The 904,251-nt window shown below is 63.5% G+C and carries 795 protein-coding genes, 15 tRNA genes, 3 rRNA genes, 1 other RNA gene, 25 pseudogenes and 1 riboswitch (2 of these 840 running past the window's edge); of the genes and pseudogenes, 441 read left to right on the forward strand and 398 right to left on the reverse strand.

Annotated features, from left to right (window positions below; all coding sequences use genetic code 11):
* From rarD to LRS11_RS07185, 4 genes are all read right to left on the reverse strand, one after another.
* Window positions 1-561, reverse strand: the 5' portion of a protein-coding gene (gene rarD, locus LRS11_RS07170) for an EamA family transporter RarD (RefSeq protein ID WP_260496176.1). Its footprint begins 333 nt before the window's first position; the window shows 561 of its 894 coding nt (coding positions 1-561); it begins with the start codon at window positions 559-561; its stop codon lies beyond the left edge, outside the window.
* Between the two features lie 117 nt (window positions 562-678).
* On the reverse strand, window positions 679-1,239 hold the full coding sequence (locus tag LRS11_RS07175; RefSeq protein WP_260496177.1) for a DUF4166 domain-containing protein: 561 nt from the start codon (window positions 1,237-1,239) through the stop codon (window positions 679-681).
* A gap of 23 nt (window positions 1,240-1,262) precedes the next feature.
* On the reverse strand, window positions 1,263-2,237 hold the full coding sequence (locus LRS11_RS07180) for a serine/threonine protein kinase (RefSeq protein WP_260496178.1): 975 nt from the start codon (window positions 2,235-2,237) through the stop codon (window positions 1,263-1,265).
* A gap of 134 nt (window positions 2,238-2,371) precedes the next feature.
* Entirely contained in the window at window positions 2,372-3,109 is a 738-nt protein-coding gene (locus LRS11_RS07185; RefSeq protein WP_260496179.1) for a ComF family protein, read from the reverse strand.
* A gap of 72 nt (window positions 3,110-3,181) precedes the next feature.
* On the opposite strand from LRS11_RS07185, the gene bioB reads away from it, so the two are divergent.
* From bioB to LRS11_RS07235, 10 genes are all read left to right on the forward strand, one after another.
* Entirely contained in the window at window positions 3,182-4,240 is a 1,059-nt protein-coding gene (gene bioB, locus LRS11_RS07190) for a biotin synthase BioB (protein ID WP_182832292.1), read from the forward strand.
* Window positions 4,241-4,325: 85 nt separating this feature from the next.
* Window positions 4,326-5,495 carry an 8-amino-7-oxononanoate synthase gene (gene bioF, locus LRS11_RS07195; protein ID WP_260496180.1) on the forward strand — a complete coding sequence of 390 codons (1,170 nt, stop codon included), beginning with the start codon at window positions 4,326-4,328 and terminating at the stop codon, window positions 5,493-5,495.
* Complete coding sequence (locus LRS11_RS07200) at window positions 5,488-6,219, forward strand: alpha/beta fold hydrolase (protein ID WP_260496181.1); 732 nt, start codon at window positions 5,488-5,490, stop codon at window positions 6,217-6,219. The genes bioF and LRS11_RS07200 overlap by 8 nt, the downstream gene beginning before the upstream one ends.
* Window positions 6,212-7,015, forward strand: coding sequence for a malonyl-ACP O-methyltransferase BioC (bioC, locus tag LRS11_RS07205; protein ID WP_260496182.1), 804 nt, complete (start codon window positions 6,212-6,214; stop codon window positions 7,013-7,015). Before LRS11_RS07200 ends, bioC begins: the two co-directional genes overlap by 8 nt.
* A 215-nt stretch (window positions 7,016-7,230) precedes the next feature.
* Window positions 7,231-7,920, forward strand: coding sequence for a dethiobiotin synthase (gene bioD / locus LRS11_RS07210; protein WP_260496183.1), 690 nt, complete (start codon window positions 7,231-7,233; stop codon window positions 7,918-7,920).
* 92 nt (window positions 7,921-8,012) lie between these two features.
* Complete coding sequence (locus LRS11_RS07215; RefSeq protein WP_260496184.1) at window positions 8,013-8,303, forward strand: hypothetical protein; 291 nt, start codon at window positions 8,013-8,015, stop codon at window positions 8,301-8,303.
* 48 nt (window positions 8,304-8,351) lie between these two features.
* Complete coding sequence (locus tag LRS11_RS07220; RefSeq protein ID WP_260496185.1) at window positions 8,352-9,113, forward strand: putative metalloprotease CJM1_0395 family protein; 762 nt, start codon at window positions 8,352-8,354, stop codon at window positions 9,111-9,113.
* A 169-nt stretch (window positions 9,114-9,282) separates the two neighbouring features.
* Window positions 9,283-11,088: a phenylacyl-CoA dehydrogenase gene (locus LRS11_RS07225; protein ID WP_260496186.1), complete on the forward strand. Its 1,806-nt coding sequence runs from the start codon at window positions 9,283-9,285 to the stop codon at window positions 11,086-11,088.
* Window positions 11,089-11,365: 277 nt separating this feature from the next.
* The gene (locus LRS11_RS07230) at window positions 11,366-12,700 is read left to right on the forward strand and encodes a GGDEF domain-containing protein (RefSeq protein ID WP_409519788.1); all 1,335 of its coding nucleotides are present in this window, start codon (window positions 11,366-11,368) and stop codon (window positions 12,698-12,700) included.
* A gap of 250 nt (window positions 12,701-12,950) precedes the next feature.
* Complete coding sequence (locus LRS11_RS07235) at window positions 12,951-14,729, forward strand: acyl-CoA dehydrogenase C-terminal domain-containing protein (protein WP_260496188.1); 1,779 nt, start codon at window positions 12,951-12,953, stop codon at window positions 14,727-14,729.
* Window positions 14,730-14,794: 65 nt separating this feature from the next.
* On the opposite strand, the gene LRS11_RS07240 is transcribed toward LRS11_RS07235, so the two are convergent.
* Together LRS11_RS07240 and yrfG are read right to left on the reverse strand one after the other, a co-directional pair.
* Entirely contained in the window at window positions 14,795-15,256 is a 462-nt protein-coding gene (locus LRS11_RS07240; protein ID WP_260496189.1) for a hypothetical protein, read from the reverse strand.
* 152 nt (window positions 15,257-15,408) lie between these two features.
* A complete protein-coding gene (gene yrfG, locus LRS11_RS07245; RefSeq protein ID WP_260496190.1) occupies window positions 15,409-16,095 on the reverse strand; it encodes a GMP/IMP nucleotidase in 687 nt (228 codons plus the stop codon).
* Between the two features lie 108 nt (window positions 16,096-16,203).
* Here yrfG and nudE point away from each other — a divergent pair, with 108 nt between their 5' ends.
* The 3 genes from nudE (at window position 16,204) to LRS11_RS07260 (ending at window position 18,256) form a co-directional block, all read left to right on the forward strand.
* On the forward strand, window positions 16,204-16,770 hold the full coding sequence (gene nudE, locus LRS11_RS07250) for an ADP compounds hydrolase NudE (protein WP_260496191.1): 567 nt from the start codon (window positions 16,204-16,206) through the stop codon (window positions 16,768-16,770).
* A complete protein-coding gene (gene cysQ, locus LRS11_RS07255) occupies window positions 16,767-17,588 on the forward strand; it encodes a 3'(2'),5'-bisphosphate nucleotidase CysQ (RefSeq protein ID WP_260496192.1) in 822 nt (273 codons plus the stop codon). Before nudE ends, cysQ begins: the two co-directional genes overlap by 4 nt.
* Before the next feature lie 218 nt (window positions 17,589-17,806).
* On the forward strand, window positions 17,807-18,256 hold the full coding sequence (locus tag LRS11_RS07260) for a thioesterase domain-containing protein (protein ID WP_260496193.1): 450 nt from the start codon (window positions 17,807-17,809) through the stop codon (window positions 18,254-18,256).
* A 124-nt stretch (window positions 18,257-18,380) separates the two neighbouring features.
* Here the strand turns inward: LRS11_RS07260 and LRS11_RS07265 are convergent, their stop codons facing one another.
* From LRS11_RS07265 to LRS11_RS07405, 29 genes and pseudogenes are all read right to left on the reverse strand, one after another.
* Window positions 18,381-20,264, reverse strand: coding sequence for a beta-ketoacyl synthase (locus tag LRS11_RS07265; RefSeq protein ID WP_260496194.1), 1,884 nt, complete (start codon window positions 20,262-20,264; stop codon window positions 18,381-18,383).
* A 184-nt stretch (window positions 20,265-20,448) separates the two neighbouring features.
* Entirely contained in the window at window positions 20,449-21,825 is a 1,377-nt protein-coding gene (locus LRS11_RS07270; RefSeq protein WP_260496195.1) for a sigma-54 dependent transcriptional regulator, read from the reverse strand.
* A complete protein-coding gene (locus LRS11_RS07275; RefSeq protein ID WP_260496196.1) occupies window positions 21,822-23,630 on the reverse strand; it encodes an ATP-binding protein in 1,809 nt (602 codons plus the stop codon). The genes LRS11_RS07270 and LRS11_RS07275 overlap by 4 nt, the downstream gene beginning before the upstream one ends.
* Window positions 23,631-23,818: 188 nt before the next feature.
* Window positions 23,819-24,688, reverse strand: a complete 870-nt coding sequence (gene rfbD / locus LRS11_RS07280) for a dTDP-4-dehydrorhamnose reductase (protein WP_260496197.1) — start codon at window positions 24,686-24,688, stop codon at window positions 23,819-23,821.
* Entirely contained in the window at window positions 24,685-25,230 is a 546-nt protein-coding gene (rfbC, locus tag LRS11_RS07285; RefSeq protein ID WP_260496198.1) for a dTDP-4-dehydrorhamnose 3,5-epimerase, read from the reverse strand. Before rfbC ends, rfbD begins: the two co-directional genes overlap by 4 nt.
* Window positions 25,227-26,099 (reverse strand): glucose-1-phosphate thymidylyltransferase RfbA, encoded by an 873-nt coding sequence (gene rfbA / locus LRS11_RS07290; RefSeq protein WP_260496199.1) that lies wholly within the window; start codon window positions 26,097-26,099, stop codon window positions 25,227-25,229. The genes rfbC and rfbA overlap by 4 nt, the downstream gene beginning before the upstream one ends.
* Window positions 26,096-27,160, reverse strand: coding sequence for a dTDP-glucose 4,6-dehydratase (rfbB, locus tag LRS11_RS07295; RefSeq protein WP_260496200.1), 1,065 nt, complete (start codon window positions 27,158-27,160; stop codon window positions 26,096-26,098). The genes rfbA and rfbB overlap by 4 nt, the downstream gene beginning before the upstream one ends.
* A 71-nt stretch (window positions 27,161-27,231) precedes the next feature.
* Window positions 27,232-28,395 (reverse strand): FkbM family methyltransferase, encoded by a 1,164-nt coding sequence (locus tag LRS11_RS07300; RefSeq protein ID WP_260496201.1) that lies wholly within the window; start codon window positions 28,393-28,395, stop codon window positions 27,232-27,234.
* 70 nt (window positions 28,396-28,465) lie between these two features.
* The gene (locus LRS11_RS07305) at window positions 28,466-29,581 is read right to left on the reverse strand and encodes a glycosyltransferase family 4 protein (protein WP_260496202.1); all 1,116 of its coding nucleotides are present in this window, start codon (window positions 29,579-29,581) and stop codon (window positions 28,466-28,468) included.
* Window positions 29,581-30,723, reverse strand: a complete 1,143-nt coding sequence (locus LRS11_RS07310) for a glycosyltransferase family 4 protein (RefSeq protein WP_260496203.1) — start codon at window positions 30,721-30,723, stop codon at window positions 29,581-29,583. Before LRS11_RS07310 ends, LRS11_RS07305 begins: the two co-directional genes overlap by 1 nt.
* Window positions 30,720-31,619: a GDP-mannose 4,6-dehydratase gene (locus LRS11_RS07315; protein ID WP_260496204.1), complete on the reverse strand. Its 900-nt coding sequence runs from the start codon at window positions 31,617-31,619 to the stop codon at window positions 30,720-30,722. Before LRS11_RS07315 ends, LRS11_RS07310 begins: the two co-directional genes overlap by 4 nt.
* A gap of 3 nt (window positions 31,620-31,622) precedes the next feature.
* Window positions 31,623-32,375 (reverse strand): SGNH hydrolase domain-containing protein, encoded by a 753-nt coding sequence (locus LRS11_RS07320; RefSeq protein WP_260496205.1) that lies wholly within the window; start codon window positions 32,373-32,375, stop codon window positions 31,623-31,625.
* Window positions 32,318-33,556 carry an acyltransferase family protein gene (locus LRS11_RS07325; RefSeq protein ID WP_260496206.1) on the reverse strand — a complete coding sequence of 413 codons (1,239 nt, stop codon included), beginning with the start codon at window positions 33,554-33,556 and terminating at the stop codon, window positions 32,318-32,320. Before LRS11_RS07325 ends, LRS11_RS07320 begins: the two co-directional genes overlap by 58 nt.
* A 48-nt stretch (window positions 33,557-33,604) precedes the next feature.
* The gene (gene gmd, locus LRS11_RS07330; RefSeq protein WP_260496207.1) at window positions 33,605-34,645 is read right to left on the reverse strand and encodes a GDP-mannose 4,6-dehydratase; all 1,041 of its coding nucleotides are present in this window, start codon (window positions 34,643-34,645) and stop codon (window positions 33,605-33,607) included.
* A 161-nt stretch (window positions 34,646-34,806) separates the two neighbouring features.
* A pseudogene (locus LRS11_RS07335) lies at window positions 34,807-35,604 on the reverse strand (transposase).
* A gap of 22 nt (window positions 35,605-35,626) precedes the next feature.
* Window positions 35,627-37,735: an acyltransferase family protein gene (locus tag LRS11_RS07340; protein WP_260496208.1), complete on the reverse strand. Its 2,109-nt coding sequence runs from the start codon at window positions 37,733-37,735 to the stop codon at window positions 35,627-35,629.
* 293 nt (window positions 37,736-38,028) lie between these two features.
* Window positions 38,029-38,730: a sulfotransferase family protein gene (locus tag LRS11_RS07345; RefSeq protein ID WP_260496209.1), complete on the reverse strand. Its 702-nt coding sequence runs from the start codon at window positions 38,728-38,730 to the stop codon at window positions 38,029-38,031.
* Between the two features lie 3 nt (window positions 38,731-38,733).
* A complete protein-coding gene (locus LRS11_RS07350; RefSeq protein WP_260496210.1) occupies window positions 38,734-39,885 on the reverse strand; it encodes a sulfotransferase family protein in 1,152 nt (383 codons plus the stop codon).
* Window positions 39,886-39,899: 14 nt separating this feature from the next.
* Window positions 39,900-42,437 (reverse strand): glycosyltransferase, encoded by a 2,538-nt coding sequence (locus tag LRS11_RS07355; RefSeq protein ID WP_260496211.1) that lies wholly within the window; start codon window positions 42,435-42,437, stop codon window positions 39,900-39,902.
* A gap of 62 nt (window positions 42,438-42,499) precedes the next feature.
* Window positions 42,500-43,483 carry an FkbM family methyltransferase gene (locus tag LRS11_RS07360; RefSeq protein WP_260496212.1) on the reverse strand — a complete coding sequence of 328 codons (984 nt, stop codon included), beginning with the start codon at window positions 43,481-43,483 and terminating at the stop codon, window positions 42,500-42,502.
* On the reverse strand, window positions 43,483-44,133 hold the full coding sequence (locus LRS11_RS07365; RefSeq protein WP_260496213.1) for an ABC transporter ATP-binding protein: 651 nt from the start codon (window positions 44,131-44,133) through the stop codon (window positions 43,483-43,485). The genes LRS11_RS07360 and LRS11_RS07365 overlap by 1 nt, the downstream gene beginning before the upstream one ends.
* A 1-nt stretch (window position 44,134) precedes the next feature.
* Entirely contained in the window at window positions 44,135-44,929 is a 795-nt protein-coding gene (locus LRS11_RS07370) for an ABC transporter permease (protein ID WP_260496214.1), read from the reverse strand.
* Between the two features lie 15 nt (window positions 44,930-44,944).
* Window positions 44,945-46,372, reverse strand: a complete 1,428-nt coding sequence (locus LRS11_RS07375) for a mannose-1-phosphate guanylyltransferase/mannose-6-phosphate isomerase (protein WP_260496215.1) — start codon at window positions 46,370-46,372, stop codon at window positions 44,945-44,947.
* Window positions 46,373-46,623: 251 nt separating this feature from the next.
* Window positions 46,624-46,699 (reverse strand) — tRNA-Thr (locus LRS11_RS07380).
* Window positions 46,700-46,990: 291 nt separating this feature from the next.
* Entirely contained in the window at window positions 46,991-48,226 is a 1,236-nt protein-coding gene (locus LRS11_RS07385; protein WP_409519789.1) for a methyltransferase, read from the reverse strand.
* Between the two features lie 39 nt (window positions 48,227-48,265).
* Window positions 48,266-48,955: an ABC transporter permease gene (locus LRS11_RS07390; RefSeq protein ID WP_260496216.1), complete on the reverse strand. Its 690-nt coding sequence runs from the start codon at window positions 48,953-48,955 to the stop codon at window positions 48,266-48,268.
* Window positions 48,952-49,647 carry an ABC transporter permease gene (locus LRS11_RS07395; RefSeq protein WP_260496217.1) on the reverse strand — a complete coding sequence of 232 codons (696 nt, stop codon included), beginning with the start codon at window positions 49,645-49,647 and terminating at the stop codon, window positions 48,952-48,954. Before LRS11_RS07395 ends, LRS11_RS07390 begins: the two co-directional genes overlap by 4 nt.
* 55 nt (window positions 49,648-49,702) lie before the next feature.
* Window positions 49,703-50,455: an ABC transporter substrate-binding protein gene (locus LRS11_RS07400; RefSeq protein WP_260496218.1), complete on the reverse strand. Its 753-nt coding sequence runs from the start codon at window positions 50,453-50,455 to the stop codon at window positions 49,703-49,705.
* 14 nt (window positions 50,456-50,469) lie between these two features.
* Complete coding sequence (locus tag LRS11_RS07405) at window positions 50,470-51,243, reverse strand: ABC transporter ATP-binding protein (RefSeq protein WP_260496219.1); 774 nt, start codon at window positions 51,241-51,243, stop codon at window positions 50,470-50,472.
* Between the two features lie 385 nt (window positions 51,244-51,628).
* On the opposite strand from LRS11_RS07405, the gene LRS11_RS07410 reads away from it, so the two are divergent.
* From LRS11_RS07410 to LRS11_RS07420, 3 genes are read left to right on the forward strand one after another with little or no spacing between them, the layout of a single operon-like run.
* Entirely contained in the window at window positions 51,629-53,467 is a 1,839-nt protein-coding gene (locus LRS11_RS07410) for an adenylate/guanylate cyclase domain-containing protein (RefSeq protein ID WP_260496220.1), read from the forward strand.
* Window positions 53,464-53,958: an SH3 domain-containing protein gene (locus LRS11_RS07415; protein WP_260496221.1), complete on the forward strand. Its 495-nt coding sequence runs from the start codon at window positions 53,464-53,466 to the stop codon at window positions 53,956-53,958. Before LRS11_RS07410 ends, LRS11_RS07415 begins: the two co-directional genes overlap by 4 nt.
* A gap of 15 nt (window positions 53,959-53,973) precedes the next feature.
* A complete protein-coding gene (locus LRS11_RS07420) occupies window positions 53,974-54,870 on the forward strand; it encodes a M48 family metalloprotease (RefSeq protein ID WP_260496222.1) in 897 nt (298 codons plus the stop codon).
* A 248-nt stretch (window positions 54,871-55,118) separates the two neighbouring features.
* On the opposite strand, the gene LRS11_RS07425 is transcribed toward LRS11_RS07420, so the two are convergent.
* The 6 genes from LRS11_RS07425 to LRS11_RS07450 all read right to left on the reverse strand — a co-directional run bounded on the left by LRS11_RS07425 (window position 55,119) and on the right by LRS11_RS07450 (window position 66,554).
* On the reverse strand, window positions 55,119-57,074 hold the full coding sequence (locus tag LRS11_RS07425; RefSeq protein WP_260496223.1) for an HD domain-containing phosphohydrolase: 1,956 nt from the start codon (window positions 57,072-57,074) through the stop codon (window positions 55,119-55,121).
* A gap of 177 nt (window positions 57,075-57,251) precedes the next feature.
* Window positions 57,252-62,612, reverse strand: a complete 5,361-nt coding sequence (locus tag LRS11_RS07430; RefSeq protein WP_260496224.1) for a hypothetical protein — start codon at window positions 62,610-62,612, stop codon at window positions 57,252-57,254.
* A gap of 121 nt (window positions 62,613-62,733) precedes the next feature.
* Window positions 62,734-62,809 (reverse strand) — tRNA-Phe (locus LRS11_RS07435).
* 183 nt (window positions 62,810-62,992) lie between these two features.
* Window positions 62,993-63,265 carry an oxidative damage protection protein gene (locus LRS11_RS07440; protein ID WP_260496225.1) on the reverse strand — a complete coding sequence of 91 codons (273 nt, stop codon included), beginning with the start codon at window positions 63,263-63,265 and terminating at the stop codon, window positions 62,993-62,995.
* On the reverse strand, window positions 63,262-64,329 hold the full coding sequence (gene mutY, locus LRS11_RS07445; protein WP_260496226.1) for an A/G-specific adenine glycosylase: 1,068 nt from the start codon (window positions 64,327-64,329) through the stop codon (window positions 63,262-63,264). Before mutY ends, LRS11_RS07440 begins: the two co-directional genes overlap by 4 nt.
* The gene (locus LRS11_RS07450) at window positions 64,326-66,554 is read right to left on the reverse strand and encodes an AsmA family protein (RefSeq protein WP_260496227.1); all 2,229 of its coding nucleotides are present in this window, start codon (window positions 66,552-66,554) and stop codon (window positions 64,326-64,328) included. The genes mutY and LRS11_RS07450 overlap by 4 nt, the downstream gene beginning before the upstream one ends.
* Window positions 66,555-66,771: 217 nt before the next feature.
* Here LRS11_RS07450 and LRS11_RS07455 point away from each other — a divergent pair, with 217 nt between their 5' ends.
* Window positions 66,772-67,989 carry a sterol desaturase family protein gene (locus LRS11_RS07455; RefSeq protein WP_260496228.1) on the forward strand — a complete coding sequence of 406 codons (1,218 nt, stop codon included), beginning with the start codon at window positions 66,772-66,774 and terminating at the stop codon, window positions 67,987-67,989.
* A 290-nt stretch (window positions 67,990-68,279) separates the two neighbouring features.
* Here LRS11_RS07455 and LRS11_RS07460 read toward each other — a convergent pair whose 3' ends face one another.
* Window positions 68,280-68,678, reverse strand: coding sequence for a PanM family protein (locus LRS11_RS07460; protein ID WP_260496229.1), 399 nt, complete (start codon window positions 68,676-68,678; stop codon window positions 68,280-68,282).
* 145 nt (window positions 68,679-68,823) lie between these two features.
* Between LRS11_RS07460 and hisB the strand changes: the two genes are divergently transcribed.
* The 6 genes from hisB (at window position 68,824) to LRS11_RS07490 (ending at window position 72,736) form a co-directional block, all read left to right on the forward strand.
* Complete coding sequence (hisB, locus tag LRS11_RS07465; protein ID WP_173211426.1) at window positions 68,824-69,417, forward strand: imidazoleglycerol-phosphate dehydratase HisB; 594 nt, start codon at window positions 68,824-68,826, stop codon at window positions 69,415-69,417.
* On the forward strand, window positions 69,418-70,056 hold the full coding sequence (hisH, locus tag LRS11_RS07470) for an imidazole glycerol phosphate synthase subunit HisH (RefSeq protein ID WP_260496230.1): 639 nt from the start codon (window positions 69,418-69,420) through the stop codon (window positions 70,054-70,056).
* Window positions 70,057-70,314 (forward strand): DUF2164 domain-containing protein, encoded by a 258-nt coding sequence (locus LRS11_RS07475; protein WP_260496231.1) that lies wholly within the window; start codon window positions 70,057-70,059, stop codon window positions 70,312-70,314.
* Window positions 70,315-70,351: 37 nt separating this feature from the next.
* Window positions 70,352-71,089: a 1-(5-phosphoribosyl)-5-[(5-phosphoribosylamino)methylideneamino]imidazole-4-carboxamide isomerase gene (gene hisA, locus LRS11_RS07480; RefSeq protein ID WP_260496232.1), complete on the forward strand. Its 738-nt coding sequence runs from the start codon at window positions 70,352-70,354 to the stop codon at window positions 71,087-71,089.
* Window positions 71,090-71,099: 10 nt separating this feature from the next.
* Window positions 71,100-71,870 (forward strand): imidazole glycerol phosphate synthase subunit HisF, encoded by a 771-nt coding sequence (hisF, locus tag LRS11_RS07485; RefSeq protein WP_173211434.1) that lies wholly within the window; start codon window positions 71,100-71,102, stop codon window positions 71,868-71,870.
* A gap of 107 nt (window positions 71,871-71,977) precedes the next feature.
* Window positions 71,978-72,736, forward strand: a complete 759-nt coding sequence (locus LRS11_RS07490; RefSeq protein WP_260496233.1) for an ABC transporter substrate-binding protein — start codon at window positions 71,978-71,980, stop codon at window positions 72,734-72,736.
* 194 nt (window positions 72,737-72,930) lie between these two features.
* On the opposite strand, the gene LRS11_RS07495 is transcribed toward LRS11_RS07490, so the two are convergent.
* From LRS11_RS07495 to gpmI, 3 genes and pseudogenes are all read right to left on the reverse strand, one after another.
* A complete protein-coding gene (locus LRS11_RS07495; RefSeq protein WP_260496234.1) occupies window positions 72,931-74,238 on the reverse strand; it encodes a S41 family peptidase in 1,308 nt (435 codons plus the stop codon).
* A gap of 41 nt (window positions 74,239-74,279) precedes the next feature.
* Window positions 74,280-75,520: pseudogene (locus LRS11_RS07500) on the reverse strand (murein hydrolase activator EnvC family protein).
* A 107-nt stretch (window positions 75,521-75,627) separates the two neighbouring features.
* Window positions 75,628-77,163 (reverse strand): 2,3-bisphosphoglycerate-independent phosphoglycerate mutase, encoded by a 1,536-nt coding sequence (gene gpmI / locus LRS11_RS07505; protein WP_260496235.1) that lies wholly within the window; start codon window positions 77,161-77,163, stop codon window positions 75,628-75,630.
* 141 nt (window positions 77,164-77,304) lie between these two features.
* Between gpmI and LRS11_RS07510 the strand changes: the two genes are divergently transcribed.
* The 3 genes from LRS11_RS07510 to secB are packed head-to-tail and all read left to right on the forward strand — an operon-like array spanning window position 77,305 to window position 78,496.
* Entirely contained in the window at window positions 77,305-77,718 is a 414-nt protein-coding gene (locus tag LRS11_RS07510) for a rhodanese-like domain-containing protein (protein ID WP_260496236.1), read from the forward strand.
* Window position 77,719: 1 nt separating this feature from the next.
* A complete protein-coding gene (grxC, locus tag LRS11_RS07515; protein WP_260496237.1) occupies window positions 77,720-77,974 on the forward strand; it encodes a glutaredoxin 3 in 255 nt (84 codons plus the stop codon).
* A 36-nt stretch (window positions 77,975-78,010) separates the two neighbouring features.
* Window positions 78,011-78,496 carry a protein-export chaperone SecB gene (gene secB / locus LRS11_RS07520; RefSeq protein WP_173211461.1) on the forward strand — a complete coding sequence of 162 codons (486 nt, stop codon included), beginning with the start codon at window positions 78,011-78,013 and terminating at the stop codon, window positions 78,494-78,496.
* A gap of 290 nt (window positions 78,497-78,786) precedes the next feature.
* Here the strand turns inward: secB and trmL are convergent, their stop codons facing one another.
* Complete coding sequence (gene trmL, locus LRS11_RS07525) at window positions 78,787-79,248, reverse strand: tRNA (uridine(34)/cytosine(34)/5-carboxymethylaminomethyluridine(34)-2'-O)-methyltransferase TrmL (RefSeq protein ID WP_260496238.1); 462 nt, start codon at window positions 79,246-79,248, stop codon at window positions 78,787-78,789.
* 147 nt (window positions 79,249-79,395) lie between these two features.
* Here trmL and LRS11_RS07530 point away from each other — a divergent pair, with 147 nt between their 5' ends.
* From LRS11_RS07530 to LRS11_RS07610, 17 genes are all read left to right on the forward strand, one after another.
* Window positions 79,396-80,274, forward strand: a complete 879-nt coding sequence (locus LRS11_RS07530; RefSeq protein ID WP_260496239.1) for an MSHA biogenesis protein MshI — start codon at window positions 79,396-79,398, stop codon at window positions 80,272-80,274.
* On the forward strand, window positions 80,274-80,882 hold the full coding sequence (locus tag LRS11_RS07535) for a PilN domain-containing protein (RefSeq protein ID WP_260496240.1): 609 nt from the start codon (window positions 80,274-80,276) through the stop codon (window positions 80,880-80,882). The genes LRS11_RS07530 and LRS11_RS07535 overlap by 1 nt, the downstream gene beginning before the upstream one ends.
* Window positions 80,875-81,543, forward strand: a complete 669-nt coding sequence (locus tag LRS11_RS07540; RefSeq protein WP_260496241.1) for a type II secretion system protein M — start codon at window positions 80,875-80,877, stop codon at window positions 81,541-81,543. The genes LRS11_RS07535 and LRS11_RS07540 overlap by 8 nt, the downstream gene beginning before the upstream one ends.
* A 1-nt stretch (window position 81,544) precedes the next feature.
* A complete protein-coding gene (locus LRS11_RS07545; protein ID WP_260496242.1) occupies window positions 81,545-81,871 on the forward strand; it encodes a Type II secretory pathway component in 327 nt (108 codons plus the stop codon).
* Window positions 81,872-81,876: 5 nt separating this feature from the next.
* Window positions 81,877-83,472, forward strand: coding sequence for a pilus (MSHA type) biogenesis protein MshL (locus LRS11_RS07550; RefSeq protein WP_260496243.1), 1,596 nt, complete (start codon window positions 81,877-81,879; stop codon window positions 83,470-83,472).
* Window positions 83,473-83,476: 4 nt separating this feature from the next.
* The gene (locus tag LRS11_RS07555; protein WP_260496244.1) at window positions 83,477-84,409 is read left to right on the forward strand and encodes an ExeA family protein; all 933 of its coding nucleotides are present in this window, start codon (window positions 83,477-83,479) and stop codon (window positions 84,407-84,409) included.
* Window positions 84,406-85,752, forward strand: coding sequence for a tetratricopeptide repeat protein (locus LRS11_RS07560; protein WP_260496245.1), 1,347 nt, complete (start codon window positions 84,406-84,408; stop codon window positions 85,750-85,752). Before LRS11_RS07555 ends, LRS11_RS07560 begins: the two co-directional genes overlap by 4 nt.
* Window positions 85,752-87,473, forward strand: a complete 1,722-nt coding sequence (locus tag LRS11_RS07565; RefSeq protein WP_260496246.1) for a GspE/PulE family protein — start codon at window positions 85,752-85,754, stop codon at window positions 87,471-87,473. The genes LRS11_RS07560 and LRS11_RS07565 overlap by 1 nt, the downstream gene beginning before the upstream one ends.
* A 151-nt stretch (window positions 87,474-87,624) precedes the next feature.
* Entirely contained in the window at window positions 87,625-88,860 is a 1,236-nt protein-coding gene (locus LRS11_RS07570) for a type II secretion system F family protein (RefSeq protein ID WP_260496247.1), read from the forward strand.
* Window positions 88,857-89,375: a hypothetical protein gene (locus LRS11_RS07575; protein WP_260496248.1), complete on the forward strand. Its 519-nt coding sequence runs from the start codon at window positions 88,857-88,859 to the stop codon at window positions 89,373-89,375. Before LRS11_RS07570 ends, LRS11_RS07575 begins: the two co-directional genes overlap by 4 nt.
* 18 nt (window positions 89,376-89,393) lie before the next feature.
* Entirely contained in the window at window positions 89,394-89,891 is a 498-nt protein-coding gene (locus LRS11_RS22340; RefSeq protein ID WP_312026997.1) for a type II secretion system protein, read from the forward strand.
* 28 nt (window positions 89,892-89,919) lie between these two features.
* Window positions 89,920-90,372 (forward strand): type II secretion system protein, encoded by a 453-nt coding sequence (locus LRS11_RS07585; protein ID WP_260496249.1) that lies wholly within the window; start codon window positions 89,920-89,922, stop codon window positions 90,370-90,372.
* Window positions 90,373-90,381: 9 nt separating this feature from the next.
* Entirely contained in the window at window positions 90,382-90,867 is a 486-nt protein-coding gene (locus LRS11_RS07590; protein ID WP_260496250.1) for a prepilin-type N-terminal cleavage/methylation domain-containing protein, read from the forward strand.
* Window positions 90,864-91,322: a prepilin-type N-terminal cleavage/methylation domain-containing protein gene (locus LRS11_RS07595; protein WP_260496251.1), complete on the forward strand. Its 459-nt coding sequence runs from the start codon at window positions 90,864-90,866 to the stop codon at window positions 91,320-91,322. The genes LRS11_RS07590 and LRS11_RS07595 overlap by 4 nt, the downstream gene beginning before the upstream one ends.
* Window positions 91,323-91,324: 2 nt before the next feature.
* Entirely contained in the window at window positions 91,325-92,320 is a 996-nt protein-coding gene (locus tag LRS11_RS07600; protein ID WP_260496878.1) for a type II secretion system protein, read from the forward strand.
* The gene (locus LRS11_RS07605; RefSeq protein ID WP_260496252.1) at window positions 92,301-92,702 is read left to right on the forward strand and encodes a pilus assembly protein MshP; all 402 of its coding nucleotides are present in this window, start codon (window positions 92,301-92,303) and stop codon (window positions 92,700-92,702) included. Before LRS11_RS07600 ends, LRS11_RS07605 begins: the two co-directional genes overlap by 20 nt.
* Window positions 92,703-92,706: 4 nt before the next feature.
* Entirely contained in the window at window positions 92,707-97,095 is a 4,389-nt protein-coding gene (locus LRS11_RS07610) for a DUF6701 domain-containing protein (RefSeq protein WP_260496253.1), read from the forward strand.
* A gap of 657 nt (window positions 97,096-97,752) precedes the next feature.
* On the opposite strand, the gene LRS11_RS07615 is transcribed toward LRS11_RS07610, so the two are convergent.
* The 21 genes and pseudogenes from LRS11_RS07615 to LRS11_RS07715 all read right to left on the reverse strand — a co-directional run bounded on the left by LRS11_RS07615 (window position 97,753) and on the right by LRS11_RS07715 (window position 117,433).
* Entirely contained in the window at window positions 97,753-98,211 is a 459-nt protein-coding gene (locus LRS11_RS07615; protein ID WP_260496254.1) for an Sbal_3080 family lipoprotein, read from the reverse strand.
* A gap of 158 nt (window positions 98,212-98,369) precedes the next feature.
* Window positions 98,370-98,819, reverse strand: coding sequence for an excinuclease (locus LRS11_RS07620; RefSeq protein WP_260496255.1), 450 nt, complete (start codon window positions 98,817-98,819; stop codon window positions 98,370-98,372).
* A 227-nt stretch (window positions 98,820-99,046) separates the two neighbouring features.
* Window positions 99,047-100,282 carry a beta-ketoacyl-ACP synthase gene (locus LRS11_RS07625; RefSeq protein WP_260496256.1) on the reverse strand — a complete coding sequence of 412 codons (1,236 nt, stop codon included), beginning with the start codon at window positions 100,280-100,282 and terminating at the stop codon, window positions 99,047-99,049.
* Window positions 100,282-101,010, reverse strand: coding sequence for a 3-oxoacyl-ACP reductase FabG (fabG, locus tag LRS11_RS07630; protein WP_260496257.1), 729 nt, complete (start codon window positions 101,008-101,010; stop codon window positions 100,282-100,284). The genes LRS11_RS07625 and fabG overlap by 1 nt, the downstream gene beginning before the upstream one ends.
* Window positions 101,007-101,471: a hotdog family protein gene (locus LRS11_RS07635; RefSeq protein WP_260496258.1), complete on the reverse strand. Its 465-nt coding sequence runs from the start codon at window positions 101,469-101,471 to the stop codon at window positions 101,007-101,009. Before LRS11_RS07635 ends, fabG begins: the two co-directional genes overlap by 4 nt.
* The gene (locus LRS11_RS07640; protein WP_260496259.1) at window positions 101,468-102,664 is read right to left on the reverse strand and encodes a beta-ketoacyl-[acyl-carrier-protein] synthase family protein; all 1,197 of its coding nucleotides are present in this window, start codon (window positions 102,662-102,664) and stop codon (window positions 101,468-101,470) included. The genes LRS11_RS07635 and LRS11_RS07640 overlap by 4 nt, the downstream gene beginning before the upstream one ends.
* Entirely contained in the window at window positions 102,664-103,167 is a 504-nt protein-coding gene (locus LRS11_RS07645) for a DUF3261 domain-containing protein (RefSeq protein ID WP_260496260.1), read from the reverse strand. The genes LRS11_RS07640 and LRS11_RS07645 overlap by 1 nt, the downstream gene beginning before the upstream one ends.
* A 7-nt stretch (window positions 103,168-103,174) precedes the next feature.
* The gene (locus LRS11_RS07650; RefSeq protein ID WP_260496261.1) at window positions 103,175-104,422 is read right to left on the reverse strand and encodes an NAD(P)/FAD-dependent oxidoreductase; all 1,248 of its coding nucleotides are present in this window, start codon (window positions 104,420-104,422) and stop codon (window positions 103,175-103,177) included.
* Complete coding sequence (locus tag LRS11_RS07655) at window positions 104,409-105,566, reverse strand: sodium:proton antiporter (RefSeq protein WP_260496262.1); 1,158 nt, start codon at window positions 105,564-105,566, stop codon at window positions 104,409-104,411. The genes LRS11_RS07650 and LRS11_RS07655 overlap by 14 nt, the downstream gene beginning before the upstream one ends.
* On the reverse strand, window positions 105,563-107,905 hold the full coding sequence (locus LRS11_RS07660) for an MMPL family transporter (protein WP_260496263.1): 2,343 nt from the start codon (window positions 107,903-107,905) through the stop codon (window positions 105,563-105,565). The genes LRS11_RS07655 and LRS11_RS07660 overlap by 4 nt, the downstream gene beginning before the upstream one ends.
* Entirely contained in the window at window positions 107,895-108,530 is a 636-nt protein-coding gene (locus LRS11_RS07665; protein WP_409519791.1) for an outer membrane lipoprotein carrier protein LolA, read from the reverse strand. The genes LRS11_RS07660 and LRS11_RS07665 overlap by 11 nt, the downstream gene beginning before the upstream one ends.
* Window positions 108,531-109,480: 950 nt before the next feature.
* On the reverse strand, window positions 109,481-109,906 hold the full coding sequence (locus LRS11_RS07670) for a thioesterase family protein (RefSeq protein WP_260496264.1): 426 nt from the start codon (window positions 109,904-109,906) through the stop codon (window positions 109,481-109,483).
* A 110-nt stretch (window positions 109,907-110,016) separates the two neighbouring features.
* A complete protein-coding gene (gene hutH / locus LRS11_RS07675; protein WP_260496265.1) occupies window positions 110,017-111,558 on the reverse strand; it encodes a histidine ammonia-lyase in 1,542 nt (513 codons plus the stop codon).
* A complete protein-coding gene (locus LRS11_RS07680; protein ID WP_260496266.1) occupies window positions 111,539-112,483 on the reverse strand; it encodes a glycosyl transferase in 945 nt (314 codons plus the stop codon). The genes hutH (LRS11_RS07675) and LRS11_RS07680 overlap by 20 nt, the downstream gene beginning before the upstream one ends.
* The gene (locus tag LRS11_RS07685) at window positions 112,480-113,214 is read right to left on the reverse strand and encodes a glycosyltransferase family 2 protein (RefSeq protein WP_260496267.1); all 735 of its coding nucleotides are present in this window, start codon (window positions 113,212-113,214) and stop codon (window positions 112,480-112,482) included. Before LRS11_RS07685 ends, LRS11_RS07680 begins: the two co-directional genes overlap by 4 nt.
* Window positions 113,207-114,875: pseudogene (locus LRS11_RS07690) on the reverse strand (AMP-binding protein). Before LRS11_RS07690 ends, LRS11_RS07685 begins: the two are co-directional and overlap by 8 nt.
* Window positions 114,872-115,417: a hypothetical protein gene (locus tag LRS11_RS07695; RefSeq protein ID WP_260496268.1), complete on the reverse strand. Its 546-nt coding sequence runs from the start codon at window positions 115,415-115,417 to the stop codon at window positions 114,872-114,874. Before LRS11_RS07695 ends, LRS11_RS07690 begins: the two are co-directional and overlap by 4 nt.
* Window positions 115,418-115,419: 2 nt before the next feature.
* Entirely contained in the window at window positions 115,420-115,683 is a 264-nt protein-coding gene (locus LRS11_RS07700; RefSeq protein WP_260496269.1) for an acyl carrier protein, read from the reverse strand.
* Between the two features lie 10 nt (window positions 115,684-115,693).
* A complete protein-coding gene (locus tag LRS11_RS07705; RefSeq protein WP_173209871.1) occupies window positions 115,694-115,954 on the reverse strand; it encodes a phosphopantetheine-binding protein in 261 nt (86 codons plus the stop codon).
* The gene (locus LRS11_RS07710; protein ID WP_260496270.1) at window positions 115,935-116,744 is read right to left on the reverse strand and encodes a 1-acyl-sn-glycerol-3-phosphate acyltransferase; all 810 of its coding nucleotides are present in this window, start codon (window positions 116,742-116,744) and stop codon (window positions 115,935-115,937) included. The genes LRS11_RS07705 and LRS11_RS07710 overlap by 20 nt, the downstream gene beginning before the upstream one ends.
* Window positions 116,717-117,433, reverse strand: coding sequence for a beta-ketoacyl synthase chain length factor (locus LRS11_RS07715; protein ID WP_260496271.1), 717 nt, complete (start codon window positions 117,431-117,433; stop codon window positions 116,717-116,719). The genes LRS11_RS07710 and LRS11_RS07715 overlap by 28 nt, the downstream gene beginning before the upstream one ends.
* 238 nt (window positions 117,434-117,671) lie before the next feature.
* On the opposite strand from LRS11_RS07715, the gene LRS11_RS07720 reads away from it, so the two are divergent.
* Window positions 117,672-118,433: a ParA family protein gene (locus tag LRS11_RS07720; RefSeq protein WP_260496272.1), complete on the forward strand. Its 762-nt coding sequence runs from the start codon at window positions 117,672-117,674 to the stop codon at window positions 118,431-118,433.
* A 122-nt stretch (window positions 118,434-118,555) separates the two neighbouring features.
* Here the strand turns inward: LRS11_RS07720 and LRS11_RS07725 are convergent, their stop codons facing one another.
* The 7 genes from LRS11_RS07725 to LRS11_RS07755 form a co-directional block, all read right to left on the reverse strand.
* A complete protein-coding gene (locus LRS11_RS07725; protein ID WP_260496273.1) occupies window positions 118,556-119,350 on the reverse strand; it encodes a universal stress protein in 795 nt (264 codons plus the stop codon).
* A 175-nt stretch (window positions 119,351-119,525) separates the two neighbouring features.
* Complete coding sequence (locus LRS11_RS07730; protein ID WP_260496274.1) at window positions 119,526-122,771, reverse strand: response regulator; 3,246 nt, start codon at window positions 122,769-122,771, stop codon at window positions 119,526-119,528.
* A complete protein-coding gene (locus LRS11_RS07735) occupies window positions 122,768-123,670 on the reverse strand; it encodes a transporter substrate-binding domain-containing protein (RefSeq protein WP_260496275.1) in 903 nt (300 codons plus the stop codon). Before LRS11_RS07735 ends, LRS11_RS07730 begins: the two co-directional genes overlap by 4 nt.
* Window positions 123,671-123,799: 129 nt before the next feature.
* Entirely contained in the window at window positions 123,800-124,243 is a 444-nt protein-coding gene (locus tag LRS11_RS07740) for a PaaI family thioesterase (protein WP_260496276.1), read from the reverse strand.
* A gap of 146 nt (window positions 124,244-124,389) precedes the next feature.
* Window positions 124,390-124,824, reverse strand: coding sequence for a thioredoxin TrxC (gene trxC / locus LRS11_RS07745; protein ID WP_260496277.1), 435 nt, complete (start codon window positions 124,822-124,824; stop codon window positions 124,390-124,392).
* Between the two features lie 59 nt (window positions 124,825-124,883).
* The gene (locus LRS11_RS07750; protein ID WP_260496278.1) at window positions 124,884-126,161 is read right to left on the reverse strand and encodes a bifunctional O-acetylhomoserine aminocarboxypropyltransferase/cysteine synthase; all 1,278 of its coding nucleotides are present in this window, start codon (window positions 126,159-126,161) and stop codon (window positions 124,884-124,886) included.
* 116 nt (window positions 126,162-126,277) lie between these two features.
* A complete protein-coding gene (locus tag LRS11_RS07755; RefSeq protein WP_260496279.1) occupies window positions 126,278-128,068 on the reverse strand; it encodes an SLC13 family permease in 1,791 nt (596 codons plus the stop codon).
* Between the two features lie 214 nt (window positions 128,069-128,282).
* Between LRS11_RS07755 and LRS11_RS07760 the strand changes: the two genes are divergently transcribed.
* Window positions 128,283-129,548 carry an MFS transporter gene (locus LRS11_RS07760; RefSeq protein WP_260496280.1) on the forward strand — a complete coding sequence of 422 codons (1,266 nt, stop codon included), beginning with the start codon at window positions 128,283-128,285 and terminating at the stop codon, window positions 129,546-129,548.
* Window positions 129,549-129,595: 47 nt separating this feature from the next.
* Here the strand turns inward: LRS11_RS07760 and LRS11_RS07765 are convergent, their stop codons facing one another.
* The 5 genes from LRS11_RS07765 to LRS11_RS07785 form a co-directional block, all read right to left on the reverse strand.
* Entirely contained in the window at window positions 129,596-130,402 is an 807-nt protein-coding gene (locus LRS11_RS07765; protein ID WP_260496281.1) for an ABC transporter substrate-binding protein, read from the reverse strand.
* Window positions 130,403-130,510: 108 nt separating this feature from the next.
* A complete protein-coding gene (selO, locus tag LRS11_RS07770) occupies window positions 130,511-131,974 on the reverse strand; it encodes a protein adenylyltransferase SelO (RefSeq protein ID WP_260496282.1) in 1,464 nt (487 codons plus the stop codon).
* An 85-nt stretch (window positions 131,975-132,059) separates the two neighbouring features.
* Entirely contained in the window at window positions 132,060-135,416 is a 3,357-nt protein-coding gene (mscK, locus tag LRS11_RS07775) for a mechanosensitive channel MscK (protein ID WP_260496283.1), read from the reverse strand.
* Window positions 135,417-135,511: 95 nt separating this feature from the next.
* The gene (locus LRS11_RS07780; RefSeq protein ID WP_260496284.1) at window positions 135,512-137,260 is read right to left on the reverse strand and encodes a potassium/proton antiporter; all 1,749 of its coding nucleotides are present in this window, start codon (window positions 137,258-137,260) and stop codon (window positions 135,512-135,514) included.
* A 342-nt stretch (window positions 137,261-137,602) separates the two neighbouring features.
* Window positions 137,603-139,405, reverse strand: coding sequence for an acyl-CoA dehydrogenase (locus tag LRS11_RS07785; RefSeq protein WP_260496285.1), 1,803 nt, complete (start codon window positions 139,403-139,405; stop codon window positions 137,603-137,605).
* A gap of 210 nt (window positions 139,406-139,615) precedes the next feature.
* Here LRS11_RS07785 and LRS11_RS07790 point away from each other — a divergent pair, with 210 nt between their 5' ends.
* Window positions 139,616-140,455: a 23S rRNA (adenine(2030)-N(6))-methyltransferase RlmJ gene (locus LRS11_RS07790; RefSeq protein ID WP_260496286.1), complete on the forward strand. Its 840-nt coding sequence runs from the start codon at window positions 139,616-139,618 to the stop codon at window positions 140,453-140,455.
* A 39-nt stretch (window positions 140,456-140,494) separates the two neighbouring features.
* On the opposite strand, the gene LRS11_RS07795 is transcribed toward LRS11_RS07790, so the two are convergent.
* The 3 genes from LRS11_RS07795 to LRS11_RS07805 form a co-directional block, all read right to left on the reverse strand.
* Window positions 140,495-141,154: a hypothetical protein gene (locus LRS11_RS07795; RefSeq protein ID WP_260496287.1), complete on the reverse strand. Its 660-nt coding sequence runs from the start codon at window positions 141,152-141,154 to the stop codon at window positions 140,495-140,497.
* A gap of 153 nt (window positions 141,155-141,307) precedes the next feature.
* Window positions 141,308-142,564, reverse strand: coding sequence for an HD-GYP domain-containing protein (locus LRS11_RS07800; protein WP_260496288.1), 1,257 nt, complete (start codon window positions 142,562-142,564; stop codon window positions 141,308-141,310).
* A gap of 115 nt (window positions 142,565-142,679) precedes the next feature.
* On the reverse strand, window positions 142,680-143,216 hold the full coding sequence (locus LRS11_RS07805; RefSeq protein ID WP_260496289.1) for a PadR family transcriptional regulator: 537 nt from the start codon (window positions 143,214-143,216) through the stop codon (window positions 142,680-142,682).
* Between the two features lie 126 nt (window positions 143,217-143,342).
* On the opposite strand from LRS11_RS07805, the gene LRS11_RS07810 reads away from it, so the two are divergent.
* Entirely contained in the window at window positions 143,343-144,992 is a 1,650-nt protein-coding gene (locus LRS11_RS07810) for an NAD(P)/FAD-dependent oxidoreductase (protein WP_260496290.1), read from the forward strand.
* A 391-nt stretch (window positions 144,993-145,383) separates the two neighbouring features.
* Here the strand turns inward: LRS11_RS07810 and LRS11_RS07815 are convergent, their stop codons facing one another.
* The 3 genes from LRS11_RS07815 to LRS11_RS07825 all read right to left on the reverse strand — a co-directional run bounded on the left by LRS11_RS07815 (window position 145,384) and on the right by LRS11_RS07825 (window position 149,991).
* Window positions 145,384-146,433 (reverse strand): methyl-accepting chemotaxis protein, encoded by a 1,050-nt coding sequence (locus LRS11_RS07815; RefSeq protein ID WP_260496291.1) that lies wholly within the window; start codon window positions 146,431-146,433, stop codon window positions 145,384-145,386.
* A gap of 81 nt (window positions 146,434-146,514) precedes the next feature.
* The gene (gene msrA, locus LRS11_RS07820; RefSeq protein WP_260496292.1) at window positions 146,515-147,162 is read right to left on the reverse strand and encodes a peptide-methionine (S)-S-oxide reductase MsrA; all 648 of its coding nucleotides are present in this window, start codon (window positions 147,160-147,162) and stop codon (window positions 146,515-146,517) included.
* A gap of 138 nt (window positions 147,163-147,300) precedes the next feature.
* Complete coding sequence (locus LRS11_RS07825) at window positions 147,301-149,991, reverse strand: EAL domain-containing protein (RefSeq protein WP_260496880.1); 2,691 nt, start codon at window positions 149,989-149,991, stop codon at window positions 147,301-147,303.
* Between the two features lie 79 nt (window positions 149,992-150,070).
* Between LRS11_RS07825 and LRS11_RS07830 the strand changes: the two genes are divergently transcribed.
* On the forward strand, window positions 150,071-150,598 hold the full coding sequence (locus LRS11_RS07830; protein WP_260496293.1) for a hypothetical protein: 528 nt from the start codon (window positions 150,071-150,073) through the stop codon (window positions 150,596-150,598).
* Between the two features lie 133 nt (window positions 150,599-150,731).
* Here the strand turns inward: LRS11_RS07830 and LRS11_RS07835 are convergent, their stop codons facing one another.
* The 3 genes from LRS11_RS07835 to aceE form a co-directional block, all read right to left on the reverse strand.
* Window positions 150,732-150,941 (reverse strand): hypothetical protein, encoded by a 210-nt coding sequence (locus LRS11_RS07835; RefSeq protein ID WP_260496295.1) that lies wholly within the window; start codon window positions 150,939-150,941, stop codon window positions 150,732-150,734.
* Between the two features lie 113 nt (window positions 150,942-151,054).
* On the reverse strand, window positions 151,055-152,704 hold the full coding sequence (gene aceF, locus LRS11_RS07840) for a dihydrolipoyllysine-residue acetyltransferase (RefSeq protein ID WP_260496296.1): 1,650 nt from the start codon (window positions 152,702-152,704) through the stop codon (window positions 151,055-151,057).
* 11 nt (window positions 152,705-152,715) lie between these two features.
* On the reverse strand, window positions 152,716-155,361 hold the full coding sequence (aceE, locus tag LRS11_RS07845; protein WP_260496297.1) for a pyruvate dehydrogenase (acetyl-transferring), homodimeric type: 2,646 nt from the start codon (window positions 155,359-155,361) through the stop codon (window positions 152,716-152,718).
* Between the two features lie 243 nt (window positions 155,362-155,604).
* Here aceE and glnE point away from each other — a divergent pair, with 243 nt between their 5' ends.
* The 17 genes and pseudogenes from glnE (at window position 155,605) to LRS11_RS07930 (ending at window position 175,734) form a co-directional block, all read left to right on the forward strand.
* Window positions 155,605-158,508, forward strand: coding sequence for a bifunctional [glutamate--ammonia ligase]-adenylyl-L-tyrosine phosphorylase/[glutamate--ammonia-ligase] adenylyltransferase (gene glnE / locus LRS11_RS07850; protein ID WP_260496298.1), 2,904 nt, complete (start codon window positions 155,605-155,607; stop codon window positions 158,506-158,508).
* 61 nt (window positions 158,509-158,569) lie between these two features.
* Complete coding sequence (locus LRS11_RS07855) at window positions 158,570-159,493, forward strand: branched-chain amino acid transaminase (protein ID WP_260496299.1); 924 nt, start codon at window positions 158,570-158,572, stop codon at window positions 159,491-159,493.
* A gap of 58 nt (window positions 159,494-159,551) precedes the next feature.
* Window positions 159,552-160,586 (forward strand): lipopolysaccharide heptosyltransferase II, encoded by a 1,035-nt coding sequence (waaF, locus tag LRS11_RS07860; protein ID WP_260496300.1) that lies wholly within the window; start codon window positions 159,552-159,554, stop codon window positions 160,584-160,586.
* On the forward strand, window positions 160,586-161,590 hold the full coding sequence (waaC, locus tag LRS11_RS07865) for a lipopolysaccharide heptosyltransferase I (RefSeq protein WP_260496301.1): 1,005 nt from the start codon (window positions 160,586-160,588) through the stop codon (window positions 161,588-161,590). Before waaF ends, waaC begins: the two co-directional genes overlap by 1 nt.
* Window positions 161,590-162,711 carry a glycosyltransferase family 4 protein gene (locus LRS11_RS07870; RefSeq protein WP_260496302.1) on the forward strand — a complete coding sequence of 374 codons (1,122 nt, stop codon included), beginning with the start codon at window positions 161,590-161,592 and terminating at the stop codon, window positions 162,709-162,711. Before waaC ends, LRS11_RS07870 begins: the two co-directional genes overlap by 1 nt.
* Complete coding sequence (gene rfaP / locus LRS11_RS07875) at window positions 162,708-163,535, forward strand: lipopolysaccharide core heptose(I) kinase RfaP (protein WP_260496303.1); 828 nt, start codon at window positions 162,708-162,710, stop codon at window positions 163,533-163,535. The genes LRS11_RS07870 and rfaP overlap by 4 nt, the downstream gene beginning before the upstream one ends.
* Window positions 163,535-164,272, forward strand: coding sequence for a lipopolysaccharide kinase InaA family protein (locus LRS11_RS07880; RefSeq protein ID WP_260496304.1), 738 nt, complete (start codon window positions 163,535-163,537; stop codon window positions 164,270-164,272). The genes rfaP and LRS11_RS07880 overlap by 1 nt, the downstream gene beginning before the upstream one ends.
* Complete coding sequence (locus LRS11_RS07885) at window positions 164,269-165,012, forward strand: lipopolysaccharide kinase InaA family protein (protein WP_260496305.1); 744 nt, start codon at window positions 164,269-164,271, stop codon at window positions 165,010-165,012. The genes LRS11_RS07880 and LRS11_RS07885 overlap by 4 nt, the downstream gene beginning before the upstream one ends.
* Window positions 165,012-166,469, forward strand: a complete 1,458-nt coding sequence (locus tag LRS11_RS07890) for a lipopolysaccharide kinase InaA family protein (RefSeq protein ID WP_260496306.1) — start codon at window positions 165,012-165,014, stop codon at window positions 166,467-166,469. Before LRS11_RS07885 ends, LRS11_RS07890 begins: the two co-directional genes overlap by 1 nt.
* Before the next feature lie 11 nt (window positions 166,470-166,480).
* Window positions 166,481-168,235, forward strand: coding sequence for a carbamoyltransferase (locus tag LRS11_RS07895; protein WP_260496307.1), 1,755 nt, complete (start codon window positions 166,481-166,483; stop codon window positions 168,233-168,235).
* A complete protein-coding gene (locus LRS11_RS07900) occupies window positions 168,222-169,340 on the forward strand; it encodes a glycosyltransferase (protein WP_260496308.1) in 1,119 nt (372 codons plus the stop codon). Before LRS11_RS07895 ends, LRS11_RS07900 begins: the two co-directional genes overlap by 14 nt.
* Window positions 169,337-170,231, forward strand: a pseudogene (locus tag LRS11_RS22455) (DUF6625 family protein). Before LRS11_RS07900 ends, LRS11_RS22455 begins: the two are co-directional and overlap by 4 nt.
* Window positions 170,232-170,262: 31 nt before the next feature.
* Window positions 170,263-171,474 carry a capsule biosynthesis protein gene (locus LRS11_RS07910; RefSeq protein ID WP_260496309.1) on the forward strand — a complete coding sequence of 404 codons (1,212 nt, stop codon included), beginning with the start codon at window positions 170,263-170,265 and terminating at the stop codon, window positions 171,472-171,474.
* Window positions 171,475-171,480: 6 nt separating this feature from the next.
* Window positions 171,481-172,554, forward strand: a complete 1,074-nt coding sequence (locus LRS11_RS07915; RefSeq protein WP_260496310.1) for a polysaccharide pyruvyl transferase family protein — start codon at window positions 171,481-171,483, stop codon at window positions 172,552-172,554.
* Between the two features lie 61 nt (window positions 172,555-172,615).
* Window positions 172,616-173,725, forward strand: a complete 1,110-nt coding sequence (locus tag LRS11_RS07920) for a capsular biosynthesis protein (RefSeq protein WP_260496311.1) — start codon at window positions 172,616-172,618, stop codon at window positions 173,723-173,725.
* Between the two features lie 19 nt (window positions 173,726-173,744).
* A complete protein-coding gene (locus LRS11_RS07925; RefSeq protein ID WP_260496312.1) occupies window positions 173,745-174,911 on the forward strand; it encodes an O-antigen ligase in 1,167 nt (388 codons plus the stop codon).
* A gap of 4 nt (window positions 174,912-174,915) precedes the next feature.
* Window positions 174,916-175,734, forward strand: coding sequence for a lipopolysaccharide core biosynthesis protein (locus LRS11_RS07930; RefSeq protein ID WP_260496313.1), 819 nt, complete (start codon window positions 174,916-174,918; stop codon window positions 175,732-175,734).
* Here LRS11_RS07930 and LRS11_RS07935 read toward each other — a convergent pair.
* Window positions 175,704-176,294 (reverse strand): lipopolysaccharide kinase InaA family protein, encoded by a 591-nt coding sequence (locus LRS11_RS07935; protein ID WP_312026999.1) that lies wholly within the window; start codon window positions 176,292-176,294, stop codon window positions 175,704-175,706. The two genes, LRS11_RS07930 and LRS11_RS07935, sit on opposite strands and share 31 nt — an antisense overlap.
* A 59-nt stretch (window positions 176,295-176,353) precedes the next feature.
* Here LRS11_RS07935 and msbA point away from each other — a divergent pair, with 59 nt between their 5' ends.
* The 3 genes from msbA to hldE all read left to right on the forward strand — a co-directional run bounded on the left by msbA (window position 176,354) and on the right by hldE (window position 180,622).
* Window positions 176,354-178,141: a lipid A export permease/ATP-binding protein MsbA gene (msbA, locus tag LRS11_RS07940; protein ID WP_260496315.1), complete on the forward strand. Its 1,788-nt coding sequence runs from the start codon at window positions 176,354-176,356 to the stop codon at window positions 178,139-178,141.
* A 239-nt stretch (window positions 178,142-178,380) separates the two neighbouring features.
* Window positions 178,381-179,139 (forward strand): lipopolysaccharide kinase InaA family protein, encoded by a 759-nt coding sequence (locus LRS11_RS07945; protein ID WP_260496316.1) that lies wholly within the window; start codon window positions 178,381-178,383, stop codon window positions 179,137-179,139.
* 61 nt (window positions 179,140-179,200) lie between these two features.
* The gene (gene hldE / locus LRS11_RS07950; protein ID WP_260496317.1) at window positions 179,201-180,622 is read left to right on the forward strand and encodes a bifunctional D-glycero-beta-D-manno-heptose-7-phosphate kinase/D-glycero-beta-D-manno-heptose 1-phosphate adenylyltransferase HldE; all 1,422 of its coding nucleotides are present in this window, start codon (window positions 179,201-179,203) and stop codon (window positions 180,620-180,622) included.
* Window positions 180,623-180,653: 31 nt separating this feature from the next.
* Here the strand turns inward: hldE and LRS11_RS07955 are convergent, their stop codons facing one another.
* The 4 genes from LRS11_RS07955 to LRS11_RS07970 form a co-directional block, all read right to left on the reverse strand.
* Window positions 180,654-181,556, reverse strand: a complete 903-nt coding sequence (locus LRS11_RS07955; RefSeq protein ID WP_260496318.1) for a metal ABC transporter ATPase — start codon at window positions 181,554-181,556, stop codon at window positions 180,654-180,656.
* 69 nt (window positions 181,557-181,625) lie between these two features.
* Window positions 181,626-182,444, reverse strand: a complete 819-nt coding sequence (locus LRS11_RS07960) for an aldo/keto reductase (protein ID WP_260496319.1) — start codon at window positions 182,442-182,444, stop codon at window positions 181,626-181,628.
* Window positions 182,441-183,616: an FAD-dependent oxidoreductase gene (locus LRS11_RS07965; RefSeq protein ID WP_260496320.1), complete on the reverse strand. Its 1,176-nt coding sequence runs from the start codon at window positions 183,614-183,616 to the stop codon at window positions 182,441-182,443. Before LRS11_RS07965 ends, LRS11_RS07960 begins: the two co-directional genes overlap by 4 nt.
* Window positions 183,617-183,679: 63 nt before the next feature.
* Complete coding sequence (locus LRS11_RS07970; protein ID WP_173209767.1) at window positions 183,680-184,012, reverse strand: multidrug efflux SMR transporter; 333 nt, start codon at window positions 184,010-184,012, stop codon at window positions 183,680-183,682.
* A gap of 283 nt (window positions 184,013-184,295) precedes the next feature.
* Between LRS11_RS07970 and LRS11_RS07975 the strand changes: the two genes are divergently transcribed.
* Entirely contained in the window at window positions 184,296-185,180 is an 885-nt protein-coding gene (locus LRS11_RS07975) for a LysR family transcriptional regulator (RefSeq protein ID WP_260496321.1), read from the forward strand.
* 33 nt (window positions 185,181-185,213) lie between these two features.
* A complete protein-coding gene (gene waaA / locus LRS11_RS07980; RefSeq protein WP_260496322.1) occupies window positions 185,214-186,488 on the forward strand; it encodes a lipid IV(A) 3-deoxy-D-manno-octulosonic acid transferase in 1,275 nt (424 codons plus the stop codon).
* Here the strand turns inward: waaA and LRS11_RS07985 are convergent.
* Both LRS11_RS07985 and LRS11_RS07990 read right to left on the reverse strand, forming a co-directional pair.
* Window positions 186,462-187,010, reverse strand: a complete 549-nt coding sequence (locus LRS11_RS07985; protein WP_260496323.1) for a metal-dependent hydrolase — start codon at window positions 187,008-187,010, stop codon at window positions 186,462-186,464. The genes waaA and LRS11_RS07985 overlap by 27 nt on opposite strands.
* Complete coding sequence (locus LRS11_RS07990; RefSeq protein ID WP_260496324.1) at window positions 187,007-188,551, reverse strand: AhpA/YtjB family protein; 1,545 nt, start codon at window positions 188,549-188,551, stop codon at window positions 187,007-187,009. The genes LRS11_RS07985 and LRS11_RS07990 overlap by 4 nt, the downstream gene beginning before the upstream one ends.
* Before the next feature lie 158 nt (window positions 188,552-188,709).
* Here LRS11_RS07990 and serB point away from each other — a divergent pair, with 158 nt between their 5' ends.
* Window positions 188,710-189,924: a phosphoserine phosphatase SerB gene (gene serB, locus LRS11_RS07995; RefSeq protein ID WP_260496325.1), complete on the forward strand. Its 1,215-nt coding sequence runs from the start codon at window positions 188,710-188,712 to the stop codon at window positions 189,922-189,924.
* A 260-nt stretch (window positions 189,925-190,184) separates the two neighbouring features.
* Here serB and LRS11_RS08000 read toward each other — a convergent pair whose 3' ends face one another.
* The 6 genes from LRS11_RS08000 to LRS11_RS08025 form a co-directional block, all read right to left on the reverse strand.
* Window positions 190,185-192,254, reverse strand: a complete 2,070-nt coding sequence (locus LRS11_RS08000) for an EAL domain-containing protein (RefSeq protein ID WP_260496326.1) — start codon at window positions 192,252-192,254, stop codon at window positions 190,185-190,187.
* Between the two features lie 65 nt (window positions 192,255-192,319).
* Entirely contained in the window at window positions 192,320-194,128 is a 1,809-nt protein-coding gene (locus LRS11_RS08005) for a molecular chaperone (RefSeq protein ID WP_260496327.1), read from the reverse strand.
* 158 nt (window positions 194,129-194,286) lie between these two features.
* The gene (locus LRS11_RS08010) at window positions 194,287-195,252 is read right to left on the reverse strand and encodes an HPP family protein (RefSeq protein WP_260496328.1); all 966 of its coding nucleotides are present in this window, start codon (window positions 195,250-195,252) and stop codon (window positions 194,287-194,289) included.
* A 9-nt stretch (window positions 195,253-195,261) separates the two neighbouring features.
* Entirely contained in the window at window positions 195,262-196,128 is an 867-nt protein-coding gene (gene asd / locus LRS11_RS08015; protein ID WP_260496881.1) for an archaetidylserine decarboxylase, read from the reverse strand.
* A gap of 64 nt (window positions 196,129-196,192) precedes the next feature.
* Window positions 196,193-197,008 (reverse strand): rhodanese-like domain-containing protein, encoded by an 816-nt coding sequence (locus tag LRS11_RS08020; protein ID WP_260496329.1) that lies wholly within the window; start codon window positions 197,006-197,008, stop codon window positions 196,193-196,195.
* A gap of 116 nt (window positions 197,009-197,124) precedes the next feature.
* Window positions 197,125-198,642: an HDOD domain-containing protein gene (locus LRS11_RS08025; RefSeq protein ID WP_260496330.1), complete on the reverse strand. Its 1,518-nt coding sequence runs from the start codon at window positions 198,640-198,642 to the stop codon at window positions 197,125-197,127.
* 119 nt (window positions 198,643-198,761) lie between these two features.
* On the opposite strand from LRS11_RS08025, the gene motA reads away from it, so the two are divergent.
* Together motA and motB are read left to right on the forward strand one after the other, a co-directional pair.
* Window positions 198,762-199,613, forward strand: coding sequence for a flagellar motor stator protein MotA (gene motA, locus LRS11_RS08030; protein WP_260496331.1), 852 nt, complete (start codon window positions 198,762-198,764; stop codon window positions 199,611-199,613).
* Window positions 199,614-199,618: 5 nt separating this feature from the next.
* Window positions 199,619-200,662, forward strand: a complete 1,044-nt coding sequence (gene motB / locus LRS11_RS08035; RefSeq protein WP_260496332.1) for a flagellar motor protein MotB — start codon at window positions 199,619-199,621, stop codon at window positions 200,660-200,662.
* Between the two features lie 63 nt (window positions 200,663-200,725).
* Here motB and rsgA read toward each other — a convergent pair.
* A pseudogene (gene rsgA / locus LRS11_RS08040) lies at window positions 200,726-201,756 on the reverse strand (small ribosomal subunit biogenesis GTPase RsgA).
* Window positions 201,757-201,878: 122 nt separating this feature from the next.
* On the opposite strand from rsgA, the gene LRS11_RS08045 reads away from it, so the two are divergent.
* Both LRS11_RS08045 and orn read left to right on the forward strand, forming a co-directional pair.
* Window positions 201,879-202,649 carry a class I SAM-dependent methyltransferase gene (locus tag LRS11_RS08045; RefSeq protein WP_260496333.1) on the forward strand — a complete coding sequence of 257 codons (771 nt, stop codon included), beginning with the start codon at window positions 201,879-201,881 and terminating at the stop codon, window positions 202,647-202,649.
* 41 nt (window positions 202,650-202,690) lie between these two features.
* On the forward strand, window positions 202,691-203,236 hold the full coding sequence (gene orn / locus LRS11_RS08050; RefSeq protein WP_260496334.1) for an oligoribonuclease: 546 nt from the start codon (window positions 202,691-202,693) through the stop codon (window positions 203,234-203,236).
* A gap of 70 nt (window positions 203,237-203,306) precedes the next feature.
* Here orn and queG read toward each other — a convergent pair whose 3' ends face one another.
* Window positions 203,307-204,374 carry a tRNA epoxyqueuosine(34) reductase QueG gene (gene queG / locus LRS11_RS08055; protein ID WP_260496335.1) on the reverse strand — a complete coding sequence of 356 codons (1,068 nt, stop codon included), beginning with the start codon at window positions 204,372-204,374 and terminating at the stop codon, window positions 203,307-203,309.
* A gap of 64 nt (window positions 204,375-204,438) precedes the next feature.
* Between queG and LRS11_RS08060 the strand changes: the two genes are divergently transcribed.
* The 14 genes and pseudogenes from LRS11_RS08060 to LRS11_RS22465 all read left to right on the forward strand — a co-directional run.
* Entirely contained in the window at window positions 204,439-205,938 is a 1,500-nt protein-coding gene (locus LRS11_RS08060; protein WP_260496336.1) for an NAD(P)H-hydrate dehydratase, read from the forward strand.
* Window positions 205,926-206,390, forward strand: a complete 465-nt coding sequence (gene tsaE, locus LRS11_RS08065) for a tRNA (adenosine(37)-N6)-threonylcarbamoyltransferase complex ATPase subunit type 1 TsaE (RefSeq protein ID WP_260496337.1) — start codon at window positions 205,926-205,928, stop codon at window positions 206,388-206,390. The genes LRS11_RS08060 and tsaE overlap by 13 nt, the downstream gene beginning before the upstream one ends.
* A 19-nt stretch (window positions 206,391-206,409) precedes the next feature.
* Complete coding sequence (locus LRS11_RS08070; RefSeq protein ID WP_260496338.1) at window positions 206,410-207,870, forward strand: N-acetylmuramoyl-L-alanine amidase; 1,461 nt, start codon at window positions 206,410-206,412, stop codon at window positions 207,868-207,870.
* Window positions 207,867-209,744 (forward strand): DNA mismatch repair endonuclease MutL, encoded by a 1,878-nt coding sequence (gene mutL, locus LRS11_RS08075; protein WP_260496339.1) that lies wholly within the window; start codon window positions 207,867-207,869, stop codon window positions 209,742-209,744. Before LRS11_RS08070 ends, mutL begins: the two co-directional genes overlap by 4 nt.
* 145 nt (window positions 209,745-209,889) lie before the next feature.
* On the forward strand, window positions 209,890-210,864 hold the full coding sequence (miaA, locus tag LRS11_RS08080) for a tRNA (adenosine(37)-N6)-dimethylallyltransferase MiaA (protein ID WP_260496340.1): 975 nt from the start codon (window positions 209,890-209,892) through the stop codon (window positions 210,862-210,864).
* Between the two features lie 96 nt (window positions 210,865-210,960).
* Window positions 210,961-211,215, forward strand: coding sequence for an RNA chaperone Hfq (gene hfq, locus LRS11_RS08085; RefSeq protein ID WP_173209726.1), 255 nt, complete (start codon window positions 210,961-210,963; stop codon window positions 211,213-211,215).
* Window positions 211,216-211,227: 12 nt separating this feature from the next.
* Complete coding sequence (gene hflX, locus LRS11_RS08090; protein WP_260496341.1) at window positions 211,228-212,529, forward strand: ribosome rescue GTPase HflX; 1,302 nt, start codon at window positions 211,228-211,230, stop codon at window positions 212,527-212,529.
* Window positions 212,530-212,640: 111 nt separating this feature from the next.
* Entirely contained in the window at window positions 212,641-213,789 is a 1,149-nt protein-coding gene (gene hflK, locus LRS11_RS08095) for an FtsH protease activity modulator HflK (protein WP_182832142.1), read from the forward strand.
* Window positions 213,789-214,658 (forward strand): protease modulator HflC, encoded by an 870-nt coding sequence (gene hflC / locus LRS11_RS08100; protein WP_173209720.1) that lies wholly within the window; start codon window positions 213,789-213,791, stop codon window positions 214,656-214,658. The genes hflK and hflC overlap by 1 nt, the downstream gene beginning before the upstream one ends.
* A gap of 111 nt (window positions 214,659-214,769) precedes the next feature.
* On the forward strand, window positions 214,770-214,955 hold the full coding sequence (locus LRS11_RS08105; RefSeq protein WP_260496882.1) for a DUF2065 domain-containing protein: 186 nt from the start codon (window positions 214,770-214,772) through the stop codon (window positions 214,953-214,955).
* A 35-nt stretch (window positions 214,956-214,990) separates the two neighbouring features.
* Window positions 214,991-216,178: an ATP phosphoribosyltransferase regulatory subunit gene (locus tag LRS11_RS08110; protein WP_260496342.1), complete on the forward strand. Its 1,188-nt coding sequence runs from the start codon at window positions 214,991-214,993 to the stop codon at window positions 216,176-216,178.
* 55 nt (window positions 216,179-216,233) lie between these two features.
* A complete protein-coding gene (locus LRS11_RS08115; RefSeq protein WP_260496343.1) occupies window positions 216,234-217,529 on the forward strand; it encodes an adenylosuccinate synthase in 1,296 nt (431 codons plus the stop codon).
* A gap of 1,059 nt (window positions 217,530-218,588) precedes the next feature.
* A pseudogene (locus LRS11_RS22460) lies at window positions 218,589-218,759 on the forward strand (HAMP domain-containing protein); the annotation flags it as partial.
* A gap of 348 nt (window positions 218,760-219,107) precedes the next feature.
* Window positions 219,108-219,617, forward strand: a pseudogene (locus LRS11_RS22465) (methyl-accepting chemotaxis protein); the annotation flags it as partial.
* A gap of 98 nt (window positions 219,618-219,715) precedes the next feature.
* Here LRS11_RS22465 and LRS11_RS08125 read toward each other — a convergent pair.
* Window positions 219,716-219,802: transfer RNA gene (locus LRS11_RS08125), tRNA-Leu, on the reverse strand.
* 109 nt (window positions 219,803-219,911) lie between these two features.
* A tRNA-Leu gene (locus tag LRS11_RS08130) sits at window positions 219,912-219,998 on the reverse strand.
* A 206-nt stretch (window positions 219,999-220,204) separates the two neighbouring features.
* Between LRS11_RS08130 and rnr the strand changes: the two genes are divergently transcribed.
* From rnr to alr, 8 genes are all read left to right on the forward strand, one after another.
* Window positions 220,205-222,772, forward strand: a complete 2,568-nt coding sequence (gene rnr / locus LRS11_RS08135; RefSeq protein WP_260496345.1) for a ribonuclease R — start codon at window positions 220,205-220,207, stop codon at window positions 222,770-222,772.
* Window positions 222,769-223,515 (forward strand): 23S rRNA (guanosine(2251)-2'-O)-methyltransferase RlmB, encoded by a 747-nt coding sequence (gene rlmB, locus LRS11_RS08140; RefSeq protein WP_182832137.1) that lies wholly within the window; start codon window positions 222,769-222,771, stop codon window positions 223,513-223,515. The genes rnr and rlmB overlap by 4 nt, the downstream gene beginning before the upstream one ends.
* A 256-nt stretch (window positions 223,516-223,771) precedes the next feature.
* The gene (gene rpsF, locus LRS11_RS08145; RefSeq protein WP_182832136.1) at window positions 223,772-224,194 is read left to right on the forward strand and encodes a 30S ribosomal protein S6; all 423 of its coding nucleotides are present in this window, start codon (window positions 223,772-223,774) and stop codon (window positions 224,192-224,194) included.
* Between the two features lie 28 nt (window positions 224,195-224,222).
* Window positions 224,223-224,453 (forward strand): 30S ribosomal protein S18, encoded by a 231-nt coding sequence (gene rpsR, locus LRS11_RS08150; RefSeq protein WP_003246847.1) that lies wholly within the window; start codon window positions 224,223-224,225, stop codon window positions 224,451-224,453.
* 36 nt (window positions 224,454-224,489) lie between these two features.
* A complete protein-coding gene (locus tag LRS11_RS08155) occupies window positions 224,490-225,362 on the forward strand; it encodes a hypothetical protein (RefSeq protein ID WP_260496346.1) in 873 nt (290 codons plus the stop codon).
* Between the two features lie 21 nt (window positions 225,363-225,383).
* On the forward strand, window positions 225,384-225,830 hold the full coding sequence (gene rplI / locus LRS11_RS08160) for a 50S ribosomal protein L9 (protein ID WP_160082675.1): 447 nt from the start codon (window positions 225,384-225,386) through the stop codon (window positions 225,828-225,830).
* A gap of 153 nt (window positions 225,831-225,983) precedes the next feature.
* Window positions 225,984-227,378 (forward strand): replicative DNA helicase, encoded by a 1,395-nt coding sequence (gene dnaB, locus LRS11_RS08165; protein ID WP_260496347.1) that lies wholly within the window; start codon window positions 225,984-225,986, stop codon window positions 227,376-227,378.
* A 277-nt stretch (window positions 227,379-227,655) separates the two neighbouring features.
* On the forward strand, window positions 227,656-228,732 hold the full coding sequence (alr, locus tag LRS11_RS08170; RefSeq protein ID WP_260496348.1) for an alanine racemase: 1,077 nt from the start codon (window positions 227,656-227,658) through the stop codon (window positions 228,730-228,732).
* 6 nt (window positions 228,733-228,738) lie between these two features.
* On the opposite strand, the gene LRS11_RS08175 is transcribed toward alr, so the two are convergent.
* Window positions 228,739-230,634, reverse strand: a complete 1,896-nt coding sequence (locus LRS11_RS08175; protein WP_409519807.1) for a diguanylate cyclase domain-containing protein — start codon at window positions 230,632-230,634, stop codon at window positions 228,739-228,741.
* A gap of 215 nt (window positions 230,635-230,849) precedes the next feature.
* Between LRS11_RS08175 and LRS11_RS08180 the strand changes: the two genes are divergently transcribed.
* The 6 genes from LRS11_RS08180 (at window position 230,850) to LRS11_RS08205 (ending at window position 246,006) form a co-directional block, all read left to right on the forward strand.
* A complete protein-coding gene (locus tag LRS11_RS08180) occupies window positions 230,850-233,162 on the forward strand; it encodes a YgiQ family radical SAM protein (protein WP_260496349.1) in 2,313 nt (770 codons plus the stop codon).
* A 295-nt stretch (window positions 233,163-233,457) separates the two neighbouring features.
* Window positions 233,458-236,757, forward strand: coding sequence for a DUF2126 domain-containing protein (locus LRS11_RS08185; RefSeq protein WP_260496350.1), 3,300 nt, complete (start codon window positions 233,458-233,460; stop codon window positions 236,755-236,757).
* Window positions 236,758-236,882: 125 nt separating this feature from the next.
* Complete coding sequence (locus LRS11_RS08190) at window positions 236,883-239,378, forward strand: circularly permuted type 2 ATP-grasp protein (RefSeq protein ID WP_260496351.1); 2,496 nt, start codon at window positions 236,883-236,885, stop codon at window positions 239,376-239,378.
* Window positions 239,375-240,295 (forward strand): transglutaminase family protein, encoded by a 921-nt coding sequence (locus tag LRS11_RS08195; protein ID WP_260496352.1) that lies wholly within the window; start codon window positions 239,375-239,377, stop codon window positions 240,293-240,295. Before LRS11_RS08190 ends, LRS11_RS08195 begins: the two co-directional genes overlap by 4 nt.
* Before the next feature lie 466 nt (window positions 240,296-240,761).
* Window positions 240,762-244,700, forward strand: a complete 3,939-nt coding sequence (gene putA, locus LRS11_RS08200; RefSeq protein ID WP_260496353.1) for a trifunctional transcriptional regulator/proline dehydrogenase/L-glutamate gamma-semialdehyde dehydrogenase — start codon at window positions 240,762-240,764, stop codon at window positions 244,698-244,700.
* A gap of 535 nt (window positions 244,701-245,235) precedes the next feature.
* Complete coding sequence (locus tag LRS11_RS08205; protein WP_260496354.1) at window positions 245,236-246,006, forward strand: ABC transporter substrate-binding protein; 771 nt, start codon at window positions 245,236-245,238, stop codon at window positions 246,004-246,006.
* 281 nt (window positions 246,007-246,287) lie between these two features.
* On the opposite strand, the gene betA is transcribed toward LRS11_RS08205, so the two are convergent.
* The gene (betA, locus tag LRS11_RS08210; RefSeq protein WP_260496355.1) at window positions 246,288-247,970 is read right to left on the reverse strand and encodes a choline dehydrogenase; all 1,683 of its coding nucleotides are present in this window, start codon (window positions 247,968-247,970) and stop codon (window positions 246,288-246,290) included.
* 155 nt (window positions 247,971-248,125) lie between these two features.
* Entirely contained in the window at window positions 248,126-249,598 is a 1,473-nt protein-coding gene (gene betB, locus LRS11_RS08215; RefSeq protein WP_260496356.1) for a betaine-aldehyde dehydrogenase, read from the reverse strand.
* Window positions 249,599-250,023: 425 nt separating this feature from the next.
* On the opposite strand from betB, the gene LRS11_RS08220 reads away from it, so the two are divergent.
* Window positions 250,024-251,571 (forward strand): BCCT family transporter, encoded by a 1,548-nt coding sequence (locus tag LRS11_RS08220; protein ID WP_260496884.1) that lies wholly within the window; start codon window positions 250,024-250,026, stop codon window positions 251,569-251,571.
* 71 nt (window positions 251,572-251,642) lie between these two features.
* On the opposite strand, the gene betI is transcribed toward LRS11_RS08220, so the two are convergent.
* From betI to LRS11_RS08250, 6 genes are all read right to left on the reverse strand, one after another.
* The gene (gene betI / locus LRS11_RS08225) at window positions 251,643-252,236 is read right to left on the reverse strand and encodes a transcriptional regulator BetI (protein ID WP_260496357.1); all 594 of its coding nucleotides are present in this window, start codon (window positions 252,234-252,236) and stop codon (window positions 251,643-251,645) included.
* A gap of 185 nt (window positions 252,237-252,421) precedes the next feature.
* On the reverse strand, window positions 252,422-253,282 hold the full coding sequence (locus LRS11_RS08230; protein ID WP_260496358.1) for a glycine betaine ABC transporter substrate-binding protein: 861 nt from the start codon (window positions 253,280-253,282) through the stop codon (window positions 252,422-252,424).
* Window positions 253,283-253,463: 181 nt separating this feature from the next.
* A complete protein-coding gene (locus LRS11_RS08235) occupies window positions 253,464-254,408 on the reverse strand; it encodes a choline ABC transporter substrate-binding protein (protein ID WP_260496359.1) in 945 nt (314 codons plus the stop codon).
* A 57-nt stretch (window positions 254,409-254,465) separates the two neighbouring features.
* Window positions 254,466-255,350, reverse strand: a complete 885-nt coding sequence (locus LRS11_RS08240) for an ABC transporter permease (protein ID WP_260496360.1) — start codon at window positions 255,348-255,350, stop codon at window positions 254,466-254,468.
* Between the two features lie 2 nt (window positions 255,351-255,352).
* The gene (locus tag LRS11_RS08245; protein ID WP_260496361.1) at window positions 255,353-256,549 is read right to left on the reverse strand and encodes a glycine betaine/L-proline ABC transporter ATP-binding protein; all 1,197 of its coding nucleotides are present in this window, start codon (window positions 256,547-256,549) and stop codon (window positions 255,353-255,355) included.
* Between the two features lie 536 nt (window positions 256,550-257,085).
* Window positions 257,086-258,018 (reverse strand): choline ABC transporter substrate-binding protein, encoded by a 933-nt coding sequence (locus LRS11_RS08250; protein ID WP_260496362.1) that lies wholly within the window; start codon window positions 258,016-258,018, stop codon window positions 257,086-257,088.
* Between the two features lie 631 nt (window positions 258,019-258,649).
* Here LRS11_RS08250 and LRS11_RS08255 point away from each other — a divergent pair.
* Window positions 258,650-259,742, forward strand: a pseudogene (locus tag LRS11_RS08255) (GlxA family transcriptional regulator).
* A gap of 212 nt (window positions 259,743-259,954) precedes the next feature.
* On the opposite strand, the gene LRS11_RS08260 reads toward LRS11_RS08255, so the two are convergent.
* The 14 genes from LRS11_RS08260 to LRS11_RS08325 form a co-directional block, all read right to left on the reverse strand.
* Window positions 259,955-260,200, reverse strand: coding sequence for a hypothetical protein (locus LRS11_RS08260; protein WP_260496363.1), 246 nt, complete (start codon window positions 260,198-260,200; stop codon window positions 259,955-259,957).
* Window positions 260,201-260,240: 40 nt separating this feature from the next.
* Complete coding sequence (locus tag LRS11_RS08265; protein ID WP_260496364.1) at window positions 260,241-261,014, reverse strand: electron transfer flavoprotein subunit beta; 774 nt, start codon at window positions 261,012-261,014, stop codon at window positions 260,241-260,243.
* Between the two features lie 62 nt (window positions 261,015-261,076).
* A complete protein-coding gene (locus LRS11_RS08270; RefSeq protein WP_260496365.1) occupies window positions 261,077-262,309 on the reverse strand; it encodes an electron transfer flavoprotein subunit alpha/FixB family protein in 1,233 nt (410 codons plus the stop codon).
* A 199-nt stretch (window positions 262,310-262,508) separates the two neighbouring features.
* On the reverse strand, window positions 262,509-264,485 hold the full coding sequence (gene dgcB / locus LRS11_RS08275; protein ID WP_260496366.1) for a dimethylglycine demethylation protein DgcB: 1,977 nt from the start codon (window positions 264,483-264,485) through the stop codon (window positions 262,509-262,511).
* A gap of 155 nt (window positions 264,486-264,640) precedes the next feature.
* Window positions 264,641-266,701, reverse strand: coding sequence for a dimethylglycine demethylation protein DgcA (gene dgcA / locus LRS11_RS08280; RefSeq protein ID WP_260496367.1), 2,061 nt, complete (start codon window positions 266,699-266,701; stop codon window positions 264,641-264,643).
* A 15-nt stretch (window positions 266,702-266,716) separates the two neighbouring features.
* Window positions 266,717-267,247 carry a 4-vinyl reductase gene (locus tag LRS11_RS08285; protein ID WP_260496368.1) on the reverse strand — a complete coding sequence of 177 codons (531 nt, stop codon included), beginning with the start codon at window positions 267,245-267,247 and terminating at the stop codon, window positions 266,717-266,719.
* A 210-nt stretch (window positions 267,248-267,457) separates the two neighbouring features.
* The gene (locus LRS11_RS08290) at window positions 267,458-268,435 is read right to left on the reverse strand and encodes a dipeptidase (protein ID WP_260496369.1); all 978 of its coding nucleotides are present in this window, start codon (window positions 268,433-268,435) and stop codon (window positions 267,458-267,460) included.
* A 511-nt stretch (window positions 268,436-268,946) separates the two neighbouring features.
* Window positions 268,947-270,146, reverse strand: a complete 1,200-nt coding sequence (gene fdhA, locus LRS11_RS08295; protein ID WP_260496370.1) for a formaldehyde dehydrogenase, glutathione-independent — start codon at window positions 270,144-270,146, stop codon at window positions 268,947-268,949.
* 293 nt (window positions 270,147-270,439) lie between these two features.
* Window positions 270,440-271,297 (reverse strand): formyltetrahydrofolate deformylase, encoded by an 858-nt coding sequence (purU, locus tag LRS11_RS08300; protein ID WP_260496371.1) that lies wholly within the window; start codon window positions 271,295-271,297, stop codon window positions 270,440-270,442.
* Window positions 271,298-271,434: 137 nt separating this feature from the next.
* Window positions 271,435-272,064: a sarcosine oxidase subunit gamma gene (locus LRS11_RS08305; protein ID WP_260496372.1), complete on the reverse strand. Its 630-nt coding sequence runs from the start codon at window positions 272,062-272,064 to the stop codon at window positions 271,435-271,437.
* Between the two features lie 114 nt (window positions 272,065-272,178).
* On the reverse strand, window positions 272,179-275,214 hold the full coding sequence (locus LRS11_RS08310) for a sarcosine oxidase subunit alpha (protein WP_260496373.1): 3,036 nt from the start codon (window positions 275,212-275,214) through the stop codon (window positions 272,179-272,181).
* Window positions 275,211-275,537, reverse strand: coding sequence for a sarcosine oxidase subunit delta (locus LRS11_RS08315; protein ID WP_260496374.1), 327 nt, complete (start codon window positions 275,535-275,537; stop codon window positions 275,211-275,213). The genes LRS11_RS08310 and LRS11_RS08315 overlap by 4 nt, the downstream gene beginning before the upstream one ends.
* A gap of 191 nt (window positions 275,538-275,728) precedes the next feature.
* On the reverse strand, window positions 275,729-276,979 hold the full coding sequence (locus tag LRS11_RS08320; RefSeq protein ID WP_260496375.1) for a sarcosine oxidase subunit beta: 1,251 nt from the start codon (window positions 276,977-276,979) through the stop codon (window positions 275,729-275,731).
* Between the two features lie 128 nt (window positions 276,980-277,107).
* The gene (locus LRS11_RS08325) at window positions 277,108-278,361 is read right to left on the reverse strand and encodes a serine hydroxymethyltransferase (protein WP_260496376.1); all 1,254 of its coding nucleotides are present in this window, start codon (window positions 278,359-278,361) and stop codon (window positions 277,108-277,110) included.
* A 550-nt stretch (window positions 278,362-278,911) separates the two neighbouring features.
* Between LRS11_RS08325 and fusA the strand changes: the two genes are divergently transcribed.
* Window positions 278,912-280,957, forward strand: coding sequence for an elongation factor G (fusA, locus tag LRS11_RS08330; RefSeq protein ID WP_260496377.1), 2,046 nt, complete (start codon window positions 278,912-278,914; stop codon window positions 280,955-280,957).
* Window positions 280,958-280,964: 7 nt separating this feature from the next.
* On the opposite strand, the gene gbcB is transcribed toward fusA, so the two are convergent.
* A complete protein-coding gene (gene gbcB / locus LRS11_RS08335) occupies window positions 280,965-282,062 on the reverse strand; it encodes a glycine-betaine demethylase subunit GbcB (protein WP_260496378.1) in 1,098 nt (365 codons plus the stop codon).
* Between the two features lie 551 nt (window positions 282,063-282,613).
* On the opposite strand from gbcB, the gene gbcA reads away from it, so the two are divergent.
* Window positions 282,614-283,900, forward strand: coding sequence for a glycine-betaine demethylase subunit GbcA (gene gbcA, locus LRS11_RS08340; RefSeq protein WP_260496379.1), 1,287 nt, complete (start codon window positions 282,614-282,616; stop codon window positions 283,898-283,900).
* Window positions 283,901-284,088: 188 nt separating this feature from the next.
* On the opposite strand, the pseudogene LRS11_RS08345 reads toward gbcA, so the two are convergent.
* Window positions 284,089-284,205: pseudogene (locus LRS11_RS08345) on the reverse strand (inorganic diphosphatase); the annotation flags it as partial.
* Window positions 284,206-284,428: 223 nt separating this feature from the next.
* Between LRS11_RS08345 and LRS11_RS08350 the strand changes: the two are divergent.
* The 5 genes from LRS11_RS08350 to LRS11_RS08370 all read left to right on the forward strand — a co-directional run bounded on the left by LRS11_RS08350 (window position 284,429) and on the right by LRS11_RS08370 (window position 290,848).
* Window positions 284,429-287,893, forward strand: a complete 3,465-nt coding sequence (locus LRS11_RS08350) for a hypothetical protein (RefSeq protein ID WP_260496380.1) — start codon at window positions 284,429-284,431, stop codon at window positions 287,891-287,893.
* Entirely contained in the window at window positions 287,890-288,804 is a 915-nt protein-coding gene (locus tag LRS11_RS08355) for a UbiA family prenyltransferase (RefSeq protein ID WP_260496381.1), read from the forward strand. The genes LRS11_RS08350 and LRS11_RS08355 overlap by 4 nt, the downstream gene beginning before the upstream one ends.
* Before the next feature lie 87 nt (window positions 288,805-288,891).
* Window positions 288,892-289,863: a glycosyltransferase gene (locus LRS11_RS08360; protein ID WP_260496382.1), complete on the forward strand. Its 972-nt coding sequence runs from the start codon at window positions 288,892-288,894 to the stop codon at window positions 289,861-289,863.
* Window positions 289,860-290,255, forward strand: coding sequence for a GtrA family protein (locus LRS11_RS08365; RefSeq protein WP_260496383.1), 396 nt, complete (start codon window positions 289,860-289,862; stop codon window positions 290,253-290,255). The genes LRS11_RS08360 and LRS11_RS08365 overlap by 4 nt, the downstream gene beginning before the upstream one ends.
* Window positions 290,252-290,848 (forward strand): hypothetical protein, encoded by a 597-nt coding sequence (locus tag LRS11_RS08370; RefSeq protein WP_260496384.1) that lies wholly within the window; start codon window positions 290,252-290,254, stop codon window positions 290,846-290,848. Before LRS11_RS08365 ends, LRS11_RS08370 begins: the two co-directional genes overlap by 4 nt.
* A gap of 119 nt (window positions 290,849-290,967) precedes the next feature.
* Here the strand turns inward: LRS11_RS08370 and ppa are convergent, their stop codons facing one another.
* Both ppa and LRS11_RS08380 read right to left on the reverse strand, forming a co-directional pair.
* Entirely contained in the window at window positions 290,968-291,495 is a 528-nt protein-coding gene (ppa, locus tag LRS11_RS08375) for an inorganic diphosphatase (RefSeq protein ID WP_173209685.1), read from the reverse strand.
* Window positions 291,496-291,573: 78 nt separating this feature from the next.
* Window positions 291,574-292,401, reverse strand: coding sequence for a zinc-dependent peptidase (locus LRS11_RS08380; protein WP_260496385.1), 828 nt, complete (start codon window positions 292,399-292,401; stop codon window positions 291,574-291,576).
* Between the two features lie 117 nt (window positions 292,402-292,518).
* On the opposite strand from LRS11_RS08380, the gene LRS11_RS08385 reads away from it, so the two are divergent.
* Window positions 292,519-294,069 carry a protein kinase gene (locus LRS11_RS08385; protein WP_260496386.1) on the forward strand — a complete coding sequence of 517 codons (1,551 nt, stop codon included), beginning with the start codon at window positions 292,519-292,521 and terminating at the stop codon, window positions 294,067-294,069.
* 39 nt (window positions 294,070-294,108) lie between these two features.
* Here LRS11_RS08385 and LRS11_RS08390 read toward each other — a convergent pair whose 3' ends face one another.
* Window positions 294,109-294,564 (reverse strand): GNAT family N-acetyltransferase, encoded by a 456-nt coding sequence (locus LRS11_RS08390; RefSeq protein ID WP_260496387.1) that lies wholly within the window; start codon window positions 294,562-294,564, stop codon window positions 294,109-294,111.
* Between the two features lie 296 nt (window positions 294,565-294,860).
* Here LRS11_RS08390 and LRS11_RS08395 point away from each other — a divergent pair, with 296 nt between their 5' ends.
* The 9 genes and pseudogenes from LRS11_RS08395 (at window position 294,861) to LRS11_RS08435 (ending at window position 304,106) form a co-directional block, all read left to right on the forward strand.
* Entirely contained in the window at window positions 294,861-295,088 is a 228-nt protein-coding gene (locus tag LRS11_RS08395; RefSeq protein ID WP_260496388.1) for a hypothetical protein, read from the forward strand.
* 684 nt (window positions 295,089-295,772) lie between these two features.
* A pseudogene (locus LRS11_RS22470) lies at window positions 295,773-296,013 on the forward strand (methyl-accepting chemotaxis protein); the annotation flags it as partial.
* A gap of 179 nt (window positions 296,014-296,192) precedes the next feature.
* Window positions 296,193-296,783: a hypothetical protein gene (locus tag LRS11_RS08405; RefSeq protein WP_260496390.1), complete on the forward strand. Its 591-nt coding sequence runs from the start codon at window positions 296,193-296,195 to the stop codon at window positions 296,781-296,783.
* Window positions 296,784-296,818: 35 nt separating this feature from the next.
* Window positions 296,819-297,811: a response regulator gene (locus LRS11_RS08410; RefSeq protein ID WP_260496391.1), complete on the forward strand. Its 993-nt coding sequence runs from the start codon at window positions 296,819-296,821 to the stop codon at window positions 297,809-297,811.
* Between the two features lie 72 nt (window positions 297,812-297,883).
* The gene (locus LRS11_RS08415; RefSeq protein ID WP_260496392.1) at window positions 297,884-298,252 is read left to right on the forward strand and encodes a response regulator; all 369 of its coding nucleotides are present in this window, start codon (window positions 297,884-297,886) and stop codon (window positions 298,250-298,252) included.
* Between the two features lie 107 nt (window positions 298,253-298,359).
* Complete coding sequence (locus LRS11_RS08420) at window positions 298,360-301,521, forward strand: GAF domain-containing protein (RefSeq protein WP_260496393.1); 3,162 nt, start codon at window positions 298,360-298,362, stop codon at window positions 301,519-301,521.
* A 311-nt stretch (window positions 301,522-301,832) separates the two neighbouring features.
* Window positions 301,833-303,185 (forward strand): UDP-N-acetylmuramate:L-alanyl-gamma-D-glutamyl-meso-diaminopimelate ligase, encoded by a 1,353-nt coding sequence (mpl, locus tag LRS11_RS08425; protein WP_260496394.1) that lies wholly within the window; start codon window positions 301,833-301,835, stop codon window positions 303,183-303,185.
* 2 nt (window positions 303,186-303,187) lie between these two features.
* Entirely contained in the window at window positions 303,188-303,817 is a 630-nt protein-coding gene (ubiX, locus tag LRS11_RS08430) for a flavin prenyltransferase UbiX (protein ID WP_260496395.1), read from the forward strand.
* Complete coding sequence (locus LRS11_RS08435) at window positions 303,810-304,106, forward strand: YceK/YidQ family lipoprotein (protein ID WP_260496396.1); 297 nt, start codon at window positions 303,810-303,812, stop codon at window positions 304,104-304,106. Before ubiX ends, LRS11_RS08435 begins: the two co-directional genes overlap by 8 nt.
* A gap of 39 nt (window positions 304,107-304,145) precedes the next feature.
* Here LRS11_RS08435 and LRS11_RS08440 read toward each other — a convergent pair whose 3' ends face one another.
* The 4 genes from LRS11_RS08440 to LRS11_RS08455 form a co-directional block, all read right to left on the reverse strand.
* Window positions 304,146-305,327: an acetyl-CoA C-acetyltransferase gene (locus tag LRS11_RS08440; protein ID WP_260496397.1), complete on the reverse strand. Its 1,182-nt coding sequence runs from the start codon at window positions 305,325-305,327 to the stop codon at window positions 304,146-304,148.
* Window positions 305,328-305,623: 296 nt separating this feature from the next.
* Complete coding sequence (locus tag LRS11_RS08445) at window positions 305,624-306,265, reverse strand: NAD(P)H-binding protein (RefSeq protein ID WP_260496398.1); 642 nt, start codon at window positions 306,263-306,265, stop codon at window positions 305,624-305,626.
* Window positions 306,266-306,334: 69 nt separating this feature from the next.
* Window positions 306,335-308,044, reverse strand: coding sequence for a C13 family peptidase (locus LRS11_RS08450; RefSeq protein ID WP_260496399.1), 1,710 nt, complete (start codon window positions 308,042-308,044; stop codon window positions 306,335-306,337).
* Window positions 308,045-308,264: 220 nt separating this feature from the next.
* Entirely contained in the window at window positions 308,265-308,720 is a 456-nt protein-coding gene (locus LRS11_RS08455) for a MaoC family dehydratase (RefSeq protein ID WP_260496400.1), read from the reverse strand.
* A gap of 163 nt (window positions 308,721-308,883) precedes the next feature.
* Between LRS11_RS08455 and LRS11_RS08460 the strand changes: the two genes are divergently transcribed.
* From LRS11_RS08460 to LRS11_RS08470, 3 genes are read left to right on the forward strand one after another with little or no spacing between them, the layout of a single operon-like run.
* Window positions 308,884-309,246: a CidA/LrgA family protein gene (locus tag LRS11_RS08460; protein ID WP_260496401.1), complete on the forward strand. Its 363-nt coding sequence runs from the start codon at window positions 308,884-308,886 to the stop codon at window positions 309,244-309,246.
* Between the two features lie 2 nt (window positions 309,247-309,248).
* Window positions 309,249-309,959 (forward strand): LrgB family protein, encoded by a 711-nt coding sequence (locus LRS11_RS08465; RefSeq protein WP_260496885.1) that lies wholly within the window; start codon window positions 309,249-309,251, stop codon window positions 309,957-309,959.
* A 10-nt stretch (window positions 309,960-309,969) separates the two neighbouring features.
* Window positions 309,970-310,560, forward strand: coding sequence for an LON peptidase substrate-binding domain-containing protein (locus LRS11_RS08470; protein WP_260496402.1), 591 nt, complete (start codon window positions 309,970-309,972; stop codon window positions 310,558-310,560).
* Window positions 310,561-310,687: 127 nt separating this feature from the next.
* On the opposite strand, the gene LRS11_RS08475 is transcribed toward LRS11_RS08470, so the two are convergent.
* Together LRS11_RS08475 and LRS11_RS08480 are read right to left on the reverse strand one after the other, a co-directional pair.
* Window positions 310,688-312,004 (reverse strand): bifunctional DedA family/phosphatase PAP2 family protein, encoded by a 1,317-nt coding sequence (locus LRS11_RS08475; RefSeq protein WP_260496403.1) that lies wholly within the window; start codon window positions 312,002-312,004, stop codon window positions 310,688-310,690.
* Window positions 312,001-312,714 (reverse strand): DNA-3-methyladenine glycosylase, encoded by a 714-nt coding sequence (locus LRS11_RS08480; protein ID WP_260496404.1) that lies wholly within the window; start codon window positions 312,712-312,714, stop codon window positions 312,001-312,003. The genes LRS11_RS08475 and LRS11_RS08480 overlap by 4 nt, the downstream gene beginning before the upstream one ends.
* Before the next feature lie 146 nt (window positions 312,715-312,860).
* On the opposite strand from LRS11_RS08480, the gene LRS11_RS08485 reads away from it, so the two are divergent.
* The 11 genes and pseudogenes from LRS11_RS08485 to lipB all read left to right on the forward strand — a co-directional run bounded on the left by LRS11_RS08485 (window position 312,861) and on the right by lipB (window position 323,069).
* Window positions 312,861-314,126 carry a glutamate-5-semialdehyde dehydrogenase gene (locus LRS11_RS08485; protein ID WP_260496405.1) on the forward strand — a complete coding sequence of 422 codons (1,266 nt, stop codon included), beginning with the start codon at window positions 312,861-312,863 and terminating at the stop codon, window positions 314,124-314,126.
* A 13-nt stretch (window positions 314,127-314,139) separates the two neighbouring features.
* Window positions 314,140-314,790 (forward strand): nicotinate-nucleotide adenylyltransferase, encoded by a 651-nt coding sequence (gene nadD, locus LRS11_RS08490; RefSeq protein ID WP_260496406.1) that lies wholly within the window; start codon window positions 314,140-314,142, stop codon window positions 314,788-314,790.
* Between the two features lie 7 nt (window positions 314,791-314,797).
* On the forward strand, window positions 314,798-315,157 hold the full coding sequence (gene rsfS, locus LRS11_RS08495; protein WP_260496407.1) for a ribosome silencing factor: 360 nt from the start codon (window positions 314,798-314,800) through the stop codon (window positions 315,155-315,157).
* 9 nt (window positions 315,158-315,166) lie between these two features.
* On the forward strand, window positions 315,167-315,634 hold the full coding sequence (gene rlmH, locus LRS11_RS08500; protein WP_260496408.1) for a 23S rRNA (pseudouridine(1915)-N(3))-methyltransferase RlmH: 468 nt from the start codon (window positions 315,167-315,169) through the stop codon (window positions 315,632-315,634).
* Window positions 315,635-315,672: 38 nt separating this feature from the next.
* A complete protein-coding gene (gene mrdA / locus LRS11_RS08505) occupies window positions 315,673-317,595 on the forward strand; it encodes a penicillin-binding protein 2 (RefSeq protein WP_260496409.1) in 1,923 nt (640 codons plus the stop codon).
* Window positions 317,592-318,737: a rod shape-determining protein RodA gene (rodA, locus tag LRS11_RS08510; protein WP_260496410.1), complete on the forward strand. Its 1,146-nt coding sequence runs from the start codon at window positions 317,592-317,594 to the stop codon at window positions 318,735-318,737. The genes mrdA and rodA overlap by 4 nt, the downstream gene beginning before the upstream one ends.
* A 38-nt stretch (window positions 318,738-318,775) precedes the next feature.
* Window positions 318,776-319,762 (forward strand): lytic murein transglycosylase B, encoded by a 987-nt coding sequence (gene mltB, locus LRS11_RS08515; protein WP_409519808.1) that lies wholly within the window; start codon window positions 318,776-318,778, stop codon window positions 319,760-319,762.
* Window positions 319,759-320,770: pseudogene (locus LRS11_RS08520) on the forward strand (septal ring lytic transglycosylase RlpA family protein). The gene mltB and the pseudogene LRS11_RS08520 overlap by 4 nt, the downstream one beginning before the upstream one ends.
* A gap of 102 nt (window positions 320,771-320,872) precedes the next feature.
* Complete coding sequence (locus tag LRS11_RS08525; protein WP_260496411.1) at window positions 320,873-322,051, forward strand: D-alanyl-D-alanine carboxypeptidase family protein; 1,179 nt, start codon at window positions 320,873-320,875, stop codon at window positions 322,049-322,051.
* 122 nt (window positions 322,052-322,173) lie between these two features.
* Window positions 322,174-322,452 carry a DUF493 domain-containing protein gene (locus LRS11_RS08530; protein WP_260496412.1) on the forward strand — a complete coding sequence of 93 codons (279 nt, stop codon included), beginning with the start codon at window positions 322,174-322,176 and terminating at the stop codon, window positions 322,450-322,452.
* Window positions 322,452-323,069 (forward strand): lipoyl(octanoyl) transferase LipB, encoded by a 618-nt coding sequence (gene lipB / locus LRS11_RS08535; protein WP_260496413.1) that lies wholly within the window; start codon window positions 322,452-322,454, stop codon window positions 323,067-323,069. Before LRS11_RS08530 ends, lipB begins: the two co-directional genes overlap by 1 nt.
* A gap of 53 nt (window positions 323,070-323,122) precedes the next feature.
* Here the strand turns inward: lipB and lipA are convergent, their stop codons facing one another.
* From lipA to LRS11_RS22480, 3 genes and pseudogenes are all read right to left on the reverse strand, one after another.
* Window positions 323,123-324,175 (reverse strand): lipoyl synthase, encoded by a 1,053-nt coding sequence (gene lipA, locus LRS11_RS08540; protein WP_260496414.1) that lies wholly within the window; start codon window positions 324,173-324,175, stop codon window positions 323,123-323,125.
* A 162-nt stretch (window positions 324,176-324,337) separates the two neighbouring features.
* A complete protein-coding gene (locus tag LRS11_RS22475) occupies window positions 324,338-324,898 on the reverse strand; it encodes a methyl-accepting chemotaxis protein (RefSeq protein ID WP_409519809.1) in 561 nt (186 codons plus the stop codon).
* Window positions 324,878-325,654 (reverse strand): annotated as a pseudogene (locus LRS11_RS22480) (PAS domain-containing protein); the annotation flags it as partial. The gene LRS11_RS22475 and the pseudogene LRS11_RS22480, both read right to left, overlap by 21 nt.
* Before the next feature lie 178 nt (window positions 325,655-325,832).
* On the opposite strand from LRS11_RS22480, the gene LRS11_RS08550 reads away from it, so the two are divergent.
* A complete protein-coding gene (locus LRS11_RS08550; RefSeq protein ID WP_260496416.1) occupies window positions 325,833-326,723 on the forward strand; it encodes a DNA-3-methyladenine glycosylase family protein in 891 nt (296 codons plus the stop codon).
* Between the two features lie 62 nt (window positions 326,724-326,785).
* On the opposite strand, the gene LRS11_RS08555 is transcribed toward LRS11_RS08550, so the two are convergent.
* The 5 genes from LRS11_RS08555 to leuS all read right to left on the reverse strand — a co-directional run bounded on the left by LRS11_RS08555 (window position 326,786) and on the right by leuS (window position 332,823).
* Complete coding sequence (locus LRS11_RS08555) at window positions 326,786-328,078, reverse strand: lytic murein transglycosylase (RefSeq protein WP_260496417.1); 1,293 nt, start codon at window positions 328,076-328,078, stop codon at window positions 326,786-326,788.
* 45 nt (window positions 328,079-328,123) lie between these two features.
* Window positions 328,124-328,279 carry an alternative ribosome rescue factor ArfA gene (arfA, locus tag LRS11_RS08560; RefSeq protein ID WP_160078460.1) on the reverse strand — a complete coding sequence of 52 codons (156 nt, stop codon included), beginning with the start codon at window positions 328,277-328,279 and terminating at the stop codon, window positions 328,124-328,126.
* 156 nt (window positions 328,280-328,435) lie between these two features.
* Window positions 328,436-329,470, reverse strand: coding sequence for a DNA polymerase III subunit delta (gene holA, locus LRS11_RS08565; RefSeq protein ID WP_260496418.1), 1,035 nt, complete (start codon window positions 329,468-329,470; stop codon window positions 328,436-328,438).
* A 55-nt stretch (window positions 329,471-329,525) separates the two neighbouring features.
* Window positions 329,526-330,137 (reverse strand): LPS assembly lipoprotein LptE, encoded by a 612-nt coding sequence (lptE, locus tag LRS11_RS08570; RefSeq protein ID WP_260496419.1) that lies wholly within the window; start codon window positions 330,135-330,137, stop codon window positions 329,526-329,528.
* Window positions 330,138-330,210: 73 nt separating this feature from the next.
* Complete coding sequence (leuS, locus tag LRS11_RS08575) at window positions 330,211-332,823, reverse strand: leucine--tRNA ligase (protein ID WP_260496420.1); 2,613 nt, start codon at window positions 332,821-332,823, stop codon at window positions 330,211-330,213.
* A 190-nt stretch (window positions 332,824-333,013) separates the two neighbouring features.
* Between leuS and LRS11_RS08580 the strand changes: the two genes are divergently transcribed.
* Both LRS11_RS08580 and LRS11_RS08585 read left to right on the forward strand, forming a co-directional pair.
* Window positions 333,014-333,469: a hypothetical protein gene (locus LRS11_RS08580; protein WP_260496421.1), complete on the forward strand. Its 456-nt coding sequence runs from the start codon at window positions 333,014-333,016 to the stop codon at window positions 333,467-333,469.
* A 45-nt stretch (window positions 333,470-333,514) separates the two neighbouring features.
* The gene (locus LRS11_RS08585) at window positions 333,515-334,276 is read left to right on the forward strand and encodes a YdcF family protein (RefSeq protein ID WP_260496422.1); all 762 of its coding nucleotides are present in this window, start codon (window positions 333,515-333,517) and stop codon (window positions 334,274-334,276) included.
* Window positions 334,277-334,530: 254 nt separating this feature from the next.
* Here the strand turns inward: LRS11_RS08585 and lnt are convergent, their stop codons facing one another.
* From lnt to miaB, 5 genes are all read right to left on the reverse strand, one after another.
* A complete protein-coding gene (gene lnt / locus LRS11_RS08590) occupies window positions 334,531-336,069 on the reverse strand; it encodes an apolipoprotein N-acyltransferase (protein WP_260496886.1) in 1,539 nt (512 codons plus the stop codon).
* Window positions 336,070-336,316: 247 nt separating this feature from the next.
* Window positions 336,317-337,156 (reverse strand): HlyC/CorC family transporter, encoded by an 840-nt coding sequence (locus LRS11_RS08595; protein WP_260496423.1) that lies wholly within the window; start codon window positions 337,154-337,156, stop codon window positions 336,317-336,319.
* A gap of 52 nt (window positions 337,157-337,208) precedes the next feature.
* Entirely contained in the window at window positions 337,209-337,667 is a 459-nt protein-coding gene (ybeY, locus tag LRS11_RS08600) for an rRNA maturation RNase YbeY (RefSeq protein ID WP_260496424.1), read from the reverse strand.
* The gene (locus LRS11_RS08605; protein ID WP_260496425.1) at window positions 337,660-338,667 is read right to left on the reverse strand and encodes a PhoH family protein; all 1,008 of its coding nucleotides are present in this window, start codon (window positions 338,665-338,667) and stop codon (window positions 337,660-337,662) included. The genes ybeY and LRS11_RS08605 overlap by 8 nt, the downstream gene beginning before the upstream one ends.
* A 97-nt stretch (window positions 338,668-338,764) precedes the next feature.
* Window positions 338,765-340,093 (reverse strand): tRNA (N6-isopentenyl adenosine(37)-C2)-methylthiotransferase MiaB, encoded by a 1,329-nt coding sequence (gene miaB, locus LRS11_RS08610; RefSeq protein ID WP_260496426.1) that lies wholly within the window; start codon window positions 340,091-340,093, stop codon window positions 338,765-338,767.
* A gap of 131 nt (window positions 340,094-340,224) precedes the next feature.
* On the opposite strand from miaB, the gene LRS11_RS08615 reads away from it, so the two are divergent.
* Window positions 340,225-340,548, forward strand: a complete 324-nt coding sequence (locus LRS11_RS08615; RefSeq protein ID WP_182832082.1) for a DUF1820 family protein — start codon at window positions 340,225-340,227, stop codon at window positions 340,546-340,548.
* A 65-nt stretch (window positions 340,549-340,613) separates the two neighbouring features.
* Here LRS11_RS08615 and LRS11_RS08620 read toward each other — a convergent pair.
* From LRS11_RS08620 to LRS11_RS08640, 5 genes and pseudogenes are all read right to left on the reverse strand, one after another.
* Window positions 340,614-341,166 (reverse strand): annotated as a pseudogene (locus tag LRS11_RS08620) (tetratricopeptide repeat protein).
* Window positions 341,167-341,257: 91 nt separating this feature from the next.
* Window positions 341,258-341,887, reverse strand: a complete 630-nt coding sequence (locus LRS11_RS08625; protein WP_260496427.1) for a hypothetical protein — start codon at window positions 341,885-341,887, stop codon at window positions 341,258-341,260.
* A 124-nt stretch (window positions 341,888-342,011) separates the two neighbouring features.
* Window positions 342,012-343,301 (reverse strand): glutamate-1-semialdehyde 2,1-aminomutase, encoded by a 1,290-nt coding sequence (hemL, locus tag LRS11_RS08630; RefSeq protein WP_260496428.1) that lies wholly within the window; start codon window positions 343,299-343,301, stop codon window positions 342,012-342,014.
* Between the two features lie 17 nt (window positions 343,302-343,318).
* The gene (gene thiE / locus LRS11_RS08635; protein ID WP_260496429.1) at window positions 343,319-343,954 is read right to left on the reverse strand and encodes a thiamine phosphate synthase; all 636 of its coding nucleotides are present in this window, start codon (window positions 343,952-343,954) and stop codon (window positions 343,319-343,321) included.
* A 22-nt stretch (window positions 343,955-343,976) separates the two neighbouring features.
* Window positions 343,977-344,774 carry a hydroxymethylpyrimidine/phosphomethylpyrimidine kinase gene (locus LRS11_RS08640; protein ID WP_260496430.1) on the reverse strand — a complete coding sequence of 266 codons (798 nt, stop codon included), beginning with the start codon at window positions 344,772-344,774 and terminating at the stop codon, window positions 343,977-343,979.
* A 401-nt stretch (window positions 344,775-345,175) separates the two neighbouring features.
* Between LRS11_RS08640 and LRS11_RS08645 the strand changes: the two genes are divergently transcribed.
* The 4 genes from LRS11_RS08645 (at window position 345,176) to LRS11_RS08660 (ending at window position 351,218) form a co-directional block, all read left to right on the forward strand.
* The gene (locus LRS11_RS08645; protein WP_260496431.1) at window positions 345,176-347,584 is read left to right on the forward strand and encodes a hybrid sensor histidine kinase/response regulator; all 2,409 of its coding nucleotides are present in this window, start codon (window positions 345,176-345,178) and stop codon (window positions 347,582-347,584) included.
* 107 nt (window positions 347,585-347,691) lie between these two features.
* Entirely contained in the window at window positions 347,692-348,327 is a 636-nt protein-coding gene (locus LRS11_RS08650; protein ID WP_260496432.1) for a TetR/AcrR family transcriptional regulator, read from the forward strand.
* A gap of 1 nt (window position 348,328) precedes the next feature.
* Window positions 348,329-349,978 carry an acyl-CoA dehydrogenase family protein gene (locus LRS11_RS08655; protein ID WP_260496433.1) on the forward strand — a complete coding sequence of 550 codons (1,650 nt, stop codon included), beginning with the start codon at window positions 348,329-348,331 and terminating at the stop codon, window positions 349,976-349,978.
* A 298-nt stretch (window positions 349,979-350,276) separates the two neighbouring features.
* A riboswitch (cobalamin riboswitch) is annotated at window positions 350,277-350,483 on the forward strand.
* Window positions 350,484-350,537: 54 nt separating this feature from the next.
* Window positions 350,538-351,218: an energy-coupling factor ABC transporter permease gene (locus tag LRS11_RS08660; protein WP_260496434.1), complete on the forward strand. Its 681-nt coding sequence runs from the start codon at window positions 350,538-350,540 to the stop codon at window positions 351,216-351,218.
* 114 nt (window positions 351,219-351,332) lie between these two features.
* On the opposite strand, the gene LRS11_RS08665 is transcribed toward LRS11_RS08660, so the two are convergent.
* Window positions 351,333-352,043, reverse strand: coding sequence for a hypothetical protein (locus LRS11_RS08665; RefSeq protein WP_260496435.1), 711 nt, complete (start codon window positions 352,041-352,043; stop codon window positions 351,333-351,335).
* Window positions 352,044-352,141: 98 nt separating this feature from the next.
* Here LRS11_RS08665 and amn point away from each other — a divergent pair, with 98 nt between their 5' ends.
* The gene (gene amn, locus LRS11_RS08670) at window positions 352,142-353,641 is read left to right on the forward strand and encodes an AMP nucleosidase (protein WP_260496436.1); all 1,500 of its coding nucleotides are present in this window, start codon (window positions 352,142-352,144) and stop codon (window positions 353,639-353,641) included.
* A 161-nt stretch (window positions 353,642-353,802) separates the two neighbouring features.
* Here amn and LRS11_RS08675 read toward each other — a convergent pair whose 3' ends face one another.
* Together LRS11_RS08675 and LRS11_RS08680 are read right to left on the reverse strand one after the other, a co-directional pair.
* Entirely contained in the window at window positions 353,803-354,246 is a 444-nt protein-coding gene (locus LRS11_RS08675; RefSeq protein ID WP_260496437.1) for a GNAT family N-acetyltransferase, read from the reverse strand.
* Between the two features lie 56 nt (window positions 354,247-354,302).
* Window positions 354,303-355,328 (reverse strand): NAD(P)-dependent alcohol dehydrogenase, encoded by a 1,026-nt coding sequence (locus LRS11_RS08680; protein WP_260496438.1) that lies wholly within the window; start codon window positions 355,326-355,328, stop codon window positions 354,303-354,305.
* Window positions 355,329-355,529: 201 nt separating this feature from the next.
* Here LRS11_RS08680 and LRS11_RS08685 point away from each other — a divergent pair, with 201 nt between their 5' ends.
* A complete protein-coding gene (locus tag LRS11_RS08685; RefSeq protein WP_260496887.1) occupies window positions 355,530-356,096 on the forward strand; it encodes a pseudouridine synthase in 567 nt (188 codons plus the stop codon).
* 245 nt (window positions 356,097-356,341) lie between these two features.
* Here the strand turns inward: LRS11_RS08685 and LRS11_RS08690 are convergent, their stop codons facing one another.
* From LRS11_RS08690 to LRS11_RS08715, 6 genes are all read right to left on the reverse strand, one after another.
* Window positions 356,342-356,464 (reverse strand): DUF2474 domain-containing protein, encoded by a 123-nt coding sequence (locus LRS11_RS08690; RefSeq protein WP_260496439.1) that lies wholly within the window; start codon window positions 356,462-356,464, stop codon window positions 356,342-356,344.
* On the reverse strand, window positions 356,464-357,468 hold the full coding sequence (cydB, locus tag LRS11_RS08695; protein WP_260496440.1) for a cytochrome d ubiquinol oxidase subunit II: 1,005 nt from the start codon (window positions 357,466-357,468) through the stop codon (window positions 356,464-356,466). The genes LRS11_RS08690 and cydB overlap by 1 nt, the downstream gene beginning before the upstream one ends.
* The gene (locus tag LRS11_RS08700; protein ID WP_260496441.1) at window positions 357,465-358,895 is read right to left on the reverse strand and encodes a cytochrome ubiquinol oxidase subunit I; all 1,431 of its coding nucleotides are present in this window, start codon (window positions 358,893-358,895) and stop codon (window positions 357,465-357,467) included. The genes cydB and LRS11_RS08700 overlap by 4 nt, the downstream gene beginning before the upstream one ends.
* 239 nt (window positions 358,896-359,134) lie before the next feature.
* Window positions 359,135-360,295 carry an iron-containing alcohol dehydrogenase gene (locus LRS11_RS08705; RefSeq protein WP_260496442.1) on the reverse strand — a complete coding sequence of 387 codons (1,161 nt, stop codon included), beginning with the start codon at window positions 360,293-360,295 and terminating at the stop codon, window positions 359,135-359,137.
* 121 nt (window positions 360,296-360,416) lie between these two features.
* Window positions 360,417-361,805 carry an aldehyde dehydrogenase family protein gene (locus LRS11_RS08710; protein WP_260496443.1) on the reverse strand — a complete coding sequence of 463 codons (1,389 nt, stop codon included), beginning with the start codon at window positions 361,803-361,805 and terminating at the stop codon, window positions 360,417-360,419.
* 157 nt (window positions 361,806-361,962) lie between these two features.
* Window positions 361,963-363,330, reverse strand: a complete 1,368-nt coding sequence (locus LRS11_RS08715) for a glutamine synthetase family protein (protein ID WP_260496444.1) — start codon at window positions 363,328-363,330, stop codon at window positions 361,963-361,965.
* Window positions 363,331-363,515: 185 nt separating this feature from the next.
* Between LRS11_RS08715 and LRS11_RS08720 the strand changes: the two genes are divergently transcribed.
* From LRS11_RS08720 to dctP, 3 genes are all read left to right on the forward strand, one after another.
* Window positions 363,516-364,025 carry a TRAP transporter small permease subunit gene (locus LRS11_RS08720; protein ID WP_260496445.1) on the forward strand — a complete coding sequence of 170 codons (510 nt, stop codon included), beginning with the start codon at window positions 363,516-363,518 and terminating at the stop codon, window positions 364,023-364,025.
* Complete coding sequence (locus LRS11_RS08725) at window positions 364,022-365,347, forward strand: TRAP transporter large permease subunit (RefSeq protein ID WP_260496446.1); 1,326 nt, start codon at window positions 364,022-364,024, stop codon at window positions 365,345-365,347. The genes LRS11_RS08720 and LRS11_RS08725 overlap by 4 nt, the downstream gene beginning before the upstream one ends.
* A gap of 139 nt (window positions 365,348-365,486) precedes the next feature.
* Window positions 365,487-366,539, forward strand: coding sequence for a TRAP transporter substrate-binding protein DctP (gene dctP, locus LRS11_RS08730; protein ID WP_260496447.1), 1,053 nt, complete (start codon window positions 365,487-365,489; stop codon window positions 366,537-366,539).
* Between the two features lie 283 nt (window positions 366,540-366,822).
* Here the strand turns inward: dctP and LRS11_RS08735 are convergent, their stop codons facing one another.
* On the reverse strand, window positions 366,823-367,947 hold the full coding sequence (locus LRS11_RS08735; RefSeq protein WP_260496448.1) for a methyltransferase: 1,125 nt from the start codon (window positions 367,945-367,947) through the stop codon (window positions 366,823-366,825).
* 72 nt (window positions 367,948-368,019) lie between these two features.
* Here LRS11_RS08735 and LRS11_RS08740 point away from each other — a divergent pair, with 72 nt between their 5' ends.
* Window positions 368,020-368,796, forward strand: coding sequence for a ferredoxin--NADP reductase (locus LRS11_RS08740; protein WP_260496449.1), 777 nt, complete (start codon window positions 368,020-368,022; stop codon window positions 368,794-368,796).
* 401 nt (window positions 368,797-369,197) lie between these two features.
* Window positions 369,198-370,751, forward strand: coding sequence for a TerC family protein (locus LRS11_RS08745; RefSeq protein WP_260496450.1), 1,554 nt, complete (start codon window positions 369,198-369,200; stop codon window positions 370,749-370,751).
* Window positions 370,752-370,810: 59 nt separating this feature from the next.
* Here LRS11_RS08745 and mscL read toward each other — a convergent pair whose 3' ends face one another.
* The 3 genes from mscL to LRS11_RS08760 all read right to left on the reverse strand — a co-directional run bounded on the left by mscL (window position 370,811) and on the right by LRS11_RS08760 (window position 372,418).
* Window positions 370,811-371,242 (reverse strand): large-conductance mechanosensitive channel protein MscL, encoded by a 432-nt coding sequence (gene mscL / locus LRS11_RS08750; protein WP_260496451.1) that lies wholly within the window; start codon window positions 371,240-371,242, stop codon window positions 370,811-370,813.
* Between the two features lie 59 nt (window positions 371,243-371,301).
* On the reverse strand, window positions 371,302-372,048 hold the full coding sequence (locus LRS11_RS08755) for an EAL domain-containing protein (protein WP_260496452.1): 747 nt from the start codon (window positions 372,046-372,048) through the stop codon (window positions 371,302-371,304).
* A gap of 115 nt (window positions 372,049-372,163) precedes the next feature.
* Window positions 372,164-372,418, reverse strand: coding sequence for a YdcH family protein (locus LRS11_RS08760; RefSeq protein WP_260496453.1), 255 nt, complete (start codon window positions 372,416-372,418; stop codon window positions 372,164-372,166).
* Window positions 372,419-372,577: 159 nt separating this feature from the next.
* On the opposite strand from LRS11_RS08760, the gene LRS11_RS08765 reads away from it, so the two are divergent.
* Window positions 372,578-372,856 carry a YdcH family protein gene (locus LRS11_RS08765; protein ID WP_260496454.1) on the forward strand — a complete coding sequence of 93 codons (279 nt, stop codon included), beginning with the start codon at window positions 372,578-372,580 and terminating at the stop codon, window positions 372,854-372,856.
* A gap of 18 nt (window positions 372,857-372,874) precedes the next feature.
* Here the strand turns inward: LRS11_RS08765 and LRS11_RS08770 are convergent, their stop codons facing one another.
* Window positions 372,875-373,372 (reverse strand): GNAT family N-acetyltransferase, encoded by a 498-nt coding sequence (locus LRS11_RS08770; RefSeq protein ID WP_260496455.1) that lies wholly within the window; start codon window positions 373,370-373,372, stop codon window positions 372,875-372,877.
* A gap of 1 nt (window position 373,373) precedes the next feature.
* A complete protein-coding gene (locus LRS11_RS08775; RefSeq protein ID WP_260496456.1) occupies window positions 373,374-373,793 on the reverse strand; it encodes a GNAT family N-acetyltransferase in 420 nt (139 codons plus the stop codon).
* Between the two features lie 63 nt (window positions 373,794-373,856).
* On the opposite strand from LRS11_RS08775, the gene radA reads away from it, so the two are divergent.
* A complete protein-coding gene (radA, locus tag LRS11_RS08780) occupies window positions 373,857-375,224 on the forward strand; it encodes a DNA repair protein RadA (protein ID WP_260496457.1) in 1,368 nt (455 codons plus the stop codon).
* Between the two features lie 93 nt (window positions 375,225-375,317).
* Here the strand turns inward: radA and LRS11_RS08785 are convergent, their stop codons facing one another.
* Entirely contained in the window at window positions 375,318-375,689 is a 372-nt protein-coding gene (locus LRS11_RS08785) for a PilZ domain-containing protein (RefSeq protein ID WP_260496458.1), read from the reverse strand.
* A 259-nt stretch (window positions 375,690-375,948) separates the two neighbouring features.
* Between LRS11_RS08785 and LRS11_RS08790 the strand changes: the two genes are divergently transcribed.
* The 3 genes from LRS11_RS08790 (at window position 375,949) to yjiA (ending at window position 379,386) form a co-directional block, all read left to right on the forward strand.
* On the forward strand, window positions 375,949-378,015 hold the full coding sequence (locus tag LRS11_RS08790; protein WP_260496459.1) for a carbon starvation CstA family protein: 2,067 nt from the start codon (window positions 375,949-375,951) through the stop codon (window positions 378,013-378,015).
* Window positions 378,016-378,071: 56 nt separating this feature from the next.
* Entirely contained in the window at window positions 378,072-378,275 is a 204-nt protein-coding gene (locus LRS11_RS08795) for a YbdD/YjiX family protein (protein WP_260496460.1), read from the forward strand.
* A gap of 136 nt (window positions 378,276-378,411) precedes the next feature.
* Complete coding sequence (gene yjiA / locus LRS11_RS08800; protein ID WP_260496461.1) at window positions 378,412-379,386, forward strand: GTPase; 975 nt, start codon at window positions 378,412-378,414, stop codon at window positions 379,384-379,386.
* Window positions 379,387-379,650: 264 nt separating this feature from the next.
* Here the strand turns inward: yjiA and glyA are convergent, their stop codons facing one another.
* Window positions 379,651-380,904 carry a serine hydroxymethyltransferase gene (gene glyA, locus LRS11_RS08805; protein WP_260496462.1) on the reverse strand — a complete coding sequence of 418 codons (1,254 nt, stop codon included), beginning with the start codon at window positions 380,902-380,904 and terminating at the stop codon, window positions 379,651-379,653.
* Window positions 380,905-381,017: 113 nt separating this feature from the next.
* On the reverse strand, window positions 381,018-385,124 hold the full coding sequence (locus LRS11_RS08810) for an EAL domain-containing protein (protein WP_260496888.1): 4,107 nt from the start codon (window positions 385,122-385,124) through the stop codon (window positions 381,018-381,020).
* Between the two features lie 364 nt (window positions 385,125-385,488).
* On the opposite strand from LRS11_RS08810, the gene ettA reads away from it, so the two are divergent.
* Together ettA and LRS11_RS08820 are read left to right on the forward strand one after the other, a co-directional pair.
* Window positions 385,489-387,156, forward strand: a complete 1,668-nt coding sequence (ettA, locus tag LRS11_RS08815; protein ID WP_260496463.1) for an energy-dependent translational throttle protein EttA — start codon at window positions 385,489-385,491, stop codon at window positions 387,154-387,156.
* A gap of 141 nt (window positions 387,157-387,297) precedes the next feature.
* On the forward strand, window positions 387,298-387,912 hold the full coding sequence (locus LRS11_RS08820; RefSeq protein ID WP_260496464.1) for a YiiX family permuted papain-like enzyme: 615 nt from the start codon (window positions 387,298-387,300) through the stop codon (window positions 387,910-387,912).
* Between the two features lie 69 nt (window positions 387,913-387,981).
* On the opposite strand, the gene arcC is transcribed toward LRS11_RS08820, so the two are convergent.
* From arcC to LRS11_RS08845, 5 genes are all read right to left on the reverse strand, one after another.
* Window positions 387,982-388,908, reverse strand: coding sequence for a carbamate kinase (gene arcC / locus LRS11_RS08825; protein ID WP_260496465.1), 927 nt, complete (start codon window positions 388,906-388,908; stop codon window positions 387,982-387,984).
* A gap of 172 nt (window positions 388,909-389,080) precedes the next feature.
* Entirely contained in the window at window positions 389,081-390,091 is a 1,011-nt protein-coding gene (locus tag LRS11_RS08830) for an ornithine carbamoyltransferase (protein WP_173209514.1), read from the reverse strand.
* 97 nt (window positions 390,092-390,188) lie between these two features.
* Window positions 390,189-391,439 carry an arginine deiminase gene (gene arcA / locus LRS11_RS08835; protein WP_260496466.1) on the reverse strand — a complete coding sequence of 417 codons (1,251 nt, stop codon included), beginning with the start codon at window positions 391,437-391,439 and terminating at the stop codon, window positions 390,189-390,191.
* A 16-nt stretch (window positions 391,440-391,455) separates the two neighbouring features.
* Window positions 391,456-392,883 carry an arginine-ornithine antiporter gene (gene arcD, locus LRS11_RS08840; protein ID WP_260496467.1) on the reverse strand — a complete coding sequence of 476 codons (1,428 nt, stop codon included), beginning with the start codon at window positions 392,881-392,883 and terminating at the stop codon, window positions 391,456-391,458.
* 217 nt (window positions 392,884-393,100) lie between these two features.
* Entirely contained in the window at window positions 393,101-393,469 is a 369-nt protein-coding gene (locus LRS11_RS08845) for a DUF5064 family protein (RefSeq protein WP_260496468.1), read from the reverse strand.
* A 267-nt stretch (window positions 393,470-393,736) separates the two neighbouring features.
* Here LRS11_RS08845 and LRS11_RS08850 point away from each other — a divergent pair, with 267 nt between their 5' ends.
* Both LRS11_RS08850 and LRS11_RS08855 read left to right on the forward strand, forming a co-directional pair.
* On the forward strand, window positions 393,737-394,123 hold the full coding sequence (locus LRS11_RS08850) for a DUF3302 domain-containing protein (protein ID WP_260496469.1): 387 nt from the start codon (window positions 393,737-393,739) through the stop codon (window positions 394,121-394,123).
* Window positions 394,124-394,126: 3 nt separating this feature from the next.
* On the forward strand, window positions 394,127-395,086 hold the full coding sequence (locus LRS11_RS08855) for an HlyD family secretion protein (RefSeq protein WP_260496470.1): 960 nt from the start codon (window positions 394,127-394,129) through the stop codon (window positions 395,084-395,086).
* A 72-nt stretch (window positions 395,087-395,158) separates the two neighbouring features.
* On the opposite strand, the gene LRS11_RS08860 is transcribed toward LRS11_RS08855, so the two are convergent.
* Together LRS11_RS08860 and LRS11_RS08865 are read right to left on the reverse strand one after the other, a co-directional pair.
* On the reverse strand, window positions 395,159-395,470 hold the full coding sequence (locus tag LRS11_RS08860) for a DUF2388 domain-containing protein (RefSeq protein ID WP_260496471.1): 312 nt from the start codon (window positions 395,468-395,470) through the stop codon (window positions 395,159-395,161).
* 63 nt (window positions 395,471-395,533) lie between these two features.
* Window positions 395,534-396,205, reverse strand: coding sequence for a DUF3313 domain-containing protein (locus LRS11_RS08865; protein ID WP_260496472.1), 672 nt, complete (start codon window positions 396,203-396,205; stop codon window positions 395,534-395,536).
* Between the two features lie 271 nt (window positions 396,206-396,476).
* Between LRS11_RS08865 and LRS11_RS08870 the strand changes: the two genes are divergently transcribed.
* From LRS11_RS08870 to LRS11_RS08905, 8 genes are all read left to right on the forward strand, one after another.
* Entirely contained in the window at window positions 396,477-396,803 is a 327-nt protein-coding gene (locus LRS11_RS08870; protein ID WP_260496473.1) for a TraR/DksA family transcriptional regulator, read from the forward strand.
* Between the two features lie 79 nt (window positions 396,804-396,882).
* A complete protein-coding gene (locus LRS11_RS08875; protein ID WP_260496474.1) occupies window positions 396,883-399,336 on the forward strand; it encodes a Lon protease family protein in 2,454 nt (817 codons plus the stop codon).
* A gap of 187 nt (window positions 399,337-399,523) precedes the next feature.
* The gene (locus LRS11_RS08880; RefSeq protein ID WP_260496475.1) at window positions 399,524-399,865 is read left to right on the forward strand and encodes a hypothetical protein; all 342 of its coding nucleotides are present in this window, start codon (window positions 399,524-399,526) and stop codon (window positions 399,863-399,865) included.
* A 192-nt stretch (window positions 399,866-400,057) separates the two neighbouring features.
* The gene (locus tag LRS11_RS08885) at window positions 400,058-400,552 is read left to right on the forward strand and encodes a TIGR00645 family protein (protein ID WP_260496476.1); all 495 of its coding nucleotides are present in this window, start codon (window positions 400,058-400,060) and stop codon (window positions 400,550-400,552) included.
* Window positions 400,553-400,689: 137 nt separating this feature from the next.
* On the forward strand, window positions 400,690-400,995 hold the full coding sequence (locus LRS11_RS08890) for a DUF6482 family protein (protein ID WP_260496477.1): 306 nt from the start codon (window positions 400,690-400,692) through the stop codon (window positions 400,993-400,995).
* Entirely contained in the window at window positions 400,989-402,527 is a 1,539-nt protein-coding gene (locus LRS11_RS08895; RefSeq protein ID WP_260496889.1) for a cryptochrome/photolyase family protein, read from the forward strand. Before LRS11_RS08890 ends, LRS11_RS08895 begins: the two co-directional genes overlap by 7 nt.
* Window positions 402,524-402,670 (forward strand): DUF2256 domain-containing protein, encoded by a 147-nt coding sequence (locus LRS11_RS08900; protein WP_260496478.1) that lies wholly within the window; start codon window positions 402,524-402,526, stop codon window positions 402,668-402,670. The genes LRS11_RS08895 and LRS11_RS08900 overlap by 4 nt, the downstream gene beginning before the upstream one ends.
* A 55-nt stretch (window positions 402,671-402,725) precedes the next feature.
* A complete protein-coding gene (locus LRS11_RS08905; RefSeq protein ID WP_260496479.1) occupies window positions 402,726-403,355 on the forward strand; it encodes an FKBP-type peptidyl-prolyl cis-trans isomerase in 630 nt (209 codons plus the stop codon).
* Window positions 403,356-403,533: 178 nt separating this feature from the next.
* On the opposite strand, the gene LRS11_RS08910 is transcribed toward LRS11_RS08905, so the two are convergent.
* Both LRS11_RS08910 and LRS11_RS08915 read right to left on the reverse strand, forming a co-directional pair.
* Window positions 403,534-403,776, reverse strand: a complete 243-nt coding sequence (locus tag LRS11_RS08910) for a hypothetical protein (protein WP_260496480.1) — start codon at window positions 403,774-403,776, stop codon at window positions 403,534-403,536.
* A gap of 134 nt (window positions 403,777-403,910) precedes the next feature.
* Window positions 403,911-404,879, reverse strand: coding sequence for a polyprenyl synthetase family protein (locus LRS11_RS08915; RefSeq protein ID WP_260496481.1), 969 nt, complete (start codon window positions 404,877-404,879; stop codon window positions 403,911-403,913).
* A 304-nt stretch (window positions 404,880-405,183) separates the two neighbouring features.
* Here LRS11_RS08915 and rplU point away from each other — a divergent pair, with 304 nt between their 5' ends.
* The 5 genes from rplU to LRS11_RS08940 all read left to right on the forward strand — a co-directional run bounded on the left by rplU (window position 405,184) and on the right by LRS11_RS08940 (window position 408,762).
* Entirely contained in the window at window positions 405,184-405,495 is a 312-nt protein-coding gene (gene rplU, locus LRS11_RS08920; RefSeq protein ID WP_182832023.1) for a 50S ribosomal protein L21, read from the forward strand.
* A 23-nt stretch (window positions 405,496-405,518) separates the two neighbouring features.
* Window positions 405,519-405,776 carry a 50S ribosomal protein L27 gene (rpmA, locus tag LRS11_RS08925; RefSeq protein WP_160488875.1) on the forward strand — a complete coding sequence of 86 codons (258 nt, stop codon included), beginning with the start codon at window positions 405,519-405,521 and terminating at the stop codon, window positions 405,774-405,776.
* A gap of 106 nt (window positions 405,777-405,882) precedes the next feature.
* Window positions 405,883-407,109: an Obg family GTPase CgtA gene (gene cgtA, locus LRS11_RS08930; protein ID WP_260496482.1), complete on the forward strand. Its 1,227-nt coding sequence runs from the start codon at window positions 405,883-405,885 to the stop codon at window positions 407,107-407,109.
* A gap of 61 nt (window positions 407,110-407,170) precedes the next feature.
* Entirely contained in the window at window positions 407,171-408,289 is a 1,119-nt protein-coding gene (proB, locus tag LRS11_RS08935) for a glutamate 5-kinase (protein WP_260496483.1), read from the forward strand.
* Between the two features lie 11 nt (window positions 408,290-408,300).
* Complete coding sequence (locus tag LRS11_RS08940) at window positions 408,301-408,762, forward strand: CreA family protein (RefSeq protein ID WP_260496484.1); 462 nt, start codon at window positions 408,301-408,303, stop codon at window positions 408,760-408,762.
* A gap of 102 nt (window positions 408,763-408,864) precedes the next feature.
* Here LRS11_RS08940 and rpsT read toward each other — a convergent pair whose 3' ends face one another.
* Complete coding sequence (gene rpsT, locus LRS11_RS08945; protein ID WP_173209473.1) at window positions 408,865-409,137, reverse strand: 30S ribosomal protein S20; 273 nt, start codon at window positions 409,135-409,137, stop codon at window positions 408,865-408,867.
* A gap of 197 nt (window positions 409,138-409,334) precedes the next feature.
* On the opposite strand from rpsT, the gene murJ reads away from it, so the two are divergent.
* The 6 genes from murJ to ispH all read left to right on the forward strand — a co-directional run bounded on the left by murJ (window position 409,335) and on the right by ispH (window position 416,704).
* On the forward strand, window positions 409,335-410,879 hold the full coding sequence (murJ, locus tag LRS11_RS08950; RefSeq protein ID WP_260496485.1) for a murein biosynthesis integral membrane protein MurJ: 1,545 nt from the start codon (window positions 409,335-409,337) through the stop codon (window positions 410,877-410,879).
* An 82-nt stretch (window positions 410,880-410,961) separates the two neighbouring features.
* A complete protein-coding gene (ribF, locus tag LRS11_RS08955; protein WP_260496486.1) occupies window positions 410,962-411,900 on the forward strand; it encodes a bifunctional riboflavin kinase/FAD synthetase in 939 nt (312 codons plus the stop codon).
* Between the two features lie 14 nt (window positions 411,901-411,914).
* On the forward strand, window positions 411,915-414,746 hold the full coding sequence (ileS, locus tag LRS11_RS08960; RefSeq protein ID WP_260496487.1) for an isoleucine--tRNA ligase: 2,832 nt from the start codon (window positions 411,915-411,917) through the stop codon (window positions 414,744-414,746).
* The gene (gene lspA / locus LRS11_RS08965; RefSeq protein ID WP_260496489.1) at window positions 414,739-415,248 is read left to right on the forward strand and encodes a signal peptidase II; all 510 of its coding nucleotides are present in this window, start codon (window positions 414,739-414,741) and stop codon (window positions 415,246-415,248) included. The genes ileS and lspA overlap by 8 nt, the downstream gene beginning before the upstream one ends.
* Entirely contained in the window at window positions 415,241-415,678 is a 438-nt protein-coding gene (gene fkpB, locus LRS11_RS08970; RefSeq protein ID WP_260496490.1) for an FKBP-type peptidyl-prolyl cis-trans isomerase, read from the forward strand. The genes lspA and fkpB overlap by 8 nt, the downstream gene beginning before the upstream one ends.
* A gap of 81 nt (window positions 415,679-415,759) precedes the next feature.
* On the forward strand, window positions 415,760-416,704 hold the full coding sequence (gene ispH, locus LRS11_RS08975) for a 4-hydroxy-3-methylbut-2-enyl diphosphate reductase (RefSeq protein ID WP_260496491.1): 945 nt from the start codon (window positions 415,760-415,762) through the stop codon (window positions 416,702-416,704).
* A gap of 40 nt (window positions 416,705-416,744) precedes the next feature.
* On the opposite strand, the gene LRS11_RS08980 is transcribed toward ispH, so the two are convergent.
* The 7 genes from LRS11_RS08980 to LRS11_RS09015 all read right to left on the reverse strand — a co-directional run bounded on the left by LRS11_RS08980 (window position 416,745) and on the right by LRS11_RS09015 (window position 425,069).
* Entirely contained in the window at window positions 416,745-417,182 is a 438-nt protein-coding gene (locus LRS11_RS08980) for a type IV pilin protein (RefSeq protein WP_312027000.1), read from the reverse strand.
* Between the two features lie 3 nt (window positions 417,183-417,185).
* On the reverse strand, window positions 417,186-421,970 hold the full coding sequence (locus LRS11_RS08990; RefSeq protein ID WP_260496492.1) for a PilC/PilY family type IV pilus protein: 4,785 nt from the start codon (window positions 421,968-421,970) through the stop codon (window positions 417,186-417,188).
* A 20-nt stretch (window positions 421,971-421,990) separates the two neighbouring features.
* Entirely contained in the window at window positions 421,991-422,443 is a 453-nt protein-coding gene (locus LRS11_RS08995) for a PilX N-terminal domain-containing pilus assembly protein (RefSeq protein ID WP_260496493.1), read from the reverse strand.
* Window positions 422,440-423,447, reverse strand: coding sequence for a PilW family protein (locus LRS11_RS09000; RefSeq protein WP_260496494.1), 1,008 nt, complete (start codon window positions 423,445-423,447; stop codon window positions 422,440-422,442). Before LRS11_RS09000 ends, LRS11_RS08995 begins: the two co-directional genes overlap by 4 nt.
* Window positions 423,444-423,947 carry a type IV pilus modification protein PilV gene (pilV, locus tag LRS11_RS09005; RefSeq protein WP_260496495.1) on the reverse strand — a complete coding sequence of 168 codons (504 nt, stop codon included), beginning with the start codon at window positions 423,945-423,947 and terminating at the stop codon, window positions 423,444-423,446. The genes LRS11_RS09000 and pilV overlap by 4 nt, the downstream gene beginning before the upstream one ends.
* Window positions 423,938-424,453, reverse strand: a complete 516-nt coding sequence (locus LRS11_RS09010; protein WP_260496496.1) for a GspH/FimT family pseudopilin — start codon at window positions 424,451-424,453, stop codon at window positions 423,938-423,940. The genes pilV and LRS11_RS09010 overlap by 10 nt, the downstream gene beginning before the upstream one ends.
* A 100-nt stretch (window positions 424,454-424,553) precedes the next feature.
* Window positions 424,554-425,069, reverse strand: coding sequence for a GspH/FimT family pseudopilin (locus LRS11_RS09015; RefSeq protein ID WP_260496497.1), 516 nt, complete (start codon window positions 425,067-425,069; stop codon window positions 424,554-424,556).
* Window positions 425,070-425,125: 56 nt separating this feature from the next.
* On the opposite strand from LRS11_RS09015, the gene thiO reads away from it, so the two are divergent.
* Window positions 425,126-426,235, forward strand: coding sequence for a glycine oxidase ThiO (gene thiO, locus LRS11_RS09020; protein WP_260496498.1), 1,110 nt, complete (start codon window positions 425,126-425,128; stop codon window positions 426,233-426,235).
* Between the two features lie 3 nt (window positions 426,236-426,238).
* Here the strand turns inward: thiO and LRS11_RS09025 are convergent, their stop codons facing one another.
* Genes LRS11_RS09025 through LRS11_RS09035 form a run of 3 tightly spaced genes read right to left on the reverse strand, consistent with a single transcriptional unit; the run spans window position 426,239 to window position 429,403 of the window.
* The gene (locus LRS11_RS09025) at window positions 426,239-427,579 is read right to left on the reverse strand and encodes a sigma-54-dependent transcriptional regulator (protein ID WP_260496499.1); all 1,341 of its coding nucleotides are present in this window, start codon (window positions 427,577-427,579) and stop codon (window positions 426,239-426,241) included.
* 2 nt (window positions 427,580-427,581) lie between these two features.
* The gene (locus LRS11_RS09030) at window positions 427,582-429,159 is read right to left on the reverse strand and encodes a sensor histidine kinase (RefSeq protein WP_260496890.1); all 1,578 of its coding nucleotides are present in this window, start codon (window positions 429,157-429,159) and stop codon (window positions 427,582-427,584) included.
* A 4-nt stretch (window positions 429,160-429,163) separates the two neighbouring features.
* Window positions 429,164-429,403, reverse strand: a complete 240-nt coding sequence (locus tag LRS11_RS09035; protein WP_260496500.1) for a PP0621 family protein — start codon at window positions 429,401-429,403, stop codon at window positions 429,164-429,166.
* Between LRS11_RS09035 and LRS11_RS09040 the strand changes: the two genes are divergently transcribed.
* The gene (locus LRS11_RS09040; protein WP_260496501.1) at window positions 429,402-429,665 is read left to right on the forward strand and encodes a hypothetical protein; all 264 of its coding nucleotides are present in this window, start codon (window positions 429,402-429,404) and stop codon (window positions 429,663-429,665) included. The genes LRS11_RS09035 and LRS11_RS09040 overlap by 2 nt on opposite strands.
* 216 nt (window positions 429,666-429,881) lie before the next feature.
* Window positions 429,882-432,242 carry a DNA polymerase II gene (locus LRS11_RS09045; protein ID WP_260496891.1) on the forward strand — a complete coding sequence of 787 codons (2,361 nt, stop codon included), beginning with the start codon at window positions 429,882-429,884 and terminating at the stop codon, window positions 432,240-432,242.
* A 15-nt stretch (window positions 432,243-432,257) separates the two neighbouring features.
* Here the strand turns inward: LRS11_RS09045 and LRS11_RS09050 are convergent, their stop codons facing one another.
* The gene (locus LRS11_RS09050; protein ID WP_260496502.1) at window positions 432,258-432,983 is read right to left on the reverse strand and encodes an RNA methyltransferase; all 726 of its coding nucleotides are present in this window, start codon (window positions 432,981-432,983) and stop codon (window positions 432,258-432,260) included.
* On the reverse strand, window positions 432,983-434,602 hold the full coding sequence (locus LRS11_RS09055; protein ID WP_260496503.1) for an NAD(P)/FAD-dependent oxidoreductase: 1,620 nt from the start codon (window positions 434,600-434,602) through the stop codon (window positions 432,983-432,985). Before LRS11_RS09055 ends, LRS11_RS09050 begins: the two co-directional genes overlap by 1 nt.
* Before the next feature lie 224 nt (window positions 434,603-434,826).
* On the opposite strand from LRS11_RS09055, the gene rlmE reads away from it, so the two are divergent.
* From rlmE to LRS11_RS09080, 5 genes and pseudogenes are all read left to right on the forward strand, one after another.
* A complete protein-coding gene (gene rlmE, locus LRS11_RS09060) occupies window positions 434,827-435,447 on the forward strand; it encodes a 23S rRNA (uridine(2552)-2'-O)-methyltransferase RlmE (RefSeq protein ID WP_260496504.1) in 621 nt (206 codons plus the stop codon).
* 335 nt (window positions 435,448-435,782) lie between these two features.
* Window positions 435,783-436,058 (forward strand): annotated as a pseudogene (locus LRS11_RS09065) (hypothetical protein); the annotation flags it as partial.
* On the forward strand, window positions 436,055-437,068 hold the full coding sequence (locus LRS11_RS09070; protein WP_260496505.1) for a tyrosine-type recombinase/integrase: 1,014 nt from the start codon (window positions 436,055-436,057) through the stop codon (window positions 437,066-437,068). The pseudogene LRS11_RS09065 and the gene LRS11_RS09070, both read left to right, overlap by 4 nt.
* A 141-nt stretch (window positions 437,069-437,209) precedes the next feature.
* Window positions 437,210-437,449: a type II toxin-antitoxin system Phd/YefM family antitoxin gene (locus LRS11_RS09075; protein ID WP_260496506.1), complete on the forward strand. Its 240-nt coding sequence runs from the start codon at window positions 437,210-437,212 to the stop codon at window positions 437,447-437,449.
* Window positions 437,450-437,465: 16 nt separating this feature from the next.
* Complete coding sequence (locus LRS11_RS09080) at window positions 437,466-437,810, forward strand: type II toxin-antitoxin system RelE/ParE family toxin (protein ID WP_260496507.1); 345 nt, start codon at window positions 437,466-437,468, stop codon at window positions 437,808-437,810.
* 143 nt (window positions 437,811-437,953) lie between these two features.
* Here LRS11_RS09080 and ssrA read toward each other — a convergent pair.
* Window positions 437,954-438,346: a transfer-messenger RNA gene (gene ssrA, locus LRS11_RS09085) on the reverse strand.
* Between the two features lie 161 nt (window positions 438,347-438,507).
* On the opposite strand from ssrA, the gene LRS11_RS09090 reads away from it, so the two are divergent.
* Window positions 438,508-441,426: an ATP-binding protein gene (locus LRS11_RS09090; RefSeq protein ID WP_260496508.1), complete on the forward strand. Its 2,919-nt coding sequence runs from the start codon at window positions 438,508-438,510 to the stop codon at window positions 441,424-441,426.
* A 52-nt stretch (window positions 441,427-441,478) separates the two neighbouring features.
* Here the strand turns inward: LRS11_RS09090 and LRS11_RS09095 are convergent, their stop codons facing one another.
* Window positions 441,479-441,724, reverse strand: a complete 246-nt coding sequence (locus tag LRS11_RS09095) for a hypothetical protein (protein ID WP_173209432.1) — start codon at window positions 441,722-441,724, stop codon at window positions 441,479-441,481.
* A gap of 51 nt (window positions 441,725-441,775) precedes the next feature.
* On the opposite strand from LRS11_RS09095, the pseudogene LRS11_RS09100 reads away from it, so the two are divergent.
* Window positions 441,776-442,160 (forward strand): annotated as a pseudogene (locus LRS11_RS09100) (FCD domain-containing protein); the annotation flags it as partial.
* Here LRS11_RS09100 and smpB read toward each other — a convergent pair.
* Window positions 442,157-442,639: an SsrA-binding protein SmpB gene (gene smpB / locus LRS11_RS09105; RefSeq protein ID WP_260496509.1), complete on the reverse strand. Its 483-nt coding sequence runs from the start codon at window positions 442,637-442,639 to the stop codon at window positions 442,157-442,159. The pseudogene LRS11_RS09100 and the gene smpB overlap by 4 nt on opposite strands.
* A gap of 148 nt (window positions 442,640-442,787) precedes the next feature.
* On the opposite strand from smpB, the gene LRS11_RS09110 reads away from it, so the two are divergent.
* On the forward strand, window positions 442,788-443,222 hold the full coding sequence (locus LRS11_RS09110; protein ID WP_260496510.1) for a type II toxin-antitoxin system RatA family toxin: 435 nt from the start codon (window positions 442,788-442,790) through the stop codon (window positions 443,220-443,222).
* Complete coding sequence (locus LRS11_RS09115; protein WP_173209425.1) at window positions 443,215-443,535, forward strand: RnfH family protein; 321 nt, start codon at window positions 443,215-443,217, stop codon at window positions 443,533-443,535. The genes LRS11_RS09110 and LRS11_RS09115 overlap by 8 nt, the downstream gene beginning before the upstream one ends.
* Before the next feature lie 54 nt (window positions 443,536-443,589).
* Here the strand turns inward: LRS11_RS09115 and LRS11_RS09120 are convergent, their stop codons facing one another.
* Window positions 443,590-444,105, reverse strand: coding sequence for an outer membrane protein assembly factor BamE (locus LRS11_RS09120; protein WP_260496511.1), 516 nt, complete (start codon window positions 444,103-444,105; stop codon window positions 443,590-443,592).
* 97 nt (window positions 444,106-444,202) lie between these two features.
* Between LRS11_RS09120 and fur the strand changes: the two genes are divergently transcribed.
* Complete coding sequence (gene fur, locus LRS11_RS09125) at window positions 444,203-444,613, forward strand: ferric iron uptake transcriptional regulator (protein ID WP_173209422.1); 411 nt, start codon at window positions 444,203-444,205, stop codon at window positions 444,611-444,613.
* Between the two features lie 59 nt (window positions 444,614-444,672).
* On the opposite strand, the gene recN is transcribed toward fur, so the two are convergent.
* Entirely contained in the window at window positions 444,673-446,346 is a 1,674-nt protein-coding gene (gene recN / locus LRS11_RS09130) for a DNA repair protein RecN (protein ID WP_260496512.1), read from the reverse strand.
* A gap of 282 nt (window positions 446,347-446,628) precedes the next feature.
* Here recN and grpE point away from each other — a divergent pair.
* The 8 genes and pseudogenes from grpE to LRS11_RS09170 all read left to right on the forward strand — a co-directional run bounded on the left by grpE (window position 446,629) and on the right by LRS11_RS09170 (window position 456,757).
* Window positions 446,629-447,199: pseudogene (gene grpE / locus LRS11_RS09135) on the forward strand (nucleotide exchange factor GrpE).
* A 112-nt stretch (window positions 447,200-447,311) separates the two neighbouring features.
* Window positions 447,312-449,228 (forward strand): molecular chaperone DnaK, encoded by a 1,917-nt coding sequence (gene dnaK / locus LRS11_RS09140; protein ID WP_260496513.1) that lies wholly within the window; start codon window positions 447,312-447,314, stop codon window positions 449,226-449,228.
* Window positions 449,229-449,348: 120 nt separating this feature from the next.
* Window positions 449,349-450,476 (forward strand): molecular chaperone DnaJ, encoded by a 1,128-nt coding sequence (gene dnaJ / locus LRS11_RS09145; protein WP_260496514.1) that lies wholly within the window; start codon window positions 449,349-449,351, stop codon window positions 450,474-450,476.
* A 10-nt stretch (window positions 450,477-450,486) separates the two neighbouring features.
* The gene (dapB, locus tag LRS11_RS09150) at window positions 450,487-451,290 is read left to right on the forward strand and encodes a 4-hydroxy-tetrahydrodipicolinate reductase (protein ID WP_260496515.1); all 804 of its coding nucleotides are present in this window, start codon (window positions 450,487-450,489) and stop codon (window positions 451,288-451,290) included.
* 185 nt (window positions 451,291-451,475) lie between these two features.
* A complete protein-coding gene (carA, locus tag LRS11_RS09155; protein ID WP_260496516.1) occupies window positions 451,476-452,612 on the forward strand; it encodes a glutamine-hydrolyzing carbamoyl-phosphate synthase small subunit in 1,137 nt (378 codons plus the stop codon).
* A gap of 35 nt (window positions 452,613-452,647) precedes the next feature.
* On the forward strand, window positions 452,648-455,869 hold the full coding sequence (carB, locus tag LRS11_RS09160; protein WP_260496517.1) for a carbamoyl-phosphate synthase large subunit: 3,222 nt from the start codon (window positions 452,648-452,650) through the stop codon (window positions 455,867-455,869).
* Complete coding sequence (gene greA / locus LRS11_RS09165; RefSeq protein WP_260496518.1) at window positions 455,866-456,342, forward strand: transcription elongation factor GreA; 477 nt, start codon at window positions 455,866-455,868, stop codon at window positions 456,340-456,342. The genes carB and greA overlap by 4 nt, the downstream gene beginning before the upstream one ends.
* The gene (locus LRS11_RS09170; protein WP_260496519.1) at window positions 456,320-456,757 is read left to right on the forward strand and encodes a DUF4149 domain-containing protein; all 438 of its coding nucleotides are present in this window, start codon (window positions 456,320-456,322) and stop codon (window positions 456,755-456,757) included. Before greA ends, LRS11_RS09170 begins: the two co-directional genes overlap by 23 nt.
* A 9-nt stretch (window positions 456,758-456,766) precedes the next feature.
* Here LRS11_RS09170 and yhbY read toward each other — a convergent pair whose 3' ends face one another.
* The gene (gene yhbY, locus LRS11_RS09175; protein WP_173209404.1) at window positions 456,767-457,078 is read right to left on the reverse strand and encodes a ribosome assembly RNA-binding protein YhbY; all 312 of its coding nucleotides are present in this window, start codon (window positions 457,076-457,078) and stop codon (window positions 456,767-456,769) included.
* Window positions 457,079-457,808: 730 nt separating this feature from the next.
* Here yhbY and ftsH point away from each other — a divergent pair.
* The 15 genes from ftsH to LRS11_RS09250 all read left to right on the forward strand — a co-directional run bounded on the left by ftsH (window position 457,809) and on the right by LRS11_RS09250 (window position 473,729).
* Entirely contained in the window at window positions 457,809-459,725 is a 1,917-nt protein-coding gene (ftsH, locus tag LRS11_RS09180) for an ATP-dependent zinc metalloprotease FtsH (RefSeq protein ID WP_260496520.1), read from the forward strand.
* An 8-nt stretch (window positions 459,726-459,733) separates the two neighbouring features.
* Window positions 459,734-460,585: a dihydropteroate synthase gene (gene folP / locus LRS11_RS09185; RefSeq protein ID WP_260496521.1), complete on the forward strand. Its 852-nt coding sequence runs from the start codon at window positions 459,734-459,736 to the stop codon at window positions 460,583-460,585.
* 17 nt (window positions 460,586-460,602) lie between these two features.
* Entirely contained in the window at window positions 460,603-461,940 is a 1,338-nt protein-coding gene (gene glmM / locus LRS11_RS09190; RefSeq protein WP_260496522.1) for a phosphoglucosamine mutase, read from the forward strand.
* Window positions 461,941-462,004: 64 nt separating this feature from the next.
* Complete coding sequence (gene tpiA, locus LRS11_RS09195) at window positions 462,005-462,760, forward strand: triose-phosphate isomerase (protein WP_260496523.1); 756 nt, start codon at window positions 462,005-462,007, stop codon at window positions 462,758-462,760.
* 3 nt (window positions 462,761-462,763) lie between these two features.
* Window positions 462,764-463,147 carry a preprotein translocase subunit SecG gene (gene secG, locus LRS11_RS09200; protein ID WP_260496524.1) on the forward strand — a complete coding sequence of 128 codons (384 nt, stop codon included), beginning with the start codon at window positions 462,764-462,766 and terminating at the stop codon, window positions 463,145-463,147.
* 12 nt (window positions 463,148-463,159) lie between these two features.
* A tRNA-Leu gene (locus tag LRS11_RS09205) sits at window positions 463,160-463,245 on the forward strand.
* 95 nt (window positions 463,246-463,340) lie between these two features.
* A tRNA-Met gene (locus LRS11_RS09210) sits at window positions 463,341-463,417 on the forward strand.
* Window positions 463,418-463,544: 127 nt separating this feature from the next.
* Window positions 463,545-464,003 carry a ribosome maturation factor RimP gene (gene rimP, locus LRS11_RS09215; protein WP_182833103.1) on the forward strand — a complete coding sequence of 153 codons (459 nt, stop codon included), beginning with the start codon at window positions 463,545-463,547 and terminating at the stop codon, window positions 464,001-464,003.
* 83 nt (window positions 464,004-464,086) lie between these two features.
* A complete protein-coding gene (gene nusA, locus LRS11_RS09220; protein ID WP_260496525.1) occupies window positions 464,087-465,568 on the forward strand; it encodes a transcription termination factor NusA in 1,482 nt (493 codons plus the stop codon).
* A gap of 26 nt (window positions 465,569-465,594) precedes the next feature.
* Window positions 465,595-468,099 (forward strand): translation initiation factor IF-2, encoded by a 2,505-nt coding sequence (gene infB, locus LRS11_RS09225; protein ID WP_260496526.1) that lies wholly within the window; start codon window positions 465,595-465,597, stop codon window positions 468,097-468,099.
* A gap of 99 nt (window positions 468,100-468,198) precedes the next feature.
* Window positions 468,199-468,576, forward strand: a complete 378-nt coding sequence (gene rbfA, locus LRS11_RS09230; RefSeq protein WP_182831977.1) for a 30S ribosome-binding factor RbfA — start codon at window positions 468,199-468,201, stop codon at window positions 468,574-468,576.
* A 1-nt stretch (window position 468,577) separates the two neighbouring features.
* Window positions 468,578-469,495 (forward strand): tRNA pseudouridine(55) synthase TruB, encoded by a 918-nt coding sequence (gene truB, locus LRS11_RS09235; RefSeq protein ID WP_260496527.1) that lies wholly within the window; start codon window positions 468,578-468,580, stop codon window positions 469,493-469,495.
* A 121-nt stretch (window positions 469,496-469,616) separates the two neighbouring features.
* Window positions 469,617-469,886 (forward strand): 30S ribosomal protein S15, encoded by a 270-nt coding sequence (gene rpsO / locus LRS11_RS09240; RefSeq protein WP_182831975.1) that lies wholly within the window; start codon window positions 469,617-469,619, stop codon window positions 469,884-469,886.
* A gap of 213 nt (window positions 469,887-470,099) precedes the next feature.
* On the forward strand, window positions 470,100-472,205 hold the full coding sequence (gene pnp / locus LRS11_RS09245) for a polyribonucleotide nucleotidyltransferase (protein ID WP_260496528.1): 2,106 nt from the start codon (window positions 470,100-470,102) through the stop codon (window positions 472,203-472,205).
* A gap of 108 nt (window positions 472,206-472,313) precedes the next feature.
* Entirely contained in the window at window positions 472,314-473,729 is a 1,416-nt protein-coding gene (locus tag LRS11_RS09250) for a DUF4013 domain-containing protein (protein WP_260496529.1), read from the forward strand.
* Between the two features lie 227 nt (window positions 473,730-473,956).
* Here LRS11_RS09250 and LRS11_RS09255 read toward each other — a convergent pair whose 3' ends face one another.
* The 6 genes from LRS11_RS09255 to LRS11_RS09280 all read right to left on the reverse strand — a co-directional run bounded on the left by LRS11_RS09255 (window position 473,957) and on the right by LRS11_RS09280 (window position 481,533).
* On the reverse strand, window positions 473,957-475,411 hold the full coding sequence (locus tag LRS11_RS09255; RefSeq protein ID WP_260496530.1) for a rhomboid family intramembrane serine protease: 1,455 nt from the start codon (window positions 475,409-475,411) through the stop codon (window positions 473,957-473,959).
* Window positions 475,412-475,436: 25 nt separating this feature from the next.
* On the reverse strand, window positions 475,437-475,724 hold the full coding sequence (locus LRS11_RS09260) for a DUF2845 domain-containing protein (RefSeq protein ID WP_260496531.1): 288 nt from the start codon (window positions 475,722-475,724) through the stop codon (window positions 475,437-475,439).
* Window positions 475,725-475,771: 47 nt separating this feature from the next.
* Window positions 475,772-476,074 (reverse strand): DUF2845 domain-containing protein, encoded by a 303-nt coding sequence (locus LRS11_RS09265; RefSeq protein WP_173209373.1) that lies wholly within the window; start codon window positions 476,072-476,074, stop codon window positions 475,772-475,774.
* Window positions 476,075-476,134: 60 nt separating this feature from the next.
* Window positions 476,135-476,431 carry a DUF2845 domain-containing protein gene (locus tag LRS11_RS09270; protein WP_260496532.1) on the reverse strand — a complete coding sequence of 99 codons (297 nt, stop codon included), beginning with the start codon at window positions 476,429-476,431 and terminating at the stop codon, window positions 476,135-476,137.
* A gap of 4 nt (window positions 476,432-476,435) precedes the next feature.
* Window positions 476,436-479,504 carry a DUF748 domain-containing protein gene (locus tag LRS11_RS09275; RefSeq protein ID WP_260496533.1) on the reverse strand — a complete coding sequence of 1,023 codons (3,069 nt, stop codon included), beginning with the start codon at window positions 479,502-479,504 and terminating at the stop codon, window positions 476,436-476,438.
* A gap of 199 nt (window positions 479,505-479,703) precedes the next feature.
* Window positions 479,704-481,533, reverse strand: a complete 1,830-nt coding sequence (locus LRS11_RS09280; RefSeq protein WP_260496534.1) for a long-chain-acyl-CoA synthetase — start codon at window positions 481,531-481,533, stop codon at window positions 479,704-479,706.
* 157 nt (window positions 481,534-481,690) lie between these two features.
* Between LRS11_RS09280 and LRS11_RS09285 the strand changes: the two genes are divergently transcribed.
* The gene (locus LRS11_RS09285; protein WP_260496535.1) at window positions 481,691-482,725 is read left to right on the forward strand and encodes an AraC family transcriptional regulator; all 1,035 of its coding nucleotides are present in this window, start codon (window positions 481,691-481,693) and stop codon (window positions 482,723-482,725) included.
* A 3-nt stretch (window positions 482,726-482,728) separates the two neighbouring features.
* Here LRS11_RS09285 and LRS11_RS09290 read toward each other — a convergent pair whose 3' ends face one another.
* Both LRS11_RS09290 and LRS11_RS09295 read right to left on the reverse strand, forming a co-directional pair.
* Window positions 482,729-483,607 (reverse strand): neutral zinc metallopeptidase, encoded by an 879-nt coding sequence (locus tag LRS11_RS09290; protein WP_260496536.1) that lies wholly within the window; start codon window positions 483,605-483,607, stop codon window positions 482,729-482,731.
* 115 nt (window positions 483,608-483,722) lie between these two features.
* Window positions 483,723-484,157: a DUF411 domain-containing protein gene (locus tag LRS11_RS09295; protein WP_260496537.1), complete on the reverse strand. Its 435-nt coding sequence runs from the start codon at window positions 484,155-484,157 to the stop codon at window positions 483,723-483,725.
* Window positions 484,158-484,283: 126 nt separating this feature from the next.
* Between LRS11_RS09295 and LRS11_RS09300 the strand changes: the two genes are divergently transcribed.
* On the forward strand, window positions 484,284-484,664 hold the full coding sequence (locus tag LRS11_RS09300; protein ID WP_260496538.1) for a DUF4345 domain-containing protein: 381 nt from the start codon (window positions 484,284-484,286) through the stop codon (window positions 484,662-484,664).
* A gap of 117 nt (window positions 484,665-484,781) precedes the next feature.
* Here the strand turns inward: LRS11_RS09300 and trmA are convergent, their stop codons facing one another.
* Both trmA and LRS11_RS09310 read right to left on the reverse strand, forming a co-directional pair.
* Entirely contained in the window at window positions 484,782-485,867 is a 1,086-nt protein-coding gene (gene trmA, locus LRS11_RS09305; RefSeq protein ID WP_260496539.1) for a tRNA (uridine(54)-C5)-methyltransferase TrmA, read from the reverse strand.
* Complete coding sequence (locus LRS11_RS09310; protein WP_260496540.1) at window positions 485,864-487,162, reverse strand: NCS2 family permease; 1,299 nt, start codon at window positions 487,160-487,162, stop codon at window positions 485,864-485,866. Before LRS11_RS09310 ends, trmA begins: the two co-directional genes overlap by 4 nt.
* A gap of 197 nt (window positions 487,163-487,359) precedes the next feature.
* On the opposite strand from LRS11_RS09310, the gene LRS11_RS09315 reads away from it, so the two are divergent.
* Window positions 487,360-487,914 (forward strand): DJ-1 family glyoxalase III, encoded by a 555-nt coding sequence (locus tag LRS11_RS09315; protein ID WP_260496541.1) that lies wholly within the window; start codon window positions 487,360-487,362, stop codon window positions 487,912-487,914.
* Window positions 487,915-488,112: 198 nt separating this feature from the next.
* Here LRS11_RS09315 and LRS11_RS09320 read toward each other — a convergent pair whose 3' ends face one another.
* Together LRS11_RS09320 and LRS11_RS09325 are read right to left on the reverse strand one after the other, a co-directional pair.
* Window positions 488,113-489,333 carry an MFS transporter gene (locus LRS11_RS09320; RefSeq protein ID WP_260496542.1) on the reverse strand — a complete coding sequence of 407 codons (1,221 nt, stop codon included), beginning with the start codon at window positions 489,331-489,333 and terminating at the stop codon, window positions 488,113-488,115.
* A gap of 208 nt (window positions 489,334-489,541) precedes the next feature.
* Window positions 489,542-489,952 carry a MerR family DNA-binding protein gene (locus LRS11_RS09325; RefSeq protein WP_260496543.1) on the reverse strand — a complete coding sequence of 137 codons (411 nt, stop codon included), beginning with the start codon at window positions 489,950-489,952 and terminating at the stop codon, window positions 489,542-489,544.
* 75 nt (window positions 489,953-490,027) lie between these two features.
* Here LRS11_RS09325 and LRS11_RS09330 point away from each other — a divergent pair, with 75 nt between their 5' ends.
* Window positions 490,028-490,651 (forward strand): cation transporter, encoded by a 624-nt coding sequence (locus LRS11_RS09330; RefSeq protein WP_260496544.1) that lies wholly within the window; start codon window positions 490,028-490,030, stop codon window positions 490,649-490,651.
* On the forward strand, window positions 490,644-490,979 hold the full coding sequence (locus LRS11_RS09335; protein ID WP_260496545.1) for a DUF3703 domain-containing protein: 336 nt from the start codon (window positions 490,644-490,646) through the stop codon (window positions 490,977-490,979). The genes LRS11_RS09330 and LRS11_RS09335 overlap by 8 nt, the downstream gene beginning before the upstream one ends.
* Before the next feature lie 126 nt (window positions 490,980-491,105).
* Here LRS11_RS09335 and LRS11_RS09340 read toward each other — a convergent pair whose 3' ends face one another.
* The 5 genes and pseudogenes from LRS11_RS09340 to LRS11_RS09360 all read right to left on the reverse strand — a co-directional run bounded on the left by LRS11_RS09340 (window position 491,106) and on the right by LRS11_RS09360 (window position 494,367).
* Window positions 491,106-491,324, reverse strand: coding sequence for a DUF2788 domain-containing protein (locus LRS11_RS09340; RefSeq protein ID WP_260496546.1), 219 nt, complete (start codon window positions 491,322-491,324; stop codon window positions 491,106-491,108).
* Between the two features lie 301 nt (window positions 491,325-491,625).
* Complete coding sequence (locus LRS11_RS09345) at window positions 491,626-492,105, reverse strand: Lrp/AsnC family transcriptional regulator (protein ID WP_182834425.1); 480 nt, start codon at window positions 492,103-492,105, stop codon at window positions 491,626-491,628.
* A gap of 336 nt (window positions 492,106-492,441) precedes the next feature.
* A complete protein-coding gene (locus LRS11_RS09350; protein WP_260496547.1) occupies window positions 492,442-492,867 on the reverse strand; it encodes an MAPEG family protein in 426 nt (141 codons plus the stop codon).
* Window positions 492,868-493,210: 343 nt separating this feature from the next.
* Window positions 493,211-493,315 (reverse strand): annotated as a pseudogene (locus LRS11_RS09355) (cation transporter dimerization domain-containing protein); the annotation flags it as partial.
* A complete protein-coding gene (locus LRS11_RS09360) occupies window positions 493,315-494,367 on the reverse strand; it encodes an AraC family transcriptional regulator (RefSeq protein WP_260496548.1) in 1,053 nt (350 codons plus the stop codon). The pseudogene LRS11_RS09355 and the gene LRS11_RS09360, both read right to left, overlap by 1 nt.
* 141 nt (window positions 494,368-494,508) lie before the next feature.
* On the opposite strand from LRS11_RS09360, the gene LRS11_RS09365 reads away from it, so the two are divergent.
* The 6 genes from LRS11_RS09365 (at window position 494,509) to LRS11_RS09390 (ending at window position 500,338) form a co-directional block, all read left to right on the forward strand.
* Window positions 494,509-495,405 carry a TauD/TfdA family dioxygenase gene (locus LRS11_RS09365; RefSeq protein WP_260496549.1) on the forward strand — a complete coding sequence of 299 codons (897 nt, stop codon included), beginning with the start codon at window positions 494,509-494,511 and terminating at the stop codon, window positions 495,403-495,405.
* Window positions 495,402-496,199, forward strand: coding sequence for a 2-keto-4-pentenoate hydratase (locus LRS11_RS09370; RefSeq protein WP_260496550.1), 798 nt, complete (start codon window positions 495,402-495,404; stop codon window positions 496,197-496,199). The genes LRS11_RS09365 and LRS11_RS09370 overlap by 4 nt, the downstream gene beginning before the upstream one ends.
* Before the next feature lie 24 nt (window positions 496,200-496,223).
* Window positions 496,224-497,177, forward strand: a complete 954-nt coding sequence (locus LRS11_RS09375; RefSeq protein WP_260496551.1) for an AraC family transcriptional regulator — start codon at window positions 496,224-496,226, stop codon at window positions 497,175-497,177.
* Window positions 497,178-497,254: 77 nt separating this feature from the next.
* Complete coding sequence (locus LRS11_RS09380; RefSeq protein ID WP_260496552.1) at window positions 497,255-498,187, forward strand: sterol desaturase family protein; 933 nt, start codon at window positions 497,255-497,257, stop codon at window positions 498,185-498,187.
* Window positions 498,172-498,570 (forward strand): nuclear transport factor 2 family protein, encoded by a 399-nt coding sequence (locus LRS11_RS09385; protein ID WP_260496553.1) that lies wholly within the window; start codon window positions 498,172-498,174, stop codon window positions 498,568-498,570. Before LRS11_RS09380 ends, LRS11_RS09385 begins: the two co-directional genes overlap by 16 nt.
* A 445-nt stretch (window positions 498,571-499,015) precedes the next feature.
* A complete protein-coding gene (locus LRS11_RS09390; RefSeq protein ID WP_260496554.1) occupies window positions 499,016-500,338 on the forward strand; it encodes a DUF1329 domain-containing protein in 1,323 nt (440 codons plus the stop codon).
* 87 nt (window positions 500,339-500,425) lie between these two features.
* Here LRS11_RS09390 and LRS11_RS09395 read toward each other — a convergent pair whose 3' ends face one another.
* Genes LRS11_RS09395 through LRS11_RS09405 form a run of 3 tightly spaced genes read right to left on the reverse strand, consistent with a single transcriptional unit; the run spans window position 500,426 to window position 502,229 of the window.
* On the reverse strand, window positions 500,426-501,310 hold the full coding sequence (locus LRS11_RS09395) for a cation diffusion facilitator family transporter (RefSeq protein WP_260496555.1): 885 nt from the start codon (window positions 501,308-501,310) through the stop codon (window positions 500,426-500,428).
* Window positions 501,307-501,813, reverse strand: coding sequence for a DinB family protein (locus LRS11_RS09400; RefSeq protein ID WP_260496556.1), 507 nt, complete (start codon window positions 501,811-501,813; stop codon window positions 501,307-501,309). Before LRS11_RS09400 ends, LRS11_RS09395 begins: the two co-directional genes overlap by 4 nt.
* Window positions 501,813-502,229 carry a polyribonucleotide nucleotidyltransferase gene (locus LRS11_RS09405; RefSeq protein WP_260496557.1) on the reverse strand — a complete coding sequence of 139 codons (417 nt, stop codon included), beginning with the start codon at window positions 502,227-502,229 and terminating at the stop codon, window positions 501,813-501,815. The genes LRS11_RS09400 and LRS11_RS09405 overlap by 1 nt, the downstream gene beginning before the upstream one ends.
* A gap of 405 nt (window positions 502,230-502,634) precedes the next feature.
* Here LRS11_RS09405 and hrpB point away from each other — a divergent pair, with 405 nt between their 5' ends.
* The 5 genes from hrpB to LRS11_RS09430 are packed head-to-tail and all read left to right on the forward strand — an operon-like array spanning window position 502,635 to window position 511,082.
* On the forward strand, window positions 502,635-505,151 hold the full coding sequence (gene hrpB / locus LRS11_RS09410) for an ATP-dependent helicase HrpB (protein WP_260496558.1): 2,517 nt from the start codon (window positions 502,635-502,637) through the stop codon (window positions 505,149-505,151).
* Window positions 505,152-505,206: 55 nt separating this feature from the next.
* Window positions 505,207-506,679 carry a site-specific integrase gene (locus tag LRS11_RS09415; protein WP_248493701.1) on the forward strand — a complete coding sequence of 491 codons (1,473 nt, stop codon included), beginning with the start codon at window positions 505,207-505,209 and terminating at the stop codon, window positions 506,677-506,679.
* A gap of 10 nt (window positions 506,680-506,689) precedes the next feature.
* Complete coding sequence (locus tag LRS11_RS09420; RefSeq protein WP_260496559.1) at window positions 506,690-508,606, forward strand: hypothetical protein; 1,917 nt, start codon at window positions 506,690-506,692, stop codon at window positions 508,604-508,606.
* Window positions 508,603-510,651 (forward strand): integrase, encoded by a 2,049-nt coding sequence (locus LRS11_RS09425; RefSeq protein WP_260496560.1) that lies wholly within the window; start codon window positions 508,603-508,605, stop codon window positions 510,649-510,651. Before LRS11_RS09420 ends, LRS11_RS09425 begins: the two co-directional genes overlap by 4 nt.
* Window positions 510,652-510,653: 2 nt before the next feature.
* Entirely contained in the window at window positions 510,654-511,082 is a 429-nt protein-coding gene (locus LRS11_RS09430; protein WP_260496561.1) for a hypothetical protein, read from the forward strand.
* Window positions 511,083-511,203: 121 nt separating this feature from the next.
* Here the strand turns inward: LRS11_RS09430 and LRS11_RS09435 are convergent, their stop codons facing one another.
* Window positions 511,204-511,437 (reverse strand): helix-turn-helix domain-containing protein, encoded by a 234-nt coding sequence (locus tag LRS11_RS09435; protein WP_260496562.1) that lies wholly within the window; start codon window positions 511,435-511,437, stop codon window positions 511,204-511,206.
* A gap of 100 nt (window positions 511,438-511,537) precedes the next feature.
* On the opposite strand from LRS11_RS09435, the gene LRS11_RS09440 reads away from it, so the two are divergent.
* The 7 genes and pseudogenes from LRS11_RS09440 to LRS11_RS09470 all read left to right on the forward strand — a co-directional run bounded on the left by LRS11_RS09440 (window position 511,538) and on the right by LRS11_RS09470 (window position 518,430).
* Complete coding sequence (locus LRS11_RS09440) at window positions 511,538-512,128, forward strand: hypothetical protein (protein ID WP_248493693.1); 591 nt, start codon at window positions 511,538-511,540, stop codon at window positions 512,126-512,128.
* A complete protein-coding gene (locus LRS11_RS09445) occupies window positions 512,125-513,525 on the forward strand; it encodes a DEAD/DEAH box helicase (RefSeq protein WP_260496563.1) in 1,401 nt (466 codons plus the stop codon). Before LRS11_RS09440 ends, LRS11_RS09445 begins: the two co-directional genes overlap by 4 nt.
* Window positions 513,526-513,615: 90 nt before the next feature.
* On the forward strand, window positions 513,616-513,918 hold the full coding sequence (locus tag LRS11_RS09450; protein ID WP_260496892.1) for a hypothetical protein: 303 nt from the start codon (window positions 513,616-513,618) through the stop codon (window positions 513,916-513,918).
* The gene (locus tag LRS11_RS09455; RefSeq protein WP_260496564.1) at window positions 513,918-514,742 is read left to right on the forward strand and encodes an inositol monophosphatase family protein; all 825 of its coding nucleotides are present in this window, start codon (window positions 513,918-513,920) and stop codon (window positions 514,740-514,742) included. Before LRS11_RS09450 ends, LRS11_RS09455 begins: the two co-directional genes overlap by 1 nt.
* Before the next feature lie 65 nt (window positions 514,743-514,807).
* On the forward strand, window positions 514,808-515,107 hold the full coding sequence (locus LRS11_RS09460) for an MbcA/ParS/Xre antitoxin family protein (RefSeq protein ID WP_260496565.1): 300 nt from the start codon (window positions 514,808-514,810) through the stop codon (window positions 515,105-515,107).
* Window positions 515,108-515,284: 177 nt separating this feature from the next.
* Entirely contained in the window at window positions 515,285-517,012 is a 1,728-nt protein-coding gene (locus LRS11_RS09465) for an ATP-dependent endonuclease (RefSeq protein ID WP_260496566.1), read from the forward strand.
* Window positions 517,002-518,430, forward strand: a pseudogene (locus LRS11_RS09470) (UvrD-helicase domain-containing protein). Before LRS11_RS09465 ends, LRS11_RS09470 begins: the two are co-directional and overlap by 11 nt.
* A 357-nt stretch (window positions 518,431-518,787) precedes the next feature.
* Here LRS11_RS09470 and LRS11_RS09475 read toward each other — a convergent pair.
* From LRS11_RS09475 to LRS11_RS09490, 4 genes are all read right to left on the reverse strand, one after another.
* Complete coding sequence (locus LRS11_RS09475) at window positions 518,788-519,978, reverse strand: MFS transporter (RefSeq protein WP_312027001.1); 1,191 nt, start codon at window positions 519,976-519,978, stop codon at window positions 518,788-518,790.
* Window positions 519,979-520,015: 37 nt separating this feature from the next.
* Window positions 520,016-521,101 (reverse strand): flavin-containing monooxygenase, encoded by a 1,086-nt coding sequence (locus LRS11_RS09480; protein WP_260496567.1) that lies wholly within the window; start codon window positions 521,099-521,101, stop codon window positions 520,016-520,018.
* A gap of 36 nt (window positions 521,102-521,137) precedes the next feature.
* A complete protein-coding gene (locus tag LRS11_RS09485; protein WP_260496568.1) occupies window positions 521,138-521,485 on the reverse strand; it encodes a helix-turn-helix transcriptional regulator in 348 nt (115 codons plus the stop codon).
* Between the two features lie 94 nt (window positions 521,486-521,579).
* Window positions 521,580-521,852: a hypothetical protein gene (locus LRS11_RS09490; RefSeq protein ID WP_069900661.1), complete on the reverse strand. Its 273-nt coding sequence runs from the start codon at window positions 521,850-521,852 to the stop codon at window positions 521,580-521,582.
* A gap of 264 nt (window positions 521,853-522,116) precedes the next feature.
* Here LRS11_RS09490 and LRS11_RS09495 point away from each other — a divergent pair, with 264 nt between their 5' ends.
* The 9 genes from LRS11_RS09495 to arsJ are packed head-to-tail and all read left to right on the forward strand — an operon-like array spanning window position 522,117 to window position 528,307.
* Window positions 522,117-522,530, forward strand: coding sequence for an arsenate reductase ArsC (locus tag LRS11_RS09495; protein ID WP_260496570.1), 414 nt, complete (start codon window positions 522,117-522,119; stop codon window positions 522,528-522,530).
* A 7-nt stretch (window positions 522,531-522,537) separates the two neighbouring features.
* The gene (locus LRS11_RS09500; RefSeq protein WP_260496571.1) at window positions 522,538-522,894 is read left to right on the forward strand and encodes a metalloregulator ArsR/SmtB family transcription factor; all 357 of its coding nucleotides are present in this window, start codon (window positions 522,538-522,540) and stop codon (window positions 522,892-522,894) included.
* Window positions 522,895-522,923: 29 nt separating this feature from the next.
* Window positions 522,924-523,394, forward strand: coding sequence for an arsenate reductase ArsC (locus LRS11_RS09505; protein WP_260496572.1), 471 nt, complete (start codon window positions 522,924-522,926; stop codon window positions 523,392-523,394).
* 16 nt (window positions 523,395-523,410) lie between these two features.
* Complete coding sequence (arsB, locus tag LRS11_RS09510) at window positions 523,411-524,472, forward strand: ACR3 family arsenite efflux transporter (protein WP_260496573.1); 1,062 nt, start codon at window positions 523,411-523,413, stop codon at window positions 524,470-524,472.
* 4 nt (window positions 524,473-524,476) lie between these two features.
* Window positions 524,477-525,193, forward strand: coding sequence for an arsenical resistance protein ArsH (arsH, locus tag LRS11_RS09515; protein ID WP_260496574.1), 717 nt, complete (start codon window positions 524,477-524,479; stop codon window positions 525,191-525,193).
* A 13-nt stretch (window positions 525,194-525,206) separates the two neighbouring features.
* On the forward strand, window positions 525,207-525,701 hold the full coding sequence (locus LRS11_RS09520; RefSeq protein WP_260496575.1) for a cyclin-dependent kinase inhibitor 3 family protein: 495 nt from the start codon (window positions 525,207-525,209) through the stop codon (window positions 525,699-525,701).
* A 13-nt stretch (window positions 525,702-525,714) separates the two neighbouring features.
* On the forward strand, window positions 525,715-526,047 hold the full coding sequence (locus LRS11_RS09525) for a YnfA family protein (protein WP_260496576.1): 333 nt from the start codon (window positions 525,715-525,717) through the stop codon (window positions 526,045-526,047).
* Between the two features lie 22 nt (window positions 526,048-526,069).
* Window positions 526,070-527,074 carry an ArsJ-associated glyceraldehyde-3-phosphate dehydrogenase gene (locus LRS11_RS09530; protein ID WP_260496577.1) on the forward strand — a complete coding sequence of 335 codons (1,005 nt, stop codon included), beginning with the start codon at window positions 526,070-526,072 and terminating at the stop codon, window positions 527,072-527,074.
* A gap of 12 nt (window positions 527,075-527,086) precedes the next feature.
* On the forward strand, window positions 527,087-528,307 hold the full coding sequence (gene arsJ / locus LRS11_RS09535) for an organoarsenical effux MFS transporter ArsJ (RefSeq protein ID WP_260496578.1): 1,221 nt from the start codon (window positions 527,087-527,089) through the stop codon (window positions 528,305-528,307).
* Window positions 528,308-528,430: 123 nt separating this feature from the next.
* Here the strand turns inward: arsJ and LRS11_RS09540 are convergent, their stop codons facing one another.
* The 7 genes from LRS11_RS09540 to LRS11_RS09570 form a co-directional block, all read right to left on the reverse strand.
* Window positions 528,431-529,507, reverse strand: coding sequence for an ArsO family NAD(P)H-dependent flavin-containing monooxygenase (locus tag LRS11_RS09540; protein ID WP_260496579.1), 1,077 nt, complete (start codon window positions 529,505-529,507; stop codon window positions 528,431-528,433).
* Between the two features lie 325 nt (window positions 529,508-529,832).
* Window positions 529,833-530,006, reverse strand: a complete 174-nt coding sequence (locus tag LRS11_RS09545) for a hypothetical protein (RefSeq protein ID WP_162954805.1) — start codon at window positions 530,004-530,006, stop codon at window positions 529,833-529,835.
* Between the two features lie 319 nt (window positions 530,007-530,325).
* Window positions 530,326-531,099, reverse strand: a complete 774-nt coding sequence (locus LRS11_RS09550) for an E2 domain-associated cysteine-rich protein (protein ID WP_260496580.1) — start codon at window positions 531,097-531,099, stop codon at window positions 530,326-530,328.
* Complete coding sequence (gene pycC, locus LRS11_RS09555) at window positions 531,096-532,640, reverse strand: Pycsar phage resistance system uridylate cyclase PycC (RefSeq protein ID WP_260496581.1); 1,545 nt, start codon at window positions 532,638-532,640, stop codon at window positions 531,096-531,098. Before pycC ends, LRS11_RS09550 begins: the two co-directional genes overlap by 4 nt.
* An 80-nt stretch (window positions 532,641-532,720) precedes the next feature.
* The gene (gene pycTIR, locus LRS11_RS09560; RefSeq protein WP_312027005.1) at window positions 532,721-533,647 is read right to left on the reverse strand and encodes a Pycsar phage resistance system effector protein PycTIR; all 927 of its coding nucleotides are present in this window, start codon (window positions 533,645-533,647) and stop codon (window positions 532,721-532,723) included.
* Between the two features lie 563 nt (window positions 533,648-534,210).
* Entirely contained in the window at window positions 534,211-534,951 is a 741-nt protein-coding gene (locus LRS11_RS09565; RefSeq protein ID WP_260496583.1) for a substrate-binding periplasmic protein, read from the reverse strand.
* Between the two features lie 105 nt (window positions 534,952-535,056).
* Window positions 535,057-536,133, reverse strand: a complete 1,077-nt coding sequence (locus LRS11_RS09570) for an endonuclease/exonuclease/phosphatase family protein (RefSeq protein ID WP_260496584.1) — start codon at window positions 536,131-536,133, stop codon at window positions 535,057-535,059.
* A 100-nt stretch (window positions 536,134-536,233) separates the two neighbouring features.
* On the opposite strand from LRS11_RS09570, the gene LRS11_RS09575 reads away from it, so the two are divergent.
* Entirely contained in the window at window positions 536,234-536,473 is a 240-nt protein-coding gene (locus LRS11_RS09575; RefSeq protein WP_260496585.1) for a CDGSH iron-sulfur domain-containing protein, read from the forward strand.
* A gap of 67 nt (window positions 536,474-536,540) precedes the next feature.
* A complete protein-coding gene (locus tag LRS11_RS09580) occupies window positions 536,541-537,380 on the forward strand; it encodes an SDR family oxidoreductase (protein ID WP_260496586.1) in 840 nt (279 codons plus the stop codon).
* 30 nt (window positions 537,381-537,410) lie between these two features.
* Here the strand turns inward: LRS11_RS09580 and LRS11_RS09585 are convergent, their stop codons facing one another.
* Both LRS11_RS09585 and LRS11_RS09590 read right to left on the reverse strand, forming a co-directional pair.
* Window positions 537,411-537,845, reverse strand: a complete 435-nt coding sequence (locus tag LRS11_RS09585; protein WP_260496587.1) for a VOC family protein — start codon at window positions 537,843-537,845, stop codon at window positions 537,411-537,413.
* Between the two features lie 99 nt (window positions 537,846-537,944).
* Window positions 537,945-538,619, reverse strand: a complete 675-nt coding sequence (locus LRS11_RS09590; RefSeq protein ID WP_260496588.1) for a YciC family protein — start codon at window positions 538,617-538,619, stop codon at window positions 537,945-537,947.
* Window positions 538,620-538,708: 89 nt separating this feature from the next.
* Between LRS11_RS09590 and LRS11_RS09595 the strand changes: the two genes are divergently transcribed.
* The 3 genes from LRS11_RS09595 to LRS11_RS09605 all read left to right on the forward strand — a co-directional run bounded on the left by LRS11_RS09595 (window position 538,709) and on the right by LRS11_RS09605 (window position 541,281).
* Window positions 538,709-539,218, forward strand: a complete 510-nt coding sequence (locus LRS11_RS09595; protein ID WP_260496589.1) for an NYN domain-containing protein — start codon at window positions 538,709-538,711, stop codon at window positions 539,216-539,218.
* A 9-nt stretch (window positions 539,219-539,227) separates the two neighbouring features.
* Window positions 539,228-539,839 (forward strand): PolC-type DNA polymerase III, encoded by a 612-nt coding sequence (locus LRS11_RS09600; RefSeq protein ID WP_260496590.1) that lies wholly within the window; start codon window positions 539,228-539,230, stop codon window positions 539,837-539,839.
* A gap of 119 nt (window positions 539,840-539,958) precedes the next feature.
* Complete coding sequence (locus LRS11_RS09605) at window positions 539,959-541,281, forward strand: DEAD/DEAH box helicase (protein WP_260496591.1); 1,323 nt, start codon at window positions 539,959-539,961, stop codon at window positions 541,279-541,281.
* Between the two features lie 42 nt (window positions 541,282-541,323).
* Here LRS11_RS09605 and LRS11_RS09610 read toward each other — a convergent pair whose 3' ends face one another.
* From LRS11_RS09610 to LRS11_RS09625, 4 genes are all read right to left on the reverse strand, one after another.
* A complete protein-coding gene (locus tag LRS11_RS09610; protein ID WP_260496592.1) occupies window positions 541,324-541,755 on the reverse strand; it encodes a PAS domain-containing protein in 432 nt (143 codons plus the stop codon).
* A gap of 5 nt (window positions 541,756-541,760) precedes the next feature.
* Window positions 541,761-542,759, reverse strand: a complete 999-nt coding sequence (locus LRS11_RS09615) for a response regulator (protein ID WP_260496593.1) — start codon at window positions 542,757-542,759, stop codon at window positions 541,761-541,763.
* A gap of 113 nt (window positions 542,760-542,872) precedes the next feature.
* Window positions 542,873-544,600, reverse strand: coding sequence for a diguanylate cyclase domain-containing protein (locus LRS11_RS09620; RefSeq protein ID WP_260496594.1), 1,728 nt, complete (start codon window positions 544,598-544,600; stop codon window positions 542,873-542,875).
* Entirely contained in the window at window positions 544,597-545,637 is a 1,041-nt protein-coding gene (locus tag LRS11_RS09625) for an extracellular solute-binding protein (protein ID WP_260496595.1), read from the reverse strand. Before LRS11_RS09625 ends, LRS11_RS09620 begins: the two co-directional genes overlap by 4 nt.
* A gap of 165 nt (window positions 545,638-545,802) precedes the next feature.
* On the opposite strand from LRS11_RS09625, the gene LRS11_RS09630 reads away from it, so the two are divergent.
* Entirely contained in the window at window positions 545,803-546,657 is an 855-nt protein-coding gene (locus LRS11_RS09630; RefSeq protein ID WP_260496596.1) for a mechanosensitive ion channel family protein, read from the forward strand.
* Window positions 546,658-546,698: 41 nt separating this feature from the next.
* Here LRS11_RS09630 and LRS11_RS09635 read toward each other — a convergent pair whose 3' ends face one another.
* From LRS11_RS09635 to LRS11_RS09665, 7 genes are all read right to left on the reverse strand, one after another.
* A complete protein-coding gene (locus LRS11_RS09635; protein ID WP_260496597.1) occupies window positions 546,699-547,286 on the reverse strand; it encodes a TIGR00730 family Rossman fold protein in 588 nt (195 codons plus the stop codon).
* Between the two features lie 233 nt (window positions 547,287-547,519).
* Window positions 547,520-548,404 carry a hypothetical protein gene (locus LRS11_RS09640; RefSeq protein ID WP_260496598.1) on the reverse strand — a complete coding sequence of 295 codons (885 nt, stop codon included), beginning with the start codon at window positions 548,402-548,404 and terminating at the stop codon, window positions 547,520-547,522.
* A 71-nt stretch (window positions 548,405-548,475) separates the two neighbouring features.
* Complete coding sequence (locus tag LRS11_RS09645) at window positions 548,476-549,048, reverse strand: HupE/UreJ family protein (RefSeq protein ID WP_260496599.1); 573 nt, start codon at window positions 549,046-549,048, stop codon at window positions 548,476-548,478.
* 109 nt (window positions 549,049-549,157) lie between these two features.
* Window positions 549,158-549,772, reverse strand: a complete 615-nt coding sequence (ureG, locus tag LRS11_RS09650; protein ID WP_173203380.1) for an urease accessory protein UreG — start codon at window positions 549,770-549,772, stop codon at window positions 549,158-549,160.
* 13 nt (window positions 549,773-549,785) lie between these two features.
* Complete coding sequence (locus LRS11_RS09655; protein WP_260496600.1) at window positions 549,786-550,460, reverse strand: urease accessory protein UreF; 675 nt, start codon at window positions 550,458-550,460, stop codon at window positions 549,786-549,788.
* Window positions 550,461-550,496: 36 nt separating this feature from the next.
* The gene (gene ureE, locus LRS11_RS09660; protein WP_260496601.1) at window positions 550,497-550,997 is read right to left on the reverse strand and encodes an urease accessory protein UreE; all 501 of its coding nucleotides are present in this window, start codon (window positions 550,995-550,997) and stop codon (window positions 550,497-550,499) included.
* A gap of 288 nt (window positions 550,998-551,285) precedes the next feature.
* A complete protein-coding gene (locus LRS11_RS09665) occupies window positions 551,286-551,921 on the reverse strand; it encodes a TetR family transcriptional regulator (protein WP_260496602.1) in 636 nt (211 codons plus the stop codon).
* 415 nt (window positions 551,922-552,336) lie between these two features.
* Here LRS11_RS09665 and LRS11_RS09670 point away from each other — a divergent pair, with 415 nt between their 5' ends.
* Both LRS11_RS09670 and LRS11_RS09675 read left to right on the forward strand, forming a co-directional pair.
* Complete coding sequence (locus LRS11_RS09670; RefSeq protein ID WP_260496603.1) at window positions 552,337-553,425, forward strand: ferredoxin reductase; 1,089 nt, start codon at window positions 552,337-552,339, stop codon at window positions 553,423-553,425.
* A gap of 41 nt (window positions 553,426-553,466) precedes the next feature.
* A complete protein-coding gene (locus tag LRS11_RS09675; RefSeq protein WP_260496604.1) occupies window positions 553,467-554,549 on the forward strand; it encodes a fatty acid desaturase family protein in 1,083 nt (360 codons plus the stop codon).
* A 91-nt stretch (window positions 554,550-554,640) separates the two neighbouring features.
* On the opposite strand, the gene LRS11_RS09680 is transcribed toward LRS11_RS09675, so the two are convergent.
* The 6 genes from LRS11_RS09680 to LRS11_RS09705 form a co-directional block, all read right to left on the reverse strand.
* A complete protein-coding gene (locus LRS11_RS09680; protein ID WP_260496605.1) occupies window positions 554,641-555,363 on the reverse strand; it encodes a class I SAM-dependent methyltransferase in 723 nt (240 codons plus the stop codon).
* 194 nt (window positions 555,364-555,557) lie between these two features.
* Complete coding sequence (locus LRS11_RS09685; protein WP_260496606.1) at window positions 555,558-556,169, reverse strand: hypothetical protein; 612 nt, start codon at window positions 556,167-556,169, stop codon at window positions 555,558-555,560.
* 144 nt (window positions 556,170-556,313) lie between these two features.
* Window positions 556,314-557,261 carry a YbhN family protein gene (locus tag LRS11_RS09690; protein WP_260496607.1) on the reverse strand — a complete coding sequence of 316 codons (948 nt, stop codon included), beginning with the start codon at window positions 557,259-557,261 and terminating at the stop codon, window positions 556,314-556,316.
* Between the two features lie 201 nt (window positions 557,262-557,462).
* Window positions 557,463-559,763: an FdhF/YdeP family oxidoreductase gene (locus LRS11_RS09695; protein ID WP_260496608.1), complete on the reverse strand. Its 2,301-nt coding sequence runs from the start codon at window positions 559,761-559,763 to the stop codon at window positions 557,463-557,465.
* On the reverse strand, window positions 559,760-560,611 hold the full coding sequence (gene fdhD, locus LRS11_RS09700; protein ID WP_260496609.1) for a formate dehydrogenase accessory sulfurtransferase FdhD: 852 nt from the start codon (window positions 560,609-560,611) through the stop codon (window positions 559,760-559,762). The genes LRS11_RS09695 and fdhD overlap by 4 nt, the downstream gene beginning before the upstream one ends.
* 308 nt (window positions 560,612-560,919) lie before the next feature.
* Window positions 560,920-561,816, reverse strand: a complete 897-nt coding sequence (locus LRS11_RS09705; RefSeq protein ID WP_260496610.1) for a LysR family transcriptional regulator — start codon at window positions 561,814-561,816, stop codon at window positions 560,920-560,922.
* Window positions 561,817-562,194: 378 nt separating this feature from the next.
* Here LRS11_RS09705 and LRS11_RS09710 point away from each other — a divergent pair, with 378 nt between their 5' ends.
* Window positions 562,195-563,634 carry a sodium:solute symporter family protein gene (locus LRS11_RS09710; protein WP_260496611.1) on the forward strand — a complete coding sequence of 480 codons (1,440 nt, stop codon included), beginning with the start codon at window positions 562,195-562,197 and terminating at the stop codon, window positions 563,632-563,634.
* 48 nt (window positions 563,635-563,682) lie between these two features.
* Here LRS11_RS09710 and LRS11_RS09715 read toward each other — a convergent pair whose 3' ends face one another.
* Window positions 563,683-564,270 (reverse strand): HutD family protein, encoded by a 588-nt coding sequence (locus LRS11_RS09715; RefSeq protein ID WP_260496612.1) that lies wholly within the window; start codon window positions 564,268-564,270, stop codon window positions 563,683-563,685.
* A gap of 190 nt (window positions 564,271-564,460) precedes the next feature.
* On the opposite strand from LRS11_RS09715, the gene hutI reads away from it, so the two are divergent.
* The 10 genes from hutI (at window position 564,461) to argE (ending at window position 576,763) form a co-directional block, all read left to right on the forward strand.
* Window positions 564,461-565,678: an imidazolonepropionase gene (hutI, locus tag LRS11_RS09720; RefSeq protein ID WP_260496613.1), complete on the forward strand. Its 1,218-nt coding sequence runs from the start codon at window positions 564,461-564,463 to the stop codon at window positions 565,676-565,678.
* Complete coding sequence (hutG, locus tag LRS11_RS09725) at window positions 565,668-566,618, forward strand: formimidoylglutamase (RefSeq protein ID WP_260496614.1); 951 nt, start codon at window positions 565,668-565,670, stop codon at window positions 566,616-566,618. Before hutI ends, hutG begins: the two co-directional genes overlap by 11 nt.
* A gap of 49 nt (window positions 566,619-566,667) precedes the next feature.
* Window positions 566,668-568,335, forward strand: a complete 1,668-nt coding sequence (gene hutU, locus LRS11_RS09730; RefSeq protein WP_260496615.1) for a urocanate hydratase — start codon at window positions 566,668-566,670, stop codon at window positions 568,333-568,335.
* 104 nt (window positions 568,336-568,439) lie between these two features.
* Window positions 568,440-569,840, forward strand: coding sequence for a purine-cytosine permease family protein (locus LRS11_RS09735; RefSeq protein WP_260496894.1), 1,401 nt, complete (start codon window positions 568,440-568,442; stop codon window positions 569,838-569,840).
* Between the two features lie 54 nt (window positions 569,841-569,894).
* Window positions 569,895-571,427 (forward strand): histidine ammonia-lyase, encoded by a 1,533-nt coding sequence (hutH, locus tag LRS11_RS09740; RefSeq protein WP_260496616.1) that lies wholly within the window; start codon window positions 569,895-569,897, stop codon window positions 571,425-571,427.
* A 305-nt stretch (window positions 571,428-571,732) separates the two neighbouring features.
* Window positions 571,733-572,443, forward strand: coding sequence for a histidine utilization repressor (hutC, locus tag LRS11_RS09745; protein WP_260496617.1), 711 nt, complete (start codon window positions 571,733-571,735; stop codon window positions 572,441-572,443).
* Between the two features lie 321 nt (window positions 572,444-572,764).
* Complete coding sequence (locus LRS11_RS09750; protein ID WP_260496618.1) at window positions 572,765-574,084, forward strand: flavin-containing monooxygenase; 1,320 nt, start codon at window positions 572,765-572,767, stop codon at window positions 574,082-574,084.
* Between the two features lie 71 nt (window positions 574,085-574,155).
* A complete protein-coding gene (locus tag LRS11_RS09755) occupies window positions 574,156-574,566 on the forward strand; it encodes a RidA family protein (protein WP_260496619.1) in 411 nt (136 codons plus the stop codon).
* A 143-nt stretch (window positions 574,567-574,709) separates the two neighbouring features.
* A complete protein-coding gene (locus tag LRS11_RS09760; RefSeq protein ID WP_260496620.1) occupies window positions 574,710-575,384 on the forward strand; it encodes a DUF1028 domain-containing protein in 675 nt (224 codons plus the stop codon).
* Between the two features lie 221 nt (window positions 575,385-575,605).
* Entirely contained in the window at window positions 575,606-576,763 is a 1,158-nt protein-coding gene (argE, locus tag LRS11_RS09765) for an acetylornithine deacetylase (RefSeq protein WP_260496621.1), read from the forward strand.
* A 212-nt stretch (window positions 576,764-576,975) separates the two neighbouring features.
* Here argE and LRS11_RS09770 read toward each other — a convergent pair whose 3' ends face one another.
* Window positions 576,976-578,091: a P1 family peptidase gene (locus LRS11_RS09770; RefSeq protein ID WP_260496622.1), complete on the reverse strand. Its 1,116-nt coding sequence runs from the start codon at window positions 578,089-578,091 to the stop codon at window positions 576,976-576,978.
* Between the two features lie 97 nt (window positions 578,092-578,188).
* Window positions 578,189-579,298 carry a polyamine ABC transporter substrate-binding protein gene (locus tag LRS11_RS09775; protein WP_260496623.1) on the reverse strand — a complete coding sequence of 370 codons (1,110 nt, stop codon included), beginning with the start codon at window positions 579,296-579,298 and terminating at the stop codon, window positions 578,189-578,191.
* Window positions 579,299-579,408: 110 nt separating this feature from the next.
* Here LRS11_RS09775 and LRS11_RS09780 point away from each other — a divergent pair, with 110 nt between their 5' ends.
* Window positions 579,409-580,182 carry a helix-turn-helix transcriptional regulator gene (locus tag LRS11_RS09780; protein ID WP_260496624.1) on the forward strand — a complete coding sequence of 258 codons (774 nt, stop codon included), beginning with the start codon at window positions 579,409-579,411 and terminating at the stop codon, window positions 580,180-580,182.
* A 172-nt stretch (window positions 580,183-580,354) separates the two neighbouring features.
* Complete coding sequence (locus LRS11_RS09785) at window positions 580,355-581,137, forward strand: substrate-binding periplasmic protein (protein ID WP_260496625.1); 783 nt, start codon at window positions 580,355-580,357, stop codon at window positions 581,135-581,137.
* Between the two features lie 125 nt (window positions 581,138-581,262).
* On the opposite strand, the gene LRS11_RS09790 is transcribed toward LRS11_RS09785, so the two are convergent.
* The 5 genes from LRS11_RS09790 to LRS11_RS09810 form a co-directional block, all read right to left on the reverse strand.
* Window positions 581,263-581,631: a GFA family protein gene (locus tag LRS11_RS09790; RefSeq protein ID WP_260496626.1), complete on the reverse strand. Its 369-nt coding sequence runs from the start codon at window positions 581,629-581,631 to the stop codon at window positions 581,263-581,265.
* A 139-nt stretch (window positions 581,632-581,770) separates the two neighbouring features.
* On the reverse strand, window positions 581,771-582,187 hold the full coding sequence (locus LRS11_RS09795; RefSeq protein ID WP_260496627.1) for a bleomycin resistance protein: 417 nt from the start codon (window positions 582,185-582,187) through the stop codon (window positions 581,771-581,773).
* Window positions 582,188-582,229: 42 nt separating this feature from the next.
* Complete coding sequence (locus tag LRS11_RS09800) at window positions 582,230-582,394, reverse strand: DUF2986 domain-containing protein (RefSeq protein ID WP_260496628.1); 165 nt, start codon at window positions 582,392-582,394, stop codon at window positions 582,230-582,232.
* 39 nt (window positions 582,395-582,433) lie between these two features.
* The gene (locus LRS11_RS09805; RefSeq protein WP_260496629.1) at window positions 582,434-582,880 is read right to left on the reverse strand and encodes an MAPEG family protein; all 447 of its coding nucleotides are present in this window, start codon (window positions 582,878-582,880) and stop codon (window positions 582,434-582,436) included.
* A gap of 101 nt (window positions 582,881-582,981) precedes the next feature.
* On the reverse strand, window positions 582,982-583,593 hold the full coding sequence (locus LRS11_RS09810) for a hypothetical protein (RefSeq protein WP_260496630.1): 612 nt from the start codon (window positions 583,591-583,593) through the stop codon (window positions 582,982-582,984).
* Between the two features lie 141 nt (window positions 583,594-583,734).
* On the opposite strand from LRS11_RS09810, the gene LRS11_RS09815 reads away from it, so the two are divergent.
* On the forward strand, window positions 583,735-584,778 hold the full coding sequence (locus LRS11_RS09815; RefSeq protein WP_260496631.1) for an IS110 family transposase: 1,044 nt from the start codon (window positions 583,735-583,737) through the stop codon (window positions 584,776-584,778).
* A gap of 308 nt (window positions 584,779-585,086) precedes the next feature.
* On the opposite strand, the gene LRS11_RS09820 is transcribed toward LRS11_RS09815, so the two are convergent.
* Both LRS11_RS09820 and LRS11_RS09825 read right to left on the reverse strand, forming a co-directional pair.
* Window positions 585,087-585,587, reverse strand: a complete 501-nt coding sequence (locus LRS11_RS09820; protein WP_260496632.1) for a hypothetical protein — start codon at window positions 585,585-585,587, stop codon at window positions 585,087-585,089.
* Window positions 585,588-585,966: 379 nt separating this feature from the next.
* A complete protein-coding gene (locus LRS11_RS09825) occupies window positions 585,967-586,881 on the reverse strand; it encodes a LysR family transcriptional regulator (protein WP_260496633.1) in 915 nt (304 codons plus the stop codon).
* Between the two features lie 302 nt (window positions 586,882-587,183).
* On the opposite strand from LRS11_RS09825, the gene LRS11_RS09830 reads away from it, so the two are divergent.
* The 11 genes from LRS11_RS09830 (at window position 587,184) to LRS11_RS09880 (ending at window position 597,706) form a co-directional block, all read left to right on the forward strand.
* Window positions 587,184-588,677 carry an aldehyde dehydrogenase gene (locus LRS11_RS09830; RefSeq protein ID WP_260496634.1) on the forward strand — a complete coding sequence of 498 codons (1,494 nt, stop codon included), beginning with the start codon at window positions 587,184-587,186 and terminating at the stop codon, window positions 588,675-588,677.
* Between the two features lie 91 nt (window positions 588,678-588,768).
* Window positions 588,769-590,193 carry an APC family permease gene (locus tag LRS11_RS09835; RefSeq protein ID WP_260496635.1) on the forward strand — a complete coding sequence of 475 codons (1,425 nt, stop codon included), beginning with the start codon at window positions 588,769-588,771 and terminating at the stop codon, window positions 590,191-590,193.
* Between the two features lie 64 nt (window positions 590,194-590,257).
* Complete coding sequence (locus tag LRS11_RS09840; RefSeq protein ID WP_260496636.1) at window positions 590,258-591,640, forward strand: aspartate aminotransferase family protein; 1,383 nt, start codon at window positions 590,258-590,260, stop codon at window positions 591,638-591,640.
* A 319-nt stretch (window positions 591,641-591,959) separates the two neighbouring features.
* A complete protein-coding gene (locus LRS11_RS09845; RefSeq protein WP_260496637.1) occupies window positions 591,960-593,198 on the forward strand; it encodes an RNA polymerase sigma factor in 1,239 nt (412 codons plus the stop codon).
* A 179-nt stretch (window positions 593,199-593,377) separates the two neighbouring features.
* Window positions 593,378-593,728 (forward strand): YciI family protein, encoded by a 351-nt coding sequence (locus LRS11_RS09850; protein WP_260496638.1) that lies wholly within the window; start codon window positions 593,378-593,380, stop codon window positions 593,726-593,728.
* Between the two features lie 4 nt (window positions 593,729-593,732).
* Window positions 593,733-593,855, forward strand: coding sequence for a hypothetical protein (locus LRS11_RS09855; protein ID WP_260496639.1), 123 nt, complete (start codon window positions 593,733-593,735; stop codon window positions 593,853-593,855).
* Complete coding sequence (locus tag LRS11_RS09860) at window positions 593,845-594,618, forward strand: DUF899 domain-containing protein (protein ID WP_260496640.1); 774 nt, start codon at window positions 593,845-593,847, stop codon at window positions 594,616-594,618. The genes LRS11_RS09855 and LRS11_RS09860 overlap by 11 nt, the downstream gene beginning before the upstream one ends.
* 19 nt (window positions 594,619-594,637) lie before the next feature.
* Window positions 594,638-595,063, forward strand: coding sequence for a YybH family protein (locus LRS11_RS09865; RefSeq protein ID WP_260496641.1), 426 nt, complete (start codon window positions 594,638-594,640; stop codon window positions 595,061-595,063).
* Between the two features lie 330 nt (window positions 595,064-595,393).
* Window positions 595,394-595,924 (forward strand): SRPBCC family protein, encoded by a 531-nt coding sequence (locus tag LRS11_RS09870; protein ID WP_260496642.1) that lies wholly within the window; start codon window positions 595,394-595,396, stop codon window positions 595,922-595,924.
* Between the two features lie 80 nt (window positions 595,925-596,004).
* A complete protein-coding gene (locus tag LRS11_RS09875) occupies window positions 596,005-596,928 on the forward strand; it encodes an ABC transporter ATP-binding protein (RefSeq protein ID WP_260496643.1) in 924 nt (307 codons plus the stop codon).
* Between the two features lie 16 nt (window positions 596,929-596,944).
* Complete coding sequence (locus LRS11_RS09880) at window positions 596,945-597,706, forward strand: ABC transporter permease (RefSeq protein WP_260496644.1); 762 nt, start codon at window positions 596,945-596,947, stop codon at window positions 597,704-597,706.
* 96 nt (window positions 597,707-597,802) lie between these two features.
* On the opposite strand, the gene LRS11_RS09885 is transcribed toward LRS11_RS09880, so the two are convergent.
* The 4 genes and pseudogenes from LRS11_RS09885 to LRS11_RS09900 form a co-directional block, all read right to left on the reverse strand.
* Complete coding sequence (locus LRS11_RS09885) at window positions 597,803-598,195, reverse strand: hypothetical protein (protein ID WP_260496645.1); 393 nt, start codon at window positions 598,193-598,195, stop codon at window positions 597,803-597,805.
* Entirely contained in the window at window positions 598,192-598,554 is a 363-nt protein-coding gene (locus LRS11_RS09890) for a P-II family nitrogen regulator (protein ID WP_260496646.1), read from the reverse strand. Before LRS11_RS09890 ends, LRS11_RS09885 begins: the two co-directional genes overlap by 4 nt.
* Window positions 598,551-600,335 carry a DUF1538 domain-containing protein gene (locus tag LRS11_RS09895; RefSeq protein WP_260496647.1) on the reverse strand — a complete coding sequence of 595 codons (1,785 nt, stop codon included), beginning with the start codon at window positions 600,333-600,335 and terminating at the stop codon, window positions 598,551-598,553. The genes LRS11_RS09890 and LRS11_RS09895 overlap by 4 nt, the downstream gene beginning before the upstream one ends.
* A gap of 125 nt (window positions 600,336-600,460) precedes the next feature.
* Window positions 600,461-600,604, reverse strand: a pseudogene (locus tag LRS11_RS09900) (L-serine ammonia-lyase); the annotation flags it as partial.
* A gap of 370 nt (window positions 600,605-600,974) precedes the next feature.
* On the opposite strand from LRS11_RS09900, the gene LRS11_RS09905 reads away from it, so the two are divergent.
* Window positions 600,975-601,814: a hypothetical protein gene (locus LRS11_RS09905; RefSeq protein ID WP_260496648.1), complete on the forward strand. Its 840-nt coding sequence runs from the start codon at window positions 600,975-600,977 to the stop codon at window positions 601,812-601,814.
* Window positions 601,815-601,908: 94 nt separating this feature from the next.
* Here LRS11_RS09905 and LRS11_RS09910 read toward each other — a convergent pair whose 3' ends face one another.
* From LRS11_RS09910 to LRS11_RS09920, 3 genes are all read right to left on the reverse strand, one after another.
* On the reverse strand, window positions 601,909-603,285 hold the full coding sequence (locus LRS11_RS09910) for an L-serine ammonia-lyase (protein WP_260496649.1): 1,377 nt from the start codon (window positions 603,283-603,285) through the stop codon (window positions 601,909-601,911).
* Window positions 603,286-603,387: 102 nt separating this feature from the next.
* Complete coding sequence (locus tag LRS11_RS09915; protein ID WP_260496650.1) at window positions 603,388-604,500, reverse strand: succinylglutamate desuccinylase/aspartoacylase family protein; 1,113 nt, start codon at window positions 604,498-604,500, stop codon at window positions 603,388-603,390.
* Between the two features lie 122 nt (window positions 604,501-604,622).
* Window positions 604,623-604,784, reverse strand: coding sequence for a hypothetical protein (locus LRS11_RS09920; RefSeq protein ID WP_260496651.1), 162 nt, complete (start codon window positions 604,782-604,784; stop codon window positions 604,623-604,625).
* A gap of 124 nt (window positions 604,785-604,908) precedes the next feature.
* On the opposite strand from LRS11_RS09920, the gene LRS11_RS09925 reads away from it, so the two are divergent.
* The 16 genes and pseudogenes from LRS11_RS09925 (at window position 604,909) to LRS11_RS09995 (ending at window position 621,099) form a co-directional block, all read left to right on the forward strand.
* Window positions 604,909-605,550 carry a response regulator transcription factor gene (locus tag LRS11_RS09925; protein ID WP_260496652.1) on the forward strand — a complete coding sequence of 214 codons (642 nt, stop codon included), beginning with the start codon at window positions 604,909-604,911 and terminating at the stop codon, window positions 605,548-605,550.
* Window positions 605,551-606,360: 810 nt separating this feature from the next.
* A pseudogene (locus tag LRS11_RS22485) lies at window positions 606,361-606,936 on the forward strand (methyl-accepting chemotaxis protein); the annotation flags it as partial.
* A gap of 34 nt (window positions 606,937-606,970) precedes the next feature.
* Window positions 606,971-607,339, forward strand: coding sequence for a response regulator (locus LRS11_RS09935; RefSeq protein WP_182834340.1), 369 nt, complete (start codon window positions 606,971-606,973; stop codon window positions 607,337-607,339).
* 10 nt (window positions 607,340-607,349) lie between these two features.
* Window positions 607,350-607,688: a lipid asymmetry maintenance protein MlaB gene (locus LRS11_RS09940; protein ID WP_260496654.1), complete on the forward strand. Its 339-nt coding sequence runs from the start codon at window positions 607,350-607,352 to the stop codon at window positions 607,686-607,688.
* A complete protein-coding gene (locus tag LRS11_RS09945) occupies window positions 607,685-609,925 on the forward strand; it encodes a chemotaxis protein CheA (RefSeq protein ID WP_260496655.1) in 2,241 nt (746 codons plus the stop codon). The genes LRS11_RS09940 and LRS11_RS09945 overlap by 4 nt, the downstream gene beginning before the upstream one ends.
* Window positions 609,926-609,958: 33 nt before the next feature.
* A pseudogene (locus tag LRS11_RS22490) lies at window positions 609,959-610,438 on the forward strand (MCP four helix bundle domain-containing protein); the annotation flags it as partial.
* A 12-nt stretch (window positions 610,439-610,450) separates the two neighbouring features.
* Window positions 610,451-611,447: pseudogene (locus LRS11_RS22495) on the forward strand (methyl-accepting chemotaxis protein); the annotation flags it as partial.
* A gap of 188 nt (window positions 611,448-611,635) precedes the next feature.
* Entirely contained in the window at window positions 611,636-612,148 is a 513-nt protein-coding gene (locus tag LRS11_RS09955; RefSeq protein WP_260496895.1) for a chemotaxis protein CheW, read from the forward strand.
* Window positions 612,149-612,155: 7 nt separating this feature from the next.
* Window positions 612,156-612,998: a CheR family methyltransferase gene (locus LRS11_RS09960; protein ID WP_260496657.1), complete on the forward strand. Its 843-nt coding sequence runs from the start codon at window positions 612,156-612,158 to the stop codon at window positions 612,996-612,998.
* Window positions 612,995-613,498 (forward strand): chemotaxis protein CheD, encoded by a 504-nt coding sequence (locus tag LRS11_RS09965; protein WP_260496658.1) that lies wholly within the window; start codon window positions 612,995-612,997, stop codon window positions 613,496-613,498. Before LRS11_RS09960 ends, LRS11_RS09965 begins: the two co-directional genes overlap by 4 nt.
* Window positions 613,498-614,562 carry a chemotaxis response regulator protein-glutamate methylesterase gene (locus tag LRS11_RS09970; RefSeq protein WP_260496659.1) on the forward strand — a complete coding sequence of 355 codons (1,065 nt, stop codon included), beginning with the start codon at window positions 613,498-613,500 and terminating at the stop codon, window positions 614,560-614,562. The genes LRS11_RS09965 and LRS11_RS09970 overlap by 1 nt, the downstream gene beginning before the upstream one ends.
* A 13-nt stretch (window positions 614,563-614,575) precedes the next feature.
* Window positions 614,576-615,808 (forward strand): EAL domain-containing protein, encoded by a 1,233-nt coding sequence (locus LRS11_RS09975; protein ID WP_260496660.1) that lies wholly within the window; start codon window positions 614,576-614,578, stop codon window positions 615,806-615,808.
* 567 nt (window positions 615,809-616,375) lie between these two features.
* Window positions 616,376-617,497: an aromatic ring-hydroxylating dioxygenase subunit alpha gene (locus LRS11_RS09980; RefSeq protein WP_260496661.1), complete on the forward strand. Its 1,122-nt coding sequence runs from the start codon at window positions 616,376-616,378 to the stop codon at window positions 617,495-617,497.
* A 1-nt stretch (window position 617,498) separates the two neighbouring features.
* A complete protein-coding gene (locus LRS11_RS09985) occupies window positions 617,499-618,944 on the forward strand; it encodes an NAD-dependent succinate-semialdehyde dehydrogenase (protein WP_260496662.1) in 1,446 nt (481 codons plus the stop codon).
* 64 nt (window positions 618,945-619,008) lie between these two features.
* Complete coding sequence (locus LRS11_RS09990; RefSeq protein WP_260496663.1) at window positions 619,009-619,980, forward strand: PDR/VanB family oxidoreductase; 972 nt, start codon at window positions 619,009-619,011, stop codon at window positions 619,978-619,980.
* A gap of 150 nt (window positions 619,981-620,130) precedes the next feature.
* Window positions 620,131-621,099: a PAS domain-containing protein gene (locus tag LRS11_RS09995; protein WP_260496664.1), complete on the forward strand. Its 969-nt coding sequence runs from the start codon at window positions 620,131-620,133 to the stop codon at window positions 621,097-621,099.
* Window positions 621,100-621,321: 222 nt separating this feature from the next.
* Here the strand turns inward: LRS11_RS09995 and LRS11_RS10000 are convergent, their stop codons facing one another.
* The 3 genes from LRS11_RS10000 to LRS11_RS10010 all read right to left on the reverse strand — a co-directional run bounded on the left by LRS11_RS10000 (window position 621,322) and on the right by LRS11_RS10010 (window position 624,984).
* Window positions 621,322-622,416, reverse strand: coding sequence for a polyamine ABC transporter substrate-binding protein (locus tag LRS11_RS10000; RefSeq protein ID WP_260496665.1), 1,095 nt, complete (start codon window positions 622,414-622,416; stop codon window positions 621,322-621,324).
* Window positions 622,417-622,541: 125 nt separating this feature from the next.
* Window positions 622,542-622,907, reverse strand: coding sequence for a cupin domain-containing protein (locus LRS11_RS10005; protein WP_260496666.1), 366 nt, complete (start codon window positions 622,905-622,907; stop codon window positions 622,542-622,544).
* Between the two features lie 16 nt (window positions 622,908-622,923).
* The gene (locus LRS11_RS10010; protein ID WP_260496667.1) at window positions 622,924-624,984 is read right to left on the reverse strand and encodes an FAD-dependent oxidoreductase; all 2,061 of its coding nucleotides are present in this window, start codon (window positions 624,982-624,984) and stop codon (window positions 622,924-622,926) included.
* Window positions 624,985-625,243: 259 nt separating this feature from the next.
* Here LRS11_RS10010 and LRS11_RS10015 point away from each other — a divergent pair, with 259 nt between their 5' ends.
* The 3 genes from LRS11_RS10015 (at window position 625,244) to LRS11_RS10025 (ending at window position 628,104) form a co-directional block, all read left to right on the forward strand.
* Window positions 625,244-625,783 (forward strand): helix-turn-helix domain-containing protein, encoded by a 540-nt coding sequence (locus LRS11_RS10015; RefSeq protein WP_260496668.1) that lies wholly within the window; start codon window positions 625,244-625,246, stop codon window positions 625,781-625,783.
* A gap of 236 nt (window positions 625,784-626,019) precedes the next feature.
* A complete protein-coding gene (locus LRS11_RS10020) occupies window positions 626,020-627,114 on the forward strand; it encodes an extracellular solute-binding protein (protein WP_260496669.1) in 1,095 nt (364 codons plus the stop codon).
* A 351-nt stretch (window positions 627,115-627,465) separates the two neighbouring features.
* A complete protein-coding gene (locus tag LRS11_RS10025) occupies window positions 627,466-628,104 on the forward strand; it encodes a TetR family transcriptional regulator C-terminal domain-containing protein (protein WP_260496670.1) in 639 nt (212 codons plus the stop codon).
* A 225-nt stretch (window positions 628,105-628,329) separates the two neighbouring features.
* Here LRS11_RS10025 and LRS11_RS10030 read toward each other — a convergent pair whose 3' ends face one another.
* The 8 genes from LRS11_RS10030 to LRS11_RS10065 form a co-directional block, all read right to left on the reverse strand.
* On the reverse strand, window positions 628,330-629,214 hold the full coding sequence (locus tag LRS11_RS10030) for a DMT family transporter (RefSeq protein ID WP_260496671.1): 885 nt from the start codon (window positions 629,212-629,214) through the stop codon (window positions 628,330-628,332).
* A gap of 445 nt (window positions 629,215-629,659) precedes the next feature.
* Window positions 629,660-631,723, reverse strand: coding sequence for an acetate--CoA ligase family protein (locus tag LRS11_RS10035; RefSeq protein ID WP_260496672.1), 2,064 nt, complete (start codon window positions 631,721-631,723; stop codon window positions 629,660-629,662).
* A 274-nt stretch (window positions 631,724-631,997) separates the two neighbouring features.
* Window positions 631,998-633,494, reverse strand: a complete 1,497-nt coding sequence (locus LRS11_RS10040; RefSeq protein WP_260496673.1) for an aldehyde dehydrogenase — start codon at window positions 633,492-633,494, stop codon at window positions 631,998-632,000.
* 169 nt (window positions 633,495-633,663) lie between these two features.
* On the reverse strand, window positions 633,664-635,100 hold the full coding sequence (locus tag LRS11_RS10045; protein ID WP_260496674.1) for an aminotransferase: 1,437 nt from the start codon (window positions 635,098-635,100) through the stop codon (window positions 633,664-633,666).
* Complete coding sequence (locus LRS11_RS10050) at window positions 635,097-636,020, reverse strand: ABC transporter permease subunit (RefSeq protein WP_260496675.1); 924 nt, start codon at window positions 636,018-636,020, stop codon at window positions 635,097-635,099. The genes LRS11_RS10045 and LRS11_RS10050 overlap by 4 nt, the downstream gene beginning before the upstream one ends.
* A complete protein-coding gene (locus LRS11_RS10055; protein ID WP_260496676.1) occupies window positions 636,017-636,934 on the reverse strand; it encodes an ABC transporter permease subunit in 918 nt (305 codons plus the stop codon). The genes LRS11_RS10050 and LRS11_RS10055 overlap by 4 nt, the downstream gene beginning before the upstream one ends.
* Window positions 636,931-638,061: an ABC transporter ATP-binding protein gene (locus LRS11_RS10060; RefSeq protein ID WP_260496677.1), complete on the reverse strand. Its 1,131-nt coding sequence runs from the start codon at window positions 638,059-638,061 to the stop codon at window positions 636,931-636,933. Before LRS11_RS10060 ends, LRS11_RS10055 begins: the two co-directional genes overlap by 4 nt.
* 95 nt (window positions 638,062-638,156) lie before the next feature.
* Complete coding sequence (locus tag LRS11_RS10065; protein ID WP_260496678.1) at window positions 638,157-639,326, reverse strand: acyl-CoA dehydrogenase family protein; 1,170 nt, start codon at window positions 639,324-639,326, stop codon at window positions 638,157-638,159.
* Between the two features lie 493 nt (window positions 639,327-639,819).
* Here LRS11_RS10065 and LRS11_RS10070 point away from each other — a divergent pair, with 493 nt between their 5' ends.
* Window positions 639,820-640,992 carry an aromatic ring-hydroxylating dioxygenase subunit alpha gene (locus LRS11_RS10070; RefSeq protein ID WP_260496679.1) on the forward strand — a complete coding sequence of 391 codons (1,173 nt, stop codon included), beginning with the start codon at window positions 639,820-639,822 and terminating at the stop codon, window positions 640,990-640,992.
* Window positions 640,993-641,150: 158 nt separating this feature from the next.
* Window positions 641,151-642,446 carry an OprD family porin gene (locus LRS11_RS10075; protein ID WP_260496680.1) on the forward strand — a complete coding sequence of 432 codons (1,296 nt, stop codon included), beginning with the start codon at window positions 641,151-641,153 and terminating at the stop codon, window positions 642,444-642,446.
* Window positions 642,447-642,649: 203 nt separating this feature from the next.
* On the opposite strand, the gene LRS11_RS10080 is transcribed toward LRS11_RS10075, so the two are convergent.
* The 3 genes from LRS11_RS10080 to LRS11_RS10090 form a co-directional block, all read right to left on the reverse strand.
* A complete protein-coding gene (locus LRS11_RS10080; protein ID WP_260496681.1) occupies window positions 642,650-643,879 on the reverse strand; it encodes a DUF3422 domain-containing protein in 1,230 nt (409 codons plus the stop codon).
* Between the two features lie 229 nt (window positions 643,880-644,108).
* Window positions 644,109-644,807 carry a response regulator gene (locus tag LRS11_RS10085; RefSeq protein WP_260496682.1) on the reverse strand — a complete coding sequence of 233 codons (699 nt, stop codon included), beginning with the start codon at window positions 644,805-644,807 and terminating at the stop codon, window positions 644,109-644,111.
* Window positions 644,782-648,180 (reverse strand): response regulator, encoded by a 3,399-nt coding sequence (locus LRS11_RS10090; protein WP_260496683.1) that lies wholly within the window; start codon window positions 648,178-648,180, stop codon window positions 644,782-644,784. The genes LRS11_RS10085 and LRS11_RS10090 overlap by 26 nt, the downstream gene beginning before the upstream one ends.
* Window positions 648,181-648,505: 325 nt before the next feature.
* Here LRS11_RS10090 and urtA point away from each other — a divergent pair, with 325 nt between their 5' ends.
* From urtA to LRS11_RS10125, 7 genes are all read left to right on the forward strand, one after another.
* A complete protein-coding gene (gene urtA, locus LRS11_RS10095) occupies window positions 648,506-649,738 on the forward strand; it encodes an urea ABC transporter substrate-binding protein (protein WP_260496684.1) in 1,233 nt (410 codons plus the stop codon).
* A gap of 101 nt (window positions 649,739-649,839) precedes the next feature.
* Window positions 649,840-650,757 carry an urea ABC transporter permease subunit UrtB gene (gene urtB / locus LRS11_RS10100; RefSeq protein ID WP_182834328.1) on the forward strand — a complete coding sequence of 306 codons (918 nt, stop codon included), beginning with the start codon at window positions 649,840-649,842 and terminating at the stop codon, window positions 650,755-650,757.
* Between the two features lie 106 nt (window positions 650,758-650,863).
* On the forward strand, window positions 650,864-652,036 hold the full coding sequence (gene urtC, locus LRS11_RS10105; RefSeq protein WP_260496685.1) for an urea ABC transporter permease subunit UrtC: 1,173 nt from the start codon (window positions 650,864-650,866) through the stop codon (window positions 652,034-652,036).
* Window positions 652,033-652,794: an urea ABC transporter ATP-binding protein UrtD gene (gene urtD / locus LRS11_RS10110; protein WP_260496686.1), complete on the forward strand. Its 762-nt coding sequence runs from the start codon at window positions 652,033-652,035 to the stop codon at window positions 652,792-652,794. The genes urtC and urtD overlap by 4 nt, the downstream gene beginning before the upstream one ends.
* A 163-nt stretch (window positions 652,795-652,957) precedes the next feature.
* Complete coding sequence (gene urtE, locus LRS11_RS10115) at window positions 652,958-653,647, forward strand: urea ABC transporter ATP-binding subunit UrtE (protein WP_260496687.1); 690 nt, start codon at window positions 652,958-652,960, stop codon at window positions 653,645-653,647.
* A gap of 326 nt (window positions 653,648-653,973) precedes the next feature.
* Complete coding sequence (gene fmdA / locus LRS11_RS10120; RefSeq protein ID WP_260496688.1) at window positions 653,974-655,203, forward strand: formamidase; 1,230 nt, start codon at window positions 653,974-653,976, stop codon at window positions 655,201-655,203.
* 133 nt (window positions 655,204-655,336) lie between these two features.
* Window positions 655,337-655,684: an FmdB family zinc ribbon protein gene (locus tag LRS11_RS10125; protein WP_260496689.1), complete on the forward strand. Its 348-nt coding sequence runs from the start codon at window positions 655,337-655,339 to the stop codon at window positions 655,682-655,684.
* A gap of 228 nt (window positions 655,685-655,912) precedes the next feature.
* On the opposite strand, the gene LRS11_RS10130 is transcribed toward LRS11_RS10125, so the two are convergent.
* Window positions 655,913-656,377, reverse strand: coding sequence for an REP-associated tyrosine transposase (locus tag LRS11_RS10130; protein WP_260496690.1), 465 nt, complete (start codon window positions 656,375-656,377; stop codon window positions 655,913-655,915).
* 101 nt (window positions 656,378-656,478) lie between these two features.
* Complete coding sequence (locus LRS11_RS10135) at window positions 656,479-658,062, reverse strand: peptide chain release factor 3 (RefSeq protein ID WP_260496691.1); 1,584 nt, start codon at window positions 658,060-658,062, stop codon at window positions 656,479-656,481.
* 456 nt (window positions 658,063-658,518) lie between these two features.
* Between LRS11_RS10135 and LRS11_RS10140 the strand changes: the two genes are divergently transcribed.
* From LRS11_RS10140 to LRS11_RS10170, 7 genes and pseudogenes are all read left to right on the forward strand, one after another.
* Window positions 658,519-659,682, forward strand: a complete 1,164-nt coding sequence (locus LRS11_RS10140; RefSeq protein WP_260496692.1) for a type III PLP-dependent enzyme — start codon at window positions 658,519-658,521, stop codon at window positions 659,680-659,682.
* Window positions 659,683-659,865: 183 nt separating this feature from the next.
* Window positions 659,866-662,079 (forward strand): TonB-dependent receptor, encoded by a 2,214-nt coding sequence (locus LRS11_RS10145; RefSeq protein ID WP_260496693.1) that lies wholly within the window; start codon window positions 659,866-659,868, stop codon window positions 662,077-662,079.
* A 64-nt stretch (window positions 662,080-662,143) separates the two neighbouring features.
* Window positions 662,144-662,827 carry a Fe2+-dependent dioxygenase gene (locus LRS11_RS10150; protein WP_260496694.1) on the forward strand — a complete coding sequence of 228 codons (684 nt, stop codon included), beginning with the start codon at window positions 662,144-662,146 and terminating at the stop codon, window positions 662,825-662,827.
* Between the two features lie 108 nt (window positions 662,828-662,935).
* Window positions 662,936-665,308 (forward strand): sulfite reductase flavoprotein subunit alpha, encoded by a 2,373-nt coding sequence (locus LRS11_RS10155; protein ID WP_260496695.1) that lies wholly within the window; start codon window positions 662,936-662,938, stop codon window positions 665,306-665,308.
* Between the two features lie 129 nt (window positions 665,309-665,437).
* Window positions 665,438-666,181: a 5-oxoprolinase subunit PxpA gene (locus LRS11_RS10160; protein ID WP_260496696.1), complete on the forward strand. Its 744-nt coding sequence runs from the start codon at window positions 665,438-665,440 to the stop codon at window positions 666,179-666,181.
* Window positions 666,178-666,855: a 5-oxoprolinase subunit PxpB gene (gene pxpB, locus LRS11_RS10165; protein ID WP_260496697.1), complete on the forward strand. Its 678-nt coding sequence runs from the start codon at window positions 666,178-666,180 to the stop codon at window positions 666,853-666,855. The genes LRS11_RS10160 and pxpB overlap by 4 nt, the downstream gene beginning before the upstream one ends.
* Window positions 666,852-667,773: pseudogene (locus LRS11_RS10170) on the forward strand (biotin-dependent carboxyltransferase family protein). Before pxpB ends, LRS11_RS10170 begins: the two are co-directional and overlap by 4 nt.
* A gap of 145 nt (window positions 667,774-667,918) precedes the next feature.
* Here LRS11_RS10170 and LRS11_RS10175 read toward each other — a convergent pair.
* Window positions 667,919-668,221 (reverse strand): hypothetical protein, encoded by a 303-nt coding sequence (locus LRS11_RS10175; protein ID WP_260496698.1) that lies wholly within the window; start codon window positions 668,219-668,221, stop codon window positions 667,919-667,921.
* A 428-nt stretch (window positions 668,222-668,649) separates the two neighbouring features.
* Here LRS11_RS10175 and LRS11_RS10180 point away from each other — a divergent pair, with 428 nt between their 5' ends.
* Window positions 668,650-669,795: an ABC transporter substrate-binding protein gene (locus tag LRS11_RS10180; protein WP_260496699.1), complete on the forward strand. Its 1,146-nt coding sequence runs from the start codon at window positions 668,650-668,652 to the stop codon at window positions 669,793-669,795.
* Between the two features lie 42 nt (window positions 669,796-669,837).
* On the opposite strand, the gene LRS11_RS10185 is transcribed toward LRS11_RS10180, so the two are convergent.
* From LRS11_RS10185 to LRS11_RS10210, 6 genes are all read right to left on the reverse strand, one after another.
* Entirely contained in the window at window positions 669,838-670,809 is a 972-nt protein-coding gene (locus LRS11_RS10185) for a peptide ABC transporter ATP-binding protein (protein WP_260496700.1), read from the reverse strand.
* Entirely contained in the window at window positions 670,809-671,795 is a 987-nt protein-coding gene (locus LRS11_RS10190; protein ID WP_260496701.1) for an ABC transporter ATP-binding protein, read from the reverse strand. Before LRS11_RS10190 ends, LRS11_RS10185 begins: the two co-directional genes overlap by 1 nt.
* Window positions 671,796-671,927: 132 nt before the next feature.
* The gene (locus LRS11_RS10195; protein ID WP_260496702.1) at window positions 671,928-672,839 is read right to left on the reverse strand and encodes an ABC transporter permease subunit; all 912 of its coding nucleotides are present in this window, start codon (window positions 672,837-672,839) and stop codon (window positions 671,928-671,930) included.
* Window positions 672,840-672,851: 12 nt separating this feature from the next.
* The gene (locus LRS11_RS10200) at window positions 672,852-673,862 is read right to left on the reverse strand and encodes an ABC transporter permease subunit (protein ID WP_260496703.1); all 1,011 of its coding nucleotides are present in this window, start codon (window positions 673,860-673,862) and stop codon (window positions 672,852-672,854) included.
* Window positions 673,863-674,123: 261 nt separating this feature from the next.
* On the reverse strand, window positions 674,124-675,725 hold the full coding sequence (locus LRS11_RS10205; RefSeq protein WP_260496704.1) for an ABC transporter substrate-binding protein: 1,602 nt from the start codon (window positions 675,723-675,725) through the stop codon (window positions 674,124-674,126).
* Window positions 675,726-676,239: 514 nt separating this feature from the next.
* Complete coding sequence (locus LRS11_RS10210; protein ID WP_260496705.1) at window positions 676,240-676,953, reverse strand: SIMPL domain-containing protein; 714 nt, start codon at window positions 676,951-676,953, stop codon at window positions 676,240-676,242.
* Between the two features lie 157 nt (window positions 676,954-677,110).
* Here LRS11_RS10210 and LRS11_RS10215 point away from each other — a divergent pair, with 157 nt between their 5' ends.
* The 3 genes from LRS11_RS10215 to LRS11_RS10225 all read left to right on the forward strand — a co-directional run bounded on the left by LRS11_RS10215 (window position 677,111) and on the right by LRS11_RS10225 (window position 680,063).
* Window positions 677,111-678,388 (forward strand): ATP-binding protein, encoded by a 1,278-nt coding sequence (locus LRS11_RS10215; RefSeq protein WP_260496706.1) that lies wholly within the window; start codon window positions 677,111-677,113, stop codon window positions 678,386-678,388.
* Window positions 678,381-678,941, forward strand: coding sequence for a response regulator transcription factor (locus tag LRS11_RS10220; RefSeq protein ID WP_173203582.1), 561 nt, complete (start codon window positions 678,381-678,383; stop codon window positions 678,939-678,941). The genes LRS11_RS10215 and LRS11_RS10220 overlap by 8 nt, the downstream gene beginning before the upstream one ends.
* A gap of 180 nt (window positions 678,942-679,121) precedes the next feature.
* Entirely contained in the window at window positions 679,122-680,063 is a 942-nt protein-coding gene (locus LRS11_RS10225) for an AEC family transporter (protein WP_260496707.1), read from the forward strand.
* 262 nt (window positions 680,064-680,325) lie between these two features.
* Here LRS11_RS10225 and pbpC read toward each other — a convergent pair whose 3' ends face one another.
* The 9 genes from pbpC to gatC all read right to left on the reverse strand — a co-directional run bounded on the left by pbpC (window position 680,326) and on the right by gatC (window position 694,395).
* Window positions 680,326-682,650, reverse strand: a complete 2,325-nt coding sequence (pbpC, locus tag LRS11_RS10230) for a penicillin-binding protein 1C (RefSeq protein WP_260496708.1) — start codon at window positions 682,648-682,650, stop codon at window positions 680,326-680,328.
* Window positions 682,651-682,655: 5 nt separating this feature from the next.
* Complete coding sequence (locus tag LRS11_RS10235) at window positions 682,656-682,937, reverse strand: hypothetical protein (protein WP_260496709.1); 282 nt, start codon at window positions 682,935-682,937, stop codon at window positions 682,656-682,658.
* Window positions 682,938-683,138: 201 nt separating this feature from the next.
* Window positions 683,139-688,988 (reverse strand): alpha-2-macroglobulin family protein, encoded by a 5,850-nt coding sequence (locus LRS11_RS10240; RefSeq protein WP_260496710.1) that lies wholly within the window; start codon window positions 688,986-688,988, stop codon window positions 683,139-683,141.
* 202 nt (window positions 688,989-689,190) lie between these two features.
* Entirely contained in the window at window positions 689,191-690,039 is an 849-nt protein-coding gene (locus LRS11_RS10245; protein ID WP_260496711.1) for a TIGR02285 family protein, read from the reverse strand.
* Between the two features lie 84 nt (window positions 690,040-690,123).
* The gene (locus tag LRS11_RS10250; protein WP_260496712.1) at window positions 690,124-690,501 is read right to left on the reverse strand and encodes a carboxymuconolactone decarboxylase family protein; all 378 of its coding nucleotides are present in this window, start codon (window positions 690,499-690,501) and stop codon (window positions 690,124-690,126) included.
* Window positions 690,502-690,519: 18 nt separating this feature from the next.
* Window positions 690,520-690,888, reverse strand: a complete 369-nt coding sequence (locus tag LRS11_RS10255) for a septal ring lytic transglycosylase RlpA family protein (protein WP_260496713.1) — start codon at window positions 690,886-690,888, stop codon at window positions 690,520-690,522.
* 153 nt (window positions 690,889-691,041) lie between these two features.
* A complete protein-coding gene (gatB, locus tag LRS11_RS10260) occupies window positions 691,042-692,490 on the reverse strand; it encodes an Asp-tRNA(Asn)/Glu-tRNA(Gln) amidotransferase subunit GatB (protein ID WP_260496714.1) in 1,449 nt (482 codons plus the stop codon).
* 149 nt (window positions 692,491-692,639) lie between these two features.
* On the reverse strand, window positions 692,640-694,091 hold the full coding sequence (gene gatA / locus LRS11_RS10265) for an Asp-tRNA(Asn)/Glu-tRNA(Gln) amidotransferase subunit GatA (protein WP_260496715.1): 1,452 nt from the start codon (window positions 694,089-694,091) through the stop codon (window positions 692,640-692,642).
* A 16-nt stretch (window positions 694,092-694,107) separates the two neighbouring features.
* A complete protein-coding gene (gatC, locus tag LRS11_RS10270; RefSeq protein ID WP_260496716.1) occupies window positions 694,108-694,395 on the reverse strand; it encodes an Asp-tRNA(Asn)/Glu-tRNA(Gln) amidotransferase subunit GatC in 288 nt (95 codons plus the stop codon).
* A 217-nt stretch (window positions 694,396-694,612) separates the two neighbouring features.
* Between gatC and mreB the strand changes: the two genes are divergently transcribed.
* The 8 genes from mreB to tldD all read left to right on the forward strand — a co-directional run bounded on the left by mreB (window position 694,613) and on the right by tldD (window position 705,717).
* Window positions 694,613-695,653, forward strand: a complete 1,041-nt coding sequence (gene mreB, locus LRS11_RS10275; RefSeq protein ID WP_173203605.1) for a rod shape-determining protein MreB — start codon at window positions 694,613-694,615, stop codon at window positions 695,651-695,653.
* 218 nt (window positions 695,654-695,871) lie between these two features.
* Window positions 695,872-696,843, forward strand: a complete 972-nt coding sequence (gene mreC / locus LRS11_RS10280) for a rod shape-determining protein MreC (RefSeq protein ID WP_409519796.1) — start codon at window positions 695,872-695,874, stop codon at window positions 696,841-696,843.
* On the forward strand, window positions 696,843-697,331 hold the full coding sequence (mreD, locus tag LRS11_RS10285) for a rod shape-determining protein MreD (protein ID WP_260496717.1): 489 nt from the start codon (window positions 696,843-696,845) through the stop codon (window positions 697,329-697,331). The genes mreC and mreD overlap by 1 nt, the downstream gene beginning before the upstream one ends.
* A 55-nt stretch (window positions 697,332-697,386) precedes the next feature.
* Window positions 697,387-697,986, forward strand: a complete 600-nt coding sequence (locus LRS11_RS10290; RefSeq protein WP_260496718.1) for a nucleoside triphosphate pyrophosphatase — start codon at window positions 697,387-697,389, stop codon at window positions 697,984-697,986.
* Window positions 697,987-698,046: 60 nt separating this feature from the next.
* Complete coding sequence (rng, locus tag LRS11_RS10295) at window positions 698,047-699,504, forward strand: ribonuclease G (protein ID WP_173203611.1); 1,458 nt, start codon at window positions 698,047-698,049, stop codon at window positions 699,502-699,504.
* A gap of 30 nt (window positions 699,505-699,534) precedes the next feature.
* Window positions 699,535-703,368 carry a YhdP family protein gene (locus LRS11_RS10300; RefSeq protein WP_260496719.1) on the forward strand — a complete coding sequence of 1,278 codons (3,834 nt, stop codon included), beginning with the start codon at window positions 699,535-699,537 and terminating at the stop codon, window positions 703,366-703,368.
* Window positions 703,369-703,423: 55 nt separating this feature from the next.
* A complete protein-coding gene (locus LRS11_RS10305) occupies window positions 703,424-704,278 on the forward strand; it encodes a carbon-nitrogen hydrolase family protein (protein WP_260496720.1) in 855 nt (284 codons plus the stop codon).
* Window positions 704,275-705,717 carry a metalloprotease TldD gene (gene tldD, locus LRS11_RS10310; RefSeq protein ID WP_260496721.1) on the forward strand — a complete coding sequence of 481 codons (1,443 nt, stop codon included), beginning with the start codon at window positions 704,275-704,277 and terminating at the stop codon, window positions 705,715-705,717. Before LRS11_RS10305 ends, tldD begins: the two co-directional genes overlap by 4 nt.
* Before the next feature lie 50 nt (window positions 705,718-705,767).
* Here the strand turns inward: tldD and yjgA are convergent, their stop codons facing one another.
* Window positions 705,768-706,289, reverse strand: coding sequence for a ribosome biogenesis factor YjgA (yjgA, locus tag LRS11_RS10315; protein WP_173203619.1), 522 nt, complete (start codon window positions 706,287-706,289; stop codon window positions 705,768-705,770).
* A gap of 115 nt (window positions 706,290-706,404) precedes the next feature.
* Between yjgA and pmbA the strand changes: the two genes are divergently transcribed.
* A complete protein-coding gene (gene pmbA / locus LRS11_RS10320) occupies window positions 706,405-707,751 on the forward strand; it encodes a metalloprotease PmbA (protein WP_260496722.1) in 1,347 nt (448 codons plus the stop codon).
* A gap of 50 nt (window positions 707,752-707,801) precedes the next feature.
* On the opposite strand, the gene LRS11_RS10325 is transcribed toward pmbA, so the two are convergent.
* The 10 genes from LRS11_RS10325 to LRS11_RS10370 all read right to left on the reverse strand — a co-directional run bounded on the left by LRS11_RS10325 (window position 707,802) and on the right by LRS11_RS10370 (window position 714,931).
* Complete coding sequence (locus tag LRS11_RS10325; protein WP_260496723.1) at window positions 707,802-708,074, reverse strand: HPr family phosphocarrier protein; 273 nt, start codon at window positions 708,072-708,074, stop codon at window positions 707,802-707,804.
* 14 nt (window positions 708,075-708,088) lie between these two features.
* Window positions 708,089-708,946, reverse strand: coding sequence for an RNase adapter RapZ (gene rapZ / locus LRS11_RS10330; protein WP_260496724.1), 858 nt, complete (start codon window positions 708,944-708,946; stop codon window positions 708,089-708,091).
* A gap of 19 nt (window positions 708,947-708,965) precedes the next feature.
* Entirely contained in the window at window positions 708,966-709,430 is a 465-nt protein-coding gene (gene ptsN, locus LRS11_RS10335; protein ID WP_260496725.1) for a PTS IIA-like nitrogen regulatory protein PtsN, read from the reverse strand.
* Window positions 709,431-709,442: 12 nt separating this feature from the next.
* Window positions 709,443-709,751: a ribosome hibernation-promoting factor, HPF/YfiA family gene (hpf, locus tag LRS11_RS10340; protein ID WP_182834286.1), complete on the reverse strand. Its 309-nt coding sequence runs from the start codon at window positions 709,749-709,751 to the stop codon at window positions 709,443-709,445.
* Window positions 709,752-709,950: 199 nt separating this feature from the next.
* Window positions 709,951-711,447 (reverse strand): RNA polymerase factor sigma-54, encoded by a 1,497-nt coding sequence (locus LRS11_RS10345; RefSeq protein WP_260496726.1) that lies wholly within the window; start codon window positions 711,445-711,447, stop codon window positions 709,951-709,953.
* 146 nt (window positions 711,448-711,593) lie between these two features.
* Window positions 711,594-712,319: an LPS export ABC transporter ATP-binding protein gene (gene lptB, locus LRS11_RS10350; protein ID WP_260496727.1), complete on the reverse strand. Its 726-nt coding sequence runs from the start codon at window positions 712,317-712,319 to the stop codon at window positions 711,594-711,596.
* Entirely contained in the window at window positions 712,319-712,867 is a 549-nt protein-coding gene (gene lptA, locus LRS11_RS10355; protein ID WP_260496728.1) for a lipopolysaccharide transport periplasmic protein LptA, read from the reverse strand. Before lptA ends, lptB begins: the two co-directional genes overlap by 1 nt.
* Window positions 712,854-713,423 carry an LPS export ABC transporter periplasmic protein LptC gene (gene lptC / locus LRS11_RS10360; RefSeq protein WP_260496729.1) on the reverse strand — a complete coding sequence of 190 codons (570 nt, stop codon included), beginning with the start codon at window positions 713,421-713,423 and terminating at the stop codon, window positions 712,854-712,856. Before lptC ends, lptA begins: the two co-directional genes overlap by 14 nt.
* An 8-nt stretch (window positions 713,424-713,431) precedes the next feature.
* Complete coding sequence (locus LRS11_RS10365) at window positions 713,432-713,956, reverse strand: KdsC family phosphatase (protein ID WP_260496730.1); 525 nt, start codon at window positions 713,954-713,956, stop codon at window positions 713,432-713,434.
* Window positions 713,957-714,931 carry a KpsF/GutQ family sugar-phosphate isomerase gene (locus tag LRS11_RS10370; protein ID WP_260496731.1) on the reverse strand — a complete coding sequence of 325 codons (975 nt, stop codon included), beginning with the start codon at window positions 714,929-714,931 and terminating at the stop codon, window positions 713,957-713,959.
* A gap of 243 nt (window positions 714,932-715,174) precedes the next feature.
* Here LRS11_RS10370 and LRS11_RS10375 point away from each other — a divergent pair, with 243 nt between their 5' ends.
* From LRS11_RS10375 to hisC, 10 genes are all read left to right on the forward strand, one after another.
* On the forward strand, window positions 715,175-715,984 hold the full coding sequence (locus tag LRS11_RS10375) for an ABC transporter ATP-binding protein (protein ID WP_182834279.1): 810 nt from the start codon (window positions 715,175-715,177) through the stop codon (window positions 715,982-715,984).
* Window positions 715,984-716,781, forward strand: coding sequence for a lipid asymmetry maintenance ABC transporter permease subunit MlaE (mlaE, locus tag LRS11_RS10380; protein ID WP_260496732.1), 798 nt, complete (start codon window positions 715,984-715,986; stop codon window positions 716,779-716,781). The genes LRS11_RS10375 and mlaE overlap by 1 nt, the downstream gene beginning before the upstream one ends.
* Complete coding sequence (gene mlaD / locus LRS11_RS10385; protein ID WP_260496733.1) at window positions 716,781-717,248, forward strand: outer membrane lipid asymmetry maintenance protein MlaD; 468 nt, start codon at window positions 716,781-716,783, stop codon at window positions 717,246-717,248. The genes mlaE and mlaD overlap by 1 nt, the downstream gene beginning before the upstream one ends.
* Window positions 717,249-717,259: 11 nt before the next feature.
* A complete protein-coding gene (locus tag LRS11_RS10390) occupies window positions 717,260-717,904 on the forward strand; it encodes a phospholipid-binding protein MlaC (RefSeq protein WP_260496734.1) in 645 nt (214 codons plus the stop codon).
* The gene (locus LRS11_RS10395) at window positions 717,901-718,209 is read left to right on the forward strand and encodes a lipid asymmetry maintenance protein MlaB (RefSeq protein ID WP_260496735.1); all 309 of its coding nucleotides are present in this window, start codon (window positions 717,901-717,903) and stop codon (window positions 718,207-718,209) included. The genes LRS11_RS10390 and LRS11_RS10395 overlap by 4 nt, the downstream gene beginning before the upstream one ends.
* A 173-nt stretch (window positions 718,210-718,382) precedes the next feature.
* Window positions 718,383-718,622, forward strand: a complete 240-nt coding sequence (locus LRS11_RS10400; RefSeq protein WP_260496736.1) for a BolA family protein — start codon at window positions 718,383-718,385, stop codon at window positions 718,620-718,622.
* Between the two features lie 22 nt (window positions 718,623-718,644).
* Window positions 718,645-719,910, forward strand: a complete 1,266-nt coding sequence (murA, locus tag LRS11_RS10405) for a UDP-N-acetylglucosamine 1-carboxyvinyltransferase (RefSeq protein WP_260496737.1) — start codon at window positions 718,645-718,647, stop codon at window positions 719,908-719,910.
* A 67-nt stretch (window positions 719,911-719,977) separates the two neighbouring features.
* Window positions 719,978-720,610, forward strand: coding sequence for an ATP phosphoribosyltransferase (hisG, locus tag LRS11_RS10410; RefSeq protein WP_173203656.1), 633 nt, complete (start codon window positions 719,978-719,980; stop codon window positions 720,608-720,610).
* 123 nt (window positions 720,611-720,733) lie between these two features.
* Complete coding sequence (gene hisD / locus LRS11_RS10415; RefSeq protein ID WP_260496738.1) at window positions 720,734-722,044, forward strand: histidinol dehydrogenase; 1,311 nt, start codon at window positions 720,734-720,736, stop codon at window positions 722,042-722,044.
* A gap of 146 nt (window positions 722,045-722,190) precedes the next feature.
* Window positions 722,191-723,246: a histidinol-phosphate transaminase gene (gene hisC, locus LRS11_RS10420; RefSeq protein ID WP_260496739.1), complete on the forward strand. Its 1,056-nt coding sequence runs from the start codon at window positions 722,191-722,193 to the stop codon at window positions 723,244-723,246.
* 30 nt (window positions 723,247-723,276) lie between these two features.
* On the opposite strand, the gene LRS11_RS10425 is transcribed toward hisC, so the two are convergent.
* The gene (locus LRS11_RS10425; RefSeq protein WP_260496740.1) at window positions 723,277-723,492 is read right to left on the reverse strand and encodes a hypothetical protein; all 216 of its coding nucleotides are present in this window, start codon (window positions 723,490-723,492) and stop codon (window positions 723,277-723,279) included.
* A 67-nt stretch (window positions 723,493-723,559) separates the two neighbouring features.
* Window positions 723,560-724,825 (reverse strand): Hsp70 family protein, encoded by a 1,266-nt coding sequence (locus tag LRS11_RS10430; protein WP_260496741.1) that lies wholly within the window; start codon window positions 724,823-724,825, stop codon window positions 723,560-723,562.
* Window positions 724,826-725,016: 191 nt separating this feature from the next.
* Between LRS11_RS10430 and LRS11_RS10435 the strand changes: the two genes are divergently transcribed.
* From LRS11_RS10435 to LRS11_RS10455, 5 genes are all read left to right on the forward strand, one after another.
* Entirely contained in the window at window positions 725,017-725,949 is a 933-nt protein-coding gene (locus tag LRS11_RS10435) for a substrate-binding domain-containing protein (RefSeq protein WP_260496742.1), read from the forward strand.
* A 64-nt stretch (window positions 725,950-726,013) separates the two neighbouring features.
* Complete coding sequence (locus LRS11_RS10440; protein ID WP_260496743.1) at window positions 726,014-726,754, forward strand: substrate-binding periplasmic protein; 741 nt, start codon at window positions 726,014-726,016, stop codon at window positions 726,752-726,754.
* A 295-nt stretch (window positions 726,755-727,049) separates the two neighbouring features.
* Window positions 727,050-728,048, forward strand: coding sequence for a type II secretion system F family protein (locus LRS11_RS10445; protein ID WP_260496744.1), 999 nt, complete (start codon window positions 727,050-727,052; stop codon window positions 728,046-728,048).
* Between the two features lie 159 nt (window positions 728,049-728,207).
* Window positions 728,208-729,071: an oxaloacetate decarboxylase gene (locus tag LRS11_RS10450; RefSeq protein WP_260496745.1), complete on the forward strand. Its 864-nt coding sequence runs from the start codon at window positions 728,208-728,210 to the stop codon at window positions 729,069-729,071.
* A 74-nt stretch (window positions 729,072-729,145) separates the two neighbouring features.
* The gene (locus LRS11_RS10455; RefSeq protein ID WP_260496746.1) at window positions 729,146-729,412 is read left to right on the forward strand and encodes a DksA/TraR family C4-type zinc finger protein; all 267 of its coding nucleotides are present in this window, start codon (window positions 729,146-729,148) and stop codon (window positions 729,410-729,412) included.
* A 70-nt stretch (window positions 729,413-729,482) separates the two neighbouring features.
* Here LRS11_RS10455 and LRS11_RS10460 read toward each other — a convergent pair whose 3' ends face one another.
* The gene (locus LRS11_RS10460; protein WP_260496747.1) at window positions 729,483-730,502 is read right to left on the reverse strand and encodes an outer membrane protein assembly factor BamD; all 1,020 of its coding nucleotides are present in this window, start codon (window positions 730,500-730,502) and stop codon (window positions 729,483-729,485) included.
* Window positions 730,503-730,649: 147 nt separating this feature from the next.
* Here LRS11_RS10460 and rluD point away from each other — a divergent pair, with 147 nt between their 5' ends.
* The 3 genes from rluD to clpB all read left to right on the forward strand — a co-directional run bounded on the left by rluD (window position 730,650) and on the right by clpB (window position 735,041).
* A complete protein-coding gene (rluD, locus tag LRS11_RS10465; protein WP_260496748.1) occupies window positions 730,650-731,621 on the forward strand; it encodes a 23S rRNA pseudouridine(1911/1915/1917) synthase RluD in 972 nt (323 codons plus the stop codon).
* Window positions 731,621-732,349, forward strand: coding sequence for a peptidoglycan editing factor PgeF (pgeF, locus tag LRS11_RS10470; protein WP_260496749.1), 729 nt, complete (start codon window positions 731,621-731,623; stop codon window positions 732,347-732,349). Before rluD ends, pgeF begins: the two co-directional genes overlap by 1 nt.
* 127 nt (window positions 732,350-732,476) lie before the next feature.
* Window positions 732,477-735,041 carry an ATP-dependent chaperone ClpB gene (gene clpB, locus LRS11_RS10475; protein WP_260496750.1) on the forward strand — a complete coding sequence of 855 codons (2,565 nt, stop codon included), beginning with the start codon at window positions 732,477-732,479 and terminating at the stop codon, window positions 735,039-735,041.
* A gap of 56 nt (window positions 735,042-735,097) precedes the next feature.
* On the opposite strand, the gene LRS11_RS10480 is transcribed toward clpB, so the two are convergent.
* Together LRS11_RS10480 and LRS11_RS10485 are read right to left on the reverse strand one after the other, a co-directional pair.
* Window positions 735,098-735,430 (reverse strand): PilZ domain-containing protein, encoded by a 333-nt coding sequence (locus LRS11_RS10480; RefSeq protein WP_173203684.1) that lies wholly within the window; start codon window positions 735,428-735,430, stop codon window positions 735,098-735,100.
* Complete coding sequence (locus LRS11_RS10485) at window positions 735,431-737,833, reverse strand: DUF1631 domain-containing protein (protein ID WP_260496751.1); 2,403 nt, start codon at window positions 737,831-737,833, stop codon at window positions 735,431-735,433. It lies immediately after the preceding gene.
* Window positions 737,834-738,045: 212 nt separating this feature from the next.
* Here LRS11_RS10485 and LRS11_RS10490 point away from each other — a divergent pair.
* From LRS11_RS10490 to LRS11_RS10500, 3 genes are all read left to right on the forward strand, one after another.
* A tRNA-Asn gene (locus LRS11_RS10490) sits at window positions 738,046-738,121 on the forward strand.
* Window positions 738,122-738,131: 10 nt separating this feature from the next.
* Window positions 738,132-738,208: transfer RNA gene (locus LRS11_RS10495), tRNA-Pro, on the forward strand.
* Between the two features lie 5 nt (window positions 738,209-738,213).
* Window positions 738,214-738,289 (forward strand) — tRNA-Lys (locus LRS11_RS10500).
* 136 nt (window positions 738,290-738,425) lie between these two features.
* Here LRS11_RS10500 and LRS11_RS10505 read toward each other — a convergent pair.
* The 4 genes from LRS11_RS10505 to LRS11_RS10520 form a co-directional block, all read right to left on the reverse strand.
* A complete protein-coding gene (locus LRS11_RS10505; RefSeq protein ID WP_260496752.1) occupies window positions 738,426-739,724 on the reverse strand; it encodes an NAD(P)/FAD-dependent oxidoreductase in 1,299 nt (432 codons plus the stop codon).
* A gap of 63 nt (window positions 739,725-739,787) precedes the next feature.
* Window positions 739,788-739,961 (reverse strand): DUF3094 family protein, encoded by a 174-nt coding sequence (locus LRS11_RS10510; RefSeq protein ID WP_173203690.1) that lies wholly within the window; start codon window positions 739,959-739,961, stop codon window positions 739,788-739,790.
* Window positions 739,962-739,985: 24 nt separating this feature from the next.
* Window positions 739,986-740,498 (reverse strand): MOSC domain-containing protein, encoded by a 513-nt coding sequence (locus LRS11_RS10515; protein ID WP_260496753.1) that lies wholly within the window; start codon window positions 740,496-740,498, stop codon window positions 739,986-739,988.
* Window positions 740,495-741,124, reverse strand: a complete 630-nt coding sequence (locus tag LRS11_RS10520) for a DUF1780 domain-containing protein (RefSeq protein WP_260496754.1) — start codon at window positions 741,122-741,124, stop codon at window positions 740,495-740,497. The genes LRS11_RS10515 and LRS11_RS10520 overlap by 4 nt, the downstream gene beginning before the upstream one ends.
* Window positions 741,125-741,222: 98 nt before the next feature.
* Here LRS11_RS10520 and LRS11_RS10525 point away from each other — a divergent pair, with 98 nt between their 5' ends.
* Window positions 741,223-741,645, forward strand: a complete 423-nt coding sequence (locus tag LRS11_RS10525; protein ID WP_260496755.1) for a GNAT family N-acetyltransferase — start codon at window positions 741,223-741,225, stop codon at window positions 741,643-741,645.
* Window positions 741,646-741,745: 100 nt separating this feature from the next.
* On the opposite strand, the gene LRS11_RS10530 is transcribed toward LRS11_RS10525, so the two are convergent.
* On the reverse strand, window positions 741,746-742,759 hold the full coding sequence (locus tag LRS11_RS10530; RefSeq protein WP_260496756.1) for a zinc-binding alcohol dehydrogenase family protein: 1,014 nt from the start codon (window positions 742,757-742,759) through the stop codon (window positions 741,746-741,748).
* A gap of 164 nt (window positions 742,760-742,923) precedes the next feature.
* Here LRS11_RS10530 and LRS11_RS10535 point away from each other — a divergent pair, with 164 nt between their 5' ends.
* The 3 genes from LRS11_RS10535 (at window position 742,924) to LRS11_RS10545 (ending at window position 744,729) form a co-directional block, all read left to right on the forward strand.
* The gene (locus tag LRS11_RS10535; protein WP_260496757.1) at window positions 742,924-743,844 is read left to right on the forward strand and encodes a LysR family transcriptional regulator; all 921 of its coding nucleotides are present in this window, start codon (window positions 742,924-742,926) and stop codon (window positions 743,842-743,844) included.
* Window positions 743,845-743,936: 92 nt separating this feature from the next.
* Window positions 743,937-744,200, forward strand: a complete 264-nt coding sequence (locus tag LRS11_RS10540) for a PepSY domain-containing protein (protein WP_260496758.1) — start codon at window positions 743,937-743,939, stop codon at window positions 744,198-744,200.
* A gap of 1 nt (window position 744,201) precedes the next feature.
* Window positions 744,202-744,729 carry a cytochrome b/b6 domain-containing protein gene (locus LRS11_RS10545; protein ID WP_260496759.1) on the forward strand — a complete coding sequence of 176 codons (528 nt, stop codon included), beginning with the start codon at window positions 744,202-744,204 and terminating at the stop codon, window positions 744,727-744,729.
* A 37-nt stretch (window positions 744,730-744,766) separates the two neighbouring features.
* Here LRS11_RS10545 and LRS11_RS10550 read toward each other — a convergent pair whose 3' ends face one another.
* Both LRS11_RS10550 and LRS11_RS10555 read right to left on the reverse strand, forming a co-directional pair.
* Window positions 744,767-745,426 carry a TetR/AcrR family transcriptional regulator gene (locus LRS11_RS10550; protein WP_260496760.1) on the reverse strand — a complete coding sequence of 220 codons (660 nt, stop codon included), beginning with the start codon at window positions 745,424-745,426 and terminating at the stop codon, window positions 744,767-744,769.
* A gap of 423 nt (window positions 745,427-745,849) precedes the next feature.
* Window positions 745,850-746,773, reverse strand: coding sequence for a LysR family transcriptional regulator (locus tag LRS11_RS10555; protein WP_260496761.1), 924 nt, complete (start codon window positions 746,771-746,773; stop codon window positions 745,850-745,852).
* Window positions 746,774-746,887: 114 nt separating this feature from the next.
* Here LRS11_RS10555 and LRS11_RS10560 point away from each other — a divergent pair, with 114 nt between their 5' ends.
* The 4 genes from LRS11_RS10560 to LRS11_RS10575 all read left to right on the forward strand — a co-directional run bounded on the left by LRS11_RS10560 (window position 746,888) and on the right by LRS11_RS10575 (window position 751,219).
* The gene (locus LRS11_RS10560) at window positions 746,888-748,234 is read left to right on the forward strand and encodes an aspartate aminotransferase family protein (protein WP_260496762.1); all 1,347 of its coding nucleotides are present in this window, start codon (window positions 746,888-746,890) and stop codon (window positions 748,232-748,234) included.
* Window positions 748,234-748,521 (forward strand): cupin domain-containing protein, encoded by a 288-nt coding sequence (locus LRS11_RS10565; RefSeq protein ID WP_260496763.1) that lies wholly within the window; start codon window positions 748,234-748,236, stop codon window positions 748,519-748,521. Before LRS11_RS10560 ends, LRS11_RS10565 begins: the two co-directional genes overlap by 1 nt.
* 57 nt (window positions 748,522-748,578) lie before the next feature.
* The gene (locus tag LRS11_RS10570; protein ID WP_260496764.1) at window positions 748,579-750,075 is read left to right on the forward strand and encodes a CoA-acylating methylmalonate-semialdehyde dehydrogenase; all 1,497 of its coding nucleotides are present in this window, start codon (window positions 748,579-748,581) and stop codon (window positions 750,073-750,075) included.
* Window positions 750,076-750,448: 373 nt separating this feature from the next.
* A complete protein-coding gene (locus tag LRS11_RS10575; RefSeq protein ID WP_260496765.1) occupies window positions 750,449-751,219 on the forward strand; it encodes a gamma-glutamyl-gamma-aminobutyrate hydrolase family protein in 771 nt (256 codons plus the stop codon).
* A gap of 81 nt (window positions 751,220-751,300) precedes the next feature.
* Here LRS11_RS10575 and LRS11_RS10580 read toward each other — a convergent pair whose 3' ends face one another.
* Together LRS11_RS10580 and LRS11_RS10585 are read right to left on the reverse strand one after the other, a co-directional pair.
* Window positions 751,301-753,007, reverse strand: coding sequence for an ATP-dependent endonuclease (locus tag LRS11_RS10580; protein WP_260496766.1), 1,707 nt, complete (start codon window positions 753,005-753,007; stop codon window positions 751,301-751,303).
* Between the two features lie 1,073 nt (window positions 753,008-754,080).
* Window positions 754,081-754,815 carry a DUF6882 domain-containing protein gene (locus tag LRS11_RS10585; RefSeq protein WP_260496767.1) on the reverse strand — a complete coding sequence of 245 codons (735 nt, stop codon included), beginning with the start codon at window positions 754,813-754,815 and terminating at the stop codon, window positions 754,081-754,083.
* Between the two features lie 222 nt (window positions 754,816-755,037).
* On the opposite strand from LRS11_RS10585, the gene LRS11_RS10590 reads away from it, so the two are divergent.
* The gene (locus tag LRS11_RS10590) at window positions 755,038-755,253 is read left to right on the forward strand and encodes a glycine zipper 2TM domain-containing protein (protein WP_260496768.1); all 216 of its coding nucleotides are present in this window, start codon (window positions 755,038-755,040) and stop codon (window positions 755,251-755,253) included.
* Window positions 755,254-755,369: 116 nt separating this feature from the next.
* Here the strand turns inward: LRS11_RS10590 and LRS11_RS10595 are convergent, their stop codons facing one another.
* The gene (locus LRS11_RS10595; RefSeq protein ID WP_260496769.1) at window positions 755,370-755,747 is read right to left on the reverse strand and encodes a DUF3592 domain-containing protein; all 378 of its coding nucleotides are present in this window, start codon (window positions 755,745-755,747) and stop codon (window positions 755,370-755,372) included.
* 332 nt (window positions 755,748-756,079) lie between these two features.
* The gene (locus LRS11_RS10600) at window positions 756,080-756,424 is read right to left on the reverse strand and encodes a hypothetical protein (protein WP_260496770.1); all 345 of its coding nucleotides are present in this window, start codon (window positions 756,422-756,424) and stop codon (window positions 756,080-756,082) included.
* 487 nt (window positions 756,425-756,911) lie between these two features.
* Here LRS11_RS10600 and LRS11_RS10605 point away from each other — a divergent pair, with 487 nt between their 5' ends.
* The gene (locus LRS11_RS10605; RefSeq protein ID WP_260496771.1) at window positions 756,912-757,469 is read left to right on the forward strand and encodes a hypothetical protein; all 558 of its coding nucleotides are present in this window, start codon (window positions 756,912-756,914) and stop codon (window positions 757,467-757,469) included.
* A gap of 133 nt (window positions 757,470-757,602) precedes the next feature.
* On the opposite strand, the gene LRS11_RS10610 is transcribed toward LRS11_RS10605, so the two are convergent.
* Window positions 757,603-758,469: an OmpA family protein gene (locus LRS11_RS10610; protein WP_260496772.1), complete on the reverse strand. Its 867-nt coding sequence runs from the start codon at window positions 758,467-758,469 to the stop codon at window positions 757,603-757,605.
* Window positions 758,470-758,641: 172 nt separating this feature from the next.
* Here LRS11_RS10610 and LRS11_RS10615 point away from each other — a divergent pair, with 172 nt between their 5' ends.
* Entirely contained in the window at window positions 758,642-759,382 is a 741-nt protein-coding gene (locus tag LRS11_RS10615; protein WP_260496773.1) for a hypothetical protein, read from the forward strand.
* 411 nt (window positions 759,383-759,793) lie between these two features.
* The gene (locus LRS11_RS10620) at window positions 759,794-760,585 is read left to right on the forward strand and encodes a gamma-glutamyl-gamma-aminobutyrate hydrolase family protein (protein WP_260496774.1); all 792 of its coding nucleotides are present in this window, start codon (window positions 759,794-759,796) and stop codon (window positions 760,583-760,585) included.
* A 200-nt stretch (window positions 760,586-760,785) separates the two neighbouring features.
* On the opposite strand, the gene LRS11_RS10625 is transcribed toward LRS11_RS10620, so the two are convergent.
* From LRS11_RS10625 to LRS11_RS10660, 8 genes are all read right to left on the reverse strand, one after another.
* A complete protein-coding gene (locus tag LRS11_RS10625) occupies window positions 760,786-761,508 on the reverse strand; it encodes a substrate-binding periplasmic protein (RefSeq protein WP_260496775.1) in 723 nt (240 codons plus the stop codon).
* Window positions 761,509-761,659: 151 nt separating this feature from the next.
* Window positions 761,660-762,004, reverse strand: coding sequence for a zinc ribbon domain-containing protein YjdM (locus tag LRS11_RS10630; RefSeq protein ID WP_260496776.1), 345 nt, complete (start codon window positions 762,002-762,004; stop codon window positions 761,660-761,662).
* A gap of 127 nt (window positions 762,005-762,131) precedes the next feature.
* Complete coding sequence (locus LRS11_RS10635) at window positions 762,132-762,614, reverse strand: LEA type 2 family protein (RefSeq protein ID WP_260496777.1); 483 nt, start codon at window positions 762,612-762,614, stop codon at window positions 762,132-762,134.
* 332 nt (window positions 762,615-762,946) lie between these two features.
* On the reverse strand, window positions 762,947-763,747 hold the full coding sequence (locus LRS11_RS10640; protein ID WP_173203866.1) for a cyclic nucleotide-binding domain-containing protein: 801 nt from the start codon (window positions 763,745-763,747) through the stop codon (window positions 762,947-762,949).
* A 106-nt stretch (window positions 763,748-763,853) separates the two neighbouring features.
* On the reverse strand, window positions 763,854-764,126 hold the full coding sequence (locus LRS11_RS10645) for a TfoX/Sxy family protein (protein WP_173203868.1): 273 nt from the start codon (window positions 764,124-764,126) through the stop codon (window positions 763,854-763,856).
* A gap of 25 nt (window positions 764,127-764,151) precedes the next feature.
* Window positions 764,152-764,913, reverse strand: a complete 762-nt coding sequence (locus LRS11_RS10650) for a class I SAM-dependent methyltransferase (protein WP_260496778.1) — start codon at window positions 764,911-764,913, stop codon at window positions 764,152-764,154.
* Between the two features lie 13 nt (window positions 764,914-764,926).
* Window positions 764,927-765,271 carry a pentapeptide repeat-containing protein gene (locus tag LRS11_RS10655; protein WP_260496779.1) on the reverse strand — a complete coding sequence of 115 codons (345 nt, stop codon included), beginning with the start codon at window positions 765,269-765,271 and terminating at the stop codon, window positions 764,927-764,929.
* A 65-nt stretch (window positions 765,272-765,336) separates the two neighbouring features.
* Window positions 765,337-766,899: a bifunctional aminoglycoside phosphotransferase/ATP-binding protein gene (locus LRS11_RS10660; RefSeq protein WP_260496780.1), complete on the reverse strand. Its 1,563-nt coding sequence runs from the start codon at window positions 766,897-766,899 to the stop codon at window positions 765,337-765,339.
* 116 nt (window positions 766,900-767,015) lie between these two features.
* On the opposite strand from LRS11_RS10660, the gene mrcB reads away from it, so the two are divergent.
* The 3 genes from mrcB to LRS11_RS10675 are packed head-to-tail and all read left to right on the forward strand — an operon-like array spanning window position 767,016 to window position 770,394.
* Window positions 767,016-769,331, forward strand: coding sequence for a penicillin-binding protein 1B (mrcB, locus tag LRS11_RS10665; protein ID WP_260496781.1), 2,316 nt, complete (start codon window positions 767,016-767,018; stop codon window positions 769,329-769,331).
* Window positions 769,332-769,354: 23 nt separating this feature from the next.
* Window positions 769,355-770,065, forward strand: coding sequence for a tetratricopeptide repeat protein (locus LRS11_RS10670; RefSeq protein WP_260496782.1), 711 nt, complete (start codon window positions 769,355-769,357; stop codon window positions 770,063-770,065).
* Window positions 770,065-770,394: a YqcC family protein gene (locus tag LRS11_RS10675; protein ID WP_260496783.1), complete on the forward strand. Its 330-nt coding sequence runs from the start codon at window positions 770,065-770,067 to the stop codon at window positions 770,392-770,394. Before LRS11_RS10670 ends, LRS11_RS10675 begins: the two co-directional genes overlap by 1 nt.
* 18 nt (window positions 770,395-770,412) lie before the next feature.
* Here the strand turns inward: LRS11_RS10675 and LRS11_RS10680 are convergent, their stop codons facing one another.
* Window positions 770,413-770,856: a DUF4124 domain-containing protein gene (locus LRS11_RS10680; RefSeq protein WP_260496784.1), complete on the reverse strand. Its 444-nt coding sequence runs from the start codon at window positions 770,854-770,856 to the stop codon at window positions 770,413-770,415.
* A gap of 406 nt (window positions 770,857-771,262) precedes the next feature.
* On the opposite strand from LRS11_RS10680, the gene LRS11_RS10685 reads away from it, so the two are divergent.
* The 13 genes from LRS11_RS10685 (at window position 771,263) to LRS11_RS10745 (ending at window position 785,880) form a co-directional block, all read left to right on the forward strand.
* Window positions 771,263-772,993 carry an acetolactate synthase 3 large subunit gene (locus tag LRS11_RS10685; RefSeq protein ID WP_260496785.1) on the forward strand — a complete coding sequence of 577 codons (1,731 nt, stop codon included), beginning with the start codon at window positions 771,263-771,265 and terminating at the stop codon, window positions 772,991-772,993.
* 2 nt (window positions 772,994-772,995) lie between these two features.
* Window positions 772,996-773,487: an acetolactate synthase small subunit gene (ilvN, locus tag LRS11_RS10690; protein ID WP_173203892.1), complete on the forward strand. Its 492-nt coding sequence runs from the start codon at window positions 772,996-772,998 to the stop codon at window positions 773,485-773,487.
* 45 nt (window positions 773,488-773,532) lie between these two features.
* Window positions 773,533-774,549: a ketol-acid reductoisomerase gene (gene ilvC, locus LRS11_RS10695; RefSeq protein ID WP_260496786.1), complete on the forward strand. Its 1,017-nt coding sequence runs from the start codon at window positions 773,533-773,535 to the stop codon at window positions 774,547-774,549.
* 154 nt (window positions 774,550-774,703) lie between these two features.
* Window positions 774,704-775,531: a CDP-diacylglycerol--serine O-phosphatidyltransferase gene (pssA, locus tag LRS11_RS10700; RefSeq protein ID WP_173203896.1), complete on the forward strand. Its 828-nt coding sequence runs from the start codon at window positions 774,704-774,706 to the stop codon at window positions 775,529-775,531.
* Window positions 775,532-775,594: 63 nt separating this feature from the next.
* A complete protein-coding gene (gene msrP, locus LRS11_RS10705) occupies window positions 775,595-776,596 on the forward strand; it encodes a protein-methionine-sulfoxide reductase catalytic subunit MsrP (protein WP_260496787.1) in 1,002 nt (333 codons plus the stop codon).
* Entirely contained in the window at window positions 776,596-777,237 is a 642-nt protein-coding gene (gene msrQ, locus LRS11_RS10710; protein ID WP_260496788.1) for a protein-methionine-sulfoxide reductase heme-binding subunit MsrQ, read from the forward strand. The genes msrP and msrQ overlap by 1 nt, the downstream gene beginning before the upstream one ends.
* Window positions 777,238-777,746: 509 nt before the next feature.
* A 16S ribosomal RNA gene (locus LRS11_RS10715) occupies window positions 777,747-779,283 on the forward strand.
* A 93-nt stretch (window positions 779,284-779,376) separates the two neighbouring features.
* Window positions 779,377-779,453: transfer RNA gene (locus LRS11_RS10720), tRNA-Ile, on the forward strand.
* 30 nt (window positions 779,454-779,483) lie between these two features.
* Window positions 779,484-779,559: transfer RNA gene (locus LRS11_RS10725), tRNA-Ala, on the forward strand.
* Between the two features lie 236 nt (window positions 779,560-779,795).
* A 23S ribosomal RNA gene (locus LRS11_RS10730) occupies window positions 779,796-782,688 on the forward strand.
* 138 nt (window positions 782,689-782,826) lie between these two features.
* A 5S ribosomal RNA gene (rrf, locus tag LRS11_RS10735) occupies window positions 782,827-782,942 on the forward strand.
* Together the 16S, 23S and 5S rRNA genes with 2 tRNA genes alongside form the textbook arrangement of a ribosomal RNA operon.
* A gap of 237 nt (window positions 782,943-783,179) precedes the next feature.
* Entirely contained in the window at window positions 783,180-785,480 is a 2,301-nt protein-coding gene (locus tag LRS11_RS10740; protein ID WP_260496789.1) for a PqiB family protein, read from the forward strand.
* A 91-nt stretch (window positions 785,481-785,571) separates the two neighbouring features.
* The gene (locus LRS11_RS10745; protein WP_182835281.1) at window positions 785,572-785,880 is read left to right on the forward strand and encodes a PepSY domain-containing protein; all 309 of its coding nucleotides are present in this window, start codon (window positions 785,572-785,574) and stop codon (window positions 785,878-785,880) included.
* 75 nt (window positions 785,881-785,955) lie between these two features.
* On the opposite strand, the gene mksF is transcribed toward LRS11_RS10745, so the two are convergent.
* From mksF to mksB, 3 genes are read right to left on the reverse strand one after another with little or no spacing between them, the layout of a single operon-like run.
* Window positions 785,956-788,775: an Mks condensin complex protein MksF gene (gene mksF / locus LRS11_RS10750; RefSeq protein ID WP_260496790.1), complete on the reverse strand. Its 2,820-nt coding sequence runs from the start codon at window positions 788,773-788,775 to the stop codon at window positions 785,956-785,958.
* A complete protein-coding gene (gene mksE / locus LRS11_RS10755) occupies window positions 788,772-789,476 on the reverse strand; it encodes an Mks condensin complex protein MksE (protein WP_260496791.1) in 705 nt (234 codons plus the stop codon). Before mksE ends, mksF begins: the two co-directional genes overlap by 4 nt.
* Complete coding sequence (mksB, locus tag LRS11_RS10760) at window positions 789,473-790,720, reverse strand: Mks condensin complex protein MksB (protein ID WP_260496792.1); 1,248 nt, start codon at window positions 790,718-790,720, stop codon at window positions 789,473-789,475. Before mksB ends, mksE begins: the two co-directional genes overlap by 4 nt.
* Window positions 790,721-790,894: 174 nt before the next feature.
* Here mksB and LRS11_RS10765 point away from each other — a divergent pair, with 174 nt between their 5' ends.
* The 5 genes from LRS11_RS10765 to LRS11_RS10785 all read left to right on the forward strand — a co-directional run bounded on the left by LRS11_RS10765 (window position 790,895) and on the right by LRS11_RS10785 (window position 794,378).
* The gene (locus LRS11_RS10765; protein WP_260496793.1) at window positions 790,895-791,695 is read left to right on the forward strand and encodes an energy transducer TonB; all 801 of its coding nucleotides are present in this window, start codon (window positions 790,895-790,897) and stop codon (window positions 791,693-791,695) included.
* Window positions 791,692-792,144, forward strand: a complete 453-nt coding sequence (gene rimI / locus LRS11_RS10770) for a ribosomal protein S18-alanine N-acetyltransferase (protein WP_260496794.1) — start codon at window positions 791,692-791,694, stop codon at window positions 792,142-792,144. Before LRS11_RS10765 ends, rimI begins: the two co-directional genes overlap by 4 nt.
* 97 nt (window positions 792,145-792,241) lie before the next feature.
* Entirely contained in the window at window positions 792,242-792,736 is a 495-nt protein-coding gene (locus tag LRS11_RS10775) for a hypothetical protein (RefSeq protein WP_260496795.1), read from the forward strand.
* A gap of 66 nt (window positions 792,737-792,802) precedes the next feature.
* On the forward strand, window positions 792,803-793,447 hold the full coding sequence (gene can, locus LRS11_RS10780) for a carbonate dehydratase (RefSeq protein ID WP_260496796.1): 645 nt from the start codon (window positions 792,803-792,805) through the stop codon (window positions 793,445-793,447).
* Between the two features lies 1 nt (window position 793,448).
* On the forward strand, window positions 793,449-794,378 hold the full coding sequence (locus LRS11_RS10785) for a DMT family transporter (RefSeq protein ID WP_260496797.1): 930 nt from the start codon (window positions 793,449-793,451) through the stop codon (window positions 794,376-794,378).
* Window positions 794,379-794,422: 44 nt separating this feature from the next.
* Here LRS11_RS10785 and LRS11_RS10790 read toward each other — a convergent pair.
* Window positions 794,423-794,509 (reverse strand) — tRNA-Leu (locus LRS11_RS10790).
* A gap of 191 nt (window positions 794,510-794,700) precedes the next feature.
* Between LRS11_RS10790 and LRS11_RS10795 the strand changes: the two genes are divergently transcribed.
* The 21 genes and pseudogenes from LRS11_RS10795 to LRS11_RS10895 all read left to right on the forward strand — a co-directional run bounded on the left by LRS11_RS10795 (window position 794,701) and on the right by LRS11_RS10895 (window position 810,089).
* Complete coding sequence (locus tag LRS11_RS10795; RefSeq protein ID WP_260496798.1) at window positions 794,701-794,979, forward strand: type II toxin-antitoxin system RelE/ParE family toxin; 279 nt, start codon at window positions 794,701-794,703, stop codon at window positions 794,977-794,979.
* Window positions 794,979-795,266, forward strand: a complete 288-nt coding sequence (locus LRS11_RS10800) for a HigA family addiction module antitoxin (protein WP_260496799.1) — start codon at window positions 794,979-794,981, stop codon at window positions 795,264-795,266. Before LRS11_RS10795 ends, LRS11_RS10800 begins: the two co-directional genes overlap by 1 nt.
* A 373-nt stretch (window positions 795,267-795,639) precedes the next feature.
* The gene (locus LRS11_RS10805; RefSeq protein ID WP_260496800.1) at window positions 795,640-796,095 is read left to right on the forward strand and encodes a hypothetical protein; all 456 of its coding nucleotides are present in this window, start codon (window positions 795,640-795,642) and stop codon (window positions 796,093-796,095) included.
* Between the two features lie 304 nt (window positions 796,096-796,399).
* Complete coding sequence (locus tag LRS11_RS10810) at window positions 796,400-797,248, forward strand: restriction endonuclease (protein ID WP_260496801.1); 849 nt, start codon at window positions 796,400-796,402, stop codon at window positions 797,246-797,248.
* Between the two features lie 8 nt (window positions 797,249-797,256).
* Window positions 797,257-800,277 carry a DEAD/DEAH box helicase gene (locus LRS11_RS10815; protein WP_260496802.1) on the forward strand — a complete coding sequence of 1,007 codons (3,021 nt, stop codon included), beginning with the start codon at window positions 797,257-797,259 and terminating at the stop codon, window positions 800,275-800,277.
* 497 nt (window positions 800,278-800,774) lie between these two features.
* Entirely contained in the window at window positions 800,775-801,047 is a 273-nt protein-coding gene (locus LRS11_RS10820) for a DNA-binding protein (protein ID WP_260496803.1), read from the forward strand.
* Window positions 801,048-801,058: 11 nt separating this feature from the next.
* Window positions 801,059-801,340, forward strand: a complete 282-nt coding sequence (locus LRS11_RS10825; protein WP_260496804.1) for a DUF5447 family protein — start codon at window positions 801,059-801,061, stop codon at window positions 801,338-801,340.
* A gap of 4 nt (window positions 801,341-801,344) precedes the next feature.
* Window positions 801,345-801,551 (forward strand): hypothetical protein, encoded by a 207-nt coding sequence (locus LRS11_RS10830; protein ID WP_260496805.1) that lies wholly within the window; start codon window positions 801,345-801,347, stop codon window positions 801,549-801,551.
* Window positions 801,548-801,814, forward strand: a complete 267-nt coding sequence (locus LRS11_RS10835) for a hypothetical protein (RefSeq protein WP_260496806.1) — start codon at window positions 801,548-801,550, stop codon at window positions 801,812-801,814. The genes LRS11_RS10830 and LRS11_RS10835 overlap by 4 nt, the downstream gene beginning before the upstream one ends.
* A 288-nt stretch (window positions 801,815-802,102) precedes the next feature.
* A complete protein-coding gene (locus LRS11_RS10840) occupies window positions 802,103-802,453 on the forward strand; it encodes a hypothetical protein (protein WP_260496807.1) in 351 nt (116 codons plus the stop codon).
* Between the two features lie 108 nt (window positions 802,454-802,561).
* Entirely contained in the window at window positions 802,562-802,774 is a 213-nt protein-coding gene (locus tag LRS11_RS10845; RefSeq protein WP_260496808.1) for a hypothetical protein, read from the forward strand.
* Between the two features lie 14 nt (window positions 802,775-802,788).
* On the forward strand, window positions 802,789-802,998 hold the full coding sequence (locus LRS11_RS10850; RefSeq protein ID WP_260496809.1) for a major capsid protein: 210 nt from the start codon (window positions 802,789-802,791) through the stop codon (window positions 802,996-802,998).
* A gap of 159 nt (window positions 802,999-803,157) precedes the next feature.
* Entirely contained in the window at window positions 803,158-804,441 is a 1,284-nt protein-coding gene (locus LRS11_RS10855) for a virulence factor TspB C-terminal domain-related protein (RefSeq protein WP_260496810.1), read from the forward strand.
* A gap of 2 nt (window positions 804,442-804,443) precedes the next feature.
* Window positions 804,444-804,773 carry a DUF2523 domain-containing protein gene (locus LRS11_RS10860; RefSeq protein WP_260496811.1) on the forward strand — a complete coding sequence of 110 codons (330 nt, stop codon included), beginning with the start codon at window positions 804,444-804,446 and terminating at the stop codon, window positions 804,771-804,773.
* A gap of 12 nt (window positions 804,774-804,785) precedes the next feature.
* Window positions 804,786-805,973, forward strand: a complete 1,188-nt coding sequence (locus LRS11_RS10865) for a zonular occludens toxin domain-containing protein (RefSeq protein WP_260496812.1) — start codon at window positions 804,786-804,788, stop codon at window positions 805,971-805,973.
* A 139-nt stretch (window positions 805,974-806,112) separates the two neighbouring features.
* Window positions 806,113-807,396 (forward strand): hypothetical protein, encoded by a 1,284-nt coding sequence (locus LRS11_RS10870; RefSeq protein ID WP_260496813.1) that lies wholly within the window; start codon window positions 806,113-806,115, stop codon window positions 807,394-807,396.
* Window positions 807,393-807,899: pseudogene (locus LRS11_RS10875) on the forward strand (integrase); the annotation flags it as partial. The gene LRS11_RS10870 and the pseudogene LRS11_RS10875, both read left to right, overlap by 4 nt.
* Window positions 807,900-807,948: 49 nt before the next feature.
* Window positions 807,949-809,099 (forward strand): IS3 family transposase gene (locus tag LRS11_RS10880; RefSeq protein ID WP_260493668.1). Its coding sequence is split into 2 segments (ribosomal slippage): window positions 807,949-808,192 and window positions 808,192-809,099, totalling 1,152 coding nucleotides; the frame shifts between segments, so codons are not numbered across the junction.
* A gap of 20 nt (window positions 809,100-809,119) precedes the next feature.
* A complete protein-coding gene (locus LRS11_RS10885; protein ID WP_260496897.1) occupies window positions 809,120-809,362 on the forward strand; it encodes a type II toxin-antitoxin system RelE/ParE family toxin in 243 nt (80 codons plus the stop codon).
* A 12-nt stretch (window positions 809,363-809,374) separates the two neighbouring features.
* Window positions 809,375-809,680 carry a HigA family addiction module antitoxin gene (locus tag LRS11_RS10890; protein WP_260496814.1) on the forward strand — a complete coding sequence of 102 codons (306 nt, stop codon included), beginning with the start codon at window positions 809,375-809,377 and terminating at the stop codon, window positions 809,678-809,680.
* Window positions 809,681-809,702: 22 nt separating this feature from the next.
* Window positions 809,703-810,089, forward strand: a complete 387-nt coding sequence (locus LRS11_RS10895; RefSeq protein ID WP_260496815.1) for a hypothetical protein — start codon at window positions 809,703-809,705, stop codon at window positions 810,087-810,089.
* 75 nt (window positions 810,090-810,164) lie between these two features.
* On the opposite strand, the gene LRS11_RS10900 is transcribed toward LRS11_RS10895, so the two are convergent.
* The 10 genes from LRS11_RS10900 to LRS11_RS10945 form a co-directional block, all read right to left on the reverse strand.
* Window positions 810,165-810,241 (reverse strand) — tRNA-Met (locus tag LRS11_RS10900).
* Window positions 810,242-810,320: 79 nt separating this feature from the next.
* Window positions 810,321-811,421, reverse strand: coding sequence for a redox-regulated ATPase YchF (ychF, locus tag LRS11_RS10905; protein WP_260496816.1), 1,101 nt, complete (start codon window positions 811,419-811,421; stop codon window positions 810,321-810,323).
* 37 nt (window positions 811,422-811,458) lie between these two features.
* On the reverse strand, window positions 811,459-812,046 hold the full coding sequence (pth, locus tag LRS11_RS10910; RefSeq protein WP_260496817.1) for an aminoacyl-tRNA hydrolase: 588 nt from the start codon (window positions 812,044-812,046) through the stop codon (window positions 811,459-811,461).
* A 36-nt stretch (window positions 812,047-812,082) separates the two neighbouring features.
* Window positions 812,083-812,682: a 50S ribosomal protein L25/general stress protein Ctc gene (locus LRS11_RS10915; protein ID WP_260496818.1), complete on the reverse strand. Its 600-nt coding sequence runs from the start codon at window positions 812,680-812,682 to the stop codon at window positions 812,083-812,085.
* Between the two features lie 111 nt (window positions 812,683-812,793).
* Window positions 812,794-813,735, reverse strand: a complete 942-nt coding sequence (locus LRS11_RS10920) for a ribose-phosphate pyrophosphokinase (protein ID WP_260496819.1) — start codon at window positions 813,733-813,735, stop codon at window positions 812,794-812,796.
* A gap of 82 nt (window positions 813,736-813,817) precedes the next feature.
* A tRNA-Gln gene (locus tag LRS11_RS10925) sits at window positions 813,818-813,892 on the reverse strand.
* A 51-nt stretch (window positions 813,893-813,943) separates the two neighbouring features.
* Window positions 813,944-814,018 (reverse strand) — tRNA-Gln (locus tag LRS11_RS10930).
* Window positions 814,019-814,036: 18 nt separating this feature from the next.
* Complete coding sequence (ispE, locus tag LRS11_RS10935; protein ID WP_260496820.1) at window positions 814,037-814,921, reverse strand: 4-(cytidine 5'-diphospho)-2-C-methyl-D-erythritol kinase; 885 nt, start codon at window positions 814,919-814,921, stop codon at window positions 814,037-814,039.
* 59 nt (window positions 814,922-814,980) lie between these two features.
* Window positions 814,981-815,595 (reverse strand): lipoprotein insertase outer membrane protein LolB, encoded by a 615-nt coding sequence (gene lolB / locus LRS11_RS10940; protein ID WP_173203938.1) that lies wholly within the window; start codon window positions 815,593-815,595, stop codon window positions 814,981-814,983.
* 3 nt (window positions 815,596-815,598) lie between these two features.
* Entirely contained in the window at window positions 815,599-817,329 is a 1,731-nt protein-coding gene (locus LRS11_RS10945; RefSeq protein WP_260496821.1) for a tetratricopeptide repeat protein, read from the reverse strand.
* 363 nt (window positions 817,330-817,692) lie between these two features.
* Here LRS11_RS10945 and hemA point away from each other — a divergent pair, with 363 nt between their 5' ends.
* From hemA to LRS11_RS10980, 7 genes are all read left to right on the forward strand, one after another.
* A complete protein-coding gene (gene hemA, locus LRS11_RS10950; protein ID WP_173203942.1) occupies window positions 817,693-818,961 on the forward strand; it encodes a glutamyl-tRNA reductase in 1,269 nt (422 codons plus the stop codon).
* On the forward strand, window positions 818,958-820,040 hold the full coding sequence (prfA, locus tag LRS11_RS10955; protein WP_260496822.1) for a peptide chain release factor 1: 1,083 nt from the start codon (window positions 818,958-818,960) through the stop codon (window positions 820,038-820,040). Before hemA ends, prfA begins: the two co-directional genes overlap by 4 nt.
* 117 nt (window positions 820,041-820,157) lie before the next feature.
* Window positions 820,158-820,988 (forward strand): peptide chain release factor N(5)-glutamine methyltransferase, encoded by an 831-nt coding sequence (gene prmC / locus LRS11_RS10960; RefSeq protein ID WP_260496823.1) that lies wholly within the window; start codon window positions 820,158-820,160, stop codon window positions 820,986-820,988.
* A complete protein-coding gene (locus LRS11_RS10965; protein WP_260496824.1) occupies window positions 820,985-821,746 on the forward strand; it encodes a molybdopterin-synthase adenylyltransferase MoeB in 762 nt (253 codons plus the stop codon). The genes prmC and LRS11_RS10965 overlap by 4 nt, the downstream gene beginning before the upstream one ends.
* Complete coding sequence (gene murI, locus LRS11_RS10970) at window positions 821,743-822,558, forward strand: glutamate racemase (RefSeq protein WP_260496825.1); 816 nt, start codon at window positions 821,743-821,745, stop codon at window positions 822,556-822,558. The genes LRS11_RS10965 and murI overlap by 4 nt, the downstream gene beginning before the upstream one ends.
* Window positions 822,559-822,650: 92 nt before the next feature.
* On the forward strand, window positions 822,651-823,163 hold the full coding sequence (locus LRS11_RS10975; RefSeq protein WP_173203953.1) for an acyloxyacyl hydrolase: 513 nt from the start codon (window positions 822,651-822,653) through the stop codon (window positions 823,161-823,163).
* A gap of 170 nt (window positions 823,164-823,333) precedes the next feature.
* Entirely contained in the window at window positions 823,334-823,954 is a 621-nt protein-coding gene (locus LRS11_RS10980) for a substrate-binding periplasmic protein (protein ID WP_260496898.1), read from the forward strand.
* Here LRS11_RS10980 and LRS11_RS10985 read toward each other — a convergent pair.
* The 17 genes and pseudogenes from LRS11_RS10985 to LRS11_RS11065 all read right to left on the reverse strand — a co-directional run bounded on the left by LRS11_RS10985 (window position 823,945) and on the right by LRS11_RS11065 (window position 841,753).
* A complete protein-coding gene (locus LRS11_RS10985) occupies window positions 823,945-824,253 on the reverse strand; it encodes a YkgJ family cysteine cluster protein (protein ID WP_260496826.1) in 309 nt (102 codons plus the stop codon). The genes LRS11_RS10980 and LRS11_RS10985 overlap by 10 nt on opposite strands.
* A 661-nt stretch (window positions 824,254-824,914) precedes the next feature.
* Entirely contained in the window at window positions 824,915-825,490 is a 576-nt protein-coding gene (locus LRS11_RS10990; protein WP_260496827.1) for a GIY-YIG nuclease family protein, read from the reverse strand.
* Window positions 825,491-825,572: 82 nt separating this feature from the next.
* Entirely contained in the window at window positions 825,573-826,094 is a 522-nt protein-coding gene (locus LRS11_RS10995; protein WP_260496828.1) for a DUF2878 domain-containing protein, read from the reverse strand.
* Window positions 826,095-826,166: 72 nt separating this feature from the next.
* Window positions 826,167-827,441: an SAM-dependent methyltransferase gene (locus tag LRS11_RS11000; protein WP_260496829.1), complete on the reverse strand. Its 1,275-nt coding sequence runs from the start codon at window positions 827,439-827,441 to the stop codon at window positions 826,167-826,169.
* Window positions 827,428-828,246 carry a DUF1365 domain-containing protein gene (locus LRS11_RS11005; protein WP_260496830.1) on the reverse strand — a complete coding sequence of 273 codons (819 nt, stop codon included), beginning with the start codon at window positions 828,244-828,246 and terminating at the stop codon, window positions 827,428-827,430. Before LRS11_RS11005 ends, LRS11_RS11000 begins: the two co-directional genes overlap by 14 nt.
* Window positions 828,243-829,490 carry an NAD(P)/FAD-dependent oxidoreductase gene (locus tag LRS11_RS11010; protein WP_260496831.1) on the reverse strand — a complete coding sequence of 416 codons (1,248 nt, stop codon included), beginning with the start codon at window positions 829,488-829,490 and terminating at the stop codon, window positions 828,243-828,245. Before LRS11_RS11010 ends, LRS11_RS11005 begins: the two co-directional genes overlap by 4 nt.
* Window positions 829,487-830,251 (reverse strand): SDR family NAD(P)-dependent oxidoreductase, encoded by a 765-nt coding sequence (locus tag LRS11_RS11015; protein ID WP_260496832.1) that lies wholly within the window; start codon window positions 830,249-830,251, stop codon window positions 829,487-829,489. Before LRS11_RS11015 ends, LRS11_RS11010 begins: the two co-directional genes overlap by 4 nt.
* A complete protein-coding gene (locus LRS11_RS11020; RefSeq protein ID WP_182835255.1) occupies window positions 830,248-830,670 on the reverse strand; it encodes a nuclear transport factor 2 family protein in 423 nt (140 codons plus the stop codon). Before LRS11_RS11020 ends, LRS11_RS11015 begins: the two co-directional genes overlap by 4 nt.
* On the reverse strand, window positions 830,663-832,102 hold the full coding sequence (gene phrB, locus LRS11_RS11025) for a deoxyribodipyrimidine photo-lyase (protein ID WP_260496833.1): 1,440 nt from the start codon (window positions 832,100-832,102) through the stop codon (window positions 830,663-830,665). Before phrB ends, LRS11_RS11020 begins: the two co-directional genes overlap by 8 nt.
* A gap of 11 nt (window positions 832,103-832,113) precedes the next feature.
* The gene (locus LRS11_RS11030) at window positions 832,114-833,028 is read right to left on the reverse strand and encodes a MerR family transcriptional regulator (RefSeq protein WP_260496834.1); all 915 of its coding nucleotides are present in this window, start codon (window positions 833,026-833,028) and stop codon (window positions 832,114-832,116) included.
* Window positions 833,025-833,986 (reverse strand): annotated as a pseudogene (locus LRS11_RS11035) (YbgA family protein). The gene LRS11_RS11030 and the pseudogene LRS11_RS11035 overlap by 4 nt, the downstream one beginning before the upstream one ends.
* Before the next feature lie 273 nt (window positions 833,987-834,259).
* The gene (locus LRS11_RS11040) at window positions 834,260-834,556 is read right to left on the reverse strand and encodes a winged helix-turn-helix domain-containing protein (protein WP_260496899.1); all 297 of its coding nucleotides are present in this window, start codon (window positions 834,554-834,556) and stop codon (window positions 834,260-834,262) included.
* An 11-nt stretch (window positions 834,557-834,567) separates the two neighbouring features.
* Window positions 834,568-835,923: a sodium:proton antiporter NhaD gene (gene nhaD, locus LRS11_RS11045; RefSeq protein ID WP_260496835.1), complete on the reverse strand. Its 1,356-nt coding sequence runs from the start codon at window positions 835,921-835,923 to the stop codon at window positions 834,568-834,570.
* A gap of 242 nt (window positions 835,924-836,165) precedes the next feature.
* The gene (locus tag LRS11_RS11050) at window positions 836,166-838,997 is read right to left on the reverse strand and encodes a valine--tRNA ligase (RefSeq protein WP_260496836.1); all 2,832 of its coding nucleotides are present in this window, start codon (window positions 838,995-838,997) and stop codon (window positions 836,166-836,168) included.
* Between the two features lie 310 nt (window positions 838,998-839,307).
* A complete protein-coding gene (locus LRS11_RS11055) occupies window positions 839,308-839,847 on the reverse strand; it encodes a DNA polymerase III subunit chi (RefSeq protein ID WP_260496837.1) in 540 nt (179 codons plus the stop codon).
* Window positions 839,848-839,855: 8 nt separating this feature from the next.
* Entirely contained in the window at window positions 839,856-840,272 is a 417-nt protein-coding gene (locus tag LRS11_RS11060) for a DNA polymerase III subunit chi (RefSeq protein ID WP_260496838.1), read from the reverse strand.
* Window positions 840,269-841,753: a leucyl aminopeptidase gene (locus tag LRS11_RS11065; protein WP_260496839.1), complete on the reverse strand. Its 1,485-nt coding sequence runs from the start codon at window positions 841,751-841,753 to the stop codon at window positions 840,269-840,271. The genes LRS11_RS11060 and LRS11_RS11065 overlap by 4 nt, the downstream gene beginning before the upstream one ends.
* A gap of 143 nt (window positions 841,754-841,896) precedes the next feature.
* Between LRS11_RS11065 and lptF the strand changes: the two genes are divergently transcribed.
* Window positions 841,897-843,033, forward strand: coding sequence for an LPS export ABC transporter permease LptF (gene lptF, locus LRS11_RS11070; RefSeq protein ID WP_260496900.1), 1,137 nt, complete (start codon window positions 841,897-841,899; stop codon window positions 843,031-843,033).
* Window positions 843,020-844,081 carry an LPS export ABC transporter permease LptG gene (lptG, locus tag LRS11_RS11075; RefSeq protein ID WP_173203997.1) on the forward strand — a complete coding sequence of 354 codons (1,062 nt, stop codon included), beginning with the start codon at window positions 843,020-843,022 and terminating at the stop codon, window positions 844,079-844,081. The genes lptF and lptG overlap by 14 nt, the downstream gene beginning before the upstream one ends.
* Window positions 844,082-844,536: 455 nt before the next feature.
* Here lptG and LRS11_RS11080 read toward each other — a convergent pair whose 3' ends face one another.
* Entirely contained in the window at window positions 844,537-846,600 is a 2,064-nt protein-coding gene (locus LRS11_RS11080) for a putative bifunctional diguanylate cyclase/phosphodiesterase (RefSeq protein WP_260493055.1), read from the reverse strand.
* 255 nt (window positions 846,601-846,855) lie between these two features.
* Here LRS11_RS11080 and LRS11_RS11085 point away from each other — a divergent pair, with 255 nt between their 5' ends.
* The gene (locus LRS11_RS11085) at window positions 846,856-848,151 is read left to right on the forward strand and encodes an ammonium transporter (protein ID WP_260493056.1); all 1,296 of its coding nucleotides are present in this window, start codon (window positions 846,856-846,858) and stop codon (window positions 848,149-848,151) included.
* A gap of 1 nt (window position 848,152) precedes the next feature.
* Complete coding sequence (locus LRS11_RS11090) at window positions 848,153-848,797, forward strand: hypothetical protein (RefSeq protein WP_260493057.1); 645 nt, start codon at window positions 848,153-848,155, stop codon at window positions 848,795-848,797.
* Window positions 848,798-848,861: 64 nt separating this feature from the next.
* Here LRS11_RS11090 and sodB read toward each other — a convergent pair whose 3' ends face one another.
* The 3 genes from sodB to LRS11_RS11105 form a co-directional block, all read right to left on the reverse strand.
* Window positions 848,862-849,443, reverse strand: coding sequence for a superoxide dismutase [Fe] (gene sodB / locus LRS11_RS11095; RefSeq protein WP_260493058.1), 582 nt, complete (start codon window positions 849,441-849,443; stop codon window positions 848,862-848,864).
* A gap of 181 nt (window positions 849,444-849,624) precedes the next feature.
* Complete coding sequence (locus tag LRS11_RS11100; RefSeq protein ID WP_260493059.1) at window positions 849,625-850,227, reverse strand: LysE/ArgO family amino acid transporter; 603 nt, start codon at window positions 850,225-850,227, stop codon at window positions 849,625-849,627.
* Window positions 850,228-850,232: 5 nt separating this feature from the next.
* Window positions 850,233-850,640: an ACT domain-containing protein gene (locus LRS11_RS11105; protein ID WP_260493060.1), complete on the reverse strand. Its 408-nt coding sequence runs from the start codon at window positions 850,638-850,640 to the stop codon at window positions 850,233-850,235.
* 104 nt (window positions 850,641-850,744) lie between these two features.
* Here LRS11_RS11105 and LRS11_RS11110 point away from each other — a divergent pair, with 104 nt between their 5' ends.
* On the forward strand, window positions 850,745-851,635 hold the full coding sequence (locus tag LRS11_RS11110) for a LysR family transcriptional regulator ArgP (RefSeq protein WP_260493061.1): 891 nt from the start codon (window positions 850,745-850,747) through the stop codon (window positions 851,633-851,635).
* 249 nt (window positions 851,636-851,884) lie between these two features.
* Here the strand turns inward: LRS11_RS11110 and LRS11_RS11115 are convergent, their stop codons facing one another.
* Window positions 851,885-853,843: a methyl-accepting chemotaxis protein gene (locus LRS11_RS11115; RefSeq protein WP_260493062.1), complete on the reverse strand. Its 1,959-nt coding sequence runs from the start codon at window positions 853,841-853,843 to the stop codon at window positions 851,885-851,887.
* A gap of 205 nt (window positions 853,844-854,048) precedes the next feature.
* On the opposite strand from LRS11_RS11115, the gene LRS11_RS11120 reads away from it, so the two are divergent.
* Complete coding sequence (locus tag LRS11_RS11120; RefSeq protein ID WP_260493063.1) at window positions 854,049-855,038, forward strand: NAD-dependent epimerase/dehydratase family protein; 990 nt, start codon at window positions 854,049-854,051, stop codon at window positions 855,036-855,038.
* A gap of 150 nt (window positions 855,039-855,188) precedes the next feature.
* The gene (locus LRS11_RS11125; protein ID WP_260493064.1) at window positions 855,189-856,208 is read left to right on the forward strand and encodes a Glu/Leu/Phe/Val dehydrogenase dimerization domain-containing protein; all 1,020 of its coding nucleotides are present in this window, start codon (window positions 855,189-855,191) and stop codon (window positions 856,206-856,208) included.
* A 115-nt stretch (window positions 856,209-856,323) separates the two neighbouring features.
* On the opposite strand, the gene LRS11_RS11130 is transcribed toward LRS11_RS11125, so the two are convergent.
* Complete coding sequence (locus tag LRS11_RS11130; protein WP_260493065.1) at window positions 856,324-856,584, reverse strand: YebG family protein; 261 nt, start codon at window positions 856,582-856,584, stop codon at window positions 856,324-856,326.
* Window positions 856,585-856,839: 255 nt separating this feature from the next.
* Here LRS11_RS11130 and LRS11_RS11135 point away from each other — a divergent pair, with 255 nt between their 5' ends.
* The 4 genes from LRS11_RS11135 to LRS11_RS11150 all read left to right on the forward strand — a co-directional run bounded on the left by LRS11_RS11135 (window position 856,840) and on the right by LRS11_RS11150 (window position 859,618).
* A complete protein-coding gene (locus LRS11_RS11135; RefSeq protein ID WP_409519810.1) occupies window positions 856,840-857,283 on the forward strand; it encodes a phosphate-starvation-inducible protein PsiE in 444 nt (147 codons plus the stop codon).
* 192 nt (window positions 857,284-857,475) lie between these two features.
* Window positions 857,476-857,772, forward strand: coding sequence for a DUF3649 domain-containing protein (locus tag LRS11_RS11140; protein WP_260493067.1), 297 nt, complete (start codon window positions 857,476-857,478; stop codon window positions 857,770-857,772).
* Window positions 857,769-859,295, forward strand: coding sequence for a PepSY domain-containing protein (locus LRS11_RS11145; protein WP_260493068.1), 1,527 nt, complete (start codon window positions 857,769-857,771; stop codon window positions 859,293-859,295). The genes LRS11_RS11140 and LRS11_RS11145 overlap by 4 nt, the downstream gene beginning before the upstream one ends.
* Window positions 859,295-859,618 carry a DUF3325 domain-containing protein gene (locus LRS11_RS11150; RefSeq protein WP_260493069.1) on the forward strand — a complete coding sequence of 108 codons (324 nt, stop codon included), beginning with the start codon at window positions 859,295-859,297 and terminating at the stop codon, window positions 859,616-859,618. The genes LRS11_RS11145 and LRS11_RS11150 overlap by 1 nt, the downstream gene beginning before the upstream one ends.
* 75 nt (window positions 859,619-859,693) lie before the next feature.
* On the opposite strand, the gene LRS11_RS11155 is transcribed toward LRS11_RS11150, so the two are convergent.
* Entirely contained in the window at window positions 859,694-860,569 is an 876-nt protein-coding gene (locus LRS11_RS11155) for a helix-turn-helix domain-containing protein (RefSeq protein WP_260493070.1), read from the reverse strand.
* A gap of 146 nt (window positions 860,570-860,715) precedes the next feature.
* Between LRS11_RS11155 and LRS11_RS11160 the strand changes: the two genes are divergently transcribed.
* The gene (locus LRS11_RS11160; RefSeq protein WP_260493071.1) at window positions 860,716-861,615 is read left to right on the forward strand and encodes a DMT family transporter; all 900 of its coding nucleotides are present in this window, start codon (window positions 860,716-860,718) and stop codon (window positions 861,613-861,615) included.
* On the opposite strand, the gene LRS11_RS11165 is transcribed toward LRS11_RS11160, so the two are convergent.
* From LRS11_RS11165 to yaaA, 4 genes are all read right to left on the reverse strand, one after another.
* The gene (locus tag LRS11_RS11165; protein WP_260493072.1) at window positions 861,612-862,772 is read right to left on the reverse strand and encodes an AAA family ATPase; all 1,161 of its coding nucleotides are present in this window, start codon (window positions 862,770-862,772) and stop codon (window positions 861,612-861,614) included. The two genes, LRS11_RS11160 and LRS11_RS11165, sit on opposite strands and share 4 nt — an antisense overlap.
* A 147-nt stretch (window positions 862,773-862,919) precedes the next feature.
* Window positions 862,920-863,297: a hypothetical protein gene (locus tag LRS11_RS11170; protein ID WP_260493073.1), complete on the reverse strand. Its 378-nt coding sequence runs from the start codon at window positions 863,295-863,297 to the stop codon at window positions 862,920-862,922.
* 4 nt (window positions 863,298-863,301) lie between these two features.
* Window positions 863,302-864,135 (reverse strand): SDR family oxidoreductase, encoded by an 834-nt coding sequence (locus LRS11_RS11175; RefSeq protein ID WP_260493074.1) that lies wholly within the window; start codon window positions 864,133-864,135, stop codon window positions 863,302-863,304.
* A gap of 298 nt (window positions 864,136-864,433) precedes the next feature.
* A complete protein-coding gene (gene yaaA, locus LRS11_RS11180; RefSeq protein ID WP_260493075.1) occupies window positions 864,434-865,213 on the reverse strand; it encodes a peroxide stress protein YaaA in 780 nt (259 codons plus the stop codon).
* A 166-nt stretch (window positions 865,214-865,379) separates the two neighbouring features.
* On the opposite strand from yaaA, the gene LRS11_RS11185 reads away from it, so the two are divergent.
* The 7 genes from LRS11_RS11185 (at window position 865,380) to LRS11_RS11215 (ending at window position 871,962) form a co-directional block, all read left to right on the forward strand.
* Window positions 865,380-866,561: a tetratricopeptide repeat protein gene (locus LRS11_RS11185; RefSeq protein ID WP_409519726.1), complete on the forward strand. Its 1,182-nt coding sequence runs from the start codon at window positions 865,380-865,382 to the stop codon at window positions 866,559-866,561.
* Window positions 866,562-866,624: 63 nt separating this feature from the next.
* Window positions 866,625-867,752, forward strand: coding sequence for a polysaccharide deacetylase family protein (locus tag LRS11_RS11190; RefSeq protein WP_260493076.1), 1,128 nt, complete (start codon window positions 866,625-866,627; stop codon window positions 867,750-867,752).
* 347 nt (window positions 867,753-868,099) lie between these two features.
* Window positions 868,100-869,491 carry a PhoH family protein gene (locus LRS11_RS11195; RefSeq protein ID WP_260493077.1) on the forward strand — a complete coding sequence of 464 codons (1,392 nt, stop codon included), beginning with the start codon at window positions 868,100-868,102 and terminating at the stop codon, window positions 869,489-869,491.
* A 95-nt stretch (window positions 869,492-869,586) separates the two neighbouring features.
* Window positions 869,587-870,063 carry a cyclic pyranopterin monophosphate synthase MoaC gene (gene moaC / locus LRS11_RS11200; protein WP_260493078.1) on the forward strand — a complete coding sequence of 159 codons (477 nt, stop codon included), beginning with the start codon at window positions 869,587-869,589 and terminating at the stop codon, window positions 870,061-870,063.
* Window positions 870,060-870,305, forward strand: a complete 246-nt coding sequence (locus LRS11_RS11205) for a MoaD/ThiS family protein (protein WP_173204046.1) — start codon at window positions 870,060-870,062, stop codon at window positions 870,303-870,305. Before moaC ends, LRS11_RS11205 begins: the two co-directional genes overlap by 4 nt.
* Before the next feature lie 7 nt (window positions 870,306-870,312).
* On the forward strand, window positions 870,313-870,768 hold the full coding sequence (moaE, locus tag LRS11_RS11210; protein ID WP_260493079.1) for a molybdopterin synthase catalytic subunit MoaE: 456 nt from the start codon (window positions 870,313-870,315) through the stop codon (window positions 870,766-870,768).
* Between the two features lie 417 nt (window positions 870,769-871,185).
* The gene (locus LRS11_RS11215) at window positions 871,186-871,962 is read left to right on the forward strand and encodes an ABC transporter substrate-binding protein (RefSeq protein WP_260493080.1); all 777 of its coding nucleotides are present in this window, start codon (window positions 871,186-871,188) and stop codon (window positions 871,960-871,962) included.
* A gap of 41 nt (window positions 871,963-872,003) precedes the next feature.
* Here LRS11_RS11215 and LRS11_RS11220 read toward each other — a convergent pair whose 3' ends face one another.
* From LRS11_RS11220 to LRS11_RS11240, 5 genes are all read right to left on the reverse strand, one after another.
* Entirely contained in the window at window positions 872,004-872,444 is a 441-nt protein-coding gene (locus LRS11_RS11220) for a hypothetical protein (protein WP_260493081.1), read from the reverse strand.
* A gap of 29 nt (window positions 872,445-872,473) precedes the next feature.
* Window positions 872,474-873,103 carry a transcriptional regulator gene (locus tag LRS11_RS11225; RefSeq protein ID WP_260493082.1) on the reverse strand — a complete coding sequence of 210 codons (630 nt, stop codon included), beginning with the start codon at window positions 873,101-873,103 and terminating at the stop codon, window positions 872,474-872,476.
* A gap of 115 nt (window positions 873,104-873,218) precedes the next feature.
* Window positions 873,219-874,355 (reverse strand): NAD(P)/FAD-dependent oxidoreductase, encoded by a 1,137-nt coding sequence (locus LRS11_RS11230; protein ID WP_409519727.1) that lies wholly within the window; start codon window positions 874,353-874,355, stop codon window positions 873,219-873,221.
* Window positions 874,352-875,305: an ornithine cyclodeaminase family protein gene (locus tag LRS11_RS11235; protein ID WP_260493083.1), complete on the reverse strand. Its 954-nt coding sequence runs from the start codon at window positions 875,303-875,305 to the stop codon at window positions 874,352-874,354. Before LRS11_RS11235 ends, LRS11_RS11230 begins: the two co-directional genes overlap by 4 nt.
* A gap of 210 nt (window positions 875,306-875,515) precedes the next feature.
* Window positions 875,516-876,712, reverse strand: a complete 1,197-nt coding sequence (locus LRS11_RS11240; protein WP_260493084.1) for a CaiB/BaiF CoA-transferase family protein — start codon at window positions 876,710-876,712, stop codon at window positions 875,516-875,518.
* Window positions 876,713-877,002: 290 nt separating this feature from the next.
* On the opposite strand from LRS11_RS11240, the gene LRS11_RS11245 reads away from it, so the two are divergent.
* The 9 genes from LRS11_RS11245 to LRS11_RS11285 all read left to right on the forward strand — a co-directional run bounded on the left by LRS11_RS11245 (window position 877,003) and on the right by LRS11_RS11285 (window position 888,582).
* Window positions 877,003-877,623 (forward strand): YjfI family protein, encoded by a 621-nt coding sequence (locus tag LRS11_RS11245; RefSeq protein WP_260493085.1) that lies wholly within the window; start codon window positions 877,003-877,005, stop codon window positions 877,621-877,623.
* Window positions 877,624-877,647: 24 nt separating this feature from the next.
* Window positions 877,648-878,343, forward strand: a complete 696-nt coding sequence (locus LRS11_RS11250) for a PspA/IM30 family protein (protein WP_260493086.1) — start codon at window positions 877,648-877,650, stop codon at window positions 878,341-878,343.
* Between the two features lie 65 nt (window positions 878,344-878,408).
* Window positions 878,409-879,053 carry an OB-fold-containig protein gene (locus LRS11_RS11255; protein WP_260493087.1) on the forward strand — a complete coding sequence of 215 codons (645 nt, stop codon included), beginning with the start codon at window positions 878,409-878,411 and terminating at the stop codon, window positions 879,051-879,053.
* A gap of 38 nt (window positions 879,054-879,091) precedes the next feature.
* Window positions 879,092-881,137: a flotillin family protein gene (locus tag LRS11_RS11260; RefSeq protein WP_260493088.1), complete on the forward strand. Its 2,046-nt coding sequence runs from the start codon at window positions 879,092-879,094 to the stop codon at window positions 881,135-881,137.
* Window positions 881,138-881,303: 166 nt separating this feature from the next.
* On the forward strand, window positions 881,304-881,675 hold the full coding sequence (locus LRS11_RS11265; protein WP_260493089.1) for a zf-TFIIB domain-containing protein: 372 nt from the start codon (window positions 881,304-881,306) through the stop codon (window positions 881,673-881,675).
* Window positions 881,676-881,743: 68 nt separating this feature from the next.
* A complete protein-coding gene (locus tag LRS11_RS11270; RefSeq protein WP_173204070.1) occupies window positions 881,744-881,983 on the forward strand; it encodes a hypothetical protein in 240 nt (79 codons plus the stop codon).
* Between the two features lie 93 nt (window positions 881,984-882,076).
* Complete coding sequence (locus LRS11_RS11275; RefSeq protein ID WP_260493090.1) at window positions 882,077-887,329, forward strand: DNA repair ATPase; 5,253 nt, start codon at window positions 882,077-882,079, stop codon at window positions 887,327-887,329.
* Between the two features lie 50 nt (window positions 887,330-887,379).
* Entirely contained in the window at window positions 887,380-887,892 is a 513-nt protein-coding gene (locus tag LRS11_RS11280) for a rhomboid family intramembrane serine protease (protein WP_260496903.1), read from the forward strand.
* The gene (locus tag LRS11_RS11285; protein WP_260493091.1) at window positions 887,893-888,582 is read left to right on the forward strand and encodes a phospholipase D-like domain-containing protein; all 690 of its coding nucleotides are present in this window, start codon (window positions 887,893-887,895) and stop codon (window positions 888,580-888,582) included.
* Between the two features lie 13 nt (window positions 888,583-888,595).
* On the opposite strand, the gene LRS11_RS11290 is transcribed toward LRS11_RS11285, so the two are convergent.
* Entirely contained in the window at window positions 888,596-890,311 is a 1,716-nt protein-coding gene (locus LRS11_RS11290; protein ID WP_260493092.1) for a hypothetical protein, read from the reverse strand.
* A 189-nt stretch (window positions 890,312-890,500) separates the two neighbouring features.
* Here LRS11_RS11290 and LRS11_RS11295 point away from each other — a divergent pair, with 189 nt between their 5' ends.
* Window positions 890,501-891,040: a YaeQ family protein gene (locus tag LRS11_RS11295; RefSeq protein WP_173204078.1), complete on the forward strand. Its 540-nt coding sequence runs from the start codon at window positions 890,501-890,503 to the stop codon at window positions 891,038-891,040.
* A gap of 113 nt (window positions 891,041-891,153) precedes the next feature.
* Complete coding sequence (gene recJ / locus LRS11_RS11300; protein ID WP_260493093.1) at window positions 891,154-892,869, forward strand: single-stranded-DNA-specific exonuclease RecJ; 1,716 nt, start codon at window positions 891,154-891,156, stop codon at window positions 892,867-892,869.
* A gap of 89 nt (window positions 892,870-892,958) precedes the next feature.
* On the opposite strand, the gene LRS11_RS11305 is transcribed toward recJ, so the two are convergent.
* The 10 genes from LRS11_RS11305 to LRS11_RS11350 form a co-directional block, all read right to left on the reverse strand.
* Complete coding sequence (locus LRS11_RS11305) at window positions 892,959-894,533, reverse strand: GGDEF domain-containing protein (protein WP_260493094.1); 1,575 nt, start codon at window positions 894,531-894,533, stop codon at window positions 892,959-892,961.
* 242 nt (window positions 894,534-894,775) lie between these two features.
* Complete coding sequence (locus LRS11_RS11310) at window positions 894,776-895,453, reverse strand: transglutaminase-like cysteine peptidase (protein WP_260493095.1); 678 nt, start codon at window positions 895,451-895,453, stop codon at window positions 894,776-894,778.
* Window positions 895,454-895,662: 209 nt separating this feature from the next.
* A complete protein-coding gene (locus LRS11_RS11315) occupies window positions 895,663-896,139 on the reverse strand; it encodes an ester cyclase (protein WP_260493096.1) in 477 nt (158 codons plus the stop codon).
* 178 nt (window positions 896,140-896,317) lie between these two features.
* Window positions 896,318-897,742, reverse strand: coding sequence for a gamma-aminobutyraldehyde dehydrogenase (locus LRS11_RS11320; RefSeq protein WP_260493097.1), 1,425 nt, complete (start codon window positions 897,740-897,742; stop codon window positions 896,318-896,320).
* A 243-nt stretch (window positions 897,743-897,985) separates the two neighbouring features.
* On the reverse strand, window positions 897,986-898,810 hold the full coding sequence (locus tag LRS11_RS11325) for an ABC transporter permease (protein WP_260493098.1): 825 nt from the start codon (window positions 898,808-898,810) through the stop codon (window positions 897,986-897,988).
* On the reverse strand, window positions 898,800-899,744 hold the full coding sequence (locus tag LRS11_RS11330; RefSeq protein ID WP_260493099.1) for an ABC transporter permease: 945 nt from the start codon (window positions 899,742-899,744) through the stop codon (window positions 898,800-898,802). The genes LRS11_RS11325 and LRS11_RS11330 overlap by 11 nt, the downstream gene beginning before the upstream one ends.
* 1 nt (window position 899,745) lies before the next feature.
* On the reverse strand, window positions 899,746-900,774 hold the full coding sequence (locus LRS11_RS11335) for an ABC transporter ATP-binding protein (RefSeq protein WP_260493100.1): 1,029 nt from the start codon (window positions 900,772-900,774) through the stop codon (window positions 899,746-899,748).
* 368 nt (window positions 900,775-901,142) lie between these two features.
* The gene (gene ydcS, locus LRS11_RS11340) at window positions 901,143-902,294 is read right to left on the reverse strand and encodes a putative ABC transporter substrate-binding protein YdcS (RefSeq protein WP_260493101.1); all 1,152 of its coding nucleotides are present in this window, start codon (window positions 902,292-902,294) and stop codon (window positions 901,143-901,145) included.
* 81 nt (window positions 902,295-902,375) lie between these two features.
* Complete coding sequence (locus tag LRS11_RS11345) at window positions 902,376-903,830, reverse strand: gamma-aminobutyraldehyde dehydrogenase (RefSeq protein ID WP_409519728.1); 1,455 nt, start codon at window positions 903,828-903,830, stop codon at window positions 902,376-902,378.
* Between the two features lie 134 nt (window positions 903,831-903,964).
* Window positions 903,965-904,251, reverse strand: the final stretch of a protein-coding gene (locus LRS11_RS11350) for a LysR family transcriptional regulator (protein ID WP_260493103.1). The gene runs 625 nt beyond the window's last position; 287 of the gene's 912 nt are visible here — the last part of the coding sequence; its start codon lies beyond the right edge, outside the window; it ends in the stop codon at window positions 903,965-903,967.

A 904,251-nucleotide genomic window follows, 5' to 3' on the forward strand; every position in this document is an offset into this window, starting at 1 on the left:
CAGCAGCAGCCAGGTTTCCACCACCAGGCCAGGCAGGGCGGCCACCGGCGCCTGCTTGCGGATCAGCCCGTAGAAACCGAAAGTCAGCGCCAGCACCAGCGAGACCCAGGGAATGCTGCCCACCTGCCACAACTGCTGCAGCACGCCCAGCGCGGCCAGGCCCACGGCCAGCCACTGCAGGCGGCGCAGGCGTTCGCCGAGCAGCAGCATACCGAGCAGCACGTTGATCAACGGGTTGATGTAATAGCCAAGGCTGGCTTCGAGCATGCGCCCGTTGTTCACCGCCCAGACATAGACCAGCCAGTTGCTGGCGATCAGCATGCCACTGATCGCCAGCACACCCAGGCGCCTGGGGTTATTGCGCAGTTCACGCAGCCAGCCCGGGTGCTTCCACGCCAGCAGCAGGGCGGCGCCGAACAGCGCCGACCACAGCGCGCGATGAACGATGATCTCCAGCGCCGGCACGTTCTGGATGGCTTTGAAATACAGCGGAAACAGACCCCAGATGGTGTAGGCGATGATGCCCAGCAGATACCCGCGTTGCGGGTTGGCGGTGGCCATGCAGAATCCTTGGTTAGGCAGCTAACTAAGCCAGCGATTCTAGTGGGGCAGGGCGAGCTTGTCTGGTTGTTCAGCTCTGTTCGGGCTGCCGCTGCGGCGATATCTGTAAGCCTGGCTTTACAGGTTGCGAGGTGACTGTTCGCTGAGGCTCAGCGTGCCGCTGTAGCTGAACAGCGTACCCAGCAGTGGCAAGGCAAAGCCGACATGGAAGTGGTAGCGGCCGTTGTCGATACGTTTATAGGCGCTGGTGCGCGGCAGCAACCAGAGTGGCACGCGTACGCCATGCAGCCAGGCCTTGAGTGGGCGCCAGTACCAGCCGCCGGCATGGATATCCACCGCCAGGGCCAGGCGCACACTACCGGTTGTCTCGAGCCAATAACCCGCTGGCCAGCAGCCGTGGGGATGAAAGGTGGATAGCAGGGGAGCGGCCGTGGCGAAGTAACGATCCCAGTGCAGGGTTGCGCCGCTGGAATGGATTATCACCTTGAGCTCGACCTGAGGATGCTCCAGAGGAATGCCTAGGCGACCAGCCAGGCGCCTGCCGAGCAGGCCGGCCAGGCCTTTACCCAGGTGCAGATCAATCTTGCCCTGCAGACTGCCGCCTTGTCGATGCAGCTGCTGCAGCAACGGATGAAGCTGGCTGAAGCCATCGCCGAACCAGCGCTCGACACTTTGCATGGGGCCTCCTTGGCCGACGTAGCCTAGAACAGCTTCAGCGGCTCTTCATCCAGCGCCGCCATCTGCTCGCGCAACATCAATATCTGTTCGCCCCAGTAACGTTCCGTGCCGAACCAGGGGAAACTCATGGGGAAGGCCGGATCGTCCCAGCGCCTAGCCAGCCAGGCGCTGTAGTGCATCAGGCGGAGGGCGCGCAGGCCTTCGATCAGTGGCAGTTCGCGGCTGGCGAAGTCGTGGAACTCGTTGTAGCCGTCGACCAGTTCGGCCAGTTGCCCGAGGCGCTCGTGGCGTTCGCCGGCGAGCATCATCCAGATGTCCTGCACCGCCGGGCCCATGCGGCAGTCGTCGAGGTCGACGATATGGAAGCTGTCGTCGCGGCACAGCAGGTTGCCCGGATGGCAGTCGCCGTGCAGGCGGATCGGCGTGTAGCGCACGCTGGCGAACAGCTGGTCGAGGCGCTTGAGCAGGTCGCGCGCTACCGACTCGTAGGCCGGCAGCAGGCTGCGCGGGATGAAGTTGCCATCCATCAGGGTCGCCAGCGATTCGTGACCGAAGTTGACCACGCCCAGCGCTTCGCGATGGGCGAACGGGCGGCTGGCGCCGACCGCGTGCAGGCGCCCGAGCAGTTGGCCGAGGCGATACAGTTGGTCGAGGTTGCCCGGCTCCGGGGCGCGACCGCCGCGGCGTGGGAACAGGGCGAAGCGAAAGCCCGCGTGCTCGAACAGGGTCTCGCCGTCGCGCACCAGGGGCGCCACCACCGGGATTTCGCAGTCGGCCAGTTCCGCGCTGAAGGCATGCTCCTCGCGGATCGCCGCATCGCTCCAGCGTGCCGGGCGATAGAACTTGGCGATCAGCGGCGTCTCGTCCTCAATGCCCACCTGGTAGACGCGGTTTTCGTAGCTGTTGAGGGCTAGCACGCGGGCGTCGCTGAGGTAGCCGAGGCTCTCCACGGCATCCAGCACCAGGTCGGGGGTGAGCGTGGCGAAAGGATGGGACATGGGCGACTCCGGTTGCGGGGCGCAGAGTGTAACCCCTGGCCGGCGCAATAACAGAAGCGTTGCCAGCGGTAGCCCGGACTTCAGTCCGGGGCTCTGCGCCAGTTTCCCGGACTGAAGTCCGGGCTACGCCAGGTTCAGTAGTCGCCCGGCTTGGGCGTACGTGCCAGGCAGTAGATATCCACCCGCGCTGCGCCGGCCTTGCGCAGCAAGCGGGCGATGGCCTCGGCGGTGGCGCCGGTGGTCAGTACGTCGTCGATCACGGCCAGATGCTTGCCCTGCACCTCTGCATTGGCCTCCAGGGCAAAGGCGCGGCGCAGGTTGCGCAGGCGCGCGGCGGCATCCAGATCCTGCTGGTGGGCGGTGTCCTGCGGGCGCTGCAGCCAGTGCTTCTGCGTGGGCAGGGCGAGGCTGGCACCGAGCCAGTCGGTGAGCATCTCGGCCTGGTTGAAACCGCGCTGGCGCAAGCGCTTGCCGGCCAATGGCACCGGTAGCAACAGGTCGGGGCGCGGCAGGCCTTCGGCGAAGGCGTGTCGCAGGTGATGTGACAGCAGGTCGGCCAGCAGACGTCCCAATGGCCAACGTGCCTGGTGCTTGAAGCGGGTGATCAGGCTGTCGATCGGGAAGGCATAGCGCCAAGGCGCTTCCACTCGTTCGAAAGCCGGTGGTCGCTTGAGGCAGGCGCCGCAGACCAGCCCGCTGTCCGGCAAGGGTACGGCGCAGACCGCGCAATGCCCGCCCAGCCAGGGCAGTTCGCTTTCGCAGGGGCTGCACAGCGGCAGTGCCGACTCACTGGGTTCGGCGCAGAGCAGGCAGAATTGTTTGTTTTTTGCCCAGATGTAAACCTGGTTGTCTCGGTGTGGTTGACAGCGCATGGTCCTTCCCTGACGATGCCGAACAGCCGTGTTGCGACCAGCCTAGCAGCCAACGAATAAGGAATACCCCCGATGAGTGCCAGCATTTCTTCCGTCACCCGTCACGACTGGAGCCTCGCCGAGGTCAAGGCACTGTTCGAACAGCCGTTCAACGACCTGCTGTTCCAGGCCCAGACCGTACACCGCGCGCATTTCGACGCCAACCGCGTGCAGGTCTCGACCCTGCTGTCGATCAAGACCGGCGCCTGCCCGGAAGACTGCAAGTACTGCCCGCAGTCCGGCCACTACAACACCGGCCTGGACAAGGAAAAGCTGATGGAAGTGCAGAAGGTGCTGGAGGCCGCCGCCGAGGCCAAGGCCATCGGTTCCACCCGCTTCTGCATGGGCGCGGCGTGGAAGCACCCGTCGGCCAAGGACATGCCCTACGTGTTGAAGATGGTCGAGGGCGTGAAGAAGCTCGGCCTGGAAACCTGCATGACCCTGGGCAAGCTCGACCAGGAACAGACCCGCGCCCTGGCCGAGGCCGGCCTCGACTACTACAACCACAACCTGGATACCTCGCCGGAGTTCTACGGCAACATCATCACCACCCGCACCTACAGCGAGCGCCTGCAGACCCTGGCCTACGTGCGTGAGTCGGGGATGAAGATCTGCTCCGGCGGCATCCTCGGCATGGGCGAGTCGCTCGACGACCGCGCCGGCCTGCTGATCCAGCTGGCCAACCTGCCGGAGCACCCGGAAAGTGTGCCGATCAACATGCTGGTCAAGGTCAAGGGCACGCCGCTGGCCGAGGAGCAGGACGTCGATCCGTTCGACTTCATTCGCATGCTGGCCGTGGCGCGGATCATGATGCCGAAATCCCACGTGCGCCTGTCCGCCGGCCGCGAGGCGATGAACGAGCAGATGCAGGCTCTGGCCTTTATGGCCGGCGCCAACTCGATCTTCTACGGCGAGAAGCTGCTGACCACCAAGAACCCGCAGGCGAGCAAGGACATGCAGCTGTTCGCCCGTCTTGGCATCAAGCCGGAAGAGCGCGAAGAGCATGCCGACGAAGTACACCAGGCGGCCATCGAGCAGGCGCTGGTCGAGCAGCGCGACTCCAAGCTGTTCTACGACGCCACCTCGGCCTAAACCGCTCTTCATGTAGGAGCCAGCTTGCTGGCGATCGGTTGTGACGACGGATCGCCAGCAAGCTGGCTCCTAGCGGGTATTGCACATGCCTTTCGATCTAGCTGCTCGCCTCGCCGAACGCCACGCTGCGCATCTCTATCGCCAGCGGCCCTTGCTGGACAGCCCGCAAGGGCCGTTGGTGCAGGTCGACGGCCGCCAGCTGCTGGCCTTCTGCTCCAACGACTATTTGGGCCTGGCCAATCACCCCGAGGTAATTCGCGCCTTGCAGCAGGGGGCGGCCAAGTGGGGCGTTGGCGGCGGCGCCTCGCACCTGGTGATCGGCCACAGTACGCCGCACCATCAGCTGGAAGAGGCCCTTGCCGAGTTCACCGGCCGCCCGCGCGCGCTGCTGTTCTCCACCGGCTATATGGCCAACCTGGCGGCGGTGACGGCGCTGGTCGGGCAGGGCGATACGGTGCTGGAAGACCGTCTCAACCACGCCTCGCTGCTGGATGCCGGCCTGCTCTCCGGGGCGCGCTTCTCGCGCTACCTGCACAACGATGCAGTCAGCCTGAGCAACCGTCTGCGCAAGGCCGGGGGCAACACTCTGGTGGTCACCGACGGGGTGTTCAGCATGGATGGCGACCTGGCCGATCTGCCCAACCTCTGCGCGGAGGCCAAGGCCAGCAACGCCTGGGTGATGGTCGACGATGCCCACGGCTTCGGCCCCCTGGGCGCCAGCGGTGGCGGCATAGTCGAACACTTCGGCCTGGGCTTGGACGATGTGCAGGTGCTGGTCGGCACCCTGGGCAAGGGGTTCGGCACGGCCGGGGCTTTCGTCGCCGGCAGCGAGGAGCTGATCGAGACGCTGATCCAGTTCGCCCGTCCCTACATCTACACCACCAGCCAACCGCCGGCGGTGGCCTGCGCCACCCTGAAGAGCCTGGAACTGCTGCGCACGGAAGGCTGGCGCCGCGAGCACCTGAACAAACTGGTCGCGCGCTTCCGTCAGGGCGCGGCCGAGATCGGCCTGAGCCTGATGGACAGCCCGACGCCGATCCAGCCGATCCTGGTCGGTGACAGCGAGCGCGCGCTGAAATTATCTGCATTATTGAAAGAACGCGGCCTGCTGGTCGGCGCCATTCGTCCACCGACGGTGCCGGTGGGCAGCGCGCGCCTGCGCGTGACCCTGTCTGCCGCGCACAGCGAGGCGCAGCTGGAACAACTGCTCGACTCGCTGGCCGAGTGCTGGCCGCAGGTACGCGACGATGCGTGAACAACTGATTCTGCTACCCGGCTGGGGCCTCGGCAGTCTGCCCCTGGAAGTGCTGGTTGAGGCCCTGCGCGGCCTGGCCCCGCAACTGCAGGTGGTGATCGAGCCGCTGCCCGAACTGGCCAGCGGCGAGCCGCGCGACTGGCTGCTGGAGCTGGACGAGCGTTTGCCCGAGCACACCTGGCTGGGCGGCTGGTCGCTGGGCGGCATGCTTGCCAGCGAGCTGGCGGCGCTGCGCGGCGAGCGCTGCCGCGGCCTGCTGACGCTGGCCAGCAACCCCTGCTTCGTTGCCGGCGGCGACTGGCCACATGGCATGCCCGAGGCGACCTTCAACGCCTTTGTCGACGCCTGCCGGCAAGACCCGCGCGCCACCCGCAAGCGCTTCAGCCTGCTCTGCAGCCAGGGCGCCGAGACCGCGCGTGATCTGGCGCGCCAGTTGCTGGCCGGCGCACCGCAGCTGGCGCCCGAGGTGCTGCTGGCTGGGCTGGAGGTGCTGGGCAATTTCGATGGGCGCAGTGCCATCCAGCGCTTCGCCGGGCCGCAGTTGCATCTGCTGGCCGGCGCCGATGCGCTGGTGCCGGCCGAGGTGGCCGGCGACCTGCTGGCGCTGCAGCCGGATATCGAGGTCGGCCTGATCGAAGACGTCAGCCATGCCTTCGTGCTGGAGCGGCCCCATGAAGTGGCGGCGGCGATCCTGGCGTTCCTCAGCGAGGGCGGAGATGACTGACTGGCACGAACAGAGCGGTTTGCCGGACAAGCGCCGGGTCGCGGAGTCCTTTTCCCGCGCGGCGCACAGCTACGACAGCGTCGCCGCCCTGCAGCGCGCCGTGGGTGTCGAACTGCTGGCGCGCCTGCCGCTGCAGCTGGCGCCGCAGTGCTGGCTGGACCTGGGTTGCGGCACCGGGCATTTCAGTCGGGTGCTGGCGGCGCGCTTCCCTGGTGCCGAGGGCGTGGCTCTGGATCTGGCCGAAGGCATGCTGCGGCACGCTCGGCCGCTGGGTGGTGCGCAGCAATTCGTCGCCGGTGATGCCGAGAGTCTGCCGCTGCGCGATGGCTGCTGCGATCTGCTGTTTTCCAGCCTGGCGGTGCAGTGGTGTGGCGATTTCTCCGCCGTGCTCGACGAAGCGCGCCGCGTGCTCAGGCCCGGCGGCGTGCTGGCTTTCACCAGTCTGTGTGTCGGCACCCTGCAGGAGCTGCGCGACAGCTGGCAGGCGGTGGATGGTTTGGTTCACGTCAATCGATTCCGCCGTTTCGCCGACTACCAGCAGCTGTGTGCCGACAGCGGCTTGCAGGTGCTCGGACTGGAGCGCCGGGCGCAGCGCCTGCACTTCCCCGATCTGCGCGAGCTGACCCATGAACTCAAGGCGCTCGGCGCACACAACCTCAATCCGGGGCGCCCTGGCGGCCTGACCGGGCGGGCGCGGATTCGCGCGCTGGTCGAGGCCTATGAGGTTTTCCGCCAGCCCGAGGGCCTGCCAGCCACCTACCAGGTGGTCTATGGCGTGCTGCACAAGCCATTGTAGGAGCCAGCTTGCTGGCGATGCTTTTGACCCGCCAAGATCGCCAGCAAGCTGGCTCCTACAGAGTTTGCTGCGCGCAGCGCTCCGTCGAATCTCCTACATGCGTACTTCGAGAGAACTATGAGCAGAGCGTTCTTCGTCACCGGCACCGACACCCCACTGTTGGCTAAAGAGTCGGCAAGACCTGGTGGTCGGCTGTCGGGCAGGGAGTTGCACGTATGAAGCAGGCTTACTTTGTCACCGGCACCGACACTGAAGTCGGCAAGACCACCATCGCCGCCGGCCTGTTGCATGCCGCGCGTTTGGCCGGGCTGAGTACGGCGGCTGCCAAGCCAGTGGCCTCGGGCTGCGAGCGCACCAGCGATGGGCTGCGTAACAGCGATGCACTGGCCCTGCTCGGCGAATGCACGCTGCCGCTCAGCTACGCCCAGGTCAATCCGCTGGCCTTCGCCCCGGCCATTGCCCCGCACTTGGCGGCGCGCGAGGCGGGTGTGGCGCTGACGCTCGAAGCGCTGACTGTTCCGGTGCAGCAGGTGCTCGCCCAGGGCGCCGATTTCACCCTGGTCGAAGGTGCGGGTGGCTGGCGCGTACCGCTGGCCGGGCAGGCGAGCCTGTCCGACCTGCCGATTGCCCTGGGTCTGCCGGTGATCCTGGTGGTCGGCGTGCGTCTCGGCTGCATCAACCATGCGCTGCTCACCGCCGAGGCGATTGCCCGCGATGGCCTGACCCTGGCCGGCTGGGTGGCGAATATTGTCGAGCCGCAGACCGCGCGCCTGGAAGAAAACCTGGCGACCCTCGCCGAGCGCCTGCCTGCGCCGTGTCTGGGGCAGGTGCCGCGTCTGGCGCAGGCCAGCCCGGCGGCGGTGGCGGCGTATCTGCAAGTGGACTTGCTGGAGATGCCGGCATAAGTAGTGGCTCGGCCATAGCCATTTGCTTGTACAAAAAATGAGCATTTTCTGCTTAAATCTTCTGCATACCTCTGCATGAGTGGGATCGCAGCATGGAAATCTCTGGTAGTGCCTTCAATTCCGGCCTGAACGCCATTCAGGCTGGACAGCGTCGCGTTGACCAAGCCGCCACTGAAATTGCCAGCAACACCCTGCCTCAGGCGCCGGTGGAAACGCCGCCGCAGCAGGTCAACCCGTCCCCGAACAGTGCGGCGAACACCCAGGCTGATCTGGCTGAAAGCCTGGTCGCCCTCAATGTCGGAAAGACCGAGGTGCAAGCGGGTGCCAAAGTCGTGGAAACGGCTGACGAAGTACTGGGTACCCTGATCGATACCCGCGCCTAAGCGCACGCAAGAGCAGTCTCGCCCGGCAGCGGGGCGAGGAGGAGTTGGATGCAGATCGGCAGCGCTACGCCTTATGTCGCGCCTTCGCCGTCATCCTTGCCGGCACGCTCCCTGTCGTCCGCTGATTCCGTTGCCCCGTCTTCCCCTGAACTCAATCGCAGCAATCAATCTCCTGTCACGTCCACCCCGGCGACGGGCGCGGATGAGCAGGCTTCTTTGCGCGAGGAAGCCGACAGCCCTGGCAATGGCGAGAACGCCAAACCTTCTGCGCGTGAAGCCGAGCAGTTGCGGCAAGAGCAGCTGCAAGTCGCCGAGCTGGCCAGCCGTGACCGTGAAGTGCGCGCCCATGAACAGGCCCATGCGGCCGTAGGGGGCGCCTATGCGGGCGCCCCCTCCTATAGCTACAAGCGCGGCCCGGATGGCAAGTCTTATGTGGTGAGTGGCGAAGTCAGCATCGATGTCAGCCCGATCCCCAATGATCCGCAAGCCACCCTGCGCAAAATGGAAGTGGTGCAGCGCGCGGCGCTGGCGCCGGCTGAACCGTCCTCCCAGGATCGTAGTGTCGCGGCGCAAGCCCAGGCCCAGGCCGCCCAGGCACGCAGCGATCTGGCCCAGCTACAACGTGAAGAGGCCGTTGCTGCCAGCGAGGAACGGCGCTTGCGTGCCGAAGAGCGCGAGCAGGAACTGCAATACGAGGAGAAAGAAGAGAAACCCGTGCAGCAGCCTGCGATATCTGCGCCTAGTCTTGATCTGTATCGGGGACTCAGCCAGTTGCAGAGCCCCGAGCCGACGGTCGATCTGCTTGCCTGAGCGGTCGCTTTCGGATGCTTGACAAGGTTGGGGCGTAAACGTATGTTTCAAACGCCTGTTTGATTGCTGCGCCAGCTTATGGCTGCCGGGCTCTGGGAGAAATCCCACAAGCGACCGTGATTGTTCCGGTCAAACAAAATCAAGGAATCCACCGTAGAGGTTTACCGCTATGCCTGAGTACAAGGCCCCCTTGCGTGATATCCGCTTCGTTCGCGACGAACTGCTCGGCTACGAAGCGCACTATCAGAGCCTGCCTGGCTGCCAAGACGCCACCCCGGACATGGTTGACGCCATTCTGGAAGAAGGCGCCAAGTTCTGTGAGCAGGTAATCGCCCCCCTCAATCGTGTGGGTGACCTGGAAGGTTGCACCTGGTCCCCGGAAGGCGTGAAAACCCCGACCGGCTTCAAGGAAGCCTACAAGCAGTTCGTCGAAGGCGGCTGGCCTTCCCTGGCCCACGACGTTGACCACGGTGGCCAAGGCCTGCCGGAGTCCCTGGGTCTGGCCGTCAGCGAAATGGTTGGCGAGTCCAACTGGTCCTGGGGCATGTACCCGGGCCTGTCGCACGGTGCGATGAACACCCTGTCCGAGCACGGCACCGACGACCAGAAGCACACCTACCTGACCAAGCTGGTATCCGGCGAGTGGACCGGCACCATGTGCCTGACCGAACCGCACTGCGGTACCGACCTGGGCATGCTGCGCACCAAGGCCGAGCCGCAGGCTGACGGCTCCTACAAGGTGTCCGGCACCAAGATCTTCATCTCCGCTGGCGAACACGACATGGCCGATAACATCGTCCACATCGTGCTGGCCCGCCTGCCCGACGCGCCGCAAGGCACCAAAGGCATCTCGCTGTTCATCGTGCCGAAGTTCAACGTCAACGCCGACGGTTCCGTGGGTTCGCGCAACGCCGTTTCCTGCGGCTCGCTCGAGCACAAGATGGGCATCCACGGTAACGCCACCTGTGTGATGAACTTCGACGGCGCCACCGGCTTCCTGATCGGCCCGGCGAACAAAGGCCTGAACTGCATGTTCACCTTCATGAACACTGCCCGCCTGGGTACTGCTCTGCAAGGTCTGGCTCACGCCGAAATCGGTTTCCAGGGTGGCCTGAAGTACGCTCGCGAGCGTCTGCAGATGCGTTCCCTGACTGGCCCGAAAGCGCCGGAAAAAGCCGCTGACCCGATCATCGTCCACCCGGACGTGCGTCGCATGCTGCTGACCATGAAAGCCTTCGCCGAAGGCAACCGCGCGATGGTGTACTTCACCGCCAAGCAGGTCGACATCGTCAAGTACAGCCAGAACGAAGAAGAGAAGAAAGCCGCCGACGCGATGCTGGCCTTCCTCACTCCGATCGCCAAGGCGTTCATGACCGAAGTCGGCTTCGAAGCGGCCAACCACGGCGTACAGATCTATGGCGGCCACGGCTTCATCGCCGAGTGGGGCATGGAGCAGAACGTTCGCGACAGCCGTATCTCCATGCTGTACGAAGGCACCACTGGCGTTCAGGCCCTCGACCTGCTGGGTCGTAAAGTCCTGATGACCCAGGGCGAAGCGCTGAAAGGCTTCACCAAGATCGTGCACAAGTTCTGCCAGACCAACGAAGCCAACGAGGCCATCAAAGGCCTGGTCGAGCCGCTGGCCAAGCTGAACAAGGAGTGGGGCGACCTGACCATGAAAGTGGGCATGGCCGCGATGAAAGACCGCGAAGAAGTCGGTGCCGCCTCGGTGGACTACCTGATGTATTCCGGTTACGCCTGCCTGGCCTACTTCTGGGCCGACATGGCTCGCCTGGCTGCCGAGAAGATCGCTGCCGGTACCGCCGACGAAGCCTTCTACAAGGCCAAGCTGCAGACCGCGCGCTTCTACTTCGCCCGTATCCTGCCGCGTACCCGCGCGCACGTCGAAGCGATGCTGTCCGGCGCCAACAACCTGATGGAAATGGATGAAGCCCACTTCGACCTGGGCTACTAAGAACCTGCCGCGGATCTCTTGATCGTCGGCCATGCTGTGTTGAAATTGGGCTCGGACTGCTCATTTACATCTTGTAAATTCCGCGTCCTCGCCCAATTTCGCCTTACCTGGCTCTAGCTCAAAAGACCCAAAACAGGCTCTACGCTCTTCCGACCTCAGGTCAGAAAAACCGCAGCCTCTGGCTGCGGTTTTTTTTCGCCCGGAAAAATTGCAGTTAGTCGCCAGCTGCTGAAAATGCGAGCTATTACTGATGTCGGAATGCCCATGTGCAGGCAGAATGCCGCATTCCGTAGCAGTGCCTTGCCGCACTGGAGTGCTTGCCGTGTTCCCGCTTGCCGCCGTCCGCTTCAGTCATTTCCTCCTGCCGCTGCTGTTGCTGCTCGGCGGTGTGCTGGCTGCGCGCCTGGCAGTGCTCAACGAATTCTTCCTGTCGCTGTTCAATGTGCTGCCGACCCTGCTGTTGCTGCTCGGCGGCGCCTTCTGCGTGGTCTACAACCGCCAGCGCGAGCTGTCGCTGCTGGTAGTGGTGTACCTGGGCTACTTCCTGCTCGATACGCAGACCGATTACTTCCGCCAGCACGCCAAGGTGCGTGAGGACGCCGCGCTGGTGTTCCACCTGTGCAGTCTGTTGCTGCCGCTGCTGTACGGCCTGTTCGGCGCCTGGCGCGAGCGCAGCCATCTGCTGCAGGACCTGGTGGCGCGCGCCGCCGTGCTGCTGGCGGTCGGCAGTGTGGCCGTAGCCGTGGCGCAGCGCTTTCCCGAAGCGTTGCAGCGCTGGTTGACGGAAATCCACTGGCCGCTGCTGCATGGCAGCTGGATGAGCCTGATCCAGCTGGCCTACCCGCTATTTTTGATCGCCAGCGTGTTGCTGCTGGTGCAGTATTTGCGCCAGCCGCGGCCGCTGCATGCCGCCCTGCTGTGCGGCCTGCTCGCGCAACTGTGGATGTTGCCGCAGACCTTCATCCTGCCCCATGCCCTGCAGGTGATGAGCAGCCTGAGCATGCTTATGCTGGTTTCGGCCGTGGCGCACGAGGCCTACCAGATGGCCTTTCGCGACGAGCTCACCGGTCTGCCGGGGCGCCGTGCGTTGAACGATCGCCTGGAGCGCCTGGGGCGCAGCTATGTGATCGCCATGGCCGACGTCGATCACTTCAAGAAATTCAACGACACCCACGGCCACGATGTCGGCGATCAGGTGCTGCGCCTGGTCGCCGCTCAGCTGCGCAAGATCGGTGGCGGCGGCAAGGCCTATCGCTATGGCGGCGAGGAATTCACCCTGGTGTTTCCCGGCAAGAGCCTGGCCGAATGCCTGCCGCACCTGGAGGTGGTGCGCCAGGCCATCGAGGTCTATCGCATCCAGCTGCGCGACAAGCAGCAGCGCCCACAGGACGACAAGCAGGGCCGTCAGCGCCGCGCCGGCAGCAAGGCCGGCGAGGTTTCGGTGACGGTGAGCATGGGCGTGGCCGAGCGCGGCCTGGAGCAGAGTCGTCCGGAAGAGGTGATCAAGGCTGCCGACAAGGCGCTCTACAGTGCCAAGAGCGCCGGGCGCAACTGCATTCGCAGCCCCGGCCAGCGGCGTGGTGCGGTCAAGCTGGAAAGTGCCGACAGCTGAGCGCAGCGATCTAGCGGGTCGGTGCCGAGGCGGGTGGCGAGTGCCTGATGCGTTTGCCGGCCGAGCACTTCGCCCTCTGACCGGCGGTTTAGTGCTGCAAGAGCCCGCCATTTAGCGGGTTTTTACGTTGCGGCGTTATGTAAACGGGCTATGACTATTTGGTCATGACGCGACCCTATGTGTCTGAAAAGTTGTTCGGTTAAACTTCGAGCACTTCCGTATACCTGCTGGTTCGTTCGAGGATTGCTCCATGGCTGACTACAAAGCTCCCCTGCGCGACATGCGCTTCGTGCTCAATGAAGTGTTCGAAGTTTCCAAGCTGTGGGCCCAGTTGCCGGCCCTGGCTGAAGTGGTGGACGAAGACACCGCCGCCGCCATCCTCGAAGAAGCCGGCAAGGTCACCGGTGGCGTGATCGCCCCGCTCAACCGCAGTGGCGACGAAGAAGGCTGCTCCTGGACCGACGGTGCGGTGAAAACCCCGGCCGGTTTCCCCCAGGCCTACCAGACCTATGCCGAAGGCGGCTGGGTTGGCGTCGGTGGTGATCCGGTATTCGGCGGCATGGGCATGCCCAAGGTGATCTCGGCCCAGGTCGAGGAAATGGTCAACTCGGCCAACCTGTCGTTCGGCCTGTACCCGATGCTGACCGCCGGTGCCTGCCTGTCGATCAACGCCCACGCCAGCGAAGAGCTGAAAGAGAAATACCTGCCGAATATGTACGGCGGTACCTGGGCTGGTTCCATGTGCCTGACCGAGCCGCATGCCGGCACCGACCTGGGCATCATCCGCACCAAGGCCGAGCCGCAGGCCGATGGCAGCTACAAGATTTCCGGGACCAAGATCTTCATCACCGGCGGTGAACACGACCTGACCGAGAACATCATCCACCTGGTACTGGCCAAACTGCCGGACGCCCCGGCCGGGCCGAAAGGCATCTCGCTGTTCCTCGTGCCGAAGTTTATGGTCAACGCCGACGGCTCGCTGGGCGAGAAGAACTCGCTGTCCTGCGGCTCGATCGAGCACAAGATGGGCATCAAGGCTTCGGCCACTTGCGTGATGAACTTCGACGGCGCCACCGGCTGGATCGTCGATGCGCCGAACAAAGGCCTGGCCGCGATGTTCACCATGATGAACTACGAGCGTCTGGGCGTGGGCATCCAGGGCCTGTCCCTGGGTGAGCGCAGCTACCAGAACGCCGTGGAATACGCCCGCGACCGCATCCAGAGCCGCGCGCCGACCGGCCCGGTGGCGAAAGACAAAGCCGCCGACCCGATCATCGTGCATCCGGACGTGCGCCGCATGCTGCTGACCATGAAAGCGCTGAACGAGGGCGGTCGTGCCTTCTCCAGCTACGTGGCCATGCAGCTGGACACCGCCAAGTTCAGCGAAGACGCCGCCACCCGCAAGCGCGCCGAAGAGCTGGTTGCCCTGCTGACCCCGGTGGCCAAGGCCTTCCTCACCGACATGGCGCTGGAAACCACCACCCATGGCCAGCAGATCTTCGGCGGCCACGGTTATATCCGCGAGTGGGGCCAGGAGCAGCTGATCCGCGACTGCCGTATCACCCAGATCTACGAAGGCACCAACGGCATCCAGGCGCTCGACCTGGTCGGTCGTAAAGTGGTTGGCAGCGGCGGTGCGTTCTACAAGCACTTCGCCGAAGAGATCAAAGCCTTCACCGACAGCGCCGACGCCTCGCTGGCCGAGTTCGTCAACCCGCTGAAAGAGGCCATCGCCAACCTGGAGCTGATGACCGCCGACCTGCTGGAACGCGCCAAGGCCAACCCGAACGAAGTCGGCGCCGCCTCGGTCGAGTACCTGCAGGTGTTCGGTTACACCGCCTACGCCTACATGTGGGCCCTGATGGCGCGTACCGCTCTGGCCAAGCAGGATCAGGACGAGTTCTACCGCACCAAGCTGGGCACCGCGCGCTTCTTCTTCGCCCGCCTGCTGCCGCGCATCCACTCGCTGACCGCTTCGGTCAAGGCTGGTAGCGAAAGCCTGTACCTGCTGGACGCTGCGCAGTTCTAAAACTGGCGTGGTAACAGCAAAAGCCCCGGCCTGATCAGCCGGGGCTTTTTCTTGCCCCATGCCGATCAGTCGTCATGATCGTGACGGCGATGTTTCTTGTGCTTCTTGTGTTTCTTGCCGTGGTGATGGTCGTCGCTGTAATAGCGGCGGCGATCGCTGTCGTGCCCGTCGTCGCTGTCGCCATAGGCATTGCCCAGTGCGCCGCCGGCGCCACCGCCGACGGCGGCGCCGATCAGGCCGCCGGTGTCACCGCCGACTTTCTGCCCGATCACATTGCCGCCCGCCGCGCCCAGGCCGCCGCCGATGGCCGCTTCGGTACGGTTGCGCTTGTCTGCGCCGACCGCGCTGCCGGCTGCGCCGCCGAGCCCGGCACCAATCGCGGCGCCGGTATCACCGCCGACCTGTTGGCCGACCACCGAGCCCAGCGCGCCACCGAGGGCGCCACCGACGCCGGCTTCGGTGTTGCCGGCGAATGCGCCGGCGCTGGCCAGGCTCAGGGAGAGCAGGAGCAGAGAGGAATACTTCATGGATACAAAACCTCTGGGTGGGTAACGCGCGCATCCTGCCAGCGCACGGCGCGCAGGCAAGTGCTAAGTGCGGGGCTTGCGAGGTGTTTCACGGCCTCGGAAAAATTGCTGCGGCTGGGCGAACTCGCGGCCCGTCAGCGAGTCAGGCCAAGTTAGCCGGTCATGCTGCAGGACGCCTGCAGATCCGCGCAGAGCAACCGGTAGTCTTCCACTGCGGCAAACTCCTCGGTGTCCTTGGCGCCCTGGCGGCTGTCCGGCTGGCGCACCGCCAGCAGTTGGGCCACGCCAAAGCGTCCGGCGCTGCGCAGGATCGGCAGGCTGTCGTCGATGAACAGGCTGCGCGCTGGATCGAAGGGGAAGTCCTGCTGCAGGGCGAACCAGAACTGCTGGTTTTCCTTGGGGAAGCCATAGTCGTGGGAGCTGATCAGGCGGTCGAAGTAGGGCGCCAGTTCGACCCGCTCCAGCTTCAGCGACAGCGAGTCGCGGTGGGCGTTGGTGATCAGTGCCACGCGCTTGCCGGCACTGCGCAGAGCCTTGAGAAAGGTGTCGGCATCCGGACGCAGGGCGATCAGGTGGGCCACCTCGCGCTTCAGCTCGCGTACCGAGAGGTTCAGTTCGCGGCTCCAGAAGTCGGTGCAGTACCAGGACAGCTGGCCGGCGTGCTCACGGAACAACGGCAGCAGTTCGGCCTCGGCGGCCGCGCGGCTGGTGCCATGCACTTCGGCGTAGCGCTGCGGCAGGTGTTCCAGCCAGAAGTGGTTGTCGAAGTGCAGGTCGAGCAGGGTGCCGTCCATATCCAGCAGGACGGTGTCGATGTCGGCCCAGGGCAGCAGTGGCATGATGAATTCTTGCGTGAAATGGTTAACAGAAGTGTGCGGATGCAATATCCGCCACGGACAATCCGGATCAGCAGGGTATGATACTCGTTCGTTTCAAGGAGTGATCCCATGCGTGAGAAACCTGTCGTGCTGGCCCGCGAGATCGTTGCGAGCAGCCGCCTGTTCCGCGTCGAGGAACTGCAGCTGCGCTTCGCCAACGGTGTCGAGCGGACCTACGAGCGCCTGGTCGGCAAGGGTTCCGGTTATGGCGCGGTGATGGTGGTGGCGATGCTCGATGCCGAGCATGCGGTGCTGGTCGAGGAGTACTGCGGCGGTACCGACGACTACCAGCTGTCCCTGCCCAAGGGTTTGGTCGAGCCCGGCGAGGACGTGCTCGATGCGGCCAATCGCGAGCTCAAGGAAGAGGCCGGTTTCGGCGCTCGTCAGCTGGAGTGGATCGCCGAGCTGAGCCTGTCGCCCGGCTACATGAGCCAGAAGATCCAGGTGGTACTGGCCCGTGAACTCTATGAAGAAAGCCTGCCGGGTGACGAGCCCGAGCCGCTGCGGGTTGATCAGGTCAGCCTGCGCGAGCTGAGCAGCCTGGTGCAGCACCCCCAATTCACCGAGGGGCGCGCTCTGGCGGCCCTTTATCTGGTCCGAGACCTGTTAAGCCAACGCGGAGAATTTCGCCTGTGAGCCATCCCTATCTGTCGGCGGTCATCGCCCTGGTGCAACGTGCCGGCCAGGCTACCCTGCCGCATTGGCGTAACGATGTGGTAGTCAACGAGAAGGCCGATGCCTCGCCGGTGACGGCCGCCGACCTGGCCGCCCATCACATCCTCGAAGCCGGCTTGCTGGCGCTGGCGCCAGATGTGCCGGTGTTGTCCGAAGAAGACAGCGAGATTCCGTTCGGCGAGCGTGCCGCCTGGCAGCGCTGGTGGTTGGTCGACCCGCTGGATGGCACCAAGGAATTCATTTCCGGCAGCGAGGAGTTCACCGTCAACGTGGCCCTGATCGAGCGTGGCCAGGTGGTATTCGGCGTGGTCGGCATCCCGGCCAATGGCCGCTGCTACTACGGTGGTGCTGGGCTGGGTGCCTGGCGCATGGAAGCCGGCGGCGAGCCGCAGGCGATCAGTGTGCGCCTGGCACCGGCCGAGGCCTTCACCCTGGTGGCCAGCAAGCGCCACTCCAGCCCGGCCCAGGAGCGTCTGCTCGAAGGTCTGTCCGAGCGTTTCGGCGATCTGCAACTGGCCAGTGTCGGCAGCTCGCTGAAGTTCTGCCTGCTCGCCGAAGGCAATGCCGACTGCTATCCGCGCCTGGCGCCGACCTCGCAGTGGGACACCGCAGCAGCCCAGGGCGTGCTGGAAGGCGCCGGCGGCGAAGTGCTCGACCTCAAGGGCGAGGCGCTGACGTACGAGGCGCGCGAGTCCTACCTCAACCCGTCCTTCCTCGGTCTGCCGCAGGCAGCCGCCTGGCGTGCCGAGCTGATCCAGCTGGCACGCGCGCTGGACTGAAAACCTGTTTACGATCTGCTGCGCGTCGGCCATCCGGCGTTAAAAACAGCCTCGGAATGCTCATTTACAGCTCGTAAACTGCGCTTCCTCGGCTGTTTTTGCCTTGTCTGGCTCTAGCTCGCGAGATCGTAAAACAGGTTTTTAGAAGGTCTGCTGCACGGCGGCCAGGCTGTGTTAAAAACAGGCTATAACCTGTCCCGTCAAAACGGACCCTGAGCATGAAAGACCACCGTGCCTACCTGGAGCAGCTGCTGCATCAGGACATCCCGCTGACCCAGGCCCTCGGCCTGGGGGTGTCCAGTTGGGATGGCAGCGAGCTGCGCTTGAGCCTGCCACTGGCGGCCAACCTCAACCACAAGAGCAGCATGTTCGGCGGCAGCCTGTATTGCGGGGCCGTACTGGCCGGCTGGGGTTGGTTGCACCTGCGCTTGCGCGAGGCCGGAGTGACGGACGGGCATATCGTCATCCAGCAGGGGCAGATCGACTATGTGCAACCGGTGCTCGGCGACGCCCTGGCCGCCTGCGCCGCACCACCCACGGCACAGTGGGACAAGTTCCTCGCCCTCTACCAGCGCCGTGGTCTGGCGCGCATTACCCTGCACAGTCGCATTCTGCTCGATGAGGCCGAGGCCGTGCGCTTCAGCGGCCAGTACGTGCTGCACCGCTGAGCCCAGGCGTAAGCCGAGGACGCTGAATTCCAGCGCCGAGACCCAGGCAGCGTCGCGCCGAGCCACTTCCCGGATTGCATCCGGGCTACTTGATGAAGCCCACGTCCTGCGCTCCAGTGTTCGCTTAAAACATGTCGCTGTAGCGCTCGTCCTTGCGATATAGCAGCGGCTGGGCAAAGCCCGGCACCTGGATGCCCTCGGCGCTGAACTGCAGTTGCTGGTCGTCGATCAGGTCATGGCCGAAGTTGTAGAGGATGTCGAACTGGCCGAGCAGGGCCTGCTGGTCATACTGGCTGGCGGCGGCGCGGGTGTGTTCGCGCTTGGCCTGCCAGGCGGCGAAGGCCGCTTCGCCATGGCGCTTGCGCAGCATGCGCTCGGCCACCTGCGGTGCCAGCAGGACGCCGGTGGCGTTGTTGCCGCCGAAGCCCTTGGAGTTGAGGAAGCACACTTCCATGCCTTCCATGCGGCGGTCACGCACATCCAGGCTGATGTGCTGGCGATGGACGTCGTCGGCGACCTTGTCGATGGTCTTCAGCCCTGGCAGCAGGCCGTGGTGGAAGGTGCCGAGAGCGGAGATCAGTTGGTCGCCGCTGGCCGGCGCCAGGGAGTGGCCGACGAAGGCCTTCACCGCAGTCACCGGCCAGGCTTCGATGCCGAAGGCGGCGGCCACGCGGTCGAGCAGCTCCGATTCGCTCACCCGGTTGGCCGGGGTGCTGGAACCGTGGGCGTGGACGAAGCTGCGCTGGCGCACGGCTTCGCTGCCGAGCAGTTGGGTGGCGCTGGCCACAGCCTTGGCCAGGGTCAGGTAGTTGCCGGGGCCGGGGGCGGAAATCGACTTCTTGAAGCCATCGGCATTGATGAACACGTCGGTCACCGCACCGTGGATATCGGCACCCAGTTGCAGGGCCAGCTCATCGTCCATCAACACGATGAACTGCGCCGATTCGGACAGGGTGAAGCCGCAGTTGTCACCGAACGGGCGGCTGGCGCGGCGGAAGTCGACGTCATCGTGGCCCTCGATCTTGCGCAGGCCTTCCTCGGTGGCCAGCGCGCCCATGGCGCCGTAGCCGTCGATGAATTCCTGGGTGATCGGCGCTTCGCTGTTGCCTACTAGCACCACGCGCGCCTGGCCGTTGGCGATCTGTTCGATGCCTTTCTGCAGGTTGTAGAGGAAGGTCGCGCAGGCGCCGGTGACGCTGCCGGTGGTGCCGACACTGCCCAGCACATAGGCGTTGATGAAGTCCGCCGGCATGCTGTTGAGGCCCAGCGGGCACTGCTTGGCGGTAACCCGGCCGCCCTTGAGGCGCGCCTGCAGCATGCCGCCGAAGCCGTTGTCATCCATCTGGCTCATGCCGCTGCCGGCGAACACCGCCACCTCGTCCGGCTGCACCTGGGCGAGGATGTCGCTCCACGGCAGGCCGGTGGAGCGCAGGGCGTCGGTGGCGCCGACCACGGCCATCTGCAGGCCGCGCGGGTGGAAGTGCGAGTGGTACAGCGCGGCGGGATCGAAGCCGCTGGGCAGCTGGCCGGCCGACTTCACCGGCAAGGCGCGGTAGCTGTCGACCTTGAATTCGCAACTGTCATGCAGGGTGACCCGCACCAGCTGCTCGTCGATCGACTCGACGCTCCAGTTGGCCGGCAGCGGTTCGGGCAGTTGCTTGCGCGCGGTGGTGAACTGTGTGGCGCTGACCGTCAGGCCTTTCTGCCAGTGGGCGGCATCCACATCCAGGTAGCGCTTCTCGATGCGCCGCACCAGGGTGCCGGCGAGGATCGTCTCGGCGTGCTGCGCCTCGATCTCGGCCAGGCTCAGGGGGGCGCCAGCCAGGCTGTGGTAGCGGCCATCGATGACCTGCACCAACTGCATCATCACGGCCAGGCCGGCCAGGGTCTGCTGGCGCGCGGCGCTGTCCAGGGTTTCCAGCACGGTGCGGCGGAAACCGTGGTGGAAGGAACTGCGGCCTGCGGCGTTATAACCGCCGAAACCCACGATGACGGGTAGTCGGGACATCACATGGAACTCCTGCAATCGACCTGTAGCACGCAGGGCAGGTGGGCGCAGGGGGTGCCGGGGCATATCCGACAGCAACAGGCTCCACAAGCCATACGGCAATGCCGGGTGGCGACTCAAATGAATCGGGATACCAGGGTGACGAGGTCTATGACTGATGAGTCACTCGCGGTCTTGCAGGTATTCAGTCCCCGTCGTCAGGGCTATTACCTGCGAAATCCAGGCCATGCTTGCGCAACTTGTCATGCAGGGTCTTGCGCGCGATGCCCAGGGCTTCGGCCAGGCTGCGCAGGGACGTGTGCGCATTGGCCATTTCCGCGCTGATCAGTGTGCGTTCATAAGCCTCCACCTGTTCACTGAGGTTATGCCCGCTGGCCACATTGGCCGACATGCCCGACAGCCGCTCGAGGCCCAGCTCCAGGCCAATGGCGAAGCGCTCGGCGGCGTTCTGCAGCTCACGCACGTTGCCGGGCCAGGCATGGCCGAGTAACTGGGCGCGCTGGGCGACTGGCAGGCTGCGGCTGGGCAGGCCGTGGCGGTTGCTGGCGCTGTCGGCGTAGTGCTGGAACAGCTGCAGGATGTCCTCGCCGCGCTCGCGCAACGGCGGAATGCGCAGCGGTGCGACGTTCAGGCGGTAATACAGGTCGGCGCGGAAGCGGCCCTGGTCGGCGGCCTGGCGCAGGTCTTCCTTGGTCGCGGCAATCACGCGGATATCCAGGGGGATCAGCTGATTGCCGCCGAGGCGTTCGACCACCCGCTCCTGCAGCAGGCGCAGCAGCTTGACCTGTACATCGGCGCTCATGCTCTCGATTTCGTCGAGGAACAGGGTGCCGCCATTGGCGAATTCGAACTTACCGATGCGCCGTTTTTGTGCGCCGGTGAAGGCGCCTGGCTCATGACCGAACAATTCGCTCTCGACCACCGATTCGGCGAGGGCGCCGGCGTTGATCGCGACGAACGGCCCCTTCTTGCGTGCAGAGAGGTCGTGCAGGGCGCGCGCCACCACTTCCTTGCCGGCGCCGGTCTCACCGAGGATCAGCACATCGCTGTTGATCGCCGCCAGGGCGCCGACCTGTTCGCGCAGGCGCTGCATGGCCGGCGACTGGCCGAGCAGGCGCGCACCGAGCTGGTTACGGTCGGCCAGGGCCAGGCGCAGGCTGCGGTTGTCCAGCACCAGGCGGCGCAGTTCCAGAGCGCGGCGCACGCTGTCGAGCAGCGCCTCGCTGGCGAAGGGCTTTTCCAGGAAGTCGTAGGCGCCGGCGCGCATGGCCTGCACCGCCAGCGGCACATCGCCGTGACCGGTGATCAGCAGCACCGGCAGCTCGGCGTCCTGTTCATGCAGCTGTTGCAGCAGCTGCAGGCCGTCGATGCCGGGCATGCGGATATCGCTGACCACCACGCCGGGCCAGTCGGCCGGGATGCGCTGGGCCACGTTCTGGGCATCAGCCAGGGCTTCGACGTGGAAGCCGGCGAGGTCGAGGGTCTGCGCCAGCGCCTGGCGCAGGTGGGCATCGTCGTCGATCAGCAGGATCTGGATGCGGCTGTCGATGGCACTGCTCATGAAAACTCCTCGGTTGCAGCCAGGTTGGCGCCGGGCGTGGCGTGGCGCAGTTGCAGGGTGATCTGCGCGCCGCCGTCGGGGTGGTTGGCCAGCAACAGCTCGCCGCCCAGGGCGCGCATCAGTGTCTCGCAGATGGCCAGGCCGAGGCCGAGGCCCTGGGTGCTGGTCTTGGTGGTGAAGAACGGCTCGCGCGCATGCTCCAGGGCCTGGGCGGAGAACCCCGGGCCATTGTCGCGCAGCAGCAGGTTGACGCCTTCGCCTGTGACTTCGGCACTCAGCCACAGGCGTCGTGGCGGTGCCTTCTCGCTGAGGGCATCGAACGCGTTGGCCAGCAGATTGCCGAGTACCTGGCGCAGCCGCGTTTCGCCGGCCTGGACCCACAGCGTGGCGTCCGGCAGGTCACGGATCAGCTCCACGTCCAGCGCCCGCCGACGCTTGGCTAGCAGGGCCAGGGCATCATCCAGCGCCGGTTGCAGCGCCACGCTTTCCGGCGCGTGCCTATCGCGCCGGGCAAAGGCGCGCAGGTGGGCGATGATCGAAGCCATGCGCCCGGTCAGTTCGCTGATCAGCCCGAGGTTGCTGCGCGCGTCGTCGAGGCGCTGGTGGTCGAGCAGCACGCCGGCGTTGTCGGCATAGCTGCGGATCGCCGCCAGCGGCTGGTTGAGCTCGTGGCTGATGCTCGCGCTCATGGTGCCCAGCGCCGTCAGCTTGCCGGCCTGGACCAGTTCGTCCTGGGTGCGCAGCAGTTCCTGCTGAGCCTGCTCGCGCTCCAGCACTTCGTCCTTGAGGCGGTTGTTCAGGGTTTCCAGATCGCGGGTGCGCTCCAGTACACGGATCTCCAGCTCGCGCTTGGCGCGGGCGTCCAGGGCGATGCGCTCGATGTAGTGGCGGCGGCGCTGCAGCAGCAGGCCGAGCAGCAGCAGGCCGACGAGCAGCGCGGCAGCGCCGATGATCAGGGTGGTACGCACCTGGCGATCGACCAGCTGACGCGGGGCAAGGATGCTGGCGGTCAGTCCGGTCTCCTGCAGCTCGCGGCTCTGGATCAGCCAGGCACTGTCGTCCAGTTGCAGCGGCGTCGGCGCTTGGGTTGGGTAGGGTTGGTTGGCGGCGATGGCGGCGCGCTCGGCGTTATCCAGCGGCCGGGTGGCCCGGAAGCGCCAGTCGCTTTGCGAGGCGATGATCACCACGCCGTTGCTGTCGGTGACCATCAGCTGCTCCGGGGTGTTGCCCCACAGAGACTCGGCGTCGTCCAGGTCGACCTTGACCACCAGGATGCCGATCACCCGCTCGCCGTCGCGCACCGGGCTGGAGAAGAAGTAGCCGCGCTTGCGCGAGGTGGTGCCGAGGCCGAAGAAGCGTCCCTGCTTGCCGGCCAGGGCCTCGCGAAAGTACGGGCGATAGGTGAAATCGCGGCCGATGAAGCTGTCCTGCTGGTCCCAGTTGGACGAGGTCAGGGTGATGCCCTGAGGGCTCATCAGGTAGATCACATCCGCGCCGGTCTCCTCGCGTACCTGGGTCAGCAGGCGGTTGGCCCGCTCCTGCTGGGCGCGGTCGTCCGGCGTGGCGAGCAGAGCGCGCAGTGGTGGCAGGTCGGCAAGGATATTCGGCAGCACCTCGAAGCGCCGCAGCGTGCCGAGCAGGTTGGCCACATAGAGGTCGAGGGTCTGGCGGTTCTGCTCGATCAGCTCGTCGCGGTAATAGCGCTCGGCCAGTTGCTGCAGCGGCCACAGCAAGGGCGCGAGCAGCAGGGCCAGCAGCGCCAGGCTGCGCCAGCGCGGGCGGCGGGGTGTCGGGGTTGGAGTCATGTTGCACTGCGCCTGAGAGACAGGCGCATTATGCACCGCACACCCTTAGAACCTGTTTACGATCTTTTGGACTAGAGCCAGACAAGGCAAAAACAGCCGAGGAAGCGGAGTTTACGAGCTGTAAATGAGCATTCCGAGGCTGTTTTTAACGCCGTATGGCCGACGACCAAGAGATCGTAAGCAGGTTCTTAGCGTGGACTGGCCAGGCATTCCAGCAGGGCGTCGTGCCAGTCCGGCAGGCGGATGTTCCATTCCTGTTGCAGGCGCGAACAGTCCAGGCGCGAGTTGAGCGGGCGCTGCGCTGGTGTCGGGTAGGCGCTCGAGGGGATCGGCTGCAGGCGTGCGCAGGGTTTGCCCTGCAGGCGCAGTTGCTCGCCGATGGCGCTGGCAAAACCGAACCAGGTGGTCTCGCCCAGGCCGCTGAGGTGATAGGTGCCCCAGGGGCCGGCCTGGCCATCCTGCCAGTGCTGGATCAGCTCGCCGGTGGCGCGGGCAATGCTGCCAGCCCAGGTCGGTGCACCGATCTGGTCGGCGACCACGCGCATCTCCTCGCGCTCCTGCAGCAGGCGCTGCATGGTCAGCAGGAAGTTCTTGCCATGCAGCGAGTAGACCCAGCTGGTGCGCAGGATCAGGTGCTGGCTGCCGACCTTGCGGATGGCGTCTTCGCCCGCCAGCTTGCTGCGCCCGTAGACGCCCAGCGGGCCGGTGGCGTCGTCTTCGCTGTAGGCGCCGTCCTTGCTGCCATCGAACACATAGTCGGTGGAGTAGTGGATCAGCGGCACAGCCAGCGCTGCCGCTTCCTCGGCCAGCACGCCGGGCGCCTGGGCGTTGATGGCGAAGGCCAGCTCCGGCTCGCTCTCGGCCTGGTCCACCGCGGTGTGCGCCGCGGCGTTGATGATCAGGTCCGGGCGCAGCGCGCGCACCTGGCGGCGGATCGCCTCGCTGTCGGCCAGGTTCAGCTGTTCCTGGCCGAGTACCAGCAGCTCGGCTTTATCGGCCAGGCTCAGTTGCAGCTCGCGGGAAACCTGGCCGTGGCGGCCTGTGATCAGCACTCTCATGGAAACAGCTCGGCGTCTTGCAGGCTCTTGCCGGCCAGGTCCTTGGCTGACAGTTGTGGCGTACCGTCGAACTGCCAGTCGATGGCCAGGCTCGGGTCATCCCAGCGAATCGAGCGCTCGTGGGCCGGGGCGTAGTAGTCGGTGGTCTTGTAGAGAAATTCGGCATGCTCGCTGAGCACCACGAAGCCGTGGGCGAAGCCTTCCGGCACCCAGAGCTGGCGCTTGTTCTCTGCCGACAGGCGCACGCCGACCCACTTACCGAAGTTGGCCGAACTGCGGCGGATATCCACCGCCACATCCAGCACTTCGCCGACGGTGACGCGCACCAGTTTGCCCTGGGCCTGCTCGATCTGATAATGCAGGCCACGCAACACGCCGCGCTGCGAGCGCGAGTGGTTGTCCTGGACGAACTCGCGCTGCAGGCCGGTGGCCTCGGCAAATGCCTTGGCATTGAAGCTTTCGTAGAAGAAGCCGCGCTCGTCGCCAAACACCTTGGGTTCAAGGATCAGCACTTCCGGCAGATCGGTTGGGATTACATTCATGCATGCTCTCCAGCCAGTTGATACAGATACTGGCCATAGCCGGTCTTGCCGAAGGCCTTGGCCTGGCTGAGCAGCTGCTCGCGGTCGATCCAGCCATGCTGGAAGGCGATTTCTTCCAGGCAGGCGACTTTCAGGCCCTGGCGGTGCTCGATGGTCTGCACGTATTGCGAGGCTTCCAGCAGGCTGTCATGGGTACCGGTGTCGAGCCAGGCGAAGCCGCGACCGAAGCGCTCCACGCGCAAATCGCCGCGCTGCAGGTAGGCGTTGTTGACGTCGGTGATCTCCAGCTCGCCGCGTGGTGATGGCTTGACCGCCTTGGCGATCTCGATGACGTCGTTGTCGTAGAAATACAGGCCGGTCACCGCATAGCTGGACTTGGGCTGCTTGGGCTTCTCCTCGATGGAGATGGCTTTGCCCAGGGCGTCGAACTCGACCACGCCGAAGCGCTCCGGGTCGCTGACCCAGTAGCCGAACACGGAGGCGCCACTGGGCTCGGCTGCCGCGCGCAGGAGCATTTCGCTGAAGTGCTGGCCGTGGAAGATGTTGTCACCCAGGATCAGGCACACCGGATCCTTGCCAATGAATTCTTCGCCGATCAGGAAGGCCTGGGCCAGGCCGTCCGGCGAGGGCTGCGCGGCGTAGCTGAAACGCACGCCGAACTGGCTGCCGTCGCCGAGCATCTTCTCGAATTGCGGCAGGTCGTGCGGGGTGGAGATGATCAGGATGTCGCGGATGCCGGCCAGCATCAGCACCGAGATCGGGTAATAGATCATCGGCTTGTCGTAGATCGGCAACAGTTGCTTGGATACGCCCAGGGTAATGGGGTGCAGGCGGGTGCCGGACCCGCCGGCGAGGATGATTCCTTTCATGCTGAGGCTCCAAGGCGTTCACGTTGATAGCTGCCGTCCTGTACGTGGCGGCACCATTCGAGGTTGTCCAAATACCACTGCACGGTCTTGCGCAGGCCACTGGCGAAGGTTTCCTGCGGCACCCAGCCGAGCTCGCGCTCGATCTTGCCAGCATCGATGGCGTAGCGCTGGTCGTGGCCGGGACGATCCTTGACGAAAGTAATCAGGTCTTCATAGCGCGCCAGGCCGGCTGGTTTGCTCGGTGCCAACTCTTCGAGCAGGGCGCAGATAGCACGCACCACGTCGATGTTCTTCTGTTCGTTGTGCCCGCCGATATTGTAGGTCTCGCCAACCTGGCCTTCGCTCACCACCTTGAGCAGGGCGCGGGCGTGATCTTCGACGAACAACCAGTCGCGTACCTGCAACCCGTCGCCGTAAACGGGGAGGGGCTTACCATCCAGGGCGTTGAGAATTACCAATGGGATCAGTTTTTCCGGGAAATGGAACGGCCCGTAGTTGTTCGAGCAGTTGGTCAGCAATACCGGTAGGCCATAGGTGCGCTGCCAGGCACGCACCAGGTGGTCGGAGGCCGCCTTGCTGGCCGAGTAGGGCGAGCTGGGGGCGTAGGGCGTGGTTTCAGTGAACAGGTCGTCCACGCCATGCAGGTCGCCATACACCTCGTCGGTGGAAATATGGTGGAAGCGGAACGCCTGTTTGCGCGCTTCCGGGAGACTCGACCAATAGGCGCGGGTGGCTTCCAGCAGCTGATAGGTGCCGACGATGTTGGTCTGGATGAACTCGCCAGGGCCGTCGATGGAGCGGTCGACGTGGGATTCGGCAGCCAGGTGCATGATCGCGTCCGGCTGGAACTCGCGCAGAACCCGACCGACGGTCTCGCGGTCGCCGATATCGGCCTGGACGAACTGGTAGCGCGGGTGGTTCTCGACTGAAGCGAGCGACTCGAGGTTGCCGGCATAGGTGAGTTTGTCCAGGTTGAGCAGCTCGTGCCCGCTGTCACCAGCTAGATGGCGTACGAGAGCAGAGCCGATAAAGCCTGCGCCGCCGGTAATCAGAATTCGCATGTGAGGCCGGTTATCCTTTACGCAAAAAAATGTGCGGGCATAGGGTGAAGCTTACTGCGTGGCTGTGCAAGTCACTGCTCATCCGGCTTCTGCCGGGCTTGCAAGGTTTCGTATAGCGCAGCCAACTCCGCTTTCTTCTGGTCGAAGGCTATCCGCAGCGCGGTATAGGCTGCAGTTGCATCATGTGCAGACTGATCAGCCCGTAGGCGTGATTGCTCCAATTCATCGAACGCATTGCGTAGTGCCATGTAGGCCTGCGAAGCATTTTCGAGAGCCGAGTCTTTTGCTTCCAGCAGGGTACTTAGCTCGGTGTTGCGCTGTGCTGATGGCGTGGGGAAATTCAGGCCTAGTATTGTGCCAGCAGCTGAGTCGCCGAGGATGCCCGCAATGTATTGGGGTTTGTGCAGCAGCAGCAGGGCAAGATCGTCATAGCTGTCAATGCGCGGCAGGTTGAGACCGTGCAAGGTTTCTGCAAGCGCATCGACGGCCTGCATGGAAATAAGCAGTAGGCCAACTTCCCGGGCATTGCCGAATATATTGATCGGGGAATGCCGGTGGTTCTGTTCGTTGAACGCCGCCACGTTTATTCCATAGGCAAGGTAGCCATGCTGCGTTGCCCATTCGAGGAAACCCTGACTACCGTGCAGCGAGTTGACCTCAAGGAAGATAATGGGCGCATGGGCGTTGATCGTTTGCTCCGCCCCCTGGAGAAGTTGCAGCTCCATACCTTCTACATCCACCTTCATGAAGTGGATGGGCCCAATATCCAACTCGTCGAGCGCCTGCATTTGCACTGTGATCGATTGTGCCCCGGCTAGCTGAATGGAGCTCGCGCTCGCGCGATTATGGCTCTCTTCCGCGAGCTGCAGGGTCATCTCGGTCGTACTGGTACTCAGCCCGATATTGAACAGTGCAATGTTTGCCTGTGGCGCTGCCAGCACATTTTGCTGCAGGATCTTGAATGTACTGGGCGTGGGTTCGAACGCGTAGACATTCCCGCTGGGACCCACTTTCTCGGAAAATGCGCGGGTATGCGTACCAATATAGGCCCCGGCATCAATTATCCGGTCGCCGGGGTTGATGAATGCGCATAGCAGGTCGATTTCCTGCTGTGCCCACTCGCCATATTGCCGAATGGAGTTGCAAATCAGGTCATCGTCCACGGTGATAAAGAAGTCGCCATAACGGGCTTCTATCTTGAGTGTGTCCGGAGGCGGCATTTGCTCTTCACGCATAACGGGCTCCAAGGCCTATGGCGCCATTGCAGGCGGGAGTTGATGGGGTGCGGTTGCTGGTGTCGAAGAGTTAGCGAGAGTCCAGTACCTCTCGGTAGAGCAGCATGTACCTTTCGACCATATGTTGACTGGTAAAGAGGGACTCATATCTCTGTTTTGCTTGCTGGCCCAGGGTTTCGCACAATTGTGGATCCGACCACAGCCTGTCCATGGCCGTACGCAAGGTTGCAGGAGCGCTAGGTGGGACCACAATGCCAGTCGTGCCGTCGATGTTGACGAAGGTTGTCCCTGTGCCAATTTCGCTGGAGATCAGTGCCTTCCCGTACATGGCGCCTTCCAGTAAGGAAATGCCGAAAGCTTCTGAACGCAGGTGCGAAGGAAACAGCACCGCATAGCAAAGCTGGAACAATGCCGCCTTGTCTTCCTCGCTCACTTCGCCGACCAGGCGCAAGTTGGTTAGACCAAGCTGTGCGGCCTGTTCGCGTAGCTCATTCTCAATTGGGCCTGCGCCGGCAATCACCACCGGATACGGCGAGCCGGCCATGGCTTCGAGCAGGATGTGCAGCCCTTTGTAGTAGCGCAGTACGCCCATGAAAAGGAAGAATTTGCTGCCTATCCGTGACTGCCATTTGTCCAGGGTTTGCTGGCTGGGCGAGACGTAGGTACTCCTGTCCAGGCCATAGGGAATCACCCGGATTTTTTCCCGATAGCGCTGCAGTACTTCGCTGGTGTCGACATAGTTCGGCGAGGAGGCAACTATTCTGTCCATGTGTGACAGAAAGCTGTGCATCAGGGGTTTATACAGCTGTAACAGGGTCTTTTGCTTGACGATGTCGGAGTGGTAGCTCACTACGCAGGGCTTGTTCAGCCTGCTGGCAAAGTGCACCAGATCCATGAATGGCCACGGAAAGTGGTAGTGCACCAGGTCGGCTTCTCGTGCCAGCTCCTTGAAGTCGGAAAAAGCGCTGAGGGAAAACGCCGTCGAGGCAATCTGGAGGTCGCGCTTGGAGCAATGGCTAAGGTGTTTGCCTATCGGCCGGTTACGGGCTGCTCCCTGTGGGCTGAGGAACAGTACCTCGGTGTCTATGCCATTGGCCTGCGCGCCTTCGGCAAGCTGATAGATGACCTGCTCGACTCCGCCAAAGCTGTCGGGATAGTAGCTCTTGTAGAAGTGCAACACTTTCATCAAATCTGCTCCAAATACCTGTACGCCGCGAGAGTGTCTGCAGCGCAGCGCGTCCAGGAAAAGGTTTGGCTATGTCGTAGCCCCTCGTCCCGTGCGAATGCTTGCCAGTCGGCATCTTCAAGACCCTGCTGCAGTAGGCTCGAAAGCCCTTCCACATCCTGTGGATCACCCTGCAAGGCCGCTTTGCCGGCCACCTCAGGTAATGAGGAACTGTTGGAGCAGACCACGGGGACACCGCTACTCATCGCCTCCAGAACGGGCAGGCCGAAGCCTTCATAGAGCGAGGGAAAGCAGAACAGACGTGCACCTGCGAACAGCGACGGCAGATCGTTGGCTGGGACAAACCCCAGATAACGAGCCCAGCCCTGCTGGCTCGCGCGCTCGATTGCCGTGTGAATGGCGTCGCTGCGCCAACCTTTGAACCCACTCAAAACCAGTGGCCAACGCTGGCGTACCGATAGTGGCAAGCGTTCGTAAGCACTCAGCAGGTTGAGCAGGTTCTTGCGTGGCTCAATGGTGCCGACATACAGGCTATAGCCACCGTGTGTCAGACCATAGTGATTGAGTGTCGTCCTAGTGGTATCGGCATTGCGCGGATGAAACTCAGCGCTGCTGGCCAGCGGCACGGCATGAATCTTATCCAGGGGAAAGCCGAAGTAGTCTGCAAGTTCAAGGCGGGTGAACGCCGAGTCGGTGATCAAGGCATTGGCCCGCCTGAGGGTCAGTTCCAATTCTTTCTGCATGAAGCGGATGCGTTCTGGCGGAGCACAATCGACCCACTTGAAGGGGGATAGGTCGTGAAAGGTGGCAATGCTGCGGCCAGGAAATGGTGGCAGATAGAAATTCGTGCCGTGATAGATAAAACTCTCGCAATGGCGTAAGGCACGTCGTTTGATCAGCGGCATCAGGCGGCGGTAAACCTCGCTGGCCAGTCGGCTTTTCTGGATGCGCTCTTTCAGGCGCTGGCTGCTCATCGCCTGCTCACCGGCCATTGGCAGGTGGGGGACAAAGCCAGTCATACCGAACAGGCGCAGCTCATCGACCTGCGGGTTTTGCTGCAGTGCCTGCGCCAGCTCATAGGTATAGCGCCCAATGCCAGTGAGCGGAAAGCGCACCGGCTCTACAGACAGGATGACTCTCATTGTCTTTCAGCCAGCATCCAGCGCAATGTGCTATCCAGTGATGGCGTGTCCCAGTCGCCAATCAGTTCGCGCAGGTGCGCGGCGCTCCCCCAGAGCGATCTGACCTCGTTGGCTCGGACAAAGGCCGGATTGACCCGAACCTCCAGTTGGTGCCCAGAGATGGTGGCGCACATCTCTATGACCTCGCGCAGCGAATGGCTGCGCTCCGAGCAAATATTCACCGTTGTGCCATTGACGCCGCACTCAAGCAGGCGCCGATAGGCGCTGACCAAGTTGCGTACATCGGTAAAGTCGCGCGAAACATCGAGGTTGCCGAGCTCGATGAGCGGTGCCTTGCGGCGGAAGTGAGAAACGATCTTTGGCAGCAGGAATTGCTCGGCCTGGCCTACTCCCGTGTAGTTGAATGGGCGAGCAATGACCAGCGGCAAGCGATCACACCACAGGCGCGCCATGGCCTCCATGGCCATCTTGCTGACGGCATAGTCATTGGCGGGGGCCAAGGCCGCGCTCTCACTGAGCATGCCGGGTGTGGCGTTGCCATACACATTGGCGCTACTGGCCAGCAGAACCCGCTCAGGCGCTTTACCCATACTGGCGATGGCTTCCAGCAGGTTGCGAGTGCCTATCACATTGACCTGGTAGAAGGCATTGGCATCACCGTGCTGGACGAATGCCAGGGCTGCCAGGTGGACAACATAGTCGGGTTGCAACTCCCCCAAGCAGGCCTGTAAGGCTTGCCCGTCGGTCAGATCCACTTGGCGGTAGTCCGGCTCCGGGCTGGCCTGCGAGCCGAGGCCAGTGACCCGGTAACCATGGCGGCGCAGTTCATCGACCATAAAGCGCCCGGTAAAGCCCAGGGCGCCGGTGATCAGGGCATGCTTGAGATGATTGTCCATGAGTCACTGTTCCATTAGCGAGGTCGCAGTTGATCGATGATTAAGACCAGCCAGCCATGAGGCAAAGTGACGACCCATTAGTTCTGCCCCTTCAGGGGTAAGGTGATGCGTATCGTATGTAATGGGGCCGCCGCGACTGCCGACTACTTGGCAGCTTTGTGCTGTGGGGCAGAGCGCAGATAGAGAATTGAAAAAAAGAACGCCTTTCTGATTGGCAATAATTTCAATCTCTTTATTAATGGCGATAGTTTCGGGGTCGATAAAGCCTGCTGCGGCCTCTTCAATTCCGGCGAATGATTTATGTTTTTGGTAAATGCCTGTGCTGCTTGCAAGCATGTGCTTCTGTCCGACGATAACTATCGTGGCTTTAGTTTCCTTCTGTATATGTGCGATAGTGTCCGGCAAGTACTTGGTCAAGTATTTGCTCCAATATGGGCTGATAATTATGAGATTGCTGCCCTTTAATGCGTTAGGAGAGAATGCAGTGTTTCTTTGTTTTTCGCACTGCTCTCGGTTTGACTTTGTTTTTATGAAGAGAATGTTCTCGTCATTGTAGAATTTATCCAGATTTTTTGTGGGTACTACCACCGCTCCGCAAGAATATTGCACGTGATGAACCCGTGGCGGAAAGTTCAGGCTTGGCGCGGTTTCTATTTGCGATATTGCATTTAGCATGTCTGCGGCTTGTGAATCACCAACTAGATATGTTTTAGAGTCGTTATTTTTTTGGCCTCTAGCTTGCGCCAGAGTGCCCACACATAATCCTTGTCGTTGATGTCGTACTGTGCAAGGAACTTTGTCGCCTCCGAATAGCGCCAGGTCCAGCCTCGATTAGCCCAGGCGTCGGCAGCGGGGAGTGTCAACGCTAAGGCTGCAATAGTGCAGCAAAGTGCAAATCCGGTATTTGATGATTCGTTAGTGTTTGGTTTGCTATATCGCAGAGGCTTTTCTATGAGTAGGTATAATAGGGTCGCCAAGATAAATGTGGCGGCAACCAATACTGCTTGTTGCAGCCCATTGAGGCTGTTGCTCTGGGTGTATTTAAAGAAAACTACTAGAGGCCAATGAACTAAATAAAGTGAGTAACTGAGCAGTCCTATAGTGGTTGCTGGGCGGGAAGATAGTAGCCTGCCTACAGGGTTGGATGGGCCTGCTTGTATCAGGCAGGCAGTACCAATACAGGGCAGCAGTGCAAGTAAACCCGGAAATCGCGATGTTTCGTCGAGTGAGAGTACGCTGTAGGCGATTAGTCCGAGTCCAATAAACGCGAGGGTCGAATTTCTGTAGGAATTTGGTCTGCTAAGGCTCTGAGTCCAATACAGAATTCCGCCTATAGCGAACTCGAAAATTCGCAGTGGCATCCAGTAAAATGCCGAGGATGGCGATTTTGAGAGCGTGTATTCGCAAAGAATTAGGCTGGCTAGCCCTAGTGCAATAAGGATATACGGAGTCGCTTTTTTTGCATTTCGAATGCAGATGTAAAGAAGAGCTGGCCAAATTAAATAGAATTGTTCTTCTACGCTGAGCGACCATGTGTGCAGTAAGGGTTTGAGGCTGGCCTCAGTATCGAAGTAGCCTGCCTGATTCCAGAAATAAATATTTGAGACGGATGCTAGAGAGTAGACCAGCGATCCGGCTAGCTTTTCTAAGTCTTCAGGCGAGAACAATAATGTTGCGCTAATAAATGTGATGGCTAGCACGGTGAATAGTGCTGGAAATAGTCTTCGTGTTCTGCGTAGATAGAAGCTCTTAAAGCTAAATTTATTTCGGTTAATATCCTCAAGGACTAGTCGGGTAATCAAAAAGCCGCTGATCACAAAGAAAATATCAACCCCAACGAAACCTCCTGAAAAGAACGGTATGTCGAAGTGGAAAAATATTACAGAGAGAGCTGCTATGGCTCTCAATCCGTCGATTTCTGGGTTGTATTTTTTCATATGTTCTATTGTGGGGTGTGCGGGCACAGTAACTGTCCCCGCATAAAGTCAAAATGATGCGCCACTTTTATTGCGTCGTAGATCAGCCTCTACCATCATCTGGCAGAGTTGCTCCAGCGTGGTGCTCGGTTCCCAACCCAATTCACGGCGCGCTTTCTGCGGATCACCAATAAGAAGCTCGACTTCCGCGGGGCGATAGAACTGAGGGTTTACCGCAACCAGCACCTTACCCGACTGGGTATCGATGCCCTGCTCGTGCTCTTCGCTGCCAGTCCATTCCAGCGTGGTACCGACTGCCTTGAAGGCCAAGTCGACGAAGTCACGCACGGTTTCCGTACGGTTGGTTGCCAGCACATAAGTATCCGGTTGCTCGGCCTGCAGCATACGCCACATGCCTTCGACATATTCCTTGGCAAAGCCCCAGTCGCGCTTGGCGTCCAGGTTGCCAAGCTCCAGGCGCTCCTGCTTGCCCAGTGCAATGCAGGCAACGGCGTCGGTGATCTTGCGGGTCACGAATTCTTTGCCGCGCAGAGGAGACTCGTGATTGAACAGGATGCCGCTGCTGCCGAAGATCCCATAGGACTCGCGGTAGTTGATGGTCATCCAGTGGGCATACAGCTTGGCCACACCGTAAGGGCTGCGGGGATAGAAGGGTGTGCTTTCCACTTGGGGTATGGCCTGCACCTTGCCGAACATCTCAGAAGTAGAGGCCTGGTAATAACGGATGGCTGGGTTAACGATGCGAATCGCCTCCAGCAGGTTTACTGCACCCAGCCCGGTGATTTCGGCGGTGGTCAGTGGTTGGTCGAACGATACGCCGACAAAACTTTGCGCCGCCAGGTTATACACCTCGGCAGGCTTGGCTTTTTCCATCAGACGAATGCTGGCGCTCAGGTCGGTGAGGTCATGCTCGACCAGATGCAGCTGCGGATGGTTGCGAATTTCCAATTCATCAATACGCCAGAAGTTGACCGAACTGGTACGGCGATAGGCGCCGTACACGGTGTAGCCTTTTTCCAGTAGCAGTTGTGCCAAGTAAGCGCCGTCTTGGCCGGTGATGCCGGTGATAATGGCTACTTTGGAATTCATATAGGGTCCTTTTGTACTTTCAGTGTTCTTGCTTGAGGCATTGTGTAGACGTGCCTGGCGGCTTTAGGGTAACTCCGAACAAGCCAATACCAATCCGGCTGTAGCTTGTTTAATGCGTTTCAGGCCAGCCTCAGCAGGCTGAGTCATCCGGAACCCCGGGCTCAGCCTGGGGGCTGCGTGTTACAGGCGCATTTCCCTGCATCGATCATCAAATGTCGGCGCGCCATCCACAGATTCGACAGAGCGAATAGCATCATAAGCTGTGCGTGCTTTTGGCCAGTCCATGGAAACGTACCTTGGCATAGCCGAACTGGCGCGTGATCACCCAGAACGGGTGTTCAACCTTGGCGCACACCTGCGCCTTGGCCTTCTCGATCTTGCGTTTAGCCTTGTACAGAGCTCTTCCGGTATAACCAGCGGCGGCACAGACCGCGTTTCCTTCGCAGTGCAGCAACGGGCTACCTGATTGACATCAGACATGTTGGTCGCCGTATCTGTCACGCTATACACCAGGCCAGACTCAGGGGCGGCGCCAATGTGTGCCTTCATGCCGAAATAGTACTGGTTGTCCTTCTTGGTCTGGTGCATCTCAGGATCATGCTTGCTGCCCGCGTTTTTGGTCGAACCTAGCGCATAAATGAGGATGGTATCGACGATAGTGCCTGGCTCGACGACAGCTGGGCGAGCTGGCGCTATACGAGATGAACTCCTATAGCGCCCCTTCCACCGCCCGGGTCGCTGAAAGCAAACCAGTTTTGTAGCAGGTGGATACGCATCATGGTTCCCAGCGGATACGGTGGATCGCCATTCCCGACATTGGGATAGAACGATTCGATCAGGGCCAGTATTTCTACCCACGGAGTCACCTGCTCCATCTCTGCGAGGAAGCGTTCACTTCGGGCCTGTTTGCGTTTACCAGCGTGCTCAGCATCGGAAAACTCATTTGGGGCATGCGACAGGACTAAGGTTCAGGGGTTGAATTTAGAACGAGCGCTCGACTCTAACGATAACTATTAGGTCGGGCTTCCTTTCTGCTTTGTCAAGCTCTTCAGGCAGGCTGTTAAGCTTTTGTTCCCAGTGGCCGATATAGCGAACTTCCTTGAAAGTGGCATTGAAGTACGGTTTTAATGGTTGGGTAAAGGAATCCCCTACTATCCAAACATACTTGTTAGAAAGTGGCTTGTCATTGCTCACAAGTACAGCGAAGCCGAGCGAGGTTTCTTGCTCATTTGGAATATCCTTACTAGTCCATGCAGGCTTCTCTTTCCAAATAACATCCCAATTATCCTGAGGGTGGAGTGGGAAGTTTTTCAACTTAGAAATGTCAATCAAGTCTCCGCTATGGGGTGAGCCCTGCTTGAAATCTATATTGGGAGTTGGGAGATTAAGTAGCTTGGAAAAGCCCGCATATGTCAAATATGCACCTTTTGCGTTCCAATGTGTATCAGTCATCCAATACAGAATCCCCTCTGACTTTTTCGATAAAAGCAAATCATTGGTCGGATCGTAAACAATAAGATTGGGGATCTCTTGAAGCTTGCGAAAAAAGAAACTGCTGTACTTGGTAGATGACGGAGTGAGCTTGTCAGGTAGGTACTCTGGATAGATGCTTGACTTGTCCGGGCCAATAATCAAAATGGTCTTGATGCCGTGCTTAGCACCAGCATCAGCAACTTTAGAAAAGCGCTGTCTAACCGCATTGACTTGCGCTTCAGTTGGAGTGATTGATAGCTTAATCTTAGCGACAGTATTTCCATGAGCATTGCCTAGGAAAAGCCAGTCGTTCTTTCCTCTATACCACGATAGGGAGGAGCCAAAAGCGTGTTCAAAGCCTTTGCGATTAATGGCTGATTTTTCATATCCATGCGTCTCGGTAAAATCTCTTTTACTGACAAAGATTCCGGTGCTGCCGAGGGCCAGCATTGCGCCACAAAGCGTTAGCAACTTGAGTCTGACTTTACTGTCGCCAAAGCGAAAGGGTTTTTCAAGGAATTTAACGGTAATCCAAGCAAGCACCACAGAAAGAACTACAGCAGCAATACGTATGTAGGGGCTTGGCACATCAGCTTCAATAATTTTAGCGAATGACAAGATAGGCCAGTGCCAAAGGTAGAGGGGGAAGCTGATTAAGCCGAACCAAACTGCTAATTTGCTAGATAGTATCTTGCGATTAATCCATGTTTTGGGGCCGGCCCAGATAATCAAGGTGGCGCCTAAAATAGGGAGGATAGCCCGCCAGCCAGGAAAGCTTAAATCCTTATTAATGCTCCAAAAACCATACACTAAAAGTGAGAGGCCAAAAAATGAAATGACGTTAGAGAGAGTATTTCCGTCCGCTTCCACCTCATCCCGATAGCTGGCTTTGGTAAGCCAACTGCCAACCCTTGGATTGAAGCCAGTAAACGAATCTTTCTTGTAGAGCGCGAACCAAGCCAAAGCACTTCCACTCAGCAGCTCCCAGAATCTAGTTTGTGGTGAGTAGAAAGTGGCTACGGTGTCCTGCTGGATTCCTTTAAGATTTAGAGCGAATGAAGCCAGGGCAACACCAATAGTGACCATGAGCGTATTGAACTTTCCCTTCCAGGCAATCCAGAGAGCGAGAGGCCAGACAATATAAAATTGCTCTTCAATGCCTAAGCTCCACAAGTGCAAGAGGGGTTTGGTCTCTGCCGAGTTGTCAAAATAGCCGGCCTCACTCCATAAGATAAAGTTAGAAATGAATCCGGCGCCTGCGGCAATGTGCTTGCCTAATTGATTGAGCTCGTCAGGAATAAGGACAAGCCAGCCAAATATCAAGCAAGAGAATAAAACCAAAATAAGGGCTGGGAAAATGCGTCGAATACGCCTTGCGTAGAACTCAGAGAAGCTGAAAGTGCCTCTGTCTAAATTTTCAAAAATTATTGTAGAAATCAGAAAGCCAGAGATAACAAAGAAGATGTCAACGCCGATAAATCCGCCTTTCATCAAATCCGGAAATGCGTGGTAGGCCACTACAGATAACACGGCAACCGCTCTTAAGCCGTCAATGTCTGGCCGATACTTAGGATGTGAAAGATGCGAAGTCGGTGTCGTCATTTCAAGTAGGCTCAATCTCTATGGCTCTTTGCAGCCTTGGTAATGGGAGAATCTTAATGTTATGGGCGGAGAAACTTGCATGCAAAGTCTGATCTTTCGGTACGCTGCTGCCCTAAATTTTGTATCGATCAAAATCGGCGTCCTAGTGCTGATAGCACTGTTGACGCCCAGGCCTTTGCTTTCAAAGCCCAGCTGCTACGTCGTTCCTGTGACCAGTAGCATGTAACATGCATGAGCCTGTGCACGCCTATATTGGAAAATTTTCTGAGTTGGTGCTCTCGGCAGGTCACGCTTTGAAGGTAATTAGGTCAGATATCCTGCTGATCGAAATTTCTTTCGGCCCACTCTAGCAATTGGAGATCTAAGTGATTCATTTCTTGCAGTATGCTTTTTGTTTTTTGGCTGATTTGTTTAGGGTGGATTGAGCTATTGACTCTCTGGACAAGCATGGGACGAAATAATCCAAATTTGAAGCACAGCATGTCAATGGACTCATCAAGTCTTGAGTTTAGTGCAAAAAAATCTATGTTTCTGAGCGTGCTTATAGCCTTTTGCAGGTGCTTGCTGTCCAGCTTGGTTTCTTCTTCACTGGCGCCGCTAAGCAATCTGGTTTGTAGATTGCTGAACGGACCGCTAATAACAAAGTCCTCGACTGATATCAGATCTTCGAGGCTAAGTTGATGCGCCGCATGTATCCTGGCTATTCCTTTGGGTCGCCACTGGTCATGGTTTGGATCTAGGCTGCGCCAAAAAGAATAGGTAGAGATGCAGCGCTCCACGGGATGGCGCAGAGATGTTATTTTCTTGTAACTCTTTGTGTTGGCGGTTTGGCTGATGTTCAAGTGGCCATGTATGAAGTCAAAGCGCTCCAGTTCGGCTTGTGTATAGTTTGTAAGGTCGGCCGGATTCGTGATGTGCAGGATTCTGTGGGAATTAACAGCATTTTCAATAACGCTACGGAACGCCACACCCCCAGTTTTTGGGATGTGTAGGTAGAGTAATTTGTCCATTGTTCAGCGAATCGTAATTGCAGAAAAGGCAATTCCAAGAAGCCTGTTGTCCAGTTCGGCAGGCTTGCATGGTGCAATGGATGATATTTCTATGTGCGTGTGTGTTTTATTGGTAATGGCGTGCTCTGGTATCTCGTACGTCAGTACATTTTCAAGCCTCGCCGGACTCTTTAATTTTTCACCATTGTAGATGATGCTCATTGAGTCAATGTGGCTGGGTGTGATCGCGTGAAAGATGGTGAGTGATATGGTTTTCTCTCTAGGCGCTATTTTTCCAAAATAGATATTCGCTGTAGCGGATGGGCCAGTGAAGCGCCATTGCACTTCTGAGTTTTCTTCGCGTGTGTGCCAGCCATCGCCTGCCAGGGGTTGGTCGAATGTGTAATAAAGTTCGCTTTGTTCGGGAGATTGCTCAAGGTCTTTTATAAATCGCTCACGGAGCATTTCTCGAAAAGCATTTTCGTAAGAAGAAAGCATTTTCTGTCTCGCGTATTCATAAATCATGTATTCGAACTTGTTTCTGTTTAAGAACTCATTCTTTGTGGCTTGCGCCACGTCGTAGTTGGTGCGCTGGGTTGAGTTTCTAATAACAGGGTTTTGAGGCGCGCTATTGGTTTTATAAGCAAGAAGCTGGAGGCTTTTCTCCATGTCTTCCACTATTCCTATATAGTGGAATTTGTCGAGATTTTGGCAGGCCATTTCATAGCGCTGCTCAAGGCTATGGCTGGCGTTAAATACATCGCCGGATAGAAAGAACAGTTGATTGTTCTGTACTCTTCCGCGAATGCCCCTCTCTTGGGAAAGAAGATACTCATCAAGAGATAGTGATTGTATTCTCTTTATGACGTCGGCTTGTTCTGGCGGCAAGCTGGAAAAATCATAGCTGCCTTTTTTGACGAAAAAATACTCCGATATCGATCTCTCAAAAGGGTCGCGTAGGAACGTGAATACTTTATCCCCTATGCAGGGGCGTCTCTCGATAAATGAAATGTCGAAATGGCCGTGAATTAGTTTGGTCGTATTCTGTGCGTCAATATCCAGAATAAACCTGTTCGGATCCTCTACATGCACAACTTCATTCTTGTGGTGTTTCGCGGAAAGAATTTCTCTGACTGCTACGCCAGCGGTTTTTGGTATATGAAGAAATATCCACATTGGTAGTCGGCCTATTAACGAGCCTGGCGAGCACGGATTTCAGTGCAGCGGCTTTTCTGCTGTGCGGAAACCTTTAATGCGGAGTTTGAGCTCATTATGTGTTGCGCTGCTAAGGAGCCAATGGTTTTGGCTCGGTCTTCTTGCTTATAGACTTCATACATTTTGGTCGCAGCGTCTTTCTGACTGGGCTCTGCCCAAAATTGTCCCTTCTTGTACGGGCCATAATCTTTCGTCAGTTCAACAAGTTCGTAGCTGACAGGCAACGAATTCTCTTCATTCATAAAGTCCACATTGCCAGACCAATTTGTCGCAATCACAGGTTTGCCCAGATACATGGCTTCGGCAATCGGCAAGCCAAACCCTTCTGCGCGATGCAGGCTAACGTAGCAGTCGCAGGCATTGAGCAGGTTGTTGAGGGTATTGCGATCCAGGTATTCGTGGATGAGCTGAATGCGCGGCTCTTCGTCCATGGCGGCGAAGATGGCTTCCGATAGCTCCGGCTGGTGGTCGAGGTTGGACAGCTTGATGATCAGCTTGACCTTGGCCTCTGGTTTATCGGCAAAGGCTAGGCGGAATGCCTCCACCACGCCCATGGGGTTCTTGCGCTGCGGAATGCTCAGCACGTCGGACATGTGCAGGAAGATGAAGTGGTCTTCCGGCAGATGTAGGTCTGCGCGGCTGAGGGGCTTCTCGATCTTCACCTCGATGGCGGGCGGGATCACGTGCACGGGTTTGTCGGTGTACTTGGAGATGGCCTGACGGTTGTATTCGGTAGAGACCCAGATTTCATCGACCTGCTCATAGGCGAAATGCAGGAAGTCCGGGAATTCGGGCATTTCCCAGTACCAGTAACCGATGGTGTAGCGCCCATCGAACAGTTCTTTACCCAGGTGCTCGCGGGCGACCCTGGTCTGGTCGGCGTTCACGTGCATCAGGTTGATGGGGTACAGCGCTTCGTTCACATGTCCGTCGATGACTTCGCCCATTCGCGAGATATTGCCGAGGCGGTAGTCGATAAGGGAATAGGGCAGTTCGGAGCAGCGTAGAGCGCGTAACGAGGCGCGGGCGGCTTCGCCGACACCGCTCTCGGCGTGCAGATAACCAATCAGGTTGATGCCGGTTTCCAGGCTGCTGGGCAGTGCCGGTGCAGCTTCCTGTCCCGGCGCTGTCAATAGCGGACGAGGGTAGGCCTTGCGTAGTACCCAGCCCGCATAGGGATACAGGGCAATGCGCAGATTGAGCGGGATGCGCTTGCGCTGCTGCCAGGCCAGGCGGAACAGGCGGCTGCTGACATGGCTGACTGGCGAGGCGGGCTGTTGGGCGATCTGGCTGCGCCCCCGCTCGACTTCGGCGCGAATGGGTTGCAGGTAGATATCGTGCAGGCCTGCTTCGCGTGGCGCCGACTCCAGGAGCCAGTCTGCAAAGCGGATGCTGTCGATGGTGTCTACGACCGGGAAGGCCGTGCGCAGATCCTCGCGGGACTCCCATAGGGCCAAGGCCAGTGCGGTCAGGGCAATACCGTCACGAGGCGAGGTGACTCGGCGGTTGAGCGCGGCATGAATATGCGGACACTGGCTGCTGTCGAAGAAGTCGATGTCGCCCAGTTTATTGCTCGTGCGTATCAGGCGCCTCGCAGCATCTGGCACCTTAACGCCATCGGCGAACAGGCTAAAGGCATAGGGGAGGCTGCTGAAGCGTTCGATCCCATTACGCTGCAGAGCCGTCTCATAAAGAGTACAAAGCGCTCGTAGAGCGCGGTTGGAGTTCTTATTGAAGCGATTCTGGTGCTTGCTCAGTGTGCTTGCATCAATCGAGAAGCCAGAGAAGTGGAAGAAGGTCAGTGGCTTGCCATCAACGGTGTAGCTGCCCTGGGAGTCCTGGCCGAGCTGGCGATGGTTGAGGTTCCAGTAGGCAATGTTCCAGCTGGTATCGCGATTGATGTACACGCCATTGAACATGGACGGGACAAGGTCCATCCACTTTTGGTCGACGAATAGGTTGCGCGGTAAGTCGACCACGCACTCTTTGTACAATTTGTCTTGCCACCACTTCACCAGTTTCAGGGTTTCTTCGCAGGTGCGCAGGGCGATATAGCCGAGGTTGTAAGAACCGGCCTGGAGTATTTGTAGTTCGGTCGGGGTTTTACCGTCGTCCAGAATATCGGTCAGGTGCGGGGTCAGCAGTACATTGTGCTGGTCGAGTAGACCCAGCATTTCGTCCAGTGGGCGGAATACGCGAATGTCGGGGTCGAAATATATAACCTTACGATATCCCCGCTTCATCAGCAGTTCGATGATGTAAGGTTTGATTGCGGTATTCAGTTCAAGAATCGAATACTGGTAGATGAAAGTGCCAAGTTGGGGAATTTCCAACTGATCAATCGAAACGATATCGTCCGCAGTCGGGCAGTCTGTATCAGCAGTCTTGAGATCACACAGCCCTAGCACTAGATCAGCTGATGGGCAGTGTTCCTGGAGGCTTTCGAACAATGTATTGGCATAGTGCAAATAGTTGTTGGAGACAATCGTGAAAATGCAAATGTCGCGGTTCATCTCAGGTGACATGTGATCCGTATTCCCTATCTGTCTAAACTTGGCTTGGACGCGGGGGCAGGCTAGGTTTTTACTTGCTGTCCTAGTCCGCTCTGCTGTTCGTCGAATTGGCGCCGTATCTCCTTGTAAGCCTCTGCGGCATCTTGCAACGCAGCGTCTTTCTGTTCGAGTAAGCTCTTGAAATTTTTTATTTCTCTCTGAAGCTCTTCGTAGGCATGTGCGGCGTGTTGTAATGCAGCGTCTTTCTGGCTGAGTAGTTGCTCAAAATTCGCTATCTGAAGATTATTGGCTTCAAGCTGCTGGGCTAAGTGTTTGCATGCTTGCTCGGCAAGATGCTCGTGGTAGCTTTTGAAGCGATCGAAGACATTGGGTGGTGTGCTGCACTCGGGTAGGCTCAGCGGAAAGTCTTTGCGGTAGTAGAACCGATTGAGGCCGTCGCAATAGAAAAGGCAGTAATGCTTTGCTATCAGTGGCTCCCAGTCTTGGTGCGTGGGCTTCAGAGATTCAGGGTGAACAGCCTCTATCAACAGAATACTGGGGTTCACCACGGCAAAGTTTGCGCCAAGTAGTACCTCTTTCTCGAAGCCTTCCACATCGATCTTGAGGAAGTCGACGCGCTGCGTGCCTACGTATTTCAGCCAGATTTCGTTGAGCGAGACGACCTCTACATCGATTTCCTGGATGACTCGCCCTGTGCTCTGATAATGGCTTGCCAGTCCGTTTTCCAGCGTGGATGTGCCTTGATCCTCGGTGATGTAAAGCGTCTGGCGGCCCGACTGACGCCCCACGCACAGGTTCAGGTTGGTGTCGCGAGTACGCTCTCGCTGTAGTTCTGCGAACAGTAGCGGTTGTGGTTCGATGTTGATGCCGTGCCAACCACGCAGGTAGAAGTGCTGGGTCACTGAATCGTAGATGGGGTGGCATGCACCAATATCTACGTAGAACCCCTTAGCTTCATTCGCGAATATGCGGCTGAGGATGATGTCCTCGCGGTTTTGTGCATAGCTGATCCGCTCGTCGCATGGTTCTGTTGAGGCAATGCTCATCAAGTACTCCTGATCCTGCCGCCCTCGAAAGTTACGACGCTATCGGTCCAGTTTTTGAGTTTCACCGGTGAGTGGGAAACCAGTACGAGCGCGCAGCCATTTTCGATTGTGTGCATGACGGCTTGCTCACATTTCTTCTGGAAGTCTTGATCGCCCACTGACAGTACTTCGTCAATCAGCAAAAGGTCGACATCCATGGCCAGGGCTACTGCGAAACCAAGGCGTGCACGCATCCCGGAGGAGTATGTGCCGAGAGGATCATTCATCTGCTCGCCCAGCTCACAGAACTCATGGATATACGCCAGTCTCGAGCGTGCATCGCGCGCGCTCATACCCATGAGCATGCCGCTGAGCAAGGCGTTATCCCAGCCATTGAGTCGTGGATCAAAGCCAGCTTGTAGAGAAAGCATCAACACTCGGGCGCCATGATTGACAACCTTGCCCCGGTCGGGGGTATAGATACCGGCCATAAGGCGCAGCAGCGTCGATTTGCCTGCGCCGTTGTGTCCCATGATCCCAAGGCGTTGGCCGGCGTGGATATCTAGGGTGACTCCGTTGATTACCGGGTGGTCGCTGGTTCGAAACGCGGAGCGCCGCACGCGGTAGCTTAGATGCACGTCGTGCAGCTTGAGCAGCAGTGGTGTGCTCATGTCATTCCTGGATAATTCGTGCGTACTGTTGGTTGAAGCGGCTCAGCATAGCAAGTACCAATGTGCTGCTCAGTAACGTGGCTGCGGCGATGATGCCGAGTAATTGCCAGTCAGGTTGATTGCCGCGAATCAGAATTTCCCGGTAGCTCTCCAGTAGCACATAGACGGGGTTCAGGTTGAGTAGCCATTGAAGGTGTGCGGGGATGATGTCTCGCGTAAAGAAAACACCTGAAAGAAACATGCCAAGTTGTAGGCAGGCCGGCACTATGACCCGTAGGTCTGGAAGGAAGGGCATCAGCGTGGCAACAAGGCCTGCCAGCGAGATAGTCAGCAGCAGCTGAATCAGGAATATGACAGGGTAGATCAGCAGCAACTTGCCCGGTTGGTAGCCGAGTAGCCAGAGCACGACAAGGAGGATAAGCGTGACTATCAGTTGTTTTGCCGTGTCTCGGAAAATCTCTGCAAGGGGGAAGATTGCCACATGCAGCGGGAGCTGCAGGATTAGCCCGCGTCCAACCATGATTGATGCACTGGCGTTCATTACTGACTTGGACAGCCATAGCCAATGGACAATGCCTACCAGCAGGTAGGCTACATAGTCGTCTCCGCCATGGCGCAATAGCACACCGAACGCTAGATAATAGACGATTAGGTGCATGGCTGGTTCGATCAGCCACCAAAGGTACCCTAGGCGGGTGCCTTTGGACTCCGATTTGAGCCCCATTAGAGCGCGATACCATGCGAGACGGAGGTCGTCGATAACGATGCCTCTGCGCATGCTTGTTGAACCAAGCATCTAGGTTTCCTTGGGTCAGAGCCGGCCGTAGTTGTCTTCGAAGCGTACTATGTCGTCTTCGCCCAAATAATCGCCGCTCTGAACCTCGATGAGTACTAGATCGATGACACCCGGATTGGCGAGTCGGTGTTTGTTGCCTGCCGGGATGAAGGTGGATTCATTGCTGTTGAGTATCAGCTCGTTATCGCCGTTGACGACCTTTGCGACACCGCTGACGACAATCCAGTGTTCACTGCGATGGTGATGCATTTGTAATGAGAGGGAGGCTCCGGGGCGAACCACTATTCGCTTTATCTTGAAGCGATCACCTTCCTCAAGCGTGGTGTAAGTGCCCCAAGGGCGATGCACGGTTCGATGCAAGATATGGGCATCATGGCCGTTGCTTTTAAGCTGGCTAACAATGCTTTTTACATCTTGTGCATGTTCCTTGTGGGCAACCAGGATGGCGTCTGGAGTGTCCACTATCACCAGATCGTTAACACCCACGAGAGCGGTCAAGCGTTCGGGGCTGTGAACAAAATTATTGTGCGCAGTGTGCGAGAGCACTTCTCCGATGCACCGGTTGCCGTTCGCGTCCGGCGCGGTGAGTTCACTCATTGCATTCCATGAGCCAATATCGCTCCAGCCCAGATCGCAGGGCACGGTTGCAACGTTGGCGGAGCGCTCCATCAGGGCGTAATCGATAGAGATATCTTCTGCCAGGCTAAATGCATCGGCATTCAATGTCAGGCGGCGTCCACTCTCATTAGTGCGGCCAGTTTCGACTGCAGCCAGCACGGGAGTCAGTACATTGGGCGCATGGCTAGCCATTTCTTCCAAGAGGCGGCTGACCTTGAAGCAGAACATGCCGGAGTTCCAATAGTAGTTCCCGGCAGAGCAGTAGCTTTCTGCGGTCACCAAATCGGGTTTCTCGACAAATCGATGAACCTTGAAGCCTTCAGGCCATTCTTGCGTACGGTCCGCTTCGATGTAGCCGAAGCCTGTTTCCGGATATAGCGGCTTGATACCGAAAGTCACCAGCCAACCGTTTTCGGCCAGGTTGCGGGCTTTGGCGACAGCTTGTGCAAAGGCTTCTTCGTTCTGAATCAGATGGTCGGCTGGTAGCACCAGCATGAGGGCGTCCGGCCCATAGAGTTGCTGCAACTGAACGGCGGCACTGGCAATGGCTGCGGCAGTATTGCGGCCGAAAGGTTCAAGGACGTAAGTCAGGTTGCACTGTTGGGTGCTGACGGCGGCATAGACATCTTCTGTTGCAAAGAACAGCTCTCGATTGGTCACCGTCATGACGTTGAGGGTGCCATCTAGGGCTAATGCGCGCAGCAGGGTCTTCTGGAGGAGATTCTGCCCATCAGGGAGTGGAAGAAAGGGCTTCGGATGAGACTCTCGGGAAACTGGCCACAGGCGACTTCCTGCTCCGCCGCAAATGATCACTGGGTACAACATCGATCAACGTTCCTTCTCTATGCGCTCAAGCCAGCACCTGACCAGCTGGTCAGGCATTTTCCCCTCCCCAGGGGATTCGGTTCAAGTGGGAGTCTCAAAAGACGTCGCCTCTGAAGAGTGGTTCCTAAGTTTTCCGACGAGCTGCAATGCGGCGAAAGCCTTTACCAAGCCCTAATTTAGCGTAGACCGAGTCGAGGATAGGGGCTGTTGCGCAAATGAAAAAGCCCACCGTTAAGTGGGCTTTTTTATTTTGGTGCCGGCACCAGGAATCGAACCCGGGACCTACTGATTACAAGTCAGTTGCTCTACCAGCTGAGCTATACCGGCAAGGGCGGCCATTATAGCCATTGGCGCCACGGAGTAAACCCGTTGCGATACAGAAGAAATGAGGGCTGGGTATCAGCAGCAATTTGCTTATGCACAATGACGAGGCGTGTCTGCCGCGCTTGGGCGAATTTTGTGCGGCAGATCGCAGATGGCTATAACGCGCTGTTTTTTATCGACTTTTAATTTTGATCAAGAAAGCGGCAGCTGCCTGAGAGGCTGAATCCGTGGGCTCTGGGGCGAGTTCTGCAGAATCTACTCACAGAGTTATCCACAGCTTTTGTGGATGGATTGTCAGTGGCGTTCGGCAAGCAGCAGCAGATTGCGTGGGCTGAGCTGGTAGCTGCAGAAACTGCCCAGCCTGACGCGGTAGCCCTGTTCTTCGAGGTACAGGGCGCGATCGAGCAGCAGCCAGAGTTCGAGGGGGCGGCGGAACAGGTTGCGCAGCAGCTCGAGGTTGCGCACCTGGGCCAGGCGTTGCCAGCCTTGGGCTTCGAGATGCAGCCAGTCGCGCGGCGCGGGGGCGGGCAGCTCCTTGAGCGCGGCCAGGTCGCGGCAGTAGTCGGCGAAGTCCTTGGCCAGCCAGCTGACCGGCAGTGAGGGGGTTGGCAGGTACTGGTCGCTGCCGCGCAGTTGTCGCTGCAGCAGGTCGAACGCCAGACGCCGGGCCATCGACTGGTCGCGCTGGCGGCGCACGCGCTGACCGGCAGTCACGGTTTCACTGAGCGGCAGGCCCAGGTCGTCGCGTGACAGCTGCAAGGTTGAGCTCTGCGCGGGATGGGAGAGCGGTTGGTAGTGCGTAGCCTGGATACGGTTGTAGCAGCACGGCGCCACCGCCAGCTGCCGGCAGCCCTTGGCGCTGGCCAGTTGCAGCAGGCGCACATGCAGGTCGCCGCAGGCGTGCAGGGCCACTGGTGTGTGTTCGGCCAGCAGTTTGTCTGCGGCATCGGCGGCCAGCACATCCTGCTGCTGGTGCAGCACCGGCAGATGAAGGCGTGTGCTCAGTTGCTGGCCGGCGGCGACCAGTTGCGGGTCGTATTCCAGGCAGGTCAGTGCGCTGCCGTCGTGGGCTAGCAGGCGGCCGAGGTGGCCTTTGCCGGCACACCAGTCGAGCCAGTGGCTGGGTGGCTGGCGAAAGTGCAGGCGGCTGGCGAAGGCCTCGATCTGCTGCCATTTGCGCCCCGGCACATCGACCGAGTAGCGCGCCGGCAGGCTTGCCGGTGTTGTGCCAGGAAACTCGTCGAGTTCGCTCAACTGCTGTGCTGTGCGCGCTAGTTGCGGGAAAGGCGCGGGGGCGTCGAGCCGGTGTGGCTGATTGTGGCTGGCTTCGGCCTGCTCCAGGCTGCGCGCACGCAGCCATTGGGCTAATTCTGGGTGGTCGAGTTCCCAGGGCAGACTCAGGCTGGTGAAGGGTTTCGGGCGCCACAAAGCCTGGTGGGCGACGAGAAAATCGTCCAGGGCCTGGAAACGGGGCAGCAGGTCGGAACCGGTCAGCGGCATGGTGTGGGCGCAGGCAGGAGGTGTGGCCATTCTACCTGCTGCCCTCCCGGCCGGGAGGGCGTACAGGATTTAGCGGCCCTGGCAGGCATCCACCCGCAAACGGCGCTCCAGCAGCTTGAAGCCGCGTACCAGGACGTAGGCGATGACCAGGTAGAACATCCCGGCGGCGAAGAAGATCTCCACCGGCAGGTAGGTGCGGGCGATGATGGTGCGTGCCATGCCGGTCAGCTCGAGCAGGGTCACCGTACTGGCCAGGGCGCTGGCCTTGAGCATCAGGATCACTTCGTTGCTGTAGGCCGGCAGGCCGATGCGCGCGGCGCGCGGCAGGATGATGTAGAACATCGCCTGCGCCCGCGACATGCCCAAGGCGCGGGCGGCTTCGATCTCGCCCGGTGGCACTGCCTGGATCGCGCCGCGCAGGATTTCGGCGATATAGGCGGCGGTGTGCATGGTCATGGTCAGGATTGCGCACCAGTAAGGATCGCGCAGATAGGGCCAGAGCGGGCCGTTGCGCACGATATCGAACTGCGCCACGCCGTAGTAGACGAGAAACAGCTGCACCAGCAGCGGCGTACCACGGAAGAAGAAGATATAGCCGTAGGGCAGGGCGCGCACATACCAGTGCCGCGAGGCGCGGGCGATGCCCATGGGCAGGGCGAGGATCAGCCCGGCGATAACGGCGATGCCGACCAGTTCGAGGGTCAGCCAGGCACCTTCGAGCAGCTTGGGCAGGTATTTGACGATGACTTCCCAGTTCACGACGCGCTCCTGACAAAACCACGGCTGGAGCGTTTCTCGAGGAAATGCATGCCGATCATGGCGAGGACGGTCAGCCCCAGGTAGATGAAGGCGGCGACCAGGAAGAAGGTGAAGGGTTCCTTGCTGGCGGTCACGGCGATCTGCGCGCGGCGCATGAGTTCTTCCAGGCCGATGACCGAGACCAGCGCGGTGTCCTTCATCAGGATCATGAAGAGGTTGCCCAGGCCGGGCAGAGCGATGCGCCACATCTGCGGCAGGATCAGCCGCCAGAAGATCCGTGGACTGGACAGGCCGAGAGCCTGGCCGGCTTCGCGGTGGCCCTTGGGGATGGCCAGGATGGCGCCGCGGAACACCTCGGTGGCGTAGGCGCCGAAGCACAGGCCGAGGGCGATGGTGCCGGCGGCGAAGGCATTCAGTTCGAGGTCGGGTTTGCCCAGGGCTTCACCGATGCTGCGCATCAGGTTGACCGTGCCGAAGTAGATCAGCAGGACCCAGAGCAGTTCGGGCACGCCGCGAACGATGGTCGAGTAGCTGCCACCAAGCCATTGCAGCGGCTTGTGCGGCGAAGTCTTGGCCAGGGCGCCGAGCAGGCCGAGCACGAGGCCTAGGCACAGCGCGGACAGCGCCAACTGGATGGTCATCAGCGCGCCAGCCAGCAGGGCCGGGCCGAATCCGTGGAGGTCGAAGATCATCGGAGGACTACTGCGAGGAATGACCGCCGCCCGGTTGGACGGCGGTCAGGCGGCATCAATAGATGCTGAACGGGAAGTACTTGTCGTTGATCTGCTTGTAGGTACCGTCGGCGACGATTTCCTTCAGGGCAGCGTTCAGCTTCTCGCGCAGCGGGTCGCCCTTGCGCACGGCGATGGCGATCTTGTCGTTGTCGAAGACCGGCTCGCCCTTGAACTCGAAGTCCTTGCCGGCGTCGCTCTTCAGCCATTCCCAGTTGACGAACTTGTCAGCCAGCACGCCGTCGAGGCGGCCAGAGGACAGGTCGAGGTAGGCGTTTTCCTGGGTGTCGTAGAGTTTGATCTCGACCACGCCGTCCAGGTTGTCTTCCAGCCAGGTGCCGGCGATGGTGGCGCGCTGGGCACCGATGACCTTGCCTTTCAGGCTGACTTTGTCAGCTTTGAGGTCGGAGGTTTTCGGGGCGATGAACTGCAGCTTGTTGGTGTAGTAGGCGTCGGTGAAGTCGACCGCTGCCTTGCGCTCTTCGGTGATCGACATGGAGGCGGCGAGGAAGTCGAACTTCTTCGCGTTCAGGGCCGGGATGATGCCGTCCCAGTCGGAGGTGACCACTTCGCACTCGGCTGCCATCTTGGCGCACAGGGCCTTGGCGATTTCCACGTCGAAGCCGCCGACCTGGCCGCTGGCGTCGATCAGGTTGAAGGGCGGGTAGGCGCCTTCGGTGCCGATTTTCAGTTTGTCCGCGGCGATTGCACTGGTGCCGAAGGCCAGGGTGGCGACTGCGGCAAACAGGATCTTCTTATAGTTCTGCATCGTATTGCTCCGTGTTAGCGATTGCTGGACATGAATTGTTTACAGCGTGCCGATTGCGGGTTGTCAAACACCTGGTCGGGCGGCCCCTGTTCTTCTACCAGGCCCTGGTGGAGGAATACCACCTCACTGGAGACCTGGCGGGCGAAGTTCATCTCGTGGGTAACCAGCAGCATGGTGCGACCTTCATCGGCAAGCGCGCGGATGACGTTAAGCACTTCCTGTACCATTTCCGGGTCGAGGGCCGAAGTCGGCTCGTCGAACAGTATCACTTTAGGCTGCATGGCCAGGGTGCGCGCAATCGCTGCGCGTTGCTGCTGACCGCCGGAAAGCTGGTTGGGGTAGGCATGGCGCTTGTCGGCGATGCCGACCTTGGCCAGCAGGGCTTCAGCTACCTCGGTGGCTTCGGCGCGGCTCTGGCCGAGTACGCGGCGCGGCGCCTCGATGATGTTGTCGAGCACGCTCATGTGCGGCCACAGGTTGAAATTCTGGAAGACGAAGCCGATCTCGCTGCGCAGGCGGTTGATCTGCTTGTTGTCGGCGGCGACCAGGTCGCCGTTCTTCGCGGGCTTGAGCTTGAGCTCCTCGCCGGCCACCAGGATCTGGCCCTGGTGCGGGTTTTCCAGCAGGTTGATGCAGCGCAGGAAGGTCGACTTGCCCGAGCCGGATGAGCCTAGGATGGAGATGACATCGCCGTCGCGGGCCGTCAGCGAGATGCCCTTGAGTACTTCAAGGTCGCCGTAGCGTTTATGCAGATTGCGGATTTCCAGCGCGGGCGTTGCCTCGGCCATGGGGGGTCCTCTTGGGTACGGAGTGCGCTCCGGCGGCTGGCCGCCATCCTGGCGTGGCGCCAAGCTAGCATAGCGCCAACTGGGGCGCCAAGCGGGTAGGGGCGGCTAGTGCTGCGCGGATCGGCATCGGTGTCGCATCGTCGCAGTTGCTTGTCGCGCAGGAACAAAAAAGACCGCAGGGGTGGTCGGCGATTGCGCGATTACGTTAGCGGGCTCGGCACGTGCGGCGCCTTGGATGCGGCTTGCGTAAAGGTCGCGCAGTTTACGGTAGGCGTTCGCCAGGGTGAAGTCGGGAACCCGCAGGTCACGGGGCTTGGCGCTCTGCTAAAGTGTGTCCAGCCCGTCCGCAAAGACGGGCATTGGCGCGGAACTGCCGGGGGACGTCATGCAGCAGGCGCAGCAGTCATCACGATCCTTTCGCTCGGCTTTATGGCTGGTGTGCGCCCTGGTGGTGCTGCTGGTGCCGGTGCTGCACCTGTGGGCACCGCTGCAGCGCTGGAGCAACAGCCACGGCGACTGGCTGATTCGCCAGCGTGCCGCCCAGCAGGTACCGGACCCGCGCCTGGTGGTGATCGATATCGACGACACCAGTTTGCAGGTGCTGGCCGGCGAGGCGGGCAAGTGGCCCTGGCCGCGCTCGCTGCATGCCGAGCTGCTCGAGCACCTGCTGGCGCAGCAGGCCGAGGCGGTGGTGTTCGATGTGCTGTTCAGCGAGGCGGATCGCTTCCATCCGGACGCCGATGCCTATTTCGCCGAAATCCTGGCGCAAACCGACAAGGTTTACCTGGCCGCCTTGCAGCAGCAGGCGGTCGACCCCGGCAAAGCCCCACTACTAAGCAGTTACCCGGCGCAGACCGGTCTGCGCGCTGGCGATCCACAGCAGCGCGGCCTGCTGCTGTTGCCGCAGGCGTTGCCGGCGACGCTGTGGAAGACCGGCACCATCAATTTCACCCCGGATGGCGACGGCGTCGGTCGCCGCTATGACCTCTACCGGCGCTTCGGCGACTGGCGCATGCCCTCGCTGCCGACGCGCCTGGCGCAGGATCGATCCGTGCAGTTGCCGGCGCAGAACAGCTTCCTGCTCGATTGGCAGGGCGCCAGCCGTGTGCCCTATCCGCGCATCCCTTTTGCCGAGGCCCTGGCCCAGGCGCGGGGTGAGGCGGGCAAGCTGCCGGCTGACTACTTCAGCGGCAAGATCATCGTCATCGGCACCACCGCGGCCGGGCTCTACGACCTGCGCCGCACGCCGCTGGATGACCTGTACCCGGCGGTGTTCATCCTCACCACCGCCATCGACAACCTGCTCAATGGCGAGCAGTTGCACGCTGCCCCCGGCTGGCTGATGCCGCTGCTCTGCGTGGCGCTGGTGCTGCTGCTCCAGTTGCTGTTGCTGCGTGAGCGTCTGCTGCTGGTCAGCCTGCTGACTGCCGGGCTGAGCCTGGGGCTGTTCGGCGGCGCCTATCTGCTGGCGCGCAACGGCCTGCTGGTCAGCGTGCTGCCCAGCCTGCTGGCGCTGTGGCTGCTGCTCGCCCTGGCCCTGGCGGTGTTCTACCGGCGCCGCCGGCAGCAGCTGAATACCACCATCAGTATGTTCAGCCGCTTCCTCGATCCGCAGGTGGTGGCCCAACTGGTCGCCCGTGAAGACCCACAGGCCTTGCTGGCCAGTCGCGATTGCCAGCTGACCGTGCTGTTCTCCGATATTCGCAACTTCACCACCATGTCCGAGCGGCACAGTGCCCAGGAAATCATGCAGATCCTGGAGAACTACTTCGCCGGTCAGGTGGATGTGCTGTTCAAGCACCGTGCGACCCTCGACAAGTTCATCGGCGACGCCATCATGGCCTTCTGGGGTGCCCCGCAGGACAACCCCAATCAGGCGGTGGATGCGGTGAGTGCGGCGCTGGAGATGGTCGACAACGTCGAGCGTTACCGTCGCGACTTCAATCACCCGGACTTCGACATCGGCATCGGCCTGCATACCGGTCCGGCGGTGGTTGGCATGGTCGGTACCAGCAAGCGCTACGACTACACTGCCATTGGTGACACGGTGAATCTGGCCAGCCGCATCGAGGGCCTGACCAAGGGCCGCGCGCGCCTGCTGGTGTCGGCCGCGACTATGCAGGCCTGTGGCGATGCCTTCGATTTCTTGCCCCACGGCGACTTCCAGGTCAAGGGCCGTAACGAGCCGGTGACCCTCTTCGAACCCAGGAGAAAACCATCATGATCAGAGCGTTGACTGCTGTTCTGCTGCTGACGGGCTGGCTGTTCAGCACCGTCGTGCAGGCCGAAGTGCGCAGCGGTATTACCGTGGAGGCCACCGCCCTGCGTGAAGCGGCAGGTGCGGCTGCGCCAGTGCTGCAGCAACTGCCGGCACAGAGCAGGTTGAGCATCCTCAAGCGTCAGGGCGGCTGGTATCAGGTGCAGACCAGCGCCGGCCAGCAGGGATGGGTGGCGTTGCTGGCGGTGCGCTTCGACAAGAGTGCAGCAGCCAAGGGCGGCAACATTGGCGCCCTGCTGGAAAGCAGCACGGCCGTGGCCCCGGCGACCGGCGTGGCCACCGGTGTGCGTGGGGTCAGCGATGACCAGCTGGAGGCGGGCGGTGCCGGCAGCCAGTCACTGCAGGAGCTCGATCGCTACGCGGTGACACCCGGCAGCGCGCGGGCCTTCGCCCAATCCGGCGGGCTGCGTAGCCAGACCATCGCCTACCCCAACTGAGCAGGAGCCGAGAGCATGCAAGACTTTCTATGCCGTGCCGTACTACTCGCCCTGGTCGCCAGCCTCACGGCCTGTCAGGGTCTGGAGTCCCTCGAGGGCGTGAATATCCAGGGTGTCGACCTGGGCGTACTGTCCAGCGCCAGCAAGAACCTCAGCGCCATGGCCGACAAGACCGAGGACGAGGAGCAGGTCATCGGTAGCAGCACCGCCGCCCTGTTACTCCAGCAGGCGTCGCTGCTGGATAACCCGGCGCTGCAGGCCTACGTCAACCGGGTGGGCCGCTGGGTAGCGTTGAACAGTGAGCGCCCCGATCTACCCTGGCGCTTCGGCGTGTTGAACAACTCGGCGGTGGGCGCCTACGCCGCGCCTGGCGGCTATGTGTTCATCACCAGCGGCCTGCTGGCGCGGATGGACAGCGAGGCCGAGTTGGCTGGCGTACTGGCCCATGAAGTAGCCCACGTTGTGCGCCAGCATCACCTCGACGCGATCAAGCAGCAGGCCGGCGCCGGCTTGCTGGCCAATGTCACGCGCCTGGCGGTGCAGGCCCACCAGGCCAGCTCGGGTAGCGTCGGCAGCAACGATGCGCTGACCAATACGAAATTCGATCAGGTGGTGACCAACCTCTACACCCGTGGCCTGGATCGCGGTGACGAGTACGAGGCCGATGCCATGGGCGCGGTGATCGCCGCCCGCGCCGGCTACGATCCCTACGGCCTGGCCACCGTGCTGCAAGGCATGGCGACCATGAAGCAGGACGATGCCGCCCTGGTGACCTTCCTCAAGGTGCACCCGAATATCGGCGATCGCCTGACTCGCCTGGAACCGACCTATCTGTATCTGGAGCGTTTCAGCGGCAATGGCAGCCAGCTGACCCTGGAGCAGCGCTATCAGCAGGAGCTGTCCGGCAGGTAATGCATGCGGCAAACGGCACCACAAAACCCGCCGATTTGGCGGGTTTTGTTTTGGTGATGAGCAGGCGCAAGCCGCTTTTGCCCCCTCTCCCGTTTACGGGAGAGGGTGAGTTGCCCAGTGCAGCGTGGTAGCCCGGATGCAATCCGGGAGCGGAGCTGCCTGCTTCCCGGATTGCATCCGGGCTACGGCGAGGTGTTTTCGGACACGTTGGCAGGCGTTGAAGCACGGGGGAGCTAGAGCTAACCCGTTCAATGGCTGTGCTTGCCGCCCGGCTCGAAGTCGCAGACATGATGGGCGTAGGGTGGCGCGCCGGGCGTTGTCAGGGCCGTGCTCGGTGCCGGTAGCGGCATGCTCTGCCCCGGATTGATATAGCAGCGCGATTCGATGAACACCCGCACCAAATCGCCATCCAGCAGGCCGCTCTTGACCTCGGACTGGAGGATGTCGAGGGCGTGATCGGTGGGCACCGCCGGCTTGTACGGGCGGTCGGCGGCGGTCAGTGCGTCATAGATGTCGCAGATGGTCATGATCCGCGAAGCGCAGGGAATGGCATCACCGGCCAGGCCCTTGGGGTAACCGCTGCCGTCGAGCTTTTCATGGTGCGCCGCGGCGATTTCCGGGATGCGTTGCAGGGCCGGGGTCCAGGGGATCAGTTGGAGGAAGTCGCGGGTGTGCACCACGTGCCGCTCGATCTCGGCGCGCTCCTCCTGGGTCAGGCTGCCGCGGCGAATGGCCAGGGCGCAGAACTCGCTGTCCGAGAGCAGGCCGATCAGGCTGTCGTCGTGGTTCTTCACCACCTGGCCCTGGATCTCCTGCAGGTGATGGAAGTCACCCTCGGTCAGCACGCTCGGCTCGTTGGCCTTGAGAATGTCGCGCAGGTAATGATCGAGACGCTCGCACTCCAGAGCCAGTTCGCTTTCCCACTGCAGGCGCTGCTCCTCGGCCAGGCCGCCGTGCTGGCGATAGGCGTGCAGCATGCGCTTGAGCATCTGGTTCTGCAGGCTCTCCTTGGCCAGTGCCACCCGGTAACGCAGGTTGTCGACTGCCGATTCGGGCAGCTTCTTCGCCTTGGTCAGCACATGCTCGCGCACCCCGACCTTGCCGAAGTCATGCAGCAGCGCGGCATAGCGCAGCTCGCGCAGGCCCTCGTCATTGAACGCCTGCTGGCGGATATGCGACTGCGGCGCCTGCGGCAGCTGGCGGGCGAGGGCGATGCACAGGTCGGCGACGCGGAACGAGTGGCCGCTGGAGGTGGGGTCGCGCTGCTCGATGGCGAATACCGAAGCCTGCACGAAGCCGTCAAACAGCTGGCTGATGTCGTCCAGCAGCTGGCGGTTCTCGATTGCCACCGCCGCCTGGCTGGCCAGGGCGCGCAACGAGGTGGCCATCACCGCATCGAACGGAATCGCCTCGCCAGCTGCGTTCTGACAGTTGATGAACTCCAGCACGCCGACCACGTCGCGGCGGTGGTTGAGCATGGGGATCGCCAGCAGCGACATGGTGCGGTAGCCCACCTGCATGTCGAACGAGCGGTTGAAGCGGTACGGCGCCTCGGACGGGATGGCATAGGCATCGGCAATATCCAGCTCGGTGCTGGTCAGCGCCACGTAGCCGGCAATCGAGGCCTTGGTCAGCGGCATGCGCTGCTCCTGAAAGCGCGTCGGCATCGAACTGTTCTGCGTCAGCTTGAAGATCAGCTGGGCCTGCTCGCCCTTCTTGTCGACCAGAAACAGCGAGGCGGCATCGCTGTTGGACAGCCGCCGGCCCTCGGTGAGGATCTTGCTCAGCAGGCGCTCCAGATCCTTCTCGGCAGACAGCGCCAGGCCGACATCGACCAGCTTCTGCAGATCGCCATCCTTGCTCTGCAGGGCATTGGCCAGTTGCGTGGTCTTCTGCTTCAGGCGGAACTGCTCGGCAGCGAAGCCGAGCAGGGCCAGCAGTTCCTCTTCACTGGCCTTGGCCGGTAGCGGCAGCACACCGTCCATTGCCGCGAAGGCCACCAGGGTGGCGCCGCCGGCCTGCCAGTCGGCCAGGGCATGGCTGGTCAGCAATCCCTCATCGAGCAGCAACACCTCGGCGCCGCTGCTCTCCAGTTCGTTCGGTTGGCTGATGGTCTTGAGGCTGACGCCCTCGCGCTGCAAGCGTGCGTACAGGCTGGACTCGGCAAAGAGTGGGCTATGCCCCACTGTGCAGCTGGCTGTCATCACTGGAACCCTCGGCGGCGCAGGGGGAGTAACGCTCGCCTGAGTATTGCACCAGTACCTGCACCCTTCCATGCCGTTCGGCTTGTGAGGGGCAGGCTGTGTTGGGGGCAGTTAGCTGTTGGGCGGTCACGCAACCTTTGCTGAGGTGCAAGGGGTAGAGGCCCCTTCTGTGCGTTGTCAGGCGATGAAGTCCGCTAGTGAGATGCTGGATACGCCAATCAGCTGGATGGCGAACTCGGCAGTGCTATCGGCGTCGGTATTGCCGTAGAGCACGCCATTGGAAACCTTCAGCTGGCCGGCGGCAGTGAAGGCGGCGGCACCATCAATAATTGTGTTGAAGGCGTTGTCACCGCTTGCGGCAGTATTGGCATCCAGCTTGGACAGATCGATCATGTCGGCGCCGCGCACAAAGTCGCTGATGCTATCCCACGTGTCGCTGGTCAAGCCCATCTCGGATAGCGAGCTAAAGGCAAAAGCATCGTTACCGGCCCCACCAATCAGAACATCACTGCCTCCTGCTCCGTTTAGCGTGTCGTTGCCTGTTCCGCCCTCCAGCCTGTTGCTGAAAAAATTGCCGGATAGCTTGTCGTTGTAATCGGAGCCAGTGACATTTTCTATGTCTTGGAGCGTGTCTGAACCTGAGCCGCCAGTCGCTTGAGGGCTGCTGTAGTCCAAATTGACAGTTATTGCGCTGCTGGCATAGAGGTATGAGACGGTATCGCTACCGCCATTACCATGTAGCCAGTTATCACCAGTGCTGGCGTAGAGAATATTGTCCAGGCTGTTGCCGTTTAATGAGCCTTCGCTATGGAGAAGGCGGCCGTTTTCCACATAGCTGGCCAACGTGTAAATGGTGAACAGATGGCTGTAGACCGTGTCGATACCGCCATTGACGCTGGTTTCGGTCACCACATCGAAGTCGTTATCTACATAGTAAATATCTGCGCCGTCACCTCCGATCATAGTGTCAGCCCCTACCCCACCGTTTAGGATGTTGCCTGAGCTGTTACCGGTAAGCTTGTCGTTGTAGTTGGAGCCTGTGAGATTCTCGATGGCGGTCAGCGTGTCCGAGCCGGAGCCACCAGTCGTTTGAGCGCTGGTGCTGGCCAGGCTGGCAGTGATGGCGCTGGCGGCATAGAGGTAGGACGCCGTATCGATGCCGCTACCACCATTCAGGATGTTATTGCCACTGCCTGCATAGAGCACATTGTTCAGGCTGTTGCCGGTGAGGTTGGCGCTGCCGCTGGCAAGGATACGGCCATTCTCGATGTTGTTGCCTAGGGTGTAGCCGGTCAGGTAGCTGTAGACGCTATCGGTGCCGCCCGTGCTGACTGTGGCATTGGTCTCACTGACCACGTCGCTGGCGTTGTCCACGTAATAGGTATCGGAGCCATCGCCGCCGATCATAGTGTCCGCGCCTGCGCCACCATTCAGTATGTCGTTACCCAGGCCACCATTGAGCGTGTTATCAGCGGTGTTGCCGGTGAGTGTGTCGTTGTAGTTGGAGCCGGTGAGATTTTCGATGGCGGTCAGTGTGTCCGAACCGGAGCCCCCAGTTGTTTGAGCGCTGGTGCTGGCCAGGCTGGCAGTGATGGCGCTGCTGGCATAGAGGTAGGACGCGGTGTCAGCGCCGTTGCCGCCGTTCAGAATGTTATTGCCACTGCCTGCGTAGAGCACATTGTTCAGGCTGTTACCGGTGAGGTTGGAGCTGCCGCTGGCAAGGATGCGGCCATTCTCGATGTTGTTGCCTAGGGTGTAGCTGGTCAGGTAGCTGTGGACGAAATCGATGCCGCCAGTGCTGACTGTGGCATTGGTCTCACTGACCACATCGCTGGCGCTGTCCACGTAATAGGCATCGGAACCATCGCCGCCGATCAGGGTGTCCGCGCCTGCGCCACCATTCAGTATGTCGTTACCCAGGCCGCCATTGAGCGTGTTATTAGCGGTGTTGCCGGTGAGCGTGTCCTTGTAGCTGGAGCCGGTGAGATTCTCGATGGCGGTCAGTGTGTCCGAACCGGAGCCCCCAGTTGTTTGAGCGCTGGTGCTGGCCAGGCTGGCAGTAATGGCGCTGCTGGCATAGAGGTAGGACGCGGTGTCAGCGCCGTTGCCGCCGTTCAGGATGTTATTGCCACTGCCTGCGTAGAGCACATTGTTCAGGCTGTTACCGGTGAGGTTGGCGCTACCGCTGGCAAGGATGCGGCCATTCTCGATGTTGTTGCCCAGGGTGTAGCTGGTCAGGTAGCTGTAGACGAGATCGGTGCCGCCAGTGCTTGCCGAGGCATTGGTCTCACTGACCACATCGCTGACGCTGTCTACATAATAAGTATCGGAGCCATCCCCGCCGATCAGGGTGTCTGCGCCTGCGCCACCATTCAGGATGTTGCCTGAACTGTTGCCGGTAAGCTTGTCGTTGTAGTTGGAGCCGGTGAGGTTCTCGATGGCGGAGAAGGTGTCAGAGCCAGATCCACCGGTTGCTTGTGCGCTGGTGCTGGCCAGGCTGGCGGTGATGGCGCTGCTGGCATAGAGGTAGGACACGCTGTCAGCGCCGTTGCCGCCGTTCAGGATGTTATTGCCACTGCCTGCGTAGAGCACATTGTTCAGGCTGTTGCCGGTGAGGTTGGCGCTACCGCTGGCAAGAATGCGCCCATTCTCAATGTTGTTACCCAGGGTGTAGCTGGTCAGGTAGCTGTGGACGGTATCGGTGCCGCCAGTGCTGGCTGTGGCATTGGTCTCACTGACCACGTCGCTGGCGCTGTCCACATAATAGGTGTCGGAGCCATCGCCGCCGATCATAGTGTCCGTGCCTTCACCACCATCCAGGATATTGCTCATGGTGTTGCCAGTGAGCTTGTCGTTGTAGTTGGAGCCGGTGAGATTCTCGATGGCGGTGAAGGTGTCAGAGCCTGAGCCGCCGGTGGCTTGTGCGCTGGTGCTGGCCAGGCTGGCAGTGATGGAGCTAGCGGCATAGAGGTAGGACACCGTATCAATGCCGCTACCACCATTCAGAATGTTATTGCCACTGCCTGCGTAGAGCACATTGTTCAGGCTGTTACCGGTGAGGTTGGCGCTACCGCTGGCAAGGATGCGGCCATTCTCGATGTTGTTGCCCAGGGTGTAGCTGGTCAGGTAGCTGTAGACGAGATCGGTGCCGCCAGTGCTTGCCGAGGCATTGGTCTCACTGACCACATCGCTGACGCTGTCTACATAATAAGTATCGGAGCCATCCCCGCCGATCAGGGTGTCTGCGCCTGCGCCACCATTCAGGATGTTGCCTGAACTGTTGCCGGTAAGCTTGTCGTTGTAGTTGGAGCCGGTGAGGTTCTCGATGGCGGAGAAGGTGTCAGAGCCAGATCCACCGGTTGCTTGTGCGCTGGTGCTGGCCAGGCTGGCAGTGATGGCGCTGGCGGCATAGAGGTAGGACGCCGTATCGATGCCGCTACCGCCATTCAGGATGTTATTGCCGCTGCCTGCGTAGAGCACATTATTCAGGCTGTTGCCGGTGAGGTTGGCGCTGTCGCTGGCAAGGATGCGGCCATTCTCGATGCTGTTACCCAAGGTGTGGCTGGCGAGGTAGCTATAAACGATGTCTGTGCCGCCACTTGCCCCGCCGTTGGTTTCGGTGACGACATCACCGACGTTGTCCACGTAGTAAGTATCGGAACCATCCCCGCCAATCATCTTGTCTGCACCCAGGCCGCCATTGATCACGTTGTTGGCGAGATCCCCTGCGAGGTTGTCGTTAAAGTCGGAGCCTGTCAGGTTCTCTATGTCGTTAAGCGAGTTATATGCCGGGTTGATGACGTTGGCGGGGAAGTTTATCTGGGCTGTCACGGCTATCTTCGAATAGGCGAAGGAGGCGGTATCTATCCCCGTACCGCCATTCAATACGTAGCCATATCCACTTTCGCCAGTGCCCGCGTACAGCACATTGTTGAGCTCATTCCCCGTAATGGCGGCCGGACCGGCGGCCAGTATCCGTCCGTTCTCGATGTTCTTGGCCAGGGTATATGAGCTCAGGTAGCTATATACGGTGTCGATGCCCTCGCCGGAATTTTCGCGTATGGCTGCCGCTGCTGTTTCGATGATGTAGATGTCGTCGCCTGCCCCCCCGGAGAGCGCCAGGGGTGATTGCCCGCTTAGAACGTCGTTCTGGTCTGTGCCGTGTATTTCATAAAGTTGCGCCACGCCCTCGGCATCGTAGCGCTGGGAGAAAATCCCTGTGTAGTCATCGTCGACTGCCTCCCAGGTCACCAGCCAGCCGCCATCAGGCAAGGGGATTGTCACGGCTGGGGTTGTTTGCAAGTCACTCTTGTCACCGCTAGATATGACGGCTACTTGTTGCCCCGATGCGTCGAAGCGAGTCGATATGGTTTCTGAATAGTCATACTCAGACCAGGTGTCGTAGGTTGACGAAGTGATCAGCCAGCCGCCATCGGCAAGACCGATGGCGCTAACATTCCCTCCAGATGTTGGAATCTGGGTTATTGGGCCGGTTGAGGCGTTCGATGCGTCATATCGACTCACATAAATCGCATCGTAACCTCTCCAGGCCACTAACCAGCCGCCATCTTCCAATGTGGTAACGGAGGGATGGGTGTCGTACGCAAAGTTTCCGAACGACAGGCGCTCACCGGCGGGTTCGCCATCGGCGTCATATCTCTGTAAGACTGTGCGGCCGATGTAATTCGCTTGTGCGTCGACTTCGTACCAGGAAACTACCCAGCCCCCATCGGACAGGGCCGTAGTGGAAGAGCTGTGTTGCCTGCAGGTCTGGCTGACTAAGACTTCGCTTCCTGTCGGATTGTTGTCTGCGTCATAACGCTGAGAGAAAAGTTGTCCATTGCTTTCCCAGCTGGCAACCCACCCACCATCGGACAGACCGGTTACTGAAGGATATATCTCATCCTCCGTCGAGCTGATGACTTGGGTCTCTGTCCCCATTGGAGTGCCAGTAGCATCGTAGCGCTGAGTGAAGATGCCATGACTGTCGTTTGCACCATTGCCTGTCCAGGCCACCAGCCAGCCGCCATCGCTCATGGCTGCCACTGATGGCATGGCCTGGTGTTGTTCTGTGGTGCTATTGACTGCGGTCTCTCCGCCGACAGGATTTCCGAATTTGTCGTAGCGTTGACAGAAAATGCCCTGCCCATCGCCGGCCCCTGTTCCTGTCCAGGTGACCACCCATCCGCCGTCGGAAAGTGTGGTCACCGCAGGGGCGTATTGGGAGTTGTTCGTGGTGGTGTTGATTTGGCTGATTCCGCCGGGAGTCACTTCGAAAGTGCGATCGGCAAATTGCAGTTGCTCGATATCGAAGAGAGAGTCCGCGCCCTCGTCACCATCGGTGATGTTGGTGTCGGTAATAGTCAGGTGACCACTGCTCCAGCCGAAGCGATAGTCATAAGAGTTGCCTGAATATGTCGCTGTATCCAGGCCGGAACCGCCTAAAAGAATGTCATTGCCCGAGTCGCCTGCGAGGCTGTCATTGTCTGCAGTGCCATTCAGGGTTTCACTGCCAGAGGTTCCGTTGATGACTGCCATGGAGTCCATTCCTAGTTACTGACTTAAAGGAGAGCAATGCCCGATGATGGCATTTTGCTTTTATCGCGGACAATAAAAAACCCCAAGGAATTTAACTTCGCTTGGGGTTTCTCGGTATTAGTGGTGCCCAGGGACGGAATCGAACCGCCGACACGGGGATTTTCAATCCCCTGCTCTACCGACTGAGCTACCTGGGCAACGGGGCGCTATTAAACGGATTTGGCTTTGCAGTGTCAAGCCGGGGAAAGAAAAAATTTCAGTAAAGACGGGCGCTTACGAAATTTACGGGTGTTGCGGGGGCGCTGTGCTTGCTTCTGTAGCCGGATGCAATCCAGGGGGATTGGCGGGGGAGGTCCCGGATTGCATCCGGGCTACAGGGGTTATGCGCTCGGTGGCACGTAGCCGTCGGCCTGGGCGTATTCCTCGCCGGAGAGGAACTTGTCCATCTCGGCCTGGAGGAACTTGCGGTCTTCGGCGTTCATCATGTTCAGGCGGCGTTCGTTGATCAGCATGGTCTGGTGCGCCTGCCATTCGTCCCAGGCCTGCTTGGACACGTTGTTGAAGATGTCTTCGCCTTTTGGGCCCGGGTAGGGCTGGCGGTCGAGGCCGGGGAGGTCTTGCTTGTGCTTGCGGCAGTGGACGGTGCGGCTCATGACTTTTCTCCTGCATTCAGTTCTTGCGCGGCTCGCTTGAGGAGCTTCTTCACCGGGGCGGCCAGGCCCAGGCGTGGCGGGGTGGCGAGGTTATACCAGAGCCAGTCGCCCTCGGCCACGCCAGGGGCGGTCGCCTCGACCTGGATCAGCCAGGGTTCGATGCTCAGCTGGAAGTGGCTGAAGGTGTGGATCAGTCCGCTTAGCTCGCGGCGCTCGCCCAGCTGCAGGGCGTGTTGGCTGGCCAGGGGCTCGAGGGCATCCAGGTCGTCCAGCTCGGGCAGGCTCCACAGGCCGCCCCAGAGGCCGGTCGACGGACGGCGATAGAGCAGGATGGCACCGTCGCGGTTGGCCAGGAGCGGCATCAGGGTGCGCTTCTGTGGCAGCTCCTTGCGCGGCTTGGCGATCGGGTAGCGGATCTCCAGGCCCAGCAGGTGCGCCTGGCAGCCGCTCTGCAGCGGGCAGATCAGGCAGCTTGGCTTGCTCCGGGTACAGAGTGTGGCGCCCAGGTCCATCATCGCCTGGGTGTAGTGGTTGACCCGCTCCTCGGGGAGGAAGCGCTCGGCCACTGCCCACAGCTGCTTGGCCACTTTCGGTTCGCCCGGATAGCCTTCCTGGGCGACGTAGCGGGCCAGCACACGTTTGACGTTGCCGTCGAGAATCGGCGCGCGCAGGCCCATGCTCAGGCTGGCGATGGCGCCGGCGGTGGAGCGGCCGATGCCGGGCAGCGCGGTGAGCTGCTCGACGTCGCGGGGGAATTCGCCGCCGTGCTCGGCCATGACGATCTGCGCGGTCTTCTGCAGGTTGCGCGCGCGGGTGTAGTAGCCGAGGCCGGTCCACAGGTGCAGCACTTCGTCTTCCGGGGCCTCGGCCAGGGCTTGCACGGTCGGCAGGGCATGCATGAAGCGGTCGAAGTAGCCGAGTACGGTGCTGACCTGGGTCTGCTGCAGCATGATTTCCGAGACCCAGACCCGGTAGGGGTTGATGTCCTGCTGCCAGGGCAGGTCCTTGCGTCCGTGCTGGTCATACCAGGCCAGCACGGCGCCGTTGAATTGCGCGGGCGTCATCGGTTGAATAGGCCCTTGAGCGCGTCCTTGAGTTCCGGGCTGACCTTGTCGCCGAGCTTTTCTTCGATCTTCTGTTCGAGCTTGTTGCCGGCCAGCTTGGCGGCGACCTTGCCCAGGCCGTCCTTGTCCAGGCGGCAGGCCTTGGCGCCCAGCTCCAGCGGGCCGCGGCAGAGCAGGGGCCATTCGATGTCGGCGTAGCGCTCGTTGACCTGGCAGGCCGGGTCGGGCATGGCGCTCTTGTCGCCTTCGATGACGATGCCGATGCGGTAGTCGAGGCCGAGTACGCGCAGGTCGACATCGCCCTTACCCTTGAGCGCCAGGCCAGGCAGGCGGGCCTTGAGGTCGGGATTGCTGGCCACGCCGTTGCGCAAGGTCAGGTTGCCGTCGAGTTCCTCGAAAGGGGTGTCCTTGCCGCGCGGCTCACCGGAGAGCGACTTGCGATTGAGGGTGGCGATGCCCTGGCACAGCTGCTGCTCCAGGTTGGCCTCGATCAGCACGCCGTCGCTGAGGCTGAAACCGGCCTTGCCGTTCAGCGCGTCGATCCAGGCCTTCTGGCTATTGCCCTGGGTGCGCACGTCGGCGTTCAGGTCGAGCAGGCCCTTGATCGGGGCTTTCTCGCCCTGGGCTTCGATGAGTTTTTCCACCGGGATGCGCGTCAGCTGTTTCTGCGCGGTGAGCAGCGGTACGGCCGGGCGCACGTCGAGTTGCGAGGTGACGGCGAAGTTGCCGCCATACAGGTCGCCACGCAGCTCTTGCAGGTTGAGTACGCCGCCCTTGGCCTTGGCCTTGAGCAGGGCGCTTTCGATGGGCAGCTTGTTCAGGCTCAGCTGGCCGAGACTGATGTCGGCCTCTAGGTCGAGCTTGCGCAGCTGTTCGAGCGGTAGTAGCTGCTCGTTGCTCCAGGCCTGCTGGGTCGGCGCGTTCGGCAGTGGCGTGGTGCCGCTCTTGCCGGCGGCGGCCACGGCGCCCTTGATCTCGTTCTTGCGCGCGACGCCGGCGCTGGCGTCCTGATCCTTGGGCGGCAGGTAGCGGTCGAGGTCGAGCTTGTCGCCCTTGAGCTGCAGGCGCAGGGCCTGCTTGGCGAAGTCGCTGACGGCCAGGCTGCCGCTGAAGCTGCTGTCGTCCAGTTTCAGGCTCAGTTCGTTGAAGTTGATGCTGGTCGGCGTGCCGGCCAGGCGGGTCGACAGCTCGAACTGCTGCAGGGTGTTGGCGTCACGCATGGGCGGCAGCTCGACGCCGAGGCCACCGAGGAATTCGCGCAGGTTGACCTGGGCGATGGACAGGCCGCCTTGCAGCTGGGCGGTCTTGTCCAGGTCGCGCAGTTTCAGCTCGCCGATGGCGCGCAGCTGGTTGGCGGTGAGCTTGAGGCTGTTCCACTCGGCGACCTGAGCGGCCTGGTCGAGCAGCAGCTGGCCCTGGGTGGCAAAGGTCAGGGTCTTGCCCTGGAACGGCTCGCCGGAGGCCTCGCCGGCCAGCTTGAAGTCTTCCAGCTGGTAGCGCTTGAGGGCGCGGTCGAAGCGCAGCGCGGTCTGCAGCTCGGTCTTGGCGCGCAGCAGTGGCTGGTTGGTGCCGAAGAAAGCGGTCAGTTTCAGCGGGATGCTGGCGCCTTCGCGGATCGCCCCGGTGCTCAGCTCGATGCCTTCGGCGCTGAACTGGCGGCCGCTGGCTGCGTCCTGGTAGTCGATGCGCGAGCTGCTGATGGTCAGGCTGTCGATATCCAGCTTGATCGGTTGGCTGTCGGCCGTTTCGACGGTGGCGGGCTCGCTGCTGGCGGGCGCCGTGCTGTTGCTGGCGGTGGTGGGCGGCGTGGCGGCGGTTTGCGCCGGCTTGCCCACGCCCTCCCAGTTGCCGCGGCCTTTGGCGTCGCGTTGCAGGGTCAGGTTGAGGCCGTCGACGCGGATGTCGCTCATCTGCACTTCCTTGCGCAGCAGCGGCAGCACGCGCACGGAGAGGCCGAGCAGGCGCAGGTCGGCGAAGGGTTTGTCCGGGGTCTCGGCGCTGGCCAGGGTGGCGTCGGTCAGCTCCAGGCCGAGCCAGGGGAACAGGCTCCAGCCGATATCGCCGTTGAGCTTGAGTTCCAGATTGGCTTTGTCGCGGGCCAGTTGCTGGATCTCGTCCTTGTAGTCGTTGGGGTCGAACAGGTGGGTCAGGGCGAAGCCGAGGCCGACGATGATCAGCAACAGTCCGAGGAAGACCAGACCTAGGATCTTGCCGATAGATTTCATGGACGCGTCCTTGTTTGGATGACTTTTCTGGGTGGCGAGTATAGCGCCAGCTTATAAGGGCATAGTGAGCCGCAAGTGCTTGGAGGGCGCTCGTGTCGTGCGGTTCCCCGCCATGGCTGGTGCTGGCGCCAATGGCGGCTGTAATTGGCGGCTCGGGTGGTGTCGTTCCGGGCGGGGGCGGTTAGGCTGGCAGCATAACAACAACCCGGAGGCGCCCATGAATGTCGCCGTAATGGCCGTGCCGCTGTATATCGCGCTGATCCTGCTGGAGCTGGCCTACGAGCGCTACAGCGGGCGCCATACCTATCGCCTGGCGGATGCCGCCACCAGCATGAATACCGCCGTGCTGCGTGTATTGCTGGAAGGACCGCTGCGCCTGCTGCTGGTGATTCCCTATGCCTGGCTGTACGAGCACGCGCGGCTACTGGAGCTGGATGCGAGCTCGCCCTGGGTCTGGCTGCTCGGTTTCATCGCCGTGGACTTCTGCTTCTATTGGGCGCATCGCAGCCTGCACCACTACAACCTGCTGTGGGGCGCGCACCAGCCGCATCACTCCAGCGAGGACTTCAACCTGTCCACCGCGCTGCGCAAGGGCGCCTTGCAGACTGCTTTCGACTGGCCGTTCTACCTGCCGCTGGCGTTGCTGGGAGTTCCGCTGCCGCTGTTCCTGGTTCTGCTCGGTGTGCAGCTGGTCTATCAGTTCTGGATCCACAGCCAGCATGTCGGCCGGCTCGGCGTGCTGGAGTGGTTCATGGTCACGCCGAGCAATCATCGGGTGCACCACGGGCAGAACGACTGCTACATCGACAAGAACCATGGCGGCGTATTCATTATCTGGGATCGCCTGTTCTGCACCTTCGCCGACGAGGGTGAGCCGGTGCGCTACGGGGTGACCACACCGGTGCGCACCTTCGACCCGATCCGCCTGCAGTTCTCCTGGTGGCGCCTGCTGTGGGCCGATGCGCGCGCGACCCGCTCCTGGTGGGACAAGCTACGCCTGTGGTGGATGCCCACTGGCTGGCGCCCGGCGGATGTACAGGCGCGGCCCTGGCCGAAGATGGGGGTGGACAAGTTCGAGCGGCCTTATCCGGCCAGCCTGAAGTGGTATGCCTTCCTGCAGTTCGTGGCCATCAACGCCATGGCCCTGTGCTTCCTGGCCAGCGTCAAGCGCGCCGCCGTGTGGGAGCCCTGGCTGCTGGTGCTGGCGATTCTTAGCGGTTGCATCAGCCTCGGCCTGCTGTTCGAGGGCAAACGCCGGCTGTGGTCGCTCGAGGTCGTGCGGCTGCTGGCGCTGGCCGGTTTGGCGCTGGGCTGGGGCTTGTGGCTGGTGCCGGCGCAGTGGCTGCTCGGCGTGCTGCTGGCAGGGTTGTGTCTTGCCAGCCTGCTATGGCTGGTGTGGCTGGCGGCGCGGCCGCAGGTGGTGGCTTCGTCGTAGCCCGGATGCAATCCGCGGCGGGACTTTCCCGGATTATGTCCGGCTACGTGCTGTTAGCGATTTTTTAGCGGTGTGTAAGGTAGGCTCGGTGCGCTCTGCTCCCTCTACCGTTCACGGGAGAGGGGAGACAAGCGGGCCGGTAGCCCGGATGTAATCCGGGAGCCGGGTATGTGCCCATTTCCCCCGGATTACATCCGGGCTACGCGTGTGGGGTGGATGACGTTTTTCATCCACCAAAGCGCCGCTCGGTGGATCGATGGAATGCATGCCGCTTTCGTAGGAGCTTGCTCCTACAGGCTATCCAGTGGCAGGCCGCTGCGAGCGGCCAGGGCCTGGCTTTCCAGATGATCTTTCGGCGCGGCCAGGTGCAGCGGCTTGCCGGCTTCGCGGGCCATGCGCTGGGCTTCGTCGAGGATGCGCCGGGCCACGCCGCGCTTGCGCGTGACCTTGCGCACGCACAGGTGCGACAGGCGCCAGCAGTCGGCGCCACGGGTCAGCAGGGCGGCGCCGAGCAGGCGGTCGTTGAAGCGCCCGGCGATCAACCGGCCCTCGCCAATCCCGCTGGCGATCAGCGCGTCGGCGCTGGCATAGGGCGTCAGCAACCAGTCCGGGGCGTCGGCGTAGACCTTGGTCAGGTCGGTGTGATCCTGAGCCGATGGACGGGTGACGATCTCGACAAACACGGGCATCGCGGCTTCCTCGCAGGCAGGTGGCGCAGTGTAAAGTCAGCTCAATCGCGCCGATAGCCCTGGTGCGATAGCAACGCGGTAGCCGTGCAGGCCGCGCGCCGCCTATAATGCCCGCCTTTTCCGCAAGCATTTTCGGGAGCTGGTGATGGCCGAACGTACGGCATCCGTCGAGCGCAACACCCTGGAGACCCAGATCAAGGTCTCGATCAACCTGGATGGTACTGGCAAGGCCAAGTTCGATATTGGCGTGCCGTTCCTCGAGCACATGCTCGATCAGATCGCCCGTCACGGGCTGATCGACCTGGACATCCAGTGCAAGGGCGACCTGCATATCGACGACCACCACACCGTGGAAGACGTCGGTATCACCCTCGGCCAGGCCTTCACCAAGGCCATCGGCGACAAGAAGGGCATGACCCGCTACGGCCATTCCTATGTGCCGCTGGACGAGGCGCTGTCGCGCGTGGTGATCGACTTCTCCGGTCGTCCGGGCCTGCAGATGCACGTGCCGTTCACCCGCGCGGTGGTCGGTGGCTTCGACGTGGACCTGTTCCAGGAATTCTTCCAGGGCTTCGTCAACCACGCCCTGGTCAGCCTGCACATCGACAACCTGCGTGGCACCAACACCCACCACCAGATCGAGACGGTGTTCAAGGCCTTCGGTCGCGCCCTGCGCATGGCCGTCGAGCTGGACCCGCGCATGGCCGGGCAGATGCCGTCGACCAAGGGCTGCCTATAAATGCAGACGGTTGCAGTAATCGACTACGGCATGGGCAACCTGCACTCGGTGGCCAAGGCCCTCGAGCACGTCGGTGCCGGCAAGGTGCTGGTGACCAGCGATGCCGCGGTGATTCGCGAAGCCGACCGCGTGGTGTTTCCCGGCGTCGGTGCGATCCGCGACTGCATGGCCGAGATCAAGCGTCTGGGCTTCGACAGCCTGGTGCGCGAGGTCAGCCAGGACCGGCCGTTCCTCGGTATCTGCGTCGGCATGCAGGCCCTGCTCGAGCGCAGCGAGGAGAACGACGGGGTCGATTGCATCGGCCTGTTCCCCGGCCAGGTGCGTTTCTTCGGCAAGGATCTGTATGAAGGCGGCGAGCACCTGAAGGTGCCGCACATGGGCTGGAATCAGGTGGCGCAGGTGGTCGAACACCCGCTGTGGCACGAGATTCCCGACCCGGCGCGTTTCTACTTCGTGCACAGCTACTACATCGAGGCCGGCAACCCGGCCCAGGTGGTCGGTGGCGGGCACTACGGCAAGGACTTCGCCGCGGCGCTGGCCGAGGGTTCGAAGTTCGCCGTGCAGTTCCACCCGGAGAAGAGCCATACCCATGGCCTGCAGCTGCTGCAGAACTTCGTCGGCTGGGATGGCCGCGCCTGAATGAGCCGGGGCAAGAAAGTCCCGCTGCTGGAGCTCGAAGGGCCCCAGCAGCAGGTCGCGCTGCAGGTGCTGGGGCGTTTCCTCGAGGACCGCTTCGAGCTCGAGCTGGGCTCGTTCGAAGTGCAGGAAGTGCTCGACCTGATCAGCCGCGACATCGCTCCGCATTACTACAACAAGGCGATCTCCGATGTGCAGGCGGTGCTGTCCGACCGCTTCGCCAGCCTGGAGAGCGACCTGTGGGCGCTCGAGAAGAGCTGACCCTTCACCGAATTCACGACTTGAGCAGGTTCAACCGATGCTGATTATCCCCGCTATCGATCTCAAGGACGGCGCCTGCGTGCGTCTGCGCCAGGGCCGCATGGAAGACTCCACGGTGTTCTCCGATGACCCGGTGAGCATGGCTGCCAAGTGGGTCGAAGGCGGCTGCCGCCGTCTGCACCTGGTTGACCTGAACGGCGCCTTCGAAGGCCAGCCGGTCAATGGCGAAGTGGTCACCGCCATCGCCAAGCGCTATCCGCACCTGCCGATCCAGATCGGCGGCGGCATCCGCTCGCTGGAAACCATCGAGGCCTACGTCAAGGCCGGCGTCAGCTACGTGATCATCGGCACCAAGGCGGTGAAAGATCCGCAGTTCGTCACCGATGCCTGCAAGGCCTTCCCGGGCAAGGTTATCGTCGGCCTGGACGCCAAAGACGGTTTCGTCGCCACCGACGGCTGGGCTGAGGTGTCGACCGTGCAGGCCACCGACCTGGCCAAGCGCTTCGAGGCCGACGGCGTGTCCGCCATCGTTTATACCGACATCGCCAAAGACGGCATGATGCAGGGCTGCAACGTCGAGGCCACCGCGGCCCTGGCCGCCGCCAGCAAGATCCCGGTGATCGCCTCCGGCGGCATCCACAACCTCGGTGATATCGAGAAGCTGCTGCTGGCTCGCGCGCCGGGCATCATCGGCGCCATCACCGGCCGCGCGATCTACGAAGGCACCCTGGATGTCGCCGAGGCGCAAGCCTTCTGCGACGCCTATAAAGGCTGAGGATTTCGACATGGCGCTGGCCAAACGCATCATCCCCTGCCTCGACGTCGACAACGGTCGCGTAGTGAAGGGCGTGCAGTTCGAGAACATCCGTGATGCCGGCGACCCGGTGGAAATCGCCCGTCGCTACGATGAGCAGGGTGCCGACGAGATCACCTTCCTCGACATCACCGCCAGCGTCGATGGTCGCGACACCACCCTGCACACGGTGGAGCGCATGGCCAGCCAGGTGTTTATCCCGCTGACTGTTGGTGGCGGCGTGCGTACCGTGCAGGACATTCGCAACCTGCTGAATGCCGGCGCGGATAAGGTCTCGATCAACACGGCGGCGGTGTTCACCCCTGAATTCGTCGGCGAAGCGGCGGCACGTTTCGGCTCGCAGTGCATCGTCGTGGCCATCGACGCCAAAAAGGTCTCGCTGCCCGGCGAAACCCCGCGCTGGGAAATCTTCACTCATGGCGGGCGCAAGCCGACCGGCCTGGACGCCGTGCTCTGGGCGAAGAAGATGGAAGACCTCGGCGCGGGCGAAATCCTCCTGACCAGCATGGATCAGGATGGCGTGAAAAGCGGCTACGACCTCGGCGTCACCCGCGCCATCAGCGAGAGCGTAGGCATCCCGGTGATCGCTTCCGGCGGCGTCGGCAACCTCGAGCACCTGGCGGCCGGCATCCTCGAAGGCAAGGCCGATGCGGTGCTGGCGGCCAGCATCTTCCACTTCGGCGAATACACTGTGCCGGAAGCCAAGGCCTATCTGGCCAGTCGTGGCATAGTGGTGCGCTAGGCTGTGAAGTGACCTGGGTCGCAGCCCGCACCGTCTGTGCTTGGCAGTGCGCCAGGCTTGGTTAAGCTCGGCGCTTTCCTGATTCTCCTTTATTGCAAGGAATGGTTATGTTGAAACGCCTGTTGTTGGTATCAGCTGCTGCTTGCCTGCTGTTGTCTCCATTGGCTCGCGCCGAAGTGGACGAGAACTACTCGGTGATTCTGATGACCGAGAACTTCCCGCCTTACAACATGGCGACCAACGACAAGAACTACGCCCGCGAGGAGAACCTCAAAGGCATCGCCGTGGAAGTAGTGCGCGAGATGTTCAAGCGTGCCGGGATCACCTACCACATGACCCTGCGCTTCCCCTGGGCGCGGATCTACAAGCTGGCGCTGGAAAAGCCCAACCACGGCGTGTTCGTCGCTGCCCGCCTGCCGGAGCGCGAGAAGCTGTTCAAGTGGGTCGGTCCGATCGGTCCGGATGACTGGGTGATGCTGGCCAAGGCCGATAGCACCATCACCATCAATAGCCTGGAGCAGGCCAAGCAGTACCGAATCGGTGCCTACAAAGGTGACGCGATCGCCGAGCATCTGGTTGCCCAGGGGCTGGACCCGCAGACGGCATTCCGTGACCAGGACAACGTGGAGAAGCTGCAGGCTGGCAAGATCGACCTGTGGGCCACCGGTGATCCTGCTGGTCGTTATCTGGCCAAGCAGGCGGGTGTGACGGGCTTGAAGAATGTGCTGCGTTTTGACAGTGCCGAACTGTTCCTCGCCCTCAACCCGGAAACCCCGGATGAAGTGGTGAACAAGCTGCAGGCCGAGTTGGACAAGATGCGTGCCGAGGGCTTCATCGACAAGGTGGTCAACAGCTACCTGGAGTGATACCAGCCGCTAAAGGAAAACCCGGGCATGCCCGGGTTTTTTGTGCGCGCCGATTGGCTCAGCCTTGTAGCCGGATGCAATCCGGGAGCGGAGTGGTCTGTTTCCCGGATTGCATCCGGGCTACGACTGGCAACACGGACAGTCCCCTCTCCCACTTGTGGGAGGGTTAGGGAGAGGGGAGCAAAGCGCTTGGCTCAGTCGCCGCGCGTCACGCTCAGGCCTTTCAGCAGGTTGAGCGCCTGGCTGAGCTGGTAGTCGTCGTCCTGCGGGCGGGTCGGTTTCTCGCCCTTCTTGCCGCTGGGTTTGTCCGCGCCGCCATTACCGTTGCCCAGGTGGCCGGCCAGATCGGCTTCCTTGATGCTCTCGCCATCCTGCTCGCGGGTCAGCTTGGCGCGTGCCACTTCGATGTCCGGGACGATGCCCTGGGCCTGGATCGAGCGGCCTTTTGGGGTGTAGTACAGGGCCGTGGTCAGTTTCAATGCGCGGTCGTTGTTCAGCGGCAGCACGGTCTGCACCGAGCCCTTGCCGAAACTGTCGGTGCCCATCAGCACGCCACGCTTGTGGTCCTGCAGGGCGCCGGCGACGATCTCCGAGGCCGAGGCGCTGCCGCCGTTGATCAGCACCACCAGCGGTACACCTTCGCTGGCGTCGGCCGGGTCGGCGTTGAAGCGCAGCTCGGAGTTGGCGATGCGCCCCTCGGTGTAGACGATCAGGCCTTTCTTGAGGAAGTGGTCGGTGACTTCCACCGCCGCCTGCAGCACGCCGCCGGGGTTGTTGCGCAGGTCGAGGACGATGCCGCGCAGCTTGCCCTTGTTGTCTTTGCGCAGCTTGGCCAGGGCCTTGCCGACTTCTTCACCGGTGTTGATCTGGAACTGCGAGATGCGTACCAGGCCATAGCCGTCGTCGAGCAGCTGGCTCTTCACGCTCTTGACCTTGATCACCGCGCGGGTCAGCTCCACGTCGAACGGCTGGCCGCCTTCGCGCAGCAGGGTCAGGTTGATCTTGCTGCCGGCCTTGCCGCGCATCTTGTCCACTGCTTCCATCAGCGACAGGCCCTTGGTCGGCTGGCCGTCGATCTTGACGATCAGGTCGCCGGGCTGGATGCCGGCGCGCGAGGCGGGTGTGTCGTCGATCGGCGAGACCACCTTGAGGAAGCTGTCTTCCATGCCGACTTCGATGCCCAGGCCGCCGAACTCGCCGCTGGTGCTTTCCTGCAGTTCGGCGAAGTCTTCCGGCTCCAGGTAGGCGGAGTGCGGGTCGAGGTTGCTGAGCATGCCTTTGATCGCATTCTCCAGCAGGGTCTTGTCGTCCACCGGCTCGACATAGGCCGACTTGATGCGATCCATCACCTCGGCAAAGGTGCGCAGCTCATCCAGCGGCAATGGTGCCTTGGCGTTTTCCACGGGCGCCGCCACTGGCTCGGGGGCAGCCTGCAGGGCAGAACTGCCGACCAGCAGGCCAAGGGCCAGGGCGAGAGGGGTGAGACGGTGGAAATGCGACATGTGAGCTCCCAGGAATAATTGCCAATGCCAGCCTCGGGCTGTCATCCGCGACACCATTGCGCCGGGTCGCTCGGGCGGCCCTGCTGGCGAATGGCGAAATACAGTGCGGGCGTATCCTGCCCGCCACTGGTGCCGACGGTGGCGATCGACTCGCCAGCCTTGACGATATCGCCGGCCTCTTTCAGCAGGCTCTGGTTATGGCCATACAGGCTCAGATAACCATTGCCATGGTCGAGAATGACCAGAAGCCCGGCGCCACGCAACCAGTCGGCGAACACCACGCGGCCGCCATGCACAGCATGCACCTGGCTGCCGGCGCTGGCGCCGATCAGCACGCCGTCCCACTTGGTGCGTGAGTCACCGCCGCGCGGCGAGCCATAGCGGGCCACCAGGCGCCCATCGACCGGCCACGGCAGCTTGCCTTTGGCCTTGGCAAAGGGGCCGCCATAGCTGGCGCCGGAGCTGGTGACGCTGGGGCCGAGGGGTAGTGGTTTGCTAGCCGGGTCGCGTGCCTGCTGCTGTTCGAGCAGGGCCAGGCGTTGCGCTTCTGCTGCTTCGCGAGCCTGGCGGGCGAGGGTTTCCTCGATGGTCTTGAGTACGCGGGTCAGCTCGGCCTGTTCCTGCTGGCGGGCCTTGAGCTTGCTGTCGCGCGCACTGTATTCCTTGTTCAGCTTGGCCAGGGTCAGCTGGCGCTCCTTGCGCACGCTGGCGAGTTGTTCGCGCTGGCTGTCCAGGGCGCTCTTCTGTTCGACCAGGCGGGTCTGCTGGGTGGTGATATCGGTCTCGATATTGGCCAGCTGGCGCAGGGTTTCGTTGAAGGCAGCCAACTGCTCCAGGCGTGCTTTGCCGAGGTAGTCGTAATAGGTGAGGGTGCGCGAGAATTTTTCCGGCTGCTGCTGGTTGAGCAGCAAGCGCAGCGGCTCCTGCTGGCCGCCCTGGTAGGCCGCACGGGCCTGGATGCCGATCAGTCGTTGCTGTTCAAGGCGCGATTGCTGGAGTTTTTTTTCTCCTGATCGAGGCGCTGCAGCTCCTGCTCGCTCTTGTTCATTTCCTGTTGCAGGCCCTTGACCTGCTTCTCCAGGGTGCCCATCTCGCTTTCGGTGCGCTTGAGGTCCTTCTGCACGCCGGATTTTTCTTTCTGCAGTTTTTCCAGCAGCTTCTTCAGCTCGGCGACATCGGCGCGCGCGGCTTCCAGCTGTTTTTGGGCGTCGGCTTTCTCGTCGGCAAAAGCGACAGGGGCGAGCAGGCTGGTCAGGATTATCAGGGCGAGGGCGCGAAACATGGGCTGAGCAGCACCTGGGACAGGGGACGGCCTAGTATGCCCGTCGCGCCGCGCAAAAAAAACGCCCGCCGACGAGAGCCGGCAGGCGTTTCGCGACGTGGAGCGCTTTATTGCAGCTGGATGATGCTGGTGCCGGTCATTTCCGCCGGTACCGGCAGGCCCATCAGGGTCAGCAGGGTCGGCGCCACGTCGGCCAGTACGCCGCCTTCGCGGATCGTCGCCGGGCGTTTGCCGACATAGATGAACGGCACCGGCTCGCAGGTGTGCGCGGTGTGCGCCTGGCCGGTGCACTCGTCTTCCATCTGCTCGACGTTGCCGTGGTCGGCGGTGATCAGCGCTTCGCCGCCGACCTTGTCCAGCGCCGCGACGATGCGCCCGACGCAGGCGTCCAGGCATTCCACTGCAGCCACGGCGGCAGAGAACACGCCGGTGTGGCCGACCATGTCGCCGTTGGCGTAGTTGACGATGATCACATCAAAACGCTGGTTCTCGATGGCATCGACGATGCGGTCGGTGACTTCCGGCGCGCTCATCTGCGGCTGCAGGTCATAGGTAGCGACGTTCGGCGACGGAATCAGGATGCGCTCTTCGCCGGCGAACGGCTCTTCGCGGCCGCCGGAGAAGAAGAAGGTGACGTGGGCGTACTTCTCGGTCTCGGCGATGCGCAGCTGGGTCTTGCCGTTATTGGCCAGGTATTCGCCGAGCACGTTGGTCAGCGCTTCCGGTTTGTAGGCGCTGGGCGTCGGGATGCTCGCCGCATACTGGGTGAGCATGATGAAGCCGGCCAGTTGCGGCACGCGTGTGCGCTCGAATTCCTTGAAACCGGGTTCGACGAAGGCGCGGGTCAGCTCGCGGGCGCGGTCGGCGCGGAAGTTCATGAACACCACGGCGTCGCCGTCTTCCACTTTCACCGGCGCACCGATGGTGGTGGCCTTGACGAATTCATCGCTCTCGCCGCGCTCGTAGGCGGCGGCCAGGCCTTCTGCGGCGCTGGCGGCATTGAACTGGCCGCGGCCTTCGACGATCAGGTGGTAGGCCTGCTCGACGCGGTCCCAGCGGTTGTCGCGGTCCATGGCGAAGTAGCGCCCTGTGAGGCTGGCGATGCGACCCTTGCCGAGCTTGGCGAAGGTGGCGTCGAGCAGCTCGATCGACGGCTGGGCACTCTTGGGCGGAGTGTCGCGGCCGTCGAGAAAGGCGTGCAGGTAGATCTTCTCGGCGCCGCGCTGGGCGGCCAGCTCGGCCATGGCCACCAGGTGATCCTGGTGGCTGTGCACGCCGCCATCGGAGAGCAGGCCGAGGATATGCACGGCCTTGCCGGCGCTGACTGCTTTATCCACGGCGCCAGTGATCTCGGCGTTGGCGAAGAACTCGCCGTCGCGGATCGCCTTGGTCACTCGGGTGAAGTCCTGGTACACCACGCGGCCTGCGCCGAGGTTCATGTGGCCGACCTCGGAGTTGCCCATCTGCCCGTCCGGCAGGCCGACGTCCATGCCTGAGCCTGAGATCAGGCCATGCGGCTGGGTGGCACGCAGGCGATCGTAGACCGGCGTGTTGGCCGCATGGATGGCGTTGTACTCGGGATTGTCGCTGTGGCCGAAGCCGTCGAGGATGATCAGGACCAGGGGTTTGGGCGTGGCGCTCATAAAAGCTGGCTCGCTGTGCATGGGTCGAAAAAGGTCGCACATTCTACGGTCAACGGCCCGCGCCGTCACCGCCGGGCGGGGCTTGGCCGACCAGTGTGGCTGTGTATACTGGCCGGCATTTTAACGCCCTGGAACCGCGCAATGTTGGCCCACCTGATTGAATTTGCCACTAACCACTATGTATTGACCGCCTGCTTCGCCTTCCTGCTGGCGCTGCTGATCGTCACCGAGCTGCGCAAGGGTGGCAAAAGCCTGTCCAGCCGTGAGCTGACTGCACTGGTCAACAGCGAGCAGGGCGTGGTGCTGGATGTGCGCAACAACAAGGATTTCGCCAGCGGCCATATCGTTGGCGCCATCAACATTCCCTTCGACAAGCTGGCCGGCCGCATGGTCGAACTGGACAAGCACAAGGCCAAGACCGTGATCGTGGTCGACGCCATGGGCCAGCATGCCGGCAGCGTCGCCCGCGATCTGCAGAAAGCCGGTTTCACCGCTGCCAAGCTCGGCGGCGGCATCGCCAGCTGGCGTGGCGACAACCTGCCTGTGGTCAAGTGATATGCCCGAGGTCGTGGTTTACTCCAGCGCCTGGTGCCCTTACTGCGTTCGCGCCAAGCAGTTGCTGAGCAGCAAGGGTGTGGCTTTCCAGGAAATCAGCGTCGACGGTAAGCCCGAGGCGCGCGCCGAGATGACGCGCAAGGCCGGGCGTACCTCGGTACCGCAGATCTGGATCGGCAGTGCCCACGTTGGTGGCTGCGACGACCTCTATGCCTTGGAGCGCGCTGGCAAGCTGGACGCGCTGCTACAGGCCTGAACCCTTTCCGAAACCCGTAAACAAGAAGACTTCGTCATGACCGAGCAAGTTACCAACGGCGCCGCCCAAGCCGAACAAGGCCCTCAGTTTTCCCTGCAGCGTATCTATGTGAAGGACCTGTCCTTCGAAGCGCCGAAGAGCCCGGAAATCTTCCGCCAGGAGTGGGCGCCGAGCGTCGCGCTGGATCTGAACACCCGCCAGAAGGGCCTGGACGGCGACTTCCACGAAGTGGTGCTGACCCTCTCGGTCACCGTCAAGACCGGCGAAGAAACCGCCTTCATCGCCGAAGTGCAGCAGGCTGGCATCTTCCTGATCAAGGGTCTGGACGCTGCGTCCATGAGCCACACCCTCGGCGCGTTCTGCCCGAACCTGCTGTTCCCCTACGCCCGTGAAGCGTTGGACAACCTGGTGGTGCGTGGCTCCTTCCCGGCGCTGATGCTGGCGCCGGTGAACTTCGACGCCCTGTATGCCCAGGAACTGCAGCGCATGCAGACCGCTGGCGCGGAAACCGCTCAGGCCTGAAGCCTGCAGTAATGAAAGAAGCGCCCTGCGGGGCGCTTTTTTCTGCCTAGATTTACTGGGTAGGAGCGAGCTCTGCTCGCGAAGCTTTTGCCTAGCCTGGGTTCTCGAGTACAGCTCACTCTTATCAAGCTAGAAATAACTCGTTGTTTTACATGTGAAAATTAAATCTGCATGAAGACTTGTAGGAGCCAGCTTGCTGGCGATCTTGGCAGGCCAAAAGCATCGCCAGCAAGCTGGCTCCTACAGAGCTTGCTGCGCGACAGCGCGGCGTCTGGACGACGGGGGATCTCCTACTGCATGGCGAAGTCATGCTGGCGCCAGGCCTCGTACGTCACCACGGCCACGGCGTTGGACAGGTTGAGGCTGCGGCACTCCGGACGCATGGGCATGCGCAGGCGCTGCGGGTCGGGAATCTGCTCCAGTATGTCTGCCGGCAGGCCGCGGCTTTCCGGGCCGAACAACAGCATATCGCCGCGCCGATACTGCATTTGCGCGTAGCTGTGGCTGGCTTTTGTGGTGAATGCCAATATCCTGTCGCTACCGGTAACTGTGATACAGTCGCTCAATGATTGATGGCGTTTTAATGTCGCGTATTCGTGGTAATCCAGCCCGGCGCGACGCAGGCGCTTGTCGTCCAGTTCGAAGCCCAGCGGCTCGATCAGATGCAGCTGGCAGCCGGTGTTGGCACAGAGGCGAATGATGTTGCCGGTGTTCGGCGGAATTTCGGGCTGGAACAGAACGACATGGAACATTGATCGGGCTCAGGGACAGGGCAGATGGCATGCATTCTACTGCGTGTCGTCATCCATCGTCGGCCTTGGTGGCGGATGATGTGCACTGGGTAAGTAGGGGGCATGCAGTTGGTGTGGTTCGCGAGAAAGAAAATAACAGCGGACGGTTTGCTCGGTATCGAAACCGGGCCTGAGGGAATTGCCCTGGCGCGCGTCCTGCGCGTAGCCGGTGAAACCCCACGCTTGCTTGACTGCCAATTCCGCCAGGCTGCACCGGCTGAACAGCCCGCCATGCTGAAGAAGATGGTCGCCGAGCTGAACCTGCAAGACATGCCGGTCAACCTGGTGCTGCACCCCGCCACTTACCAGATGCTCCTGCTTGACAGCCCCGACGTGCCGGCCGAAGAGCTGCGCGCCGCCATGCGCTGGCGCATCAAGGATCTGATCGCCGAACCGCTGGAACAGGTAGTGGTCGATGCCTTCGCCCTGCCTGATGATGCCTACCGTGGCCGCTCGCGCATGGCCTATTGCGCGGTACTGAGCAAGGCGCGCATGCAGGCCTGGGCCGACTTGTGCGAGCAGGCCGGACTGCGGTTGCAGAGTATCGATGTCACCGAAATGGCCTTCCGCAACCTCGGTCTGTTGGCCGGGGCCGAGGGCATGAACCTGGCGTTGCTGCGCCTGCGCTCCAGCGAGGGGCTGATCAGCGTGCAGCATGCCGCCGACCTGTATATGGCGCGGCGTATCGAGCAGGGCCTGGATCACGCCGGTGATGATTTCGGCGCAGTGACCCTGGAGATCCAGCGCTCGCTCGACTATTTCGAGAGCCAGCTGGGCAAGGGCTACATCAACCGCCTGCTGCTGTTGCCGATGAAGCGCAATGGCGCGGCCGTCCTGCAAACCCTGTCTACCGGGCTGGCGGTCAAGCTGCAGGCCCTCGACCTGCGCGAGCTGTTCCCCGGCCAGGCCACTGCCGCTCTTGGTGAAGCCGAGCAGGCCTACTGCATGGCTGCGGTGGGCGCTGCGCTGCGCCAGGAGGCCGGTTGATGCAGAACCTCAACCTCTATCAGATTGAAAAACAGCAGCGCAGCGGCCCGCAAAAAGCCCAGATGCTGGCCCTGCTGGGCGTGCTGGTGCTGCTGTGCCTGGCCCATGCGGCCTGGCAAGGCTGGCAGCTGCGCCAGGGCGCTGCGCAGCTGAGCCAGGCCGAAGTGGCGGCGCAGGAGCAGGAGACCCTGCTGGCTGCGGCCAAGGCCAGCTTCGTCGAACCACAGCTGGACAGCGGCCTGCCGCTCGAACTGGCGGCGCGTGAGGCGGACAACCAGCAGCTGCAACGCCTGATCGGCTACCTGCAGGTGCTGGCCAGCCAGCGCAATGCGGGCTTCGTCGCGCCATTGCAGGCGCTGGCCGAGCATCATCCGGCGAGCGGCCTGTGGCTCAGCGGCATTGGCTTGAGTGCCGGCGGCACTCATATGCGTTTGCAGGGCAGCAGCCAGGAGCAGGAGCTACTGCCGCAATACCTGCAGCGCCTCGGCCAGAGCCCGGTCTTCCAGGGTCGCGAATTCGCCCGTTTCGAACTGCAGCGCGGCGACGACCAGTTGCTGCACTTCGACCTGTCCTCCCAGGCTGGCGACAAGGAGTCGGGCAATGAATAACTGGTTGCAACGCTGGCACGGCATGGCGCCGCGCGAGCAGTGGCTGGCCTTAAGTGTCGGCCTGGTGGTCTGTGCGCTGCTCTACATGCTGCTGCTCGGCGACCCGCTGAGTGCGCGCCTGGCCAAGCAGCAGGCCAGTTTCAAGGTGACCGAGGCGCGGCGCCTGGAGGCCCAGTCCGGTCTGGCCGACTTGCAGGCCAAGCTGGCGGCCGACCCCAATATCCCCTACCGCAGCGCCCTGCTGGCGGCCTCGGCCAGCCGCGAGGAGCTGATCCGCCAGATCGACCAGAACACTGCCGAGCTGGTCACGCCGCAGAAGATGAAGGCCGTGCTGGCTGAGCTGCTGCGTTCCCAGCCGCGCCTGCAGCTGGTTGGCCTGGAAAGCTTCAGCGAGCCCATGCAGTTGCCCGGCGCTGCGCCGGTCAAGCTTGAACCTGGTGCCGAGCCGGCTCCGGTCACCCTCTATCGGCATGGCCTGCATCTGCAGCTGCAGGGCGGCTATTTTGACCTGCTGGCCTATCTGCAGGCGGTCCAGGCCAGCGGCTGGAAGCTCAACTGGGACAGCCTGGATTACCAGGTCGGTGATGGTGGGCCGTCCCAGGCCAAGATCAGCCTGAAGTTGTATACCTTGAGTCGCCAGGCGGGGTGGGTCGGTGTCTAGAGTGTTGCTGCTGAAGCTGTTGCTACTGAACCTGCTGCTGGCGGCTGGCCTGGCCCATGCCGCGCCCGCCATCGACCCGACACAGCCGCCGGCCAACCTGTTGCCGGTCGTGAGTGCTGGCGAGGTACAGGCACCGCTGGTGCTGCAGGCGATTCTGCGCGGCGCCCAGGGCAGCCGTGCGGTGATCGGCGGCAACACCCTGCGGATCGGCGACGAGCATGCCGGCATCCGCGTGCTGGCCATCCACACGCACAGCGTATTGATTGAACGCCAGGGCCAACAGCAGTTGCTGCGCCTGGCCGAACCCGTATTGAAACCGAGCCGATGAAGCCTATGAACACATTCCTGCCGCGTCTCGGCCTGCTGAGCCTGGCCTGCCTGCTGAGTGCCTGCCAGACCTTCATTGATGGCGACACGCAACTCTATGAACAGAGCGGCAAGCTGCTCGACGAGAGCCTGCAGCAGGCCCAGGCGCAGAACAAGGTCATGCCGCCAGCAGCGGTACAGGCCTCGTTGATCCCGCCGCTGAGCAGCTCCTTGAGTGTCGGCAGCGGCCCGCGCTTCGATGTCTCGGCCAAGGACATGCCGGCCCGCGAGTTCTTCCTCAGTCTGATGGAAGGCGCCGGGCAGAACCTGGTGGTGCACCCGGAAGTGACCGGCAACATCACCTTCAGCCTGCGCCGGGTCACCCTGGAAGAAGTGCTGGCGGCGGTGCGCGACAGCTATGGCTATGACTTCCGCCGCAGCACCTATGGCTACCAGATCCTGCCGAATCGGGCGATCACCCGTAGCTACGACCTCAATTACCTCAACCTGCAGCGGATTGGTGTGTCCGACACCCGCGTCAGCTCCGGTCAGGTGGTGAGTGACGAGAGCGAAAGCAGTAACAGCGAGGACGGCAGCAGCTCCAGCGACAGCTCGGTCAGCACGCTCAACGCCAGCCAGGTGACCACCAGCAGCGATGTCGACTTCTGGCGTGAAGTGCGCGAAGTGGTGGCGATGATCGTCGGTGGCGAGGAGGGCAACAGCGTGGTGGTCAACCCGCAGGCCAGCCTGCTGGTGGTGCGCGCCAACAGTGCCGATCAGGAGAACGTCGCGCGTTTCCTCGAACAGGCACAACGCAACCTGCAGCGTCAGGTGGTGCTGGAAACCAAGATCCTCGAAGTGCAGCTCAATGATGGCTTCCAGGCCGGTATCAGCTGGGAACAGCTGGGCAGCGATGTCAGCGCCGGGCTTGCCGGGGAAACCATTGACGGGCCGACCGGTATCGGCGGCGTGTTCAGCAGCGTGCTGAGCCTGGGCGACTTCACCGGGCTGATCCAGTTGCTGCAGACCCAGGGCGAGGTGCGGGTGCTGTCCAGTCCGCGCATCTCCACGCTGAATAATCAAAAGGCGGTGATCAAGGTCGGCACCGACGAGTTCTTCGTCACCGAGGTGTCGTCGAGCAGCACCACGACCACGGCGGCCGGGGTCACCGAGCCGACCCAGGACATCACCCTGACGCCGTTCTTCTCCGGCATCTCGCTGGACGTCACCCCGCAGATCGACCAGAACGATGTGGTCACCCTGCACGTGCGTCCGACGGTGAGCCGCGTCCAGGACCAGAACAAGACCATCGTGCTGGGCGAGGACAATGTCTTCAACCTGCCACTGGCCCTGTCCACCTCGCGCCAGTCCGACTCCATCGTGCGAGCGCGCAGTGGCCAGGTGGTGGTGATCGGTGGCCTGCTGCAGAGCACCAACGAGAACGAGGATGCCGAAGTGCCGTGGGCTAGCACCCTGCCTATCGTCGGTAACCTGTTCAAGCAGCAGCGCAAGGCCCTGCAGAAGAGCGAGCTGGTAATCCTCATGCGCCCGCAGGTGGTCAGCGACGAAGTCTGGCTGGATGAACTGCGCAAGAGTGCGGAAACCTTCAAGGAACTGAGATAAGGCGATGTACGAAGCCTTCTTCGGCCTGCGCGAAAAGCCGTTCGCGCTGACCCCCAACACCGGGTTCCTGGTGCAGCTGGCGCCTTATCAGGCCTGCCTCAATCTGCTGCGCGTGGCACTCGGTGAAGGTGAAGGCTTTATCAAGGTCACCGGCGAGGTCGGCACCGGCAAGACCCTGCTCTGCCGCGCGCTGCTCAATCTGCTGGATGACCAGCGCTACCAGCTGGCCTATCTGCCCAATCCCGGCATGAGCCCGGTTGGCTTGCGCCAGGCGCTGGCCCGCGAGTTGGGCATCGAGGGCATCGAGGAGCTGGATGCCCAGGGCGTGCTCGAAGCCCTGCACCGGCGCCTGATCGAACTGGCTGCCGCCGGCAAGAGCACCGTGGTGCTGCTCGACGAGGCCCAGGCCCTGCCGACCGCGACCCTGGAAGCCCTGCGCCTGCTGACCAATCTGGAGACCGAGCAGGCCAAGCTGCTGCAGGTGGTGCTGTTCGGCCAGCCGGAGCTGGATGCCACCCTGGAGCGCAACGAGTTTCGCCAGTTGCGCCAGCGCATCACTTTTTCCTACCGCCTGCGCCCGCTGGATGTGAAGGACACCGCCCGCTACCTCAACGAGCGCCTGGCCGTGGCCGGTTATCGCGGTGAACCCTTGTTCTCCGCCGCCGCGATTCGTCGCCTGGTGCGCGGCAGCGGCGGTATTCCGCGGCTGCTCAACATCCTCGCGCACAAGGCGCTGATGGTGGCCTATGGCGAAGGCCGGCGGCAGATCGGCGTCAGCCATATACGCCGCGCCCAGCTGGATACCGAAGGGGCCCAGCCGTTTCTGCGCAGCACCACGCCCTGGCTGGGCTGGGGGCTGGCGGCGGCCAGCCTGTCGCTGCTGCTGGTGATCGGCGCCTGGCCCTGGCTGGCGCAGTGGCGGGAGTGGCTGCCATGAGCCTGGTCAACGACATGCTGCGCGACCTCGAAGAGCGCCGCGCCGCCCCCGCCGAGCGTCTGCAGCTGGATGGCCTGCAGGCCGTGGATGAAGCGGCCGCAGGTCGCCGCGAGCGCGCCGAACGGATCCGCCGTGGTTCGATCTGGATGGCCGCGGTGATCCTGCTCGGCTTGCTGGTCGGCCTGATGATCGGTCGGGTGGTCAAGGACGTGCCCACCCTGGGCAGCGTCACCCCACCTGCCGCGGTGGTCGTGGCGCCGTCCACGCAGGTGCTCGACGTGCTGCCGCAGCACGATGCGCGTGGGCTGGTATTGCAGATTCTGCTGGATCGCTCGGTGCCCTATCAGCGCACCGAGGAGAGCGGGGCGGTGAGCCTGCGCCTGCCGGGTGTGGCGCTGCCGGGCGAAGCGCAGCGCGGCCGCGTGCAGCGTGATGGGCGCAGTCTGTCCTGGCGCGTCGAGGCGCAGGGCGCGGATGTGCAGGTGCTGCTGGTTGGGCTGGGCGAGGGGCTGGAAGTGCGTGACCGCCTGGAACCGGCCGGTGATCGCTGGGTGCTGTGGCTGGAAGTGCCGCTGACGGCGGCGCCAGTAGAGCCCGAGGCCGTGGTGGAGCTGGATCAGCTACCCGCCGCCGAACCGCCTGCCGTGCAGGCCGAACCGGCCTTGCCGGCCTGGGCCAATGCCCCGCTGCCGACTGATGCGCCTGCGCCGCCAGTCGCCGCCGAACCAGCGGCCGTTGTGCCCCCCAGCGGTCCGCCGCAGGTCAGCGTCACCCCCTATCGCCCGGATGCCCTGGCCCAGGCCCGCCAGGCCCTGCAGGACGGCGACTACCCGCGCGCCATCCGCGAGCTGGAAGCTTTGCAGAAGAGCCGCGGCCGCGATCCCGAAGTGCTGCGCTGGCTGGCTCGCGCCTATCTGGCCGCTGGCGAGCAACAGCGCCTGCTCAGCTGGTTGCCCGCCCAGCTGGCGCAGATGCCGCATGACAGCGAGTTGCGCCTGTTGCTGGCGCGCACCCAGCTGCAGGCCGGCGCTACCAAGGATGCCGTGGCGACCCTGGAACAGAACGCCCCGGCGCTGGAGCAGGAACCCACCTATTTCGCCCTGCTGGCCGCCAGTTACCAGCAGACCGGCCAATGGCAGGAAAGCGCCGCGCTGTACCGGCGCATGACGGCCCTGCGGCCGAGCCAGTCCACCTGGCAGCTGGGCCTGGCCATCGCCCTGGAACAGCTCGATCAATCGGCTGAGGCCGCCCGCCATTACCGCCAGGCCCTGCAGGGGCAAGGCCTGGACGACAGCGCCCGACGCTTCGCCAGTGAACGCGCCACGGCGCTGGGAGGTCGTTGATGACTGAAGATATCCGTCAGCGCAAATTGCGCCTCGGCGACCTGCTGATTCAGGCCGGGCTGATCAGCGATGCACAATTGCAGCTGGCCCTGCAGGAGCAGAAGCGCACCGGCTCCAAGCTCGGTCGCACGGTGGTCGACCTGGGCTTCGTCGCCGAGGTCAAGCTGCTCACTGCACTGTCCGAACAGCTGAAAATTCCCTTCATCGAACTCAAGCACTTCAAGTTCGACCAGCAACTGGTGCAGACCCTGCCGGAAGCCATGGCCCGGCGCTTCCGCGCCATGGTCCTGTCGCGCGAGAGCGGCGGTCTGCTGGTCGGCATGTCCGACCCGCTCGACCTGTTCGCCCTCGACGAGATGGAGCGCATCCTCAAGACCCGCGTGCACCCGGCCGTGGTGCGCGAGGCCGAGCTGCTGGCCACCCTCGACACCGTGTACCGGCGCACCAGCGAGATCGCCTCGATTGCCGGCGAGCTGGAAGGCGAGCTGAAGGACAGCGACTTCGACCTGTCCAAGCTGGGCGCCGACAACAACACCGAGGCGCCGGTGGTGCGCCTGCTGCAGACGCTGTTCGAAGACGCGGTGCAGATGAAGGCCTCGGACATCCACATCGAACCGGACGAAGGCCTGGTGCGCATCCGCCAGCGTATCGACGGGGTGCTCAACGAGCAGGTGATGAAGGAGGCGCGGGTCGCCTCGGCGCTGGTCATGCGCCTGAAGATCATGTCCGGCCTGGATATCTCCGAGAAGCGCCTGCCGCAGGACGGCCGCTTCAATATCCGGGTGAAGAACCGCAACATCGATGTGCGGGTCTCGACCATGCCGGTGCAGTTCGGCGAGTCGGTGGTGATGCGTCTGCTCGACCAGACCGGCGGCGTCTCCAACCTGGACACCAGCGGCATGCCGGCGGACATGCTGGTGCGCTTCCGCCGCCTGCTGCAGCGCCCGTTCGGCCTGGTGCTGGTCACCGGCCCTACCGGCTCGGGCAAGACCACCACCCTGTATGCCGGCCTGTCCGAGCTGAACAGCCCGGAGAAGAAGATCATCACCGTGGAAGACCCGGTGGAGTACCGCCTGCCACGGGTCAACCAGGTGCAGGTCAACGCCAAGATCGACCTGAGCTTCGCCCGCGTGCTGCGCGCCGCCCTGCGCCAGGACCCGGACATCGTGCTGATCGGCGAGATGCGCGACCAGGAAACCGCTGAGATCGGCCTGCGCGCGGCGCTCACCGGTCACCTGGTGCTGTCCACCCTGCACACCAACGACGCCCTGACCTCGGCCATGCGCCTGATCGACATGGGCGCCGAGCCGTTCCTGGTCGCCACCTCGCTGAATGCGGTGCTGGCCCAGCGCCTGATCCGCCGGGTGTGCGAGAACTGCATGGAGGCGGATACGCCCGAGCCGCGCCAGCTGCTGTGGCTGGAAAACCTGCACCGCGCACCGCTGACCGGACGCACTTTCAAGCGCGGTGCCGGTTGCCACCAGTGCCACAACACCGGCTATGCCGGGCGTATTGGTGTTTACGAACTGCTGGAAATGGACGACGGCATGATTGCCGCCCTACGCCGCAACGACCCGCAAGGTTTCGCCGAAGCCGCCCAGGCCAGTGCCCACTACCGTCCGCTGGCGTCCTGCGCGCTGGACTACGCCCTGGCCGGGGTGACCAGCGTCGAGGAAGTGCTCAAGGTCTGCGCCACCCTCACTGATGAGGTGCTGGTGTGATGCAGGTGTTTCGCCGTGCACGAACCACCCCCTCTCCCGTTTACGGGAGAGGGCCGGGGAGAGGGCGCTTTGATCTTGGTGCCTTGACCCTCTCCCCCAACCCCTCTCCCACCAGTGGGAGAGGGGAGCTGTGCGCGGGCGGGCGTTACCCATGAGCCAATTCCGCTACACCGGCCGTGACGCCCAAGGCAGCAAGGTCAGCGGCAGCCGTGAAAGCGGCTCGGCCGACAACCTGGCCAGCGAACTGCTGGCCGAGCGCATCACCCCGCTGAGCATCGAAGAGCAGGCGGCCCAGGGCAACGACGATGTACTCGCCAGCATCAAGGAACTGCTGCGCCGCAAGCGCGTGGATCTGGAAGAACTGATCATCTTCTGCCGGCAGATGTACAGCCTGAGCAAGGCCGGCGTGCCGATCATCCGTGCCATCGGCGGCCTGGCCGAGTCCCATCGCAACGAATATTTCCGCGAAGTGCTGCAGGCCGTGCGCAGTGACCTCGAAGGCGGCATGAGCATGGCGGTGTCGCTGAATGCCCATCCCAAGGTGTTCAACACCCTGTTCATCAGCATGATCAGCGTCGGCGAGAACACCGGCCAGCTCGACCAGGCGTTCCGCCAACTGTCCGGCTACCTGGAGATGGAGCGCGAGACACGCAAGCGCATCAAGCAGGCCACCCGCTACCCGCTGTTCGTGCTGTCGGCCATGGGCGTGGCGCTGGTGGTGATCAACATGTTCGTTATCCCGGCGTTTGCCAAGGTGTTCGAGCAGTTCAAGGCCGAGCTGCCCTGGCCGACTCGGGTGCTGATCGGCACCTCAGAGTTCTTCCAGAATTACTGGTGGCTGCTGCTGTTGCTGTTTGCTGGCGCCATCTACGGCTTCATCCGTTGGACCGCGAGTGACGCCGGCGCGCTCAAATGGGATCAGATCAGGCTGCGCCTTCCCATCGTCGGCGGGGTGTTCGAACGCATCGCCCTGGCCCGCTTTACCCGCACCTTCGCCATGATGTACCGCGCCGGCGTGCCGCTGCTGCAGACCCTGTCGATCAATAGCGCCAGTGTTGGCAACCTGTATATCGGTCAGGCCATCCTTGGCATGCGTGAGGGTGTCGAGCGCGGTGAGGCGCTGACCAGCACGGCTTCCACCAGTGGCCTGTTCACCCCGCTGGTGCTGCAGATGATGGCGGTGGGCGAGGAAACCGGCGCGCTGGATGACCTGTTCGTCGAAGTCGCCGACTTCTACGAGGAGGAGGTCGACTACGACCTCAAACAGCTGGCAGATGCCATCGAACCGATCCTCATCGTGGCCATGGGCATCATGGTGCTGGTGCTGGCGCTGGGCGTGTTCCTGCCGATGTGGGACCTGGCCTCGGTGGCCAAGGGCGGCGCGTGAGCCCGGACTACGAGAGCGGCTTCTGGGTACGGCGTTCGCGCCTGTTTGGCTGGAGCCTGACCCTGGTCATGACCCTGTGCCTGGTGCTGGCGTTAGGCTGGAAGATCGCCCAGGTCAGTGAAAGGCGGGCGCTGGACGCGACTCGCCAGCACCTGGCGGCCAGTCTCAACAGCCTGGCTGCGGAGCATCTGGCCAAGGACAAGACGCTGGGCATGGCCTGGCGCAAGAAGAATCCGTTTGTTCTGCTGCGTTGGCAGCAGGACAACTACTGCGGCGAACTGGCCGCCGGCGATGCGCCCCAGAGCGGTTGCTGGTACTGGCTGCCAAGCGAGGCCTGGGTCATGTACCGGGCGCGCTTTGCCGACGGATGGACAAGGGGGCAGGGCGAAGTGCGTGCCTGGCGGCTGTTGGTGGTTCCCGACGGAATGCCAACTAAGTCACAATTGTCGGGTGCGGCTTTCGCCCTGGAGCTTGAAGCGGTACCCGCCGTGGAGTTGTCTGCGGCGGGGTATTGAAGTCACTGAGGGAAGTTAATGAAGAACAGCAAAGGTTTTACCCTGATCGAACTGATGGTGGTCATCGTCATTCTCGGCATCCTCGCCGCCGTGGCGCTGCCGCGTTTCATCAGCGTTACCGACGACGCCCATGAGTCGGCGGTACGCGGTGCCGGTGGCGCTCTGGCCTCGGCCGTGCTGCTGGTTCGTTCGCAGTGGGAAGTCAACCGCAGCAAAGGCGTGACCAACCCGAACGACGACGTCGCCGGTTTCGGTGCCAACAACGTGGATGTGAACATCAGCGGCTGGCCGGTGGGCATCGATGGCGGCAATACCGTGGGCTCTGTCGCCGATTGCCAGGCCATCTGGAACAACATCCTGCAGGGCTCTGCGCCAACCGTCAGCGGCACTACGCCAGACTACGTGGCTACCGTGGCAGGACAGGTCTGCACCTATACCTACCAGGGGCAGGACCTCAACGACACCATCGTTTACGATGCCGCTGTCGGCACCGTGACTACCAACTACACACTCTGATTCACCCTTCCTTGAAAAGGAACGCACTATGAAAAAGCAACAGAGCGGTTTCACCCTGATCGAACTGATCATGGTTATCGTGATTCTTGGGATTCTGGCGGCGTTTGCCGTACCCAAGTTCGTCAACCTGGGTGCCGATGCCCGTAAAGCAACGATTCAGGGTGCCTTGGGGTCGGTGAAGTCTGCCTCGGCAATGACCCATGCCTCTTGGCTGGCGAAAAACAATACAGCGTTAACTTCCGTTACTGTTGAAGGCGGTACAGTCACGATGATTGCTACCAGCGGCTATCCAGCTGCTTCGGCAATCGCTGACGCGGCAGGCGTGACCAGTGCGGATTACACCATCGCCGTCGCCACAGGTACTGCAACGATTCAAGCTAAAGGTGCTGCAACACCGGCAAGTTGCCAGGTTTCCTATGCGGAACCTGCGGCCACTGCTGGTGCTGTTCCGACTATTTCTATCGTGGACACTGGTTGCTGATTTGTCCTGATGGAACTTGAGCGCGGTTTCACCATGGTCGAACTGATCATGGTGATCGTCATCCTCGGTATTCTCGTTGCCATGGTGGGGCCGCGCTTCTTCGACCGACAGGTGTTCGATGAGCGCCTGTTCTATGAAGAGTCTCTTGCAGCTGTGCGCTATGGCCAGAAGCTTGCCCTGGCAAGCGGCTGTCCGATTCACGCTCAGATTCCGGGGCCGAGTGCTACTAGCACCGGCTATGTACTGACTTTTTCCGCGCCCTGTAGTGGTGCGGTTACCAACCCTTCCGGCGGCAATTTTGAAGCGGAGTTACCGGCGGGTGTGACTATCCAGCAAAGTCTGGATGTGACCTTCAATCCGCTCGGTTGCGTTTCGAGCACGAATACTTGCCCCTCTATTGCATCTACAGATCCTGCTGGAGCTTTTCCAGCAGAAATAGGCGGGTTTACCTTCAAGGTGCATGCTGCCACCGGCTTTATCGAGACCACGCCATGAACCTGCCTGCCCGCCAAGGTGCGCAGCGCGGCATGACCCTGATCGAGCTGGTGATCACCATCGTCATCCTAGGCATCGCCGCCGCCGCGCTGTTCTCTGCCATGGCGGCGATCACCGGGCGTTCGGCTGACCCCATGCTGCGCCAGCAGAGCTTGGCGATTGCCGAGGCCTACATGGAAGAAATCACCCTGCAGGCGTTTAGTGACCCGGACGGCCTGGCCGATTGCGGGCGTAGTTGTTTCGACAATGTCGGTGATTATCACAACCTCGCCGAGGCACCTCACGACGCGCGTGGGAACGCCATAACCGCGCTGAGTGGCTACCAGGTGCTGGTGACGGTTACGGCGCAAGACATCGGGCCTTCACCTGGTGTTGCTGCTTTGCGCATCAACGTCGCAGTGACCGATCCCGCCGGGCAGCTCCTCGAGCTTACCGGTTACCGGACGAGCTATTGATGATGTACGCGCCTGCTTGTGTAGGAGCGAGCTCTGCTCGCGAATGGTCCCGCGCCACCGCTTCGCGAGCAGAGCTCGCTCCTACAAGTGCTGCGTTTGCTGCTAAATCCTCAGCCTTTCGTCCTCGCGCCGTTCGCGGCTTCACCCTGGTCGAGCTGGTGATGGTGATTGCCCTGGCCGGGGTGGTGGCGGTGCTGATCAGCACGGTAATGTCAAACCCGCTGCAGAGCTTTGTCGATCAGAGTCGGCGTGCAGAGCTGGTCGACCTGGCCGCCGGGGCGCTCAATCGCATGGCGCGCGATGTGCGCCTGGCGGTGCCAAACACGCTGCGTACGCCGGATGGACAAACCTTCGAGTTGCTGGCCATCCATGAGGCTGGACGCTACCGCGCCAACCTGGCCGGTGGCGTAGCGCGCAACGATCCGCCGCTTTGCCCGGCAGCACCTGCTGCCTGTGAGATTGACGTACTCAGTCCAGGTATCGATGCAAGCCGTGTGGCTGCTGCGCGCTGGATGGTGCTGTACAACATCGGCGCCAGTACGCCTGGCGATTCGGTCTGGCCACCGTTCAACACCAGCTCATCGGCCACGCCTGCGGTGATTACGCCCAATGGCGTGGGCTTCGCCCTGAACAGTGGTGTGCTGACCTTGAGCGGTGTTGCAGCCCCTGGCTTTCGCTTCAAGTTCGCCTCGCCGCAGCATCGCTTCTATCTGGCCAGGGAAGTGTTGGGCTATCGCTGCGACAACCCCGGCACCGATGCTGCCACGGGGGATGGCACCGGGGTGATTCGTCGCGCCAGCTTCTCCAGCCTTGCCAGTAGTTACAGCTACAGCGCGGCAAACAGTTCCCTGTTGGTGGATGGTGTATCCACCTGTACTTTCACCTACGATCCGGGCACCAATGCCCGCGGCGGCCTGATCACCCTGCGGCTGGGGGTGAAGCGTAAGGGCGAGGAAATCATGCTGTTGCAACAGGTCCATGTCGACAATGCGCCCTGACTCGCGCCAGACGGGCTTCGGCCTGGTCGCGGCGATGTTCGTGATCATCATCATTGCCGCGGTAATCGCCACCATGGCGCGTCTGGCCGTGACCCAGAACAGCACCAACAGTCTGGCGATCCAGCAGGCGCGGGCCTATCAGGCGGCGCAGGCCGGGCTGGAGTGGGGGATTAGCCGGGCCGTCAATGGCCAGCCCTGCACCAGCAGCTTTTCCCTGTCCGAGTTCTCCATCAGTGTGGCCTGCACCCCGACGACTGCCGTGACTGTTGCCGAAGAAAACCAGACGGTGCAGTTCTATGAACTCACCGCTACTGCCGAGTACGGCACCACTGGCGGTGCCGACTATGCCTACCGCCGCCTGACTGCCGTAGTGGAGCGCTGAGCCGATGCACATGGTCTGTCGCCTGATCCCCTGGGCCCTCCTGCTGCTTTCGACGGCGGCCGAGGCAGTGGTTGGCAGCTGTGCCAGCAATTTTCCCGATGGCCTGCAGAGCCAGTACAGCGGTAATGCTGCCAGTCGCGGCACCATCGACTTCGGTTACAACGCGCAACTGCTGGGCAGCCCTGACAAGGTGCTGAACGCCAAGCGAGTCAACCGCAACTCGGGCTCGACCGTCGGCACCTGCGGCCCGAGCGCCAGTGCGGACAATTGCACGGCCAATACCACGACTGCGGCACCGACCCAGGATCCTGGCAGTTTTCCCTCCACGGCCGGCTTCACGGCCACGGTTGCGCTGGGTTACCAGCAGACCAGCAGCCTGGCGGGCAATGGCAGCAACCAGTACAGCAGCATCAACCTGGGTACCGAGGCGCAGCTGACCATCAATAGTGGTGGGCAGGCCTTCTATATTGAGCAGTTGGTTCTGAGCTCGAGCAGTCGTCTCAACCTGGCGCCCGGGGATTACTGGGTCGGCTCGCTGACCACCGGTTTCCAGTCGCAGATTCAGGTACAGGGCAGCGGTCAGGTGCGCCTCTTTGTGCGTGACAGCCTGACACTGTCATCGTCTTCGCTGGTCAATTCGCCGGCCATCAATAGCGCAGGGGTGGCTGGCAATCTCTATTTATATGCCTACGACCGCGTCATCCTGAACAATCAGGCCACGCTCAGTGGCTATGTCTACAGCGCGTTCAGCGCAGGCTCGAATGACGGCATTACTCTGGACAGCCCGAGCTATGTATTCGGTGCTCTGACCGCAGAAAATATTTCCCTGAATACCAATGCCCGAGTCACCTACGTGGCACCGAACGGGAGTTGTGCAGTCACCAGCAAGATTCTTAGCTGGTCGCTGGATGAGGCCAGTTGGACCGGCGCAGCCGGCGAGGTGCTCGACAGCACCAGCAATGCTCTCAATGGCACGGTACTGAATAGCGCCAGTACAGCCAACAGCGCGCCGGCCCTGCCGCAAGTGAACGCCCAGGGCACCTGCGGCTATGGCGCGTTCAGCAGCACGTCCAGCCAGTACGTGCAGCGCGCCGACAACAATCTGCTCGACCTGCAGGGTAGTTTCACCATTGGCCTGTGGGTCAAGCCGCGCACGCTACCGGCCTCGGGGTTGATGAGCATCCTGTCCAAGGATGAGAACTACGAGTTCCATCTCAATCCCAGCGGCACCATCAACTGGTGGTGGCAGACCACAGCCGGCTCCACTAACCAGTTCAACAGCACCACGGCGTTGCCGGTGGGGCAGTGGAGTCATGTACTGATCCGTTATGTGTCGGGCGACCAACGCATCTATATCAACGGCAGCTTGGCCGGTCAGGCCAGCTTCAGTGGTACTCCGCTGGCCAATGGCGACCCCCTGCAACTCGGCGCAGACCAGGGCGCAACGGGCCGCTATTTCAATGGCGAGCTGGATGAGTTGCGCATCTACAACGGTGCGCTGAGTGAGGCGGAGATCAGCGCGCTGGTGGCGGAGCGGCACCAGTGCGCCCTGAACCTGCAGTGCTTCAGCGACAGCTTCGATGATGGCAGCCTGGGCGACGATTGGGCGGTGGCCAGTCGCGGTGCCACGTCGTTCACGCCTACGGTCAGTGGCCAGCGCATGCGCCTGACCAGCAACCAGGGCAACGTGTCGACCTCATCCACCCTGCAGCGCTTGTTTCCGGCGGCGGGCAACTATATCCAGGTGCAGTTCAAGTATTACGCCTACAACGGCAGCGGCGCCGATGGCGTGGCTGTGGTGCTGTCGGATGCCACAGTGACGCCACAGCCGGGCGCCTTCGGCGGCCCGCTGGGCTACGGCACTCGTGGCGATGCGGCCAACCCCGGTTTTGCTGGCGGCTGGCTGGGGGTGGGGGTCGATGAGTACGGCAACTTCTCCGTCGAGGGTGGGGGCAATCCGCAGCAGCAACGCCCCGACTCGGTGGCCATCCGCGGCTCCAGCGCTACTGGCGGAACCAGTGGTTATCGTTATATCGCCGGAACCCCAGCCAATCTCAGTCCCGGAGTCGACAGCGCGGCGAGCACCACGGCAGCACCCGGGCACACCTACCGCATCACCATGGATGGGCGCTTCAGCAACGAGGCACGGGTCACCGTGGAGCGTGATAGCGGCGCTGGTTTCGTTGTGTTGTCCGGCCTCAATGCGGTCAACGTGCTGGCGGCGGTCAACAGCCAGGCCCCATTACCCAGTGACTTCTACCTGTCGCTGACCGGCTCCACCGGCGGCTCGACCAATATCCACGAGCTGGACGACCTGCAGGTCTGTGCCACCGATATCAATCCTGTCGGCCAGCAGATCGACCACTTCGAGTTCATCTACACGGCCAGCGCGCTGACCTGTAACCCTCAGCCGGTGACCATTCGTGCCTGCCTGAACAGCAGCTGCAGCAGCCTCTATACCAACCCGGTCAGCGTCACCATGAGCCCGGCCAATTACTGGACGGCCACTGCGCCAGCCACCGTTAGCGGCAGTACCATCACTTTCAGCGGTGGCTCGGCGGTGGCGCAGTTGCGCGTTCCAACTGCCGGTAGCGTGGCGCTAGCCGTGCAATCCTCGGTACCCACGACCAAACCCAACAGCCAGGCCGTCTGCTCGACCGCGGGTTGTCAGATCAGCTATGCCGACAGCGGCCTGCTGCTGCAGGTGCCCAACCTGCTGGCGGCCAAGCCGACTCCAGCGACCATCAGCGCGGTGCGCAAGTCGGACGACGCCCTGCAGTGCGTGCCGGCTTTCGCCAATGTCACCCGTAGCGTCAGCTTCACCTCGGTCTACGCCAACCCCACCAGCGGTACCCAGCCGGTGGTGGTCAACGCTAGCGATGTTCGCGCAACGCCGGTGAACCTCAATCTGAACTTCGACAGCACCGGTACGGCTCCGCTAACGGTGCGCTATGACGATGCCGGGTTGATGACCCTGTATTCCAGCTATAGCGGCAGCGTGGGCACTGGTGATGCAAATCTGCAGTTGAGCGACGACGATCAGTTTGTCAGCAAACCTTATGGTTTGCTGCTTGAGACCAACACGGACAGTAGCTGTACAGCCGATGTCGACTGCCCGCTGTATCCGGGTGGCATACGCGCAGGTGATGCATTCAGCCTGCGCATCAGCGCGGTGGCCTGGCAGAGCGATGGCGAGGCGCTGACGGCTGCTGCCCTGGACGATAACCTGGTAACACCCAACTTCCAGTTGGGGGACATCACGCTCACCAGCACCGTTGCGGCACCGAGTGACGGTGTTGCCGGCGGCCTGACCCCAGGCGACTATGACCATCTGCTGGGTAGCCAGACAACCGTTGGTACGGCCATCTCCGAGGTTGGCGTGTTTCATCTTAGCGCCACCCCAACCGCCAGCTATTTCGGCGAGACGGTCAGTGGCGGTACCAGCGGGTTGGTCGGGCGCTTCATCCCAGCTTTTCTCGGCGCTGCAGGCGACGCCAGCCTGACACCGAGCTGTGGCAGTGCGTTCAGCTATCAGGGGCAGCCAATGGACTTCGCCACTGGCCATGAGCCGACGCTGACGATTACCGGCTACAACCGGGGTGGCGACGTCACCATGAACTACGACCGCGGCGATTTCTGGCGCCTGGCTGCGCCTGGGGTTGGCAGTTACAGCTCGGTGACCGGAACTAGTGGTCTCGATGCCCGCCTTGCCAGCCAGGGCACTGCCAGTTTGCTGGTGGAGGAAGCAGGTGACGGCGATGGCGCGCGCAGCTATCGCTGGAGCGATGAACAGCTGCTATATACCCCGGCCGTGCTGCCAAGCAGCGCTGACTATCCCTTTATCGCCCGCATTCAGCAGAGCTTCGTGGCCGCGGCCCTGACCGATCCGGACGGTGCCTGCCACGGCAACGGGGCGACCTGTCAGGACTTTGCCTATGACTTTGCCGATGAACCGGGCAGTGAAGTGCGCCTGGGCCGCCTGCGCATAGGCAATGCTCATGGTTCGGAGCTACAGAGCCTGAGCCTGCCGGTGATCCTGGAAAGCTGGCAGAACATGGCTGGCGGTAGTTTCCAGCTTGAGGGGCTGGATACCTGCACCACTGCCACAGCCCTGGCAGCACCGCTGCTGGATCAGTACAGCGGTAGCCTGGCGGCGGGCGAAACCACGCCAAGCCTGAGCTGGCCGCTCGATCCTGCGGCTCACGCGCTGTTGCTGAGCGCTCCGGGCAGTGGCAACGACGGCTCGGTACAGGTCAGCTTTCCATCTGCGCCGAGCTGGTTGCAGTATCCCTGGGACGGTGCGACCCGCTCGGCGGCGCGCGGCCTTGCCACCTTCGGCATCTACAAGGGCGCCGCTCCGCTGATCTTCCGCCGCGAGTTGTACCGCCAGTAAGCAAAAAGGCCACCTGTGAAGGTGGCCTTTTTGTTGGGCTTGTAAAAGAGGGGAATCCCCGGCCTGCCTGTACCAAGGTCCCCAAAACTGGGATTGCTAGAGTCTATGCAGACTGTGTGCCAGTTTTATTACGCTGGCTGCAGGCCTTGTGAATGCTGGGTTTCAGCGGTTTCTGGCGGGGCCGCTGAAGGGCGTGCCGGGTGGCCGTTGGGCTGTGAGCGTGCACCGGGCTGATGCAGGTGCATTGCTCTGGCGCATTGGTCGCGGTTGGGGTGTTTGTGGCTGCAACCGCTACGGCAGGTCTCGTGGCCGGCCCAGAATCAGCCGTGGCACAGTTCGCGCAGGCGTTAACAGGCCGTCCACTCAATCGCTTTGCTCCCTCTCCCACCTGGTCCCGTGCCACGCCCTGGATGTAAGAACCTGTCCACGATCTTCTGGCCGTCGGCCATACCGCGTTAAAAACAGGCTCGGAATGCTCATTTACAGCTCGTAAACTCCGCTTCCTCGCCTGTTTTTGCCTTGTCTGGCTCTAGTCCAAAAGATCGTGAACAGGTTCTAAGCCATAAACGACAATGCCCGTATCAATCGATACGGGCATTGTTTTAGCTCGGCCTCAGATGGCCAGGTTTCACACAGTCTGTCTGCGGCCCTTTTGGGTTACGGCGTGGCGCTGGGAACCTCGGCCAGCAACTGGTCGATCACCGGGGTCATCTTGGTTTCCGTACTCTGGTACTTCTTGACTGCCAGCATGCCGCGGCCGCGGAAGCGGTAGTAGGCGCTGGCCAGCAACTGGCCCTGAGGGTCGCGGATGCTCAGCTCGGCCAGCGACAGATAAGTTACCACCGACCAGGAGCGGCGTGCCGTGTAGGTGAGCACCATCGGGCAACTGCCATCGGTTGGCTGCTGGATACGGCGGGTACTGATGCCATGGCGGGCGAAGCCACGCTCCACCACGTTGAGGAAGTCGTCGACCTGCACCGCCGGGTTCTCCTGGATGCACATCGAGGCGCTCGGGGTTTTCAGGGGTTCGACGCGAATCACCGTACAGGCGCTGCTCAGGCCGATCAGGGCCAGCAGCAAGAGCAGGCGGGGGCGGTACAGGAACGGGGCGGGCATGTGCAGCTTCCTCGGGTGATCACCTGACATGCCGCCGAACGGCCGCTGCGCCAGTGGCAACGCCTGGGCGTTGCCGGCTAAAACGAAGCCCGCGTCACGTACGGCCGTGCCGGGTGATGCGGGCTGGGGCGGGATGGCCGAGTGGGCCGCCGCGCGGCTTACTTGACGCTCGCCAGGTCACCCTTGAGCGCAACGCCGGCCATGATCGCGCCGGCGTGGCATTCGTAGTTCTGCGCGTTTTTGTACTCGACGTTCTTGTAGTTGCTGGCCAGGTTGACCACGGCATTGGCGCCGGCGGCCTTGGCGGCGTTCTGGAAGGTGATCAGTGCCGATTGCAGGGCCCAGGAGCAGGCACCTTCGTCGCTCTTGTTGAAGGCGTTGGTCTTCTTGCTGGTGGTCACGCCCGACTTGATCACGTTGACCTTGCCCGCAGGCTGGGTGCCGGCCAGGTAGAACTTCACGCTGCCATCCAGGCGGCCGGCGGCAGTGGCTTCCTGCACGGCGGCCTGGAAGTCCGGGAACAGGGTGGTGTCGCGGGCCTGGCTGACGCTCGGCAGGGTAGCAGCACACAGCAGGGCGGCCAGGGTCCAGTTCTTCATGGTTTTCATGCTTCTCTCCTTGATGAGGCGTGGTTAAAGCGGGTTCTGCGCAAGGTGTGGCTTTGTTGACCCAGCGATTGTAGTTGTAATGAATCCGAGCGTCTTAGTGCCTGTTTACAGTCTTTCTTGCATCGCTTGAGCGGCGCGTAGAGGCAGATGCGCAGCGCTTCTGCCCCCTCTCCCGTTCACGGGAGAGGGTTGGGGAGAGGGGCGTTTCCGCGATCCTCAACAGGTTCTCAGCTCCAGCGCTTGAAAATCAGCGAAGTATTCACCCCGCCAAAGGCGAAGTTGTTGTTCATCACGTACTGGTTGCTCATCTGGCGGAACTCGCTGCGCAGGTAGTCCAGCTCGGCGCACTCCGGGTCGAGGTGGTCCAGGTTGAGGGTGTAGACGTAGCTGTCGGCGTTCATCATCTCGATGCTGAACCAGGACTCCAGCGCGCCGCACGCGCCCAGGGTGTGGCCGAAGAAGCTCTTCTGCGAGCTGATCGGCATGCGCGGGCCGAACAGGCTGTGGGTGGCCAGGCTCTCGGCCACGTCGCCCTGGGCGGTGGCGGTGCCGTGGCCGTTGACGTAACCGATGGCGCTGGGCGGCAGGCCGGCATCGGCCAGGGCCAGTTCCATGGCGCCGCGCATGGTCGCCTGTTCCGGTTTGGTCGCGTGGATGCCGTCGGAGTTGCAGCCGAAGCCGACGATCTCGGCATGGATGGTGGCGCCACGCGCCAGCGCATGTTCCAGCTCCTCCAGCACCAGGATGCCGGCGCCCTCGCCGATCACCAGGCCATCGCGGCCGCTGTCATAGGGGCGCGGCGACAGGTGCGGGGTGTCGTTTTTCAGGCTGGTGGCATACAGCGCGTCGAACACCATGGCTTCGGTCGGGCACAGCTCTTCGGCGCCGCCGGCCACCATCATCTGCAGGCGGCCGAACTTGATCGCCTCGTAGGCGTAGCCGATGCCCTGGCTGCCGCTGGTGCAGGCGCTGGAGGTAGGGATCAGACGGCCCTTGAGGCCGAAGAAGATGCTGATATTGGCTGCCGTGGTGTGCGGCATCATGCGGATATAGGAGTTGGCGTTGAGGCCATCCGCGACGGAATTGAGCAGCATATTGCCGAACGCCTTGACCTCGTCGGTGCTGCCGGTGGACGAGCCGCAGGCTACGCCCATACGCCCGTCGCTGATGCACGGATCGCCCAGCAGGCCGGCGTGCTCCAGGGCCCGTTCGGCGGCGTACACCGCCAGCTTGGACACCCGGCCCATGCTGCGGGTCTGCTTGCGCGTCCAGTGCTTGGGCTGCACGAAGTCGTCCACCGGGCCGCCGAGGCGGGTGTTCAGCTCGCCGAAGCGGTCCCACTCATGCATGTAGCGGATGCCGCTCTTGCCGGCCTTGAAGTTAGCCTCAATCGTCGGCCAGTCGCTGCCCAGCGAGGTCACCCCGGCCATGCCGGTGACTACAACCCGTTTACATCCGTTCATCAGCACAATCCACCATTCACCGCGAGGACCTGGCGGGTAATGTACGCCGCCTCCTCGGACATCAGGAAATTCACCGCGCCGGCGACTTCTTCCGGGGTACCCATGCGCGCCGCCGGCACCATCTTGAGGATTTCCTCCACCGGCACCTGCTCGTCGAGGATTTCGGTGTCGATCAGCCCCGGCGCCACGCAGTTGACCGTGATCTTGCGCTTGCCCAGCTCGATCGCCAGGGCCTTGGCCGCGCCGATCACGCCGGCCTTGGAGGCGCTGTAGTTGACCTGGCCGCGGTTGCCGATCAGCCCGGAAACCGAGGTGATGCAGACGATGCGCCCGGCCTTGCGCCGACGGATCATCGGCATGCAAAGCGGGTGCAGGACATTGTAGAAACCGTCCAGGTTGGTGCGCAGCACCTGGTCCCAGTCGTCCTCGGTGAGTGCCGGGAAGGCGCCGTCGCGGGTCAGCCCGGCGTTGCACACCACGCCGTAGTAGGCGCCGTGCTGCTCGACGTCCGCTTCCAGCGCCTCGCGGCAGGCGGCGCGATCGGATACGTCGAACTGCAGGATGCGCGCCTGCCGGCCCAGTTCGGCGATCTGCGCCTGCACCGCCTCGGCCTCATCGCGGCGCGAGCGGCAGTGCAGCACGAGGTCGTAGCCTGCACGCGCCAGGCGCAGGGCGATGGCCCGGCCGATGCCGCGGCTGGAGCCGGTGACCAGAATGGTTTCGCTCATGACTGGGGTTCCTGAAATTCTTCCTGAAGATAACTGGCCACCTGCGGTGGGCGGAATACGTTGAGGCGGGCGAAAACCTCGATGCCGGGGCCGCTCAGGCGGCATTCGAACACACCCATGCCGTTGTCGTCCTGCAGGGTGCGGGTGGCCTGGATATGCAGCGTGCTGCCTGCCGGGAAGCACTCGACGTTGCACTCGTACTTGCGCGTGCCGAGGAGAAAGCCCAGCTCCACCGGCAGCCCGGCCTGGCGCGCCTGGCAGCCGGCGTAGGCGGCCACGCTTTGCGCCATCAGCTCGATGCCGACCCAGGCCGGCAGGCTGCCGTCGGCCTGGTTGAACAGGCCGCCGGGGCGCACGCTCAGGCGGGTCTCGACGTCGTCGTCGCCGAAGCGCAGCACTTCGTCGATGAGGATCATGTTGCCGGCATGCGGGAGCAGCTCGGCGATCGGCCAGTGGCTCATGGCGTCTCTCCTGGTGCATCGCCGAGGATCAGGCTGACATTGCTGCCGCCGAAGGCGAAGGAGTTGCTCATCAGCCGGCGGCCGCTGGCCTTGTTCAGACGGGTGCCGGGCGTGACCAGCTGCAGGGCCGGCAGTTCGGGCTCGCCCTGGCCGTCCCACAGGTGCGGCGGCAACAGCGCGTCCGGGTTGTACTCGCTCAGGCTCAGCCAGCAGAACGCCGCTTCCAGCGCCCCGGCGGCGCCGAGGGTGTGCCCGGTCAGCGGCTTGCTCGAGGAGCAGGGCACCCCGGCCGGGAAGATCGCCGCGGTGGCCAGGCTTTCCATGGCGTCGTTGTGCGTGGTGGCCGTGCCATGCAGGTTGAGGTAGTCGATGTCGCTGGCCGCCAGGCCGGCACTGCGCAGCGCCTGGCGCATCGCTGCCTGGGCGCCGAGGCCTTGCGGGTGCGGCGCGGAAATATGGTGGGCGTCGGAGCTGGCGCCGCCGCCAAAGAAGGCGATCGGGGCCGACTCCTTGGTCATGAGGAAGAGCGCCGCACCCTCGCCGATATTGATGCCGTGGCGGTTGCGCGAGAAGGGGTTGCACGGCTCGGCGGACACCGCTTCGAGCGCCGAGAAGCCGTTCAGGGTCAGCCGACAGAGGCTGTCCACGCCGCCGCAGATCACCGCATCGCACAGCCCCTGTTGCAGCAGGCGATGGGCGCTGAGCAGGGCGCGGGCGCTGGAGGTGCAGGCGGTGGAGATGCTGTAGCACGGGCCGTCCAGGCCCAGCCAGGTGGCGAGGAAGCTGGCCGGGGCGACCAGCTCTTGCTGGGCATAGTGGTAGTGCGCCGGCAGCGCGCCCTGGTTGTAGTACTGGGCGATGCTCTGGCTGGCTTCGGCGATGCCCGAGGTGCTGGTGCCGAGCACCACGCCGACGCGGCTGGCGCCATAGCGGGCGATGGCCTCGCGCAGCGGCGCTTCGATCTGCAGGGCGGCGGCCAGCAGCAGCTGGTTGTTGCGGCTCGGCGGCAGCCCCAGGTCGGGCAGTGCGGGCAGTTCGCCACGCACGGCGCCGACGGTCAGCTCGCGTTCGGCGACCCAGCCGGGCTCGGCGCGCATGCCGCTGGCATCGCCGGCCAACAGTGCACGTGCCACGGCTTGCTTGCCCTGGCCGAGGGCGCAGAGCAGGCCGAGGGCGTTGAGGTAACTGGGCATCAAGGCTGTGCTTCCGGTTGCAGCGGCGCGACCCGGTAGTGCAGGTCGGGCGGGGTGTTCAGGGTGAAGTGCAGTGGCGTGCGGTAGTCGATCCGCCAGTCTGGATCGAGGCGGCGCTGGTCAGCGCCGGCCAGTTGCCAGTCGCCTTGCGGGTAGCGCTGCGCCAGCTCGGCGCTCGGCGTCAAAGCGAACAGCAGGGCGGCGAACAGCTCGCGGGCCTCGGCATTGGGCGGCAGCAAGCCGTCATTGCGCCACTGGCCGTGGTCCAGCAACTGGCGCGCCAGCGGCACGCCGAGCGGGTCGAACAGCGACCAGCGCAGCGCGGTGCCCTCTGCCTGCACCACCAGCAGCCAGTCCGCGCTGGCCCCGGCCTGCGCGCGCTGGATATGCAGCGACAGCGGCAGGCTCAGGCTAGGCGCGACCGCCGGCAGCGGCGTGCGGCTGGCGCAGGCGCCGAGCAGCAGGCCGAGCAGGAGGACGAAGGAGCAGCGCAGCAAGGGCATGTCCGGCTCAGTTCATCGCACAGATTTCGGCGAGCACGCCAAGGCGGCGCTTGGGCTCGGCGACATAGGGGTTGTTCAGGTCCCAGGCGTAGCCGGCGAGGATCGAGCAGATCATCCGGCGGATTTCCGGCTGGGCCTTCTCGTAATAGATCACGTCCTGGAAGCTGCCGTCGTACCAGCCCTCGACATAGGCGCGGAAGGTGTCGACGCCGCGTTTCAGCGGGATGGCGAAGTCCTGCTCCCAGTCCACCGCCTCGCCGCTCAGCTGGCGGTGCAGCAGGCCGGCGGCCATGCTCGCCGAGCGCATGGCGATGGTCACCCCGGAGCTGAACACCGGATCGAGGAATTCGGCGGCGTTGCCCAGCAGGGCGAAGCCCGGGCCGTGCAGGCTCTTGACGTTGGCCGAGTAGCCTTTCAGCTCGCGCACCGGAGTGTCCCACACGGCGTTCTGCAGGACGTTGCCGAGCGACGGCGTTTCCGCGACGAACTGGCGCAGGCAGGCTTCCATGTCCTCGGGATAGCCCTTGTAGCGCCCGGCTTCGGCGACCACGCCCAGCGAGCAGCGGCCGTTGCTGAACGGGATGGTCCAGAACCACACGTCGCGCAGGGTCGGGTGGGTGGTTATGAGGATCTTCTCGCGGTCGAAGCCGGCGTCGGCGGCGATGCGGTCCTCAACATGGGTGAACAGGGCGCGGCGCATCGGCATGTTGGACGGGGTGTCGAGGTCGAGCAGGCGCGGCAGCACGCGGCCGTAGCCGCTGCCGTCGAGGACGAAGGCGCACTCGACCTGATACTCGCCGCCATCGGCCAGGCGGCGCACGGTCAGGCGCGGGCAGGCGCCGCTGAAGTCGACGGCAGTGATCTCTTCCTCGTAGCGGATTTCCACGCCCTGGCGCTCGGCGTCATCGGCCAGCACCTTGTCGAAGCTGGCGCGCAGCACCTGGTAGGTGGAGCCCTTGCCCTCGGTGAACTTGTCGCGGAAGTCGAACTCGGTGTAGCGCTCGCCCCAGGCGAAGGCCGCGCCGTGCTTGGTCTGGAAACCGGCGGCCTGGACCGCGTCGAGCATTCCGGCTTCTTCGACGAAGTCCAGGCAGTGCGACAGCAGGCTCTCGCCGATGGAGAAGCGCGGGAAGCGCTGGCGCTCCAGCACCAGCACGTCGTGGCCGTTGCGCTTGAGCAGGGCGGCGGCGATCGCACCGGAGGGGCCGGCGCCGATTACCACGACCTGGCGTTGTTCGAGTTCAGGAGTGTTCATAGTGGCTTCTTGCCTCATGGGTCGTGGTGGCAGGACGAGGGTAGGCGCCGGTGAAGGCCGGCAGCAAGGTGGAGATCAGGCCCATCAGCATCAGGGCAAAGTACAGCTGGGTACTGATCACCTGCTGCTGCAGCAGCAGGTTGAGGAAAACGATTTCGGTCAGGCCGCGGGTGTTCAGCAGCACGCTCTCGCGCCACTGTCCGGGGCTCGGTGCCAGGCGCCCGGCGGCCCAGCTCAGACCCAGCCAGTTGCCCAGCAGCTTGCTGGCGATCGGCAGCAGCAACAGCGCGCCGAACTGCAGCCAGGAATAGCCCAGCCAGGCATTCTGCCAGTCGATCTGCAGCAGACCGTAAGCCAGGATCAGCGGCACTGCCAGCCAGGTCTGCAGGGCGGCGAACACGCTGCTTGGCAGCGGCAGGCGCAGCGGTACACGCAGCGCGGCGCTGCACAGCAGGTAGGCGATGCCGAACACCAGGGCATTCAGTTTGAGCTGTTGCATGACCAGCAGCAGCACCAGGAAACACAGGCCGTTGAAGCGCGCCGAACGGCACGGCAGCAGCTTGAACAGCAGCGGCAGGCTGGCAGCCAGCAGCGGCCAGAGCAGGGTGGCCGGCTGGCTGCTGCCCTGGGCCAGGCCGAAGATCAGCCAGCACAGCAGGTCCATGAGGATCGCCGCCTGCAGCAATTGGCGGATGCGTGCGGCGGGGTAGCGCAGGTGCTGCAGGTAGAGGAACAGCACCGGGATGGCGGTCAGGGCGAACAGCAGGCCGACGGCGATGCTGCCCAGCAGGCTCTGCGCCGGCAGCAGCCACAGCGCACAGGCCAGGCCGCAGAAGAACGGCAGGAAGAAACTGGGCAGGGCGATCTTCACGCTGTCGGCCTGCAGGTCGAGATCGATCACATCGCTGAGGATATGCCCCAGCAGCAGGGTGAAGGCCACGCCGTACAGCGGCTTGAGCCAGTCGGCGGCGAGCAGCTCGCTGGCGCCGAAACCCAGGGGCGTGCTCCACAGCATCAGCAGCGGCAGGCCGAGGGTGGCCAGCAGCAACTGGCTGACAATCGGGATCAGGCGCAGGCGGCTGCCCAGCCAGGTGGCGGCGGCGAACAGGCCGAGCAGGCCGAGCCAGAACAGCGCGATGCTCATGCCGGCACCGCCTTGGCCTGGGGCTCACGGGTGCCGGCCCAGGGCGCGAGGATAAAGCAGAACAGCAGGCCGAGGCTGATCGCCAGGCCGAAGTTGGCGATGGCCGGGGTGTCGCTGACCAGCAGCAGGCCGAACGACAGCCAACTGGTCAGCGCCGAGAGCAGGGTGCCGAGCAGGCTGACCGCCGGTCCGCCAATGTTCTCGCGCATCAGGATGGCGTAGTCGACCCCGATGGCGGTGATCAGCAGCAGGCCGAACAGGCTGAACAGGGTCAGCGGCTGGCCCAGCCAGCCGAGCCCGGCCAGGGCGGCGAGGGCGGCCAGCAGCGGCAGGCAGACCACGCGCAGGGCGCCGGCCAGGCCGAAGGGCAGGCACAGCAGCAAGAGGATCGCGGCACTGGCGACCAGCTTGAGCTGCGCGGCGCTCAGCTGGGTGGCGCTGAACAGGCCGTTCAGCTCGCCGAGGCGGTCGACCAGCTGCACGCCGGGCAGGTCCGCGCCGAGGCTGTGCAGCAGGGCGCTGTCGGCCTGGCCCTGCAGGCTGACCAGGCCGGCCACACCCTCGGCGTTGGCGCCCAGCCACAGCGGCCGCCAGGCTTCGCCCAGCGGGCCGGCCAGGGCCTGGTCGAGGCTGGGTGGCGCGCCCTCAGTCAATTCGTTCAGCTCCGCCTGCAGTGCGGCAGGCGGGATGCCCATGGCCAGCAGCGGCTGCCAGTGCTGGGGCAGGCGTTGCAGGGCGTCGCGCAGCGGCTGGCGCTGGCTGTCGGCGGCGACCAGCTGGCTGAGCGCGCGGTAACCGCGCAACCGGCCGGCGGCCACGGCCTGGTCGAGGCGCTGGGCGAGGGCGGCCTGGCGTTCGAGCAGCTGCGCTTCGTCGCTGGCGCGCACCAGGAAGAACTGGCTGGTGGGTTGCTGCCCGGTCAGCTCGCCGATGCGCTTGGCCTCGGCGAGCAGTTGCGGCTGCTGCCCCAGCCACTGGCGGATATCGTTCTGCGTGTGCAATTGCCCCAGGCCACCGGCGCAGAACAGCAGCAACAGGGCCAGCAGCGGCAGGCTGCCGACGCGACCCAGCAGGCGCGCGCGCAAGGCCAGCAGCGCGCTGCTGAAACCCAGCAAGCTGGGCGGCGGACGCAGGCGCAGGCCATTCAGCCAGGCCGGCAGCAGGCACACCGAGCAGAGGTAGGCGCCGATCAGCCCGGCGGCGGAGAACAGGGCGATCTGGGTCAGCGCCGGGAAGGGGGTGAAGGCTAGCGCCAGGTAGCCGACCAGGTTGGTGCCCAGGCTCAGGGTCAGCCCCGGCAGGGTGGCGCGCAGGGCGCCCCAGCTGGTCCAGTCGGCGCTGCCCCAGCTCTTGCTCAGGTAGTGCTGCGGGTAGTCGGCGGCCACGCCGATCAGGCTGGCGCCGAGCACCAGGGTCAGCACGTTGATCTGGCCGAACACCAGCACGCAGGCGGTGCAGCCGGCAATTAGCGCTACGCCTATCGGCAGCAGGCTGACCAGCACGCGCGGGCGGCGGAAGGCCAGCAGCAACAGCAGCAGGGTGCCGAGGGTGGCGCCCCCGCCGATCCAGCTGACTTCGCGGGTGGCCTTGGCCTGGCCAGCGGCGGCATACAGCACGCCGCCGGCGGCCAGCAGCTGACCGCCGGCGGCCGTCACCTCGGCGCGCGCCGCCGCCACGCTGGCGGCAATCGCCGGGGGTGCCTGCATGTCGAAGGCGCTGCCCAGGGTGCGCACGCGCAGCACGGCCCAGGTCATGCCCGGTTCTTCCAGCAGCAGGGCGCCGCTGCCGAGGTCGGCCTGGATGCGGCTGTTCGGGTTCAGCACTTGCTGGGCTCGGGTGCCGATACCCAGCCAGTCCTGCTCGGGCGGCAGCAGGTTGAAGCCGGCGAAGGTATCGAACAGCTGGGCGCTGCGTTGCTGGATAAAGACCTCCGGCTGCTCGATCAGCAACTGGCGATCCACCGCCGGCAGCAGGGCCAGGCGGTTGTCGCGCAGTTGCTGGCGCAGCACGGCCAGGTCGCTGTCCAGGCTCCATTGCACCCGCTCGAAGCGCTGGCTGGCCTGCCACTGCTGGCCGAGCCGCTGGACCAGGGCAATCGCCTGCTGGCGCTGCGGATGGCCGACCAGCAACAGCAGGTCGCGATTCAGCGGCTCCTGCATGCGCTGTTCGGCCTGCTGCACCAGTGCGTCGCCGGCGCCCTTGGGCAGCAGGGCGAGCATGCTCGCCGCCACCGGCGGGCCGTTGCGCCACTGCCAGACGGCCAGCACCAGCAGCGCCAGCAGGGCGATGCTGAACAGGCGCGGCAGGCTGCGCTGGGCGGCGAAGGGCTTAGCGTGCAAAGGCGTCTTGCTCCTGCGCGCTGAGGGCATCGCCCGCCTGGCTCTGCGGCATGCGCATGAGCGTGCGATCGCCCTGGGTCTCGTGCAGTTCGATGCGTTCGACCAGGGCCCCGCCGTCGATGCGGATGCTGCTGAATATCTGCTTGAGCAGCAGCGAATGCGGGATCAGGGTCAGTTGCCAGGCCGCGCTGCTGCCGCTCAGCTGCAGCTCGAAGTCGCGAGCCAGACCGCTGTGGTCGCCCTTGAGTACGGCGAGGAACAGCCGGCTCTGCTGGGCGGCGACGTCCTGACCGGGTTGCAGTTGCCAGCCTTGAGGTGTGCGGCGGGCGATGCCGGCGGCGTCGATGCGGTAGTCCTGGGTCAGCGGACTGCGCAGCTGCCAGAGCAGGCCGGCGTCGCGGCTGAGGACGAACTCGCCCTGGCTGGTCAGCGGCTGGGGCAGGGCGCGCAGGTGTTTTTCCTGGATGAACGGGCCACGGACTACGGCGGGTTTGGCCAGTTGGGCGCCCAGTTCGGTTAGGTCGAAGGCGTGGGCGGTCTGTGTCTGGGTTGCAAGGAGCAGGCACAGGGCTTTTAGGGTTTGGCTGATTATCGAAGTTGGCTGATGGCTTTGGTTTCGCCCCACCGGGCGAGTCACTTTCTCTTTGCTCGTGCAAAGAGAAAGTAACCAAAGAGAAAGCACGCCCGACATGCGGGTCTCGCTGCGCGAGACTTCCCTCGCGCCATCATCGCTCCAGGGGCCCGCCGCGAAGGGCCATCCCTGGCCCATCGCGGCTCTCGCGGCATCCATGCCGCTCAACCCCTTACGCACGGATTCTGCTCGGCCTCCTGACGGGACTGATCCCGGCACCGACTCTTGTGCCGGGCGGGCAGGCGCCAGTTGGCTTGCGGTATGGATGGCTGGTTTACAGATTGCGCAAGTTGCGTAGGGCGGGTGAAACCCGCGGGCTGTCTGTAGGAGCGAGTTCTGCTCGCGAAGGCGCCCCTCTCCCCAGCCCTCTCCCATAAATGGGAGAGGGGGCAGGCCGTGCAGGTTGAGACGTCGTAGCCCGGATGGAATCCGGGAAAGGTGGTTCAGGAAAGCTTCGTTCCCGGATTTCATCCGGGCTACAAGATGGGTACAGACCTCAAGCCAGCCACTGCCTGTTATGTGATTCCAGTGGAGCGGGCCGGGAAACGGGGTCCCCTCAGGAGGCCGAGTGGAATCCGTGCGTAAGGGGTTGAGCGGCATGGATGCCGCGAGAGCCGCGATGGGCCAGGGATGGCCCTTCGCGGCGTGCCCCTGGAGCATGGATGGAGCGAGGGAACCCTGGCGCAGCCAGGGCCGGATGTGGGGCGCGCTTTCTCTTTGGTTACTTTCTCTTTGCGCGCGCAAAGAGAAACGGAGCGAAGCGGAGTAACAGCCGAAGGCTGACCCGAAGGGCGAGTGCAGCGAGTCAAGGACTCGCCCGGCGGGGCGAAACAGAGCGTTCAGCAAGCGCAGAAAAACAGCCGAGCACAGTTCAGCAGGCCGAACTCGCCCGGCAGGGCGAAACAGGTCGCCCAGGCAGCGCAGGAAAGTGGCCAAAACTGAGTTCACGCCAGCACCCGCTCGACTGCTTCGACAAACACTCTGGGCGAAGCCAGCAGCATCTCCCGCGTGGCGATCTCCACCGCTACCTGCACGCTGCTGCCGCGGGTCATGCGTTCACCCGTGGTGGCGTCGGTGATCAGGTAGTGGATCTTCAGGCGGTTTTCCCACTCGACCAGGTCGGCGCGCACGATGATCTTCTGGCCGAACTGGGCGCCGCGGATGTAACGCAGCTGCAGGTCGATCACCGGCCAGGCGTAGCCGGCGTCGCGCATCTGCCGATAGTTGTGGCCGAGCTTGTCGAGCAGGGCGCAGCGCGCTTCCTCGAAGTACTTGACGTAGTGGCCGTGCCAGACCACGTCCAGCATGTCGACGTCGAAGAAGGGTACTGCCAGTTCGATCTGGGCCTGCAGCACGCCTTCCTTACGCATGGGCAGTCACTCCAGGCGCATTGCGCTGTTGTAGGAGCCAGCTTGCTGGCGATCCGGGCTGGCACAAGGGCATCGCCAGCAAGCTGGCTCCTACATAGAGGGACCGCTGCTTACGCATACAGCCTCCAGTGCTGGGCACGGATGCGCTCCAGGCACAGGCGCAGCTCGCCTTCCAGGGCGCGATCCTCGATCACTGGGGGGAAGTCGGCGGCCAGCTGTTCGCGCATGGCGGCAACGGGGGCGGGGATATCGATCTTGCCATCGCGCTGGCGCAGCCAGACGCCTTGATTGGCGGCCAGCAGGGTGGCGGCGGCGACCTGTTCGCTCAGTTCCAGGCTGCGCAGGGCGTCGCGGGCGGCGATGGTGCCCATGCTCACCTTGTCCTGGTTGTGGCATTCGGTGGAACGCGAGAACACGCTGGCCGGCATGGTGTTCTTCAAGGCTTCGGCGGTCCAGGCGCTGGTGCCGATCTGCACGGCCTTGAAGCCGTGGTTGATCATCGCGGTGACGCTCGGCGCGCCGGACAGGTTGCTCGGCAGGCCGTGGTTGTAGCGCACGTCGACCAGCAGGGCGAGCTGGCGGTCGAGCAGGTCGGCGACGTTGCCCACCAGGTTCTTCAGGCTGTCCATGGCGAAGGCGATATGCCCGCCGTAGAAGTGCCCGCCGTGCAGCACGCGTTCGGCTTCGGCGTCGATCAGCGGGTTGTCGTTGGCGCTGTTCAGTTCGGTCTCGATGAACTGGCGCAGCAGGCCCAGGCTGTCGGCCAGCACGCCGAGCACATGCGGTGCGCAGCGCAGCGAGTAGCGGTCCTGCAGGCGGTGCAGCGGCGCGGTCGGCGCGTCGATGGCGAGGTCCTGGCGCAGCCAGGCGGCGACCTGCATCTGCCCCGGGTGCGGCTTGGCGGCGAACAGGCGCTCGTCGAAGTGTTCCGGATTGCCCTCCAGCGCCACCACGTTGAGCGCGGTGATACGGGTGGCCAGCTTGAGCAGGTAGTCGGCGCGGGAGAACGCCAGGCAGGCCAGGGCGGTCATCACCGCGGTGCCGTTCATCAGCGCCAGGGCTTCCTTGGGGCGCAGGGTCAGCGGCGTCCAGCCCAGTTCGTTGTGTACTTCGGCGGCGCTGCGACGCTCGCCCTGGTATAGCACTTCACGTTCGCCACTGAGGGTGGCGGCGACGTAGGACAACGGGGTCAGATCGCCGCTGGCGCCGACCGAGCCTTCTTCCGGAATCAGCGGCAGCACGTCGTGCTCGAGGAATGCCTGCAGGCGCTCCAACAGCTCCACCCGTACCCCGGAGATGCCATAGCACAGCGACTGCAGGCGCGCGGCCAGCACGGCGCGGGTGCTGGCCGGATCGAGCAGCTTGCCCAGACCGCAGCCGTGGAAGGTGAACAGGTGCTTGGGCAGGGCCTCGACCTGATGCAGCGGCACGGCCACCACGCAGGAGTCGCCATAGCCGGTGGTGACGCCGTAGATCACGCCTTCCTTGTCCAGCAGGGTGTCGAGGAAGCGCGCGCCCTTGGCGATCTTCTCGCGGTAGGCGGCGTCGTTCTGCAGCTGTGCGCGGGCCTGGCGCTGGGACAGGGCCACGACCTGCTCGATGGACAGGTGGGCTTCGCCGAAGATCACCGGGTCAGGCTGATGTGTCGTCATGTGCATTCCAGAACGGATAAAAGTTGAACCATTGCAACGGCGCGTCCAGGCAGCGTTGGCCCAGGCGCTCGGCATAGCGTTGTGCCCACTGACGGATGACCGCCTCGCGCTCGCTGCGCTTCCACTCGATGCGCGCGGCGAACGGCTCGATGATCACCTGGTAGCGGCCGTCGATCTTCAGGCAGTTGAGCAGGTTGACCGCACAGTGCAGCAGTCCGGCCAGCAGCCACGGCCCTTGCGGGAAGGCGGCGGACTGGCCGAGGAAGTCCACGTTGACGTTGCGCCCGCCGTGCAGCGGCACGCGGTCGCCGGCGATCGCCAGCCACTCGCCGCGCTCCAGGCGCTCGGACAATTGCAGCATGATCGCCGGGTCCAGTTCGCTGACCTGGATCAGGCGCAGGTGACTGGCGCCGGCCTCGCCGAGTAGGCGGTTGAACTGTTCGGCGTGCTTGGTGTGCACCAGCACGTTCATCGTCACATGCTCGCCGAGTTCGGCCAGGGCGCGACAGACCTCGAGGTTGCCCAGGTGCGCGCCGACCAGCATCTGCCCGCGCTCCTGGCGATGCAGCTGGCCGCGCAGGTCGTGCGGGTCGACCAGGGTGATCTGCTGCAGGCCGAGCTTGCCGTTCCATACATCGAGCTTGTCGAGCAGGGTGTCGGCGAAGCTCATGAACTGGCGGAACACCCGGCGCCAGCTCGGGCGCAGCTCGTCGCGGCCGCTCCAGGTGGCGAGGTGGCTCTGGTACTGCCAGATGCTGCGGCGCGCCTGGGCGCCGAAGACGAAGAAATACAGGACGATGGCGTAGATCAGCGGGCTGATCAGGCGCCGGCCGAGCAGGCGCGCCAGCACCGCGGTGAGCTTCATCAGCGCATAGCTGCCACGCTCGCGCTGGCCGGCCCAGTGGGCTGCCGGTTGCTGGCTCATGCCTGCCACCGCCGCCAGAGAATCGCCGGGGCGCGCAGCAACATGCCGAAGAACAGCTTGGCGTGCATCTTCGAGATCAGCGCGTTGTCGTGGAACAGGCGGAAGTGCGAGAGACCGTCCAGCGGGTAGTGCACCTGGGTCGGCAGCCAGCGCATCGGCTGGTTGCGCCAGGCCAGGCGCACCAGGATCTCGGTGTCGAAATCCATGCGCCGGCCCAGCTGGCAACTGTCGATCAGCGCCAGGGTGGCGGGCAGCGGGTAGACGCGAAAGCCGCACATGGAGTCGCGGATCGCCAGCGACAGGCTGTTGATCCACACCCAGACGTGGGTCAGGTAGCGCGCGTACAGGCGGGTTTTCGGCACGCTGGCATCGTACAGCGGATAGCCGCAGACCAGCGCCTGCGGGTGGACGCGGGATTCGGCGAGAAAACCGGCGACATCGCTGAGGTCGTGCTGGCCATCGGCGTCGACCTGCAGCGCGTGGCTGAAGCCCAGGCGCTGCGCCTCGCGCAGGCCGGCCATCACCGCGCCGCCCTTGCCCTGGTTGACCGCCAGGCGCAGCAGAAAGGTGTCGGCCTGCTCGGCCAACTGATCCATGACGGCCGCGCATTCAGCGCTGGAGGCATCGTCGACCAGCACGCAGGGCAGACCGGCGTCGCGCAGGGCGGCGACCACCACGGGTAGCGCATGCTCGTGGTTGTACACCGGAATCACCGCACAAGCTTTATGCACCGGCGGCCTCCAGCAGGATGCGACCCGAGGAGCAGGCCGCCTCGCCGTTGCGATAGGCGAAGTACAGTTTGCCGCGCTCGGCGTCGAAGCGCAGGCTCAGTTGCAGGCGGTCGCCGGGGCGTACCAGCTGCTGGAACTTCAGTACTTCCATGCCGCAGAAGCGCGGTGGCAGGTCGGCAATCAACTCGCGGGCCAGTTGCTGGGCCCAGTCGACCTGGACCACGCCGGGCAGCACCGGGGTCTGCGGGAAGTGGCCGGTGAAGTGCGCGAGGTCCGGCGGTATGTCCAGCTCCAGCTGCCACTCGCCGTCTTGCTCGACAGCCGAGCGTGGCGCCACGCGGGTCGGCCGCTCGGCGGTGAGCAGGCGTTCGACTTCGGCCTGGGCCAGCTTGCCCTGGCTGCTGTAGGGCAGCTCGGCGAGCAGGCGCCAGCGGCGTGGCAGGGCCAGCGCTTCGCAGTGCCCGGCCAGGTGCCGGCGCAGGGTTTCGGTGAGGGTCTTGCGTCCCTGGTTGCGCAGGGCGTGCAGGCCGGCCGGGCTGAGGGCGAGCAGCGCGCCGAGGTAGGCGCGGCCCTGCTGGATCACTCCCAGGCGCGCGTCGGCGACCCAGGCGTGGCTGAGCAGGGCCTGCTCCAGCATGGGCAGGGAGATGCGCTTTTCTTCCAGTTTGACGATGCGGTCCAGGCGCCCACGCAGCACAAAGCGGCCATCGGCGCCGATCTCCACCGCGTCGGCGGTCTGTTCGCGCTGCCCGGCCGGCAGGTAGGGCGAGCTCAGGTTGAGCGCGCCGTCGGCGTTCTGCCCCAGCTCGATGCCGGCAAATGGCGTCCACGGATCAAAGCCCTGGCGCCAGGCGATGCCGCCGGTTTCCGAGCTGCCGTAGATTTCCGTCGGCCACTGGCCGAGCAAGCCGTGCAGCTCGGTGGCGGTCTCGGCCGGCAGGGCGCCTCCGGAGGAAAACACCCGGCGCACCTGGCGCAGGGCCGGCCAGTCGAGGTTGTCGCCCATTCTTTTTAATAGCGCAGGACTGGCCACCCAGGCGAAACCAGTGGCAATTGCCAGGCTCTCGCGCTGCAGATCCTCGGGGAACGGCTGGGCGCGGCGCAGGAATGGGCGGCCGGCGCACAGCGGCCAGAGCACGCGGAACAGCAGGCCGTAGATATGCTGGGCGGCGACGCTGCCAAGAATGGTGGCAGCGCCGAGCTCGGCCCCCCCACTGCTGCTCCAGGGCGTCCACTTCATTGGCCAGCTGGCGCAGGGATTTGTCGATCAGCTTGGGTTCGCCGCTGGAGCCGGAGGTGCACAGGGTCAGGCGGCACTGGTCGAGATCGAGGGCAGCAGCGGGCAGTGGTGCGCCGTCCAGCGCAGCGTCGTCCAGGTTGTCCAGCCACAGCTCGACCTGGGCGCCCAGGCGCTCGCGGGTCTGCGCCTGCGCATCGGCCGGCAGCAGCACCTGCACGCCAGCTCGCCAGGCGCCGAGCAGGGCGATGGCCAGCTCGCCGGCATCTTCGATGTGCAGGGCCAGGCGGCGCACGCCACGCGCCTGCAGAGCGCCGGCCAGGGCCAGGGCACGCTGGCGCAGTTCCGCATGCGCCATGTCCGGCGTTACCGGACGGCTCGGCTGAGCCTCCAGCAATAGATTGCCAAGGGGCAACCAGGTCATGCCTGTCTCCTTACACGCTGGCGCACCAGCCACTCACCGGCAAACAGCAGGCCCATCAGGCCGTAGGCGATCAGCCCGGTATACAGGGTCCACCAGCTCAGCGGTGCCCACAGGTTGAGGGCGATCACCACCAGGCCGTTGGCCAGAAAGAACAGCGCCCACACCTGGGTCACGCTACGCGTGTAGCGCACCGCCACGTCGGGTAGGTCGGGTTCGCTGAGGCGCGCCAGGCGCTCGATCAGCGGCGGGCCGAACTTCAGGCTGAGGCCGAACAGCGCCAGCAGCAGGCCGTTGAGCAGCACCGGGTACCAGCGCAGCAGCTCCGCCTCGCCGGCCAGGCCGAGCAGCAGGCAGAAGCCCAGGGCCACGCCGGCCATCCAGCGGTTGCCCGGCTTGCCGCGTTGCACCAGGGCGCGCGCCAGCCATAGGCCGCCGAGCAGCAGGGCGAACACGCGCGGTGACAGGTGCTCCATGCCGAAATACACGGCAAACGGATAGAGCAACCCCGCTACCACCAGCAGCAGGCCAAGCAATTTACTCATGTTCAGTCTTGCGCCGGCGTGGCGTTAACCACCTGGTACACGGCCTCGACCACGTCGCCGACGGTGCGCACGGCCTTGAACTCTTCGGCGGCGATCTTCTTGCCGGTCTGGCGCTTGATATGGTCGATCAGGTCGACGGCGTCGATGCTGTCGATTTCCAGGTCCTGGTACAGGTTGGCGTCCAGGGTCACGCGCTCGGCGTCCAGCTCGAACAGCTCGACCAGAGCGTCCTGCAGGGTGACGAAAATCTCTTCACGGCTTTGCATCACGGCGTCCTCAGGCAACCTTTTTCGCGGCAACGAAGGCAGCCAGGCTGGCCACGTTGGCGAAATGTTGGCGGGTGTCCTTGGCTTCGGCGTCGATCTTGATGCCGAAACGTTTCTGGATCGCCAGGCCCAGCTCGAGGGCGTCCACCGAATCCAGGCCCAGGCCGTCACCGAACAGGGTCAGGTCGGCGGCGATGTCTTCGGCCACCATGTCTTCGAGGCCGAGGGCTTCGATGATCAGGTTCTTGATCTCAGTTTGCAGATCGCTCATCTGTTGCGAGCTCCTTCATAAAGTGTTGGTGCAGGTGGTCGTTGAGTTTGCGCGAGGCGATGGGCAGCGGGGCCTGCGCGGTGAATTGCTGTGGGTCGATATCCTCGCCCACACGCAGGCGAAAGTGAAAACGGCGCGACGGAATGCTGTACCAGGGCTCGGCCTTGGTCAGGGTGGTCGGACTGACGCTGATCACCACTGGGGTCACCAGGCGCGCGCCGCGCACGGCAATGGCCGCGGCGCCACGGTGAAACTCGGGGTTGTGCCCCGGCGTGGTGCGCGTGCCTTCGGGGAAGATCACCAGGGTCTGGCCTTCCTGCAGGGCGCCGGCGGCCTCGTCGAGCATGTCCATGCTGCCGCTGTTGCTGATGAAACCGGCGGCGCGGATCGGTCCGCGCATGCTCGGGTTGTCCCACAGGCTCTGCTTGACCACGCAGTTGGCATCGCGGATGAAGGCGATCAGCACCACCACGTCGATCAGCGAGGGGTGGTTGGCGATCACCATCTGCCCGGGGCGGCCGAGGCGCTCGATGCCTTCGACTTCGTAGGTCAGTACGCCGCTGTGGTACATGAAGCGCACGAACTTGTAGAAGGTCCAGCTGACCACCGCGCGCGCCCGGGTGCGCCGGGTCAGGGCGTCGCCGGGGAGCAGGGCGAGCAGCGGGAACACCAGCACGCGCAGCAGCACGCCGCCGATGCCGAACAGGCTGAAGCTGGCGGCCGTGGCGAACAGGCGCCAGAGGTAGGGCGCGCTGCGCGGGCTCAGGCCGTGTTGCGAGACCATGTCCATTGCCTGTTCTTCCAGTGGTGGTGCAGGGAGGTTTGCCCGTTGCCCAGGGCGCGAACCAGTTCGAGCGCATGGGGCCAGGTGCTGCGCGGCCCGCTGCCGGGCTGCAGGCGCAGTTGCCAGTCGTTGCCGGGGGTAAGCAGCAGGGCTACGGCATAGGAAAACGGCACGTCGTCGATGAAGGGCGCGTACAGCGCCGGCGGGGTTTCTTCGGCGACCACCAGCAGCACGGCGGGCGCGCCGTCGCCGTGCAGGCTGGCGGCTTCCAACAGGCCCTGTTCGAGGCCATCGCCTTCGCCAGCCAGGGCGCTCATTTCGCTGCTGTCGGCGCGCAGGATCGACCACAGGCCGATGATCGCGTTATGCACCGAGAGGCTGAACTGGGTCGGCGACAGCGGCTCGTTGCGCGCCAGGTCGGCGAGGATGTTCAGGGTGCGCGGGGTTTCCCCATGGCGGCTGACGAACACCAGCGGCAGCGGGCCCTGGGTCTCGGCGATGGGCCAGGACACATGGAACAGCATGCGCGCCAGACGGCTCAGGCGGCGGCGCTGCATGGCGGGGAGAAAACTGACATCCGGCTGCTGGCCTTCATCAGCGGGCGCGAAAGGCGCCTGTTGCCAGGCCTGCCAATCGTCCACGGTGTCGAGGCCAGGTGCCCAGGCGCGCCATTGATCGATCTTGAAATAAGTCACGCGGCGCACTCTTCCTGGCCCCTTGCGGCCTTCCTTGTCTACGGCGAAACCCCCGCCGGCAGTGGAATTGCGGCCGGGGTCATGGCGAGGTGCCGGCATTATCCCGTCCCGGCCCGACCTGTGCAAACTTTGACACAATTGAGGCGCCAGGCGGTTTTTTGCCCGATTTTGCGAATTCCTCGCCCTTGTCATGCGCTTTGCATAGAATCCACCCCATTCGGGCTCAGGGAGGTGTGTCATGCGGCGAGTGGTGTTCAACCAGAAGGGCGGTGTGGGCAAGTCCAGCATTGCCTGCAACCTGGCAGCGGTAAGTGCAGCGGAGGGTTATCGCACCCTGCTGGTCGACCTGGATGCCCAGGCCAACTCGACCCACTACCTGACCGGCCTGACCGGCGACGATATCCCCATGGGGATCGCCGAGTTCTTCAAACAGTCGCTGTCGTCGTTTGCCAAGAAAGGCACGGTAGACATCTACGAGACGCCTTTCGAAAACCTGCATGTGGTCACCGCCACCGCCGAGCTGGCCGATCTGCAGCCCAAGCTCGAGGCCAAGCACAAGATCAACAAGCTGCGCAAACTGCTGGAAGAGCTGGGCGAGGAATACGACCGGATCTACCTGGATACCCCGCCGGCATTGAACTTCTATACCGTTTCCGCACTGATCGCCGCCGATCGCGTGCTGATTCCCTTCGACTGCGACAGCTTCTCCCGTCAGGCCCTGTACGGCCTGCTGCGCGAGATCGAGGAGCTCAAGGAAGACCACAACGAGGGTCTGGAAGTCGAAGGCATCGTGGTCAACCAGTTCCAGCCACGGGCGACCCTGCCGCAGCAACTGCTCGATGAACTGATCGAGGAAGGCCTGCCGGTACTGCCGGTCAACCTGATGAGCTCGGTGCGCATGCGCGAGTCGCATCAGGCCTGCATTCCGCTGATCCACCTGGACCGCAGCCACAAGCTGACCCAGCAGTTCGTCGAGCTGCACCGGTTGCTGGAAAGCTGAGTTATCCCGCAGATACAAGAAAGGCGCCTGAGGGCGCCTTTTTCGTTAGGTAGGGCGGGTGCAACCCGCGTGTCCGGTCTGGCTTCGGTGGCGCGGGTTGCACCCGCCCTACGTTCTGGCTTTCAGCGCACCACGAAGATGTCGCACGGTGCCTTGTGCAAAAAGTGCTGGGCCAGGCTGCCGAGCAGGGCCTGGGACAGCGCGCCGCGACCATGGCAGCCGAGTACCAGCAACTGCGGCTGGCGCGTGTTGATGCATTCCTGCAGGCCGCGGAGGATGCCGCCCTGCTTGATTTCATAGGACAGACTCGGGCTGCCAGGCGGCAGTTGCTGGGTCTCGTCGGCAATCAGCTGATCGATCAGGGCGTGCTGGGTGGCGACCTGGGTGGCGCTGTCGGCCTGCTTCTTCTGCGGCTCGAAGACATGCAGGGCATGGATATTGGCCTCGGCCGGCAACAGCTGGCAGGCGCGGTTGAGTGCGGTGCAGGCACACAGGGAGAAATCCAGGGCCGATAGCGCGCTGGTGTAGGGCGTCGCTTCGTCACGGGCCACCAGCAGCAGCGGCACCGTACAGCGCCGGGCAATACGGTCGAGGGTGGTGCCGGAGAAAAACTCGTGGCGCTGGTGGTGGGCGCCCAGTACCAGTAGGTCGGCACCGAGCAGTTGCACCTGCTCCAGCACGGCGTCGGATGGCTTGCCGTGGCAGAGCTTGAGCTCACAGCCGGGTGGGGCGAACTGGGTAAGGCTGTTGTCCAGGCTCTGCTGGACCTTCTCCTGTTCGGTCTGGCTGAGGCCGCCGTCGAGGACATGCAGCAGGGTCAGGCGGGCATTGTGCTGGCGGGCCAGTTGCGTGGCGCGGCGTAGGGCGAGGTCGGCAGTGCTGCGCAGGTCGTGGGCAATAAGGATGTGTCTGATCATCTGGTGTTCCCCTCCGCGCAGCGAACTCCCGCCACGCTGTAAAACCTCTATTGGGTTCTTAATCTGACTCCCATTGTTAGACCTGCTTTTGATCTACGGCAAGTCCCGTGCGTCTGGGTTTTTCAATTGTGCGGGGCTTTTCTCCGTGCGCCGGCAAGTTTGCTGTGCTGCTGCATTAGCCGATGGTTTCCTGCCGGCCGAGAGTCTTCTGCCGCAGCCAGTCGTCGAAGGCGCGCAGCAATCCATCCAGCTCGTTGTCCAGCAGTTGCAGCTGCAGTTCGATCTGCGCCTGATCGCCCCGCCGGATCGCGTCTTCCAGGCGCAGGCTGATGGGCGGCAGGCTGACCGCACCGAGGCTGCCGAGGCTGCCGCGCAGGTTGTGGATCAGGCCGATGGCGTCGGCCTCGCGGCCCTCCTGCAGGGCTTTGGTGGTTTGCCGGAGCGGCTCGTTGCCGCGGGTGATGAGTTCCTTCACCAGCGCACGCAGGGTCTGGTTCATCTGTGGGTTGACCGTGCAGAGCAGGTCGAGGGTGTCCACGGCCAGCAGTGTCGAGCTTTCGCCGGGCAATGGCAGGTGGGGGCTGATCGACTTGAGGTCGCCGGGGGTATAGCGCAGGCGCTTGAGGTTGCTCAGCAGGGCGCTGACATCCACCGGCTTGGCGATGAACAGGTCCATGCCCGCCCGCTCGCACTCGTCGCGCTCGGCATGGCTGACGCCGGCGCTCATGGCCAGCACCGGCAGGCGCAGGCGCAGTTCCTGGCGAATGATGCGGGTGGCGGTGATGCCGTCCATGCCCGGCATCTGTACGTCCATCAACACCAGGTCGAAGGCCTCGGGTTGCTGGCGCAGCAGTTCGATGGCATGCCGGCCATCGCTGGCCAGGGTCAAGCGGGCACCCTGTTGTTCGAGGATGCCCTGGGTCACGATCTGGTCCATCAGGTTGTCTTCCACCAACAGGATGCGCATGGCCTGCAGTTCACGCCGCGGTGCCGGTTCGCGGGAGTCTGCCGCCGTGTTCGGCTGGCTCAGGGTTTCCTGCAGCACGCCGAGCAGGCTGGAACGGGTCACCGGCTTGAGCAGCAGATCGCTGACCGGTAGCTGGCGACCATTGCTGGTGAGGTGTTCACGGGCGAAGGCGTTGACCATCAGCAGGCTGGGTGGCAGGGCTGTGGCCGAACTCTGCGCCAGCAGGGCGAGGGTTTGCAGGCCGTTGAGTTCGGCCATGTTCCAGTCGACCAGCAGCAGGTCATAGGGTTGTTGTGTCGTGTCGGCCTGCTGGAACAGCAGTTGCGCCACCGAACCGGAGTCGGCCTGGTCGACCCGGCAGTGCAGGCTCTCGAGCAACTGCTGGAGGATCTGCCGGCTTTTCTGGTTGTCATCCACCAGCAGCACACGCAGGCCGTGGAGCTGCTCGGGCAGATCCGGCAGGGGCGGTTCGTCGAGTGTGGCCAGCGGCAGGCTGAATTGAAAGGCGCTGCCCTGGCTGGGGGTGCTGCGCACATCCATGCGCCCACCCATCAGTTCCACCAGGCGGGCACTGATCTCCAGTCCCAGGCCGACATCGGCGTGCCGCCGCGACTGGCTGGCGTCCTCCTGAGTGAACACCTCGTGCAGGTTGTTCAGCTGGGTCTGGCTCATGCCGATGCCGCTATCGGTGACGCTGAACAGCAGCTGCTGCTCTTCGCCAGAGGCTTGCCGCTCGATGCGCAGTTCGATCTCGCCCTGCTGGGTGTACTTGATGGCATTGGCGACCAGGTTGACCAGCACCTGCTGCAGGCGCTGGCGATCGGCCTGCAGCTGTTGCGGCACGTCGGGCGCCACCTGGATGAGCAGTTCCACATCGCGATTGCCGGCCAGCAGGGTCATCAGCGAGGCCATCTGCCGCAGCAGCTCTTGCAGTTCGAATTGCACCGGCTCCAGTTGCAGGCGCCCGGCCTCGATCTTGGAGAAGTCGAGGATGTCGCTGATCACCGCCAGCAGCGACTTGCCGGCATCGCGCAGCATGTCCAGGTACTTGCGTTGGGTGGCGTTGAGCTCGGTGTTGCCGAGCAGGTGGGCGATGCCCAGCACGCCATTCATCGGGGTGCGGATCTCCCGGCTCATGTTGGCGAGGAACTCGCTCTTGGTGCGGTTGGCTTTCTCCGCGGCGATGCGCAGCAGGTTGAGCTTGTGCTGGGCTTCGACCTTGTCGTGGATGTCGTCGATCTGCACGATCAGCTCGTCGGCGCCGGCATGGCCGGGCAGGCGCGCCACGGTGACATGCGCCCAGAACGGCTGGCCGTCGTGACGCAGCAGGCGTTTGTCGAGGGCGTAGTAGGCAATCTCGCCGGCCAGCAGTTCGGCGAGCTTGTCGTGGTTGCTGGTGCGGTCATCGGGGTGGCTGAGGTCGAGGTGGTGCATGCCGAGCAGTTGCGCGCGCGGGTAGCCGAACATCTCGCACAGGCGGCTGTTGGCCTCGCAGATCTGCCCCTGGGCATTGGCCAGGGCCACGCCAGTGCCGGCAAACGCCAGGGCGCCGCGGAAGCGTTGTTCGCTGACACGGAAGTCGTTCTCGCGCAGGCGCGCCTGCTGCAGGCTGCTCGCCAGCAGCAGGGCCGGCAGCATGACCACCAGGATCGGCAGGTACAGCAGCAGGTTCTGCCATTGGGCAATGAATGGCGGCGGAAGGAAGTAGCCGAATGACAGCAGGGCGCTGACCAGCAGGGCTACGCAGAGGTTGAACAGGGCGACATTGATCACGTTCAGGTACAGCGCGGTGAAGATCAGCGGCACGCTCAGGTAGACGAACGGGAACGGTAGGAACAGCAGCGCGAGGATGCTTACACCCATGCTCAGCATCAGCAGCGCCGGGGTCAGCAGTGGGTCGAGCGCTGCCAGCAGGGCGGCGCTACCACGCTGGCGCCAGATCAGCGCCAGCGGCAGCACGGCTACCGCACCGGTGCAGGCACTGGCGAACCAGCCCAGCCACAGGTCGCGGTAGCTGCCCATGTGTCCCTGGCCGAGTAGCAGGGCGCCCAGGCTGGCACCGGCGAGGACCGGCCAGAAGCAGCCATTGAGCAGTACGGCCAGCAGTGCCCGCGGGTTGTCGGTGAACGCGCTGGCCAGGCCACAGCGTTGCACTAGCCAGGCGGCCAGGGTGGCTTCACAGAGGTTTGCCGCGGTGAAATACAGGGCAATGCGCAGGGGGTCGCCAAACAGCAACTCGCAGGCGATGTTGGTCAGGGCTACGGCCAGCAGCAGCAATGGCCAGCGGCGTAGCGGATGCATGACCAGGAAGGCGCAGACGATGGCGTTGGCGGGCCACAGGTTGGCCATGCTCGACGGTTGCCGGGTCAGGTACAGGGCCAGCAGGGCGGAGCTGGCGTAGCACAGGGCCAGCAGCAGGGCTTCACGCAGCAGAGGCGGCTGGCGGCTGTTCATGATGGCTGGGCGCGCCGCTGGCGCCGGTAGGCGAAAAATACCAGCAGGCCGGTGAGCGCCAGCAGGCCCACAGCAACTGCGGCGAGGAGCAGGCTGCCGGGCTGTTTGCTGGCACCGGGTAGCTGCTCCAGCCAGGGCTGCATCAACTCCTCGCGCTCGGCCAGGCTGAGGGAGTGCAGGCCGGCTTCGAGGATGCGCCCCAGTTCGGGCCAGTCCTTGCGGTAGGCAAAGCTCAGCGGGTAGTTGAAGCCGATCCCCGTACCAATCTGCAGGCCCTGGAAGGCCTCTTCCTTGAGCAGGTAGCTGGCGCTACCCAGGTCCATCACCGCCGCGGCCACCTGGCGTTTCTGCAGGGCTTGCAGGCCGGCGCGGTCGGTCGGCAGGGCCAGCCATTGCACGCTGGGATAGCTGTCGCGGACAAAACGCTCGACCGCATAGCCGTCACCCACGGCCACGCGCATGCCGGTCAGTTGCTTGAGGGTCAGGCTGTTGCGCTGTTCGCCGCGCACTACCAGCACCGTGGGCACCTCTACATAGGGCGAGGTGAAGGCCAGGTAGGCGGCCCGCTCGGCGGTCGGGCGCAGTGAAGTGAGCAGGTCGAGATGGCCGCGCCGGGCCTGGTCGAGCAGTTCGTTGAGGGGCAGCGCCGGCTGTTGCTGCAGGGGCAGGCCGAGACGCTCCTGCAGGGCGCGCAGCACATCATGGGAGAGCCCGTGGGGCTGGTGCTGTGGGTCAACGAAGATGAACGGCGCGTAGTCGGCCTCGGCCGCCCAGTTGATGGTCGGGTGACTGGCCAGCCATTGCTGCAGCTCCGGTTCCAGTTGCAGCGGTGCGGCCGCCAGCCGGGCACTGGCCAGTACGAGCAGAAACAGAGGGAAGAGACGCCGCAAGCGTTGCATGTCCAGCCGGTCCTTCAGCGTCCTGCTGTGGTGGTTGAACGATGGGGCGGCATACCGCCAGGGCGCTGTTCCATGAGGGTAGCTGCTCTGTCGGCGGTTGCATGGCTTATCCCGCCTCAGAACGGCTTGTCAGTGCCGGCGCAGCTGGTAGAGCGCCTGGCTGATGGCGACGACCTCGCCGTTGCTGTCGGTCAGTTGCAGCTCCAGGCGGTATTCGGCCTTGCCCTCGCGCTCGGCTTCGCCCTGGATGCTGGCGATCTGCTCGGCGCTCAGGTTGGCCTCGACCAGGATGTCGCTGCTGGCCGGGCGGCGAAAGCGCAGGTTGAGTTCCTTGATCACCGGGTAGAAGCGCTGCACGTCGAAACTGGTGAGGAACAGAGCGCCGCCGGGGATTTCCGCCAGGGTGAACAGGGCGCCGGCGTACATGCTGCCGATATGGTTCTGGTTGCCCTGCAGTGGCATGCGCAGGCGCACATGGCCGGGCTCCAGCAGCTCGGCCTTGAGTCCGCTGCGTTTGACGAAGTCGATCTTCTCTTCGGTAAAGACACGGGCCATTTCGGCGGGCAGTGGCATGGGCGGCATTCCTGCTGGGAGATGCCGCCAGCCTAGCGTCTGCCGGGGGCGCGGCAATGACAGCGGTGCTCGTCGGGGCTGACCGATTCGCTCAGGCTGTGCTCCGTGGCTGGCTCCTAGTGCGTGCGGCGTACCCTACGTGGCTCTCAGATACCGTGCTGGCGCAACCAGCCGAGCAGTTGCGGCAAAGGCAGGGCGCCGCTCTGCCGAGCGACCTCTACGCCGCCCTTGAGCAGGATCAGCGTGGGGATCGAACGGATGCCCATTTCCGCCGACAGTTGCGGGTTGGCTTCGCTGTCCAGCTTGCTCAGGCGGCAGCGCCCTTGCAGCTGGCTGGCGGCCTGTTCGTAGATCGGCGCAAAGCTGCGGCAGGGACCGCACCAGCTGGCCCAGACATCGATCAGCAGCGGCAGGTCGCCCTTGTTCTGTGCATCGAAGCTGGCCTGGGTCAGCTCGAAGGGTTTGCTCGGCAGTACCTCGGCCTTGCAGCGGCCGCAGCGCGGTGCATCGCCCAGGCGTTCGCCGGGAATGCGGTTGAGGCCGTTGCAGTGCGGGCAGGGGATCAGCAGGGGATTGGACATGGGCGACTCCAGAGACGGTATGCCTAATCTGGAGTCGCTTGCGCGGATATCAAGGGCGATCAGCCCGCCGCGGCGTCCAGTGCCTGGGCCAGATCGGCGAGGATATCGTCGCTGTGCTCGATGCCGATCGACAGGCGCACCATGTCGCGCGGCACGCCAGCGCGCTCCAGCTCCTCGTCATTCAACTGGCGGTGGGTGGTCGAGGCCGGATGGCAGGCCAGCGACTTGGCATCGCCGATATTCACCAGGCGCACCACCAGCTGCAGCGCATCGATAAAGCGCGCCCCGGCAGCCTGGCCGCCGACTATGCCGAAGGAGAGGATCGAGGCCGGCTTGCCGCCCATGTAGCGCACGGCCAGCTCGTGCTCGGGATGATCGGGCAGGCCGGCGTATTTCACCCAGGCCACCTGCGGGTGCTTCTGCAGGTAATGCGCGACCTTCAGCGCGTTCTCGCAGTGGCGCTCCATGCGCAGGGCCAGGGTTTCCAGGCCCTGCAGGATGAGGAAGGCATTGAACGGCGACAGCGCCGCGCCGGTATTGCGCAGCGGCACCACGCGGCAGCGGCCGATAAAGGCAGCGGGGCCGAAGGCCTCGGTGTAGGTCACGCCGTGGTAGGACGGGTCCGGGGTGTTGAGCAGCGGGAAGCGCGCCTTGTGCTCGGCCCAGGGGAACTGGCCGGAGTCGACCACAATGCCGCCGATGCTGGTGCCGTGACCGCCGATGTACTTGGTCAGCGAGTGCACGACGATGTCGGCGCCATGCTCGAACGGCCGGCAGAGGATCGGCGTGGCCACCGTGTTGTCGACGATCAGCGGCACGCCGTGACGGTGCGCGGCGGCGGCCAGAGCGGCGAGGTCGACGATATTGCCGGCCGGGTTGCCGATGGATTCGCAGAACACCGCTTTGGTTTTGTCGTCGATCAGCGCTTCCAGGGCGGCGATGTCGTCATGGGCGGCGAAGCGGGTCTGGATGCCGAAGCGCGGCAGGGTGTGGGCCAGCAGGTTGTAGGTGCCGCCGTACAGCTTGGCCACCGAGACGATGTTGTCGCCGACCTCGGCCAGGGTCTGGATCGCGTAGGTGATGGCCGCCATGCCCGAGGCCACGGCCAGGGCGCCGACGCCACCTTCCAGCGCCGCCACGCGCTCTTCGAGCACGGCGTTGGTCGGGTTCATGATCCGCGAATAGATATTGCCGGCGACCTTCAGGTCGAACAGGTCGGCACCGTGCTGGGTGTCGTCGAAGGCGAAGGAGCTGGTCTGGTAGATCGGCACCGCCACCGCCTTGGTGGTCGGGTCGGGGCTGTAGCCGGCGTGGATGGCCAGGGTTTCCAGTTTCATGCGGGCGTTCCTTCGGGGCAGAGTGGAAGGAACGCAGCATGGGGAAAACGCAGAGGCCCGGTCAATGCGCTGGGGCAATGAACCGGGCCTTGAGGCTAGATCGTTTTCGTTGGCGGTTATGCCGGATTGAGCGGCCAGATCATGGGAATGACCAGCATGGCAACGCCGACCATGAGGATGTTCAGCGGAATGCCGATGCGCATGAAGTCGCTGAAACGGTAGCCGCCGGCGTTATAGACGAAGGTGTTGGTCTGGTAGCCAATCGGTGTGGCGAAGCTGACGCTGGCGGCAAACATGACCGCGACCACGAAGGGCCGCGGGTCGAGGCCAAGGCTCTGGGCGATGCCGATGGCCACCGGGGTGACCAGCACTGCCACCGCGTTGTTGGACAGTATCTCGGTGAGGATGGTGGTCAGCAAGTAGACGAAGCCGAGCACCAGCAGCGGGCTGGCATTGGGTATGGCCGCCATGGTGTGGCTGACGATCAGGTCGATCAGGCCGACCTTGGCCATGGCGATGCTGATGGCGAGCATGCCGAAGATCAGGCTGAGAATCTTCCAGTCCACCGCCTTGTAGGCATCCTCCACATCCAGGCAGCGGGTGGCGATCACCACGGCACAGGCGATCATCGCCAGGCCTTCGATGGGCATCAGCTCGAAGGCCGCCAGCAGCATCACGGCCAGGGTGGCGATGATCGCGATCGGAGCCTTGTCGCGGCGGTAGGCGCGTTCCTGCACGGTATTGAGGCTGATCAGCTCGCCGTTGTCGGCGAAGCGCTTGATCTGTGCGGGCGTGCCTTCGACCAGCATTACGTCGCCGAACTGCAGCTGCAGTTCGTCGAGGTTGCCCTGGATGTTCTCGTCCTGGCGGTGCACGGCGAGCACGGCGATGCCGTAGCGCGCGGTCAGGTCGAGGTCGCGCATCGGCCGGTGACTGTAGCGCGAACCGCGCCCGACTATGGCCTCGGCGAGGATCACGTCGTGGCTGCTGACGGTTTCGAAGGCCTCGCCGCGGTTGAAGGTCAGGCGGTTGCTTTCACGCATGTCGACCATGTCCTTGACCTGGCCGTGCAGCACCAGCAGGTCGCCGGCTTGCAGCTGGGTGTCGCCGGCCGGTTCGGTCAGTTCCTGCTGGTCACGGAAAATCTTCAGCACCTGCAGGCCGCTGCCGCCGTTGAGGTGGGCTTCGCTCAGGCTCTTGCCGATCACTGGCGAGTCGTGCGGCACCAGCAGCTCGGTCATGAAGGTGCGACCCAGATCGGGACGCAGTTGCTTGGACAGGGTGTCGCGATCCGGCAGCAGGCGATTGCTGAACAGCATCAGGTAGACGAAGCCGACCACGCAGAACACCAGCGCCGCCGGGGTGATTTCGAACATGCCGAAAGGCTCCAGGCCGGCTTTGCGGGCCACGCCATCGACCAGGATGTTGGTCGAGGTGCCGATCATGGTCAGCATGCCGCCCAGCACGGTGGCGAAGGACAGCGGAATCAGCAGCTTGGAGGGCGAACTGTTGGCCCGCTTGGCCAGGGCGATCGCTACCGGGGTGAGGATGGCCACCACCGGGGTGTTATTAAGGAAGGCGGAAATGACCAAGGCAGTGATCATCAGCCCTGCGAGCATTCGTACCGGGTCATCGCCGACCAGATTACCCAGCCAGTTACCCAGTGCGTCGATGCAGCCGGTACGTTCCAGCGCGGCGGACAGCACGAACATACAGGCGATGGTGGCGGGAGCCGAGTTGCTCAGCACGCCGAGCACTTCGCCAGGGGTGAGGACCTGTGACACCAGCAAGGCGGCCACGGCGATGGCCGCAACCACGTCTGGAGTCCACTTCTCGCGGACGAAGGAAACCAGCAGCCAGACCAGCAGGGCAGCGACGAAAATCAGGGGTAGTGAGTCCCAGGACATGGGCTTCCTTAAGCGTGCGAATCTCGTATGAGGTATCGGGCACGCGCTAGGCGGCCGCACAGGGGCGAAAAGATAATGGGCTTCGCTTAGATAGTCTAAGAATGTTTAAGCAGGTTTATATGCAATTTAGATTTGTTAGCCAAGCCTGATCCGCCTGTTGCACCCCGTCGCCCGGGCAACCTACGCTGGGCGCCTTTTTCCGGAGCGCCCATGCATGACTGCTACTGATCGTCCCGCTAATGCCACCTTGCTACTGCTGGCTTCGCTGTACTGTGCCCAGGGCTTGCCGTCCGGCCTGGTGGCGCATTCGCTGCCGGTGCTGCTGCGCCAGCATGGGGTGGATCTGGGGCTGATCGGCCTGCTCAAGCTGCTGGCCTTGCCCTGGCTGCTCAAGGTGCTCTGGGCGCCGTGGATCGACCGTATTGGCTCGCAGCGCTTCGGCCACCATCGCGGCTGGATTCTGCCCCTGCAGGGCACGGTGATCCTCTGTCTCGCTGGCTTGGCGCTGCTCGCACCGCACTTGCTGTTCGGCAGTGCGTTCTGGTTGCTGCTCGGCTTGCTGCTGCTGATCAACCTGGCGGCCGCCAGCCAGGACGTGGCCACCGATGGCCTGGCGGTACGCCTGTTGCCGGCGCGCTGGCGCGGCCTGGGTAACAGCCTGCAGGTGGGCGGCTACAAGGTCGGCATGCTCGCCAGCGGTAGCGGCCTGCTGTTGCTGATCGGCCCGCTGGGCTGGAACCTGAGCATCGCCCTGCTGGCCGTGGGCCTGTTGCTGCTGACCCTGCCGATCTGGCGTTTCCGCGAGGCTCAGTTGCTGCCGCGCCACGCAGCTTTGGCCGAGCCGGCCGGCCCCGGCCTGCTACTGCGCCATTACCGTGGCCTGCTGGCGCAACCGGGCATGCTCGCCTGGTTGCTGGTGGTGCTGACCTTCAAGCTCGGTGATGCCCTCGGCTCGCCGATGATCAAGCCGATGCTGGTGGACCAGGGCTGGGATACCGCCGCGCTGGGCCAGCTGACCCTGATCAGCAGCCTGGCCGGCATCGGCGGCGCGCTGCTCGGCGGCCTGTTGTATGCGCGCCTCGGCGCCCTGCGCTCGCTGCTGGCGTTCGGCGCGCTGCAGGCGCTGGGCCTCGCCGGCATGGCGCTGCTGGTCGGCGCGGGCGGCAAGTCGTTGCTGGTCTATGCGCTGTGCCTGTTTGAGCAGGTGGCCGATGGCATGTCCACCGTCGCCCTGTTCGCCGTGATGATGAGCATGTGTCGCCCTGAGCATGAGGGAGCGGACTTCACCCTGCAGGCCAGCACGCAGATTCTGCTGGCTGGCCTGGTGGGTGCCTGCAGCGGGGTGCTGGCCAAGCTGCTCGGCTATCAGGCACTGTTTGTCGGCGCCGGGGTGCTGGCGGCGGCGATGTTGGGGCTGGTGCTGTGGTACTTCCTGCGGGTCAGGCGAGAAACTGTCGCGCCGCTGACGACGAGCGGCTGATAGGCAGCTGCTTGTTGCGTTCCGCAGGCGTTCGGCGCCGCACTGCGCTAGAAATTGAGGGCCTGCTCGGTTTGTTGCGGAGTCAGGTACTTGAGGTAGATGCCCCTGAGGGTGCCATCCGCTTTCATCTGGTCTACCAGGGCTTTCATGTCCAGGTAGGCCTGTTCCGAGAAGTGCGCCTTGCTGAGGATCAGGCCGAGGGCAATCGGCGGCTTTTCCGGCTCCCAGTCATGCACGATGACGCTGTCGCTGAGCCCCAGCTCATCCAGTTCTTTGACGTAGAACACCGGCTGGGAAACGATGAGGCTGACTCGGTTGCCGGCTTTGAGCATGAGGAACAGATTGTGAGCCGTCAGCACTTCATTGACTCGGCCTTCGGCGCGAAGCTTGTCGATCAGTTGGTCGAAATAGGCGCCGTGTTTGAACCCACGCACTACTGCGGCTGTGGCGGTTTCGTCCTGTAGCAGGGTAGCGGCCGTGGTGTATTTGGCATCGGTCACCAAGGCCATGTTCTTCTGCGCGATGTAGGGAATGAAAAAGGCGAACTCATCGCGCTCGGCCGTGCGCAGGCCGGAGACGCTCATGGGCAGCGAGCCTTCCTCTAGCTCCTTCCAGATCCGCGCGCGCGGCCGCTCGAGGTAGTCGAAGCTGTAACCGCCGCGGTTCTTCAGCTCATCGACCACGTCCTTGTCGATGCCGGCACCGTTCGAGTAAAGGTAGCCGGCCTCGTAAAAAGCGACCTTATAGGTGCTGTCCAGCAAGTCTGGCGCGGCGGCCTGGCCCAGGCCTGGCAGCAGGGGCAGGCAGCCGATCAGTAGCCTGAACCAGGTTTGGCGGATTGTCGGGGTAGCCATACAGGATGCTTCCTTGGCGTACTCACGGCAGGGCTGCGAGCTACGGGGTGGGCTGCAGTGTAGTTGGCCTGTGTACGTGGCGCGGTGGCTTACGCCTTACCCGCTGCGTCAGGACGAGCAGCTGATTTCCAGGTGCTTGCCCCACTCCGGCGGACGTTCTGCGTAGCGCTGCATGCCGGCCTGCTCCTCGAAGGGCCGGCTGAGTACCGCGTGTAGCTCGCGCACCGGAGCGTAGTCGCCGTTCTCCGCCGCCTCGATGACCTGCTGCGCCAGGTAGTTGCGCAGCACATACAGCGGGTTGACAGCGTGCATGCGTGTGCGGCGTTCATCCTGGCTGCCAGCCTCGCGTGCGCTGCGGGCGCAATAGCTCTCGGCCCAGGCGTCGAAGGCGCTACGGTCGACGAAGTCGTCGCGCAGCAGGCGCACGGCTGCTTCGGGTGCCTGCTCGCCCAGGCGGCGGAAGAACAGGCTGTAGTCCACCGCACCACTCTGCTGCATCAGTTGCAGCAGTTGCTGGATCAGTTGCTCGTCGCCGTCCTCGGCGCTGCTCAGGCCCAGGCGCTGGCGCATCAGGCTGAGGTAGTGGGCCTGGTACAACGGCAGGAACAGTTCCAGGCTGGCGCGCAGTTGTTCTACCTCGACCAGCGGCGTCAACGCCTGGCCAAGGGCGGCCAGGTTCCACTGGGCGATCGGTACCTGGTTGCTGAAACTGTAGCGGCCGCTGCCGTCGGAGTGGTTGCAGATGTGGTTGGCGTCGAAGTCGTCGAGGAAGGCGTAAGGGCCGTAGTCGAAGGTGATGCCGAGGATCGACATGTTGTCGCTGTTCATCACCCCGTGGCAGAAGCCGTAGGCCTGCCAGTGGGCGATCAGCGCGGCGTTGCGTTCCACCACTTCTTGAAACAGCGCGGCGAAGGGCTCGGGCTGCGTCTGGCAATCGGGGAAGTGGCAGGCCAGCACGTGTTCGCCGAGCTGACGCAGCTGCGCGTGCTGGTTGGTGTAATAGAAGTACTCGAAGTGGCCGAAGCGCACATGGCTCTGCGCCAGGCGCAGGACCATCGCCGCGCTTTCGCGCTTCTCGCGCCACACCGGGGTGCTTGAGCCGGTCACGCACAGCGCGCGGCTGGTGGGGATGCCCAGGGCGTGCAGGTATTCGCTGGCAAGAAACTCGCGGATCGAGCTGCGCAGCACCGCGCGGCCATCGCCCATGCGTGACCAGGGCGTCTGCCCGGCGCCCTTGAGGTGCAGGTCCCAGTATTCGCCGGCAGCGTTGACCACCTCGCCGAGAAGCAGGCCGCGGCCATCGCCCAGGCGCGGGTTGTAGCTGCCGAACTGGTGCCCGGAATAGACCATGGCGCGCGGCTCGGCGTCGCTCCACAGCTTGTGTCCGGCGAAGACCTGGGCGAACACCTCGCTGTCGGCCTCGGCCGGGTCGAGATCGAGCAAGGCCATGGCAGCCGGGCTGGCCACCACCAGGCGCGGCGCCTCGATCGGCTCGGGCAGCACGTGGCTGGAGAACGCATCGCCCAGGCGGGCGTAGCGGTTATCGAAAACGAGGTCGGTGAGGGCTTTCACTGCGGGGCTCCGCGACAATTCCGAGTATTTTGCTTGGTTTTGTCACGGAGCGTCCAGCCGGCCAGTCCGCCTGACCGGCACGTGGTCACTTCGGGTCGATGGCGGGCGCGGCGGGCGGCAGTGGGGTCTGCTGGGTATCGGCGGCAGCCGTGGCCGCGACCATCTGCCCGGTGGTCAGGTTGAGTTCCTCACCATGCAGGTTCTTGATCATCACCTCGACCTGGTTGAAGGCCATCTCCACCTTGTGCTCGCGGAAGCTCAGGGCGATGCGTGTGAGGATCTCGTCGGTGGCGGCGTTGCGGTCACCCAGCTCGCGCACGTGGAAGCGCAGTTCGTAGTCGAAGGTGCTGGCGCTGATGGTGAGGAAATACAGCAGCGGCTCAGGCTCGCGCAGCACACGCGGGTTCTCGATGGCAGCCTGCATCATCAGCTTGCGCGCCAGCGGCAGGTCGGTCTCGTAGGCTACGCCGACCTTGATGATGACCCGCGTGACCGTGTCGTTGAGCGACCAGTTGATCAGTTGGTCGGTGACGAAGGTCTTGTTCGGCACGATGATTTCTTTGCGGTCGAAATCGGTGATGGTGGTCGCGCGGATGCGGATCTTGCTGACCGTGCCGGACAGGTTGCCGATGGTCACCACGTCGCCGATGCGCGCCGGGCGCTCGAACAGGATGATCAGGCCGGAGATGAAGTTGGCGAAGATCTCCTGCATGCCGAAGCCGATGCCCAGCGACAGCGCGGCCACCAGCCACTGCAGTTTGTCCCAGCTGACGCCGAGCACCGACAGGGTCATGACGAAGCCGATGCCGCTGATCGCATAGGACAGCAGGGTCGTGGTGGCGTAAGCGCTGCCCTGGGCCAGTGACAGGCGCGACAGCACCAGCACTTCCAGCAGGCCGGGCAGGTTGCTGGCCAGGGCCACGGTGATGGCGACGATGATCAAACCGCCGAGCAGGTCGAGCAGGCTGAGCGGCACCATGGTGGCCGCGTCGCCGCTGCCGCTGCTGTATTCGTAGAGGGTGATGTTGTCCAGGTAGGTGAACACGCTGAGCAGGTCGGCCCACACCCAGTACAGGCAGAGCACGAAGCCGCTGAGCAGGGCCAGGCGAATCAGGCGCATGGACTGCTGGTTGACCTGTTCGATGTCGAGGGTTGGCTCCTCCACCAGGGCCTCGCCTTCCGGGCCGTCCTTGGGTTGTGCCTGACGTTTGCTCAGGGCGCGGGCGTAGGCCAGTCGCCTGGCCGCCACGGCCATGCCGCGCTCGAAGGCGGCTTCCAGAACGAACCACAGCACCAGCAGGTAGAGGGTGTCGATCAGCCGGTCGGTGAGTTTCAGTGCGGTGTAGTAGTAGCCGAAGCACACGGCAACGAACAGGCCGATCGGCAGGGCGGTGAAGCTCACGCCGACCACCACGCGAAAGGCGGTGGAGCGCTGGTGCATCGGCCCGGCCAGCAGCAGGCGACCGAGCAGCCAGGCCATCAGGGCGTAGCAGCTGAGTACCACGCCGATGCCGATAACGTCCTCGGCCAGCGCCGCCGGCTGATGTTCGGCCACCGCCACCACGCCAACCAGGGCCATGACCACCAGGCCCAGGCGCCGTACCTGGGTGTTGAGGAAGGCCACCCGTGGCCGCTCCCAGCGGAAATGCAGTTCACCCACGCCATGCGGCGCGAGGATGCGGTAGAGGGTGTAGAACACCAGCCAGGCCTGGGCCATTTCCAGCAGGGCGGTGCCCAAATTGGCGTTTTGCCCGCGCGCGTCGATCAGCAGGGCCAGGCCACCGAGGGCGAGGAACAGGGTGACAGGCAGGGCCAGGAGGATATTGATGAAGATCGCCATCGGCGTGTGCAGCTGGCTGTCGTGCTTGTAGTGGCCGATGTCCTGGTGCAGGCCGCGGAGTTTGTCGTACAGCCAGCTGCGCCGCCAGATCAGTGTGCCGATCAGCAGCAGCAGGGGAATGAACAGCCACGGCCGGTCGAGCAGGCCGGCGCCCAGCTCGCGTAAGGCGGAGCCCCACGGCACGGCGTTGAGCTGGCGCTCCAGCAGGGTAGGTACCTGCTGCAGCCAGGCCAGGCCCAGTGGCTTGTTGCTGGGAATCCAGAACATCTGCTCTTCGAGGGTGTTGCGCAGGGTGCCGGCTGTGACCTGCAGCTGCTTCTGATTGAGCTGCAGTGTGATCGACTCGTTGAGCAGGGCATTCAGCTCGCGGTTCAGCCGGTCGAGCAGCTCGCTGCGGGTGGTGACCAGCTCCAGCAGGGTCTTGCGCAGCTCCGCGGTGATCTGCTCCTGCGGCTGCGAGGCCAGCAGGCCATCGACGTACTCGGCGAGGTTGGTCAGCGCGTCGCGCTTCTGGTTCAGCTCGAACTGGTACAGGCGGATGTCGGCGATCTGGTCGGGCAGGTTCTTGTCCAGCTGCAGTTGCGGCAGAGCCTGCTGCTGCTGGTAGAGAATCTTGGCCAGCAGCAGGCTGCCGCGGAGCACGTCGATCTGTTCTTCCAGGGCCTGGTCGGCCTGGTTGATGCTGTCCAGTTGCTGCTTGGTCTGCAGGTTGAGGCGGGTCAGCTCGTTGAGGCGGTCGGTGGCGCGCAGCAGGTAGTCGGAGAGCTTGAGGTTTTCCGCACTTTCCTTGGCCAGCAGGCTGTCCGGGGTGGCTTTCTCGGCCTCGCGCGACAGCTCGGCGACGGTCTGCTCGCTGCTTTCGCGGCGCTTGTCGTTGATCAGCGACTGCAGGTCGAGGCTTTCCTGCTCCAGGCGGCGGATGCGCTCGGTGAGCAGGTCGTGGCGGCTGTTGCCGAGGTCCTGCAGCAGGCTGTTGCCGGCCAGTTCCTGGCGGCGCAACTCGGTCAGCGCAGTGAGGGCCGCCAGCTCGGCGCTGAGCTGGTCGCGTTGCTCGGGGCCGATCGGCTTGCCGGCATCCTTGCCGACCTTGAGCATGTTGTTGATCTTCAGGGCGCGGGTCTGGTTGCTGCTGATTTCCGCCTGGGCGCGCTCAGGACGGGTCTGCGCGGTAATCAGCAGGCTGTTGGCCTCGGCCAGTTCCTGTTGCCAGCCGGAGAGTTGGCTGGTGCGTTCACTGAGCAGGGTTTCCAGCTGCGCGGCGCTGGACTTGCCATAGCGCTCGCTGACCGGTTTGACCGGGCTGGCCTTGAGCCGGGTGAATTCGCGCTGGGCTTCGCCGATCAGGCGTGGCGCATCATTGAGCTGGCGCTTGAGGTCGCTCAGGCGCTTCTCGCTGTCGGCCTGGTTGGCGAGGAAGGCCAGGGTCTGCTCCAGCGTCTGCTGCAGGGCCTTCTGCTCGGCTTCCGGCAGCTTGCGTTCGGCCAGGCCATCGAGGCTCTGCTGCACGGCAGCTCGGCTCGGTGGCTCGGCAGCCACCTGGCCAGCGGAAAGAAGACACAAGCCCAGCAGGGCGGCGGCGAGGTAGGGGCGTAATACAGGCATGGTCGCTTCGGGCGGCTCGGAAAATGATGCGGCTAATGATATGCCAGGCGGGCAGTCGCGTGGCGTGCGCGACTGCCAGATTGCCGGTCAAATGCTTAGAGGAAGAGTCCTGGACCGGGCTTGCCCTGACCTTCGGGGAATCTGACGCCGACTTTGCGCACCTTGTTCCCTTCCATCACGGCCACGGTCCAGGTCAGGCCGTTCCATTCCACCTGGTCGCCGACCACCGGCTGGCCGCCGATCTGGTGGGCGATGAAGCGGCCCAGGTGCAGCTGGCCTTCGGCACCTTCCAGTTTCAGGCCGTAGAGGGTGGCCACGGCGCTGAGCTGGGCATCGCCTTCGAGGATGAAGTCACCGAAGAAGCGCAGGTCCTGGGTACGGGTCGGCGCCTCGATGAACAGTTTGCCGAGGGTCGGCAGGTCATGTTCGTGGCCGACCACGCAGAGCACGTCGCCGGCTTCCAGTTTGGTACTGCCGGAGGTGTGCAGCAGCTCGCGACCACGGAACAGCGCGGCAATGCGCGTGCCTTCGGGCATCTTCAGGTCGCGCAGCGGCGCGCCGATGCACCACTTCTCCGCGCCCAGGCGGTAGATGAACAGCTCCCACTCACTGGTCGGGTGGGTTTCCAGGCCGGCGCGCGAGATCGGCGCCGGGTCCGGTGGTACGGTGACTTTCAGCAGCTTGGCCGCCCAGGGCAGGCTGGTGCCCTGCAGCAGCAGGGAGACCAGCACGATGAAGAAGGCCACGTTGAAGAACAGCTGGGCATTCGGCAGGCCGGCCATCAGCGGGAACACGGCGAGAATGATCGGCACCGCGCCGCGCAGGCCGACCCAGGCGATGAAGGCTTTCTCGCGGTCGTGGAAGGCGCGGAACGGCAGCAGGCCGAGGAATACCGACAGCGGCCGGGCGAACAGGATCATCCACAGTGCCAGGCCGAGGGCCGGGAGGATGATTGGCAGCAGCTCGTGGGGCGTGACCAGCAGGCCGAGGACCAGGAACATGCCGATCTGCGCCAGCCAGGTGAGGCCGTCGAGGATATGCAGGATGCCGTGGCGCGAGCGGATCGGCCGGTTGCCCAGCAGCAGGCCGCACAGGTAGATGGCGAGGATGCCGCTGCCGCCCACGGCGTTGGTCACCGCGAAGATCATGATCCCGCCGCTGACCACCAGCAGCGGATAGAGGCCGTTGGCCAGGGTCATGCGGTTGATCACCTGCAGCAGCAACCAGCCACCGCCGAGGCCAAGCAGGCCGCCGATGCCGAACTGCTGGATCAGGTGCACGACGAAGGTCCAGCTGAAACCGGACTCGCCGCTGGCAAGCATGCCGATCAGGGTCACGGTGAGGAACACCGCCATCGGGTCGTTGCTGCCCGACTCGATTTCCAGGGTGGCGCTGACCCGCTCGTTGAGCCCGCGCCCACCGAGCAGGCTGAATACCGCTGCGGCGTCGGTGGAGCCGACGATGGCGCCGATCAGCAGGCCCTCCAGCCAGCTCAGGTTGAACAGCCAGGCCGCGGCCACGCCGGTCAAGCCGGCGGTGACCAGCACGCCCAGGGTGGCCAGCGACAATGAGGGCCAGAGTGCCACGCGAAAGCTCGACACGCGGGTGCGCATGCCGCCATCGAGGAGAATGATGGCCAGTGCCAGGTTGCCGACCAGGTAGGCCTGCGAGTAGTTGTTGAAGACGATGCCGCCGGGGCCGTCGACACCAGCGAGCATGCCGACTGCGAGGAAAATCACCAGGATCGGAATGCCGAAGCGCGAGCCGAAGGCGCTGACCAGGATGCTCATTGCCACCAGCAGCGCACCGATCAGAAACAGGCTGTTGATGGTACTGGCGTCCAAGGGCGTACTCCGGGCGAATGGGCGGGGCGCCGCTGCTATGCAGAGGTCATGCCGGATTCTAACCCGTGGCTTTGTCAGCCTGTCAAAAGAAAAGCCCCGCCTGGGCGGGGCCTATTCTTACCTGGCAAATCAGCGGGTTAGATGCGGCCGGCGGAGCTTGTCACGGCGCAGGGGGATGACGCGCAGCGCTGCAAGTCTCCCCTCTCCCACTTGTGGGAGAGGGGTTGGGGGAGGGGGCTTGGTCAAACCCTCTCCCCAGCCCTCTCCCGTAAACGGGAGAGGGGGCAAAAGCGTGCCGCCACTCGCCATTCAGACGCTGCCGATCAGATCGTAAACAGGCGCTTAGAACCAGGCGTCCTGCATGCCCAGGCAGGTATCGTCGCGCGCCTCGAGAATCGCCAGGTCGTGGTGGCAGCTCGGCACTTCCCAGGTCAGGAAGTAGCGCGCGGCCTGCAACTTGCCCTGGTAGAAGTCGACATCGGCGGCGTTGCCGCGCGCCAGGCCCTCTTCGGCACGGATCGCCTGCTCCAGCCAGCGCCAGCCGATCACCGTGTGGCCGAACACCTTGAGGTACAGCGCCGAGTTGGCCAGGCCCTGGTTGACCTTGCCGGCCATCAGGTCGCCGAGCAGTGCCAGGGTCACCGTTTGCAGGCGCGCCAGCAATTGCTCCAGCGGCTGGCGCAGGGCGTTGAGCGATGTGTACTCGGTGGCGCGCTGGCAGGTGCCGTGGATCAGCTTGAGCAACTGTTTGAGTGCCGCTCCGCCATTCATCGACACCTTGCGCCCGAGCAGGTCGAGCGACTGGATGCCGTGGGTGCCTTCGTGGATCGGATTGAGGCGGTTGTCGCGGTAGTACTGCTCCACCGGGTATTCGCGGGTGTAGCCGTGACCGCCGAGGATCTGGATGGCCAGTTCGTTGGCCTTCAGGCAGAACTCCGAGGGCCAGGATTTGACAATCGGGGTGAGCAGGTCGAGCAGCTCCAGGGCGGTCTTGCGCTGCTCCTCGGTTTCCAGGGTCTGGGTGTCGTCGAACAGCCGGGCGGCATACAGGCCGAGGTCGAAAGCGCCTTCGACATAGGCCTTCTGGGTCAGCAGCATACGCCGCACGTCGGCGTGTTCGATGATCGAAACCTGCTGCGAAGCCGGGTCCTTGCCATCCGGATGGCGGCCCTGCGGGCGGTTGCGCGCGTAGTCCAGCGAGTACAGGTAGCCGGCATAGCCGAGCATGATGGCGCCCATGCCGACGCCGATGCGCGCCTCGTTCATCATCTGGAACATGTAGCTCAGGCCGTGGTGCGGTTTGCCCACCAGGTAGCCGACGCAATCGTCGTTATCGCCGAAGTTCAGCGCGGTGGAGGTAGTGCCGCGCCAGCCCATCTTGTGGAACAGGCCGGCCAGCAGGGCGTCGTTGCGCTGGCCCAGGCTGCCGTCGTCGTTGACCAGGAACTTCGGCACGATGAACAGGCTGATGCCTTTCACTCCGGGCGGCGCGTCCGGCAGCTTGGCCAGCACCATGTGCACGATGTTCTCCGAGATCGGCTGGTCGCCGCCGGAGATGAAGATCTTGTTGCCCTTGATCCGGTAGCTGCCATCGGCGTGCGGCTCGGCCTTGCTGCGGATGTCCGACAGCGAGGAGCCGGCGTGCGGCTCGGTCAGGGCCATGGTGCCGAAGAAGCGGCCGTCGATGATCGGCTGCAGGTATTTGCGCTGCTGCTCGTCATTGCCGAAGGCTTCGATCAGGTTGGCCACGCCCATGGTCAGCATCGAGTAGGAGCTGGTGGCGATGTTGGCCGACTGGAAGTGGGCGAAACAGGCCTGCGACAGCAGGTTGGGCAGCTGCATGCCGCCGTGCTCGAAGTCGCGGGTGGCGTTGAGGAAACCCGCCTCGTGGAAGGCGCGCAGGGCCGGCTCGACTTCCGGGATCAGCACCGCGGCGCCGTCCACGTACTGCGGCTCGTGCTCGTCGTTCTTGCGGTTGTGCGGGGCGAACAGCTCTTCGGCGATGCCGCGGGCGGTGCCGATGGCGGCATCGAAGGTCTCGCGGTTGTGCTCGGCGAAACGTTCGCGCTGGATCAGGGCTTCGGCATCGAGTACTTCGTAGAGCTCGAAGGCCAGGTTGCGGGAACTGAGCAGAGTCTCGGACATGGGGCGTGCCTCCAGTGGAATGGCTGGAGTCTAGGTCGGTGAATGAAGGCTGCCTAGCAACATCCATAAGCGTGATAAAGCGATAGAACTTGGCGCTTTCTCCTCCCCTCTCCCATTCATGGGAGAGGGGGCGGGGGAGAGGGTGTTGCCCCGTGCCATGCGTCGTGGCGGGCATCCGGGCTACAATCCGCGCCTCGCGAGGATTTTTCCATGAACTACCGTCACGCCTTCCACGCCGGCAACCATGCCGACGTGCTCAAGCACATCACCCTGAGCCGCCTCATCGCCCTGCTGTCACGCAAGGAGGCGCCGTTCGTCTGCCTCGACAGCCATGCCGGCGTCGGTCTGTATGACCTCAAGGGCGACCAGGCCAGCCGCACCGGAGAATGGCTGGAAGGCATCGCCCGCCTGTGGGATGCGCCGGACCTGCCCGAACTGACCGCCGACTACTTCGGCGTGTTGCGTGCGCTCAACCCGGATGACCAGCTGCGCTACTACCCCGGCTCGCCCGAACTGGCGCGCCAGCTGACGCGTATGCAGGACCGCGTGCTGCTCAATGAGAAACACCCGGAAGATGGCCAGTTGCTGAAAGACAACATGCGCGGCGACCGCCGCGTGGCCGTGCACCTGGGCGAAGGCTGGCATGTGCCGCGCGCCCTGCTGCCGGTCGCGGAAAAGCGCGCCCTGCTGCTGATCGACCCGCCGTTCGAGCAGGCCGACGAACTGGAGCGCTGCATCACCGCGTTGAACGAAACCATTAGTCGCATGCGCCAGACCGTGGTGGCGATCTGGTACCCGATCAAGGACGAGCGTCAGCTCAAGCGTTTCTACCAGAGCCTGGAGAAATCCAGCGCGCCCAAGCTGCTGCGCGTCGAACTGTTCGTCCACAGTCCGGACGACGCCATCCGCCTCTCCGGCTCCGGCCTGGCCATCGCCAACCCGCCATGGGGCCTGGAAGAGGAGCTGAAGCAGCTGCTGCCCTGGCTGGCGAGCAAGCTGGCGCAGAGCAAGGGTGACTGGCGAGTGGATTGGTTGGTGCAGGAGAAGTAAGCGGCACGGGGCCTGGCCCCGTGCCGCTCGGGGCATGCATTACTCGGCGTTGCCGTTGACCGTTATGCTCACCTGATCGCCCGGGTTGACCTGCAGGCCGGCTTGCTTGCAGTCGAACAGGCTGGCACTGCTGCGGCGGATCAGACTCTGGCCGCTGGTGCGGTTCAGGCAGGTGTAGCTCTTCACCGCGACCCCGCTGGTGGTCACGCCCAGCGGTGTTTCCAGGTTGTAGCTGAGCTGGCCGCGCAACGCCGGGGCGCCGCCCTCGCAGTGCTGTTCGAAGCTGGCATTCAGCGCCGTCACCACACCATCGCTGCCATAGGTCACTTCGAAGATATCGAAACGGCCGGTCAACTTGCTGCAGCCGCGGCCGTTGCCCTCGAAGTCCAGTCCGGGCTTGTCCGCGTCCTTGAAACCGGCGCGCATGGCCCCGTTATAGCTGCCAGGTTGGAGTACGACGTTATTGGGGGCTAGCATAATCAGGGTCCACCAATCGCTGCCACTGGTGATATTCAGCTTGATGCCATTGGGATGAAGCTTGCTGAATTGGAAGACGGCGTTGGCATCGGTATAGAGGTAGTTCTGGCCTTGGCCGACGAAATCGCCGGCATCGCTTCTCAGGATCAGGCGGGTGTCGGCGCTGGCGATGCAGCTGGCGGCCAGCAGCAGGCCGGCAACCAGAGGTTTGAATGCGTTCATGCAATGTCCCTTTGCGGGTTGAGAGGATAGACGGTGGGGCTTCCCGACTCCTTTCTGAAGAGCCCGCACCGCAGCCAGCTTAGTCGCTCTTTTTCAAACGGCCTGCGAGGCAGTCCGCAAGGTTTGGCTAAGTGCCACTGGGTGTGCAAACTGCTATTTGCCGCGCTGACGCGGGTCGACGTAGTAGCTCAGCTGCTGGCGCGGATTGAGGTATTCGAGTGCTGCCACCGGTAGCTGCGCGGGGCGCAGGCTGCGGGCGATGGCCAGGTTGGGTTCTTCTTCGAGGTTGACGATCAGCGCCTCTTCCTTGGGGATCTTGGGCTCGAAGAGGATCAGCGTCGGCTTCAGCGGCAGGCTCGGGTGCATGCCCAGCACCAGGGCGTAACGCTCGTCCTCCAACTGCACCAGGCTGCCCGGCGGGTAGACACCCATGCTGCGGATAAAGGCCTTCAGTGCCACCTCGTCGAAGCGCTCGCGCTGCTGCTTGAACATCTTCACCAGGGCCTCATGGGGGCTGATGGCGTCGCGCGGGTTGAGCGGGTTGCACAGGTTGTCGAAGTGGTTGGTGATGCACACCACCCGGCTCAAGCGGCCAATCGCCGCTTCGCGCAGGCCGCGTGGGTAGCCACTGCCATCACAGTGTTCATGGTGCTCGTGGATGATCCGTAGCACCTCGTCGTCGAGCATCAGCTGCTGGCCACGGCGCAGGCCGAACTCGCAGTGCAGCTGGAACAGTTGCTGCTCGGGACGGGTCAGCGGTTCGGCCTTGAGCAGCACCTTGCTCGGCACTTCCATCTTGCCGATGTCGTGCAGCAGCGCGCCGAGGCCCAGGCTGTGGCAGGCCTCGCTGTCGTAGCCGAGCTGGCGCCCGAGCATCACCGACAGCACCGTGACGTTGAGCAGATGCGAGTAAGCATCGTCGGCGGCCTTGCCATTGATGCTGTGCAGGGCCGCGCCGTCTTCGCCAAGCAGCGCCGCGACCAGCTCGCGGACCACTTCGCCGGCCTGCTTGAGCGCCTCTTCCGGTTGGTTGCGCAGGGTCTGGCTGAGCGTCTTGACCCGCTGGCTGGCCTGGACAAAGGTGCGGTCCACTTCGGCCAGGCGCTTGCGCAGCACGCCGAGCTTGGCGGCGCGGGCCTGGCGGGCGAGTTCCGCAGGGTCGGGTTTGGCCTGTTCGACGGGCTCGGGTGCAGGCTCGGCGACCAGTTCCAGTGGCGCGCAATCGCTGCGCGCCGGGTCATAGCGCAGGCGTTGCAGCCCCAGGGCGCGCAGGGCCTTGAGCTGTGCTTCGTCCTTGATCTTGAAGTTGCTGAAGGTGAAATCGTGCTCCCACCAGCCGAGCTCGAGCTGCACATACAGGCCGATGCGCAGTTGCTCGGGGGTGATGTAGACGGCGGGGGCTGCGGGCATGCTGGTGTCGAAGGCTGCTGGCTATTGGCTGGGAGTCTAGCGTTTCGCACGCGAACTGGCAGTAGTGCGCGGGCCTGGCGCGTGGTTAATCCTGGGCGTCTGCTGCGCTGGTTTCTCAGTCGCGGTCGAGTTCCTGTTCGACTTCGGCGGCCCAGGCCAGCCAGGACTGCTCGCCGAGGATGCCGCGGCGCAGGGTCAGGTAGGGCAGGCGCAGCGCCTGGCGTTGTTCCTCGGCCAGGGCGAGGTAGTCCCGCTCGATGCTGAGTAGGCTGTCCAGGGTCTTGCGGTGCACGGCCACATGGCGCTGCATTTCCTCGCGCAGGTTGGCGGTCGAGGTATGCGCGCCGGCGTAGAGTTTGACCAGTAGCGCATCGTTGATCTTGTTCGGCTGCACCGGCTCGCCCAGCCAGCGCAGCAGCTCGACGTGGCCGGCCGGAGTGAGGCGGTAGATCTTCTTGTCCGGGCGGGTGTCCTGGGCTTCGGCTTCGAATTCCAGCCAACCGGCCTCGTTGAGTTTTTTCAGCTCCAGATAGACCTGCTGGTGCTTGGCGTTCCAGAAATAGCCGAGGCCATCCTTGAAGCGCTTGAGCAGGTCGTAGCCGCTGCCGGGTTCGCTTTCCAGGAGGATGAGGATGGCGTGCTTGAGCGACATGGGCGGGTTTCACCGGCTGCTATGGAAGTGCGCCGCAGTATACGGATTATGCAAAAAGTTGCATGGACGGCAAATGCTGCCTAGTATGCAAAAAATTGCATAACAAGAATAACGCAGGAGCCCTCCATGAAACGCACCGGTACCCGCTTCCGTCCGCGCCTGGTTCGCGATGACTACGACGCCATCATCATCGGCTCTGGCATCGGCGGGCTGACCACCGCCGCGCTGCTGGCCAAGCTCGGCAAACGCGTATGCGTGCTGGAGCAGCACTACACCGCTGGCGGCTACACCCACAGTTACGAGCGCGAAGGCTACGAGTGGGACGTGGGCGTGCATTACCTCGGCGAGGTACACAAACCCTGGTCGGCGATCCGCCGGGTATTCGATGTGATCAGCGACGGCAACCTCGAATGGGCGCCGATGGATGCCCACTACGACCGTATCGTGATCGGCGACAAGACATACGACTACGTGGCCGGGCGCGAGGAATTCAAGGCGGAGATGACGCGCCATTTCCCGGGGGAAGCTGCGGTGCTTGAGCGTTATGTCGACCTGCTCAGCGAGGTCAGCGCCAAGGTGCCGCGCTTTTTCGCCGGGCAAGCGCTGCCGCGTTCACTGGGGATGCTGTACAGCAAGCTGCGCCGGTTATGGCTGCCGGATTACTTCTTCAAGACCACCCGTGAAGTGCTCGAAGGCCTGACCGACAACCAGGAGCTGATCGGCGTGCTCACCGCCCAGTGGGGCGACTACGGCCTGCCGCCCGCCGACGCCGCCTTCGTTATGCACGCCATGGTCGCCAAGCACTACATCACCGGCGGCAACTACCCGGTGGGCGGTGCGACGAAGATTTCCGAAACCATCATCCCGGTGATCGAGGCGGCCGGCGGCCATGTGTTCACCTATGCCGGGGTCGACAATATCCTGGTGGAGAGCGGTCGCGCGGTCGGCGTACGCATGCAGAAAGATGGCTTCGAGATTCGCGCGCCACAGATCGTCAGCTGCGCCGGCCTGGTGCCGACCTATACCCGTCTGCTCGAACCGCAGGTGGCCAGCGACCATGGCCTGCTGGAGCAACTGCCCAAGGTCAAGCTGTCGGCCGCCACCCTGTGCCTGTATGCCGGTTTCAAGGGCAGCGCCGCCGAGCTGAAGCTGCCGAAGACCAACTACTGGGTCTACCCGACCCATGATCACGACCACAACGTCAGCAGCTTCATGGCTGGGCAGAACCCGGCGATGCCGCTGATCTATATCAGCTTCCCCTCGGCCAAGGACCCGGCCTGGGATGCTCATTACCCGAACAAGGCCACGGTGGAAATCGTCGCGCCGACCCAGCCGCAGTGGTTCGCCCAGTGGAAGGGCAGCACCTGGGGCAAGCGCGGCGCCGACTACGAGGCGTTCAAGGCCGAGTTGACTGCGCAGTTGCTGGAAACCCTCTACCAGCATCAGCCGCAACTGCGCGGCGCGCTGGACTTCTGCGAGCTGGGCACGCCGCTGTCCACCGAGTGGTACCAGTGGAACGAGCAGGGCGAGATCTATGGTATCGACCACACCGTGCAGCGCTTCGAGCAACACTGGATTCACAGCCAGACACCGATCAAGGGGCTCTACCTGACCGGTGCCGATACGGTGACCGCCGGGGTTGGCGGCGCGCTGATGGCTGGCGTGCTGACCGCCTCGCGCATGCTCGGCTGGCGTGGCTATCGGGTCGGCCAGTTGCTGAAAAGCTGGAAGCCGGAGAGCAAGGCCGAGACGGGAGAGCCGACGCAGGCGCTGTAAGAACCTGTTCGATACCTTGTTCCGGATCGCACCGAGCCACTGGGGGGGATAAGCAAAGCGTTATCCACCCCCAGTTGAAATCGGCCATGGATAGCGGCTCGCCATCGCCGACGATGAAGTTCGGCGGGTGAAAGCCGCGGGTTTCACCCGCCCTACGGCCTGAACCTGTAGGAGCCAGCTTGCTGGCGATACGCAGACAGCGTCCCGCTGATCGCCAGCAAGCTGGCTCCTACAAAAGCGTGTGCTGAATAACAATATCTACAACCTTTGCCAGTCCGCGGGTGGATGACCGCCCCGTGGAAAACTACGCAGCCTTTCCCACTGATGCGCTCAGGCAGGCCTCTGCTGACGATGCGTCTGTCCTGCGGGATGACTGCCGCACCGCGTCGACTTAACCGGCGTCCGCCGACCTTTGCTGCAACTGCTCGGCCAGTTGCCCGAGTGCCTGGCCGTGTTGCTGCAGCTCAGTCATGGCGCTGGTATCCAGCGGCGGCAGGTTGATGGCGTTGGCCTGGTCGGCGCTTGCCTGCAGCAGTTGCTCCAGCTGGGCGGCGGCATCCAGGGCCTGGCTGTGCTGCTGAGCGAGCGTGGCGATGTGTTCGGCAATCTGCAGGCGGGCGTCCTCGACAGCTGACTGATCGGCCTCGGCCAGGCTGCAGGCGTGTTGGTCGGCGCGCTGCAGATCGTCGCGCATGCCGAGCACGGTACGGCGGATCTCCTGGGAGAAGTCGGCTGAACGGCTGGACAGGGCGCGCACCTCGTCGGCGACCACGGCGAAGCCGCGTCCGCTGTCGCCCGCTCGCGCGGCCTCGATGGCAGCATTCAGAGCGAGCAGGTTGGTCTGCTTGGCAATCGAGTCCATGTCATCGCTGGCGCGCAGGATCGCCTCGGCCTGGGTGGTGACCTGGCGCATCTGGCTGGCCAGTTCGCCGGCCTGCTGGCGGCTTTGCTGCAGGCTGGCGGTCAGGCTGGTGAGGGCTGCTTCGCTGCCTGGTAGCGCGGCCTGGGTGGCAGTGGTCTGGATCGGCGCCAGCAGGTGCGCGGCTTGTGTGCGCTGCTCGGCCAGTTGCTCGGTCAATTGCTGCCAGTGCTGATGCTGAACGGAGTCATGGGCGTGCAGCTGCTGTTGCAACTGCTCCAGCTGCTGCAGCTGGGTGGCGCTATGGCTGCTCAGGTCGGCGGCCAGCGGCGGCAGCCAGTCGGGCGTGGTGGGGATGCTGGGGCGCGGTTGTATCAGCGCCTGCCAGTGGGTCGCCGTGGCCAGTGCCGGCAACAGGCCGAGGCTGAGGATGGCGCCGCAGGGCACGGCAATCCACAGCGGCAGACCGCCCCAGAGCGCCGCGCCGATCAGCAGCCAGGGCACGATCTGCAACGCCAGGGCGGCCGGGCTGAAGGCTTTCGGTGGAATCTCGTGGATATCGGAAAAGCGCGTGCTGTGCATGGCTGGCCGTGAACACGGACTCCTGGCTGGAATGAGTGGCCCGCCATGTGGCGGGCGGGCTGCCAGTGAGTGTAAGCGTTCTTAGGCGGGCAGGCACACGCCGGTGCCGCCCAACCCACAGTAGCCGCCGGGATTTTTCGCCAGGTACTGCTGGTGGTAGGCCTCGGCGTAATAGAAGGTCGGCGCCTCGGCGATTTCGGTGGTGATGGGGCCGAAGCCGGCGCGCTCCAGCTGGCCCTGGAACATCACCTGGCTGACTTCCGCCGCCTGCAGCTGGGCATCGTCGCTGCAGTAGATGGCCGAGCGGTACTGGGTGCCGACATCGTTGCCCTGGCGCATGCCCTGGGTCGGGTTGTGCGCTTCCCAGAACACCTTGAGCAGGGCGTCATAGCTGGTCTGCTGCGGGTCGAAGACCACCAGCACCACTTCGGTATGGCCGGTCAGGCCGGAGCAGACTTCGTCATAGCTCGGGTTCGGTGTATGTCCGCCGGCATAGCCGACTGCTGTACTCCACACCCCCGGTTGCTGCCAGAAGCGCCGCTCGGCGCCCCAGAAGCAGCCGAGGGCGAACACCGCCTGCTGCAGGCCGGCGGGGAAGGGCGGCTGCAGCGGGTTGCCGTTGACGAAGTGCTGGGCCGGCACCGGCATGGGCGTGGCGCGACCGGGCAGGGCCTGTTCGGCCGTCGGCAGTTCGAGCTTGTGAGCAAGGATTTGCGAGCGCAGGACCATGGGCGTTCCTCGGTGCGGCAGAGTGGGCGGGTAATAGCTTACCCCGGTCAGGGTGACCGGTTGGCGCTAAGTGATAGACGTCGTCGAGCGGTAAAAATTACCAGCTTGCGGCTCTATCTCCGATTCAGAGGGAAGGGCTTACGCGCCCCGACAGGGATAGCGGCGCAGGCGCTCGATCAGCTCGCGGCTGGAGATCGGCCGGTCGAACAGGTAGCCCTGGCCGACGTCGCACTTGTGGCGACGCAGGAAGGCCAGCTGGGCGGCAGTCTCGATGCCTTCGGCGACCACCTTGAGCTTGAGGTTGTGGGCCATGGCGATCACTGCCGAGGTGATCTCCATGTCGTCCTGGTTCTCGGGGATGTCCTTGATGAAGCTGCGGTCGATCTTGATCACGTCGATCGGGAACTTCTTCAGGTAGCTCAGCGAGGAGTAGCCGGTGCCGAAGTCGTCCATCGCCAGGGTCAGGCCCAGGGCCTTGAGGCGGGCGACTTGCTGGCGGGTGTCGTCAGTGCCTTCGAGCAGCAGGCTCTCGGTCAGCTCCAGCTCCAGCAGGTGCGGCGGCAGCTGTTCCTCGTCGAGGATGGCGGCGATCGAGCCGACCAGGTCGGGGTCGGTGAACTGCTTGGGCGACAGGTTGATCGCCACCTGTACCTGGCCCATGCCCAGGGCGGCCAGCTCCAGGCTGACGCGGCAGGCCTGGCGCGCCACCCACTTGCCGATCGGGATGATCAGCCCGGTTTCCTCGGCGACGCTGATGAACTGCTCCGGGTTGATCATGCCTTTGTCCGGATGCAGCCAGCGCAGCAGGGCTTCCAGGCCGGTGAGCTGGCCGGTCTTGAGGCACAGCTTGGGCTGGTAGTAGACCTCCAGCTCGTTTTGGGTGAGGGCGCGGCGCAGGTTGTTCTCGACGAACAACTTGTAGTGCGCCTCGGCGTTCAGCGCCTCGGTGAAGATCTGCACCTGGTTCTTGCCATTGGCCTTGGCCTTATGCAGGGCCAGGCCGGCGTGCTTCATCAGCACATGCGGATCGTCGCCGTGGGCCGGCGCACAGGCCAGGCCGACCGAGGCGGTGACGCTGATCAGTTGATTGTCGACGAACAGCGGCTTGTCCAGGGTCAGGAGGATTTCCGCCGCCAGCTGCAGGCCGCCCTGCTCATCGGCGCCATCCAGCAGCACGGCGAATTCGTTGCTGGCGAAGCGCGCCAGGCTGGTGTTCTGGTTCAGGCTGTTGCGCAGGCGGCGGGCCAGGCTCGACAGCAGCTTGTCGCCGGTCTGGTGGCCGAGGCTGTCGTTGATCCGCTTGAAGTTGTCGATGTCGACCAGCAGCAGATTGAACGGCCGCCCGTTGTTGCGCGCGAAGCGCTCTTCCAGGCTGCGGATGAAATACGGTCGATTGCCCAGACCGGTGAGGTTGTCGCTGTAGGCCAGGCGCTCGATGCGCTGTTGGGCCAGCTTGCCCTGGGTGATGTCTTCGTAGATGCCGATGTAGTGGGTCAGTTCGCCGTCGTCGTTGTACACCTTGGAGATCGACAGCTGGCCCCAGTAGGGCTCGAAGTTCTTGCGCCGGCTGCGGAATTCGCCCTGCCAGCTGCTGCGTTCGGCCAGCCCCGACTGTGGATCGAACAGCACGTCGCCGAGGTTTTCCAGGGCTGGCAGGTCGGAGATGCGTCGGCCGTGGACTTCCTCGCTGCTGTACTGGGTGATCGAGGTGAAGCTCGGGTTGACGTACTCCACCAGGCCGTCGCGGTCGATCAGCAGGAAGGCGCTGGCGCTCTGTTCGACGGCGCGCTGGAACAGGTGCAGGGCGCTGGTGGCGTCACGCCGCTGCTGATGGCTCATGACCTGGGCGAACTGATCGGCCAGCTCGCCGGCGAAGGCCACTTCGTCGCTCTGCCAGATCCGCGGTGCGCCGATGTGTTCCAGGCACAGCACGCCGACCACCTCGCCACCCAGGCGCACGCTGGCGTCGAGCATGGCATTGATGCCCAGCGGCTTCAGGTAGTCCTGCGCCAGTTCGGCGGTGCGCGGGTCGAGCAGGGCGTTGTGCGCGTCGATGGCGCGGCCGCTGTGCAGGGCTTCCAGGTACTGCGGGTAGGGGCGCGCATCGATGGCGGTCGGCAGCTCGTGGCGGTCGATGTCGCGGCGGTACATGGCCACCGGCTGCAGGTTGTCGCCCTGCAGCAGCCAGACACTGGCGCGGGCCACGTCGTAGGTTTCGCAGGCAGCCTGGGTGATCAGCTCGGCGGCTTCCCTGAGCGGGTCCAGGGCGCGGTAGCGATGGCGCGCCAGGCGCACGATCAGGCTCTGCTGGGCGCGCGAGCGGATCAGGTGCTGCAGGTGCTCATCCTGGGCGCGCTGGTACAGCTCGACGGAGGCCTGCAGCTTGACGTTCTGCGCTTCGAGTTCCTGCAGGCGTTCGCCGGGGCTGTCGTCCTGCTTGGCGGTGACCAGCAGATAGCCGCGCAGCAGCGGACGGTTGTGCAGCAGATAGGGTTCGCCGATTTCCAGCAGGCTGAGGGTGCCGCGCGGCGAGTGCAGGTTGTAGCGCACCGTATAGTGCTGGTTGGCGGCCAGTTGCTGCTGGATGGCGTCGTGCAGGCGGTAGCGTGCTTCCGGCTCCATCAGGCTGGCGAAAGGCGAGTCGATCAGTGCGCAGAGGTCGCTGGCCGCGACGCCCAGTTGGCGTTCGCAGGTCGGGTCCAGGTAGAGCAAGGCCCAGCTGGCCTCGTTCAAACGCTCGAAGCGCAGCATTCCCAGGCGCGATGGCACTGGCAACTGCGTCACAACCTCGGCCGCCGTACGGCTGGCGGCATCGGGATGGCTTTTCATCAAGCGGTTGGCTTCCAGTATGCTGCTGGTGTTCAGGCCAAGAGCCTGTGTCATTAATCAAGTTCGGCAAGGGTGCATTATGCAGCTGGGACTGACAAGAAGACTTAGCGGGTTATTGCTGTTACTCAGCCTGGGTGGCGCCGCCCCCGCGGCAGTAGCGGCCGAGGCTCAGCTGGGCGGGGATGAGCAGGCGCGTTACCTGGCCGAGCTCAAGCGCCTGTACCTGACCCAGGACGAGCGCAAGGCGTTGCTGGCGCACAGCAATACCCTGCTGGATACCTATGCCCTGCGCGCCGCCTACCAGGTGGGCCAGGCGCAGCGCAACGACCTACGTTACCAGCTGAGCGTGTCGGCGCCCGGCGAGTTGCTGGTGCGCCAGGAGGTGCGGGCGGAGAAGGGCATGGACCTGACCGTGAGCAACCAGCGCCTCTCGGTGTTCGGCCTCGACCCCTACATCCGCTACGAATGCCCGGCCACCGGCATCGTCTGCGTGCTGCAGAACCCGGCCGATGGCAGCCCCTGGTTGCGCGTACTGCGCGATCACCAGGGCGCGGCCGAACTGGCCAAGGCGATCAGTTTCCTGATCCGCAATATGCAGAAAAGCTGAGCCCGCACACGACAAGGCCCGGAATTCCGGGCCTTGTTGCATATATAGCCAGCAGAACCTGTTTGGGATCTTTTGAGCTAGAGCCCAACTTCAACGCAGCATGGCCGACGATCAAGAGAGCCCAAACAGGTTCTCAGAGTACGGAGAAGGGCGCGGCGTCTTCGGCCTGCTCGACCCGGGCGCTGCTGAGTAGCACCTGGCGGAACGGTTTGCGCAGGCTGATAGCGGCCTTATAGGCGGTTTCCTCGGCCTCGGCTGCGCTGTGGCAGACGATGAAGAAGCTGTTGAGGTAGACCCGCCAGATAGGCGGCTGGCTCTCGATGGCGACGATGCGAATGTCCACTGCTGCTCCACCACGGCTTTAGATGGTCAGGGGAACCTTAGCAGTCGCGGCGAATCCTGCAGGCGTAAAAAAGCCGCCAGGCCCGGTTGGACATGGCGGCCTGGTTTACGCCGTTACAGCAACATCGTGCGGATATCGCCGAGCACCTCGCCGAGGCGCTTGGTGAAGCGCGCGGCGGCGGCGCCGTTGATTACCCGGTGATCGTAGGACAACGACAGCGGCAGGGTCAGGCGCGGCTGGAAGGCCTTGCCGTCCCACACTGGCTGCATGGTCGCCTTGCTCACCCCGAGGATCGCCACTTCCGGCGCATTGACGATCGGCGTGAAGCCGGTGCCGCCAATATGGCCGAGGCTGGAGATGGTGAAACAGGCGCCCTGCATGGCGTCCACCGAGAGTTTCTTGGTGCGCGCCTTCTCCGCCAGTTCGGCGGCCTCGGCAGCCAGCTGCAGCAGGCTCTTCTGGTCGACGTCGCGTATCACCGGGACCAGCAGGCCGTCCGGGGTGTCCACGGCGAAACCGATATGCACGTACTTCTTGCGGATCAGCGCCTTGCCGCTCGGCGCCAACGAGCTGTTGAAGTCCGGCAGCTCACGCAGCAGGTAGGCGCAGGCCTTGAGCAGCAGCGGCAGCACGGTCAGCTTGACTCCGGCCTTCTCCGCTACCGCCTTCTGCGCCACGCGGAAGGCTTCCAGCTCGGTGATGTCGGCGTTGTCGAACTGGGTCACGTGCGGCACGTTGAGCCAGCTGCGGTGCAGGTTGCTGGCGCCGACCTGCATCAGGCGGGTCATCGGCACTTCTTCGATTGCGCCGAACTTGCTGAAGTCAACGATCGGAATCGGCGGGATGCCGGCGCCGCCGGAAGCGCCGGCAGCCGGCGCTTCCTTGGCCTTCTTCAGCATGGCCTGTACATAGGCCTGCACGTCTTCCTTGAGGATGCGGCCTTTCGGCCCGCTGCCGCTGATGGCGGCCAGGTCGACGCCGAACTCGCGGGCGGTCATGCGCACGGCAGGGCCGGCATGCACCTTGCTGCCGTCACGCACCGGCGCGGTGACCGCGGCTGCGGCGGCAGACAGGGCGGCGATCGCGCCGACTTCCGCGGCCACGGCCGGAGCGGCGCCGGCTGGGGTGGTGTGTACCGGCGCCGAGGCTGCGGGAGCTGGGGCTGGCGCTGCAGGGGCCGTCGGTGCAGCACCGGCCACGCGCAGTTTGATAATCAGGTCGCCGGTGCCGACGTCGGCGCCCAGCTGCACCAGCACGGCTTCCACGGTGCCGGCAGCCGGCGCGGGGATTTCCATGCTGGCCTTGTCCGACTCCAGGGTGATTAGCGACTGCTCGGCGCTGATCACGTCGCCGGCCTTGACCAGCACCTCGATAACCTTGGCCTTGCCGGCCGAGCCGATGTCCGGCACCTGCACGTCCTGCACGCTTTCGGTGGCGGGTGCCGCTGCGGGAGCTGGTGTAGGTGCTGGGGCTGCGGGTGCGGCTTCTGCCGGAGCTGTGGTTGCAGGTGCTGGCGCCGCTACTGCAGCGTCCGCGCTGTCCAGCTCCAGCAATTCGTCGCCGGTTTTCAGTTTGTCGCCCAGCTTGACCTTCAGGGCGGTGATGACCCCGGCGCGTGGCGCGGGGATTTCCATGCTGGCCTTGTCCGACTCCAGGGTCAGCAGGCTCTGATCGGCTTCGATACGGTCGCCGACCTTGACCAGCAGTTCGATCACTTCACCCTCGCCACTGCCGATGTCGGGCACGCGAATCAATTCACTCATCGCTCAGCTCCTCAGCAATCCAGCGGGTTGGCTTTGTCGGGGTTGAACCCGAACTTGACGATGGCCTCGGCCACCACCTTGGCGTCGATCTCGCCGCGCTCGGCCAGGGCTTCCAGGGCAGTCAGCGCGACCCAGTAGCGGTCCACCTCGAAGAAGTGGCGCAGTTTCTGCCGCGAGTCGCTGCGGCCGAAGCCGTCGGTGCCGAGGACCTTGTATTCCTTGCTCGGCACCCACTGGCGAATTTGCTCGGCGAACAGCTTCATGTAGTCGGTGCTGGCCACCACCGGGCCCTTGCGCCCGGACAGACACTGCTCGACATAGCTCTGCTGCGGCTTCTGCCCCGGGTGCAGGCGGTTCCAGCGCTCCACGGCCAGGCCGTCGCGGCGCAGCTCGTTGAAGCTCGGTACGCTCCACACATCGGCGCCGATGTTGAACTCGTCGCGCAGGATCTTCGCCGCCTCGCGCACTTCGCGCAGGATGGTGCCGCTGCCCAGCAGTTGCACGTGGTGGGCGGCTTCCTTCTTGTCTTCCTCGAGCAGGTACATGCCCTTGATGATGCCGTCCTCGACCCCTTCCGGCATGGCCGGCTGGGCGTAGGCTTCGTTCATCACGGTGATGTAGTAGAAGACGTTCTGCTGCTCTTCGGTCATCGCCTTGATGCCGTGACGGATGATCACCGCCAGTTCGTAGGCATAGGTCGGGTCGAAGGTGCGGCAGTTGGGGATGGTCGCGGCGAGGATGTGGCTATGGCCGTCCTCATGCTGCAGGCCTTCGCCGTTCAGCGTGGTGCGCCCGGCGGTGCCGCCGATCAGGAAGCCACGGGCGCGGCTGTCGCCGGCGGCCCAGGCCAGGTCGCCGATGCGCTGGAAACCGAACATCGAATAGAAGATGTAGAACGGCAGCATCGGCTGGTTGTGCGTGGAGTACGAGGTGCCGGCGGCGATCCAGCTGGACATGGCGCCGGCCTCGTTGATGCCTTCCTCGAGGATCTGGCCCTTCTTGTCCTCGCGGTAGAACATCACCTGGTCCTTGTCGACTGGCTCGTACAGCTGGCCGACCGAGGAGTAGATGCCGAGTTGGCGGAACATGCCTTCCATGCCGAAGGTGCGCGCCTCGTCCGGCACGATGGGCACGATGCGCTGGCCCAGTTCCTTGTCCTTGACCAGCTGCGAGAGGATGCGCACGAAGGCCATGGTGGTGGAAATGTCGCGGTCGCCGGTGCCGTCGAGGATGGCCTTGAGGGTCTCCAGCGGCGGGGTGGGGATGCTGAAGCTCTCTGCCCGACGCTGCGGCACGAAGCCGCCGAGCTTGTCGCGGCGTTCCTGTAGATAGCGCGCTTCGGCGCTGCCCGGCTCGGGTTTGACGAAGGGCAGGTTCTCCAACTCGTCGTCCTTGACCGGGATGTCGAAGCGGTCGCGGAATTTCTTCAGGCTGTCGACATCGACCTTCTTGGTGTTGTGCGCGGTGTTCTTCGCCTCGCCGGCGCCGGTGCCATAGCCCTTGATGGTCTTGGCCAGCACCACGGTCGGCTGGCCCTGATGGTTGACCGCCTGGTGGTAGGCCGCATACATCTTGTAGGGGTCGTGGCCGCCGCGGTTGAGGTTCCAGATTTCCTGGTCGGAAAGATCCTTGACCATCTCCTTCAGCTCAGGGCTGTTGAAGAAGTGCTCGCGGACGAAGGCGCCGTCTTTGGCCTTGTAGTTCTGGTAGTCGCCGTCGACCACCTCATCCATGCGCCGTTGCAGGATGCCGTCGACGTCCTTGGCCAGCAGCGGGTCCCAGAAGCGGCCCCAGATCACTTTGTTGACGTTCCATTCGGCGCCGCGGAACACGCCTTCCAGCTCCTGGATGATCTTGCCGTTGCCGCGCACCGGGCCGTCCAGGCGCTGCAGGTTGCAGTTGATGACAAAGATCAGGTTGTCCAGTTTCTCGCGGCCGGCCAGGGAGATGGCGCCGAGGGATTCCGGCTCGTCGCACTCGCCGTCACCCATGAAGCACCAGACCTTCTGCTTGCCAGCCGGGATGAAACCGCGGCTTTCCAGGTACTTCATGAAGCGCGCCTGGTAGATCGCCTGGATCGGACCGAGTCCCATGGACACGGTGGGGAACTGCCAGAAGTCCGGCATCAGCCAGGGGTGCGGGTAGGAAGACAGGCCCTTGCCGTCCACTTCCTGGCGGAAGTTGTTCATCTGTTCTTCGCTGATGCGCCCTTCCATGAAGGCGCGGGCGTAGACGCCGGGCGAGGCGTGGCCCTGGAAGAAGATCAGGTCGCCGCCGTGCTCGTCGGTCGGCGCCTGGAAGAAGTAGTTGAAGCCGATGTCGTACAGCGTGGCGCTGGAGGCGAAGCTGGAGATGTGGCCGCCCAGGTCCGGGTCTTTCAGGTTGGTGCGCATCACCATGGCCAGCGCGTTCCAGCGCACCAGCGAGCGGATCCGCCGCTCCATGAACAGGTCGCCGGGCATGCGTGCCTCATGGCCGACCGGGATGGTGTTGCGGTAGGGCGTGGTGATCGCATAGGGCAGCTGAGTGCCGCTGCGGGTGGCCAGTTCACCCATGCGGGTCAGCAGGTAGTGGGCGCGTTTCTCGCCCTCTTGGTCGAGAACGGATTCCAGGGCGTCCAGCCACTCCTGGGTTTCGACGGGATCAAGGTCTTGCATGGCTTGCTCCAGGGCGGAAAGGCTTCCAGAATCGGAAAGCCTGGGCTCGTGCACGCTTTTTGAGCGGGCGACGTGAAAGTCGTTAGTGTCGGGGTTAGACCGGCTGTCTGTAGTTTTACTACAAAATGACGGCTCGCGCAGCGCTTGAGGCACATTCTTTAGTAGTAAAACTACAAATATTCGATCGTCGGAAAGCTGTCGAAACCCTCATCGGTCGTTGCTTTCCGCTCCCAAGGATAGACCATGAGCCTGCCGCCACTGGCCGCCTTGCCGGCCCAGCTCCAGCCCCTCGCCGACCGTGCCCGCAGCGTGCTGCCCGAGTCCTGGCCGACCATTCGTCAGGAGACGCTGCAGCGTGTCTGTGCCTGCAGTGATTTCGTTTATGAGCAGGCCGTGCGGGATGCGCAGCTGTTGCCGGCGCTGGCCGACAGTGGCGAGCTGGAGCGGGCTTTTACCCCCGGTGAGCTGCGCGGTCAGTTGCAGGCTTTGCTGGATGACTGCGGCGATGAGGACGAACTGGGTCGCCGTCTGCGCCGCTTCCGCAATCGCCAGCAGGTGCGCATCGTCTGGCGCGACATCAGTCGCCAGGCCGATCTGGCGGAAACTTGCCGCGATCTTTCCGACCTGGCCGATGCCTGCATCGACCTGGCCTATCACTGGCTCTACCCGCGTCACTGCGAGCAGTTCGGCATGCCCATCGGCCGGCGCAGCGGCGAGGCGCAGCATATGGTCATCCTCGGCATGGGCAAGCTCGGTGCCCACGAGCTGAACCTGTCGTCGGACATCGACCTGATCTTCGGCTACCCGGAAGGCGGCGAGACCGAGGGGGTGAAGCGCTCGCTGGATAATCAGGAGTTCTTCATTCGCCTCGGCCAGCGGCTGATCAAGGCGCTGGACCCGATCACCGCCGAAGGCTTCGTCTTCCGCGTCGATATGCGCCTGCGCCCCTATGGCTCGGCCGGCGCCCTGGTGCTCAGCTTCAACGCCCTGGAGCAGTACTACCAGGACCAGGGCCGCGACTGGGAGCGCTACGCGATGATCAAGGCGCGCGTGGTCGGTGGCGACCAGGTGGCCGGCAAGCAACTGCTGGAGATGCTGCGGCCGTTCGTCTACCGGCGTTACCTGGACTTTTCCGCCATTGAGGCGCTGCGCGCGATGAAGCTGCTGATCCAGCAGGAAGTGCGGCGCAAGGGCATGGCCGACAACATCAAGCTCGGCTCCGGCGGTATCCGCGAGATCGAGTTCATCGCCCAGGCCTTCCAGTTGATCCACGGCGGCCGCGACCTCAGCCTGCAGCAGCGGCCGCTGCTCAAGGTGCTGGCGACTCTCGAAGGCCAGGGCTACCTGCCGGCGCCGATCATTGCCGAGATGCGCCAGGGCTACGAGTTCCTGCGCTACGTCGAGCACGCCCTGCAGGCCATCGGCGACCGGCAGACGCAGATGCTGCCAGACAACGAGCAGGATCGTGCGCGGGTTGCGCTGATCATGGGCTGCGACTCCTGGACCACCTTCCGCGAGCAGCTGATGCACTGGCGCGGGCGCATCGAGTGGCATTTCCGCCAGGTGATCGCCGATCCCGACGAAGAGGAGGGCGCCGAGGCCGAGCTGTGCGTCGGCAGCGAGTGGCTGCCGCTGTGGGAAGAAGCGCTGGACGAGGAAATGGCCGGGCGCCAGCTGGCCGAAGCCGGTTTCAGCGAGCCGGCGGCCGCGCTCAAACGGCTGATCGACCTGCGCGGCGGTTCCCAGGTGCGCACCATGCAGCGCCTCGGTCGCGAGCGCCTGGACGCCTTTATCCCGCGCCTGCTGGCCCAGGCGGTGGAGCACGCCAACCCGGACCTGGTGCTGGAGCGCGTGCTGCCGCTGGTCGAGGCGGTGGCGCGGCGCTCGGCCTATCTGGTGCTGCTCACCGAGAACCCCTCGGCCCTGCAGCGTCTGCTTAACCTGTGCGCAGCCAGCCCGTGGATCGCCGAGCAGATCACCCGCTTCCCGCTGCTGCTCGACGAGCTGCTCAACGAGGGCCGGCTGTTCAGCCCGCCGCTGGCGCCGGAGCTGGCCGCCGAGCTGCGCGAACGCCTGACGCGGATTCCCGAGGACGATCTGGAGCAGCAGATGGAGGCCCTGCGCCACTTCAAGCTGGCTCACCGCCTGCGTGTGGCCGCCTCGGAAATCGCCGGCACCCTGCCGCTGATGAAGGTCAGCGACTACCTGACCTGGCTGGCCGAGGCCATTCTCGAACAGGTGCTGGCCCTGGCCTGGCGCCACACCGTAGCCAAGCACGGTACGCCGAAGCGCGCCGATGGCAGCCTGTGCGATCCGGACTTCATCATCGTCGGTTACGGCAAGGTCGGCGGCCTGGAGCTGGGTCACGGCTCGGACCTGGATCTGGTATTCATCCACGACGGCGACTCTCAGGCCGAGACCGACGGCGCCAAGCCCATCGACGGCGCGCAGTTCTTCGCCCGCCTGGGCCAGCGCATCATTCACCTGCTGACCACCCAGACCACCTCGGGGCAGTTGTACGAGGTGGACATGCGCCTGCGTCCGTCCGGCGCCTCGGGGCTGTTGGTCAGCTCGCTCGGTGCCTTCGAGCGCTACCAGCAGAGCGAGGCCTGGACCTGGGAGCACCAGGCGCTGGTGCGTGCCCGCGTGCTGGTCGGCTGCCCGCGGGTGGGGGCGGCCTTCGAGCAGGTACGCGCCGCCGTGCTCGGGCGCGAGCGTGATCTGCCCACGCTGCAGGCGGAAGTCAGCGAGATGCGCGCGAAGATGCGCGACAACCTCGGTACCCCGTCAACCGCCGCCGGCAGGGGCGCCAATGCCTTCGACGCCGCGGCTTCCTTCGATCTGAAGCAGGACGCCGGAGGTATCGTCGATATTGAATTTATGGTGCAATACGCGGCCCTGGCGTGGTCGCGGCAACACCCGCAACTGCACCGCTACACCGACAATATCCGCATCCTCGATGGCCTGCGCGATGCCGGGCTGATGCCCGCCGCCGACGTCGAACTGTTGCAGGAGGCTTACAAGGCCTACCGTGCCGCCGCCCACCGGCAGGCGTTGCAGAAGCAGCCGGGCAAGGTCGGTGGCGAGCAGTTTGCCGAGGAGCGGCGCAGCGTGATGCGCCTGTGGCGTGAGCTGGGCCTGAGCTAAGCGGCATACTTAGAGCCGCAATGAATTGATGACCGAGACGAACACTGAGGAGTAGGCAACGATGTCGATGGCCGATCGTGATGGCGTGATCTGGTATGACGGCAAACTGGTGGAATGGCGCAGCGCCACCACCCACGTGCTGACCCATACCCTGCACTACGGCATGGGCGTGTTTGAGGGTGTGCGTGCCTACAACACCCCGCAGGGCACCGCGATTTTCCGCCTGCAGGCGCACACCGACCGCCTGTTCGACTCGGCCCACATCATGGGCATGAAGATCCCGTTCAGCAAAGACGAGATCAACGAAGCCACCCGCGCCGCCGTGCGTGAGAACAACCTGGAAACCGCCTACATCCGTCCGATGGTGTTCTACGGATCGGAAGCCATGGGCCTGCGCGCCACCGGCCTGAAGACCCAAGTGATCGTCGGTGCCTGGCACTGGGGTGCCTACATGGGCGAAGAGGCGCTGCAGAAGGGCATCAAGGTGCGCACCAGCTCCTTTACCCGTCACCACGTCAACATCTCGATGACCCGCGCCAAGGCCAACGGCAACTACATCAACTCGATGCTGGCCCTGCAGGAAGCCATCTCCGGCGGCGCCGACGAGGCCATGCTGCTGGACCCGGAAGGCTACGTGGCCGAGGGGTCCGGCGAGAACATCTTCCTGGTCAAGAACGGCGTGGTGTACACCCCGGAAGTGACCTCCTGCCTCAACGGCATCACCCGTGACACCATTTTGACTTTGGCCGGCGAGCTGGGCATCAAAGTGATCGAGAAGCGCATCACTCGCGATGAGGTGTATATCGCCGACGAGGCCTTCTTCACCGGCACCGCCGCCGAAGTCACGCCGATCCGCGAAGTCGACGGTCGCAGCATCGGTATCGGCAGCCGTGGCCCGGTCACCGAGAAGCTGCAGAAGGCCTACTTCGACCTGGTCACCGGCAAGACCGATGCCCACCCCGAGTGGCGTACCCTGGTCAAATAAGCTCCATTAGGTCATGACAGGGAGGCGTTGTGCCTCCCTGTGCATTTCTGGAACACGCATGAAAATACTGATCGTTGGGCCCAGCTGGGTCGGTGACATGGTGATGGCGCAGACCCTGTTCGTCTGCCTCAAACAGCGTCACCCCGACTGCGAGATCGACGTGCTGGCGCCCGAGTGGAGCCGGCCGATCCTCGAGCGCATGCCCGAAGTACGCGCTGCGCTGAGCTTCCCGCTCGGCCATGGCGTGCTGGATATCGCCAGCCGCCGGCGCATCGGCAAGTCCCTGGCCGGCCAGTACGATCAGGCCATTCTCCTGCCCAACTCGCTGAAGTCGGCCCTGGTGCCGTTCTTCGCCGACATTCCGCTGCGTACCGGCTGGAAGGGCGAGATGCGCTACGGCCTGCTCAACGACATCCGCAAGCTGGACAAGGATCGCCTGCCGCTGATGATCGAGCGCTTCATGGCGCTCGCCTTCGAGCCCGGCGCCGAACTGCCCAAGCCCTATCCGCAGCCGCGTCTGCAGATCGATGAAGCCAGCCGCAGTGCGGCCCTGGCCAAGTTCAAGCTCACCCTGGATCGCCCGGTGCTGGCGTTGTGCCCCGGCGCCGAGTTCGGCGAGGCCAAGCGCTGGCCGGCCGAGCACTACGCCAAGGTCGCCGAAGTGAAAATTCGCGCCGGCTGGCAGGTGTGGCTGTTCGGCTCGAAGAACGACCATCCGGGTGGCGAAGATATCCGCAATCGCCTGATTCCCGGCCTGCGCGAGGAAGTGGTCAACCTGGCCGGCGAAACCTCGCTGGCCGAGGCCATCGACCTGATGTCCGCCGCCGCTGCCGTGGTCTCCAATGACTCCGGGCTGATGCACGTGGCTGCCGCACTGAACCGTCCGCTGGTGGGCGTGTATGGCTCCACCTCGCCGCAGTTCACCCCGCCGCTGGCCGACCAGGTGGAGATCGTCCGTCTCGGTCTGGACTGCAGCCCGTGCTTCGAGCGCACCTGCCGCTACGGTCACTACAACTGCCTGCGTGAGCTCAAGCCGCGCCCGGTGATCGAGGCGCTGGATCGCCTGGTCGCCGATCCCATCGAGGTCGAATAGTGCGGGTTCTGCTGATCAAGACTTCCTCGCTGGGCGACGTGATCCACACCCTGCCGGCGCTGACCGATGCGGCGCGGGCCATCCCCGGCATCCAGTTCGACTGGGTGGTGGAAGAGGGCTTCGCCGAGATCCCTGCCTGGCATCCGGCCGTGGCCCAGGTGATTCCGGTGGCCATCCGCCGCTGGCGCAAGAACCTCTGGCGGACCCTGAAGAATGGCGACTGGCGCCGCTTCAAGACGCGCCTGGGCGAGACCGACTACGACCTGGTGATCGACGCTCAGGGTCTGCTGAAAAGCGCCTGGCTGACTCGCTACGTCAAGGCGCCAATTGCCGGCCTGGATCGCGACTCGGCGCGCGAGCCAATCGCCTGCCGCTTCTACGATCACCTGTACCCGGTGGCGAAGAACCAGCACGCCCTGGAGCGTACCCGCCAGCTGTTCGCCCAGGCCCTGGGCTACCAACTGCCAGCGGAGATCGGCGACTACGGCCTGGATCGCGCGGCCATGGCCGATGCCTCGCAGGCGCCTTACCTGCTGTTCCTGCATGGCACCACCTGGGCCAGCAAGCACTGGCCGGAAGCCGACTGGCGCGCCCTGGCCGAGCGCATGGCCGGGCAGGGCTGGGCCGTGCGCCTGCCCTGGGGTAACGAGACCGAGAAGGCGCGTGCCGAGCGCATCGTCGCCGGTATCGATGGCGCTGCCGTGCTGCCGAAACTCAATCTGGCTGGCGTGGCCAAGGTGATCGCCGGCGCCACGGCCTGCGTGGCGGTGGATACCGGTCTCGGCCACCTGGCAGCGGCGCTGGATGTGCCGTGCATTTCCCTGTACGGCCCGACCCTGCCGGGCCGGGTCGGCGCCTACGGGCGTGGCCAGGTGCACCTGTGCGCCAGCGGCCCGCATGCCGGCGGCGGCGACCGCCACAAACCTTGTTTCGATGGCCTGGGCGCCGAGCGCGTGGGCAATGAGCTGAATGCCTTGCTCCTGGCGCAGCAGGAGGCGGTGTGATGCAGCTGGCGTTTGTCCTCTACAAGTATTTTCCCTTTGGTGGCCTGCAGCGCGACTTCATGCGCATCGCCCTGGAGTGCCAGGCGCGCGGTCACGCCATTCGTGTCTACACACCGATCTGGGAGGGCGAAGTGCCCGCCGGTTTCGATGTGCGCGTGGCGCCGATCAAGGCCCTGTTCAACCACCACCGCAACGAGAAGTTCAGCGCCTGGCTGGCTGCCGACCTGGCCCGTGACCCGGTGGACCGGGTGATTGGCTTCAACAAGATGCCTGGCCTGGATGTCTACTATGCCGCCGACGGTTGCTACGAAGACAAGGCGCAAACCCTGCGCGCGCCGATCTACAAACGCTGGGGCCGCTACAAGCATTTCGCCGACTACGAGCGGGCGGTGTTCGCCCCCGAGTCGAAGACCGAGATCCTGATGATTTCCGAAGTGCAGCAGCCGCTGTTCATCAAGCACTACCAGACCCCGGAGGCGCGTTTCCATCTGCTGCCGCCGGGCATCGCTGCCGACCGCCGTGCGCCAGCCAATGCCGCCGAGATCCGCGCCGAGTTCCGCCGCGAGTTCAAGCTGGCGGACAGCGACCTGCTGCTGGTGCAGATCGGCTCCGGTTTCAAGACCAAGGGCCTGGATCGCAGTCTCAAGGCGCTGGCCGCCCTGCCGCGCGAGCTGAAGCAGCGCACCCGGCTGATCGCCATCGGCCAGGATGACCCGCGTTCGTTCCAGCTGCAGGCCAAGGCGCTGGGTGTGTCCGAGCAGGTGCAGATTCTCAAGGGCCGTAGCGACATTCCGCGCTTCCTGCTCGGCGCCGACCTGCTGATCCACCCGGCCTACAACGAGAACACCGGTACTGTACTGCTGGAAGCCCTGGTTTCCGGCCTGCCGGTGCTGGTCAGCGATGTCTGCGGCTATGCCCACTACATCGCCGAGGCCGATGCCGGACGCGTGCTACCTAGCCCGTTCCAGCAGGAGCGGCTCAACGCCATGCTGACCGAGATGCTGACCGACGTCGAAGCGCGGGCGAAGTGGAGTGCCAACGGCCTGGCCTTCGCCGATACGGCCGACCTGTATTCCATGCCGCAGCACGCGGCCGACGTGATCCTGGCGGAGCGGGCATGAAGCTGATCCTCGCCGAACCGTTCAAGAGCCTGTGGGCTGGCCAGGACCCCTTCGTCGCCGTGGAGGCGCTGCAGGGCAAGGTCTACCGCGAGCTGGAAGGCCGTCGCACGCTGCGCACCGAAGTCGCCGGGCGCGGCTATTTCGTCAAGATCCACCGTGGCATCGGTTGGGGCGAGATCGTCAAGAACTTGCTGACCGCCAAGCTGCCTGTGCTCGGTGCAGCCCAGGAGTGGCAAGCCATCCAGCGCTTGATCGAGGCTGGCGTGGCGACCATGACCGCCGTCGCCTACGGCGAGCGCGGCAGCAATCCGGCGGCGCAGCATTCCTTTATCGTCACCGAGGAACTGGCGCCGACCATCGACCTGGAGCAGCTGACCCTCGACTGGGCGCACCAATCGCCCAGCCCGCGCCTCAAGCGTGCGCTGATCGCCGAGGTGGCGCAGATGACCGGTAGCATGCACCGCGCTGGGGTCAACCACCGCGACTGCTACATCTGCCACTTCCTGCTGCACACTGACATGCCGGTGACGGCGGATAACCTGCGCTTGTCGCTGATCGACCTGCACCGCGCCCAGGTGCGTGCCGCCACGCCGCTGCGCTGGCGCAACAAGGACCTGGCCGCGCTGTATTTCTCGGCGCTGAATATCGGCCTGACCCAGCGCGACAAGCTGCGCTTTCTGCGCGGTTATTTCAGCGCATTGCAAGGCGCCCAGCCGCTGCGCACCATCCTGCGTGACGAGGCCCGGCTGCTGGCCTGGCTGGAGCGCAAGGCGGAGCGTTTGCTAGAGCGATATGCCCGCAAATATGCGCCGGGAGCCGGGTAATGAGTGAGTGGCGGGTAACCGATCTTTGTCCCGCTGCATTGCGCGATGAGCTGGCCGATCTGCAGCGGGTGTTTGCCCTCGAGGGCCATCGTCTGACCCGTGATCCGCTGTCGGAGGTGGTGCGTGTCGAGCGTGATGGCGTGTGCTATTACGTCAAGCGCTACTGGGGCGCGGGCAAGGGACTGCGCCGCTATATCGGGCGGCCGCGGGTCAAGGCCGAGTGGCAGAACCTCAAGTATTTTGCCAAGTGGGGCATTCCGACGGCGCCCATCGTGGCCTATGGCCTGGAGCGCAAGGCGGGTGCCTTCGTGCGTGGCGCGCTGATCACCCGCGAACTGCCCGCTACCCAGGACCTGGCACTGCTGGCGCGGCGCAAGGATCCACGCCTGGCTGATCGTACCTGGGTCGAGACGGTCAGCGTGCAACTGGCCCGCGCGACTCGCACCCTGCATGATCACCACTTCACCCATAACGATTTGAAGTGGCGCAACCTGCTGGTCAATGACCGCGCGGAGCTGTTCTTCATCGATTGCCCGACTGGGGCGTTCTGGTGGGGGCCGCTGCTCAGCTACCGCATCGTCAAGGACCTGGCCTGCCTGGACAAGGTGGCCAAGTATCAGCTGAGCCGTACCCAGCGCCTGCGTTTCTATCGGCAATACCGCGGCTGCGAGCGGTTGAGTGCAGCGGACAAGCGGGAGGTCCGGCGCATCGTCAAATTCTTCGAGGGGCGGGAATGAGTGACTTTATCGCGGCCGAGGATCGTGCCGTTCTCGAAGACCACGGCCTGGCCAGTTTCGAGGCGCTGTGGGCGCTGCAGCTGGAGGCGGTGGATGAGCCCAATACCGAGCGCGGCGGCTGGAGCAGCGTGTATCGCCTGGAGTTGGGCGAGGTGGCCTTTTACCTCAAGCGGCAGAGCAACCACCTGACGCGCAGCCTGCTGCATCCCTTCGGCGAGCCGACCTTCGCCCGCGAGTTCCGCAATATTCAGCGCTACCGCGAATTGGCTATACCTGCACTGCAGGCGGCTTTCTTCGCCGAGCGGCGCTTGCCCGGTGAGCGCCGCGCCATTCTGTTGACCCGTGCATTGCACGGCTGGCAGGATCTCGACCACTGGCTGCAAGGCTGGGAAGGCGTGCCGGAGGCAACTCGCCAGGCCATTTTGCGCGCCTGCGGCGAGCTGGCTCGGCGCCTGCACAATGCCGGGCAGATGCACGGTTGCTTCTACCCCAAGCATATTTTCCTCAAGGCCGACGGTGCGGGCTTCGCCGCGCAGCTGATCGATCTGGAAAAGACCCGTCCGCTGCTGTTCGGCCAGCGCGACCGGATCAAGGATCTGGAACCGCTGCTGCGTCGCGCCAGTGTTTGGAGCGAGGCCGAGGTACGCGAGCTGCAAGTGGCCTATCTGGGCGCGGCGGGTGACCTGGAGAGCTGGTGGCAGCGCCTGAGTGCCCGTCGGCGGCGCAAGGAAACACGCTGATGCGGCTTGCTCAACTGGCTCAGGCCGGCCGCCAACCGCTGCTGCCGCTGCGCATCGAGCTGGCCGGTGAGGTGCTGGAGCTGCAACGCCTGTTGCGCGTGCTGCCGGATCAGCGCTACGTCGGTCTCGCCCTGTGGCGCGGGCGCCCGGTACTGGCCAAGCTACTGGTCGGCGGCAGGGCCGAGCGGCACTTCCAGCGCGAGCTGCAGGGTGCGCGCCTGCTCGCCGAGCAGGGCCTGCGCACGCCCGAGCTGCTGGCCCAGGGTTGGCGGGCGGGTGAGGGCGGCTGGCTGCTGTTCGACTATCTGGATGGCGCCGAGAGCCTGTGGGATGCCTGGCGGGCGGCGGAGAACCTGCTGCTGCTGAACGGGGCACAGCAGGCCGTGCTGGGCGAGGCCCTGGCCGCGATCGCGCAGATGCACGCCAAGGGGCTGTGGCAGTCCGATCTGCATCTGGACAACCTGCTGCGCCATGCCGGCGGCGTATCGATCATCGATGGTGGTGGGGTGCAGGCCGAAGTCGCCGGCCAGCCGCTGTCGCGCGCGCGGGTGCTGGCCAATCTGGGCATGTTCTTCGCCCAGCTGCCCGCCGAGTTGCAGCCCTTCATCGAGGAGCTGCTGGTGCACTACCTGCTGGCCAATGGCGAGCATGCCTTGCCGCTGGAGGCTCTGTTGGCCGAAGTGGGCAAGGTGCGGCGCTGGCGCCTGCGCGACTATATGCAGAAGATCGCCCGCGACTGCAGTCTGTTCAGCGCCAGGATCGGTGCATTCGGTTTGCGCGTGGTGCGCCGGGACTGGGCCGCCGAGCTGGCGCCTCTGCTCGCTCAGCCCGATGCGTTGCTCGCTGAGGGGCGCGCCTTGAAGCTGGGCGGTTCCGCCACGGTTGCCCAGGTGCGCCAAGGCGGGCGCGAACTGGTGGTCAAGCGCTACAACATCAAGGGCTTCGTCCACTGGCTCAAGCGCTTCTGGCGCCCCAGTCGCGCCTGGCACAGTTGGTGCGAAGGTCATCGCCTGGAGCTGCTGGGCATCGCCACCCCGCGGCCGTTGGCCGTGCTGGAGCGGCGCTGGTGCTGGTTGCGCGGCCCGGCCTACCTGATTACCGAATACTGCGGCGGGCAGGATATAATCGCGCGTTTTCAGCCCTATCTGGCTCAGGATGGGCTGAGTTTACCGCCCGAGTCCGACCTGTTGGCGCTGGATCGCCTGTTCGCCGCCCTGCTGCGCGAACGCATCAGTCACGGGGATTTCAAGGGCAACAACCTGTTTTGGGATGAGGCGCGAGCGTGCTGGTCGCTGATCGACCTGGATGCCATGCAGCAACATCGCCGCGCGCGCAGCTTCGCCCGGGCCTATGCCCGCGATCGTGCCCGCTTTCTGCGCAACTGGCCGGCTGATTCACAGCTGTTCAAGCTGCTCGACGAACGTTTACCGCAGGTGCTCGGCACCTGCCCTGAATAGAGGCTTTTCCTGTGGCACTGACGATTCTTGGCCTGTCCGGCGCCCTCAGTCACGACCCTTCCGCTGCCCTGTACATCGACGGCAAGCTGATCGCGGCCGCCGAAGAAGAGCGCTTCGTGCGCGACAAGCACGCGAAGAACCGCATGCCCTACGAGTCGGCCAAGTTCTGCCTGGAGCAGGCCGGGATCAAACCGGGTGACGTCGACGTGGTGGCCATCCCCTTCGCGCCGATCAGCATCTTCGAGAAGGCCCGCTGGCAGTATGCCAAGCGCTACTGGTACGCGCCGGATCGCGCCCTCGACGCTATCCTCATGGGCAACCGTCGCTACAAGCGCTACTACAAGCACATCCAGTGGTGCCTGCAGCAGCTCGGCTTCGACCTGAAGAAGGTCAAGATCGAGCCGGTCGAACACCACCTGGCCCACGCCGCCAGCGCCTACCACTGCTCGGGCTTCAGCGAGAAGACCGCGATCCTCGGCATCGACGGCAAGGGTGAGTACGCCACCACCTTCTTCGGCTACGGCGAGAACGGCAAGATCCACAAGGTCAAGGAATTCTACGACCCGGATTCCCTCGGTGGCCTGTACGGTGCGATCACCGAGTTCCTCGGTTTCGAGATGCTCGACGGCGAGTTCAAGGTCATGGGCATGGCGCCCTATGGCGACGCGGCCAAGTACGACTTCTCGCGCCTGGCCAAGTTCGAGAACGGTGAGCTGATCATCAACACCGACTACGCCAACGTCATCGGCTTCCGTCGCTACAAGGAAAACGGCAAGGGCTACTACTTCTCGCCCAAGCTGATCGAGTGGCTGGGGCCGAAACGTCAGGGCGACATCGCCGACGATCCGTACATCCACTACGCCGCCAGCATGCAAGCGCTGTTCGAGAAGCTGGCGCTGGAAATGATGGATTACTACCTCGGTGACATCATCAAGGAAACCGGCAAGATCGCCTTTGCCGGCGGCTGCGCGCTGAACGTCAAATTGAACCAGAAGATCATCGCCCGCCCGGAAGTGAAGGAGCTGTTCGTCCAGCCGGCTTCCGGCGACGCCGGTACCTCGGTCGGCGCCGCCGCCTACGTCTCGCACCAGCGCGGCGTGCCGGTGGAGAAGATGGAGCACGTCTACCTCGGCCCTTCCTACTCCAACGAAGACGTAATCGCCGCCTGCGCCTGTCACCCGAGCAAGCCGGTGTTCAAGCAGATCGACAACATGCCGCAGCGCATCGCCAAAATCATGGTCGACGCCAACCCAGTGGCCTGGTTCCAGGGCCGTATGGAGTTCGGTCCGCGCGCCCTTGGCGGTCGCTCTATCATCGGTTGCCCGAGCGTGGCCGGTGTGGCCGACCGGATCAACGAGCAGATCAAGTTCCGCGAGCGCTGGAGGCCGTTCTGCCCGTCGATGCTCGACACCGTTGGCCCGCAGATGCTCAAGGTCGACCACCCGAGCCCGTTCATGACCTTCACCTTCGAAGTCAACGAAGAGTGGAAGACTCGCGTCGGCGAAGTGGTGCACGAGGACGGCACCTCGCGCGCCCAGGTGCTCAAGCGCGAGTACAACCCGCGCTACTACGACATGATGCTGGAACTGGAAAAACTGACCGGCAACGGCGTGTCGCTGAACACCTCGCTCAACCGCCGCGGCGAGCCGATGATCTGCTCGCCGACCGACGCGCTGAACATGTTCTACGGCTCCGACCTGCAGTACCTGATCATGGAAGACATCCTCGTGGTCAAGGACGGCAAGGACTGGTATGACGCAGTCTGATGGGCCGCGTGTCCTGCAGCTCTGCCACGGCTATGACGGGCCGTTCCTTGACTGTGCCCGGCAGTACGCCGCGCTGTTCGTCGGCACCGAGTACAAGGTCACCACCGTCTACCTGACCGGCGCGCCCTGCACCGAAGTGGCGGCGGGCTCGGTCTCCGACGAGGTGATCTTCCTCGACTATCGCAGCCAGGATCTGCGCGGCCTCAAGCTGCGCGCCATCGGCGATGTGCGGCGTATTCTTGCCGGCCGGGATTTCCGACTTTGTGTCGCTCATCGCTTCAAACCGAGCTATATCGTGCTGCTGGCCAGCCGCCTGCCGGTGGTGGCGGTCAGCCATGCCTTCGGTGTTTTTTCTCGGCTGAGCCGACGCCTTTTTATTGGTCGCTTTCGTGCGCGCCTGTTGCTGCTTGGCGTCTCCAATGCGGTGCGCGACGACATCCGTCGATGCCTGCCGGGCTGGCCGGCCGAGCGCATAGAGACGCTGTACAACCGCATCGACCTTACCGCCGTCCAGGCTGAACAGTTTGACCGCGAAGCCGCCCGTGCCCGCCTCGGTCTGCCTCAGGGCGCCTGGGTGGTCGGCAACGTCGGTCGCCTGCATCCAGATAAGGACCAGGCTACCCTCATCCGCGGCTTCGCCCAGGCCTTGCCGCAACTGCCTGCTGACAGTCTGCTGACGATCATCGGCGTGGGGCGGTTGGAAGCGGAGCTCAAACTACTGGCCGAGGAACTGGGCGTGGCGGCGAGCGTTCGTTTTCTCGGCCGTGTGCCCGAGGCGCGCCGCTACTTCAAGGCCTTTGACGTGTTCGCGCTGACATCCGACCATGAGCCCTTCGGTATGGTTCTGCTGGAGGCTATGGCTGCCGGGGTGCCGGTGATCTGCAGCGATTGCGGTGGTGGGCGTGAGGTGGTGGAGGCTGTTGGCCAACTGTTTCCCTTAAGAAACGTATCGGTGCTTGCCGAATGTATAGAAAAAAGTCAGTTGTATTCAGATGATGAGTTGAGTTGTCTGCAGGGGCGTAGTCTTGAGGTCATTAAGGCTAGCTACTCAGACAGCGCGGCGAGTAGTTTTTTCTGGAAATTTATGCGAGTTTTTAAATTATGAAATCGCCACCTAGCATTTTATTTATTATCCCTTATTTTGGGAAATGGCCTTTTTGGATGCCGTTTTTTATAGAGAGTTGTAGGACTAATCCCGATGTCAACTGGCTGTTGATTAGTGATTGTGAAGTCTTACCTGATTTGCCTGGTAATGTAGAGCTGAGGTCGATTAGTTTTCAGGATTACTGCTTGTGGATATCATCTCGTTTGGGTTTCAGCTTTGCGCCGGTCAATCCTTACAAGCTTTGTGATATTAAACCTGCCTATGGCTATCTGCATGAGCAAGATGTGGAAGGCTATGACTATTGGGGGTTTAGTGATATTGATCTCGTGTATGGTAATTTGCGCGCATACTTCACTGAAGAGCGATTGAATAGTTTTAAATTTTTCTCTACTCACAGGCGTCGCGTTTCTGGACATCTGTGTTTGTTGCGTAATGAGCGGAAGTTGCGCGAGTTATTTTGGAGGATTAGAGACTTCAAACGTCGAGCGCAGGATCAGAAAAACCATGCGCTGGATGAAGGGGGGGTTCACTCGCTTATTCTTGTGGCGTAAGAATTTTCCGGATTTTCTTTTTAAATTCGTCAACTGGTTTAACCCGTTACGGCATGTGTCCGAGTTCAAAGAGGCTTACAGTACGCCTAACGGAAGGCGCATTTGGACAGATGGCACGCGTGAGCATCCGGCCTCTTGGCACTGGGAGATGGGACGCCTAACCAATTCAAAAGACGGGGAGCGAGAGTTTCCTTACTTGCACTTTCTGAAGATTAAGAAAAAATTCTGGCATTCAATTACTGTCCCGGCACAGGATGAGCTTGAGCAATTAGCACGCGTTCAGCGGTGGTCCATTGATATTGAGGGATTTCACCCTTTGGGGGCCAGGGGTAGTGACTAATCCGTGGGCCGAAAAGTGTCGACAGCTAGATGTGTATCGTTGGCAGTTGCTGCGCGAGCGTCATGGGCTATTGGCGAGTGCCCTGCGTTTTGCCCGTGACGCGCTGAATGATTGGTGGTTCGGTACGTTCGCCAAATGGCGACTGGCTGAGTCAGTTTCAGCAGGGCCCTGCGATTTCCTTTTGCTGCAGTCGGCGCCCAAGGTCATTACCTTCCAGCGCAAGAAGCTGCTGATCGAGGCGTTGCGCAGTCGTGGCCACATACTGATCGAAACGGCCCTGCCCGAAGCGCAAGCCATTCTCCGCGAACGCCTGTTGTGGCGGCCCCCCCAGCCCGTGCCGCTGCGCTACTTCGGCTATGCGGCGCATGCCGAATGGCTGGTCGAGCGCCATGCGCCCAAGGTCGTGCTCAATGATCGCAACGGAAGCCTGTATTCGCCGTTCCTGCGTCTGGCGCTGAACACCCGCCAGCGGCTGTTGGTGCACCTGGCGCACGCCACCACGGTAGAGCATTCGCGGCGGCTGGGCATGAACGACTACGACTATTACTTTCTGTTCGGACAAAGCTCGCTGGAAGCCCTGCAGGCGCGCGAGTTGCGCTTCGGTAGCTCGACTGCGGTGCTGGCCGGTTCGCATATGATCGATACGGCCTTCGATCTGCCACCGGCCGATCCGGCGCAGCGGGTGCTGCTGGTGCTCGGCGTCGGGCCGGACAAGGAAAAGGAAGCGGGCTACCAGCGCACCTATCGGCTGTTACGCGACTGGGCTGCACGCAATCCCGACTACCAGGTGCTGGTCAAGGCGCATCCGCGCAGCCAGGTACCGTTCTGGCAACAAGAGGCCGCGGTGTTGAATAACGTCGAGGTGCTGCCGCGCGAGTGTGGTCTGGCCGAGGCCCTGGCGCGCGCATCGGTGGTGGTCAACATCATGTCCAACGCGGTGATCGAAGCCGCCTTGGCACGGCGCCCGCTGCTCTATGTGAATGCCAGCGCTGATGCGGATATCTTCGCCCAGGAGCGCTTTTTGGGCCCCTGTGTTGCGACCCTCGAAGGCTTGCAAGAAGCTGTCCGTGGCATTGAGCAGGATCATGCGGCTGCCTTGGCGCGCAGTGCCGATTTTGCCGAATATCATCTGGCCCATGGTTGCGCAGGGCTCACCTGGAATATCCAGACGCTGACGAACCTGCTGGAAGGCCGCTGTCCGTCGGGCGTGTCCGTAGCACTCACCTCCACCGTCGAGCAGTAACCGAGCATGCTGAAAGCCATTCTCTTTAACGATACTTCGCACAACAAACATCACGGCTGTCAGATCGTCCTCAAGCAGCTCTATGAGCTCGCTGCGGCGGCAGGGGTTCGTATCGTCAGGGCCTGTCCGATGCGCCACGATTGGCGTGACGACCCGCAGTTGCAGAAGGATATTGCCAGTGCCGATCTGTGCCTGATCAATGGCGAAGGCACGCTGCACGATGATGCACGAGCGGCGCAGATGCTGGTGGCGCTAGCACCGTTCTGCCGGGAACGCGGGGTGCCGTGCTTCCTGATCAATAGCGTGTGGCAGCGCAATGCCAAACTGATCGAGCCGGCCCGGGCGTTTAGCGGGATATATCTGCGCGATCACCGCAGCCAGGATGAATTGGCCGCAGCCGGGATCGTCAGCCGAGTGGTGCCCGATTTGACCCTGAGCATGATTCCGCCGTCTTCACAGGCGCAGCGCCAGGGTTTCCTGGTCAATGGCAGCTTCTATGAGGAACGCACCCAGGAAGCCTGGGCGGCGCTGCAGCAGGTGGCGGATCCTGCGGTCAGCTACCTGAGCATCCAGGCGCTGCCGCTAATCCAAACCGGCAAGGGCTTTCCATCTTACGTCTGGAAGAGTCTGCGCAGCCGTTTCAAGGCCTGGCGTGCACGCCGCCAGGCGCAGCAAACAACGCTGGGACGGACGATCGAGCGCAAGCAAATCAAGCTGCTGCGCTGGAAGTACTGTGCAACCAGTGATTCCGCCTTCCTGGGGCGTCTGGCTGGTAGCCAGGGCGTCATCACGGGGCGTTTCCACTGCGTCACGCTCTGCCTGCTGACGGGCACGCCATTTTTCGCCATCGGCTCTAATACCCACAAGATCGAAGCACTGCTTGAGGCCTGTCAGTTGCAAGGCCGTGTTTACCCGGACTATGCCTCGGCGCTGGCTGCGCGCGCTCGGATCGCCTTCGATGATGCGGAGCGCCTGGCAGTGGCTAACTTTGTACGTGGTAGTCGCCAGCAAGCGCAGCAGATGTTTGTTGAAATTGCCGCGGCTGTTGTAGCCGCGCGCTCGCCGCAAGGGCGCCCCTAATAGCCTGGCGGTGGCTCTGGACTGCACGGCCCGAGTGAATGGAAGCTAGCGAGATCAAGAGATGAACAAGGTTTTATTCTTCGCCCTGGCCAAGCACCAGCGCCTGTATTTCCAGCGCCTGCTCGATGAAACGACAGTCGAGGGCAAGGTGGTGGTTCCCGCCCAGATGCCCTGGCCAAGGCCCTGGCAGCTGCCGCATGTGGTCAAGCGCATCAATTGGCCGCAGCTGATCGAGGAGAAGTGCCACGAGCGCAGGGTCAAGCGCAAGTATGAAGGCGGGCTGTACAAGCTGCTGCTGCGCCTTGAGCTGGCCTGGATGGCCCTGCGCGTGCAGGCGTTGTTGCTGCGCGAAAAGCCCGTCAATGTGGCGATGTGGAACGGCTCGCACCGTTATTGCCAGCTGCTGCTGGCGCTGCTGCCGCAGGACTGTCAGACGTTCTTCTTCGAGAACGGCCTGCTGCCGAACACCACGACACTGGATACCAAGGGCGTCAACTACCGCAACTCGGTGCCGCGCGATGCCGCTTTCTTCCGCGACTACCAGGCGCCGGAGGGGGCGGCCAGAGCAGAGCTGGCGCTGGTGCCGCGCAAACCGCGCAATACCGGGTTGGCGGAGATCAAGCTGCCCGAGCGCTTCGTCTTTATCCCGTTTCAGGATGATCGCGATACCCAGGTGCGGCTGTTCTCCCCTTGGGTCGCGGACATGCGTCAACTGTTTGCCCTGGGTGAGCGTCTGGCCGACGAGACCGGTCTGACGGTGGTGTTCAAGGAGCATCCGGTCAGTCGCGAGTCGTATCCGGAGCTGCATGCGCGCAGCCATGAGCGGCTGCTGTTCGCCAATGGCAACAATACCCAGGCGCTGATCCAGGCGAGTCAGTTCGTCATCACACTGAACTCGACTGTGGGGCTGGAAAGCATCCTGCTTGGCAAGCCGGTGCTGACCCTTGGGCAGGCGTTCTTCAATATTCCTGGCCTGATCGCTCATGCGGACTCCGCCGACGAGCTGATTGCACAGGCTCGCGCATTTCCCGACTGGTCGTTGGATGAGTGCATCCGTGACAACTTCCTGCGCTACATGGCCGCCGAGTATTGTGTCGAGGGTGGTTGGTTGGATGCCGATGTGGCGCAATTGCAGCGCGTGGCGAGTCGAATGCAAAGGTTGGGGCGATAACGTGCGATTGAGTGGGTGGTTGTCGCCGCAGCTGTTGTCGCGCTGGGCCGCGCTGGGTTTGCTGGTGTTGTTGTGTGGCGCATGGGTGATACCAAGCAGCAAGCTTTATCATCAAGCTCTGATTATCCTGCTGTGGCTACCCGCGCTGTTGGCCTTGTTCCTGCGCGATTTTCGCAAGCTGCTGAGGCAGCCGGAGATAGTGCTGTTTATTGCCCTGTCGGCCTGGGTCATGGTCGTGCTGGCCGTGAAGGGGGGGCAGGACCCACTGGGCGAAGCCAAGCGACCGATGTACGTCCTGCTTTCCCTGCTCGGGGTGTTATTGGCTTCCAGGGGGCAGTGGTCCATCGAGGCACTCCTGCGTCCTGCGGCTCTGCTCGGTGGTTTATTCGCTCTGTTTTCCGTGCTGTATTTTCAGTTTTCTTCCCCGCATCCACCGGGGCAGCGGCTGATTGCCATCGGCCTTTGGGATAAGGCAATCATGGCTGCTCATGCAGTTGGCGCGCTGGCTGTCATTGGGGTTTTTGTTAGTCAGAAGCCGCGAAGTTTCCTCTGGCTGTCGCTCGGTGCGGTGAGCGCGCTCGGCTATCTGACGTTCCTGGGGCTTAATCAGACTCGTGGTGTCTGGCTGGCATTGTTCATGGTGCCGCTGGTGATGGCCTTTGCCCGACCGACCCGCTTGGGCGTGCTTGCGGCAATAGCGGTAGTACTGCTCGGCGCGCTGGCTGCTCTTCTGATACCCGAGATCCTGATGCAGAGAGGCTTGTCCTACCGGCCGGAGCTCTTGGCTGGCGGGCTGCGCCATCTGCTGGAAAACTGGGCGCTGGGATTTGGCTTCAATGCTTATGAAATCCTCGTGCCGAGCAGTGGGCAAGTGTTCAAGCATCCGCACAATATGTACTTGGACTTGGCTATTCGCCTGGGCGTGCCTGGGCTATTGCTGTTCGCTCTGCTCTGGGGCTGCGTGGCCTGGCGCGCGTGGCAAAATAGGGCTGAGCCTTTGGGGCGTGCGTTGCTGGCATTGTGGGTGTTCTCCAGTATTGCCCTGCAAACGGATGGCATCGGTCTGTGGCTCAAGCCAAATGCAGACTGGTTGATTACCTGGCTACCCGTTGCGCTGAGCATGGTTCTGGCGGCAAGGCAGCGGGTAGGTGGCGGTCTGAGCCCGCAAGCCCCAAGGGGAATATAGAGAAATGACTGTGGTTGGTAACGGAACGCTTCTCCACTCCTTCGCAAGCCTGCGTGGCTCCTGCCATGGCGCACTGTTCATCATTGCGTCTGGGCCGTCGGTCAAGGACTTCCCGATGCAGCGCTATGCCAGTTATCCCATGCTGGCCATGAACGGCTCGATCAGCTGCTTCGCCGAGGCCGGGATTGCCCCGTATTTCTACCTCTGCGATGACAGCAGCTTCGTGCGTAATCGTTTGCCGCTGCTGCTGCAGGCCTCCGAGCTGGCGGTGAATCTGGCCCTGAGTCCGCGCGTTATCGAGAGTTTGCTGGAACGTGAGCCGCATGCGCTGGACGGCCGTTCGGTATATGACTTCGAGCGAGTCAATCGTCCACCGGAAGGGGGCGAGGCGATGGGCGATCGGGCGTTTGCTCGCCTGGCGCGACGCGATGCGGATTTCGAGTGTGATTTTTCCTGGTTCCGCCAGAAGCCGAACCGCATTGGCTTCAGTCGTAATCTGGAGAAGGGTTATTTCAGTAGCAGGACCATTCCCTACGCCGGAATCCAGATGGCCTATCATCTGGGGTTCAGCCAGGTTTTCGTGGTCGGCATGGACCTGGATTCCAGCAAGGGACGCTTTTATGAGCAGGGTGGCGATGCTGTGCGCAGTCGCCTCGATGGTGACTACGACGATTACATCCTGCCGTGCTTCGAACTGATGGCTGAGCGGGTGATCAAGCCAGACTTCCAGGTCTACAACCTGTCGCTGCATAGCCGTCTGCCCGCCGAGCTTGTACCCAAGCTCGGCCTGGATCAGTTGGACCGCTTGCTCGCCAGCTCGTAGGCCGCCAGCAGCTCATTCCAGGGAAACAGTGGCACCTTGCGCCGTTGCAGGTAACTGTGCAGGTGGCGGAAGTTGCGGCGCACCAGCATGCGTCCTAGCGGGCGGCCCTTGAAGCGCAGGTCGAGGAAATCGATGAGGCCAAAACCACCATCCGGGGTATGCAGGATGTTGCCCAGGTGCAGGGAGCGAAAATAGATACCGCGTTGATGCAGGCCATGAATATAGCCGGCCAGTTGCGGGAGTAGCGCGTCGAACTCGGAGCGTGAGTCGCGGAACAGCTTGTCCAGTGGCTGACCTTCCAGGGGCTGGTAAATGCATGCGCTGACCGCTTTCTTGCGTTCGATCCAGCCGAGTTCGAGTACCTGTGGGGTTTGGATGCCCAGGCTCTGCAGGCGGCTGGCATGCTCGCTAAAGCGCATGGCGTCTGGCCGTAATCTGGCAATCAATGGGTGGCGTCTGCTGCGGAAGATCTTCAGAATATTGCCATCGGTAAGCCGAACGACCTTCACGCCGTGGCTGTCTTTTTCCAGCACCTCGCCTTGGCTCAGCCAATCTTGCAATTCGTTCGCTGTTACAATCCGCATCTTGTCTCTCTAGCCAGTTGTACGAGGCCCATTGCATGGTTACTGCCGCCCGGCAATCCAGTTTTAAAGTGTATCTGCGCCTGCTGAAATACGTGCTGCCCTATTGGGGCGCCTTTGCCGTCAGTATCTTCGGGTTTCTGCTATTCGCTTCGAGCCAGCCGATGCTGGCGCACATGCTCAAGCTATTTCTCGAGGGGCTGGAAAATCCCGAGAACGCCACCATGCTTGGCATCTCGATGATCTATGGCGTGCCGCTATTGATTGTACTCATTGCACTCTATCAAGGCATCGGTTCGTTCTTGGGCAACTACTACCTGGCTAAGGTGGCGCGTGGAGTGGTACACGATCTGCGCTGCGCTCTGTTCGACAATTTGCTAACCCTGCCCAATCGCTATTTCGACAGCCACAACTCCGGCCATCTTATCTCCCGCATCACTTATAACGTGAACATGGTGACAGGTGCTGCGATCGATGCGATCAAGGTGGTGATTCGCGAAGGAATGACAGTGATCCTGTTGTTCGGCTACCTGTTGTATTCCAACTGGAAGTTAACCCTGGTTCTGCTGGCGATTCTGCCATTTATTGCGCTTCTGGTGACCAGCGCAAGCAAGAAGTTTCGCAAACAGAGCAGGAAAATTCAGTTGGCCATGGGCGATGTTACCCATGTTGCCTCTGAAACCATTCAGGGTTACCGGGTAGTACGCAGTTTTGGTGGGGAAGGCTACGAGGAGCGGCGTTTCCATAAGGCCAGCTCAGACAACATGAGCCGCAGCCTAAAAATGACCCGTACCCAGGCGGTATACACGCCGATGTTGCAGCTGGTCATCTACACCGGCATGGCGGTACTGATGTACTTGGTACTTTATCTACGTGGTGATGCCTCCGCCGGCGAGTTGGTCGCCTACATCACCGCAGCGGGCCTGCTGCCTAAGTCAATTCGTCAGCTTTCGGAGGTCAGTGCCACAATTCAGAAGGGCCTGGCCGCAGCCGACAGTATCTTTGAGCAGCTCGACGAGGCGCCCGAGGTTGATAACGGTACCATTGAGCGTGAGCGGGTCAGCGGTCGTTTGGAAGTGCGCAATTTAAACTTCCAGTACCCAGGTGCTGAGAAGCCCGTGCTTAACGATATCTGCTTTACCGCCGAGCCTGGTCAGATGGTCGCCCTGGTCGGACGCTCCGGTAGCGGCAAGTCGACCTTGGCCAGCCTGATTCCCCGTTTCTATCACCATGAGGATGGGCAAATCCTGCTCGACGGGATAGACGTCGAAAGCTACAAGCTGAGTAATCTTCGCCGCCATATTGCGCTGGTTACTCAGCAGGTCACTCTGTTTAACGACAGCGTGGCCAATAACATTGCCTATGGCGACCTCGCCGATGCGCCACGTGAGGCCATAGAGCAGGCGATCGAGGCGGCCTACGCCAAGGAATTCGTCGATAAGCTGCCGCAAGGGCTGGACACCGAGGTCGGAGAAAATGGCGTGCTGCTCTCCGGTGGCCAGCGCCAGCGCCTAGCTATTGCTCGGGCCTTATTAAAAGATGCCCCCGTCTTAGTGCTTGATGAGGCTACTTCGGCACTCGATACCGAGTCCGAGCGGCATATTCAGGCCGCCCTGGACCGGGTTATGAAGGGACGTACCACGCTGGTGATCGCCCACCGATTGTCGACTATCGAGAAGGCTGATTTGATCCTGGTAATGGATCAGGGGCGGATCGTCGAGCGCGGAACACATGCGGCCCTGCTGGAGCAGAACGGTTATTATGCGCGGCTTTACGCGCTGGGACTGGATGAGAGCGCGCCGCTGGTGCCGCCTGATAAAATATAGCCCTTGCACGTAAAACTCCTAGAGCCTCTGTGAGGAAAGCCAGTCCCGTATAGGCCAGGCGTTGGCTGGTGACGGGCCATATGATGCTCGGAGCGCTATCGGCATGGCCTTATCTTTTGAGAACTTCTCCGGTTGCACCGGTGCCACTGGTCCTGCGCCGCTATGAGTGGTTCTGGAGAGGATGGGCCATGCAATAAGAGATTTTTCTATTCAAGCGTTTGAGATGTGGAGTTGAAGTCGTGCTTGAGGCGTTCAAGTGGAGAGGGTTTTGCGGGGTGAGGCGGCCTGACAAGCAAAACGTTATTCGAGTCTTTATGGGGCTGCGGCATTGCCTTGAGGACTTTGTCGAAGGCCGTTCAATCGCAGGTTTCGAAGTCAATGGCGAACGCTTCTATGTGAAGCGTTACAGAGAGTCGTTGCGGTTTTGGCGCTCGCTCAAAAGCAGCTCTTTGCGAAATGCAATGCTTAATGAAGTAAGTTGGTTGCGGCGCCTCGACCTTGATGATGCGCGGGCTCCCAAGTTATGGCTTTTCATGGAGCGCCGCGTGGGGCGGCAGGTAGAAGCCTTTCTACTAATGAGTGAGGTGGCTGGTCAGCCGCTTGCACTGCTTGAGGGTAAGCAGTTCGCGCTTGCGTGTGCTAGCGCTGTCGAGGTTATCGGCAGTTTGCATGCAAGAGGGGTCGCTCATGGCGACTGCAATCTATATAACTTCTTGGTTGGGGATGAGGTTCGGGTAATCGACTTCGAAAGGGCCGCGGAGCTCACTCCGGCCCGTGCTGAAGCGGATCTCCTCAAGTTCTTCGCACGCATTAACGCGCGTGGTGATGGACAGTTATTGGAGGGGTTGGTGTCCCACTATCTTCAGGTGCAACCGCAGCCGTTGTTCGATATCGGTAGGCTGGTGAAAGAGTTGCAGGTGGGCGATATAAAACGGGTCGAGACGCGTTGGCGACCGCCCCAGTTCTTCAGTATTTCGATAGGTCACCAGCGGTTTTGATACAAAAGGAGCTCTGGACGGCTGTGCTAATCTGCGTTTTTAAGGTGCCTCTGGGGTGTTTATGAAAGTGTCCATGCCGCGGTTCGACTGTGCCACAGTTCTAGTGGTGGGCGATGTCATGCTCGACCGTTACTGGCACGGCGGCACTTCGCGGATTTCTCCGGAGGCGCCAGTGCCGGTGGTCAAGGTCGAGCAGATCGAGGACCGTCCGGGCGGTGCCGCCAACGTTGCGCTGAACATCGCTGCCCTCGGTGCGCCGGCGTTGCTGGTTGGCGTTACCGGTCGCGACGAAGCGGCCCATAGCCTGACCGACAGCCTGCATGCCGCCGGTGTACAGGCGCACTTCCAGCGCATCGACGAGCAGCCGACCATCGTCAAGTTGCGGGTCATGAGCCGTCACCAGCAATTGCTGCGCATGGACTTCGAAGAGCCCTTCAACACTGACGCCGAGGCCCTGGCTGCCGACGTCGATGGATTGCTCGATGGGGTCAAGGTGCTGGTGCTGTCGGACTACGGCAAGGGCGCCCTGAAGAACCACCAGGTCCTGGTGCAGTTGGCGCGCAGCAAGGGCATTCCGGTGCTGGCCGACCCCAAGGGCAAGGATTTCTCCATTTATCGCGGCGCCAGCCTGATCACGCCCAATCTCAGCGAGTTCGAGGCCATCGTCGGTCATTGTGCCGATGAGGCCGAGCTGGTCAGTCGCGGTGCCCAGTTGATGCTGGAGCTGGAGCTGGGCGCCTTGCTGGTGACCCGCGGCGAGCACGGCATGACCCTGCTACGCCCCGATCACGGCCCGCTGCACCTGCCGGCGCGCGCCCGCGAAGTGTTCGATGTGACCGGTGCCGGCGACACGGTGATTTCCACCCTGGCTGCCAGCCTGGCCGCCGGCGAGGAACTGCCGCAGGCGGTGGCGCTGGCCAACCTGGCGGCCGGCATCGTGGTCGGCAAGCTGGGCACCGCGGCCATCAGTGCGCCTGAGCTGCGCCGGGCGGTGCAGCGCGAGCAAGGTTCCGAGCGTGGCGTGGTGAGCCTCGAGCAGCTGCTGGTGGTGATTGAGGATGCGCGCGCCCATGGCGAGAAGATCGTCTTCACCAATGGCTGCTTCGACATCCTGCATGCCGGTCACGTGACCTACCTGGAACAGGCCCGTGCCCAGGGCGATCGCCTGGTGCTGGCGGTCAACGACGACGCTTCGGTCAGCCGCCTGAAAGGCCCGGGCCGGCCGATCAATGCAGTCGACCGGCGCATGGCCGTGCTGGCCGGCCTCGGCGCTGTGGACTGGGTGGTGAGCTTCGCCGAGGACACTCCGGAAAACCTGCTGCGTGCGGTCAAGCCGGACGTGCTGGTCAAGGGCGGCGACTATGGCATCGAAGGCGTGGTCGGTGCCGATATCGTGCGTGCCTACGGCGGTGAGGTGCGGGTGTTGGGGCTGGTGGAAAACAGCTCGACCACTGCCATAGTCGAGAAGATCCGCAACAAATAAGCGATCGCGCCAGTCTCGTGGCGCGCTTCGTCTAGCCGGCCAGGCGGCCGGCTTCCTGCTCTTCCTGCGCCAGGCGTACCAGCCAGTCCTTCCAGCGGATGCGCTCGTCACGCACCAGCCAGCCATCCTGCTCGGCAAAACTCTCGGATAGCCACAGTCCTCGGCAACTGGCCGGCTGCAGCTCGCCCTGTTTTAGGGTGAACAGCTCGCCGCTGGGGCGGCCCTGACGCAGCGGCAGCAGGTACAGGTCGGGGCGCCGGCGCTCCAGGCGGGCGATCAGCTGGCCGTCTTCTAGGCATTCGTCGACGTGGAACAAGCTCGGCAGGCGGCAGTCCTTGGGCAGCTCCAGGCGCATGTCATAGACCAGCTGCAGCGAGGCGGTGGGCAGGTGCACATAGGCCAGCGGGCGTTCGATCAGCATCAGGTTGCCGCCCTGCACCGGGCGTGCCGCGCCGGACAGCGGGCTGAGGCGGAAGTGGCAGGCTTCGCGGTAACGCAGCGGCTGGTACGGCGTGGGCAGCCAGGTATCGCCGAAGCGTCCGCCCAGCCAGCCATCGGCGGTTTCGATCAGGCACTCCTCGGCCACTTCCTGGATGGCAGTGAGCAGCGGCAGGTTCAGTTCGTGGGCCGGAACGTAGCCGGAGATCAGCTTGAGCACCACATCGCCGCGGTCCGGGCGGCGCTGGCGTACTAGCAGCCAGTAGTCGCGACCCTGCCAGTTGAGGGTCAAACGCACCGAGACGCCGAGGTTGGCCAGTTCTGTCGCGAAATGCCAGCTGTCAGCCACGCTGATCGGGCGACGGCGCTCCTGCATCTGCGCAAAGTTCAGCGGCAGGCCCTGGCTGCGGTAATACAGGCCCTCCGCAGTGGCCTCGACATACAGCGGCAGGGTCTTGAAGGTGCTCGGGTCTTTGCGGGCGAGTTGTCTGGGCATGCGGGCTCCTGCGGTGCTGCACGCTAGGCGGGGTTGGGATGCGCAGGGCGGGATCTTGAGCGCGGCGATCTATCGGAGCTGTGCAGTGTAGTCGCGGATCACCGCGGCGGCGGTGGCGACGTTGGCCGCTAGGTGCTGTGGGTTGATGGTGCCGACGATGGCGCTGCTCACCCCGGGATGGCCGAACAGCAGCTCGAAGCTGGCGCGCACCGGGTCTTGCCCGGCGGCCAGGCAGACATGGCCGCTGGCCAGGGCTTTCTTGATCAGGATGCCCTTGCCATGCGCGGCCGCATAGTCGAGCACCGGCTTCTCGGCCTGTTCGGCGAGGTTGTAGGTGACCATGGCGCAGTCGCTCTGTTCGAGAGCCAGCAGGCCGCCCTCGACCGTTTTGCCGGACAGACCGAAGGCGCGGATCTTGCCCTCGCGCTTGAGCTCGGCGAGGGTCTGGTAGATGCCGCTGTCCCGCAGGATGGCCACGTCGTTGCCGTCCGAGTGCACCAGCAGCAGGTCGATGCAGTCGGTCTGCAGGCGCTGCAGGCTGCGCTCGACGGAGAAGCGCGCATGGGTCGGGCTGAAGTCGAAGTGCGACTGGCCGCCCTCGAACTCCTCGCCGACCTTGCTGACGATCAGCCAGTCGTGGCGTTGGCCGCGCAGCAGCGGGCCGAGGCGCTGCTCGCTGATGCCGTAGGCCGGCGCCGTGTCGATCAGGTTGATGCCGAGGTCGCGGGCCTGGGCCAGCAGGTTGCGCGCGGCCGCGTCATCGGGGATGGTGAAGCCGTTGGGGTACTTCACGCCCTGGTCGCGACCGAGCTTGACCGTGCCCAGGCCCAGCGGCGAGACCAGCAGGCCGGTGCTGCCCAGCGGGCGATGCAGGTCGTGCAGGCTCATGGCAGCAGCTCCTCCCACACCGGACGGGCAACCGCCGGGCGCGGCAGTTCGGGCAGGGCCGGCGGCTGGCTGGGCTGGATGCCGTCGCGCTGCAGGGCGGCCAGCACGCGGTCGCTGAAGTCCGGCGAGAGCGCCAGCTTGGTCGGCCAGCCGACCAGCAGCTTGCCCTGGTCGGCGAGGAAGGCGTTGTCCGGGCGCACCAGGCCGGATTGTGCCGGCTCGGCGCGGTCGACGCGCAGGGTGGCCCAGCGCGCACTGGAGAGGTCGACCCAGGGCAGCAGGTCGCCCAGTTCCTGCTGCGCGGCTTTGATCTGCGCAGCCTCGTCGCGGGCCACACCAGCGGCTTCGGCGATATCGCCACCGAGGTACCAGACCCACTGGCCGTCGGCGGCCGGGTGCGTGGTTACGGTGACGCGCGGTTTCGGTCCGCCACCCAGGCAGTGGGCGTACAGCGGTTTCAGGCTCGGCCCCTTGACCAGCACCATGTGCAGCGGGCGCAGCTGCTGGCTCGGCTGGCTGATGCCGAGGCTGGCGAGCAGGGCGGCATTGCCAGCGCCTGCGCTGAGCACCACACGCTGGGCGCGGATTTCGCGGCCATCGACCAGCAGGCCTGCCAGTTCGTGGTTTTCGTGTAGCGGGGCGATCTCATGGCCGGCCAGCAGGCTGTCGCCAGCGAGCGTGGCCAGGCGAGTGATCAGGCTGGGTACATCGAGCACCAGCTCGGCCAGGCGATAGACCTTACCCTTGAATTTCGGGTGTTGCAGGGCGGGCGGCAGCTGCTCGCCCTTGACCTGGTCGACCCGGCCACGCACCGCCTTGCTGGCGAAGAAGCTGGTCAGGTTGCCGGCCAGGCTGCCCGGCGACCATAGGTAGTGCGCCTCGGACAGCAGGCGTACGCCGGTCAGATCCAGCTCGCCGTTGCCGGCCAGGGCCTCGCGCCAGCGCCGCGGCATGTCGGCGATGGCCTCGGAGGCGCCGGTTAGCGCCCCGTGCAGGGCATATTTGGCACCGCCGTGGATGATGCCCTGAGACTTCATGCTCTGCCCGCCGCCGAGGCTGGCGTTTTCCACCAGCAAGGTGGCGTAGCCCAGCCGGCGCAGACGGGCGTTCAGCCAGAGGCCGGCGATACCGCCGCCGACGATCAGAACGTCAGTGCTCAGAGCTTGGGACATGCGCGCGCCTCAAAGGAAAACCGGCGCGCAGTATACCGCGAGCGGCTTGTAGCGCTCGCCCGATCAGTGGCCGATGGTGTTGGAGAACAGCTGGATCACCACCACGCCGGCGACGATCAGGCCCATGCCGAGCATGGCCGGTAGATCCAGGCGCTGCTGATAGAGGAAGGTCGCGGCGATGCTCACCAGCACGATACCCAGGCCCGCCCATACCGCGTAAGCCACGCCGACCGGGATGGTCTTCACCACCAGGCTGAGCATCCAGAATGAAATCGCGTAGCCGACCACCACCAGCAACAGCGGCAGTGGTTTGTTGAAGCCGTCGAGCGCCTTCATCGAGGTGGTAGCGATCACTTCGGCGGTGATGGCGACGGCAAGGTAGAGGTAGCCGGTCATGAGGAGCCTCCTGTTGATCTGCTGAGAGCCTGCTCACGATCTCCTGACTGTCGGCCATACCGCGTTAAAAATGACCTCGGAAAGCCGCATGCGGCTAACGCGCTTCAGCGCGACCCGGAGAGCGAGTGAAACGAGTCATGCTCATTTACAGCTCGTAAACTCCGCTCCCTCGGCCATTTTTGCCTTATCTGACTCTAATTCAGAAGATCGTGAGCAGGCTCTGATCATTCTAGGGATCTGCCTGATGGGATAAAGTGATTACCTATCTGTTATGGAGATGGCTATGCAGTGGAACCTGGAACAGATCCGCCTGTTCGTCAGTGTCGCCGAGGGCCAGTCCTTTTCCGCGGTGGCACGGCGCCTGCAGCGTGCGCAGTCGGCGGTGAGCAACGCCATCGCCATGCTGGAGACTGATCTGGGCGTGCTGCTGTTCGAACGCAGCAGCGGCCGCCAGCCCCGCCTGACCGCAGCAGGTCTGTCACTGCTGGAAGAGGCTCGCGAAGTGCTGCGCCAGTGCGAGCGCCTCGAGGGTCGGGCGCTGGGCCTGGTGCGCGGCGAAGAAGTGCGCCTGCGCCTGGCCCAGGATGAGGCGATGCCCTATCAGCCGGTGCTGGACAGCCTTGAGGCCCTGGCTAAGGCCTTCCCCTTGCTGGAGGTGCAGTTGGCCAGCGGCGCCCAGGGCGAGGTGGCGCGCAAGCTGTTGGAGCGGCGCGCCGATCTCGGCCTGCTGTTTCACCACGAGCAGATGCCTGACGCCCTGGAGCGCCAGCGCCTGGGCACCATCGAAATGGTCACCGTGTGCGGGGCCGGGCATCCATTGGCTGCTGCCGGACCGGTCGACCGTCGCGAGCTGGCCCGCCATCGGCAACTGCTGATGGCACCGCAGGACAGCCACTACCCCGGCGGCGAGCAGCTCAGCCCGGCGGTCTGGCGGACCGACAGCTTCTACGCCATGGCCGAGCTGCTGATGCGCAACCTCGGCTGGGCCTGGTTGCCGCGGCATGTGGTGCAGTATCCGACTTACCAGGGCCAACTGGTCGAACTGAACTGCGACTGGACGCCGCCGCCGCTGGTGGTGGAGCTGGTCTGCCGCCGCGACGAAGCGCTGGGGCCGGCAGCGTTGTGGCTGGCGGCAGCCTTTGCCGAGCACCTGCAGGCGCTGGGCTGATTGGTGCGGGCCGCTCTGCTAAGCTGCGCGCCCATGAATAGAGCCCTGTACAGCCTGTTGTTTCATCTGCTCCTGCCGCTTATTGCCGGGCGCCTGGCCTGGCGTGCCTGGCGCGCGCCGGCCTATGGCCGGCGTATCGGCGAACGTTTCGCCCTCGGCCTGCCGGCCATGCGCACGGGCGGCATCTGGGTGCATGCGGTGTCGCTGGGCGAGAGCATCGCCGCGGCCCCGCTGATCCGCGAGTTGCTGGTGCGCTACCCTGGGCTGCCGATCACCGTCACCAGCATGACGCCGACCGGCTCGGAGCGCATCCAGGCCCTGTTCGGCGACAAGATCCAGCATTGCTACCTGCCCTATGACCTGCCCTGGGCCTGTGCGCGCTTCTACCGCCAGGTGCAGCCGCGCCTGGCGCTGATCATGGAAACCGAGCTGTGGCCCAACCATATCCACCAGTGCGCCAAGCACGGTGTGCCGGTGGTGCTGGCCAATGCGCGGCTGTCCGAGCGCTCGGCGCGCGGTTATGCCCGCTTCGCCCGGCTGACTGCGCCGATGCTCGCCGAACTGAGCCTGATCGCCGTGCAGACCGAGGCCGAGGCCGAGCGCTTCCGCCAGCTCGGTGCGCGCCCCGGTTGTGTCGAGGTGACCGGCTCGATCAAGTTCGATCTGAGCGTGGATGCTCAGTTGCAGGTGCGCGCCAGTCAGCTGCGCGAGGAGTGGGGCGCCGCGCAGCGCCCGCTGTGGATCGCCGCCAGCACCCATGGCGGCGAAGACGAGATCATCCTCGCCGCCCATCGCCAGTTGCTTCAGCGCTTCCCGCAGGCGCTGCTGATCCTGGTGCCGCGCCATCCGGAGCGTTTCGTCAGCGTCTTCGAACTGTGCAAGCGGGAGGGCTTCGCCACGGTGCGGCGTTCCCTCGATGAAAGTGTGACGGCGGATACCCAGGTGTTGCTCGGCGATACTCTGGGCGAGCTGCTGTTTCTCTATGCCCTGGCCGACCTGGCCTTTGTCGGTGGCAGCCTGGTGCCGAACGGCGGGCACAACCTGCTGGAGCCGGCGGCGCTGGGCAAGCCGCTGCTGAGCGGGCCGAACCTGTTCAACTTCCTTGAGATCGCCGCGCAGTTGCGCAGCGCCGGTGACTTGCTGGAGGTGCAGGATGCCGCTGAGCTGCAGGAACAGTTGCAGCAGCTGTTCGCCGAGCCGCAACAGGCGGCGCAGATGGCCGCTGCCGGGCTGGCCGTGTTGCGCGCCAATCAGGGCGCGCTAGCGCGTCTGCTCGCCGGGCTAGCGCGCCTGTTGCCGCGCGCGTAGTCCCAGCGTCGCGCGTAGCAGCAGGCCGCCAACCGCGACCAGCAGGCATGGCAACCACACCCAGCGCGCCTCGGAGGCCAGTACGGCGAGGCCGCGCTGGCTGAAGAAACCGTTGATGAAGGGCGAGACCTCTATCGGCCGCCAGGGCAGGAAGAAGCGCTGCTCGCTCCATGGCCACAGCCAGGCCACGCCCAGGCCGCCATCGGTGGCGGCATCCAGCAGGCTGTGCGAGGCGGTCGCCAGGGCTATCCAGATAAAGGCCTTGAGCGGGCCGCAGTCGAGCAGGCGGCAGGCGAGGGCGGCGAACACGCCCGTCAATCCGGCGAAGAGCAGCGAATGACTGAAGCCGCGATGGCCAAAGGCGTCGGTGTAGGCGATGCCCAGCTTGAAGGCCAGCATGTCGGCATCCGGCAGCAGGGTGAACAGCAGGCCGACCAGCAGCAGGCGTGGCGGAATAATCCGCGGGCCGAGGGCCAGGCCCACCGCCAGCAGCGGCAGTGGGTGGCTGATCAGAGTGGTCACGGCTGGGTGCGGTGCTCGTGCATGCGCGCCAGCTGGCGCTCCAGCAGCGACGGGTAGGGCTCCAGCAGGCGTTCGACGCAGCTGGCGCCTTCCGGGCTGGCAATCGGGCGGATGCGTGCGCGCTGGCGCACCAGCGGCTCATCGGCGATCGCTCGTTGCACCAGCAACAGATTGCGGCTGTGCTGGGACAGGGCCAGAGCATCCTGCGCCGCTTCACTGAGCAGAACTTCGGCCTGGCTGGGAGCGATTTCCTGATCGGTGCAGGTCAGGCCCAGCTGCAGCTGCAGGGTGATGCCGCTGTCGGCCACCTCGATCTGCAGTGCGTGGCCGAGGGCGCGCAGCAGTTCGCCGCAGCACAGGGCGTGGGTCAGGTAGTCCTCACCGCCATATTCGCTGCTGAACAGCAGCAGGCTGCTGCCATCGTTGAGGGTGTAGAGCTTGCCCTGATACAGGGCGGCAGCCTGCTCCAGGCAGTCGCGATAACGTTGCAGCAGTTCCAGCAGGCGTGCCCGTGGCAGGTGGCGTAGCTGTTCCTGAGCGCCGAGCTGGACCGCCAGCACCGCGCTGAGTACCGGTTCGCTGGACGCAGGCTCGGCAAACGCCACGGGTTCAGGTGTCGGCAGCGGCTCGGGTTCATCGACCGGGCGCAAATCGGCAAAGGGGTCGTGCTCTGCCGGGCTGCTGTGCGGCAGATCGCGGCCTTCTTCCCGGTAATCCTCGCCGCGCTCGTCGAAGTCCGGCTCGCTCAGGTTGGGCATCTGGAACTCGTGGTCTTGCTCCGGTTCTTCGGCGTAGAACGCCTCGTCCTCGGCGAAGTCGTCAGCGGCGGGCGCCACTATCGACGGTTTTTCCGGTACCAGGCGGGCCTGCAGCTGGCGGGCCAGGTCGCCGATCTCGTCCTGGCGACCGGCGCCGGGAGCCGGATCATCCGGGTCGCGCAGCCACAGGCGCAGTTGCAGCAGCGGGGTGGAGATGTGTCGGCCGAGGCGCAGGCTCAGTGACATGGCCAGGGCCAGCAGGATCAGGCTGAGCAGGCCCATGCTCTGCAGGCTGATGGTCATCGGCTGCTGGAACTGTTGCATGTCCAGACTGATGCGCAGTTGCCCTGCGATCACTTCCTGGAAGGTGATCGGTGTCGAGTAGAGGCCTTCGGTATCGCCGAGCAGGCTCTGGGTCGGGCGTGAGCCGGCCTCGGCGAGGATGCGGTTGTCCACGCTGTAGATGGCGGCGTGGGCTACCAGCGGGTTCTTCGCCAGGTTGCTGAGCAGCACGTTGAGGCTGAGGATGTCGTTGGACACCAGCAGCTCGGTGGCCGAAGCGGCCGTCTGCACGGTCAGGCTCTGGCCGAGGGCATCGGCCTGCTGCTGCATGGCCTGCTTGAACTGCATGCCCATGACCCAGGCGTAGATCACCAGCGCCAGGGCCACCAGCAGGATGCTGTGGCTGGCAATGCGCAGCGCCAGAGGCACGCGCCGCTGGCGCAGGGCGTGAAACAGCAGGAGGAAGAAGTTGTCGGGTTTGACCTGGGCGGGCCGATTCACAGGGCACGGCTCTTATCGGCGGAAATTGCCGCGCAGTATAACCACGCCACCTAGGCGGGCAAAGCGCCTGGCGGCGCGGAAACTGGTTAGAATGTGCGCCTTTCGACGGGCCGCAGTGCCCTTTTGCCGACCATCTTGCCTGCCTGGGAGTGAACGCCTTGCGCGAAATCGTCCTGATCAACATCACCGGGGAAGATCGCCCGGGCCTGACCGCGGCTATCACCGGTGTCCTCGCCCAGGGCGGGGTGAATATCCTCGACATCGGTCAGGCGGTGATCCACGACACCCTGTCGTTCGGCATCCTGGTCGAGATTCCGGATACCGAGCAGGCCTCCTCGGTGCTCAAGGATGTGCTGTTCACTGCCTACAAGCTGGATCAGCAGGTGCGCTTCACCCCGGTTTCCGAGGCGGACTACCAGCAGTGGGTCGGCGGCCAGGGCAAGCCGCGCTATATCGTCACCTTGCTGACGCGTAAGGTCACCGCCGAGCAGCTGCAGCGGGTCAGCTCGATCACCGCCAAGTACGGCCTGAATATCGACCATATCGATCGCCTGTCCGGGCGCATGCCGCTGGACACCCCGGCTGACCAGGGCAAGGGCTGCATCGAGTTCTCCGTGCGCGGCGAGCCGGCCGATGCGGTGGCGCTGCGCGCCGAGTTCCTCAGCGTGGCGCAGGAACTGAACGTCGACATCGCCTTCCAGCGCGACTCGCTGTTCCGCCGCAACCGTCGCCTGGCGGTGTTCGACATGGATTCGACGCTGATCGAGGCCGAGGTCATCGACGAGCTGGCCAAGGCCGCCGGCGTCGGTGCGCAGGTATCGGAAATCACCGAGCGGGCTATGCGTGGTGAGCTGGATTTCCGCGCCAGCTTCAAGGAGCGCATGGCCTTGCTGCAGGGCCTGCCGGAAAGCGTACTGGCCGAAGTCGGTGCCTCGCTGCGCCTGACCGAGGGCGCCGAAGTACTGTTCGCCGAACTCAAGCGGCTGGGCTACAAGACCGCCATCCTCTCCGGCGGTTTCACCTACTTCGCCAAGCAGCTGCAGGCCAAGCTGGGCATCGACTATGTGTTCGCCAACGAACTGCAGATCGTCGATGGCAAGGTGACTGGTCAGGTAGTCGAGCCAATCGTCGACGCCCAGCGCAAGGCCGACCTGCTGCGCGAGCTGGCGGCGAAAGAGGGGCTGCGTCTGGAGCAGACCATCGCCGTCGGTGACGGCGCCAACGACCTGCCGATGCTCGGTCTGGCCGGCCTCGGTGTAGCCTTCCGCGCCAAACCGCTGGTCAAACAGTCGGCCAAGCAGGCGATCTCCACCCTGGGGCTGGATGGCATCCTCTACCTGCTCGGTTTTCGCGACCGCGACGGGCATGAGTGAGGTGTTTACCCAGCCATAAAAAACCGCCGGAAGGCGGTTTTTTTATGGCTGCGGGAGCGCTTAGAGCCTGTTTCGGATCTTTTGAGCTAGAGCCAGGCAAGACGCAACGACCAGCGGGAGTAACAGGCGTAGGCTGGCCCGAAGGGTGAGCGCCAGCGAGTCAATGGGGCGAGGACGCGGAGTTTACGAGGTGTAAATGAGCAGTCCGAGCCCGATTTCAACGCAGCATGGCCGACGATCAAGAGAACCGAGGCAGGTTCTTATTCGTCGCCGGCAGAGAAGTCGTAATCCATCGACTGACTGGGGCCCTGCAGGTAGTGACCCTGGATGTAGTTGACCCCGGCCTGCCAGAGGGTGGCCAGCACGCTGGCGCTCTCGACAAAGGGCACGATGGTCAGCTTGGCCTGGGCGTGCAGGCTGGCCAGCAGGGTTTTCAGGGCTTCCTGATTCTCGGCCTTGGACAGGTCCTGGGCGAACGAGCCGTCGACCTTGACGAAGTCCACGTTGAGGTACTTGAAGGTGTTGAACGGGTTCAGCGCACAGCCGAACTGGCTCAGGGCAACCTTGCAGTGCAGTTCGGCCAGGCCATGGGTCAGGGCCTTGGCCTGCTTGAGGAAGGCAATCGCATCCGGTTCGCCGATTTGAAACACCAGGGCGTCCGAAGGCAGGCGTGCGGCCTTGAGCGCCACGCTGAGCCAGGGCAGCAGGGTCTGATCCTGCAGGCTGTTGGCCGACAGGTGCACGAACAGGCGGGTGCTGTGGCCCTTGCTGCGGTGTTCGGCCAACAGCTTGATCGAGTTGAGGATCACCCAACGGTCGATCTTCTCGGCCAGTCCGGCTTCCTTGGCGGCAGTGAGGAAGTCGCCGGGCGGTACTTCCACACCTTGCGGATTGAGCAGGCGCAGCAGTACTTCGTAGTGTTCGTCGCTATCGCCACGCAGGCTGATGACCGGCTGGAACAGCAGGCGGAAACTGTTGTTCTCCAGAGCCTGCTGCACCATCGCCACCAGATTGCCGCGGTTGGCCGCGGCGGCCAGCTCGTCGGCCGGGTTGTACAGTTTGAGCGCATTGCCGCCGTCGATCTCGTCGGCGCAGCGGTGGGCGCGATCGATCACGTCCTGAGCGCGTGCAGTCTTCTCGTTGAGCCCGGCGACGCCAATCGACAGGGTGGTCTGCACGGTGCGGCCGCTGACGTCGAACAGGTGACCTTCGACTTTCTTCAGCAGGTTGTGCAGCGATTCGCCGGTCTGCTCCGGCGCTTTTGCTGGCAGCAGGACCGTGAACACGTCATCGGCGAAGCGTGCCAGCTGGGCGTCAGTGCCGAAGTGGTTGCGCAGCAGGTTGGCAATATCGGTGAGCAGCAGGTCGATGCCGGCCAGGCCGACTTCTCCGACCATGCCCGCATAGCGGTCGATACAGATGTAGGCCAGGCTCGACACCACGCCAGCATTGACCGCACGTTCGGCGGCGGCGTCCATCAGCTCGATGAAGTGGGTGCGGTTGAACAGGCCGGTGACCAGGTCCTGGCTGCTGATTTCGCGCAGCTTTTCTGCCAGCTCGGCGTTGTCGCTTTCGGCGCGGATCACCACCTGGATGCACGGCTCGCCATCGTAGGTGGCGGGGGAGAAGCCCATGCGTGCCTGGAAGCGCTGGCCATCGGCCTTGACCCCGGTACAGGCCAGTTCGGCACTGCCATCGGCGCTGGAGTAGTTCTTCAGGAAGTCCTTGAAGGCGCTTTGATCCTGCGCCGCGATCAGGTCGATCATCGGCATGCCTTCGAGTTCGTCGGCATCCTCGTAGGCGAACATCTGCAGGTAGGCGCGGTTGGCATAGATGTGCATGCCATCGTGGACGTAGGTGATGGCGTCCACCGAGCTGTCGAGCAGCAGTTGGCAGCGCTTCTCGGCTTCGCGCAGGGCTACTTCGGCAGCGCGGCGGGCGCGGCGTTCTTCGAGGTTGGCCAGTTCGCGGTTGGCGACCAGGATCAGGCGCTCGTCTTCGCCCTGGGGCAGAGCATCCTGGGCGCCGAGCATCAGCGCTTCGGTGATGCTGTCGGAGTCGTTGCCGTCGACCAGCAGAATGACCGGGATGTCCTTGGCCTGGCGGCGAATGGCGCCGATCACTTCACTGGGTTCGAGGTGTTCGCTGGTCGGCGCGGCAATCAGCAGGTCCCAGCTTTGCTGCAGGGCCTCTGCCAGGTTGTCGCCCGAGGTGATGCGGTGAACGCGCGTGGCGCGACCGGAATTGCGGAACAGGCTGACGAGTCGCTCGGCCTCGTTCTGCGAATCTTCAAGAATCAGCAGACGGATGGTTTTTTTTTCGATGGCCATGGTTTTTGCTTGGAAAGCGCCGAAGAACGGGCGCAAAAAGGCGACAAAAGGTGCGTTCTGGCAATCTACAGTGACTTCCAGAGCGAGTCAAAATCTTCCTCCCCGCTCTTGCCGGGGCGTTCCTGAGCTGTGACCGGGCTCCCGGCTGGGACGTTTTGCTGCTCCAGTTTGCGGTATTCGAACTGGCTGAAACTGCCTGTGCTGGTCTGCCGTCGGCTAAGGATGGCGCGCAGTTCCTGGCCATTCAGGTTGACGCTGACCTTGTTGCTTTCCTGGAAGGGCAGGCGCGGGGTAATCAGGCTGGCCGGGCGCGAAATGGCACTGATTGCCGGCAGCAGCAGGGCGCGCAGGTAGCTGCTGCTCTGCTCGTTCTTGCGCAGCAGCTGCAGGCCGCAGGGTTGTGCCTGCGGAGCGATCAGTTCGATGCCCATCTGCGTGCCGCCACCGCGAACCTGCCGAATCCAGCGCACGACCGCCACGCTCCAGTTGTGTCCGGGGGCATCCTGGATGCCGAGCAGTTCACCGGCTTGCATCTGTCCCGGCACTTCGCGCGGCCAGCTCAGGCAATAGCCGCCGGGGCTGTGGTTGATGATCGGCAGCTCGAAGGTCGGGTAGCTTTCTTCGACTTCGGCGGGGGCGCTGGCAATCTTGTTGCCGCCGCTCTTGTATTCGATTTCCTCCATCGCCGAGCCCCAATGGCTTTCGCGCTGGGCATCGAAGGCGCCAGCCCAGATGTCCGGGCCGTCGCCGCTCTTCTTCGGCTTGAACTGGGCGCTGCTGTGTGCAGCCTCCGGGCGTTGCAGGACATCGGCGAAGCTCTTTCTGCCGGCCAGGAAGAAGTGCACGGCGGTCATGCCAATGCACAGGGTCAGGCTGCCCTTGCCCGGATTGCGCTGGAAGGTGCGCTCGGAAATATCGCCCCAGGCGGAGCTCAGGTGCTGCAGCAAGTCCAGGCTGACCCCTTCGGGGACCGGGAATTTCTGTGGGTCGCGACTCTCTGGCGGCAGCAGCAGGTATTCCTTGATCGAGTCGACCAGGCCGTGGGGGTCGAGGCCGAGCAGGTTGGGCAGTTCGTTTTCGCTGAACAGCGATTTGTAGCGTGGTGGGCCGTCCTGTCGCGAGGCAATCACGAACAGGCTGTGCGGCTGATCGGCGCTCTGCAGCTCGACCCGGCTGCTCCAGCCTTCAAGGGCCTCTGCCAGGCGCGCGATGCTGCTTTGGCGCAGTTGGTTGCAGCGGGCACAACCGAGCAGCAGGGCGGCCAGGTAGGTCTGTTCCTGACTCAGGCTTTTACTGCTGTGGGCCAGCGGGTCACTGACCTGGGCATGCTCCAGGCCGTGCTTGCGGGCAATCCGATGCAGTTGATGCAGCTCCAGCCACAAGCCTTCCGGTACCGGGCAATACAGCTGGCTGGCGCGCACCAGCGGGCCGTACAGACTGTGAGTGGCGCGCTGCAGGGCGACCGCCAGCAGTTGAGCGCGGTCTTTGCTGAAGCACGGCACTTCCTGGGTGATGATCAGCTTGTAGCCGATGGCTAAGTGGTTCTGCAGGGCCTGGCAGAGATTGGCGACCTTGCGTGGGCGCTCGTCGAGCACGATGGACTGGTTGAGGAAGTGGCGCTCCAGGTGCCGGCAGACGTAGTACACCTCAGGGCGAATCAGCTCCAGAAACTGCAGGCGATTGTCGGCAGGGGTGATCAGCTGGTTCAGTTCGACCAGGCTTTGATACAGCTGGCGTGCGGTCTCACCAATGTTGGCCTTGGGCAGGCCGGCGATCCAGCGCTTGAGCTCGCGCGGGCTGGCTTCGCAGAAGGACAGGCCCTGCTTCTCGGGAACCGGGACGCGTAAATGCAGATGAGAGCTCTGTTTATCCATTCTTGCTGATTATCCGCAGGCCTCTGGCTGATACGGCCAGGCACGGCTGCTCTAGTCTGTTGTTTCCGGAACTCTAGCAGCATCCTGTGGGCACTGCAGCCAGAGGATGGCTGGGGTGTTATCGGTAATAGGGACCTTGTGCGCTGGCTCGCGTTCCCTCAGGTGTCCTGCTGCGTGGCTGCTGCCGACTCGGCTGCGCTGACGCGAATCCAGCCATCGTCGACGCGTAGCACGGCACTGGCCGCCCAGTTGGCCAGGTCCTGGCGTCGGCACACCCCGGTATTGCCCATGCCGGAACCGGCGACCACCTTGTAGATCACCTGATCGCGCAGGCCGCGCCCGGGCTTGCCGGCATCGATCACCTGGCGCACGGCCCAGGCATTGCCGGGCAGGGCGTTGCTGTAGCAGGCGCCTAGCAGGATGTCGCTGGCTTCCAGGCGTCTGGCTTGGGCGTGTTGCTGGGCCAGTTGGATGATTTCCAGCAGGTCGTCGAAACGGATATCCATATAGGAATCGACCTGGCGCAGGGCGTGGTAGAAATCCTCCGCGCTGAGCTCGCCGGGGTTGCTGGCGGGTTGCTGTGGGGCCAGTGCCGCCGGATAGCGGCGCCAGGGGAACAGGCAGTTGAACAGCACGGCGACCAGCAGGATCACCGCGACATTGAGCAGAACCGGGCTGAGCATGAAAGCGAAGCCCAGGTCATGGATCGCCGTACCGCCGACGACCGCACTGAGTGCCGTGGCGCCACCCGGTGGGTGGATGCAGCGGGTGTACTGCATGACCAGGATGGCCAGGGCCACCGCCAGCGCAGGAGTGAAGGGCGAACCCGGCAGCAGCTTCTGGCAGATCACCCCGACCAGCGCCGACAGGCCATGTCCGCCGATCACCGCCCAGGGTTGCGACAGGGCGCCGTGTGGCACCACGAACAACAGCACGGCGCTGGCGCCCATCGAGGCGACCACCCAGAATGCCGCTTCGCTCGGCAGCAGCCAGTGGGTGACCGCGTAGATCAGGCCGATGCCGACAAAGGCACCGAGGGTTGCCAGGTACTTTTCCAGGTGGCTGGTGGCATCCGTGCCCCAGCCCAGCAGACGCAGGCAGCGTTGCCAGAAACCGCTGTGCATGGCCAGGATTTAGCTGCGTGATTGTGCCAGGGCCTGGCCCATGCGTACCGGGCTGCCGGCGACCAGGCCTTCGGCCCACTGCACCTGTTGCGGGCCGAACAGCACGATGGCGGTGGAGCCGAGCTTGAAACGGCCCAGTTCGCCGCCCTTGGTCAGTTCGATGGCGGCGCGTGCGGCCTCGTCGTAACGGGTGGTTTTCAGTTCGCGCTTCGGCGGGGTGACCAGCCCGGCCCAGACGGTTTCGATGCTGGCGACGATCATCGCACCGACCAGGACCACGGCCATCGGCCCGCGCTCGGTGTCGAACAGGCAGACCACGCGCTCGTTACGGGCGAACAGTTCGGGGACGTTTTCCGCGGTGGTCTGGTTGACCGAGAACAGCCGGCCCGGCACGTAGACCATTTCCTTCAGCGTGCCGCCCAGGGGCATGTGCACGCGGTGGTAGTCCTTGGGCGACAGGTAGATGGTGGCGAAGTCGCCACCCATGAACGGCGCGGCGCGCTCGGCGTCGCCACCGAGTAGTTCCAGCACGCTGTAGCTGTGGCCCTTGGCCTGGAAGATGCGGCCCTGCTCGATCGGGCCGAGCTGGCTGACCGCGCCGTCGGCCGGGCAGAGGATAGCGCCAGGCGCCTCATCCAGCGGGCGGGCGCCGTCTTTCAGGGCGCGGGTGAAGAACGCGTTGAAGTGCTCGTAGGCCGTCAGGTCTTCGACCTGGGCCTCGTTCATGTTGACCTGGTACTGCTTGGCGAACCAGCCGATCAGGCGATCCTTGAACCAGGCGGCGCGGCATTCGGCGGCGCAGCCGATCAGGCGCGACAGCAGGTGGTGCGGCAGCAGGTATTGGCTGAGGATGAACAGACGCTGTTTCATGGAGATTCCTTGAAGTGGGGCAAACCGTTGCGCATCTGGCCGCTGTCCGGCAGATCCGCGAAATAGATGCTTAACGTTCGGCCGGTGTGTCGGGATGGTTGCCCCATTCCGACCAGGAGCCGGCATAGGCCTTGACCCGTGGGTAACCGAGCGCCTTGGCGGCGAGATAGGTGAAGCCGGAGCGGCGGTGGGTCTGGCAGTGGGTGATCACTTCCTTGTCTGGCGTGATGCCCAACTCAGCCAGTACCTGCGCCAGGTCGCTGCGGATGCGCAGGCCGTGCTGGGCGTCCATACCGGCGGTCCATTCGAAATTGATCGCTCCGGGAATATGTCCGCCCTTGGCGGCGAGGACTTTTTCGCCGCTGAACTCGGCCGGCGAACGTGCGTCCCAGATCGCCAGGTCGGCAGCGCCCAGGCGGCTCTGCAGGTATTCGCGGGAGGCCGTGGGGGCCTCATGCAGGCTGAGCGCCGGTGTGCCATTGGCACTGGCAGTTGGCGCCTGGGTGACCTCGCGACCCTCGCTCAGCCAGGCCTGCAGGCCGCCATTGAGGTAGTGGTAGCGAGCATGGCCGATCACGTCGAGCAGCCAGATAAAGCGCCCGGCCCAGCCACCACCCTCGTCGTCATAGACCACGTAGACCGCATCCGTGCGATGGCCCAACTCACCGAACAGGGCTTCCAACTGAGCCTTTTCCGGCAGCAGGCCGGGTGCCGGCGGCTGGCCCAGTTGGGTGCGCTTGCTGTCGACCCAGTGTGCCCCGGCGATGTGCCCTTGTGCGTAACGGGCGGCGCCGCTGAGGTCGACCAGGATCAGTTCGGGTGCTTGCAGGTGGTCGGCCAGCTCGGCCGGTTCGATCACCAGCGGCAGGGAGGGAAAGGCAGACATGCAGGGCCTCGGGGTCGGTCAAAGGGCGCAATTGTAGCGGAAGACCAGGCGCCGCGGCGGGCAAAGCTGCCCCGATAACGTGGTAGGGCCGACAGTCAGGAGGTGGTAAACCGGTTCTAGGCGCCGCGGCGGGCAAAACTGGCCAGCGCGCGCTCAATGCACTGGGCCGTCTTGCTGAAGACCTGCAGCTGGCTGTCGCTGATTGCACCGCCGTTCTGGTCGACGATCAGCAGCATCACCACCCGGCCATTGCTGGCCAGCGAGCGCAGCAGCAGGTGTTCGCCGGCGAACAGGGCTTTCAGGCTGCCCGGCAGGAGGGCGGAGAACTGCGCCATGTTGGCCGGACTCAGGCGCAGCTGCCCAGGTTGAGCGAGCAGGCGTTTGAGCACCTGGCTGTGCGCCGGTTCGAGACGCAGTTGCCCGGCCTCCACCGGCAGACCCGCAGCCTGCTGGGCGATCAGGCGCGTGTGGGTGCGATCGGCCAGCAAGAGCAGCACGCGCGGGAAGCCACTGGCGAGCAGGGCGGCGCGGGCGCAATCGGTCAGCTGCAGGGTGTTGGCAAACGGCGAGGGGCTGGCCAGCAGGCGGGCGCACTGGGTCTTCCACTCGTTCGGCTCGCTCTTGACCGGCGCAGCCACTGGCTTCAGCTGCAGGCGGCAGGCATCCCACGGCCACAGCAGGGCTTCGGCCGGATGCCAGAGATCGGCTTGGGCATGTTGCCAGGCGCTCTGCACGGCTTGCTGGTGCACCAGTTGTTGCACTTCCCCCAGCGTGCTGTGCAGATACAACCCGGTCAGGCGCTGCCAGCGCTGGCTATGCTGGCAGCTCCAGTTGTGGTGAGCCGATAGGGCCAGGCCGTTGGCCAGCAGGATGCTGTTGCCCGGCTGGGTCAGCCAGCGGCGCAGGTGCGGGTCGGCGTCGAGCATCTGTTGCTGGTGCAGGGGATGCTCATTGTCGTGGGCGATGTGCAGCGCCTTGACCAGCAGGCGGCGGTCCTCGACCAGCAGGCGATAGCCCTGCACGATCCAGTCCGGCAGACGCCAGTGCCGAGCCAGCGCCAGGCACAGCTGCAGCAGCGGAACGCCGAGCAGTTCACGCTCGACGCGCGCCGCCGGTTCACCTTTGCCGAGGACTCGCCGCTCCCATTCGTTGAACAGCTGTGGATGGTTGTACACCAGTGGCCACAACGGGGCGAAGAACAGCAGGCTGCCCCAGTGGATCTCCTGCCACAGGCGCGCCAGGCGATTGGCGAACAGGCCATTGGCCTGCTGCGCGGCATGCAGGCTGATCAGTTGCAGCTGGCGCAGCTCGCGCGGAATTTGTGCCTCATCCAGTGTCGGGATCTGGTTCAGCAGGGCTTCGGTGCGGCTCAGGCCCAGGCGGGTGAGCGCCTGCTCCAGGCTTCCCGCCGGCTCGCTGAGGCTGCTGCCGGTGCGGTTGGCTTCGCGCAGCAGGGTCAAGGCAATAACTGGGCTATCCTGCATCAGCTCGGCGATCTCGCGCAGCGAGCAGCGGCTGTCGAGCAAGGCTTTACGCACGCGCTCGTGCTGTGCGCTGGCAACGGGCAGGCGAGTGCCGTCCAGCTGCTTGAGCCAGGCGTCGAGCGTCTGTGGAACGGGCTTTGGAGTGGGCATGCAGATTGAGCCAAACTGGCTTTTCGCCGTTACTGGCTATAGTCTGGCGCAATACTTCCGATAAATAGAAGGGTTGTTTTACAGAACCCTTACGACTCACCTTTCAAGCTCATTTCCCTATGGCAAAAATCCTCGGCATTTTGGTCGTACTCGGCAGCGTGCTCGGCGGCTTCATTCTGTCGGGCGGCAAGTTCATGGCACTGATCCACCCCTTCGAGGTGATGATCATTGGCGGTGCAGCATTGGGTGCCTTTCTCCAGGCCAACCCCGGCAGCACCTTCATGCATGTGTTCAAAAAGTCGCTGAAGATGTTCAGCTCGCGCTTCACCCACACCTTCTATCTGGAGGTGCTGAGGCTGCTCTACGAGATCCTCAACAAGAGCCGTCGCGAAGGCATGATGGCCATCGAGGCGGATGTCGAGGAGCCCAACGCCAGCCCGATCTTCAGCAAGTACCCGGCGGTGCTCAAGGATGCGCACATGACGGCCTTCATCTGCGACTACCTGCGCATCATGTCCTCCGGCAACATGGCCCCGCATGAGCTGGAAGGCCTGTTCGACATGGAGCTCAATGGGCTCAAGGAAGAACTCGAACATCCCTCCCACGCCGTGGCCAAGGTGGCGGACGGCATGCCTGCCATGGGTATCGTCGCCGCGGTACTGGGTATCGTGATCACCATGTCGATCCTCGCTTCCGCGGACAACGCGCAGATCGGTGAAAAGGTCGGTACCGCTCTGGTGGGCACGTTCCTCGGCATTCTCGCCTCCTACGGTTTCTTCGGCCCACTGGCCGATGCGCTGGGGCACGATGCCAAGGAAGAGCTGAACCTCTACGAAGCGATCAAGGCAACCCTGGTGGCCTCGGCTTCCGGCATGCCGCCCACGCTGGCCGTGGAGTTCGGGCGCAAGGTGCTGTTCCCCGCGCATCGACCGAGCTTCAGCGAGCTCGAACAGGCCATGCGCGGTAGCTAAGGGCCATGGAAAACAACCAGCCAATCATCGTCAAGCGGGTCAAGAAGGTCGCCGGCGGCCACCATGGTGGTGCCTGGAAGATTGCCTTTGCCGACTTTGCCACCGCGATGATGGCGTTTTTCCTGGTGATGTGGCTGATGAGTTCGGCCACGCCCGAACAGAAACGGGCGATTTCCGGCTACTTCCAGGACCCTATCGGCTTCACCGAAAGCGCCAGCCCTTACGTCATCGACCTCGGTGGTACGCCGACACCGGCGCCGGATCGCACGCTCAATCCCGAGATGAAAGATGCCCCGGATGCTCTGGAGTCCACGGTGGATACCGAGGACACGCCTGAGGAGCTGGAGATCAAGCAGGCCGAGCAACTGGCCGAGCAGATCGAACAAGAGCGTCTGGAGATGCTGCTGCAGGAGTTGCAGACCAAGGTCGACGAAAATCCGCAGCTGCAGAAGTTCAAGGACCAGATCCTCTTCGAGATCACCCAGGATGGCCTGCGCATCCAGATCATGGATGCCGAGAACCGGCCGATGTTCGATCTCGGCAGTGCGCGCTTGCAGCCGTACTTCGAGGACATCCTGCTGATCCTCGCCGAGACCATCAAGGCCGTGCCGAACAAGATCAGCGTCAGCGGTCACACCGACGCCAAGCCCTTTGCCGGCGAAGGCGAGTTCGGCAACTGGGAGCTGTCGGCCAATCGTGCCAACGCGGCGCGGCGCACCCTGGTCGCCGGCGGCTACCCGGACGAGCGCGTCGCGCGGGTGGTGGGTTACGCCTCGTCAGCCTTGTTCGACCGCACCGATCCGTTCAATTCGGTTAACCGGCGCATCGATATCATCGTGCTGACCAAGAAGGCCCAGCGCGCCATCGAGGGTGAGCAGGACGGTGATGGTGAGGTCGCCCCGCCTGCCGATGGATTGCCGGATACCGGCATTGATCCGTTCGGTGCTGAGCCACCGGCGGCAGACGCCCCGGTACCGGCGCCTGAGCTGCGCGAGAAACTGAATATCTTCGAAGATGGTGCCCTGCAGTTCGACGAGCCCAGCGAGTAACCGGTGCGTAGAAACAAGAAGGCCGCGAATCTCGCGGCCTTTTGCTTTGTGCGGTGACGAGACTCAGTACTCGGCGGTCGGCAGGCTGGCCAGGATATGCCGGTAGCTGGCCATCCGGTTTGGCTGGATGCGTCCGTCTTCCAGGGCCTTGAGCAGCGCACAGCCGGGTTCGCGGTCGTGCTTGCAGTCGCGGAAACGGCAGGTGCCGAGCAGCTCGCGGAACTCGATGAAGCCGGCTTCGACGTCGTCGCGGCTGACGTGGCCGAGGCCGAACTCGCGGATGCCGGGGGAGTCGATCAGCTCGCCGCCGCCGGGGAAGTGGAACAGGCGCGCGGTGGTGGTGGTGTGGGTGCCCTTGCCGGTGACTTCCGACAGCGGGCCGACGCGGGTGTCGACGCCGGGCAGCAGGCTGTTGACCAGAGAAGACTTGCCGACCCCGGACTGGCCGACGAACACGCTGACATGCCCATCCAGGCGCTTCTGCAGTTCATCCATGCCGCCACCTTCGTGGGCGGACACTTCCAGCAGCGGGTAACCCAGCTGACGGTAGGTGGTCAGCAGGCTGTTGAGGTGCGCCGAGTTTTCCTCGTCGACCAGGTCCGCCTTGTTCAGCAGCAGTTGCGGCTGGATGCCGGCGTGCTCGGCGGCGATCAGGTAGCGGTCGATCAGGTTGGCGTGGGCGTGCGGCAGCGGGGCGAAGACGATGACGATCAGGTCGACGTTGGCGGCCACCGGTTTGAGCTGGCCGCGCATGTCCGGGCGGCACAGCTCGGAGCTGCGCGGCAGCTGCGCGACGATCACGCCGATGCCCTGGTTGCCGGCCCGCCAGACCACGCGGTCGCCGGTGACTAGGGTCGGCAGGTTGGTGCGCAGGTGGCAGCGGCAGACCTGGCCGGCCTGTTCGCCATCCAGTGCCTCGACCTCGACCTGAATGCCGAAGTGGGCGATTACCAGGCCGATCTGCTCCGGACCCAGGTCACCCCCTCCAGCTCGTCGAGCATGCGTGATTCGCGCTTGGCAGCGCGGGCGGCACGCTCTTCCTGAACTTTATCGATGCGCCAGGTTTGGCGGCGGGTGAGTTGGCGTTTGGCCATGACCTTTCCGGGGGAAGTGAAACGGCCGCGAGTTTAGCACGCGGCCCGGGTGCTGGCTGTGGAGACTCCTGAGCTGGTACAACAGGCGCAGCCTTCAACTACTGCCGGATGTCCGTCGCCCCATGTTCGATCTTCTGCGTAATCGCTACCCGGCCGTGCTGGCGTTGCTCGCCCAGTTGCTGGCCCTGCTCGGCGTGGCGCTGCTGCTGGTGCTGCTCAAACAGCTGGCGGGTTGGCGCCTGCCGCTGTGGCAGGCTGCCGTCTTGCAGGGCGGGTTGGCGGCGGCGCTGGGGCACTGGCTGGGGTTGCGCCGCTGGTGGTTGCCACTCAACCTCGCCTTCGTGCCGGCGCTGCTGGCCCTGCAGGTGCGCGAACTGCCGTCCTGGTGGTTTCTCGGCGCTTTTCTGCTGCTGTTGCTGGTCAACTGGAACAGCTTTCGCGAACGGGTGCCGCTGTACCTCAGCGGCGCGCGCACCCGCCAGCGCCTGAGCGAGCGCCTGGCCGGGCTGCCGGCGGACTTTCGCTTCATCGATCTGGGCTGCGGTCTGGCGGGCACCCTGGTGCAGCTGGCGCGTGACTATCCGCAGGCGCGTCTACACGGGGTGGAGACGGCGCCGTTGGTATTCCTCTGCGCCTGGTTGCGCTGCCTGCCGTACCGCAATTGCCGGGTGCGCTACCGCAGCCTGTGGCACGAGGCGCTGGGCCCGTACGATGTGGTCTATTGCTTCCTCTCGCCGGCCCCGATGGCGCAGCTGTGGCAGAAAGCGCGCGCGGAAATGCGTCCCGGTGCCCTGCTGATCAGCAACAGCTTCGCGATTCCGCAGGTGCCGGCGCAGGAAGTCATCGAACTGCAGGATTGGCGCGACTCACGCCTGTTGCTCTGGCGGCTGTAGCCTGCTGCTAAACTGGCGCCTTGGACTCAGGAGTAACCCTTATGCCGCAGAACCCCAACAACCTGATCTGGATCGACCTGGAAATGACCGGGCTGGAACCGGAGCGGGACGTCATCATCGAGATGGCCACCATCGTCACCGACAGCGACCTCAACATCCTCGCCGAAGGCCCGGTGATCGCCGTGCACCAGAGTGATGAGCTGCTGGCGAGCATGGACGAGTGGAACACCCGTACCCATGGCGAGAGCGGCCTGACCCAGCGCGTGCGCGAGAGCAAGGTCGGCCCGGCCGAGGCGGAGGCACAGACCATCGCCTTCCTCGAACAGTGGGTGCCGAAAGGCAAGTCACCGATCTGCGGCAACAGCATCGGCCAGGATCGGCGCTTCCTCTACAAGTACATGCAGAACCTGGAAGCCTACTTCCACTACCGCTACCTGGATGTGTCGACCCTGAAGATCCTCGCCGGCATGTGGGCGCCGCAGGTCAAGGACTCGTTCCAGAAACAGGGCACCCACCAGGCGCTGGACGATATCCGCGAGTCGATCGCCGAGCTGAAGCACTACCGCCAGCACTTCCTCAAGGTGTAATGCCTGCGTAGGAGCGAGCTCTGCTCGCGAACGGTTCTGCGTGGGCCAGTTTCGCGAGCAGAGCTCGCTCCTACGGATTCAAGCCGTGCCGCGCCAGAGCCCACTCGACATGCTCGCGCACCAATTCAGACGGATGTTCGCGGCGCGCCTTCAGCGCTTCCAACACGGGAATGCTCGACGGCGCATTGCCCAGGCCCACCGCCAGGTTGCGCAGCCAGTTCTCGTAGCCGCTGCGGCGCAATGGCGAGCCTTCGGTGCGGCTGAGGAACTCCTCCTCGCTCCACAGGAACAACTCGGCCAGGCTACTGCTGTCCAGGCCGTGGCGCGGCTGGAAGTCGCCCTGGCTGGTGGGGCGGGCGAAGCGGTTCCACGGGCAGACGATCTGGCAGTCGTCGCAGCCGAATACGCGGTTGCCGATCAGGCTGCGCAACTCGACGGGAATTGCGCCTTTCAGCTCGATGGTCAGGTAGGAAATGCAGCGCCGCGCATCCAGCACATAGGGGCCGACGAAGGCATTGGTCGGGCAGACATCCAGGCAGGCCGTGCAGCGCCCGCAGTGCTCGCTGGCGTGGGGCGCGTCCACTGGCAGCGGCAGGTCGACGAACAGTTCGCCGAGGAAGAACCAGCTGCCGGCCTTGCGATTGAGTACCAGGGTGTTCTTGCCGATCCAGCCGAGCCCGGCTTTTTCCGCGATGGCCTTCTCCAGCACCGGTGCACTGTCGACGAAGGCGCGGTAGCCGAACGGGCCGATGGCCGCCTGGATGCGCTCGGCCAGTTGCTGCAGGCGCTTGCGGATCAGCTTGTGGTAGTCGCGGCCCAGCGCGTAGCGCGACACGTAGGCGTGCTCGGGCTGGGCCAGGCGTTCGGCCATCTGTGTATCGCCGGGCAGGTAGTCCATGCGCAGCGAGACCACGCGCAGGGTGCCCGGCACCAGTTCATCCGGGTGCGAGCGTTTGCTGCCGTGCGCTGCCATGTAGTCCATTTCGCCCTGGTAACCGGCCTCCAGCCAGCGCTGCAGGTGCTGCTCGTGCTCGCCCAGTTCGACATCGGCGATGCCGACCTGCTGGAAGCCCAGCTCGCGGCCCCAGTCCTTGATGGACTGCGCCAGGTGCACGAGATCGGGAAGGGAGTTCGACATGCTGGAGTGGTAACCGGAGGGAGATGGGTATAATTCTGCCAGACCTCGCCGGAATCACCGAACCATGTCGCTTGCCCAAGACCTATTGCCCCTGCCGTTGTATACCGCCGCCCAGGTGCGTGAGCTGGATGCGCGGCTGATCGCCGCCGGTACGCCCGGCTTCGAGCTGATGCAGCGCGCCGCCCATGCCGCCTGGCGCGCGTTGCGCCGGCGCTGGCCGCAGGCGGGGGAGGTCAGCGTGCTGGCCGGCTCGGGTAACAATGCCGGCGACGCTTATCTGCTGGCGGCGCTGGCACACAAGGCCGGCTGGGCGGTGCGGGTACTGGCGCTGGGCGAGCCGGCGCGACTGAGCGGCGATGCCGCCCTGGCCTTTGGCGAGGCGCGTGCCGCCGGGGTGGCGATCGAAACCTGGCAGGTCGAGACTGAGCTGCGCGGCATCGTGGTCGATGGGCTGCTCGGCACCGGTTTCCAGGGTGCGCTGCGTGCGCCCTATGCCGCCGCCATCGAGCAGATCAACGGCAGCGGCCTGCCGGTGCTGGCGCTGGATATTCCCTCCGGGCTGCATGCCGATAACGGCCAGGTCGCCGAGCAGGCGGTGCGCGCCGACCTGACGGTGAGCTTTATCGGCCTCAAGCTCGGCCTGTTCACCGGCGATGCGCCGGACTGGATCGGCGATTTGCAGTTCGACGACCTGCAAGCCGATCCGCAGCTGCTGGCAGCACAACCCTGCACGGCGCTGCGCCTGGCGGGCGCCCAGGTGCCGCGCCTGGCGCCACGCTCGCGTACCGCCCACAAGGGCCTGTTCGGCCATGTGTTGGTGGTGGCCGGTGATCGCGGCTTCGGTGGTGCGGCCCTGCTGGCGGCGGAAAGCGCCCTGCGCAGCGGGGCTGGCCTGGTGACGCTGGCAACCCGCGGCGAGCATGTGGCCGCCAGCCTGGCACGGCGCCCGGAAATCATGTGCATGGCTACCGACTCGACCTATCAGCTGCCGCGCCTGTGCGAACAGGCCGATGTGCTGGTGGTCGGCCCGGGCCTGGGTCGCCAGGCCTGGGGGCGTAGCCTGCTCAGTGCGGTGGCGGCCAGCCCGCGGCCGCAGGTGTGGGATGCCGATGCGCTCAACCTGCTGGCCGAGGGGGCGGTCGAGTTGCCGGCCGACAGCGTGCTCACCCCGCACCCCGGCGAGGCGGCGCGGCTGCTCGGTTGCACCACGGCCGAAGTGCAGGTCGATCGGCCGGCGGCGGCGCTGGCGTTGGCGCAGCGCTACCAGGCCGTGGTGGTGCTCAAGGGTGCCGGCAGCCTGATCGCCGCCCCCGACGGTCGCTTGCTGCTGGCCGATCGTGGCCATCCGGCCATGGCCGGCGCCGGCCTCGGCGATGTGCTGGCCGGGCTGATCGGTGCGCTGCGCGGCCAGGGCCTGGACGCCTTCGCTGCCGCGGCGCTGGGCGTCTGGCTGCATGCCAGCGCCGGACAGCTGCTTGGCGCGGGTGGGCGAGGCCTGGCCGCCAGCGATCTGATCCCTACCATTCGTCAGTTGCTTGAGGAGCATTGTGCATGCCTGCCGTAAGTCTTTATGCCGAGGGCGAGGAGGCCATGCTGGCCCTCGGTGCACGCCTGGCCACGCTGACCGAAGGGCAGGGCATCATCTATCTGCATGGCGACCTGGGGGCAGGCAAGACCACCCTGTCGCGCGGCATCGTGCGGGGTTTCGGCCATGCCGGGGCGGTGAAGAGCCCGACCTTTACCCTGGTCGAACCCTACGAGCTGGGTGACAAGCGCATCTTTCATTTCGACCTGTACCGCCTGGCCGATCCCGAGGAGCTGGAGTTTCTCGGCATCCGCGACTACTTCGACGGCGCTTCGCTGTGCCTCATCGAGTGGCCGCAGCGCGGTGCCGGCGTTTTGCCAAAGGCTGACCTGGACATTACCATTAGCCCGCAAGAGGCCGGTCGTGCGCTGCTGCTGCAGCCACACAGTGCGCGGGCCGAGGCGTGGTGCACGGCCTTATGTGCTGCCTAATAAGAGTTCGTATATAAAAATGGGGAAGGCTATGCGCCTGCGTGCGCTATTTGGCGGAGTAGGGCTGATGTTGGCGGCAGTGGCTGTCGACGTGCTGGCCGCGACGGAAGTGCGCAGTGTGCGCCTGTGGCGTGCGCCGGATAACACCCGCCTGGTCTTCGACCTGTCTGGTCCGGTGCAGCACAGTGTGTTCACCCTGGCGGCACCCAATCGCATCGTCATCGATGTCAGTGGCGCCACCCTGGCGGCCCGACTCGATCAACTGTCGCTGAACAATACACCGATTACCTCGGTGCGTTCGGCCCAGCGCTCGCCGACCGACCTGCGTCTGGTGCTCGACCTCTCCGCAGCGGTTTCGCCCAAGAGCTTCACCCTGGCACCCAATCAGCAGTACGGCCATCGTCTGGTGGTCGACCTGTTCGATGAAGAGGCTCCTGGCGCCTCGGGCGCTCCTGTGGCGGCACCGACTGCGCCGGCGGCGAATGCCGAGAATGCCGCGCAAGTTCCTGCAGTGCCCGCGGTGCCTGCGGTTGCGCCGAGCAAGCTGCCGCCAATTCCCGGTGGCAAGCGTGAGATCGTCGTGGCCATCGACGCCGGTCATGGTGGTGAAGACCCTGGCGCCTTGGGCCCAGGCAAGAAGCTCTTCGAGAAGAACGTGACCCTGGCGATCGCCAAGGAGCTGCAGCGGCAGATCAATGCCGAGAAGGGCTTTCGCGCCGAGCTGGTGCGCACCGGTGACTATTTCATTCCGCTGCGCCGGCGCACCGAGATCGCCCGCAAGAAGGGCGCCGACCTGTTCGTCTCCATTCATGCCGACGCCGCCCCGCGTGCCGCCGCCTTCGGTGCGTCGGTATTTGCCCTGTCGGATCGCGGCGCTACCTCGGAGACCGCGCGCTGGCTGGCCGACAGCGAGAACCAGTCGGACCTGATCGGTGGTGCCGGCAACGTCAGCCTGGATGACAAGGACCGCATGCTTGCCGGTGTGCTACTCGACCTGTCGATGACCGCCTCGCTGTCCTCCAGCCTCAACGTCGGGCAGAAAGTGCTCAGCCATATGGGCAGCATCACCCCGCTGCACAAGCGCCGGGTCGAACAGGCCGGTTTCATGGTGCTGAAATCGCCGGATATTCCCTCGATTCTGGTCGAGACCGGCTTCATCTCCAATCCCAACGAGGCGCGCAAGCTGTCCAGCAGCAGCCATCAGCAGGCCCTGGCGCGCTCGATTACCACCGGGGTCAAGCAGTTCTTCCAGCAGAACCCGCCGCCCGGTACCTACGTTGCCTGGCTGCGCGATACCGGCAAGATCGCCCCGGGGCCGCGTGAGCATGTGGTCACCTCCGGCGAGAGCCTGGCGCTGATTGCCCAGCGCTATCAGGTCAGCCTGGCTGCGCTGCGTGGGGCCAACTCGCTGAAATCGGACACCATCAAGGTCGGCCAGACCCTGAGTATTCCGGCCACTGCGCTGGCGGCCCAGCCGTGAGCGGCGGTGCGCGCATCCAGCTGCTCAGTCCGCGGCTGGCGAACCAGATTGCTGCTGGCGAGGTGGTCGAACGGCCGGCTTCGGTGATCAAGGAACTGCTGGAAAATAGCCTGGACGCCGGCGCCAAACGCATCGATGTCGAGGTCGAGCAGGGCGGCATCAAGCTGCTGCGCGTGCGCGACGACGGCGGCGGCATTCCTGCCGACGACCTGCCGCTGGCTCTGGCGCGGCATGCCACCAGCAAGATCCGTGAGCTGGAAGATCTGGAAAGCGTGATCAGTCTGGGCTTCCGTGGTGAGGCGCTGGCCTCGATCAGCTCGGTGGCACGCCTGACCATGACCTCGCGTACCGCCGACGCCGAGCAGGCCTGGCAGGTGGAAACCGAAGGTCGTGACATGGAAGCGCGAGTTCAGCCGGCGGCGCACCCGGTCGGTACTTCGGTGGAAGTGCGCGACCTGTTCTTCAATACTCCGGCGCGGCGCAAGTTCCTGCGCGCCGAGAAAACCGAATTCGATCACCTGCAGGAAGTCATCAAGCGCCTGGCCCTGGCCCGCTTCGATGTGGCTTTCCACCTGCGGCATAACGCCAAGACCGTATTCGCCCTGCACGAAGCGCCGGACGAGGTCAGTCGTGCCCGTCGTGTCGCCACCGTGTGTGGCCCGGCTTTCCTTGAACAGGCCTTGCCCATCGAGATCGAGCGCAGCGGCCTGCGCCTGTGGGGTTGGGTCGGCCTGCCGACCTTCTCGCGCAGCCAGGCGGATCTGCAGTATTTCTACGTCAACGGCCGCATGGTGCGTGACAAGCTGGTCGCCCATGCGGTGCGCCAGGCTTACCGTGACGTGCTGTTCAACGGCCGCCATCCGACTTTCGTGTTGTTCCTCGAAATCGATCCGGCGGTAGTCGACGTCAACGTACACCCGACCAAGCATGAAGTGCGCTTCCGCGATGGCCGCATGGTGCATGACTTCCTCTACGGCACCCTGCACCGCGCCCTCGGTGAAGTGCGTCCGGAAGATCAGCTGGCGGCCCCGGCAGCGGTCGGCCAGATGATGCGCCCGAGCGGGCAGGCTGCTGGCGAATTCGGTCCGCAGGGCGAGATGGGGCTGGCGGCCAATATGCTCGAGCAGCCTGTTGCGCAAGGTTCGGTCTGGCGCTCGCCGGGTGCCGGCTACCAGGCGCCGCGTCCCGAGTCGGCCTTGCCGGCTGCCGAGGCGCAGGGTGCCTATCGCGAGTATTTCGCCCCGCTGCCCGAGGCGGCGCCGGTGGGTTTGCCGCAGGCCCAGGGCGATATTCCGCCGCTGGGCTACGCCCTGGCCCAGCTCAAGGGTGTGTATATCCTCGCCGAGAACGCCCAGGGCATGGTGCTGGTGGATATGCATGCGGCCCATGAGCGCATCACCTACGAACGGCTGAAGACCGCCATGGCCAGTGAAGGGCTGCGCGGCCAGCCCTTGCTGGTGCCGGAGTCCATCGCCCTGAGCCAGCGCGAGGCCGATTGCGCCGAGGAGCATGGCAGCTGGTTCCAGCGCCTGGGCTTCGAGCTGCAGCGCCTGGGGCCGGAAAGCTTGGCGATCCGGCAGATTCCGGCCCTGCTCAAGCAAGCCGAGGCGACCCAGCTGGTGCGTGATGTGCTGGCCGATCTGCTCGAATACGGCACCAGTGATCGCATCCAGGCCCATCTCAACGAGCTGCTGGCGACCATGGCCTGCCATGGTGCGGTACGTGCCAATCGACGCCTGACCCTGCCCGAGATGAACGGGCTGCTGCGTGACATGGAGCAGACTGAGCGCAGTGGCCAGTGCAACCACGGTCGGCCGACCTGGACCCAGTTGGGCATGGATGATCTCGACAAGCTGTTCCTGCGCGGCCGCTAAAATCACTCCCTAAGCTGCTGCGCTTGCTCATGCGGCGTTAAAAATCGGTTCGGAATGCTCATTTACAATCGGTAAACTGCGCTTCCTCACCGATTTTTGCCTTGCCTGAGCTGCGCTCGCGACGCTTAGAGAGCGATTTGAAACCATGACTGAGCGCTTGCCTCCTGCAATTTTCCTGATGGGCCCGACCGCCGCCGGCAAGACCGACCTGGCCCTGGCCCTGGCTGATGTCTTGCCCTGCGAGCTGATCAGCGTCGACTCGGCCTTGATCTACCGGGGCATGGACATCGGTACCGCCAAGCCGGATCGCGCCACCCTGGAGCGCTATCCGCATCGGCTGATCGATATTCGTGACCCGGCCGAAAGCTATTCCGCTGCCGAGTTCCGTGCCGATGCACTGGCGGCGATGGCCGAGATCACGGCGCGCGGGCGTATTCCCCTGCTGGTTGGCGGCACCATGCTGTACTTCAAGGCGCTGCTCGAGGGGCTGGCCGATATGCCGGGAGCCGATCCGGCCGTGCGCGCCGAGCTGGAGGCGCGTGCCGCCGTCGAAGGCTGGCAGTCCCTGCATCGCGAGCTGGCCGAAATCGATCCGGAGTCGGCCGCGCGTATCCATCCGAATGACCCGCAACGTCTCACCCGTGCGCTGGAGGTTTATCAGGTCAGTGGCCTGAGCATGACGGCGCACAGGCAGCAGCAAGCCGCTGAAAATAGCGGCTGTGGCGCACCCGGAATGGCACATTTGCCTTATACTGTGGCGCACTTCGCCATTGCGCCGGAGCAGCGACAAGTGTTGCACGCCCGGATTGCCCAGCGTTTTCACCTGATGCTGGAACAAGGCTTTGTCGAAGAGGTCGAAGCGTTGCGTCGGCGTGGTGATCTGCACGCCGGCTTGCCGTCGATTCGCGCGGTTGGTTACCGCCAGGTGTGGGATTACCTGGATGGCAAGCTAGATCGCGACGAAATGACGCAGCGGGGGATCATTGCCACGCGCCAACTGGCCAAGCGGCAGTTTACCTGGCTGCGCAGCTGGGAAAACCTGCATTGGCTGGACAGTCTGGCCAGTGACAATCTTTCTTGTGCCTTGAAATACCTGAACTCGGTCTCCATATTGAAGTGAGACCTCTTCGGCGGCCGTCTATCCTTGCTTATTGGGTGTGATACGGCATAAGCCACCTTTGCTTTACTACATTTTGACCCTACAGGAGTGCGGCACATGTCAAAAGGGCATTCGCTACAAGACCCTTACCTGAATACCCTGCGTAAGGAACGCGTACCGGTTTCCATCTATCTGGTGAACGGCATCAAGCTGCAAGGCCAGATCGAATCCTTCGACCAGTTCGTCATTCTGCTGAAGAACACTGTCAGCCAGATGGTCTACAAACACGCCATCTCGACCGTCGTGCCGAGCCGCCCAGTCCGTCTGCCGAGCGCAACCGAAGGCGAGCAGACCGAGCCGGGCAACATTTGACGGGAGTCTGCCTTGTTTTTTGAGCGCCACGGTGGTGGTGAACGGGCCATTCTCGTTCACCTGGATGGCCAGAATCCCGAGGCGCGTGAAGACCCGCAGGAGTTCCGCGAGCTGGCGTTGTCTGCCGGTGCGGATGTGGCAGCCTTCGTCAATGTGCCGCGTCACCAGCCAACCGCGAAGTTCCTGGTTGGCAGTGGCAAGGTCGAGGAGCTGCGTGACCTGGTCAAGACCGAAGAAGTCGACCTGGTCATCTTCAACCATACCCTCACGCCCAGCCAGGAGCGCAACCTAGAGCGCGTCTTCGAGTGCCGGGTGCTTGATCGTACCGGTCTTATCCTCGATATCTTCGCCCAGCGCGCGCGTACCCATGAAGGCAAGCTGCAGGTCGAACTGGCCCAGCTGGATCACATGAGTACCCGTCTGGTGCGCGGCTGGACCCACCTTGAGCGGCAGAAGGGCGGTATCGGTCTGCGTGGTCCGGGTGAGACCCAGCTAGAAACCGACCGCCGTCTGCTGCGTGTACGCATTCGCCAGATCAAGCAGAAGCTCGAGAAGGTGCGCAGCCAGCGCGAGCAGGCGCGGCGCGGTCGCAAGCGCGCGGATATTCCCTCAGTGTCGCTGGTCGGCTATACCAACGCCGGCAAGTCCACCCTGTTCAATGCGCTGACCACCTCCGAGGTGTATGCCGCCGACCAGCTGTTCGCCACCCTCGATCCAACCCTGCGTCGTCTTGAGCTGGATGATCTGGGACCGGTGGTGCTGGCCGATACCGTGGGTTTTATCCGTCACTTGCCGCACAAGCTGGTCGAGGCGTTTCGCGCCACTCTCGAAGAGTCGAGCAACTCCGACCTGCTACTGCATGTGATCGATGCCTACGAGCCGGAGCGTGACCAGCAGATCGAGCAAGTTATGGCCGTGCTGGGTGAGATCGGTGCCAACGAGTTGCCGATGCTTGAGGTGTACAACAAGATCGACCTGCTGGAGCACGTCGAGCCGCAAATTCAGCGCGATGGCGACGGCAAGCCGCTGCGCGTTTGGCTGTCGGCGCGTGATGGCAAGGGCCTGGAGTTGCTGCGCCAGGCCGTGGCGGAGCTGCTCGGTGAGGATCTATTCGTGGGCACCCTGCGCTTGCCGCAGCGTCTGGGGCGTTTGCGTGCGCAATTCTTTGCGTTGAACGCCGTGCAGAGCGAAGAACATGACGAAGAGGGCGATATTCTCTTGGCCATCCGCCTGCCGCGTGTAGAGTTGAATCGGCTGGTCAGTCGGGAAGGCTGGAAGCCGCAGGAGTTCCTCGAGCAACACACTTTGCAGTAACACACTTTGCAATAAAGCCTGCCACATCGTTTTTGCGGCAAGCGGCGGGCATTCTGTAGCATTGGGCGGCGCGCCGTGGGCGCGTCTTTGCTTTATCAGATGGAGAGCGCTATGGCTTGGAATGAGCCGGGTGGCAATTCGAACAATCAGGACCCCTGGGGTGGCCGCAAAGGCGGTGGCCGGCAGGGGCCGCCGGATCTCGATGAGGCCTTCCGCAAGCTGCAGGAGAGTCTCAATGGCATCTTTGGCGGCGGCAAGAAACGCAGTGGCAATGGCGAAGGTGGCGGCGGCTTCGGTCTGCTCGGCATCGGCCTGGGTCTGCTGTTCCTGGTCTGGCTGTGGAATGCCGTGTATATCGTCGACGCTCAGGAGCAGGCGGTGGTCCTGCGTCTCGGCAAGTATCACGAGACGGTGGGGCAGGGGCTGAATATCTATTTCCCGCCTTTCGACAAGAAGTTCCAGGAGAACGTGACGCGCGAGCGAACCTTCTCCGTGCAGGGGCAGATGCTCACCGAGGACGAGAATATCGTCGAGGTGCCGCTGACCGTGCAGTACAAGATCAGCAATCTTGAAGACTTCGTGCTGAATGTCGATCAGCCGGAGATCAGCCTGCAGCACGCCACCGAAAGTGCCCTGCGGCATGTCGCGGGCTCCACCTCGATGGACGAGGTGATTACCCTCGGCCGTGAGCAGATGTCGGTGGAAGTGAGCACGCGTCTGCAGACCTTCCTCAACAACTACGGCACCGGCATCACGGTTACTCAGGTCAACATCCAGCGTGCTACGGCGCCGGCTGAGGTCAAGGATGCCTTCGACGACGTGATCCGTGCCCGTGAAGACGAGCAGCGCGAGAAGAACCAGGCGGAAACCTATGCCAATGGCGTGGTGCCCGAGGCGCGTGGTCAGGCCCAGCGCATCATCGAGGATGCCAACGGTTACCGCGATGAAGTGGTTTCTCGTGCCCAGGGTGAGGCGGATCGCTTCAGCAAGCTGGTGGCCGAGTACCGCAAGGCGCCGGAAATTACCCGTCAGCGCCTGTACCTGGACACCATGCAGGAGGTCTACCGCAATACCAGCAAGGTGCTGGTGACCGGTAAGGATGGCCAGAGCAACCTGCTCTATCTGCCCCTGGATAAAATGATCGAAGGTCGTGGCGCCGCAGGTGCTGCCAGCGCCGCGCCGGCGGCCAGCAGTGAAACGGCAACCCGGATCATCAGTGATCTGGAGCGTCGTGACCTGCGCGCGAGGGAGAGCCGCTGATGAGCAATAAATCGCTGTTTGCCCTGATCGCGGGCCTGGTCCTGGCTGTGGTGGCCTGGAACAGTTTCTACATCGTTACCCAGACGGAAAAGGCCGTGCTGCTGCAGTTCGGTAAGATTCAGGTGGCCGATGTGCAGCCCGGTCTGCATGTGAAAATGCCGATCGTCAACCAGGTGCGCAAGTTCGACGGTCGTCTGCTGACCCTGGAGTCGCCGATCCAGCGTGTACTGACCCTGGAGAAAAAGGCGGTGATGGTCGACGCCTACGCCAAGTGGCGAGTGGCCGATGCTGAGCGCTTCTACACCGCAACTTCGGGTCAGAAGCAGATTGCCGATGATCGCCTGTCGCAGCGTCTGGTCTCTGCACTGTCCAACCAGTTCGGTACCCGCTCGTTGCATGAGGTGGTGTCCGGTGAGCGCGATGCGCTGATGGCGGCGATCACCAAGTCGCTCAATGGCATGGCGCAGAAGGAGCTGGGTATCGAAGTGGTCGACGTGCGCGTCAAGGCCATTGACCTGCCCAAAGAGGTCTATCGCAGCGTATTCGACCGCATGGCGTCCGAGCGTGAGCGTGAGGCCCGTGAGCATCGTGCCAAGGGCAAGGAGCTGGCCGAAGGTATTCGTGCCGATGCCGACCGGCAGAAGCGCGTGCTGCTGGCTGAAGCCTACCGCGAGTCCGAGGAAGTGCGCGGTGATGGTGATGCCAAGGCGGCGTCCATCTACGCCGCGGCTTACGGCCAGGACCAGGAGTTCTACGCGTTCTATCGCAGCCTGGGCGCCTACCGTGACAGCTTCTCCAGCAAGAATGATGTGCTGGTGCTGGATCCGGATAGCGAGTTCTTCCGCTACATGCAGCAATCCAAGCCCTGATCCAGGGATTCCCGGCGCGGCCATTCGGCCCGTCGGGGTGAACATCGGGGAAAACGTGTTATCATGGGCCAGCCGGGTAAAAAGCCCGGCTTTTTTGCGTCTGCAGGAATCATGTGGCAGGAATTTGGCATCGCGTTGTGTCTGATGTTGGTGCTGGAAGGCGTCTTGCCCTTCCTCTATCCGCGACGCTGGCGCGATGCACTCGCGCAGTTGGTGCAGCAGCCTGATCGGCAGCTGCGTCTGATGGGGCTGGCCAGCATGCTGCTGGGAACCGCCCTCCTGTATCTGCTTCACTGAAGGCTTGCCGCCCGGACCGAGAGGGGAATGGCGAAATGGCAACGGTAGACCGCTGGCTGCTGCCAGATGGCATCGAAGAAGTACTGCCGCCAGAAGCGGCGCGTATCGAGGCGGCCCGCCGCCAGGTGCTGGATCTGTTCCAGTGCTGGGGTTACGAATTTGTCGTGACGCCGCACATCGAATACCTCGAATCCCTGCTCACCGGAGCTGGCCAGGATCTGGATCTGCGCACCTTCAAAGTGACCGATCCGCAATCCGGTCGCTTGATGGGCTTTCGTGCCGACATCACGCCGCAAGTGGCGCGCATCGATGCGCACACCCTGCGCCGCGCAGGGCCGAGCCGTCTGTGCTATGCCGGCAGCGTGCTGCATGCGCAGCCGCGTGCACTGTCCACCTCGCGCAGCCCGATTCAGCTGGGCGCCGAGTTGTATGGCGACGCCAGTCCGGCCAGCGATGTAGAAGTCATCAGCCTGATGCTCGACATGCTCGAGCTGGCTCGCGTGCCGGATGTGCACATGGATCTCGGTCATGTCGGCATTTACCGCGGTCTGGCGCGCGCCGCCGAGCTGTCTGGCGAGGTCGAGCAGCAGCTGTTCGACGCCCTGCAGCGCAAGGCCGTGGATGAAGTGGCGGCATTGACCGACAACCTGCCGGCCGCGCTGGCCTCCATGCTGCGCGCGCTGGCCGAGCTGTGTGGCGGGCGTGAAGTGCTGGAGCTGGCCCAGGCTTGTCTGGTCGATGCGCCGGCCGACGTGCACGCGGCGCTCGATGAGCTGGTGTCCATCGCCGATGAGCTGGAGTTGCGTTATCCCGAGTTGCCGCTGTACTTCGATCTGGGCGAGTTGCGCGGTTACCGCTATCACACGGGGGCGGTGTTCGCCGCGTTCGTGCCAGGTGTCGGCCAGTCGATCGCCCAGGGTGGTCGCTATGACGATATCGGCGCCGATTTTGGCCGTGCCCGCCCAGCTACCGGTTTCTCCACCGACCTGAAAACCCTGGTCAGCCTCGGCAGCATGCAGGTCGATGAGCCGGCGCCGGGTGTCTGGGCGCCGGACAGCCATGATGTCTACCTGTGGCAAGCCGTGCAGCGCCTGCGCCGTGAAGGTGTGCGCGTAGTGCAGGCGCTGCCCGGTCAGGAAATTGCTGCTGCCGCCGAGGCCGGCTGTGATCGCCAGCTGCAGCTGTGTGACGGTCGTTGGCAGGTCACGCCCCTGGCGTTCTGAATGATTTTCCGCCGGCTGCGGCCGGCATCGAGCTTCCGCAAAGAGGAAAAGTGTTATGGGTAAGAATGTCGTGGTCCTGGGCACCCAGTGGGGTGATGAGGGCAAGGGCAAGATCGTCGACCTGCTGACCGAGCACGTAGCTGCCGTTGTGCGCTACCAGGGCGGCCACAATGCCGGCCACACGCTGGTCATCGACGGCGAGAAGACCGTGCTGCATCTGATCCCGTCCGGCATCCTGCGCGAAGGCGTGCAGTGCCTGATCGGCAACGGTGTGGTGGTTGCTCCCGACGCCCTGATGCGTGAGATCACCAAGCTGGAAGAGAAGGGTGTGCCGGTGCGCGAGCGCCTGCGTATCAGCCCGTCCTGCCCGCTGATCCTTTCCTACCACGTAGCCCTCGACCAGGCGCGCGAGAAAGCCCGTGGCGCTGCCAAAATCGGCACCACCGGCCGCGGCATCGGTCCGGCTTACGAAGACAAGGTGGCGCGTCGCGGCCTGCGCGTTGGCGACCTGTTCCATCGTGAGCGTTTCGCCGCCAAGCTCGGCGAGCTGCTCGACTATCACAACTTCGTGCTGGTCAATTACTACAAAGAGCCGGCAGTGGACTTCCAGGCCACCCTCGACGAGTGCATGGCCTACGCCGAGCTGCTGCGTCCGATGATGGCTGACGTCACTGCCACCCTGCATGACCTGCGTCGTGCTGATAAGGACATCATGTTCGAAGGTGCTCAGGGTTCGCTGCTGGATATCGACCACGGCACCTACCCCTACGTCACCAGCTCCAACACCACGGCCGGCGGTACTGCCACCGGCTCCGGTTTTGGCCCGCTGTACCTGGATTACATCCTCGGTATCACCAAGGCGTACACCACCCGTGTCGGTTCCGGTCCGTTCCCCACTGAGCTGTTCGATGAGACCGGTGCCTTCCTCGCCAAGCGCGGTCACGAATTTGGTTCGACCACTGGCCGCGCCCGTCGCTGTGGCTGGTTCGATGCCGTGATCCTGCGTCGTGCCATCGAGATCAATAGCATCTCCGGCCTGTGCCTGACCAAACTGGACGTGCTGGATGGCCTGGAGTCGCTGCTGATCTGCACCGGCTACAAGGATGCTCAAGGCGTGCTGCTGGTCGATGCGCCGACCGATGCCGACAGCTACATCGGTCTGCAACCGGTGTACGAGGAAATGCCGGGCTGGAGTGAGTCGACCCTGGGCGCCAAGAGCCTGGAAGAGCTGCCGGCGGCCGCGCGCGCCTACATCAAGCGTATCGAGGAGCTGGTCGGTGCGCCGATCGACATCATCTCCACCGGCCCGGATCGCAACGAGACCATCGTCCTGCGTCATCCGTTCGCCTGATCGCTGCTGCGTTGACAGAAGGGCCGCTCTCGAGCGGCCTTTCTGCTTTTCGGCGCAAGCCACCAGGCTGGCCTATACCTTGCTTTGGGGTACAGCTTTATTGCCCGCTGCCGATGCAATGGCGTGGGCATCTCTGGCGGAAGGAGTTGAGTAGTGTCCGTTCTTTTCTCGTTGTTGCGCAGCCGGCTGCTGCGGCCGGTGTTCATTGCGCTCGGTGCCGCCATGCTGGTGCAGGTCGGGCTGGCGGTATGGCTGACGCATGCCACGGTCGATGGCCTGGTGCGTGATCTGACCCAGCGTCTCGGGGGTGAGAGCGCACGCCTGTCTGGCGAGCTGGGCAAGGCCGAGCAGGAAATGCGCGATGGCATGGCGGCGCTTTCGGTCAATACGCGTGAGCGTTTGGGCGGTGGCCTGTCGACCCAGCTGAAAAGCGAGCAGGCGCAGCTGCGTCTGGTGCTGGAAGAGAGTCTCAAACAATCCGGTAATTCCATGGCGCAGCTGTTGGCAGGCGTGGCGCCTAAGGCTATCTGGGATAACGATGCGCCGGCCCTGACTGCGTTCACGCGCATCGTCCAGCGCGATCCCGCCGTGCTGTTTGCGGTCTACTACGATGCGCAAGGCCAGCGCCTGACCCGCAACTTCAATCGCAGTAGCGAGCAGGTGCGCGAGCTGGTGGCAGCCGGGCAGGGCAAGACGCCGCTGGAGCGCCTGGTGGACGCCGCATCGCGGGATCCGCGGGTGCACATGGTTGAGGTCGATATCAATCCGATGGGGGCGTCCATCGGCAAGGTCCAGCTGGGTCTTTCCCTGGATGCGATTGAAAAGGAGCTGACAGCCCTGGATGGCCGTTTTGCCACCTTGGTCGGTAACGCCGGCGAACTGGTCGACAGCAGCCTGGCGGGCGCGGCGCAGGAGAGTGCTCAGGCCTTGCAGCAGCGTCTGCAGCTGGCCGAGCAGGCGACCCAGGATATGGCGCGCAATGGTGGTGAAACCGTGCTGGCAGCTGCCGAGACCCTGCGCTGGCGCATCGCGGTGGGTCTGTTGGTGGTCGGCCTGCTGATGTTGGTGGTGGTAGCGCTGGTGCTCGGCTGGCGGGTGCTGAGCCGGCTGCAGTTGCTGATCGCGGCGTTGCAGGATCTGGCGGCAGGCGAGGGTGATCTGACGCGGCGCGTGCAGCTCGATAGTGCCGACGAGGTTGGTGATATGGCGGATGCGGTCAATCGCTTCATTGCCAAGTTGCAACCCATCGTGCGCGAGGCGGGCGAGGTGGCGCAGCGCACCGGCGAGGAAATTCGCAGTCTGACCCTGCGCAGTGCGTCAGCCGAGGCGGCGTCTGTCCGTCAGCGTGATGAAGTGGCTGGCAGCTTGCAGGCGCTGGAGGAAATGGCCGGCGCCGCTCAGGCGGAAAGTCAGGCCATGCATGATGCCCAGCAGCGGGTCCTGGCGATCCGCCAGGCAGCCCATGAAAACGCCGCCATTGCCCAGAAGGTCGGCGGCTTGATCGAGGCGCTGGTGGCGCGGGTGGATAACGGTTCGGCGGTGATCGAGCGTCTGGCCCAGCAGAGCGAGCAGATCGAAGTCGTGCTGACGGTGATTCGCTCGATCGCCGAGCAGACCAATCTGCTGGCGCTGAACGCAGCCATCGAGGCGGCGCGGGCTGGCGAAAGTGGTCGCGGCTTTGCCGTGGTGGCGGATGAGGTGCGTGCGCTGGCCAGCAAGACCCAGCAGTCCACCGGCGATATCCAGGCGCACATCACGGCACTGCAGCAAGGGGCGCGTGAGGCGGTGGCGGTGATTGGTCAGGCGGGTGAGCAGGCGACCGAAGGCTTGCAGGCGCTGCGTGACAGTGCTCGCCTGCAGCAATCGGTGCAGGCGTCGGTGGATGAGGTGCATGGCGCCATCGATACCGCCACTCGCGCGGCGGCGCATCAGGCCGATGGTGCCAGTGCGGTGCGCGGTCGTGTCGAGGTGATTCATAGCGAGGCCCAGCGCGCGGCGGGGGAGGTCAGTGCAACGGCGGCCAGTGGTCGGGTGCTGGAGGGGCTGGTCAACCAGCTCAAGGCCAGCTTCGCTCAGTTCAAGGTCTGAATGCTGTCGAGCCTGGCGGGGTTGTGCTCCGCTAGGACATTTTTTCAGGAGGTATAAAAGACAAAACCGAGCCAGTGGCTCGGTTTTGTTTTGAAGAGTGGTGCCCAGGAGAAGACTCGAACTTCCACGGTGTTGCCACCGCTAGGACCTGAACCTAGTGCGTCTACCAATTCCGCCACCTGGGCACATTGCGATGATTGCTCATCGACTTTTTTGCAGCGGCTACCGATTGGTCGGTACGGCGTTGCTGCTCCGTAAAAACGAAACCGAGCCAGCGGCTCGGTTGCTGAATAATGGTGCCCAGGAGAAGACTCGAACTTCCACGGTGTTGCCACCGCTAGGACCTGAACCTAGTGCGTCTACCAATTCCGCCACCTGGGCACAAGAAACAATGATCGCTCAACGTTTCCGTGGTACAACGTCTCAGCAACGTTGTGGGCGCGAATAATACGGGCGGTGTTTTTTCTTGTAAACCCCTGACAGCAAAAAAATTATTGTCGATTGAAAAGCTGACCCCCGATGCGTTTTCGCGCTTCAATAGGCACATGGCAAACACATCTATATATGCGTAAAGGTAATTTCATTTAATGGCCGATTGGCAATCCCTCGATCCCGAGGCCGCCCGCGAGGCGGAAAAATACGAAAACCCCATCCCCAGCCGTGAGCTGATCCTGCAGCACCTGTCCGAGCGCGGTTCGCCCGCTGCCCGTGAGGAGTTGATGGTCGAGCTGGGACTGACCACGGAAGACCAGGAAGAAGCGTTGCGTCGCCGCCTGCGTGCGATGGAGCGCGATGGTCAACTGATCTATACCCGCCGCGGCACCTATGCCCCGGTCGACAAGCTCGACCTGATCCGTGGTCGCATCAGTGGCCACCGTGATGGCTTCGGCTTCCTGGTGCCGGACGACGGCAGCGATGACCTGTTCCTCAGTCCGGCACAGATGCGTCTGGTCTTCGACGGCGATCGCGCGTTGGCGCGGGTTTCCGGTCTGGATCGGCGTGGTCGCCGTGAAGGCGCCATCGTCGAAGTGATCGAACGCGCCCACGAGACCATCGTTGGCCGTTACTTCGAGGAGGCCGGCATCGGCTACGTCGAAGCGGATAACCCGAAGATCCAGCAGGAAGTCCTGGTCACCCCGGGTCGTCATGGCGAGGCCAAGGTCGGTCAGTTCGTTGCGATCAAGATCACCCACTGGCCGACGGCGCGTTTCCAGCCGCAGGGCGACATCGTTGAAGTGGTCGGCAACTACATGGCGCCGGGCATGGAGATCGATGTGGCGCTGCGCAGCTACGACATCCCGCATGTCTGGCCGGAGGCTGTGGTCAAGGAAGCGCACAAGCTCAAGCCGGAAGTGGAAGAGGCGGACAAGGAGAAGCGCGTCGACCTGCGCCATCTGCCGTTCGTTACCATCGACGGCGAAGATGCTCGTGACTTCGATGATGCGGTCTACTGCGAAAAGAACAGCAGTGCCTGGAAGTTGTTTTCCGGCGGCTGGAAGCTGTATGTGGCCATCGCCGACGTGTCGCATTACGTCAAAGTCGGCTCGGCGCTGGATGACGAAGCGCAGAAGCGCGGCAACTCGGTGTACTTCCCCGAGCGCGTGATTCCGATGCTGCCGGAGGAGTTGTCCAACGGTCTGTGCTCGCTGAATCCGCATGTCGATCGTCTGGCCATGGTCTGCGAAATGACCATGTCCAAGGCCGGCAAGCTGGTCGATTACCAATTCTATGAGGCGGTGATCCACTCCCATGCGCGCCTGACCTACAACAAGGTCAGCGCTATGCTGGAACAGCCGAAAGGCAGCGAAGGCAAGGCTCTGCGTACGGAATACAAGGAAGTCCTGCCGCACCTCAAGCAGCTCTATTCCCTGTATCAGGTGCTGCTGGCCGCTCGCCACGAACGCGGCGCCATCGATTTCGAGACTCAGGAAACCCGCATCATCTTCGGCGCCGGGCGCAAGATCGCGGAGATCCGCCCGACCCAGCGCAACGATGCACACAAGCTGATCGAGGAATGCATGCTGGCGGCCAACGTCGCCACCGCGCAGTTCATGCAGAAGCATGAAATTCCTTCGCTGTATCGTGTCCATGACGGTCCGCCGCCGGAGCGCCTGGAGAAACTCAAGGCCTTCCTCACCGAGCTGGGCCTGGGGCTGCACAAAGGCAAGGATGGTCCGTCGCCGAAGGACTACCAGAAGCTGCTGCAGAGCATTCAGGGGCGTCCGGACTTCCACCTGATTCAGACCGTGATGCTGCGCTCGCTGAGCCAGGCGGTGTACAGCGCCGACAATCACGGCCACTTCGGCCTGAACTACGAGGCGTACACCCACTTCACCTCGCCGATCCGCCGTTATCCGGACCTGCTGGTGCATCGCGCCATTCGCAGTGTCGTGCGTTCCAAGCTGGATACCCCGCACGTACGGCGTGCCGGCGCCACCAGCATGCCGCGTGCGCGTATCTACCCGTACGACGAGCCGGCTCTGGAGCAGTTCGGCGAGCAGTGCTCGATGACCGAGCGCCGCGCCGACGAGGCCACCCGTGACGTGGTCAACTGGCTCAAGTGCGAGTTCATGAAGGATCGCGTCGGCGAGACCTTCGAGGGTGTGATCACCGCGGTGACCGGTTTCGGCCTGTTCGTCGAGCTGAAGGACATCTACGTCGAAGGCCTGGTGCATGTCACTGCGCTGCCGGGCGACTACTACCACTTCGACCCTGTGCATCACCGCCTGGCCGGTGAGCGCAGCGGGCGCAGCTTCCGCCTCGGCGACAGCGTTGAAGTGAAGGTCATGCGCGTCGACCTCGACGAGCGCAAGATCGACTTCGAGCTGTCCGAGGGTGCGGCCAATGCGCCGGTCGGGCGCAAGCGCAGCGGTGTGCGTGGCGAAGCCGGTGCCGGTGCCGACAAGGCGTCTGGCTCTCGTCGCGGCAAGAGCGAGTCGGCTGGCGGTGCTGCCGGCAATACCGATGTGCAGAAGAGTCGCGACCTGAAAAAGGCGCTGCTCTCCGGGGCCAAGGCTGGCGGCAAGCCGGCAGCTGGTCGCGGTGGCGATGGGGCGGCGCAAAAGCCGGCCTCCAGCCATCGCAAGGGCGCGCCCAAGGCGGGCGCTGCGCCAGCGGCTGCCGGCAAGCCACGTAAGCGCAAGGCTAAGTCATGAGCCAGCTGGAAAAGGTCTATGGCGTACACGCCGTAGAGGCTCTGCTGCGTCACCACCCGAAGCGGGTCAAGCAGCTGTGGCTGGCGGAAAGCCGGCATGATCCGCGGGTGCAGACCCTGGTCGAGCTGGCTGGGCAGAATCGTGTGCCGGTCGGGCAGAAGGATCGTCGCGAGCTCGACGAGTGGGCCGAAGGCGTACACCAGGGCGTGGTGGCAGAAGTCAGCCCCAGCCAGGTGTGGGGTGAGGCCATGCTCGAAGAGCTGCTCGATCGTCGCGAAGGCCCGCCGCTGTTGCTGGTGCTGGATGGCGTGACCGATCCGCACAACCTCGGCGCCTGCCTGCGCACCGCCGATGCCGCCGGCGCGCTGGCGGTGATAGTGCCCAAGGACAAGTCGGCGACTCTCAATGCCACGGTACGCAAGGTCGCCTGCGGTGCTGCCGAGGTGATCCCGCTGGTCGCCGTGACCAACCTGGCGCGCACCCTGGAAAAGCTCCAGCAGCGCGGCCTGTGGCTGGTCGGCACGGCCGGCGAGGCCGAACAGGAACTGTACCAGCAGGACCTGACCGGGCCGACCGTGCTGATCATGGGCGCGGAAGGCAAGGGCATGCGCCGCCTGACCCGCGATCACTGCGATTACCTGGTCAAGCTGCCGATGTCGGGCAGCGTCAGCAGCCTCAACGTCTCGGTCGCCACCGGCGTCTGCCTGTTCGAGGCGGTGCGTCAGCGCCAGGCCAAGCGCTAGTTCGTTACCTGTTCCTGGTTCAGACATTCGGCGCCGCGAGGCGCCGTTTTTCGTTGGGTGGGGATCGCGCTGGCCAGGTCGGGTTGTTCAAATAATCGCCAGTTTGCCTTGCGCCTGGCAGGGGGCTTCTCTAGAATGTCGCCCCTTGCCGTGACGGCAGGCGTTTGCGCGCCCTCCGCCCGGCAAGACCAACTAGTGATATTCACTCCTTGCCTGACCGCATCCAGTGGCAGGCTTCAACCCGTAAGGAGCATTTATGCGTCATTACGAAATCATCTTTCTGGTTCACCCGGACCAGAGCGAGCAAGTCGGCGGCATGGTTGAGCGTTACACCAAGCTGATCGAAGAAGACGGCGGCAAAGTACATCGTCTGGAAGATTGGGGTCGTCGTCAGCTGGCTTACGCCATCAACAACGTCCACAAGGCTCACTACGTCATGCTGAACGTAGAGTGCAGCGGCAAGGCCTTGGCTGAGCTGGAAGACAACTTCCGTTACAACGATGCCGTGATCCGTAACCTGGTCATCCGTCGCGACGAAGCCGTTACCGGCCAGTCCGAGATGCTCAAGGCTGAAGAAAACCGCAGCGAGCGCCGTGAGCGTCGTGACCGTCCTGAGAACGCTGACTCCGCCGATGGCGATGACAGCGATAGCAGTGACAGCGACAACGCTGACGAGTAATCCACGGATCTATTGAGGAGCCAATCACATGGCACGTTTCTTCCGTCGTCGTAAATTCTGCCGTTTCACCGCTGAAGACGTGAAAGAGATCGATTTCAAAGATCTCAACACCCTGAAAGCCTACATCTCGGAAACCGGCAAAATCGTTCCTAGCCGTATCACCGGTACCAAGGCTCGTTATCAGCGTCAGCTGGCCACCGCTATCAAGCGCGCCCGCTTCCTGGCCCTGCTGCCCTACACCGACAGCCACGGCCGTTGATATCGGGTTGCATCTGATAGCTGAGAGATAGATCGCATGCGTGCTTTGGCTGAGTTCATCATGCGCGGCCGCATGCAGGCCACCCTGGTGGTGGTCGGTTCGGCAATATTGCCGTTGTTGTTCTGGTTGACTGCCTCTGCGAGCGCCCTGGTGCTGCTGCGAAGGGGCTTTAACGATGCAGTTGGCATCCTGATCTGGGCGTGTTTGCCTGCCTTTGTCTGGTGGTATCTGGGTGATCCGGGTATCGCACTGACGCTGGCCGGCACACTGGTGATGGCGCAGGTGTTGCGCTCCACCTCGTCCTGGAGCTGGGTGCTGGCGGTCAGCGTAGTGTTGGGCGTGATGTTCGCTTTGTTGCTGAGCGTCACCTCTCCCGAGCTTGTCGAGTCGCTTGCGGAAGCTTTCCGTGGTGCGTCCAAGCAGTTCTGGAGTGAGGCGAAATTGCCTGCTGAACAACTGGCTGACATGCAGGCATCGCTGGTTCCGACCCTGACCGGGTTGCTCGCCTCTTCTTTTCAGGCGACGAGCATTCTCTGTCTGGTGTTGGCGCGGTACTGGCAGGCCTCGTTGTACAACCCGGGTGGCTTCGGTAAAGAGTTTCGCGCCGTGCGCCTCCCGCCAGCACTGGCCATTGTGCTGCTGGCTGGAGTGCTGATGCCGCTGCAAGGTACCGATGTACCGATGCTGGCGACCATTTGCGCGGTGCCGTTGCTGGTTGCAGGGCTAGCCCTGGGGCACGGTCTGATCGAAATGAAGGGGCTCTCGAGCTTCTGGAAAATCGGTCTGTATGTGGCGGTGCTGCTGGGCGGTAATTTGATCTGTCTGTTGGCTGTTCTGGATGGCCTGTTTGATTTTCGTGGTCGCCTGGCGCGCAAGAACGGCGCCGGCCCCGCGAACGGTGAAGGTTAAAAGTTAAGAGGTAAGACCCAAATGGAAGTTATCCTGCTGGAAAAAATCGCCAACCTGGGCAACCTGGGCGACAAGGTCAACGTTAAAGCCGGTTACGGCCGTAACTACCTGCTGCCGCAAGGCAAGGCTACTGCTGCTACCGCTGAGAACGTTGCTGCGTTCGAAGCGCGTCGCGCCGAGCTGGAAAAAGCTGCTGCTGACAAGAAAGCTTCTGCCGAAGCTCGCGCTGCCCAACTGGCCGAACTGGAAGTGACCATCACTGCCAGCGCAGGCGACGAAGGCAAGCTGTTCGGCTCGATCGGCACCCACGACATCGCTGATGCCCTGACCGCCTCCGGCGTTGAAGTGGCTAAGTCTGAAGTGCGTCTGCCGAACGGCACCATTCGCCACATCGGCGAATTCGACGTAGCTGTGCACCTGCACACCGACGTTGAAGCAACCGTCAAGGTTGTGGTCGTAGCTGCCTAAGTCAGCCGACTTGCGGGCTTGCGCTCCGGCGCCGGCCTGCTGACAATCGGGCGCGACATTGCATTAGCAGTGTCGTGCCCGTTGTTTTTTCAGCAGAGCCTTTTGCAAAACATGCGTTTGTAAAAGCCTCCACGCTTTGGAAGTACAGGTGCCATGAACGACATCAGCGTCCCTCAACAGTACGATCTGGAAACCGCCGCGCTCAAGGTGCCGCCGCATTCCATCGAGGCCGAGCAGGCCGTGCTGGGCGGCCTGATGTTGGACAACAACGCCTGGGAGCGGGTGCTCGACCAAGTTTCCGACGGCGACTTCTACCGGCATGACCACCGGCTGATCTTCCGCGCCATCTTCAAGCTGGCCGAGCGCAACTCGCCGTTCGACGTGGTGACCTTGTCCGAGCAGCTGGACAAGGAAGGTCAGCTGTCGCAGGTCGGCGGCATGGCCTATCTCGGCGAGTTGGCGAAGAACACGCCGTCGGTGGCCAACATCAAAGCCTATGCGCAGATCATTCGCGAGCGCGCCACCCTGCGCCAGCTGATCGGCATCAGCTCGGAAATCGCCGACAGTGCCTATGCCCCGCAGGGCCGTACCGGTGAGGAAATCCTCGATGAGGCCGAGCGCCTGATCTTCCAGATCGCCGAGGCGCGGCCGAAGACCGGCGGCCCGGTGGGTATCAACGAGATCCTGGTCAAAGCCATCGACCGCATCGACTCGCTGTTCAATACCGGCGACGCCATCACCGGCCTGTCCACCGGCTTCAACGACCTGGACAACCTGACCAGCGGCCTGCAGCCGGCCGACATGATCATCGTCGCCGGCCGTCCGTCCATGGGTAAGACCACCTTCGCCATGAACCTGGTGGAAAACGCCCTGATGCGCAGCGACAAGGCGATCCTGGTCTACTCGCTGGAAATGCCTTCGGAATCCATCGTCATTCGTATGCTCGCCTCGCTCGGGCGCATCGACCAGACCAAGGTGCGTGCCGGTCGCCTGGACGACGACGACTGGCCGCGCCTGACCTCAGCGGTCAACCTGCTCAACGACCGCAAGCTGTTCATCGACGATACCGCCGGCATCAGCCCCTCGGAAATGCGCGCGCGTACCCGCCGCCTGGCCCGTGAGCACGGCGAGATCGGCCTGATCATGGTCGACTACCTGCAGCTGATGCAGATTCCCGGTTCCAGCGGCGACAACCGGGTCAACGAGATCTCCGAGATCTCGCGCTCGCTCAAGGGCCTGGCCAAGGAATTCAACTGCCCGGTGATCGCCCTGTCGCAGCTCAACCGTGGTCTCGAACAGCGCCCCAACAAGCGCCCGATCAACTCCGACTTGCGCGAATCCGGGGCAATCGAGCAGGACGCCGACATCATCATGTTCGTCTACCGCGACGAGGTGTATCACCCGGAGACCGAGTACAAGGGCGTGGCCGAGATCATCATCGGCAAGCAGCGTAACGGTCCGCTGGGTACGGCGCGCCTTGCCTTCCTCGGCAAGTACTCGCGTTTCGAGAACCTGGCGCCGGGTAGCTACCAGTTCGACGACGAATAAATCGTTACCCCGTAAACCTACTGCGCGCAGCACAGGCTGCGTCACGCGGTGCTCGCACAACGCTTGCGTTGAACGCCGCAGGCGGCCCGTAGGGTGAGCGCAGCGAATAATCCTCATGAACAAATGTTCACTCCGGTGGCTGCGCTCCGGGCTTCTTGCCTGTGCCGCGCTCGCTACGGTTTCCGGGGCAACGGTGGCAGTGCATGGTCTGGATCAATGAAAACGGGCGCCCAGCGGTTAAGATGGGCGCCCGTTTCGTTTGTCTGGAGCCTGCGTCATGCGTCCCCTCGTCGCCACCATCGATCTGGCCGCCATCCGTCACAACTATGCCTTGGCCAAGCGCTGCGCGCCGGGGCGTGAGGCGTTTGCCGTGGTCAAGGCGAATGCCTATGGGCATGGTGTGCGCGAGGTGGTCACGGCCCTGCATGACGAGGCCGACGGCTTTGCCGTAGCCAGTCTGGAAGAGGCCGCCGAGGTTCGCGCCATGCATGGCGAGGCGCGCATCCTGCTGCTGGAGGGCTGCTTCGTTGCCGAGGAGCTGCCGATTGCCGCGCAGCTGCGCCTGGATCTGGTGGTGCAGGGCGAAGAGCAGCTTGCGGAGCTGCTGGCCGCCCAGTTGCCGAGGCCGCTGAATGTCTGGCTCAAGCTGGACAGCGGCATGCATCGCCTGGGGCTGACGTCGGCGGCCGTGCGCGCTGCCCATGCACGCCTGCGCGGTGCGGCGCAGGTGGCCGAGCTGAACCTGCTCAGCCACTTCGCCTGTGCCGATGAGCGTGGCCATCCACTGATTGAGCAGCAGGTCGAGACATTCCTCGAGCTGCTCGATCTCGATTTCGACCAGCGCAGTCTGGCCAACTCGGCGGCCCTGCTGACCGTTCCGGCGGCGCACATGGACTGGCTGCGCCCCGGCATCATGCTCTACGGCGCCACCCCGTTTGCCGACCTGAGCGCCGCCGAGCTGGGGCTCAAACCGGTGATGACGCTGAGCGCGCAACTGATCGCCGTGCGCGAGGTGGCGGTCGGCGAGAGCGTTGGTTATGGCGCAGCGTGGGTCGCCGAGCGACCGTCGCGGATCGGTACGGTCAGCTGCGGTTATGCCGATGGCTACCCGCGGCATGCACCGAGCGGCACGCCGCTGCTGGTGGGCGGCCGGCGCGCGGCGCTGGTTGGACGGGTGTCGATGGATATGTTGGCCGTGGACCTGAGCGATCTGCCGCAGGCGCGGGTCGGTGACAGCGTGGAGCTGTGGGGCGCGCAGCTGCCGGTCGACGAGGTGGCCCAGGCTGCCGGCACCATCGGTTACGAGCTGCTGACCAAGGTCACCGTGCGGGTGCCGCGGCGTTATCTGGGCTAACCCACCTCAGAGCAGCCCGCTGGGCACCTTCAGCACATCCAGCTGCAGGCACTCTTGCTGGCTCAGGTTGCCTTCATTGCCTTGCATGACAAAGCCCGAGCGCCCCTGCTGCTTGGCTTTGTACAGGGCTTCGTCGGCGGACTTGTACAGCCCGGCGAACTGCTCGGCGTGCTGTGGATAGAGCGCCGCGCCGATGCTGATGGTCACCGCTAGGCGATTGGCGCCATAGAGCACCGGTCTGGCCAATTCATCGAGCAGCCGTGCGGCAATTTCCTGGGTGTGGGCTTCGGCGTCCGCACCGCAGATCAGTACGGCGAACTCGTCGCCACCCAGGCGCGCGACCATGTCATTGGTGCGCACGTGCTCGCGCAGGCGCTGGCCGATGCTGCGCAGCATCAGGTCGCCGGCATCGTGGCCGTAGCTGTCGTTGATCGGCTTGAAATGATCGAGGTCGACCAGCATCAGCGCTACCGATTCGCCACGGCGCTGGGCGTCGGCCAGGGCGGTGTCGACCCTTTCGATCAGGTAGCGCCGATTGGGCAGTTCGGTCAGCGGGTCGTGGAAAGCCGCGTGCTGCAGGGCCTGCTCGCGCTCGCAGAGCTGCTGGTTGGCCTGAGCCAGCTCGGCCGTGCGCAGCTCGACAGCGCTTCTCAGTTCTTCGCTACTGGCCTGGATATGGGCCAGGCGCGCAGTCTTTTCCCGGTCGGCCTGCTCCAGGGCGCGGGCGCGCTCCTGCTTGAGGGTCTGGATGCGGTAGGCCAGGGCAAAGGAGAACAGGATCGATTCGGCGGCTACCGACAAGGGAAAGACGTAGGCGTTCCAGGTGGCGGGCTGCACCAGGCCGGTGGCACGCATCAGCGCCAGGCTGATACTGCCGAGGATCAGGCCGTAGCCGCAGAGATAGAGCAGGGCCGGGAAGTAGCCCTGGCGCCAGCGAATCACTGCCGAACCGAGGGCTGCTGGAATGCTGGTCAGGGACAGCAGGGCGATTAGCCAGGCGGCGCTATGGCGTTGCCCCAGGCCTTCGAGCGCAATCGCCAGGACATAGCAGATGCAGGCAAAGCTCAGCAGGTAATGGGCCCAGCGCACATGGCTGCGGGTTTGCAGCAGGGTCTGGGTAAAGCGACAGGCGCAGAAGCCCCAGATCGAGGGCAGGGTGATGCGGTCCAGCCAGAAGGGCACTGGATGGTTCGGCCACAGGTACTGGAAGCCATGGCCGCTCATGCTGAGGATCATCAGCAGCGCGCCGGCGGTGGTCAGCACGTACCAGAAGTAGGCCGAGTCGCGCAGGCTGAAGAAGATGAACAGGTTGTACAGCAGCAGGGCGGCGATGATGCCGTAGACCACGCCCAGGGCCAGATTTTCCTCGGTGGCCAGCTGGGTCAGGTCATCCAGCTGCCAGGCGCGCAGGGGGAATGAGTTGCCGGCCGGATCGTAGCTGCGCAGGTACAGCGTCAGTGGCTCCTGGCCCAGTTCCGGCAGCTTGAACAGCATGTGCCGGTAGTCGTGGTCGCGTCCGCGTTGATAGTCGACGCGCTCACCGGACTCACGGATCTGCCAACCGCCCGTGCCATTCGGCAGATAGAGACGCAGATCGAGCTGGGTGACCGAACCGACCTCCAGCCACCACTGGCGTGGCGCATCGTTCGCGGCCTGCAGGCTGACCTTGATCCACCAGGGGTGGCGACTCTGGCCGACGCTGGCCTTGCCCGCCGCCGACACGAAGCGCTGTTGCACGGCCGGGTCGGCCATGTCGGCGATGCGCAGCTGGCCGCCGGCATCCTCCAGCAGCTCGATTTGTCCGTTCAGTTGTTGTCCGCTGCTGCTGGCCTGCAGCAGGATCGGTGCCGCCATCAGCTGGCCGCCAAGGCTCGCCAGGCAGGCCCACAGGAATACTTGCAAGACTGTGCGCCGCACCGTTTACGCTCCTTGAGCCCTGGCGCTCAGGCCGGGCTGTGAAAGTCTTTGCCCGAGTATAGGCGCAAGCTGTTGGTGATCACAAAATCGGCAAGTCAGACGCTTGTTACAGATTGCCGTTAACCTGAGTCCTGGGCTCGGTCTCTGTACGTTTTTTGTGCTATATTCCGCGCCCCTGAAAATCCCTGCTGGTCATTCCGATGCACGCTGCCAAGCCGTTGTTCGACTATCCCAAGTACTGGGCCGAGTGTTTCGGTCCTGCACCTTTCCTGCCAATGAGCCGGGAAGAGATGGATCAGCTCGGCTGGGACAGCTGCGACATCATCATCGTGACCGGTGACGCTTATGTGGATCACCCGTCGTTCGGCATGGCGATCATCGGCCGGCTGCTCGAAGCCCAGGGTTTTCGCGTCGGTATCATCGCCCAGCCGAACTGGCAGTCGAAAGACGATTTCATGAAGCTTGGCGAGCCGAACCTGTTCTTCGGCGTTGCGGCCGGCAACATGGATTCGATGATCAACCGCTACACCGCCGACAAGAAGATCCGCTCGGACGACGCCTACACCCCCGGCGGCCTGGCCGGCTCGCGCCCGGATCGCGCCAGCCTGGTGTACAGCCAGCGCTGCAAGGAAGCCTACAAGCACGTGCCGATCGTGCTTGGCGGCATCGAGGCCTCGCTGCGCCGCATCGCCCATTACGATTACTGGCAGGACAAGGTGCGCAACTCGATCCTGATCGATGCCTGCGCCGATATCCTGCTCTACGGCAACGCCGAGCGCGCCATCGTCGAAGTGGCTCAGCGCCTGTCATTCGGCCAGAAGATCGAAGAGATCACCGACGTGCGCGGCACCGCGTTCATTCGCCGCGATACGCCGCAGGGCTGGTACGAAGTGGACTCCACCCGTATCGACCGGCCGGGCAAGGTCGACAAGATCATCAACCCCTACGTCAACACCCAGGACACCCAGGCCTGCGCCATCGAGCAGGAAAAGGGTCCGGTCGAAGACCCGAACGAGGCCAAGGTCGTCGAGCTGCTGCCCAGCCCGCGGATGACCCGGGCCAAGACTGTGATCCGCCTGCCGTCTATGGAAAAGGTGCGCAACGACCCGGTCCTCTACGCCCACGCCAACCGCGTGCTGCACCTGGAGACCAACCCGGGCAACGCCCGCGCGCTGGTGCAGAAGCATGGCGAGGTGGACGTGTGGTTCAACCCGCCACCCATCCCGATGACCACCGAAGAGATGGACTACGTGTTCGGCATGCCCTATCAGCGCATCCCGCACCCGGCGTACGGCAAGGCGAAGATCCCGGCCTACGAGATGATCCGTTTCTCGGTCAACATCATGCGTGGCTGTTTCGGCGGCTGCACCTTCTGCTCGATCACCGAGCATGAGGGCCGCATCATCCAGAACCGCTCGGAAGAGTCGATCATTCGCGAGATCGAAGAGATCCGCGACAAGGTGCCGGGCTTCACCGGGGTGATTTCCGACCTCGGCGGGCCGACCGCCAACATGTACCGCATTGCCTGCAAGAGCCCGGAAATCGAATCCGCCTGCCGCAAGCCGTCCTGCGTGTTCCCCGGCATTTGCCCGAACCTGAACACCGACCATTCGTCGCTGATCCAGCTGTATCGCAGTGCCCGCGCGCTGCCAGGGGTGAAGAAGATCCTCATCGCCTCGGGCCTGCGCTACGACCTGGCCGTCGAGTCGCCGGAGTACGTCAAGGAGCTGGTCACCCACCACGTCGGTGGCTACCTGAAGATCGCCCCGGAACACACCGAGGAAGGCCCGCTGAATCAGATGATGAAGCCGGGCATTGGCAGCTATGACAAGTTCAAGCGCATGTTCGAGAAGTACTCGAAAGAGGCGGGCAAAGAGCAGTACCTGATCCCCTACTTCATCGCTGCGCACCCGGGCACCACCGACGAAGACATGATGAACCTGGCCCTGTGGCTCAAGGGCAATGGCTTCCGCGCCGACCAGGTGCAGGCGTTCTACCCGTCGCCGATGGCCACCGCCACGGCCATGTACCACTCGGGCAAGAACCCGCTGCGCAAGGTCAGCTACAAGAGCGACGGCGTGACCATCGTCAAGAGCGAGGAACAGCGCCGCCTGCACAAGGCGTTCCTGCGCTATCACGACCCGAAAGGCTGGCCGATGCTGCGTGAGGCGCTGACCCGCATGGGCCGTGCCGACCTGATCGGGCCGGGCAAGAACCAGCTGATCCCGCTGCACCAGCCGGCTACCGACAGCTACCAGAGTGCGCGGCGCAAGAACTCGACGCCGGCCGGCAGCCACAAGGTGGCCAAGGACACCAGCAAGAGCAAGCCGCTGCTGACCCAGCACACCGGCCTGCCGCCGCGCGACACGGGGGCGGCGGGTGGCAACCCATGGGACAAGCGCGAAGAGGCCAAGGCCGCTGCGCAGGCACGCAACAAGGCCGCAGCCAAGGAGCGCGCGGACGTGAAGAAGGGCGGCAAGAAGCCGGTCAAGCGCCCGGCCGTGCCACGCTAACGAGGCGGGCTTTTCTCCCCTCTCCCACTTGTGGGAGAGGGGCGGGGGGAGAGGGGCAAGACTCACCCTCTCCCCAGCCCTCTCCCGTAAACGGGAGAGGGGGCAGTCCGTGCAATCCGCTGCTCCGTGCTCCTCTTCGCCGCTGGCGCCTTTTCCGTGCACCGCATCGCCCGCCGTGCGCTCGCTGCCCTGTTCTGGTGCCACTACCTGCCGGCAGCCCCCGGAAACCGCACTCAAGCCACTGGCATAACTCTTGCGCAGCCCAGGTATCGCCCAGGCTTGCAGGAGGCCCGCCGTGTCGATTCATGTCGCACTGCACCATGTCACTCATTACCGCTACGACCGCCTGGTCAATCTCGGCCCGCAGATCGTCCGTCTGCGCCCGGCGCCGCACAGTCGTACGCGCATCCTCTCCTATGCCCTCAAGGTCGAACCGGGCGAGCATTTCATCAATTGGCAGCAGGACCCCCAGGGCAACTACCTGGCGCGTCTGGTGTTTCCGGAAAAGACCGACGAACTGAAGATCGCCGTCGACCTGGTCGCCGAGATGGCGGTGTTCAACCCCTTCGACTTCTTCCTCGAGCCCTACGCCGAGCAGATTCCCTTCAGCTACACCGCCGGCGAGCGCCGCGAGCTGGCGCCCTATCTGGTCAAGCTGCCGGCGGGCGCGCTGTTCGCCGACTACCTGGCTGGCGTCGAGCGCAAGCCGACCGCCAGCGTCGACTTTCTGGTGGCACTGAACCAGAAGCTGTCGGCCGATATCGGCTACCTGATCCGTATGGAGCCGGGCGTGCAGACCCCCGAGGAAACCCTGGAGAAGGCTTCCGGCTCCTGTCGCGATTCGGCCTGGCTGCTGGTGCAGCTGTTCCGCCATCTGGGCCTGGCCGCGCGCTTCGTCTCCGGTTACCTGATCCAGCTCACTGCCGATGTGAAGGCCCTCGACGGCCCCAGCGGCACCGAAGTGGACTTCACCGACCTGCACGCCTGGTGCGAGGTGTACCTGCCCGGCGCCGGCTGGATCGGCCTCGATCCAACCTCGGGCCTGTTCGCCGGCGAAGGCCATATTCCCCTGGCCTGCAGCCCCGAGCCGTCCTCGGCGGCGCCGATCAGCGGGGCGGTGGACGAGTGCGAGTGCGAGTTCGAACACGAGATGCGCATCGAGCGGATCTGGGAAGCGCCGCGGGTGACCAAGCCCTACAGCGAGGAGCAGTGGCAGGCGATCGTCGACCTCGGCCAGCAGATCGATAGCGATCTGGCGGAGCAGGACGTGCGCCTGACCATGGGCGGCGAGCCGACCTTTGTCGCCCTCGATTTTCCCGATGATGAAGAATGGAATACCGCCGCCATGGGGCCGAACAAGCGGCGCCTGGCCGGCGAGCTGTTCCACCGTTTGCGCGAGCATTACGCCCCGCAGGCGCTGATGCACTTCGGCCAGGGCAAGTGGTACCCCGGCGAGCAGTTGCCGCGCTGGTCGCTGAACTGCTTCTGGCGCAAGGACGGCGAACCGATCTGGCAGGACGCGGCGCTGTACGCCGACGAGAGCCGCTACTACGGCGCCGACGCGCGCCTGGCCGGGCGTTTTCTGGCGACGCTGGCCGGGCATCTGGGCATTTGTGCAGAACATGCCTTTCCGGCCTACGAGGACTGGCTCTATTACCTGTGGCGTGAGCGCCGCCTGCCGGCCAACGTCACCCCGGACGACCCGCGCCTGGCCGACCCGCTGGAGCGCGAGCGCCTGCGCAAGGTGTTCAATCGCGGCGTCGGCGAGGTGGTCGGGCATATCCTGCCGCTGGCGCGCAGCGAGGACGGTGCGCACTGGCACAGCGGGCCCTGGTTCCTCCGTGACGAATACTGCCGGCTGATTCCCGGCGATTCGCCGCTGGGTTACCGCCTGCCGCTGGACTCGCAACCCTGGGTCAGCGAGTTCGACTACCCCTATGTGCAGCCGCAGGACCCCAACCAGGAATTCGCCCCGCTGCCGCGCCGCCAGCAGATCCAGCAGACGCTGCATCAGCCGCTGTTCCCCAATAGCCGGCAGAAGATTCAAGAGCAGCGTGCGCCTGAGCCGTTCGAGTCGGCACGGGAGGTGGTGCGCACCGCCCTGTGTGCCGAACCGCGCGAGGGTCGGCTGTACCTGTTCATGCCGCCGCTGGCCGAGCTGGAGGATTACCTGGAGCTGGTCGCCGCCATCGAGGCCACGGCCGCCGAGCTGCGCTGCCCGGTGGTGATGGAAGGCTACGAGCCGCCCAGCGATCCGCGCCTGAGTTATTTCCGCGTCACTCCGGACCCCGGGGTGATCGAGGTCAACATCCACCCGGCGGCCAGTTGGGATGAGCTGGTCGAGCGCACCGAGTTTCTCTACGAGGCGGCGCGGCAGACCCGTCTGACCAGCGAGAAGTTCATGGTCGACGGCCGCCACACCGGCACCGGTGGCGGCAACCACTTCGTCCTCGGTGGCGCCACCCCGGGCGATTCGCCGTTCCTGCGCCGCCCGGACCTGCTGCGCAGCCTGATCAGCTACTGGCACAACCACCCGTCGCTGTCCTACCTGTTCAGCGGTCTGTTTATCGGCCCGACCTCGCAGGCGCCGCGCGTCGACGAGGCGCGCAACGATGCCCTCTACGAGCTGGAGATCGCCTTCGCCCAGATGCCCGAGCCGGGCCGCGACTGCCCGCCCTGGCTGGTCGACCGCCTGCTGCGCAACCTGCTGGTGGATGTCACCGGCAACACCCATCGCGCCGAGTTCTGCATCGACAAGCTGTACTCGCCGGATACGGCCAGCGGCCGCCTCGGCCTGCTCGAGCTGCGTGCCTTCGAGATGCCGCCCCATGCGCGCATGAGCCTGGCTCAGCAGGTGCTGCTGCGTGGTCTGGTTGCGCGTTTCTGGGATGAGCCCTATCGCCCGGCCAGGCTGGCGCGCTGGGGTACCGAGTTGCACGATCGCTACCTGCTGCCGCACTTCGTCGAGCAGGACTTCCACGATGTGCTGCACGAGCTGAATGCCTTTGGCTATCCCGTGCGCGCCGAGTGGTTCGCCCCGCACTTCGAGTTCCGTTTCCCCAAGGTCGGCGACTACCAGGTCAAGGGCATCGACCTGGAGCTGCGCCAGGCCCTGGAGCCCTGGCATGTGCTGGGCGAAGAGGGTGCGCCGGGTGGTACCGTGCGTTACGTGGATTCCTCGCTGGAGCGCATGCAGGTGCGCCTCGACGGACTGGCGCCGGATCGCTACGTGCTGACCTGCAACGGCGTGCCGGTACCGCTACGCGCCACCGGCAAGGTCGGTGAGTTTGTCGGCGGCGTGCGTTACCGCGCCTGGCAGCCGCCGAACTGCCTGCAGCCGACCATCGGCGTGCATGCGCCGCTGGTGTTCGACCTGGTCGATACCTGGATGCAGCGCTCGCTGGGTGGTTGCCAGTACCATGTCGCCCATCCGGGCGGGCGCAACTATGCAACCTTGCCGGTCAACGCCTACGAGGCCGAAAGTCGGCGCCTGGCGCGCTTCTTCCGCCATGGCCATAGTCCGGGTGAGCTGACGACGGCGTTGCCGATCAACAATAATGAACTGCCGATGACCCTGGATCTGCGGCGGGTGTGATCCCGCCTGCGGTGCGTGCGCCCTGTAGGAGCCAGCTGGCTGGCGATCGCCCCGTGTCATCGACGGGATCGCCAGCAAGCTGGCTCCTACAAAAAAGCGTCTGCGCGCCTATTACCGAGCCTGCCATGCCTGATTTGCTTGCCGATTACTCACAGCCCGATGCGGCCTACCACGAACTGCTCGACGCCAAGGGTGGCATCCGCCCGCACTGGCGGCGGCTGTTCGAACAGCTGCAGCGCAGCAGCCCGGCGCAGCTGCAGCAGCGCCAGGCCCTGCTGACTCGGCAGATCCAGGAAAACGGCGTGACCTACAACGTCTATGCCGACCCGGATGGCGCTGACCGCCCGTGGGAGCTGGACCTGCTGCCCAACGTGATCCCTGCCGAGGAATGGCAGACCATCGCCGCCGGCGTGGCCCAGCGTGCGACCCTGCTGAATGCCGTGCTGGCCGATCTGTATGGGCCGCAGCAACTGCTCAGCGACGGCCTGCTGCCGGCCGAGCTGGTGTTCGGCCACGACAACTTCCTTTGGCCGTGCCAGGGCATCCAGCCGCCCGGCGGCACTTTCCTGCACCTGTACGCCGTCGACCTGGCGCGAGCGCCGGATGGCCGCTGGTGGGTCACTGCCGACCGTACCCAGGCGCCTTCCGGTGCCGGCTACGCGCTGGAGAACCGGCAGATCATCTCGCGCGCCTTCCCCGAGCTGTACCGCGACCTGCGTGTGCAGTACCTGGCCGGCTTCTTCCGCACCCTGCAGGACACCCTGGCGCGCCAGGCGCCGGTAGAGGGTAGCGAAGCGCCGCTGGTGGTGCTGCTGACTCCGGGGCGCTTCAACGAAAGCTATTTCGAACACCTGTACCTGGCCCGCCAGCTCGGCTACCCGCTGGTCGAAGGCAGCGACCTGACCGTGCGCGATGCCTGTGTCTACCTCAAGACCCTGGCCGGCCTGCGCCGCGTGCATGCGGTGCTGCGCCGCCTTGATGACGATTTCTGCGACCCGTTGGAGCTGCGTACCGACTCCGCCCTCGGCGTGCCCGGCCTGCTTGAAGCGGTGCGCCAGGGCAACGTGCTGGTGGCCAACGCCCTCGGCAGCGGCGTGCTGGAGTCGCCCGGCCTGCCCGGCTTCCTGCCGGCGATCAGCGCGAAGCTGCTCGGCGAGGAACTGCTGCTGCCGTCCATCGCCAGCTGGTGGTGCGGCGAGCCGCCGGTGCTGGACGAGGCCCTGGAAAAGCTCGACGAATTGCTGGTGCGCCCCAGCTTCCCCTCACAGAGTTTCGCGCCAGTTTTCGGTCGCGACCTCGACCAGGCGCAGCGCGCGCAACTGGCTGAACGCCTCAAGGCGCGGCCCTATGCCTACGTGGCCCAGGCCCTGGCGCAGCTGTCGCAGGCGCCGGTCTGGCAAGGCGAGGAGGGCAAGCTGGCGCCGCGCGCGATCGGCATGCGCGTGTTCGCCGTGGCCAGCGCCGACGGCTATCGGGTGCTGCCGGGTGGCCTGACCCGGGTGGCGGCCGAGGCCGACGCCGAAGTGGTGTCGATGCAGCGTGGCGGGGCGAGCAAGGACACCTGGGTGCTCGGCGAACGCCACGCCGGTGGCGAGCCCTGGCAGTGGTTGCGCCCGCTCGGTGTGGCCGACCTGGTGCGCAGCGACCCCTACCTGCCCTCCAGGGTGGTGGAAAACCTGTTCTGGTTCGGCCGCTACAGCTCGCGCTGCGAGGACGGCGCGCGCCTGCTGCGGATCATGCTGGCCCGTTACGTCGACGATGATGACGACCCGCAGGCCTTGCAGACCGCCCTGGCTTTGGGGGAAAGCCTGGGTCTGCTGCCCGATGCCAGTGAAGGTTCCCTGGAAGAGCGCCTGCTGCAAGCCGTGCTCGGCGCCGACTGGCCGGCCAGCCTGCGCGCCAACCTGCAGCGTCTGCAGTGGGCGGCGGGCAGCGTGCGCGGCAAGCTGTCGCGGGAAAACTGGCAGGCGCTGATCGAGCTGCAGCGCGAGGCTCAGGCCCTGGAGGCGCAGCAGGCCGATTTCGGCGAGCTGCTGGAATTTCTCAACCGCCTGCTGATGTCGCTGGCGGCGCTGTCCGGCTTTGCCCTCGACGACATGACCCGCGACGACGGCTGGCGCTTTCTCATGCTCGGTCGCTGCATCGAGCGCCTGCAGTTCCTCGCCGAAAGCATCGCCGAGTTCCTCCGCAGCCTGGCCGTGCATGACCAGTCGGCGCTGGAGTGGCTGCTGGAGCTGGGCAACAGCAGCATCACCTACCGCACCCGCTACCTGGCCTCGGCGCAGCTGATCCCGGTGCTCGACCTGCTCCTGCTCGACGAGCAGAACCCGCATGCCGTGCTGTTCCAGCTGCGCATGCTGCTACGCTCGCTGGAGCGCCTGCAGGACAGCTTCGGCTTCAGTGCCGACAGTCGCCTGATCGAGCTTGAGCAGAAGCTGGCCGGCTTCAACCTGGCCAGCCTGGAGAACCCGCTGTTCGGCCAGTCCGGGGTGCGTGCCGTGCTCGGCGGCCTGGCCGATCTGCTGCTGCAGATAGTCGGTGCGGCTGGGCAGGTTTCCGATCAACTCGGCCTGCGCTTCTTTGTGCATGTCGACGCTAGCCAGCGGACCCAGTCGTCATGAGCCCGAGCAGCGCCCACTACCAGATCCTCCACGACACCCATTACCGCTACTCGGCGCCGGTGTCCCTGGCCCAGCAGCTGGCGCATCTGTGGCCGCGCGAATGCCCCTGGCAGCGTTGCCTGGAGCGCCACCTGACCATCACGCCGCAACCGACGCGGCGCCAGGACGACCACGATGTGTTCGGCAATCCGCTGACCCGCCTGGCCTTCGAGCGCCCGCACGGCGAGCTGCGGGTGATCGCCTGCCTGCGCGTCGAGGTGCAGAGCCGCGCGGTGCTGGAGCTGGAGGATTCGCCGGCCTGGGAGGCGGCCTGCACGGCGTTCGGCTATTCCGGCCAGGCCTTGTCGGGCGAGCTGTTGGAGGCCATGCGCTATCGCTTCCAGTCGCCCTATGTGCACCTCAAACAGGCCTTCGCCGCCTTTGCCGCCGACTGCTTCCCGCCGGGGCGGCCGCTGCTGTTGGCGGTGCGTGCGTTGATGCAGAAGATCTTCGACGAATTCACCTTCGACGACGCCGCCACCCAGGTAGCGACGCCGTTGCTGCAGGTGCTGGAGGAGCGTCGCGGCGTGTGCCAGGACTTCGCCCACCTGATGCTCGCCTGCCTGCGCTCGCGCGGCCTGGCGGCGCGTTACGTCAGTGGCTACCTGCTGACCCAGCCGCCCCCCGGTCAGCCCCGGCTGATTGGTGCCGACGCCTCGCATGCCTGGGTCTCGGTGTATTGCCCGCGCCAGGGTTGGGTGGATTTCGATCCGACCAACAACCTGTTGCCGGCCCTGGAGCACATCACCCTCGGCTGGGGCCGCGACTTCGCCGATGTCTCACCGCTGCGCGGGGTGATCCTCGGTGGCGGCAGCCACGATCCGGAAGTGCGGGTGACGGTGACGCCGCTGCACGAGTTGCACAGCGCCACGGGCTAAGCCGCTGGTTGCGGCTTGTCTGGCCGCGCTGATGACTCTTGCGTCGTTGGGGCTGTGCGCGCGGCGCACTCTCTGGGGTTTGATGTGGCGCTAAGGACCCTCAATCCATCTATGACCTGCATCCGGGCGCGCCTGCTGACGCCTGTCGGAGCTGCTTGCCCAATACCCGCCGCGGGACTATGCCTTACAGGTGGGCGCAACCAGTTGACTGGTGAATTCGCGGGAGTTGTGCGCTACCGGTTGCAGGTGGGTGCAACCGGCTCATGGCGCCGCTCGTCTATTTCATGGTGGGCGTTAAGTGCTGGGTTGCACTCCTGCAGGTCTTTATTCCAGAGGGCTCTGGTTATTCGGTAGGTGTTGTGACCAATTAGTCTAATGTACGGTTGCACAAGGTTGCACCTTGGTTTGTTTGGGGGTTACTCTTTCGCCACGCGCCAGCAGCGCACTACCCCAGATAGGAAAACCAATGGCCACCACTACCCTTGGCGTAAAACTCGACGACGCCACCCGCGAGCGTCTCAAGCAAGCTGCCCAATCCCTCGACCGCACCCCGCACTGGCTGATCAAGCAGGCGATCTTCAACTATCTGGAGCAGGTCGAGGGTGGCCTGACCCCGGCCGAGCATTCCGGCTTGGCCGCCGCTGCCGGTGAAGAGTCGGTCGACGCGCTGAGCGAGCAGGGCCTGCAGGTTTTCCTCGATTTCGCCGAAAGCATCCTGCCGCAGTCGGTGCTGCGCGCCGCCATCACCTCCGCCTATCGCCGCCCGGAAACCGAGGCGCTGCCGATGCTGCTGGAACAGGCCCGACTGCCGAAAGAGCAGGCCGCAGCCACCCAGAAGATGGCCCTCGGCATCGCCGAGAAGCTGCGCAACCAGAAGACCGCCAGCGGCCGCCAGGGCCTGGTGCAGGGTCTGCTGCAGGAGTTCTCGTTGTCGTCCCAGGAAGGTGTGGCGCTGATGTGCCTGGCCGAGGCGCTGCTGCGCATCCCGGACAAGGCCACCCGCGATGCCCTGATCCGCGACAAGATCGCCAATGGCAACTGGAGCCAGCACCTCGGTCAGAGCGCCTCGATGTTCGTCAACGCGGCGAGCTGGGGTCTGCTGATCACCGGCAAGCTGGTCGCCACCCATAACGAGGCCGGCCTGTCGTCCTCGCTCAATCGCCTGATCGGCAAGAGCGGCGAGCCGGTGATCCGCAAGGGCGTGGACATGGCCATGCGCCTGATGGGCGAGCAGTTCGTCACCGGCGAAACCATCGGCGAGGCCCTGGCCAACGCCACCAGCATGGAAAGCAAAGGCTTCCGCTACTCCTACGACATGCTCGGCGAAGCCGCGCTGACCGAGGCGGACGCCAAGCGCTACCTGGCTTCCTACGAGCAGGCCATCCACGCCATCGGCAAGGCCTCCCACGGCCGTGGCATCTACGAAGGCCCGGGCATCTCGATCAAGCTCTCGGCGCTGCACCCGCGCTACAGCCGCGCGCAGTACGAGCGGGTGATGGACGAGCTGTACCCGATCCTGCTCGGTCTGACCAAGCTGGCCAAGCAGTACGACATCGGCCTGAACATCGACGCCGAGGAAGCCGACCGCCTGGAAATCTCCCTCGATCTGCTCGAGCGCCTGTGCTTCGCCCCGGAACTGGCCGGCTGGAACGGCATCGGCTTCGTCATCCAGGCTTACCAGAAGCGCTGCCCGTATGTGATCGACTACGTCATCGACCTGGCCAAGCGCAGCCGCCACCGCCTGATGATCCGCCTGGTGAAAGGCGCCTACTGGGACAGCGAAATCAAGCTGGCCCAGGTCAACGGCCTGGAAGGCTACCCGGTGTACACCCGCAAGCCGTACACCGACATTTCTTACATCGCCTGCGCGCGCAAGCTGCTGGCCGTGCCGGAAGCCATCTACCCGCAGTTCGCCACCCACAACGCCCACTCGTTGTCGGCCATCTACCAGCTCGCCGGGCAGAACTACTACCCGGGCCAGTACGAGTTCCAGTGCCTGCACGGCATGGGCGAGCCGCTGTACGAGCAGGTGGTGGGCAAGGTCGCCGACGGCAAGTTCAACCGTCCGTGTCGCATCTACGCCCCGGTCGGCAGCCATGAAACGCTGCTGGCCTACCTGGTCCGGCGCCTGCTGGAAAACGGCGCCAACACCTCGTTCGTCAACCGCATTGCCGACCACAGCATCTCGCTGAATGACCTGGTCCTCGACCCGGTGCTGCAGGTCGAGCAGATGGCCGCCCAGGAAGGCGCCGTCGGCCTGCCGCACCCACGCATTCCGCTGCCGCGTGACCTGTATGGGGCCGCCCGCGCCAACTCCAGCGGCATCGACCTGGCCAACGAGCACCGCCTGGGTTCGCTGTCCTCGGCGCTGCTGTCCTCTACCAATACCCTCTATGTGGCCCAGCCGATGCTGGGTGGCGATGCGCCCAACCCCGGCCCGGCCGAGCCGGTGCGCAACCCGGCCGATCACCGCGACCTGGTCGGCCATGTGCATGAAGCCAGCGAAGCCGATGTGAAGAGCGCGATCCTCTGCGCCCAGGCCAGCGGGCAGATCTGGCAGTCGACCCTGCCGGCCGAGCGTGCAGCCGTGCTGGACCGCGCCGCCGACCAGATGGAGGCGGAGATCCAGCAGCTGATGGGCCTGCTGGCACGCGAGTCGGGCAAGACTTTCGCCAACGCCATCGCCGAAGTGCGTGAGGCGGTGGACTTCCTGCGCTACTACGCGGCGCAGGCGCGTGAGCATTTCAGCAACGACAGCTACCGCCCGCTGGGTCCGGTGGTGTGCATCAGCCCGTGGAACTTCCCGCTGGCGATCTTCAGCGGCCAGGTAGCCGCGGCCCTCGCCGCCGGCAACACCGTGCTGGCCAAGCCGGCCGAGCAGACCCCGCTGATCGCCGCCCAGGCCGTGCGCATCCTTCTCGAAGCCGGCGTGCCGGCCGGTGCCGTGCAACTGCTGCCGGGCCGTGGCGAGACCGTCGGTGCGCGCCTGGTGGGTGACGAGCGCGTACGTGGGGTGATGTTCACCGGTTCCACCGAAGTGGCCGGCATCCTCCAGCGCAACATCGCCGGTCGCCTCGATGCCCAGGGCCGCACCATCCCGCTGATCGCCGAAACCGGCGGCCTCAACGCGATGATCGTCGACTCCTCAGCCCTGGCCGAGCAGGTGGTGGTCGACGTGGTCAACTCCGCCTTCGACAGCGCCGGCCAGCGCTGCTCAGCCCTGCGCGTGCTGTGCGTGCAGGAAGATGTGGCCGACCGCGTGATCGAGATGCTCAAGGGCGCCATGGCCGAGTACCGCATGGGTTCGCCGGAGCGCCTGCACACCGACATCGGCCCGGTGATCGACGCCGAAGCCAAGGGCAATATCGAGCAGCACATCGAGAAGATGCGCGAGAAAGGCCGCAAGGTATTCCAGAGCGCCCGCGCCAGCGGCGACGAGATCAAGCGCGGCACCTTCGTCATGCCGACCCTGATCGAGCTGGACAGCTTCGCCGAGATGCAGCGCGAGATCTTCGGCCCGGTGCTGCACCTGGTGCGCTACCAGCGCAGCGATCTGGGCAACCTGCTGCAGCAGATCAACGACAGCGGCTACGGCCTGACCCTCGGCGTGCACACGCGCATCGACGAGACCATCGCCCAGGTGGTGGACAACGCTCACGTCGGCAACCTGTATGTGAACCGCAACATCGTTGGTGCCGTGGTCGGCGTGCAGCCGTTCGGTGGTGAAGGCCTGTCCGGCACCGGCCCGAAAGCCGGTGGCCCGCTGTACCTCTATCGGCTGCTCTCGACCCGTCCGCAGGAGGCGGTGGCCACGCAGCTCAAGGGTGACAACGTGCAGCCGCTGCCACGCCCGGCCGAGCAGGAAAAAGCCCTGCACGCGCTGAGCGACTGGGCCGGCAAGCACGACCAGGCCCTGGCCGCGCTGTGCGCGCGCTACGCCGAGCTGGCGCAGAGCTACACCTGCCACGTGCTCAATGGCCCGACCGGCGAGCGCAACACCTACAGCCTGCTGCCGCGTGAACGCGTGCTGGGCCTGGCCGAAGAGCGCGGCGACCTGCTCGCGCAACTGGCCGCAACCCTGGCCGTGGGCAGCCGCGCGCTGTGGCTGGAAAGCCAGCGCGAGCTGTTCGCCAGCCTGCCGAAAGAGGTGCAGAAACGCATCGACCTGGTAGCCGACTGGACCAGCGTGGACGCCGAGTTCGACGCCATCCTCCATCACGGTGATTCCGACCAGCTGCGTGAAGTCAGCCAGCAGGCTGCCCAGCGCAAGGGCGCGATCATCGGCGTGCACGGCCTGAACAAGGGTGAGAGCGATATCCCGCTGGAGCGCTTGCTGATCGAGCACGCGCTGAGCGTGAACACCGCGGCGGCCGGCGGTAATGCCAGCCTGATGACCATCGGCTGAGTGGCGCGGCGGTGGTGAAGGTGGCTAATGCTTTGCTTAGCCACCGCCATGCAATCAGCCTGATAGAGCCACGGAAAGCTGGCTGAAAGCTTGCCGAGGCATGCTGTAAAGGATTTCCCGCTGCGGACAGGGTTCTGCCCGTTGCGTTGCTACAAGCGGCTTACCGCCGTTGCCAGGCGCTGTAAAAGGCACCTGGCCGGATGTGCGACCCGCCCGGCTGGTCGCCCGCCACACTTGATGCACCTACCCAGGGGGCTTACCCGCCCGGCGTCGAGTGATCTCCCTTCTGGCGGCTTGCCGCCACCCGCGCCGACCTAGCCGGTTGGCGCACCAACGGGGTTATCCATCCCGTTACCTTTTGCGTAAAACGGCCTGCCCAGATGCAGGCCGTTTTCGTTTGCCTGTGGCCAGGGCGATAAGCTGCGGGCCGGGCTGGAGGACATCCGACCAGCCCGCTCCCGGATTGCATCCGGGCTACGGATTGCCTGCGCCGACTATGCTGAATGCATCTCTCTTGCGCCGCGAGGCATTTGCCGTGACTGCAACCCGCTTGCGCGGCTGGTTCTGTGCGTTGCTGTGCGGCGGCCTGTGCCAGGCCGCGCAGGCCCAGCCGCTGCACCTGTACACCGAGGAATACCCACCGATCAACTTTAGCCAGAATGGCCAGGCCACCGGCTTGGCCACCGAGGTGGTGCGCGAGATCATGCGCCGCGCCGGACAGAGCGCGCCGATCAGCGTGGTGCCCTGGGCGCGCGGCTATCAACAGGCGTTGGTGCGAGCCAATACCGGGCTGTTCGTGACCATGCGCACCCCGGAGCGCGAGGCGCTGTTCAAATGGGTGGGGCCGCTGACCCGCAATGTGATCAGTTTCTACGCCTTGGCCAGTTCCCATCTGAGCCTGACCGAGCTGGAGCAGGCCCGCCATTTCGACGAGATAGCCGTAGCGCGCGGTTGGTCTAGCCACCAGCGCCTGCTGGACCAGGGTTTCACCAACCTGGTCCCGGTCACCGGGCCGGCGCAGATGGTCAGTATGCTCAAGCGCGGGCGGGTCAAGCTGATGGTGCTGGACAACCTCAGCCTCACCACCTTGCTGAGCCAGGGCGAAATCCAGGCCGATGAGGTGCAGCAGCTGTTGACCCTGACGCACAGCGACAGCTATGTCGCCTTCTCCCAAGGCACCGACGACGCGCTGATCTTGCACTGGCAGCATGAGCTGGATGGGATGAAGGCCGATGGCAGCTTTGCCGCCATCTATCAGAAATGGCTGCCCGGTGAGCCCCAGCCCAGCATGGCGCCACAGCCCTGACCAGGGCGCTATCTTGGCTGGCCACGCGCGATTTCGATTCCAGCGAGCTTGCCAGCAGATGGCAACTGCTGTGCGCGGCCGGGGCGTAGCGAAATCCGGGACGGCAGCTGCTGCTCATCCCCCGGATTGCATCCGGGCTACGCGAGTTGTCTTGGAACCTTTTGCGGGTCTTTTTTGCATCGCCATAACGGCGTCTAGGGAAGGTGCGGTGTGCTTTTGCCCCCTCTCCCACTCTTTATTTATAAGGAATGGGAGAGGGGGGCGAGGTCGTAAACCGGCTCTTAGCGTTGCGCGGTGCCGCGTACTGGCGCGGCGCCGGCCACATAGTAAGGCGCGTTGCTGCGTGGCAGCGGGGCGCGACCACGGATGCGGTCGACGATCTTCTCGGCGAGCATGATGGTGGTGGCGTTGAGGTTGCCGGTGATGATCTCCGGCATGATCGACGCGTCGATCACCCGCAGCCCCTCCAGGCCATGCACGCGGCCCTGGCCGTCGACCACCGCCATCTCGTCGTTGCCCATCTTGCACGAGCAGGACGGGTGGAAGGCGGTCTCGGCATGGCTGCGGATGAACTCGTCCAGCTCGGCGTCGCTCTGCATCTGCGCGCCCGGGCTCAGCTCGCGGCCACGGAAGGCGTCCAGCGCCGGCTGCGCCATGATCTCGCGGGTGATGCGGATGCCGTCGCGGAATTCCTGCCAGTCCTGCGGGCTGCTCATGTAGTTGAATAGGATGCTCGGGTGCTGGCGCGGGTCCTTGGATTTGACGTGGATACGGCCGCGGCTCGGCGAGCGCATGGAGCCCATGTGCGCCTGGAAGCCGTGTTCTTTTACCGCGTTGCTGCCGTTGTAGTTAATCGCCACCGGCAGGAAGTGGTACTGGATATTCGGCCATGCGAATTCCTCCCGCGTACGGATGAAGCCGCCGGCCTCGAACTGGTTGCTGGCGCCCAGGCCGCTGCCGAGGAACATCCACTCGGCGCCGATCGCCGGCTGGTTCCACCACTGCAGGGCCGGGTACAGCGACACCGGTTCCTTGCAGGCGTACTGCAGGTACAGCTCGAGGTGGTCCTGCAGGTTGGCGCCGACGCCGGGCAGGTCATGCACCACCGGGATGTCGAGGTCGCGCAGCAGGGCGGCTGGGCCGACGCCCGAGCGCTGCAGGATCTGCGGCGAGGCGATGGCGCCGCTGCTCAGCAGCACTTCGCGGCGGGCGTGCACGGTCACCGGGCTGTCGTTGTCGCCATGCAGGTAGGCGACGCCACTGGCGCGCTTGCCGTCGAACAGGATGCGGTCGGTGAGGGCATGGGTGACGATGGTCAGGTTGGGCCGGCCGCGGGCCTGGTCCAGGTAGCCGCGCGCAGTGCTGGAGCGGCGACCCTGGGGGGTCACGGTACGGTCCATCGGGCCGAAGCCTTCCTGCTGGAAGCCGTTGAGGTCGTCGGTGCGCGGGTAGCCGGCCTGCACGCCGGCCTCGACCATGGCGTGGAACAGCGGGTTGTTGCCGGCCTTGGGCGTGGTCACCGACACCGGGCCGTCGCCGCCGTGGTAATCGTTGGCGCCAATGTCGCGGGTCTCCGCCTTGCGGAAATACGGCAGGCAGTCCAGATAGCTCCAGTCTTCCAGGCCGGGCGCCTTGGCCCAGTTGTCGAAGTCCAGGGCGTTGCCGCGGATGTAGCACATGCCATTGATCAAGGATGAGCCGCCCAGGCCCTTGCCGCGGCCGCACTCCATGCGCCGGTTGTTCATGTACGGCTCGGGGTCGGTCTCGTAGGCCCAGTTGTAGCGGCGGCCTTGCAGCGGGTAGGCGAGGGCGGCGGGCATCTGGGTGCGGAAGTCCAGGCGGTAGTCCGGGCCGCCGGCTTCCAGCAGCAGCACGTTGACGTTGGCGTCTTCGCTCAGGCGGGTGGCCAGCACGTTACCGGCCGAGCCGGCGCCGATGATGATGTAGTCGAATTCTTGGGACATGTGGCTTACCTGCTAAATGACCCGGACGGCTCCGGGGCGCGGTATCTCTCTTCCCCGGATTGCATCCGGGCTACAGGGGCGGTCTGGTCGGTAGCCCGGATGAAATCCGGGGAACGCTGCGCGTGCCCCGCGGAAGTCGTCCGGGTCCGTATCAGTCAGAACACCGAGTAGTAATCGCCCAGCTCGACCTGTACCGACTTGATCCGAGTGTAATGAGCCAGGGTGGTCAGGCCGTTCTCGCGGCCGACGCCGGACTGCTTGTAACCGCCAACCGGCATCTCCGCCGGCGACTCGCCCCAGGTGTTGATCCAGCAGATGCCGGCTTCCAGCTTGTGGATCACCCGGTGCGCGCGGGCCAGGTCGCGGGTCACCACGCCGGCGGCCAGGCCATAGGCGGTGTCGTTGGCGCGGCGGATGACTTCGTCCTCGCTGTCGTAGATGAGGATGCTCATCACCGGGCCGAAGATTTCCTCGCGCACGATGGTCATGTCGTCGTTGCAGTCGGTGAACACGGTAGCCTCGACATAGGCGCCCTTGGCCAGTTCGCCATCGCTCACCCGCTTGCCGCCGATCAGCAGGCGTGCGCCTTCCTCGTGGCCTTTCTCGATGTAGCCGAGCACATTGTCCATATGCGCGAAGCTGGTCAGCGGGCCGAAGTTGGTGCGCTCGTCCTGCGGGTCGCCGAGGCGGATGCGCTTGACCCGCTCGACCACCTTGGCCTCGAAGCGCGCCTGCAGGCTGCGCGGCACGAATACCCGGGTGCCGTTGGTGCAGACCTGGCCGGAGCTGAAGAAGTTGGCCATCACCGCGATGTCGGCGGCGCGGTCGAGGTCGGCGTCGTCGAAGATGATCAGCGGCGACTTGCCGCCCAGTTCCATGGTCACTTCCTTCAGCGAGGAGCTGGAGGCGCTGGCCATGACCTTCTTGCCGGTGGCGGTGCCGCCGGTGAAGGAGATCTTCTCGATCAGCGGGTGTTCGGTCAGCCACTGGCCGACTTCGCGGCCGCTGCCGGTGAGCACGCTGAACACGCCGTCCGGCACACCGGCTTCGGTGTAGATCTCGGCCAGCTTGAGGGCGGTCAGCGGGGTGACTTCGCTGGGCTTGAAGATCATCGCGTTGCCGGCGGCCAGGGCCGGGGCGGATTTCCACATGGCGATCTGTACCGGGTAGTTCCAGGCGCCGATGCCGGCGACCACGCCCAGCGGCTCGCGGCGGGTGTAGACGAAGCTGGTCTCGCGCAGGGGGATCTGCTCGCCCTCGATGGCCGGGATCAGGCCGGCGTAGTACTCGATCACGTCGGCGCCGGTGACGATGTCCACGGCGCGGGTTTCGCTAAGTGGTTTGCCGGTGTCCAGGGTCTCCAGCGCGGCCAGCTCGTCGTTGCGCTCGCGGAGGATCTCCACGGCACGGCGGAGGATGCGCGAACGCTGCATGGCGGTCATCGCGGCCCAGACTTTCTGCCCTTCGACGGCGCTGGCGACGGCGCGATCGACGTCGTCCTGGCTGGCGCGCTGGACGTTGGCCAGCACTTCGCCGGTGGCCGGATTGATGGTCTCGAAGGTGGCGCCGCTGGTCGAGTCGACGTAGCGGCCGCCGATGTAGAGCTGCTGTTCGGGGAGACGGGGCATGGGCAATCCTCTAATTGTCTGGGCACGCTCGGCGGGCAGGGCGCCGGCAAAACTCCACGCTCGGGAGTGGTTGAAATTCAGCCTACTTTATTTTTATTGAACGATCAAACAACAAAGAATATGCTCGCCGTCATGAGCTGACTGCGGCACATCGCCGCACCGGCTCCCGATCCATGGTGCGACGCCCTGAGGGCGTATCTGTGGGTGCGTGTAGAACCTTTGCCGATCGCCCGTACGTCCTCCCCCGACGTACGCTGTCGAGCTCCGCCTCGTGCGATCGTCTAGAGGTCTTGAGTCCGGGCCCGCCCGTTCCCTCCCCGGGAATTCGTGGCGGGACCCTTTTTTCTGCCTTGGAGCCACACTCCGCCATGAGCACTGCGTCCGCAATAACAACAACGCCCGAGAAGGTGCGCCTCAATCCGGTCGTGTTCTTCGGTTCGACCGCCCTGATCCTGCTGCTTACCGCCGCGCTGATTCTCTTCCCCGATGCCGCCGGCAGCCTGCTGGGCCAGGCGCAGAGCTGGCTGTCGCGCAGCTTCGGCTGGTACTACATGCTGGCCATCGGCGCCTACCTGTTCTTCGTCCTCTATGTGGCCTTCTCGCGCTATGGCCAGCTGCGCCTGGGCGAGGACCACGAGCGCCCGGACTTCAGCTACGGCGCCTGGGCCGGCATGCTGTTCTCCTCGGGTATCGGCATCTCGCTGCTGTACTTCGCCGCGTCCGAGCCGATCGACCACCTGTACAACCCGCCGGAAGGCGAGCCGGGCAGCCAGTTCGCCGCACGCCAGGCGCTGCAGCTGACTTTCCTGCACTGGGGCGTGCATGGCTGGGCGATCTACGCCCTGGTCGGCCTGGCCGTCGGCTATTTTGCCTACCGCCACAAGCAGCCGCTGGCCCTGCGTTCGGCGCTCTACCCGCTGTTCGGCGAACGCCTGATGCGCGGCGGGGTGGGCAATGCGGTGGACTGCTTCGGCATCTTCGTCACCCTGCTCGGCCTGGTCACCAACCTCGGCATCGGCGCCCTGCAGGTGTCGTCCGGCCTGGAGTACCTGTTCGACCTGCCGCACAGCCAGGGCGCGCTGCTGGCGGTGATCCTGGTGATGAGCGCGGTGGCCACCCTGGCCGCCGTATCGGGGATCGAGAAGGGCATCCGCCGCCTGTCCAACCTCAACATCATCCTGTTCAGCGGCCTGCTGGTCTTCGTGCTGTTCGCCGGCGACACCCTGCACCTGCTCAACGGCCTGGTGCAGAACACCGGTGACTACCTCAACGGCCTGGTGCTGAAGACCTTCGACCTCTACGTCTACACCGGCCAGTCCGGCAAGAGCGAAGAGTGGATGGGCCTGTGGACCCTGTTCTACTGGGCCTGGTGGATTTCCTGGGCACCGTTCGTGGGCATGTTCATCGCGCGGATCTCCCGTGGCCGCACGGTGCGCGAGCTGGTCAGCGGCGTGCTGCTGATTCCGCTGGGCTTCACCCTGGCCTGGCTGTCGATCTTCGGCAACAGCGCCCTGGACCTAGTGATGAACCAGAATGCCGCCGACCTGAGCAAGGCCGCGCTAGAACAGCCGGCCATGTCGATCTACCTGCTGCTGGAGCATTACCCCTGGTCCAAGGTGGTGATCGGCGTGTCGATCTGCGTCGGCTTCGTGCTGTTCCTCACCCCGGCCGACACCGGCTCGGTGATGTTGGCCAACCTGTCGCGCCAGGGTGGCGACCTCGACGAGGACGCGCCCAGCTGGCTGCGCATCTTCTGGTCGGCGGTAGTGACGGTGGCCACCATCGGCCTGCTGTTCGCCGGCAACTTCACCGCCATGCAGACGGTGGTGGTGCTGGCCGGCCTGCCGTTCTCGGTGGTGCTGCTGCTCTATATGTTCGCCCTGCTCAAGACGATGAAGGCTGATATGCAGGCCTTGGAGGATGCGCGGCGCTTGCCGCCCCAGCCACTGCCGCAGGCCAGCCTGCAGCGCTAAACGACAAGGCCCGCCATTTGGCGGGCCTTGTGCGTTATGGGGCTTTCGTTACAGCGATCCTCTGAGGGTGTTCAGCCCTTGGCCTTGGCCAGTTGCAGGTCGACGTATTCGTAGGCGATCTGCAGGTCGCGTGCTGTGTCGAACGCCTCGCCGGTCAGCGCGCCGCGCAGCCACAGGCCGTCGATCAGTGAGGACAGGCCACGGGCGGCGGCGCGTGCTTCGGCGTGCGGCAGGGCGCGGCGGAACTGGCTGCACAGGTTGGAGTCGAGGCGGCGGTCGTTGATCCGCTGCAGGCGGCGCAGCGCGGGCTGGTGCATGCTGCTGGCCCAGAAGGCCAGCCAGGTCTTCACCGCCGGGCCGTTGACCTGGGTGTCGTCGAAGTTGCCTTCGATGATGCAGCGCAGGTGGGCGCGCGGGCTGTCGTCTTCTAGTTGCTCGCGGCGCTGGCGTACACCCTGGCTGAGGCTGGACATCAGGTAGCGCATGGTGGCTTCGAGCAGGCCGTTCTTGTCCTTGAAGTAGTGACTGATGATGCCGTTGGACACTCCGGCGATGCGCGCAATATAGGCGATGCTGGCATCGCTCATGCCAACCTGGTCGACCGCTTCGAGGGTCGCGGCAATCAGTTGCGAACGGCGGATCGGCTGCATTCCGACCTTGGGCATCAGGCTCTCCGGCGCTAGGCGCTGTCTGGGGTGGCGCCTAGTCTAGGGGCCGCTTTGTTGAACAGGCAACCAATTATGTCGTGGTGGAGGGATGACTTGCCGGTCAGCGCCATTGGCTGTGCTGCCCAATCGCCGGCCAAGAAAAAACGGGCCGTGGCCCGTTCTTTCCCGCGTCTGCGCTGCGCTTATTGCAACCAGCCGGCAACCCGCTCGGGGTTCTTGGCGATCCAGTCCTTGGCCGCGTCTTCCGGCTTGGCGCCTTCGCGGATGGCCAGCATCACCGCGCCGACCTCTTCGCCGCTCCAGGAGAACTTGCCGAGGAAGGCGGTGGCGTCGACGGCGCTGGTGGCCAGGACCGGGTTGATCACGGTGTCGACATGCTCGTCGTCGCCGAAGACCTTTTGCGGGTCTTCGAGGAAGCGCAGGTTCCACTTGGCGAACATCCAGTGCGGAATCCAGCCGGTGACGACAATGGCTTCCTTGTTCTTCTCGGCGCGGGTCAGGGCGGTGGCCATGGCCGGGCCGGAGCTGGGCATCAGCTTGATGTCGCTCAGGTTGTACTGCTTGATCGCGTCCTCGGTGCGGCGCATCACGCCGGCGCCGGCGTCGATGCCGGTGATCTTGCCGTCGAAGTCCTTGGCGTAGGTGTTGAGGTCGGCAATGCTCTTGGCCGCCACGTAGTCCGGCACGATCAGGCCGATCTTGGCGCCCTTGTAGTTGCTGCCGAGCACGCTGACCTTGTCCTTGAGCTTGGCGTAGTACTCGCCATGGGTGGCCGGCAGCCAGGCGGAGAGGGTGGCGTCGAGGTCGCCACGGGCCACGCCCTGCCACATGATTGCCGGCTCCACCGGCTTCAGTTCGACCGTGTAGCCGAGTTTGTCTTCGAGGATCTGCCCGGCGACGAAGGTGGCGGCGACGCTGTCGTCCCAGCCATTGACGTAGCCGATCTTGATCGTCGGTTTGTCCGCCGCCATGGCGGTCGACAGGCCGAGGGCCAGGGCGGCGACGCCCAGGCCTTGTATGCAGCGGGTGGTGAAGTTGCGCATCGGTCTTGCTCCATCAGGTGAGTGGCAGTCTTTAGAGGTGTTACTGGCTCGTTCTGATTGCGGGCCTTGCAGCCGGTGAAGCGAAAAACGGGCATGGCGGTGCTGGCCGGGAGCCGTGGTGGCTCCCGGAGGCTTAGCTGCTAAAGGGGGAGGGCCGCCCAGTGTCGGGCGGCCGGATGGCTCAGAGGCCGAGGTGTTTCTTCACTGCGGCGGTGCCGTCCTGGCCGTCATAGGTGGTCACGCCGGCCAGCCACTGGTCGAGGGCCTGCGGGTTGGCCTTGAGCCAGTCGGTGGCGACCTTGGTCGGGTTCTCTTTCTGCAGCACCTTGTCCATCAGCTGGCTTTCGATCTCGACGCTGAACTGCAGGTTGTTCAGCAGTTTGCCGACGTTGGCGCAGCGTGCCTCGTAATCCGGCGGCACCACGGTGTAGACCTTGGCCGCGCCGTAGTCGGGACCGAACACGTCGTCACCGCCGGACAGGTAGGTGAGGTCGAACTGGGTGTTCATCGGGTGCGGTGCCCAGCCGAGGAAGACCACCGGCTCCTGCTTCTTCACCGCGCGTTGCACCTGTACCAGCATGCCGGCCTCGCTCGACTCGATCATGCGGAAGCCGTTGAGCTCGAACTGGTTGCCCTTGATCATCTTGTCGATCAGCAGGTTGCCGTCGTTACCCGGCTCGATGCCGTAGATCTTGCCGCCCAGCTGGTCCTTGAACTTGGCGATGTCAGCAAAGCTCTTCAGCCCGGCCTCGGCCGCGTAGGTCGGTACTGCCAGGGTGTACTTGGCGCCTTCCAGGTTGGGCTTGGCCAGCACCTTGACCCCGCCGTCCTTGGTGAAGGGTTCGATCACCGGGTCCATCGAGGGCGCCCAGTAGCCGAGGAACACGTCGATCTGCTTGTTCTTCACCCCGGTGAAGGCAATCGGCACCGAGGCCATGACCTTGCGCGGCTGGTAGCCCAGGCCTTCGGTCAGCACCATGGCCACGCCGGTGGTGGCGGCGATGTCGGCCCAGCCGATCTCGGCGAAACGCACCTGCTTGCAGCTTTCCGGGTCTTGCGCCCAGGCACTTTGCAGCAAGCTGCAAGACAACAGACCGACGGCGGCAATGCTCTTGATCGTATTCATCTGCGACTCCCTCAGGGATGGATAGGACAGGGTGTTGGCGTTTTTTTGAACAGACTCTTATTGGCGCTGCAGCTTGCCGCTGAGCCAGCCGAACATGCCAGGGTTCTTGGCATTCTTGCTGGTCTTGGTGCCGAAGCTTTCGGTGATGCGGTCGAGGATGATCGCCAGCAGTACGACGGCCATGCCGCTCTCGAAGCCGAGGCCGATGTCCAGGCGCTGGATGCTCGCCAGCACGTCGTTGCCCAGGCCGCCAGCTCCAACCATCGAGGCGATGATCACCATCGACAGGGCCATCATGATGGTCTGGTTGACCCCGGCCATGATCGACGGCATGGCGTTGGGCAGCTGCACCTTGAACAGCAGCTGGCGGCTGTTGCAGCCGAACGACTGGCCGGCTTCGACCAGCTCCTTGTTGACCATGCGGATGCCCAGGCTGGTCAGGCGCACCGCCGGCGGCATGGCGAAGATCACCGTGGCGATGATCCCCGGCACGCGGCCGAGGCCGAACAGCATGGCCGCCGGAATCAGGTAGACGAAGGCCGGCATGGTCTGCATGAAGTCGAGGACCGGGCGGATCACGTAGGCCACGCTTTCCTTCTTCGCCGCCCAGATGCCCAGCGGGATGCCCAGCAGCAGGCTGATCAGGGTCGAGGAGAAGGTCAGGCCGAGGGTCACCACCGTCTGTTCCCAGAATCCGGTGAGGACGATGAGGATGAAGGACACTGCGGTGAAGGCGGCGAACTTGAAACCGATGCGCCAGACGCTGAGGGCCACGAACAGGCTGATCAGCAACCAGGCCGGCGGCAGCATGAGCAGTTGCTCGACGGCCTCGGAGAAGCCCTCGACCACCTTGCCGACGCTGTCGAAGCCGCCACTGTAGTTGTCCAGCAGGTGCTGTACGCCGTCGTTGACCCAGCTACCCAGATCCAGTTTATCGCTCATCGTCATTCCCCCTGCAGGCGGCTCAGCAGGCGGCCCTTGCTGATGGCACCGGAGTAGCGGCCACTACGGTCGATCACCGGAATCGGCCCTTCATTGATTACCAGGCGCTCGATCACCTGCTCCAGCGGCAGGTCTTCGGCCACCGGTTCGATCTGCTTGAGCAGCTCGGGGAGCAGCTCGGTGTAGCGGCCTTCCTCGACGATCAGGGCGATCTTTTCCAGGCTGATGGAGCCGCAGAAACGGTTTTCCTCGTCGACGATAAAGGCGTAGTGCTTGTCCTGCGCCTGCAGCTCCTGGCACACCTTGAGCGCATCCGGGGCGCGGCCGTTGTGCACGTAGAGCGGCACGCTGTCGGCCTTGAGCTGGCCGGCGGTGAGGTAGCGGCTGGTGTCGATGGTGTCGAAGAAGTTGCGCACGTAATCGTTGGCCGGGTTGTCGATCAGCTCCTGCGGGGTGCCGACCTGGACCAGCTTGCCGCCTTCCATGATGCCGATGCGCGAGCCGATGCGGATCGCTTCCTCGATGTCGTGGGAGACGAAGATGATGGTGCGCCGGTCGGTCTTCTGCAGCTCCAGCAGCACGTCCTGCATCTCGCGGCGCTTGAGCGGGTCGAGGGCGGAGAAGGCCTCGTCCATGATGATCATCGACGGGTTCACCGCCAGCGCGCGGGCCAGGCCGACGCGTTGCTGCATGCCGCCGGACAGCTCGTGCGGGAACTTGTGGGCGAAGCTGGCCAGGCCGACCTGCTCGAGTACCGCCATGGCGCGCTGCTCGCGCTCCTTGCGGCTCTTGCCGGCCACTTCCAGGCCGAAGGCGGCGTTGTCCAGCACGCTGCGCGAAGGCATCAGGGCGAAGGACTGGAAGACCATGCTCATGTCGCGGCGGCGCAGCTCGATGAGCTGGGCATGGGGCAGTTTGGCGACGTTCTGGCCGTCGATGAAGACATCGCCGGCACTGGGTTCGATCAGGCGGTTGATCAGGCGGATCAGGGTCGACTTGCCCGAGCCGGAAAGGCCCATGAGCACGAAGATCTCGCCTTCCTCGACGCTGAACGACACGTCGCTGACGCCGATCACCGCGCCTTTTTCGGCGAGGATCTGTTCCTTGCTCATGCCCTGCTTGAGCATGTCGATCGCTTGCTGTGGTTGCTCACCGAAAACCTTGTACAGGTTCTGCACCACGATTTTTCCAGACAACATGGGACATTCCCCCTTCAGTAGGCATCAGTACGGTTGCACGGAAACGGCTGTGCGCCCGAGTGCGCCGTCGCGGATGCCGCAGGCTGGTCGGCCTGTGTGGGTGTTAAATGGTTCCTGGGTTTGCCCCGCCCTGTGCAACCTGCCCTGGAAGATGGCTGCATTACCCGCATGGGGTAGTGAGCTGCTGCTGTGGCCTGTGGCAAAACGCGGTGCAAACGCTCTGGCAGTGTTACCAGCCCGCTTCCCTTGGGCAGTCGCATTCGTCCTGAATGCGCGTACATCCGAATTTTCTTGTGGCTCCGGCGCTGTGGGGCGATCGGCGCATATCTGTCTTCGGTTCGGGGCGGTGGGCCCCGGTCTGTCGCCATCCGTTGACGGCGACAGTGACGAAATCGGCTGACTCAACGATATAGCCTTCAGCTCTCAGGAATTGTCGGTTTGCGACCCCGACGTGCTGGGTGGCGACATGCCCCGCGCCCGACGGAAAATACCTGCTGCGCGTGCCCCACAGGTGACCGTTGGGCTGCTCGCCGTCATCACGGCTGCTGTGCCAGCAAGGGGTTGGGCGCGCTGCCATCGCGGCGGGTCACACCTTGCAGCCATTGTTCCTGGGCCTCGGGGTTGGCCTTGAGCCAGGCGATGGCTTCGCGGCGGCGGTTGGTGTTCTGGTTGAGGATGGCCTCCATCAGGTGGTTCTCCATGGCCAGGCTGAAGCGCAGGTTCTTCAGCAGCCGCGCCACGTTGGGACACTGCGTGGCATAGCCGGCGCGGATATTGGTGTAGACGGTAGCGCCGCCGAAGTCGGGGCCGAAGTACTGGTCGCCGCCACTCAGGTAGCGCAGCTTGACCTGGTTGTTCATCGGGTGCGGTTCCCAGCCGAGGAACACCACCCAGTGCTTGAGGTGCGCGGCGCGGCGCACCTGCGCGAGCATGCGCGACTCGCTGGACTCCACCAGCTTGAAGCCGCGCAGGGCGAAGGCGTTGTCGTCGATCATCTGCTGGATCAGCTGGTTGCCGTCGTTGCCGGGCTCGATGCCGTAGATCTTGCCGCCCAGCTGCTCCTTGAATTTGGCGATGTCGGCGAAGCTCTTGAGGCCGCCGTCATAGGCCTCCTGGTTTACCGCCAGGGTGTACTTGGCGCCCTCCAGGTTGGCGCCCAGGGTTTCCACCGTGCCTTTGTCCAGGTACGGCTGGATATCCTTGGCCATGCTCGGCATCCAGTTGCCGAGGAACACGTCGATCTGCCTGTTCTGCAGGGCCTGGTAGGTATCGGGCACCGACAGGCGCTTGACCTGGGTGCGGTAGCCCAGCTCGGCGAGGACCTGGCGGGTCACGGCGGTGGTCACGGTGATATCGGTCCAGCCGACATCGGCGAAGCGCACCACATCGCAGCTGGCTGGGTCGGCCGCGCGGGCCAGCAGTGGGGCGCTCAGGGCGGCGGCCAGGAGCAGGCATTTATGCAGTTTCATGGGTCCTTCCTGTGCAAGGTGGCGAGGCCGGCGATCATGCCGGGCGTGCGCGGGCTTGCCTATGCGCCAGGTCGCGAACGGAGCACGGCTGACGGGTTTGGATACGCATGGGTCGCGCTGAGACGATCAGCTGGTGGGCAATCCCGCTGATGGGCACCCAGGCGCCTGGGTGATCTGCTGCGCGCTGGCCTGTTCCAGCCTGGGAGGTCAGCAACCAGTCCTGAGCTGTCTTGGCCCGTCACCCGGATCGGCGCCCCAAGCCGGTGCATCGATCCCGTGGGGATGTGTTACGCGCCGGTTATTTCCCCTCGTAGCGCGTGGCCACTGGCCGCCATGCCAGTGCTACCGAAGGCCCCAGCTGCCGCCCTGCATGGCGCTGTGCTGTCGCAAACAGAGCGTTTCCGTCGCTTCCAGCTAAGCCCCGTGCCACGGGGCCTGGGCGTAAACTTCTATTTTTATTGAATGACCAATCAATTTAGGCACGGCGTTTGCCTTTGTATGAGTGTCCATCCGGGGCGCCCATGATCCCGGAACCATAAAAAAGGACTCGCCAGTCAGAATCTGCCCGGTCGCTGTGATAGGCCAGCCAGTTCTTGGGGTCCACACCGTGCCTTGCGTGAGGGTTAGATTGATGTCGCCACTGAACCCAGGGGCCCAGCCCCAGAATTCCGCTCCGCAGTCCATCGGCTTCCTGCTGCTGGACAACTTCACCCTGATCTCCCTGGCTGCCGCGGTTGAACCGCTGCGCATGGCCAACCAGCTGTCCGGCAAGGACCTCTTCCCGCTGGCACACCCTGACCCGCGATGGCAGCCCGGTGTGCGCCAGCGATGGCCTGCAGATCACCCCGGATGCCGGCCTGGCCAACGCCCCGGCGCTGAACGCGGTGATCGTCTGCGGCGGCATCGACATCCAGCACAGCGTTACCCGCGAACACCTGCAGTGGCTGCAGAGCCAGGCGCGCCAGGGCCGCCAGCTCGGCGCCGTGTGCACCGGCAGCTGGGCGCTGGCCAAGGCCGGCCTGCTCGACGGCTACGATTGCAGCGTGCACTGGGAATGCCTGGCCTCGATGCAGGAAGCCTTCCCGCGTACTGCGATCAGCACCCGCCTGTTCTCCATCGACCGCAACCGCAACACCTCCACCGGCGGCACCGCACCGCTGGACATGATGCTGCACCTGATTGCCCGCGAGCATGGCCGCGAGCTGGCGGCGGCGATCTCCGAGATGTTCATCTGCGAGCGCATCCGCAACGAGCAGGATCACCAGCGCGTGCCGCTCAAGCACGTGCTCGGCACCAACCAGCCGAAGCTGCAGGAAATCGTCGCGCTGATGGAAGCCAACCTGGAGGAGCCGATCGAACTCGACGAGCTGGCCTGCTACGTCGACGTCTCGCGCCGCCAGCTCGAGCGCCTGTTCCAGAAGTACCTGCACTGCTCGCCGTCGCGCTACTACCTGAAGCTGCGCCTGATCCGCGCGCGCCAACTGCTCAAACAGACCACCCTGTCGATCATCGAAGTGGCGGCGGTCTGTGGTTTCGTCTCCACCCCGCACTTCTCCAAGTGCTACCGCGAGTACTTCGGCATTCCGCCGAGCAACGAGCGCGCCGGTCAGCAGGGCGCCAGCGTGGTAGCCCTGTTGCCGATTCCCGGCGAGCTGCACGCGGCGCAATCGATGGCGCTGAGCCGGGCGCAGGGTGAGTCGAGCTATGCCAGCGTGCGGCTCTAGTTAGCCCGCACTAATGCAAACGGGGCGCCTGGTGCGCCCCGTTGTTTTATCGCCCTGTGCAGCCGTCGTAGGGCGGGTGAAACCCGCGTAGACCGCGTGCCGCGGGTTGCACCCGCCCTACGTCAGCATGTAGCCCGGATGCAATCCGGGAGCGGCCTGCTAGGCGGCCGATTGCCCCGGATGTTATCCGGGCTACCAAAGCGGCATTGCTATCAGCGCGGCACTAGGGCCGGCAGCAGATGGCGGGAAATTGCCTCGCGTACGGCGGGCAGCATGGTCGCGCCGCTGCCGAGCAGCTCTTCCACCAGTCGGCGCAGGGCCTTGGCCCGCTCCGGGTCGAGGCCGCTGACCGCCAGCTCGCAGGCCTGTTCGGCACTGGTGCCGCTGGGGATGCTCAGGCCCAGCGCCACCAGGCGCTCGCGGAAGTCTTCCTGGTCGATCAGATCGGCATGCATCATGGTCAAACTCTCCCTTGGCAATAGGTTTGGCTAGCGCTGCTCAACGCAGCACACCTTCTTCGACCAGCAACTTGAAGATAGCTTCGGCGCCCGCTTGCGGCGAGACATCCTTGAGCACCTGGCCGCCGCCACCACTGGCTTTGGCGGTGGCCGCCTTCATCCGTTCGGCACCGGTCTTGGCCTTGATCACCTTGAGCCGCTTGGGCCGTGGCCGCGCCGGCTGCAGCTGCGCGGTGGCCAGCAGTTCGTCGTCGACGATGCTCACCTCGTGGGCCTGCAGCTGGCCACGCCGGGCCGGGCCGAAGGCGCTCTGCCGGGCCACGGGCGCGGCGTTGTCGACGCTGGCGAGGAACGGCAGGCGCACCTTGAGCCGCCGCCGTTGGCCGCGGGGCAGGGCTTGCAGCACCTGGGCCATGCCGTTCTCGACCTTTTCCACTGCGGCCAGGCCGACCACCAGTGGCCAGCCCAGGCGCTCGGCCAGGAGGAAGGGCAGCATGCCGGAACCTTCGCCGGTTTCCGCCTGGCTGCCGGTCAGCACCAGTTGGGCGCCGGCCTTGCGCAGGTAGTCGGCCAGCACCGGCAGTGCGTCGGTCTGGGGCGGTTGTTCGAGTACGGCGATTTCCGCCAGGCCCATGCCCAGGTAGGCACGCAGGGCTTCTTCTTTGGGATCGCCAGCGTGCAGCAGTTGCAGACGTGAGCCGGCCAGTTGCAGGCCCAGTTCGACGGCGCGCGCGTCCTGCTCGGCGCGGCGAGCGCGGCCGGAGGTCGGGTGGGCGCCCACGGAGACCAGGGTGATGATGTTCAGTTCAGTCATGTTGTCCCCGTAGCCCGGATGCAATCCGGGAAAGATGGTGGTGACCCCGGATTCCATCCGGGCTACGCCGCATCGCGGGCCGCTCCCTGGCGATGGGCGGCGACCCGTTCGATCAGCGCGGCGAGGATCGCGGCGGAGTCGCCGATCACCGAGAGGTCGGCGCGCTTGATCATGTCGCAGCCGGGGTCGAGGTTGATCGCCACCACCTTGTCGCAGGCGCCGATGCCCTGCAGGTGCTGGATAGCCCCGGAAATCCCCACGGCCAGGTAGACCCGCGCGGTGACCCAGGTGCCGGTGGCGCCGACCTGGCGGTTGCGCGGCATGAAGCCGTCGTCCACCGCCACCCGCGAGGCGCCTTCGGTGGCGCCGAGGGCGACGGCGGCCTGGTGGAACAGGTTCCAGTCCTGCACGCCGTTGCCGCCGGAGAGGATGAATTCGGCCTCGGCCATGGGGATCTGCGCCGGATCCACCGCCACCGCGCCGAGATCCTGGATGCGCGGCAGGCTATGGGCGATGTTTTCCTGCAGTTCGAGCGACCGCACTTCGTGGCGCGTCTCGCTGACCGGCTCGGCGCATTCGGCGGCGGCCAGGATCAGCCGCGGCGCCTGGCGGATCAGGTCTTCGCGTCCGGCGCCGGCGCGTCCGCTGGCGATGCCATCGGCGACCTGCCAGATGCGCGTGGCCGGGCGTTCGCCGAGCTTGGCGGCGAGGCGCCGGCCCAGTTCGCCACCGCCATTGCGGCTGTCCGGCAGCAGCCAGTGGCGCGGCGCCAGTTGGCTTTCCACGGCGCTGAGGGCCAGTACCCGTGCTTCCGGGGCGTAACCCTCGAAGGCTTCGCCCTCGATCCGCAACAGACGGTCGACGCCATTGCAGTCGAAGGCGCTTTCCTTGTGTTCGCCGAACACCACGGCCAGCACCGCGCCGTCGCTGCCGGCGAGCTTGTTGGCTAGGCCGAGCAGGTCCTTGTCGTGGCTGCCGAGGCGGCCGCCGACCATATCCGGCACCACCACGATGTAGAACGCCGGTTGTTCGATCAGGCGCAGCGGCAGTTGCACCACCTCGCTGGCGCCGCTACGTTTCTGCCCGCCGCCCTGCTGGCTGCCGGAGCGGTCGATGCGCTTGAGGCCGTTGGGGCCGATGAAACCGACGGCATGCGGGTTCTTGCGCAGCACGCCGTTGGGGCCCATCCAGCTGGTGGCGTCCTGGGATGCCGAGAGCATGGCCGCATGCAGCGGGTGCAGGCGGTTACGGGCGATCCACTCGGCGCGTGGGTCGCGGCGGATAAGGTCGCTCATCTCAAAGCCTCCATGTATGCACGGACAGTTCCCTCGCCCGCCCTTCTTTTATGGAGAGCGGGGAGAGGGTTAGGGAGAGGGCGGAGGCAGGCGACGCAAGAGTGGCCTGCACGACCCTCTCCCCCGGCCCCTCTCCCATAAATGTGAGAGGGGTGACTTGTGCGGGATGCTGCTGTGATCGGCAACTTGAGGCTTTGCATCACGCTACCTCCGCCGTTGTCGGCTCAACCGTTGTCGACTTTTTTGCGCTCATCGGAACCTCGATCAGCGCCTCCGCCACCAGCTCGGCAATGTCCTTGATCTCCGGGCGCGGCGCGACCACGCCTTCGAGCATCGCCGTGCACTGCGGGCAGCCCACGGCCACCACTGCGGCGCCGGTTTCCTTGATGTCGAGCATGCGCATGTCGGGGATGCGTTGCTTGCCGGGAATGTCGGTGATCGGCGCGCCGCCACCGCCGCCGCAGCAACGCGAGCGGAAGCCGGAGCGAGCCATTTCCTTGACCTCGATGCCGATGGCCTTGAGCACGGCGCGCGGCGCCTGGTACTCGCCGTTGTAGCGGCCGAGGTAGCAGGGGTCGTGGTAGGTCACGCCGCCGTCCTGCTGCAGGGCCAGCGGGTGGCTGCCGAGGGACAGGCGATCGAGGGCGATCAGTTCGGCGATAAAGGTGCTGTGGTGCAGGACCTGATAGTGGCCGCCCAGCTCGCCGTACTCGTTCTTCAGCACATGGAAGCTGTGCGGGTCGCAGCTGACGATCCGCTTGAAGCGGTACTGCGCCAGGGTGGCGATATTGCGCCGGGCCAGCTGCTGGAAGGTCGCCTCGTCGCCCAGGCGGCGGGCCACGTCGCCGCTGTCGCGTTCTTCCAGGCCGAGCACGGCGAAGTCGACGTTGGCGGCTTTCAGCACTTTGACGAAGGCGCGCAGGGTGCGCTGGTTGCGCATGTCGAAGGCGCCGTCGCCGACCCAGAACAGCACGTCGACTTCGCGCTGGTCACTGAGCAGCGGCAGGTTGAGGTCCGCCGCCCAGTTCAGCCGGCCGCCGGGAGCGAAGCCGCCGGGGTTGTCGGTGGCGATCAGGTTGTCCAGCACCTCGGCGCCCTTGTTTGGCGTGGCGCCTTTCTCCAGGGTCAGGTGGCGGCGCATGTCGACGATGGCGTCGACGTGCTCGATCATCATCGGGCACTCCTCGACGCAGGCGCGGCAGGTGGTGCACGACCACAGCGTTTCGGCATCCACCAGCGCCTTGCCGTCCAGATTGACGATTGGCAGATGCGGGCCGCCGCTGTGTTCGCCCACCGGCTTACCCGGATAGGGCGAACCAGCGAACTTGGCATCGCTGCCGCCGGCCAGGCCGACCACCATGTCCTGGATCAGCTTCTTCGGGTTCAGCGGCTGGCCGGCGGCGAAGGCCGGGCATGCCGCCTCGCACTTGCCGCACTGCACGCAGGCGTCGAAGCCGAGCAACTGGTTCCAGGTGAAATCGGTGGGTTTTTCCACGCCCAGCGGCGCCTTGGGATCATCTAGGTTCAGCGCCTTGAGACCGGTGGAACGACCCCCGCCAAAGCGCTCGCTGCGCCTGTGCCAGGCCAGGTGCAGGGCACCGGCGAAGGCGTGCTTCATCGGCCCGCCCCAGGTCATGCCGAAGAACAGCTCGGACACGCCCCAGGCCACGCCGACGGCGAGAATCACCGCGAGAATCCAGCCGCCAAAGTCTGCAGGCAGAATCCCAGCCACCGGCAGGGTGGCGATAAAGAAGCTGGCGGCGAACATCAGCAGGCTTTTCGGCAGGCGCATCCACGGGCCTTTCGACAACCGCGACGGCGGGTCGAGGCGGCGCCTGGCGACAAACAGCGCGCCGACAAACATCAAGGCGCTGGCCGCCAGCAGGGCGAAGCCGAGGATGCGGTTATGCAGGCCGAAGCCGTGCACCAGGATGGCCAGCACCGCAGCCAGGACGAAGCCGCCGGCGGTGGCGACGTGGGTGTTGGCGATGTATTTGTCGCGCGCCACCACATGGTGCAGATCGACCATATAGCGCCGTGGCATGGCCAGCAGGCCGCCCAGCCAATCGACCTGGGCCGGGCGGCCGCGGCGCCACATCAGCAAGCGCTTGCCGGCGCCGAGCACGGCCAGGCCGAGGGCGGCGAACAGCAGGATGGGGAGGATGGTGTTCAACATCGGTTGGTCTCCTTCGCGGGACCGGAAAGCAACACGGTTCAGTCCCCTCGCCCCTATGGGGAGAGGGTTAGGGAGAGGGGGCGGCTGGCCACGGAGCTGCCTGATTACCCTCTCCCCCGGCCCCTCTCCCGCAAGCGGGAGAGGGGAGACAAGCATCAGAAGTCTTTACACAGGCGCAGCGCGTCGTAGATCGCCGCATGGGTGTTGCGCTGGGCCACGCAGTCGCCGATGCGGAACAGCAGATAGCCGTCGCCAGGTTGGCTCAGGCAAGGCTGCGGCTGGATGGCGAACAGCGCTTCCACGTCGACCTGGCCTTTGTTGCGCGAGCCTTCCTTTAGCGCGTAGTAGAGGGTTTCACCCGGACGCACGCCGTTCTCCACCACCACCTGATCGACCACCCGCTCTTCCTTGGCCCCGGTGTATTCGTTCTCCAGCACCGCCACCAGCTTGTCGCCCTCGCGGTAGACCTTTTCCAGCATCAGGTCGCCGGTCATGATCACTTCTTTCGGGTACATGCTGCGGTAGTAGGTGGGGAAGCTGGTGCCGCCGATGGCCACGCCCGGCTTGATATCGTCGGTGACGATTTCCACCTGGGCGCCCTTGTCGGCGAGGAAGTCCGCCACCGACATGCCGGTGAATTCGCAGATGGTGTCGTACACCAGCACGTTCTTGCCCGGCGCGACCTTGCCGTCGAGCACGTCCCAGCTGCTGACGATCAGGCCTTCCTCGGCGCCCCAGTGCGGGTTCTGCTCCAGGTAGGGATGGCCGCCGTTGGCCAGCACGACGATGTCCGGACGCAGATCCATAATGGTCTCGGCGTCCGCGCCGGTGCCCAGGCGCAGGTCGACGCCGAGGCGGGCGATCTCCAGCTGGAACCAGCGGGTGATGCCGGCGATCTGGTCACGCTGCGGTGCCTTGGAGGCAGTAGTGATCTGCCCGCCCAGTTGTTCTTTCTTCTCGAACAGCGTCACGTCGTGGCCGCGCTCGGCGGCAACCCGTGCCGCCTCCATCCCGGCCGGGCCGCCACCGACTACTACCACCTTGCGCTTCGGCCCGGTGGATTTTTCGATGATATGCGGCACGCCCATATATTCGCGGCTGGTGGCGGCGTTCTGGATACAGAGCACGTCCAGGCCCTGATATTGGCGGTCGATGCAGTAGTTGGCGCCGACGCACTGCTTGATCTGGTCGATCTGGCCCATCTTGATCTTGGCGATCAGGTGCGGGTCGGCGATATGGGCGCGGGTCATGCCGACCATATCGACATAGCCGCCTTCCAGAATACGGGTCGCCTGGTTGGGGTCCTTGATGTTCTGCGCGTGCAGCACCGGCACCTTGACCACTTCCTTGATCCCGGCCGCCAGGTGCAGGAAGGGCTCCGGCGGGTAGCTCATATTCGGAATGACGTTGGCCAGGGTGTTGTGGGTGTCGCAACCCGAGCCGACCACGCCGATAAAGTCGAGCATGCCGGTGGCGTCGTAGTAGGCGGCGATCTGCTTCATGTCCTCGTGGGACAGGCCGTCCGGGTGGAATTCGTCGCCGCAGATACGCATGCCCACGCAGAAGTCCGGGCCCACCTCGGCGCGCACGGCTTTCAGCACTTCCAGGCCGAACTTCATGCGGCCCTCGAAGCTGCCGCCCCATTCGTCGGTGCGCTTGTTGACGCGCGGCGACCAGAACTGGTCGATCATATGCTGGTGCACGGCGGACAGCTCGACGCCGTCCAGGCCGCCCTCTTTAGCGCGGCGCGCGGCGCTGGCGTAGTTGCCGATCACCCGCCAGATCTCTTCCGGCTCGATGGTCTTGCAGGTGGCGCGGTGCACCGGCTCGCGGATGCCGGACGGCGACATCAGGGTCGGCCAGTGGAAGCCGTCCCAGCGCGAGCGGCGGCCCATATGGGTAATCTGGATCATGATCTTGGCGCCGTGCTTGTGCATGGCGTCGGCCAGATTCTGGAAGTGCGGGATGATGCGGTCGGTGGACAGGTTGACCGAGCTCCACCACTGCTGCGGGCTGTCGATGGCCACCACCGACGAGCCGCCGCAGATGGCCAGGCCGATGCCGCCCTTGGCCTTCTCTTCGTAATACTTCACGTAACGCTCGGTGGTCATGCCGCCGTCGGTGGCGTAGACCTCGGCGTGGGCGGTGCTGAGCACGCGGTTGCGGATGGTCAGCTTGCCGATCTGAATGGGCTGGAACATTGCTTCGAAAGCCATGGTGCTATCTCCCGATCAGAGCGGCTTAACAACAAACAGGCCGTCGTCGTGGCCTTCTTCGGAACCACCGTGGACCTGTTCGGCCCGGGTGCGGATGCTGCTGCCCTGAGCCTTGAGAATCTGGTCCATGGCGCCGGCGAACCAGCCGGTGAACATATAGTCGACCTTGCGCCCGCACTTGCCGTAGACATAGACAAAGGCCGAGTGCTTAAGGCGTACCGAGCAGGTGCCCTTGTCCAGGTCGATGGCTTCGATCTCGAACAGGCCCCAGCCGCGTTGCGACAGGCGCTTCATATAGTGTTCGAACACCGCCACGCCCGAGAGGCCATGGCACTCGGCTTCCTTCTCGCACCAGTGCCAGGCGGACTTGTAGCCGGCCTTGTAGAGGATTTCGGCATAGGCCTCGGCACCCAGCACTTCCTCGATGCCGATGTGGTTGTTGACGAAGAAATGCCGCGGCACGTAGAGCATCGGCAGGGCGTCGGTGGTCCAGACGCCGGTTTCGTCGTCGACCTGGATAGGCATTTCGGGTGCGTGGGTGGCCATATATTCAGACTCCAGAATTCGTGTTTTGCGTTTGGCCGGGTAGCGCCGGCCGGATAAAAAAGTTGTTATGAATGCCTGTGGAGCCGTAGCGAGCATGCCGAGAGCAAGGAGACCCGCAGCGACAAGCGAGAGCAGTACGACTGTACGGCGAGCTTGTCGCGAGGACGCGACGCGGCTATCGGTGTGCGCAGTAGGCTCCGGAGGTATTCATCATTCGCCCCAGACGTCCTTAAGGACGCGCACCCAGTTTTCGCCCATGACCTTACGCACCACGCGCTCGGAGTGGCCGCGTTTGAGCAGGGTTTCGGTCAGGTTGGGGAATTCGCCCACGGTGCGGATGCCCAGCGGGTTGACGATCTTGCCGAAGTTGGTCAGGCGGCGGGCGTAGCCCTTGTCGTGGGTCAGGTATTCGAAGAAGTCCTGGCCGTGGCCCTGGGTGAAGTCGGTGCCGATGCCGATGGCGTCTTCGCCGACTATGTTCATCACGTACTCGATGGCTTCGGCGTAGTCGTCGATGGTCGAGTCGATGCCCTTGGCCAGGAAGGGCGCGAACATGGTCACGCCGACGAAGCCGCCGTGGTCGGCGATGAACTTCAGCTCGGCGTCGGACTTGTTGCGCGGGTGTTCCTTGAGGCCGGACGGCAGGCAGTGCGAGTAGCACACTGGCTTTTGCGATTCGAGGATGACTTCCTCGCTGGTCTTGCTGCCGACGTGGGACAGGTCGCACATGATGCCGACGCGGTTCATCTCGGCGACTATCTCGCGGCCGAAGCCGGACAGCCCGCCGTCGCGCTCGTAGCAGCCGGTGCCGACCAGGTTCTGGGTGTTGTAGCACATCTGCACGATGCCCACGCCGAGCTGCTTGAACACCTCGACGTAGCCGATCTGGTCCTCGAACGCATGGGCGTTCTGGAAGCCGAAGAGGATGCCGGTCTTGCCCTGCTCCTTGGCCTTGCGGATATCGGCGGTGGTGCGCACCGGGATCACCAGGTCGCTGTTGTCGCGGATCAGCTTCTGGCTGGCGGCAATGTTGTTCACCGTGGCCTGGAAGCCTTCCCATACCGACACGGTGCAGTTGGCCGCGGTCAGGCCGCCTTTGCGCATGTCCTCGAACAGTTCGCGGTTCCACTTGGCGATGATCAGACCGTCGATGACGATGCTGTCGGCGTGCAATTCGGCTGGGCTCATCAGGCTGTCCCCTTGTCTGTGGCACCGCGACGTGCGGCGGCGCTTTGGGGGCAGCTTATCCCTGGGGGGGGATGTCGTCCGGGTGCAAAAACGACTGGGGTATTGCTCAAAGCGTCAACGCCTGGAACTGGCCAGTGCGTGGTTCGGGCAAATCAGGCGCCTGCCTCGGTTCACCGGCGGTAACTGCTGCGCAGTTTTCCACCCGGCACGGACGGGCAAGCGCTGTAGATACTGTTATTCAGTACAACCCTTTGTAGGAGCCAGCTTGCTGGCGATCAGCGGGACGCTGTCTGCCTATCGCCAGCAAGCTGGCTCCTACAGGATCAGGCTGTGGATAACGCTCTGCTTATCCACCATTTCGAGGTTCGGCACGAGCCATTGAGCAAGGCGCGCAGGTAGCGCCAGAAGTAGACGGGCAAAAAAGAGGAGCCGGGAGGGCTCCTCAAAGAAGCGGCGTCGACCTGTAACCGACGCCAGCCGTGACAGAGGGATCGCTGACTCAGGCTCGATTTCAGGCGGCGCTGAACAGCTTGTGCGGGTCGATGACGAATTTCTTCGGCACTCCGGCATCGAACTCGCCGTAGCCCTTGGGCGCGTCGTCCAGGCTGATCACCTGCACGCCGACCACCTCGGCGATGTTGATGCGGTCCCACATGATCGCCTGCATCAGTGCGCGGTTGTACTTCATCACCGGGGTCTGGCCGGTGTGGAAGCTGTGCGACTTGGCCCAGCCGAGGCCGAAGCGGATGCTCAGGCTGCCCAGCTTGGCCGCAGCATCCACCGCGCCCGGGTCTTCGGTGACGTAGAGGCCGGGGATGCCGATCTTGCCGGCGACCCGCACCACGCCCATCAGCGAGTTGAGCACAGTGGCCGGAGCCTCGTGCTGGGCGCCGTGGTGGCCGTGGCCGCGGGCCTCGAAGCCGACCGCATCGACCGCGCAATCGACTTCCGGCTCGCCGAGCAGGTCGGCGATCTGCTCATGCAGCGGGGTGTCTTTGGACAGGTCGGCGATCTCGAAGCCCTGGGCCTTGGCATGGGCCAGGCGCACCGGGTTGACGTCGCCGACTATGACCACCGCGGCGCCGAGCAGGCGTGCCGAAGCGGCGGCGGCCAGGCCGACCGGGCCGGCGCCGGCGATATACACGGTGCTGCCCGGGCCGACGCCGGCGGTGACCGCGCCGTGGTAGCCGGTGGGCAGGATGTCGGACAGGCAGGTCAGGTCGCGGATCTTCTCCATGGCCCGGTCGCGGTCCGGCAGCTTGAGCAGGTTGAAGTCGGCGTAGGGCACCAGCACGTATTCGGCCTGGCCGCCGGTCCAGTCGCCCATGTCGACGTAGCCGTAGGCGCCGCCGGCACGCGCCGGGTTGACCGTCAGGCACACCCCGGTGTGCATTTCCTTGCAGCTGCGGCAGCGGCCGCAGGCGACGTTGAACGGCACCGAGACCAGGTCGCCGATCTTCAGATTCTCCACGTCGCTGCCTTTCTCGATCACCTCGCCGGTGATCTCGTGGCCCAGCACCAGGCCGGTCTGCGCGGTGGTACGGCCGCGCACCATGTGCTGGTCGGAGCCGCAGATATTGGTGGATACCACACGCAGGATGACCCCGTGCTCGATCTTCTTGTCGCGTGGGTCCTGCATTTTCGGATAGTCGATCTTCTGTACTTCGACCTTGCCGGCGCCTAGGTAGACGACACCACGATTACCAGTCATGCGTAGTTCTCCTTTGTTGTTGTGGATACAAGGCGCGACCGGCGGCCGCGCGGCCTTGTAGTGGAGCGTTCATGCGTTGTCGGGCGCCGCCGGTGAAGCAGGCAAGGTGGCGCCACGGTTGTGCAGCCCGGACTGCGTCCGGTTTTCCCGGTAAAGCCTCCCCGCACCGGCAGCCAGGGAGCCGGCGAAGGGGCAGGTTGTGTAGCCCGGACTTCAGTCCGGGAGTTTGTCGACACCGCCCCGGACTGAAGTCCGGGCTACGCGCTGTTCAAGCTCCTGCGGGGCTCCAGCCCTCAGAGCACCACGGTGCGGTTGGCGTGGAGGAACACACGGCGTTCCAGGTAGTAGCCGATGGCCTTGGCCAGGGTCAGGCACTCGATGTCGCGGCCCTTGGCGATCAGGTCCTCGGGGTAGTGCGAGTGGTCCACCGGCTCCACGCCCTGGGCGATGATCGGGCCCTCGTCAAGGTCGTTGTTGATGAAGTGGGCAGTGGCGCCGACCAGCTTGACGCCCTTCTGATAGGCCTGGTGGTAGGGCTTGGCACCCTTGAAGCCGGGCAGCAGCGAGTGGTGGATATTGATCGCGCGGCCGTCCAGGCGGCGGCACAGGTCGGGCGAGAGCACCTGCATGTAGCGGGCGAGGATCACCAGTTCGGCGCCGCTTTCCTCCACCACCTGCAGCACCTGGCGCTCCTGCGCCGGCTTGTCCTGCGGGTCGAGCGGGAAGTGCCGGTAGGGAATGTCGTGCCAGCGCGCCAGCGGCTCCAGGTCCGGGTGGTTGGAGACCACCGCGACTATGTCCATCGGCAACTGGCCGATGCGCTGGCGATACAGCAGGTCGTTCAGGCAGTGGTCGGCCTTGGACACCATGATCACCACCTTGGGCCGGTAGCCCGGCGGGGTCAGCTCGGTGACCATCTCGAACGGCGCCACCCGCTCGGCCAGGCCGCTGCGGAAAGCGGTCTCGGCGAAGCCCGCCGGCGCGCGGAACTCGATGCGGATGAAGAAGCGCCCGGCCTGGCGGTCGTCGAAGCTGTGGTGCTCGGTGACGTAGCAGCCTTGCTCGAACAGGTAGCGCGTCACCACGTCGACGGTGCCGAGAATGCTCGGGCTGTGCGCGGTGAGAATCCAGGTGTCGGGGGTGCGGCTCATGGTTTGTTTACTCCGCGTGGTGGCTCCGTCTCCCATCCTCCGTTTATGCAGAGCGGGAGAGGTGATGGGGAGCAAGCCACAAAGCAGCCCTCTCCCTAGCCCTCTCCCGCAAGCGGGAGAGGGGACGGTCCGTGTCGTTACGCCTCGATGGCCAGGCCGTACTCGGCGGCGGCATCCTGCAGCCACAGCCAGATGTAGTCGGCGAAGCTGCGGCGTACCACCAGTTCCCAGCTGTGCTCGGCGGTGTGGCGGATCACCAGCTGGCTCTTGGCGAAGTTGCTACCGACCGCCTTGCCCACCGGGAAGTTGTCCGGGTGCACGTCGTAGGAGGTGGACTTCATCAGCAGCTCGCGCACCTTGGGCCCGCTCAGCTCGACCAGGGTCTGCCCGCCGCTGACATTGACCACCGAGATGTGCTGCCCTTGCAGGGCGGTGCGCAGTTTCTGCTCGACCGCGAACTCTTCACCGCGCGGCACGATCAGCAGCCACTCATCGGGCGCCAGCCACTGCAGCGAGCTGTCGCCCTTGGCCACCAGGGTCAGGGCGGTCGGCAGTTCCATGCCCAGGGCCTGGTGCACGCCGCCGGCGAAGGCCGGGTCCTTGGCGTCGCCGCGCAGGACCAGGTGGCCGAGCAGTTGCTTCTCGCGCAGGCGGATGCCGGCGTTGCCCTTGCCCTTGCCGGCCAGCTGGTCGAGGCCGGCGTGGAACAGCGGCGACTCGGCGCGGGCATTGGCGGGGCGTTGGTTGTAGACGTTGATTGCGCTCATTTTCTTAACCTGCAGATGTTGTCTGGTTGACCTGTAGGAGCCAGCTTGCTGGCGATCCGCGGCTAGGCGGATAAATCGCCAGCAAGCTGGCTCCTACAGTTGCGCGCTGACTCTTCAGATGTTCTGCCGCTCGCCTTTGGGGTCGTAGAACACCGAGCTGACGATTTCCGCCTCGATCAGGCTGCCGTCCGCCAGCGGTGCGAAGACCCGCTCGCCCATGCGCTTGAGACCGCCCTTGACCACCGCCATGGCGAAGCTGTGGCCCATGGCCGCGCTCATGTAGCTGGAGGTGACGTGGCCGACCATCTTCGCCGGGATGCTCTGCTTGGGCTCGAACACCAGCTGGGCGCCTTCCGGCAGCACCTTGAGCGGGTCGATCGGCTTGAGGCCGACCAGCTGCTTGCGCTCTTCGCGCAGGCAGTCCTCGCGGTTCATGCCGCGCCAGCCGATCCAGGAGAAAGGTTTAGTGCGGCCGACGCACCAGCCCATGTTGAGGTCGTCCGGGGTCACCGAGGCATCGGTGTCCTGGCCGACGATGATGAAACCCTTCTCGGCGCGCAGCACGTGCATGGTCTCGGTGCCGTAGGGGGTCAGGCCGTACTTCTGGCCGGCGGCGATCAGCTGCTCCCAGACGCCCAGGGCGTAGTCGGCCTGCACGTTGACTTCGTAGCTCAGCTCGCCGGTGAAGGAGATGCGGAACACCCGCGCCGGTACGCCGCCGACCAGGCCTTCCTTCCAGGTCATGAAGGGGAAGCCGTCCTTGTCCAGATCGATGTCGGTGACCTCGGCCAGCAGCTTGCGGCTGTTCGGGCCGGACAGGGTCATGGTCGCCCAGTGGTCGGTGACCGAGGTGAAGTACACCTTCAGCTCCGGCCATTCGGTCTGGTGGTACAGCTCCAGCCACTGCAGCACGCGGGCGGCGCCGCCGGTGGTGGTGGTCATCAGGAAGTGGTTGTCGGCCAGGCAGGCGGTCACGCCGTCGTCGAAGACCATGCCGTCTTCCTTGCACATCAGGCCGTAGCGCGCCTTGCCCACGTCGAGCTTGGTCCAGGCGTTGCTGTACACGCGGTTGAGGAACTCGCGCGCGTCCGGGCCCTGGATGTCGATCTTGCCCAGGGTCGAGGCATCGAGGATGCCGACGCTGTTGCGCACCGCCAGGCACTCGCGGGCCACGGCGGCGTGCAGGTCTTCACCGGCCTTGGGGAAGTACCAGGGGCGTTTCCACTGGCCGACGTCCTCGAACTCGGCGCCACTTTTCAGGTGCCAGCTGTGCATGGCGGTGTAGCGCTTGGCATCGAACAGCGGGCCGACGCTGCGCCCGGCCACGGCGCCGAAGGTCACCGGGGTGTAGTTGGGGCGGAACATGGTGGTGCCCATCTCGGAGATACCGATGCCCAGCGAGCGGGCGGCGATGGCCAGACCGTTGATGTTGCCCAGCTTGCCCTGGTCGGTGCCGAAGCCGAGGGCGGTGTAGCGCTTGATGTGCTCGACCGACTCGAAGCCCTCGCGGGTGGCCAGCTCGATGCCGGCCGCGGTGACGTCGTTCTGCAGGTCGACGAACTGCTTGGGTGCACGCGCCGTGGGCTTGTCGTGGGGCACCTGGAACAGCGCCAGGGTGGCTTCCTCGACGCGTTTCTCGGCGCGCGGCAGTTCGCCGTCGATGGCCTTGAAGCCCAGTTCGCTGACCGCCTTGCTGCCGGCGGCAGCGCCATCGGCGAGCACCTCGGCGAGCTTGAACACTCCGTTCACCGCACCGGCGCAGTGGCGCTTCTGGAAGCCGCCTTCGCCGGGCACGAAGGCCAGGATGTCGGCGCGCCAGGTCGGCTTGCCGCCCAGGTGCGAGGCCAGGTGCACCACCGGGCTGTAGCCGCCGGAGCTGGCGATCAGGTCGCAGTCCAGCCATTCGCCGGGGCTGCTCAGCTTGCCGGCGAGCGGGTCGATGGCGGCGACCCGCGCCGCTTCCACGCGCTTGCTGCCACGCACGTCGATCACCGAACTGCCGGTGAGGATGCGCACGCCACGTGCGCGGGCTTCCTCGACCCAGCTGCCGCGCGGGTTGTTGCGCGCATCGGCGACGGCCACCACGTGCAGGCCGGCATCCAGCCAGTCGAGCACCAGGCGGTAGGCGTAGTCGTTGTTGGTGGCCAGCACCAGTTTCTTGCCCGGGGCCACGCCGTAGCGGCGTACATAGGTGGACACGGCGCCGGCCAGCATGTTGCCCGGCACGTCGTTGTTGGCGTACACCAGCGGCCGCTCGTGGGCGCCGGCGGCCAGCACCACGCGGCCGGCACGCACGCGGTGCATGCGCTGGCGCGGCTGCAGCTGGGCGAAGGCGCCGAGCGGGGCGCGCTCGCCGAGGTGGTCGGTGAGGCGCTGGTGGATGGTGAGGAAGTTGTGGTCGTGGTAGCCGTTGACCGTGGCGCGCGGCAGCAGGGTCACGTTGGCCAGTTTGGCCAGCTCGGCGATGACTTTGCCGGCCCAGTCGGCGGCCGGTTTGCCGTCGAGGGTCTCGCGGGTCTCCAGCAGGCTGCCGCCGAACTCTTCCTGCTCGTCGGCGAGGATCACCCGTGCTCCGCTGCGTGCGGCGGCGAGGGCGGCGGCCAGGCCGGCCGGGCCGGCGCCGATCACCAGCACGTCGCAGTGCTGGTTGACGTGGTCATAGATGTCCGGATCGTTCTCGGTAGGCGCGCGGCCCAGGCCGGCGGCCTTGCGGATGTACTTCTCGTAGGTCATCCACAGCGAGGAGGGGTACATGAAGGTCTTGTAGTAGAAGCCGGGCGGCATCATCTGCCCGCCGACCTTGCCGAGAATGCCCATCAGGTCGGTGTTGACGCTCGGCCAGCCGTTGCAGCTGTTGGCCACCAGGCCGTTGTACAGGGCCTGCTGGGTGGCGCGCACGTTGGGGATCTGGGTCTGTTCGCTGGCGCCGATCTGCAGCACCGCGTTGGGCTCCTCGGCGCCGGCGGCGACGATGCCGCGCGGGCGCGAGTACTTGAAGCTACGCCCGACGATTTCCACGCCGTTGGCCAGCAGGGCGGCGGCCAGGCTGTCACCGGCATAACCCTGGTAGGTCTGGCCGTTGAAGGTGAAGTTGAGCAGCTGGCTGCGATCGATGCGGCCGCCGCGGGACAAGCGATTGACCTGGCTCATGCCGTGACTCCTTGGGCGACGGATTTCTTCTCGCTACCGGCGGCCTCGGTGACGCTGGGCCGTTCGCCGATCTTGTAGGTCTCGACAATCTCGTAGCTGATGGTGTGGCGGGTGGCGTTGAAGTACTTGCGGCAGCCGGCCGCGTGCAGCCACAGCTCGTGGTGCAGGCCGCGCGGGTTGTCGCGGAAGAACAGGTAGTCGCCCCATTCCTCGTCGCTGCAGGCATTCGGGTCGAGCGGCCGGGGAATGTGCGCCTGGCCGGCGGCATGGAATTCCTCTTCGGAGCGCAGTTCGCCACAGTGGGGGCAGAAGATGTGCAGCATGTTCGGAGCCTCCGTTTTGCTCCCCTCGCCCATTCATGGGAGAGGGGTTGGGGGAGAGGGTGCGCTTGGCACCGACACTCCCGGATTCAGTTAGTGGGAGCGGTTGTGCTGTTCGCACGGCCCTCTCCCGCCCTTCGGGCACCCTCGCCCATTCATGGGAGAGGGTCATCAGATTTGCGCTACGCGCGCTGTTAGTGAGCCACGGCAGCGGCGCCGTGCTCGTCGATCAGTGCGCCGGTGTGGAAACGTTCGATGGCGAAGGGCTTGGCCAGCGGGTGCATCTCGCCCTTGGCCAGGCTGGCGGCGAACACGTGGCCGGAGCCGGGGGTGGCCTTGAAGCCGCCGGTGCCCCAGCCGCAGTTGAAGAACAGGTTCTTCACCGGGGTCTTGGAAATGATCGGGCAGGCGTCCGGGCTGGTGTCGACGATGCCGCCCCACTGGCGGTTCATGCGGACCCGCGAGAGCACCGGGAACATCTCGACGATGGCCTGCAGGGTGTGCTCGATGGTGCCGTAGGAGCCGCGCTGGCCGTAGCCGTTGTAGCCGTCGATACCGGCACCGATGACCAGGTCGCCCTTGTCCGACTGGCTGATGTAGCCGTGCACGGCGTTGGACATGATCACGCTGTCGATGATCGGCTTGATCGGCTCGGAGACCAGCGCCTGCAGCGGGTGCGATTCGATCGGCAGGCGGAAGCCGGCGAGCTTGGCCATGTGCCCGGAGTTGCCGGCGGTGACCACGCCGACGCGCTTGGCGCCGATAAAGCCGCGGTTGGTTTCCACGCCGATGACCACGCCGTCCTGCTTGCGGAAGCCGATCACTTCGGTGTTCTGCAGCAGGTCGACACCCAGGGCGTCGGCGCCGCGGGCATAGCCCCAGGCCACGGCGTCATGCCGGGCCACGCCGCCGCGGCGCTGGATGGTCGCGCCCATGATCGGGTAGCGGGTGTTCTTGCTGCAGTCGAGGTAGGGGATTTCCGCCTCGACCTGTTTGGTATCGAGCAGCTCGCCATCGATGCCGTTGAGGCGGTTGGCGCTGACCCGGCGCTCGGCGTCGCGCATGTCCTGCAGGGTGTGGCAGAGGTTGTAGACCCCGCGCGGCGAGTACATGACGTTGTAGTTGAGGTCCTGGGACAGGCCTTCCCACAGCTTCATGGCGTGTTCGTAGAGCTGCGCCGACTCGTCCCACAGGTAGTTGGAGCGCACGATGGTGGTGTTGCGCGCGGTGTTGCCGCCGCCCAGCCAGCCCTTCTCGACCACCGCCACGTTGGTCACGCCGAACTCCTTGGCCAGGTAGTAGGCGGTGGCCAGGCCGTGGCCGCCACCGCCGACGATGATCACGTCGTACAGCGGCTTGGGCGTCGGCGTGCGCCACATGCGCTGCCAGTTCTCGTGGTGGCTGAGGGAGTGCTTGAACAGGCCGAAGCCGGAATAACGTTGCATGTGGATGCTCCTGGTTCTACTCCCCTCTCCCACTTGTGGGAGAGGGGCTGGGGGAGAGGGCGCCGTTCACCGACCCTCTCCCGCCCTTCGGGCACCCTCTCCCATGAATGGGAGAGGGGAAATTCGCGTTAGCGGTAGACCGGATAGTCGGCGCAGAGGCCGGCGACCTGGCGGGCCACCTGGGCTTCGACGTCGGCATCGCCGAGGTGGTCGAGGATGTCGCAGATCCAGCCAGCCAGTTCCACGCTCTGCTCGACCTTGAGGCCGCGAGTGGTGATGGCCGGGGTGCCGATGCGCAGGCCGGAGGTGACGAAGGGCGACTGCGGGTCGTTGGGCACGGCGTTCTTGTTCACCGTGATGCCGGTACGGCCGAGGGCCGCGTCGGCGTCCTTGCCGGTGATGCCCTGTTTGATCAGGCTGACTAGGAACAGGTGGTTGTCGGTGCCGCCGGAGACCACGTCGTAGCCGCGCTGGATAAACACCTTGGCCATCGCCTGGGCGTTGTCGATCACCTGCTGCTGGTAGGTCTTGAAGCCGGGCTCCAGGGCCTCCTTGAAGCACACCGCCTTGGCCGCGATCACGTGCATCAGCGGGCCGCCCTGGGCGCCGGGGAACACCGCGGCGTTGAGCTTCTTCTCGATCTCTTCGTTGGCCTTGGCCAGGATCAGGCCGCCGCGCGGGCCGCGCAGGGTCTTGTGGGTGGTGGTGGTGACCACGTCGGCGAAGGGAATCGGGTTGGGGTACAGGCCAGCGGCGACCAGGCCGGCGACGTGGGCCATATCGACGAACAGCAGCGCACCGACCTTGTCGGCGATGGCGCGGAAACGTGGGAAGTCGAGGGTCTTGGAGTAGGCGCTGAAGCCGGCGACGATCATCTTCGGCTGGTGCTCCACGGCCAGGCGCTCGACTTCGTCGTAGTCGATCAGCCCGCTGGTGGTGTCGATGCCGTACTGCACGGCGTTGTACAGCTTGCCGGAGGACGACACCTTGGCGCCGTGGGTCAGGTGGCCGCCGTGGGCCAGGCTCATGCCGAGGATGATATCGCCAGCATTGATCAGCGCCAGGTACACGGCCGAGTTGGCCGAGGAGCCGGAGTGCGGCTGGACGTTGGCGTAGTCGGCGCCGAACAGCTGCTTGGCGCGCGCGATGGCCATGGCCTCGACCTTGTCCACATGCTCGCAGCCACCGTAGTAGCGCTTGCCCGGGTAGCCCTCGGCGTACTTGTTGGTCAGCCCGCTGCCCTGGGCCTGCATGACGCGCTTGCTGGTGTAGTTCTCCGAGGCGATCAGCTCGATGTGGTGTTCCTGGCGCGCCTCTTCGGCGTCGATGGCGGCGAGCAGTTCGTCGTCGTAACCCTGGATCTGGTCTTGCTTGCTGAACATCGCGAATCTCCCAGCGGCGGTGGCGCGCCTGTCATATCGGTAAGGTAGGCAAATAGCCCTTGTCAGCGATGGTAGGGACGGGGGCACTAGCCCAGATGCCTATGCACGCCTCGGCGGAGCGTGTTTGCGACATGCCGGTGTCGCCTCTGCGCATGTCGCGGCGAGTTACCCCCGCAAAGCGTGGATGGAGCTGTGGATAAGCTGTCGGCAAGCGAGGCCAGCCCAGGCCGCCCGCGGGCTCCCGGGCTTAGCTTAAAAAACGAGCAGATTCAGCTACTTGGCTGCAGGGTTGAACACAGAAACTGTGGGCCAGTCTGTGGATAAGTTGTGCGCCCCCGGCGCCGGGGCAGGCCGGGCGAGGGCCGCCCGCAATTGCTGGTTTTTTGTACGGCGGACTCCTGTAGCCCGGACTTCAGTCCGGGGGCAAGGCCATGTCGTTCCCGGACTGACGTCCGGGCTACGTCGTTGACCTGCGGGCTATAACGGCCGTCACGCTGGGCGGCTGCGGGGGGCTGCCTATACTGCAAAAAACCGCCACGTGGAGGTGGGCATGGCCAGTTATTCGGTGCAAGACATTCGCACGGTCGCCCTGGTCGGGCAGGGCGACAGCGGCAAGACCAGCCTGGTCGAGGCGCTGCTGCAGCGCAGCGGCGCGATCGCCGTCCAGGGCACCTTGGAGCGCGGCGACACGGTCTGCGACTTCGACCCGCTGGAGCGCGAATACCGCCACTCCCTGGCCTCGGCGCTGGCCCATTGCAGCCATGCCGGCGCCGAGCTCAACCTGATCGACACCCCCGGCTACCCCGACTTCATCGGCCAGGCCATCGCCGCCCTGGCGGCAGTGGAGACCGCGCTGGTGGTGGTCAACGCGCAGAACGGCATCGAGCTGAGCACCCGACGGATGATGGCCCTGGCCGGCGAGCGCGGGCTGTGCCGGCTGCTGGTGGTGAACAAGATCGATGCCGAGCGGATCGACCTGCCCGGCCTGCTCGCCGACCTGCGCGAGGCTTTCGGCAAGGAGGTGCTGCCGCTCAACCTGCCGGCCGCGGGCGCCAGCCAGGTGGTGGACTGCTTCTTCGAACCGGCCGGGGAGGCCGACTTCTCCTCGGTGGAGGCGGCGCACCAGGCGCTGGTCGACCAGGTGGTGGAGGTCGACGAGGAGCTGATGGCGCGCTACCTGGAGCAGGGCGAGATCAGCCCGCAAGAGCTGCACGCACCCTTCGAACGGGCCCTGCGCGAGGGCCATCTGATCCCCCTGTGCTTTGTCTCGGCGCGCAGCGGCGCCGGCGTCGGCGAGCTGCTCGACATCCTCGCCCGGCTCGCGCCCAACCCCACGGAAGGCAACCCGCCGCTGTTCCTCAAGGGCGAGGGCGCCGCGGCCAAGCCCTTTCGTGCGCAGCCCGACCCGCAGCAACATGTGCTGGCCCACGTGTTCAAGGTGGTGCTGGACCCCTTCGTCGGCAAGCTCGGCATCTTCCGCGTGTACCAGGGCACCCTGCTGCGCGACATGCAGCTGTTCATCGGCGATGGCCGCAAGCCGTTCAAACTCGGCCACCTGCTGCGTCTGCAGGGCAAACGCTACGAGGAGGTGAACCGGCTGGTTCCCGGCGATTTCGGCGCCCTGAGCAAGGTCGACGACGTCGAGTTCGACGCGGTGCTGCACGACTCCCATGACGAGGACCAGATCCACCTCAAGCCGTTGGACTTCCCCGCGCCGATGCAGGGCCTGGCCATCGAGGCCCGGCGCCGCGGCGACGAGCAGCGCATCGCCGAAGTGCTTGGCCGCCTGCAGGCCGAAGACCCCTGCGTCAAGCTCGACTACCACCCGGCCACCCAGGAAACGGTGCTGCGCGGCATGGGTGAACTGCACCTGCGCTACCTGCTCGATCGCCTGGCCGGCACCTACAAGCTGGAGGTGGCGACGCGCCCGCCGCGCGTACCCTACCGGGAAACCATCAGCCACGCTGCCGAAGGCCATAGCCGGCACAAGAAGCAGAGTGGCGGCGCGGGCCAGTTCGGCGAGGTGTTCCTGCGTGTCGAGCCGTTGCCGCGCGGCGCCGGCTTCGAGTTCGTCGATGCGGTGAAGGGCGGGGTGATCCCCGGGCAATTCATCCCCTCGGTGGAGAAGGGCGTGCGCTCGGTGCTGGAAAGCGGCCCGCTGGCCGGCTACCCGGTGGCGGACGTGAAAGTCACCGTGCACGACGGCAAGAGCCACGCGGTGGACTCCAAGGACATCGCCTTCCAGGCCGCCGGGCGCAAGGCCATGCTCGATGCCCTGCGCGCAGGTGGCTGCCTGGTACTGGAGCCGATCGTGGCGATCGAGGTGAGCGCCCCCGAGGCCCGCCTCGGCGACATCACCACCGACCTGATCGGCCGGCGCGGCCAGGTGCTCGGCACTGACTCGCTGTCCCAGGGCCTGGCTCTGATCCGCGGCCAGGTGCCGCTGGCCGAACTGGAAGGCTATGCCGGCCGGCTCAAGTCGATCACCGCCGGGCAGGGCGCCTACAGCATCCTGCTCAGCCACTACAGCAACGTGCCGCACGAGGTGCAGCAGCGCCTGGCCGGGGCCTACAAGGCGGTGCAGGAAGAAGACTGAGTCGGACTCAGTAGTCGATGGCCACGTCGCTTTGCGGCACGCTGCAGCAGGACAGGATGTAGCCTTCGGCGACGTCTTCGTCGGTGATCCCGCCGTTGTGCTCCATGCTCACTTCGCCGCTGGTCTTGAGCACCTTGCAGGTGCCGCAGATTCCCATGCCGCAGGCCTTGGGGATGTGCAGGCCGAGCTTGGCGGCGGCGGCGTGCACGGTCTCGCCGGCGCCGACGCGGATGCTCTTGCCGGTGCCGGTGAAGTCCACCAGCTTGAGCGAGCCGGCCGGTGCTTCGGCGGCCTCGATTGCTTGCGCCGCGTGCTCCTGGGCTTCCTCGCGGATCGCCTGCGGGGTGGGGCCGAAGGCCTCCTCGTGGTAGCGGCGCATGTCGAAGCCGTTGCCCTCCAGCAGGCGCTTGATCGCCGCCATGTAGGGCGTCGGCCCGCAGCAGAAGATCTCCCGCTCCATGAAGTCCGGCGCGATCAGCTGCAGCATCGGCTGGTTGAGGTAGCCGCGGTAGCCGGACCAGGTCTCGCCGATCTCGTACTTCTCGCAGATCAGGTGCAGCTTGAAGTTGTCGATGCGCGAGGCCATGTGGCGCAGTTCGCGGTGGTAGATGATGTCCTTCGGCGCCCGCGCGCTGTGCACGAAGACCATGTCGACGGCGCCGTTGGTGTCGAAGAACCAGCGCGCCATGGACATCACCGGGGTGATACCGACGCCGCCAGAGAGGAACAGCACCTTGTCCGCCGGGAAGTCGATGGCGTTGAACAGTCCGACCGGGCCGTGCACCGGCAGCACGTCACCCTCCTTGAGGTTGTCGTGCAGCCAGTTGGAAACCTTGCCGCCGGGCACGCGCTTGATGGTCAGGGAGAAGCTGTAGGGCACCGAGGGCGAGCTGGAGATGGTGTAGGAGCGCATGGTCGGCACGCCGTCGATCTGCAGTTCCAGGGTGACGAACTGCCCCGGCTTGAAGAAGAACACCATCGGCTGGTCGGCCATGAAGCAGAAGGTGCGTACATCCGAGGTTTCCTGGATGGCCTTGACGCAGCGCACCAGGTGGCGGCCATTGCTCCAGGTCTGGGTGGTCACCGGATTGAGGAAATTGGTCATGCTCACCTCTGTGTCGCGCTCTGGCCGCTGTCTGGTTGTGGCCCCGCCCAGGCATGGGTTACGGGGCTCTCTGGCGACCGATTGTGCGCAACGGGCGGCGCGCTTATTTATCCATCCGCGACATTCGTGTGCTCATCGCGACCTGCCAGCGCGGCGCGGCCTGACGGCGTCGGAATCGGACGTGGTCGTGTCGTCCACGGATACGGATCGCCGGCAGCCGCGCGACACACTCGCTGCGAGCCGAGCGATAAGGTTTTCCCAGCGTATCGGCTCTCCTTTACCGCTTAAGACATTGATGAGGATCTTTTGAGCTAGAGCTAGAGCTAGAGCTAGAGCCAGGCAAGGCGAGATGGGGCGAGGGCGCGGAGTTTACAAGCCGTAAATGAGCAGCCCGAGCCCCATCTCAACGCAGCATGGCCGACGATCAAGAGATCCGCTGGCGGGGCCTGGATTCGGCAGGCCGGAGAGACCAGGCACGCGGCCTTGCGTAGCAACCGTATCAGCCACTTTCGTTTGCCGGCCAGCCACTGGGCCGGCCTGAGGAGCCACCGATGGATAGCACCACCCTGAGCCTGGGCGACCCACTGGAGCCTGCACGCAAGGCCACCGCCGAGATGCTGCAAAGCCGCGAACGCACCTTCTCCCTGCCGCAGCCGTTCTACAACGACGAGCGCCTGTTCCAGATCGACATGCAGGAGATCTTCCACAAGGAATGGCTGATCGCCGGCATGACCTGCGAGATCCCCGGCAAGGGCAACTACCTGACCCTGCAGATCGGCGCCAACCCGATCATCGTCATCCGCGGCGCCGAAGGCACCGTGCACGCCTTCCACAACGTCTGCCGCCATCGCGGCTCGCGCCTGTGCACCAGCGACAAGGGCAAGGTGGCCAAGCTGGTCTGCCCCTACCACCAGTGGACCTACGAGATCGACGGCCGCCTGCTGTTCGCTGGCACCGAGATGGGTGCCGACTTCGACCTCAAGGACTACAGCCTGAAGCCGGTCAACTGCAAGACCGCCGGTGGCTACATCTTCATCAGCCTGGCCGAGAACCCGCCGGCGATCGACGACTTCCTCGCCACCCTGGGCCATTACATGGAGCCCTACGACATGGAGAACACCAAGGTGGCGGTGCAGACCACCTTGATGGAGAAGGCCAACTGGAAACTGGTGCTGGAGAACAACCGTGAGTGCTACCACTGCAACGGTTCGCACCCGGAACTGCTGAATACCCTGCTGGAGTGGGACGACGTCACCGACCCGCGCGCGACCCAGGCCTTCAAGGACCAGGTGGCCGAGTGCACCTCGCGCTGGGACCGCGACAACATTCCCTACGCCCATGCCAGCTTCGGCCTGCGCAACCGCATCGTGCGCATGCCGCTGCTCAAGGGCACCGTGTCCATGACCATGGACGGTAAACAGGGCAGCAAGAAGCTGATGGGCCGGATCACCGACCCGGACCTCGGTTCGATGCGCATCCTGCACCTGCCGCATTCGTGGAACCACTGCATGGGCGATCACCTGATCGTGTTCACCGTGTGGCCGATCAGCGCCCAGGAAACCATGGTCACCACCAAGTGGCTGGTGCACAAGGACGCGGTGGAAGGCGTGGACTACGACATCGCCCGCCTGCGCGAAGTGTGGGATGCGACCAACGACCAGGATCGGCGCCTGGCCGAGGAAAACCAGCGCGGTATCAACTCCACCGCCTACCAGCCGGGCCCCTACTCGAAGACCTACGAGTTCGGCGTGGTCAACTTCATCGACTGGTACAGCGAGCGCCTGCTGAACAACCTCGGCGCCGAGTCGGCAACCCATCTGCGCCAGGTCAACGATTGACCCCCTGGCCGGCCCGCCACCCGAGGCGGGCCGGTCTTTTTTAGCGAGTCTCGCGCATGTCGCTCAACCTCTGCCTGCTGCTCCTGTTTCTGGTCTACAGCGCTTGGAACTGTCGTCGCTCGACCTAGGCTTTTCTCCAGGCAATAAAAAGGCCGGCTTGTGGCCGGCCTTCAGGGGGTGGTATTGGCTTATTTTTGGTAAGCCGCAACCGCCTTCAGAATTGCAGCACGGGCTTCGTCAGCGTTGCCCCAGCCTTCAACCTTGACCCACTTGCCCTTCTCGAGATCCTTGTAGTTCTCGAAGAAGCCGGACATGAAGACCGGGGCTATGAGGGGCCAACCTCACGCACCGAAGGTCAAGACTCGTTTGCAGCATCGCAGTTATACTCGCTCGCGCTTTGAGAGTCGGAGTATGCGATTTTCATTGCACTTCTCGTGCTGACGCGACAGAACCAAACTTATCCATTGCCCCGTCGACCCTTGAGATGGCGCGACAATCTACCTTTTCTAGACAGTGCTTCGGAGTCGTATGCAGGCCAGTAAGGTCGCCCCTGGGAAGTGGCGGGCACGGTTTTCGGGTTCGGGAACCTCATCGAGCTCCTTTCGTGATCCGTGGCGTTGGGACCTTGCGGTCTGCCTGCTACTCGGGCTGGCCGTCTTCCTGATCTACAACGCCAATCTGAGATCCATCGGCGCCGTCGATACCTATCCGGCGCGCTACCTGCCACTGTCGATCTTGAAACACCACAGTCTGGCGCTGGATCCGATCGCATCGCTCGTGGCACAGGGCAAGGAGGTTCCGACCGAGCCAGGAAAATCGACCAGCGCGTTCTGGATGATCAAGAGCCACACGGGCAGCGTCGTCTCGCTATATCCCATCGTGACACCCGTGGTTGTCGCACCCTTGTACCTGCCGGCGGTTGCCTATCTCGATGCCAAGGGCTGGGATCTGCCGCGAGTCGATTATGTCGCCCGGATCATGGAGAAATTCTGCGCGTCGCTCATGGCATCGTTGTCGGCGATGCTTCTCTATCTGTTGCTGCGACGGCGCAGCCCGCCGACAACCGCAGTGCTGCTCACGATCGCATACGCGCTGGGAACGACGGCCTGGGTGATCAGCAGCCAGGCCCTGTGGATGCATGGGCTCGCCGGGCTGCTGGTGGTCGCGCTGCTGTACCTGCTCACCGGGCCCTGCACACCGCTGCGTGCCCTCGGGGCCGGTCTTTTTTGTGCGCTCCTGGCTTGCAATCGCCAGCCCGACACAATTCTGGCCGCGGGCTTCGCGCTCTACGCGATCCGCTGGGCGGGGGGGCGCTTCCCATGGTTTCTCGGCGCTGCCTTAGTGCCGGTCGGGCTGGTGCTGGCTTATAACCTGCTCGTTGTGGGGCATATAGTCGGCGGCTACGGGCTGCTACCTCTGGAGAACGAGACCGCGCAGTTCGGCGAAGACCCGCTCTTCGGCCTCGGCGTGCTGCTGTTCAGTCCGGTCTACGGGCTTTTCGTCTTTTCGCCGTTCCTGCTGTTCGTGCCGTTCTTCCTGGTGTCAGTGCTGCGCGAGCGAAGTTCGCGCGCATTCACCCTGGTAGTTGGTGGCGCTCTGCTGTTGCAGTGGCTCTTCTACGGCGCGACGCATTGGGAGCAGGGCCTGAGCTGGGGGCCTCGCTACCTTACCGAGTCGATCCCCATCCTGGTGTGGATGCTGTCTCCGGTTTTCGAGCGTTTACGCATGATCGGCCGCGTCGTATTTTGCTTAGCGTGCCTTGTCGCGGTGGTCATCCAGGGAGTTGGCGCCTTCTACTACACGGGTAAGGCCTTCGGGGCGGCGATGTTTGCCAATGGGCCGGTCGTGACTCGTTCAACATGGGAGCAGCTGGTCTGGGACGTCGCCAATACGCCCTTTATCACTGAGCTTAAGCATGAGCGAATTGCCCCCGACATCGGCGAGCTTCGGGGCCATATCAACGTGGCCGGAGCGCGTGACGAGGGTGATGGCCGGCGCCTAGTAGTCGCCGGCTGGGCGCTCATGGACGGCCGCACTCCGTCGGGTGTTGCGCTGATGGTGGATGGCCGGGTTGTGGTCGGCGGTACAGAGACCTTCTTCGAGCGTCCCGATGTAGTGAATGCGCTCGGCGAATCGGCTCCAAGCGGTTGGAGCGTGACGTTTCCTGCTGACACACTGGCGCCTGGGGAGCATGTGGTGACTGCGCTGGTGCGCGCTCATCCCTACGGCCAGCAACGCATGCTGGAGGCGCGCGGATTCACGGTTGCGAAGAGCGACCCCGCGCGCGTGAAACTTCGAGGCCAGATCGACGTGGCTGGGGCGCTCGACGAGAACGATAACCGGCGCATGGTGGTCAGCGGGTGGGCGCTTACGAACAACCACACGCCAGCGGACGTTGCGGTGATCGTGGATGGCCAGGTTGTGGGCAGCACTGAAGCTTTCATCGAGCGTCCCGACGTTGTGAGTGCGCTCGGCAAGTCAGCTCCAAGCGGTTGGCGCGTGACGTTTCCCGCTGACGCATTGACGCCTGGGGAGCATGTGGTGACCGCGCTGGTGCGCGCTCATCCCGGCGGCCAGCAACGCATGCTGGAGGAACGCGGATTCACGGTCGCGAAGCGCGACCCCGAACGACTGGAACTTCAGGGTCAGATCGACGTGGCTGGAGCGCTCGACGAGAACGATAGCCAGCGCAGGGTGGTCATCGGGTGGGCGCTTGCGAACGACCACACGCCAGCGGACGTTGCGGTGATCGTGGATGGCCAGGTGGTGGGCAGCACTGAAGCTTTCTTCGAGCGCCCCGATGTTGTGAGTGCGCTCGGCAAGTCGGCTCCAAGCGGTTGGCGAGTGACGTTTCCCGCTGATGCATTGACGCCTGGGGAGCATGTGGTGACCGCGCAGGTGCGCGCTCAGCCCGGCGGCCCGCAACGCATGCTGGCAGCGCGCGGATTTACGGTCGCGAAGCGCGATCCCGCTCTTGTGGAGGCCGCCAGGCGTGCAGCGGCGATCCTCGCCGAGCGCCAGGATCGCCTTGGTTATTGGCTCAGCGAGTTCTCCAAGGCAACGCAATTCGTGCTGCAAGGGCAAGAGCTGAACATCTTCACCAACGCCGCTCTGATCGATGTGGTTGCACCGGTTGCGCAGCAGAGTGGTCTCTCCGGCAGCATGGTACGGGCGCGCCAGTTTCTGACCAATCAGATCGAAGATAGTGGTTTGGTGCGCTACCACGGCCGCCCCGACCTGAAGACGATGGGTGTGCTGGGCTGCGTTATCACTCCCGATGCCGACGACACGGCTCTCGCGTGGCGCATCGCGCCAAGTGCTCGCTCGGAGCTGCTGCCGCGGGCACTGTCCACGCTCAAGCAGTTCCGCACGCCGGATGGACTCTATCAGACCTGGCTCGCGCCAAGGGACCGCTTCAGGTGCATCGATCCGGGCAAGAATCCGAATCCCCCCGACATTGGCATCCAGCTCCACGTCTACCTGTTGCTGGCGCAGGAGGACCCGCCTGCGGCTCGTGCGCTCTGCACGTCGTTGCAGCAACGCTCGGCCGACGAGTCGCTGTGGGTCTACTATCGCCTGGCGCCGCCCATCGTTCTCTTGCGTCTGAATGAAGTGAGCAAGGCGGGTTGCCCGTTGCAGCTGCCTGCGTCCCGGCTGCAAACCACGGTTGCGGGCCAGGACATATGGCTCGAACTCCTCGACCATCTGCGCCACTTCGAGACTGCGGACGATCTCTCCGCAGACCGTTCGGAGGCAGTAAGGCTGTTGCTGGGCAAGCTTGCCGTCGACAACTTCGCGTCCCTCAAAGGTAATCCGCCGCTGCTCTATCACAACGACCTGAGCGCGAGCGTGAGTCGCTACTACTGGTCCGAGGCGTTTGGCTATGCTCTCTGGCTCCGGCTCTATTACGAGAATGAGCGCGCGCAATCTACAGTGGCGCACGGTGCCGGGGGCGGCGGGCAAGACTCCGAGAAAGGCAGCGCCAGGCCATGACCGACACCGCTACGACGAATCTCCGTCTGCCGTTGGTGCGACAGTGGCTGCGCCTGCTGTCTTCCATCCGCTTCGACGAAGTCCTGGTGCTGCAAGGGACGCCGGCGATTGGGGCAATCCTGGCACTCGGCGCCCTGTCTGCTCACGACTGCCTCAGGGCTGTCGTCTTCGCCGCCGGCAGTCTGTGCCTGGTGGGGCATGTGTTCGTGATGAATGATTGGGCGGGCATCGATGGCGACCTCCGGGATCCGCACCGTGCTGCGCAGACGTTTGCGTCGAAAGGTGTGAGCCGCGGCGCCATCGGATTTCTTGCGGTCGTGCTCCTGGGGCTGACGCTGCTCCTGTTCGCCCTGCTGGGGCCGGTCTCGTTTGCCCTGGCGATTGCCATCCTGGGGCTGAGCACGCTCTATTCTGCCCCCTCGATCCATATGAAGGGGCGTCCGGTTCTGGGCTCCAGCCTTCACCTCATGGGCGGCACGCTGCACTTCCTGCTCGGCTACGCGACCTTTTCCGCAGTCGACACGCGCAGCATCGTCATTGGCTGCTTCTTCGGACTGATCTTCGCTGCCGGTCACCTCATGCACGAAACCCGCGGCTACGAGGGTGATCGGCTCAACGCTATCCGCACCAATGCGGTCGCCTTCGGTAAGGCGCACAGCTTCATCGCGGGCATGGTCCTGTTCACTGCGGCTTATGCGCTGTTGATCGTGCTTGCTCTGCTCGGCCTGCTGCCGCGCCTGCTCATGCTCGCAGCCGTGCTTTACCCGGTGCATCTATATGCATCCTGGCGAGCCGTGCGTGCCGGCCTCAGTTTCGAGAGTCTGCTCCAGTACCAGAAATGCTATAGAGTGCTGTATGCCCTCATTGGCAGCATGCTGGTCGGGTCAGTCTTGTTTGCTTGGGTGAGCTAGCCCCGCCCGCCAGGTCTGCCGTGGCTTCAGCCGCCCAGCCATCGACATCCATGCAGCATATTCTGAACCCTCAATATCTCTGAACCAATGAGCGCCACTTTCCCCAGCCTTGTCGTAGTCACCCCGGTCTTCGAGGATGCCGAAGCCTCTGCCCGCCTATTCGATGAGTTGGCTGCGGCTTTCGGCAAGCAGGTCTACGTGGTGGCGGTCGACGACGGTTCGGTGCACCAACCGGTCGATCTCGCGAAGATGAATGCGGTCGGGCTCCACGGCACAGTTATCCGACTGCGCCGCAATGTCGGCCACCAGCGCGCCATTGCGATCGGCATCGGCTACGTGGCGGAGCATCTGGGCACGGCGCAGGTCGTGGTCATGGATTCTGACGGAGAGGATCTGCCCGGTTCGATTCCAGAGTTGCTGAGGGTGCTGAGCACACCTGATGTGGATCTGGTCGTTGCTCAGCGCAAGACGCGTGTTGAGACGCTTCGCTTCAAGGCTTTCTATTTTCTCTACAAGCGGCTGTTCAAGGTATTGACCGGGCGAGAGATCAGCTTCGGCAACTTCATGGCGCTCAAGCCCGCAGCCGTCAAGCGTCTCGCCGCCATGCAGGAACTCTGGATCCACGTCGCCAGTTGCGTGCTGGGGTCGAAGCTACGGATCCGTACCTGTGCACTCGATCGCGGCCCCCGCTACGCCGGTCAGAGCAAGATGAACTTTGCAGGCCTGGCGCTGCACGGGTTCCGCGGTGTAATGGTGTTCGCCGAAGACGTGCTGGTGCGTGTCGTGATCGCCTCGGCGCTGATCGGTGCGCTGGCGGTGGTCGCAGGTCTGGCAACCATTGTTCTCAAAGTGTCGGGTTTCGCTACCCCAGGCTGGTTCTCGGTGGCGCTAGGTATCCTGTCGCTGGTCTTCCTGCAAACCGGATCCCTGGCGCTGATCAGCCTCATGCTCGCCGGTGTCGGTAAATCTGGCGCGCTTGCGCATGCGCCCTATGCGCAGTTCATCGAGTACGTCGAACACAGTGCCCCGTCGCCGACATGCAGCTCCGACAACCGATGAGTCTGGATTCGCGCGCCGCGGAGGTCGGGCGTTTCGTCATCAACGGCCTGTTTGCCACGGCGGTGCACTATGCCGCCCTGATCTTCAATCTCCGGGTGCTCGAACTCCCGTCGGCAGGCCTGGCCAATTTTTTCGCTGCCTGGTGTGGCATTGCTGCCTCTTTCATCGGTAGCCGCTTCTTCGTCTTTCGGAGCCGGGAGGCGCCGCTGGCGCGCCAGGCCACGCGCTTTCTCGCGTCCTATGCCGCGATTGCCTGTCTGCACGGGCTTTTGCTCTACGTCTGGACGGATCAGCTGCAGCGGGACTACGCCGTGGGGCTCGTCCTGGCCGCGATGATGCAGGCCGTGTTGAGCTACCTGGGCAACAAGTTATTGGTGTTCAGAACAGCATGAAGACAGGGAAATTCCTCACCGCTTCTATATTCTTCGTGGCGCTTACCGGCCTGATCTACTGGGCTCATGTCGCTTTCTTCCGGGTCGACGTGGTTTTTTACAGCGCGCTCCTCGATGGCGTTCTGGCCGCTTTGATCGCCGGTGTAGTCATTTGGCGTATGCACACCTTCGCCGTCTTTGGGCCCTTCGAGAAACTGCAGATGGTGCTGATCTGGCTGCTGACGGCCTACATACTCGCCATCTCGGTGCCGACCGTGGTCGATCGTTCGCTGTCCTTCTATATCCTTGAGAAACTGCAGCAGCGCGGTGGCGCGATTCAGCAAAGCCGCTTCGCCGAGGTCTTCACCCAGGAGTACCTCAAGGAGCATCGACTGGTCGACGTGCGCCTGACCGAGCAGCTCCAGTCGGGCACCATTCGCATCGTGAATGGCTGTGTCCACCTGACGCCCAGGGGCGACCATCTGGCGAGTTTCAGCCGCTTTTTCCGCACTCATCTGCTGCCCAAGCAGCGACTGTTGCTCGGCAGTTACAGCGACGATTTGACCGACCCGTTCCGGCACAGCGCTACGCAGGCCGATTACTTCTGCCAGTAAGTCATGCCAGGTATGCCTGTACGAGATTGACGGCAGGGGAGAGTTTGAGGGCTTGCAGGCTTTTCTCACCGGCAATAAAAAGGCCGGCTTGTGGCCGGCCTTCAGGGGGTGGTATTGGCTTATTTTTGGTAAGCCGCAACCGCCTTCAGAATTGCAGCACGGGCTTCGTCAGCGTTGCCCCAGCCTTCAACCTTGACCCACTTGCCCTTCTCGAGATCCTTGTAGTTCTCGAAGAAGTGCTTGATCTGCTCGATCAGCAGCGGAGGCAGGTCGGTGTATTCCTGTACGTCTTTGTAGATGACGCTCAGCTTGTCGTGCGGCACGGCGATCAGCTTGGCGTCACCGCCAGCTTCGTCGGTCATGTTCAGCACGCCAACCGGACGGCAGCGGATGACCGAGCCCGGGGCGACCGGATACGGGGTCACGACCAGCACGTCGAGCGGGTCGCCGTCGTCGGCCAGGGTGTGCGGGATGAAGCCGTAGTTGGCCGGGTAGAACATCGGGGTGGCCATGAAACGATCGACGAACAGGCAGTCGGTATCGTGATCGATTTCGTATTTGATCGGCGCGTGGTTGGCCGGAATCTCGATGGCGACGTAGATGTCGTTCGGCACGTCTTTGCCGGCCGGGACTTTGCTGTAGCTCATGGTGGACACCCCAGGGTTGGGCCAAAAAAAGTGGCGGGATTATAGGCAGATTCTCCCGGCGTTACTACGCCCAGTTGCTCAGCCTTTGGTCGGGGATTGGTTTTCCCGGTAGTCCGGGTGGCCGGTCTGCAGCCGCTGCAGGCGGGTCAGCGGATCCTGACGGTAGAAGGCCTGGAGCTGCGCGTAGACCGCTGGGAAGGCCTCGGCCAGCAGATCCGGGGCGCTGAAGAAGTATTCGCTGGTGACGGCGAAGAACTCCGCTGGATTTTCCGCGGCATAGGGGTCGATGGCGGTTGGCGCGTCCGGATCGGCATCGAGAATGGCGTTCATCTGCGCGTAGGCGGCCTGCATGGTGGCGGCCCAGGCGTCGACGCGCATGCTGCGGTGCAGCGGTGGCAGGCCGTTGGCGTCGCCGTTGAGCATGTCCAACTTGTGCGCCAGTTCGTGGATCACCAGGTTGTAGCCGTCCCAACCGCCGCTGGCTTGCACGCCCGGCCAGGCGAGGATCACCGGGCCGCGGTGCCAGGCCTCGCCGCTGTGTTCGGCCTCCCATTCATGTTCCACGCCGCTGGCGTCGCGGTGGCGCTGCGGGCTGACGAAGTCGTCCGGGTACAGCACGATCTCGTGGAAACCCTGGTACCAGTCGAGGTCAGCCAGGTGCAGCAGCGGCAGTTCGGCCAGGGCGGCGAGGGTCAGGCGATCCGCCAGACTCAGCTCGACGCCGGGCAGGGCGCTGAGGTGCTTGTGGTGGAGGAACAGTACGGCGCGGCGGAACAGGCGCTGTTCCTCGGCTTCGCTGAGCCCGTCGAGCAGCGCCAGGCGCTGGCGTACCTGCTGCCAGTGCTGGGTGGTGTAGGGCGCGCGGGCGAGGATGCGTCGCTGGCGCCAGGCACGAAATGACCACATGGATAAGGCTTCGTAGGCAGGGGCGACCACCTTATGCAGCCTGCACGGCAGCTGCAAGTCGGCGCTCGGCACAAAGGCTGCAGAGCCGCAGTATCAGCCTGGCGGTGGAGCGGCGCGATGTCGTTGCAATGGATAGAACAGCCAATCGCTGGCCTGGCGCTGGGCCAGGGCCTCGATCTGCCCGGGCAGGCCGCGCGCAGCCGGGCGGCCTGGATCGGCGCGCGGCAGGGTGATGCGCCGCTGTTGCTGGTTGCACTGCTCTGGGCACGCCAGTGCGCGGATGTGGTGCAGATTCTCGATGAACAGCTCGACGCGTTGTTCGCCGACTTCCTCTGCACCCCGCAGGGCTGGAGTGATACCCAGGCCGCCCGCCAGGTGCTGTCCGCGCTGAACCTGCGCCTGTTTCGCCAGCGCCAGGCGAGTGCGTCGCCCGCCGAGCTGAGCGCCGGGCTATTGCTGGTGCGGGCGGGCGAGGTGCACTTTCTGCAGGCCGGCAATATCGGCCTGTTGCGTTATCAGCAGGGCGTCTTGCAGAGCCTGGCTGGGCGTGCGGAACAGTATCTCGGGGTGCAGGCCGAGCTGGCGTTGGTGCAGCATCATTTGCCGGGCGAGGCGGGTACGGCTTTGCTCCTGGCGCCGCAGCCGCTGTTCGAGGTGGCGGACCTGCAGGCTTTCCGCTCCGCCTGTGGTGACTTGCCCGGCAGCGCTGTAAGCGCGGCGCTGACACCGCTGTTGCAGGCACCGGGGGCTGCGGTGTTGCTGCTGCCGGAAGCCCTGTCCGCAGCAAGGTCGTATGAGGACTGGCAGCCACTGCCGTGCGTGGCGCAGGCGCAGGTTGGCATGCGCCTGGATGGCTGGCTGCTACAAGCCGAATGCCCCTATGGCCCAGTCGGACGAGTGTTTCAGGCATGCGCCGAGGATGGCCGTGAGGCGCTGCTGTGGTTGGCGGCGGGTGCCGCCGACGAGGCCTTCTGGCAGCGTGAGTGGGTGTTGCGCCGCTGCAGTCTGGCGGCACTGCCACAGGTTGTTTCGCCCCGTCAGCCGCGCCGTTCTGCCTATCTGTTGTTAGAGCCGCCGGCCGCGGACATGTGCAGCCTGAGCCAGTGGCGGAGCGCGCGGGGCAACCTGGAGGCGGCCACACTGCTGCCCCTGCTCGGGCAACTGATCGATGCCGTGCGCGCTTTGCAGCGCCGCGGCATGCAGGGCTTGTGGTTGAACCCGCGGCAGATTCTGCTCAACGAGCAGGGGCGCTTGCTGCTCTTGCCGGAGCTGGCGGCGATCCTGCCGGGCGTTCCGTGCCAGCGGCTGCCAGCCGAGGCCTTGCCCCTGGCCCCGGAAGTGCGCGCGGCGCAGGCGGTGGATGGACGGGCCGAGCAGTTCGCCGTGGCGGCGCTGGCCTATTGGCTGCTCTGTGGGCAATGGCCGGAAGCGGCGCGTTCGGTGGTTAATGGCAGCGGTCGCTATGTGCCGCTGGCGCGACTGGTCGAGGGTGTGCCGCTGGGCTGGGATGGCGTGCTGGCCCGCGCGCTGGCGCCCCAGGCCGGGCAGCGTTACGAGGCGTTGTCGGAATTGCAGTTCAACCTGCAGCAGTTGTTCGAGCAGGATGCGGTTGCACGCAGTTCAACTGGCTGGCTGGGGCGCTGGCGGCGCTTGTGGCGCCCGCGCTGAGTGAAGCGGCCCCCAGCTTTGCGCTGGGGGCTGTGCGGCTCAGTCTTCGTCGAGGGGCAGGACGAAATTCTTGAACTCGGTGTCCTCGCGGAAACCGATCGACTGGTAGGTCTTGTGCGCAGTATCGAAGTTGACGCTGGAGGCGACACGCATGCGCACGGCGTTGGTGCTCTTGGCCATCTGCTTGGCGGTCTGCAGCAGGCGGTCGGCGACTAGCATGCGGCGGGCGTCTTCGGCGACGAAGATGTCGTTGAGGATCCACACGCGCTTGAGCGACAGCGAAGAGAAGCTGGGGAACAGCTGGCAGTAGCCGAGCGCCTTGTCCTCGTCGTCGGCCAGGGCCAGGTAGATCACCGATTCCTTGCGGCTGAGGCGGTTCTCCAGGAACTTGCGCGACGAGTCCGGCAGTGGCAGCTCGCCATAGAACTCACGGTACTTGATGAACAGCGGAGTCAGCAGGTCCAGATGCTCCAGGGTGGCTTGGACGATGCGCATAGCGGGCCTCGGCTTTTATGGAGTGGTGTGGCTGGCAATGCAGATGCTGTGCCAGTGGTCAGGCTTGATCCTGCCTAATGCAACTGGAAAGCGCAATCCAAGCAAGCGTTTGATTTAACTCGGCTCGCCGAGCAAGGCCGTCGGCGGTTCTAAGTGTGCCGCTTCCAGGCGGGCCAGTTCAGGCAGCTGGCGTCATCCGGTACGGCTCGCGGTGGGCCACCACGCTCTGGTTCAGGCCCTCCAGGCGCACGTTGACGCAGCAGACGCGGTCTTCGCCCAGGGAGCGTAGGTGAAATATGCGCCATAGCCCCAACCGGCTGTGCGCTGGCGCCGCTGAAGGCGCGGCAGCAATTGCCATGCTCGGGGCCGCCGCTCATGCGTTCAGAGCTGCCTTGGCTGATATGAACCGACGAGCGGCCCCTTGCCGGGATGGCCTTGAGTGGCAGGGCGCGATCGAAAAAATCGCGCAGAAATGCTGGCAGATTGCCATTTTGCTAATGGCTTTTGCTTTTGCCGAGGGGTAGGCTCGGGTGAAAGATTTCTGGCGCCAGTTTTGGCGTCGTGCCATGTCGCCGTTCAAGTTTGTCTGCCCATGGCAGATATCTAACGGTAGAGATGCCAGCCAGACCCCGTTGCGGCAAGCACGTTGAACCAGCGTTCAGGGTGCAGGACACAGGTGGTACAGGGGCGATGTCAGGCTGGGGTGGTCGGCGGTTGCTTGCGCCGAACGTGACTGAATGCATTTGTCGAGATCATCTATGTCGTTGTCGCTCAGCGCTCCCTGCTTCTGCCTCCAGCCATTGCACAACATGGTTGGCACCCTGGCCGTTACCGGCACCAGCGTCACGGGGGAGAGCTCCCCGTTCGGTGTGATCACCCTGGTTTTGTTATTGCTGGTCGCTGGCGTCGGCTTCTGGCTGCTGCAGGCCAAGCATGCTCGAGCGCTGGAGGCCGTGCAGCGGGCCCTGGCCGATAGCGAAGCGCAGCGCCGCAACATGCTGTTGCCTGAGGTGCTTGAGCAGCATCAGCAGCAGAGCCGTGAAGAACTCGATGCACTCCGGCAAAGCCTGGCGCAGAGCCAGCAGCAGGCCCAGCAGGAGCTCTATGCCCTGCAACAGGAGTCCGAGCAGACCCGCCAGTCCCTGGAACAGGAAATTGGCCATCTGCAGCGCGCACGTCAGAGCGTCCTGCAGGAAATGGCCGGCAAGATGGTGCAGATTGAAACCTCGGTGCAGGAGTTGCTGGATATAACCGCGACCATCGATCGCTGGCATGAAGGCATGAACGGCATCATGGTGCACAACAAGATCATGCAGAAGCAGATCGGCGACTTTAAGGGCATCGTCGGCCAGATCGCCATTCTGTCGCTCAATGCGGCGATCGAGGCGGCACGCGCGGGTGAGTCCGGGCGCGGCTTTGCGGTGGTGGCCGACGAGGTGCGCAAGCTCTCGACCAGCGCCGAAACGCTGAACGAGGACTACCGCACCAACCTGAACAAGAACGCCCTGATCGCCACCCTGGCGTTTCAGGATGTGCAGGCTGGCGGCAACATGATCGTGACTGCCATCCATGGCGTGCAGAGCCGGATCAGCAGCCTCGGGCAGACCCTGGAAGGTGCCAACTAAGCCATGCGCACAGCCAATTACGAGCTCGATGCGACGCTGTACAAGTTGCTGCAGGTGGCATTGGAACAAACCCTGAAGGCCTGCGCGCCCTCTATGCCTTGGGTAACCAGCAAGGTCGAAGCGCTGGGTGAGCTGCGCCATGAGCACTGCCTCGTCCTGACCATTTCCTCATTCAAGTTCAAGATCATGTGCCTGCTGCATCACTCCATGGATGCGGCCAATCGCACTTTCGTGGCGCAGGCGACCGCCACCAAGCTCGAAGACCTCGAGGACTCGGTGTACACCGACTACCTGATGGAAATGAGCAACAGCTTCTGCGGCAACCTCAAGCGTCTTTTGCAAGGCAGTTGCCCGCCGCTGGGGATGTCCACGCCGAATTTCCTGGAGCGCGCCAGCCTCAACTTCGACAACCTCAAGCTTGCGCACTGCGTGCATGTGCGAGCGCAGGAAGCCGTCGGCGCCCCTTCACTCTTCGCGGCCAGTGCTCTGGTCATCGCCAGGCACGAAGGGGATTTCACCCTGCAGCCGTATCAGGATTATGTCAGCGAAATGGACAGCGCCGCCGACAGTTCAGGAGAACTGGAACTGTTTTAAAAGCCCCGAATTCCAGTACAGAGGGTCGCGTCCATATGATCGGTTTTGACAAGCAACTCGTCAGCAAAGTGTTGATCTTCGAGGATGCCGCCGTCGCCCAGGGTCAGTTGAAGGCATTTTGCAGCGAGCACGGCCTGATTGGCCTCAAGCAGGCCAATCAATCGGCCATGAAGATGCTGGCAGCCAATATCGATCTGGGGGCGGTGCTGATTTCAGAAGGCAGCACCGACATCGTCGCAGGGATTGCCAACGGCTTCGAGCTGGCCAGGCGGGTTCATCAGTTGCGCCGGGAGCTGCCGATTTTCATTCGCCGTGAAGGCCGTGCCGACCTGGACGATCTGGCGCCTGAGCAACGGGCCGGGATTGCCGGTGCCTACGATATCGAGCGCCCGGAAACTCTCAAGCTGCTGCTCGACCAGTACCTGGCCGACACCGAATACCCCATCTCGCTGATTCGGCGCATTGAAGAAGTCACCCACAGCTCCCTGACGGCGCTATTTCGTGACATCGAGGTGAGCAACGAGCTGCCTTACCTGGTCAAGGACAAGCTCACCTATGGCGATATCCTCAGCCTACTGCCGGTGGAATCGCCCTGGTTCAGCGGCTACATGATGGTGCAGAGCGAAGAGCAGCCGATGATCGAGCTGATCAAGGCTGGCCGCACCGCCATCGATGGCCGGGCCGTGGATTTTCGTGACGTCATGGGCATGCTTAGCGAAATCACCAACCTGGCCTGGGGTGGCTTGAGAACCCGCTTGCTCGCACTGCACCCGCCGACTGTGGACGACAGCACGCGAATCAGCGTGCCGATCACGGTCAACCAGTACAAGGAATACATTTCCTTTGGCACCGATCGTTCGCAGCTGTGCTTCAAGTACACGCTGCGTGACGTGCATGGCCAGTTGGCGCCGGTCACCCTGTTCCAGAAATTCATTTTCAATATTCGCTGGTCGCCTGAGGAGTACCTGCAGGCCGACGAAAACAAAGTGGAAGACTTGGTTGAAAGTGGTTGCCTCGAATTGTTCTGAGTCAACTGCCGTACTGCCAACAAGATGATTAATAGCAGTTTGGGCTGCATAGAAAAGGTAAGGCTGAATCCAATGGCACAAATACTCGTAGTAGATGACAGCGCCGCGATCCGTAACGAAGTCGCCGCGTTCCTCAAAGCCAATAACTTCACGGTGGAAACCGCAGTCGACGGCAAGGATGGGCTGGTCAAGCTCAAGGCCGATCGAGCCATCAAACTGGTCATTTCGGACGTCAACATGCCGAACATGGACGGCCTGACCATGGCCGAGAAAGTGCGCAGCGAGCTGGGCAACCAGACCGTCAACATCATCATGCTGACCACCGAGAATGACCCCAACATGAAAAACCGTGGCAAAGCGGCGGGTGTCAAGGGCTGGATCGTCAAACCATTCAACGGCGCCAATGCACTGGGCGCGATCCAGAAACTGGTGGCCGGCTAAGGCGCAACGCCTGCCGTTGTAAGTAACTGATCGGTCATAGGCTGCCGATAAGGATGCCTAGCTTCATCGCTGGAATATAAAAATAAAGAGTCCACTATGGTGATTGCATGCCAACGCTCAAGCTCAGTTTCAATCAAAAGGTAGCCCTTGGGTTCGCCGTCATCCTGCTGTTGTTGACCATCTCTGGCGCAATGTCCCTGTGGACTCTTAGCGACATCAGCAGCTCCAACGAGCGCGTTCACGAAACGGCCGTTCCGGTGGTCAGCGAGGTCAACAAGGTGCAGATTCGCCTGTTGAAGCTGGCCAACCTCAGTGCGCTGGGTTTCAACGCGCTGAGCGAAGAAGACATCCGTCCCTATCGCGATGACTTCGAAAAAGGCGCCACCGAGTTCGCCGAGGGCTTCAAGACCCTTGAGACCCTGGCCCAGGCCGACCCGCAGCGGGCGGCCCTGGTCGCCGACATCAAGAGTAACTACGAAACCTACGCCGTCGCCGTGCGCAAGATGTTCGACGCCAAGCTGGCCGTGTTGATCGCCAAGCAGCAGGTCGAGGATGAAGTCGGCGTAGTCATGGAACGCTCCGACGACGTCGGCTTCGCCTTCCTGGAGATCGTCAACTTCCGCGCCCCGAGCCGGGCGCTGGAAAAGGATCTGAGCCTGGCCCAGGGCTTCGCCAACCAGGCCGATGCCCTGATGGCGGGCGTGGCCAAGGCGGCCCAGGAAATTCAGAACGGCGAGGATCTCGAGCGCCTGGATAGCGCCCAGGACGACTTCGAATTCATCATCAATGGCGCGATGTTCTGGTTCGACAAAGCCATTCCCTTGTTCCAGCCGATGGACGACGCCGACATCATCGCTACCGCCCAGAGCAGTGTCGAAGCCCTGCGTGCGCGCCTCAAGGCCACGCCGAATCTGGTCGACTTCAAGCGCGAGCAACTGACCCAGGCGCAAACCGCCCGGGAACAACTGAGTGCTTCCAAGGCAGCGGTAGAGAAGTCGGTAGCGGGGCTGGACGAGGTTCTGGTGTCCGCAGACGCCCAGTTCAATCGCCTGCAAGCCGAGCTGGGCGACAGCGTCAGCTTCGGTTTCAAAAGCACTATCGTGATCCTGATCATCCTGCTGGGCCTGGCGACGCAGAACTTCAACTCCATGCGCTTGGCCATCCGCAAGAAGATGATCGACCTGGCCAAGCTCAACGGCATCGGCGGCACCCTGGCCGCCGCGCGTGATCAGGACACGGCGCTCGAGCTAGTGCTGCACGCCATGTACGAGAAGATCGGCATCGAGCGCGGTTCGGTCTACCTGTTCAACAAGGATAACGAACTGGAGGCGAAAGCCTTCCTGCCGCCCAAGCAGATGGACGGCGCACCGTCGGCGATCACCTTCACCATGGGTGAAGGCGTGATCGGTCGGGCGGCGGCTTCCAAGCAAGCACTGTTCGTGCCGGATACCAGCCGTGACCAGTCCTATGTCGGCGGTGAGGGCGAGAAGGCCAAGGCCCTGCTCTGCGTACCGCTGGTCGACAAGGACATCCTGATCGGCGTGATGAACTTCTCCGGCGAAGTGAACAAGGTGGCCTTCGCCGACAGCGACTACGAGTTCGTCGCCTCGGTGGCGCGTTCCCTGGTCACCACCATCAAGAACATCCGCATGGTCGAAGTGATCGAGGAACATAACCGCACCCTGGAGCGCAAGGTCGAGGAGCGTACTGCGGCGCTGAAGCAGAAGAACGAAGACATCGCCAACATGTTCTCCAACATGCACCAGGGCCTGTTCACCATTGTCGATGGCGGCCTGATCCATCCCGAGTATGCGGCGTACCTGGAGACCATCTTCGAGACCAAGGAAATCGCCAACCGCAACTTCGTCGACTTCATGTTCAGGCGCTCGACCCTGAGCGCCGATGTCATCGATGCGGCCTCCACTGCCGTGGCCTCTATCGTCGGCGAAGACGCGATGATGTATGAGTTCAACTCGCACCTGCTGGTGACCGAGCTGGCCCTGGAGTTCAGTGACAAACCCAACAAGCTGATCGAGCTCGATTGGGACCCGATCATCGATGACCAGGATGTGATCACCAAGCTGATGGTGACCGTGCGCGATGTCACCGCGCTGAAGGAGCTGCAGGCCGAGGCCGAGGGGCAGAAGCAGGAGCTGATGATGATCGGCGAGATCCTCTCGGTGGATGCCGACAAGTTCAGCGACTTCATCGAAGGCTCGGCTTCCTTCGTCGACAAGTGCCGGACCATCATCGAGGAAACCGAGCAGAAGGATCTCGGCAAGCTGGCCGAACTGTTCCGCAACATCCACACGGTCAAGGGCAATGCCCGCACCTATGGCCTCAAGCACATCACCGATACGGTGCACCGCATCGAAAATACCTACGATCAGCTGCGCAAGAACGAGGACATGCAGTGGCAGCCCCAGGAGCTGCTGAGCGAGCTGGCTTTCGCCGAGCAGGCGATCAAGGTCTATAGCGGCATCTTCAAGGATAAGCTGGGGCGTGATGGCAAGCAGGGGATTGCCGGGGCACGGGTCGACCGAGAGCAGATCAGCCGCCTGCTGGAGAGCATTGCCGCGCTGTCCGATACCGAGCTGCCGGCCAATGTGATCAGCATCGTGCGTGATACCTACCACTCCCTGGCAGCCATCGATGCCGAGCCGCTGGAGTCGGTGATTGCCGATGTGCTCAAGTCGGTGCAGTCGCTGGCGGAGGAGCTGGACAAGCCGGCACCGCTGGTGGTGATCGAGGATCACGATATATACACGCGCAAGGCCGCACACGGCATGCTCAACAACATCTTCATGCATGTGCTGCGCAATGCCGTGGACCATGGTATCGAGGCACCGGCCGAGCGCCGCGAGAAGGGCAAGGCCGAGCAGGGCAGTATCCGCATCGACGCGGTGGAAGACGACGGTGCGGTCAGCTTCGCCGTGCGTGACGATGGCCGCGGCATCGCGTTGGGCAAGATATTCGCCAAGGCCGTCGACATGGGACTGTACCCGGCCGATGCGCCGCGCCCGGCGGCCAGCGAGATCGCCAACCTGATCTTCACCTCCGGTTTCTCCACGGCCGATGAGGTCACTGAGGTGTCGGGGCGTGGCGTCGGCATGGATGCGGTGCGCGAGTTCCTCGAGTCCGAAGGTGGCAGCATCGAGATCAAGCTGGATGCCGGTGACGAGGGCGCGGACTACCGTGGCTTCACCACACTGATCCACCTGCCGGCCTCGCTCTGCGTGATTCCGCCGGAGTTCGCCCGGGCCAGTTGAGTTGTTTGCGGGCGCTCACTGTCTGCCGGTGAGTGACCCCGCAGCGCCTGGCAGGGCATCTACCTGCCAAGTGTTTTTATCCTGCCGATCTGTGCCCGCACCGTTGTAGGTGCGGCGCACGCTCTGCCGCTAGCCGCTGTGCTAACCTGCGGCAAATTCTTCCAGGCCTTTATCCGGCCATGTGAGCGCCTCCTCTTCGGCGCTGTCGTGCAGATATCTGCTCGACTGCAGCCGTTGCTGCGATCGGGCAGTCCGTCGTCAGTCATGCGGCGTATTCACAGGGCGGGTGAGGGTCGTTCTTGGGGTTATCCATGCATATCCATATTCTCGGCATCTGCGGCACTTTCATGGGCTCCCTGGCGGTCCTGGCGAAAGAGCTGGGCCATCGCGTCACCGGTTCCGATGCCAACGTCTACCCACCGATGAGCACCCAGCTCGAAGCCCAGGGCATCGAGCTGATGCAGGGCTATGAACCGGCCCACCTGCAGCCGGCACCTGACCTGGTAGTAGTCGGCAATGCCTTGAGCCGTGGTAACCCGGCGGTGGAATACGTGCTCAATCAGGGCCTGCCTTATGTTTCCGGCCCGCAGTGGCTGGCCGATCATGTGCTGCAGGGGCGCTGGGTGCTGGCCGCTGCTGGTACCCACGGCAAGACCACCACCAGCAGCATGCTGGCCTGGGTGCTGGAGCACGCCGGCATGAGCCCGGGCTTTTTGATCGGTGGCGTGCCGCAGAACTTTGGCGTGTCCGCGCGGCTGGGCGGCACGCCGTTCTTCGTGGTCGAGGCCGACGAGTACGACAGCGCCTTCTTCGACAAGCGCAGCAAGTTCGTCCACTACCGCCCGCGCACCGCGATCCTGAATAACCTGGAATTCGATCACGCGGATATCTTCCCGGATCTGGCGGCCATCGAGCGGCAGTTCCACCACCTGGTGCGCACCGTGCCGGGCGAGGGGCTGATCATCCATCCGCAGGCTGAGCAGGCGCTGCAGCGGGTCATCCAGATGGGCTGCTGGACTCCGGTGCAGACCACCGGTGACGGCGGCCAGTGGCAGGCCAAGCTGCTCCGCGCCGACGGCTCGCGCTTCGAGGTGTGGTTCGACGAGGCGCTGATGGGCGTGGTCGAGTGGGCGCTGACCGGCCAGCACAACGTCGCCAACGCCCTGGCTACTCTAGCTGCGGCGCGGCATGTCGGCGTGGTGCCGGAACTGGGCATCGCCGGCCTGTCCAGCTTCAAGAGCGTCAAACGGCGCATGGAGAAGGTCGCTGAGGTCAACGGCGTGACCATCTATGACGACTTCGCCCACCACCCGACCGCCATCGCCACCACGCTGGACGGCCTGCGCAAGCAGATCGGCGATGCGCCGCTGATCGCGGTGATCGAACCGCGCTCCAACTCGATGAAGCTCGGCGCCCACCGCGACGGCTTGCCAGGTTCGGTCACCCAGGCCGACCGCGTCTACTGGTACGCGCCGGCCAACCTGGGCTGGGATCTGGCCGCTACCGTGGCCTCGTCCAGCGTGCCGACCGAGGTCTGCGACTCGCTGGAGGCGATCATCGCCGGGGTCAAGGCCCACGCCGCGCCCGGCACCCAGGTGGTGGTGATGAGTAACGGCGGCTTTGGCGGCCTGCATGGCAAGCTGGCCAAGGCGCTGGAGGAGTAAGCATGTCTGGTCCCGAGCGCATCACCCTGGCCATGACCGGCGCTTCCGGCGCCCAGTACGGTCTGCGCCTGCTCGACTGCCTGGTGCAGGAAGAGCGCGAAGTGCATTTCCTGATTTCCAAGGCCGCGCAGCTGGTGATGGCCACCGAAACCGACGTGACCCTACCGGCCAAGCCACAGGCCATGCAGGCGTTCTTGAGCGAATACACCGGCGCCGCGCCGGGGCAGATTCGTGTGTACGGCAAGGAAGACTGGATGGCCCCGGTGGCCTCCGGCTCCGGCGCGCCGGCGGCCATGGTGGTAGTGCCGTGCTCGACCGGTACCCTCTCGGCTATCGCCACGGGGGCCTGCAACAACCTGATCGAGCGTGCCGCCGACGTGGCCTTGAAGGAGCGTCGCCAACTGATCCTGGTGCCGCGCGAGGCGCCGTACTCCAGTATCCACCTGGAAAACATGCTCAAGCTGTCCAACCTCGGAGCGGTGATCGTGCCCGCTTCGCCGGGCTTCTATCACCAGCCGCAGACCATCGACGACCTGATCGACTTTGTTGTCGCGCGCATCCTAAACCTGCTGAATATTCCTCAGGATATGTTGCCGCGTTGGGGCGAGCATCATCTGAGCAGCGATGATTAAGTTCTCGGGATTAAGCCTGGCGCTGCTACTGATCGGGCTGCTGCCTGGCTGCGCCAGCGTACGCACCCTGGATGCGGCCAAGCCTGGGGCACCGATCATCTACTCGGGAACGCGGCTGGACTGGTATGCGCTGCAGGGTGGTTGCTGCCCACTGGACCGCTTCGGTGCCGAGGCGCCCAAATACGCGGGAGTCGATTTGCCCGCCAGTGCCCTGCTGGACACTCTGTTGCTGCCATTCGCCGTGGCCGCCGAGCTGGGTGTCGGGCTTGGGGTCAGCGGCGGTAACTGAGTCGGCGCGGGCCTTGCGCCCGCGTCGACGTTCTTTCTGTTAGGCGCGCTCGACTGCCAGGGCCACGCCCTGACCACCACCGATACACAGGGTGGCCAGGCCTTTCTTGGCGTCGCGGCGCTGCATCTCGTGCAGCAGGGTCACCAGCACGCGGCAGCCGGAAGCACCGATCGGGTGACCGAGGGCGATGGCGCCGCCGTTGACGTTGACCTTGTCCAGGCTCCAGCCCAGTTCCTTGGCTACCGACAGGGCCTGGGCGGCGAAAGCCTCGTTGGCTTCGACCAGATCCAGATCCTCGACGCTCCAGCCAGCCTTGCTCAGTGCGCGGCGAGTGGCCGATACCGGGCCGATGCCCATGATCGCCGGGTCGACACCCGAGCCTGCCGCAGCGGCGATGCGCGCCAGCACCGGCAGCTTCAGTTCGGCAGCCTTCTCGGCGCTCATCAGCAGCACGGCGGCGGCGCCGTCGTTGAGGGTGGAGGCGTTGCCGGCGGTGACGCTGCCGTCTTTCTGGAAGGCTGGCTTGAGCTTGCCCAGGGATTCGGCCGTGGTGCCGGCGCGCGGTTGTTCGTCGCGGGCGAAAGCCACTGGCTCGCCTTTGCGCTGCGGGATCATGACCGGGGTGATCTCGTCGTCGAAGCGACCGGCTTCCTGGGCGGCGCTGGCACGCTGCTGCGAGGTGGCGGCGAAGGCGTCCTGCTGTTCGCGGCTGATCTCGTACTTGGCCGCCAGGTTCTCGGCGGTGATGCCCATGTGGTAGTCGTTGAAGGCATCCCACAGGCCGTCCTGGATCATGGTGTCGAGCAGCTTGCCATGGCCCATGCGCATGCCGCTGCGAGCCTGCTGCATGACGTAGGGTGCCAGGCTCATGTTCTCCTGGCCGCCGGCGATGATCACCTCGGCGTCGCCGCAGGCAATGGCCTGGTAGCCCAGCTGCACGGCCTTGAGGCCCGAGCCGCAGACCTTGTTGAGGGTGAAGGCCGGCACCGTGTGCGGCAAGCCGGCCTTGATCACGCTTTGGCGGGCCGGGTTCTGCCCGGCGCCGGCGGTGAGCACCTGGCCGAGGATCACTTCGTCGATCTGCTCGGCACTGACGCCAGTCTGCGCCAGCAGGCTGCGGATTACCGTGGCGCCCAGTTCGACAGCGGGAATGGCGCTCAGTGCGCCCTGAAAGGCGCCGATGGCGGTACGGGTGGCGGCGACAATCACGACTTCGCGCATAGGTTCTCCGGTGTCTGGCAGTGAGTGTGGCCCTGCGTGTGGGCAGGGTGGGCCTGTACGTGGATAAGCGCGGACAGGCCAGGGAGGGCCGAGTTTAAAGCGCCGGCAAGGCAGTGAACAGCGCGGCGGTTTGCCAGCGAGGGTTAGCTTGCCTGTTGCGAGTTGCACCCATGGTGGATAAGCCCTGCGTTATCCACCTGCAAAGCTTGCCAGTGCGTATGGACTGAGAAGCGGCGCCGCATTTTCCACCGATAAGCCAAGACCGGAGCCGGTCTCGTGAGGGGTTGAGCGGCGGCTTAGCGGCCGAGGCGGCGCAGCTCGTCGGATTCGACGATGCGCACGCCATCCCCTTCTTCCAAGGCCAGGCGCCACAGCGCGCGTGCCAGGGCGGCGGCCTGGATGCCGCGGTACTTGCCGGGCAGCCAGCGCATGAAGGGCGCGGCCAGTTGTTCGCCGAGACGGAACTCACTACGTGCGCCGAGCAGCAGCGAGGGCCGGACGATGGTCAGTTGCGGCCAGTCCTGGGCGATCAGCGCCTGCTCCATCTCGCCTTTGACGCGGTTGTAGAACACCCCGGATTTGGCGTCGGCACCCAGGGCGCTGATCACCAGCAGATGCCGCGCACCCAGTTCGCGAGCGCGTCGGGCGAAGGCCAGTACCAGGTCGTGGTCGATGGTGCGGAAGGCCTCCTGCGAGCCAGCCTGCTTGAGGGTGCTGCCCAGGCAGCAGAAGGCGACATCGATGCGGCCTTGCAGCTGTGGCAGCAGGTCGGTCAGTTCGCCGACCGGGTTGTCCAGGTGCGCATGTTCGGCCAGCAGGCGGCGGCTGGGGGCCAGCACGCGGTTGATGGTCGGCTCGCTGAGCAGGCGGTCGAGCAGGTGTTCACCGGTGAGTCCGGTGGCTCCGGCGAGCAGGATGTGCTGGGGCGTCAGGTACATGCTGGGTTACTCCACTGATACAACCAGCTTAGAAGTTTTTGCTCGTTCAGGTATGCGTGCTATGCCGCTTTATTCAGCTTTCTTCACAGTGGCGCTCTCCAGTGCCAGCTTGGCCTGGCTTTCGCGCAGGGCCTTCCACTGCTTGAGTACGGCGGGCGGCGCCCATAGCTGGGGCTCGGAGGCCTGGAAGTCTTCGGCCTTCTCCCGTTCGGCAACTTTTGCCTTGGCCAGTTCGAAGGCGCGCTGCAGATCGTCGGTTTCGTTGAGAGCATCGGCGAACAGGGCGCGGCCGAAGTAGGTGAAGTCGTTCTCCTCGGAGCAGCCGAAGGACACCCGGTCGGCACGGGCGGCGGTCATCACCAGGGTCTTGGCGTCTTTCAGCAGCGGGATGAAGCCGCCGGAGTAGCAGGCCGAGATCACCACCACCTTGTGCCGCTCGCGCAAGGGTTGTAGCAGGGCCGCCAGCTCGCTGGCCGGCAGGCTTTCCAGCTGCAGGCGCGGCTGGTCGATGCTCAGTTGGTGGTCACGCGAGCCGTGGCTGGTCAGGTAGATGAACACCAGGTCTTCCGGCCCGCTGCGCTCGGCCAGGGCGCGCACGGCACGGGTCAGGCTCTCGCGGGTGGCCAGCGGGCGGTCGGCGAGGTGGTCGCGGTGGTTGATCAGGCTGATGTTGCCGCGCGCATTGAAGCGCTCGCCGAGCAGTTTGCTGACGTAGTCGGCCTCGCGCAGGAATACGCTCTGCTTGCCGTCGCCAGCCAGGGTCAGGCTGTACAGCTCGGTGCTCGGGGTGGAGGCGGGCAGGGCGGCGATGGCCTGGTCGAGCAGTTTGCCCTGCTCCAGCAGGCCCAGCTCCAGTGCGTCTGGCAAGGCGGCGCCTTGGGCGTCGCGGATCAGTTTGCCATTTTGCCAGGTGCCGCTGCGCTGCTGGCCATCGGCGAGTGTCAGGGTGCCCTCGCTGGCGTACTCGTTGTTGGCGAAGCGGCCACGGTAAACGCTGCCGTCGGTGAGGGTCAGCTCACCCTCGCCGTGGAAGCGCCAGTAACGGAACTCTCCGAGGTAGTGACGGCCATCGGCGCCTTTGAATTCGCCCTTTCCCTCCAGTGAACCGTCTTTGAAGCGGCCCAGCCAGACATCGCCATCGGCATTCTGGAAACGTCCCTGGCCATGGAAGCTGTCGTCGCGGAAGCCGCCGCTGTAGCGCTCACCGTCCACACCCTGGTAGCTGCCTTCGCCATTCAGCACGCCATCCTTGAAGATGCCGCTGTATTGGTTGCCGCCTTCGCTGCGGGTGCCCGGGCCATTCAGCTCGCCGCGGGTGAAGCGCCCCTGGTGGCGGGTGCCGTCCGGCCATTCGAGCAGGCCGAGGCCGTGGTACTTGTCCTTGCGAAAGCCGCCGCGGTAGCTCATCTCGCCCTGCTGCAGGTGACCTTCACCCTGCAGGCGGCCCTGCTTGAAACCGCCGGTGTAGCTGCTGCCGTCGGCGTAGGTCAGCGTGCCCTGGCCATCGAACAGACCCTGGCGGAACTGGCCGACATAGCGCTCGCCGCTGGCGCCGCGCCATTCGCCCTGGCCGTCGCTCTGGCCGTCCTTGAAGTTGCCGGCGTACCAGCTGCCGTTGGCGTAGTCGAGGCGCCCTTCGCCTTGCAGCAGGCCATTGATGACCTCGCCGCGATAGCGCCCGCCATCGGGCAGTACGGCATCGGGTGGCAGCAGGGGTTCACCGTCACCGCAGGCGGCGAGCAGCAGGGCGAGGGTCAGCGGAGCAAGGAGGCGGGGCATGGTGGACGTCCTGGTCGGTGCATGCTTGAAGTATGCCGCAGTGGGCCTGCGGCACCAATGCGAACGGGGCGCCCAAGCGCCCCGTTAAAATTTAGGTTTTGACCGTCACGAGCGAAGGTGAGGCAAGGCGAAAGCAGGCGAGGAAGCGGAGTTTACGTATGTAAATGAGCATTCCGAGCCTGCTTTCAACACAGCATCGCCGAGTGCAGTAGGTCAAAATTCAGACGAAGCACAGGCTCAGTTGCTCAGCGATGTAAGCTGGTTTCTCTTCGCCTTCGATCTCCAGGGTCGCCTGGGCCTTGATCAGCCACTGGCCGGCACGCTTCTCGGTAATCTCGAGGACGCTCATGGCCAGGCGCACACGCGAGTTGACCTTGACCGGCTGGATGAAGCGCACGCTGTCGAGGCCGTAGTTGACGGCCATCTTCAGGCCTTCGGGCATGATCATCAGGCTTTCCATCAGCTTGGGCACGAGCGACAGGGTGAGGAAGCCGTGGGCGATGGTGCAGCCGAAGGGGGTGTGCTTGGCCTTGACCGGGTCAACGTGGATGAATTGGTGGTCGCCGGTGCATTCGGCGAACTGGTTGATGCGTTCCTGGTCGATGGTTATCCATTCCGAGCGTCCAAGCTCTTTGCCTACATAGTCTTGCAGTTGCGATACGGGTACGAACGGCATAGATCCTCCTTGAAGGATGCTGGTTACTTGTTGTTTTTTCTGATGAACCTAGCTGGCCCTAGATCATCATGACTCGGCACGAGGGTCAAGCCGAAAGTCGCGGTATATAGCGTTGCTGTGGGCGTGTTTATAATGGCCGCGCCATCCCGTCGGAGACTTCCCCATGCTGCTGCGCGGCCTGACCTGGCTGGTGCTGTTCCAGCTGCTCGGCACTGCCCTCAATGTGCTGTTCCTGCCCATGCTGCCGGGGCCGATCATCGGCATGCTGCTGCTGTTCGTGTTCCTCCTGCTGCGGGGTGAAGTGGGTGAGCCGCTCAGCCAGGCCGCCAGCGGCTTGCTGCGTTACCTGCCGTTGCTGCTGGTGCCGCCGGCGGTAGGCGTGATGGTCTATGCCGAACAGATCGCCGCCGACTTCTGGGCGCTGGCCGGGGCGCTGGGGCTGTCGTTGCTGCTGTCGCTGCTGTTTGCCGGCTGGCTGATGCAGAAGCTGATCGAGCGCCAGGCGCACCGCGAGGATCAGGCATGACGCTGGATTGGCAGGGCGCGCTGCAGGCAGTCATTCATCACCCGCTGTTCGGTGTCGGTATCACCCTGGCGGTGTACCAGCTGTCCCTGGCCGCCTATGAAAAGACCCGCTGGGTGTTCCTGCAGCCGGTACTGGTGTCGATGACCGTGCTGATCGGCGTGCTGCTGGCCTGCGGCCTGAGTTACACCGAGTACCGCGACAGCACCTTCCTTCTCAGTGTGCTGCTGGGGCCGACCACCGTGGCCCTGGCCGTACCCTTGTTCCTCAATCTGCGGCGGATTCGCCAGCTGTTCTGGCCGGTGCTGATCACCCTGCTGGTCGCTGGTGTGGTGGCAACCGCGCTGGGTGTGGCGCTGGCCTGGCTGTTCGGCGCCGAGCGCATGATGCTAATGACTCTGGCGCCGAAGTCGGTGACCTCGCCGATCGCCATGCTGGTGGCCGAACAGATCGGTGGCGTGGCCGCGTTGGCGGCGGTCTTCGTGCTGATCACCGGGGTGCTGGGCGCCATGTGCGGACCGGAGTTGCTGCGCCGCATCGGCGTGCATCATCCGGCGGCGCAGGGCATGGCCCTTGGTCTGACCGCTCATGCGGTGGGCACGGCGCGGGCGCTGCAGGAGGGCGAGGAAAGCGGTGCCTTCGCCGCGCTGGCCATGAGCCTGATGGGCGTAGTCACTGCAATTGCCCTACCGTTGGTGGTAGCGCTGATCGCCTGAGGATGGCTGCATGAATTTTCCGCTGTTCCCGTTGAATACCGTGCTGTTCCCCGGCTGCATGCTCGACTTGCAGATCTTCGAGGCGCGCTACCTGGACATGGTCAGTGCCTGCATGCGCCGTGGCGAAGGTTTCGGCGTGGTCGGTATTTTCGCGGGGCGCGAGGTCGGTGTGGCGGCCGAGCGCTTTGCGGCGGTAGGTTGCGAGGCGCTGATTCGCGACTTCCAGCAGCGCCCCAATGGCCTGCTGGGGATTCGGGTCGAGGGCGTGCGGCGCTTTCATGTCGAGCAGATCGAGGTGCAGGCAGACCAGCTGACCCTTGCCGAGGTCACCTGGCTGGATGAGACGGCGGATGCGCCGTTGTTAGCCGAGCATGCCGACCTCGCCGCGCTGCTCAATGCACTGGTCGAGCACCCGCTGGTTGCCGGGCTGGGCATGGGTGGGGCGGTCGCCAGCCAGCAGGCGTTGGCCAATCAATTGGCCTACCTGCTGCCTTTCAGTGTCGAGCAGAAGCTGCAGGCGCTGCAGCTGGCTGATCCGGGGCAGCGCCTGGCTTATATCCAGAGTCTGCTGGATCAGTTGCAGGGCGAGATGATCGCCTGAGCTTTGTATAGGAGATTGCCGCCGTCTTCGATGGAGCGCTGTCGCGCAGCAAACTCTGTAGGAGCCAGCTTGCTGGCGATGCTTTTTACCTGCCAGGATCGCCAGCAAGCTGGCTCCTACAGGGCGCTCAATAACGATATTGCTGCAGCGCCTCTGGTAACGCCCAAGCACTGACTGCGCCGAGCAGAGCCAGGCTGGTGGGCAGTACCAGCCACCAGGCCTTGGCGCTGAGTGGCGCGAGCGTGGTGCGACGCTGCAGGACGGCCAGGCAGGCGGCGCAGACCGCGCCCGCCAGCAGGGCGCCGGCCAGGATGTCGGTCGGCCAGTGCACGCCCAGGTACACCCGCGACAGGGCGATGGCTATGGCCGGCAGACAGGCCAGCAGCAGCCAGGTCAGGCGTGTGCGCGCCGGTGCGCCACGGCCGGCAAGAATGCCGATGGCGAGGAAGAAGGCGAAGGCGGCCGAGCTGTGCCCGCTGGGCAGGCTGAAGGTATCCAGTGGCTGCAGCAGCACATCCGGACGCGCGCGAGCGAACAGGTGCTTGAGACCGGTATTGGCCAGCGCGGTGAACAGCATGCAGCTGGCGACCAGCAAGGCAGCGTCGAGGCGCCGGCAGGCCAGCAGCAGGCCTGTCAGCAACACCCCGGCGGCGGCCTGGGTGGCGAAGTTGCCGAGCCCGGTGATCAGCAGGGCGATGCTGTCCATGGCGCTGCTGCGCTGTTCCTGCATCAGTGCCATCAGGCCCTGGTCAAGGGTGCTCAGGTGCGGTATTCCCAGCAGCAGGGCCGCTAGCAGGGCGGCGCTCAGTCCGGCGGACAGGGCCGTAGCCCAGCGCTGTTCACGCAGGCTGCTGTGGATCACCAGCAGCAGCATCAGGGCGATGGCGGCGGCGACTATCCCGGCGGCGCTCCAGAAGCCTTCCGGCAGGGGCAGGCGCAGGGCGGCGCCGGTGGCCCAGCCTGGCAGCATGTAGGCCACTGCCCAGCCGGCGGCGGCCAGCATGCTGACCAGCATGAAGCGCACGAACGGCATGTCGAGCATGCCGGCTACCAGCGGCAGCATGGGGCGCAGCGGGCCGATATAGCGGCCGACCAGCAGGCTGACCACGCCATAGCGCTGGAAGTAGTTTTCCGCACTGCCCAGCCATTCGGGGTGGTCGCGCAGTACCGGCAGGCGGCGGATGCCCTGGTGGAAGCGGCGGCCCAGGCCGTAGGAAATCGCATCGCCAAGCAGGCCGCCGGCGTAGGCCAGGAGCACGGTTTCCCACAGCGTCAGGGCGCCACTGCCGGCCAGCACGGCCAGGGTGAACAGCACCACGGTGCCCGGAATCAGGATGCCGGCTACGGCCAGGCACTCCAGGCAGGCGATTAAGAAGATGGTCAGGCCCAACCACTCCGGGTTGGTTTCCAGCCAGAGAGTCATGGTGTCGAACCATTGGCTCATGGGTACAGCTCCTGTGGTGGTAGCAAATGATAATCCTGGCCCTCGCGCTGGCCGCGGCGCAGCGGGTTGCGCGTGCACTGGCGGGCGAAGGTGGCGTCGACGAAGCGGTACGGCAGGTGTTCGTCGCGCCCGCTGGGGATGCCCAGGCGGGTAGTCTGAACGATCTGCGCCGGTATTTCGCCGACATCCTCGACAAACAATCGCTGCGCATCGAAACGCTGGGCGTCCCAGTCCGGCACCTTGAGGCCCAGGCTACGGCACAGCAGGGTCTGGCCGGCGCACAGCCTGGTTGCCGGGCGTGGGCTGCCATCGGCGGCCGGATTGTTGGCCTGCATGCGCGCCAGGGCGTCGGCAGCGCAGTGCCGATCCAGCCAGGGCGCGGCGGACTTGATCAGCACGGCATTGCCTGGCCCCTGGGCGCTGAAGTTCAGCGAGTCGCCGCCGCGGGCGTAGTACATGTAGATGTGCCCGCCGTCGAGGAACAGCGCGCGGCGTTTCTCGGTGTAGCCGAGCGAGGCATGGCTGCCCTTTTCGGCGGCGTAGTAGGCCTCGGTCTCGATGATCCGGGCGGCCAGCCAGTGGCCCTGATGACGATGGCGAATGACTTTGCCCAGCAGGGCGCGGGCCAGGGTCTGCGCGTCGCGATCGAAGAACGCGGCGGACAGCGGGCGGGCTTCCGCCCAGGGCGGTGGCGCTGGGGTGGCGGGCATCGGGGTGCCTGTGGCTAGGGTGACGGGCGCGATCATAACAACAAGCTGCGCCGGCTAAAGTGACCATCCGCCCGACGCTGCTGGGCTTGAGGGCGTGCTCTCGCTATAATCGGCCCCTTTTTCCAATTGCCAGACATTCCGAGACCATGACCGAGTCCGTGCTCGACTACATGACCCGCCTGGGCCGCGCCGCGCGTGCTGCCTCGCGGGTGCTCGCCCGTGCCAGCACCGCGCAGAAGAATCGCGCCCTGCAGGCCGCCGCCAATGCCCTCGACGCCGCCCGCGTCGAACTGACCGCCGCCAACGAGCTGGACCTGGCCGCCGCCCGCGCCAGTGGCCTGGAACCGGCCATGGTCGACCGCCTGGCGCTGACCCCTGCGGTGATCGACGGCATGATCGAAGGCCTGCGCCAGGTCGCCACCCTGCCGGATCCGATCGGCGAGATCCAGGGCATGCGCTATATGCCGTCCGGTATCCAGGTCGGCAAGATGCGCGTGCCGCTGGGCGTGATCGGCATCATCTACGAGTCGCGGCCGAACGTGACCATCGACGCCGCCAGCCTGTGCCTGAAGTCCGGCAACGCCACCATCCTGCGTGGCGGCTCGGAAGCCATTCATTCCAATCAGGCGATTGCCCGCTGCATCCAGCTCGGCCTGGCCGAAGCCGGCCTGCCCGCCAGTGCCGTGCAGGTGGTGGAAACCACCGACCGCGCGGCCGTCGGCGCGCTGATCAGCATGCCGGAGTTCGTCGACGTGATCGTGCCGCGCGGCGGTAAGGGCCTGATCGAGCGCATCAGCCGCGACGCCAAGGTGCCGGTGATCAAGCACCTGGACGGCGTGTGCCACGTCTATATCGACGTCGCCGCCGACCTCGACAAGGCCATCCGCGTTGCCGACAACGCCAAGACCCAGCGCTATTCGCCGTGCAACGCCATGGAAACCCTGCTGGTGCATACCGCTGTGGCCGCCCAGGTGCTGCCGCCGCTGGCTGCCATCTACCGCGACAAGGGCGTCGAGCTGCGTGGCGATGTCGCGACCCGTGCGCTGCTGGGCAGTGATGTGCTGGAGGCGAGCGAGGAAGACTGGTTCGCCGAATACAACGCGCCGATCCTGGCGATTCGCATCGTCGATTCGCTGGAAGCAGCCATCGAGCACATCAATAAATATGGCTCGCAGCACACCGACGCGATCATCACCGAGAACTTCAGCGATGCGCGGCGCTTCCTCACCGAGGTGGATTCCGCTTCGGTGATGGTCAATGCCTCGACCCGTTTCGCCGACGGCTTCGAGTACGGCCTGGGTGCGGAGATCGGTATTTCCACCGACAAGCTGCACGCCCGTGGCCCGGTCGGCCTGGAAGGCCTGACCAGCGAGAAGTACGTGGTGTTCGGCGACGGGCACATTCGTACCTGATGGGGCGTACCTGATGGCGCGGCGTATCGGGATTCTGGGGGGCACCTTCAATCCCGTGCATATCGCCCATCTGCGCGGCGCCCTCGAGGTGGCCGAGCAGATGGCGCTGGACGAGCTGCGGCTGGTGCCCAGCGCGCGGCCGCCGCACCGCGCGGCACCGCAGGCGACTGCCGAGCAGCGCCTGGCCATGGTGCAACTGGCGGTAGAGGGTGAGCCACGGCTGGCGGTCGATGACCGCGAGCTGCGGCGCGACAAACCGTCGTTCACTTACGACACCCTGGAGTCGCTGCGGGGTGAGCTGGCGGCGGATGATCTGCTGTTTCTCCTGCTGGGCTGGGATGCCTTCTGCGGGTTGCCGACCTGGCATCGCTGGCAGGAACTGCTGCAGCACTGCCATATCCTGGTGCTGCAGCGGCCGGATGCCGACAGTGAGGCGCCGGAAGCGCTGCGTGACCTGCTCGCGGCGCGCAGTGTGAATGACCCGCAAGGCCTGGTCGGGCCGAGCGGACAAATTGCTTTTGTCTGGCAGACGCCTCTGGCAGTGTCTGCCACACAGATTCGCCATTTGCTGGCAGAAGGGCGTTCGGTACGTTTTCTGGTACCCGACGCCGTGCTGGCCTATATCCAAACCCACGGGCTGTACCGTGGGCAAACCGATTCATGAGGTAACGATGCAAAACGAACAACTGGTCAAGGTCGCCATTGCGGCCCTGGAAGACATGAAAGCCACCGATATCACCACCATCGATGTGCGCGGCAAGACCAGCGTCACCGACTTCATGGTGATCGCCAGCGGTACCTCCAGCCGTCACGTCAAGTCGATGGCCAACGAGGTGCTGGACAAGGTTCGCGAGCAGGGCGTGCGCCCGCTCGGCAGCGAAGGCCTGGACGGCGGCGAGTGGGCTCTGCTCGACCTCGGCGACGTGGTGGTGCACGTGATGCAGGTTGCCACCCGCCAGTTCTATGACCTCGAGCGTCTGTGGCAGGGCGCCGAGCAGAGCCGCGCGCAGCACCAAGACCTGCCTGAGTAAGTTCGCTCCGTGCGGATCAAGCTGATCGCCGTCGGCTCGCGCATGCCGCGCTGGGTGGAGGATGGCTGGCAGGAATATGCCAAGCGTCTGCCGCCCGAGCTGGGGCTCGACCTGGTCGAGATTCCGCTGACCACCCGCGGCAAGAATGCCGACGTGGCGCGGATGATCCGTCAGGAAGGCGAGGCCATGCTGAGCAAGGTGCAGCCGGGGGAACGCATCGTCACCCTGGAGGTCCATGGCAAGCCGTGGAGCACCGAGCAGCTGGCCGCCGAGCTGGAGCGCTGGCGCCTGGATGCGCGCACCGTCAATCTGATGGTCGGCGGCCCAGAGGGGCTGGCGCCGGAGGTCTGTGCGCGCAGCGAGCAACGCTGGTCGCTGTCACCGTTGACCCTGCCGCATCCGCTGGTACGCATCCTGATTGGCGAGCAGATCTATCGGGCCTGGACCGTACTGTCCGGGCACCCGTACCACAAATAACGCCACCTATAAAAAGCCGCCCATTTAAGTAGTCGCAGATGCCGCAACCGATCCGCCTCAAGGACCACGAAAAAGACGCCCGTCTGGTACGCCGGCGTGTGGTGGTCGGCGCTGTGACGGTGTTGCTGCTGACCTCTGTGCTGATCGCGCGGCTGTACTACCTGCAGGTGATCCAGTACGAGCACCACACCACCCTGGCGGAAAACAACCGCATCCATGTGCAGCCGATCCCGCCGACCCGCGGGCTGATCTTCGACCGCAACGGGGTGATCATCGCCGACAACCGGCCCAGCTTCAGCCTGACCGTGACCCGCGAGCGCGCCGGTGACTGGCAGCAGGTGCTGGATGTGGTGGTCGAGGCGCTGCAGCTGACGGCAGAAGACCGCGCCCTGTTCGAGAAGCGCATGCGCCAGGGGCGCCGACCCTTTGAGCCGGTGCCGATCCTGTTCGAGCTGTCCGAGGAGCAGATCGCCCGTATCGCAGTGAATCAGTTCCGCCTGCCTGGCGTCGACGTGGTGGCCCAGCTGGTGCGCCACTATCCGCAGAAAGGCCACTTCGCCCACTCGGTCGGCTATGTCGGGCGGATCAACGAGAAAGAGCTGAAAGAGCTGGATCCGGTCAACTACAGTGGCACCCACCATATCGGCAAGACCGGCGTCGAGCGTTTCTACGAAGACCTGCTGCATGGCGAGGTGGGCTACGAAGAAGTTGAGACCAATGCCCGTGGTCGGGTGTTGCGCGTGCTCAAACGCACCGATCCGAAGCCGGGCGCCGACCTGATACTGAGCCTCGATGTACGCCTGCAGGAAGCTGCTGAACAGGCCCTGGGCGGCCGCCGTGGTGCGGTGGTGGCGATCCAACCGAGCACCGGCGAGGTGTTGGCGATGGTCAGTCAGCCGAGCTTCGACCCCAACCCCTTCGTCACCGGTATCGGCTTCAAAGCCTACGCCGAGCTGCGTGATTCGATCGATCGGCCACTGTACAACCGCGTGCTGCGTGGGTTGTATCCGCCAGGCTCGACGATCAAGCCGATGGTAGCGGTGGCGGGGCTGGACGCCGGCGTGGTGACCCCGCAGACCCGCGTGTTCGATCCCGGGTTCTACCAGTTGCCTGGGCATAGTCACAAATACCGCAACTGGAACCGCACGGGTGACGGTTCGGTGAACCTGGAATACGCGATCATGCGTTCCAACGACACCTATTTTTACGACCTCGCGCACAAGATGGGCGTGGACCGCATGCACCACTACATGAGCCTGTTTGGCCTGGGGCAGAAGGTTTCCCTGGACATGTTCGAGGAAACCGCTGGGCTGATGCCTTCCCGCGAGTGGAAGCGTGCGCGCTACCGTCAGCCCTGGTATCCCGGCGAGACGCTGATCCTCGGTATCGGCCAGGGCTATATGCAGACCACGCCGTTGCAGCTGGCCCAGGCGACCGCGCTGATGGCGACCCGTGGCAAGTGGATTCGTCCGCACCTGCTGCGCACCGCCGAAGGCAAGACCCCGCAGCAACTGATGGCCGAAGAAGTCATCGAAGCGATGGAGACACCGGCGGATATTGTTTTGCGCGATCCCAAGTTCTGGGACTACGGCCGCTTTGGCATGGAACAAGTGATGCACGGCCCCCGTGGCACGGCGCGCAAGGTGGGTGATGCGGCGCTGTATCGGATTGCCGGCAAGAGCGGTACGGCCCAGGTGGTGGCGATCAAGCAGGGCGAGAAGTACGACCGCTCCAAGGTGCAGGAACGTCATCGCGACCATGCCCTGTTCGTCGCCTTCGCCCCGGCCGCCGATCCGCAGATCGCCGTGGCCGTGATGGTGGAAAACGGCGAGTCGGGCTCCGGTGTGGCCGCGCCGGTGGTCAAGCAGGTAATGGACGCCTGGCTGCTTGGCGAAGACGGTCAACTCAAGCCCGAATACCGCCCGCCCGTGCCGGTGGAACCCGTGAGCAGCACGCCATGAACAGCAATTTCGACCGCAGTATTTCCGACAAGGACGTGTTCAAGCGCCGGGCAACCTTGTTGCAGCGCTTGCACATCGACGGCTGGCTGCTGCTGATTCTCCTGGCGCTGGCGGCCGGCAGCCTGTTCGTCCTGTATTCGGCCAGCGGCAAGAACTGGGACCTGCTGATCAAGCAGGGTTCCTCCTTCGCCCTGGGCATGGTCGGCATGCTGGTGATTGCCCAGTTCGAGCCACGCTTCATGGCCCGCTGGGTGCCGCTGGCCTACATATTCGGTGTTGGTTTGCTGGTGGCAGTCGAGGTGATGGGCCATACGGCCATGGGCGCCACGCGCTGGATCAACATTCCCGGGGTGATCCGCTTCCAGCCCTCCGAGTTCATGAAGATCATCATGCCGGCGACCATTGCCTGGTACCTGGCCCGGCACAACCTGCCGCCCAAGCTCAGGCATATCGTGGTCAGCCTGGTGCTGATCCTGGTGCCCTTCGTGCTGATCCTCAAACAGCCGGACCTGGGCACCGCGTTGCTGATCCTCGCTTCCGGTGCCTTTGTGCTGTTCATGGCCGGACTGCAGTGGCGCTGGATTATCGGCGCGGTGGCGGCGGTGGTGCCGATTGCGGTGGCCATGTGGTTCTTCGTCCTGCGCGAGTATCAGAAGCAGCGCGTGCTGACCTTCCTCGACCCGGAAAGCGATCCGCTGGGCACCGGCTGGAACATCATCCAGTCCAAGGCGGCTATCGGTTCCGGCGGCGTGCTGGGCAAGGGCTGGCTGCTGGGCACCCAGTCGCACCTGGATTTTTTGCCGGAAAGCCACACGGACTTTATCATTGCGGTCCTGAGCGAAGAGTTCGGCCTGGTCGGAGTGTGTATCCTGCTGCTGGTCTACCTGTTGCTGATCGGTCGCGGCCTGTTCATCACGGCGCAGGCGCAGACCCTGTTCGGCAAGTTGCTGGCAGGGAGCCTGACGATGACCTTCTTCGTCTACGTATTCGTTAACATCGGCATGGTCAGTGGCCTGCTGCCGGTGGTGGGGGTGCCACTGCCCTTCATTAGTTACGGCGGAACTCACTTGGTGACGCTGTTGTCAGGGTTTGGGATTTTGATGGCGATTCAGACCCATCGAAAATGGATCGCACAGGTTTGATAAGAGTGAAGAATTTGAAACAGGCATGGCGTGACTGGATGGTTCGCGGCACTCATTGGCTCGGTCTGGCGGCGTTCGCCATGAGTGGCACGGCACTGGCTGGTGACTACGACGGCTCGCCGCAGGTGGCCGAATTCATCGCCGAGATGACCCGCGACCATGGCTTCGCCGGTGAGCAACTGGTCAGCCTGTTCAGCCAGGCCGAGCGCAAGCAGGCGATTCTCGATGCCATCTCGCGCCCGGCCGAGAAGGTCAAGCCGTGGAAAGACTACCGGCCGATCTTCATTACCGAAGCGCGGATCAGCAAAGGCGTGGACTTCTGGAGCCAGAATGCCGAGGCCCTGGCCCGTGCCGAAAAGGAATACGGGGTGCCGGCCCAGGTGATCGTGGCGATCATCGGTGTGGAAACCTTCTATGGTGGTAACACCGGCAGCTGGCGCGGTATCGATGCATTGTCCACACTGTGCTTCGATTACCCGCCACGCGCCGAGTTCTTCTGCCAGCAGCTCCGTGAGCTGCTCCTGCTGAGCCGTGAGGAGCAGATCGACCCGATTACGCTGACCGGCTCCTATGCCGGCGCCATGGGTCTGCCACAGTTCATGCCGGGCAGCTTTCGCGCTTACGCGGTGGACTTCGATGGCGATAGCCACATCAATATCTGGAGCAACCCGGTGGATGCGATTGGCAGCGTTGCCAGCTACTTCAAACGCCATGGCTGGGTCGCCGGTGAGCCAGTGGTCAGTCGCGCCCAGGTCAAGGGTGAGCTGGTCGACAGCGGCCTGACCGCGGGGCTCGACCCGGTGAAGAGCGTCGGTGAGCTGCGTGCCCTGGGCTGGTCCAGCGCCGATGTGCTGCGCGACGATGTCCCGGTAACCGCTTTCCGTTTTGACGGTGCCGAGGGTGAGGAGTACTGGATGGGTCTGCCCAACTTCTATGTGATCACCCGTTACAACCGCAGCACCATGTACTCCATGGCCGTGCATCAGCTCTCCGAGCAGTTGCTGGCTCGGCGGAGCGGCCAATGAATCATCTGCTGGCGTTCTCCCTGCGCGGCCTGGCCTTCGCGGCCTTGGGTGTGGCCCTGGCCAGTTGCTCGAACAGCAAACCGGTGCAGCCGGTACCGGCCGGTGGGCCGGTCTCCGGGCCGATCGACTACAGCCGTCCGCATCGCGATGGCGCGCCCTGGTGGGATGTCGACGTATCGCGCATTCCCGATGCCGTGCCGATGCCGCACTACGGGCGCTTCAAGGCCAACCCCTATACGGTGATGGGGCAGACCTACTACCCGATCAATGATGCCCGGCGTTACCGCGCCACTGGCACCGCATCCTGGTACGGCACCAAGTTCCACGGTCAGGCCACTGCCAACGGTGAGGCCTATGACCTGTACGGCATGACCGCCGCGCACAAGACCCTGCCGTTGCCCAGCTACGTGCGGGTGACCAACCTGGATAACGGACGCACGGTGATTCTGCGGGTCAACGACCGCGGCCCGTTCTATTCCGATCGCATCATCGACCTGTCCTTCGCCGCGGCGAAGAAGCTCGGCTATGCCGAGAGCGGTACCGCGCGGGTCAAGGTCGAGGGTATCGATCCGCACGAGTGGTGGGCCCAGCAGGGCCGCCCGGTGCCGATGGTGCTGGCGCAGCCGAAGATGGCGACTACCGGTAGTGCGCCGGTGGCCGTGGCCCAACCGGTCAGCCAGCCGATCGAGCAATACAGTCCGCCACCGCAGCAGCATGCCGCGGCCGTGCTGCCGGTGCAGATCGACGCAAAAAAACGATTCAGTCGCAGCCTCTGGCCTGTATCTCCAGGTGGCCGCCTTCGCCAATCCGGACGCTGCGGAGCTCCTCAAGGCGAAGCTGAGCGAGACGGTGCCTGCCAAGGTGTTTATCAGCTCGGTGGTGCGCAACCAGCAGATGTTCCACCGCGTGCGCCTGGGGCCGATCGAAACGCAGGGTGAGGTACAGCAGCTGCAGGACAGCGTGCGCCTGGCCAACCTCGGACAACCCACGCTGGTACGCCCCGACTAGAACTTTTTCGTCCATTACCCGTGCAGTTTCAGGGGAATGGGGAATGCAGGCGAGCCTCCGGCTCGTCTGTGCCATTGTTGAATAGCCATTTTAGAGAGACGGATGAATATCTCCCGCTTTGCCCGCTGCCTTTCCCTGTTCACCCTGCTGCTCGGCGCGCCGCTCACCCAGGCCGCCCAGGACAGCGCCATCCCTTCGCCACCGCAACTGGCGGCCAAGTCCTACGTGCTGCTGGACGCCGCCAGCGGCAAGGTACTGGTGGAGAACAATGGCGACCAGCGCCTGCCGCCGGCCAGCCTGACCAAGCTGATGACCGCCTACATCGCCACCGTGGAAATCCGCAAGGGCAAGATCGGTGAGCAGGATCTGGTTCACGTCAGCGAGCATGCCTGGCGTATCGGTGGCGCCGCATCCGGCGGTTCCACCATGTTCCTGCCGCTGAATAGCCAGGTGAAGGTGGACGACCTGCTGCACGGCATCATTATCCAGTCCGGTAACGACGCCAGCATCGCCCTGGCCGAGTACATCGCCGGCAGCGAAGACGCCTTCGCCGACATGATGAACGAAACCGCCGAGCGCCTGGGCATGAAGAACTCGCACTTCATGAACGCCACTGGCCTGCCGCACCCGGAGCACTACTCCAGTGCCCATGACATGGCCATCCTGGCCCGCGCCATCATCAACGAAGACCAGCAGCACTATGCGATCTACTCACAGAAGGAGTTCCACTGGAACAACATCAAGCAGGGCAACCGCAACCTGCTGCTGTGGCGCGACAGCACCGTGGACGGCCTGAAGACCGGTCACACCGAAGAAGCCGGTTACTGCCTGGTCGCCTCTGCCGTGCGCGAAGGCGCACGCATGATCACCTCGGTATTCGGTACCGACAGTGAGAAGGTCCGTGCCGCCGAAACCCAGAAGCTGCTGACCTATGGCTTCCGTTTCTTCGAAAGCCAGACGTTCTACAAGAAGGGTGAGCAACTGGCCGAGGCCCAGGTCTGGAAAGGTCTCACTCGCCAGGTCAAGGCCGGTCTGGCCGAGGATCTGACCATGACCCTGCCGAAAGGCCAGGTGAAGAAACTGCAGGCCAGCATGATTCTTGAACCGCAGCTGCAGGCGCCGCTCAAGCAGGGCGACGTGATCGGCAAGGTCGAGGTCAAGCTGGGCGAGGAAGTGCTGCACGCTGCCGACCTGATTGCCCTCGAGGCCGTAGAGGAGGGTGGTTTCTTCCGTCGCCTGTGGGATGGTATCCGTCTGTTCTTTTACGGACTGTTCAACTAAAGAGTCGCCAGGCGGCCTTGAAAGGCTGCCGTTCGGGCCCAAAATTAGGGTTATGACTCACAAGGACGCCCCGTAATCGGGGCGTCCTGCATTTCACGGGCGACAAGCCCGGAGTGGCCACGATGACCGATAGCGAAGTTCAAGCCCCGAAAATCGAATTCCCCTGCGAGCGCTACCCGATCAAGGTGATCGGCGAGGCGGGCGACGGCTTCACCGATCTGGTGATCGAAGTGATGCAGCGCCATGCGCCAGGTTTCGACGCCACCAGCCTGGTGGTGCGCGACAGCCGCAACGGCCGCTTCCTGTCCGTGCAGGTGCATATCACCGCTACCGGCGTGGAGCAGCTGCAGGCGATCCACCTCGACCTGAAAGCCACCGGCCGCGTGCACATGGTGCTCTAGTGGCAGCGCTCGTCGTGCGTCACCTGGGGTTGGTGGAGTACCTGCCGACCCTGGAAGCCATGCGCAGCTTCACCGCCGAGCGCAATGAGTCGACCCCCGACGAAATCTGGCTGCTGCAGCACCCACAGGTATTCACCCAGGGCCAGGCCGGCAAGGCCGAGCACCTGTTGGCGCCTGGGGATATTCCGGTGATCCAGGTCGAGCGCGGTGGCCAGGTTACCTACCATGGTCCCGGCCAACTGGTGGCCTACCTGATGCTAAACCTGCGTCGACAGAAGCTGGGCGTGCGCGAGCTGGTCACCGCCATGGAGCGGGCGCTGGTCGATGTGCTGGCCAGCTATGGCGTCGAGGCGGCGCCGAAGGCCGACGCTCCGGGGGTCTACGTCAAGGGCGAGAAGATCGCCTCGTTGGGCCTGCGGGTGCGCAATGGCTGCTCATTCCACGGCCTGGCGCTGAATGTCGACATGGATATGTCGCCGTTCCAGCGCATCAATCCTTGCGGCTACAGCGGTTTGCAGATGATCCAGCTCAGGGAGCTGCTCGACACGTCGCCTGCGCTCGACGAAGTGGCGCAACGCCTGGAGCGCGCTCTGCGCGAGCACCTGGGTTACGTCTGAAGAAGCGCCCGAGCCAAGCAGGCTCGGGTAGTTTTCAGCTTTCCAGCTTCGAATCAGTTCAGATTGAGCGTCGGAATCAGGCTGTCGTTCTGCTGCTGACCAGGCACCTGCACAGGTGCGGCCAGGCCCAGGTTGTTCTTCTCGAACACCCGGTCGGCACGGTAGCTGGAGCGCACCAGTGGGCCGGCGGCGACTTCCATGAAGCCTTTTTCCAGGCCGATATCACGCAAGCGGTTGAACTCCTCGGGGCTGACCCAGCGCTGCACCTTCAGGTGATTGCGGGTGGGTTGCAGGTATTGACCGAGGGTGAGGATGTCGACGCCGATGGCACGCAGGTCATCCATGGTCTGCAGGATTTCCTCGTCGGTCTCGCCCAGGCCCAGCATCAGGCTGGTCTTGGTGATGACCGTGGGGCGATGGCGCTTGGCGTGCTCCAGCACCTTCAGCGTCTTCTCGTAACCGGCGCGTGGATCACGTACCTCATAGGTCAGGCGCTTGACCGTCTCGACGTTCTGCGCGAACACCTCCAGGCCGGAGTCCACCACGCGGGCGATGGCCGCGTGATCGCCATCGAAGTCCGGAGTCAGGGCCTCCACCACCACCTGCGGCGTATTGGCCTTGATCGCCTGCACGCAGGCGGCGTAGTGGGCGGCGCCGCCATCGGGCAGATCATCGCGGTCTACCGAAGTCAGGACGATGTAGCGCAGGCCCATCAGTTCCACCGACTTGGCAGTGTTCTGCGGTTCTTCCTGGTCCAGCCAGCCATTCGGGTTGCCGGTGTCGACCGCACAGAAGCGGCAGGCGCGGGTGCAGACCGAGCCCATCAACATGATGGTGGCGGTGCCGTTGGACCAGCATTCACCGATGTTCGGGCAGTGGGATTCCTGGCAGACGGTGCTCAGGCGATGCTCGCTGACGTTGCGTTTGACCGCATCGAAGCGGCTGCCGCTTGGCACCTTGACCCGCAACCAGCTCGGCTTGGGTTCGACGATATGGGGCTCGGCCGAAGCGCGACGCTTCTGGCCGTCCTTGATCGCGGTAATTCCCTGTGGGTTACGAAATTTTTCGCCGCTGGATACGGGCTTGGGCGGGGCAGTGTCGGACATCGAAATCTCGGCTCCGGTAGGAGGCTGCGGTAGCGGGGCTTTTGGCCGGTGGGCAGTCTACCATAGAGGGCTTACGGCGACTGCCAACGGCTGTCGGCGCAACGGGCGACAGCTGCCGTGCCCGCCGTTGTTGCGTCCCTGCGTTTCCGGCGGCGTGCGCTGTCAGGTCTTGAGCTGGCTGGCGAATTGTTCAACCGCTTTGACCACCTGCTTGGCACCTTCCTGAATTTCCACTATCACTTGACCTGCCTCGCTGGCCAGGTCCAGCCCCTGCGCGGCCTGCTGGCTGCTGCTGGCCATGCTGGCCACCGCGCTCTGCGCCAGGCTCTGGTTCTTCTGCACCACCTCGACGATTTCCTCGGTGGCCTGGCTGGTACGCCCGGCCAGTTGGCGAACCTCGTCGGCCACCACGGCGAAGCCGCGGCCCTGCTCGCCCGCGCGTGCGGCTTCGATGGCGGCATTGAGTGCCAGCAGGTTGGTCTGGTCGGCGATGCCGCGAATGGTCTGCATGATGGTGCTGATCAGTTGCGACTGCTTGTCCAGAGCCTCGATGCCGTCGCTCGCCTCCTGCACCTGGCGGGCGATGCGCTGCATCACTTCGACCGTCTGGCGCACCACGGCGGCGCCCTTGTTGGCGCTGCCGTCGGTCTGCTGGGAGATGCTGTAGGCGATGTTCGCCGCTTCCGCCACGGCCTGTTCCTGGTTGACCTGCTCGGTGATCACGGTGGCGAACTTGACCACCTTGTACAGGCGCTCGTGGTGGTCGCGCACCGGGTTGTAGGAGGCTTCCAGCCAGACCGTGCGGCCATAGCTGTCGACGCGCTTGAAGCGCCCGGCGACAAACTCGCCACGATTGAGGCGGGCCCAGAAGTCGCGGTAAGCCTGCGAGTTGTACTCCTCCGCCTCGCAGAACATGCGGTGGTGTTTGCCCTGGATCTGCTCCAGGCGATAGCCCATGCCGCCGAGGAAGCGCTCATTAGCGGTCAGCACTTCGCCGGCCAGGTTGAACTCGATCACCGCCGTGGAGCGCAGCAGGGCGCCGATCAGTCCCTCGTGCTCCTTGGACGTGCTGATGGTGCGGGTCAGGTCGTTGGCGCAGAGGGTGAAATAGGCCAACTCTGCCCGGCTGTTCATCACCGGCTGCCAGATCGCACGCAGCCAGGCCTCTTCGCCATTGCCGCGTAGCAGGCGGAAGGCACCGCTGAGGTGCTCACGGGTGCGCAGGGCCTGCTGCAGCCTCGTGTAGTTGGCTTCGTGGCGAAAGGAGTCGGGAATCAGTGAGTCCAACTGGCGCCCGAGCAGGGCATCCGCTTGGTAGAGCATCTCGCTGAGAAAGTTGTCGTTGGCGTAGCGGATGCGGCCATCGGGCTCGATCTCCAGTACCAGCATTTCGCTGTAGAACGAGTCCTTGATCTGGCGCATGCTGGTCAGCTCGTTGCGTAAGCGGGCCAGTTCCTCTTTCAGTTTGTTGTTGAACATCGGCAAGGCCACCCTAGGGATTGAATGCAAGGCAATCCATGGCTCGTCTGAGGTGTGGCTTCCTTGCTCGTCTACTGGCCATATCGGCCGCTGTCGCTATAGCTGCAGTTCATCCAGTGTAGTCTTCGTCTAGAGACCGCCCAGGCGGATTTTTCATCAGCTGTGTGTAGATATTTCCATGCGTCGCCTCGACTATTCCCTTGAACTGCCCACGGATTTCCGGGTGGTCGATCTATTGGCATTCCACCGTCGCGATGGGCAAGCCCTGGCCGAGCGGGTACTGGCCGATGGCCTGGACAAGGGCGTGCTCTGGCAGGGGCTGCCGGCCTGCCTGAGCATCCGTTTCGAAGCGCCCCGCGTCACTGCTCATCTCGTGGTGGACGGCCCGGTGGCGGAGGATGCCGACCCGCTGCGGGCGTTGGTCGCTCACATGCTGGGCCTGACCCAGCCGGTGCGGGACTTCGAGACGGCATACGCCGGGCATCAGCAGTTGGGGCCTTTGCTCGCTCGTCACGCCGGCCTGCGCGTGCCGCAGGCGGCCACGCCGTTCGAGGCGCTGAGCTGGGCGATCAGTGGCCAGCAGATCAGCCTGCCGGTGGCCATCAGCCTGCGCCGCAAGCTGATCCAGCTGGCTGGCCGACAACATTCCAGTGGCTTGCTCTGCTATCCGGACGCCCAGGCAGTCGCCGTGCTGGATGAGGCGCAGCTGCGCGCTGCCGGGTTCTCCCAGGCCAAGGCGCAGACCCTGCTCTTGCTCAGTCGCGAGATCGTGGCCGGTAATCTGCCGCTGGATACCTGGCTGGCCGATGCACCGGCCGAGGCCATCGCTGAGCGCCTGCTGGCGCTGCGCGGCATCGGGCCGTGGACGGTGGATTACGCCTTGCTGCGCGGTTTCGCTCGCCTGGATGGCTCGCTGCATGGCGATGCTGCGGTGCGCCGGCAGTTGCAGCGTCTGCTCGGCAGCGCGGACAAGCTCAGCCAGTCCTTCACCCGCGACTGGCTGGCGCCGTTCTCGCCCTGGCGCGCGCTGGTTGCTGCCCATCTGTGGGCCCTGCCGAGCGCGGACTAGTCTTGCTCCCTCTCCCGTTTACGGGAGAGGGCCGGGGAGAGGGGCTCTTGATGCTTGAGCTATTAGCGCAAGCGTTGCAGTAGCGCCGGAGTCGGGTAGCCGTCGGCGGGCAGGCCCAGGCTCTGCTGGTAGGCGCGAATCGCCTTACGCGTATTGGCGCCGATGATGCCGTCGGCCGGGCCCGGGTTGTAACCCTGAGTCGCCAGGCCTTCCTGCAGCTCGATACGCTCGCTGCGGCTCAATGGACGGTCGCTGCGCGGCCAGTCGGCGAGGATCTGTCCGCCACCGCCGAAGCGCTGGCCGAGCAGGCCCACGGCCAGGGCGTAGGACGAGGAGTTGTTGTACTTGAGGATGGCGTTGAAGTTGCGGAACACCAGGAAGGCCGGGCCGCGGTGGCCGGCCGGCAGCAGCAGGTAACCGGTTTGCTGCGGATCCAGGTTGCCGGGCTGGCCTTTGACGCCGTACTCGTACCACTGCGCGTAGGTCTTGCGGATCTCGCTGTCGGCCAGGGCGTAATCGAAGTCGCTGGGCAGGGCGACTTCCATGCCCCAGGGCTGGCCGAACTGCCAACCGGAGGCCTGCAGATAGTGCGCGGCCGAGGCCAGGGCGTCGGCGCTGGAGTTCCAGATATCGCGGCGGCCGTCGCCGTCGAAGTCCACGGCGTGGGTCAGGTAGGTGGTGGGGATGAACTGGGTCTGGCCCATGGCCCCGGCCCAGGAGCCGCGCATGCTGCCAGGCTGGATATCACCGTTGTGCAGAATCTGCAGGGCAGCCAGCAGCTGCTCCTCGGCCCACTGCGGGCGGCGGCCTTCGTAGGCCAGGGTGGCCAGCGAGCGGATCACCGACTGTTCACCCATGAACTGGCCGAAGCTGCTTTCCATGCCCCAGATCGCCACCAGGGTTTCCCGGTCGACGCCGTAGCGCTGTTCGATGGCGGCCAGGGTCCCGGCGTGTTCGGTGAGCAGGGTCTGGCCTTTGCGCAGGCGAATCGGCGAGGTGGCGCCTTCGATGTATTCCCACACCGGGCGGGTGAATTCGGGTTGGCTGTGGTCGGCGCGGACCACACTCATGTCCGGAGCGATCCCGTTGAAGGCGCGGTCGAACAGCTCGGCAGGGATGCCGGCACGCAGGGCCTTGATGCGGAACTGTCCGCGCCAAGCGCTGAAGTTGATGGCTGGCGCCGGTGCGACCTGCGCGTTGACCTGGGGCGCTGCGGCGGGGACTGCGGGTGAGCTGGTGGTGGGGCTGGCTACGGCGGGTTGGGCGTCGCGGGTGGGCGACTCGACGCAGGCACTGAGCAGCAGGGTGGTGCCGGCGAGCAGGCAGCACAGGCGGCCGGTGGCGAGGTGGGGCATTGCACAAATCTCGGGGCTGGGCGAACGAAGCGCGACCTTAACATTTCATGCCGCCATAAAGCACGAAGCCTCCCAGTTTTGCTGGGAGGCTTCGCGGCGGTAGCTGCCTTTGCCTTTCTTTGCCTGTTCCTGGCGGCAGCGGAACAGGGGTTGGGCGACTAGGGATTTGGCCTTGTTCGGCCGCTTGGCATTCTTCGCCATGGCATGTCCTCGGTAATGGCCCGCGGGGTGCGAGCGCGCGGAGAATGCGCCGTTGTACAGAAAATGTCCAGATGGGTGCGGCAGGGCCTGTCCCCGGATTGCATCCGGGCTACGGATGCGGTGCGTAGGTGTGTAGCCCGGATGCAATCCGGGGCGTTACTCGCTGAGCGGCAGGCGCTGGCCGGCCATCAGCAGCACCAGGCGGCCGAGGCTGCTCCAGGCATCGCCAGGGGCTTGGCCCTTGACCTGGGCGTCGATGCGCTGGGCGTCGATCAACAACTGGTTCCAGCGCGCGGCGGAGTGGCGTTGCAGGGCTTTGCTGACCAGCGGGCGGCGTTTGTCCCAGATCGGTGGGCGGGCAGATGCGAAGGCTTTGTCCTGGGGCACGCCCTGGCTGATCTGCTGGGCCAGGCCGGCCAGTTGGCGCAGTTCGCGGGCCAGCATGACCAGGATGAACAGCGCTTCCTGGCCTTCGCCACGCAGCCCTTCGAGCATGCGCAGGGCGTGTGTGGCGTCGCCGCCGAGCACGGCTTCGATCAGGCCGAACACGTCATAGCGGGCGCTGTCGGCCACCGCCGCCTGCACGGTGCTGGCGTCGATCTGGTTGCCGTCGGCGAGCAGCTTGAGTTTCTCGATTTCCTGGGCAGCTGCCAGCAGGTTGCCTTCCACGCGGGCGGCGATCAGCTCCAGGGCTTCCTGGCTGGCGCTCATGCCGCTTTGCGCCAGGCGCTGGCGAATCCACTGCGGCAGCTGGCTGGCTTCCACCGGCCAGATTTGCAGGAACTGGCTATTCGGCCCCTCGATCAGCGCCTTGGCCCACTTGGTCTTCTGCGTGCTGCCGTCGAGCTTGGGCAGGCTGATCAGCAGCAGGGTGTCTTCCGGCGGGCGGCCGAGGTATTCGAGGATCGCCGCGGTGCCCTTGTCGCCGGGCTTGCCGTTGGCGATGCGCAGCTCAATCACGCGCTTTTCGGCGAACAACGACATGCTGGCGCCGGCTTCATAGAGCAGGCCCCAGTCGAAGTTGGCTTCGGCGTGGAACACCTCGCGCTCGCTGAAACCCTGGGCGCGGGTGGCGGCGCGAATGGCGTCGGCGGCTTCCTGGCACAGCAGCGGTTCGTCACCACTGATCACGTAGACCGGGGCGAGGCTGCCTTGCAGGTGTTTGCCGAGTTGCGCGGGGTTGAGCTTCATGGCGGAACGAGCTTCGTCAGGAGTGAAAAGGGCCGGTAAACCGGCCCTTGTCTGCTTACTGGCTGATCGGCAGCTGGATCGGCGACTGCAGCGGTGCCGACTCCTGCTCCGCGCGGCGCGCTGCGGCGGCTGCTTCCGCTTCGGCCTGGGCCTTGGCTTCGGCTTCCTGCTGCAGTTGCTCGAGTCGGGCCGGGGTGACCAGCTGCAGGCGCAGGACCATCTGCTGCACCAGTTCGCGGCGCATTTCCTGACGCAGCTGGGCGGATTCCTGGTCGGAACCGATCAGGTTGTTCTCGTCATGCACGAAGGTGCTCTGCACTTCCAGCTGGTCGCTGAGCAGCAGCAGGTTCTTCTGCCCACGGATCTCGTAGTCGAGGGTGGTGGTCAGCTCGTACTCGGCGCTGCGCGCGTTGCCGGTGTAGCTGGCGGTGCGCTGGGTTTCTTTTTCGTTGGCCAGGCTCAGCTTGTAAGGCGCGCCGGTGTGCACCTTGACGCCGCTGTTGTCGAGCACCTGGCGCACTTGCTTGACCGTTTCGCCATAGGCGTTGCGCGCCTGCAGGTCGATTTCCTTGAGGGCGAAGTCGGCGCTACCGGTGCCACGCAGCTGGAAGCCGCAGGCGCTGAGCAGAACAGCCAGGCCGATTACCATCAGATTCCGTTTCATCATTCTCTTCTATCCCCTTGGAGAGTCACGGTGCCATGCAGGCATGGCGCCGAGCTTAATCAGTTGGCAGCCGTTTTCAATTAGCCACGATGTTGACCAGCTTGCCTGGTACCACGATGACCTTGCGGATGGTTACGCCCTCGGTGAAGCGCAGCACGTTCTCGTTGGCGCGGGCGGCCGCTTCGACTTCCTCGCGGCTGGCACTGGCCGGCACTTCGATCTGCCCGCGCAGCTTACCGTTGACCTGAATCACCAGGGTCAGGCTGTCCTGCACCAGAGCCGATTCGTCGACCTGCGGCCACTGGGCGTCGATGATCGCGCCGTTGTGGCCCAGGCTGCGCCAGATCTCATGGCTGATATGCGGGGTGATCGGCGCCAGCAGCAGGGCCACGGTCTGCAGGCCTTCGTGCATCAGGCTACGATCCAGCGCGGTCTCGCTCGGGGCTTTTTCCAGCACGTTCATCAGGGTCATCACCTGGGCGATGGCGGTGTTGAACTTGTGGTGCAGGCCGATATCGCTGCTGGCCTGTTTGATGGCCAGGTGAATGGCGCGGCGCACGGCTTTCTGCCCGTCATTCAATTCGTGCTTGCCGAGGGCGCTCGGCAGGCCGCCGCTGACGTGGCTGTGAGCCAGGCGCCAGACGCGACGCAGGAAGCGGTTGGCACCCTCGACGCCGGAGTCGGACCATTCCAGGCTCATGTCGGGCGGCGAGGCGAACATCATGAACAGGCGGCAGGTGTCGGCGCCGTAGGCATCGATCATCGACTGCGGGTCGACGCCGTTGTTCTTCGACTTGGACATCTTCTCGGTGCCGCCGATTTCCACCGGCAGGCCGTCGGTCTTCAGTTTGGCACTGATAACTTTGGCCTTGGCGTCACGCTCCAGCTCGACATCGGCCGGGTTGAACCAGTCCTTGCCGCCGTTTTCCAGGGTGCGGTAGTAGGTCTCGGCGACCACCATGCCCTGGGTCAGCAAGTTCTTGAACGGCTCGTTCGAGCTGACCAGGCCTTCGTCGCGCATCAGCTTGTGGAAGAAGCGCGCGTAGAGCAGGTGCAGGATGGCGTGTTCGATGCCGCCGATGTACTGGTCGACCGGCAGCCAGTGGTTGGCCGCGGCCGGGTCGACCATGCCTTGGGTGTAGCTCGGCGAGGCGTAACGGGCGTAGTACCAGGACGACTCGACGAAGGTGTCCATGGTGTCGGTTTCACGCTTGGCTGCAGCGCCGCATTTCGGGCAGGTGCAGCTGTAGAACTCCGGCATACGCGCCAGCGGCGAACCGGCGCCATCCGGTACCACGTCTTCCGGCAGCACGACTGGCAGCTGGTCTGCCGGCACCGGTACGTCGCCACAGGCGTCGCAATGGATGATCGGGATCGGGCAGCCCCAGTAGCGCTGGCGGCTGATGCCCCAGTCGCGCAGGCGGAACTGGGTCTTGCGGGCACCGTGGGCGCAGGCTTCGAGGTCGGCGACTATGGCGTCGAAGGCGGCGGTGAAGTCCTTGCCGTCGTACTTGCCGGAGTTGACGGTGATCAGGCCGGTCTTGTCGCCGTACCAGTCCTGCCACTCGGTGGTGCTGTAGGTTTGGCCTTCGGCGGCGTACACCTGAATGATCGGCAGGGCGTACTTGTTGGCAAAGGCGAAATCACGCTCGTCATGCGACGGCACGCCCATCACCGCACCTTCGCCGTAGCCCCACAGTACGTAGTTGGCGACGAACACCGGCAGCTTGTCGCCGGTCAGCGGGTGGATGACGAACTGGCCGGTGGCCAGGCCCTTCTTCTCCATGGTGGCCATGTCGGCCTCGGCCACGGAGCCGGCTTTGCATTCGGCGATGAAGGCGGCGATGGCCGGATTGCTCTCGGCGGCGCGCTGCGACAGCGGGTGCTCGGCGGCGACGGCGACGTAGGTGGCGCCCATCAGGGTGTCGGGGCGGGTGGTGTAGACCTTGAGCTGGCCGTCGATGCCGACGCTGGCCTGGTCATAGTCGAACACCAGGTCGGCGCCGAAGCTCTTGCCGATCCAGTTGCGCTGCATGGTCTTGACCTGTTCCGGCCAGCCATCCAGTTCGTCCAGACTACTCAGCAGCTCTTCCGCGTAGGCGGTGATCTTGAAGTAGTACATGGGGATTTCGCGCTTTTCGATCAGCGCGCCGGAACGCCAGCCGCGGCCGTCGATGACCTGCTCGTTGGCCAGCACGGTCTGGTCCACCGGGTCCCAGTTGACGGTGCCGTTCTTGCGGTAGATCACGCCCTTCTCGAACAGCTTGGTGAACAGCCACTGTTCCCAGCGGTAGTAGTCCGGCTTGCAGGTGGTGACTTCGCGGGTCCAGTCGATGGCCAGGCCCAGCGACTTCAGCTGGGTCTTCATGTAGTCGATGTTTTCGTAAGTCCACTTGGCCGGCGCGACCTTGTTCTTCATCGCGGCGTTCTCGGCCGGCATGCCGAAGGCGTCCCAACCCATCGGCTGCAGCACGTTCTTGCCCTGCATGCGCTGGTAGCGGGCGATCACGTCACCGATGGTGTAGTTGCGCACGTGCCCCATGTGCAGCTTGCCGCTGGGGTAGGGGAACATCGACAGGCAATAGAAGGTTTCCTTGCCCGGCTGCTCACTCACGACAAAGGATTTCTGCGCGTCCCAGTGGGACTGCGCGGCGGCTTCGATATCACGGGGCGAATACTGTTCGTGCATGGCTACTTGGCTGGCAAAAAGGGGGCTTACAGGAAACGCGGTAGCATACATGACCCCCCGCGACCTAGGGAAACCCAGATTGTGCGCGGCGCCAGGCCGTTCCGCCGTTTGTCGCGGCGGGCCGCCTGGGTCGGGGGTGGCGCTAAGCTTGCCTTAGGGGCGAGACGCTAGCGCCCGGCAGAGGTGATGGATGGCAGAGATGCGGCGGGCTGAGGCGGGAGGAGGGCTTTACGAGCGCTTGCTGCAACGGCTTGCGCTGGCTCTGGATGAGGCCGACACCGCGGGTCGCCTGCGTGATGCGCCGCCTTCCGAGCTGGAGTTGCGCGGCCTGACGCCGGCCGAGCTGGAGTTGATTCGTGCTTATCTGGATCGTGACCTCAACTGGCTGCGCGGCTGGCATGCCGCGGCCGAGGAGCTGGCGCTGATCGAACAGATGCCGCCGGCGAAAACCGCCAAGGCGGTGCGCCCGCCGGGTGCCAGCAAGACGGTCTTGAAAGCTCAGTCCAAGGTCAAGCCACTGCTCAAACGGCGCCAGCAGCTGTGCTGCGCGCTGTGCGGCAATGCGGCCGAATGGCAGCGCGGCGAGGGCGTATTACCCTGTGTTTCCTGCGGTTCCAAGCTGTTCCGCACGGCCGCGCCGCGCTGACTTCCGTGGCGGTCTGCTAGTCTGCGCGGGCACTCGGAGGTGCTCATGGAGCTGCGCTTTCTTCTCAAACAACTGATTCTGCCGCCGGGCGGGCTGCTCCTGCTGATCCTGCTGGCATGGCTGTGCTGGTCGTCGCGGCCGCGCCTGGCGCTGCTGTTGCTCCTGCTTGGGCTCGGCGGCCTGTGGTTGATGAGCCTGCCGGTGGTGGTCGAGCAGGCGGCACGCGTGCTGGAGCGCGTGCCGGCACTGGCCGAGGCGCAGTGGGCGAGCCTGGCGCAGCGTGGTGAGGTGATAGTCGTGCTTGGCTCCGGCCGCGAGGAAGCCGATCCCGCCTGGGGCAGCGATCAGCCGAGTGTCACGGCTATCGAACGCTTGCGCTATGCGGCGCGTCTGCAGCGCGCCTCCGGACTGCCGGTGCTGATCAGTGGCGGTCTGCATTATGGGGAGCCGCCCAGCGAAGCCGGGTTGATGGCCGACGCGCTGCAGCGTGACTTCGGCGTGGCGACCCGCTGGCGCGAGGAGCGTAGCCGCACCACCTGGGAGAATGCGCAATTCAGCGCCGAACTGCTGCGCGAGCAGGGCATTCGTCGGGTCGTGCTGGTGACCCAGGCGGCGCACATGTCGCGTTCGCGCTGGTGTTTCGAGCGTGCCGGGCTGGAAGTGGTGGCGGCGCCGCTGGGTTTCCTCGGCGTAGCCAATGCGCGCCCGTTGGGCGGCTGGCTGCCGGAAGGCAAGGCGCTGTGGCAGAGCACGCGCCTGCTCAACGAGGCGTTGGGGCAGGTGGTTTACCCGCTGCTGTATCGCTGATGCCTTGGCGTAGGCGCGAGCTCGGCTCGCGAATACCGGCAGCCGCGATACCCTTCGCGAGCAGAGCTCGCTCTCATCAAAAAAATAAAGCGTTGTGTTACATACAAAAATTAAATCTGCATGAGGACTTGTAGGAGCCAGCTTGCTGGCGATCTTGGCAGGTCAAAAGCATCGCCAGCAAGCTGGCTCCTACAGAGTTTGCTGCGCGACAGCGCTCCGTCGAAGACGGCGGGCAATCTCCTACCTGTGTGGGCTCAAGCCGCCTGCATGGTGATGCTGCGCGCCTCGCGGCGGCGGCTGGCGACGGCCCAGCCCAGCAGCAGGGCGCACAGTCCGGCCAGTGGCCAGCCGCGCCAGATCAGGTAGGGCGTCAGGCCCTGCATGGCCTGTACTTCGCCATACAGCACGGCCTGCTGGAACTGCGGGATCTGCGTGGTGATGCGGCCTTGCGGGTCGATCAGCGCGGTAACGCCGTTGTTGGTGGCGCGGATCATCCAGCGTCCGGCTTCGAGGGCGCGCATCTGGGCCATCTGCAGGTGTTGCAGCGGACCGAGCGAGGTGCCGAACCAGGTGTCGTTACTGATGGTCAGCAGCAGGTCGCTCTGTGCGGCCAGGCCGGCGGCGAACTCCGGATAGACCACCTCGTAGCAGATGAACGGCGCGATCTGCAGGCCCTTGGCTTGCAGCAGTTGCTGGTCGGACGGGCCGCGGGCGAAGTCGGACATCGGCAGGTCGAAGAAGGCGATCAGCCCGCGCAGCACCTCCTGCAGCGGCACGTACTCGCCGAATGGCACCAGCTTCTGCTTGAGGTAGGTGCCCTCGCCGTCGCCGACCACGGTGATGCCGTTGTAGTAGCGCTTCTCGCCCTGCTCGTTGGCCTGGCGGATCGGCACGCCGGTGATCAGGGCGGCCTGGCGCTCCTGGGCGACGCGGCCCATGTACTGCAGATAGCCTTCGGCGAACTCCTTGAGCACCGGTACCGCGGTTTCCGGCCAGACGATCAGGTCGGCGTGCTGGCTGTTCAGGGTCAGGTCGCGGTACAGCTCCAATTGGGCCTGCAATTGGGCTGGATCCCATTTGAGGTTCTGTTCGACATTGCCCTGCATGACGGCAACCTTGAGAGGTTCGCCTTTGGGCTGGGTCCAGCTGTGGCCGTGCAGGGCCATGGCGGCGATCCACGGTGCCAGCAGCAGGGCCTGGGCGCTGAGCCACTGCCACTTGTTCGGGCGCAGGCGCGGCAGGTTGAGCGCCAGCGTGGCGGTCAGGGCCAGGCTCAGGGAGATCAGCCACATGCCACCAACCGGGGCGAGGGTTGCCAGCGGGCCATGCAATTGGCTGTAGCCGGCGTACAACCAGGGGAAACCGGTAAGGAACCAGCTGCGGAACGCCTCCTGGGCCAGCCACAGGGCGGCGAAGGCCAGGGCGTCGGCCAGGGGCGCGTCGCTGCGACGCAACCAGCGCGCCCAGATCCAGCTGCTCAGGGCGAACAGCAGGCCGAGGCCACCGACGAAGCCCAGGGTCAGCGCTGCGGCCAGGGGCGGCGAGGCCGCGCCGTAGTCATGGATGCTGACGTAGACCCAGCTGGTGCCGCTGAGGAACAGCCCGAAACCGTAGCTCCAGCCGCGCAGCAGCGCCTGGCGTGGGGTGAGCTCGCGCAGACCGAGGTAGAGCAGGGCGATGGAGAGGATCGCCAGCGGCCACAGGTCATAGGGGGCCAGTGCCAGAGTGGTGAGGGCACCGGCAGCCATGGCCAGCAGATTGCCCGGCCAGCCGGGTTGGGTGATCCAGCGCATCATGCGTCCTTGATCGAGAAATCAGGCGGGCAAGGGTACTGGAAGGCGCGGGAGGCAGGAAGCGGGGTGAGCTTAGTGTTTCAGCGGGGAGGGTAGCCCGGATGCTATCCGGGAGGGGCTGTGGCTGGCTTTCCCGGATTGCATCCGGGCTACCGGCTGAAGGTTTGTGTAGGAGCCAGCTTGCTGGCGATCAGCGCAGCCACTGTGGGCGCGGATCGCCAGCAAGCAGGCTCCTACAGCTGGGGTACTAACGCTCCAGCGGCGTCAGGCGCAGCAGGTGCAGGCGGCGGCTGTCGGCGTTGAGGACGCGGAAGCGGTATTCGCCGATCTCGGTCACTTCGTTGCGCTTGGGCAGGTGACCGAAGGCGTTCATCACCAGGCCGCCGACGGTGTCGAACTCGTCGTCGGGGAATTCGGTGTCGAAGGCTTCGTTGAAGTTGTCGATCGGCGTCAGCGCCTTGATCAGGAAGTCGCCGCTGGGCAGCGGCTTGATGTAGCTGTCTTCCTCGACGTCATGCTCGTCCTCGATCTCGCCGACGATCTGCTCGAGTACGTCTTCGATGGTCACCAGGCCGGCCACGCCGCCGTATTCGTCGATGACCACGGCCATGTGGTTGTGGTTGGCGCGGAATTCGCGCAGCAGCACGTTGAGGCGCTTGGACTCCGGCACGAAGGTGGCCGGGCGCAGCAGATCCTTGATGTTGAACGGCTTGCTGCCGTTCTCCAGGATCAGCGGCAGCAGATCCTTGGCCAGCAGAATGCCGATCACGTCGTCGATGCTTTCGCCGATCACCGGGTAGCGCGAGTGGGCGGAATCGACGATTGCCGGGAGGAATTCCTGCGGCGTTTGGGCGGCCTTGATGCTGACCATCTGGGAGCGCGGCACCATGATGTCGCGTACCTGCAGGTCGGCGACCTGAATGGCACCCTCGACGATGGCCAGGGCTTCGCTGTCGAGCAGCTTGTTCTGGTGGGCTTCACGCAGCACCTCCAGCAGTTCCTGGCGGTTTCTCGGCTCATGAGCAAAAGCCTGGGTCAGCTTGTTCAGCCAGGACTTTTGCTCGTTGCTCGATCGGTCTTCGCTCATGGTGTGTTTCTCAGGGCCTTCTTCGTTGTGGGCTGTTAGCGGGTGTTGGCAGTTATTCGTCGGCGGCGTATGGGTCCGGGTGGCCCAGTTCAGCCAGCAATTCCCGTTCCAGGGCTTCCATTTCCTCGGCTTCCGCATCGTCGATGTGGTCGTAGCCGAGCAGGTGCAGGCAGCCATGGATGACCAGGTGCGCCCAATGCGCCTCACTGGTCTTGCTTTGTTCGCGGGCTTCGCGCTCGACCACCGGCACGCAGATCACCAGGTCGCCGAGCAGCGGAATATCCAGCAGGCCATCGGGAATGTCGGCGGGGAAGGACAGCACGTTGGTGGCGTAGTCCTTGTGCCGCCAGGTGTGGTTCAGTTCGCGGCCTTCGCCTTCATCGACCAGGCGGATGGTCAGCTCGGAGTCGGCCGTGCGCTGGCGCAGGGCCAGTTCACACCAGCGGCGAAAGTCTTCCTCGCTCGGCAGTACAGTGGCGGCTGAGGCGTTCTGCAGGTCGAGTTCAAGCATCGTCGCGTGCGTCCCGGCCTTCCGGCTTGCCCTGTTGGCGGTCTTCGAAGCGCTCGTAGGCTTCGACGATGCGCTGCACCAAGGGGTGGCGTACCACGTCCTTGGGCTTGAAGTGGGTGAAGGTGATGCCGGGCACGTCGCGCAGTACTTCGATGACGTGGGCCAGGCCGGACTTGGTGCCGCGAGGCAGGTCGACCTGGGTGATGTCGCCGGTGATCACCGCGGTCGAGCCGAAACCGATACGGGTGAGGAACATCTTCATCTGCTCGAGGGTGGTGTTCTGACTCTCGTCGAGAATGATGAAGCTGTTGTTAAGGGTGCGGCCGCGCATGTACGCCAGCGGGGCGATCTCGATCACCTGCTTCTCGATCAGCTTGGCCACCTGTTCGAAGCCGAGCATCTCGTAGAGGGCGTCGTACAGCGGGCGCAGGTAGGGGTCGATCTTCTGCGCCAGGTCGCCGGGGAGGAAGCCGAGCTTCTCGCCGGCCTCGACCGCCGGGCGCACCAGGAGGATGCGCCGCACCTGCTCACGCTCCAGTGCGTCCACCGCGCAGGCCACGGCCAGGTAGGTCTTGCCGGTACCGGCCGGGCCGACGCCGAAGTTGATGTCGTTATCCAGGATCGACTTCACATAGCGCTGCTGGTTGGCGCCGCGTGGCTTGATCACGCCCTTCTTGGTACGCAGGGTGACGCCGCTGGTGTTGCGCGGGTCGCTGTTGAGCTCCTCGATACCGGATTCCTGCAGGAACAGGTGAACCAGGTCCGGCGACAGCTCGGCACCCTTGGTTTCGCGGTACAGGCGACGCAGCAGGTTTTCTGCGGAGTGGGTGTGCTGGGGCTCACCGACCAGTTCGAACTGGTTGCCGCGGTTGCGGATTTCGATGGCCAGGCGTTGTTCGATCAGGCGCAAATGCTCGTCGAATTGCCCGCAGAGATTGGCGAAGCGGCGTGCTTCGAAGGGTTCGAGGGTGAAACGATGCGGTTCTATGGGCGCGTTCAAAGTGGTTTTTTGGCCGCCAGTCGGCTGGGATGATGATCGAAGGATAACCCCGCACGCCCAACTGGGAAAGTTCGGGCGTACGGAGACAGGGTAGCCATTAGTCGAGCAGGCTACCGCGCAGGGAGTGGGGCAGGGCGTCGTCGATGTGCACGTCGACGAGCTGGCCGATCAGGCCCGGGTTGCTGCTGCGGAAGTTGACCACGCGGTTGCTCTCGGTGCGGCCCTGGAGCATGCCCGGGTCCTTCTTCGAGTAGTCGCTGACCAGGATGCGCTGCACGGTGCCGACCATCCGTCGGCTGTTCTCGAAGCCCTGCTGGCTGAGTTTGTGCTGCAGGCGCGCCAGGCGCTCGCGCTTGGTTTCCTGCGGAGTATCGTCGCTCAGGTCGGCGGCCGGGGTGCCGGGGCGCGAGCTGTAGACGAAGGAGTAGGAGAAGTCGAAGCCGACGTCTTCGATCAGCTTCAGGGTCTGCTCGAAGTCTTTCTCGGTCTCACCGGGGAAGCCGACGATAAAGTCCGAGCTGATCAGGATGTCCGGCACCGCCGCCTTCAGCTTGCGGATGCGCGACTTGTATTCCAGTGCGGTGTGGTTGCGCTTCATCGCCGCGAGGATGCGGTCGGAGCCGGACTGCACCGGCAGGTGCAGGTGCTTGACCAGCTCTGGGATCTCGGCGTGGGCCTGGATCAGTGCGTCGGAGAACTCCAGCGGGTGGCTGGTGGTGTAGCGGATACGGTCGATGCCATCGATGGCGGCAACCAGGTAGAGCAGCTCGGCGAAGTCGGCGATGCTGCCGTCGCGGGTCGCGCCACGGTAGCCGTTGACGTTCTGCCCGAGCAGGGTGACTTCCTTCACGCCGTGTTCGGCGAGGTGGATGATCTCGGCCAGCACGTCATCCAGTGGGCGGCTGACTTCCTCGCCGCGGGTGTAGGGCACCACGCAGAAGGTGCAGTACTTGCTGCAGCCTTCCATGATCGAAACGAACGCGCTGGGGCCGTCGATGCGTGGCTCGGGCAGGCGGTCGAATTTCTCGATCTCGGGGAAGCTGATGTCGACCTGGGCGATCTTGGTTGAGCGCGCGGCGTCGATCATTTCCGGCAGGCGGTGCAGGGTCTGCGGGCCGAATACCACGTCGACATAGGGCGCGCGGTCGCGGATGGCGGCGCCTTCCTGGCTGGCCACGCAGCCGCCGACACCGATCACCAGGTTGGGGTTTTCCAGCTTCAGCTCGCGCCAGCGGCCCAGCTGGGAAAATACCCGGTCCTGGGCTTTTTCGCGGATCGAACAGGTATTGAGGAGGATCACGTCGGCTTCTGCCGGGTTCTCCGTGACTTCCAGGGCCTGGTGTTCGCCCAGCAGATCAACCATGCGCGAGCTGTCGTACTCGTTCATCTGGCAACCGTGGGTTTCGATATAGAGCTTCTTGGCCATGGGTCTTCGTCGCGCGTGGTTCAATAGAACCGCGCATTATAGGGTGCATGCGGCGCGCTTCCTAGGCTTGCCTGTCCGGCGGCTATGCTATGATTCGCGCCCCCTTAATTCCCGGTCTCTTCCTGTCGTCCATGAGCAAGCGTGAACCGATCTACAAGGTGATTTTCCTCAACCAGGGCCAGGTGTACGAGATGTACGCCAAGCAGATCTATCAAAGTGATCTGTGGGGCTTCCTGGAGGTCGAGGAGTTCGTCTTCGGTGAGCGCACCCAGGTTGTGGTCGATCCCAGCGAAGAAAAACTCAAGGCGCAGTTCGACGGCGTGGTGCGCAGCTTCGTGCCCATGCACGCGATCATCCGCATCGACGAAGTCGAGCGCCTGGGTACGCCGAAGATCAGTGAGGCCAAGGGCGGCGGCAATGTCATGCCGTTCCCCATGCCGATGCCGGACAAGTAAGCGGCAAGCCTCCAGCTAGAAGCTCAAGCCAAGAACCCTGAGGAGCTGCGCTGTCCGGCGTGTCTTTAGGGTGCCGGTGCCAATGCGGGTGCCGGGCTGCTGCCGATGTTCTGCAGCTCTAACAGGTAGTTGCGGAAGATCTGCCCCAGCACCTGGCTGGCGATCTGCAGTTCTTCGCGGCCCATCTGTGCGGCAACCTGGTCCGCGCTGTCCATCGCCTCGTCCGAGCCGTTGATCGCGGCCATCTTCAGCACGATATAGGCCTGCACATTGTTGGCCTGCACGCCTTCGCCGCGGAAGAACATGCTGCCCAGGCGCAGTTGGGCCTGGGCGTTGCCTTGCAGCGAGGCCTGTTCGAACCAGTGCAGGGCTTGCGGCAGGTCGCGCGGGGTGCGCTGGCCGTCGTAATAGTATTCGCCGAGTTCGTATTGCGCCGCTGCGTCGCCGCGCTGGGCGTTTTCCTGGCAGGTGGTCAGGGCTTGCGGCAGGTCTTCCGGTGCGGTGTTCAGCGAGCAGCGGCCGGTTGCTGGAACCAGCAGGGAATTGCCACTCGCATGCGCCAGCATGGGGGAGGAGCAACAGGCAGCCCAGGAACAGGGTGCGGCCGGTGCATTTCATGAAAATCACAGTGCCTCGCGAAACCGACGGGCTCCTAGCCCGGCCGACAGACCGTGTCGGCTAGCACATTATGGGATAAGCGGTGGCTTTCTTACAAAGTCTTTACCGGTATTTCCGCTCGGGCGCAGCCCTGCAGGCGCAGCAGTAGCCAGGCCAGCAGTGGGTAGGCGAGGCTCAGCAAGCCGTGGAACAGGTCGACGCGGCGTAACGGGCCGATAAAACCTTCAGTGCCGACCACTAAGCCTGCCAGCAGGAAGAGTGCGACCACGCTTACTGCCGCCAGTGTTGGGGCGACGCGGCGCCAATGCAGCGCGCCGGCATACAGGATTAGCAGCAGGGTCAGCAGGCTCAGTAGCAGGCGGTATAGCGGTTGCAGATCGAGCCAGTGGCTGGCGGAGTTCAGCAGAACCAGCCCGACCAGCAGCAGTGTCCAGGTCCGGCGTGTCCAGTCCTGGCCGCGGCTCAGGCTGACGGCGGCCATGCCCAGCAGGGGCAGGCCGAGGTAGCTGCTGAGCTGGCTGAAGGTGCGATGCCAATTGCTCCAGTCCGGGTCGAGGCCGTAGCGCACCAGGCCGCACAGGGCGGCGCTGAGCGGCAGGCCGAAACCGAGCAGCAGGGCGCGTTGCACTGTGCGCCAGCGAAATGCCGGGCGCAGCCACAGGGTGCTGGCCAGGCAGGCCAGGGCCAACAGGCCGTCGCTGAGCGCGGTGCTGTATTGCATCACTCCAACTCTCTTTCGTTCATATAACTTTGTCGGCTGCGCTGCGCCGCTCCTCGCCGTACTGCTTGTACTGTCTCGTCGCGGCTTGCTTGCCTTCGCGTTCTATTTCCGAAATAGAGCTGGGTTAAGCTTTTTTCAGGGCCGCGAAGGCGCGTTCGGCGGCGTCCAGGGTCAGCTGCAGCTCAGTCTCGCCGTGGGCGATCGAGGTGAAGCCGGCCTCGAAGGCGCTCGGTGCCAGGTACACACCGCCATCCAGCATCAGGTGGAAGAACTTCTTGAAGCGCTCGGCGTCGCTGGCCATCACGTCGTCGAAGGTGACGATGTCGTCGGCGCCGCTGAAATACAGGCCGAACATGCCGCCCGCCTGGGTGGTGACGAACGGGATGCCCGCGGCATCGGCACGCTCCTGCAGGCCGGCCAGCAGGCGGCTGGTGAAGTCGGAGAGTTCCTGGTGGAAGCCCGGGCGGCTGATCAGCTTGAGGGTGGTTAGGCCCGCGGCCATGGCCAGCGGGTTACCGGACAGGGTGCCGGCCTGGTACACCGGGCCCAGCGGGGCGATGCAGCCCATGATGGCGCGCTTGCCGCCGAAGCAGCCGACCGGCATGCCGCCGCCGACGATCTTGCCGAAGGTCGACAGGTCCGGGGTGACGCCGTAGTGCGCCTGGGCGCCGCCGAGGGCAACGCGGAAGCCGGTCATCACCTCGTCGAAGATCAGCACCACGCCGTGCTGGTCGCACAGCGCGCGCAGGCCCTGGAGGAAGCCTGGCGCCGGCGGCACGCAGTTCATGTTGCCGGCCACCGGCTCGACGATGATGCAGGCCACGGTTGAGCCGACTTCGCTGAGCATCTGCTCGACGGCGTTGAGGTCGTTGAACGGCAGGGTCAGGGTGTGTTTGGCGAAGTCCGCCGGCACGCCTGCCGAGCTCGGCACGCCCTGGGTCAGCAGACCGGAACCGGCTTTCACCAGCAGGCTGTCGGAATGCCCGTGGTAGCAGCCTTCGAACTTGATGATCGCGTCGCGGCCGGTGTAACCACGGGCCAGGCGGATGGCGCTCATGGTCGCCTCGGTGCCGGAGCTGACCATGCGCACCATTTCCATGGACGGCACGATGCTGCACACCAGGTCGGCCATCTCGGTTTCCATGGCGGTCGGTGCGCCGTAGGACAGACCGTGCTGCAGCTGGTTGCGCACCGCGTCGAGCACGTCCGGGTGGCCGTGGCCGAGGATCATCGGGCCCCAGGAACCGACGTAATCCACATAGCGCTTGTCGTCTTCGTCGGTGACGTAGGCGCCTTCGGCATGCTTGAAGAACAGCGGAGTGCCGCCGACGCTCTTGAACGCGCGTACCGGCGAGTTGACGCCGCCGGGGATGTGTTTCTGGGCGTTGGCGAACAGGGTTTCGGAACGTGACATGACAGCTCTCTCTCGAATCAGGATGACGGGAACAGCACGCTGAACGCGCGTGCGCGCCTCTCCACCTCGGCGGCGGATGGGGCGGAAAACAGGCTGTGGACCACGGCCAGCAGGTCGGCGCCGGCGCTGATCAGCTGGCCGGCGTTGTCCAGGTCGATGCCGCCGATGGCCGCCAGCGGCAGGTTGAAGTGGGCGCGGGCCTGGGTCAGCAATTCGCTGGTGGCGGCCGGCGCGCCCGGCTTGGTATTGGAGTTGAAGAAGCGGCCGAAGGCCAGGTAGCTGGCGCCTTCGCGGTTGGCCGTAGCCGCCAGCTCCAGCTGGGCGTGGCAGGTGGCGCCGATGATCGCCTGGCGCCCGAGCAGGGCGCGGGCGGCGGCCAGCGAGCCGTCGCCTTGGCCCAGGTGCAGGCCGACGCCGAGGCGGGCGGCCAGCTCGGCGTCATCGTTGATGATCAGCTCGGCGCCATAGCGCGTACACAGCTCGCGCAGAGCCTCGGCTTCGCGCAGGCGGCGGGCACTATCGCTGGACTTGTCGCGGTACTGCAGCAGGCGCGCGCCACCTTTCAGGGCGGCTTCCACATAGGGCAGCAGCTTGCCATCGGCGAGCAGCTGGCTATCGGTGATGGCGTACAGACCGCGTAACTTGGTTTTCACGGGCGGCTCTTCATCAGGTTGTTCATAACGAGAAGTCCAGCGGCAGGCGGCGCGGCACGAACTGGCCACGGCCCGGCTGTTCGGCGTCACGCAGGGTGCGCCAGGTGTAGTCGAGGGCCGAACGCACGGCGCTGCTCAGTTCTTCGCCGAGGGCCAGGCGGCCGGCCAGGGTACTGGCCAGGGTGCAGCCGGAGCCGTGGTAGCTGCCGGGCAGGCGCTGGCAGGTAAAGGTGTGGCGGCTGCCGTCACGCGAGTACAGGCGGTTGTGCACCTCGGATTCGTCGCCATGGCCGCCGGTGATCAGCAGGTGCTGGATCTTCGGCAGCAGCTTCTCGGCGCACTCATCGGCCGTGCCCTCGGGCAGTTCGGCGAGGATGCGTGCTTCCGGCAGGTTTGGCGTGGCGATGGCGGCGATCGGCAGCAGGCGTTCGCGCATGGCGTAGCCGACGTCGTCCTTGCCCAGCGAGCCGCCACCGCCGGCGCGCAGCACCGGGTCGCAGACCAGCGGGATGCCAGGCAGCAGCTGCATGATTTCGACCACGGTATCGACCATCTCGACTGAGCCGAGCATGCCCAGCTTGACCGCCGCGACCGGCAGGTCGGCGATGATCGCATGGGCCTGGGCCAGCACCCATTCGCGGTCGAGCACGCGGAAGTCGGAGACGTTGACCGTGTCCTGCACGGTCAGCGCGGTGACGGCAGGAGCGGCGTGGCAACCCTGGGCGAGCAGGGCTTCGATGTCCGCCTGCAGGCCGGCGCCACCACTCGGGTCGTGGCCGGACAAGCAAAGGACAACGGGGCGGGAAGTAGGTCTGTTCATGGCCGGCGAGCTTACCACCAAACCAGGCTGCAGAGCCCGTAGGCCTGACGCCGGCGCGGCAGTTTGCCGCTCTGGATATGAAAACCGGTAGGGGAGGCTTGGGGCCTATTCGCTCCGTTGCCGTGGTCTGTCCGCCGCCTGGCAGAGCTGTCCCGGTGGGGCGGGGCAGTTCCGGCAAGCGACAAAACCCAGCAGGCAAAGGATGGCGAGCGACTTGATCGTCCTGCTCTCCTGGCCTTGGGCGGTATAGTCGCCAGCTGTGAGTACCTGGGACTTCAGTACTAGCGCCTTTTCAGGCGAGTCTGCAGGCTGCTAGAGTGCGGCAAATCAATCAATGAGTGCCTGGATGGCGCCTGCGGGCGGGGTCGCCCAGGCGTGGTCGTGGGCTTTGGCGGAGCGGCATGCGCGGTATATTTTTCTGGCTGCTATGCCTGTTGCCGGCCCTGGCTGGCGCTGTCGAGTTCGACGAAACCACCACGCGCCTGCCGCTGGGTGCCACCATGCATGTGTTCGAAGACGTGCGCGGTGATGCCAGCATCGTCGATGTCGCTTCGCCGGCCCTGCAGGGCAGCTTCCGCCAGCATCGCCAGGCCGTGCTCAATGCCGGCTATTCGCGCTCGGTGTTCTGGCTGCGCCTGGACCTGCAATACAGCCCGCGTAGCGCTTCCGGCGCCGCACATCCCTGGTATCTGGAGCTGGCCTACCCGCCGCTCGATCATCTGGAGCTCTATCTGCCTGACGCCGCAGGCGGCTATCGCCTGGCCCAGCGTACCGGCGACGCCCTGCCGTTCAGCAGCCGACAGATCAAGCAGAACAACTACCTGTTCGAACTCGACTTGCCGCCGGGGCAGAGCCAGCGCATTTACCTGCGCCTGGAGAGCCAGGGCTCGATGCAGGCGCCGCTGACCCTGTGGTCGCCCCAGGCCTACCTGGAATACCAGCCCAAGCGCATCTATGTGCTCGGCATCATCTACGGCGTACTGCTGGTGATGCTGATCTACAACCTGTTCATCTACCTCAGCGTGCGCGACACCAGCTACCTCTACTACATCCTCTACATCGCCTCGTTCGGCCTCTACCAGGTCTCGGTGAATGGTGCCGGCATCGAGTACTTCTGGCCGGACAGCCCCTGGTGGGCCAACGCGGCCACGCCATTCCTGATCGGTTCGGCGGCGTTCTTCGGTTGCCAGTTCGCCCGCAGCTTCCTGCATACCGCCGAGCACAGTCCCTGGGTCGATCGGCTGTTGCTGCTGCTGATGGCCTGTGGTGCGCTGGTGATGGCCCTGGCGCTGACGGCCAGCTATGGCGTGGCGCTGCGCATGGCGACCTATCTGGCGCTGCTGTTCACCGTGGTGATTTTCAGTGCCGGCGTGCTCGCCTGGATGCGTGGCATGCGCGTGGCGCGCTACTTCATCTTTGCCTGGAGTGCCTTCCTGGTCGGCGGCATCACCAACACCCTGATGGTGTTGGGCTACCTGCCCAACCTGTTCCTCACCATGTACGCCAGCCAGATCGGCTCGGCGCTGGAGGTCGGCCTGCTGTCCCTGGCCCTGGCCGACCGCATCAATGCGATGAAGGAAGAACGTGCGCGCATCCTGCAGGAGGCCAGCAGCGAACTGGAGGCCCTGAACCGCGAGCTGGCCGACAACAACCGGCTGAAGGACGAGTTCCTCGCCACCGTGACCCATGAGCTGCGCACGCCGATGAACGGGGTGATCGGTTCGCTGGAGCTGATGCAGACGCTCAAGCTGGATGTCGAACTGGAGCAGTACCAGAAGACCGCCGCCGGCTCGGCGCGCGACATGATGCGCATGGTCAACGACATCCTCGCCCTCACCGAGCTGCAGGCCGGCAAGCTGTACCCGCGCCGCGAACCGTTCAGCCTGCGCGGGCTGTTCGACGGCCTGCGCGCGCAGTACTCGCCGCGCGCCATGGAGAAAGGCCTGGAATTCATCGTCGAACTCGATGACAGCCTGCCCGACACCCTGGAGGGCGACGCCGGCAAGCTGGCGCAGAGCATCGGTTACCTGCTCGATAACGCGATCAAGTTTACCCACCAGGGCCATGTGAGCCTGCGGGTCAGCGCCGGTGGCCCGCTCACGGCAAACATGCCGCTGCGCATCGAGGTACTCGACAGCGGCATCGGCTTCAGCGTGCCGGCCGGCGGCAGTCTCTACCAGCGCTTCAAGCAGCTGGACGGCTCGATGACCCGCCAGTACGGCGGTCTGGGCATCGGCCTGGCGATCTGCCGGCAGCTGGTGGATCTGCTGGGCGGCACCCTGCGCCACCAGTCGACACCGGGGCAGGGCAGCAGCTTCGAACTCGACGTGCAGCTCAACCTGCCGGTGCAGGCGCGCGAGCCGGGTGGTGGACGCCGGCGTATCGGCGGGCTGCCGCAGCGCCGTCCGGAGCAGTGCACCGTGCTGATCGTCGAGGACAACGCGATCAACCAGTTGGTTACCCGCGGCATGCTGCTCAAGCTTGGCTACCGCGTGCGCACCGCCGACAACGGAGTCGAGGCCCTGGAAATGCTGCGCAGCGAGCCCATCGATGCCGTGTTGCTGGACTGCCAGATGCCGGTGATGGATGGGTTCGCCACCTGCCGTGCACTGCGTGGGCTGCCGGGCTGCGCCGAACTGCCAGTGCTGGCGATCACCGCCCACAGCCACAGCGGCGATCGCGAGCGCTGCCTGGCGGCCGGCATGAGCGACTACCTGGCCAAGCCGGTGAAGTTCGTCGAACTGCAGACCCTGCTGCATGACTGGGTGCTCTGTCAGTCGTCAGCCGACTCGCCCATCCAGGCGCCGTGAGGTTTTTGCGCCGACCGTTTTCGGCGCATGTTTGACCGGAATCCCGTCTTCTGCAAAATGATGAATCATGATTCACTGTTTGCAATAAATGAATCAGGATTCAGCTTATGGCCTATCGCGCTTCTGCCCAGCGCCGCGACCGCGACCAGGACATGCGCCAGCGCATTCTTGTCTGCGCCCTGGTGCGGGTCAGCGAAGGTGGTTTCGCCGCACTGACCATGCAGGCCCTGGCCGAGGACGTCGGCATCGCCACCGGCAGCCTGTACCGCCACTTCAGCGGCAAGGGCGAGCTGGCCGCCGAAGTCTTCAGCAACGCCTGCCGCATTGAGGTGGACGCCCTCGCCGAGGTGCTGCGCGGCCCCGGCAGCCCGGCGCGGCGCCTGGCCGCCGGCCTCGAGCAGTTCGCCGCCCGCGCCTGGCACAGCCGGCGCCTGGCCTTCGCCCTGATCGCCGAGCCGGTCGACCCGGAAGTCGACGAGCAGCGCCTGCTGTTTCGCGAAGCCTATGCCGAGCTGTTCGTCGAGTTGCTGGAGGAGGGTGTGCGCAGTGGCGAGTTTCACGTCAGCCAGCTCAACCTGGTCGCCGCCTGTCTGGTCGGTGCCATCGCCGAGGCGCTGGTCGGCCCGTTGTCGCCAACCGCCTGTGCGGCGCGCGCCGCTGGCGCTGCGGCGCTGGACCTGACCACCGTCAGCCAAGCCCTGATCACTTTCTGTCTGCGCGCCGTCGGCGCCCCGGAGTCCTGAGATGTCCCTGCACGAATTCGCCGAAACCCACGAAGTGTTCAACCAGGTGCCGTCGCTGGACGGCGCCAACCTGTACCGGGTCGACCTGCCGCTGCAGGAGTGGACGCGGCGCTTCGGCGGCGGCTGGGCCGAGGACAAGCTGGATGCCTACGGCGCACTGGCCGGCGGCCCGCTGATGCAGGCCGGCTTCCTCGCCAACGAGAACAAGCCGGTGTTCAAGAGCCATGACCGCTACGGCAACCGCGTCGACCTGGTGGAGTTCCACCCGGCCTACCACGAGCTGATGCGCACGGCGGTCGAGCACGGCATCCCCTCGCTGCCCTGGACCGATCCGCGTCAAGGCGCCCAGGTGGCCCGCGCCGCGCTGAACTACCTGCACAACCAGCCGGAGGCCGGCAACGCCTGTCCGCTGACCATGACCTACGCCGCGGTGCCGGCGCTCAAGCTGCAGCCGGAGCTGGCCGAGATTTGGTTGCCGAAGATCCTCGCCACCGAATACGACCCGCGCAATGTCGGCATCGAGCAGAAGACCGGTGTCACCATCGGCATGGCGATGACCGAGAAACAGGGCGGCACCGACGTGCGTGCCAACACCACCAAGGCCCATCCGGTGGGCATGGGCGGCCCCGGTCAGGCCTACGAGCTGGTCGGCCACAAGTGGTTCTGCTCGGCGCCGATGTGCGACGCCTTCCTCACCCTGGCCTACACCGACAAGGGGCTGAGCTGCTTCCTGCTGCCGCGCCATCGCCCGGACGGCAGCCGCAACCAGTTCTATATCCAGCGCCTGAAGAACAAGCTGGGCAACTGGGCCAACGCCTCCAGCGAGGTGGAGTTCCGTGGCGCCCTGGCCTGGATGGTCGGTGAGGAAGGTCGCGGCGTACCGACCATCATCGAGATGGTTTCGCTGACCCGCTTCGACTGCATGATCGGCTCCAGCAGCCTGATGCGTCAGGCCCTGACCCAGGCCGCGCACCACTGCGCGCACCGCAAGGTCGGCGGCCGGGTGCTGGCCGAGCAGCCGCTGATGCAGAACGTGCTGGCCGACCTGGCCCTGGAAAGCGAGGCGGCGCTGGCCCTGACCATGCGCATGGGCAAGGCTCTGGACAACCCGCACGACGAGCAGGAAGACAAGTTCGCCCGTCTGGTCACCGCCATCGGCAAATACTGGATCTGCAAGCGCGCCCCGGCAATGATCAACGAGGCCCAGGAGTGCATGGGCGGCGCCGGCTATGTCGAGGAAACCATCCTGCCACGGCTGTACCGCGAGGCGCCGGTCAACTCGATCTGGGAGGGCTCGGGCAATGTGCAGTGCCTGGATGTGCTGCGTGCCCTGTCCAAGGAGGCCGGTGTGCTCGACGTGCTGTTCGCCGAGCTGGGCGACGGCCATGGCGATGCACGTCTCAAGGCGCATATCCAGCGCCTGCAGGCGGACTTCCGCGACACTGCCGATATCCAGTACCGCGCCCGCCAGCTGACCGAGGACGTGGCCGTGGCCCTGCAGGCCAAGCTGCTGCTGGAAGCTGGCAACGCCACCGTCTCCGACGCCTTTATCGCCAGCCGCCTGGCCGACGGCGGCCGTGTCTACGGCACCCTGCCGCGCGGCGTGGATGCCGAGGCGCTGGTGGCGCGCAGTACGCCGCATCTGATCTGAGGTCGAGAGGCACCCGGCGCTCCCGCACCGTTATCACCGCCAGGCGCAGGGCCACCTGCGCAGGTGGCTGCCCATACTCGGTCCGCCCACGAATACGGCAAGGCTCCGCGAGGCGAGAGGCTACCAAGACTCCATCGCAATAGGCCTGCCCAGCGTTGCGTGGCGGGATATGCAGGCAGGGCAGTCGAGCCCCTGCGGGCACGCCGAGGCCGTGGGGAAATGCGCTCAGGCGCGTCTGGCACGGGGCTGTCGAGGGCGCCGGCGCGGCAGCGGGCACTGTCTTTTCGCGGGCGAGGCGGGTAAGGTGGCCGCCGATGGTTCCGGTCCGCTTCGTGCGGCCGGATGAAAAGGAAAAAGGGTGCGGCGCTCGTCGCCAATGCCCTGGCTGCCCCCGCAACTGTAAGCGGCGAACGATGCCCACACGCCACTGGCCTTTATCGGCTGGGAAGGCGGGCGAAGTAGCAAGCCGTGAGCCAGGAGACCTGCCATCGCTATTGGGCATTCTGCCCCTTTCCCTCAATCCGGATCGTCGCGCGGTGGGCGCGGCCAAGGAACCCTAATGCACATCGAACCTGACGTCGTTGCCGGCGCCAAGATTTTCCTCAGCTATGCAACCGCCGCTGGTGCCTTCGCGCTCACGGTCAAACTCGCCCGCGACAGTCTGCGCGACAACGGCGGCCTGCTCGCCCTGACCCTGCGCAGCCTGCTGACCACTGCCCTGGTGTTCTGCTTCTTCGAGGTATTGCCGCACCATCCGGTGGGCGTCTCGGAAGTCCACCTGATCCTCGGCTCGACCCTGTTGCTGCTGTTCGGCGCCGGTGCCGCGGCCATCGGCCTGGCCGCCGGCCTGTTGCTGCAGGGGCTGTTCTTCGCCCAGTTCGACCTGCCGCAGTACGGCATGAACGTCACCACCCTGCTGCTGCCACTGTGGGCCATTCACCTGCTGGCCAAGCGCCTCATCCCGGCGCGCACGGCCTATGTGGATACCAGCTACAAGCAGGCCCTGGCCCTGTCGACCGCCTACCAGGGCGGCATCGTCGCCTGGGTGGCCTTCTGGGCCGTCTACGGTAACGGCTTCTCCAGCGCAAACCTGGCCTCCGTCGGCAGCTTCGGCCTGGCCTACATGAGCGTGATCCTGCTCGAACCGCTGATCGATCTGGGCGTGCTGGCCGCCGCCAAGGCGCTGTCGCGTTACAGCCAGGGCCCGCTGTTCAACGTGCGCCTGCACCAGCCGGCCTGACCCCGGCCCACGCCAGGCCGGGAAACCGGTCTGGCGCTTTCATTCCAGTGACCGCCGTCTGATCGTCCCCGCGCCTGCATGGGGATGTGCCGTTTGGCGCGCGTCCAAACGGACTCAGCGGCGCTGCCAGATCATCTCGCCGGTATTGCTCTCGGTCACCAGGAAGGGGGCATTGAAACGGTAACGTGCGGCTGGCTGGAACTCGCGGGCGCCCTCCAGCTGCACCAGCAGCAGGCCGTTGTCGCTGCGCCAGCGGCCGCTGTACTGCAGTTCGCCGGGGCGGTCGTAGCTCCAGTCGCTGCCGCCGGTCACCGTGCGTCGCCACTGCGCGACGCTGCCGTCGGCGCGGATACGCAGGGTGGTCACCGTGGTCAGCGTGGCCAGCTCGGCGCTCTCGCTGCTGAGTTCGCTGATCCAGGTGCCGACCAGTGCCGGATCCTGGTGCGGGTCGGGCGGTGGCGGTGGCGGGGCGACGCGCTCGAACAGCGCCTCGCGTATCAGTGTCTCGCCACTGCTGGGGTCACGTGCGGCGAGGCTGGCGTTGAGCATGTCGTTGGCAAAGTTGGCATTCATGTTGGCCAGTACCTGGCCGGAGTGCGGATCGCTGATCTGCGCCTGCAGCAGTTGGCCGTCGAAGCTGCCGCTGAGTTTGAAGCGCAGCTGCGGGCCCTCGACGTACTCGCCTGTCACTTCCGGTCCCTGGCTGTGCAGGATCAATTCACTCGGTCGATTGTCCAGGGTGCCGCGGTAATGGCCGTCCAGCTCGGCGGCCAGGCTGGTGGTGCTCAGCAGCGCCAGCAGGCAGAAGGTCATCGGGTTGCGCAAGGCAGGCTCCTTGGAATGATTTGCCCTAAGCCTAGATCGCGCTAGCCAGCCTTGCCGAACGCTGGCGGGCGAGGCTGGCGAAGGCGCAAGATAGGGCGGTGTACCCAGCCAGGAAGCTGCCCGTGTCTGCCATTTCTTCCAGTGAATTCGTCGTCGCCGCCACTGCCGAGGAGGCCGTCGAGCGCCTCGCCGTCCTGCATCGCCAGGCGGTCAATGCGCTGAGCCAGGCGCTCAAGCAGTACCTCAAGGAACGCGCCCTGCCCGGCGAGGCCGAGCGTGCGCTGTTCCGCTACCCCGAGCTGCGCCTGACCTACCTGTGCCAGGGCGAGGTGCCGAGCACGGTGCGCGCCTATGCCAAGGTGCAGGTGCCGGGCACCTACCGGGTCACCGTGACCCAGCCGGATGCGTTTCGCGGCTATCTGCTCGATCAGCTGCGACCGCTGATGGAAGACTTCACCGTCACCGTGGAAGTCGGTTTCAGCCAGCAGAACATCCCCTATCCCTATGTGGTCGAGCAGGGCGACGAGCTGGCCGGTTCCGGGGTGACTGCCGCCGAGCTGGCGCGGGTATTCCCCAGCACCGACCTGTCCGCCGCCACCGACTCGGTGGCCGACGGCCTGTATGGCTGGGGCGACAGCAGTGACCTGCCGCTGGCGCTGTTCGATGCGGCGCGCACCGACTTCTCGCTCAAGCGCATCCAGCACTACACCGGCAGCGACTGGCGCCATGTGCAGCCGTGGATTCTGCTGACCAACTACCACCGCTATGTCGACCAGTTCATTCGCCACGGCCTGGAGCGCCTGCGCGAAGACCCGCGCTTCGTGCGCATGGTGCTGCCGGGCAACGTGATCATCGAGCGCGGCACCTCCGAGGAGGATGCCCAGGCGGTGGCTGACGCGATGGTCTGGCACCGTTACCAGATGCCGGCCTATCACCTGATTGCCAACGACGGCCATGGCATCACCCTGGTCAATATCGGCGTCGGCCCGTCCAACGCGAAGAACATCACCGACCACCTGGCCGTGCTGCGTCCGCATTGCTGGCTGATGATCGGCCACTGTGGCGGCCTGCGCCAATCGCAGACCATCGGCGACTACGTACTGGCCCACGCCTATATGCGCAGGGACGGCATCCTCGACCGGGTGCTGCCGCCGCATATCCCCATCCCGGCCCTGGCCGAGGTGCAGCAGGCTTTGCAGGAAGCGGCGGCGGCCGTCACTGGCGAGCGTGGCGAGACCCTGAAGAAGCGCCTGCGCACCGGCACCGTGCTGACCTACGACGACCGCAACTGGGAGCTGCACTGGGCCCACGAACGGCCGCTGATCAACCTGGCCCGCGCGGTGGCGGTGGACATGGAAAGCGGCACCATCGCCGCCCAGGGTTATCGCCTGCGCGTGCCCTACGGCACCTTGCTGTGTGTGTCGGACAAGCCGCTGCACAGCGAGATCAAGCTGCCCGGTTCGGCCAGCGGCTTCTACCAGCGTGCGGTCAGCCAGCACCTGTCGATTGGCATCGCCGCCCTCGACCTGCTGCGCTGCCAGCTCGACTCGCTGCATTCGCGCAAGCTGCGCAGCTTCGACGAGCCGCCGTTCCGCTGAGAACCTGCCTAGGAGCTCTTGATCGTCGGCCATGCTGCGTTGAAATTGGGCTCGGGCTGCTCATTTACAGCTCGTAAACTCCGCGCCCTCGCCCAATTTCGCCTTGCCTGGCTCTAGCTCAAAAGCTCCTAGACAGGTTCTCGGGCTCATATTTACGAGCCTCAACCCCCCAGGCGCAGATGCAACAACGGGAAGGGCTTGTTGGCGCCATCCAGCGGCGAGCGGCCGATGGGGTGGAAGCCCTGGCTGAGGTAGAAGGCCACGGCCTTGGGGTTCTGCTCGTTGACGTCGACCAGGCGCGCGCCTTCGCGCTCGATGGCGTAGTGCAGCAGGGTCTTGCCGATGCCCTGGCCATGCTGCTGTGGGTCGACGAAGAGCATTTCCAGGCGGTCCTCGGCGGTGCCGACAAAGCCCATCACCCGGCCCTGCAGGTCGCGTAGGCAAGCCAGTTTGACCAGGCGCAGATACTCCTCACGCAGCATGCGCCGATAGAACTGGATGTCCGCTTCGTCGAGGAAGTGATGGGTCGCGCGTACCGCCGCTTCCCACACCTCGAGCAGGCGGGGGATATCGGCGGCGAGCGGTTTGTCGATGCGGTATTGCATGGGGGATGAAACGTATTGGGTGATGGGCCGATCATGCCGCCGATCGGCCCTGGCTGTCACTTGCTGGCGTCGAGCACCACGCGGTAGCGGGCCTTGCCGGCACGCAGGTGGTCGATGGCGGCGTTGACCTGGCTCATCGGGAAGTGCTCGACCTGCGGCAGGATCTGATGGCGGGCGCAGAACTCGAGCATGGTCGCCATGCTCGCTGGCGAACCGACCGGCGAGCCGGACAGGCTCTTCTGCTGCGGAATCAAGCTGAACACATGCACCGGGATCGCGCTCGGCGCGATCCCGACGAAGTGCAGGCGGCCTTTGCCGCGCAGGGTGCCGAGCAGGGCGTTCCAGTCCAGGTCGGCGCTGGCGGTGATCAGCAGGAAGTCCAGGCTGCCGGCAATTGCCTTCAGCGCGGCGCTGTCAGTGGACGTCACCACCTTGTGCGCACCCAGGCGCTGAGCTTCTTCCTGCTTGCTCAGCGAGGAGGTGAATGCAGTGACTTCGCAGCCCCAGGCATTGAGAAAACGCAGGGCCAGGTGACCGAGGCCGCCGATGCCGACCACGCCGACGCGGTCGGTGGGCTTCACATCGAATTCCAGCAGCGGGCTGAACACCGTCGAGCCAGCGCAGAACAGCGGACCGACCAGGCTCGGCTCGAGTCCGGCCGGCAGCGGGATAGCCCAGGCCCAGTGCGCGCGCAGGCGATCGGCGAAGCCGCCGTTGCTGCCGACTATGGTCGGTTTCACCGTGCGGCATAGCTGGTGCGAACCTTCCATGCACGAGCCGCAGTGCATGCAGCTGCCCTTGTACCAGCCGATGCCGACCCGCTGGCCAAGCTTGAGGCCGCGCACCTGCTCGCCCACACGAACGATGGTGCCGACCACTTCATGGCCGGGAATGAACGGGTAGCGCGCATTGCCCCACTCGTTGTCGATCATCGACTGATCGGAGTGGCAGATGCCGCAGTATTCCACGGCCACTTCGACCTCTTCGGCGCCCAGCGGGCCCGGATCGTACTGGTGGCGTTCGAGGGGCGCGCCGGCAGCCATGGCGGCCCAGCCGGTGAAGGTGGTGAGTTCGGTGCTCATGGGCGGTTCCTTCAGGCAAATAGTCGACCGAGGCAGCTTAGCCGTTGTCGTCGGCGTGCGGGTACACCATCACCCGGGGTGATGATGCGGGCTGCGCCTCGGGTAAACTGACGGCTTTCTCCTGAGCCTGGAATCCGCATGCCGCGTCCTCCTCGTCCCAACGCTGCGCATCGCCCTGCCGGCAAGCCAGCCCCGCGCCGGGTGGCCAAGGCGCCGCCGGCCGAGCCGCGGCTGTTGATGCTGAACAAGCCCTTCGACGTGCTGACCCAGTTCAACGACGAGCAGGGCCGCGCCACCCTCAAGGACTTCGTCGCGGTGCCCGGCGTCTACCCGGCCGGGCGCCTGGACCGTGACAGCGAAGGCCTGCTGCTGCTGACCAACGACGGCCGCCTGCAGGCGCAGATTGCCGACCCCAAGCACAAGCTGGCCAAGACCTACTGGGTGCAGGTGGAAGGAGAGCCCAGCGCGGAGCAGTTGCGCCAGTTGCGCGAGGGCGTACAGCTCAACGACGGCCCGACCCTGCCGGCCGAAGCGCGCCTGCTGGAGGAACCGCAGCTGTGGGAGCGCAATCCGCCGGTGCGTTTTCGCAAGAGCGTGCCGACTGCCTGGCTGGAGCTGGTGATCCGCGAGGGGCGCAACCGTCAGGTGCGCCGGATGACCGCCGCCGTCGGCCTGCCGACCCTGCGCCTGGTGCGCGTGCGTATCGGCCCCTGGAGCCTGGACGGCTTGCCGCCGGGGCAGTGGCGCGAGCTAGAACCGCAGTTGTAGTGAGCGCTGGACAGTTTCGCAGGCCATGGTGCGCACGGCGCATCCTGCGACAGCCGTTATTGATCCGGCTCGAATTAAGAGTGAAGCGCGACTCGTGTAGGAACCAGGGGGGCGCCTAGTCCTTGCTGGCGATTCGGGGCGTTAAGAGCATCGCCAGCAAGCTGGCTCCTACACCCATCAGTCTATGTGCAGGCCGAATCTATAGGCCGTAGCCGGATGCAATCCGGGAGCGAGGTGCCTGGCGCTCAGGCCAGGCCCATGCCCCACTTGATGGCATAGGCGAGCAGACTGACCGCCGCCACCCCGCCCAGCCACAGGACGGCGAACCAGGCCAGGCGCTTGGCCAGTGGTTGTTTGATTTCGTCCATCAGTGATACCCCTCGCCAACCTTCACCTTGCCGCGGAACACCCAGTAGCTGTAGGCGGTGTAGATGAGGATGATCGGCACCATGATGGTCACCCCGACCAGGGCGAAGGCCTGGCTGCTATGCGGCGCCGAGGCGTCCCAGATGCTCAGCGACGGCGGCACGATGTTCGGCCACATGCTGATGGCCAGGCCGGTGTAGGCCAGGGCGATCAGCGCCAGGGTCAGCACGAAGGGCTGCTTGTCCTTCTTCAGCTGGATGGCGCGGACGATACCGAGCACGGTCACCGCCACCAGGGTCGGTACCGGGATGAAGTAGAACAGGTTGGGCAGGGTGAACCAGCGCTGGGCGATGGCTGGCTGGGTCAGCGGCGTCCAGATGCTCACCGCGCTGATGAACAGCAGCAGCAGGCAGGTCAGCGGCAGCATCAGTTTGTACATCTTGCGCTGCAGACGGCCCTCGGTCTTCATCAGCAGCCAGGCGCAGCCGAGCATGGCGTAACCGGCCACCAGACCGGCGCCGCAGAACAGCGGGAAGGGCGCCAGCCAGTCGAAGGCGCCACCGACGAACTGGCGGTCGGCGACTTTTATGCCTTCGACAAAGGCGCCGAGCACCACGCCCTGGGCGAAGGTCGCCACCACTGAGCCACCGATAAAGGCCGCATCCCACACGTAGCGGGTGCGCTTGGCCTTGAAGCGGAACTCGAAGGCCACGCCACGGAAGATCAGGGCGATCAGCATGATGATCAGCGGCAGGTACAGCGCTGTCAGCACCACCGAGTAGGCCAGCGGGAAGGCGGCGAACAGCCCCGCGCCGCCCAGTACCAGCCAGGTTTCATTACCGTCCCAGATCGGCGCCACGGTGTTCATCATGGCGTCGCGTTCTTCCTTGTCGCGGATGAACGGGAAGAGGATGCCGATGCCGAGGTCGAAACCGTCCATCACCACGTACATGAAGATGCCGAAGGCGATCACCCCGGCCCAGATCAGCGGCAGGTCGATAGTCATGGGCGTTGCTCCTGTTCGTCTTCGACGCTTTCATCGGCAGCCGACAGCGGCCGCGACGGCGTGCGCGGGTGGCCGGGGCCGGCGGCTTCTTCCACCGCATGGCTGTGCAGCAGGCCGAGCACCGGGCCCTTGCGCATCATGCGCAGCAGGTAGGTGATGCCGACGCCGAACACCGCCAGGTAAACCACGACGAAGATGCTCAGGGTCGCGCCCATCTGCCCGGCGCTGTGGTTGGACACTGCATCCGAGGTGCGCAGCAGGCCGTAGATCACCCAGGGCTGGCGGCCGACTTCGGTGGTGACCCAGCCGGCGAGCAGGGCAATCAACCCGGCCGGGCCCATCAGCAGCATGAAGCGCTGCAGCCCCGGCGACTCGTACAGCCGGCCGCGCAGGCGCAGCCACAGGCCGAGCACGCCAGCGAGGATCATCAGCAGGCCGAGGCCGATCATCACGCGGAAGCTCCAGAACACGATGGGCACGTTGGGCCGATCTTCTGGCGCCCAGTCCTTGAGGCCCTTGATCTCGCCATCGAGGTCGTGGGTGAGGATCAGGCTGGCCAGGCGCGGGATGCCGATGGCGTACTTGGTGGTTTCCGCCTGCATATCGGGGATGCCGAACAGCAGCAGCGGCACGCCTTTCTCGGTGTCCCAGTGACCTTCCATGGCGGCCACCTTGGCCGGCTGGTACTTGAGGGTGTTGAGGCCATGCATGTCGCCGATGAAGGCCTGCACTGGCGCTACTAACAAGGCCATCCACAGCGCCATGGAGAACATCATGCGGGTGGCCGGGTCGCGTTTGCCCTTGAGCAGGTGCCAGGCCGCGGTGGCGCCGACGATGAAGGCGGTGCTGAGGAATGCCGCCACCGCCATGTGCGCCAGGCGGTAGGGGAAGGACGGGTTGAACACGATGTCCCACCAGCTTTCCGGGTAGAAGATCCCGTCGACGATGCTGTAGCCCTGCGGCGTCTGCATCCAGCTGTTGGAGGAGAGAATCCAGAAGGTCGAGATCAGTGTGCCGATCGCCACCATCAGAGTGGCGAAGAAGTGCAGGCCCTTGCCCACCTTGTTCAGGCCGAACAGCATGATGCCGAGGAAGCCGGCCTCGAGGAAAAACGCGGTGAGCACCTCGTAGGTCAGCAGCGGCCCCATGATGCTGCCGGCGGCGGTGGATAGCTGGCTCCAGTTGGTGCCGAACTGGTAACTCATCACCACCCCGGAGACCACGCCCATGCCGAAGGCCACGGCGAAGATCTGCAGCCAGAAGCGGAACAGGTCGTAGTAGACCTCGTTCTTGGTCTTCAGCCACAGCCCTTCGAGCACGGCCAGGTAGCTGGCCAGCCCGATACTGATGGCAGGGAAGACGATGTGGAAGGAGATGGTGAAAGCGAACTGGATTCGAGCCAGTTCCAACGCGTCCAGGCCAAACATAGAGGGCCCCTCGATAAATTGATCTGGATCAATCATCCGCCCCTTACGACTTTCGTCGTAGTCGGCGGATTGTCGCATTAGGCAATTTGTCGCAGGGCTATGGGCGGCAGAGGGCTGCGGCAGACGCTCCCCTCTCCCACTTGTGGGAGAGGGGCCGGGGGAGAGGGGCAGTAGGTAGCCCGGATGCAATCCGGGGCAGGCGGCTCCGATCCCGGATTGCATCCGGGCTACCGGTATTCTTACAACTGGCCCTTGAGCGCGGCAGTGAACAGCGCCGCACAATCCGCCTCGCTCAGCGGGCGCGGGTTGCCGCCGGCGGACGGATCGACCACCGCCATCTGCGCGATCAGCGCGGTCTGGCTGTCGTTCACGCCCAGTTCGGCCAGGCTGTGCGGCACGCCGGTGTCGCTGCGCAGACGCATGACCAGTTCGAGGAAGCTGTCGAAACCGGGATTGGCCAGGCCCAGGTAGGCAGCCAGGCGGGTGATGCGTTCCTCGATGACACTGCGGTTGAACTTCAGCACGTAGGGCATAAGGGTCGCATTGGTCATGCCGTGGTGGGTGTCGTACAGCGCGCCGATCGGGTGGGCGAGGGCGTGCATGCCGCCAAGGCCCTTCTGGAAGGCGGTGGCGCCCATGGCCGCGGCGGCGAGCATGTCGGCGCGCGCATCGAGGTCGTCCGGCGTCTTGACCGCGCGCACCAGGGCGCCGGCCACCAGGCGCATGCCCTCCACCGCGATGCCGTCGGCCAGCGGGTGGAAGCCCGGCGCGCAGTAGGCCTCCAGGCAGTGGGAGAAGGCGTCCATGCCGGTGCCGGCGGTGATAAAGGCCGGCATGCCGACGGAGAGCGCCGGGTCGCTGATGACGATCCTCGGCATCATCTGTGGGTGGAAGATGATGCGCTTGGTGTGCGTGCGCTCGTCGGTGAGGATGCCGGCGCGGCCGACTTCCGAGCCGGTGCCGGCGGTGGTCGGCACGGCGATCACCGGCGCGATGCCGCGCGGGTCGGCGCGGGTCCACCAGTCGCCGACATCCTCGAAGTCCCACACCGGTCGCGCCTGGCCGCTCATGAAGGCGATCAGCTTGCCCATGTCCAGGCCGCTGCCACCGCCGAAGGCGACCACACCATCGTGTTTGCCGGCGTGGTAGGCAGCCAGGCCGGCGCTCAGGTTGCTTTCCACCGGGTTCGGCTTGAGCTCGCAGAACAGTGCGGCACCGAGGCCGGCGGCCTGCAACGAGGCGAGCGCGGCGGTGGTGATTGGCGCACTACCCAGGCCGCGGTCGGTGACCAGCAGCGGGCGCAGCATGCCCAGGCTCTGGCACAGCTCGGGCAGCTCACTGATGCGGCCGACGCCGAAGCGCACAGAGGTCGGGTAGTTCCAGTTGGCGGTCTTGCTCATGGCTGGGCCTCACGAAATGAGCGGTTCATACGCCCCCTCTCCCGTTCACGGGAGAGGGCTGGGGAGAGGGTGCTGTCCGCCCCTCTCCCCCGGCCCCTCTCCCACAAGTGGGAGAGGGGAGTTACAAGGCATGACGCAGGTGGAAGGACTTGGGCCGGGTCAGGTGTTCGTAGCCGAGGCTGGACAGCGTGGCACCACGGCCGCTGTGCTTGACCCCGGTCCAGGCCAGGGCCGGGTCGAGGTAGTCGCAGCGGTTCATGAACACCGTGCCGGTGTCGAGTTGCTGGCCGATGTGTTCGGCTGCGGCGAGGTCGCTGCTCCAGATCGCCGCGCTGAGTCCGTAGGGGCTGTCGTTCATCAGCGCGATGGCCTCGGCGTCACCGGCCACCGGCATGATGCCGACCACCGGGCCGAAGCTTTCCTGGCGCATCACGGCCATGTCGTGGTTCACCTGGGTCAGCACCTGCGGCGCCAGGTAGGCACTGCCGGGCGCATCGGCGGCGAAGGCCTTGGCATCGATCAACGCCTTGGCGCCCTTGGCCCTGGCCTCGGCGATCTGCCCACGGACGAACTCGGCGGCCTCGCTGCGCACCAGCGGGCCTAGGGTGGTGGCCTCCTGCAGCGGGTTGCCCAGCACGTACTGCTTGGTCAGCTCGACGAAGCCCTCGACAAAGGCTGGATAGAGGGCCTTGTCCACATAGATACGCTCGATGCCGCAGCAGCTCTGCCCAGAGTTGAAGAAGCTGCCGTCGACCAGGTTTTCCACCGCGTGGGCCAGGTTGGCGTCGGCGCGCACATAGGCCGGGTCCTTGCCGCCCAGCTCCAGGCCGACGCCGATGAAGTGCCCGGCGGCGGCACTCTCCATCAGTCGACCGCCTTCCACCGAGCCGGTGAAGTTGACCTGCTGCACATGCCCGGAGGCGATCAGGGCGGCCGTCTGGCCGTGGTCCAGCACCAGGTTGCGGAACAGTCCGTGTGGCAGGCCGGCGCGCTCGAAGGCCAGGGCGAAGCGTTCGCCGACCAGCAGGGTCTGGCTGGCATGCTTGAGCAGCACGGCGTTGCCGGCCATCAGCGCCGGGATGATGGCGTTCACCGCGGTCAGGTAGGGATAGTTCCACGGTGCGATGACCAACACCGTGCCCAGCGGTTCGCGGCGGACATAGCGGCGGAAACCGTCCTTCGGCGGCGGCACCACATCGGCCAGGGCGCGGGCGGCGATGCCGACCATGTAGCGCGCACGCTCCTCGAAGCCGCGCAGCTCGCCGGCGCCATAGCGCACCGGGCGGCCCATCTGCCAGGCCAGTTCGGGGACGATCTCGTCCTGCATGGCGAGCATGGCCTCCACGGCCTTCAGGCAGTAGCCGGCGCGCTGCTCGATGCTCAGCTCGCGCCAGGCGCGCTGGGCTTCACGGGCACTGCTCAGGGCCTGTTCCAGCTGGCTGGAGCTGGCGTAGGGACGTTCGGCATACAGGCTGCCGTCGACCGGGGAAATCAGGCGAATCGTGTTCATCGAGCCTCCCTCTCTGGAGCTGTTCTTCGTGGGAGCGAGCTCTGCTCGCGAAGCTTTAGCGGTGTTTGGGTTCGCGAGCAGAGCTCGCTCCTACAGGATTTGATGGGGGCTTCTGCCCTCTCCCCCGGCCCCTCTCCCACAAGTGGGAGAGGGGAGGTTAATAACGCTCGAAGCCGCGGTGCAGCTCCCAGTCGGTCACCCGGCGGTCGTACTCCGATTGCTCCCAGCGCGCGGTGTGCAGGTAGTGCTCGACCACCTCGTCACCGAAGGCCGCGCGTAGCATCTGCGAGCGGGACAGAGCATCGGTGGCGCCGCGCAGGGTCTTGGCCACCTCGGGCAGTTCCTCGTGTTCATAGGCGTCGCCGGAGAAGGGGGCTGGCAGCTCCAGCTGCTCGTCGATGCCGGCCAGGCCCGCGGCGATCAGCGCGGCGAAGGCCAGGTAGGGGTTGAGGTCGGCGCCACCGATGCGGCATTCGATGCGGATGCCCTTGCCGCCTTCGCCGCACAGGCGAAAGCCGGCGGTGCGGTTGTCATTGCTCCACACCGCGCGGGTGGGGGCGAAGGTGCCGGCCTGGAAGCGCTTGTAGGAGTTGATGTAGGGGGCGAGGAAGTAGGTGATGTCGCTGGCGTACTTGAGCTGGCCGGCCACCCACTGGCGCATCAGCTTGGACATGCCGAACTCGGCCTTGGCATCGAAGAACAGCGGCTTGTTGCCCTTCAGGCTCCACAGCGAGTTGTGCACGTGGCTGCTGGAGCCGGCCAGGTTGTAGTTCCACTTGGCCATGAAGGTGATGGCCTTGCCCTGCTGCATGGCGATTTCCTTGCAGGCATGTTTGATCAGGCTGTGGTTGTCGGCCATGGTCAGCGCATCGGCGTAGCGCACGTTGATCTCTTCCTGGCCGGGGCCCCATTCGCCTTTGGAGTTCTCCACGGCGATGCCGGATGCCTGCAGGTGCTTGCGGATGGCACGCAGTACCGGCTCGTCGCGGATGGTCTGCAGGATGCCGTAGTCCTCGATGTGGTAGTTGGCCGTGCGTGGCTCGCGGTAGTGCTGGGCGTGGATGCTCTCGTAGCTCTGGTCGAACAGGTAGAACTCCAGCTCCGAGGCGAACATGCCCTTGTAGCCACGCTCGGTGAGGCGGGCGATCTGCCGCTTGAGGATGCCGCGCGGGCTGTGCGGCAGGTCCTGGTGGTGATGATCCTGGACGTCGCACAGCACCAGGGCCGCACCCTCCAGCCAGGGCACCAGGCGCAGGGTGGAGAGGTCGGGCTTGAACACGAAGTCGCCGTAGCCGCGCTTCCAGCTGGCGGCGGCGTAGCCGGGCACCGGTTCCATGTCGATGTCGTCGGCCAGCAGGTAGTCGCAGCCGTGGGTCTCTTCATGGGCGCTGTCGAGGAAGAACTCGACCTGGAAGCGCTTGCCGATCAGGCGTCCCTGCATGTCGACCATGCAGGCCAGGACAGTATCAACAGTGCCGGCTTCGGCGTGCTGGCGCAGCTGAGCCAGGGTGAGAGGGGCAGTCATCGCAGATCTCCGCATGCGTGGCCGCTGCAGCGGCCTGTTGTTTTTGTGCTGTGCGTGAGCGAGTCCCGCAGGGCGGGATGCCTCTGACTCTAGTCGATTTTTTGCGGCTGTCCGGGTGGTCAGGTTGGCAAGTGACGAAGCTGGTCTAGGCTGTGCGAGGTAGGGATAACTCGGCAGACAGGCTCATGCACAAGGCAATCCGCGGGTATGTGCGCGTGGTAGAGCGGATCAACCGCTGGATCGGTCGCTGCGCCATGTACCTGATCTTCGCCATCCTCGGCGTGCTGTTTTATTCCTCGCTGAGCAAGGTGGCGTTCGAACCGGCGATCTGGACCCTGGAGATCGCGCAGTTCCTCATGGTTGCCTACTTCCTGCTGGGCGGCGCCTATTCCATGCAGCTCGACGGCCATGTGCGCATGGACCTGCTGTACAGCCGCTGGACCCTGCGCACCCGCGCCTGGGTCGATCTGCTGACCGTGGGCTTTCTGCTGTTCTATCTGGTGTTGCTGCTGTACGGCGGCATCTCTTCGACCTGGTACGCCTTCGAGTACGACGAGACCAGCTACTCGGCCTGGTCGCCGCGCATGGCGCCGATCAAGGTGCTGATGTGCATCGGCGTGGCGCTGATGCTGCTGCAGGCGATTGCCATGCTGTTCAGGGATCTGGCGCTGATCCGCGGGGAGCCTATCGAATGAGCGAGTCGCCCATCGCCCTGCTGATGTTCTCCTCGATGATGCTGTTGCTGCTCACCGGCAAGCGGGTGTTCGGCGCCATCGGTTTCGTCGCCGCGGCGGCGGCCCTGCTGCTGTGGGGCGATGGCGGGGTGGAGCTGCCGTTCAGTGCGGCGATGAAGCTGATGAAGTGGTACCCGCTGCTGACCCTGCCGCTGTTCGTGTTCATGGGCTACATGCTGTCCGAGTCGGGCATTGCCGAAGACCTGTACCGCATGTTCCATGTGTGGATGGGGCCGCTGCATGGCGGGCTGGCCATCGGCACCATCCTGCTGATGGTGGTGATCTCGGCGATGAACGGCCTGAGCGTGGCCGGCATGGCCATCGGTGCGAGCATCGCCCTGCCCGAGCTGCTGCGGCGTGGCTACGACAAGATTATGGTCACCGGGGTGATCCAGGCCGGCAGCACGCTGGGTATCCTGATCCCGCCCAGCGTGGTGCTGGTGCTGTACGGCATGATCGCGCGCCAGCCGGTCGGCCAGCTGTGGCTGGCCGGGGTGTTTCCCGGCCTGCTGATGGCCAGTCTGTTCATCCTCTACATCGTCATTCGCTGCTGGATCAACCCCAGCATGGGCCCGGCGCTGCCTCTCGAGGAGCGCGCGCAGATCAGCCTGGGCGAGAAGGTGCGCCTGCTGCGCGCCGGGCTGATCCCGCTGTTGATCTTCTTTGCCATGACCGGCCTGTTCATGCTCGGCTACACCAGCCTGGTGGAAAGCTCGGCGGTGGGCGCCGTGTCGGCCCTGCTGGCGGCGCTGGTCAAGGGGCGGCTGAACCGCCAGGTGATGGAAGACACCCTGCGCAAGACCCTGGTCATCAGCTGCATGTTCATGTGGATCATCCTCGCCGCCCTGTGCTTCGGTGCGGTGTTCGACGGCCTCGGCGCGGTCAAGGCGATCGAGGACTTGTTCGTCGGCAGCCTGGGCCTGGGCCCCTGGGAAATCCTCATCCTGATGCAGCTGTCGTTCATCATCATGGGCATGTTCCTCGACGACACCGCCATGCTGGTGATCGTCGCGCCGCTGTATATCCCCCTGGTCGGTAGCCTGGGCTTCGACCTGGTGTGGTACGGCGTGCTCTACACCATGACCTGCCAGATGGCCTACATGACCCCGCCCTTCGGCTACAACCTGTTTCTCATGCGCGCCATGGCGCCGCCGGAAATCAGCCTGCGGGACATCTATGCCTCGGTAACCCCCTTCGTCCTGGTCATGGTGCTGACCCTGGCGCTGGTGATGATCTTTCCGCAGATCGCCCTGTGGCTGCCACAGCTGCACTACGGGCGTTGAACGCTTTCTAGCTTTCGGGGCGGCGCCTCCGGTTGTCTCTTGTGCGCGCGCTGACCTGGAAAACGGGACGGGCCCTGCCGGCCGGCCCGCAACGATGCGCAGGCTTGGCATCTGAGTCGACAGCCTTGGAGATGACAGCATGACTACGAGACGCAGTTTCCTGAAGACCGCCGCCGTCACAGGGGGCGCGGTCGGCACCGCGGCCCTGGGCGGGGCGCATATCTATGCCGCAGAACCGAAGAAGATCACCTGGCGCCTGCAGACCTATGCTGGTGCGGCGCTGGCCGAGCATGTGATCAAACCCTCGATCGAGGCCTTCAACAAGGTCGCCGAGGGGCAGATGGAGATCCAGCTGTACTTCGCCGACCAGCTGGTGCCCACCGGCGAGCTGTTCCGCGCCATGCAGAAGGGCACCATCGATGCGGTGCAGAGCGACGACGACTCGATCGCCGCGCCGGTGGACATCGCCGTGTTCGGCGGCTATTTCCCCTTCGCCAGCCGCTACAGCCTGGATGTGCCGGTGCTGTTCGAGCAGTACGGCCTGCGCAAGATCTGGGAGGAGGCCTACGCCGAGGTCAAGGGCGTGACCTGGCTCGGCGCCGGTGCCTGGGACCCGTGCAACTTCGCCACCGTGGAGCCGGTCAAGTCGCTGGCCGACCTCAAGGGCAAGCGTATCTTCACCTTCCCCACCGCCGGCAAGTTCCTCACCCGTTTCGGCATCATTCCGGTGACCCTGCCCTGGGAAGATGTCGAAGTGGCGATCCAGACCGGCGAGCTGGACGGCATCGCCTGGTCCGGCATCACCGAGGACTACACGGTGGGCTGGGCCAACGTCACCAAGTACTTCCTTACCAACAACATCTCCGGCGCCTGGATCGGCTCCTACTTCGCCAACTCCGAGCGCTGGGCCGAAGTACCCGAACAGCTCAAGACCCTGTTCAAGCTGTGCATGGACAGCTCGCACTACTATCGCCAGCACTGGTACTGGGGCGGCGAGGCCAAGCTGCGGGTGGAGGGCGACAAGCTCAAGCTGACCACCATCCCCGCCGAGGAGTGGAAGACGGTGGAAGACGAGGCGCATAAGTTCTGGGAAGAGATCGCCAAGACCAGCCCGCGCTGCGCCAAGGTGGTGGAGATCTTCAAGCAGTACAACGCGCTGATGGAGAAGGCTGGGCCGCCCTACCGTTACTGAAGGCAGTGACGCCGCAGGCAGCCCGGTGCTGCCTGCGGCGTTTTGCTGTCAGGCGCCGTAACTCCCCTCTCCCACTTGTGGGAGAGGGGCTGGGGGAGAGGGGCGTCGCTGAGAACCTCGGCAGACGCTCAGTGTGTAGCCCGGATGCAATCCGGGGTAGGCGACTGCGATCCCGGATTGCATCCGGGCTACGGGGAGTGCGGGACGTACCACCCGCTCACTCAACCCCTGCTTACCCTGCCGGCAGCGCGGGGCATACCCGAGCCAGACAGGAAGCAGACTCTCAGCGCGTCGCCTTGAGAATGACAAACTTGGGCGTGGCCGCCACCTGCTCCACGCCACGGAACAGGCGCTTGAGCTTGGTGTGGTAGCCGAGATGACGGTTGCCGACTATCCACAGCTCGCCGCCGGTCACCAGCGCCGCGCGGGCCTGCTGGAACATGCGCCAGGCGAGGAAGTCGCCGACCACCTGCTGCTGGTGGAAGGGCGGGTTGCACAGCACCAGATCCAGCGATTGCTCCGGCTGCTCGGCTAGGCCATCGTCGGCGCGAATGGTCACCGCGCGCTCACCCAGCGCCGCGCGCCAATTGTCGGCCGCCGACTGCACGGCCATGTACGACTCGTCGACCAAGGTCAGCTGCGCCTCGGGATTGCCCAGGGCGTAGACGATGCCGAGCACGCCGTTGCCGCAGCCGAGGTCGGCCACGCGCAGCGGCAGCAGGCTTTTCGGTAGGTGCGGGAGGAAGGCGCGGGTACCAATGTCCAGACCTTCGCGGCAGAACAGGTTGGCCTGGTTGCTCAGTTCCAGCGCCGGTTTGTCCAGGCGGTAGCGGGTCGGGTAGGGCGAGACCGGCGCCGGTTTGTCCTGCATGCTGGCGCTCAGCAGGCGCGCCTTCTTCACCGCCAGCGAAGCCTGCACCGGGCCGATGTACTGCTCCAGCAGCTCGCCGGCACTGCGTGGCAGATGCTTGAGCATGGCCCCGGCGATCACCCGCGCGCCGGGGGCGAGCTGGCCGTGCAGGCGGATCAGCTGTTCCTCCAGCAGGGCCAGGGTCTTCGGCACGCGGATCAGCACCAGATCGAACGGCCCTATGGCCACCTCGCTGGCCGGCACGAAGCGCACGGCGTCGAGCGCCAGATTGTTGCGCGCCAGGTTCTTCTGCAGGGCCAGCTGGCCCAGGTGCGAGTCGCCGCTGCTGGTCACCCGGCAGTGCGGCGCCAGGCTGGCGGCCAGGGCGCCGAAGCCGTCGTTGAGCAGCAGTACGCGGCTGTCAGCACTCAAACCCTGCTCGTGCAGGTGGTTGAGCAGGTGCTCGTCGGCCGCATCGAAGGCCTGCAACGGCTCGTTGGGCATCTCGGGCTGGCGGAGCAGATCGAGCTGGGCGAAGGGGGTAGCGAGAATAGGCATGGAAACCGTCGGTGTTTGTCCGCCGCGCTTTGCGCGAGACTGGCGGCAGGTGTGCGAATCGAGGCCGCAAGTATGACTGCCAGTGCAGACAAGTTCACCCGCCAGCTGCTCAGCGAGGTACGCGTCTGGTCGCCGACCCTGTTCAGCCTGCGCTGCTCACGCGACCCCGGCTTGCGCTTTCGCGCCGGCCAGTTCGCCCGCCTCGGTGTGCGCAAGGCCGATGGCACAGTGGTCTGGCGCGCCTACTCGATGGTCTCGGCGCCCCATGACGAGTTCCTCGAATTCTTCTCCATCGTCGTCCCTGGCGGCGAGTTCACCAGCGAGCTGAGTCGGCTCAGGGCCGGTGACGAGCTGCTGGTGGAGCGCCAGCCAGTCGGCTACCTCACCCTCGACCGCTTCCCCGACGGCCGCGACCTGTGGTTGATTGGCACCGGCACCGGGCTGGCGCCGTTCCTCTCGATCCTGCAGGACTTCGAGGCCTGGCAGCGCTTCGAACGCATCGTCCTGGTCTACAGCGCGCGCACCCAGGGCGAACTGGCCTACCAGCAACTGATCGAGGAACTGCCCCGGCGCGACTACCTGGCCGAGCATGGCCACAAGCTGACCTACCTGCCGAGCGTCACCCGCGAGCAGGTGCCGGGCGCCCTGCATGGCCGGGTCACCACGCTGATTGAAAGCGGTGAGCTGGAGCGTGCCGCCGGCCTGGCGCTGGACCCGGCGCACTCGCGCATCATGCTCTGCGGCAACCCGCAGATGATCGAAGACACCCGCGCCGTGTTGAAAGCTCGTGGCCTGCAGCTGAGCCTGAGCCGGCGGCCGGGGCAAGTGGCGGTGGAGAACTACTGGTAAGAACCTGTCCACGATATCCTGGCCGTCGGCCATACCTCGTTAAAAACAGGCTCGGATGCTCATTTACAGCTCGTAAACTCCGCTTCCTCACCTGTTTTTGCCTTGTCTGGCTCTAGTCCAGAAGATCGTGAACAGGTCCTAAGGCCGGCGCGGATGAACGCTAAAATCTGGTAACGCTTTCACCCTTACCCTTGTCGGTCGACGCCGTTAGCATGGCCGTCCGTTTTTTTCCGATAAGGCCCAATGGACAGCGATTGTTGCAAGCCACCCCCGGTGGCCACTCTCCCTGCAATACCCCACCCACGCCACGCGTGCGGTAACCCCTCTGTTATGTCCGATGACCTGGCGACCGCACTGCGGCATGCCGGTTTCCCTGTTCGCACTGGAAAACACTGACCGCTATGGAATGGATCGCAGATCCCACGGCATGGCTTGGCCTGCTGACCCTGATCGTCCTGGAAATCGTCCTGGGCATCGACAACCTGGTGTTCATCGCCATTCTTGCCGACAAGCTGCCGCCGGAGCAGCGTGACCGCGCACGGCTGATCGGCCTGAGTCTGGCGATGATCATGCGCCTGGGCCTGCTGGCCAGTATCGCCTGGCTGGTGACCTTGACCGAGCCGCTGATCGAGGTGTTCGGCAAGACCTTCTCCGGGCGTGACCTGATCATGCTGTTCGGTGGTGTGTTCCTGTTGTTCAAGGCCACCATGGAGCTGCACGAACGCCTCGAAGGGCGCCCCCATCAGCCCGGCGGCAGCAAGGTGTATGCGCGTTTCTGGCCGGTGGTGGCGCAGATCATCGTGCTTGATGCGGTGTTCTCCCTGGACGCGGTGATCACCGCCGTGGGTATGGTCGAGCACCTGCAGGTGATGATGATCGCCGTGGTCATTTCCATGGGCCTGATGATCGTCGCGAGTAAGCCGCTGACCGCCTTCGTCAACGCACGACCGACAGTGATCATGCTGTGTCTGGGCTTCCTGATGATGATCGGTTTCAGCCTCACCGCCGAAGGCCTGGGCTTCCACATCCCGAAAGGCTACCTGTACGCGGCGATCGGCTTCTCGATCCTCATCGAGCTGTTCAACCAGCTGGCCCGTTCGCGCCGCAAGCGCAGCCTGCAGGGCGAACGCGGCCTGCGTGAGCGCACTGCCCATGCGGTGATGCGTCTGCTCGGCGGCAAGGTGCAGGCCGACGAGGTGGGCGAGGAAATCGCCGACATGCTCGAAGGTGGCGCCGGCGAGGCAGTGCTGTTCGACCGGCGCGAGCGGGTGATGATCAGCGGCGTGCTGAGCCTGGCCGAGCAGTCGATCCAGAAGGTCATGACTGACCGCATGGATGTCGACCGGATCAACCTCGACGACCCGCAGGAGACTATCCACCAGGCCCTGCTGGAGTCGCCGCACTCGCGTCTGCTGGTGTCGCGTGGCGATGCTGCCGACGAGCCGCTGGGCTACATCCACAAGAAGGAGCTGTTCAAGGAGCTGCTCAAGGGCGAGCAGCCGGACATCGAAAGCCTGGTACGGGCGCCGCTCAACCTGCCGGACAGCGCCTCGGTGCTCAGCGCCCTGGAACAGATGCGCCAGGCCTCGACCCACGTGGCCTTCGTGGTCAACGAGTTCGGTGGTTTCGAGGGCTTGCTGACCCTGACCGACATCCTCGAGGCGATTGCCGGCGAACTGCCGGACGCCAGCGAGGTGGACGGCCCGGATATCGAGGAGCTGGATGGCGCTTATCGGGTCAGCGGCGCCCTCAACCTGGCAGTGCTGCGTGAGCGTCTGGGCTTCTCGGTGCGCCCGACGGACGATTACCAGACCCTGGCCGGACTGGTCATGAGCCTGCTCGACCGCCTGCCGATGATTGGCGATCAGCTGGAGTACGCGGATTGGCGCCTGACCGTCACCGAGGTCAAGGATCGTCGCGTAGCCAAGTTGTTGCTCAAGCCGCTGGCGGATTAAGCACGACGCCAGATCAACAAAAAAGGCACCCGCAGGTGCCTTTTTTGTGGGCTCAGGACTCAGTCCTTGGTTTGCTGGGCCTTGAGCAGGTCGCGGATCTCGCTGAGCAGTTCCTGCTCCTTCGTCGGCGCCGGCGGTACTTCAGGAGCAGCGGCTTCCTCGCGCTTGAGGCGGTTGATCGCCTTGACGCCCATGAAAATGGCGAAGGCGACGATGATGAAGTCGAGAATGGTCTGGATGAACTTGCCGTAACTCAGTGCCACGGCCGGAACCGCCGCGGTGGTATCGGTGGCTGCGATCGCTTCACGCAGGACGATGGTTAGGTCGGTGAAGTCGACCCCGCCGATCAGCAGGCCGATCGGCGGCATGATCACGTCGCCGACGAACGAGGTGACGATCTTGCCGAAGGCGGCACCGATGATGATGCCCACGGCCATGTCGACCACGTTGCCCTTCATGGCGAAGGCTTTGAATTCGCTGACGATGCTCATGTTTCGCTCCCTGAGGTTTGGTGTGCGCCGAGTTTACTGCACTCGCCCGGTGCTGCCAGCTACTGCGGGTAGTTGACCGCAGGCAGGCTTTCGAAGGCGGGTTTGGCCAGCAGATAGCCCTGAAACAGCTCGACGCCCATGTGCTGCAGGGTCTGCAGCTCGGCCTGGGTCTCGATGCCTTCGGCAATCACCCGCACCTTGAGTTTGCGGCACATGTCCAGGGTCGACTCGACGAGGATCTGCCGCACGTTGTCGCTGTCGATGTTGCGGATCAGATCCATGTCCAGCTTGATCAGGTCGGGCTGGAAGTCGGCGAGCAGGTTGAGCCCGGCATAACCGGCGCCAAAATCGTCGATGGCGGTCATGAAGCCCTGCTTGCGATAGGCCTTGAGGATGCCGCTGAGGTGCTCGATATCTAGCACCTGCTCCTGCTCGGTGACTTCGAAGATGATCTTGTCGAGGGGCAGGTTGAAGCGCTGCGCCGCTTCCAAGGTGGCGCGGATGCAGGTTTCCGCCTGGTACACGGCGTTGGGCATGAAGTTGATCGAAACCATGGCCGGCACCTGCAGGCGCGCGGCCAGCTCTACCGCCTTGATTCGACAGCTCTGGTCGAAGGCGTAGAGGTTTTCCGACGTAACCCTTGCCAGCAGGCTGCCGGCTGACTCGCCGTTGACCCCGCGCACCAGGGCTTCATGGGCGAATACCTGGCGCCGGGCGACGTCGACGATGGGCTGGAAAGCCATGCTGATAGGGAAGTCCAGTCCCTTGCCATCACGGCAAGCAGAACAGCCTGGAGAGTTCTTCATGCGTGCTTCTCATGGTGGAGTCGAACCAAGATAAGCAAAAAATCTATCGGCTGTCTTGCTTGGTGCGGCCTTGGCAATTGAATTCTGGAAGGGGGCGGCACTTCAGCTTTACTGCCTAGCCTGCAGCGCCGTTGGCTTTACGTAGGCGCTCAGCGATCTGGTCCTTGAGGGTGACGCGCTCATTCTTCAGGGCGTGCAGGGCCAGATCATCCAGCGCCTGGCGGCCGTCTTCCACTTCATAGATGCGCTTGTCCAGGGCCTCGTAGTTCTTTGCCATGTGGGCGAACTGCGCATCGCTGGCATGCAGGGCTTGTAGTTGCTGGCGGTATTCCGGGAATTCATGGGTCAGTGGGTGGTGTTCGAGGGGCATTGCGGTTACTCCCGGCTGAGGACTGGTCTGTTCAGACTAGCTCAGTGACCGGGCGGCGGAAGGCCGGTTGGCGAACGGTTGGCCTGGCGTTGATCGGCGTCAATGGTGTCGCGGTTCTGGCCCGTTAGGGTGGGCGCACTTATCTAGAGGAGCTTTCCCATGCATGTCGACCATCACCCCCTGATCCAGGACTTTCCCGAGCTGCGCAGTGAACTGCAGCGCCTGCGCCAGGAAGATCAGCACTTCTCGAAGCAGACCGATGAGTATGAGGCGTTGGACAAACGCATCTGCCGTATCGAAGACGGTATCGAACTGCTCGACGATGCTGCGCTGGCACAGCTCAAGCAGAATCGGGTCAGCCTCAAGGATGACCTGGCGCGCCAGTTGAAGATCGCCGCCGGGCAATGTTGTGGTTGCGGCAGTGGTTGCAGCGCTTGAGTCAGCCGGTATGACGGATCAATGCGTCTGCTGATCGAGCCGATAGGTCAGCAGGCCCGGCTGCTCCGGGTCTGCCAGTTGCTCCACGACGCGCAGCGGCAGCTCGGCCAGTAGACGCTGCCAGAACTGCCGGGCCAGGCTGTCCTGCTGGTAGAAACTGATCACCCAGCTGCCGCCGCCCGCGACTATCACCTGCTCCACCAGGGCCCGGCCGATGCCCAGGCGGCGGTACTTCTTGAGGATGAATAGGTCGGCAAACTCCAGGGCATCGACGCCCGGCAGTTCGCTGCGCTCGATCAGCAGGAAACCGGCGATGAAGCCGTCCACCAGTACCAGGCTGGCGCTCCAGTCCGGCTCCTGCCAATAGCGTTGCAGGTGCGGCTCGTGGATGTAAAAGCGGCCGTCGACCTCGATGTCCTCCTGCTCCCAGTCCGACGACTCGTAGGCATAGAACTGGTAGAGGTTGGCGATCAGCGGCAGCTGCTCGGTGGTGGTGGGGAGCAATTCGATCTGCATGTCAGTCCAGGCGCTTCTTCATGTGGTACAGGTGGGTGCCGCGTGGGCGGTCTTCCAGCACGCCGAACAGCTGGTAACCCTGCTTCTCGTAGAAAGCCCTGGCCTCCACCGTCTTCAGGTAGGCCACCAGGGCTCCATGGTGGCGCCCGTGTTCCTCGGCACGGCGTAGCAGGTCGGCCGCCAGGCCTTGGCCGCGCTGCGCTTCAGTTACCCACAGCGTGTCGATCTCCAGGCCATCCCAGTAGGCGTTGGCCAGTATGCCGGCAATCAACTGGCCGTCGTCGTCGCGCAGGTTGATCAGTAGCGGCTTATCGGCCGACTCATCAGGCAGATCCAGGCGCTGGGCTACGAACTCCTGGAACCGCTGCCGCAGCTCGGCACTCTGTGCGGTGCTTGGAGACTCGATGATTTCTTGGTGCATGATGGGCTCCAGGTTGCGGTAAGGGCGTTATTATCGCCCTCTTTTGCGAGAGGGAAGACTGTCATGGCCAAGGCCAAGCGCATGTATGGCTGCACCGATTGTGGCGCCACCTTTCCCAAGTGGGCCGGGCAGTGCGGCGAGTGCGGGGCCTGGAACACCCTGACCGAGACCATGATCGAAAGCGGCGGCGCCAGCGCACCGTCCGGGCGTGGCGGCTGGGCCGGGCAGCAGGCTCAGGTGAAGACCCTGGCCGAGGTCAGCGTCGAGGAAGTGCCGCGCTTCTCCACCGTCTCCGGCGAGCTGGACCGGGTGCTTGGCGGCGGCCTGGTGGATGGTTCGGTGGTGCTGATCGGCGGCGACCCCGGTATCGGCAAGTCGACCATTTTGCTGCAGACCCTGTGCAATATCGCCCAGCGCCTGCCGGCGTTGTATGTCACCGGCGAGGAATCCCAGCAGCAGGTGGCCATGCGCGCGCGCCGGCTGGAGCTGCCGCAGGACAAGCTCAAGGTGATGACCGAGACCTGCATCGAATCGATTATCGAGGTGGCGCGCCGCGAGCAGCCCAAGGTGATGGTGATCGACTCGATCCAGACCATCTTCACCGAGCAGCTGCAGTCCGCCCCCGGCGGCGTGGCTCAGGTGCGCGAGAGTGCGGCGCTGCTGGTGCGCTACGCCAAGCAGAGCGGCACGGCGATCTTCCTGGTCGGCCACGTGACCAAGGAAGGTGCCTTGGCCGGCCCGCGCGTGCTGGAGCACATGGTCGACACCGTGCTGTATTTCGAAGGTGAGTCCGACGGCCGCCTGCGCCTGTTGCGCGCGGTGAAGAACCGCTTCGGCGCGGTCAACGAGCTGGGCGTGTTCGGCATGACCGACAAGGGTCTCAAGGAAGTCACTAACCCCTCGGCGATCTTCCTCACCCGCGCCCAGGAGGAAGTGCCGGGCAGCGTGGTGATGGCCACCTGGGAAGGCACCCGGCCGATGCTGGTGGAGGTGCAGGCGCTGGTCGACACCAGTCACATGGCCAACCCGCGCCGCGTCACCCTGGGCCTGGACCAGAATCGCCTGGCCATGCTGCTGGCCGTGTTACACCGCCATGGCGGCATCCCGACCTACGACCAGGACGTGTTCCTCAACGTGGTGGGCGGGGTCAAGGTGCTGGAGACCGCCTCCGACCTGGCGCTGATGGCTGCAGTGATTTCCAGCCTGCGCAACAAGCCGCTGCCGCATGACCTGCTGGTGTTCGGCGAGATCGGCCTGTCCGGTGAGATTCGGCCGGTGCCGAGCGGTCAGGAGCGTTTGAAGGAGGCTGCCAAACACGGCTTCAAGCGCGCCATCGTGCCCAAGGGCAATGCGCCCAAGGAAGCGCCGCCGGGCCTGCAGGTGATCGCGGTGACGCGCCTGGAGCAGGCGCTGGATGCGTTGTTCGAGTAGCCCGGATGCAATCCGGGAAGGCTGCCCCGGATTGCATCCGGGCTACATAAGCAAAGGGCGCCGATTGGCGCCCTTTGCATTCGTGCCGTAGACCTAGTCTTCCTCGCCCAGTGCCGCCAGCTCCCGCTCCAGCAGGCTTTCGTCGCCGAGGTTGAGCTCCACCAGGCGGCGCAGGTGGCTGATCGACTCCAGGTCGATATGCCGGCAGACAAAACCGAGCAGCTCATCGCGCGTGCGGGTCAGTACCACTTCCAGATGCAGACGGGTGTCGCTGTCGAGGGTGATGGTGGCGTTGAACGCTTGGTCCGGGTCACCGTTCCAGTCGCGTGGACGCTTTACCAGCAGGCCCTTGAGCGACAGGTCATGCAGCTCCACCGTCCACCGGCGCTCGCCCTGGGTCAGCTCGGTGGCGGCGTCGAAGGCGATGCGCTGAAAGCGCCGACGCTCGGAGGTCGTGTCACTCATTGCAAGATTCCTCTGCGGTTTTGTCCACTATAGCCAAGCGCGCGGCAGAACGCTGCCAGTAGATGTGTCAGCGCGTGGGCGCTCGACTGAGTGGATTGGCTGGCGCTCTGCTATTGGCTGCATGCGGCAGGTGCTGATGCTGCTCGCGATGTCACGTGGCGCGCTGGTGCAAGGTGTCTAGACCAAGGTCGCATAGAGCTTTGCCGTGGACGGACTAAGCTTGTGCGGCAGCTTGTCTGTCCATGAATTGGGAGCGTTTATGAACAATAATAATAGCCTGCTGCGCCACCTGCCCTGGGCAGTGCTGGCAGTGGTGGGCGCCTGTGCCTTGGGTGTCGTGGCCTTGCGCCGCGGCGAAGCCATCAACGCCTTATGGATAGTGGTGGCCGCGGTGGCCCTCTATCTGGTCGCTTACCGTTACTACAGCCTGTTTATCGCCACCAAGGTGATGCAGCTCGATCCACGCCGGGCCACGCCGGCGGTGCTCAACAACGACGGTCTGGACTTCGTGCCGACCAACAAGCATGTGCTGTTCGGCCACCACTTCGCCGCCATCGCCGGCGCCGGCCCGTTGGTCGGCCCGGTGCTCGCCGCGCAGATGGGCTACCTGCCCGGCACGCTATGGCTGATCGCCGGGGTGGTGCTGGCCGGTGCCGTGCAGGACTTCATGGTCCTGTTCATTTCCACCCGCCGCAACGCCCGCTCGCTGGGCGACATGGTGCGCGAGGAGATGGGTCGCATTCCAGGCACCATTGCCTTGTTCGGCTGCTTCCTGATCATGATCATCATCCTCGCGGTGCTCTCGCTGATCGTGGTCAAGGCCCTGGCGCACAGTCCGTGGGGCATGTTCACGGTGATGGCGACCATCCCGATTGCCATGTTTATGGGCGTTTACATGCGCTACCTGCGCCCTGGGCGGATCGGTGAAATCTCGCTGATTGGCGTGATCCTGCTGCTGGCGTCAATCTGGCTGGGCGGGGAGATTTCCCTCGATCCGTACTGGTCGGTGGTGTTCACCTTCACCGGCGAGCAGATCACCTGGATGCTGGTCGGCTACGGCTTCGTCGCCGCTGTGCTGCCGGTATGGCTGATCCTCGCGCCGCGCGATTACCTGTCGACCTTCCTCAAGATCGGCACCATTGTCGCTCTGGCCATCGGCATCCTGATCCTCGCGCCCGAGCTGAAAATGCCGGCGCTGACTCAGTTCACCGATGGCACCGGGCCGGTGTGGAAAGGTGCGCTGTTCCCCTTCCTGTTCATCACCATCGCCTGTGGCGCGGTGTCCGGCTTCCACGCGCTGATTAGCTCGGGCACCACGCCCAAGTTGCTGGCCAATGAATCCCACGCGCGCTACATCGGCTACGGCGGCATGCTGATGGAGTCGATGGTGGCGATCATGGCCATGGTCGCGGCGTCGGTGATTGAGCCGGGCGTGTACTTCGCCATGAACAGCCCGCCCGCGGTGGTCGGCACCGATGTGGTCAGCGTGGCCGCAGCGGTCAGCAGCTGGGGCTTTGCCATTACCCCTGATGCGCTGGAAGCGGTGGCCCGTGATATCGGTGAGAGCTCGATCCTCAACCGTGCCGGTGGTGCGCCAACCTTGGCCGTGGGCATCGCGCAGATCCTCCACCAGGTGCTGCCGGGCGAGAACACCATGGCCTTCTGGTACCACTTCGCCATTTTGTTCGAGGCGCTGTTTATCCTCACCGCCGTGGATGCGGGCACCCGTGCCGGGCGCTTCATGCTGCAGGATTTGCTCGGCACCTTCGTGCCATCGCTCAAGCGCACCGAATCGTGGGGCGCCAACGTGCTGGCCACCGCCGGCTGCGTGGCACTGTGGGGCTACCTGCTGTACCAGGGCGTGATCGATCCGCTGGGCGGCATCAATACCCTGTGGCCGCTGTTCGGCATCTCCAACCAGATGCTCGCCGGCATCGCCCTGATGTTGTGCAGCGTGGTGCTGATCAAGATGAAGCGCCAGCAGTACGTTTGGGTCACCCTGTTGCCGGCGGTGTGGCTGCTGATCTGCACCACCACGGCGAGCCTGATCAAGCTGTTCGATGCCAACCCGGCCGTCGGCTTTCTCGCCCTGGCCAACAAGTACGAGGCGGCCCTGGCCACTGGGCAGATCCTTGCACCGGCCAAGGATCTTGGGCAGATGCAGAACGTGATCATGAACGCCTACACCAACGCCACGCTCAGCGTGCTGTTCCTGGTGGTGGTGTTCAGCATCCTGTTCTACGCGATCAAGGTTGGCCGCGCCGCCTGGGTTCGTCCGGAGCGCAGCGACAAGGAAACGGCGTTCCAGGTCATGCCTGACGCGTGAGTGCGTTGCCTGCCGGGCCTGTGCCGCAGGCCCGGCTACGTCATAAGGAGAACCCTGTGTTCAATGATCTCAGTCGCATGGGCAAGTACCTCGGGCAGGCCGCCCGCATGCTGGTCGGCATGCCTGACTACGACACCTATGTCGAACATATGCAGACCCAGCACCCGGAGCAGCCGGTGATGAGCTACGAGGCGTTCTTCCGTGAACGCCAGGAAGCGCGTTATGGCGGCGGCAAGGGCCGCCCGGTGCGCTGTTGCTGATATCTTTCGATGCAATACCTGCACGCCACGCTAGTCGTGGCGTGTTTCTTTGTGCGGTGGATGAGGCTTGGCTCATCCACCGCTAGACCGCTCGGTGGGTCGACACGGCGCGATCCACGCTACGCAGGAATACTTCATGACCCATGCCCCCATTCCCGTCACCGTGCTCAGCGGCTTTCTCGGCGCCGGCAAGACCACCTTGCTGCAGCACCTGCTGCAGGCCGAGCACGGCCTCAGGCTGGCGGTGATCGAGAACGAGTACAGCGACACACCGATCGACGGCCAACTGCTTGGCAGTGCGCCGGTCGAGGTGATGACCCTGGCCAATGGCTGCGTCTGCTGCTCGATCCATGTCGAGCTGGAAAAGGCCCTGTACCTGCTACTGGACAAGCTGGATGCCGGTGAACTGGCCTTCGACCGCCTGGTGATCGAGTGCACCGGCCTGGCCGACCCGGCGCCGGTGGCGCAGACCTTCTTCGCCGACCCGGAGCTGTGCGAGCGCTATGTGCTGGACGGCATCCTCACCCTGGTCGACGCGGCCAATGCCGAGCGCCATCTGCAGGAAACCATCGCCCAGGCCCAGGTCGGTTTCGCCGACCGCATCCTGCTGAGCAAGACCGATCTGGTCGATGCTGCCCATATCGAGGCGTTGAGCCAGCGCCTGCAACGGATCAACCGCCGCGCGCCGATCCGCGTGGTCGAGCACGGCCGTATCGACCTGGCCGAGTTGCTGGATATCCGCGGTTTCAATCTCAATGCCGATATCGCCCCGGCCTTGCGCCTGACTCCGCGGGTGCCGGCTGGCAGCACGCCGGACCGGATTGCCACCCTGGTGCTGAAAAGTGATAAGCCACTGGATCTCGACAAGCTCAGCGCCTTTATGGAGAACCTGCTGGAGCAGCACGGCAACTCGCTGCTGCGCTACAAGGGCGTGCTCAGCGTCGCCGGTGAGGCGCGGCGCATGGTGTTCCAGGGTGTGCTACGGCTGTATGGCTTCGACTTCGACAGCGAGTGGGCGGCGGACGAGGTGCGTGAGAGCGTGATCGTGTTTATCGGCGACAAGCTGCCGGAAGATGAGATTCGCGCGGGATTTGCCCAGGTAGAGGCCTGATCGATAAGTCACCCCTCTCCCGTTCACGGGAGAGGGGCCGGGGGAGAGGGTGTTCGAGGCCGGCGCTCTCCCTCTCCCTAGCCCTCTCCCATAAATGGGCGAGGGGACTGATCCGTGTTGCGGGCGTAGTTCGTCGTCTGGCGTAGCCCGGATGCAATCCGGGAAGCAGGCAGCCACTGACCCCGGATTGCATCCGGGCTACCGCCCAGAAACGAAAAAGCCCGGCATCAGCCGGGCTTTTTCTTGCAGCGAGAACGCTGACGCTTAGTTGCCGTACACCGGCAGCTTGGCGCAGACGGCCTTGACCTTCTCGCGTACTGCGTCGACCACGGACTCGTCGCCCATGTTCTGCAGGATGTCGCAGATCCAGCCGGCCAGTTCCTGGCACTCGGCTTCCTTGAAGCCGCGGGTGGTGACGGCCGGGGTGCCGATGCGCAGGCCGGAGGTAACGAACGGCGAACGCGGGTCGTTCGGCACGCTGTTCTTGTTCACGGTGATGTAGGCGCGACCCAGGGCGGCGTCGGCGTCCTTACCGGTGATGTCCTGCTTGATCAGCGACAGCAGGAACAGGTGGTTCTGCGTACCGCCGGAAACCACGTCGAAGCCGCGGGCGATGAACACGCTGGCCATGGCCTGGGCGTTCTTCACCACCTGCTGCTGGTAGGTCTTGAACTCAGGCTGCAGGGCTTCCTTGAAGCACACGGCCTTGGCCGCGATCACGTGCTCCAGCGGGCCACCCTGGGCACCCGGGAAGACGGCGGAGTTGAGCTTCTTCTCGATCTCCTCGTTCTTGCGCGCGAGGATCAGGCCGCCGCGCGGGCCGCGCAGGGTCTTGTGGGTGGTGGTGGTGACGACGTCGGCGAACGGCACCGGGTTCGGGTACACGCCGGCGGCAACCAGGCCAGCCACGTGGGCCATGTCGACGAACAGGTAGGCACCGACTTTGTCGGCGATGGCGCGGAAGCGCGGGAAGTCGAGGATCTGCGAGTAGGCGGAGAAGCCGGCGATGATCATCTTCGGCTTGTGCTCAACGGCCAGGCGCTCGACTTCGTCGTAGTCGATCAGGCCGGCATCGGTGATGCCGTACTGCACGGCGTTGTACAGCTTGCCGGAGGAGGAAACGCTGGCGCCGTGGGTCAGGTGACCGCCGTGGGCCAGGCTCATGCCGAGGATGGTGTCGCCAGCTTGCAGCAGGGCGAGGAATACCGCGCTGTTGGCTTGCGAACCGGCGTGCGGCTGGACGTTGGCGTAGTCGGCGCCGAACAGCTCTTTGGCGCGGTCGATGGCCAGTTGCTCGACGATGTCGACGTACTCGCAGCCGCCGTAGTAACGCTTGCCCGGGTAGCCTTCGGCGTACTTGTTGGTCAGTACCGAACCCTGGGCTTCCATCACCGCCGGGCTGGTGTAGTTCTCCGAGGCGATCAGCTCGATGTGATGTTCCTGGCGCTGGGCTTCTTGCTCCATGGCGGCAAACAGGTCGGCGTCGAAACGGGCGAGGGTCAAATCACGGCTGAACATGGCAGTCCTCTGCGGAGCGGTGCGGGAAAAAGGCGCGCATTCTAACCCATACGTCGGGTACTGGCATATGAAAGGCAGTCATGTGGCGGACAAGTGGTGCTCACGCATGCTTTCTAGCTGAGCATGAACAGCGCAGCGCCGCTGAACTGGGCCTCGAACTGCGCGGCGGGCATCGGCTTGCCGAGCAGGTAGCCCTGCACCTCGTCGCAGCCGTGTTCACGCAGGAAGTCGAGCTGGGGCTGGGTTTCCACGCCTTCGGCGATCACCGCCAGGCCCAGGCTGTGAGCCATGGCGATGATGGCGCGGGCGATCTGCCCGTCCTGCTCGCCCTCGGGCAGGCCGTCGACGAAGCTGCGGTCGATCTTCAGCACGTCGATGGGGAACTGCTTGAGGTAGTTGAGCGAGGAGTAGCCGGTGCCGAAGTCGTCCACCGCGATGCACAGGCCGAGTTTCTTCAGGCTGGCGAGGATTTGCAGGGTTTCGTCGACGTCGCGCATCAGGATGCTTTCGGTCAGCTCCAGCTCCAGGCAGGCCGAGGGCACGCCACTGACGTCGAGCATGCGTGAGATGCGCATGGCTAGTTGGCCATCGGCGAACTGGCGGGCGGACAGGTTGACCGAAATTTTCGGTACCCGCACCTTGCTGGCGTGCCAGCTCTTGAGCTGGCGGCAGGCCTCTTCGATCACCCAGTCGCCGACCTGCACCACCAGGCCGAGTTCTTCCAGCACTGGAATGAACTCGCCGGGCGCGACCAGGCCGCGCACCGGGTGCTGCCAGCGCAGCAGCGCTTCGACCCCGGTCAGGCGCTTGCCGTCGCCACTGAACTGCGGCTGGTAGTAGAGCAGGAACTGATCCTGCTCCAGGGCATGGCGCAGGTCGCTTTCCAGCTCCAGGCGCTGCAGGGCGGTGGCGTTCATGTCCGCTTGGTAGAACTGGAAGTTGTTCTTGCCGCGTTCCTTGGCGTGGTACATGGCGGTGTCGGCGTTCTTCATCAGCTGGCTCAGCTCGTCACCATCTTGCGGTGCCAGGGCGATGCCGATACTGGCGGTGACGAAGAACTCGCGGCCCTGCAGGATGAACGGCTGAGCCAGGCTGGCGAGGATCTGCTCGGCCACATGGATGGCGCGGTTCAGTGCGCCTTCACGGGTTTCGCGCGGTTGCAGCAGCAGGGTGAATTCGTCGCCGCCCATGCGTGCCACGGTGTCGTCCTCGTCGACGCAGGCGGCCAGGCGCACGGCCACGTCCTTGAGCATGCGGTCGCCGGCGGCATGGCCGAGGGAGTCGTTGATCGGCTTGAAGCGGTCGAGGTCGAGGAACATCAGGACCACCCATTCCTCGTGCCGCTCGGCATGTTGCAAGGCGGTGTGCAGACGGTCCTGGAACAGGGTGCGGTTGGGCAGCAGGGTCAGGGCATCGTAGTAGGCCAGGCGGTGGATGCGCTGCTCGCTGGCCTTGCGCTCGCTGATGTCGTTGAAGAAGCACACATAGCTGACCAGATCACCTTCGTCGTCCTGTACCGCGGTGATGCCGACCCAGGCCGGATACTGCTCGCCGCTCTTGCGCTTGAGCCACAGCTCGCCTTCCCAGCTGCCATGCTGGTTGAGCTGGTTGAGGATGTAGGTGAGCTGGCCAGCCTGCTGGCGGTCGGCGGTAAGCATGCTGGGCAACTGATCGAGCACTTCCGCGGTGGCGAAGCCGCTGATGCGCTGGAAGGTCTCGTTGGTGCGCACGATATAGCCGGCCGGGTCGGTGACCATGATCGCCGCGGTGGAGTGTTCGAAGACCGTGGCGGCCATGCGCAGGTCGCGTTCGGCGCGGCGTTGCTGGCTGATGTCGCGCACGATGCTGAACACGCCTTCGAAGCGGTCCTGCTCGTCCCACATCAGTGTCCCGCGCATTTCCACGGTGATCTTGCGGCCATCGGCACGCAGGCAGTCGAAGACGAACGGCTTGCTGTTCTGCTGTTGTTGCAGCTGTTTCAGGCGCGCCGGGTTGTCGATTGCCTGCTTGAGCTGCTCCAGCATGGCCTGCATTTCATCCTGTTGGCGCGGGCTGGTGACGATGTTGAGCAGGCCGTGCTGGAGGATCCACTCCGGGCTGTAACCGAACAGGTTTTCGGCCGAGGGGCTGACATAGTCCCGCTGCAGTCTGCTGTCCGTGGAGAAGATCACATCGCTGATACTTTCCGCCAGGCGCCGATAACGCCGTTCGCTGTCGTGCAGGCTGAGTTGGGCGTTGATCTCGAGGGTGATGTCTTTGGCCACGCCGATCAGGCGGCTGACCCGGCCATTGGCATCGCGGCTGAGGGCGTGTTCGCGGATGTCGAACCAGTGCCAGCTGCCGTCGCGGTGGCGCCAGCGCAGCTGGAGTTGCAGCAACTGACCCTGGCCGACCACTTTCTGCAGGTTGCGCACGCGCTGGTACAGCTCGACATCGTCGGGGTGGAGGATCTTCTCCCACAGCTTGTCGCCCAGTTGGCGCAACTCGTCCTTGCTGTAGCCCAGATCTGGGCCGAGGCGGTTGTTGCTGAACAGCACGCGCTGGTTGCTCATGTCGTGCACATACAGCGTATCCGGCACGGCGCGCAGCACATCGGACCAGAAACGCTCGCGCTCGACCAGCGACAGCTCGACGCGCTTGCGGCTGGTGATGTCGTGGATGCTCAGGGTAACGGCCTTGAACTCGTTGGCCCGGCGCGGCAGCTGCAGGGTCAGCCACAGGTAGCGTTCATGGCCATGGGGCGTGCGCATGCGGCTTTCGACCATCATGTCCTGCTCACCATCGATCAGCGCGGTAATCAGTGCATGGCGAGAGCTGCCCGGCCGTAGCGGGCGATTGCCGATCAGGTGATCCCAGGCCTGTTTCGGCGAGTCGACGCCGAGCAGTTGCATGGCCACCCGATTCAACTCGGTGATGCGTAGCTGCTTCAGCAGCAGTTGATTATTTTCCGGCGACTGTTGCAGCCAGCCAGCCAATTGGCTGCTGTGGCGCAGGCCCTGCTGGTCGAGGAAGTCCTTCATGCCGCTCAGATCGAACACGTAGAGGGCGATACCGCTGCCTTCGAAGATGCCCTGGTAACGTCGGCGGGTGTCCTGCAGGACTTCGACGGCTTTCTGTTGCTCGGTCACGTCGCGCAGTACCCAGACCGTACCCTCGTGGCGCGCTCCGTCGGCGAGTTTGTGGCTGGTCACGGTGTACAGGCGGGATTGGCCGTCCTGAAGGATTTCGACTGGTTGTGCCGGGGGCGGCGTGTCGGCTTCCAGCCAGGGTCCGAGGACCGGCAGCAGGTTGAGCAAATGACGGCTACTGGCCTCGGCACTGCTCAGACCGAACATCTGCTCGGCACGCGGATTGAGGTAGCTGATCTGGCCATCGGCCTGGGTCACCAGGACGCGCTCTTCGATGGCGCCCAGGGCGGCGATGGCGTCGTTGAGCGAACGGCGTGACAACGCATGGGATTCACGCAGGCTGCGCTGCTCGCGCAGCAGGCCGAACAGGGCGAGCAGGGCCAGGGTGGCACAGAGGATGAACAGCAACAGCTTGCCGGCCTGCACCGGCAGCAGTTCGGCACGCACCTGCTCGGCATCGAACAGGGCGTGCACTTGCCAGTCGCTATGGGCCAATGGCAGTTGCAGGGTGCTCAACCGGTGCTCAGCTTCGCTCAGTTGCGCGGTTGGCGATGCTTGCGGGTCGTGCGGCTGGCGCAGCATAACCAGGCCGCTGCGCTGATCCTGCAGCAGCCAGGGTTGCTGGTCGCGGGCCTGCGGCAGCCAGTTGTGCAGGGCCGCCGGGCGTAGGCGCAGCAGCCAGCCGCCAGCAGTTTTGGGCTTGGCCAGTGCCAGATAGAGCAGGCCTTGCTCGCGTGGGCCATAGGCGAAATGGTAGGGGTGCTGGTGCGCCAGGCTCAACTGGCTGAGCAGTTCGCTGTCTGCCGCTGGCGCGCTGTCGGCCAGCACCTGGCCCTTGGCGTCGAACCAGGCCAGGCTGTGCAGGGCCGGGTAGATGCGGCGCAGGCTGTCGAGCAGCGCGCTCAGGTCGTTTCCGGTTACGGGGGCGGGGGCGTTGTGTTGCAGGAAAGCCTGGCCGGCTTCGGCCTTGAGCTTCATCGCCAGGGCCAGGTGTTCGCTCAACTGGGTGCTGTAGGCCAGGTTGCGTTGGCGCTGGTTATCTTCCAGTTGCTGGAATTCCTGCTGCAATTGCCACAGCAACAGGCCCAGCATCAATGCCACCAGCAGCGCCAGAGCCCCTTTCAGCGAACCACGCGAAGGGCTGGCGAACGGGTCGCGTAGGGCGCGGCGGGAGCGGTGGCGGGGGAGTTTAGGCACGCAACGGAATCCTGCTGATACAACTGCCTGTCTATGGACTGTAAGCCAGGCAAGCACAGCCCGCTAGCATGCCTTGAAGTGCGGCAATGTGCCATTACTGTCCGTCGTTGTGGTTTGCCCGTACGGGTGCAATTCGGTAGTTTTGCCGCACGCGCGCGGGCCTAGCGGCTATCATGCACATTCGCTGGAAAGTTTTGCTGCGGTCGATCGGCCGGCGGCGCTGTTTCTCCTCTTCTTATATACAGAACCAAGGTCATCCATGGCTCAATACGTCTACACCATGCATCGGCTCGGCAAGGTCGTGCCGCCGAAGCGGGAAATCCTCAAGAACATCTCCCTGTCGTTCTTCCCGGGCGCCAAGATTGGCGTGCTTGGCCTCAACGGTGCCGGTAAGTCGACCCTGCTGCGCATCATGGCTGGCGTCGACACCGAGTTCGACGGCGAAGCCCGCGCCATGCCCGGCATCAACGTCGGCTACCTGCCGCAGGAGCCGCAGCTCGACCCGAGCAAGAGCGTGCGCGAGATCGTCGAAGAGGCCGTAGGCCAGATCAAGCAGGCCCAGGCCCGTCTGGACGAGGTGTATGCCGCCTACGCCGAGCCGGATGCCGACTTCGACGCCCTGGCCGCCGAGCAGGCCAAGCTGGAAGCCATCCTGCAGGCCAGCGACGGCCACAACCTCGAGCGCCAGCTGGAAGTCGCCGCCGACGCCCTGCGCCTGCCGGCCTGGGATGCGCGCATCGAACACCTGTCCGGTGGCGAGAAGCGCCGCGTGGCGCTGTGCCGCCTGCTGCTGTCGGCCCCCGACATGCTGCTGCTGGACGAGCCGACCAACCACCTGGACGCCGACTCGGTGGCCTGGCTGGAGCACTTCCTCCACGACTTCCCGGGCACCGTGGTGGCGATCACCCACGATCGCTACTTCCTCGACAACGTCGCCGGCTGGATTCTCGAACTCGACCGCGGCGCCGGCATCCCGTACGAGGGCAACTACTCCGGCTGGCTGGAGGCGAAATCCAACCGCCTGGCCCAGGAATCCAAGCAGCAGTCGGCCCATGAAAAGGCCATGAAGGAAGAGCTGGAGTGGGTGCGCAAAGGCGCCAAGGCTCGCCAGTCCAAGTCCAAGGCGCGTCTGCAGCGTTTCGAGGAAATGCAGTCGCAGGAATTCCAGAAACGCAGCGAGACCAACGAGATCTACATCCCGGCCGGTCAGCGCCTGGGCGACAAGGTCATCGACTTCGTCAACGTCAGCAAGGGCTACGGCGACCGTGCGCTGATCGACAACCTGTCGTTCAGCATGCCCAAGGGCGCCATCGTCGGCGTGATCGGCGGTAACGGCGCCGGTAAGTCGACCCTGTTCCGCATGCTGATGGGCAAGGAGCAGCCGGATTCGGGCAGCATCGAGATCGGCGACACCGTGCAGCTGGCCTGCGTCGACCAGAGCCGTGAAGACCTCGATGGCAGCAAGACTGTGTGGGAAGCCGTGTCCGGCGGCTCCGACATGATCAAGATCGGCAACTACGAGGTGCCGTCGCGTGGCTATGTCGGTCGCTTCAACTTCAAGGGGGGCGACCAGCAGAAGTTCGTCAAGGACCTCTCCGGTGGTGAGCGCGGCCGTCTGCACCTGGCCCTGACCCTGAAAGAGGGCGCCAACGTCCTGCTGCTCGACGAGCCGTCCAACGACCTCGACGTGGAAACCCTGCGTTCGCTGGAGGAAGCGCTGCTCGACTTCCCCGGCGCGGCCATCGTGATCTCTCACGATCGCTGGTTCCTCGACCGTGTGGCCACGCACATCCTGGCGTACGAAGATGACTCTCACATCGAGTTCTTCGAAGGCAACTACACCGAGTACGAAGTCGACCGCAAAAAACGCCTGGGCGATGCCGCCGCGCAGCCGCACCGCGTGCGTTACAAGAAGCTGGCGCAGTAACTCGCGCTGCAATGCAAACGGAGCCGCAAGGCTCCGTTTTCATTTGTTCTGCGGCAAAGCGCCAGGCCGTTGGCAGCAGCGCCCCCGCGTCATGGCGATAATCCACCCGCTCGGGTCATTGGTGTCTGCAAGGAGAAGGACATGCTCAGAAGGCAAGGAATGCGCGCCGCCCTGCTGGCCGCGCTCTGTAGTGTCGGCCAGGCTGTGGCGCTGGAGGTGCGCGAAGGCGACATCATCTTCCACCCGTCGCGCTCGACGCAGAGCCTGGCGATTCAGCAGGCCACCCATTCGCGCTACAGCCACATGGGCCTGGTGCTCTACCGTGATGGCCAGCCGCAGGTTTACGAGGCCAGTGCGCGGGTCAAGTACACGCCGCTGGCCGAGTGGATCGCCCGCGGCGAAGGTGGTCACTATGTGCTCAAGCGGCTGCGCGAGGCCGATCGCCTGCTGGACGAGCCGGCCCTGCGCCGCCTGCGGGCCGAGGCGGCGCCGTTTGCCGGGCGCCGCTACGACCTGACGTTCGAATGGTCGGATCAGCGCCTGTACTGCTCCGAACTGGTGTGGAAAATCTACCAGCGCGCCCTCGGGCTGGAAATCGGCGCTCTGCAGCAGATCCGCGACTTCGATCTGAGTTCGGCTGCGGTGCGCAGCAAGATGCGCGAACGCTATGGCGAGCAGGTGCCACTGGATGAGCAGGTGATTTCGCCGGCGGCGATGTTCGATTCGCCCTTGCTGGTGCAGGTTTACGCGCAGTAAGCGCGGCACCCGGCGATCTTCAGAGTGATCACGGCCCCGTCACGCGGGTGACGGAGCCGTGATCAGGCCTCAGCGATAGCTCACGCCGGGTTGCGCGGTGCTGATGCGGGTGCCGGCCTTGCCCTGAACGATGGCTTCGATGTCCGGCAACGATCCGATCACCGCCACCTTGCCGGTGTCGCGGGCGAACTCGCAGGCCGCCTGGACTTTCGGCCCCATGGAGCCCGCGGCAAAGCCGAGGCGTTCCAGTTCGTCGGGGTGGGCCTGGGCGATGGCCTTCTGGGTTGGTTTGCCCCAGTCGATATAGGTGGCATCAACATCGGTGGCGATCACCAGCAGGTCGGCTTGCAGTTCGGTGGCCAGAAATGCTGAGCAGAGATCCTTGTCGATCACCGCTTCCACCCCGACCAGCTTGCCGTCTTTGTACATGGTCGGGATGCCGCCGCCACCGGCGGCAATCACGATGGTGCCCTTTTCCAGCAGCCACTTGAGTGGACGAATCTCGAAGATGCGCTTGGGTCGTGGGCTGGCGACGACGCGACGGAACTTGTCACCATCGGGTGCGATGGTCCAGCCTTTCTCGGCGGCCAGTTGCTCGGCTTCCGCCTTGGCGTAGACCGGGCCGATGGGCTTGGTCATGTGCTGGAAGGCTGGGTCGTTGGGATCGACTTCAACCTGGGTGAGCAGGGTGGCGAAGGGCACCTCGACGGGCAGCAGGTTACCCAGCTCCTGTTCGATCATGTAGCCGATCATGCCTTCGGTTTCGGCCCCGAGCACGTCCAGCGGGTAGGGGTTCTTGGCATCGTAGGCGTTGCCTTGCAGGGCCAGCAGGCCGACTTGCGGGCCGTTGCCGTGGGCCACCACCAGCTCGTTGCCGGTAGCGATCTTGGCGATCTGCTCGCAGGCGATGCGCACGTTCTCGCGTTGGTTCTCGGCGGTCATGGCTTCGCCGCGGCGAAGCAGGGCGTTACCGCCCAGGGCGATGACGAGTCGCATGGTGTTCTCCTTGTTCGTAGCCGGGGTGATGCACGATCGGCTCCCTCTCCCATTCATGGGAGAGGGCTGGGGAGAGGGTGATCAGGCGACTCGGAATCGTCGGATAAACCCTCTCCCCCAGCCCCTCTCCCGCAAGCGGGAGAGGGGAGGCAAGCGCACAGCTTTTTGGGGTTTAGATATCGGCCAGGGTCGAAACCAGGATCGCCTTGATGGTGTGCATGCGGTTTTCCGCCTGCTCGAAGGCGATGCACCACGGCGACTCGAACACATCCTCGGTCACTTCGATGCCGTTCTTCAGGTGCGGGTACTTCTCGGCGATCTGCTTGCCGACCTTGGTGTCGCTGTTATGGAAGGCGGGCAGGCAGTGCATGAACTTGACGCGTGGGTTGCCGGCAGCCTGCATCAGCGCGCTGTTGACCTGGTAGGGCAGCAGTTGCTCGATACGCTCGGCCCAGGCTTCGACCGGCTCGCCCATGGATACCCAGACGTCGGTATGGACGAAATCGACGCCCTTGACCGCGGCCTTGGGATCTTCGGTGAGGGTGATGCGCGCGCCGCTTTCCTCGGCGAACTTCTTGCAGGCGGCAACATGCTCGTCAGTCGGCCACAGCGCCTTGGGTGCGGCGATACGCACATCCATGCCCAGCTTGGCGCCGATCAGCAGCAGCGAGTTGCCCATGTTGTTGCGCGCGTCACCCAGGTAGGCGTAGCTGATCTCGTGCAGCGGCTTGTCGCTGAATTCACGCATGGTCAGCACGTCGGCGAGCATCTGGGTCGGGTGGTATTCGTCGGTCAGGCCGTTGAACACCGGTACGCCGGCATAGCTGGCCAGTTCCTCAACGATTTCCTGCTTGAAACCGCGGTATTCGATGGCGTCGTACATGCGCCCGAGCACGCGGGCGGTGTCTTTCATGCTCTCCTTGTGGCCAATCTGCGAGGAGCCCGGGTCGATGTAGGTGACGTTGGCGCCCTGGTCATAGGCGGCCACTTCGAAGGCGCAGCGAGTGCGGGTCGAGGTCTTCTCGAAGATCAGCGCAATGTTCTTGCGCAGCAGGTGTGGCTGCTCGGTGCCGGTGTATTTGGCGCGCTTGAGGTCGCGCGACAGATCGAGCAGATAGCGCAGCTCGCGAGTGCTGTGGTGCATCAGACTGAGCAGGTTGCGGTTGTGCATATTGAACGCCATGGTTCTTTCTCCTTGTAGGCAACTGGAAACCTGGCCGCGTCAGAACTGCAAATGGCTGGCGGGGCGGGCGGCTGGGTTACAGCCACCGGGATAGGGATTAGTAGTCGATCGGGTCGCGGATGATCGGGCAGGTCATGCAGTGACCACCGCCACGGCCGCGGCCGAGTTCGCTGGCGCTGATGGTGACGACCTCGACACCGGCCTTGCGCAGCAGGGTGTTGGTGTAGGTGTTGCGGTCATAGCCGACCACCACGCCTGGCTCCAGGCAGACCACGTTGTTGCCGTCGTCCCACTGTTCGCGCTCGGCCTCGAAGCTGTCACCGCCGGTTTCCACCACGCGCAATTTCTTCAGGTTGAGGGATTCGGCGACCACGTCGATGAAGGATTTATCCTCGCGGCGCACGTCGATGCCGCCCGGCTTGCTCTCGTCCGGCCGGAGTACGAAGGGCACGATGTTGTAGGCCACTTCCGGGAAGACGGTCACCAGGTCGCGGTCGCAGAAGCTGAACACGGTGTCCAGGTGCATGGCTGCGCGCGACTTGCCGAGGCCGGCGACTACCACCCTGTCGGCGGCGCCTTTGTCGAACAGGGCCTTGGCCACCTGGCCGATGGCCTGGTGCGAGCTGCGCTCACCCATGCCGATCAGCACGGTACCGTTGCCGATCGGCATCACGTCGCCACCTTCGAGGGTGGCGGCGCCGTGATCCTTGTCCGGATCGCCGTACCAGACCTCATATTCTTCGTTGATGAAGTCCGGGTGGAATTTGTAGATGGCACTGGCCAGCAGGGTTTCCTGGCGACGGGCTGGCCAGTACATGGGATTGAGCGTCACACCGCCATAGATCCAGCAGGTGGTGTCACGGGTGAACTGGGTATTGGGCAGCGGCGGGAAGAGGAAGCTCGACTCGCCCTGATAAGCGGCGAACATCTTCGCAGCCTCGGAGTCCTTGTACTTCACCAGATCGGAGCCGGCCACGCCGCCTATCAGGAACTCGGCGATGCGCCGCGACTCCAGACTTTCGATGAAATCACGCACCTCGCTCTGCAGGCCGAGGCCGACGCTGTTGGCGGTAATCTTGCGGTCGAGAACCCATTTCAGGGCTTCGGGGTTCTTGATCGTCTCTTCGAGCAGGTTGTGCATCTCCACCACGTCGATGCCGCGCTCGCGCATCTTGGTCATGAAGTCGAAGTGGTCACGCTTGGCCTGGGAAACCCAGATCACGTCGTCGAACAGCAGCTCGTCGCAGTTGTTCGGGGTCAGGCGCAGGTGCGCCAGGCCCGGCGAGCAGACCATCACCTTGTGCAGTTTGCCGGCTTCGGAATGGACGCCAAGTTTCTTCTTGCTCATGTTCGAACTCCTTCTCTTAAAGGCTGAGGAAGCCGTCGTAGAGACCGTAGGCGGCAATGCCGGCGCCGATCAGGACGACAACGAAGATCACTTTTTCGATATTGGTGAACACCGGTTGGCCCAGTTCGCGCTTGGCCTTGGCGAACAGGATGGCACCCGGCGCGTAGAGCAGTGCGGAGAGCAGCAGGTACTGCACGCCCGCGGCATACACCAGCCACACCGCGTAGATAGTCGAGATCAGGGCGATCAGCAGATCCTTGTTACGTTGACCGGCATCGTTCTCGTAGGTCTCGCCGCGCACCGCCAGCAGCACCGCGTAGGCGCTGGACCAGAAGTACGGCACCAGGATCATCGAGGTGGCCAGGTACAGCAGCTTGAGGTAAGTGGCGTCGTTGAACAGGGTGATGACGAGGAACAGCTGGATCAGGCCGTTGGACAGCCACAGCGCATTGACCGGTACATGGTTGACGTTCTCCTTGCGCAGGAACTCCGGCATGGTGTGGTCCTTGGCCGAGGAGAAGATGATCTCCGCGCACAGCAGGGTCCACGACAGCAGGGCTCCGGCTAGGGACACGATCAGGCCGACACTGATCAGCATGGCGCCCCACGGGCCGACCACATGCTCGAGTACGCCGGCCATCGACGGGTTCTTCAGCCCGGACAGCTGGGCCTGGGCCAGGATGCCCTGGGACAGCAGGTTGACCAGCACCAGAAGCAACAATACGCCGACGAAGCCGATCACCGTGGCCTTGCCGACGTCGCTGCGTTTCTCGGCGCGGGCGGAGAAGATGCTCGCCCCTTCGATGCCGATGAATACCCAGACGGTGACCAGCATCATGTTGCGTACCTGATCCATCACGCTGCCCAGCTCGGTATTGCTCTCACCCCAGAAGTCGCCGGTGAACACGTCCATCTTGAAGGCGATGGCGGCAATCACGATGAACAGCGCCAGCGGCACCATCTTGGCGATGGTGGTGACGGTGTTGATGAACGCCGCTTCCTTGATCCCGCGCAGCACCAGGAAGTGCAGCAGCCACAGCAGTACCGAGGCGCAGATGATGGCCGGCAGGGTGTTGCCCTCGCCGAATACCGGGAAGAAGTAACCGAGGGTGGAGAACAGCAGCACCATGTAGCTGACGTTGCCGATCCAGGCGCTGATCCAGTAGCCCCAGGCCGAGGAGAAGCCCATGTAGTCGCCAAAACCGGCCTTGGCGTAGACATACACGCCGCCGTCCAGTTGCGGCTTGCGGTTGGCCAGGGTCTGGAAGACGAAGGCCAGGGTCAGCATGCCCACGCCGGTGATCAGCCAGCCGATCAGAGTGGCGCCGGCACTGGCGCTGGCGGCAATGTTCTGCGGCAGCGAGAAGATCCCGCCACCGACCATGGAGCCGACGACCAGGGCGACCAGAGCACCGAGTTTAAGTTTGTTGCTTGAGTCCGTCATGTTGCCCCCTAGGCTGTATTGGCAGCGTTTTTTTATTAGGCAGTGGTGGTGATGACCAAAGCATGACCGTGCACCTCGGCCATGCCGTGCAGACTGCTGAGCGCTGTGCACTGATGAATGCCGTTCAACTCAATCTGTCCTCCGTGCTGGTTATGTGGCGCCGTGGCGCTGGGCCACCGCTCTCTGACGGGGCGGCCATCTGTGCGCTATGGCAGGCTCACAGGCCATCTTTCTCGAGGTGGTCGAAGTCGACCGGCTCGCCTGGTTTCGCCCCAAGCTGCTCGCGGATGTCCTTGAACATGGCGTCGTACTCGGCATGCCCGCGCATGATTGGGCTGGAGTTGGGTGACAATCCGTGTTTGACCACTGCCTTGGTGATCAGGCTGGCGAAGTTGAAGGCGGTATCGCGGTGCATGTCGAACTCTTCGCAGAACTCGCGGCCCTCGATGGTGCCCGTCACTTTGAAGTGCATCAGCATGCCTTCGACCGCGTCGCGGCGAACCTCATAGAACACGTCGATCTCGAACTTCGGCATGTTCGGCATATTGAGTGGTGTAGTGCGGTGAAGATGACCTGGTTTAAACATGCTAGCCCCCATGGCCTTGCAGAACGGTCTGGCTTTGGTGTTGCGCTGGGGCGCCGTTTACTGCGTGCCATTTATTGGTACGGGCGTCCCTTGCCTTATGGAATGTAGTGCGCAATCTCCAACTAGCAAGCGCGCAGAAAGCTATTGAAAGTTGGCTTGACCTGCGTCATGTCGACTCTGCGGCTGGTGCGGGTATTGCTCGCCTTGCACTGGCTTGGCTGCTAGCCTCAGGCGCATGTATGCGTGTTGATAACTGGGGGCAGGGAAATGCTGGACTACGTGGCACTGGGGATTCTGATTTTCGTCGGCATCGTGCTGTTCTATGGGGTGATCGTCATTCATGACATCCCCTACGAAATAGCCGTGCACCGCAAGCATCCGCAACAGGATGCGATTCTGGTGGCGGGCTGGGTCAGCCTGTTCACCCTGCATGTGATCTGGCCGTTCCTGTGGATCTGGGCAACCTTGTACCGGGAGGATCGCGGTTGGGGCTTTTCCACCGGCGAGTCTGCGCAGAGCCCGCGTCTGCAGGCGCTGGAGCAGCAGGTCGGGGCCATACAGCAGCGCCTCGATGTGCTTGCCAGTAGCAGCGCGCCGAGCGTGGTTGACGCCCCCGCGGCACCGGTTGCACCCACGCCGCAGCAGGAGGGCTGAGCCATGGATTTGTTGTTGATCCTGACCTACACCGCCATCTGCGTCGTCATCTTCAAGGTCTTCAAGATTCCGCTGAACAAGTGGACCGTGCCTACGGCCATGCTCGGTGGCATCGTGCTGATCGGCAGCCTGATCTTCCTGATGAACTACAACCATCCCTATTCGGAAGTGTCGCGCAGCTACTTCGTCAGCACGCCGATCGTGCCGGCAGTCAGCGGCCAGGTGATCGAGGTGCCGGTGCAGGGCAACCGGCTCATGGAAAAGGGCGAGGTGCTGTTCCGCATCGACCCGACACCGTTCGAAAATCGGGTGAAGTCGTTCAAGGCGCAACTGGTTTCGGCCAGGGCCGATCAGTTCCGCGCCCGCGAGCTGGCCAAGCGCAATGTGGGTAATCGGCGTGATGTCGATATAACCACGGCGCGGGTCGATGACCTGCAGGCGCAGCTCAATATCGCTCAGTTCGAACTGGACAATACGGTGGTGCGGGCGCCCTCGCGCGGTTATGTCACCCAGGTGACGCTGCGTCCCGGTATCTACGCGGTGAAGATGCCGCTACGCCCGGCGATGATCTTCGTGCCCCACGAGGATTATTCCTATGTGGCCTGGATGCGGCAGAACAGCCAACTGCGCCTGAGCACGGGCGATGATGCCGAGATCGCTTTCGATGGCCTGCCGGGGCAGGTATTCAAGGCGCGGGTGAAGATGGTGCTGCCGGTGATTGCCGAAGGCCAGTTGCAGCCCTCGGGCAACCTGATGGGCTTTACCGGTTCGCCGCCGGCCGGCCGGGTGCCGGTGGTGCTGGAAGTGATCGATCCGGCCTTCGAGCCTTACCGCGACCTGATGCCGGGCGGCTCTTATGGCCAGGCTGCGCTCTATACCGAGCATTTCCATCATGTGGCGGTGATGCGCAAGATTCTGCTGCGCATGTCGTCCTGGATGAACTACTTCTTCCCGTTCCACTAAGTACAAAGGCCCCGTCGCCGGATATGCCGTGTCAGGCATATCCGGCGACGGGGCCTTTTTTGCGTGTCGCTTTCAGCGCGCCAGCATGGCCTGCGCCAGTTGCATGTCGCTGGCTTCGCCAGTGGGGTAGTGCGTGCGGGCATGGCGGAGGGCGACTTCGAGGAAGGCGCCGCGTATTTCGCCCTGGCTGGCGACGAAACTGGCGGCGTCGTCCTGTGCCTGCAGGATGATCTTGTCATCCTTGAACGACGAGGACGTGGCATCGCTGGTGCCACCAATCGACTCGATCGTGGTGTCGGTAGTGACCACGAAGCTGGTGGCCATGGCCAGCGGGCTGCAGAGCAGGCCCAGGATGGTCAGGTAATGTGCGGGTTTAAGGCGCATGGTGGTTCTCCTTGCCGTTGTTTAGGCTCCGCCCATTTTTAGAGTAGGCGGAACGCGTGGGATTCACTGCTTGGCGCGCAGTTGTTCGAGAGACAGGCGCATGTCGGTGGCCCAGCCATCAATGACCGGCTTCACATCGCTGGCGCTGAGCACCTGTTTGCTGTTTTCCAGGCTGGTGCCTGCGCCCTTGCGTACTACTTCGGCGACCACCTTGCTGCTGCCACCGTCGACGAAGGAAGCTTCGGTGGCGATTTCCACTGTCTGGTCGCGCTGGCCAGCGGCGGTGGTCGCGGCAGCCAGTACCAGGGCAATCGGGATCACTTCATAGGGTTGCAGGCCTTCGGTTTCCGCCGACACGGCGGTGATGGCCGGGCGAATGATCAAGGCCGAGCTGGTTGGCGCGTCGGCGATGCTAATTACCTTGCCCAGTTCGCGCCTCAGGGCCTGGTCGTAGTAGCGGGTGACGTCGTTCAGGGTGGCCTGCGGGATGCGCGAGTTGGGCTGCGGGCGCGGATGGAACTGGCTGGGCTCGATATACACCTGGGTATAGCGACTGATGTCCAGATTCGGATCGACCCAGCGCGCCACCTTGACCCCACTCGGGCTGGTCTGCTCGCTCAGGCGGTTGTAGTCCTGCAGAAAGCCCGAGTACTGGGCGGGCTCCACCAGCGTGCTGGCGCAGCCGGAAAGCAGCAGGCTGGCGGTCAGCAGGGATGTAGCAAGGCACTTGGTCATGTAGAGCTCCTGATGGTGGTTTTTCTTAGTGATTGCTGATGGCCTGGCTTGCCCCCTGGCCTGAAAAGCTGGGGGCTATATTGCTGCAAGCATAGTGAGCTGTTTGGGCAATGCCAGGTCTCACCGGTAGCTTGATGTGCTGAGATGACGCTGTGATTGACGGGTATCAATAAGCGGCAGCCTGCCGGGCTTACCGGGCCTGTGCTTGACGGCTATCAGTGCAAGCGGCAAAGAAATGGCCACACTGATGGAAACTATCACGGAGTTTGCCATGACTACCTTCGATCCGCGCGCCGCTCTAGATCAACTGTTCGCCGAGTACAGCAAGCGTGCCAATTCGATTCGTCGTGACCTCGGCCTGCCCCATCAGGCCGATTTTGCCGAGCAGGCCCAGGAACGGCAGAACGATGAAGTGCTGGAAGCCCTGCTGGCCGAGGCCGCGGCCGGATTGCGCCAGGTCGGCCTGGCGCGCCAGCGTCTCGACGAGGGCCGCTATGGCGACTGCCTGCGCTGTGGTGAGCCGATTAATCCGGCGCGCCTGGCCGCGTTACCGACCGCCGAGTGTTGCCTGGCTTGTGCGGAAAAACCGCCCACTTGATGCCTTGCCAGCAGCGTCAGGGCGGCGCCAGAATGAGTCCAACTTTCCGCGGTGTTGTACCGCCCGATAAGGACTTCCGATGCCCGAATCCTTCGCTGCCGGCCTGCACCTGGCGCCTGATGACCTGACCCGCCCCTTCGCTCCTGAACAGTTCAACTTCACCACCACCGACGATCTGGAGTTCTTCCGCGGCGTGCTGGGCCAGGAGCGTGCGGTCGAGGCCCTGCAGTTCGGCGTGGCGATGCCGCGCCCCGGTTACAACGTGTTCGTCATGGGCGAGCCGGGCACCGGGCGCTTCTCCTTCGTCAAACGCTACCTCAAGGCCGAAGGCAAACGTCTGGCCACCCCGGTCGACCGGGTCTACGTCAACCACTTCGACGAGCCGCGCGAGCCGCGCGCGCTGGAGCTGCCGCCGGGCACGGCGGGCACCTTCATCAGCGACATCGGCCACCTGCTCGACAACCTGCTGTCGACCTTCCCTGCGGTGTTCGAGACGCCGAGCTACCAACAGAAGAAAAGTGCCATCGATCGCGTGTTCAACCAGCGCTACGACAAGGCCCTGGATGTAGTCGAGCGCCTGGCCCTGGAAAAGGAAGTGGCGCTGTACCGCGATAGCAGCAATATCGCCTTCACCCCGATGAAAGACGGCAAGGCCCTCGACGAAGCCGAGTTCGCCCAGCTGCCGGAAGCCGAGCGCGAGCGCTTCCATACCGATATCGCGGCCCTGGAAGAACGCCTGAATGAAGAGCTGACCGGCCTGCCGCAGTGGAAGCGCGAGCTGAGCAACCAGTTGCGCCAGCTCAACGAGGAAACCATCACCCTGGCCCTGCAGCCGCTGCTGGCGCCGCTGTCGGAGCAATACGCGGAGAATGCTGGGGTCTGCGCCTACCTGCAGGCGGTGCAGGTCAACCTGCTGAAGACCGTGGTCGATCAACTGGTCGATGAGAAGCCCGATGGCCAGCGTCGCGAAATGCTCGAAGAGCAGTATTCCCCGAGCCTGGTGGTCGACCATCACGTCGACGGCGGCGCTCCCGTGGTGTTCGAGTCGCACCCGACCTACGACAACCTGTTCGGCCGCATCGAATACAGCACCGACCAGGGCGCGCTCTACACCAGCTACCGGCAGCTGCGCCCAGGCGCCCTGCATCGGGCCAACGGTGGTTTCCTGATCCTCGAGGCGGAGAAGATGCTTGGCGAGCCGTTCGTCTGGGATGCGCTCAAGCGCGCCCTGCAATCGCGCCAGCTGAAGATGGAATCGCCACTCGGCGACCTCGGCCGCATCGCCACTGTGACCCTGACCCCGCAAGTGATCCCGCTGCACCTCAAGGTGGTGATCATCGGCTCGCGCCAGCTGTATTACACCCTGCAGGACCTCGACCCGGACTTTCAGGAGATGTTCCGCGTACTGGTCGACTTCGACGAGGACATCCCGCTGGCCGATGACAGCCTGGAGCAGTTCGCCCAGCTGATGAAGACCCGCACCTCGGAAGAGGGCATGGCGCCGCTCACCGCCGCCGCCGTGGCGCGCCTGGCGACCTACAGCGCCCGCCTGGCCGAGCACCAGGGGCGCCTGTCGGCGCGAATTGGCGACCTGTTCCAGCTGGTCAGCGAGGCGGACTTCATCCGCAACCTGGCCGGTGATGCGGTGACCGATTCCGGCCATATCGAGCGCGCGCTGAAGGCCAAGGCCACGCGTACGGGCCGCGTGTCGGCGCGGATCATCGACGACATGCTGGCCGGCATCATCCTGATCGACACCGCCGGCGCCGCCGTGGGCAAGTGCAACGGCCTGACCGTGCTGGAAGTCGGCGACTCGGCCTTCGGCGTACCGGCGCGCATCTCCGCCACGGTCTATCCGGGCAGCAGCGGCATCGTCGACATCGAGGGCGAGGTCAACCTCGGCCAGCCGATCCACTCCAAGGGGGTGATGATCCTCACCGGCTTCCTCGGCAGCCGCTACGCCCAGGAGTTCCCCCTGGAGATCTCCGCGAGCATTGCCCTGGAACAATCCTACGGTTACGTCGACGGCGACAGCGCCTCGCTCGGCGAGGTCTGCACGCTGATCTCGGCCCTGTCGCGCACGCCGCTCAAGCAGTGCTTCGCCATCACCGGTTCGATCAACCAGTTCGGCGAGGTGCAGGCCATCGGTGGGGTCAACGAGAAGATCGAAGGTTTCTTCCGCCTGTGCGAGGCCCGCGGCCTGACCGGCGAGCAGGGGGTGATCATCCCGCACTCCAACGTCAGCAACCTGATGCTTGATGAGCGCGTGCTGCAGGCGGTGCGTGGCGGTATGTTCCACGTCTATGCCGTGCGCCAGGTCGACGAGGCGCTCAGCCTGCTGGTTGGCGAGGCGGCGGGCAGCCCGGATGAACAGGGCCAGTTCCCGGAAGGCAGCGTCAATGCGCGGGTGGTCGAGCGCCTGCGCAGCATTGCCGAGATGGGCATGGAGGAAGAGGAGAAACCGGCGGAAGAGGCCAAGCCCAAGGAAATCAAGGCGAGGGCCAAACCGGCGGCGAAAAAGCCCAAGGAATGACGACGCAGCCTGCCGACAACTGGTCAGTCACTGACCAGTTCGGTGGCGGCCACGGGGCATGCTGTTCGGGGCTGCTTTCCCCCGCTCCATCCACAGAGTTATCCACAGTGCGCGGGGATAACTTTTACCTTCCCCGCGCGTGGGGCGGGGTGTAGGCTGAAAGTCAGACCTTGCGAGGATCGCCGCCATGCCGCGCAGCCTCTGCCTCACCCGTCAGTGCCTGGGCCTGACCACCCGTATCGAGTGCGTGATTCGTCCGCTGGCCGGTGAACGTGGCCTGTGGACGCTGCTCTGTGCGGCCGGAATGTCGGGCGCCCAACCTTCCGCGATCAAGGCGCAGGGCCCATTCCACGGGCCTTTCGTGGCCGAAGCAGTGCTCGATTCGATTGCCCAGTGCCTGGCTGTGCAAGGTTATGTCGAGTGCACGGAGCCGCAGATCTGGCGCCTGCACCTGCAGGCCGAACTGCGCCGTTTGAATGGCGAGCATTGCCGTCATGTCGGCGATTACCAGTTCCGTCCGGAAAGCTGATCACCCCACTGCACGCTTTTTGCGCAATGTACGCTAGCCGGCACATGGGCTGGCCTGCAGCCATCCGCCCCAACCTTGCGCACAAGGTTATCCACAGCAGCCGGGGATAAACCCTGCAAAGCTTTCGCGCCTTTGTCCGGCAGGGCTGGCTGGGTATACTCGCGGCCGGATTTTCTGACTTGGTGAGAGCTCATGGAACGCTTTATCGAGAACGCGATGTACGCGTCGCGCTGGCTGTTGGCCCCCATCTATTTCGGTCTGTCCCTGGCCCTGCTGGCCCTGGCGCTGAAGTTCTTCCAAGAGGTCTATCACATCCTTCCGCAGGTATTTGCCCTGGAGGAGGCCGCGCTGATTCTCAAGTTGCTGTCGCTGATCGACATGGCTCTGGTCGGCGGCCTGCTGGTGATGGTGATGATTTCCGGCTACGAGAACTTCGTCTCCCAGCTGGACATCGACGACGGCAAGGAGAAGCTCAGCTGGCTGGGCAAAATGGACTCCGGCTCGCTGAAGATGAAGGTGGCCGCCTCCATCGTGGCGATTTCCTCGATTCACCTGCTCAAGGTGTTCATGGATGCCAAGAACTACGATCCGGATCATCTGATGTGGTATGTGATCATCCATATGACCTTCGTGGTGTCGGCCTTCGCCATGGGCTACTTGGACAAGCTGACCAAGCACGACCACTGATCCGCTGCTTGCGCGTCAATCGCCGCCCGGCCGTTGCATAACGGACGGGCGGTTTCATTTCTACCTTGCGTCAGTCTTTTATTGTACAAAAATTATATTTGTACATATTCTTGTATAAGATTGATGCGAGGCGCGCCATGAGACTGTTCGATCTGCTAGCCCATGCCCAAGCCGGGCATGTCGATGAGTTGAACCTTATCTCCCTCGAAGGCGGCATCTATGTGCTGGAAGTGCGCATGGATGGCCAAACGCTGCCGGTCAAGGACGAGCACGGCAAGACCCTGCACCTGCGCTCCGTGGAGCATGCCCGCGATGTATTGCGCGAGCTGCCGCGGTTGCCCTTCCATCTGGTGCACGCCGAGGTGCATGACGAGATGTGCGGCATGCCGCCTGCCGCCAGCGAGCCGCTGCGGGTGCCGATCTCGATGAACAACGCCTGGTGAGTGGCCCGCGTCTGGCCCTGGTGCTGGGCGATCAGCTGTCCTTCGACCTGGCTTGCCTGGCGGCGCTGGACCCGGCACAAGATGCCGTGCTGCTGGCCGAGGTGATGGAGGAGGCCAGTCATGTTGCCCATCACCCGCAGAAGATCGCGCTGATCTTCAGTGCCATGCGGCACTTTGCCGAGGCGTTGCGCGAGCAGGGCTGGTGCGTGCATTACGTGCGCCTGGATGATCAGGGTAACAGCGGTTCGATCGCGACTGAGCTGCGCCGTTGGGCGACACAGCTGCAGCCTGCCGAAGTGCATGTCACCGAATGTGGCGACTGGCGGCTGGAGCAGTCGTTGCGTGACAGCGGCTTGCCGCTGGTGTGGCACGCGGACGCGCGCTTTCTCTGCAGTCGAAGCGAGTTCGCCGACTGGGCCAGCGGCAAGAAGCAGCTGCGCATGGAGTATTTCTACCGCGAGATGCGCCGCAAGGGCGGTTGGCTGCTGAATGGCGACGGCAGCCCGGTGGGCGGTACGTGGAATTTCGATGCGGAGAACCGCAAGGCGCTGCCGAAGCAGCTCAAGGCGCCCATGGTGGCGAGCTTTGCGCGGGATGCGATCACCTGCGAGGTGTTGCAGCTGGTGGCGCTGCGCTTCGCTCATCACTACGGCAGCCTGGAGCGCTTCGATTACCCGGTAACCCATGCCGAAGCCGAGGCGCTGTGGCTGCACTTTCTCGATTTCGCCCTGCCGGCCTTCGGCGACTATCAGGATGCCATGGCCACGGGCGAGCCCTTTCTGTTCCACGCGCGCATCAGTGCGGCATTGAATATCGGCCTGCTCGATCTGCGTCGCCTCTGTGCGGATGTCGAGTCGGCCTATTGGGCGGGGCGCGTGCCGCTGAATGCAGCGGAAGGGTTTATTCGCCAGTTGATCGGCTGGCGCGAATATGTGCGGGGCATTTACTGGCTGCACATGCCTGGCTACGCCCAGTGCAATGCCTTCGGCAACACCCGGCCGCTGCCGGAGTTCTACTGGACCGGCAAGACCCGGATGAACTGCATGCGTCAGGCCATCGGGCAGACGCTCGAATACGCCTATGCCCACCATATCCAACGGCTGATGGTCACCGGCAACTTCGCCCTGCTCGCCGGCATCGCCCCGCAGCAGGTCTGTGACTGGTATCTGGCGGTGTACATGGATGCCTTCGACTGGGTCGAGTTGCCCAATACCCTCGGTATGGTCATGCATGCCGATGGCGGCTATCTGGGCTCCAAGCCCTATTGCGCCAGCGGCCAGTACATCAAGCGGATGTCCGACTACTGCGGCGATTGTGCCTACAAGGTCACTCAGAGCACCGGTGAGCAGGCCTGCCCGTTCAATGCGCTGTACTGGCACTTCCTGATGCGCCACCGCGAGCAGTTGGGGCGCAACCAGCGCCTGGGCATGGTCTACAAGAACCTCGAGCGCATGCCCGAGGCCAAGCAGCAGGCGTTGTGGCAGCGCGGCGAGCAACTGCTGGCGCAGCTGGATGCCGGGGAAGTGCTGTGAAGAAGGCCGCATTGCCGGTGAAGCACTGTGCGGTATGCGGTTTACCCTTCAACTGGCGCAAGAAGTGGAGCCGTTGTTGGGCTGAGGTGCGTTACTGCTCCGAGCGTTGCCGACGAAATCGAACCACCGCGGTGGGGTCATGAATGACGGCCTGTGCTAGGCTGGCCGCCCTTTTTTGTCCGCTAGTGGAGCTCGGCCATGTCCGAAGTCAATCTGTCCAACGATCTGTCCACCGACGAAGGCCGCGTCAGCTACGGCATCGGCCGTCAGCTGGGTGACCAGCTGCGTGACAACCCACCGCCGGGCGTCAGCCTGAATGCGGTGATCGCCGGTCTGCGTGACGCTTTCAATGGCCAGCCCAGCCAGGTCTCTTCGGAGGAGCTGAATGCCAGCTTCCGAGTGATCCGCGAAATCATGCAGGCCGAAGCTGCCGCCAAGGCCGAAGCGGCTGCCGGCGCCGGGCGTGCCTACCTGGTCGAGAACGCCAAGCGTGATGGCGTGACCGTGCTGGAATCCGGCCTGCAGTACGAAGTACTGGTTGCCGGCGAGGGCGCCAAGCCGTCCCGCGAAGATCATGTGCGCACCCACTACCATGGCACCCTGATCGACGGCACCGTGTTTGACAGCTCCTACGAGCGCGGTCAGCCGGCCGAGTTTCCGGTGGGCGGCGTGATCGCCGGCTGGGTCGAGGCCCTGCAGCTGATGAACACCGGCAGCAAATGGCGCCTGCACGTGCCGAGCGAGCTGGCCTATGGTGGCCAGGACGTCGGCAGCATTCCGCCGCACAGCGTGCTGGTGTTTGACGTAGAGCTGCTCGACATCCTGTAAGTCGAGCGCTGGTAAAAAGCGATGCCCGGCCGGTAGTCCTGACTGGCCGGGCATCAGCAGGCGCCTCGTTGCACCTGCGCATGTGAGCTTCCGCGGTCGCTCCCATGCTTTCCCGGCCCTTCCCTGGGCAGGGTTCTTGCCCGGCAGATTAGCCGTCGTTGGCTAACGGCCGGCGTCTTCAGTGCATCTCGCCGTGCGGCCGCAGCGCGCGGGCATAGCAGAACAGAAACAGGTTACGCACCAGCTCTTTGAGCACCACCGGCTCGTTGGAGTTGAGGCTGGTCAGATCCAGATCGCCCTGGTCGCGCAGCTCGTCGATGGCTTCCTCTTCCAGTACCGCACACACCGCTCCGGTTTCCCGATTGAGAATGCGCAGGTAGGGGTGCGGGCGATCCAGCCAAGCATCGATCAAATAGGTCATGGCTCTCTCTCCTTGTCACTAAACCATGAGATGAGAATAATTCCTATTCAAATAATAGCAAGCTTTAATGACGGCCTTTGGTCGGCAAATAAAAAGCCCGTCACGAGGACGGGCTTTTTAGCGTGCCGTGCGGCTTAGTGGGTGCGAGCGACGGCGAAGCGGCACAGTTCGATCAGGGCGGCGCGGTAGGCGTTGTCTGGCAGGCTGTCGAGGCAGGCAATGGCGCGATCGGCGTGCTCGCGGGCCAGGCTGGCGGTGTAGGCCAGGGCGCCGGAGGCTTCGACGGCGGCGCGGATGCTTTCCAGGTCGTCGAGACCGCCTTTCTGGATCGCCGTACGCACCAGGCTGGCCTGTTCGGCAGAGCCTTCGCGCATGGTGTAGATCAGCGGCAGGGTCGGCTTGCCTTCGGCCAGGTCGTCACCGACGTTTTTGCCCAGGGTGGCGGCGTCGCCCTGATAGTCGAGCAGGTCATCGACCAGCTGGAAGGCGATGCCGAGGTGGTCACCGAAGCGGCTCAGGGCTTCGCTCTGCGCCTGGCTGGCGCCGGCCAGGGCGGCGGCGCTGTGGGTCGAGGCGTCGAAGAGCATGGCGGTCTTGCCGCGGATGACTTCCATGTAGGTCTCTTCCGTGGTGCTGGCATCACGGATCTTCGACAGCTGCAGCACTTCGCCTTCGGCGATCACCCGGGTGGCGCGCGAGAGAATCTTCATCACCGGCATACAGCCGAGCTCGACCATCATTTCGAACGAGCGCGAATAAAGGAAGTCACCGACCAGCACGCTCGGTGCGTTGCCCCACTGCGCGTTGGCGGTGGCGCGGCCGCGGCGCATGCCGGACATGTCGACCACGTCGTCATGCAGCAGGGTGGCGGTGTGCAGGAATTCGATGGTCGCCGCCAGCAGGCGCAGATCGTCGGCCTGGTAGCCCAGGGCCTTGCCGCTGAGCAGCACCAGCAGTGGGCGTAGGCGTTTGCCGCCGGCGGAGATGATGTAGTCGCCGATCTTTTCCACCAGGGGCACGCGCGAGACCAGCTGGCGGCGGATAATCCCGTCGACGGCGGCAAAATCGTCCGCCACCACGCTATAGAAGGCCTGGGGTTGCATCGTTGACGGGGGCTCCTGGGAATTGTGCCGGTATAGGTCACAACGGGGTGACGGGCAAAAGCTATGCCGAACCGGGCGCTATCGGGCTGCGCGGCATGCTAGGGGGCGGGGTAGGGGCTGTCAAGGCAAGTGCTGGCGGGGCTTGCCTCGCCATCGGGCTTTCCGTACAATCGCGGCCCCTAACTTCTTTGGGCACTCCCTGCCTTACGCAATTGCTAGGGTTTGACACTGACCCAAGCAGCCATGCCGGCCAATAACTCTTCCTATAAAGAGTCGGGTGAGCAGGTTTAACGGAGAGATATCCATGTACGCAGTAATTGTTACCGGTGGCAAGCAGTACAAAGTCGCCGAAGGTGAATTCCTCAAGATCGAAAAGCTGGAAGTCGCCACTGGCGAATCCGTGACTTTCGACCGCGTTCTGCTGATCGGCAACGGTGATGACGTCAAAATCGGCGCCCCGGTAGTAGAGGGTGCGAAGGTTGTTGCTGAAGTGACCGCCCAAGGCCGTCATGACAAAGTGACCATCATCAAGTTCCGCCGTCGTAAGCACCACATGAAGCGTCAGGGCCACCGTCAGTGGTTCACCGAAATCAAGATCACTGGCATCCAAGCCTGATCCCAGTCTGGAGTATTTGACTCATGGCACACAAAAAAGCTGGCGGTAGTACTCGTAACGGCCGCGACTCAGAAAGCAAACGCCTTGGCGTGAAGATGTATGGCAGCCAGGCTATCAAAGCCGGCAACATCATCGTGCGTCAGCGCGGCACCCAATTCCACGCTGGCTACGGCGTTGGCATGGGTAAAGACCACACCCTGTTCGCTAAAGTCGATGGCGTGGTCAAGTTCGAAGTTAAAGGCGCCTTCGGTCGTCGTTACGTGAGTGTCGTGGCCGCCTAAGCCCGCGCTTGCTGAAAAAGCCCTGTCTCGCGACGGGGCTTTTTTGTTTCTGTATATCCTGTATCCCGTGTTCCATTAGCCCGTCGCCGAGACGGGAGGCGTACCCATGAAATTCGTCGATGAAGTTTCGATTTTTGTAAAAGCCGGCGACGGCGGTAACGGCATGATGAGCTTTCGTCGTGAGAAGTTCATCGAGAAGGGTGGCCCCAACGGCGGCGATGGCGGTGATGGCGGCTCCATCTTCATGGAGGCCGATCCGAACCTGAATACCCTGGTCGACTATCGCTACACGCGCCGTTTCAATGCGCGCAATGGCGAGAAGGGTGGCAGCACCGAGTGTACCGGTGCCAAGGGTGAGGATCTGATCCTGCCGGTGCCGGTCGGCACCACGGTGATCGATGCCAGTACCCAGGAAATCATTGGCGACCTGACCAAGCCGGGTCAGCGCCTGATGGTGGCGCAGGGTGGTTGGCACGGGCTGGGCAACACCCGCTTCAAGTCCAGCACCAACCGTGCGCCGCGCCAGACAACGCCGGGCAAACCGGGTGAGTCGCGCGATCTCAAGCTGGAGCTGAAGGTGCTGGCCGATGTCGGTCTGCTCGGCCTGCCGAACGCCGGCAAGAGTACCTTCATTCGCTCGGTGTCGGCGGCCAAGCCGAAGGTGGCGGATTATCCTTTCACCACCCTGGTGCCGAACCTGGGTGTGGTCAGCGTCGGCCGCTACAAGAGTTTCGTGGTGGCTGACATTCCGGGCCTGATCGAGGGGGCTTCCGAAGGTGCTGGTCTGGGCATTCGTTTCCTCAAGCACCTGGCGCGTACCCGTCTGTTGCTGCATCTGGTCGATATGGCGCCGCTGGATCAGAGCGATCCGGCTGAGGCGGCCGCAGTGATTATTCATGAGCTGGAGAAATTCAGTCCGGCCCTGGCCGATCGCGACCGCTGGCTGGTGCTGAACAAGGCCGACCAGCTGCTCGATGACGAGCGCGAGGAGCGCATGCGTGCGGTGATCGAGCATCTGGACTGGGACGGCCCGGTGTTTGTCATCTCCGCGCTGGAGAGTGAGGGCACCGAGGCGCTGAGTCAGGCGATCATGCGCTATCTCGACGAGCGCGAGCTGCGCAAGGTCGAGGAGCCGGCTTATGCTGAAGAGCTGGCCGAGCTGGATCGGCGTATCGAGGGTGAGGCGCGTGCCCGTCTGCAGGCGCTGGACGACAAGCGTGCGCTGCGCAAGGCGGGGCTGAAAAGTGTCGATGACATCAGTGATGACGATGTCTGGGATGATGACTTTGAAGATGACGAAGATGGTCCGGAGATCATCTACGTTCGCGATTGAGGTATCGTACAGCGCCGCTAGATAGCGGCGTTGTGCTGACTGGCCAGTAGGATTTGACGACATGCGGGACAAGGTGACTGGCGCCCAGCGCTGGGTGGTGAAGATCGGTAGTGCGCTGCTGACGGCGGACGGGCGTGGCCTGGATCGCGCGGCGATGGCGGTGTGGGTCGAGCAGATGGTGGCGTTGCGCGAGGCGGGCGTCGAGCTGGTGCTGGTGTCGTCCGGGGCGGTTGCCGCGGGCATGAGTCGCCTGGGCTGGGCGACCCGTCCGAGTGCCATCCATGAGTTGCAGGCCGCAGCGGCGGTGGGGCAGATGGGTCTGGTGCAGGCCTGGGAGTCGAGCTTCGGCGAGCACGGCAAGCACACGGCGCAAGTGCTGTTGACCCATGACGACCTGTCCGATCGCAAGCGCTACCTGAATGCGCGCAGCACCCTGCGTACCCTGGTCGAGCTCGGCACTATCCCGGTGATCAACGAGAACGACACGGTGGTCACCGACGAGATCCGTTTCGGTGACAACGACACCCTGGCGGCGCTGGTGGCCAATCTGGTTGAGGCTGATCTGCTGGTGATCCTCACCGATCGCGATGGCATGTTCGATGCCGACCCGCGGCACAATCCCGATGCTCAGCTGATTTTCGAGGCGCGCGCCGACGATCCGTCGCTGGATGCGGTGGCGGGCGGTACCGGTGGTGCGCTGGGGCGTGGCGGTATGCAGACCAAGCTGCGTGCGGCGCGGCTGGCAGCGCGTTCCGGGGCCTATACGGTGATTGTTGGTGGGCGCATCGAGCGGGTGCTCGATCGGCTCAAGGCGGGCGAGCGTCTCGGCACCTTGCTGGCGCCCGAGCGCGGTCTGCTGGCGGCGCGCAAACAGTGGCTGGCCGGGCATCTGCAGACCCGTGGCACCCTGGTGCTGGATGCGGGTGCGGTCAAGGCCTTGCTGGAGGATCGCAAGAGCCTGCTGCCGGTTGGGGTCAAGGAAGTGCAGGGCAGCTTCCGGCGTGGCGAGATGGTGGTTTGCGTCGCTCCGGATGGTCGTGAGATTGCCCGTGGCCTGGCCAACTACAGCGCCCTGGAAGCGCAGAAGATTGTCGGTCAGCCGTCGGATGCCATCGAGAAATTGCTCGGTTATGTCGATGAGCCCGAGCTGGTGCATCGGGACAACCTGATTCTGGTCTGAGGAGAGCGCAAATGCGTATGGCGAAGGGATTGCTGGGTGGTTTGCTGATGCTGCCGCTGCTGGTTTCGGCCGAAGAAATCGGCGAGGTCTCCACGGTGTTCAAGTGGGTCGGGCCGAACGACAAGATAGTGGTCGAGGCGTTCGATGACCCCAAGGTCGAGGGTGTGACCTGCTATCTGTCGCGTGCGAAGACCGGTGGGGTCAAGGGTGGTCTGGGTTTGGCTGAAGATCGTGCCGAGGCGTCCATCGCTTGCCGTCAGGTCGGTGCTATCCGCTTCTCCGGCAAGCTCAAGGATGGTGAAGAGGTGTTCAAGGAGCGCACTTCGCTGGTGTTCAAGACCATGCAGGTGGTGCGTTTCTTCGATGAGAAGCGCAATACCCTGGTTTATCTGGTGTATAGCGATCGCATCATTGAGGGCAGTCCGCAGAATGCGGTGACCGCCATTCCGATTCTGCCCTGGGCGGGGCAGTAGTCGGATAAAAAACAACCGGAGCTGGGCTCCGGTTTTTTGTGTCTGGCGAATCGCAGGCAATAAAAAAACCGGCCGAAGCCGGTTTTTTAGGAGCGGTACATCTTAGGCGGCGGTAGCCATTGCCTTGATGTGACCGTTCAGGCGGCTCTTGTGACGAGCGGCTTTGTTCTTGTGGATGATGCCTTTGTCGGCCATGCGGTCGATTACAGGCACAGCCAGAACGTAAGCGGTTTGCGCTTTTTCCAGGTCTTTGGCGTCGATAGCCTTGACCACGTTCTTGATGTAGGTACGAACCATGGAGCGCAGGCTGGCGTTATGGCTACGACGCTTCTCAGCCTGTTTGGCGCGTTTTTTGGCAGAAGGTGTATTGGCCACCGTCAAGCTCCTCGAAAAAAAACTGGGGGGGATAGCAACAAATAAGGCCGCGAATCATGCCGAGGCGCTGGGCATCTGTCAAGTGCATTAGCACTCTGCTCTGCTGGCCTGACCAGTGGCTGGCCGTTACACTCGGAGCCTTTCTACGCCAGCGGGCAAACCCTGGCTGTGTCCGTCAGCGGAAGTCGAAGTATCCCATGAATCTGCTCAAGTCGCTGGCTGCTGTCAGCTCACTGACCATGCTGTCCCGTGTGCTGGGCTTCGTGCGTGACACCCTGATCGCGCGGATTTTTGGCGCCGGGGTGGCATCCGATGCCTGGGTGGTGGCGTTCAAGCTGCCCAACCTGCTGCGGCGGATTTTTGCCGAGGGCGCATTTTCCCAGGCTTTCGTACCGATTCTGGCGGAGTACAAGACCCAGCAGGGTGATGAGGCCGCGCGCACCTTTGTCGCATATGTCTCGGGCCTGCTGACCCTGGTGCTGGCACTGGTCACCTTGCTAGGCATACTGGCGGCGCCCTGGATCGTGTGGATTTCGGCGCCGGGCTTTGCCGACGAGGTCGATCGCTTCGGTCTGACGGTCGATCTGTTGCGGGTGACCTTTCCTTACATCCTGCTGATCTCCCTGTCATCGCTGGCCGGGGCGGTGCTGAACACCTGGAACCGCTTCTCGGTGCCGGCCTTCGTGCCGACCTTGCTGAATGTCAGCATGATCATTTTCATGCTGTTTCTCGCGCCCTATTTCGACCCACCGATCATGGCGCTGGCCTGGGCTGTGTTGGTGGGCGGCCTGCTGCAATTGCTTTACCAGCTGCCACACCTGAGGAAGATCGGCATGCTCGTGCTGCCGCGCCTGAGTTTTAGGGATACCGGCGTGTGGCGCGTGCTCAAACAGATGGGGCCGGCGATTTTCGGTGTGTCGGTCAGTCAGATTTCGCTGATCATCAACACGATCTTCGCCTCCTTCCTGGTTGCCGGCTCGGTGTCCTGGATGTATTACGCCGACCGCCTGATGGAGTTGCCCTCCGGAGTGCTGGGCGTAGCCCTGGGCACCATCCTGCTGCCGGCCTTGTCGAAAACCTACGCCAGTGACAATCGTGAGGATTACTCGCGCTTGCTCGACTGGGGATTGCGCCTGTGTTTCCTGCTGGTGCTGCCCTGTGCGCTGGCGCTGGCCGTGCTGGCCGAGCCGCTGACCGTTTCGCTGTTTCAGTACGGCAAGTTCACGGCCAGTGATGCCGATATGACCCAGCAGGCGCTGATCGCCTATTCGGTCGGCCTGCTTGGAATCATTCTGGTGAAGATTCTGGCGCCGGGCTTCTATGCCCAGCAGAACATCAAGACGCCGGTGAAGATTGCCGTCATCAGTCTGGCTGCCACGCAGTTGATGAACGTGCTGTTTGTTTTCGTTATTCCCCTGGCGCATGCCGGCCTGGCTCTGTCGATCAGTTTTGCGGCCTGCCTGAATGCCGGGCTGCTGTATTGGCAGTTGCGCAAAGGCGGGTTGTATCAGCCGCAGGCCGGTTGGCCGGTATTCCTCGGCAAGTTGTCGCTGGCGGTGGTGGTCATGGTCGCGGCGCTGCTGCTGGCCATGCATTTCATGCCGCCGTGGGCCGCCGATGGCATGCTCCTGCGTCTGCTGCGTCTCGCGGCGCTGGTACTGGTTGGGGTGTTGGCTTATTTCGGCGTGCTGCTGCTGCTGGGTTTCCGTTTGCGCGACTTTGCCCGGCGGACGGCGCACTAACGGACTGGGCGGTGGACGTGCTGCCTGTTGTCCGCTGTCGCCTGTGCGTATAATCGACCACTTTGTAAGCAAGAAGCGCGCTATGCAGCTGGTCCGAGGTCTCCACAATCTGCTACCCCTGACCCAGGGATGCGTTGCCACCATCGGCAACTTCGATGGCGTGCACCGTGGCCACCAGGCCATCCTGGCGCGCCTGCGCGAGCGTGCCATCGAGCTGGGCGTACCTAGTTGCGTGGTGATTTTCGAGCCGCAGCCGCGTGAGTACTTCGGCCCGGATACCGCCCCGGCACGCCTGACCCGCTTGCGTGAGAAGCTCGAATTGCTGGCTGCCGAGGGTGTCGATCGGGTCTTGTGTCTGGCCTTCAATCGCCGTCTGCGCGAGCTGTCGGCCGCCGAGTTTGTCCGTCAGGTGCTGGTGGACGGGCTGCACATCAAGCATCTGGAAGTAGGCGATGACTTCCGCTTCGGCTGCGACCGTTCCGGTGACTTCGCCTTTCTGGTGCAGGCGGGCGAGCAGCAGGGCTTCACGGTCGAGGCGGCGTTGACCGTCGAGCTGGATGGCGATCGGGTCAGCAGCACGCGAGTGCGCCAGGCGCTGCAGGCGGGCGAGCTGGAGTTGGTCGAGCGACTGCTGGGGCGCCCTTATGCACTGGTCGGGCGAGTCCTGCATGGGCAGAAGCTGGCGCGTCAGCTGGGCAGCCCGACCGCCAATGTGCAGCTGAAAAGGCGTAAAGCGCCGCTCACCGGCGTGTTTCTGGTGCGCGCGCAGTGTCAGGGCAAGAGTTTTCAGGGCGTGGCCAATATCGGCCAGCGGCCTACGGTAGCGGGCGATGGCAGCCCGCACCTGGAAGTGCACCTGTTGCAGTTCGCTGGCGATCTATACGGTCAGCGCCTGACGGTGCAGTTCCACCACAAGCTGCGCGATGAGCAGCGATTTGCCTCCCTGGAGGCGCTGAAGACGGCGATAGACGCGGATGTCGCCGCCGCCCGGGCCTACTGGCTTGGCCAACCGCTTGACTGATCGAAGAGCCTGAGATGACCGACTACAAAGCCACGCTGAACCTCCCGGATACTGCCTTCCCGATGAAAGCCGGCCTGCCCCAGCGCGAGCCGCAAACCCTGGCGCACTGGGACAGCATTGGCCTGTACCAGAAGTTGCGCCAGCTTGGCGAAGGCCGGCCGAAGTTCGTCCTGCACGATGGCCCGCCCTACGCCAACGGCAGCATCCACATCGGTCACGCGGTCAACAAGATCCTCAAGGACATGATCATTCGCTCCAAGACCCTGGCCGGCTTCGATGCCCCGTACGTGCCGGGCTGGGACTGTCATGGCCTGCCGATCGAGCACAAGGTCGAAACCACCTTCGGCAAGAACCAGCCCTCCGACCTGACCCGCGAGCGCTGCCGCACCTATGCCGGCGAGCAGATCGAAGGGCAGAAGGCCGACTTCATCCGCCTGGGTGTGCTCGGCGAATGGGACAGCCCATACAAGACCATGGCCTTCGCCAACGAGGCCGGTGAAATCCGCGCCCTGGCCGAGATGGTCAAGCAGGGTTTCGTGTTCAAGGGCCTTAAGCCGGTGAACTGGTGCTTCGATTGCGGCTCGGCCCTGGCCGAAGCGGAAGTCGAATACCAGGACAAGAAATCCGATGCCATCGACGTGGCTTTCGCTGTCGAAGATGCCGCCAAACTGGCTGCCGCCTTCAGCCTGAGCGACTTGAGCAAGCCGGCCAGCATCGTGATCTGGACCACCACGCCGTGGACCATCCCGGCCAACCAGGCGCTCAACGTCCACCCGGAATTCACCTACGCCCTGGTCGACACCGGTGAGCGTCTGCTGCTGCTGGCCGAAGAGCTGGTCGAAAGCTGCCTGGCCCGTTACGGTCTGCAAGGCGAAGTGATCGCCACCGCGGCCGGTTCCGCGCTGGAAAACATCCGCTTCCGTCATCCGTTCTACGAGCGCTTCGCCCCGGTCTACCTGGCCGAGTACGTCGAACTGGGTGCCGGTACCGGTATCGTTCACTCGGCGCCGGCCTATGGCGAAGACGACTTCCGCTCGTGCAAGCAGTACGGCATGAGCAACGACGACATCCTCAGCCCGGTGCAGAGCAACGGCGTGTATGTCAGCGACCTGCCGTTCTTCGGCGGCCAGTTCATCTGGAAGGCCAACCCGGCCATCGTCGCCAAGCTCGACGAAGTCGGCGCGCTGCTCAAGCACGAAGCCATCCAGCACAGCTACATGCACTGCTGGCGGCACAAGACACCGCTGATCTACCGCGCCACGGCGCAGTGGTTCGTCGGCATGGACAAGCAGCCGGAGCAGGGCGCCACCCTGCGTGAGCGCGCCCTGTCGGCCATCGAGCAAACCGAATTCGTCCCGGCCTGGGGCCAGGCGCGCCTGCACAGCATGATCGCCGGGCGTCCGGACTGGTGCATCTCGCGTCAGCGCAACTGGGGCGTGCCGATCCCGTTCTTCCTGCACAAGGAAAGTGGCGAGCTGCACCCGCGCACCGTCGAGCTGATGGAGCAGGTGGCCGCGCGCGTCGAGGAACAGGGCATCGAAGCCTGGTTCAAGCTCGACGCCAGCGAGTTGCTCGGCGCCGAGGCGGCGCAGTACGACAAGATCAGCGATACCCTGGACGTCTGGTTCGACTCCGGCACCACTCACTGGCACGTGCTGCGCGGTTCGCACCCGCTGGGCCACGCCAGCGGCCCGCGCGCCGACCTCTATCTGGAAGGTTCGGATCAGCACCGCGGCTGGTTCCACTCTTCCCTGCTGACCGGCTGCGCCATCGACGGCCATGCGCCGTACAAGGCCTTGCTGACCCACGGCTTCGTGGTCGACGAGAACGGCCGCAAGATGTCCAAGTCACTGGGTAATGTGGTTGCGCCGCAGGAAGTCAACGACAGCCTGGGCGCCGACATCATGCGCCTGTGGGTTGCCTCGACCGATTACTCGGGCGAGATGGCCGTATCCAAGGTCATCCTGCAGCGCAGCGCCGACGCCTACCGGCGTATCCGCAACACCACGCGCTTCCTGCTTTCCAATCTGAATGGTTTCGATCCGGCCAAGGACCTGCTGCCGGTCGAGCAGATGCTCGATCTGGATCGCTGGGCCCTGGACGCCGCGGCGCGCCTGCAGGAAGAGATCATCGAGGCCTACGGCGAGTACCGCTTCTGGAACGTATACTCCAAGGTGCACAACTTCTGCGTGCAGGAGCTGGGCGGCTTCTACCTCGACATCATCAAGGATCGTCAGTACACCACTCAGGCCGACAGCATCGCCCGGCGTTCCTGCCAGAGCGCGCTGTTCCACATCGCCGAGGCGCTGGTGCGCTGGATCGCGCCGATTCTGGCGTTCACCGCCGACGAGATCTGGCAGTTCCTGCCGGGTGAGCGTAACGAGTCGGTGCTGCTGAACACCTGGTACGACGGCCTGAATCGTTTGCCGGAAGGCTTCGAGCTGGATCGCGCCTACTGGGAGCAATTCATTGAGGTCAGGGCCACTCTGAACAAGGAGCTGGAGAATTTGCGCGCGGCCAAGGCCATTGGCGGCAATCTGCAGGCGGAAGTCACCCTGTTCGGTGATGAGTCCTTGCAGCAGTCCCTGGCCAAGCTCGGCGATGAGCTGCGCTTCGCTCTGATCACCTCCGCCGCCAGCGTTGCGCCGCTGAGCGAGGCGCCAGCCGATGCGGTGGTTACTGAGGTGGCGGGGCTCAAGCTGAAGATCGTCAAGTCGACTCACGCCAAGTGTGGCCGTTGCTGGCACTTCCGCGCCGACGTTGGCAGCAATGCCGCCCACCCGGAGCTGTGCGAGCGCTGCGTGAGTAACGTCGAAGGTGCAGGCGAGGTGCGCAAGCATGTCTGACGTCAGTCGTTTTGGTCGTTTGGCCTGGTTGTGGTTGGCGCTGCTGGTGTTCGTGCTGGATCAGGGCAGCAAGCAGGTCGTGCTGCAGGTCCTTGAGTACGGCCAGCGCGTGGTGGTGCTTGATGGCTATTTCGACTGGGTTCACGTGTACAACCGTGGCGCGGCGTTCAGCTTTCTGGCTGGCGAGTCGGGCTGGCAGCGCTGGTTCTTCGCCGCCATCGCGCTAGGCGTCAGCGCCGTGCTGGTGGTCTGGCTCAAGCGCCTGAAGGCCGACGAGACCTGGTTGGCCATTGCTCTGGCGATGGTGCTAGGTGGCGCGCTGGGCAACCTGTACGACCGCATGGTGCTCGGCCACGTCGTCGACTTCATCCTGCTGCATTGGCAGGATCGCTACCGCTTCCCAGCCTTCAACCTGGCGGACAGCGCCATTACCCTGGGTGCGGTGATGCTGGCGCTGGATATGTTCAAGAGCAAGAAGTCCGGAGAACCTGCCCATGACTGAGCAACGTATTGGCCCGGACAAGGAAGTCACCCTGCATTTCGCCCTCAAGCTGGCCAACGGCGATGTGGTCGACAGTACTTTCGACAAGAGCCCGGCCACCTTCAAGGTGGGTGATGGCAACCTGCTGCCGGGTTTTGAGGCGGCGCTGTTTGGCTTCAAGGCCGGTGACAAGCGCAGTCTGCAGATCGAGCCGGAAAAGGCCTTCGGTCAGCCCAACCCGCAGAACGTGCAGGTCATGCCGCGCTCGCAGTTCGCTGACATGGAGTTGTCCGAAGGTTTGCTGGTGATCTTCAACGATGCCGCCAATGCCGAGCTGCCGGGGGTGGTCAAGGCTTTCGACGATAGCCAGGTGACCATCGATTTCAATCATCCGCTGTCGGGTAAGACGCTGAGTTTCGATGTGGAAATCATCGAGGTTCGCCCGGCCTGATCCTTTAGCGGGGGAGGGTGCCCAGTCTGTAAGGCGGCGTACACTCTTCCGATCTGCTTACCGCGCGCCGAGACTCCCAGCATGCAAATCAAACTCGCCAACCCTCGCGGCTTCTGTGCCGGCGTCGACCGCGCCATCGAGATCGTCAACCGTGCCCTGGAAGTGTTCGGCGCGCCGATCTATGTGCGGCACGAAGTGGTGCACAACAAGTTCGTGGTCGAAGACCTGCGCGCACGCGGTGCGGTTTTCGTCGAGGAGCTGGATCAGGTGCCGGATAACGTCATCGTCATCTTCAGCGCCCACGGCGTATCCCAGGCCGTGCGGCAGGAGGCCGAGGCGCGTGGCCTCAAGGTGTTCGACGCGACCTGCCCGCTGGTGACCAAGGTGCATATGGAGGTGGCACGCTACAGCCGCGACGGCCGCGAATGCATCCTCATCGGCCACCAAGGGCACCCGGAAGTCGAAGGCACCATGGGCCAGTACGACGAGCGTAACGGCGGTACCATCTATCTGGTCGAGGACGAGGCGGATGTCGCGGCGCTGCAGGTGCGCGATCCAGAATCTCTGGCCTTCGTCACCCAGACCACCCTGTCCATGGACGACACCAGCAAGGTGATCGACGCCCTGCGCGCCAAATACCCGAGCATCGGCGGCCCGCGCAAGGATGACATCTGCTACGCCACGCAGAATCGCCAGGACGCAGTCAAGCAACTGGCCAGCGAGTGCGACGTGGTGCTGGTAGTGGGCAGCCCGAACAGCTCCAACTCCAACCGCCTGCGCGAGCTGGCAGAGCGCCTGGACACTCCGGCCTATCTGATCGATGGTGCCGATGATCTCAGGCAGGAGTGGTTTTCCGGGGTGCAGCGCATTGGCATCACGGCCGGTGCTTCGGCGCCTGAGGTGCTGGTGCTGGGAGTGGTGGAGCGCCTGCGCAGCTGGGGAGCTGTTGGTGCGGAAGAGCTGGATGGCAGGCCGGAGAATGTGACCTTCTCGATGCCCAAGGAGCTGCGGCTCAAGAGTGTTTAATCACGCAAAAGAAAACGGGGCCTTTCGGCCCCGTTGTTATTTAGATGCCAGAGCAACTGCCCCAGGCATTGGCCAACTCATCCGTCCCATCCCTGACTCCCGCTGAGCTAAGAGTCAGCGTGCCGCGGCCATCGAGTCTGCTGTTTACGTTCGGGGTGGCGACCAGGCAGTAGCTTGTTGCCTGAGTGTGGGCTGCTGCGCAGTCGGCGTTGAGCAATGCAATGGTGAATTGCTTGTTGTTTCCGTCCACCGGGCTGGCTGCATAACTCCCCAGAGCAGCATTCTCATAGGAGCTGTTCTGGGCGCGGAAACGCTCCATTACGTTGGCGGCCCCAATCAGGGTCGCCTTGGCATCCTCGCAGGTGGCTCGTCGCAGGTAGCCCTGATAGCTCGGAATAGCAATGGCCGCCAGGACGGCGATTACCATGATCACGATCATCAGTTCTATCAGGGTGAAGCCACGGCTTTGCTTGTCCATGTCTTAGCGCTCATCAATCCAGTAAGTTGGGCCGGGGGAGGGGAGATTCACATCCACGCACTCGGGGCCGCTGCACACTACGCCTTCTTTTCTGCCCTCAGGGAATAGAATGATGCTCTTCGGTGGGATGCCGGCGGTCAAGAGAACCTTGCTCCTGTCGCCACGATCCGGCGTGCCGTCGACGCGCTGCTGAATCGGGGTGGCGTTGAACAGGTTGACGGCATAGGAGTGTCCGGTGCCTTGTACTGCCTTGCAAGAGTTGTTGGCCGAGCCATTGTTGGGTTCGTAGGTATTGAAGAACACCATGCCGGAGATAGTACTGGCTTCGGCGAGTACCTTCTCGCCATCGTTCTCCATCCTGATGTACCAACCGCCTTCACTCTTGGCGAAGGCTGCGGCTGCGTCCGCTTGCTGCGCGGCGGAGCCTTCCTGGATCAGGTTCAGCGTGGTGTCGTACATCTCCTCTTCAGTCAGGATGTTATGGCTGGCATTGGTGTAGATGATCGGTGTTCTGAACGAGTAGAAACGATCATCTGCGCCGGTATCCAGCGGGTGGCCCCGATAGCCTGAGCCGATGTTGATCGCCAGGGTTTTGCCGCCGTAGACCGATGTCAACACGATATCGGGAGCGTTATAGAAGCGCCGCAGGTTGCTCTTGAGTTGTGCATCGCTTTCACCGCCGGTAATGGCCGGGATCACGCTGGCGATCACGCCGTCGGCAGTGCTGCCGCTGGCGCTGTCGGCGGGGCTGACCAGACTGCTGGTAGAGCTGCCGTTGTTGATGAAGAAACGCCAGAGCTGGCCGCCCATGTCGCCGACGAAGAACTGATCGGCCAGGCCGTCACGGTTTATGTCGATGGCGCGAACACTGCTGGGCATGCTGTAACGCATTTTGCTCAGGTTTTGGTGTGCTTGGGCGCTGGCGTTGGCGACCTCGCTGCTGCCGGACCAGATCAGCGCACCGGTCACCGCATTGACGATATAGATAGCGTTGCCGTACTGATCCTGAGTACGGGCATTGCCCTGATTGTCCTTATCGAGGATGGAGACATTGTCCTGAGTCTCATCATAGCCACCAGTGAAGATGATGATTGGGGTCTGGGTGCCATTGATGTCGATCTTGGTGACCACTGGCGTGGACCATGTCTGCCCCAGGCGACTGAAACCAGGCGTGTTGGGCGTAATGAACCAGCGCAGTTTCGGGGCGTTCACGTCCGTTACGTCCAGAGAGTAGAGGTTGCGTCCCCCTCGACCCATAGTGGCGTAGGCGTAGACGAACTCTCCTGTATTCAGGCCGCCACCGTTAACCTGGCCGACCTGTGCCGACAGGGCCGGATCGCGACCCCCATAGATCACGCCATTCTTGTTCACATCGTTAACCCAGACGGAAACGGTGTTGTCCATGCCATATTTGCGTGGATTGAGCGAGGTCGACTCCTCGTTCAGTTTGAGGTGTTTGATGTTGCCAAGCAGTGCCTCAGGCATGTAGGCCATCTGCTCGGAGCCGTCGTTGGTGTTGAAGGCATGAACCAGGCCTTCGTTGGTGCCGAGGAAGGCGGTTTGGTCTTCTTTTCCGGTTTTGCAGGTTGTCAGGTTGGTGTCAGTGAACTCGGTGCACTTGTAGGTCACCAGGCGTGGCACCGAGTGCAGCGGATCGCCGACCGCTTTGCGTGGGGTTGCATCATCGTTGAGCCCGCGAATCCAGTTGATCAGCTGGGTACGTTCGGTGGTGTCGGCAGCGCCCAGCAAGGCGCTGGTGACATTGCTGTTGGCTGTGTTGAGCAGGTAGGCGCTGCCGGTCAGGTCGACTGGTGTCACCGGAGAGTTGCCAACATAGGTATAGAGCTTGCGGCTGATATACGAAGGCAGCTGGCTGGCGACGCCACCCACGGCAGTGTTGTTGCCATCAACGCTGAGGTTCCAGAAGCTGCGCGCTGTGGTCTTGAAGAAGCCGGTGTTGCTATCGATCGCGCCGACATTGTCGGCATCGATGATGATGTCGCCAGCCCCGCTGTTCAGCGCATAGCGCTTCAGGTTGCCCACCCAGCGATTGCTTTCCGCCGGTTTGAACAGGGCAAAGTACACCTCGTTCTTGTTGCTCTGCCGGTTGAACTGGTTAACCGTGGCGCCGGGGCTGACGAAGGTGGTGTCGGTGCTCAGTACATCCTGGAGAATCTTGCTGAAAGCGGCGCTCAGTTCCGAGGCATTTTCTGCGGTGTAAGCTTGTCCCTTGCCATTGTTGGCCATGTCGGTCAGAAAGGTTTGTGGGCCGGTGTTGGGGGCCAGGGCACCCAGCGCGAAACCAATGGTATGGGTGGTGATGAAGTTGTCGTCGGCGATGCTGGACTGATCGGTCTCAGCCATCCATGTGGCCAGCCTGCGTCCGCATTGCTCGTCAGACAGCGTCGCATCACCTGTGCAACTGCTGCCGGTAAGGGTGCCAATCGAGCTTTGCGCGCCGTTTCCGTTGGCCTGACCATCCGTCAAGACGACCAGGTGCGTGGACTGGCACGCACTGGTGATTGGGCTGCTGTAGCCTGTTCGTTCCCCGCGCAAGTAACGAGCAGCCTCATTCATGGTGGGTACTATCGGTGTGCCATCACCGGCATTCATTGACTGCACCAAGGCATCCAGTTGATTGCGCACGGTCGTCGTAGTGGAGGCTATCCCGCCGCTGGCGACCTTGATGCGCAGCTTGATCGACTCGGCAGGGTTGCTTTCGTAGGCTTGCACCTCAAGGGTGCTGTCCTGGCTTTGCACTGACATCAAGGAGATGGCATTGCCTGGGGTCCAGCCACCGCGGTTAACGATGCCCTGCAGCCCGGTTTTCAGTTCCGGGCCACTGCAGATCACGGGGGATCCGGTGACCCAGCTGCTCAGGGTGCAGGAGCTGTCCGCAGTGTCGTTACGGTCGGTGATGTCGTCATCGTTCCCTGTAAAAGGCGCTGAGTTGTCGGCGTTCTCGAAGCGGACAGTCACCGTTTGGTTGGTGTTGCTGACTGTATTGGCTGGGGTAAGGATGACGCGCGTATCAAGGATGGTCGCGCCGCGCAGGATAGGAATGCCCTCATAGCGGGCAGCGAAGCGATTACGATCGACCGGTAAGGTATTACCGCCGAGCACCATGTCGTCGTCGTTTTCCTCGTAGGCATCATTTTTCGGGTTGGTGATGCTGGCTTCGATGATGGGGTTCAGGCAGCCGCCGGTGCCGCCGGTGTAGTTAACGGTCAGGGTCGGCTGCAGGCCGGGAGCACCATCGATGCTGTAGGTCGTGCGCGAGCCGCTACCAGCGCTGGGTTCGAAGTAGAACGCCATGGCGTTGTTACCGCACCAGCCTGCAGTGCTGACCACTTCCTGGACCACTGCGGTGACATCCGGGCCGTTTTCATGGGTGGCCGGGCTCTGGTTGACCCAGGCTGGTGGCGTCCAGCTGGTCAGGGCCGTGGTTTTCGGCGTACGTGCGGCAAAGTCGTTGCCGGCGCTGAACGTCGACGCGTCACTGACCTTCTCGGCTCTCACCTGCAGGGTCAGAGGGTCGGCATTGGAGGTGGCTGGAGCGAAGTCGATACGTGCGCTGGTAATGGTGGCGCCCTGGGGGATGCCGACGTTCTGGAAGCGCAGGGCGGCTTTCTTGGTTTCGTTGATAATAGATGTGCTGTTGTACTCGATAACTAGGCGCGGCGCGTTGCTCACACCACCGCTGGTGCCGCAGTTGCGGGTGCAGAAGGTGTAGTCGGTGGTGGTGGTGGCGCGCACCTTGAGAAATACCTGCTGCAGGGCCGCGGCATCGTTATCCAGCACTTGCTTGAACAGGTCGGTGACGTCCAGGCGGGTGACGCTTGCGGAGTTCCAGGGGGTATTCGCGAAGTCGGTGGCTGCCAGGTAGGTGCGGCCGGGGTTGACCTGGGTCAGGTCATTCATCGCTGCCGGGGTCTTGCTGTCCTGCATGGTCACGCGCAGGGTCGGCTTGTTGCTGTTCTGGCTATTGGTCGGGCGCAGATCCAGATAGGCCTTGAAGCTGGGTTCCAGACGTACCGCTGCCGGGATGTTCAGCGCACGAAAGTACAGGAGTGACGTACCAATGATCGGGTTGGCATTGCCGGTGTTGGTGTCGTTGTTGGAGCGCAGGTTGATGTTGCTCTGGTCATCGTTGCCGCAGCCGTCGTTGTTGGTGTTGTGGTCATTGCCGGGTTCATTCATCCGACAGGCCCAGTCGATGCTGTTGTAGCGGCTCTGGAAGAAGGCATCGTTGTCTTGCAGGTCGCTGCTCTGGGTGTCGAGAGTGGTGGTGCTGGTGGTGACATAGCCCATTTGCAAGGTAGTGCCATTGATAACAGCACCACCCCCTAAGCTGCTCTGAGTGGCATCGTCGCCGCTGACGAGGATTTCGGGAGTGCTGGCCACCAGATTGGCGGAACTGGGCAGTGGGTCGTCGATGTTGGTCACCGGGTAGACCATGCGCCCGTCGTAGATACTGCGTGAGTTCAGCACCATGATGCCGGCATTGATCGCCCCGGCATTGTTGATGATGCTGGAGAACGATTCCTTGAGAATCTGCATCCGCGACTTTTCACCGCTGCCTGGATTGTTGTTGCTGCCGGTGCGCCAGGCCATGGAACCCGAGTTGTCGAGCACGAACAACACATTCGGACGCACGCTGTCATCGATGGCCGCGCCACCGAAGAAAATTTCGGTGTCATCGCCGTAGCTGATCGCGCTATGGAGTACCAGGGCGCTCGCGACAGTGCTAAGTGCCAAGCGATGCAGAGCTGAGAGGCGCTTGTTCATGATGGGAGTCCTCGGGTACTTCATTTGATAATGCGCAGGCGATAGCCCTGCCGGTGGCGGGCATAGGCGTTGTTTTCGTCAATGGTGACGACGCTTGGATCCAGCGTGGTGGTGCTGGTGATGTCGTACAGGATGAAGTCTGGAGTGCCTGGATCGACATTCAGGCTGCTTTCAGTGGGGTGAGATTCGACTTCCAGGCGCGTGCGCACGCTCTTGTTGGTGTAGCTCGTGTTGGTTATCAGGCTATCGGCGGCGGGCTCAATGTAGGTATTGAGCTGGCTGTTCACCGTGGTCAGGGCGCTTTCGGAGGCCTGGAAGGCGATATTCTCGTCCTGGGCATTGGCGGCCATGCGTTCCTGCAGGGTCGAGCTGGTCGAGGCGGTAATGGCCAGGATGGTCAGCAGCAGCAGCAAGATCAGGCTGACGGCCAGAACTACGCCGCGCTGTTGCCGAGGGGTAGACAGATTTCTCATGGACGATTTCTCACATCGATGACTGTGTTGAACGCGCGCCGCAGGCGGCGATCGGCAATGGCATTCAACTGGTTGCTGGCAAGATTGGCGATAGTGAAAGCCTGAGTGTTGGCCTGGTCGGCGACCTCGTCCGGGCTGGACATGACCAGGCTGATCTGCAGGCGACTAACCTGGCTGCGCAGATCTTCGGTATTCAAGGTGTCACCGTTGTACCAATTGATCGTGCCGCCTGGTTCATTGCCATTTGAATCAATGCCATAGAGCACCTGGAAGTTGTCCACGTCGGCGATCATCGGGTCATCGCCTTTGTACAGGGTGGGCCGATTGTTGTTGGTCGGGTCGTCTCTGACCGCGTACTGGTGTTCGGTAATCCGCAGAAATTCGGTGTGCTCAGTGGTGGCCATGGTGCTCAGGTCGGGCGCTGGACCGTTATTGAAACCTTTCAGGTTGCTGATGGAATATTTGTTGGGGAATTCGACCTCGGTCGCTGGGTCGGCATTGTCGCTGGGTGCGGAAACATCCGCAGTGAAGATGGCGACAGCCTCGCAGTCGGTCAGAACGAACTCGTAACGTTCGCCTGCAGTGAAGCCGACGCCGGGGCCGGTAATGATGGTGGTATCGGGGAAGGTCTCGACCAGGCGAATGCGCGCAGGCGCTGCGTGGCGCACAAGCAGAGTGTCGTTGTCGGTGCCTGCCCCTTCAACCTGGTCGCCCATGGCATCCAGTGGGAAGGTTCGGCTGGACCTTTCCAGGCTTTCCATGTCGGGTGAGGCGCAGCCCTGGTAGCCGGTTCTACGGAAGTCGCGCTTGACCATGTCCAGGGCGATGCGGCCATTCTCTTGCAGGCGGGCGAGGGCAGAGTTGGCGCGGTCGGTGGTATTGCTGTTGATGAATAACTGCAGAATGCCGAGCAGAAGGAAGGAGCTGAGCAGCAGGGTAACCATCAGCTCGATCAGGCTCAGGCCCTGCTGCCGGCCACGGGGCGTCAGGATTATGCCATTCATAGGGTTGCACTCAGGATATAGGAGCATTGGCCTTCTACGTCGTCTTCGTTGCATGTATTCAGGTCGCTGGTCTTGGGATCCCGCCAGGTATTGAGATCCTGCCAGGTAATAGTCACCGTCAGGGTGTTGCCAGTCTGCTGTATCGCGCCACTGAGCCCGGCCTGCTCCAGTTGGGTTTTCCATTCCCACAGATCGAGCTGTGCCGTAGCGGTCGCCGTGCAGCCCGTGTCCTTGCAGCCTGGATCATCCACGTCATCCGCCGTATCCGCTGCTGCGATGTCATAGTTACCATTTGTGGCCGTGGCTGCGTTTAAACGCATGCGTTCGATGATGTCGTAGGCCAGCCAGGTGGCCTGGCTGCGTACGGCGGCGCTCTGGTTGGACTTCATGCTGGTCATCATCAGGCTGGCCATGCCAAACAGGCCAATGGCCAGAATCAGCAAGGCGAACAGCACTTCGATGATGCTGAAGCCGCGTTGTTTTCTTGCGCTTATGGGCATACGACATCTCCCGGATTGCCTTTGCTGATACGGCTTTGCCCAGCAGTGTTGAGTCGAACCTGGCGGGAGCTGGCCGCGCCGCGCGTATCGCAGATCGCCAGCATGGCCGTGGCATCTAGCGTGCCATCGGCCAGAAAGCTGATGACGCCATTGACCCCGCGAATGGTGTTGTCATTGCTGACTGCGGGCATGACTCGCACTACCGCTTCGGAAGCGTCTTTGATGCCATCCCCGTTAGTGTCGCGGAAGAGAATGGCGCCATCTTCCCAGTTGTTGGTGTCGCAGGTGGCTTGATCGGTACTGCCACAGACGCCAGAACTAACCCGATTGGTTACTGCCTCGCTGCGCGCCAGTTGCATCAAACCTTGCAGCTGATTCACCTGGGTAGAGATGCGGCCGTTCTGCATCATGCCGTTGAACTGGGGGATGCCATAGCTGGCGATCACCGCGATGAGGGCGATCACGATCATCATTTCTATCAGGGTAAATCCACTACTTTTGCGCATGACACAGGCTTCCCTTTTTTCCTGCCCCTAAACCTACAGGAGGACGCAGGGAAGACCAGTTCTGTGGGATGGGCGTGCCGGATGTCGCGACGAGATGCACTTAACTGCAACGAGCCTGAGGCATGGGTGGCTGGACGCGCGGTCGGCCTGTGACGCTCACCACAATTTGCCGGGTAGGGGTGGTTTTGTGGCAGAGGGTGAATGTGCCATTGAGGGCCAGGGTGGTGCCGTCGTTGGCGAAGCTGATGCGGGTGCGGCTGCGAAAACTGGACCAGCGCCAGGAATAGTCTTCTGGAATGGCCAGCTTCTGCAGCAAGACCTCTCCAGCATCCAGTTGGCCGTTAGCGTTCGGATCGGAGAAAACCAGGAGGTCATTTTGCCAGGTCGTGCTGCTCGAACAGCTCAGTTCGCCGTTGCACAAGCTGGTGCTTATCCGCGAGAAAACTGCCTGGCTACGGGCATAATGGAGCGCGCCAAGCATGTTGTTGGTTGTTGCGCGCTGAGCCATTTGCTGACGCAAATGGGCAAGGTGAGGTATGCCGATGCTGGCTAGGTAAATGAAAACTGCCAAACAGATCAGCAGTTCCAACAGGGTGTGTCCATGGCTATTTTTCATTACAGCGTCCTTGCTGTAAGTGGGGTGAGCGAGTGAGTGTAGTTCAGTCGCCTGTATTGCAAGGCCGCGCCGAGAGCAATGTACTGATCGTCGGTGGTGGGGTTATCGGTGCCCTGAGTGCGCTGTTTTTGGCACAGTCGGGACTGCAGGTGAGCCTGCTTGATCGGCGTGGGATAGGGCAGGAGTCCTCCTGGGCCGGCGGCGGCATCATTTCACCGCTCTATCCCTGGCGTTACAGCTCAGCGGTGACTGCGCTGGCGAGTTGGTCACAGGGTTTTTATCCCGATCTTGGCGCCAGCCTGGAAAGCGAGACGGGGATCGATCCACAGGTTCATGCCACCGGGCTGTACTGGCTGGATCTGGAAGATGAAGAACTGGCTTTGGCCTGGGCGGAGCGTGAGGGACGAGTGTTGCTGCAACCCGGCATGGCAGAGGTTCACAAGACGTTGCCAGTGCTGGGTGGTGGGTTCGGCAAGGCGTTGCATATGCCTGGGGTGGCCAGTGTGCGCAATCCGCGTCTGCTCAAGGCTCTGCGTTTAGCCTTGGCGCAAAGAGCCAATGTCACGGTATATGAAGGCTCTGAGGTAACCGGTTTTATTCAGCAGGAAGGGCGTGTGTGGGGGGTGCGCACAGGTCAGGGCGAATTGCGCGCTGATCGTGTATTACTGACTGCCGGCGCCTGGAGTGGCGAGTTGCTGGCTACGCTTGGGCTGAGCCTTCCCGTGGTGCCGGTCAAGGGGCAGATGATCCTCTACAAGTGCGCCGAGGACTTCCTCCCGGCCATGGTGCTTGCCAAGGGCCGCTATGCCATTCCGCGCAAGGATGGCCATATCCTGATTGGTAGCACGCTGGAACATGCCGGATTCGACAAGACGCCCACCGAGGTTGCGTTGGCCAGTCTGAAAACCTCTGCGCAGGAGCTGTTGCCGGCACTGACTGATGCCGAGGTGGTCGGTCACTGGGCCGGGCTGCGTCCTGGGTCGCCGGAAGGCATTCCCTTTATCGGCGAGGTGGTCGAGCATCCAGGGTTGTGGTTGAACTGCGGGCACTACCGCAATGGTCTGGTGCTTGCGCCAGCGTCCTGCGAGCTGCTGAAAAATCTGATGCTGGGCGAAAGTCCGATTGTCGATCCGGCGCCTTATGCGCCGGCTGGAAGGCTGGGCTGAGGGTCAGTCGATCCCCAGCTTCTTCAGGCGATAGCGCATCGAGCGGAAGGTCAGGCCCAGGCGCTGGGCTGCCGCCGTGCGGTTCCAACGGGTTTCTTCGAGGGCTTGCATGATCAGTTTGCGCTCGATGTCTTCCAGGTAGTCTTCCAGGTTGTCGATTTGCGCCAGTGAGGCCTCGCCGGCGTCGGCCGAGCAGGGCGTGTCGGCCAGGCGCAGGTCGCTGGCCTTGATCTGTTCGTCTTCGCACAGGGTGTGCGCACGCTCCAGCATGTTCTCCAGCTCGCGGACGTTACCGGGGAAGCGGTAGCTTTTCAGTTTGTCCAGGGCGTCGTCGGTCAGGCGAGTTGGGGCAATGCCGGTTCCTTCGCTGAGGCGGCGCAGCATGGTTTCGGCCAGTAGCGGGATGTCTTCGCGGCGCTCGCGCAGGGGCGGGACGCGCAGCTCGATGACGTTTAGGCGGTAGAACAGATCCTGGCGGAAGCGCCCGGCCGCCACTTCGGCGGCCAGGTCCTTGTGGGTGGCGCAGAGAATCCGCACATCGACGACCAGTTCCTGCTGGCCACCCACGGCCCGTACGGCTTTTTCCTGGATGGCGCGCAGCAGCTTGACCTGCATGGTCAGCGGCAGGTCTGCCACTTCGTCGAGGAACAGGGTGCCGCCATTGGCCGCCTGGAATAGGCCCTGCTTGTCCTCGATGGCGCCGGTGAAACTGCCTTTCTTGTGGCCGAAGAACTCGCTTTCCATCAGCTCGGAGGGGATCGCTCCGCAGTTGACCGGAATGAACGGCTGTTCGCCGCGCGGCCCCTGTTCGTGGATCAGGCGGGCGACCAGTTCCTTGCCGCTGCCGGACTCGCCGCTGATGTAGACCGGGGCCTGGCTGCGCGCCAGTTTCTGGATCTGATTGCGCAGTGCGCGCATGGGCGGTGAGTCGCCGAGCAGGCGCGTATCGACTGGACCTTCGGCATCACTGGCGCTGCGTATGCGCAGTGCGGTGGCTACCAGTTCGCGCAGGCGGCCGAGGTCGACCGGCTTGGTGAGGAAGTCGAAGGCGCCAGCCTTGAGGGCGTTGATCGCGGTATCCAGGCTGCCATAAGCAGTGATCATCGCCACTGGTACCTGCGGGTGGCGTTGCAGGATGTGCTGCACCAGCTCCAGCCCGGTGCCGTCGGGCAGGCGCATGTCGGTCAGGCACAGGTCGAACGGCTCGCGCGCCAGCCATTCGCGGGCTTCCTTGACGTTGCGCGCACTGCGGGTGTCGAGCTTCATCCGCCCCAGGGTGATTTCCAGGAGTTCGCGGATATCGGGCTCGTCGTCGACGATCAGGGCTCTTTGCCGGGTGCTCATGGTCAGCTCAGTTTGCGTGAGTGGGCGAAGGTGATGCGGAAGCAGCTGCCGCCACCTTCACGCGGTTTGTAGTCGAGGCGTGCCTGGTTGCTTTCGCACAGCTCGCGGGAAATATACAGGCCCAGACCGGTGCCCTTGTTATCGGTGGTGTAGAAGGGCTCGAAGATATGTTGTAGCTGCTCGGCGGGAATGCCGGGGCCGTCGTCGAGTACCTCGAGCACGGGGAGGTCGCTGTCCGGGTCGCGGAACAGCTTGAGCCAGACCTGGCCGAGCTGGTGTACCTGGGCGCTGTAGCGCATGCCGTTCTGCACCAGGTTGGTCAGTACCTGGGTCAGCTGGTGCGGGTCCATGCGGGTCTGCAGGCCGCTGCCGGAAGTTTCCAGATGCAGAGTCTGGTCGAGTGCCGCCGAGCTGCGAAACTCGCTGGCGAAACGATGCAGCCAGTATTTCAGGTCCAGCAGCTGGGGTTCGGCCTGGCGCCGGCGCGACAGCTGCAGAACGTTCTCGATGACCAGGTTCATCCGCCGCGAGTGGTCCTGAATGATCTGTGCCAGGCGCCGGTCAGGCCCATCGAGGATCTCCGATTCCTGCAGCAGCTGCGCGGCGTGGCTGATGGCGCCAAGCGGGTTGCGGATTTCATGGGCGATGCCGGCAGTCAGGCGGCCCAGCGAGGCCAGCTTGAGTTGCTGGGCCTGCTGGGTGATCTGCGAGATATCTTCGAGAAACACCAGGGTGTGCATTTCCTCGCCGCGGTGCAGAGGAATGAAGCTGGGTTGCAGCAGCGGCCCATCAGGAATGGCCTGCAGGCTCTGCGGGCGCAAGGTGGGGTTGTGCAGCCATTGCTGCAGCCGTCGAACCAGCTCCGGGCAGTGCGGGTCGAGGACTTTGCCCGTCAGCTCGTTGCGTCCGAGCAAGGTCAGGGCGCCCTGGTTGGCCAGCACCACACGGTGCTGATCGTCCAGCACCAGGATGCCGGTGCGCATGCGCTGCAAGATCAGTGCGTTGAGGGCTTCCAGGCTGGCGACATCGACCGCCCGTTGTTCGGCGAGCTGTTCGCTTTGCTGCAGGCGCCGGCTCAAGCCCTGTAGGAATATGGCGGCGGCGAAGCACAAGGCGCCGAGTGCGCCCGCCTGCACATACTGGCTGGCGGCTGCCGGGCGGCTGAAGCTCAGGTAAAAGGTCAGGTAGATCATGCCAATGGCCGCGACAGCCGCGATCAGCAGGCCGACCCGGCCGCGTAGCAAGATGTTGGCAATGGCCACTGAAACGATTAGCAGGTTACCGATGCCGCTGGGCGTACCTCCTGCCGCGTAGAACAGCGCCACCAGCAGGATGACGTCGGCCAGCGCCAGGCTGAACACCTGCAGCAGGTGGCGTGGCCGCTGCATCAGAACGGCGATCAGGATGTTGATGATCAGGTAGGCCCAGCTGCCATCGCGGAACAGTCCCGCGTGGGCCAGGTTGAGCAGATCCTCGTCCAGGTCGCTGGAGATCAACAGCACCAGAGCCAGGCCAACGGTTACCCGATAAAGATGGTACAGGCGCAGGACGCGGCGGCCATGGACACCTTCGAGGGTCATGGCATCAGCGTTCACCGGAGCTGGCGTCCTGCTCTAAGTGGGCCTGGCTGCAATACCAGCGCTGCGCGTCGGCCAGCGCCGTGTCGCGCGGGACATGCACACCGCAGTGCGCGCAACGCACCATTGGTGGCGCACTGGGTTCTGCCGTGTCAGCTTGGGGCTTGCTGCTGGCGGGGCGATTGAAACGCCGCCACAGCCAGACGGCAGCGGCAATCAGGGCAATCCAGAACAACAGACGGAACATGGCGCACTCTTCTTGTTGGCAGGCGGCCAGTGTAGCCAAGGTCAATGCCCGGGCGCAGCAGATAAAGCGTGCCTGTGGCGAGCAAGAAAGTTCTGTCGGTTTTGTTTCGCAGGTAAATAGCCGGCAATGGCGTCGAGCGGGAACAGGCCCTAGGGGGGCAGTACTTTTTCGCCAGCAACAAAAAACCCGCCGAAGCGGGTTTTTCTCAGACCATTCCGACATCCTGTCAGCTGCCGTCCTGGCGATGGTCGATCATCCTTGATCCTGCTGCGCGTCCTGCGCTGCAGTGATGTAGCTAGATTAGTGACTGCCGCTGGCTTGCGACAGGGCGGATCGCAGCTTGCCCGTGTAAGCCTTTGGCTATTCGTGACTCGACTGGGGTGTGTTGCCATTGCACGCCGGGCTGCGACTAAGCACAGCGAATACTCAGCTGTGCCAGTAGAATTGCGCCGTGAAACAGATTTCCGAGGTTGCAAGGGTGGAACTACAGCAGGGCTTTGTCCTGACCCGGCACTGGCGCGATACGCCGGCCGGCACGCAGGTCGAGTTCTGGCTGGCGACCGACACCGGCCCGCGCCTGGTGCGCCTGCCGTATCAGCCCTCGGTGGCCTTCATTCCGGCTGAGCAACGGGCGCGCGCCGAAACGTTGCTGCAAGGCGCGCGCGGGGCGGAGCTGCGCGAGCTGGGGCTGTGCGATTTCCACCATCGCCCCGTGCTCGGCCTGTACTGCCAGCAGCACCGCCAGCTGATCAACCTCGACAAGCAGTTGCGCAAGGCCGGCGTCGATGTCTACGAGGCCGATGTGCGCCCGCCGGAGCGCTACCTGATGGAGCGCTTCATCACCGCGCCGCTGCTGTTCGGCGGCACGCCGGATGAGGGCGGCATGCTGCTCGAGGCGCAACTCAAACCCGTGGCGGATTACCGCCCACCATTGCGCCTGGTCTCCCTCGATATCGAAACCACCGAGCATGGCGAGCTGTACTCCATCGCCCTGGAAGGCTGCGGCCAGCGCCAGGTGTATATGCTCGGCCCGGCCAATGGCGACGACAGTGCCGTGGACTTCCAGCTCGACTACTGCGCCAGCCGTGCGCAGTTGCTGGAGCGCTTGAACGAGTGGCTGGCCCGGCATGATCCGGATGCGATCATCGGCTGGAACCTGGTGCAGTTCGACCTGCGCGTGCTGCACGAACATGCCCAGCGCCTCAAGGTGCCGCTGCGCCTGGGGCGTGGTGGTGACGAGATGGGCTGGCGCGAGCACGGCAGCGGCAAGCACTACTTCGCCGCGGCGGCCGGCCGCTTGATCATCGACGGCATCGAGGCACTGCGCTCGGCGACCTGGAGCTTTCCCTCGTTCAGCCTGGAATACGTCGCCCAGACCCTGCTCGGCGAGGGCAAGTCGATCGATACGCCCTACCAGCGCATGGATGAGATCAACCGCATGTTCGCCGAGGACAAGCCCGCCCTGGCGCGCTACAACCTCAAGGACTGCGAGCTGGTCACGCGGATCTTCGCCAAGACCGAACTGCTCACCTTCCTTCTCGAGCGCGCCGCCGTCACTGGCCTGCCGATCGACCGCAGCGGCGGCTCGGTAGCGGCTTTTACCCACCTGTACATGCCGCTGATGCATCGCCAGGGTTTCGTCGCGCCCAACCTTGGCGAGAAGATCCCGCAGGCCAGTCCCGGTGGCTTCGTCATGGAGTCGCGCCCCGGCCTGTACGAGTCGGTGCTGGTGCTCGACTACAAGAGCCTGTATCCGTCGATCATCCGCACCTTTCTGATCGACCCGGTGGGCCTGGTGGAAGGCCTGTGCCACCCCGACGACAGTCAGTCGGTGCCCGGCTTTCGCGGCGCGCGCTTCTCGCGCAGCAAGCACTGCCTGCCGGCCATCGTCGCGCGCGTCTGGCAGGGCCGCGAGGCGGCCAAGCGCGAGGGCAACGCGCCACTGTCGCAGGCCCTGAAAATCATCATGAACGCCTTCTACGGCGTGCTCGGCTCCAGTGGCTGCCGCTTCTTCGACACCCGCCTGGCCTCGTCGATCACCCTGCGCGGCCACGAGATCATGCGCCGCACCCGCGAGCTGATCGAAGCCGAAGGCCATGGGGTGATCTATGGCGACACTGACTCCACCTTCGTCTGGCTCGGTCATGAGCATGCCGAAGAAGAGGCGGCGCGTATTGGCCGGGCGCTGGTGCAGCGGGTCAACCAGTGGTGGCGTGAGCATCTGCAGCAGGAATACGGCCTGCACAGCGCGCTGGAACTGCAGTTCGAGACGCACTACCGGCGCTTCCTGATGCCGACCATTCGCGGTGCGGAAGAGGGCAGCAAGAAGCGCTACGCTGGCCTGGTCAAGCGTGCCGACGGCCACGAGGAAATGGTCTACAAGGGCCTGGAAACGGTGCGCAGCGACTGGTCGCCGCTGGCCCAGCAGTTCCAGCAGGAGCTCTACCAACGCATCTTCAACCGCCAGCCCTATCAGGACTATGTGCGCGACTACGTGCGGCGCACCCTGGCCGGCGAACTGGATGAGTTGCTGATCTACCGCAAACGCCTGCGCCGCCAGCTCGGCGACTACCAGCGCAACGTGCCGCCGCATGTGCGCGCAGCGCGTCTGGCCGACGACTACAACGAGCGCCAGGGGCGGCCGCGGCAGTACCAGAACGGTGGCTGGATCAGTTACGTGATGACCCTCGCCGGGCCGGAGCCGCTGGAAACCCGCAGCTCCCTGATCGACTACGAGCACTACCTGTCACGCCAGTTGCAACCGGTGGCCGATGCGATCCTGCCCTTCGTGGATGACGACTTCAGTCGCTTGGTCGACCGGCAGCTGGGCTTGTTTTGAGGCGGCGCTGAACCGTTATCTGTTCAGCTCGTACGCGCACATATTGACCGTCGTCGCCAGGTTCAGCGACTCGATGGCGCCACAGCCGGCAATGGTGAACGGCTGGGCATTCAGCGCGATCAGCTGCTCGCGCGGCACGCCGCGCGCTTCGTTGCCGAACAGGTAGCAATCGAAGGCCTTGAAGCCGGCCGACTGCACCGGCTCACCCTGCATATCCAGGCAGGCGATGCGCGCGAAGCGCGTGCGCAGAGAGTCCAGCTGCACATCCAGCTCCAGCGGCACATGAAAAATCGCGCCCATGCTGGAGCGCACGACCTTGGGGTTGTACGGATCGACGCTGTCGGGGCTGAGCAGGCAGCGGAAATTGCCGAACCAGGCTAGGGTGCGCAGGATGGTGCCGAGATTTCCCGGATCCTGGATTTCATGCAGGTAGATGGCCCGTTCGTTGGCTGCAGACACCGGCGGCGTCAGCGCCGCCATCGGCACCACGGCCAGAATGCCCTGTGGGGTCTGGGTATCGGCGATCTGTGCCATCTGCCGGTCGCTGATCACCTGGGTCTTGAACGGGCTCTGCCAGTGCTCGTAGGCGCCGGTCACATACAGCTGACTGCGCTGCAGCAGCGGGTTGTGCAGGGCCGCTTTCTGCAGTTCCAGCAGCAGATGCTCGCCTTCCACCAGAAAATGCCCGAATTCGGCGCGGTACTTCTTCTGCTGCAGCTTCTTGATGTCGTCGAGTTTCATCAGCGGCTCTGCTCGGCCAGGATCGACTTGGCCAGCGCTTCGGCGACCTTGATGCCATCCACGCCTGCCGAGAGGATGCCGCCGGCATAACCGGCGCCTTCACCGGCCGGATACAGGCCCTTCAGGTTGAGGCTCTGCAGGGTTTCGTTGTCGCGGGTGATGCGCACCGGGGAGGAGGTGCGGGTTTCGATACCGGTGAGCACCGCGTCATCACGGTCGAAGCCGCGAATCTGCTTGCCGAAGGCCGGCAGCGCCTCGCGGATCGCCTCGATCGCATAGGCCGGTAGCGAGAGCGCCAGGTCGCCCAGGCGTACACCGGGCTTGTAGGAGGGTTCCACTTCGCCCAGTTCGCTCGACGGAACGCCGCGAATGAAGTCGCCGACCAATTGCGCGGGAGCACAGTAGTCACTGCCGCCCAGCTTGTACGCGACCGACTCCAGGCGCTCCTGGAGCTCAACGCCGGCCAGCGGGCCACCGGGGAAGTCCTGCTCCGGGTTGATGCCGACGACGATGCCGGCGTTGGCGTTGCGCTCGTTGCGCGAGTACTGGCTCATGCCGTTGGTCACCACGCGCTCCGGCTCGGAGGTGGCCGCCACCACGGTGCCGCCGGGGCACATGCAGAAGCTGTAGACGGCGCGGCCATTCTTGGCGTGGTGTACCAACTTGTAGTCGGCGGCGCCGAGCTCCGGGTGACCGGCGTATTTGCCCAGGCGCGCCTGGTCGATCAGGCCTTGCGGGTGCTCGATGCGGAAGCCCACCGCAAAGGGCTTGGCCTCGATGAACACGCCCTGGCGGTGCAGCATGCGGAAGGTATCGCGCGAGCTGTGGCCCAGCGCGAGCACCACATGGCGACTGTGCAGGGTCTCGCCACTGGCCAGCACCACGCCCTCCAGCTGACCATCGTCGATCAGCAGGTTGGTCACCTTGCTCTCGAAGCGCACCTCGCCGCCGAGGGCGATGATCTCCTCGCGCATGGCCGCGACCACACCGGTGAGGCGGAAGGTGCCGATGTGCGGCTTGCTCACGAACATGATCTCGTCCGGCGCGCCGGCGCGGACAAACTCGTGCATCACCTTGCGGGCGTAGAACTTCGGGTCCTTGATCTGGCTGTAAAGCTTTCCGTCGGAGAACAGGCCGGCGCCGCCCTCGCCGAATTGCACGTTGGATTCCGGGGTCAGGACCTTCTTGCGCCACAGCGCCCAGGTGTCCTTGGTGCGGCTGCGCACATCCTTGCCACGCTCCAGCACGATGGGCTTGAAGCCCATCTGCGCGAGCAACAACGCGGCGAATAGGCCGCAGGGGCCAAAGCCCACCACCAGCGGGCGCTCGCTCAGGTCGGCCGGCGCCTGGCCAACCGGATAGTAGTGGGTGTCCGGAGCCGGGCGGATATGCGGGTCATCGGCAAAACGCGCCAGGATGGCCGCCTCGTCGCGCGCCTCAAGATCGACGATATAGATGAACAGGATGACGCTGTTCTTCTTGCGGGCATCGTAGCTGCGCTTGAATACGCTGAAGTTCAGCAGGTCGGCGTCGCTGATGTTCAGGCGGTTGACGATGGCCTGGCGCAACTCATCGGCGGAGTGATCGAGGGGCAGAGAGAGTTCGTTGATGCGAATCATGACGGTAATCCTGGCCGGTGACTCCGGCAAAGGAAGCAATAAAGGAGGGGGGTAGGGGGCGAATTGTAGCCGCCGCCGCCATATTCTGTCAGGACGCCTGTCAGGGCAGCGGCCTGTGGATTTAACCTGCACGGCACTATCGGCTTATACTTGGCGCCACTTTGCGCCCTCTGTCCATGGCATCGGCGCGCTCCTTTCCTTGATTTTTCGTGCTTGGCTCCCTTATGAAACGCTCCAAAAGCAGCGCCCGCTGGCTGAACGAACATGTCAACGACCCCTACGTCAAACAGGCCCAGAAGGATGGCTTGCGCTCGCGCTCCAGCTACAAGCTGATCGAGCTGAACGAGAAGGACAAACTGATCCGCCCCGGCATGCTGCTCATGGACCTTGGCTCCGCGCCGGGCGGCTGGTCGCAGGTGGCCGGCAAGTTAGTGGGTGAGAAGGGGCGGGTTATCGCCACCGACATTCTGCCGATGGACCCGCTGGACAACGTCGACTTCATTCAGGGCGACTTTACCGAGGACGGCGTGTTCCAGCAGCTTCTCGCTAAGCTCGATGGCCGACAACCCGATCTGATCGTCTCCGACATCGCCCCCAACCTCAGCGGCGTCGCTGTTGCCGACCAGGCGTCTTCGATGTATCTGGTTGAGCTCACCCTCGATATGGTCCGCAAAGTGCTCAAGCCTGGTGGCAACTATGTGGTCAAGGTCTTTCAGGGCGAGGGATCCGACGAGTTTCTGCGGGACGTGCGCACCTCATTCGACAAGGTGGTCGTACGCAAGCCAGCAGCATCGCGGCCGCGCTCGAATGAGGTTTATCTGATGGCCAAGGGCTTCAAGGGATAAGGCGTCCGCTGCTGGCGATGGCGCTAAAGATCCCGTATTTACTGGGTTTCAGGCACAAAAAAGACGCCCTAGGACGTCTTTTTTTGTGCATTTGGTGGAGCCGGGGGGAGGAGAAATACGCCATTTCATGGATTATATATCCATATAAATCAGACACTTATATTTCTCTTGGTTTCCGGGTGCCGCCCTTTCTCTGTCGAAATTGCCGCCCTGACGCAGGGGATAGCTTGAGCATTATCGCTTTGGATTGGTTCAGATGCCATTAGAGCAAGCAGAAGCACGATGTGTACGCCGATGTCGAAAAGGTAGCCCGTACCTACGGATTTTTCGGTGGGGATTCGCTGCTCGATGGCACCGACTACAAGCGCTACTACAAGACCTCTCGCGGCTTCTCCGGCAAGAACGTCGAGCTATTCCTGGGCAACTTCGTCAGCTTGCTGGCAAGGGAGAAGGTGGGGGCAAAAAAGGCGTTTGACCGGCTGCAAACCTGGGAATGCTGGCCGGTGATCCGCGACCACTATGCCGCCAAGGATATGAGCGAGTTTGACCTGTACAAGCACATCAAAGCTCTGCTTGAAGAACGGCATGTTCGGTGGGGTAGGGCGGTATGAGTGTTAAGCGCCGTGATGATGGTCGGTGGTTAGCTGACGTCCAGCCCATCCGTGGCCAGCGCTTCCGCAAGCTCTTCGATACCAAAGCCGAAGCACTGCGCTATGAGACCTTCATTCTCGCCAACAAGGCCAAGGATGCTGGTTGGAATCCAAAGGCCTCAGACCGTCGCAAGCTCTCCGAACTGGTGACCCTCTGGTATGACCTGCACGGTCACATGCTCAAGGATGGTTTACGCCGAAAGGCTAAGCTCGATGCTCTGTGTGTTCGGCTGCGCAACCCGGTAGCTGCCAAGCTTGATGCTTCTGTCTATGCCCATGATCGGCGCCTTCGTTCTGAAACGGGTACCAGTCCGAAGACGCTTAACAATGAGCTGGGCTATCTGCGGGCTGTCTATAACGAGCTGCGTGGGCTGGGCCAGATCGACTATCAGAACCCGCTGGAGCTGGTGAAGCCATTCCGCATTGAAGAGCGCGAATTATCTTGGCTGACAGACGATCAAATTTCGATTCTGCTGGAAGCCATTCGGCAGCACTCTGATAACCCGCACGTCGAGCCGATCACGCTGCTTTGCTTAGCTACGGGCGCGCGATGGTCTGAGGCTGAGGGGTTAACCCCATCCAGGCTGCGCAATGGATCGGTAACGTACAGCAAAACCAAATCCAGCCGCGTTCGCACTGTTCCTATCGGGACGGCCTTAGAGAGTTTCATCAAGGATCATTGGAAGCGCTACGGGCCATTTACGGGGTCGATCAGCTCGTTTCGTCGTGCCCTGGCTCGGTCGGGCATTGAATTGCCCAAAGGGCAGGCCAGTCACGCGTTGCGCCATACCTTCGCCAGTCACTTCATGCAGAAGGGCGGAAACATCCTCACCCTGCAGAAGATTTTGGGTCACTCCAGCTTGGCTATGACTATGCGCTATGCGCACTTGGCGCCGGAGCATTTGGCCGAGGCTGTGAGGCTCAATCCCTTATCTGGCAGTGACTTTTCGTTTTCTCTTGTGGGTCGGTAAATAAAGTGGTAGCGGTGTTTACTTTGGTCTGAATTTGGGCTATATTTGGATCATCTCAGCAGCTATGCCGTTGAGAGATCTGCACGCCGGGGCTATGCCCATATTGGTGCTTTGCATACAGCAACTCAGAGGTACCAGACCATGAAGGTCGAAACGATTAGCTACTTAAAACGTCACGCGGCAAACCTCGACCTCACAGAGCCGATGGTTGTTACTCAGAATGGTGTGCCGGCCTACGTGGTTGAGTCCTACGCCGAACGTAAGCAACGAGATGAGGCAATCGCTCTCATCAAGCTTCTTGCAATTAGCAGTAGAGACAAGGCCCAAGGCCGCATTATCTCGGGTGAAACCCTTCTGCAACGTCTGAGCGAGGAGCCCTAACATATGGAGAAATAAATTGAATAAAGCGGAAGTCGGTTTTACGTCTACAGCAGAACACAGCATCAAGAAATTTCAGCTCAATCTCGCCCAGCGCCAGGGCTCGTCAGCTGCTCGGCAGTTCGTTCGAGAGCTGATTCAGTCGATTATTGATCGACTATCTCTTCACCCCCTTTCTTGCCCCGTCAGCCCGCAAGCCAGTCTGCTTGGTGTGCTTCAGTACCGTGAGTACAACAAGGATGGGTGTCGAATCCTCTACGAGTATTTTCCAGAAGAAAATCTCGTTGCCGTCGCGCTTGTGATGTCGCAGCAGCAGAGCGTCGAGCAAATGCTCGTTGACTACTGCCTGCTCTGGACTCCGTAAGCCCGCTCTAGATTCTTTGTGTTCTTGCCTTGGTGGTCTTATCCGGGGTGTCGGATGTGACACTTTGGGGGCACAAGCAGTCTCTAGAAAGCAAAAACCCCTGAAAATCTCTAGGATAATCAGGGGTTTATGCTGTTTCTGATTGGTGGAGCCGGGGGGGATTTGAACCCCCGTCCGCCAGTTCTCCACTTTCGGTACTACATGCTTAGCCGTGTCTATTGAGTTAATCCGTAGCCGCCCGACGGGCAGGGTGCTTTGGACGAGTTGTGTAAGTTTTAGCCACTTTGTCCACAACGTACTACGCGGCGATCCTGTTCTGCATGACAATCACTTCAGGTTTACAGGCATCCCCTAGTGATCGCTGGAGCCGAAGCTACCAGAAGGACTAGTCGCGCTGCTTACGCAGCGAGAGCGTAGCCCTCGTAGTTTTCGTCATTGGCAACTATAGAAAGTTGCAACAGTGGATTTACGACTTCTGTTACCAAGTCGGCATGCACCTAGAGCTTCGCTACCGGCGTCGAATCCTAATCGGCCCCAAAACTCTCCTACATGAGTAGGACGCGCAGTTTACGGTAAAGGTTCCCCAGCGTCGACCTGCGATCTGGCTTTAGAATGCTGGCCGGATTTCTGTGGCTGTCGGCTAGCTCTGGCGCTGCCATGTGCCATCATTCCCCTGTCCTGATTTTGGAGCGTCGGCATGCCGTCCGCACAGCACAAACCTCTGCGCCGCTGGATCTGGCAGGCCTTCCTGCAGAGTGCGTTGATTCCCCTGGTGTTGGTGGAGTCGGTGCTGATTGGTGTGTACCTGTACACCAACGAATCGATCCGTGATTCCCAGGTGGGCTATCTGCAGAGCAGTGCTCTGCAGGATCTGGCCAGTGCGGTGCAGCGCGAAGGGCAGGTGATCGACAGCCGCCTGCGGGCCATCGAGGCTCAGGTCAGCATTTTCCGTGATGCGGTAGGCGAGACCTTGCAGGACCGCCGCTATCAGCCGGATGAGCTGGAGCGTGCGCGCCATGTGCAGGCGCCCGATGGCGTATTCCACAGCCGCAGTGACGATGGTCGTGCGGCTTCCTTCTATGCCAACAGCACGCCGCCGGCGCGCCAGGACCGCGACAAGGCGTTGCGCCTGTCGCGTGTCGATCCGTTGATGCGTTCGATCAAGCAGGCGGACCCGCTGGTGGCCGCGGTGTATTTCAATGCGTGGGACAGCTACAACCGCATCTACCCGTATTTCGATGTGCTGCAGCAGTATCCCCATGACATGGTCATCCCGGAGTACAACTTCTATTACCTGGCCAATGCCGAGCACAACCCGCAGCGCAAGACGGCCTGGACCGATGTCTACCTCGATCCGGCCGGCCTGGGCTGGATGATGTCGGCGGTGGCGCCGGTCTATCGCGGTGATTTTCTCGAAGGTGTGGTCGGTCTGGACGTGACGGTCGGTCAGATGCTGGCCGAGATCGGCAGCCTGCAGGTGCCCTGGCAGGGCTATGCCCTGCTGGTTAGCCGCGACAACGGCATCATGGCGCTCCCGGCCGCCGGCGAGCACGATTTCGGCCTGCGCGAGCTGACCCAGTATTCCTATGCTGAAGCGGTCAAGCGTGAGGTGCTCAAACCGGCTGACTTCAAGCTGGATCGCCAGGCGGGGCTAAAGCCGTTGCTCGCTGCCATGGCCACGGCTACCCATGGGGTGGAAGAGGTGCAGCTGGGCGGCCGTAACCAGCTGATGGCCTGGAGCGAGATTCCGCAGACCGGCTGGCGCCTGCTGCTGGTGGTGGATGAGGCAAACATCTTCCGCGAGACCAACCGCCTGGCCGAGCAATACCTGCAGATCGGTTATCTGCTGATCGCCGGCCTGGTGTTCTTCTATCTGCTGTTCGGTAGCTGGATGTGGCTGCGTTCGCGGCATCTGAGTAACGAGTTGGCCGAACCCATCGCCGGGATTGTCGGGATGATGCGCAGCCTGGCGGTGGGTGAGCGCAAGCCGGCGGCACCGGAGACGGCGATTCTGGAAATGGCCGAGATGGCCGAGGAAGTGCAGCATGCCGGCCAGCAATTGCAGGCCAGTGAGGCGCAGCGCGTGCATGTGCAGCGCACCCTCGAGCTGGTGCTGGAAAGCACCACGGAAAGCCTCTGGGAAGTGGAGGCGGCGAGCCTCAGCATCTGTGTCAGCGAGCGCTTCGTCAAACGCTTCGGGCTGCGCGAGAGCTGCCTGCCGTTTGCCGAGTTCAACCAGCGCGTACACCCGGATGACCTGCAGCGTATTCGTCATCTGCGGCTGAGCCTGGCTGACGCTGTCGAGGACTTCTTCGAGGCGGAATATCGCTATGCCGATGCCATGGGCAACTATGTCTGGCTGCTCAGCCGCGGCAAGGTCATCGAGCGCGACGAGCAAGGCAGTGCCGTGCGCGCGGCCGGTACGCATGTCGATATCACCGGCCTCAAGCTGGTGCAGGAGGAATTGCGCCATGCCAGCCTGGAGGCGCAAGCCGCCAGCCAGGCCAAGAGCCGCTTCCTGTCCAGCATGAGCCACGAGCTGCGCACGCCGCTGAATGCCATCCATGGTTTCGCCCAGCTGATCGAGCTGGAAGCCCAGGAGCGGCCCGAGGCTCGTCAGGAGCTGGAGTACGCCCGTGAGATCGTCCTGGCCAGCCGCCATCTGACGTCGCTGGTCGACGATATTCTCGATCTCTCCAGCATCGAAAGTCGTCGCCAGCATCTGCAGCTCAAGCCGGTGGAGGTCAGCGCGCTGCTCACCAGTTGCGCCGAACTGGTCCAGCCGGAAGTGCAGCAGCGCGGCCAGCAGCTACGGGTGACGCCCGGCATCGTCGGTGAGCTGTATGTACTGGCGGATGTGCGCCGGGTGCGCCAGGTGCTGCTCAACCTGCTGTCCAACGCGCTCAAGTACAACAGCCCGCAGGGCCTGGTCTGCCTGGGGTATGAGCTGCGCCCGGCGGGTGTGCGCTTGTGGGTCGAGGACAGCGGCCCGGGGCTCAGCGAGCCGCAGCAGGCGCAGCTGTTCCAGCCATTCCAACGCCTCGGCCGGGAGAGTTCGAATATTCCGGGCACCGGTATCGGCCTGGTGTTGTGCAAGGAACTGGCGGCGCTGATGGATGGCGAGATCGGTTTCAGCAGCGAGCCGGGCGCCGGTAGCCGCTTCTGGATCGACTTGCCGAGTGCGGCCTGCCCACAGGATTTGCTGAGCCATGCCGGCCAGGCCGGTGCTGGCGAAGTCGCGCTGCCGTTGGCCCGGGTGCTTTGTGTCGAGGACCATCCCGCATGCCTGCGGGTGCTGCAGGAAGGCTTGCGCGATATGGCCGAGGTGCAGGGCGTTGGCTCGCTGCGGCGCGCGCAACTGCTGTTGGCCGAGCAGGTTCCCGCGCTGGTGCTGCTGGATCTCGATCTACCCGACGGCAATGGCCTGGAGCTGCTGGAGTGGATGCGCAACCAGCCGCGCCTGGTCGATGTGCCGGTGCTGGTGGTCAGCGCGGCCGTCGACGAGGTGCAGAAGGCCGAAGCGCGTCGGCAGGGGGCACAGGCCTGCCTGCTGAAACCGGTGGATCTGCAGCAGTTGCGGCAGATGGCGCTGTCGTTGCTAGGTGAAGTGGTCTAGCAGACTGTTGATGAATTACCTGCGTTGCCGCGGTGTTGTCGAAATCTGCTAGTTACTCGCTGGCCTGCAACAGGCTCATGGCCTCTTCCAGTACCTTGACCGATTCGGCGTGGTCGCCGGCCTTGTGCAGGGCTTCGCCCTCGGCGCGCAGGCGCTGCACTTCGGCCAGCACTTCGGTATCGGCCGGTGGATCGCTTTGCAGCAGCTTATCGATCTTGGCCATCTCGGCCGGGCAGTGCATGGCCATCAGCGGGGTGCAGAGCAGGGCAGTAGCGAGAAACAGGGCTGTGCGGCGCATGACAGGGCTCCTCCAGTGGGCGGTGTCAGCAGTATAGGAGTCTTGCGGCGATCTGCTGTGCTGGCGATTGCCGAGGCCAGCCATAACGCGGTGCTGCTGCACACCATTCGCGGCCTGTTCGACCTGCTCAAGCGCAACGTGGTGACCAATATCGGCGGCATGTACGCCCAGCGCGAGGACGCCCGCAGCATGCTGATCAATCAGCACCGGGCGCTGTTCGAGGCAATCATTGAGAGGGCAGGCGGAAGAGGCGCGAAGCCTGTCCATCCGGCATATCGATTATGTGCAGGAAGTGCTGGCAGATGTGCAGCTGGAAGCGCAGCGTCGGGCGCGGGCGCAGCGGCGGTGGCGGTCAAACCGTAGGGTGCGCTGTGCGCACCAAGGCCCCATGTGGGCTTTCAGGTGCGCGCGGCGCACCCTGTGGACGGCTTCTTAGTCGTCCTTGCCCTTGGTGCGCATGGCGCGTTGCACTTCGCGGTCGGCGTCGCGTTCTTTCTCGGTATGACGCTTGTCGAAGTCCTTCTTGCCCTTGGCCAGGGCGATCTCGCACTTGATCAGGTGCGCCTTCCAGTAGATCGACAGGGCCACGCAGGTGTAGCCCTTCTGCTGTACCGAGCCGAACAGCTTGTCCAGCTCGCGCTTGTTTAGCAGCAGCTTGCGCGTGCGTGTCGGGTCGGCGATGACGTGGGTGCTGGCGGCCTTCAATGGGGTGATGTGGCAACCCATCAGCCAGGCTTCGTCATCCTTGAGCAGCACGTAACTATCGACCAATTGCGCCTTGCCGGCGCGCAGGCTCTTCACTTCCCAGCCGGACAGAACCAGGCCGGCCTCGAACTTGTGTTCGACGAAATAGTCATGCAGCGCTTTTTTATTCTGCGCGATGGTCCCCGTAGGGTGTTTCTTTTGCTTAGCCATAGGCGCGGCATTATAGGGAGTCGGCGCGGTGCTGGCGACAGCCTGTGCTTGAGGGGGCAGGGTGAATTCCGCACAATGCGCGCTTTCCGGCGGTTGGCCAGGCATTTTGTCGTGACCTGCCGCGATGCAGTACTCGAAGTGAGAGTCGATGAGCACGCGAATCCAACGCTCGGCGCTGCTGCCTTACCCGGCGCAGGCGCTTTACGATCTGGTCAACGATGTGGCCAGTTATCCGCAGTTTCTGCCCTGGTGCTCGGCCTCCGAAGTGCTGCTCGCCAGCGACAGCGTGATGCGGGCGAGCCTGACGGTGGCCAAGGGTTCGCTGAGTCAGCGCTTCATGACCCGCAACAATCTGGTGCCGGGCAAATCCATCGAAATGCAGCTGGAAGAAGGACCGTTTACCCAGTTGCAGGGCGTGTGGGAGTTCAAGTCCCTGGGCGACAAGGCCTGCAAGATCAGCCTGGACATGACCTTCGATTACGCCGGGCCGCTGGTGCGGGCTACGCTTGGGCCATTGTTCAATCAGGCGGCCAATACCCTGGTCGATGCCTTCTGCCAGCGAGCCAAGCAACTCTATGGATAAGCCGAATATCTTCGTCGAGGTGGTGTATGCCCTGGCGGACAAGCAGAAACTTCTGCGCCTGAGCGTGCCGGCCGGCACTACGGTGCGTGAGGTGGCATTGCGTTCGGGCCTGGATGCGCACTTTGCCGATCTGGATCTGGCTACCAGCCCGCTGGGCATCTTTGGCAAGGCCGTGGCCAAGCCGGAAGAGCGCTTGATCGAGGAGGGCGAGCGGGTGGAAATCTATCGTCCCCTGATCGCTGACCCGAAAGAAGTGCGCAAGCAGCGTGCGGCCAAGGCGGCGCAGGCCAAGGCGGCCGAGCAAGGCGAATAGTTTCGCGCAGATATGAAAAAGCCCGGTCAGACCGGGCTTTTTTGTGCCTGCAGATTACTGCGGCGTGGCTTCCAGCGGCTCCGGGATCGGCACCGGTACGGGTTCGGCGGCATCCACTTCGCGCTGGATCTGTTCCAGCAGCGAGCCTGGCTTGGCCGGCTCTTCGCTCTGGGTTTGTGGCGTGGCGGTGGTGGTCGGCGCGCCATCTTCACCGAGGATCGCCTGGTCACGGCTGACACCTGGCATGAAGTCACCGGCCAGGCCGATCAGTTGGTCATCGCTGCCGAACATCAGGCTGACACGCTCCTGATAACGCTGACGGCCACCCGGCTGGATGCTGTACAGATAATCCCAGCGACTGGCGTGGAAAGTGTCGGTGATCAGCGGGTTGCCCATGATAAACCGCACTTGACGACGGGTCATTCCGGGCTTCAACTGGTCTATCATGTCCTGCGTTACGACATTGCCCTGCTGGATGTCGATTTTATAAACCCCGGGAAATGAACAACCGGCGAGTGCGAGCAGACTCACGAGGGTGAGGCTGGACAGCAAGAGCTTGGTGTTTTGCATCGGTGGGTGACTTCCACTATCTTGGCTGGGCAAAGTAAACCCCGATCATACCCGCATAAACGGAAGCTGCGAAGCAGCAACCTAGAGAAAGCTGACCATGGTTGAAAATAGCGAACTGCGCAAAGCCGGCCTCAAAGTAACCCTGCCGCGCGTGAAGATCCTGCAAATGCTCGACTCGGCCACTTCCGGCCAGCGTCACATGAGTGCGGAAGATGTCTACAAGGCTCTGATGGAGGCGGGCGAGGACGTCGGCCTAGCGACCGTGTACCGGGTGCTGACCCAGTTCGAGGCCGCGGGCTTGGTCGAGCGGCACAACTTCGACGGCGGTCATGCCGTGTTCGAGCTGGCCGATGGCGGTCATCACGACCACATGGTTTGCGTCGATAGCGGCGAGGTCATCGAGTTCTTCGATCCGGAGATCGAGAAGCTGCAGAAAGAGATCGTCAAGCAGCATGGCTTCGAGCTGGTCGACCACAACCTGGTGCTGTACGTACGCAAGAAGAAGTAAGTACGCCAGAGTCGACAAAAAGGCGCCCCGCGGGGCGCCTTTTTTCATGCGCGCGATATTCAGCTCTGTGCGCTGGTGACCATCTTGCGCGCGTGCTGCAGGGACTCTTCGGTCAGGTCGAGGCCGCCGAGCATGCGCGCCACTTCCTCGACCCGTTGGGCGGTATCCAGGGTCGCTACAGCGGTGCGGGTTTCTTCGCTGCCGCGCTGCTTGTGCACGAACAGGTGCTGGTGCCCCTGCGCCGCTACTTGCGGCAGGTGGGTGACGGTCAGTACCTGGCCGCGCTCGCCGAGGCGGCGCAGCAGCTGGCCGACCACTTCGGCAGTGGGGCCGCCGATGCCGACGTCGACTTCATCGAATACCAGGGTCGGTACGCGCGAGGTCTGTGCGGTGATCACCTGGATGGCCAGGCTGATACGCGACAGTTCACCGCCGGAGGCGACTTTGGCCAGAGACTTCAGCGGCTGACCGGGGTTGGCGCTGACCAGAAATTCGACCTGTTCCAGGCCATAAGGCTGCGGCTCTTCGGCGCTGCTGCCCTGCAGTTGAATGCTGAAGCGCCCGCCGGGCATGCCTAGGCTCTGCATCTCGATCTGCACGGCATCGGCCAGGCGCTTGGCGGCCTGCTGGCGCAGTTCGCTCAGCTCACTGGCCTTTTCCTGGTAATGACGGGCGTAGGCCGCCAGTTCTTCGGCCAGGCGTTCGCTGGCCTGGTCGTCGGCATTCAGGCCTTCCAGTTCTTCCAGCAGACGCTGCTGCAGCTCGCCGAGTTCGGTGGGCTGGATGCGGTGTTTGCGTGCCAGGGTGTAGATGGTGTCGAGGCGTTCTTCGAGGATCTGCTGGCGCTGGGGGTCGGCGTCGAAGTGGTCGATAAAGCGGTTCAGTTCGCCGACCGCTTCCTCGACCTGGATCTGCGCGCTGGCCAGCAGGTTGCTGGCTTCGCCAAGCGCGCCGGGCTGGCTGCTGAATGCGCCCAGGCGGTTGAGGCTGGCGGTCAGGGCTGACAGCACGTTGCCGGCATCGCTTTCGCTGCACAGGTCGAGCACCTGGCGGCAGGCGCCGAGCAGCTGTTCGGCGTTGCTCAGGGTCTTGTGTTCCTGTTCCAGCTGTTCTAGTTCGTTGTCGCCGAGGGTCAGGTTCTCCAGCTCTTCCAGCTGATAGCTGAGCAGTTGGTGGCGGGCGCGCTGCTCGTCGCTGGTCGAGGTCAGGCGCTGCAGCTCCTGGCGGGTCTGGCGCCAGCGCTGGGCGGCCAGCTGCACCTGGCGCGCCAGCTCCTGGCTGCCGGCATATTCGTCGAGCAGGCGGCGGTGGGTGTCCGGCTTGAGCAGCGACTGATGCTCGTGCTGGCTGTGGATGTCGATCAGCAGCTCGCCGAGGGCCTTGAGGTCACCCAGTGGGCAAGGTGCGCCATTGATATAGCCGCGCGAGCGGCCTTCGCTGGTGATCACCCGACGCAGGATGCACGGCCCGTCGTTATCCAGATCGCGTTCGCTGAGCCAGGTGCGCGCCTCGGGAATGTCGTCCAGATCGAAGCTGGCGAGGATGTCCGCCTTGTCTGCGCCGGGGCGCACTACGCCGCTGTCAGCACGATCGCCAAGGGCCAGGCCGAGGGCGTCGAGCATGATCGACTTGCCGGCGCCGGTCTCGCCGGTGATCACCGACATGCCGCGGGCCAGTTCCAGATCCAGGTGTTCGACGATGGCGTAGTTGTGTACGGACAGGTGCGCCAGCATGGAGATCGCTCCCAAAAGTTAACGGTCCAAAGCCTGCTGCGCGTCGGCCATGCGGCGTTGAAACTGGGCCCGGGCTGCTCATTTACCTTTCGTAAACTCCGCGCCCTCGCCCACTTTCGCCTTGCCTGACTCTAGCTCGCGAGGCTTTGAGCTTTTTGTGCTGTCTATTTATACAGTGTTTTGTTTTGTCCTGACAATAACCCTTGAAAGCCTGTGTTTGGGCCCCATATAGGCGGAAGAAACGCGGGCCATGACCCGCTGGCGTATTGATAGGAGGACCCAATGGCTGACGAACAGACTCTCGACCCACAGAATCCGCAGGACAATCCGGCACCCGAGGGGGCGTTTGGCGAGGATCTGATTGCCCGTGTGCAATCGCTCGAAGAGCAGCTGGCTGCTGCGCAGGATCAGTCTCTGCGTGTGGCTGCCGACCTGCAGAACGTGCGCCGCCGTGCCGAGCAGGATGTCGAGAAGGCGCACAAGTTCGCCCTGGAAAAGTTTGCCAACGACCTGCTGCCGGTGGTCGACAGCCTGGAGCGCGGCCTGGAGCTGTCCAGCCCCAGCGATGAGGCGATCAAGGCCGTGCGTGAAGGCATGGAGCTGACCCTCAAGCTGTTCCACGACACCCTCAAGCGTTACCAGCTGGAAGCGGTCGATCCGCACGGTGTGCCGTTCAACCCGGAGCACCACCAGGCAATGGCCATGGAAGAAAGCACCCATGTCGAGCCGAACTCCGTGCTCAAGGTGTTCCAGAAGGGCTACCTGCTCAATGGTCGCCCTGCTGCGCCCGGCCATGGTCGTGGTCAGCAAGGCGCCGAGCGCGCCGCTGCCGTCGATTGACGAGCAGGCTTGAAATCCGGGGCATAGGCCCCATCTATTAGTACAAGCGATTTAGTGCTGGCGCGGCCAAGCCAATCTATGGGCCGCGCAACCAAGGTTATAGACACAGTTTCGGGAGAGTAAAAATGGGCAGAATCATCGGTATCGACCTGGGGACTACCAACTCCTGCGTCGCCATTCTGGAAAACGGTAGCGTCAAGGTCATCGAAAACGCCGAAGGCGCGCGTACCACGCCGTCCATCATTGCCTACGCCAACGACGGCGAGATCCTGGTCGGTCAGGCTGCCAAGCGCCAGGCCGTGACCAACCCGCACAACACCCTGTACGCGGTGAAGCGCCTGATCGGTCGCCGCTTCGACGAAGACGTGGTGCAGAAAGACATCAAGATGGTCCCCTACAAAATCGCCAAGGCCGACAACGGTGACGCCTGGGTCGAAGTGAAGGGCCAGAAAATGGCACCGCCGCAGATCTCCGCGGAAGTGCTGAAGAAGATGAAGAAGACCGCCGAAGACTATCTCGGCGAGCCGGTCACCGAAGCGGTGATCACAGTTCCTGCGTATTTCAACGACAGCCAGCGCCAGGCCACCAAAGACGCCGGCCGCATCGCCGGTCTCGAGGTCAAGCGCATCATCAACGAGCCGACCGCGGCTGCGCTGGCCTACGGCATGGACAAGGGCAAGGGCGACCACACCGTGATCGTCTATGACCTGGGTGGCGGTACCTTCGACGTGTCGGTGATCGAGATCGCCGAAGTCGACGGCGAGCACCAGTTCGAAGTGCTGGCCACCAACGGTGACACCTTCCTCGGTGGTGAGGACTTCGACATTCGCCTGATCGACTACCTTGTCGACGAATTCAAGAAAGAGTCCGGCATCGACCTGAAAGGCGATCCGCTGGCCATGCAGCGCCTGAAAGAGTCCGCCGAGAAGGCCAAGATCGAGCTGTCGTCCGCGCAGCAGACTGACGTCAACCTGCCGTACATCACGGCCGATGCCAGCGGTCCGAAGCACCTCAACGTGAAGATTTCCCGCGCCAAGCTGGAAGCCCTGGTTGAAGAGCTGGTCACCCGTACCATCGAGCCGTGCCGCATCGCCCTGAAGGACTCCGGTCTGGACGTTGGCAGCATCGACGAAGTGATCCTGGTTGGCGGTCAGACCCGCATGCCGCTGGTGCAGCAGAAGGTTGCCGAGTTCTTCGGTAAAGAAGCGCGCAAGGACGTCAACCCGGACGAAGCCGTAGCCATCGGTGCTGCGATTCAGGGCGCCGTTCTGGCTGGCGACGTCAAGGACGTGCTGCTGCTCGACGTATCGCCGCTGACCCTGGGTATCGAAACCATGGGCGGCGTGATGACGGCGCTGATCGAGAAGAACACCACCATCCCGACCAAGAAGTCGCAGGTCTTCTCCACCGCCGACGACAACCAGGGCGCAGTGACCATTCACGTGCTGCAGGGCGAGCGCAAGCAAGCCGCGCAGAACAAGTCGCTGGGCAAGTTCGACTTGGCCGAGATTCCGCCGGCTCCGCGTGGCGTGCCGCAGATCGAAGTGACCTTCGACATCGACGCCAACGGCATCCTGCATGTCGGCGCCAAAGACAAGGCCACCGGCAAGCAGCAGTCCATCGTGATCAAGGCCAACTCCGGTCTGTCCGAGGAAGAAATCGAGCAGATGGTGCGTGACGCCGAGGCCAACGCCGAGGAAGACCGCAAGTTCGAAGAGCTGGTCACTGCGCGTAACCAGGGCGATGGTCTGGTGCACGCCACCCGCAAGATGATCACCGAAGCCGGCGACAAGGCCACGGCTGACGAGAAAGCGGCCATCGAGAAGGCGCTGGGCGAGCTGGAAGTTGCCGTCAAGGGCGACGACAAGGCGGCCATCGAAGCGAAGATGAACGCGCTGTCCGAAGTCACTGCTCCGCTGGCGCAGAAGATGTATGCCGAACAGCCGCAGCCGGGTGCTGCAGCTCAGGGTGCAGACCAGGCTCAGGACGCGGCCGACGATGTTGTCGATGCCGAGTTCGAAGAGGTCAAGGACAACAAGTAAGCCACGGCTTGCTTCCGTTCCAGCCTGCCGAAGCCTGGCTTCGGCAGGCGCGATTCGCCGCGCGGGAGCTTGCTCCCGCGTTGGCGTGTCTGGAGCAGACGAATTTAAAGGTGTTGATGTATGGCCAAACGTGACTATTACGAAGTGCTCGGTGTGGAGCGCGGTGTCAGCGAGGCGGAGCTGAAAAAGGCTTACCGGCGCCTGGCGATGAAGCACCACCCGGACCGCAATCCGGACGACAAGGCTTCGGAAGAGAAATTCAAGGAAGCCAACGAGGCCTACGAAGTGCTCTCCGATGCCAGCAAGCGCTCGGCCTATGACCAGTACGGGCATGCCGGCGTCGACCCGCAGATGGGTGGCGGTGGCGGCTTCGGTGGTGGCGGGGCGAACTTCTCCGACATCTTCGGTGACGTGTTCAGCGACTTCTTCGGTGGTGGTCGCGGCGGCTCGCGTGGCGGCGCCCAGCGTGGCAGCGACCTGCGCTACACCCTGGAGCTGGATCTGGAAGAGGCGGTGCGCGGCACCACCGTGACCATCCGCGTGCCGACCCTGGTCAACTGCAAGCCGTGCGATGGCTCCGGGGCGAAGAAGGGCACCAGTCCGGTGACCTGTACCACCTGCGGCGGCATTGGCCAGGTGCGCATGCAGCAGGGCTTCTTCTCGGTGCAGCAGACCTGCCCGCGTTGTCACGGCAACGGCAAGATGATCACCGACCCCTGTGGCTCGTGCCATGGCCAGGGACGTGTGGAAGAGAGCAAGACCCTGTCGGTCAAGGTGCCGGCTGGTGTCGATACTGGTGACCGCATCCGCCTATCGGGCGAAGGCGAAGCTGGTAGCATGGGTGGCCCGGCGGGCGACCTGTATGTAGTGGTCAATGTGCGCGAGCACGCGATCTTCCAGCGCGACGGCAAACACCTGTACTGCGAAGTGCCGATCAGTTTTGCTGACGCGGCGCTGGGTGGCGAGCTGGAAGTGCCGACCCTGGATGGCCGGGTCAAGCTGAAGATTCCGGAAGGCACCCAGACCGGCAAACTGTTCCGCTTGCGCGGCAAGGGTGTGGCTCCGGTGCGTGGTGGCGGTGCCGGCGACCTGCTGTGCAAGGTGGCGGTGGAAACCCCGGTCAACCTGGACAAGCGCCAGCGCGAGCTGCTGGAAGAGTTCCGCAAGTCGCTGGAAGGCGACAGCTCCCACTCGCCCAAGGCCAGCGGCTGGTTCGACGGCGTGAAGCGCTTCTTCGGTGATATCTAAGGAATCGGCTATGCGACGTATTGCAGTGATGGGCGCCGCTGGGCGCATGGGCAAGATCCTCATCGAGGCGGTCGACCAGGCGGAAGGCGCCCAGCTGACCGCCGCGGTGGATCGCCCGGATAGCAGCCTGATCGGCGCCGATGCCGGCGAGCTGGCGGCGCTGGGCAAGATCGGCGTGGTGCTGGCCGGTGATCTGGGGGCGGTGCTCGATCAGTTCGATGTGCTGATTGATTTCACCCATCCGTCGGTCACCCTGAAGAACCTGGAAGTCTGCCGTCAGGCCGGCAAGGCCATGGTCATCGGCACCACCGGCTTCAGCGTGGAAGAGAAGCAATTGCTGGTGGAAGCGGCCAAGGACATTCCGATCGTCTTTGCCGCCAACTACAGCGTCGGCATCAATCTGTGCCTGAAACTGCTGGATACCGCCGCTCGCGTGCTGGGCGATGAGGTCGATATCGAGATCATCGAGGCGCACCACCGGCACAAGGTCGATGCACCGTCCGGTACCGCGCTACGTATGGGGGAAGTAGTGGCCAATGCCCTGGGACGCGATCTGCAGAAGGTCGCGGTGTACGGGCGTGAGGGTCAGACCGGCGCCCGTGAGCGCGAGACCATCGGCTTTGCCACTGTGCGCGCGGGCGATGTGGTCGGTGATCACACGGTTCTGTTCGCTGCCGACGGCGAGCGCGTGGAAATCACCCACAAGGCGTCCAGTCGGATGACCTTCGCCAAGGGTGCAGTGCGTGCGGCGCTGTGGCTGCAAAGCCAGCCGGCCGGGCTGTATGACATGCAGGATGTGCTGGGACTGAGCTGACATAGCGTTTCGGTCCATCCTGGCGGTGGACCGAAAAGGCGTTTTCCTGTAAGCTTCCTGCTTTAGTGTGTCCACTAAAAGTAACGCAGAATGAATCAGATAAAGAAGCGGGGTGACGGTCAATACGTCATCCCGCTTTTTTACAACCTGCGTTTGTGCAAGTTTCAGATCTAAGGGAGGTCTTCTTGACTAAGCCAGCCATACTCGCCCTTGCCGACGGCAGCATTTTCCGCGGTGAAGCAATCGGGGCCGACGGCCATACCATCGGTGAAGTGGTGTTCAACACCGCCATGACCGGCTATCAGGAAATCCTTACCGATCCTTCCTATGCCCAGCAAATCGTCACGCTGACCTATCCGCATATCGGCAACACCGGCACCACGCCGGAAGATGCCGAGTCCAACCGCGTGTGGGCTGCCGGCCTGATCATTCGCGATCTGCCGTTGACCTCCAGCAACTGGCGCAACAAGCAGCCGCTGGACGAGTACCTGAAAGAGAACGGTACCGTCGCCATCGCCGGCATCGACACCCGTCGCCTGACCCGCATCCTGCGCGAAAAGGGCTCGCAGAACGGCTGCATCCTGGCTGGTGAAGACGCCACCGAGGAAAAAGCCCTGGAGCTTGCGCGCAGCTTCCCTGGCCTGAAAGGCATGGACCTGGCCAAAGTGGTCAGCTGCACTGAGCGCTACGAGTGGCGCTCCAGTGTGTGGGAGCTGAAAACCGACAGTCATCCGGAAATTGCCGCCAGCGAGCTGCCCTACCACGTGGTCGCCTATGACTACGGGGTCAAGGTCAACATCCTGCGCATGCTGGTCGAGCGCGGTTGCCGCCTGACCGTGGTGCCGGCGCAGACCCCGGCCAGCGACGTATTGGCGCTGAACCCGGACGGCGTGTTCCTCTCCAACGGTCCTGGCGACCCCGAGCCGTGCGATTACGCGATCCAGGCGATCAAGGAAGTGCTCAACACCGAGATTCCGGTGTTCGGCATCTGCCTCGGCCACCAGCTGCTGGCCCTGGCCTCCGGCGCCAAGACCGTGAAGATGGGCACCGGCCACCACGGCGCCAACCACCCGGTGCAGGACCTCGACAGTGGCGTGGTGATGATCACCAGCCAGAACCACGGCTTTGCCGTGGACGAGCCGAGCCTGCCGGCCAACCTGCGCGCCACCCACAAGTCGCTGTTCGACGGCACCCTGCAGGGTATCGAGCGTACCGACAAGGACGCGTTCAGCTTCCAGGGTCACCCCGAGGCGAGCCCCGGCCCGCACGATGTGGCTCCGCTGTTCGATCGCTTCATCGAAGCCATGGCCAAGCGCCGTTAAGCCAGCCGACTGACCCAAGGATTCGAGTAAGAAACATGCCAAAACGTACAGACATCAAAAGCATCCTGATCCTCGGCGCCGGCCCCATCGTTATCGGCCAGGCCTGCGAGTTCGACTATTCCGGTGCCCAGGCCTGTAAAGCCCTGAAAGAAGAGGGCTACCGCGTCATCCTGGTGAACTCTAACCCGGCCACCATCATGACCGACCCGGCCATGGCTGACGCCACTTACATCGAGCCGATCAAGTGGTCCACCGTGGCCAAGATCATCGAGAAGGAGCGTCCGGACGCCCTGCTGCCGACCATGGGCGGCCAGACCGCGCTGAACTGCGCGCTGGACCTGGAAAAGCACGGCATCCTGGAAAAATTCGGCGTCGAGATGATCGGTGCCAATGCCGACACCATCGACAAGGCCGAAGACCGTTCGCGCTTCGATAAGGCGATGAAAGACATCGGCCTGGCCTGCCCAGTTTCCGGCATCGCGCACAACATGGAAGAAGCCTACGGCGTGCTGGAGAAGGTTGGCTTCCCGTGCATCATTCGTCCGTCTTTCACCATGGGCGGCACCGGCGGCGGTATCGCCTACAACCGTGAAGAGTTCGAAGAAATCTGCGCCCGCGGCCTGGATCTGTCGCCGACCAGCGAACTGCTGATCGACGAATCGCTGATCGGCTGGAAGGAATACGAGATGGAGGTGGTCCGCGACAAGAAGGACAACTGCATCATCGTCTGCGCCATCGAAAACTTCGACCCGATGGGCGTGCACACTGGCGACTCGATCACCGTGGCCCCTGCGCAAACCCTGACCGACAAGGAATACCAGATCCTGCGTAACGCCTCCCTGGCGGTACTGCGCGAGATCGGCGTGGAAACTGGCGGCTCCAACGTGCAGTTCGGCATCTGCCCGAACACCGGCCGTATGGTCGTCATCGAGATGAACCCGCGCGTGTCGCGTTCCTCTGCGCTGGCTTCCAAGGCCACCGGCTTCCCGATCGCCAAGATCGCCGCCAAGCTGGCTGTCGGCTACACCCTCGACGAGCTGAGCAACGACATCACCGGCGGCCGCACCCCGGCATCGTTCGAGCCGGCCATCGACTACGTCGTGACCAAGATCCCGCGTTTCGCCTTCGAGAAATTCCCCAAGGCCGACGCCCGCCTGACCACCCAGATGAAGTCCGTGGGTGAGGTCATGGCCATCGGTCGCACCTTCCAGGAGTCCCTGCAGAAAGCTCTGCGCGGTCTGGAAGTGGGCGTCTCCGGCTTCGATCCGAAGCTCGATCTGAACGATCCGGAAGCCGAGAGCACCCTGCGTCGCGAACTGACCGTGCCGAGTGCCGACCGCATCTGGTACATCGCCGATGCCTTCCGTGCGGGCAAGAGCGTCGAGGAAATCTTCCAGCTGACCAACATCGACGAGTGGTTCCTGGTACAGATCGAAGACCTGATCAAGGACGAAGAGCGGGTCAAGACCCTCGGCCTGTCCAGCATCGACCGCGACGCCATGTACAAGCTCAAGCGCAAGGGCTTCTCCGACGCGCGCCTGGCCAAGCTGCTTGGCGTCACCGAGAAGAACCTGCGCAGCCATCGTCACAAGCTGAAAGTGCTGCCGGTGTACAAGCGCGTCGACACCTGCGCCGCCGAGTTCGCCACCGACACCGCCTACATGTACTCGACCTACGAGGAAGAGTGCGAGGCCAACCCGTCGAGCCGCGAGAAGATCATGATCCTCGGCGGCGGCCCCAACCGTATCGGTCAGGGCATCGAGTTCGATTACTGCTGCGTGCACGCCGCGCTGGCCATGCGTGAAGACGGGTACGAGACCATCATGGTCAACTGCAACCCGGAAACCGTGTCCACCGACTACGACACCTCCGATCGCCTGTACTTCGAGCCAGTGACCCTGGAAGACGTGCTGGAAATCGTCCGCGTCGAGCAGCCGAAAGGCGTGATCGTGCAGTACGGCGGGCAGACCCCGCTGAAGATCTGCCGTGCCCTGGAAGAAGCCGGCGTACCGATCATCGGTACTTCGCCGGATGCCATCGACCGCGCCGAAGACCGCGAGCGCTTCCAGCAGATGGTTCAGCGTCTCGGTCTGCGTCAGCCGGCCAACGCCACCGCGCGCAGCGAAGACGAGGCCCTGGCTCACTCCAAGGTTATCGGCTACCCGCTGGTGGTGCGCCCCTCCTACGTGCTGGGTGGTCGCGCCATGGAGATCGTCTATCAGGAAGACGAGCTCAAGCGTTACATGCGTGAAGCGGTGAAAGTCTCCAACGACAGCCCGGTGCTGCTCGACCACTTCCTCAACTGCGCCATCGAAGTCGACATCGACGCGGTGTGTGACGGCGAGAGCGTGGTGATCGGCGCGATCATGCAGCACATCGAGCAGGCTGGCGTGCACTCCGGTGACTCGGCCTGCTCGCTGCCGCCGTACTCGCTGCCGATGCACATCCAGGACGAGATCCGCGAGCAGGTCAAGAAAATGGCCCTGGAGCTCGGTGTGGTCGGCCTGATGAACGTGCAGATGGCCGTGCAGGGCGAGGATATCTTCGTCATCGAAGTGAACCCGCGCGCCTCGCGTACCGTGCCGTTCGTGTCCAAGTGCGTCGGTGTCTCGCTGGCCAAGGTGGCTGCCCGTGTCATGGCTGGCAAGTCGCTGGCCGATGCCGGTTACACCAAGGAAATCATCCCGCCGTACTTCAGCGTCAAGGAAGCGGTATTCCCGTTCGCCAAGTTCCCTGGCGTCGACCCGATCCTCGGCCCAGAGATGAAGTCCACCGGTGAAGTGATGGGCGTGGGCGATACCTTCGGTGAGGCTTTCGCCAAGGCGCAGATGGGGGCTAGTGAGGTGCTGCCGAACTCCGGTTGTGCCTTCATCAGTGTGCGTGACGATGACAAGCCGTTGGTAGCGGGCGTTGCCCGTGACCTGATCGAGCTGGGTTTTGAAGTGGTGGCTACCGCCGGCACCGCCAAGCTGATTGAGGCTGCTGGCCTGCCAGTGCGTCGGGTGAACAAGGTGACTGAAGGCCGTCCGCACGTGGTCGACATGATCAAGAACGACGAAGTCACCCTGATCATCAACACCACCGAAGGCCGTCAGTCGATTGCTGACTCCTACTCCATTCGTCGTAACGCTCTGCAGCACAAGATCTACTGCACCACCACCATCGCGGCGGGGCAGGCGATCTGCGAGGCGCTCAAGTTCGGTCCCGAGAAGACCGTGCGCCGGCTGCAGGATCTGCATGCAGGAATCAAGGCATGACCAAATACCCCATGACCGTCCAGGGCGCTCGCGCCCTGGAGGAAGAGCACGCTCATCTGACCAAGGTGGTGCGCCCCAAGCTCAGCCAGGACATCGGTACCGCGCGTGAGCTGGGTGATCTCAAGGAAAACGCCGAATACCACGCCGCGCGCGAGCAGCAAGGCATGGTCGAGGCGCGTATTCGCGATATCGAAGGCCGCCTGCAGAATGCGGTGATCATCGATGTCACTACCATTGCCCACACCGGCAAGGTGATTTTCGGCACCACCGTCGAGATCGCCAACTGCGAGACCGACGAGAGCGTCACCTACCAGATCGTTGGTGAGGACGAGGCCGATATCAAGCTGAGCAAGATTTCCGTTGGCTCACCCATCGCCCGTGCCTTGATCGGCAAGGAGGAGGGGGATGTGGTCACGGTGAAGACGCCGAGCGGTGTGGTCGAGTACGAGATTGTCGAAGTCCGTCATCTTTAAGCGTCAGCCGCCGCGTGCGGGGGCGATCAGCTGGCAGCTGGCCCAGACCTTCTGGGTCGGCGGCTTGTGGCTGTTGCACTTCGTCATGCTGCCGGCGCTGGAGAAGATCGGTCTGGCGCCGCTGCTGATCGAGACGATCGGCGCGACCCTCAATCCCTTGCTGATCGGTTTCGCTGCGTTCTGTGCATTGTTGCAGGTGGCAGTGCTGATGCAGGCCGAAGGCGTGCGCAGCCTCTGGCGTGATATGCGTGGGCAGTTGCTGCTAGCGGTGCTGGGGATGGCGCTGGCGTACTTTGCAGTGCGCGAGTGGCAGCCGGATGCGGCGCGCTGGCTGCTGTTCAACTACCTGGTGCTGGCGTTGTGCGGCGTGCTACTGGTGTTGCAGCCGCTGCCGGGGCAGCGGGCGGGGCGCTGACTGCCGCTATCAGGCCTGATAGCGGTGGATGTTGGACAGGTTCTTGTTGGCCTTGGGGTTCTTGCGGTAGACCAGGGCCATCTTGCCAATGATCTGCACCACTTCACAGCGGCCGACCTTGCTCAGTTCCTCGATCAGGGCGCGGCGATCGTCACGCTCGGTGATGCGGAACTGCACCTTGATCAATTCGTGATCACTCAGTGCGCGCTCCAATTCGGCCTGTACGCCTTCGGTCAGGCCGTTCTCGGCGACAATCAATACCGGCTTCAAGTGGTGGCCGATAGATTTGAAGTGTTTCTTCTGCTCGTTGGTAAGCGCCATGATCTGATCCTGCGACGGGGAAGCTGCCGGAAACGGAATGCGTTTGACCTGCTTGGGCGAAAGCTGGAAGGCGCGCATGGCGCAGTTTCTCCAACCTTTTTGCCAAGTCTGGCCTCGCATGCCGAGGTTGCGGGTGGCTTCTGAACTGTAAAAACGGCGTAGTTTACCCGAGCGTGCTGACGTGCGCCCAGCTAATCACTGGCCGTTGCAGATGAACTGCTCTGTGGTCGGCTCTGGGCTGGTGGGTATGGGTCGAAAAGAGCGCTTCGCTGATCCGTACGCCAAAATCACATAGGTAGACGGTTATCGCTCGGATGCTGCGCCGCTGGGCGCTTGATTGCCTTGGGCTTCCTGGTGCGGTAGTGCGGGTGTTGTCTTTATTCAGTGAGGGCTTTGCCGGTCAGGGGCATTTATGCGGATGGTCGAGCGTGTCGGCGGTTGTGCGCTAGGCCTTGTGAATTCCGATATGGCCCCAATATGTGAAATAACGCTGTTGCTGCACGGCCGCTTCCGCGAGCAATACCTGCCCGCGCGGGTTTTTCGCTGGGGCTAGACTGGTCGACAGCTGTGGGCATGGCGCAGGTTGCTGCGCCACAGTGCTCATAAAGGGTTACAGACGGCACCTGCCAGGGGCAGGGTTGTGTAGTAAGTTAGGCGTGTATATCTCAAGCCGTTTTGCGAAGCGCGTTTCAGGACGGGGCTCGCTTCAGAGGGTAGCTAATTGAACGACATGGCAAAGAACCTGATCCTGTGGCTGATCATCGCGGCCGTTCTGGTCACGGTGATGAACAACTTCTCCACGCCCAGCGAGTCCGGCAAGCTGAACTATTCCGAGTTCATCCAGCAGGTGCAGGAAGGTCGGGTCAAGCAGGTCACGGTGGATGGCTACATCATCAGTGGAAAGAACGCCGATGGCACCACCTTCGAGACCGTGCGTCCGGCTATCGAAGACCGTGGGTTGATCAAGGATCTGATCGACAACAACGTCGAGATCGTCGGCAAGCAGCCGGAGCGTCAGAGCATCTGGACCCAGTTGCTGGTGGCCAGTTTCCCGATCCTGGTGATCATCGCCGTGTTCATGTTCTTCATGCGCCAGATGCAGGGCGGTGGCGGCGGCAAGGGCGGGCCGATGAGCTTCGGCAAGTCCAAGGCGCGTCTGCTCTCGGAAGATCAGGTCAAGACCACCTTTGCTGACGTCGCCGGTTGCGACGAGGCCAAGGAAGAAGTCGGTGAGCTGGTCGAGTTCCTCCGTGATCCGGGCAAGTTCCAGCGCCTCGGTGGGCGTATCCCGCGCGGCGTGCTGATGGTTGGCTCGCCAGGTACCGGTAAGACCTTGCTGGCAAAAGCAGTTGCCGGCGAAGCGAAAGTACCGTTCTTCACCATTTCCGGTTCGGACTTCGTCGAGATGTTTGTCGGCGTTGGTGCGTCCCGTGTGCGTGACATGTTCGAACAAGCCAAAAAGCACGCGCCCTGCATCATCTTCATCGATGAAATCGACGCCGTTGGCCGTCATCGTGGTGCTGGCATGGGCGGCGGCCACGACGAGCGTGAGCAGACGCTCAACCAGTTGCTGGTGGAGATGGATGGCTTTGAAATGAACGATGGCATCATCGTCATTGCTGCGACTAACCGTCCCGACGTGCTGGATCCGGCGCTGCTGCGTCCGGGTCGCTTCGATCGCCAGGTTGTGGTGGGTTTGCCGGACATTCGTGGTCGCGAGCAGATCCTCAAGGTGCATATGCGCAAAGTGCCGATGGGCGAGGATGTTGTTCCTGCGGTTATCGCACGCGGCACGCCAGGTTTCTCCGGTGCCGATCTGGCTAATCTGGTCAACGAGGCATCGCTGTTTGCGGCCCGCGCCGGTAAGCGTCTGGTCGAGATGAAAGAGTTCGAACTGGCCAAAGACAAGATCATGATGGGCGCCGAGCGCAAGACCATGGTCATGTCGGACAAGGAGAAACTTAATACAGCTTTCCACGAGGCTGGCCACGCCATTGTCGGGCGTCTGGTGCCTGAGCATGATCCTGTCTACAAGGTGTCGATTATCCCGCGCGGGCGGGCCTTGGGTGTGACCATGTTCTTGCCTGAGGAGGATCGCTACAGCCTGAGCAAGCGCGCCCTGACCAGTCAGATCTGCTCGCTGTTCGGCGGCCGTATTGCCGAGGAAATGACCCTGGGCTTCGATGGTGTCACTACAGGTGCTTCCAACGACATCATGCGCGCCACCCAGTTGGCCAAGAATATGGTCACCAAGTGGGGCTTGTCGGAAAAGCTCGGCCCGCTGATGTATGCCGAAGAAGAAGGTGAAGTGTTCCTCGGTCGTAGCATGGGTAGTCAGCACAGCAATGTCTCTGCCGATACTGCCAAGCTGATCGATCAGGAAGTGCGCAGTATCATTGATCAGTGCTATGCCACCGCCAAGCGCCTGTTGCAGGACAATCGCGATAAGCTCGATGCAATGGCTGAGGCGCTGATGAAGTACGAAACCATCGACGCCGATCAGATCGATGACATCATGAACGGCCTCGCTCCACGCGAGCCGAAAGGCTGGCAGGGTGGTGGCGACAACAACGGCACGCCTACAACGCCTGTTGCAGTTGCTGAGTCAGCAGAAAAGCCTATTGGTGGCCCTGCCGCCGAGCACTAAGGTTGCCAATGTCTGTTGTGCCAATCTTTGACCGGCTGCCCTGTGGTAGCCGGTTTCTTGATTTAAGCCGTCCGCAAGTGATGGGCATCCTCAATGTCACCCCTGACTCCTTTTCCGATGGTGGTCGTTTCGCTGCGCGGGATGCGGCGTTGCGTCATGCGGCGGAAATGGTCGCGGCGGGCGCAACACTGATCGATGTCGGTGGCGAGTCGACCCGGCCGGGTGCGCGGCCTGTCTCGCCGCTCGAGGAGATGGAGCGTGTGGCTCCGGTGGTCGAAGCTATTGTCGCCGAGCTGGATGTGGTGATTTCCCTGGATACCTCGACGCCAGCGGTGATGCGCGAGGGCGCCCGTCTGGGTGCGGGGCTGATCAATGATGTGCGCGCGCTGCGCCGTGATGGCGCCCTTGAAGCGGCAGCTGACACTGGCTTGCCAGTCTGCCTGATGCATATGCGCGGCGAGCCCGGCACCATGCAGGAAAGCCCGCAATACCAAGATGTGCTGGTGGAGGTTCGTGATTTTTTAACTGAGCGCATGGCTGCATGTGCGGCGGTGGGTATTCCTCCTGAGCGCATCGTGCTCGATCCGGGCTTTGGCTTTGCCAAGGCGTTGGCGCATAACCTGAGCCTGTTCAAACATCTGGAAGGGTTGCATGTGCTGGGCCGGCCGTTGCTGGTCGGCGTTTCGCGCAAGAGCATGATCGGCCAGGCGCTGGGTCGTGAAGTCGGCGAGCGTCTCTATGGTGGGTTGGCGCTGGCGGCTCTGGCCGTCGACAAGGGTGCCTGCATCCTGCGCGTTCACGATGTTGCTGAGACTGTCGATGCCGTGCGCATGATTGCGGCCGTGCAGGCTGCAGAATAAAAGCGAGTGGAGTGTTTATGAGTAGAAAATATTTTGGCACTGACGGTATTCGCGGCCATGTCGGGCAATTTCCTATCACTCCAGACTTCATGCTCAAGCTTGGCTGGGCGGCCGGTATGGCGTTTCGCAAGCAGGGTAAGTGCCGCATTCTGATTGGCAAGGACACGCGCATATCTGGCTACATGTTCGAGTCTGCCCTGGAGGCCGGGTTGGTGGCCTCGGGTGCTGATGTCATGCTGCTGGGGCCTATGCCCACTCCGGCGATTGCCTACCTGACGCGTACCTTCCAGGCCGAGGCAGGGATCGTCATCAGTGCTTCGCATAATCCGCACTACGACAATGGCATCAAGTTCTTTTCCGGCAAGGGCACCAAGCTGCCGGATGAGGTCGAGTTGATGATCGAGGAGCTGCTCGATCAGCCGATGACGGTGGTCGAGTCGGCGCAGCTCGGCAAGGTTTCGCGCATCAATGATGCGGCTGGGCGCTACATCGAGTTCTGCAAGAGCAGTGTGCCCACCAGCACCAGCTTTGCCGGGCTCAAGCTGGTAATCGATTGCGCTCATGGCGCTACCTATAAAGTTGCGCCCAGCGTTTTCCGTGAGTTGGGTGCGCAGGTTTCGACTCTGGCTGTGCAGCCCAACGGGCTCAATATCAATGATGATTGTGGTTCGACCCATGTCGCTGCGTTGCAGGCGGAAGTGCTGGCGCAGCAGGCCGATCTGGGGATTGCCTTCGATGGTGATGGTGATCGCGTGCTGATGATCGATCATGACGGCACTGTGGTGGATGGTGATGAGCTGCTGTTCATCATTGCGCGTGACCTGCAGGAGCGCGGCAAGCTCGGCGGTGGCGTGGTGGGGACGCTGATGAGCAATCTGGGCCTGGAGCTGGCGTTGGCCGAGCAGGGTATTCCCTTCGCGCGGGCCAAGGTGGGCGACCGCTACGTGATGGCCGAGCTGCAGGAGCGTGACTGGCAGCTGGGTGGGGAAAATTCAGGGCATGTGGTGTGTTTCCAGCACACCACTACCGGCGATGCGATCATTGCCGCTCTGCAGGTGCTGATGGCGCTCAAGCGTAGCGGTCAGACCCTGGCTGAAGCGCGCCAGGCTTTGCGTAAGTGTCCGCAGGTGCTGATCAATGTGCGGTTTGCCGGTGGTCTCGATCCGATCGAGCACCCTGCGGTCAAAGATGCCTGCGCGCGGGTGACCGAGCGCATGGCGGGGCGTGGGCGAGTATTGCTGCGCAAGTCCGGCACCGAGCCGTTGGTACGCGTGATGGTCGAGGGTGAGGATGAGGCGCAGGTGCGCGGCTATGCCGAAGAGTTGGCGAAAGTAGTCGCTGAAGTCTGTGCCTGATTGGCTTGCCAGTGCAGATGCTCTTGGGTAACATCTGCGCCCACTTTGATCGACGAGGTCTGGCATGCGTCGCCCCCTGGTAGCTGGTAACTGGAAAATGCACGGTACCCGCGCCAGCGTCGCAGAGCTGATCAAGGGCCTTCGTCAGCTTGCATTGCCGAGTGGTGTGGAAGTTGCGGTTTTTCCGCCCTGCCTTTACATCAACCAGGTTATTGCGGGTCTGGAAGGTAAGTCGATCGCCGTTGGTGCCCAGAATTGTGCTGTAGAGCCGATGCAGGGTGCTTTGACGGGAGAGGTAGCGCCCAGCCAGTTGGCGGATGCAGGTTGTTCGCTGGTGTTGGTTGGGCATTCCGAGCGTCGCCAGATTCTGGGTGAGCGCGACGATATCCTCAGTCGCAAATTTGCTGCGGCGCAGTCCTGTGGTTTGGTGCCTGTGCTGTGTGTGGGTGAAACGCTGGAGCAGCGTCAGGCTGGCAAGACCCTTGAGGTGGTTGCTGGTCAGCTCGGTAGCGTGATTGAAGAGTTGGGTGTGGGGGCTTTTGCTCGTGCTGTGGTTGCGTATGAGCCGGTCTGGGCCATTGGTACCGGGCTGACTGCATCGCCACAGCAGGCGCAGGATGTCCATGCGGCCATACGTGCGCAACTGGCGGCGGAGAATGCCGAGGTTGCGCGCGGGGTTAGGATTTTGTACGGCGGCAGCGTGAAAGCTGCGAATGCTGCCGAACTGTTCGGCATGCCGGATATCGATGGGGGGCTCATTGGTGGAGCCTCTCTGAATGCAGATGAGTTTGGTGCGATCTGTCGCGCTGCAGGAAACTGAAAAATGCTGGAAACAGTCGTAATTGTTGTCCATCTGCTGGTTGCCATCGGTGTGGTTGCGCTGGTGCTGCTGCAGCAGGGTAAGGGTGCCGATGCAGGTGCTTCGTTTGGTGCTGGTGCTTCGGCTACTGTCTTCGGTAGTCAGGGTTCGGCTACCTTTCTGAGTCGCTTTACCGGTATACTCGCTGCGATTTTTTTCATTACCAGCTTGGGTTTAGCGTTCTTTGCTAAAGAAAAGTCTGATATGCTAACGCAAGCAGGCCTGCCAGATCCGGCGGTACTTGAAGTGCAACAGGAAAAGCCGGCTGTCGAAGATGTGCCGGTGCTCGAAGAGCAGGCTCCAGCTGTTGAAGCAGCTGATGTGCCGAGCGCTCCGGAGCAGAAGTAACACCCGTTTTTTGCCGAGGTGGTGGAATTGGTAGACACGCTACCTTGAGGTGGTAGTGGCCATAGGCTGTAGGGGTTCGAGTCCCCTCCTCGGTACCAAATCAACAGGGCCCGCTTTGTGCGGGCTCTGTTGTTTCTGGTGGTTCGGTTGACCCGGAAGGGGTGTCAGCCGTATACTTTCGCCCCAGCTTTGACGCGGGGTGGAGCAGTCTGGTAGCTCGTCGGGCTCATAACCCGAAGGTCGTTGGTTCAAATCCAGCCCCCGCAACCAGTGGTATAGAAGCCCCTTTTCAGGGGCTTTTTGCTAGCTGGACAGTCCGCCGCCAGTTTTTCTGAGTGGCTCGATGATGGGCGTTTCGCCCATTTTTTATTTGTACGACATGCACGGAGGGGTTCAGGTGTCGAGCAAGCTAGAGCAGTTGCAGGCCTTGTTGGCCCCGGTAGTGGAGTCGCTTGGCTACGAGTGCTGGGGTGTCGAGTTCCTGTCTCAGGGTCGGCATTCCTTGCTCCGGGTCTATATCGACCAGGCAGATGGTGTGCTGGTTGAAGATTGTGAAAAGGTCAGTCGGCAGATCAGCGGTGTGCTGGATGTCGAGGATCCGATTGCCAGTGAGTACACCCTCGAGGTGTCGTCACCAGGCATGGATCGACCGTTGTTTACTCTTGAGCAGTTTGCCAAGCACGTTGGCGAGCAAGTGAAAATCAAGTTGCGTTCACCATTTGATGGGCGACGCAATTTCCAGGGCCTTCTCCGCGGTGTGGAGGAGCAGGACGTGGTGGTGCTGGTGGATGACCACGAATACCTGTTGCCGATCGACCTGATCGACAAGGCCAACATTATCCCCCGTTTTGACTGAGGCGCGGATCCCGCGGAGTACGCGGATTGCGCAGTTAGCGCGGATTGCGTGGCTTCAATGGATTGCGAAAGGCGAGGCGTACGATGAGTAAAGAAGTACTGCTGGTTGTAGAGTCGGTATCCAACGAAAAAGGCGTACCGGCCAGTGTAATTTTCGAAGCGCTGGAGCTGGCTCTGGCGACGGCGACCAAAAAGCGTTTTGACGACGAGGTCGAGCTGCGTGTGGAGATCAATCGCCACACCGGTAACTATGAGACTTTCCGCTGCTGGAATGTGGTCGAGGAAGACGACCTGGAAAACCCGGCAGCCGAGCTGACTGTCGAGCAGGCCCAGGAGCAGAAGCCGGGCGCCAAGGTCGGTGACATTGTTGAAGAGCCGGTCGATTCGATCGAGTTTGGTCGCATTGCTGCGCAAACCGCCAAGCAGGTCATCGTGCAGAAAGTGCGCGAGGCCGAGCGTGCCCAGGTGGTTGACGCCTACCGCGAGCGTGTTGGCGAGATCATCTCCGGTACCGTGAAGAAAGTGACCCGCGACAGTGTGATCGTCGACCTGGGTAACAATGCCGAAGCATTGCTGGCCCGCGAAGACATCATCCCGCGGGAAACCTTCCGCGTCGGTGCCCGTCTGCGTGCCCTGCTCAAGGAAATCCGCACCGAGAACCGTGGTCCGCAGCTGATCCTGTCGCGCACCGCGCCGCAGATGCTGATCGAGCTGTTCCGCATCGAAGTGCCGGAAATCGCCGAAGAGCTGATCGAAGTGATGGCCGCCTCCCGTGACCCGGGTTCGCGCGCCAAGATCGCCGTGCGCTCGAAAGACAAGCGTATTGATCCGCAGGGTGCCTGCATCGGCATGCGCGGTTCGCGTGTGCAGGCCGTTTCCGGCGAGCTGGGTGGCGAGCGCGTGGACATCGTGCTGTGGGACGACAACGTCGCCCAGTTCGTGATCAACGCCATGGCCCCGGCCGAAGTGGCGGCGATCATCGTTGACGAAGACACCCATGCCATGGATATCGCCGTTGGCGAAGACAACCTGGCTCAGGCCATTGGTCGTGGCGGTCAGAACGTGCGCCTGGCCAGTCAGCTGACCGGTTGGACGCTCAACGTGATGACCGAGGCCGACATCCAAGCCAAGCAGCAAGCCGAGACCGGCGACATCCTGCAGAACTTCATCGACGAGCTGGAAGTCGACGAAGAGCTGGCCCAGGTGCTGGTCGAAGAAGGCTTTACCAGCCTGGAAGAAATCGCCTACGTGCCGATGGAAGAGATGCTCAGCATCGACGGTTTCGACGAGGACATCGTCAACGAGCTGCGCGCTCGTGCCAAGGATCGTCTGCTGACCAAAGCCATCGCCAACGAAGAGAAGCTGGCCGATGCCCAGCCCGCCGAGGACTTGCTGTCCCTGGAAGGCATGGACAAGAACCTGGCGCAAGAACTGGCAGTACGCGGTGTTGTTACCCGCGAAGACCTGGCCGAGCAGTCGATTGACGACTTGCTCGACATCGACGGCATCGACCAAGAGCGTGCCGGCAAGCTGATCATGGCCGCCCGAGCCCATTGGTTCGAGTAAGTTTTACGGCCTGAGGAGAGAAGTGCATGACGCAAGTCACGGTGAAAGAACTGGCCCAAGTGGTCGACACACCGGTAGAGCGCCTGCTGCAGCAGATGCGTGAGGCGGGTCTGCCGCACACCAGTGCCGAGCAAGTTGTGACCGACAATGAGAAGCAAGCTCTGCTTGCCCACCTCAAGAGCAGCCACGGCGAGAAACTGGAAGAGCCGCGCAAGATCACCTTGCAACGCAAAACCACTACCACCCTGAAAGTCGCTGGTAGCAAGACCATCAGCGTGGAAGTGCGTAAGAAGAAAACCTACGTCAAGCGCAGCCCTGACGAGATCGAAGCCGAGAAGCAGCGCGAGCTGGAAGAGCAGCGCGTCGCTCAGGAAGCGGCTCGTCTGAAGGCCGAGCAGGAAGCTGCTCGCCGTGCAGAGGAAGAAGCTCGCAAGCAGCCAGCTGTTGCAGGCGCTGTAGCGGATGCAGTGGCTGCTCCGGCAGCGGCTCCGGTTATCGCTCCGGTCGAGGCCGCTGCGGCAATCGATCTGGCCGCGGCTGAGCGCAAGAAAGAAGAACAGCGCCGTCCGGAAAAAGCCCGCAGCGACGATGCCGATCGTCGCGGTGGTGATCGCAAGACCACCCAGCATCGCCCGACCGTCAAGGAAAAGGCACCGGCTCCGCGTGTTGCTCCGCGTACTGTCGACGAAGAGACCGATGGTTTCCGTCGCGGTGGTCGTGGCAAGGGCAAGCTGAAGAAGCGTAATCAACATGGGTTCCAGAGCCCAACGGGGCCGATCGTGCGTGATGTAAACATTGGCGAGACCATCACCGTGGCCGACCTGGCCGCACAGATGGCGGTCAAGGGCGCGGAAATCGTCAAGTTCATGTTCAAGCTGGGCACTCCGGTGACCATCAACCAGGTGCTGGATCAGGAAACTGCCCAGCTGATCGCCGAAGAGTTTGGCCACAAGGTCAAGCTGGTCAGCGACAACGTCCTGGAAGAGCAGCTGGCCGAATCGTTGAAGTTCGAAGGTGAGTCCTTCCATCGTGCGCCGGTCGTGACCGTAATGGGTCACGTCGACCACGGTAAGACCTCGCTGCTCGACTACATTCGTCGTGCCAAGGTGGCAGCCGGCGAAGCCGGTGGCATCACCCAGCACATCGGTGCCTACCACGTCGAAACCGACCGTGGCATGGTCACCTTCCTCGATACCCCGGGCCACGCCGCGTTTACCCAGATGCGTGCGCGTGGTGCCAAGGCGACCGACATCGTCATCCTCGTGGTGGCGGCGGACGACGGCGTGATGCCGCAGACCCAGGAAGCCGTGCAGCACGCGAAAGCGGCTGGCGTGCCGATCGTGGTTGCGGTGAACAAGATCGACAAGCCGGGTGCCAACCTGGACAACATCAAGAACGGCCTGGCCGCGCTGGATGTGATTCCGGAAGAGTGGGGCGGCGACACGCCGTTCGTGAATGTCTCGGCGAAAATGGGTACCGGTGTCGACGAATTGCTCGAAGCCGTCCTGCTGCAAGCCGAAGTGCTGGAGCTCAAAGCTACTCCGTCGGCTCCGGGCCGCGGCGTTGTGGTCGAGTCGCGCCTGGACAAGGGCCGTGGCTCGGTAGCCACCGTGTTGGTACAGGACGGTACCCTGCGTCAGGGCGACATGGTCCTGGTCGGCGTCAACTATGGCCGCGTGCGTGCCATGCTCGACGAGAACGGCAAGCCGATCAAGGAAGCCGGTCCGTCGATTCCAGTCGAGATCCTCGGCCTGGACGGTACCCCGGATGCGGGCGACGACATGACCGTGGTTGCCGACGAGAAGAAGGCCCGCGAAGTGGCCCTGTTCCGTCAAGGCAAGTTCCGCGAAGTCAAACTGGCTCGCGCGCATGCTGGCAAGCTGGAAAACATCTTCGAGAACATGGGCCAGGCAGAGAAGAAGACGCTCAACATCGTCCTTAAATCCGACGTCCGTGGTTCGCTGGAAGCGCTGCAGGGTTCGCTCAGCGGCCTGGGCAACGACGAAGTGCAAGTGCGTGTGGTCGGTGGCGGTGTCGGTGGTATCACCGAATCCGATGCCAACCTGGCGCTGGCCTCCAACGCGGTGCTGTTCGGCTTCAACGTGCGTGCCGACGCCGGTGCGCGCAAGATCGTCGAGGCCGAAGGCCTGGACATGCGTTACTACAACGTGATCTACGACATCATCGAAGACGTCAAGAAAGCCCTGACCGGCATGCTCGGCAGCGATGTTCGCGAGAATATCCTGGGTATCGCCGAAGTGCGTGACGTGTTCCGTTCGCCGAAGTTTGGCGCGGTCGCCGGTTGCATGGTGGTCGAAGGTGTCGTGCACCGTAACCGTCCGATTCGCGTCCTGCGCGAAGACGTGGTGATCTTCGAAGGCGAGCTGGAATCCCTGCGCCGCTTCAAGGACGACATGTCCGAAGTGCGGAATGGCATGGAGTGCGGTATCGCGGTGAAGAGCTACAACGACGTCAAGGTCGGCGACAAGATCGAAGTGTTCGAGAAGGTCCAGGTGGCTCGTACGCTGTAACGCGCGAGCTGCAATACGCAACGCCCGGCCCCGCATAGCGCGGCCGGGCGTTTGCCGCTTTTGTACCCGCTGGCAGTGCCGGCGGGAGAGGTAAGGAAAATGGCCAAGATATACAGCCGTACCCAGCGTATCGGCGACCAGATCCAGCGCGAGCTGGCGCAGATGATCCCGCGTGAGGTCAAGGACCCGCGCCTGGGCTTCGTCACCGTTACCGCCGTGGAAGTCAGTCGTGATGTCGGTCACGCCAAGATCTTCATCACCGTCATGGGTGAGAACGATCCAGAAAAGATTCGCCAGAACGTGCGCGTACTGAATGACGCTGCCGGTTACCTGCGCATGCTGCTCGGCAAGGCGATGAAACTGCGCAGCGTGCCGCAGTTGCATTTCCACTATGACGAAAGCATCTCCCGCGGCGTGCACCTGTCCTCGTTGATCGAACGTGCCGTCGCCGAAGACAGCAAGCATCAGGACGATTGACGTGGCTCAGGTCAAACGTATCCGCCGCAATGTCAGCGGCATCATCCTGCTCGACAAGCCGCACGGTTTCAGCTCCAACGCCGCGCTGCAGAAGGTGCGCTGGCTGCTGAATGCCGAGAAGGCCGGTCACACCGGCAGCCTCGACCCGCTGGCCACTGGCGTGTTGCCGCTGTGCTTCGGTGAGGCGACCAAGTTCTCCCAGTATCTTCTGGATGCCGACAAGGGTTACGAGACCCTGGCCCAGCTCGGCGTGACCACCACCACCGGCGATGCCGAGGGTGATGTGTTGGAGCGCCGTGAGGTGACCGTCGGTCGGGACGATGTGGAAGCGCTGCTGCCGCGTTTTCGCGGTGAAATCAGCCAGATACCACCGATGTACTCGGCCCTGAAGAAGGATGGCCAGCCGTTGTACAAGCTGGCGCGAGCCGGTGAAGTAGTGGAGCGCGAGGCGCGTTCTGTTACTATTGCGCGCCTGGAATTACTCAGCCTCGAACAGTCGCAATTGCGCCTGAGCGTGGCCTGCAGCAAAGGCACCTATATTCGCACCCTGGTCGAGGATCTCGGCCAGTTGCTCGGTTGCGGTGCCCATGTTGCCGAACTGCGGCGTACCCAGGCCGGTCCGTTCAGCCTGGCGCAGACGGTAACCCTGGAAGAGCTGGAACAGGCCCATGCCGAAGGTGGCAACGAGGCCGTGGACCGCTTCCTGCTACCGTCCGACAGCGGCTTGCAACACTGGCCGCTGCTGCAGTTCAGCGAACACAGCAGCTACTACTGGCTGCATGGGCAGCCGGTACGCGCCCCGGAAGCACCGAAGTTCGGCATGGTGCGGGTGCAGGATCACAATGGTCGCTTCATCGGTATCGGTGAAGTGAGCGAAGACGGGCGCATTGCGCCGCGTCGGCTAATTCGGTCGGAATGACCGAAACCGTCAGCGGATTCGTTCGCTGGCGTACGAGGATGGCTGTCAACAGGCACGGTCACCCCTCACTTTTTAATACAGGGAATAGTCCCTGGCCTGTTCACTCTAGGAGCCCATTACCATGGCACTGAGCGTTGAAGAAAAAGCCCAAATCGTAACCGACTACAAGCAAGCTGAAGGCGACACCGGTTCTCCGGAAGTGCAAGTTGCACTGCTGACCGCCAACATCAACAAGCTGCAAGGCCACTTCAAGGCCAACGGCAAAGACCACCACTCCCGTCGTGGCCTGATCCGTATGGTTAACCAGCGTCGTAAGCTGCTGGATTACCTGAAGGGCAAAGATGCCTCGCGTTACAGCGCCCTGATCGGTCGCCTGGGTCTGCGTCGTTAAGACGTACACCTGAAGTGAGAAGCTGGAAGTTTTCAGCGGCGAGTGGGTTCAACCCACTTGCGGCTGCGGGCTTCCAGCTTCTGGCTTTCTGCAGGAATGATTTAGAGCCTGTCCAAAATCCGCTGCTGCGGCGCCGGATTCTGAACAGACTTTCGGGGGGCTCGCCCCTCGCTCCACCCGTTTCCCCAAGGCAACAAAGAGAAGGAAAACACCGTGAACCCGGTAATCAAGAAGTTCCAGTTCGGTCAATCGACCGTAACCCTCGAGACTGGCCGTATCGCCCGTCAAGCCTCCGGCGCAGTGCTGGTCACCGTTGACGACGACGTCACCGTCCTGGTCGCCGTAACCGGCGCCAAGACTGCCGACCCAAGCAAAGGCTTCTTCCCGCTCTCCGTGCACTACCAGGAAAAAACCTACGCCGCGGGCAAGATCCCCGGTGGTTTCTTCAAGCGCGAAGCGCGTCCTTCGGAAAAAGAAACCCTGACCTCGCGTCTGATCGACCGTCCGATCCGTCCGCTGTTCCCGGAAGGTTTCCAGAACGAAGTGCAGGTCATCTGCACCGTGGTTTCCACCAGCAAGAAGACCGATCCGGACATCGCAGCGATGATCGGTACCTCGGCTGCCCTGGCCATCTCCGGCATCCCGTTCAACGGCCCGATCGGTGCCGCGCGCGTCGCCTTCCACCCGGAAACCGGCTACCTGCTGAACCCGACCTACGAGCAGCTCAAGGCTTCCAGCCTGGACATGGTCGTGGCCGGTACCAAAGACGCCGTGCTGATGGTTGAATCCGAAGCCAAAGAGCTGACCGAAGACCAGATGCTGGGCGCCGTGCTGTTCGCCCACGACGAATTCCAGGCCGTGATCCAGGCCGTGACCGAGCTGGCTGCCGAAGCCGCCAAGCCGACCTGGGACTGGAAAGCCAAGCCCGCCAACACCGTGCTGCTCGATGCTATCCGCAGCGAGTTCGGCGAGGCCATCTCTCAGGCCTACACCATCATCATCAAGCAGGACCGCTACGCGCGTCTGGGCGAGCTGAAAGATCAGGTGGTTGCCAAGTTCTCCGGTGAAGAAGGCCAGCCTTCCGCCGGTGAAGTCAAAGAAGCCTTCGGCGAAATCGAATACCGCACCGTGCGCGAGAACATCGTCAACGGCAAGCCGCGTATCGACGGCCGTGACACCCGCACCGTGCGTGGCCTGAACATCGAAGTCGGCGTGCTCGACAAGACCCACGGTTCGGCCCTGTTCACCCGTGGCGAAACCCAGGCTCTGGTGGTTGCCACCCTCGGTACCGCGCGTGACGCACAGCTGCTCGACACCCTCGAAGGCGAGCGCAAAGACCCCTTCATGCTGCACTACAACTTCCCGCCGTACTCGGTCGGTGAGTGTGGTCGCATGGGCGCCACCGGTCGCCGCGAAATCGGCCACGGCCGTCTGGCCCGTCGTTCGGTGCAGGCCATGCTGCCGGCCGCCGACGTGTTCCCGTACACCATCCGCGTGGTCTCGGAAATCACCGAATCCAACGGTTCTTCCTCGATGGCTTCCGTGTGCGGCGCTTCCCTGGCCCTGATGGACGCTGGTGTGCCGATGAAGGCGCCGGTTGCCGGTATCGCCATGGGTCTGGTCAAGGAAGGCGAGAAGTTCGCCGTTCTGACCGACATCCTCGGTGACGAAGATCACCTGGGTGACATGGACTTCAAGGTTGCCGGTACCGCCAATGGCGTCACCGCACTGCAGATGGACATCAAGATCCAGGGCATCACCGAAGAGATCATGGAAATCGCCCTGGGCCAGGCCCTGGAAGCGCGCCTGAACATCCTCGGCCAGATGAACCAGGTGATTGCCCAGTCGCGTAGCGAGCTGTCGGCTAACGCCCCGACCATGATCGCGATGAAGATCGACCAGGACAAAATCCGCGACGTCATCGGCAAGGGTGGCGCGACCATCCGTGGTATCTGCGAAGAGACCAAGGCCTCGATCGACATCGAAGACGACGGCTCGATCAAGATCTTCGGCGAAACCAAGGAAGCGGCCGAGGCCGCGCGTCAGCGCGTACTGGGCATCACCGCGGAAGCCGAGATCGGCAAGATCTACGTCGGCAAGGTCGAGCGCATCGTCGACTTCGGCGCCTTCGTCAACATCCTGCCGGGCAAGGACGGTCTGGTGCACATCTCCATGCTGAGCGACGCTCGCGTTGAGAAAGTCACCGACATTCTGAAAGAAGGTCAGGAAGTTGAAGTACTGGTACTGGACGTGGACAACCGCGGCCGTATCAAGCTGTCGATCAAAGACGTTGCAGCAGCCAAGGCTTCCGGTGTCTAAACCGTAGTCAGGCAGTAAAGAGGAGGGCCCGCTTGCGGGCCCTCTTTTTTTGCCTGCGATTTGCCGGGACAATGGCGGCTCGCGTAGTACCCACAAGGATGTTTGGCGATGGACATTACCTACTGCCGTTACCACCCCGCACAACCCGCTACCTGGCAGTGCGTGCCGTGCGAGCGGGATTTCGGCGACTGCTGCATTCCGCTGAATGCCGATGCGCCGGAGCAGGAACCGGTGTGTCCGCTGTGCCGCCAGCGGCTGACCTTTCTCGGCGCGGCGAATACCGCCCAGCCTTTCTGGGAACGCATTCCGCAATTCTTCCTCTATGGCTTGCAGCAGGGGCCCTTGCTGTTCGCCGTGGCGCTGGCCCTGGCCAGTCTGTTCATGCCGGCCTCGATGCTGCTCTGGCTGGCGCTGTTCTGTGTGGCCTGCAAATACCTGCAGACAGTGATCGAGACGGCCAGCCAGGGTGGTCGCGATGCGCCCGCGTTGCGCACGGCCTTCGATATCGAAGGTTTTGGCCTGTTCTGGCGTTTGCTGGTGATCTTCTTCATCGCCTTCGGTGCGCAGTGGCTGGCAGCCGACTTCGACAGTGAGGCGCTGTTCTGGGCGGTCAGCCTGGGCGTGCAGCTGGTGATCCCGGCCTGCATCATCCGCCTGGCGCTGGACAAGACCCTGGGCGCTGCGCTGAACCCGGACGAAATCGGCCAGGTGATCAAGGCCATGGGCTGGCGCTACCTGATCCTCTGGGTGTTCCTGTTCATTCTCTGGCAGTCACCGGACTGGGTCACCTACATGCTCTCGAACGGCTTGCCGAGAGTGGTGCTGATGCCGATTGCCACCCTGCTGTTCGGTTATTTCAGCGTGGTGATGTGCGCCATGATGGGTTACGCGGTGTTCCAGTATCAGGGCGCGCTGGGCTTTGCCGTGGCCGAGGAGGGCAGCAGTGCCGGTTTCCCTGCCGAGGAGTACCAGCGGCGGCGGGCCCTGGCCGAAGCGGAGATCCGCCTCAAGGAAGGGCAGAGCAGTCCAGCCCTGGAAATACTGACCCTGGCATTGGAGCGCCTGCCCAATGACCTCAAGCTGAACGAGCGCTTCCATCAGTTGCTCTATGGCTTGAATGCCACAGAGCGCTGCCTGCGCCATCTGGCTCATTACCTGCCATTGGCGGCGCGGCTGAATCCACCGCTGGCGGCTACGGCGTTGCTCAATGCGCGGCGGTTGCAGGCCGATTACCTGCCGGACGATGCCCAGGTCTGTGAGCGCGTGGCACAGGCCCTGATCGAACGGCACAAGATCCGCGAGGGCCTGAGCCTGTTGCGCAACCTGCATCAGCGCTTCCCCGATTACCCCTTCATTGCCCGTGCCTACCTGCTGGCCGCCCGTGGTTTTGCCGAGGGCCTAGGGCAGCTAGAGCCGGCGCAGAAGCTGCTCGGGTTTATCCGCACGCGTTACCCGCAGTCGCCCCTGCTGGCTGAGGTCGCCGTGTTGGAAGCGACTATCCAGCGTTTGGCCGAGCGTAGCTGAGAACCTGTCTACGATCTGCTGCGCGTCGGCCATACCGCGTTAAAACTGGCCTCGGGATGCTCATTTACAACTTGTAAACTCCGCTCCCTCGGCCGTTTGACCAGCCGGAGGCTGTTACTAACGTAGCGCCTTGTCTGGCTCTAGCTCGCGAGATCGTCAACAGGTTCTAACAATCCGTAGCCCGGATGCAATCCGGGGGACAATTCCGGATTGCATCCGGGCTACGCTCAGCGCGCCAGATGCTGCTGGTACAAGGCCAGTTGCTGGGTCTGCTCGGCTTCCGGGAAGGCCTGGCGCAGGAAGCGGCTCAGCTCGCTGACGCCGCTTAGATCCTGACGTTGACCGAGCTGGCGAGCCAGCTGCAGGGTCAGTACGGGAAACTGCGACGGCAGTTGCGTGCTGCGGCTCAGGCGGCGCCAGGCGCCCAGTGCGCGCTGCCCCTCGCCGGCGCGAATCAGCGGTGACAGTAGGTGCAGTTGCACGGCCGGGTGCTGCAGCAGGCGTTGCTCCATTTCGCCGCTGTCATCGGCAATCCGCCTTAGCAGGACCAAGCTTTCACTGTGCTCGGGCAGGGCAAACAGTTGCTTGAGTACGCCACTGAGCAGGGCCTTGTCCTGGCGCCCGCGGGCTACCGCGTAGAGGCGTTCCAGCAGTGCCGGGCGGCCGGGATAGCGCGCCAGCAGGTCCGGCCCGCGGCTGGCGGCCTGATCCAGGGCGAACTGGCTGAGCAGTTGATCGAGGGCGGCCAGTTCGCGCTTGAACTGCGCGTCCGGGTCCTCCTTGTGCAGGTAGGCCTCGTCGACCTTGAGCCGGCCGCCCAGGCGCGGCAGCCACACGGCGAGGAAACCGGCGCCCAGGCCACCGAGGTGGGCGTAGTAGTTGGTGTTGCCCTCGGCCAGCAGCAGGCCGTACAGCTCCTTGCCCATCCACACCGGCAGAATCCACAGCGCCGGCGCCTTGAAGTAGCCGAACAGCGGGCCGAGCCAGTAGAAGAAGTTGATCTTGCGCAGGCCGTAGACGCCCAGGTACATGCCCATCAGCCCGGAGATCGCCCCGGAGGCACCGACTCCGCTGACCCAGACCGGATCCAGCGCCCACCAGAGCAGGTGCGAGGCCACGCCACTGAGCAGGTACAGGCCCAGATAGACGGCGCGACCCAGGGCGATTTCTAGGGCGAAGCCGAAGATGAAGAGGAACAGCATGTTGCCCAGCAGGTGGTCGAAGCTGCCATGCAGGAACATCGCACCGAACAGGCCCTCGACCGTGAACCGGGCCGGGATAAAGCCGAAGCGCATGCTGCTGATCTGGTCGCGCGCCGCTTCGGCCTTCTGCCGCGCCGCTTGCCAGGCGTTGTCAGCGCGATATTCCGCACGCTGGTGCAGGCCGTGTTCGAACTCCAGGTCATGCAGGATCAGCGCCGCCAGGTCCTGGCGGCGCATGCCGTCGAGGTATTCGCGCTCGTCCCGGTCCAGCTCCCGGCGCTGGCTGAAGTCCTCGGTGAAGAGTGCCCGCTCGCGATTGAGCAGGCCGCCGTCGAGGTAGGTGCGCACCGCCGTTTCCTCGCGCGCCTGATCGCCACCCTGGTAGGCGAAGTAGATCAGGGTGTTGAGCAGGATCAGCAGCAGGGTGATGACGGGCGGGCGTTTCCAGTCCAGCGGGTGTTCGGCCGGGATGATCAGCATGACTTACTTCCGTGTCGCGAAGGTGTTACTGGCCGCGCTTGCTCTCGATGCTCTTCAGGCGTTCCGCTTCGAACATCAGGAAGTAGTACATGCCGTTGCGCGGGCCATAGACCCACTCTTCCTGTTTGAACTCCTGCTCGCCCTGGGCATTGAGGGTATAGCCGATCACGCTCTGGCTGGCCGGGGCACCGCACTTCATGCGCACCTCGCTGCTGCGCTCACCTTCGCTGGCGATGCCGTTGTCGCAACGCATGGAGGCGGCGGCGGAGAAACTGCAGGCAGCCAGCAGGGCACCGATAACGAGAGTTTTCATCTAGAGCATCCTTGTTCATGGGGGAGGGTAATGTGCAGATTGGCTGCTCAGTCGCCGCGTTTGCTGTCGATCTTGATCAGGCGATTGCCTTCCAGACGCAGGAAATAAAGCATGCCGTTGCGTGGGCCGTAAATCCACTCTTCGATGGCCACTTCGCTGGCGTAACCGTAGTAGTCGACCACTTCGCGGTAACCGAGAAAGTCGCGGCTGACTGGCTCGCCACACTTGTCCAGCACCTCGCCGGCCAGGTCGCCAGTGCTGATCAGCTTGCTGCCGCAGCGCAGGGTGGAACTGGCCTGTGCAGCTCCAGCGAACAGCAGGCCAAGGACGATCAGCAGGGCGTTGCGCATCGAGAGTTCCACACCGCAGGGGGCTATTGGCCGGCAGCCTACACCGGCTTTTGCCGGCTGTCAGCGGCCGCGACGGGTTTCGATGCGGATCAGGCGATTGCCTTCGAAGGTGAGGATGCTGAGCATGCCGTTGTTCGGCCCGTAGACCCATTCTTCGATCTTGAATTCACGCCGGTCATAGCTGCCCAGGGTGTAGCCGACCAGGTCGCGGTAGCTCGGTTCACCACACTTGCGCTCGACCTCGAAGGCGCGGTCGCCCTCGCTGACCAATTGCGTGCCGCAGCGCATGCTGCTGCCGGCCTGGGCCAGGCCGCTGCCAAGTAGCAGCAGGGCCAGGCAAAGCAGTTGGCGTGGCATCGCCTTACTCACTGCCCAGGTGCAGGGCGGTGGCGACCTGGCCGTCGGCCAGGGCCTCGCTGCTGCTGACGTCGAGCAGGTAGATGCGCTGATCGGCCAGGCCGCCGCGCTCCACCAGATAGTCCTTGATGCTGGCGGCGCGGGCCTGGGCCAGCTGGCGCAGGAGCAACTCGCTCTGCCCCCAGGACTGCAGCACGGCGTCTTTCAGCTTGGCGCCACGCTCCTCGTCCGGCAGCTCGGCCCACTCGGCCGGCGGCTGCTGCTTGAGGCGGGTGCGGTAGATGCCTTCCAGCAGCACCGCCTTGTCATCCTCGTCGACCACCAACTGCTCCGGTTCGGCGGGCACCGCATCGCCGCGGCGCTGCAGCATCTTGTACCAGGTGTTCTGGTATTCGCGCTCCAGGCGTGCCGCGGCGAGCGGTGGGCCGTCGCTGCTCTGGGCGCTCATGCCTTCGACTTCCAGGCGCAACACCGGGCGCTCCTTGAGGGCGGCGGCCAGGGTATCCAGGGCCTTCTGCGCGGCGCCGTCCAGCTCATCGCTGCCGGCGGCGAACTGCACCTGGCTGAGATCGACCTCGCTGCCGCCGACCAGGCCGGCGATGAACTTGAAGGGCGCCTGGGCGGCACGCAGCACCAGGTTACGCAGGGTCTGCCAGACGATCGGCATCACGCTGAATTCCGGGCTGTTGAGGTTGCCCTGCACCGGCAGAGCGATCTCGATATTGCCGTTGGTGTCCTTGAGCAGGGCCACGGCCAGGCGGATCGGCAGATCCACGGCATCCTTGCTGTCGACCTGTTCGCCCAGTTGCAAGTCTTCCACCAGCACCTTGTTCTCGGCATTCAGCTGGCCTTTCTCAATCTGGTAGTGCAGGTCGAGGTTGAGCCTGCCCTTGCGGATGCGGTAGCCGGCGAACTTGCCGGAGTAGGGGGTGAGGGTGGTCAGTTCGACATTCTTGAAGCTGGTGGCAATATCCAGGCTGTTCATCGGGTCGAAGGGGGTGAGTTTGCCCTTGATGGTGACCGGTGCGTACTTGTCGACCTTGCCTTTGATATCCACGCTGGCGGTTTTCGGGCTCTGGTTGTCGAGAGTGCCGATTTTGCCGTTGAGCTGCTGGATGGCCGTGGCGAAGTTGGGGGTCAGGCTGAAGTCGGCGAAGTTGGCCGAGCCATCCGCGATGCTGATGCCGCCAATGCGGATCGGCATAGGCTCGCCGGCCGGTTCTGCCTTGGCATTCGGTTCGGCCGGCTGGGCGATGATCAGGTCGTTGACGTTGGTGGTCAGGTCTTCATTGATGATGAAGCGGGTATAGGGCTGTTGCAGGCTGACCTGCTGGATCGCCAGGCCTGCGCCGTGGCGATAGTCGAGGCCGTCCACCACCAGCTGCTGCCACTTGAGGAAGTCGCGCTCCTTGAGGGTGTCGAGGGTGTGCAGCTGGTTGACCTCGACGCGTCCGCCGATGCTGAAAGCCAGTGGCTCGACGCTTTTCAGGTCGACGGCCAGGTCGCTGCCGAGCAGGCCGCTACGCAGCTCCAGGCGCATGAAGGGGCTGATATAGGCCTGGGCCAGACGCAGGTCGATATCGCGGGTAACAACCTGCAGCTTGGCCGTGGTCGGGGTCAGCTGCACCTGGCCGTCGGCCTTGAGCTGGCCCTTCTGGTTCAGACCGGTATCGAGCTTGAGGGCAAAAGGCGAGGTGCCCAGGCTGTCGAAGTCCTTGAGATCGAGGTTGAGCGGGCCCAGCTCGACCTTGACCTCATTGCCAGGCGCGCGATCGGCCAGGTGGATCTGGTAGTCGCGCAACTGCACGTCACGCAGGATCACTTGCCAGGGTTTGCCCGGCTCGGTGGCGGCCGCAGGCTCAGCAGGAGCCGGCTCTGTGGCTGCGCCTTGCGCTGCCGGAGGCGCTTCGCCGGTCGCTACGGCAGCGCTTGCGCTGTTATCTGGGCTAGTCGGCGTGGAGCCTGTGCCATCCTCGTTCGGAGCCGGAGCCGGAGCCGGAGCCGGAGCCGGAGCCGGAGCCGGAGCCGGAGCCGGAGCTGAGGCAGGCGCGGGTGTGGGTTTGCTCGGCTGGCTGGCCAACAGCTTCTGCCAGTCGAGTTGGCCATCCTTCTCGCGGGCGGCCCAGGTTTCCAGTTTCTGGCTGCGGATCTTGCCGACTATGACCTGTTGCTTGGCCAGGTCCAGGCTGGTCTCGGCGACGTTCAGGCTGGCCAGGCGCAGCAGAGGTTTGTCCTCCGGGCTCTTGATGGCGAAGTTGCTGAGATCGACCGAGGTGTTGCTCAGCAACACTTCCGTACTCTTGGCCAGGCTCAGGCGGTAGTCGGTACTCAGGCTGACCACGCCATCTTCCAGCACCAGTGGCAGGGCGTCGCGCACATAGGGCCAGACGCCTTTCAACTTGCCATCGGTGACCTTCAACTGGCCGCTGGAGCTGATCGGGCTGAGGCTGATCTGCCCTTGCCAGTCGATACGCCCGCCGTATGGGCCGAGCGCGATCAGGTTCATCTCGGCATTGTCATCGGGCAGGGTGCTGAGGTTCTTCAGCTCCAGGTTGAGCGAGTCGTAGACGAACTCGACCGGCTCGCTGGGGCGCAAGTCGCGAAAATGCAGGCCGTTCTCGATCAGCTCGATGCGCTCGATGCGCAGCGGAAAGGGTTCGCTCGGCTCGGTCGCAGGCGGTTGCTCCGCACTGGCGGGCAGCTTGAACAGCTGGGTCAGGTTGAGCGTACCGTCCTTGGCGAACAGCAGTTCAGTGCGGGCCTTCTCCAGCTCGATATCGGCCAGGTGCAGGGCGCCGCCCCACAGGCTATCCAGTTGCAGATTGGCGTACAGGCGATCGAAGGCGATCTGCTCCTTGTCTGCCTCACCAATATGCAGGCCCCAGAGGCTCAGCTCCAGGCTGAAGGGGTTGAGTTCGATACGTTGCAGGCGCGCCGGAACAGTGGCGTACTGGGCCAGCTGCTGGTTGGCCACACGCAGGCCGATGCCGGGCAGGATCAGGAAACCGAGCAGGCTGTAGAGAGCGATGGCGATCAGCAGTGCGCTCGTGGCGCGTTTCAATCCGTTGGGCATGGCGCGACTTCAACTTCCAGGCTGAGATGCCCGGAAGTATGGCATGGCTATTTTAAAGTGGGGCCATTGCCGTGCTGGCCGCGTGCCTCAGAGCCGGTTCACGATTTTTCCTACCGCGACAAATAAGGACTCAGGTCGCATGTTTGCGGCGGGACGCATCCTGCGAGGCAGGCCGAATCGCTCGCCTTTGAACAGGTTCTTAGTAGCGATAGGCACCGGCTGCGATGGCCGCCTGCAGCTCGCGGGTCAGCGGCACGTAGCGGTCGCTGCCGGGCAGCCAGGCATACAGCGGGTCGCTGCAGCGTTCGAGGTCATAGGCCTGCTCCTTCAGCGGCGCCTTCTTGTGCTTGAAGGTGCCGGTGGTCTCCAGTTGCACGCTCAGGCGCAGGAACAGCGGCACGGCGTAGATCGGCAGCTCGCGGCGCAATTCGTTCAGCAGTGCATGGAAGTCGAACTGCGCCGGCGGGCAATCCAGGCGCATGCAGGCCATGCCGGCGCGGCCGTTGGTGCCGGGGATTTCCACGCCATACACGGCGGTCTCGCTGATCTGCTCGATGCCATCGAGGATCGCCTCGACCTGCGAGGTGGAGACGTTCTCGCCCTTCCAGCGGAAGGTGTCGCCCAGGCGGTCGACGAACTGGGCGTGCTTGAAGCCGATATCACGCATCAGGTCGCCGGTGTTGAACCAGGCATCGCCGGGCTCGAACACGTCGCGCAGGATGCAGGTCTCGGTCTTCTTCATATCGGTGTAGCCATCGAACGGAGTTTTCGCGGTGATCTGCCCGAGCAGCAACCCGGCTTCGCCTTTGCCCACCCGTTGCAGCCGGCCTGTGGCATCGCGGCGCGGCGCCTCGGACTCCTGGTCGTACTGGACGATGGCGTAGGGGTAGGGCGAGAAGCCCACGGTATTGTCGAAGTTGAGCAGATTGGTGAAGCCGATATTGCCTTCGCTGGAGGCATATAGCTCCATCACCCGCTCGACCGCGAAGCGCTGTTTGAATGCCTGCCAGATGCTCGGGCGCAGGCCGTTGCCAACCATCACGCGGATTGGGTTGGCGCCGTCGTTGGCACGCGGCGGCTGGTCCAGCAGGTAGCGGCACAACTCGCCGACATAACCGAAGGCGGTCGCCTGGTGGCGCTGCACGTCCTCCCAGAAACGGCTGGCGCTGAACTTGCGCACCATGATCAGCGCCGCCTGGCCAGCCAGCACCGAGCCCCAGCACACCACCATGGCGGTGGCGTGGTAGAACGGCAGGCTGCAGTACAGGCGGTCGGTGTTGCCCAGGCGCACGGCGGCGAAACCGAACACGCCGTAGCCCTTCATGAAGCGCCCGTGGTTGAACACCACGGCTTTCGGCAGGCCGGTGGTGCCGGAGGTGTAGATGTAGAAGCAGGGGTCGGCGGCGCGTACCGGCTCGGCCAGCTGCGGATTGTGCGCCGGGTAGGCGTGCAGCTCGGCGGCCGGGTGCTGCCAACCGGCAGGCGCCATGCCGGGGTCGCGCCAGGTCGGTTGGTCGGCGAAATACAGGCGCGCGTCCTGGGCCAGCTGCAACTGCGCTTCGACTTCCTGGAAAGCCGCCAGCAGTTCCTCGCCGACCAGTGCCAGTTTCGGTTGCACCAGGTTGATGCTGTGCGCCAGCACCTGACCGCGCTGGCTGCTGTTGATCAGTGCGCTGACCACGCCGAGCTTGGCGCAGGCGGTGACGCAGGCCAGCAGCTCCAGGCGGTTCTCCAGCATCAGCACCACGCTGTCGCCCTTGCCCAGGCCACGGACCTGCAGGTAGTTGGCGAGGCGGTTGGCCCACTGGTTGAGCTCGGCATAGCTGAGTTGTTCGTCACCCTGGATCAGCGCCGCACCGTCGGGGTTGGCGCGCGCCGCCTGCTCGACGCACAGGCCCAGACCGACCGGACGTTGGCCGCGACTGCGGCTGGCGATATGCAGGCCCTTGGCGATGCCGGGCAGGTCGAGTAGCAGGCGCGGTAGACGTTGCAGCAGGCGTGGCAGGGTAATCAGGTCGGCATGACTCATGGCGGACTCCGGCGGTGCTAGGCACTCGATATTGTTGTGCGGCCAATCTACCCAGCGGCGGCGGGTCTGTTGATAGCCTGGGGTCACACGACACTGGCAATTTGTCTCAAGTGCGTCGCACAATCGACCCTCTCTCGGCAGGTGAAAGGACTTCCCCATGTTGCAGGCGACCACGGCTCCCAGCGCGTCGGCGTCATTGTTGCTCGACCTCTATCAGGCTTTGCGCAGCCTGCAGCTGGCGGGGCCTGACGACCTGCTGGCGCTGGGTCTGGCGCCCGAGCCGGCGCTGGATCTGGAAACGCGTATCCCGGTGGCCTGGCTGGTGCGGCTCTGGCAACTGGCTCTGCGGCGTGGCGCGCCGGCCGATCTTGGCCTGTTGCTTGGCCAGCGTCGTGGCCTGCAGACGCGCGGCCCGGTGGCCAATCTGGCGGCGCTGAGCGCTACCCTGGGCGAGGCGCTGGAGCTGTTCTGCCGGCATAGTCCGGTGATGAGCGAATGCGAAAGCCTGCGGGTGGAACGTCAGGCCGGGCGCGTGCGCATCGTGTTCCTGTTCAGCGCACCATTGGCTGGCCTGCCTCCCGTCTGCGAGTACAGCCTGAGCTCGGCCCTGTGCTGGGCGCGGCAGATGAGCGGGGTGCGCCTGTTGCCGTTGGCGGTGGGCCTGCGTCATGCGGCCCTGGCCGGGCCGGCCAACTACCGTCAGGTGTTCGGTTGCGCGGTGCGCTTTGGCGAGGCGCAGGACTACATCGAGATGGCCGAGGCCGACATGCAACTGCCCATGGTTGGCGACAACGCCTACCTCAAGGGCCTGCTGCAACAGCGGGTGAGCAGCATGCAGGCCCAGTTGCCGATACACAGCAGCTTGCGCCGGCAGGTGCTGCGCCTGATCGAGCAGGGGCTGGTCAGTGGCGAGTTTTCGGTGGCGGCGGTGGCCGAGCGTCTGCAGATCAGCCGGCAGACCCTGCACCGCCATCTGCGTGAGGAAGACTGCTGCTTCTCCGAACTGCTGGCCCAGGTGCGTCGCCAGCAGGCACTGCAGCGCCTGGCGCAACCGGGTTGCCGGGTCGAGGCGCTCAGCCGCGAGCTCGGTTTCAGTGAGCCGAGTGCCTTCTACAAGGCGTTCAAGGGTTGGTTCGGCCAGTCGCCCAAGGCTTACCAGCAGCAGGCCGGTGCGGAGTCGATGGCCTTGTAAGCGTTACAACCGCGCCGCCTTGAAGGTATCGCAGCGGCCCACTTCACCGCGTTCGAAGCCGGCCTTGAACCAGCGCTCGCGTTGGGCCGAAGTGCCGTGGGTGAAGGAGTCGGGCATCACGGTACCGCGTGACTGCTGCTGCAGGCGGTCGTCGCCGATGGCGTTGGCGGCGTTCAGCGCCTCTTCCAGATCGCCCGGTTCCAGCCAGTCCAGACGGCGCTGGGCATGGTAGGCCCAGACGCCGGCCAGGCAGTCGGCCTGCAGTTCCTGGCGCACCAGCAGGCCATTGTCGCCCTCCACCCGTTCGCCGCGCTGGCGCGCCGCGTTGACCTTGGCCGAGACGCCGAGCAGGGTCTGCACATGGTGGCCGACCTCGTGGGCGATCACATAGGCCTGGGCGAAGTCGCCGGCGGCGGCGAAACGGGTTTCCAGCTCGCGGAAGAAGCTCAGGTCGAGGTAGACCTGCTGGTCGCCGGGGCAGTAGAAGGGACCGACCGCGGCATCGGCGAAGCCGCAGGCCGAGCGCACGCCGCCGCTGAACAGCACCAGCTTGGGGTCCTGGTACTGCTTGCCGCCGGCCTGGAAAATGGCGCGCCAGGTGTCTTCGGTATCGCCCAGCACGGCGCGGACGAACTCGCTCTGCGGGTCATTGGCCGCCGGAGCCGGTTGGCTCTGGGTGGTCACGCCACCTGGCTGCACGGCTTGGCCGGCGATATTGCCGAGGATGGTCAGCGGGTCCTGGCCCATCAGCAGGCCGATCACCACGACGATGGCAATGCCGCCGAGGCTGAGGCCCTTGCCGCCGCCGAAGCGCATGCCGCCGCCACCGCCGCCGCGGGCATCCACTACGTTGTCGCTGCGTCGTGCCTTCTGCCAGCGCATGGTCCACTCCTTCAGTCCGCCGAGGTGTAACAGTGTCGCTGGCGCGGGCGTGCGGCGCCAGTCCGCTGGTCTAGCGGAGCATGGGCGCAGCGGGGAGGCTGTCGGGTGGGTTGGCTTACTGGGCGGGGTAGTCGGTCAGCACTTGCTCCTGGCCATCTTTCTGCAGGCCGATCACCTGGTAGGCGTGTACCACGCCGGTTTCCATGCCCGGTGAGCCATGCGGCATGCCCGGTACGGCGGCGCCAAGCAGGTCGGGGCGCTGGCGCAGCTTGAGGATGTCGCTGGCCGGCACGTGGCCTTCGACGAACTTGCCGTCGATCACCCCGGTGTGGCACGAGGCCAGGCGCGGTGGCACGCCGAGGCGGCTCTTGACCGCGCTCATGTCGCTCTCGACATGGTCGTTGACCTGGATGCCGTTGGCTTCGAGATGGCTGATCCAGGCCTTGCAGCAGCCGCAGTTGGCGTCGCGGTGGACATCCATGCTGATGGTTTCCGCGGCCTGGCTGGTGGCGGCGGCGAACAGGGCGGTGGCGAGCAGCAGGCGGCGCATGGCGGAGTCTCCGGAAGATGGTTGCGGCAGGATAACGCCGCTCTGCACGCAGTCCCAGCGCCAGACTGTTTCAGTCTGCGAACGCAGCGCCTATGCTCGCTGCCAGTTCAATGAGGGAGTTCGACCATGCTGTCCGCCCGTATTTTTCTGGCCGTGCAGGCCCTGATCCTCGCCGGCTTCGGCCTGGCCTACCTGATCAAACCGCACGAGCTGGCCAACCTCAGCGGCATGCTGCTGATGGCGCCAGCGGCGATCACCGATGTGCGTGCCTACTACGGTGGCCTGCAGCTGGGCCTGGCGGCCTACCTGCTGCTGGCGCTGGCCCGCCTCGACCTGCTGCGTCCGGCGCTGAGCCTGCTGGTGCTGCTCTATGCCACTCTGGCGCTGACGCGTATGGCTGGTCTGTGGCTGGACGGCGGCGCGCAACAGACCTTCAACCTCTACGCCATGCTGTTCGAGATCGTTTCGGCCGGGCTGGCGTTCTGGTGTTTGCGGGGGCAGCGGTAGGGCGCGTGCGCACTGGATGTCAATGACGTAGCCCGGACTTCAGTCCGGGAAGGTATCAGACATGCCCCGGACTGAAGTCCGGGCTACCGGCTGGGTGTTCCGCCTGCGGAGCGCGGCTTAGCGGCGCTGCAGCAGCACGCCGCTTTCCATGTGGTGGGTCCAGGGGAACTGGTCGAACAGGGCGCAGCGCTCGATGCGGTGGGTATCGTTGAGCTGGGCGATGTTGGCGGCCAGGGTCTCCGGGTTGCAGGAGATGTACAGGATGTTGTCGAAGCGCCGGGTCAGCTCGCAGGTGTCCGGGTCCATGCCGGCGCGCGGCGGGTCGACGAACACCGCGCCGAAGTCATAGGACTTCAGGTCGATGCCGGCCAGGCGGCGGAACGGCCGTACCTCGTTGAGGGCCTGGGTCAGCTCTTCTGCAGACAGGCGCACCAGCTCGATATTGTCGATGCCGTTGTCGGCCAGGTTGGCCAGCGCGGCGTTGACCGAACTCTTGCTGATCTCGGTGGCCAGCACTTTGCGTACCCGGGTCGACAGCGGCAGGGTGAAGTTGCCGTTGCCGCAGTACAGCTCGAGCAGATCATCCTGGCGCTCGCCGAGGGCGTCATGGGCCCACTGCAGCATCTGCTGGCAGACCAGGCCGTTGGGCTGGGTGAAGGCGCCTTCCGGCTGGCGGTAGCGGAAGGTGCGCCCGGCCACGGTCATTTCTTCCTGCACGTAATCGCGACCGATCACCAGGCGCTGACCACGCGAGCGGCCGACCAGGCTGACGCCGAGGCTGGCTGCCAGTTGTTCGGCCTCGGCCTGCCAGGCGGCGTCCAGCGGGCGGTGGTAGCACAGGGTGATCAGCGCATCGCCGGCCAGGGTGGTGAGGAACTCGACCTGGAACAGCTTGAACGACAGCGCCCGGCTGGCCTGCCAGGCTGCTTTCAGCTGGGGCATCAGCTCGTTGATGCGCAGGCTGGCGATGGGGAAGTCGTCGATCAGGATCGGCGTGTGCTTGTCGCCGGCGGCGAACATCGCGTAGTGACGCTCTTCCTGCTCGCGCCATAGGCGGAACTCGGCGCGCAGGCGGTAGTGCTCGCCCGGCGAGGCAAACACTTGCGGCTCGGGGGCGGCGAAGGGCGCCAGCAGCTCGCGCAGGCGCGCTACCTTGTCATTCAGTTGGGCGGCGTAGGCCGCCTGGTTTCGATTCTGGCTCATGCGCTGGCGGTAAATCCGAATTTGATGACGAAGATCGCGGCGAGGACCACCAGGGCCGGGTTGAGCTCCTTGAAGCGCCCGGCCAGGGCCTTGATCACCACCCAGCTGATGAAGCCGAAGGCGATGCCGTTGGCGATGGAGAAGGTCAGCGGCATGGCCAGGGCGGTGATCACCACGGGGGCGGCGACGGTGATGTCGTCCCAGTCGATCTCGGCCAGGCCGGAGGTCATCAGTACCGCGATGAAGAGCAGGGCCGGGGCAGTGGCAAACGGCGGTACGGTGCCGGCCAGCGGGGCGAAGAACAGTGCCAGGAGAAACAGCACGGCGACCACGCAGGCGGTCAGGCCGGTGCGCCCGCCGGCGGCGACGCCCGAGGCGGACTCGATGTAGCTGGTGGTAGTGCTGGTGCCCAGCAGCGAGCCACCCATGGCCGCGGTGCTGTCGGCGATCAGGGCGCGGCCCATCTTCGGCAGGTGGCCGTCCTTGCTCATCAGCCCGGCGCGTTTGGCCACGCCGATCAGGGTGCCGGTGTTGTCGAACAGGTCGACGAACAGGAAGGCGAAGATCACGCTGATCATGCCCACGTCCAGTGCGCCCATGATGTCGAGCTGCATGAGGGTGGGCATGATCGACGGGGGCATCGAGACGATGCCGCCGAACTTGCTCACACCCAGGGCGACGGCAATGGCGGTGACGACCAGGATGCCGATCATCACCGCGCCGGTCACCCGCCGGGCTTCCAGGGCGACGATCAGGAAGAAGCCGAAGATCGCCAGCAGCGGGCCGGGGGCATGCAGGTCACCGAGGCCGACCAGGGTGCCCGGATTGGCAATCACCAGACCGGCTTCCTTCAGCGCGATCAGCGCGAGGAACAGGCCGATGCCGGCGGCGATGGCCGAGCGCAGCGGCAGCGGGATGCTGTTCACGATCCACTCGCGGATGCGGAAGATCGACAGCAGGAAGAACAGCGTGGCGGAAATAAATACCGCGCCCAGCGCCACTTGCCAGCTGTAGCCCATCTGCAGGACTACTGTATAGGTGAAGAAGGCGTTGAGGCCCATGCCGGGAGCCAGGGCGATCGGGTAGTTGGCGATCAGGCCCATTGCTGCCGAGCCGATGGCCGCGGCCAGGCAGGTGGCGACGAATACGGCGCCGGTATCCATGCCCGTCTTGCCGAGGATTTCCGGGTTGACGAAGAGGATGTAGGCCATGGTCAGGAAGGTGGTCAGACCCGCCAGGATCTCGGTACGCACCGTGGTGTTGTGTGCCTTGAGTTGGAACAGCTTTTCCAGCATGTTGGCTCCCATGAACCGCTACGTGAGTGAGGTGCGGACTGCGCGAAAGCAAAGCACAAAGGCCGCTGGTCGGGGTCAAGCGACAGCAGATTTCGGGCCAGATCCGGAAAAGCCGCGCACTATACCAGCTCACCCCCGAGCGGTGAATTTATGACCGGACGGACAGCATCGGTTTCCGTCCGCCAAGGAGAACAGCCATGACAACCCGCGCCCTGATCGCCGTCGCCGACGGTGTCGAAGACATTGAAACCGTGACCCTGATCGACGTGCTGCGCCGCGCCGAAGTCGAAGTGGTGGTGGCCAGCATCGAGAACCGGCGCATGTTCACCTGCGCCCGCGGCTCGCGGATGACCGCCGACGCCATGCTGATCGACGTGCTGGCCCAGGACTTCGACCTGATCGCCCTGCCTGGCGGCATGCCCGGCGCCCAGCACCTGGCCGACCACGCGCCGCTGGCCGAGAAGGTCCAAGCCCAGGCCAAGGCCGGCAAGCTGTTCGCCGCCATCTGCGCCGCCCCCGCCCTGGCTTTGCAGGGCTACGGCGTGCTCAAGCAGCGGCAGATGACCTGCTACCCGGCATTCAGCGACCGCCTGTCGGGCTGCACCTTCGTCGACCAACCGGTAGTGGTTGACGGCAACTGCATCACCAGCCAGGGCCCGGGCACGGCGCTGGAATTCGCCCTGACCCTGGTCGAGCAACTGGCCGGCAAGGCTACGCGCAAGGCGGTGGCCGAGGCGATGCTGGTGCCCTGAACGAGTGGTGGATAAGCAGAGCGTTATCCACGGCCTGATCCTGTAGGAGCCAGCTTGCTGGCGATAGGCAGACAGCGTCCCGTTGATCGCCAGCAAGCTGGCTCCTACAAAAGCTGTGCTGAATAACAGTATCTGCGCAATCGGCCAGCCCCCGTAGGGTGGATGGCCACACCTGTTCGTCGGGCCCTAGGCCGCCGCTCAGCCCGGCGGCGTCTGATGCAGGTGATCGCGCCGCGCCAGGGTCGGGAACAGCTTGATCCAGGTGCCGGTCACCAGCAGGGTACCGACCCCGCCGAGCAGCACCGCCGGCACCGTGCCGAACCAGTGTGCGGTGACGCCGGACTCGAACTCGCCGAGCTGGTTCGAGGCGCCGATGAACAGGCCGTTGACCGCGCTGACCCGGCCGCGCATGGCGTCCGGGGTGTCCAGCTGCACCAGTGCGCCGCGAATGACCATGCTGATCATGTCCGCCGCGCCCAATATCACCAGCACCGCCATGCTGAACCAGAACGAGGTGGACAGGCCGAAGGCGATGGTCGCCACGCCGAACACCGCTACCGAGCTGAACATGATCGGCCCGGTGCGCCGCTCGATCGGGAAGCGCGCCAGCCACAGCGACATCAGCAGCGCGCCGACCGCCGGCGCCGAGCGCAGCAGACCGAGACCCCAAGGGCCGGTGAGCAGGATGTCCTTGGCGAACACCGGCAGCAGCGCGGTGGCGCCGCCGAGCAGCACGGCGAACAGATCGAGGGAGATCGAGCCGAGCACGTCCGGCTTGCTGCGGATAAAGCGGATGCCGGCCAGCAGAGTATCCAGGGTCGCCGGCTCCTTGCGCAGCACCTGGCCCGTGGCGCTGAGGCCGAGCATCAGGCTGCAGGCCAGCACGTAGAGCAGCACGGTCGGGCCATACACCCACTGCGCGCCGAAGGCGTAGAGCAGGCCGCCGAGGGCCGGGGCAATGATGGTCGCCGCCTGCATGGCCGAGGCCGAGGCGGCTACGGCCCGGGGGAACAGCTCGACCGGCACCACGTTGGGCAACAGCGCCTGGGTCGCCGGCATCTCGAAGGTGCGCGCCAGGCCGAGGAGGAAGGCCAGGGCGAAGATCAGCTCACGGCTGATGCTGTCGGTGCCGCTCCCCAGCAACAGCGCCACGGCTACCAGGGCCTGAACGGCCTGGCAGGCGGCGGCGATCTTGCGTCGCTCGAAGCGGTCGGCGACATGCCCGGCATGCAGCATGAATAGCAGGCGCGGGAGGAATTCGGCGAGGCCGACCAGGCCCAGGTCGAGCACGCTGCCGGTCAGCTGGTAGAGGTGCCAGCCGATGGCCACGGTGAGCATCTGGAAGCCGCTGGCGGTGAATACGCGGGCCAGCCAGAAGGCCATGAACGGCTTGTGCCGGCGCAGCAGGAGTTCGGACATGACAGGGGATGCTTAGGCGGCTAACGAGGTTCGCCAGCCTAGCATGGCTGGCGCTCGGTGCCGTCGCGAATGCTGAGCGCTGTGTTCGCCAATTGCACGGCTGGCGGCGTGCGCAACCTGTAGCCCGGACTTCAGTCCGGGTTAGGCGGAGCTGCGGCTCCCGGACTGAAGTCCGGGCTACCCTTGGGGTACGACACCGGCGCGTTGTTCAGGCGCAGCAGTCGCGGCTATCCAGGGCTTCCAGCAGGCGGCAGTGTTCGGCGTGGCCGCTCTGGCAGCCGGTGATCTTGTTCAGCTCGGCCTGCATGCTCTGCAGGTCGCGGATGCGCGCCGCGATGGTATCCAGGTGTTCGCGCACCATCTGGTCGGCGCTGGCGCAGGGGCTTTCGGGATGGGCAGCGAGATCCAGCAGGCTGCGGATTTCCTCCAGGCTGAAGCCCAGTTCGCGGCCGCGGCGGATAAAGCGCAGGCGGCGCACGTCCATGTCCTGATAGTGGCGATAGCCGGCGGCGCTGCGCTGGGGTGGCGGGAGGAGGCCGGAGCGTTCGTAGAAGCGGACGGTCTCCAGGTTGACGCCGCTCTCGCGGCTGAGCACGCCGATGGTGAGGGGTTTGCTCATGCTTGACTCCGCTGCTTGACCCCGTAGTTGCTACAGGCTTTAGCCTAGTCTGCACCTGAACCAAGGAGATGCCAAATGGGTGCTCATTGCTGCAATCACGACCAGGAAATCAGCCGCTCGCGGCGCTACCGCAAGATCCTGTGGCTGGCGCTGGTGGTCAACTTCGTCATGTTCGCCGTAGAGATCGGCGCCGGCCTGCGCGCCGGTTCGGTGTCGCTGCTGGCTGATTCGCTGGACTTCCTCGGCGACGCCGGCAACTACGCCATCAGCCTGTGGGTGCTCGGTCTCGGTGTGGTGCTGCGCGCCCGCGCCGCACAGTTCAAAGCGTTGAGCATGCTGCTGTTCGGCCTGGGGGTCTTGGCTGCGGCAGTCTGGCAACTGCTGCAGGGCGAGGTGCCGAATGCGCCGACCATGGGCGTGGTCGGTAGCCTGGCGCTGCTGGCCAATCTCGGGGTGGCCGCTCTGCTGTACGCCTACCGCGAGGGGGACAGCAACATGCGCAGCGTCTGGCTGTGCACCCGTAACGATGCCCTGGGCAACCTGGCCGTGCTACTCGCCGCCCTCGGTGTGTTCGGTACCGGGAGTGCCTGGCCGGATCTGCTGGTGGCGGTGATCATGGCCAGCCTGGCGATTTCCGCGGCGATCCAGGTATTGCGCCAGGCGCGCGGCGAGTTGGCGGAGGCGGCCGAGCATGCGTAACGCACTGCATGAGGCCATGCTGCTGGCCTTTGCCGAATCCCGCCGCGCCCTGCAGGCGGGCGACCTGCCGGCTGCCTTCATCAGCCTGGAGCGCGCGCATATCCTCAGTCAGCGCCGGCCACTGTGGCATGCGCAGTCGCACTGGCTGATGTTGCGTGCCGGCTGGCTGGCAGGTGACTGGCGCGAAGTGCTGGGGCAGCTGCCACGCATCTTCGCCGCGCTACTGTTCTCGCGGATCTGGGTGCCGCTGGGCAATAACGGGCGGGCGCGGGTCAGTGCATTCAAGCCGATGCCGGTGTCGGAAGAGCTGCGCCGGCTACTGGAGTAGTCCGCAAAGGCGCCGCACCCGGACCGTAGCCCGGATGTAATCCGGGGGCGGAGTTGCCTGTTTCCCGAATTGCATCCGGGCTTCGCCTTGCGGCGTTGCCGTGCCTCACCCTCGCGCGGCCAGGCGTCAGCCGTGAATGCCGCGCGCGGCTTCGATGAGGTAGGTGATGATCGGCTTGGCCAGGAAGGCGAACAGGCACAGGCCCAGGCCGAGGAACAGGATCGCGGTGCCCAGGCGGCCGGCTTTGGACTTCTTCGCCAGGTCCCAGATGATGAAGGCCATGAACACCATCAGCCCGCCCACCAGTACGTACATCATCAGGGCTTCGAACTGTTCGGTTTCCATGGCGACCTCAACGGCAATAGCAGGGGATAGACAACGGCCGGCGATTATACGCGTGGCCTGTCAGCCTGCCAGCAGGCGTTGATCGGCCCGCGATCTCCTGACTGTCGGCCATGCGGCGTTAGGAATGGCCTCGGCAAGCCGCTTGCGGCTAACGCGCGTTAGCGAGGCCCGAAGGGCGAGTGGAGCGAGTCATGCTCATTTACAGCTCGCAAACTCCGCCCCTCGGCGCTTTGACCAGCCGGAGGCTGTTACTAACGTAGCGCCTTGCCTGGCTCTAATTCAGAAGATCGTGAATAAGTGCTCACTCGCGCAGATGGTTGAGCGGCAGCTCGGTGCTGGCCAGTACCGAGTCGAGCACGAAGCTGGAGCGTACGCTGGTCACGCCTTCGATGCGGGTCAGCTGGCCGAGGAGGAATTTCTGGTAGTGGTCCATGTCCGGCACCACCACCTTGAGCTGGTAGTCGGCGTCCATCCCGGTGACCAGGCTGCACTCCAGCACTTCCGGACACTGGCGGATCACCGCCTGGAAGTGCTCGAAGCGCTCCGGGGTGTGCCGGTCCATGCCGATCAGGACAAAGGCGGTCAGGCTCAGGCCGAGTTTTTTGCGATCCAGCAGGGCCACCTGACGGGTGATATAGCCATCGTCCTCCAGTTGCTTGACCCGTCGCGAACAGGGCGAAGGCGACAGGCCGATGCGCTCGGCCAGTTCCTGATTGGAGATGCGCGCGTCGCGCTGCAGTTCGGCGAGGATGCGCAGGTCGTAGCGGTCGAGCTTGTTCATTATTGGGCTTCTATGTGTTCGGATTGCGCTGATCAATCTATCAGTGGTTTAAAATTGCGCAAGTAATCTATTGGTGAGCAATATTCGCAATCCTTGGTCGCTCTCGCTTGGTTAAGCTTCTCCACAGTTTCATGGCCCGGACGTTGAAGTCCACCCGCAGCACCCAATCAGGTGTCGCGGTGCCGGCGGTCCTACCGGATCGCGCAGGCTCCCGGGTTCGCACCGCCCAACCAGGCGGGCGAGGAAAGCGGCGACACCATCGCCCGTGCCGGACAAGAAAAAGGGGAGGCCATGTGCCTCCCCTTTTTCTTGCCTGCGATTTGCCTGAGCCAGGTGTCAGAGCAGGCCACTCAAACTGAGCAGCCACCAGGCCAAGATCAGCAGTTGCACCAGGAAGCCGGCGAAGCGCAGCCAGACGAACAACGCGCTGGTGCTGATCAGGTGCATTACCGACTGGAACAGCCGTGCGCCGAGCAACACGCAGGCCAGCGGGTCGGTCAGCGCGGTTTGCCCGCTGGCGATGGCATAGAGCAGCACGGCCGCCAGCAATGGCAGGTTTTCCACGCAGTTGGCATGGGCGCGCACCAGGCGTTGGCCGAATTCACTGGGCGTGTTGCTGCCGTCCGGGGCGAAGGCGTTGACCCGCATCCTGCCGCTCAGCACCAGCAGGCCGCGTTGGTTGATCAGCAGCAAGACCAGCAACAGAGACCAGGCCGCCAGGCCAAGCAGGGCAATCGCGCTGGGGGTTAGGGGAACAGGCATGCAGCACCTCGATATTGTTGTTAGAACCTGTTTACGATCTCCTGGCCGTCGGCCATACGGCGTTAAAAACAGCCTCGTCTGGCTCTAGTCCAAAAGATCGTAAACAGGTTCTTAGGAGTGGGGCTGCGCCAGCTTAGAGTTTTTAGAGCAATTGCTCTAGTTGATTTTACACAAACGATGCGCGGCCTTTACCCTGGCTTTACACGGGCTCTGGGAGACTGCCCGGAGTAACTTCGGAGACCCTGGCATGCGCCGTACCCCGCTTATCCTGGCCGATATCGGCATCCTTCTGCTGCTCGGCCTGACACCTTTGCTGCCGAGCCTGGTGCCGGCGGTCGAGCCGTCAGTGCGGCACGACTTCGACCGGGTCGGCGTGCACCAGCACCTCGGCGCGCGGAAATTCGCTGCGGATAGCACCCTCGACCCGCTCGCAGAGCCGGTGAACCTCTAACCGCCAGTTTCTGCCGATGCCACCGCCGCGGATGACTGGCCCCGGCGCTTCCATTGGCCGGGCGCGCGACCGGTCCAGCGGCTGAAGGCGCGGGAGAAGCTGGCCGCCTCGGCGTAGCCCAGACGCTGGGCGATGCTGTTGAGATCCAGGCGCGAGTCGCTGAGCAGGCGCTCGGCCAGGCGCTGCTTGATCTGCTCGTTGAGCTGCTGGAAGGCGTGGCCTTCGCTGGCCAGGCGGCGGTGCAGGGTGCGTTCGGACAGGCCCAGGCGCTGCGCCACCGCGCGGCCGCTGAGCAGGCTGGCCGAGTCGCGGATCAGCACCTGCTGCACCAGGCGCGCGGTGGGCGCCTTGACCAGGCTGTGGGAAATTTCCAGGCACAGGCGCTCGCACAGCTGCTCGCCCTCGCTGTGGGCGCTGATATGCGCCTGCGGCAGGCTGAATTGCAGGTCGGCGTGGGAAAACAGGATGCCGTTGCGCGTGGCGTCGAAGCGCACCGGGTAGGGGAAGTCGCGTTGCAGGGCGCTCAGGTCGGCCGGGGCGCCGCTGGTCATCTCCACCGCCAGGGGCGCGGCTGGTCGTTGCAGCAACTCGGCGGCCACGCCCAGGCAGGCGGCCAGGCCGCGTTCGATCACGAAGGCGCGGGCATCCTGGGGCAGCACGCTGGCGTCGAACAGCAGCCAGGTGCCCTGGCGATCCGCCTCGATCCGTGCCGGGCACAGGGTCAGGGCCAGCAACTGGAAGCGGCTGAAGGTGGCAAACGCCTCGCCGAGGGTGCGGCTGGCGAGCATGGTGAAACCCAGCAGGCCCAGCGAGGTGAGGTGGTAGCGCTGCCCGGCGACGAAGCCCAGGCCCGGGCGGCCGGCATGCTCGATCACATTGCGGATCACCGCCAGCTCCTGCCAGGCCTCGATCTGTGCATTGCGCTGCTGCAGCGCAGCATCGGCGATGGCGCTACCGATCAGGCAGGTGGCGGCTTCCACGCCTTCCGCCTGGGCGGTTTCCAGCAGGTAGCGCACGCCCGTCAGCGGGCGGTTCTGACGCCAATCCATGCGCTGTTTTCCTCGTTCGGGGCACTCTGGCGATGAATGCCGCTATGGCAGTAATTATCATTTTTTGGCAGTGATCATCATGGTCGAGCCTAGCACTCGCATCGCATCCTGTAAGCACTCCAACAACAACGAGTGCGCGCCATGAGCGAGTTCATCTACTGCCTGCCCAGCCATAACCGTGCCGCCAGCTACCAGCACATGCGCGTCACCCCGAGCACCGGGGCCATCGGCGCAGACGTCGAGGACCTCGATCTGACCCGCCTGAGCGACGCGGGCTTTGCCGAGCTGCGCCAGGCCCTGCTGGCGCACAAAGTCATCTTCATCCGCGACCAGGCTCTGAGCGTCAGCGACCTGGAGCGGGTTACCCAGCAGCTCGGCGAATTCGGCCGCGAGCCCTATGTGACCTGCATGGACGACCACCCCCATGTGGTGCATGTGGTCAAGGAGGCCAGCGAGAAGACGCCTTTCGTGTTTGGCGGCGCCTGGCACACCGACTGGACCTTCCAGGAGCGTCCGCCGGCATTCACCTTGCTCTATGGCCATGACATCCCGCCCTTCGGCGGCGATACCTGCTACGCCAACCTGGCGCTGGCCTATGAATGGCTGTCACCGGGGATGAAAAAGCTGCTGGAAAACCTCGACGCGGTGCACAGCCCGGAAATGGCCTATGGGGTCAACGCCAAGCACAACGCCCTGCTGGAAAACATGGCGATCCGCTACGGCAGCGACACCTCGGCGGAAACGCGCAGCCACCCGTTGGTGACCCGCCATCCGGAAACCGGGCAGCAGGTGCTGTTCATCAACCCGGCCTACACCACCGGCATCAAGGGCCTGCGCGCAGAAGAGGCGCGGCCGCTGCTGGATTACCTGTTCCAGCTGGCCACCACGGAGGCCTTCACCTGCCGCATGCGCTGGCGCCAGGGCACCCTGGCGATCTGGGACAACCGCAGCACCTGGCATATGCCGGTGGCCGACTACCACGGCATGCGCCGCGAAATGTTCCGCACCACCGTGGTCGGCGAGGTACCGAGCCGATGAACATGCACACGACCACCATCGATGTGCGCCTGCTGGCAGCAGCCAGCAGCCTGGCCAACGCCCGTGCCACGCGCCAGGCAGGGCCGCGGGTCAGCATGTGTTTTGCCTTGGCCAGCCTGGAAGAGGCTTATCAGGTGCAGGCCGCGGGTGTGCAGTACGCGCTGCGGGAGGGGCGTAGCCTGGCCGGGGCCAAGGCCGGGCTGACTTCGGCGGCGTTGCGGGCGGCGCTCAAGGTCGAAGAGCCGCTGTACGGTCGGTTGTTCAGCGATATGGCCTGTCGCTCGGGAGAAGTCATTGCCAGGCAGCGCCTGTTGCAACCGAAAGTTGAAGTCGAACTGGCGCTGCTGCTGCGCCGTGATCTGCCGGCTGGCGAGGTCAGCCAGGGGCAACTGCTGGCTTGTATCGCCGGGGTGGTGCCGGCGCTGGAAATCAACGATTCGGCGATCGCCGACTGGCAGCTGACCCTGCTCGATGCGGTGGCCGACAACCTGTCGTCCGGGCTCTATGTGCTGGGCGATCGGCTGACGCCATTGGCGCAACTGGATGGGCTGAATCTGCTCGCCAGTCTGCATAAGAATGGCCAGCCAGTGCTGGTCGACGGCACCATTGTGCTGGACGATATCCTAACCACCGCGCTGTGGTTGGCTCGCCAGTGTGCCCGGCTTGAACAGCCGCTGCGCGCCGGCGATGTACTGCTGACCGGGGCTCAGGCGCCTATTCTCGATATTGTTCGTGGCGACCAGGTGCGATTCCAGGTGGCAGGGCTTGGCGAGGTAACGTGCTCGTTCAGTTAATGAGGCTGCAGCAGAGGGCGCACAATGATCGTGATCACCGGAGCTTTTGCCGGCATCCTCGATGATTGGTTGGCCAGTCTCGGCCAGACCAACCGTGCGGCGGTGCCGCGCTCATCGAGCGCGTTGTCGCTGGAGCAATGGACGGCGCAGGTGCATGCGGCCATCGCGCAGTCTCCGGGGCCGGCGCGCGGCTTTGACATTGGCCGGCATGTACAGTTGCAACATGCTGGGCCGCTCGGTTATCTGCTGGTCAACACCCAGACCCTGGGCGAGTTTCTCGACACCTACCTGCTGCTGGAAAAGTGGTTCTACGGGCAGAGCTGGGCGCAGCTGAGCCGCGAACCACAGCAGGTCTCCATCGCCTGGGATGGCCGCTTCGGCCGGTACGATCGGGTGCTGGAGCAGTTGCATATCATGGCCTTGCTGACCGTGCTGTGCAGTGCCTGTCCAACGGTTGGGGCGCTGCTGCGGGTCGAGGTGACGAGTGCGGCCGAGGGCGAGGCGGCGGCCTATCGGGCCGCGTTCGGTTGCCCGGTGCAATTCAACCAGCCGGTGCTGCGTCTGGTGTTTGCCGCCGAGGCGTTGCAGGCGCCCATCGACCTGAGCCATGCCACGCTCAGCCCGGCCTGGCGCAGTCGTCAGCGTACCTTGCGCGAAGCCGTGCCCAGTGCCACCGAGCTGATCCGCGCGGTAGAGGACGCCATCCTGCACACGTTGCCGGCCGGTGCCCCGGTGGCGGCCGTGGCGGCACGTTTGCATCTGTCTCCGCGCACCCTGCAGCGCCGGCTGACGGAGTCCGGCTGCTCCTATCGGCAACTGCTGGAAGCAATACGCCAGCGCCACGCCCAGCACCTGTTGGATGACCCGAGTTTGAGCCTCAAGGAGGTCGCCTTCCTCCTCGGCTATGCCGAGCAGAGCGCGTTCAACCATGCCTTCCAGCGCTGGCACAACGCCGCGCCGCGGCAGCCCGCAGGTTAATTTGGCGCGAACTATCAATACCCGGGCGCCGCGTCTGGGTAGGGTATCCCTGCTTGTTTTACCCACGGGAGCCCCTGATGGATACCACGCTGTTGATTACCCTGTTCGCCTGGCTGGAGATGCTGGCGCCCAGCCAGTTGCTGATGCTGCTGGCCCTGCCGCTGACTCTGAGCCTGGCCTGTCTGGAGTGGTGGCACTTTCGCCACGGCGACCAGTACGACCTGCGGGATAGCCTGGCCAGCACCTTGCTGGGCGGCGCCTATGTGCTGATCGCCGAGGGCTTTATGGTGCTCGCCGTGGTGGTGCCGGTCTTCGACTGGGTCTACGGTTTCCGCCTGACCACGATGCCGATCAACGTCTGGTCGCTGCTGTTGCTGTTTATCCTGGTCGACTTCTGCTTCTACCTGTTTCACCTGTCGGCGCACCGCATCCGCATCTTCTGGGCGGTGCATGAGGTGCATCACGCCTCGGAGTACTTCAACTTCACCGTGGCCTTCCGCCAGAGCCTGATGTACGCGGTCACCGGGGTGTATGCGTTCTTCCTGCCGGCGGTGCTGCTCGGCTACCCGCCGGAGTGGGTGCTGACCCTGCTGGCGGCGAACATGACCCTGCAGATATTCGCGCACACCCAGTGGGTCGGGCGCCTGCCGGCGGCGATCGAGTGGCTGTTCAACACGCCCTCCAACCACCGTGTGCACCACGGCCGCAACCCGCGCTATATCGACCGCAACATGGGCGGCGTGTTGATGGTCTGGGATCACCTGTTCGGCACCTATGCCGCCGAAGACCCCAGCGAGCCGCCCGAATACGGTGTGGTGCGCCAGGTGCACAGCCATAACCTGCTGACCCTGACCTTCCGTGAGTTCGCCGCGATCTTCCGCGATGTGGCCCGCCCAGGCCCGCTGGGGCAGCGCCTGAAACACCTGTGGGGGCCGCCGGAGTGGCAGCGTGCGGATAGCCCTGTCGTAGTGCCTGCAGCAGGGAGCGCCAAGTCATGTCAATGCAGCTAGTGCTGCGTCTGTTTACGGCCGCCGAGCGTCTGGATGTGCAGGCGATTGCCACCTGCCTGCATGAGCGCTGCGTTTTCCACAATCAGCCCTTGCCGAAATGGACGGCTGCCCGTGGCCTGCCGGCGGTACGCCGCCAGTTACGCTCATTGTTGTGGCTGGTGCGCGAATACCAGGTGCTGGACATTCGCCAGGCTGCGTTCGTCGGCGATGCATTGGTCGTTGAGCGCTTCGAGCGCCTCAGGGTGTTTGGACGCAACATCGAGCTCGAGGTCATGGCGGTGTTTCGCTTTCGCGACGAGCGCATTGTGCTCTGGCAGGACTCCTTTTCTCTGCGAGCCTTGTTGCGCCAGTTGTTTTGGCCGCGCCGGGTATCGAGCAACTGAGGTGGGCTCCCGGAGTTGGCCCTGCCCAGCCTTGCCCGGCTTGGCATGCGCCAGCACCTCGGCATGTGGAGGTGCGCCGCAGATTCGCTCGCTCGACCAGTTCGCAGGCTGGGGGCGCTCCCGAGAGGGGACACGCAAATCGACAAAGCGGAGGCTTGCTACCGGCCAGTTTTCGCATGAGTGGGCTTGCGCGGAGTGGCAATTGAGGAGGCTATCGAACTCGCGTCCGTAAATGGCCGGAACAGTCAAATTACCAAACAACGCAATCAGTATTAAACAGTTGGTCGCACAACAAACTGGGTAACTTTCGCTGAATTTGGCGAGTTTCCCGGTCGGGCCGATTTTTGCCCAAAAACAAGAAGTATTACCGACAAGGTAAATAACCGGAGAGCCAGCGAAATTGAAAACAATCACACAACTTTTCTGTGCACTATCAATCGGCGCCATGGCGGCCAATGCCATGGCGGCCGTTAGCCCCGAAGAGGCTCAACGCTTAGGTGGCGACCTCACTCTGACCGGCGCAGAGAAAGCGGGCAATGCCGCTGGCACTATTCCCGCCTGGACTGGAGGGTTGTCAGTCAACGCCGGGAAAGTGGACGCCGCCGGCTTTCTGGAGGACCCGTTTGCCAGCGAGTCGTCCCTTTTCACCATCACCGCCAAGAACCTCGAGCAATACAAGGCTCACCTGTCCGAAGGACAGTTGGCCATGTTCAAGCGCTACCCAGACACCTATCGGATGCCGGTCTATACCAGCCATCGTAGCGCCGCGCTACCGGACAATATTTATACCGCCATTAAGACCAGCGCCTTGAATACCGGGCTTATTGAAAATGGTAGCGGTCTGACTAACTTCGCGGACAGTCGCTACTACGCGTTTCCGATACCGAAGACCGGCCTGGAAGTCGTCTGGAACCATATCACCCGCTATCACGGGCGCACGTTACGGCGGAATATCGTGCAGGTTACGCCGCAAGCTTCCGGCGATTACACGCTTATTCGCTTCGAAGATAAAGTCGCCTCCCCCGATGGGCTGAAGGATCTCAAGCAAGACCGCGCAGCCAATGCGCTGATTTTTTACACGCAACAGGTGACAGCCCCTGCGCGGTTGGCCGGCAACGTCATGTTGGTCCATGAGTCCATCGACCAGGTCACCCAGCCACGCATGGCCTGGCTGTACAACTCCGGACAGCGCCGCGTTCGGCGTGCCCCTCAAGTTTCCTATGATGGCCCGGGTACCGCGGCCGATGGCTTGGCGACAGTCGATAACTTCGACATGTATAACGGCGCCCCCGACCGCTATGACTGGAAGCTGGTCGGAAAGCGCGAGCTATACATTCCCTACAACAACTACAGGATCGATTCTCCGAGCCTGAAATACAGCGACATCGTGAAACCCGGCCATATCAATCAAGATCTTGCGCGCTATGAGCTGCATCGGGTCTGGGAAGTCGAGGCGATCCTGAAACCGGGTGAGCGGCACATCTACGCGAAGCGTCGGTTCTTCATCGATGAAGACTCGTGGCAGATCGCTGTTTCTGAGCAGTACGACACCCGTGGGCAGTTGTGGCGCGTTGGCCAGGCCATGCTGCTGCAGCATTACGCTGCACAGGTGCCGTTGTATGCGTTTGAGACCCTCAATGACCTGGTGTCTGGCCGCTACCTGGCCATCGGCATGAAGAACGAGGAGAAGCACGGGATTGAATTCGGTATCGATATATCGGCATCGGAATTCACCCCGGCAGCACTGAGAAATGCGGGTATTCGCTAGGTCTCGGCATCAGCTGCGGCCAGCTGTTGCACGGCCCGATCTCATACGCTCTGTCCGCCCCCCCAACCGAGGGGCGGAGCCCCGGCGTCAGTGCTGCATGACCTCGACCGGGTCGGGGTGCACCAGCACCTCGGCGCGCGGGAATTCGCTGCGGATCGCCCGCTCGACCAGCTCGCAGAGCCCGTGAGCCTCTAGCAGCGGCAGCTCGCCCGGCAGCTCCAGGTGCAGCTGGACGAACCAGTGCGTGCCGGAAACCCGCGTACGCAGGTCATGGGCGCCGAGTACGCCGGGCACGGCGCAGGCCAGGCTGTGCATGCGCTCGCTGACATCTGGCGCCAGCTCTTGGTCCATCAGCACCGCCACCGCCTCGCGCACGATGCTGATAGCACTCCAGAAGATGTACAAGGCGATAGCCAGGCCGAACAGTGCATCCAGCTGCTGCCAGCCGACAGCGGCCAGCAGCAGGGCCAGCAGGATGCTGCCGTTGAGCAGCAGGTCGGAACGGTAGTGCAGCGAGTCGGCGCGGATCGCCGTGGAGCCGGTGAGCTTGATCACATGGCCCTGGAACAGCAGCAGGCCGGCGGTCATGGCCAGCGACAGCAGCATCACGGCGATACCCAGGGCCGGTGCCCCGAGCGGTTGCGGATGCTGCAGGCGCTCGACGGCCTGGACGGCCACCAGCACCGCACTGGCGCCGATGAACAGCGCTTGGCCCAGGCCGGCCAGGGCTTCGGCCTTGCCGTGGCCATAGCGGTGATCGTCATCGGCCGGGCGCAGGGCGTAATGCACGGCGATCAGGTTGAGCAGCGAAGCGGCGCTGTCCAGCAGCGAATCGGTTAAACCGGCCAGCAGGCTGACCGAGCCGCTCAGCCACCAGGCCACGGCCTTGGCTGCTGTCAGCAGCAGGGCGGTGGCCAGCGCCGCGCCGCTGGCCAGGCGCAGCAGGCGGGCATACTGCGGGGCTGCCCTCATGGCAGTTCGGGCAGGGCGTAGATGTAGTCGAGTACCGGTGCCGGTTGGCCCATGGCGGTCAGCGCGGCGCTGATCTGGCCGCGGTGGTGGGTGCCGTGGTTGACCAGGTGCGGGATGATATCGGCCAGCGGGCGCATGTGCTGCTCGCCGGCCATGTTGCGGTAGGCGATCGGCGCCAGCAGGTCGGCATCCTCCAGCCCTTCGAGCAGGTCGCGCCAGCCGGCCACACCCATCTCCAGGTAGTTCTCCAGCGCGGCGCGCTCGCTGAGCACTTCGACATCCAGGCGCTCGAAGGGCTGCGCCTCGAAGCGTGCTCGCGCCAGCCACAGGCGGTCGGCCACGGCCAGGTGGTTGAGGGTGCCATGGATGCTGCCGAAGAACAGGCCGCAGGGCGCGCGGTACTGTTCTTCGCTGAGGCTCGCCAGTTGCCCGCACAGACGCATGTAAGCCCAGCCGTGGTAGGCCAGCAGACGCTGCAGGTGGTTGGCGAGTACGCGGTTCATCAGGCCTCCGTGCGCAGGCCGTAGGCAGCCAGCTGCTCGATATTGCCACTGTGCTGGATCAGGCGCGGATCGTCGAGGGGCAGCTCCTGGCCGGTTTCCCGCAGGATGATGGCCTTGAGCTTGGCCGGGTCGACCTGGCCGTCGGCACCGATGGCGTCCTGCAGCTGCTCGGGGGCGACCGAGTACTGGCCGGCCGGCAGGTAGATGGCGCCGGTGGCGAAGTCGATACCGAAGGCGATCAGCCCGGGGATCACATAGAACAGGATGCCGACGGCGTTCAGCCCGGCGACCACGGGGTCGATGCGCCCTTCGATCTGGCCGCGGCGGTCGGGGAAGAACAGTGTGCCGCAGGCGCTCAACTGGGTCAGCAGGGTGGCGGCCAGGATGCCGCCGATAACACAGGAACGCATGTGCATGAGCACCTCCATAAAATTCAGCCGGCACTATACCAAGGCCACTAGGGTCTGTTGCCGTTTCGTTCTCGGCCGCGACGGAGCCCGTTTTTGCGCGGGGCTAGGCGCGAGACGCGAGGTTTGGTCGTCCAAATGAGCCGTCGAGTAACGACGTCCCGCGCAAAAACGGGCCCGTCCCTGCGGGTTGCGCGCAAAATCGCGCCATGCGTTGTTGCGGGACTTGCCAAGGGAACGACCATTGCCTGCGTCCCACGCCTAGCCTGGCGCGATTTTGCGCAGCAACGCGGCTCGCGAACGAAACGGCAACAGACCCTAATGCAGGTGGATGGCTGAACTTCAGACCGTGCGCGAGCTGCCCGGTTCGGCCGCCTGCCAGCCTATAATCGCCGCCTTGTTCGCGGAGCCGCCATGACCCCCTTACCCATAGACGCCGTTTTGCCTGCCCTGCGCACTGCCCTGGCCGAGCGCCATGAGGCCGTGCTGGAAGCGCCGCCCGGCGCCGGCAAGACCACCCGCGTGCCGCTGGCCCTGCTCGACGAAGCCTGGCTGGGTGGACAGCGTATCCTCATGCTCGAACCGCGCCGGCTGGCCGCGCGTGCGGCTGCCGAGCGCCTGGCCAGCGAGCTGGGTGAGCAGGTCGGTGAAACGGTCGGCTACCGCATTCGCCTGGAGAGCAAGGTCGGCCCGCGCACGCGCATCGAGGTGGTCACCGAGGGCATTCTCGCCCGCCGTCTGCAGGACGACCCGGCGCTGGAGGGTGTCGGCCTGGTGATCTTCGATGAGTTCCACGAGCGCAGCCTGGATGCCGACCTGGCCCTGGCCCTGACGCTCAACGGCCGCGAGCTGTTGCGCGACGATCCGCCGCTGAAGGTCCTGCTGATGTCGGCGACCCTGGAAGGCGAGCGCCTGTCGCGCCTGCTCGACGATGCGCCGGTGGTGTCCAGCGAGGGGCGCATGCATCCGGTGGATATCCGCTGGGGCAGCCCGTTCCAGCCCGGCGAGTGGATCGAGCAGCGCGTCACCCAGACTGTGCTGCAGGCCCTGGCCGACGAGCCGGGCAGCCTGTTGCTGTTCCTCCCCGGCCAGGCCGAGATCCGCCGGGTGCACGAGCAACTGGCCGAGGCGCTGAGCGGGCGGGACGAGATCCTGCTCTGCCCGCTGCATGGCGAGCTGGACCTGAGCGCCCAGCGTGCGGCCATCGAAGCGGCGCCGGCCGGCAAGCGCAAGGTGGTGCTGGCGACCAATATCGCCGAGACCAGCCTGACCATCGACGGCGTGCGCGTGGTGGTGGATGCCGGCCTGGCGCGGGTGCCACGCTTCGATCCGGCCAGCGGCATGACCCGCCTGGACACCCAGCGTATTTCTCGCGCCAGTGCCACCCAGCGCGCCGGCCGGGCCGGCCGTCTCGAACCGGGGGTGTGCTACCGCCTGTGGTCGCAGGCCCAGCACGAGCAGCTGGCCGCTTACGGCACGGCGGAAATCCTCGCGGCCGACCTGGCCGGCCTGGCTTTGCAGTTGGCGCGCTGGGGTGTCGAACCCGGCGAGCTGGCTTTTCTCGATGCACCGCCGGCCGCGCCGTTCGCCCAGGCCCGCGAGCTGCTGCAGCGCCTCGGCGCGCTGGACGCACGCGGGGCGCTGACGGCCCACGGTCAGGCCATGGCCGAGCTGCCGGCGCACCCGCGCATCGCCCATCTGCTGTTGCGCGGCCAGGCCTTGGGCCTGGGTAACCTGGCGTGCGACCTGGCCGCGCTGCTCGGCGAGCGCGACATCCTGCGTGGCGCCGGGGCCGATCTGCACAGCCGGATCGCCCTGCTCAGCGGTGAGGACAAGGCTCAGCGCGGTGCCAAGGGTGGGGTGCAACGTGCGCGCCAGCTGGCCCGGCAGCTGCGTGGTTATTTGCGTGGTCCGGCCCGCGAGGCGGTGGCCGATGCCGGGCATCCGCGCTGGCTCGGCTGCCTGCTGGCGTTTGCCTATCCGGACCGGGTCGCCCGCCAGCGCCGTGCGGGTGGCGGCGACTACCGCCTGGCCAATGGCCGTGCGGCGCAGTTCGGCGAGCCGGATGCCTTGATGAAACACGAGTGGCTGGTGATCGCCGACCTCGGCAGTCGCCAGGGCCAGCGCGAGGAGCGTATCTATCTGGCCGCCGATCTCGACCCCACGCTGTTCGACGGCGTGCTGGCCGAGCAGGTCAGCCAGGTCGAGGAACTGGAGTGGGACGAGCGCGAAGGCGTGTTGCGCGCCGAGCGCCAGCGCAAGGTCGGCGCGCTGGTGCTTAGCAGTGAGGCCTTGAGTGGCCTGGATGACAGCGCACGGGCACGCGCTCTGCTCGGCCTGGTGCGGCGCAAGGGCCTGGAGTTGCTGCCCTGGACACCCGAGTTGCGCCAGTGGCAGGCGCGGGTGGCGCTGCTGCGCCGGTTGGATCTGCAGGACAAGGGCAGCAGCGCCTGGCCCGACCTCAGCGATGCGGCCTTGCTGGCCAGCCTGGAAGACTGGCTGCAGCCCTATCTGGGCAAGGTCAGCCGGCTCAGTCACTTCGCCAACCTGGAGCTGCCCGGCATCCTCGCCGGCCTGCTGCCCTGGCCGCTGCCGCAGCAGCTCGACGAGCTGGCGCCGCGCAGCCTGGCGGTGCCGTCCGGCTCACGTATCGGCATCGACTACAGCGAAGAACCGCCGGTGCTGGCGGTGCGCCTGCAGGAACTGTTCGGCCTGGCCGCCACGCCGCGTATCGCCGCTGGCCGCCTGGGGCTCAAGCTGCACCTGCTGTCGCCGGCGCGGCGCCCGGTGCAGGTGACCCAGGACCTGGCCAGCTTCTGGGCCAATACCTACCTGGAAGTGAAGAAGGATCTCAAGGGCCGTTATCCCAAGCTATTCCATAAGTTGGATCCTTGGGTTGAATCACTTAACAAAATCAATATTGACAAGTAGCGATTGAAAGCTGGCGCATAACATATAGGATTGACTGATTCATCAGGGGGGGCGAATGTCCTACACCAATCCGCGTCACGAAGGTCGTCTGATTCTCATCCCGAATTTGCGGGATCCCTTCGCCATCCTGCACGTCAGTGAAGCGCCTCGCGGCTCTATTGAGTCAGCGCTTGAGGGGGCTGAATCCAACCTGCTTTATAGATGCGATGAAGTCGGTTCAGGGAATGACCGTGACCTGTTCAATTTTCCATTTTTGTTTAGTGCCAATGGCGACCCTTGGCACGAAGCGAACGACTACTTGCTGAGCCTCATGCGTGATAGGGCCCCGGCAAGTCGACGCACTGATGACGTTCGGCGCCGTGCCAGCAAACTGCTTGATTACCTCTTGTTCTGTGAGGATAACAATCTGGATTGGCTCGACTTTTCCGGTGCCCGTCCTCCGCTTCGTCCGACCTACAAATACTTCTATCACCTGATTAACGAAGGTAGTCGCAGTAATCAGGTCATCAATCAATATACCGCTGCTGTCTTTCACTTTTATAAGTACGTTTCCGGGCATTGGCATAACCTCGACATAAAGCGTGTCGATACGATCAAGCAAGTGCGGTTTATCGTGCAGAGCCCAAAAGGCGCGAAAGTCATCGATGCTGAAAAGCGCAGCCAAACGCGGCGCACGCCGCCTACAAGCTCCGTGCCGTTGGGATTCGTGCGTGAAGATGGCGAGGATCTTCGACCGCTTTCCAATCTTGAGTTAGGCGCGCTTTGGGACACCATTTGCAACGAAGAAAAATGGTCAACGATTGAGCGGCTAATTCTACTCACTTCGCTGATGACTGGTGCGCGTAAGCAAAGCGTCTTGACCATCCGCTTGAAGCACTTGAAAGGGTTTATAAAGGACAAACTAGCGCCGGAAGGCGCCTATAAATTGCATGCTGGTCCGGGCACTGGCGTTGATACTAAGAATAACAAAGCGCAAACACTATATTTTCCTAAGCAGCTTGCGGAGGAGCTGATCACGCTCGCCAACAGCCCAATGATGAAGAAACGGCGGGAAAAGTTTCGTGCTCAGTTAGAGGCCAATCATCCCGGCTTATCTATGAGCGAGGAGGATATGTACTTGTTTCTCTCCGATCAGGGCAACTGTTATTACATGGCCGCAAATGACCCGCGCTATGCGATTGTAAAGTCGACGCAGACAGGCCAGGTCACGGAAACGATAAAACACAAGTTGATTAAAAAAGCCTCCCGCCCCTTCCCGAAAGACTTTTCATATCACTGGCTGCGAGCGACCTTTGCCTATCAGCTCTACCAACGCTTGCAGCCATTGGTTCAAGAAGGAATATTGAAGCCGGGTGAAGATGTTGGCTTTATTCAGAATCGCATGCACCACGAGTCCAGGGAAACGACTGAAAACTATCTAAAGCTATTTAAGATGACACACGAAAAGGTCATCGCCCAAGAGATGTGGGAGAGAAGGCTGTTCAACGGTGGTTACGAAGTACTGAAGTTTGAGGTGCAAGATGAATAGTCGACGGCATTTGGAGCACCGTGCCAATACGCAAATTATTCCTCTGAGTGATGTCACCCAGGAGTTTTCCGAGCCAGAGCGTTTGCGCCTGCAACTGTCTGCGACGGTGATAAATAAGCCGATAGACATTGGCAGTTGGGCGTATTTCAATCGGGGTAAGAATGAAAGCGTCAATGATGATCGCGGTACTCCTGTGGTGGTGGAATCGTTTGTCGAAAGTCGCCGCGAATTAATTTTAAGGGTTCTGGCATCCTTTGTCGGACTACGTCATGCGTCTGTAAACACTCAAATCAAACAGATCGAATACTTCATAGACTGGCTAAACCTAAATGGCTACAGGGAAGTATTTGTCGGTGAAGCTGATGCCCAGCGAGCATATCGAGACTATACCGCGCATCTGAATCATCAAATAGCCCATCGGAAGTTGAAGCCCATCACGACTGCCGCTTATCAAGATATGGCAGCCAAGGTTATTGAGCTGCTTTATCCAGAGATCGGCCACCATATCCTCGCCGGTGCAGTTAGGATCACTCGAGAAAGAGGGTCTGCGGCAGCTAGTTCTGCCCATGTTGATTTGTACCGGGACGTTTGTTTGGCCGTCGCCCAGCAATGCAGCGATTTTGTTCTGAGCAACAAGCCATATCCATGGGTCGTGAAGATCAGGGAGTATGAGGTTGTTGTGTTCCCATCCAATTCCGGTGTGGTTGGCCCATTCAAGGAGTCTCCGCCTCCATATAATGCGGCTGAGCGACGCATTGCGACGGTCGAAGAATACTGCGCGACCTGTGACAGATTGGGTCGGAAATGGCGCAACAAATCTGAGGTGGCGCGTAATATAGAAAGCGCACGGGCTAGTTTGCAGGCGGCTAACGAAGATGAGCGTCACTGGCACCGCTTTTATGTGGCGGGCCTTGCCGCGAAAGCCTATGCGTGTCTTTTCCTGATGATTACAGCGGCCACGCCGACCGAGTTTGCGCAGTTTAGTTATGCAGACAGTCTCGAAGTTGAGGCGTCACCAATCAAGAAAGAGTTGTCGGCTGTAAAGTTTCGGGCTGGTGGGAAGTCGACACTTTATAACATTGGGCGGGACACTGGTTTGCCGCTATTGAGGCAATACCTCAAACTCCGCGAGTGGATTCTAAATGGCGTTGCACATGAGCGTTTGTTCTTTTCGATGCCTGAGCTTAGTCTGTCGAGAAATAGGAGAAACGTCTTTGGCGAACTAAATGTGTCGGGTGTCATCCGTAAACTCCATGACGTTATCAGCGGCACCTTTCTCGACCCAGAGGTGCCGAGACTTACGCCACGCAAAATGCGCAAGCACAAGAGCAATGGAATGCACTCGGCTCGCATGTCGCCGTCCACGGTAGCGGCATCCTTGAATCACACTCAGGCGGTGAATCTTTCGACCTATGCGGAGGCGACGCCTGAGCAGCAGGAAGCCGAGTTCGGCCAGTTCTGGCAGGCCATGCGGCATGCCGCCCGTGTCGTGCGCGAGCGCAGCCAAGCTGCCGCTGGAGGCGTAATCGCAACAGCCGCGGGGCATTGTGACGGGTTCAGCCGGCCGACGCCTTTACGCGATTTGGGAGCCGTTGCAATCGAGCCGAACTGCCGTACCCAATACGGCTGCTTGTACTGCGAGCACTATGTCTGCCACAGCGATAAAGAGGATTTGCACAAACTTCTGAGTTTGCAGTATGTGATTAATGCTGTGCGTAAAGTAGCTCCCGATGCTGCACATGCTGAAGTTTTGTACAAAGAGTTATCTATCCGAATTGATTTCATCCTTGATGCGCTTGGCGAGCGTTCTGATGAGGTGAAAAAGTTGGTCGAAACGGTCAGGGCTAGGGTGTTTGAGTACGGTGAGCTAACTGCGTTTTGGGAGACCCGCTTGAGTCGTTATGAAAAAATTGGGGTGGTATTTTGAGTTCGGTTGTCCAGTCGATAGGCAGTCTATTTTCCAGCGGTCAGTTTTCGGCTGCCAGTGAGCCAGATAATGCCTTGCAACTCTTTGGCAAGCCCACCCCTGATTTTGTTCTCTGCCGCAATGAGCATGGTTATGCCGCGGCGGTTTATGGTGAATCTACGTGGGACTTTAACCCTTACAGACTCAGTGCAAAAAAAATTCTCCGAATATACTTTGATAAGGTGTTCGACGAAGATGGGCAAGAGCAGCAGGCACTGATCGAAGAAGTCAAATATATGCTGTACTGTCTAGTCTACTTCGCCGGTGGTGGGCGACTCGGTACGCTGAGTGCATATACGCTCGGCCAGTATTGGTATGTGCTGCGCATCGCTATGCAGTTCTGTCATGAGCAGAAGCAAAAGCCCATGGTTGGCACGCTGTCCTTGCAACAACTATTTACCGTGCCGGTTTATCTGGCGGCTTTTGTTCATGGAAAGGCTTTTGATAAGAAGACTCTTTCAGGAGTATTGCAAGGCTTGGTCAGGGTGGGCGAAGAACGGCTAGGGTATGCCGTGGTAAATCCAAATAATTTTGATCTGAAGCGGAAAAGCCATAACCAGCATCCAGTCATTCCAACTCGAATCTATTTGAGTCTCATCAATGTCACTGGCGATTTGCTCGATCAGTTATACCAAGGTGTTGGGCGTATCGAGTCCTTCATAGCGTGTTTTGCCGATGAGTATTATGGCTTTTCACATACAAATCAGAAATCTCGTGGGGTTGGTGGAAAGGCGCATTTTCGGCCCGAGATGCCCCGGGCGATCAAGGATCACCGCCTGACTTCGGTATTTGCCGGTGAGTTTTCCTGTCCTAACAAGAAAAAGCTGCTTAGGATCTTGCTCCATATGCAGTATGTGGCAAAAACAGTCATCCATCTCTATACCGGTATGCGCGATCAAGAGGTGATGCGAATGTCGTACAACTGTTTGTCCGATCAAGTTGTCAGGCAGGTAGTTGTCGATGATCAGGGTGTTGAGCGTGATAAACCACAGACGGTAAAAGTCCTCTCGACTACCACGAAGTTCGCCGGATACAAGAAAGAGGGCACATGGTTTGCGCCGGGGGAAGTTGTCAAGGCGGTCGAGGTTGCGCAGGCGATTTGTCGTGGCCTCGCCAACCTCTACAAGATCGCGCCGGATGATCGCTGTCCGCTCTTTCCTAGTCCGGCCATCGTGAGTTTTAAGAGGAGAAGTGCCGAGGTTGACGTAACGGATTTTGCTAATAAGCGTTTGAACGGGAGTGCTTTGCGAGCGCTGTCGATTCGGTCAGAGGACTTGCAAGAGCTGGCTCAAAGCGACCCTTCTCGCGACTTTGACAATGAGCCCGCTTTTGCAGTCGGCCAGCCATGGCCGCTGACGAGTCATCAGTTCCGGCGCTCGTTGGCGTTCTATGGCAGCAGCAGTGGTTTTTTCTCATTGCCGACGCTGCGCACGCAGTTCAAGCACATGACGATTGAAATGTCCCGCTATTATTCGAATAACTACGAGAATCTTCGCACCATTTTTGGCTACTACGACGAGAAGAAAAAAGACTTCGCACTGCCAAACAACCACTTCGCCTTCGAGTACCAGATGGCCCTGCCCATGTCAGTGGCAAACCAGTTAATTGCCGATCTTATGCTCAATGAGGAACCGCTGTTCGGCGGCACTGGATCGTATATGGAGAAACAAAAAGAGCGGGTCAAGGCGGGTGAGATTCAGATTGAAGATGTGCGTTCTGAGACCGAGAAGCGGGTTAAAAGTGGTGCAATTAGCTACCGCCCGACGCTACTGGGTGGCTGTACCAAGGTTGGCCGCTGCGATTCCTTTCTGCTGGGTGACTACACCGAATGTTTGTCCTGCGAGGGCGCGATCATTAAGCCCGTAAAGCTAAATGCCGCGATTGAGGACGCGACTAATGAGTTATCACAATACGTAGAGGGCTCGGGCGAATATCAAATTGTGAAGGGCGATATTGAACGCTTAATGGTTTTCAAGGCTCGCCTGGTCGACACGGTGGAGCTTTAGTCATGAAGTCTGGTGAAGGAATAAGTAAGGGGGTTGGCGCCTGTGAGGAAGCTTTGCAGCGCCTTCTGGATGGGAAGCCTTTTGTGCCTGGGCATGTAGGGCTAGACCTATCCAAGCTCACCGCGAGCATTGTCAGTCTTGAGGCTGGATTTGACCGTGGTTACCTGAAAAAGTCTCGTAAAGTACATTTATCCATACTCGCAAAGATTGAGGCTTGTCGTGCTGAGGCTGACAAGGGTTCCGGCCCGTCAAATGGTAAAAGCATTAAACGTTTGGAAGATAAAGTTGTGCTTTTAGAAAAAGAGCTGGCGATGGTCAGTTCGCAGCGTGATCGAGTGCTTACACAGAACCTCCAGCTCTGGGAGCGTGTGAGAGAGCTGGAGCTAGCGGAGCGTCAGAACAAGTCGCGCCAAGTTCGGCTGCATCATTGATAGATTTGCGCCTCCCCGACTGCACCACAAGCGTCGGGCAAAGCTTTAGCTAGAAGTCTGGATAATGACACTAGGGCTAACAGCATTGGCAATCTCAAGCCTTCTTGAGCGCCAGGGTAGATCAGGTGGGATGCTGCAGCTCTGACACCTGAGGCAGTAGGCCGGATGGGTCACATGCAAGCACGCCTGCGATGCGATACAGCTTATCGACGGTAATATTTACTTCGCCACGCTCGATCCGCCCCACATAGCTGCGGTCGATATTGCAGGCCAGCGCCAGTGCATCCTGAGAAATCTGGCAGGCCTTCCTCTGCGTTCGGATGCGCTTCCCTAACGCTTTCGCCAACTTATCCATGACCGTCTCAATTCAGCTTGAGGCGGCAATATCGTGCGTTTGCGGACTCACGAGCCACGGATTATAATCCGCATTTTGCGCTAACCTCTCTGGTGCCTCAATGAAATCGGCCTCGTTTATCTTCGACAGGCGTCTATATGAGCTGCTTCATGAGGAAGGGCGCACACGATTCACAACTCGTGAACTGCGGGATGCTTACGCTATGCGTTTGGATGGCATGACTTTCCGCCTCGGCGATGTGCGGCGCTACGTGTATGAACAGATCCGCAGAGCTCTTCGCATGGGTTGGGTCGTACTCGACGAAGAGCGCCGGTCGCGGGGGCAGGTCTACCACGTGCAGTCGATTCCTGCGCATCTACAGTTGGAGCTGATCGACAACGGGTTTGAGAACAGCCTCAAGACTGCATGTGAGCCCAAACAGGGGCCTTCAGTGGTTGAGGGGGCGGCTGAGCCACTCAAGCCTTCAGCCGATGCACATCAGCACCTGGAATCACTCCACAAAGAGATCCGGTTGGATTTCCTGTCCTCGATGGGTGAGGCGGAGCGATACAAGCTGCTTTTGGATGATATGCCGCATCTCAGGGAGAGGGTCGAGGGCGAGTATTTCGAAGCCAGAGATCGCAGCTCACGCTTGCTTGGTCATCTCCGCGCCATTGAGAAAACGCTCAAGACGCTTGCGGTAGCACGATGATCAGCTCGCTGCGAGCTTGGCAACTCAGTTGCATTGAGATGGCGTTGGAACACTTTACTCTCACGCCTCACTTCTTCTGCCAGGCAACGCCGGGCGCAGGTAAGACGCGCATGGCCGCAGAGTTGGCCAGCAGACTGCTTGAGCAGGACAGAATCGATCTAGTGATGTGTTTTGCTCCATCCTGCCAGGTTGTCGAAGGTTTCCGCTCCACCTTTTCTACAGTACTTGGCAGGCGTTTGGACGGTCAGATCGGCGCAGTGGGTGCGGCGTTCACCTATCAGGCCATGGAATATCGAGATGATGGATTCTGGCAGCTTCTTGATGACTATCGCGTGCTCGTAGTCTTTGATGAGATCCACCACTGCTCTGGCCATGATCCACTGCTAAGCAACGCCTGGGGGCAGCAGATACTGCATCGCATACAGGACCGCGCTAACTTCACATTGGCGCTTTCCGGAACCCCATGGCGTTCAGACGACAGGGCAATTGCTCTGGCCCGATACTCCACACCCGATGGGTATCTGATCTGCGATTACCGCTATGGCTTGAAAGACGCCATTACCGACGGCGTGTGCCGATCCCCTCGCATTGTGTTGCTCGATAATCAGAAGGTGAAACTCACTGAAGAACTTGGCGCGGATAGCTCCGTCAGGCTGTTTCCCAGCATCGCCAAGCTTTTGGGGGAGTCACCTGTCACCTATGAGGAACTGCTGCGCCATGACGAGGTGATCAATCCAATCCTCGACCTTGGCTACAGCAAGCTCAACGAGCTACGCCAGATCAAGACTGATGCCGCCGGCTTGGTGGTGGCTACCGACATCGAACACGCTCAGCAAATAGCCCAGGCTCTGGAAGCAATGGGTGAAAAGTGCCGTATCGTGACCAACAAAACCCCGGATGCGCAGCAGGTGATCAATGCATTCCGCAGCAACACCTGCCGCTGGATTGTCGCCGTAGGAATGATCAGTGAAGGCACCGACATTCCACGCCTGCAAGTGTGCTGCTATCTCAGCCGTATCCGCACCGAACTGCATTACCGGCAAGTTCTGGGACGGGTACTGCGACGCACAGGTGAATCGGATGACCAGGCATGGCTATTCATGCTGGCAGAACCGACGCTTCAGGGCTTTGCGGAGCGAATTGCAGATGATTTGCCGGATGACCTAGCGGTTTTGAGAGATGTGCAGATACCTGGATTTAATCCAGGCTCAAGGTCTGAGCCGATGGGTGCTTCGGGCCATGTCGAGGGTATCGACGGTGCTGGGTCAGGTGGCGCAGAACCTGGTATTGGGTCGCAGGCTACGAACATCATTTCGCTGGGTGGCTTTGCAACTGAGCCCGCTTACCAGGTCAGCTTTTCCCAGCATTACCGGCAGCAGCTACTGGCTTGTTTTTGATGCTCAGCCAGTCGAGGCTGCTCGAATGATGCCGGTATGCATGAATCCATAACCGGCCGGTTCCGCGTGGAACGTAATCGTGAGGTGCGTATGGAGACTAAGTCGCAGGCATTGGTTGATGTCGTTGAGGATGTGATCTGCGACGTGTGCCGCTCTGGAGCGCGTATTCCTGGCTATGGCCTTCAATACGGCAAGCTTGAAGCCCAATGGGGATATGGATCACAGCATGACGGGGAGCACTATCGGGTGCATCTCTGCGAGCCCTGCTTTTTCAGGGTGCTGAGTGGATTGCGTCGGGAGCGTATGGTCAATGGCATGTTCGATGATGAGCAGCCATTTTCCTCTGAGAATTTTGGCTTGGTCAGCAAGGGTAACTACTGGGAAAAGAGCTGATGACAGGACTGCGGCTGAGCGATCTTCTTGAACCCGTCATGCAGCTTGCTTACGAAGCAGGCCGACTTATTGAGTCAGAGCTTAATAGACCAGACGGCCCAAGGGGCAGTGGCTTTAAGGCAGACGTCGATGTTGAAATCGAGGTACTTCTGCGACAGCGACTGAAGCACATCCTTAATTGCGATTTTGTCGGAGAAGAAACGGGCTGCGAGCTTTCAGGCCACCCATTTAGTTGGGTTGTTGACCCCCATGATGGAACAGGCGACTTCCTCAACCGGCGGCCTGGCTCTGCCATTTCTATCGGACTGCTCCATAACGCAACGCCAGTGCTGGGCGTGGTGTACGCCCCCGTCACGCCTAGGGGCCCTGACTGCATAGCATGGGCTGAGGGTGTTCCGGCCTTACTGCGTAACAGTCGTCCTGTGAGGAATGACCTGCAATCCGCGATCTTGGCACCGGGGACAGCGGTAATGGTTAGCTATGGGGCTACCCAAAAAGCCAAGCCGAATGCTTTGCTTTGCCTCCCGGCTATTTTCCACCCGATGCCAAGCATTGCTTACCGTCTGGCGCGTGTTGCCGCAGGCGATGGTGTTGCTGCCGTATCGCTGTATAGCGTTTCACCCCATGACCTGGTTGCGGGCCATGCTTTGTTGCGGGCGGTCAATGGCGATATCTGGAATGAGAAAGGTGAGCCGGTGCGATACGCAACACCACAAGCATTCACTCGAAGTTTGAGTTTCTGCTTCGGTGGCGCGCAAGCAGCGTGCTCAGAATTGCTTGGCCGGCCATGGCGTTCGCTGAAAGACAGTGGTGATGTGCCGTAGGTCGTGTATGCGAGGGTTGTGTCATTCGTGGTGAATTTTTCCTTCTGCCCAAGGAGATAGCATCTGTGGATAAGCCGGCCGAAGATCAAAGCGTCACAGCACTCAAAGGACTGATCAAAAAGCCGGAAAACCCGATATCTGTCGACTCGATGAATCCCATCGGCGCGGCGATGCAAGACCGTCTTTCCCAAGTAGCAGTCTTAGCCGAAGAAATTTTCGAAGACAAAGCCGTTGCCATCTCATGGATGACCACAGTTACCGATGCCTTGGGTGGGAAAACGCCGATACTCCTTTGCGAGACCGAGATTGGCGCTCGCCAGGTGCTCAGGGTATTGCATGCGATTGAATGGGGCGGTTTAGCGTAACTGGCAGCTCTGAGCTGGGGTGACTGAAAAACAGCTGGGAGGCAGGGTGCATGACAGTAGCGCTCATAAAAGTCACTACTTTATTGACGGCCCTGCACCTTGGTTAATGCCGGCATACTAGCGACTCTTGGCTCCGTCCCTCGAACACTGACCGCCGTTAACTTTTGAGGAGTCTCCGTGGCACGCATTCGTCGACTGAAAATCAGCAATTTCCGGTCTATCCAAGCGCTGGATTGGGTGCCATCTCCCGGTATTAACTGCCTTATAGGCCCAGGCGACAGTGGCAAATCCACCATCCTCGACGCGATAGACCTCTGTCTTGGAGCTCGCCGAAGCAGCTCATTCGGCGATATGGACTTCTTTGCTCTGAACGTCGAAGTGCCCATCACTATCAGTGTGACGCTTGGTGATCTGCCAGCATCGCTGATGGATATCGACTTCTATGGCGACTTCTTGCGTGGATTCAATCTCGAAACGGGGGAGGTCGAAGATGAACCGCGTGTAGGTCTCGAGACAGTAATCACATTGCTTTTGCAGGTGGGTGCCGATTTGGAGCCTTCCTGGACGCTTTTCTCTGAGCGCGCGGAGCTGCAGCAACTCGAACGTAGTCTTCCCTGGAAGGAGCGATCGGCACTAGCTCCCGCCCGCATAGGTAGCTTCGCGAGTTCGAACCTGTCATGGAGTCGTGGTTCGGTGCTCAATCGACTTACTGATGAGCGAGCGGAGCTTGGTGCCGAACTTGCGCGCGCCGCCAGGCAGGCAAGAGCGAACTTTGGCAATCAAGCGGCCGCACATCTAACCCAGACACTTGGGGTGGTGCAGCAGACAGCTCAAAATCTCGGCGTTTCGGTCGGGGCGATGCCGCAGGCGCTCCTTGACGCGCACTCTGTGTCGATTGGCGAGGGGGCCATCGCGTTGCACAGCGAGACGGGCATTCCGCTCCGTTCTCTTGGAACAGGTTCGTCACGCCTGCTAGTGGCTGGGCTTCAGAGGGCTGCAGCCAGTGCTGCTCCCATTGCTCTAGTCGATGAGGTGGAATATGGACTCGAACCTCATCGGCTAATGCGGTTCCTAGATTCTCTCGGTGCGAAGGACGCAGCAGCTCCGCTGCAGGTCTTCATGACGACGCATTCGCCGGTCGCGCTTCGCGAGCTGTCCGGTAGCCAGCTGTTCGTTGTTCGAACAGGGCCTGAACGCCACAGCGTTATGACGGCAGGGCAAGCTAACGAAGTACAGAGTACCCTGCGGACCGACCCGGAGGCGTTTCTCGCCAAATCCATCATCGTCTGCGAGGGAGCGAGTGAGGTAGGTTTCGCGCGTGGCCTCGACCAATGGTGGGTCAGCCTTGGGGCCACATCGTTTCTGGCACATGGAGGTGCTTACGTGAACGCTGGCGGGGGAACTCCCGATAACAGCCTTATCCGCGGAGCCGCACTTCGGAACCTAGGCTATCGCGTGCTGGTTTTTGTGGACGCCGACAAGCCGTCGACCGCGGGACTCGCGGAAGCATTCTTGGCCGCAGGTGGGCAAATTCTTACTTGGCGTCAGGGCCTTACTTTGGAGGATGAGATCTTCCGCCATCTCAGTGACCAAGCACTTGATGCGCTTCTGGCAAAAGCCGAAGCGATAGTGGGTGCCGAACTGATGAACGAGCATATTCAGACTAGATCCCAAGGGCACGTGACGCTGAACGATATCCAGGCTGAACGACTCGTGGATGGCTACTCACCCGCGAAACGAGAGCTACTGGGCATAGCATCCCGTATTCGCAACAGCGGGTGGTTCAAGTCGTTGACAACCTACCAGGAGGTCGCGAGGGACATCGTTGGCCCGTCTCTGCAGAACGCCGATGCAGGTTTCATGGCAGTCACGAACCAGCTCTGGACGTTTACAAGTGCCCCTTGAAATCGACATCTTCGCCATCGAGCGTGGCTCAATAACAGCCCCCGCAGGTTGTGGGAAGACGCAGCTGATTGCTGACACGCTCATCGCGCATACGCAGAGCAAGCCCATCCTCGTCCTAACGCACACGAACGCAGGCGTTGCGGCTTTGCGCGCGCGCCTGAGACGGGCAGGCGTCCCTAGTTCCGCGTATCGGGTCTCCACCATCGACGGATTCTCAATGCGCCTCATCGCCAAGTTCCCGGCGCGAAGCGGCCACAACCCGCAAATCTTGGAGCTCCACCAGCCCAACGTGGACTACCCTGCAATTCGAGAAGCCGCCAGGCAGTTACTGCACGCTGGACACCTCGCCCAGCCTCTCCGTGCCAGTTACGCGCGGTTGCTTGTCGACGAGTACCAAGACTGTAATGTCGTCCAGCATGCCATCGTGTCAGCTTTGGCCCAGGTACTTCCAACCTGCGTGCTCGGCGACCCAATGCAAGCCATCTTCGGTTTCCGTGGTAATCGATTGGTACATTGGGCGAATGAAGTTCAGCCCCAATTTCCCGCGGCGGGTGAACTGAGGACGCCATGGCGCTGGCGGCTGGCTGGGGCTGAAAACCTTGGGCAGTGGTTGCTCGCTATCCGGCAACAACTTCAGGCTGGCCAGCCTGTGGATATGCGAACGGCTCCGGCAGAAGTGCGTTTGGTTCAGTTGAACGCTGGAACCGAAGCCCAGCAGCGCCTTGTGGCTGCGAGAACTGTGGCCCCCAACGCTCAAGGCACCGTCCTCATCATCGGGGACGCCATGAACGTGCAAGGCCGCCATCAGCTAACGAGCCAGACCCCAGGAGCCATGGCTGTCGAAGCCGTTGACCTAAGAGATTTAGTCAACTTTGCAAGGCAGTTCGATCTGCGGGGCATCAATCCTCTGGCGCAACTCGCTGAATTTGCTTCAAGCGTGATGACCGGGGTGGGGGCCGCAAACCTACGGACGCGTATCGAGTCTCTGCGTGGAGGAAGGGCGCGGACGCCCCCCGACCCCCGCTGAGACTGAGGCCGTTGCATTTGTCGAGGAGCCAACGCTAGAGCGAGCGCATCGTGTGCTTAATGTCCTCGCTGACCAGCCGGGCTCACGTGTGTTCCGACCAGAAGTCTTGCACTGCTGTCGCTCTGCCATGCAAGCAGTGGCAGGAGGGGCCCCCGACTTTCTGACTGCAGCCATTCAGGCTCGCGAGCGCAATCGACATCTCGGTCGACCGATTGCGCGTCGATCGGTCGGCAGCACGTTATTGCTCAAGGGCCTGGAGGCAGACGTATCGGTCATTCTGCATCCTGAGTTGATGACAGCTCAAAACCTATATGTCGCTCTGACGCGGGGCGCAAGACAAGTAGTTGTGTGCTCTCCTACGCCCATACTCACGCCGGTGCGAAACGGTTGAGTGAGTATTCGCATGGGTTCCGACATCAATTCGCATGCCTAACCGACACTGATTCGCACGCAAAACCGACACAACACGGTTCTTCAAAACCGACAGCCATTCGCGCCCTTCGACAGCTATTCGCATCCTCCGACAGCCATTCGCACGCCCCGACAGCTATTCGCATCCCTCCGACACCTATTCGCACACGCCGACAGTTTGCTTTGCCGACGCCCGGAGATATCCAGTCACTGACTCGCAGTTCCAAATGGCCTCTCGCTGATGACTGCTACCGGCCAATAGCAGCCATTCACGTGTGGCGGATTTCGCAAACCTTTGCAGGTATTCGGGTCTCAAATCCCCCCAAGCACGGAGCGTTCATTTTGCGGGGAGAGCAAAGCTTGTGAGAAAGCTTGTTGCCACTAGGACGCACATCACAACCAGCAATGGTGTTGAGCCAAAACTTTCCAGAATAAGAGCAGCAGCTACAGGGCCTGTGGCCTGGGCAATCAGCATGGGGCGAGCGAGCAGTCCCATGCGTGTGCCATAGCCATCCGCACCGAAGAGAGCCAGGGGTAGTGTGCCGCGAGCAATGGTCAGAACCCCATTGCCTGCTCCATAAAGTCCCAAGGCCAAGAAAGCCAGCCACGGAATGGCCGGCAGCAGCAGTCCAATACCTAGCCCGCAGAGTAAAATGGCTATACGAGCTGACCAGGTTGGATGCAGGTTCCGCCCAATCGAAAACTCTGCAAGGCGTGCCACGACCTGAGATGGCCCAATCATCATGCCGATGGCCAGGGCTGTTGCCGTGGCGATGCCAAGCAGTTTCAGTACATCAAGCAGGTGTACTGAAATGGAAGAGATCACCAGCGATTGGAGTGTCAGTAACGTTGCCAATAGCAGGAGGAGACGATTGGCTGATTTGCTGGAGCTTGACGTGGATGGGGCATTCGCAAGAGCTGTTGTTTCAGCTGGGGTATCGATGTTCTTGGGAATCGCCAAAAGATGGATTGGTAGCCCTATTGCCAGGTGCGCTGCGGCTAACGCAAAGCAGCTATACCTCCAGCCGATCTGGTGTTCCAAGCCGGCGATCAGTGGCCAGCCCAAGGTGCTGGCAAACCCGCCAAGCAACGTGAGACCGGTCATCGAGGCGCGCGCGTTGTTGCCAAGTAGGCGTCCAAGCGTGGAAAACGCAGCGTCATAGAGCCCAGCAGCCATGCCTGCGCCGATGAGCGTCCAGGCCAGGTAGTAAGTGGTTAGGTTGCTGGCCGCTCCCATTAGCAGCATTCCCAGCGCTAACAATACCGAACTGGTTGCCAGGACAGATCGTCCCCCATGGCGGTCGATCCATCGCCCCACCATGGGTGAGCAAGCCCCTGCTACCAACAGCCCCCAGGACAGCCCGATAACGACACTCGTAATTGACCACCCTGTCTCTTTGGAAATCGGAGTTGCGAGGACTGCCGGCAGGTAATAGGTCGTGCTCCAGGCGAGTATTTGGGCGATGCCTAATGCCCACACAAGCCTGAATCGATTGATGGGCTGCTGGCTGCTCTCTGGGTTTACCACTAGCTTCGGTCTCTTATCGTTTTCGGGCGTGAGCTGCTCAGTTTTGCGCTACGGGTGTGCGCACTGCATCCGAGTTGTGCAGGTGGCGAAGCAGGTGCGGGAGTATGTGTCCGGCATCTGGCCCTACGCCCCTGAGGGTCGCAGAGGCAAAGTTACGTTGCTTAGGCAGGCCTACAAAGTACAAGCCGGGGACGTGCACGGCTCGTCCGTAACGTTGCGTCACATGGCCTCGTTCGTCGACCACTGGCAGGCCTTCGAGGAATGGTAGGTTCGGACGAAAACCGGTGGCGAACACCATGCTATCGACGGCTTCATGCTGCCCATCGGCCCAAACAACACCTGTTGAAGTTACCTGAGTGAACATTGCAGCTTGGTTGAAATACCCGGCTTTCAGAGCCTTTCTGTAGGTGCCGTCGTCCAGTACAGGTGTGCTTTGATCGTTCAGCCAGCGGGTTTTCTCCAGGCCAGTCCATTTCAGCCAGGTATGAAAATCTGCCCCCAGTATCCGTTGTGGCGCGAACCGAATCGCCTCTCGTGTGGCCAACGTAACGGTGGCCACTTTGGCTAAGTCGTAAGCAATCTGTACAGCGGAGTTCGCCGCGCCAATTACGACGATGCGTTGCCCGCTGAAAGCCTCTGCATTTCGATAGTCGGCACTGTGAAGTCGAGTGCCGCTGAAGTTTTCGAGCCCAGGAATGCTTGGTATGTAGGGGCGACTAAAGGCTCCCGATGCCACTACCACCGCTCTCGCCCAAAAGCGTTGCCCGTTGGCGGCAGTTATTTGGAACCCTTCATCTTCCTGATCTACCCGCGTGACCTGAACGCCGTGGAGGATAGGTAGTTGGAAGAGGTCGGCGTACTGCTCCAGGTAACGCACCACTTCATCACGAGCGGGGTAGTGGTTTGGTGCTCCGGGGAACGGCATCCCCGGTAGAGCGGAGTAGGCTGCCGGCGAGAACAGTTCGAGGCTGTCGTAGTAGTTACGCCAGTTCCCGCCAGGTTGCGATTGCTCGTCGAGAATTAGGAAGTTGAGCCCCTGCTGTTTCAGGTGCCAGCCGCTGGCCAACCCTGCTTGGCCAGCACCGATGACAACGACATCAAAAGGTTGGTCTTTTATGTTCATATATGCGCACTCATGCACGTGTTTGGGTAAATAAAATCAGTCCTGTCTGCCTGGGCAGCAGAGCGGAGCGATGCTTTTTGTGTGGAGGAGGATATTTTCCAGACGATGGATAATGGCTGGGCCATCCACCTCGTAGAACATCTGCCGTCCAACCTTCGAGGCACGAACGATCCCGGCTTCAAGCAGTACCTGAAGATGACGGGAGACTACCGAGCGCTCCTGAGGCAGCTCAGCCGCAATCTCGGTGACATCTGCTCGGCCTAATTGCATAACGCGTTTCAACACGGCGACTCGTGGCGGCTCGCACAGGGCTTTGAAGAATGCACCATCAAGTGATTCGATGGCGGCCTCGATGGCCTGGGTTCGGGTCGGTGGTGTAGTCATGTGGCGACTATATGTGCATGTGCGCGCACATGTAAAGCGCTGATAGGACGCCAGGCACTGCCCCCTCCAGAGTAGAGAGCAGTGCCTGTGCGGCTTACTTCTTAATTGCTTGCAGGTAGTCCTTCAGGGTCGCCTCGTCAGCAGATTTGACGGTCATGCCATCCGGGCCTGTGCCGATGTCAGTGAACTGCTTGGCAGGCTCCCCAGTTTTTTTGAACTCTTCCAGCTCCTTGGAGCCTTCACGGAATACCCACAGGCGACCATCTTCGATCTCGGTGACAAAGCCAGGCTTATCGTACTGGCTGGCGAAGGTGGCGCTGGCGAACAGGCTGGTCAGCAGCATTGCGGTCAGAGTCAGTTTTTTCATCGCAAGTTTCCTGTTTGGGTTGAGGTGCGATAAAGCCTAAGGCCCTTTTGATGACAGAAAAGTTACAAGATATGGATATGCGAGTAACCAGATGTTTCACTGCAAAGCCAGCCCAGGTTTCGGCCTTAGCGGTGCTGAACCCCAGTAAAGCTGAACCTAAGCGCAAGGTCGGCGCGTGAATCATTATGGGATTAGCATTGCCGCTTTACTGGATATTCGTAAAAACGTATATTCGGTTAACCATATTCGACTCGAGATTTGGCAATGGCTTACAAGACCCGCGTGCTGTTCGTTTGTGTGGCTAACGCTGCTCGTTCGCAGCTGGCTGAAGCGCTGCTGCGACACACTGATTCCGAACGTTTCGAGGCATACAGCGCCGGCACCGAGCCCGGCGAAGTCGATCCACGCACCCTGGATGCACTTGAACATCTGGGGGTGAACACCGAGGGGCTGCATAGCAAGTCCATCGATGAGTTTGCCGGCGAGCGTTTCGAATACGTCATCACACTGTGCGATAAATCGTCGCTGGAGTGTCATGCCCTGCCCGGCGCAGGAGAGTTACTGGTGTGGAACTTCGAAGACCCAGTGACCAGCACCAAGCCTGACGCATTCCGGCACACCCTTCACGAGATACACGAGCGCATCAAGATGTTCGTGCTGGTGAAAACCAAACGTTGAGACCTTTATGGCTGACCATCTGACCCCGACCACCGTATTCAAATGCCTGGCTGACGAGACCCGCGTTCGCCTGATGCTGCTCATCGCCCGTGAGGATGAGTTGTGTGTCTGTGAGCTGACCTGCGCGCTCGATGAAAGTCAGCCGAAGGTGTCCCGCCACCTGGCGCAATTACGCAATTGCGGACTGTTAGAAGATCGCCGGCAAGGTCAGTGGGTCTATTACCGCCTGCACCCCAGCCTGCCGGACTGGGTGATCGCCATCCTGAAAACCACTCTGGATGCCAATCAGCACTGGCTCAGCCCAGATGCCAAACGCCTCGATGTAATGGGCGACCGCCCGCAGCGCCTTGCGGCCTGCTGCTGAGTTGCGCCCGGCCTTTACGAGATAGCCTGATGAAAATTTTATTCCTCTGCACCGCCAACAGCTGCCGCAGCATTCTTTGCGAAGCTGTGTTCAATCACTTGGCACCGGCGGGCATGAAAGCCTACAGCGCCGGCAGTCAGCCGAGAGGTGTCGTACATCCGTTGAGCCTGAAAACGCTGGAGAGCGCCGGCATCTCGACCACAGGGCTCTCCAGCAAATCCAGCGATGTTCATGAGGGTCTAGCCCCTGACTACGTGATCACGGTCTGCGACAAGGCTGCCGGCGAAGCCTGCCCGGTGTTTTTCGGGCCCGCGACCAAGGCTCACTGGGGGCTGGCTGATCCGTCGGAATACCAGGGAAGTGAAGACGAGATCGAAGCCGCTTTTGATGCCACCTTGGAGCAGATCAGAACCCGCATCGAAGCCTTCCTGGCTTTACCGCTCAAGCAGATGGATGCCGAGCAACTCAAGGCCGAGCTGGCCTTGATCGGCACGCTCTGACATTGGAGGCATGACGATGAACAAAAGCCGTCTTTCATTTCTGGATCGCTACCTGACGGTCTGGATCTTTCTCGCCATGGCAATTGGCGTCAGCCTGGGCAGCCTGTTCGAAGGCCTGCCAGTCTGGCTCAACAGTCTGTCGGTAGGTTCGACCAATATCCCGATTGCCATTGGCCTGATCGTGATGATGTACCCGCCACTGGCCAAGGTCAGGTATGAAGAGCTGCCCGAGGTATTCAAGGACAAACGCATTCTCGCGCTGTCGCTGATCCAGAATTGGGTGATCGGCCCGGTACTGATGTTTGCGCTGGCAGTGATCTTCCTGCGTGATCAGCCTGAATACATGACCGGCCTGATTCTTATCGGCCTGGCGCGCTGCATCGCCATGGTACTGGTGTGGAACCAGATCGCAGGTGGCAACAACCAGTACGTCGCGGGCCTGGTCGCGTTCAACAGCATCTTCCAGATCCTGTTCTTTAGTGTGTATGCCTGGATCTTCCTCGGCCTGCTGCCTCCCTTGTTCGGCCTACAGGGCAGCGTGATCGATGTGAGCTTTGTCAGCATCGCCGAGTCCGTACTGATCTACCTTGGCATTCCGTTTCTGGCTGGTTTCCTGACGCGCAAGATCCTGATCAACCACAAAGGCGAAGAGTGGTTCAACCAGCGTTTCATCCCACGCATCAGCCCGCTGACGCTGGTGGCGCTGCTACTGACCATCGTCGCGATGTTCAGCCTCAAGGGCGACATGGTGCTGCAACTGCCGCTGGATGTACTGCGCATCGCCATCCCGCTGACCATCTACTTCGTGGTGATGTTCTTTATCAGCTTCTGGATGGGCAAGCTGCTGAAGGCAGATTACCCACGCACGACCGCGCTGGCCTTTACCGCTGCCAGCAACAACTTTGAACTCGCTATTGCTGTGGCCATTGCCACTTTCGGCCTGGCTTCGCCAGTGGCCTTTGCCACGGTGATCGGCCCGTTGGTTGAAGTGCCGGTGCTGATCGCCTTGGTCGGTGTAGCCCTTTGGCTCAAACGCCGCTGGTTTGACCCGCCTCGCGCAGCACTCGCTCAGGAGTAGACGTATGTCTGAAGAACACATCCCCAATCTCGATGCCGAACTGATCGATCTGCCCACTCTCGATAAGCTCGGCAGTCCGCTTACGGTCACGCACAAACCACGCATCCTGCTGCTTTACGGCTCGACTCGCGAACGCTCGTTCAGTCGCTTGCTGACCGAGGAAGCGGCGCGCCTGCTGGAGCACTTCGGTGCTGAGACGCGGATCTTCAATCCCTCTGGCCTGCCTTTGCCGGACGATGCTCCGGACAGCCATCCCAAGGTGCAGGAACTGCGCGAGTTGATGCAGTGGTCGGAAGGCCAAGTCTGGTGCTCGCCGGAGCGTCACGGCTCGATGACCGGAGTGTTCAAGGCGCAGATCGACTGGGTGCCGCTGGCAATGGGCGCGGTACGTCCGACCCAGGGCAAGACCCTGGCAGTGATGCAGGTCTGTGGTGGCTCGCAATCCTTCAACGTGGTCAACCAGCTGCGTGTGCTTGGCCGCTGGATGCGCATGTTCACCATCCCCAACCAGTCCTCCGTACCGAAGGCCTACCTGGAGTTCGATGAGGCTGGCCGCATGAAACCCTCGGCTTTCTATGATCGCGTAGTGGACGTGATGGAGGAGCTGGTGAAGTTCACCCTGCTGCTGCGTGAGCGCTCCGACTACCTGGTTGATCGCTATTCCGAGCGCAAGGAATCGGCACAAGAACTCTCCAAACGCGTTAATCAACGTTCCATCTGAAGGATTTTTGATCGTGCAACAACATCCGTATTCCGTGCTGACCTCCGAGCAGGTCAAGGGCCAACTGATCTTCACGCCGTGCCCTGGCACCAAAGACACCTCAGTCGCTGAGGCGCTGGACACCCTCAAGGAGGCCGGTGCTTCGGCCTTGCTGACCTTGATGCCCACTGAAGAACTGACCCAGAACGAAGTGGAGAATCTGCCCGGGCAGTGCCAGCAGCGCGGTATCGAGTGGTTCCACCTGCCGGTGGAAGACGATCAAGCACCTGGTGAGCCATTCCAGGCGGCCTGGGACGCCAATCGGGAGCGGATCAAGCAACTACTCACAGAAGGCAAGAACATCGCCATTCACTGCAAAGGCGGTTCGGGTCGTACCGGTCTGATTGCCGCGCAGCTGCTGATCGAATGCGGCGTCCCATTCCGCGATGCGGTCAGTGAAGTGCAGGCGCTGCGCCCCCGTGCGATTCAGCACCCGGCGCATATCAACTACATCAGCCAGTTCGACTAATAGGCGCAGCAACGTGATCAAGACGTTTGCATTATTTGCCATCACCGCTGTGGCCGAGATCGTGGGGTGTTATCTGCCCTATCTCTGGCTGAAACAGGGCAAGAGCATTTTGCTCTTGATCCCAGCAGCGGCCTCTCTGGCCCTGTTTGCATGGCTGCTCTCGCTTCATCCCGCAGCGGCTGGTCGGGTATATGCGGCTTACGGTGGTATCTACATTGGCGTGGCCATCATCTGGCTCTGGGTTGTCGAAGGCATCAAACCAACAACATGGGATCTGGTTGGATCGGGCGTGGCCATTCTCGGAATGGCAATCATCATGCTCGGCCCCAGAAGTTCGTCGCTCTAAAAATTTGAAGAGAACAAAAAGCATGGCCATCAAAATAGGTATCAACGGTTTCGGTCGTATTGGTCGTCTCGCCCTGCGTGCAGCCTGGAGCTGGCCAGAGTTCGAGTTCGTGCAGATCAACGACCCGGCAGGTGACGCAGCGACTCACGCCCACCTGATCAACTTCGATTCGGTGCATGGCCGCTGGAACAACGAAGCCAGCGCCGAGGGTGAGCATGTCGTGATCGGCGGCAAGCGCATCAAGGTCACCGCCAACAAGGCGATTGCTGACACCGATTGGTCGGGCTGCGATCTGGTCATTGAAGCCAGTGGCAAGATGAAGACCGTTGCGGTGCTTCAGGCCTACCTGGATCAGGGCGTGAAACGAGTGGTGGTCTGTGCGCCGGTCAAGGAGAAAGGTGCGCTGAACGTCGTCATGGGCGTCAACCAGCACCTGTTCGATCCCGCGCAGCACCGCATCGTCACCGCTGCGTCCTGTACCACCAACTGCCTGGCCCCAGTGGTCAAAGTGATCCATGAAAACCTGGGCATTCGCCACGGCTCGATCACCACGATTCACGACCTGACCAACACTCAGAGCATCCTTGACCAGCCGCACAAGGATCTGCGCCGTGCCCGTGCATCGGGTATGAGCCTGATCCCGACCACCACGGGTTCGGCCACCGCGATTGCTGAGATCTTCCCCGAGCTGCGCGGTAAGTTGAATGGGCATGCAGTGCGCGTACCGCTGGCCAACGCCTCGCTCACCGATTGCGTATTCGAGGTCGAGCGCGCCACCTCCGTGGAGGAGGTCAATGCGCTGCTTAAAGCGGCCGCCGATGGTCCACTGAAAAACATCCTCGGTTATGAAGTGCGCCCGTTGGTGTCCATCGACTACCGGACCGACCCGCGCTCCTCGATCATCGATGCGCTGTCGACCATGGTGGTCAATGACACTCAGGTGAAGATTTACGCCTGGTACGACAACGAATGGGGATACGCCAACCGCGCGGTCGAGCTGGCCAAACTGGTCGGCTTGGCCGTTTAACAGGGAGCGATCATGAAGGCGTTGTCAGCCCTTTCCCCGGAAGTGCGCCAGTACCTGCTGGTCACCGGCAATTACTGGGCCTTTACCCTCACCGATGGCGCGTTGCGCATGTTGGTGGTGCTGCACTTCCACACGCTGGGCTACACGCCGCTGCAAATCGCTGCGCTGTTCCTGTTCTACGAGATCTTCGGCGTTATCACCAACCTGGTTGGCGGCTATCTCGGTGCACGCCTGGGCCTGAATCGCACCATGAACATTGGCCTAGGCCTACAGGTGTTGGCCTTGCTGATGCTGACGGTGCCCGCCGCCTGGCTGACCATCCCTTGGGTGATGGGCGCGCAGGCAATGTCGGGTATCGCCAAAGACCTCAACAAGATGAGCGCCAAGAGTTCGATCAAGCTGTTGGTGCCTGACAACCAGCAGGGCACGCTCTACCAGTGGGTGGCGATCCTCACCGGCTCAAAGAACGCGTTGAAAGGGGTTGGCTTCTTCCTCGGCGGTGCGTTGCTGGCATTGATGGGCTTCACGGGCGCAGTGCTGGCGATGGCCGCCGTGCTGGCAGTGATCTGGATCGCCAGCCTGTGCCTGTTGAAGAAAGACCTGGGCAAGGCCAAAGCCAAACCCAAGTTCCGCGACATCCTCTCCAAGAGCCGGGCGATTAACATTCTCTCGGCGGCCCGGTTGTTCCTCTTCGGTGCTCGTGATGTGTGGTTCGTGGTGGCCTTGCCGGTATACCTGAGCACGGTGTTTGGCTGGGACTTCTGGCTGGTGGGCGGCTTCCTGGCAGCCTGGGTCATCGGCTACGGCATCGTGCAGTCGTTCGCCCCTAACATCACTGGAAAAAAACGTGGTCACGTCCCTGATGGACGAGCTGCCTTTGTTTGGGCGGCGCTGCTGGCTGGACTGCCTGCGGCGATTGCTCTCGGGCTTTCGGCGGGCTGGTCGCCTCAGGTTGTGCTGCTGGGTGGGCTGATGGTGTTTGGCGCACTGTTTGCGGTGAACTCATCGCTGCACAGCTACCTGATCGTTTCCTACGCCAAGGAAGATGGGGTGTCGCTGGACGTGGGTTTCTACTACATGTCTAACGCATTGGGCCGCTTGCTCGGCACAGTGTTGTCGGGCTGGATTTATCAGAGCTACGGACTGGAGGCTTGCTTGTGGGTATCCACGGTATTCGTCCTGTTGGCCGCTCTGATTTCTATCGCCTTACCCAGGCACTCCGAGGCGATATGAGCCCGTCAACATGACGGGCTGTACCTCATCCGGCTGTATGTGGGAAGAGGCGTCTGTGAGAGCTATCAAGCAAAGATCTCCTGAGCGGCCAGTGGTGTATACGAAGGTAGGCTGCAATTCGATTCAGGCACAATGGCCGCCGAGAAAAGCATCGATCTCGCTGGCCGTGCTTCGGGCTGTACGAGTGACGCCGATCAGTGTGGCTGAAGCTGCGCCTGTCCATTCGCCATAGCCAACAAGCCAAAGCCTCGGCTCTTGGGTCGAATGAGTGCCTGATACGTCAACACGACCCTCCGTATTGAGTACGCCCAGAGTAGACAAGTGCTCTAAGGCGGGCCTGAAACCGGTACACCAGATCACCGCGTCCACGGCAGATTCTGAACCACCAGCCCAGATCACTCCGTTGCGAGTGAAACGCTCGAAAGGGCGCACAGACTTCAGCGCACCGCGCTCGCGAGCCTCAATAACGGGCGGCACCATCACAATGTCGCCGAGCCCGCCGACTGGCTGATCAATGGTGCGGCCCTCCAGTTGAGCTTTCCAGCGCTCTGTCGCGCGCTCGAATAATACCTTTCCATCTACATCGTCCGGCAAGAACAGCGGCTCAACAGGCGTCACCCAGGTCGTGTCGGCAACCTTAGACACTTCGGCAAGAATCTGAGCACCGGAGTTACCGCCGCCGACTACCAATACTTTCTTGCCGGCGAACGGTTGGGCTTCGACATAGTGAGCGGAGTGCAGTTGCTGACCTGCGAATAGCTCTACATCCGGGTAGCTTGGGATGAAAGGATTGCCCCAAGTGCCAGTTGCACTGACTACTGCCTTCGTATCCCAATGTTCGTCGCCAGACCATACCCGTAACCCTGTCTCTATGCGTTCCACAGAGGTGACGCGAGCAGGCCGCACAATCGGGAATTGGTAGCGCTGTTCGTACTGGCTGAGGTAGTCAATTACGTGATTGCGACCGGGATAACCATCCTGAACAGGCGGCATCATCCAGCCAGGGATTGAACTCCAAGTGGCTGGCGAGAACAGACGCAGCGAGCTCCAACCATGCCGCCACGCGCCACCAGATTCCTCTTCCGCATCAAGGAGCACGAATGAGCATTTGGTTCGACGCAGAAAGTAGGCCACCGCCAAGGCAGACTGCCCACCACCTATGATGACGACATCTAGTTTTGGCGTTTGCGCGATATCCATGCTTCGGGCCTTCCATCAATGCAGAGCAGGAAGTATATCGGCACAGCTGCAAGCTCAAATGATTTGGCTCAAGAGTGGATGTAAGTCGCTCATAGTTTCGTAGATGCGTGTGGGTCGACTTTGAGCCGACTGCACCTCGCCACCAACGTCTGCTTTTGGCCGATTGCAGCCGGTGACGACGGGCAGCTACCGGCCAAAAGCGGACTGATCAAACCTTGCCTGAGGGCGCCTCCTTTGAGGCTTCGAGATATCTAGGAAAATCGGGGCGATTCAGTGCATGCCTGCTTGACTGTCTTGAGCATCTGCTCGACTCCCTGAGAATTACTTAATCGTTGCTCGACTGACTGGAGGGGGTGGTGGGCTTGGGAATGGAAAGTTCCTGGCTCACCTGCTGCAGAAACCACTCGCGCATGGTCAACCCACGCGCCTTGAGTGCGGCGTAGATCTGCTGCTTTTGGGCAGGATCAACCTCGATCACAACGCGATTGCTAGTTTTCATAGGCTTGGGCACCTGGCTTGGGTTTGTAACGTGACGTGATGTTATGTTCGAAGGGGAGGGGCTGGAAGCCCTGGCGTACATTAATTTATTTTCTCTTTCAGGAGCATCTTGAGGTCGGCCCCCGTGGCCGGCCGTTGCTTCTGCCAAGTACTGAAAATGGGGTTACCGGCCGATCATCATGGCCTTCGACTGCTCAGGGTTAAGACCCTGTTGTTGCTCCTGCCAGTTGCCTGATCAGACGAAACGTCCCCGGTATAAGCGGCGGGCTGCCAGTCCAGATGCCGACTCGCCTGGGGACCAGCCCGAATTACACCGGGACCTATGGGCTGAGTGGGCAGCTATCGCAGGAACCACAGCAAGGCTTGCCGTGCATGGAGTCCCAATATTGCCGCTCAGCCTCTTCCCAGTCCCGCAATGCGAAAGCCAGTTCGGTAGCCTGCTTTGCATGGTCATGGCAGCGTCGAATTCGTTTGGGACGGCGGCGTCCATACAGGCCGCAGAAGCAGCGCCTTTTTTGGTTGATTACCCGCTGGGGCTTTTCCCACACGCTAAACAAAGGCACTGTTCCGGAGATCACATCCAAGATAGGTCGCTCTTTGGACTTTCTGCGCTTGAGCCCTAGCTGATTTACCGCAAGATCGTTAGCGATTTTGCCGCTGATTGCGCTCGCAGCCTTCTGCGCTCGCAGTTGATGTCGAGCTGCGTCGCCGTGTGCCCACGCGGAACCATTCGGCCATCTGCGCAGAGTGCGAGCGCGCTCTTGAAGCTTTAGGTATTTGTAGATTGTCTCAAGCCAGGCACGAGCGGACGGCTCGTCTGAGACAGGAAGCGGATTGGCGCCCGCGTAAAACAGACAGAACGTACCGTCATAATTGATGTGCCGTTCCGGGCAAAAGCCTGGCAAGTGATGTGGTGTGCTTTCGCGTGCTTCTATCCATTCACCGTCTTGGCGTAAATGCAGCTTGTAGAGGAGCGTTCTCCCGTCCACCAGCCGAATCGGAAGATCAAGCGTTGCTGTCTGCGGAACGGATGTTACACAGGTACCCCCGAAATCTGGGGCGACCTGTGCAATCAGGTCGAGCGCTGTGCTCAACGGCTTCCGTCTACTTTCTGGCGGGAGTGGGGCTGCACCTGACGCTCATCTGCGCGAATGATGGCGGCGGAACCCGCGTAGGCTTCCGAGCGAGCTTGCTTCGCAGATGCGTCCCCATCATCTGCCAGGGCTTCGGTAGCTTCGTTGTAGTCCAGGTGTGATGTCTTACGACTCTTCCCAAACAGGTTCTGCACAGCTTTCGATGCTGCGTCGTAAGCTGCTTGCCCGATCGCGGTTTCCACCCCCGAACACGCGCATTGGCGTTTCTCAGACTCGATCACGCTACGCCCGATAGCGCACCTAACTCTATTACCCTTGGCGCCCAGGCGCGTGACGGCTATTGGGCCCAGATCGAAGCCAATCGCGAGGCCGAGGTCGCCGGTTTCAATACCTTCGGCGTTCAGCCGCTCAATTGCGAGATTGAAGCTGCTGCGCAGTGCACCTGCTAGCCGTGTGGCCTCGGATACTGACTTCTCTTCGTCAGTAGTATGCGCGGTGCCGTCACAGGATAGGGCTTGCACGCAGTCTCCGATGAAGCGCACCCGGCGCCCTTCGAAGTCGGAAGTCACGACCCGCTCCAGCTCGGAGCGGATGACATGCAGAGTCCGCACGACATCGTCGGTCTTCTCGTTGATGTGATCGGCCACGTAGGCTGTGAAGCCATCAATATCGGCGTAGAGGCTCACCATCTCCTGTCGCTTCGAGTTGGCCGGAGTCAGCGAGTAAATGTCCATATCACGCAGGGGTGGGGTTTGGCGGGAAAACTGGTAACCGCCAATGGGGTTCTTTTTCAGATCCTCACGCCACTCCTCGACGATCTCGTCGGACGTGACATCCAGCTTGGCCGCATCCTGACATGCCTTGATCTCTGTCGCGGTTAGGGCAGATTTTTCCGGCTCATCGCTTTCCGCAAGGCCGATGGCCTTACGAGCATTGTTGGTCAGATAGATACCCTTGGCCTTGTTATTACTGGCCAGTTTCGCAGCATGGTTCGCAGGATCGCCGAGGAACAAGGGTTCGCGGTACCCGCTGCGGCCATTGTTTACAGCAAGAGCTAGGCCGGTATCGATGCCAATTCGAACCTTTGCTGCTGGGATTTGCTCATCGTCGTCGCCCGTCTCTGCAAGCACGTCAATGATCAATTGCGCAGTCGCAACGGCGCGTTGAACACGCTTGGTCTCAGCGCCGGACTCAGTGTTGTACGGCTTAGTGAAAAGGGAATGCAGCCGCTGACTGTGGAAGTCGACTCGGCGCGCATCAACCTTGTTGAGAATTCGCTTGACTGCCCGGTAGTGCTGGTCAAGAAAGCGCAGCGTGCGCTTGTGACACTCTGTGCCCTCGACTGCAGTGATGTTCAGCATGTCCTCGAGATTCATGATGTCCGCATACATGTGGACCCCATCCACGCGGTACGCGGTACTGGTAGGAATCGATTCCAACGACATGTCGCGCACGTAATCCTTGATGGTGATTTCCTCAACATCAGCGATCTTCTGGTCTATGTGTTTTGCAGCGCGATCATGGTTCCAACTCTTGCTCATCGATCACTCCTTCGGGTGATTGGGCGCGCTGCAATGCGGTAGGCAAGCGCATGCCAAATTTGCTTGGTGACAGATATCCGTTACTTCGGTCCTAGCTTGTTGAAAATGGTGCGTAGCTGATTGCAGGCTGGAGATAGGTTGGAGGGCAGCTGGTCTTCACTTTTCGTTAGGCGATATCCGATGGTTGTCAGCCCTTTCAGATCTGACGGCAGATGGACCTCGTCACCCCTAGGCTCAAGAAGGAAGGTTCGTGCCCTGCCAAGTCGTCCAACGAACAGGCCAAGCTCGAAGATGACGTTGTCGCGCGGCGTATTCTTGGTTTCCTCGCGCATTGTGACGGAGTCGTCCGGCTGTGCGATTGCGATGGCAAAATCGCATTCGTCCAGTTGCTCTTCGAGGCTTTCAAGGGCGTACTGCGATGCGCGGAAAACGCCTTGTGTCCAGGTCTTTACGAAGAACTTGTCGTGCTCAAGGTTATTCTCGATTGCCCGGGCAATAGGGAGTGCCTCGACCGAGCAAATGATGAATACGTGGGATGACTGATGGGCAGGAAGCACCATGTCGTTTCGCTGGTGTAGTCGATCGACCAGTTGCCGAGTGACCTGTCGCCAAACCGAGGGATACGCGTCCGCAATGGACTTGAAGTCTGCCGCGCTGACCTTCAAGACAATCGAGGGCTCGGTGGCCAGTACAGTAGCAGAGCGCTTCGCTGTTGGGACCAGAGCAGCCATTTCTCCGACGTGATCGCCGCACCCTCGTGTTGCGACTTCACGATCATGGACCTTCACCTGGAAGTGCCCTGTGATGATGAAGTAAACCTCGGAGTCCTCCGCGTCCTCGGTAATGAGCACAGCATCCTTAGCGATCTCCTCCAGCGTTCCTACCTCTGCGAGGCGGCGTGCTAGATCTTGATTTCCGAGTACCAGCTTCTGCTCAAGCAGTACCTCCTCAAGAACGGCGCGGCCTGACGGCCCTTCAAAGCGATCGATCAACTTCCCAGTAGTCATGATGGTGAGCATTCCCTTGCGAAGAGGTTGCGGGGACGTTCACAGAGAAATGGGGACGTGCGTCACCCTTTCAAGGGGCGCTGAAGAAAAGATCTGGGCATGGCGGGCGCTCACGGACGCAGGTTCAAACTCTGTTTGATTGCATTCGGGAGTAGTGGGCCGAATGTTCAGTGTCAAACATTTTGTGCTGTAAGACCTGACGTGCTCTGGTACATCTGTCAAACCTTCTCTTAATTGGCGTCAGTTTTTGTCAATCAATGGGGTTGAGTTTGACGGTCAATGGGGAGTCGCCGAAATAGCATCATAGGTAGGGATTGCGGGCGATTTGGCGGTGTCAATCCAAGGAGCGTAATTTGATACCAAGCACTACTGGCCGGATGATCCGCTGATCGCCGAGCCGACCGCGCGGGCCAAACCGCGCAAATAAGGCGCGGAATCTGAGTCATTCCGTAGCCCGGATGCAATCCGGGAGCGGAGTAGCCTGCAGGGCTTCTGACGTAGGCTAAGGCATGCGCGCCAGGGGCTCTCGGCCGGCTTTGCGGCGGGCGATCCGCAACCGTTGCTCAGCGTACGTTGAGATCGGCGCCGGCAGCCTGCAGCTCGTCATAGGCGCGATCCAGGGCGTCGAGCAGGATGGCGCTGCCTTCGGCATGCCGTGACGCGACGAAACGCAGCTGCAGGCTATGCAGCACGGTGAAGGGCAGGGGCTCGGCGCCCAGGCTCTTGAGAACCTGCTCGACCGGCTGCTGGTAGTCGATGAGGAAGTCGCCGCGCTGGCGCTGGAGCATTTCCAGGGCGGCCTGGTGGGTGCTGGTGCGATGGGTGATCAGGCCCAGGCTCGGGTCATCGAGCATGTCGTTGACCGCTTTCCAGTAGCTGTAGCCGCTGATCAGGATAATGCCGCGCCCTGCCAGCTCTTCGGGAATCTTCGGTTTGGGCGTGTCCTTGCGGTGATACAGCGCCAGGTTGATTTCGCCGAAGTGGTTGCGTGCCTCCAGGGTATGACCGCGCAGTTCGGTCTTGCCGCCTGCGCCTGGCCACAGCTGCACGCTGCCATCCTGCAGGCCCGCATACAGGCGGGCGCCCGGAAACGAACGATAGACGCCACGGTAGCCGGCATGCCGCAGCAGGCGTTCGGTCAGGGTCAGCACGCTGCCGCGTGGCTGGCCATCCTCACCGGTCCAGGAATAGGGCGGGAACTCGTAGTAGCCGACGGTTACCGGGCGCAGGGTGTCGGCCGCCTGGGTCTGTGCGCAGGCGCAGCAGAAACAGGCCAGTAGGGCAGCTAGAAAAAGTCTCGACATCGTCTACTTCGCGGCTCTGCGGCCGTCTTGTTGTTATTGCGAACTGCATGTCGGTCTGAGCATGGGGGCAGCCACCGGCTTTGTCCAGCCGCTCGGTATGACTGGTCAGTCGAGCGGCAACAGCAGGCGCGCACTCACCGGCCGGTGGTCGGAAATGCGCTGCGTATCGCTGCTTCGTACCTGTGCGTCGAGGCGTACCAGGCGGGGGCTGTAGAGCAGGTAATCGACCGTGCGATCGGCTTTGCCGAGCTGCGGGTCGTTGGGCTGCTGGGTGTACCAGGCGGCTTGTTCGGCTTCCTGCGCGGTGGGAATGCTCGGGTAACGCGCTAGCAGCGGCGTCAGTTCACTCTGCGGGTGGAAGTGCTGGCGCTGGGTGGCGGCTAGCTGCTGGTATTGCGGCCCCGGTGGCAGCAGATTGAGGTCGCCGGCAAACAACCAGGGCGTGCGCTGGCTTTCCAGCTGGTCGAGCAGGCTGCCGGACATGGCGACCTGGCGGGCACCGTCGTCGCTGGCGCGGTTGGGCTCGGCCAGCTGGGTGTTGATCGCCACCAGCTCCTGGCCGTTGGCCAGCGGCAGGTAGCTGGTCAGCAGCGCATGCTGGGGCTGGAACTGGCGGCTCAGCAGGTTGCTGCGGATGCGCGGCAGTTGCAGGCGCTCGGCGCGGGCAATGCGCACGCGGCTGAGGGTGGCCAGCTGCATGCCGACGCTGCCCATGATCTGCGGGTGCGGGACGAAAGCGGCCTGCCAGTAGAAGGTCGCTGCGCTGCAGGGGTAGAGGTCGTTGAGGCGTTCCTGCAGCAGCTGCAGCTGATTCTGGTAGTCACTGGCGCGGGCGCCGTTGTGCAGTTCCTGCAGCAGCACCAGGTCCGGTTGCTCGTCGCGGATCACCCGCGCCACTTCGTCGAGGTTGTAGGCCAGGTCGGTCGCGGTCGGGCGTTGATCCTGACCGGCGGCCAGGTCATGCCAGAATACATAGCGCTTGCCGGCAAGGAACTGCACGTTCCAGGTCATCACCTTGAGCGCCTGGCCGGGTTGCAGCACAGGTGCACTGGCTGGGCAGGTCAGGCTGGCCGGCTCGCGGGCGGCCGGGTGCCAGGTCAGGCTGTAGACCAGCGCCGCGAGGATGATGGCGCTGCTCAGCAGGCCGAGCAGAAGGAGGCGCAGGGGGCGGGGCAGGGTCATCGGCCGGGCTGGACTATGCTGGAAGGACACGAGCATACCCGAGATGCGCGCCCGCAGCATGCCTGCGGCCGGCGGATCGCTAGCCGCGAGGAGGCTGTCGATGAGTGAGGTGCAGATTGCCCAGCGTGGCCCCTATGCCGTGGATGTGGTGGCCGGTAAGGATTACTTCTGGTGCCGCTGCGGGCGCAGTGGCAAACAGCCGTTCTGCGATGGATCACACCAGGGCACTGACCTGCGCCCGTTGAAGCTGCATGCCGAACGCAGCGAGACCCTGTATTTCTGTGGCTGCAAGCACAGCCAGACGCCACCCTTGTGCGATGGTTCGCACAACGATCTGTAGCGCATAAGCTGTTGCTGCTCGCCGGCTCATTGGCGCGGCGGCGGATTGCACAACCACGGGGGCTCGCATGTATCGCAAGGTATTCGCCAACAAGGTATTCGAACGCAAGGTGGTGCTGATTAGCGGTGGTTGCGCCGGCATCGGCCGCGCCCTGGCCATGCGCCTGGCCCAGGCCGGCGCTCGCCTGGTAATCCTCGATTTGCAGCAGACCGAGCTGGACAGCCTGGTGCAGCACCTGCGCGACCACCACAACTGCGAGGCCCTCGGCCTGTGCTGTGACGTGGCCGATGCGCCGGCGGTCGAGCAGGCGATAGCCCTGGCTTGCGAACGTTTTGGCGGCATCGACGTGCTGATCAACAATGCCGGCATCACTCACCGCAGCACCTTCGCCGAAACCGAGTTGGCGGTGTTCCAACGGATCATGGCGGTCAACTACTTCGGCGCCGTGCACTGCACCAAGGCCGCGCTACCCAGCCTGATCGCCCGTCGCGGGCAGATCATCGTGCTCAGCTCGCTGTCCGGCTTCGCTCCGCTGCTCTATCGCAGCGCCTACAACGCCAGCAAACATGCCCTGCACGGCCTGTTCGAGACCCTGCGTGCCGAACTCAAGGGCTCGGGGGTTAATGTGATGCTGGTGTGCCCGGGGTTTACCGCCACCGACCTGCGCAAGAATGCCCTGGTCGGCGATGGCTCGATGGCCCAGCAACCGCCCCTGGCCATCGGCAAGGTGGCGTCGGCCCAGGACGTGGCCGAAGCCATCTATCGCGGTGCGTTGCAGCGCCGGCGCCTGCTGGTGCTGTCCAACATCAACTGGCGCGCACGGCTGCTGGCGCGCTTCTTTCCGCGCCTGTTCGAGCGCGTGTTGCTGCCGCGGCTGTCCGGCTTGAAGCCGGGTTCCAGCCGCTAATAGAGGGGCGCGCCCTGTGGCAGTTGGCACTCAGTGGTTGTGCGGTTCGGTATACAGCTCGTAGACCTGTTCCATGTCCCAGTAGGCGGCTTCGATCTTGTGCCCGTCGAGGTCGCGGACGAAGCAGCCATAGTAGGGCTCGCCATAGTCCGGACGTGGCCCGGGCGGGCCGTCGGGGCTGGCGCCTGCTTCCAGGGCGGCGGCGTAGAAGGCCTGCACGGCCTCCTTGTGCGGGGCGACGAAGCCGAAGTGAGTGCCGTTGCCGACATTGGCCGGCTGGCCGTTGATCGGCGTCTGCACCCAGAACTCCGGGTATTCGCGGCCCCAGGCCACCGCACCGGGATGGGCCAGGATGCGCTTGCAACCGAGGGTGGCCAGGACCTGGTCGTAGAAGGCCACGGCCTGGTCGAAGCGGTTGGTGCCAAGCGACACATGGGACAGGATGCTGGGGTTCGGCTCGGACATGTTCATTCCTCCCTGGATAAATTCACCCGATCAGCCTAGTGGCCTGTCTGGCGAATTCAACTATTCAAGTTCGCGTGCACCAGTTAGCCGCAGCAGCCACTAGCTGCTGTGGCTTTCCTCTGCCGGTTGCGGGGTGCAGAGCATGAAGCAGCGGAACAGCACCACCGTGGAGAACAGCTGGAGGAAGCCGTTGAGGATGTCCAGCAGCAGGCTGCCCACCGCATCCGGCTGTTCGCCGAGCAGCTGCAGGGTCCAGTCGTCGAGCAGCCACAGCGGCACGATCACCAGCAGCACGCAGGCCAGCAGCGACCAGAAGTGACCGATGGTCAGCATGAAGCTCTCGCGCATGGCCTGCAGCGGCGTCAGCCCGCGCAGCACCAGCAGGTATTCGGCGAAGGCCAGCTTGACCATCACCCACAGCGCCGGCAGCACGAAGGCCTGCGCCGCCAGCATGATCAGCAGGGTGCTCAGCCCGGCCAGCACGGCGAAGCTCGGCCACTGCAGCACGCTGGCCGCCAGCAGGTTGCGCAGGCTCGGCCGGCGGCCCTGGCTGCGGGCGTCGAGAAACAGGATCAGCGCGGCGCTGTACAGCGGATAGATGGCCAAGCCGACCAGCAGCTCGTAGGTGGGCGAGTGCGCGACCGGCACCAGGCCGGCGACCACGGCGCGCAGCAGGCACTCCAGGGCAATCAGCGGCAGGCACAGCGGCGCAATGCTGTGCAGGTTGCGGCTGCAGAAGAGGAATGAATCGCGCAGGACGCTGAGTGGGTTCATGGCGGATTTCGCGGCAGTGCTTCAGCTTTTACTTTAGCCGATGGCCGGGGCGGGGGAACATGGGGCGGATGGTCGCTGGCTGACGCATAATGGCCGCCGCCTTTCCTACAGGTCCCCCCGTGAAGAAAATCGCCCTGTTCGCCGATGTGCAGAACCTCTACTACACCGTGCGCCAGGCCCATGCCTGCCACTTCAACTATGCCGCTCTGTGGGCCGAGGTCAGTGCCAGCGGGCAGATCGTCGAGGCCTACGCCTATGCCATCGACCGTGGCGACCCCAAGCAACGCCAGTTCCAGCAGATCCTGCGCAACCTGGGCTTCGAGGTGCGCCTGAAACCCTTTATCCAGCGCAGCGACGGCTCGGCCAAGGGCGACTGGGACGTGGGCATCTGCATCGATGTGCTGGACGCCGCGCCGCGGGTTGACGAAGTGGTGCTGGCCTCCGGCGACGGCGACTTCGACCTGCTGCTGGACAAACTGCGCAGCGCCCACGGGGTGAGCAGCTGCGTGTATGGCGTGCCTGGGCTGACCGCCAACTCGCTGATCCGCGCCGCCGACCGCTATGTGCCGGTTGAAGGCGCGCTATTGCTGAAAAACTAAGGACGCTGGATGCAGGACCGTATTGCCGTAATCGACTTTGAAACCACCGGCATGTCGCCGGCGCAGAATGCCCGGCCGACCGAGATCGGCGTGGCGATCATCGAGGGTGGCCGGATCGTCGAGCGCTACCAGAGCCTGATGAATGCCGGGGCCTGGATTCCGCCCTTTATCGAGCAGCTCACCGGCATCAGCAATGCCATGGTGCGCAGCGCGCCGCCGGTGGCCAAGGTGATGGGCGAGGTGGCCGATTTCGTCGGCAGCACGCCGTTGCTGGCGCATAACGCCGCCTTCGACTCGAAGTTCTGGGATGCCGAGCTGGGCCTGCTGCGCCGCCAGCGCAGCCAGCGCAGCCAGGAGTTCGCCTGCTCGCTGCTGCTGGCCCGGCGGCTGCTGCCGGAGGCGCCCAGCCACAAGTTGGGCAACCTCAACCGCTGGGCCAACCTGCCGGACACCGGCCAGGCGCACCGCGCGCTGGCCGATGCGGAAATGGCCGCCAACCTGACCCTGCTGCTGGCCAGCCGTTTGCGTGAGCGCTACGGCGTGGCCGAAGTCAGCCATGCCTATCTGTGCGGCCTGCAGAAACTCTCGGCGGCCAAGGTGCGCGCGCTGCTCAAGGCGTAGCCCGCAGGTAATCCGGTGTAGGGCATGGAGCGCGGAGTTCCCGGATTGCATCCGGGCTACATGATCCGCACGCAGCAGGTAAACTTGCGCCCTGTTCTTCCTCTTGCCGGTTACCTGCCATGACTTTCGCCGCCCTCGGCCTGATCGACCCCCTGCTGCGCGCCCTCGACAGCCTCGACTACCGCGCCCCGACGCCGGTGCAGAAGGAGGCGATCCCTGCCGTACTCAAGGGTCGCGACCTGCTCGCCGCGGCGCAGACCGGTACCGGCAAGACCGCCGGTTTTGCCCTGCCGTTATTACAAACGCTGACCATGCAAGGCGGCCAGGTGGCGAGCAACTCGGTGCGCGCCCTGGTGCTGGTGCCGACCCGCGAGCTGGCCGAGCAGGTGCACCAGAGCATCCTGCAGTACGGCCAGAACCTGCCGCTGCGCACCTATGCGGTGTACGGCGGGGTCAGCATCAACCCGCAGATGATGAAGCTGCGCAAAGGCATCGACCTGCTGGTGGCCACGCCCGGCCGGCTGCTCGACCTGTACCGGCAGAACGCGGTGAAGTTCAACCAGCTGCAGGCGCTGGTGCTGGACGAGGCCGACCGCATGCTCGACCTGGGTTTTGCCCGCGAGCTGGACGAAGTGTTCTGCGCCCTGCCGAAAAAGCGCCAGACCCTGCTGTTCTCCGCGACTTTCTCCGAGGCCATCCGGACCATGGCCAAGGAACTGCTGAACGACCCGTTGAGCGTCGAGGTCAGCCCGCGCAATGCCGCGGCGCAGAGCGTTAAGCAGTGGCTGGTGACGGTGGACAAGAAGCGCAAGAGTGAACTGTTCCTGCACCTCTACCGCAGCCAGCGCTGGGACCAGGTGCTGGTGTTCGTGAAGACGCGCAAGGGCGTCGACGAACTGGAGAAGCTGCTGCTGGCCGAAGGCATCGCCGCTGACTCGATCCACGGCGACAAGCCGCAGCCGTCGCGCTTGCGTGCCCTGCAGCGCTTCAAGGACGGCGAGGTACGGGTGCTGGCGGCCACCGACGTGGCGGCGCGGGGCCTGGATATCGACGACCTGCCGCTGGTGGTCAACCTCGACCTGCCGATCGTTGCCGAGGACTACGTGCACCGCATCGGCCGCACCGGTCGCGCCGGCGCCACCGGCCAGGCGGTGTCGCTGGTGTGCGCCGACGAGGTGCAGCTGCTCTCGGCCATCGAAGTGCTGATCCGCCAGACCTTGCGCCGTGTCGACGAGCCCGGCTTCGAGCCGGATCACCGGGTGCCGCAGACCGACGCCAGCGGCCAGGTGCTGAAGAAACCGAAAAAGCCGAAGAAGCCCAAGGTGGTCGGCGGCAAGGCCGGCCTGGGCAAGTGGTTGGAGAGCGAAGAGCCGGCAGCTCCCGTGGTCAAGGCGGTGCGCAAGGCACCGAGCTTCGGCGGCAAGGCGAAGAAGAAACCCTGATCGTTCCCGCGTAGGGGCACCGTCGCGCGGGGGCTACGGGCCCTAGTGACCGAGCTTGTGCATGGCCGCATCGGTCATGTCGTAGAGCATCACGCAGACATGCTCGATCTCGCCCATGGCGGCCAGCGGCAGGATGGTGACGTTCTGGTACATGAAGTCGGCCTGCCCGGTGATCGGCTGGTAGCTCTTGAAGTGCAGCAGGTAGGGGCGCTGCTCCCACAGGCTGAAGGCGCGGGTGCCCAGTTGCACCACGGTTTCCACCTTGCGCCGGAACCAGGCTTCGTCGACTTCGGCGAACAGCTCGAACAGGCAGTGCCCCTGCACCTCGTCGGAGCCCAGGCCGGAATGGTTCTCCATGAAGCTGTTCCACACCTCGATGCGATAGCTGCGATCCAGCACGATCACCCCGACATCCAGGCATTGCACGATATCGAGCAGCCAGTGCAGCTCCTTGATGTCGATCTGCGCGGGCATCGGGGTTACTCCATCAGGTACTGGATTTTATGGGTCAGGCGCGCCAGCGAGTCTTCGGTGAACAGCAGCAGCAGGTCGAAATGCACGGCGTGGCCTTCCAGGCTGTAGCTGATTTCCACGGCCAGGGTCTGCTTCCAGCGCTGCTGGTTGAGGCTGATCAGTTGTTCGATGGAGGCGTGCTGGCCAAGCAGTTGCGGGTGGCCCTGGGAGAAGCGCACGTCGATCTGTTCGGCGATTCCGGACAGGCAGGCACCGATCAGGATGCTCGACAGGTCGAGCAGCATCTCCGAGGTTTCCGTGTCGTTCTGTGGCTGCCAACCGAGCAGGCGGGCGATGTCGCCGGTCTCCGAATCATGGAACAGCAACAGTGCCTCGCCGGCGATCGCATCGCCGATGAAGCCCTGGCACACCGCACTCAGGCGCTGGCCGCTCTGCGCGTCGAGCAGGGCCATGTGCAGTTCACTGACCTCGAAGATGTTGACGTTGGGGATCGGCAGGCGCACGAAGACCTTCAGCACCTTGGCCAGCAGGGCCGCAGCACGGCCCATGGCGACGTTGCTGACCTCGCGCAGGGCATCGCGGAAGTTGATCTTGAGCGCCAGCTCGGCGCGCGGCTGGGGTGGCTCATGGATCGCCGGCGGATGGTACAGGCCCAGGCGCATCAGCGTGGCGCGCAGTTCCTCGGGCTCTGCCGGCTTCTTGATGAAACCCAGTGCGCCCAACTCCTGCACGCGGCGCAGGGCTTCTTCCTGGACATCGCCGGAGACCACCACCACCTTGCACTGCAGGCCTTCGGCGCGTAGCTGGGCGAGTACCTGATAGCCGTCCATGACTGGCATGGTCAGGTCGAGCAGTACCACCTGGCCGAGGCCCTGGCGGATGGCCGCGAGGCCTTCTTCACCCTGGGTGGCCTGGGTGATGCTCACCGGCCAGTCGGCCGGCAGGGCGCGAATCAGCTGCTTGCGCGCCATGGCGGAGTCGTCGCAGATCAGAAGCGGAATCACTGGGCGATACCACGCTGAAGATTCGAGGGGGATTATCGCCCAGCATAGCCGCTGGGCGGCCATTAGGGCCTGTTCCCGCTCCGTCGCGGCCGTGAACGAAACGGCAACAGGCCCTAGCTCGGCGTATCCGAGAGGTTGAAGGCGTAGGTGTTGCGGCCGGCATTCTTCGCCGCATACATGGCGCGGTCGGCCTGCTGCACCAGGGCCTCGATGTCGTCGCCGTCACGCGGGAACAGGCTGACCCCCATGCTGGCCTGCACCTTCACTTCGTGGCCATCGATCAGCATGGACAGCTGGAAGCGGTCATGCAGCTTCTCGAGGATGGTGACGATGTGCTGCGGGTCTTCCACCACTTCGAAGAGGATGACGAACTCGTCGCCGCCCAGGCGTGCCACCGTGTCGCTTTCACGGGTGGCCGAGCGCAGCAGGTTGGCCACCGCCTGCAGCACGTGGTCGCCGAGGCTGTGGCCGAGGTTGTCGTTGAGCTGCTTGAAGTGGTCAAGGTCGACGAACAGCACGGCCAGCTGTTTGCCACTGCGCCGCGAGTTGGCCAGGGCATGTTCGAGGCGCTCGAAGAACACCCGGCGGTTGGGCAGGCCGGTCAGCGGATCATGCCGGGCCAGGTGTTCGAGGGCGCTGCGGCTCTCGGTCAGCTCCTGCAGGTGGGTGAGGATTTCTTCCTGCATCTCGCGGAAGCTGCGTGCCAGCACGCCCAGTTCATCGCGTCGTGACGGCAGGTCACTGACGCGCCTCTCGCGGGAGAACTGTTGCACGGCCTGGGTCATGCTCTTCAGCGGACGGGTCAGCGCCCGCGAAGCGATAAAGGCAGTGAACAGGGCCAGCAGGCTGAACAGCAGGACGACCTGGGCGATACGCAGGCCCAGGCGTGAAGCCTCGGCCAGTACATAACTCTGTGGTTGGGCCAGGCCGAGAATGACGAAGCGTTCCTTGGTCTGCACATTGGCGCGGACACGGACGAAGGCGGCCACTTGGCGGTCCTGCTGCGCCTGTTCAACGCTGCGCGCGACCAGATTTTCGCGCGTTTCGCCGCTAATCAGCTGGCTGGCGTCCGGGAACTCATCCTGCAGGAACAGGCGGCGGCCCTGGTCGAAGCCGAAGGTACGGCGTTTGTCCGGGTGAATCAGCAGGTCGCCCCAGCGGTTGCTCAGGTACACCTTGTACTGCTCGGGCAGGTCACTTTGCAGCTGGCTGAACAGGCGGTCGAGGTCGATGTTGATGACGATCAGGGCGAACACCTTGCCGCTGCTGTCGGCCACCGGGGTGGAAACATGCAGCGTTGGCTGACCCTGTCCGGAGTGGGCGCCCCGCTCGTGGTTGATCACGATCGGTGACAGGCGCACCTCGCCGGGTTGCAGGCGCAGGGCATCGAAGACGTAGGGGTAGTGGCCTTTTTCCTGCAGATCGGCGCCTCTGACCGCAATCAGTTGTTCGCCGTCACGATCCACCCGGACCTGCTCGAGGCCGTGGCCGGACGCGCTGATCAGGCGGATCTGTACATACTCGGGGTGCACCTGGAGCATGGCGCGAAACAGTTGTGCCAGTTCGGCTTCGACATCCTCGCGCAGCATCTGGTCGGTGCTGCTGGGCAGCTGCAGCGCCTGCGGTGCGCCAGCCAGCAGGCGGGTGTCGCGGGCAATGCTTTCGAGGCTGCTACCCAGGTTGCGCCCGAGCACCTGGGCGGCGGTCAGCAGGTCACGTTCGGCGGCCTTGAGCAACATGCTGCGGCTGCTGCTGTAGGAGTAGTAGCCGGTCAGGCCGGTCACCAGGATGCCGAACAGCGCCAGCAGGCAGCCCAGCTTGAAGGCGATCCCGTATTTCATGGCGTCTCCTGCAATGGCGGGCGTTCGCCAGAGAGGATGCGTTCCCAGAGGGCGGCCCGGCGGGCGTCGTCCTCGACCGGGCGCAGCCAGATCAGTTGCCCCGGCTTCTCTGTGCCCTGGGCTTCCTCCAGGGTGTTGGACAGCCCCTGGCGTTCGGTCAGCGCCCGGCTGACGTGGGCTTCCAGGCTGAAGTTGATCCAGGCTTCGGCCAGTGCCACATCCTGCGCGCCGCGGCTGATTGCCCAGCAGTCGAGCCAGGCCAGGGCGCCCTCACGGGGAATCGCATAGCCGACATCGGCGCCGGCGTCCTGCAGTTGCTTGAGTTGCTGGCGGCCGTAGTTGGCGAACAGCAGGGCAACGGAGTGCTCGCGGAACAGGTCGGCGGCTTCTTCCGGCAGGGAGTAGAAGGTCAGCACGTTGCGACGCAGGGCGATCAGCTGCTCGGTGACCTGCGGGAAGTCGTTGCTGGCAATGCGGAAAGGGTCACGCCCGCGGGCCTGGCTGGCCAGTGAGAAGTTGTGGCTGCTGCCGTTGAAGGCCAGCACCTTGCCGCGGTATTGCGGGTCCCACATGCTGGTGATCGATTGCGGTGGCGTACTGAACTGCTGGCGATCGTAGATCAGGCCCATATCCGAGTAGGTGTAGGGAATCGCGTAGACCTTGCCGGCGGCCATGATCCCAGGAATCTTCTGATAGTCACGAAAACGCCAGAGCTGGCGGGTGGTATTGGCAATGCGCTCCGGTTTCAGCGGCTGGAGCAGTTGCTGGCCGATGTAATAGTCGATTTCCGCGGTGTTGGCGGCGATCAGGTCGTAGTTGCCGCCCTGGTTTTCCGCCAGCTTCTTGCGCAGCACGTCGTCGCTGCCGACCAGGGTGACTTCAACTTGCACCTTGTGCCGTGCTTCGAACTCCGCCACCAGGTCGGCATCGGCATAGCCCGGCCAGACGAGCAGGCGCAACGTCTGGCTGCCGGCCTGGCTCAATGCAGGCGCCAGCGTGGCGAGGAGGAGTAGCGGGAGCAGGCGTAGGTACGTCATGGACGGGGCCAAAACCGAGGGAGCTTCTGCAGTGTATACGATGGCAATCTGCCTTGCGCGCCCCTGTAAATGGCCTTTTTCAGCATCCAGATAGGCTCTGGCGGGTAATCCCGGCGAGGCGTGCTAGCGTTTTGCGGGTCACTCACTTTTTGCAGGTAAGCCAGCATGGAAGAAAACGCACTGATCAGCGCCGGTACCGCCAAGGCCAACCAGTTGATGGAGCTGGTAGCTCAGTATGGCGCCGCCTTTGGCGTGAAGATTCTCGCGGCCATCGCCTTCTGGGTCATCGGCCGCTGGTTGATCGGCTTTGCCGTCGGCCTGGTGCAGAAGGCCCTGGGCAAGCAGTCGGTGGACCCGACCGTACTGCGCTACGTCGGCTCCTTTATCACCGTGACCCTGAATATCATCCTGGTGATCGGCATCCTCGGCTATTTCGGTGTGCAGACCACCACCTTCGCCGCGCTGATCGCCGCCGTGGGCCTGGCTATCGGCATGGCCTGGTCGGGGCTGCTGGCCAACCTGGCGGCGGGCGGCTTCATCATCGTCCTGCGTCCGTTCAAGGTCGGCGACTTCATCTCGGCGGGCGGGGTGACCGGTACGGTGATGGAAATCGGCCTGTTCGCCACCGCGATCAATACCCCGGACAACGTGCTGACCCTGGTCGGCAACAACAAGATCTTCGCCGACAACATCCAGAACTACTCGCACAACGCCTTTCGCCGGGTCGATCTGCAGGCCCAGCTGTCTGGCGCGGCAGACTGGAAGGCGGCGGCGGCCCTGCTCAAGCAGCGCATCGCCGCCATCGACAACGTGCTGGCCACGCCGGCGGTGGATGTGGAAATCCTCGAGTTCAACCTGGTCGGCCCGGTGCTGGCGGTACGTCCGTATTGCCATACCGATCACTACTGGCAGGTCTACTTCGACACCAACAAGGTGCTCAAGGATGCCCTCGGTGAAGCCGGCTTCCCGGCGCCGATGCCGGCGCAGATGGTGATCGTGCAGCAGTCGGCGAATACCTGAGTGGGGTTGCGCCGCCAGCTGCGCTGCGGCTGGCGGGCTTGTCAGTCGGGCGTGCTGGCGGCCCACTTGGGGGCCGCATCCGGTTGCCAGGCTGCCAGCTGGTCGAGCAGCTCGCCGGCCGATTCGCTGCGCTGCAGCATGTCGCGGTGCGGGGGGCGGACGAAGCCTTCGCTGACCAGATGATCGAGGAAGCCGCTGAGCTGCTGGTAGAAACCGTTCACGTCGAGCAGGCCGAGCGGTTTGCCGTGGTAGCCGAGTTGGCCCCAGGTCCACACTTCGAACAGTTCTTCCAGGGTGCCGAGGCCGCCGGGCAGGGCGATGAAGGCGTCGGCCAGCTCGGCCATGCGCGCCTTGCGTGCATGCATGCCGTCCACTACTTCCAGGCGGGTCAGGCCCTTGTGGCCGATTTCCGAGCGCTCCAGGCTCTGCGGGATGATGCCGATCACCTGGCCACCGGCGGCCATCACCGCATCGGCGACCACGCCCATCAGGCCCACGGCGCCACCACCGTAGATCAGGGTCAGGCCGCGTTCGGCGAGGGTGCGTCCGAGTAGGCTTGCTGCTTCGCGGTAGAGCGGGTTATGGCCGGTGCTGGCACCGCAGAATACGCAGACGGATTTGAGGCTCATGCCGAACTCCCTGTGGGCAAAGGCGCACAGGGTAGACCGTAGCTGCGTCTGGCTTCAATGCGTGCAGCGTTCTTCCGGGCAGCTGCCACAGGCGCCAGCGGCATAGGCGGCAAGCAGGTTGTGCAGCAAATTGCCGAGGCTCATGGCCAATCTCCTGATAAGTGACCCTGTAAGCCTAGGTCGGCGCAGCAGGATTGCCCGGTTGATTGTTTCGATCGTCTCGATAGCTCGAGTTATTGCGGTAGCGAGGTCAGATTGCTTTGCCCGCGCTCTGCAAAGAACTGATCCAGCCAGGCCTGGTAGTGCTGCAGGGTGGCGCTCGGCACATAGGCTTTCTGCGCCTGCTGGAAGTAGGCGATCACCTCCGGCTGGCGGGCGATCTGGTCGATCTGCCGAACCAGCTCTGCGCCCTCGCGGGTACGGCTGCAGTAGATGCCGCTGACCAGTGGCGTGCTCGCCTCCTGCAGGGGCAGCAAGCTGAGCCCCTGGGCGGCGCCCTGTTGCTGGACGAACTGGGTGACTTCGGCATATTCCAGCAGGTAGTCGATGCGCCCGTGCGCGAGCATGTCGAACAGGTTGTTGCCGGCGCTGCTGGTCTGGATGCGCAGCAGTCGGGGCTGTACCGCCGGGTCATTGAGCAGCGGATCGAGGCTCGGGCCATAGCTGCGGTCCTGGATCAGGCCACCACGCAGGCGGGTGTCCTGCAGCAGTGCGCGTAGCGAGGCTTCGCGCTGCCCGGCGGTAAAGCGCGCCTGGTCGCTGCTGCGTACCAGCAACTGATGGGGCATGGCGACGAACAGGCCGACATAGTGGCCCAGCTGGTCGCGCTCGGGGGTGCGGATGGTCGGCAGCAGGCAGGTGGTGCCTGGCTGCTTGAGCTGTTCGAGGCCGCGACTGAGGTTGACCAGCTGGAGCCGGTGGCGGTACTGCGGCAGGCGCTCGGTCACTTGCTTGAGCAGGTCGACGATGATGCCGCTATGCGGCTGGCCGTCGCGCAGGTTGACCAGGCCGGGCCAGGGGCTGGTGCCCCAGATGATCTCCTGCGGCTCGGCCCGCAGCTCGGCGCCCAGGGTGAGTAGCGAGAAAACCAGCAGGGCGCGAAGCAGGCGAGCAGGCATGGTCTGAACCAGCAGGGGAGGCCTGTGCAGTCTAGCAAGGCCGCCCGTTTTGGCCGCTTTACCGCTAGCTTTTAACCTGCCAGCAGCCAGGCTCCGGTGATTGCCGAAGCGCCGCCGGCCAGGCGTACCAGGGGTGCCGCGGTCTGCGGCAGGTAGCGCACTAGGGCGTAGCCGCTGGCGTGTAGGGCGGCGGTGGCGATCACAAAGCCGACGGCATAGCCCCAGGGGCTGGCCAGTTCCGGCAGTTCCAGGCCGTGGGCCACACCGTGGGTCAAGGCGAACAGGCTGGTGAGGCCCAGCGCCACGACCATCGGCAGGCGCGCGGCGACCGCTACCAGCAGACCGAAGGCCAGTACCGAGCCGGCGATGCCGGTTTCCAGCAGCGGAATCTGCACGCCGGCGAAGCCGAGCAGGCCGCCCAGCAGCATGCTGGCGACGAAGGTCAGCGGCAGTGCCCAGCGCGCCGCGCCGCTCTGCTGGGCAGCCCACAGGCCGACGGCGAGCATGGCCAGCAGGTGGTCGAGGCCGAACAGCGGGTGGGCCAGGCCGGCCATCAGTCCGGCGTGATCGTGACCGGTGTGGGCGAAGGCCACGGCGGGGGTGAGGAACAGGGCGAGGGCGTAGAGGGATTTGCGCAGATTCATGGGTGTCTCCTGACAGATTTTTGCCGAGGCGGGCCGCTGCCCTCTCCCCCGGCCCCTCTCCCGCAAGCGGGAGAGGGGCCGGGGAGAGGGGGAGGCTTTGAACAGGCTCTTATGCCGCGCTGAGCATGCCGTGGCGTTCGATGAAGGCGATGATCTCGTCGAGACCCTGGCCGACTTTCTGGTTGCTGAAGACGAAGGGCTTGTCGCCGCGCATCTTGCGCGCGTCGCGGTCCATCACTTCCAGCGAGGCTCCGACCATCGGCGCCAGGTCGACCTTGTTGATCACCAGCAGGTCGGACTTGCAGATGCCCGGGCCGCCCTTGCGTGGCAGCTTGTCGCCAGCGGACACGTCGATCACGTACAGGGTCAGGTCCGACAGTTCGGGGCTGAAGGTGGCCGAGAGGTTGTCGCCGCCGGACTCGACGATGATCAGGTCGAGGCCGGGGAAGCGCCGGTTGAGCTGATCCACCGCTTCCAGGTTGATCGAAGCGTCTTCGCGGATTGCCGTGTGCGGGCAGCCGCCGGTTTCCACGCCGATGATCCGCTCCGGCGCCAGGGCTTCGTTGCGCACCAGAAACTGGGCATCTTCCTGGGTGTAGATGTCGTTGGTGACCACGGCGATGTTGTAGCGCTCGCGCAGGGCTAGGCACAGGGCCAGGGTCAGGGCGGTCTTGCCAGATCCGACCGGGCCACCGATGCCGACGCGCAGGGGTTGGCTGTTCATGGATGCTTCCTTATCAAGAGCGGAATAGACGGCTGTACTGGCGCTCGTGCGCCATGCTCGCCAGGGCCAGGCCAAACGCGGCGCTGCCCCAGTGGGCGGGTTCGAGTGTGCTGGCCAGGCGCTGCGCCTGTTCCAGTTGGGGTAACAGTTGCGAGGTCAGGCGTTGCGCGGCTTGTTGGCCGAGCGGCAGGGTTTTCATCAACACCGCCAGCTGGTTTTCCAGCCAGCCCCACAGCCAGGCGGCGAGGGCGTCCTGCGCGTCGATCTGCCAGGCGCGGGCGGCCAGGGCCCAGGCGGCGGCCAGGCCGATTTCGGCGTGCCCGGCAAGAAAGTCGCGGGCGGCCTGATCCAGTTCCGGTAGGCCGTCGAGCAGTTGCCGGAGCGAGTAGCCCATCTGCCGGCTTTCCAGGGCCAGCTCACGGGTCTCGCGGCTGGCGCGGTGCTGCTCGGCCAGCGCGCCCAAGGCTGACCAGTCCGCGCTGGCGGCGGCGGTGCAGTGGGCCAGCAGCAGCGGCGCTTCGAAGCGCGCCAGGTTGAGCAGCAACTGATCGCCGATCCAGCGCGCGGCGCTGTCCTGGCTGTCGACCAGGCCCTGCTCGACGGCCATTTCCAGGCCTTGCGAGTAGCTGTAACCGCCGATGGGTAGCTGCGGGCTGGCCAGGCGCAGCAGGGCCCAGGCTTTATTCATGCGCTGTAACCGGCAGGAGAAGGGCTATGGCCTTGTTCACAGGCGTACGCCGAACTGGTGCAGGCGCGGTGCGTAGCTGAACTCGGCATCGCCGGCGTGGGAGTGGTGATGGCCGCCGCCATAGGCGCCGTGTTCCGGTTGGAACGCGGCTTCCACGGTACAGGTGGTGGCGCCGAGCTGGTCGAGCATGGCCTTGAGCACATAGTCATCGAGCAGGCGCAGCCAGCCGTCGCCCAGCTGCAGGGCGACGTGGCGATTGCCCAGGTGGTAGGCCGCGCGGGTCAGCTCGAAATTGCTCTCGCAGGTGACGTGCAGCAGGCTTTCCGGGCGGGCGCAGACGCGTACGATGCGGCCGTCCTGGGCGCGTAGGAAGTCGCCATCACGCAGCGGCGACTGGCCGCGGTCGAGGAACAGGCCGACGTCTTCGCCGCTCGCGCTGAAGCAGCGCAGGCGGCTCTTGCTGCGCGCATCGAAGTTCAGGTGCAGCTCTTCGTCCCAGTGTGCCTGGGGTTCGAGGCGGTGGTGAATCACCAGCATGTCGGGCTTCCAGCCAGAGGAGAGTGCTGGAGCTAGAGCAAGGGGCTTGCCAATTCGGGCACAGGCGCACCGATGGGCCGCGCTGCCTGATTGCGGTGCTGGTGGGTGGGCTTTTCTGGTGCGCTATAGGTGTGTATGCCTGATTTTGGTGCGCGGCGCTCGGTGATGGGCAGCGCTGCTGTAGGGCGGGTGCAACCCGCGGCCTCAGCAACGCGGGTTGCACCCGCCCTACAGCCTTTGCCCAGTCGAGGGGCCGACGTCAGTCAGGGCTCGGAGCGGTTCAGCTGCTTACTCGTCGCCGCCGCCCAGGCCACGCCATAGCTTGGCGCCGACGAAGATGAAGCGCAGCTGCTGGATCATCTTCGCTTCCGGGGTCAGGTGCGCCGGCAGGGAGGGCGCCGGTGGGTCGATCAGTTCCGGCAGGGTGGCGAAGATGGTTTTCACCACCAGGTCGGCGAGTACGTCCAGCGCTGGGCGGTCGAGGTGCTGCAGTTTGGGCATCTGGCTCAGGTCGGCGACCAGATCCGCGGCGATGCTGGCGCGCAGGGTGCCGATCGCCAGGCGCACCGACAGCGAGCCGCCATATTGCTCGCGGGCGAGGAAGAGGAATTGCGAGCGATCGGCAGCAACGGCGGTGAGGAAGATGCGCACCGAGGCGTCGATCACCCCGCCCAGCTCGAACTCGTTGTGGCGCACTGCGCGGATGGCGTTACGGAAGGTCTCGCCGACCTCGGCCACCAGCGCCAGGCCCAGTTGGTCCATGTCTTCGAAGTGGCGGTAGAAGCCGGTCGGCACGATCCCGGCGGCGCGGCTGACTTCGCGCAGGCTCAGGCTATCGAAACCGCGGTTGCTGTCCATCAGCTCGCGGGCAGCAGCCATCAGGGCTTGGCGGGTCTGCTGTTTCTGTGTGGCGCGTGGCGACATGGGCTCTCGGTGTTCCGGCCTGGTGCGGGTTTGCGCCGCACTCTAGGGTCTGTTGCCGTTTCGGCGCAAGCCGCGTTGCAGCGAAAAATCTCGCCAGGCTAGGCGTGGGACGCCGGCAATGGTCATTCCCTTGGCAAGTCCCGCAACGACGCATGGCGAGATTTTCCGCGCAACCCGAAGGGACGGGCCCGTTTTTTCGCGGGACGTCGTTGCTCGACGGCTCATTTGGACGACCAAACCTCGCGTCTCGCGCCTAGCCCCGCGAAAAAATGGGCTCCGTCGCGGTCGCGGCGAAACGGCAGCAGACCCTAGAAATGCGCTTTGTGGGCGTCGAACAGGCTTTTCAGTGTACGAGTGTTGACTGAGTGGCGAGTGTCTGCCATTTTTGTGTACAAGTGTTCACTGGAGTTGTGCCATGACCCTAATCCCGCTGAGCTGGTCGCGTGTCCTGACTCCTTTGCTGCAGCCGCTGCGCTGGCTGGTGAGGCGGCGCTGGTTGCGTGAGGCCGAGGTGGATGCCGTATTGGCCTGGCTGCAGCCAGGCTGGCGCCTGAACCGGGTGTTCGCCCGCGTCGAGGGGCGCGCGTGGGTGGCCGCAGACATGCTCGCCCTGCGCCTGCGCTGCAACGGCAATGCGCGCGGCTGGCGCGCCGGCCAGCATGTGCAGCTGTACCTGGAGTTGGATGGCGTGCGCCACAGTCGCAGCTACAGCCTGACCCGCGTCGGTCGCGGCGGGCGCATCGAGTTGGCCATCCGGCGTCAGCCGGGCGGGCGTCTGTCCAATCGCCTGCTCGATCATCTGGCCGTCGGCGGCGTTCTGGAGCTGGGCCAGGCCCAGGGTGAGCTGTGCTGGCCGCAGGAGTCTGCCGGCGTCGTCCTGCTGGCTGCCGGCAGTGGTATCACGCCCTTGCTCGGCCTGCTGCGCGAGGCGCTGAGCCGGGGCTGTGCCGCGCCGATCAGCCTGCTGCATTACATCCGTGACCAGGGCCAGCGGCCGTTTGTCGAGGAACTGCAGCAACTGATGCAGCGCCATCCGAACCTGAGCGTGCGCTGGGCGCTGACCGGCCAGGTGCAGTCCGACGCCGAGCTGCACGGGCGCTTTACCGGCGAGCATCTGCAGGGGCTGGCGCTGGACAGCGTGCTGGCCTGCGGGCCGGCCGGCTTCGTCGAGAGCGTCGCCCGGCACTGGCGCGGGCCGCTGCAAGTGGAAGCCTTTACCGCCCCTGAGCGCAGTGTCGAACCCGGCAGCGCGGTGCGCCTGGGTTTTGCCCGCACGCGCCAGCAGGTCACGGGGGACAGCGCGCGCAGCCTGCTCGAACAAGCCGAGGCCGCCGGCCTGCGCCCGGCCCATGGCTGTCGCCAGGGCATCTGCGCCAGCTGCACCTGCACCCTGCTCAGCGGCACAGTGCGCGATTTGCGCAGCGGCGCGCTGTTCGCCGAGCCGGGCCAGCCGATCCGCCTGTGCATCAGTGCGCCGGCGGGCGATGTGGATATCGATCTGTAATTGCCGCCTGCCGTTGCGGCAGGCAAACCGAGGTGACGACTATGCGTAGCGATCGCGAACTAAGCCGCGTGGAACTGGATGCCTTGGGCGCCGAACTGGATGCCCTGCGCAGTCGTACCCTGGCCGATCTGGGCGAGGCGGATGCGCGCTATATCCGTCGGGTGCGCGCTGCCGTGCGGCTGTGCTGCTGGAGCGGGCGGGCGCTGCTGATGCTCGGCTGGTTTCCGCCGACCTGGCTGCTCGGCACGCTGCTGCTGGGGCTGGGCAAGATCCTCGAGAACATGGAGCTGGGCCACAACGTCATCCATGGCCAGTACGACTGGATGAACGACCCGGAGTTCGCCGGGCGCCGCTACGAGTGGGATATCGCCGGCCCGGCCGATTTCTGGCGGCACACCCATAACCATGTGCACCACACCTGGACCAATGTGCTGGGCATGGACGACGACGTCGGCTACGGCCTGGTGCGCCTGTTCCCCGAACAGCGCTGGAAGCCTTTCTACCGCTGGCAACCGCTGTGGGTGACCTTGCAGGCGCTGCTGTTCCAGTACTCGATTGCCATCCAGCACCTGCGTCTGGACCAGGTCTACAAGGGCAAGATGAGCAAGGACGAGCTGTGCCCGCTGCTGCGCCAGTTCAATGCCAAGGTGCTGCGCCAGTGGTGCAAGGATTATCTGTTCTTCCCGCTGCTGGCCCTGCTGCTGGGCGCCAACGCCCTGGCCGTGCTGGCGGGCAATGTGCTGGCCAACCTGCTGCGCAACCTGTGGACCTTTGCGGTGATCTTCTGTGGTCACTTCACCGAGCAGGCGGCGGTGTTCAGCAAGGCTTCGGTGGTTGGCGAGAGTCGCGGTCACTGGTACCTGCGCCAGTTGCGTGGGTCGAGCAACCTGAGTGGCGGCAAGCTGTTCCACATCCTCACCGGCAACCTCAGCCACCAGATCGAGCACCACCTGTTCCCCGATCTGCCGGCGCGGCGCTATGCGGCGTTGGCCGTGGAAGTACAGGAGATCGCCGAACGCTATGGCCAGGTCTACAACTGCGGCAGTTTCACTGCGCAGCTGGCCACGGTGCTGCAGCGCATCTGGAAGTACCGTGTGCCGCAGGCTGACGTGGTTGCAGCCTAGGGGCGCCGATGTAGGAGCGAGCTCTGCTCGCGAAGCTCTGTAGGGGCCTGGTTCGCGAGCAGAGCTCGCTCCTACGGCATGGTTCGGGTTGTTAGCGCTGGAACGAGCAGGTCAGGTAACGGTTGCTGAAGCCGTAGCGCAGCATCGCGCCGAGGCGGGCGAACAGGTACAGCGGGTGCCGCTGGTAATACAGCAGTACAGCATTGCCGACGCCTTCCGAGCGGTGCTGCTTGGCCTGGTCCGGGCGCTTGGAAAACAGCCCCTTGAACTGCCACCACTGGATCTGCTCGAAGTGCTCTTGCGGGCGCAGGCCATGCTGGCGGAACAGGGCGAAGAACGAGCGGCGGCTGAAGTCGTGCAGGTGGTGCGGGTTGCCGTCCAGGGTCGGGGTAATCGGCACCGAAGCGATCACTCGACCCCCTGCGGCCAATAGGCGGGCGTAGTTGTCGATCAAGCGCTGCGGGCTGGGCAGGTGCTCGATGGTTTCCAGGCTGACGATGCTGTCGAACGGCTGCTCGGCGGCGAACTGCTCGGCATCGGCGCAGACGTAGCGCAGGTTGGGCAACTGGTAGTGTTGCTGGGCATAGGCAATGGCGGCCGGGTCGATATCGACGCCGGTGACCAGGCGCTGCGGGTTGCGCTCGGCCAGCAGGGCAGTGCCGTAGCCGCAGCCACAGGCCATGTCGAGGATGTGCTCGCCGCTCAGCTGCTGGGCTGCGAACTCGTAGCGCTCCATGTGGAGGCGCAGGGTGTTCTGGTCGTCGCTGCTGTGCGGGTCGAGATCCTTGGGGTAGATCCGCTCGATGGTGTGCATGGCTGCCCTGCCTGATTCTGGTCGGCTAGGACTATAAGGCAGTCAGCTATGGCGCGCCCAGCCGGGGCTGTCGTCGGCCATGAAAAAGCCGGTGAATGCTGGGCAGTCACCGGCTCGTTCGGCTGGGTTGTGTTGCTTCACGGGTGAGACCTTACTGCTGGCGGATATCGATCAGCGTGCGAGGCCTGCCGGCTTCAGGCTGCGCGGAAGGCCTTGGTGCGCTCGGAACCGTTCTCGGCGACAGCGTCACGCTGGTGCAGACGGTCGGCACCGCCTTCGGCCACGCGGAAGGCCTTGGTGCGCTCGGAGCCGTTCTCGGCGACAGCGTCACGTTGGTGCAGACGGTCGGCACCGCCTTCGGCCACGCGGAAGGCCTTGGTGCGCTCGGAGCCGTTCTCGGCGACAGCGTCACGCTGGTTCAGACGGTCTGCACCGCCTTCGGCTACGCGGAATGCCTTGGTACGTTCGGCACCGCCCTCGGCTACGTGGTCACGCTCGATCAGACGGTCGGCACCACCTTCGGCTACGCGGAAGGCCTTGGTACGCTCTGCGCCGCCTTCGGCAACGCGGTTGCGCTCGATAAGGCGGTCGGCACCACCCTCGACAACGCGGAAGGACTTGGTGCGTTCGGCGCCATCTTCGGCAACACGGAAAGCCTTGGTGCGTTCGCTACCGTTCTCGCTGAGGGTTTCGCTGCTGTGGGCGGCTTTGACTTCGGTCAGCGGCGGCTGGTCTTTGCCGGGCAGGGCGAAGGCGGAGGTGGTCAGGGTGGCCAGGATCAGGCTGGCGAGAATCTGCTTTTTCATTTTGGGCTCCTTGTGGGGGCATAGGTGAGTACGGAGCCCATACTACTCACGGAGCCTGAATACAGAACTTGACCCTCCTAATAGTAACCATCGATGCGCGTGATGGTTCGCTTTGGAGGCTCTACAGCGCGGCTTTAGGCCTGATCAAGGCTGCTCGCGCTGCTTGCGCCGGCTCGACCACTGGCCCCATTCGAAGCCCAGTACCACCAGCAGCGACAGGGCAAACGGCAGCAGCAGGTAGAAGCCGCGGAACACGATCAGTGCGGCCAGCACATCGGCGGTGGGCAGTTCCGGCATGGCGGCCAGAAAGGTCACCTCCAGCACGCCGAGGCCGCCCGGAGCATGGGACAGCAGGGCCAGGGAGAAGGAGGCGAGGAATACGCCGAGCACCACCAGGTAGCCCGGATTGTTCTCGGCCGGCAGGGCGAAATAGATGATCGCCGCGGCGCAGGCCAGCTCCAGAGGACCGGCCAGCAGTTGCTTGGCGACGATGCCCAGGCGCGGGTATTCGACGTGCAGCTTGCCCCATTTCCAGGGTTTGAACTGGCGCCAGGAACCCAGCACGTAGAGCGCCACCAGGCCAAGCATCAGCGAGCCGATCAGTATCGACAGCCAGGGGCTGACATCGGCGACACGCTTGATCAGGTCCGGCTGGCAGACCAGTACGGCGCCGCCGGAAAGCAGGGTGCCGAGGGCAAAGGTGAAGGAACAGAAGAAGATCAGCAGGCCGATTTCCTGGGCGCCTAGGCCCTTGCTGCTGTAGGCGCGGTAGCGCACCACCGCGCCGGAGAACACCGAGGCGCCGATGTTGTGGGCCAGGGCGTAGGTGGTGAAGGAGCACAGGGTGATGAACCACCAGGAAATCTTCTTGCCCAGGTGGGCGATAGCGATGCGGTCGTACCAGGCCAGTGCGACATAGGCGCCCAGCGTCGCGCCGGCGGCCATCAGCCAGTTGTGCACGCGGATGGCGTGCAGGCTGTCGGTGAGCTCGTCGAGGGAGATGGTGCGGATTTCCCGGTACAGCAAGTAGCAGGAAAATACGACTGCGGCCAAACCGATCATGGTCCAGATCCAGTCGCTTCTTTTCATCATCAGCGGTGGCTCCTTGAACCAGTGCGGTCATCCTGGGTGGTACGCGGCCGGTACATTGTTTGGGTATAGCAGGCCGGCTGGCGTGAATCGGGCTGCAGTATCAGGGAGGCAGGCGCCCGGCTCAAGCGATTCGCTGGGCACGGGCGTAACCAGCTGTTACGACATCAGAGCAGATGCCGCGGTGACGGGCCTTGCCGCAGATCAGTGGATGCGCTGATCGGGGCTGGCGGGGAGCAGGCGGATGGCGATGAACTTGGAGGTGGGCGTGTGGCTGCCGACGCCGAAGCTGTCCAGCGGCACCAACGGGTTGGTCTCCGGATAATAGGCGGCGGCCTGACCGGCGGGGGTGTCGTAGGCGAGCAGGGTGAAGCCTTTGACCCGCCGCTCGATACCGTCGTCCCACAGCGACAGCAGATCGACTTTCTGCCCCGCCGCGAAACCCAGGCGCTGGATGTCCGCGGCGTTGACGAAGATCACCTCGCGCATGCCATGCACGCCGCGATAGCGGTCATCCAGGCCGTACAGGGTGGTGTTGTACTGGTCGTGGGAGCGCAGGGTCTGCAGCACCAGGTGGGGCTTTTCCGCCTGGCTGCGCACCTCGGCCGGCAGCAGGTGCTCGGGTAGGGCGTGGGCGATGAAGCGGGCCTTGCCACCCGCTGTATTCCAGCGCCGCGCGCCGGCCGCGTTGCCCAGGTAGAAGCCGCCGGGCTGGGTGATCTGCTGATTGAAATTGGCGAAGCCGGGCAGGGTGTCGGCGATCAGCTCGCGGATGCGCGCGTAGTCCTCGATCAGCCACAGCCAGTCCACCGGCTGCCGACCCAGCAGCGCGTGAGCGATGCCGGCGACGATGGCCGGTTCCGAGCGCATCTGTGCCGACAGCGGTGCCAGCTGGCCCCAGGACGCATGCACCATGCTGAACGAATCCTCCACCGTCACCGCTTGCGGGCCATTGGCCTGGCGGTCGATGTCGGTACGCCCGAGGCACGGCAGGATCAGCGCCTGGCGGCCGTGCATCAGGTGGCTGCGGTTGAGCTTGGTGCTGATCTGCACGGTCAGCTCGCACTGCTGCAGGGCCGCGTGGGTGCGTGGGCTGTCCGGGGTGGCCTGGGCGAAGTTGCCGCCCAGACCGATGAATACCTTGGCCTGGCCGGCCAGCATGGCGTTGATCGCTTCCACCGTGTTGTGCCCGTTGGCGCGCGGCACTTGGAACTGGAAACGCCGCTCCAGCGCATCGAGGAAGAACGCCGGGGGCCGCTCGTTGATGCCCATGGTGCGGTCGCCCTGCACGTTGCTGTGGCCGCGCACCGGGCACAGGCCGGCGCCGGGCTTGCCGATATTGCCGCGCAGCAGCATCAGGTTGGCGATTTCCTGGATGGTCGCCACCGAGTGGCGGTGCTGGGTGATGCCCATGGCCCAGCAGGTGATCACCCGCTCGGCACCGGCATACAGGCGTGCGGCCTGTTCGATCTCGCTGCGCGCCAGGCCCGACTGCTGTTCGATCTGCGCCCAGTCGCTGGCCGCCACCGCCGCCAGCCAGTCGTCCAGACCGTCGGTGTGGGCGTCGATAAAGGCCTGGTCGAATACGCTGCCCGGCTGCTCGCGTTCCCACTGCAACAGGAACTTGGCCATGCCGCGTACGGCGGCCATGTCGCCGCCCAGGTGCGGGCGGAAGTAGGCGCTGCTGGTTGGCCGGTCGCCGTTGCTGAGCATTTCCAGCGGGTGCTGTGGGTGCTGAAAGCGCTCCAGGCCGCGCTCCTTCAGTGGGTTGAAGCAGACCACACGCGCGCCGCGCTCGACCGCCTCGCGCAGCGGTTCGAGCATGCGCGGGTGGTTGGTGCCGGGGTTCTGGCCGAACACGAAGATGGCGTCGGCATGCTCGAAGTCGGCGAAGGTCACCGTGCCCTTGCCCACGCCGATGCTTTGCCCCAGGGCCACGCCGCTGGCCTCGTGGCACATGTTCGAGCAGTCGGGGAAATTGTTGGTGCCGTAGGCGCGCACCATCAGTTGGTAGAGGAAGGCCGCTTCGTTGCTGGCCCTGCCCGAGGTGTAGAACTCGGCCTGGTGCGGGCTGTCGAGGCCCTTGAGGGTGTCGGCGATCAGGGCGAAGGCGGCGTCCCAGCTGATTGGCAGGTAACGGTCGCTGACCGCGTCGTAATGCAGCGGCTCGATCAGCCGGCCCTGGTGCTCCAGCCAGTAGTCGCTCTGCTCGCGCAGCTGGGCGACGCTGTAGCGGGCGAAGAACTCGTGGCCGATGCCGCGCTTGGTGGCTTCCCAGTTGACCGCCTTGGCGCCGTTCTCGCAGAACTTGATATGGCCGCTTTCCGGCGAGTCGCCCCAGGCGCAGCCGGGGCAGTCGAAGCCGCCGTTCTGGTTGGTCTTGAGCAGGGCGCGCAGGTTCTTGAATGGCTGTTTGCTGTCCAGCCAGTGCTGGGTCACGCTGCGCAATGCGCCCCAGCCGGCGGCCGGGCCACTGTAGGGCTGGTAACGTGGCTGGCTGCTCATGCGGGTACTTCCTCTATAACCGGGGCCGGGCTGTAGACCCGCGGTGCGCTGTGGTGCGGCAGGTGGATCAGGTTGAGCTGCTGGCGGCGCGCCCAGTCCACGGTCAGCGCAGTCGGAGCCGAGAGGCTGACCAGGCTGCCGATGCCGGCGCGTACGGCCTTGTGCAGCAGTTCCAGGCTGCAGCGGCTGGTGACCACGGCAAAGCCGTGGCGGCTGTCCAGGCCTTCGCGCTTGAGCGCACCGATCAGCTTGTCCAGGGCGTTGTGCCGGCCGATGTCCTCACGACACAGGCGGATCGCCCCATCGCTATCGACGAACAGCGCGGCATGCAGGGCGCCGCTTGAGCGGGCCTGGTGCTGCACGGCAGCGATGCGCTGGCGCAGCTCATAGAGATGGGCGGCTGCCGGCAAGGGGCTGGCGGGCAACACCGGCAGTGGCGGCAGGGCCTGCTCCAGGGCCTCGACCCCGCACAGGCCGCAACCGCTGGTGCCGGCCAGCTGCCGGCGCTGCTGCTTGAGCGCCCAGAAGGCGCGACTGCTGATCTGCACCTCGGCGTGCAGGGCGGCGCCGGTGCCGCTGAGGTGGATATCATAAATCTCGTCGATGGACTCGACAAAGCCGGTGCCGAGGCTGAAACCGTGGATGAAGTCTTCCAGTTCGCCGGGCGAGACCATCATCACCGCCTGGCTGATGCCGTTGTAGCTGATGGCCAGCGCGGCTTCCCCGGCCAGGCTGGTCTGGCCCATGGCTGGCGTGCCTTGCAGCTCGGCATAGGCGTAGCCGGCAACGCTGGCGTGCAGCTCGCTCGGGGTGATGGCCTGGGTTGGGCAAACGGTGTGGCGTGGCATGGGCGCGGCCCTCGCTGGCGGCGGGTATGCGCACAGCCTAGGCCGCAGGGTAGGGGGCGTCTAATTGCTGTTGCCGATGCTGTGATCGAGCCTGTCTATCAGGCTTTGTGGGTGCGCCTGGCGTTCGTAGGGCGGATCGCGCTTTATCGATCCACCGCGCGGCGCCGTGGTGGATGAAAAAAGCGTCATCCACCCTGCGGCCTGATCCTGTAGGAGCCAGCTTGCTGGCGATCGGCAGGCAGCGTCCCGCTGATCGCCAGCAAGGATTAGCCCTGGCTCCTACAAAAAGTTGTGCTGAATAACAGTATCTACGGGGGCGGCATTTCGGCCAGCAAGCGCTGCGCCTCGGCGAAGCAGGCTTCGGCCAGGGCCGAACGGGGCGCGTTGTTGCGCAGGATCAGGCCGAGCGGGGCGAGGGTGTGGGCGTCGACGATGGGGGTCAAAGCCAGGTGCTGGTTGAACTCGTCCAGACCGCTGTCCAGCGGCATGATCGCGCAGCACAGGCCGGCGTTCACCGCCTGCAGCAGCTGGTGCACGGCATCGCTCTCCAGCCGCGGCTGCGGGGTCAGGCCGCGGCTGCGGAAGCTGTGATCGATCGACTGGCGAAAGTGCATGCCGGCCGAGAGCAGGCCGAGCGGCAGTTCGCTCAGTTCTTCCCAGCTCAGTTGCGCCTGTTCGAAGCCAAAATGCCGACGATCATGCAGCAGGCCCATGCGTGTCTCGGCCAGTTCCAGGCTGCTGAAATGCTGGCGATCCAGGCGCTCCAGGTAAGACAAGCCGAGGTCGAGCTGATTGCGCCCGAGGCGTTCGAGGATCTGCTCGCTGCTCAGGGCGAACAGCTGGAAGCGCAGCCCCGGGTGCTCCTCGGCGAACAGGCTGACCAGGCGCATCGGGTCGAAGCCGCCGAGTGGCACCACGCCCAGGCGCAGGGTGCCGACCAGTTGTCCACGGCAGGCCGCCGCCTCGGCATATAAGCCATCCTCGGCCGCCAGCAGGCTGCGCGCCCAGGCCAGCACACGCTGGCCGGCCTCGGTGAAACCTTCGAAGCGCTGGCCGCGCTGCACCAGTTCCAGGCCGAGTTCTTCTTCCAGATTGCGCAGGCGCATGGACAGGGTCGGCTGGGTCACATGACAACGCGCCGCGGCCTGGCCGAAGTGGCGGGTTTCATCGAGGGCGACGAGGAACTTGAGCTGTTTGATATCCATGGGGTCGACTGGCCGGGCGACCGGCTTGGCCGCCTGCCGACGATACTGACCCGGCCTGCGCCTGTCAGCTCAAGGCTGCGAGGTGTTATCCACGGCTGTCAAAAATATGCAACTACCCAGCAAGGTGCTGCTTGGCGCAACCGCAGCAATTACAGTCTGTTACACGAGTTAATCTGACGAATGACCGATTAGCGTGCAGGTAATTCGTCGTTTTTGTTTGACATATTTTACGTATTTGCCAGACTGCGCGACCTTGAACGGGAGCGTGCAGTCACCCGTCATGAATGGTCATAACAAAAACCTGTAGTCCGCCGTTCCCTCCTGCGCCTCTTGCGCGGGTTATGCATGCGGCGGGCTGAAGTCTGTGGAACGGGAAACATGCTGATCTGGTTCGTTGCGCTCTATCTGCTGGTCACCGTGGGTATCGGCTTCTACGCCGCCACACGAGTGAAGAACTCCCGCGACTTCGCCGCCGGCGGTCGCAGCATGGGCTTCCCCATCGTCGCCGCCATGGTGTTTGCCACCTGGTTCGGTTCCGAGGCGGTGCTGGGTATTCCCGCCACCTTCATCGAGGAAGGCTTCGCCGGCATCATCGAAGACCCGTTCGGCTCCTTCGGCTGCCTGATGCTGGTCGGCCTGATCATCGCCCGCCCGCTGTACCGGATGAACCTGCTGACCATCGGCGACTACTTCCGCAAGCGCTTCGGGCCGAATGTCGAGCTGATCATCAGTCTGGTCATCGTGGCTTCCTACCTGGGCTGGATCGCCGCGCAGCTGACCGCCCTCGGTGTGGTGTTCAACGTGATCTCCGACGGCGCCATTAGCACCACCCAGGGCATGTTCCTCGGCACCTTCATCGTGCTGCTGTACACCCTGTTCGGCGGCATGTGGTCGGTAGCCCTGACCGACTTCTTCCAGATGATCATCATCGTCGTCGGCCTGGTCTACCTGACCTGGCTGATCGGTGACATGGCCGGCGGTGCCGACAAGGTGATCGCCCACGCGGCCAGCGAAGGCAAGTTCACCTTTATCCACGGCTTCGAGGCCAAGGACATCGTCGCCTTTATCGGCGCGGCGCTGACCATGATGCTCGGCTCGATCCCGCAGCAGGACGTTTACGCCCGGGTGATGTCGGCCAAGACCGAGAACATCGCCGCGCGCGCCTCGATGTTTGGTGCCGGCTTCTACCTGTGCTTCTGCATGCTGCCGATCTTCCTGGCCTACGCCGCCTCGATGATCGATCCGGCGATGGTCCAGCGCTGGCTAGCCGAAGACGCGCAGATGATCCTGCCGCACCTGATCCTCGAGAAGACCCCGCTGTTCGCCCAGATCATGTTCTTCGGCGCGCTGCTCTCGGCGATCATGTCGACTGCCTCCGGCACCCTACTGGCGCCGTCGGTGACTTTCACCGAGAACGTGCTCAAGCGCTTCGTGCCGGTGATGAGCGACCAGCAGTTCCTGCTGGCCATGCGCATCACCATCGTGGTCTGCGCCATCGCCACCCTGAGCTTCGCCCTGTACTCGGATGCGAGCATCTACGAGATGGTCGGCAACGCCTACAAGGTGACCCTGGTTGCCGCCGTGGTGCCGCTGTTCGCTGGGCTGTTCTGGAAGCGCGCGACCACCCAGGGCGCGCTTTTTGCGATCTTCTTCGGTCTGACTTCGTGGATTTATCTGGAGTACAGCCTGACCGACGAGGCCTTCTGGCCGCCGCAACTGGCCGGCCTGCTGTTTAGCTTGGCGGGCATGCTGATCGGTACCTTGCTGCCACAGTGGAGCAGCAATCGCAGCAATACCCTGGTGACTCAGCCCGAGTAAGGCTGGTTGCTGGCTGACGAACCCCGCCCATTGGCGGGGTTTGTCGTTTCAGGGCTGGCGGTAGAGGTGGCCTATATAGAGCTGATTTTCCGCGGCGCCGCTCAGCGTTAGGTGTGTGCTCTCGTTTTCCAGCAGCAGGCCCTGGCCTTCGCCCAGTGTCTGCACGCTAGCGTCCGCCAGCTGCACGGTGACTCGGCCGCGCTGGCAATAGATCAGCAAAATGTCGGCGTCGTTGTGCAGCGTCTGCGCGCCGTCCAGTTGCAGTCGCTGCAACTGGTGGCGCCAGGCGCTACGCCGGGTCATCAGGTTGAAGTCGCCGACTGGGCCGTCCAGCAGCTCGGCGCTGACCTCGTCTTCGCCGGCGAAGATCAGGGGCGGATCGCCGGGGCGCAGTTGCCTGGGCTGGCCGTTCAGGCGCAGGTCCAGACCGGCGCCTTCGAGCAGCGCCAGGCTGCGGTCGACTCCGGCAAACCGCGAGAACGGCCCGCCGCTGGCGATCTGGGCGCAACTGATGCGCCAGGCGAAATCTTCCAGTCCGGCACCCGCCGGGGCTATGGCCAACTCGCAGGTAATGCCGCCGCCATTCTTCCAGGGCATCTGCCGCGCCTGGTGGCGGTCGAGTCGCTGAATCGGCATGCCGTTCGTCTCTTGATTAAATGTATATACATAATGAGCGACTGCCTTCCCCTGCGCAACTGGCGCTCTAGCTGGATTGCGTGCGGTATTGTGCAGTGTGGTCAGCAAGCATGTGGCATGCTGCCATGGCTTGACTGGGCAAGGATTTCGCTTTAAATGTATATACATTGAAACGAGAGAGCGCGCTTCCATGTCCTTGTCTCCCCAATCGCGCCGGCTCTGGCGCGACGTCACCCTGTTCGACGGCCTGCAGGTGCTGTCGGTGCCGATGACCGTGCTGGTCGAAGGCGGCCAGGTCGCCGGCCTGTGGCCGCACGGCGAGTTCGACGAGCGTCTGGCTGTTGGTGCCATCGAGTCCGGGCGGGGCGGGGTGATGACCCCGGGCCTGGTCGATTGCCACACCCACCTGGTGTATGCCGGCAACCGCGCCGATGAGTTCGAGCAGCGCCTGGAAGGTGTCAGCTACGCCGAGATCGCCAAGGCCGGCGGCGGCATCCTCAGTACCGTGCGCGCCACTCGCGCGGCCAGCGAGGAACAGCTGATCGCCGCCAGCCTGCCGCGTCTGGACGCGCTGCTGGCCGATGGCGTGACCACGGTCGAGATCAAGTCCGGCTACGGCCTGACAGTCGCCGATGAACTGAAGATGCTGCGTGTGGCTCGTCGTCTGGGTGAGCTGCGCCCGGTGCGGGTGCTGACCACCTTGCTCGGTGCCCATGCCCTGCCGCCGGAGTACGCCGGCCGCGCCGACGACTATGTCAGCCTGGTCTGTGAGCAGATGATCCCGACGGCCGCCGCCGAAGGTCTGGCCGATGCGGTGGACGTGTTCTGCGAAGGCATCGCCTTCAGCCCGGCGCAGTGCGAGTTGGTGTTCCAGGCCGCGCAACGCCACGGCCTGGCAATTAAGGCGCATGCCGAACAACTCTCCAATCTCGGCGGCAGCGCTCTGGCTGCATGCTACGGCGCGCTGTCCGCCGACCATATCGAATACCTCGACGAGGCCGGCGTGCAGGCCATGGCCGCCGCCGGCACCGTGGCCGTGCTGCTGCCCGGCGCCTTCCACTGCCTGCGCGAGACCCAGCTGCCGCCCATCGAACTGCTGCGCCAGTACGGTGTGCCAATGGCGCTGGCCAGCGATGCCAACCCCGGCACCTCGCCGATCTGCATGCCCAGCCTGATGGCCAACCTGGCCTGCACCCTGTTCCGCCTCACCCCGCGCGAGGCCCTGGCTGGCATGACTGCCCATGGCGCGCGCGCCCTCGGTCGTCCTGACCTGGGTCGCATCGTCGTCGGTGCGCCTGCCGACCTGTGCCTGTGGGATATCCAGCACCCGGCCGAGCTGGCCTATGCGGTACAGCCGGGGCGGCTGCGCCAGCGCATCTTCAATGGAGAAGTCGTGCATGAACGTTGATCGTTTTTCCATGGACGCCTGGAGCGGCCGTGTCGACCCCGAGCCGGACAGCCCGCGCTGGCACCAGCGCATCCAGCCGCTTGCCGCCGACAGCCAGCCGGGTGTGGCCCTGCTCGGTTTCGCCTGCGACGAAGGGGTACGGCGCAACCACGGCCGCGTCGGTGCGGCCAATGCACCGCACAGCGTGCGCCGCGCCCTGGCCAACCTGGCCTGGCACCGCCAGGCGCCGGCCTTCGATGGCGGCGACGTGACCTGCATCGATGGCGACCTGGAGGCCGCCCAGGCACGCCTGGGCCACAACGTCTGCGCGCTGCTGGATGCCGGCCACCTGCCGCTGGTGATCGGCGGTGGCCATGAGATCGCCTACGGCAGCTGGTCCGGCCTGGCCGAACATCTGTCCGGGCAGCCGGCTTCATCTATGGGCGCGCCGCGTATCGGCATCGTCAATTTCGACGCCCACTTCGACCTGCGCGACCCGGCCCAGGTGCATTCCTCCGGCACGCCCTTCGCCCAGATCGCCGAGCAGTGCGCCGCCCGTGGTTGGCCGTTCCGCTATGCCTGCCTCGGCGTTAGCCGCGCCAGCAATACCCGTGCATTGTTCCAGCGCGCCGCCGAACTGGACGTGCTGGTGCGCGAGGATCGTGAGATCCGCGAAGGCAGCCTGGAAGCCATAGGTGCCGAACTGGACGCCTTCGTCGCCGGCTGCGACGCCCTCTACCTGACCATCGACATCGACGTGCTGCCCGCCTGCGAAGCGCCCGGGGTCAGTGCCCCGGCCGCCCGCGGGGTGCCGTTGGCCTTGCTCGAACCGCTGCTCGAAGGCCTGCGCGACAGCGGCAAGCTGCGCCTGGCCGACCTCGCCGAGATCAACCCCGAATACGACATCGACAGCCGCACCGCCAAGTTGGCGGCGCGGCTGATCCATCTGCTGACCCTCTGAGCCCAAGCGCCAGATCGAACCTTATCCCTAACAAGAATCGGAGCCCGCCATGACCAAGTACCGCGACATCGAAATCCGTGCCCCGCGTGGCACCAAGCTGACCGCCAAGAGCTGGCTGACCGAAGCGCCGCTGCGCATGCTGATGAACAACCTCGATCCGGACGTGGCCGAGAACCCCAAGGAGCTGGTGGTGTACGGCGGCATCGGCCGCGCCGCGCGCAACTGGGAGTGCTACGACAAGATCGTCGAGAGTCTGACCAACCTGAACGACGACGAGACCCTGCTGGTGCAGTCCGGCAAGCCGGTCGGCGTGTTCAAGACCCACAGCAACGCGCCGCGCGTACTGATCGCCAACTCCAACCTGGTGCCGCACTGGGCCAGCTGGGAACACTTCAACGAGCTGGATGCCAAGGGCCTTGCCATGTACGGGCAGATGACCGCCGGTTCGTGGATCTATATCGGCAGCCAGGGCATCGTCCAGGGCACCTACGAAACCTTCGTCGAGGCCGGTCGCCAGCATTACAACGGCAGCCTCAAGGGCCGCTGGGTGTTGACTGCGGGTTTGGGCGGTATGGGCGGCGCCCAGCCGCTGGCCGCCACCCTGGCCGGCGCCTGCTCGCTGAATATCGAATGCCAGCAGAGCAGCATCGACTTCCGCCTGCGCAGCCGCTACGTCGATGAGCAGGCCAAGGACCTGGACGACGCCCTGGCGCGCATCGCCCGCTACACCGGAGAGGGCAAGGCCATCTCCATCGCCCTGCTGGGCAACGCCGCCGAGATCCTCCCGGAACTGGTCAAGCGTGGCGTGCGCCCGGACATGGTCACCGACCAGACCAGCGCCCACGACCCGCTCAATGGCTACCTGCCGATCGGCTGGAGCTGGGCGCAGTACCGCGACCGCGCCGCCACCGACCCGGCCGCCGTGGTCAAGGCCGCCAAGCAGTCGATGGCGGTGCATGTGCAGGCCATGCTCGACTTCCAGCAGATGGGCGTGCCGACCTTCGACTACGGCAACAACATCCGCCAGATGGCGAAAGAGGAGGGCGTGAGCAACGCCTTCGACTTCCCCGGCTTCGTCCCGGCCTATATCCGCCCGCTGTTCTGCCGCGGCGTCGGCCCGTTCCGCTGGGCGGCGCTGTCCGGCGACGCCGAAGACATCTACAAGACCGACGCCAAGGTCAAGCAGCTGATCCCGGACGACGCCCACCTGCACCGCTGGCTGGACATGGCCCGCGAGCGCATCGCCTTCCAGGGCCTGCCGGCACGTATCTGCTGGGTCGGCCTGGGCCTGCGCGCCAAGCTCGGTCTGGCCTTCAACGAGATGGTGCGCTCCGGTGAGCTGAGCGCACCGATCGTCATCGGTCGCGACCACCTCGACTCCGGTTCAGTGTCCAGCCCTAACCGCGAGACCGAGGCCATGCAGGACGGCTCCGACGCCGTATCCGACTGGCCGCTGCTCAACGCTCTGCTCAACACCGCCAGCGGCGCCACCTGGGTTTCCCTGCACCACGGCGGCGGGGTGGGTATGGGCTTCTCCCAGCATTCCGGGATGGTCATCGTCTGCGACGGCAGCGACGAGGCCGCGGCGCGCATCGCCCGCGTGCTGACCAACGACCCGGGCACCGGGGTGATGCGCCATGCCGATGCCGGTTACCAGATCGCCATCGACTGCGCCAAGGAACAAGGGCTCAACCTGCCGATGATCACTGGCAAGTAGCGAAAAGAATTCACCCGGTGTCCCAGGGCGCCGGGTGTGTGCCGTAGATGTTCCCTTACAACAACAAGAGCGTCAGCATGCCTGATGCACCGGAGAACAGCGCAATGACCCAGGCTAACAAGCCACTGATCGAACGTCGTTCGATCGACTACATCCCCGAGGCTGAGCGACACGGCAGCCTCTACAGCCAGTTCACCCTGTGGCTGGGTGCCAACCTGCAGATCACCGCCATCGTCACCGGGGCCCTGGCCGTGGTGCTCGGCGGCGATGTGTTCTGGTCGCTGATCGGCCTGTTCATCGGCCAGCTGTTCGGCGGCGCGGTGATGGCCCTGCACGCCGCCCAGGGGCCCAAGCTCGGCCTGCCGCAGATGATTTCCAGCCGCGTGCAGTTCGGCGTGTACGGCGCGGCCATCCCGATCGTGCTGGTGTGCCTGATGTACCTCGGCTTCACCGCCACCGGCACCGTGCTGTCCGGCCAGGCCATCGCCCAACTCACCGGCGCCAGCGATAGCGTCGGCATCCTCATCTTCGCCTCCTGCATCGTGTTGGCCACCGTGCTCGGCTACCGGGTGATCCACTGGATTGGTCGGGTCGCCAGCGTGTTCGGCATCATTGCCTTCGCCTACCTGTTCGCCCGCCTGATGAGCGTCGCCGATATCGGCGCGCTGCTGCAGATCCGCCACTTCAGCTGGTCGTCCTTCCTCCTCGCCGTGTCCTTGGCGGCTTCCTGGCAGATCGCCTACGGCCCCTATGTGGCCGACTACTCGCGCTACCTGCCGAGCAGCACCTCGTCGCTGAAGACCTTTCTCGCCGTCGGCGCCGGCTCGGTGCTCGGCGCGCAGGTGGCGATGGTCCTCGGCGTGTTCGCCGCGGCCCTGGCCAACGGCCAGTTCGCCGGCCACGAGGTGGCCTACATCGTCGGCCTGGGTGGCACCGGTGCGGTTGCCGCGCTGCTGTATTTCAGCATCGCCTTCGGCAAGGTGACCATCTCCACCCTCAACTCCTACGGCAGCTTCATGTGCATCGCCACCATCATCAGTGGCTTCCGTGGCCATATCGAGGTGTCGCGGGCGCAGCGCCTGCTGTTCGTGCTGGGAATCGTCGGGGCTTCCACCACCCTGGCGCTGCTCGGCCAGCATTCGTTCCTCGGTGCGTTCAAGTCGTTCATCCTGTTCCTGCTGACCTTCTTCACCCCGTGGAGCGCGATCAACCTGGTGGATTACTACTTCATCACCAAGGAACGCTGCGACGTGCCGGCGCTGTCCGAACCCGACGGTCGCTACGGGCGCTGGAACCTGGCGGGCATCGCGGTCTATGTGGTCGGCGTGCTGATCCAGATGCCATTCGTTTCCACCAAGCTCTACACCGGGCCCATGGTGGCGCAGCTGGGCGGCGTCGACATTTCCTGGATCATCGGCCTGCTGGTACCGGCGGCGCTGTATTACCTGGTAGCGCGTAAAACCGTGCGGACTGTACCGGCGCGGATGGTGCTGCCCGAGGCCTGAGTTAACCCCGAAACTAGCCAGGCGGTCACAAGCCGCCTGGCCCAGGAGCCAACAATGAATGCTCTGCATCTGCTGCCCGGCCAACTGAGCCTGGCCCAACTGCGCACCGCCTATCAGGCACCGCTGCGCCTGACCCTGGACGTCGCGGCCCATCCGGCCATCGACGCCAGTGTCGCCTGCGTCAACCAGATCATCGCCGAGGGCCGCACGGCCTACGGCATCAACACCGGCTTCGGCCTGCTGGCCTCGACCCGCATCGCCACGGAGGACCTGGAGAAGCTGCAGCGTTCCCTGGTGCTGTCGCATGCCGCCGGTATCGGCGCGCCATTGGACGACGCCATGGTGCGGCTGATCCTGCTGCTCAAGGTCAACAGCCTGGCGCGTGGTTTTTCCGGCATTCGGCGCAAGGTGATCGAGGCGCTGATCGCCCTGATCAACGCCGAGGTCTATCCGCATATTCCGCTCAAGGGCTCGGTCGGCGCTTCCGGCGACCTGGCGCCGCTGGCGCATATGTCGCTGGTGCTGCTCGGTGAAAGCCAGGCGCGGCACAAGGGGCAGTGGCTGCCGGCGGCCGAGGCGCTGGCCATCGCCGGCCTGCAGCCGATGACCCTGGCCGCCAAGGAGGGCCTGGCCCTGCTCAACGGCACCCAGGTGTCCACTGCTTACGCCCTGCGCGGCTTGTTCGAGGCCGAGGACCTGTTCGCCGCCGCGACGGTGTGCGGCAGTCTGACGGTCGAGGCGGCGCTGGGCTCGCGTGCACCTTTCGATGCACGCATCCATGCCGCCCGTGGCCAGCGCGGGCAGATCGACGCGGCCGCCGCCTACCGTCACCTGCTCGGCGCCAGCAGCGAAGTCGGCCGCTCCCACGCCGCCTGCGACAAGGTGCAGGACCCCTACTCCCTGCGCTGCCAGCCACAGGTGATGGGCGCCTGCCTGACCCAGCTGCGCCAGGCCTCCGAGGTGCTGGCGGTGGAGGCCAACGCGGTGTCGGACAACCCGCTGGTGTTCGCCGCCGAAGGCGACGTGATCTCTGGCGGCAACTTCCACGCCGAGCCGGTGGCCATGGCCGCCGACAATATCGCCCTGGCCATCGCCGAGATCGGTGCCCTGGCCGAGCGACGCATCTCGCTGATGATGGACAAACACATGTCGCAGTTGCCGCCGTTCCTGGTGGCCAACGGCGGGGTCAACTCTGGCTTTATGATCGCCCAGGTCACGGCCGCCGCCCTGGCCAGCGAGAACAAGGCCCTGGCCCATCCGCACAGCGTCGACAGCCTGCCGACTTCGGCCAACCAGGAAGACCATGTGTCGATGGCCCCGGCCGCCGGCAAGCGCCTGTGGGAGATGGCCGCCAACACCCGTGGCGTGCTCGCCGTGGAATGGCTGGGCGCCTGCCAGGGCCTGGACTTCCGCGCCGGCCTGCACAGCTCGCCGGCCCTGGAGCAGGCGCGCCAGCTGCTGCGGGCCAAGGTGCCGTACTACGTCGAGGACCGCTTCTTTGCCCCGGATATCGCCCTGGCCGATGCGCTGCTCGCCGAGCGGGTGCTGACCCCGCTGCTGCCGGCCGGAGTGCTGCCGTCGGTGTAGCCCGGACGCAATCCGGGATCGGAGCTGTCTGCTTCCCCGGATTGCATCCGGGCTACTTCAAGGTTGAGTGCGCGCGCGGACTGCTCCCTCTCCCCCGGCCCCTCTCCCACAAGTGGGCGAGGGGAGAAAGCGGCCAGCTAATAGGATTGTGCGGACTACCCCCTCTCCCATTCACGGGAGAGGGCTGGGGAGAGGGTTGGGCCTACATCCATACCGTCGTCTCCCGTAAGGCTTCGGCGGCTGGGAGAGGAGAGGCAAGCTCCGCTATCATCTGCGCACCGGGCGTATTCACCCAAGGAGCCGCAGTGGCCAGCACGACCCCCCGTTACCAGGCGATCGAAGCCTTCCTGCTCGACCGTATCCACAACGGCAGCTACCCGGTGCACCACCAGATCCCCCCGGAAGAACAACTGGCCCGCGACTTCGACGTCAGCCGCATGACCGCCAACAAGGCGATCAACAACCTGGTGCAGAAGGGCTACCTGGTGCGCCAGGCCGGCCTCGGCACCTTCGTCACTGACCGCAAGGCTGAGTCCTCGCTGCACGAGGTGCTCAATATCGCCGCGGAAGTCCGTGCGCGTGGGCATGTCTACAGCAACGACGTGCTGCGCTGCGAAGCCATCGAGGCCGATGACGAGGTGGCCCTGCGCCTTGGCCTGCGCCTGGGCGCCCAGGTGTTCCACAGCATCCTGGTGCACCGCGAGAACGGCGTGCCGATCCAGCTGGAAGACCGCTTCGTCAACCCGCGCTGGGTGCCGCACTACCTGCAGAGCGACTTCTCCCAGCAGACGCCCAACGAGGTGCTGGTGGCCAGCTGCCCGATCGCCGATGTCGAGCACGTGGTCGAGGCCGTGCTGGTGGATCAGCAGACCGCCGCCTGGCTGGATATCGACCCGGCTGCGCCATGCCTGTCGATGATTCGCCGCACCTGGTCCGCCGATCACCTGGTCAGCTACGCGCGCCTGGTGCACCCCGGCGACCGCTACAAGCTGCGCTCGCGGATGACCCGGCGCTAGGCAGTGCGCGGACCTGCTGCGCCGGTCCGGTCGACGCATTCAGCTCATTCATATCCTGCGTGACAGGCAAACGGTGCCGACTCTGCAAACGTCGTAGCGCCCGCGAGCCCAGCTGATTTGTCGCGTCTGAGCCTAAAAATCCTCTAGCCAAAGCCTTGTAACGCGCGAGCTCAGGGGCTTGCGTGCGGGCACGCTTTTACCTTGCCAGCGACTACAAAAATCATAATTTCGCCAATCCCCGGCTCCGAACAGAATGCGGCCATCACCCATAGATAGCCGCAGCAGTGCAACGACCCTGTTCGGAGTCAGAGGAGGCAAATCATGACCGACCTGAATCAACCCGCCTTTCAGCAGCACACAGGCGTGACCCTTGAAGGAACAGAAATCGACACCCTGGTGGTTGGCGCTGGTCAGGCCGGCGTGGCCATCAGCGAGCACCTGAGCAAGCTCGGCGTGCCGCACCTGGTGCTGGAGCGCAACCGCATCGCCGAGGCCTGGCGCACTGGGCGCTGGGATTCGCTGGTGGCCAACGGCCCGGCCTGGCACGACCGCTTCCCGGGCCTGGAATTCGACGATCTCGACGCCGACGCCTTCGCCCCGAAAGACCGCGTAGCCGCCTATTTCGAAGCCTATGCGCAGAAGTTCGCCGCGCCGATCCGCACCGGCGTGGAAGTGAAGAAGGTGGTGCGCAATAGCGACCGCGCCGGCTTCACTGTCGAAACCTCCGAGGGGGTGATCCAGGCCAACCGCGTGGTGTCCGCCACCGGGCCGTTCCAGCGCCCGGTGATCCCGCCGATCGCGCCCAAGGACGACAGCCTCACCCAGATCCACTCCGCGCAGTACTTCAACCCGCAGCAGCTGCCCGAGGGCGCGGTGCTGGTGGTGGGGGCGGGGTCATCCGGCGTACAGATCGCCGATGAGCTGATGCGTGCCGGGCGCAAGGTCTACCTCTCGGTCGGCCCGCACGACCGTCCGCCACGCGCCTATCGCGGGCGTGACTTCTGCTGGTGGCTGGGCGTGCTCGGCCTGTGGGATGCGGAAGCCGCGCAGCCGGGCAAGGAGCACGTGACCATCGCCGTCAGCGGCGCCCGTGGCGGCCATACGGTCGACTTCCGTGGCCTGGCCCATCAGGGCATGACCCTGGTCGGCTTGACCAAGGCCTTCGACAACGGCGTGGTGACCTTCCAGCAGGACCTGGCCGACAACCTGGCCCGTGGCGACGAGAACTACTTGGCGCTGCTGGATGCGGCGGACGCCTACATCGCCCGCAATGGCCTCGACCTGCCGGAGGAGCCGGAAGCACGCGCCAGCTACCCGGAGCCGGCGTGCGTGAGCCAGCCGCTGCTTGAACTGGATCTGGCCCAGGCCGGCATCAGTTCGATCATCTGGGCCACCGGCTATGCCGTGGACTTCAGCTGGCTGCAGGTGGACGCCTTCGACGCCAAGGGCAAGCCGCAGCATCAGCGCGGCGTGTCCAGCGAGCCGGGTATCTACTTCCTCGGCTTGCCGTGGCTGTCGCGCCGTGGCTCCACCTTTATCTGGGGCGTGTGGCACGACGCCAAGCACATCGCCGGGCACATCGCCACGCAGCGCACCTACCTCGCCTACCGCGATGCCGCGCAGCGCCAGGCGCAAGACTGAGCGTAACCACAGCCCCGCTGGCACACGCCTGCTGTGCCAGTTCCAACAGTCAGCTTAAAGGAAGCAAGTCGATGCCTACCCATACCCGCATCCGCATGTTCAACACCAAAGACACCTACCCCAACCAGAGCCTGGACAACGACCTGTGCCAGGCCGTGCGCGCCGGCAACACCGTGTACGTGCGCGGCCAGATCGGCACTGACTTTAGCGGCAAGCTGGTCGGCCTCGGTGACCCGCGCGCCCAGGCCGAGCAGGCCATGAAGAACGTCAAGCAACTGCTCGAAGAGGCCGGCAGCGACCTGTCGCACATCGTCAAGACCACCACCTACCTGATCGACCCGCGCTACCGCGAACCGGTCTACCAGGAAGTCGGCAAGTGGCTGAAGGGCGTGTTCCCGATCTCCACCGGCCTGGTGATCAGCGGCCTCGGCCAGCCGGAGTGGTTGATGGAAATCGACGTGATCGCGGTCATTCCGGACTGAAAGCTGCTGCGCTCGGCCATACGGCGTTGAGGGCAGCCAGGAAAATGCTCATTTGCACCAGCAAACTCCGCTTTTCCCGGCTGCCCTCGCCTTGTCTGACCTTCGCTCGCGACGCTTTCGGCATTTTTCGTCAAGGAGGCTTTATGACCTTTTCCATCGTCGGCCGCTGCGCCGAAACCGGCCAGCTGGGCATCGCCATCAGCTCGTCGAGCATCGCCGTCGGCGCCCGTTGCCCCTGGCTGCGCGCCGGGGTGGGGGCGGTGGCTTCGCAGAACATCACTCTGCCGGCTCTCGGCCCGCAGATTCTCGATGCCCTGGCCGCCGGCCAGGAACCGGCGGCCGCGCTGGACCAGGCCCTGACCCGCAATGGCTACAGCCAGTACCGCCAGGTGGCGTTGCTCGACAGCCAGGGGCGCAGCGCGCTGTTCTCCGGCAGCGAGGCGCTCGGCACGCATAACGCGCTGGCCGGTGAACAGTGCGTGGCAGCCGGTAACCTGCTGGCTTCGCCGGCGGTGATCGCGGCCATGGTCGCTGCCTTCGAGCAGGCCCCCGGTGCCCTCGCTGAGCGCCTGCTGGCGGCCATGCACGCGGCCATGGCCGCCGGTGGCGAAGCCGGGCCGGTGCATTCGGCGGCGCTCAAGGTGGTCGGCGACCTGGTCTGGCCGATCATCGACCTGCGCGTGGACTGGGCCGACGACGACCCGATCGGTGCGCTGGATCAGCTCTGGCAGGCCTACCGCCCGCAGATGCAGGACTACATCACTCGCGCCCTCGACCCCACCGCCGCGCCGAGCTATGGCGTGCCGGGGGACGAGTGACGGAGAGCGCCCTCTCCCCAACCCTCTCCCACTCCTCATAAACAAAGAATGGGAGGGGGGGCTGTCCGAGTTGGCAGACAGCTATGTGCTGTCCTGCTACTCCGCGTTCGCGCCCCAGTCACCCCTCGCCCGCTTGCGGGAGAGGGGCCGGGGGAGAGGGGCGGTGATGCGCCTGCTCGCCGTCATTTCGATAGTGTATAAAACGCTCAGGAGCCCCACCCATGCCCACCAGCCGTGACCTGCTGGCCCGCCTCGTGGCCTTCCCCACCGTCAGCCGCGACTCCAACCTGGCTCTGATCGAGTTCGTCCGCGACTACCTGAATGACCTGGGCGTGGCCTGCGAGCTGGACTACAACGCCGAGCGCAGCAAGGCCAACCTGTTCGCCACCATTGGCCCCAGTGACCGTGGCGGCGTGGTGCTCTCCGGGCATACCGACGTGGTGCCGGCGGACGGCCAGGCCTGGACCCTGCCGCCCTTCGAATTGACTGAGCGCGACGGCAAGCTGTACGGCCGCGGCACTGCCGACATGAAAGGCTATATCGCCTGCATGCTGGCCGCCGTGCCGCTGTTTCTAAACAGCAAGCTGCGCTTGCCGCTGCACCTGGCGCTGTCCTACGACGAGGAAGTCGGTTGCCTCGGCGTGCGTTCGCTGCTGGCCGAGCTGCAGCGCCGTCCGCACCAGCCGCTGTTGTGCATCATCGGCGAGCCCACCGAGCTCAAACCGGTGCTCGGCCACAAGGGCAAGCTGGCCATGCGCTGCCAGGTACACGGCGCCGCTTGCCATTCGGCCTATGCGCCACAGGGCGTCAACGCCATCGAATACGCCGCGCGGCTGATCGGCAAACTGGGCGAGATCGGCCAGCGCCTGGCCGCGCCCGAGCACCACGATGAGCGTTTCGATCCGCCGTACTCCACGGTGCAGACCGGACTGATCAGCGGCGGCAGGGCGCTGAATATCGTCCCGGCCGAATGCCAGTTCGACTTCGAAGTGCGCGCGCTGCCGGCGGCTGATCCGCAGCAGATCGCCGCCGAGCTGCAGGACTATGCCGAGCGCGAATTGCTGCCGCAGATGCGCGAGCGCAGTGCCGACACGGCGATCCGTTTCCAGCCGCTCTCGGCCTATCCGGGCCTGGCCACCGACCCGCACAGCGAGGCCGCCGAATTGCTCGCGCTGCTCAGCGGCAGTCGCGAGTTCTCTACCGTGGCCTACGGCACCGAAGGCGGCCTGTTCCACCAGGCTGGCATCCCCACCGTGGTCTGCGGCCCGGGCAGCATGGAGCAGGGCCACAAGCCTGACGAGTTCGTCAGCCAGCAGCAGCTGGATGGCTGCGATGCGATGTTGCGGCGCCTGCTGCAGTGGCTGCAGCAGGACGTTTGAGACGGTTTTTTCTATTGGATTGCAATTCGTTGGGCGGGCGCTCGGAAGCTCCCCTCTCCCACTTGTGGGAGAGGGGCTGGGGGAGAGGGTGGGGCCAAAGCACAGAGCCAAAGCACAGAGCCAAAGCCCCTCTCCCGTGAACGGGAGAGGGGGCTAAAGCACTCCGCGTGAGCGTCCTGCCCCGTAGCCCGGATGCAATCCGGGAAAGGTTGTCAGGCCCCCGGCCAACCCGCCTTGCCCAGGGCCTCCAGCAGGGTCTCGCGATCCAGCGCCTGCACTCGGTGGCCATTGCCCTCGACGGTGTTGGCTGCCAGCAGTGCATTGATGATGGCTTCCTCCACGGCCTCCGAGGCGGCGAGGAACAGGTCGCCGATATGGTCGTTGTTGACCATGCGCAGGCCGTCGCAGGTGAAGGCGCCCTTGCGCTCGTAGGCGGTGGCCTCCAGTTGCTGGTTGCCGGTGGAGAAGGCAACGAAGATGTCGCCGCTGCAGTCCTCGTTGCCGCCGCCGGTGCGGGCGATGCCGATGCTGGCACGCTGGGCTAGGCGGGTGCACTGGTGCGGCAGCAGCGGCGCATCGGTGGCCAGGCAGACGACGATCGAACCCATCCCCGGATGCGGCAGGTCGGCGCGCAGGAAGGGCGAGGTGGCCTTCTCCAGGTAACGCCCCACCGGGTAGCCATCCACGCGCAGCTCGCGGCGCGTGCCGTGGTTGGCCTGGACGATGGCGCCGACGGTCCAGCCGCCCTGTGCTGCGCCCAGGCGCCGCGAGGCGGTGCCGATGCCGCCCTTGTACTCGTGGCAGATCATGCCGCTGCCACCGCCGACCGCGCCTTCGGCCACCGGGCCGGCCATGGCGCATTCCATCGCTTCGGCCACATGCTCGGGGCGTACGTGGAAGCCGTTGATGTCGTTGAGCAGGCCGTCGAAGGTTTCCAGCACCACCGGCATGTTCCAGTACAGGCGGCCGTCGGCGGGCTGGTGCTGGCGCTCCAGGGCGATCATGGCGTCGCGCACCACGCCGACGCTGTGGGTGTTGGTGAAGGCGATCGGGCTGGTCAGCAGGCCGGCCTCGCGAATCCACTCCAGGCCGGTGGCGTCGCCGTTGCCGTTGAGGATATGCACACCGGCGAAGCACGGCTGCTGGGTGGTGGAGCCGGGGCGCGGTTCGATCAGGGTGACCCCGGTATTGATGTCGCGGCCACTGGCGCTGCGCCCTCTGACGTTGCTGTGGCCGACGCGCACGCCGGGTACGTCGGTGATGGCATTGAGTGGGCCTGTGGGCAGTTGGCCGAACTGGATATTCAGGTCGCGGGCACGCAGTTTCATGGTCTTTCTCGTTCTCAGGGTGTTATCAGGAAAAATCAGCGTTGTAGGGTGGATAGCGCTCTGCTTATCCACCGTGATGCGGCACGGAGCGAGGCGCTTACTGGCCGCTCTTCACCTTGCTCCACACCCGGGTGCGGATACGCTCGGTCTTCTTCGGCAGGGGCTGCAGGGTGAACAGGCTGGCCATGGTCTCCGCCGACGGATAGACGACCGGGTTGTTGCGGGCCGCCGCACCCACCAGCGGAGTGGCGTCGAGGTTGCCGTTGGGGTAGTTGAGGTGGTCGGTAATCGGCGCGACGACTTGCGGGCGCATCAGGTAATCGATGAAGGCCTGGCCCTGGGTTGGGTGGGGCGCGTCCTTGAGCAGCACCAGGGTGTCGATCCACACCGGTGCGCCTTCCTTGGGCAGGCTGTAGGCGATGCGCACGCCGTTGCCGGCCTGCTCGGCGGTGGTCTTCGCCTCCAGGGCGGCGCCGGACCAGCTCACGGCCACGCAGATGTTGCCGTTGGCCAGGTCGCTGATGAACCTGGAGGAGTCGAAGTAGCGGATATGCGGGCGCAGCTTGAGCAACAGCGCCTCGGCCTTGCGGTAGTCGTCCGGGTTGCTGCTGTTGGGCGGCAAGCCCAGGTAGTGCAGCGCCACCGGCAGCATCTCCGCGGGGGAGTCGAGCAGGGCCACGCCGCACTGGCTGAGCTTGGCCAGGTTGTCTTCCTTGAACAGCAGGTCCCAGGAGTCCACTGGCGCCTGCTCACCGAGCACGGCGCGCACCTTGTCGATGTTGTAGCCGATGCCGTTGGTGCCCCACAGGTAGGGCACGGCATAGCGATTGCCCGGGTCGTTGCTGGCCAGTTTGGCCAGCAGGGCCGGGTCCATGTGCTTGAGGTGCGGCAGCTTGGCCGGGTCCAGCGGTGCGAGTACGCCGGCCTTGATCAGCGTCGGCAGGCTGTAGTTGCTGGCTACCACCACGTCGTAGCCGCTGCCGCCGGTGAGCAGCTTGCCCTCCAGCACCTCGGCGCTGTCGAAGGTGTCGTACACCGGGGTGATGCCCTGGTCGCGCTGGAAGTCGGCCAGGGTGGTGGGGCCGATGTAGTCGTACCAGTTGTACACATGCACGCTGGGGCCATCGACCGCGGCGCTGGCAGTGCACAGCCAGGCCGACAGGCCGGCAGCCAGAGCGGTGTTGAGATACAGGCGATGACCAAGCATGATGCGGCACTCCTGGCCTGCTGCAGGCCCGTTGATTCAGAGGGCTTCAGGCTAGTGCCAGGCCTGCGGCAGACCAATTCCCACCATGGGTTACACCAAAGGGGTAGAGAGTGGACGCCTTGCTCAAGGAACTGCCGGTGCATCAGGGCCTGGCACGGGTCTTCGCCAGCCTCGGCCAGGACAGCTTCTGGCGCAGCCTGGTGGACTGCCTGCGCCTGCTGGTGCCGCTGGACAATGCCCTGGCCGCCTTGATGCAGACAGGGCGGGTGCCCAGCCTGCTGGCTGACTTCGAGTTCCGCGCGGTGTCCGGCGAGGGCGAAGACCTGGCCCACTACTGCGCCGGCATGTACCTGCTCGACCCCTTCTACCAAGCCGCCTGCGCCGGTATCGCCGATGGCCTGCACAGCCTGGAAAGCGTGGCGCCCGACCAGTTCCAGCAGAGCGAGTACTACTTGAGCTACTTCCGCACGGTGGTCGGCGGTGGCGAGCTGCAGTTCATGGTCAACCACCAGGGCGCCGTGCTGGGCCTGTCCCTCGGCCGGCAGGCGTCCTTCAGCCAGGAGGAGTTCGGTCGCCTGCTCTGCGTGCGCGACTGGGTGCTGGCGGCGATGCGCCGTCACCTGCAACTCTGCGCGGTCGAAGTGCCCGCCAGCCAGCCGGCGGCGGGCGACTTCACGGCTATGCTGGAAGGGCTGGGCGCGCGCCTGTCCGAGCGCGAAAGCGAAACCGCGCGGTTGATCCTGCAGGGTTTCTCCGGCAAGGCGATGGCCCAGCGCATGGGCATCTCCCCGGAGACGGTGAAAGTGCACCGGCGCAACCTCTACCACAAGCTCGGCGTCAGCGGTCACGCCGAGCTGTTCGCCCTGCTGCTGCGCCGCGACTGAGCCGCGGCGGGCCAGTGCCGGGGGCGTGTGACATAACTATGTGCCGGTATGGTGATGCGTTGTAACTTGCGCTGCTACCTTGCGGGTTGTGCCTTCTAAGGGTGTTGTTATGGGGCTTATATCTGGGATTGCGTCAATGTGCTGGTGGCCACTGAACGGGTGGTCAACGGCTATGCGATCCGTCCTCGCGTTTATCTGCGCCGCTTTGCTGAATCTGCCCGTTGCCCAGGCCGAGGAAGCGCGGCTGCTACGTTTCGCCCTGTCCGCCGAGAGCCCGCCGACATCCTATGCGCAGAACGGCGAGGCGCAGGGCATCCTCCGCGACATGTTGCTCGCGCTGTTTGCCACGCTGCCGGAATATCGGCTCGAGCTCCTCAGCCTGCCCTGGACGCGTGCGCAACTTGAAGTGACCCGCGGGCAGGCGGATGGCTTCTGTACCTTTCCGTCGGAGAAGCGCAAGGGCTATGCCCGCTTCGCTGCCAGGCCGGTATATGTGTGGGACTACGGCAATCTGGTCTACAACCGCGACAACGCCCAAAGCGGCGTGATCGCCAGCGCCACAAGCTTCGACGATCTGCGCGATCTCCGGCTGATTTCCCAGGAAGGGGTCGACTGGGAAAGCGAGAACGTGCCGGGCTTCATCCAGCGCTACCCGGTCAATACACCGCCGCAGATGATCCACATGCTGCTGCGCCGTGGCGCCGGCGACTTCCTGATCATGAGTGCCGAGCAGGCGCAGTACTACGCCAATCAGTTCGGTTACACCGAGCAGTTGCGCAACACCAAGGTGGATTTCATCCCCAACAGCCAGGTGCAGTTTCATATCGGCTTGCGCCAGAGCCTGCCGGATGTCGAGCAGATCATGGCGCGCATAGACCAGGCCATGGCCGATCCGGCTTTTCAGGCGCGTCAGGAAGAAATCATTCTGCAGTACCGGTCGGCGGGGATACGCTGATGCACCCTTGGCGGGCGCTCGACGTCTCAAGCCTGTGGCACCGCCCTGGTCTCGCGCGCGTTACGGGCGAATGCCCTTGAGTCCTTGTCCCTCTACAGATGAGCGCAGCACGCCGGCGCGCTCTGTCAGCGGTCACGCAGGCCATCCACATAGGTGATCGGGATGCGCGCCAGCTCCTCCTCGCTCACCCCCTCCAGACAACCGAGATTGCCCCCGATCATCTGCCCGATCGGCGTGTCGTTACCAACGCCAAAGGCCCGCACACCGCACTGCTTGCAGAACAAGTGCTGGTTCTTGCGGGTGTTGAACAGGTACTCGGTCAATGCCTGCTCACCCGCCAATAGCCGGAAACCCTCGGGCCTGGCCACCGCCACCCAGAAGCGCGTGCGCCGGCAGATCGAGCAGTTGCAGCGGTAGGAGCTTTGCGTGAGGTCGAGGTCGGCCTCGAACTTGACGGCGCCGCAGTGGCAGCTGCCGGAGTAGGTCTTGAGCATGGCGCTGTCCTTGGGGCAGGGCGCTTTGCAATGAAAGCTGCCCCTGCTTTTTAGCCCAGGTTTTCAGCCCTGGCTCGGTGTTGGCCGTGGTTCTTTCGTGAGTGGATGGTGTGTAGCGGCCAAGCCGGTAGAGCGAACCCTAGCCAATGGGCCGCTTGCCGATTTCCTCGGTTAGCCGCAGCAGGTAACCGTCAGGGTCGGCAACCAGCAACTGCCGCTGACCGAACTCCCCCTCGTCCGTGGCATACCAGGCCTCGTGCAGCTCCTCGAGCAGGGCGATGCCGGCGGCGTGGAGGTTGGCGGCGGTCGCCAGCAGATCCTGGCATTCGATGGACAGATTCATACCACGGCCGAAGGGCCTGACCAGCTCGCCCATCAGCCAGCTGTCGGGCTGGACTTCTTCGAGCATGAGCTGCGCGCCATTGAGTTCAATGAAGGCAAAGTCTGGGTTGGCGCGTTGATACTTGATCTCGAAGCCGAGAATGGCGGTGTAAAAGTGCAGGCTCTCGGCGAGATTGGTGATGTTGAGCTCTGGAACCAGTTGGTTGTAGTGCATGGTGGCCGCTTATCGATGAGTGATGTTCAGGTTGAGTTCTCACTATGAACTCTCGGAAGAAACGCTTGCGTCTGCAGTGGACTCAGCCGCCAGTTTCAAGCGGTCAGCTTTACAGATGTATTTCGGTTTGCTTTTTGGTGCCAATTTGGCACTGGCTTTTTTGGCGTGCGCCTTGAGCAGCTGGTTTATTTTTTTACGGCGGTTCATGTCGGTTACTCGGCTTGTCAGTTTGGGAGCAGTTGCAGCTTACGGTGCGTTCAAGAGAGCAGTAATTGCAATATAGGTTAGGGCGAATAATGGAATGTTTGACAGGGCGAATAGCAAAAAGCGGATTTCGATTTTATTGACCAGAGCTTGCAGCAGGCTGTGCGCGATGCGCAGCAAGACATATGCCCAGGCAAACAGTAAGCATGTTTGCGATTGAACACCCAGCAAGGCCAGCGAGATGGCAAGCGCATAGAACAGGGTTGGCTGTTCCAGCAAGTGATTGTAGTTGTCCGCTTTCCAGCGCACACGCGGAGGAAGCAAAGCCATTTGCTCGCCGCGCGGGGCGTTTGGGTCAGGTTTCATACTCGCCGCGCGTATTGCCGGAAGTCGCGTGGCGTACATCCATAGCCACATCACCAGCGTCCATGCCACCAAGGCGATCACTGGGCCAAGTAGTTGCGTTGATATTGTCATGAAAATCTCCATGTCTTTTCGGGCTATCTAGTGGTGTGTCGCGCTTGGTTAAGGGGCGGGCTTTAGCCCGTCCCAGTGAACGGAGCGAACGGTTTGAACCTATTGTTAGAAGGTCACTCCTCGACTTGGCGTAAGGTATATTCAATTCTTGGGCCGCTGAATGCTCTAGTTGTTACCTTGAAGGTTCCACTGAGCGGAAGTGATTGCGTACCTGTTCCGCCGTAACTCCAGCGAAAAGTAGTCGGGTCAATTAATTCGATGCGTAAGGTGTCAAGACATTTGACCTTGGAAAGAATTTGTGGGGGAAAGCTGAGGCCTTGAGATTTCTCACTGTAGGTTGCACTTCTGAGGTCGGCGCTATCAAAGTCTTTCGAAAAAGTAGGCAAGCCGAATGAGTAGAAGGTGTTTCCATCGCCGCCTTCAGGGTGATCTGGTGTTTTCATATCACAAGCTTGGTGGATTAAATAATTAATCGGAAGAACTGTATCCATGGCAATGGATGAGTTTATAGTAACTTTTGCTCCATTGTTTCTGTCTAGGAAATCGCGGAACTTATCGATGTCCTCATATACAAGTGGAATCCACTCTTCGTCATATATTTCTGGCTCATTTGATAGGAGAAGTGAACCAAGCTCCTTGAGCGCAAGAATGGCACCGGCGAGAGCACCAATAGCTACCAGGGCCTTAGATATTTTCTTTGCTCTAGTTATTAGCGGGCTAGCCAATTATCAATGACCTTCTAACGATTAAGCTAAGGGGCCGGCTTCGCCGGTCCCAGCGAACGGAGTGAGCGCTTTGAGTGCTGTAATGGACTCTCCCCACGCCACACTCGAAGTACCGAGTGAAGCGTAGGAAGGAGATAGTCAATGAAGCGCATCGCAGTTGATTTGGCCAAGTCCGTTTACCAGGTTGCCGAGAGTGTCCGTGCCGGCGAGGTGATTCAGCGCAAGCGGCTGAGTCGTGAGGCATTTGGCCGATATGTACAGGAGCAGGGCGAACCTGTCGAGTGGGTGATGGAGGCGTGCGGCACGGCACATTACTGGGGGCGCTTGGCGCAGGCGCGCGGGCATCGGGTGATGCTGCTGCACCCGCGCTACGTGCGGCCGTATCGTCGGCGTAACAAGACGGATCGCAATGACTGCGATGCCATTCTGGAAGCGGCGCGTTGTGCCGGTATTCACCCAGTGCCGGTGAAAAGCCACGAGCAGCAGCAACTGCAACAGCTGCATAACCTGCGCGAGACCTGGAAGAGATCCCGCACTCAGCGGATCAACTTGCTGCGCGGGATTTTTCGCGAGATGGGCATCGAGGCGCCGGCTAGCACGGCGGCCTTTCTGCGTGCCGCCAGCGAGCTGCTGGAGCGCCCGGAAGTCAGCGCCCTGCGCGGTGCGCTGCAGGTGGTGCTGGGCGAGGTCAACCTGTACGAGCAATCGATGCACGAGTGCGAGGCGCAGTTGGCACGCTGGCATGTCGACGATGAAATCGTCCGCAAACTCGACGAAGTCAGCGGTATTGGCTTGCTGACAGCGAGTGCGCTGAAAACCGCAGTAGGCAGCCCGGAGCGCTTTGCCAATGGCCGCCAGCTCAGCGCCTGGCTGGGCATGACCCCGAGAGAGCACAGCAGCGGCGAGCGCCGCCAGTTGGGGCATATCAGCCGGCAGGGCAACACCTACGTGCGCACGTTGCTAATCCATGGTTCCCGCGCCGCCTTATTGGCCGCCCAGCGCTGCCAGGCCAAAACGCCCGAACGCATGACCGCGTTGCAGCGCTGGGCGACACAAACAGCGGCGCGCATTGGGCAGAACAAAGCGGCGGTGGCGTTGGCGAACAAGCTGGTGAGAATTTGCTGGGCCGTGTGGTGCCACGAACGGCGCTTCAGCGACAACTGGCAAAGCATGCCGCCCGCCTGACGGCGAGCGGGTAATCAATAGTGGTTGTGGTGGAGAGCAGCACTGTCGGAACGGGCGAGTCCTGCAGCGGAGCAAGGCCGATAACAATCATGATCCGCGTGATCGATTGAGCGCTTGGCCCCCGCTGCGCGAACTACAGAATGGCCAGGGTGTTGAACCCATAAAAAGGCCGGATATACGCATGCAACCGCACCGACGGCAGGGCAGATCAAAAGCTTTGCCCACTACTTGTGGGGAGAGTCCATATACGCATTGTTAGGCCCACGCCTAAGTTAAACCGCTCCGAGAGCGCCGGCTTGAGTGATTGGTTAGGCATCTTTCTTGGCAGCGCTATGCTTCCGGCGATATGCGCGGACTGCTTCAGATGATATTGCCAGAACAGATGACACCTTATAAGCGCTATAGACGCTAAGTAATCCAAAGGCAAAAGATGCAAGTATTGCCAATGATTGAGGGTTTAGCTTACATGTGGGGTCGAAGGAAGCCGCGCCGCACCAATTGTTCATTACTTCAGCCCACATTGGGCTAAGTAAAAACATAATGAATATCTGGAAGGAGAATATTGCCCCAACTCCGGCCTGGATAAATTTCAATATTAGTAGTGTTTCATTTTCTATAAGTTGTTCAATTTGTGCTTTCTTAGCGATCAATCTTTTTTCTTGGCGCAGCTTCATCGAACTCGAAAGGCTGGCAGCAAGCAACCCTATACGATCTTTTGCAAAACCGGCGATAACGCTTGCAACGATTGCAATGAAGAAGGCTGAGAACCACCACGATGGATCCTTCAGATTTTCTACGATGCCGCTCATGAGTAACTCCTGCTGCGATTTTGAGAAAGCCTAACTATAAGTAGGCGACATAAGTGGCGTAATGCGTTGCGCTACTTATGTTGGATAACGTTCCTTGTCATGCCTACATCGTTTTTTGCTTATAGGTTGTCGTGGGTAATACGACAGCTCCGAGCAGGCAAATACGACATGGGGCAGCAAGACCTGAAGTCGGGCATTCACCCGCGCTTTCGCCCCGACGCTACTGTTTCAGCGACCGTCTGTCCATCGGGCGGGGTAGGTGCAGCATCTGCTGTTGCAGCAGCCTGCGTTTCTCACAGGGGCAAAGGCCTGGTGCGAATTAGCTCCCCTCTCCCACTTGTGGGAGAGGGGCTGGGGGAGAGGGCAGGGCTGCAACGGCTTACTCCACCCCCGCCTGCCCCAACTGCCGCTGACAAAACTCGATAAACAGCTGCGCCGACTTGGTCGGCTGGGCGCGTTTGAGCCAGGCGGCGACCAGGCCGGAGCCGCTGACCGGCTCGACGATGTCCACCGTTACCACTTGCTTGCCGTCGTAGGTGCATTCCGAGTGCGGGCGGGTGACCAGCAGGGAGAAGCCGAAGCCCTGGCCGACCATGCCGCGCACCATTTCGATGGAGGGCGAGCTGAAGACGATATTGGGCGTCAGGCCCAGCTCTTCGAACAGGCTGACGAAGTAGGTGCGGCTCGGTTGCACGTCGAGCAGGATCATCGGTTCCAGGGCCAGGTCGCGCAGCGAGACCTGGGCCTGGGCGGCGAAGCGGTGGTCTGCCGGGAGCAGGGCGTAGGGTTTTTGCGGGGCCATCAGCGGTTCGCTGGCGATGGTCGCGTCGAGGTCGTGGTCGTAGAGGATGGCCAGGTCGAAACGCCCGGCGGTGAGGCCTTGCACCAGTTCCTGCTGCTCGCCGTCGCGCAGGCGGATTTCCACGCCGGGGTACTGGGCGTTGAAGCCGGCGATTAGCCGCGGCAGGTAGAGCGGGGCGACGGTCTCGAAGCAGCCGATGTCGATCTGCCCGGCCACCACGTCGTTGTCGGCCAGGGCGTTCTGTTCGAACTCGCGGGCCATGCGCAGCAGTTCCAGGGCTTTCTTGTAGAAGCGCGAGCCGCCGGGGGTGAGCGATACGCCCTGGGCGTGGTGGCGGATGAACAGTTGCAGGCCGAAGCTGTCTTCCAGGCCCTTGATCGCGGTGGAGATCGACGGCTGGGCGATGTACAGCTTGCGCGAGGCTTCGGCCACGCTGCCGCATTCCACGGTGGTGACGAAATACTTGAGCTGGCGCAGGGTGTAGGTGGCCATGGGGTCTCCGCGGTGGTCGGGCGCTGGGGAGAGGTTGGTGTTGCTGGCGGCCCTCTCCCCCGGCCCCTCTCCCACTGTTCCTAAAAAGAAAGGCGGAGAGGGGAGGGTTTAGCACTGTTCTGTGTATCGATTCTGTGTGCCCAACATACTCCAGCGCGGCCTGGGGCGGGCTTGGCGGCTGAGCAGTTTTTTCATGGGCTGCGAACATATATTTACTAATTTCCGAGTTTTCGCCCCTGGGACACCATCAGCCTCGACAACCACCCAGGCCGCCCTGCGCGGTCGGTATGAGGATCGAGGCGATGTTGCAACTCAGCGATTGGCAGCAACGGGCTGCCGCCCAGGGCTTTATCAGCGGTGCATGGATTGATGGCCAGGTGCGCGGCGCGCAATCCGGCGCCACCTTTGCCTCGGTCAACCCGGCCACCAACCAGTTGCTGGATCGGGTTGCCGCCTGCGATGCGGCGGATGTCGATGCCGCCGTGCGCAGTGCCCGCCGCGCTTTCGACCAGGGCCCCTGGGCGCGCATGGCGCCGCGTGAGCGCAAGCAGGTGCTGCTGCGTTTGGCCGAGCTGATCATGGCCAACCGCGAGGAACTGGCCCTGCTCGACTCGCTGAACATGGGCAAGCCGGTGATGGATGCCTACAACGTCGACGTGCCCGGCGCTGCCCAGGTCTTCGCCTGGTACGCCGAGAGCCTGGACAAGCTCTACGATCAGGTCGCCCCCACCGCCAGCGATGCACTGGCCACCATCACCCGCGAACCGCTGGGGGTGATCGGCGCCGTGGTGCCGTGGAACTTCCCCCTCGACCTGGCCGCCTGGAAGCTGGCTCCGGCCCTGGCTGCCGGTAACAGCGTGGTGCTCAAACCGGCCGAGCAGTCGCCGTTCTCCGCCCTGCGCCTGGCCCAGCTGGCCCTGGAAGCCGGCCTGCCGGCAGGCGTTTTGAACGTGGTGCCGGGCATGGGCGAGACCGCCGGCAAGGCCCTCGGCCTGCACATGGATGTGGACTGCCTGGCCTTCACCGGCTCCACCGAAGTGGGCAAGTACTTTATGGCCTACGCGGCGCAGTCCAACCTCAAGCAGGTGTGGCTGGAGTGCGGCGGCAAGAGCCCCAACCTGGTGTTCGCCGATTGCGGCGATCTCGACCTGGCCGCGGAGAAGGCCGCCTTCGGCATCTTCTTCAACCAGGGCGAAGTCTGCTCGGCCAACTCGCGCCTGCTGGTCGAGCGTTCGATCCACGACGAGTTCGTCGAGCGCCTGATCGCCAAGGCCGCCCAGTGGCAGCCCGGTGACCCGCTCGATCCGGCCAGCCGCATGGGCGCCATCGTCGAGACGCGCCAGGCCGAACGCATCATGGCCTTTATCGATCAGGCCCAGGGCGAGCGCGCGCGCCTGGTCTGCGGCGGCCAACGGCTGAGCTTCAACGGCTCGGACAATTTCATCCAGCCGACCATCTTCACCGGCGTCAGCGCCAACATGCGCCTGGCCCGTGACGAGGTGTTCGGCCCGGTGTTGGCGGTGACCGCCTTCGACGGCGAAGAGGAGGCCGTGCGCCTGGCCAACGACAGCCAGTACGGCCTGGCCGCCTCGCTGTGGACCGACAACCTGCACCGCGCCCACCGGCTGGCCCGCCGCCTGCGCGCCGGCACCGTATCGGTGAACACCGTGGATGCCCTCGACGTGTGCACCCCGTTCGGCGGCTGCAAGCAGTCCGGCTTTGGCCGCGACCTGTCGCTGCATGCCTTCGACAAGTACAGCCATTTGAAGACGACCTGGTTCCAGCTGCGCTCCTAAGCACCCTGGTGCTCAAGGGGCGCGGCATGTCCGCGCGAGCCACAACGCAAGTTCCACCTCGCACAACAATAAAATCGCAGGAGAACGCACCATGTACGATCCCGATATCACCCTCTCGCCCCCGCGGGCCGCGGGCGTCGAGGCCAAAGGCAAGTTCAGCAAGAGTCTGGGGCTCGGCGCCCTGTTGTCGGTCTCCATTGGCCTGGTGGTTTCCCAGGGCGTGATGGTGCTGATGCTGCAAGGCGCCGGCATCGCCGGGCCGGGCTTCCTCATCCCGTTGTTCATCGCCTTTCTGCTGGCGCTGAGCTACATCTTCTCCTTCGCCGAACTGTCGCTGATGATTCCTCGCGCCGGCAGCCTGAGCAGCTACACCGAGGTGGCCCTGGGGCATTTCCCGGCGATTGTCTCGACCTTCTCCGGTTACGTGGTGGTGGCGATGTTCGCCCTCTCGGCCGAACTGCTGCTGCTCGACCTGATCATCAACCAGGTCTATCCCGGCGTGTTCCCGCACATGAGCATCGCCTTCGGCGTGCTGGTGCTGTTCACCCTGCTCAACCTGCTCGGCATCGATATCTTCGCCCGCCTGCAGACCGCCCTGGCCACGATCATGGTGATCGTCCTGCTGGCCCTCGGCCTGGCCGCAGTCAGCGGCAGTGGTAGCGAGCCGGCGCTGAGCAGCAGCCTGCCGCAGGAGTGGAACCCGATGGGCGCTGGCGTGCTGACCCTGGTGGCGCTGGCCATCTGGGGCTTTGTCGGCGCCGAGTTCGTCTGCCCGCTGGTGGAAGAGTCGCGCCGCCCGGAGCGCAACATTCCCTGGGCGATGATCATCGGTGTCACGGTGATTTTCGTCACCATCGCCCTGTATGCCATCGGCGCGCTGTACTACGTGCCGCAGGACAAACTGGCCAGCGATGCGCTGCCGCACTTCCTGTATGCCACCGCGCTGTTCGGTGAAACCGGCAAGCATGTGCTGGTGATCGCTGCACTTACCGCCACCTGCAGCACCCTCAACACCTCGCTGGCGGCCATCCCGCGCATGCTCTACGGCATGGCGCAGAACGGCCAGGCCTTCCCGCAGTTCAAGCTGCTCAGTCGTGGCTTCAACACGCCCTGGGTGGCCGTGCTGTTCGTCGCCGCCATCACCGGTATTCCGGTGCTGTTCATGGGTGACAACCCTGGTGCGGTCAATCTGCTGCTGATCGCCGCGGCCATCGCCTGGTTGCTGGCCTACATCGTCTGCCACCTGGACGTGATCGCCCTGCGTCGCCGCTATCCGCACCTGGCGCGCCCGTTCAAGACGCCGTTCTACCCGCTGCCACAGCTGCTCGGCATCGTCGGCATGCTGGTGTCGATCTACTACGCCTCGCCGACCCCGGAGATGGCGTTCTCGATCTTCACCAGCGCCGGCGTGGTGCTGGGCCTGGTGTCGCTGATCGCCGTGGTGTGGATCAAACTGGTCATGCGCAAACCACTGTTCACCCCGGTGCCGCTGGACGAAGTTCTGGCGCGTAAATGAGTCATCCGCCGGGGTGTTGCGCCCCGGCCATTCAATAACATGTAAAACAGGCGAGGCCGCTGTCATGACACTCCCCCAGAACCCCACCCGCACCACCCGTGATTACCAGGCGCTGGATGCGGCCCACCACATCCACGCCTTTGTCGACCAGAAGGCGCTGAACGCCGAAGGGCCGCGCGTGATGGTGCGCGGCGAGGGCCTGCACCTGTGGGACAACGAAGGCAAGCGCTACCTCGACGGCATGTCCGGCCTGTGGTGCACCAACCTCGGCTATGGCCGCAAGGATCTGGCCGCCGCGGCCACCCGTCAGCTGGAGCGGCTGCCGTACTACAACATGTTCTTTCACACCACTCACCCGGCGGTGGTGGAGCTGTCCGAGCTGCTGTTCAGCCTGCTGCCCAGCCACTACAGCCACGCCATCTACACCAACTCCGGTTCCGAGGCCAACGAGGTGCTGATCCGCACCGTGCGCCGCTACTGGCAGATTCTCGGCAAGCCGCAGAAGAAGGTGATGATCGGCCGCTGGAACGGCTACCACGGCTCCACCCTGGGCAGCACCGCCCTCGGCGGCATGGGTTTCATGCACGAGATGGGCGGCATGCTGCCGGACTTCGCCCATATCGGTGAGCCGTACTGGTACGTCCAGGGTGGTGAGCTGTCGGAAGAGGAATTCGGCCTCAAGGCGGCCCGCGAGCTGGAAGCGAAGATCCTCGAGCTGGGTGCGGAGAATGTCGCTGCTTTCGTTGCCGAACCCTTCCAGGGTGCCGGCGGCATGATCTTCCCGCCGGCCAGCTACTGGGCGGAAGTCCAGCGCATCTGCCGTCAGTACGATGTGCTGTTGTGCGCCGACGAAGTGATCGGTGGTTTCGGCCGTACCGGCGAGTGGTTCGCCCACCAGCACTTCGGTTTTGAGCCGGACACCCTGACCATCGCCAAGGGCCTGACCTCGGGTTACATCCCCATGGGCGGCCTGGTGCTGAGCAAGCGCATGGCCGAGGTGCTGGTGGAGCAGGGCGGCGTGTTCGCCCATGGCCTGACCTACTCCGGGCACCCGGTGGCGGCGGCCGTGGCCATCGCCAACATCAAGGCGCTGCGTGACGAAGGCGTGGTCAACCAGGTCAAGAACGACAGCGGCCCGTACCTGCAGCAGTGCCTGCGCCAGGTGTTCGAGGGCCACCCGCTGGTCGGCGAAATCCAGGGCGCCGGCCTGGTCGCCGCCCTGCAGCTGTGCGAAGACAAACCCAGCCGCAAGCGTTTCGCCAACGAGACCGACATCACCTGGCGTTGCCGCACCATCGGCTTCGAGGAAGGCCTGATCATCCGCGCCACGGGCGGACGGATGATCATGGCGCCGGCCCTGGTGGCCACGCGCGGCGACATCGACGAGCTGGTCAGCAAGACCAAGCTGGCGCTGGATCGCACCGCCCAGGAGTTCGGTCGCCTGTAACGGCAACTGCAAGCAAGCTGGCCGCAACCCTTGGCGCCCCACCGGCGGCGCTAAGGGTTTTTTATTGGGCGCTGTCTGCACTGTAGGAGCCAGCTTGCTGGCGATTGCTCTGTGCCGGCCGCTGATCGCCAGCAAGCTGGCTCCTACATAAAGCGGGTGCGCCGTGCGCACCGAGGGCAGTGGCAACACATCGCGGCACAGCGTCTGGGTATGGGCAATTGGCCAGCGTGCCGCTTGTCGATTTCGTTCCCTCTGGTTCGACCAATAGGTAGGCTTTGGTGGGCTACCCTTGCCTGCCTCTGGCCGAACGAGACGTACCATGGACCTGGATTCCAAGCAGCTGGAACTGCACCTTGAGCGCCTGTACCGCGAGGAATCGCGGCGGGTGCTGGCGACTCTGATTCGCCTGCTCGGCGACTTCGATCTGGCCGAGGAGGCGCTGCACGAAGCCTTCCGCGCCGCCCTGGAACAGTGGCCTATCCAGGGTATGCCGGCCAATCCGCGCGCCTGGCTGGTCTCGGCCGGGCGCTTCAAGGCCATCGATCAGCTGCGCCGCCAGGCGCGCTTCCAGGCCCTGGAGGACAGCCCCGAACCGCTCGCCGAGGGCGAGGTCTGGGATGGCGAGCATCTGGAAGACGACCGCCTGCGCCTGGTGTTCACCTGTTGCCACCCGGCCCTGGCCTTCGAGGCCCAGGTGGCGCTGACCCTGCGCGAAGTCTGCGACCTCACCACCGAGGAAATCGCCCGCGCCTTTCTTGCCACGCCCAGCACCATCGCCCAGCGCATCGTGCGGGCGAAGAACAAGATCCGCGACGCGCGCATCCCCTACGAAGTGCCGGGGCGCAACGAGCTGGCCGAGCGCCTGCAGGCGGTGCTGCAGGTGGTCTACCTGGTGTTCAACGAAGGTTACTTCGCCAGCTCCGGCGCCGAGCTGACCCGCCAGCATCTGTCCGCCGAGGCCATCCGTCTCGGTCGCCTGCTGCTGGAGTTGCTGCCCGAGGCGGAAGTACAGGGTTTGCTGGCGCTGATGCTGCTGCACGAGTCGCGGCGCGCTGCGCGCAGTGATGCCGATGGCCTGCCGGTGCTGCTGGAGGAGCAGGATCGCGCGCTGTGGGATCGCACGCTGATCGCCGAGGGTGAGGCCCAGGTGCAGGCGGCGTTTGCCTCCGGCGAGATCGGTCCCTATTGCCTGCAGGCCGCCATCGCCGCAGTGCACGCCGAGGCGGCGAGCATGGCCGCGACCGACTGGACGCAGATCGTCGGCCTGTACGACGTGCTGCTGCGCGCCACGCCCTCGCCGGTGATCGAGCTCAACCGCGCCGTGGCCCTGGCCATGCGCGACGGCCCGCAGGTTGGTCTGCAGGTGATCGAGGCACTGCTGGCGCGCGGTGAGCTGGCCGACTACCACCTGGCGCATGCCGCCTGCGCCGATCTGAACCGGCGCCTGGGCCATTGGGCTGCGGCCCGCACGGCCTATCAGCGCGCCCTGCAACTGAGCCAGCAGGGCGCCGACCGGCAGTTTCTCGAACGGCGGCTGGCCGAGTTGCCGGCGATGTAGGAGCCAGCTTGCTGGCGATCGCTCTGTGCGGGCGCTGATCGCCAGCAAGCTGGCTCCTACATAAAACAGGGCAGCGGTCGTGGGCCGCTGAGAAATATTTTTCTGGACCTGTCGATCCGGCGTTGCGCCAGGCGACTAGTGGATAACCGCAGCGAAAAACGCTGCCAGGGAGGAGAGCGATGAAATACCTGTGCCTGATCTACAGCGACGAGAAACTGCTGCACAGCCTGCCGGAGAGCCCGCGCGACGGCGAGTGCCTCGACTACTTCCAGAGCGTGCAGCAAAGCGGCCGCATGCTCGCCGCCGAGCCGCTGGAACCGGTCGCCACGGCCACCACGGTGCGTGTGCGCGGCGGCAAGCTGAGCATCACCGACGGGCCGTTCGCCGAAACCAAGGAGCAGCTGGCCGGCTTCTACCTGATCGAGGCGCGCGACCTCAACGAGGCGCTGCAGATCGCCGGCGGCATCCCCGCGGCGCGGGTCGGCAGCGTCGAAGTGCGGCCGGTGCGTCAGCTGCAGCTCGAGGGCTGAGGCCGTGTGCCCGTTCTGTCTGGCCGCCCTGGTCGTGGGTGGTGCCAGTGTCGCCGGTGCCGGCGGTCTCGGCCTGTGGCTGGGCTGCCGCCGCGCGGCCACCAGGAGGAATAGCGATGAAACCTGAATACCCGAAAATCGCCAGCCGTGAACAATGGCTGGCCGCGCGCCTGGCCCTGCTGGAGCAGGAAAAGGCCCTGACCCATCAACGCGATGCGCTGAACGCCGCTCGCCGGCAGCTGCCGATGGTGGAGGTCACGGCGGACTACCGCTTCAATGGCCCGGATGGCGAGGTGCCGTTGCTCCAGCTGTTCGCCGGCCAGCGCCAGCTGATCGTCTACCACTTCATGTACCACCGCGACAAAGGCGAGGGCTGCCCCGGCTGCTCCTTCCTGGTCGACAACATCGGCCATCAGGCCCATCTGCAGGCGCGCGACACCCGCCTGGTACTGGTCTCGCGGGCGCCCCTGACCGAGCTGGAGGCCTTCAAACGGCGCATGGGCTGGACGTTGCCCTGGTACTCGTCGTTTGGTAGCCGCTTCAACTACGACTTCCATGTGACCATCGACGCGGCCGAGGCGCCGGTCGAGTACAACTACCGCGACCAGGCCGAGCTGCAGCACCTCGGGCAGCTGGAGAACACCAAGGGCGAGCTGCCCGGCGCCAGCGTGTTCCTGCGCGACGGCGAGCGGGTGTTCCACTGCTACTCCACCTATGGCCGCGGCCTGGACATGCTGATGAACACCTACCACTACCTCGACCTCACGCCGTTCGGCCGTGGCGAGGGCTGGGACGGCATGCCCGATCTGGACGGTAAGGGGCTGTTCTGGAACCAGCACAACGACCGCTATGGTGAGGTCCCGGTCGCCACGCATGACTGCTGCGCCTGAGCGCACAAGGAGAAAGAACATGAGCACCACGACCGAACTGCGCGGCCTGATCGACACCTGGGTCGCTGCCAACCTGGCGAAGAACCTGGACGCCATCATTGAGCACTACGCCGAGGATGTACTGGCCTTCGACGCCATCCTCCAGCTGCAATTCAAGGGCCGCGCCGCCTACCGGGCGCACTGGCAGATGTGCCTTGAGATGTGCGCCGGGCCGACCACCTTCGACGTGCGCGAGCTGCAGCAGGAAGCCAGCGGTGAGCTGGGCTTCGGCCACTTCCTCGCCTACTGCGCCGGTACCGACGCCGAGGGCAAGAGCCAGGGCTGCTGGCTACGGGTCAGCCAGGGCTACCGCAAGCAGGGCGGGCGCTGGCTGATCGCCCACGAACACTTCTCGGTGCCGTTCGATCCCGAGAGTGGACAGGCGCTGTTCGGCCTGGAGCCTTGATAAGGGGGCGCGAGTAGCCCGGATGCAATCCGGGGAAGGGGCATGCCGCGCTCCCGGATTGCTTGTCTCCCCTCTCCCACTTGTGGGAGACGACTGCAGGAATGCAGGAGGTAGGGTGACGCAGGACGCCAAAACCGAGGGGCCGGGGGAGAGGGAGTTGGCCAGCGCACCCTCTCCCCAGCCCTCTCCCGTGAACGGGAGAGGGGGCAAAAGCGCTCCGTACTGGCAAGTAGCCCGGATGCAATCCGGGGAAAGTGTGCGTGCCGGGCTCGCGGATTGCATCCGGGCTACACGGCGGTCAGGACTTAATAACTACACAAGGAGTAACCCATGACCCTGCTGATCTTCGTAGTACTGATCCTCGCCGGCCTGGCGGTGTTCATCGCCTCGCGCCCGGCCGATTTTCGCATCGAGCGCTCGGCGCTGATCCAGGCCGCACCGGATACGGTGTTCGCCTGGGTCAATGACTTCCACCGCTGGCACCAGTGGTCGCCCTGGGCCAAGCGCGACCCAGCAATGCAGGTCAGCTACGAGGGGCCGGCGAGCGGGGTGGGGGCGATCTATCGCTGGCTCGGCAACCGTGAAGTGGGCGAGGGCAGTTGCCGCATCAGTGCCAGCCAGCCCGGCGCGCTGGTGCGCATGGAGCTGCAGTTCATCAAGCCATTCCAGGCCGACAATGTCGCCGAGTTCCACTTCCAGCCCGAGGCGGCTGGCACGCGGGTGAGCTGGAGCATGAGCGGTAGGAACAACTTCGTCGGCAAGGCCATGGGCCTGCTGTTCAACATGGACAAGATGGTCGGCAAGGACTTCGACCAGGGTCTGGCCAGCCTCAAGGCACTGGCCGAGGGCGAAAAAACCTGACGCAGGCGCCAAGCTTGCCGAGCATGATCCACCGCTGCTGCTCTACAATCGCGCTTTTGCTGCCTGGCTAAGGAGTAACCGTGGAGTCGGTGATCGCGGTCGAAAACCTGAGCAAGACCTACGCGTCCGGCCATCCGGCGCTGAAACAGATCAATCTGCAGATCGACAAGGGCGAAATCTTCGCCCTGCTCGGCCCCAACGGCGCCGGCAAGACCACCCTGATCAGCATCATCTGCGGCATCGTCAATCCGGGCGCAGGCCAGGTGCGGGTGGCCGGTTATGACATCAAGGCCGACTACCGCGCGGCCCGCTCGCAGATCGGCCTGGTGCCGCAGGAGCTGGTCAACGACGTGTTCGAAACCGTCTGGGCGACGGTCAAATTCAGCCGCGGCCTGTTCGGCAAGAAGCCCAACCCGGCCTATCTGGAGCAGCTGCTGCGCGACCTGTCGTTGTGGGACAAGCGCGACGCGAAGATCTTCGAACTGTCCGGCGGCATGAAGCGCCGGGTGATGATCGCCAAGGCGCTGTCCCATGAACCGTCGATCCTGTTCCTCGACGAGCCCACCGCCGGGGTCGATGTGGAGCTGCGCCGCGACATGTGGAACATGGTGCGTCAGCTGCGCGAGCGCGGGGTGACCATCATCCTCACCACCCACTACATCGAGGAAGCCGAGGAAATGGCCGACCGCATCGGGGTGATCCGCAAGGGTGAGATCATTCTGGTGGAGGACAAGCATGTGCTGATGCACAAGCTCGGCAAGAAGCAGCTGACCCTGCAGCTCAAGCACCCGCTGGCGAGCATCCCCGCCGAGCTGGCCAGCTATGGCCTGGAGCTGGCCGACGCCGGCCACGCCCTGGTGTTCACCTTCGACGCCCAGCGCGAGCACACCGGCATCGCCGAGCTGCTCAAGGACCTGGCCCAGCACGGCATCGACTTCAAGGATCTGCAGTCCAGCGAGAGCTCCTTGGAAGATATCTTCGTCAATCTGGTTTCCGGCCGTTGAGCGCAAAGAGGAACGTATGAATTTTCACGCGATCAAGGCCATTTATTTATTCGAACTGGCGCGCACCTGGCGCACCCTGCTGCAGAGCATCGCCACCCCGGTGATTTCTACTTCGCTGTACTTCGTGGTGTTCGGCTCGGCCATCGGTTCGAGCATGACCGAGGTGCAGGGCGTCAGCTACGGCGCCTTCATCGTGCCGGGGCTGATCATGCTGGCGCTGCTCACCGAGAGCATTTCCAACGCCTCGTTCGGCATCTACATGCCGAAGTATTCGGGGACCATCTATGAGCTGCTCTCGGCGCCGATTTCCTACCTGGAGATCCTCATCGGCTTCGTCGGTGCGGCGGCCACCAAGTCGGTGATCCTCGGCCTGATCATCCTGGTCACGGCGCGCCTGTTCGTCGATTTCGAGATCGCCCATCCGCTGGTCATGGCGCTGTTCCTGGTTCTGACGGCGATCACCTTCAGCCTGTTCGGCTTCATCATCGGCGTGTGGGCCGATGGCTGGGAGAAGCTGCAGGTGGTGCCGGCGCTGATCGTCACGCCGCTGACTTTCCTCGGTGGCAGCTTCTACTCGATCAGCATGCTGCCGCCGCTGTGGCAGCAGGTGACCCTGTTCAACCCGGTGGTGTACCTGATCAGCGGCTTCCGCTGGAGCTTCTACGGGGTGTCCGATGTCAACGTGGCGGTCAGCCTGGGCATGACGCTGGGCTTCCTGCTGCTGTGCATCATCACCGTCGGCTGGATGTTCAAGACCGGCTATCGCTTGCGCCAGTAAGCGCTGGGTGGGTGGTGCGCTGTGTGGCCAGGCGCAGCCGGGCAGCATGGACCGCGCCTGCGTTGCCCCTTGCTGCAGTTACACATTCTGCTTCGGCTAAAGCCCCGTGGTCTTCGCTCGGGCTTCTTCCGGCACGCCCGCCGGCATCGTCAGCGGCGTGGCGAAATGCAGCGCGGTCATATACACGGAGCCGCTGTCCGGCTGGTTGAGCCCCGCCTGCACGCAGATGAAGTCGAAGACCTCGTCGGCCTGTTGCGCATCCACGACCACGCTCAACACCCGCGCCAGTGCGGCTTCCGGCACCTTGTCGCGCGGTGCCTTGGCTGCCTGCAGCACGGCCACGCCCCGGCAATGCACGCTGTGCGCCCGGGTGATGCCCCATTCCTCGCGCAGCATGCGCAGCACCTGGCGATCCATACCGTTGTCGGGCAACACGCAGGTGATGAGCTTGGCCGCTCCGCCCGGTATATCGATAGCCAGCCCGCTCACGAGGTGCTGCCCTTTTCCAGCATTTCGCGGGGGATGTAGGTGGCCACTTTCTCAACCGGTGTCGCATAGATCATGCCGCCGCCCGGAACATCCAGTCCGGCTGCGTGATAGATGGTTTCCATGAGGGCGTCCTGGTAGTCGGCAGCCACCAGCAGGCTGACCACTTCCTTCTCCGCATCGATGGCAATGCTGAGCAGGCCAAGACGCTCCCGGGGGCCGAAGCCGTTGGCGTGGTAGACGATCGCGCCTGGTGCGCCCATGCCCTGGGCTGCACGAATCACCAGATCGGCGCGCCCGGCGGCGACGATGCAGGTGATCAGTGCCACGTCGGTGAGGTAGGTAATGCCCTCCGGTTTCATCTTGAATCCCCCGTTGCCAGTAATTGATTCGCAGGCTGTGTGGTGGCGGCCTTGGCCTGCCGCCACATCTGAATACGGGCCCACTGTCCGAGCAGCATGACGCTGATGATGGGGCCGACCGAGGCCATGCTGAGAATGCCGAAGCCTTCGACGGCGTTGGTGGCATTGCCCAGCCCCAGGCCCATGGCCAGCACCAGCGGCACGGTGATCGGGCCGGTGGTCACCCCGGCGCTGTCCCAGGCCACGTTGACGAACTCTTCGCTGGAAAACATCGTCAGCACCGCGGCAAACAGATAGGGCGGCAGCACCAGCCAGACCAGGGGCAAGTCGAACACCAGCTTGGCCACCCCCACGGCGATGCCGCAGGCGACACCGATCGACACCGCGCGGATCAGGCTGCTCTTTCGGATAACCCCGCTGGTCAGGGTCTGCGCCGTGTCCCCCAGCGCATTCAGCGCGGGCTCCGCCACTGTGGCGCCGTAGCCGAGCAGCCAGGCGAAGGCCAGGGCCAGCACCAGTCCCACCTGGTAGAGGTAGAGGGGCGATTTTTCCGCGCCGGGAATCTGCATGAAGGCCGCCGGAATTAACGAACCGGCACTGCCGCCCAGCTTGGACAGGCCGTAGGTCAGACCGAGGTTGAATACGCACATGCCCACCACGGTCAGGGCAATGCCCAGGAGGATCTCGTTGCGCCGCGGCAGGCTCTGGCGCAGCAGCAGCTTCAGCACCAGCAGCAGGAAGATCACCAGGGGCACGATGGCACGCACCCCCGAGACGATCTCCAGGCCGGGGCTGACGCTGTACCAGGCGGCCGCCTCTTGTCCGGCGCCGGCCGCAGCCTGCGCCACCGCGATGATCTCGGCCGGCGTGGCGCTGGCCGCCACGTACAGGGTCAGCAGCATGACCCCGATCACCGGGAACAGCGAGGCCAGGGTGACGATGCCGAAGCCGGACAGCCCCGAGCCGCCCTTGCCGGCCGCCGCTGCGATGCCGATGCCCAGCGCCAGCACCAGCGGTACCGTGACCGGCCCGGTGGTGACCGCGCCGGCGTCCCAGGCCAGGCCGATCACCTTCGCCAGCTCCGGGTCCTGGGCCATGTACACGGTCAGCAGCAGCACAGGCAGCAGTGCTGCATAGATCAATGGCTTCAGGCTCCAGCCATAGAGGAAGCGCAGCGTGCCCGTTACCGCGGCCAGGCCGACGCTGGCGCCGACCACCAGCACCAGTTCACTGGTCCACTGGTTGAGGATCACCCAGAGGTAGGGCGCACGCTGCGCAGAGACATTCTGCCCGGCGGCGCGCAGCGCGCCGATGGCGGGCTCGGCGAAGGTCACGCCAATCCCGAGTAGCAGGATAACCAGCAGGACGACGGGCAGGGACGACTTGCGCGGCAGGTTGTTGCCGATGATTTCGCCGAAGGGCATCAGGCCGAGTTTCAGCCCCTCCATAAACAGCATCAGCCCGACGATCACCGCGAACAGGCCGCCCGCGACCAGCAGCGAGTCTTCCACCAACTGGCGCAGGATGATGATCTGGAACAGCGCCAGGTACAGCGCCAGCGGAACCACGGCGCGCAGCTGTTCCATCAGGCGGATATTGATATAGGGCTTGAGGACGGCGACGACCTCATCCCTGTGCAGTTTCGCGGCTTGGTAGGGCGCTGCTCGCCAGCGTCCGTCGGCATCGCGAACCGGTGCGGAGGTCAATTCGCGCAGGGGGATTTCGCGGCGCCCTGCGCCGATCGTGCGCAGGTAGTCGGCATATCGAATGGCGTCTTTCATGCGCTCAACTGCTCCGGTTGGGCTGCCAGCAGACAGTCTGCCAGTGCTGCGGTTCTGGCCAGAAGACTAAGGGGCTTTTCCAGTCGCGTCCAACCCGCTCACCAAGCCGGGGCGATCGCCGCGGCGACCTTGAGTCCGCCGGGCATGATGCCTTCGTTGCGGCAGCCGGCGGCGACGCAGTCTTGCATCACTTGCCAGATATTCAGCAACCGGGCGCGGGTTTTCGCCTCCGGGCACCAGGCAGCCTCGTTGGCCAGCATCAGCTGGCTTGATCGGCAGGCCGTGCTCGCTGCGCATGCGGTAGTAGCGGCGTAGAGCACGGAGCTTTCATATCGCGTTTTGTTCCGATTCATTCGGGTTGGTAGGCCATCATTAACTTGACCCCGGTCCGCAGAGTGGAGTGGTAGCCAGGCTGGGTATAGCAACCCTGCTGAATAGGAATCGGCAACCATGGCTCAGCCAACCTGCTTTCCCAAGAGGCCAGCATCCTCTCGTGTTTCCGCTGCATCTACCTGCGCGTTTCTGTCTTTTGCTGGCGGGCGTTACGGCATTTGTCCAGAGCGGGCCAATGCCACGCCATCCGATTCAAGGACGAAGCGTTTCCACAGGGTCAAGTGGGCAAGCGGCGGGGCGCTGCTGTTGGCTGCCGCCCTGGGCCTGCCGGGATGCACGCCCAACTCCAATACCGGCACCACCAATGTCATCACCGACATCTCCTTCGGTGGCCGAACCCATCGCCCGAGTGATTGCTTCAGTGATGAGCCGTCCAACCCGCCGCGGAATTGCTCCGCCGCTGAGCTCGAGTCCCTGCGCTTCGCCGAACTGGGTACGGAAATCAATGCGAGCCCCCTCGGTGCCGGTAGTTGTAGGCAGGCTTCGATTAACTTTGGCGATGGGAGCCCGACGCAGGTCTTCTTCAATCAGCGCCTGGATGGGCTGTTTCTCGTTAACCACACTTACAACGGCTGGCCCGGCAAGAAGCTGGTCCGGGTCAACAGCCAGGTCGACTGCCTGGGCAGCGTGGATAAAGAGATCTCGGTGGGGATCGGCCCCGGTGGCCGCGAGGATTTCAGATTCGGCTTCTGCGTCGGTCCGCAGTGCCCTGTGCCGGTCACCACCACGCTGTGCATTCCCGTCGTGTCGCCAGCGGGCCCCATGCCAGATATCCGTAGGGGCAGCGGCGTGCGCATCATCACCAATGGCCGCACGATCGATTACGGCTCTGGTCATGTTTTCGACGCCAGTGGCGACCCGTCGGTGGTCACCCCGGCCGGCTATCGCTTTCCTGATCGCAGGAAGTTCTCGCTGGTGTACCGCCTTGGCTCCCAGAGTATCCAGGGCGAGGCCGGCTCGGTGACTTTCATCGCGGATCAAACGGCCCCGTTGGAGATATGCATGAACGATAACCCCGGCCTGCTGACGGACAACCGCGGCAACATGCTGCTCACCATTACCGTGAACGAGCGCAGCGCCCAATGACCGCCCGCATGCGCTCAGGCCTTGCGAGCTGGGAGCAGGCCTGAGGGCGATAGGTAGGCGTCTTGCGGCGCGTGGCAGCGGTTCTGGCGGGTGGTCAGCACTCGATGATATTCACCGCCAAGCCGCCGCGCGCCGTCTCCTTGTACTTGCTCTTCATGTCCGCGCCGGTGTCGCGCATGGTGCGGATCACCCGGTCTAGGGAGATGAAGTGCTGGCCATCGCCGCGCAGGGCCATGCGCGCGGCGTTGATTGCCTTGATCGAGCCCATCGCGTTGCGCTCGATGCAGGGCACCTGAACCAGCCCGCCGACCGGGTCGCAGGTCAGCCCGAGGTTGTGCTCCATGCCGATCTCGGCGGCGTTCTCCACCTGCTGGATGGTGCCGCCGAGCACCTCGCACAGGGCGCCGGCGGCCATCGAACAGGCCACGCCGACTTCACCCTGGCAGCCGACTTCGGCACCGGAGATTGAGGCGTTCTCTTTATAGAGGATGCCAATGGCGGCGGCGGTGAGCAGGAAGCGCACCACGCCATCGTCGCTGGCGCCGGGGACGAAGCGCCGGTAGTAGTGCAGTACCGCCGGGACGATGCCGGCCGCGCCGTTGGTGGGCGCGGTGACCACGCGGCCGCCGCTGGCGTTTTCCTCGTTTACGGCCAGGGCGTAGAGGTTGACCCAGTCCATCACCGTCAGCGGGTCGCGCAGGCTGGCTTCCGGATTCTCGCTGAGCTGGCGCTGCAGGGCGGCGGCGCGGCGGCGCACCTTGAGCCCGCCGGGCATGATGCCCTCGTTGCGGCAGCCGGCGGTGACGCAGTCCTGCATCACCTGCCAGATCTTCAGCAGCCCGGCGCGGGTTTCCGTCTCCGGGCGCCAGGCCGCCTCGTTGGCCAGCATCAGTTGGCTGATCGACAGGTGGTGCTCGCTGCACAGGGCCAGCAGCTGCTTGGCGCTCTTGAACGGGTAGCTCAGTGGAGTCTGGTCTTCGACGATGCGATCGAGGCCGGCGGCCTCTTCATCGACCACGAAGCCGCCACCCACCGAGTAGTACTCGCGCGAGCGGATCTGCAGGCCGGCGGCGTCGAAGGCGCGGAAGATCATGCCGTTGGGATGGAAGGCCAGGGGCTTGCGGATCAGCGCCAGGTGTTCCTTCTCGACGAAACGGATGCGTCGCTCGCCGCCGAGGTTCAGCTCGCCGCTGGCGCGGATCGCCGCCAGGCGCGGTTCGATGGAGGTGGTGTCGACGCTGTCCGGTTGCTCGCCTTCCAGGCCGAGCAGCACCGCCTTGTCACTGCCGTGGCCCTTGCCGGTGGCACCGAGCGAACCATATAGCTCGACCTTGAGAGTGACCGTGGCGCTCAGCAATTGTTCGCGCTTGAGTCCTTCGACGAAGCGCGCGGCGGCGCGCATGGGCCCGACCGTGTGCGAGCTGGAGGGGCCAATGCCGATCTTGAACAGGTCGAATACGCTGAGGGCCATGCCGTGCTCCTGTGACTGATTAGTCAGAAGCTTACACCCGCTGGCGCGGCCCTTAGGTCGAGGAAGCGACTCGCAGTTGCCTTTCCTCGCCGGCTGTACGGCTCAATCGCTGAGTAGGCGCCCGCTGCGGATCGCTGTGGCGCCAGCAACCTTGGCCAGCCACAGGCCGGGCTGGGCGAAGCGCAGGCGTTCACGGGCGTAAAGCACACCGTCGGTAGTGGCGCGCACCAGGCTGCGACGGTCACTGAGTGGGTCGATCACCTCGAACAACGGGTCGCCGCAGTTGACCTGGGCGCCCAGCGGTTGCAGAAAACTGACCACGCCAGGATGTGGCGCATACGCATATTGCGCGCCGGCAAAGGGCGTGGCGCTGCAATCAAGAGCGGGGGCGGGGGGCCAGTCGCCCGCCAGCAGGCCCTGGTCGGCGAGGAAGGCGAGGATGGCTTCGGCATCCTGTTCGGCGCGCTGCGCTTCGGTATCGGCCATGCCGCCCAGCTCGATGGTGGTGGTCAGGCAGGCCAGTGGCACGGGCTTGCCGGGAAAGGCTTCGGCCAGTTGCAGCCAGGGCGCTGCGCAGGCCTCGTCGAAGGACTGGCCGCCGGAGTCTTCGGCGAGCAGCACGGCCCTGGCCTCCAGGCGTGCGGCCAAACCCTGCAGTTGCGGCCAGAGCTGTGGCAGGGCATAGAGCAGCATGACCGATTCGAAGTCGCAGTGCAGGTCGAGCACCACGTCGGCGTCGCAGGCGTGTTGCAGCAACAGGCGCTGCAGGCCATCGAGCTGGCTGGCCGGCTCGGGCAAGGCGGCCAGGGCGCTACGCATGGCCTGGCGGATCAGGGCGACGTTGCCGCTGGCGCTATCGCCCAGTTGCTCCTGCAGGTGGTGCTGCAGCAAAGCGGCGAGGTTGGGAAAGTCGCGGTTGAAGTTCTTGCCGCTGGAGAAATCGAAGCGGCCCTGATGGGTGGCCTGGAACATCTGGGCCAGGCCGATGGGGTTGGCGGCGGGAACCAGCTCGATCACCCCGCGCAGCTGTCCATTGGCCTCCAGCTCCTGCAGGCGCCGCTTGAGCTCCACGGCTACGCGCATGCCCGGTAATTCATCGGCATGCAGGGCCGCCTGGATATAGGCCTTGCGCGGGCCATTACCAAAGCGGAAGACCGACAAGGTGCGTTGTGTGCCGAGGCCGCTCCAGGGGAGTGGGTGTTCGATGTGCTGCATAAAACGTCCTTCACCATAGGCAGATGCTGAAGTGTACCCGGCGCAGGGATGTGTGCGGGGCATGGGTGACGCTGGCCGAATTGTTGCTGCAATCCTTGGATATTTCCTGGTTGTCCGATTGGTCAGGATATGAATTTTTGTAGGGGAATGGTTTTGTGCGGGTTGGCGCGCATGCTGATTTGCGCCACACTTTTTCCGGCAGTCGAGACATTTAGGCGCATGATGGCTGCGTAAAAGCCCAGGTCGCGTATCAGTAACTGGCTGATTGCCATCACCTGCGCCATCCAGCAGGATCGCCGCCCTCGCCGTGCCTGGTGCAACCAGTAGCGGCACGCGAAACGTACCCAACCAGGGAGAGGTGGTACCCGATATTGCAGGGGCAGAAGACCCCGTCTGAGGAGTTAGCACATGCCCGCGCGGGTTGTATTGGTCGATGATCACGAATTGGTCAGAGCTGGGATTCGTTCGCTGTTGCTGGAAGCTGGTTACGAAGTGGTTGCCGAGGGCAGTGATGGCGACCAGGTCGAGGCGCTGGTGGAGACGCATCGTCCGGACGTGCTGCTGCTCGACCTGACCATGCGCCGCTGCTCCGGTCTGGAAGCCCTGAGCACCGTGCGTTCGCGCTGGCCAGAGCTGCCGGTGATCCTGCTGTCGATGCACGACACCCGCGACTATGTGATCAAGGCCATGCAGATGGGCGCCTCGGGCTACCTGCTCAAGGATGCTGCCGTGATCGAGCTGCAACTGGCCCTGCAGGCCGTGCTCGATGGTCATCGCTACCTCAGCCCACGGGTGGCGGGGCAGGTGATCGATGCCGCGGCCGGGGTGACCGAGGAAACGCCGCTGGAGCTGCTGACCAATCGCCAGCAGGAGGTGCTGTACTGGCTGGCCAAGGGCAAGAGCAACAAGGAAGTAGCCTTTATCCTCAACCTCAGCGTGAAAACCGTTGATACCCACCGCGCGCAGATCATGGACCGCCTGGCGATCCGCGATCTGGCGGGTCTGGTGATGTATGCCCTGCGCCGCGGCATCATCAAACTGGACGAGTGAATCCTCGTTCACTGGCTAGGTATTACTACTTAGGCGCTCTCGCCAAATCACTGATAAGGATTTTGGCGCCAATTTAATAAGCTCCGGCAGGTATTTACGGTGATGGCAGCTTGCCACCCGCCGTCGGCCAAAATCTCAGCTACCGTTAATCTCAGTGAGTCGGCCTTCCCGCTTCAGTGGCGGGTAGGCTGTGGCCAGAACATAACAATAAAAGAGGGGCGCTCGAACCCCTCTCTGCTGCCTGGAGAACCATCCATGGTCACGAGTTCGCGGCTAGTCGCCCATGCCCCGCGTTCCTGGCTGATTGCCGGCGTTCTGTTGATTCCAGTTGTCTGTGTGCTGCTGGCCGCTACCTGGTGGCACGGTGCACTGGCGGCTGGTTTGCTGCTGATCTGGCTGTGGTTGTTCCTCAACCGCCCGGCCTTGGCTCAGGGACCGGTAGTCGAAGACTCGGCGCCGGCCCTGGCGCAGACCCAGGCCAGCCTGGTGGCGCTGCGCGACCTGCTGGATGCCGTACTGCCACTCTGGGTACGCCATATCGAGCTGGTGCAGGGCCAGACCTACCAGGCAGCCGAAGGCCTGACCTCGAAATTCATCGGCATGAGCCAGCAGATCCACCAGGTACTCGACCTCGGCGGCGGTGAGGACGGCGCCGGGGTGTTCGAGGTGCTGCGCCATGCCCAGATCGAACTGCCGCGTGCGGTAAAGATGCTCGATGACACCAGTGAAGAGCGCCAGCGCTTCCTGGTCGAGATCCGCGAGCTGAGCGGCTTCGTCGGCGAATTGCACGGCATGGCCGAAGACGTGGCCAAGATCGCCTCGCAGACCAACCTGCTGGCCCTCAATGCGGCGATTGAAGCGGCACGGGCTGGCGAGTCCGGGCGCGGCTTCTCGGTGGTCGCCGACGAGGTGCGCAAGCTGTCGTCGATGTCTGGGGAAACCGGGGCGAAGATCACCGAAAAAGTACAGGTCATGGGCCGCTCGATGGAGTCCATGGTGGCGCGGGCCGAGCAGATGGACACCGTCAGCCAGAGCACTATCCAGGCTGCAGAAAATATCGTCGGGCAGGTACTCAGCGAACTGGCGGCGGGCGTCAGCCAGCTCGAGCAGCGCCTGCAAATGCTGCAGAGCAACAGCCGCGAGGTCGAACACACGGTCAACGCGGTGCTGGTCGACCTGCAGTTCCAGGACCGGGTCAGCCAGATCATTTCCCACATTACCGACGACATCCAGCGCCTGCAGGGCTGCATGGGTGATGAGCGGGTGCCCTCCAGTGGCGAGTGGCTGAAACGCCTGGAGTCCAGCTATACCACGCTGGAGCAGCAGCGTGCGCACAGCGGGCAGGCTGCAGGGGGCGTGGAGCAGTCCTCCGTCACTTTCTTCTGAACACACACATCTGAACGGAAACAGGGATCAAGTCATGGGCAAGACCGTATTGGTGGTGGACGACTCGACGAGTTTTCGCCAGGTCGTCGGCATCGCGCTCAAGGGTGCCGGCTACGACGTGCTGGAAGCCTGCGATGGCAAGGATGCGCTGAGCAAACTGGATGGGCGCAAGATCAACCTGATCGTCTCCGACGTGAACATGCCGAACATGGACGGCATCACCTTCGTCAAATCGGCCAAGCTGCTGCCGGCCTACAAGTTCACCCCGGTGATCATGCTCACCACCGAGGCTGGCGAGGCGAAGAAGGCCGAAGGCAAGGCCGCCGGGGTGCGTGCCTGGGTGGTCAAACCCTTCCAGCCGCCGGTACTGCTGGATGCCGTGTCCAAGCTGATCCTGCCTTAACGGTGAGCGCATGAGCGAAATCAGTGGTCGTGAGGAAGGCGGGCGATTTATCGCCGCCGTGCAGGGCGAGTTCAATATCTACAATGCCGCCGAGCTCAAGGATGAGTTGCTGGGGTTGCTGGGCAGCCATAAGCAACTCGATATCGACCTCGGTGCGGTCGAGGATTTCGACAGCAGCGGCGTACAGATCCTCCTGATGCTCAAGCGCGAGGCTCAGCGCCAGAAACGCAACCTGACTTTCGTGCAGCACGCGCCGAGCGTGCGCGAGGTGCTCGACCTGCTCAACCTGGTTGCCGAACTGGGCGATCCGCTGGTCATCCCGCTGGACGCCGCTGGAGCTCGCCCATGAATCTGGATCAAGCCCGTGGTGCCCTGGTGCAGGAAGGCCGTGAACTGCTCACGGCGATGGAAGACGCGCTGCTGGAAATCGAGAGCGACGGCTACAACAGCGAGCGGGTCAATGCGATTTTTCGGGCCGCGCATACCATCAAGGGTTCGGCAGGGCTGTTCGGCCTGGAGTCGCTGATCAACTTCACCCATGTGGTGGAAAGCCTGCTGGATGAGGTGCGCAACGGCGAGCAAATCCTCGACGGAGCGATGCTCTCGCTGCTGCTGACCTGTGGCGACTATATAGGCAGCCTGCTTACGGCGGTCGAGGAACGCAGCGAGGCCAATGAGCCCAATCCGGCGTTGCGTGAGCACCTGCTCAGCCAGTTGAACGACTACCTGCAACCGGCCGTCGAGGCAGTTGCGGCGCCAGCGGAAGAAAGCACGGAACGCCCGGAAAGCACCGCGGTGTCGTCGGTGCAGGCCGCTACCGGGCGGGTCGATGTCATGGAGGGCGAGGCGGTTAGCAGTGACCTCTGGCACATCTCCTTGCGGCCCAATAGCGACGTGCTGCGCAGCGGTATGGATCCGCTGTCGTTCCTGCGTTACCTGGGCAAACTGGGGCGCATCGTCTACATCCACACGCTGACCGATCAGGTGCCGGACGCCGCCGGCTTCGATGCCGAGACCAGTTACCTGGGCTATGAGCTGGAGTTCGAGTCCAGCGCCAGCAAGCAGGAAATCGAGGATGCCTTCGAGTTCATCCGCGAAGACAGTCAGCTGCTCATTCTGCCGCCGCACAGCGCCATCGATGCCTTTATCAAACTGATCTCCAGCCTGCCGGAAGCGCCGGGGCGCCTAGGGGAGATGCTGGTGCGCAGCGGTGCGCTGACCACCCACGAGCTGCAGCGCGTGCTGGAGCGGCAGAGCAGTGGTCGGCAGCCGGCACCGCCGCTGGGCACCCTGCTGGTCGAGGAACAGCTGGTGGCGCCGCCGGTGGTCTCGGCGGCCCTGCACAAGCAGAAACAGAGCGAAGAAAAACGCAGCCAGGAGCAGGTGTTCATCAAGGTCGAAGTGGGCAAGCTCGACCAGTTGATCAACCTGGTCGGCGAGCTGGTGATCGCCGGTGCCGCGGCCAGCCTGTCGCTGCGCCAGGGCGATCCGGCCGCCATGGCCGAGGCCAACGAAGGCGTCGCCACTCTGGTGGAACATATCCGCGACGCTTCGCTGTCGCTGCGCATGGTCGCTATCGGCGAAGTGTTCCAGCGCTTCCCGCGGGTGGTGCGCGATATCAGCAAGGAACTGGGCAAGGACATCGAGCTGCTGATCACCGGCGCCGACACCGAGCTGGACAAGTCCATGGTCGAGAAGCTCGCCGATCCGCTGATGCATATCGTGCGCAATGCCATGGACCACGGCATCGAGCCGTCCGAGTTACGCCAGATCAGCGGCAAGACTGCGCGCGGCCTGCTGCGCCTGAATGCCTTCCACGAGTCGGGCAGCATCGTCATCGAAGTCAGCGACGACGGCCGTGGCCTGGATCGCGACAGGATCCTCGCCAAGGCCATCGAGAAAGGGCTGGTGCAGGCCGACCAGGTGCTGAGTGACGCCGAAGTCTATCGGCTGATTTTTGAGCCCGGTTTCTCCACTGCCGCGCAGGTGACCAACCTGTCCGGACGTGGCGTGGGCATGGATGTGGTGCGGCGCAACATCGAGCAGCTGCGTGGCGAGGTCGAGGTGCTCAGCGAGTTTGGCCAGGGCAGCACGGTGCGCATCCGCCTGCCGCTGACCCTGGCGATCATCGATGGCTTCCAGGTCAAGGTGGCTGGCGAGGTATTCGTCCTGCCGCTGGATCAGGTCATCGAGTGTGTCGATCTGGGGGCGCAGCAGGACCTCAACGAACTGTTCAACCTGCGCGGTGAGGCGCTGCCCTATGTGCGCCTGCGCGAGCTGTTCGGCCTGGAGGCCGCTGTCGATGGGCGCGCCAGCCTGGTGGTGCTGCAGTTCGGCGCGAGCCGGGCCGGCGTGGTGGTCGATGAGCTGGTCGGCGAGTTCCAGGCGGTGATCAAGCCGCTCGGACAGATCTTCGCGCGCAACAAGATTCTCAGCGGCTCGACCATCCTCGGTGATGGCAGCGTGGCGTTGATTCTCGATGTCCCCCAACTGATTCATCGGGCCAGTAGCGCCGTTGTCTCGTCGGGCAACCTTAGCAGTGGCCCACTCAAGGCCGAGTCCCCAGCAGTAGTTTCGACCTACTAAAAGGAACGTCAGGAGATGACTATGTTCAGCAACATGAAACTGGCGACCAAGCTGATTCTGGCTTTTCTGGTCGTTGCCACCATCGCCGGGGTTATCGGCTTCATCGGTACCCGCAGTGTCAATGCGGTCAACGACATGATGACTGATATCTACGACAACCAACTGGTGCCGATCGATGACATCGGTAACGTGCGCGTCCACGTTTCCGACAATTTCCGTCGCCTGTACCAGGTGGCGACCCAGCAGGATCCGCTTGCTGCGGAGAAGATCAAGGAAAAAATCCAGGACAGCGACAAGGCCATCGCTGAAGGCTACAAGAAGTACCTGGCGACCGTTTTGTCCCCTGAAGAGCAGGCCGTGGTGCCCAAGCTGGATGCGGCCACCGAGAAATATCACCAGATGACCGACCAGGTCATGCGGCTGCTCGACAATGGCAATCAGCCGCAGGCCTTGGAACTGGTGGGCGGTGAGCTGAACACTGTCTACAACGAGCGCCGTGCGCTGGCAGCTGAGTTGTCGGAGATCATGGCCAGGAATGCCGCTGTCACCAACAAAGCGTCGGATCAGATCGTCGGCAATATCATGACCCTGCTGACCGGCCTGATGATCGGCGGCTTCATTATCTCCCTGGCCCTGGGTCTGCTGGTGACCCGCGTGATCGTGCGTCAACTGGGTGGTGAACCGGCCTATGCCGCCGAAGTGGTCAGCCGGGTTGCGGCCGGCGACCTGACTGTCGATGTACAACTGCGCCAGGGCGACAACGGCAGCCTGTTGGCCAGCATGCGCCAGATGACCGAAAAGCTGCGCGCCATCATGGGCGATGTCCGGATGACCGCCGACTCCCTGGCCTCGGCCTCCGAGCAGGTCGCCGCCTCGGCCCAGGCACTCAGCCAGAATGCTTCCGAGCAGGCGGCCAACGTCGAGGAGACCAGCGCTTCGGTTGAGGAAATTGCCGCCACCGTGGCGCAGAACAGCGAGAACGCCAGGGTCACCGACGGCATGGCCAGCCAGTCGTCCAAGGACGCGACTGAGGGCGGTGAGGCGGTGCGCGAGATGGTCCAGGCCATGCGCAAGATCGCCGACAAGATCGGCATCATCGACGACATCGCCTACCAGACCAACCTGCTGGCGCTCAACGCAGCGATCGAGGCGGCGCGTGCCGGTGACCATGGCAAGGGCTTCGCCGTGGTGGCTGCCGAAGTACGCAAGCTGGCCGAGCGCAGCCAGGTGGCGGCGCAGGAAATCGGCGGCGTGGCCGGCAGCAGCGTGACCCTGGCCGAGCGTGCCGGGCAACTGCTCGATCAGATGGTGCCGTCGATCCGCAAGACCGCCGATCTGGTGCAGGAAATCTCTTCCGCTTCGCGCGAGCAGAACACCGGTCTTGAGCAGATCAACCTGGCGGTAACCCAGCTGGCGCAGACCACCCAGGTCAATGCCTCGGCCTCCGAAGAGCTGTCGTCCACCTCCGAAGAAATGAGCGGCCAGGCCGTGCAATTGCAGGAAATGATCCAGTTCTTCCAGTTGTCCGAAGGCGCCGCGCGCAGTCAGGGCCATGGCCATACGCCGAGCGTGTCCGGCAAGTCAGCCGGGCGCAAGGCGCCAGCCCGTGCGGCGATGCCGGCGCGGCGCCCGCAGCAGGACGAGTCGGTCGATGAAACGGCATTTACCCGCTTCTAAGGAGGCTGTGCGATGAGCAATTTGCCAGCCCATATGCAGGGCCGCCCGGCGGCTCTGGTGGAGACGCCGTTGACCCAGCAGTTCCTCACCCTGACCCTGGGTGAGGAGCTGTTCGCCCTGCCGATCGAGCATATCCGCGAGATCATCGAGTTCGGCGGGCTCACCGAAATTCCGCTAATGCCGGCGTTTCTGCGCGGGGTGATCAATCTGCGCGGGGCGGTGGTACCGGTGGTCGACCTGGCCGTGCGTTTCGGCCGTGAGCGCACTGCCATCGGCAAGCGCACCTGTATCGTCATCGTCGAGGTGGCTCAGGCCGATAGCCTGCAGCTGCTCGGCATCATCGTCGATGCGGTGAATGAAGTGCTGGCTGTTGAAGGCCATCAGTTGGAGAGTCGCCCGGCGTTCGGTGCGCGGATCCGTGCCGACTTCATCGCCGGGATCCTCAAGCAGAACGAGCAGTTCATCATCGTTCTGGATATTCCCCAGGTGCTGTCACTCGATGAGCTGGCGGACCTGGTCGGCACTCTTGATCAGGCGACGGTGTGAGTAGGTGATGGCTGACGGCGGTGTGGCGATGAAGTCCGGGCTGGATATCGTGCTGAGCGAGGCGGAGTTTCGCCTGCTGCAACAGCTGTTTTACGACCGTGTGGGCATCCAGTTGCCGCCGGTGAAGAAACCGCTGATCTGCGGACGCCTGTCCAAGCGCCTGAGCGCGTTGCGCATGCACAGCTACAAGCAGTATTACCAGCACCTGATCTCCTCGCAGGGTTCGGCAGAGCTGGAGGTGGCGATCGACCTGATCACCACCCATGAAACCTACTTTTTCCGCGAGCCCAAGCACTTCGACTTCCTCCAGCAGAAAATCCTCCCGGCGCTGGCGGCGCAGCCAGACTTCCGGGTATGGAGTGCGGCCAGCTCCACCGGCGAGGAGGCCTACACGCTGGCCATGTTGCTCGATAGCGGCCGGCCGCACCGGCCCTGGAGCGTGGTCGCCACCGATGTCAGCCAGCAGGTGCTGGCCGATGCCCGCCGTGGCCTGTATGTCATGGCGCGCGGCGATAAGATCCCGCCGCACTATCTGAAGCGTTACTGCCTGCGTGGGCGGGATCGCTATGAAGGCTACTTTCTGGTGGAACCGGCCTTGCGCGAGCGGGTCGAGTTCCGCCCGGGCAACCTGACCAAGTCGGCACCGGAGCTGGGCCTGTTCGACCTGATTCTGCTGCGAAATGTATTGATCTACTTCGATGTACCGACCAAGCATCAGGTGCTGAAGAATGTGGTCGACCGCCTCAAACCCGGTGGTTTTCTGATGGTCGGGCACTCCGAGGCGCTGCACGACACTCAGCAACCGCTGGAGTTGGTCAGCTCGTCGATCTACCGCAAGGTGGCGCGATGAGCGGAAAGCGCTTCCTCAATCCCGGCGGCTGGTATTTCGGCGGGGGCGATTTGCGCGTGGAAACCCTGCTTGGGCCCTGTGTCTCGATCGTGCTGTGGTTCCCTGAAGTGCGTAAAGGTGGCATGTGCCATTTCCAGCTGCCAGGCAAGCGCCGGGTGACCGAGCATGCCCGCGACCTGGATGGCCGTTATGGCGGTGAGGCCTGGATCTGGCTCAAGCAGCAGACCCGGGTACATGCCCTGAATCTGCAGGACGCCGAGGTCAAGCTGTTTGGTGGCTCGCGCAGTCTGAACAACCCTGGCTCATCCATGCGCCAGGAGATTGGGGCGCAGAACATCGAATTCGTCGAAAGGCTGATGGAGGAAACCAGGGTGCGAGTGGTTGGGCGCGATCTGGGCGGCGATGGCTATCGCTACCTGCGTTTCGATCTGGCGACCGGTGAAGTCTGGGTGCGCCGCGGCGGGGCGTTGAATATCAAGGCGCTCGAGGAAATGCAGTAATGACCATCAAGGTAATGATTGTCGATGACTCGGCGGTAATGCGTGAGGTGATGCAGCAGTTGCTGGCGCCGCACAAGGATATCGAGGTGGTAGGCGCGGCCATGGATCCGCTGCTGGCCATGCAGAAAATGCAGACGGTCTGGCCGGATGTGATCCTGCTCGATGTGGAAATGCCGCGCATGGACGGCATCACCTTCTTGCGCCAGATCATGGCGACCCGGCCGACGCCGGTGGTGATCTGCTCGACCCTGACCGAAAAGGGCGCCGATATCACCTTGCAGGCTTTGTCTGCCGGGGCGGTGGAGGTCATCACCAAGCCGACCATGGGCCTGCGCGACTTCCTCAAGGACAGCGCCCAGGAAATGCTCACCGCCATCCGCACGGCGGCCAGGGCGCGGGTCAAGCCCAGCTTGCCGACTACGCTGAAGAAAGAGGAAAAGCTCAGCGCCGACGTGCTGGTCAATTTGCCGACTAGCAGCGGACTGCTGAATCAGCGCACCACCGAGAAGATTGTGCTGCTGGGAACCTCCACCGGCGGCACCCAGGCGTTGGAGGCGGTGCTGTGCGAATTGCCGGCGAACAGCCCGGCTATCGCCATTGTCCAACACATGCCGGAAAAATTTACCCGCAGTTTCGCCGAACGCCTCGACTCGCTGTGTGCCATCGAGGTCCGTGAGGCCCAGGATGGTGACCGCATGCTGCCAGGGCGGGCGCTGATCGCACCGGGTGGTCGACATATGCTGATCAAACGCAGCGGAGGGCAGTATTTCGTGGAGGTCAAGGATGGTCCGTTGGTCAGTCGTCACCGCCCGTCGGTAGATGTGCTGTTCCGCTCCGCAGCGGTGCAGGCTGGGCGCAATGCCCTGGCGGTGATCATGACGGGTATGGGCGACGATGGCGCGCGAGGCCTCAAGGAGTTGCATGAAGCCGGTGCGCGAACCTTTGCCCAGGACGAAGAAAGTTGCGTGGTGTTCGGTATGCCAAAAGAGGCTATCAAGTTGGGAGGCGTGGAGGAGATTGTCGCGCTGGACGAAATTCCCCGGGTAGTGATGAGCTGGCGATGAAGAGGCGATTGCAATGATTCCGAACAGATTGCCCCAGCACCTGCTGGTGGTCGATGACAGCGAACTGCAGCGCCAGTTCATGGCTGAGTTGTGTAGCGACATGGGCATTCCCCATGTATTGCAGGCCGTGGATGGCCACGATGCGGTGGCTCAGTTGAAGACCAACCCACAGATCGAGGCGATTATCCTCGACCTGGAAATGCCTGGTATGGATGGCGTGGAAGTGCTCCACGAGATGGCGCGGTTGCAGCTCGATCCAGCTGTGATAGTGGCCAGCGCGCGGGAAAGCGTGCTGCTCAATGTGGTCGAAAGCATGGGCAAGAGCCTGGGCTTGCGTCTGCTGGGGGTGCTACAGAAACCGGTGCTGTTCGAGCAGCTGGCTTCCAGCCTGAGTCGCTTTTCCGTTGTGCAGCAGCGTGCCGAGTATAACGAGTCCCAGGTGGCTGGGCCGCAGCTGGACGAGCAGGATATCCAGCGCGCCCTGCGCGAGGGTGAGTTTGTCGCCTACTTCCAGCCCAAGGTGAGCCTGCTCGATGGCCAGCTCAAGGGCGTCGAGGCCCTGATCCGCTGGCAGCATCCGCAGCATGGCTTGCTCGCTCCCGTGCATTTCATCGAGCTGATCGAACGCAGCCAGTACATCTCCGAAGTCACCCTGCAGATGCTCGACATGTCCCTGCAGCATTGCCGGCGCTGGCACGATGCCGGCCTGCCGCTGAGCTTCTCGATCAACGTCTCGGCCCGTTCCCTGGCCGACTCCAAGCTGGCCGATGCGATCATCGAACGGGTCATGGCCAGTGGCATCCCAACTCACCATGTGATTCTGGAAATCACCGAGAGCGCCATCATGGTCGACCTCGGTATCACCCTGGGCACCCTGGCGCGCCTGCGCCTGAAGGGCTTCGGCCTGTCGGTGGACGACTACGGCACCGGCTTCTCCTGCATGCTGCAGCTGTCGCGGGTGCCGTGCTCGGAATTGAAGGTGGATCGCGCCTTCGTCAATGGTGCGAGCCAGAGCCTGCACCTGCGCATCCTCCTGGAGAGCGCCCTGGACATCGCTCGCAAGCTCAATCTGCACGTGGTGGCCGAAGGCGTGGAAACCCGCGAGGACTGGATGCTGCTGCGCAACCTCGGCTGTGGCGAGGCGCAGGGCTACTTCGTGGCCAAGCCCATGCCCGGTGATGCCTTGCAGCCATGGTGGCGCGCCAATCGCGAGCGTATTCAGGTACTCGGCGCCGTCGTCGAGTGATCGCGCCCTCGCGGGCAGCGGCTCCCCGCTGCCCGCGAGGGCTCGTGTGGCCACGCAGTGCGCTGCGGGCTCCCGCCCAAGGCGCCGAGCCTCCAGGTTGAGGTCAGTCATCTTCTCCATGCCTCACCGGACAGCACGGCCGTGCTGGCGTCGTGCTTGCCCCCGAGTTAGCCGTCGATAAAGCGTGCCGTCAGGCGCCACTGAGCGACAACTGCATTCAGCCCGCGCACCCCGTCCAGCACCCGCAGGGCGAGCAAGCGCACCTCCCAACGTCAATCCCAGAACTCGAGCATGGTCAGCTTTGTCCGTTGGTGCGCCGTCGTGCGCACGTACCGATCCGCCAGACGGTATTGCGCCGAGTAATGGACTGGAGCAAAATGTTAACTAAAGGTTGTTGTTAACTATAAGTTAACTGATTGTTTCTACGCACTGGGCTGCTGAAGTGCCGACTGTAGAAATCATCAGCCGCCCTGCGTCAGGTATGTCCATGTCATGCCTGTTAACTGAAGGTAAACAAGCTCCCGTTGGTTGTAGTGATTGCTAACCCTGCTCGCCGAGGAGTGTGTGATGAACGAATTTACCAAGCTGGCCCCTGATTTCTGCGCCAACCCCGAAGTGGCTTACACCCTGCCGGCCAGCTATTACAGCGACCCACGGGTGTTCGACTTCGAGAAGGAGAAGATCTTCGCCAACAGCTGGATCTGCCTGGCCCACCGCAGCGAAGTCGCCGAGAGCAATGCCTACATCACCCGCGAGGTGATAGGCGAGAGCATCATCGTCGTGCGTGGCCGCGATGGCGTGCTGCGCGCCTTCTACAACGTCTGCCCGCACCGTGGCCACCAGTTGCTGCAGGGCAGCGGCAAGGCCAAGAACGTCATCACCTGCCCCTATCACGCCTGGACCTTCAAGCTCGACGGCGAGCTGGCCCATGCGCGCAACTGCGAGAACGTGGCCGAGTTCGACAAGGACAACTCCAGCCTGGTGCAGCTCAAGGTCGAGGAATACGCCGGCTTCGTCTTTATCAACATGAACCCGGAGGCCGGCCCGGTCGCCGAGCAGTTGCCCGGTTTGGACGAACGCCTGCGCCAGGCCTGCCCGGTGGTGGACGAGCTGCACCTGGCGGCGCGCTTCGCCACCGACACCCCGGCCAACTGGAAGTCCATCGTCGACAACTACATGGAGTGCTACCACTGCGCGCCGGCGCACCCGGGCTTTGCCGACTCGGTGGACGTGGGCCAATACAGCCACAGCCTGCACGGCAACTGGACCCTGCAATACGGCCTGGCCAAGCCGTCGGAGAAGTCCTTCAAGTTCGACGAATCGATCAAGGACGCCTCCTTCAGCGGTTTCTGGGCCTGGCCCTGCACCATGTTCAACGCGCCGCCCGGCGGCAATTTCATGACCGCGATCTACGAGTTCCCGATCGACGCGGAAACCACCCGCCAGCACTACGACATCTACTTCCTCAACCAGGACATCACTCCCGAGCAGCAGGCGCTGATCGAGTGGTACCGCGACGTGTTCCGCCCGGAAGACCTGCGCCTGGTGGAGAGCGTGCAGAAGGGCCTGAAGTCCCGCGGCTACCGCGGCCAGGGGCGGATCATGACCGACCGCCAGCGCAGTGGCATCAGCGAGCACGGCATCGCCCACTTCCACAACCTGATCGCCGTCACCCACCTGGATCGCTGATATGCAGCTGCATGACTCCCACCTGTTACGCCAGCAGGCCTATATCGACGGCGCCTGGTGCGCGGCCGACAGCGGCGCGACCCTGGACGTGCACGACCCGGCCAGCGGCGCGCTGCTCGGCACGGTACCGCTGATGGGCGCGGCCGAGGCCGAGCGGGCGATCCTCGCGGCGCAGGCGGCACTACCGGCCTGGCAGGCGCTGACTGCCGGCGAGCGCGCGCGCATCCTGAGGCGCTGGCACGACCTGCTGCTGGCGCACGAGGCCGACCTGGCGCTGCTGATGACCCTGGAGCAGGGCAAGCCGCTGGCCGAGGCGCGCGGCGAGATCGCCTATGCCGCGTCCTACATCGAGTGGTTCGCCGAGGAGGCCAAGCGCGTCTACGGCGACCTGATTCCCGGCGCGGCGGACAAGCGCCTGCTGGTGCTCAAGCAGGGCATCGGCGTGTGTGCGGCGATCACCCCGTGGAACTTCCCGGCGGCGATGATCACCCGCAAGGTCGCCCCGGCCCTGGCCGCCGGCTGCTGCATGGTACTCAAACCGGCCAACGAGACGCCGTTCTCCGCGCTGGCCCTGGCCGCCCTGGCCGAGCGCGCCGGAGTGCCGCCCGGAGTGTTCAGCGTGGTCACCGGCGATGCCCAGGCCATCGGCGTGCAGCTCACCGGCCACCCGCTGGTGCGCAAGCTCAGCTTCACCGGCTCGACCCCGGTCGGCCGCCTGCTGATGGCGCAATGCGCGCCGACCATCAAGAAGGTCTCCCTGGAGCTGGGTGGCAACGCGCCCTTTATCGTCTGCGCCGATGCCGATCTGGACGCCGCGGTGGAAGGGGCGATCGCCGCCAAGTTCCGCAATGCCGGGCAGACCTGCGTGTGCGTCAACCGCTTCTATATCCATGAGTCGCTGTATGCGGCCTTCGCCGAGCGCTTCGTCGCCCGCGTGCGTGAGTTGCGTGTCGGCCCTGGCTGCGCAGCCGGCAGTCAGATCGGCCCGCTGATCAGCACCAAGGCGCTGGCCAAGGTGCGCGGCCTGATTGCCGACGCCCTGGCGCAGGGCGCGACCCTGCTGGCGGGCGGCGACGTGCATGAGCTGGGCGGTTGCTTCCTCGAACCCACGGTGCTGGGGGATGTGCGGCCGGGCATGCAGTTGCTCGACGAGGAAATCTTCGGCCCGTTGGCAGCGTTGCAGCGTTTCACCTGCGAAGCCGAGGTGCTGCAGCAGGCCAACGCCACGCCCTATGGCCTGGCTGCCTATTTCTACAGCCGCGATATCGCCCGCGTTTGGCGCCTGGCCGAGGCCCTGGAGTTCGGCATGGTCGGCATCAATACCGGGGCGATCTCCAGCGAGGCCGCGCCGTTTGGCGGATGGAAACAGTCCGGTCTGGGCCGCGAAGGCTCCAGGTACGGCATCGATGACTATCTGGAAATGAAATACCTGTGCCTGGCCGTGTAAGCGGCGCGGTTCGGGTTCAATGCGGCGGCGCCTGCGTCGCCCAGTGCCACAGCGGAGGTAAGCCATGGCCAGCAAATACGAAATGATCAAGGTGCGGGTGAGCGCGGTCGAGCAACTGACGCCGCTGATCAAACGCTTCAGCCTGGTACGCGCGGATGGTCAGGCGCTGCCGGAGTTTACCGGCGGCAGTCACATCATCGTGCAGATGCAGGGCGCCGACGGGCGCCAGTTCAGCAACGCCTACTCGCTGCTCAGCGACCCGGCCGACACCCGCAGCTACCAGATCGGTGTGCGCCTGGAGGAGCAATCCAAGGGCGGCTCGGCCTTTATGCACAGGAACGTGGAAGTCGGCAGCGAGCTGAGTATTTCCACGCCGAACAACCTGTTCGCCCTCGACCCGGCGGCGGGCCAGCATGTACTGATCGCCGGCGGCATCGGCATCACCCCGTTCCTCGCCCAGCTGCACGAGCTGCGCGCTCAGGGTGGTCGTTACGAGCTGCACTACGCCTTCCGCAGCCCGGAACATGGCGCCTTCCAGGCCGAGCTGAGCGAGGGGCCGCATGCCGAGCATGTGCGCTTCTATATCGACAGCCTGGGCCGCCAGCTCGACCTGCAGCAGTTGATCGGCGGCCTGGCGAGCGATGCGCACCTGTATGTGTGCGGGCCGAAACCGCTGATCGATGCGGTGATCGCCCAGGCCAAGCGCCAGGGCGTGGCCGACAGCCGCGTGCACTGGGAGCAGTTCGCCACGGCGCCGGCGGCCGGTGGCGCGTTCACCCTGGTGCTGGCCCGCTCCGGCCGCGAGCTGCAGGTGGAGGAGGGCATCAGCATCCTGCAGGCGATCGAGAAGACCAACGCCGCCCAGGTCGAGTGTCTGTGCCGCGAGGGCGTGTGCGGCACCTGTGAGACGCGCATTCTCGAAGGCGAAGTGGAACACTGCGACCAGTACCTCAGCGCCGACGAGAAGGCCGCCCAGCAGACCCTGATGATCTGCGTGTCGCGGGCCCGTGGTGTGCGGCTGGTGCTGGATCTGTAGCCCGGATGCAATCCGGGGGTAGGGCGCCGCCGGTTTTCCCGGATTGCATCCGGGCTACAGCGCGCATCCGGGCCCAATCGGGCGCTGTGTATAATCGGCGCCCGGCCCACCACGGGCCGGCTTTCCACCCGTGCTGAGCAAGGTCGATCAATGGATGCCAACAGCTTCGCCTTCCGCCTCAAGGAACTGCTCGAACACAACCGCCTGAGCCTGCAGGCGGTGGCCAGCGTGCTGGGCATTTCGCGCACCGCGGTGCACAAGTGGACCCGCGGCGGCGAGATCGACGAAGCCAATCTGCGCCGCCTGGCCGACCTGTTGCGGGTCAACTGGATCTGGCTGCGCTACGGCGAACAGACCCAGCAGGACGCCCAGGTGGCTGCGCCGCAGGCCCTGCCGATGACCGATGTGCGGCGCAAGTACACCGCCGAGATCATGGAAAGCGAAGCACGGATGAAGCTGGCGCTGGAGAACGCGCGCATCGTCACCTGGGAATGGAACCTGCTGACCGACGAGGTGAACTATTCGAGCAATGTCGAACAGGTCTATGGCTGGGCACTGAAGCGCAACGAGGAGTTCTGGCCGCTGCTCGAGGCGGCGGACGCCGAGGCCCTGCAGCGCATCTATGCGCGAGCCTTCGAGGATGGTCAGCCGTTCGACAGCGATTTCCGCCTGCGCACCCCCGATGGCGAGTTGCGCTGGATCGCCTCGCGGGCCACGCCGATTCGCGACTCGGCCGGGCGGGTGGTGAAGATGCTCGGCATCAGCATGGACAACACGGCGCGGCGTCAGGCCGAAGAAGGCCAGCGTGCCAGCCGCGAGCTGCTCGAAGCTCTGGGCGCCGGCACCTGGCGCTATGTGCGCGGCAGCGGCGAGCTGGAGTGCGACGCCATTACCCGCAAATTGCTGGGCAAACGCGGCAACGCCCGCCTGAATGATCTCGATACCATGCTGGCTTGCCTGCAGGAACAGCATCGCGCGGCCGTGCAGCAGGCTGTGCAGCAGGCGCCAGCCGGACTGTTTCGCCTCAGCTGCCAACTGCTCGACGGTTCTTCGCTGCAGTTGGCCGGCAAGGTCGCCGAGGACGGCCGCCAGGTGTTTGGCACCCTGCTGCGCGGTTAAAGCCTGCTTACGATCTTTTTTGCATCGCATAGCGGTGTATAGGGCCGTGCGGTGCGCTTTGGCCCCCTCTCCCGTTCACGGGAGAGGGTTGGGGAGAGGGTGCGTTGGCCAATGCCCTCTCCCCCTGCCCCTCTCCCACAAGTGGGAGAGGGGAGTTTGCCGAGATCCGAGGTAGGCGCGAGTCGCAGTTTTTTCCTCTCCCGTAAATGGGAGAAGATCCGTTTACTTCCCGCTCTTGACCCGGTTCCAGCTGCGCGTCTGCAGACGCATCAGCTCGGCGGACTGCGGCTGCAATACCACTAGATGACGCATGGCTTGCGCGCTTGGATGGAGGATAGGGTCGGCGGCGACCTCCGCTGCCATGTGCGCCCGCGAGGCCGGCACGGCGTTGGGGTAGCGCACGTAGTCGGTGATCTGCGCCATCACCTTGGGCTGCAGCAGGTAGTTGATAAAGGTCTCGGCGTTCTGCGGGTGCTTGGCATCGGCCGGGATGGCCAGCATGTCGAAGGCGATCTTGCCGCCCTCTTTCGGTACCAGGTAGCCGATGCGCAGCTCCTTGCCGGCGGTCTTGGCCGCTTCGCTGGCCTGACCGGCATCGCCGGCATAGGCCAGGGCGATGCAGATCTCGCCATTGGCCAGGTCGGCGGTGTGTTTCACCGAATTGAAGTAGGTGATGTAGGGGCGCACCTGCAGCAGCTGCGCCTCGGCCTTGGCGTAGTCCTCGGTGCTGGCGGCGTTGGGGTCGAGGCCCAGGTAGAGCAGCACCGAGTTGAGCACCTCGTCCGGCGAGTCGAGCATGGCCACGCCGCAGCCGGCCAGTTTCTCCATGTAGCGCGGCTCGAACAGCAGGGCCCAGGAGTCGGGGATCTCCTCGCCGAGGGCGGCGCGCACCTTGTCGATGTTGTAGACGATGCCGGTGGAGGCCCACAGATAAGGCACGCCGTACTGGTTGCCAGGGTCGTTGCGCTGCAGTTGCTCCATCAGCTGGCTGTCGAGCTGCTGCAGGTTGGGGATGCGCGCCTTGTCCAGCTTGCGGAACACTCCGGCGCGGATCTGGTGGCTGAGGAAGTGGTTGGACGGTACCACCAGGTCGTAGCCGCTGTTGCCGGGCAGCAGCTTGCCTTCCAGGGTCTCGTTGGAGTCGTAGACGTCGTACACCGGGCGGATGCCGGTATCGCGCTGGAAGTCTTTGAGCACCTGCGGCTCGATGTAGTTGGCCCAGTTGTAGATATTGACCACCGGCTCTTCCTGGCTGGCCTGCACCGTCAGGGTGGCGGAACAGGCCAGGGCCAGTAGGGTTGCTCTGCTCATGCGCATGGGCGGCTCCCGATCTCGTTGTTCTTGGTGCCAGTGTGGCCTTGATATCAGTGCGTGGGGAGGTGCAAGGCGCTTCTGCCCCTCTCCCACTCTTATTATTAGTGAAGAATGGGAGAGGGGCGCGTTCAGGCGGGCGCCCAGGTCACATAGGCCTTGCGCACCAAGCCAAGGTTTTCCCACAGGCCGCGAAAGCCGGCGGCGATGGTGAACTGGCTGCCGGGACCGAAGACCTTGGCGTGGCCCTGCTCATCGGTGAGGCGCACGGTGCCCTGGAGAATGTGGCAGAACTCCTCGTGCTCGGCGACGAATTTTTCGATGCAGGCTTCGCCCTCCCAGACCCCGGCGACGAAGGCGCCGCTGGGGTCGCTGTAGTGGGTCCAGGTTTTGGCCTGGTAGGGCGGGGAGAGCAGATCGGCGTGGTCGATGAGCTCTTCCAGTGGTTTCACCTGGCTGGCGGCGAAGTCGATGACGCTGTCGATGTTTGGGTTCATGGCGGGTTCCTGCTGATCAGCTGTGGACAATGATGCGTTCGCGGCGGAAGGCGATGGCTTCCTCCGACTCTTCCAGCTCGCGTGCGGCCTGGTGGCCGTGGTACACCGCGCTGGCGATGATGCCTGGCGCATGGCAGTCGCCGATGGCACGCAGGGTCTTGATCCCGGCATCGTGCAGCGCCGCCGGGTTGGCCTGCAGATCCAGCAGCAATTGCTCGTTGGGGCTGCGCTCGGTGACCAGCACCACGGCGTCGGTGGCCAGGCGACTGATTCGGTCGGTGTAGCCACAGGCCAGCAGGGCACCTTCGCCGTCCAGTGAATGCAGGCGCTGGTTGGTCAGCAGGGTCACGCCCAGCTCCAGCAGGCGGGCCTGGATGCGGCCCTGCTCCATGGTGTTCTGCGCCCAGGGCGAGACCACCGCGAAGGGCGTCACCAGAGTCACCTTGCAGCCTTTCTTCACCAGCAGCTCGGCGAGTACACCCCCCATATAGAAGGTCTCGTCGTCGAAGATCAGCACCTCGCCCTGGGGCAGGCGGCCGGCCATCAGGTCGTCCGGGGTGTACACGGGGCGATGCTGCAGGCCTTCGATGGCGCGGTGATGAGTGCGGCCGGTGCCGTCGTTGCGCCAGGTCGAGCCGGTGGCCAGCAGCACATGGGCGAAACCGAAGCCGAGCACGTCCTCGGCGCCCAGGCGGCTGTCGCGGTAGATGTCGACCTTGGTGGATTTCTGCAACTGGAGGATGCGGTAGTCGGCCACCCGCCGCCATTCGGCCAGGCCGGGCAGGGCGCCTTCGAGCATCACCCGGCCGCCGAGGGTGTCGCCGGCCTCGGCCAGGGCCACGCTGTAGCCACGCTCGCCGAGGGCGCGCGCCGCTTCCAGCCCGGCCGGGCCGGCACCGACCACCAGCACCGAGTCGTCCGAGCGCTTGGGGTTCATTCGCTCCGGGTGCCAGCCACGGCGCCATTCCTCGCCCATGGTCGGGTTCTGTGTGCAGCGCAGCGGCACGATGTTGTAGTCGGCGGAGACGCAGATATTGCAGCCGATGCACTCGCGGATATCGTCGAGGCGGTCCTCGCGGATCTTGTTCGGCAGGAAGGGATCGGCAATTGACGGGCGCGCCGCGCCGATCAGGTCCATCACCCCGGACTTGATCAGGCGCACCATGGTGTCCGGTGAGGTGTAGCGGCCGACGCCGACCACCGGCTTGCTGGTGACGCGCTTGACGAAGTTGATGTAGGGCTCCTGGAAGCCTTCCTGGGTGAAGCGCGAAGTACCCGAGTCGTTCTCCCAGGAACTGATGTTGACGTCCCACAGGTCGGGGATCTCCGCCAGCATCTCCACCACTTCGCGGCCTTCCTCCTCGCAGCGCAGGCCATCGGCGCCCATCAGTTCGTCGACGGCGAAGCGCAGGGCCACGGCGCAGCGATCGCCGACCGCTTCCTTGGTGTCTTCCAGCACCTCGCGCAGCAGGCGCACGCGGTTGGTCAGCGAGCCGCCGTACTGGTCGGTGCGCTGGTTGTAACGCGGCAGGAGGAACTGCTGGAGGATCGACAGGTTGTGCGCGGCATACACATAGACGATGTCGAAGTCGGCACGCTTGGCGCGCAGGGCGGCGTCGCGGTGCCACTTGCGCAGGTCGCGGATATCGCTGAGCGACATGGCGCGTGCCTGGATTGGCTCATCCAGCACGATCGAGCGGTGCGACGGTGCCAGCGGCGCCATGCGCGAATCCTGGTTGCCGAAGGCCAGGCCCAGGTGCGCCAGCTCGATGCCGGCCAGCGCGCCGTGGGCATGCACGGCTTTGGTCATGGCTTGTACGGCGGGGATGTCGCCGTCGTCCCACAGCTTGCCTTCGGCGTAGGGGCTCTGGTCCGAAGTGGGGTGGATGTCGGTGACCTCGGTGCAGATCGAGCCCCAGCCGCCTTCGGCCTTGATCCCGCGCATGGCGGCCAGCATGTTCGGCCGCAGATGGCCCATGCCGTTGCAGTGCGGCACCTGGAAGAAGCGGTTGGGCGCGGTGACCGGACCGATCTTGACCGGCTCGAAGAGGATGGAATAGCGCGGATCGGTAGGCATGTGCGGTTTCCTCGGCTGCGGTGCGCCTGTGGGCAGGCACCTTGTTGTTATGGGCAGCGCGTTTGCTGTTGTGAAAAATATAAAAACATTTTCATGAAAATGTATATAGAATTTTCACGTTGTTTTGAAATGGCAGCCTCACCGAGGTCTTCGCCATCCTCTAGATTTGTATTGAACGACTGTTCAGTTGATTTTGCAATTCTTCTCTTTCTCTCGGCTGGCATAGAATGGGAGCCTTCGAGCGATGTGGAACAACCTCATGACTGACTCTGGCCTTGGCCTGCGTATCCGCGATCTGCGCAAACGCCGCGGAGTGCGCCTGCAACAGGTGGCGGACCGTATCGGCCGTTCGGTGGGCTTCGTCTCGCAGATCGAGCGGGGCCTGTCGAATCCCAGCATCGAGGATGTCTCGGCCATCGCCGAGCTGCTCGGCGTGGATTACCGCTTCTTCTTCACGCCTACTGCGGAGCCGGCGCACAGCCTGGTGGTGCACCCCGGTGAGCGGCGTTCGCTGAGCTACCGGGGCGGTATCAGCGACCAGCTGCTGTCGCCGCTGATGTCGGGCAAGTTCCATATGCTGTTGACCGAGCTGGAGCCCGGCGCGCGCTCCAGCGACGAGGCCAGTACCCACGCGGGCGAGCAGGGCGGCTACGTGCTGGAAGGCCAGTTGCGCCTGTGGGTGGGCGACGAATGCCTGGAGCTGCGCAGCGGCGACAGCTTCCAGTTTCTCTCCTCAAACCCCCATCACTACCTCAACCCGGGCGACACACCGGCGCGCATTCTCTGGGTTTTTTCCTGATACCAGTGCCCCTGTAAACGCCTCGATAACGCTCTGTAGCCCTTGGCTGGCAAGGCTTACGTGCGTTTGTCGCAAGTTTCTATCGGGCAATTGATTGAACGTTTATTTAGTAGTAGGGTGAAAAAAGACCCGATCCGCTACGGCTGCCTGGTCGAGGGCAGGGGTCGTCGAGGTGCGCCGGCGGTTACGTCGGTCGGCACCATGGCTCACCAGATGCAAGTGCGAGGACAACAACAATGAACGATCGCCGACTTAACCACTGGCTCGCCGGCGCGCTGCTGTCGACCTGCGCCGCAACGGCGCTGGCTTCCAACGAACTGAATATCGTCAACTGGTCCGGCTACGTTTCGCCGGACGCCCTGGACAGCTTCGAGACCAGCCACGCGGTCAAGGTCAAGTACGACGTACTGGACAGCGACGACAGCCTGCAGGCCAAGCTGCTCGGCGGTAACACCGGCTACGACGTGGTCTATCCCTCGTCGACCTTCATGGCCAAGCAGATCGAGGCCGGGGTCTACGAAAAGCTGGACTGGTCGAAGATTCCCAACCGCACCAACCTCGATCCGGGGCTGATGGAGAAGCTGGCCCAGCAGGACCCGCAGAACCAGTACGGCGTGCCTTATGTGTGGGGCACCGACGGCTTGATCGTGAACATGACCAAGGTGCGCGAAATACTCGGCGCGGATGCCAAGATCGACAGCTGGGATCTGATCCTCGACCCGGTCATCGCGCAGAAGCTGAGCCAGTGCGGCATCTCGCTGATGGACTCGGCCAGCGACATGTTCCCCATCGTCCTCGCCCATATGGGTCGCGACCCCAACAGCACCGACGTGGCCGACTACCTGGCCGCTTATGCCGAGCTGAAGAAGGTGCGCCCCTACATCACCCAGTTCAGTACCTCCTACCTCAACGATGTGGTCAGCGGCGACATCTGCATCGCCGCCGGCTGGTCGGGCGATGCCACGGTGATCCAGCAACGCATGGCCGAAGCCAAGCTACCGGACGAGATCGTCTACCTGACGCCCAAGGGTTCCACCGGTGTCTGGTTCACCCTGATGGGCATTCCCAAGGACGCGCCGAACAAGGACAACGCCTACAAGTGGATCAACCACCTGCTGAGCAAGGAAATGGCCGCCAGCACCACCAACCACATCACCTACACCACCGCCGTGCTGATCGCCAAGCCGCTGGTGGCGCCGGAGCTGCAGGCCAGCAACACGGTATTCCCCAGGGACGAGGACATTGCCGCGGCTTTCACCTTCCTGCCCATCGCACCCAAGGTGCAGAAGGTGATGAACAAGTATTGGCTGCGCTTCAAGTCCGATAGCTGAGAGCTGTCTACGATCTGCTGCGCGTCGGCCAGGCGGCGTTGCGATCGGGCTCGGCAAGCCGCTTGCGGCTAACGCGCTTCAGCGCGGCCCGAAGGGCGAGTGAAACGAGTACTGCTCATTTACTGCCAGTAAACTGCGCACCCTCGCCCAATCTCGCCTTGCCTGGCGCTGGCTCGCGAGATCGTAAGCAGGCTCTGAGGTGCCTAGCCGGCCGTGCTGGTCGAGCGTGGCCGTGCTATCGCGCTATCATGTGTGCCGGCTGGTGGCGGCAAGTGGCCCCAGCCGATTTTTTGTCCCCGAATGGATCTGCCTGGCGCTTACGGCCCCGGGCGCAGCAGCGAATAGAGCTCTATGACCAGCATGGAATCGACCCGTCCCAAGCCCAAGCGCAGCAGCGAACCGCGCGTGCGCGAAACCGTCGAAGTGCGGCGCAAGTCGCTGATCCAGGCGGCCATGCGCTCGATCGCCAAGTACGGCTACGCCGGCAGCACCATCGACAAGATCTGCAGCGAGGCCCAGGTCTCGCGCGGGCTGATTAACCATCACTTCCAGAGCAAGGACGAGCTGATCCGCCAGGCCTACCGTGAGCTGTGCGAGGAGTGGAGCTTCCAGACCCGCGACATGTTGCTCAGCGCCGAGCGTGATCCGGAAGACAAGATGCGCTCGATCATCCGCGCCTCCTTCGGCCCGGCCCTGTTCAAGCACGATTACATCGGCATCTGGGTCGGTTTTGTCAGCGTCATCGCCAAGTCGCCGACCCTCAAGCGCCTCAATCGCGAGCTGATTGCCGAAGACATAGTGGCCTACCAGAAGATCTTCGAGGCCATCGCCGCCAAGCGTGGCAAGACCATCAACGCGCGCCTGGCGACCATCACCCTGCTGGCGATGATCGACGGCTTCTGGACCCAGTGGTACCTCGATCCGTCGGCCTTCACCGGCGACGAGGCCGCCCAGGCCTGTTCCGAATACGTCGAGCGCCTTTACTCTTAAGAACCTGTTTACGATGTTTTTTGCCGATACCTACACGGCGAGTGGTGCAGGTACGGAGCGCTGTTGCCCCCTCTCCCGTTCACGGGAGAGGGCTGGGGAGAGGGCTCGTCGGCCAATTCTCTCTCCCCCCAGCCCTCGGTTTGGGCTTCCTGCGTAGAGGGGCGTCGCCGAGATCTGAAACAGGCGCAGAGCCTGTTCAACGTCCCGCACTGGCTCGCTCCGTGACTACGCCTCTGCTACGCGTGCCTGCCGGCTGCTACCTAGCAGAGACAGGCTCGCCGCCGCCAGTACCAGCCCCGCGCCCAGCCACAGGTTCCAGCTCGGCCAGACATCCCAGATCAGATAGCCAAGCAGCAGCGACCAGAGCAGCGAGGAGAACGAGATCGGGCTGGCCAGGGCCAGCGGCAGGCGGCGGATGGCCATGATGTACAGCAGGTTGGCCGCCGCGCCGAGCACGCCGAGCAGCAATAGCAACAGCCAGTCTGTGCTCTGCAGTGGCTGCCACGCCCAGGGCAGCAACAGGACGCAGACCAGCAGCATCAGCAGGTTGTTGCTGGCCATCAGCTCGGCATCGCTGTGGTTGGCCACATTGCGCCGGTAGAGCACCGCAGTCAGCGCCCAGAACACGGGCGTCAGCAGTCCGGGAATCAGCGCCTGCAAGGCTGGCAGACTGGCCAGCGGCGGGCCGGCGATCAACACCCCGGCAAAGCCCAGGGCGCAGGCGAACCAGGCCAGCGGCGCTACTCGTTCGCCGAGCATGGGCCCGGCCAACAGGGTACTGAGCAGCGGGGTGAGGTAATACAGGCTGTACAGCTGGGTCAGGTCGAGGCCGATGGCGGCCGTGTAGAAACAGGCCCAGCCGGCCAGGTTGCACAGGTTCATCGGTAGCAGACGCCACTGCCGGTTGGCATCGCCCAGGCTGGCCAGGGCCGAACGACGGCCCAGGCTCAGGCCGCAGGCCAGGCCGAAGACGCTGCGCATGGCGAGGATCTGCCACACACTGATGCTCGCCACCAGCCACTTGGCCGCCGCATCGCCACCGGCATAGACAAAGTAGGCCAGCAGCAGAAGCAGGATGCCCTGGCGTTGTGCGGGGGAGATCGTGTGCATGGCGGGCCTGCGGAGTGAGTGCGGTTGTACCTGTCCCGGATTGCATCCGGGCTACGAACCATGGGGTAACGAGTTGGCCATGCCCCTCTCCCCCAGCCCCTCGGTTTGGGCTTCCTGCGTCACCCTACCTCCTGCATCCCTGCAGTCGTCTCCCACCAGTGGGAGAGGGGAGGAGACCGTGTATGGCGGATAGCTGGCGCGGTTCGCTCCCTCACCCAGACCCGCGATTTTGGCTTCCTGTATCACGCTGTCCCCTGCTAGTGGGAGAGGGGAGGAAGTTGCACATGGCTGATGCCTGGCACGGCCTGCCCCCTCTCCCGTTCACGGGAGAGGGCTGGGGAGAGGGGCTCTGCCGGCACCGCGCGCAAGTCCTCGGCGGCGGTTGCCCGGTGCGTAGCCCGGATGCAATCCGGGGCCCTGCCAACTCCGCAGCCAGGCCCTGGGCTCAGTCCAGCACCAGCCGCACCAGCGCATCCACCGCCACCGCACCACTCTCCAGGGCCAGCAGCGGATTGACGTCCAGCTCCAGCAGGCTTCCGGCGTTGGCCTCGGCGTAGCGGGCGATGGCTTCCACTGCGTCGATCAGCGCCGCGATATCGGCCTTGGGCCGGCCGCGATAGCCGTCGAGCAGGGCGAAGCTGCGCAGGCTGCGCAGGGCCTGTTCGATTTCCGTGCGCGAGGTCGGCAGCAGCAGGGTGCGTGCATCGGCCAGTAGCTCGACCAGGATGCCGCCGGCACCCAGGGTCAGGGCCAGGCCGAACTGCGGGTCGCGGGTCACACCGACCAGCAGTTCAGCGACCACGCCGGCTGCCATCTTCTCCACCAGGAACTGCTCGAAGCTGGCTGCCAGCTCGCTGAAAGCGCCGGCTAGCTGCTGGGCGTCACGCAGGTTGAGCTTGACCGCGCCCAGCTCGGTCTTGTGCGCCAGGGTGCTGGACACCGCCTTGAGCACCACCGGATAGCCGATCAGTTCGGCGGCGTTCAAGGCCTCTTCCAGGCGCTGTACCCGATGGCCGGCAGGGATCGGCATGCCGTGGGCGGCCAACTGGCGCTTGGCCGTGTATTCATCGAGCATGCCGGCCTCGCCAGCGCGCAGCGCGGTCGGCGGGTTGAGTGGCTCGACCAGCGCCAATTGCGCACGGCGCTCACCGATGGCGGCGGCCGCGGCGACGGCGCGCAGTGCCTCGCGCATGCCCTGCATCGGCGCGATGCCGGCGGCCAGCAGGCGGCGGGCGGCGGGGCCATTCATCAGCTCGGCCATGCCGCTAACGAACAGCGCCGGTTTGCTCACCCGCTGGTGGGCCTGGATAAAGCCTGTGACCGACTCGTCCCAGCCCTCGATGCCATCCTGCTGGCTGTCGGGGAAGTCCATCACCAGCAGGCTGAGGTCAGTGTCGGCGGCGGCCATGGCGGCGAAGCAATCGGTCAGCGCCGGCACATTGCCCCAGATATAGGTCTGGTAATCCAGCGGGTTGTGCAGCGGCACCAGCGGGCCGAGCACATTGCTCAGGGCATAGCGGGTGGCGGAATTCAGCGGCGGATAGAGCACGCCGGCGTTTTGCCCCAGGTCGGCCAACAGCGAGGCGTCGCCGCCCGAGCAGGCCAGCGCGCCGACCCGCTTGCCGACCAGCGGGCCGCAGACATGCAGCAGCTTGAGGGTCTCCAGAAAGTCGGCCAGGTCTTCCACTCGGGCGATACCCAGGCGGGCGAACAGTGCGTCGTACAGCGCGTCGGCGCCGGCCAGCGAGCTGGTGTGGCTGGCGGTGAGCGCCGCGCCGATATCGGAGGCGCCGGCCTTCAGGGCGATCACCGGGATACCGCGTTGCAGCGCCTTGTGCGCGGCGCGGGAGAAGGCGGCAACGTCCGACAAGCCCTCGATATGCAGGCCGATGGCGGTGACGCGCGGGTCTTCCAGCAGGGCCTCGATCAGGTGCTCGAAGTCGGTCACCGCCTTGTTGCCCAGGGCCATGATGTAGGCGATCGGCAGGTGGTGCCGCTGCAGCGACAGGTTGAGCGCCAGGTTGCCGCTCTGGGTGATGATCGCCACGCCGCGCTCGACCCGCTCACCACCCTGGTGGTCGGGCCACAATGCGCAGCCGTCGAGGTAGTTGAGCAGGCCGTAGCAGTTGGGGCCGACCAGGGCCAGATCGCCGGCCGCTGCCAGCAGGCGGCGTTGCAGCTCGATGCCGTCGCCGCCGACTTCGGCGAAACCGGAGGCGTAGCACACCACGCCACCGGCACCGCGCGCGGCCAGGCCGGCCACCAGCGGGATGCTGTCTTCACGCGGCACGGCGAGGAAGGCGGCGTCCGGCACGCCGGGCAGGGCGGCCACGTCCGGGTAGCAGGGCAGGCCTTCGATCTCCTCGCGGCGCGGGTTGATCGGCCAGATCTCGCCCTGGAAGCCGATCTTGCGGCACTGGCGGATCACTTCGGCGGCTACGCTGCCGCCGGCCACGGCGATGCTCTTGGGGTGCAGCAGGCGGTTCAGGTTGGTGGTATGGCGGGACATCGGGGTACTCCAGAAAACGTGGCTGTTGGGCCGTTTGGCAATCCTCCCGTGCCATCGGGCAGGCGGGGGCTCAGCTTTCACAGGTATGCCCCCTTTCCCGTTTACGGGAGAGGGTTGGGGAGAGGGTGGGTTAACCAACACCCTCTCCCCCGGCCCCTCTCCCACAAGTGGGAGAGGGGAGATTTCAGTGCGTAGCCCGGATGCAATCCGGGGTGAATCTGATCCGGGGTTCCCGGATTTCATCCGGGCTACGCGATCTCTGCACCGCGCGGGTTCAGCGCAAACGGGCGATGGTGGTTTTCAGCTCGCTGTACTTCTCCAGGGCGTGCAGCGAGTTGTCGCGGCCGTTGCCGGACTGCTTGTAGCCGCCGAAGGGGAAGTTCATGTCACTGAGTTCGTCGTAACAGTTGATCCATACGGTGCCGGCGCGCAGCTGGCGCGACAGCGCGTGGGCCTGGGCGAAGTCGGCGCTCCACACGGCGGCGGCCAGGCCGAACTCGCTGGCGTTGGCCAGGCGCACGGCGTCCTGTGGTTCGTCGAAAGGAATGATCGACAGCACCGGGCCGAAGATTTCCTCGCGGGCGATACGTGGGCGCTGGTCGGCGCAGGCGAACAGGGTCGGTTCCAGGTAGAAACCGCCGCTGTGCGCGCGTGCCACCTGGCCGCCACCGAGCAGCTCGGCCTCGCGGCGGCCGCTGGCAACGAATCCCTGCACCCGTTGCAGGTGGTCCTGGTCGATCAGCGCACCCATCCGGGTGGACGGGTTCAGCGGGTCGCCGGGCTGGTATTCGGCCAGCTCATTGCGCAGCAGTTCGCTCAGCTCGGCCTGGATCGAGCGCTGTACCAGCAGGCGCGAGCCGGCGCTGCACACCTCGCCCATGTTGCTGTAGATGGCCGCGGCCGCGGCCGCGGCCTTGGCCGCACGCGGCAGGTCCGGGCAGTCGGCGAGGACGATGTTCGGCGACTTGCCGCCCAGCTCCAGCCAGACCCGCTTCAAGTTGGAGTCGGCGGCGGCATGCAGGATGCGCCGGCCGGTGGCGCCGGAGCCGGTAAAGGCCAGGCAGTCGACATCCGGATGCGCGGCCAGGGCCTGGCCGACCTCGCCGAAGCCCGGTAGCACCTGGAACACCCCCGCCGGCAGGCCGGCCTGGCGGCCCAGCTCGGCAACGCGAATGGCGGTTAGCGGCGACTTCTCCGAGGGCTTGAGGATCAGGCTGTTGCCGGCGGCCAGGGCCGGGGCGAACTTCCATGCTGCCATCAGCAGCGGGTAGTTCCACGGCACGATGGCGGCGACCACGCCGATCGGCTCGCGGGTGACCATGCCGAGAAAGTCGCGCTCGCTGGGGATCAGCTCGTCGGGCAGCTTGTCGATGGCCTCGGCGAACCACTGCAGGCAATAGGCCACGGCGGGGATATCACCCTCGCTTGTATCGGTGATCGGCTTGCCGGCATCCAGGGTCTCCAGCAGCGCCAGTTCGTCGTTGTGCGCCTCGATCAGCGCGGCCCAGCGCAGCAGCACGGCCTTGCGTTCGCGCGGGGTGGCGCAGGCCCAGTCACCGCCGGCGAAGCTCAGGCGGGCGATGCGTACGGCCAGCTCGACCTCGACCGCGCCGCAGCGGGCGACCTGGGTCAGCAGGCTGCCGTCGATCGGGCTGTAGCAGGCGAAGTGGCTGCCGCCGCTGGCGGCGCAGTATTCGTCGCCGATAAAGGCGCGGCCTTCGATACTCAGGGTCGCCGCGCGGGCAGCCCAGGTGGTGCGGGTAGCGGTCATGTTCGGGACTCTTCTTGTTGGCCTTTCCAGGGGCTGTTTCGAACGAACTGAATGGCGTGTGCCATGCAGCGCCGTCCCCTCTCCCGTTTACGGGTGAGGGCTAGGGAGAGGGCGTCACTGCACGCGGCCCTCTGCCCCGGCCCCTCTCCCACGAGTGGGAGAGGAGTGCTTAACGCCACGTCAGACCCAGTTCGCGTTCGAGATCGCGCTGGGTACGCAGGATGGCTTGATGGAGGATGTCGAACATCTCGCCGATCTGTTGGCGGTCGATGATCAGCGGCGGCGAGAACACGCACTGGTTGGTCAGCGGCCGCACCATCAGGCCCAGTGCGTGGCAGTGCTGGTCGATACGCATGCCCAGTTCGGTCTCGAAGGCGTACAGCTCGGCCTCGGGCACGCCGGCCTCGACCATCTGCCGCAGCGTGCACTCGACCACACCGACCAGACCCAGGCCGCGGGTGTCGGCCACCAGGGGGATTTCGCGCAGCGCATGCAGGCGTTCGAGGAAGTACGGGCTGACCTCGCGTACGTGCTCCAGCAACTGCTCGCGCTCGATGATCTCGATGCTCTGCAGCGCCGCGGCGCAGCACACCGGATGCCCGGAATAGGTGAAGCCGTGGCCGAAGCTGGCGCCCTTGGCGTTGTCGCCGGAGACTTCCTGGAACAGCCGCTCGGACACCAGCAGGGCGCCCAGCGGCAGGTAGCCGGAGGTGAGGCCCTTGGCGCAGGTGAGCAGGTCTGGCTGGATGCCGAATACCGCCTCGGAGGCGAACCAGTGACCGAGGCGGCCGAAGCCGGTGACCACCTCGTCGGCGATAAACAGCACATCAAAGCGGCGGCAGATTTCCCAGCAGCGCTTGAGGTAGCCGTCCGGCGGCACGATGACGCCGCCGGAGGCCTGCACCGGCTCGGCGATAAAGGCTGCGACGTTCTCCGCACCCAGCTCGCGGATCTTGTTTTCCAGATCGGCCACCCGCGCGTCGCAGAAGGCCTCGACGCTCATGCCCGCGGGGCGTTTGGACGGATTGACCGCCGGCAGGAAGTGGCTGAACGGGCTGTGGATGTCGAACCAGTTGTGCTCGCGGTCCTTGCCGGTGACGGTGGCGCCCAGGTAGGTGCTGCCGTGGTAGGCCAGCTCGCGGGAGATGATGTGCTTCTTCTGCGGGCGGCCCTTGAGGTTGTTGTAGAAGTGCACGAAGCGCAGCGCGGTATCCACTGCCGTGGAGCCACCGGTGGTGAAAAACACATGGTTGAGGTCGCCCGGTGCCAGCTCGGCGAGCTTGGCGGCCAGGCGCACCGGCGTCGCGCTGGTCAGCGCGAAGGGGTTCATATAGGGCAACTGCAGCGCCTGCGCGGCGATGGCCTCGGCCATCTCCTGGCGGCCGTAGCCGACCTGCATGCACCACATGCCGCCGGGGCCGTCGATCAGGCGCTGGCCCAGCTCGTCGTAGACATAGATGCCCTCAGCGCGCTGCACCTGGGTGCGGTTGGCCGCGCCGGCGCCGGCCAGGTATTCCCAGGGGTGGAACCAGGCGTGGTTATCGGCGTGGCGCAGTTGCTCGATGCTGTCGAGCGGCTCGCCGAGGGCGCTTGCATGAGTGCTCATGCCGGCTCCTTGCGCAGTGGCACAGCCGCGCCGGGCGTCGGGCTGGCGCTGGGGGATACGGCCGCCTGGCTGGCGACTGGCGCATCGCCGCGCAGGGCCTGGCGGATTTCCTCTTCGCGGCGGCGTTCGCGCTTGAGCATGTAGTGGTTGTTGACCAACACCAGTACGGTTACCACGGTGATGAACAGGGTGCCGAGGGCGTTGATCTCCGGATTGAGCCCCAGCCGTACGCGTGACAACACCACCAGCGGCAGCGGCGTGGCGCCCGGCCCAGAGAGGAAGGCGGACATGATCACGTCATCCAGCGAGATGGTGAACGCCAGCAGCCAGCTGGCCAGCAGGGCCTGGGAGATCTGCGGCAGGGTGATGTCGAAGAACACCCGCAGCGGCGTGGCGCCGAGGTTCTGCGCGGCCTCGGTGAGCGACTGGTCCATCGACAGCAGGCGCGACTGAATGGTGATGGCCACGTAGGACAGGCAGACCATGATGTGGCCGATCCAGATGGTCAGCATGCCGCGCCCGCTGGGCCAGCCGATCAGCTGTTGCATGCTGAGGAACAGCAGCAGCATGGACAGGCCGGCGATCACCTCGGGCAGCACCATCGGCGCACTGACCATCGCGGTGAACAGGGTTGAACCCTTGAAGCGGCGGTAGCGCGCCAGCACGAAGCCGATCCAGGTGCCGACGAACACCGCGGCGAAGGCGGTGGCCACCGCCAGCTTGAGGCTCAGCCAGGCGGCGTCGAGCAGTTCCTGGTCGCGGAACAGCTCGCCGTACCACTTGAAGGAGAAACCGGTCCACAGGGTGACCATCTTCGATTCGTTGAACGAATAGACGATCACGCTGAGCAGCGGCACGTAGAGAAACAGCAGCACCAGACCGAGGAAGGCGTTGCCGAGAAGCTTGCCGGGACGTTTCATGGGCGCTGCAACTCCTTGTTCTGGATGGTCTGGAACCAGGCCATGGGCAGCAGCAACAGCAGCACCATGACGCAGGTGGCAGCGGCGGCCACCGGCCAGTCGGTGTTGTTGAAGAAGTCGTCCCACATCACCCGGCCGATCATCATCGAGTCGGAGCTGCCGAGGATTTCCGGGATCACGTACTCGCCGACGCTGGGGATAAACACCAGCAAGGAGCCGGCGACTATGCCGCGGGTGGACAGCGGCAAGGTGATGGTGAGGAAGCTCTGCCAGGCCTTGGCACCCAGGTCATGGGCGGCCTCCAGCAGGCGCGTGTCCATCTTCACCAGGTGCGCGTACAGCGGCAGGATCAGGTAGGGCAGATACGAATAGGCCAGGCCGATATGCAGGCCGATATCGTTGCGGTACAGGCGCAGCGGCGAGTCGATCAGGCCCAGCCACAGCAACACCTGATTGATCAGGCCCTGGTCCTTGAGCAGGCCGATCCAGGCGTACACGCGGATCAGGTAGCTGGTCCACAGCGGCAGGATGATCGCCATCAGCAATAGGTTGCGATGCCGTGGGTCGGCGCGGGCGATCAGGTAGGCCGTGGGGTAGCCGATCAGCAGGCAGATCAGGGTGTTGATCGCCGCCACCTTGAGCGAGCTCAGGTAGGAGGTGAGGTAGAGGTTATCGGTGAAGATGGTCCGGTAGTGCTCGAAGTTGACCCGGATATTCAGCGCGTAATCCTCCATCGAGGTCAGGTCGCTGTAGGGCGGAATCGAGAATTGCTGATCGGCCAGGCTGATCTTCAGCACCGCGATAAAGGGCACCAGGAAGAACAGGATGAGGAAGGCAAAGGGGATGCCGATGACCAGGCTCCGGCCCGACGGAAGCCAGCTATACAGACGGAGGGCGAGGGCTTGGCGGCTCATGGGTTGACCATCACCAGGCTGTCCGGCTGCCAGGCCAGGTACAGGCGATCGCCATAGGTCGGGCGCTGTTCCAGGGCGTGCAGGGCATGGTGCGAGACGTGCACGCCGAGCAGGCGGCCACTGTCCAGGCGCACGTAGAACAGGGTGTAGCTGCCCATGTAGGCGATCTGTTCCAGGCGGCCGTCGCAAACGTTGCTGGTCTGGGCGAAGGGGCGGCTGGAGATGGCGATGCGCTCCGGGCGCAGCGACAGGCTCAGCGGCATGCCGACATAGCCGTTGAGCGGGCTGCGCAGCTCCAGCGCGTCGGGCATGTCGGCGCAGTCGACCAGCAGGCAGTTGTCGCCCTGCAGGGTGCCCTGGAACATGTTGGTGGAGCCGATAAAGCCGGCGCAGAAGCTCGAACGGGGGAACTCGTAGACCTCTTCCGGCGAGCCGAGCTGGACGATATTGCCGGCGTCCATCACCGCCAGGCGGTCGGCCATGGTCATCGCCTCTTCTTGGTCGTGGGTGACCATCACGCAGGTCACGCCGACCTTGTAGAGGATGCTGCCCAGCTCGAACTGGGTCTGCTGGCGGATCTTCTTGTCCAATGCTGACATCGGTTCGTCGAGCAGCAGCAACTTGGGTCGTTTGATCAAGGTGCGGGCCAGGGCCACGCGCTGCTGCTGGCCGCCGGACAGCTGGTGTGGCTTGCGCTGGGCGTAGTTCTGCATCTGTACCAGCTGCAGGGCATCGCTGACGCGGTCGCGGATTTCCGCCTTGGCCACGCCTTCACGCTTGAGGCCATAGGCGACGTTGTCGGCCACGGTCATGTGCGGGAACAGGGCGTAGGACTGGAACATCATGTTCACCGGGCGACGGTGCGGCGGCAGGTCGGTGATGTCCTCGCCGTCGAGAATGATGCGCCCGGAGGTCGGCGTTTCCAGGCCGGCCATCATCCGCAGCAGGGTGGATTTGCCGCAGCCGGAGCTGCCGAGCAGGGCGAACATTTCGTTCTGCGCCACCGACAGGTTGAGGCTCTTGACCACGGTATTGCCTTCGTAATCCTTGACCACGTCGACCACCTGGAGGAAGTCGGGGCGGCCAATGTCGCTGGGCGATTTCTGCACGCTGGTTGTGTTGTTCATCTTGGCGTTCTGCTTCATTCAGACTGGCGGAATGGCCTGCAGCCATGGGGCTGCAGGCCGCCAGGCAGGGCAGGGCCCTGCCGTTGCGACAGGGCTCAGCCGATCAGGCGCTCGGCGCCGCGCTTGAACAGGCTGCGGGCGATGATCAGGCGCTGGATTTCGCTGGTGCCTTCCCAGATGCGGTCGACCCGCACCTCGCGGTAGAAGCGCTGGGCGGCGTTGCTGCGCATATAGCCGCGGCCACCGAAGATCTGCACCACGCGGTCGGCCACCCGGTTGACCATCTCCGAGGCGACCAGCTTGGCCATCGAGCAGTGGGCGTGGATCACCGACAGGTCTTCGCCGCGGTCCTGCATCTTGGCCGCCTCGTAGGTCATCAGGCGCGCGCCCCAGATATCGGTGACGCAGTCGGCGAGCATGGCCTGGATCATCTGGTGCTCGGCGATCGGCTGGCCGCCGACTACGCGCTGCTGGGCCCATTCGCTGGCCATCTCGAGCATGCGCTGGGCCGCGCCGAGGGAGCGCGCGGCAATCATCAGGCGCTCGCGACGGAACCAGCTCTTGGTGTAACCCATGCCGGCGCCTTCGGCACCGATGCGGTTACGTGCCGGCACGCGCACGTCGCTGAAGGTGTAGGTGGGGTGGTGCGAGGCGAAGTTATGGCCGAACAGCGGGTTGTCGATGATTTCGATGCCGGGGCTGTCGATGTCGACGAAGAACAGTGCGTCTTCCTGGCCGCCGTCGGCGCTCGGCACCACGGCCTGGACGAACATGAACTGGGCCTTGTTGGCGCTGGTGACGAACCACTTTTCGCCATTGATCAGGTAGTCGTCGCCGTCGCGCACGGCGGTGGTGGCGATAAAGGTGTCGGAGCCGGCTTCGCGCTCGGTGATGGCGTAGCACTCGGTCTTCTCGCCGGTCCAGATCGGCTTGATATAGGCCTCGATCTGCGCGGCGTCGCAGGCTTCGTACATCCACGAGTGGGCCTCGGAGATGCACCAGCTGAGCGCGTTGGTGACCCGCCCGAGCTGCTCCCAGACGATCACCTGATCGAGCATCGGCAGCTGCAGGCCACCCTGATCGCGCGGCACATCCAGGCGGCTGAAGCCCAGTTCGATGCCCATGGCGCGATGCTTGGCGTGCAGCTCCTTGGGCAGCAGGCCGTCGTTGAACTCGGCGGTTTCTTCATGAGGGATCAGCACTTCGGCGAACTCGCGCGCCTTGCGTTGCCATTCCAGGGTTTCGGTAGAGAGGGCGTACGACATTACGGGTCTCCTGTCTTGTTGTACTTTTCAGGCTTTATTGAACGCTAATACAACAGGAATGCAGGGTCAACCGTGCTCTGCGTCGCCGCTTGGCCTAGCGGGTTCCCTGTATGCGCATATATTGTTGAAATATAAGGTTTTTTATTTTGTGAAAAATATATTTGTTTTTTCATTGAGGCTGGCGCCCCCCTCTGTCTGCAGGTTGCCGTGATGCAGTCGCCGCTGGTCAGGTCGGGCCGGTTTGGCTGCTATGGCGCGCGGCGCGCAGGCTCTGCGCCATGCGGCTGTTTATAGTTAGCCGGGCTGGTCGTGACCGTTCGGTCGATTGCGCTTGACGGCTATTGAATGATCGTTTTATGGTTTATTGAACGATCATATAGCAGTGATCGCGCCGTCACCCTCGCTGCACGAGCAGCGCCGTGGGGTGGCGAGCCAGCCCTCTGGTGGGCCTGGCAGGCAACCCAGAGCAGTCGATAACAAGAAGGAAATAGCCATGTACGAGCGCAGCGCCTCCCATCCAGTCGCGGACGACAGCGACAACCACACCCTGCCGAGCTGGATCTACAACGATGCGCGCTTCTTCGAGCTGGAGAAGGAGGAGATCTTCTCGCGCAGCTGGCACATCGCCTGCCACGTCAGCGAGATCGCCAACCCCGGCGACTACATCACCCTGACCTTCCTCGGCGAGCGCATCGCCGTGGCGCGCACCCAGGAGGGCGTGATCACTGCCTTCCACAACACCTGCCGGCATCGTGCGCACCAGGTCATCACCGGCGAGCGCGGCACCTGCAAACGCGTGCACGTGTGCCCCTATCACGGCTGGACCTACGGCCAGGACGGCGCCATCCGCGGCATCCCCGGCGGCAGCGAGGCGGATGTCAAACAGGTTGGCCATGGCCTGCTGCCGGTCGATCACGAGGTCTACCTGGGTTTCGTCTGGATTCGCCTGAAGGCCGAGGGCCCGTCGGTGGCCGAGCGCCTGGCGCCGTTCGCCGAGCTGCTGGCGGCCTATCGCATCGACGAGATGCAGAGCAATAACGACCTGTGCGTCGAAGACCACCCGATCGACTGGAAGAACATGATGGACAACTACCTGGAGGGCTACCACGTCGCGATGGGCCACCCGGGGCTGAACCAGATGGTCGAGGGCGGCTACGACGTCACCGCCAATGTCGAGCTCGGTACCAGCTACGCCACCCATCTGCTCAAGGAGTACCCGGCCGGCGGCCCGGACGAGTTCGCTTACCTGAGCATCCGCTCCGCCGGTGACCACCTGCCGGGGGACCACGGCCGGCGCTGGAGCTACCTGTCGATCTTCCCCAACGTGAATATCGGCCTGCAGCCGGACAGCATCGACTACTTCATCTTCTACCCCCAGGGCCCGGGCAAGGCGACCTTCCGCACCGCCAGCTTCTCGCTGCCCAACGCCAGCCCGGAAGTGCAGGCCGCGCGGGTCGCCGCCGGGCGCATCTGGAGCGAGGTGCAGGAAGAGGACAACCAGCTCACTGCCTCGGTGCAACAGGGCCTGGAAGGCTCGGTCTACCAGTTCGGCTACCTGTCGCCGCGGGAAACCGGGGTGCGCGCCTTCCGCGACTGGATTCGCCAGCGCCTGCCGATCGCCCGCGAAGAAGCGCGGCCGTCGCACCACCTGGTGCGCCTGGGCTGATCGCCTGGTGCCTCCACGTAGGGCGGGTGAAACCCGCGCCGCCACCCAACGCGCGGGTTGCACCCGCCCTACAAGCTGCTCTGCTCGCGAATGACACACAGCGCTTCGCGAGCAGAGCTCGCACCTACGTTGACTACAACAACAAGAAGGAAACGCGTATGCCCATCAGTAAATGGAGCACCCTGGCCCTGGCAGTCGCCGCCTGCGCCGCGCAAGCGGCCCTGGCCGATGACGAGGCCGAGCCGCAGGGCTTCGTCGAAGGCGCAGGCCTGACCCTGACCAACCGCAACTTCTATATGAACAGCGATTTTCGTGACAACGGCCCAGACGAGCAGAGCTACCAGGAGGAGTGGGCCCACGGCGTGTTGGCCGACTTCGCCTCGGGCTTCACCGAGGGCACGGTCGGCTTCGGTGTCGATGCCTTTGGCTACTTCGGCATCAAGCTCGACAGCGGCCGCGGGCGTACCGGCACCGGTCTGCTGCCGGTGGGCGGCGATGGTCGCGCCGAGGACGAATACGGCGAGGCCGGCGGCGCGCTGAAGCTGCGCCTGTCCAGCACGCAGCTGAAATACGGCGAGATGCAGGTGGAGACGCCGGTGTTCGACACCGCCCACCTGCGCCTGCTGCCGGAAACCGCCACCGGCTTCCTGGTCGAGAGCAGCGAGATCGAGGGTCTGGATCTGACTGCCGGTCACTTCACCGCCTTCAACAACCGCGACTCGAGCAACAGCGGCGACGAGTTCTACGGCTACGGCGGCGACACCTCGGCCGGCGGCATCGACTTCGTCGGCGGCTGGTACAGCTTCAACGACAACCTCAGTGCCGGCCTGTTCGCCTCCGAGCTGGAAGACACCTGGCGCCAGTACTATGGCAACCTCAACTACTACCTGCAGATCGACGACGAGCAGGCAGTCACTTTCGATTTCAATATCTACCGCAGCAACGACCACGGCGACGCTCTGGCCGGCGCGATCGATACCACCAGCTACAGCCTGGCGCTGGCCTACAGCCTGGGCATCCACACCCTGACCCTGGCGCACCAGCGGGTCAACGGCGACACGCCGTTCGACTATGTCGGCGGCGACTCCATCTACCTGGCCAACTCGCTGCAGTACTCCGACTTCAACGCGCCCAACGAGCGTTCCTGGCAGCTGCGCTACGACCTCGACCTGGGCAACTGGGTACCGGGCCTGGGCCTGATGACCCGCTACGTGCGTGGCGACAACATCGACGGCAGCCATGCCGATCCGGATGGCGTCTACGTGGATTACTACGGCGAGGACGGCAAGCACTGGGAACGTGATGTCGAGATCAACTATGTGGTGCAGGAGGGGGCGGCCAAGGACCTCAGCATCGCCGTGCGCCAGGCCACCCACCGCGCCAACACCGACCAGGGCGAGGGTGATCTGGACGAGGTGCGGCTGATCCTCGAATATCCGCTGGAAGTGCTCTAGAGCCTGTCGCGGATCTTGCTAGCTCCCCTCTCCCACGTGTGGGAGAGGGGCTGGGGGAGAGGGAGTTTTCCCGCTAACCCTCTCCCCAGCCCTCGGCTTTGGCTTCCTGCGCCACTCTACCTCCTGCATCCCTGTCGTCGTCTCCCACAAGTGGGAGAGAGGAATTTCCGCGATCCTATACAGGTGCTAGGCGTGTGCTTTCGTCAGTGCTCCCGGGCCTGGCGGATACGCAGCATGATGGCGCACAGGATCAGCAACGCCAGCGGGCCCATGCCGAGCATCGCGCTTTTCACCGGGATCTCCAGGCTGAGGCCGTGCAGACCTTCATACAACAGCTTGAACAGGCTCAGCAGGTAGTAGCTGATGGCGATGATCGAGAGCCCCTCGACCGCCTTCTGGATGCGGATCTGCGTATCGGCGCGGGCGTTCAGGCTGCGCAGGATGGCCGAGTTCTGTTCCTCCACTTCCACCTGTACCCGTGCCTGCAGCAGGTCGCCGAGGTTGGCCACGCTCTGCCCGAGGCGCACCAGGCGCTGGTCGGTGGCGGCGCAGTAGCGCACCGTCGGACGGAAGCGTCGCTCGATGAATACGCCCAGGCGTTGGCAATCGTCGACATGGCTTTCGCGCAGTTCGGCGATGCGTTCGAAGACGATCTGCGCATAGGCCTCGGCGGCGCCGAAGCGCTGACGAGTGCGCGCGGTGCTGCGCACGATGCGTGCCGACAGCTGGGCGATGGCGGCGGAGAGCACCTTGGCGCTGTCGCGGCCCTCGGCATTGCGATCGGACAGGCTGGCCAGCTCGCGGTCGTAGTCTTTCAACTGCTGGCTGACCTGCTGCGCCACCGGCAGGGTCAGCGAAGCCATCATGCGGTAGGTCTCGATCTCCAGCAGGCGGCGGATCATGCGGCCCAGGCGATAGGCATTGAGCCGGCGGTTGACCAGCAGTAGGCGGTTGATGCCGTGCTCGTCGAGGCGAAAGTCCGACCAGGCGGTGGCGTCGCCGCTGCCCAGATGGGAGCCGGCCGGGTCCTTGAAACCGTACTGGGTGGCGTCGCCAGCCCAGTCCCGCTCGGCTTCCACCAGCACCTGCACGGCGCTGATCAGCGCGGGGCGATGGGGTTCGATCAGGCTGGCCAGTGGCGCGGGCAGTGGCGGCCAGGCTTCGCCCTGGGGCGGGCGAGGCACCACCAGGGTGAGGGTGAAGAACTCGCTGTGGCGTTCCCACTTGAGGGTGTCTTCACCCAGGCGCAACAGACCCTGCACGCCGTTGCTCGGCAGCACTTCGCTGGCCAGTTGGCCCAGTTGTTCGATCAGTGCGTCGCAGGCCAGTTCGGCATCGACGAAGGCCAGGTGATAGACATGCGACGGCTCGCGAAAATAGATCGAGGGTCGGGCGTGCAGTTCGTTGTGCAGGGTTTTGCGTAAAGGATGCATGGGGAAAGGGAGGGCCAGAAAGGGAGGTTTCTGGGTGACGTGGTTTTGTGACTGCCTGGTCACATTGGTTTGTCGAGAGCTGTGTGCCGGGACGGAGGGGCCCGTATGTAAGCGCAGGTTGCTTGATGCTCTTGTAGGAGCCAGCTTGCTGGCGATCCAGGCCCGTGCAGGCTGCCAGATCGCCAGCAAGCTGGCTCCTACAAGGTTGGGTCAGGCTTGTGCGGGGCCTTCACGCCCGCTCTGTCATGGCCGATAGCGCGACCGAGGTGGCGGCGGTGCGGGTTTCCACGCCGAGTTTGACGTACACATGCTCCAGGTGTTTGTTCACCGTGCGCGGGCTGAGGCCGAGGATGTCGCCGATGTCGCGGTTGGTCTTGCCGCAGGCCACCCAGCGCAGCACTTCCACTTCCCGTTCGGTGAGCTGGAAGCGCGCCGAGAGCGTGGCATAGGCCGGCTCGTCGTTCAGTGTCAGCGGTTGCGCCTGGCTGGCGGCGCGCGCCGTTTGCAGGATGCGCGCGGTGCGCAGGTGCGAGGCCACGCGGGCGAGCACTTCCTCGGTATTGATCGGCTTGGTTACGTAGTCGATGCCGCCGGCGGCGAAGCCTTTGACCACATGCTCGCTGTCGGTCAGGGCGGTCATGAACAACACCGGAATATCGGCGGTGGCCGGGTCGGCCTTGATCCGCTGGCAGGTCTCGAAGCCGTCCAGCCCCGGCATCATCGCGTCGAGCAGAATCAGGTCCGGGCGCCGGCGCTGGATGCGGCTCAGCGCGCTCAGGCCATCCAGGGCCACCAACACCATATAGCCCACTTCATCGAGGGCGTCGGAGAGCAGGGCCAGGTTGTCCGGGGTGTCGTCGACGATCAGGATCACCCCGCGCTCGGCCGCGCGGGTGTGAGGCTCAGAGGGATGGGGCAGCACGTTCATGCTCGGCCTCCTTGAGTTGGCGGTTGAATTCGTCCAGGCGGTAGCTTTTCACCAGGGCCCGCAGGGGCGCGGTGAAGCCGGTGCTGGCGGGTGTCAGCCGATCAATGGCGTCGAGTTTCTCCTGAATGCCGCGGATATAACCCATGGCCCCGAGCTCGCGCAGTGCATCCAGGTCACTGGCGCTGGGCAGCACCAGGGCTGCGCGTGTCGGCGCAGGCAATGGCGCGGTGCGCCGCAGCCAGTGCAAATCCAGTTGCTTGTGGATGCGTTCGAGCAGTTCCGGGGTGTGCACCGGCTTGGCCAGGTAGTCGTTGCAGTCGGCGCTGACGCTGCGCTCACGGTCATCGGCAAAGGCATTGGCGGAGATCACGATGATCGGCGCCTGACTCTGGGCGTTGCGGCGAATCAGCCGGCTGGTTTCCCAGCCATCCATCTGCGGCATCGACAGATCCATCAGGATCAGATCGGGGTGCAGCAAGGCTGCCTGACGGATGGCTTCCTGACCGCTGGCGGCTTGGGCGATGTTGAAACCCAGCGGTTCGAGCATGCCGGCCAATACGCGGCGATGTTCGATATGGTCGTCCACCACCAGGATCAGCCGGCGCGGGCCCTGATAACCGATGATGTCGTGCTCCACATGCACCACCGCCTGGGGCACGCGCACCTCGGAGAGGAACAGGCGCACCTGGAAGCTGGTGCCCTGCTCCAGCACGCTTTTCACCGACAGCTCGCCGCCCATCAAGGAGGTGAGCATGCGCGTGATGGTCAGGCCCAGGCCGACGCCGTTGTCCTGGCGCATCAGGTCGCCGCGCTCGAACGGCTGGAAGATTCGCTCGATCTGCTCCGGGTCGATGCCGATGCCGGTGTCGACGATCTCGAAGCTGGCGGTTTCGCGCAGATAGCTGACGCGCAGACAGACTTCGCCGCTGTCGGTAAAGCGCACTGCGTTGCCGAGCAGGTTGATCAGAATCTGCCGCACGCGTTTCTCGTCGCCGCGCACCACCGCCGGCATGCGCCCGCTGGTGTCCAGGCGAAAGCGCAGGCCCTTCTCTTCGGCCTGCGGGCTGAACATGCGTTCGAGCTGGTGGATAAATTCCGGGAAGGGGATTTCCGAGAGTTCCAGGTTGAGCTTGCCGGCCTCGATCTTGGCCACGTCGAGCAGCCCGTCTATCAGCGACAGCAGGTGCGAGCCGCTGCGAAAGATGGTGGCTAGGGCGTCCTGGTGCTGCCCCGGCATGCCGGCGTCGCGCTGCAGGATCTGCGTATAGCCGAGGATGCTGTTGAGCGGCGTGCGCAGCTCGTGGGACAGGCCGGTGACGTAGCGACTCTTGGCCGCGTTGGCGGCTTCGCTGGCCTCCTTGGCTTTCTGCAGGGCTTCGTCGGTTTTGCGGTGGGCCTCGATTTCCTGCATCAGCAGCTGGGTCTGGCGGTCGGATTCCTCCTGGGCCACCCGGCGGCTTTCGCGGGTCAGCACTACCCACCAGGCGAGGATCGCGGCGAACAGCGAGAGCGTCATAAAGGCCTTGAGAAAGGCCAGGTAGAGGGTGTCCTGCGCCTGCGGCGATTGCGCCACCAGCCCCTGGGACACCTGGCTGTAAATCAGCGCCAGGGCGACGAACAGCAGCAGTACCAGCACCGTCAGCAGGCCCAGGTACTGGGCCAGGCGGCTGTGCAGGCGCGGGATCGAGACCTGCGGGAATAGCCAGTGAATGAAATCGTCGAGTTGCTCGGACAGCCGTGCCCTGGGTTTGCAGGCATCGCCGCAGCGGGCATCGAGCGAGCAACACAGCGAGCAAATGGGCGTGCTGTAGGCCGGGCAGAAGGCCATGTCTTCGCTTTCAAAGGCATTGCTGCACAGGCCGCACTGCGCGGTGGTGGTCACGCCGAGCGGGTAGAGCAGCAACGGGTCGCTGCTACGCGCCAGGTAGTAGCGGCCGTTGGTCAGCCAGGCAATCAACGGCGCGAGCAGCAGGGCCGAACCCAGCGCAACGATCGGCGAGGCGGCCTGGGCAAAGGCGCCGAACAAGCCGCCGTGGGCCAGCACCGAGAGCAGTGAGGCGATCAGCATGGCGCCCACCCCCACCGGGTTGATGTCGTACAGGTGCGCGCGCTTGAATTCGATGTGTTTGGGTGACAGGCCCAGCGGCTTGTTGATCACCAGGTCGGCGACCACCGCGCCAATCCAGGCGATGGCGATGTTGGCATACAGGCCGAGCACTTCCTCGATCGCCTGGAACACCCCCAGCTCCATCAGGATCAGGGCAATGGCCACGTTGAACACCAGCCACACCACGCGACCGGGATGGCTGTGGGTGACGCGGGCGAAGAAGTTCGACCAGGCCAGCGAGCCGGCGTAGGCGTTGGTCAGGTTGATCTTCACCTGGCTGACGATGACGAACAGCACCATGGCCGCCAGCGCCCACTCCGGTGAGCTGAACACATAGTTGAAGGCCACCAGGTACATCTGCGTCGGCTCGGCAGCGCGCTCCATGGGGATTTCATGCTGCAGGGCGAGAAAAGCCAGGAAGGCCCCAGCGAGCATTTTCAGCGCCCCGGGGATGATCCAGCCGGGCCCGGCCATCAGCAGGGCGGCCCACCAGCGGGTGCGATTGCGCCGGGTTTTTTCCGGCAAGAAGCGCAGGTAGTCGACCTGTTCGCCAATCTGCGTGACCAGCGCCAGCGCCACGGTACAGGCCGCGCCAAAGTGCAGCAGGTTGAAGGCGCCACCATCGCCCTCACGCCCGGCGAAGCTGGTCCAGTCGCTGAACGCCTCGGGGTTCTTGGCGATGACGAAGACGTACGGCAAAAACAGCAGGAACAGCCACAGCGGCTGGCTCCACATCTGCAATCGGTTGATCAGGGTGATGCCATAGGCCACCAGGGGGATGACGATCAGCGAACAGATCACATAGGCCAGCGCCAGCGGGATGTTGAAGTACAGCTCCAGGGCCAGGGCCATGATCGCCGCCTCGAGGGCGAAGAACAGGAAGGTGAAGCTGGCGTAGATCAGCGAGGTGATGGTCGAGCCGATGTAGCCGAAACCGGCGCCACGGGTCAGCAGGTCCATGTCCACGCCATAGCGCGCCGCGTAGTAGCTGATCGGCAGGCCGGTGAGGAAGATCACCAGGCTCACCGCGAGAATGGCCCACAGGGTGTTGGTAAAGCCGTAGCTCAGCGCCAGGGCGCCGCCGATGGCCTCCAGGGCGAGAAACGACACCGCACTCAGAGCGGTGTTGGCGATGCGCAGCTCCGACCATTTGCGAAACGACTTGGGGGTGAAACGCAGGGCGTAGTCTTCCATGGTCTCGTCGGCGACCCAGCTGTTGTAGTCGCGGCGGATCTTGACGATGCGCTGGGTGCCGGTCGGTTGCACAGCGGTGATTCCTGGGAGTCGGAGCAAGGGATACGACGAAGTAGCAACAACCATGCCCCGACCGTAGGAGCCAGCTTGCTGGCGATCAGCGTTGCCTCTAGCCGCGTGATCGCCAGCAAGCTGGCTCCTACGGTAAGCGCGAGCGGGCGGGTTGCGGGCGTGAGCTTGCACCAGGGTGGGGCGTTGGGCAGTACGTCAGATGACGTATGCCGTTACGTCAACCTGCGTATACCGTCCGCGCCGGTGGCAAACGCATGCTGGTGGCGAACCGAACTGACAGCCGCAGGGCTGGCCGGGGAGGAAAACCACCCAGAGGAGCATGACCATGGATTCACCGACTCGCTTTCTCCCTCGTCGGCTAGCGTTGGGTGCTGCGGCACTCTCGCTGCTGGCGGCCACCGTGTTCGGCCAGATGGCCGTGGCGGCTGAGGTCAACACCACCGGGCTTGCTGTCACCGACACCGAAGTCACGGTCGGCCAGCTGCACTCGGCCACCGGCACCATGGCCATTTCCGAAACCGGTTCGATCCAGGCCGAGCGCCTGGCCATCGAGCAGATCAATGCCAGCGGCGGCATCCTCGGCCGGCAGATCAAGATCATCCAGGAAGACGGCGCCTCCGACTGGCCGACCTTCGCCGAAAAAGCCAAGAAGCTGCTGGTTGGCGACAAGGTCGCCGCCGTGTTCGGCTGCTGGACTTCGGCCTCGCGCAAGGCGGTGCTGCCGGTGTTCGAGAAGGAAAACGGCCTGCTCTACTACCCGACCTTCTATGAAGGCCTGGAGCAGTCGAAGAACGTCATCTACACCGGCCAGGAAGCCACCCAGCAGATCCTTGCCGGCCTCGACTGGATCGCCAAGGAGAAGGGCGCCAAGACCTACTACCTGATCGGCTCGGACTACATCTGGCCGCGCACCTCGATGAAGATCGCCCGCAAGCACATCGAAAACGTGCTCGGCGGCAAGGTGGTGGGCGAGGAGTACTACCCGCTGGGCAACACCCAGTTCGGCTCGCTGATCAACAAGGTCAAGCTGAAGAAGCCCGATGTGGTCTTCACCGCGGTGGTCGGCGGCTCCAACGTGGCCTTCTACAAGCAGATGAAAGCCGCTGGCGTGACCAGCGCCAAGCAGAACCTGCTGACCCTGTCGGTGACCGAGGATGAACTGCTCGGCATTGGCGGCGAGAACATGGACGGTTTCTACGCCTCCATGAAGTACTTCCAGAGCCTCGACAACCCGAACAACACTGCCTTCGTTGAAGCCTTCAAGGCCAAGTACGGCAAGGATGCAGTGATCGGTGACGTGACCCAGGCCGCCTACCTCGGCCCATGGCTGTGGAAAGCCGCGGTCGAGAAGGCCGGCAGCTTCGATGTCGACAAGGTCGCCGCAGCCTCCCCGGGCATCGAACTGGCCACCGCGCCAGAGAGCTACGTCAAGGTGCATGACAACCATCACCTGTGGAGCAAGACCCGCATCGGCCAGGTGCAGGCTGACGGCCAGTTCAAGGTGGTGTTCGAGTCCGACCTGATCGAGCCGAATCCTTTCCCCAAGGGTTACCAGTAAGCGCTGTCGACCACCTGTAGGAGCCAGCGTGCTGGCGATGAATGGATCGCCGGTACGCCGGCTCCTGCGGGGTTTTCTCTTCTCTTCTGGGGACCATCATCATGGAATGGCTATCGGAATTTGGTGCCATCGCGGCCATGCAGGGCTTCAACGGTTTGTCCGTGTTCTGCGTGCTGCTGCTGATGGCCCTGGGGCTGGCGATCATCTTCGGCCAGATGGGCGTGATCAACATGGCCCACGGTGAGTTCCTCACCATCGGCGCCTACACCACCTTTGTGGTTTCGGTGCTGACCGAGCAATACGCGCCGTTCTTCGGCCCGTACTACTTTTTTCTCGCCATCGTGCTGTCGTTTTTTATCGCCGGCGCGATTGGCTGGCTGGTGGAGTGGGCGATGATCAGCAAGCTCTATCAGCGCCCGCTGGATACCCTGCTGGCCACCTGGGGCCTGTCGCTGGTGATGCAGCAGGCCTTCCGCTCGATCTTCGGCGCCCGCGAAGTCAGCGCCACCCTGCCCGAGTGGCTGATGGGCTCGTGGAACCCCACCGAGGCCATCGACATTCCGCGTAACGGCCTGTTCGTCATGGGCCTGACGGTGCTGATCACCGGCATGATCTTCCTCATGCTCTACCGCTCGCGCTGGGGCCTGCAGGTGCGCGCCACGGTGCAGAACCGGGTGATGAGCCGCGCGGTGGGGATCAATACCAAGAAGGTCGACCGCATGACCTTTGCCCTTGGCTGCGGCGTGGCCGGGGTGGCGGGCGCGGCCTTCACCACCATCGGCTCGACCGGCCCGACTGCCGGTTCCCTGTACATCGTCGACACCTTCCTGGTGGTGGTGTTCGGCGGCGCGTCGAGCCTGCTCGGCACCATCGCCTCGGCCTTCAGCATTGCCCAGGCACAGTCATTGATGGAGTTCTTCATGAGCGGTTCGATGGCCAAGGTGTTCACCCTGTCGGCGGTGATCCTGATTCTGATGATGCGCCCGCAGGGGTTGTTCTCGATCAAGGTGCGCAAGTGATGCAGAAGTCGCTGTTTGGAGGCGCCAGCGTGCTGGCGATGACTCCCGCAGGATCGCCAGCAAGCTGGCTCCTACAGGGTGTGTTGTGCAATCAGGGGGCCCGGACATGAACCCGACACTCGATAAGTTTCTTGGCGGCAAGCAGGGTGCGATTGGCCTGGCGGTGCTGGCCACATTGATCCTGGTGGTGTTCCCGCTGGCGCTGGACGCCTTTCGCCTGAACATGGTCGGCAAGTACCTGACCTACGCCTTTGTCGCCGTGGGCCTGGTGCTGTGCTGGGGCTATGGCGGCATTCTCAGCCTCGGCCAGGGCGTGTTCTTCGGCCTCGGCGGCTACTGCATGGCGATGTTTCTCAAGCTCGAAGCCAGCGACCCGGAAAGCACCAAGATCCAGTCCACCCCCGGTATTCCGGACTTCATGGACTGGAACCAGATCACCGAACTGCCGCTGCTCTGGCAGCCGTTCCACAGCTTTGGCTTCACCCTGCTGGCGGTGATCGCGGTGCCGGTGATCCTGGCGCTGGTGATCGGCGTAGCGATGTTCAAGCGCCGCGTCGGTGACGTGTACTTCTCCATCGTCACCCAGGCGATTGCGCTGATCCTCACCGTACTGATCATCGGCCAGCAGGGCCTGACCGGCGGGGTCAACGGCATCACCGACCTGAAAACCCTGATGGGCTGGGATATCCGCGACGACAGCTCGAAGATGATCCTCTACTTCATCAATGCCTTCCTGTTGTTTGGCTGCATCCTGATCGGCCGTTTCATCCTCGCCTCCAAGCTCGGCCGGTTGCTGATGGCGATGCGCGACAAGGAAGAGCGGGTGCGTTTCTCCGGCTACGACGTGGCCAGCTTCAAGATCTTCGTGTTCTGCGTGGCGGCAGCGTTCTCCGCTATCGGCGGGGCGATGTTCGCCTTGCAGGTGGGCTTCATGTCGCCAAGCTTCGTCGGCATCGTGCCGTCGATCGAGATGGTGATCTTCGCCGCCGTCGGCGGGCGCATGTCGCTGCTCGGCGCGGTGTACGGCGCGCTGCTGGTCAACTACGGCAAGACCTACTTTTCCGAAACCTTCCCCGAGTTGTGGCTGTACCTGATGGGCGGGTTGTTTATCGCCGTGGTCATGTACTTCCCCAACGGCCTCGCCGGCCTGTGGGAAAGCCACGGGCGCAAATGGCTGGGCAAGCTCAGCCGCAAACCCGCAGCGGCCAGGACTCCCTCGCCAGCCGCAGAAACCCCGGCGGCCACTAGCCAACCCCGTGAACTGGAGACCACCCCATGAGCCAGCCAAGCGGATTTCAGATGCCCAAACCGGTGCTGGCCATCGAAGGCCTGAGCGTGTCGTTCGATGGCTTCAAGGCGGTGGACGACCTCAATCTGTACATCGACCGCAACGAAGTACGGGTGGTGATCGGCCCCAACGGCGCCGGCAAGACCACGGTACTGGACCTGATCTGCGGCAAGACCAAAGCCACCGCCGGCAGCATCCAGTTCGAGAACCGCGAGCTGACCAAGATGCGCGAGTTCGACATCGTCCGTGCCGGGGTTGGGCGCAAGTTCCAGAACCCCTCGATCTACGAAAACCTCACGGTGTTCGAGAACCTGGAAATGTCCTACCCCAAGGGCCGCAAGGTATTCGGCGCGCTGTTCTTCAAACGCAGTGCCGAGGTGATGGCGCGGGTCGAGGAGGTGGCCGCGGAAATCCTCTTGGCCGAGCAGCTGTATATGCAGGCCGACCTGCTCTCGCACGGGCAGAAGCAGTGGCTGGAAATCGGCATGCTGCTGATGCAGGACCCGGCGCTGCTGATGCTCGACGAGCCGGTAGCGGGCATGAGCGTCAACGAACGCCTGCAGACCGCCGAGCTGCTCAAGCGCATCAGCAAAGGCCGTTCGGTGCTGGTCATCGAGCACGACATGGAGTTCGTCAAAAGCATCGCGCACAAGGTCACCGTGCTGCACCAGGGCAAGGTACTGGCCGAGGGCAGCATGGAATCGGTGCAGAGCAATCCCAAAGTCATCGAGGTGTATCTGGGCCATTGAGGTGCCCTTCTTCCTTTGGGGGAGAGGGCGATCGGTACTGGAGCTTTTCGTAGGAGCCAGCTTGCTGGCGATCAATGCGCTGTCGATCCGCTGATCGCCAGCAAGCTGGCTCCTACAGAGTCATTCTTCGCTGGCCTCAGGCCTTGAGTGCAAGGAGTCAAACATGTTCAAGATCAGCAACCTCGCTTCCGGTTACGGCCAGAGCCAGATCCTCCATGACCTCAACCTGAACGTGGAAAAGCGCGAAATCGTCGCGGTCATGGGCCGCAACGGCATGGGCAAGACCACCCTGTTCAAGAGCCTGATGGGCGTACTGCCGCAATGGGGTGGGCAGATCAGCGTGGACGGTCGCGACATCTCCAAACTGGAAACCCACCAGCGGGTGGAGAGCGGCATCGCCTACGTGCCCCAGGGGCGGATGATCTTCCCCAGCATGAGCGTGCTGGAGAACATCCAGACCGGCCTGCCGGCCGCCGCCAAGGGCAAGGTGCCGGAAGACCTCTATGCGCTGTTCCCGGTGCTGTTTGATATGCGCTCGCGCAAGGGCGGCAACCTCTCTGGCGGCCAGCAGCAACAGCTGGCTATCGCCCGCGCGCTGGCCACCAATCCCAAGGTGCTACTGCTCGATGAGCCAACCGAGGGCATTCAGCCGTCGATCATCAAGGACATCGCCCGCACCCTGAAGGAGATCCGCAACCTGCGTGACCTGACCATCGTGGTCTCCGAGCAGGTGCTGTCCTTCACCCTGGAAATCGCCGACCGCTTCCTGGTCATCGAGAAGGGCAAGTTCGTGGTCGAGGAAACCCGCGACAGGGTCGACGAGGCGACCATCAGCCGCTACCTGTCGGTGTGAGTACTTTTCCCTCTCCCTAACCCTCTCCCGCAAGCGGGAGAGGGGACTGTTCGGCGTGAGGGTCATGTCTGACTGCGCTTTGCTCCCCTCTCCCATTTATGGGAGAGGGGCTGGGGGAGAGGGCAAAATTTCCTGTTTTACGGCTGGCGTGTTCTTTATGCGCTGGCCGCTTTTTCGTGCCTTTCAAAAAGCTGCAAGCCACGTCATCGCTGGCGCGGCGCATACGTCATCCGACGTATTTGCTGAATTCCCCGCCCGTTCAAGACTAGCTCCGTACCCCGGCGCAGTGGCGCCAAGTCCCCATCAATGGCCCCAGGAGCTCTGTCATGACCGAAACGCTGATCAAGGTCAATCTCAACCAGCCCGCCACCGAGAACGAGCAGATCCACAACCGCTGGCATCCGGATATTCCGATGGCCTGCTGGGTCAAGCCGGGTGACGATTTCATCCTCGAAACCTACGACTGGACCGCTGGCGCGATCAAAAACAACGACGACGCCAGCGACGTGCGTGATGTGGATCTGTCCACCGTGCATTACCTGTCGGGCCCGGTGGGCGTACACGGCGCCGAGCCGGGTGACCTGCTGGTGGTCGACCTGCTCGACATCGGCGCCATGGCCGACTCGCAGTGGGGCTTCAACGGCTTCTTCTCCAAGCAGAACGGCGGTGGTTTTCTGACCGACCACTTCCCGATGGCGCAGAAGGCCATCTGGGACTTCAAGGGCATGTTCACCAGCAGCCGGCACATTCCGGGGGTTAACTTCGCCGGCCTGATCCATCCCGGCCTGATCGGCTGCCTGCCGGACCACAAGATGCTCGCCGACTGGAACAAGCGCGAGCAGGAACTGATCGACAGCGACCCGCACCGCGTGCCGGCCCTGGCCAACCCGCCGATGGCGCCGACCGCGCACATGGGCAAGATGAAGGGCGAGGCCCGCGACCTGGCGGCACTGACCGGCGCACGCACCGTGCCGCCGCGCGAGCATGGCGGCAACTGCGATATCAAGGACCTGTCGCGCGGCTCGAAGATCTTCTTCCCGGTCTATGTTGCCGGCGCGGGCCTCTCGGTGGGCGACCTGCACTTCAGCCAGGGCGACGGCGAAATCACCTTCTGCGGCGCCATCGAAATGGCCGGCTGGGTGCACATGAAGGTCGAGCTGATCAAGGGCGGCATGGCCAAGTACGGAATCAAGAACCCGGTGTTCAAGCCGAGCCCGATCACCCCGCACTACAACAACTACCTGATCTTCGAAGGCATCTCGGTGGACGAGGCCGGCAAGCAGCACTACCTGGACGTCAACATCGCCTACAAGCAGGCCTGCCTGAATGCCATCAACTACCTGACCAAGTTCGGCTACTCGCCGGCCCAGGGCTATGCGCTGCTCGGCTCGGCGCCGGTGCAGGGGCATATCAGCGGCATCGTCGACGTGCCCAACGCCTGCGCCACGCTATGGCTGCCGACCGACATCTTCGACTTCGACATCAACCCCAATGCCTCCGGCCCGATCAAGCACCTCGACGGCAGCATCGACCTGCCCATCGCGCCGGACAAATGAGTTCCCTACCCGGGCGGGGATGGGGCTTTGGACGGCGTTCATCCCGGCCCGGGTGGCGAACACTCGGGACCTGTCACACCGCACTACCGGCTTGGCGGCCACGCGCCGCCGAACCGCTGCCCAGGAGTCCGTTATGCCGATCTATGAATACGACTGTGCCGACTGTGGCGACTTCACCCGCTTGCGGCCGATGGCCGAGCGCGACCAGCCCTGCGATTGCCCGTCCTGCGGCATGCAGAGTGGCCGGGTGATTCTTTCCGCACCGTGCCTGGCGACCATGCCTGGCAGCCAGCGCCGCGCCATCGCGGCCAACGAGCGCAGCGCCAACGCGCCGCAGACGCTCGACGAATACCAGCAGACGCGCAAGCACCCCAAGGGCTGCGGCTGCTGCACGCCGAACAAACCCCTGGCGCCAACCAAGGCCAACCCGCATGCCATAAAAGGCAAACCGGCCGGCCGGCCGTGGATGATCAGTCACTGACGCGACGTGCCAACCCATCCCATCCCTGTAGGAGCCAGCTTGCTGGCGATCTGAGTGGTTATCGTCTGGGCAATACCGCACCCAGAATGCACGGCGTTATTGCTACAGATGCACTGAGATAAAGAGGTTTAGCGCGTTGATCGCCAGCAAGCTGGCTCCTACACCGGCAGCACCGTGCCGTTCTTTGTAGGAGCCAGCTTGCTGGCGATCCGGCCTATCAGGTCACAATCAGATGGCATCCCACAGCGGATAATCGCCCAGCCGCTGAACTAACCCGGCACGCAATGGATTGGCGACGACGTAACGTGCGACTGCTTGCAAGTCTTCTTCTGCGCGCAAGGCGTGATCATGAAAACCCTTCAGCCAGACCTTCTCGCCTGTCCTGCCCGAGACCCTGTTGATGGTAATCGCGCTGCGTGATTTGGTGTTCTGCATAAGCTGCGACAGCGGCATCGCCCCCAGACCGACCAACCAATGCAGATGGTCCGGCATCACCACCCAGGCCAGTGATTCGACTCCACCTGCGTCATGCAGGTAGCGCATTTCCTTCACCAGCAAGCGGGCTAGCTGCCAATTCTGGAAAACGGCTTTGCGCTCATGGGTAATGGCGGTCAGCAGATAGATTCTGCCGGGTTCGCAGATACGCCCGCGTCGCAGCGCATGACCGCGATGGGCGAAGAGGCTGGAATCCATTCCAGAAGCTCCCTGAGTTCAGTTGTAGGAGCCAGCTTGCTGGCGATCAGCGTGCATATAAGCAGCTCGGATCGCCAGCAAGCTGGCTCCTACAGGGTAGGTCAGTGATGCTCGCGGGTGGCGCGGAATTTCACGTCCGGCCAGCGCTCTTCCATCAGCGCCAGGTTGACCCGGGTCGGCGCCAGGTAGGTGAGGTGACCGCCGCCATCCAGGGCCAGGTTTTCCACGGCCTTGTTGGAGAATTCCTCGAGCTTCTTCTTATCGCTGCAGTCGATCCAGCGTGCCGACCAGACGGTGATCGGTTCGTAGGAGCACTCGACCTTGTATTCCTCCTTCAGGCGGCTGGCGACCACGTCAAACTGCAGCACGCCGACCGCGCCGAGGATGATGTCGTTGCTGCGCTCGGGGAAGAACACCTGGGTTGCGCCTTCCTCGGCCAGCTGCTGCAGGCCCTGGCGTAGCTGCTTGGATTTCAGCGGGTCACGCAGGCGTACGCGGCGGAACAGTTCCGGGGCGAAGTGCGGGATGCCGGTGAAGCCCAGGCTCTCGCCTTCGCTGAAGGTGTCGCCGATCTGGATGGTGCCGTGGTTGTGCAGGCCGATGATGTCGCCGGCATAGGCCTCTTCCAGTTGCTCACGCTCGCTGGAGAAGAAGGTCAGGGCGTCGCCGACGCGCACGTCCTTGCCCAGGCGCACATGGCGCATCTTCATGCCCTGGCTGTATTTGCCGGAGCAGATGCGCATAAAGGCGATGCGGTCGCGGTGCTTGGGGTCCATGTTCGCCTGGATCTTGAACACGAAGCCACTGAACTTCTCTTCCACCGGTTCCACGGTGCGCTCGTTGGCTACACGGGCCAGCGGCTTCGGCGCCCAGTCGACCACGGCGTCGAGCACATGGTCGACACCGAAGTTGCCCAGCGCGGTGCCGAAGAACACCGGGGTCAGCTGGCCGTCCATGAATTCCTGTTGGTTGAATTCGTGGCAGGCGCCTTGCACCAGCTCCAGCTGTTCGAGGAAACGCTCGTACTCGTCACCCAGATGGGCGCGGGCCTCGTCGGAGTCGAGGTGCTGGATGATCTTGGTTTCGGTGCGCTCGTGGCCGTGGCCCGGGGTGTAGACGATGATGTAGTCGTCGGCCAGGTGGTACACGCCCTTGAAGTCGCGGTAGCAACCGATCGGCCAGGTGATAGGCGCTGCTTTGATTTTCAGTACGGCTTCGATCTCGTCGAGCAGTTCGATCGGGTCGCGGATATCGCGGTCGAGCTTGTTGATAAAGCTGACGATCGGCGTGTCGCGCAGGCGGCACACGTCCATCAGGGCAATGGTGCGTGGCTCCACACCCTTACCGCCGTCGAGCACCATCAGCGCCGAGTCCACCGCAGTCAGGGTGCGGTAGGTGTCTTCCGAGAAGTCTTCGTGGCCGGGGGTGTCGAGCAGGTTGATCATGTGCTCGCGGTAGGGGAACTGCATCACCGAGGTGGTGATGGAGATGCCGCGCTGCTTCTCCATTTCCATCCAGTCGGACGTCGCATGGCGGTCGGACTTGCGCGATTTCACCGTGCCGGCCACGGCAATCGCCTTGCCCATCAGCAGCAGCTTCTCGGTAATGGTGGTCTTACCGGCGTCGGGGTGGGAGATGATCGCGAAGGTACGGCGCTTGCCGACTTCGATGGCCTGAGTGGTCATGGTGTGGGAACCCGTCGACACGTAGTCGGTTGTTAAAGGTAAGTCGGTTGTCAAAAGTAGTCGGTTTGTCAAAAAAGGCGGCGATTATAGCGGGAAACGTGGGCCGCGCGGCGCCCGGCTGGCGCTCAGGCGTGCCGGGGTTTTGTGCAGCATTCCGGACGTTTTGTTGAGGATTAAAAACAGTCAATCAGGCAGGCGACAACCGGGTGCAAAACAGCGGCAATTTTTGATTGATCTCAGGCCCCCATGGTCCTAAAGTTCGCGCCCGAACGTCCATGCTGGAAACGATCCATCCGGCTCAAGTACTGACGACGAGAGGCCCGCAGGGTTCTCGGCGACATGCCTTGGGAAGTAGGCGAACCAAAGTGGGGAAACGGATTAGGCGTTCGCGGCTCTTTATCCAGAGCCATCCCTGTTAAGCACCCATTGCTTGCTTTTACCCATTTGGAGTCCCGCATGCCGATCGCGATCGAAGACTACTACCCGCGCGCTACCTTCCAGAAGATGAAGGACTTCGCCGACACCCAGGAAACCCCCTTCGTGGTGATCGACACCGCGATCATCAGCCAGGCCTACGATGACCTGCGCGCCGGTTTCGAATTCGCCAAGGTGTACTACGCAGTCAAGGCCAACCCGGCCACCGAGATCATCGAGCTGCTGCGCGACAAAGGTTCGAACTTCGACATCGCTTCTATTTATGAGCTGGACAAGGTGCTGGCCACCGGCGTCGGCCCGGAGCGCATCAGCTACGGCAACACCATCAAGAAATCCAAGGACATCCGCTACTTCTATGAGAAGGGCGTGCGTCTGTATGCCACCGACTCGGAAGCCGACCTGCGCAACATCGCCAAGGCCGCGCCGGGCGCGAAAGTCTATGTGCGCATCCTCACCGAAGGCTCGACCACGGCCGACTGGCCGCTGTCGCGCAAGTTCGGCTGCCAGACCGACATGGCCATGGACCTGCTGATCCTCGCCCGCGACCTGGGCCTGGTGCCCTACGGCCTGTCCTTCCACGTTGGCTCGCAGCAGCGCGACATCTCCGTGTGGGATGCGGCGATTGCCAAGGTCAAGGTGATCTTCGAGCGCCTGAAAGAAGAAGACGGCATCGAGCTCAAGCTGATCAACATGGGTGGCGGCTTCCCGGCCAACTACATCACCCGTACCAACAGCCTGGAAACTTACGCCGAGGAAATCATCCGTTTCCTCAAGGAAGACTTCGGCGACGACCTGCCGGAAATCATCCTCGAGCCGGGCCGCTCCTTGATCGCCAACGCCGGCATCCTGGTCAGCGAAGTGGTGCTGGTCGCGCGCAAGTCGCGTACCGCCGTCGAGCGTTGGGTGTATGTCGACGTGGGCAAGTTCAGCGGCCTGATCGAAACCATGGACGAATCCATCAAGTTCCCGATCTGGACCGAGAAGAAAGGCGAGATGGAAGAAGTAGTGATCGCCGGCCCGACCTGCGACAGCGCCGACATCATGTACGAGAACTACAAGTACGGCCTGCCGCTCAACCTGTCGATCGGTGACCGCCTGTACTGGCTGTCCACCGGCGCTTACACCACCAGCTACAGCGCGGTGGAGTTCAACGGCTTCCCGCCGCTGAAGGCCTTCTACCTGTAAGGTTTTCGTCAGCTGCATACAAGCCCCGCCCCATGGCGGGGCTTTTTATTGGGCCTTATATTCCGGGGCTTGTACGTTAGTTCCAGATTGAATGTAAAGAAATTGTAAAGAATGCATGTTTATCTTGTTTGATAATAATTCCTAAATAAAATCACGCCTCATTTTGAACGGGGAGTGATTCTTATGCACAAGAAAGTCGCCGCATCCGCCTTGCCGCAGCGTCGCCTGCTGGCCTCTGCCATCGGTTTTGCCATTGCTTCTTCTGCCGGTCTGAGCCTGGCTGCCGAACAGTCTGACGGCACCCTGCAGCTCGACAAGGTGAGCATCGAGGGCAAGCAGGAGCAGTCCTACAAGGTCGATCAGGTGTCCTCCCCGAAATACACCGCGCCGCTGCTGGACACTCCGCAGACCGTCACCGTGGTCCCGGCCGAAGTGATCAAGGAGCAGAACGCCCTGAGCTTGCGCCAGGTGCTGTCCAATGTCTCCGGCATCACCTTCGGTGCCGGCGAGGGTGGCAACTACGGCGACAGCATCAACATCCGCGGTTTCAGCGCCACCAACAACCTGATGGTCGATGGCCTGCGCGACAGCGCCAACATGACCCGTTCCGACATGTTCAACCTGGAAATGGTTGAAGTGGTCAAAGGCCCGAGCTCGGTGTATGCCGGTGCCGGCGCCACTGCCGGTTCGATCAACATGGTCAGCAAGACCCCGAGCCTGCGCGAGTCGAACAACCTGCAGGCCGGTCTGGGCACCGACGGCTATCATCGCCTGGCTGCCGACATCAATCAGCCGCTGGACGGCATCGAAGGCGCGGCCTTCCGTCTCAACCTGATGGCCCACGAGAACGACGTGGCCGGCCGCGAGCAGATCAACTACGAGCGCTGGGGTATTGCCCCGTCCGTGGCCTTCGGCCTGGGCACGCCGACCCGCCTGACCCTCAGCTACCTGCACCAGTCCGACGAGAACCTGCCGGAATACGGCCTGCCCGCCATCGCCGGCAAGGTGCTGGATGGCGTCGACCGTGACGACTACTTCGGCTTCCGCAATATCGATACCGAAGAAGTCGACGTCGACTCCTTCACCGCCAAGATCGAACACGACTTCAACGATCTGGTCAGCCTGAACAGCATCACCCGCTACAGCGAGACCGATAACCGCACCGTCACCACCCGCAGCTACGTGGAGACGCTGGGTAACGGCCAGTACCAGTACCGTTCGGGTAGCGGCAATGGTCGCGATACCACCAGCAAGCTGGCGATCAACCAGACCAACCTGGTGTGGAACTTCGCCACCGGCTTCATCGACCACTCGCTGGTCACTGGTATGGAAGTCTCCCGCGAGACCGTCGACAAGACCAACTTCAGCAACAACCTGGATCTGGATCTGGTCTACGACCTGGACAACCCGCCTGGCTACTACAACGGCCCACGGCACAAGACCAACACCTCCACGGTGGACGCCGAGCTGACCGATCAGGCGTTGTACGTGTTTGACACCCTGGCCCTGAATGACCAGTGGGATCTGACCCTGGGCGCCCGTTGGGAGCGCTATGAAGGCGAGAACGACGAGAAGGATTTCGAAGACGATACGCGTACCCAGCTGGAGTCCACCGACGAGATGCTCAGTGGTCGCGTCGGCCTGGCCTACAAACCAGTGGAAAACGGCACCATCTATGTGGCCTGGGGCAACTCCTACAACCCCTCGGCGCAAGGCCTGGCTACCACCGGTACCGGCTTGAACGAAGGCAACGAAAATCTCGATCCGGAAAAGAACGAGACCTGGGAACTGGGCACCAAGTGGGAGCTGCTGGATCAGCGCCTGGCACTCAATGCCGCGATCTTCCGTGTCGACAAGACCAATGGCCGCGTCGAGCTGGATGACGGCTCGTTCGAGCTGCAGGGCGAGCAACGCGTGGAAGGCTTCGAGCTGGGCGCCTCGGGCAAGCTCACCGACAAGTGGCAGGCCTTCGCCTCCTACACCCAGCTGAGCAGCGAAGTGCTCAAGGCTGCGCCGGGCGAGGATCAGGTGCAGGAAGGCCAGGCCTTGGCCAACACGCCGCCACGCTCGTTCAGCCTGTGGACCAGCTACCAGCTGCCGGCTGATTTCGAGGTGGGTTACGGCGCGCAGTTCGTCGACGAGCGTAATGTGGCGGTGGCCACCCGTGATACGCCGCCGCAGGCCAGCCGCGCCAAGATCGATTCCTACTGGGTACATGGCGCCATGCTCGGCTACCAGGCCAGCGAGGAGCTGCGCCTGCAGCTGAACGTCAACAACCTGTTCGACGAGGAGTACTACGATCGCGTACGGACCAGCGCCGGTAGTGCCGACAACACCGGTGGCCTGGTGCCGGGCGATGGTCGTTCGGCCGTGCTGAGCGCCAACTACTCGTTCTAACGCTTGGCTGTTTTACCCGGAGCCCCGCTTGTGCGGGGCTTTGGCTTATCAGGAGAAACGCCAGATGATGGTGCATATTCCCCGGGTGCTGAGCCCGGAGCAGGTCGCCGAATGCCGCCAGTTGCTGCAGCAGGCACAGTGGATCGATGGCAAGGCCACCGCCGGTTTCCAGTCGGCCATGGCCAAGGACAACCTGCAGTTGCCGCAGGACTCAGCGCAGGCCCGGCAGATGGGCGAGCTGATCCTCCAGGCCCTTAGCCGCAATCCGCTGTTCATCTCGGCGGCCTTGCCGAGCAAGGTGTTCCCGCCGCTGTTCAACTGCTACCAGGGCGGCCAGTCCTTTGGCCTGCATGTGGATAACGCGGTGCGCGAAGTGCCGGCAACGGGCGAGCGCATCCGCACCGACCTGTCGGCCACCCTGTTCTTCACCAATCCGGACGAGTACGACGGTGGCGAGCTGCTGGTCGAAGACACCTACGGTGCGCACAGCGTCAAGCTGCCGGCCGGCGACATGATTCTCTACCCGTCCACCAGCCTGCACCGGGTCAGCCCGGTGACTCGCGGGGCGCGGGTCTGCTCGTTCTTATGGCTGCAGAGCATGGTGCGCGACGACGGCCAGCGCAGCCTGCTGTTCGATCTCGATTCGAGCATCCAGCAGCTCAACCGCGAACTGGGGGCAGGGCATGCCAGCAGCGTGCAGCTGACCGGGGTGTATCACAACCTGCTGCGGCGCTGGGCAGATGTATGAAGCCTGTCGGCGCAGGGTAAAGACTAGGTAAAAGATCTCAGGTGCAACTAATTCGCAACTAGAATCGCCGCCCATTGGCTCCGGCTGTCGTTGTGCAAGGTGTCCGTCGTGTTGAAGAAAGTCCTGTTTCAGTTGCACTGGTTCTTCGGTATCACTGCCGGCCTGGTCCTGGCCCTGATGGGCATTACCGGTGCGCTGTATGCCTTCGAAGGCGAGATCCTGCGCGCGCTCAATCCTGAGGTGTTGCGTGTCGAGGTGCGCGAAGCCGGGCCGCTGGCGCCAGCCGAGTTGGTCGGCAAGATCGAGGCGGCTACCGACAAGAAGGTGGTAGGACTGTGGGTCGATACCCGTGCCGACAGCGCCGCGCGGGTGTTCTTCACCCCGCCGCCGGGCGAGCGGCGCGGGCCGATGCGCTTCTTCGACCCCTACACTGGCGAGCTGCTCGGCCAGCCCGCTGGCGAGCCGTTTTTCCGCCTGATGCTGCAGTTGCACCGCTTCCTCGCCATGGGCGACAGCGGCAAGCAGATCACCGCGGCCAGCACCCTGGCGCTGGTGTTCTTCTGCCTCTCCGGGCTGTACCTGCGCTGGCCGCGCCAGGCGCTGAGCTGGCGCACCTGGCTGACCCTCGACTGGGCGAAGAGGGGCCGTGCCTTCAACTGGGACCTGCACGCGGTGTTCGGCACCTGGGCGCTGTTGTTCTACCTTTGCGCGGCGCTGACCGGCTTGTACTGGTCCTATGACTGGTACAAGGATGGCCTGACCCGCCTGCTCTCTGACAGCCCGGTGGGTCAGCACGAGGGCAAATCGGCTGAGCGTCGTGGTGGACGCGGCGAGGCGCCGTCCGGGCCGTCGCCGGTGGTCGACTACCACGCTGTGTGGCAGAGCGTGCAGCAGGCCGCCGGCCCGCAACTGGTGGCCTGGAACCTGCGCCTGCCGCCAGTGGCCGGTGAACCTGCGACGGTGTTCTATCTGCTGCAGGATGCCGACCACCCACGCGCGCTCAACCAGCTCAGCCTCGATCCGCTCAGCGGCCAGGTCAAGCAGCATGAGCGCTACAGCGACAAGAGCTTCAAGGCGCAGCTGCTGGCCAGCGTCTATGCCCTGCATGTTGGCGAGTACTTCGGCATGCCTGGGCGCATCCTGATGGCGCTGGCCAGTGGGGCCATGCCGCTGTTCTTCATCACCGGCTGGCTGCTCTACCTCGATCGCCGGCGCAAGAAGCGCGCAGCCCAGGCTGCCCGTGGTGCAGTGGCGACCCAGGGCGGCGCCGAGAGCTGGCTGATCGGCTTCGCCAGCCAGAGCGGCCTGGCCGAACAATTGGCCTGGCGCACGGCCGGGCAGCTACAGGCCGCCGGCCTGCCGGTGCAGGTGCAGCCGCTGTCCCGCGTGGATGAGCAGGCCTTGCAGCAGGCCAATCGCGCGCTGTTCGTGGTCAGCACTTTTGGCGACGGCGAAGCGCCGGACACTGCCCGAGGCTTCGAACGCAAGCTGCTCGGCAGCCAGCTGGCCCTGGGCGAGCTGAGCTATGCCGTGCTGGCCTTGGGTGATCGGCAGTACCAGCAGTTCTGTGGTTTCGCCCGCCGCCTGCACGACTGGCTGGATCGCCAGGGTGCGCGCAGTCTGTTCGCCCCGGTGGAAGTCGACAATGGTGACCAGGCCGCCCTGGCCAGCTGGCAGCAGCAGCTCGGCGAACTGACCGGCGCGGCCGTGCTGGCGCCGGTCGAGCAGCCGTTTGGCGAGTGGCGCCTGCTTGGCCGCGAATGCCTGAACCCCGGCAGCAGTGGTGCGCCGACCTTCCTGGTGCGCCTGCAGATTCCGACGGGCGTGCACTGGCAGGCCGGTGACCTGCTGGAAGTGCTGCCTAATAACGACGCGGCCCTGGGCGCGCGCGACTATTCGATTGCCTCACTGCCGCGCGATGGCGCGCTGGAGCTGATCGTGCGCCTGGAGCGGCGCAGCGACGGCAGCCTCGGTCTCGGTTCCGGCTGGCTGTGCGACGAGGCGCGCATCGATCAGCCGTTGCTGGCGCGGGTACGCCGGCACACCGGCTTCCATGCGCCGCAAGGCGACTGCCCGCTGTTGCTGATCGGCAACGGCAGCGGCCTGGCCGGTCTGCGCAGCCTGCTCAAGGAGCGCATCGCTGCGGGCCGGCAACGCAACTGGCTGCTGTTCGGCGAGCGCAACGCGGCCCACGACTTCTACTGCCGCGACGAGCTGCAGGGCTGGCTGGCCCAGGGCGAGCTGGCGCGCCTCGATCTGGCCTTCTCGCGTGACCAGGCGGCCAAGGTCTATGTGCAGGATCGGCTGCGCGAGGCGGCCGACGAGCTGCTGCGCTGGGTCGAGGCGGGCGCCGCCATCTATGTGTGCGGCAGCCAGCAAGGCATGGCTGGTGGAGTCGATCAGGTGCTGCGCGAGGTACTGGGGGATACTCGGGTCGAGCAGTTGCTGGAGAGTGGGCGCTATCGCCGCGACGTGTACTAGGTCGTAGCCTGGATGTAATCCGGGGGGCGCGTCGGTTACTTGGATTGCATCTGGGGCTAACGACTGGCCGCCCCCGGATTGCATCCGGGCTACTGGTGTCGTTCCGGCAGCCACTCTAAGCTTGTCGGCATGAAAAGAATCCTTCTGAACTGCGACATGGGCGAAAGCTTCGGCGCCTGGCGCATGGGCGACGACGAGCACGCCATGCCGCTGATCGACCAGGCCAACCTGGCCTGCGGCTTCCATGCCGGCGACCCGCTGATCATGCAGCGCAGCGTGGCCCTGGCCGTGCGCCACGATGTGAGCATCGGCGCCCATCCGTCCTATCCCGATCTGCAGGGCTTCGGCCGGCGCCACCTGGCCTGCTCGGCGGAGGAAGTCACGGCGCTGGTGCTGTATCAGCTCGGTGCGCTGGATGCCTTCTGCCGCGCGGCGGGCACCCAGGTCGCCTACGTCAAGCCGCATGGTGCGTTGTACAACGACCTGGTGCGTGACGACGCCTTGTTCGTCGCCGTGCTCGAAGCTTGCGCCAGCTACCGCAAGGGCCTGCCGCTGATGGTCCTGGCCCTGGCCGACAACCGTCGCGAGCTGGAGCTGGCCGATGCCGCCGATGTGCCGCTGCGCTTCGAGGCCTTTGCCGACCGCGCCTACCTGGCCGATGGTCAATTGGCGCCGCGCCGCCTGGCCGGCGCGGTGCACCAGGATGCCGAGCGCATTCTCCTGCAGGCCCTGGCCATCGCCCGTGGCGAGCCGTTCGCCGATATCGATGGCCGGCCGTTGCAGTTGCGCGCCGACAGCCTCTGCGTGCATGGCGACAACGCCGAGTCGCTGGCCGTGTTGCGGCGTTTGCGGGCGCAGCTGGACGCCGCATGATCCGCCTCGAACCGGCCGGTGCCGAAGCGCTGTTGCTGGTGCTGGCCGATCGCCCGGACGCACAGTTGCCGCAGCGTCTGGCCATGCTTGCCGAGGCTATTCGGGCAGAGCTGGGCGAGCTGCTGACCGACCTGGTGCCGGGCTGGACCAGCCTGTTGCTGCACTTCGACCTGTGCCGCACCGATCACCTTGAGCTGGCCGCCCGGCTCACGCCGTTGCTGGAACGCTGGCTGGCCGAGCCGCTGAACGTGCCGCCTGGCCGCCTGCATGAGATCCCGGTCTGGTATGCCGGGGTGGATCTGCCGGAGGTTGCTGCGGCCTGTGGTCTGAGCGTGGCGCAGGTGATCGAGCTGCACAGCAGCACCGAGTACCGGATCGGCGCCATAGGTTTCGCCCCGGGCTTTGCCTATCTTGGCGAGCTGCACGAGCGCCTGGCTCTGCCGCGCCGAGCCACCCCGCGTACCCATGTGCCGGCGGGCAGCCTGGCCATCGCCGAGCGGCAGACGGCGGTCTATCCGCAGGCTTCGCCGGGCGGCTGGCACCTGCTCGGTTTGTGTCCCTGGTCGTTTTTCGATGTCCGGCGTACACCGCCATGCCCGCTGTTGCTCGGTGATCGGGTGCGTTTCCTGCCCATCGACGAGGCGGCCTTTCGCGCGGCTGGCGGCTGTTCATGAGAGGCCTGCGCGTGCTCAAGCCCGGGCCGCTCAGCCTGTTGCAGGACGCCGGACGACGCGGCTGGCAGCACCTCGGGGTGTCGCCGAGCGGCGCGCTGGATGGGCATGCCGCAGCCTGGGCTAATCACCTGCTGGGCAATCCTTGGGGCACGCCGCTGCTGGAAATTGCCCTGGGTGATGTAGAGCTGCGCAGCGAGGTGGACACCTGGCTGGCGCTGACCGGCGCGGACCTGCCGGCCAGCGTCGAGGGCCAGCCACTGCCGGGCTGGTCGCGTTTCCCGCTGCGTGCCGGGCAATGCCTGCGACTGGGCTTTGCCCGCAGTGGCCAGCGTGCCTACCTGGCGGCAGCTGGTGGTTTTCAGGCGGCGGCGGTGCTGGGCAGTGTCAGCGCGCAGAGCCGTGAAGGCCTCGGTGGCCTGGATGGGCAGGGTGGCAAACTGCTGGCCGGCGATCTGCTGCCTTGTGCGGCCGCGCATTTTTCCCGTGCGGCGAGTGTGCCCTGGCCCTATCAGCCGAATTACCGGGGTACGCCGTTGCTACGGGTGATCACCGGCGGCGATGCCGTGGAGTTTGCCGAGGAACAGTTGCAGGCGTTCTTCGAACAGGGCTGGCAGCTCAGTCCGCAATCCGACCGCATGGGCGCGCGTTTGCAGGGCGAGCCGTTGCAGGCGCCGTCGCGGCAATGGTCGCTGGGGGTGAACCGTGGGGCGATTCAGGTGCCGCCGGACGGTCAGCCGATCATCCTGCAGGCCGATCACCAGACCATGGGGGGGTTACCCCATTCTCGGCTGGCTGCATCCGCTGGATCTCTGGCGCCTGGCTCAGAGTCCGGCCCAGCAGGCCGTACGTTTCACGCCGGTGAGTGTCAGCGATGCCCAGGCGGAGCTGCGCGAGTTCTATCGCTTCTTCGGCCGTTGAGCGCTGTCGATCACTGGCGTTGCGATGGTTGCAGGCCGCGAGTGCTCTGCCCAGAAATAGCGAAGGCGCCATAGAGGCGCCTTCAGCCGGTCGAGGTATGCAGACATCTTCGCTTGCCAGCCTCTGGTTGCGAGTAGCTCCGGTCTCAGCTGATGCGAGCGGTTGCGCTGCGCTCGGCGCCATCGGCAGCGATGTGCTTGCCACCGATACGCTCTGCACCATCGGCGGCGATGCGCTTGCTGCCAGTGCGCTCGGCGCCGTCAGCGGCGATGCGCTTGCTGCCGGTACGCTCGGCACCGTCGGCGGCGATGTGCTTGCTGCCAGTACGCTCGGCACCATCGGCGGCGATGTGCTTGCTACCAGTACGCTCGGCACCATCTGCAGCGAAGCTGAAAGCGCTGATGCTGAGGGTGGAAAGGAACAGGGCGGCGAGGATTTGCTTTTTCATGTTGGGGCTCCGTTTTCGGGCTGGAAGATGAGTACGGGGCCCATGTTACGGATAAGAATTCGATATAAAACTTGATGCTGCCGATGGTCGCTATCGATCAGCGTGATAGTGCTAGAAGGCCGCTCTGGGTCAGGGTTTGTAGTTGTTTTTACGGGTTTCAGGGCGGGCCTGGAGTGGGGCTGAAGATCTACTGTTTCGATGGTTTTGTGGGGGCGACCACCTCGCTGCAGGCGGCACGGATTTTATCCGCACAGTGACTGTGGTATTGCTTGCGCCAGGTGGGTTCCGTCGAAATCGGGATATGGGCCGGCAGAACGATTGGTTATTCTGGGGCAGCTGGCGCCCGCATAACTGCTTCAATAAAGGAATGGATCGCGGTGCCGTGCACCTGCAGTGAGAGTCCAAACGCAATCGATAATGGAGTTTCGATGACGTTCCGCACGCTGTTCTGCGTATTGATCACGATGGTCTGGGGTTTTTCGCCCGTGGCTGCCGTCAAGGCCGAGCCCGGCATCAGTGCGCAGGAAGTGCGGGTGGGCATGGTCAATGCCCTGAGCGGCCCCGCTGCAGGGCTGGGTACGGGCATGAAGGCCGGCGCCGAAGCTTATTTCACCCGGGTCAATGCGGCTGGTGGCGTCAATGGCCGGCGCATAGTTCTGGTCAGCCGGGACGATGGTTACGAGCCGGCGCGAACCGCGGCCATGACCCGTGAGCTGAGCGAGTCGGGCAATGTCTTCGCATTGCTCGGGTATGTTGGCACCCCCACCTCAAGGGCGGCCATGCCCATCGCCTTGCGGGCCGAGATTCCTTATCTGTTCCCCTTTACCGGCGCTGAGGTGTTGCGCGCGCCGGTACACAAATGGGTGTTCAATGTGCGCGCCTCCTATTTCGACGAAACCGAGGAAATGGTCGAACGCATGACCGCTGATCTGGGCATCACCAACGTCGCGCTGCTGATGCAGGACGACTCCTTCGGTGAGACGGTCAAGAGCGGGCTGGTCGGGGCCTTGTCCAAGCGCGCCCTGCGGATCCAGGCCGAGGCGCGGATCCAGCGCAATTCCCTGGAGGTTGCTGCGGCTGTCGAGTCGCTGCGCCGGGCCGAACCCGATGCCATCTTCTTTGTCGGTACCTACAAGCAGCTGGCTGCGGCCATCAAGCAGGCCAAGGCCCTGGGTATCAAGGCGCGTTTTTTCACGGTGTCCTTCATCGGCACCGAGAACTTCATCGCCGAGGCCGGCGCGGATGGCGACGGGGTCTATATCAGCCAGGTCATGCCCTCGCCGCACGATGCCGCGCAGGCCCTGGTCAGGGATTATCGGGCGGACATCGCGCCCGCCGCTGTTGGTTACACCTCGCTGGAGGGCTATGTCGGCGCCGCCGTGTTCGTCGAGGCCCTGCGCCTGGCCGGCAGCGAGCCGACGCGGGCGAACCTGAGCAATGCCCTGGAGTTCCTCCGTGCCGACGTCGGTGGCTTCAAGGTCGAGTTCTCCCCGACCGACCATCAGGGTTCCGATGCGGTCTTTCTGACCCGTATCCAGGGCGGCAAGGCCATTCCGGTCGAACGCATGCAATAGCCGGGCAGGCCGGGCAGTTGAGTGCCTGGCCTGCCCGGCGACTCAGCTGTTGATCGCTTCCGCGTGGTGACAGGCCACCTGCCGCGCCTCGAGCAGGCGTAGCTGTGGCACTTCCTGTTGGCAGCGTGCGCTGGCGTGCGGGCAGCGCTGGTGAAAGGCGCAGCCGGACGGCGGATCGAGCGGGTTGGGCAACTCGCCGACTATCTTGATCTTCGGCTTGCTTGGGTCCGGGTGCAGGGTCGGCGTGGCCGACAGCAGCGCCTGGGTGTAAGGGTGCAGCGGGCGCGCATAGATCTCCGCGCTGGGGCCCATCTCCACTGGGCGGCCGAGGTACATCACCAGTACATCGTCGGCGACATGGCGCACCACCGAGAGGTTGTGCGAGATGAACACATAGCCGGTGTTGAACTCTTCCTGCAGGTCCATAAACAGGTTGAGCACCTGGGCCTGGATCGACACGTCCAGCGCCGAGGTCGGCTCGTCCGCCACCAGCACCTTGGGGTTGAGCATCATCGCCCGGGTCAGGGCGATGCGCTGGCGCTGGCCGCCGGAGAACATGTGCGGATAGCGCTGGTAATGCTCGGGGCGCAGGCCGACCTGCTGCATCATCGCCTGCACCCGCTCGCGGCGCTCGGCGCGGCTCAGTTTGGTATTGATCTGCAGCGGTTCGGCCAGCTGGTCGCCGATCTTCTGCCGTGGATTGAGCGAGGCGTAGGGGTTCTGGAACACCATCTGCACGTCGCGGCGCAGCTGCTGGCGCTGGTGCTTGTCGGCGCCGGCCACCTCCTGCCCGGCGATCTGCAGCGAACCGGAGCTGGGCTGCTCGATCAGGGTCAGGGCACGCGCCAGGGTCGACTTGCCGCAGCCGGACTCGCCGACCACCGCCAGGGTCTTGCCGGCGGCGAGGTCGAAGGACACACCATTCAGGGCCCGCACCAGGGCGGCAGGCTTGAACAGGCCGCGGGAAATTTCGTAGTGGCGGGTGAGATCACGGGCCGTCAGCACAATGCTCATCAGGCCACCTCCGGGCTCATATCGAGAGACAGGTTGAGGGGGTAGAAGCAGCGCACCGCGCCACGCTCATGCGGCTCCAGGGCCGGGCGTTGCACGCTGCAGTTCGGCTGGGCGTACGGGCAGCGTGGTGACAGCAGGCAGCCGGCGGGGCGGTCATAGCGGCCGGGCACGATTCCCGGCAGGGTGGCCAGGCGGCTGGCGCCCAGGCTGTGTTCGGGAATCGCCTTGAGCAGCGCCTCGGTGTAGGGGTGGGTCGGCGCATCGAACAGGGTCGGCACGCTGCCGATTTCCACGGCCTGGCCGGCGTACATCACGCAGACTCGGTCGGCGGTCTCGGCGACCACCGCCAGGTCGTGGGTGATCAGCACCAGGCCCATACCTTCGTCACGCTGCAGGTCGAGCAGCAGGTCCATGATTTGCGCCTGGATGGTCACGTCGAGCGCGGTGGTCGGTTCGTCGGCGATCAGCAGCTTGGGCTCGGCGGCGATCGCCATGGCAATCGCCACGCGCTGACTCATGCCACCGGAGAGCTGGTGCGGGTAGGCGTCCAGGCGGCTGGCGGCGCCGGGAATCTCCACCCGCTCCAGCAGCTGCAGGGCGCGGGCGCGAGCGGTCTTGCCCTTGAGGCCGAGGTGCTGGCGCAACACTTCCTCGATCTGGAAGCCCACCGTGTAGCTGGGGTTGAGGGCGGTCATGGGGTCCTGGAAGACCATCGCCAGATCCTTGCCGACGACAGTCCGGCGCTGCTTGCCCTTGAGCTTGAGCATGTCGTGGCCGTCGAAAATCAGGCTGTCGGCGTGGACTATGCCGGGGGCGTCGATCAGACCCATCAGGGCCATCATGGTCACCGATTTGCCGGAGCCGGACTCGCCGACGATGGCCAGCACTTCGCCCTTGTCCACGGACAGGTCGAGACCGTCGACCACCGGAATGGCGTTGGCGTCGCCGAAGCGAACGGACAGATTGCGGATGTTGAGCAGGCTCATGGGCGGCGCTCTTGTCGCGGTGCGTTGCACGAGGTGGCTGGCGGCAGTTGTAGCCCGGACTTCAGTCCGGGAGCGCTTGGCGGGTTGTCCCGGACTGAAGTCCGGGCTACTGGGTTTCGCATGCTGGGCTCCTTACTGCGCATTCTTCAGTTTCGGGTCGAGCGCATCGCGCAGCCCGTCGCCCATCAGGTTGATTGCCAGCACGCTAAGCAGGATGGTCAGGCCCGGCAGCGACACCACCCACCAGGCCCGTTCGATGTAGTCGCGTGCCGAGGCCAGCATGGTGCCCCACTCAGGGGTGGGCGGTTGTACGCCGAGGCCGAGGAAGCCCAGCGCTGCGGCATCGAGGATGGCCGAGGAAAAGCTCAGGGTGGCCTGCACGATCAGCGGCGCCATGCAGTTGGGCAACACGGTGACGAACATCAGGCGCAGGGTGCCGGCGCCGGCCAATTGCGCGGCGGTAACATAGTCGCGACCCAGCTCGCCCATCACCGCGGCGCGGGTCAGGCGTACATAGGACGGCAGCGAGACCACGGCGATGGCGATCACCGTGTTGAGCAGGCCAGGGCCAAGGATGGCGACGATGGCCACGGCCAGCAGCAGCGAGGGCAGGGCCAGCATCACGTCCATCAAACGCATGATCGAGGGCCCGAGCAGACGCGGGAAAAAGCCGGCGGTGAGGCCCAGCAGCACACCGGGCAGCAGCGATAGCAGCACCGAGGTCAGGCCGATCAGCAGCGACAGGCGCGCACCAAAGATCAGTCGCGAGAGCAGGTCGCGGCCCAGCTCGTCGGTGCCGAGGAGGAATTGCGCCTGGCCGCCTTCCAGCCACACCGGCGGCGTGAGCAGGAAGTCGCGGAACTGCTCGCTGGGGTCATGCGGTGCGACCCAGGGCGCGAACAGCGCGCAGAACACGATCAGCAGCATGAACAGCAGGCCGCCGACGGCGCCCTTGTTGTGGGCGAAGGCCTGCCAGAACTCCTTCAGTGGCGAGGGGTAGAGCAGGGCCTGGTCGGCACCCGGCAGGGTCGTGGTTTGAGTCATGTCCGGGCCTCCTTATTTCTGATGGCGAATGCGTGGGTTGACCAGACCGTAGAGCACATCCACGACGAAGTTGACCAGGATCACCAGGCAGGCGATCAGCAGGATGCCGTTCTGCACCACCGGGTAGTCACGGGCGCCGATGGCCTCGATCAGCCACTTGCCGATGCCCGGCCAGGAGAAGATGGTCTCGGTCAGCACCGCGCCGGCCAGCAGGGCGCCGACCTGCAGGCCGAACACCGTGAGCACCGGGATCAGCGCGTTGCGCAGGCCATGCACGAACACCACGCGCGCCGGCGACAGGCCCTTGGCGCGGGCTGTGCGCACGTAGTCCTCGCGCAGCACTTCGAGCATGGCCGAACGGGTCATCCGCGCGATCACCGCCAGGGGGATGGTGCCGAGCACGATGGCCGGCAGGATCAGGTGCTTGAGGGCGTCGACGAAGGCGCCTTCTTCGTCGCTGAGCAGGGTGTCGATCAGCATGAAGCCGGTGACCGGGGTGATGTCGTAGAGCAGGTCGATGCGTCCGGACACCGGCGTCCAGCCCAGGTACACGGAGAAGAACATGATCAGCAGCAGGCCCCACCAGAAGATCGGCATGGAGTAACCGGCCAGGGAAATGCCCATCACCCCATGGTCGAACAGCGAGCCACGCTTGAGCGCGGCGATCACCCCGGCGATCAGGCCCAGGGTGCCAGCGAACAGCAGGGCGGCCAGGGATAGCTCCAGGGTCGCCGGGAACAGGGTTAGGAACTCGTCCCACACCCCTTCGCGGGTGCGCAGCGACTGGCCCAGATCGCCCTGGGCCAGCTGACTGATGTAGTCCAGGTACTGCGCCGGAAGGGGCTTGTCCAGGCCCAGGCGGTGCATGGCTTCGGCGTGCATCTCGGGATCGACCCGGCGCTCGCCCATCATCACCTCCACCGGATCGCCGGGGATCAGGCGGATCAGGGCGAAGGTCAGCAGGGTGACGCCGAAGAAGGTGGGGATCAGCAGCCCCAGGCGTCTGGCTATGAAGGACAGCATTGCGTTGGGGTACTCCGCATCATCAGGGTTTGCCCTTGTGGGGCGTTGCTTATGGCCAGGATCATGCTCTGTAGGAGCGAGCATCGCGAGCGAAGCTTTTCATAGGCCAACGTTCGCGAGCAGAGCTCACTCCTACGCTGTTCGAATAGCCGGTAGCCCGGATGGAATCCGGGGCTTTGTGGGCGCTGTGCCCCCCGGATTGCATCCGGGCTACCGGCTGCAGAATGAGTCCGGACGGCGCGTGGCCGCCCGGTAAGTGGCTTACTTGCCGACGCCCACACCGTAGAAGGAGTTGAGCGCGAACGGGCTGATCTTGAAGTCCTGCACGCTCTTGCGCATCGGTTGGTACACGGTGGAGTGGGCGATCGGGGTGATCGGCACCTGGGCCTTGAGGATGTGCTGGGCCTGCTTGTACAGGGCGGTGCGCTCGGCCACGTCGGTGGTGCGCTTGGCCGCCTGGACCAGCTTGTCGTAGGAGGCGTCGCACCACTTGGAGAAGTTGTTGCCGTCCACCGCGTCGCAGCCGTAGAGGGTGCCCAGCCAGTTGTCCGGATCACCGTTGTCGCCGCTCCAGCCGATCAGCATGGCGTCATGCTCGCCGCCCTTGGCGCGCTTGAGGTACTCGCCCCACTCGTAGCTGACGATCTTCGCCTTGATGCCGACCTTGGCCCAGTCGGCCTGCAGCATTTCGGCCATCAGCTTGGCGTTGGGGTTGTACGGGCGCTGCACCGGCATGGCCCACAGGGTGATCTCGGTGCCCTCGGCGACGCCGGCCGCCTTGAGCAGGGCCTTGGCCTTCTCCGGGTCGAAGGCCGGGTCCTTGACGGTTTCGTCGTAGGACCACTGGGTCGGCGGCATGCCGTTCACCGCCAGCTGGCCGGCGCCCTGGTACACGGCATCGATGATCGCCTGCTTGTTCACCGCCATGTCCAGCGCCTGGCGCACTTCCAGCTGGTCGAACGGCTTGTGGGTGACGTTGTAGGCGATGTAACCGAGGTTGAAGCCGGCCTGTTCAGGCATGGCCAGGTTCGGGTCTTTCTTCAGCGACTCGAGGTCAGCCGGGCGCGGGAACAGGGTGATCTGGCATTCGCCGGCCTTGAGCTTCTGCATGCGCACCGAGGCGTCGGTGTTGATGGCGAAGATCAGGTTGTCGATCTTCACGTCTTCCGGCAGCCAGTAGTCCTGGTTGCCGGTGAAGCGGATCTGCGCATCCTTCTGGTAACGCTTGAACACGAACGGCCCGGTGCCGATCGGCTTCTGGTTGATGTCGGCGGCCTGGCCGGCCTTGAGCAGCTGGTCGGCGTACTCGGCGGACTGGATCGAGGCGAAGCTCATCGCCAGGTTCTGGATAAAGGCCGCGTCGACATTGTTCAGGCTGAACTTGACCGTCATGTCGTCGAGCTTTTCCAGCTTGGCGATATTGGCGTCCATGCCCATGTCGGTGAAATAGGGGAATTCGGCGGGGTAGGCCTTACGGAACGGGTGTTCCTTGTCGAGCATGCGCTGGAAGGTGAACAGCACGTCGTCGGCGTTGAACTCGCGAGTCGGCTTGAAGTACTCGGTGCTGTGGAACTTTACGCCGGGGCGCAGGTGGAAGGTGTAGCTGAGGCCGTCGGCGCCGATATCCCACTTCTCGGCCAGGCCGGGGACGACGGCGGTGCCGCCACGCTCGAACTGGGTCAGGCGGTTGAACATGGTTTCCGCAGCGGCATCGAAGTCGGTGCCGGTGGTGTACTGACCGGGGTCGAAGCCGGCAGGGCTGCCTTCGGAGCAGAACACCAGGTTGCTGGCGGCGCTGGCGAGCGGAGCGCTGGCGATCAGCCCAGCGGCGAGAAGTGTATGGATGACGGCGTTTTTACGCATGTTGACCTCAGGTTTGTGGTTGTTGTCATCGTGAGGGGCGCTTTGTGAGCACCTTGCGCGAAACTATGCACGGCATATGCCGGGCAACAACGTTAAGCCGAGATCAGTGTAGAAGACGGGGGGAAGCTGTAAGTCGGTGTCGCATTTGTACAAATCGGGCGGTGGTTGCCCTGGCTGGCCGTTACCCATGGAGTCACCGCAGGTAACGGCGCATGCACAAAGTGAGAGCCTGTTTGGGGTCTTTTGAGCTAGAGCCAGGCAAGGCCGGCGATCAAGTGATCGTGAACAAGCTCTCAGAACCTCGTTACGATTTTTTGCATCGCTACAGCAGTGTGTAGGGCAGGTGCGGTGCGCTTTTGCCCCCTCTCCCATTCACGGGAGAGGGCTGCATGGATGTAGGACGTAGAGTGACGCAGGAAGCCAAAGCCGAGGACTGGGGGAGAGGGCGAGTGGGCCAATACCCTCTCCCCCAGCCCCTCTCCCACAAGTGTGAGAGGGGAGTTTTCAAGCGTTCTCAGGGCATCTGTATCTCGATTACCCCATCAGCCGCCATGCTCACCTTGCTGCTGCCCGCCTCGATCTGCGGTGCCGGGGCGCTTTTGCTGAAGCTGCCGCTGTCCATCGCCATGGCGCGCATCGGCATCACCGGCTGGAAGCCGCCGCTGTTTAGGTTGAGGCTGACCAGCTTGTAGCCCGAACCGCCGAGTGCTTCGGTGGCCAGCTGGGCGCGGGCCTTGAAGGCGGCGACGGCTTCCTTGATCAGCGCGTCTTCGCTCTGCTGGCGAGTGGCGTCGGCCACGGCGAAGTTCATTTCGGCCATCTTCAGCTCGCCGAGCAGATCGGCACTGAGTTGCGCCAGGCTGGCGAAGTCGGCGCTTTCCAGACGCACTTCGGCGCGCTCGCGCCAGGCGCTGATCTTGCTGCCTTCATCTTCATACACCGGGTAGCTGTTGCGGTTGCCCAGGCTGACGCTAACGCCCTTGACCTTGCGCGCCTGCTCGACAGCCTTGTTCAGGGTGGTAGTGATGGCCGCGGCCAGTTTGCCCGGGTCCTTGTCTTGCGCCTCGCTGTAGAGGGTCACGTACATGCGGTCGTGGGCCACTTCCTGGCCGACTTCGGCGCGCAAGGCGATCTGGTTGTAGCGGGCCTCGTCAGCCAGGCTCGACAGGCTGGTCAGGGCGATGACACCGAATACGACGGTGGCGGCGAGGCGGTTGAGCGTGTGCATAGAGACTCCTTGCGAGTAATTGTCCTAGGGGTAGACGCGCATATCTGACCAGGCGGGTTAGGCTCTGTTCCCGTTTTTTCGGGCTGCGGCGAGTTGCCGCAGGCAGGCGGCCGGCACAGGCCTCTGGTTATACTCGCCGCAGTCTGCCGGAGCCACCATGTACGCACCCGTTCAACTGCTGTCCGCCAGTCGTCAGAATCTCTGGCGCCTGACCCTGATCCGCATGCTGGTGCTGTCTGCCCAGGCCGGCTCGGTGGGCATCGCCTACCTGTCCGACCTGCTGCCGCTGCCCTGGTTGCCGCTGAGCATCGTCCTCGGTATTTCCCTCTGCCTGTGCCTGTTCACCGCTCTGCGTTTGCGCGGGCCGTGGCCGGTCACCGAGCTGGAGTACGCCACCCAGTTGGCTTGCGACCTGGTCGTGCACAGCTTGCTGTTGTATTTCTCCGGTGGCTCGACCAACCCCTTCGTCTCCTATTACCTGGTGCCGCTGACCATCGCCGCGGCGACCCTGCCGTGGTTCTACTCCATGGTCCTCAGTGGCCTGGCCCTGAGCGGCTACACCGCGCTGCTGATCTGGTACCACCCGCTGCACCTGAACAATGTGCAGCACGAGGCGATGCTGATCAGCCTGCACCTGTTCGGCATGTGGATGAACTTCGCCCTGTCGGCGGCCTTCATCACCTTCTTCGTGGTCAAGATGGCCGGCGCCCTGCGCAGCCAGGACGAGTTGCAGGCCCTGCGCCGCGAGGAGGGCATGCGCGATCAGCAGTTGCTCGCCGTGGCCACCCAGGCCGCCGGCGCCGCCCACGAGCTGGGTACGCCGTTGGCGACCATGAGCGTGCTGATCAAGGAACTGCGCCAGGAATACCGCGACAAGCCGGCCCTGCAGGACGACCTGGCGCTGCTTCAGGAGCAGGTCAAGCTGTGCAAGGAAACTCTGCAGCAGTTGGTGCGTGCCGCCGAGGCGGATCGTCGCCAGGCGGTGTTCGAGCAGACCGCCGTGCAGTGGCTGGAAGCCACCCTCAACCGCTGGCACCTGATGCGTCCGGAAGCCACCTACCGCTTCCAGCCCCTCGGTTTCGGCGCCGTGCCACGCCTGGCGCCGCCGGCCGACCTGACCCAGGCGCTGCTCAACCTGCTCAACAATGCCGCCGATGCCTGTCCGGACAAGCTGGATATCCGCCTCGACTGGGATCACCAGTGGATCGTCCTGAGCATTCTCGATCACGGTGCTGGCGTGCCGCTGGCCATCGCCGAGCAGATCGGCAAACCTTTCTTTACCACCAAGGGCAAGGGCTTCGGTCTCGGCCTGTTCCTCAGCCAGGCCAGCGTGACGCGGGCCGGCGGGTCGGTAAAACTCTACAACCATGAAGATGGCGGTACGCTGACGGAACTGCGCCTGCCCAGACTGGCCCCCGGAGATGAACATGAGTGACGAGCAACTGATCGACGGCGAAGAGCAGCCGCACCTGCTGCTGGTGGACGACGACGCCACCTTCACCCGCGTCATGGCGCGGGCCATGGACCGGCGCGGCTTGCGCGTCAGTGTGGCCAACTCGGCCGAGGAGGGCCTGGCCCTGGCCAAGGAAGACCTGCCCGACTACGCGGTGGTCGACCTGAAGATGGAAGGCGACTCCGGCCTGGTGCTGCTACCGAAGCTGCTGGAGCTGGACCCGGAGATGCGCGTGGTGATTCTCACCGGTTACTCGAGCATCGCCACCGCCGTGGAAGCGATCAAGCGCGGCGCCACCAACTACCTGTGCAAGCCGGCCGACGCCGACGACGTGCTGACCGCGCTGCTGTCCAAGCATGCCGACCTGGACACCCTGGTGCCGGAAAACCCGATGTCGGTGGACCGCCTGCAGTGGGAGCACATCCAGCGCGTGCTGGCCGAGCACGAGGGCAATATCTCCGCCACCGCCCGCGCCCTGGGCATGCACCGACGCACCCTGCAGCGCAAGTTGCAGAAGCGCCCGGTACGCCGCTGAGCGAGTCGCGCCCGGGTTTGTAGGAGCCAGCTTGCTGGCGATCAGCGCTGCGCCTTGTGTGCACAGATCGCCAGCAAGCTGGCTCCTACGGGTTTCTGCCTGGTTGAAAGCCTGGTGAAAGCCTTTTTCCTGTCCGCTCGGTTATCATTAGCGCCCTAAGCAGTTACTCGGGCGCCCGCCATGCTCGCCGTTGTCCAGCAGACCCTCGCCGTCACCGCCCCGGTGTTTGCCATGCTGTTCCTCGGCGTGGGCCTCAAGCGCCTGGGCTGGATCGACGCGCGTTTCATCGATACCGCTTCGGCCCTGGTGTTCAAGGGCACCATGCCGGTCATGCTGTTCCTCGCCATTCTGCATGCCGACCTCAACACCGCACTGCAGCCGGCGCTGCTCGGCTATTTCCTGCTGGCCACGCTGCTGGGCTTTCTGCTGGTCTGGGGCTGGGCGATCCTGCGCATCCCGCGCGAGGAGCGCGGCGTGTACACCCAGGGCGCCTTTCGCGGCAACAACGGCATCGTCGGCCTGGCCCTGGCCACCAGCCTGTATGGCGACTATGGCCTGTCGCTGGGCGGCATCCTCGGCGGCGTGGTGATCCTTTCCTACAACAGCCTGTCGGCCATCGTCCTGGCGATCTACAGCCCGCAGGCCAAGGCCGACGTGTGGAGCATCAGCAAGAGCATCCTGCGCAATCCGCTGATCCTCGGTGTGCTGGCGGCAATACCGTTCGCCTACTGGCAGGTCAAACTGCCGGCCTGGCTGCTCACCTCCGGCGACTACTTCGCCAGCATGACCCTGCCACTGGCGCTGATCTGCATCGGCGGTACCCTGTCGCTGGCCTCGCTGCGCCAGGGCAGCGGCCTGGCCCTCAGCGCCAGCCTGTGGAAGATGCTCTGGCTGCCGCTACTGGCGACCTTCGGCGCGTTCCTCTGCGGCTTTCGCAATGCCGAACTGGGCATCCTCTTCCTGTACTTCGCCAGCCCCACGGCGGCGGCCAGTTTCGTCATGGCCAAGGCCAGTGGCGGCAACCACGAACTGGCGGCGTCGATCATCGTCATCACCACCCTGGCGGCGGTGCTGAGCACCAATATTGGTTTGTTTGTGCTGCAGTGGGGCGGCTGGATATAGGTTCTGCCGCGGAGTGCGGTAACTCCCCTCTCACACTTGTGGGAGAGGGGCCGGGGGAGAGGGCGGGGGTCCACTAACCCTCTCCCCAGCCCTCTCCCGTAAACGGGAGAGGGGGCAAAAGCGATCCGCGCCGCCTTACACGCCCTCATGTCGCTACATGGCTGTGCTCAACCCAATTCATAGCAGGCCGTAGCCCGGATGCAATCCGGGGACGAGCCATCGGCATACCTCCCTTCCCGGATTGCATCCGGGCTACTAACTGTCAGGGCAGGAACTCCACGCGCAAGGCGCGGCTGGCGCTGCGGCCCTGGTCGTCGCTGACGCGGATCTGGTACTGCCCGGAACGCTCGGGGCGCCACTGCAGGGCATTCTGTGGCGTGCCCTGGCCGAGCAATGTGTGGTCGGCGAACCAGTACAGCCGACGCGCGTCGCTGGCGGCGTTGGCGCTCAGGGCGATGCTCTCCTGCGGTTGCGACAGGCGCAGGCTGTAGGTCACCTGGGTCAGCGGCGAGGTGATGCGCGGCACCTCCTGCAGATTGACCGCCGCCTGCACCTGGCAGTCGCGCTGGGCGTCCGGCGGGGTGCGCCGCGGCAGGCCGGCGGCGGCGAACAGGCGCTGCAGCTCGGACGGCCAGAATTCGAAGACCTGCAGTTCACTGGTCGCCGGGTCGAACGGTGGACAGGCGGCCTTGCCGGTCAGTCGGTCGACCATCACCGGACGATGCAGGTCGGACACGCGAATCGGCGAGACGCCGGGGATGTACCAGGTCTTGCGGGTCTGCGGACACCAGCGGTTGGGCAGCTCGCCGGAGGCGGCGCAGACCTCGACCCGGGTCAGTCCCGGCGGTGGCCGGTCGACGGCCGCCTGGACCTCGGGCAGGGCCAGTGGCAGGGCATCGGCGATGCGGAAGAACAGCGGCGCAGCGGTCTTGATGCCGACGAAGGCCGGGTTGGCCGTGGCGTCGAAGTTGCCGACCCACACCACCAGCACGTAGGGGCCGACCAGGCCGGCGCTCCAGGCATCGTGGAAACCCCAGGAGGTGCCGGTCTTCCAGGCCACCGGCCAGTTGCGCCCGCGGGCATCGGCGGGCAGGCCGTCCGGGCGCGGGTTATGCCGGAGCATGTCGCGGACCATGAAGCTGGCCTGCGGCGACAGCAGTTGCGCGCCCGGTTCGCCGCGGTCTTCGCGGGTCCAGCGCAGTGGACGCAGGCGGCCATCGCCGGCCAGCAGCAGGTACAGCTTGGCCAACTCGGCCGGGGTCATCTCGCCGCCGCCGAGGGCCAGAGCCAGGCCGTAGAACTCCTCCTCGCGCAGGCGCTGGATGCCGGCCCGTTGCAGCAGGCCGTGCAGCGATGGTTTATCCAGCTGGCTGGCCAGCCACACGGCCGGCACGTTGCGGCTGCGGATCAGTGCGTCCTGGGCAGTCAGCGGGCCGGCAAACTTGCCGTCGAAGTTCTCCGGCTGGAAGGCGCCGAAGGCGCTGGGCGCGTCCTTGATGATGCTCATCGGCTGGATCAGGCCCTGGTCCAGGGCCAGGGCATAGAGCAGCGGTTTCAGCGTCGAGCCCGGCGAGCGCCGCGACTGCACGCCGTTGACCTGACCGTGGATGCCCGCATCGAAGTAGTCGGCCGAACCGACCAGCGCCTTCACCGCCTGGTCGCGGCTGTCCACCAGGATCGCCGTTGCGTTGCGCACGCCCTGGCGGCGGTGGTCGCTGACGAACTGCTCGATAAGCTTTTCCAGACGGGTCTGCAGGCGCAGGTCGAGGGTGCTGTGCAGCTCGGCAGCGCTGTGACTGGCCAGCAACTGTTCGCTTAGGTGCGGGGCGCGGAACGGCAGCTGTTGGCGCGTGCGGGCCTGCAGCGGCAGTTCGAGCAGGCCGTCATTGCGTGGGTCGTCGGCGTGCTCGCTGCGCCACTGCGCCATCAGTTGCAGGCGGGCCTTCTGCAGCGACGGGCCGAACTGGCCGCGCCCCGGCTGCTGGGGAATCACCGCCAGGGCCAGGGCCTCGCTGAGCGACAGCTGCTCGGCGGACTTGGCGAAGTAGATGCGGCTGGCCGCCTCGACCCCTTCGATATTGCCGCCCATGGGCGCCAGGTTGAGGTAGGCCTCGAGGATGTCGTGCTTGCTGTGTCGTGCTTCCAGCCACAGGGCCAGGGCGATCTGCTGCAGCTTGCCGGGAATCTGCCGCGAGTTGAGGCCATACAGCCGGCGCGCCAGCTGCATGCTCAGGGTCGAGCCGCCCTGGCGCATGCCACCGCCGTAGGTGGCCAAGGTGGCGCGCAGCAGCGCCGTCGGGTCGACGCCGGGGTGACGGTAGAAATTGCGGTCTTCCTTGAGCAGCAGGGCATCGATCATCGCCGGGGCGATGCGCTCCAGCGGCAGCCACAGGCGGTACTGGCCGTCGCTGGCCAGGGTCATGCGCAGCAGCTCGCCATTTTCCGCCAGCACCAGGCGCGACAGCGGCGCCGCTTCGCGCAGCGGCGCATGCGGCCACAGGCGCAGGATCAGCAACAGCAGGCCGGCAGCCAGTAGCCAGCAGGCGATGCGTTGCCAGCGACGTGGGGCTAGGGTGGTGGGAGTCATGGGGTTCAGAGCGGCGGGTGGTCGTGCAGGTGCTGCAACAGCTCAGCTTGCCCGGCATACCGCTGGCTCAGGACGCTGCGCTGGGCTTCCAGGCCGGTGCAGGATTGCTCGATCTGCTCGTTGAGAAAGGCGCGCCGCTCTGCGTCGTAGGGTTCCTCGCCGCTGAAATGCTCGCAGCTCTCATAGTCCTGGATAAAGGCCGCGAGATCCTCGGGCAGAGGCTGGGATGAGCCCGCGGCGGCGGGCAGGGTCAGAGCGAGCAGCAGATAAGGCATGAGTCTGCGCATGAGGCGTTCCTGGCAGAGGTGAAGGAAGCCCCGCCGCACCAGGCGGCGGGGCATGCCATGAGAGTCTGTTTACGATCTCGCGAGCTAGAGCCAGACAAGGCGAAGATGGCCAAGGGAGCGGAATTTACTGGTTGTAAATGAGCATCCCGAGGCCATCTTTAACGCGGTATGGCCGACGCGCAGCAGATCGTAAGCAGGTTCTCAGGGTTTGACGATGGTCAGCTTGCCCGCCTTGCCACGCGCCTGCTGGCTGGTGTCGTACATGCCTTCGGCGTAGGCCGGCGGCGTGCCGAAGGTGCCGGCGTTGGTGGCGCGCACGCGGTAGACGAAGGTGGCGGCGTCGCGGTAGACGGTGCCGTAGAGCACCACGCGGTCGTCGCGCACGTCGGCGAAGTCCGGGTTCCAGTCGCTCAGCGCACTTTCACCGACCGGCGGCTGCCAGCTCGGCTCTGCGTACTCGCCTTCCTCGCTGTATTCCTCCTCGGACGACTCCTCGTCGGTACTGGCGGTCACCACGGCAGGCTGGTTGTACACCGGCTCGGTGCCGCCCGGCAGCAGGTCGACCACGGCCACCTGCTGCACCTGGTCGAAGTCCTTGGCGCGCAGGCGCAGGCGCACGAAGAACTCGTCGCCGACCTTGACCTGGTCCACCGGTTCGCCATCCAGATCGGTGTACTCGTGGGTCACTTCCAGGCCGTCGGCAATCACCTTGTTCGGCGCGCCGCGGTCGTAGCCGGCTTCGCTGAGCATGTAGAACACCGGCGCGTCGCTGTCCTTGCGCAGCAGGAGCATCTTCGCCGCGATCGGCACCTCGCTGATCGGCGGCTTGCCGCTCAGCTGCAGCGGCTGCTCGCCCTGCTTGCCCAGCCAGGCGCTGACCTTGAGGTTGAGGCCGACTTCGGCGCGCTCGCCGTAGCTGTCCAGGGCACGCAGCAGCAGGGCGGCGGACAGCGAGTTGTAGCGCTGTTCGCTGAGGCGCTCGCCGAGGCTGTCGAGCAGTTTCACCGGCACTTCGTCCAGCTCGCCGGGGAAGTGCTTGCTGAGCAGGCGCAGGTGCTCGGCGTCATGCACCAGCGGGTCGTAGTACAGGCCGTAGCTGCTCCAGTTCTGCTCCAGGGTACGCCACTGCTGCTCGCCGAACAGCTTGTCGGCCTGCTTGTCCTGCTTGAGCAGCTTGTAGCTGGCGGCCAGGTACGCGGCGCCGATGTCCTGTTGCCAGTTCTTACTGTGGTAGGTCTCGTAGCGTTCGCGGATATCGGCCAGGGCGCCGCTGGTGACCACGCCCTGGCGCGTCAGCAGGTAGGCGGCGTAGGCGCGGTCGCGCAGTTCGCTGAGGCCTTCGCTGGGGCCGTTGGCCACTTGCGACAGGTAGGCGTTGGCGCGGTTGAGCAGGTCGCCCGGTACCGGGTAGTTGCGTTCCTTGGCTTCGATCAGGAAGTCGCTGGCATACAGGCTGGCGAACGGCACTACCTGCGGGTTGGCCGCCCACAGGCCGAAGCCGCCTTCCAGGTTCTGCCGCGAACGCAGGATGCGCACCGCGTTGTCGAAGGCCGGCAGGGCGGCCTGGTCGACGCCGGCCGCCGAGCTGCCCCAGACCAGCGCCGGCATGGCCTTGGACACCAGTTGCTCGGTGCAGCTGTAGCCGTAGTCGGCCAGGTAGCTCTGCAGGCCGTCGGCCCACACCAGCGGCGAGCCGGCGGCGCCGAAGCGTACGTTGCGCAGCTGCGGGTACAGATCGCGGCTGATCTGCACTTCTCCGCTGGAGTCCTCAGTGCGGCCCAGGGTCAGCGCCACGCGGCGCTCGACCAGCGGACGCACCGAGGTGGTTTCGCCGATCTGCACGCGCTTGCCGTCCGGCAGGGTGGCGACGAAATTGAGATCGGCCGAGCCGAGGGCTCCCAGGGCCAGCAGGTCGATCTCCACCACGCCTTCCTTGCGCGGCGCCAGCTGCAGTTCGACCTGGTTGATGGCCTGCACCTTGAGGCCGGCGCTGGTCTCCACGCTGACCTTGACCGTGGCCGGCTGTTCCAGGTTGCTGAACACCCCGGCGCTGACCTTGAACACATCGCCCGGGGCGACGAAGGCCGGCACGTTGGGGGTGATCACCAGCGGCCCGCGCACTGCCGTGGCGCCTTCGATCACACCTATGCGGGCATCGTCGACGGCCACGGCGAACAGGTGCAGCTTGCCGTTGAAGTAGTCCGGCACCGGGTAGCTGAAGTGGTTGTCGCCGGGCTGCAGGTCGACCAGGCCGGACCAGTAGGCTACCGGCGGCTTACGCTTGCGCTTGAACGGGTTGAGGTGGGCGCCGAGCAGGTCTTCGCCGTCACCGCCGACCGCCGCAGCCTGCAACAGGCGGCTGAACTCGGGCAGCAGCAGGTCGAGGATCTGGCTGGTTTCCACTTCCAGGGCGCGTTTCTGGAAGAACTGCGCCAGCGGGTCGGGCGCCTTGTAGCGCGCAACCTGCAGAATGCCTTCGTCCACCGCGTAGATCACCGCGCGGCCTGGGCGGTCGCTGCGCACATTGATGTCGAGGGTCTGCCCCGGCTCGATATGCTCGGCGGCCTCCAGTTGCAGTGGGATGCGCCGGGCGTCGAGGTCGATGCGGAAGGCCGCGGCGCCATAGGACAGCGGGCTCATGTAGACCTCGGGCGAGGCGCTGTCGCGGACGAACTGCACGTTGACGTAGGCGTTGCCTTCCAGCTCGGCGGGCAGACGGATGCGCTGCACGCTGCTGGTGCTGTCGGCCTTGAACCACTGGTGGGCGTAGACCTTGTCACGCTCGATGGTGATCAGCCCGGCGCCGGTGTAAGGCGCGCGAATGCTGATCTCGATCTCACCGCCCTGGGCGTAGCTGTCCTGGTCCAGGCGCAGCTGCAGTTCGGCGTTGCGTTCCAGTGAGCGGCTGGCGTTGCCCTGGCCGGCGACGCTGTAGTCGACCTGGTTCAGCGGCGTGCCATCGGCGGCCTTGAGGGTCAGGGTGTAGTCGCCGGGTTCGCTGGTGTTCAGCGTCTGCTTGCTGCCGGCGGCGGCAATCGCCAGCGGCTGGCTACCCAGCGGGATGTTCTTGATCCGAGACTGGTACTTGTAGGTGCCGTTGGACTGCTTGACCAATACCGAGACGTAGCGGTGCTCGACCAGCTCGGTGGACAGGCCGTCCACCGCCAGCGGCTTGAGATCCGGGCCGATGGCCAGCCACTCGATCTCGCGCTTGGCGGCCTTGCTCACGTAGCTCAGCGAATCGACGCTCTTGACCCCGACCAGCCAGGGCGCGGAAGACACCATCAGACTGCTCTGCGCGGCGACGTTGCGTCCGCCCTCGGCCTCGAACACCCGCGCCAGCAGGCTGAGGCGGTAGGTGCTGGCGGCGTAGCGCTCCAGCTTGAGGTCGAGCAGGGTTTCGCCGTTGTCGTCGGTCTGCGCTTCCGGCAGTTCCTCCGTGCTGCTTTCGTTCAGCGAGTTGTTCAGGCGGAAGCGGTAGTCGGCATAGCCGTCGAAGGCGGCATAGGCCGGCGACAGGGTCATCTCGGCGGTGACCCGACGCGCCGAGGCCGGCGCGCCGAACAGGTGCATGGCCTTGACCTTGGCCTCGACCTGTTCGGGGGCGATCCAGCCCTTGACCGGCGTCTTGGCCAGGGTGGTGGTGACCTTCATGCGGTCCGGCTCGAAGTCGCGCACCTTGAAGTCGACGCTGCCCAGTTCGGTACGCCGCTCTTCTTCATCGATCAGGCTCAGGCTGGCGGTGTAGGTACCGGCCGGCGCTGCTTCGCTGCTGTGGAAGTCGAGGCTCTCGAAGCCGCTGCTGGACAGCTTCAGCTGCTGGCGCAGCACGCTCTGGCCACGCGGGTCGCGCACGTCCAGTTCGACCGGCAGGCCTTGCAGCTGGCCGCTCCAGTTGGCGGTGCGGACGATCATGCCTAGGTGGGCGGTCTCGCCCGGACGGTACAGGCCGCGGTCGCTGAACAGGTAGGCGCCGAGGCGATCCGGCTCGCCGGCCTCGTACTGGCCGCCGATATCGAAACGCGACAGATCGAGGCGATGCTGGCTGCGCGCTACCGGCAGGAACGACTGGTCGTTGCCATGGTTGACCACGTACATCAGCGGGGTCTTCTCGCGGCGCAGCTCGTCGAGCTTGGCGAAGTGCGCCTGGCCGTTGAGGTCGGTGTAGGCGGTTGCCACCGGCAGGCCGTTGCGGCCGATGATCTCGACTTCGGCACCGGCCACCGCGCCGCCCTGGCTGAGCGACTGGACGAAGATGTCGTGGCTACCATCGCTGCTGCGCTTGGCGATGATACCCAGGTCGGTGACCACCACGAAGCGCAGGTCGCGGGTCGGGTTGTCGTCGTAGTAATAGTCGAAGGTGTCCTGGCTCGGATCGTCCTCGGAGCTGAGCTTGATCACGAAGATGCCGCGCCGGCCGCCGTCGGCATTCAGGTAGGGCGCCAGGTCGACATGGCTGTACTGGGTCTTGGCCGGGTCGCCGGCATCCAGCGGCAGCTTGACCGCCATGCGTTCGACCATGCGGTCGAAGTAACTGTTGCTGATCTCCGGGCGGGCGAAGCTGCCGTAGTTCTGGTCGACCAGGTGGTGCAGCTGATTGGGCAGCAGGCGCGAGATTTCCACCTGGGCGCCGGGCACGCCGCGACCGAGGATGCCCAGCTGCTTCTCGCCATTCAGGCTGAGCAGGGCGCCTTCGGAAAGGAAGGCCAGAGCGCGCGGGTACTTGGGCATCTGCAGCAGGCTGTAGGTCGGGTCCTTGGCCAGGTAGCCACCGACCGCCTCGACCTTGGCCGCCACCTTTACATAAAGGAAACGCCCCGGCGCGGCCTTGAACTTGAAGGCGTGCAGGCTGTTCAGCGGCTCGATGCTGGGGATATGGGTCAGCTGCAGGCGTTCGGCCTTGGCCAGGGTCTTTTCGTCGACCTGGTAATCGTCCCAGTACTCGCTGCCTTGTGGCGTGCGCTCGGGCAGCAGCCAGGCCTGCACCTGCTTGGCGATGGCCTCGTCGGCCACGGCGCTGGAGCTGCTGAACATCAGCACCGGCTCCGGCTCGCCGCGGTCGTTGTCGACGAACTGAACGTTGCTGGAGCTGAAGGTCAGGCGGTAGCGACCGGGTATGGTGGCCGAGGTGTGCAGTTGCTGGCTGGTGGCGTTGCCGCCGTCGCGCGCCTTGATGCCCTTGTCCACCACCAGGCTCACGCTGCTGCTTTCCAGCGGGGTGGCCAGCGGCGCGGAGTGCACATAGGCCTGCAGGCCGTTCTTGCTGAAGCTGATTTCCGGGTTCGGCGGCACATCCTTGTCGCGGTATTCCAGCCCACGGTCGAGGTTGATGGCGACCCGCTCGCGGAAGGATTGCTGATCCACTGGGTGGGTGAAGCGGATGGTGCTGACCAGTTTCTTCAGGCTCGGCACTACCGGGTCCTGGTACAGCTCGCGGCTGCTGACTTCTGCGTCGAAGGCCTGGGTGTGCAGGCGTTGCTCGTATTGCTCAAGCAATACGCCGTCGGCCAGCAGGCCTTCCTCGGCCATGACCACTTTGTAGCCTTGGGCAATCGGCCAATCGCCGGCCGGGGTGAACACCAGGGCTCGATCGCTCGCCCAGTGCCAAGCGCCCTTGATCGCCGGCTGCAGTTCGATGCCCTGCTGCACCGGTTTGCCGATGGCTTCCAGCGGCGCTGCCGAGTCGAGGAAGTCGATGCGCAGGGGGGCGATGACGGGCGTTTCCTGGGTGTAATCGGTCAGCGCCGGGGCTTCCACCGAGTAAGCCACGCTGTAGGGCACCGGCAGGTTCTGGTACCAGTGCCAGGCATAGGCGCCAGCCCCGCCGAGCAGGGCCAGCAGCGCCAGAGCTACGGCCGTCTGCTTGGGCCGCGCGCGCAGCCAGCGGCCGCAGGCGCACAGGCCCTGCCACAGCTTGCGCAGCCACAACGGCGGCTGCCAACTGCCCACCAGGGCGCCCAGCAGCCAGCGCACCAGGCGCAGGATGCCGAGGATGACCAAAGCGAAAATAGCGAAAATGCGGCGGCAAGCCGACTTGATCGAAGCGAGCATATGCATCCCTGCAACATGGAGGTGCGGACCTTGCGTCCGCGGGAGCGACGCCGGTGGCAATCGCGGTGCGGATTATGCGCTCGCCGGCCCTCCTGGCGGCGGGGCGCCGATGACGAAATTCGAAGAGTTTGTGCGCTGCGTCACGCTTGACTGAGTCGTCAGGTTGCGTGGTTGTGCGGCTGGCTGCGCGGGTGGTGCGCCGTCACTCCGCCGGCAGTTGGGCAAGCTGGCTGTGGTAATGCTCCAGCAGGTACTCGGGTAGCCAGCGCTCGTAACTGACCTGGAACACCGCCTGATGTCCTTCGCCATCAAGGAGCTGGCTGAGATCGGCAAAGGCCCGGTCGGTTTGCGTGCTGCGTGTGCAACTGAGGCGGCCAGGCAGCAACTGGTTACTGCCGGCGATGGGGTAAAAGCGCAGGAGCTGGTGGCTGGCGGCGAAATAGACCATCTCGTTGGGATAACTGAAGGTGTAGTCAATGCGCCGGTGGTCGAGCATGTTGAACAGGGCGCTGGTGGATTCGCCCTGGTGAACCCGGGCCAAACCGTTGTGCGCTGTGTCATGGCTGGTCTTCAGCAGGTCGTCGATCAGGCTGCCATAACTGCGGCCACTGGCAATGCCAGGGCGCATCTGCGGGTCTTGGAGCAGGCGTTCGAGTTGCACATGCCCGGCCGGGTCGAGATAGGGTTTCACGCGCTCGATCTGTTCCTGGCGGATCACCAGGCCCAGAGGCAGCACATGGCCGTAGGGCTTGCTGAAGCGCAGAAAGGCCTCGCGCTCCGGGGTCTTGAAGGCGGCCAGCAGGCAGTAAGGGCCACCCTGTTCGGCCATGTGCATGGCACGCGGCCAGGGTACGACCGACTCGGAGAAACTGTGCTGGGGCAGCGCCTGCTGCAGGTAACCGAACAGGCTGTTTATGTAACCTTGATTGGCATGGGGCCCCTGGGTCATGGACATGGGCGGAAATTCCGCGCTGAGCCAGACGATGCTGTCGGCCTGGGCCGCCGCAGTGATACAGATCAGGCTAAGCAACAGCACTTTCAGTCGTTTCATCTCGCGCTCATGTCGGCATGCAGGCCGCATCCATGGCCGGGGTTTACCCTGATCAGTCTAGGCAACGGCTTGCGCGAGCACTGCTCAGGGTTTGCCGTGTTCGTCGATCACTTCCTGCGCCGCGCGGAAGGCGTCGATAGCCGCCGGCACCCCGGCGTAGACCGCACAGTGCAGCAGCGCTTCGCGGATTTCCTCGACCGTGCAGCCGTTGTTCAGGGCGCCGCGCACGTGGCCTTTGAGTTCCTGCGGGCATTTCAGTGCGGTCAGCGCGGCTAGGGTGATCAGGCTGCGGGTCCTGCGATCCAGGCCTTCGCGGTTCCATACGCCGCCCCAGGCATGCTGGTTGACGAAGTCCTGCAGCGGTTGGCTGAAGTCGGTGGCATTGCCGAGGGCGCGGTCGACGAAAGCGTCGCCCATCACTTCGCGGCGCACCTGCAGGCCGCTTTTCTTCTCTTCAGTCATGGCAGTTCTCCTTGGAGGTTACTCGAGGGCTTCGACGCGCACCGGCGCCACGCCGGCGCGCAGCATGTCGAGCTGCTTGGCGGCCTGTTGCGACAGGTCGATCAGACGGTTGCGGGTGTGCGGCCCGCGGTCGTTGATGCGCACTATCACGCGTTTGTCGTTGCTCAGGTTGGTCACCTGCACGCGGGTGCCGAATGGTAGTTCGCGGTGGGCGGCGGTCAGCGCGTGCTGGTCGAAGCGCTCGCCGCTGGCGGTCTTGCGCCCGTGGTGCTTGGCGCCATACCAGGAAGCCTGGCCTTCGGCGCGGTAACCCTGCGGGTCGACCACGCCCTGGCTGGTGCAGCCGACAAGCAGCAGGGCGGCGAACAGGGCGAAAGCTATGCGCATGGCGGCTCCGTTAGCCTGTAGCCCGGATGCAATCCGGGAATGCCCAACACCCCGGACTGCATCCGGGCTACGGATATTCATCTTGGCTGTTCCCATAAAAAACGCCGGGCTAACCCGGCGTCGTTATCGCTAGCGTAGGCGAGCCGCTTCGGCTCACCCTTCCAGCTTTTTCTTCAGCAGTTCATTGACCTGGCCCGGGTTGGCCTTGCCTTTCGAGGCTTTCATGGCCTGGCCGACGAAAAAGCCGAACATCTTGCCGCGCTTGGCTTCGTCGCTGGCGCGGTACTGTTCGACCTGTTCGGCGTTGGCCGCCAGCACGTCATCCAACATCGACTCGATGGCGCCGGAGTCGGTGACCTGCTTGAGGCCTTTCTTCTCGATCACCTCGTCAGCTGTGGCGCCTTCACCGGCGGCCAGGGCCTCGAACACCATCTTGGCGATCTTGCCGCTGATGGTGTTGTCCTTGATGCGCAGGATCATGCCGCCCAGCTGTTCGGCCGATACTGGCGACTGCTCGATCTCCAGGTTGTCCTTGTTGAGCAGGCTGGACAGCTCGCCCATCACCCAGTTGGCGGCCAGCTTGGCATCGCCGCAGACGGCGTTGACCGCCTCAAAGTAGTCGGCCAGTTCGCGACTGGCGGCCAGCACGTCGGCGTCGTAGGCGGACAGACCGAACTGCGCCTCGAAACGCTCGCGCTTCTGCACCGGCAGTTCCGGCAGGCTGGCGCGGATCTCGTCGAGGAAGCTCTGTTCGATCACCACCGGCAGCAGGTCCGGACAGGGGAAGTAACGGTAGTCGTTGGCTTCTTCCTTGCTGCGCATGGAGCGCGTCTGGTCCTTGTTCGGGTCGTACAGGCGGGTTTCCTGCACCACCTTGCCGCCGTCCTCGATCAGTTCGATCTGGCGCTGTACTTCGTGGTTGATCGCCTTCTCGATGAAGCGGAACGAGTTGACGTTCTTGATCTCTGCGCGGGTGCCGAATTCGGCCTGGCCTTTGGGCCGTACCGAGACGTTGCAGTCGCAGCGCAGCGAGCCTTCGGCCATGTTGCCGTCGCAGATGCCCAGATAGCGCACCAGGGCGTGGATGGCCTTGACGTAGGCCACCGCTTCCTTGGCTGAACGGATGTCCGGCTCGGAGACGATTTCCAGCAACGGCGTGCCGGCACGGTTGAGGTCGATGCCGCTCATGCCGTGGAAGTCTTCGTGCAGGCTCTTGCCGGCGTCTTCTTCCAGGTGCGCGCGGGTGATGCCGATGCGCTTCTGCGTGCCGTCTTCCAGGGTGATGTCGAGGAAGCCCTTGCCGACGATGGGGTCATCCATCTGGCTGGTCTGGTAGCCCTTGGGCAGGTCCGGGTAGAAGTAGTTCTTGCGCGCAAAGATGTTCTTGCCGGCGATCTCGGCGTCGATCGCCAGGCCAAACTTGCAGGCCATGCGCACGGCTTCGGCGTTGAGCACCGGCAGGGTGCCGGGCATGCCGAGGTCAACCAGGCTGGCCTGGGTGTTGGGCTCGGCGCCGAAGGTGGTGGCGCTGGCCGAGAAGATCTTCGACTGGGTGCTGAGCTGGGCGTGGATTTCCAGCCCGATCACGGTTTCCCATTGCATCTTGCGTATTCCTCGAATGCGTTGCGGGCGGCCGCTTCGTCATCGTGCATGTCTTCTGTAGGAGCCAGCTTGCTGGCGATGCTTTTGCCTTATTGATCGCCAGCAAGCTGGCTCCTACAGGTGTGCGCGAGAGCTGTGCGGGCTATGCCTCAGAAGCCTTTGGGTGTCTGTTTGTGCCAGTCGCTGACCTGTTGGTACTGGTGGGCGACATTCAGCAGGCGACCTTCCTGGAAGTAGGGCGCAAGCAGTTGCACGCCAACCGGCAGACCGTCGACAAAGCCGGCGGGCATGGACAGGCCGGGGATGCCGGCCAGGTTGGCGGTGATGGTGTAGATGTCTTCCAGGTATTCGGCGACCGGGTCGTTGTTCTTCGCGCCGATCTTCCAGGCCAGGTTCGGCGTGGTTGGGCCGAGGATCACGTCGACATCGTTGAAGGCTTTGATGAAGTCGTTCTTGATCAGGCGGCGGATCTTCTGCGCCTTCAGGTAGTAGGCGTCGTAGTAGCCGGCGGACAGCGCGTAGGTGCCGACCATGATGCGCCGCTTCACTTCCGCACCGAAGCCTTCGCCGCGCGAGCGCTTGTACAGGTCTTCGAGGTTGACCGGGTTCTCGCAGCGATAGCCGAAGCGCACGCCGTCGAAACGCGACAGGTTGGAGCTGGCTTCTGCAGGTGCGATCACGTAGTAGGCCGGGATGGCGTGCTGCATGTTCGGCAGGCTGATCTCTTTGACGGTGGCGCCGAGCTTTTTCAGCTCTTCCACCATGGCCAGCACTTTATCGGCGATGCGGCTGTCTAGGCCGGCGCCGAAGTATTCCTTCGGCAGGCCGATGCGCAGGCCGGCGAGCGGCTGGTTCAAAGCGGCCAGGTAGTCGTCCACCGGCTGATCGACGCAGGTGCTGTCCTTGGCGTCGAAACCGGCCATGCCGCTGAGCATCAGCGCGCAGTCCTCGGCGGTGCGGGCCAGTGGGCCGCCCTGGTCGAGGCTGGAGGCGTAGGCGATCATGCCCCAGCGGGAGACGCGACCGTAGGTCGGCTTGATCCCGGTAAGGTTGGTCAGCGCGGCCGGCTGGCGGATCGATCCGCCGGTATCGGTGCCGGTGGCGGCCGGCAGCAGGCGGGCGGCCACGGCAGCGGCGGAGCCGCCGGAGGAGCCGCCCGGTACGCGGGTCAGGTCCCAGGGGTTCTTTACCGGGCCGTAGTGGCTGGATTCGTTGGCTGAGCCCATGGCGAACTCGTCCATGTTCAGCTTGCCCAGGGTCACAGTGCCGGCGGCGGCGAGTTTCTCGACCACGGTGGCGTTGTACGGGGCCTTGAAGCCGCTGAGGATCTTCGAGCCGCAGCTGGTGAGGATGTCCTGGGTGCAGAACAGGTCCTTGTGGGCGATCGGCGCGCCGAGCAGGGCGCCGTTCTCGCCGGCGGCGCGGCGGGCGTCGGCGGCCTTGGCTTGCTCAAGCGCAAGCTCCTCGGTGACGCTGATAAAGCTGTTTAGCTGCGGATCGAGCTGCTGGATGCGCGCCAGCAGCGAGCGGGTCAGCTCTTCGGAAGAGAACTGCTTGCCGGCGAGGCCTTGGGCGATCTCGGCGAGGGTCAGTTGATGCATGGGGAACCCTTTCCTTTTATTCGATGACTTTCGGCACGAGGTACAGGCCGTTTTCCACGGCCGGGGCGATGGCCTGGTAGGCCTCGCGCTGATTCTGCTCGGTCACTTGGTCGGCACGCAGGCGCTGGGTGGCTTCCAGCGGGTGGGCCAGTGGTTCGATACCGTCGGTGTCGACGGCCTGCATGGCGTCGATCAGGCCGAGAATATTGTTGAGGGTCTCGGTGGTTCGTGGAACTTCGGCCTCATTCAGGCCCAGGCGGGCGAGATGGGCGATCTTTTCCACGTCGGAGCGTTCAAGCGCCATCGGGAGTCTCCAGGGGCAGGCCAGGTGGCCGGACGAATACGGGCGGGGAACGGATACCGCGTGTTGCGGTCGAAAGCCGCGAATTGTGGGCCGTAACGCCCGGAAAAGCAGGCAATTTAGCACATCACGCGCCTTGCCCAAAAGGCTGGTCATTGATAGAGTTTGCCGCACTTTTTTACCCAGCGTTTTCTCCACGCTCTGTCTAGGGTTTTCCCCAATGTTCAAGAAACTGCGTGGCATGTTTTCCAGCGATCTGTCGATCGACCTGGGCACTGCCAATACCCTGATTTATGTCCGCGATCGCGGCATTGTGCTGAACGAGCCGTCCGTGGTTGCCATCCGTACCAGCGGCAACAACCAGAAGAGCGTGGTCGCCGTCGGTACCGAGGCCAAGCGCATGCTCGGTCGTACCCCGGGCAACATCCAGGCCATTCGCCCGATGAAGGATGGCGTGATCGCAGACTTCAGCGTCTGCGAGAAGATGCTGCAGTACTTCATCAACAAGGTTCACGAAAACAGCTTCCTGCAGCCGTCGCCGCGCGTGCTGATCTGCGTGCCGTGCAAATCGACCCAGGTCGAGCGCCGCGCCATCCGCGAGTCGGCCCTCGGCGCCGGGGCCCGCGAAGTGTTCCTGATCGAAGAGCCGATGGCCGCTGCCATCGGTGCCGGCCTGCCGGTTGAAGAAGCGCGCGGCTCGATGGTCGTCGATATCGGCGGTGGTACCACCGAAATCGCGCTGATCTCGCTGAACGGCGTGGTCTACGCCGAATCCGTACGCGTCGGTGGCGACCGTTTCGACGAAGCCATCATCACCTACGTGCGCCGTAACTACGGTTCGCTGATCGGCGAATCCACTGCCGAGCGGATCAAGCAGGAAATCGGCACCGCCTACGCCGGTGGCGAAGTGCGCGAAGTCGACGTGCGTGGCCGTAACCTGGCCGAAGGCGTACCGCGCAGCTTCACCCTGAACTCCAACGAAGTGCTGGAAGCGCTGCAGGAATCCCTGGCGACCATTGTCCAGGCGGTCAAGAGCGCCCTGGAGCAGTCGCCGCCGGAACTGGCCTCGGACATCGCCGAGCGCGGCCTGGTGCTGACCGGTGGTGGCGCACTGCTGCGCGATCTGGACAAGCTGCTGTCGCAGGAAACCGGCTTGCCGGTGATCGTCGCCGAAGACCCGCTGACCTGCGTGGCCCGTGGCGGCGGCAAGGCGCTGGAGATGATGGATCGTCACTCGATGGATCTGCTCTCTTCGGAGTGATCCTGACGACGTGAGCCGAAGCCGGAAGCCTGTTCTTCCGGCTTTCGATTTTGTGCGGTATGGGTGTGCTCCGCGTCTGCCCTGTCGGGGCGCTAGACTGCGCAGCAGGCTGTATCCATGCGGGGTGATCGACGCGATGTCGGTCATCAACAGGTTCTAGGGGATTCGCCATCAAACCGCTTTTTGCCAAAGGTCCATCGCTGGGCGTACGACTGCTTGTGCTGGTCGTGCTGTCGGCTGTGCTGATGGTGGTGGATGCGCGCTTCACTGTACTCAAGCCGCTGCGTGCGCAGATGGGCTTGCTGGTCGAGCCGGTGTTCTGGATCGGCCGCCTGCCGGTGACCCTGTGGGAAGCCGCGACCCAGGAACTCAGCAGTCGCAATGAGCTGGCTGCCGAGAACGAGAAGCTCAAGGCGGAAATGCTCCTGCTGCAGCGTCGCGTGCAGAAGCTCGCCGCGCTGACCGAGCAGAACGTGCGCCTGCGTGAGCTGCTTAACTCTTCCGCACTGGTGGAGGAGAAGGTGATTGCCACCGAGCTGATCGGCATCGACCCCAACCCCTTCACCCACCGCATCCTGATCGACAAGGGCGAGCAGGACGGCGTGTTTCTCGGCCAGCCGGTGCTCGATGCCCGTGGCCTGATGGGCCAGGTGGTCGAGGTCATGCCTTACGCGGCGCGGGTGCTGCTGCTCACCGATACCAGTCACAGCATTCCGGTGCAGGTCAATCGCAACGGTTTGCGCGCCATCGCCGCCGGCACCGGTAATCCGGAGCGTCTGGAGTTGCGCCATGTGGCCGATACCGCCGATATCAAGGTGGGCGATCTGCTGGTCAGCTCCGGCATGGGTCAGCGTTTTCCGGCCGGTTACCCAGTAGCCATGGTCAGTGAAGTGATTCACGACTCCGGCCAGCCATTCGCCATCGTGCGGGCCGTGCCGACTGCCGCGCTGAACCGCAGTCGCCACATGCTGCTGGTGGATGTTGATCGGCGCAGCGCGGAAGAACGCGCCACTGCTGCCGCCGAGGCCCAGCAGCAAGCCGATAGCCAGGCGCCGGCCGTGCCTGAGGCGGCAACGCCTATGCCTGCGCCGGCAGCACCGGGCGCGCCAGCGCTGACGCCAGCTCCGGCGCTGCCTGCGGTGGAAGCCGCGCCGGCCTTACCGCCAGCCGATAGTCAGGAGGCCCACTGATGGTGGTGACACGTTCCGCTCACGGCTGGGTAATCTGGGCCAGCCTGGCGTTTGCCTTGTTGCTCAGCGTGGCGCCCATGCCGGACTTTATGGCCATCGGCCGCCCGCTGTGGCTGGCGCTGTTCCTTTCCTACTGGGCGCTGTCCGTGCCGCACCGCCTGGGCATGGTCTCGGCCTGGGTGTTCGGCCTGCTGGCGGATGTGCTGAATGGCTCGCTGCTGGGCCTGAATGCCCTGATCCTGACCCTGATCGTGTTCCTCGTGCTGTCGCTGCAGCGGCGTTTGCGCATGTTCCCCATGTGGCAGCAGAGCCTGGTGCTGCTGGTGGTGTTCGGCCTGGCCCAGCTGGTGCATCTGTGGCTGAATGCCCTGACCGGTAATCGCCAGCCGACCCTCGAATTCGTCTTCCCGGCGCTGGTCAGCGCCTTGCTCTGGCCCTGGGTGTTCGCCATCCTGCGTGGGCTGCAACAGCGCTTCGGCGTTCACTGAATCGGCGTCGGCCGCCGTGCCGGCGACTGCCATTTCACGACAGGGAGATGTCTGCATGGCCACCCTCTACCTGGCCTCAGGTTCCCCGCGCCGCCGCGAACTGCTGGCGCAGATCGGTGTGCCCTTCGTCACGTTAAGCGCCTCTATCGATGAAACCGCCTTGCCGGGCGAGACTGCGCCTGGCTATGTAGAGCGCCTGGCGCTGGATAAAGCGCGCGCCGGACTGGCCAGCCTGGGCGATTGCGGCGATGCTGTGGTGCTGGGGGCAGATACCGCCGTGGTGCTCGACGGGCAGATTCTCGGCAAGCCGCAGGATCGCGCCGAGGCGCTGGGCATGCTGGCGGCGCTGTCCGGGCGCGAGCATCAGGTGCTGACGGCGGTGGCGCTGGTCAGCCACTCGCGCAGTGCCGTGCAGGTGGTGACCAGTCGGGTCGGTTTCCGTGCCCTGCAGCCCGGCGAGGCCGAGGCCTACTGGGCCACCGGGGAGCCCTGCGACAAGGCAGGCAGCTATGGTATTCAAGGGCTGGCGGCGGTGTTCGTCAGCCAGTTACAGGGCAGTTACTCGGCGGTGGTCGGTTTGCCCTTGTGCGAGACCGCACAGCTACTCAACGAATTCGCAATTCCGTGCTGGCAGCCATTGCCGGTCAACAGTTAAGAAGCCGCCGGTTCGGCATGCGGCCCATGGCCGGCAGCTTCATCGCGCAGAGTGGGATGCATGAGCGAAGAGATCCTGATCAACATCACGCCGATGGAGTCGCGCGTGGCGGTGGTGGAAAACGGTGTGCTGCAGGAGGTGCATGTCGAGCGCACCCAGCGCCGCGGCATTGTCGGCAACATCTATAAGGGCAAGGTGGTGCGCGTGCTGCCAGGCATGCAGGCGGCCTTTATCGACATCGGCCTGGATCGCGCGGCCTTCATTCACGCGGCCGAGATCTCCACCCGCGAAGGCAGCGCGGTGGAAAGCATCAGCGCCCTGGTCCACGAAGGCCAGAGCCTGGTGGTGCAGGTGACCAAGGACCCGATCGGCACCAAGGGCGCGCGGCTGACCACCCATCTGTCGATTCCTTCGCGCTACCTGGTGTACATGCCGCGTACGGCGCATGTCGGCATCTCGCTGAAGATCGAGGAAGAGGCCGAACGCGAGCGCCTCAAGCAGGTGGTCACCGACTGCGTGGCCGCCGAGGGCATCGAAGAGGCCGGCGGTTTTATTCTGCGCACTGCCGCCGAGGGTGCCAGTGCCGATGAAATCCTCGCCGATATCCGCTACCTGCGCCGCTTGTGGGAGCAGGTCGCCGGGCAGATGCAGAGCGCCAAGACGCCTTCGGTGATCTACGAGGACCTGTCCCTGGCCCTGCGTACCCTGCGCGATCTGGTCAACCCGAAGATCGAGAAGATCCGCATCGACTCGCGCGAGACCTTCCAGAAGATCACCCAGTTCGTCGACGAACTGATGCCGGAGATCTCCGATCGCCTGGAACACTACCCCGGCGAGCGCCCGATCTTCGACCTGTACGGCGTCGAGGACGAGATCCAGCGCGCCCTGGAGCGCAAGGTGCCGCTCAAGTCCGGTGGCTATCTGGTGGTCGACCCGGCCGAAGCGATGACCACCATCGACGTCAACACCGGCGCCTTCGTCGGTCATCGCACCCTCGAAGAGACCATCTTCAAGACCAACCTCGAAGCCGCCACCGCGATTGCCCGCCAGCTGCGCCTGCGCAATATCGGAGGCATCATCATCATCGACTTCATCGACATGGAAGATGAAGAGCACCAGCGCCAGGTGCTGCGTACCCTGGAAAAGCAGCTGGAGCGCGACCACGCCAAGACCAACATCATCGGCATCACCGAGCTGGGCCTGGTGCAGATGACCCGCAAGCGCACCCGCGAGAGCCTCGAGCAGGTGCTGTGCGAGTCCTGCAGCAGCTGCCAGGGCCGTGGCAAGCTGAAGACCCCGGAAACCATCTGCTACGAGATCTTCCGCGAGATCCTCCGCGAGGCACGCGCCTATCAGGCCGAGGGCTACCGGGTACTGGCCAACCAGAAGGTGGTCGACTGCCTGCTCGACGAGGAGTCGGGCAATGTCGCCGATCTCGAAGCCTTTATCGGCCGCACCATCAAGTTCCAGGTGGAAAGCATGTACTCCCAGGAGCAATACGATGTGGTGCTGCTCTGAGATGACCCGAATCCGCCTGGATAGCCCTGCATGAGTCGGCTGGCGCGCCTGCTTGTCTCCCTGTTGCGCATTGCCCTCGGGCTCTGCGCTATGGGCCTGGTGCTGGCGGCGCTGTATGCCAGCCTCGGCCGCGAACTGATACCGCTGGTGGCGGAGTACCGCGACGAGGTGCAGAGCAAGGCCCAGACCGCGCTCGGCATGCCGCTGAGCATCGGCAGCCTGGAAGGGCGCTGGAGTGGCCTGGCGCCGCTGCTGTTTGCCCATGATGTGCAACTGGGCAGTGGCGCCAGCAGCATTCGCCTGGATCAGGTGCGGGTGGTGCCCGATGTGCTGCAGAGTCTGCTGAGCCGGCAGTTGCACATCGCCAATCTGGAACTGGATGGCCTGCAGCTCAGTCTGCGCGAGGATGAACAGGGTGCCTGGAGTGTCGAGGGCCTGCCGGTGCGTGCCGCGGGCGCGCAGAAAGCCGATCCGCAACAGCTCCTGCAGGGACTGCAGCGCATCAGCACCTTGTCACTGCTGGACAGCCAACTGACTCTCGAACCCTTCGAACAGCCCCCTCTGAGCTTCACCTACGCCAACCTGACTCTGCGCAGCGGCCCCCAGCGCCAGCGTATCGACGCCCGACTGTTGCTGCCCGATGGTCAGCCGCTGGCCCTGCGCCTGCGGACCCGCCTGCAGCCCAAGGATTGGCTGAGCAGCCAGGCCGAGCTGTACCTCAGCCTGCCGCAGAGTGACTGGGCGCGCTGGTTGCCGAAAGGCCTGACGCAGGCCTGGCGCTTGGAAAAGCTGCAGGCCGGTGGCGAATTCTGGCTGGACTGGCATGACGGCCAGGTACAGCGTGCAGTGGCCCGCCTGCATGCCCCCGAACTGAGTGGCGGCTATGCCCAGCGCAAGGCGGTTAAGGTGCAGGATCTGGCGCTGAGCGCCTTCTTCACCCGCACGGACACTGGCTTCGACCTGCTACTCGACTCCCTGGCCCTGAGCCTGGGTGAGACGCGCTGGGGCGAGGTGCAACTGGCGCTGCGCCAGCAGAGCGCGGCAGAGGGGCGCGAGGAGCAATGGACGCTGAGCGCTGACCGTCTCGATCTGGCCCCGCTCGGCCCGGTGGTGAGTGCCCTGGCGCCGCTGCCTGAGCAGGCGGCCGAGGCCTTGCAGGCCCTGCGCCCGCAGGGGCTGCTGAGCAATATCCAGCTGACCTATCGTCCGCAACTGACCAGTGCCGACCGTCTGCAGTATTCGCTGAACCTGGCGCAGGTCGGCATCAGCCCCTGGCATGGCATTCCTGCGGTGGAGAATGCCAGCGGCAGTGTCAGCGGCAATCTCAGCGATGGCGACGGCCGCCTGGCCAGCGAGAACTTCGGCCTGCATTTCGATCAGCTGTTTCCGGCGATGTGGCACTACCGCACAGCCGGCGCGCAGTTGCTCTGGCATTTCGATAGCGCCGGGCTGACCCTGCGCAGCCCCTATCTGCAAGTGGTCGGCGAGGAGGGCGCAGTGGCTGGCGACTTCCTCGTGCGCCTGCGCAAGGACCCGGCCGAAGAAGACTACATGGACCTGCGCGTGGGCATTCGCAATGGCGATGCGCAGTTCACCGGCAAGTACCTGCCGACCCGCTCCCCGGGCATGAGCCCCAAGCTCAGCGAGTGGCTGAACAGCGCCATTCGTGCTGGCAAGGTTGATGAGGGCTATTTCCAGTACCAGGGCTCGTTGCTCAAGGGCGCCGATGCCGCGGCGCGCAGCCTCAGCCTGTATTTCCGCGTGCAGGATGCCGAACTGGCCTTCCAGCCGGGCTGGCCAGTGCTGCGCGAGGCACGTGGCGAGGTGCTGATCGAGGACAGTGGCGTGCGGGTGCGTGTCCCGCAAGGGCGCCTGCTGGATAGCCGACTCACGGCGGTCAGCGTCGATATTCCGCAGGTCGGGCCGGGGCGGGTGCCGCGCCTGAACGTGCAGGGGCAGGTGCAGAGCAGTGTGGTGGATGCCCTGAAGATTCTTCAGGAAGCTCCGCTGGGTACCGCAGACACTTTTGCTGGCTGGCGTGGTGAGGGGCCGTTGAGCGGCAAGCTCAACCTCGACATTCCCCTGGCTCAGGGGCAGCCGCCTCGGGTGCAGGTGGATTTCGCCACCGAGGGCGCGCGCCTGCAACTGAGCACGCCGGCGCTGGAGCTGAGCCAGATCAAAGGCGCCTTCCGTTTCGATACGGCTACCGGCCTGAGTGCCCCGGACATTCGTGCCCAGGCGCTGGGTCATGCCCTGCGCGGGCGGGCGATTGCCGGCGGCGCACGGGGCAAGGCGCGTACGCGGATCGAGGCCAACGGTCAGGTGCCGCTAACGACCCTGAGCAGCTGGCTGGGCGTGACCCAGGCACTGCCGCTGAGTGGCCAGTTGCCCTATGCCCTGAGCCTGAGCCTGGACGGCGCCGACAGCCAGTTGCGCATCAGCTCCGACCTCAAGGGCCTGGCCATCGATCTACCGGCGCCTTTCGGCAAGGTCGCCGGCGATAGTCGCGAAGCCGTCTGGCGCATGACCCTGCAGGGCAATGAGCGGCGTTATTGGCTGGATTACGCCGGACAGGCCAGCCTGGCCTTTGCTGCGGCGCCGGGGCAGGTGTTGCAGGGGCGCGGCGAGCTGCGTCTGGGCGGTGCCTCGGCCAGCCTGCCCGGTGCCCCGGGCCTGGGCATTGCTGGGCGCCTCAGCGAGCTGGACTGGTCCGCCTGGCAGGCGCTGGGCAAGCAATATGGCGGTACGCCGGGCGCCACCGGCAACCTGCAATTCCTGCGTGGCGCCGACTTGCAGATCGATCGCTTCAGTGGCTTCGGTACCCAGGTCGACAACCTGGCGGCCAAGCTGGCTCGCAGCAGCCACGGCTGGCAGCTTGACCTGGCCAGCGCGCTGCTGGAGGGGCGGATCAATCTGCCGGATGCTGCTGGTGCGCCAATCGAAGTTGACCTGGCACGCCTGAGTTTCCCGCCGGCCGAGCCACCGAGTCCGGCTGACAAGGATAAGCCGGATGCCCTGGCTGCAGTCGATCCACGGCAGTTCCCGGCCCTGGATCTGCGCATCGCCCGCGTATTGCAGGGCGATCAACTGCTCGGCGCTTGGTCGCTTAAGGCGCGCCCGACGGCCGAGGGGGTGCGTTTCAATGAGCTGTCGTTGCAGCTCAAGGGCTTGCAGGTCAAGGGGGCTGCGGGTTGGGAGGGCGCGCCTGGCGCTAGCAGTAGTTGGTACAAGGGGCGGCTCGAAGGCGCCAACCTGGGTGACGTGCTGCTGGCCTGGAACTTTGCCCCGACAGTCACCAGCGAGCGCTTCCGTCTGGATGTCGATGGCCGCTGGCCCGGCTCGCCGGCCTGGCTCAGTCTCAAGCGTTTCAGCGGCCGCATGGACGCCAGTTTGCGCAAGGGGCAGATGGTCGAGGTCAAGGGCTCGGCGTCGGCGCTGCGGGTGTTCGGTTTGCTCAACTTCAACTCGATCAGTCGACGCCTGCGCCTGGATTTCTCTGATTTGCTCGGCAAGGGCCTCAGTTATGACAAGGTCAAGGGCCTGCTGATAGCCAGCGACGGGGTGTTCGTCACCCGCGAGCCGATCAAGATGGAGGGGCCGTCCAGCGGCCTGGAACTTAATGGCACCCTGGACATGGCGCGCGACCAGATCGACGCCAAGCTGCTGGTGACCCTGCCAGTGACCAACAACCTGCCACTGGCCGCGCTGATTGTCGGCGCACCGGCGGTGGGTGGTGCGCTGTTCGTGGTCGACAAGCTGCTGGGTGATCGCGTGGCGCGTTTCGCCAGCGTGCAATACAGCGTCAAGGGGCCCTGGCAGAACCCGGCCATCACCTTCGACAAACCTTTTGAAAAACCCCGATGAAGTCCGCTGCCCGTACTTGGAGTAGCATGCAGTCATCACCCCGTCGGTAGTCTTCATGTCGCTTGCCGTGATTCAGATGGTCAGCCAGGACGATGTGCTGGCCAACCTCGCCGCCGCCCGCCGCCTGCTCGAACAGGCCGCCGCTGGCGGTGCGCGCCTCGCCGTGCTGCCGGAGAATTTCGCCGCCATGGGCCGGCGTGACCTGGCCGCCCTCGGGCGTACCGAGGCCGAGGGCAGCGGGCCGATCCTGCCCTGGTTGCAGCAGACCGCCCGCGACCTGCAGTTGTGGATAGTCGCCGGTACCATTCCCTTGCCGCCCGATGGCCAGCCGAATGCCAAGGCGCATGCCTGTTCGTTGCTGCTCGATGCCCAGGGCCAGCGGGTGGCGCGCTACGACAAGCTGCACCTGTTCGATGTCGATGTGGCCGACAGCCGTGGCCGCTATCGCGAGTCGGACGACTATGCCTTTGGCAGCCAGGTAGTAGTGGCCGATACCCCGGTGGGTCGCCTCGGCCTGACGGTCTGCTACGACCTGCGTTTTCCCGAGCTGTACAGCCTGTTGCGGCAAGCGGGTGCCGAGCTGATCAGCGCGCCAGCTGCATTTACGGCGGTGACGGGCGCGGCGCATTGGCAGGTGCTGCTGCGCGCCCGGGCCATCGAGACCCAGTGCTATGTGCTGGCGGCCGGGCAGGGTGGCAGCCATCCGGGCGGCCGCGAGACGTTCGGCCATTCGGCCATCATCGACCCCTGGGGCCGGCCGCTGGCCGAGCAGCCCACAGGCGAGGCCGTCTTGCTGGCCACCCCGGATGTTGCCGAGCAGGCGCAGATCCGCCAGCGCATGCCAGTGGCCAGCCACCGACGATTTTTTGCCCCGGCCGTTCCAGGGCCGGCGCCTACGGAGAAGTTATGAGCGAGACATTGCTATCGGTCAGCGCGCACCTGCTGACCCCCGGTGGCCTGAGCATCGAGCAGTTGCCGAATATCCTCGGCGAGCTGGCCGGCCCCGGCATTGATGCCGCCGACCTGTATTTCCAGAGCCAGATATCCGAGAGCTGGGTGCTGGAGGACGGCATCGTCAAGGAAGGCAGTTTCAACCTCGACCAGGGCGTCGGCGTGCGCGCCCAGTCCGGCGAGAAAACCGGCTTTGCCTACAGCAATGCGATCACCGCCGATGCCCTCAGCCAGGCCGCACGGGCAGCCCGCTCGATCTCGCGGGCCGGTCAGCAGGGCAGCGTGCAAGCCTTCAGCAGCCCGCAGGTGACCGCGCTGTATGCGCCGGGCAATCCGCTGGATGTGCTGGGTCGGGCGGAAAAGGTCGAACTGCTCAAGCGTATCGACCAGGCCACTCGCGCCCTTGATCCACGTATCCAGCAGGTCACCGTCAGCCTCTCCGGCGTCTGGGACCGCATTCTGGTCGCGGCCAGCGATGGCAGCCTGGGCGCGGATATCCGTCCACTGGTGCGCTTCAATGTCAGCGTGATCGTCGAGCAGAACGGCCGCCGCGAGCGTGGCGGCCATGGCGGTGGTGGGCGTACCGACTACCGCTATTTCTTGGAGGAGGACCGCGCCATGGGCTATGCCCGCGAGGCCTTGCGCCAGGCGCTGGTCAACCTCGAAGCGCAGCCCGCTCCGGCCGGTACCTTCCCGGTGGTGATGGGCGCCGGCTGGTCGGGCGTGCTGCTGCACGAGGCCGTGGGCCACGGCCTGGAGGGCGATTTCAACCGCAAGGGCAGTTCGGCCTACAGCGGCAAGATCGGCGAAAAGGTCGCCTCCAGCCTGTGCACCATCGTCGATGACGGCACCCTGGCCGGCCGTCGCGGCTCGCTCAGCGTCGATGACGAAGGCACGCCAACCCACTGCACCACGCTGATCGAGAACGGCGTGCTCAAGGGTTACATGCAGGACAAGCTGAATGCCCGCCTGATGGGCGCGGCGCGTACCGGCAATGGTCGCCGCGAATCCTACGCGCACCTGCCGATGCCGCGCATGACCAACACCTACATGCTGGCCGGCGAGAGCGACCCGGAAGAGATCATCCGTTCGGTGAAGAAGGGCATCTACTGCGCCAACCTCGGCGGCGGTCAGGTGGATATCACCAGTGGCAAGTTCGTGTTCTCTACCAGCGAGGCCTACCTGATCGAGGACGGCCGGATCACTGCGCCGGTCAAGGGCGCGACCCTGATCGGCAACGGCCCGGAGGCCATGAGCAAGGTGTCGATGGTCGGCAACGACCTGGCCCTGGACAGCGGCGTCGGTACCTGCGGCAAGGACGGTCAGTCGGTGCCGGTGGGCGTCGGCCAGCCGACGCTGAAGATCGATGCGATCACCGTGGGTGGAACAGGCGGCTGAGGAGTGGGCAGGGTTGAACGCGTAGCGGCCAACCCTGCCGGCACAGAGGTTTAACGCAGGCCGCGCTGGGTTTCGTCCAGTTCGCGGATGTATTTGAAGATTTTGCGTGCAGCGGCTGGCGGTTTGTTCCGCGCCGCTTCGTGCTGGGCATGACGGATCAGGCCGCGCAGGTGCTGGCGGTCGGCTTCCGGGAATTCGCTGACGAAGCTTTCCAGGGTGGTGTCGTCGCCGCCGATCAGGCGATCACGCCAGCGTTCCAGGGTGTGGAAGCGCTCGTTGTATTCGCGGGTGGAGCTGTCGACCTGGTCGATCAGGGCGAGGATGCCGTCGATGTCCTGGTCGCGCATGAGCTTGCCGATGAACTGTACGTGGCGTTTCTTTGCCGCGTTGGCCGTGTGCTTCGGCGCTTCGGCCAGGGCCTTGCGCAGACCGTCGGTCAGCGGCAGCTTGGCCTGGATGTCGGGCTTGAGGGTGGTCAGGCGTTGACCAAGCTCCTGCAGGGCATGCAGTTCGCGCTTGATCTGGGTTTTGCTCTTCTCGCCAGAGAAGTCTTCGTCGTATGAATCAGCCATGGGGGCGGTCCGGATGGAAACGCCGCCATGATAGCAGCAAGGGTAGCGGCAAGCCTCAAACCGTAAGCACAGTGCTTGCCGGGTGGGCTGTCAGTTTGCAGTTTTGGAGCGAGTTATGAGTGCAGCAGAAGTGGTGGGCCCGCAGGCTTTGCCGGCCTTGCAAGCGCAGGTCGAACAGATAATCGCCGAGGCTCGGCGCCAGGGTGCCAGTGCCTGTGAAGTGGCGGTGTCGATGGAGCAGGGCTTGTCGACCACGGTGCGTCAGGGCGAGGTGGAAACGGTCGAGTTCAATCGCGATCAGGGTTTCGGCATCACCCTGTACGTCGGTCAGCGCAAAGGCTCGGCCAGTACTTCGGCCAGCGGCGATGCGGCCATTCGCGAAACCGTGGCGGCGGCCCTGGCCATCGCCCAGCATGCCTCCGAGGACGAGTGCGCCGGTCTGGCCGACGCGGCCCTGATGGCTCGCGAGTTTCCTGAGCTCGATCTCTATCATCCCTGGGCGTTGGCGCCCGAGCGCGCCGTCGAGCTGGCGTTGACCTGTGAGGAGGCTGCGTTCGCTGCCGATCCGCGGATCAGCAATGCCGATGGCACCACCCTCAATACCCACCAGGGCTGCCGGGTCTACGGCAACAGCCATGGTTTCGTCGGCGGCTACGCCAGCACCCGCCACAGCCTCAGCTGCGTGATGATCGCCGAAGGCGAAGGGCAGATGCAGCGCGACTACTGGTACGACGTCAATCGCCAGGGCGAGCTGCTGGCCGACCCGGCGCAGATCGGTCGGCATGCCGCGGCGCGCACGGCGGCCCGTTTGGGCGCGCGGCCGGTGCCGACCTGCGAGGTGCCGGTGCTGTTCGCTGCCGAGCTGGCCACCGGGCTGTTCGGCAGCTTCCTGGCGGCGATTTCCGGCGGCAACCTGTACCGCAAGTCGTCCTTCCTCGAAGGCACCCTGGGCCAGCAGCTGTTCCCTAGCTGGCTCAACCTCGACGAACGCCCGCATATCCCGCGGGCCATGGGCAGCGCGACCTTCGATGGCGATGGCCTGGCCACCTACGCCAAGCCGTTCGTCGCCGGCGGTGAGTTGGTTTCCTACATCCTCGGCACCTATTCCGGGCGCAAGCTGGGTTTGCCCAGCACGGCCAACTCCGGTGGCGTACACAACCTGTTCGTCAGCCATGGCGACGAAGACCAGAAGGCCCTGTTGCGCCGCATGGGCCGTGGCCTGCTGGTGACCGAACTGATGGGGCACGGCCTGAACATGGTCACCGGCGACTATTCGCGCGGCGCCGCTGGCTTCTGGGTGGAGAATGGCGAGATCCAGTTCCCGGTGCAGGAAGTGACCATCGCCGGCAATCTGCGCGACATGTTCCGCCAGATAGTCGCGGTCGGTAATGACCTGGAGCTGCGCGGCAATATCCGCACCGGCTCGGTACTGATCGAGAAGATGACCGTCGCTGGTAGCTGAGTCGGCAGGATGAAAAAAGGGGCCGGAAGGCCCCTTTTTTGCGGTGCGGCTTATTCGCCTTCGTCGAACTTGTTGTTGATCAGTTCGATCAGGGCGTTCAGCGCGTCGTCATCCTGTTCGCCTTCGCACTGCAGGTACAGGTTGGTGCCCTTGCCGGCCGCCAGCATCATCACGGCCATGATGCTCTTGCCGTCGATCAGGCTCTCGGCACTGCGGCCGACCCGCACCTGGCAAGGAAAGCGCGTCGCCACGCCGACGAACTTGGCCGCCGCACGGGCATGCAGGCCGAGTTTGTTGATGATGGTGATTTCGCAGGCAGGCATTGCGTGGGCAGTCCTTAACCCAGGTCGCGGTGGCGGACCTGGACATTCTTCAAGGTGGGTTTGAGGGCTTCGCCCAGGCGATTGGCCAGGTACACGGAGCGATGGTGGCCGCCGGTGCAGCCAATGGCGATGGTCACATAGGCGCGGTTGCTGGCAGCGAAACGCGGTAGCCACTTGTGCAGGTAGGCATGGATGTCCTGGTACATCTCCTCGACATCCGGCTGTGCGGCCAGGTACTCGGCAACCGGTGCCTGCAGGCCGGACATCTCGCGCAGGTCAGGCTTCCAGTAGGGATTGGGCAGGCAGCGTACGTCGAACACCAGGTCGGCATCCACCGGCATGCCACGCTTGAAACCGAAGGACTCGATCAGGAAAGCGGTACCCGGCTCGGGCTTGTTCAGCAGGCGCAGCTTGAGGGTGTCGCGCAACTGGTAAAGATTGAGGTGGGTGGTATCGATCTTCAGGTCGGCCAGATCGGTGATCGGGCTGAGCAGGGCCTCCTCGTCGCGAATGGCTTCGGCCAGGGCGCGGGTCTCGTTGGTCAGCGGGTGACGCCGGCGGGTCTCGGAGAAGCGCTTGAGCAGGGTTTCCTCGTCGGCATCCAGGTACAGCACGTCGCAGAGGATGTGGCGGGCGCGGACTTCGGCGAGCAGTTCGGGAAAGCGCTTGAGCTGGCTGGGCAGGTTGCGGGCGTCGATGGAGACGGCGACCAGCGGGTGCAACAGTTCGGTTTCCAGCAGCGCACGCTCGGCCAGCTCGGGCAACAGGCCGGCCGGCAGGTTGTCGATGCAGTAGAAACCGTTGTCCTCCAGTACATCGAGAGCAGTGCTCTTGCCCGAGCCGGAGCGGCCGCTGACGATGATCAGGCGCATCACACTGTCCTACCCTGGCCTACTGGCCGTTCTGCACGTCGACGACTACCTGGTAGAGGCTTTCACTGCTTTGCGCCTGGCGCAGGCGCTCGCGCACATCGGCGCGGTCGAGCATGCTGGCGATCTGCCGGAGCAGCTCCAGGTGCTCGTCGGTCGCCGCTTCCGGTACCAGCAGGACGAACAGCAGGTCCACCGGGGCGCCGTCGATGGCGTCGAAATCCACTGCCGCATCCAGGCGCAGCACGGCGCTGATCGGCGCTGCGCAGCCGGGCAGGCGGCAGTGAGGAATGGCGATGCCGTTGCCGAACCCGGTGGAACCGAGTTTTTCACGGGCAATCAGGCTTTCAAAAATGTCCTGGCCATCCAGGTCGGGCAATTCGCGCGCGACCAGGTTGGCAATTTGTTCCAGAACGCGTTTTTTGCTGCCGCCGGACACGTTCACCAGGGAACGGCCGGCGGTCAGGATATTTTCAAGTCGGATCATGTGTGGGGGATATCAGCGGGCTGTCGCGCCTTGCAGGCGGTTGAGCTGCTTTTCCTTGTGTTTGATCAGTTGGCGGTCAAGTTTGTCGGCGAGCAGATCGATCGCCGCATACATGTCTTCGTGCTCTGCGTTGGCGACGACTTCACCGCCGGCAATGTGCAGGGTGGCTTCGATTTTCTGCTTGAGTTTCTCGACCTCCATGATCACCTGCACATTGGTGATCTTGTCGAAATGGCGCTCCAGTCGGCCGAGTTTCTCGCCGATGTAGTCGCGCAGGGCGTCGGTCACATCCAGTTGGTGTCCACTGATGTTGACTTGCATACCGCTTCTCCTTGTTGCCGTGTGTAAGAGACAGGCTAGCGGGCCTGCCACCGTAACACTTTGGCTTGAGAAGGCTTTTGCAGAACTGTCCTGTGCTTCCCCCTCGGGGCAGGGCGCCTGGCGCGCATGCAGTTTTGCAAAAGCCTTCCCTCAGTGCCGCATCACATCAGTCGCTGGCGCATGCATCAGGCACTGCGCGCTACATCAACCGCTTGCGTTCGCTCGAAGGCGCTATCCCGAGGGATTCGCGGTATTTGGCGACGGTGCGACGGGCTACCTGAATGCCCTGTTCTTCCAGTAAACCAGCGATCTTGCTGTCACTCAACGGCTTTTTCGCGTTTTCCGCTGCGACCAGTTTTTTGATGATGGCGCGGATCGCCGTCGACGAGCATTCGCCGCCTTCCGAGGTGCTAACGTGGCTGGAGAAGAAGTATTTCAGCTCGTAAATGCCACGCGGGGTGTGCATGAATTTCTGCGTGGTGACCCGCGAAATGGTCGATTCGTGCATGCCCACCGCTTCGGCGATGTCATGCAGGACCAGCGGCTTCATCGCCTCGTCGCCGTATTCGAGGAAGCCGCGCTGGTGCTCGACGATCTGCGTGGCGACCTTCATCAGCGTCTCGTTGCGGCTCTGCAGGCTCTTGATGAACCAGCGCGCTTCCTGCAACTGGTTGCGCATGAAGGTGTTGTCGGCGCTGGAGTCGGCGCGTTTGACGAAGCCTGCGTACTGGGCGTTGACGCGCAGGCGCGGCACCGCCTCCTGGTTCAGCTCCACCAGCCAGCGTTCGTTATGCTTGCGTACCAGGACGTCGGGGATCACGTATTCCGGCTCGCTGGCTTCGATCTGTGAGCCGGGGCGCGGGTTGAGGCTCTGGATCAGCTCGATGATCTGGCGCAGCTCGTCTTCCTTGAGCTTCATGCGCCGCATCAGCTGGCTGTAGTCGCGGCTGCCGAGCAGGTCGAGGTGGTCGCCGGCCAGGCGCTGGGCCTCGCTCAGCCAGGGCGTGCTGGCCGGCAGCTGGCGCAGTTGCAGAAGCAGGCATTCGCGCAGGTCGCGGGCGCCGACGCCGGCTGGGTCGAAGTTCTGGATGCGGTGCAGCACGGCTTCGACTTCGTCGAGCTCGACGTCCATTTCCGGGTCGAAGGCCTCGACGATTTCCTCGAGCGACTCTTCCAGGTAGCCCTGATTGTTGATGCAGTCGATCAGGGTTACGGCGATCAGGCGGTCGGTGTCCGACATCGGCGCCAGGTTGAGCTGCCAGAGCAAATGGGTCTGCAGGCTTTCGCCGGCCGAGGTACGGGTGGTGAAGTCCCACTCGTCATCGTCATTGCTCGGCAGGCTGCTGGCGCTGGTCTGGTAGACATCTTCCCAGGCGGTATCGACCGGCAGTTCGTTGGGAATGCGTTCGTTCCACTCGCCGTCCTCGATGGAGTCGGCGGGGGTGCTGTTGGTTTCCTGGTAGGTGTCCTGCTGCTGTTTGGACTGGGCGTTCTGCTCTTCGCCGTCGGCCAGCGGATCGCTGTTGTCGAAGTCTTCGCCTTCTTCCTGGCGCTCCAGCATGGGGTTGGATTCCAGGGCTTCCTGGATTTCCTGTTGCAGGTCCAGGGTGGAAAGCTGGAGTAGGCGAATGGCTTGTTGCAGCTGCGGCGTCATCGTCAGCTGCTGGCCCATCTTGAGGACTAGCGAAGGTTTCATGGCAGGAAGCTTTGCACCTTATTTGCCGGCGCAATTGCGCCATTCACTACAGGGCGCCGGGGCGCCGCCAATAAGCAAATTATATGCCCGAAACTGGCGATCTTGCCTAGGCTTGACAACGTCCCTGTAGTGAAGCAGTGCCTGCGTCAGAGGCGGAACTCGTGCCCGAGGTAGACTTCTTTCACCAGTTGGTTGGCCAGGATGCTTTCGGCATCGCCTTCGGCGATCAGCTGGCCGTCATTGACAATGTAGGCGGTCTCGCAGATGTCGAGGGTCTCGCGCACGTTGTGGTCGGTGATCAGCACACCAATGCCCTTGGCCTTGAGGTGGTAAATGATCTGCTTGATATCGCCGACCGAGATCGGGTCGACACCGGCGAAGGGTTCATCCAACAGAATGAATTTCGGCTCGGTGGCCAGGGCGCGGGCGATTTCCACGCGGCGGCGTTCACCACCGGACAGGCTCATGCCGAGGTTGTCGCGGATGTGGTTGATGTGGAACTCCTGCAGCAGGGTCTCCAGCGCGGCGTGGCGGCCGGCGCGGTCGAGGTCCTTGCGGGCTTCCAGAATGGCCATGATGTTGTCGGCCACCGACAGCTTGCGGAAGATCGAGGCTTCCTGCGGCAGGTAGCCGATACCGACGCGCGCGCGGCCGTGCATGGGCTGGTGGCTGACGTCGAGGTTGTCGATCAGCACGCGGCCCTGGTCGGCCTGTACCAGGCCAACGATCATGTAGAAACAAGTGGTCTTGCCGGCGCCGTTGGGGCCGAGCAGGCCGACGATCTGGCCGCTGTCGATGGACAGGCTGACGTCACGGACGACCTGGCGGCCCTTGTAACTCTTGGCCAGGTGCTGGGCTTTGAGGGTCGCCATTACTGCGCTTGCTCCGGTTGGCCGGTTTTCTTGCGCGGCTGGATGACCATGTCGATACGTGGGCGCGGCGTGCTCAGGGCGGTGCCGTTGGCGCGGCCGGCGTTGACGATCTGGCGCTGGGTGTCATAGACGATCTTCTCGCCTTCGAAGGTATTGCCTTCCTGAATCACCTTGGCCTGATCGATCAGCACGATGCGCTCGTTGCTGGCAAAGTACTGGATGGTCAGGCCATAGGCCTTGACGATTTCCTTTTCTGCCGAAGGCTTTTGCTCGTAGTAGGCGGGTTTGCCCACCGAGGTGAAGACTTCGACTTCGCCATTGGCATCCTGGGTGATGGTCACGGTGTCGCCGGTGATCTTCAGGGTGCCCTGAGTGATCACTACGCCGCCGCGGTATACGGCCACGCCTTGCTTGTCGTCCAGCTCGGCGCTGTCGGCTTGCACCCGGATCGGCTGCTCGCGGTCGCTCGGCAGGGCCCAGGCACTGGCGCTTCCGAGCGCGGCACCGAGGCTGATGAACAATAGGGGGAGTGTTTTAACGAGCCTCATGCTGGCCTCTTACGTTGGACAGCAGGAGGATCCGGCCGTCATTCATGTACGCTTTCATTCCTTGCGCCGTGGTCACCCCATTGGCGGCCTCGATTCTAACGGCTTGCTGGGTTTGCGCATATTCCTTGTCAGGAAATACGGTCATCCGGCTGCTGGTGATCACCGTCGGACGACCCTTGGCGTCGGTGCGTGCGACGCGCACGGCATCGATAAGTTCGACTTCCTTGCCCTCTGGCGCGACCTCGCCACGCTCACTCTGCACATGCCAGGGATAGGCACTGCCGCGATACAGCTGCAGGTCGGGCTTGCTCAGCAGGGTGATGTCGCTGGCCTTGAGATGCTCCAGCTTGTCGGCGGTCATCTCGTAGTGCAGTTGGCCGTCTTCCTGGTACTGCAGAGTGCGGGCGTTGACCACGTAGAAGTCGATGGCATTGTCGGTTTCAGTTGTCGACGGCTTGTCCAGAAAGCTTTCCGGGCGGATGTTCCAATAGCCGACTGCGCCCAGCAGGGCAGCAATCAGGCTGTAGATCAGAGGTTGGCGCAGTTTGCCGAGCATGCTTGATCCTAGAGGTAGGCGGCTTGGGCGGCATCGAGGCTGCCCTGGGCGCGCATGATCAGTTCACAGAATTCGCGGGCGGCACCTTCGCCACCGCGTGCTGCGGTGACGCCATGGGCGTGCTGACGGACAAAGCCGTCGGCACTGGCCACGGCCATGCCCAGGCCGACCCGGCGGATCACCGGCAGGTCCGGCAGGTCATCGCCCAGGTAGGCGACTTGCTCGTAGCTTAGACCGAGCTCACCGAGTAGTTCGTCCAGCACGACCAGCTTGTCCTCGCGGCCTTGGTACAGGTGCTGGATACCCAGGTTCTGTGCGCGGCGCTCGACTACCGGGGTCTTGCGCCCGCTGATGATGGCGGTGCGCACCCCGGAATTGATCAACATCTTGATGCCGTGACCGTCGAGGGTATTGAAGGTCTTGAACTCGCTGCCGTCGGTGAGAAAGTACAGGCGGCCATCGGTCAGCACGCCGTCGACATCGAAGATGGCCAGTTTGATCGGCTTGGCGCGTTGCAGCAGTTCGCTGTTCATTTACATCACTCCGGCGCGCAGCAGGTCGTGCATGTTGAGGGCGCCGACCGGCTGATCCTCGTCATCCACCACTACCAGCGCATTGATCTTGTGGTCTTCCATGATTTTCAGGGCTTCGGCGGCGAGCATGTCGGCGCGGGCGGTCTTGCCGTGCACGGTCATCACGCTATCAATGCTGGCATCGCGCACGTCGATGCCCTTGTCCAGGGTGCGGCGCAAGTCGCCGTCAGTGAAGATACCGGCCAGCTTGCCATCGTTTTCGACCACCACGGTCATGCCCAGGCCCTTGCGGGTCATTTCCAGCAAGGCGTCGCGCAGGCTGGTGCCGCGCTGGACCAGGGGCAGGCGAGTGCCGCTGTGCATGACGTTCTCCACCTTGAGCAGCAGGCGTCGGCCCAATGCGCCGCCCGGGTGGGAGAAGGCGAAGTCTTCGGCGGTAAAGCCGCGGGCTTCCAGCAGGGCGATGGCCAGGGCGTCGCCGAGCACCAGGGACACGGTGGTGGAGGAGGTCGGCGCCAGGTTCAGCGGGCAGGCTTCCTGGGCCACCTGGGCATCCAGGTTGACTTCGGCGGCCTTGGCCAGCGGCGATTCCGGGTTGCCGGTCATGCTGATCAGGGTGATGCCGAGGCGCTTGATCAGCGGCAGCAGGGTGACGATTTCCGCCGTGGAGCCGGAGTTGGACAGGGCCAGCACCACGTCGTCACGGGTGATCATGCCCATGTCGCCATGGCTGGCTTCGGCCGGATGGACGAAGAAGGCCGGTGTGCCGGTGCTGGCCAGGGTCGCGGCGATCTTGTTGCCGACGTGCCCGGACTTGCCCATGCCGACCACGACGATGCGGCCCTTGCAGGCCAGCATCAACTCGCAGGCGTGCACGAAATCGCCGTTGACGCGGTTGAGCAAGGCCTCGATGGCTTCGAGTTCGAGGCGCATGGTGCGCTGGGCGGATTGGATCAGATCGCTGGACTGGCTCATGATGGTTTCACGATGGTCGGCAGAAAAGTCGGCGATTATAGCGGGAAAGCCGCTTCGCCTCACCCCTGGTGGATCGTGGCTGGGTGATGCAGCGCTTAAATTGCCTGAAAACATTGCGCCGCCTTGGGCACATAAGGCTTGGATGGTATATTGCGCGCCCTGTTCGGCCTGCCTGCGCGGTTTGGTGTCCCCGCTCGGGAATACCGCGTCTGTCCAGGGATGACCGTTTCACAAGGAGTTTGGATGAGCGCCGATAATGCCTACGCTGTGGAGTTGAAGGGCCTGACCTTCAAGCGCGGCGCACGCACCATCTTTGACAATGTCGATATCTGCATTCCGCGCGGCAAGGTCACCGGCATCATGGGGCCTTCCGGCTGCGGCAAGACGACCTTGCTGCGCCTGATCGCGGCCCAGCTCAAGCCGTCCAGCGGCGAAGTGTGGGTCAACGGGCAGAACCTGCCGACGCTGTCGCGCAGCGACCTGTTCGACATGCGCAAGCAGTTCGGCGTGCTGTTCCAGAGCGGTGCCCTGTTTACCGATCTCGATGTGTTCGAGAACGTCGCCTTTCCGTTGCGCGTGCATACCCAGCTGTCCGACGAGATGATTCGCGACATCGTGCTGATGAAGCTGCAGGCCGTGGGTCTGCGCGGCGCCATCGAGCTGATGCCGGATGAATTGTCTGGCGGCATGAAGCGTCGCGTGGCGCTGGCCCGGGCGATTGCCCTGGACCCGCAGATTCTGATGTACGACGAACCGTTCGTCGGCCAGGACCCGATCGCCATGGGCGTGTTGGTGCGCCTGATTCGCCTGCTCAACGACGCCCTGGGCATCACCAGTATCGTGGTCTCCCATGACCTGGCCGAAACCGCGAGCATCGCCGACTACCTCTATGTGGTGGGCGATGGCCAGGTGTTGGGGCAGGGCACTCCGGATGAGCTGATGAACTCGGATAACCCACGCATCCAGCAGTTCATGAAAGGGATTCCGGATGGTCCGGTGCCTTTCCATTATCCGGCGCCGGATTATCTTGACGATTTATTGGGGGCGCGTTGATGCGTAAGTCTTCGCCACTCGAGCGCATCCGCCTGCTGGGCCGTTCCGGGATCGATGTGGTCCAGGCGCTAGGGCGCTCGTCACTATTCTTGTCTAGTTCGCTGTTCGGCCGCAGTGGCCTGAGCAATGGCGGCCAGCTGCTGATCCGTCAGCTGTATTTTGTCGGTGTACTGTCGTTGCCGATCATTGTGGTCGCCGGCCTGTTCATTGGCATGGTGCTGGCGCTGCAGGGCTTCAACATCCTCAGCAGCTACGGCTCCGAGCAGGCGGTGGGGCAGATGGTTGCCCTGACCCTGTTGCGTGAGCTGGGCCCGGTGGTGACCGGCTTGCTGTTTGCCGGGCGTGCCGGTTCGGCGCTGACCGCCGAAATCGGCAACATGAAGTCCACCGAGCAGCTGTCCAGCCTGGAAATGATCGGCGTCGATCCGCTCAAATACATCATCGCCCCGCGTCTGTGGGCCGGCTTCATCTCCATGCCGCTGCTGGCCACCATCTTCAGCGTGGTGGGCATCTGGGGCGGGGCGATGGTCGCGGTCGACTGGCTGGGGGTCTACGAAGGCTCGTTCTGGGCGAACATGCAGAACAGCGTGCAATTCACCGAAGATGTGCTCAATGGTGTGATCAAGAGCATCGTATTTGCATTCGTGGTGACCTGGATCGCCGTGTTCCAGGGTTATGACTGCGAACCCACCTCGGAAGGCATCAGCAGTGCCACCACCAAAACCGTGGTGTATGCCTCCCTGGCTGTGCTCGGCCTCGACTTTATTCTGACCGCCCTGATGTTTGGAGATCTCTGATGCAAAGCCGCTCCCTGGAAATCGGCGTCGGCCTGTTCCTGCTGGCTGGATTGCTGGCCCTGTTGCTGTTGGCCCTGCGTGTCAGCGGCCTGTCGGCAGCGAGTTCGGGCGATACCTATAAGCTCTATGCGCACTTCGACAATATTGCCGGGCTGACGGTCCGGGCCAAGGTGACCATGGCCGGCGTGACGATTGGCAAGGTCACTGCCATCGACCTCGATCACGACAGCTACACCGGTCGGGTGACCATGGAAGTGGAAAAACGCGTGGACAATCTGCCGGTTGATTCCACTGCCTCGATTCTCACGGCCGGCCTGCTCGGCGAGAAATACATCGGCATCAGTGTCGGTGGTGAGGAAGATGTGCTGAAGGCCGATAGTGTTATCCATGACACCCAGTCAGCGCTGGTGCTGGAAGACCTGATCGGCAAGTTCCTGATCAATTCGGTGAATAAAGAGAGCAAATGAGGATGTTCACCATGCTGAAGACTCTGCGAAACGCTCTGCTGGTGGCCCTGGCCGCCTTGCCGTTGCTGGCCCAGGCGGCGCCCAGCGCCCATGACGTGGTGCAACAGACCACTGATCAACTGATCGGCGACCTGAAAGCCAACAAGGCCTCTTACAAGCAGACGCCCCAGGACTTCTACGATGCGCTGAATCGCATTCTTGGCCCGGTGGTGGATAGCGAGGGCATCTCGCGCAGCATCATGACCGTCAAGTATTCGCGCAAGGCCAGCCCCGAGCAATTGCAGCGCTTCGAAGACAACTTCAAGCGCAGCTTGATGCAGTTCTACGGCAATGCCCTGCTCGAGTACGACAACCAGGACATTCGCGTGCTGCCGGCCAAGGCCGAGGGCGCCGATCGTGCCAGCGTTGGCATGGAAGTCAGTGACAGCAAGGGCACCGTCTACCCGGTCTCCTACACCATGGTGCAGATCAACGGCCAGTGGATGCTGCGCAACGTGATCATCAACGGCATCAACATCGGCAAGCTGTTCCGTGACCAGTTCGCCGACAGCATGCAGCGCAATGGCAACGACCTGGATAAGACCATCGACGGCTGGGCCGATGTAGTGGCCAAGGCCAAGGACAGCGCCACCGGCCAGCAGGCAAACGGGCAATGAGCGACGGCGCCATTCATCAGGCAGCCAATGGCGAGCTGCAGCTCGTCGGCGTGCTCGACTATCGCACCGGGCCGGCGCTGCGTGAGGTCGGCCGCCAGTTGATCCAGGCCAGCACGCAGGCGAGCCTGGTGCTGGACTGCGCGCTGGTGGAGAAGTCCAGCAGCGTCGGTTTGTCTCTGCTCTTGGCTTTTCTGCGTGATGCCAAGGCCGCCGACAAGCCGCTGAGCATTCGCCAGCTGCCCGCAGACATGCTGGAAATCGCCAAGGTTTCCGGCCTGCTCGAAGTGCTCGCGCCGCAGGCTTGAGCGCTTTAGCGCCCGTCGATGTGCTCTGGCTGGCCAGCGTGCAAGCAGGCGGCAAGGCCCTCCGTCAGCGATCCGGCTATCCGGGCTTCGCAGGCGGGGGGCTTTTTTGTATCATGGCCGGCCCGCGAGCCTTGGCCCGCCACTGATTTCTTATGCGCCGATCGAGGTTGAGCATGCAGGCCGTCGAAGTAAAAAACCTCTTGGAAGCCAAAATGCCGGACACCCGTATCGAGGTGGAAGGCGAGGGCTGCAATTTCCAGCTGAACCTGATCAGCGATGAGCTGGCCGCCCTCAGCCCGGTCAAGCGCCAGCAACAAGTCTATGCCCACCTCAATGCCTGGATCGCCGATGGCAGTATCCACGCAGTGACCATGAAATTCTTCAGCCAGGCCGCCTGGGCCGAGCGCTCCTGAGCCTGCGGGCAGCGAGATAGCAATGGACAAACTGATTATTACCGGCGGTATCCGCCTCGATGGCGAAATCCGTATTTCCGGTGCGAAGAACTCGGCCCTGCCGATCCTCGCCGCCACCCTGCTGGCCTCCACCCCGGTCACCGTGTGCAACCTGCCGCACCTGCACGACATCACCACCATGATCGAGCTGTTCGGGCGCATGGGCGTGCAGCCGGTGATCGACGAGAAGCTCAGCGTCGAAGTCGACGCCAGCACCATCAAGACCCTGATCGCGCCGTATGAGCTGGTGAAGACCATGCGCGCTTCGATCCTGGTGCTCGGCCCGATGGTCGCCCGTTTCGGTGAGGCCGAAGTGGCGCTGCCCGGTGGTTGCGCCATTGGTTCGCGACCGGTCGACCTGCACATCCGCGGCCTGGAAGCCATGGGCGCGAAGATCGACGTCGAAGGCGGTTACATCAAGGCCAAGGCGCCGGAAGGCGGCCTGCGTGGCGCGCACTTCTTCTTCGATATCGTCAGCGTGACCGGTACCGAGAACATCATGATGGCCGCTGCCCTGGCCAAAGGCCGCAGCGTGCTGGAAAACGCCGCGCGTGAGCCGGAAGTGGTCGACCTGGCCAACTTTATCAACGCCATGGGCGGCAAGGTCAGCGGTGCCGGTACTGACACCATCACCATCGACGGCGTCGAGCGCCTTGGTGGCGGTCGCTACAGCGTGATGCCCGACCGTATCGAAACCGGCACCTACCTGGTCGCCGCAGCTGCCACCGGCGGCCGGGTCAAGCTCAAGGACACAGATCCGACCATCCTCGAGGCGGTACTGTCGAAGCTGCAGGAAGCGGGCGCCGAGATCACCACCGGCAAGGACTGGATCGAGCTGGACATGAAGGGCAAGCGGCCGAAAGCCGTCAACCTGCGTACTGCTCCGTACCCGGCCTTCCCGACCGACATGCAGGCCCAGTTCATCTCCCTCAACGCGATTGCCGAGGGCACCGGTACCGTTATCGAGACCGTGTTCGAGAACCGCTTCATGCACGTCTACGAAATGAACCGCATGGGTGCGCAGATCCTGGTCGAGGGCAACACCGCCATCGTCACCGGCGTGCCGCAACTCAAGGGTGCCCCGGTGATGGCCACCGACCTGCGTGCGTCCGCTAGCCTGGTGATCGCCGCCCTGGTTGCCGAAGGTGAGACCCTGATCGACCGCATCTACCACATCGACCGTGGCTACGAGTGCATCGAGGAAAAACTGCAGCTGCTCGGCGCGAAAATTCGCCGCGTACCAGGCTAGGTTGGCGCTCCGCGTAGCCCAACCACCAGCCCGCAAGGGCTGGCGCCTGCTCTAAGGAAATTGCGTAATGCTGACCATCGCCCTGTCCAAAGGCCGCATTCTCGATGACACCCTGCCGTTGCTGGCCGAAGCCGGCATCGTGCCCACCGAGAATCCGGAAAAGAGCCGCAAGCTGATCATCCCGACCACCCAGGATGATGTGCAGCTGCTAATCGTGCGTGCTACCGACGTGCCGACCTATGTCGAGCATGGCGCGGCTGATATCGGCGTAGCTGGCAAGGATGTGCTGCTCGAGTACGGCGGCGAGCTTTACGAACCGCTGGACCTGCAGATTGCCAAGTGCAAGCTGATGACCGCCGGCAAGGTCGGCGCGCCGGAGCCGAAAGGCCGCCTGCGCGTGGCCACCAAGTTCGTCAACGTGGCCAAGCGTTACTACGCCGAGCAGGGCCGCCAGGTCGAAGTGATCAAGCTGTACGGCTCCATGGAGCTGGCGCCGCTGGTCGGTCTGGCCGACAAGATCATCGACGTGGTCGACACCGGCAACACCCTGCGTGCCAATGGCCTGGAAGCTCAGGAACTGATCGCCACCATCAGCTCGCGGCTGATCGTCAACAAGGCCTCGATGAAGATGCAGCACAGCCGCATCCAGGCGCTGATCGATACCCTGCGCGCCGCCGTCGAATCGCGACACCCCAGCTAATACCCTTCGCGCGACATTGCGTCGCGCCCGCCTATCCGTGTCATAGCCAGAATTCTCAGGTGCCCGCGCGGAGCGGCTGGTACCCTACGGGCGCCCGAGCATTTGCCAATCAAGAGGCCCGCTATGACCAGTCCCATTGCTATCCGCCGACTCAACGCCGCTGACCAGGACTTCGCCCGTCATCTGGATCATCTGCTGAGCTGGGAAAGCGTGTCGGACGACGCGGTCAACCAGCGTGTGCTGGACATCATCAAGGCCGTGCGCGAACGCGGCGATGCCGCCCTGGTCGAGTTCACCAAGCAGTTCGACGGCCTCGATGTCGCCTCCATGGCTGACCTGATCCTGCCGCGCGAGCGCCTGGAGCTGGCCCTGACCCGCATCACCGCCGAGCAGCGCATCGCCCTGGAAAAGGCCGCCGAGCGCGTGCGCCTGTACCACGAGCGGCAGAAGCAGGACTCCTGGACCTACACCGAAGCCGACGGCACGGTGCTGGGGCAGAAGGTCACCCCGCTGGATCGTGCCGGCCTGTACGTGCCGGGCGGCAAGGCCTCGTACCCATCCTCGGTACTGATGAACGCGATTCCGGCCAAGGTCGCCGGCGTGCCGGAAGTGGTGATGGTGGTGCCGACTCCGCGTGGCGAGATCAACGAGATCGTCCTCGCCGCCGCCTGCATCGCTGGCGTCGACCGCGTGTTCACCATCGGTGGCGCCCAGGCCGTGGCCGCGCTGGCCTATGGCACCGAGAGCGTGCCGCCGGTGGACAAGATCGTCGGCCCCGGCAACATCTACGTCGCCACCGCCAAGCGCCACGTGTTCGGCAAGGTCGGCATCGACATGATCGCCGGGCCTTCGGAGATCCTCGTGGTGTGCGACGGCCAGACCGATCCGGACTGGATCGCCATGGACCTGTTCTCCCAGGCCGAGCACGACGAGGATGCCCAGGCCATCCTGGTCAGCCCGGATGCCGCCTTCCTCGACAAGGTGGCCGCAAGCATCGCCAAGCTGCTACCGACCCTGGAGCGCGAAACGATTGCCCGCACGTCCCTCGAAGGCCGCGGCGCGCTGATCCAGGTCGCCGACATGGCCCAGGCCATCGAAGTGGCCAATCGCATCGCGCCAGAGCACCTGGAACTGTCGGTGGAAAATCCCGAGCAGTACCTGCCGCTGATCCGCCATGCCGGCGCGATCTTTATGGGTAGATACACCGCTGAGGCCCTGGGCGACTACTGCGCCGGGCCCAACCACGTGCTGCCGACCTCCGGCACCGCGCGCTTCTCCTCGCCGCTGGGCGTGTACGACTTCCAGAAGCGCTCGTCGATCATCCACTGCTCGGCAGAAGGTGCGTCGGAGCTGGGCAAGGTCGCCAGCGTGCTGGCCCGCGGCGAGTCGCTGACTGCGCATGCGCGCAGCGCCGAGTACCGCATCAAGCCGTAAGCCAACCCGGACCCTGTAGGAGCCAGCTTGCTGGCGATCAAGAGCATCGCGAGCAAGCTCGCTCCTACAGAAAGCGGCTCCGTAAAAGTGGGTTGAGCGAAGCGATACCCATCACCCGTACAACGAATTCGAGGAGAGAAGGGCAGATGAGCAAATTCTGGAGCCCCTTCGTCAAGGACCTGGTGCCCTACGTGCCGGGTGAGCAGCCGAAACTGGCCAAGCTGGTCAAGCTCAACACCAACGAGAATCCCTATGGCCCGTCGCCCAAGGCGATCGCCGCCATGCAGGCCGAGCTGGGCGACAGCCTGCGCCTGTATCCGGACCCCAATAGCGACCGCCTGAAGCAGGCGGTGGCCGACTACTACGGCGTGAGCACCGCCCAGGTGTTCGTCGGCAACGGTTCCGATGAAGTGCTGGCGCACGCTTTCCACGGCCTGTTCCAGCACGGCCGGCCGCTGCTGTTCCCAGACGTCACCTACAGCTTCTACCCGGTCTACTGCGGCCTGTACGGCATTCCCTACGAAGCGTTGCCGCTGGACGAGCAGTTCCAGATCCGCGTGGAAGACTACGCCCGCCCGAATGGCGGCATCATCTTCCCCAACCCCAACGCGCCGACCGGCTGCGCCCTGGGCCTGGCGGCCATCGAGCGCCTGCTCAAGGCCAATCCGGATACCGTGGTGCTAGTCGACGAGGCCTATATCGACTTTGGCGGCGAGACGGCGATCAGCCTGGTGAACCAGTATCCCAACCTGCTGGTCAGCCAGACTCTGTCCAAGTCGCGCTCCCTGGCCGGCCTGCGCGTTGGCCTGGCGGTGGGCCACCCAGATCTGATCGAGGCGCTGGAGCGGATCAAGAACAGCTTCAACTCCTACCCGCTGGACCGCATGGCGATTGCCGGCGCGGCGGCGGCGTTCGAGGACAAGGCCTACTTCCAGCAGACCTGCCAGGCGGTGATCGCCAGCCGTGAAACGCTGGTCGAAGCCATGACCACCCTGGGCTTCGAGGTGCTGCCGTCGGCGGCAAACTTCGTCTTCACCCGCCACCCGCAGCGCGATGCCGGCGAGCTGGCCGCGGCTTTGCGCGAGCACGGCGTCATCGTGCGCCACTTCAAGCAGCAGCGTATCGCCCAGTTCCTGCGCATCACCATCGGCGCGCCGGAACAGAACCAGGCGTTGCTGGATGCTTTGCGGCAAATCCTCTGAATGAAAAACGGCGCCCTAGGGCGCCGTTTTTCATTGCTGCTCAGTGCTGGGCGCCTGTTCTGCCATCTGTTGCAGGCGCTGCTGACTCTGGGCATTGGCCTGCTCGACCTGCTGCTTGAGCTGATCCATCTGCTGCTGTGCCTGCTTGACCTGTTCGGCTTGCAGGCTGGCCTGGGTTGCCGTGGCGCCGCTGTCGCAGCCGGTCAGGAGCAGCAGGGCGAGGGTAGATGCGATGGCTGTACGCATGGCGGACTCCATGGAGGGTCGGCTGCCACCCTAGCGTGTTAGCCACGCCGATGGCAGCACTGGCTAATCAGCCGTAGCGCTTCTTCGCCTCGATGGCCAGGCCGCTGCCGATGCTGCCGAAGGTGTTGCCTTCGGTGGCGCGGGCGTTGGGCAACAGGGCGCAGATGCTCTGGCGCAGGGCCGGGATGCCGCTGGAGCCGCCGGTGAAGAACACCGTGTCGATCTCTTCGGCCTTCACGCCGGCCTGCGTGAGCAGCTCGGCGACGCTGGCGGTGACGCGCTCCAGCAGGCCGCCGATGGCCTGGTCGAACAACGGCCGGTCGAGCAGGACGTGTAGGCCACTTTCGACCCGCTGCAGGTCGATGCGGTACTGGTCGTGTTCGGTCAGGGCGATCTTGCCTTCTTCCACCTGCATGGCCAGCCAGTGCCCGGCGCGCTGCTCGATCAGCTTGAACAGGCGGTCGATGCCGCTCGGGTCGACGATGTCGTAGCGCATGTTCTGCAACGCCAGCTGCGACTTCTGCGCGTACACCGCGTTGATCGTGTGCCAGGTGGCCAGGTTGAGGTGGTAGCTGGTCGGCATGAAGGCGTCGCTCTTCATCCGGCTGCCGTAGCCGAACAACGGCATCACGCCTTCCAGGCTGAGCTGCTTGTCGAAGTCGGTGCCGCCGATGTGCACGCCGCCGGTGGCGAGGATGTCGCTCTGCCGATCGGCAACGTCACGACGCTCGGGCGACAGGCGGATCAACGAGAAGTCCGAGGTGCCGCCGCCGATGTCGACGATCAGCACGCGCTCCTCGCGGGTCACTGTGCGCTCGTAATCGAAGGCTGCGGCGATCGGCTCGAACTGGAACGACACGTCCTTGAAACCGAGCTTGTTGGCCACCGACACCAGGGTATTGGCGGCTTCCTGATCGGCGATCGGGTCGTCGTCGACGAAAAATACTGGCCGGCCCAGCACCACCTGCTCGAACTCGCGGCCGGCGAAGGCTTCGGCGCGCTTCTTCAGCTCGCCGATAAAGAAACCGAGCAGGTCACGAAACGGCAGGGCGCTGCCGAGTACGGTGGTTTCGCTTTTCAGCAGCTTGGAGCCCAGCAGGCTCTTCAGCGAGCGCATCAGGCGGCCTTCGTAGCCGTCCAGGTATTCGTGCAGGGCCAGGCGGCCATACACCGGGCGGCGCTCCTCGGTGTTGAAGAACACCACCGAGGGCAGGGTGATCTTGCCGTCTTCCAGTTCCAGCAACGGCTCGACGCCGTTGCGCCACCAGCCGACGGTGGAGTTGGAAGTACCGAAGTCGATGCCCAGGGCATTGGCGGGAAGATCGAGACTCATGCTGCAGCGGTTCCGGGAAAAAACGGCCGCGCAGTTTATGCGAGAGCGGCGTGCTGTGCTCGGGGAATCTGCGGCCGCGTGTCGGGCCGGGGTGGGGGTAATGGCCAACTGCTACAGTAATGGAAGCCAAGGAGCTCGGCGCCGATCACGACAACAGGCTTCGTCGACTTCCTCGCCGCATTGGACCCTTCATGCCTATCTCACGTATGACTGTTTTGCCGATTCGCTGGTTTGTTGGCGCATTTGCCCTGTTGCCTGGGCTGCTGCTGGCGGACTGCATCAACATGGTCTCTGGCGCGGGTGGCCATACATTCTGGCGGCAGGTACAGCTGGGGGCGGAGATGGCCGCGCAGCAGAACGGGCTGAACCTGCATTTTCGCGGGCCGCAGAGCGAGCGTGATCCGCAGCAGCAATTGCAGATCATCGACAAGGTATTGGAGCGGCCTTGCGCTGCGTTGATCGTGGCGCCCAGTGGCAACGAGCTGTTACCGCGACTGGCGGCGCTCAAGCAGCGCGGCGTGACCATTCTGTTTATCGATCGTGACCTGGATACTGAGGATGTTTCAGCAGTGGTCGCCACCGATAATTATCAGGCTGGGCTGCTGGCGGGACAGCAGATGGCCCGCTTGCTCAAGGGCGAGGGGCGTGTCGCGCTGCTGCGACCCAGTTCCAGGGCGCAATCGGTTGTCGAGCGGGCCCGTGGCTTTATCCAGGGGGCGGGTGTTGGCGGTTTGCAGGTGGTTCTCGAGCGTTACTTGCCGGCCAACGAGAGTGCCGAGCGTAGCAGTCTGGCTCGGGAACTGGGTGAGCTGGATGGGGTGTTCTCGACCAGTGAAGCGGTTAGCCTGATTACCTTGGGGGCGCTGCGTCGGGCAAAAGTCAGTGGCCAACTGGTGCATATCGGTTTCGATGCCAACCCGCAGCTGGTCGATGCGCTGCGCGATGGTCATATGGCTGGGCTGCTGATCCAGCAGCCCTATCAGATGGGCTACCAGAGCGTGGTTCTGGCTCAGCGCCATCTGCGTGGCGAGGCCGTCGGCCCGCGTACCATTGCCTTGGCTGCAGTGTTTGTCGAGCGCAGCAATCTCGAGGAAGAACGCATCCAGCGCTTGCTGTCGCCCTGAGCGGCGTAATCCAGCAAGCATTCAGCCATCGACTAGGCTGAGCTGAACGGGGAGGGAGGCGAATATGCGTGCATGGCTGTTGGCCTGCTGGCTGATAGGGCTGCTGTTGCCGAGCGTCGGTTCGGCCGAATTGCTGCTGCTGACCGAGGAGGCGCCACCGACCAGCTTTCGCCGCGACGGCAAGCTGGATGGCTACTCGGTAGAGGTGGTGCGCATGCTGGTGCAGCGCACCGGGCATGCCGTGCACATGGAGTTGCTGCCCTGGACCCGTGGCTACCACCTGGTCAAGACCGAGCCCGATACCGCCTTGTTCTCCATGGTGCGGACCGAGGAGCGCGAACCGCTGTTCCAGTGGGTGGGGCCGATCCTGCAGGGCTCCACGCGCTTCTATTCGCTGAAATCCAGCAACCTGCGCATCGACACCCTGGAGGATGCGGCAAACAGTGGCCCCTTGGCCTTGCCCAAGCAGTGGTACACCTTCGAGACCTTGCAGCGTATGGGCTTCACCAATCTCTACGGCGTGCCGAGCTCCAAGCAGATGGTGACCATGCTCAAGCACGGCCGGGTCAAGCTGATCGCCACCGAGGATGTAACCCTGCGCGAGGAGCTGGCGACCGGTGGCCTGCGTCCGGAGGACGTGCAGGCGCACCTGTCGTTGATGCAGTCGGACTACTACATCGCCTTCTCCAAGAAGACCGACGCGACGCTGGTAGCCAAATGGCAGGGCGAACTCGATGGCATGCGCCGCGATGGCAGTCTGCGGCAGATCTTTACCCGCTGGTTTCCCCTCGCCAGTCAGCGCTGAGGCACTCCGGCTCTGGGCGTGCGCTACTCGTGTGGTCTTGGTATCGATATAGGCACAGGCGCTGATCAGGCGTAGTGCCTCCTGAACAGGTCGGCAGCGAGACTGCGTAATAGTTAGGTGTGGGCAGAGGGCGGGCGTGTGCCTTAATTTCCTCTAATGGCGTGACAATAAATGCGAGATCTACGCAATGGCACGGATCGCCATTTGATGGGCTCGATGCGCGGTTAAACTGCGGCACCTGTAGGGCGGAAAATTGATCGCATGGCCGCCTGTAATACCTGTCGTGGAGTTGTCGATGCCTGCGAAATCCGTTGTGCCTGTGTGCCTGGCCGACCGCGCCATCCTGTTCGCCCAGCTGGCGGCCATGGAAAAGGCCGGGCTGCCGGCGGACCGTGCGCTGGCCACCGTGCAGTTGCCGGGCGGCGGACAGAAACGGGTCGATGCCATGCTGCGCTTGCTGACCCAGGGGCGTGATCTGGCGGCTGCCGGGCAGAAGTCCGGCCTGTTCACTCCACTGGAGGTGACCCTGCTCCAGGCCGCGCAGAGTGCCGGCAGTCCGGCGCGGGTGTATGAGCGCCTGGCTGCGCACTACGCGCACAAGGTCACCCAGGCCAAGGCCCTGCAGTCGCGCCTGCTGCTGCCGGCGGCGGTGCTGGTGCTGGCCCTGCTGATCCAGCCCTTGCCCAGCCTGGTGGCTGGCAGTCTGAGCCTGTTCGGCTATCTGTGGGGTGTGCTCCAGCCGCTATTGATCCTGGCGGCTCTGGTTCTGTGCGGGCGTCAGTTGCTGCTGCGCCTGGAGCGGCCGGCGGCGTTGCGGGCCGGCGCGTTGGATGCCTGGTTGTTGCGTGTGCCGCTGTTCGGCCAGGCCCACGCGCGACGCAATGCGCGGGATTTCTTCGAAAGCCTGGGGCTGATGCTGGAAGCCGGTCTGCCGATGTTCGAGGCCTTGCCCAAGGCCTGCGCGACCCTGAGCAACAGCCAGTTACGCCGCGATTTCCTCGCCCTGCAGCAGCGCGTGCAGGCTGGCGCGCCGCTGGCCCAGGCCATCCTGCCGCTGGATTTTCCCGGCAAGCCGCAACTGGCCAGCCTGATTCGTACTGGTGAGGCCAGCGGTACCTTGCCGGCAACTTTGCTCGCTTATGCCGCCCGTGAGTCGCTGGCGCTGGCCGATTTCCAGGAGCAGCTGGCGACCTGGTTACCGCGCCTGGTGTATGTCGCCGTGGCTTTGTGGATCGCCTATGGCCTGCTGACCGGTGCTGGCATTGGCCCACGACTGCCGGCAGAGCTGGGCTGACGGGTCGCGAGGCAAGCCAGAAGTGCGACGGGCTGTCATCCGTCGCTGAAAGCTGGCTGCAAGGCTAATCGGTGTATATGTAGTTTTACTACATGACTGCTTTTGTAGTTTTGCTACATAATTGATCGAACCTGACAGACCAAGACGACAGTGCATCCCATGCAAAGATCCTCGCATCACGACCTTCGCGCGCAGTTTCGCGCGCTTCTCGCCTCGAACGCCTGCTATCACACCGCTTCGGTGTTCGATCCCATGTCTGCACGGATCGCCGCCGATCTCGGTTTCGAGGTGGGTATCCTGGGCGGTTCTGTAGCTTCACTACAAGTTCTGGCGGCACCGGACTTTGCCCTGATCAGCCTCAGCGAATTCGTCGAGCAGGCCACTCGCATCGGCCGGGTCGCCCGCCTGCCGGTCATCGCCGACGCCGACCACGGCTATGGCAACGCGCTCAACGTGATGCGCACGGTGGTCGAGCTGGAGCGTGCCGGCATCGCCGCCCTGACCCTGGAAGATACCCTGTTGCCGGCCCAGTTCGGGCGCAAGTCCACCGACCTGATCGGGGTCGACGAGGGCGTCGGCAAGATCCGCGCGGCGCTGGAGGCGCGGGTCGATCCCGATCTGGCCATCATCGCCCGCACCCATGCCGGCGTGCTCGATGTCGACGAGGTGATCCGCCGCACCCTGGCCTACCAGGCCGCTGGCGCCGATGCCATCTGCATGGTCGGTATTCGTGATTTCAGCCACCTGGAACAGATCGCGCAGAACCTCAGCGTGCCACTGATGCTGGTTAGCTACGGCAATCCGCTGCTGCGCGACGATGCGCGCCTGGCCAGCCTTGGCGTGCGTATCGTGGTCGACGGCCACGCAGCCTACTTCGCCGCGATCAAGGCCACCTACGACTGCCTGCGCGAGCAGCGTGGCATCGCCGCTAGCGACCTGAATGCCACCGAACTGACGCACAAGTACACCCAGCCCGAGGACTACTTTGTCTGGGCGCGTGAATACATGGATGTGCAGGAGTAGACGGACAGCACTGGTAAAAAGCGGCCGGCCTGCGCATAACTGTGCGTAGACGTTAGCGAAACGCGGAGGTTGCCATGGCCGGTGGCTGGACCAACGACGGCGCGGTGCAGGAACAGATCGACAGCAGCATCGAGGACGCCGTCCAGCGTGCCCGCAGCCAGCTGCCGCGCGGCGCCAGCCTGACGCACTGCGAGGAGTGCGATGCGGCCATTCCCGAGGCTCGCCGCCAGGCCGTGCCCGGTGTGCGCCTGTGCGTGCCATGCCAGTCGCAACACGACCAGGAACAGGCACAGTTCAGCGGCTACAACCGCCGCGGCAGCAAGGACAGCCAGCTGCGCTAAGTGCGCGTCCCTGGAGGCTGCGCACAAAAAAGGGAGGCCCATGGCCTCCCCTTTTATGCTGCGCTGGCGATCAGTCGAATACGCCAAAGGTCATGTAGCTGAACCAGGAGCGGTCATCAGCACTGTCTTGCGCTTCTTCCTGCTGTTCTTCTGCTTCGTCCTGATTTTCCGGCTGCAGTTCGTCCGGGATCTGCTCTTCGGCGTCTTCGTACTGGCGGATCACGTCCTGGCTGGCGCGGGTTTCGCCCGGTGGCAGGGGCGTGTCGGTCTCGATCAGGCCGAGGGTGGCCTTGGCCAGCCAGGAGCGGTTGTCGGCTTCTTCTTCGCGCGGCACGAAGTTGCCATCCACCAGGCTCGGGTGGTCCGGGTAGTTCAGCTTCAGGGTTTCCAGGCTGGTGGCGGCCAGGTCGTTCATTTCCAGGCGCTGGTAGGCTTCGGTCATCACCGCCAGGCCGTCACCGACAGCCGGGGTTTCCTGGAAGTTTTCCACTACATAACGGCCGCGGTTGGCGGCGGCGACATAGGCCTGACGGGTCAGGTAGTAGTGGGCGGCGTGAATTTCATAGGCGGCCAGCAGGTTGCGCAGGTAGACCATGCGCGCCTTGGCGTCCGGAGCGTAGCGGCTGTTGGGGAAGCGGCTGGTGAGCTGGGCAAACTCGTTGAACGAGTCACGCGCCGCGCCCGGGTCGCGCTTGGTCATGTCCAGCGGCAGGAAGCGCGCCAGCAGGCCACGGTCCTGGTCGAACGAGGCCAGGCCTTTCAGGTAGTAGGCGTAGTCGACGTTGGCATGCTGCGGGTGCAGACGGATGAAACGCTCGGCGGCGGACTTGGCGGCCTCCGGCTCAGCGCTCTTGTAATAGGCATAGATCAGTTCAAGCTGGGCCTGCTCGGCATAGCGGCCGAACGGGTAGCGCGACTCCAGGGCTTTCAGCTTGGCCGTGGCGATGCTGTAGCTGCCATTGTTCAGGTCATCCTGAGCCTGCTGATAGAGCTCTGTTTCACTCAGGTTTTCATCCACTTCCGGCTTGTTGGAAGAGCACGCGGCGGTGATGGCGAGCATGGCGATCAGCAGCAGGTGTTTCACTTGCATGGCGGCTTGCGTCCCTGTGACGGCCGGCTGTCTTGGCCTGGACCGTCCTGTTATGATGAGCGCCCCGGTTCAGCCGGGACAAAGACGCCGTATTTAACCACAGCGTGCAGCCGAAACCAAAAGCTGCACCTCCCTCCGCAGTAGCCCATGTCCGAAGACGCCGTTCAGCTCATCCAACTCTCCGCCGAGGTGCCGTCCGCACTGGGTGGTCAACGCCTCGATCAGGTCGCCGCCCAGCTGTTCGACGAATACTCGCGTTCGCGCCTGTCGACCTGGATCAAGGATGGCCGCCTGACCGTCGACGGCGCCGTAGTGCGCCCGCGTGACATCGTCCACGGCGGCGCCGTGCTGGCCCTGGAGGCCGAGCAGGAAGCCCAGGGCGAGTGGATCGCCCAGGACATCGCGCTGAACATCGTCTACGAGGACGAGCACCTGCTGGTGATCGACAAGCCGGCCGGCCTGGTGGTGCACCCGGCTGCCGGTCACGCCGATGGCACCCTGCTCAACGCCTTGCTGCACCATGTGCCGGACATCATCAACGTGCCGCGCGCCGGCATTGTCCACCGCCTGGACAAGGACACCACCGGCCTGATGGTGGTTGCCAAGACCCTGCAGGCGCAGACCAGGCTGGTCGACCAGATGCAGAAGCGCACGGTCAGCCGTATCTATGAATGCATCGTGATCGGCGTGATCACTTCCGGCGGCAAGATCGACGCACCGATTGGCCGCAGCTCGGCCAACCGCCAGCGCATGGCGGTAATCGACGGCGGCAAGCCGGCAGTTACCCATTACCGTGTGCTCGAGCGTTTCCGCTCGCACACCCATGTGCGGGTCAAGCTGGAAACCGGGCGTACTCACCAGATCCGCGTGCACATGACCCACGTCGGCTACCCGCTGGTCGGTGACCCGCTGTACGCCGGGCGCTTCCGTATCCCGCCGGCCGCCAGTCCGACTCTGGTGCAGACGCTCAAGGAGTTCCCGCGCCAGGCCCTGCATGCGCGTTTCCTCGAACTGAGCCACCCGATCACCGGGCAGCGCATGAAGTGGGAATCGGCACTGCCCGATGACCTGGTGTGGATGCTTAGCCTGCTGCGCCAGGACAACGAATCCTTCGTCTGATGAGTACTCACTGGCTGACGCCTGACTGGCCAGCGCCTGTCCATGTGCGGGCCTGCGTTACCACCCGTGCGGAGGGTGTCAGCCAGGCGCCGTTCGACAGCCTCAACCTCGGCGACCATGTCGAGGATGATCCGCAGGCCGTGGCCCTCAATCGCCAGATACTTACCTCCGCCTTGCACTGCCGGCCGGCCTGGCTGCGCCAGGTGCATGGCGTGCAGGTAGTCGAGGCCGATCCGGCTCAGGTGGCCGAGGCCGATGCCAGCTGGAGCGCCACGCCCGGCATCGCCAGTGCCGTATTGACTGCCGATTGTCTGCCCGCGCTGTTCTGCGATCGCGCCGGTACCCGTGTGGCGGCGGCCCATGCTGGCTGGCGCGGGCTGGCCGGTGGCGTGCTGGAGGCGACCCTGGATGCCCTGGCCCTGCCGCCCGATGAGGTGCTGGTGTGGCTCGGCCCGGCCATCGGCCCGCAGGTCTTCGAGGTTGGGGCGGAAGTGCGTGAGGCCTTCCTGGCCAGTCATGCAGAGGTTGTCCAGGCCTTTATCCCCAGCGTCAACGCCGGCAAGTACCTGGCCGACATCTACCAGCTGGCGCGCATCCGCCTGGCCGCTCGCGGTGTCAATGCCGTGTACGGCGGCGGCTTGTGCACCGTCAGCGATCAACGCTTCTATTCCTACCGCCGCGCCGCCCGCACCGGGCGCTTCGCTTCGCTGATCTGGCTCGCCGACTGACCTGCATCAAGGTCGTCACGCTTGAATCGCGGAAAACTGTCCTCATCTAGTATCCATCTCGGCGGGCTTTTCGTTTCTGGGGCGCTCATCGCCTCGGCCCGCCTTCTAAAAGGAAGGACGAACCTCCATGCGAATCGACCGTTTGACCAGCAAGCTGCAGCTTGCCCTTTCCGATGCCCAGTCCGTGGCGGTGGGCCTTGATCACCCGGCCATCGAGCCGCTGCACCTGATGCAGGCACTGCTCGATCAGCAGGGCGGTTCGATCAAACCGCTGCTGATGCAGGTCGGCTTCGACGTCAATGGCCTGCGCCAGGCATTGAGCAAAGAGCTCGACCATCTGCCGAAAATCCAGAACCCAACCGGCGACGTCAATCTGTCCCAGGACCTGGCGCGCCTGCTCAACCAGGCCGACCGCCTGTCGCAGCAGAAGGGTGACCAGTTCATTTCCAGCGAAGTGGTGCTGCTCGCCGCCATGGACGAGAGCACCAAGCTGGGCAAGCTGCTGCTCGGCCAGGGCGTGAGCAAGAAGGCCCTGGAAAATGCGGTGAGCAACCTGCGCGGCGGCGATGCGGTGAATGACCCCAACGTCGAGGAGTCGCGCCAGGCCCTGGACAAGTACACCGTCGACCTGACCAAGCGTGCCGAGGAAGGCAAGCTCGACCCGGTGATCGGCCGCGACGACGAGATCCGCCGCACCATCCAGGTCCTGCAGCGCCGCACCAAGAACAACCCGGTACTGATCGGCGAGCCCGGCGTGGGCAAGACCGCCATCGCCGAAGGTCTGGCCCAGCGCATCGTCAACGGCGAAGTGCCGGACGGGTTGAAGGACAAGCGCCTGCTGTCGCTGGACATGGGCGCGCTGATCGCCGGCGCCAAGTTCCGCGGCGAGTTCGAGGAGCGCCTGAAGGCGGTGCTCAACGAGCTGAGCAAGCAGGAAGGGCGGATCATCCTGTTCATCGACGAGCTGCACACCATGGTCGGCGCCGGCAAGGCCGAAGGCGCCATGGATGCCGGCAACATGCTCAAGCCGTCGCTGGCCCGCGGCGAGCTGCACTGCGTCGGCGCCACCACGCTCAACGAGTACCGCCAGTACATCGAGAAGGATGCCGCCCTGGAGCGGCGCTTCCAGAAAGTGCTGGTGGATGAACCGAGCGAGGAAGACACCATCGCCATCCTGCGTGGCCTCAAGGAGCGCTACGAGGTACACCACAAGGTGGCCATTACCGATGGCGCGATCATCGCCGCGGCCAAGCTGAGCCACCGCTACATCACCGACCGCCAGCTGCCGGACAAGGCCATCGACCTGATCGACGAAGCCGCCAGCCGCATCCGCATGGAGATCGACTCCAAGCCGGAAGTGCTCGATCGCCTGGAGCGCCGCCTGATCCAGCTCAAGGTCGAGGCCCAGGCGCTGAAGAAAGAAGACGACGAGGCGGCGATCAAGCGCCTGGAGAAGCTCAACGAGGATATAGCTCGCCTGGAGCGCGAATACGCCGATCTGGAGGAAATCTGGAAGTCGGAGAAGGCCGAGGTACAAGGCTCGGCGCAGATCCAGCAGAAGATCGAGCAATCGCGTCAGGAGCTGGAAGCGGCGCGGCGCAAGGGTGACCTCAATCGCATGGCCGAGCTGCAGTACGGCATCATTCCGGATCTGGAACGCAGCCTGCAGATGGTCGACCAGCACGGCAAGACCGAGAACCAGCTGCTGCGCAGCAAGGTCACCGAGGAAGAGATTGCCGAGGTGGTGTCCAAGTGGACCGGCATCCCGGTGAGCAAGATGCTCGAAGGCGAGCGCGAGAAGCTGCTGAAGATGGAAGGCCTGCTGCACCAGCGAGTGATCGGCCAGGACGAGGCCGTGGTGGCCGTGTCCAACGCCGTACGCCGCTCGCGTGCTGGCCTGGCCGACCCGAACCGGCCGAGTGGCTCGTTCCTCTTCCTCGGCCCGACCGGGGTGGGCAAGACCGAGCTGTGCAAGGCGCTGGCCGAATTCCTCTTCGATACCGAGGAGGCGCTGGTGCGTATCGATATGTCCGAGTTTATGGAGAAACACTCGGTGGCCCGCCTGATCGGGGCGCCGCCGGGCTATGTCGGCTACGAGGAGGGTGGTTACCTGACCGAGGCCGTGCGCCGCAAACCTTACTCGGTGGTGCTGATGGACGAGGTCGAGAAGGCCCACCCGGACGTGTTCAACGTGCTGCTGCAGGTGCTGGAAGACGGCCGCCTGACCGACAGCCATGGGCGTACCGTGGACTTCAAGAACACCGTGATCGTGATGACCTCCAACCTCGGTTCGGCGCAGATCCAGGAGCTGGTCGGTGATCGTGAGGCGCAGCGTGCGGCGGTGATGGATGCGGTGAGCAGCCACTTCCGTCCGGAGTTCATCAACCGCATCGACGAGGTGGTGGTGTTCGAGCCGCTGGGCCGCGAGCAGATCGCCGGCATCGCCGAGATCCAGCTGCAGCGCCTGCGTGGGCGCCTGGCCGAGCGCGAGCTGAGCCTGGAACTGTCTGCCGAGGCCCTGGATAAGCTGATCGCCATCGGCTACGACCCGGTCTACGGTGCGCGGCCGCTGAAGCGGGCGATCCAGCGCTGGATCGAGAACCCGCTGGCGCAGCTGATCCTGGCGGGTAGCTTCAATCCGGGAGCGGTGGTCAAGGCGCGGGTCGAGGGCGAGGAGATCGTCTTCGCCTGAGTTGCTCGGCGCATAACAAAAAGCCCCGCATTGCGGGGCTTTTTCATGGGCGCTGTTCAGATGTGCTGCAACACGACTTCCAAGGCTTCGGCCTGATCATCGGCCAGGTCGATGATGTGAAAACCGCTCCAGCCGTGCTGGCCGTTGGCGCCTGGGCGGCTCCACAGGCAGTCGGCACCCAGGCGGATCTCGTGGATATCGCCGAGGGGCGCGCCGAGTACCAGGCGGCATTCCCACACGGAGTCGGCCTCCAGCGGCATGTCGCTGACCAGCATGAAGCCGTCGGCGGATAGGTCGACGACACGTCCCAGGCGTGTGCCCGAGTGGAGGTCGAGCACTTCCAGGCTCAGTTCGGTGGTGTGGCGGCTGTGCTGGCGACGATCGTCCATTCAGGCTCCTTGGCCGACTTCATTGGCGCGTCCGGTGAAGCGTTGCAGAACGCGATAGATGGCATGCAGGGCGCGATCCACCAGTGGCGAATCACGTTCCGTGGGCACGATGCGCGCCCGGCCTTGTTCCATTTCGCTGGCCAGTTGCTTGATCGGCTTGATCGCCACACGCTGACCGCTGTGGTCGACGAACATGTAGTTGTGGGTGGTCGGGCTGAACCAGGACAGCTTGAGCGTGCGGGTTTCCTCGCCCTGAACGAACTCGAACCAGGTGCCGAACTCCAGTTTCTGCAGCTCCTTGATCAGCGCCTGGGCGCGAGCTGAGACGACTTCATTGCTTTGTATAGAGGCAGCCAATGCCGCGTCTTCGCCGAGCATGGCGCCCAGTGGGCTTTCTGGTAGCGAGGCCTTGAGCTTGGCCGCCAGTTGCGGTTGTTTGGCCTGGACGGCGTGCTGGCAGGCGACGATGTCCTGCAGCAGGCGGCGGATGCCGTCTTCGTGGTAGCCGCCGAGCAGTTCCAGACCCTTGCGTAATTCGTCGAGCAGGCTCACGCGCAGGCCCTGCAGGCGGCTGCGGCCGGCCTCGTCGAGCACGGTGCCACTCCAGGCCAGTTGCTCGGCAACTTCGCAGGCGCGCTGCCATTCGCTGCTGCGCTCGCTGTGGCGAAGCAGGACGAACACCAGTACGTCGGTCCAGGTCAGTTCGAGGAAGTTGCGGATGATGGCTGGCAGCTCGCGGCCCTTGAGCGCCTGATTGATCGCATCGACCGCCAGCTGGCGGGCGCCGAGCAGCTTGTCACGGCCCTTGGCGGCCTCGACGGCGCGCCGCTCGCGCAACTCGACCTTGTGCTGGAGGGTGGCAACGAATTCATTGAACTCGTCGAGCAGGCTGTCGAACAGCAGCAGGTCGCCGGCGAAGCCATGGATCACCCGCTCCACCACCCAGTGCATCTTCGCCAGCAGGCCACGCTCGTCACCTTCACTGCCATACAGCACGCCGGCCTGGGCCATGCTGTTGAGCAGGCGTCGCGCCGGGTGGTGGTGCTGGGTGAACAGTGCCTTGTCCTGCAGGGCGACCTTTAGATAGGGCGTATGCAGGTGGGAGAGGGCGGTCTTGCAGGCGTCCGGCAGGTTGTCGTCGTCGAGGATGAAGTCGAACAGCATGCCGACCAGATCGATGACGTCGGCTTCCTGATCCGACAGCTTCTGCTGGCCTGGTAGTTGGCTGTAGGCCTCGAGCTGGTCCTGCAGGTCGGCTTTCAGGCCTTCCACTGCCTGCGGGCGATGCAGGCGCTGGCTGATGTCGTGTGCCGACTGTTGTTGCAGGCGACTGAGGGCGTTGAGCAGTTCGCTGGCGCTGTAGGTGCTGGTGGCGGTGCGCGGGGCGAAGCTGGCGATGCTGCGGGTGCCGCCGAGCAGGGGGGCATCGACATTGCGTTCGCGGTGTTCGCTGAGCAGGGCGGCCAGACCGCCGAACAGTTGTGCTGGATCCTGCGGTGGCGGGCTGTTCAGGTCTGCTGGTGTTGGGGGCTGGCCGGCGGTGGGGGCGGGGCCTGGCTGGTGGGCGCTGGTCGACTGTGCCGGGCCCTGCTGGGGAGATCCGCTGCGTGCTGGCTGGGCGCTTGCGGGGTTGCCGGTAGTGGTCGGCGCGGGCTGTGCTGCGCTCGCTGAGGTAGGCGCGGCGCTGGCCGGGTTGCGCTGTGCGTTGTACTTCAGGTTGGGCAGGATGCCGGCATCGATCAGGCGCTGGTTGAGCGCGTCGTAGAGCGGATCGAGACTTTGCATCACATGCTGATCGAAGAGCGTATAGAGGATGATCTTGATCCGCAGCGGCAACGGGTGCACGGCCAGTGCCAGATGAAAGGCGTTGGCAATGGCGGGTGGGCCGAAGGGGTTGCTGTCTTCAACCAGCTTGTGGCCGTTGTTGAGCAGGGCCAGGCGTTGTTCGAGGGTATATAGAGGGCGAGCACAGCGCGCCTTGACCCGGCTGACCATGTTGATGATCTGCAGGCTTTCCTCGTACTCCTCGTTCTGCACCAGGGACAGCTGTTCGGCATCCAGGGCGCTGGGCGCCACTGCTGTTTTGAGTTTGCCGTCGAGGAAGTCGGAGAAGTTCTGCGCGATCTGCTGGTGGTAGCTGCGCTCGATCTGCGGCCGCAGCTTGCGGATTTCGCGCATGCTGTCGAAGAACAGAGTTTGCAGGCGATTGTTCTCGGCTTTCTCTGCGCACTCGAAGAGGGTGTCGTCCACCTGGCCGAACACCCCGGCCAAGTGCTCGGCCAGGCGGTTCATCACCAGCTTGCGGCAGTCCTGCACCAGTTCGCTGAAGCGAGGTTGAATCCCGCGGCTGGCCAGCCCTGGAATTGAGCGGGGTGGGGTGGATGGGGTATCCGGGGAACTCATGACTTATCCTGTGCGGGCCTTGCTGGCGCGCGCATCCTGCTGTGATGTACTTCAAGCTATAGACTTATAGTAGCCTGAAGTTCAATCGCAAGGCTTTGTAAAGAAAGTGATTTCAAGGGTTGACAGGCGCGCGCGGAAACGTAAAATGGCGCGCCTCTGATACGGGAAACGGCGCAAGCCAAAGCCGGTAGCAGAGCTAGGAAGTTATACGTTCCGCGATAGCTCAGTCGGTAGAGCAAATGACTGTTAATCATTGGGTCCCTGGTTCGAGTCCAGGTCGCGGAGCCAACTTTCTTATCGGGGTATAGCGCAGTCCGGTAGCGCGCTTGCTTTGGGAGCAAGATGTCGGGAGTTCGAATCCCCCTACCCCGACCATTTTTGGGTCGTTAGCTCAGTTGGTAGAGCAGTTGGCTTTTAACCAATTGGTCGTAGGTTCGAATCCTACACGACCCACCATATATTCTCGGGTCTGGTCCGAGAAACAAGAAACCCGCCTAGTGCGGGTTTTTTGTTGCCTGGATTTTATAGGCTGGCTGGTCATGGGGCGCCGTGTCGCACCGCTACGGGCGGTACGCACGGCTAACCGTGTCCGTCAATGCAGCTTCAGGCGCGGCTCGGTGCTGCGGCCGATACGGTCGCTGAGCATCAGCAGCAGGGTGCGGAAGCCACCGTACAGGGCCATCTGGTGCATGCGGTAGAGCGAGATGTAGAACATCCGCGCCAGCCAGCCTTCCAGTTTGACGCTGCCCATCAGATTGCCCATCAGGTTGCCGACCGCGGAGAAGCGCGACAGCGAGATCAGCGAGCCGTAGTCCTGGTAGCGGAACTCCGGCAGCGGCTTGCCTTCCAGGCGCAGTTTGAGCGACTTGGCTAACAGCGAGGCCTGCTGATGTGCGGCCTGGGCGCGCGGCGGGATGGTGCGCTCGCTGCCGTCGCCGAGCGGGCAGGCGGCGCAGTCGCCGAAGGCGAAGATGTTGTCATCCAGGGTGGTCTGCAGGCTCGGACGCACCACCAGCTGGTTGATGCGATTGCTCTCCAGGCCGTCCAGCTCCTTGAGGAAGCCTGGTGCGCGAATGCCGGCGGCCCACACCTTGAGGCTGGCTGCTACTTCCATGCCGCTCGCGGTGAGCAGGGCTTGCTGGGTGACCTGGCTGACGGCGGTGCCGGTGAGGACGGTGACGCCGAGCTTTTCCAGGGTCTGGTGCACGGGCCGGCTGATGCGTTCCGGCAGCGCCGGCAGCACCCGCGAACCGGCTTCGATCAGGGTAATGCGCATGTTCTGCGGCTGGATGTTGTTCAGGCCGTAGGCGGCCAGCTCATGGGCGGCGTGGTGCAGTTCGGCGGCCAGTTCGACCCCGGTAGCGCCAGCGCCGACGATGGCCACGCTGATCTGCCCGTCATCGGTCTTGCCGGCGTGGGCGCGCAGGTAGTGGCTGAGCAGCTTGCCGTGGAAACGCTCGGCCTGCTCGCGGGTGTCGAGGAAGATGCAGTGCTCGGCCGCGCCCGGCGTGCCGAAGTCGTTGGTGGTGCTGCCAACGGCGATCACCAGGCTGTCGTAGTTCAGCTCGCGGGCGGGCAGCAGCTCCTCGCCAGTCTCGTCGAGGGTGGCGGCCAGGCTGATGCATTGGCGTGCGCGATCCAGCCCGCTCATGCGGCCGAGCTGGAACTGGAAGTGATTCCACTTGGCCTGGGCCACGTAGTTCAGCTCGTCCTCGGAGGAGTTCAGCGAGCCGGACGCAACCTCGTGCAGCAGCGGTTTCCAGATATGGGTGAGGTTGGCGTCGACCAGGGTAATGCTGGCCTGGCCGCGCTTGCCCAGGGTTCTACCCAGGCGGGTAGCAAGCTCCAGGCCGCCGGCGCCGCCGCCGACGATCACAATGCGATGGGTCATGGGGATATCTCATAAGGTTTGCGGAATCCGGGGAGGAGTCCGGCCGGGCGAGCGCTAAGCAGCTCATAGCACCAGTCGACTCAGAAGGCGGCTCAGTACACCAAGGGCGATGACCGCGAGCAGGATGACCAGCAACAGGCGCCAGACCCGAAAGGGTTGGCGTTCGACCTGATGTTGCGGGGCGTTCAGGTATTGATCGACGCGCTGCTGGTCTTCGGGGCTCAAGCGGCTGGACATGGTGTGCCTCGCATGAAAGTTGGCTCATTCTAGCCCTGCGCTCGTCAGTGGCTCAACGCGCAGGTCGTCATCCAGGCGAATAATGCCGCTGTGCAGCACGCGAGCGGTGATCCCGCCGTGGCCGCGCATGGCCTGGAAGGTGCCCGGGCCCAGGCGTTCCTCCAGCTTGGCGCAGGGTTGGCACCAGCCGGTGGTTTGCAGGATCGCCTGGCCGATGCGAAAGCAGCGATTCTTCAGGCTGAACAGATTGATGCCGCTGATGGCGAGATTGCGGCGCAGGTCCAGGGGCGTGATCTGCCGGTCTTCCGGCCGTGCCAGCAGGGCGTTGATCACCGCCAGGTGTTCCCACTGGATCAGGGTGACCTGGCGCAGGTTGCGCGGGCCGGGACGAGTGTGGTCGCCGGTCAGGCCGGCTTCGCGGCGGGCCTCCACGGCTTGCAGCTCGAGCATTGCGCCGCGTGCCTGCGGGCGTACGCCAATCCAGCACACGCGGCCCTGTTGCGGGACTGCGGCGAGCAGTTCGTGCAGTGGGCTCACAGGCTGATACCCACGTCGAACAGTACGGTGCGGCCGAGGTTGTTGCGCAGAAAGTCGGGTGCGTCGGCATGGGCGAACAGCACGCGGGCATAGGTCGGGCCGACCAGGGCCAGGGAGCGCCAGCCCTGGCGCAGGTATTCGCCGGGTGGCGGGAAGTGGCTGTTGAAGTCCGGCAGGTCGCGTTTCAGGTTGATGTAGGCGAGCAGGTCCAGTTCGCTCAGGTCGATGCCGCGTTCGCGGTAGTTGTGGGCTTTCTTGCGCAGGGTCGGTGCCAGGCGGGCCTGCAGTTCGCTGGCGGCGATTCGTCGTGGGCGTGGCTCGCGACGCAGCAGCTGGCTGAGCGAGAGGGCGCTGCGGCGGCGCTCCAGCTCGGCGCGCCACTCGTCGTTGAGGCGGCGGCCATGATCGAGGACGAAGAACACCTCGAAGTTGGCCTCGCGGAACTGTACATCCGGCGGCTCCTGGGCGGCGCTGCCGAATTCGTCTTGGCGAAAGGGTACATTCAGGCCCAGCAGCAGGCGCTGGCAGACCCAGCGCTCGCGTTCCCACTTGCGCGCATTGGATAGGAAGTCGTTGGCCTGTTCGGCCTGCCGGGTGAGCAGGCGCAGGTAGTCAGAATCGTCCATGGCCGCAGCATAACCGCAAAATCGGCTTGCGACAGCAGGCCGCGCTGATGGGCTGCAGGCGCCGGTGTAGACTCGTCGATCGTCAGTGAGGAGCTCTTATGTCGATTCGCCCCATCACTCCGGCCGACCATGCGGCTCTTCTGGCTCTATGGCGGCGTACCCCTGGGATCTGCGTGCGCCCCGAGGATGCCTTGCAACCGTTTTCGGCCTATCTGGCGCGCAATCCAGGCTTGAGTCTGCTTGCCGAGATGGATGGCCAGTTAGCGGCCTGCCTGCTGGCCGGACATGACGGCCGGCGTGGCTATCTGCAGCATCTGGTTGTCGATCTGCCCTGGCGTGGCCGCGGCCTGGCGCAGGCGCTACTGGATGAGGCGTTGCGCCGCCTGGCGGAGCAGGGCATCAGCAAGGCGCATGTCTTCGTCTTGCGTGATGCACCGCAGGCGCTGTCCTTCTGGCTGGCGCAGGAGGGCTGGGCGAAGCGTGAGGATATTGAGGTCTTTTCCACCAATAGACTGGCATGAAAAGGGCTGGGTCCCCGTCAACTGTTGCTGCAGGTTACGGCTTTTGTAGGAGCTTCAGCCGCGAATGCCCTCACGCACTCAGCCATGGTCGCGCCTTTCCTCAGAACCCTTCGAGCACAATCTTGCCGCGCGCCTGGCCACTCTCCAGCAGGGCGTGGGCGCGGCGCAGGTTGGCCGCGTTGATGGGACCGAAGTGTTCGCCCAGGGTGGTTTTCAGCACACCGTCGTCGATCAGCTGGCTGACCCGGTTGAGCAGGCGATGCTGCTCGATCATATCGGCGGTCTGGAACAGCGAGCGGGTGTACATGAACTCCCAGTGCAGCGACAGGCTCTTGCGCTTGAGCTGCACCACGTCGAGCTGCGCCGGGTCGTCGATCAGCGCCAGGCGGCCCTGGGGCGCCAGGGCTTCGATGATCTGCGCGTAGTGCTGGTCGGTGTGGGTCAGGCTGGCGACATGGCTGACCTGGGCGATGCCGATGCGCTTGAGTTCCTCGCTCAGCGGCAGGCTGTGATCGATGACGTGGTGCGCGCCGAGCGACTGCACCCAGTCGCGGGTTTCTGCGCGCGAGGCGGTGCCGATCACGGTCAGGCCGGTGAGCTGGCGGGCCAGCTGCACCAGGATCGAACCCACGCCACCGGCGGCGCCGACGATCAGCAGGCTCTGCTGCTGGTCGCCCTGGCCTTCTTTGATCTGCAGGCGCTCGAACAGCAGTTCCCAGGCGGTGATGGCGGTCAGCGGCAGGGCGGCGGCGCGGGCGAAGTCCAGCGAGCCGGGCATGCGCCCGACGATGCGTTCATCGACTACATGCAGCTCGCTGTTGGCCCCGGGGCGGTCGATGGCGCCGGCGTAGAACACCCGGTCACCGGGGCGGAACTGTTTGACCTGCGCGCCAACGGCCTTGACCACGCCGGCTACATCCCAACCCAGCACCTTGGCCTGGCCGGCCTCTGGCTGGACGTTGCGGCGAATCTTGGTGTCCACCGGGTTGACCGAGATGGCCTTCACCTCTACCAGCAGGTCGTGGTCGCCCGGTTGTGGCTCGGCCAGCTGCACATCCTGCAGGGCTTCGGGGTGGTCGATGGGCAGGCTCTGGTAGTAGGCAATGGCTTTCACAGGTGGGCTCCACAGGGATGCGCGAACAAGACGAATGCTCCAGCTTAGTCGCCCGGAGGCGGGCTGGTAACAGGTGATGACGGCATGCTCGGCTATTTCACTGGCAAGAAAAAGCGGCGGCCAATAGAGTCTCTTTCAATATTTTTTTGAAAATGGAGCGCGCCATGCTGCGTCTCGACGATCTCGCCCTGTTTGCCCGCACCGCCGAACTGGGCAGCCTGTCTGCCGCCGCCCGTGAGCTGGACTGCTCTCCGGCGGTGGCCAGCGCCGCGCTCAAGCGCCTGGAGCAGCAGCTGCAGGTGCGCCTGTTCGTGCGCTCCACCCGCAGCCTGCGCCTGACCGGCGAAGGCGAGCAGTTTCTCGAACACGCCCGCAATGCCCTGCACAGCCTGGAGCAGGGGCGCCAGCAACTGGCCGGTGGCAAGGCCGCGATCAGTGGCGTGCTGCAGCTGGCGGCGCCCTCGGATTTCGGCCGCAACGTGCTGCTGCCCTGGCTCGACCAGCTGCAGCAAGAACATCCGCAGCTCAGCCTGCGCCTGTTGCTCAGCGATCGGGTTGCCGACCTGTTCCGCCAGCCGGTGGACATCGCCCTGCGCTATGGCGCCCCGGAAGACTCCAGCCTGGTGGCGCTGCCGATCGCCGCGCAGAACCGCCGCGTACTGTGCGCCGCGCCGGCCTACCTGGCGCGGCATGGCGCACCGCGTCAGCTGGAGGAGCTGCGCCAGCACAACTGCCTGCAGTACATGCTCGGTGGCCGGGTGCATGAGCGCTGGAGTTTCAGCGATGGCCGGCGCAGCCAGACCGTGACGGTCAGCGGCAACCGCATCAGCGACGATGCCGACGTGGTGCGGCGCTGGGCCGTGGCCGGGCAGGGGCTGGTGTACAAGTCCTGGCTGGATGTGGCCGCCGATGTGCAGGCCGGCCGCCTGCAGGTGCTTTTGCCGCACTGGCAGGGCGAGCCGACGCCGCTCAACCTGATCTGCGCCCACCGCGAGCAGTTGAGCAAGCCGGTGCAGCTGCTGCGCGAGCACCTGCGCCAGGGCTGCGCGCGCCTGTTGCAGCAGGCGCCCTGGTTGGGGCAGTGAGCGCCGGGATGGTTTTTTTGTGGAGCTTAAGAATGCTTTAAGCCTGGCCAGGCAAATTGAGCACGCATTCCACCCATCCCGAGGAAATCCCCATGCGTAAATTGCTCCTGCTGTCCCTGGCTCTCGCCAGCCCCCTGGCCTTTGCCGGCCCGCAATGCAGCACGGCCGAGCCGAGCCAGTGGCAGGACCAGGCCAAGTTCCAGGAAAACCTCAAGGCCGAAGGCTACGAGATCAAGAAGTTCAAGGTCACCGCCGGCAACTGCTACGAAATCTACGGCTGGAACAAGGACAAGCAGAAGGTCGAGATCTACTTCGACCCGGTCAGCGGCAAGGCCGTGAAGAGTGAGATCGACTGATATGGCAGCCCCCACCCTGCGCCTGTGGGACCCGCTCGTGCGCCTGTTTCACTGGTCCATGGCCGCCGCCTTCATCGCCAACTACTGCTTTACCGAAGCGGGCGACGACTGGCACCGCTGGTTCGGCTACTACGCCGTCGGCTGGCTGGCCATTCGCGGGGTGTGGGGCTTTATCGGTACGCCGGCGGCGCGCTGGACGGATTTCTGGCCGACCCGCGCGCGCCTGACCGAACATCTGCGCGCGCTGCTCGGCGGGCGCCCCTATCACCGCCTCGGCCATTCACCGCTGGGTGCTTTGGTGATGATCCTGATGATGCTCTTTATGCTCGGCCTGGGCCTGAGCGGCTTCCTGATGGAGGAGGTCGACTACTTCTGGGGCGAGGACTGGATCGAGGAGCTGCACGAACTGTTCGCCAATGGCCTGCTGGCCCTGGTTGGCCTGCACCTGCTGGCGGCGCTGGTAGAGAGCGTGCGTTTGCGCGAGAACCTGCCGCTGTCGATGGTCACCGGCAAGCGGCGTCGGCGCTGAGTCTGGGGCCGCGTGCCGGCCCCGCTCGTCGCATGGCTCAGCCGGCCTTGAGGGTCAGCCCGCAGCCCTTGAGGATGATGCGTTCGAGGTTGTCGGCCGCCTCGTCGAAATCGGCTTTCTTCAGGCTGTTCTTGCCGGTCAGGCGGCAGATCTGGCTAGCGAAGTCGGCGTAGTGCTGGGTGCTGCCCCACAGCAGGAAGATCAGGTGGATCGGGTCGATCGGGTCCATCTTGCCGGCATCGATCCAGGCCTGGAACACCGCCGCGCGGCCGCGGAACCAGTCGCGGTAGTCCTGGTTGAAGTGGCCACTCAGGCACTCGCCGCCGCTGATCACTTCCATGGCGAAAATCCGCGAGGCCAGCGGCTGGGTGCGCGAGAACTCGATCTTGGCGCGGATATAGCGGCTCAGCGCCTGTGCCGGGTCGTCGTTGACGCTGAGGTTGCTGAACGTGGCATCCCACAGATCGAGGATATTGTTGAGCACCGCGACGTACAGGCCCAGTTTGTTGTTGAAGTAGTAGTGCAGGTTGGCCTTGGGCAGCCCCACCGCGAGGGCGATGGTATTCATGCTGGTGCCTTTGTAGCCGTGGCGAGCGAATTGCTCTTCGGCCGCGGCGATGATCGCCTTCTCGTTCTTCTGGCGAATGCGGCCAGCAGGTTTGGCGGGACTCGGAACGGGGGAGGTGTCAGCAGGCATGGAGGGATTCCGTACAAATCAACGGGTTGGTGACGAACAGATACCCCAGCGCGGGTCACGAAACAACCCTTGAGCGTCAAAATCGTGTGCCTTTGGGCAGAAGATTGCCGATTGTCGGCCAATTAGCTGATTTTGCGCCAAAAAACCGTCTTAAGGGACAGGTTGAGAACCCGCTGGTCGCGTTCTGCGCTGCGCTGAAAGCCTTGTGGGACTAGCGTTCCAGGTGGCTGGCTGGGTTGCTTTGCTCCCCTCTCCCACTCTTGGTTTATGAGGAGGTGGGAGAGGGGGTGGGGGAGAGGGCGACAGACCACACCAAAGCCCTTTTCCCTTAAACATCCTGCGTCGCTTTAACTCCTGCATCCCTGCAGTCGTCTTCCGAAACGGGAGAGGGGAGAAAGCACGTGTCTTAGCCAACGTTCCTCGTCAGCTCCCCGTCTCCGCCAGCGCCTCAAGAAAACTCTCCAGCACCAGTTGCGGGCGCCGGCCCTTGCGGGTTACCGAGGCCAGGGTCAGCTCATAGAAACGCGAGTCCGGCTTGAGCACGCGCAGGCGGCCCTGCTGCACCCACTGCTGGGCGTAGTGGTCGGCCAGGTAGCCGATATAGCGCCCGGTGAGAATCAGGAAGGCCATGCCCTCGCGGTCCGAGGCGCTCGCCGTGCAATTGAGCACCTGGTACTGCGCCTGGATCTCCGGCGGCAGGCGGAAGGTTGGGGCAATCGCCTCCTGGGCATTCAGGCGGGTATCGGAGAGCTGCGCATCATCCACATAGAACAGCGGGTGGCCCACCGCGCAGTACAGCTGCGAGCGCTCGCCATACAGCGGCTGGTATTCCAGGCCGGACAGCGGATGGCTCTGCGGCACCACGCCGACGTGCAGGCTGCCATCCAGCACACCCTGTTCCACCTCGGAGGGCGGGGTCATGCGGATCTGGATGCGCACGTCCGGGCCGCGCTCCTTGAGGCGCGACAGGGCGTGGGTGATGCGCATATGCGGCACCGTCACCAGGTTGTCGGTGAGGCCGATATGCAGCTCGCCGCGCAGCTCGCGGTGCAGGCCGTTGACCCCGTTGCGAAAGCTCTCCAGCGCGCCGAACAGCTGCAAGGCCGACTGGTACACCTCTCGTCCTTCCTCGGTCAGGGCAAACCCCGCGCGCCCGCGCTGGCACAAGCGCAGGCCCAGGCGCTGCTCCAGATCGCTCATCTGCTGGCTGATCGCCGAACGGCCGATGCCCAGCACACTTTCCGCGGCGGAGAAGCCGCCGCACTCGACCACGCTGCGGAACAGGCGCAGCAGGCGGATTTCAAAATCGCTGACCTGGGCCAGTGGATCGGGGCGGCGCACACTCATTGTTTAGCTCTGACTTAACTAAGGATAAGAAGAGTTGTGTTTTAGTGACTTTATGCCCGTGGCACCTTTCGCTGCAACAAGCACACAACAAAACCTCCTTGCGAGAGCTCTCCGATGAACATGCCGCAGACCGCCACCCCGTCCCTGGCCAGCCAGCTCAAGCTGGATGCCCACTGGATGCCGTTTTCCGCCAACCGTAACTTCAAGCGCGACCCGCGCCTGATCGTCGGTGCCGACGGCAACTACTTCATCGACGACAAGGGCCGCCGCGTGTTCGACAGCCTGTCCGGCCTGTGGACCTGTGGCGCCGGGCACAACCGCAAGGAAATCCAGGAAGCCGTGGCCAAGCAGCTCGGCACCCTGGACTACGCCCCGGGCTTCCAGTATGGCCACCCGCTGTCCTACCAGCTGGCCGAGAAAATCACCGAGCTGACCCCGGCCGGCCTCGACCATGTGTTCTACACCGACTCCGGCTCCGAGTGCGCCGACACCGCGGTGAAGATGGCCAAGGCCTACTGGCGCCTGAAAGGTCAGCCGAGCAAAACCAAGTTCATCGGCCGTGCCCGTGGCTACCACGGCGTCAACATCGCCGGCACCAGCCTCGGCGGCATCGGCGGCAACCGTAAGATGTTCGGCCAGATGATGGATGCCGACCACCTGCCGCACACCCTGCAGGCGCACCTGGCCTTCACCAAGGGCATGGCCGCGACCGGCGGCGTAGAGCTGGCCAACGAGCTGCTCAAGCTGATCGAACTGCACGACGCCTCCAACATCGCCGCGGTGATCGTCGAGCCGATGTCCGGTTCCGCCGGCGTCATCGTGCCGCCCACCGGCTACCTGCAGCGCCTGCGCGAGATCTGCACCCAGCACAACATCCTGCTGATCTTCGACGAAGTGATCACCGCCTTCGGCCGCATGGGCAAATGGACTGGCTCCGAGTACTTCGGCGTGGTGCCGGACATCATGAACACCGCCAAGCAGGTCACCAACGGTGCCATCCCGCTGGGCGCGGTGATCGCCTCCAGCGAGATCTACAACACCTTCATGCAGCAGGCGATTCCCGAGCACATGGTCGAGTTCGGCCACGGCTACACCTACTCCGGCCACCCGGTGGCCTGCGCCGCCGGCCTGGCGACCCTGGAGCTGCTCAAGCGCGACAACCTGATCGAGCAGTCGGCCGCCCTGGCGCCGGTGTTCGAAGAGAAGCTGCACAGCCTCAAGGGCAGCAAGCACATCATCGACATCCGCAACTGCGGCCTGGCCGGTGCCCTGCAACTGGCTCCGCGTGACGGCGACGGCGTGATCCGCCCGTACGAGGCTGGCATCAAGCTGTGGGAAGCCGGTTTCTACGTGCGCTTCGGTGGCGACACCCTGCAGTTCGGGCCGACCTTCAACACCAAGCCCGAGCAGCTGGACACCCTGTTCAACGCCGTTGGCGAAATCCTCGCCAAGGTCGACTGATGAACCCGCGTGCGCAGGCAGTGTCCACCGTGCAGGTGGACAACGACCGGGTGATCGTCACCGAGTGGCGCTTCGCCCCCGGTGCCGAAACCGGTCGTCACTGCCACGGCTACGACTACGTGGTGGTGCCGATGACCAACGGCACCCTGCTGCTGGAAACCCCGGAGGGCGACAAGCATGCGCCCCTGGTGGCCGGCCAGGCGTACTTCCGCAAGGCGGGCGTCGAGCACAACGTGATCAACGCCAGCGACCACGAAGTGGTCTTCGTCGAAACCGAAATCAAATGATTCGCGGCGGTTGCGCCCAGCGCAGCCGCCCTCCAGAACACCAATGAGGGAACACCCATGAGCACCATCGCCCACTTCATCAATGGCGAAATCGTTCTGCGCAACGGTCGCACCACCCAGGTCTTCAACCCGTCCATCGGCGAGCCGGTGCGTCAGGTCGAGCTGGCCGACCGCGCCACCATCCAGTCCGCCATCGACGCCGCCAAGGCCGCCTTCCCGGCCTGGCGCAACACCCCGCCGGCCAAGCGTGCCCAGGTGATGTTCCGCTTCAAGCAACTGCTGGAGCAGAACAAGGACAAGATCGCCGCGCTGATCAGCGAAGAACATGGCAAGACCCTCGAAGACGCCGTCGGCGAACTGCAACGCGGCATCGAGAACGTCGAGTACGCCTGTGGCGCCCCCGAGCTGCTGAAAGGCGAGTTCAACCGCAACGCCGGCCCGAACATCGACAGCTGGTCCGACCACCAGCCCCTGGGCGTGGTCGCCGGGATCACCCCGTTCAACTTCCCGGCCATGGTGCCGCTGTGGATGTACCCGCTGGCCATCGTCTGCGGCAACTGCTTCATCCTCAAGCCGTCCGAGCGTGACCCGAGCTCCACCCTGTACATCGCCCAGCTGCTGCACGAAGCCGGCTTGCCGAATGGCGTGATCAACGTCATCAACGGTGACAAGGAAGCCGTGGACGCGCTGATCGAAGCACCGGAAGTCAAAGCCATCAGCTTCGTCGGCTCCACCCCGATCGCCGAATACATCTACACCGAGGCCAACCGCCGCGGTAAGCGCGTGCAGGCCCTGGGCGGCGCCAAGAACCACGCCGTGGTCCTGCCGGACGCCGACATCGACAACACCGTCAACGCCCTGATGGGCGCGGCCTACGGTTCCTGCGGCGAGCGCTGCATGGCCATCTCCGTGGTCGTCGCCGTGGGTGATCAGGTTGCCGATACCCTGGTGGCCAAGCTGACCCCGAAAATCCAGGCGCTGAAAATCGGTGCCGGCACCTCCTGCGGCCTCGACATGGGCCCGCTGGTGACTGGCGCTGCGCGTGACAAGGTCAAGGGCTACGTCGACGCCGGTGTCGCCCAGGGCGCTACCCTGGTCGTCGACGGTCGCGGCCTGGTGGTACCGGGCAACGAAGCCGGCTTCTTCCTCGGCGGCAGCCTGTTCGACCACGTCACCACCGAGATGAGCATCTACCAGGAGGAGATCTTCGGCCCGGTACTGTGCATCGTCCGCGTCGGCAGCCTGGAAGAGGCGATGAAGCTGATCAACGACCACGAATACGGCAACGGCACCTGCATCTTCACCCGCGACGGTGAAGCGGCGCGCCTGTTCTGCGACGAGATCGAAGTCGGCATGGTCGGCGTCAACGTACCGCTGCCGGTACCGGTGGCCTACCACAGCTTCGGCGGCTGGAAGCGCTCGCTGTTCGGCGACCTGCATGCCTACGGCCCGGATGGCGTGCGCTTCTACACCAAGCGCAAGACCATCACCCAGCGCTGGCCGCAGCGCGCGAGCCACGAGGCCGCGCAGTTCGCCTTCCCGAGCAACGGTTAAGCAGTACCCAGGGCTGGTCTTCGGACCGGCCCTTTTTTTGCTTTGGTTTTTCGCAACACAACCTGCCGCGCGGGCGCGGCATTGGTGCAGTAACTCGCCGGCGTCCTGCCGGCGGGAAGCGGCACCCCTTGGGTGAGCGGGTTCACGGTTATCGTGACCCGGTAGCCCGCTGTCCCAAGGGCAGCCCACTTCAATTAAATAGAACCGACATAGGGTTGAGCGAGCTAGAGAAAAACAAGGCAAAAGCGGGCGAGGGCGCGGAGTTTACGCGCTGTAAATGAGCAGCCCGAGCCCGCTTTTAACGCAGTTTTTCCGACGCGCAGCCGACCCTACAAGGTTCTCAGAAGAGGACACCCTTGCAATGAGTAAACCCATGATTGGCCTTCCCCTGTGCCGCTGGCAGCTGACGAGTCGTGATATCGGCTGGTTCCATCTGGTGGGGGAGAAGTACATTCACGCGGTCACCGGTTTCGACGCTTTCCCGCTGATGATTCCGGCCTTTGGCGACGACCTGGACATGGAGACCGTGCTCGACAGCGTCTCCGGCATCATGTTCGGCGGCTCGCTGTCCAACGTGCACCCCAGCTGCTACGGCGACGACCACCCCGGCCTGGGCCTGGCCGACCAACCCCGCGATGCCACCGTGCTACGCCTGATGCGCGCCTGCATCGAGCGTGGCATTCCCTTCCTCGGCATCTGCCGTGGCGTGCAGGAACTCAACGTGTTGTACGGCGGCACCCTGCACCGTGAAGTGCATGAGGTGGAAGGTCGCCTGGATCACCGCGAAGTAAAAGACGTGCCGGACGACGTGGCCTACGGCCCGATCCACAAGGTCGCCCTGACCGAGGGTGGCGTGCTGCACAAGCTGCTCGGCGAGCGCGAGATCAGCGTCAACTCGCTGCATGGGCAGGGGATCGACCGTCTCGGTGAGGGGCTACAGGTCGAGGCGGTCTGTGAGGACGGGCAGATCGAGGCGGTCAGTGTGATTGGTGCCAAGGCGTTTGCTGTGGGGGTGCAGTGGCATCCGGAGTATCGCTATTGGGAGAAGGCCGATTACAACGCGCTGATTGGGGCGTTTCATGAGGCGGCGAGGGAGTATCAGGCCAGCAAAATCACCAAGCGGAGGGCGGCGGTGGGGGCTTGAATAGTGCCGCGTTGAACGGTTATTGAAAAAAGCCCGTCGTATGACGGGCTTTTTTTATGAGTTGCTCTACCTGGGTAGGTTTTAATATGGCTTAGATTGCTTAATTAGCTCCGGTATTTTTCTTCTGATTCGCTTATATGCGCCAGGCAGATTTCTCGGGGGGAGCAGTTTGATTACCGGCAGTATTCTGTCGAGCTTTTTGATAGATTTCTTGTTCTTGATTAATAGCTCTGCGGGGTTTCTGTCTTGTGCGGGAATGTTATATGAGTTGTATAGAAGGTTTGCTGCGGTTGGCGCGGCGACCAAGTCTACTTCGAGAGACCATCTGAAACAGAAGAAGCTCTTTGATTCGAGGATATCCATAGCTTTTGAGTGGTTGGTGCTAAGGTTGTTAAGTAAGTCTTCCTGTTCCTGTTGTAGTGGTAGGATATCGTGAACGAGAATTCCATTGTTGTAATTGCTTTTGTATTTTGGGAAGCCGCTGCCATCTCTGCTTTTTTCTAGTTCATCGTGCAGGTAAGGGGTGAAGTAATCTCTGTCAACTACAACGGCAAATGGGATCGCTAGCTCTTTTAAAAGCCAGTAAGCATAGGGGAGTGCCTTTACGCCATCTAGGGCAATAATTGATACGGAGTAATCAATAGGGTCGGCGCCACCTTCTCGCAATAGGTGCTTAACTATTTCAGCATCTATTGGACTTTCGGTTGTTACTACAAAGTTTGAGAAGAAAAATTCTGAATTCCTTCTTCTGTAGAATTGGTAATACCCATCCTTGTCAATATCTCTACTTCTCCAGAAATCTTTCGATAGTTGTGTTGTTGTGACTTCTATTCCTCTGTTTGGAGTGCTCTTTTTTCTGCAGAGAACAACTTCTTCATGTAAGAGTTCATCAAGCATTACCGTTGAGTGAGTGGTAAATATCACCTGTAGAGGCAGTTTGCGCAGGTTGTTAATCAGTTCTCTCTGCGCCTGAGGGTGAAGGTTACTTTCAGGCTCTTCGATTCCTAGTATATAGGTGCTCTGGTTTTGCTCGGCCAAGTATGAGTAGAGTGCGAATGCCGCCATGCTTTGAGTGCCGCTTCCGCAATCTTCAAGATCAACTGTAGTGTCGCCTTCAGTCACCCTGAGAGCTATATCATTCAGAAATATTGAGTAGTCTGGCTGGGTTTTGTATCCAAGATTAAATGTAAACACTCCAGAAAGCGGCGTAACCTTTCTTAAATGCTTGTCGAGTCCATCTAAAGTTCGGGTTTGAATACTTTTACTAAGTTCGGCAACCTTTGGGCTTATTCTGTCTCTTCGGCTGGTGTGGTTTGTTAGCCAAGCATGGACGGCCTTTTTTAATAGGCTATTATCTGTCCAGTTCGCAACCTCATGATCCCTGCGAAGAGGAATGTATGCGTAGTTGATGTGTCTCTTGATTTTCTCATGCAGGTCTTGTGGGGCTGTCAGCCACTCTTGTCCATTATAGATTTGCCATGTTTCGGATTTCTTATATTTCAATCTTGCTCTTAGTGTGTTGTCTTGTCCATATGTCGTTAGCTCAATTTCAATCGGAACATCAGAGAATTCTACTTCTATTACTGTTGTGGATGTTTTTTGGAATGCATGTCTGCCCGACTCAAAGTGTGGCTTTTCTTCTGTGAAATTAAAAAATGCATTTATTGCTCTGAGTATTGAGGACTTTCCGGCGCTGTTTTGTCCTACAAGAGCTAGTTCGGAGTTAACTGAGATAACCGAGGTTCTTATTGCTCTGAATTTCTCTATATATACTTCGGTTAGCTTCATAAATTCTCCTATGGTTATTAACGGTCGTGAGAAATCTGAGCATTTGTAGGATGTGCAACACTTCGCTTTCTCGCTATCGGAGCCCAGTTAGGCTTCTTATTTACTCCGAAATCACGCTTTTCGCCTTCCCGGCGAGTCACTTTCTCTTTGCTTGTGCAAAGAGAAAGTAACCAAAGAGAAAGCACACCCGGCATCCGGGTCTCGCTGCGCGAGACTCCCTTCGTTCCATCCTTGCTCCAGGGGCCCGCCGCGAAGGGCCATCCCTGGCCCATCGCGGCTCTCGCGGCATCCATGCCGCTCAACCCCTTACGCAACGATTCCACTCAGCCTCCTGACGGGACCCGGTCCCGGCCCGACCTGTTGGCGCAAGGGCGGCAGTGTGGTGTTGGCGTTTGAGTTCGTTTTACCGATGGTTCCCACGCTCCGCGTGGGAACCCATCCGGGGACGCTCCGCGTCCCGCAGACGCGGAGCGTCTGTGGCTGCATGCCCACGCGGAGCGTGGGAACGATCGAGTAGGGCGGGTGAAACCCGCGTGGGCCGGCGGCGCGGGTTGCACCCGCCCTACGGCGAGGCATACCGACAACGCCGAGCAACCTGAAACGTGAAGCCTTCATGCGCGCAGACTCCCCGTCAGGAGGCCGAGCGTAGGTGTTGCGTAGGGGGACGAGCCGCATGGATGCGGCGAGAGGCTTAAAGGGCCAGGGATGGCCCTTGTAAGCCGGCCCCCGGAGCGGCACCGGAGGGAGGGGAGTTTCGCGCAGCGAAACCCGGATGTCGGGCGCGCTTTCTCTTTGGTTACTTTCTCTTTGCGCGCGAAAAGAGAAAGTGACTCGCCGTGCGAGGCGAAACCTGTAGCCCAAAGCCGAGGAAAGCGTATCGGGTGAAACAAGGAGAGGGCGCCAACTCCCAGCACCCACCCCACGAAACGTGACGGCACCGGGGGGAAAGTCCTGTTGGCAATACAGCGCGGCTTCAATGGCCATAAGCGCATCCATGCAAGTCGATGCCCCGACCTTACTGCGAAATACTCGCTCAAGGCCATAGCTGACAGACCAGTCAGCAAGCTCCGCCGCTAACTAACCCAGCGCGCCTCCCGCACCACCATATAGAGAAACCCTCGCTCACTCGGCGCCCGATAGGAGCCAATGGCCCCCAGCTGGTGGGCCATCACCGCCGTCATCTCCCAGCCATCGACCGGGTCGGCCGACCAGGTGGCACAGGCCAGCTTCAGAAAATCCAACGACTCCCCCAGCTCGCGAACTACCCGCGAGCGGGCTTTGACCAGCTCCAGAAACGACTCGTTCGCCCAGGCCCACATCCAGGTGTCGGAATGGCTGGAGAACGTACCGACGAAATCCACCGCGCACTCCACCGCTGGCTTGCCGTCATTGGAGAAAATCAGCTGGCCGGTTTCCTGATACCAGTCCCAGCGCTTGTGCTCGCCAATCCGGTAGGTGGCCATGAAACTGTCCTGCTGCGCCTGCAGGTAGTCGAAGCTCTCGGCGATCAGCGCGTGCAGCACTTCCTCATCCTCATGCCAGTTGCGCTCGCGGCTCTGGCAGTAGCACTCCGCACACACCACGCAGATGTCAGCAAACGCCTCGGCGCGATCATTCCATTCGCCTTCCTGCTCCAGCACGGCGTCGCACTGGTCGCACCAGGCATCGGGGTAGAGGTCGTCAGGCTGCTCCGGGTCGTACGCCACGTTGAAGCCCTGGCCCTCGCCGCTCTGCAGGTGCTGGCAGATGAACGTGGCGGTGTTGGAGCCATGCACGCCACATTCAACGTTGCGCTCTTCATCACTCATGGGTGGTCCTCGAATACCGTGCTAGGCAGCATCTTTGATCGTCCTGCCAGTCACGTCCAGCGGCACCCGCTGTCCTTGCGCGGGCTCGTTCTGACAATTAGCCGCCCCTGTGATCGCCGCCGCACAGACACCCGCTCCGCGCCAGCGAACACTCAGCATTCCTCCCGTGCGCCGCGATTCAGCGCCAGCGAGGTCCCTGAGTTTTGCATTGGAGTACCGAACATGAGCATCTTCAAACTGTTTGCCACCGGCATCCTGCTCGCCACCCTGGGCTTGAGCGGCTGCTCGGGAATGTCCCACCAGGAGAAGGGCACCGTCGCAGGCGCTGCCGTGGGTGGTGTGGCGGGTAACCTGCTGTGTGGTGGCGTGCTGTGTACCGGCGCCGGCGCGGTAGTGGGTGGCGTGATTGGCCACGAAGTGACCAAGGATAAAAAATAACCAGCAGCAGGCTGCGTTCGCCACGGGTTAAACGGCTTTGCGGGAGCTCTCTGTACCAGCAAAGCCAGTAGTTCAACGCCGACGCGCGATTCATCCGGCGCTGGGCCGAACAAGGCTCAGTGCAACATCAACACACTGCTTTCCGGCTCTTTAGGGTTGTAGTACACATCGACCTGCTGCCCCACCGGGTAGTCCGCCAGTTCGCGGCGGGCGTGCTTCTCGTTGCTGTAGGCATGGCTGCGGATGCGCAGACGTTTGCCGCTGTAGGGCTGGCCATCGACCTGATAGGAGTAGCTCAGCCGAACCTCGTACCTGGGCGTGTAGGAACTGTAGTCGCCCTTGGGTGAGACCCGCTCCGATACCTGGACGATCCGCGAGCTGGTGATCTGCCCCAGGGTCGTCGGCCATTCGCGCGAGTCGCCCATTTCCAGAGCCTGCTTGATCCCTAAGAACATCACCACGGCAAAGATGGCGACATGCAGCAGCTTCTTCATTGCGCACCACCGACTGGCTGAAGGCGAGGCGAGGGGCAATCTGCGTGGTTGAGGCGGGGCAAGGCGGCTTCCATCCGATGGTTAACACCGGCATCTGCCGGCCGGACAGCACGCTACTGCAGGCCTGTACCACTGTCCATCCGGCGCTGGCTGCTTTTCTCACCTCTCCCTAACCCTCTCCCATCAGTGTGAGAGGGGACTGTCCGGGTGGCCAGCAAGTCATTATCCCGTTGTATGGGCGCGGCATTGGCCGCAAAGAAAAACGCCGCATTCCAGGAGAAAGGCGGCGTTTTCCTTGAGTGAGCAGGTTTAACGCAGTGCGGGGCTCGTGCTTACCAGCGGTAGCCGTGATGGCGGTGATGATGCCGGTGGTGGCGTTTTTTGTAGTGGCGATGGCTATCGACGTAATACACCGGCGCCGGGGTGTAGTAGACCGGGCGCGCTTCGTAATACACCGGTTGTGGCGGGTAATAGGCCACGGGCGGCGGAGCGTAGTAGACCGGTTCCTGTTGGTAAACCTGCACTGGCCGTGCGGTGGCGCCAATGATGCCACCGATTATTGCACCCACAGCGACCCCCGCGGCGACATCGCCGCGATCTGCCGCAATGGCAGGTTGCTGGCTGAACAGCGCCAGGCTGGCAACCAGCCCTGTGATAAGGGGGATACGCGCAAGCATGATCGAAACTCCTCTGGTAACCGGCCTGTTCCGGTTACTGGTTTCGACTGCGCAATAACGCGCTAAATCCCCGCGGGAAATGTAAATCCTGTGTAAACGCCTTATCACGCTACTCCGCACCTGGGTGGGTTCGCGGCGTGCTGCCGGATGCGCGGTAAGCAGGGCGTTAGTCACCCGAGCAAGCTTGCCAGTGCGGGCTGCGCTGTATGGGAAACCGGTGAACCAAGCCGGGGGCACAATTCTTGGCCCCTGCTCTCAACGGCAGTGACGGCTGGGTTGCGCTGCAGGCGGTGAGCCAGCGCAGGCTCAGGTATGGGCGGTGTGTCGGCGCAATATGACCTGGCAGTCGTCGCTTGAGTGCATGGCAAGATGCCATTACTCTGCCGGTGTGTTCAGGGATGATCGCGCGGATGGTTTTTCGCCTCCTGCAGGCCCTGGCGCACCGGGCCTGGCCCGGCTCAAAAAACATCATTTGAAGGAACAAACCATGCGGCGTTTGCTGTGCCTCTCCCTGTTTTCCCTGCTGCTCACCGGCTGTGCCTCTTCGGCCAAGATCGAAGGCATGACGGTTGCCGAGTCTCAGGCTCGTGCCAACACCTACGCCCCGGCACTGCAGGAAAACCTGCAACTGGCCGAGGTCAAGGGCGGTCAAGAAACCAACCCAATGTGGACCTCGGAAATCGGCGGTGCGGACTTCCAGGCTGCTCTGCAGCAGTCGCTGGGTAATGCCGGTCTGCTCGATAACTCGGGCAAGGCTCCGTACTCGTTGCGTGCCAATCTGCTGCGTGTCGATCAGCCGCTGTTCGGCCTGGACTTCGAAGTGACCAGCGAGGTCGAGTACAGCCTGATCGACAATGCGACAGGCCAGGAAATCCTCCGTGAGACCGTGCGTACACCCTTCACTGCAGGTGTAGGCGATGCGTTTGTCGCGGTCACCCGCCTGCGTCTGGCTAACGAAGGCGCCGCGCGTGAAAACATCAGCGCTTTGCTCAAGCGTCTGGCGACGCTGAACATCGAGGCCAAGCAGGTTTCGCTGAGTCAGTGAGAACCGCCGGGGGGGGCGGCGGTAAGCCTGTCTCCCCTTTGCTATCAGGGCGCAACCACTGCTGCAGTGGTTGCGCCCTGTTCATTTTCGGGTCATGAAGCCAGCCTGCAGGGCGTGCCGGTTCTGTGGCGGGCTACTGCTTGACCAGCTCGACGCGGCGGTTCTTTGCCCGGCCTTCTTCGCTGCGGTTGTCCGCCACCGGACGTTCCTGGCCGAAGCCGGCGGCCTGCAGGCGCTCGGCCGGGATGCCGGCAGCGACGATGGCGGCCATCACGCTCTGTGCGCGGCGTTCCGATAGCGCCTTGTTGTCTGCCGGCTGGCCGACGTTGTCGGTGTGGCCTTCGATGGCGATCTTCAAGTCGGGCGCGCTGCTGAGCATGCTGACGATTTCACGCACGCTGGCCTGGCCGTCGGCTTTGAGGTCGGCCTTGCCGGTGTCGAAGTTGATATAGAGGGCGATGAAGCCGTTGCGGTTGAGTTCGTCGAGCAGCTGGTTGGCGCTGACCACCTGTTGCATGGCGGCGACTTCGACAATGGCCAGCCGGTAGCTCTGCGTCGGCGCGCTGAAGATGCCCGGCTCGACCCGCACCCAGACCTCCTTGCCGCCAGTGAGCACCTTGAGCGTGGTCTCGCCGCCGTCGCCCTCGCTGGGCAGGCGCTCGTAGATCACTTCGCCGCCGATGGCCTTGATCGCGTTCTGGTAGTTGCGCAGCAGTTGCAGCGGGCTGGGCTGGGTTTCGGCGCTGTCGTGGAAGTAGAAGATCTGCGTGGCATTACCTTCGACGCTATGGCGCTGTGGCACGCCATCAATGCTGTCGGTGGCGAAGTCGACGGCGTTGTAGTTCTGCTGGTATTCGGTGATGTGCGAGTTCGGGTAGCGGCTCAGCAGCGGGTGATCCTTGGCGCCGCCAATATCTTCGCCGGCTTGGGTCGGTAGCGCGAGGGCCAGCACCAGGCCGGCCAGGGGCAGGCGGTGCAGCAGGGTGGCGAGCATGGTCATGACGGAACTCCTGCCGGGTTGGCAATGGCGCAGCGAACTTCCCCATGTTGAGAAACTCTAGTTCATGGCCCCCGCGCATGCCGTGAGCCCTGCCGGACGGCCGGCTTTGCGCTTTACTGCAAGCGGGGATCACGGGCACGGGGGCGAGGCGATGGGGGCAGCATGGTTGGGCATGGCAAGGCTGGCCGCCTGGGCGCAGGCGCCTGGTTACGGCGGCAGGCTGTTGCTGATTGCGCTGTTCGGCATGGCGCTGACGGCCTGCCAGGGCCGCCTGGCGCATGAGTCGATCGTCAGCAAGAGCAGCGCGCCCCAGGCCGGCGAGTTGCTGCAGACCGATGTCGATCGCATGGCGACCCTGGCCATGCGCGACAACCTCAACAGCCTGTACCAGCTGATGAGCAAGCTGTACCAGCGCAACCCGCAGGAGTGGCAGAAGACCGGGTTGGCGAGCCGCGCCGCAGCCGAGCGGGCCATCCATCAGGCCATCGAGCAGAACCGGCCACTGCCACAGCTGGGCGGGCGCCGCGATGTGGCGGCGCTGGATTACGCTCTCAGCCCGGATTTTTCCGGTGACCGGGTCGGCGCCTTTATCTTCGCCCTGGGCAGCATGCTGGTCACCGCCCACGGCGGGCGCACCGAGTTCTATCTGACCGATTCATTCAACGCCGAATTCATCTACAACGCCGCACGCAATATCGAGAAGGCCGCCTGGATGCTTGGTCAGCGCCGCGACAGCCGTGGGCGCCCGCTGCTGTTGTCGAATGAGGGCGGCAACCTGAGCTTTGCCGTGGAGTTCGGCAAGATGGTGGCGCGGCTCGACCTGCTGACCCACATGCTGGAGGAGCGCTACCGGCGTCTGGGGGTCAACTATGCGCAGAGTCTGTTGTTCATGAACTTCCTGCCGGTGCAGTGAAGTGCGCGCCGCTGCGTATTTCGCTGCTGGTGCTGTTCGTAAAATATATTGGACTATATGCGCGAGAAAAATATTCTTTCCAGCGTGCCGTCCCTTGCCGTTAGGTGGTTACAGCGCTGTTTTGCAAAGAATTCCTGATGAAAATCGTCTGCCAATGTTTGACATATTTTACGGCTTTGGCAGACTGGCTAGCAGGTTCCGACTGCCAACAGGCCGGCTCGGGCAGACGACCAGCACTTTTCGGGCTTGTAACGAGGGGTGTTCCAGAGCGTGCCAGTGCGGCTCTGGAAGGGGTGTTGCCCAAGCCGCCGTCCTGTGTGTGAAGTCTGCGAACCTGCAAAACAGGCAGCGCCAGGCCTTGGCCGCGCGCCTGCACAGCAATGACAGGCCCGGCCTGTCCCAAGGTGATGTATGTCTAACAACAACACAGTTAACACTGCTAAAGCCCCACGCAAACCCGTGGTCCTGATGTCCATGGGCAGCCAGGAGCGCAAGGGTCACGACTACCAGGTGATGACCCACAAATACATCGTGCCGCTCGTCGAGATTTCCGGCTGCGTTCCGCTGCTGGCGCCGACCTGCTGCGGCACCGACGATCTCGAGCAGTACCTGGATATGGTCGATGGCGTGTACCTGACCGGTGCCGGCAGCAACATCGACCCGAGCCTCTACGGCCAGGAAAACCTCACCCCCGGCAAGTCCCAGGATCGTGACCGCGATCTGTTCGACCTGCCGTTGATTCGCGCGGCCATCGCCCGTGGCCTGCCGATCTTCGGCATCTGCCGCGGCATGCAGGAAATCAACGTGGCCCTGGGCGGCGACATGCACCAGAAGGTCTATGCGGAGCCGGGCTTCGACGATCACCGCGAAGACACCGACGAGCCGGTGGAGGTGCAGTACGCGCAAAGCCACGCTGTACGCCTGGTGCCGGACAGCTGGCTGGCCAAGCTGATGGGCAGCGAAGAGATCCACGTCAACTCGCTGCATGGCCAGGGCATCAAGACCCTGGGCGAGGGCCTGGAGGCCCTGGCCTACGCCGAAGACGGCCTGGTCGAGGCATTCCATGCACCGGCGCTGCCGCAGTTCACCTTCGCCGTGCAGTGGCACCCGGAATGGCGCGCGGCGTCCAACCCGGATTCGGTGAAGATCTTCCAGGCGTTTGGTGACGCCTGTCGTGAGCGGGCCGCGCAAGGCGCCCGTTAACAGGCTGTTGAAAAACTACCTGCGTTGCCATCGCGGCGTTAAAAACAGGCTAAAAATGCTCATTTACAGCTCGTAAACTGCGCTTTTTCGCCTGTTTTTGCCTTGCGCTGGCTGCCTCGCCAACGTTTTTCAGCAGCCTGTTAAGCGGTGATCAGGTGGTGCTGGCGCTTCGGGCCGGCACTGCCCGCAGCACTTCCTCGTTACTCCCAGCGCTTGTAGATGCTCGCCAGCTTGCCTGCGCCCTTGAGGCGCTGCAGGGCGGCGCCGAACTGCTCGGCACGCGCCGTATCGCCCTTGGCAAACGCCACATAGCGCGGCATCTCAACCAGCGGTCGCGGCAGGATGCGCACCTGTTCCTGGGCGCGTTGCTCGCGCACGAAATACAGCAACTGCGTGCGATCGCCGACGATGATGTCGATGCGTCCGGCCAGCAGCATGGAAACCAGTTGGCGCGGGTTCTGCGCGCTGGTGTCGCGGGCCAGGTCGGCCTGGTCGAAGTTTGCTTCGTAGGAATAACCCTTCACCTGGCCGATTACATACGACTGCAGGTCTTCCAGGTCTTGCCAGTCCTGGATGGCCAGGGTGTGGCGGGTCATGAAGACCGTGGAGCCGGTGCGGATGGGGCCGGCCAGTTCGTACTGCGCCATGCGCTCCGGGGTGCCGGCAAACTGGAAGGCCATCTCCACTTCGCCACGATTGAGCATGTGTTTGACCCGCTCCCAGGGATACAGACGCAGGCTGTAGGCGAGGTCGGCTTCATCCATGACCGCCCGCACCAGTTCGACATCCAGGCCCTGCGGTGTATCGCTGTCGAGACTTACAAAACTGTAGGGGGCGAACTGCTCGTCACCCACTACGCGCCATTCTTCGGCCCAGGCGGCCGGGCCGAAAAGCAGAAGCAGGCAAAGCAACAGGCTGCGCATGGAAACCTCCCCTTGCAGGCCGATGCCCCGCCGCCAGTTCGGGCGCGGGGTGTATCAGTCATGCTAGACAATCTTGAGGCAGGGCGTTGGCGGTTGCCCTGGTGGCGCGGGGTGCCTGGATGGCGCCCCGCACTATGGCGGCGCCGAGGGCTCAGACCTTCTTGACGAATTCGGACTTCAATTTCATGGCGCCGATGCCATCGATCTTGCAGTCGATGTCGTGGTCGCCGTCGCACAGACGGATGCCCTTGACCTTGGTGCCGACCTTGACCACCAGCGAGGAACCTTTGACCTTGAGGTCCTTGATCACGCTGACGGTGTCGCCATCCTGCAGCACATTGCCAACGGCATCCTTGATCACCTTGTCGGCTTCGCCGGCACTGTCCGCGCTGCCGCTGGCGGACCACTCGTGGGCGCACTCCGGGCAGACCAGCATGGCGCCGTCTTCGTAGGTGTATTCGGAGTTGCATTTGGGGCAGGGCGGCAAAGTGCTCACGGTGGATCCTCGGGGGTCGTAAAACTAAAGCCGCATATTATATAGGGTTTTGTCAGCATTATTCAGCACTGCACCCCCGGGTGCTGCCTATCCGCTGCTATACGGTCCTGCTTGCCGGGCTATCTGCTCAGGGCGGCGGGGCCGTTTGCGGCCAGTTCAGGGTGCCGCTATCGCTGAAGCGCGCACTGCCGAACAGGCCACCCGCCAGCTTGCCGTGCAGGGTGTAAGGCAAGCCTTGGCCCTGCTGGTAGCCCGCGGCGGCCCAGGCCTGGCGGATGGCGGCAAACGCGGAAATGCTCACCGGAACACGAATCAGGGTCTCACCGAAGCGGGGCACCTGGCCGCTCTGGTCGCTCACACCACTGGCCAGCGTATGTCCGTTGACCTCCAGTTGCAGGGCCACGCCGTTGAAGTCGAGCGGCTGGTCGTTGGGGTTCTGTACTCGCAGGAGGAGGCTGAAGCGCATTTCCAGGCCTTGGCCGGGGAGTGGTTCCAGGCCTGCCAGGTCGATATGCAGTGGGTCGCGCAGGGCCAGCGCGCTACAGCCACTCAGCGCGATACCGAGTGCGACGCAGAGCAGGAGAAACAGCCTGGCATGTCTCTGGAACATCACGGCCTCTGCGGATGGCGGGCAACGCTGTGCCATGCAGTATAGGGTCGGCCAGGGCCTGTTGCTGGGCAGGGCGGGGCTTTCCCACAGGCAAAAAAAGACCCGGCAAAGTGCCGGGTCAATAACCGTGATTAGCCTGATGAGGAGATAATCTGAAGAGCCCGACTGTTGGCCTTCCAGCTTATCGGCTGATCTCGCGACCAGTTGAGTTAATAATAACAATTCTCATTTTTGCGTCAATAGCTAAATGCGAATTATTTTCGACTAGTTGGCAAAACCCTAGAAAAACAAACCCCGGCACTGGGCCGGGGTTGGGGTGACCGCTGTGGCTATCAGGCCAACTGGTGCTGGGTGCGCAGCTGGGTGACTTCCTTGTTCAGCAGATCGATGCGCCGGGCCATGCTCTCGATCAGGCTGTGGGCGATGCGCGGGTTGCTCTGCATCAGGCTGAGGAACTGATCCTTGGGGATGACCATGACAGTGCAGGGCTCGCTGGCGATTACCGTGGCACTGCGCTTCTCGCGGGTGAACACGGCCATGGCGCCGAAAATCTCGTCCTTCTGCACATCACCGACCTTCTGCCCATCGACATGGGCTTCGGCGTGACCCTCGATGATTACGAACACGTGGTCGGCATCGTCGCCCTGGTGAATCAGTTCTTCGCCAGCGGCGAAGTGCTGGAAGCCGGTGGCCGGACGAATTTCCGGCTGCTTGAGGCGCGCCAGGGCATCGGACAGCAGGGCGGTGTGGCCGATCAGGTACTGGATGAACAGTTCCTGGCGCTGCTCGCTGCCGTAGATGTGCTTGAACACGTCGGCGCGGGAGTAGGGCACCAGAGTCAGTTGTTCTTCGCTGCTGTAGCGGCAGCTGGGCAGGTCGATGCCCTGACGCAGGCCGACCAGGTCGCCTTCCTGCAGATAGAACAGCGGGCGGTCATCGACCTGAGCGTGCAGCAGGCCGTTCTCGATGATGTACAGCTGGTTGCCGGGCAGGATCTTGGCCAGGTCGTCGACCTGTTCCAGGCGCAAGGGCGAGCCGTTGGGCTGCAGGCCGTCGAGCAACTGCGCAGGAATGCTCTGCAAGCGTTGGATCAGTTGATCGGCGTAAGCCGGTTGCTCCCCGAGTAGGTACATGACTCAAATTCCTTGAACTGGCTGGGCTGACGATAAGGCACGCACGCCCCTGCAACAATAGGTGGCGCCGCGCTGCAGGTAAATCACGGCACTCGGAGGTTGTGAGCTAGCTCTTGTTGCTCATGCCCAGTGAGTCTACCTGGCCGTTGAGTTCAGCCTTGTGTGCCGGTGGCAGCTCGTTCCAGTGGACGTCCAGCAGTGCGCCTTCGATTGCGTAGAGCAGCACCTTGGAGGCGCGGAAACCTCGGGCACGCACGGCCCGGTAGGCATCCACGGCGCCCAGTCGGCGCAGGTCGTTGGCGTTGTGGATGCCGACGGCATGCAGCCATTGCGCCGAGGTTTTACCGAGGTTTTTCAGGTGCTGAAGTTCATCGTTCATTGCGCCTCCATGCATTGCTGCGCAGCTACTGATGAGAGGGATTGGGTAGGCCTGCAAGAAAGTGTAGCGGCCAACTGACAAAACGCTCTTGATGTGGGTCACCCCAGGCTTCAAGCAGCGCGGGCTCCAGGGCCAGCAGCGGATCACGGCCACTGGCCTGCTGCAGGCGCTGTACGGCGGACCAGGTGCCGAGATAGCCGAGCAACTGCGGCAGATTCCAGTGCAGCTGGATGGCGAATGGTGGTGGCTGCAGGCGCGGAAAGGGCGCCTGGATATCCCGGTAACCCGCATCGACGCTGGCGCGGCCCGCTGGCCAGTAGGCGCCAAGGGTATTGCTGTAGAAATCGTCGAGCAGGGCGTCCAGCTTGCTGTCGATGCGCAGCAGGCTGTAGCACCAGGCGCAGAACAGGCCGTCGGGCTTGAGCAGGCGGCGCACTTCGCTAAAGAACGCCGGCGTGGCGAACCAGTGCAGCGCTTGGGCGACGATGATCAGGTCGAGGCTGGCATCCGCCAGGGGCAGGGCCTCGGCATCGGCGGCGAAGCAATCGATCCCCTGCAGATCCCTGGCGGCTAGTAACTGTTCGGGGCTGCCATCGCAGGCCAGTACCTGGCTGAAGTGTTGCAGTAGCGGGCGGCTGGCCTGGCCATTGCCGCAACCTATGTCGAGGGCGCGCTCACGGCCGGGGCTGTGGCTGGCCAGCCAGGCGAACAGGGCGTCCGGGTATTGCGGGCGAAAGGCGGCGTAGGCGTTGGCGCCTGCGCCGAACAGGCTGGCAATTTCACTCATGGGCAGGCGATGCTCAGCGGGTGCGATAGCGCAGGCGGGTGCCGAAGTTGAGGGACATGAGGATTTCGTCGGCGCTCAGGTCAGCCGGGAAGTAGGCTCCGGATATTTGCGCGTGGGCGATGCTGGCGCCCTCCATGCAGGCATTGCGCAGATCCAGGCCGCGCAGGTCGGCGCCGCGGAAGTAGGCGTCGGTGAAGTCGATAGCGTTGGCATCCAGCAGGCGCAGATCGAGGCCGCGAAAGTCGCCACCCTTGAGGTCGACTGTGCCGTCCTTGGGTTTTTGCGCATTGAAGTCGCGGACTTTCTCGGTATACAGCAGGCGGTACAGCGGATTGTCGAGCTGGCGTGGTTGGCTCATGGGCGACTCCGGACAGGGCACGAGGCAAGTATAGAAGCTGCGTCGTGCTCTGCCCGAAGCGCGTGTCAGAGCCCGGGCAGGCGCTGGCGGATGCGTTGGATCAGGCTGTCCAGACTGGCGCTGTCGTGGGTGTCGACGCGTTTGCTGTGGGCCAGTTCGTCATCGCTGAGGGTTTCGCGACTGGCCTGCTGGGCCTCGATCACTGCCAGGGTGGCATCCGACGGGTCGGTGCCGGCGGCCTGGCGCTGTTGCAGCCAGCCGGCAATAACTTCTTGCGGGGCCTGGCAGTCGAGAATCAGGAAGGGGTCGCCATTCTGTTCGGCAACCTGCCAGGCGGCGGCGCGCTGGGCCTGCTTCAGGTAGGCGCCATCGAGCACCACCGGGAAGCCAGCGTGCAGGGCGTTTTCTGCCAGTTGGTGCAGGCGCTGGTAGGTGGCGACGCCGGCCTCGGCACTGTAGATGCCGGCATGCAGCTGACCCTTGGCGGCCTCCGGCTGGTTGCCGAACAGGCGCTTGCGCTCGACGTCGGAGCGAATGCGGATGGCGCCCAGCTCATCGACCAGGCGCAGGGCCACATGGCTCTTGCCGACGGCGGAAACGCCACAGGTAATGGCCAGGAACGGAGAGGGGATGGCGCTGTAGCTTTCCGCCAGGTTGGCGTAGTTGCGGTACTGGCGCAGGGTCGCGGCTTTCTGCTCGTCCTCGGTCTGGAAGGCCAGGCTGAACAGGGCAACCTTGGCCCGCACCAGGGCGCGGTAGGCCTTGTAGAAGTTGAGCAGTTCCAGGGCGGCATAGTCGCCGGTGTGTTCCAGCCAGGCGCTGACGAAGCGCCGGGCCAGGGGCTTGAGGCCACGGTCTTCAAGATCCATGGCGAGGAAGGCGGCGTCCGAGGCGATGTCGATCAGGCGGAACGGCTCGTTGAACTCGATGCAATCGAACAGTACTACCTGGCCATCCAGCAGGGTGGCGTTGCCCAGGTGGATGTCACCGTGGCATTCGCGGATCGAGCCATTGGCAGCGCGCTGTGCCAGCAGCGGTTCGAGGCGGGCGAAGCTGGCTTCGGTCCAGGCCTCCAGCGCATCGACCTGGCGCAGATCGGCGGCCTCGCTGAGCATCGGGCGGATCTGTTCGAAGTTCTGCCGCATCGGCGCCATGATCGCGGTCGGCGAGCACAGCGGGTGGCTGCTCGGCACGGCCGGGGTCTGGCTGTGGAAGTCGGCAATCTGCTTGGCCAGGGCCTCGATATGTTCAGGTGTCAGCTCGCCACGGGCCTGCACGACGCTGAGCAGCTGGCTCTGCGGGAATTGACGCATTTTCAACATGTATTCGATGGCCGGGCCGTTGCCGCCCAGCTGCGGGGCGCTTTCGCTGCCGCTGATCGGCAGCACTTCCAGATACAGACCCTCGGTCAGGCGCTGGTTGAGGCGCAGCTCTTCACCACAGAAATGCTGGCGGGCCTCCAGGCTGGTGAAGTCGAGGAAGCCGAAGTTGACCGGCTTCTTGATCTTGTAGGCGAAGGGGCCGGTGAGCAGCACCCAGGAGATGTGCGTCTCGATGACCTGAAACCCTTCCACCGGATGGGGGAAAAGGGCCGGGTTCTGCAGGGCGGCAATCAGTGCTTGGCTCACGGTCAATCCTTGCTTTTCTGGTCTTTCGGAGGCGGCATTATGGACGCTGTGAGGCGCTCTGCAAACCGCCGGGGAGCGCCTGTTGGGCCTCGGCAAAGTGCGTATAATGCCGCGCCATGACTCGTTCCCGTACTCCGCGCAAAAGCGCCAAACGCCGCTCCGGCGCCTCTCGTCCCTGGCTTGGCTGGGCTCTCAAACTCGCATTGGTCGGGCTGGTGGTGCTGGCCGGCTTCGCCGTGTACCTGGATGCGGTGGTGCAGGAGAAATTCTCCGGCAAGCGCTGGACCGTGCCAGCCAAGGTCTATGCGCGGCCGTTGGAGCTGTTCGTCGGGCAGAAACTGGCCAAGCAGGACTTTCTCACCGAACTGGATGCCCTCGGCTATCGCCGCGAAAGCGCCGCCGATGGTCCGGGCGCGGCGGTGGTCAATGGCAATCTGGTCGACTTGCATACCCGCGGCTTCCAGTTCTATGACGGCAACGAGTCGGCGCAGCGCCTGCGTGTGCGCTTCTCCGGCGCCTACGTGGCCGGACTCAGCCAGGGGAATGGCAGCAAGCTCGACGTGGCGCGCATGGAACCGCTGCTGATCGGCGGCCTGTACCCGGCGCACCACGAAGACCGCATCCTGATCAAGCTGGAGCAGGCACCGCCTTATCTGGTGGAAACCCTGGTGGCGGTGGAGGATCGCGAGTTCTTCAACCACTTCGGCGTGTCGCCCAAGGGTATCGCCCGTGCGGTGTGGATCAACGCCACGGCCGGTCAGCTGCGTCAGGGCGGCAGTACCCTGACCCAGCAGCTGGTGAAGAACTTCTACCTGACCAGTGAGCGCAGCCTCAGCCGCAAACTCACCGAGGCCATGATGGCCGTGCTGCTGGAGCTGCACTACGACAAGAAGGAAATTCTCGAGGCGTACCTCAATGAGGTATTCCTCGGTCAGGACGGCCAGCGCGCCGTGCATGGTTTCGGTCTGGCCAGCCAGTATTTCTTCAGCCAGCCGCTGGGTGAGTTGAAGCTGCATCAGGTGGCGTTGCTGGTCGGTATGGTCAAGGGACCGACCGTCTACAACCCGCGGCGCAATCCTGAGCTGGCCCTGAAACGGCGCAACCTGGTGCTCGATCTGCTTGAGCAGCAAGGCGTGGCGAGCGCCGAGCAGGTGGCGCTAGCCAAGCAGCAGCCACTGGGTGTGACCAAGCGCGGCAGCCTGGCCGATAGCTCCTTCCCGGCCTTCCTCGACCTGGTCAAGCGCCAGCTGCGCGAGGATTACCGCGACGAAGACTTGACCGAGGAAGGTCTGCGCATCTTCACCAGCTTCGATCCGATCCTCCAGCTCAAGTCCGAGGCCGCCCTGAGTGAAACGCTCAAACGTCTGGGCGGGCGCAAAGGTGTGGATGAGGTCGAGGCCGCCATGGTGGTGACCAATCCGGAGAATGGCGAGATCCAGGCCATGCTCGGCAGCCGCCAGCCGCGTTTTGCCGGCTTCAACCGCGCGCTGGATGCCGTGCGGCCGATCGGCTCGCTGATCAAGCCTGCGGTTTACCTGACGGCATTGGAGCGCCCGAGCCAGTACACCCTGACCAGTTGGCTGGCCGATGAACCGTTCTCGGTGAAGGGCCAGGACGGCCAGGTCTGGCGCCCGCAGAATTATGACCGCAAGGCCCACGGCACCATTTACCTGTACCAGGGCCTGGCCAACTCCTACAACCTGTCGACTGCCAAACTCGGCCTGGAACTGGGCGTGCCGGAAGTACTCAAAACCCTTGAGCGCCTGGGTGTCGATCGAGAGTGGCCGGCTTATCCATCGATGCTGCTCGGCGCCGGCGCGCTGAGTCCGATGGAAGTGGCGACCATGTACCAGACCCTGGCCAATGGCGGTTTCAATACACAGCTCCGCGGTATTCGTAGTGTGCTGACCGCCGAAGGGGAGCCGCTCAAGCGTTACCCCTTCCAGATTCAGCAGCGCTTCGATGCCGGTGCCATCTACCTCACGCAGAACGCCATGCAGCGGGTGATGCGCGAAGGTACCGGGCGTTCGGTGTACAGCCAGTTGCCGTCATCGCTGACCCTGGCTGGCAAGACCGGCACCAGTAATGACTCGCGCGATAGCTGGTTCGCCGGTTTCAGCCAGGATCTGCTGGCCGTGGTCTGGCTGGGCCGCGACGATAACGGCAAGACGCCGCTGACCGGTGCCACCGGTGCACTGCAGGTCTGGACCAGCCTGATGGCCAAGGCTGACCCGCTGCCGCTGGACATGCCGCAGCCGGACAATGTGGTGCAGGCCTGGGTGAATGCCGGCACCGGGCAGGGCTCGGCAGCCGGTTGTCCGAATGCGGTACAGATGCCGTATATTCGCGGCAGTGAGCCGCCGGCAGGTGCCGCTTGCGGGGCGGCGCCGGATGAGGCGGTGATGGATTGGGTGCGTGGCTGGCTCGAGTGAGGCGGCCGATAGAGAGGAAATACATGAGCAAGTGGTGGTTGTGTCTGGTGGTGACGTCGGCCGTGCTGAGCGGTTGCAGCACGGTACCGCGTGGTTCGATTCCGGTAGTGGATGCCAGTGGCTCGCTGCGTGCGGATGAGCAAGGTGAGGGTGGCGGCGGTTATACGCCAGCGGCTCCAGCCCAGGCGCAGAGCCTGCCGCAGGACTCCGGTGTGGTGGTGATGGTGCCGGGCGGCGTGTCTTCCGCGCCGCTGCAGACTTATCCGGATGGCAGCAGCTCCATGCCTTCCAGTATCAGCTCGGCACCGCTCAGCACCGGGCCGATTTCCTCGGCCGGCAGCTATTCCCCGAGTGCGCCGAGCATGCCTAGCGGGATCCCCACGGGCGGTGGTTTGAGTGCCGATGAACAGCTCGATGGTCCGGTGCTGGCGCTGCTCAGTACGGCGCAGCAGCAGCAAAGCAGTGGTGATCTGAACGGTGCCGCCTCCAGCCTGGAGCGCGCCCAGCGCATCGCGCCACGCGAGCCGCAGGTGCTCTATCGTCTGGCCGAGGTGCGTCTGGCCCAGGGTGATGCCGCCCAGGCCGAGCAGTTCGCCCGGCGTGGTCTGACCCTGGCTAGCGGGCGCCCGGCGCTGCAGGCGGGGCTGTGGGACTTGATTGCCCAGGCCCGTGAGCGTCAGGGTGATGCGGCCGGCGCAGCGCAGGCGCGCGCGCAGGCCAAGGTCAGCATGTGATGGATGAGCGTCTGCCTGCAGTGGCCGAGCAGTTGCTGCTGATTGAGCGGGAGTTGCGCGTATTGGGCTGGTGGGCGGATACACCGCCATCGGCAGAGGCGCTGGCCAGTCGCGAGCCTTTCTGCGTTGACACGCTGTCGTTCGAGGCCTGGTTGCAGTGGATATTCCTGCCGCGCATGAAAAGCCTGCTCGAGGCTTCTGCGCCGTTACCCAATGTGTCGGGCATCAGGCCGATGGCCGAAGAAGCCTACCGTGGGCGCGAGCGGCAGGCATTGGCGCTGCTGACCGCATTGGGTAACTTCGATCGGCTGATTGGTGGCGCGGGCTAGCTCGCGCCACTCATCGTTTTACTGGCAGTTCTCAGCGATGGCTTTCTCGGCTTCGCTAATGCGTTCCTGACGTTCTTCTTCTGTCAGACGGCGCATCTCATCCTTGCCTTCTTCCTGCACGCGCACGCGCGGATTGTTCTGCAGTTGGGACAGGTTGGTGCGCACTGTCTCGCAGTACTGCTTGCGCTCGGCCTCCTGCTTGGCCACATCTTCCTTGACCTTGCTGTCAATCGCCTTCTGCTCGTCTGTATCGGCTACCGCTGCGGCAGGCTTCGCGGCTGCTGGGGCGGGTGTCTTCGGCGTGGCCACGTTGGTGTTGATGCTGGTCGCCTGCTGCCCTTCCGGCGGCTGTGAGCCAAAGTGGGTGTTGCCTTGCGCGTCCACCCATTTATAGACCTGGCCGGCCATGGCTGTGGTGCTCAGGGCGAGCAGCAAACTGCCGGTGAGAATCAAGCGACGCATGTTGTTTCCTTTTATTGGCTGCAGAACCTAGTCGTTACTATAACCAAAACCCGGCAAACGTCATCCTGCGGCATGTCACAGCTCTCAGACGAAGATTCCGTGCGCGATAGCTTGACTTAGTGTGCGCTAATCAGAACAATCCCACGTTCCGTTGTAGTGGGGTCCGCCGCAAGCGTCCCCCAGCTCAGCGAAAAAAGGTGCTACCCGCGCCGACCCCCGTTACACCCGCAACGCGTTACCTCGCGCTGGGAAGGAAAGGCTCCGCAAGATTGAGCCATTCCGTTACTCGTCAAGCAGACCTCGTAGTATCCGCGACCACAGTCGCCGCCTGTTTGCTGACCAGTAAGACCTACTTCAAGGACCACTCGTTGACGGGTGGTAATCTGGCGTTCTAGAGGTGAACAACGTGGAGCTTTTATCCGGCGCTGAAATGGTCGTCCGCTCGCTGCGTGACGAAGGCGTGAAGTATATCTATGGGTACCCGGGCGGTGCCCTCCTGCACATCTACGATGCCCTGTTCAAAGAGCCGGAAGTGACCCACATCCTGGTGCGTCACGAGCAGGCTGCTACCCACATGGCCGACGGCTATGCTCGCGCCACCGGCAAGGCCGGCGTGGTGCTGGTGACCTCCGGTCCGGGTGCGACCAATGCCATCACCGGCATCGCCACCGCCTACATGGACTCGATCCCGATGGTCGTCATCTCCGGTCAGGTGCCCAGCACCGTGGTCGGTACCGATGCCTTCCAGGAAACCGACATGGTCGGTATTTCCCGCCCGATCGTGAAGCACAGCTTCATCATCAAGCATCCTTCGGAAATCCCCGAAGTGATCAAGAAAGCCTTCTATCTCGCCCAGTCCGGCCGCCCAGGCCCGGTGGTCGTGGATATTCCGAAGGACATGGGCGATCCGTCGCAGAAGTTCGAATACAGCTACCCGAAGAAGGTCAAGCTGCGTTCCTACAGCCCGGCTACCCGTGGTCATTCCGGGCAGATCCGCAAGGCTGCCGAGATGCTCCTGGCTGCCAAGCGTCCGGTCATGTATTCCGGCGGCGGCGTGGTCATGGGCGGCGCTTCCGAGCCGCTGACCGAGCTGGCGCGCATGCTTAATATTCCGGTGACCAACACCCTGATGGGCCTTGGCGCCTTCCCGGGTAACGATCGCCAGTTCGTCGGCATGCTCGGCATGCACGGCAGCTACACCGCCAACCTGGCCATGCACCACGCCGATGTGATCCTGGCTGTCGGCGCGCGTTTCGATGATCGGGTGATCAATGGTGAAACGGGCGCCAAGTTCTGCCCGAACGCCAAGATCATCCATATCGACATCGACCCGGCTTCGATCTCCAAGACCATCAAGGCCGACATCCCGATCGTCGGTCCGGTGGACAGCGTGCTGACCGAGATGGTCGCCATCCTCAAGGAGATCGGCGAGACCCCGAACAAGGACGTCGTTGCCAGCTGGTGGAAGCAGATCGACGAGTGGCGCGGTAGCGGCCGCCTGTTCCCCTTCAACGAGGGTGACGGCAGCATCATCAAGCCGCAGAGCGTGATCGAAACCCTCAGCGAAGTGACCAAGGGCGACGCCTTCATCACCTCCGACGTCGGTCAGCACCAGATGTTCGCGGCGCAGTACTACCGCTTCAACAAGCCGAACCGCTGGATCAACTCCGGTGGCCTGGGCACCATGGGCTTCGGTTTCCCGGCGGCCATGGGCGTCAAGCTGAACTTCCCGGAGGCCGACGTGGCCTGCGTTACCGGCGAAGGCAGCATCCAGATGAACATCCAGGAACTGTCGACCTGCCTGCAGTACGACCTGCCGGTGAAGATCATCAACCTGAACAACGGTGCGCTGGGCATGGTTCGCCAGTGGCAGGACATGCAGTACAGCAGCCGTTACTCGCACTCTTACATGGAATCGCTGCCTGACTTCGTCAAGCTGGCCGAGGCCTATGGTCACGTGGGCATGCGCATCACCGACCTGAAAGACCTCAAGCCGAAGATGGAAGAAGCCTTCGCCATGAAGAACCGCCTGGTATTCCTCGACATCGCCGTGGATACCAGCGAGCACGTGTACCCGATGCAGATTCGCGGCGGTGCCATGCGTGACATGTGGCTGAGCAAGACGGAGCGGACCTGAACATGCGCCATATCATCTCCCTGTTGCTGGAAAACGAACCCGGCGCCCTGTCGCGCGTGGTGGGCCTGTTCTCCCAGCGCAACTACAACATCGAAAGCCTGACCGTGGCGCCGACCGAAGACCCGACCCTGTCGCGTCTGACGCTGACCACCGTAGGGCATGACGATGTGATCGAGCAGATCACCAAGAACCTCAACAAGCTGATCGAAGTGGTCAAGCTGGTGAACCTGTCGGAAAGCGCGCACATCGAACGCGAGCTGATGCTGGTCAAGGTCAAGGCCACCGGCGCCCAGCGCGCCGAGGTCAAGCGCACCACCGACATCTTCCGCGGACAGATCGTCGACGTGACCAGCAGCGTCTACACCATTCAGCTGGCCGGCACGAGCGACAAGCTGGACAGCTTCATCCAGGCCGTCGGCACTGCGTCGATCCTGGAAACCGTGCGCAGTGGCGTCACCGGCATTGCCCGTGGCGACAAAGTACTCAGTATCTAACTCTTTAGCGAACGGCCCACGAGGCCAGAAAATAGGGGACCTCCCATGAAAGTGTTTTACGACAAAGACTGTGACCTCTCGATCATCCAGGGCAAAAAAGTCGCCATCATCGGCTACGGCTCCCAGGGCCACGCCCAGGCGTGCAACCTGAAAGACTCCGGCGTTGACGTGACCGTCGGCCTGCGTCCAGGTTCGGCCACCCGTGCCAAGGCTGAAGCTCATGGTCTGAAAGTGGCTGACGTGCCGGCTGCCGTTGCTGCTGCTGACCTGGTCATGATCCTGACCCCGGACGAGTTCCAGTCCCAGCTGTACAAAAACGAAGTCGAGCCGAACATCAAGAAAGGCGCGACCCTGGCCTTCTCCCACGGCTTCGCCATTCACTACAACCAGGTTGTTCCGCGTGCCGACCTCGACGTGATCATGATCGCGCCGAAGGCCCCGGGCCACACCGTGCGTTCCGAATTCGTCAAAGGCGGCGGCATCCCTGACCTGATCGCCATCTACCAAGACGCTTCCGGCAATGCCAAGAACGTTGCCCTGTCCTACGCCGCTGGCGTCGGTGGCGGCCGTACCGGCATCATCGAAACCACCTTCAAGGACGAGACCGAAACCGACCTGTTCGGTGAGCAAGCCGTTCTTTGCGGCGGTTGCGTTGAACTGGTCAAAGCCGGTTTCGATACCCTGGTTGAAGCCGGTTACGCGCCGGAAATGGCCTACTTCGAGTGCCTGCACGAGCTGAAGCTGATCGTCGACCTGATGTTCGAAGGCGGCATCGCCAACATGAACTACTCGATCTCCAACAACGCCGAGTACGGTGAGTACGTCACCGGTCCGGAAGTCATCAACGCCGAATCCCGTCAGGCCATGCGCAACGCTCTGAAGCGCATCCAGAACGGCGAATACGCCAAGATGTTCATCCAGGAAGGCGCCTCGAACTACGCTTCGATGACCGCTTACCGCCGCAACAATGCCGCTCACGGCATCGAAGTGGTTGGCGAGAAGCTGCGTGCGATGATGCCGTGGATCGCTGCCAACAAGATCGTCGACAAGGCCAAGAACTAAGGTCTTCCGACGTTCTAAAAGACGCGGCTACGGCCGCGTTTTTTTATGCTCGTTGCGGGCTTCTGGTATAAAGCCCATTCGTTTGCAGGGCGCTGGCGAACCTAGTTCGCCGGCTCCGGTCGAAGTCTAACCACACCGTTGCAAGGTATTGTTCATGAACGAACGTCCTGAGGAATCCGGCTCTGCCCCCCAAGGGGAAAGCATTCTGCCTATCGATGAGCATGTGGAGGAGGGGCACGATGCCGAAGGGCGCAAGGTGCGCCATCGTGGCATCTACCTGTTGCCTAACCTGTTCACCACCGGCAACCTGTTTGCGGGTTTCTTCGCCATTATCAGTGCCATGAATGGCAAGTACGAGTACGCGGCGGTCGCGATCTTCATCGCCATGGTGCTCGATGGTCTGGATGGTCGAGTAGCACGGCTGACCAATACCCAGAGCGCATTTGGCGCCGAGTATGACTCGCTGTCCGACATGGTCGCCTTTGGTCTGGCACCGGCGCTGCTGGCCTATCAGTGGGCCTTGTCTGAGCTGGGCAATGTCGGGCTTACGGTCGCCTTCATCTATACGGCTTGCGCCGCGTTGCGTCTGGCCCGCTTCAATACCCAGATCGGCAAGGTCGACAAGAAGTGGTTTGTCGGTCTTGCCAGTCCGGCTGCTGCGGGGGTTGTCGCCGGCATGGTCTGGGCACTGAAGGACTTTGGTGTCGATGGCGTGGACATGCCTGTGCCAGTGGTCATGCTCTATGCTTTGCTGGTGGCCATGGCTGGCGTGCTGATGGTCAGCAACATCAAGTTCTACAGTTTCAAGGATCTTGATTTCAAAGGACGCGTGCCTTTTGTGGCGATGCTGGTCGTGGTTCTGGTGTTTGCCGTGGTCTTCAGTGACCCACCGCGTATTCTGCTGCTGATCTTCCTGGCCTATGCGGCTTCTGGTCCTGTGCAATATTTGTTGCAACTGCGCCGTCACAAGGCTGCCGAGTAATGTAATTTCCTGCCGGCTCCGCGGTCTATTGGCGCATCAGTCGTCCTTAGCTGCGGAGCCACCATGCTGATCAAAGTTCCCCTCGCGTCCGCTGCGCGCGAATCCGAAGTCACTCCCGAGTCTGTCTATCTCTCACGTCGCACCTTTATGGCGGCAGCCGGTGGTCTTGCCGCTCTGGGTGCACTGCCGCTACGGGCGGAGAATTCGCGCTATGCCGATGTCGAGGCTGCTAGCAATCCCGCCTGGTTCACCGAGAAGCTTCCAGGCGTGCAGTGGGGGGCGGTCACGGCAGGCGATGAAGCCCTGACGCCATTCAAGGATGCCACGCACTACAACAATTTCTATGAGTTCGGCACCAACAAGGGGGATCCGGCGCGATATGCCGACAAACTTGAAGTAGAGCCCTGGACCGTAATGATCGACGGCGAGGTGGCCAAGCCGGGGCCGGTTTCTCTGGAGTCTCTGGTGCAGCCTCATCGTTTGGAGGAGCGCATCTACCGGCTGCGCTGTGTCGAGGCCTGGTCGATGGTGATTCCCTGGCTGGGTTTCCCTCTGGCGGATTTGCTCAAACGTGCGGAGCCAACCAGCAAGGCGAGGTATGTACGCTTCGAAACCAGGGTTGCGCCCGAGCAGATGTCCGGCGTGCGTTCGGGCTTTTCCTTGATCGACTGGCCGTATCGCGAGGGATTGCGTCTGGATGAGGCGATGCATCCGCTATCTATCATGGCTGTCGGGCTCTATGGGCGCGTATTGCCCAATCAGAATGGGGCGCCATTGCGTCTGGTGGTGCCATGGAAGTACGGCTTCAAGAGTATCAAGTCGATCGTACGCATCAGTCTGGTTGCCGAGCAGCCTGCAACCACCTGGGAGAGCCTGGCGCCTGATGAGTATGGCTTCTATGCCAACGTCAATCCGCAAGTCGATCATCCGCGCTGGAGTCAGGCAACCGAGCGCCGCCTGCCCAATAGCCTGTTCAGTCCGAATGTGGTGTCGACCAAGCTGTTCAATGGCTATGACGAAGTTGCCTCTCTTTATAGTGGTCTGGATCTGCGGAAGTACTACTGATGCGTTATCGAGTCTGGCGAATCGTTGTCTTCCTCCTGGCGTTGTTTCCTCCTGTGCTGTGGCTATATATGGGGCTGACTCAGCAATTGGGGCCTGATCCCGGCAAGGTTCTGGTGGATAACCTGGGGCAGGGGGCGTTGATCCTGCTACTGCTGACGTTGAGCATGACGCCTTTGCGCCGTCTGAGCGCTTGGGGTGGGTGGATTGCTGTGCGCCGTCAGCTCGGCTTGTGGTGCTTTACCTATGTCCTGTTGCACGTTGCGGGATATCTGACGTTTATCCTGGGGTTGCACTTTGATCGACTGCTGGATGATCTGAGTGAGCGGCCTTACATCATTGTCGGTGCCATGGCCTTTGTCGGGCTGTGGCTCCTGGCCCTTACCTCGAATCACTACAGTGTGCGCAGGCTGGGCGCGCGTTGGCGGCAGCTGCACAAGCTGGTCTATGTAATCCTCGTTCTGGGGCTGCTGCATATGCTCTGGGTTGCGCGCTCCGACATCGGCGAATGGGTGTTTTATGCCGTGTCTGGCTCGGCTTTGCTGATGTTGCGCATTCCGGCTGTGGCAGCCTGGCTCTCGGCTCGTCCGGGGAAGGTAAAAAGTTTCAGAAAGGCGTTGACGGCGAAATCTGCGGGCCTATAATGCGCACCTCTTCCGGCGCAGCCTGATCTGAAAACTCCTTGCTAAACAAGAAGTTAGATGAAAATAAAGGTTGCGGCGGTGGCGGATTCGAGTAGAATGCGCCGGGCTGACAGGGTGGTGGTTTGATCCTGTTAGTGCTTTGGTTCGAAAGAGCTGAAGAAGCTTGAAAGAGGTGGTTGACAGCGAGTTTGAACGCTGTAGAATTCGCCTCCCGCTGATGTGAAGCGAAAGCAGATCGGAAGCGCAAGCGGTTGAGAAGAAACGAAAAATTCTTCGAAACTGGTTGACAGAAAGAAAGGCTGCTGTAGAATGCGCGGCCTCGGTTGAGACGAAAGACTTAATCGAAACGCTCTTTAACAACTTGAATCAAGCAATTCGTGTGGGTGCTTGTGGAGTAAGACTGTTAGTCGCAAGATTATCAGCAACACAAGTAACTCTTCGTGAATTCAAAGAGTTTATTTGCGATTGCTGAGCCAAGTTTAGGGTTTTCTCAAAACCCAAGCAGTATTGAACTGAAGAGTTTGATCATGGCTCAGATTGAACGCTGGCGGCAGGCCTAACACATGCAAGTCGAGCGGTAGAGAGGTGCTTGCATCTCTTGAGAGCGGCGGACGGGTGAGTAATGCCTAGGAATCTGCCTAGTGGTGGGGGATAACGTTCGGAAACGGACGCTAATACCGCATACGTCCTACGGGAGAAAGCGGGGGATCTTCGGACCTCGCGCCATTAGATGAGCCTAGGTCGGATTAGCTAGTTGGTGAGGTAAAGGCTCACCAAGGCGACGATCCGTAACTGGTCTGAGAGGATGATCAGTCACACTGGAACTGAGACACGGTCCAGACTCCTACGGGAGGCAGCAGTGGGGAATATTGGACAATGGGCGAAAGCCTGATCCAGCCATGCCGCGTGTGTGAAGAAGGTCTTCGGATTGTAAAGCACTTTAAGTTGGGAGGAAGGGTAGTAACCTAATACGTTGCTACTTTGACGTTACCGACAGAATAAGCACCGGCTAACTTCGTGCCAGCAGCCGCGGTAATACGAAGGGTGCAAGCGTTAATCGGAATTACTGGGCGTAAAGCGCGCGTAGGTGGTTCAGCAAGTTGGATGTGAAAGCCCTGGGCTCAACCTGGGAACTGCATCCAAAACTACTGAGCTAGAGTACGGTAGAGGGTAGTGGAATTTCCTGTGTAGCGGTGAAATGCGTAGATATAGGAAGGAACACCAGTGGCGAAGGCGACTACCTGGACTGATACTGACACTGAGGTGCGAAAGCGTGGGGAGCAAACAGGATTAGATACCCTGGTAGTCCACGCCGTAAACGATGTCGACTAGCCGTTGGGATCCTTGAGATCTTAGTGGCGCAGCTAACGCATTAAGTCGACCGCCTGGGGAGTACGGCCGCAAGGTTAAAACTCAAATGAATTGACGGGGGCCCGCACAAGCGGTGGAGCATGTGGTTTAATTCGAAGCAACGCGAAGAACCTTACCTGGCCTTGACATGCTGAGAACTTTCTAGAGATAGATTGGTGCCTTCGGGAACTCAGACACAGGTGCTGCATGGCTGTCGTCAGCTCGTGTCGTGAGATGTTGGGTTAAGTCCCGTAACGAGCGCAACCCTTGTCCTTAGTTACCAGCACGTTATGGTGGGCACTCTAAGGAGACTGCCGGTGACAAACCGGAGGAAGGTGGGGATGACGTCAAGTCATCATGGCCCTTACGGCCAGGGCTACACACGTGCTACAATGGTCGGTACAAAGGGTTGCCAAGCCGCGAGGTGGAGCTAATCCCATAAAACCGATCGTAGTCCGGATCGCAGTCTGCAACTCGACTGCGTGAAGTCGGAATCGCTAGTAATCGTGAATCAGAATGTCACGGTGAATACGTTCCCGGGCCTTGTACACACCGCCCGTCACACCATGGGAGTGGGTTGCTCCAGAAGTAGCTAGTCTAACCGCAAGGGGGACGGTTACCACGGAGTGATTCATGACTGGGGTGAAGTCGTAACAAGGTAGCCGTAGGGGAACCTGCGGCTGGATCACCTCCTTAATCGAAGACTTCAGCTTCTTCATAAGTTCCCACACGAATTGCTTGATTCACTTGCGAAAAGCGATTGGGTTATTACCCGAGAGTAAGACGATTGGGTCTGTAGCTCAGTTGGTTAGAGCGCACCCCTGATAAGGGTGAGGTCGGCAGTTCGAATCTGCCCAGACCCACCAATTGTCAAGGGATGTGGCCAGTCCGTAGATGGGGCCATAGCTCAGCTGGGAGAGCGCCTGCCTTGCACGCAGGAGGTCAGGAGTTCGATCCTCCTTGGCTCCACCATTAACTCTTGAATCGCTGAAAGCTTAGAATTGAATGCTTATGTATGAAGCATTGAATTCTGGTCTTTGCGCCAGAACTGTTCTTTAAAAATTTGGGTATGTGATAGAAGTAGACCGATGTGTTGCTTTCACTGGCAGCATATCGAGTCAAGGTAAAATTTGCGTGTTCTCTATGCAAATTTTCGGCGAATGTCGTCTTCACGTTTGAGACAGTAACCAGATTGCTTGGGGTTATATGGTCAAGTGAAGAAGCGCATACGGTGGATGCCTTGGCAGTCAGAGGCGATGAAAGACGTGGTAGCCTGCGAAAAGCTTCGGGGAGGTGGCAAACAACCTTTGATCCGGAGATGTCTGAATGGGGGAACCCAGCCATCATAAGATGGTTATCTTGTACTGAATACATAGGTGCAAGAGGCGAACCAGGGGAACTGAAACATCTAAGTACCCTGAGGAAAAGAAATCAACCGAGATTCCCTTAGTAGTGGCGAGCGAACGGGGATTAGCCCTTAAGTGGCTTTGAGATTAGCGGAACGCTCTGGAAAGTGCGGCCATAGTGGGTGATAGCCCTGTACGCGAAAATCTCTTAGTCATGAAATCGAGTAGGACGGAGCACGAGAAACTTTGTCTGAATATGGGGGGGACCATCCTCCAAGGCTAAATACTACTGACTGACCGATAGTGAACTAGTACCGTGAGGGAAAGGCGAAAAGAACCCCGGAGAGGGGAGTGAAATAGATCCTGAAACCGTATGCGTACAAGCAGTGGGAGCCCACTTTGTTGGGTGACTGCGTACCTTTTGTATAATGGGTCAGCGACTTATATTCAGTGGCAAGCTTAACCGAATAGGGGAGGCGTAGCGAAAGCGAGTCTTAATAGGGCGTTTAGTCGCTGGGTATAGACCCGAAACCGGGCGATCTATCCATGGGCAGGTTGAAGGTTGGGTAACACTAACTGGAGGACCGAACCGACTACCGTTGAAAAGTTAGCGGATGACCTGTGGATCGGAGTGAAAGGCTAATCAAGCTCGGAGATAGCTGGTTCTCCTCGAAAGCTATTTAGGTAGCGCCTCATGTATCACTGTAGGGGGTAGAGCACTGTTTCGGCTAGGGGGTCATCCCGACTTACCAAACCGATGCAAACTCCGAATACCTACAAGTGCCGAGCATGGGAGACACACGGCGGGTGCTAACGTCCGTCGTGAAAAGGGAAACAACCCAGACCGTCAGCTAAGGTCCCAAAGTTATGGTTAAGTGGGAAACGATGTGGGAAGGCTTAGACAGCTAGGAGGTTGGCTTAGAAGCAGCCACCCTTTAAAGAAAGCGTAATAGCTCACTAGTCGAGTCGGCCTGCGCGGAAGATGTAACGGGGCTCAAACCATACACCGAAGCTACGGGTATCACTTAGGTGATGCGGTAGAGGAGCGTTCTGTAAGCCTGTGAAGGTGAGTTGAGAAGCTTGCTGGAGGTATCAGAAGTGCGAATGCTGACATGAGTAACGACAATGCGAGTGAAAAACTCGCACGCCGAAAGACCAAGGTTTCCTGCGCAACGTTAATCGACGCAGGGTTAGTCGGTCCCTAAGGCGAGGCAGAAATGCGTAGTCGATGGGAAACAGGTTAATATTCCTGTACTTCTAGTTACTGCGATGGAGGGACGGAGAAGGCTAGGCCAGCTTGGCGTTGGTTGTCCAAGTTTAAGGTGGTAGGCAGAGTGCTTAGGTAAATCCGGGCGCTTAATGCTGAGAGCTGATGACGAGCGTTCTTTTAGAACGTGAAGTGGTTGATGCCATGCTTCCAGGAAAAGCTTCTAAGCTTCAGGTAACTAGGAACCGTACCCCAAACCGACACAGGTGGTTGGGTAGAGAATACCAAGGCGCTTGAGAGAACTCGGGTGAAGGAACTAGGCAAAATGGCACCGTAACTTCGGGAGAAGGTGCGCCGGTGAGGGTGAAGCATTTACTGCGTAAGCTCATGCCGGTCGAAGATACCAGGCCGCTGCGACTGTTTATTAAAAACACAGCACTCTGCAAACACGAAAGTGGACGTATAGGGTGTGACGCCTGCCCGGTGCCGGAAGGTTAATTGATGGGGTTAGCGCAAGCGAAGCTCTTGATCGAAGCCCCGGTAAACGGCGGCCGTAACTATAACGGTCCTAAGGTAGCGAAATTCCTTGTCGGGTAAGTTCCGACCTGCACGAATGGCGTAACGATGGCGGCGCTGTCTCCACCCGAGACTCAGTGAAATTGAAATCGCTGTGAAGATGCAGTGTATCCGCGGCTAGACGGAAAGACCCCGTGAACCTTTACTATAGCTTTGCACTGGACTTTGAATTTGCTTGTGTAGGATAGGTGGGAGGCTTTGAAGCGTGGACGCCAGTTCGCGTGGAGCCAATCTTGAAATACCACCCTGGCAACTTTGAGGTTCTAACTCTGGTCCGTTATCCGGATCGAGGACAGTGTATGGTGGGTAGTTTGACTGGGGCGGTCTCCTCCTAAAGAGTAACGGAGGAGTACGAAGGTGCGCTCAGACCGGTCGGAAATCGGTCGTAGAGTATAAAGGCAAAAGCGCGCTTGACTGCGAGACAGACACGTCGAGCAGGTACGAAAGTAGGTCTTAGTGATCCGGTGGTTCTGTATGGAAGGGCCATCGCTCAACGGATAAAAGGTACTCCGGGGATAACAGGCTGATACCGCCCAAGAGTTCATATCGACGGCGGTGTTTGGCACCTCGATGTCGGCTCATCACATCCTGGGGCTGAAGCCGGTCCCAAGGGTATGGCTGTTCGCCATTTAAAGTGGTACGCGAGCTGGGTTTAGAACGTCGTGAGACAGTTCGGTCCCTATCTGCCGTGGACGTTTGAGATTTGAGAGGGGCTGCTCCTAGTACGAGAGGACCGGAGTGGACGAACCTCTGGTGTTCCGGTTGTCACGCCAGTGGCATTGCCGGGTAGCTATGTTCGGAAAAGATAACCGCTGAAAGCATCTAAGCGGGAAACTTGCCTCAAGATGAGATCTCACTGGAGCCTTGAGCTCCCTAAAGGGCCGTCGAAGACTACGACGTTGATAGGTTGGGTGTGTAAGCGCTGTGAGGCGTTGAGCTAACCAATACTAATTGCCCGTGAGGCTTGACCATATAACACCCAAACAATTTGCTGTTTGTGTGTCTCGACAGAAGTCGACAAACCGAAAATTTGCCTGAACACGCACTACCAACTGATATCACATACCCAATTAGCTGTAGCGACTAAACACCGAGACAGCAACCGAATTGCTTGACGACCATAGAGCGTTGGAACCACCTGATCCCATCCCGAACTCAGTAGTGAAACGACGCATCGCCGATGGTAGTGTGGGGCTTCCCCATGTGAGAGTAGGTCATCGTCAAGCTCCTATCCCCAAACCCCCAATCCGTGAAAACGGGTTGGGGGTTTGGCTTTGTGCGAAAGAAAAGCTCAAGGCCATAGCCCGGGACGGGAGCGTAGGGGCGCTTCTTGTCTTGCAGCGCTTGCTGGTTTGTTGCTCTACTCTTGCCTGCATAGCGCGTTTCTGCGTCTGTCATTTCTTGCTTCTGGGAGAGTTTTCTCCCTGTCTATATCTGTTCCGGAATGGAGTCTGATCTCGATCATGACCGAGCTTAAAACAGCCAAAACTCGCCGAACGACCAGCTGGTCTGCCATCTGGGTGTTGCCATTGATTGCCCTCTTGATCGGCGGTTGGTTGGGCTGGCGTGCCTACAATCAGGCCGGGATCGAGATTCAGGTGTATTTCCCCAGCGGCGACGGGATTCAGACCGGCAAGACTGAGGTGATCTTTAAAGGTATGCCGATTGGCAAGGTCATCGGGCTGGAGATTGACGACAGCGGCAAGAAGCGTGGCGTGCGCGCGACCATTGAGATGGATAAGCGTGTTGAGCCACACCTGCGCAGCAATACCCGCTTCTGGCTGGTCAAGCCGAGTGTTTCACTGGCGGGTATTACCGGTCTGGAAACCTTGGTCTCCGGTAACTACATCACGGCCAGTCCGGGTGATGGCGAGCCGACTCGCGAGTTCACGGCTCTGATCGAGCCGCCGCCACTGGCAGACACCATTCCTGGGCTTCACCTGACGCTCAAGGCTGATCGTCTCGGCTCACTGAACCGTGACAGCCCGGTGTTCTACAAGCAGATCCAGGTTGGGCGAGTGAAGAGCTACAAGCTAGCCGAAGACCAGAGCACGGTTGAAATCAAGCTGTTCATCCAGCCGGAGTTTGCCTCTCTGGTACGCAAACATACGCGCTTCTGGAACGCCAGCGGTGTCACCATCGATGCTGGTCTGTCTGGGGTCAAAGTTCGTACCGAGTCGCTGGCAAGCATCGTGGCAGGCGGCATCGCCTTTGCCACGCCGGAGCACCGCAAGGACAGTCCACCGACTGACCCGAGCCTACCGTTTCGTCTCTATGAAGACTTTGATGACGCACAGGCCGGCATCAAGGTTGCGCTCAAGCTGCATGACTTCGATGGTCTCGAGCCCGGCCGAACGCCGGTGATGTACAAGGGCATTCAGGTTGGCCATATGAAGACCTTCAAGGTCGACCAGGATCTGGGCGGTGCCAGTGTCGAGCTGATGCTGGACCCACGTACCGAGGACTATCTGGTCGAGGGAACGGATTTCTGGATGGTCAAGCCGTCGATCTCCTTAGCCGGCATCACGGGTTTGGAAGCCCTGGTCAAGGGTAACTACATTGCCATTCGCCCAGGCGAAACTGGAGGCGCACAGGTTCGTGAGTTTGTTGCTCGCGACAAAGCTCCGCCTCTCGATTTGGGCGCGCCAGGCCTGCATCTGGTTTTGTTCAGTGACACTCTTGGCTCTCTGGAAGTCGGCAGTCCCATCCTCTATCGCCAGGTCAAGGTCGGCAGCATCCAGAGTTACCAGTTTGCCAAAGATCAGAAACGCGTGGTTCTGGGAGCGCACATCGAGCCCGAGTACGCCAAGCTGGTCAACAGCTCAACACGCTTCTGGAATGCCAGTGGCATAAGCCTTACCGGCGGGCTCTCGGGGATCAAGGTCAAGAGCGAGTCTTTGCAGAGTTTGCTGGCAGGTGGCGTTGCCTTCGACACCCCAAATCTGAGTGCTTCAGTCAGTCGCAAGATCCAGCGCTTCACGCTGCATGAGGATCGTGACAAAGCACTGCAGGAAGGCGTAACCATTCAGATCAAGGTGGCCAGTGGCGATGGGCTCAACCCCGGTACACCGATTCGTTACAAAGGCATCGAGGTGGGCAAGGTTGAAACCGTCGAGCTGACCGATGATCTGCAGGCCGTGCTGCTCAATGCGCGGATCACCAAGGCGACCACACGGATTGCCAGCGTTGGCAGCTCTTTCTGGGTGGTAAAGCCCGAGCTTGGTTTGGCGCGTACTGCCAATCTGGAAACTCTGGTCAGTGGCCAGTATCTGGAGGTATCGCCCGCAGACAAGGCTGGTAAGCCGCAGGCCTATTTCGAGGCGCGCATGCAGGCGCCAACGGCTGACGTGCGCGAAACGGGTCTGCGCGTCGTACTGAGCACCGCTCGCCGCGGCTCGATCAAACCGGGCGTGGTGGTGAGCTATCGGGAAGTCCCGGTGGGCAAGGTGACCCATTTCGAGTTGGGGCCAACCTCTGATCGTGTGTTGATCCACGCGCTGATTGAACCGCGTTATGCCCCCCTGGTGCGCAGTGGCACGCGTTTCTGGAATGCCAGCGGTATTGGCGTCGAGGCCGGGTTGTTCAAGGGCGTGAAAGTACGCACGGAATCCCTTGAGGCCTTGCTGGAAGGCGGTATTGCTTTTGCCACCCCGGACAATGCATTGATGGGCGGGCCGGCCCAGCCAGGGCAGACCTATGCGCTGAACGACGAGGTCAACGAAGAGTGGCTGAAGTGGGCGCCGAAGATCGTGCTGGACAAGTGAAGTGAGGGAATCGGGCAGATTCAGTTTGAGTTAAGTCGACTTGGCTATCTTGGTTCCTGTCGAAACCAACTACCCCTAGCGGAGACTGAACATGAACAAGCTGACTGCCCTATTTGCCATCACCACCCTGGCTGCCACTGCCGGTATCGCCCAGGCCCGCGACCTGGGTCCGGACGAAGCGCTGAAACTGCGCGACGCCGGTACCATCCAGAGCTTCGAGAAACTCAACGAAGCGGCCATCGCCAAGCACCCCGGCAGCAAGGTCGAGGAAACCGAGCTGGAAGAGGAATACGGTCGCTACATCTATCAGGTCGAGCTGCGTGATGCGCAGAACGTGCAGTGGGATCTGGAACTGGATGCCACCAACGGTCAGATCCTCAAAGACCAGCGCGACGATTGATCGATCGCCAGATAACGAAAGGGCCGCATTAGCGGCCCTTGTCGTTTCTACTCCCGGATTGCATCCGGGCTACCCTCAGGCCGGCTGGCCTTCCGGCTCGGCGGCTTTTACCACCTCGCGGCGCTTGATGTACTTCCAGTCCGCCTCGTCGATGTAGATACCGTTCGGCCCGCTGCCACCTTCCAAGTCGATGGCCACATGGGCCGAGACCTGCGGCTTCACCGAGGCGAGGATCGGCACGAAGCCCAGTTGCAGGCTGGTCTCGATCAGCGCCTGCTGGTTGCGCTCGTCGATGTCCGCCGCTTCGTCGAGATAGTAGGGCAGGCGTACCTTGCCGGCCTGCTCGCGGTCCATCAGGTGCAGCAGCAGGTACATGTTGGTCAGCGCCTTGATGGTCATGGTCGTGCCGTTGGACGCCGCGCCGTCGATGTCGGTGTGCATCACCGGCTGGCCGCCGACCTTGGTGATCTCGAACGCCAGTTCGAACAGGTCCTTGAGGCCCAGCTGGTTGTGGTTGGCCGCGACCAGGCGCGCCAGGTACTCCTTGGCCTCCTCGTTCTTGGCGTCCTGATCGCCGCTCTGCTGCAGATCGAACACCGAAAGGGTCTCGCCTTCCTCGTACTTACCGGCGCTGTGGATGATCTGGTCGATGTGTTTGAGCGCGTCTTTGTTCGGCGCGAGGACGATGCGGAAGCTCTCCAGGTTGGAGACCTGGCGCTTGTTGATCTCGCGGTTGAACAGCGCCAACTGGTGTTCCAGGTTGTCGTAGTCGCTGCGGATATTGCGCAGGGTACGGGCGATGTCGGTGACTGCCGCCCGTCTGGCCTTGGCAAGGGTCAGGGCCTCGTCCTGGCGGTGCGCGTAGGCGTTGACCAGCAGGTGCAGGCGACGCTCGACGTCGTCCTCGCTGTCGAACTTGGCCACGCCTTTCAGGCGCACCTGAGCGTACAGCGCCTCGATCTGGCCGTCGATGCGCTGCAGTGCCTGCCAGCTGTCCTGGTAGTCGTTGAGCAGGGGCTGCAGGTTGTCCAGCGAGTCGTCGACCGGGTCCATGAACGGCGTGCCGAACGGCAGGTCGGCCGGCAGCAGTTGGCGGCGGCGCAGGGCATCTTCGAGGGTGCGCTGCTTGGCTTCCAGATCGGCCAACTGACGGCCGACCAGTTGCAGCTTGGCGGACAGCTGTTGCACGCGCTCGGTAAAAGCATCCGAAGCGCGCTTGAGCTCGTCCTGGGCGGCCTCCAATTGTGCAAGCTGCTCCAGCTTGCTGGCGTCCTCGACGGACAAGGTCTGGCAGCGGCGGAAGTCTTCCAGCGCCTTCTGCGCATCCAGCACGTCCTTGTACAGCTGCTCGGCCTGGGCCTTGCTCGCAGCGCGGTCGGCGGCCACGGCCTGCTGGGTCTTGAGTTGCTTGAGCTCGCGTTCCAGGCGATCGCGCTGGTCGCGCAGGGCAGCGCGGTCGGCCAGGGCCTGCAGGGCCGGCGGCTCGATATGCGACAGGTCGATGGACAGGCCGGGCACTTCGAAGTGATCGCCCTTGAAGCGATCTAGCACGGCCTCAACCGCCTTGACCCAGTCGTCGCCCTCGGCCTGGATGCCTTTTTCGCCCAGCGGCAGGCTGAACAGCTGGCCGTTGAACAGGCGCATCAGGCGATCGACATCGGCCTGGCTGAACTCCTCACGCAGGCGCGAGTAACTGTTGTTGTCGGCGTGGTCGAGCTGCTGCTTGACCGACTTCAGACGTTTTTCCAGGTCACGCAGACGCTCGTCGAGGTCCTCGGCCGAGAACTGCCGCGACTGCGCCAGGGCGCCGGCCAGTTCGTCGTGGGCGTCCTTGGCGGCGAGCAGCTGCGCTTCCAGCACTTTCACGTCGTCGACCAGGGCGAAGCGGTTCTTCAGCACCGCCAGTTCGCCCATCCAACGCTGGATTTCGCTGATCTCGCGTTCCAGGCGCATCAGCTCCTGGGTGCCGCCGCGCTGCTCGTGCTGCAGGCCGTCCTGCTCGCCACGGTAGTGCTCGTGCTGGGCCAGCAGCTCGTCACGGCGCGCACCGGAGTAGTCCTGCCAGGTGCCGAGCAGGTTATCCAGCAGCGGCGACAGGCGATGCAGCTTGCCGCGCAGTACTTCGCGCTGGGCCACGCCGGCGGACAGCGCTTCGATCAGCGGGCCGGCGGTGACCAGCGCCTGGTAGTCCTGCTCCATGCGGCGCACGTCGCGGAACGCCTCCTCGGTGGCGGCGATGTAGTCGACGCTGCCGGAGCGCAGGCTGTGCTCGAAGGCATCGAGGAACAGCTGCTTGAGCTTGGCCGCGGTGATCTCGCGCATATGCAGCAGGTTGATGAACAGGGCGCGGAAGGTCTTCAGGCTCTGCTCGCTGGTGGAGCGCAGCGGAATCAGGGTCAGGTCCAGCGGGATCGAAGTATGTCCGCCAACCAGCAGGCGGCGCAGTTCATCGGGCTTCAGTTCATAGGCGACGATCCCGGCCTGGCCGAGGTTGTTGAACAGCTCGCGCTGGCGCAGGCAGGTGCCGTTGCTCTGGTAGTGCTGCAGGTCCAGCTCGCCACGGTAGGCGAAGAACTGGTGACCGAAGCCGCCGCCCGGGCCGCGACCGGCCACGCCGATCACGTGCGGGCCGTGGGGCAGGGACACTTCGACGAGGATGTAGCTGGTGTCGCTGGCGAAGTAGAACTTGCGCGAGGCTTCCAGGCTGTACTTGCCGAAGCTCATGTCCGACATGCGCGCCAGGATCGGGAACTGCAGGGCGTTGATCGACGCCGATTTACCCAGGTTGTTGGCGCCGTACACCGACAGCGGGTTTTCCAGCGGGAACAGGCCGAGGCTGTAGCCGGCGGTGTTCAGCAGGGCGAAGCGGCGGATGCCGTAGCGTTCCTGGCTCATGCGTCGATCTCCTGGGCTTCACGTTCTTCGGCCATGGCGCGAGCCAGGGCATCTTCCTCGTTTTCTTCGAGGGCGATTGTTTCGGCCGGCTCGATGATCACGATGTCGTCTTCGACCTCATCGGCAACCAGTACCGGTGTCGGCAGGGGCAGGGCGCTGTGCAGGCTGGCGGCGAGGTCGCGGTCCTGCTGCACCGACAGGCACACGTCGAGGAAGCGGTGCATCGGCGCGAGGAAGCGGTACACGCCGTTGTCCTCGCCGGCGAAGCCGAGCTGGGTCAGGCGGCGCATGACCTTCTCTTCCAGTTCTTCCTGGGTGGTGACTTCGGCCTGGAGGAACAGGTCCTTGTACTTGTCCAGTAGCGGCGGCAGCTCGTCGCGGCCGAGGCTGCCGCCGTCGAGCACGGCCAGCGGGTCGCGGCCCTGGTCGGCGAGGTGCTCGACCAGGACGAAGGTGAACAGCGCCAGGCGCTGGGCGGTCTTGTTGACCTGGGCGCCCATCTGCTCGGGGACGAAGTAGTAGAAGCCGCGGGTGTCGCAGGTCAGCTCGTAGCCGAGCGACTTGAACAGTGCGCGGTACTGGTCCTGCAGGTTGGATAGCTGGGTGTACAGCTCCGGGTCGCGGCGGCTGATGTGGTAGCCCTTGAACAGCTCGCGGAAGATCGGCGCCAGCTGGGTCAGTTCTTTCAGGTCGATATTCATGCAGTGGTCCCGGCCGGCTTGATCAGGGCGTAGGAGCTCAGGCTGACCTGATGCTCGCGGGTGAGGTAATCGCGGCGCTCGAGGCGTTCACGCTGGAAGCGGCTATCGCGGGACAGGCGCGAGAACCAGTAGAGCAATTCGTCGGTGGCGCCGGTCGGTTCCTGCTCCAGCAGCCAGACCATCAGGTCCGGCAGCGGCAGGGCCTGCTCGCAGCGCTCGATCATCTCGCGGGCGGTGCGCGGCGCGCGTTGCGGTTCGCCCTTGCGCGTGGCGCTGGCCTTGGGGAACTGCGACGGCTTGGGCTCGAAGCGGGCTAGGGCGTAGACGTACGCCTCGACCTGCGAGGCGGTGCCGAGGAAGGTGCTCTGCGGGCGCGTGTGCAGCGGCAGCGAAGCCTGCGGTACGGCGTCCAGGCCCTTCTTGCGGATTGCCGCCAGGGCCAGTGCCGCGCCACGGGTCACGGCGTTGTGCCGGCGCGCTTCCTCGCGCAGCGGCAGCAGCAGCTCGCGGGCCTTGCGCAGGGTCAGCTGGGCGGTGGTCTGCATTTCCAGGATGCGCGCGTGGGTGCGCAGCAGTAGGTCGTCGTCGACCAGTTGGCCAAGGCGCTGCTGTTCACCGAGCAGCTTGAGCAGCACCTGCTCGACGCGCCGTACGCCCTGCTCGAAGGCGCCGTCGGCGGCGACCAGCTGGATCATCGGCTCAACGTATTCGTCCCAGGTCGCCAGCACTTCGGCGTAGCGCTGGCGCAGCGGAATCTGCCGGTCGCTGGTCTTGGCCCGTTCGGCCACGCCGATCAGCGCCTGCTCGTCGTTGCCGAGCTTCTTCAGTACATCGCGCACGCGCATATCGAGCAGACGCAGCTGGCGGGCCAGATCGTTGCCGTCGCGGATTTCGAACGCGTCCTGGATATAACCGGCCAGGCGCTCCAGATGGCGCAGGTAGGCTTCGATTTCCAGGCACAGGCCGAGGCGGTGTTCGCGCCGCAGGTAGGCGAGGAAGTCATGGATCTGCGCGTTCAGCTCGAAGCGATTGGGGCTCTTGGCCACCGGCACCAGGATATCCAGGCGGATCCACTGGTCGAGCAGGGCGGTAATGTCAGCGGGGCTGCCCGCAGGCAGCTGCGCGCCGAGCTGGTTGCGCAACTCCACCAGGCTCAGGGTGCCGGCATCGAAGCGCTCGCACAGCGGTTCCAGTAGCGTCCAGTGCTCGGCGAGGGCGCGCAGTACGCGCTTGGGGTCAATCATTTGGGCATCCGTTCTGCAGGCTGCTTTCTTATAAAGCGCGGAATTGTACTGCAAAGGTAAGGGGCTGGCCGACCGGGTGTCGAAACGCCCGTCGGCCTTCCCCGAAGCGGCGATTCAGGCCACAATTCCCGCCCATCAGAGTGGGCCCGCTGCCCGCCACAGGAACTCTCTACCTTGATCGAAGAAGCCCGTCGCCGTGCCTATCTGACCGCCATGCAGGTGGTCAGCTGGCTGCCGCGCAGTGTGTTGCCCTTTGCTGCGCCATCGCGGGCCGAGCTGCTGCAGCAATTGCCCGAGCCGGAGCCGCAGGTTGTCGCGCCGCCGGTAGCGGCTGCCGCGCCTGCAACGGTGCGCGAAGATGCTCCGGCACCCCGTCCGAGCATCGAAGTGCCGCGCCCCGCAGTGCCGATGCCCAAACCAATGATCAAGGCCGAACCGACCGCGAGCGAAGCAGAAGAAACCCCGGCGCCGACCCGGGCTGCACCTGTGGCGCCGCCGCGCTTTGCCCTGCAGCTGCTGCGTGCCGGCGACTGCGCCGTGCTGGTCGAGCTGCCCACCGGCGAATCCTTCCAGAGCCGCGATCCAGCCTATCTGCTGTTGAAAGACCTGCTGCGTGCCGCCGGCCTGCCGGACAGCCCGCAACAGGTCGGCGACGGCTCGCCGATCCGCTGGCCGCTGCTCTCGCGCGGCAACCTCGACCAGGGCCCGGATGCGGCCCGTGACTACGTGCAGGGCGTGCTGGCCGGCCAGCTGGAAAGCCAGCCCTGCGCCTGCCTGTGGCTGATCGGTTTGCCCGCCATACGTTTTGCCGGCGAAGGCGATGCCGACAGCTACAACCGCGAACTGACCATCGACGGCCTCGGCCCGGCCTGGGCGCTGCCGGGGCTGGAGCTGCTGATGGACGAGCCTGAGCGCAAGCGCGAGTTGTGGCAGGCCATGCGCCGGGTGATGCAGCGCTGGAAGCCGACTGTATGAGTGGCGCCATCAGCTTTCGCCCGATGACTGAGGCGGATCTCGACCGCGTGGTGCAGATCGAGGCCGCCGCCTTCAGCCACCCGTGGAACCGCAACCTGTTCGCCGATGGCCTCAAGTCCTACGACTGCTGGGTAATGTTGGAGGGCGACGAGCAGATCGGCCACGGCATCATCCAGGTGATCATCGACGAGGCGCACCTGCTCAATATCACCGTGCGCCCGCAGAGCCAGGGCAAGGGCTACGGCCTGCAGCTGCTGGAACACCTGATGCGCCGGGCCATGCAGCTGAACGCTGGCGAGTGCTTCCTCGAAGTACGTGCCAGTAACCAGTCGGCCTATCGCCTGTACGAGCGCTACGGCTTCAACGAGATCGGCCGGCGCCGCGACTACTACCCGGCAGCGGGGGGGCGCGAAGATGCGCTGGTGATGGCCTGCACGCTGCTCGACTGAGTACTGTTCGGCAAAACCAGTCTTTCGGGCCCGCGCTGGCACAAGCGAGTGGCTACCAGCGGATAGAATGGCGCTCCATCTAAAAGGAGTGATTGCCATGGAACAGGCAAACCAGAGTCCCCCGTCCGCCATCCATATTGATCTCGGCACCCTGCCGCTGCAGCTTGAGGTGCCCGGTTTCGCGACCTTCTACGAAGAGCACCGCCTGGCTAACGAGAGCCCGTCGTTGGCGACCCTCCTCAGCTTCATCGGCTACGGCGTGCTGATCGTTGGCGTGCTGACCCTGATCTTTGGTCCGGAAAGCGTCATGGTCAGTACGTTCAGCGGGCCGGACTTTTTCCAGATGATCCAGCTCTATCCAGGCCCCATCGCTTCGGCGGGCTTCCTGATTGCTTCCGCGGCAACCCTGATGAACGGGCAGAAGCTGCAGCTGACCCCCGAGGACTACCTGCTCAATCACTACCCGATCGAGCCGCAAGGCGAATTGCCACAAGGGCAGGACTTGCACGTCGGCTATCTCGGTGACAGCCGCTTCCTGCTCAGCGGCGTGGTTGCGGGGGAGGCCGCTGGCGCGAGCCCGGCCGGCGCCTGAACCGCGGCTTGCTTGTCAAAGTCCAGGCCGCTCCGTATGGTGCGGCGCGAGCCTGGAGGATTAGCCATGAATGATCTGCAGCACCTGTTCGACAACAACGCGCGCTGGGCCGAGTCAGTCAACCAGAAGGACCCGGAGTTCTTCGTCAAGCTGGCCAAGCAGCAGACGCCCGAGTTCCTCTGGATCGGCTGTTCGGATGCGCGGGTGCCGGCCAACGAAATCGTCGGTCTGTTACCGGGCGATATCTTCGTCCACCGCAACGTCGCCAACGTGGTGCTGCATACCGACCTCAACTGCCTGTCGGTGATCCAGTACGCGGTCGACGTGCTCAAGGTCAAACACATCCTTGTCACCGGCCACTATGGCTGCGGCGGCGTGCGCGCGGCCATGCAGGACCGCCAGTTCGGCCTGATCGACGGCTGGCTGCGCTCGATCCGCGATCTCTATTACGAGCAGCGCGAGCACTTCGCCGCCATCGCCGACGAGGAAGACAAGGTCGACCGCCTCTGCGAGCTCAACGTCATCCACCAGGTCGCCAACGTCAGCCACACCACCATCGTGCAGAACGCCTGGCACCGCGGCCAGGAGCTGGCGGTGCACGGCTGCATCTATGGCATCAAGGACGGTCGCTGGAAGAACCTCAACGTCACCGTCAGTGGCCTGGAGCAACTGCCGCCGCAGTACCGCCTGCGCCCGGCCGGCCAGTCCTGAGGTGCCGCGCGCCCAACTACTCGCCTGGCTCGGCTTGGCCCTGGCCAGCCTGTTCTGGGCCGGCAACTCGCTGGTGGCGCGGGCGTTCAGCGGCCCGATCCCGCCGCTGTCGCTGGCCTTCTGGCGCTGGGCTGTGGCGTTGGCCATCGTCTTGCCTTTTGTCGCCCCCTCGCTGTGGCGTTACCGCCAAGCCCTACGCGCCGCCGGCTGGCGCCTCTGGGTCGCGGCGCTATTGGCGATCACGCTCTACAACTGCCTGCTCTACACGGCGGCGCTGAGCACCGCGGCGATCAACCTCAGCCTGGTCAGCACCTGCCTGCCGCTGGCGACCTTTATTGGCGCCGGCCTGTTGCTCGGCGAATGGCCGGCACGGCGGGCCTGGGTCGGGCTTGGGTTGGCGTTGCTCGGTCTGATCTGGCTGATCGCCCAGGGCAACTGGCAGATGCTCAGCACCCTGTCGTTTGCCCAGGGTGACCTGCTGATCTTGCTGGCAACCCTCGACTGGGCGCTCTACTCCCTGTTGTTGCGGCGCTGGAACCGTTACTTCCAGATTCCACCCTTCACCTTGCTCGGCGCGCTGATCCTGCTCGGCCTGCTGATGCTGGCGCCCCTCTATGCCTGGGCGCTTGGGCAGGGCGCGCGGTTCGAGCCAAGCCTGGAGAACCTCGCGGCGATTGCCTATACCGCGCTCTTCGCTTCGGTCCTGGCTTATCACTTGTGGAATATCGGCCTGCGTGAACTCGGCGCGGCGCGTACCGCGATGAGCAACTACCTGATGCCGGTATTCACCGCGCTATTGGCCTGGCTGCTACTGGGGGAGGGCTTGCAGAGCTATCATTGGATTGGCGGGGCTATGATCTTTGTCGGTCTCTTGTTGGCTGGCCGTACGCAACAAGCCACCAACCGAGTTAAAGGGGGTGGCGAAATCTAAGCGCACCAGAACGCGGCAATAAAGAATCTGGGTAGATAAGAGAATGGTGCCCGGAGCCGGACTCGAACCGGCATGACCTTGCGGCCGAGAGATTTTAAGTCTCCTGCGTCTACCGATTTCGCCATCCGGGCATGAAAGCGGGCCGCGAATTATGCAGAAGCTCCGCCGCACTGTACAGCGCCGGGTCCCACCCCGTTAGCCCAACTGGGACGGCCTGTTACAAGTAAACGCATAAGCTTTCTGTGATTGCATTGATGGTTTCCCAGCTCGCTTTGGGATTCTCTCCGCTGTTGCGTGTTGCGCAACATGCTAAGCTTTGCCAATGATCAAGTCTTTCCAGCACAAAGGGCTTCGTAAGCTCTTCGAAACGGGTAGCACGGCTGGCGTACAGGCTGCACATGCCAAGCGGCTGAGGTTGCAGCTTGCTGCTTTGGATACAGCCCTGTCTGTCGATGATATGGACATCCCAGGCTTTCGCCTGCATCCGCTCAAGGGTGAGCAGCGAGGGCGCTGGTCGATCATGGTGAATGGCAACTGGCGGCTGACGTTCGAATTTCGCGACGGAAACGCTTACGTCCTAGACTATGAGGATTACCACTGATGAATATGCACAACCCTCCGCACCCTGGTGAGTTCATCACCGATATCTACCTGGAGCCGAACGCCATCAGCGGTCGTGAGCTGGCGGAAAAGCTGGGTGTAGCACCATCGACTTTGAGTCGTGTCTTGAAATGCACCAGTCGCGTAACGCCTGAAATGGCCCTGCGCCTGTCGGTAGCTCTCGGCCGTTCGCCTGAAAGTTGGCTAGCTATGCAGGATGCCTACGATTTATGGAATGCCCGCCAGAATGTAGACCTACAGCAGGTAGGCAAGCTGGTTTTTGCGTGAGGGCTAAGCAATGGCATTTGCAGTGCTGACTGATGTTGCCGCATCCATAGCTAATCTGAAACGCAACCCGCTGCGCGTCATCCGCGAGGGGGCTGGCGCAGCGGTCTTGATCCTCCATCGGAACAAACCGGCTTTCTATGCCGTTCCCCCAGCACTGTACGAGGCTATGCTTGGGGCCGTCGACGATGCCTGCCTAGTCGAGGTTGTGTGTGCTCGACGTGGTGAGCCCACTGTACGACTCGATATTAATGACCTCATCGCTCAAGCCGAAATATCAGGGGTGGTTCAATCAGTCCCCTTTTCCGCAAGTCCCCTTTTCCGCAAAGTGGCGAGTGCTAAACGAAAAAGGGTTTAACGCATATAGGGTTCAGGGATGGATAAGGCTTTCCAGGCTAAGACTAAAAGCTCGTGGTCAGAGATTCTGGATATCGCACTTGCGGTCGTTTTTTTAGGCCCCACTAGTGCTTTTTACGTGATGTCCCTGATTCTGTTTCTGTTCGTCATGCTGTTCTCGAATAAGGCGGGTGGCCCAAATGCGAGTTTCATTTTTTGGTATTTTGGCGCAGGCGTTGGGTTGATAACCTGCTTCAGGCTACTGTCCTGGCATCGCAGAGAAAGGCTGAAAACGTTGAGCCCGACTATCTGGACAGGGCTCTTGATTGGTTTCATAGCCTTCGGGGTGGTAGTTGTTCGGGCGGGAGTGCCTGGCAATATCCAGGAAGCTAAATTCGTTTTCATGCTTGGAGGTGGCCCTGCTGCCTATGTCCTCATTGTGCTCGCTGGCATGGCGGTAAGGGATAGGCGTATTGCGCATGGGGCGGTGGGGTAGGCACGATGTAGTCAATATCCCAGAAACGACAAAGGCCTACCCGAAGGTAAGCCTTTGTTTTGTTTGGTGGCTACGCAGGGACTTGAACCCCGGACCCCAGCATTATGAATCACCTGAGTGGCGCCAGAGTAAGCCCCACAAGCCCATAGCATGGGCCTTCTAGCCTTCTCTCACTCCCGTTACGCCAGAGCTTTTCAGAAAAAGCTGCCGATGTAGTCACCTTCCCTATTTACGTGATCCGACTCACAAGCTAGCTTATCCGTACTGGCAATGTGCCAATGCAAGGATCGCATTAGGGGTAAGGATGGCTCGCAGTAGAAGAACTTCAGCCTTTGAAAACATGATCGAACTCGCTAGCCGCCTTCCTTGGTGGCTATCTCTGATCCTGGCTCTCGCCTCCTATCTCTTTCTTCACGCTTACGCGACTTCTCCCATTCCTCGAGTAACTGACCCGCATCAGATGGCGGCGCAGATGACCTCTACTCTGTTTCATTCTCTTGCTATGGGTGGCCAATACCTGCTTCCCCTTGCTTTCGTCTTTGGCTCAATTGGTTCTGTATTTACCCGACTTCATCGCCGGAGACTACTAGCGAATGTTTCTTCTGCAATTAATCCGGGCCGGATAATTGATGGCATTAGCTGGCGTGAATTCGAACTATTAATCGGGGAGGTTTTCCGCCAAAAGGGGTATGTGGTTTCCGAGCTGGGAGGAGCGGGGCCGGATGGCGGTGTAGATATTGTTCTTCACAAGGATGGAGAGAAATATCTCGTTCAATGTAAGCATTGGCGCTCTTTGAAAGTTGGTGTAAGTGTTGTTCGTGAGCTCTTCGGAGTAATGGCAGCTCAAGGGGCTGTTGGTGGGTTTGTCGTTACTTCGGGAAAGATGACAAGCGAGGCCAAGAGTTTTTCAGCTGGGCTTAATATCGTATTGGTTGAAGGTGATGAGTTGCGGTTGTGGTTGGCTTCTGTTGGCAATCAAAGGAGTGAGCCTGGCGGAGCTAAGGCTGAGGCCGGCCATGGCATGGAGGACGCCAAATGTCCTAATTGCCAATCCAGCATGGTCCTACGTACAGCCAAACGTGGTTTGAATATCGGTAACCGATTCTGGGGATGCTCTAAATATCCTCTATGTAAGGGCATAAGAAATATCTAGGGGGCTTTGTGGTTCAAAAAATTATTGACTACTTGCGTGACCGGGGTGACGGAGTTAGAGGTTGCCAACGGTCTGCTCTAGAGTCTTTTGTCGACTATAGGCAGTCAGGCGATATAGAAAAGGCCTTTCTAGTAAACTTGCCTACTGGCGCTGGTAAAACCGGTGTCATAGCTCTTATTGCGCACCTTTGTGATGAACAAAGAGTTCTTGTTGTCTGCCATAGGAAGGCAGTTAAAACCCAGCTCTATCGGGAGATTTCAAAGAGGTTCTTTCGCCAGACTTTAAAAGATAATGATTTGGAGTTGAAGGCTGCATATAAGGACAATGATTTTGATCAGGGTAATGGTGTTTATATTACTACTTTTCAAAAATTATCCACATTAAGTGATGAGGATCTGGCAGGTGTTCAGGCTGGGTTTGATTTGATTGTTGTAGACGAGGGGCACTCTGAACCATCTCCAGTGTGGCGGGAGATCGTTCGTCAGAGTCGTGCGGTGAAAGTGGTTGTTACCGCGACTCCATATAGGAATGATCTTTTTGAGCTCAATGTAAGCACTGACAAATATTTCGTTTATACGTTTCGCGAGGCTTGTCTCGATGGCGTTATAGTGGAGCCTGAATTCCATCAAGAGCAAGTTGGTAACTTGCTTGCAGTGGTTCGCGGCTTTCTCAATGATAATCCAAGTTTGAAATGTATCGTCAAGTGTAAGAGTTTGGATGACATACTTGTATTCCATGGCCTACTATCGCAGGAGTTTGTTACTGTTAGTGTTCATGATAGGGTTGTAAATCCTGGAGTGGACTTTAAATTTAAAAGTGTCTCTCACGCTTTGAAAGTTGAGGGTGCTCGCGTAATTATTCACCAGCATAAGCTTGATGAGGGAGTGGATATACCCGAGGCAAAGTTACTGATTCTCACTTATTCTTTAGGTAGTGGTAGGGAGCTTGTTCAGTCTGTTGGACGGGTAGTAAGAAACTTTGAAGGCAGTACCCCGATTGTTGTTGATATGGCACTTGGTGCTAATGAGGGGATGTGGGACGGGTATTTGGCTTTTGATACCTATATCTCATCAGATAATGGGGCGAGAGATTTTCTTAGATCGCTTAGTACGAGCTATCTCATAGAGGGCTTTTTGAACGGATTCCCGCAATATAGTTATTTTGCTGGTCGTTTTAGAAAGCGTTTGGATTTGGGTGAAGTATCTCCTTTGGATGATATTAATATACCCATGGCGTCTGTTTGTTTTGTTCAGAAAAGTGATGGTTTTTCTCTGCCTTTATTTATGGATAAGCTCTATTGGGAGTTGCACGGCGCGGGGGCGCTTGTAAAGGAATATCGTGACGTAATAGATTTGTCGTTAATAATTTATGTCTCCTTCAAGAGTTCACGGTTTTTTTCTGAGAAATTGTTTTTTGAACCTAAGTTGGATGTTATTGTTGTAAAGGATGCTGGTGATTGTGTTGCTATATATGATAGTGGTGGTGGTCGATATTATAATCAGTCGGCATATGGATTAGGGGCCTCGCTAGATATTGGAAAATTAACATCGCTGGCGGCCTTCACCCCATATCGGTCGATAAAGGAAACGCATGCCCGTGCTGTTGGTAGCGCTGATCAACGGCCGGAAATGGTAGCGCAAAAGGGGGCTGATTTAGGTAGTGCCCAGGCAACCCAACGTAACTCTAAGTATGCTCTTTCCATGTTGAGGTTTGATAATTACGGTTTGGATGGTAAAAAGAGTAAGAGCTTTTATGTTGGTGCCAGATCGGGACGAGTTGCGGATCAAAAGGAAAGTAATTTCACCCTCCAAGATTTATCTCAGTGGGTAGATACAGTCGTCGACCAAATGCATAAAGGCGGAAGCGTAGGTAGACTTATCAAGTCCTATGCTCAGCCTAGCGCAGACCGTCCAGCCTGTGATCCCATATCAATAATTTTGGATTTCTCTGATCTCGATGGCCCGCTTGAAGTTCGTAATGGTGTCGTGAGTCCCGAGTTCTATTATATTGATGGAGGACCAATATTTACGCTTTTAATTGATGGTGAATCGATAGATTTGGAGTTGGAGTACGACGCCGAAAGAGTCGAGTTCTCTGTAGGGTTGGTGGGAGGCTCACTTGGTATCGCTGAATTTTATCCAATAATTGAATATATTAATTCTCACCGTAAGATTAAGGTTCTTTTTGAGGATGGGACGACTTATCTCCTAGGTTCTTTCTATCGTCTTTCTCTCCCTTACGAACAAGGTATTAGTGTTGAGGACTCTTGGGCAGGTTCCGTGCTATTTGGCGTGCCATGTTTACAAGATGCAAATATAAAAGAAAAAGGCGTTTCGGATGGTCATGGGAATTACATAAATACGGTTGCGGGCGAGTTTGGTCCTGAATCGATATTTTATAAGTTGGATCTTCTCAGAAATAGCGGCGCTCCTGGAGTTGTGTTTTCTGATCTTGGTGAATTTGCGAGATATATTCCTGGCTGCGACTTGGTGATATGTGCTGATATGAGCACTGAGCCGTGCGATTTCATATTGTCGTCACCAGATAAGCTTTGCTTTGTTCATGTGAAATGTGGTGACACGGCTAATCCAGGCGCCCCGGCGGGTGCTATCGCTGAAGTCGGTAGCCAAGCAATAAAAAATATCCATTACCTTGTTTCTAATAATGATCAGCAGGTTCCGGGTAATTTCGGTATGTGGAATAGTTCGTGGCCGAGTTCTACTTCTGGATACCCTCTTTCAACACGGTATAGATTATTTAATGGCGTGATTTCGCATGCTCCTGCAGCAGATGGTTCAACCTCGCAGGAGGTGTGGGATTTGATTTGCAGTAGGAGAAAATCGCTTCAGTGTAAGAAAGAGATTTGGATTGTTGTTGGTCGATCTTTTTCTAAAAATAGCTTTATTAACTCTATGACGCTCGGAGTAACTGCTCCCCCAGAAGTTGTTCAAGCATATCAGCTGATTGAAGACTGGGTTGGTACCGCAAACGACTATGATGTGACACTCAAAATATTCACATCTACTTAGATTAAACGTCACTAGATTGTTTCGCACCCGTCGCGGGTCATGGGGGCTACTCCTTGGCTCGTCGGCGGGCGTACCAGCGCCTAGCAACTTCTTGCGTGATTGCTATCCCGCGTTTGGACTGCTCAAGTTTCGATGAGCTTCGTCATAGTCAGGGCTAGTTTCCCCATTATCAGGATCAATACGCCCTGTTCTTAGCCATAGCGAGTACTGAGGGTAGTGGCTCGCAATAATGTCTAATTCATTTGTTCTAAGGTTTGCGCGCTTATCATAACGAATGGTTTTGCAGCGCTCCTCTTTTATGCCTGTCACTTCGCTCACCTCGCGGTGCCCGACTATAGACATAAAATGCCTAGCTCTATCCTGTGTTAATTCCATATTGATCTTAAAAAATCTCAGTTGAAATATTCCACAGCTGCCAGCTGGTGGTATTATTCCACTGCGATGTGGAGATATTCCACTCGGTACAGTGATATTGCACCGATTATAGGGACTTTTGCATGGAACAGTCTGGGGTAGTGGGGCTTTCGTTTGAGGGGAATCCCGAGCGCGTCACTGATTTTCGCGACGCGCCGCTTTGCTCACAGCAAGTGCTGGTGGATATGTTCGGCACCGACCTGATCACCCCGGACGTGGTGCGTGGATGGGTTGAGTCTTACACCCTCCCAACCGTCAAGGTTGGGCGCCGTCGTGTGATCAACCTGCACCGCATCCGCCGCGACCTCGACCGTGGCAAAACCGTGTTCTGCGCTGGGGACTACGCCGATGAATAAGGCGTCCTCCCATGAGCCCGTACAAGCCCACACATACCCAGGACTGCGACTGCTCTGTCTGTTGGTGCCGTCGTCATTCGCCGTCGCTCGCTCCATCCCAATCAACACCATGTGGCCAGTGCCGCCCCGTGTCTGCGGAAAAGGTCGGTGGTGTCTGGAAGGTGACCCCTGCCTTTCTCTGCGCGAAACACACGCCCAGCCTGCGCCCGCCGCAGTACTGGCGCGAGTGCTTCACCACGGGCAAACCCACGCCTTTCGTGCCAATCCACGAACCGTTCACGCTGGAGGGCTGAATCCATGAGCACTGCCGCTGAGCAAACCGATGGTTACGTGCTGTGCCAGGACTGCAGCCACGTCGAGCCTTACACCTCCGAACGGCACCACGGCCGTGAAAACTGCCCCAAGTGCGGCGGTAGCTTTTGCGGCTGCAATGCCTGCTCCGAGCTGGCAAGGCTGGCTGTGCAGTTCCAAGAGCCAAGCGACGATCAGGAGGCGGGCGAATGAGCCGGTCTTTCTATATGGCCCGCTGCCTGATCGCGCTCATGGGCGAATGGTCGATCCCTATCGTGATCGGCATTGCCCTCGGTACGGGCTTGAGCACGTGGCAACTGGTTGAAGTCGCTGACCTGATCGAATCGACCTTCACCCACTCCATGCAATCGGTGGTTGAGTCCTGCACGGCCCCAACCGATCCCCCGGCCAATCCATCGCCTCCGGCGTCCGGGACTGGCCCGCCAGTCGCGGGCGACGGTGGCGAAGCGGGATGACAAGGGCGAGGCCCTTGGTGTTTTGAGTCCAGTTATTGAGGGAGTTAATTACGAAAACGGGTGAAAACCCCAGCGTCACACATTGTTCCAGAGTGGCATTTACGGTGATGAAGATTCCCCATTGGAGAGCTTTAGCACCGCTGCTGTAGCGTAGAAACCACTAACCAAGCACCGCAAGCCGTACTGCCTGCAGGCCAAAAACTTTTAACGAAGTTTGCCTGTCGGGATCGCTCGGCCTGCAGAAAGGCAAAACCGCGCAATTAGGCGCAACTAGTGAGGTAACAACCGATGGCACGTTCAACTATGGAAGTCGCATTTCTCGGCACTCAGATGACTCAGGTCGATGACGCCAAATACGCCAAGATTTTTTACGGCGATGAGCCCGATGGCAAAACCGAACACGGTCTTTCCATCATCGGCATGGCCATTGCCGATGATGCCGCTGAAGAGGTTTTTGCAGCCGGTGCCAACTTCGAGCCGCTGCAACTGGTGCGCATCACCTTCGACGTGGCCCGTGGCGGCCAGAACAAGGGCAAAAATCTCGCCTTGCACATCGAGTCGGTGAAGCCCCAGGCGACCACTCCAGCCAGCCCCCAGACCTCGGCACCTGCGGCTAAACCCGCTGACGCCAAAGCCTGATTAACGGGGCGCTCCGATGGTTCGCATCTTCTGCAATCACTGCCACGACTGCGCCCCGGCGCGTGACTGGCGACTGATTCAGGCGTGCCCGCGCTGCCGGAGCCCCCTATGAATTTCCTGGCCTGTGAGGGGAGCTGGTCGGTCGGTGCCGGTGGTGAAGCAATTTGCACCGGCTCGCTGGTTTCCCTCACTGAACAGGAAATGCAGTCGCTCTACGGCACTGCTCTCACCTGGGATCAGGTGGCCGAGCTGCAAGGCGAAATCATTGTTCTGTTCGCCCTGGTGTTCGGCTTCCTCGTCCTGAAAAAAGTCCTGAAATAGCGAGGTAACACCCCATGAATCAACACCTGAAAAACTTGAAACGCTCCCTCGGCGCCGCTGCTGCAGTCGGCCTCCTGTCCATCCAGCAGGCTTACGCCGCTGTCCCGACTGGCGCCACCGATGCCCTGGATACCGCCAAGACCGACGTCGGCACCATCGGCTGGGCCGTGTTCGGCGTGATCGTCGCGGCGGTGGCGTTCAAGTACATGCGCCGCGCCCTGTAACCCCAGCAACCGCACGTCATGTGCCGAGCAAGCAAGCCCCGCCTCGGCGGGGTTTTCTTTTCTGGCCAGTTCTCCGGGTGTCGCCATGTCTCTCGAATGGTTCGTTTTGATCATCACCGCTGCCGCACTGTGGGCGGTCTTCTTTGGGCGGATATGACCATGCACCGTCTACTGCTTCGCCTCGGCTCCCTGGTTGCCCTGTGCCTACTCTCGGCCACGGCTTCGGCTGACTTCACCTACTCGCTGGCACATCGTCCCGACATCTACTTCGCCACCGCGCAGGCGGCCTGTGACGCTGCGATTCCGGATGTTCAGGCGCACCCCAATGCGCAAACGCCGCCTGTCACTGTCGTCGCTGCCCATCCTTATAGCGGTGACTCTGTATGCGTCTTCGATGTACGCCGTAACTCTGATAATCAGATGTATACCTATCAGGGCTATCCCTGCCGTGCTGAAGGTTCCTGCCCTCTTATCAAGGAAAGTTGCGAGGCGGGTGATACCCAATCCTTAACCTGGCCTCTGGGTCGCGAAGAGGTAGCAGTCGGTGACTCCAGCTTTACCCCCTTTGGCTACGATCTACCCCCCGCGTATTGCTTTAGCGGCTGCCTCGGCAACCTAGATGCTCAAGGCACCGGGCAAGACTTTTTCGGCCAGCCGGATACCGATCCTAAGTACGAAGTGATCTTCGCCAACGTCGCTTACAACCTCAGCGGCGCGGCCTGTTCTTCCGGCTCCAATGAGCCCGTTCCCGATATACCTCCGCCCCCTGAGCCTGATCCCTGCGAGGTCAATCCCACTGGCGAAGGCTGCACCCCGCCACCAGACCCGTGCATTGCAAACCCCTCCGCTGAGGGCTGCACGCCGCCGCCCGATCCCTGCGTGGCTGATCCCAATGCAGCCGGTTGCCCTGGTGGTGATGGCGGCGATGGTGGCGACACGGGTGGCGGTGACACGGGCGGTGGCGATACCGGTGGTGGTGACACTGGCGGCGGCGACACGGGTGGGGGTGATACCGGGGGCGGCGATTCTGGTGGTGATACCGGTACGGTTTCCGGCATGGAATGCAATGTGGGTTTGGCCTGCTCGGGCGATGCCATCCAGTGCGCCACCCTGCGTTTCCAAAAGGATGAGTACTGCGCCGATCAAAAGGCGATGGACTATCCCAGCCAGGAAGGCGACATCAAAGACTTCCTCAATCAGCCTGAATTCAAAGCTGTGGCAGACGAGGAGGTCGACCTCGGCTCTATGTTCAGCGAGGGCACGCGCTTTCTCCCCAGCGGCTGCCCGTCACCCGAATCGGTCGCCCTGACCTCAGCCGGTGGCCGCACCTTCCAATTTTCCTATGAACCCCTGTGCCAGCTGGCGACCGACCTCAGTTACCTGATCGTCGCCGCTGCCGGGATCTTCTTTGCCGTCTATGTCGGCCGTGCCGCAGGAGGTTAGTCATGCCACTTTGGCTCTGGGCTGTTCAACTGATTTTTTTGATGCTGCAACCGCTGATCAATTTTGCTTTTCGCCTGATCGGCATCGGCTTCGTCTCCTACGTTGGCTACAACGTCCTGCTGGAACAGGTCACCGACTACATCACCGCGCGCATGGGTGAAACCACGGTCGTGATCCAGCAGATTCTCGGTCTGGCCAAGATCGATATAGCGGTCAACATCTTCCTGGCAGCGGTCACCACTCGGCTGGTTCTTGCTGGTTTGGATCGTGCCCGTGACCTTCGTCGTGCACAGGTCTGGCGCAAGCCGGGCGGCACCTCCATCGAAGCATAAGGAGGCGCAGCCATGCTCTATATCCGCACCGGCAAGCCCGGCCACGGCAAGACCCTGAACACCATCCGCGAAGTGGATCAGAAGGCATTCAACGAAGGCCGTCCGGTCTACTTCCACAACATCAACGGCCTGAAACCGGAGCTGCTCAAAGCCAGCTGGTTTCAGTTTGAAGACCCGGAAAAGTGGTTTGAGCTGCCACAAGACGCCATCGTCGTGGTGGATGAGGCCCAGGGCTGGTTCGGTGCCCGTGACTCTCGCGCCCGGCCACCGGAACACATCACCCGCTTCGAAACCATGCGCCATCAAGGCCATGAGGTGCATCTGGTCACCCAAGACCCGCGCTATATCGACGTGCACCTGCGCCGCCTGTGCAACGGGCACATTCACTACTGGCGGGTGTTCAAGTCCCAGCAACTGCTGCGCTTTGAGTCCGAAGCGGTGATCGAAAAGGTTGAGGTCAAAACCAGCTTCAAGGATGCCGACAAGAAAACCATCCGCCTCGATAAGAAGTTTTTCAGCGTCTACACCAGCAGCAACGCCCAGCACCATTTCCAGACCAAGCTGCCAACCAAGTTCATCTTGGCCGCCTGTGTGATCCTTGGGGCCGGCTTCATGCTGTTTCGTGCCTACGAGCGCTATGCCGATGGCCAGCAGGAAACCCCCGCCGAGCAGGGCGCGCCAGTAGCCGAGCAAGGCCTAGCCGAGCAGGTGAAAAGCTCGGTCGGCTCACTGATCAACCCGGTGGGCAACCTCAAGGCGGAAGGCAGCATAACCCCTGAGAAATACATTGCCCTGCGTACACCGCGGATTCCTGACATCCCCAGCTCCGCGCCGATTTATGACGAGCTGACCAAGCCCAAGACCTACCCCAAGTTGTCGTGCGTGATGAGTTCGGACGAGAGCTACATCGAACGCAACCGAGGCCGCTACCGGGTAATCAGCGCGGGGGAACGGGCCTACATCTGCGAGTGTTTCAGCCAGCAAGGCACCTGGCACAAAACCTCATTCTCGTACTGCAAGAACACCGTCGAACACGGCGCGTTCGATCCGGCACGACCCGACCCCGGCAGCGAGCGTAATCCGATGCTCGCCGATCGGCAGCAGCGTCCCCAGGAACACCCACAAGCACCCGGCCAGCAGGCTCAGGAAGGCACCACCGTGATCGGTGTTCCGTATGTGAAGGGTCAATTCCTATGGTGAACCACAAGCGAAGCGGCGCGCTTTTAGGCGCCATTCGCGAGGGACGAGCGCGGCGCCAAAGAGCGCCCGCTGACGTCCCTGTAACACGTCAGAAAGACAGAAATGAAGAACCACATTAAACCAGAGTGATGGGCAAACAATGGCTAAGGCAAAAGACTTCTACCGCATTGACCAACTGACCGGAGCGCTTTCTCCGGAAAGTCGCCTTTTCGTTGATCCGGGCAAAGTTGGATTCGTCGACCTGTCAGGCGTTCGCCTGCTCCGTTGCGGCGTCGATACCGTCCGCCAGCTTTACCGGGGCATGATCCGCCCGGAAATCATGGCGCTGTTTGAGACCCCAGGCGTCATAGTCGACTTCGCTGGCCAGCGCTGGCACTCGGGACGGGTAGGGCGGGACTCCGGCTACCAGTACAAGCTGCAGAACGCCGATCTGGGCTTCGTCCTGCTGGTGAAGAACTTCAACGCCAAGCTGGACGCCATTGGCCCACACCTGAAAATCGAAGTATCACCCCATGCCATCGATGCCTTCTCCCCTGAGCGCCTGCAAGAGCGCATGGATTTCTATGCCTCTCACCTGCTGACCCATGTAGAGCGCAATCAATGCGCCGTGCATCTCGCGCTGGATCTCCAGGGCTGGACGCCTCCGGTGGATCTGGTCGCACGCCTGCATTGCAAAGCGCGCACGCACCGCGACATTTCCGGCATCAACGAAATCCATTGGGCGACCAAAAGCAGCGTCTACGGACGTGGCGAAACCTCCATGTTTGGCTCTGCAGGCGGCATCCAGCTCGCCATTTACAACAAGACCGAACAGGCCCGCGCCACGGACAAGCTGGACTACTGGGAGAGCGTCTGGAAACGCCGTGACAGCTTCGACGATCTAGATCCGGACAACTACGATCCCGAGCAAAACGTCTGGCGCGTAGAGCTGCGCTATCACCACTCCGTCATCCAACAATTCGCCAGCGGCTCTGTGGATCTGCACACCGGGCAACTGATCGAAACCGACTCCTTTGCAGCCTTCTCGGGGCATCTGGACGGCCTCTGGCGCTATGGTCTCAGCCAGTTCAAATTGCTGGCTCGCCCTGGTTACTTTGAGCCGATCTGGACGCTGATGCGTGATGACGTGCGGGTCGATATCGCTGCCGATTCGCTGCTCGATGAGACCGAGTACAAGCGCTACTACAAGACCTCTCGCGGCTTCTCCGGCAAGAACGTCGAACTGTTCCTGGGCAACTTCATCAGCCTGCTGGCAAGGGAAAAGGTGGGGGCAAAAAAGGCTTTCGACCGGCTGCAAAATTGGGAGTGCTGGCCGGTCATTCGCGACCATTACGCCGCAAAGGAAATGGGAGAGCGTGACCTCTACAAGCACATCAAGGATCTGCTCGAAGAACGGCATGTGCGGTGGGGTAGGGCGGTATGACGGTACGCAAAGACGGCAAAACATGGACAGCTGACTTCTACGAGAATGGCCGCACCGGGCGTCGTATCCGCAAGAAAGGTTTTCTGACCAAATCAGCGGCGCAGCGCTATGAATCCGACTTTTTCGCCACTCTCGACCAGACGGGTCGCCCGTTGGATGATCGGCTTTCGGATCTGGTGACCCTCTGGCATTCCCTGCACGGCTGCTCACTCAAAGACGAAAAGCACCGGCTTTCTCGGACGCTGGCAGTGGTTGAGCGCCTGGGTAATCCGCGAGCCTCTGAGTTCGATGCCCTGGCCTGGGCTCGCTATCGCCAAACCCGGCTCAAGGATGCGTCGCCGCAGACCGTCAACCATGAACAACGCTATCTGTCGGCGGTGTTCTCCGAGCTGATCCGCTTGGGTGCATGGTCAGGCATCAATCCTTTGGCCAAGATCCGCCAGATCAAAACCGACCAGACCGAGCTGTCGTTCCTGACCCTGGATCAAATTGAATCGCCCCTAGTTTCGTAGACACCTCCGAGCCTCATAATACGGCCCATTAGGAGGTGCCATGAGCAACCCGCGTTATCCCGAAGAATTCAAAATCGAAGCAGTCAAACAGGTGACCGAGCGAGGTCTGCCGGTGGCTGAGGTAGCTGCTCGTTTGGGCATGTCGACACACAGCCTGTATGCCTGGGTGAAGCGCTACAGCAAGCCCCAAGAACAGCGGGCGCAAGAGGACGATCAACACGCTGAGCTACGTCGTCTGCGTGCGGAACTCAAGCGCGTGACCGAAGAGCGAGACATCCTAAAAAAGGCCGCCGCGTACTTTGCCAAGGAGTGCGGCTGAAGTACGCCTTCATTAGTCAGCTATCCGCAGACTATTCGGTTCGCCGCCTGTGCCTGACCCTGAAAGTTCATGCCAGTGGCTACTACGCCTGGCTGGCTGAGCCGAAGTCGGCACGAGCAAAGGATGATCAGCGGCTGCTGGGTTTGATCAAGCACTCCTGGTTAGAGAGCGGTGGCGTCTATGGTTACCGCAAAATCCATGACGACCTGCGTGAGCTGGGAGAACAGTGCGGCAGGCATCGCGTTGCTCGATTAATGCGCCAGGAAGGCCTGCGTTCGCAGACGGGGTATCGGCGACGTCCAGGACGTTATGGTGGCAAGCCTCCAGTGGCCTCACCGAATCATCTTGAGCGTCGATTCAATGTCACTGAACCGAACAAGGTCTGGGTTACGGACATAACCTACATCCGCACCTATGAGGGTTGGTTATTTTTGGCGGTGGTGCTCGATCTGTTTTCGCGGCAGGTAATCGGTTGGTCAATGAAGCCGCAGATGACTAGCGATCTGGCTATTGATGCATTGCTGATGGCGGTTTGGCGGCGTAAGCCAAAGCAGGAAGTGATGATTCATTCCGACCAAGGTAGCCAGTTCAGCAGCGGCGACTGGCAGAGCTTTCTGAAAGCCAACAACTTGCTTGGCAGCATGAGTCGGCGTGGCAACTGCCATGACAATGCGGTAGCGGAAAGCTTTTTCCAGCTGCTGAAGCGGGAGCGGATCAGGCGAAAGATCTATAGCACCAGGCAGGATGCCAGAGCCGATGTGTTCGATTACATCGAGATGTTCTACAACCCAAAACGCCGGCACGGTTTCAACAACCAGCTGTCGCCGGTAGAGTTTGAAAAGCGCTATTTCCAGAGACTGGAGAGTGTCTAGAAAACCAGGGGCGATTCAATCTGTTCGAGTCAGGAGACTCCAGGCGCTGGAAGAGCGTTCTGAACGTTGCCACCAGAAAGCTGGCGATGCTCAACGCTGCGGTAGAGCTTCGAGACCTTAGATCTCCACCTGGGAACAGGTTGGAGCAACTGCACGGGAATCGTGCCGGTCAACATAGCATCAGGATCAACGATCAGTGGCGCATCTGCTTCGTATGGACGGCAGCAGGCCCTGAGAGTGTTGAGATAGTCGATTACCACTGAGGAGGTGGAATCATGGCAGTAAATGGCATGCGCCCCATTCACCCAGGTGAAGTGCTGCGCGAAGAGTTTCTTGAGCCGCTGGATATTGCTCCGGCTGCTCTAGCCCGTGCTCTGCACGTCTCCGCTCCGACCGTGAATGACATTGTTCGCGAGCGTCGTGGTGTGACTGCGGATATGGCTATTCGCCTGGGTCGCTACTTCGATACCTCGGCTCAGTTTTGGATGAACCTGCAAACTGAGTACGCTTTGGCGACGACATATGCAGAGGCTGGCGAAGAAATTGAGCACGAAGTTGAGCCGCTTCGGGCTGCTGGTTGACTATTCAAAGGAGTCTTACGAAATGGAATTCAACCTGCTCGGCTTCACTGTTTTTGATATCGCTTTGCTGCTCGCTTGCACCTTTGGGGCTGTTATTGGCAGCTTGGTTCAAGCCATTCTGGCAACCATTGATCATGATGGCCCCCCAACCGAACCCGAGCATTTGAGAATTGCGCCACCTGAAATACAAGAAACGAGAGGGCTTTGGATCAATATGCGGCTCTTCGTTGGTGGGGTTCTAGGGTTTGTATTTGGTCTCTACTTCATTGGCATGCTTAACGACTCGCCATCAACGTTCGCTCGCATTTGGGCTTTGTCTTTTGTGGTGGGCTATGCCGCACCAAAAGTCTGGGGGATCAAAAATGATCGCCTTGTAGCGCAATTGAAGTCTGAGGATGCTGGCGTGTAGGCAAGGCGTAGTCACTTTGTAGTCACTACCCCAGAAAGCACAAAGGCCTACCCGAAGGTAAGCCTTTGTTTTGTTTGGTGGCTACGCAGGGACTTGAACCCCGGACCCCAGCATTATGAATGCCGTGCTCTAACCAACTGAGCTACGTAGCCGTTTGAGGCGCGCATTATTCTCGTCGCAGCGTTTGCTGTCAAGCGTGTTTCGAGAAAATTTATGCGCGCTATCAAATGCTTAGACGTTGAAGCGGAAGTGCATCACGTCGCCATCCTTGACGATGTATTCCTTGCCTTCCAGGCGCCACTTGCCGGCTTCCTTGGCGCCGTTTTCGCCCTTGTACTGGATGAAGTCGTTGTAGGCGACCACTTCGGCACGGATGAAGCCTTTCTCGAAGTCGGTGTGGATCACGCCGGCCGCTTGCGGGGCGGTGGCGCCGATCTTGACGGTCCAGGCGCGGACTTCTTTCACCCCAGCGGTGAAGTAGGTCTGCAGGTTGAGCAGCTCGTAGCCGGCGCGGATCACGCGATTGAGGCCAGGCTCTTCGAGGCCTAGGGCTTCGAGGAACATGTCCTTTTCTTCGCCATCATCGAGCTCGGCGATTTCCGCTTCGATCTTGTTGCACACCGGCACGACGATGGCGCCTTCTTCATCGGCGATGGCCTTGACCACGTCGAGCAGCGGGTTGTTCTCGAAGCCGTCTTCGGCGACGTTGGCGATGTACATCACCGGCTTGCTGGTGAGCAGGTGAAAGCCACGGACCAGCTGCTTCTCGTCGTCGCCCAGGGCCTTCAGCAGGGTGCGTGCCGGCTTGCCTTCGGTGAAGTGGGGGATGAGCTTCTCGAGCAGGCCTTTCTGCGCCACGGCTTCCTTGTCGCCACCCTTGGCGTTGCGGCTGACCTTCTGCAGTTGCTTCTCGCAGCTGTCGAGGTCGGCGAAGATCAGTTCCAGCTCGATGATCTCGATGTCGCGCTTGGGGTCGACGCTGTTGGACACGTGGATCACGTTGTCGTCTTCGAAGCAGCGCACGACGTGGGCGATGGCATCGGTCTCGCGGATGTTGGCGAGGAACTTGTTGCCCAGGCCTTCACCCTTGGAGGCGCCTTCGACCAGGCCGGCGATGTCGACGAACTCCATGGTGGTCGGCAGGATGCGCTCGGGCTTGACGATCTCGGCCAGTGCGGCCAGGCGCGCGTCGGGCATCGGCACGATGCCGCTATTTGGCTCGATGGTGCAGAAGGGGAAGTTCTCTGCCGCGATACCGGATTTGGTGAGGGCGTTGAACAGGGTGGACTTGCCGACGTTGGGTAGGCCGACGATGCCGCAGTTGAATCCCATGGTGTGTCCCTCGTGCCGATAAGGCGGTGAAAAGTGATTAGGTAGCTTTCTGGCTGTGCAGCTTGTGCATCGCTTTGGTCCATTCGCCAGCGAGCATTTCCGGCAGCACGCCGAGGGCGAAATCGATGCTGGTGTCCAGCAGGTCCTGCTCGCTACGCGGAGCGCGGCCGAGGACGAAGTTGGAGACCAGGCTGCTGTGCCCGGGGTGGCCGATGCCGAGCCGCAGGCGGTGGAAAGTGTTCTGATTGCCGAGCTGGGCAATGATGTCGCGCAGCCCGTTATGCCCGCCGTGCCCGCCACCCTGTTTGAGTTTGGCGACGCCGGGAGGCATGTCGAGTTCGTCGTGGGCCACCAGAATGGCGTCCGGAGCAATCCGGAAGAAATTCGCCAGGGCCGCTACGGACTGGCCGCTGCGGTTCATGAAGGTGGTGGGGATGAGCAGACGAACGTCGCGGCCCTGATGGCTGAATTTGCCCACCAGGCCAAAATACTTTTTATCGAGGCTCAGGCTGACGCGTTCGCGGTCGGCCAGGCGCTCAACAAAAAGGGCCCCTGCGTTATGCCGGGTCTGGTCGTATTCGGGGCCTGGATTACCCAGGCCGACGATCAGTTGAATGGCAGTCACGTCAGGAGCCCTGATTGTGGAAGAGCGGCGAGAGAATTACTCGGCGCTTTCATCCTTCACGCGGGAAGCGTGGATGTTGGCAACAGCCAGGTCGTTGCCATGGGCCAGGGCCACCAGCTCGACGCCTTTCGGCAGAGTCAGGTCGGACAGGTGAACGATCTGACCGACTTCCACTTTGGCCATGTCGACGTTGATGAATTCCGGCAGGTCTTGCGGCTGGCAGGAAACTTCAACTTCAACGATGGTGTGGGACACTTCGCCGCCTTGCTGCTTCACGCCAACCGAGGATTCCTGGTTGATGAAGTGCAGCGGAACGTGGGCGGTCAGCTTCTGGCCGGCGATGACGCGAACGAAGTCAGCGTGCAGCACGAAGCCTTTGGCCGGGTGACGTTGCAGGGCCTTGATCAGAACGGTTTCGGCAGCGCCGGCAACGTTCAGGGTCAGCACGTGGCTGAAGGCAGCTTCGTTTTCCAGCAGCTTGGCCAGGTCTTTGGCCAGCAGGCTGATCGATTGCGGGGCTTTCTCGCCACCGTAGATAACAGCCGGTACCAGGCTGGCGATACGACGCAGGCGGCGGCTCGCACCTTTCCCCAGGTCGGAACGCGCTTCGGCATTCAGGGCAAATTCAACAGTCATTTCACTTCTCCAAAATAACCAAACCGCCAGCTGCGCTTGCGACCAGCGTGCGGGCGGTTGGGCAAAAAGCCCCGCACAACGGCGGGGCACAGGTCGTCAGGGATGTTCGCGTTAGCGGAACATCGCGCTGATCGATTCTTCATTGCTGATGCGACGCATCGCTTCAGCCACGACTGCTGCCATATCCAGTTGACGGATACGCGTGCAGGCTTGCGCCGCAGCGGACAGCGGGATGGTGTTGGTCACCACCAGTGCGTCCAGTACGGAGTTTTCAAGATTTTCGATGGCGCGGCCCGACAGTACCGGGTGCGTCGCGTAAGCGAACACCTTGGCGGCGCCGTGCTCTTTCAGCGCCTTGGCGGCGTGGCAGAGGGTGCCGGCGGTGTCGACCATGTCGTCGACCAGTACGCAGGTGCGGCCGTCCACGTCGCCGATGATGTGCATCACTTCGGAGTGGTTGGCCTTCTCGCGGCGCTTGTCGATGATCGCCAGGTCAACACCCAGGGACTTGGCCACGGCGCGCGCACGCACCACGCCACCGATGTCTGGGGAGACGATCATCAGGTTTTCGAAACGCTGGTCTTCGATATCGTCCACCAGAACCGGGGAGCCGTAGATGTTATCTACCGGGATATCGAAGAAGCCTTGGATCTGGTCGGCGTGCAAGTCGACGGTGAGCACGCGGTCGATACCGACCACGGTCAGCATGTCGGCCACCACTTTGGCGCTGATTGCCACGCGGGCGGAACGCGGGCGGCGGTCCTGGCGGGCATAGCCGAAGTAGGGGATGACTGCAGTGATACGAGAAGCCGAGGAGCGGCGGAAGGCGTCAGCCATCACTACCAGTTCCATCAGGTTGTCGTTAGTCGGGGCACAGGTCGGCTGAATGATGAAGACGTCTTTACCGCGAACGTTTTCATTGATTTCAGCGCTGATTTCGCCGTCGGAGAATTTGCCTACGGAGGCGTCGCCGAGGGGGATGTGCAGTTGGCGCACGATGCGACGCGCCAGGTCGGGGTTAGCATTCCCCGTGAAGACCATCATCTTGGACACGCGCAGTACCTGCCTGAGGGTGGGTCCGATGAATTAAAAAGCTGTTCAAAAAGCCAGGCTCTTTGAACAGCTCTCGAATATATGGCAGGGGCGGCTGGATTCGAACCAACGCATGGCAGGATCAAAACCTGCTGCCTTACCGCTTGGCGACGCCCCTGTAGAGTTAACGCTAATGCACGATCTGGTTTACGTAACCTCTGGGAGGTTATGGCAGGGGCGGCTGGATTCGAACCAACGCATGGCAGGATCAAAACCTGCTGCCTTACCGCTTGGCGACGCCCCTGTATCGTATAACCGAATGCTAGGCATTCCCTTCCGTTGCTAGTTTTTCAAGCTGCAGATGCACCGGAGACCGATTGCAACCACGTGCTATGAAACTTGGCAGGGTGGCCGGAAGTTGGCGCGAGACTTTATCAGCATCGGCCTGATTTGGGAAGCTCCCAAATACACAAGCTCCGGTTCCGGTCATTCTTGCTGAAACAAATTTGTTCAACAAGTTCAAAGCGTTACGCACTTCTGGGTAGCGCTTCTCGACAACCGGTTGGCAGTCGTTATGACCACCCCCCGCGGGAAGGCTGCGAACTGTAATGGCCGGGGTATTCCGTGTCAACTCGGGGTCGGCAAAAACTTCGGCGGTGCTGATGGCTACCTGCGGCACGGCGACCAGATACCAGGGTTCGGCCAGTTCGACCGGCTGCAGGCGCTCGCCAACACCCTCGGCGAAGGCCGCGCGGCCGCGCACGAACACCGGCACGTCGGCGCCCAGGCCGAGGCCCAGTTGCGCCAGCTGTTCTTCGTTCCAGCCCAGCTGCCACAGGTGGTTGAGGCCGAGCAGGGTGGTCGCCGCATCCGAGCTGCCGCCGCCGATGCCGCCGCCCATGGGTAGGCGCTTGTCCAGCCAGATGTCGACGCCCAGCATGCAGCCGGCTTGCTGCTGCAGCTGGCGCGCGGCACGCACGATCAGGTTGCTGTCGTGGGGCACGCCGGGGATCTCGCTGTGCAGGCGGATTTCACCGTCGGTGCGGAGGGCGAAGCCGAGCTGGTCGCCGTAGTCGATGAACTGGAACAGTGTCTGCAGCTCGTGATAGCCGTCGGCGCGGCGGCCAAGGATGTGCAGCATCAGGTTGAGTTTGGCCGGGGCCGGCAGGGTTAGTTCGGCGTGGGCTGGAATTGTGGTGGCTGTCATTTCGGTTGGCCGTTGTGTAGGGGCGTGCTCGCTCCTACAGGTTGTGCGTTGAAAAAGGCTTACTGGCCGAGCTGGCGTGGCTGCCAGTCCTTGATCACCAGGGTCACGTCGAGGTTCTCGCCGTGCAGTTTGATCCGTTGCGGCAGGCTGTAGCCGTTCTGTTCGGCGTAACTGAGGTATTCCACGTCCCAGCCATCCTGCTGCAGGCGCGCCAGCTGGCTGTCGCTGCTCAGGGTCACCCGGCTCTTGCTGTCCGGGGCGGGCAGGCCGCGCACCCACCAGAGAAGGTGCGAGACCGGCAGGCGCCAGCCGAGCTGTTCTTCCAGCAGGGCTTCCGGTGATTCGGCTTCATAGCGGCCCTGGTTGGCCACTTCCAGCAGAATGGCTCCGGGACGTCCGGTCAGGCGCGCGGCGCCGCGACCCAGTGGGCCAGACAGGCGGATGTCGTAGTAGTCCTGGCGCTGCAGCCAGAACAGCGTGCCGCTGCCGGAGTCCTTGGGTGCGCGAATGCCGACCTTGCCGTTGATCTGCCAGGCATCCAGGGTGCTGATCTGCGCCTTGTGGGCTTTCCACAGTTGCGGGTCGCCCTGGCCCTCGATGGCCTCGCGGTTGGTGAAGCCGGCACAGCCGGTAAGCAGGGCAAGCAGGCTGATGACGATAAGCTGACGGAACATGGATCAGGGTTTCTCGGAACCGGTGAGGCGCAGCAGGGTGCTGCGCAGGATGGTGCTGTCGGGTTGTGCTTGCAGGGCGCTGGCCCAGACCTTGCGCGCTTCACGCTGCTTGCCCTGGGCCCAGAGTACTTCGCCCAGGTGCGCGGCGACTTCGTGGTCCGGGTATTTTTCCAGGGCCTGGCGCAGGTAGCGCTCGGCGTCCTGCAGATTGCCCAGGCGGAAGTTGACCCAGCCCAGACTGTCCAGGGTGGCCGGGTCTTCCGGGTCGAGCTGGTAGGCCTGCTCGATCAGCGTCTTGGCTTCGGTGTAGCGCGTGGTGCGGTCGGCCAGGGTGTAGCCGAGGGCGTTCAGGGCCGAGGCGTTATCCGGCTCGCGCTGGATAATGTTGCGCAGGTCCTTTTCCAGGCCAGGCAGGTCGCCACGTTTCTCGGCCAGCATGGCGCGGGTGTAGAGCAGATTGGTGTCGCCGGGGAACTGCTGCAGCGCCTGCTGGATCAGTTGCCAGGACTGTTCCAGCTGCTCGCGATTGGCCAGGGCTTCGGATTCGATCAGGTACAGCTGGATCGCATAGTCCGGCTGGTTTTCACGGGACTTGCTCAGGCGGCTGGCAGCTTCCTCGGCGCGCTGGCTGTCGAGCAGGATCTCGTTCTGCCGGGACTGCGCGGCGAGATAGTCATCACCGGGGCCGACCAGGTTGTACTCGATCACGGCACTTTCCAGGTCGCCACGCTGCTCATAGATGCGTGCCAGGTTGAAGTGTGCGGCATCGGTGTGGCTGTCACGCTCGACCAGTTCTTCCAGGTAGATGATGGCCTCGTCCCAGGCTTCTGCTTCGAGGCAGACCAAGGCCAGGGAGAAGCGTAGGTCGTCGTCATCCGGGAACTGCTGGAGCAGGCCGGCGAACTCGGACTTGGCTTCATCCAGGCGCTCCAGCTCGACCAGTTGGCGGGCGTAGGCCAGGCGCAGGCGCTTGTCGTCGGGGAACTGCTTGATGCCTTTCTCCAGCAGCGGGATGGCTTCGTCGCCCCGTTGCAGGCCTTGCAGCAGGCGTGCGCGCAGCAGCAGTGGCGCTACTTCCTCTTCACTGGCGGCATGCGCTTCGAGCAGTTCCAGGGCTTCCTGGGCGCGGCCGTCCTGGTGCAGCAGCAGGGCTTTGCCGAACAGCAGTTGACCGTTTTCCGGGTATTTCACCAGCAGGCGCTCGAAGCTCTGCAGCAGGCCGTTGCGAGTGTCCGGGTCGGTTTCCGCGGCAGACAGGGCGAGGAAGTCGAAGTGTGTATCGCCCTGGGCCTGCAGGACCTTCTCCATATAGAGCATGGATTCGTCGTAGCGCCCGCCACGGGCCAGTTGTACCGCGGCGGCGCGCTGGGCTTCGAGACTGTCTGGGGCGTTCTTGGCCCAGATCAGCGCGGTATCCATGGCGGCCTGCTCGGCGCCCAGGTACTCGGCGATGCGGAAGGCACGCTCGGAAACGGCCGGGTCCTGCGTCGCATTGGCCTGCTGAACATAGTTGCCGAGGGCAATGTCGAAACGATTGCGCTGCCCGGCCAGCTCGGCGGCGAGCAGGCTGTAGACGGTTTCCTCATTGAATGAGGCGTACACCTTGGGATTTTCCGCTGTCGGGCTGGCAGCCGTTTCCTCGACGGGCACAGTGCCGTCGGGAGAGGAGGGGGCCAGTGTCTGGCAGCCGCCGACAAACAGCAGGGCGGTCAGCAACGCGAAGGATTTATTCATGGGTAAGAGCGACTAACCTGGGGTCTCGGCATCATGACACAAGCGCTCTGGCAAGCCCAATGGGCCATGGCCGTTCCGCGATGTGCTGGGAGGCTGTGAAAGTATCGCTTGCCTGCTACGGCCGCCTCCGAGCGGCTGCAACTGCGTTGCACTACGCAAAAGCTTCGGTCATTTGGCTCGCCAAACTCCCTCGCTTTCACGTAGTGCGCCTTGTTTCGCTCGCCCGGTGACGGCCTCGCGACGGCCTTCGATTTTTCACAGCCTCTGAACACTTGATCTGTTGGGACAATAGCCGGCGACAGTTGTTCTCGCCCCGGTGACGTAGGACAATTGCGCGCCTCCCGTTTCCGTTAGCGACCCTGCATGGCTTTTATCGCCCTTGGCATCAACCACAAGACCGCTTCGGTGGACGTTCGCGAGCGCGTGGCGTTTACCCCTGAGCAGCTGGTCGAGGCCTTGCAGCAGCTGTGTCGCGTCACCCCTAGTCGGGAGGCGGCGATCCTCTCCACTTGCAACCGCAGCGAGCTGTACCTGGAGCAGGAGCAGCTGTCGGCGGACGAAGTGTTGCAGTGGCTGGCCGACTATCACCGCCTGAACCTCGCCGATCTGCGCGCCTGTGCCTATATACACAGCGACAACGAAGCGGTGCGGCACATGATGCGCGTCGCCTCCGGCCTGGACTCCATGGTCCTCGGCGAGCCGCAGATCCTCGGCCAGATGAAGTCCGCCTACGCCGTGGCGCGTGAGGCTGGTACCGTCGGCCCGCTGCTCGGTCGCCTGTTCCAGGCCACCTTCAGCACCGCCAAGACCGTGCGCACCGACACCGCCATCGGCGAGAACCCGGTGTCCGTGGCTTTCGCCGCGGTCAGCCTGGCCAAGCAGATCTTCGCCGACCTGCACCGCAGCCAGGCCCTGCTGATCGGCGCCGGTGAGACCATCAGCCTGGTTGCCCGTCACCTGCATGACCAGGGCATCAAGCGCATCGTCGTCGCCAATCGCACCCTGGAGCGCGCCAGCTCGCTGGCCGAGCAGTTCGGCGCGCATGCCATCCTGCTGGCCGATATTCCCGACGAGCTGATCAACAGCGATATCGTCATCAGTTCCACCGCCAGCCAGTTGCCGATCCTCGGCAAGGGCGCGGTGGAGCGGGCGCTGAAGAAGCGCCGGCACAAGCCGATCTTCATGGTCGATATCGCCGTGCCGCGCGACATCGAACCGGAAGTCGGCGAGCTGGACGACGTCTATTTGTATACCGTCGACGACCTGCACGAGGTCATCGAGGAAAACCTCAAGAGTCGCCAGGATGCCGCCCAGGCTGCCGAGCAGTTGGTTAGCGCCGGCGCCGACGACTTCATGCTGCGCCTGCGTGCGCTGGCTGCGGTGGATGTGCTGAAAACCTACCGCCAGCAGGCCGAGCGCCTGCGTGACGAGGAGCTGGCCAAGGCTCAGCGCCTGCTGAACAACGGTACGCCGGCCGAAGACGTCCTCGCCCAGCTGGCCCGTGGCCTGACCAACAAGCTGCTGCATGCGCCCAGCGTGCAACTGAAGAAAATCTCCGCCGACGGCCGCCTCGATGCGCTGGCCGTGGCCCAGGAACTTTTTGCCCTCGACGAGGGCGAGCCGAAATCATGAAAGCGTCACTGTTGAACAAGCTGGACATCCTCCAGGACCGCTACGAGGAACTTACCGCGCTGCTTGGCGACGGCGAAGTGATCAGCAACCAGACCCAGTTCCGCGCCTATTCCAAGGAATATGCCGAGGTCGAGCCGGTGATCCTCGCCTACCGCGAGTTCTGCAAGGTGCAGGGCGACCTCGCCGGCGCCCAGGCGCTGCTCAAGGACAGCGACCCGGATCTGCGTGAGATGGCCGAGGAAGAAGTCGCGAGCGCCCGTGCGCAGCTGGAAGAACTGGAAGGCCGCCTGCAGCGCATGCTGCTGCCGAAAGACCCCAAGGACGGGCGCAATGTGTTTCTCGAAATCCGCGCCGGTACCGGCGGCGACGAGGCGGCGATCTTCTCCGGAGACCTGTTCCGCATGTATTCGCGCTATGCCGAGCGCCAGGGCTGGCGCGTCGAGATCCTCTCGGAGAACCCCGGCGAGCATGGCGGCTTCAAGGAAGTGATCGCCCGCGTCGAGGGCGACAATGTTTACGCCAAGCTCAAGTTCGAGTCCGGCGCCCACCGCGTGCAGCGCGTGCCGGAAACCGAGTCCCAGGGCCGCATCCACACCTCGGCCTGCACCGTGGCAATGTTGCCCGAGCCGGACGAACAGGCGGCGATCGAGATCAACCCGGCCGACCTGCGCGTCGATACCTACCGCGCCTCGGGCGCCGGTGGGCAGCACATCAACAAGACCGACTCGGCGGTGCGTATCACCCACCTGCCGACCGGCATGGTGGTCGAGTGCCAGGAAGAACGCTCGCAGCACAAGAACCGCGCCCGCGCCCTGGCCTGGCTGGCGGCCAAACTGCAGGACCAGCAGGATGCCGCTGCGCACAAGGAAATCTCCGAGACGCGCAAGCTGCTGGTTGGCTCCGGCGACCGCTCCGAGCGCATCCGCACCTACAACTTTCCCCAGGGGCGGGTCACCGACCACCGCATCAACCTGACCCTCTACTGCCTGGACGACGTTCTGTCTGGTGGCGTGGAAGCGGTGATCGAGCCGTTGCTGCAGGAATTCCAGGCCGACCAGCTGGCCGCCCTGGGCGATTGAGCGCGCTCCTACAGGTTATGCCCGCCGCATAACCTGTAGGAGCGAGCTTGCTCGCGATGCTGTTCTGATGTGGTTTGCCCCTGATCGCCAGCAAGCTGGCTCCTACGGAGAGACCCCGTGGTGACGATCCAATCCCTGCTCGATAGCGCCGATCTGCCTGACTCGCCCAGTGCGCCGCTGGACGCCGAGCTGCTGCTGGCTGCCGCTCTGGGCAAGTCGCGCAGCTACCTGCGCACCTGGCCGGAGCGTGAGCCGAGTGCCGAGCAGCAGGCTGCTTTCGCCGCCATGCTCGAACGCCGCCGTGCGGGCGAGCCGGTGGCCTATATCCTCGGCCAGCAGGGCTTCTGGAGCCTCGACCTGGAAGTAGCTCCGCACACCCTGATTCCCCGCCCGGATACAGAACTGCTGGTGGAAACCGCCCTCGCGCTGCTGCCGACCACACCGCTGCGCGCGCTCGATCTGGGCACCGGCACCGGCGCCATCGCCCTGGCCCTGGCCAGCGAGCGGCCAGGCTGGCGGGTCACCGGTGTGGATCGGGTCCTTGATGCCGTGGCCCTGGCCGAACGCAATCGCCAGCGCCTGCAACTGAACAATGCCGAATTCCGCCCGAGCCAGTGGTTCAGCGCCCTGGCCGGCCAGCGTTACCGATTGATCGTCAGCAACCCACCTTATATCGCCGCCGATGACCGCCACCTGGGCGAGGGCGATGTGCGCTTCGAGCCGGCCAGCGCGCTGGTCTCCGGTGCCGATGGGCTGGACGATATCCGCCAGATCATTAGCGCGGCGCCCGCTTATCTGGACGCCGGCGGCTGGCTGCTGCTGGAACATGGCTATGATCAGGCCGAGGCCGTGCGCGCGCTGCTGGCGGCGGCCGGTTTCGTCGCCGTGGAAAGCCGCCGCGACCTGGGCGGCCACCAACGAATTTCCCTGGGGCAATGGCCAGCATGAGCCTGGAACTGAGCGACGACGAACTGCTGCGCTACAGCCGGCAGATCCTTTTGCCGCAGATCGATATCGCCGGGCAGCTGAAGCTCAAGCATAGCAGCGTGCTGATCGTCGGCCTCGGCGGCCTCGGCTCGCCGGTGGCGCTTTACCTGGCCGCGGCCGGGGTTGGCGAGCTGCACCTGGCTGACTTCGATACGGTCGACCTGAGCAACCTGCAGCGGCAGATCATCCACGACGCCAGCCAGGTTGGCGTGAGCAAGGTCGACTCGGCGCTCAGTCGGCTCGCCGCGCTCAATCCGCAGATCAAGCTGCTGGCCCATCGCACTGCACTCGATGAAGACTCCCTGGCTGCCGCCGTGGCGGCCGTCGATCTGGTGCTGGACTGCTCAGACAACTTCACCACCCGCGAGGCGGTGAATGCCGCCTGCGTGGCTGCCGGCAAGCCGCTGGTCAGTGGCGCGGCAATCCGCCTGCAGGGCCAGCTCGCCGTGTTCGATCCGCGCAATACAGCGAGCCCCTGCTACCACTGCCTGTTCGGCCATGGCGACGACAGCCAGCTGACCTGCAGCGAAGCCGGCGTGGTCGGCCCGCTGGTGGGGCTGGTCGGCAGCCTGCAGGCGCTGGAGGCACTCAAGCTGCTGGCCGGTTTCGGTGAACCGCTGGTGGGTCGCCTGCTGCTGATCGATGCCCTCGACTCGCGCTTTCGCGAGCTGCGCATCAAGCGCGACCCGGCCTGCAGCGTGTGTGGCGGGCGGCCATGAACAGCAACGCGCCGGTCGGCGTATTCGATTCCGGGGTTGGCGGCCTGTCGGTGCTGCACGAGATCCGCGCGCGCCTGCCGGACGAGTCGCTGCTGTATGTCGCCGACAGCGGCCATGTGCCCTACGGCGAGAAAAGCCCCGAGTTCATCCGCGAGAGAAGCCAGGCGATTGCCGCGTTTCTTCTCAGCCAGGGCGCCAAGGCGCTGGTGCTGGCCTGCAATACCGCCACGGCGGCGGCGGTGGCCGAGTTGCGCGAGCGTTATCCCGACTTGCCCATCGTCGGCATGGAGCCGGCGGTGAAGCCGGCCGCTGCCGTGACCCGCAGCGGCGTGGTTGGCGTGTTGGCCACCACCGGCACGCTGAAAAGCGCCAAGTTCGCCGCCTTGCTCGATCGCTTCGCCCATGATGTGCGAGTGGTCACCCAGCCCTGTCCGGGGCTGGTCGAGCAGATCGAGGCCGGCGAGCTGAGCAGTCCGCGCACCCGTGAGCTGCTGCAGGGCTGGGTCGAACCCTTGCTGGCCGAAGGCTGCGACACCCTCATTCTCGGCTGCACGCACTATCCTTTTATCAAGCCGCTGCTGCGCGAGCTGGTACCGCCGAATGTCAGTCTGGTGGATACGGGCGCGGCGGTGGCGCGGCGCCTGCAGCAACTGCTCGACCAGCGCGAGCTGCGTGCCGCACCGGGTAGCGCGCAACCGACCCGCTTGTGGTCGAGCGGCGAACTGGCGCAACTGCAACAGGTATTGCCGGTGCTGTGGGGCGAAGCGCTCACCGCGCAGGCACTGCCAGCGGCCGGCAAAGCTGAGTATTAATACTTAAGCCGCCTTCCGCTAATAGCAGTTGTTTCTATACTCCAGAGTGAGTGTGGTGTGGCCCAATTATCCTTCGGTGACAGGACGTGAGCATGAAGAAGATCCTTTCCTTGGCTGCCGTCGCAGCCCTTGGCCTGAGCAGCCTTTCTGCCCAGGCAGTCGATTTCACTGCCGCTGTTGGCCAGAGCGGCGACTCCAACATGGTCTATCACCTGGGTGCCCAGTGGAACTGGGACAAGAGCTGGATGCAGAGCGATGTCGGTCGCCTGACCGGCTATTGGGATGCCGGTTACACCTACTGGGACGGCGATGAAACTTCGAGCAACCACAGCCTGTCCTTCACCCCGGTATTCGTCTACGAGTTCGCTGGTGAAACGGTCAGGCCCTATATCGAAGCCGGTATCGGTGTGGCCTTTTTCGAGAACACCGAAGTGGAAGACAACGACCTCGGCTCCTCCTTCCAGTTCGAGGATCGCCTCGGTGTTGGCCTGCGTTTCTCCGGCCAGGAGGTCGGTATTCGCGCGGTGCACTACTCCAACGCCGGCCTCGAACAGCCGAACGATGGGGTCGAGGCGTACACCCTGCATTACCGCCTGAGCTTCTGAATTGCAGGCAACGCGCAAAAGCCGGGCTCTATGCCCGGCTTTTTATTGTGGAGTGTTTGCTGAGGTGCGCGAGTGAAGGTTGAATGAAGCGCCACAAGAGATACCTATGCGGCTTGCTTGTTGTATGTACGCTGCTATCCGGGCAGGCGCCAGCGGCTGAGTTGCACATCGTGCTGTTCGATGTGGAGCCATACAGCTACGAGGGCAGTGATGGGCAACCCACCGGTATCCAGGTCGACAAGGTCCGCGCCCTGGCCGAACAGGCTGGTTTTTTACCGCGTATCGAGCTGACCTCCTTTGCTCGGCGTGACCAGGCGATTGCCCAGGGCGATGCCGATATGACCATCGGCTTCGAGACCGAGGCACTGAAGAAATCGGCTTTCAAGCTGGGGCCGATCATGACGGTCAATTCCATTCTGTTGCTGCGCCACGGCCTGCAGCCATCAGTGCTGGAAGACTTGGATCAGCTGCGGGTGGGGCGTATTCGCGGGGGCTGCGCCGACCTGCGACCCAACGGTCAGGCATTCCAGGCTTTCCATGACTTCAACAACTACGTCAGTGGTTTGAGCATGCTGCAAAGTGCTCGTCTGGATGTGGTCTGTGGCACTGAAGATGCCATCCGCTTCGGTGCGCAGCAGGCCGGGGTTGATCTGGCCGCTCACCGCAGCATGGTGCTGACGGCCAATCGCGAGGTCTGGATATTTGTCGCCAGGCAGGTGCCCGAGGCGGTGCGGCGGCGTATCGAACAGGCGCTGAACGCGCTGCCTGCACCGGTGAAGCCTCAGCGGTAGATGGCGCCCATCTCGCGGCGCTCGTCGACACACTCGGGGGAGCCCATTTCAAACTCGCGGCAGATCAGCGGGCGCAGTTCGTAGATGGTGCAGCGCATGCTGTCGCGATCCAGCGCCGCGCACCAGCCATCGTCCAGACGGCGCATGACTTCGCCGCCCCAGTCATCGGTGTCGATGAAGCGCTGCGGCACGCCGGTATCGGTGATCAGCATGACCTCCAGCTGGCAGCAGCAGGCGGCGCAGTTGGAGCAGCTGATGCTGGATTTTTCGGGGAGTTGGGTGAGGGGGATCTGACTCATGCCGCGCAGTTTACGGCAGGCCGGGATGGATGGCTCGCCTGGCCGACCGACGCGGTGCTGGGGGCAGTGCGGGAGTCTTGTCCTGGTATGAGCGATCTGTGCCGGGATCATTGCTGAGGTGCTTGTTGGCTCTGGTTTCGCCCTCCCGGGCGACTCACTTTTTCCAAGCGCGGAAAAAGTAAGCAAAAACGCTTGCCCCTGCATCCGGGTCTGGCTGCGCCAGACTTCCCTCACTCCATCATCGCTCCAGGGGCCCGCCGCGAAGGGCCATCCCTGGCCCATCGCGGCTCTCGCGACATCCATGTCGCTCAACCCCTTACGCAATGATTCCATTCGGCCTCCTGAAAGGGGCGTTTGGTGTTGCCTGACAGGTCGTGTGATGAAAAGCCCAAAGCTATCAAGCAGCTCGGGGCTCGATCCCCCGTCAGGAGGCCGAGCGTAGGTGTTGCGTAGGGGGACGAGCCGCATGGATGCGGCGAGAGGCTTAAAGGGCCAGGGATGGCCCTTGTAAGCCGGCCCCCGGAGCGGCACCGGAGGGAGGGGAGTTTCGCGCAGCGAAACCCGGATGCCGGGGTGTGTTTCTTTGCTTACTTTCTTTGCACAAGCAAAGAAAGTGAGGCGCCCGACAGGGCGAAAACAGAGCCGGCATCTAGCTAATAGGTCACTCGCCAGTTGCTATGTGCTTCTTGCGGATATTTCTTGTGAGTCGGCCTTCTTTCATCAGAAGACCGATGATGCTGTAACTGAGGTAATCCTTTGAGCCGCCCCCGTAATCCGATTGGAGGCCGAGATACTTGGCTGCATCTGAGTTAGAAATGCCGTCTGGATTTGCCTTGGCTAGCTCCATCGTGGCCGACTTGAGGAGCTCAAGTGCCATTTGCGCTTTCTCATAACAGCCATCAGGAATATTGAGTTTGACCTTCTTGTTAATGGTTTCTGGATTTGGCTTGACCCTATTCGTCAGTAAGCCGCCTTGGGACCGGATGCCGAATGCTGAGATTAATTCGGCCTCGATCTTCAAGGCTTGGTGTTCAGTTAGATTGTCGGAAATGATGGTGTGGATGACAGAAAGGCCAGCAGTTTTGATTGCTTGAATGACGCTCCCCTTCTCGGAGTCATCGATCTTTAGCTGGTGCTCCCAAGCACGGTTGCCTGTGCCTTTCCCGATGTAGAAGGGTTTTGCAGGGTTAGAGCGGGGGTCTTTAAGTGCATAAACGTAGAACGGGTTTTGAGCCATACAGTGCTATCCCTACTGCTGTAAGGGCTATCAGGGAATAGCTAACTTATTTCTCGGCGCTTGGCTTTGTCCAGGGCCATGTTCAGATCGGACGCTGAGCCCGATACATCCCCGCAAACCCATTCACCACCACCATCACTACCGCCCAGATCCCCGCCAACAACAGCTGCGTCGGCCACAGCCCCAGCGGCATGCCCACGCCCGCCAGTTTCGCACCACCCAGGTAGGACAGCGGCCCGCTGACGGCGCCGAGCAGGCTGCCCAGCCACCAGGGGCGGGCCGTCCAGGCCAGGCTGTGATTGAGCGTGGTGCCGAACAACGCCCACAGCAGCGCCAGCCAGGCGGGGAGCAGGAGGCTATCTCCGGCGAAGTCGAAGACCCCGAGGTTGAGCAGGAAGCTGTCCAGCGCCGCGCCGAACAACATCACGCTGGCGACCAGGCGACCCTCCTGGCGCCAGCTGCCGACCCAGAGAAAATGCGCCGCCAGGCACGCCAGGGCGACCAGCAGCAGCCAGGGACGTTGGGCGCCGAACACGCAGGCGAACCAGCCGAGCTGGAACAGCGCGGCATTCAGCAGTAGCGAGCGGGTGGGTGACAGCGGCATGGGTACGATCCTTGGTGACGGGCTTCCCTCTCCCCCGGCCCCTCTCCCATAAATGGGAGAGGGGAGACAGGCTCAGGCGTTGAAACGGCCGAGCAGCGGCGCCGGCACGGCTTTCTCCTTGGCCAGCAGCAGTTGCGCGGTGCCGATGGTGCGTTCGAGGAAACCGCCCTCGCAGTAGCACAGGTAGAACTCCCACAGGCGATAGAAGTAGTCGTCGTAGCCCAGCTGCTCCAGGGCGTGGCGGGCGTGGCGCAGGTTGTCGTGCCACAGGCGCAGGGTCTTGGCGTAGTGCAGGCCGAAGTCCTCCATGTGGTGCAGGTTCATGTCGGTCTCGCGGTTAACGATTTCCAGCATCTTGTGCACCGAGGGCAGGGCGCCGCCGGGGAAGATGTAGCGCTGGATGAAGTCCACCGAGCGCTTGGCCTGCTCGTAGCGCTGGTCGCGGATGGTGATGGCCTGCAGCAGCATCAGCCCGTCGTCCTTGAGCAGGCGTGCGCACTGCTTGAAGTAGGTGGGCAGGAAGCGATGGCCGACCGCCTCGATCATCTCGATCGACACCAGCTTGTCGTACTGGCCGTTGAGGTCGCGGTAGTCCTCCAGCAGCAGGGTGATGCGCTCCTGCAGGCCCTGCTCCTCGATGCGCCGCTGGGTGTAGGCAAACTGCTCCTTCGACAGGGTCGTGGTGGTGACCTTGCAGCCATAGTGGCTGGCGGCGTAGATGGCCATGCTGCCCCAGCCGGTGCCGATCTCCAGCAGGTGGTCGCCGGGCTTGAGTTGCAGCTTCTGGCAGATGCGTTCGAGCTTGTTCAACTGCGCCTGTTCCAGGCTGTCGTCTTCGTCCTCGAACATGGCCGCCGAGTACATCATGGTCGGGTCGAGGAACTGCTCGAACAGCTCGTTGCCGAGGTCGTAGTGAGCGGCGATGTTCTTCTGCGAGCCCTTGCGGGTGTTGCGGTTGAGCCAGTGCAGACCCTGGATCAGCGGGCGGCCGAGGCGGGCCAGGCCGCCTTCCATGGCATCCAGCACGTCGAGGTTGCTGACGAACACGCGGATCACCGCGGTCAGGTCCGGGGTGCTCCAGTAGCCGTGGATATAGGCCTCGCCGGAGCCGATCGAACCGTTGCCGGCGACCAGGCCCCACACGGCCGGATCGTGCACATGGATCTCCGCATGCAGCGACGAACCGGCCTGGCCGAACAGCAGGCGCTCGCCGTTTTCGAAGACGGCCAGTTGGCCATGGCGCAACTGGCCGAGCTGGCGCAGTACCGCGCTGCGCAGCAGGCTGGCGCCCAGGCCGCTGCCGGCGCGCACGCTGGATTTTGCAGAGGTCAGGCTAGGGCTTTTCATGGCGAGGCTCCTGATCAGAGGGGCTGGCTACGCGGTATTCACCTTGCGCGGCTTGATGGGAAAAAATCGGTAGGCGTTTGAGCAGCAGGCGCAGGGCCTGCCAGTAGATGCCGAGCACGGTCTTGCCAGTCATCCAGGGAAAACTCAGCAGGTGGCGATGCAGGCTGGCGCGGCTGAGCGCCTGGCGCTGCAGGCCGAGGCTGGCGACGAACAGGCGCTCCTCGCCCTGCCAGTCTTCCATCTGGATGCTCAGGCGCTCGTCCGGCAGGTTGAAGCGCATGCGGTATTCCAGCTCACGCGGCAGAAACGGCGAAACGTGGAAGGCCTTGGCCACGGCGAAGTGCTGGATACCTTCGCCGCCGGACGGCAGCACGTCGCTGGCCGGCAACACATAGTGGTAGCGTTCGCGCCAGGGAGTGTTGCTGACCTCGCAGAGGATCGTCGCCAGGCGCCCGTCGGTTTCATAGCAGTAGTAGAAACTCGCCGGGTTGAAGGCCAGGCCCCAGCTGCGCGGTTGGGTCAGCAGGCACACACGCCCGCCCGGCACGCGGCCGAGGGCTTCGCCGATGCGCTGGCGCACCGCGTCGATCAGGCGCATGCCCTGGCGGGTGAATTGCGGCAGGTAGTCGGTTTCGCGGAAGGCGAACGGGGCGAAGCGCCCACGCCCGGCCAGGGGCGACAGTGCCAGCACGGCGTCCTGTTCGTCGAGGTCGAGAAACAGCATGCCCATGCGATAGCGGAAGTCGTGGCCACGCGGCAGGAAGCGCCGGTGGCCGACCCAGCCGCTGTACAGGGCGCTGTTCACAGGCGCTCCCCGAAGGCTTCGGCGACGCGCAGGGCACTGACCACGCCGTCTTCATGGAAGCCGTTGGCCCAGTAGGCGCCGCAGAAGTGGCTGTGCTGCACGCCGCTGATCTCGCTCCAGCGTGCCTGGGCTTTGAGCCCGGCCAGGCTGTACTGCGGATGGGCGTAGCGGTAGCGGCCGAGGACCTTGGCTGGGTCGATGGCGGCAGTCTGATTGAGGCTGACGCAGAAGGTCTGCGGCGCCTGGATGCCCTGCAGGATGTTCATGTTGTAGGTAACGGCGGCGGGTTGCTGCGCCGGGCCGCCGAGGCGGTAGTTCCAGCTGGCCCAGGCCAGCGGCCGGTCGGGCAGCAGGCGGGTGTCGGTGTGCAGCACCACGTCGTTGTCGGCGTAGCGCAGGTCGCCAAGGATCTCCCGTTCGGCCTGGCTCGGCGCGGCCAGCAGGGCCAGGGCCTGATCGCTGTGGCAGGCGAACACCACCTGGTCGAAGCGCTCGGCGCCCACGGCGCTGTGCACGGTCACGCCCTCGGCATCGCGCTCGACGCGCTGCACCGGGCAGTTCAGGCGGATCTTCTCGGCAAAGCTGGCCGTCAGCGGCGCTACATAGCTGCGCGAGCCGCCGCTGACCACGTGCCACTGCGGGCGGTTGCTGACCGACAGCAGGCCGTGGTTCTTGAAGAAGCGCACGAAGAACTGCAGCGGAAAGTCGAGCATGTCGGCCAGCGACATGGACCAGATCGCCGCGCCCATGGGCACGATGTAGTGGTCGATGAAGCGCTGGCCGTAGCCGCGCTGCTGCAGGTACTGGCCGAGCGTCAGGTCGGCGGCGATGTACTGCTCGGCCAGATCGAACTGGGCCTCGCGGTTGAAGCGCAGGATGTCGCTGATCATGCCCCAGAAGCGCGGCGACAGCAGGTTGCTGCGCTGGGCGAACAGGCTGTTGAGGGTGTTGCCGTTGTACTCGCTGCCAGTCGCCGGGTCATGCACCGAGAAGCTCATTTCGGTGGGTTGCGAAGCGACGCCGAGCAGGCCGAGCAGCTTGATGAAGTTGGGGTAGGTCCAGTCGTTGAACACGATGAAACCGGTGTCGATGGCGTAGTCACGCCCGTCGACCTGGACATCGACGGTGTGGGTATGGCCGCCGACCCAGTCGCTGGCCTCGAACACGCAGATGTCGTGCTGGCGATTGAGCAGGTAGGCACTGGTCAGGCCGGCGATACCACTGCCGATGATGGCGATTTTCATGCGTTGGATTCCGCGTTGGAGGTACGTGCCATGCGCTTGCCGATGGCCAGTTGCAGGCCCTTGGGCATGTGGGCGAGTAGCAGCAGGGTGGCGATGAACGGGCCGGGGAAGGCGATTTCGTAGGGACGCTTGTCCAGGCGCTCGGCGATGTGGCGGGCGGCTTTCTCGACCGGCCAGCGCATCGGCATGGGGAAGTCGTTTTTCTGCGTCAGCGGGGTGTCGACGAAGCCCGGACTGACCAGGGTGACGGCGATGTCCTCGGCGGCCAGGTCGATGCGCAGGGTCTCGAACAGGTAGCGCATGGCCGCCTTGGACGCGCCGTAGGCTTCCGCGCGGGGGAGCGGCAGGTAGGTCACCGAACTGCCGACGCCGACCAGGTGCGGTTGGGCGCTCTGCCGTAGCAGCGGCAGGGCGGCCTCGATGCAGTAGCTGGCGGAGAACAGGTTGGCGCGCATCACCCGTTCGATCATCGCCGCCTCGAAGTGGCGGGTGTCCACGTACTCGCAGGTGCCGGCATTGAGGATCACCGTGTCGAGCACGCCCCAGTGTTCCGTGATGCGCTCGCCGATGGCCTGGACCTGTTCGGCATCGCTGAGGTCGCCGGGGGCCAGCAACACCTGCTGCGGGAAGCGTTCGGCGAGGGCCTGCAGGGCGCCGGCATTGCGCGCGCTGACGGTCAGGTGATGGCCCTGATGCAGGAGAATTTCTGCCAGGGCAGCGCCAATCCCGCTGCTGGCGCCGGTGAGCCAGATACGTTTCATGCCAATCTCCCTTTCAGCCACGCAATCACCCGACCGAGGATCGGCAGGTGTTCATAGAGCAGGGCGCCGGCATCGAAGTAATCGCGATGCTGGTAGACCTTGTCGCGCCAGCGCAGGTGCGAGCAGCCTTCGACGCGGATCAGCGCGCCGCCCCGCAGGCGCGGATGGCGATAACTCATGGTCCAGCGCAGGTAGCCTTCGCCCTCGGCGCTCTGGTCGAAGCCATAGAAATCGAAGCGCAGCTCGCTGACGTTGGCGTACAGCTCGCCAAAGTAGCCACGTACCGCCGGCAGGCCGCGCACTTCGTGCAGCGGGTCGCGGAACAGGATGTCGTCGCTGTACAGTTCGCGCAGGCGGTCGAGGTTGCTGGCATCCAGGCCGGCGAAGCGTTCGGCGAACTGGCGAAGGAAGTCAGCCATGGGCGGCCTCCCGTTGTGGCAGGTTCTTGAAGGCCGCCAGGGCGCGCTCGCGCGAGCGGGCCAGGTCGACGATCGGCCGCGGATAGTCGGCCAGACCAAACAAACCACCCATTGCCGCCGGGTTGTGGATGTCACGCTTGTTCAGGCCGACCAGTTCCGGCACCCAGTGGCGGATAAAACGCCCGTCCGGGTCGAATTTCTGCGACTGGCTGAGTGGGTTGAAAATGCGGAAGTAGGGCACCGAGTCGGTGCCGGTGGACGAGCTCCACTGCCAGCCGCCGTTGTTGGCGGCCAGGTCGCCGTCGATCAGGTGGCGCATGAAGAAGCGCTCGCCCTCGCGCCAGTCGATCAGCAGGTTCTTGGTCAGGAACATCGCCACCACCATGCGCAGGCGGTTGTGCATCCAGCCGGTGGCCAGCAGCTGGCGCATGGCCGCATCGATGATCGGGATGCCGGTGCGACCCTCCTGCCAGGCGGCCAGCTCGTCCGGCGCGTGGCGCCAGGGCAGGGCCTCGGTTTCCGGGCGGAAGGCGCGATGACGGCTGACGCGCGGGTAGCCGACCAGGATGTGCTTGTAGAACTCGCGCCAGAGCAGCTCGTTGATCCAGGTGATGACGCCCTGGCTGCCGCTGTCGAACTCGCCGTGATTGTGGCGCAGCGCGGCATGCAGGCACTGGCGCGGCGACAGCACGCCGGCGGCCAGGTAGGCGGCCAGCTGGCTGGTGCCGGGCAGGGCGGGGAAGTCGCGCTGGTTATGGTAGGCGTCGAGCTGTTCGTCGGCGAAGCGCGCCAGGCGCTCGCTGGCTGCCACTGCGCCGGCCGGCCAGAGCTGGCGCAGGCTCTCGCTGGGGCTGGCAAAACCTTCGGCCGCGCTCGGCACGGGATCGCTGGCGATGGCCAGCGGCGCCTGCGCCGGCGGTGTGCCGAGCAGGGGCGGCAGGGCCGTGTGCAGGCGCTGGTAGCAGACCTTGCGGAACTGGCTGTAGACCTGGAAATAGCCGCCGGACTGGGTCAGCACGCTGCCGGGCTGGAACAGCAACTGGTCGAGGTGGCTGCGAAACTGCACGCCCTGTTGCTGCAGGCGGGCAGCCACGGCCTGGTCGCGCTGGCTTTCGTGGATGCCGTATTCCTCGTTGACCTGCACGCAGTCGATGCGCAGCTCGCGGCACAGCTCGGCAAGCACCGCGGGGGCATCACGCCAGTGCGGCGCAGTGCGGATCAACAGCGGCACATTGAGCGCCGCCAGTTCGGCGGACAGCTCGTGCAGGTTGCGCAGCCAGAAGTCGACCTTGCACGGCGCGTCGTCGTGCTCCAGCCACTGCTGCGGGCTGAGCAGGTACAGGGCGATGGTCGGCCCGGCGGCCATCGCGGCCGTCAGGGCGGTGTTGTCCTGCACGCGCAGGTCGCTGCGCAGCCAGATCAGTTGGTGCATGGCGGAGTCCTTCACAGCAGTTGCTCCTGGTGCAGCAGGCGGTCGGCGGCCATTGGCCCGGCGGCCAGGTGCAGGCCCGGCAGGTTGTGCAGCTCGTCGGCGTGGATCTGCGCGGCCGGGCCGGCCAACAGCAGCGGCACGGCGCAGGCGCTGTTGAGCCTGGGCAACTCGCGGCGGATCTGCGCGGCATCCAGGGCCTGGCTGGCATACAGCAGCAGGGCGCGTGGCGCGATGTTGTCGACGGCGATGGCCAGCTCGGCCAGCGGCATGGGCCAGTCGTACACCTCTACCGGGCAGCCGGCGCTGCTGGCCAGCCAGGCGCACAGCCACAGGTTGGGCTCCAGCGGCAGATTGCAGAGGTTGACCAGCAGCAGCGGCGCACCCTGCTGCTGGCGGTTGTGGTGGTACAGGCGGGCGCCGAGCTTGCTGCGCAGCCAGGAATGGAAGAACACCCGCTGCAGTTGCGCGCCGAACGGTGCCCCATGCCAGCGCTGGTCCAGTTCTTCGAGCAGCGGCAGCAGCAGCTGCTGGCACAAGGTATGCGGTGGGTAGAGCGCCAGGGCACGGTTGAAGTGTTCGTCGAGCTGGCGTTCGGCCTGGCGCTCGATGCTCTGCAACAGGGCCTGGCGCAGCTCGTCCCACAGGTTGCTGCCGGCGGCGCTGGCTGGAACACGCTGTTCCAGCAGTTCCTTGACCTGGCCGACCGCCACGCCACGCGCCAGCCAGGTGAGGATGGCCTGGATCCGTGCGACATGATCCTGCGAATACAGACGGTGGCCCTTGGGCGTGCGGTAGGGCACCACCAGGCCGTAGCGGCGTTCCCAGGCGCGCAGGGTGACCGGGTTGACCCCGGTGCTGCGCGCCACTTCGCGGATCGGCAGGTAACCCTGGGCGAGGGCGGCCTGGTAGTCGTCGGGCTGGCTCATAGGGCGTTGCGCAGGCTGAGGTTTTCCGGGTGCGGCTGCAGGTAGGCTTGGCGCGCGATGTACGGGTGCGGGTGCTGGCGGAAGTGGTGCTTGAGCAGGGTCAGCGGCACCACCAGCGGCACGATGCCACTGCGGTACTGATCGATCAGTGCCTGCATTTCGGCCTTTTCCGGGCTGCCGAGGGCCTGCTTGAGGTAGCCGCACAGGTGCTGCAGGACATTGCTGTGGGTGCGCCGGGTGGCGCATTTTTTCAGGGCGGCCATCAGCAGGCTGAAATAACGCGGGCCGAGTTCGGCCGGGTCATGCTGGCCGAGTTCGCCGAGCAGGCGGCCGAGGGCCTTGTACTGCAGCGGGTTGCTGGCCATCAGCTGGTACTTGTAGCGGGCGTGGAAGTCGGTGATGGCGCGGCGGGTCAGGCCGTTGGCCAGCAGGCGCTGCCATTCGGCGTAGGCGAAGACGCGGGTGATGAAGTTCTCGCGCAGCACCGGGTCATTCAGGCGGCCGTCTTCCTCGATCGGCAGATCCGGACGCAGGCGGCACAAGGCTGCGGTGTACAGGCCGCTGCCCCCCCTTCGGCGGGGTAGCCGTTGTCCTGGTAGACCTTGACCCGTTCCAGGCCGCAGGAGGGCGACTTCTGCATGACGATGTAGCCGCTGATGTCGTGCAGCTCGCCGGCCATGCGCGTGCCGAAGTCGCTCAGCGCGTCGGTGACGTCACGTTCGCGGTGCAGCGTGCCGAGCGCACGCGGTGCCTGCGGATCGCCGACCAGGCGGATCGGCTCACGCGGGGTGCCCAGGCCGATGGCCACTTCCGGGCAGACCGGGACGAAATCGAAGTGCTCGGCCAGGGTGCGGCTGCACAGGCGCGATTCCTTGTGCCCGCCGTTGAAACGCACCTCGGCGCCGAGCAGACAGGCGCTGATGCCGAGTTTTAGCTTGTCGCCGTTGCTGTGCTGCATGGCAGGCCTCTGATGAATTAGTTGTACATGTTTTTATGTTTGTACAGGCTTTGGTCATCATAGGGCTGAATTGTACAAATGCAAAGAGTTTGTACAGCTTTTGTATCGATAGCTTCGGCCAGGCGTGACAAGGCACCCCATGAGCGGTGCTTGTCGGAAGGAGGGGCGGCGGTGAGGCAAGTGGTGGCAGAGCTCTCCGCCACTTGTGGACGAGGGGGAAAGCGATCCTTCACCTTGGCGCTATGGCGCTACATAAGGATCGCCAACAGGTGCTCAGGGATAGCCGAGCAGGGTCCTGATCTGTGGCAGGTGGGCACCGACCCAGGCCCGGTCGATCGGGCCCCAGGCACGGATTTCGTAGTGGCCGGCGTTATTGCGCTCGCCGTCGTGCTGGGCGAAGGCGCAATCGATATCCAGCTCGGCGAGGGCCAGCAGGGTGTCCTGGGCGGTGCGTCGGGGCATGCCGGTGGCGGCCATCAGCGCCGGCACCGTGGTCGCGCTGCCGCTGTCGATCAGCCAGGCCACGTACAGGCGGCGGTAGAAGCTGGTGCGGGTCTTGCTCGCTTCCATGCTTGGCATGCTCACAGGCTGGCCATCCCGATATAGGTGGCGGCGCCGGCCAGGTAGCCGAGCAGGGCCAGCAGGCTGATCTTCTTCAGGTACCAGATGAAGTCGATCTTCTCCATGCCCATGGCCGCCACGCCAGCCGCCGAGCCGATGATCAGGCAGCTGCCGCCGGTGCCGGCGCAGTAAGCGAGCAATTCCCAGAAGGTGCCGTCGATGACGAAGTTGCCCAGCCAGCCAGCCTCGCTGCCCGCCGCAGCCAGGGTGTCGGCGCTGACCAGCGGGTACATCTTCATCGCCCCGGCCACCAGCGGCACGTTGTCGACCACCGAGGACAGCAGGCCGATGGCGATGTTGATGGCGTAGACATTGCCCAGGCTGTCCTTGAGGGCGCTGGCAACCTGGGTCAGGTGGCCGGCGGTGGCCAGGCTGGATACGGCAAGCAGGATGCCGAGGAAGAACAGCACGCTGGTGGTGTCGATCTTGCGCAGTACGCCGACCACCGACAGCGGGTGGCGGTCTTCGTCATTCTTGCCACGGTGCAGCAGCTCGGTGACCACCCACAGCACGCCGAGGCCGAACAGGATGCCCATGTACGGCGGCAGGTGGGTGATGGTCTTGAATACCGGCACGAACAGCAGGGCGCCGATACCGAGGGCGAACACCAGGTTGCGCTCGAACGGCGTGGTCGGTTCGCGGTGCTCCTCGTCGCCGGCGCTGGCTGCCGGTCGTTCGAACTCGCCCTTCATGGTGAAGCTGAGCACCAGCAGCGGTACCAGCAGGCAGACCAGGCTGGGTACGAACAGCTCGGTGATGATGCCGCTGGCGCTGATCTGGTTGCCAATCCACAGCATGGTGGTGGTCACGTCACCGATCGGCGACCAGGCGCCGCCGGCGTTGGCGGCGATCACCACGATACCGGCGTAGAACCAGCGCTCGCGGCGGTCGTCGATCAGCTTGCGCAGCAGCGAGACCATGACGATGGTGGTGGTCAGGTTGTCCAGCACGGCAGACAGGAAGAAGGTGATGAAGCCGATCAGCCACAGCAGCTGCACACGCTTGTTGGTGCGGATGCGCTCGGTGATGACCTTGAAACCGTCGTGGGCATCGATCAGCTCGACGATGGTCATGGCGCCCAGGAGGAAGAACAGGATCTCGGAAATCTCGCCCAGGTGATGGCGCAGCTCGGTGCTGATGCCGTGACCGCTGGCACTGTCCAGCGTCGGCAGGATGCTTTCGGCACCGAGGACCAGCGCGGTCCAGCAGAACACGGCGGTGAGGATGGCCGAGGCGGCCTTGTCGATCTTCAGCGGATGTTCCAGGGCTATGCACAGGTAGCCGGCGACGAAGATCAGGGCCATCAGTACGTACATGGACGATTCCCTTGTGGTTGTAGTTATGGGCAGCCGGCGAGCATGCCTGATCGTACCGCTAGCGGAAAGAGGCCGGCACCCGCCCTGGAGCGCGGGCGCCCGAGCAGCTGCGCCGAATATTGGAGGTACAAGCGGCTTTAGCGGCGAATGACGTTGATCCGCGCGACAACGCGCAGGCTGCCGCGCGCAAGAAAAAGGCCCGCGGTCTGACGACGGCGGGCCTTGTTCAGGGTGCGGCTGCTTTACAGGTTGGCGATCTTCTCGCGCTGCTCGACCAGCTTGGCCAGCGCCTGTTCGGCCTCGGCCAGTTTGGCGCGCTCCTTGTCGAGCACTTCGGCCGGCGCCTTGGCGACGAAACCTTCGTTGCTCAGCTTGCCGCCGACGCGCTGCACTTCACCGGAGAGGCGCTGGATTTCCTTGTCCAGGCGCGCCAGTTCGGCGTCCTTGTCGATCAGCCCGGCCATCGGCACCAGCACCTGCATCTCGCCGACCAGGGCGGTGGCGGACATCGGCGCTTCCTCGCCGGCAGCCAGCACGCGTACCGACTCCAGCTTGGCCAGCTTGCTCAGCAGCGGCTCGAAGTCGGCCAGGCGGCGCAGGTCTTCGCCGCTGGCGTTGGCGACGATGATGTCGATGCGCTTGGCCATGGAGATCTTCATCTCGCCACGGATCTGCCGCACGCCGAGCATCAGCTGCTTGACCCACTCGATGTCGCCTTCGGCGGCGGCGTCGATGCGGCTCTCGTTCGCCACCGGCCAGGCCTGCAGCATGATGGTGTCGCCGCTGACGCCAGCCTGGGTCTTGATCCGTTGCCAGATTTCTTCGGTGATGAAGGGCATGAACGGGTGGGCCAGGCGCAGAACCACTTCCAGCACGCGGATCAGCGTGCGGCGGGTGCCACGCTGGCGTTCTACTGGCGCGTTTTCGTCCCAGAGAACAGGTTTCACCAGCTCCAAATACCAGGCGCAGTACTCGTCCCAGACGAATTCATAGAGGGCCTGGGCGGCCAGGTCGAAGCGGAAAGCGTCGAGGTGACGGGTGACGTCCTGCTCGGTGCGCTGCAGGGCGGAGATGATCCAGCGGTCGACCGGCGACAGCTCGACCGGCTCACCGTTGACGCCAGTGTCCTGGCCGTCGGTGTTTTCCAGCACGAAGTTGGCGGCGTTCCACAGCTTGTTGCAGAAGTTGCGGTAGCCCTCGACGCGGCCCATGTCGAACTTGATGTCGCGACCGGTGGAGGCCAGCGCCAGGTTGGTGAAGCGCAGGGCGTCGGTGCCGTAGGCGGCGATGCCGTCGGGGAACTCGGCGCGGGTCTGCTTGGCGATCTTCTCGGCCAGCTTCGGTTGCATCAGGCCGGTGGTGCGCTTTTCCAGCAGCTCGTCGAGGGTGATGCCATCGACGATATCCAGCGGGTCGAGCACGTTGCCCTTGGACTTGGACATCTTCTGGCCCTGGCCGTCGCGCACCAGGCCGTGCACGTATACGGTCTTGAACGGGATCTGCCCGGTCAGGTGGGTGGACAGCATGATCATCCGGGCGACCCAGAAGAAGATGATATCGAAGCCCGTTACCAGAACATCGGTGGGGTGGAAGGTCTTGAGGAAGTCGGTCTGCTGCGGCCAGCCGAGGGTGGAGAAGGTCCACAGGCCGGAGCTGAACCAGGTGTCCAGCACGTCTTCGTCCTGGCGCAGGTTGACGCCTGCGAGGTTGTGCTTGGCGCGCACTTCGGCCTCGTCACGGCCGACATAGACGTTGCCGGCATCGTCGTACCAGGCCGGGATGCGATGGCCCCACCAGAGCTGACGGCTGATGCACCAGTCCTGGATGTCGCGCATCCAGCTGAAGTACATGTTCTCGTACTGCTTGGGCACGAACTGGATCTCGCCACTCTCGACCACGGCGATGGCTTTTTCGGCCAGCGGCTTGGTGGAGACGTACCACTGGTCGGTCAGCCACGGCTCGATGATGGTGCCGGAGCGGTCGCCCTTCGGTACTTTCAGCGCGTGGTCGTCGATGCTTTCCAGCAGGCCGGCAGCCTCGAAGGCGGCAACGATCTGCTTGCGCGCGACAAAACGGTCGAGGCCGGCGTATTCGGCCGGCAGGCTGCCGTCGATCTCGCTGTTGACGCTGCCGTCGATGTTGAACACCTGGGCCTTGGCGAGAACCTGCGCATCCTTGTCGAAGATATTCAGCAGCGGCAGGTTGTGGCGCTTGCCGACTTCATAGTCGTTGAAGTCGTGGGCCGGGGTGATCTTCACGCAGCCGGTGCCGAATTCGGGGTCGCAGTAATCGTCGGCGATGATCGGAATACGGCGGCCAACCAGCGGCAGCTCGACGAAGGTGCCGATCAGGGCTTTATAACGCTCGTCTTCCGGGTGCACGGCTACGGCGCTGTCGCCGAGCATGGTTTCCGGGCGGGTGGTGGCGACGATCAGGTAGTCCTTGCCGTCGGCGGTCTTGTTGCCGTCGGCCAGCGGATAACGCAGGTTCCACAGGTGGCCCTTCTCGTCGTGGTTCTCCACTTCGAGGTCGGAGATGGCGGTGTGGAACTTGGTGTCCCAGTTGACCAGGCGCTTGCCGCGGTAGATCAGGCCGTCGTTGTGCAGGCGCACGAAGGCTTCTTTAACGGCCTCGGATAGGCCCTCGTCCATGGTGAAGCGCTCGCGCGACCAGTCCACCGAGGAGCCCAGGCGACGGATCTGCCGGGTGATGGTGCCGCCGGACTGTTCCTTCCACTCCCAGACTTTCTCCAGGAACTTCTCGCGGCCCAGGTCGTGGCGGCCGATGCCGTCGGCGGCCAGTTGGCGCTCGACCACCATCTGCGTGGCGATCCCCGCGTGGTCGGTGCCCGGCTGCCACAGGGTGTTGCGGCCCTGCATGCGGCGGAAGCGGATCAGCGCATCCATGATCGAGTTGTTGAAGCCATGGCCCATGTGCAGGCTGCCGGTGACGTTCGGCGGCGGGATCATGATGGTGTAGGGCTCGCCGGAACCTTGCGGGGCGAAGTAGTTGTTCTGCTCCCAGGTCTGGTACCAGGAAGTTTCGATGGCGTGGGGCTGGTAGGTCTTGTCCATGGGTGCGGCGGGACCGTATTGGCAACTGATCGGGAAAGCCGGCAAGTATAACGGCAAAGGGCAGGCGGCCAAAGGCCGAAGCGGCGAGCGCCGGACGACGGGTGTCTCGGAAGCTCCCCTCTCCCACTTGTGGGAGAGGGGCTGGGGGAGAGGGGGTTGGTCTACTCACCCTCTCCCCCAGCCCTCGGCTTTAGCTTCCTGCGTCGCTCTACCTCCTGCATCCATGCAGTTGTCTCCCGTGAACGGGAGAGGGGGCAAAAGCGCACCGCACCGCGACTATGAAACTGCAAAAAAGACTCTGAACGGGTTCTCAGGGCTTGCGCTGGGCCAGCAGGCGGTCGAGGCGGGCGTCGAGGCGGCGCTTGAGTTCGGCCTCGATCTGCGGCACGAAATCGTCGATCACGTCCTGTAGCAGCAGTTGGGCGGCGGCACGCAGTTCGCCGTCGAGGCGGTTCAGTTCGCCGAGTCCCTGGGCACTGACGCTGCGCTGGATGGCGCTGCTGATGGTCGAGCTGGCAGGTGCGGTTGGCGCGGTAGCGGGTTTGGCCGGCGCTACAGGGGCAGCTGTGGGGCTCGGGGTAACCGGCGAGGCCGGGCGCTGGGGCGGAAGGCTTGTCGCAGGGACGCTGGTCGCGCGGGCCGACGGCACTGGGGTGGCACTTGGCGGCGGGGTGGGCAGGCTTACGGTCGGGCCGGGCTCGATGATGTCGGACAGCAGGGGAATCTGCAGGTCATCGTCGAGGCTGTCAGTCAGCAGCGGCGGTTCGAGCTGTTGCTCTTCCAGCAGCTTGCGGATGGACTCGAGGTCATCCAGCAGGTGGTCGGGCTTGGGCGGTTTCGGGGTGTCCATGGCTTGAATCAGAGCTCTACACGCTGCGGATCATAGCCTTTCTGCCGGTACAGGCGGAAATTCTCGCGGCACAGAGCGAGCAATTGCGGCTCCTGGTTGACGATCTCAATGACCCGGCTGAACTGCTGCAGATGCGGCGAAAGTGCCGGGTTGAGGTTGATCAGCAGGCCCTGGCTGGTCGCCGGTGGCTCGTCCAGGCCGAGTACCACCGGTGCCTGCGGATTGTGCTGGTGCAGGTCATGGGGCACGAAGCTGTCGTTCTTGAAGCGCCACAACAGTTCGTCCAGCTCTTCGCACTGGGCCTGGTCGGCGCCGCGCACGAACACCGGCATGCCGGCGCGCCAGGCTTTCAGTGCTAGCTGGCAGGCCGCGCGTTGGCGGTCTGCCGGGGTGGCGGTGGAAAGAACGTAGAACTCGATCCTCACTTGACCCGATCCAGCAGGTACTGGGTCAGCAGCGGTACCGGGCGACCGGTGGCGCCCTTGTCTTTGCCGCCACTGATCCAGGCGGTGCCGGCGATGTCCAGGTGGGCCCAGTGCACGTCCTTGGTGAAGCGCGACAGGAAGCAGGCGGCGGTGATGGTGCCGGCCTTGGGCCCGCCGATGTTGGCGATGTCGGCAAACGGGCTGTCCAGCTGTTCCTGGTATTCGTCGAACAGCGGCAGCTGCCAGGCGCGGTCGTCGGCGTGTTCGCCCGCTTTGAGCAGTTGCTTGATCAGCGTGTCGTTGTTGCCGAGCAGGCCGGAGGTGTGGGCGCCGAGGGCGACCACGCAGGCGCCGGTGAGGGTGGCGATGTCGATCACCGCCTGCGGCTTGAAGCGTTGGGCATAGGTCAGGGTATCGCACAGCACCAGGCGGCCTTCGGCGTCGGTGTTGAGGATTTCCACGGTTTGCCCACTCATGGTGGTGACGATGTCGCCGGGGCGGGTGGCGCTGCCGCTGGGCATGTTCTCGGCGCAGGCCAGCAGGCACACCAGGTTGATCGGTAATTGCAGTTCGAGCACGGTCTTGAGGGTGCCGAACACGCTGGCGGCGCCACACATGTCGTACTTCATCTCGTCCATGCCGGCGGCCGGCTTGATGCTGATGCCGCCGGTGTCGAAGGTGACGCCCTTGCCGACCAGGGCATAGGGTTGTTCATCCTTCTGCCCACCCTGGTAGTGCATGACGATCATGCGCGGCGGTTGGGCGCTGCCCTGGCCGACGGCGAGGAAGGCGCCGGCGCCGAGTTCCTTGAGTTTCTTCTCGTCGAGGATCTCGACCTTGAGGTTCTTGTGCGCCTTGCCCAGGGTCTTGGCTTCTTCGGCCAGGTAGCTGGGGTGGCAGAGGTTCGGCGGCAGGTTGCCGAGGTCCTTGGTGAAGGCCATGCCGCTGGCGATGGCCTGGGCGTGCAGGCTGCCGCGCTCGACGTCGGCCAGTTCGGCCTTGTCGGCGATCAGGGTGATCTTCTTCAGCGCCTTGGGTTCGGCCTTCTTGCTCTTGAACTGGTCATACAGGTACTCGCCGTCGGCCAGGGTTTCCACCAGCAGGCGCGCCTTGCCGTAGGCATCGCGGCCCTTGATCTTGAGTTCGCCGAGGGCCAGCACGGCATCAGTGCCGCCCAGACCTTTCAGTGCGCCCTGTGCGGCTGCAACCAATTTGCGGTACTGGCGGTCGGATAGCTCGCCCTTGCCACTGCCAAGCAGCAGCACGCGCTCGGCCTTGAGGCCCGGCAGGCTGTGCAGCAGCAGGGTCTGCCCGGGTTTGCCGGCGATGTCGCCGCGCTTGAGCAGGGTGCTGATAGCGCCACCGCTGGCCTCATCGACGGCCTTGGCCGCCGCGCCGAGCTTGCGCCCTTCGCCGAGGGTGACCACCAGGGTGGCGGTCTTCAGGGTTTCCGGACGGGTGCTTTTGACGAGGAATTCCATGGTGAGCTGTCCCCAAGACAAAGAGTCGGGTTTGGCGGATAATGCCCGCTATTTTTTCGAGGGCCTGCATGTGCTGCAGGCCGGCAAAGGTGCGGCTAGTTTGAGCGTAGCCACCGGAGCCTGACAACCCTGGAGTGTCTGGTTTGATCGTCTTCCGCTATCTGTCTCGCGAAGTGCTGCTCACCCTCAGTGCGGTCAGTGCCGTACTGCTGGTGATCATCATGAGCGGGCGCTTCATCAAGTACCTGGCCCAGGCGGCGCAGGGTCTGCTCGACCCCGGCGTGCTGTTCATGATCATGGGCTTCCGTCTGCCCGGATTCCTCCAGCTGATCCTGCCGCTGGGTCTGTTCCTCGGCATCCTGCTGGCCTACGGGCGCCTGTACCTGGACAGCGAGATGACCGTGCTGTCGGCCACCGGCATGAGCAACAAGCGCCTGCTGACCTACACCATGGCGCCGGCGGCGCTGGTGGCCGTGCTGACGGGTTGGCTGAGCCTGGGTCTGGCGCCGCAGGGGGTGGCCGAGGTCACGCGGATCCTCAATCAGCAGGATGCCCTGACCGAGTTCGATACTCTGGTGCCCGGCCGTTTCCAGGCGATGAAGGATGGCTCGCGGGTTACCTACACGGAAAGCCTCTCGGCGGATCGGGCGCAGCTGTCCGGGGTGTTCATTTCCGAGAAGCGCTTCAGCCGCGACAAGGCGGAGAAAAATAAGGAGCGTGGCATCACCGTGCTGGTCGCCGAGAAAGGTCGCCAGGTGATCCAGGCCGATGGCAGCCGCTACCTGATCCTGGAAAATGGCTACCGCTACGATGGCAACCCGGGCCAGGCTGACTACCGGGCGATCCAGTACGAGACCTATGGCGTGCTGTTGCCCAAGCCGTCGGTGAGCAGCGAGATCAGTGAGCGCGAGGCCATTCCTACCCGCGAACTGCTGGGTAGCGACAACCCGCGTTATCAGGCCGAGCTGCAATGGCGCCTGTCGATTCCGCTGCTGGTATTTGTCGTCGTGTTGCTGGCGGTACCGCTGTCGCGAGTCAATCCGCGCCAGGGTCGCTTCCTCAAGCTGCTGCCGGCGATTCTGCTGTACATGGCCTACCTGGCGCTGCTGATCGGTGCCCGTGGCCAGTTGGACAAGGGCAAGATTCCCCAGGATCTGGGGCTGTGGTGGGTGCACGGCCTGTTCCTGTTGATCGGTCTGGGGCTGTTCTGCTGGACGCCTCTGCAACTCAAGCTGGCCAGCCGCCGCGCAGTGAAGGAGATGGCCCATGGTCAGGCTTGATCGTTACATCGGAACCAGCGTGTTCTACGCCATCCTGGCGGTGCTGGGAATCATTGTCGGCCTGGCGCTGCTGTTCGCCTTCATCGACGAACTGGGCGACGTGGGCGAGGCCTATGGCACCTTCGAGGCGTTGGTGTATGTCCTGCTGACCCTGCCGCGGCGTATCTACGAGATGCTGCCGATGGCTGCGCTGATCGGCTGTCTGATTGGTCTGGGCAGCCTGGCCAGCAACAGTGAGCTGACCATCATGCGTGCGGCTGGCGTGTCGGTCAGCCGTATCGTCTGGGCGGTGATGAAGCCGATGCTGGTGCTGATGCTGGTCGGCGTGCTGATCGGCGAATACCTGGCGCCCTGGAGCGAGAACCTGGCCCAGGCCCATCGCTCCATGGCCCAGGGCGGCGGCGAGGCGCAAAGCTCCAAGCGCGGTCTGTGGCATCGCCAGGGCCAGGAATATGTGCACATCAACGCCGTGCAGCCGAATGGTCGGCTGTATGGCGTGACCCGCTATCAGTTCGATGACCAGCGGCACCTGCTTTCCTCGAGCTTTGCCCGCCGTGCCTTGTACCAGGGCGATCACTGGCAGCTGGAAGACGTCAAGACTACGCATTTCCGCGAGCGCAGCACCGAGGTGATCGACGCGCCGATCGAACGCTGGGATGTCGAGCTTAACCCGCAGCTGCTCGGTACCGTGGTGATGGAACCGGACTCTCTGTCGATCAGCGGCCTGTGGCGCTATATCCGCTACCTCGGCGAGCAGGGCCTGAACAATGGCAGCTATTGGCTGGCGTTCTGGACCAAGGTGCTGCAACCGCTGGTGACGGCGGCGCTGGTGCTGATGGCGATTTCCTTCATCTTCGGCCCGCTGCGCTCGGTGACCCTCGGTCAGCGCGTGTTTACCGGTGTGCTGGTGGGTTTCGTGTTCCGCATCGCTCAGGACCTGCTCGGCCCATCGAGCCTGGTATTCGGCTTCTCGCCGCTGCTGGCGGTGCTGGTGCCGGCACTGATCTGTGCCGGGGCGGGCTTCGTGCTGTTGCGCCGCGCGGCCTGATACCAAGTGGGATGTGCAAAGGCCGGGCTTAGCCCGGCCTTTTTGTTGGTGGGGATTGCTGGTGAGCGGATGGCTGCAATGTTGCTTGCCGCGACCGGCCTGATTGCAGCCGCGATGGGCAAAGAGGGACTGAGTCTGTAAGGCTGTGCACTTAAGTGCTTTGCTCCCCTCTCCCGTTCACGGGAGACGACTGCATGGATGCAGGCGGTAGGGCGACGCAGGAAGCCAAAGCCGAGGGGCCGGGGGGAGTGTGGGCAGGCCACTCCGCCCCTCTCCCTAACCCTCTCCCACAAGTGGGAGAGGGGACTGTCCGTATTGGCAGAAAGTCATTATCCCGTTGCATGGCCGCTGCACTTGCCGCAGAAAAAAACGCCGCGACTCCTCGGGAGATCGCGGCGTTTTTCTTAAGGGGACAGCGCCAGGGCTAAGGGCGGCCTTTCGGCACTATCGAGTGGTTACAGCGTGGCAGGGTTGCTGGCGGTATTCAGGCGCCGGGCCTGCTTCAGGTACAGGGTGACTTCGCGGGCCGGCAGCGGTTTGCTGTACAGGTAGCCCTGACCCTCGTTGCAGCCGTTGGCGATGATGTAGGCCTCTTGCTCGGTGGTCTCCACGCCTTCGGCGATGACCTGCATGCCCAGGCTCTTACCCAGCTGGATGATGGCGCGCACGATGGTGGCGTCGTCTTCGTCTTCCAGCACATCCTGGACGAAGCTGCGGTCGATCTTGATCTTGTCCAGCGGCAGGCTCTTCAGGTAGCTCAGCGAGGAGTAGCCGGTACCGAAGTCGTCGATGGCGATCAGCGCGCCGGCGCGGCGCAGGCTGAGCAGGTGCTGGGCGGCGGTGGTGATGTCTTCCATCAGGCCGGTTTCGGTGACTTCCAGCTCCAGGCTGCGTGCCGGCAGGCGGTAGACCTGCAGCAGGTTGTTGACCATGCGTGGCAGTTCGGCGTGGTGTAGCTGCACGGTGGACAGGTTGACTGCCATGCGCAGGTTGGTGAAGCCCTGATCGTGCCATTCGCGCAGCTGGCGGCAGGATTGGTCCAGCACCCATTCGCCGATGGCGATGATGGTGCCGTTCTGCTCGGCCAGCGGGATGAACAGGTCTGGCGGGACGAAGCCGTGTTGCGGGTGCTGCCAGCGCAGCAGGGCCTCGACGCCGACCACCTGATGGTCGCGGTAGTCGACCTGCGGCTGATACACCACATGCAGTTCGTTGCGCCCGAGGGCCTCGCGCAGGTCCTTCTCCAGTTCGCGGCGGCGCCGCATCTCGCTGTCGACGCTGGCGATGTAGAACTGGTAGCGGTTGCGCGAACGGCTCTTGGCCAGGGTCATGGTCTGTTCGGCTTTCTGCAGCAGCTTCTCGGTGCTGTCGCCGTCTTCCGGGAACAGGGTGATACCGATGGTGGCGCGCAGGCGGACTTCCTGCTGCTCCAGGGAGAAGGGCGTGTCCAGGCTGTCGAGGATGCTCTGCGCCAGTTCGGCGGCTTCATAGGGCTGTTCGATATCGGCCTGGACCAGGGCGAACTGGTCGCCGCCGAGGCGAGCCAGGGCACCGAGTTTGCCGCTGTGGCTGCGCAGGCGATCGGAGAGGGCCAGCAGCAACTGGTCGCCGGTCTGGTAGCTGAACTGCTCGTTGATACCTTTGAAATCGTCCAGGCCGACGCACAGCACCGCGACGCGGCGTTGCAGGCGGCCGGCGTCTTCGAGGATCTGGTCGAGCTGCTGCTGCAGCTGCTGGCGATTGGGCAGGCCGGTGAGGAAGTCGTACTGCGACATGCGCAGCAGGCTGGTCTCGGCTTCGCGGCGCAGGTGGGTGTTGCGCTCGATGGATTCCAGCAACTGGTTGGCGGTGTTGATCCACAGTCCCAGTTCGTTCTTCTCGTTGCCGCGCAGCATGGGCAGCTTGTGTTCGCTGGGGCGGTCCGGATTGATGTTGGTCAGGTGCTCGATGATCTTCGACAGCGGCTTGGTCAGCAGCCAGTGGTAGACCAGGTACAGCACCAGGCCCATGGCCAGGGCGCGCAACACGCCGGAGATGAAGATGATCACCGAGGTGGTGAGGAAGTTCTCGCCGTAGCTGGCGGTGTCGAGGGTGATGTTGAGGTCACCGTAGTACTCGCTGTAGGGGCCTTTGCCCACCAGCTGGGTGCTGAACACCTGCTCCTTGCCGAGAATCGGATCGGTCATCCAGCGGCTGGTCGATTCGATCAGCTCGCGCGAGCGTTCGGCCAGCATCGGTTCGTTGGGGTGGCCGATGGCGGCGTAGCGCACCGCTTCGTGCTGGAACAGGCCTTCGATGACCTGCATGCCCATCTCGCGATCCAGGCTGTAGACGGCCTGGGTCGAGGGGTCGCGGAACATGCCGAGGATGCGCTGGGCATCGCTGGCCACGGCCTGGCGAGTCTTGTAGATGTCGAAGACGATCTGTGCACAGCTGAGCACCACGCCAACGATCAGCGCCGAAAGCAGAACCACTCGGAGCAGTTTGAGCGACAGGCTGTTTTTCAATTCCAGCTTCAAATGCGTATTCCTTGTTATCTGCCGGAGCCTACTGACCGTTGTGAGTATTGGCAAATGCGTGGAAGCCGTCAAAGGGCCATTACGTCATCGAGCGGATTTTTTAGCATTGTTCTGCGCTGGCGCATGAGCGGAGTATGCAATTGGTGATGCGCTCTGCCTTGGTGCGAGCGCATGGCGATGGCCTCTCGCCTGAGGGGCTCAGAGCTGGCGCAAGAGTTGCTAAGGCTTGTCCGTCACTGTGTCGGGGGACTTGCCATGAAGATCTACCTGCTGTCGCTGTGTGCCTTGTTCTTTCCGTCGCTGGCCCATGCCGCTACGGACGTCGAGCTGAATAGTGCCTGGGTGGTGCTGGCCAGTGCCCTGGTGTTCTTCATGCAGGCGGGGTTCGCCCTGCTGGAAAGCGGCATGTCGCGAGCGAAGAATGCCGTCAACGTGATGATGAAGAATTACATGGATGGCTGTGTCGGCGGCATCGTCTTCTGGCTGGTCGGCTTCGGCCTGATGTTCGGTGCCAATGCCACCGGCTGGTATGGCATGAGCCACTTCGCGCCGCATCAGGGCGAACCCTGGGATTTCACCTTCCTGCTGTTCCAGATGATGTTCGCCGCCACGGCCGCGACCATCGCCAGCGGCGCCATGGCCGAGCGCACCCGCTACGCGGCCTATCTGGTCGGCGCGGTGGTGATCAGCGGCTTCATCTACCCGATCTTCGGTAGCTGGGTGTGGAGCGGTATCTATGGCGGCCAGGGTTGGCTGGCGAAGATGGGTTTCATCGACTTTGCCGGCTCCACCGTGGTTCATAGCGTCGGCGCCTGGTGTGCGTTGGCCGGGATCATGGTGCTCGGTCCGCGCCTGGGGCGCTTTGCCAAAGACGGCACGCCGCGGGCGATTCCCGGACACAACCTGGTGCTGGTTACCCTGGGTGGTTTCATCCTCTGGCTCGGCTGGTTCGGCTTCAACGCCGGCAGCACCCTGGCGATCAATGCAAGCATCGGCCTGATCGCCCTCAATACCCACCTGGCCGCGGCCTGCGGTGCGGTGGGGGCGATGCTGGCCCTGCGCACCACATCCAGTCCGGTGCTGTTGAGCACCACGGTAAATGGCTCGCTGGGCGGGCTGGTCGGCATCACCGCCGGTTGCGCGACCATGCTGCCGGGCTTCGCCATGCTCACCGGGCTGGTGGCGGGTGTCGTGGTGGTTTTCGGCATGCGCCTGCTCGATCGCCTGCGCCTCGACGATGTGGTGGGGGCCATCCCGGTGCATGGCTTGGCCGGTGTCTGGGGGACGGTTGCCGCCGGTCTGTTCTTTACCGGCGACCTGTTCAGCTGGGCGCGCGTCAGCGTGCAATTGATCGGCGCCGGCATGGCCTTCGTCTGGGCTTTTCCGCTGGCCCTGGCGCTGTACTTCATCCTGGCCAAGACCATCGGCCTGCGCACCAGCACCCAGGATGAGCAGCGCGGCCTGGACTATGCCGAACATGCTGAAATCGGTTACCCGGAGTTCAACCAGTCGCTGACCTTCGATGGCGCCGAATTGACGCGGAGGGTGTGAGATGAGCCTGACTACCCGTCGTCGCGCCATCTATACCGGGCTGGCCGGGCACTTCGGTGAAGATGAGCTGCTGCCGCTGCTATCACTGTGGGAGGCCAAGTACGCCGACAAGCCGCCTTTCGCCCTCAACGAGTTCCTCGCCGAAGTGGCGCAGCGCAGCGGCCGCAAGCTGGAGCGCGCGCGTCTGTATCGCGAGCTGGTCGGCGCACTGACCGGGCCGACCAGCAATCTGCTGCCCGATCCGGCGCCGCGGGTGCACGCCTGGCGTCAGGGCGAAGGCCTGGAGGCGGAGGAGGTTTCCGGGCCGGATGCGCTCGCCCGGCAGACCTTCGATGCCCTGAGTCAGGCCCTGTTCAGCCTGCTCGACCCGGAGATGGTGCCGCGTCTACGGCGTTTCGCCGCCGGTAACCTGAATGGCATGCAGATCGACACCGAGCTGCGTCTGCGCCTGCGCGGCTGGCTGGAGCAGGGCGGCTCACTGGGGCTGACGGCGCTCTCGCTGGAGCACCTGCGGGTACTGCTGAATTTGCTGTATATAGGCCTGTGCGAGTACCTCGGCCCGGTGACCGCCGATCAGGTACTGACCCGGGCGGTACAGAAGGCCGAGCGTCTCAATTTGCCGATGGCGCCGCAGAAGTTGCTGTGAATACAGTCTGCAGAAAGCAAAAAACCCGGCCTTAGCCGGGTTTCTTGTTGGAACTGGGGGTGACTCAGGCAGCGAAGTTCTTCGCCACGAAGTCCCAGTTGACCAGGTTCCAGAACGCCTCGACGTACTTCGGACGCAGGTTGCGGTAGTCGATGTAGTAGGCGTGTTCCCACACGTCGCAGGTCAGCAGCGGGGTGTCGCCGCTGGTCAGCGGGCAGCCGGCGCCGATGGTGCTGGCCAGGGCCAGGGAGCCGTCAGCCTTCTTCACCAGCCAGCCCCAGCCGGAGCCGAAGGTGCCGATGGAGGTCTTGCTGAACTCTTCCTTGAACTTGTCGAAGGAACCGAAAGCCGCGTTGATCGCGTCGGCCAGGGCGCCAGTCGGTTGGCCGCCGCCGTTCGGCGACAGGCAGTTCCAGTAAAAGGTGTGGTTCCAGATCTGTGCGGCGTTGTTGAACACGCCACCCGAGGAAGTCTTGATGATCTCTTCCAGGCTCTTGCCTTCGAACTCGGTGCCCGGCACCAGGTTGTTCAGGTTCACCACGTAGGTGTTGTGGTGTTTGCCGTGGTGGAATTCCAGGGTCTCGGCGGACAGGTGCGGCTCGAGGGCGTTTTTCTCGTACGGCAGCGGCGGCAATTCGAAAGCCATGGTCTATCTCCTACTCAGGTCGGGGGCGCGCGGTGCGCACAGGGGCCGTTCACGGGCGGCCGGACTGGCGGCGGAGAGTTTGTCCTCTTTGCGCCGCGAGCCGGGGATCATAGCACCCGAGCCGGGCCTTAACCACGCAGCAACTGTGTGGAAAAGCCGGTGCCAGGGCCTTTGCCACGCCTTACATGGAACGCATCAGCTGATAGGCCATGGCGAACATCATCAGCGCCACGCCCAGGTCGAGCAGGCGCCAGGTGGCGGGGCGGGCCAGCCAGGGCGCGAGCCAGGCCGCGCCCAGGGCCAGGCTGAAGAACCACAACAGCGAGGCGCTGGCCGCGCCCAGGGTGTAGGCGCCGGGATCCGGCTGCTGGGCGCCGAGCGAGCCGATCAGCAGCACGGTGTCCAGGTACACATGCGGGTTGAGCAGGGTAACTGCCAGTGCTGCTAGCAGCACGGCGCGGCGCGAGCGCGGGCCACTGCTCTCGCTCTGCTCCAGGGCCTGCGGGCGCACTGCACGCAGCAAGGCCTTGGCGCCGTACCAGAGCAGGAAGGCGGTGCCGCCCCAGCGGGCGATGCCGAGCAGTAGCGGATTCTGCGCCAGCAGCGCAGCCAGGCCGAAGACCCCGGCGGCGACCAGCAGGGCGTCGCACAGCACGCACAATGCGGCGACCGGCAGGTGATGTTCGCGGCGCAGGCTCTGCGCCAGGACGAAGACATTCTGCGCGCCGATGGCAATGATCAGGCCGGCGGCGACCAGCAGACCGTTCATATAGCTCTGCCACATGGCGCTCACTCCTCAACCTGGCTGGCGGCGAGCTGGCGCAGCACGGCCATGGCCCGCTCGGCATCGGCTGCGGCGACGAACAGATGATCGTGGTAGAAACCGGCCACTACGTTGCAGCTGATATTGGCGGCGGCCAGGGCGCTGGCGAAGGCAGCGGTGAGGCCGACGGCGGCGAGCGCCGAGTGCACGCTCAGGCTGATCCAGGCGGCGACGTAGTCATAGCTCAGGCCCAGGCGGTCGGCCTCTTCCTGGGCGAGGATCAGGGTCAGGCCTTCGGCCTCGCGAAAGCTGCCAATGATCTTCTGTATGTCCAGCGGACTGTCGCTCGCCACGCTGCAGAACACATAGCGTCCGGGGTTGAGCTGAGGTGACAGGCTGCCGAGCAGTTTGCCGAGTGAAGTTTCGCCGGCCATGGGGGCTTCCTTGTGAGGATTGCGGTGATCGTTGCCGGGCAGTTTCCGCTGCGCTCATGTATAAGAAAAACAAATCATGCTGATCTCTCATTAGGAGAACTGATTTGTTCGACTACAAACTCCTCGCGGCCCTGGCTGCGGTGGTGGAGCAGGGCGGTTTCGAGCGGGCCGCACAGCTGCTCGGCCTGTCGCAGTCGGCAGTGTCGCAGCGGATCAAGCTGCTTGAGGCGCGCGTCGGCCAGCCGGTGCTGGTGCGTGCCATGCCACCCGCGCCCACGGAGATCGGCCGGCGCCTGCTCAACCATGTGCAGCAGGTGCGCTTGCTCGAGCGCGACCTGCAGGGCCAGGTGCCGGCGCTGGACGATGGCGGCCTGCCCGAGCGCCTGCGCATCGCCCTGAATGCCGACAGCCTGGCGACCTGGTGGGCGCGAGCGCTGGGCGACTTCTGCGCTGAGCACCGCTTGCTGCTGGATCTGGTGGTGGAAGACCAGGACGTCGGCCTCAAGCGCATGCGTGCCGGCGAGGTAGCCGCCTGCGTGTGTGCGGCCGAGCGCCCTGTGGCGGGCGCACGCTCCCTGCCGCTGGGTGCCATGCGTTACCGTGCCCTGGCCAGCCCTGCCTTTATAGATCGGCACTTTCCCCGAGGTGTGCAGGCGGAGAACCTGGCGCGGATTCCGGCCATCGTCTTCGGCCCGGACGACCTGCTGCAGCATCGCTACCTGGCGCAGCTGGGCGTGGAGGGCGGTTTCGCCCACCACCTGTGCCCATCATCGGAAGGTTTCGTGCGTCTGACCGAAGCCGGCTTCGGCTGGGGCCTGGTGCCTGAGCTGCAGGTGCAGCGCGAGCTGGCCAGCGGCGCGCTGGTCGAGATCATTCCCGACCTGCCGCTGGATGTGCCGCTGTACTGGCACCACTGGCGTAACGGCGGCGAGCTGCTGACGGCACTGACCGAACACCTGCACCGCGGAGTGGCCGGCTGGCTGGTCGAGCCGTAGCCCGGATGCAATCCGGGAATGGTGCCGGCGGTTTTCTCCGGATTGCATCCGGGCTACCAGGCTGACTTTGCCTTTGACGGAGGAGCCAGCTTGTTGGCGATCAGCGGATCAATGATCGCCAGCAAGCTGGCTCCTACAGGCACACATTTCACCGCTGCCCCCGCGGCGTGGCTGGCTGGTCAAGGCGTAGGGCGGGTGCAACCCGCGGTACCGACAACGCGGGCTTCACCCTCCCTACGCTAGAACCATTCAAAGCTGAAAGTGCGCCACCAACTGCTCCTGGCTGCCGGCCACCTTGCGCAGGTGCTCGCCGCAGTCGCGGGTGTGGGCGGCGGTCTGGCGGTTTTCCCCGGTCATCTCGTGCAGGCGGTGCATGTGCTGGTTGACCTCCTGGGTGGTGGCCGCCTGCTGCTCGGCGGCCGCGGCAATCTGGAAGGCCAGGGCATGCACGCCTTCCAGTGACTGGCTGAGGTGATCCAGCGAGCCGAGTACGGCCTGGGTTTCGTCTTCCAGTGCGCGGGCCTGCTCGGTGGAACCCTGCATGCGCTGCAGCGCCTCGTCGGAGGAGTCGCCGAGGGCGCCGATGATCTGCACGATTTCCTCGGTGGCGGTACGGGTGCGCAGGGCCAGGTTGCGTACTTCGTCGGCCACCACGGCAAAGCCGCGGCCCTGTTCGCCGGCCCGCGCCGCTTCGATGGCGGCGTTGAGCGCCAGTAGGTTGGTCTGCTCGGCGATGGCGCCGATCACGCTGAGCACCGAGCCGATCTGCTGGCTGTCGCCGGCCAGGGTCTGCACCACCCGGTCGGCCTGGCGCAGGCCGTCGAGCAACTGGTTCTGGCGGCCGATCATGCGCTGCAGGGTGCTTTGCATGGTGACGAAGGCTTCGCGTGCGGCGGCGCTGCCATCGGCACTCTGGCTGGCGTTGCTGGCGATTTCCTGCACGGTGGCGGCCATCTGGTCGACCGCGCTGACCACCATTTCCAGGGCTTCCTGCTGCTGGTCGAGGCGGCTGCTGGTCTGCCCGGCGGCGCCGAGGATGTCGCCGCTGGCATCGCCCACCGCACTGCTGGCCTGGCGCAGACGTTCGATCACTTCGCGCCAGGCGCCGGCCATTTCATGCAGGGCCTGCATCAGCCCGCTGTGCGGGGTGTCCTGGCTGGCCAGGCGCAGTTCGCCGGCGGCCAGGCGCCGGGCCAGGTCCGCCATGTTGCTCGGCTCGCCACCCAGTGGACGCATCACACTGCGGCTGACCAGCCAGGTGGCCAGTGCCACGCCAGCGATGGTCAGCAGGCCGAGCAGGAGCACTTGCCACAGCAGCTCACGCACCGGGGCAAAGGCCTGGGCCTGGTCCATCTCGGCGATCAGCGCCCAGCGCTGGCCGTTGAACTCCAGCGGCACGAAGGCCTTGAGCGCCGGTTTGCCGTCCAGCCCTGGTTCGGCCAGGCGACCTTGCTGCCCCTGCAGCGCCAGCGTCAGCGCCTGGCCGCTGAGTGGTGCGGTCTGCGCGCCGCCACGGCTGACCTGCAGTTCGCTGAACCGTACCGAGTCGGAGCGCAGCAGGCCGTCGCTGCCCACCAGGTAGGTTTCCCCGGCTTCGCCGAGGCCCTGACGGGTTTGCATCACCGCATTCAGCGGATCGATCGGCAGTTCCAGCATCAGCAGGCTTTGCAGTTCGCCGTCGCTGAGGATCGGCGCCACCAGGAACTGACTGGGCTCACTGGTCTGCGGGTTGCTCGCCAGGTCGCTGATCAGCGCCTGCTGGCTGTCCAGGCTGGCGCGCGCCAGGCGGCCCATGGGCGTGTCACGCCAGCTCGCGTCGTTGAGGTTCTGCTGGTAGTCGCTGCCGCGCAGCACGCTGAACAGCACCTTGCCGTCGGTCGAGATCAGCTTCAGGTCGCGGTAGCCGAAGGTCTTGATGAAGTTCTCGAAGATCGGTCGGTCATAGTTGGCGGTGCTGACCAGGGCGACGGCGTCCAGGCCGGCGTAGCTGGTGCCGAGGTTGCTGGCCAGGGTGCTGAGTTGGTTGTGCCGGGACTGCCAGTTGTCCTGCAGTTGCCGTTGTTTGATATTCGCTACGGCCTCCAGGGCGTTCAGCGTTTGCTCCTGCAGGGCCTGGCTGGCCTGGTGGTAGGCCGTGAAAGCCATGGCGAGTACCGGGATCAGGCCGATCATCAGGTAGCTGAGCGCGAGTTTTAGGCGTAACGGCATTTCCGTTGGCTCCACGGGTAGAAGGGTTACAAAAGAGGGTGACTGTCAAAAATTCTGCAAGAAGCGTGCGAATTGTTTAACGAGCGTCAAAAATAATGTGCGATAACCGTTCGCAAGGCCGGTTTTCTGGCTTGCCATGTCACAGCCGGACGGGGGCGAGGCTGCTAGAGTCGCTGCTACAACAAGCACCGCAGGGGAGAGGCGCATGAAAATTCTGGTAACGGGGGCGAGCGGTTTTATCGGCGGACGCTTTGCCCGGTTCGCCCTGGAGCAGGGTTTGCGTGTGCGGGTCAACGGTCGCCGCCCCGAGGGTGTGCAGCACCTGATCAAACGTGGTGCAGAGTTCGTCCAGGGCGACCTGGCCGATGCCGACCTGGTGCATCACCTGTGTCGCGATGTCGAAGCCGTGGTGCATTGCGCCGGCGCCGTGGGCGTGTGGGGCAGCCGCGAGCACTTCCAGCGGGGCAATGTCGGCCTGACCCAGAACATCATCGAGGGCTGTCTGGGGCAGAAGGTGCGGCGCCTGGTGCACCTGTCGTCGCCGTCGGTGTATTTCGACGGTAAGTCGCATGTCGGCCTGAAGGAAGAGCAGGTGCCGAAGACCTTCGTCGATCATTATGGTGCGACCAAGTACCTGGCCGAGCAGAAGGTCTTCGAGGCCCAGGAGTTCGGCCTGGAGGTGATCGCCCTGCGTCCGCGCTTCGTCACCGGCGCTGGCGACACCAGCATCTTTCCGCGCTTGATCAACATGCAGCGCAAGGGTCGCCTGGCGATCATCGGCAACGGCCTGAACAAGGTCGACTTCACCAGCATGCAGAACCTCAACGACGCCCTGTTCAGCAGCCTGCTGGCCGCCGGGCCGGCGCTGGGCAAGGTGTACAACATCAGCAATGGCGCGCCGGTGCCACTGTGGGATGTGGTCAATTTCGTCCTGCGCCAGTTCGACCTGCCGCCGGTGAGCAAGCACATGCCCTATGGCCTGGCGTATGCCGCGGCGACGCTCAACGAGATGGTCTGCAAGGTGCTGCCGGGGTGCCCGGAGCCGAGCCTGTTCCGTCTCGGTGTGGCAGTGATGGCGCGGGATTTCTCCCTGGACATCAGCCGCGCCCGGCAGTACCTGGACTACGATCCGCAGGTGCCGATCTGGACCGCGCTGGAGGAGTTCTGCCAGTGGTGGAAGGTACAAGGGCGCTGAGTGCCAATGCTGTGGCGGTTCTCATCGGGGCGTGATCTGAGCCGTTCACTGTGACTCTGGTTATCAGGACTGGGTGGCTTATACCCAGTCAACCCAGCCGCAGGTAGCGCCCGACCTATACTGGCCTGTAAAGCCAGCAAGGAAATCCGCATGTTCGCCATGATGGAACGCGCCCGGCTCGAAGCCCTGCATCTGGCGCAAGACCCTGCCACCGGCCTCCAGGCCATCATCGCCATCCACAACACACGCCTCGGCCCCGCCCTTGGCGGTTGTCGCTATCTCGCCTATCCCGATACCGACAGCGCCGTGCGCGATGCCATCCGCCTGGCCCAGGGCATGAGCTACAAGGCCGCTCTGGCCGGCCTGGAACAGGGCGGCGGCAAGGCGGTGATCATCCGTCCGGGCCATGTGGATAACCGTGGTGCGCTGTTCGAGGCCTTCGGCCGCATGATCGAATCGCTCAAGGGGGCCTACATCACTGCGATGGACAGCGGCACCTCCAGCGCCGACATGGACTGCATCGCCCAGTACACCCAGCACGTGACCAGTACCACCAGCGCCGGTGATCCGTCGCCGCACACCGCCATGGGCGTCTATGCCGGCATCCGCGCCACCGCCCTGGCGCGCCTCGGCAGCAGTGATCTGGAGGGCCTGCGCATCGCCGTGCAAGGCCTCGGCAACGTCGGCTTCGCCCTGGCCGAGCAACTCGCGGCCGCCGGGGTGGAGCTGTTCGTCAGCGACCTCGACCCCGGCCGCGTACAGCTGGCGGTGGAGCAGCTCGGTGCCCATGCGGTGAGCAGCGAGGCATTGCTCAGCACGCCGTGCGAGATCCTCGCGCCCTGTGGCCTGGGTGGTGTGCTCAACGCCCAGACGGTCGGCACCCTGCACTGCGCGGCGGTGGCCGGTGCGGCCAACAACCAGCTGGCCAGTGGCGAGATCGCCGATGAGCTGGAGGCGCGCGGCATCCTCTATGCGCCGGACTACGTGATCAATTCCGGCGGGCTGATCTATGTCTCGCTGCAACATCGGGGTTATGAGCTGCCGGCGATCACCGCGCACCTGGCGCAGATCGGTCTGCGCCTGACCGATATCTACGCCCATGCCCAGGCCGACAAACACTCGCCGGCGCGGGTTGCCGACCGGCTGGCGGAGCGGCTGTTGTACGGCTAGCGCAGTTCAGTACCGCGCCTGAAAACAGCAACGCCCAAGGCAGTAATGCCTTGGGCGTTCGTTCTGGCCGAGCAGAGCTGCCAGGGGCACGCCATGCACGCATGGCGGTGCGCAATCACTCGGCGCTTTCTGCGCCCAGTTCGGCGAGGGCTTCCGGCTGGTTCTTGAAAGCCTTGGCGAAGGTGTCGCGGTTCTTCGCCATGAAGATGCCGAGTTCTTCCACCTGTTGTTCGCTGAGCGATGGCACGGCCTTCTGCAGCGCCTCGGACAGCGCTTCGGCCAGTTCCAGCATCTTGTCGTAACGATCGGCTTCGGCCTTATCCATGAACAAGCGCTCCAGGTCGCGGCTGCTGCGGTACACCACTTCGACGGCCATTCATCACCTCATTCCTGTATCTGTTGGGAAGAAAAATACTGTATTTGCATACAGTATAAAGAGATGTGTCGTTGCTGCAAGGCCTGCGCCAAAGTCTTTGCCGGCAGCCCCGTCGCTGTGCCCGAGGCAAAAGCCTGGGCGTCACACTGGCCTCCATTCTGCATAACCGTCATCAGCTAGTGCCAGCATGGCCAATCAAGAGTAGTCAGGAGTAACAGCGTGAAATCGAAACAGATCGAAGCCCTGCGCGAGGGCATGCATGACTTTGCGCAGTCCGTCGGCAATCTGATGGTGGAGTCGTTCCACTATCTGGCGCTGTTCGGCATCGGCGGCATTACCGCATGGGCCTCGGTGGTGGCCTTTCTCGGCATGCTGGAAAAGGGCCATATCACGGTGGATGACATCCTCCTGCTGTTCATCTACCTGGAGCTGGGGGCCATGGTTGGCATCTACTTCAAGACCAACCATATGCCGGTGCGCTTCCTCATCTACGTGGCGATCACCGCGCTGACCCGTCTGCTGATTTCCGACGTGTCGCACCACAATCGCCCGGATATGGGCGTGGTCTATGTGTCTGGCGCCATCCTGTTGCTCGGCCTGGCGATTCTGGTGGTGCGCTATGCCTCCTCGCGCTTCCCTTCGGTGCAGGCGCCATCGCGTCTTGGTCGGGAGCAGGAGCGCGAGGCCGGCGAAGTCTGAAGCGCTTCTTGGCCGCTTTGGGCGGTTTACCGGGCCGCGCGACCTGATCACGCTGTAGGGAGTGGCACGACCAGGCTGCTAATAGCTTTCCAGTGCAAGTGTTTCTCAATACTATATGGCTCTGATTCGTAGTTGCTGGCTGCTCCCGGTCTGAGCAGCAGGCACCTATTCACCGAAAACAGCGAGCCGATCTTGAGCAAGAACCTTCCCCTGTCGCGCTGGAGCATCGCCTCGCGTGTGCTGGCCGCCCTGTTCGGCGGCTATGCATTGGCCTATGGCTTTACCGCGTTCTTTTCCGTGTACCTGCCGCTGGTTCGAGCCGACCGCGTGGTGTACGCCAGCCTGGCCTGCTTCGCCGTGTGGACGGCGGCGGTGATCTACGTGTTCGCCGCCCGCAGCGCGACCCGCGCCTGGCTGTGGCTGGTCGGCCTGACCACTGTCCTGTGCCTGGCCGCCTTCCTGCCGACTGAACTGGGAGTACGCCCATGAGCCTGCGTCAATCCATGGCCGGCCTGCATACCTGGGGCGGCCTGCTGCCAAGCTGGCTGCTCTACGTGATCATCTTCGCCGGCACCCTGGCCTGTTTCGACAAGGAACTGGAGCGCTGGATGCGTCCGGCGCTGCACCAGGGCGTGGCCTCGAGCATGACGGCCGATCAGGTGCGCGGCTGGCTGGAGACGAATGTCAGCGATGAGCTGCATGCCTTCTGGATGCATGGGCCGACCAGTCGTGAGCCGTTCTGGCGCCTGGGCTGGGAAGTGGACAAGACCGAGGAAATGCACGACGTCGCCTTCGACCCGGCTAGCCAGCAGCCGATGGCGGAAACCCTCGGCGGCGGCTTCTTCTTCGAGTTGCACTACAACCTGCATGGCGGCACGCTCGGCATGTACATCGTCGGCCTGGCCGGCATGTTCATGCTGGTGGCGCTGGTGTCCGGGGTGATCATCCATCGGCGTATCTTCAAGGACTTCTTCACCTTGCGGCCCAATGCCAATGGCCAGCGCGCCTGGCTGGATGCGCACAACCTGTTCGGCGTGATCGGCTTTCCCTTCCACCTGGTACTGGCCTACACCGGCGTGGCGATCTTCGTCGCCACCTATATGCCGGCCGGGGCGCAGGTGGCCTACAACAGCAATGTCGAACAGTTCTTCACCGACGTGATGGGCGGTTACTCGCGCGAGGGCGTCGGGCAGAAGGCGGCGAGCCAGATGTCGCTGGATGAGCTGATCGAACAATCGCGCCAGCGTTGGAACGGCGGCGAGACCGGCTGGGTCAGCGTGCATCATCCGGGCGATGTGGCGGCAGTGGTGGATATCCGCCGTCTGGACAACTCGCGCATCGGCTCGCCGCAGGACACCCTGAGCTACGACGCCGCCAGCGGCGAGCTGCTCAATCAGCAGCAGGCCTCGACCGCCTACCGCGCCTATAGCTGGCTGGCCGGCCTGCATATGGCGCAGTTCGGCGGCACGCTGGTGCGCCTGCTCTACCTGCTGCTCGGCCTGGCCGGCTGCGCCATGCTGGTCGGTGGCCTGCAGGTCTGGCTGGCCAAGCGTGAAGCTCGTGGCGGTGCCGGCATCGGCCTGGTGCGGGCGCTCAACGGCGCGGTATTCGCCGGCCTGCCGCTGGCCAGCCTGGCGCTGCTATGGGGTAACCGGTTGATCCCCGCCGACCTGGCCGAACGGGCCACGGCCGAGGCTTGGGTGTTCGTTGGCAGCTGGCTGCTGCTGGCGTTGTGGGCGGTACTGCGCCGTAACCAGCCGCGCAGTCTGCTCAGCCAGCAGCTGACTCTGGGTGCGGTGCTGGCCCTTGGGTTGCCGCTGGTGAATGTGCTGACCACCAGCCATGGCGGCTTGCCGTCCAGCCTGTTGCGTGGCGACTGGGCGCTGGCCGGCATCGATCTGTTCCTGCTGCTCTGCGGCCTGCTCTGTGCCCTGTTTGCCTGGCGCTGCGCCCAGCCGCAACAGGCCCAGGCCACCCGCGCCCGCCGTGTTCTGGTCGAGGAGGCCATCTGATGTTGCTGCTCGGCTTTGCTCTCAACTACCTGGCCATGACCGGCCTGTGCCTGGCCATGTCGCGCCACCACAAGCTGCTGCTCAGCGGTGCCCCCGCGCTAGCGCGCCAGCGCTTGCTGCGCGGCCTGGCCGTGGTCGGCATGGTTATCGGTCTGCTGCTGTGCATGCGCGGCGAAGGCGGCGAGATCGGCACTGTGCTGTGGCTGTGTCAGCTGATGCTGGCCGGCGTGCTGCTGGTCAGCCTGCTGGCCTGGAAAGCACGCTGGGTGTTGCCGCTGGCCGGCCTGCTGCCGGTGGCAGGGGGCGTGGCGCTGCTGCTCTGATTCACCGGTAGCCCGGACTTCAGTCCGGGTTCGTCTGCCAGCCCCGGACTGAAGCCCGGGCTACAGGGCGATGACTCAACCGCCGCGGCTGGCGCGCAGCAGGCCAGGGGCGGCACCGAAGGCGGCGCGGAAGCGATTGCTGAAGTGGCTGGCGCTGGCGAAGCCGCAGGCCAGGGCGATCTCGCCTAGGGGCAGGCGGCTGTGCTGCAGCAACTGGCGTGCACGCAGCAGGCGCCGTTGCAACACATAGCGGTGTGGCGGCTGGCCGAAGCTGGCGCGGAACATGCGCACGAAGTGGTATTCCGACAGCGCCGCCAGCTGGGCCAGTTCGCCCAGGCTGAGGGGCTGGTCGAGATGCTGCTCGATGTACTCGGCCAGCCGGCGGCGCAGGTGCGGCGCCAGACCACCCTTGACCTTCAGGCCCTGGCGTAGACCGACCTGGGTCAGCAGCACATGGCTGATCATCTCGTGCGCCAGGCTGCTGCCGAGCAGGCGCTCGCCGGGTTCGTCCCAGTCCAGCTGTACCAGTTGGCGAAACTGCCCGGCCAGCTGCGGATCGTCGAGGAAGGTGCTTTCGCGCAGCTGCAGTTCGCGCGGCTCGCGGTCGAGCAGGGTGACCGCGCTGGCGGCGAAACGCTCGGGGCTCACATAAAGGTGGGCCAGGCAGATTTCGCCATTGATCACCCAGGACGACTCGTGACCGGCCGGCAGGATGCACAGCTTGTCCGGCGCGCCCTTGCTGCCGGGCTTCTCGCGGCGAAAGGTGCCGGTGCCGCCGGCCAGGTAGCAGGACAGCGTGTGCTGGCTCGGCCCCTGGTAGTCGCGGGCATCGTGGTGGTTGGTCCACAGCGCCGCAGCCAAGTCGTCGCCCAGCTCGGCACCATGCAGCAGGCGCGCGTGCGGCGAGCTGCTGAGGGACTGGAAAACCTGGTTGTGGGCGAGGCTGGTCATTGACGTGTGAGTGCTGAGTTGGACAGTTGCCATCCTACTCCCGGCATGCGCCGATGCCACCGGCCTGGCGCAGATAAGCGCAATTTTGTGCAAGCGCAGGCGGCCTAGCGGGTCGAGACTAAAGGCCTGTCTCACGGAGCCTGGTCATGAACCTGTCGTTGTACCTGTTGACCGTCCTGATCTGGGGCACCACCTGGATCGCCCTCAAGCTGCAGCTGGGCGAGGTGGCCATTCCGGTGTCCATCGCCTACCGCTTCGCCCTGGCGGCCCTGGTGCTGTTCGCCATTCTGCTGCTCAGCGGCCGCCTGCAACCGATGAACCGCCGGGGCCAGCTGATCTGCCTGGCGCAGGGCCTGTGCCTGTTCTGCATCAACTTCATGTGCTTCTACACCGCCAGCCAGTGGATTCCCAGCGGGCTGGTGGCGGTGATCTTCTCCACCGCGACCCTGTGGAATGCCCTTAATGCACGGATCTTCATGGGCCGGCGGATCGCCGCCAATGTGCTGGCCGGCGGCGCGTTGGGCATGCTCGGCCTGGGCCTGCTGTTCTGGCCGCAACTGGCGGGCCACGAGGCCAGCCGCGAAAGCCTGATCGGCCTGGGCCTGGCGCTGATCGGTACGCTGTGTTTCTCCGCCGGCAACCTGCTGTCCAGCCTGCAGCAGCAGGCCGGCCTACGACCGCTGACCACCAATGCCTGGGGCATGCTCTACGGCGCGTTGCTGCTGGTCGGTTACTGCCTGGTCAGCGACATCCCGTTCACCTTCGAGTACAGCACGCGCTATGTCGGCACCCTGCTGTACCTGGCGATTCCCGGCTCGGTGATCGGCTTCACCGCCTACCTGACCCTGGTCGGGCGCCTCGGCCCGGAACGTGCGGCCTACTGCACCGTGCTGTTCCCGGTGGTGGCGCTGAATATCTCGGTGTTCGCCGAGGGCTACCAGTGGACGGCGCCAGCGTTGTTCGGCCTGCTGCTGGTGATGCTGGGCAATGTGCTGGTGTTCCGCCAGCCGCGCTCGGTGGCCAGTCCGCAGGCAGATCGAGCCTAATCCGGCCAGTGCCAAGCGGGTTCATTGAGCAGGCTCTGGCCCTGGATGGCGGTCTGTCCGAAGCTTTTGTCGAGGACGATGGAGTTGCATTCCGGGTGTTGTTCCAGTGCGGCGATCAGCCGACTGGCGTGGGACACCACCCACACCTGGGTATGCCGCGAAGCCTCGATGATCAGCCGCCCGAGCGCCGGTAGCAGATCCGGATGCAGGCTGGTTTCCGGCTCGTTGAGCACCATTAGCGAGGGCGGTCTGGGGGTGAGCAGGGCAGCCACCAGCAGCAGGTAGCGCAGGGTGCCGTCGGATAGCTCAGCTGCCGACAGGGGGCGCAGCAGGCCTTCTTGGCGCAAGGCGACGCTGAAGCGCCCACCGGGTTGGCAATCGATGCTCAATTCGGAACCGGGGAAAGCGTCGGCGATCGCCTGTTCCAGGGCCTGGCGGTCGCCAATTTCGCGGATAGTCTGCAGTGCGGCTGCCAGGTCGCGCCCGTCGTGGTGCAGCACAGGCGTGCGGGTGCCCAGTTGCGGCTGGCGGGCAGGTGCCTCGGCGTCGGTACGAAAGTGATCGTAAAAGCGCCAACGGCGGATGGTCTCGCGTAGCTGGAATACCTCTGGGCAGCCTGGGTCGTTGCCAATCTGGTCGAACAGGCTGTCGTAACTGGGCAGATGCTGGGCCAGCACCTGCCAGTCACGGCCCTCACGCTGGCGCACCATCGGCCCTTCGCGATCGACCAGAAGGGCGGCTGGGCGATAGCAGGGGCCAGCCCAGATGCATTCGCGCTTGATCTCGGGGTCGAGGGAGAAGGCCGAACTCGACGGCTCGGGCAGGCCTAGGGAAATGGCATAGCTGAAGTCTTCAGCAGCGAAGCCCAGGCGCAGTCGAACGACCTCTCGGCGTGGACCACCCTGGATCGGTACTTCGCCGTTACGCATACGCCGGCTGATCGTTTCCGGCCCCGCCCAGATAGTCGACTCCAATCCGCCGTCCCGAGCCAAAGCATTGACTACGCCACCTTGGGCCGTTTCGGCCAGCAGGCGTAGGGCACGGTAGAGGTTGGATTTGCCACTACCATTGGTACCGGTGATCAGATTGAGCCGGCCCAGCGGCATCACCAGGTTGTTGATAGAGCGGTAGTTGCCGACGGCGAGGGTATGAAGCATGGCGAGTCGTCCTGACAGTAGAGCCGCCTCGAACAGTGGCGAAGGGCGCGCAACTATCCTAGCGCAGCGGGCCGGATCGTCGATACGAATGGCTCGGCGTCAGTCGTACAGGTGTGTGCAGGGCTAGCGTGGGGCTGCATGGCGAAGCTACGTCGGGCGCCGGCCTAGATGCAGGGCGAAGGCCAGCGCTACGGGGTAGCTCAGGTAGTGCAGCACGAAGATCAGCTGGCCCATGTGGCCGGGTTCGTCCTTCAGCCACATCAGGCCCCACAGGCCGAAGTAGAGCAGGCCGAGTATCGCGCCGTAGAGCAGGTTGAGGCCCCAGGCTTCGCCGTGGCGAGGCAGGTGGCCTTCGAGGCGGGTGAACAGCCAGCGCAGGCCCAGCGCGACGACGATGGCCACCAGCAAGGTGGCGGGCAGGCCGCCAACCTTGAGCAGGCCGCGCACCAGCAGGTTGAGTGCGAACACCGCTGCGGCGGCGCCGAGCGCGTACTGGTAGAGGGCAAAGCGGCGCGGGCTGGACATGATTTCAGACAAGCTTCTGATTGAGGCCGAAGCGTTTCTTCAGCACGGCCTGCAGCAGTGTGCGCGGCAGCAGGAAGGCCAGCAAGGGCAGGCTGCGGCAGCCATGGCCGAGGCGCAGCAGGGCCGGGCGCTTGGGGCGTTGCACGGCGGCGAGCAGGTCGGCGGCGAACGCGCTGGCCGGGGTCGGTTTGTCCTGGGAGGCATTGGCGCGGGCGCGGATGCCGTCGCGCAGCGGCCACCAGGGTGAGCTGTCGTTGAGCAGCTGTTCCGCGGCCTGGCTGGCATTGTTGCCGAAGCTCGAAGCGATGGCGCCTGGCTGCACTTCCATGACCGCGATGGCAAATGGCGCCAGCTCCATGCGCAGGGCATCGGAGAGCGCATGTACGGCGGCCTTGGAGGCACAGTAGGTGCCGGCGAACGGGGTCACCAGTACGCTGGAGATGCTGCCGATATTCACCACCAGACCGCGGCTGGCGCGCAGCAGGGGGAAGCAGGCGCGGGTCAGCTCGACCAGGCTGAACACGTTGGTCTCGAACTGCTGGCGCATGCCATCGGCGCCGCCATCGAGCAGCGGGCCCATGGCGCCGTAGCCGGCATTGTTGATCAGCACATCGAGGCGCCCGGCTTCTTGTTGCAGGCGGGTGGCCGCCTGTTGCACGGCCTGGGCATCGTTGACGTCCAGCTGCACGGCGACGAAACCGGCGGCGCTCAGCGCGCTGAGGTCAGCGGCTTTGCGCGCACAGGCCCAGACCCGGTAACCGGCGCCGTGGAAGGCGTCGGCCAGGGCGCGGCCGATGCCGCTGGAACATCCGGTGATCAGTACCACGGGCTGGCTCATGCTGGCTCCTTGTTGTGATGAGGGCTGAATCCTGCCCGCATCCTACACAAGGGCCTTGCCGCCTGTACTTGCCTTGCGGGCCAGAGTCACTGACCTGGCGCGCCAGCGCATAGATACTGGTATTCAGCACAACCTTATGTAGGAGCCAGCTTGCTGGCGATCAGCGGGACGCTGTCTGCCTATCGCCAGCAAGCTGGCTCCTACAGGATCAGGCCAAGGGTGGATGACGCTGTGCTCATCCACCAGGGCGCCGCGCGGTGGCTCGATGGCGCGCGATCCACCCCGCACCCTTCAGCCATTACTCTGGCGGCTGGTCGCGCAGGAATACCAGGCTGTCCGGCTTGGACTGCTCGGCGCTGTAGCGGTAGCCGGCATAGCTGAAGTCCTTCAGCCCAGCCGGATCGCGCAGGCGCTCCTTGATCACGTAGCGGGCCATCAGGCCGCGGGCCTTCTTGGCGTAGAAGCTGATGATCTTGTACTGGCCGTTCTTCAGGTCCTTGAACTCGGTGTCGATGACTCGCGCCTTCAGGGCCTTGCGCTTGACCGCGCCGAAGTACTCGTTGGAGGCCAGGTTGAGCAGCACGTCGTCGCCCTGTTCGGCCAGGGCCTCATTGAGCCAGGCGCTGATCTGCTCGCCCCAGAAATCGTAGAGGTTGTTGCCGCGCGGGTTGGCCAGTTTGGTGCCCATTTCCAGGCGGTAGGGCTGCATCAGGTCGAGCGGGCGCAGTACGCCGTACAGGCCGGAGAGCATGCGCAGGTGGGTCTGGGCGAAGTCGAAGTCGGCCTCGGCGAAGTCTTCGGCGTTCAGCCCGGTGTACACATCGCCCTTGAAGGCGAGCAGCGCCTGCTTGGCGTTGGACGGGTTGAACGGCCGCTGCCAGCTGCCGTAGCGGGCGACGTTGAGGGCGGCGAGCTTGTCCGACAGGTGCATCAGTTCGCCGATCTGCTGCGGGCTCAGTTCGCGCAATTGGCCGATCAGCTCCTGGGCGTGGTCCAGGTGCGCGGGCTGGGTGAAACGGCCGATCACCGGCGGCGTCTCGTAGTCCAGGGTCTTGGCGGGGGAAATCACCATCAGCATCGGAGCGTCTCCATAAAACGTGGCGGCGATTCTAGGCTGGATGCGGGGTGCGGCTCCAGCTATCGGGGCGATCAGTCACAGACTGGGGTTCGGGCTGCGGTTATAGTGGCCGCCGCGCGGTCGTTTGGCCGCGCCTTCCATTCATCGCTTTGACAAGGAGGTCGCAGTGAGTTTTCTCCCTCGCACCATCGCATCCCTGCTGTTCGCATCCACCGCTGCCCTGGTCCAGGCCGAGCAACTGCCCATCGAAGTGCTCAGTGCCGTGGTCAAGGACCAGCGCATCGCCGACGCCGAAGTGCTGGTGCAGAAGAACGGCGCGCAGAGCGTGGTCGGCAAGACCAACGCCCAGGGCCAGGTCAGCCTGACCACGGCCTTCCCTGATGATGCCGCCAGCCTGCTGATCATCAAGAAAACCGGCTACTCCAACCTGGTCGCCAAATGCCCGTGCAAGGGCATGACCTACGCCATCAGCCCGGTGATGCAGAGCCTCGACGGTATGCGCGTGGTGCTCAGCTGGGGGCAGGCCCCGGCCGACCTCGACTCGCACATCGCCTACCCGGGCAACCACGTCTTCTTCAGCGAGAAGGAGGGCGAGGAGGCCAACCTGGATGTCGACGACACCGACAGCTACGGCCCGGAAACCATCACCCTGCAGAAGAAGCGCTTCGGCGAGACCTATGTGTACGCCGTGCATGACTTCATCAACAGCACCAACCCTTCGGCCAATGCCCTGAGCGCCAGCCAGGCCAAGGTGTTCGTCTATGTCGGCCAGTCGCTGGTGCGCACCTACTACGTGCCGCAGGGCCAGCGTGGCAACCTGTGGACGGTGTTCCGCGTCGCCGGCAATGGCGACTTCCAGGACATCAACCAGCTGCAGGGCATCAGTGGCGAAAGCGCCACCATCGGCGGCATCCTCCAGCCGCTGCAGAACGAAGGCCAGAGCATTGCCAGCCTGACTGCCACACAAGCCGCCCAGGGCGACGCCAAGGCACTCAACCGCCAGGGTGAGACGGCCTACCATGCCGGCCAGCTGGACCAGGCCATCGACTTCTACCGCGAAGCCATCGAGCTGGATGCCAACTACGGCCAGGCCTATGGCAACCTCGGCCTGGCCTACCAGAAGGCCGGGCGCACCGCCGAGGCGATCTGGGCCAACCGCAAGGCCATCGCCTTGGCCAGCGGCGCCAGTGCGGCCACCGTGCGGGCCGGCTCCTACTACAACATCGCGCGTATCTACGAGGCGGCCGAGCAGTACGACGACGCCCTGCGCCACTACCACCTGGCCAAGGAACAGAAGGCCAACCCGGTGTACGACAAGGCCATCCTGCGCGTGCAGGATCGTCACTGATCTGTCGCCGATCCAGACAACGCGCTCCTCAGGGGCGCGTTTTTCATTCAAGGAAGACTATTCATGTTGATCAGAACCCTATTGCTTGGCTTCGGCCTGCTGGCCGGCAGCGTTCAGGCCGCCGGCCCCGCGACCTTCGCCACCCTCGATCGCGGCACCTGGCCCGAGCCGCTGCACAGTCAGGCTGCTTTCGATAGCGCCTCGCGCGCGGAAATCCTCACCTTCGCCCAGGCCCTGCAGGCCAGCGAAGGGCTCGACGAGGCGGCCTGGAAATCCCGCCTGGGGCTGAAATCGGCCAACCTGCAGTCGATCGCCCAGGTGCGTGAGCGTTTCTGGCAGCGCCTGCTGGAGAACTATCGCTTCGCCCGGCAGAGCTGCACACCGACCAGCGATTTCTGCGCGCCGGTCGCGGATGTCGCCGCACTGCGCGAGCAGGCCCGGCAACTGGTGATCGCGCCGGACTCGCGCTACTTCGCCTGGGCCGAGGCCAGCCAGCGTTTCCATCTCGGCTACCTCAACGAGCAGATGCGCCTGGCCGCGCTGTTCCCGCGGATCAGCAGCGAGATCGCGCTGTTCTCCGAGCAGGAACGTAACGGCGACGAACTGGCCGATATGCAGTTCCTGCTGACCTTCGACGATGGCCCCACGACGCTCGGCGGCCACACGGACAAGCTGGCGGCCTGGCTGCGCCAGCAGGGCCTCAACGGCACCTTCTACGTGCTCGGCAGCAACCTGCAGCAGCGCCTGCGGAAGACTTCGGCCGCCGCCCTGAACCAGCTGTATGCCGGCCAGTGCGTGGCTTCCCATGGCTGGGAACACAAGTCGCACGCCAGCTGGGCCGACTGGCAGGGCTCGGTGAGCCGCACCCGTGAACTGCTGCAGCGCGAACTGCCGGAGCTGTACGTGCCGCTGTTCCGTCCGCCCTATGGCCAGCGCCAGGCTGACAGCCAGGCCTTCTTCGCCAGCCAGGGCCTGCAGGTGGCGCTGTGGCAGATCGACTCGCAGGACTGGAGCAGCAAGGTCAACGCCGAGGCCGCCGGCCAGCGCGTGCTGACCCTGATGCTGCTGTGGCGCCGCGGTGTGCTGCTGTTCCACGACATCCATAACAAGGCCCAAGGTGCCTTGCCCTGGGTGCTGCAGGCGAGCGCAGGGGTGCCGCTGCAGTGGCAGGATTGCCGCAGCTATCGCTGAGTGGCGCGCGAATATAGAGGGTCTTTTCGGGGGTTGGCGAGGGCGTTACTGAGCGAGCCGCAGCGGGCTCGCCGAGGGGCAGGACTTCCGACTTTAACGGTGCGGGTCGGGTACGCCAAGGGTTATTCGTCGAGCCGATAAAAAAGTCTGCAAGTGATGAAAAAGTTCTTTTTTCTGTCACCCGCAATGGAGTATTAACAAAGACAGACCGTCGAACCCTGCAGCACAGGTGGCGGCTTCAGGCCATCACCTTTGCGCGCACTTTTCCGGCTCTGGCCGGGAGGCCGACGGCCCTTCGACGGAGTGCTTTGCCGGCTCCGCATGGCCCCCAGATAAGGTGACCGAGTATGGATGATCACGGACACACCCGCTCCACCCAGCCCACCCTCTATGTCCTCGACACCAACGTCCTTATCCACGATCCAAACGCGCTGCTGAACTTCCAGGAACACCACGTCACCATCCCCATGACCGTGCTCGAAGAGCTGGACAAGCTCAAGGCCGGCAAGCACTCGGTCGCCGCCGAATGTCGCCAGGCCATCCGCCTGATCGACCAGGTACTGGGCGAGGCCAACCCGGAGGAGGTGGAGAAGGGCGTACCGATCCAGCGTGGCAAGAGCGGGCCCTGCGGCAGTCTGTCGATCCTCATGAGCAAGCGTGCCGAGCCGCTGACCTGGCTGCCGGAAGACCTCAACGACAACAAGATCATCAACCAGTTGGTCGACCTGCGCAGCCGCAATCCGGGTGTGCGTGTGGTGCTGGTGACCAAAGACATCAACATGCGCCTGAAGGCGCGCGCCTGTGGCATTTCCGCGGAGGACTACCACACCGACCAGTTGGTCGACGACGTCAACCTGCTGTCGCGTGGCTACCACAACATGACGGGCTCGTTCTGGGACCGCGTGAACAAGGTCGAGACCCGCCAGGGCCACGGCCGTACCTGGCACCAGGTGCAGCTCACCGACAACCTGCCGGCCGTGCACGTCAACGAGTTCATCATCGACGAGCAGGGCTTCGTTGGCTGGGTCAAGGGCATCGACGGACGCACCCTGACCATCCTCGACCTGCACCAAGAGCCGCTGCTGCACCAGGAAGCCTGGGGCCTCAAGCCGCGCGACATCTACCAGTCGCTGGCGCTGTTCGCCCTGCTCGATCCAGACATCCACCTGGTCAACCTGTCCGGCGCCGCCGGCTCGGGCAAGACCATCCTGGCCCTGGCCGCGGCCATCGAGCAGACCATGGTCAGCAAGCGCTACCGGCGCATCATCGCCACCCGTAGCGTGCAGGGCCTGGACGAGGACATCGGCTTTTTGCCCGGCACCGAAGCCGAGAAGATGGAGCCCTGGCTGGGCGCCATTACCGACAACCTGGAAGCGCTGCACATGGACGACGAGAGCACCCACGGCAGCGTCGACTACATCCTGCAGAAGGTGCCGCTGCAGTTCAAATCGCTCAACTACATCCGCGGGCGCAGTTTCCAGCACAGCCTGATCCTGATCGACGAGTGCCAGAACCTCACACCGCACCAGATGAAGACCATCATCACCCGCGCCGGCACGGGCTCCAAGGTGATCTGCCTGGGCAACCTGGCGCAGATCGATACGCCTTACCTGTCCGCCACCAGCTCGGGTCTCACCTACCTCACCGAACGCTTCAAGGACTTCGAGCACGGCGTACACATCACCTTGCAGGGCGTGCCGCGTTCGCTGCTGGCCGAGTACGCGGAAACCCACATGTAAATCACGCGGTATTCCCCTCTCCCATTCGGGGGAGGGGATGCGCGCTTCGGCTGCGGGCGGCGTTACAATGGCCGCATCTTTTCCGGAGCAAGACCGTGCTGACCCATCTCGATTCCCAAGGCCGCGCCAACATGGTGGATGTCACCGACAAGGCGGTGACCTCCCGCGAGGCTGTGGCCGAAGCCCGCGTGCGCATGCTGCCCGCCACCCTGCAGATGATCGCCAGCGGCGGCCATCCGAAAGGCGACGTGTTTGCCGTGGCGCGCATTGCCGGCATCCAGGCGGCGAAGAAGACATCTGATCTGATCCCGCTGTGCCATCCGCTGATGCTGACCAGCGTCAAAGTCGAACTGCAGGCCGAGGGTGACGACTGCGTGCGCATCCAGGCGCGCTGCAAGCTGGCCGGGCAGACCGGCGTGGAGATGGAAGCACTGACCGCCGCCAGCGTCGCCGCGCTGACTATCTATGACATGTGCAAGGCGGTGGATCGCGGCATGGTCATCGAATCGGTGCGCCTGCTGGAGAAACTAGGCGGCAAGAGCGGCCACTTTATAGCGGAGCAGCCGGCATGATTCGCGTGCAGTATTTCGCCCGTTACCGTGAGGTGCTGGGTATCGATGGCGAGCAGTTGCAGCTCGCCGCGCTGAGTAGCCTTGATCAGCTGCGCGAGCACCTGCTTAGCCGCGGCGGCGTATGGCAGGTGCTGGCCGAACAGAACCTGATGTGCGCGCGCAACCAGGAGCTGTGCAGCCTGGATAGCGAACTGGCCGATGGCGATGAAGTGGCCTTCTTCCCCACGGTCACGGGAGGCTAACAATTTTATGACCGTTCGCGTCGAACCCACGGCCTTCGACCCCGGCGCCGAGCTGAACGCCCTGCATGCGGCGCAGCTGGGCATCGGTGCGGTGGTCGGTTTTGTCGGCTACGTGCGCGACTTCAATGACGGCCAGGACGTGCACGGTATGTTCCTCGAACACTACCCGGGCATGACCGAGAAGGCCCTGCAGAAGATCGTGGTGGAAGCCGAGCAGCGCTGGCCGCTGCTACGCGTAGAAATCGTCCACCGCGTCGGCCAGTTGCCGCCGGGCGAGCCGATCGTCTTCGTCGGCACCGCCAGCGCCCACCGCCAGGCGGCCTTCGACGCCTGCAACTTCATCATGGACTACCTCAAGACCCGCGCGCCGTTCTGGAAGAAGGAAGACACGGCCGAAGGCGCACGCTGGGTGGAGGGGCGGGCCAGCGATCAGGACGCGGCCGGGCGCTGGAGCAAGTCCTGAGCGACTGATCGCATTCCCACCAGCGGCGCTGGCTTTTCGTAGGGTGCGCTGCGCTACCGGATAACCCGTACAGCACCCTGGTGCGCACGGCGTACCCTACGACCGCGAAGCCAACGCATGGCCTCACCGGCCCATCACGAGTGTCGTTGCAGGTGTTTCCTCGCGGTGTTTCGACACGCCTGGCGGACGCCGACCTGCGGTTGTTACCGTTGGTTGACGGTATGTACATAAAAGTCCAGTATGGACTCATAAGTACAAATCAGCGGCGAGCGATCATGCATCAGCACCTGCCCAACCGGTTCCATTGCAGCAGCGGTCCGCGCCGCCTGCCTTTTCTTCTGCCACGCCAGTAACGCCTACAGCCAACCTGCCCGCCACCTTGCGGCGGGCGCCCACACGTATAGCGGGAGTCGCACCATGAAGAAACTCGTCCTGTTGGGCAGTCTTGCCCTGAGCCTGATGGCATCCAGCCTGTTCGCCGCCGATAAACCCCTGCGCCTGGGTATCGAGGCTGCTTATCCGCCCTTTGCCTTCAAGACCGCCGATGGCCAACTGGATGGCTTCGATGTGGAAATCGGTGGCGCCCTGTGCGCCGAGATGAAGGTCGAATGCCAGTGGGTCGAGCAGGAGTTCGATGGACTGATCCCCTCGCTGAAGGTGAAGAAGGTCGATGCCGTGCTGTCGTCCATGACCATCACCGACGAGCGCCGCAAGTCGGTGGATTTCACCGGCAAGTACTACTACAGCCCGGCACGCCTGGCGATGAAGGCCGGTAGCGAAGTCAGCGCCGACTTCAGCAGCCTGAACGGCAAGCGCATCGCCGTGCAGCGCGCCACCACCACCGACCGTTTCGCCACTGAAGTGCTGGCGCCCAAGGGCGTGGAAGTGGTGCGCTACAGCTCGCAGAACGAGATCTACCTGGACATGGTGTCCGGTCGAGTCGACGGCACCCTGGCCGATGCCATTCCGGTGGATGAAGGCTTCCTCAAGACCGAGCAGGGCAAGGGTTTTGCCTTCGTCGGGCCGGCGTTCACCGATCCGGCCTACTTCGGCGAGGGCGCCGGCATCGCCGTGCGCAAGGGCGACCAGGCCCTGCTCGACAAGTTGAATGCGGCGATCCTGGCGATCCGCGCCAGCGGCGAGTACCAGAAGATCCAGAGCAAGTACTTCAGTTTCGATATCTACGGCGACTGATGCACCTGCCGTAGCAAAAAGCCGCGCCTAGCGCGGCTTTTTCATGCCCGGCGCAAACGTTGGTGCAGCCAATCGGGCAGCCACCACAGCAACAGGCCGGGGAACAGGGCCAGGGCCAGCAGGTGCAGGTGGGCGAGATACAGCTCGAAGAACACTTCCGCCGACGTCCAGGTATTGCCGAAGGCCGTGGCGAAGGCCTGGACAGCGCTGTAGGCGGTCAACATTGCAAGCAGGAGCAGAGCCACGGCATGCAGGAGGTGCTGGCGCAGCAGGCTGGCCAGTACGGTGTAGAGCAGGATGCCCGGCAGTGAGAGGCCGAGGATGTCCAGGGCCGGGTGGTAGGAGTCGATCAGGTACGGCCACTCCAGAACCAGACGTTGCTGTTGCAGCTCGCCGGTCACGGCGCAGAGGAACAGGCCGGCCGTCAGTGGGATGGTCAGGCCCTGCACGAAGATGCAGGTGTAGCGGATCAGGCGTTGCATGTTGGCATTCCTTGCCGGTGGGTCGTGGTTTAGGCCTCGCCCTTGATTTCCTTGAGGTGCTTGTAGACCGTGGCGCGGCCCATGTTCAGCACATTGGCCACATAGTTGGCGGCGCTCTTGCCCTTGAACGCGCCTTCGGCGTGCAGCGCCTCGACCAGTTCGCGCTTGTGTTCGCGGGTCAGCAGGTTGAGACCGAGTTGGCGCTGCTGCAGCCAGGCGTGCAGGAAGGTGTTGATGCGCTCCTGCCAGTCGTCGCGGAACAGTGCGTCCGGTTGCGGGATCAGCCTGCTGGCGGAGAGGAACAGATCCAGCGCCTGCTTGGCGCGCTCGAACATCGAGATATTCAGGTTCAGGCACAGCACGGCGATCGGCGTGCCCTTGGCATCGCGCAGCACGGTGCTGAGCGAACGGATCTTCTGGCCGTCCCAGTTGAGCTTCTCGTAGGGGCCGATATTGCGCTCGTCCACCTCGCCGCTGAGCATGTCTTCCAGCGCTGCATCGTCGCCGACTGCGCGCTTGGATAGGTTGTTGGCGATATGGTCGATCTTCTGCGTGCGCAGGTCGTGCAGCACCACCTCGGCATGGGGGTAGAACAGGGTGGCGATGGCGTCGGCGATGGCGCGGAAGTTGTCGAGGTCGGCGGCGGGGCGGGGCGTCATGCGGTGGGCTCCTGGATCGGCTCGGCGAGTGTGCCGCAAAGCGCCGGGTGCGTCATCAGCCACCCCGCGCTGTAGTGTCACCGTAGCCCGGATGCAATCCGGGCGGGCGCGAGGCTTATTGATGCAGGCGGGCGGGGCTGAGCATGGCAGCTGTCAGGCCGAAGGCGGCCAAGCGCTCCGGCAATGGTTGCTGGCGGATCAGTGCGGCGCAGGCCTCGCCCATCGCTGCACTGGTCTGGATGCCATAGCCGCCCTGGGCAGCGACCCAGAAGAAACCCTGCACCTGCGTGTCGTAGCCGCCGACCAGATCGCCGTCGGCGACGAACGAGCGCAGCCCGGCCCAGCTGTGCTGCGGGCGGCGGATGCTCAGGCTGGTGTGTTCCTCGATCTGGTAAATGCCGAGGGCGATGTCCAGCTCTTCCGGCTGCACGTCATGGGGCTCGACCGGGTCGGCATTGGCTGGCGAACCGAGCAACTGGCCGGCATCCGGCTTGAAGTAGAAGGCTTCGTGCAGGTCCACCAGGCAGGGCCAGGCATGGCTGTCGACGCCTTCCGGCGGCAGGAAGGTGAAGGCCGCGCGGCGCTTGGGGACCAGGCCGATGGGGGCGACCCCGGCCAGCTTGGCGATCTCGTCGCACCAGCCGCCGGCGGCGTTGATCAGCACGCGCGCGCTGTACAGCTGCTGGCCGCAGCGCACCTGCCAGCCGTCGACGGTCTTGCCGATGCTGGTGACTTCGCTGGTGCAGTGTATTTCCCCGCCCTGTTGGCGAATGCCGCGCAGGAAGCCCTGGTGCAGGGCATCGGTGTCGATATCGGCGGCGCTGGGGTCGAGCATGGCGCCATGCACCTTGTCGCGGCGCAGCACCGGCACGATGGCGCAGGCCTGGTCGGCATCCAGCAGGCGCATCTCCGCCACGCTGGCCTTGCCGCTTTCATATTGGCGCTGTAGTTCGTCCGGGTCGCCGCTGAAGTCCACCACCATTTCGCCACGTGGGCTGAGGATCGGATGCTCGCTGAAACCGGCTGGCGGCGCGTCGAAGAAGGCGCGGCTGGCGGCGGTCAGGGCGCGCACCTGGGGTGTGCCGTAGGCCAGGGTATAGAGCGCCGCGGAGCGACCGGTGGAGTGGTAGCCGGGCTGGCTCTCGCGCTCCAGCAGGACGGTCTTGCTGTGCGTGGCGAGGAAGTAGCCGGTGGAGGCGCCGGCGATACCGGCGCCGATGATCAGGAATTCAGTGTCGATCACCGCGCTCATTGGCCCTGCTCCCGCAGCTGGTACAGGGCGTTGGCCAGGGCCATGTCTTCCAGGCCCAGGCCGATCGAGCGGAAGAACACCGGGCGCTGGTAGTCCGGCTTGGGCGCCTGGCCGCTGAGCAGTTCGGGCAGGTCGCCGCGGATGCTGCTGCGGTTCCAGCCGGTTTCTGCCGCCAGCAGCATCTCGCCGGCCGAGCCGGGGGTGGTGGCGCGGTAGTCGCAGTACACGTCCATGCCGGCCAGGCTGGCAGGCGGTACTTCATGGGCGCGCGGCGCGTTGGTGCTGATCGAGGTGATCAGCGCGGCGCGGCCCAGGGCCAGCGGGTCGAGCAGTGCCTTGGCCGAGGAGGTGCAGAGCAGAATCACTTCGACGTCGGTCACCGCATCTGCCTGGCTGTCGCACAGCTGCAAGCGGCTATCCAGAGCCTGCAGCTCGGCGCGCTCGGCGGCGCTGCGGCTGGCCAGGCTCGGCGAGTACAGGCGGATGCTCTGCCACTCGCGCAGGCCTTTCACATGATGCAGGTGGGCGCGGGCTACTGCGCCGCTGCCGATGATCGCCAGGTGACGAGCGCCGGCCGGTGCCAGCTCTTCGACCGCCAGGGCGGTGGTGGCGGCGGTGCGCGCGGTGGTCAGGCTGTGGGCGTCGCACAGCAGCAGCGGCTGGCCGGTCTGCATCGACATCAGCAGGGTCCAGGCGGTGACCACGGCGCCTTGTGGGCCGGGAATGTAGGGCGAGGTTTTGACCCCGTACACGCCTTCTTCGGCCAGCACGCCCAGATAATTGATGAAGTCGCCGCCCGTGGGGAACTCCACCAGCTGCTGCGCCGGCTGCACGGCCTGGCCGGCGGCCAGGCTGCGGAACATGCTGCGCAGGGCCGCAGGCACGTCGATGCGGGCGAGCAGACGTTCGGCTTCGGCCTGGTGGATCACATAAGGAGTCGGGCTGGACATGGGGAAGGCGCTCCGCTGGACTGGAAATAAACTTATTTGTCCATATTGGACTTTTAAGTATTTTCCGGCAAGGCCGTTGGTCCGTGCATGGCGCCTGATTGAATGCTTGCGTCGCAGAGCTGTCTGCACGCATAGGAATCAGGGTAGCCCGGACTTCAGTCCGGGGGACAAGGCGTTGGGGAAACCCGGACTGAAGTCCGGGCTACTGGGTCAGATGGTGCCGGCGGCCTTCAAGGCCGCAATCTGTTCGGCGCTGTAGCCCAATCCGTCGAGTACCTGTGCGTTGTGTTCGCCCAGCGCCGGCCCGGTCCATTCCACGCCGCCTGGTGTGTCGCTCAGCTTGGGCACGATGCCGGGCATCTTGAACGGCTTGCCGTCCGGCAGCTTGGCCGAGAGGAGCATCTCGCGGGCGAGGAATTGCGGATCCTTGAACATGTCCTCGGCCGAGTAGATACGGCTGGCCGGCACCTCGGCGCGCACCAGGGTGGCTTCCACCTCGCTCAGTGGCAGGCCGGCGGTCCAGCGGTCGATCACTCCGTACAGTTCATCACGGCGGGCGTCGCGGCCAGCGTTGTCGGCCAGGTCCGGCGCAGCGGCCAAATCATCGCGACCAATGGCGCGCATGAAACGCTGGAAGATCGCATCGCCATTGGCGCCGATCTGGATGTGCTTGCCGTCCGCGCAGGTGTGGATCGAGGAGGGCGTTATGCCGGGCATGATGTTGCCGGTGCGTTCGCGGATAAAGCCGAACACGTCGAACTCCGGGACCATGCTCTCCATCATGGCGAAGATCGCCTCGTACAGTGCCACGTCGACCACCTGACCCTGGCCACCGTTGACCTCGCGATGACGCAGCGCCATCAGCGCGCCGATTACTCCCCACAGCGCAGCAATCGAGTCACCGATGCTGATGCCGGTGCGCACCGGCGGGCGATCCTCGAAACCGGTGATGTAGCGCAAGCCGCCCATGGACTCGCCCACCGCGCCGAAGCCCGGCTGTTCGTGCATCGGCCCGGTCTGGCCGAAGCCGGACAGGCGCACCATCACCAATTTCGGGTTGAGTGCATGCAGTACGTCCCAGCCCAGGCCGAGCTTCTCCAGCACGCCCGGGCGGAAGTTCTCGATCAGGATGTCGGCCTCGCTCAGCAGCTTCTTCAGCACCTCACGGCCGGCCTCGTGCTTGAGGTTGAGGGTGATCGACTGCTTGTTGCGCGCCTGCACGAACCACCACAGCGAGGTGCCCTCGTACAGCTTGCGCCACTTGCGCAGCGGGTCGCCGCCGTCCGGCGACTCGACCTTGACCACCTCGGCGCCGAACTCGGCGCAGATACGCGAGGCGAACGGCCCGGCGATCAGGGTGCCGAGTTCGACCACTTTCAGGCCGGCGAGGGGTTTGCTGGGGATCATGACGGCTCCGGGGCAGAGGGGGAGCGCATAAGCCTATGCGATTGTGCTGGTCCTTGGGAAAATCCACTTCGCTGGGGCCGTGTTTTTGCGGTTAAATCGCACCCTGCGAAAGGATGCGCACTTTCTATCTGGCCGGGATGGCTCTCCCTCCTGTTGTTCATCCTCCTTCTCAACGCATTTCGCGGCGGCACTGGTCGTCGCGGGGTATGCATTCGTCTGTCAAACGGTTGTTTTAAAAACATTACATGTGAGCTGTTGATTCGTTACATGTGATTAATTAATCTGCATCCATGGAAAGCAAATCATCAGCCCATTACCAGCGTCTTTTTCGTCAGCGCCTGCGCGAGCAGGGCTTGGTGAAGAAGGAAGTCTGGATATTGCCCGAGCACGCCCATGTGCTTGCGGCGCTTGAGCGGAAACTGCGCCAGCCTCAGTCGGGGCTGGCCTCTATGGAGAAGGAGGGGGATATGAGCATGTCTCAGGTCTGGACTGCGCAAGCCTTGTTTGATGCGCTGTCGGCAACGGAGCTGTTCACTGATGGGCGTGCGGCGGTCGAGCTGATCGACGGAGCCGACGCCAGCTTGCATGTAACCATGCGCGAATACGGCGACCTGCCGTTGTTCATCGCCGTGTTCGGCGAGCAGATCATCGTCGAGGCGCTGCTCTGGCCGCTGGCCGATGTGCGCGATGCGGCTGCTTTCAATGAAGAAGTGCTGCGCAGCCACAAGCTGTTTCCGCTGTCGTGCATTGGTTTGGAAACGCTGCCGGACGGGCAGGCTTGCTACACCATGTTTGGTGCGTTGAGCGCTAGTTCGATCCTGGCCAACGTGGTGCAGGAAATCGAGTTGCTGGCGGATAACGTGATCAAGGCCACCGAAGCCTATGAGGGCTTCCTCAAGGCCAGTGCCTAAAGCCACTGTGAAGGAGAGATGCTGATGAACGTCTGGAGCAAATTGCTGACGGCGCTGCGCGGCGGTGCCAACGAAGTGGGTGAGGCAGTGGTCGATGGTCAGGCCCTGCGTATTCTCGATCAGGAAATCCGCGATGCCGACCTGGAGCTGCGCAAGTCCAAGGAGGCCCTGGCAGAGATCATGGCCAAGCAGAAGCTGGCTGCCGATCGTGCCGAGAAAAGCGCAACCAAGGTCGCCGAGTACGAGCAGTACGCGCTGAAAGCCCTGGAAGCCGGCAACGAGGCTTTGGCCAAGGAAGTGGCTGGCAAGATCGCCAACCTCGAGGTCGAACTGGCCGGCGAGCGCGAGCAGGCCGATGGTTATGCGGCCAGTGTGGCGCAGTTGCGCAAGGCGGTTAGCCAGGCCGAGGCCAATATCAAGCGTCTGAAGCAACAGGTGGATACGGTCAAGGCCACCGAGAGCGTACAGAAGGCGCAGATGGCCGTGGCTCAGCGCTACGGTGGTTCGCAGGCCAAGTTGCATACCGCGGTCGAATCGCTGGAGCGGATCAAGCTGAAGCAGGCCGAGCGCGCGGCGGTGATGGAGGCAACGGCCGAACTGGCTGAGGCCGTCAGCCTGGACGACTCGCTGGAAGCCAAGCTACGTGCTGCGGGTATCGTCGCCGACAGCGGCAGCGCCGACAGCGTGCTGGCGCGTCTGAAGGACAAGGCCAAGTCCTGATTCGCGGGTAATCGCATGTCGGCAGTGCAAGCTGCCGACTTGTCGACAACAGGGATAGGAAAAACATGGAAATCTTCCTGCAGTGCGCCTTGTCGTTCCCCACCGCGCTGTTCAGCTTTCTGCTGTGCGTGGCAATCCTCTACTGGTGCGTCGCTGCGCTGGGCATTCTCGAAGTCGATCTGCTCGATATCGAGGCTGACTCCGCGCTGGACAACCATGCGCTGCAGCCGGAGGGCTTCGCCGGGCTGCTGCTGAAGCTGGGCTTGAACGGCGTGCCGGTGACGCTGGTGCTGACCCTGCTGTTCTTCTTCGCCTGGAGCGTCAGCTACTTCGTCGAACTGCTGCTCCTGCGTTATCTGCCGCTGGGCTTGTTGCGTTATCCACTGGGCCTGGTTGTGGCATTCGCTGCACTGCTGCTGGCGGTGCCGGTCAGTGCTGCGCTGTGCCGGCCGCTACGCCCGCTGTTTCGCAAGCTGGAAGCCACCAGCAGCAACTCGGTGCTCGGCCAGACGGCCGTGGTGCGCAGTGGCCGGATCACCCTGACTCATGGTGAGGCGGTGCTGGAAAACGGTGGTGCGGGCCTGATCCTGCGCGTGCGTGCCGATGAGGCGCGAGGTTTCAAACGCGGCGACCGCGTCGTGTTGCTGGAGTACCTGGAGGCCGAACATGCCTACCGGGTCATAACCGAGGACGAGTTCAAGGGCGTCTGAACCCGGACTCAACCCTGAATCAAAGGAGATTGATTGCAATGAGCCTCGAGCTGCTGATGCCCTTCCTGACCGGTGTGGGTCTGTTCTTTCTACTGATCTTCGGCTTTTTCGTCCTGTTCAAGGCCTTCTACATCAAGGTCCCGCAGGGAACGGCGCTGATCGTCAACGACATGTCGTCGACGCCCAAGGTGCATTTCACCGGCGCCCTGGTCTATCCGGTGATCTACCTCAAGGAGTTCATGCGCATCTCGCTGATCACCCTGGAAGTGGATCGGCGCGGCAAGGACGGCCTGATCTGCAAGGACAACATGCGTGCCGATATCACTGTGGCCTTCTACCTGCGCGTCAACGAGACCCAGGAAGACGTGCTCAAGGTGGCCAAGGCCATCGGTGTGGATCGTGCCTCTGACCGTGGTGCGGTCAATGAGCTGTTCAACGCCAAGTTCTCCGAGGCGCTGAAAACCGTCGGCAAGCAGTTCGACTTCGTCCAGCTATTCGAGAACCGCCAGGAGTTCCGCGACCGCATCGTCGAGACGATCGGTAACGACCTCAACGGCTATGTGCTGGAAGACGTGGCCATCGACTACCTGGAGCAGACCGCCAAGAGCTCCCTGGATCCGAGCAACATCCTCGACGCGGCCGGTATCCGCAAGATCACCGAGCTGACCGCTGCGCAGAACGTCATCACCAATGATCTGGAACGCAACGAAGAGCTGGCGATCAAGAAGAAGAACGTGGAAACCCGCGAGGCGACCCTGGCTCTCGAGCGTCAGCAAGCCGATGCCGAGGCGCGGCAGAAGCGTGAGATCGAAACCATCCGCGCCCGCGAAGAAGCCGAGACCCTCAAGGTCAAGGAAGAAGAGCGCTTGAAGGCCGAGCAGGCACGCATCACTACCCAGCAGGAGCTGGATATCCGCGCCGAGAACCATCAGCGTGAGGTCGAAGTGGCGCAGCAGAACCGCCAGCGTGCGGTGGTTATCGAGGTGGAAAAAGTCACCCGCGCCAAGGACCTGGAAATCGTCTCCCGTGAGCGCGAAGTCGAGCTGCAGCGCATCGAGAAAGAAAAAGCCTTGGAAGTCGAACGCAAGAACATTGCCGGGGTGATCCGCGAGCGTGTGGCGGTCGAGAAAACCGTGGCCCAGGAAGAAGAACGCATCAAGGAAGTGCGTGAGGTTTCCGAGGCCGATCGGGCCAAGCAGGTCATGGTGCTCAACGCCCAGGCCGAAGCCGAGCAGGAGCTGGTGCGCCAGGTCAAACAGGCCGAAGCCGACGAGACCCGCTCCCAGCACAAGGCCGTGGAAATCAACAACCTGGCTCAGGCCGAGTTGGAAGCCGCGGCCAAGCAGGCCGAAGCCAAGAAGAAAATGGCCGAAGGTATCGAAGCCGAGCGCGCTGCGCCGGGTCTGGCCGATGCGCGAGTGCGCGAAGTCACCGCCGCCGCCAAGGAGAAGGAAGGCCTGGCCGAAGCCCGTGTGCATGCCGAACAACTGATTGCTGCGGCCAAGGGCGACCAGGAGAAGGGCATGGCCGAGGCGCGGGTGACCGAAGCCAAGGCTGCCGCCAAGGAAAAAGACGGCCTGGCCGACGCCAAGGTGCTGGAAGAGAAGCTCGGCGCCCAGGCGCGCGGCGAAGAACAGCTCGGCGCGGCCAAGGCCAAAGCCACCCAGGATCTGGGGATGGCCGAAGCCCATGTGTTGCTGGAGCGTCTGAATGCCGAGGCCGAAGGCCTGGGCAAGAAGTTCGGTGCTCTCGATGCGCTCAGCGACAACGCGCGTCAGCACGAGGAGTTCCGCATGCAGCTGGAAGCGAACTTCGACGAGGCCATGGCCGCTATCGCCGCCAACAAGGAAATCGCCAAGGATCAGGCCGAGGTGCTGTCCACCGCGCTGGCCAAGGCGAAGATCGAGATCGTCGGCGGCGAAGGCGACTTCTTCAATTCCTTCGCCAAGTCGCTGTCGGTGGGCAAAGCCATCGAAGGCGTAGTCGGCAAGAGCCCGGTGGTGCAGGACGTGTTGGCCCGTCTGCTGAACGGCCGCGTTGGCGAAAGCAAAACGCCGGCGGCGGTAGACAGCGCCAGTACCTGACGTAACTCGCACCCAGCGTGCTGCATGCTGCTGGGTGCTTTAGGGATGCTTCGTAGAAACTAAAGTGCGCCGGTTAGGCTCGGAGACTCCTAGGGGTCGTCAACCAGCAAGCTGCCGCTGCGTTTTCAAGTGACGCTATGTCCACCTCGATAAATAAGGAAATTACATGCACTGTCCGAAATGCCAGGCCGCTATGGAAAAAGTACCGACGCAGGATGGCGTGATCGATCGCTGCACCGCCTGCAAAGGGCTGTGGTTCAACATGCTCGAACACGAAGACCTCAAGCCCTACGCCAAGCAGTTAGATGTAGGCAGCGCCGAGTCGGGCCGCATGCACAACACCAACGATCGTATCGATTGCCCGGCATGTGCCAATAGCCCGATGACGCGCATGGTCGACCCTGGTCAGCCGCATATCTGGTTCGAGCGCTGCCCAACCTGCTTTGGCAGTTTCTTTGACGCCGGCGAGTTTCGCGATTTGGCATCGACCACCTTGAGCGACTTCTTCAAGCGCTTCTCGTCAACGGCGCGCCACTAGCGGTCGCTTTTTGTCGACGCGGGCGCAAGCCAGCGTTGCAGACTTGTACTCCTCCATTAGGAAGCCTTATGTCAGAACCACGGGATTATCTGGAAATGTCGTTTCGCTCGATTCAGTGCTTCGCCAATGACGGCCGCCTGGATGTGCAGGAACTGGGTGCGTTGCTGGGTGTTGCCGAGCGCGACGGGGTGATTGATGACAATGAAGTTCGCGTGCTGAAGAAGATCATCGCGCAGATCAAGCCCGAAGAACTCGATCAGGCGATGCGCGAAAAACTTGCCGAAATTGCCCAGAAGATTGGTGCCTAAACCAAGGGTAGCTTCGCCTTTGGGGCCAGCTGAAGCCGGCCCCTAGCCTCGTCCCACCTTGCTAGCAGACAGCGCAGATTCAGGAAGACCACGATGTCGGATGCTCCAGCCGTAGCCCAACCACAGGATGTATTGGACAAGGCCGTCGCCGAAGGCGGTGCCTACGAGGTGCTGCACAAGCGCTTGCAGGAGCAAGGCCTGCGCCTGCGCCAGAGCACCGAGGCGCTGAACGCTCAGCGCTTGCAGGAGTTCGGCAGCAGCCAGATGGAGGTGGTCGGGCGGGTACGCATCCGCACCGAGAACAACTGCACGGCACGCGATATCGTTCAGGTCGGCGAGAATCTGCTGTTCGGCTACAACGTGTTCCTCGGCCTGAAAAAGGAAACCCGCGTCGAAGACGTGTTTTCCCTGTATCGCTTGAGCGAGCAGGACGAAGGCTATGAAGCCGAGAGCGTGGCGCTGGCCGACAGCTTTCTCGGCCAGAGCAGCTTCGTTAACGACTTCAACGAGCTTTACACCTATTACAAGAACACCCGCCTGCTGCAACTGCTGGTGCGTGACGGCAAGCTGCTGGCCAGCTTCCAGATCGGCGAGCGGATCAGCGATATCCGGGTGTTCCGCTGGTCGATCTCCGTCGACGGCAAAGAAGTTCGCTATATCGACAACCGCGGCGAGCGCGACATAGCGCTGCCGGCGCCGTTCGATTTCGAATGGCAAAAGACTTCTCGCGAGATGGTGGTCAACGGTCGCCATCCGCATATGAATATCCTCGACACCATCTTCGTCGAGACCATCGGCGGCGATCTCACGGTCAAGGTCGAGAACAACACCGAAGACGGCCTGGGTATCTACCGCGAAGAAGTGCTGGATAAGACCCAGTCCCTGGACGACGCGCAGATCGAGTACGCCAAACTCGGCAGCCTGATCCTGCTGAAAGTCCTGCCGTACCGCGAAGAGCAGTGGCGCTACCTGGTGTTCAACAGCCTGACGCGCAAGGTCGAACGCATCGACGCCATCGGCCTGGCCTGTGTGCAACTGCCGGAAGACCACGGCATCATCTTCCCCGGTGGCTACTACCTGCAGAACGGCGAGTCCAAGGCTTTCGAGCAGCCTATGGCCGGCATGCGCTTCAAGCGCGCGGTGCGTTCGCCCAATGGCGAGGACGTGCAGTACATCTTCTACCACCCGGAAGAAGGTCGTTCGGCGCTGTTCACCTACAACATGATCAATCGCCAGCTGCACAACCCGATCTTCGGCCACGGCTACGCGCGCCTGGAAGACGGGCGCATGGTGATCTTCGCCGCCGAAGGCTCGGAGCCAACCCGTATCCACCCGATGCAGATCTGGCAAACGCCGTTCTGCAGCGACGACTTCGCCGCCCGCCAACCGGTGCGCAGTGGCTTCTTCGGGCGCATCGGCAATGCCGAGCTGGTACGCGGCGTCTCCGACCTGCTGGGCCTCAGTCGCGAGATCGAAACCCCGGAAGTCTCGGTGCAGCGCTACACCCAGCTGTGCCAGAACACCCGCCGGCTGTTCGACATCTACCACTGGCTGGGCGATGCCCAGTGCCAGGGCATGGCGCCACTGCTGCGCGAAATCGCTGCCACCGGCGAGCTGGTGCTCGACGAGTTCGAGAAGGTCGAAAGCATTCGCCAGCAATCGGCGCGCGCCATGGCCGAGGCCGAAACCCGGCAGCAGGCGCTGCTTTCCGGCCTGCTGATCGATAGCTGGGACGAGGTGCAGCACTTCGTCGACGCACTCAACGGCATCAACGCTCAGCGCGGCCAACTGCTGACCATCCGCGATTACCGCTATATCGACGTGGCGCGCATCGACGCCATGGAAACCGAGCTGCTGACTGCCCAGGAGCAAGTCGCGGCTGCCACCTCGGGGTTTTTGGCCAGCAAGGCGGCGCTGGAACCCTATGTGCTGCAGCTGGCCCAGCTCGACGCCCAGGCGCAGAAGGCCGAGAGCGTCAGCCAACTCAACGAACCACTGGTGGCGCTGCAGGCCATGGCCGGCAACCTGGATATGTTGTCCAGCCTGATGGCCTCGCTACCGATCGACGATGCCACTCAGCGCACCGCGATCGTCGAGTCGATTTCCGAGGTCTACGCGCGCCTCAACCAGGCCAAGGCCCGCGCCGAACAGCGGCGCAAGGGCCTGGGTTCGGCAGAAACCGTGGCGCAGTTCGGCGCCCAGTTCAAACTGTTCAGCCAGGGCATCACCAACGCCCTGGCCATGGCCCAGGACCCGGAGCGCTGCGACGAACAGCTGTCGCGCCTGCTGGTGCAGCTGGAAGAGCTGGAGAGCCAGTTCGGCGATCAGGAACAGTTCCTCGGCGACATCCTGGCCAAGCGCGAGGAGCTGCTGGAAACCTTCGAGGCGCACAAACAGGCGCTGCTCGATGAGCGGCAGCGCAAGGCCCAGGGCCTGCTCGACGCCGCCCGGCGGATTCTGGAAAGCCTCGGTCGGCGCACCGCGCGCCTGACCCAACCGGATGAGCTGAACGCCTTCTTCGCTGCCGATCCGTTGATTCTCAAGCTGCGCGAACTGGCCGAGCGCCTGCGTGAGCTGAAGGACAGCGTCAAGGCCGAGGACGTCGAGTCGCGCCTCAAGGCTGCTCGCGATCAGGCGGTGCGCAGCCTGCGCGACAAGAGTGAGCTGTTCGAGGAGGGCGGCAACGTCATCAAGCTCGGCCCGCGCCACCGCTTCAGCGTCAACACCCAGGAGCTGGACCTGACCCTGATGCCGCGTGGCGATCAGCTCTACCTGCACCTGACCGGCACCGAATTCCTCGAGCCGCTGCAGAACACTGAGCTGGAGGCGCTGCGCGATTACTGGCAGGTAGCCCTGGAGTCCGAGTCCGCCACGCTGTACCGCGCCGAATACCTGGCCGGCGAAGTGCTGGCGGCGGCCGATGCCGGGCGCGATGGGCCCAGCCTGGAGCTGCTCAAACAGCAGCTGGCCCAGCCGGAGGCGCTGATCAAGAGCATTCGTGACTTCGCCGCACCGCGCTACAAGGAAGGCTACGAGAAGGGCATCCACGACCACGATGCGGCGTTGATCCTTACCCAATTGTTGCCGCTGCGCGACAGCGCCGGGCTGCTCAGCTACGGCGCTTTGCCCCGTGGTTTCGCCAGCTTTTTCTGGGGCCAGGCGCAGCGTCGCGACGAGGCCAAACAATGGCCGCAGCGCGCGCGCAGCGCCCGACATATCCAGCAGTTGTTCGGCCTACGCGACAGCCTGCTGCAGCTGCAGGCGGAAATCGTCGAGGCCATGGCCGGTTATATCGCCGAGCAGGACATGAGCCTGACCCAGGCGACGCTGGCCGAGGCGGCGGAATACCTGGTGCAGGAACTGGCCGACGAGCGGATCGAATTCGTCTTCAGCAAATACGCCCGCGAACTGCTGGCCGGTCTGCAAGCGCGTCTGCAGACGGCGCATATGTGGGATGTTTATCAGCAGACTCTGACGCAACTGCAGGAGCGCCCGGCAGCGCAATGGGCGCTGGTGGAAAACTGGTTGCGCGGCCTCTGCGCTGCAGACGAATTCGTCGCGCTCAGTGCCTATGTGCCCGAGGCCGTGGCCCTGACGCTGCTTGCTGAGGATCTGCCCAAACGCATCACCGAGGTGGACCTGCGTTTTACCGCCAAGGACTTGATGGGCGAGCATCCACGCATCAGCGAACGGCAGCTGGTGCTTGCAGTGGACGATTTCTTCGCCCGCCTGCGCGTGCATCGCGAGCAGTTCCTGCCCGGGTTGCAGCGCTATCAGGCATTGCGCCAGGAAGTGGTGGCGCGCGAGCGCGAGGCGCTGCGCCTCAATGAGTTCAAGCCCAAGCCACTTAGCTCCTTTGTGCGCAATAAGCTGATCAACGACGTGTATCTGGGCGTGATCGGCGACAACCTGGCCAAGCAGATGGGCACCGCCGGGGAGAACCGCCGCTCGGATCTCTCGGGCCTGCTGATGCTGATCTCGCCGCCGGGTTACGGCAAGACCACCTTGATGGAGTACGTCGCCCACCGCCTCGGTCTGATCTTTATGAAGATCAACGGCCCGGCCCTGGGCCACGAAGTGCGTTCCCTGGACCCGGCCCAGGCGCCGGACGCCACTTCCCGTCAGGAGCTGGAAAAGCTCAACCTGGCGCTGGAGATGGGCAACAACGTGATGCTCTATCTCGACGATATCCAGCACACCCACCCGGAATTCCTGCAGAAATTCATCTCGCTCTGTGATGGCACGCGACGTATCGAGGGCGTGTGGACGGGCCGCACCCGTACCTACGATATGCGTGGGCGCAAGTTCTGCGTGATCATGTCGGGCAACCCCTATACCGAGTCCGGCGACGTATTCAAGATCCCGGATATGCTGGCCAACCGCGCCGACATCTACAACCTCGGCGACACCCTGGGCGGCATGCAGGAAGCCTTCGCACTGTCCTATATCGAGAACGGCTTGACCTCCAACCCGGTGCTGGCGCCGCTGGCCACCCGCGATATGGCCGATGTCTATCGTTTCGTCGCCAAGGCCGAGGGCAAACCGTTCTCCAGTAACGAACTGAGCCACAGCTACAGCGCCGCCGAGATCAACGAAATCGTCACCACCCTGCAGCGCCTGATGCAGGTGCGCGACGTGGTCGGCCGGGTCAACCAGCAGTACATCGCTAGCGCCGCCCAGGCCGATCAGTACCGCACCGAACCGCCGTTCAAGTTGCAGGGCAGTTACCGCAACATGAACAAGATGACGGAGAAGATCAGCTCGGTGATGAACGATAGCGAGGTGCTGCAGCTGATCGCCGATCACTACCAGGGTGAATCGCAACTGCTCACCACCGGCGCCGAGGAAAACCTGCTCAAGCTCGCCGAGCTGCGCGGCAATATGACGCCGGAACAGGTCGAACGCTGGGCGCAGATCAAGCGCGACTTTATGCGCAACAAGGCTATGGGCGGCAGCGATACGGATGTCGGCGGCCGGGTGGTGGCGCAGCTCAATGATCTGGTCGAGGGCGTGCGCGGCCTGGCCAAGCTGGCTCCGGGCGAGCAAGCCGCTGCGCCGACTATTCCTTGGGCAGAACTGCTCGCCGGGTTGGATAACCTGGGCAAGCTGCGCCCGCAGGTGGAGGTGATCACGCCGCCGCAACCGGCGGTGCAGAAGGTGCTGGAAAGCCTTGCCGACAGCCTGCAAAACAGCTTTCTGCCGTTGATCCACGCCATGGACAAGAAGATCGATATTGACCTGCGCACCCACAACCGCATGCAGGAAATCTCCACCCAACTGCGTGATCTCGGCGAGCAACTGGGCCACGAACAGCGCCTGGGCGACGTCGACGGCGAGCCAACGTGACAGCCTGGCTGATCCCGCGGGTGCAGTTGCTGTTCGGCATAGCCGCGCTGATGGTGCTGCTGCAATTGGGCAACAGCGTCAGCGACTACAGCCTGAACAGTTGGGGGGTGATACCGCGCCGGATCGAGTCCCTGCCGGGCATTCTGTTCGCGCCCTGGCTGCATGGCGGCTGGTTGCACCTGCTGGGTAATCTCAGCGGGCTGCTGGTGCTGGGCGCCCTGACGTTGGTCGAGTCGCGCCGCGACTTTGTCAAAGCCAGCGTATTTATCCTGCTCGGCAGCGGCTTGCTGGTGTGGCTATTGGGCCGTGAGGGGATTCACGTCGGCGCCAGCGGTTGGCTGTTCGGGCTCTGGTCGTTGCTGCTGGCGCGGGCCTGGTTCCGTCGCAGCTGGCTGGACTTGCTGCTGGCGGTCCTGGTGCTGTTCCTGCACGGTGGCTGGGTCTTCGGTCTGTTGCCGCAGCACGGCGTTTCCTTCGAATACCACCTGGCCGGCACGCTCTGCGGTGGCCTTTATGCGGCCTGGCGCTATTCGCCGCGTCAGCGCAGGCAACAAGGAGGCTAAGTGGATTTCAATCGTCTCGATCAGCAGTTGCGCGACAGCCTGGCCGATCTACGTTTGAGCAATGAGGAGCGCGACGAACTGCGCCAGCTGGGCAACGACCTGGGTCCGGACCAGGTGCGCTACCTGCGTAACCGCGCCTTCGACCTGGTGCGCGACCTGACCCTGAGCGACGCGGCCAATGCCCTGCCGGCGCTGAAGTGGCTGGAGCAGGTGATCAAGACCCTCGACGCTGCCAGCGCGCCGCCGCGTGCGGCGGTGGCCAGCGCTCACTTCAGTCCTGGCGAGGACTGCCTGCGCAAGATCCGCGAGCTGTGCCGCCAGGCCCGCGAGACGGTGGATATCTGCGTCTACACCATCTCCGACGACCGCCTCAGCGAGGAAATCGTCGCCTGCCACCGCCGTGGCGTGGCGGTGCGGGTGATCAGCGACAACGAAAAGCAGTTCGACGAGGGCAGCGACATCCAGCATCTGCTCGCCCAGGGCGTGCCGCTGCGCATCGACGACAGCCCCTTCCACATGCACCACAAGTTCGCCTTGTTCGACCGCCGTCTGTTGCTCAACGGCAGCTTCAACTGGACCCGCAGCGCCAGCACCAGCAACGAGGAAAACCTGCTGGTGATCGACCATGCGCAGCTGGTGACCCGCTACGCGCGCGAGTTCGACGTGCTCTGGGCGCGCTTCGCCCGCTGAGTCGGGCCTGGCTTCAGGCGGTGGTGCCAGACGGCTCCCAGAACGCGTCGCCGCTCAACCTGGCCAGCAACTGGCTACGCAGTGCCTGACCCTGCTCGGCCAGTTCGGCGATCTTGGTGGTCAGGGCCGCCAGTGGCTGGGCGAGGACGAGCAGAGTGGTCAGGCTCAGCCCCTCGATGGCCAGTTGCAGGTGGCCATGCTCGATCAGGGCTGCTATCCACTCGTGCTCGTCGAACATTGCCTCCTTCGGGATCTCGTTGCGGGCGGCCAGGGCCAGGTCCAGTCGTTGCAGCAGCAGGTAGGTTTTCGCCATGTCCTCCAGCAGCAAGGCCTTGTCGAAGTCTTCCAGTTCGTCCTGCGGGCCGCTTTGGCGCAGCAGTTCGCGGGCCTGCGCCAGTCTGGCCATGGCGTCTTCGTCGCGGCCGAGCTTTTGCAGCAGGCGGGCCAGCAGGCCGAGATTGGCGATTCGGCTGTAGCTGTCCATGCGTGGCAGCAGCCGTTCCATTTCCTCCAGCCCCCGGCGAATCTCGTAGCTGGTGCGTTGCCGCTCGGGTAGCCGGCTTTGTGTCGAGAGGCGTGCGTCGAGCACGAAGAAGCGCAGTTCGTCCTGTTCGTCGGCGGCCAGTTCGGATACCCAGCGCTCGGCCTGGTCCAGCAGCGTGGCCGCTAGCTCGGGGCGCTCGGTGGCCTGCAGTTTCCACAGCGACAGATAGAGGTCGATGCGCTCCTGGAGGCTACGGGCCTGTGCCTGCAGGGCTCCGGCGGCCGTGTTGAAGGTGCCGCGCGTGATGTGCCATTGCGCCAGCTGGGCCAGTAGAGTGGTGTGCAGCGTGCCGTCCAGTGTCGCCAGCAGTTCGTCAGCCTCTACCAACTGGGCGCGTTCCAGCATGGCGCCGAACATCTGCTCATACAGAACGTTGCTCTTGTACTGCGGCAGGTCCTGAAGCAGGGCTCGTGCCTGCGCGAACAGGCCGGCCCGGATCAGTTCGGCGATGGCCGTTGGGCGCTGCTCCGCCGGGAGTTGCTCGGCGATAGCCTGCAACCTTCCGTACTCGCCGAGTTCGGCCAGTTCTTTGAGCAGGTCTTCCAGACCGAGGTATTGCTGTGTCGCGGCCTCGGCCTGCATCAGCTGCCAGGCCAGGTCGAGCGTCTGGGTTGCTGCCTCCCTCTGCTCGAACGCGCGTTGCTGTCTGGCCAGTCTCGGCAGCTGCAGGGCATCGGAGCCGCCCTTGCACTCGTCCAGCTCCGCCAGTTCGGCCCGCGCCTCATCCAGTCGCCCTGCGCTGAGTAGCAGCGGAATTTTCAGGAGAGACTTCTGGGGTAGGTCGTCACCGGACTTGGCCAGCAGCTCCAGGGCCTGGCGCTCGTCGCCCGCCTCGATCAGGTGATTGAGCATGTTGTGCAGGGCAACGCCGCGATGGTGCGCATCGAATCGGCTCAGCAGCTGCAGCGCAGCGTCCTGTAGGCCATCGTCCAACAGGGTGGTGCACAAGCCGCTCTGGGCGATCTGCCAGGCATCGCCTTGCAGGTTGCTGGCCAGCGTGCGGGCCAGCTCCGGGTGGATGTATTGCAGGCAGGCGATGCGATTGATCTGTTTGGCTTCGTCCAGGGTAATGCGTGCCGGGCTGTCCTGGACCTCCAGGCGCGGATCGGCTGGGTCTCTGCCGCTCAGGGTGATGACCACAACGACTACGACGACGATGAACAAAACGGTGACAAACATTTCCATGGGGTTCCCTTCCTTAGGTAAGCCTCTCGACCATGAGGGCTATTGCCGCGCGGTCTTATACGGCGCCCGCCACCGCTCGGCAACCGCAGGTTGCGCCATTTGCCAACCTCGCCTGGTCGCGTGGTCCGCACCTGTGAAGGCTTTCGCGTTAGACTTGCGCCCCTTCGCTTCCCAGCCGGTACCGCTCTTATGGCCCTGCAAGCCACGCCTTACAAAGTCGACCTGAACCTCACCGATATCGACCGCAGCGTCTATGAAAGCCTGCGTTTCACCGTGGCCAAGCACCCCTCGGAAACCGAGGAGCGCCTGTGCGTGCGGCTGATCGCCTATGCGCTGTGGTACCACGAGCAGCTGGCTTTCGGTCGCGGCCTGTCGGATATCGACGAGCCGGCGCTGTGGGAAAAGAGCCTGGACGACCGCGTGCTGCACTGGATCGAAGTCGGCCAGCCGGATGCCGAGCGCATGACCTGGTGCTCGCGGCGTACCGAGAAGTTCAGCCTGGTGGCCTACGGCAACCTGCGCGTGTGGCAGACCAAGGTGCTCGACAACGTGCGCAACCTGAAGAACATCAATGTGGTCGGCGTGCAGCAGGAGGCCCTGGAAAACCTGGCCCGCGATCTGCCGCGCACGGTGAGCTGGAGCGTGATGATCAGCGACGGCGAGCTGTTCGTCACCGACGAGCGCGGCCAGCACGAGATTCCCCTGGAGTGGCTGGTCGGCGAACGCTGATTTCAGCCGCTGACGTAGCCCGGATGCAATCCGGGGCACCTGCGTCGTGATGATCCCGGATTGCATCCGGGCTACGTAATGCCGCCAGCTTGCATAGAACAACCGGAATCCCCATGCGCATCGAACCCCGCCCGCTTCCCGCCAACCTACCTGACCTTGGCGACTTGCCGCCGCTGCTGACCCGCCTGTATGCGGCGCGTGGCGTGCAGTCCGCTGCCGAGCTGGACAAGGGCCTGGCGCGGCTGATTCCGTATCAGCAGCTGAAGGGGATCGAGGCAGCGGTCGAGCTGCTGGTGCAGGCGCTGGAGCGGCGCCAGCGCATCCTCATCGTTGGTGACTTCGATGCCGACGGCGCTACCGCCAGCTCGGTCGGCGTGCTCGGCCTGCGCATGCTCGGTGCGGCGCATGTCGATTACCTGGTGCCCAATCGCTTCGAATACGGCTACGGCCTGACCCCGGAAATCGTCGCCGTGGCCCTGCAGCGCCAGCCCGATCTGCTGCTGACCGTGGACAACGGCATCTCCAGCGTCGAGGGCGTGGCCGCGGCCAAGGCGGCCGGGCTGACTGTGCTGGTCACCGACCACCATTTGCCTGGCCCGGAATTGCCGGCGGCCGATGCCATCGTCAACCCCAACCAGCCGGGCTGCGAGTTTCCGAGCAAGGCGCTGGCCGGGGTCGGGGTGATGTTCTATGTGCTGCTGGCCCTGCGTGCCAAACTCCGCGAAATCGGCTGGTTCGCCAGCAGTGGCGTGGCCGAACCCAACCTGGGCGAACTGCTCGACCTGGTCGCCCTGGGCAGCGTGGCCGACGTGGTGCCGCTGGACGCCAACAACCGCATCCTTGTGCATCAGGGCCTGGCGCGGATTCGTGCCGGGCGTGCGCGTCCGGGCTTGCGTGCGGTGCTGGAAGTGGCGGGGCGGCAGCATGGGCGTATCACTTCCACCGACCTCGGCTTCATCCTCGGTCCGCGCCTGAACGCGGCGGGGCGCCTGGATGACATGAGCCTGGGCATCGAATGCCTGCTGTGCGACGACGAGGGCCTGGCCCGCGACATGGCTCAGCAGCTCGACGAGTTGAACAAGGACCGCAAGTCCATCGAGCAGGGCATGCAGCGCGAGGCCCTGGCCCAGCTTAAGGACCTGCCGCTGGCCGATATGCCGTTCGGCCTGTGCCTGTTCGAGCCGGACTGGCACCAGGGGGTGATCGGCATCCTTGCCTCGCGCCTGAAAGAACGTTACCACCGCCCGGCCATCGCCTTCGCCGATGCCGGTGACGGTGTGCTCAAAGGGTCGGCGCGTTCGGTGCCGGGTCTGCATATCCGCGATGCGCTGGACGCGGTGGCGGCCAAGCATCCGGGGCTGATCAGCAAGTTCGGCGGGCATGCCATGGCCGCCGGCCTGTCGTTGCCGCAGGAACATTACGGCGCTTTCGCCGCCGCCTTCGATGCCGAAGTGCGCCGTCAACTGACGGAAGACGACTTGACCGGGCGCCTGCTGTCGGACGGTCAGCTCGGTGTCGAGGAGTTCCACCTGGAGCTGGCCAAGGCCCTGCGCCATGCCGGGCCCTGGGGCCAGCACTTCCCCGAGCCGCTGTTCCATGGCGTGTTCCAGATCGTCCAGCAGCGCCTGGTCGGCGACAAGCACCTCAAGCTGGTGCTGAAGACCGAATGCGGTGGGCAGACCCTGGACGGCATCGCCTTCAATATCGACCGCGAGGTCTGGCCCAATCCCAACGTGCGCTGGGTCGAACTGGCCTACAAGCTCGACGTCAACGAGTACCAGGGCCGCGAGAGCGTGCAGTTGATGGTGGCGCATATCGCGCCGCGCTAAACGTCAGGCTATGGGTGAGCGGTCGCAGGTGGCTTACCTGTCCTCTGGTTCGCCATCAGTGTGAATGCCTGAAAGAGCGTGGCGGATGTTTAACGCAGCACCAGCATGGCCGCCTTCTGCATGAACATGGCGCTGTCGGCTTTGGACACCAGCTCGTCCAGCTCTTCGCCATCGCGCGGGTACAGGGCCACGCCCAGGCTGGCGCTGACCTGTAGCTGGAGGCCGGCCCAGTGCAGCGGCAGGGCGATGGCCCGGCAGATCTGCGCGGTCAGCTGCTGGATGTCGGCATCGTTATGCACCCCATCGAGCAGGATGACGAACTCGTCGCCGCCCATGCGCGCCGCCATGTCGGCTTCGCGGATATGGGCGCTGATGGCCCTGGCCGTGTGGATCAGGATGGCATCGCCGGCCTGGTGACCATGGGCATCGTTGACCTGCTTGAACTGATTGAGGTCGATGTAGCACAGCGCCAGGCACTCGCCGTTGCGTTTGGCGCTCAGCAGCTTCTGCTTGGCGTAGGGGATGAAGCTGTTGCGGTTGGGCAGGCCGGTGAGGCTGTCGTGGAAGGCCAGGTTGCGCACTTCTTCTTCTGCCACCTGGCGGCGCTGGATCTCGCGCCTCAGCCGGCGCTGGCTGGCCAGTAGCGCCAGGGTGATGAGCAGGATCAGGCCGGCGCCGATACTGATCAGGACGATGATCTTCTGCAGGCGCTCGATCTGTGATTGTGGATTGGGATCGTAGATAAAGCCTTCCAGGCCGCGGGTGTCGCTGACCATGCCCAGTTCGTGAAAGGCCTCGGCCATGCGCTGCCAGCGGCCCGGGTTCATGTGGCCGATCTCGATCAGGTCGGGGAGGATCAGGCCACGCATGGCATCGGCCTCGAACTGCAGGTGGGCGCGGGATTTCTTCACCTGATACTGGCCAAGCAGCAGGTCGATGATCTCCTCGGGGTTGTCCATGGCGTAACGCCAGCCGCGCAGGGTGGCGCGGCGGAAGGCTTCGACCCGTTCGGGGTTGTCGCGCAGCTCCGCTTCGCTGGTGAACAGGATGTCGCTGTAGAAGTCGATACCGTAGGTGTTGGGCGAGATCACCCGGTAATCGATGCCGCGCTGCTGCAGGTGGTACGGCTCATTGGTCAGGTAGGAGTTGAACGCGGCGACCTTGCCGGAGACCAGGTCCTCGATGTCGTAGCTGCTCGGCTGCAGCTGGATCAGCGTCGGGTCGATGCCTTCGCGGCGGAACATGGCCTGGAAGTCGGCATCGGTCTGCGCGTTCATCAGCATCACGTTCTTGCCGATCAGGTCGTGGGCGTTTTCGATGCCGGCATCGGCACGCGCCAGCAGCACCGAAGGCGAGTGCTGGAAAATCACCGCCAGGGCCACCAGGGGCTTGCCCTTGAGGCGCTCGTAGAGCAGTTCGCTGTTGGACTCGGCGTACTGCGCGCGGCCGGCCAGTACTTCATCCACCGGAGTACGCCCCGGTGCACCTTCGTGCAGGCGCACCTCGAGGCCTTCCTCGCGGTAATAACCCTGGGCCACGGCGGCGTAGTAGCCGGCGAACTGGAACTGGTGCTTCCAGCGCAGCTGGAAATCGATGACCTGCAGGGTGGGTTGGCCTTTGCCGATGCTTGGCTGGTCGCTGACTGCCAGGCCGGGCAGGCACAAGACAAGCAGAAGCAGCCCACGAATGAGGGCTGGTCCTGCTGAATTACGCGTGGTCTGGCGCGTGCAGCAACCGGTCATGGGGCATCATCCGTGAAGGTTGGGCGCCGCCGATATGGCCGCTGCCGTACATAAACCTTGTCCCGATGATGCCTGCCCCATTGCCCCGGCGCAATTGCCCGGCACCCGCCTGCCGACAGAGTGATCTGCCGATGTGCGCGGGGCTGGCTGGCCGAGTGCGCTGTTTAACCCTGCGGAGCTTGCGCCGCTGAGCCTTCGGCCAGAGTTCGTGCGCTAACGTCCTGCCAGCGCGACAACAGCTGCGGCGACTGTTTCGACTGGCGCTGCGGCGCGCTGCCGAGAAAGATCCCGTGGTTGTTGAAGGCGTACACCGGCAGCAGATCGCGGCGTTGGCTGGCCGGGCGGATCTGCTGTTGCAGGTTGTCGAGGATCAGCGGCTCGGCGCTCGGACTGGGGTAATAGGCCAGCACCATATGCGCGCGGTTGAACTGCTGGGCCTTGACGAAGGTCAGGCGCAGTTTCGCGCTGGGCACGCCCATGCGCACCAGGCTGAAGTACTTGGCGATGGCGAAGTCTTCGCAATCGCCGCGGCCGCGGCTGAGGGTTTCCAGCGGGGTCGCCCAATAGTCGGCTGCGCCCCAGACCTCTGTATCTTCGTCATGCACGACGCTGCGGTTGATGAAGCGGTTGACCGTTTCCAGGGTTGCCAACTCATCCTGGCTACCCGGCTGTTGCAGGAGGATCTGCCAGCTGCTCAGGCGGGCATCGCGCAGCGCTTCGCCGAGGGCCGTCGGGGCGATATCGGCCTTACTCAGGTTGCCGCCCAGGCACAGCAGCAGACTGCTGGCGCAGAGCAGTGCACGGCGCAGCACATTGGCACAGCGGAAGGGCTGTTCGGGCATGGTGACGGGGGCTTCTGGCTTATTGGCTGGCCGGGATGGCCGCCGTTTATCGTTATGCCGTCATCCTATCGGCGCAGGGTTGCTAGCGCCTAGGCCCACACTGTGACGCTGGCCACTTTTTGCACAACCTTTCGCCGCGGATCGCCGAAATATCCGCCATAAACGCACAACCCCGGCACGTGGCCGGGGTTGTTGGCTGCAGCGGAGGCTTACCAGCCGAGCTGTTTGTTGAAGCCGAGGGCGTCGTAGTAATCACCCTGGTAGGCGATCTTGCCGTCCTTGATGCGGATGAAACTGACCCCTTCGAACTTCACCGGCTTGCCGGTCGCCGGGGTTTCCGCGCTCCAGGCACCCGTGTTGGTGCCGCTGAAAACCCACTGGAAGGCGATGCCGTCGGCGCTGACGATGGGCGCGCCGGTCATCTCCCACTTCAGGTCGGGGATCGCCCCGACGAACACCTTGATCACGTTGTCGCGGGCGGCGGCGCGGCCTTTCTGCGCGGTGCCGACGGTGACGTCGTAATACTCGGCGTCTTCGGCGAGAAATTCCCCGGCCTGGTTGGCGTCGTGGGCGTTCCAGGCGGCCATGTAGCCGTCGACGATGGCCTTGGCGTCATCCGCCGCCTGGGCCAGGCCGGCGAGCGCGCCGAGAGTGAGGAAGGCGATACTGCGCAGGGCATTTTTCATTGTTATTGCTCCAGCTGTGTTGTTGTAACGAAACCGGTTGGAAAACATCGGAGCGATCTGGGCGTCGCGCGCGCCGGCCGGGCTAGGCGGCCAGAGCCGAGAAAGCGCAATGTACTGGAGTACATGAGCATTCCGAGGTTCTGGCCAACAACGCCCGGACAAGCGCGCGGCGTTCAGATCAATGCTTGAACATGACGTGGCGGATGGCGGTGTAATCCTCCAGGCCGTACATCGACATGTCCTTGCCGTAGCCGGACAGCTTCACGCCGCCGTGGGGCATTTCGCTGACCAGCATGAAGTGGGTGTTGACCCAGGTGCAGCCGTACTGCAGGCGCGCGGCCATGCGGTGGGCGCGGCCGACGTCGCTGGTCCACACCGAGGAGGCCAGGCCGTAGTCGGAGGCGTTGGCCCAGGCCAGGGCCTGCGCCTCGTCGTCGAACGGGGTGACCGAGACCACCGGGCCGAACACTTCGCGGCAGACGATTTCATCGGTTTGCAGAGCGCCGGCCAGTACCGTCGGCAGGAAGAAGAAGCCGTTGCCGGCCGGGGCCTTGCCGCCGGTGACCACTTCGATGTGCGAAACGGCGCTGGCGCGCTCGACGAAGCCGGCCACGCGCTGGCGATGCACCTCGGTGATCAGCGGGCCGAGCTCGGTGCTGGCGTCGTCCTGCAGGCCGTGCTTGATCGAACCGACGGCGGCGCCGAGGGCGGCGACGAACTTCTCGTAAACGCCTTTCTGCGCATAGATGCGGCAGGCGGCGGTGCAGTCCTGGCCGGCGTTGTAGAAGCCGAAGGTGCGGATGCCTTCCACGGCGGCGTCGATGTCGGCGTCGTTGAAGATGATCACCGGGGCCTTGCCGCCCAGCTCCATATGCATGCGTTTCACGCTGGCCGCCGTACTGGCGATGATATTGGCGCCGGTGGGGATGGAGCCGGTCAGCGACACCATGCGTACCTTGGGATGGGTAACCAGCGGCTCGCCGACGCTGGCACCGCGGCCGAAGACGATGTTGACCACGCCAGCGGGGAAGATCCCGGCGATCAGCTGGCCCAGGCGCAGGGCGGTCAGCGGGGTCTGCTCGGAGGGCTTGAGCACCACGCAGTTGCCGGCGGCCAGGGCCGGGGCCAGCTTCCAGGCGGCCATCATCAGCGGGTAGTTCCACGGCGCGATGGAGGCGATCACGCCGATCGGGTCGCGGCGGATCATCGAGGTGTGGCCGGGCAGGTACTCGCCGGCGGCCGAGCCTTGCAGGCAGCGCGCGGCACCGGCGAAGAAGCGGAACACGTCGGCGATCGCCGGTAGCTCGTCATTGCGCGCGGCGCTGTAGGGCTTGCCGCAGTTCTGCGACTCCAGGCGGGCCAGCTCGTCGGCATTGGCGTCGATGGCGTCGGCCAGGGCCAGCAGCAGGGCGGAGCGCTGGCCCGGAGTGGTCTGCGACCAGCTGTCGAAGGCAGCATCGGCGGCGCGCACGGCGGCGTCGATCTGTTCCGGAGTGGCTTCCGGAATCTGTACCAGCACCGTGCCCAGGGACGGGTTGAGCACCGGCTGCGCGGCGCCGAGGCCGTCGACCAGTTCGCCATTGATCAGCAGTTTGCTTTGCATCGCTTAAACCTCGTTATCGGGTTTGCAGGAAGGTGGCGGGGCGGGCGTCTGGCCCTCTCCCCCGGCCCCTCTCCCGTAAGCGGGAGAGGGGAGGAAAGCCTTAGAGCCTGTATCGGATCTCTTGATCGTCGGCCATGCCGCGTTGAAATTGGCCTCGGACTGCTCATTTACAGTCCGTAAACTGCGCGTCCTCGCCCAATTTCGCCTTGCCTGGCTCTAGCTCAAAAAATCCTAAACAGGTTCTTACTTGCCGCTGCCGGCCACGCCTTCGCCACCCTTGGTCAGGTAGTAGGCACCGAGGATCGGCAGCATGGTCACGATCATTACCAGCATCGCCACCACGTTGGTCACCGGCACATCGCGCGGGCGTGACAGCTGGTTGAGCAGCCACAGCGGCAGGGTGCGTTCGTGGCCGGCGGTGAAGGTGGTGACGATGATCTCGTCGAACGACAAGGCGAAGGCCAGCATGCCGCCGGCCAGCAGGGCCGAGCCGAGGTTGGGCAGAACGATGTAGCGGAAGGTCTGCCAGCCGTCGGCGCCCAGGTCCATGCTCGCCTCGATCAGGCTGTGGCTGGTGCGGCGAAAGCGCGCGATGACGTTGTTGTAGACGATCACCACGCAGAAGGTCGCATGGCCGATGACGATGGTCAGGAAGCCCGGCTCGATACCGAAACTCTTGAACGCCGCCAGCAGCGCCAGGCCGGTGATGATGCCGGGCAGGGCGATCGGCAGGATCAGCAGCATGGAGATGCTTTCCTTGCCGAAGAAGTCGCGGCGGTACAGCGCGGCGGCGGCCAGGGTGCCGAGAATCATCGCCACCACCGTGGCCAGCGCGGCGATCTGCGCTGACAGCTTGATCGCCTCGAGCACATCCGGGCGCGCCAGGGCCACGCTGAACCAGTGCAGGGTGAAGCCCTGCGGCGGAAAGCTGAAGCCCGCGCTCTCGGTGTTGAAGGCGTACATGAAGATGATCAGGATCGGGAAGTGCAGGAACAGCAACCCGCCCCAGGCGGCCAGTTTCAGGCCCCAGGAGGCTTGATCCCCATGCTTATCGGCTTTAGAGCGCATCGAAGGCCCCCAGACGTTTGACGATGGACAGGTAGATGGCGATCAGCACGATCGGTACCAGGGTGAAGGCGGCGGCCATCGGCATGTTGCCGATCGAGCCCTGCTGGGAATACACCATGTTGCCGATGAAGAAGCCGGGCGGCCCCACCAGCTGCGGCACGATGAAGTCGCCGAGGGTCAGGCTGAAGGTGAAGATCGAGCCGGCGGCGATGCCCGGGATCGACAGCGGCAGGATCACCTGCATAAAGGTCTGCCGGGGTTTGGCGCCAAGATCGGCGGAAGCCTGCAACAGCGACGGCGGCAGGCGTTCCAGCGAAGCCTGGATCGGCAGGATCATGAACGGCAGCCAGATGTAGACGAACACCAGGAAGCGTCCCAGGTGCGAGGTCGACAGGGTGTTGCCGCCCACGCCGGGGATACCGAGGATCAGCTCCAGCAGCGGCTGCAGATGCAGCGCCTGGATGAACCACATGGCCACCCCGCCCTTGGCCAGCAACAGGGTCCAGGCATAGGCCTTGACGATGTAGCTGGCCCACATCGGCAGCATCACCGCGATGTAGAAGAACGCCTTGGTCTTGCCCGTGGTGTAGCGCGCCATGTAATAGGCGATGGGGAAGGCGATCAGGCCGCTGGCGATCGACACCGCCACCGCCATGCCGACGGTGCGCAGGATGATGTCGAAGTTGGCCGCCTGGAACAGTGCGGCGAAGTTGGCCAGCGTGAGGTCCGGGGTGACCGTCATGCTGAAATCGTCGAAGGTGTAGAAACCTTGCCACAGCAGGGTCAGCAGCGAGCCCAGGTAGACCGCGCCAAACCACAGCAGCGGCGGAATCAGCAGCATCGACAGGTACAGCGTCGGCTTGCGGTAGAGCAGGTCGGACAGCCGGCGCATCAGGCCGCCGCCGCTGTGGTCGAGGGCGAGGGACTGGTTCATCTCACACGTCCTCGCGCAGGCCGACCATGGCGCCACGCGCCCAGCGCGCGCTGACCCGCTGGCCCGGTTGCACTGGCGCATCGCCCAGCTGCCATTGGTTGTTGGCCTGGCTGACGCAGAAGTTCTGGCCGTTCTCCAGCTGGATCTCGAAACGGGTCGAAGCGCCCTGGTACTGGATGTCGTGCAGCAGACCGCTGACTTCCACTTCGTCGCTGCCCAGCGCTTCGCCATTGCCCAGGCGGGTGTGCTCCGGACGGATCGACACCGGCAGCGGTGAGCCGTTGATCTGCGCGGCCAGCTCGCCCTTGAGCACGTTGCTGGTGCCGACGAACTCGGCCACGAAGGGGGTGGCCGGCTTCATGTACAGGTTGCGCGGGGTGTCGACCTGCTCGATGCGGCCCTTGTTGAACACCGCCACGCGGTCCGACATGGACAGCGCTTCGCTCTGGTCGTGGGTAACGAAGATGAAGGTGATGCCGAGCTGGCGCTGCAGCTTCTTCAGCTCGCTCTGCATTTGTTCACGTAGCTTGAGGTCGAGGGCACCGAGTGGCTCATCGAGCAGCAGCACCCGTGGCCGGTTGACCAGGGCGCGGGCCAGGGCCACGCGCTGACGCTGGCCGCCGGACAGTTGCGCCGGTTTGCGCACGCCGTAGCTGCCGAGGGCGACCATGCCCAGGGCTTCCTCGGCGCGGGCCAGGCGTTCGGACTTGCCAACGCCCTTTACCTTGAGGCCGTAGGCGACGTTTTCCAGCACGTTCATGTGCGGGAACAGGGCGTAATCCTGGAACACCGTGTTGACGTCGCGCCGGTAGGGCGGCAGGCCCGCGGCCTCCACGCCATGAATACGAATGGAGCCAGCACTGGGCTGCTCGAAGCCGGCGATCAGGCGCAGGCAGGTGGTTTTGCCCGAGCCGGAAGGGCCGAGCATGGAAAAGAATTCGCCATCCTGGATGTCGATGGACACCCGGTCGACGGCTTTGACGTCGCCGAACGCGCGGGACACATCGGTAAATTGCACTGCAAGGGTCATAACAAACGCTCCAGGATATAAGCCATCCACCACCGTCTCGCCCGGGTTGGGTTTGCCGACACAAGACGGGAGAGTCGGTGGTGGATGTACAACGGTGAAAACGGTGGCTGCGCAGGATGAGTCAGGCTGTGCCGCTCATCACCCGCGCTGTAGGAGCCAGCTTGCTGGCGATCCGCTCTTGCACTCGGGAAAAGCATCGCCAGCAAGCTGGCTCCTACAGATAAAGGCGCCTCGAACAGCCGGGTGGTGGACGAAAAAGGCGTCGTCCACCCTACGAGTTTCGTGGGCCTGCGTAGGGCGGGTGCAACCCGCGACTGCGATGACGCGGGTTGCACCCGCCCTACACGGTGTTCACCGCTAGGGTGCTGTTAACGACCGCCCATGATGGCGATGTAGTCCTGGGTCCAGCGGCTATAGGGCACGTACTTGCCACCCTCGGCCTGCGGGGTTTTCCAGAAGGCGATCTTCTCGAAGTTGTCGAAGCCGTTGGTCTTGCAGCCTTCGGCGCCGAGCAGGGCGTTGTCCTTGCAGGCCGCCGGCACGGCCGGCACCGAGCCGAACCAGGCGGCCAGGTCACCCTGCAGCTTGGGCTGCAGCGACCAGTCCATCCACTTGTAGGCACACACCGGGTGCTTGGCCTCGGCGTGCAGCATGGTGGTGTCGGCCCAGCCGGTGGCGCCTTCGACCGGTACGGTGGAGGCGATCGGCTGTTTCTCCAGTTGCAGCGCGTTGACCTGATACGGCCAGGCGCCGGAGGCGACCACGCCTTCGTTCTTGAAGTCGTTCATCTGCACGGTGACGTCGTGCCAGTAGCGGTGGATCAGCGGCTGCTGGGCGCGCAGCACTTCCAGCACGGCGGCGTACTGGGTCTCGTCGAGCAGGTAGGGATCGCTGATACCCAGTTCCGGCTTGGTCGCCTTCAGGTACAGGGCGGCGTCGGCAATGTAGATCGGGCCATCGTAGGCCTGCACGCGGCCTTTGTTGCCCTTGCCGTCGGCCAGGGTCTGCTCCTCGAACAGCACTTTCCAGCTGGTCGGCGCTTCCTTGAACAGCGTGGTGCTATACATCAGCACGTTCGGCCCCCACTGGTACGGGGTGCCGTAGTGCTGGCCGTCGACCACATGCCAGGGCGAGTTCTGCAGGCGGCTGTCGACGTTCTTCCAACTGGGGATCAGGTCGATATTGACCGGCTGCACGCGCTTGCCGGCAATCAGGCGCAGCGAGGCATCGCCGGAGGCGGTGACCAGGTCGTAGCCGCCCTTGGCCATCAGGCTGACCATCTCGTCGGAGGTGGCGGCGGTCTTGACGTTGACCTTGCAACCGCTGTCCTTCTCGAACTGGGTCACCCAGTCGTAGTTCTTGTCGGTCTCGCCGCGCTCGATGTAGCCGGGCCAGGCGATGATGTCGAGCTGGCCTTCGGCGGCGCCGAGGGCCTTGAGTGGTTCGGCGGCCTGGGCGGCGCCGGCGGTGAACAGTGCGGTGGCCAGCGCGCTGAGCGCTGCGGTTTTGTGCGCGGACATCGGATTTCCCTCTTCTTGTGAGCTTTATCAGGGGCAGTTGAATGTCGTTCGGCGATACGGCTGCCGAGCCGGTGGTGTCACTCAGTCTAGTTGTTGTCCGTGGCGCGCCATGATGTGGCGTACCACGCTGTAATCCTGCAAGGAGTCGCTGGACAGGTCCTTGCCGTAGCCGGAGCGCTTGAGGCCGCCGTGGGGCATTTCGCTGGCCAGCATGAAATGGGTGTTGATCCAGGTGCAGCCGTATTGCAGGCGCGCGGCGACCTGCATGGCTTTGTCCAGGTTCTGCGTCCACACCGAGCTGGCCAGGCCGTACTCGGAGTCGTTGGCCCAGTCCACAGCCTGGCTCAACTGGTCGAAACGGGTGACGGTGACCACCGGGCCGAACACTTCGCGCTGGACGATCTCGTCGCTCTGCTTGCAGCCGGCCAGCAGGGTTGGCTGGTAATAGAAGCCGGCCCCGGAATGCACGGCGGCGCCGGTGACCCGCTCGATATGCGGCTGGCCGAGGGCACGCTCGACGAAACTGGCCACGCGGTCGCGCTGGCGGGCGCTGATCAGCGGGCCGATCTCGTTGTCGCTGTCCTTCTTGCGGGCGAAGCGGATGCTCGCCACGGCGTCACCCAGCTCCGCGACCAGGCGGTCGTGGATACCGGCTTGGGCATAGATGCGGCAGGCCGCGGTGCAGTCCTGGCCCGCGTTGTAGTAGCCGTGGGTGCGGATGCCCTGGATCACGGCGTCGAGGTCGGCGTCACTGCAGACGATCACCGGCGCCTTGCCGCCCAGTTCCAGGTGCGTGCGTTTCAGGGTGCGCGCGGCGCTTTGCAGGATCTTCTGCCCGGTGACGATATCGCCGGTCAGCGACACCATGCGGATGCGCGGGTGGCCGACCAGTTGGCTGCCGACGCCTTCGCCGCCGCCACAGACGATGTTCAGCACGCCCGGCGGAAGGATCTGCGCCAGCGCCGGGGCCAGTGCCAGGATCGACAGCGGCGTGTGTTCCGAGGGTTTGAAGATCAGCGTGTTGCCGGCCGCCAGGGCCGGGGCGATTTTCCACGCCGCCATCATCAGCGGGTAGTTCCACGGTGCGATGGAGGCAACCACGCCGACCGGGTCACGGCGCACCATGCTGGTGTGGCCGGGCACGTATTCGCCGGCCAGCTGGCCCTGCTGGCAGCGCACGGCGCCGGCGAAGAAGCGGAATACATCGGCGGTGGCGGGAATGTCGTCCTGGCGCGCCAGGTGCAGCGGCTTGCCGCAGTTCAGCGATTCCAGGCGGGCGAGTTGTTCGGCGTTCTGCTCGATGGCGTCGGCGATGGCCAACAACGCGGTGGCGCGCTGCGCCGGGGTAGTCCGTGACCAGCCGGCGAAGGCACGGTGGGCGGCCTGCACGGCGGCTTCCAGCTGTTCTAGCGAGGCTTCGGCGATGGTGGTGAGCACTTCGCCGCTGGCCGGATTGATGATGGCTTCGGCCAGACCTTCCCCGGCGACCAACTGGCCGTCGATCAGCAATGCGCTGTACAGGGTGGGCTCGGACATCTTCTGGCTTCTTCTTTTGCTTTCTGCCTGCATGACGGCTCCAGTGTGGCGTGGAACCTCTGCATCTATAGAAGCCTGAGACTAGGCCTCGGCACAGAGGTCGACAAATTCTAAATATTGAAAGCAGCGTTCGATTAAATCGAAACCTTGCGGTTATGCGGCTGTTCGCGCGCCACCGAGAGGAACGGGTCGACCAGTGCAGGCCGCGCCGTGCCTCGGCGCCAAGCCAGGCCGACGTCCAGCGGCTCGCTCAGGTCGGCCAGCGGCAAGGCCTCGATGATGTCGCCTTCCAGCGACCAGGGGCGGTAGGTCATGTCCGGCTGGATCGACAATCCAAGGCCGGCCGCGACCAGGCTGCGCACCGCCTCCACCGAAGCGGTGCGCAGGGTGATGGTCGGTGTCATGCCGGCACGGCCCCAGA

The sequence above is a fragment of the Pseudomonas sp. J452 genome, from assembly GCF_024666525.1.
In the GTDB taxonomy this organism is placed as follows: domain Bacteria; phylum Pseudomonadota; class Gammaproteobacteria; order Pseudomonadales; family Pseudomonadaceae; genus Aquipseudomonas.

What these genes read in the sequence shown, in the direction of transcription:
- LRS11_RS07175 (WP_260496177.1), bottom strand. Translation starts at nt 1,239, where the DNA reads ATGCAAAGTGTCGAGCGCTGGTTCGGCGATGGCTTCAGCCAGCTTCAT.
- LRS11_RS07180 (WP_260496178.1), bottom strand. Translation starts at nt 2,237, where the DNA reads ATGTCCCATCCTTTCGCCACGCTCACCCCCGACCTGGTGCTGGATGCC.
- LRS11_RS07185 (WP_260496179.1), bottom strand. Translation starts at nt 3,109, where the DNA reads ATGCGCTGTCAACCACACCGAGACAACCAGGTTTACATCTGGGCAAAA.
- bioB (WP_182832292.1), top strand. Translation starts at nt 3,182, where the DNA reads ATGAGTGCCAGCATTTCTTCCGTCACCCGTCACGACTGGAGCCTCGCC.
- bioF (WP_260496180.1), top strand. Translation starts at nt 4,326, where the DNA reads ATGCCTTTCGATCTAGCTGCTCGCCTCGCCGAACGCCACGCTGCGCAT.
- LRS11_RS07200 (WP_260496181.1), top strand. Translation starts at nt 5,488, where the DNA reads ATGCGTGAACAACTGATTCTGCTACCCGGCTGGGGCCTCGGCAGTCTG.
- bioC (WP_260496182.1), top strand. Translation starts at nt 6,212, where the DNA reads ATGACTGACTGGCACGAACAGAGCGGTTTGCCGGACAAGCGCCGGGTC.
- bioD (WP_260496183.1), top strand. Translation starts at nt 7,231, where the DNA reads ATGAAGCAGGCTTACTTTGTCACCGGCACCGACACTGAAGTCGGCAAG.
- LRS11_RS07215 (WP_260496184.1), top strand. Translation starts at nt 8,013, where the DNA reads ATGGAAATCTCTGGTAGTGCCTTCAATTCCGGCCTGAACGCCATTCAG.
- LRS11_RS07220 (WP_260496185.1), top strand. Translation starts at nt 8,352, where the DNA reads ATGCAGATCGGCAGCGCTACGCCTTATGTCGCGCCTTCGCCGTCATCC.
- LRS11_RS07225 (WP_260496186.1), top strand. Translation starts at nt 9,283, where the DNA reads ATGCCTGAGTACAAGGCCCCCTTGCGTGATATCCGCTTCGTTCGCGAC.
- LRS11_RS07230 (WP_409519788.1), top strand. Translation starts at nt 11,366, where the DNA reads ATGCCGCATTCCGTAGCAGTGCCTTGCCGCACTGGAGTGCTTGCCGTG.
- LRS11_RS07235 (WP_260496188.1), top strand. Translation starts at nt 12,951, where the DNA reads ATGGCTGACTACAAAGCTCCCCTGCGCGACATGCGCTTCGTGCTCAAT.
- LRS11_RS07240 (WP_260496189.1), bottom strand. Translation starts at nt 15,256, where the DNA reads ATGAAGTATTCCTCTCTGCTCCTGCTCTCCCTGAGCCTGGCCAGCGCC.
- yrfG (WP_260496190.1), bottom strand. Translation starts at nt 16,095, where the DNA reads ATGCCACTGCTGCCCTGGGCCGACATCGACACCGTCCTGCTGGATATG.
- nudE (WP_260496191.1), top strand. Translation starts at nt 16,204, where the DNA reads ATGCGTGAGAAACCTGTCGTGCTGGCCCGCGAGATCGTTGCGAGCAGC.
- LRS11_RS07260 (WP_260496193.1), top strand. Translation starts at nt 17,807, where the DNA reads ATGAAAGACCACCGTGCCTACCTGGAGCAGCTGCTGCATCAGGACATC.
- LRS11_RS07265 (WP_260496194.1), bottom strand. Translation starts at nt 20,264, where the DNA reads ATGTCCCGACTACCCGTCATCGTGGGTTTCGGCGGTTATAACGCCGCA.
- LRS11_RS07270 (WP_260496195.1), bottom strand. Translation starts at nt 21,825, where the DNA reads ATGAGCAGTGCCATCGACAGCCGCATCCAGATCCTGCTGATCGACGAC.
- LRS11_RS07275 (WP_260496196.1), bottom strand. Translation starts at nt 23,630, where the DNA reads ATGACTCCAACCCCGACACCCCGCCGCCCGCGCTGGCGCAGCCTGGCG.
- rfbD (WP_260496197.1), bottom strand. Translation starts at nt 24,688, where the DNA reads ATGAGAGTGCTGATCACAGGCCGCCACGGCCAGGTTTCCCGCGAGCTG.
- rfbC (WP_260496198.1), bottom strand. Translation starts at nt 25,230, where the DNA reads ATGAATGTAATCCCAACCGATCTGCCGGAAGTGCTGATCCTTGAACCC.
- rfbA (WP_260496199.1), bottom strand. Translation starts at nt 26,099, where the DNA reads ATGAAAGGAATCATCCTCGCCGGCGGGTCCGGCACCCGCCTGCACCCC.
- rfbB (WP_260496200.1), bottom strand. Translation starts at nt 27,160, where the DNA reads ATGCGAATTCTGATTACCGGCGGCGCAGGCTTTATCGGCTCTGCTCTC.
- LRS11_RS07300 (WP_260496201.1), bottom strand. Translation starts at nt 28,395, where the DNA reads ATGCGTGAAGAGCAAATGCCGCCTCCGGACACACTCAAGATAGAAGCC.
- LRS11_RS07305 (WP_260496202.1), bottom strand. Translation starts at nt 29,581, where the DNA reads ATGAAAGTGTTGCACTTCTACAAGAGCTACTATCCCGACAGCTTTGGC.
- LRS11_RS07310 (WP_260496203.1), bottom strand. Translation starts at nt 30,723, where the DNA reads ATGAGAGTCATCCTGTCTGTAGAGCCGGTGCGCTTTCCGCTCACTGGC.
- LRS11_RS07315 (WP_260496204.1), bottom strand. Translation starts at nt 31,619, where the DNA reads ATGGACAATCATCTCAAGCATGCCCTGATCACCGGCGCCCTGGGCTTT.
- LRS11_RS07325 (WP_260496206.1), bottom strand. Translation starts at nt 33,556, where the DNA reads ATGAAAAAATACAACCCAGAAATCGACGGATTGAGAGCCATAGCAGCT.
- gmd (WP_260496207.1), bottom strand. Translation starts at nt 34,645, where the DNA reads ATGAATTCCAAAGTAGCCATTATCACCGGCATCACCGGCCAAGACGGC.
- LRS11_RS07345 (WP_260496209.1), bottom strand. Translation starts at nt 38,730, where the DNA reads ATGGACAAATTACTCTACCTACACATCCCAAAAACTGGGGGTGTGGCG.
- LRS11_RS07350 (WP_260496210.1), bottom strand. Translation starts at nt 39,885, where the DNA reads ATGTGGATATTTCTTCATATACCAAAAACCGCTGGCGTAGCAGTCAGA.
- LRS11_RS07355 (WP_260496211.1), bottom strand. Translation starts at nt 42,437, where the DNA reads ATGAACCGCGACATTTGCATTTTCACGATTGTCTCCAACAACTATTTG.
- LRS11_RS07360 (WP_260496212.1), bottom strand. Translation starts at nt 43,483, where the DNA reads ATGAGCATTGCCTCAACAGAACCATGCGACGAGCGGATCAGCTATGCA.
- LRS11_RS07365 (WP_260496213.1), bottom strand. Translation starts at nt 44,133, where the DNA reads ATGAGCACACCACTGCTGCTCAAGCTGCACGACGTGCATCTAAGCTAC.
- LRS11_RS07370 (WP_260496214.1), bottom strand. Translation starts at nt 44,929, where the DNA reads ATGCTTGGTTCAACAAGCATGCGCAGAGGCATCGTTATCGACGACCTC.
- LRS11_RS07375 (WP_260496215.1), bottom strand. Translation starts at nt 46,372, where the DNA reads ATGTTGTACCCAGTGATCATTTGCGGCGGAGCAGGAAGTCGCCTGTGG.
- LRS11_RS07385 (WP_409519789.1), bottom strand. Translation starts at nt 48,226, where the DNA reads ATGGCCACACCTCCTGCCTGCGCCCACACCATGCCGCTGACCGGTTCC.
- LRS11_RS07395 (WP_260496217.1), bottom strand. Translation starts at nt 49,647, where the DNA reads ATGATCTTCGACCTCCACGGATTCGGCCCGGCCCTGCTGGCTGGCGCG.
- LRS11_RS07400 (WP_260496218.1), bottom strand. Translation starts at nt 50,455, where the DNA reads ATGCAGAACTATAAGAAGATCCTGTTTGCCGCAGTCGCCACCCTGGCC.
- LRS11_RS07405 (WP_260496219.1), bottom strand. Translation starts at nt 51,243, where the DNA reads ATGGCCGAGGCAACGCCCGCGCTGGAAATCCGCAATCTGCATAAACGC.
- LRS11_RS07410 (WP_260496220.1), top strand. Translation starts at nt 51,629, where the DNA reads ATGCAGCAGGCGCAGCAGTCATCACGATCCTTTCGCTCGGCTTTATGG.
- LRS11_RS07415 (WP_260496221.1), top strand. Translation starts at nt 53,464, where the DNA reads ATGATCAGAGCGTTGACTGCTGTTCTGCTGCTGACGGGCTGGCTGTTC.
- LRS11_RS07420 (WP_260496222.1), top strand. Translation starts at nt 53,974, where the DNA reads ATGCAAGACTTTCTATGCCGTGCCGTACTACTCGCCCTGGTCGCCAGC.
- LRS11_RS07425 (WP_260496223.1), bottom strand. Translation starts at nt 57,074, where the DNA reads ATGACAGCCAGCTGCACAGTGGGGCATAGCCCACTCTTTGCCGAGTCC.
- LRS11_RS07430 (WP_260496224.1), bottom strand. Translation starts at nt 62,612, where the DNA reads ATGGCAGTCATCAACGGAACCTCTGGCAGTGAAACCCTGAATGGCACT.
- LRS11_RS07440 (WP_260496225.1), bottom strand. Translation starts at nt 63,265, where the DNA reads ATGAGCCGCACCGTCCACTGCCGCAAGCACAAGCAAGACCTCCCCGGC.
- mutY (WP_260496226.1), bottom strand. Translation starts at nt 64,329, where the DNA reads ATGACGCCCGCGCAATTCAACGGCGCCGTGCTGGCCTGGTATGACCAG.
- LRS11_RS07450 (WP_260496227.1), bottom strand. Translation starts at nt 66,554, where the DNA reads ATGAAATCTATCGGCAAGATCCTAGGTCTGGTCTTCCTCGGACTGTTG.
- LRS11_RS07455 (WP_260496228.1), top strand. Translation starts at nt 66,772, where the DNA reads ATGAATGTCGCCGTAATGGCCGTGCCGCTGTATATCGCGCTGATCCTG.
- LRS11_RS07460 (WP_260496229.1), bottom strand. Translation starts at nt 68,678, where the DNA reads ATGCCCGTGTTTGTCGAGATCGTCACCCGTCCATCGGCTCAGGATCAC.
- hisB (WP_173211426.1), top strand. Translation starts at nt 68,824, where the DNA reads ATGGCCGAACGTACGGCATCCGTCGAGCGCAACACCCTGGAGACCCAG.
- hisH (WP_260496230.1), top strand. Translation starts at nt 69,418, where the DNA reads ATGCAGACGGTTGCAGTAATCGACTACGGCATGGGCAACCTGCACTCG.
- LRS11_RS07475 (WP_260496231.1), top strand. Translation starts at nt 70,057, where the DNA reads ATGAGCCGGGGCAAGAAAGTCCCGCTGCTGGAGCTCGAAGGGCCCCAG.
- hisA (WP_260496232.1), top strand. Translation starts at nt 70,352, where the DNA reads ATGCTGATTATCCCCGCTATCGATCTCAAGGACGGCGCCTGCGTGCGT.
- hisF (WP_173211434.1), top strand. Translation starts at nt 71,100, where the DNA reads ATGGCGCTGGCCAAACGCATCATCCCCTGCCTCGACGTCGACAACGGT.
- LRS11_RS07490 (WP_260496233.1), top strand. Translation starts at nt 71,978, where the DNA reads ATGTTGAAACGCCTGTTGTTGGTATCAGCTGCTGCTTGCCTGCTGTTG.
- LRS11_RS07495 (WP_260496234.1), bottom strand. Translation starts at nt 74,238, where the DNA reads ATGTCGCATTTCCACCGTCTCACCCCTCTCGCCCTGGCCCTTGGCCTG.
- gpmI (WP_260496235.1), bottom strand. Translation starts at nt 77,163, where the DNA reads ATGAGCGCCACGCCCAAACCCCTGGTCCTGATCATCCTCGACGGCTTC.
- LRS11_RS07510 (WP_260496236.1), top strand. Translation starts at nt 77,305, where the DNA reads ATGTTGGCCCACCTGATTGAATTTGCCACTAACCACTATGTATTGACC.
- grxC (WP_260496237.1), top strand. Translation starts at nt 77,720, where the DNA reads ATGCCCGAGGTCGTGGTTTACTCCAGCGCCTGGTGCCCTTACTGCGTT.
- secB (WP_173211461.1), top strand. Translation starts at nt 78,011, where the DNA reads ATGACCGAGCAAGTTACCAACGGCGCCGCCCAAGCCGAACAAGGCCCT.
- trmL (WP_260496238.1), bottom strand. Translation starts at nt 79,248, where the DNA reads ATGTTCCATGTCGTTCTGTTCCAGCCCGAAATTCCGCCGAACACCGGC.
- LRS11_RS07535 (WP_260496240.1), top strand. Translation starts at nt 80,274, where the DNA reads ATGCAGAACCTCAACCTCTATCAGATTGAAAAACAGCAGCGCAGCGGC.
- LRS11_RS07540 (WP_260496241.1), top strand. Translation starts at nt 80,875, where the DNA reads ATGAATAACTGGTTGCAACGCTGGCACGGCATGGCGCCGCGCGAGCAG.
- LRS11_RS07550 (WP_260496243.1), top strand. Translation starts at nt 81,877, where the DNA reads ATGAACACATTCCTGCCGCGTCTCGGCCTGCTGAGCCTGGCCTGCCTG.
- LRS11_RS07555 (WP_260496244.1), top strand. Translation starts at nt 83,477, where the DNA reads ATGTACGAAGCCTTCTTCGGCCTGCGCGAAAAGCCGTTCGCGCTGACC.
- LRS11_RS07560 (WP_260496245.1), top strand. Translation starts at nt 84,406, where the DNA reads ATGAGCCTGGTCAACGACATGCTGCGCGACCTCGAAGAGCGCCGCGCC.
- LRS11_RS07565 (WP_260496246.1), top strand. Translation starts at nt 85,752, where the DNA reads ATGACTGAAGATATCCGTCAGCGCAAATTGCGCCTCGGCGACCTGCTG.
- LRS11_RS07570 (WP_260496247.1), top strand. Translation starts at nt 87,625, where the DNA reads ATGAGCCAATTCCGCTACACCGGCCGTGACGCCCAAGGCAGCAAGGTC.
- LRS11_RS22340 (WP_312026997.1), top strand. Translation starts at nt 89,394, where the DNA reads ATGAAGAACAGCAAAGGTTTTACCCTGATCGAACTGATGGTGGTCATC.
- LRS11_RS07585 (WP_260496249.1), top strand. Translation starts at nt 89,920, where the DNA reads ATGAAAAAGCAACAGAGCGGTTTCACCCTGATCGAACTGATCATGGTT.
- LRS11_RS07590 (WP_260496250.1), top strand. Translation starts at nt 90,382, where the DNA reads ATGGAACTTGAGCGCGGTTTCACCATGGTCGAACTGATCATGGTGATC.
- LRS11_RS07595 (WP_260496251.1), top strand. Translation starts at nt 90,864, where the DNA reads ATGAACCTGCCTGCCCGCCAAGGTGCGCAGCGCGGCATGACCCTGATC.
- LRS11_RS07600 (WP_260496878.1), top strand. Translation starts at nt 91,325, where the DNA reads ATGTACGCGCCTGCTTGTGTAGGAGCGAGCTCTGCTCGCGAATGGTCC.
- LRS11_RS07605 (WP_260496252.1), top strand. Translation starts at nt 92,301, where the DNA reads ATGTCGACAATGCGCCCTGACTCGCGCCAGACGGGCTTCGGCCTGGTC.
- LRS11_RS07610 (WP_260496253.1), top strand. Translation starts at nt 92,707, where the DNA reads ATGCACATGGTCTGTCGCCTGATCCCCTGGGCCCTCCTGCTGCTTTCG.
- LRS11_RS07615 (WP_260496254.1), bottom strand. Translation starts at nt 98,211, where the DNA reads ATGCCCGCCCCGTTCCTGTACCGCCCCCGCCTGCTCTTGCTGCTGGCC.
- LRS11_RS07620 (WP_260496255.1), bottom strand. Translation starts at nt 98,819, where the DNA reads ATGAAAACCATGAAGAACTGGACCCTGGCCGCCCTGCTGTGTGCTGCT.
- LRS11_RS07625 (WP_260496256.1), bottom strand. Translation starts at nt 100,282, where the DNA reads ATGAACGGATGTAAACGGGTTGTAGTCACCGGCATGGCCGGGGTGACC.
- fabG (WP_260496257.1), bottom strand. Translation starts at nt 101,010, where the DNA reads ATGAGCGAAACCATTCTGGTCACCGGCTCCAGCCGCGGCATCGGCCGG.
- LRS11_RS07635 (WP_260496258.1), bottom strand. Translation starts at nt 101,471, where the DNA reads ATGAGCCACTGGCCGATCGCCGAGCTGCTCCCGCATGCCGGCAACATG.
- LRS11_RS07640 (WP_260496259.1), bottom strand. Translation starts at nt 102,664, where the DNA reads ATGCCCAGTTACCTCAACGCCCTCGGCCTGCTCTGCGCCCTCGGCCAG.
- LRS11_RS07645 (WP_260496260.1), bottom strand. Translation starts at nt 103,167, where the DNA reads ATGCCCTTGCTGCGCTGCTCCTTCGTCCTCCTGCTCGGCCTGCTGCTC.
- LRS11_RS07650 (WP_260496261.1), bottom strand. Translation starts at nt 104,422, where the DNA reads ATGAACACTCCTGAACTCGAACAACGCCAGGTCGTGGTAATCGGCGCC.
- LRS11_RS07655 (WP_260496262.1), bottom strand. Translation starts at nt 105,566, where the DNA reads ATGAGCATCGCGCTGTTCTGGCTCGGCCTGCTCGGCCTGTTCGCCGCC.
- LRS11_RS07670 (WP_260496264.1), bottom strand. Translation starts at nt 109,906, where the DNA reads ATGCGTAAGGAAGGCGTGCTGCAGGCCCAGATCGAACTGGCAGTACCC.
- hutH (WP_260496265.1), bottom strand. Translation starts at nt 111,558, where the DNA reads ATGACGACACATCAGCCTGACCCGGTGATCTTCGGCGAAGCCCACCTG.
- LRS11_RS07680 (WP_260496266.1), bottom strand. Translation starts at nt 112,483, where the DNA reads ATGAGCCAGCAACCGGCAGCCCACTGGGCCGGCCAGCGCGAGCGTGGC.
- LRS11_RS07695 (WP_260496268.1), bottom strand. Translation starts at nt 115,417, where the DNA reads ATGAGTAAATTGCTTGGCCTGCTGCTGGTGGTAGCGGGGTTGCTCTAT.
- LRS11_RS07700 (WP_260496269.1), bottom strand. Translation starts at nt 115,683, where the DNA reads ATGCAAAGCCGTGAAGAGATTTTCGTCACCCTGCAGGACGCTCTGGTC.
- LRS11_RS07705 (WP_173209871.1), bottom strand. Translation starts at nt 115,954, where the DNA reads ATGAGCGATCTGCAAACTGAGATCAAGAACCTGATCATCGAAGCCCTC.
- LRS11_RS07710 (WP_260496270.1), bottom strand. Translation starts at nt 116,744, where the DNA reads ATGGACATGGTCTCGCAACACGGCCTGAGCCCGCGCAGCGCGCCCTAC.
- LRS11_RS07720 (WP_260496272.1), top strand. Translation starts at nt 117,672, where the DNA reads ATGCGGCGAGTGGTGTTCAACCAGAAGGGCGGTGTGGGCAAGTCCAGC.
- LRS11_RS07725 (WP_260496273.1), bottom strand. Translation starts at nt 119,350, where the DNA reads ATGATCAGACACATCCTTATTGCCCACGACCTGCGCAGCACTGCCGAC.
- LRS11_RS07730 (WP_260496274.1), bottom strand. Translation starts at nt 122,771, where the DNA reads ATGAACAGCCGCCAGCCGCCTCTGCTGCGTGAAGCCCTGCTGCTGGCC.
- LRS11_RS07735 (WP_260496275.1), bottom strand. Translation starts at nt 123,670, where the DNA reads ATGCAACGCTTGCGGCGTCTCTTCCCTCTGTTTCTGCTCGTACTGGCC.
- LRS11_RS07740 (WP_260496276.1), bottom strand. Translation starts at nt 124,243, where the DNA reads ATGCCACTGCCCGCCGAAATGGCCCGTGTCTTTACCGAAGAGAAGATC.
- trxC (WP_260496277.1), bottom strand. Translation starts at nt 124,824, where the DNA reads ATGTCCAATCCCCTGCTGATCCCCTGCCCGCACTGCAACGGCCTCAAC.
- LRS11_RS07750 (WP_260496278.1), bottom strand. Translation starts at nt 126,161, where the DNA reads ATGAAACTGGAAACCCTGGCCATCCACGCCGGCTACAGCCCCGACCCG.
- LRS11_RS07755 (WP_260496279.1), bottom strand. Translation starts at nt 128,068, where the DNA reads ATGTCCTGGGACTCACTACCCCTGATTTTCGTCGCTGCCCTGCTGGTC.
- LRS11_RS07760 (WP_260496280.1), top strand. Translation starts at nt 128,283, where the DNA reads ATGACTGCTACTGATCGTCCCGCTAATGCCACCTTGCTACTGCTGGCT.
- LRS11_RS07765 (WP_260496281.1), bottom strand. Translation starts at nt 130,402, where the DNA reads ATGGCTACCCCGACAATCCGCCAAACCTGGTTCAGGCTACTGATCGGC.
- mscK (WP_260496283.1), bottom strand. Translation starts at nt 135,416, where the DNA reads ATGCCTGTATTACGCCCCTACCTCGCCGCCGCCCTGCTGGGCTTGTGT.
- LRS11_RS07785 (WP_260496285.1), bottom strand. Translation starts at nt 139,405, where the DNA reads ATGTCCGAGACTCTGCTCAGTTCCCGCAACCTGGCCTTCGAGCTCTAC.
- LRS11_RS07790 (WP_260496286.1), top strand. Translation starts at nt 139,616, where the DNA reads ATGAACTACCGTCACGCCTTCCACGCCGGCAACCATGCCGACGTGCTC.
- LRS11_RS07795 (WP_260496287.1), bottom strand. Translation starts at nt 141,154, where the DNA reads ATGAACGCATTCAAACCTCTGGTTGCCGGCCTGCTGCTGGCCGCCAGC.
- LRS11_RS07800 (WP_260496288.1), bottom strand. Translation starts at nt 142,564, where the DNA reads ATGCCCGCAGCCCCCGCCGTCTACATCACCCCCGAGCAACTGCGCATC.
- LRS11_RS07805 (WP_260496289.1), bottom strand. Translation starts at nt 143,216, where the DNA reads ATGTCGCTCAAGCACGCCATCCTCATCCTCCTGGAAAGCGAACCCGGC.
- LRS11_RS07810 (WP_260496290.1), top strand. Translation starts at nt 143,343, where the DNA reads ATGAAACGCACCGGTACCCGCTTCCGTCCGCGCCTGGTTCGCGATGAC.
- LRS11_RS07815 (WP_260496291.1), bottom strand. Translation starts at nt 146,433, where the DNA reads ATGCACAGCACGCGCTTTTCCGATATCCACGAGATTCCACCGAAAGCC.
- msrA (WP_260496292.1), bottom strand. Translation starts at nt 147,162, where the DNA reads ATGGTCCTGCGCTCGCAAATCCTTGCTCACAAGCTCGAACTGCCGACG.
- LRS11_RS07825 (WP_260496880.1), bottom strand. Translation starts at nt 149,991, where the DNA reads ATGAAAAGCCATCCCGATGCCGCCAGCCGTACGGCGGCCGAGGTTGTG.
- LRS11_RS07830 (WP_260496293.1), top strand. Translation starts at nt 150,071, where the DNA reads ATGCAGCTGGGACTGACAAGAAGACTTAGCGGGTTATTGCTGTTACTC.
- aceF (WP_260496296.1), bottom strand. Translation starts at nt 152,704, where the DNA reads ATGAGTGAATTGATTCGCGTGCCCGACATCGGCAGTGGCGAGGGTGAA.
- aceE (WP_260496297.1), bottom strand. Translation starts at nt 155,361, where the DNA reads ATGCAAGACCTTGATCCCGTCGAAACCCAGGAGTGGCTGGACGCCCTG.
- glnE (WP_260496298.1), top strand. Translation starts at nt 155,605, where the DNA reads ATGAGCCTGCCGCCACTGGCCGCCTTGCCGGCCCAGCTCCAGCCCCTC.
- LRS11_RS07855 (WP_260496299.1), top strand. Translation starts at nt 158,570, where the DNA reads ATGTCGATGGCCGATCGTGATGGCGTGATCTGGTATGACGGCAAACTG.
- waaF (WP_260496300.1), top strand. Translation starts at nt 159,552, where the DNA reads ATGAAAATACTGATCGTTGGGCCCAGCTGGGTCGGTGACATGGTGATG.
- LRS11_RS07870 (WP_260496302.1), top strand. Translation starts at nt 161,590, where the DNA reads ATGCAGCTGGCGTTTGTCCTCTACAAGTATTTTCCCTTTGGTGGCCTG.
- rfaP (WP_260496303.1), top strand. Translation starts at nt 162,708, where the DNA reads ATGAAGCTGATCCTCGCCGAACCGTTCAAGAGCCTGTGGGCTGGCCAG.
- LRS11_RS07880 (WP_260496304.1), top strand. Translation starts at nt 163,535, where the DNA reads ATGAGTGAGTGGCGGGTAACCGATCTTTGTCCCGCTGCATTGCGCGAT.
- LRS11_RS07885 (WP_260496305.1), top strand. Translation starts at nt 164,269, where the DNA reads ATGAGTGACTTTATCGCGGCCGAGGATCGTGCCGTTCTCGAAGACCAC.
- LRS11_RS07890 (WP_260496306.1), top strand. Translation starts at nt 165,012, where the DNA reads ATGCGGCTTGCTCAACTGGCTCAGGCCGGCCGCCAACCGCTGCTGCCG.
- LRS11_RS07900 (WP_260496308.1), top strand. Translation starts at nt 168,222, where the DNA reads ATGACGCAGTCTGATGGGCCGCGTGTCCTGCAGCTCTGCCACGGCTAT.
- LRS11_RS07915 (WP_260496310.1), top strand. Translation starts at nt 171,481, where the DNA reads ATGCTGAAAGCCATTCTCTTTAACGATACTTCGCACAACAAACATCAC.
- LRS11_RS07920 (WP_260496311.1), top strand. Translation starts at nt 172,616, where the DNA reads ATGAACAAGGTTTTATTCTTCGCCCTGGCCAAGCACCAGCGCCTGTAT.
- LRS11_RS07930 (WP_260496313.1), top strand. Translation starts at nt 174,916, where the DNA reads ATGACTGTGGTTGGTAACGGAACGCTTCTCCACTCCTTCGCAAGCCTG.
- msbA (WP_260496315.1), top strand. Translation starts at nt 176,354, where the DNA reads ATGGTTACTGCCGCCCGGCAATCCAGTTTTAAAGTGTATCTGCGCCTG.
- hldE (WP_260496317.1), top strand. Translation starts at nt 179,201, where the DNA reads ATGAAAGTGTCCATGCCGCGGTTCGACTGTGCCACAGTTCTAGTGGTG.
- LRS11_RS07955 (WP_260496318.1), bottom strand. Translation starts at nt 181,556, where the DNA reads ATGCCCAGACAACTCGCCCGCAAAGACCCGAGCACCTTCAAGACCCTG.
- LRS11_RS07960 (WP_260496319.1), bottom strand. Translation starts at nt 182,444, where the DNA reads ATGAGCCTGCACGACCTGCATCGCCCGCTGGGCAGCACCGGCCTGCTG.
- LRS11_RS07965 (WP_260496320.1), bottom strand. Translation starts at nt 183,616, where the DNA reads ATGTCCCAAGCTCTGAGCACTGACGTTCTGATCGTCGGCGGCGGTATC.
- LRS11_RS07970 (WP_173209767.1), bottom strand. Translation starts at nt 184,012, where the DNA reads ATGACCGGCTACCTCTACCTTGCCGTCGCCATCACCGCCGAAGTGATC.
- LRS11_RS07975 (WP_260496321.1), top strand. Translation starts at nt 184,296, where the DNA reads ATGCAGTGGAACCTGGAACAGATCCGCCTGTTCGTCAGTGTCGCCGAG.
- waaA (WP_260496322.1), top strand. Translation starts at nt 185,214, where the DNA reads ATGAATAGAGCCCTGTACAGCCTGTTGTTTCATCTGCTCCTGCCGCTT.
- LRS11_RS08000 (WP_260496326.1), bottom strand. Translation starts at nt 192,254, where the DNA reads ATGGCCATCGAAAAAAAAACCATCCGTCTGCTGATTCTTGAAGATTCG.
- LRS11_RS08005 (WP_260496327.1), bottom strand. Translation starts at nt 194,128, where the DNA reads ATGGATAAACAGAGCTCTCATCTGCATTTACGCGTCCCGGTTCCCGAG.
- LRS11_RS08010 (WP_260496328.1), bottom strand. Translation starts at nt 195,252, where the DNA reads ATGCACAGCGGTTTCTGGCAACGCTGCCTGCGTCTGCTGGGCTGGGGC.
- LRS11_RS08020 (WP_260496329.1), bottom strand. Translation starts at nt 197,008, where the DNA reads ATGTCTGCCTTTCCCTCCCTGCCGCTGGTGATCGAACCGGCCGAGCTG.
- LRS11_RS08025 (WP_260496330.1), bottom strand. Translation starts at nt 198,642, where the DNA reads ATGCCCACTCCAAAGCCCGTTCCACAGACGCTCGACGCCTGGCTCAAG.
- motA (WP_260496331.1), top strand. Translation starts at nt 198,762, where the DNA reads ATGGCAAAAATCCTCGGCATTTTGGTCGTACTCGGCAGCGTGCTCGGC.
- motB (WP_260496332.1), top strand. Translation starts at nt 199,619, where the DNA reads ATGGAAAACAACCAGCCAATCATCGTCAAGCGGGTCAAGAAGGTCGCC.
- LRS11_RS08045 (WP_260496333.1), top strand. Translation starts at nt 201,879, where the DNA reads ATGTTCGATCTTCTGCGTAATCGCTACCCGGCCGTGCTGGCGTTGCTC.
- orn (WP_260496334.1), top strand. Translation starts at nt 202,691, where the DNA reads ATGCCGCAGAACCCCAACAACCTGATCTGGATCGACCTGGAAATGACC.
- queG (WP_260496335.1), bottom strand. Translation starts at nt 204,374, where the DNA reads ATGTCGAACTCCCTTCCCGATCTCGTGCACCTGGCGCAGTCCATCAAG.
- LRS11_RS08060 (WP_260496336.1), top strand. Translation starts at nt 204,439, where the DNA reads ATGTCGCTTGCCCAAGACCTATTGCCCCTGCCGTTGTATACCGCCGCC.
- tsaE (WP_260496337.1), top strand. Translation starts at nt 205,926, where the DNA reads ATGCCTGCCGTAAGTCTTTATGCCGAGGGCGAGGAGGCCATGCTGGCC.
- LRS11_RS08070 (WP_260496338.1), top strand. Translation starts at nt 206,410, where the DNA reads ATGGGGAAGGCTATGCGCCTGCGTGCGCTATTTGGCGGAGTAGGGCTG.
- miaA (WP_260496340.1), top strand. Translation starts at nt 209,890, where the DNA reads ATGACTGAGCGCTTGCCTCCTGCAATTTTCCTGATGGGCCCGACCGCC.
- hfq (WP_173209726.1), top strand. Translation starts at nt 210,961, where the DNA reads ATGTCAAAAGGGCATTCGCTACAAGACCCTTACCTGAATACCCTGCGT.
- hflK (WP_182832142.1), top strand. Translation starts at nt 212,641, where the DNA reads ATGGCTTGGAATGAGCCGGGTGGCAATTCGAACAATCAGGACCCCTGG.
- hflC (WP_173209720.1), top strand. Translation starts at nt 213,789, where the DNA reads ATGAGCAATAAATCGCTGTTTGCCCTGATCGCGGGCCTGGTCCTGGCT.
- LRS11_RS08105 (WP_260496882.1), top strand. Translation starts at nt 214,770, where the DNA reads ATGTGGCAGGAATTTGGCATCGCGTTGTGTCTGATGTTGGTGCTGGAA.
- LRS11_RS08110 (WP_260496342.1), top strand. Translation starts at nt 214,991, where the DNA reads ATGGCAACGGTAGACCGCTGGCTGCTGCCAGATGGCATCGAAGAAGTA.
- LRS11_RS08115 (WP_260496343.1), top strand. Translation starts at nt 216,234, where the DNA reads ATGGGTAAGAATGTCGTGGTCCTGGGCACCCAGTGGGGTGATGAGGGC.
- rnr (WP_260496345.1), top strand. Translation starts at nt 220,205, where the DNA reads ATGGCCGATTGGCAATCCCTCGATCCCGAGGCCGCCCGCGAGGCGGAA.
- rlmB (WP_182832137.1), top strand. Translation starts at nt 222,769, where the DNA reads ATGAGCCAGCTGGAAAAGGTCTATGGCGTACACGCCGTAGAGGCTCTG.
- rpsF (WP_182832136.1), top strand. Translation starts at nt 223,772, where the DNA reads ATGCGTCATTACGAAATCATCTTTCTGGTTCACCCGGACCAGAGCGAG.
- rpsR (WP_003246847.1), top strand. Translation starts at nt 224,223, where the DNA reads ATGGCACGTTTCTTCCGTCGTCGTAAATTCTGCCGTTTCACCGCTGAA.
- LRS11_RS08155 (WP_260496346.1), top strand. Translation starts at nt 224,490, where the DNA reads ATGCGTGCTTTGGCTGAGTTCATCATGCGCGGCCGCATGCAGGCCACC.
- rplI (WP_160082675.1), top strand. Translation starts at nt 225,384, where the DNA reads ATGGAAGTTATCCTGCTGGAAAAAATCGCCAACCTGGGCAACCTGGGC.
- dnaB (WP_260496347.1), top strand. Translation starts at nt 225,984, where the DNA reads ATGAACGACATCAGCGTCCCTCAACAGTACGATCTGGAAACCGCCGCG.
- alr (WP_260496348.1), top strand. Translation starts at nt 227,656, where the DNA reads ATGCGTCCCCTCGTCGCCACCATCGATCTGGCCGCCATCCGTCACAAC.
- LRS11_RS08180 (WP_260496349.1), top strand. Translation starts at nt 230,850, where the DNA reads ATGCACGCTGCCAAGCCGTTGTTCGACTATCCCAAGTACTGGGCCGAG.
- LRS11_RS08190 (WP_260496351.1), top strand. Translation starts at nt 236,883, where the DNA reads ATGCCTGATTTGCTTGCCGATTACTCACAGCCCGATGCGGCCTACCAC.
- LRS11_RS08195 (WP_260496352.1), top strand. Translation starts at nt 239,375, where the DNA reads ATGAGCCCGAGCAGCGCCCACTACCAGATCCTCCACGACACCCATTAC.
- putA (WP_260496353.1), top strand. Translation starts at nt 240,762, where the DNA reads ATGGCCACCACTACCCTTGGCGTAAAACTCGACGACGCCACCCGCGAG.
- betA (WP_260496355.1), bottom strand. Translation starts at nt 247,970, where the DNA reads ATGTCCCAAGAATTCGACTACATCATCATCGGCGCCGGCTCGGCCGGT.
- betB (WP_260496356.1), bottom strand. Translation starts at nt 249,598, where the DNA reads ATGCCCCGTCTCCCCGAACAGCAGCTCTACATCGGCGGCCGCTACGTC.
- betI (WP_260496357.1), bottom strand. Translation starts at nt 252,236, where the DNA reads ATGCCCAAGGTCGGAATGCAGCCGATCCGCCGTTCGCAACTGATTGCC.
- LRS11_RS08230 (WP_260496358.1), bottom strand. Translation starts at nt 253,282, where the DNA reads ATGCGCAACTTCACCACCCGCTGCATACAAGGCCTGGGCGTCGCCGCC.
- LRS11_RS08235 (WP_260496359.1), bottom strand. Translation starts at nt 254,408, where the DNA reads ATGAATACGATCAAGAGCATTGCCGCCGTCGGTCTGTTGTCTTGCAGC.
- LRS11_RS08240 (WP_260496360.1), bottom strand. Translation starts at nt 255,350, where the DNA reads ATGAGCGATAAACTGGATCTGGGTAGCTGGGTCAACGACGGCGTACAG.
- LRS11_RS08245 (WP_260496361.1), bottom strand. Translation starts at nt 256,549, where the DNA reads ATGTTGTCTGGAAAAATCGTGGTGCAGAACCTGTACAAGGTTTTCGGT.
- LRS11_RS08250 (WP_260496362.1), bottom strand. Translation starts at nt 258,018, where the DNA reads ATGAAACTGCATAAATGCCTGCTCCTGGCCGCCGCCCTGAGCGCCCCA.
- LRS11_RS08260 (WP_260496363.1), bottom strand. Translation starts at nt 260,200, where the DNA reads ATGATGCATGCCGATCTGATCGACCAGGAAGACTTCCGCGAGCGCCTG.
- LRS11_RS08265 (WP_260496364.1), bottom strand. Translation starts at nt 261,014, where the DNA reads ATGACTGAACTGAACATCATCACCCTGGTCTCCGTGGGCGCCCACCCG.
- LRS11_RS08270 (WP_260496365.1), bottom strand. Translation starts at nt 262,309, where the DNA reads ATGAGCGACCTTATCCGCCGCGACCCACGCGCCGAGTGGATCGCCCGT.
- dgcB (WP_260496366.1), bottom strand. Translation starts at nt 264,485, where the DNA reads ATGTTGAACACCATCCTCCCCATCCTGCTGTTCGCCGCCCTCGGCCTG.
- dgcA (WP_260496367.1), bottom strand. Translation starts at nt 266,701, where the DNA reads ATGGCTTTCGAAGCAATGTTCCAGCCCATTCAGATCGGCAAGCTGACC.
- LRS11_RS08285 (WP_260496368.1), bottom strand. Translation starts at nt 267,247, where the DNA reads ATGGCCACCCACGCACCCGAAATGCCTATCCAGGTCGACGACGAAACC.
- LRS11_RS08290 (WP_260496369.1), bottom strand. Translation starts at nt 268,435, where the DNA reads ATGAGCCCAGCCGAATTGCACGCCGACAGCATCGTCATCGACGGTCTG.
- fdhA (WP_260496370.1), bottom strand. Translation starts at nt 270,146, where the DNA reads ATGACTGGTAATCGTGGTGTCGTCTACCTAGGCGCCGGCAAGGTCGAA.
- purU (WP_260496371.1), bottom strand. Translation starts at nt 271,297, where the DNA reads ATGAGCCGCACCCCCGACACCTGGATTCTCACCGCGCACAGCCCGAGC.
- LRS11_RS08305 (WP_260496372.1), bottom strand. Translation starts at nt 272,064, where the DNA reads ATGAGCGCAATCAACGTCTACAACCAACGCCCCGCCAATGCCCGCGCC.
- LRS11_RS08310 (WP_260496373.1), bottom strand. Translation starts at nt 275,214, where the DNA reads ATGAGCCAGGTCAATCGCTTGTCCCGCGGCGGCCGCATCGATCGCAGC.
- LRS11_RS08315 (WP_260496374.1), bottom strand. Translation starts at nt 275,537, where the DNA reads ATGCTGCACATCTTCTGCCCCCACTGTGGCGAACTGCGCTCCGAAGAG.
- LRS11_RS08320 (WP_260496375.1), bottom strand. Translation starts at nt 276,979, where the DNA reads ATGCAACGTTATTCCGGCTTCGGCCTGTTCAAGCACTCCCTCAGCCAC.
- LRS11_RS08325 (WP_260496376.1), bottom strand. Translation starts at nt 278,361, where the DNA reads ATGTTCAGCAAGCAAGACCAGATCCAGGGTTACGACGACGAACTGCTC.
- fusA (WP_260496377.1), top strand. Translation starts at nt 278,912, where the DNA reads ATGGCCAGTTATTCGGTGCAAGACATTCGCACGGTCGCCCTGGTCGGG.
- gbcB (WP_260496378.1), bottom strand. Translation starts at nt 282,062, where the DNA reads ATGACCAATTTCCTCAATCCGGTGACCACCCAGACCTGGAGCAATGGC.
- gbcA (WP_260496379.1), top strand. Translation starts at nt 282,614, where the DNA reads ATGGATAGCACCACCCTGAGCCTGGGCGACCCACTGGAGCCTGCACGC.
- LRS11_RS08350 (WP_260496380.1), top strand. Translation starts at nt 284,429, where the DNA reads ATGCAGGCCAGTAAGGTCGCCCCTGGGAAGTGGCGGGCACGGTTTTCG.
- LRS11_RS08355 (WP_260496381.1), top strand. Translation starts at nt 287,890, where the DNA reads ATGACCGACACCGCTACGACGAATCTCCGTCTGCCGTTGGTGCGACAG.
- LRS11_RS08360 (WP_260496382.1), top strand. Translation starts at nt 288,892, where the DNA reads ATGAGCGCCACTTTCCCCAGCCTTGTCGTAGTCACCCCGGTCTTCGAG.
- LRS11_RS08365 (WP_260496383.1), top strand. Translation starts at nt 289,860, where the DNA reads ATGAGTCTGGATTCGCGCGCCGCGGAGGTCGGGCGTTTCGTCATCAAC.
- LRS11_RS08370 (WP_260496384.1), top strand. Translation starts at nt 290,252, where the DNA reads ATGAAGACAGGGAAATTCCTCACCGCTTCTATATTCTTCGTGGCGCTT.
- ppa (WP_173209685.1), bottom strand. Translation starts at nt 291,495, where the DNA reads ATGAGCTACAGCAAAGTCCCGGCCGGCAAAGACGTGCCGAACGACATC.
- LRS11_RS08380 (WP_260496385.1), bottom strand. Translation starts at nt 292,401, where the DNA reads ATGTGGTCATTTCGTGCCTGGCGCCAGCGACGCATCCTCGCCCGCGCG.
- LRS11_RS08385 (WP_260496386.1), top strand. Translation starts at nt 292,519, where the DNA reads ATGTCGTTGCAATGGATAGAACAGCCAATCGCTGGCCTGGCGCTGGGC.
- LRS11_RS08390 (WP_260496387.1), bottom strand. Translation starts at nt 294,564, where the DNA reads ATGCGCATCGTCCAAGCCACCCTGGAGCATCTGGACCTGCTGACTCCG.
- LRS11_RS08395 (WP_260496388.1), top strand. Translation starts at nt 294,861, where the DNA reads ATGCGCCATAGCCCCAACCGGCTGTGCGCTGGCGCCGCTGAAGGCGCG.
- LRS11_RS08405 (WP_260496390.1), top strand. Translation starts at nt 296,193, where the DNA reads ATGCGCACAGCCAATTACGAGCTCGATGCGACGCTGTACAAGTTGCTG.
- LRS11_RS08410 (WP_260496391.1), top strand. Translation starts at nt 296,819, where the DNA reads ATGATCGGTTTTGACAAGCAACTCGTCAGCAAAGTGTTGATCTTCGAG.
- LRS11_RS08415 (WP_260496392.1), top strand. Translation starts at nt 297,884, where the DNA reads ATGGCACAAATACTCGTAGTAGATGACAGCGCCGCGATCCGTAACGAA.
- LRS11_RS08420 (WP_260496393.1), top strand. Translation starts at nt 298,360, where the DNA reads ATGCCAACGCTCAAGCTCAGTTTCAATCAAAAGGTAGCCCTTGGGTTC.
- mpl (WP_260496394.1), top strand. Translation starts at nt 301,833, where the DNA reads ATGCATATCCATATTCTCGGCATCTGCGGCACTTTCATGGGCTCCCTG.
- ubiX (WP_260496395.1), top strand. Translation starts at nt 303,188, where the DNA reads ATGTCTGGTCCCGAGCGCATCACCCTGGCCATGACCGGCGCTTCCGGC.
- LRS11_RS08435 (WP_260496396.1), top strand. Translation starts at nt 303,810, where the DNA reads ATGATTAAGTTCTCGGGATTAAGCCTGGCGCTGCTACTGATCGGGCTG.
- LRS11_RS08440 (WP_260496397.1), bottom strand. Translation starts at nt 305,327, where the DNA reads ATGCGCGAAGTCGTGATTGTCGCCGCCACCCGTACCGCCATCGGCGCC.
- LRS11_RS08445 (WP_260496398.1), bottom strand. Translation starts at nt 306,265, where the DNA reads ATGTACCTGACGCCCCAGCACATCCTGCTCGCCGGAGCCACCGGACTC.
- LRS11_RS08450 (WP_260496399.1), bottom strand. Translation starts at nt 308,044, where the DNA reads ATGCCCCGCCTCCTTGCTCCGCTGACCCTCGCCCTGCTGCTCGCCGCC.
- LRS11_RS08455 (WP_260496400.1), bottom strand. Translation starts at nt 308,720, where the DNA reads ATGCCGTTCGTACCCGTATCGCAACTGCAAGACTATGTAGGCAAAGAG.
- LRS11_RS08460 (WP_260496401.1), top strand. Translation starts at nt 308,884, where the DNA reads ATGCTGCTGCGCGGCCTGACCTGGCTGGTGCTGTTCCAGCTGCTCGGC.
- LRS11_RS08470 (WP_260496402.1), top strand. Translation starts at nt 309,970, where the DNA reads ATGAATTTTCCGCTGTTCCCGTTGAATACCGTGCTGTTCCCCGGCTGC.
- LRS11_RS08475 (WP_260496403.1), bottom strand. Translation starts at nt 312,004, where the DNA reads ATGAGCCAATGGTTCGACACCATGACTCTCTGGCTGGAAACCAACCCG.
- LRS11_RS08480 (WP_260496404.1), bottom strand. Translation starts at nt 312,714, where the DNA reads ATGCCCGCCACCCCAGCGCCACCGCCCTGGGCGGAAGCCCGCCCGCTG.
- LRS11_RS08485 (WP_260496405.1), top strand. Translation starts at nt 312,861, where the DNA reads ATGACCGAGTCCGTGCTCGACTACATGACCCGCCTGGGCCGCGCCGCG.
- nadD (WP_260496406.1), top strand. Translation starts at nt 314,140, where the DNA reads ATGGCGCGGCGTATCGGGATTCTGGGGGGCACCTTCAATCCCGTGCAT.
- rsfS (WP_260496407.1), top strand. Translation starts at nt 314,798, where the DNA reads ATGCAAAACGAACAACTGGTCAAGGTCGCCATTGCGGCCCTGGAAGAC.
- mrdA (WP_260496409.1), top strand. Translation starts at nt 315,673, where the DNA reads ATGCCGCAACCGATCCGCCTCAAGGACCACGAAAAAGACGCCCGTCTG.
- rodA (WP_260496410.1), top strand. Translation starts at nt 317,592, where the DNA reads ATGAACAGCAATTTCGACCGCAGTATTTCCGACAAGGACGTGTTCAAG.
- mltB (WP_409519808.1), top strand. Translation starts at nt 318,776, where the DNA reads ATGGTTCGCGGCACTCATTGGCTCGGTCTGGCGGCGTTCGCCATGAGT.
- LRS11_RS08525 (WP_260496411.1), top strand. Translation starts at nt 320,873, where the DNA reads ATGAATATCTCCCGCTTTGCCCGCTGCCTTTCCCTGTTCACCCTGCTG.
- LRS11_RS08530 (WP_260496412.1), top strand. Translation starts at nt 322,174, where the DNA reads ATGACCGATAGCGAAGTTCAAGCCCCGAAAATCGAATTCCCCTGCGAG.
- lipA (WP_260496414.1), bottom strand. Translation starts at nt 324,175, where the DNA reads ATGTCCGACACTGCCCCGCCCAAGCCCGTATCCAGCGGCGAAAAATTT.
- LRS11_RS08550 (WP_260496416.1), top strand. Translation starts at nt 325,833, where the DNA reads ATGCGTCGCCTCGACTATTCCCTTGAACTGCCCACGGATTTCCGGGTG.
- LRS11_RS08555 (WP_260496417.1), bottom strand. Translation starts at nt 328,078, where the DNA reads ATGCCCCACCTCGCCACCGGCCGCCTGTGCTGCCTGCTCGCCGGCACC.
- arfA (WP_160078460.1), bottom strand. Translation starts at nt 328,279, where the DNA reads ATGGCGAAGAATGCCAAGCGGCCGAACAAGGCCAAATCCCTAGTCGCC.
- holA (WP_260496418.1), bottom strand. Translation starts at nt 329,470, where the DNA reads ATGAAGCTCAACCCCGCGCAACTCGGCAAACACCTGCAAGGCAGCCTC.
- lptE (WP_260496419.1), bottom strand. Translation starts at nt 330,137, where the DNA reads ATGATGAAACGGAATCTGATGGTAATCGGCCTGGCTGTTCTGCTCAGC.
- leuS (WP_260496420.1), bottom strand. Translation starts at nt 332,823, where the DNA reads ATGCACGAACAGTATTCGCCCCGTGATATCGAAGCCGCCGCGCAGTCC.
- LRS11_RS08580 (WP_260496421.1), top strand. Translation starts at nt 333,014, where the DNA reads ATGGCAGAGATGCGGCGGGCTGAGGCGGGAGGAGGGCTTTACGAGCGC.
- LRS11_RS08585 (WP_260496422.1), top strand. Translation starts at nt 333,515, where the DNA reads ATGGAGCTGCGCTTTCTTCTCAAACAACTGATTCTGCCGCCGGGCGGG.
- lnt (WP_260496886.1), bottom strand. Translation starts at nt 336,069, where the DNA reads ATGCGCTGGATCACCCAACCCGGCTGGCCGGGCAATCTGCTGGCCATG.
- LRS11_RS08595 (WP_260496423.1), bottom strand. Translation starts at nt 337,156, where the DNA reads ATGAGCGAAGACCGATCGAGCAACGAGCAAAAGTCCTGGCTGAACAAG.
- ybeY (WP_260496424.1), bottom strand. Translation starts at nt 337,667, where the DNA reads ATGCTTGAACTCGACCTGCAGAACGCCTCAGCCGCCACTGTACTGCCG.
- miaB (WP_260496426.1), bottom strand. Translation starts at nt 340,093, where the DNA reads ATGGCCAAGAAGCTCTATATCGAAACCCACGGTTGCCAGATGAACGAG.
- LRS11_RS08615 (WP_182832082.1), top strand. Translation starts at nt 340,225, where the DNA reads ATGAGCAAGCGTGAACCGATCTACAAGGTGATTTTCCTCAACCAGGGC.
- LRS11_RS08625 (WP_260496427.1), bottom strand. Translation starts at nt 341,887, where the DNA reads ATGCAATACAGCACCGCGCTCAGCGACGGCCTGTTGGCCCTGGCCTGC.
- hemL (WP_260496428.1), bottom strand. Translation starts at nt 343,301, where the DNA reads ATGTCACGTTCCGAAACCCTGTTCGCCAACGCCCAGAAACACATCCCC.
- LRS11_RS08640 (WP_260496430.1), bottom strand. Translation starts at nt 344,774, where the DNA reads ATGAACAGACCTACTTCCCGCCCCGTTGTCCTTTGCTTGTCCGGCCAC.
- LRS11_RS08645 (WP_260496431.1), top strand. Translation starts at nt 345,176, where the DNA reads ATGCGCGGTATATTTTTCTGGCTGCTATGCCTGTTGCCGGCCCTGGCT.
- LRS11_RS08650 (WP_260496432.1), top strand. Translation starts at nt 347,692, where the DNA reads ATGGCCTATCGCGCTTCTGCCCAGCGCCGCGACCGCGACCAGGACATG.
- LRS11_RS08655 (WP_260496433.1), top strand. Translation starts at nt 348,329, where the DNA reads ATGTCCCTGCACGAATTCGCCGAAACCCACGAAGTGTTCAACCAGGTG.
- LRS11_RS08660 (WP_260496434.1), top strand. Translation starts at nt 350,538, where the DNA reads ATGCACATCGAACCTGACGTCGTTGCCGGCGCCAAGATTTTCCTCAGC.
- LRS11_RS08675 (WP_260496437.1), bottom strand. Translation starts at nt 354,246, where the DNA reads ATGCAATACCGCATCGACAAACCGCTCGCCGCCGATATCCCCCGCCTG.
- LRS11_RS08680 (WP_260496438.1), bottom strand. Translation starts at nt 355,328, where the DNA reads ATGAGCACCGAACTCACCACCTTCACCGGCTGGGCCGCCATGGCTGCC.
- LRS11_RS08690 (WP_260496439.1), bottom strand. Translation starts at nt 356,464, where the DNA reads ATGGACGAAATCAAACAACCACTGGCCAAGCGCCTGGCCTGGTTCGCC.
- cydB (WP_260496440.1), bottom strand. Translation starts at nt 357,468, where the DNA reads ATGACTATCGACCTGCCGCTGATCTGGGCCGGGGTGATCGCCTTCGGC.
- LRS11_RS08700 (WP_260496441.1), bottom strand. Translation starts at nt 358,895, where the DNA reads ATGTTTGGCCTGGACGCGTTGGAACTGGCTCGAATCCAGTTCGCTTTC.
- LRS11_RS08705 (WP_260496442.1), bottom strand. Translation starts at nt 360,295, where the DNA reads ATGAGCAAGACCGCCAACTGGAACTACCCGACCTCTGTGCGCTTCGGC.
- LRS11_RS08710 (WP_260496443.1), bottom strand. Translation starts at nt 361,805, where the DNA reads ATGAACACGATTCGCCTGATTTCCCCGGTCGACGGCAGCCTGTATGCC.
- LRS11_RS08715 (WP_260496444.1), bottom strand. Translation starts at nt 363,330, where the DNA reads ATGACTGCCCCTCTCACCCTGGCTCAGCTGCGCCAGCACGCCGAAGCC.
- LRS11_RS08720 (WP_260496445.1), top strand. Translation starts at nt 363,516, where the DNA reads ATGCACAAGGCAATCCGCGGGTATGTGCGCGTGGTAGAGCGGATCAAC.
- LRS11_RS08725 (WP_260496446.1), top strand. Translation starts at nt 364,022, where the DNA reads ATGAGCGAGTCGCCCATCGCCCTGCTGATGTTCTCCTCGATGATGCTG.
- dctP (WP_260496447.1), top strand. Translation starts at nt 365,487, where the DNA reads ATGACTACGAGACGCAGTTTCCTGAAGACCGCCGCCGTCACAGGGGGC.
- LRS11_RS08735 (WP_260496448.1), bottom strand. Translation starts at nt 367,947, where the DNA reads ATGCCTATTCTCGCTACCCCCTTCGCCCAGCTCGATCTGCTCCGCCAG.
- LRS11_RS08740 (WP_260496449.1), top strand. Translation starts at nt 368,020, where the DNA reads ATGACTGCCAGTGCAGACAAGTTCACCCGCCAGCTGCTCAGCGAGGTA.
- LRS11_RS08745 (WP_260496450.1), top strand. Translation starts at nt 369,198, where the DNA reads ATGGAATGGATCGCAGATCCCACGGCATGGCTTGGCCTGCTGACCCTG.
- mscL (WP_260496451.1), bottom strand. Translation starts at nt 371,242, where the DNA reads ATGAGCATCGTCAGCGAATTCAAAGCCTTCGCCATGAAGGGCAACGTG.
- LRS11_RS08755 (WP_260496452.1), bottom strand. Translation starts at nt 372,048, where the DNA reads ATGAAGAACTCTCCAGGCTGTTCTGCTTGCCGTGATGGCAAGGGACTG.
- LRS11_RS08760 (WP_260496453.1), bottom strand. Translation starts at nt 372,418, where the DNA reads ATGCCCCTCGAACACCACCCACTGACCCATGAATTCCCGGAATACCGC.
- LRS11_RS08765 (WP_260496454.1), top strand. Translation starts at nt 372,578, where the DNA reads ATGCATGTCGACCATCACCCCCTGATCCAGGACTTTCCCGAGCTGCGC.
- LRS11_RS08770 (WP_260496455.1), bottom strand. Translation starts at nt 373,372, where the DNA reads ATGCAGATCGAATTGCTCCCCACCACCACCGAGCAGCTGCCGCTGATC.
- LRS11_RS08775 (WP_260496456.1), bottom strand. Translation starts at nt 373,793, where the DNA reads ATGCACCAAGAAATCATCGAGTCTCCAAGCACCGCACAGAGTGCCGAG.
- radA (WP_260496457.1), top strand. Translation starts at nt 373,857, where the DNA reads ATGGCCAAGGCCAAGCGCATGTATGGCTGCACCGATTGTGGCGCCACC.
- LRS11_RS08785 (WP_260496458.1), bottom strand. Translation starts at nt 375,689, where the DNA reads ATGAGTGACACGACCTCCGAGCGTCGGCGCTTTCAGCGCATCGCCTTC.
- LRS11_RS08790 (WP_260496459.1), top strand. Translation starts at nt 375,949, where the DNA reads ATGAACAATAATAATAGCCTGCTGCGCCACCTGCCCTGGGCAGTGCTG.
- yjiA (WP_260496461.1), top strand. Translation starts at nt 378,412, where the DNA reads ATGACCCATGCCCCCATTCCCGTCACCGTGCTCAGCGGCTTTCTCGGC.
- glyA (WP_260496462.1), bottom strand. Translation starts at nt 380,904, where the DNA reads ATGTTCAGCCGTGATTTGACCCTCGCCCGTTTCGACGCCGACCTGTTT.
- LRS11_RS08810 (WP_260496888.1), bottom strand. Translation starts at nt 385,124, where the DNA reads ATGCTGGGCCTGTTGCTGTGGCAATTGCAGCAGGAATTCCAGCAACTG.
- ettA (WP_260496463.1), top strand. Translation starts at nt 385,489, where the DNA reads ATGGCTCAATACGTCTACACCATGCATCGGCTCGGCAAGGTCGTGCCG.
- LRS11_RS08820 (WP_260496464.1), top strand. Translation starts at nt 387,298, where the DNA reads ATGCTCAGAAGGCAAGGAATGCGCGCCGCCCTGCTGGCCGCGCTCTGT.
- arcC (WP_260496465.1), bottom strand. Translation starts at nt 388,908, where the DNA reads ATGCGACTCGTCATCGCCCTGGGCGGTAACGCCCTGCTTCGCCGCGGC.
- LRS11_RS08830 (WP_173209514.1), bottom strand. Translation starts at nt 390,091, where the DNA reads ATGGCGTTCAATATGCACAACCGCAACCTGCTCAGTCTGATGCACCAC.
- arcA (WP_260496466.1), bottom strand. Translation starts at nt 391,439, where the DNA reads ATGAGCAAGAAGAAACTTGGCGTCCATTCCGAAGCCGGCAAACTGCAC.
- arcD (WP_260496467.1), bottom strand. Translation starts at nt 392,883, where the DNA reads ATGACGGACTCAAGCAACAAACTTAAACTCGGTGCTCTGGTCGCCCTG.
- LRS11_RS08845 (WP_260496468.1), bottom strand. Translation starts at nt 393,469, where the DNA reads ATGTTTAAACCAGGTCATCTTCACCGCACTACACCACTCAATATGCCG.
- LRS11_RS08850 (WP_260496469.1), top strand. Translation starts at nt 393,737, where the DNA reads ATGCTGGACTACGTGGCACTGGGGATTCTGATTTTCGTCGGCATCGTG.
- LRS11_RS08855 (WP_260496470.1), top strand. Translation starts at nt 394,127, where the DNA reads ATGGATTTGTTGTTGATCCTGACCTACACCGCCATCTGCGTCGTCATC.
- LRS11_RS08860 (WP_260496471.1), bottom strand. Translation starts at nt 395,470, where the DNA reads ATGCGCCTTAAACCCGCACATTACCTGACCATCCTGGGCCTGCTCTGC.
- LRS11_RS08865 (WP_260496472.1), bottom strand. Translation starts at nt 396,205, where the DNA reads ATGACCAAGTGCCTTGCTACATCCCTGCTGACCGCCAGCCTGCTGCTT.
- LRS11_RS08870 (WP_260496473.1), top strand. Translation starts at nt 396,477, where the DNA reads ATGACTACCTTCGATCCGCGCGCCGCTCTAGATCAACTGTTCGCCGAG.
- LRS11_RS08875 (WP_260496474.1), top strand. Translation starts at nt 396,883, where the DNA reads ATGCCCGAATCCTTCGCTGCCGGCCTGCACCTGGCGCCTGATGACCTG.
- LRS11_RS08880 (WP_260496475.1), top strand. Translation starts at nt 399,524, where the DNA reads ATGCCGCGCAGCCTCTGCCTCACCCGTCAGTGCCTGGGCCTGACCACC.
- LRS11_RS08885 (WP_260496476.1), top strand. Translation starts at nt 400,058, where the DNA reads ATGGAACGCTTTATCGAGAACGCGATGTACGCGTCGCGCTGGCTGTTG.
- LRS11_RS08890 (WP_260496477.1), top strand. Translation starts at nt 400,690, where the DNA reads ATGAGACTGTTCGATCTGCTAGCCCATGCCCAAGCCGGGCATGTCGAT.
- LRS11_RS08905 (WP_260496479.1), top strand. Translation starts at nt 402,726, where the DNA reads ATGTCCGAAGTCAATCTGTCCAACGATCTGTCCACCGACGAAGGCCGC.
- LRS11_RS08910 (WP_260496480.1), bottom strand. Translation starts at nt 403,776, where the DNA reads ATGACCTATTTGATCGATGCTTGGCTGGATCGCCCGCACCCCTACCTG.
- LRS11_RS08915 (WP_260496481.1), bottom strand. Translation starts at nt 404,879, where the DNA reads ATGCAACCCCAGGCCTTCTATAGCGTGGTGGCGGACGATTTTGCCGCC.
- rplU (WP_182832023.1), top strand. Translation starts at nt 405,184, where the DNA reads ATGTACGCAGTAATTGTTACCGGTGGCAAGCAGTACAAAGTCGCCGAA.
- rpmA (WP_160488875.1), top strand. Translation starts at nt 405,519, where the DNA reads ATGGCACACAAAAAAGCTGGCGGTAGTACTCGTAACGGCCGCGACTCA.
- cgtA (WP_260496482.1), top strand. Translation starts at nt 405,883, where the DNA reads ATGAAATTCGTCGATGAAGTTTCGATTTTTGTAAAAGCCGGCGACGGC.
- proB (WP_260496483.1), top strand. Translation starts at nt 407,171, where the DNA reads ATGCGGGACAAGGTGACTGGCGCCCAGCGCTGGGTGGTGAAGATCGGT.
- LRS11_RS08940 (WP_260496484.1), top strand. Translation starts at nt 408,301, where the DNA reads ATGCGTATGGCGAAGGGATTGCTGGGTGGTTTGCTGATGCTGCCGCTG.
- murJ (WP_260496485.1), top strand. Translation starts at nt 409,335, where the DNA reads ATGAATCTGCTCAAGTCGCTGGCTGCTGTCAGCTCACTGACCATGCTG.
- ribF (WP_260496486.1), top strand. Translation starts at nt 410,962, where the DNA reads ATGCAGCTGGTCCGAGGTCTCCACAATCTGCTACCCCTGACCCAGGGA.
- ileS (WP_260496487.1), top strand. Translation starts at nt 411,915, where the DNA reads ATGACCGACTACAAAGCCACGCTGAACCTCCCGGATACTGCCTTCCCG.
- lspA (WP_260496489.1), top strand. Translation starts at nt 414,739, where the DNA reads ATGTCTGACGTCAGTCGTTTTGGTCGTTTGGCCTGGTTGTGGTTGGCG.
- fkpB (WP_260496490.1), top strand. Translation starts at nt 415,241, where the DNA reads ATGACTGAGCAACGTATTGGCCCGGACAAGGAAGTCACCCTGCATTTC.
- ispH (WP_260496491.1), top strand. Translation starts at nt 415,760, where the DNA reads ATGCAAATCAAACTCGCCAACCCTCGCGGCTTCTGTGCCGGCGTCGAC.
- LRS11_RS08980 (WP_312027000.1), bottom strand. Translation starts at nt 417,182, where the DNA reads ATGGACAAGCAAAGCCGTGGCTTCACCCTGATAGAACTGATGATCGTG.
- LRS11_RS08990 (WP_260496492.1), bottom strand. Translation starts at nt 421,970, where the DNA reads ATGAACAAGCGCCTCTCAGCTCTGCATCGCTTGGCACTTAGCACTGTC.
- LRS11_RS08995 (WP_260496493.1), bottom strand. Translation starts at nt 422,443, where the DNA reads ATGAGAAATCTGTCTACCCCTCGGCAACAGCGCGGCGTAGTTCTGGCC.
- LRS11_RS09000 (WP_260496494.1), bottom strand. Translation starts at nt 423,447, where the DNA reads ATGAATGGCATAATCCTGACGCCCCGTGGCCGGCAGCAGGGCCTGAGC.
- pilV (WP_260496495.1), bottom strand. Translation starts at nt 423,947, where the DNA reads ATGCCCATAAGCGCAAGAAAACAACGCGGCTTCAGCATCATCGAAGTG.
- LRS11_RS09010 (WP_260496496.1), bottom strand. Translation starts at nt 424,453, where the DNA reads ATGCGCAAAAGTAGTGGATTTACCCTGATAGAAATGATGATCGTGATC.
- LRS11_RS09015 (WP_260496497.1), bottom strand. Translation starts at nt 425,069, where the DNA reads ATGAAAAATAGCCATGGACACACCCTGTTGGAACTGCTGATCTGTTTG.
- LRS11_RS09025 (WP_260496499.1), bottom strand. Translation starts at nt 427,579, where the DNA reads ATGAGCACCCGGCAAAGAGCCCTGATCGTCGACGACGAGCCCGATATC.
- LRS11_RS09030 (WP_260496890.1), bottom strand. Translation starts at nt 429,159, where the DNA reads ATGACCCTCGAAGGTGTCCATGGCCGCCGCGTCCTGCGCCTGTACCAT.
- LRS11_RS09040 (WP_260496501.1), top strand. Translation starts at nt 429,402, where the DNA reads ATGGCGCACTCTTCTTGTTGGCAGGCGGCCAGTGTAGCCAAGGTCAAT.
- LRS11_RS09035 (WP_260496500.1), bottom strand. Translation starts at nt 429,403, where the DNA reads ATGTTCCGTCTGTTGTTCTGGATTGCCCTGATTGCCGCTGCCGTCTGG.
- LRS11_RS09050 (WP_260496502.1), bottom strand. Translation starts at nt 432,983, where the DNA reads ATGAAACTCGACGACATCAAGAAGCTGCAGCAGAAGAAGTACCGCGCC.
- LRS11_RS09055 (WP_260496503.1), bottom strand. Translation starts at nt 434,602, where the DNA reads ATGATTCGCATCAACGAACTCTCTCTGCCCCTCGATCACTCCGCCGAT.
- rlmE (WP_260496504.1), top strand. Translation starts at nt 434,827, where the DNA reads ATGAAACGCTCCAAAAGCAGCGCCCGCTGGCTGAACGAACATGTCAAC.
- LRS11_RS09070 (WP_260496505.1), top strand. Translation starts at nt 436,055, where the DNA reads ATGAGTGTTAAGCGCCGTGATGATGGTCGGTGGTTAGCTGACGTCCAG.
- LRS11_RS09075 (WP_260496506.1), top strand. Translation starts at nt 437,210, where the DNA reads ATGAAGGTCGAAACGATTAGCTACTTAAAACGTCACGCGGCAAACCTC.
- LRS11_RS09090 (WP_260496508.1), top strand. Translation starts at nt 438,508, where the DNA reads ATGCCGTCCGCACAGCACAAACCTCTGCGCCGCTGGATCTGGCAGGCC.
- LRS11_RS09095 (WP_173209432.1), bottom strand. Translation starts at nt 441,724, where the DNA reads ATGCGCCGCACAGCCCTGTTTCTCGCTACTGCCCTGCTCTGCACCCCG.
- smpB (WP_260496509.1), bottom strand. Translation starts at nt 442,639, where the DNA reads ATGGCTAAGCAAAAGAAACACCCTACGGGGACCATCGCGCAGAATAAA.
- LRS11_RS09110 (WP_260496510.1), top strand. Translation starts at nt 442,788, where the DNA reads ATGAGCACGCGAATCCAACGCTCGGCGCTGCTGCCTTACCCGGCGCAG.
- LRS11_RS09115 (WP_173209425.1), top strand. Translation starts at nt 443,215, where the DNA reads ATGGATAAGCCGAATATCTTCGTCGAGGTGGTGTATGCCCTGGCGGAC.
- LRS11_RS09120 (WP_260496511.1), bottom strand. Translation starts at nt 444,105, where the DNA reads ATGCAAAACACCAAGCTCTTGCTGTCCAGCCTCACCCTCGTGAGTCTG.
- fur (WP_173209422.1), top strand. Translation starts at nt 444,203, where the DNA reads ATGGTTGAAAATAGCGAACTGCGCAAAGCCGGCCTCAAAGTAACCCTG.
- recN (WP_260496512.1), bottom strand. Translation starts at nt 446,346, where the DNA reads ATGCTGGCGCACCTGTCCGTACACAACTACGCCATCGTCGAACACCTG.
- dnaK (WP_260496513.1), top strand. Translation starts at nt 447,312, where the DNA reads ATGGGCAGAATCATCGGTATCGACCTGGGGACTACCAACTCCTGCGTC.
- dnaJ (WP_260496514.1), top strand. Translation starts at nt 449,349, where the DNA reads ATGGCCAAACGTGACTATTACGAAGTGCTCGGTGTGGAGCGCGGTGTC.
- dapB (WP_260496515.1), top strand. Translation starts at nt 450,487, where the DNA reads ATGCGACGTATTGCAGTGATGGGCGCCGCTGGGCGCATGGGCAAGATC.
- carB (WP_260496517.1), top strand. Translation starts at nt 452,648, where the DNA reads ATGCCAAAACGTACAGACATCAAAAGCATCCTGATCCTCGGCGCCGGC.
- greA (WP_260496518.1), top strand. Translation starts at nt 455,866, where the DNA reads ATGACCAAATACCCCATGACCGTCCAGGGCGCTCGCGCCCTGGAGGAA.
- yhbY (WP_173209404.1), bottom strand. Translation starts at nt 457,078, where the DNA reads ATGGCGCTTACCAACGAGCAGAAGAAACACTTCAAATCTATCGGCCAC.
- ftsH (WP_260496520.1), top strand. Translation starts at nt 457,809, where the DNA reads ATGGCAAAGAACCTGATCCTGTGGCTGATCATCGCGGCCGTTCTGGTC.
- folP (WP_260496521.1), top strand. Translation starts at nt 459,734, where the DNA reads ATGTCTGTTGTGCCAATCTTTGACCGGCTGCCCTGTGGTAGCCGGTTT.
- glmM (WP_260496522.1), top strand. Translation starts at nt 460,603, where the DNA reads ATGAGTAGAAAATATTTTGGCACTGACGGTATTCGCGGCCATGTCGGG.
- tpiA (WP_260496523.1), top strand. Translation starts at nt 462,005, where the DNA reads ATGCGTCGCCCCCTGGTAGCTGGTAACTGGAAAATGCACGGTACCCGC.
- secG (WP_260496524.1), top strand. Translation starts at nt 462,764, where the DNA reads ATGCTGGAAACAGTCGTAATTGTTGTCCATCTGCTGGTTGCCATCGGT.
- nusA (WP_260496525.1), top strand. Translation starts at nt 464,087, where the DNA reads ATGAGTAAAGAAGTACTGCTGGTTGTAGAGTCGGTATCCAACGAAAAA.
- infB (WP_260496526.1), top strand. Translation starts at nt 465,595, where the DNA reads ATGACGCAAGTCACGGTGAAAGAACTGGCCCAAGTGGTCGACACACCG.
- rbfA (WP_182831977.1), top strand. Translation starts at nt 468,199, where the DNA reads ATGGCCAAGATATACAGCCGTACCCAGCGTATCGGCGACCAGATCCAG.
- rpsO (WP_182831975.1), top strand. Translation starts at nt 469,617, where the DNA reads ATGGCACTGAGCGTTGAAGAAAAAGCCCAAATCGTAACCGACTACAAG.
- LRS11_RS09250 (WP_260496529.1), top strand. Translation starts at nt 472,314, where the DNA reads ATGGACATTACCTACTGCCGTTACCACCCCGCACAACCCGCTACCTGG.
- LRS11_RS09255 (WP_260496530.1), bottom strand. Translation starts at nt 475,411, where the DNA reads ATGCTGATCATCCCGGCCGAACACCCGCTGGACTGGAAACGCCCGCCC.
- LRS11_RS09260 (WP_260496531.1), bottom strand. Translation starts at nt 475,724, where the DNA reads ATGAAAACTCTCGTTATCGGTGCCCTGCTGGCTGCCTGCAGTTTCTCC.
- LRS11_RS09265 (WP_173209373.1), bottom strand. Translation starts at nt 476,074, where the DNA reads ATGCGCAACGCCCTGCTGATCGTCCTTGGCCTGCTGTTCGCTGGAGCT.
- LRS11_RS09270 (WP_260496532.1), bottom strand. Translation starts at nt 476,431, where the DNA reads ATGCCACGCCAACTGCTTTGCCTGGCCCTGCTGCTACTTGGCAGCGGC.
- LRS11_RS09275 (WP_260496533.1), bottom strand. Translation starts at nt 479,504, where the DNA reads ATGCCCAACGGATTGAAACGCGCCACGAGCGCACTGCTGATCGCCATC.
- LRS11_RS09280 (WP_260496534.1), bottom strand. Translation starts at nt 481,533, where the DNA reads ATGAGTCATGCCGACCTGATTACCCTGCCACGCCTGCTGCAACGTCTA.
- LRS11_RS09285 (WP_260496535.1), top strand. Translation starts at nt 481,691, where the DNA reads ATGTTGCAGGCGACCACGGCTCCCAGCGCGTCGGCGTCATTGTTGCTC.
- LRS11_RS09290 (WP_260496536.1), bottom strand. Translation starts at nt 483,607, where the DNA reads ATGCGCTGGCAGAAGGCACGACGCAGCGACAACGTAGTGGATGCCCGC.
- LRS11_RS09295 (WP_260496537.1), bottom strand. Translation starts at nt 484,157, where the DNA reads ATGCGCCGCCTGCTGCTCGCCACCGCCCTGTTCGCCGCCGCCACCAGC.
- LRS11_RS09300 (WP_260496538.1), top strand. Translation starts at nt 484,284, where the DNA reads ATGCTGTCCGCCCGTATTTTTCTGGCCGTGCAGGCCCTGATCCTCGCC.
- trmA (WP_260496539.1), bottom strand. Translation starts at nt 485,867, where the DNA reads ATGAGCCAGAATCGAAACCAGGCGGCCTACGCCGCCCAACTGAATGAC.
- LRS11_RS09310 (WP_260496540.1), bottom strand. Translation starts at nt 487,162, where the DNA reads ATGCTGGAAAAGCTGTTCCAACTCAAGGCACACAACACCACGGTGCGT.
- LRS11_RS09315 (WP_260496541.1), top strand. Translation starts at nt 487,360, where the DNA reads ATGACAACCCGCGCCCTGATCGCCGTCGCCGACGGTGTCGAAGACATT.
- LRS11_RS09320 (WP_260496542.1), bottom strand. Translation starts at nt 489,333, where the DNA reads ATGTCCGAACTCCTGCTGCGCCGGCACAAGCCGTTCATGGCCTTCTGG.
- LRS11_RS09325 (WP_260496543.1), bottom strand. Translation starts at nt 489,952, where the DNA reads ATGAGCAAACCCCTCACCATCGGCGTGCTCAGCCGCGAGAGCGGCGTC.
- LRS11_RS09330 (WP_260496544.1), top strand. Translation starts at nt 490,028, where the DNA reads ATGGGTGCTCATTGCTGCAATCACGACCAGGAAATCAGCCGCTCGCGG.
- LRS11_RS09335 (WP_260496545.1), top strand. Translation starts at nt 490,644, where the DNA reads ATGCGTAACGCACTGCATGAGGCCATGCTGCTGGCCTTTGCCGAATCC.
- LRS11_RS09340 (WP_260496546.1), bottom strand. Translation starts at nt 491,324, where the DNA reads ATGGAAACCGAACAGTTCGAAGCCCTGATGATGTACGTACTGGTGGGC.
- LRS11_RS09345 (WP_182834425.1), bottom strand. Translation starts at nt 492,105, where the DNA reads ATGAACAAGCTCGACCGCTACGACCTGCGCATCCTCGCCGAACTGCAG.
- LRS11_RS09350 (WP_260496547.1), bottom strand. Translation starts at nt 492,867, where the DNA reads ATGCCTGTTCCCCTAACCCCCAGCGCGATTGCCCTGCTTGGCCTGGCG.
- LRS11_RS09360 (WP_260496548.1), bottom strand. Translation starts at nt 494,367, where the DNA reads ATGGATTGGCGTCAGAACCGCCCGCTGACGGGCGTGCGCTACCTGCTG.
- LRS11_RS09365 (WP_260496549.1), top strand. Translation starts at nt 494,509, where the DNA reads ATGAGCGAGTTCATCTACTGCCTGCCCAGCCATAACCGTGCCGCCAGC.
- LRS11_RS09370 (WP_260496550.1), top strand. Translation starts at nt 495,402, where the DNA reads ATGAACATGCACACGACCACCATCGATGTGCGCCTGCTGGCAGCAGCC.
- LRS11_RS09375 (WP_260496551.1), top strand. Translation starts at nt 496,224, where the DNA reads ATGATCGTGATCACCGGAGCTTTTGCCGGCATCCTCGATGATTGGTTG.
- LRS11_RS09380 (WP_260496552.1), top strand. Translation starts at nt 497,255, where the DNA reads ATGGATACCACGCTGTTGATTACCCTGTTCGCCTGGCTGGAGATGCTG.
- LRS11_RS09385 (WP_260496553.1), top strand. Translation starts at nt 498,172, where the DNA reads ATGTCAATGCAGCTAGTGCTGCGTCTGTTTACGGCCGCCGAGCGTCTG.
- LRS11_RS09390 (WP_260496554.1), top strand. Translation starts at nt 499,016, where the DNA reads ATGGCGGCCAATGCCATGGCGGCCGTTAGCCCCGAAGAGGCTCAACGC.
- LRS11_RS09395 (WP_260496555.1), bottom strand. Translation starts at nt 501,310, where the DNA reads ATGAGGGCAGCCCCGCAGTATGCCCGCCTGCTGCGCCTGGCCAGCGGC.
- LRS11_RS09400 (WP_260496556.1), bottom strand. Translation starts at nt 501,813, where the DNA reads ATGAACCGCGTACTCGCCAACCACCTGCAGCGTCTGCTGGCCTACCAC.
- LRS11_RS09405 (WP_260496557.1), bottom strand. Translation starts at nt 502,229, where the DNA reads ATGCACATGCGTTCCTGTGTTATCGGCGGCATCCTGGCCGCCACCCTG.
- hrpB (WP_260496558.1), top strand. Translation starts at nt 502,635, where the DNA reads ATGACCCCCTTACCCATAGACGCCGTTTTGCCTGCCCTGCGCACTGCC.
- LRS11_RS09415 (WP_248493701.1), top strand. Translation starts at nt 505,207, where the DNA reads ATGTCCTACACCAATCCGCGTCACGAAGGTCGTCTGATTCTCATCCCG.
- LRS11_RS09430 (WP_260496561.1), top strand. Translation starts at nt 510,654, where the DNA reads ATGAAGTCTGGTGAAGGAATAAGTAAGGGGGTTGGCGCCTGTGAGGAA.
- LRS11_RS09435 (WP_260496562.1), bottom strand. Translation starts at nt 511,437, where the DNA reads ATGGATAAGTTGGCGAAAGCGTTAGGGAAGCGCATCCGAACGCAGAGG.
- LRS11_RS09440 (WP_248493693.1), top strand. Translation starts at nt 511,538, where the DNA reads ATGAAATCGGCCTCGTTTATCTTCGACAGGCGTCTATATGAGCTGCTT.
- LRS11_RS09445 (WP_260496563.1), top strand. Translation starts at nt 512,125, where the DNA reads ATGATCAGCTCGCTGCGAGCTTGGCAACTCAGTTGCATTGAGATGGCG.
- LRS11_RS09450 (WP_260496892.1), top strand. Translation starts at nt 513,616, where the DNA reads ATGGAGACTAAGTCGCAGGCATTGGTTGATGTCGTTGAGGATGTGATC.
- LRS11_RS09455 (WP_260496564.1), top strand. Translation starts at nt 513,918, where the DNA reads ATGACAGGACTGCGGCTGAGCGATCTTCTTGAACCCGTCATGCAGCTT.
- LRS11_RS09480 (WP_260496567.1), bottom strand. Translation starts at nt 521,101, where the DNA reads ATGAACATAAAAGACCAACCTTTTGATGTCGTTGTCATCGGTGCTGGC.
- LRS11_RS09485 (WP_260496568.1), bottom strand. Translation starts at nt 521,485, where the DNA reads ATGACTACACCACCGACCCGAACCCAGGCCATCGAGGCCGCCATCGAA.
- LRS11_RS09490 (WP_069900661.1), bottom strand. Translation starts at nt 521,852, where the DNA reads ATGAAAAAACTGACTCTGACCGCAATGCTGCTGACCAGCCTGTTCGCC.
- LRS11_RS09495 (WP_260496570.1), top strand. Translation starts at nt 522,117, where the DNA reads ATGGCTTACAAGACCCGCGTGCTGTTCGTTTGTGTGGCTAACGCTGCT.
- LRS11_RS09500 (WP_260496571.1), top strand. Translation starts at nt 522,538, where the DNA reads ATGGCTGACCATCTGACCCCGACCACCGTATTCAAATGCCTGGCTGAC.
- LRS11_RS09505 (WP_260496572.1), top strand. Translation starts at nt 522,924, where the DNA reads ATGAAAATTTTATTCCTCTGCACCGCCAACAGCTGCCGCAGCATTCTT.
- arsB (WP_260496573.1), top strand. Translation starts at nt 523,411, where the DNA reads ATGAACAAAAGCCGTCTTTCATTTCTGGATCGCTACCTGACGGTCTGG.
- arsH (WP_260496574.1), top strand. Translation starts at nt 524,477, where the DNA reads ATGTCTGAAGAACACATCCCCAATCTCGATGCCGAACTGATCGATCTG.
- LRS11_RS09530 (WP_260496577.1), top strand. Translation starts at nt 526,070, where the DNA reads ATGGCCATCAAAATAGGTATCAACGGTTTCGGTCGTATTGGTCGTCTC.
- arsJ (WP_260496578.1), top strand. Translation starts at nt 527,087, where the DNA reads ATGAAGGCGTTGTCAGCCCTTTCCCCGGAAGTGCGCCAGTACCTGCTG.
- LRS11_RS09540 (WP_260496579.1), bottom strand. Translation starts at nt 529,507, where the DNA reads ATGGATATCGCGCAAACGCCAAAACTAGATGTCGTCATCATAGGTGGT.
- LRS11_RS09545 (WP_162954805.1), bottom strand. Translation starts at nt 530,006, where the DNA reads ATGAAAACTAGCAATCGCGTTGTGATCGAGGTTGATCCTGCCCAAAAG.
- pycC (WP_260496581.1), bottom strand. Translation starts at nt 532,640, where the DNA reads ATGAGCAAGAGTTGGAACCATGATCGCGCTGCAAAACACATAGACCAG.
- pycTIR (WP_312027005.1), bottom strand. Translation starts at nt 533,647, where the DNA reads ATGACTACTGGGAAGTTGATCGATCGCTTTGAAGGGCCGTCAGGCCGC.
- LRS11_RS09565 (WP_260496583.1), bottom strand. Translation starts at nt 534,951, where the DNA reads ATGTCGAGACTTTTTCTAGCTGCCCTACTGGCCTGTTTCTGCTGCGCC.
- LRS11_RS09570 (WP_260496584.1), bottom strand. Translation starts at nt 536,133, where the DNA reads ATGACCCTGCCCCGCCCCCTGCGCCTCCTTCTGCTCGGCCTGCTGAGC.
- LRS11_RS09575 (WP_260496585.1), top strand. Translation starts at nt 536,234, where the DNA reads ATGAGTGAGGTGCAGATTGCCCAGCGTGGCCCCTATGCCGTGGATGTG.
- LRS11_RS09580 (WP_260496586.1), top strand. Translation starts at nt 536,541, where the DNA reads ATGTATCGCAAGGTATTCGCCAACAAGGTATTCGAACGCAAGGTGGTG.
- LRS11_RS09585 (WP_260496587.1), bottom strand. Translation starts at nt 537,845, where the DNA reads ATGTCCGAGCCGAACCCCAGCATCCTGTCCCATGTGTCGCTTGGCACC.
- LRS11_RS09590 (WP_260496588.1), bottom strand. Translation starts at nt 538,619, where the DNA reads ATGAACCCACTCAGCGTCCTGCGCGATTCATTCCTCTTCTGCAGCCGC.
- LRS11_RS09595 (WP_260496589.1), top strand. Translation starts at nt 538,709, where the DNA reads ATGGCCGCCGCCTTTCCTACAGGTCCCCCCGTGAAGAAAATCGCCCTG.
- LRS11_RS09600 (WP_260496590.1), top strand. Translation starts at nt 539,228, where the DNA reads ATGCAGGACCGTATTGCCGTAATCGACTTTGAAACCACCGGCATGTCG.
- LRS11_RS09605 (WP_260496591.1), top strand. Translation starts at nt 539,959, where the DNA reads ATGACTTTCGCCGCCCTCGGCCTGATCGACCCCCTGCTGCGCGCCCTC.
- LRS11_RS09610 (WP_260496592.1), bottom strand. Translation starts at nt 541,755, where the DNA reads ATGCCCGCGCAGATCGACATCAAGGAGCTGCACTGGCTGCTCGATATC.
- LRS11_RS09620 (WP_260496594.1), bottom strand. Translation starts at nt 544,600, where the DNA reads ATGAAATACGGGATCGCCTTCAAGCTGGGCTGCCTGCTGGCGCTGTTC.
- LRS11_RS09625 (WP_260496595.1), bottom strand. Translation starts at nt 545,637, where the DNA reads ATGACGTACCTACGCCTGCTCCCGCTACTCCTCCTCGCCACGCTGGCG.
- LRS11_RS09630 (WP_260496596.1), top strand. Translation starts at nt 545,803, where the DNA reads ATGGAAGAAAACGCACTGATCAGCGCCGGTACCGCCAAGGCCAACCAG.
- LRS11_RS09635 (WP_260496597.1), bottom strand. Translation starts at nt 547,286, where the DNA reads ATGAGCCTCAAATCCGTCTGCGTATTCTGCGGTGCCAGCACCGGCCAT.
- LRS11_RS09640 (WP_260496598.1), bottom strand. Translation starts at nt 548,404, where the DNA reads ATGCCTGCTCGCCTGCTTCGCGCCCTGCTGGTTTTCTCGCTACTCACC.
- LRS11_RS09645 (WP_260496599.1), bottom strand. Translation starts at nt 549,048, where the DNA reads ATGAATCTGCGCAAATCCCTCTACGCCCTCGCCCTGTTCCTCACCCCC.
- ureG (WP_173203380.1), bottom strand. Translation starts at nt 549,772, where the DNA reads ATGAACAGCCAACCCCTGCGCGTCGGCATCGGTGGCCCGGTCGGATCT.
- LRS11_RS09655 (WP_260496600.1), bottom strand. Translation starts at nt 550,460, where the DNA reads ATGAATAAAGCCTGGGCCCTGCTGCGCCTGGCCAGCCCGCAGCTACCC.
- ureE (WP_260496601.1), bottom strand. Translation starts at nt 550,997, where the DNA reads ATGCTGGTGATTCACCACCGCCTCGAACCCCAGGCACACTGGGACGAA.
- LRS11_RS09665 (WP_260496602.1), bottom strand. Translation starts at nt 551,921, where the DNA reads ATGTCGCCACGCGCCACACAGAAACAGCAGACCCGCCAAGCCCTGATG.
- LRS11_RS09670 (WP_260496603.1), top strand. Translation starts at nt 552,337, where the DNA reads ATGACCCTAATCCCGCTGAGCTGGTCGCGTGTCCTGACTCCTTTGCTG.
- LRS11_RS09675 (WP_260496604.1), top strand. Translation starts at nt 553,467, where the DNA reads ATGCGTAGCGATCGCGAACTAAGCCGCGTGGAACTGGATGCCTTGGGC.
- LRS11_RS09680 (WP_260496605.1), bottom strand. Translation starts at nt 555,363, where the DNA reads ATGCACACCATCGAGCGGATCTACCCCAAGGATCTCGACCCGCACAGC.
- LRS11_RS09685 (WP_260496606.1), bottom strand. Translation starts at nt 556,169, where the DNA reads ATGAAAAAGCAGATTCTCGCCAGCCTGATCCTGGCCACCCTGACCACC.
- LRS11_RS09690 (WP_260496607.1), bottom strand. Translation starts at nt 557,261, where the DNA reads ATGATGAAAAGAAGCGACTGGATCTGGACCATGATCGGTTTGGCCGCA.
- LRS11_RS09695 (WP_260496608.1), bottom strand. Translation starts at nt 559,763, where the DNA reads ATGAGCAGCCAGCCACGTTACCAGCCCTACAGTGGCCCGGCCGCCGGC.
- fdhD (WP_260496609.1), bottom strand. Translation starts at nt 560,611, where the DNA reads ATGCCACGCCACACCGTTTGCCCAACCCAGGCCATCACCCCGAGCGAG.
- LRS11_RS09705 (WP_260496610.1), bottom strand. Translation starts at nt 561,816, where the DNA reads ATGGATATCAAACAGCTCAAGTTCCTCGTCGCCCTCGATGAAACCCGC.
- LRS11_RS09710 (WP_260496611.1), top strand. Translation starts at nt 562,195, where the DNA reads ATGCTGATCTGGTTCGTTGCGCTCTATCTGCTGGTCACCGTGGGTATC.
- LRS11_RS09715 (WP_260496612.1), bottom strand. Translation starts at nt 564,270, where the DNA reads ATGCCGATTCAGCGACTCGACCGCCACCAGGCGCGGCAGATGCCCTGG.
- hutI (WP_260496613.1), top strand. Translation starts at nt 564,461, where the DNA reads ATGTCCTTGTCTCCCCAATCGCGCCGGCTCTGGCGCGACGTCACCCTG.
- hutG (WP_260496614.1), top strand. Translation starts at nt 565,668, where the DNA reads ATGAACGTTGATCGTTTTTCCATGGACGCCTGGAGCGGCCGTGTCGAC.
- hutU (WP_260496615.1), top strand. Translation starts at nt 566,668, where the DNA reads ATGACCAAGTACCGCGACATCGAAATCCGTGCCCCGCGTGGCACCAAG.
- LRS11_RS09735 (WP_260496894.1), top strand. Translation starts at nt 568,440, where the DNA reads ATGACCCAGGCTAACAAGCCACTGATCGAACGTCGTTCGATCGACTAC.
- hutH (WP_260496616.1), top strand. Translation starts at nt 569,895, where the DNA reads ATGAATGCTCTGCATCTGCTGCCCGGCCAACTGAGCCTGGCCCAACTG.
- LRS11_RS09750 (WP_260496618.1), top strand. Translation starts at nt 572,765, where the DNA reads ATGACCGACCTGAATCAACCCGCCTTTCAGCAGCACACAGGCGTGACC.
- LRS11_RS09755 (WP_260496619.1), top strand. Translation starts at nt 574,156, where the DNA reads ATGCCTACCCATACCCGCATCCGCATGTTCAACACCAAAGACACCTAC.
- LRS11_RS09760 (WP_260496620.1), top strand. Translation starts at nt 574,710, where the DNA reads ATGACCTTTTCCATCGTCGGCCGCTGCGCCGAAACCGGCCAGCTGGGC.
- argE (WP_260496621.1), top strand. Translation starts at nt 575,606, where the DNA reads ATGCCCACCAGCCGTGACCTGCTGGCCCGCCTCGTGGCCTTCCCCACC.
- LRS11_RS09770 (WP_260496622.1), bottom strand. Translation starts at nt 578,091, where the DNA reads ATGAAACTGCGTGCCCGCGACCTGAATATCCAGTTCGGCCAACTGCCC.
- LRS11_RS09775 (WP_260496623.1), bottom strand. Translation starts at nt 579,298, where the DNA reads ATGCTTGGTCATCGCCTGTATCTCAACACCGCTCTGGCTGCCGGCCTG.
- LRS11_RS09785 (WP_260496625.1), top strand. Translation starts at nt 580,355, where the DNA reads ATGCGATCCGTCCTCGCGTTTATCTGCGCCGCTTTGCTGAATCTGCCC.
- LRS11_RS09790 (WP_260496626.1), bottom strand. Translation starts at nt 581,631, where the DNA reads ATGCTCAAGACCTACTCCGGCAGCTGCCACTGCGGCGCCGTCAAGTTC.
- LRS11_RS09795 (WP_260496627.1), bottom strand. Translation starts at nt 582,187, where the DNA reads ATGCACTACAACCAACTGGTTCCAGAGCTCAACATCACCAATCTCGCC.
- LRS11_RS09800 (WP_260496628.1), bottom strand. Translation starts at nt 582,394, where the DNA reads ATGAACCGCCGTAAAAAAATAAACCAGCTGCTCAAGGCGCACGCCAAA.
- LRS11_RS09805 (WP_260496629.1), bottom strand. Translation starts at nt 582,880, where the DNA reads ATGGAGATTTTCATGACAATATCAACGCAACTACTTGGCCCAGTGATC.
- LRS11_RS09815 (WP_260496631.1), top strand. Translation starts at nt 583,735, where the DNA reads ATGAAGCGCATCGCAGTTGATTTGGCCAAGTCCGTTTACCAGGTTGCC.
- LRS11_RS09820 (WP_260496632.1), bottom strand. Translation starts at nt 585,587, where the DNA reads ATGAGCGGCATCGTAGAAAATCTGAAGGATCCATCGTGGTGGTTCTCA.
- LRS11_RS09825 (WP_260496633.1), bottom strand. Translation starts at nt 586,881, where the DNA reads ATGGCCACCTACACCCTGCGCCAGCTCAAGTATTTCGTCACCACCGTG.
- LRS11_RS09830 (WP_260496634.1), top strand. Translation starts at nt 587,184, where the DNA reads ATGTTGCAACTCAGCGATTGGCAGCAACGGGCTGCCGCCCAGGGCTTT.
- LRS11_RS09835 (WP_260496635.1), top strand. Translation starts at nt 588,769, where the DNA reads ATGTACGATCCCGATATCACCCTCTCGCCCCCGCGGGCCGCGGGCGTC.
- LRS11_RS09840 (WP_260496636.1), top strand. Translation starts at nt 590,258, where the DNA reads ATGACACTCCCCCAGAACCCCACCCGCACCACCCGTGATTACCAGGCG.
- LRS11_RS09845 (WP_260496637.1), top strand. Translation starts at nt 591,960, where the DNA reads ATGGACCTGGATTCCAAGCAGCTGGAACTGCACCTTGAGCGCCTGTAC.
- LRS11_RS09850 (WP_260496638.1), top strand. Translation starts at nt 593,378, where the DNA reads ATGAAATACCTGTGCCTGATCTACAGCGACGAGAAACTGCTGCACAGC.
- LRS11_RS09860 (WP_260496640.1), top strand. Translation starts at nt 593,845, where the DNA reads ATGAAACCTGAATACCCGAAAATCGCCAGCCGTGAACAATGGCTGGCC.
- LRS11_RS09865 (WP_260496641.1), top strand. Translation starts at nt 594,638, where the DNA reads ATGAGCACCACGACCGAACTGCGCGGCCTGATCGACACCTGGGTCGCT.
- LRS11_RS09870 (WP_260496642.1), top strand. Translation starts at nt 595,394, where the DNA reads ATGACCCTGCTGATCTTCGTAGTACTGATCCTCGCCGGCCTGGCGGTG.
- LRS11_RS09880 (WP_260496644.1), top strand. Translation starts at nt 596,945, where the DNA reads ATGAATTTTCACGCGATCAAGGCCATTTATTTATTCGAACTGGCGCGC.
- LRS11_RS09890 (WP_260496646.1), bottom strand. Translation starts at nt 598,554, where the DNA reads ATGAAACCGGAGGGCATTACCTACCTCACCGACGTGGCACTGATCACC.
- LRS11_RS09895 (WP_260496647.1), bottom strand. Translation starts at nt 600,335, where the DNA reads ATGAAAGACGCCATTCGATATGCCGACTACCTGCGCACGATCGGCGCA.
- LRS11_RS09910 (WP_260496649.1), bottom strand. Translation starts at nt 603,285, where the DNA reads ATGGCCCTCAGCGTATTCGACCTGTTCAAGATCGGCATTGGCCCCTCC.
- LRS11_RS09915 (WP_260496650.1), bottom strand. Translation starts at nt 604,500, where the DNA reads ATGCAGCACATCGAACACCCACTCCCCTGGAGCGGCCTCGGCACACAA.
- LRS11_RS09920 (WP_260496651.1), bottom strand. Translation starts at nt 604,784, where the DNA reads ATGGCGCAGGTGATGGCAATCAGCCAGTTACTGATACGCGACCTGGGC.
- LRS11_RS09925 (WP_260496652.1), top strand. Translation starts at nt 604,909, where the DNA reads ATGCCCGCGCGGGTTGTATTGGTCGATGATCACGAATTGGTCAGAGCT.
- LRS11_RS09935 (WP_182834340.1), top strand. Translation starts at nt 606,971, where the DNA reads ATGGGCAAGACCGTATTGGTGGTGGACGACTCGACGAGTTTTCGCCAG.
- LRS11_RS09940 (WP_260496654.1), top strand. Translation starts at nt 607,350, where the DNA reads ATGAGCGAAATCAGTGGTCGTGAGGAAGGCGGGCGATTTATCGCCGCC.
- LRS11_RS09945 (WP_260496655.1), top strand. Translation starts at nt 607,685, where the DNA reads ATGAATCTGGATCAAGCCCGTGGTGCCCTGGTGCAGGAAGGCCGTGAA.
- LRS11_RS09955 (WP_260496895.1), top strand. Translation starts at nt 611,636, where the DNA reads ATGCAGGGCCGCCCGGCGGCTCTGGTGGAGACGCCGTTGACCCAGCAG.
- LRS11_RS09960 (WP_260496657.1), top strand. Translation starts at nt 612,156, where the DNA reads ATGGCTGACGGCGGTGTGGCGATGAAGTCCGGGCTGGATATCGTGCTG.
- LRS11_RS09965 (WP_260496658.1), top strand. Translation starts at nt 612,995, where the DNA reads ATGAGCGGAAAGCGCTTCCTCAATCCCGGCGGCTGGTATTTCGGCGGG.
- LRS11_RS09970 (WP_260496659.1), top strand. Translation starts at nt 613,498, where the DNA reads ATGACCATCAAGGTAATGATTGTCGATGACTCGGCGGTAATGCGTGAG.
- LRS11_RS09975 (WP_260496660.1), top strand. Translation starts at nt 614,576, where the DNA reads ATGATTCCGAACAGATTGCCCCAGCACCTGCTGGTGGTCGATGACAGC.
- LRS11_RS09980 (WP_260496661.1), top strand. Translation starts at nt 616,376, where the DNA reads ATGAACGAATTTACCAAGCTGGCCCCTGATTTCTGCGCCAACCCCGAA.
- LRS11_RS09985 (WP_260496662.1), top strand. Translation starts at nt 617,499, where the DNA reads ATGCAGCTGCATGACTCCCACCTGTTACGCCAGCAGGCCTATATCGAC.
- LRS11_RS09990 (WP_260496663.1), top strand. Translation starts at nt 619,009, where the DNA reads ATGGCCAGCAAATACGAAATGATCAAGGTGCGGGTGAGCGCGGTCGAG.
- LRS11_RS09995 (WP_260496664.1), top strand. Translation starts at nt 620,131, where the DNA reads ATGGATGCCAACAGCTTCGCCTTCCGCCTCAAGGAACTGCTCGAACAC.
- LRS11_RS10000 (WP_260496665.1), bottom strand. Translation starts at nt 622,416, where the DNA reads ATGCGCATGAGCAGAGCAACCCTACTGGCCCTGGCCTGTTCCGCCACC.
- LRS11_RS10005 (WP_260496666.1), bottom strand. Translation starts at nt 622,907, where the DNA reads ATGAACCCAAACATCGACAGCGTCATCGACTTCGCCGCCAGCCAGGTG.
- LRS11_RS10010 (WP_260496667.1), bottom strand. Translation starts at nt 624,984, where the DNA reads ATGCCTACCGATCCGCGCTATTCCATCCTCTTCGAGCCGGTCAAGATC.
- LRS11_RS10015 (WP_260496668.1), top strand. Translation starts at nt 625,244, where the DNA reads ATGACTGACTCTGGCCTTGGCCTGCGTATCCGCGATCTGCGCAAACGC.
- LRS11_RS10020 (WP_260496669.1), top strand. Translation starts at nt 626,020, where the DNA reads ATGAACGATCGCCGACTTAACCACTGGCTCGCCGGCGCGCTGCTGTCG.
- LRS11_RS10025 (WP_260496670.1), top strand. Translation starts at nt 627,466, where the DNA reads ATGACCAGCATGGAATCGACCCGTCCCAAGCCCAAGCGCAGCAGCGAA.
- LRS11_RS10030 (WP_260496671.1), bottom strand. Translation starts at nt 629,214, where the DNA reads ATGCACACGATCTCCCCCGCACAACGCCAGGGCATCCTGCTTCTGCTG.
- LRS11_RS10035 (WP_260496672.1), bottom strand. Translation starts at nt 631,723, where the DNA reads ATGTCCCGCCATACCACCAACCTGAACCGCCTGCTGCACCCCAAGAGC.
- LRS11_RS10040 (WP_260496673.1), bottom strand. Translation starts at nt 633,494, where the DNA reads ATGACCGCTACCCGCACCACCTGGGCTGCCCGCGCGGCGACCCTGAGT.
- LRS11_RS10045 (WP_260496674.1), bottom strand. Translation starts at nt 635,100, where the DNA reads ATGAGCACTCATGCAAGCGCCCTCGGCGAGCCGCTCGACAGCATCGAG.
- LRS11_RS10050 (WP_260496675.1), bottom strand. Translation starts at nt 636,020, where the DNA reads ATGAAACGTCCCGGCAAGCTTCTCGGCAACGCCTTCCTCGGTCTGGTG.
- LRS11_RS10055 (WP_260496676.1), bottom strand. Translation starts at nt 636,934, where the DNA reads ATGAGCCGCCAAGCCCTCGCCCTCCGTCTGTATAGCTGGCTTCCGTCG.
- LRS11_RS10060 (WP_260496677.1), bottom strand. Translation starts at nt 638,061, where the DNA reads ATGAACAACACAACCAGCGTGCAGAAATCGCCCAGCGACATTGGCCGC.
- LRS11_RS10065 (WP_260496678.1), bottom strand. Translation starts at nt 639,326, where the DNA reads ATGTCGTACGCCCTCTCTACCGAAACCCTGGAATGGCAACGCAAGGCG.
- LRS11_RS10070 (WP_260496679.1), top strand. Translation starts at nt 639,820, where the DNA reads ATGTACGAGCGCAGCGCCTCCCATCCAGTCGCGGACGACAGCGACAAC.
- LRS11_RS10075 (WP_260496680.1), top strand. Translation starts at nt 641,151, where the DNA reads ATGCCCATCAGTAAATGGAGCACCCTGGCCCTGGCAGTCGCCGCCTGC.
- LRS11_RS10080 (WP_260496681.1), bottom strand. Translation starts at nt 643,879, where the DNA reads ATGCATCCTTTACGCAAAACCCTGCACAACGAACTGCACGCCCGACCC.
- LRS11_RS10085 (WP_260496682.1), bottom strand. Translation starts at nt 644,807, where the DNA reads ATGAACGTGCTGCCCCATCCCTCTGAGCCTCACACCCGCGCGGCCGAG.
- urtA (WP_260496684.1), top strand. Translation starts at nt 648,506, where the DNA reads ATGGATTCACCGACTCGCTTTCTCCCTCGTCGGCTAGCGTTGGGTGCT.
- urtB (WP_182834328.1), top strand. Translation starts at nt 649,840, where the DNA reads ATGGAATGGCTATCGGAATTTGGTGCCATCGCGGCCATGCAGGGCTTC.
- urtC (WP_260496685.1), top strand. Translation starts at nt 650,864, where the DNA reads ATGAACCCGACACTCGATAAGTTTCTTGGCGGCAAGCAGGGTGCGATT.
- urtD (WP_260496686.1), top strand. Translation starts at nt 652,033, where the DNA reads ATGAGCCAGCCAAGCGGATTTCAGATGCCCAAACCGGTGCTGGCCATC.
- urtE (WP_260496687.1), top strand. Translation starts at nt 652,958, where the DNA reads ATGTTCAAGATCAGCAACCTCGCTTCCGGTTACGGCCAGAGCCAGATC.
- fmdA (WP_260496688.1), top strand. Translation starts at nt 653,974, where the DNA reads ATGACCGAAACGCTGATCAAGGTCAATCTCAACCAGCCCGCCACCGAG.
- LRS11_RS10125 (WP_260496689.1), top strand. Translation starts at nt 655,337, where the DNA reads ATGCCGATCTATGAATACGACTGTGCCGACTGTGGCGACTTCACCCGC.
- LRS11_RS10130 (WP_260496690.1), bottom strand. Translation starts at nt 656,377, where the DNA reads ATGGATTCCAGCCTCTTCGCCCATCGCGGTCATGCGCTGCGACGCGGG.
- LRS11_RS10135 (WP_260496691.1), bottom strand. Translation starts at nt 658,062, where the DNA reads ATGACCACTCAGGCCATCGAAGTCGGCAAGCGCCGTACCTTCGCGATC.
- LRS11_RS10140 (WP_260496692.1), top strand. Translation starts at nt 658,519, where the DNA reads ATGCCGATCGCGATCGAAGACTACTACCCGCGCGCTACCTTCCAGAAG.
- LRS11_RS10145 (WP_260496693.1), top strand. Translation starts at nt 659,866, where the DNA reads ATGCACAAGAAAGTCGCCGCATCCGCCTTGCCGCAGCGTCGCCTGCTG.
- LRS11_RS10150 (WP_260496694.1), top strand. Translation starts at nt 662,144, where the DNA reads ATGATGGTGCATATTCCCCGGGTGCTGAGCCCGGAGCAGGTCGCCGAA.
- LRS11_RS10160 (WP_260496696.1), top strand. Translation starts at nt 665,438, where the DNA reads ATGAAAAGAATCCTTCTGAACTGCGACATGGGCGAAAGCTTCGGCGCC.
- pxpB (WP_260496697.1), top strand. Translation starts at nt 666,178, where the DNA reads ATGATCCGCCTCGAACCGGCCGGTGCCGAAGCGCTGTTGCTGGTGCTG.
- LRS11_RS10175 (WP_260496698.1), bottom strand. Translation starts at nt 668,221, where the DNA reads ATGAAAAAGCAAATCCTCGCCGCCCTGTTCCTTTCCACCCTCAGCATC.
- LRS11_RS10180 (WP_260496699.1), top strand. Translation starts at nt 668,650, where the DNA reads ATGACGTTCCGCACGCTGTTCTGCGTATTGATCACGATGGTCTGGGGT.
- LRS11_RS10185 (WP_260496700.1), bottom strand. Translation starts at nt 670,809, where the DNA reads ATGAGCATTGTGCTGACGGCCCGTGATCTCACCCGCCACTACGAAATT.
- LRS11_RS10190 (WP_260496701.1), bottom strand. Translation starts at nt 671,795, where the DNA reads ATGAGCCTGCTCAACATCCGCAATCTGTCCGTTCGCTTCGGCGACGCC.
- LRS11_RS10195 (WP_260496702.1), bottom strand. Translation starts at nt 672,839, where the DNA reads ATGACTCAAACCACGACCCTGCCGGGTGCCGACCAGGCCCTGCTCTAC.
- LRS11_RS10200 (WP_260496703.1), bottom strand. Translation starts at nt 673,862, where the DNA reads ATGCTGTCCTTCATAGCCAGACGCCTGGGGCTGCTGATCCCCACCTTC.
- LRS11_RS10205 (WP_260496704.1), bottom strand. Translation starts at nt 675,725, where the DNA reads ATGCGTAAAAACGCCGTCATCCATACACTTCTCGCCGCTGGGCTGATC.
- LRS11_RS10210 (WP_260496705.1), bottom strand. Translation starts at nt 676,953, where the DNA reads ATGCACACGCTCAACCGCCTCGCCGCCACCGTCGTATTCGGTGTCATC.
- LRS11_RS10215 (WP_260496706.1), top strand. Translation starts at nt 677,111, where the DNA reads ATGTACGCACCCGTTCAACTGCTGTCCGCCAGTCGTCAGAATCTCTGG.
- LRS11_RS10220 (WP_173203582.1), top strand. Translation starts at nt 678,381, where the DNA reads ATGAGTGACGAGCAACTGATCGACGGCGAAGAGCAGCCGCACCTGCTG.
- LRS11_RS10225 (WP_260496707.1), top strand. Translation starts at nt 679,122, where the DNA reads ATGCTCGCCGTTGTCCAGCAGACCCTCGCCGTCACCGCCCCGGTGTTT.
- pbpC (WP_260496708.1), bottom strand. Translation starts at nt 682,650, where the DNA reads ATGACTCCCACCACCCTAGCCCCACGTCGCTGGCAACGCATCGCCTGC.
- LRS11_RS10235 (WP_260496709.1), bottom strand. Translation starts at nt 682,937, where the DNA reads ATGCGCAGACTCATGCCTTATCTGCTGCTCGCTCTGACCCTGCCCGCC.
- LRS11_RS10240 (WP_260496710.1), bottom strand. Translation starts at nt 688,988, where the DNA reads ATGCTCGCTTCGATCAAGTCGGCTTGCCGCCGCATTTTCGCTATTTTC.
- LRS11_RS10245 (WP_260496711.1), bottom strand. Translation starts at nt 690,039, where the DNA reads ATGAAACGACTGAAAGTGCTGTTGCTTAGCCTGATCTGTATCACTGCG.
- LRS11_RS10250 (WP_260496712.1), bottom strand. Translation starts at nt 690,501, where the DNA reads ATGACTGAAGAGAAGAAAAGCGGCCTGCAGGTGCGCCGCGAAGTGATG.
- LRS11_RS10255 (WP_260496713.1), bottom strand. Translation starts at nt 690,888, where the DNA reads ATGCGCATAGCTTTCGCCCTGTTCGCCGCCCTGCTGCTTGTCGGCTGC.
- gatB (WP_260496714.1), bottom strand. Translation starts at nt 692,490, where the DNA reads ATGCAATGGGAAACCGTGATCGGGCTGGAAATCCACGCCCAGCTCAGC.
- gatA (WP_260496715.1), bottom strand. Translation starts at nt 694,091, where the DNA reads ATGCATCAACTGACCCTCGCCGAGATCGCCCAAGGCCTCGCCGGCAAG.
- gatC (WP_260496716.1), bottom strand. Translation starts at nt 694,395, where the DNA reads ATGGCGCTTGAACGCTCCGACGTGGAAAAGATCGCCCATCTCGCCCGC.
- mreB (WP_173203605.1), top strand. Translation starts at nt 694,613, where the DNA reads ATGTTCAAGAAACTGCGTGGCATGTTTTCCAGCGATCTGTCGATCGAC.
- mreD (WP_260496717.1), top strand. Translation starts at nt 696,843, where the DNA reads ATGGTGGTGACACGTTCCGCTCACGGCTGGGTAATCTGGGCCAGCCTG.
- LRS11_RS10290 (WP_260496718.1), top strand. Translation starts at nt 697,387, where the DNA reads ATGGCCACCCTCTACCTGGCCTCAGGTTCCCCGCGCCGCCGCGAACTG.
- rng (WP_173203611.1), top strand. Translation starts at nt 698,047, where the DNA reads ATGAGCGAAGAGATCCTGATCAACATCACGCCGATGGAGTCGCGCGTG.
- LRS11_RS10300 (WP_260496719.1), top strand. Translation starts at nt 699,535, where the DNA reads ATGAGTCGGCTGGCGCGCCTGCTTGTCTCCCTGTTGCGCATTGCCCTC.
- LRS11_RS10305 (WP_260496720.1), top strand. Translation starts at nt 703,424, where the DNA reads ATGTCGCTTGCCGTGATTCAGATGGTCAGCCAGGACGATGTGCTGGCC.
- tldD (WP_260496721.1), top strand. Translation starts at nt 704,275, where the DNA reads ATGAGCGAGACATTGCTATCGGTCAGCGCGCACCTGCTGACCCCCGGT.
- yjgA (WP_173203619.1), bottom strand. Translation starts at nt 706,289, where the DNA reads ATGGCTGATTCATACGACGAAGACTTCTCTGGCGAGAAGAGCAAAACC.
- pmbA (WP_260496722.1), top strand. Translation starts at nt 706,405, where the DNA reads ATGAGTGCAGCAGAAGTGGTGGGCCCGCAGGCTTTGCCGGCCTTGCAA.
- LRS11_RS10325 (WP_260496723.1), bottom strand. Translation starts at nt 708,074, where the DNA reads ATGCCTGCCTGCGAAATCACCATCATCAACAAACTCGGCCTGCATGCC.
- rapZ (WP_260496724.1), bottom strand. Translation starts at nt 708,946, where the DNA reads ATGCGCCTGATCATCGTCAGCGGCCGCTCCGGCTCGGGCAAGAGCACT.
- ptsN (WP_260496725.1), bottom strand. Translation starts at nt 709,430, where the DNA reads ATGATCCGACTTGAAAATATCCTGACCGCCGGCCGTTCCCTGGTGAAC.
- hpf (WP_182834286.1), bottom strand. Translation starts at nt 709,751, where the DNA reads ATGCAAGTCAACATCAGTGGACACCAACTGGATGTGACCGACGCCCTG.
- LRS11_RS10345 (WP_260496726.1), bottom strand. Translation starts at nt 711,447, where the DNA reads ATGAAACCTTCGCTAGTCCTCAAGATGGGCCAGCAGCTGACGATGACG.
- lptB (WP_260496727.1), bottom strand. Translation starts at nt 712,319, where the DNA reads ATGGCGACCCTCAAAGCCCAGCACCTGGCCAAGAGTTACAAGGGCCGC.
- lptA (WP_260496728.1), bottom strand. Translation starts at nt 712,867, where the DNA reads ATGAGGCTCGTTAAAACACTCCCCCTATTGTTCATCAGCCTCGGTGCC.
- lptC (WP_260496729.1), bottom strand. Translation starts at nt 713,423, where the DNA reads ATGCTCGGCAAACTGCGCCAACCTCTGATCTACAGCCTGATTGCTGCC.
- LRS11_RS10365 (WP_260496730.1), bottom strand. Translation starts at nt 713,956, where the DNA reads ATGAACAGCGAACTGCTGCAACGCGCCAAGCCGATCAAACTGGCCATC.
- LRS11_RS10370 (WP_260496731.1), bottom strand. Translation starts at nt 714,931, where the DNA reads ATGAGCCAGTCCAGCGATCTGATCCAATCCGCCCAGCGCACCATGCGC.
- LRS11_RS10375 (WP_182834279.1), top strand. Translation starts at nt 715,175, where the DNA reads ATGAGCGCCGATAATGCCTACGCTGTGGAGTTGAAGGGCCTGACCTTC.
- mlaE (WP_260496732.1), top strand. Translation starts at nt 715,984, where the DNA reads ATGCGTAAGTCTTCGCCACTCGAGCGCATCCGCCTGCTGGGCCGTTCC.
- mlaD (WP_260496733.1), top strand. Translation starts at nt 716,781, where the DNA reads ATGCAAAGCCGCTCCCTGGAAATCGGCGTCGGCCTGTTCCTGCTGGCT.
- LRS11_RS10390 (WP_260496734.1), top strand. Translation starts at nt 717,260, where the DNA reads ATGCTGAAGACTCTGCGAAACGCTCTGCTGGTGGCCCTGGCCGCCTTG.
- LRS11_RS10395 (WP_260496735.1), top strand. Translation starts at nt 717,901, where the DNA reads ATGAGCGACGGCGCCATTCATCAGGCAGCCAATGGCGAGCTGCAGCTC.
- LRS11_RS10400 (WP_260496736.1), top strand. Translation starts at nt 718,383, where the DNA reads ATGCAGGCCGTCGAAGTAAAAAACCTCTTGGAAGCCAAAATGCCGGAC.
- murA (WP_260496737.1), top strand. Translation starts at nt 718,645, where the DNA reads ATGGACAAACTGATTATTACCGGCGGTATCCGCCTCGATGGCGAAATC.
- hisG (WP_173203656.1), top strand. Translation starts at nt 719,978, where the DNA reads ATGCTGACCATCGCCCTGTCCAAAGGCCGCATTCTCGATGACACCCTG.
- hisD (WP_260496738.1), top strand. Translation starts at nt 720,734, where the DNA reads ATGACCAGTCCCATTGCTATCCGCCGACTCAACGCCGCTGACCAGGAC.
- hisC (WP_260496739.1), top strand. Translation starts at nt 722,191, where the DNA reads ATGAGCAAATTCTGGAGCCCCTTCGTCAAGGACCTGGTGCCCTACGTG.
- LRS11_RS10425 (WP_260496740.1), bottom strand. Translation starts at nt 723,492, where the DNA reads ATGCGTACAGCCATCGCATCTACCCTCGCCCTGCTGCTCCTGACCGGC.
- LRS11_RS10430 (WP_260496741.1), bottom strand. Translation starts at nt 724,825, where the DNA reads ATGAGTCTCGATCTTCCCGCCAATGCCCTGGGCATCGACTTCGGTACT.
- LRS11_RS10435 (WP_260496742.1), top strand. Translation starts at nt 725,017, where the DNA reads ATGCCTATCTCACGTATGACTGTTTTGCCGATTCGCTGGTTTGTTGGC.
- LRS11_RS10440 (WP_260496743.1), top strand. Translation starts at nt 726,014, where the DNA reads ATGCGTGCATGGCTGTTGGCCTGCTGGCTGATAGGGCTGCTGTTGCCG.
- LRS11_RS10445 (WP_260496744.1), top strand. Translation starts at nt 727,050, where the DNA reads ATGCCTGCGAAATCCGTTGTGCCTGTGTGCCTGGCCGACCGCGCCATC.
- LRS11_RS10450 (WP_260496745.1), top strand. Translation starts at nt 728,208, where the DNA reads ATGCAAAGATCCTCGCATCACGACCTTCGCGCGCAGTTTCGCGCGCTT.
- LRS11_RS10455 (WP_260496746.1), top strand. Translation starts at nt 729,146, where the DNA reads ATGGCCGGTGGCTGGACCAACGACGGCGCGGTGCAGGAACAGATCGAC.
- LRS11_RS10460 (WP_260496747.1), bottom strand. Translation starts at nt 730,502, where the DNA reads ATGCAAGTGAAACACCTGCTGCTGATCGCCATGCTCGCCATCACCGCC.
- rluD (WP_260496748.1), top strand. Translation starts at nt 730,650, where the DNA reads ATGTCCGAAGACGCCGTTCAGCTCATCCAACTCTCCGCCGAGGTGCCG.
- pgeF (WP_260496749.1), top strand. Translation starts at nt 731,621, where the DNA reads ATGAGTACTCACTGGCTGACGCCTGACTGGCCAGCGCCTGTCCATGTG.
- clpB (WP_260496750.1), top strand. Translation starts at nt 732,477, where the DNA reads ATGCGAATCGACCGTTTGACCAGCAAGCTGCAGCTTGCCCTTTCCGAT.
- LRS11_RS10480 (WP_173203684.1), bottom strand. Translation starts at nt 735,430, where the DNA reads ATGGACGATCGTCGCCAGCACAGCCGCCACACCACCGAACTGAGCCTG.
- LRS11_RS10485 (WP_260496751.1), bottom strand. Translation starts at nt 737,833, where the DNA reads ATGAGTTCCCCGGATACCCCATCCACCCCACCCCGCTCAATTCCAGGG.
- LRS11_RS10505 (WP_260496752.1), bottom strand. Translation starts at nt 739,724, where the DNA reads ATGACCCATCGCATTGTGATCGTCGGCGGCGGCGCCGGCGGCCTGGAG.
- LRS11_RS10510 (WP_173203690.1), bottom strand. Translation starts at nt 739,961, where the DNA reads ATGTCCAGCCGCTTGAGCCCCGAAGACCAGCAGCGCGTCGATCAATAC.
- LRS11_RS10520 (WP_260496754.1), bottom strand. Translation starts at nt 741,124, where the DNA reads ATGGACGATTCTGACTACCTGCGCCTGCTCACCCGGCAGGCCGAACAG.
- LRS11_RS10525 (WP_260496755.1), top strand. Translation starts at nt 741,223, where the DNA reads ATGTCGATTCGCCCCATCACTCCGGCCGACCATGCGGCTCTTCTGGCT.
- LRS11_RS10535 (WP_260496757.1), top strand. Translation starts at nt 742,924, where the DNA reads ATGCTGCGTCTCGACGATCTCGCCCTGTTTGCCCGCACCGCCGAACTG.
- LRS11_RS10540 (WP_260496758.1), top strand. Translation starts at nt 743,937, where the DNA reads ATGCGTAAATTGCTCCTGCTGTCCCTGGCTCTCGCCAGCCCCCTGGCC.
- LRS11_RS10545 (WP_260496759.1), top strand. Translation starts at nt 744,202, where the DNA reads ATGGCAGCCCCCACCCTGCGCCTGTGGGACCCGCTCGTGCGCCTGTTT.
- LRS11_RS10550 (WP_260496760.1), bottom strand. Translation starts at nt 745,426, where the DNA reads ATGCCTGCTGACACCTCCCCCGTTCCGAGTCCCGCCAAACCTGCTGGC.
- LRS11_RS10555 (WP_260496761.1), bottom strand. Translation starts at nt 746,773, where the DNA reads ATGAGTGTGCGCCGCCCCGATCCACTGGCCCAGGTCAGCGATTTTGAA.
- LRS11_RS10560 (WP_260496762.1), top strand. Translation starts at nt 746,888, where the DNA reads ATGAACATGCCGCAGACCGCCACCCCGTCCCTGGCCAGCCAGCTCAAG.
- LRS11_RS10565 (WP_260496763.1), top strand. Translation starts at nt 748,234, where the DNA reads ATGAACCCGCGTGCGCAGGCAGTGTCCACCGTGCAGGTGGACAACGAC.
- LRS11_RS10570 (WP_260496764.1), top strand. Translation starts at nt 748,579, where the DNA reads ATGAGCACCATCGCCCACTTCATCAATGGCGAAATCGTTCTGCGCAAC.
- LRS11_RS10575 (WP_260496765.1), top strand. Translation starts at nt 750,449, where the DNA reads ATGATTGGCCTTCCCCTGTGCCGCTGGCAGCTGACGAGTCGTGATATC.
- LRS11_RS10580 (WP_260496766.1), bottom strand. Translation starts at nt 753,007, where the DNA reads ATGAAGCTAACCGAAGTATATATAGAGAAATTCAGAGCAATAAGAACC.
- LRS11_RS10585 (WP_260496767.1), bottom strand. Translation starts at nt 754,815, where the DNA reads ATGAGTGATGAAGAGCGCAACGTTGAATGTGGCGTGCATGGCTCCAAC.
- LRS11_RS10590 (WP_260496768.1), top strand. Translation starts at nt 755,038, where the DNA reads ATGAGCATCTTCAAACTGTTTGCCACCGGCATCCTGCTCGCCACCCTG.
- LRS11_RS10595 (WP_260496769.1), bottom strand. Translation starts at nt 755,747, where the DNA reads ATGAAGAAGCTGCTGCATGTCGCCATCTTTGCCGTGGTGATGTTCTTA.
- LRS11_RS10600 (WP_260496770.1), bottom strand. Translation starts at nt 756,424, where the DNA reads ATGCTTGCGCGTATCCCCCTTATCACAGGGCTGGTTGCCAGCCTGGCG.
- LRS11_RS10605 (WP_260496771.1), top strand. Translation starts at nt 756,912, where the DNA reads ATGCGGCGTTTGCTGTGCCTCTCCCTGTTTTCCCTGCTGCTCACCGGC.
- LRS11_RS10610 (WP_260496772.1), bottom strand. Translation starts at nt 758,469, where the DNA reads ATGACCATGCTCGCCACCCTGCTGCACCGCCTGCCCCTGGCCGGCCTG.
- LRS11_RS10615 (WP_260496773.1), top strand. Translation starts at nt 758,642, where the DNA reads ATGGCAAGGCTGGCCGCCTGGGCGCAGGCGCCTGGTTACGGCGGCAGG.
- LRS11_RS10620 (WP_260496774.1), top strand. Translation starts at nt 759,794, where the DNA reads ATGTCTAACAACAACACAGTTAACACTGCTAAAGCCCCACGCAAACCC.
- LRS11_RS10625 (WP_260496775.1), bottom strand. Translation starts at nt 761,508, where the DNA reads ATGCGCAGCCTGTTGCTTTGCCTGCTTCTGCTTTTCGGCCCGGCCGCC.
- LRS11_RS10635 (WP_260496777.1), bottom strand. Translation starts at nt 762,614, where the DNA reads ATGTTCCAGAGACATGCCAGGCTGTTTCTCCTGCTCTGCGTCGCACTC.
- LRS11_RS10640 (WP_173203866.1), bottom strand. Translation starts at nt 763,747, where the DNA reads ATGTACCTACTCGGGGAGCAACCGGCTTACGCCGATCAACTGATCCAA.
- LRS11_RS10645 (WP_173203868.1), bottom strand. Translation starts at nt 764,126, where the DNA reads ATGAACGATGAACTTCAGCACCTGAAAAACCTCGGTAAAACCTCGGCG.
- LRS11_RS10650 (WP_260496778.1), bottom strand. Translation starts at nt 764,913, where the DNA reads ATGAGTGAAATTGCCAGCCTGTTCGGCGCAGGCGCCAACGCCTACGCC.
- LRS11_RS10655 (WP_260496779.1), bottom strand. Translation starts at nt 765,271, where the DNA reads ATGAGCCAACCACGCCAGCTCGACAATCCGCTGTACCGCCTGCTGTAT.
- mrcB (WP_260496781.1), top strand. Translation starts at nt 767,016, where the DNA reads ATGACTCGTTCCCGTACTCCGCGCAAAAGCGCCAAACGCCGCTCCGGC.
- LRS11_RS10670 (WP_260496782.1), top strand. Translation starts at nt 769,355, where the DNA reads ATGAGCAAGTGGTGGTTGTGTCTGGTGGTGACGTCGGCCGTGCTGAGC.
- LRS11_RS10675 (WP_260496783.1), top strand. Translation starts at nt 770,065, where the DNA reads ATGGATGAGCGTCTGCCTGCAGTGGCCGAGCAGTTGCTGCTGATTGAG.
- LRS11_RS10680 (WP_260496784.1), bottom strand. Translation starts at nt 770,856, where the DNA reads ATGCGTCGCTTGATTCTCACCGGCAGTTTGCTGCTCGCCCTGAGCACC.
- ilvN (WP_173203892.1), top strand. Translation starts at nt 772,996, where the DNA reads ATGCGCCATATCATCTCCCTGTTGCTGGAAAACGAACCCGGCGCCCTG.
- ilvC (WP_260496786.1), top strand. Translation starts at nt 773,533, where the DNA reads ATGAAAGTGTTTTACGACAAAGACTGTGACCTCTCGATCATCCAGGGC.
- pssA (WP_173203896.1), top strand. Translation starts at nt 774,704, where the DNA reads ATGAACGAACGTCCTGAGGAATCCGGCTCTGCCCCCCAAGGGGAAAGC.
- msrP (WP_260496787.1), top strand. Translation starts at nt 775,595, where the DNA reads ATGCTGATCAAAGTTCCCCTCGCGTCCGCTGCGCGCGAATCCGAAGTC.
- msrQ (WP_260496788.1), top strand. Translation starts at nt 776,596, where the DNA reads ATGCGTTATCGAGTCTGGCGAATCGTTGTCTTCCTCCTGGCGTTGTTT.
- LRS11_RS10740 (WP_260496789.1), top strand. Translation starts at nt 783,180, where the DNA reads ATGACCGAGCTTAAAACAGCCAAAACTCGCCGAACGACCAGCTGGTCT.
- LRS11_RS10745 (WP_182835281.1), top strand. Translation starts at nt 785,572, where the DNA reads ATGAACAAGCTGACTGCCCTATTTGCCATCACCACCCTGGCTGCCACT.
- mksF (WP_260496790.1), bottom strand. Translation starts at nt 788,775, where the DNA reads ATGAGCCAGGAACGCTACGGCATCCGCCGCTTCGCCCTGCTGAACACC.
- mksE (WP_260496791.1), bottom strand. Translation starts at nt 789,476, where the DNA reads ATGAATATCGACCTGAAAGAACTGACCCAGCTGGCGCCGATCTTCCGC.
- mksB (WP_260496792.1), bottom strand. Translation starts at nt 790,720, where the DNA reads ATGATTGACCCCAAGCGCGTACTGCGCGCCCTCGCCGAGCACTGGACG.
- rimI (WP_260496794.1), top strand. Translation starts at nt 791,692, where the DNA reads ATGAGTGGCGCCATCAGCTTTCGCCCGATGACTGAGGCGGATCTCGAC.
- LRS11_RS10775 (WP_260496795.1), top strand. Translation starts at nt 792,242, where the DNA reads ATGGAACAGGCAAACCAGAGTCCCCCGTCCGCCATCCATATTGATCTC.
- can (WP_260496796.1), top strand. Translation starts at nt 792,803, where the DNA reads ATGAATGATCTGCAGCACCTGTTCGACAACAACGCGCGCTGGGCCGAG.
- LRS11_RS10795 (WP_260496798.1), top strand. Translation starts at nt 794,701, where the DNA reads ATGATCAAGTCTTTCCAGCACAAAGGGCTTCGTAAGCTCTTCGAAACG.
- LRS11_RS10800 (WP_260496799.1), top strand. Translation starts at nt 794,979, where the DNA reads ATGAATATGCACAACCCTCCGCACCCTGGTGAGTTCATCACCGATATC.
- LRS11_RS10805 (WP_260496800.1), top strand. Translation starts at nt 795,640, where the DNA reads ATGGATAAGGCTTTCCAGGCTAAGACTAAAAGCTCGTGGTCAGAGATT.
- LRS11_RS10810 (WP_260496801.1), top strand. Translation starts at nt 796,400, where the DNA reads ATGGCTCGCAGTAGAAGAACTTCAGCCTTTGAAAACATGATCGAACTC.
- LRS11_RS10820 (WP_260496803.1), top strand. Translation starts at nt 800,775, where the DNA reads ATGGAACAGTCTGGGGTAGTGGGGCTTTCGTTTGAGGGGAATCCCGAG.
- LRS11_RS10825 (WP_260496804.1), top strand. Translation starts at nt 801,059, where the DNA reads ATGAGCCCGTACAAGCCCACACATACCCAGGACTGCGACTGCTCTGTC.
- LRS11_RS10830 (WP_260496805.1), top strand. Translation starts at nt 801,345, where the DNA reads ATGAGCACTGCCGCTGAGCAAACCGATGGTTACGTGCTGTGCCAGGAC.
- LRS11_RS10835 (WP_260496806.1), top strand. Translation starts at nt 801,548, where the DNA reads ATGAGCCGGTCTTTCTATATGGCCCGCTGCCTGATCGCGCTCATGGGC.
- LRS11_RS10840 (WP_260496807.1), top strand. Translation starts at nt 802,103, where the DNA reads ATGGCACGTTCAACTATGGAAGTCGCATTTCTCGGCACTCAGATGACT.
- LRS11_RS10845 (WP_260496808.1), top strand. Translation starts at nt 802,562, where the DNA reads ATGAATTTCCTGGCCTGTGAGGGGAGCTGGTCGGTCGGTGCCGGTGGT.
- LRS11_RS10850 (WP_260496809.1), top strand. Translation starts at nt 802,789, where the DNA reads ATGAATCAACACCTGAAAAACTTGAAACGCTCCCTCGGCGCCGCTGCT.
- LRS11_RS10855 (WP_260496810.1), top strand. Translation starts at nt 803,158, where the DNA reads ATGCACCGTCTACTGCTTCGCCTCGGCTCCCTGGTTGCCCTGTGCCTA.
- LRS11_RS10860 (WP_260496811.1), top strand. Translation starts at nt 804,444, where the DNA reads ATGCCACTTTGGCTCTGGGCTGTTCAACTGATTTTTTTGATGCTGCAA.
- LRS11_RS10865 (WP_260496812.1), top strand. Translation starts at nt 804,786, where the DNA reads ATGCTCTATATCCGCACCGGCAAGCCCGGCCACGGCAAGACCCTGAAC.
- LRS11_RS10870 (WP_260496813.1), top strand. Translation starts at nt 806,113, where the DNA reads ATGGCTAAGGCAAAAGACTTCTACCGCATTGACCAACTGACCGGAGCG.
- LRS11_RS10890 (WP_260496814.1), top strand. Translation starts at nt 809,375, where the DNA reads ATGGCAGTAAATGGCATGCGCCCCATTCACCCAGGTGAAGTGCTGCGC.
- LRS11_RS10895 (WP_260496815.1), top strand. Translation starts at nt 809,703, where the DNA reads ATGGAATTCAACCTGCTCGGCTTCACTGTTTTTGATATCGCTTTGCTG.
- ychF (WP_260496816.1), bottom strand. Translation starts at nt 811,421, where the DNA reads ATGGGATTCAACTGCGGCATCGTCGGCCTACCCAACGTCGGCAAGTCC.
- LRS11_RS10915 (WP_260496818.1), bottom strand. Translation starts at nt 812,682, where the DNA reads ATGACTGTTGAATTTGCCCTGAATGCCGAAGCGCGTTCCGACCTGGGG.
- ispE (WP_260496820.1), bottom strand. Translation starts at nt 814,921, where the DNA reads ATGACAGCCACCACAATTCCAGCCCACGCCGAACTAACCCTGCCGGCC.
- lolB (WP_173203938.1), bottom strand. Translation starts at nt 815,595, where the DNA reads ATGTTCCGTCAGCTTATCGTCATCAGCCTGCTTGCCCTGCTTACCGGC.
- LRS11_RS10945 (WP_260496821.1), bottom strand. Translation starts at nt 817,329, where the DNA reads ATGAATAAATCCTTCGCGTTGCTGACCGCCCTGCTGTTTGTCGGCGGC.
- hemA (WP_173203942.1), top strand. Translation starts at nt 817,693, where the DNA reads ATGGCTTTTATCGCCCTTGGCATCAACCACAAGACCGCTTCGGTGGAC.
- prfA (WP_260496822.1), top strand. Translation starts at nt 818,958, where the DNA reads ATGAAAGCGTCACTGTTGAACAAGCTGGACATCCTCCAGGACCGCTAC.
- LRS11_RS10965 (WP_260496824.1), top strand. Translation starts at nt 820,985, where the DNA reads ATGAGCCTGGAACTGAGCGACGACGAACTGCTGCGCTACAGCCGGCAG.
- murI (WP_260496825.1), top strand. Translation starts at nt 821,743, where the DNA reads ATGAACAGCAACGCGCCGGTCGGCGTATTCGATTCCGGGGTTGGCGGC.
- LRS11_RS10975 (WP_173203953.1), top strand. Translation starts at nt 822,651, where the DNA reads ATGAAGAAGATCCTTTCCTTGGCTGCCGTCGCAGCCCTTGGCCTGAGC.
- LRS11_RS10985 (WP_260496826.1), bottom strand. Translation starts at nt 824,253, where the DNA reads ATGAGTCAGATCCCCCTCACCCAACTCCCCGAAAAATCCAGCATCAGC.
- LRS11_RS10990 (WP_260496827.1), bottom strand. Translation starts at nt 825,490, where the DNA reads ATGGCTCAAAACCCGTTCTACGTTTATGCACTTAAAGACCCCCGCTCT.
- LRS11_RS10995 (WP_260496828.1), bottom strand. Translation starts at nt 826,094, where the DNA reads ATGCCGCTGTCACCCACCCGCTCGCTACTGCTGAATGCCGCGCTGTTC.
- LRS11_RS11000 (WP_260496829.1), bottom strand. Translation starts at nt 827,441, where the DNA reads ATGAAAAGCCCTAGCCTGACCTCTGCAAAATCCAGCGTGCGCGCCGGC.
- LRS11_RS11010 (WP_260496831.1), bottom strand. Translation starts at nt 829,490, where the DNA reads ATGAAAATCGCCATCATCGGCAGTGGTATCGCCGGCCTGACCAGTGCC.
- LRS11_RS11015 (WP_260496832.1), bottom strand. Translation starts at nt 830,251, where the DNA reads ATGAAACGTATCTGGCTCACCGGCGCCAGCAGCGGGATTGGCGCTGCC.
- LRS11_RS11020 (WP_182835255.1), bottom strand. Translation starts at nt 830,670, where the DNA reads ATGGCTGACTTCCTTCGCCAGTTCGCCGAACGCTTCGCCGGCCTGGAT.
- phrB (WP_260496833.1), bottom strand. Translation starts at nt 832,102, where the DNA reads ATGCACCAACTGATCTGGCTGCGCAGCGACCTGCGCGTGCAGGACAAC.
- LRS11_RS11030 (WP_260496834.1), bottom strand. Translation starts at nt 833,028, where the DNA reads ATGAGCCAGCCCGACGACTACCAGGCCGCCCTCGCCCAGGGTTACCTG.
- LRS11_RS11040 (WP_260496899.1), bottom strand. Translation starts at nt 834,556, where the DNA reads ATGGAAGCGAGCAAGACCCGCACCAGCTTCTACCGCCGCCTGTACGTG.
- nhaD (WP_260496835.1), bottom strand. Translation starts at nt 835,923, where the DNA reads ATGTACGTACTGATGGCCCTGATCTTCGTCGCCGGCTACCTGTGCATA.
- LRS11_RS11050 (WP_260496836.1), bottom strand. Translation starts at nt 838,997, where the DNA reads ATGGACAAGACCTACCAGCCCCACGCCATCGAAACTTCCTGGTACCAG.
- LRS11_RS11055 (WP_260496837.1), bottom strand. Translation starts at nt 839,847, where the DNA reads ATGGACACCCCGAAACCGCCCAAGCCCGACCACCTGCTGGATGACCTC.
- LRS11_RS11065 (WP_260496839.1), bottom strand. Translation starts at nt 841,753, where the DNA reads ATGGAATTCCTCGTCAAAAGCACCCGTCCGGAAACCCTGAAGACCGCC.
- lptG (WP_173203997.1), top strand. Translation starts at nt 843,020, where the DNA reads ATGGTCAGGCTTGATCGTTACATCGGAACCAGCGTGTTCTACGCCATC.
- LRS11_RS11085 (WP_260493056.1), top strand. Translation starts at nt 846,856, where the DNA reads ATGAAGATCTACCTGCTGTCGCTGTGTGCCTTGTTCTTTCCGTCGCTG.
- LRS11_RS11090 (WP_260493057.1), top strand. Translation starts at nt 848,153, where the DNA reads ATGAGCCTGACTACCCGTCGTCGCGCCATCTATACCGGGCTGGCCGGG.
- sodB (WP_260493058.1), bottom strand. Translation starts at nt 849,443, where the DNA reads ATGGCTTTCGAATTGCCGCCGCTGCCGTACGAGAAAAACGCCCTCGAG.
- LRS11_RS11100 (WP_260493059.1), bottom strand. Translation starts at nt 850,227, where the DNA reads ATGTGGCAGAGCTATATGAACGGTCTGCTGGTCGCCGCCGGCCTGATC.
- LRS11_RS11105 (WP_260493060.1), bottom strand. Translation starts at nt 850,640, where the DNA reads ATGGCCGGCGAAACTTCACTCGGCAAACTGCTCGGCAGCCTGTCACCT.
- LRS11_RS11115 (WP_260493062.1), bottom strand. Translation starts at nt 853,843, where the DNA reads ATGCCGTTACGCCTAAAACTCGCGCTCAGCTACCTGATGATCGGCCTG.
- LRS11_RS11120 (WP_260493063.1), top strand. Translation starts at nt 854,049, where the DNA reads ATGAAAATTCTGGTAACGGGGGCGAGCGGTTTTATCGGCGGACGCTTT.
- LRS11_RS11125 (WP_260493064.1), top strand. Translation starts at nt 855,189, where the DNA reads ATGTTCGCCATGATGGAACGCGCCCGGCTCGAAGCCCTGCATCTGGCG.
- LRS11_RS11130 (WP_260493065.1), bottom strand. Translation starts at nt 856,584, where the DNA reads ATGGCCGTCGAAGTGGTGTACCGCAGCAGCCGCGACCTGGAGCGCTTG.
- LRS11_RS11135 (WP_409519810.1), top strand. Translation starts at nt 856,840, where the DNA reads ATGCATGACTTTGCGCAGTCCGTCGGCAATCTGATGGTGGAGTCGTTC.
- LRS11_RS11145 (WP_260493068.1), top strand. Translation starts at nt 857,769, where the DNA reads ATGAGCCTGCGTCAATCCATGGCCGGCCTGCATACCTGGGGCGGCCTG.
- LRS11_RS11150 (WP_260493069.1), top strand. Translation starts at nt 859,295, where the DNA reads ATGTTGCTGCTCGGCTTTGCTCTCAACTACCTGGCCATGACCGGCCTG.
- LRS11_RS11155 (WP_260493070.1), bottom strand. Translation starts at nt 860,569, where the DNA reads ATGACCAGCCTCGCCCACAACCAGGTTTTCCAGTCCCTCAGCAGCTCG.
- LRS11_RS11160 (WP_260493071.1), top strand. Translation starts at nt 860,716, where the DNA reads ATGAACCTGTCGTTGTACCTGTTGACCGTCCTGATCTGGGGCACCACC.
- LRS11_RS11165 (WP_260493072.1), bottom strand. Translation starts at nt 862,772, where the DNA reads ATGCTTCATACCCTCGCCGTCGGCAACTACCGCTCTATCAACAACCTG.
- LRS11_RS11170 (WP_260493073.1), bottom strand. Translation starts at nt 863,297, where the DNA reads ATGTCCAGCCCGCGCCGCTTTGCCCTCTACCAGTACGCGCTCGGCGCC.
- LRS11_RS11175 (WP_260493074.1), bottom strand. Translation starts at nt 864,135, where the DNA reads ATGAGCCAGCCCGTGGTACTGATCACCGGATGTTCCAGCGGCATCGGC.
- yaaA (WP_260493075.1), bottom strand. Translation starts at nt 865,213, where the DNA reads ATGCTGATGGTGATTTCCCCCGCCAAGACCCTGGACTACGAGACGCCG.
- LRS11_RS11190 (WP_260493076.1), top strand. Translation starts at nt 866,625, where the DNA reads ATGTTGATCAGAACCCTATTGCTTGGCTTCGGCCTGCTGGCCGGCAGC.
- LRS11_RS11195 (WP_260493077.1), top strand. Translation starts at nt 868,100, where the DNA reads ATGGATGATCACGGACACACCCGCTCCACCCAGCCCACCCTCTATGTC.
- LRS11_RS11205 (WP_173204046.1), top strand. Translation starts at nt 870,060, where the DNA reads ATGATTCGCGTGCAGTATTTCGCCCGTTACCGTGAGGTGCTGGGTATC.
- moaE (WP_260493079.1), top strand. Translation starts at nt 870,313, where the DNA reads ATGACCGTTCGCGTCGAACCCACGGCCTTCGACCCCGGCGCCGAGCTG.
- LRS11_RS11215 (WP_260493080.1), top strand. Translation starts at nt 871,186, where the DNA reads ATGAAGAAACTCGTCCTGTTGGGCAGTCTTGCCCTGAGCCTGATGGCA.
- LRS11_RS11220 (WP_260493081.1), bottom strand. Translation starts at nt 872,444, where the DNA reads ATGCAACGCCTGATCCGCTACACCTGCATCTTCGTGCAGGGCCTGACC.
- LRS11_RS11225 (WP_260493082.1), bottom strand. Translation starts at nt 873,103, where the DNA reads ATGACGCCCCGCCCCGCCGCCGACCTCGACAACTTCCGCGCCATCGCC.
- LRS11_RS11230 (WP_409519727.1), bottom strand. Translation starts at nt 874,355, where the DNA reads ATGAGCGCGGTGATCGACACTGAATTCCTGATCATCGGCGCCGGTATC.
- LRS11_RS11235 (WP_260493083.1), bottom strand. Translation starts at nt 875,305, where the DNA reads ATGTCCAGCCCGACTCCTTATGTGATCCACCAGGCCGAAGCCGAACGT.
- LRS11_RS11240 (WP_260493084.1), bottom strand. Translation starts at nt 876,712, where the DNA reads ATGATCCCCAGCAAACCCCTCGCCGGCCTGAAAGTGGTCGAACTCGGC.
- LRS11_RS11245 (WP_260493085.1), top strand. Translation starts at nt 877,003, where the DNA reads ATGGAAAGCAAATCATCAGCCCATTACCAGCGTCTTTTTCGTCAGCGC.
- LRS11_RS11250 (WP_260493086.1), top strand. Translation starts at nt 877,648, where the DNA reads ATGAACGTCTGGAGCAAATTGCTGACGGCGCTGCGCGGCGGTGCCAAC.
- LRS11_RS11255 (WP_260493087.1), top strand. Translation starts at nt 878,409, where the DNA reads ATGGAAATCTTCCTGCAGTGCGCCTTGTCGTTCCCCACCGCGCTGTTC.
- LRS11_RS11260 (WP_260493088.1), top strand. Translation starts at nt 879,092, where the DNA reads ATGAGCCTCGAGCTGCTGATGCCCTTCCTGACCGGTGTGGGTCTGTTC.
- LRS11_RS11265 (WP_260493089.1), top strand. Translation starts at nt 881,304, where the DNA reads ATGCACTGTCCGAAATGCCAGGCCGCTATGGAAAAAGTACCGACGCAG.
- LRS11_RS11270 (WP_173204070.1), top strand. Translation starts at nt 881,744, where the DNA reads ATGTCAGAACCACGGGATTATCTGGAAATGTCGTTTCGCTCGATTCAG.
- LRS11_RS11275 (WP_260493090.1), top strand. Translation starts at nt 882,077, where the DNA reads ATGTCGGATGCTCCAGCCGTAGCCCAACCACAGGATGTATTGGACAAG.
- LRS11_RS11280 (WP_260496903.1), top strand. Translation starts at nt 887,380, where the DNA reads ATGGTGCTGCTGCAATTGGGCAACAGCGTCAGCGACTACAGCCTGAAC.
- LRS11_RS11290 (WP_260493092.1), bottom strand. Translation starts at nt 890,311, where the DNA reads ATGGAAATGTTTGTCACCGTTTTGTTCATCGTCGTCGTAGTCGTTGTG.
- LRS11_RS11295 (WP_173204078.1), top strand. Translation starts at nt 890,501, where the DNA reads ATGGCCCTGCAAGCCACGCCTTACAAAGTCGACCTGAACCTCACCGAT.
- recJ (WP_260493093.1), top strand. Translation starts at nt 891,154, where the DNA reads ATGCGCATCGAACCCCGCCCGCTTCCCGCCAACCTACCTGACCTTGGC.
- LRS11_RS11310 (WP_260493095.1), bottom strand. Translation starts at nt 895,453, where the DNA reads ATGCCCGAACAGCCCTTCCGCTGTGCCAATGTGCTGCGCCGTGCACTG.
- LRS11_RS11315 (WP_260493096.1), bottom strand. Translation starts at nt 896,139, where the DNA reads ATGAAAAATGCCCTGCGCAGTATCGCCTTCCTCACTCTCGGCGCGCTC.
- LRS11_RS11320 (WP_260493097.1), bottom strand. Translation starts at nt 897,742, where the DNA reads ATGCAAAGCAAACTGCTGATCAATGGCGAACTGGTCGACGGCCTCGGC.
- LRS11_RS11325 (WP_260493098.1), bottom strand. Translation starts at nt 898,810, where the DNA reads ATGCGCTCTAAAGCCGATAAGCATGGGGATCAAGCCTCCTGGGGCCTG.
- LRS11_RS11330 (WP_260493099.1), bottom strand. Translation starts at nt 899,744, where the DNA reads ATGAACCAGTCCCTCGCCCTCGACCACAGCGGCGGCGGCCTGATGCGC.
- LRS11_RS11335 (WP_260493100.1), bottom strand. Translation starts at nt 900,774, where the DNA reads ATGACCCTTGCAGTGCAATTTACCGATGTGTCCCGCGCGTTCGGCGAC.
- ydcS (WP_260493101.1), bottom strand. Translation starts at nt 902,294, where the DNA reads ATGTCCGCGCACAAAACCGCAGCGCTCAGCGCGCTGGCCACCGCACTG.
- LRS11_RS11345 (WP_409519728.1), bottom strand. Translation starts at nt 903,830, where the DNA reads ATGTCCGAGCCCACCCTGTACAGCGCATTGCTGATCGACGGCCAGTTG.